The organism is Thiohalobacter sp. COW1 (genome assembly GCF_016629505.1).
Classification (GTDB): Bacteria; Pseudomonadota; Gammaproteobacteria; order Thiohalobacterales; family Thiohalobacteraceae; genus Thiohalobacter; species Thiohalobacter thiocyanaticus_A.
Genome location: NZ_AP024239.1, coordinates 1146646 through 2067249 on the forward strand (window position 1 = coordinate 1146646; position 920604 = coordinate 2067249).

At 63.4% G+C, this 920604-nt stretch carries 850 protein-coding genes, 14 tRNA genes, 1 other RNA gene, 5 pseudogenes and 2 riboswitches (2 of these 872 cut by a window edge); of the genes and pseudogenes, 289 read left to right on the forward strand and 581 right to left on the reverse strand.

Features of this window, described 5'->3' with window-relative positions; all coding sequences use genetic code 11:
• Window positions 1–993, reverse strand: the 5' portion of a protein-coding gene (locus COW1_RS05315) for an ABC transporter substrate-binding protein (RefSeq protein ID WP_201345637.1). The gene continues 1197 nt to the left of window position 1, outside the view; 993 of the gene's 2190 nt are visible here — the first part of the coding sequence; it begins with the start codon at window positions 991–993; its stop codon lies beyond the left edge, outside the window.
• Window positions 994–1125: 132 nt separating this feature from the next.
• On the opposite strand from COW1_RS05315, the gene COW1_RS05320 reads away from it, so the two are divergent.
• Window positions 1126–1911: an enoyl-ACP reductase gene (locus COW1_RS05320; RefSeq protein WP_096366118.1), complete on the forward strand. Its 786-nt coding sequence runs from the start codon at window positions 1126–1128 to the stop codon at window positions 1909–1911.
• Between the two features lie 233 nt (window positions 1912–2144).
• On the opposite strand, the gene COW1_RS05325 is transcribed toward COW1_RS05320, so the two are convergent.
• From COW1_RS05325 to COW1_RS05390, 14 genes are all read right to left on the reverse strand, one after another.
• Window positions 2145–3440, reverse strand: a complete 1296-nt coding sequence (locus COW1_RS05325; RefSeq protein WP_201345638.1) for a dicarboxylate/amino acid:cation symporter — start codon at window positions 3438–3440, stop codon at window positions 2145–2147.
• 8 nt (window positions 3441–3448) lie between these two features.
• On the reverse strand, window positions 3449–5368 hold the full coding sequence (locus COW1_RS05330; RefSeq protein ID WP_096366116.1) for a SurA N-terminal domain-containing protein: 1920 nt from the start codon (window positions 5366–5368) through the stop codon (window positions 3449–3451).
• A gap of 435 nt (window positions 5369–5803) precedes the next feature.
• Window positions 5804–5880: transfer RNA gene (locus COW1_RS05335), tRNA-Asp, on the reverse strand.
• A gap of 6 nt (window positions 5881–5886) precedes the next feature.
• Window positions 5887–5962: transfer RNA gene (locus COW1_RS05340), tRNA-Val, on the reverse strand.
• A 277-nt stretch (window positions 5963–6239) separates the two neighbouring features.
• Window positions 6240–6512, reverse strand: coding sequence for an HU family DNA-binding protein (locus COW1_RS05345; RefSeq protein WP_096366115.1), 273 nt, complete (start codon window positions 6510–6512; stop codon window positions 6240–6242).
• Between the two features lie 463 nt (window positions 6513–6975).
• The gene (lon, locus tag COW1_RS05350; RefSeq protein ID WP_096366114.1) at window positions 6976–9423 is read right to left on the reverse strand and encodes an endopeptidase La; all 2448 of its coding nucleotides are present in this window, start codon (window positions 9421–9423) and stop codon (window positions 6976–6978) included.
• Window positions 9424–9707: 284 nt separating this feature from the next.
• Window positions 9708–10979 (reverse strand): ATP-dependent Clp protease ATP-binding subunit ClpX, encoded by a 1272-nt coding sequence (gene clpX / locus COW1_RS05355; protein ID WP_096366113.1) that lies wholly within the window; start codon window positions 10977–10979, stop codon window positions 9708–9710.
• A gap of 116 nt (window positions 10980–11095) precedes the next feature.
• Window positions 11096–11734 carry an ATP-dependent Clp endopeptidase proteolytic subunit ClpP gene (gene clpP / locus COW1_RS05360; RefSeq protein ID WP_096366112.1) on the reverse strand — a complete coding sequence of 213 codons (639 nt, stop codon included), beginning with the start codon at window positions 11732–11734 and terminating at the stop codon, window positions 11096–11098.
• 14 nt (window positions 11735–11748) lie between these two features.
• The gene (gene tig / locus COW1_RS05365) at window positions 11749–13056 is read right to left on the reverse strand and encodes a trigger factor (protein WP_201345639.1); all 1308 of its coding nucleotides are present in this window, start codon (window positions 13054–13056) and stop codon (window positions 11749–11751) included.
• 114 nt (window positions 13057–13170) lie between these two features.
• Window positions 13171–13255, reverse strand: a tRNA-Leu gene (locus COW1_RS05370).
• 150 nt (window positions 13256–13405) lie between these two features.
• A tRNA-Lys gene (locus COW1_RS05375) sits at window positions 13406–13481 on the reverse strand.
• 94 nt (window positions 13482–13575) lie between these two features.
• A tRNA-His gene (locus COW1_RS05380) sits at window positions 13576–13651 on the reverse strand.
• A gap of 65 nt (window positions 13652–13716) precedes the next feature.
• A tRNA-Arg gene (locus COW1_RS05385) sits at window positions 13717–13793 on the reverse strand.
• A gap of 5 nt (window positions 13794–13798) precedes the next feature.
• Window positions 13799–13875 (reverse strand) — tRNA-Pro (locus COW1_RS05390).
• A 215-nt stretch (window positions 13876–14090) separates the two neighbouring features.
• On the opposite strand from COW1_RS05390, the gene folD reads away from it, so the two are divergent.
• Window positions 14091–14951 (forward strand): bifunctional methylenetetrahydrofolate dehydrogenase/methenyltetrahydrofolate cyclohydrolase FolD, encoded by an 861-nt coding sequence (gene folD / locus COW1_RS05395; protein ID WP_096367545.1) that lies wholly within the window; start codon window positions 14091–14093, stop codon window positions 14949–14951.
• A gap of 152 nt (window positions 14952–15103) precedes the next feature.
• On the opposite strand, the gene COW1_RS05400 is transcribed toward folD, so the two are convergent.
• The 4 genes from COW1_RS05400 to gltX form a co-directional block, all read right to left on the reverse strand.
• A complete protein-coding gene (locus COW1_RS05400) occupies window positions 15104–17527 on the reverse strand; it encodes an EAL domain-containing protein (RefSeq protein ID WP_242466500.1) in 2424 nt (807 codons plus the stop codon).
• Window positions 17528–17624: 97 nt separating this feature from the next.
• On the reverse strand, window positions 17625–18023 hold the full coding sequence (locus COW1_RS05405) for a DUF2892 domain-containing protein (RefSeq protein ID WP_096366110.1): 399 nt from the start codon (window positions 18021–18023) through the stop codon (window positions 17625–17627).
• A 190-nt stretch (window positions 18024–18213) separates the two neighbouring features.
• Window positions 18214–19599 (reverse strand): cysteine--tRNA ligase, encoded by a 1386-nt coding sequence (gene cysS, locus COW1_RS05410; RefSeq protein ID WP_201345640.1) that lies wholly within the window; start codon window positions 19597–19599, stop codon window positions 18214–18216.
• A 22-nt stretch (window positions 19600–19621) separates the two neighbouring features.
• The gene (gltX, locus tag COW1_RS05415) at window positions 19622–21097 is read right to left on the reverse strand and encodes a glutamate--tRNA ligase (protein WP_201345641.1); all 1476 of its coding nucleotides are present in this window, start codon (window positions 21095–21097) and stop codon (window positions 19622–19624) included.
• Window positions 21098–21380: 283 nt separating this feature from the next.
• Here gltX and COW1_RS05420 point away from each other — a divergent pair, with 283 nt between their 5' ends.
• The 3 genes from COW1_RS05420 to COW1_RS05430 all read left to right on the forward strand — a co-directional run bounded on the left by COW1_RS05420 (window position 21381) and on the right by COW1_RS05430 (window position 23420).
• Window positions 21381–21866, forward strand: a complete 486-nt coding sequence (locus COW1_RS05420) for a peptidylprolyl isomerase (RefSeq protein ID WP_096367542.1) — start codon at window positions 21381–21383, stop codon at window positions 21864–21866.
• Window positions 21867–21908: 42 nt separating this feature from the next.
• Window positions 21909–22634 carry a UDP-2,3-diacylglucosamine diphosphatase gene (locus COW1_RS05425; protein ID WP_096366108.1) on the forward strand — a complete coding sequence of 242 codons (726 nt, stop codon included), beginning with the start codon at window positions 21909–21911 and terminating at the stop codon, window positions 22632–22634.
• Between the two features lie 78 nt (window positions 22635–22712).
• Window positions 22713–23420, forward strand: coding sequence for a thioredoxin domain-containing protein (locus COW1_RS05430; RefSeq protein ID WP_157745510.1), 708 nt, complete (start codon window positions 22713–22715; stop codon window positions 23418–23420).
• 111 nt (window positions 23421–23531) lie between these two features.
• On the opposite strand, the gene COW1_RS05435 is transcribed toward COW1_RS05430, so the two are convergent.
• The 3 genes from COW1_RS05435 to COW1_RS05445 all read right to left on the reverse strand — a co-directional run bounded on the left by COW1_RS05435 (window position 23532) and on the right by COW1_RS05445 (window position 26358).
• Complete coding sequence (locus COW1_RS05435) at window positions 23532–24230, reverse strand: hypothetical protein (protein ID WP_157745507.1); 699 nt, start codon at window positions 24228–24230, stop codon at window positions 23532–23534.
• Entirely contained in the window at window positions 24227–25042 is an 816-nt protein-coding gene (locus COW1_RS05440) for a ferritin-like domain-containing protein (RefSeq protein ID WP_096366106.1), read from the reverse strand. Before COW1_RS05440 ends, COW1_RS05435 begins: the two co-directional genes overlap by 4 nt.
• Before the next feature lie 92 nt (window positions 25043–25134).
• The gene (locus tag COW1_RS05445) at window positions 25135–26358 is read right to left on the reverse strand and encodes a glycerate kinase (RefSeq protein ID WP_231971475.1); all 1224 of its coding nucleotides are present in this window, start codon (window positions 26356–26358) and stop codon (window positions 25135–25137) included.
• A gap of 167 nt (window positions 26359–26525) precedes the next feature.
• On the opposite strand from COW1_RS05445, the gene COW1_RS05450 reads away from it, so the two are divergent.
• Window positions 26526–26885, forward strand: coding sequence for a hypothetical protein (locus COW1_RS05450; protein ID WP_096366104.1), 360 nt, complete (start codon window positions 26526–26528; stop codon window positions 26883–26885).
• Window positions 26886–26996: 111 nt separating this feature from the next.
• Here the strand turns inward: COW1_RS05450 and COW1_RS05455 are convergent, their stop codons facing one another.
• From COW1_RS05455 to COW1_RS05505, 11 genes are all read right to left on the reverse strand, one after another.
• On the reverse strand, window positions 26997–28214 hold the full coding sequence (locus COW1_RS05455; protein ID WP_201345642.1) for an O-succinylhomoserine sulfhydrylase: 1218 nt from the start codon (window positions 28212–28214) through the stop codon (window positions 26997–26999).
• Between the two features lie 246 nt (window positions 28215–28460).
• The gene (purF, locus tag COW1_RS05460; RefSeq protein WP_096366102.1) at window positions 28461–29975 is read right to left on the reverse strand and encodes an amidophosphoribosyltransferase; all 1515 of its coding nucleotides are present in this window, start codon (window positions 29973–29975) and stop codon (window positions 28461–28463) included.
• A gap of 14 nt (window positions 29976–29989) precedes the next feature.
• Complete coding sequence (locus COW1_RS05465) at window positions 29990–30481, reverse strand: CvpA family protein (protein ID WP_369801184.1); 492 nt, start codon at window positions 30479–30481, stop codon at window positions 29990–29992.
• Window positions 30482–30578: 97 nt separating this feature from the next.
• Window positions 30579–31190 carry an SPOR domain-containing protein gene (locus tag COW1_RS05470; protein ID WP_201345643.1) on the reverse strand — a complete coding sequence of 204 codons (612 nt, stop codon included), beginning with the start codon at window positions 31188–31190 and terminating at the stop codon, window positions 30579–30581.
• A 3-nt stretch (window positions 31191–31193) separates the two neighbouring features.
• The gene (gene folC / locus COW1_RS05475) at window positions 31194–32471 is read right to left on the reverse strand and encodes a bifunctional tetrahydrofolate synthase/dihydrofolate synthase (protein ID WP_201345644.1); all 1278 of its coding nucleotides are present in this window, start codon (window positions 32469–32471) and stop codon (window positions 31194–31196) included.
• A 177-nt stretch (window positions 32472–32648) separates the two neighbouring features.
• Entirely contained in the window at window positions 32649–33509 is an 861-nt protein-coding gene (gene accD, locus COW1_RS05480; RefSeq protein WP_201345645.1) for an acetyl-CoA carboxylase, carboxyltransferase subunit beta, read from the reverse strand.
• A 74-nt stretch (window positions 33510–33583) separates the two neighbouring features.
• Window positions 33584–34411, reverse strand: a complete 828-nt coding sequence (gene trpA, locus COW1_RS05485) for a tryptophan synthase subunit alpha (protein ID WP_201345646.1) — start codon at window positions 34409–34411, stop codon at window positions 33584–33586.
• Window positions 34408–35616, reverse strand: a complete 1209-nt coding sequence (gene trpB / locus COW1_RS05490) for a tryptophan synthase subunit beta (protein WP_201346041.1) — start codon at window positions 35614–35616, stop codon at window positions 34408–34410. The genes trpA and trpB overlap by 4 nt, the downstream gene beginning before the upstream one ends.
• Window positions 35617–35620: 4 nt before the next feature.
• Window positions 35621–36247 (reverse strand): phosphoribosylanthranilate isomerase, encoded by a 627-nt coding sequence (locus tag COW1_RS05495; protein WP_096366096.1) that lies wholly within the window; start codon window positions 36245–36247, stop codon window positions 35621–35623.
• Window positions 36248–36436: 189 nt separating this feature from the next.
• The gene (gene truA / locus COW1_RS05500) at window positions 36437–37216 is read right to left on the reverse strand and encodes a tRNA pseudouridine(38-40) synthase TruA (RefSeq protein WP_201345647.1); all 780 of its coding nucleotides are present in this window, start codon (window positions 37214–37216) and stop codon (window positions 36437–36439) included.
• 133 nt (window positions 37217–37349) lie between these two features.
• Window positions 37350–38060, reverse strand: coding sequence for a hypothetical protein (locus COW1_RS05505; protein ID WP_157745504.1), 711 nt, complete (start codon window positions 38058–38060; stop codon window positions 37350–37352).
• Window positions 38061–38168: 108 nt separating this feature from the next.
• Between COW1_RS05505 and COW1_RS05510 the strand changes: the two genes are divergently transcribed.
• Window positions 38169–38930 (forward strand): class I SAM-dependent methyltransferase, encoded by a 762-nt coding sequence (locus COW1_RS05510; protein ID WP_096366094.1) that lies wholly within the window; start codon window positions 38169–38171, stop codon window positions 38928–38930.
• Between the two features lie 5 nt (window positions 38931–38935).
• Complete coding sequence (locus COW1_RS05515; protein ID WP_201345648.1) at window positions 38936–39328, forward strand: hypothetical protein; 393 nt, start codon at window positions 38936–38938, stop codon at window positions 39326–39328.
• Between the two features lie 113 nt (window positions 39329–39441).
• Here COW1_RS05515 and COW1_RS05520 read toward each other — a convergent pair whose 3' ends face one another.
• The 6 genes from COW1_RS05520 to leuC form a co-directional block, all read right to left on the reverse strand.
• Window positions 39442–39654, reverse strand: a complete 213-nt coding sequence (locus tag COW1_RS05520; RefSeq protein WP_201345649.1) for a hypothetical protein — start codon at window positions 39652–39654, stop codon at window positions 39442–39444.
• Between the two features lie 188 nt (window positions 39655–39842).
• Window positions 39843–42344 (reverse strand): FimV family protein, encoded by a 2502-nt coding sequence (locus tag COW1_RS05525; protein ID WP_201345650.1) that lies wholly within the window; start codon window positions 42342–42344, stop codon window positions 39843–39845.
• 124 nt (window positions 42345–42468) lie between these two features.
• Window positions 42469–43491, reverse strand: a complete 1023-nt coding sequence (locus COW1_RS05530; RefSeq protein ID WP_201345651.1) for an aspartate-semialdehyde dehydrogenase — start codon at window positions 43489–43491, stop codon at window positions 42469–42471.
• Window positions 43492–43635: 144 nt separating this feature from the next.
• Complete coding sequence (gene leuB, locus COW1_RS05535) at window positions 43636–44712, reverse strand: 3-isopropylmalate dehydrogenase (RefSeq protein ID WP_201346042.1); 1077 nt, start codon at window positions 44710–44712, stop codon at window positions 43636–43638.
• A 139-nt stretch (window positions 44713–44851) separates the two neighbouring features.
• Entirely contained in the window at window positions 44852–45493 is a 642-nt protein-coding gene (gene leuD, locus COW1_RS05540) for a 3-isopropylmalate dehydratase small subunit (RefSeq protein ID WP_201345652.1), read from the reverse strand.
• Between the two features lie 170 nt (window positions 45494–45663).
• On the reverse strand, window positions 45664–47064 hold the full coding sequence (gene leuC, locus COW1_RS05545) for a 3-isopropylmalate dehydratase large subunit (protein WP_201345653.1): 1401 nt from the start codon (window positions 47062–47064) through the stop codon (window positions 45664–45666).
• Between the two features lie 105 nt (window positions 47065–47169).
• Here leuC and COW1_RS05550 point away from each other — a divergent pair, with 105 nt between their 5' ends.
• The 4 genes from COW1_RS05550 (at window position 47170) to COW1_RS05565 (ending at window position 52570) form a co-directional block, all read left to right on the forward strand.
• Window positions 47170–48045 (forward strand): LysR family transcriptional regulator, encoded by an 876-nt coding sequence (locus COW1_RS05550; protein ID WP_096367537.1) that lies wholly within the window; start codon window positions 47170–47172, stop codon window positions 48043–48045.
• Between the two features lie 73 nt (window positions 48046–48118).
• The gene (locus COW1_RS05555) at window positions 48119–48964 is read left to right on the forward strand and encodes a phosphate/phosphite/phosphonate ABC transporter substrate-binding protein (RefSeq protein WP_201345654.1); all 846 of its coding nucleotides are present in this window, start codon (window positions 48119–48121) and stop codon (window positions 48962–48964) included.
• A complete protein-coding gene (locus COW1_RS05560; protein ID WP_201345655.1) occupies window positions 48961–51420 on the forward strand; it encodes an EAL domain-containing protein in 2460 nt (819 codons plus the stop codon). The genes COW1_RS05555 and COW1_RS05560 overlap by 4 nt, the downstream gene beginning before the upstream one ends.
• A gap of 97 nt (window positions 51421–51517) precedes the next feature.
• The gene (locus COW1_RS05565) at window positions 51518–52570 is read left to right on the forward strand and encodes a class I fructose-bisphosphate aldolase (protein ID WP_201345656.1); all 1053 of its coding nucleotides are present in this window, start codon (window positions 51518–51520) and stop codon (window positions 52568–52570) included.
• Between the two features lie 218 nt (window positions 52571–52788).
• Here the strand turns inward: COW1_RS05565 and COW1_RS05570 are convergent, their stop codons facing one another.
• The 3 genes from COW1_RS05570 to aroC all read right to left on the reverse strand — a co-directional run bounded on the left by COW1_RS05570 (window position 52789) and on the right by aroC (window position 55547).
• A complete protein-coding gene (locus COW1_RS05570) occupies window positions 52789–53955 on the reverse strand; it encodes an MFS transporter (RefSeq protein ID WP_242466501.1) in 1167 nt (388 codons plus the stop codon).
• A gap of 82 nt (window positions 53956–54037) precedes the next feature.
• Window positions 54038–54424 (reverse strand): response regulator, encoded by a 387-nt coding sequence (locus COW1_RS05575; protein WP_096366083.1) that lies wholly within the window; start codon window positions 54422–54424, stop codon window positions 54038–54040.
• A gap of 19 nt (window positions 54425–54443) precedes the next feature.
• On the reverse strand, window positions 54444–55547 hold the full coding sequence (aroC, locus tag COW1_RS05580) for a chorismate synthase (protein WP_096366082.1): 1104 nt from the start codon (window positions 55545–55547) through the stop codon (window positions 54444–54446).
• 274 nt (window positions 55548–55821) lie between these two features.
• Between aroC and COW1_RS05585 the strand changes: the two genes are divergently transcribed.
• Complete coding sequence (locus tag COW1_RS05585) at window positions 55822–56022, forward strand: hypothetical protein (protein ID WP_201345658.1); 201 nt, start codon at window positions 55822–55824, stop codon at window positions 56020–56022.
• Window positions 56023–56184: 162 nt separating this feature from the next.
• Here the strand turns inward: COW1_RS05585 and hemN are convergent, their stop codons facing one another.
• Both hemN and prmB read right to left on the reverse strand, forming a co-directional pair.
• Window positions 56185–57573, reverse strand: a complete 1389-nt coding sequence (gene hemN, locus COW1_RS05590; RefSeq protein ID WP_201345659.1) for an oxygen-independent coproporphyrinogen III oxidase — start codon at window positions 57571–57573, stop codon at window positions 56185–56187.
• A 219-nt stretch (window positions 57574–57792) separates the two neighbouring features.
• Window positions 57793–58728, reverse strand: a complete 936-nt coding sequence (gene prmB / locus COW1_RS05595) for a 50S ribosomal protein L3 N(5)-glutamine methyltransferase (protein WP_201345660.1) — start codon at window positions 58726–58728, stop codon at window positions 57793–57795.
• A 106-nt stretch (window positions 58729–58834) separates the two neighbouring features.
• Between prmB and COW1_RS05600 the strand changes: the two genes are divergently transcribed.
• The 7 genes from COW1_RS05600 (at window position 58835) to COW1_RS05630 (ending at window position 63441) form a co-directional block, all read left to right on the forward strand.
• Window positions 58835–59497, forward strand: a complete 663-nt coding sequence (locus tag COW1_RS05600; RefSeq protein ID WP_201345661.1) for an SCO family protein — start codon at window positions 58835–58837, stop codon at window positions 59495–59497.
• On the forward strand, window positions 59494–59961 hold the full coding sequence (locus tag COW1_RS05605; RefSeq protein WP_096366077.1) for a copper chaperone PCu(A)C: 468 nt from the start codon (window positions 59494–59496) through the stop codon (window positions 59959–59961). The genes COW1_RS05600 and COW1_RS05605 overlap by 4 nt, the downstream gene beginning before the upstream one ends.
• Window positions 59961–60845 (forward strand): archaetidylserine decarboxylase, encoded by an 885-nt coding sequence (asd, locus tag COW1_RS05610; RefSeq protein ID WP_096366076.1) that lies wholly within the window; start codon window positions 59961–59963, stop codon window positions 60843–60845. Before COW1_RS05605 ends, asd begins: the two co-directional genes overlap by 1 nt.
• 55 nt (window positions 60846–60900) lie before the next feature.
• Complete coding sequence (gene suhB, locus COW1_RS05615) at window positions 60901–61701, forward strand: inositol-1-monophosphatase (protein WP_096366075.1); 801 nt, start codon at window positions 60901–60903, stop codon at window positions 61699–61701.
• A 288-nt stretch (window positions 61702–61989) separates the two neighbouring features.
• Window positions 61990–62223: a hypothetical protein gene (locus tag COW1_RS05620; protein ID WP_096366074.1), complete on the forward strand. Its 234-nt coding sequence runs from the start codon at window positions 61990–61992 to the stop codon at window positions 62221–62223.
• A gap of 164 nt (window positions 62224–62387) precedes the next feature.
• Window positions 62388–62723 (forward strand): hypothetical protein, encoded by a 336-nt coding sequence (locus tag COW1_RS05625; RefSeq protein WP_096366073.1) that lies wholly within the window; start codon window positions 62388–62390, stop codon window positions 62721–62723.
• 103 nt (window positions 62724–62826) lie between these two features.
• Window positions 62827–63441, forward strand: coding sequence for a cation transporter (locus tag COW1_RS05630; protein WP_096366072.1), 615 nt, complete (start codon window positions 62827–62829; stop codon window positions 63439–63441).
• A gap of 146 nt (window positions 63442–63587) precedes the next feature.
• Here COW1_RS05630 and secF read toward each other — a convergent pair whose 3' ends face one another.
• From secF to queA, 5 genes are all read right to left on the reverse strand, one after another.
• Window positions 63588–64520: a protein translocase subunit SecF gene (secF, locus tag COW1_RS05635; protein WP_096366071.1), complete on the reverse strand. Its 933-nt coding sequence runs from the start codon at window positions 64518–64520 to the stop codon at window positions 63588–63590.
• Window positions 64521–64529: 9 nt separating this feature from the next.
• Window positions 64530–66395: a protein translocase subunit SecD gene (gene secD / locus COW1_RS05640; protein ID WP_201345662.1), complete on the reverse strand. Its 1866-nt coding sequence runs from the start codon at window positions 66393–66395 to the stop codon at window positions 64530–64532.
• A gap of 215 nt (window positions 66396–66610) precedes the next feature.
• Window positions 66611–66952: a preprotein translocase subunit YajC gene (gene yajC, locus COW1_RS05645; protein ID WP_096366069.1), complete on the reverse strand. Its 342-nt coding sequence runs from the start codon at window positions 66950–66952 to the stop codon at window positions 66611–66613.
• A gap of 64 nt (window positions 66953–67016) precedes the next feature.
• Window positions 67017–68132, reverse strand: a complete 1116-nt coding sequence (tgt, locus tag COW1_RS05650; RefSeq protein ID WP_201345663.1) for a tRNA guanosine(34) transglycosylase Tgt — start codon at window positions 68130–68132, stop codon at window positions 67017–67019.
• A gap of 196 nt (window positions 68133–68328) precedes the next feature.
• Window positions 68329–69381: a tRNA preQ1(34) S-adenosylmethionine ribosyltransferase-isomerase QueA gene (queA, locus tag COW1_RS05655; protein ID WP_201345664.1), complete on the reverse strand. Its 1053-nt coding sequence runs from the start codon at window positions 69379–69381 to the stop codon at window positions 68329–68331.
• Window positions 69382–69521: 140 nt separating this feature from the next.
• Between queA and COW1_RS05660 the strand changes: the two genes are divergently transcribed.
• Window positions 69522–69608 (forward strand) — tRNA-Leu (locus COW1_RS05660).
• A 142-nt stretch (window positions 69609–69750) separates the two neighbouring features.
• The gene (glgP, locus tag COW1_RS05665) at window positions 69751–72312 is read left to right on the forward strand and encodes an alpha-glucan family phosphorylase (RefSeq protein WP_096366066.1); all 2562 of its coding nucleotides are present in this window, start codon (window positions 69751–69753) and stop codon (window positions 72310–72312) included.
• A 195-nt stretch (window positions 72313–72507) separates the two neighbouring features.
• Here glgP and malQ read toward each other — a convergent pair whose 3' ends face one another.
• From malQ to glgC, 3 genes are read right to left on the reverse strand one after another with little or no spacing between them, the layout of a single operon-like run.
• Window positions 72508–73989, reverse strand: coding sequence for a 4-alpha-glucanotransferase (gene malQ / locus COW1_RS05670; RefSeq protein WP_201345665.1), 1482 nt, complete (start codon window positions 73987–73989; stop codon window positions 72508–72510).
• 15 nt (window positions 73990–74004) lie between these two features.
• Window positions 74005–75723: a glycoside hydrolase family 57 protein gene (locus COW1_RS05675; RefSeq protein WP_201345666.1), complete on the reverse strand. Its 1719-nt coding sequence runs from the start codon at window positions 75721–75723 to the stop codon at window positions 74005–74007.
• A complete protein-coding gene (gene glgC, locus COW1_RS05680; RefSeq protein ID WP_096366063.1) occupies window positions 75713–76981 on the reverse strand; it encodes a glucose-1-phosphate adenylyltransferase in 1269 nt (422 codons plus the stop codon). Before glgC ends, COW1_RS05675 begins: the two co-directional genes overlap by 11 nt.
• Before the next feature lie 189 nt (window positions 76982–77170).
• On the opposite strand from glgC, the gene glgB reads away from it, so the two are divergent.
• The 3 genes from glgB to COW1_RS05695 all read left to right on the forward strand — a co-directional run bounded on the left by glgB (window position 77171) and on the right by COW1_RS05695 (window position 80677).
• A complete protein-coding gene (glgB, locus tag COW1_RS05685; protein WP_370590900.1) occupies window positions 77171–79354 on the forward strand; it encodes a 1,4-alpha-glucan branching protein GlgB in 2184 nt (727 codons plus the stop codon).
• Between the two features lie 334 nt (window positions 79355–79688).
• Window positions 79689–80483: a DUF3108 domain-containing protein gene (locus COW1_RS05690; protein WP_096366062.1), complete on the forward strand. Its 795-nt coding sequence runs from the start codon at window positions 79689–79691 to the stop codon at window positions 80481–80483.
• 32 nt (window positions 80484–80515) lie between these two features.
• On the forward strand, window positions 80516–80677 hold the full coding sequence (locus COW1_RS05695; protein WP_157745495.1) for a hypothetical protein: 162 nt from the start codon (window positions 80516–80518) through the stop codon (window positions 80675–80677).
• 142 nt (window positions 80678–80819) lie between these two features.
• On the opposite strand, the gene amrS is transcribed toward COW1_RS05695, so the two are convergent.
• Complete coding sequence (gene amrS, locus COW1_RS05700) at window positions 80820–81914, reverse strand: AmmeMemoRadiSam system radical SAM enzyme (RefSeq protein WP_201345667.1); 1095 nt, start codon at window positions 81912–81914, stop codon at window positions 80820–80822.
• A gap of 138 nt (window positions 81915–82052) precedes the next feature.
• On the opposite strand from amrS, the gene amrB reads away from it, so the two are divergent.
• Together amrB and amrA are read left to right on the forward strand one after the other, a co-directional pair.
• Complete coding sequence (amrB, locus tag COW1_RS05705) at window positions 82053–82838, forward strand: AmmeMemoRadiSam system protein B (RefSeq protein ID WP_201345668.1); 786 nt, start codon at window positions 82053–82055, stop codon at window positions 82836–82838.
• On the forward strand, window positions 82825–83397 hold the full coding sequence (gene amrA, locus COW1_RS05710; RefSeq protein ID WP_201345669.1) for an AmmeMemoRadiSam system protein A: 573 nt from the start codon (window positions 82825–82827) through the stop codon (window positions 83395–83397). The genes amrB and amrA overlap by 14 nt, the downstream gene beginning before the upstream one ends.
• Window positions 83398–83416: 19 nt before the next feature.
• Here the strand turns inward: amrA and COW1_RS05715 are convergent, their stop codons facing one another.
• The 4 genes from COW1_RS05715 to COW1_RS05730 form a co-directional block, all read right to left on the reverse strand.
• The gene (locus tag COW1_RS05715; RefSeq protein WP_201345670.1) at window positions 83417–83977 is read right to left on the reverse strand and encodes a carboxymuconolactone decarboxylase family protein; all 561 of its coding nucleotides are present in this window, start codon (window positions 83975–83977) and stop codon (window positions 83417–83419) included.
• A gap of 224 nt (window positions 83978–84201) precedes the next feature.
• On the reverse strand, window positions 84202–84789 hold the full coding sequence (locus tag COW1_RS05720; protein ID WP_201345671.1) for a TetR/AcrR family transcriptional regulator: 588 nt from the start codon (window positions 84787–84789) through the stop codon (window positions 84202–84204).
• 32 nt (window positions 84790–84821) lie between these two features.
• The gene (locus COW1_RS05725) at window positions 84822–85397 is read right to left on the reverse strand and encodes a DUF2452 domain-containing protein (RefSeq protein ID WP_096366057.1); all 576 of its coding nucleotides are present in this window, start codon (window positions 85395–85397) and stop codon (window positions 84822–84824) included.
• 184 nt (window positions 85398–85581) lie between these two features.
• Window positions 85582–86007, reverse strand: a complete 426-nt coding sequence (locus COW1_RS05730; RefSeq protein ID WP_201345672.1) for a hypothetical protein — start codon at window positions 86005–86007, stop codon at window positions 85582–85584.
• Window positions 86008–86098: 91 nt separating this feature from the next.
• On the opposite strand from COW1_RS05730, the gene COW1_RS05735 reads away from it, so the two are divergent.
• The 3 genes from COW1_RS05735 (at window position 86099) to COW1_RS05745 (ending at window position 88359) form a co-directional block, all read left to right on the forward strand.
• Entirely contained in the window at window positions 86099–87442 is a 1344-nt protein-coding gene (locus COW1_RS05735; protein WP_201345673.1) for a flagellar hook-length control protein FliK, read from the forward strand.
• A complete protein-coding gene (locus COW1_RS05740) occupies window positions 87439–87717 on the forward strand; it encodes an EscU/YscU/HrcU family type III secretion system export apparatus switch protein (RefSeq protein ID WP_096366054.1) in 279 nt (92 codons plus the stop codon). Before COW1_RS05735 ends, COW1_RS05740 begins: the two co-directional genes overlap by 4 nt.
• Before the next feature lie 156 nt (window positions 87718–87873).
• Entirely contained in the window at window positions 87874–88359 is a 486-nt protein-coding gene (locus COW1_RS05745; protein WP_157745489.1) for a DNA polymerase ligase N-terminal domain-containing protein, read from the forward strand.
• Window positions 88360–88523: 164 nt separating this feature from the next.
• Here COW1_RS05745 and COW1_RS05750 read toward each other — a convergent pair whose 3' ends face one another.
• From COW1_RS05750 to ltrA, 25 genes are all read right to left on the reverse strand, one after another.
• Window positions 88524–88928: a DUF2802 domain-containing protein gene (locus COW1_RS05750; protein ID WP_096366052.1), complete on the reverse strand. Its 405-nt coding sequence runs from the start codon at window positions 88926–88928 to the stop codon at window positions 88524–88526.
• On the reverse strand, window positions 88925–89104 hold the full coding sequence (locus tag COW1_RS05755) for a hypothetical protein (protein WP_201345674.1): 180 nt from the start codon (window positions 89102–89104) through the stop codon (window positions 88925–88927). The genes COW1_RS05750 and COW1_RS05755 overlap by 4 nt, the downstream gene beginning before the upstream one ends.
• Window positions 89105–89380: 276 nt before the next feature.
• A complete protein-coding gene (locus tag COW1_RS05760) occupies window positions 89381–89857 on the reverse strand; it encodes a chemotaxis protein CheW (RefSeq protein WP_096366050.1) in 477 nt (158 codons plus the stop codon).
• 273 nt (window positions 89858–90130) lie between these two features.
• Window positions 90131–90877 carry a chemotaxis protein CheW gene (locus COW1_RS05765; protein WP_157745486.1) on the reverse strand — a complete coding sequence of 249 codons (747 nt, stop codon included), beginning with the start codon at window positions 90875–90877 and terminating at the stop codon, window positions 90131–90133.
• Window positions 90874–91698 (reverse strand): ParA family protein, encoded by an 825-nt coding sequence (locus COW1_RS05770; RefSeq protein WP_201345675.1) that lies wholly within the window; start codon window positions 91696–91698, stop codon window positions 90874–90876. The genes COW1_RS05765 and COW1_RS05770 overlap by 4 nt, the downstream gene beginning before the upstream one ends.
• 162 nt (window positions 91699–91860) lie before the next feature.
• Entirely contained in the window at window positions 91861–92946 is a 1086-nt protein-coding gene (locus COW1_RS05775) for a chemotaxis response regulator protein-glutamate methylesterase (RefSeq protein WP_231971578.1), read from the reverse strand.
• A 17-nt stretch (window positions 92947–92963) separates the two neighbouring features.
• On the reverse strand, window positions 92964–95069 hold the full coding sequence (locus COW1_RS05780; RefSeq protein WP_201345676.1) for a chemotaxis protein CheA: 2106 nt from the start codon (window positions 95067–95069) through the stop codon (window positions 92964–92966).
• A 40-nt stretch (window positions 95070–95109) separates the two neighbouring features.
• Window positions 95110–95865: a protein phosphatase CheZ gene (locus COW1_RS05785; protein ID WP_096366046.1), complete on the reverse strand. Its 756-nt coding sequence runs from the start codon at window positions 95863–95865 to the stop codon at window positions 95110–95112.
• Between the two features lie 21 nt (window positions 95866–95886).
• Window positions 95887–96279 (reverse strand): chemotaxis response regulator CheY, encoded by a 393-nt coding sequence (gene cheY / locus COW1_RS05790; protein WP_096366045.1) that lies wholly within the window; start codon window positions 96277–96279, stop codon window positions 95887–95889.
• A gap of 258 nt (window positions 96280–96537) precedes the next feature.
• Window positions 96538–97266, reverse strand: coding sequence for an RNA polymerase sigma factor FliA (locus COW1_RS05795; RefSeq protein WP_096366044.1), 729 nt, complete (start codon window positions 97264–97266; stop codon window positions 96538–96540).
• On the reverse strand, window positions 97263–98102 hold the full coding sequence (locus COW1_RS05800; RefSeq protein ID WP_197703026.1) for a MinD/ParA family protein: 840 nt from the start codon (window positions 98100–98102) through the stop codon (window positions 97263–97265). The genes COW1_RS05795 and COW1_RS05800 overlap by 4 nt, the downstream gene beginning before the upstream one ends.
• A gap of 28 nt (window positions 98103–98130) precedes the next feature.
• Window positions 98131–99429 (reverse strand): flagellar biosynthesis protein FlhF, encoded by a 1299-nt coding sequence (flhF, locus tag COW1_RS05805; protein WP_201345677.1) that lies wholly within the window; start codon window positions 99427–99429, stop codon window positions 98131–98133.
• A 45-nt stretch (window positions 99430–99474) separates the two neighbouring features.
• Complete coding sequence (flhA, locus tag COW1_RS05810; protein WP_201345678.1) at window positions 99475–101583, reverse strand: flagellar biosynthesis protein FlhA; 2109 nt, start codon at window positions 101581–101583, stop codon at window positions 99475–99477.
• 174 nt (window positions 101584–101757) lie between these two features.
• The gene (gene flhB, locus COW1_RS05815) at window positions 101758–102900 is read right to left on the reverse strand and encodes a flagellar biosynthesis protein FlhB (RefSeq protein ID WP_096366040.1); all 1143 of its coding nucleotides are present in this window, start codon (window positions 102898–102900) and stop codon (window positions 101758–101760) included.
• Window positions 102900–103685, reverse strand: a complete 786-nt coding sequence (gene fliR, locus COW1_RS05820; protein ID WP_201345679.1) for a flagellar biosynthetic protein FliR — start codon at window positions 103683–103685, stop codon at window positions 102900–102902. The genes flhB and fliR overlap by 1 nt, the downstream gene beginning before the upstream one ends.
• 9 nt (window positions 103686–103694) lie before the next feature.
• Window positions 103695–103964, reverse strand: coding sequence for a flagellar biosynthesis protein FliQ (fliQ, locus tag COW1_RS05825; RefSeq protein ID WP_096366038.1), 270 nt, complete (start codon window positions 103962–103964; stop codon window positions 103695–103697).
• Window positions 103965–103973: 9 nt separating this feature from the next.
• Window positions 103974–104720, reverse strand: coding sequence for a flagellar type III secretion system pore protein FliP (gene fliP, locus COW1_RS05830; protein WP_096366037.1), 747 nt, complete (start codon window positions 104718–104720; stop codon window positions 103974–103976).
• A complete protein-coding gene (gene fliO / locus COW1_RS05835) occupies window positions 104717–105157 on the reverse strand; it encodes a flagellar biosynthetic protein FliO (protein ID WP_096366036.1) in 441 nt (146 codons plus the stop codon). Before fliO ends, fliP begins: the two co-directional genes overlap by 4 nt.
• Window positions 105154–105588, reverse strand: coding sequence for a flagellar motor switch protein FliN (gene fliN / locus COW1_RS05840; RefSeq protein ID WP_096366035.1), 435 nt, complete (start codon window positions 105586–105588; stop codon window positions 105154–105156). The genes fliO and fliN overlap by 4 nt, the downstream gene beginning before the upstream one ends.
• Window positions 105589–105608: 20 nt before the next feature.
• Window positions 105609–106616: a flagellar motor switch protein FliM gene (gene fliM, locus COW1_RS05845; RefSeq protein ID WP_096366034.1), complete on the reverse strand. Its 1008-nt coding sequence runs from the start codon at window positions 106614–106616 to the stop codon at window positions 105609–105611.
• 9 nt (window positions 106617–106625) lie between these two features.
• On the reverse strand, window positions 106626–107174 hold the full coding sequence (gene fliL, locus COW1_RS05850) for a flagellar basal body-associated protein FliL (RefSeq protein WP_201345680.1): 549 nt from the start codon (window positions 107172–107174) through the stop codon (window positions 106626–106628).
• 292 nt (window positions 107175–107466) lie between these two features.
• The gene (locus tag COW1_RS05855) at window positions 107467–108015 is read right to left on the reverse strand and encodes a DUF2058 domain-containing protein (protein WP_201345681.1); all 549 of its coding nucleotides are present in this window, start codon (window positions 108013–108015) and stop codon (window positions 107467–107469) included.
• Window positions 108016–108076: 61 nt separating this feature from the next.
• Complete coding sequence (locus tag COW1_RS05860) at window positions 108077–108754, reverse strand: spermidine synthase (RefSeq protein WP_201345682.1); 678 nt, start codon at window positions 108752–108754, stop codon at window positions 108077–108079.
• 15 nt (window positions 108755–108769) lie between these two features.
• Window positions 108770–110083, reverse strand: coding sequence for a DEAD/DEAH box helicase (locus COW1_RS05865; RefSeq protein ID WP_201345683.1), 1314 nt, complete (start codon window positions 110081–110083; stop codon window positions 108770–108772).
• 384 nt (window positions 110084–110467) lie between these two features.
• Complete coding sequence (ltrA, locus tag COW1_RS05870; RefSeq protein WP_201345348.1) at window positions 110468–111751, reverse strand: group II intron reverse transcriptase/maturase; 1284 nt, start codon at window positions 111749–111751, stop codon at window positions 110468–110470.
• Window positions 111752–112468: 717 nt separating this feature from the next.
• On the opposite strand from ltrA, the gene COW1_RS05875 reads away from it, so the two are divergent.
• Window positions 112469–113503 carry an IS481 family transposase gene (locus COW1_RS05875; protein ID WP_201344243.1) on the forward strand — a complete coding sequence of 345 codons (1035 nt, stop codon included), beginning with the start codon at window positions 112469–112471 and terminating at the stop codon, window positions 113501–113503.
• Window positions 113504–113595: 92 nt separating this feature from the next.
• Here the strand turns inward: COW1_RS05875 and COW1_RS05880 are convergent, their stop codons facing one another.
• The 18 genes from COW1_RS05880 to COW1_RS05965 form a co-directional block, all read right to left on the reverse strand.
• Window positions 113596–114144 (reverse strand): hypothetical protein, encoded by a 549-nt coding sequence (locus tag COW1_RS05880; RefSeq protein ID WP_201345684.1) that lies wholly within the window; start codon window positions 114142–114144, stop codon window positions 113596–113598.
• Between the two features lie 197 nt (window positions 114145–114341).
• Window positions 114342–114656 (reverse strand): hypothetical protein, encoded by a 315-nt coding sequence (locus tag COW1_RS05885; protein WP_201345685.1) that lies wholly within the window; start codon window positions 114654–114656, stop codon window positions 114342–114344.
• 342 nt (window positions 114657–114998) lie between these two features.
• The gene (locus COW1_RS05890; protein WP_201345686.1) at window positions 114999–116045 is read right to left on the reverse strand and encodes a hypothetical protein; all 1047 of its coding nucleotides are present in this window, start codon (window positions 116043–116045) and stop codon (window positions 114999–115001) included.
• Between the two features lie 84 nt (window positions 116046–116129).
• Window positions 116130–117821: a P-loop NTPase fold protein gene (locus COW1_RS05895; RefSeq protein WP_201345687.1), complete on the reverse strand. Its 1692-nt coding sequence runs from the start codon at window positions 117819–117821 to the stop codon at window positions 116130–116132.
• A gap of 331 nt (window positions 117822–118152) precedes the next feature.
• A complete protein-coding gene (locus COW1_RS05900) occupies window positions 118153–118776 on the reverse strand; it encodes a tyrosine-type recombinase/integrase (protein WP_242466503.1) in 624 nt (207 codons plus the stop codon).
• Window positions 118777–118878: 102 nt separating this feature from the next.
• Complete coding sequence (locus COW1_RS05905) at window positions 118879–119370, reverse strand: hypothetical protein (protein ID WP_201345688.1); 492 nt, start codon at window positions 119368–119370, stop codon at window positions 118879–118881.
• An 87-nt stretch (window positions 119371–119457) separates the two neighbouring features.
• Entirely contained in the window at window positions 119458–119910 is a 453-nt protein-coding gene (locus tag COW1_RS05910) for a hypothetical protein (RefSeq protein WP_201345689.1), read from the reverse strand.
• A 174-nt stretch (window positions 119911–120084) separates the two neighbouring features.
• Window positions 120085–122346, reverse strand: a complete 2262-nt coding sequence (locus COW1_RS05915) for a bifunctional diguanylate cyclase/phosphodiesterase (RefSeq protein WP_201345690.1) — start codon at window positions 122344–122346, stop codon at window positions 120085–120087.
• A 111-nt stretch (window positions 122347–122457) separates the two neighbouring features.
• On the reverse strand, window positions 122458–123684 hold the full coding sequence (locus COW1_RS05920) for a flagellar hook-length control protein FliK (protein ID WP_201345691.1): 1227 nt from the start codon (window positions 123682–123684) through the stop codon (window positions 122458–122460).
• A 207-nt stretch (window positions 123685–123891) separates the two neighbouring features.
• Window positions 123892–124347, reverse strand: coding sequence for a flagellar export protein FliJ (gene fliJ / locus COW1_RS05925; protein WP_096366024.1), 456 nt, complete (start codon window positions 124345–124347; stop codon window positions 123892–123894).
• 176 nt (window positions 124348–124523) lie between these two features.
• Entirely contained in the window at window positions 124524–125897 is a 1374-nt protein-coding gene (gene fliI, locus COW1_RS05930; protein ID WP_201345692.1) for a flagellar protein export ATPase FliI, read from the reverse strand.
• Between the two features lies 1 nt (window position 125898).
• Window positions 125899–126531: a flagellar assembly protein FliH gene (locus COW1_RS05935; protein ID WP_201345693.1), complete on the reverse strand. Its 633-nt coding sequence runs from the start codon at window positions 126529–126531 to the stop codon at window positions 125899–125901.
• A gap of 114 nt (window positions 126532–126645) precedes the next feature.
• Window positions 126646–127662, reverse strand: a complete 1017-nt coding sequence (gene fliG, locus COW1_RS05940; protein ID WP_096366021.1) for a flagellar motor switch protein FliG — start codon at window positions 127660–127662, stop codon at window positions 126646–126648.
• Complete coding sequence (gene fliF, locus COW1_RS05945; protein WP_096366020.1) at window positions 127655–129247, reverse strand: flagellar basal-body MS-ring/collar protein FliF; 1593 nt, start codon at window positions 129245–129247, stop codon at window positions 127655–127657. The genes fliG and fliF overlap by 8 nt, the downstream gene beginning before the upstream one ends.
• A 133-nt stretch (window positions 129248–129380) precedes the next feature.
• Window positions 129381–129728, reverse strand: a complete 348-nt coding sequence (gene fliE / locus COW1_RS05950) for a flagellar hook-basal body complex protein FliE (protein ID WP_096366019.1) — start codon at window positions 129726–129728, stop codon at window positions 129381–129383.
• A 79-nt stretch (window positions 129729–129807) separates the two neighbouring features.
• A complete protein-coding gene (locus tag COW1_RS05955) occupies window positions 129808–131184 on the reverse strand; it encodes a sigma-54 dependent transcriptional regulator (protein WP_201345694.1) in 1377 nt (458 codons plus the stop codon).
• Window positions 131181–132377: a PAS domain-containing sensor histidine kinase gene (locus COW1_RS05960; RefSeq protein WP_201345695.1), complete on the reverse strand. Its 1197-nt coding sequence runs from the start codon at window positions 132375–132377 to the stop codon at window positions 131181–131183. Before COW1_RS05960 ends, COW1_RS05955 begins: the two co-directional genes overlap by 4 nt.
• Window positions 132378–132779: 402 nt before the next feature.
• Entirely contained in the window at window positions 132780–134237 is a 1458-nt protein-coding gene (locus COW1_RS05965; protein ID WP_096366016.1) for a sigma-54 dependent transcriptional regulator, read from the reverse strand.
• Here COW1_RS05965 and COW1_RS05970 point away from each other — a divergent pair.
• Window positions 134151–134513 (forward strand): hypothetical protein, encoded by a 363-nt coding sequence (locus tag COW1_RS05970; RefSeq protein WP_201346139.1) that lies wholly within the window; start codon window positions 134151–134153, stop codon window positions 134511–134513. The two genes, COW1_RS05965 and COW1_RS05970, sit on opposite strands and share 87 nt — an antisense overlap.
• 74 nt (window positions 134514–134587) lie before the next feature.
• Here the strand turns inward: COW1_RS05970 and COW1_RS05975 are convergent, their stop codons facing one another.
• The 19 genes from COW1_RS05975 to COW1_RS06065 all read right to left on the reverse strand — a co-directional run bounded on the left by COW1_RS05975 (window position 134588) and on the right by COW1_RS06065 (window position 156141).
• Complete coding sequence (locus COW1_RS05975) at window positions 134588–134890, reverse strand: flagellar protein FliT (RefSeq protein ID WP_096366015.1); 303 nt, start codon at window positions 134888–134890, stop codon at window positions 134588–134590.
• Window positions 134891–135068: 178 nt separating this feature from the next.
• Window positions 135069–135482, reverse strand: coding sequence for a flagellar export chaperone FliS (gene fliS / locus COW1_RS05980; protein ID WP_096366014.1), 414 nt, complete (start codon window positions 135480–135482; stop codon window positions 135069–135071).
• A 91-nt stretch (window positions 135483–135573) separates the two neighbouring features.
• On the reverse strand, window positions 135574–137601 hold the full coding sequence (gene fliD, locus COW1_RS05985) for a flagellar filament capping protein FliD (protein WP_201345696.1): 2028 nt from the start codon (window positions 137599–137601) through the stop codon (window positions 135574–135576).
• Between the two features lie 234 nt (window positions 137602–137835).
• The gene (locus tag COW1_RS05990; RefSeq protein ID WP_231971577.1) at window positions 137836–138258 is read right to left on the reverse strand and encodes a flagellar protein FlaG; all 423 of its coding nucleotides are present in this window, start codon (window positions 138256–138258) and stop codon (window positions 137836–137838) included.
• A 72-nt stretch (window positions 138259–138330) separates the two neighbouring features.
• A complete protein-coding gene (locus COW1_RS17170) occupies window positions 138331–140043 on the reverse strand; it encodes a flagellin (protein ID WP_304941085.1) in 1713 nt (570 codons plus the stop codon).
• Between the two features lie 397 nt (window positions 140044–140440).
• Window positions 140441–143005, reverse strand: a complete 2565-nt coding sequence (locus tag COW1_RS17175) for an EAL domain-containing protein (RefSeq protein WP_201345697.1) — start codon at window positions 143003–143005, stop codon at window positions 140441–140443.
• A 402-nt stretch (window positions 143006–143407) separates the two neighbouring features.
• A complete protein-coding gene (gene flgL / locus COW1_RS06005; RefSeq protein WP_201345698.1) occupies window positions 143408–144328 on the reverse strand; it encodes a flagellar hook-associated protein FlgL in 921 nt (306 codons plus the stop codon).
• Window positions 144329–144334: 6 nt separating this feature from the next.
• Window positions 144335–146290: a flagellar hook-associated protein FlgK gene (flgK, locus tag COW1_RS06010; protein ID WP_201345699.1), complete on the reverse strand. Its 1956-nt coding sequence runs from the start codon at window positions 146288–146290 to the stop codon at window positions 144335–144337.
• Between the two features lie 3 nt (window positions 146291–146293).
• Window positions 146294–147385, reverse strand: a complete 1092-nt coding sequence (gene flgJ, locus COW1_RS06015; RefSeq protein ID WP_201345700.1) for a flagellar assembly peptidoglycan hydrolase FlgJ — start codon at window positions 147383–147385, stop codon at window positions 146294–146296.
• Between the two features lie 117 nt (window positions 147386–147502).
• Window positions 147503–148633, reverse strand: a complete 1131-nt coding sequence (locus tag COW1_RS06020) for a flagellar basal body P-ring protein FlgI (protein WP_096366006.1) — start codon at window positions 148631–148633, stop codon at window positions 147503–147505.
• Between the two features lie 144 nt (window positions 148634–148777).
• Window positions 148778–149446, reverse strand: a complete 669-nt coding sequence (gene flgH, locus COW1_RS06025) for a flagellar basal body L-ring protein FlgH (RefSeq protein ID WP_096366005.1) — start codon at window positions 149444–149446, stop codon at window positions 148778–148780.
• Window positions 149447–149591: 145 nt separating this feature from the next.
• The gene (gene flgG / locus COW1_RS06030; RefSeq protein ID WP_096366004.1) at window positions 149592–150377 is read right to left on the reverse strand and encodes a flagellar basal-body rod protein FlgG; all 786 of its coding nucleotides are present in this window, start codon (window positions 150375–150377) and stop codon (window positions 149592–149594) included.
• A gap of 13 nt (window positions 150378–150390) precedes the next feature.
• A complete protein-coding gene (gene flgF, locus COW1_RS06035; RefSeq protein ID WP_201345701.1) occupies window positions 150391–151131 on the reverse strand; it encodes a flagellar basal-body rod protein FlgF in 741 nt (246 codons plus the stop codon).
• Window positions 151132–151145: 14 nt separating this feature from the next.
• Entirely contained in the window at window positions 151146–152399 is a 1254-nt protein-coding gene (gene flgE / locus COW1_RS06040) for a flagellar hook protein FlgE (protein WP_201345702.1), read from the reverse strand.
• Between the two features lie 13 nt (window positions 152400–152412).
• Complete coding sequence (locus tag COW1_RS06045; protein WP_096366001.1) at window positions 152413–153099, reverse strand: flagellar hook assembly protein FlgD; 687 nt, start codon at window positions 153097–153099, stop codon at window positions 152413–152415.
• Window positions 153100–153127: 28 nt separating this feature from the next.
• The gene (flgC, locus tag COW1_RS06050; RefSeq protein WP_096367533.1) at window positions 153128–153544 is read right to left on the reverse strand and encodes a flagellar basal body rod protein FlgC; all 417 of its coding nucleotides are present in this window, start codon (window positions 153542–153544) and stop codon (window positions 153128–153130) included.
• A gap of 2 nt (window positions 153545–153546) precedes the next feature.
• Window positions 153547–153942, reverse strand: a complete 396-nt coding sequence (gene flgB / locus COW1_RS06055) for a flagellar basal body rod protein FlgB (RefSeq protein ID WP_201345703.1) — start codon at window positions 153940–153942, stop codon at window positions 153547–153549.
• A 300-nt stretch (window positions 153943–154242) separates the two neighbouring features.
• Window positions 154243–155103: a protein-glutamate O-methyltransferase CheR gene (locus COW1_RS06060; RefSeq protein ID WP_242466504.1), complete on the reverse strand. Its 861-nt coding sequence runs from the start codon at window positions 155101–155103 to the stop codon at window positions 154243–154245.
• 81 nt (window positions 155104–155184) lie between these two features.
• Window positions 155185–156141: a chemotaxis protein CheV gene (locus COW1_RS06065; protein ID WP_201345705.1), complete on the reverse strand. Its 957-nt coding sequence runs from the start codon at window positions 156139–156141 to the stop codon at window positions 155185–155187.
• A gap of 142 nt (window positions 156142–156283) precedes the next feature.
• Between COW1_RS06065 and flgA the strand changes: the two genes are divergently transcribed.
• From flgA to COW1_RS06095, 6 genes are all read left to right on the forward strand, one after another.
• On the forward strand, window positions 156284–156988 hold the full coding sequence (gene flgA / locus COW1_RS06070; RefSeq protein WP_201345706.1) for a flagellar basal body P-ring formation chaperone FlgA: 705 nt from the start codon (window positions 156284–156286) through the stop codon (window positions 156986–156988).
• A gap of 102 nt (window positions 156989–157090) precedes the next feature.
• The gene (gene flgM, locus COW1_RS06075) at window positions 157091–157405 is read left to right on the forward strand and encodes a flagellar biosynthesis anti-sigma factor FlgM (RefSeq protein WP_096365996.1); all 315 of its coding nucleotides are present in this window, start codon (window positions 157091–157093) and stop codon (window positions 157403–157405) included.
• Window positions 157406–157421: 16 nt separating this feature from the next.
• On the forward strand, window positions 157422–157904 hold the full coding sequence (locus tag COW1_RS06080) for a flagella synthesis protein FlgN (RefSeq protein WP_201345707.1): 483 nt from the start codon (window positions 157422–157424) through the stop codon (window positions 157902–157904).
• 50 nt (window positions 157905–157954) lie between these two features.
• The gene (locus tag COW1_RS06085) at window positions 157955–158701 is read left to right on the forward strand and encodes a flagellar brake protein (protein WP_201345708.1); all 747 of its coding nucleotides are present in this window, start codon (window positions 157955–157957) and stop codon (window positions 158699–158701) included.
• Between the two features lie 72 nt (window positions 158702–158773).
• Window positions 158774–158850: transfer RNA gene (locus COW1_RS06090), tRNA-Arg, on the forward strand.
• A gap of 71 nt (window positions 158851–158921) precedes the next feature.
• Window positions 158922–160649, forward strand: coding sequence for a chloride channel protein (locus tag COW1_RS06095; RefSeq protein WP_201345709.1), 1728 nt, complete (start codon window positions 158922–158924; stop codon window positions 160647–160649).
• A 31-nt stretch (window positions 160650–160680) separates the two neighbouring features.
• Here the strand turns inward: COW1_RS06095 and COW1_RS06100 are convergent, their stop codons facing one another.
• From COW1_RS06100 to COW1_RS06155, 12 genes are all read right to left on the reverse strand, one after another.
• A complete protein-coding gene (locus tag COW1_RS06100) occupies window positions 160681–161049 on the reverse strand; it encodes a response regulator (RefSeq protein ID WP_201345710.1) in 369 nt (122 codons plus the stop codon).
• The gene (locus COW1_RS06105) at window positions 161027–162919 is read right to left on the reverse strand and encodes an ATP-binding protein (protein ID WP_201345711.1); all 1893 of its coding nucleotides are present in this window, start codon (window positions 162917–162919) and stop codon (window positions 161027–161029) included. Before COW1_RS06105 ends, COW1_RS06100 begins: the two co-directional genes overlap by 23 nt.
• Window positions 162920–162961: 42 nt before the next feature.
• On the reverse strand, window positions 162962–163342 hold the full coding sequence (locus tag COW1_RS06110) for a DUF2892 domain-containing protein (RefSeq protein ID WP_201345712.1): 381 nt from the start codon (window positions 163340–163342) through the stop codon (window positions 162962–162964).
• A 105-nt stretch (window positions 163343–163447) separates the two neighbouring features.
• Entirely contained in the window at window positions 163448–165646 is a 2199-nt protein-coding gene (gene relA, locus COW1_RS06115) for a GTP diphosphokinase (RefSeq protein ID WP_370590887.1), read from the reverse strand.
• A 195-nt stretch (window positions 165647–165841) separates the two neighbouring features.
• On the reverse strand, window positions 165842–166765 hold the full coding sequence (locus COW1_RS06120) for an AEC family transporter (protein WP_201345714.1): 924 nt from the start codon (window positions 166763–166765) through the stop codon (window positions 165842–165844).
• A 335-nt stretch (window positions 166766–167100) separates the two neighbouring features.
• Window positions 167101–167715 (reverse strand): ABC-type transport auxiliary lipoprotein family protein, encoded by a 615-nt coding sequence (locus tag COW1_RS06125; protein ID WP_201345715.1) that lies wholly within the window; start codon window positions 167713–167715, stop codon window positions 167101–167103.
• A 2-nt stretch (window positions 167716–167717) separates the two neighbouring features.
• Complete coding sequence (locus COW1_RS06130; RefSeq protein ID WP_201345716.1) at window positions 167718–168650, reverse strand: MlaD family protein; 933 nt, start codon at window positions 168648–168650, stop codon at window positions 167718–167720.
• A gap of 9 nt (window positions 168651–168659) precedes the next feature.
• On the reverse strand, window positions 168660–169490 hold the full coding sequence (locus tag COW1_RS06135) for an ABC transporter ATP-binding protein (protein WP_201345717.1): 831 nt from the start codon (window positions 169488–169490) through the stop codon (window positions 168660–168662).
• A gap of 1 nt (window position 169491) precedes the next feature.
• Window positions 169492–170280: an ABC transporter permease gene (locus tag COW1_RS06140; RefSeq protein WP_201345718.1), complete on the reverse strand. Its 789-nt coding sequence runs from the start codon at window positions 170278–170280 to the stop codon at window positions 169492–169494.
• Window positions 170281–170491: 211 nt separating this feature from the next.
• Window positions 170492–170821 (reverse strand): STAS domain-containing protein, encoded by a 330-nt coding sequence (locus COW1_RS06145; RefSeq protein WP_201345719.1) that lies wholly within the window; start codon window positions 170819–170821, stop codon window positions 170492–170494.
• Window positions 170818–171246, reverse strand: a complete 429-nt coding sequence (locus COW1_RS06150; RefSeq protein WP_201345720.1) for an ATP-binding protein — start codon at window positions 171244–171246, stop codon at window positions 170818–170820. The genes COW1_RS06145 and COW1_RS06150 overlap by 4 nt, the downstream gene beginning before the upstream one ends.
• On the reverse strand, window positions 171243–172952 hold the full coding sequence (locus tag COW1_RS06155; protein WP_201345721.1) for an HDOD domain-containing protein: 1710 nt from the start codon (window positions 172950–172952) through the stop codon (window positions 171243–171245). The genes COW1_RS06150 and COW1_RS06155 overlap by 4 nt, the downstream gene beginning before the upstream one ends.
• Window positions 172953–173180: 228 nt before the next feature.
• Here COW1_RS06155 and COW1_RS06160 point away from each other — a divergent pair, with 228 nt between their 5' ends.
• The gene (locus tag COW1_RS06160) at window positions 173181–173675 is read left to right on the forward strand and encodes a CDP-archaeol synthase (protein WP_197703025.1); all 495 of its coding nucleotides are present in this window, start codon (window positions 173181–173183) and stop codon (window positions 173673–173675) included.
• Window positions 173676–173760: 85 nt separating this feature from the next.
• Here the strand turns inward: COW1_RS06160 and COW1_RS06165 are convergent, their stop codons facing one another.
• The 5 genes from COW1_RS06165 to COW1_RS06185 all read right to left on the reverse strand — a co-directional run bounded on the left by COW1_RS06165 (window position 173761) and on the right by COW1_RS06185 (window position 178006).
• Window positions 173761–174747, reverse strand: coding sequence for a metallophosphoesterase (locus COW1_RS06165; protein ID WP_201345722.1), 987 nt, complete (start codon window positions 174745–174747; stop codon window positions 173761–173763).
• Window positions 174748–174750: 3 nt separating this feature from the next.
• Entirely contained in the window at window positions 174751–175443 is a 693-nt protein-coding gene (locus tag COW1_RS06170; RefSeq protein ID WP_201345723.1) for a rhomboid family intramembrane serine protease, read from the reverse strand.
• A gap of 13 nt (window positions 175444–175456) precedes the next feature.
• On the reverse strand, window positions 175457–175867 hold the full coding sequence (locus COW1_RS06175; protein ID WP_096365979.1) for a CDGSH iron-sulfur domain-containing protein: 411 nt from the start codon (window positions 175865–175867) through the stop codon (window positions 175457–175459).
• 149 nt (window positions 175868–176016) lie between these two features.
• On the reverse strand, window positions 176017–177093 hold the full coding sequence (locus COW1_RS06180) for a PA0069 family radical SAM protein (protein WP_201345724.1): 1077 nt from the start codon (window positions 177091–177093) through the stop codon (window positions 176017–176019).
• Between the two features lie 133 nt (window positions 177094–177226).
• Window positions 177227–178006 (reverse strand): response regulator, encoded by a 780-nt coding sequence (locus COW1_RS06185; RefSeq protein ID WP_201345725.1) that lies wholly within the window; start codon window positions 178004–178006, stop codon window positions 177227–177229.
• Between the two features lie 209 nt (window positions 178007–178215).
• On the opposite strand from COW1_RS06185, the gene COW1_RS06190 reads away from it, so the two are divergent.
• On the forward strand, window positions 178216–178599 hold the full coding sequence (locus tag COW1_RS06190) for a DUF6394 family protein (protein ID WP_096365976.1): 384 nt from the start codon (window positions 178216–178218) through the stop codon (window positions 178597–178599).
• A 10-nt stretch (window positions 178600–178609) separates the two neighbouring features.
• Window positions 178610–180328 (forward strand): TrkA family potassium uptake protein, encoded by a 1719-nt coding sequence (locus tag COW1_RS06195; RefSeq protein ID WP_201345726.1) that lies wholly within the window; start codon window positions 178610–178612, stop codon window positions 180326–180328.
• A 6-nt stretch (window positions 180329–180334) separates the two neighbouring features.
• Here COW1_RS06195 and COW1_RS06200 read toward each other — a convergent pair whose 3' ends face one another.
• From COW1_RS06200 to msrA, 3 genes are read right to left on the reverse strand one after another with little or no spacing between them, the layout of a single operon-like run.
• Entirely contained in the window at window positions 180335–180790 is a 456-nt protein-coding gene (locus COW1_RS06200) for a DUF2007 domain-containing protein (protein WP_201345727.1), read from the reverse strand.
• On the reverse strand, window positions 180790–181326 hold the full coding sequence (locus COW1_RS06205; protein ID WP_201345728.1) for a DUF488 family protein: 537 nt from the start codon (window positions 181324–181326) through the stop codon (window positions 180790–180792). Before COW1_RS06205 ends, COW1_RS06200 begins: the two co-directional genes overlap by 1 nt.
• The gene (gene msrA, locus COW1_RS06210; RefSeq protein WP_201345729.1) at window positions 181323–181976 is read right to left on the reverse strand and encodes a peptide-methionine (S)-S-oxide reductase MsrA; all 654 of its coding nucleotides are present in this window, start codon (window positions 181974–181976) and stop codon (window positions 181323–181325) included. Before msrA ends, COW1_RS06205 begins: the two co-directional genes overlap by 4 nt.
• Before the next feature lie 145 nt (window positions 181977–182121).
• On the opposite strand from msrA, the gene COW1_RS06215 reads away from it, so the two are divergent.
• The 3 genes from COW1_RS06215 to COW1_RS06225 all read left to right on the forward strand — a co-directional run bounded on the left by COW1_RS06215 (window position 182122) and on the right by COW1_RS06225 (window position 185208).
• A complete protein-coding gene (locus COW1_RS06215; RefSeq protein ID WP_201345730.1) occupies window positions 182122–182784 on the forward strand; it encodes a HEAT repeat domain-containing protein in 663 nt (220 codons plus the stop codon).
• Window positions 182762–184228, forward strand: a complete 1467-nt coding sequence (locus tag COW1_RS06220) for a deoxyribodipyrimidine photo-lyase (RefSeq protein ID WP_201345731.1) — start codon at window positions 182762–182764, stop codon at window positions 184226–184228. Before COW1_RS06215 ends, COW1_RS06220 begins: the two co-directional genes overlap by 23 nt.
• A gap of 236 nt (window positions 184229–184464) precedes the next feature.
• The gene (locus tag COW1_RS06225; protein ID WP_201345732.1) at window positions 184465–185208 is read left to right on the forward strand and encodes a ferredoxin--NADP reductase; all 744 of its coding nucleotides are present in this window, start codon (window positions 184465–184467) and stop codon (window positions 185206–185208) included.
• Window positions 185209–185307: 99 nt separating this feature from the next.
• Here the strand turns inward: COW1_RS06225 and COW1_RS06230 are convergent, their stop codons facing one another.
• The 5 genes from COW1_RS06230 to rtcA all read right to left on the reverse strand — a co-directional run bounded on the left by COW1_RS06230 (window position 185308) and on the right by rtcA (window position 188595).
• Window positions 185308–186051 (reverse strand): spermidine synthase, encoded by a 744-nt coding sequence (locus tag COW1_RS06230; RefSeq protein ID WP_201345733.1) that lies wholly within the window; start codon window positions 186049–186051, stop codon window positions 185308–185310.
• A 4-nt stretch (window positions 186052–186055) separates the two neighbouring features.
• Window positions 186056–186877 carry a tRNA cyclic N6-threonylcarbamoyladenosine(37) synthase TcdA gene (gene tcdA / locus COW1_RS06235; RefSeq protein WP_201345734.1) on the reverse strand — a complete coding sequence of 274 codons (822 nt, stop codon included), beginning with the start codon at window positions 186875–186877 and terminating at the stop codon, window positions 186056–186058.
• Between the two features lie 19 nt (window positions 186878–186896).
• Entirely contained in the window at window positions 186897–187091 is a 195-nt protein-coding gene (locus COW1_RS06240) for a hypothetical protein (RefSeq protein WP_201345735.1), read from the reverse strand.
• 125 nt (window positions 187092–187216) lie between these two features.
• Complete coding sequence (locus COW1_RS06245) at window positions 187217–187423, reverse strand: hypothetical protein (protein ID WP_096365965.1); 207 nt, start codon at window positions 187421–187423, stop codon at window positions 187217–187219.
• Window positions 187424–187554: 131 nt separating this feature from the next.
• Window positions 187555–188595: an RNA 3'-terminal phosphate cyclase gene (gene rtcA / locus COW1_RS06250; protein ID WP_201345736.1), complete on the reverse strand. Its 1041-nt coding sequence runs from the start codon at window positions 188593–188595 to the stop codon at window positions 187555–187557.
• A gap of 89 nt (window positions 188596–188684) precedes the next feature.
• Between rtcA and greB the strand changes: the two genes are divergently transcribed.
• Window positions 188685–189185, forward strand: coding sequence for a transcription elongation factor GreB (gene greB, locus COW1_RS06255; protein ID WP_201345737.1), 501 nt, complete (start codon window positions 188685–188687; stop codon window positions 189183–189185).
• Window positions 189186–189188: 3 nt separating this feature from the next.
• Here the strand turns inward: greB and COW1_RS06260 are convergent, their stop codons facing one another.
• Window positions 189189–190043, reverse strand: coding sequence for a hypothetical protein (locus COW1_RS06260; protein ID WP_201345738.1), 855 nt, complete (start codon window positions 190041–190043; stop codon window positions 189189–189191).
• Window positions 190044–190139: 96 nt separating this feature from the next.
• Between COW1_RS06260 and COW1_RS06265 the strand changes: the two genes are divergently transcribed.
• The 3 genes from COW1_RS06265 to COW1_RS06275 all read left to right on the forward strand — a co-directional run bounded on the left by COW1_RS06265 (window position 190140) and on the right by COW1_RS06275 (window position 192568).
• Window positions 190140–191117 (forward strand): ATP-binding cassette domain-containing protein, encoded by a 978-nt coding sequence (locus tag COW1_RS06265; RefSeq protein WP_242466505.1) that lies wholly within the window; start codon window positions 190140–190142, stop codon window positions 191115–191117.
• Window position 191118: 1 nt separating this feature from the next.
• Window positions 191119–191898 (forward strand): ABC transporter permease, encoded by a 780-nt coding sequence (locus tag COW1_RS06270; protein WP_096365961.1) that lies wholly within the window; start codon window positions 191119–191121, stop codon window positions 191896–191898.
• Window positions 191899–192148: 250 nt separating this feature from the next.
• Window positions 192149–192568 carry an NUDIX domain-containing protein gene (locus tag COW1_RS06275; protein ID WP_201345739.1) on the forward strand — a complete coding sequence of 140 codons (420 nt, stop codon included), beginning with the start codon at window positions 192149–192151 and terminating at the stop codon, window positions 192566–192568.
• 50 nt (window positions 192569–192618) lie between these two features.
• Here COW1_RS06275 and COW1_RS06280 read toward each other — a convergent pair whose 3' ends face one another.
• Both COW1_RS06280 and COW1_RS06285 read right to left on the reverse strand, forming a co-directional pair.
• A complete protein-coding gene (locus COW1_RS06280; RefSeq protein ID WP_096367529.1) occupies window positions 192619–193539 on the reverse strand; it encodes an alpha-E domain-containing protein in 921 nt (306 codons plus the stop codon).
• Window positions 193540–193541: 2 nt separating this feature from the next.
• A complete protein-coding gene (locus COW1_RS06285) occupies window positions 193542–194999 on the reverse strand; it encodes a circularly permuted type 2 ATP-grasp protein (protein WP_096365959.1) in 1458 nt (485 codons plus the stop codon).
• A 126-nt stretch (window positions 195000–195125) separates the two neighbouring features.
• Here COW1_RS06285 and COW1_RS06290 point away from each other — a divergent pair, with 126 nt between their 5' ends.
• Complete coding sequence (locus COW1_RS06290) at window positions 195126–195863, forward strand: peptidase (RefSeq protein WP_201345740.1); 738 nt, start codon at window positions 195126–195128, stop codon at window positions 195861–195863.
• A gap of 15 nt (window positions 195864–195878) precedes the next feature.
• On the opposite strand, the gene COW1_RS06295 is transcribed toward COW1_RS06290, so the two are convergent.
• On the reverse strand, window positions 195879–196928 hold the full coding sequence (locus tag COW1_RS06295; protein ID WP_201345741.1) for a putative zinc-binding metallopeptidase: 1050 nt from the start codon (window positions 196926–196928) through the stop codon (window positions 195879–195881).
• Between the two features lie 189 nt (window positions 196929–197117).
• Between COW1_RS06295 and COW1_RS06300 the strand changes: the two genes are divergently transcribed.
• Window positions 197118–197321, forward strand: coding sequence for a hypothetical protein (locus COW1_RS06300; RefSeq protein ID WP_096365956.1), 204 nt, complete (start codon window positions 197118–197120; stop codon window positions 197319–197321).
• 106 nt (window positions 197322–197427) lie between these two features.
• Window positions 197428–197504: transfer RNA gene (locus COW1_RS06305), tRNA-Arg, on the forward strand.
• A gap of 4 nt (window positions 197505–197508) precedes the next feature.
• Here COW1_RS06305 and COW1_RS06310 read toward each other — a convergent pair.
• On the reverse strand, window positions 197509–198729 hold the full coding sequence (locus COW1_RS06310; protein ID WP_201345742.1) for a tyrosine-type recombinase/integrase: 1221 nt from the start codon (window positions 198727–198729) through the stop codon (window positions 197509–197511).
• 401 nt (window positions 198730–199130) lie between these two features.
• On the opposite strand from COW1_RS06310, the gene COW1_RS06315 reads away from it, so the two are divergent.
• Together COW1_RS06315 and COW1_RS06320 are read left to right on the forward strand one after the other, a co-directional pair.
• Window positions 199131–200015 carry a hypothetical protein gene (locus COW1_RS06315; RefSeq protein ID WP_201345743.1) on the forward strand — a complete coding sequence of 295 codons (885 nt, stop codon included), beginning with the start codon at window positions 199131–199133 and terminating at the stop codon, window positions 200013–200015.
• A 23-nt stretch (window positions 200016–200038) separates the two neighbouring features.
• Window positions 200039–201073, forward strand: coding sequence for a DUF4236 domain-containing protein (locus COW1_RS06320; RefSeq protein WP_096365953.1), 1035 nt, complete (start codon window positions 200039–200041; stop codon window positions 201071–201073).
• Between the two features lie 22 nt (window positions 201074–201095).
• Here the strand turns inward: COW1_RS06320 and COW1_RS06325 are convergent, their stop codons facing one another.
• On the reverse strand, window positions 201096–201932 hold the full coding sequence (locus COW1_RS06325) for a hypothetical protein (RefSeq protein WP_157745465.1): 837 nt from the start codon (window positions 201930–201932) through the stop codon (window positions 201096–201098).
• A gap of 206 nt (window positions 201933–202138) precedes the next feature.
• Between COW1_RS06325 and COW1_RS06330 the strand changes: the two genes are divergently transcribed.
• The 10 genes from COW1_RS06330 to COW1_RS06375 are packed head-to-tail and all read left to right on the forward strand — an operon-like array spanning window position 202139 to window position 209670.
• On the forward strand, window positions 202139–203155 hold the full coding sequence (locus tag COW1_RS06330; protein WP_201345744.1) for a PP2C family serine/threonine-protein phosphatase: 1017 nt from the start codon (window positions 202139–202141) through the stop codon (window positions 203153–203155).
• A 3-nt stretch (window positions 203156–203158) separates the two neighbouring features.
• Window positions 203159–204484 carry a hypothetical protein gene (locus COW1_RS06335; protein WP_201345745.1) on the forward strand — a complete coding sequence of 442 codons (1326 nt, stop codon included), beginning with the start codon at window positions 203159–203161 and terminating at the stop codon, window positions 204482–204484.
• The gene (locus COW1_RS06340; protein WP_201345746.1) at window positions 204481–205566 is read left to right on the forward strand and encodes a hypothetical protein; all 1086 of its coding nucleotides are present in this window, start codon (window positions 204481–204483) and stop codon (window positions 205564–205566) included. Before COW1_RS06335 ends, COW1_RS06340 begins: the two co-directional genes overlap by 4 nt.
• Window positions 205563–206876, forward strand: coding sequence for a PP2C family serine/threonine-protein phosphatase (locus COW1_RS06345; RefSeq protein ID WP_201345747.1), 1314 nt, complete (start codon window positions 205563–205565; stop codon window positions 206874–206876). The genes COW1_RS06340 and COW1_RS06345 overlap by 4 nt, the downstream gene beginning before the upstream one ends.
• A gap of 5 nt (window positions 206877–206881) precedes the next feature.
• Window positions 206882–207463, forward strand: a complete 582-nt coding sequence (locus COW1_RS06350; RefSeq protein ID WP_201345748.1) for a 3'-5' exonuclease — start codon at window positions 206882–206884, stop codon at window positions 207461–207463.
• Complete coding sequence (locus COW1_RS06355) at window positions 207460–207978, forward strand: hypothetical protein (RefSeq protein ID WP_201345749.1); 519 nt, start codon at window positions 207460–207462, stop codon at window positions 207976–207978. Before COW1_RS06350 ends, COW1_RS06355 begins: the two co-directional genes overlap by 4 nt.
• Window positions 207979–208007: 29 nt before the next feature.
• Entirely contained in the window at window positions 208008–208340 is a 333-nt protein-coding gene (locus tag COW1_RS06360; protein WP_201345750.1) for an antitoxin Xre/MbcA/ParS toxin-binding domain-containing protein, read from the forward strand.
• 15 nt (window positions 208341–208355) lie between these two features.
• A complete protein-coding gene (locus tag COW1_RS06365) occupies window positions 208356–208874 on the forward strand; it encodes a hypothetical protein (RefSeq protein WP_201345751.1) in 519 nt (172 codons plus the stop codon).
• Window positions 208874–209143 (forward strand): hypothetical protein, encoded by a 270-nt coding sequence (locus tag COW1_RS06370; RefSeq protein ID WP_201345752.1) that lies wholly within the window; start codon window positions 208874–208876, stop codon window positions 209141–209143. Before COW1_RS06365 ends, COW1_RS06370 begins: the two co-directional genes overlap by 1 nt.
• Window positions 209140–209670, forward strand: a complete 531-nt coding sequence (locus COW1_RS06375; RefSeq protein ID WP_201345753.1) for a hypothetical protein — start codon at window positions 209140–209142, stop codon at window positions 209668–209670. Before COW1_RS06370 ends, COW1_RS06375 begins: the two co-directional genes overlap by 4 nt.
• On the opposite strand, the gene COW1_RS06380 is transcribed toward COW1_RS06375, so the two are convergent.
• Together COW1_RS06380 and COW1_RS06385 are read right to left on the reverse strand one after the other, a co-directional pair.
• Window positions 209667–210245 carry a zeta toxin family protein gene (locus COW1_RS06380; protein WP_201345754.1) on the reverse strand — a complete coding sequence of 193 codons (579 nt, stop codon included), beginning with the start codon at window positions 210243–210245 and terminating at the stop codon, window positions 209667–209669. The genes COW1_RS06375 and COW1_RS06380 overlap by 4 nt on opposite strands.
• Window positions 210242–210658 carry a hypothetical protein gene (locus COW1_RS06385; RefSeq protein WP_201345755.1) on the reverse strand — a complete coding sequence of 139 codons (417 nt, stop codon included), beginning with the start codon at window positions 210656–210658 and terminating at the stop codon, window positions 210242–210244. The genes COW1_RS06380 and COW1_RS06385 overlap by 4 nt, the downstream gene beginning before the upstream one ends.
• A 96-nt stretch (window positions 210659–210754) precedes the next feature.
• Here COW1_RS06385 and COW1_RS06390 point away from each other — a divergent pair, with 96 nt between their 5' ends.
• From COW1_RS06390 to COW1_RS06450, 13 genes are all read left to right on the forward strand, one after another.
• Window positions 210755–211558: a metallophosphoesterase gene (locus COW1_RS06390; protein WP_201345756.1), complete on the forward strand. Its 804-nt coding sequence runs from the start codon at window positions 210755–210757 to the stop codon at window positions 211556–211558.
• Window positions 211545–212606, forward strand: coding sequence for a uracil-DNA glycosylase (locus tag COW1_RS06395; protein WP_201345757.1), 1062 nt, complete (start codon window positions 211545–211547; stop codon window positions 212604–212606). The genes COW1_RS06390 and COW1_RS06395 overlap by 14 nt, the downstream gene beginning before the upstream one ends.
• 399 nt (window positions 212607–213005) lie before the next feature.
• Window positions 213006–213413, forward strand: a complete 408-nt coding sequence (locus tag COW1_RS06400; protein ID WP_201345758.1) for a hypothetical protein — start codon at window positions 213006–213008, stop codon at window positions 213411–213413.
• A 133-nt stretch (window positions 213414–213546) separates the two neighbouring features.
• Window positions 213547–214806 (forward strand): IS256 family transposase, encoded by a 1260-nt coding sequence (locus COW1_RS06405; RefSeq protein ID WP_201345550.1) that lies wholly within the window; start codon window positions 213547–213549, stop codon window positions 214804–214806.
• Window positions 214807–214846: 40 nt separating this feature from the next.
• The gene (locus tag COW1_RS06410; protein WP_201345759.1) at window positions 214847–215092 is read left to right on the forward strand and encodes a hypothetical protein; all 246 of its coding nucleotides are present in this window, start codon (window positions 214847–214849) and stop codon (window positions 215090–215092) included.
• An 87-nt stretch (window positions 215093–215179) separates the two neighbouring features.
• Window positions 215180–215599: a hypothetical protein gene (locus COW1_RS06415; RefSeq protein ID WP_201345760.1), complete on the forward strand. Its 420-nt coding sequence runs from the start codon at window positions 215180–215182 to the stop codon at window positions 215597–215599.
• Window positions 215600–215739: 140 nt separating this feature from the next.
• Complete coding sequence (locus COW1_RS06420; protein ID WP_370590889.1) at window positions 215740–216363, forward strand: tyrosine-type recombinase/integrase; 624 nt, start codon at window positions 215740–215742, stop codon at window positions 216361–216363.
• A gap of 390 nt (window positions 216364–216753) precedes the next feature.
• On the forward strand, window positions 216754–217221 hold the full coding sequence (locus COW1_RS06425; protein ID WP_201345761.1) for a hypothetical protein: 468 nt from the start codon (window positions 216754–216756) through the stop codon (window positions 217219–217221).
• Window positions 217222–217337: 116 nt separating this feature from the next.
• Window positions 217338–217667 (forward strand): hypothetical protein, encoded by a 330-nt coding sequence (locus COW1_RS06430; protein WP_201345762.1) that lies wholly within the window; start codon window positions 217338–217340, stop codon window positions 217665–217667.
• A gap of 72 nt (window positions 217668–217739) precedes the next feature.
• Window positions 217740–218351, forward strand: a complete 612-nt coding sequence (locus tag COW1_RS06435) for a hypothetical protein (protein WP_201345763.1) — start codon at window positions 217740–217742, stop codon at window positions 218349–218351.
• Between the two features lie 102 nt (window positions 218352–218453).
• Window positions 218454–218663: a hypothetical protein gene (locus COW1_RS06440; RefSeq protein WP_201345764.1), complete on the forward strand. Its 210-nt coding sequence runs from the start codon at window positions 218454–218456 to the stop codon at window positions 218661–218663.
• Between the two features lie 237 nt (window positions 218664–218900).
• Window positions 218901–219431 carry a hypothetical protein gene (locus tag COW1_RS06445; RefSeq protein WP_201345765.1) on the forward strand — a complete coding sequence of 177 codons (531 nt, stop codon included), beginning with the start codon at window positions 218901–218903 and terminating at the stop codon, window positions 219429–219431.
• Window positions 219432–219690: 259 nt separating this feature from the next.
• The gene (locus COW1_RS06450; protein ID WP_201345766.1) at window positions 219691–220290 is read left to right on the forward strand and encodes a DUF6088 family protein; all 600 of its coding nucleotides are present in this window, start codon (window positions 219691–219693) and stop codon (window positions 220288–220290) included.
• Window positions 220291–220292: 2 nt separating this feature from the next.
• Here COW1_RS06450 and COW1_RS06455 read toward each other — a convergent pair whose 3' ends face one another.
• The 9 genes from COW1_RS06455 to COW1_RS06495 form a co-directional block, all read right to left on the reverse strand.
• The gene (locus COW1_RS06455; RefSeq protein ID WP_201345767.1) at window positions 220293–220889 is read right to left on the reverse strand and encodes an MbcA/ParS/Xre antitoxin family protein; all 597 of its coding nucleotides are present in this window, start codon (window positions 220887–220889) and stop codon (window positions 220293–220295) included.
• Between the two features lie 63 nt (window positions 220890–220952).
• Entirely contained in the window at window positions 220953–221336 is a 384-nt protein-coding gene (locus tag COW1_RS06460) for a type II toxin-antitoxin system death-on-curing family toxin (RefSeq protein WP_201345768.1), read from the reverse strand.
• A gap of 6 nt (window positions 221337–221342) precedes the next feature.
• Window positions 221343–222356 carry an antitoxin Xre/MbcA/ParS toxin-binding domain-containing protein gene (locus COW1_RS06465; protein ID WP_242466507.1) on the reverse strand — a complete coding sequence of 338 codons (1014 nt, stop codon included), beginning with the start codon at window positions 222354–222356 and terminating at the stop codon, window positions 221343–221345.
• Between the two features lie 98 nt (window positions 222357–222454).
• A complete protein-coding gene (locus tag COW1_RS06470; protein WP_201345769.1) occupies window positions 222455–222679 on the reverse strand; it encodes a hypothetical protein in 225 nt (74 codons plus the stop codon).
• A 427-nt stretch (window positions 222680–223106) separates the two neighbouring features.
• Window positions 223107–223280 carry a hypothetical protein gene (locus COW1_RS06475; protein WP_201345770.1) on the reverse strand — a complete coding sequence of 58 codons (174 nt, stop codon included), beginning with the start codon at window positions 223278–223280 and terminating at the stop codon, window positions 223107–223109.
• Window positions 223281–224538: 1258 nt separating this feature from the next.
• Entirely contained in the window at window positions 224539–225840 is a 1302-nt protein-coding gene (locus COW1_RS06480; protein WP_201345771.1) for a site-specific integrase, read from the reverse strand.
• Window positions 225841–227098: 1258 nt separating this feature from the next.
• On the reverse strand, window positions 227099–227521 hold the full coding sequence (locus COW1_RS06485; protein WP_201345772.1) for a hypothetical protein: 423 nt from the start codon (window positions 227519–227521) through the stop codon (window positions 227099–227101).
• 400 nt (window positions 227522–227921) lie between these two features.
• Entirely contained in the window at window positions 227922–228596 is a 675-nt protein-coding gene (locus COW1_RS06490) for an SOS response-associated peptidase (RefSeq protein WP_201345773.1), read from the reverse strand.
• A 56-nt stretch (window positions 228597–228652) separates the two neighbouring features.
• On the reverse strand, window positions 228653–228823 hold the full coding sequence (locus COW1_RS06495) for a ribbon-helix-helix protein, CopG family (RefSeq protein WP_157745450.1): 171 nt from the start codon (window positions 228821–228823) through the stop codon (window positions 228653–228655).
• Between the two features lie 128 nt (window positions 228824–228951).
• On the opposite strand from COW1_RS06495, the gene COW1_RS06500 reads away from it, so the two are divergent.
• Window positions 228952–229866, forward strand: coding sequence for a hypothetical protein (locus tag COW1_RS06500; protein WP_201345774.1), 915 nt, complete (start codon window positions 228952–228954; stop codon window positions 229864–229866).
• 311 nt (window positions 229867–230177) lie between these two features.
• Here COW1_RS06500 and COW1_RS06505 read toward each other — a convergent pair whose 3' ends face one another.
• The 13 genes from COW1_RS06505 to COW1_RS06565 form a co-directional block, all read right to left on the reverse strand.
• Window positions 230178–230630: a hypothetical protein gene (locus COW1_RS06505; RefSeq protein ID WP_201345775.1), complete on the reverse strand. Its 453-nt coding sequence runs from the start codon at window positions 230628–230630 to the stop codon at window positions 230178–230180.
• A gap of 27 nt (window positions 230631–230657) precedes the next feature.
• A complete protein-coding gene (locus COW1_RS06510) occupies window positions 230658–231482 on the reverse strand; it encodes a GIY-YIG nuclease family protein (RefSeq protein ID WP_201345776.1) in 825 nt (274 codons plus the stop codon).
• Window positions 231483–231523: 41 nt separating this feature from the next.
• Window positions 231524–232111 (reverse strand): helicase-related protein, encoded by a 588-nt coding sequence (locus COW1_RS06515; protein WP_201345777.1) that lies wholly within the window; start codon window positions 232109–232111, stop codon window positions 231524–231526.
• A gap of 121 nt (window positions 232112–232232) precedes the next feature.
• Window positions 232233–234365 (reverse strand): UvrD-helicase domain-containing protein, encoded by a 2133-nt coding sequence (locus COW1_RS06520; RefSeq protein WP_201345778.1) that lies wholly within the window; start codon window positions 234363–234365, stop codon window positions 232233–232235.
• A 12-nt stretch (window positions 234366–234377) separates the two neighbouring features.
• Window positions 234378–240797, reverse strand: a complete 6420-nt coding sequence (locus tag COW1_RS06525; RefSeq protein ID WP_201345779.1) for a DEAD/DEAH box helicase — start codon at window positions 240795–240797, stop codon at window positions 234378–234380.
• 15 nt (window positions 240798–240812) lie between these two features.
• Window positions 240813–241979: an HNH endonuclease gene (locus COW1_RS06530; protein ID WP_201345780.1), complete on the reverse strand. Its 1167-nt coding sequence runs from the start codon at window positions 241977–241979 to the stop codon at window positions 240813–240815.
• Window positions 241980–241982: 3 nt separating this feature from the next.
• On the reverse strand, window positions 241983–242693 hold the full coding sequence (locus COW1_RS06535; RefSeq protein WP_201345781.1) for an OmpA family protein: 711 nt from the start codon (window positions 242691–242693) through the stop codon (window positions 241983–241985).
• 8 nt (window positions 242694–242701) lie between these two features.
• Window positions 242702–244417: a hypothetical protein gene (locus COW1_RS06540; RefSeq protein ID WP_201345782.1), complete on the reverse strand. Its 1716-nt coding sequence runs from the start codon at window positions 244415–244417 to the stop codon at window positions 242702–242704.
• Between the two features lie 104 nt (window positions 244418–244521).
• Window positions 244522–246756: a DUF262 domain-containing protein gene (locus COW1_RS06545; RefSeq protein ID WP_201345783.1), complete on the reverse strand. Its 2235-nt coding sequence runs from the start codon at window positions 246754–246756 to the stop codon at window positions 244522–244524.
• The gene (locus COW1_RS06550) at window positions 246753–251741 is read right to left on the reverse strand and encodes a hypothetical protein (RefSeq protein ID WP_201345784.1); all 4989 of its coding nucleotides are present in this window, start codon (window positions 251739–251741) and stop codon (window positions 246753–246755) included. The genes COW1_RS06545 and COW1_RS06550 overlap by 4 nt, the downstream gene beginning before the upstream one ends.
• A gap of 2 nt (window positions 251742–251743) precedes the next feature.
• Complete coding sequence (locus COW1_RS06555; RefSeq protein WP_242466508.1) at window positions 251744–254611, reverse strand: DEAD/DEAH box helicase; 2868 nt, start codon at window positions 254609–254611, stop codon at window positions 251744–251746.
• A gap of 346 nt (window positions 254612–254957) precedes the next feature.
• Window positions 254958–257147, reverse strand: coding sequence for a VIT domain-containing protein (locus COW1_RS06560; protein ID WP_201345785.1), 2190 nt, complete (start codon window positions 257145–257147; stop codon window positions 254958–254960).
• 2 nt (window positions 257148–257149) lie between these two features.
• Window positions 257150–257572, reverse strand: coding sequence for a MerR family transcriptional regulator (locus tag COW1_RS06565; protein WP_201345786.1), 423 nt, complete (start codon window positions 257570–257572; stop codon window positions 257150–257152).
• Window positions 257573–257760: 188 nt separating this feature from the next.
• Here COW1_RS06565 and COW1_RS06570 point away from each other — a divergent pair, with 188 nt between their 5' ends.
• Window positions 257761–258864: an HNH endonuclease domain-containing protein gene (locus COW1_RS06570; protein WP_201345787.1), complete on the forward strand. Its 1104-nt coding sequence runs from the start codon at window positions 257761–257763 to the stop codon at window positions 258862–258864.
• A gap of 43 nt (window positions 258865–258907) precedes the next feature.
• Here the strand turns inward: COW1_RS06570 and COW1_RS06575 are convergent, their stop codons facing one another.
• From COW1_RS06575 to COW1_RS06585, 3 genes are read right to left on the reverse strand one after another with little or no spacing between them, the layout of a single operon-like run.
• Entirely contained in the window at window positions 258908–259843 is a 936-nt protein-coding gene (locus COW1_RS06575; protein WP_201345788.1) for a metallophosphoesterase, read from the reverse strand.
• Complete coding sequence (locus tag COW1_RS06580; RefSeq protein ID WP_201345789.1) at window positions 259840–260517, reverse strand: hypothetical protein; 678 nt, start codon at window positions 260515–260517, stop codon at window positions 259840–259842. Before COW1_RS06580 ends, COW1_RS06575 begins: the two co-directional genes overlap by 4 nt.
• Before the next feature lies 1 nt (window position 260518).
• Window positions 260519–260815 carry a hypothetical protein gene (locus COW1_RS06585; protein WP_201345790.1) on the reverse strand — a complete coding sequence of 99 codons (297 nt, stop codon included), beginning with the start codon at window positions 260813–260815 and terminating at the stop codon, window positions 260519–260521.
• Window positions 260816–261108: 293 nt separating this feature from the next.
• Here COW1_RS06585 and COW1_RS06590 point away from each other — a divergent pair, with 293 nt between their 5' ends.
• The 5 genes from COW1_RS06590 to COW1_RS06610 all read left to right on the forward strand — a co-directional run bounded on the left by COW1_RS06590 (window position 261109) and on the right by COW1_RS06610 (window position 269252).
• Window positions 261109–262461, forward strand: coding sequence for an ADP-ribosylglycohydrolase family protein (locus tag COW1_RS06590; protein ID WP_201345791.1), 1353 nt, complete (start codon window positions 261109–261111; stop codon window positions 262459–262461).
• Window positions 262462–262578: 117 nt separating this feature from the next.
• Window positions 262579–264033, forward strand: coding sequence for a Wadjet anti-phage system protein JetA family protein (locus tag COW1_RS06595; protein WP_201345792.1), 1455 nt, complete (start codon window positions 262579–262581; stop codon window positions 264031–264033).
• Between the two features lie 2 nt (window positions 264034–264035).
• Window positions 264036–264659 carry a DUF4194 domain-containing protein gene (locus tag COW1_RS06600; RefSeq protein ID WP_201345793.1) on the forward strand — a complete coding sequence of 208 codons (624 nt, stop codon included), beginning with the start codon at window positions 264036–264038 and terminating at the stop codon, window positions 264657–264659.
• Window positions 264656–268081 carry an SbcC/MukB-like Walker B domain-containing protein gene (locus COW1_RS06605; protein WP_201345794.1) on the forward strand — a complete coding sequence of 1142 codons (3426 nt, stop codon included), beginning with the start codon at window positions 264656–264658 and terminating at the stop codon, window positions 268079–268081. The genes COW1_RS06600 and COW1_RS06605 overlap by 4 nt, the downstream gene beginning before the upstream one ends.
• Window positions 268074–269252 (forward strand): Wadjet anti-phage system protein JetD domain-containing protein, encoded by a 1179-nt coding sequence (locus tag COW1_RS06610; RefSeq protein WP_201345795.1) that lies wholly within the window; start codon window positions 268074–268076, stop codon window positions 269250–269252. The genes COW1_RS06605 and COW1_RS06610 overlap by 8 nt, the downstream gene beginning before the upstream one ends.
• 191 nt (window positions 269253–269443) lie before the next feature.
• On the opposite strand, the gene COW1_RS06615 is transcribed toward COW1_RS06610, so the two are convergent.
• From COW1_RS06615 to dsrA, 7 genes are all read right to left on the reverse strand, one after another.
• The gene (locus COW1_RS06615) at window positions 269444–269950 is read right to left on the reverse strand and encodes a hypothetical protein (RefSeq protein ID WP_201345796.1); all 507 of its coding nucleotides are present in this window, start codon (window positions 269948–269950) and stop codon (window positions 269444–269446) included.
• On the reverse strand, window positions 269947–270132 hold the full coding sequence (locus COW1_RS06620; protein ID WP_201345797.1) for a hypothetical protein: 186 nt from the start codon (window positions 270130–270132) through the stop codon (window positions 269947–269949). Before COW1_RS06620 ends, COW1_RS06615 begins: the two co-directional genes overlap by 4 nt.
• Before the next feature lie 558 nt (window positions 270133–270690).
• On the reverse strand, window positions 270691–271110 hold the full coding sequence (locus COW1_RS06625; protein WP_201345798.1) for a hypothetical protein: 420 nt from the start codon (window positions 271108–271110) through the stop codon (window positions 270691–270693).
• A gap of 18 nt (window positions 271111–271128) precedes the next feature.
• A complete protein-coding gene (locus COW1_RS06630; protein ID WP_201345799.1) occupies window positions 271129–272496 on the reverse strand; it encodes a hypothetical protein in 1368 nt (455 codons plus the stop codon).
• A gap of 1070 nt (window positions 272497–273566) precedes the next feature.
• A complete protein-coding gene (cfa, locus tag COW1_RS06635) occupies window positions 273567–274748 on the reverse strand; it encodes a cyclopropane fatty acyl phospholipid synthase (RefSeq protein ID WP_096365866.1) in 1182 nt (393 codons plus the stop codon).
• A 290-nt stretch (window positions 274749–275038) separates the two neighbouring features.
• The gene (gene dsrB, locus COW1_RS06640; RefSeq protein ID WP_096365864.1) at window positions 275039–276112 is read right to left on the reverse strand and encodes a dissimilatory-type sulfite reductase subunit beta; all 1074 of its coding nucleotides are present in this window, start codon (window positions 276110–276112) and stop codon (window positions 275039–275041) included.
• A gap of 53 nt (window positions 276113–276165) precedes the next feature.
• Window positions 276166–277404 (reverse strand): dissimilatory-type sulfite reductase subunit alpha, encoded by a 1239-nt coding sequence (dsrA, locus tag COW1_RS06645; RefSeq protein ID WP_096365862.1) that lies wholly within the window; start codon window positions 277402–277404, stop codon window positions 276166–276168.
• Window positions 277405–278085: 681 nt separating this feature from the next.
• On the opposite strand from dsrA, the gene COW1_RS06650 reads away from it, so the two are divergent.
• Complete coding sequence (locus tag COW1_RS06650) at window positions 278086–278709, forward strand: CBS domain-containing protein (protein ID WP_201345800.1); 624 nt, start codon at window positions 278086–278088, stop codon at window positions 278707–278709.
• A gap of 73 nt (window positions 278710–278782) precedes the next feature.
• Here COW1_RS06650 and COW1_RS06655 read toward each other — a convergent pair whose 3' ends face one another.
• Window positions 278783–279571 carry a DUF3050 domain-containing protein gene (locus COW1_RS06655; protein ID WP_201345801.1) on the reverse strand — a complete coding sequence of 263 codons (789 nt, stop codon included), beginning with the start codon at window positions 279569–279571 and terminating at the stop codon, window positions 278783–278785.
• 198 nt (window positions 279572–279769) lie between these two features.
• On the opposite strand from COW1_RS06655, the gene COW1_RS06660 reads away from it, so the two are divergent.
• Window positions 279770–280426 carry a cytochrome c gene (locus COW1_RS06660; RefSeq protein WP_201345802.1) on the forward strand — a complete coding sequence of 219 codons (657 nt, stop codon included), beginning with the start codon at window positions 279770–279772 and terminating at the stop codon, window positions 280424–280426.
• Window positions 280423–281340 carry a c-type cytochrome gene (locus COW1_RS06665; protein ID WP_201345803.1) on the forward strand — a complete coding sequence of 306 codons (918 nt, stop codon included), beginning with the start codon at window positions 280423–280425 and terminating at the stop codon, window positions 281338–281340. The genes COW1_RS06660 and COW1_RS06665 overlap by 4 nt, the downstream gene beginning before the upstream one ends.
• Before the next feature lie 18 nt (window positions 281341–281358).
• On the opposite strand, the gene COW1_RS06670 is transcribed toward COW1_RS06665, so the two are convergent.
• Both COW1_RS06670 and COW1_RS06675 read right to left on the reverse strand, forming a co-directional pair.
• On the reverse strand, window positions 281359–282210 hold the full coding sequence (locus COW1_RS06670) for a class I SAM-dependent methyltransferase (protein ID WP_201345804.1): 852 nt from the start codon (window positions 282208–282210) through the stop codon (window positions 281359–281361).
• A 192-nt stretch (window positions 282211–282402) separates the two neighbouring features.
• Window positions 282403–283149, reverse strand: a complete 747-nt coding sequence (locus COW1_RS06675) for a TylF/MycF/NovP-related O-methyltransferase (RefSeq protein ID WP_201345805.1) — start codon at window positions 283147–283149, stop codon at window positions 282403–282405.
• Between the two features lie 230 nt (window positions 283150–283379).
• Between COW1_RS06675 and COW1_RS06680 the strand changes: the two genes are divergently transcribed.
• Window positions 283380–284273: a sulfotransferase domain-containing protein gene (locus tag COW1_RS06680; protein WP_201345806.1), complete on the forward strand. Its 894-nt coding sequence runs from the start codon at window positions 283380–283382 to the stop codon at window positions 284271–284273.
• Here the strand turns inward: COW1_RS06680 and COW1_RS06685 are convergent.
• Complete coding sequence (locus COW1_RS06685; protein WP_201345807.1) at window positions 284267–285529, reverse strand: O-antigen ligase; 1263 nt, start codon at window positions 285527–285529, stop codon at window positions 284267–284269. The genes COW1_RS06680 and COW1_RS06685 overlap by 7 nt on opposite strands.
• Before the next feature lie 224 nt (window positions 285530–285753).
• On the opposite strand from COW1_RS06685, the gene COW1_RS06690 reads away from it, so the two are divergent.
• Window positions 285754–286728, forward strand: a complete 975-nt coding sequence (locus COW1_RS06690) for a sulfotransferase domain-containing protein (RefSeq protein WP_201345808.1) — start codon at window positions 285754–285756, stop codon at window positions 286726–286728.
• A gap of 268 nt (window positions 286729–286996) precedes the next feature.
• Here COW1_RS06690 and COW1_RS06695 read toward each other — a convergent pair whose 3' ends face one another.
• Window positions 286997–287368, reverse strand: coding sequence for a DUF6746 family protein (locus COW1_RS06695; protein ID WP_172844266.1), 372 nt, complete (start codon window positions 287366–287368; stop codon window positions 286997–286999).
• A gap of 130 nt (window positions 287369–287498) precedes the next feature.
• Window positions 287499–289631, reverse strand: coding sequence for a TonB-dependent receptor domain-containing protein (locus tag COW1_RS06700; RefSeq protein ID WP_201345809.1), 2133 nt, complete (start codon window positions 289629–289631; stop codon window positions 287499–287501).
• Between the two features lie 237 nt (window positions 289632–289868).
• Here COW1_RS06700 and COW1_RS06705 point away from each other — a divergent pair, with 237 nt between their 5' ends.
• Genes COW1_RS06705 through COW1_RS06720 form a run of 4 tightly spaced genes read left to right on the forward strand, consistent with a single transcriptional unit; the run spans window position 289869 to window position 292207 of the window.
• Window positions 289869–290585, forward strand: a complete 717-nt coding sequence (locus COW1_RS06705; RefSeq protein ID WP_201346050.1) for a MotA/TolQ/ExbB proton channel family protein — start codon at window positions 289869–289871, stop codon at window positions 290583–290585.
• Window positions 290539–290970: a biopolymer transporter ExbD gene (locus COW1_RS06710; protein WP_201345810.1), complete on the forward strand. Its 432-nt coding sequence runs from the start codon at window positions 290539–290541 to the stop codon at window positions 290968–290970. The genes COW1_RS06705 and COW1_RS06710 overlap by 47 nt, the downstream gene beginning before the upstream one ends.
• A 5-nt stretch (window positions 290971–290975) precedes the next feature.
• Window positions 290976–291377 (forward strand): biopolymer transporter ExbD, encoded by a 402-nt coding sequence (locus tag COW1_RS06715; RefSeq protein ID WP_201345811.1) that lies wholly within the window; start codon window positions 290976–290978, stop codon window positions 291375–291377.
• Window positions 291377–292207 carry an energy transducer TonB gene (locus COW1_RS06720; RefSeq protein ID WP_201345812.1) on the forward strand — a complete coding sequence of 277 codons (831 nt, stop codon included), beginning with the start codon at window positions 291377–291379 and terminating at the stop codon, window positions 292205–292207. The genes COW1_RS06715 and COW1_RS06720 overlap by 1 nt, the downstream gene beginning before the upstream one ends.
• A gap of 46 nt (window positions 292208–292253) precedes the next feature.
• On the opposite strand, the gene COW1_RS06725 is transcribed toward COW1_RS06720, so the two are convergent.
• Window positions 292254–293195, reverse strand: a complete 942-nt coding sequence (locus COW1_RS06725; protein WP_197703016.1) for a hypothetical protein — start codon at window positions 293193–293195, stop codon at window positions 292254–292256.
• Window positions 293196–293520: 325 nt separating this feature from the next.
• Between COW1_RS06725 and COW1_RS06730 the strand changes: the two genes are divergently transcribed.
• The 6 genes from COW1_RS06730 (at window position 293521) to COW1_RS06755 (ending at window position 300122) form a co-directional block, all read left to right on the forward strand.
• Window positions 293521–294522 (forward strand): sulfotransferase domain-containing protein, encoded by a 1002-nt coding sequence (locus tag COW1_RS06730; protein ID WP_201345813.1) that lies wholly within the window; start codon window positions 293521–293523, stop codon window positions 294520–294522.
• Window positions 294523–294526: 4 nt separating this feature from the next.
• Window positions 294527–295675 (forward strand): mitochondrial fission ELM1 family protein, encoded by a 1149-nt coding sequence (locus tag COW1_RS06735; protein WP_201345814.1) that lies wholly within the window; start codon window positions 294527–294529, stop codon window positions 295673–295675.
• Window positions 295676–295848: 173 nt separating this feature from the next.
• A complete protein-coding gene (locus COW1_RS06740) occupies window positions 295849–296820 on the forward strand; it encodes a hypothetical protein (protein WP_201345815.1) in 972 nt (323 codons plus the stop codon).
• Entirely contained in the window at window positions 296817–297794 is a 978-nt protein-coding gene (locus COW1_RS06745) for a diacylglycerol kinase family protein (RefSeq protein WP_201345816.1), read from the forward strand. Before COW1_RS06740 ends, COW1_RS06745 begins: the two co-directional genes overlap by 4 nt.
• Window positions 297795–298018: 224 nt before the next feature.
• Window positions 298019–298984 carry a hypothetical protein gene (locus tag COW1_RS06750; protein WP_201345817.1) on the forward strand — a complete coding sequence of 322 codons (966 nt, stop codon included), beginning with the start codon at window positions 298019–298021 and terminating at the stop codon, window positions 298982–298984.
• Between the two features lie 193 nt (window positions 298985–299177).
• A complete protein-coding gene (locus tag COW1_RS06755; RefSeq protein WP_201345818.1) occupies window positions 299178–300122 on the forward strand; it encodes a hypothetical protein in 945 nt (314 codons plus the stop codon).
• A gap of 114 nt (window positions 300123–300236) precedes the next feature.
• Here the strand turns inward: COW1_RS06755 and COW1_RS06760 are convergent, their stop codons facing one another.
• Window positions 300237–301322, reverse strand: coding sequence for a mitochondrial fission ELM1 family protein (locus COW1_RS06760; protein ID WP_201345819.1), 1086 nt, complete (start codon window positions 301320–301322; stop codon window positions 300237–300239).
• Between the two features lie 122 nt (window positions 301323–301444).
• Between COW1_RS06760 and COW1_RS06765 the strand changes: the two genes are divergently transcribed.
• Entirely contained in the window at window positions 301445–302374 is a 930-nt protein-coding gene (locus COW1_RS06765) for a sulfotransferase domain-containing protein (RefSeq protein ID WP_096365822.1), read from the forward strand.
• 92 nt (window positions 302375–302466) lie between these two features.
• Here the strand turns inward: COW1_RS06765 and COW1_RS06770 are convergent, their stop codons facing one another.
• Genes COW1_RS06770 through COW1_RS06780 form a run of 3 tightly spaced genes read right to left on the reverse strand, consistent with a single transcriptional unit; the run spans window position 302467 to window position 305210 of the window.
• Window positions 302467–303132 (reverse strand): 2OG-Fe(II) oxygenase, encoded by a 666-nt coding sequence (locus COW1_RS06770; RefSeq protein ID WP_096365820.1) that lies wholly within the window; start codon window positions 303130–303132, stop codon window positions 302467–302469.
• Window positions 303133–303163: 31 nt separating this feature from the next.
• The gene (locus COW1_RS06775; protein ID WP_197703012.1) at window positions 303164–304054 is read right to left on the reverse strand and encodes a nucleotidyltransferase family protein; all 891 of its coding nucleotides are present in this window, start codon (window positions 304052–304054) and stop codon (window positions 303164–303166) included.
• A 7-nt stretch (window positions 304055–304061) separates the two neighbouring features.
• Window positions 304062–305210, reverse strand: coding sequence for an N-acetyltransferase (locus COW1_RS06780; protein WP_201345820.1), 1149 nt, complete (start codon window positions 305208–305210; stop codon window positions 304062–304064).
• Between the two features lie 195 nt (window positions 305211–305405).
• Between COW1_RS06780 and COW1_RS06785 the strand changes: the two genes are divergently transcribed.
• From COW1_RS06785 to COW1_RS06800, 4 genes are read left to right on the forward strand one after another with little or no spacing between them, the layout of a single operon-like run.
• A complete protein-coding gene (locus COW1_RS06785; protein WP_201345821.1) occupies window positions 305406–306407 on the forward strand; it encodes a lysophospholipid acyltransferase family protein in 1002 nt (333 codons plus the stop codon).
• A gap of 7 nt (window positions 306408–306414) precedes the next feature.
• Complete coding sequence (locus tag COW1_RS06790; RefSeq protein ID WP_201345822.1) at window positions 306415–307050, forward strand: sterol desaturase family protein; 636 nt, start codon at window positions 306415–306417, stop codon at window positions 307048–307050.
• Between the two features lie 53 nt (window positions 307051–307103).
• Window positions 307104–308051: a lysophospholipid acyltransferase family protein gene (locus COW1_RS06795; RefSeq protein ID WP_201345823.1), complete on the forward strand. Its 948-nt coding sequence runs from the start codon at window positions 307104–307106 to the stop codon at window positions 308049–308051.
• Window positions 308048–309184: a mitochondrial fission ELM1 family protein gene (locus tag COW1_RS06800; protein WP_201345824.1), complete on the forward strand. Its 1137-nt coding sequence runs from the start codon at window positions 308048–308050 to the stop codon at window positions 309182–309184. Before COW1_RS06795 ends, COW1_RS06800 begins: the two co-directional genes overlap by 4 nt.
• 292 nt (window positions 309185–309476) lie before the next feature.
• Here the strand turns inward: COW1_RS06800 and COW1_RS06805 are convergent, their stop codons facing one another.
• From COW1_RS06805 to COW1_RS06840, 8 genes are all read right to left on the reverse strand, one after another.
• The gene (locus tag COW1_RS06805; protein ID WP_201345825.1) at window positions 309477–311186 is read right to left on the reverse strand and encodes an ABC transporter ATP-binding protein; all 1710 of its coding nucleotides are present in this window, start codon (window positions 311184–311186) and stop codon (window positions 309477–309479) included.
• Window positions 311187–311408: 222 nt separating this feature from the next.
• Window positions 311409–312476, reverse strand: a complete 1068-nt coding sequence (gene lptG, locus COW1_RS06810; RefSeq protein WP_201345826.1) for an LPS export ABC transporter permease LptG — start codon at window positions 312474–312476, stop codon at window positions 311409–311411.
• A gap of 3 nt (window positions 312477–312479) precedes the next feature.
• The gene (gene lptF, locus COW1_RS06815) at window positions 312480–313586 is read right to left on the reverse strand and encodes an LPS export ABC transporter permease LptF (protein ID WP_201345827.1); all 1107 of its coding nucleotides are present in this window, start codon (window positions 313584–313586) and stop codon (window positions 312480–312482) included.
• A gap of 64 nt (window positions 313587–313650) precedes the next feature.
• Entirely contained in the window at window positions 313651–314619 is a 969-nt protein-coding gene (locus tag COW1_RS06820) for a metallophosphoesterase (RefSeq protein WP_201345828.1), read from the reverse strand.
• A 60-nt stretch (window positions 314620–314679) separates the two neighbouring features.
• Window positions 314680–315894 carry an aminotransferase class I/II-fold pyridoxal phosphate-dependent enzyme gene (locus COW1_RS06825; RefSeq protein ID WP_096365799.1) on the reverse strand — a complete coding sequence of 405 codons (1215 nt, stop codon included), beginning with the start codon at window positions 315892–315894 and terminating at the stop codon, window positions 314680–314682.
• A complete protein-coding gene (locus tag COW1_RS06830; RefSeq protein ID WP_242466509.1) occupies window positions 315891–316157 on the reverse strand; it encodes an acyl carrier protein in 267 nt (88 codons plus the stop codon). Before COW1_RS06830 ends, COW1_RS06825 begins: the two co-directional genes overlap by 4 nt.
• Complete coding sequence (locus tag COW1_RS06835; protein WP_201345829.1) at window positions 316147–317112, reverse strand: NAD(P)-dependent oxidoreductase; 966 nt, start codon at window positions 317110–317112, stop codon at window positions 316147–316149. The genes COW1_RS06830 and COW1_RS06835 overlap by 11 nt, the downstream gene beginning before the upstream one ends.
• Window positions 317109–318932, reverse strand: a complete 1824-nt coding sequence (locus COW1_RS06840; RefSeq protein ID WP_201345830.1) for a fatty acyl-AMP ligase — start codon at window positions 318930–318932, stop codon at window positions 317109–317111. The genes COW1_RS06835 and COW1_RS06840 overlap by 4 nt, the downstream gene beginning before the upstream one ends.
• Window positions 318933–319321: 389 nt before the next feature.
• Here COW1_RS06840 and COW1_RS06845 point away from each other — a divergent pair, with 389 nt between their 5' ends.
• Window positions 319322–322927 (forward strand): S8 family serine peptidase, encoded by a 3606-nt coding sequence (locus tag COW1_RS06845; RefSeq protein WP_201345831.1) that lies wholly within the window; start codon window positions 319322–319324, stop codon window positions 322925–322927.
• Between the two features lie 52 nt (window positions 322928–322979).
• Here COW1_RS06845 and COW1_RS06850 read toward each other — a convergent pair whose 3' ends face one another.
• On the reverse strand, window positions 322980–323720 hold the full coding sequence (locus tag COW1_RS06850) for a hypothetical protein (protein ID WP_201345832.1): 741 nt from the start codon (window positions 323718–323720) through the stop codon (window positions 322980–322982).
• 128 nt (window positions 323721–323848) lie between these two features.
• Here COW1_RS06850 and COW1_RS06855 point away from each other — a divergent pair, with 128 nt between their 5' ends.
• Complete coding sequence (locus tag COW1_RS06855) at window positions 323849–324718, forward strand: LysR family transcriptional regulator (protein ID WP_201345833.1); 870 nt, start codon at window positions 323849–323851, stop codon at window positions 324716–324718.
• Window positions 324719–324831: 113 nt separating this feature from the next.
• Here the strand turns inward: COW1_RS06855 and COW1_RS06860 are convergent, their stop codons facing one another.
• On the reverse strand, window positions 324832–325149 hold the full coding sequence (locus COW1_RS06860; RefSeq protein WP_201345834.1) for a TusE/DsrC/DsvC family sulfur relay protein: 318 nt from the start codon (window positions 325147–325149) through the stop codon (window positions 324832–324834).
• A gap of 310 nt (window positions 325150–325459) precedes the next feature.
• On the opposite strand from COW1_RS06860, the gene COW1_RS06865 reads away from it, so the two are divergent.
• Window positions 325460–326068 carry a CBS domain-containing protein gene (locus tag COW1_RS06865; RefSeq protein ID WP_201345835.1) on the forward strand — a complete coding sequence of 203 codons (609 nt, stop codon included), beginning with the start codon at window positions 325460–325462 and terminating at the stop codon, window positions 326066–326068.
• Window positions 326069–326384: 316 nt separating this feature from the next.
• On the opposite strand, the gene COW1_RS06870 is transcribed toward COW1_RS06865, so the two are convergent.
• A tRNA-Ser gene (locus tag COW1_RS06870) sits at window positions 326385–326475 on the reverse strand.
• Between the two features lie 641 nt (window positions 326476–327116).
• On the opposite strand from COW1_RS06870, the gene mltF reads away from it, so the two are divergent.
• Window positions 327117–328514 carry a membrane-bound lytic murein transglycosylase MltF gene (gene mltF / locus COW1_RS06875; protein ID WP_242466510.1) on the forward strand — a complete coding sequence of 466 codons (1398 nt, stop codon included), beginning with the start codon at window positions 327117–327119 and terminating at the stop codon, window positions 328512–328514.
• Here the strand turns inward: mltF and tadA are convergent.
• The 3 genes from tadA to COW1_RS06890 form a co-directional block, all read right to left on the reverse strand.
• Window positions 328511–328984 carry a tRNA adenosine(34) deaminase TadA gene (tadA, locus tag COW1_RS06880; protein ID WP_096365779.1) on the reverse strand — a complete coding sequence of 158 codons (474 nt, stop codon included), beginning with the start codon at window positions 328982–328984 and terminating at the stop codon, window positions 328511–328513. The genes mltF and tadA overlap by 4 nt on opposite strands.
• A 278-nt stretch (window positions 328985–329262) precedes the next feature.
• Complete coding sequence (locus COW1_RS06885) at window positions 329263–329784, reverse strand: hypothetical protein (RefSeq protein ID WP_096365777.1); 522 nt, start codon at window positions 329782–329784, stop codon at window positions 329263–329265.
• A 7-nt stretch (window positions 329785–329791) separates the two neighbouring features.
• Window positions 329792–330220: a hypothetical protein gene (locus COW1_RS06890; protein WP_157745416.1), complete on the reverse strand. Its 429-nt coding sequence runs from the start codon at window positions 330218–330220 to the stop codon at window positions 329792–329794.
• A gap of 92 nt (window positions 330221–330312) precedes the next feature.
• On the opposite strand from COW1_RS06890, the gene COW1_RS06895 reads away from it, so the two are divergent.
• The 4 genes from COW1_RS06895 to COW1_RS06910 all read left to right on the forward strand — a co-directional run bounded on the left by COW1_RS06895 (window position 330313) and on the right by COW1_RS06910 (window position 333012).
• Complete coding sequence (locus COW1_RS06895) at window positions 330313–331128, forward strand: MBL fold metallo-hydrolase (protein WP_096365773.1); 816 nt, start codon at window positions 330313–330315, stop codon at window positions 331126–331128.
• 142 nt (window positions 331129–331270) lie between these two features.
• Window positions 331271–331750, forward strand: coding sequence for a DUF302 domain-containing protein (locus COW1_RS06900; RefSeq protein ID WP_201345836.1), 480 nt, complete (start codon window positions 331271–331273; stop codon window positions 331748–331750).
• A gap of 24 nt (window positions 331751–331774) precedes the next feature.
• Entirely contained in the window at window positions 331775–332377 is a 603-nt protein-coding gene (locus COW1_RS06905) for an aminotransferase class I/II-fold pyridoxal phosphate-dependent enzyme (protein WP_096365769.1), read from the forward strand.
• Between the two features lie 2 nt (window positions 332378–332379).
• Window positions 332380–333012 (forward strand): class I SAM-dependent methyltransferase, encoded by a 633-nt coding sequence (locus tag COW1_RS06910; protein WP_096365767.1) that lies wholly within the window; start codon window positions 332380–332382, stop codon window positions 333010–333012.
• Window positions 333013–333062: 50 nt separating this feature from the next.
• Here the strand turns inward: COW1_RS06910 and COW1_RS06915 are convergent, their stop codons facing one another.
• Together COW1_RS06915 and COW1_RS06920 are read right to left on the reverse strand one after the other, a co-directional pair.
• Window positions 333063–334004: a hypothetical protein gene (locus COW1_RS06915; protein WP_201345837.1), complete on the reverse strand. Its 942-nt coding sequence runs from the start codon at window positions 334002–334004 to the stop codon at window positions 333063–333065.
• Window positions 334005–334350: 346 nt separating this feature from the next.
• Entirely contained in the window at window positions 334351–334797 is a 447-nt protein-coding gene (locus tag COW1_RS06920; RefSeq protein ID WP_096365765.1) for a hypothetical protein, read from the reverse strand.
• An 83-nt stretch (window positions 334798–334880) separates the two neighbouring features.
• Here COW1_RS06920 and speD point away from each other — a divergent pair, with 83 nt between their 5' ends.
• Window positions 334881–335696, forward strand: coding sequence for an adenosylmethionine decarboxylase (gene speD / locus COW1_RS06925; RefSeq protein WP_096365763.1), 816 nt, complete (start codon window positions 334881–334883; stop codon window positions 335694–335696).
• Between the two features lie 783 nt (window positions 335697–336479).
• Window positions 336480–336617: riboswitch (yybP-ykoY riboswitch) on the reverse strand.
• Between the two features lie 90 nt (window positions 336618–336707).
• Here the strand turns inward: speD and COW1_RS06935 are convergent.
• The 45 genes and pseudogenes from COW1_RS06935 to guaB all read right to left on the reverse strand — a co-directional run bounded on the left by COW1_RS06935 (window position 336708) and on the right by guaB (window position 380858).
• Window positions 336708–339041 (reverse strand): cation-translocating P-type ATPase, encoded by a 2334-nt coding sequence (locus COW1_RS06935; protein WP_201345839.1) that lies wholly within the window; start codon window positions 339039–339041, stop codon window positions 336708–336710.
• A 220-nt stretch (window positions 339042–339261) separates the two neighbouring features.
• On the reverse strand, window positions 339262–339555 hold the full coding sequence (locus COW1_RS06940) for a PepSY domain-containing protein (RefSeq protein WP_201345840.1): 294 nt from the start codon (window positions 339553–339555) through the stop codon (window positions 339262–339264).
• A 167-nt stretch (window positions 339556–339722) separates the two neighbouring features.
• Complete coding sequence (locus tag COW1_RS17230; RefSeq protein ID WP_370590892.1) at window positions 339723–339941, reverse strand: DUF6316 family protein; 219 nt, start codon at window positions 339939–339941, stop codon at window positions 339723–339725.
• A gap of 118 nt (window positions 339942–340059) precedes the next feature.
• Entirely contained in the window at window positions 340060–340458 is a 399-nt protein-coding gene (locus COW1_RS06945) for a DUF302 domain-containing protein (RefSeq protein ID WP_201345841.1), read from the reverse strand.
• 45 nt (window positions 340459–340503) lie between these two features.
• Entirely contained in the window at window positions 340504–340917 is a 414-nt protein-coding gene (locus COW1_RS06950) for a hypothetical protein (protein WP_201345842.1), read from the reverse strand.
• Between the two features lie 61 nt (window positions 340918–340978).
• Window positions 340979–341299, reverse strand: coding sequence for a P-II family nitrogen regulator (locus tag COW1_RS06955; protein WP_201345843.1), 321 nt, complete (start codon window positions 341297–341299; stop codon window positions 340979–340981).
• Window positions 341296–344388, reverse strand: coding sequence for an efflux RND transporter permease subunit (locus COW1_RS06960; RefSeq protein WP_201345844.1), 3093 nt, complete (start codon window positions 344386–344388; stop codon window positions 341296–341298). Before COW1_RS06960 ends, COW1_RS06955 begins: the two co-directional genes overlap by 4 nt.
• 12 nt (window positions 344389–344400) lie before the next feature.
• Window positions 344401–345537 (reverse strand): efflux RND transporter periplasmic adaptor subunit, encoded by a 1137-nt coding sequence (locus COW1_RS06965; RefSeq protein WP_201345845.1) that lies wholly within the window; start codon window positions 345535–345537, stop codon window positions 344401–344403.
• 39 nt (window positions 345538–345576) lie between these two features.
• Window positions 345577–346863 carry a TolC family protein gene (locus tag COW1_RS06970; protein ID WP_201345846.1) on the reverse strand — a complete coding sequence of 429 codons (1287 nt, stop codon included), beginning with the start codon at window positions 346861–346863 and terminating at the stop codon, window positions 345577–345579.
• A gap of 81 nt (window positions 346864–346944) precedes the next feature.
• Window positions 346945–347283, reverse strand: a complete 339-nt coding sequence (locus tag COW1_RS06975; RefSeq protein ID WP_201345847.1) for a hypothetical protein — start codon at window positions 347281–347283, stop codon at window positions 346945–346947.
• A 127-nt stretch (window positions 347284–347410) separates the two neighbouring features.
• Window positions 347411–347551, reverse strand: coding sequence for an SHOCT domain-containing protein (locus tag COW1_RS17235; protein WP_201345848.1), 141 nt, complete (start codon window positions 347549–347551; stop codon window positions 347411–347413).
• A gap of 18 nt (window positions 347552–347569) precedes the next feature.
• Entirely contained in the window at window positions 347570–348808 is a 1239-nt protein-coding gene (locus COW1_RS06985) for an MFS transporter (RefSeq protein ID WP_201345849.1), read from the reverse strand.
• Window positions 348809–348882: 74 nt separating this feature from the next.
• Entirely contained in the window at window positions 348883–350040 is a 1158-nt protein-coding gene (locus COW1_RS06990) for an ABC transporter permease (RefSeq protein WP_201345850.1), read from the reverse strand.
• A gap of 2 nt (window positions 350041–350042) precedes the next feature.
• Window positions 350043–351197: an ABC transporter permease gene (locus COW1_RS06995; protein WP_201345851.1), complete on the reverse strand. Its 1155-nt coding sequence runs from the start codon at window positions 351195–351197 to the stop codon at window positions 350043–350045.
• A complete protein-coding gene (locus COW1_RS07000) occupies window positions 351194–353176 on the reverse strand; it encodes an ATP-binding cassette domain-containing protein (RefSeq protein ID WP_201345852.1) in 1983 nt (660 codons plus the stop codon). The genes COW1_RS06995 and COW1_RS07000 overlap by 4 nt, the downstream gene beginning before the upstream one ends.
• On the reverse strand, window positions 353155–354000 hold the full coding sequence (locus tag COW1_RS07005; RefSeq protein WP_201345853.1) for an HlyD family secretion protein: 846 nt from the start codon (window positions 353998–354000) through the stop codon (window positions 353155–353157). The genes COW1_RS07000 and COW1_RS07005 overlap by 22 nt, the downstream gene beginning before the upstream one ends.
• Window positions 354001–354024: 24 nt before the next feature.
• Window positions 354025–355362, reverse strand: a complete 1338-nt coding sequence (locus COW1_RS07010) for a TolC family protein (protein ID WP_201345854.1) — start codon at window positions 355360–355362, stop codon at window positions 354025–354027.
• 3 nt (window positions 355363–355365) lie between these two features.
• Entirely contained in the window at window positions 355366–355746 is a 381-nt protein-coding gene (locus COW1_RS07015; protein WP_201345855.1) for a hypothetical protein, read from the reverse strand.
• A gap of 44 nt (window positions 355747–355790) precedes the next feature.
• Complete coding sequence (locus COW1_RS07020) at window positions 355791–356120, reverse strand: P-II family nitrogen regulator (protein ID WP_201345856.1); 330 nt, start codon at window positions 356118–356120, stop codon at window positions 355791–355793.
• The gene (locus COW1_RS07025; protein WP_201345857.1) at window positions 356117–359215 is read right to left on the reverse strand and encodes an efflux RND transporter permease subunit; all 3099 of its coding nucleotides are present in this window, start codon (window positions 359213–359215) and stop codon (window positions 356117–356119) included. Before COW1_RS07025 ends, COW1_RS07020 begins: the two co-directional genes overlap by 4 nt.
• 12 nt (window positions 359216–359227) lie before the next feature.
• Entirely contained in the window at window positions 359228–360337 is a 1110-nt protein-coding gene (locus COW1_RS07030; protein WP_201345858.1) for an efflux RND transporter periplasmic adaptor subunit, read from the reverse strand.
• Between the two features lie 20 nt (window positions 360338–360357).
• Complete coding sequence (locus tag COW1_RS07035; RefSeq protein ID WP_201345859.1) at window positions 360358–361620, reverse strand: TolC family protein; 1263 nt, start codon at window positions 361618–361620, stop codon at window positions 360358–360360.
• Window positions 361621–361655: 35 nt separating this feature from the next.
• Window positions 361656–361916, reverse strand: a complete 261-nt coding sequence (locus COW1_RS07040) for an SHOCT domain-containing protein (protein ID WP_242466511.1) — start codon at window positions 361914–361916, stop codon at window positions 361656–361658.
• A 35-nt stretch (window positions 361917–361951) separates the two neighbouring features.
• Window positions 361952–362545 carry an SHOCT domain-containing protein gene (locus COW1_RS07045; protein WP_201345860.1) on the reverse strand — a complete coding sequence of 198 codons (594 nt, stop codon included), beginning with the start codon at window positions 362543–362545 and terminating at the stop codon, window positions 361952–361954.
• A gap of 26 nt (window positions 362546–362571) precedes the next feature.
• A complete protein-coding gene (locus COW1_RS07050) occupies window positions 362572–362964 on the reverse strand; it encodes a DUF302 domain-containing protein (protein ID WP_201345861.1) in 393 nt (130 codons plus the stop codon).
• Window positions 362965–363005: 41 nt separating this feature from the next.
• A complete protein-coding gene (locus tag COW1_RS07055; RefSeq protein WP_201345862.1) occupies window positions 363006–363233 on the reverse strand; it encodes a hypothetical protein in 228 nt (75 codons plus the stop codon).
• Window positions 363230–363535 (reverse strand): hypothetical protein, encoded by a 306-nt coding sequence (locus tag COW1_RS07060; RefSeq protein ID WP_201345863.1) that lies wholly within the window; start codon window positions 363533–363535, stop codon window positions 363230–363232. Before COW1_RS07060 ends, COW1_RS07055 begins: the two co-directional genes overlap by 4 nt.
• Before the next feature lie 17 nt (window positions 363536–363552).
• Window positions 363553–363996: a hypothetical protein gene (locus tag COW1_RS07065; protein ID WP_201345864.1), complete on the reverse strand. Its 444-nt coding sequence runs from the start codon at window positions 363994–363996 to the stop codon at window positions 363553–363555.
• Between the two features lie 136 nt (window positions 363997–364132).
• Window positions 364133–364447, reverse strand: coding sequence for a hypothetical protein (locus COW1_RS07070; protein WP_201345865.1), 315 nt, complete (start codon window positions 364445–364447; stop codon window positions 364133–364135).
• The gene (locus COW1_RS07075; RefSeq protein WP_201345866.1) at window positions 364447–366360 is read right to left on the reverse strand and encodes a cation-translocating P-type ATPase; all 1914 of its coding nucleotides are present in this window, start codon (window positions 366358–366360) and stop codon (window positions 364447–364449) included. The genes COW1_RS07070 and COW1_RS07075 overlap by 1 nt, the downstream gene beginning before the upstream one ends.
• Window positions 366360–366761, reverse strand: coding sequence for a metalloregulator ArsR/SmtB family transcription factor (locus tag COW1_RS07080; protein ID WP_201345867.1), 402 nt, complete (start codon window positions 366759–366761; stop codon window positions 366360–366362). Before COW1_RS07080 ends, COW1_RS07075 begins: the two co-directional genes overlap by 1 nt.
• 191 nt (window positions 366762–366952) lie before the next feature.
• Complete coding sequence (locus COW1_RS07085; protein ID WP_201345868.1) at window positions 366953–367930, reverse strand: nucleotidyl transferase AbiEii/AbiGii toxin family protein; 978 nt, start codon at window positions 367928–367930, stop codon at window positions 366953–366955.
• Window positions 367930–368541 carry a DUF6088 family protein gene (locus COW1_RS07090; RefSeq protein ID WP_201345869.1) on the reverse strand — a complete coding sequence of 204 codons (612 nt, stop codon included), beginning with the start codon at window positions 368539–368541 and terminating at the stop codon, window positions 367930–367932. Before COW1_RS07090 ends, COW1_RS07085 begins: the two co-directional genes overlap by 1 nt.
• A gap of 143 nt (window positions 368542–368684) precedes the next feature.
• Complete coding sequence (locus COW1_RS07095) at window positions 368685–370070, reverse strand: hypothetical protein (protein WP_242466512.1); 1386 nt, start codon at window positions 370068–370070, stop codon at window positions 368685–368687.
• A gap of 19 nt (window positions 370071–370089) precedes the next feature.
• The gene (qatD, locus tag COW1_RS07100; RefSeq protein ID WP_201345870.1) at window positions 370090–370821 is read right to left on the reverse strand and encodes a Qat anti-phage system TatD family nuclease QatD; all 732 of its coding nucleotides are present in this window, start codon (window positions 370819–370821) and stop codon (window positions 370090–370092) included.
• Window positions 370818–372095 (reverse strand): Qat anti-phage system QueC-like protein QatC, encoded by a 1278-nt coding sequence (qatC, locus tag COW1_RS07105; protein WP_201345871.1) that lies wholly within the window; start codon window positions 372093–372095, stop codon window positions 370818–370820. Before qatC ends, qatD begins: the two co-directional genes overlap by 4 nt.
• Window positions 372096–372950, reverse strand: coding sequence for a Qat anti-phage system associated protein QatB (gene qatB, locus COW1_RS17180; protein ID WP_370590893.1), 855 nt, complete (start codon window positions 372948–372950; stop codon window positions 372096–372098).
• A pseudogene (locus COW1_RS17240) lies at window positions 372947–374793 on the reverse strand (P-loop NTPase fold protein). The gene qatB and the pseudogene COW1_RS17240 overlap by 4 nt, the downstream one beginning before the upstream one ends.
• A gap of 21 nt (window positions 374794–374814) precedes the next feature.
• The gene (locus COW1_RS17245; RefSeq protein WP_201346054.1) at window positions 374815–375153 is read right to left on the reverse strand and encodes an HNH endonuclease; all 339 of its coding nucleotides are present in this window, start codon (window positions 375151–375153) and stop codon (window positions 374815–374817) included.
• A 104-nt stretch (window positions 375154–375257) separates the two neighbouring features.
• The gene (locus COW1_RS07130; RefSeq protein ID WP_201345875.1) at window positions 375258–376010 is read right to left on the reverse strand and encodes a hypothetical protein; all 753 of its coding nucleotides are present in this window, start codon (window positions 376008–376010) and stop codon (window positions 375258–375260) included.
• Window positions 376011–376100: 90 nt separating this feature from the next.
• Window positions 376101–376382 (reverse strand): hypothetical protein, encoded by a 282-nt coding sequence (locus tag COW1_RS07135; protein WP_201345876.1) that lies wholly within the window; start codon window positions 376380–376382, stop codon window positions 376101–376103.
• A gap of 179 nt (window positions 376383–376561) precedes the next feature.
• On the reverse strand, window positions 376562–376864 hold the full coding sequence (locus tag COW1_RS07140) for a HigA family addiction module antitoxin (protein ID WP_201345877.1): 303 nt from the start codon (window positions 376862–376864) through the stop codon (window positions 376562–376564).
• Between the two features lie 8 nt (window positions 376865–376872).
• Window positions 376873–377169, reverse strand: a complete 297-nt coding sequence (locus tag COW1_RS07145) for a type II toxin-antitoxin system RelE/ParE family toxin (RefSeq protein ID WP_242466513.1) — start codon at window positions 377167–377169, stop codon at window positions 376873–376875.
• A gap of 414 nt (window positions 377170–377583) precedes the next feature.
• Window positions 377584–379161 carry a glutamine-hydrolyzing GMP synthase gene (gene guaA / locus COW1_RS07150; protein WP_096365761.1) on the reverse strand — a complete coding sequence of 526 codons (1578 nt, stop codon included), beginning with the start codon at window positions 379159–379161 and terminating at the stop codon, window positions 377584–377586.
• A gap of 236 nt (window positions 379162–379397) precedes the next feature.
• The gene (gene guaB, locus COW1_RS07155; RefSeq protein WP_096367519.1) at window positions 379398–380858 is read right to left on the reverse strand and encodes an IMP dehydrogenase; all 1461 of its coding nucleotides are present in this window, start codon (window positions 380856–380858) and stop codon (window positions 379398–379400) included.
• 163 nt (window positions 380859–381021) lie between these two features.
• Here guaB and xseA point away from each other — a divergent pair, with 163 nt between their 5' ends.
• From xseA to COW1_RS07170, 3 genes are all read left to right on the forward strand, one after another.
• Complete coding sequence (gene xseA / locus COW1_RS07160; protein WP_096365759.1) at window positions 381022–382413, forward strand: exodeoxyribonuclease VII large subunit; 1392 nt, start codon at window positions 381022–381024, stop codon at window positions 382411–382413.
• Window positions 382414–382560: 147 nt separating this feature from the next.
• On the forward strand, window positions 382561–383391 hold the full coding sequence (locus tag COW1_RS07165) for a peptidoglycan DD-metalloendopeptidase family protein (protein ID WP_096365757.1): 831 nt from the start codon (window positions 382561–382563) through the stop codon (window positions 383389–383391).
• A gap of 130 nt (window positions 383392–383521) precedes the next feature.
• Entirely contained in the window at window positions 383522–386776 is a 3255-nt protein-coding gene (locus tag COW1_RS07170; protein WP_201345878.1) for a PAS domain S-box protein, read from the forward strand.
• Between the two features lie 115 nt (window positions 386777–386891).
• On the opposite strand, the gene COW1_RS07175 is transcribed toward COW1_RS07170, so the two are convergent.
• The 3 genes from COW1_RS07175 to COW1_RS07185 form a co-directional block, all read right to left on the reverse strand.
• Window positions 386892–387905 (reverse strand): dihydroorotate dehydrogenase-like protein, encoded by a 1014-nt coding sequence (locus tag COW1_RS07175; RefSeq protein WP_370590894.1) that lies wholly within the window; start codon window positions 387903–387905, stop codon window positions 386892–386894.
• A gap of 1 nt (window position 387906) precedes the next feature.
• Window positions 387907–391527 (reverse strand): pyruvate:ferredoxin (flavodoxin) oxidoreductase, encoded by a 3621-nt coding sequence (gene nifJ, locus COW1_RS07180; RefSeq protein WP_201345879.1) that lies wholly within the window; start codon window positions 391525–391527, stop codon window positions 387907–387909.
• Between the two features lie 90 nt (window positions 391528–391617).
• A complete protein-coding gene (locus COW1_RS07185) occupies window positions 391618–392265 on the reverse strand; it encodes an arylesterase (protein WP_201345880.1) in 648 nt (215 codons plus the stop codon).
• Here COW1_RS07185 and COW1_RS07190 point away from each other — a divergent pair.
• On the forward strand, window positions 392264–392953 hold the full coding sequence (locus tag COW1_RS07190) for an ABC transporter ATP-binding protein (protein ID WP_201345881.1): 690 nt from the start codon (window positions 392264–392266) through the stop codon (window positions 392951–392953). The genes COW1_RS07185 and COW1_RS07190 overlap by 2 nt on opposite strands.
• A complete protein-coding gene (locus COW1_RS07195) occupies window positions 392953–395451 on the forward strand; it encodes an ABC transporter permease (RefSeq protein WP_201345882.1) in 2499 nt (832 codons plus the stop codon). Before COW1_RS07190 ends, COW1_RS07195 begins: the two co-directional genes overlap by 1 nt.
• Before the next feature lie 90 nt (window positions 395452–395541).
• Here the strand turns inward: COW1_RS07195 and dauA are convergent, their stop codons facing one another.
• The 19 genes from dauA to efp all read right to left on the reverse strand — a co-directional run bounded on the left by dauA (window position 395542) and on the right by efp (window position 413486).
• Window positions 395542–397254, reverse strand: coding sequence for a C4-dicarboxylic acid transporter DauA (dauA, locus tag COW1_RS07200; protein ID WP_096365742.1), 1713 nt, complete (start codon window positions 397252–397254; stop codon window positions 395542–395544).
• Window positions 397255–397301: 47 nt separating this feature from the next.
• Complete coding sequence (gene der, locus COW1_RS07205) at window positions 397302–398720, reverse strand: ribosome biogenesis GTPase Der (RefSeq protein WP_201345883.1); 1419 nt, start codon at window positions 398718–398720, stop codon at window positions 397302–397304.
• A 131-nt stretch (window positions 398721–398851) separates the two neighbouring features.
• Entirely contained in the window at window positions 398852–400000 is a 1149-nt protein-coding gene (gene bamB, locus COW1_RS07210) for an outer membrane protein assembly factor BamB (protein ID WP_096365738.1), read from the reverse strand.
• Window positions 400000–400656 (reverse strand): tetratricopeptide repeat protein, encoded by a 657-nt coding sequence (locus tag COW1_RS07215; RefSeq protein WP_096365735.1) that lies wholly within the window; start codon window positions 400654–400656, stop codon window positions 400000–400002. The genes bamB and COW1_RS07215 overlap by 1 nt, the downstream gene beginning before the upstream one ends.
• A gap of 10 nt (window positions 400657–400666) precedes the next feature.
• The gene (hisS, locus tag COW1_RS07220; protein ID WP_096365733.1) at window positions 400667–401947 is read right to left on the reverse strand and encodes a histidine--tRNA ligase; all 1281 of its coding nucleotides are present in this window, start codon (window positions 401945–401947) and stop codon (window positions 400667–400669) included.
• A 39-nt stretch (window positions 401948–401986) separates the two neighbouring features.
• Window positions 401987–402985 (reverse strand): helix-turn-helix domain-containing protein, encoded by a 999-nt coding sequence (locus tag COW1_RS07225; RefSeq protein WP_201345884.1) that lies wholly within the window; start codon window positions 402983–402985, stop codon window positions 401987–401989.
• A gap of 7 nt (window positions 402986–402992) precedes the next feature.
• Window positions 402993–403736 (reverse strand): type IV pilus biogenesis/stability protein PilW, encoded by a 744-nt coding sequence (gene pilW / locus COW1_RS07230; protein WP_201345885.1) that lies wholly within the window; start codon window positions 403734–403736, stop codon window positions 402993–402995.
• Entirely contained in the window at window positions 403733–404842 is a 1110-nt protein-coding gene (gene rlmN, locus COW1_RS07235; RefSeq protein WP_201345886.1) for a 23S rRNA (adenine(2503)-C(2))-methyltransferase RlmN, read from the reverse strand. The genes pilW and rlmN overlap by 4 nt, the downstream gene beginning before the upstream one ends.
• A gap of 51 nt (window positions 404843–404893) precedes the next feature.
• The gene (gene ndk, locus COW1_RS07240; protein ID WP_201345887.1) at window positions 404894–405325 is read right to left on the reverse strand and encodes a nucleoside-diphosphate kinase; all 432 of its coding nucleotides are present in this window, start codon (window positions 405323–405325) and stop codon (window positions 404894–404896) included.
• Between the two features lie 120 nt (window positions 405326–405445).
• A complete protein-coding gene (gene iscX / locus COW1_RS07245; RefSeq protein ID WP_096367517.1) occupies window positions 405446–405646 on the reverse strand; it encodes a Fe-S cluster assembly protein IscX in 201 nt (66 codons plus the stop codon).
• 93 nt (window positions 405647–405739) lie between these two features.
• Window positions 405740–406231, reverse strand: a complete 492-nt coding sequence (locus tag COW1_RS07250) for a Fe-S cluster assembly transcription factor (RefSeq protein WP_096365725.1) — start codon at window positions 406229–406231, stop codon at window positions 405740–405742.
• Between the two features lie 66 nt (window positions 406232–406297).
• Window positions 406298–407125 (reverse strand): serine O-acetyltransferase, encoded by an 828-nt coding sequence (gene cysE / locus COW1_RS07255; protein WP_096365723.1) that lies wholly within the window; start codon window positions 407123–407125, stop codon window positions 406298–406300.
• Between the two features lie 72 nt (window positions 407126–407197).
• Window positions 407198–407938, reverse strand: coding sequence for a tRNA (cytosine(32)/uridine(32)-2'-O)-methyltransferase TrmJ (gene trmJ / locus COW1_RS07260; protein ID WP_096365721.1), 741 nt, complete (start codon window positions 407936–407938; stop codon window positions 407198–407200).
• Window positions 407931–408560: an ABC-type transport auxiliary lipoprotein family protein gene (locus COW1_RS07265; protein ID WP_201345888.1), complete on the reverse strand. Its 630-nt coding sequence runs from the start codon at window positions 408558–408560 to the stop codon at window positions 407931–407933. The genes trmJ and COW1_RS07265 overlap by 8 nt, the downstream gene beginning before the upstream one ends.
• Window positions 408557–409489, reverse strand: coding sequence for an MlaD family protein (locus tag COW1_RS07270; protein ID WP_096365717.1), 933 nt, complete (start codon window positions 409487–409489; stop codon window positions 408557–408559). The genes COW1_RS07265 and COW1_RS07270 overlap by 4 nt, the downstream gene beginning before the upstream one ends.
• A gap of 11 nt (window positions 409490–409500) precedes the next feature.
• Window positions 409501–410274, reverse strand: coding sequence for an ABC transporter ATP-binding protein (locus COW1_RS07275; protein WP_096365715.1), 774 nt, complete (start codon window positions 410272–410274; stop codon window positions 409501–409503).
• The gene (locus COW1_RS07280) at window positions 410274–411401 is read right to left on the reverse strand and encodes an MlaE family lipid ABC transporter permease subunit (protein WP_201345889.1); all 1128 of its coding nucleotides are present in this window, start codon (window positions 411399–411401) and stop codon (window positions 410274–410276) included. Before COW1_RS07280 ends, COW1_RS07275 begins: the two co-directional genes overlap by 1 nt.
• Before the next feature lie 329 nt (window positions 411402–411730).
• On the reverse strand, window positions 411731–412699 hold the full coding sequence (gene epmA, locus COW1_RS07285) for an EF-P lysine aminoacylase EpmA (RefSeq protein WP_201345890.1): 969 nt from the start codon (window positions 412697–412699) through the stop codon (window positions 411731–411733).
• Window positions 412700–412916: 217 nt separating this feature from the next.
• The gene (gene efp, locus COW1_RS07290) at window positions 412917–413486 is read right to left on the reverse strand and encodes an elongation factor P (RefSeq protein WP_201345891.1); all 570 of its coding nucleotides are present in this window, start codon (window positions 413484–413486) and stop codon (window positions 412917–412919) included.
• A 34-nt stretch (window positions 413487–413520) separates the two neighbouring features.
• On the opposite strand from efp, the gene epmB reads away from it, so the two are divergent.
• Together epmB and COW1_RS07300 are read left to right on the forward strand one after the other, a co-directional pair.
• Complete coding sequence (gene epmB / locus COW1_RS07295) at window positions 413521–414534, forward strand: EF-P beta-lysylation protein EpmB (RefSeq protein ID WP_201345892.1); 1014 nt, start codon at window positions 413521–413523, stop codon at window positions 414532–414534.
• Window positions 414535–414689: 155 nt separating this feature from the next.
• Window positions 414690–416489: a hypothetical protein gene (locus tag COW1_RS07300; RefSeq protein ID WP_201345893.1), complete on the forward strand. Its 1800-nt coding sequence runs from the start codon at window positions 414690–414692 to the stop codon at window positions 416487–416489.
• 142 nt (window positions 416490–416631) lie between these two features.
• Here the strand turns inward: COW1_RS07300 and COW1_RS07305 are convergent, their stop codons facing one another.
• Complete coding sequence (locus COW1_RS07305) at window positions 416632–417153, reverse strand: GNAT family N-acetyltransferase (protein ID WP_096365703.1); 522 nt, start codon at window positions 417151–417153, stop codon at window positions 416632–416634.
• 191 nt (window positions 417154–417344) lie between these two features.
• Between COW1_RS07305 and COW1_RS07310 the strand changes: the two genes are divergently transcribed.
• The gene (locus tag COW1_RS07310; protein ID WP_201345894.1) at window positions 417345–419435 is read left to right on the forward strand and encodes an EAL domain-containing protein; all 2091 of its coding nucleotides are present in this window, start codon (window positions 417345–417347) and stop codon (window positions 419433–419435) included.
• Between the two features lie 248 nt (window positions 419436–419683).
• Here the strand turns inward: COW1_RS07310 and COW1_RS07315 are convergent, their stop codons facing one another.
• The gene (locus COW1_RS07315; protein WP_201345895.1) at window positions 419684–420931 is read right to left on the reverse strand and encodes a DUF1015 domain-containing protein; all 1248 of its coding nucleotides are present in this window, start codon (window positions 420929–420931) and stop codon (window positions 419684–419686) included.
• 79 nt (window positions 420932–421010) lie between these two features.
• A complete protein-coding gene (gene htpX / locus COW1_RS07320) occupies window positions 421011–421898 on the reverse strand; it encodes a protease HtpX (protein WP_201345896.1) in 888 nt (295 codons plus the stop codon).
• 163 nt (window positions 421899–422061) lie between these two features.
• On the opposite strand from htpX, the gene COW1_RS07325 reads away from it, so the two are divergent.
• Genes COW1_RS07325 through COW1_RS07340 form a run of 4 tightly spaced genes read left to right on the forward strand, consistent with a single transcriptional unit; the run spans window position 422062 to window position 428353 of the window.
• Window positions 422062–423597 (forward strand): adenylate/guanylate cyclase domain-containing protein, encoded by a 1536-nt coding sequence (locus COW1_RS07325; RefSeq protein ID WP_201345897.1) that lies wholly within the window; start codon window positions 422062–422064, stop codon window positions 423595–423597.
• On the forward strand, window positions 423594–424649 hold the full coding sequence (locus COW1_RS07330; RefSeq protein ID WP_201345898.1) for a tetratricopeptide repeat protein: 1056 nt from the start codon (window positions 423594–423596) through the stop codon (window positions 424647–424649). Before COW1_RS07325 ends, COW1_RS07330 begins: the two co-directional genes overlap by 4 nt.
• Before the next feature lie 13 nt (window positions 424650–424662).
• Window positions 424663–428166, forward strand: a complete 3504-nt coding sequence (locus COW1_RS07335; RefSeq protein WP_201345899.1) for an EAL domain-containing protein — start codon at window positions 424663–424665, stop codon at window positions 428164–428166.
• A 31-nt stretch (window positions 428167–428197) separates the two neighbouring features.
• Window positions 428198–428353: an EAL domain-containing protein gene (locus COW1_RS07340; RefSeq protein WP_255534311.1), complete on the forward strand. Its 156-nt coding sequence runs from the start codon at window positions 428198–428200 to the stop codon at window positions 428351–428353.
• Between the two features lie 358 nt (window positions 428354–428711).
• Here the strand turns inward: COW1_RS07340 and COW1_RS17185 are convergent, their stop codons facing one another.
• From COW1_RS17185 to COW1_RS07410, 14 genes are all read right to left on the reverse strand, one after another.
• Entirely contained in the window at window positions 428712–429917 is a 1206-nt protein-coding gene (locus COW1_RS17185) for an RHS repeat-associated core domain-containing protein (protein WP_304941089.1), read from the reverse strand.
• A gap of 19 nt (window positions 429918–429936) precedes the next feature.
• Entirely contained in the window at window positions 429937–433305 is a 3369-nt protein-coding gene (locus COW1_RS07350) for a DUF6531 domain-containing protein (protein WP_201345900.1), read from the reverse strand.
• A gap of 236 nt (window positions 433306–433541) precedes the next feature.
• Window positions 433542–433778, reverse strand: a complete 237-nt coding sequence (locus COW1_RS07355) for a hypothetical protein (protein ID WP_201345901.1) — start codon at window positions 433776–433778, stop codon at window positions 433542–433544.
• A 72-nt stretch (window positions 433779–433850) separates the two neighbouring features.
• Window positions 433851–436103 carry a DNA topoisomerase IV subunit A gene (gene parC / locus COW1_RS07360; protein WP_201345902.1) on the reverse strand — a complete coding sequence of 751 codons (2253 nt, stop codon included), beginning with the start codon at window positions 436101–436103 and terminating at the stop codon, window positions 433851–433853.
• 247 nt (window positions 436104–436350) lie between these two features.
• On the reverse strand, window positions 436351–438243 hold the full coding sequence (parE, locus tag COW1_RS07365) for a DNA topoisomerase IV subunit B (protein ID WP_201345903.1): 1893 nt from the start codon (window positions 438241–438243) through the stop codon (window positions 436351–436353).
• 24 nt (window positions 438244–438267) lie between these two features.
• Entirely contained in the window at window positions 438268–438840 is a 573-nt protein-coding gene (locus COW1_RS07370; protein WP_157745410.1) for a CNP1-like family protein, read from the reverse strand.
• A 79-nt stretch (window positions 438841–438919) separates the two neighbouring features.
• Window positions 438920–439501: a DUF3501 family protein gene (locus COW1_RS07375; protein ID WP_096367516.1), complete on the reverse strand. Its 582-nt coding sequence runs from the start codon at window positions 439499–439501 to the stop codon at window positions 438920–438922.
• A 236-nt stretch (window positions 439502–439737) separates the two neighbouring features.
• Window positions 439738–441081: a heterodisulfide reductase-related iron-sulfur binding cluster gene (locus COW1_RS07380; protein WP_201345904.1), complete on the reverse strand. Its 1344-nt coding sequence runs from the start codon at window positions 441079–441081 to the stop codon at window positions 439738–439740.
• 272 nt (window positions 441082–441353) lie between these two features.
• A complete protein-coding gene (locus tag COW1_RS07385; protein ID WP_096365677.1) occupies window positions 441354–441773 on the reverse strand; it encodes a rubrerythrin family protein in 420 nt (139 codons plus the stop codon).
• Between the two features lie 166 nt (window positions 441774–441939).
• Entirely contained in the window at window positions 441940–444201 is a 2262-nt protein-coding gene (gene katG, locus COW1_RS07390) for a catalase/peroxidase HPI (protein ID WP_242466515.1), read from the reverse strand.
• Window positions 444202–444512: 311 nt separating this feature from the next.
• Window positions 444513–448844, reverse strand: coding sequence for a calcium-binding protein (locus COW1_RS07395; RefSeq protein WP_201345905.1), 4332 nt, complete (start codon window positions 448842–448844; stop codon window positions 444513–444515).
• 25 nt (window positions 448845–448869) lie between these two features.
• Complete coding sequence (locus COW1_RS07400) at window positions 448870–449301, reverse strand: hypothetical protein (RefSeq protein WP_201345906.1); 432 nt, start codon at window positions 449299–449301, stop codon at window positions 448870–448872.
• Between the two features lie 167 nt (window positions 449302–449468).
• Window positions 449469–450746: an HlyD family type I secretion periplasmic adaptor subunit gene (locus COW1_RS07405; protein WP_201345907.1), complete on the reverse strand. Its 1278-nt coding sequence runs from the start codon at window positions 450744–450746 to the stop codon at window positions 449469–449471.
• 31 nt (window positions 450747–450777) lie between these two features.
• Window positions 450778–452940, reverse strand: coding sequence for a type I secretion system permease/ATPase (locus COW1_RS07410; RefSeq protein ID WP_201345908.1), 2163 nt, complete (start codon window positions 452938–452940; stop codon window positions 450778–450780).
• 282 nt (window positions 452941–453222) lie between these two features.
• On the opposite strand from COW1_RS07410, the pseudogene COW1_RS07415 reads away from it, so the two are divergent.
• The 7 genes and pseudogenes from COW1_RS07415 to folE2 all read left to right on the forward strand — a co-directional run bounded on the left by COW1_RS07415 (window position 453223) and on the right by folE2 (window position 458178).
• Window positions 453223–453488, forward strand: a pseudogene (locus COW1_RS07415) (BrnT family toxin).
• On the forward strand, window positions 453478–453708 hold the full coding sequence (brnA, locus tag COW1_RS07420; protein WP_096365664.1) for a type II toxin-antitoxin system BrnA family antitoxin: 231 nt from the start codon (window positions 453478–453480) through the stop codon (window positions 453706–453708). The pseudogene COW1_RS07415 and the gene brnA overlap by 11 nt, the downstream one beginning before the upstream one ends.
• A 104-nt stretch (window positions 453709–453812) precedes the next feature.
• Window positions 453813–454046 carry an exodeoxyribonuclease VII small subunit gene (locus COW1_RS07425; RefSeq protein ID WP_096365662.1) on the forward strand — a complete coding sequence of 78 codons (234 nt, stop codon included), beginning with the start codon at window positions 453813–453815 and terminating at the stop codon, window positions 454044–454046.
• On the forward strand, window positions 454033–454938 hold the full coding sequence (gene ispA, locus COW1_RS07430; protein WP_242466516.1) for a (2E,6E)-farnesyl diphosphate synthase: 906 nt from the start codon (window positions 454033–454035) through the stop codon (window positions 454936–454938). The genes COW1_RS07425 and ispA overlap by 14 nt, the downstream gene beginning before the upstream one ends.
• 76 nt (window positions 454939–455014) lie before the next feature.
• Complete coding sequence (dxs, locus tag COW1_RS07435; protein ID WP_201345909.1) at window positions 455015–456916, forward strand: 1-deoxy-D-xylulose-5-phosphate synthase; 1902 nt, start codon at window positions 455015–455017, stop codon at window positions 456914–456916.
• A 46-nt stretch (window positions 456917–456962) separates the two neighbouring features.
• Entirely contained in the window at window positions 456963–457346 is a 384-nt protein-coding gene (gene queD, locus COW1_RS07440) for a 6-carboxytetrahydropterin synthase QueD (RefSeq protein ID WP_201345910.1), read from the forward strand.
• 13 nt (window positions 457347–457359) lie between these two features.
• Complete coding sequence (folE2, locus tag COW1_RS07445) at window positions 457360–458178, forward strand: GTP cyclohydrolase FolE2 (RefSeq protein WP_096367515.1); 819 nt, start codon at window positions 457360–457362, stop codon at window positions 458176–458178.
• Window positions 458179–458268: 90 nt separating this feature from the next.
• Here folE2 and COW1_RS07450 read toward each other — a convergent pair whose 3' ends face one another.
• From COW1_RS07450 to COW1_RS07500, 11 genes are all read right to left on the reverse strand, one after another.
• Window positions 458269–458955 carry a flagellar brake protein gene (locus tag COW1_RS07450; protein ID WP_201345911.1) on the reverse strand — a complete coding sequence of 229 codons (687 nt, stop codon included), beginning with the start codon at window positions 458953–458955 and terminating at the stop codon, window positions 458269–458271.
• A gap of 57 nt (window positions 458956–459012) precedes the next feature.
• Window positions 459013–459528: a phosphatidylglycerophosphatase A gene (locus COW1_RS07455; protein WP_201345912.1), complete on the reverse strand. Its 516-nt coding sequence runs from the start codon at window positions 459526–459528 to the stop codon at window positions 459013–459015.
• 128 nt (window positions 459529–459656) lie between these two features.
• Complete coding sequence (gene thiL, locus COW1_RS07460; RefSeq protein ID WP_201345913.1) at window positions 459657–460634, reverse strand: thiamine-phosphate kinase; 978 nt, start codon at window positions 460632–460634, stop codon at window positions 459657–459659.
• 7 nt (window positions 460635–460641) lie between these two features.
• Entirely contained in the window at window positions 460642–461142 is a 501-nt protein-coding gene (gene nusB, locus COW1_RS07465) for a transcription antitermination factor NusB (RefSeq protein WP_096365648.1), read from the reverse strand.
• A gap of 1 nt (window position 461143) precedes the next feature.
• Entirely contained in the window at window positions 461144–461620 is a 477-nt protein-coding gene (gene ribE / locus COW1_RS07470) for a 6,7-dimethyl-8-ribityllumazine synthase (protein ID WP_096365646.1), read from the reverse strand.
• A 64-nt stretch (window positions 461621–461684) separates the two neighbouring features.
• Window positions 461685–462788 carry a bifunctional 3,4-dihydroxy-2-butanone-4-phosphate synthase/GTP cyclohydrolase II gene (gene ribBA / locus COW1_RS07475; protein WP_096367514.1) on the reverse strand — a complete coding sequence of 368 codons (1104 nt, stop codon included), beginning with the start codon at window positions 462786–462788 and terminating at the stop codon, window positions 461685–461687.
• Window positions 462789–462862: 74 nt separating this feature from the next.
• Complete coding sequence (locus COW1_RS07480; protein ID WP_096365644.1) at window positions 462863–463519, reverse strand: riboflavin synthase; 657 nt, start codon at window positions 463517–463519, stop codon at window positions 462863–462865.
• A gap of 319 nt (window positions 463520–463838) precedes the next feature.
• On the reverse strand, window positions 463839–464912 hold the full coding sequence (gene ribD / locus COW1_RS07485) for a bifunctional diaminohydroxyphosphoribosylaminopyrimidine deaminase/5-amino-6-(5-phosphoribosylamino)uracil reductase RibD (protein WP_201346061.1): 1074 nt from the start codon (window positions 464910–464912) through the stop codon (window positions 463839–463841).
• A gap of 49 nt (window positions 464913–464961) precedes the next feature.
• Complete coding sequence (gene nrdR, locus COW1_RS07490) at window positions 464962–465465, reverse strand: transcriptional regulator NrdR (protein WP_096365642.1); 504 nt, start codon at window positions 465463–465465, stop codon at window positions 464962–464964.
• Window positions 465466–465543: 78 nt separating this feature from the next.
• Window positions 465544–466800, reverse strand: coding sequence for a serine hydroxymethyltransferase (gene glyA / locus COW1_RS07495; protein ID WP_096365640.1), 1257 nt, complete (start codon window positions 466798–466800; stop codon window positions 465544–465546).
• A 394-nt stretch (window positions 466801–467194) separates the two neighbouring features.
• On the reverse strand, window positions 467195–467656 hold the full coding sequence (locus COW1_RS07500; RefSeq protein ID WP_201345914.1) for a DUF5615 family PIN-like protein: 462 nt from the start codon (window positions 467654–467656) through the stop codon (window positions 467195–467197).
• A 76-nt stretch (window positions 467657–467732) separates the two neighbouring features.
• On the opposite strand from COW1_RS07500, the gene ettA reads away from it, so the two are divergent.
• Both ettA and COW1_RS07510 read left to right on the forward strand, forming a co-directional pair.
• On the forward strand, window positions 467733–469397 hold the full coding sequence (gene ettA, locus COW1_RS07505) for an energy-dependent translational throttle protein EttA (protein WP_096365636.1): 1665 nt from the start codon (window positions 467733–467735) through the stop codon (window positions 469395–469397).
• A gap of 404 nt (window positions 469398–469801) precedes the next feature.
• On the forward strand, window positions 469802–470650 hold the full coding sequence (locus COW1_RS07510) for a LysR family transcriptional regulator (RefSeq protein ID WP_096365634.1): 849 nt from the start codon (window positions 469802–469804) through the stop codon (window positions 470648–470650).
• 11 nt (window positions 470651–470661) lie between these two features.
• On the opposite strand, the gene COW1_RS07515 is transcribed toward COW1_RS07510, so the two are convergent.
• From COW1_RS07515 to dapA, 8 genes are all read right to left on the reverse strand, one after another.
• Window positions 470662–470838, reverse strand: a complete 177-nt coding sequence (locus tag COW1_RS07515) for a PA3496 family putative envelope integrity protein (RefSeq protein WP_157745404.1) — start codon at window positions 470836–470838, stop codon at window positions 470662–470664.
• A gap of 74 nt (window positions 470839–470912) precedes the next feature.
• A complete protein-coding gene (locus COW1_RS07520) occupies window positions 470913–471554 on the reverse strand; it encodes a protein-methionine-sulfoxide reductase heme-binding subunit MsrQ (protein WP_096365630.1) in 642 nt (213 codons plus the stop codon).
• Window positions 471532–471756 carry a GDCCVxC domain-containing (seleno)protein gene (locus tag COW1_RS17005; protein ID WP_242466517.1) on the reverse strand — a complete coding sequence of 75 codons (225 nt, stop codon included), beginning with the start codon at window positions 471754–471756 and terminating at the stop codon, window positions 471532–471534. Before COW1_RS17005 ends, COW1_RS07520 begins: the two co-directional genes overlap by 23 nt.
• The gene (gene msrP, locus COW1_RS07525) at window positions 471756–472688 is read right to left on the reverse strand and encodes a protein-methionine-sulfoxide reductase catalytic subunit MsrP (protein ID WP_201345915.1); all 933 of its coding nucleotides are present in this window, start codon (window positions 472686–472688) and stop codon (window positions 471756–471758) included. The genes COW1_RS17005 and msrP overlap by 1 nt, the downstream gene beginning before the upstream one ends.
• A 280-nt stretch (window positions 472689–472968) precedes the next feature.
• On the reverse strand, window positions 472969–476865 hold the full coding sequence (purL, locus tag COW1_RS07530) for a phosphoribosylformylglycinamidine synthase (RefSeq protein ID WP_201345916.1): 3897 nt from the start codon (window positions 476863–476865) through the stop codon (window positions 472969–472971).
• Window positions 476866–477055: 190 nt separating this feature from the next.
• Entirely contained in the window at window positions 477056–477811 is a 756-nt protein-coding gene (locus tag COW1_RS07535) for an MBL fold metallo-hydrolase (RefSeq protein WP_096365624.1), read from the reverse strand.
• Between the two features lie 22 nt (window positions 477812–477833).
• On the reverse strand, window positions 477834–478961 hold the full coding sequence (gene bamC, locus COW1_RS07540; protein ID WP_197703009.1) for an outer membrane protein assembly factor BamC: 1128 nt from the start codon (window positions 478959–478961) through the stop codon (window positions 477834–477836).
• 33 nt (window positions 478962–478994) lie between these two features.
• Window positions 478995–479873: a 4-hydroxy-tetrahydrodipicolinate synthase gene (gene dapA, locus COW1_RS07545; RefSeq protein ID WP_096365622.1), complete on the reverse strand. Its 879-nt coding sequence runs from the start codon at window positions 479871–479873 to the stop codon at window positions 478995–478997.
• Between the two features lie 155 nt (window positions 479874–480028).
• Between dapA and COW1_RS07550 the strand changes: the two genes are divergently transcribed.
• The 4 genes from COW1_RS07550 (at window position 480029) to COW1_RS07565 (ending at window position 483693) form a co-directional block, all read left to right on the forward strand.
• Window positions 480029–481114, forward strand: a complete 1086-nt coding sequence (locus COW1_RS07550) for a DUF4931 domain-containing protein (protein ID WP_096365620.1) — start codon at window positions 480029–480031, stop codon at window positions 481112–481114.
• Window positions 481111–481641 carry a glycine cleavage system protein R gene (locus tag COW1_RS07555; protein WP_096365618.1) on the forward strand — a complete coding sequence of 177 codons (531 nt, stop codon included), beginning with the start codon at window positions 481111–481113 and terminating at the stop codon, window positions 481639–481641. Before COW1_RS07550 ends, COW1_RS07555 begins: the two co-directional genes overlap by 4 nt.
• A gap of 10 nt (window positions 481642–481651) precedes the next feature.
• The gene (locus COW1_RS07560) at window positions 481652–482116 is read left to right on the forward strand and encodes a peroxiredoxin (protein ID WP_201345917.1); all 465 of its coding nucleotides are present in this window, start codon (window positions 481652–481654) and stop codon (window positions 482114–482116) included.
• 173 nt (window positions 482117–482289) lie between these two features.
• The gene (locus tag COW1_RS07565; protein WP_096365614.1) at window positions 482290–483693 is read left to right on the forward strand and encodes a PhoH family protein; all 1404 of its coding nucleotides are present in this window, start codon (window positions 482290–482292) and stop codon (window positions 483691–483693) included.
• 178 nt (window positions 483694–483871) lie between these two features.
• On the opposite strand, the gene COW1_RS07570 is transcribed toward COW1_RS07565, so the two are convergent.
• The 9 genes from COW1_RS07570 to COW1_RS07610 form a co-directional block, all read right to left on the reverse strand.
• The gene (locus tag COW1_RS07570) at window positions 483872–484948 is read right to left on the reverse strand and encodes an AI-2E family transporter (protein ID WP_096365612.1); all 1077 of its coding nucleotides are present in this window, start codon (window positions 484946–484948) and stop codon (window positions 483872–483874) included.
• A gap of 10 nt (window positions 484949–484958) precedes the next feature.
• Window positions 484959–485339 carry a Crp/Fnr family transcriptional regulator gene (locus COW1_RS07575; RefSeq protein ID WP_096365610.1) on the reverse strand — a complete coding sequence of 127 codons (381 nt, stop codon included), beginning with the start codon at window positions 485337–485339 and terminating at the stop codon, window positions 484959–484961.
• Between the two features lie 120 nt (window positions 485340–485459).
• Window positions 485460–486371 (reverse strand): selenium metabolism-associated LysR family transcriptional regulator, encoded by a 912-nt coding sequence (locus COW1_RS07580; RefSeq protein WP_096365608.1) that lies wholly within the window; start codon window positions 486369–486371, stop codon window positions 485460–485462.
• A gap of 197 nt (window positions 486372–486568) precedes the next feature.
• Window positions 486569–489784, reverse strand: a complete 3216-nt coding sequence (locus COW1_RS07585) for an efflux RND transporter permease subunit (RefSeq protein WP_201345918.1) — start codon at window positions 489782–489784, stop codon at window positions 486569–486571.
• On the reverse strand, window positions 489781–490809 hold the full coding sequence (locus tag COW1_RS07590; protein ID WP_242466518.1) for an efflux RND transporter periplasmic adaptor subunit: 1029 nt from the start codon (window positions 490807–490809) through the stop codon (window positions 489781–489783). The genes COW1_RS07585 and COW1_RS07590 overlap by 4 nt, the downstream gene beginning before the upstream one ends.
• A 205-nt stretch (window positions 490810–491014) precedes the next feature.
• Window positions 491015–492193 (reverse strand): methyl-accepting chemotaxis protein, encoded by a 1179-nt coding sequence (locus tag COW1_RS07595; protein ID WP_096365603.1) that lies wholly within the window; start codon window positions 492191–492193, stop codon window positions 491015–491017.
• A gap of 183 nt (window positions 492194–492376) precedes the next feature.
• Window positions 492377–493468 (reverse strand): methyl-accepting chemotaxis protein, encoded by a 1092-nt coding sequence (locus COW1_RS17010; protein WP_304941090.1) that lies wholly within the window; start codon window positions 493466–493468, stop codon window positions 492377–492379.
• A 224-nt stretch (window positions 493469–493692) separates the two neighbouring features.
• Window positions 493693–494604, reverse strand: a complete 912-nt coding sequence (locus COW1_RS07605) for a hypothetical protein (protein ID WP_201345921.1) — start codon at window positions 494602–494604, stop codon at window positions 493693–493695.
• 174 nt (window positions 494605–494778) lie between these two features.
• The gene (locus COW1_RS07610; RefSeq protein WP_096365597.1) at window positions 494779–496221 is read right to left on the reverse strand and encodes an OmpP1/FadL family transporter; all 1443 of its coding nucleotides are present in this window, start codon (window positions 496219–496221) and stop codon (window positions 494779–494781) included.
• Window positions 496222–496488: 267 nt separating this feature from the next.
• On the opposite strand from COW1_RS07610, the gene COW1_RS07615 reads away from it, so the two are divergent.
• Entirely contained in the window at window positions 496489–497880 is a 1392-nt protein-coding gene (locus tag COW1_RS07615) for an OmpP1/FadL family transporter (RefSeq protein WP_096365595.1), read from the forward strand.
• A gap of 174 nt (window positions 497881–498054) precedes the next feature.
• Here the strand turns inward: COW1_RS07615 and COW1_RS07620 are convergent, their stop codons facing one another.
• Window positions 498055–498285 (reverse strand): sulfurtransferase TusA family protein, encoded by a 231-nt coding sequence (locus tag COW1_RS07620; protein ID WP_096365593.1) that lies wholly within the window; start codon window positions 498283–498285, stop codon window positions 498055–498057.
• A 211-nt stretch (window positions 498286–498496) separates the two neighbouring features.
• Window positions 498497–498850, reverse strand: coding sequence for a rhodanese-like domain-containing protein (locus tag COW1_RS07625; RefSeq protein WP_096365591.1), 354 nt, complete (start codon window positions 498848–498850; stop codon window positions 498497–498499).
• Between the two features lie 158 nt (window positions 498851–499008).
• Between COW1_RS07625 and COW1_RS07630 the strand changes: the two genes are divergently transcribed.
• The 7 genes from COW1_RS07630 (at window position 499009) to COW1_RS07660 (ending at window position 506407) form a co-directional block, all read left to right on the forward strand.
• A complete protein-coding gene (locus COW1_RS07630) occupies window positions 499009–500451 on the forward strand; it encodes a M48 family metalloprotease (protein WP_096365589.1) in 1443 nt (480 codons plus the stop codon).
• Window positions 500452–500824: 373 nt separating this feature from the next.
• The gene (gene soxX, locus COW1_RS07635) at window positions 500825–501199 is read left to right on the forward strand and encodes a sulfur oxidation c-type cytochrome SoxX (RefSeq protein WP_172844258.1); all 375 of its coding nucleotides are present in this window, start codon (window positions 500825–500827) and stop codon (window positions 501197–501199) included.
• Window positions 501200–501237: 38 nt separating this feature from the next.
• Complete coding sequence (soxY, locus tag COW1_RS07640) at window positions 501238–501702, forward strand: thiosulfate oxidation carrier protein SoxY (protein ID WP_369801248.1); 465 nt, start codon at window positions 501238–501240, stop codon at window positions 501700–501702.
• A gap of 49 nt (window positions 501703–501751) precedes the next feature.
• A complete protein-coding gene (gene soxZ / locus COW1_RS07645) occupies window positions 501752–502066 on the forward strand; it encodes a thiosulfate oxidation carrier complex protein SoxZ (RefSeq protein WP_096365583.1) in 315 nt (104 codons plus the stop codon).
• 59 nt (window positions 502067–502125) lie between these two features.
• Window positions 502126–502962: a sulfur oxidation c-type cytochrome SoxA gene (gene soxA / locus COW1_RS07650; RefSeq protein ID WP_096365582.1), complete on the forward strand. Its 837-nt coding sequence runs from the start codon at window positions 502126–502128 to the stop codon at window positions 502960–502962.
• Between the two features lie 206 nt (window positions 502963–503168).
• The gene (soxB, locus tag COW1_RS07655; protein WP_096365581.1) at window positions 503169–504932 is read left to right on the forward strand and encodes a thiosulfohydrolase SoxB; all 1764 of its coding nucleotides are present in this window, start codon (window positions 503169–503171) and stop codon (window positions 504930–504932) included.
• Window positions 504933–505312: 380 nt separating this feature from the next.
• Window positions 505313–506407 (forward strand): MBL fold metallo-hydrolase, encoded by a 1095-nt coding sequence (locus COW1_RS07660; protein ID WP_201345922.1) that lies wholly within the window; start codon window positions 505313–505315, stop codon window positions 506405–506407.
• A gap of 252 nt (window positions 506408–506659) precedes the next feature.
• Here COW1_RS07660 and COW1_RS07665 read toward each other — a convergent pair whose 3' ends face one another.
• The 9 genes from COW1_RS07665 to metE all read right to left on the reverse strand — a co-directional run bounded on the left by COW1_RS07665 (window position 506660) and on the right by metE (window position 518515).
• Window positions 506660–507172, reverse strand: coding sequence for a hypothetical protein (locus tag COW1_RS07665; RefSeq protein WP_096365579.1), 513 nt, complete (start codon window positions 507170–507172; stop codon window positions 506660–506662).
• Entirely contained in the window at window positions 507172–509238 is a 2067-nt protein-coding gene (locus COW1_RS07670; RefSeq protein ID WP_201345923.1) for a TonB-dependent receptor, read from the reverse strand. The genes COW1_RS07665 and COW1_RS07670 overlap by 1 nt, the downstream gene beginning before the upstream one ends.
• 293 nt (window positions 509239–509531) lie before the next feature.
• A complete protein-coding gene (locus tag COW1_RS07675; protein ID WP_201345924.1) occupies window positions 509532–509843 on the reverse strand; it encodes a DUF3325 domain-containing protein in 312 nt (103 codons plus the stop codon).
• Window positions 509836–511383, reverse strand: coding sequence for a PepSY domain-containing protein (locus COW1_RS07680; RefSeq protein ID WP_201345925.1), 1548 nt, complete (start codon window positions 511381–511383; stop codon window positions 509836–509838). Before COW1_RS07680 ends, COW1_RS07675 begins: the two co-directional genes overlap by 8 nt.
• Before the next feature lie 7 nt (window positions 511384–511390).
• Window positions 511391–511663 (reverse strand): hypothetical protein, encoded by a 273-nt coding sequence (locus tag COW1_RS07685; protein WP_096365574.1) that lies wholly within the window; start codon window positions 511661–511663, stop codon window positions 511391–511393.
• A 169-nt stretch (window positions 511664–511832) separates the two neighbouring features.
• The gene (locus COW1_RS07690) at window positions 511833–514232 is read right to left on the reverse strand and encodes a TonB-dependent receptor (protein ID WP_201345926.1); all 2400 of its coding nucleotides are present in this window, start codon (window positions 514230–514232) and stop codon (window positions 511833–511835) included.
• A 257-nt stretch (window positions 514233–514489) separates the two neighbouring features.
• On the reverse strand, window positions 514490–515446 hold the full coding sequence (locus COW1_RS07695; protein ID WP_197703007.1) for a FecR domain-containing protein: 957 nt from the start codon (window positions 515444–515446) through the stop codon (window positions 514490–514492).
• Entirely contained in the window at window positions 515443–515955 is a 513-nt protein-coding gene (locus tag COW1_RS07700; protein ID WP_201345927.1) for a sigma-70 family RNA polymerase sigma factor, read from the reverse strand. The genes COW1_RS07695 and COW1_RS07700 overlap by 4 nt, the downstream gene beginning before the upstream one ends.
• Before the next feature lie 253 nt (window positions 515956–516208).
• Complete coding sequence (gene metE, locus COW1_RS07705; protein ID WP_201345928.1) at window positions 516209–518515, reverse strand: 5-methyltetrahydropteroyltriglutamate--homocysteine S-methyltransferase; 2307 nt, start codon at window positions 518513–518515, stop codon at window positions 516209–516211.
• A gap of 101 nt (window positions 518516–518616) precedes the next feature.
• On the opposite strand from metE, the gene COW1_RS07710 reads away from it, so the two are divergent.
• From COW1_RS07710 to COW1_RS07720, 3 genes are all read left to right on the forward strand, one after another.
• Complete coding sequence (locus COW1_RS07710; RefSeq protein WP_096365564.1) at window positions 518617–519507, forward strand: LysR family transcriptional regulator; 891 nt, start codon at window positions 518617–518619, stop codon at window positions 519505–519507.
• A 36-nt stretch (window positions 519508–519543) separates the two neighbouring features.
• Window positions 519544–519765: riboswitch (cobalamin riboswitch) on the forward strand.
• A gap of 138 nt (window positions 519766–519903) precedes the next feature.
• On the forward strand, window positions 519904–522756 hold the full coding sequence (locus COW1_RS07715; protein ID WP_370590902.1) for a ribonucleoside-diphosphate reductase subunit alpha: 2853 nt from the start codon (window positions 519904–519906) through the stop codon (window positions 522754–522756).
• Window positions 522757–522865: 109 nt separating this feature from the next.
• The gene (locus COW1_RS07720; protein WP_201345930.1) at window positions 522866–524062 is read left to right on the forward strand and encodes a ribonucleotide-diphosphate reductase subunit beta; all 1197 of its coding nucleotides are present in this window, start codon (window positions 522866–522868) and stop codon (window positions 524060–524062) included.
• Window positions 524063–524125: 63 nt separating this feature from the next.
• Here the strand turns inward: COW1_RS07720 and COW1_RS07725 are convergent, their stop codons facing one another.
• The 10 genes from COW1_RS07725 to COW1_RS07770 form a co-directional block, all read right to left on the reverse strand.
• A complete protein-coding gene (locus tag COW1_RS07725) occupies window positions 524126–525913 on the reverse strand; it encodes an ABC transporter ATP-binding protein (protein ID WP_201345931.1) in 1788 nt (595 codons plus the stop codon).
• A 62-nt stretch (window positions 525914–525975) separates the two neighbouring features.
• The gene (locus COW1_RS07730; protein ID WP_096365556.1) at window positions 525976–526299 is read right to left on the reverse strand and encodes a DUF2470 domain-containing protein; all 324 of its coding nucleotides are present in this window, start codon (window positions 526297–526299) and stop codon (window positions 525976–525978) included.
• A gap of 22 nt (window positions 526300–526321) precedes the next feature.
• Window positions 526322–527170 carry a heme ABC transporter ATP-binding protein gene (locus tag COW1_RS07735; RefSeq protein ID WP_096365554.1) on the reverse strand — a complete coding sequence of 283 codons (849 nt, stop codon included), beginning with the start codon at window positions 527168–527170 and terminating at the stop codon, window positions 526322–526324.
• Window positions 527167–528294: an iron ABC transporter permease gene (locus COW1_RS07740; protein WP_096365552.1), complete on the reverse strand. Its 1128-nt coding sequence runs from the start codon at window positions 528292–528294 to the stop codon at window positions 527167–527169. Before COW1_RS07740 ends, COW1_RS07735 begins: the two co-directional genes overlap by 4 nt.
• Window positions 528287–529171 (reverse strand): hemin ABC transporter substrate-binding protein, encoded by an 885-nt coding sequence (locus COW1_RS07745; RefSeq protein ID WP_201345932.1) that lies wholly within the window; start codon window positions 529169–529171, stop codon window positions 528287–528289. The genes COW1_RS07740 and COW1_RS07745 overlap by 8 nt, the downstream gene beginning before the upstream one ends.
• Before the next feature lie 41 nt (window positions 529172–529212).
• Complete coding sequence (locus COW1_RS07750; RefSeq protein WP_096365547.1) at window positions 529213–529791, reverse strand: HugZ family protein; 579 nt, start codon at window positions 529789–529791, stop codon at window positions 529213–529215.
• A gap of 18 nt (window positions 529792–529809) precedes the next feature.
• Window positions 529810–530736, reverse strand: coding sequence for a hypothetical protein (locus tag COW1_RS07755; protein ID WP_197703006.1), 927 nt, complete (start codon window positions 530734–530736; stop codon window positions 529810–529812).
• An 83-nt stretch (window positions 530737–530819) separates the two neighbouring features.
• Window positions 530820–532862 carry a TonB-dependent hemoglobin/transferrin/lactoferrin family receptor gene (locus tag COW1_RS07760; RefSeq protein WP_096365544.1) on the reverse strand — a complete coding sequence of 681 codons (2043 nt, stop codon included), beginning with the start codon at window positions 532860–532862 and terminating at the stop codon, window positions 530820–530822.
• 11 nt (window positions 532863–532873) lie between these two features.
• A complete protein-coding gene (locus COW1_RS07765) occupies window positions 532874–535117 on the reverse strand; it encodes a PKD domain-containing protein (RefSeq protein ID WP_172844257.1) in 2244 nt (747 codons plus the stop codon).
• 146 nt (window positions 535118–535263) lie between these two features.
• The gene (locus COW1_RS07770) at window positions 535264–535983 is read right to left on the reverse strand and encodes a DNRLRE domain-containing protein (RefSeq protein WP_096365540.1); all 720 of its coding nucleotides are present in this window, start codon (window positions 535981–535983) and stop codon (window positions 535264–535266) included.
• A gap of 623 nt (window positions 535984–536606) precedes the next feature.
• Between COW1_RS07770 and hemP the strand changes: the two genes are divergently transcribed.
• The 3 genes from hemP to COW1_RS07785 all read left to right on the forward strand — a co-directional run bounded on the left by hemP (window position 536607) and on the right by COW1_RS07785 (window position 538204).
• On the forward strand, window positions 536607–536792 hold the full coding sequence (hemP, locus tag COW1_RS07775) for a hemin uptake protein HemP (protein WP_157745395.1): 186 nt from the start codon (window positions 536607–536609) through the stop codon (window positions 536790–536792).
• A 131-nt stretch (window positions 536793–536923) separates the two neighbouring features.
• Window positions 536924–537901 (forward strand): ChuX/HutX family heme-like substrate-binding protein, encoded by a 978-nt coding sequence (locus tag COW1_RS07780; RefSeq protein WP_201345933.1) that lies wholly within the window; start codon window positions 536924–536926, stop codon window positions 537899–537901.
• 15 nt (window positions 537902–537916) lie between these two features.
• Complete coding sequence (locus COW1_RS07785; protein WP_096365534.1) at window positions 537917–538204, forward strand: hypothetical protein; 288 nt, start codon at window positions 537917–537919, stop codon at window positions 538202–538204.
• Between the two features lie 371 nt (window positions 538205–538575).
• On the opposite strand, the gene COW1_RS07790 is transcribed toward COW1_RS07785, so the two are convergent.
• Together COW1_RS07790 and COW1_RS07795 are read right to left on the reverse strand one after the other, a co-directional pair.
• The gene (locus COW1_RS07790; RefSeq protein WP_096365532.1) at window positions 538576–539046 is read right to left on the reverse strand and encodes a Dps family protein; all 471 of its coding nucleotides are present in this window, start codon (window positions 539044–539046) and stop codon (window positions 538576–538578) included.
• Between the two features lie 35 nt (window positions 539047–539081).
• Window positions 539082–539789 carry a 2,3-diphosphoglycerate-dependent phosphoglycerate mutase gene (locus COW1_RS07795; protein WP_242466519.1) on the reverse strand — a complete coding sequence of 236 codons (708 nt, stop codon included), beginning with the start codon at window positions 539787–539789 and terminating at the stop codon, window positions 539082–539084.
• Between the two features lie 130 nt (window positions 539790–539919).
• On the opposite strand from COW1_RS07795, the gene COW1_RS07800 reads away from it, so the two are divergent.
• From COW1_RS07800 to COW1_RS07810, 3 genes are all read left to right on the forward strand, one after another.
• A complete protein-coding gene (locus COW1_RS07800) occupies window positions 539920–540879 on the forward strand; it encodes a LysR substrate-binding domain-containing protein (protein WP_201345935.1) in 960 nt (319 codons plus the stop codon).
• Window positions 540880–541003: 124 nt separating this feature from the next.
• Window positions 541004–541219, forward strand: a complete 216-nt coding sequence (locus COW1_RS07805; RefSeq protein ID WP_096365526.1) for a DUF2061 domain-containing protein — start codon at window positions 541004–541006, stop codon at window positions 541217–541219.
• Window positions 541220–541341: 122 nt separating this feature from the next.
• Window positions 541342–541617, forward strand: a complete 276-nt coding sequence (locus COW1_RS07810) for a hypothetical protein (protein ID WP_201345936.1) — start codon at window positions 541342–541344, stop codon at window positions 541615–541617.
• 71 nt (window positions 541618–541688) lie between these two features.
• On the opposite strand, the gene COW1_RS07815 is transcribed toward COW1_RS07810, so the two are convergent.
• The 13 genes from COW1_RS07815 to COW1_RS07875 all read right to left on the reverse strand — a co-directional run bounded on the left by COW1_RS07815 (window position 541689) and on the right by COW1_RS07875 (window position 551103).
• Window positions 541689–542105 carry a hypothetical protein gene (locus COW1_RS07815; protein WP_201345937.1) on the reverse strand — a complete coding sequence of 139 codons (417 nt, stop codon included), beginning with the start codon at window positions 542103–542105 and terminating at the stop codon, window positions 541689–541691.
• Between the two features lie 72 nt (window positions 542106–542177).
• Entirely contained in the window at window positions 542178–542759 is a 582-nt protein-coding gene (locus tag COW1_RS07820; RefSeq protein ID WP_201345938.1) for a rhodanese-like domain-containing protein, read from the reverse strand.
• A gap of 64 nt (window positions 542760–542823) precedes the next feature.
• Window positions 542824–543441, reverse strand: coding sequence for a cytochrome b/b6 domain-containing protein (locus COW1_RS07825; RefSeq protein WP_201345939.1), 618 nt, complete (start codon window positions 543439–543441; stop codon window positions 542824–542826).
• Complete coding sequence (locus COW1_RS07830) at window positions 543438–545120, reverse strand: tetrathionate reductase family octaheme c-type cytochrome (protein WP_242466520.1); 1683 nt, start codon at window positions 545118–545120, stop codon at window positions 543438–543440. The genes COW1_RS07825 and COW1_RS07830 overlap by 4 nt, the downstream gene beginning before the upstream one ends.
• Window positions 545120–546076, reverse strand: a complete 957-nt coding sequence (locus COW1_RS07835; RefSeq protein WP_201345940.1) for an SLAC1 anion channel family protein — start codon at window positions 546074–546076, stop codon at window positions 545120–545122. Before COW1_RS07835 ends, COW1_RS07830 begins: the two co-directional genes overlap by 1 nt.
• A 31-nt stretch (window positions 546077–546107) precedes the next feature.
• Window positions 546108–546401 (reverse strand): cyd operon YbgE family protein, encoded by a 294-nt coding sequence (locus tag COW1_RS07840; RefSeq protein WP_197703005.1) that lies wholly within the window; start codon window positions 546399–546401, stop codon window positions 546108–546110.
• A 16-nt stretch (window positions 546402–546417) separates the two neighbouring features.
• Entirely contained in the window at window positions 546418–546534 is a 117-nt protein-coding gene (gene cydX / locus COW1_RS07845; protein WP_096365512.1) for a cytochrome bd-I oxidase subunit CydX, read from the reverse strand.
• Between the two features lie 16 nt (window positions 546535–546550).
• Window positions 546551–547693, reverse strand: coding sequence for a cytochrome d ubiquinol oxidase subunit II (gene cydB / locus COW1_RS07850; protein ID WP_304941091.1), 1143 nt, complete (start codon window positions 547691–547693; stop codon window positions 546551–546553).
• 12 nt (window positions 547694–547705) lie between these two features.
• Window positions 547706–549310 carry a cytochrome ubiquinol oxidase subunit I gene (locus COW1_RS07855; protein ID WP_201345941.1) on the reverse strand — a complete coding sequence of 535 codons (1605 nt, stop codon included), beginning with the start codon at window positions 549308–549310 and terminating at the stop codon, window positions 547706–547708.
• 10 nt (window positions 549311–549320) lie between these two features.
• Window positions 549321–549524 (reverse strand): cytochrome oxidase putative small subunit CydP, encoded by a 204-nt coding sequence (gene cydP / locus COW1_RS07860; RefSeq protein WP_201345942.1) that lies wholly within the window; start codon window positions 549522–549524, stop codon window positions 549321–549323.
• An 18-nt stretch (window positions 549525–549542) separates the two neighbouring features.
• Entirely contained in the window at window positions 549543–549749 is a 207-nt protein-coding gene (locus tag COW1_RS07865) for a hypothetical protein (protein ID WP_096365503.1), read from the reverse strand.
• A gap of 30 nt (window positions 549750–549779) precedes the next feature.
• Complete coding sequence (locus COW1_RS07870) at window positions 549780–550373, reverse strand: DUF3365 domain-containing protein (RefSeq protein ID WP_201345943.1); 594 nt, start codon at window positions 550371–550373, stop codon at window positions 549780–549782.
• Entirely contained in the window at window positions 550360–551103 is a 744-nt protein-coding gene (locus tag COW1_RS07875; RefSeq protein WP_157745380.1) for an MBL fold metallo-hydrolase, read from the reverse strand. Before COW1_RS07875 ends, COW1_RS07870 begins: the two co-directional genes overlap by 14 nt.
• Before the next feature lie 200 nt (window positions 551104–551303).
• Here COW1_RS07875 and COW1_RS07880 point away from each other — a divergent pair, with 200 nt between their 5' ends.
• Window positions 551304–552641: a sigma-54-dependent Fis family transcriptional regulator gene (locus COW1_RS07880; RefSeq protein WP_201345944.1), complete on the forward strand. Its 1338-nt coding sequence runs from the start codon at window positions 551304–551306 to the stop codon at window positions 552639–552641.
• Window positions 552642–552724: 83 nt separating this feature from the next.
• On the opposite strand, the gene COW1_RS07885 is transcribed toward COW1_RS07880, so the two are convergent.
• The 17 genes from COW1_RS07885 to nudB all read right to left on the reverse strand — a co-directional run bounded on the left by COW1_RS07885 (window position 552725) and on the right by nudB (window position 566200).
• Window positions 552725–552800, reverse strand: a tRNA-Lys gene (locus tag COW1_RS07885).
• A 56-nt stretch (window positions 552801–552856) separates the two neighbouring features.
• Window positions 552857–554083 carry a YeeE/YedE family protein gene (locus tag COW1_RS07890; RefSeq protein WP_201345945.1) on the reverse strand — a complete coding sequence of 409 codons (1227 nt, stop codon included), beginning with the start codon at window positions 554081–554083 and terminating at the stop codon, window positions 552857–552859.
• A 70-nt stretch (window positions 554084–554153) separates the two neighbouring features.
• The gene (gene queC, locus COW1_RS07895; protein ID WP_096365494.1) at window positions 554154–554843 is read right to left on the reverse strand and encodes a 7-cyano-7-deazaguanine synthase QueC; all 690 of its coding nucleotides are present in this window, start codon (window positions 554841–554843) and stop codon (window positions 554154–554156) included.
• Window positions 554844–554848: 5 nt separating this feature from the next.
• Entirely contained in the window at window positions 554849–555529 is a 681-nt protein-coding gene (queE, locus tag COW1_RS07900) for a 7-carboxy-7-deazaguanine synthase QueE (RefSeq protein ID WP_096365492.1), read from the reverse strand.
• A 60-nt stretch (window positions 555530–555589) separates the two neighbouring features.
• On the reverse strand, window positions 555590–556372 hold the full coding sequence (ybgF, locus tag COW1_RS07905) for a tol-pal system protein YbgF (RefSeq protein ID WP_242466521.1): 783 nt from the start codon (window positions 556370–556372) through the stop codon (window positions 555590–555592).
• Window positions 556372–556914, reverse strand: a complete 543-nt coding sequence (gene pal / locus COW1_RS07910; RefSeq protein WP_096365490.1) for a peptidoglycan-associated lipoprotein Pal — start codon at window positions 556912–556914, stop codon at window positions 556372–556374. Before pal ends, ybgF begins: the two co-directional genes overlap by 1 nt.
• Window positions 556915–556959: 45 nt before the next feature.
• Window positions 556960–558258 carry a Tol-Pal system beta propeller repeat protein TolB gene (gene tolB / locus COW1_RS07915; protein WP_201346065.1) on the reverse strand — a complete coding sequence of 433 codons (1299 nt, stop codon included), beginning with the start codon at window positions 558256–558258 and terminating at the stop codon, window positions 556960–556962.
• A 15-nt stretch (window positions 558259–558273) separates the two neighbouring features.
• The gene (gene tolA, locus COW1_RS07920) at window positions 558274–559287 is read right to left on the reverse strand and encodes a cell envelope integrity protein TolA (RefSeq protein ID WP_242466522.1); all 1014 of its coding nucleotides are present in this window, start codon (window positions 559285–559287) and stop codon (window positions 558274–558276) included.
• The gene (gene tolR / locus COW1_RS07925) at window positions 559284–559718 is read right to left on the reverse strand and encodes a protein TolR (RefSeq protein ID WP_242466523.1); all 435 of its coding nucleotides are present in this window, start codon (window positions 559716–559718) and stop codon (window positions 559284–559286) included. Before tolR ends, tolA begins: the two co-directional genes overlap by 4 nt.
• Window position 559719: 1 nt before the next feature.
• Window positions 559720–560406, reverse strand: coding sequence for a protein TolQ (gene tolQ / locus COW1_RS07930; RefSeq protein ID WP_201345946.1), 687 nt, complete (start codon window positions 560404–560406; stop codon window positions 559720–559722).
• Window positions 560407–560826, reverse strand: coding sequence for a tol-pal system-associated acyl-CoA thioesterase (gene ybgC, locus COW1_RS07935; protein WP_096365484.1), 420 nt, complete (start codon window positions 560824–560826; stop codon window positions 560407–560409).
• Window positions 560827–560948: 122 nt separating this feature from the next.
• Entirely contained in the window at window positions 560949–562007 is a 1059-nt protein-coding gene (ruvB, locus tag COW1_RS07940; RefSeq protein ID WP_096365482.1) for a Holliday junction branch migration DNA helicase RuvB, read from the reverse strand.
• 207 nt (window positions 562008–562214) lie between these two features.
• The gene (gene ruvA, locus COW1_RS07945; RefSeq protein ID WP_201345947.1) at window positions 562215–562826 is read right to left on the reverse strand and encodes a Holliday junction branch migration protein RuvA; all 612 of its coding nucleotides are present in this window, start codon (window positions 562824–562826) and stop codon (window positions 562215–562217) included.
• The gene (gene ruvC / locus COW1_RS07950; protein ID WP_201345948.1) at window positions 562823–563338 is read right to left on the reverse strand and encodes a crossover junction endodeoxyribonuclease RuvC; all 516 of its coding nucleotides are present in this window, start codon (window positions 563336–563338) and stop codon (window positions 562823–562825) included. Before ruvC ends, ruvA begins: the two co-directional genes overlap by 4 nt.
• A 10-nt stretch (window positions 563339–563348) precedes the next feature.
• Window positions 563349–564104: a YebC/PmpR family DNA-binding transcriptional regulator gene (locus COW1_RS07955; protein WP_201345949.1), complete on the reverse strand. Its 756-nt coding sequence runs from the start codon at window positions 564102–564104 to the stop codon at window positions 563349–563351.
• A gap of 107 nt (window positions 564105–564211) precedes the next feature.
• Entirely contained in the window at window positions 564212–565636 is a 1425-nt protein-coding gene (locus COW1_RS07960) for an OmpP1/FadL family transporter (RefSeq protein ID WP_096365474.1), read from the reverse strand.
• Window positions 565637–565753: 117 nt separating this feature from the next.
• Window positions 565754–566200: a dihydroneopterin triphosphate diphosphatase gene (gene nudB, locus COW1_RS07965; RefSeq protein WP_096365472.1), complete on the reverse strand. Its 447-nt coding sequence runs from the start codon at window positions 566198–566200 to the stop codon at window positions 565754–565756.
• A gap of 197 nt (window positions 566201–566397) precedes the next feature.
• On the opposite strand from nudB, the gene COW1_RS07970 reads away from it, so the two are divergent.
• The 5 genes from COW1_RS07970 to COW1_RS07990 all read left to right on the forward strand — a co-directional run bounded on the left by COW1_RS07970 (window position 566398) and on the right by COW1_RS07990 (window position 573180).
• Window positions 566398–566985, forward strand: a complete 588-nt coding sequence (locus COW1_RS07970; RefSeq protein ID WP_096365470.1) for a lytic transglycosylase domain-containing protein — start codon at window positions 566398–566400, stop codon at window positions 566983–566985.
• A 295-nt stretch (window positions 566986–567280) separates the two neighbouring features.
• Window positions 567281–568963 carry an NADH-quinone oxidoreductase subunit L gene (locus tag COW1_RS07975; RefSeq protein ID WP_096365468.1) on the forward strand — a complete coding sequence of 561 codons (1683 nt, stop codon included), beginning with the start codon at window positions 567281–567283 and terminating at the stop codon, window positions 568961–568963.
• 1 nt (window position 568964) lies between these two features.
• Window positions 568965–569717: a hypothetical protein gene (locus COW1_RS07980; RefSeq protein ID WP_096365466.1), complete on the forward strand. Its 753-nt coding sequence runs from the start codon at window positions 568965–568967 to the stop codon at window positions 569715–569717.
• Window positions 569714–572830 carry a DUF2309 domain-containing protein gene (locus COW1_RS07985; protein WP_096365464.1) on the forward strand — a complete coding sequence of 1039 codons (3117 nt, stop codon included), beginning with the start codon at window positions 569714–569716 and terminating at the stop codon, window positions 572828–572830. The genes COW1_RS07980 and COW1_RS07985 overlap by 4 nt, the downstream gene beginning before the upstream one ends.
• Entirely contained in the window at window positions 572827–573180 is a 354-nt protein-coding gene (locus COW1_RS07990; protein ID WP_096365462.1) for a transcriptional regulator, read from the forward strand. Before COW1_RS07985 ends, COW1_RS07990 begins: the two co-directional genes overlap by 4 nt.
• A gap of 211 nt (window positions 573181–573391) precedes the next feature.
• Here COW1_RS07990 and rlmD read toward each other — a convergent pair whose 3' ends face one another.
• The 5 genes from rlmD to cysM form a co-directional block, all read right to left on the reverse strand.
• Window positions 573392–574732, reverse strand: coding sequence for a 23S rRNA (uracil(1939)-C(5))-methyltransferase RlmD (gene rlmD / locus COW1_RS07995; RefSeq protein WP_096365460.1), 1341 nt, complete (start codon window positions 574730–574732; stop codon window positions 573392–573394).
• A 5-nt stretch (window positions 574733–574737) separates the two neighbouring features.
• A complete protein-coding gene (locus COW1_RS08000; RefSeq protein ID WP_096365458.1) occupies window positions 574738–575514 on the reverse strand; it encodes a 3'-5' exonuclease in 777 nt (258 codons plus the stop codon).
• A gap of 109 nt (window positions 575515–575623) precedes the next feature.
• Complete coding sequence (locus tag COW1_RS08005; RefSeq protein WP_201345950.1) at window positions 575624–576232, reverse strand: YdbL family protein; 609 nt, start codon at window positions 576230–576232, stop codon at window positions 575624–575626.
• A gap of 22 nt (window positions 576233–576254) precedes the next feature.
• Window positions 576255–578282, reverse strand: a complete 2028-nt coding sequence (locus COW1_RS08010) for a hypothetical protein (RefSeq protein WP_201345951.1) — start codon at window positions 578280–578282, stop codon at window positions 576255–576257.
• A gap of 44 nt (window positions 578283–578326) precedes the next feature.
• On the reverse strand, window positions 578327–579217 hold the full coding sequence (gene cysM, locus COW1_RS08015) for a cysteine synthase CysM (RefSeq protein ID WP_096365454.1): 891 nt from the start codon (window positions 579215–579217) through the stop codon (window positions 578327–578329).
• A 116-nt stretch (window positions 579218–579333) separates the two neighbouring features.
• Between cysM and COW1_RS08020 the strand changes: the two genes are divergently transcribed.
• From COW1_RS08020 to COW1_RS08030, 3 genes are read left to right on the forward strand one after another with little or no spacing between them, the layout of a single operon-like run.
• On the forward strand, window positions 579334–581382 hold the full coding sequence (locus COW1_RS08020; protein WP_201345952.1) for a TonB-dependent siderophore receptor: 2049 nt from the start codon (window positions 579334–579336) through the stop codon (window positions 581380–581382).
• A gap of 21 nt (window positions 581383–581403) precedes the next feature.
• Window positions 581404–582318 (forward strand): ABC transporter substrate-binding protein, encoded by a 915-nt coding sequence (locus COW1_RS08025; protein ID WP_201345953.1) that lies wholly within the window; start codon window positions 581404–581406, stop codon window positions 582316–582318.
• A complete protein-coding gene (locus COW1_RS08030) occupies window positions 582315–585002 on the forward strand; it encodes an ATP-binding protein (RefSeq protein WP_201345954.1) in 2688 nt (895 codons plus the stop codon). The genes COW1_RS08025 and COW1_RS08030 overlap by 4 nt, the downstream gene beginning before the upstream one ends.
• Window positions 585003–585087: 85 nt before the next feature.
• Here COW1_RS08030 and acpS read toward each other — a convergent pair whose 3' ends face one another.
• From acpS to rpoE, 14 genes are all read right to left on the reverse strand, one after another.
• The gene (gene acpS, locus COW1_RS08035; protein ID WP_197703003.1) at window positions 585088–585480 is read right to left on the reverse strand and encodes a holo-ACP synthase; all 393 of its coding nucleotides are present in this window, start codon (window positions 585478–585480) and stop codon (window positions 585088–585090) included.
• A 5-nt stretch (window positions 585481–585485) separates the two neighbouring features.
• A complete protein-coding gene (pdxJ, locus tag COW1_RS08040) occupies window positions 585486–586226 on the reverse strand; it encodes a pyridoxine 5'-phosphate synthase (protein WP_096365446.1) in 741 nt (246 codons plus the stop codon).
• A complete protein-coding gene (recO, locus tag COW1_RS08045) occupies window positions 586219–586938 on the reverse strand; it encodes a DNA repair protein RecO (protein ID WP_201345955.1) in 720 nt (239 codons plus the stop codon). Before recO ends, pdxJ begins: the two co-directional genes overlap by 8 nt.
• Before the next feature lie 264 nt (window positions 586939–587202).
• Window positions 587203–588105 carry a GTPase Era gene (era, locus tag COW1_RS08050; RefSeq protein WP_096367502.1) on the reverse strand — a complete coding sequence of 301 codons (903 nt, stop codon included), beginning with the start codon at window positions 588103–588105 and terminating at the stop codon, window positions 587203–587205.
• 16 nt (window positions 588106–588121) lie between these two features.
• On the reverse strand, window positions 588122–588823 hold the full coding sequence (rnc, locus tag COW1_RS08055; protein WP_096365442.1) for a ribonuclease III: 702 nt from the start codon (window positions 588821–588823) through the stop codon (window positions 588122–588124).
• Entirely contained in the window at window positions 588820–589194 is a 375-nt protein-coding gene (locus tag COW1_RS08060) for a DUF4845 domain-containing protein (RefSeq protein ID WP_096365440.1), read from the reverse strand. The genes rnc and COW1_RS08060 overlap by 4 nt, the downstream gene beginning before the upstream one ends.
• Before the next feature lie 21 nt (window positions 589195–589215).
• Window positions 589216–590025, reverse strand: coding sequence for a signal peptidase I (gene lepB, locus COW1_RS08065; protein ID WP_201345956.1), 810 nt, complete (start codon window positions 590023–590025; stop codon window positions 589216–589218).
• A gap of 232 nt (window positions 590026–590257) precedes the next feature.
• Window positions 590258–592063, reverse strand: coding sequence for a translation elongation factor 4 (lepA, locus tag COW1_RS08070; RefSeq protein ID WP_096365436.1), 1806 nt, complete (start codon window positions 592061–592063; stop codon window positions 590258–590260).
• 96 nt (window positions 592064–592159) lie between these two features.
• On the reverse strand, window positions 592160–592411 hold the full coding sequence (locus COW1_RS08075; RefSeq protein ID WP_096365434.1) for a glutaredoxin family protein: 252 nt from the start codon (window positions 592409–592411) through the stop codon (window positions 592160–592162).
• A gap of 52 nt (window positions 592412–592463) precedes the next feature.
• Window positions 592464–593897 (reverse strand): DegQ family serine endoprotease, encoded by a 1434-nt coding sequence (locus COW1_RS08080; protein WP_096365432.1) that lies wholly within the window; start codon window positions 593895–593897, stop codon window positions 592464–592466.
• An 82-nt stretch (window positions 593898–593979) separates the two neighbouring features.
• Window positions 593980–594483: a SoxR reducing system RseC family protein gene (locus COW1_RS08085; protein ID WP_201345958.1), complete on the reverse strand. Its 504-nt coding sequence runs from the start codon at window positions 594481–594483 to the stop codon at window positions 593980–593982.
• Between the two features lie 18 nt (window positions 594484–594501).
• Complete coding sequence (locus COW1_RS08090) at window positions 594502–595509, reverse strand: MucB/RseB C-terminal domain-containing protein (protein ID WP_201345962.1); 1008 nt, start codon at window positions 595507–595509, stop codon at window positions 594502–594504.
• A gap of 3 nt (window positions 595510–595512) precedes the next feature.
• The gene (locus COW1_RS08095; RefSeq protein WP_157745374.1) at window positions 595513–596070 is read right to left on the reverse strand and encodes a sigma-E factor negative regulatory protein; all 558 of its coding nucleotides are present in this window, start codon (window positions 596068–596070) and stop codon (window positions 595513–595515) included.
• Between the two features lie 19 nt (window positions 596071–596089).
• Window positions 596090–596665 carry an RNA polymerase sigma factor RpoE gene (rpoE, locus tag COW1_RS08100; RefSeq protein WP_096365424.1) on the reverse strand — a complete coding sequence of 192 codons (576 nt, stop codon included), beginning with the start codon at window positions 596663–596665 and terminating at the stop codon, window positions 596090–596092.
• A 184-nt stretch (window positions 596666–596849) separates the two neighbouring features.
• Between rpoE and nadB the strand changes: the two genes are divergently transcribed.
• Complete coding sequence (gene nadB / locus COW1_RS08105; RefSeq protein ID WP_096365422.1) at window positions 596850–598484, forward strand: L-aspartate oxidase; 1635 nt, start codon at window positions 596850–596852, stop codon at window positions 598482–598484.
• Between the two features lie 72 nt (window positions 598485–598556).
• Here nadB and COW1_RS08110 read toward each other — a convergent pair whose 3' ends face one another.
• From COW1_RS08110 to COW1_RS08130, 5 genes are all read right to left on the reverse strand, one after another.
• On the reverse strand, window positions 598557–598823 hold the full coding sequence (locus tag COW1_RS08110; RefSeq protein WP_369801260.1) for an acylphosphatase: 267 nt from the start codon (window positions 598821–598823) through the stop codon (window positions 598557–598559).
• Entirely contained in the window at window positions 598823–599548 is a 726-nt protein-coding gene (locus tag COW1_RS08115) for an efflux RND transporter periplasmic adaptor subunit (protein WP_096365418.1), read from the reverse strand. Before COW1_RS08115 ends, COW1_RS08110 begins: the two co-directional genes overlap by 1 nt.
• Window positions 599549–599550: 2 nt before the next feature.
• Complete coding sequence (locus COW1_RS08120; RefSeq protein WP_096365416.1) at window positions 599551–600882, reverse strand: TolC family protein; 1332 nt, start codon at window positions 600880–600882, stop codon at window positions 599551–599553.
• A 94-nt stretch (window positions 600883–600976) separates the two neighbouring features.
• Window positions 600977–601534 carry a thioredoxin fold domain-containing protein gene (locus COW1_RS08125; protein ID WP_096365414.1) on the reverse strand — a complete coding sequence of 186 codons (558 nt, stop codon included), beginning with the start codon at window positions 601532–601534 and terminating at the stop codon, window positions 600977–600979.
• An 11-nt stretch (window positions 601535–601545) separates the two neighbouring features.
• Entirely contained in the window at window positions 601546–602010 is a 465-nt protein-coding gene (locus tag COW1_RS08130; RefSeq protein ID WP_197703002.1) for a TlpA disulfide reductase family protein, read from the reverse strand.
• A gap of 224 nt (window positions 602011–602234) precedes the next feature.
• Between COW1_RS08130 and COW1_RS08135 the strand changes: the two genes are divergently transcribed.
• A complete protein-coding gene (locus COW1_RS08135) occupies window positions 602235–603833 on the forward strand; it encodes a PilZ domain-containing protein (protein WP_096365410.1) in 1599 nt (532 codons plus the stop codon).
• 49 nt (window positions 603834–603882) lie between these two features.
• Here COW1_RS08135 and COW1_RS17015 read toward each other — a convergent pair whose 3' ends face one another.
• The gene (locus tag COW1_RS17015; RefSeq protein ID WP_242466524.1) at window positions 603883–604626 is read right to left on the reverse strand and encodes a LysM peptidoglycan-binding domain-containing protein; all 744 of its coding nucleotides are present in this window, start codon (window positions 604624–604626) and stop codon (window positions 603883–603885) included.
• Between the two features lie 178 nt (window positions 604627–604804).
• Window positions 604805–605128, reverse strand: coding sequence for a DUF4398 domain-containing protein (locus COW1_RS08145; RefSeq protein WP_242466525.1), 324 nt, complete (start codon window positions 605126–605128; stop codon window positions 604805–604807).
• A gap of 194 nt (window positions 605129–605322) precedes the next feature.
• On the opposite strand from COW1_RS08145, the gene arsC reads away from it, so the two are divergent.
• The 3 genes from arsC to COW1_RS08160 are packed head-to-tail and all read left to right on the forward strand — an operon-like array spanning window position 605323 to window position 606625.
• Complete coding sequence (gene arsC / locus COW1_RS08150; RefSeq protein WP_096365406.1) at window positions 605323–605676, forward strand: arsenate reductase (glutaredoxin); 354 nt, start codon at window positions 605323–605325, stop codon at window positions 605674–605676.
• Complete coding sequence (gene wrbA, locus COW1_RS08155; protein ID WP_096365404.1) at window positions 605676–606275, forward strand: NAD(P)H:quinone oxidoreductase; 600 nt, start codon at window positions 605676–605678, stop codon at window positions 606273–606275. Before arsC ends, wrbA begins: the two co-directional genes overlap by 1 nt.
• A gap of 2 nt (window positions 606276–606277) precedes the next feature.
• Window positions 606278–606625 (forward strand): DUF2069 domain-containing protein, encoded by a 348-nt coding sequence (locus COW1_RS08160; RefSeq protein WP_201345965.1) that lies wholly within the window; start codon window positions 606278–606280, stop codon window positions 606623–606625.
• A gap of 100 nt (window positions 606626–606725) precedes the next feature.
• Here COW1_RS08160 and hda read toward each other — a convergent pair whose 3' ends face one another.
• Genes hda through COW1_RS08180 form a run of 4 tightly spaced genes read right to left on the reverse strand, consistent with a single transcriptional unit; the run spans window position 606726 to window position 610112 of the window.
• Window positions 606726–607436 carry a DnaA regulatory inactivator Hda gene (hda, locus tag COW1_RS08165; protein ID WP_201345966.1) on the reverse strand — a complete coding sequence of 237 codons (711 nt, stop codon included), beginning with the start codon at window positions 607434–607436 and terminating at the stop codon, window positions 606726–606728.
• Entirely contained in the window at window positions 607436–608491 is a 1056-nt protein-coding gene (locus COW1_RS08170) for an AI-2E family transporter (protein ID WP_201345967.1), read from the reverse strand. The genes hda and COW1_RS08170 overlap by 1 nt, the downstream gene beginning before the upstream one ends.
• A complete protein-coding gene (locus tag COW1_RS08175; RefSeq protein WP_096365398.1) occupies window positions 608488–609051 on the reverse strand; it encodes a CDP-alcohol phosphatidyltransferase family protein in 564 nt (187 codons plus the stop codon). The genes COW1_RS08170 and COW1_RS08175 overlap by 4 nt, the downstream gene beginning before the upstream one ends.
• A gap of 8 nt (window positions 609052–609059) precedes the next feature.
• Window positions 609060–610112 (reverse strand): DUF2066 domain-containing protein, encoded by a 1053-nt coding sequence (locus COW1_RS08180; RefSeq protein WP_096365396.1) that lies wholly within the window; start codon window positions 610110–610112, stop codon window positions 609060–609062.
• A 115-nt stretch (window positions 610113–610227) separates the two neighbouring features.
• Here COW1_RS08180 and purM point away from each other — a divergent pair, with 115 nt between their 5' ends.
• The 3 genes from purM to COW1_RS08195 all read left to right on the forward strand — a co-directional run bounded on the left by purM (window position 610228) and on the right by COW1_RS08195 (window position 613118).
• Window positions 610228–611277 carry a phosphoribosylformylglycinamidine cyclo-ligase gene (gene purM / locus COW1_RS08185; protein ID WP_197703000.1) on the forward strand — a complete coding sequence of 350 codons (1050 nt, stop codon included), beginning with the start codon at window positions 610228–610230 and terminating at the stop codon, window positions 611275–611277.
• A 15-nt stretch (window positions 611278–611292) separates the two neighbouring features.
• Window positions 611293–611949, forward strand: a complete 657-nt coding sequence (purN, locus tag COW1_RS08190; RefSeq protein WP_096365394.1) for a phosphoribosylglycinamide formyltransferase — start codon at window positions 611293–611295, stop codon at window positions 611947–611949.
• A 371-nt stretch (window positions 611950–612320) separates the two neighbouring features.
• Entirely contained in the window at window positions 612321–613118 is a 798-nt protein-coding gene (locus COW1_RS08195) for a DUF3108 domain-containing protein (RefSeq protein ID WP_201345969.1), read from the forward strand.
• A gap of 88 nt (window positions 613119–613206) precedes the next feature.
• Here COW1_RS08195 and hisC read toward each other — a convergent pair whose 3' ends face one another.
• From hisC to COW1_RS08240, 9 genes are all read right to left on the reverse strand, one after another.
• The gene (gene hisC / locus COW1_RS08200; RefSeq protein ID WP_201345970.1) at window positions 613207–614298 is read right to left on the reverse strand and encodes a histidinol-phosphate transaminase; all 1092 of its coding nucleotides are present in this window, start codon (window positions 614296–614298) and stop codon (window positions 613207–613209) included.
• Between the two features lie 11 nt (window positions 614299–614309).
• On the reverse strand, window positions 614310–615611 hold the full coding sequence (hisD, locus tag COW1_RS08205) for a histidinol dehydrogenase (protein ID WP_201346069.1): 1302 nt from the start codon (window positions 615609–615611) through the stop codon (window positions 614310–614312).
• Window positions 615612–615731: 120 nt separating this feature from the next.
• A complete protein-coding gene (gene hisG, locus COW1_RS08210) occupies window positions 615732–616373 on the reverse strand; it encodes an ATP phosphoribosyltransferase (RefSeq protein ID WP_201345971.1) in 642 nt (213 codons plus the stop codon).
• A gap of 88 nt (window positions 616374–616461) precedes the next feature.
• Window positions 616462–617721, reverse strand: coding sequence for a UDP-N-acetylglucosamine 1-carboxyvinyltransferase (gene murA, locus COW1_RS08215; RefSeq protein ID WP_096365384.1), 1260 nt, complete (start codon window positions 617719–617721; stop codon window positions 616462–616464).
• A gap of 6 nt (window positions 617722–617727) precedes the next feature.
• Window positions 617728–617973 carry a BolA family protein gene (locus tag COW1_RS08220; RefSeq protein WP_096365382.1) on the reverse strand — a complete coding sequence of 82 codons (246 nt, stop codon included), beginning with the start codon at window positions 617971–617973 and terminating at the stop codon, window positions 617728–617730.
• A gap of 88 nt (window positions 617974–618061) precedes the next feature.
• Window positions 618062–618367 carry a lipid asymmetry maintenance protein MlaB gene (locus tag COW1_RS08225; protein ID WP_197702999.1) on the reverse strand — a complete coding sequence of 102 codons (306 nt, stop codon included), beginning with the start codon at window positions 618365–618367 and terminating at the stop codon, window positions 618062–618064.
• Entirely contained in the window at window positions 618364–618840 is a 477-nt protein-coding gene (mlaD, locus tag COW1_RS08230) for an outer membrane lipid asymmetry maintenance protein MlaD (RefSeq protein ID WP_096365380.1), read from the reverse strand. Before mlaD ends, COW1_RS08225 begins: the two co-directional genes overlap by 4 nt.
• Window position 618841: 1 nt before the next feature.
• Window positions 618842–619624 carry a lipid asymmetry maintenance ABC transporter permease subunit MlaE gene (gene mlaE / locus COW1_RS08235; RefSeq protein WP_096367497.1) on the reverse strand — a complete coding sequence of 261 codons (783 nt, stop codon included), beginning with the start codon at window positions 619622–619624 and terminating at the stop codon, window positions 618842–618844.
• A gap of 13 nt (window positions 619625–619637) precedes the next feature.
• Window positions 619638–620471, reverse strand: coding sequence for an ABC transporter ATP-binding protein (locus COW1_RS08240; RefSeq protein ID WP_201345972.1), 834 nt, complete (start codon window positions 620469–620471; stop codon window positions 619638–619640).
• Window positions 620472–620634: 163 nt separating this feature from the next.
• Between COW1_RS08240 and COW1_RS08245 the strand changes: the two genes are divergently transcribed.
• The 17 genes from COW1_RS08245 to mgtE all read left to right on the forward strand — a co-directional run bounded on the left by COW1_RS08245 (window position 620635) and on the right by mgtE (window position 633768).
• Window positions 620635–620820 carry a hypothetical protein gene (locus tag COW1_RS08245; protein ID WP_096365378.1) on the forward strand — a complete coding sequence of 62 codons (186 nt, stop codon included), beginning with the start codon at window positions 620635–620637 and terminating at the stop codon, window positions 620818–620820.
• 42 nt (window positions 620821–620862) lie between these two features.
• The gene (locus tag COW1_RS08250) at window positions 620863–621849 is read left to right on the forward strand and encodes a calcium/sodium antiporter (RefSeq protein ID WP_096367495.1); all 987 of its coding nucleotides are present in this window, start codon (window positions 620863–620865) and stop codon (window positions 621847–621849) included.
• A 12-nt stretch (window positions 621850–621861) separates the two neighbouring features.
• On the forward strand, window positions 621862–622056 hold the full coding sequence (locus COW1_RS08255; RefSeq protein ID WP_096365376.1) for a heavy-metal-associated domain-containing protein: 195 nt from the start codon (window positions 621862–621864) through the stop codon (window positions 622054–622056).
• Entirely contained in the window at window positions 622056–623027 is a 972-nt protein-coding gene (locus tag COW1_RS08260) for a KpsF/GutQ family sugar-phosphate isomerase (protein ID WP_201345973.1), read from the forward strand. The genes COW1_RS08255 and COW1_RS08260 overlap by 1 nt, the downstream gene beginning before the upstream one ends.
• Window positions 623028–623207: 180 nt before the next feature.
• On the forward strand, window positions 623208–623768 hold the full coding sequence (gene kdsC, locus COW1_RS08265; protein WP_255534307.1) for a 3-deoxy-manno-octulosonate-8-phosphatase KdsC: 561 nt from the start codon (window positions 623208–623210) through the stop codon (window positions 623766–623768).
• Window positions 623765–624343 carry an LPS export ABC transporter periplasmic protein LptC gene (gene lptC / locus COW1_RS08270; RefSeq protein ID WP_201345974.1) on the forward strand — a complete coding sequence of 193 codons (579 nt, stop codon included), beginning with the start codon at window positions 623765–623767 and terminating at the stop codon, window positions 624341–624343. Before kdsC ends, lptC begins: the two co-directional genes overlap by 4 nt.
• Window positions 624344–624353: 10 nt before the next feature.
• Window positions 624354–624863: a lipopolysaccharide transport periplasmic protein LptA gene (gene lptA / locus COW1_RS08275; protein ID WP_201345975.1), complete on the forward strand. Its 510-nt coding sequence runs from the start codon at window positions 624354–624356 to the stop codon at window positions 624861–624863.
• Window positions 624864–624868: 5 nt separating this feature from the next.
• On the forward strand, window positions 624869–625594 hold the full coding sequence (gene lptB, locus COW1_RS08280) for an LPS export ABC transporter ATP-binding protein (RefSeq protein WP_201345976.1): 726 nt from the start codon (window positions 624869–624871) through the stop codon (window positions 625592–625594).
• Between the two features lie 94 nt (window positions 625595–625688).
• A complete protein-coding gene (locus COW1_RS08285) occupies window positions 625689–627209 on the forward strand; it encodes an RNA polymerase factor sigma-54 (RefSeq protein WP_096365364.1) in 1521 nt (506 codons plus the stop codon).
• A 38-nt stretch (window positions 627210–627247) separates the two neighbouring features.
• Window positions 627248–627577, forward strand: coding sequence for a ribosome hibernation promoting factor (gene hpf / locus COW1_RS08290; RefSeq protein WP_096365362.1), 330 nt, complete (start codon window positions 627248–627250; stop codon window positions 627575–627577).
• A gap of 47 nt (window positions 627578–627624) precedes the next feature.
• Window positions 627625–628098 carry a PTS IIA-like nitrogen regulatory protein PtsN gene (gene ptsN / locus COW1_RS08295; RefSeq protein WP_096367494.1) on the forward strand — a complete coding sequence of 158 codons (474 nt, stop codon included), beginning with the start codon at window positions 627625–627627 and terminating at the stop codon, window positions 628096–628098.
• A complete protein-coding gene (gene hprK / locus COW1_RS08300) occupies window positions 628095–629027 on the forward strand; it encodes an HPr(Ser) kinase/phosphatase (RefSeq protein WP_096365360.1) in 933 nt (310 codons plus the stop codon). The genes ptsN and hprK overlap by 4 nt, the downstream gene beginning before the upstream one ends.
• Window positions 629024–629872, forward strand: a complete 849-nt coding sequence (gene rapZ, locus COW1_RS08305) for an RNase adapter RapZ (protein WP_096365358.1) — start codon at window positions 629024–629026, stop codon at window positions 629870–629872. Before hprK ends, rapZ begins: the two co-directional genes overlap by 4 nt.
• Window positions 629869–630267, forward strand: a complete 399-nt coding sequence (locus COW1_RS08310) for a PTS sugar transporter subunit IIA (RefSeq protein ID WP_096365356.1) — start codon at window positions 629869–629871, stop codon at window positions 630265–630267. Before rapZ ends, COW1_RS08310 begins: the two co-directional genes overlap by 4 nt.
• A gap of 15 nt (window positions 630268–630282) precedes the next feature.
• Complete coding sequence (locus tag COW1_RS08315; RefSeq protein WP_096365354.1) at window positions 630283–630552, forward strand: HPr family phosphocarrier protein; 270 nt, start codon at window positions 630283–630285, stop codon at window positions 630550–630552.
• Window positions 630553–630565: 13 nt separating this feature from the next.
• The gene (gene ptsP, locus COW1_RS08320; RefSeq protein WP_096365352.1) at window positions 630566–632308 is read left to right on the forward strand and encodes a phosphoenolpyruvate--protein phosphotransferase; all 1743 of its coding nucleotides are present in this window, start codon (window positions 630566–630568) and stop codon (window positions 632306–632308) included.
• Between the two features lie 98 nt (window positions 632309–632406).
• The gene (gene mgtE / locus COW1_RS08325; protein WP_096365350.1) at window positions 632407–633768 is read left to right on the forward strand and encodes a magnesium transporter; all 1362 of its coding nucleotides are present in this window, start codon (window positions 632407–632409) and stop codon (window positions 633766–633768) included.
• A 153-nt stretch (window positions 633769–633921) separates the two neighbouring features.
• Here mgtE and COW1_RS08330 read toward each other — a convergent pair whose 3' ends face one another.
• Entirely contained in the window at window positions 633922–634428 is a 507-nt protein-coding gene (locus tag COW1_RS08330; protein ID WP_096365348.1) for a DUF302 domain-containing protein, read from the reverse strand.
• 82 nt (window positions 634429–634510) lie between these two features.
• Window positions 634511–635263, reverse strand: a complete 753-nt coding sequence (locus COW1_RS08335; protein ID WP_201345977.1) for an MBL fold metallo-hydrolase — start codon at window positions 635261–635263, stop codon at window positions 634511–634513.
• A gap of 191 nt (window positions 635264–635454) precedes the next feature.
• On the opposite strand from COW1_RS08335, the gene COW1_RS08340 reads away from it, so the two are divergent.
• The gene (locus tag COW1_RS08340) at window positions 635455–636804 is read left to right on the forward strand and encodes a TrpB-like pyridoxal phosphate-dependent enzyme (RefSeq protein WP_096365344.1); all 1350 of its coding nucleotides are present in this window, start codon (window positions 635455–635457) and stop codon (window positions 636802–636804) included.
• A gap of 134 nt (window positions 636805–636938) precedes the next feature.
• Here COW1_RS08340 and COW1_RS08345 read toward each other — a convergent pair whose 3' ends face one another.
• Both COW1_RS08345 and pmbA read right to left on the reverse strand, forming a co-directional pair.
• The gene (locus COW1_RS08345; protein ID WP_096365342.1) at window positions 636939–637265 is read right to left on the reverse strand and encodes a glucosamine--fructose-6-phosphate aminotransferase; all 327 of its coding nucleotides are present in this window, start codon (window positions 637263–637265) and stop codon (window positions 636939–636941) included.
• Window positions 637262–638626, reverse strand: a complete 1365-nt coding sequence (gene pmbA, locus COW1_RS08350) for a metalloprotease PmbA (protein ID WP_201343803.1) — start codon at window positions 638624–638626, stop codon at window positions 637262–637264. Before pmbA ends, COW1_RS08345 begins: the two co-directional genes overlap by 4 nt.
• A gap of 102 nt (window positions 638627–638728) precedes the next feature.
• On the opposite strand from pmbA, the gene yjgA reads away from it, so the two are divergent.
• The gene (gene yjgA, locus COW1_RS08355; RefSeq protein ID WP_201343804.1) at window positions 638729–639298 is read left to right on the forward strand and encodes a ribosome biogenesis factor YjgA; all 570 of its coding nucleotides are present in this window, start codon (window positions 638729–638731) and stop codon (window positions 639296–639298) included.
• Window positions 639299–639353: 55 nt separating this feature from the next.
• Here yjgA and COW1_RS08360 read toward each other — a convergent pair whose 3' ends face one another.
• The 19 genes from COW1_RS08360 to leuS form a co-directional block, all read right to left on the reverse strand.
• Window positions 639354–639686 (reverse strand): hypothetical protein, encoded by a 333-nt coding sequence (locus COW1_RS08360; RefSeq protein ID WP_201343805.1) that lies wholly within the window; start codon window positions 639684–639686, stop codon window positions 639354–639356.
• A gap of 148 nt (window positions 639687–639834) precedes the next feature.
• Entirely contained in the window at window positions 639835–642549 is a 2715-nt protein-coding gene (locus COW1_RS08365; protein WP_201343806.1) for a cation-transporting P-type ATPase, read from the reverse strand.
• A gap of 245 nt (window positions 642550–642794) precedes the next feature.
• A complete protein-coding gene (locus COW1_RS08370; RefSeq protein WP_201343807.1) occupies window positions 642795–643298 on the reverse strand; it encodes a cytochrome P460 family protein in 504 nt (167 codons plus the stop codon).
• 78 nt (window positions 643299–643376) lie between these two features.
• A complete protein-coding gene (locus tag COW1_RS08375) occupies window positions 643377–643895 on the reverse strand; it encodes an ion transporter (RefSeq protein ID WP_096365332.1) in 519 nt (172 codons plus the stop codon).
• A gap of 77 nt (window positions 643896–643972) precedes the next feature.
• Window positions 643973–644377 carry a hypothetical protein gene (locus COW1_RS08380; RefSeq protein WP_197702997.1) on the reverse strand — a complete coding sequence of 135 codons (405 nt, stop codon included), beginning with the start codon at window positions 644375–644377 and terminating at the stop codon, window positions 643973–643975.
• A 626-nt stretch (window positions 644378–645003) separates the two neighbouring features.
• Complete coding sequence (sugE, locus tag COW1_RS08385; protein ID WP_201346070.1) at window positions 645004–645324, reverse strand: quaternary ammonium compound efflux SMR transporter SugE; 321 nt, start codon at window positions 645322–645324, stop codon at window positions 645004–645006.
• Window positions 645325–645369: 45 nt separating this feature from the next.
• Window positions 645370–646818, reverse strand: a complete 1449-nt coding sequence (gene tldD / locus COW1_RS08390) for a metalloprotease TldD (protein WP_201343808.1) — start codon at window positions 646816–646818, stop codon at window positions 645370–645372.
• A gap of 110 nt (window positions 646819–646928) precedes the next feature.
• The gene (locus COW1_RS08395; protein ID WP_255534142.1) at window positions 646929–647750 is read right to left on the reverse strand and encodes a carbon-nitrogen hydrolase family protein; all 822 of its coding nucleotides are present in this window, start codon (window positions 647748–647750) and stop codon (window positions 646929–646931) included.
• Window positions 647747–648109, reverse strand: coding sequence for a hypothetical protein (locus COW1_RS08400; protein WP_201343809.1), 363 nt, complete (start codon window positions 648107–648109; stop codon window positions 647747–647749). Before COW1_RS08400 ends, COW1_RS08395 begins: the two co-directional genes overlap by 4 nt.
• 34 nt (window positions 648110–648143) lie before the next feature.
• Complete coding sequence (locus COW1_RS08405; protein WP_201343810.1) at window positions 648144–651947, reverse strand: YhdP family protein; 3804 nt, start codon at window positions 651945–651947, stop codon at window positions 648144–648146.
• 33 nt (window positions 651948–651980) lie between these two features.
• Entirely contained in the window at window positions 651981–653432 is a 1452-nt protein-coding gene (rng, locus tag COW1_RS08410; RefSeq protein WP_201343811.1) for a ribonuclease G, read from the reverse strand.
• A 222-nt stretch (window positions 653433–653654) separates the two neighbouring features.
• Window positions 653655–654236, reverse strand: a complete 582-nt coding sequence (locus COW1_RS08415; protein ID WP_201343812.1) for a nucleoside triphosphate pyrophosphatase — start codon at window positions 654234–654236, stop codon at window positions 653655–653657.
• 12 nt (window positions 654237–654248) lie between these two features.
• Window positions 654249–654719, reverse strand: a complete 471-nt coding sequence (rlmH, locus tag COW1_RS08420) for a 23S rRNA (pseudouridine(1915)-N(3))-methyltransferase RlmH (RefSeq protein ID WP_096365316.1) — start codon at window positions 654717–654719, stop codon at window positions 654249–654251.
• A gap of 14 nt (window positions 654720–654733) precedes the next feature.
• Complete coding sequence (gene rsfS, locus COW1_RS08425) at window positions 654734–655105, reverse strand: ribosome silencing factor (protein WP_255534149.1); 372 nt, start codon at window positions 655103–655105, stop codon at window positions 654734–654736.
• Window positions 655106–655130: 25 nt separating this feature from the next.
• Window positions 655131–655754 carry a nicotinate-nucleotide adenylyltransferase gene (nadD, locus tag COW1_RS08430; protein WP_201343813.1) on the reverse strand — a complete coding sequence of 208 codons (624 nt, stop codon included), beginning with the start codon at window positions 655752–655754 and terminating at the stop codon, window positions 655131–655133.
• Between the two features lie 34 nt (window positions 655755–655788).
• Window positions 655789–657072 (reverse strand): glutamate-5-semialdehyde dehydrogenase, encoded by a 1284-nt coding sequence (locus COW1_RS08435; protein WP_096365310.1) that lies wholly within the window; start codon window positions 657070–657072, stop codon window positions 655789–655791.
• 201 nt (window positions 657073–657273) lie between these two features.
• Complete coding sequence (gene holA / locus COW1_RS08440; RefSeq protein WP_201343814.1) at window positions 657274–658308, reverse strand: DNA polymerase III subunit delta; 1035 nt, start codon at window positions 658306–658308, stop codon at window positions 657274–657276.
• Window positions 658309–658310: 2 nt separating this feature from the next.
• Window positions 658311–658820 (reverse strand): LPS assembly lipoprotein LptE, encoded by a 510-nt coding sequence (lptE, locus tag COW1_RS08445; protein ID WP_096365306.1) that lies wholly within the window; start codon window positions 658818–658820, stop codon window positions 658311–658313.
• Window positions 658821–658895: 75 nt separating this feature from the next.
• Window positions 658896–661520, reverse strand: a complete 2625-nt coding sequence (leuS, locus tag COW1_RS08450) for a leucine--tRNA ligase (RefSeq protein WP_201343815.1) — start codon at window positions 661518–661520, stop codon at window positions 658896–658898.
• Window positions 661521–661788: 268 nt separating this feature from the next.
• On the opposite strand from leuS, the gene COW1_RS08455 reads away from it, so the two are divergent.
• Window positions 661789–662310 (forward strand): zinc ribbon-containing protein, encoded by a 522-nt coding sequence (locus tag COW1_RS08455; protein WP_201343816.1) that lies wholly within the window; start codon window positions 661789–661791, stop codon window positions 662308–662310.
• Between the two features lie 116 nt (window positions 662311–662426).
• Here COW1_RS08455 and COW1_RS08460 read toward each other — a convergent pair whose 3' ends face one another.
• The 11 genes from COW1_RS08460 to gnd all read right to left on the reverse strand — a co-directional run bounded on the left by COW1_RS08460 (window position 662427) and on the right by gnd (window position 674268).
• Window positions 662427–663464, reverse strand: coding sequence for a hypothetical protein (locus tag COW1_RS08460; protein WP_201343817.1), 1038 nt, complete (start codon window positions 663462–663464; stop codon window positions 662427–662429).
• Window positions 663461–664972, reverse strand: coding sequence for an apolipoprotein N-acyltransferase (gene lnt / locus COW1_RS08465; protein WP_201343818.1), 1512 nt, complete (start codon window positions 664970–664972; stop codon window positions 663461–663463). Before lnt ends, COW1_RS08460 begins: the two co-directional genes overlap by 4 nt.
• Window positions 664973–665025: 53 nt before the next feature.
• Window positions 665026–665904 carry an HlyC/CorC family transporter gene (locus tag COW1_RS08470; protein ID WP_201343819.1) on the reverse strand — a complete coding sequence of 293 codons (879 nt, stop codon included), beginning with the start codon at window positions 665902–665904 and terminating at the stop codon, window positions 665026–665028.
• A 263-nt stretch (window positions 665905–666167) separates the two neighbouring features.
• The gene (gene ybeY / locus COW1_RS08475) at window positions 666168–666650 is read right to left on the reverse strand and encodes an rRNA maturation RNase YbeY (protein ID WP_242466408.1); all 483 of its coding nucleotides are present in this window, start codon (window positions 666648–666650) and stop codon (window positions 666168–666170) included.
• Window positions 666647–667630: a PhoH family protein gene (locus COW1_RS08480; RefSeq protein ID WP_201343820.1), complete on the reverse strand. Its 984-nt coding sequence runs from the start codon at window positions 667628–667630 to the stop codon at window positions 666647–666649. Before COW1_RS08480 ends, ybeY begins: the two co-directional genes overlap by 4 nt.
• Window positions 667631–667665: 35 nt before the next feature.
• On the reverse strand, window positions 667666–669030 hold the full coding sequence (gene miaB / locus COW1_RS08485) for a tRNA (N6-isopentenyl adenosine(37)-C2)-methylthiotransferase MiaB (protein ID WP_096365290.1): 1365 nt from the start codon (window positions 669028–669030) through the stop codon (window positions 667666–667668).
• Between the two features lie 129 nt (window positions 669031–669159).
• Window positions 669160–669510, reverse strand: an RNA gene (rnpB, locus tag COW1_RS08490) — RNase P RNA component class A.
• 14 nt (window positions 669511–669524) lie between these two features.
• A complete protein-coding gene (locus tag COW1_RS08495; RefSeq protein ID WP_096365288.1) occupies window positions 669525–670031 on the reverse strand; it encodes a hypothetical protein in 507 nt (168 codons plus the stop codon).
• Window positions 670032–670074: 43 nt separating this feature from the next.
• Window positions 670075–671718, reverse strand: a complete 1644-nt coding sequence (gene pgi / locus COW1_RS08500; RefSeq protein WP_096365286.1) for a glucose-6-phosphate isomerase — start codon at window positions 671716–671718, stop codon at window positions 670075–670077.
• A 129-nt stretch (window positions 671719–671847) separates the two neighbouring features.
• Window positions 671848–673329 (reverse strand): glucose-6-phosphate dehydrogenase, encoded by a 1482-nt coding sequence (zwf, locus tag COW1_RS08505; RefSeq protein WP_096365284.1) that lies wholly within the window; start codon window positions 673327–673329, stop codon window positions 671848–671850.
• A 30-nt stretch (window positions 673330–673359) separates the two neighbouring features.
• Window positions 673360–674268, reverse strand: coding sequence for a phosphogluconate dehydrogenase (NAD(+)-dependent, decarboxylating) (gnd, locus tag COW1_RS08510; protein ID WP_096365282.1), 909 nt, complete (start codon window positions 674266–674268; stop codon window positions 673360–673362).
• Between the two features lie 71 nt (window positions 674269–674339).
• Between gnd and glgA the strand changes: the two genes are divergently transcribed.
• The 3 genes from glgA (at window position 674340) to COW1_RS08525 (ending at window position 680240) form a co-directional block, all read left to right on the forward strand.
• A complete protein-coding gene (gene glgA, locus COW1_RS08515; RefSeq protein WP_201343821.1) occupies window positions 674340–675791 on the forward strand; it encodes a glycogen synthase GlgA in 1452 nt (483 codons plus the stop codon).
• Window positions 675792–676095: 304 nt separating this feature from the next.
• Window positions 676096–678903 (forward strand): phosphoenolpyruvate carboxylase, encoded by a 2808-nt coding sequence (gene ppc, locus COW1_RS08520; protein WP_201343822.1) that lies wholly within the window; start codon window positions 676096–676098, stop codon window positions 678901–678903.
• 185 nt (window positions 678904–679088) lie between these two features.
• Window positions 679089–680240, forward strand: a complete 1152-nt coding sequence (locus tag COW1_RS08525) for a hypothetical protein (protein WP_201343824.1) — start codon at window positions 679089–679091, stop codon at window positions 680238–680240.
• A 193-nt stretch (window positions 680241–680433) separates the two neighbouring features.
• Here the strand turns inward: COW1_RS08525 and dcd are convergent, their stop codons facing one another.
• Together dcd and apbC are read right to left on the reverse strand one after the other, a co-directional pair.
• The gene (gene dcd / locus COW1_RS08530) at window positions 680434–681000 is read right to left on the reverse strand and encodes a dCTP deaminase (RefSeq protein ID WP_096365276.1); all 567 of its coding nucleotides are present in this window, start codon (window positions 680998–681000) and stop codon (window positions 680434–680436) included.
• Between the two features lie 97 nt (window positions 681001–681097).
• Window positions 681098–682189: an iron-sulfur cluster carrier protein ApbC gene (apbC, locus tag COW1_RS08535; protein WP_096365274.1), complete on the reverse strand. Its 1092-nt coding sequence runs from the start codon at window positions 682187–682189 to the stop codon at window positions 681098–681100.
• A gap of 249 nt (window positions 682190–682438) precedes the next feature.
• On the opposite strand from apbC, the gene metG reads away from it, so the two are divergent.
• The 7 genes from metG (at window position 682439) to COW1_RS08570 (ending at window position 689785) form a co-directional block, all read left to right on the forward strand.
• The gene (gene metG / locus COW1_RS08540; protein WP_201343832.1) at window positions 682439–684496 is read left to right on the forward strand and encodes a methionine--tRNA ligase; all 2058 of its coding nucleotides are present in this window, start codon (window positions 682439–682441) and stop codon (window positions 684494–684496) included.
• 149 nt (window positions 684497–684645) lie between these two features.
• On the forward strand, window positions 684646–685224 hold the full coding sequence (gene rsxA / locus COW1_RS08545) for an electron transport complex subunit RsxA (RefSeq protein ID WP_201343834.1): 579 nt from the start codon (window positions 684646–684648) through the stop codon (window positions 685222–685224).
• 5 nt (window positions 685225–685229) lie between these two features.
• On the forward strand, window positions 685230–685805 hold the full coding sequence (gene rsxB, locus COW1_RS08550; protein WP_201346073.1) for an electron transport complex subunit RsxB: 576 nt from the start codon (window positions 685230–685232) through the stop codon (window positions 685803–685805).
• Window positions 685798–687414, forward strand: a complete 1617-nt coding sequence (gene rsxC, locus COW1_RS08555; protein ID WP_242466409.1) for an electron transport complex subunit RsxC — start codon at window positions 685798–685800, stop codon at window positions 687412–687414. Before rsxB ends, rsxC begins: the two co-directional genes overlap by 8 nt.
• Window positions 687415–687418: 4 nt before the next feature.
• A complete protein-coding gene (gene rsxD, locus COW1_RS08560) occupies window positions 687419–688453 on the forward strand; it encodes an electron transport complex subunit RsxD (RefSeq protein ID WP_096365266.1) in 1035 nt (344 codons plus the stop codon).
• Window positions 688450–689109: an electron transport complex subunit RsxG gene (rsxG, locus tag COW1_RS08565; RefSeq protein WP_231971564.1), complete on the forward strand. Its 660-nt coding sequence runs from the start codon at window positions 688450–688452 to the stop codon at window positions 689107–689109. The genes rsxD and rsxG overlap by 4 nt, the downstream gene beginning before the upstream one ends.
• Entirely contained in the window at window positions 689102–689785 is a 684-nt protein-coding gene (locus COW1_RS08570) for an electron transport complex subunit E (RefSeq protein WP_201343836.1), read from the forward strand. The genes rsxG and COW1_RS08570 overlap by 8 nt, the downstream gene beginning before the upstream one ends.
• A 10-nt stretch (window positions 689786–689795) precedes the next feature.
• Here COW1_RS08570 and COW1_RS08575 read toward each other — a convergent pair whose 3' ends face one another.
• A complete protein-coding gene (locus COW1_RS08575) occupies window positions 689796–692648 on the reverse strand; it encodes an EAL domain-containing protein (RefSeq protein ID WP_201343838.1) in 2853 nt (950 codons plus the stop codon).
• A gap of 182 nt (window positions 692649–692830) precedes the next feature.
• Here COW1_RS08575 and nth point away from each other — a divergent pair, with 182 nt between their 5' ends.
• From nth to COW1_RS08600, 5 genes are all read left to right on the forward strand, one after another.
• Entirely contained in the window at window positions 692831–693478 is a 648-nt protein-coding gene (gene nth / locus COW1_RS08580; protein ID WP_096365260.1) for an endonuclease III, read from the forward strand.
• A gap of 197 nt (window positions 693479–693675) precedes the next feature.
• Window positions 693676–694044, forward strand: coding sequence for a hypothetical protein (locus COW1_RS08585; protein WP_201343840.1), 369 nt, complete (start codon window positions 693676–693678; stop codon window positions 694042–694044).
• A gap of 12 nt (window positions 694045–694056) precedes the next feature.
• Window positions 694057–694926: a DUF692 domain-containing protein gene (locus COW1_RS08590; RefSeq protein ID WP_201343842.1), complete on the forward strand. Its 870-nt coding sequence runs from the start codon at window positions 694057–694059 to the stop codon at window positions 694924–694926.
• Window positions 694919–695698, forward strand: coding sequence for a DUF2063 domain-containing protein (locus COW1_RS08595; protein ID WP_201343853.1), 780 nt, complete (start codon window positions 694919–694921; stop codon window positions 695696–695698). The genes COW1_RS08590 and COW1_RS08595 overlap by 8 nt, the downstream gene beginning before the upstream one ends.
• A 130-nt stretch (window positions 695699–695828) precedes the next feature.
• On the forward strand, window positions 695829–696422 hold the full coding sequence (locus tag COW1_RS08600; protein WP_201343855.1) for a DoxX family protein: 594 nt from the start codon (window positions 695829–695831) through the stop codon (window positions 696420–696422).
• 65 nt (window positions 696423–696487) lie between these two features.
• Here COW1_RS08600 and ppx read toward each other — a convergent pair whose 3' ends face one another.
• On the reverse strand, window positions 696488–697999 hold the full coding sequence (ppx, locus tag COW1_RS08605) for an exopolyphosphatase (RefSeq protein WP_201343857.1): 1512 nt from the start codon (window positions 697997–697999) through the stop codon (window positions 696488–696490).
• Between the two features lie 291 nt (window positions 698000–698290).
• Between ppx and COW1_RS08610 the strand changes: the two genes are divergently transcribed.
• Complete coding sequence (locus COW1_RS08610; protein ID WP_201343858.1) at window positions 698291–698608, forward strand: PilZ domain-containing protein; 318 nt, start codon at window positions 698291–698293, stop codon at window positions 698606–698608.
• 63 nt (window positions 698609–698671) lie between these two features.
• Here COW1_RS08610 and COW1_RS08615 read toward each other — a convergent pair whose 3' ends face one another.
• The 7 genes and pseudogenes from COW1_RS08615 to COW1_RS17025 all read right to left on the reverse strand — a co-directional run bounded on the left by COW1_RS08615 (window position 698672) and on the right by COW1_RS17025 (window position 704346).
• A complete protein-coding gene (locus COW1_RS08615; protein WP_201346075.1) occupies window positions 698672–699613 on the reverse strand; it encodes a PstS family phosphate ABC transporter substrate-binding protein in 942 nt (313 codons plus the stop codon).
• Window positions 699614–699760: 147 nt separating this feature from the next.
• A complete protein-coding gene (gene phoR, locus COW1_RS08620; protein ID WP_201343860.1) occupies window positions 699761–701095 on the reverse strand; it encodes a phosphate regulon sensor histidine kinase PhoR in 1335 nt (444 codons plus the stop codon).
• 3 nt (window positions 701096–701098) lie between these two features.
• Window positions 701099–701788: a phosphate regulon transcriptional regulator PhoB gene (gene phoB / locus COW1_RS08625; protein WP_201343872.1), complete on the reverse strand. Its 690-nt coding sequence runs from the start codon at window positions 701786–701788 to the stop codon at window positions 701099–701101.
• Window positions 701789–702058: 270 nt separating this feature from the next.
• Window positions 702059–702464 (reverse strand): annotated as a pseudogene (locus COW1_RS08630) (CBS domain-containing protein).
• Complete coding sequence (locus COW1_RS08635; RefSeq protein ID WP_096365239.1) at window positions 702461–702811, reverse strand: P-II family nitrogen regulator; 351 nt, start codon at window positions 702809–702811, stop codon at window positions 702461–702463. The pseudogene COW1_RS08630 and the gene COW1_RS08635 overlap by 4 nt, the downstream one beginning before the upstream one ends.
• 3 nt (window positions 702812–702814) lie before the next feature.
• Complete coding sequence (locus COW1_RS17020) at window positions 702815–703609, reverse strand: DUF1538 domain-containing protein (RefSeq protein WP_096365237.1); 795 nt, start codon at window positions 703607–703609, stop codon at window positions 702815–702817.
• Window positions 703606–704346, reverse strand: coding sequence for a DUF1538 domain-containing protein (locus COW1_RS17025; protein ID WP_096365235.1), 741 nt, complete (start codon window positions 704344–704346; stop codon window positions 703606–703608). The genes COW1_RS17020 and COW1_RS17025 overlap by 4 nt, the downstream gene beginning before the upstream one ends.
• Before the next feature lie 240 nt (window positions 704347–704586).
• Here COW1_RS17025 and COW1_RS08645 point away from each other — a divergent pair, with 240 nt between their 5' ends.
• From COW1_RS08645 to nadC, 3 genes are all read left to right on the forward strand, one after another.
• Window positions 704587–705114: a TIGR02281 family clan AA aspartic protease gene (locus COW1_RS08645; protein WP_096367488.1), complete on the forward strand. Its 528-nt coding sequence runs from the start codon at window positions 704587–704589 to the stop codon at window positions 705112–705114.
• A 323-nt stretch (window positions 705115–705437) separates the two neighbouring features.
• The gene (locus COW1_RS08650) at window positions 705438–706799 is read left to right on the forward strand and encodes a sodium:alanine symporter family protein (protein ID WP_201343882.1); all 1362 of its coding nucleotides are present in this window, start codon (window positions 705438–705440) and stop codon (window positions 706797–706799) included.
• Window positions 706800–707037: 238 nt separating this feature from the next.
• Window positions 707038–707874 carry a carboxylating nicotinate-nucleotide diphosphorylase gene (nadC, locus tag COW1_RS08655; RefSeq protein WP_201343884.1) on the forward strand — a complete coding sequence of 279 codons (837 nt, stop codon included), beginning with the start codon at window positions 707038–707040 and terminating at the stop codon, window positions 707872–707874.
• Window positions 707875–707961: 87 nt separating this feature from the next.
• On the opposite strand, the gene COW1_RS08660 is transcribed toward nadC, so the two are convergent.
• Entirely contained in the window at window positions 707962–709347 is a 1386-nt protein-coding gene (locus tag COW1_RS08660; protein ID WP_096365229.1) for an MBL fold metallo-hydrolase RNA specificity domain-containing protein, read from the reverse strand.
• A 143-nt stretch (window positions 709348–709490) separates the two neighbouring features.
• Between COW1_RS08660 and COW1_RS08665 the strand changes: the two genes are divergently transcribed.
• Entirely contained in the window at window positions 709491–710378 is an 888-nt protein-coding gene (locus COW1_RS08665; protein ID WP_201343886.1) for an HDOD domain-containing protein, read from the forward strand.
• Window positions 710379–710395: 17 nt separating this feature from the next.
• Window positions 710396–711571 carry a sensor domain-containing diguanylate cyclase gene (locus tag COW1_RS08670; RefSeq protein WP_201343888.1) on the forward strand — a complete coding sequence of 392 codons (1176 nt, stop codon included), beginning with the start codon at window positions 710396–710398 and terminating at the stop codon, window positions 711569–711571.
• Between the two features lie 156 nt (window positions 711572–711727).
• Here COW1_RS08670 and COW1_RS08675 read toward each other — a convergent pair whose 3' ends face one another.
• From COW1_RS08675 to COW1_RS08725, 11 genes are all read right to left on the reverse strand, one after another.
• Window positions 711728–712474 (reverse strand): VPLPA-CTERM sorting domain-containing protein, encoded by a 747-nt coding sequence (locus tag COW1_RS08675; RefSeq protein WP_201343890.1) that lies wholly within the window; start codon window positions 712472–712474, stop codon window positions 711728–711730.
• 258 nt (window positions 712475–712732) lie between these two features.
• Window positions 712733–715822: an efflux RND transporter permease subunit gene (locus COW1_RS08680; protein ID WP_201343892.1), complete on the reverse strand. Its 3090-nt coding sequence runs from the start codon at window positions 715820–715822 to the stop codon at window positions 712733–712735.
• A complete protein-coding gene (locus COW1_RS08685; protein ID WP_201343899.1) occupies window positions 715819–717003 on the reverse strand; it encodes an efflux RND transporter periplasmic adaptor subunit in 1185 nt (394 codons plus the stop codon). Before COW1_RS08685 ends, COW1_RS08680 begins: the two co-directional genes overlap by 4 nt.
• Window positions 717004–717233: 230 nt before the next feature.
• The gene (locus tag COW1_RS08690) at window positions 717234–718826 is read right to left on the reverse strand and encodes a sigma 54-interacting transcriptional regulator (protein WP_231971561.1); all 1593 of its coding nucleotides are present in this window, start codon (window positions 718824–718826) and stop codon (window positions 717234–717236) included.
• A gap of 98 nt (window positions 718827–718924) precedes the next feature.
• Window positions 718925–719146 carry an FmdB family zinc ribbon protein gene (locus COW1_RS17250; protein WP_096365217.1) on the reverse strand — a complete coding sequence of 74 codons (222 nt, stop codon included), beginning with the start codon at window positions 719144–719146 and terminating at the stop codon, window positions 718925–718927.
• Window positions 719147–719178: 32 nt separating this feature from the next.
• A complete protein-coding gene (locus tag COW1_RS08700; RefSeq protein WP_201343901.1) occupies window positions 719179–719832 on the reverse strand; it encodes a carbonic anhydrase in 654 nt (217 codons plus the stop codon).
• A 273-nt stretch (window positions 719833–720105) separates the two neighbouring features.
• Window positions 720106–721326 (reverse strand): alginate export family protein, encoded by a 1221-nt coding sequence (locus tag COW1_RS08705; protein WP_201343903.1) that lies wholly within the window; start codon window positions 721324–721326, stop codon window positions 720106–720108.
• Window positions 721327–721513: 187 nt separating this feature from the next.
• Window positions 721514–721954, reverse strand: a complete 441-nt coding sequence (gene cynS / locus COW1_RS08710) for a cyanase (RefSeq protein WP_096365211.1) — start codon at window positions 721952–721954, stop codon at window positions 721514–721516.
• A gap of 50 nt (window positions 721955–722004) precedes the next feature.
• Window positions 722005–722928 carry an ABC transporter ATP-binding protein gene (locus COW1_RS08715; protein ID WP_096365209.1) on the reverse strand — a complete coding sequence of 308 codons (924 nt, stop codon included), beginning with the start codon at window positions 722926–722928 and terminating at the stop codon, window positions 722005–722007.
• A gap of 10 nt (window positions 722929–722938) precedes the next feature.
• Window positions 722939–723769, reverse strand: a complete 831-nt coding sequence (ntrB, locus tag COW1_RS08720; protein ID WP_172844254.1) for a nitrate ABC transporter permease — start codon at window positions 723767–723769, stop codon at window positions 722939–722941.
• Window positions 723769–725220 (reverse strand): ABC transporter substrate-binding protein, encoded by a 1452-nt coding sequence (locus tag COW1_RS08725; RefSeq protein ID WP_201343912.1) that lies wholly within the window; start codon window positions 725218–725220, stop codon window positions 723769–723771. The genes ntrB and COW1_RS08725 overlap by 1 nt, the downstream gene beginning before the upstream one ends.
• A gap of 545 nt (window positions 725221–725765) precedes the next feature.
• On the opposite strand from COW1_RS08725, the gene COW1_RS08730 reads away from it, so the two are divergent.
• From COW1_RS08730 to COW1_RS08740, 3 genes are all read left to right on the forward strand, one after another.
• On the forward strand, window positions 725766–727652 hold the full coding sequence (locus COW1_RS08730) for a sigma 54-interacting transcriptional regulator (RefSeq protein WP_201343919.1): 1887 nt from the start codon (window positions 725766–725768) through the stop codon (window positions 727650–727652).
• A gap of 68 nt (window positions 727653–727720) precedes the next feature.
• Window positions 727721–728275, forward strand: a complete 555-nt coding sequence (locus COW1_RS08735) for a ferritin family protein (protein WP_201343921.1) — start codon at window positions 727721–727723, stop codon at window positions 728273–728275.
• A 159-nt stretch (window positions 728276–728434) separates the two neighbouring features.
• Window positions 728435–728767, forward strand: coding sequence for a YegP family protein (locus tag COW1_RS08740; protein WP_201343923.1), 333 nt, complete (start codon window positions 728435–728437; stop codon window positions 728765–728767).
• A gap of 177 nt (window positions 728768–728944) precedes the next feature.
• Here COW1_RS08740 and COW1_RS08745 read toward each other — a convergent pair whose 3' ends face one another.
• The 12 genes from COW1_RS08745 to COW1_RS08795 form a co-directional block, all read right to left on the reverse strand.
• Window positions 728945–732403, reverse strand: coding sequence for a class I SAM-dependent DNA methyltransferase (locus COW1_RS08745; protein ID WP_201343925.1), 3459 nt, complete (start codon window positions 732401–732403; stop codon window positions 728945–728947).
• A 181-nt stretch (window positions 732404–732584) separates the two neighbouring features.
• A tRNA-Thr gene (locus tag COW1_RS08750) sits at window positions 732585–732660 on the reverse strand.
• Window positions 732661–732814: 154 nt separating this feature from the next.
• Complete coding sequence (asnB, locus tag COW1_RS08755) at window positions 732815–734839, reverse strand: asparagine synthase (glutamine-hydrolyzing) (RefSeq protein ID WP_201343928.1); 2025 nt, start codon at window positions 734837–734839, stop codon at window positions 732815–732817.
• Between the two features lie 324 nt (window positions 734840–735163).
• Window positions 735164–736240, reverse strand: a complete 1077-nt coding sequence (locus COW1_RS08760) for an aspartate carbamoyltransferase (RefSeq protein WP_096365194.1) — start codon at window positions 736238–736240, stop codon at window positions 735164–735166.
• The gene (locus COW1_RS17125) at window positions 736234–736356 is read right to left on the reverse strand and encodes a hypothetical protein (RefSeq protein ID WP_255405053.1); all 123 of its coding nucleotides are present in this window, start codon (window positions 736354–736356) and stop codon (window positions 736234–736236) included. Before COW1_RS17125 ends, COW1_RS08760 begins: the two co-directional genes overlap by 7 nt.
• Complete coding sequence (locus COW1_RS08765; protein ID WP_201343930.1) at window positions 736353–737801, reverse strand: sodium:solute symporter family protein; 1449 nt, start codon at window positions 737799–737801, stop codon at window positions 736353–736355. Before COW1_RS08765 ends, COW1_RS17125 begins: the two co-directional genes overlap by 4 nt.
• Window positions 737794–738540 carry a cysteine hydrolase family protein gene (locus COW1_RS08770; RefSeq protein ID WP_096365190.1) on the reverse strand — a complete coding sequence of 249 codons (747 nt, stop codon included), beginning with the start codon at window positions 738538–738540 and terminating at the stop codon, window positions 737794–737796. Before COW1_RS08770 ends, COW1_RS08765 begins: the two co-directional genes overlap by 8 nt.
• Before the next feature lie 285 nt (window positions 738541–738825).
• Window positions 738826–740070, reverse strand: a complete 1245-nt coding sequence (locus COW1_RS08775; protein ID WP_201343932.1) for a Zn-dependent hydrolase — start codon at window positions 740068–740070, stop codon at window positions 738826–738828.
• Between the two features lie 19 nt (window positions 740071–740089).
• Window positions 740090–740554, reverse strand: a complete 465-nt coding sequence (locus tag COW1_RS08780; protein ID WP_201343934.1) for a fibronectin type III domain-containing protein — start codon at window positions 740552–740554, stop codon at window positions 740090–740092.
• A 216-nt stretch (window positions 740555–740770) separates the two neighbouring features.
• A complete protein-coding gene (locus COW1_RS08785; RefSeq protein ID WP_201343936.1) occupies window positions 740771–741199 on the reverse strand; it encodes a Fur family transcriptional regulator in 429 nt (142 codons plus the stop codon).
• A gap of 75 nt (window positions 741200–741274) precedes the next feature.
• Window positions 741275–742390 carry a glycine oxidase ThiO gene (gene thiO, locus COW1_RS08790; protein WP_201343937.1) on the reverse strand — a complete coding sequence of 372 codons (1116 nt, stop codon included), beginning with the start codon at window positions 742388–742390 and terminating at the stop codon, window positions 741275–741277.
• Window positions 742390–742854 (reverse strand): type IV pilin protein, encoded by a 465-nt coding sequence (locus COW1_RS08795; RefSeq protein ID WP_201343938.1) that lies wholly within the window; start codon window positions 742852–742854, stop codon window positions 742390–742392. The genes thiO and COW1_RS08795 overlap by 1 nt, the downstream gene beginning before the upstream one ends.
• Window positions 742855–743052: 198 nt before the next feature.
• Between COW1_RS08795 and COW1_RS08800 the strand changes: the two genes are divergently transcribed.
• The 11 genes from COW1_RS08800 (at window position 743053) to COW1_RS17035 (ending at window position 753102) form a co-directional block, all read left to right on the forward strand.
• A complete protein-coding gene (locus COW1_RS08800) occupies window positions 743053–743610 on the forward strand; it encodes a GspH/FimT family pseudopilin (RefSeq protein ID WP_201343939.1) in 558 nt (185 codons plus the stop codon).
• A gap of 80 nt (window positions 743611–743690) precedes the next feature.
• Complete coding sequence (locus tag COW1_RS08805; RefSeq protein WP_201343940.1) at window positions 743691–744491, forward strand: prepilin-type N-terminal cleavage/methylation domain-containing protein; 801 nt, start codon at window positions 743691–743693, stop codon at window positions 744489–744491.
• Between the two features lie 4 nt (window positions 744492–744495).
• Window positions 744496–745566, forward strand: a complete 1071-nt coding sequence (locus COW1_RS08810; protein WP_201343941.1) for a PilX N-terminal domain-containing pilus assembly protein — start codon at window positions 744496–744498, stop codon at window positions 745564–745566.
• A 2-nt stretch (window positions 745567–745568) separates the two neighbouring features.
• Complete coding sequence (locus COW1_RS08815; RefSeq protein WP_255534158.1) at window positions 745569–745985, forward strand: prepilin-type N-terminal cleavage/methylation domain-containing protein; 417 nt, start codon at window positions 745569–745571, stop codon at window positions 745983–745985.
• Between the two features lie 150 nt (window positions 745986–746135).
• Window positions 746136–746642: a GspH/FimT family pseudopilin gene (locus tag COW1_RS08820; protein ID WP_201343943.1), complete on the forward strand. Its 507-nt coding sequence runs from the start codon at window positions 746136–746138 to the stop codon at window positions 746640–746642.
• A gap of 4 nt (window positions 746643–746646) precedes the next feature.
• Window positions 746647–747096, forward strand: a complete 450-nt coding sequence (gene pilV, locus COW1_RS08825) for a type IV pilus modification protein PilV (protein WP_201343944.1) — start codon at window positions 746647–746649, stop codon at window positions 747094–747096.
• Window positions 747093–748202 carry a PilW family protein gene (locus tag COW1_RS08830; protein WP_096365166.1) on the forward strand — a complete coding sequence of 370 codons (1110 nt, stop codon included), beginning with the start codon at window positions 747093–747095 and terminating at the stop codon, window positions 748200–748202. The genes pilV and COW1_RS08830 overlap by 4 nt, the downstream gene beginning before the upstream one ends.
• 25 nt (window positions 748203–748227) lie before the next feature.
• On the forward strand, window positions 748228–748764 hold the full coding sequence (locus tag COW1_RS08835; protein ID WP_096365164.1) for a PilX N-terminal domain-containing pilus assembly protein: 537 nt from the start codon (window positions 748228–748230) through the stop codon (window positions 748762–748764).
• 72 nt (window positions 748765–748836) lie between these two features.
• Window positions 748837–752262, forward strand: coding sequence for a pilus assembly protein (locus COW1_RS08840; RefSeq protein WP_096365162.1), 3426 nt, complete (start codon window positions 748837–748839; stop codon window positions 752260–752262).
• Window positions 752263–752299: 37 nt separating this feature from the next.
• Window positions 752300–752638: a hypothetical protein gene (locus COW1_RS08845; RefSeq protein ID WP_096365160.1), complete on the forward strand. Its 339-nt coding sequence runs from the start codon at window positions 752300–752302 to the stop codon at window positions 752636–752638.
• A 47-nt stretch (window positions 752639–752685) separates the two neighbouring features.
• Entirely contained in the window at window positions 752686–753102 is a 417-nt protein-coding gene (locus COW1_RS17035) for a type IV pilin protein (protein WP_096365158.1), read from the forward strand.
• 25 nt (window positions 753103–753127) lie between these two features.
• Here the strand turns inward: COW1_RS17035 and ispH are convergent, their stop codons facing one another.
• The 7 genes from ispH to murJ form a co-directional block, all read right to left on the reverse strand.
• Window positions 753128–754063 carry a 4-hydroxy-3-methylbut-2-enyl diphosphate reductase gene (gene ispH / locus COW1_RS08855; RefSeq protein WP_096365156.1) on the reverse strand — a complete coding sequence of 312 codons (936 nt, stop codon included), beginning with the start codon at window positions 754061–754063 and terminating at the stop codon, window positions 753128–753130.
• A gap of 189 nt (window positions 754064–754252) precedes the next feature.
• Window positions 754253–754705: a peptidylprolyl isomerase gene (locus COW1_RS08860; protein ID WP_096365154.1), complete on the reverse strand. Its 453-nt coding sequence runs from the start codon at window positions 754703–754705 to the stop codon at window positions 754253–754255.
• A complete protein-coding gene (gene lspA, locus COW1_RS08865) occupies window positions 754702–755220 on the reverse strand; it encodes a signal peptidase II (protein ID WP_242466410.1) in 519 nt (172 codons plus the stop codon). The genes COW1_RS08860 and lspA overlap by 4 nt, the downstream gene beginning before the upstream one ends.
• Window positions 755183–758032, reverse strand: a complete 2850-nt coding sequence (gene ileS, locus COW1_RS08870) for an isoleucine--tRNA ligase (RefSeq protein ID WP_096365150.1) — start codon at window positions 758030–758032, stop codon at window positions 755183–755185. The genes lspA and ileS overlap by 38 nt, the downstream gene beginning before the upstream one ends.
• Before the next feature lie 280 nt (window positions 758033–758312).
• Window positions 758313–759242 carry a bifunctional riboflavin kinase/FAD synthetase gene (ribF, locus tag COW1_RS08875; RefSeq protein ID WP_096365148.1) on the reverse strand — a complete coding sequence of 310 codons (930 nt, stop codon included), beginning with the start codon at window positions 759240–759242 and terminating at the stop codon, window positions 758313–758315.
• Complete coding sequence (locus COW1_RS08880; RefSeq protein ID WP_201343945.1) at window positions 759233–759397, reverse strand: hypothetical protein; 165 nt, start codon at window positions 759395–759397, stop codon at window positions 759233–759235. The genes ribF and COW1_RS08880 overlap by 10 nt, the downstream gene beginning before the upstream one ends.
• Before the next feature lie 39 nt (window positions 759398–759436).
• Window positions 759437–761011 carry a murein biosynthesis integral membrane protein MurJ gene (gene murJ, locus COW1_RS08885; RefSeq protein WP_242466411.1) on the reverse strand — a complete coding sequence of 525 codons (1575 nt, stop codon included), beginning with the start codon at window positions 761009–761011 and terminating at the stop codon, window positions 759437–759439.
• A 268-nt stretch (window positions 761012–761279) separates the two neighbouring features.
• Between murJ and rpsT the strand changes: the two genes are divergently transcribed.
• Window positions 761280–761549 carry a 30S ribosomal protein S20 gene (gene rpsT, locus COW1_RS08890; protein ID WP_096365144.1) on the forward strand — a complete coding sequence of 90 codons (270 nt, stop codon included), beginning with the start codon at window positions 761280–761282 and terminating at the stop codon, window positions 761547–761549.
• Window positions 761550–761726: 177 nt separating this feature from the next.
• Here rpsT and proB read toward each other — a convergent pair whose 3' ends face one another.
• The 4 genes from proB to rplU form a co-directional block, all read right to left on the reverse strand.
• On the reverse strand, window positions 761727–762830 hold the full coding sequence (gene proB / locus COW1_RS08895) for a glutamate 5-kinase (protein ID WP_369801259.1): 1104 nt from the start codon (window positions 762828–762830) through the stop codon (window positions 761727–761729).
• Window positions 762831–763095: 265 nt separating this feature from the next.
• Window positions 763096–764151 (reverse strand): Obg family GTPase CgtA, encoded by a 1056-nt coding sequence (cgtA, locus tag COW1_RS08900; protein ID WP_201343946.1) that lies wholly within the window; start codon window positions 764149–764151, stop codon window positions 763096–763098.
• Between the two features lie 252 nt (window positions 764152–764403).
• Complete coding sequence (rpmA, locus tag COW1_RS08905) at window positions 764404–764664, reverse strand: 50S ribosomal protein L27 (RefSeq protein WP_096365138.1); 261 nt, start codon at window positions 764662–764664, stop codon at window positions 764404–764406.
• Between the two features lie 37 nt (window positions 764665–764701).
• Window positions 764702–765013: a 50S ribosomal protein L21 gene (gene rplU, locus COW1_RS08910; protein WP_096365136.1), complete on the reverse strand. Its 312-nt coding sequence runs from the start codon at window positions 765011–765013 to the stop codon at window positions 764702–764704.
• Between the two features lie 236 nt (window positions 765014–765249).
• On the opposite strand from rplU, the gene ispB reads away from it, so the two are divergent.
• Window positions 765250–766218 (forward strand): octaprenyl diphosphate synthase, encoded by a 969-nt coding sequence (gene ispB / locus COW1_RS08915; RefSeq protein ID WP_201346077.1) that lies wholly within the window; start codon window positions 765250–765252, stop codon window positions 766216–766218.
• A gap of 9 nt (window positions 766219–766227) precedes the next feature.
• Window positions 766228–766304 (forward strand) — tRNA-Pro (locus COW1_RS08920).
• Window positions 766305–766632: 328 nt separating this feature from the next.
• Here the strand turns inward: COW1_RS08920 and COW1_RS08925 are convergent.
• Window positions 766633–767958, reverse strand: coding sequence for a DNA polymerase IV (locus COW1_RS08925; RefSeq protein WP_201343947.1), 1326 nt, complete (start codon window positions 767956–767958; stop codon window positions 766633–766635).
• Between the two features lie 25 nt (window positions 767959–767983).
• The gene (gene lexA, locus COW1_RS08930; RefSeq protein ID WP_201343948.1) at window positions 767984–768583 is read right to left on the reverse strand and encodes a transcriptional repressor LexA; all 600 of its coding nucleotides are present in this window, start codon (window positions 768581–768583) and stop codon (window positions 767984–767986) included.
• Between the two features lie 287 nt (window positions 768584–768870).
• On the opposite strand from lexA, the gene COW1_RS08935 reads away from it, so the two are divergent.
• Window positions 768871–769341 carry a mobile mystery protein A gene (locus COW1_RS08935; protein ID WP_201343949.1) on the forward strand — a complete coding sequence of 157 codons (471 nt, stop codon included), beginning with the start codon at window positions 768871–768873 and terminating at the stop codon, window positions 769339–769341.
• Complete coding sequence (locus tag COW1_RS08940) at window positions 769338–769925, forward strand: mobile mystery protein B (RefSeq protein WP_201343950.1); 588 nt, start codon at window positions 769338–769340, stop codon at window positions 769923–769925. The genes COW1_RS08935 and COW1_RS08940 overlap by 4 nt, the downstream gene beginning before the upstream one ends.
• 118 nt (window positions 769926–770043) lie before the next feature.
• Here COW1_RS08940 and COW1_RS08945 read toward each other — a convergent pair whose 3' ends face one another.
• The 10 genes and pseudogenes from COW1_RS08945 to COW1_RS08985 form a co-directional block, all read right to left on the reverse strand.
• The gene (locus COW1_RS08945) at window positions 770044–771612 is read right to left on the reverse strand and encodes a hypothetical protein (protein ID WP_201343951.1); all 1569 of its coding nucleotides are present in this window, start codon (window positions 771610–771612) and stop codon (window positions 770044–770046) included.
• A 414-nt stretch (window positions 771613–772026) separates the two neighbouring features.
• Window positions 772027–772794, reverse strand: coding sequence for an RHS repeat-associated core domain-containing protein (locus COW1_RS08950; RefSeq protein ID WP_201343952.1), 768 nt, complete (start codon window positions 772792–772794; stop codon window positions 772027–772029).
• Window positions 772795–773074: 280 nt separating this feature from the next.
• On the reverse strand, window positions 773075–774463 hold the full coding sequence (locus tag COW1_RS08955; RefSeq protein WP_242466539.1) for an RHS repeat domain-containing protein: 1389 nt from the start codon (window positions 774461–774463) through the stop codon (window positions 773075–773077).
• Between the two features lie 521 nt (window positions 774464–774984).
• Complete coding sequence (locus COW1_RS08960) at window positions 774985–776064, reverse strand: RHS repeat-associated core domain-containing protein (protein ID WP_201343954.1); 1080 nt, start codon at window positions 776062–776064, stop codon at window positions 774985–774987.
• Entirely contained in the window at window positions 776065–776691 is a 627-nt protein-coding gene (locus tag COW1_RS08965; protein ID WP_201343955.1) for a hypothetical protein, read from the reverse strand.
• Window positions 776660–778681, reverse strand: coding sequence for an RHS repeat-associated core domain-containing protein (locus tag COW1_RS08970; RefSeq protein ID WP_255534313.1), 2022 nt, complete (start codon window positions 778679–778681; stop codon window positions 776660–776662). The genes COW1_RS08965 and COW1_RS08970 overlap by 32 nt, the downstream gene beginning before the upstream one ends.
• Window positions 778681–779220, reverse strand: coding sequence for a hypothetical protein (locus COW1_RS08975; RefSeq protein WP_201343957.1), 540 nt, complete (start codon window positions 779218–779220; stop codon window positions 778681–778683). Before COW1_RS08975 ends, COW1_RS08970 begins: the two co-directional genes overlap by 1 nt.
• The gene (locus COW1_RS08980; protein ID WP_255534314.1) at window positions 779217–780725 is read right to left on the reverse strand and encodes an RHS repeat-associated core domain-containing protein; all 1509 of its coding nucleotides are present in this window, start codon (window positions 780723–780725) and stop codon (window positions 779217–779219) included. Before COW1_RS08980 ends, COW1_RS08975 begins: the two co-directional genes overlap by 4 nt.
• Window positions 780711–781181 (reverse strand): annotated as a pseudogene (locus COW1_RS17130) (hypothetical protein); the annotation flags it as partial. The gene COW1_RS08980 and the pseudogene COW1_RS17130, both read right to left, overlap by 15 nt.
• A 443-nt stretch (window positions 781182–781624) precedes the next feature.
• Window positions 781625–787396, reverse strand: coding sequence for an RHS repeat-associated core domain-containing protein (locus COW1_RS08985; protein ID WP_201343959.1), 5772 nt, complete (start codon window positions 787394–787396; stop codon window positions 781625–781627).
• Between the two features lie 625 nt (window positions 787397–788021).
• Here COW1_RS08985 and COW1_RS08990 point away from each other — a divergent pair.
• Window positions 788022–788654, forward strand: coding sequence for a dockerin type I repeat-containing protein (locus COW1_RS08990; protein WP_201343960.1), 633 nt, complete (start codon window positions 788022–788024; stop codon window positions 788652–788654).
• A gap of 30 nt (window positions 788655–788684) precedes the next feature.
• A complete protein-coding gene (locus COW1_RS08995; RefSeq protein WP_201343961.1) occupies window positions 788685–789620 on the forward strand; it encodes a hypothetical protein in 936 nt (311 codons plus the stop codon).
• Window positions 789621–789632: 12 nt separating this feature from the next.
• Here the strand turns inward: COW1_RS08995 and COW1_RS09000 are convergent, their stop codons facing one another.
• The 3 genes from COW1_RS09000 to COW1_RS09010 form a co-directional block, all read right to left on the reverse strand.
• Complete coding sequence (locus COW1_RS09000) at window positions 789633–790580, reverse strand: GIDE domain-containing protein (RefSeq protein WP_201343962.1); 948 nt, start codon at window positions 790578–790580, stop codon at window positions 789633–789635.
• 200 nt (window positions 790581–790780) lie between these two features.
• Window positions 790781–791365 (reverse strand): LemA family protein, encoded by a 585-nt coding sequence (locus tag COW1_RS09005; RefSeq protein WP_096365127.1) that lies wholly within the window; start codon window positions 791363–791365, stop codon window positions 790781–790783.
• A 42-nt stretch (window positions 791366–791407) separates the two neighbouring features.
• Entirely contained in the window at window positions 791408–791713 is a 306-nt protein-coding gene (locus COW1_RS09010) for a hypothetical protein (RefSeq protein WP_172844250.1), read from the reverse strand.
• Window positions 791714–791878: 165 nt separating this feature from the next.
• On the opposite strand from COW1_RS09010, the gene COW1_RS09015 reads away from it, so the two are divergent.
• Both COW1_RS09015 and COW1_RS09020 read left to right on the forward strand, forming a co-directional pair.
• A complete protein-coding gene (locus tag COW1_RS09015; RefSeq protein WP_096365123.1) occupies window positions 791879–792733 on the forward strand; it encodes a sulfurtransferase in 855 nt (284 codons plus the stop codon).
• Window positions 792734–792862: 129 nt separating this feature from the next.
• A complete protein-coding gene (locus COW1_RS09020) occupies window positions 792863–793507 on the forward strand; it encodes a TusE/DsrC/DsvC family sulfur relay protein (protein ID WP_096365121.1) in 645 nt (214 codons plus the stop codon).
• A 99-nt stretch (window positions 793508–793606) separates the two neighbouring features.
• Here COW1_RS09020 and COW1_RS09025 read toward each other — a convergent pair whose 3' ends face one another.
• Entirely contained in the window at window positions 793607–794047 is a 441-nt protein-coding gene (locus tag COW1_RS09025; protein ID WP_096365119.1) for an Rrf2 family transcriptional regulator, read from the reverse strand.
• 218 nt (window positions 794048–794265) lie between these two features.
• Here COW1_RS09025 and ispG point away from each other — a divergent pair, with 218 nt between their 5' ends.
• A complete protein-coding gene (ispG, locus tag COW1_RS09030; RefSeq protein ID WP_096365117.1) occupies window positions 794266–795501 on the forward strand; it encodes a flavodoxin-dependent (E)-4-hydroxy-3-methylbut-2-enyl-diphosphate synthase in 1236 nt (411 codons plus the stop codon).
• Window positions 795502–795656: 155 nt separating this feature from the next.
• Here the strand turns inward: ispG and COW1_RS09035 are convergent, their stop codons facing one another.
• From COW1_RS09035 to COW1_RS09060, 6 genes are all read right to left on the reverse strand, one after another.
• Window positions 795657–796916, reverse strand: coding sequence for an adenosylhomocysteinase (locus COW1_RS09035; RefSeq protein WP_096365115.1), 1260 nt, complete (start codon window positions 796914–796916; stop codon window positions 795657–795659).
• 258 nt (window positions 796917–797174) lie between these two features.
• The gene (locus tag COW1_RS09040; protein WP_201343963.1) at window positions 797175–797744 is read right to left on the reverse strand and encodes a helix-hairpin-helix domain-containing protein; all 570 of its coding nucleotides are present in this window, start codon (window positions 797742–797744) and stop codon (window positions 797175–797177) included.
• 152 nt (window positions 797745–797896) lie between these two features.
• On the reverse strand, window positions 797897–798676 hold the full coding sequence (locus COW1_RS09045) for a metal ABC transporter permease (protein ID WP_201343964.1): 780 nt from the start codon (window positions 798674–798676) through the stop codon (window positions 797897–797899).
• The gene (locus tag COW1_RS09050; protein ID WP_201343965.1) at window positions 798663–799574 is read right to left on the reverse strand and encodes a metal ABC transporter solute-binding protein, Zn/Mn family; all 912 of its coding nucleotides are present in this window, start codon (window positions 799572–799574) and stop codon (window positions 798663–798665) included. The genes COW1_RS09045 and COW1_RS09050 overlap by 14 nt, the downstream gene beginning before the upstream one ends.
• A 308-nt stretch (window positions 799575–799882) precedes the next feature.
• A complete protein-coding gene (locus COW1_RS09055; RefSeq protein WP_201343966.1) occupies window positions 799883–801238 on the reverse strand; it encodes a hypothetical protein in 1356 nt (451 codons plus the stop codon).
• Between the two features lie 86 nt (window positions 801239–801324).
• On the reverse strand, window positions 801325–801648 hold the full coding sequence (locus COW1_RS09060; protein WP_096365104.1) for a hypothetical protein: 324 nt from the start codon (window positions 801646–801648) through the stop codon (window positions 801325–801327).
• Window positions 801649–801978: 330 nt separating this feature from the next.
• On the opposite strand from COW1_RS09060, the gene COW1_RS09065 reads away from it, so the two are divergent.
• The 6 genes from COW1_RS09065 to COW1_RS09090 all read left to right on the forward strand — a co-directional run bounded on the left by COW1_RS09065 (window position 801979) and on the right by COW1_RS09090 (window position 805756).
• Entirely contained in the window at window positions 801979–802569 is a 591-nt protein-coding gene (locus tag COW1_RS09065; protein ID WP_096365102.1) for a DNA-J related domain-containing protein, read from the forward strand.
• Between the two features lie 12 nt (window positions 802570–802581).
• A complete protein-coding gene (locus tag COW1_RS09070) occupies window positions 802582–803217 on the forward strand; it encodes a hypothetical protein (protein WP_096365099.1) in 636 nt (211 codons plus the stop codon).
• Between the two features lie 45 nt (window positions 803218–803262).
• Window positions 803263–803571: a segregation and condensation protein A gene (locus COW1_RS09075; protein WP_096365097.1), complete on the forward strand. Its 309-nt coding sequence runs from the start codon at window positions 803263–803265 to the stop codon at window positions 803569–803571.
• 50 nt (window positions 803572–803621) lie between these two features.
• Window positions 803622–804029 (forward strand): antitoxin Xre/MbcA/ParS toxin-binding domain-containing protein, encoded by a 408-nt coding sequence (locus tag COW1_RS09080; protein WP_096365095.1) that lies wholly within the window; start codon window positions 803622–803624, stop codon window positions 804027–804029.
• A gap of 157 nt (window positions 804030–804186) precedes the next feature.
• Entirely contained in the window at window positions 804187–805287 is a 1101-nt protein-coding gene (locus tag COW1_RS09085; protein ID WP_096365093.1) for a cyclic nucleotide-binding domain-containing protein, read from the forward strand.
• Between the two features lie 178 nt (window positions 805288–805465).
• Window positions 805466–805756 carry a DUF2934 domain-containing protein gene (locus COW1_RS09090; protein ID WP_096365091.1) on the forward strand — a complete coding sequence of 97 codons (291 nt, stop codon included), beginning with the start codon at window positions 805466–805468 and terminating at the stop codon, window positions 805754–805756.
• A 10-nt stretch (window positions 805757–805766) separates the two neighbouring features.
• On the opposite strand, the gene COW1_RS09095 is transcribed toward COW1_RS09090, so the two are convergent.
• A complete protein-coding gene (locus COW1_RS09095; RefSeq protein WP_201343967.1) occupies window positions 805767–807956 on the reverse strand; it encodes a YgiQ family radical SAM protein in 2190 nt (729 codons plus the stop codon).
• A 161-nt stretch (window positions 807957–808117) separates the two neighbouring features.
• On the opposite strand from COW1_RS09095, the gene COW1_RS09100 reads away from it, so the two are divergent.
• Window positions 808118–808324 carry a YdcH family protein gene (locus COW1_RS09100; RefSeq protein WP_096365087.1) on the forward strand — a complete coding sequence of 69 codons (207 nt, stop codon included), beginning with the start codon at window positions 808118–808120 and terminating at the stop codon, window positions 808322–808324.
• The gene (locus COW1_RS09105) at window positions 808321–808623 is read left to right on the forward strand and encodes a DUF3301 domain-containing protein (RefSeq protein WP_201343968.1); all 303 of its coding nucleotides are present in this window, start codon (window positions 808321–808323) and stop codon (window positions 808621–808623) included. Before COW1_RS09100 ends, COW1_RS09105 begins: the two co-directional genes overlap by 4 nt.
• Before the next feature lie 248 nt (window positions 808624–808871).
• On the opposite strand, the gene COW1_RS09110 is transcribed toward COW1_RS09105, so the two are convergent.
• Both COW1_RS09110 and COW1_RS09115 read right to left on the reverse strand, forming a co-directional pair.
• Entirely contained in the window at window positions 808872–809930 is a 1059-nt protein-coding gene (locus COW1_RS09110) for a 2Fe-2S iron-sulfur cluster-binding protein (protein ID WP_201343969.1), read from the reverse strand.
• 12 nt (window positions 809931–809942) lie between these two features.
• Entirely contained in the window at window positions 809943–810299 is a 357-nt protein-coding gene (locus tag COW1_RS09115) for a hypothetical protein (RefSeq protein WP_096365080.1), read from the reverse strand.
• A 163-nt stretch (window positions 810300–810462) separates the two neighbouring features.
• Between COW1_RS09115 and COW1_RS09120 the strand changes: the two genes are divergently transcribed.
• The gene (locus COW1_RS09120) at window positions 810463–810702 is read left to right on the forward strand and encodes a hypothetical protein (RefSeq protein WP_096365078.1); all 240 of its coding nucleotides are present in this window, start codon (window positions 810463–810465) and stop codon (window positions 810700–810702) included.
• A gap of 15 nt (window positions 810703–810717) precedes the next feature.
• Window positions 810718–811179: a hypothetical protein gene (locus tag COW1_RS09125; protein WP_201343970.1), complete on the forward strand. Its 462-nt coding sequence runs from the start codon at window positions 810718–810720 to the stop codon at window positions 811177–811179.
• 199 nt (window positions 811180–811378) lie between these two features.
• On the opposite strand, the gene COW1_RS09130 is transcribed toward COW1_RS09125, so the two are convergent.
• A complete protein-coding gene (locus tag COW1_RS09130) occupies window positions 811379–811762 on the reverse strand; it encodes a hypothetical protein (protein ID WP_096365074.1) in 384 nt (127 codons plus the stop codon).
• Between the two features lie 211 nt (window positions 811763–811973).
• Here COW1_RS09130 and msrB point away from each other — a divergent pair, with 211 nt between their 5' ends.
• Complete coding sequence (msrB, locus tag COW1_RS09135; RefSeq protein ID WP_201343971.1) at window positions 811974–812357, forward strand: peptide-methionine (R)-S-oxide reductase MsrB; 384 nt, start codon at window positions 811974–811976, stop codon at window positions 812355–812357.
• 202 nt (window positions 812358–812559) lie between these two features.
• Here msrB and COW1_RS09140 read toward each other — a convergent pair whose 3' ends face one another.
• The 4 genes from COW1_RS09140 to COW1_RS09155 form a co-directional block, all read right to left on the reverse strand.
• Window positions 812560–813084: a peptidylprolyl isomerase gene (locus COW1_RS09140; RefSeq protein ID WP_201343972.1), complete on the reverse strand. Its 525-nt coding sequence runs from the start codon at window positions 813082–813084 to the stop codon at window positions 812560–812562.
• Window positions 813081–814139, reverse strand: a complete 1059-nt coding sequence (locus COW1_RS09145) for an ABC transporter ATP-binding protein (protein ID WP_201343973.1) — start codon at window positions 814137–814139, stop codon at window positions 813081–813083. The genes COW1_RS09140 and COW1_RS09145 overlap by 4 nt, the downstream gene beginning before the upstream one ends.
• A complete protein-coding gene (locus COW1_RS09150; RefSeq protein WP_201346078.1) occupies window positions 814132–815760 on the reverse strand; it encodes an iron ABC transporter permease in 1629 nt (542 codons plus the stop codon). Before COW1_RS09150 ends, COW1_RS09145 begins: the two co-directional genes overlap by 8 nt.
• A 397-nt stretch (window positions 815761–816157) precedes the next feature.
• Window positions 816158–817195: a Fe(3+) ABC transporter substrate-binding protein gene (locus COW1_RS09155; protein WP_201343974.1), complete on the reverse strand. Its 1038-nt coding sequence runs from the start codon at window positions 817193–817195 to the stop codon at window positions 816158–816160.
• Between the two features lie 178 nt (window positions 817196–817373).
• On the opposite strand from COW1_RS09155, the gene COW1_RS09160 reads away from it, so the two are divergent.
• Window positions 817374–818888, forward strand: coding sequence for a YdiU family protein (locus tag COW1_RS09160; RefSeq protein WP_201343975.1), 1515 nt, complete (start codon window positions 817374–817376; stop codon window positions 818886–818888).
• Between the two features lie 138 nt (window positions 818889–819026).
• The gene (locus COW1_RS09165; RefSeq protein WP_201343976.1) at window positions 819027–819821 is read left to right on the forward strand and encodes an inositol monophosphatase family protein; all 795 of its coding nucleotides are present in this window, start codon (window positions 819027–819029) and stop codon (window positions 819819–819821) included.
• Window positions 819822–819824: 3 nt separating this feature from the next.
• Here the strand turns inward: COW1_RS09165 and COW1_RS09170 are convergent, their stop codons facing one another.
• Both COW1_RS09170 and COW1_RS09175 read right to left on the reverse strand, forming a co-directional pair.
• A complete protein-coding gene (locus COW1_RS09170) occupies window positions 819825–820250 on the reverse strand; it encodes a PilZ domain-containing protein (protein WP_096365060.1) in 426 nt (141 codons plus the stop codon).
• A gap of 86 nt (window positions 820251–820336) precedes the next feature.
• Window positions 820337–820621, reverse strand: coding sequence for a hypothetical protein (locus COW1_RS09175; protein ID WP_096365058.1), 285 nt, complete (start codon window positions 820619–820621; stop codon window positions 820337–820339).
• 280 nt (window positions 820622–820901) lie between these two features.
• Here COW1_RS09175 and COW1_RS09180 point away from each other — a divergent pair, with 280 nt between their 5' ends.
• Window positions 820902–821690, forward strand: a complete 789-nt coding sequence (locus COW1_RS09180) for a hypothetical protein (RefSeq protein ID WP_201346135.1) — start codon at window positions 820902–820904, stop codon at window positions 821688–821690.
• 155 nt (window positions 821691–821845) lie between these two features.
• Entirely contained in the window at window positions 821846–822136 is a 291-nt protein-coding gene (locus COW1_RS09185) for a TusE/DsrC/DsvC family sulfur relay protein (protein ID WP_096365054.1), read from the forward strand.
• A gap of 321 nt (window positions 822137–822457) precedes the next feature.
• On the opposite strand, the gene zapE is transcribed toward COW1_RS09185, so the two are convergent.
• The gene (gene zapE, locus COW1_RS09190; RefSeq protein WP_231971560.1) at window positions 822458–823558 is read right to left on the reverse strand and encodes a cell division protein ZapE; all 1101 of its coding nucleotides are present in this window, start codon (window positions 823556–823558) and stop codon (window positions 822458–822460) included.
• A gap of 76 nt (window positions 823559–823634) precedes the next feature.
• Between zapE and gloB the strand changes: the two genes are divergently transcribed.
• Together gloB and COW1_RS09200 are read left to right on the forward strand one after the other, a co-directional pair.
• Window positions 823635–824414 (forward strand): hydroxyacylglutathione hydrolase, encoded by a 780-nt coding sequence (gene gloB, locus COW1_RS09195; protein ID WP_201343977.1) that lies wholly within the window; start codon window positions 823635–823637, stop codon window positions 824412–824414.
• A 239-nt stretch (window positions 824415–824653) separates the two neighbouring features.
• On the forward strand, window positions 824654–824956 hold the full coding sequence (locus COW1_RS09200) for a hypothetical protein (RefSeq protein WP_201343978.1): 303 nt from the start codon (window positions 824654–824656) through the stop codon (window positions 824954–824956).
• 106 nt (window positions 824957–825062) lie between these two features.
• On the opposite strand, the gene COW1_RS09205 is transcribed toward COW1_RS09200, so the two are convergent.
• Entirely contained in the window at window positions 825063–826097 is a 1035-nt protein-coding gene (locus COW1_RS09205) for a class 1 fructose-bisphosphatase (RefSeq protein WP_201346079.1), read from the reverse strand.
• A gap of 130 nt (window positions 826098–826227) precedes the next feature.
• On the opposite strand from COW1_RS09205, the gene COW1_RS09210 reads away from it, so the two are divergent.
• Entirely contained in the window at window positions 826228–826881 is a 654-nt protein-coding gene (locus COW1_RS09210) for a hypothetical protein (protein ID WP_096365047.1), read from the forward strand.
• An 80-nt stretch (window positions 826882–826961) separates the two neighbouring features.
• Here the strand turns inward: COW1_RS09210 and COW1_RS09215 are convergent, their stop codons facing one another.
• A complete protein-coding gene (locus COW1_RS09215) occupies window positions 826962–827450 on the reverse strand; it encodes a sigma D regulator (protein ID WP_201343979.1) in 489 nt (162 codons plus the stop codon).
• Between the two features lie 320 nt (window positions 827451–827770).
• On the opposite strand from COW1_RS09215, the gene COW1_RS09220 reads away from it, so the two are divergent.
• The 4 genes from COW1_RS09220 to COW1_RS09235 all read left to right on the forward strand — a co-directional run bounded on the left by COW1_RS09220 (window position 827771) and on the right by COW1_RS09235 (window position 830529).
• On the forward strand, window positions 827771–828232 hold the full coding sequence (locus COW1_RS09220) for an Rrf2 family transcriptional regulator (RefSeq protein WP_096365043.1): 462 nt from the start codon (window positions 827771–827773) through the stop codon (window positions 828230–828232).
• Window positions 828233–828362: 130 nt separating this feature from the next.
• Window positions 828363–829154, forward strand: a complete 792-nt coding sequence (locus COW1_RS09225; protein WP_172844249.1) for a fused MFS/spermidine synthase — start codon at window positions 828363–828365, stop codon at window positions 829152–829154.
• Complete coding sequence (locus COW1_RS09230) at window positions 829154–829990, forward strand: dihydrofolate reductase family protein (protein WP_157745346.1); 837 nt, start codon at window positions 829154–829156, stop codon at window positions 829988–829990. The genes COW1_RS09225 and COW1_RS09230 overlap by 1 nt, the downstream gene beginning before the upstream one ends.
• Window positions 829987–830529: an NUDIX hydrolase gene (locus tag COW1_RS09235; protein WP_096365037.1), complete on the forward strand. Its 543-nt coding sequence runs from the start codon at window positions 829987–829989 to the stop codon at window positions 830527–830529. Before COW1_RS09230 ends, COW1_RS09235 begins: the two co-directional genes overlap by 4 nt.
• Window positions 830530–831002: 473 nt before the next feature.
• Here the strand turns inward: COW1_RS09235 and COW1_RS09240 are convergent, their stop codons facing one another.
• Genes COW1_RS09240 through COW1_RS09250 form a run of 3 tightly spaced genes read right to left on the reverse strand, consistent with a single transcriptional unit; the run spans window position 831003 to window position 834947 of the window.
• The gene (locus COW1_RS09240; protein WP_201343980.1) at window positions 831003–831488 is read right to left on the reverse strand and encodes a hypothetical protein; all 486 of its coding nucleotides are present in this window, start codon (window positions 831486–831488) and stop codon (window positions 831003–831005) included.
• A gap of 2 nt (window positions 831489–831490) precedes the next feature.
• Window positions 831491–832672, reverse strand: a complete 1182-nt coding sequence (locus COW1_RS09245; protein WP_201343981.1) for a sialidase family protein — start codon at window positions 832670–832672, stop codon at window positions 831491–831493.
• A gap of 25 nt (window positions 832673–832697) precedes the next feature.
• On the reverse strand, window positions 832698–834947 hold the full coding sequence (locus COW1_RS09250) for a TonB-dependent receptor (RefSeq protein ID WP_197702993.1): 2250 nt from the start codon (window positions 834945–834947) through the stop codon (window positions 832698–832700).
• A gap of 472 nt (window positions 834948–835419) precedes the next feature.
• Between COW1_RS09250 and COW1_RS09255 the strand changes: the two genes are divergently transcribed.
• Window positions 835420–836703, forward strand: a complete 1284-nt coding sequence (locus COW1_RS09255) for an ATP-binding protein (RefSeq protein ID WP_096365031.1) — start codon at window positions 835420–835422, stop codon at window positions 836701–836703.
• Between the two features lie 14 nt (window positions 836704–836717).
• Entirely contained in the window at window positions 836718–837251 is a 534-nt protein-coding gene (locus tag COW1_RS09260; protein ID WP_096365029.1) for a response regulator transcription factor, read from the forward strand.
• 51 nt (window positions 837252–837302) lie between these two features.
• Here the strand turns inward: COW1_RS09260 and COW1_RS09265 are convergent, their stop codons facing one another.
• Window positions 837303–838928: a methyl-accepting chemotaxis protein gene (locus tag COW1_RS09265; protein WP_201343982.1), complete on the reverse strand. Its 1626-nt coding sequence runs from the start codon at window positions 838926–838928 to the stop codon at window positions 837303–837305.
• Window positions 838929–839082: 154 nt separating this feature from the next.
• Here COW1_RS09265 and COW1_RS09270 point away from each other — a divergent pair, with 154 nt between their 5' ends.
• Window positions 839083–840051 (forward strand): D-2-hydroxyacid dehydrogenase, encoded by a 969-nt coding sequence (locus COW1_RS09270; RefSeq protein ID WP_096365025.1) that lies wholly within the window; start codon window positions 839083–839085, stop codon window positions 840049–840051.
• A gap of 35 nt (window positions 840052–840086) precedes the next feature.
• Here the strand turns inward: COW1_RS09270 and COW1_RS09275 are convergent, their stop codons facing one another.
• Window positions 840087–841031 (reverse strand): HPP family protein, encoded by a 945-nt coding sequence (locus COW1_RS09275; protein ID WP_201343983.1) that lies wholly within the window; start codon window positions 841029–841031, stop codon window positions 840087–840089.
• Between the two features lie 142 nt (window positions 841032–841173).
• On the opposite strand from COW1_RS09275, the gene trmH reads away from it, so the two are divergent.
• The 5 genes from trmH to COW1_RS09300 all read left to right on the forward strand — a co-directional run bounded on the left by trmH (window position 841174) and on the right by COW1_RS09300 (window position 843820).
• Entirely contained in the window at window positions 841174–841872 is a 699-nt protein-coding gene (gene trmH, locus COW1_RS09280) for a tRNA (guanosine(18)-2'-O)-methyltransferase TrmH (RefSeq protein ID WP_201343984.1), read from the forward strand.
• 8 nt (window positions 841873–841880) lie between these two features.
• On the forward strand, window positions 841881–842387 hold the full coding sequence (locus tag COW1_RS09285; RefSeq protein WP_201343985.1) for a YhcB family protein: 507 nt from the start codon (window positions 841881–841883) through the stop codon (window positions 842385–842387).
• 137 nt (window positions 842388–842524) lie between these two features.
• Complete coding sequence (locus COW1_RS09290) at window positions 842525–842698, forward strand: hypothetical protein (RefSeq protein WP_157745343.1); 174 nt, start codon at window positions 842525–842527, stop codon at window positions 842696–842698.
• 122 nt (window positions 842699–842820) lie between these two features.
• Window positions 842821–843288: an LEA type 2 family protein gene (locus tag COW1_RS09295; protein WP_201343986.1), complete on the forward strand. Its 468-nt coding sequence runs from the start codon at window positions 842821–842823 to the stop codon at window positions 843286–843288.
• A 7-nt stretch (window positions 843289–843295) separates the two neighbouring features.
• Window positions 843296–843820 carry a metallophosphoesterase gene (locus COW1_RS09300; protein WP_201343987.1) on the forward strand — a complete coding sequence of 175 codons (525 nt, stop codon included), beginning with the start codon at window positions 843296–843298 and terminating at the stop codon, window positions 843818–843820.
• 18 nt (window positions 843821–843838) lie between these two features.
• Here COW1_RS09300 and COW1_RS09305 read toward each other — a convergent pair whose 3' ends face one another.
• Together COW1_RS09305 and xthA are read right to left on the reverse strand one after the other, a co-directional pair.
• Window positions 843839–845254 (reverse strand): HDOD domain-containing protein, encoded by a 1416-nt coding sequence (locus tag COW1_RS09305; protein WP_201343988.1) that lies wholly within the window; start codon window positions 845252–845254, stop codon window positions 843839–843841.
• Between the two features lie 121 nt (window positions 845255–845375).
• Window positions 845376–846200, reverse strand: coding sequence for an exodeoxyribonuclease III (gene xthA / locus COW1_RS09310; RefSeq protein ID WP_096365010.1), 825 nt, complete (start codon window positions 846198–846200; stop codon window positions 845376–845378).
• Between the two features lie 127 nt (window positions 846201–846327).
• Between xthA and COW1_RS09315 the strand changes: the two genes are divergently transcribed.
• Entirely contained in the window at window positions 846328–846630 is a 303-nt protein-coding gene (locus COW1_RS09315; RefSeq protein WP_201343989.1) for a hypothetical protein, read from the forward strand.
• A 75-nt stretch (window positions 846631–846705) separates the two neighbouring features.
• On the opposite strand, the gene COW1_RS09320 is transcribed toward COW1_RS09315, so the two are convergent.
• From COW1_RS09320 to ampD, 3 genes are read right to left on the reverse strand one after another with little or no spacing between them, the layout of a single operon-like run.
• Complete coding sequence (locus tag COW1_RS09320) at window positions 846706–847323, reverse strand: histidine phosphatase family protein (protein WP_231971559.1); 618 nt, start codon at window positions 847321–847323, stop codon at window positions 846706–846708.
• Window positions 847320–848135, reverse strand: a complete 816-nt coding sequence (gene ampE / locus COW1_RS17040) for a regulatory signaling modulator protein AmpE (protein WP_242466412.1) — start codon at window positions 848133–848135, stop codon at window positions 847320–847322. The genes COW1_RS09320 and ampE overlap by 4 nt, the downstream gene beginning before the upstream one ends.
• Window positions 848132–848707, reverse strand: a complete 576-nt coding sequence (gene ampD, locus COW1_RS09325) for a 1,6-anhydro-N-acetylmuramyl-L-alanine amidase AmpD (protein WP_096367482.1) — start codon at window positions 848705–848707, stop codon at window positions 848132–848134. Before ampD ends, ampE begins: the two co-directional genes overlap by 4 nt.
• Before the next feature lie 147 nt (window positions 848708–848854).
• Here ampD and COW1_RS09330 point away from each other — a divergent pair, with 147 nt between their 5' ends.
• Window positions 848855–849520, forward strand: a complete 666-nt coding sequence (locus COW1_RS09330) for a TIGR04211 family SH3 domain-containing protein (RefSeq protein ID WP_157745340.1) — start codon at window positions 848855–848857, stop codon at window positions 849518–849520.
• 287 nt (window positions 849521–849807) lie between these two features.
• Here COW1_RS09330 and ilvD read toward each other — a convergent pair whose 3' ends face one another.
• Window positions 849808–851490: a dihydroxy-acid dehydratase gene (ilvD, locus tag COW1_RS09335; RefSeq protein ID WP_201343990.1), complete on the reverse strand. Its 1683-nt coding sequence runs from the start codon at window positions 851488–851490 to the stop codon at window positions 849808–849810.
• Between the two features lie 265 nt (window positions 851491–851755).
• On the opposite strand from ilvD, the gene COW1_RS09340 reads away from it, so the two are divergent.
• On the forward strand, window positions 851756–853327 hold the full coding sequence (locus tag COW1_RS09340) for a PAS domain-containing methyl-accepting chemotaxis protein (protein ID WP_096365000.1): 1572 nt from the start codon (window positions 851756–851758) through the stop codon (window positions 853325–853327).
• Window positions 853328–853419: 92 nt separating this feature from the next.
• Here the strand turns inward: COW1_RS09340 and COW1_RS09345 are convergent, their stop codons facing one another.
• Window positions 853420–854907 (reverse strand): RimK family protein, encoded by a 1488-nt coding sequence (locus COW1_RS09345; RefSeq protein ID WP_201343991.1) that lies wholly within the window; start codon window positions 854905–854907, stop codon window positions 853420–853422.
• A 198-nt stretch (window positions 854908–855105) separates the two neighbouring features.
• A complete protein-coding gene (locus tag COW1_RS09350; protein ID WP_201343992.1) occupies window positions 855106–856206 on the reverse strand; it encodes a GNAT family N-acetyltransferase/peptidase C39 family protein in 1101 nt (366 codons plus the stop codon).
• Here COW1_RS09350 and COW1_RS09355 point away from each other — a divergent pair.
• From COW1_RS09355 to COW1_RS09375, 5 genes are all read left to right on the forward strand, one after another.
• The gene (locus COW1_RS09355) at window positions 856205–856354 is read left to right on the forward strand and encodes a hypothetical protein (RefSeq protein WP_201343993.1); all 150 of its coding nucleotides are present in this window, start codon (window positions 856205–856207) and stop codon (window positions 856352–856354) included. The two genes, COW1_RS09350 and COW1_RS09355, sit on opposite strands and share 2 nt — an antisense overlap.
• Window positions 856355–856497: 143 nt before the next feature.
• On the forward strand, window positions 856498–857661 hold the full coding sequence (argE, locus tag COW1_RS09360) for an acetylornithine deacetylase (RefSeq protein ID WP_201343994.1): 1164 nt from the start codon (window positions 856498–856500) through the stop codon (window positions 857659–857661).
• A gap of 64 nt (window positions 857662–857725) precedes the next feature.
• Window positions 857726–859042, forward strand: coding sequence for an amino-acid N-acetyltransferase (gene argA / locus COW1_RS09365; protein WP_201343995.1), 1317 nt, complete (start codon window positions 857726–857728; stop codon window positions 859040–859042).
• 193 nt (window positions 859043–859235) lie between these two features.
• Window positions 859236–860036, forward strand: coding sequence for a 3',5'-cyclic-AMP phosphodiesterase (gene cpdA / locus COW1_RS09370; protein ID WP_201343996.1), 801 nt, complete (start codon window positions 859236–859238; stop codon window positions 860034–860036).
• Between the two features lie 138 nt (window positions 860037–860174).
• Window positions 860175–861560 (forward strand): aspartate ammonia-lyase, encoded by a 1386-nt coding sequence (locus COW1_RS09375; protein WP_201343997.1) that lies wholly within the window; start codon window positions 860175–860177, stop codon window positions 861558–861560.
• Between the two features lie 198 nt (window positions 861561–861758).
• Here COW1_RS09375 and COW1_RS09380 read toward each other — a convergent pair whose 3' ends face one another.
• The 7 genes from COW1_RS09380 to COW1_RS09410 all read right to left on the reverse strand — a co-directional run bounded on the left by COW1_RS09380 (window position 861759) and on the right by COW1_RS09410 (window position 873022).
• Window positions 861759–864068: a PKD domain-containing protein gene (locus COW1_RS09380; protein WP_201343998.1), complete on the reverse strand. Its 2310-nt coding sequence runs from the start codon at window positions 864066–864068 to the stop codon at window positions 861759–861761.
• Between the two features lie 288 nt (window positions 864069–864356).
• The gene (locus COW1_RS09385) at window positions 864357–865562 is read right to left on the reverse strand and encodes an MFS transporter (RefSeq protein ID WP_096364984.1); all 1206 of its coding nucleotides are present in this window, start codon (window positions 865560–865562) and stop codon (window positions 864357–864359) included.
• A gap of 222 nt (window positions 865563–865784) precedes the next feature.
• Window positions 865785–867005, reverse strand: coding sequence for a type II secretion system inner membrane protein GspF (gene gspF, locus COW1_RS09390; protein WP_096364982.1), 1221 nt, complete (start codon window positions 867003–867005; stop codon window positions 865785–865787).
• 190 nt (window positions 867006–867195) lie between these two features.
• Window positions 867196–868716 (reverse strand): type II secretion system ATPase GspE, encoded by a 1521-nt coding sequence (gene gspE, locus COW1_RS09395; protein WP_370590860.1) that lies wholly within the window; start codon window positions 868714–868716, stop codon window positions 867196–867198.
• Between the two features lies 1 nt (window position 868717).
• On the reverse strand, window positions 868718–870739 hold the full coding sequence (gene gspD, locus COW1_RS09400; RefSeq protein WP_201343999.1) for a type II secretion system secretin GspD: 2022 nt from the start codon (window positions 870737–870739) through the stop codon (window positions 868718–868720).
• Window positions 870740–870802: 63 nt separating this feature from the next.
• Window positions 870803–871690 (reverse strand): type II secretion system protein GspC, encoded by an 888-nt coding sequence (gene gspC, locus COW1_RS09405; RefSeq protein ID WP_096364976.1) that lies wholly within the window; start codon window positions 871688–871690, stop codon window positions 870803–870805.
• Window positions 871691–871708: 18 nt separating this feature from the next.
• Window positions 871709–873022 carry a DEAD/DEAH box helicase gene (locus COW1_RS09410; protein WP_201344000.1) on the reverse strand — a complete coding sequence of 438 codons (1314 nt, stop codon included), beginning with the start codon at window positions 873020–873022 and terminating at the stop codon, window positions 871709–871711.
• A gap of 255 nt (window positions 873023–873277) precedes the next feature.
• Here COW1_RS09410 and trxA point away from each other — a divergent pair, with 255 nt between their 5' ends.
• Both trxA and rho read left to right on the forward strand, forming a co-directional pair.
• Complete coding sequence (gene trxA / locus COW1_RS09415; protein WP_096364972.1) at window positions 873278–873604, forward strand: thioredoxin TrxA; 327 nt, start codon at window positions 873278–873280, stop codon at window positions 873602–873604.
• A 200-nt stretch (window positions 873605–873804) separates the two neighbouring features.
• Complete coding sequence (gene rho / locus COW1_RS09420; protein ID WP_096364970.1) at window positions 873805–875061, forward strand: transcription termination factor Rho; 1257 nt, start codon at window positions 873805–873807, stop codon at window positions 875059–875061.
• 381 nt (window positions 875062–875442) lie between these two features.
• On the opposite strand, the gene purD is transcribed toward rho, so the two are convergent.
• The 10 genes from purD to aroQ all read right to left on the reverse strand — a co-directional run bounded on the left by purD (window position 875443) and on the right by aroQ (window position 884932).
• Window positions 875443–876726 (reverse strand): phosphoribosylamine--glycine ligase, encoded by a 1284-nt coding sequence (purD, locus tag COW1_RS09425; protein ID WP_201344001.1) that lies wholly within the window; start codon window positions 876724–876726, stop codon window positions 875443–875445.
• A 236-nt stretch (window positions 876727–876962) separates the two neighbouring features.
• Window positions 876963–878525, reverse strand: coding sequence for a bifunctional phosphoribosylaminoimidazolecarboxamide formyltransferase/IMP cyclohydrolase (purH, locus tag COW1_RS09430; protein ID WP_201344002.1), 1563 nt, complete (start codon window positions 878523–878525; stop codon window positions 876963–876965).
• Between the two features lie 252 nt (window positions 878526–878777).
• Window positions 878778–879041 (reverse strand): DNA-binding transcriptional regulator Fis, encoded by a 264-nt coding sequence (fis, locus tag COW1_RS09435; protein WP_096364964.1) that lies wholly within the window; start codon window positions 879039–879041, stop codon window positions 878778–878780.
• On the reverse strand, window positions 879038–880024 hold the full coding sequence (dusB, locus tag COW1_RS09440; protein ID WP_096367481.1) for a tRNA dihydrouridine synthase DusB: 987 nt from the start codon (window positions 880022–880024) through the stop codon (window positions 879038–879040). The genes fis and dusB overlap by 4 nt, the downstream gene beginning before the upstream one ends.
• A gap of 105 nt (window positions 880025–880129) precedes the next feature.
• Window positions 880130–880942, reverse strand: coding sequence for a zinc-ribbon and DUF3426 domain-containing protein (locus tag COW1_RS09445; protein ID WP_172844245.1), 813 nt, complete (start codon window positions 880940–880942; stop codon window positions 880130–880132).
• Window positions 880943–881050: 108 nt separating this feature from the next.
• Window positions 881051–881938, reverse strand: coding sequence for a 50S ribosomal protein L11 methyltransferase (prmA, locus tag COW1_RS09450; protein WP_096364960.1), 888 nt, complete (start codon window positions 881936–881938; stop codon window positions 881051–881053).
• 215 nt (window positions 881939–882153) lie between these two features.
• Complete coding sequence (gene accC / locus COW1_RS09455; protein ID WP_201344003.1) at window positions 882154–883494, reverse strand: acetyl-CoA carboxylase biotin carboxylase subunit; 1341 nt, start codon at window positions 883492–883494, stop codon at window positions 882154–882156.
• Between the two features lie 66 nt (window positions 883495–883560).
• Window positions 883561–883926, reverse strand: coding sequence for a GxxExxY protein (locus tag COW1_RS09460; RefSeq protein WP_201344004.1), 366 nt, complete (start codon window positions 883924–883926; stop codon window positions 883561–883563).
• Between the two features lie 73 nt (window positions 883927–883999).
• Window positions 884000–884461 carry an acetyl-CoA carboxylase biotin carboxyl carrier protein gene (accB, locus tag COW1_RS09465; protein ID WP_201344005.1) on the reverse strand — a complete coding sequence of 154 codons (462 nt, stop codon included), beginning with the start codon at window positions 884459–884461 and terminating at the stop codon, window positions 884000–884002.
• Between the two features lie 18 nt (window positions 884462–884479).
• Window positions 884480–884932 (reverse strand): type II 3-dehydroquinate dehydratase, encoded by a 453-nt coding sequence (aroQ, locus tag COW1_RS09470; RefSeq protein WP_370590861.1) that lies wholly within the window; start codon window positions 884930–884932, stop codon window positions 884480–884482.
• A 143-nt stretch (window positions 884933–885075) separates the two neighbouring features.
• Between aroQ and COW1_RS09475 the strand changes: the two genes are divergently transcribed.
• The 3 genes and pseudogenes from COW1_RS09475 to COW1_RS17045 all read left to right on the forward strand — a co-directional run bounded on the left by COW1_RS09475 (window position 885076) and on the right by COW1_RS17045 (window position 887365).
• A complete protein-coding gene (locus COW1_RS09475; protein ID WP_201344007.1) occupies window positions 885076–885645 on the forward strand; it encodes a Uma2 family endonuclease in 570 nt (189 codons plus the stop codon).
• A gap of 421 nt (window positions 885646–886066) precedes the next feature.
• Window positions 886067–886366, forward strand: a pseudogene (locus COW1_RS17255) (YbaK/EbsC family protein); the annotation flags it as partial.
• A gap of 183 nt (window positions 886367–886549) precedes the next feature.
• The gene (locus tag COW1_RS17045; protein ID WP_242466413.1) at window positions 886550–887365 is read left to right on the forward strand and encodes an HDOD domain-containing protein; all 816 of its coding nucleotides are present in this window, start codon (window positions 886550–886552) and stop codon (window positions 887363–887365) included.
• A gap of 26 nt (window positions 887366–887391) precedes the next feature.
• Here COW1_RS17045 and COW1_RS09485 read toward each other — a convergent pair whose 3' ends face one another.
• From COW1_RS09485 to COW1_RS09545, 13 genes are all read right to left on the reverse strand, one after another.
• Complete coding sequence (locus COW1_RS09485) at window positions 887392–889122, reverse strand: TadG family pilus assembly protein (protein WP_201344009.1); 1731 nt, start codon at window positions 889120–889122, stop codon at window positions 887392–887394.
• On the reverse strand, window positions 889119–889403 hold the full coding sequence (locus COW1_RS09490; RefSeq protein ID WP_201344010.1) for a DUF3613 domain-containing protein: 285 nt from the start codon (window positions 889401–889403) through the stop codon (window positions 889119–889121). Before COW1_RS09490 ends, COW1_RS09485 begins: the two co-directional genes overlap by 4 nt.
• Window positions 889384–890088, reverse strand: a complete 705-nt coding sequence (locus COW1_RS09495) for a hypothetical protein (RefSeq protein WP_201344011.1) — start codon at window positions 890086–890088, stop codon at window positions 889384–889386. Before COW1_RS09495 ends, COW1_RS09490 begins: the two co-directional genes overlap by 20 nt.
• A gap of 8 nt (window positions 890089–890096) precedes the next feature.
• Window positions 890097–891017, reverse strand: coding sequence for a type II secretion system F family protein (locus tag COW1_RS09500; protein ID WP_201344012.1), 921 nt, complete (start codon window positions 891015–891017; stop codon window positions 890097–890099).
• A 7-nt stretch (window positions 891018–891024) separates the two neighbouring features.
• The gene (locus COW1_RS09505) at window positions 891025–891924 is read right to left on the reverse strand and encodes a type II secretion system F family protein (RefSeq protein WP_201344013.1); all 900 of its coding nucleotides are present in this window, start codon (window positions 891922–891924) and stop codon (window positions 891025–891027) included.
• Between the two features lie 8 nt (window positions 891925–891932).
• Window positions 891933–893210, reverse strand: a complete 1278-nt coding sequence (locus tag COW1_RS09510) for a CpaF family protein (RefSeq protein WP_370590862.1) — start codon at window positions 893208–893210, stop codon at window positions 891933–891935.
• Window positions 893207–894424, reverse strand: a complete 1218-nt coding sequence (locus tag COW1_RS09515) for a pilus assembly protein CpaE (RefSeq protein ID WP_201344015.1) — start codon at window positions 894422–894424, stop codon at window positions 893207–893209. Before COW1_RS09515 ends, COW1_RS09510 begins: the two co-directional genes overlap by 4 nt.
• A 3-nt stretch (window positions 894425–894427) precedes the next feature.
• Entirely contained in the window at window positions 894428–895783 is a 1356-nt protein-coding gene (locus tag COW1_RS09520; RefSeq protein WP_201344016.1) for a type II and III secretion system protein family protein, read from the reverse strand.
• A 147-nt stretch (window positions 895784–895930) separates the two neighbouring features.
• The gene (gene cpaB / locus COW1_RS09525) at window positions 895931–896776 is read right to left on the reverse strand and encodes a Flp pilus assembly protein CpaB (RefSeq protein WP_201344017.1); all 846 of its coding nucleotides are present in this window, start codon (window positions 896774–896776) and stop codon (window positions 895931–895933) included.
• 201 nt (window positions 896777–896977) lie between these two features.
• A complete protein-coding gene (locus COW1_RS09530) occupies window positions 896978–897478 on the reverse strand; it encodes a TadE/TadG family type IV pilus assembly protein (RefSeq protein ID WP_201344018.1) in 501 nt (166 codons plus the stop codon).
• A gap of 15 nt (window positions 897479–897493) precedes the next feature.
• A complete protein-coding gene (locus COW1_RS09535; RefSeq protein WP_201344019.1) occupies window positions 897494–897997 on the reverse strand; it encodes a prepilin peptidase in 504 nt (167 codons plus the stop codon).
• A gap of 15 nt (window positions 897998–898012) precedes the next feature.
• Window positions 898013–898216 (reverse strand): Flp family type IVb pilin, encoded by a 204-nt coding sequence (locus tag COW1_RS09540; protein ID WP_242466414.1) that lies wholly within the window; start codon window positions 898214–898216, stop codon window positions 898013–898015.
• 94 nt (window positions 898217–898310) lie between these two features.
• Window positions 898311–899423 carry a diguanylate cyclase gene (locus COW1_RS09545; protein WP_201344020.1) on the reverse strand — a complete coding sequence of 371 codons (1113 nt, stop codon included), beginning with the start codon at window positions 899421–899423 and terminating at the stop codon, window positions 898311–898313.
• Window positions 899424–899914: 491 nt separating this feature from the next.
• On the opposite strand from COW1_RS09545, the gene COW1_RS09550 reads away from it, so the two are divergent.
• Both COW1_RS09550 and COW1_RS09555 read left to right on the forward strand, forming a co-directional pair.
• A complete protein-coding gene (locus tag COW1_RS09550; RefSeq protein ID WP_201344021.1) occupies window positions 899915–902164 on the forward strand; it encodes a PAS domain S-box protein in 2250 nt (749 codons plus the stop codon).
• Window positions 902161–902793 (forward strand): response regulator transcription factor, encoded by a 633-nt coding sequence (locus COW1_RS09555; RefSeq protein ID WP_201344022.1) that lies wholly within the window; start codon window positions 902161–902163, stop codon window positions 902791–902793. The genes COW1_RS09550 and COW1_RS09555 overlap by 4 nt, the downstream gene beginning before the upstream one ends.
• A gap of 90 nt (window positions 902794–902883) precedes the next feature.
• On the opposite strand, the gene COW1_RS09560 is transcribed toward COW1_RS09555, so the two are convergent.
• From COW1_RS09560 to COW1_RS09590, 7 genes are all read right to left on the reverse strand, one after another.
• Window positions 902884–903816, reverse strand: coding sequence for a hypothetical protein (locus tag COW1_RS09560; RefSeq protein ID WP_201344023.1), 933 nt, complete (start codon window positions 903814–903816; stop codon window positions 902884–902886).
• Window positions 903817–903928: 112 nt separating this feature from the next.
• Window positions 903929–904705, reverse strand: coding sequence for a VPLPA-CTERM sorting domain-containing protein (locus tag COW1_RS09565; protein ID WP_201344024.1), 777 nt, complete (start codon window positions 904703–904705; stop codon window positions 903929–903931).
• Between the two features lie 187 nt (window positions 904706–904892).
• Entirely contained in the window at window positions 904893–905594 is a 702-nt protein-coding gene (locus tag COW1_RS09570; protein ID WP_201344025.1) for a VPLPA-CTERM sorting domain-containing protein, read from the reverse strand.
• Window positions 905595–906231: 637 nt separating this feature from the next.
• The gene (locus COW1_RS09575; RefSeq protein WP_201344026.1) at window positions 906232–907443 is read right to left on the reverse strand and encodes a VPLPA-CTERM sorting domain-containing protein; all 1212 of its coding nucleotides are present in this window, start codon (window positions 907441–907443) and stop codon (window positions 906232–906234) included.
• A 155-nt stretch (window positions 907444–907598) separates the two neighbouring features.
• On the reverse strand, window positions 907599–908225 hold the full coding sequence (locus COW1_RS09580) for a VPLPA-CTERM sorting domain-containing protein (RefSeq protein ID WP_201344027.1): 627 nt from the start codon (window positions 908223–908225) through the stop codon (window positions 907599–907601).
• 446 nt (window positions 908226–908671) lie between these two features.
• Window positions 908672–909004, reverse strand: coding sequence for a hypothetical protein (locus COW1_RS09585; RefSeq protein WP_201344028.1), 333 nt, complete (start codon window positions 909002–909004; stop codon window positions 908672–908674).
• A gap of 170 nt (window positions 909005–909174) precedes the next feature.
• Window positions 909175–911040 (reverse strand): tetratricopeptide repeat protein, encoded by a 1866-nt coding sequence (locus COW1_RS09590; protein WP_201344029.1) that lies wholly within the window; start codon window positions 911038–911040, stop codon window positions 909175–909177.
• A gap of 138 nt (window positions 911041–911178) precedes the next feature.
• On the opposite strand from COW1_RS09590, the gene COW1_RS09595 reads away from it, so the two are divergent.
• The 3 genes from COW1_RS09595 (at window position 911179) to COW1_RS09605 (ending at window position 914211) form a co-directional block, all read left to right on the forward strand.
• A complete protein-coding gene (locus COW1_RS09595) occupies window positions 911179–911337 on the forward strand; it encodes a hypothetical protein (protein WP_201344030.1) in 159 nt (52 codons plus the stop codon).
• Window positions 911338–911442: 105 nt separating this feature from the next.
• Window positions 911443–912837 (forward strand): OmpP1/FadL family transporter, encoded by a 1395-nt coding sequence (locus COW1_RS09600; protein ID WP_201344031.1) that lies wholly within the window; start codon window positions 911443–911445, stop codon window positions 912835–912837.
• A 45-nt stretch (window positions 912838–912882) separates the two neighbouring features.
• Entirely contained in the window at window positions 912883–914211 is a 1329-nt protein-coding gene (locus COW1_RS09605; RefSeq protein ID WP_201344032.1) for a hypothetical protein, read from the forward strand.
• 39 nt (window positions 914212–914250) lie between these two features.
• On the opposite strand, the gene rrtA is transcribed toward COW1_RS09605, so the two are convergent.
• Window positions 914251–914850 carry a rhombosortase gene (gene rrtA, locus COW1_RS09610; RefSeq protein WP_201344033.1) on the reverse strand — a complete coding sequence of 200 codons (600 nt, stop codon included), beginning with the start codon at window positions 914848–914850 and terminating at the stop codon, window positions 914251–914253.
• Window positions 914851–915044: 194 nt separating this feature from the next.
• Here rrtA and COW1_RS09615 point away from each other — a divergent pair, with 194 nt between their 5' ends.
• The 5 genes from COW1_RS09615 to COW1_RS09635 form a co-directional block, all read left to right on the forward strand.
• Window positions 915045–915605 (forward strand): polysaccharide biosynthesis/export family protein, encoded by a 561-nt coding sequence (locus COW1_RS09615; RefSeq protein WP_201344034.1) that lies wholly within the window; start codon window positions 915045–915047, stop codon window positions 915603–915605.
• A 377-nt stretch (window positions 915606–915982) separates the two neighbouring features.
• Window positions 915983–917260 carry a TonB-dependent receptor gene (locus tag COW1_RS09620; RefSeq protein ID WP_201344035.1) on the forward strand — a complete coding sequence of 426 codons (1278 nt, stop codon included), beginning with the start codon at window positions 915983–915985 and terminating at the stop codon, window positions 917258–917260.
• A 245-nt stretch (window positions 917261–917505) separates the two neighbouring features.
• Window positions 917506–919248: a Wzz/FepE/Etk N-terminal domain-containing protein gene (locus COW1_RS09625; RefSeq protein WP_201344036.1), complete on the forward strand. Its 1743-nt coding sequence runs from the start codon at window positions 917506–917508 to the stop codon at window positions 919246–919248.
• A gap of 307 nt (window positions 919249–919555) precedes the next feature.
• Entirely contained in the window at window positions 919556–920365 is an 810-nt protein-coding gene (locus tag COW1_RS09630; protein WP_201344037.1) for a CpsD/CapB family tyrosine-protein kinase, read from the forward strand.
• Between the two features lie 140 nt (window positions 920366–920505).
• Window positions 920506–920604, forward strand: partial view of an ExeA family protein gene (locus COW1_RS09635; protein WP_096364924.1) — the start only. 1293 nt of this gene lie beyond the right edge of the window; 99 of the gene's 1392 nt are visible here — the first part of the coding sequence; its start codon is at window positions 920506–920508; the stop codon falls past the right edge of the window.

The following is a 920604-nucleotide window of genomic DNA, read 5'->3' on the forward strand; positions in this document are numbered from 1 at the left end:
GCCGGGCTCGCCCTCGGCAGGATAGGTCTCGCCGCGGAAATTGGGATTGCGCTCCAGCACCATTTCCAGGTTCGGGTTGTTCACGGTCAGGCGGTAGGGGCCGGTGCCCACCGGATACCAGTCGAGTGTCAGGTTGCGTGACTTCATACCGGGCTGGGAGAAGAAATAGTCCACCTCCCACGGCACCGGCGCAAAGAAGGGCATGGCCAGCCAGTAGACCATCTGCGGATAGCGTCCCTTGATGCGGATGCGATAGGTATAGCGGTCGATGGCCTCGACTCCCGGCAGCGGATGTTCGCGCAGGTCGAGATAGAGACCGTCATTGTTCCCGTTGCTCTGCTTGAGTTCATTCCAGACCCGCCCCAAGGTGTCGGCATAGTCGGCCAGACCCACGATGTACTCGCTCATCAGGCCCAGGATCGGCGAATGCAGCGCCGGGTGGGCAAGGCGCTTGATCTGGTAGACGAAATCCGACGCCACCAGTTCCCGGCTCCCGGTATGCGGGAAATCCTGCAGGGCGTGACGGCCTTCCATCTCGCCCGGGCTCAGTTCATGGTAGAGGTACTCGCCTGCCTCATTTGCGGCAAAGGCCGGGTGCGGTTGATAGCGTATCCCCGGCCGGATTCTGATGCGGTATTCACTGTAGGCCACGTCCCCGGCCGGCGCATCCGCGGGCAACTCATTGCCTGCAGCATCCAGATACACGGGTTCGGGAACGGTCTCGGCCGAGCGCGGGATCAGCTCGTAGGGACGCTTGAGATAGTGGTACTGCAGCGGCGGCTCATAGATCTGGCCCAGGAACACCACCTCGTTGGAACTGTAGGAACGGGCCGGGTCCAGGTGCTTGGGACGTTCCTCGAAGGAAGAGTAGAGAATGTTCTCGGCCTGCTCGCCGGCGGGATAGGGACTGTTCCAGGGCTGCTCATCGCAGCCGGACAGTAGCAGCCAGCAGAGTGCGAGCAGGCCACCGAGCTGTTTTATCGGTATTGTCATGGACTTGCATTATAGCGATGTGCCAACCGGATGCAGCAAGCGATTTTGCCTCCGGCATGACCGCCCTTTCCGTGACCGGCGTTTTTCGGTACCTTACCGGGTTTCCCACATGGACATACGAAGGACAGGGTTATGGGATTTCTCGCCGGAAAACGCGCACTCATCGTCGGCCTGGCCAGCAACCGCTCCATCGCCTGGGGCATCGCCCAGGCCATGCAGCGTGAAGGCGCGGAACTGGCCTTTACCTACCAGAACGAAAAGCTCCAGGGCCGGGTCGAGAAAATGGCTGGCGAACTGGGCTCGGACATCACCCTGCCGCTGGACGTGAGTTCGGATGAGCAGATCGACAAGGTCTTCACCGAACTGGGCAAGCGCTGGGACGGCCTGGATATCCTGGTCCATTCCGTGGCCTTTGCCCCCAAGGAGGCGCTGGAAGGCAGCTTCGTCGACAGCGTGACCCGCGACAACTTTGCCACCGCCCATGACATCAGTTCCTACAGCTTCGCCGCCCTGGCCAAGGCGGCGCGTCCGCTGATGGCCGGCCGCAACGGCGCCCTGCTCACCCTGAGCTACCTGGGGGCGGTGCGCGCCATGCCCAGCTACAACGTCATGGGTCTGGCCAAGGCCAGCCTGGAGGCCAACGTGCGCTTTCTGGCCTACAGCCTGGGCCCGGAAGGCACCCGGGTGAATGCCGTCTCGGCCGGCCCGATCCGCACCCTGGCCGCCTCCGGCATCGGCAACTTCCGCAAGCTGCTGGAGTATGGCGAGCAGAACGCCCCGCTGCGGCGCAATGTCAGCATCGAGGAGGTCGGCAACGCCGCCGCCTTCCTGTGCTCGGACCTGGCCAGCGGCATCACCGGCGAGATCACCTATGTCGACGGCGGCTACAACATCGTCGGCGCGCCGGAGATGGAATAGAGGGGTTGTGAACAATTTCGGCTTCAACGCAGAGGACGCAGAGACGCGAAGGCGCAGAGTTTTTCAAAGATAAAGGTACTTGCTTCAGCTGCGTCATCCCCGCGAAGGCGGGGATCCAGCGTCTGACTATCCTGCGCAATACTGGATTCCCGCCTTCGCGGGAATGACGGAAAGAGTAATTTTCAGAGTTTCCTTAACGGCATTTTTATCTTTGCGCCTCCGCGTCCTCTGCGTTATGCCCGCCGTGCCTGACCGTCCTCATCCGCAAGAATCCCCTCCTCCCCTTCCAGCCGGCCGATCACCACCGCGGCGCAGGAATCGCTGAACACGTTCACGCTGGTGCGGCACATATCCAGGATGCGGTCCACGGCCAGGATCAGGCCGATGGCCTCGGCCGGCAGGCCGATGGCGGCGAGGATGATGGTGATGGCGACCAGGCTGGCGGCGGGGATGCCGGCCACACCGACCGAGGTCAGCAGCGCGATCACCACAATGGTGAACTGCTGGGCGAAACTCAGATCCAGTCCGTAGGCCTGGGCAATGAAGATGGCGGCGACGCATTCATAGAGGGCGGTGCCGTCCATGTTCACGGTCGCGCCCAGCGGCAGCACGAAGCTGCTGGTCCGCCGTGAGACCTTCGCATTGTCCTGCACGCACTCCATGGTAATGGGCAGGGTGGCCGAGGAGGAAGCGGTGGAGAAGGCGGTCAGCATGGCCGGCGCCACGGCCCGGTAGTGCCGGCCCGGGCGCACTCGGGCAATGAGCATCAGGATCAGCGGCAGGGCCACGAAGGCATGCAGCGCCAGCGCCGCCAGTACGGTCAGGGCGAAGCTGAGCAGCGGCACGAAGGCCCCCAGACCGGTATCGGCCATGACCCGGGCCACCAGGGCGAACACCCCGATCGGGGCAAAGCGCATCACCAGGTCGGTGATGCGCATCATCACCTCATAGACGCCCTGCCAGAAGGTATACAGGCTCTCGGCATAGGGCTCCTCGATGCGGGCCATGAAATACCCGAACAGCAGGCTGAAGAAGATCACACCCAGCATCTGGCCGTTGTTGGTGGCGGCATCGATGACGTTGGGTGGGACCATGCGCAGGAATACATCGGCAATATCCCCGGCACCCCTGCCGGTCACCTGCTCCAGTTCTGCATCCGCGGCCTGCAGGCCGATGATGTCGCGTGCCGGTTCGCCGTCAACGATCCCGGGAGTGATGAGATTGACCAGGGCCAGGCCGATGAGGATGGCGATCAGGCTGGAGGCGAGATAGTACAGGAGGGTGCGGCCGCCGAGCCGGCCGAGGCTGCCGCCCTGCCCCACTCCGGCGATGCCGGAGATGATCGAGGCCGTGATCAGCGGCACGATCAGCATCTTCAGGGCATTGAGAAACAGCGTGCCCAGAAAATCATAGACGGCGTAGAAGCTGACGCCGGCGATGCCGGCCTCCGTGCCGCTGAGCTGCCCGGCGATCACCGCCAGGATCAGGGCGATGAGGATCTGCCAGTGCAGGGCGAGGCGGGTCGGCATTCAGGCGATCAGTCTTCGATCAGCTGCTCGTTGAGTTCGATCTCGGCCCCGGCCTTGAGCTGCTCGACCAGCGCCTGGGCCTCGACCGAGCCGTACAGCTGCAGCAGATTACGCCGGAATCCCTGACGCTCGTTTGCGCCCACCGCCTGCAGGTCGGGCTCCTGCACGTCCCGCAACTCCAGCACGATATAGTTGCCGCTGCTGTCGGCGAATCCCTCGCGGGTCACGCTGCCGTCGGCATGGCGCGGCAGCTTGAAGGCCCGGGCGGCAATAGTCGGATCCACCCGGGGATCGCCACGCCGGATCGCGCCCGGCGTCTCCAGGTCGACATCCGGCTGCGAGGCCAGAGACTCCAGATCGGCCTCGCCGCCTTCCAGCTGCCCCAGCAGGGCCTCGCCCCGCTCCTGCAGCTGCTCGGCGGCCTGCTCGCGCGCCAGGCGCTGACGGATATCATCCCTGACCGCTTCCAGCGGCTGCGGCTGCGACGGCTGGTGTTCGGCCACCCGCACCACCAGCACATGATTGGGTTCGACCTCCAGCGGCTGGCTGTTGTTGCGCTGATCCAGCACGTCCTCGCTGAAGGCGGCAGCCAGCACCTGCTCGTACTGCCCGATACCGGCGCCACCGGTCTCGGTGATCCAGTCGCTGGTCCGGATCTCCAGGCCCAGTTCGTCGGCGGCAGGCTGCAGTGAATCCGGAATCTCGAAGGTCAGCTGCGACAGCCGGTCGGCGATGTCATAGAAGCGCTGCTCGGCCTCGTCCTGGGTGGCGCGACGGTACAGTTCATCGCGCATTTCCTCGAAGCCCGGCACCTCCTTGGCACGCACGTCGGTCACCTCGATGACGTGAAAACCGAAGGGCGTGCGTACCGGTTCGCTGATCTGACCCGGTTCCAGCGCAAAGGCCGCCGTCTCGAACTCGGGCACCATGAAGCCGCGGCTGAAGAAACCCAGATCCCCGCCCTGGGCGGCGGAACCGGGATCGTCGGATTCGGCCCTGGCCAGTTCGGCAAAATCGGCGCCTTCCTGCAGCTGCTGACGGATGGCACGGGCACGGTCGCGCGCCGCGGCCTCGGCTGCCGCGCCGGCATCCTCGGGCAGTTCGATCAGGATATGCCGCGCACGCAGCTGTTCGTCGCCGGCAAGACGTTCCTTTTCTGCCTCGTACAGTTCGCGCAGACGGGTCTCGTCGATACTGATCTCCTCACGCAGACCTTCCAGCGTGAGTTCGATATAGCTCAATCGAACCCGTTGCGGTTCCACGAACTGCCCGCTGTTGTTCTCGTAATAGGCGGCAATCGCCTCCTCGCTGACCTCGACCTGCTCGAGCCGCGGTGCCAGCGACAGGCGCAGGAAGGCAATCTCGCGCATCTGGTTCTGCAGGCGCAGCCCCTGGGTGACGGCCGCATCCGTGACGATGCTGGAGGTGGAGACACTGTTGACCAGTTGGTTGATCAGCAGCGAGCGGCGCAGCTGGTGCTCGTACAGCGATGGCGACATGCCCTGCTGGGACAACAGGTTCTTGTAGCGTTCGGGATCGAATTCGCCGTCGACCTGGAAGCTGCTGTCGGCATGGATGCGGGCGGCAAGATAGCTGTCACTGATGCTCAGGCCGTAATCATCGGCAGCCTGCAGCAGGAGTTCCTCCTCGACCAGGCGGTCGAGTACGGCACGCTTGAACTCCGGGGTACTCAGGATGGCACGATCGAAGCGTTCGCCCAGCATGGCCTGCATGCGATTGGCCTGCTGGCGCAGCCCCAGACGGTACTGGTCGGTGCTGATCTCGGTATCATTGACCTTGGCCGCGTAGGTCTGGGCACCGCCGCGCAGATAGGAGTCCACCCCCCACAGGGCAAAGGTGACGGAGATCAGGCCGACGATGACCCAGGCGATGATGCCGGTAACGCGGTCGCGAATGGCTTGCAGCATGATGTATTCCCGGATTGATTATCCAAAAAAACATAATAGCCACGGAATACACGGAAAACACTGAAAAAAATTAGCACTCCGTCATGCCCCTGGCGTCGAAGCCGGCATGGAGGTGGAACCATACTGGTTTGCGCAAAGGGCAGTATAAATCGCTGCGATCAGGCCTCTACGTCGTTCCCGTGAAAGAGGGAATCCAACCACGTCGGTTTCTGGATTACTCGCTGCGGGCGTTCAACACGCTACGCGTTTTTCCGGTCTGCGCCGGAACGACATGCAGCGGGCCAGACAGAGCCGCTATCTAAGTTTCTGCCCTTGTATTTCCGTGCTTTCCGTGTATTCCGTGGCCATCAATGATTTTCAGGCTTATAAAGCGGCACACGAAGTGGGCAACTGTACAAACAAAAAGGGCGCCTCGCAAGGCGCCCTTCGATGTAGTGGCGGACCGGACGGGACTCGAACCCGCGACCTCCGGCGTGACAGGCCGGCATTCTAACCAGCTGAACTACCGGTCCGCAGTTTGGTGGGTGCTGAGGGGATCGAACCCCCGACCCTCGCCTTGTAAGGGCGATGCTCTCCCGGCTGAGCTAAGCACCCTCAAAAGCAGATGGCACTCCGGTTCGCCCTATTTTGCTTTCTCAGAGCCCTCCCAATCAACCAAGGCAAGGCACAGTCCGCAGGGAATGGCTCATCCCTTTCCAAGGGCTGTAACACAGCCTTGGTTGATTGGGAGGGCTCCCTTCGGGCGACACGAGAAACGGCCATCTGCTGCGTTGCACACACTTGAAAGGGGATCCCCTTCCGGCGCGCGTGCGCCTTGCATCTCGCCGTTTCTCGTGTCGCTGAGAATGCAAAATAGGGCGAAACGAAGTGCTTAGTTTACGGCATCCTTCAGCGCTTTTCCAGCCTTGAATGCGGGCGCCTTGGAGGCGGCAATCTGGATGGTCGCGCCGGTCTGCGGATTGCGGCCCTGGCGGGCGGCGCGCTCGCGAACCTCGAAGGTACCGAAGCCGACCAGGCTGACCTGCTCCCCCTTCTTCAGGGCACCTGTCACGGAATCCAGCACGGCATCAACCGCGCGGGTGGCATCGGCCTTGGACAGGTTCGCGGCATCGGCAACGGCGTCAATCAGTTCAGCTTTATTCATAATCTACCATTCCCCCTTGGATTTGGGATGTGATGAGAAAGAAATCGAGAGCGGCCAGTTTTAGCCCGCATTTCTCACCGCTAATCTACTGCGACCGCCGATGCAGTTGTATCTGCAGCGCGTACTCGCTCCAGCCGGCTTGACGTAGTGTCAGCTACGCCGGCGCCGTCCTGCACTGCGTGCGCCCTGCATCTACAACTGCATCGACGCCCTCGCGACGATCCGCGGTAAGAAATCCGGACTTAGACTCGCAATCCGTAATCGGATATGCCGGAGTCGGATATAGTCGATATGAGATTACAAATATCGTGGCACGCGGCTTTTATACAAGGCCGCTTCGGAACTGTCAATAAAGGTATTCCCGTTTTCCGCTGCGGCGTTCGGTCTGTTGTGCAGGCGCAAAAGAGAAGCGCGTCGTCAAAAAGACAACGCGCTTCGTTTTACATTGACTTATCTACCGGAGTTAATGTGCCCTGACACGCGAGCCCTTGGGCTTGCTCTTGGACTTTTTCTTTTCCGGCAGCGTTTCCTGCTCGGCTTCCGTCTCGGAGGTGCGCGGAGTCGGCATGTGATGCAGCGCCACTTCCAACACCTCGTCGATCCACTTGACCGGAATGATCTCCAGTTTGTCCTTGACGTTTTTCGGAATCTCCGCCAGGTCCTTCTTGTTTTCCTCGGGAATCAGCACCGTGGTGATACCGCCGCGGTGTGCGGCCAGGAGCTTCTCCTTCAGACCGCCGATCGGCAGTACCTCGCCCCGCAGGGTGATCTCGCCGGTCATGGCGACATCGGCCCGCACCGGGATCTCGGTCAGCGCCGAGACCAGCGCGGTGCACATGCCGATACCGGCACTGGGACCGTCCTTGGGCGTGGCGCCCTCGGGCACGTGCACGTGGATATCGAATTTGTGGTAGAACTCGGGATCGATGTCCAGCATGTCGCAGCGGCTGCGCACCACCGTGGTGGCGGCCTGGATGGACTCCTTCATCACGTCGCCGAGCTGACCGGTATGGGTCCAGCGACCCTTGCCCGGCACGACCGCTGACTCGATGGTCAGCAGTTCGCCGCCGACCTCGGTCCAGGCCAGACCGGTGACCTGACCAACCTGATCGTTCTCCTCGGCCCGGCCGTAGCGGAACCGGCGCACGCCCAGGTACTTGTCCAGGTTCTTCGGCGTGACACTGACGGTCTTGTCGCCATCGCCCTTGAGCAGCAGTTCCTTGACCACCTTGCGGCAGATCTTGGCCACCTCACGCTCCAGGTTACGCACTCCGGCCTCGCGGGTGTAGTAGCGCACCGCGTCGCGCAGGGCCGCCTCGCTGACCTTGATCTCGTTCTCCTTGAGACCGTTGGCCTTGATCTGCTTGGGCAGCAGATAACGCCTGGCGATGTTGATCTTCTCGTCCTCGGTGTAGCCGGGGATGCGGATCACCTCCATGCGGTCGAGCAGCGGCCCCGGGATGTTCAGCGAATTGGCCGTGGCCACGAACATCACGTCCGACAGGTCGAAGTCGACCTCCAGGTAGTGATCGGCGAAGGTGTTGTTCTGCTCGGGATCCAGCACCTCCAGCAGTGCCGAACTGGGATCGCCGCGGAAGTCCATCGACATCTTGTCGATCTCATCCAGCAGGTACAGCGGGTTGCGCACGCCGACCTTGGACATGTTCTGCACCACCTTGCCCGGCAGCGAACCGATGTAGGTCCGCCGGTGGCCGCGGATCTCGGCCTCGTCGCGCACGCCGCCCAGCGAGGTGCGCACGAACTTGCGATTGGTGGCGCGGGCGATGGAGCGGCCGAGCGAGGTCTTGCCGACACCGGGCGGGCCCACCAGGCACAGGATCGGGCCTTTCAGCTTGCGCACGCGCTGCTGTACGGCGAGGTATTCAAGGATGCGTTCCTTGACCTTCTCCAGGCCGTAGTGATCCTCATCCAGGATCTTCTCGGCATTGGCCAGGTCATGACGGATCTTGGTCTTCTTCTTCCACGGCACCGAGACCAGCCAGTCGATGTAGTTGCGCACGACCGTGGCTTCGGCTGACATCGGCGACATCAGCTTGAGCTTGTTCAGTTCGGCCTCGGCCTTCTCGCGGGCTTCCTTGCTCATGCCCGCCTTTTCGATCTTGCGCTGCAGGTCCTCGATCTCGTTGGGCGCGTCCTCCAGTTCACCCAGCTCCTTCTGGATGGCCTTCATCTGCTCGTTGAGATAGTACTCGCGCTGGCTCTTCTCCATCTGCTGCTTGACGCGGCCGCGGATGCGCTTCTCGATCTGCATGATGTCGATTTCGCCCTCGATCAGCCCCATCAGATGCTCGAGGCGCTCGCGCACGGAATCGATCTCGAGGATCTTCTGCTTCTCCTCGAGCTTGAGCGACATGTGGGCGGCGATGGTATCGGCCAGGCGGCTGGCATCCTCGATCCCGGACAGGGAACTGAGGATCTCCGGCGGCACCTTCTTGTTCAATTTCACATACTGATCGAACAGGGTCATGAGCGAACGCATCAGGACCTCGACCTCGCGTTCGTCCTTGATGGTATCGCCGACCCGATCGATCGCGGCGGAGAAATATTCGTCGGTTTCGACAAAGGACTTCACCCGGGCGCGTTCGGCGCCCTCGACCAGCACCTTGACGGTGCCGTCGGGCAGCTTCAGCAGCTGCAGGATGCTCGACAGGGTCCCGATCTCGTGGATATCGTCGACCTGGGGATCATCGACCTCGGCGCTCTTCTGAGCGACCAGCAGGATCTTCTTGTCGCTCTGCATGGCCAGATCCAGCGCCTTGATCGATTTCTCGCGGCCCACGAACAGCGGAATCACCATGTGCGGATAGACCACGACGTCGCGCAGCGGCAGCACGGGAATCGCGGTAGTGGTGGATTCGCTCATCTCGGTTGTCTTGTCGTCTTGCTCCATGCTGGAGTTCCTCTCATCGGAGTGTGTCGTCACGTCCCTTTGCCCGGGTGGCCTTCCTGGCCGTCTGGATCAATATGCGGCCGGCGGGGGATGTATTCAATCCCGGCGCTCACAGGGAATTACGCAATATTCGCGCCAGACAGGGAAATGGGTGATTGGCCCCGGATGGGGCAGCGGCAGAGTCGAAAATGTGTGCCTTTTGAGCCACTTTCAGACGTGCCCTGGTGACTGCGGGTGAATGACGCGGCGCCGGAAGCCCGGCACCGCGCAAGGGTCAGGCGGTCTCAGTCGGAGACCGCGCGCTGCTCGGAGGAGTCGTAGACGATGTAGGGCTCGGAGTCACCGGTGATGACGCTCTCGTCGATGACGACCTTGCTGACGTTTTCCATCGACGGCAGGTCGTACATGATATCGAGCAGCACGCTCTCCAGGATGGTGCGCAGACCGCGGGCACCGGTCTTGCGCTCCATGGCCTTGCGCGCCACGGCCCGCAGGGCATCCTCACGGAACTCGATCTCCACGCCTTCCATGTCAAACAGCTTGTGGTACTGCTTGGTGATGGCGTTCTTGGGCTCGGTCAGGATGCGGATCAACGCGTCCTCGTCCAGTTCCTCCAGGGTGGCCACCACCGGCAGACGACCGACGAATTCCGGGATCAGGCCGTAGTGGATCAGATCCTCCGGTTCCACGTCGGAGAGGATCTCGCCGACGTTGCGACGGGTGTCCTTGCTCTTGACCGTGGCGGAAAAGCCGATGCCGCCCTTCTCGGAACGGTCCCGGATCACCTTGTCCAGGCCGGCGAAGGCGCCGCCGCAGATGAACAGGATGTTGCCGGTGTCGACCTGCAGGAACTCCTGCTGCGGATGCTTGCGTCCGCCCTGGGGCGGCACCGAGGCGATGGTGCCCTCGATCAGCTTCAGCAGGGCCTGCTGCACACCCTCGCCCGAGACGTCGCGAGTGATGGACGGATTGTCAGACTTGCGTGAGATCTTGTCGATCTCGTCGATGTAGACGATGCCGGTCTGGGCCTTGTCCACGTCGTAGTCGCACTTCTGCAGCAGCTTCTGAATGATGTTCTCGACATCCTCGCCGACATAGCCCGCCTCGGTGAGCGTGGTGGCATCGGCGATGGTGAAGGGGACGTTGAGCAGGCGCGCCAGGGTCTCGGCAAGCAGGGTCTTGCCCGAACCGGTGGGACCGATGAGCAGGATGTTGCTCTTGGACAGTTCCACCTCGTCCTTGCGCTGGCGGGCCTCCATGCGCTTGTAATGGTTGTAGACGGCGACCGAGAGCACCTTCTTGGCCCGTTCCTGACCGATGACGTACTCGTCGAGGACCTCATCGATCTCCTTGGGCTTGGGCAGCTTGCTGCCGCCCGTCGTGGATTTCTCCTGCATCTCCTCGCGAATGATGTCGTTGCACAGCTCGACACATTCGTCGCAGATGAAGACGGACGGCCCGGCAATCAGCTTGCGCACTTCATGCTGACTCTTCCCGCAGAAGGAACAGTACAGCAGCTTGCCATCATCCCCCTTGCCGGTTCGATCGTTGCTCATATTCGACCCTCTATACGCCCACGGCGTCGTTCAGTGCATCTCACAGGGACCATTCAACACCTTCTTGCCCGGTATGACAAGCAATCCCTGCGCCAGTTCAGGGTTTTTCCGCTGCCTCAGTCCTCGCTGGCACGGCGCTCCAGCACTTCGTCGATCAGGCCGTAGTCACGGGCCTGTTCGGCGCTCATGAAGCGGTCCCGGTCGGTATCCTGCTGGATCTGCTCGATCGGCTGGCCGGTATGGTCGGCCAGGATGCTGTTCAGACGCTCTCGCACCAGCAGGATCTCGCGGGCATGAATATCGATGTCGCTGGCCTGCCCCTGGAAGCCGCCCAGCGGCTGGTGGATCATGACCCGGGAATGCGGCAGGCAGTAGCGCTTGCCCTTGGCGCCTCCGGCCAGCAGCACCGCGCCCATGCTGGCCGCCTGGCCGATGCACATGGTGCTGACATCGTTCTTGATGAACTGCATGGTGTCGTAGATCGCCAAGCCCGCCGAGACCGAACCACCCGGAGAATTGATATAAATGTGGATATCCTTGTCGGGGTTTTCCGATTCCAGAAACAGCAGCTGTGCGACCACCACGTTGGCCATGTAGTCCTCGACCGGGCCGACGATGAAGACCACCCGCTCCTTGAGCAGACGCGAGTAGATGTCATAGGCGCGTTCCCCCCGCGCCGTCTGCTCGATCACCATCGGCACCAGATTCAGCGCCCGTGCATGCTGGGCGCCGCCGTTCATAGTCGTATCGGTCATGTGGAAGATTTCCTTTAGCTGTTCGCAGCCTGTCTGAGTTCGATCAGTTCCTCGAAAGAATAAGGCTTTTCAACGACTTTCGCCTGCTCCAGGATCCAGTCCATGACCTGCTCCTCAAGCACCAGGGTCTGGGCGCTGGACATGGCCTCCTGGTTGCCGTAGTACCACTGGATGACCTCCTGGGGGTCCTCGTAGCCGGCGGCGATGGTCTCGATCAGGCTGCGCATCCGGTCCTGATCGACCTGGATGTTGTTGGCCTTGACCACCTCGCCGATGAGCAGGCCCAGCAGCACCCGGCGTTTGGCCTTGTCCTGAAACAGTTCGCGCGGCAGGTTGAAATTCTGGCCCTGCTGGCCCAATTGCATCTGCATGTCCTGTGCCAGGCGGTCGGTCTCCTCCTCGATCAGCGCGGCGGGCACCTCGATCGGGTTCTTCTCGATCAGCGCCTCGAAGGCCCGATCCTTGAGCACCGCCTTGCGGGCATTCTCCAGTTCGCGCTCCATGTTCTTGCGCACTTCCTCACGCAGGCCCTCGACCCCGCCCTCGGTCACACCAAGCGCGGCGGCGAAGTCCTCATCGATCTCGGGCAGCTTCTGCGCCGAAACCTGCTTGACCTTGACGTCGAACCTGACTGCCTTGCCGGCGAGCGCCTCGCTGTGATAATCCTCGGGGAAGGTCAGATCGAGCTGCTTCTCCTCGCCCGGCTTGAGGCCGACGAGTCCGTCCTCGAATCCGGCGATCATGCGGCCGGAGCCGATCTCGATCGTCATGTCGCTGCCCTCGCCGCCCTCGAACGGCTCGCCGTCCAGGGTGCCCCTGAAATCGATCACCACCTGATCGCCCTGCCCGGCGGCGCGCTCGACCGGCTCCCAGGTCGCACGCTGACGGCGCAGCTTGTCCAGCATCGCGTCGATGTCGGCAGCGTCGATCTCGGTGGCGGGCTTCTCGATCTCCACCCCTTCGAGCGAGGCCAGTTCAACCTCGGGATACACCTCGAACACAGCGGTGAATTCCAGGTTCCGGCCCGGCTCGATCTCGCCGGGTTCGATGCGCGGCCCGCCGGCCGGACGCAGCCCCTCCTGGTTCAGGGCCTCCTGGTAGCTGGAGTTCATCAACTCGCTGGCCACCTCCATCTGCACCTGACGGCCGTAGCGCTGGCGCACCACCTTGAACGGCACCTTGCCGGGGCGGAAACCGGAGATGCGTGCCGTCCGTGCCAGCGACTTGAGGCGACTCTCGATCTCCTGATCCAGCCGCTCGGCCGGCACCTCAACCTTCATCCGCCGTTCGAGCGGCCCTGAATTCTCGACTGAAACCTGCATTTTTTACCTCTATTATCAACCTGCCTCCCGGGCCGTACCGGACCGGGGGCAGTGTCTCTCAGATCCCGGCTCTGCGAGCCTGCCTTCTTTGCGGGACGTCACGTTCCGCCCATCTGGTGCGAAAGGAGAGACTCGAACTCTCACGGGTTGCCCCACTGGAACCTAAATCCAGCGCGTCTACCAGTTCCGCCACTTTCGCGCAGACAGCCCCGGAACGGATCCCGGTGCTGTTACCCTCAGACCGCGGATTATAGCGTGCCGGGCAGGCCGCGCGAACCCTATAAATATTGATGAGAATACGGAAAATTTCCGTGCGGGACGACACGCTGCGTGTCGGGGGAAGGGAAAATGGTGGGCCGTCAGGGACTCGAACCCCGGACCAAGTGATTAAGAGTCACCTGCTCTACCAACTGAGCTAACGGCCCAAATTCCGCTGGAATTATACCGGCGCGCACGCGCCCCGACCAGTCTTTCAATGAACTTTTTAATCGTTCCGGCCGGTATCGGCCGGTCTGATATTGGGGTGGACGATGGGAGTTGAACCCACGACCGCAGGAGTCACAATCCTGTGCTCTACCAACTGAGCTACGCCCACCATTGATCTGGCCCCGGTCCGACAACGGAATCGGCGGCCCTGCACCACCACACGGGTGTGGCAGATGGTACCCCGGGAGGGAATCGAACCCCCGACCTAGGGCTTAGAAGGCCCTTGCTCTATCCGACTGAGCTACCGGGGCGCTGTTGGTCGGGGTAGAGGGATTTGAACCCCCGACATCCTGCTCCCAAAGCAGGCGCGCTACCAGACTGCGCTATACCCCGGTAAGCCGGCTCTCCCGGCCTGTATCGCGAGTCCGGCCCGGCGGGCCTGCCTCCACTGACTGAATCCCGGCCGGGGCAAGGGCGCAGATAATACGCCGCCCCCACCATTGGCGTCAATTCGCCGACCGCGCCAGGGCAGGACTCTGCCTTGATGGCACGCGCGAGCGCGTGCGAGAATGCCCGGCTTTCCCGGCTGGTTGAACAAGGACACACCGATGGCTGCGCAGTTGATCGACGGCAAGGCGATTGCGGCAAGCGTTCGCGGCGACATCAAGTCGCGGATCGATGCCCGACTGGCCGCCGGCAAGCGCCGCCCGGGCCTGGCCGTGGTGCTGGTCGGCACCGACCCGGCCTCCCAGGTCTACGTGCGCAACAAGCGCCGGGCCTGCGAGGAGGCCGGCGTGCTGTCCCAGGGCCACGACCTGCCGGAGTCGACCACCGAGGCCGAGTTGCTGGCCCTGATCGACCGCCTGAACGCCGATCCCGAGATCGACGGCATCCTGGTCCAGCTGCCCCTGCCCCCGCACATCGACACCGAGACCGTGGTCGAGCGCATCCGCCCGGACAAGGATGTCGACGGCTTCCACCCCTACAACCTCGGCCGCCTGGCCCTGCGCATCCCCATCATGCGGCCCTGCACACCCTATGGCGTGATGACCCTGCTGCGCGAGATCAATGAGGGTTTCTATGGCCGTCGGGCCGTGGTGGTGGGCGCATCCAACCACGTGGGTCGGCCGATGGGGCTGGAACTGCTGCTGGCGGGCTGCACCGTCACCACCTGTCACCGCTTCACGCAGCACCTGGACTGGCACGTCGGCCAGGCCGACATCCTGGTGGTGGCCGTGGGCAAGCCGGGGCTGGTACAGGGGGAATGGATCAAGCCGGGGGCGACCGTGATCGATGTGGGCATCAACCGCACCGAGGACGGCAAACTGATCGGCGATGTCACCTTCGATGCGGCCTGCGAACGCGCCGCCTGGATCACCCCGGTGCCGGGCGGCGTGGGGCCGATGACCGTCGCCACCCTGCTGCAGAACACCCTGCTCGCCGCCGAGCGGTTCCACGACAGCGACTGAGTTGTTTCTCCTTCACCGCCGTAGGATGGGTGGAGCGTAGTGCACCCCATCGTTAACCGGCATGAAGATGGGTTACGTCGCAGGTTTTGTAGGATGGGTGAAGCGCAGCGTAACCCATCGGTACCCGACGTGAAGATGAGCGCCGCGCAGATTCAGCCGCAGTCGCGTGCCGCCACCTGGCTGAGCCCGCGCGAGGCCAGCAATTCGTCCAGGGGCCGCGGCCGGCCGATACCATAGCCCTGCGCATAATTCACACCCAGCGCCTGCAGCGATGCACGGATGGCGTCGTTCTCGACGAACTCGGCAATGGTCTGGATGTTCATTACATGGCCGACATTGTTGATGGCCTCAACCATGGCATGATCGATGGGATCCTCCACCATATCGCGCACGAAGCTGCCGTCGATCTTCAGGTAATCCACTTCCAGGTTCTTGAGATAGGCGAACGAACTCAGTCCGCTGCCGAAATCATCCAGCGCGAAGCGGCAGCCCAGCGTCTTGAGTTGCTTGATGAAGCGCGCGGCCCGGCGCAGATTGGCGATGGCCGCGGTCTCGGTGATCTCGAAGCAGAAACGGCTGGCGGGCACGGGGGAGTCGGCGATGCGGCGCAGCAGATAGCGCAGGAATTCATCCTCACCCAGCGAACGACCCGAGATATTGATGGTCCAGACCGCCTCGCGCAGCGGTCCGCGCTCAATGGTCGCGGCGGTATCCAGCACCCGGTCGATCACCCAGCGGTCGACCTCGGGCATCATGTTGTAGCGCTCGGCGGCGGGAATGAAGGCCATGGGCGGAACCTCCTCGCCGCTTTCGTCGCAGATGCGCAGCAGGATCTCGTAATGCACCGGCAACGAGGGATCGCTGACCGGCTCGATGACCTGGGAATAGAGCACGAAACGGTCTTCCTCGATGGCCTTGCGAATGCGGGCCACCCAGCGCATCTCGCCCTGACGGCGCTTGAGTTCGTGGTCGTCGGGCTTGTAGACGTGGATGCGGTTGCGGCCGCTGTCCTTGGCGGCATAACAGGCAACATCGGCAGCACTGTAGATCTCGGTCATGTTGTGAATCGAGGCATTGACCGTGACCACGCCGATGCTCACCCCGATCTCGAAGCTGTGTTCCTCATGCACGAAACGGAAGTCGCGCACCGTCTTGCGCAGATCCTCGGCAACCCGCCGTGCCTGTTCCAGCGTACAGTGCATCAGCAGTACGCCGAATTCATCGCCGCCGAGACGGGCGAGAATGTCGGCATCGCGGATGCGTGATTGCAGCAGGACGGCGATCTGGCGCAGCAGCTCATCGCCGGCGATATGGCCGCAGGTGTCGTTGACCAGCTTGAACTGATCGAGATCGAGGTAGCACAAAGCGTGCTCGTCCCCGCGCAGACGCGACTCCTCGATGGCCTCCTTCAACCGCTGCTCGAACTCGCGGCGGTTGTACAGACCGGTCAGCGCATCGTGAGTGGCCTGATAGGACAGCTGGCGCGCCAGCTTGCGGGCATGGCCGACGTCGTGGAACACCATCACCGCGCCGATGATCCCGCCACTGCGGTCACGGATCGGGGCTGCAGAGTCGGCAATCGCCACCTCCTCGCCGTCGGCACGCACCAGCACGGTATGATCGGCCAACTCCAGGATCTCGCCGCACTTCAGGCACTGATCCACGGGGTTTTCCACCGGTTGGCGGGTGTTCTCATTGATCAGCTGCATGATTTCGCTGAGCACCTTGCCCTGCACCTCGTGCAACTGGTAGCCGGTCAGACGCTCGGCCACCGGATTCAGATACTCGATGCAGCCGGCCTCGTCGGTGGTGATCACGGCATCGCCGATGGAATGCAGCGTGACCTCGACCCGCTCCTTTTCGTGGTACAGGGCCGATTCCGACTCGCGCACCCGCGCCAGCGCATCCTTGAGTTCGTCCTGCTGCACCAGCAGGTAATCCAGCGCCTTGTTGAAGAACTTGCCGAGAAAACCGAACTCGTCCTGACGGGTCTCGTCGAAGCGTGCCTGCTCGTCGCCGACGGTGAAGCGCTGGGCCGTGGTCACCATGCCGAGGAAGGGCTGAGTCAGCAGACGCTGGAGTATCCACTGGAGGATGAAGCCGAAGGCGGAGAACAGAACGCCCATGGTGATGAGCAGTTCCTTGCGCAGGCGTGCGACCTCGGCCTCGACCGACGGCAGGTACATCACCACACGCTGCAATCCGCTGCTGACGGGGATGCCGTCCGGGGTCTGCAGGGTCTGTTCATGGTAGTGGGACTCGCCGCTGATGCGGCCGAACCGCAGCAGCCGGTTCTCCAGAACGATCTCGGCACCCAGCAGGCCGTGCGCATCGATCAGCGTATCGATGCGGGGTGACAAGACCTCCGGCGAAGCCGCCTCCTGCCGGACCAGCAGGTCGGCCACCGCCTCGGTGAAGCGGTTGCTCTGCAGGGCATGGCGACCGCGGATGTCCTCCTCCAGCGTGCGCATCTGGAACAGGGTCAGAATCAGGCCGACAAAGACCGTGCCCCAGAACACGATACCGGTAATCTTGGTGGGAAGGCGCGCGCGCAGTTGTTGAGTCGTATCCTGCATGGTCTCTATCGCGGCCTCTCAGATCGTGGGCACGACTGCGCTCCGGAAAGCCGGGTGGGCGCGGACCTGTACAGCGAAGCGGACAGCGGCAGACGGCTCAACGAAAACCCGCGTATTTGAGCGAAATCAGCACCGGACACACCCCGCTGATCCCCGCCCCCAGGATGGCGAATCCCATGAACCAGGGAAAGAACCACAGCATTTCGGCGAACACGAAAACCGACAGGATCAGGAACAGCGAGACCACGATGCGCCAGGCCCGCTCGGCATCGAAGGGCAGCCGGCAGCGATGCTGGCTGGCCGCGAAGTCATCGCACTCGGACGCGCCGCTGCCGTCATTGCCGGCCAGGCGCCCCAGCACCAGCGGCAGCCGCAGGTTGGTCACCCCTTCCAGCAGCATCACCACGATGAGCGCCAGGATCAGCCCCTGGAACTCGAAGTACAGCGCCACCAGCAGCAGCGTGCCCAGCAGTGCACGATAGCTTCGATCGGTCATGTGCCTCCGCCTGCTCAATGCCCGGCCGATTCCCGGCTGGGCCCTGTGAATGTAACTTTATGTTTTTTTGGTATAAAGCTTCTATCTTTGTATAGCGGCGGGGGCCGGGAAATCTTGATGGAACGGGTCTAAATCAGAACGGGGGCGGGGAGCGCGCAACCGGACACTGTCGTGGCAATCGCCGCCCGGATCAGGCGCGGCGCCAGCTGGTGCCTTCAGGGCCATCCTCGAGCAGCACACCCCGGGCCTTGAGTTCATCTCGGATGCGGTCGGATTCGGCCCAGTCCTTCTCCGCCCGGGCCCGGCGGCGCTGCTCGATCAGTGCCTCGATCTGCCCGGCATCCAGTTCGTCCTCCCCCGTCGCGCCGGCCCCGCGCAGGTAGTCCTCCGGATCGGCCTGCAGCAGACCGATCACCCCGCCCAGGTGACGCAGGGTGGCAGCCAGCACGGCGGCGCGTTCGGGGGCCTCGCGCTTGGCCCGATTGAGCTCACGCGCCAGTTCGAACAGCTGGGCGATGGCCTCGGGGGTGTTGAAATCGTCGTCCATACGGGCACGAAAATCCGCCACTGCCTGTGCGTCCGGCCCGCCGGCCGGGCTGACGCCGCGCAGGGCGGTATACAGCCGGTCCAGGGCGCCCCGGGCCTTGTGCAGATTGTCCTCGGTGTAGTTCAGCGGACTGCGGTAGTGGCTGCTGAGGATGAAGAATCGCACCACCTCGGCCTGGAACTGTGACAGCACCTCGCGCACGGTGAAGAAGTTGCCCAGCGACTTGGACATCTTCTCCTCGTCGACCTGGACGAAGCCGTTGTGGATCCAGTAGTTGACGAAGTGGCAGTCGGTGGCCGCCTCGGACTGGGCGATCTCGTTCTCGTGATGCGGGAACTTGAGGTCCATGCCGCCGCCGTGGATGTCGAAATGCGCGCCCAGGCATTCGGTGGACATGGCCGAGCACTCGATGTGCCAGCCCGGCCGGCCCGGCCCCCAGGGGGAATCCCAGCTCGGCTCGTTCGGCTTGGCCGCCTTCCATAGCACGAAGTCCAGCGGATCGGTCTTGGCCTCGTCCACGTCGATGCGGGCACCGGCGCGCAGCGAATCCGGCTTCTCGCCGGACAGGCGGCCGTAGGGCTCGAACCGGCTGACATCATAATAAACGTCGCCGTTGCCGGCCTGATAGGCGTAGCCCCGGTCCACCAGGGTGACGATCATGTCGATGATGCCCTGCATCGACGTGGTCGCGCGCGGCTCCTGATCCGGCGGCAGCACGCCCAGCGCGGCGCTGTCCTCGTGCATGGCCTCGATGAAACGCCCGGTGAGGGCCTGGATGGACTCGCCCTTCTCGTTGGCGCGCTGGATGATCTTGTCGTCGATGTCGGTGATGTTGCGCACGTAGGTCAGCTCGTAACCCAGCTCGCGCAGATAACGCGCGATCACATCGAACACCACCAGCACCCGGGCGTGGCCCAGGTGACAGTAGTCGTAGACGGTCATGCCGCAGACATACATCCGTACCCTGCCCGGCTCGATGGGCGTGAACACCTCTTTCTCACGGGTCAGGCTGTTATAGATCTGCAGCATGCTGGTTCCTGTTGGTCCGATGTCAGTCGTGATTGCACAGAGCCGCGGCCCGGCGCAGGCGGCGCTGGATGCGGGACTTGCCCAGCAGATCCCACAGCCGGGCCAGTTCGGGGCCGTTGCGCCAGACGCCGCCGTGTTCGGGGTCGTACAGCTCGCCGGTCATCGCCGCGCGCAGCGGCATGAACAGCTGTTTGCCCTTCACACCGGCCGTCTGGCCGAGGGCTTTGCTGTAGGCCCTGAAGTCCTCGTGGCCGGCGTTGATTCCGGCAGCGGCGGCCTCGAAGAAAGCCCGGCCGGCGGCCTCGATCACCTGCCGGGCGTCCGGGTCATACTTGTCCGTCTCGGCGAACAGGTTGGCAGCCCAGACGAAGGCATCGACCGGCAGCTCGATATTGTCGCGGATCGCCTGCACGAAGGCGATAGCCTGATCCCGGGGAACGAAATCGGCCAGCGTTCTGCCGTGCATGAATCTGTGACTGTGCAACCACTCCCACAGCTCGGCATCGGTGGCGTGCTGAATGGCCTCCTTCTGCCAGTGCAGCAGCTGCTGCGGGTCGTGCCGTGCCGGGGCCCGGCCCAGGCGTTCCACCGAGAAGTCCGCCGCCAGCTCTTCGAGGCTCAGATAGCCATCCCGTTCGCAGCTATGCCCGAGCCGGGCCAGGTGATTGCACAGGGCCTCGGGCAGATAGCCGGTCGCGTGCAATTCACGCAGGCTCTGGCTGCCGTGGCGCTTGGACAGGGGGGTGCCATCCTCGCCGACGATCATGGCAATGTGGCCATAGGCCGGTGCCGGCAGGTCCAGCGCGGCGAGGAGCATGAGCTGGCGCGGCGTATTGGTCAGGTGATCCTCGCCGCGCAGCACATGCGTCACACCCATCAGGGCATCGTCGATGGCATTGCTGAAGAAAAAGGCCGCGCTGCCGTCGGCGCGGCGGATGATGAAATCACCGATCTCCTCGCTGCGAAACCGCTGCGCCCCTCGCACGCTGTCATTGAATTCGATGGCCTCTCCCGGCGGCACCCGGAAGCGCAGGGTCGGCTGGCGACCCTCCCCCGCGCGGCGCGCGCGTTCGTCGGCACTGAGCCGGGCACAGGTGCCGGGGTAGCGCGGCGGCTGGCCGGCGGCCTGCTGCGCCTTGCGCGCGATGGCAAGCTCCTGTTCGCTGCAATAACAGGGGTAGGCCAGGTCGGCCGCAATCAGCTGTTCGTAATAATGTTCATAGATCCCGGCCCGCTCGGACTGGGCATACGGCCCCGCTTCGCCCCCTACCCCCGGCCCTTCCTGCCAGTCCAGGCCCAGCCAGCGCAGATCGCGCTGCAGCTGTTCACTGTGCTCGGGACGACTGCGCTCGCGATCCGTGTCCTCGATGCGCAGCAGGAAGACACCCCCGTGATGCCGCGCCAGCAGGGCATTGAACAGGGCGGTGCGGGCATTGCCCAGGTGCATCTCTCCCGTGGGGCTGGGCGCGAAACGGGTTTTGACGGCGGGCTGGCTCATGCGGGCGGAATCATAGCCTATATGAGGTTCCAGGTGCCAGATACCCGGTTCCCCGACCGGCACCAGTAATCTAGCCCCGCCACGGGTCCGTTTCCGCAGGCCTCCCTGGCTGTTCCGGGTTTTGCCCCGCCGGGAAAGCCGTTATCATCCCCCTTCCAACCGCCGCAACGAGCACGCCATCATGCTGAAACGACTGTTCCGATTCTGGCCGGCCCTGCTGCTGCTCGCCGGCTTCAACCTTCACGCCGCACCCGACCAAGGAGCCGAACCCGTGACCGTACGCATGCAGACCACCATGGGCGACATCGTCCTCGAACTCGACGCCGACAAGGCCCCCGTGACCGTGGAGAACTTCCTGGAATACGCCCGTGCCGGCTTCTACGACGGCACCATCTTCCACCGCGTCATCCCCGGTTTCATGATCCAGGGCGGCGGCTTCGAGCCCGGCATGACCCAGAAGCAGACCCGTCCCCCGATCAAGAACGAGGCCGACAACGGCCTGAAGAACGTCGAGGGCGCCATCGCCATGGCCCGCACCCCGGACCCGCATTCGGCCTCGGCACAGTTCTTCATCAATGTGAAGGACAACGACTTCCTCAACTTCACCTCGCCCACGCCGCAGGGCTGGGGCTACTGCGTGTTCGGCAGAGTGACCGAGGGCCTGGACGTGGTGCATGCCATCGAGCAGGTCGCCACCGGCAGCAAGGGCGGTCACCAGGACGTGCCGCAGGAAGACGTGGTGATCGAGAAGGTCACCGTCGAGGAATAGGCTCCACGCGGCCGCCGTGCGGCGGCCGCTCCCCTCTCCCACATGAACACCCTGTTCATCTCCGACCTGCATCTGGATCCGCAGCGCCCGGAGATCCTGGCGCTGTTCACCCGCTTTCTGGACGCACTGGACGCCAGCCAGACCGAGGCCCTGTATATCCTCGGCGATCTGTTCGAGGCCTGGATCGGCGACGACGAGGACGCAGCGGCCTGTCAGGCGATCAGCGACCGGCTGCGCTTGGTGAGCGAACGCGGCATCGTGCTGAACATCATGCACGGCAACCGTGACTTCCTGCTCGGCCCCGCCTTCGCCGAAGGCTGCGGCGCCCGGCTCATCGACGACCCCGCCCGCATCGACCTCTACGGCACCCCGACCCTGCTGATGCACGGGGACACCCTCTGCACCGATGACCTGGAATACCAGGCGTTCCGCCGCCAGGTGCGCGATCCCGACTGGCAGCGGCAATTCCTGGCCCTGCCCCTGGCCGAGCGCCGCCGCATGGCCGCCGGTCTGCGCGAGACCAGCCGCGAACAGACCGCCGCCAAGCGGCCCGAGATCATGGACGTCAATCCGGAGGCCGTCATCACGGCCATGCGCGAGGCCGGCGTGCAGACCCTGATCCACGGCCACACCCACCGTCCCGCCGTGCACGAATTCGAGCTCGACGGCCGCCCTGCCCGGCGCATCGTGCTGGGCGACTGGTATGACCAGGGCAGCGTATTGAAGGCTTCTCCGGCAGGCCGGGAACTGCTGACTTTGTTTGAATAACCGCTGTTTCAGGCACACAGAACCACGATGCGGACGCACGGCTGCGTTCAATTAACAATAAAGCACACACCCTTGCCCATGAAAATCACAAACAAATACATGGCCCTGGTCTTTCTGCTTCTGATCGCCAATTCAGCAATTGCCCAACCCCCCTCCTGGTCCGACTGGCGCCATGGCTACCTGGGGCATTCGCGGGCGCACGCTGCTGCCGAGCGCTCCAGCGCGCCGCTGGTGGTGTATTTCCATGCCGACTGGTGCGGCTGGTGCCGCAAGCTGAATACGCGCTATCTGCGCGAGGGCGAGGTGCGCAGCACCCTGTCGGGGATGCAGAAGGTGGAACTGGAGCCGGAAAAGGGGGCGAGCGAGAACAAGCTGTTCAGGCAGTATGGCGGGTCGGGATTCCCATCCTTCCATGTGCTGGTGCCGGCCAGCGGGGAAAGGCCGGTGAAGCTCTCCCCCTTCAAACGCTCCGGGGAGTGGTCGCCGGCCCGCTTCGCCCAGGCCATCCGCGAGGCCGCCAGCGGTCAGTACAATCGCTGGGCCCATCGATTGGAGCGCAACGGCGATCGGGACGGCGCCCTGAAGGTGCTGGAGGCCGCGCTCGAATACGATTCAGGCAATGCCTATGCCTTCTACCTGCAGGGACTGATTCATCACAAGACCGGCCATGAACAGCGCGATGTGGCGTCGCTGCGCCGGGCAAAGGCGGCCTACGAGCGGGCGCTGGCGCTGGATCCCGGCCATCGCGGCAGCCGGGAGGGGCTGGCGGCGCTGCGTGATCTGTAGTGACGCAGGCAGGCGTAAGCCTGAAATGCGTAACCCGGCACCATTGCGACCCGTCGGGTTACGCTGCGCCAACCCGACCAGCGTCGGACAGAGCCGCAGGAGCAGTCAGAGTCATTCCAACTCCACCCGCTGGTAATCTTCGGGCAGTGTAAACAATGAAGCCGGGACGGTCCGGTCCTGTTCGTAGTTGACCAGCACCTGGGTCCGCCCGCCCTCATGCGCCCACTGTACCGGCAGGCCCTCGTCCAGGTAGCGGGTCGCGCCGTGCACATAGTTGGCATAGAAACAGGGGCTGCGCATGGACTCGGGCGTCAGCTCCAGGTCGCGGAACTGACGCGCGGCCAGGATCTGCTGGTACTGGCGCAGCGCGGCGGTGACATCGGGCAGCAGGGCCGGCACCACATGGGCGGTCATGCACAGTTCATTGTCGGCGATGACATCGACCCGGCTGACCGACTCGCCGCCGATGCTCGGCGCCTCGGCATCCTTGCGGACCCGCACCTCGATCTGTGGCGAACCCTCGACCGCCGTGATCTCGCTGTCGGCGATGGTCAGGATATTCCGGCTCTGATGATTGACGTTGTGGAGCACGCCCGCCGCGCGGTCGACCAGCAGGAAATTACCCCCATCCTCACCGTCGTCCAGACGCAGAAAGGCCGGGGTGACCAGGATGCGCACCGGATAGGGCGCAATGCCCTGCTCGCTTTCCTGGTAGTGCAGAATGGTGGCGTTGTGAGTGGTCCCGGCGCCGGCCGGGAGCTGCCACAGAAGACCGGCGAGCATGCCACAGAGAAATACAGTTCGTTTCATGTGAAGATCCTGTCCAGCGCCTCCAGCCCGGCCAGTTCCGTGTCGCTGAAACCGGCCTGCCGGCGCGCCTCGAGATGAAAGGGGCCGCGCACCCCGCCGGGGATGTATTCACGGATCAGGGCCTGGAACCGGGCCTCGGGCTCGACCCCGCACCGGGCGCAGCAGTAACGGTACCAGCGGGTACCGATTTCAACATGCCCGATCTCGTCGTGCAAAATGATTTCCAGCAGCGCCACGGTGCGTTCGTCGCCGGCCTCGCGCAGGCGCTGCATCATGCCGGGCGTGACATCCAGCCCGCGCGCCTCCAGCACCCTCGGCACCAGCGCCATGCGCACCAGCACGTCGTGCGCGGTTGCCAGCGCCATGGACCAGAGGCCGTTGTGGGCCGGAAAATCGCCATAGTCATACCCCAGTTCCTGCAGCCGCTCGCGCAGCAGACCGAAATGGTATGCCTCCTCGGCGGCGACCCGGGCCCAGTCACGGTAATAATCCGGTGGCATGCCGGCAAAGCGGGCCACCGCGTCCCAGGCCAGGTTGATGGCATTGAACTCGATGTGGGCGATGGCATGCACGAGGGCGGCCTGGCCTTCGGGACTGCCCAGCCGACGCCGCGGCAGGTCGCGCGGCGGCACCAGTTCGGGTCGCGAGGGCCGACCGGGTGCATCCTGCGCCTGTCCCGCCGCCGCCGGCTCCACGGCCAGGCGGCCGGCCTGCAGGGCGTCGAAGGCGTCCCGGCTCAGACGGCACTTGGCGGCGGGATCGGACTCGGCCAGACAGGCGCGGGCGGCGGTGATCAGACAGGCATCGGGCATGCCGGCATTATATCAACAAGCAGGGTGCAATCCGTCACGACGCGGACCCCTCCGTGGCGGCGACGCGAATTGCTGCGGCACGCACTGATGAGTCAGCCGGCGGCGGCCCCCTTCCAACCGATCACCAGGTCCATGACGTTGGTCCCGGTGGGGCCGGTGACGATCAGATCGCCGCTGGCCTGCAGAAAGGTGCCGGCATCGGCGGCGGTCAGGGCCGCGTGCGCATCCAGGCCCTCGATTTCACCCCGCTCGACCGTCCAGCCATCGACCAGCGCGCCGGCGGCGTCAGTCGGCCCGTCGCTGCCGTCGGTGCCCGCGGCCAGCAGCAGGCAGTCGGGATGGCCGGCCAGTTCGAGCGCCGCCGCCAGGGCCAGGTGCTGGTTGCGTCCACCCGCCCCCGGTGAGGCCGGCAGTCGGACCCTGGTCTCGCCGCCCCAGACATGCAGCCCCGGCGGCCCTGAACACAGTTCCCGCGCCAGGCGGCGGCCGGTGTCGGCGGCCTCCCCCCTCAGACGTTCGGAATGCCGATGTACCGGCAGTCCCTGCCCCCGGGCAGTCTCGACCACCGCCGCCAGCGCAGCGTCCAACCGAGCCAGGATGCGGCAGTCAATGCCGGCGAAATCCCCCTCCCCGGCCATGGCCGGCGGCGTGGCCGGCAACCGGCCGCGCAGCGCCTCCGGCAGCGCGATGTCCTCCAGCCTCATACCCGCGGCCGGCGGCGGCACCAGCAGGCCCGAGCCGATGCTGGCCGGGTCGTCGTCCGGCACGTCACTGATCAGGCCGCAGGCCACGCGCCGCCCGCGCAGATGGGCGGCCAGTCGGCCGCCCTTGATCCGGGAAACGGATGCGCGCACCCGGTTCATGGCCGTGATGTCCAGGCCGCTGCCCAGCAGCCAGTCATTGAGCGCCACCAGATCCTCCAGGCTCACACCGGCGGCCGGCACTTCGACCAGGCTGGAGGTGCCGCCTGAAATCAGGAACACCCACGTCTGTTCGGCCGGCGCCTCGGCAATGAAGGTCAGCAGCCGCGCGCCCGCCGCCAGACTGGCGGCATCGGGCAGCGGATGGCCGGCCTCGCGGCATTCGATGCGCGGATCGGCGCAGTGCCCGCTGCCGCTGTAGCCATGTTTGGTAATGGACAGGGCCGCGGCCAGACGCCCACCCAGGGCCGCCACCGCGCCGTCCAGCATGGCCTCGGCGGCCTTGCCGATCGCCACCAGCCGCACCGGGGCCGTCGCCTCGAACCCGTCCAGCCAGCGCCGTGTTACGCCCTCGCCGCAGACCCGCTCCAGCCCGGCCCGGTAGCATTCGAGCAAATGTGTTCTGATATCTTTATCCCTTTTATTCAATATTTTAAAAAATATTATTAAAGTACTTTAAAGGAATTGAATCCGCGCTGCCACCGCCCCCTGTCGAAGCGCTTTGACAGCCGCACCGGCCTGGTGCAATCTGCAGAAAAATCGGATCACGGGGAGGCAGGGCCATGGCAGCGCAGGAACATCGGCTCGAAGTGTATGAACCCTACGATTACACCGGCACCAACCCCATGCCACTGTCCGGCGTCGGCACGCTGCGCGGCGGCAACGGCGCCTTCTATTATCTGCTGGAGCCGGCCGCCCCGCTGGAGTTGAACGGCGAGCGGATCGACCAGTTGCTGGTGCTCCCGCGCTATACCGGCGATCCCATGTGCAACATCGAGGAAGGCAGTTGCACGGTCAATATCGAATACGTCATCCCGGGCGCCCGGCTGCAACCCGACACCCCCTTCTCCTACAACGACATCAAGCACTGGGGTGTGGGCAAGATCACCCGGGCCAACGGAAACGGCAACGGCAAGGGCTGATCGACTTCACAGATCGGTCTGAAACGCTTAGCGTAGGATGGGTGAAGCGAAGCGCAACCCATCACAATCCGTCATGACGATGGGTTACGACGCTGCGCGCCTCCACCCATCCTACCCGGCCACTGCATCCAGCCCGCGGGCCAGATCGGCCTGGATGTCGGCGATCTCCTCCAGCCCCACTGCCACCCGGATCAGACCGTCGCCGATGCCGGCGTCATGCCGCGCCTCGGGGGTGAGACGGCCGTGGGTGGTGGTCGCCGGATGGGTGATGGTGGACTTGGTGTCGCCCAGGTTGGCGGTGATGGACAGCAACTCGGTGGCATCGATCACCTGCCAGGCCGCCTCGCGACCACCCTTCACATCGAAGCTCACGATGCCGCCGAAGTCCTGCTGCTGCGCGCGCGCCAGCGCGTGCTGGGGATGGGATTCCAGCCCCGGATAGTAGACCCGTTCGATGGCCGGATGTGTCTCCAGCCAGCGCGCCAACTCAGCGGCATTGGTGCAGTGGGCCTGCATCCTCACCTTGAGCGTCTCCAGCCCCTTCAGGAACACCCAGGCGTTGAACGGGCTCATGGTCGGCCCGGCGGTGCGCAGAAACCCGAACACCTCCTGCCCCACCCGCTCGGCATCGCCCACCACGGCACCGCCGATGCAGCGACCCTGACCATCCAGGTACTTGGTGGCCGAATGAATGACGATGTCCGCGCCCTGATCGAGCGGGCGCTGCAGAATGGGCGTGCAGAAGCAGTTGTCCACTACCAGCAGGCAATCATGGGCATGGGCGATGTCGGCCAGCGCACGCACGTCCCCCAGTTCAGTGAGCGGGTTGGAGGGCGTCTCCAGAAACAGCATCCGGGTCTCGGGCCGGATGGCGGCCTCCCAGGCGGCGTTGTCCGAGAGTTCGACATAGCTCGTCTCGATGCCGCAGCGGGCCAGATAATTGTTGAACAACACCGTGGTGGTGCCGAAGATGCTGCGCGAGGAGACGATGTGATCGCCGGCCCGCAGCAGACCGAGACAGGTGGCCAGGATGGCCGCCATGCCCGAGGCCGTCGCCACACAGGCCTCCCCGCCCTCCATGGCCGCCAGCCGATCCTGGAAGGTGCGCACCGTGGGATTGGTGAAACGCGAGTAGATGTTGCCCGGCTCCTCCCCGGCGAAGCGGGCCGCGGCCTCGCGGGCGCTGCCGAAGACGTAGCTGGAGGTCGGAAAGATGGCTTCGGCATGCTCGCCCTCCGGCGTGCGCACCTGGCCGGCACGCACCGCCAGTGTGGCCAGGCCGTAATCCCTGTCCTTATCCTTATCCTTGTCGTTGTCATTATTGTTCATGGGCGTGCCCTGCAAGATCACATCCGTAGGTCGGGTTAGCGCAGCGTAACCCGACATATGTCTGCGTCGGGTTACGCCCTATCGGGCTAACCCGACCTACGCGCTTACTCAAGCCAGATAACGCTCGTCATTGCGAGGAACGAAGTGACGTGGCAATCTCCAACCGGTTGATTCTGCTGTACGAGATTGCCACGCTTCGCTCGCAATGATGACCTAGCAAGCGTCATTCCGTACTGTCCCCGCATTTCAACTGGTATTGCGCATTTCGATCACCTCGGCGTCATCGGCGTCGCGGCGTTCCTGCTTGGCCATGTCATTGCGCCGGCACTGCAGGTTCTCCAGGTACTCCGGGGTGACATCGCCGGTGACATACTCACCATTGAACACCGAGCAGTCGAACCGCGTCAGCCGTGGGTTGGTCTTGTTCACGGCCCGGATCAGGTCGTCCAGGTCCTGGAACACCAGCCGGTCGGCGCCGATCTCGCGCGCGACTTCCTCGTCGCTGCGGCCGTGAGCAACCAGCTCGTCAACCGTCGGCATGTCGATGCCATAGACGTTGGGAAAGCGCACCGCCGGTGAGGCCGAGGCGAAATAGACCTTGTTGGCGCCGGCTTCGCGCGCCATCTGGATGATCTGCTTGGAGGTGGTGCCGCGCACGATGGAGTCGTCCACCAGCAGCACGTTCTTGCCCTTGAACTCCAGCTCGATGGCATTGAGCTTCTGACGCACGGATTTCCTGCGCTGTTGCTGCCCCGGCATGATGAAGGTGCGGCCGATGTAGCGGTTCTTGATGAAGCCCTCGCGGTATTTCACCCCCAGGGTGTTGGCCATGTTCAGCGCCGAGGTGCGACTGGTATCCGGAATCGGGATGACCACGTCGATGTCATGATCGGTCCATTCACGCTGGATCTTGGCCGCCAGCCTGTCGCCCATGCGCAGCCGCGCCTTGTAGACAGAGACGTCGTCGATGATGGAGTCGGGCCGGGCCAGATAGACATACTCGAAGATACAGGTGGCATAGTCGGTCTTCTCGGCGCACTGGCGGGTGAACAGCTGTCCATCCAGGGTGATGAACACGGCCTCGCCGGGCGCGACGTCGGCGATGACCTCGTAGCCGAGCACGTCCAGGGCCACGCTCTCCGAGGCGACCATGTACTCCACGCCCCGCTCGGTTTCGCGCTTGCCGTAGACCAGCGGGCGGATACCGTAGGGGTCGCGGAAGGCCACCACGCCGTAGCCGGTGATCATGGCCACGGCGGCATAGGCGCCCCTGCAGCGGCGGTGCACGCCGCGCACGGCCTCGAATACGTCGTTCTCGTCGATCTTCAGCCGCCCCTGGCTGTGCAGTTCGTGGGCGAAGACGTTGAGCAGGATCTCGGAGTCCGAGTCGGTGTTGATGTGGCGCAGGTCGTCCTCGAACAGATAGCGCTTGAGTTGTTCGGCATTGGTCAGATTGCCGTTGTGCGCCAGGCTGATGCCATAGGGCGAGTTGACATAGAAGGGCTGGGCCTCGGCACTGGACTCGCAGCCAGCCGTCGGATAGCGCACATGGCCGATGCCCATGTTGCCGAGCAGACGCAGCATGTGGCGGGTATGAAACACGTCGCGGACCAGACCGTTGTCCTTGCGCAGGTACAGCCGATGGTCATCACAGGTCATGATGCCGGCTGCGTCCTGGCCCCGGTGCTGCAGCACCGTGAGCCCGTCATAGAGGGCCTGGTTCACCCGTTCCCGGGCGACGATACCGATGATTCCACACATGTGACGCTCTCACCTCAGAACTGAATGTTGTCGGCGATGTCCGGCGGCAGGAACTGTCGCAGCCACAGGGCCAGGGTCTCGGCATGCGGCATCAGTACCGAGTCGTTCCACCAGGGATCCTGCGGCAGCATGGTCAGCCCACCCAGCAGCACCAGCACGGCGACGATCACCACGCCGCGCACCACGCCGAACACGACGCCGAGCATGCGGTCGGTGCCGGACAGGCCGGTCTTCTTCACCAGCTGGCTGACCAGGTAGCTGACCAGCGCGCCCAGCAGCAGCACGATCACCAGCAGGGCGACGAAGGCCAGGGCATGGCGGATGGAAGGCGTATCCACCCAGCGCGTCAGCCAGCCGGAGAACTCGGGGGCAAAGGCCAGCGCGATCCAGATGGCGGCCACCCACACGGCCAGCGACATGGCCTCTCTGACAAAGCCGCGCCACAGGCTGATGCCGGCCGACACGGCGACCACCACCAGCATGACCACATCCACCCAGGTCAGCACCGGCTGTCACCCCGCCTCAGGCAAATACCGGATTGTGCCGGGCGGCGGGGCCGCCGGCGCTCAGAAACCGCTGTTCGCATCCGCGCATTCTAGCAAATCAGGGGTATTCTGCGACCAGTCCTTTCAGATCAAAGACCTTGGCAATTTCGCCCTGGAGTTTCTCGGCGGCAGGGCGCTCCGGCACCGGGCCGACCCGCACCCGCCAGGTGGTACCCGCACCGGTGCTGGCCGACTCGACGAAGGCCTTGTATCCCCTGGCCTGCAGTTGATCCCGCAGCCGTTCGGCATTGGCCTGCTGACTGAAACTGGCCACCTGCACCACCCAGCCGCTGGCCGGCGTCGGTGCGGCGGCGGACGACGGGGCCGGCGCCGGCTCGGCCGCAGGCGCGGGTTCGGGCGCTGGCTCGGGTTCAGGCGTCGGCTCAGGTTCCGGCTCGACCGGTGCGGGCGCAGCGGTCTCGGGCAGGGCCGCCTCGGGCGCCTCCGGGACCTCGGCTGCTGCGGGCGCGGAATCGGATTCGGCCGGCGGCGGCGGCAGCACCAGCGGCTCCAGCCGGTCCTTGACCTTGTATTCCGGTGCCGGCGGCAGATTACTGCCGATCGGCCCCATGCCGTCATCCGGTCCTTCCAGGATCATCGGGATGAAGATGGCCGCCAGCGCCACGATGACCGCCGCGCCCACCAGACGCTGTTTGAGTTTTTCATCCATGCCTTACCCCTTCAATGATTCAAGCAGCTTCAGTACCTCCCCCACGGTCAGGAAGGAACCGAATACCAGGATCCGGTCGTCCGGCCGGCTGTCGGCCCGCGCCGCGTGCCAGGCTGCAGCCACGTCATCATAGCCGGCGGCCGCCGCGTCGGCCTCCACCAGCAGCGGCAGTACACTGTCGGCGTGACGGGCCCGTGACCCGGACAGACTGCCAACATACCAGCAATCCACCTTCGGCAACAAAGGCGCAAGCACGCTGCGTACATCCTTGTCCGCGAGTCCGGCATAGACCGCCCGGGTACGGCCTGCGGCCGGATGCACCGCCAGCCAGTCCGCCAGCGCCGCTGCGGCCTCGGCGTTATGCGCCACGTCCAGCACCAGCTCGATGCCGTCCTGCGTCAGGTGCTGGCAGCGGCCGGCCAGTACGGCCGTAGCCAGCCCCCCGGCAATGGCCGCACGCGCTACCGGCAGTCGCGACTGCAGGCATTCCACGGCCATGAGCGCGGCAGCGGCATTGTGCAGCTGCACGCCCCCGCCCAGCGCCGGCAGCGGCAGTTCCTGCCAGGTGCACTGCAGCGACCACCAATCCCAGTAACCGTCGCGGGAGCGGCGGCTGCCGAAGGCCCGGTCCAGGGCATACCAGTGAGCAGCGCACTCGGCCGCGGCCGCGGCCAGATCGGCTGGCGGGTCGGGGTCGCCGCAGATCGCAGGACGACCGGCGCGGAAAATGCCGGCCTTCTCGCGTGCGATCAGGTCGCGTGTCTCGCCCAGCCAGTCCATGTGATCCAGACCGATGGAGGTGACGACAGCGACATCGGCGTCCAGGATATTGACCGCATCCAGGCGCCCGCCGAGGCCGACTTCCAGCAGCGTGACATCGACCTGTGCCCGCGCGAACAGCCACAGCGCGGCCAGGGTGCCGAACTCGAAATAGGTCAGGCTGATGTCGCCGCGCGCCGCATCGACGGCCGCGAACGCGGCCATGATGTCGGCATCCGCGGCCTCGCATTGTTCAATGCGGATACGTTCGTTGTAGCGGATCAGGTGAGGCGAGGTATAGAGCCCGGTGCGATAACCGGCGTGACTGTAGATGGCCTCGAGATATGCCAGCGTCGAGCCCTTGCCGTTGGTCCCGCCCACGGTAACCACCGGACATGCCGGTTGCAGCAGGTCCAGGCGATCGGCCACGGCGCGCACCCGGTCGAGTCCGAGTTCGATCTCGCGGGGGTGCAGGGTCTCCTGCCAGCGCAGCCAGTCGGCGAGGGAGTCGAAGCGCGTCACTGCGGTGCCTGGCCCCGGAGGGTGGGGTACCCGTAATGGAGCTCTGGGGGCTGGCTTGAGCGCAGCGCGGCAATCTCGTAACACCGCCTCATCCGTTGCGGGATTGCCACGTCGCTACGCGCCTCGCAATGACGTAAGACTTTCATTCAGGGGTGGAAGCGGCTGATGCAGGAGATTCTAGGATGCACTGCGATGCATAAAGATGGCCAGTAACCGGGCGACCCTGTCGCGCATCTCGCGCCGGTCAACGATCATGTCGATCGCCCCATGCTCCAGCAGGAATTCGCTGCGCTGAAAGCCTTCCGGCAGGGTCTCGCGCACGGTCTGCTCGATCACGCGCGGGCCGGCGAAGCCGATCAGCGCATTGGGTTCGGCAATGTGCACGTCGCCCAGCATGGCCAGGCTGGCGGACACGCCGCCCATGGTCGGGTCGGTCAGCACCGAGATGAAGGGCAGTCCGGCCTGCCGCATGCGTCCCAGCGCGGCACTGGTCTTGGCCATCTGCATCAGTGAGAACAGTGCCTCCTGCATGCGGGCGCCGCCGCTGGCGGAGAAGCACACCAGCGGCAGTTCGTTGTCCAGGCAGTGGTTCACGGCGCGCACGAAGCGCTCGCCCACCACCGAACCCATGGAACCGCCCATGAAGGCGAAGTCGAAGGCGCTGGCGACCAACGGCAGCCCCTGCACCTGACCCTGCATGACGATCAGCGCATCGGACTCACCAGTGGATTTCTGCGCCTGGTTGAGCCGGTCGCGGTACTTCTTGCTGTCGCGGAATTTCAGGATATCGACGGGTTCGATACCGGCAAACAACTCCTCGCGCCCGGCCTCGTCCAGGAAGGCCTGCAGCCGCCGGCGGGCACGGATGCGCATGTGATGGCCGCACTTGGGGCAGACCTCCAGGTTGCGCTCCAGCTCGGCACGGTAGATCACCGAACTGCAGGCGTCACACTTGGTCCACAGCCCTTCCGGCACGGTACGCTTGTTACCGCCTTCTGTGCGGATGCGCGTGGGCATCAGTTTCTCGAACCAGCTCATGTATAACTCTCGATATCCAGTTGTCAGAGGTGCGGACGGCGCCCGGGACCGGCGGGGTCACGCAATCCCCGGCTTCACGAGACGGCAGCAGCCGGCTGCGTAGCGTCCATGGCAGCGCGCATGGCGCGCAGTTCTTCGGCCACCTTCTCCCTGATGACGTCGGGATGCCCGCTCGCCTCGGCGATGTGGCGCACCAGCGCACTGCCGACGATTACGGCATCCGCGGCCCGACTCACCCGTGCGGCCGATTCGGCATCGCGGATGCCGAAACCCACCCCGATGGGCAGCGCGGCGATGGATTTGAGATGGCCGACCTTCTCGGCCACCGCGTCCACGTCCAGCCGGGTGGCGCCGGTCACGCCCTTGAACGAGACATAGTACAGAAAACCGCTGGCCTGCTCGGCGATGCGCGCCACGCGCGCATCGGTGGTGGTGGGCGAGAGCAGGAAGATGGGATCGATGCCATGGCCCTTGAGTTCGCCGGCCAGTTCCCCCGCCTCCTCCGGCGGCAGATCCACGGTCAGCACCCCGTCCACCCCCGCCTGCTGCGCGGCGGCGGCGAAGCCGGCGTAGCCCATGGCCTCGATGGGATTGAGATAGCCCATCAGCAGCACCGGTGTCTCATCGTTGTCACGGCGGAACCCGGCCACCATTTCCAGTACCCGGCGCAGGCTCACATGATGCTTCAACGCCCGCTCGCAGGCGGCCTGGATGACCGGCCCGTCGGCCATGGGGTCGGAAAAGGGGACGCCCAGTTCGATGATGTCGGCGCCGGCCTCGACCATGGCATGCATCAACGGCACGGTGCTGTCGGGGTCGGGGTCACCGGCGGTGATATAGGGGATCAGCGCCTTCCTGCCGGTCTGGCGCAACGCCTCGAAGCGGCCCTCGATGCGGCTCATACCTCGATCCCCTCGTGCGCCGCGACGGTGTGTATGTCCTTGTCACCGCGCCCGGACAGATTGACGATGATGATCTGGTCCTGCGCCATGGTCGGCGCCAGCTTGGTGGCATAGGCCAGGGCATGACTGGATTCCAGCGCCGGGATGATGCCTTCCATGCGGGTCAGATCGTGGAAGCCCTGCAGCGCCTCGCTGTCGGTGACGGCCACATAACGGGCACGGCCGCTGTCCTTGAGCCAGGCATGCTCGGGGCCCACACCGGGGTAGTCCAGGCCGGCGGAGATGGAATGGGTTTCGGTGATCAGGCCGTCGTTGTCTTCCATCAGGTAGGTGCGGTTGCCGTGCAGCACGCCCGGACGGCCGGCGCACAGGGGCGCGGCATGGCGACCGGAGTCTAAGCCGTCGCCGCCGCCCTCGACCCCGTACAGGGCCACGTCCCTGTCATCGAGGAAGGGATGGAACAGCCCGATGGCGTTGGAGCCGCCGCCGACGCAGGCGATCAGGGCATCCGGCAGCCGGCCGGCCTGCGCCTGGATCTGTTGGCGCGCCTCACGGCCGATCACGGCCTGGAAGTCGCGCACCATGGCCGGATAGGGATGCGGCCCGGCGACGGTGCCGATGATATAGAAGGTGTTGTCGACATTGGTGACCCAGTCGCGCATGGCCTCGTTGAGTGCATCCTTGAGGGTCTTCGAGCCGGATTCCACGCCCACCACCTCGGCACCCAGCAGGCGCATGCGGTAGACGTTGCTGGACTGGCGCTTCATGTCCTCGGCGCCCATGTAGATGACGCATTCCATGCCCAGCCGCGCGGCGACGGTGGCGGTGGCCACGCCGTGCTGGCCGGCGCCGGTCTCGCCGATGATGCGGGTCTTGCCCATGTGGCGGGCCAGCAGGGCCTGGCCGACGGTGTTGTTGATCTTGTGCGCGCCGGTGTGGTTGAGATCCTCGCGCTTGAGGTAGATCTGCGCCCCGCCCAGGTGCCGGCTCCAGCGCTCGGCGTGATACAGCGGCGAGGGCCGGCCGACATAGTAATGCAGGTCGCGGTCCAGTTCGGCCTGGAAATCGGGATCGTTCTTCAGCGTCTCGTAGGCCTGGCGTAACTCCTCGATGGGCTCCATCAGGGTCTCGGCAACGAAGCGCCCGCCATAGGGCCCGAAGTGCCCGTTGGCATCGGGCAGGTCGGTGAAGTGCAGCGGCGCCATGGCCTCAGTCGGTGTTGACACGGTTGACTCCTTGGATGAAGGCGGCGATCTTCGCCGGATCTTTGATCCCCTTGTCCTGCTCCACGCCGCTGCTGACATCCACGGCATAGGGACGGGTGCTGCGCACGGCCTGCTCCACATTGCCGGCATCCAGCCCCCCGGCCAGGATCAGCGGTCGCGGCCGCTCGGGCGGAATGCGGGCCCAGTCGAAGCGCTCGCCGCTGCCGCCCGGCACGGCCGGGTGCCAGGCATCCAGCAGAATGCCGGCGGCCCCGCGCCAGGCCTGCATCGCCGCAGCCACATCCATCTCCGGGTGCATGCGCAGGGCCTTGATGTAGGGATGCCCCAGGCCATCACAGAACTCCGGCGTCTCGTCGCCGTGGAACTGCAACAGGTCCAGCGGCAGTGCCTCGAGGTGCGCACGCACCGTCTCGGCAGCGGCATCCACGAACAAGCCCACCTTGCACACGAATGGCGGCAGCGCCGCGATGACAGCCCGGGCCTGCTCGATGTCAACCGCGCGCGGGCTGCGCTCATAGAACACCAGCCCGATGGCATCGGCGCCGGCGGCCGCAGCGGCCACACCGTCGTCGGACCGGGTGATACCGCAGATTTTAACGCGCACGCGCATGCACAGGCTACCGGATTCTCGCTGGGGTGAAACCCGCAATCCTGTCACAACTGCAGGGGAATTGCAGCTTTTTGAGTGAGGAGTGAGGATGGCCAGGCAAACACACCGAAGACACGGGAAGGCTCAGTGGCCATGGTATTTTTCCGCGTTTTCCGTGTGGTTCCGTGGCTGTATCAGAATCCCGGTGGCTCAACCGATCCCGGGAAATACCGCCTCGGCGGGCAGGCCGAATTCCGGCGGATACGCCACCCGCACGAAATACAATCCACCGGCCGGCGCCGTGATGCCGCTGCGCGAGCGGTCGCGGCCGGCCAGCAGTCCGGCCAGCCAGTCCACCGGCTGCTCGCCCCGACCCACCGCAATCAGGCTGCCGGCGATGTTGCGCACCATATGGTGCAGGAAGGCATTGGCCTCGATGTCGAGCAGGATCAGGTCGCCCCGGCGCTGCAACTCCAGCCGGTGCAGGGTACGCACCGGGTGTCTGGCCTGGCAGGCCAGGGCCCGGAAGGCGGAGAAATCGTGCTCGCCCAGCAGCGGACGGGCGGCGGCCTGCATGGCCTCGACATCCAATGGACGATGCTCCCAGCACACCCGCTTGCGCAGCAGGGCCGGGCGATGACCGCGGTTGAGGATGAGGTAGCGGTACTGGCGTGCCGTGGCCTTGAACCGGGCGTGGAAATCCTCGCTGATCGGCCGCACCCAGGTGATCGCGACCTCCGGCGGCAGATTGGAATTACCGCCCAGCAGCCAGGAGCGCATACTGCGCCCGGCATGGGTATCGAAGTGCACGACCTGGGCAGTGGCATGCACACCGGTGTCGGTACGCCCGGCACAGACCACGCTCACCGGATGATCCGCCACCTTCGACAGGGCCTGTTCCAGCGCGGCCTGTACGCTGGGGGCGTGGCTCTGGCGCTGCCAGCCGTTGAAGGCGCTGCCGTCGTATTCGATGCCCAGGGCGATGCGCATCAGGGTTTCTCTCCACGGCAGCGACGGGAACGCGGAGAACGCAAAGGCGCAGAGACACAGAGAAGTCCCTGTGGCGCTGTCTGCGAACCGGGGCGGGAAAATGCAACCAGAGGCTTGAGGGCGCTCATGCCATTCATTCCACTCCGACCCACCAGGGCATGAGCATGACCAGCGCGATCCCGGCCGGCCAGGCCCATTCCCACCAGGCCGGGCGCGCCTGCACCGGGATCTCCAGCGCCACCGGCGGGTCATTTTCCGCCGCCTTCAGCACCCGCTGCCACAGACCCGGCAGCGCCGCGGCGAAGGCACGCCACTGGCGCAGCGGCGGCAGTTCCGCCTGCCATGTCCGGATCAGCTCCTGCGCCTGCGGCACCCGCTGCAGGGTGAGCACGATGCGCACATTCAGCCGGCGGGCATCCAGCCCGAGGCGCTGCAGCGGCCGGGTGAGCCAGGCCAGCCCGGTCAACAGCTGTTCCCGCGGCGTCGTGGTGAGCAGCAGATAGACCGCCAGCACCATCCCCAGCAGAATCACCGCCCGCACCCCACCTGCGGCCAGTCCCTGCCAACTCGGCGACAAGGTCCCCAGTACCGGGATCAGCGCCTCACCCGGTGTGAGCCAGCCGTAGACGAACACCAGTGCGAGCAGCAGCCAGCGCAGCCGTCGCAGCGCCTGTCCGGCCCCGGGGATGCGCAGCGAACCGCGCGCCGGCCAGGACAGCAGCACGAACGCCGCCAGGCCGGCCAGACCCAGCAGCAGCGCCGGCCCGCGGGCATGCGCCAGCCCGGCAGCGAATGCCAGCAACGACAGAATACGGATGGCAGGGGACGGGGAGGCGATGGACATGAAGGAATTCTACCCGCACCGACCCTCCCTGGGCCATTATTCCCCCAGGTTGATTTCCAGCCGCAGGATCGGGAAGATCACGCTATTCCGAAGCAACTGAGACGAAGCATGAGCCAGTCGAAGATCAAGACCGACGAGAAGAAACAGCATTTTGACGATATCTACGTTGCCGAGACCCCCGTTCCCTTCAAGGAGCGCATTCTGGATGCGCTGGACTATATCTCGGACGACTTCAACCGCCGGATGTTCGACCGTCTGATCCTGCCCTGGGTGCAGGAAAAGGCCGGCCGCGGCGAGACGGTGCGCTATGTCGACCTGTGCGCCTGCTTCGGCAACACCACCATGGCCACCGTCTACGGCATGGACTACGAGGCCATCCGCCACAACTGGCGTGACACCGACGCCTGCCGGAGGATCGAGGCCGAGCGCCGCTTCCCGGCCCATACCACCGGCATCGACATCTCCGGCAACGCCATGGCCTACGGCCAGAGTTGCGGCCTGTTCGACGACACCGTGGTCGCCGATCTCAACGCCCCTTCCGCCGAGGCGAAACAGGCGGTGGATGCGGCGATGGAAAACGCCGACGTGGTGATCTCCACCGCCTCGCTGGTCTATCTCGAAACCGATGTCATCAAGGCGCTGATCGACGCCTTCGCCCGCGCTCCGCGTGAGGGCTACATGCTGGTCAACTTCCTCAATCCCTTCAGCCTGGACAAGGCGGACGAGACCAAGCGCCTGTTGCTGGAGCGCCTGGAGTTCGTCGGCAGCATGGCCACCCGCCACCGCCGCATGTCGCCGCTGGAGCAGGAGAACTACCCCGGTGAGGAGTGGTCGCTGCTGGAGATCTGGGTCCTGCGTCGCAGGCCCTGAAACCGATGACCGCCGGCAGAAAAACCCTCTACTCCATCATCGAATCGCCGGCGCACCCGGACTTCTCGCAGTTGTATCGCCGCCTCGGGCTCGAGCAGATAAGACTCAACTCCCAGCGCAAGGCCATCAACGAACTGAAGCGCACTCCGCCCGACTGGGTCGTGGCGGAGTTCTTCTACGGCTACGGCAACAACTACGCAGGCGTCAATGTCTGCAACCTGGATGTCTTTCTGTACAGCCTGCAGAAATATGCTCCGGAGGCGAAAGTGATCGTACTGGTGGAAAAGCCGGAGGCGCAGTATGTACCGCGGCTGGCCGAACTGTTTACGCTGCATGCGGTGCTGACATTGCCGGTGGAGGAAAAAGACATGCAGGCCGCACTCGATACATTCTCATAGGTTGTCAGGTCATACGCGGCATCGGGATGCACGCCAGCCAAAGCCGACAGCCACTGATCCCGGCATGAAAAACCCGGCCGGGGCCGGGTTTGGAAATCGGCAAACAAAGCCCGTCAGTTTTCGGTGGCTTCTTCCACCTTGTCGCCGGCCTCTTCCATGGCATCGCCCATTTCCTCGCCGGCTTCCTTGAGCTTTTCAGTGGTGGCTTCCATGGACTCGTCGATCTTCTCACCGGCCTCTTCCGCCGGACCCTGGCTCTCGCCGCAGCCGGCCAGGCTCAGGCCGAGGGCGATCATCAGCACGCTGAGCATATTCTTACTGTTCATGGGTGACTCTCCTTGTTTATTCATTTATGGGGTGAAGCGCGCAGAGTTTCGTAGCTGTTGCCGGGGAATGCAAGGGGCGGCATCACAATTTCCGCTCCGCCGCCGGTGCAGTCCGGCTGCAGAGGCTGGAAAAGAACAAAGCCCGGCGGGTGCCGGGCTTTGCTATCTACAGTGACCCGCCGTCGGCGTCAGACGACTTCCTTCATCAGTGTCTCCGCCTCGGACTTCTGGGCCTGGTTGCCCTCTTCCATAACTTCTTCCAGGATGCTGCGTGCACCTTCCGGATCGCCCATCTCGATATAGGCACGGGCAAGGTCGAGCTTGGTGGAGACCTCATCGCCGGCCTGCAGTTCACCCTCGCCGACTTCGACTTCCTCCTCGGCTTCACCGACCGGCGCGGCCGCCTCGTCAGTCTCGCTGAGATCGAACTCAAGCATGTTTTCGTCATCGTCGGCCAGACCCGGCACCTTCTCCTCGGCAGGTTCGACTCCTTCCGTTTCAGCCCTGTCTCCGGGAGCGAAGCTCTCCAACTCGCCCAGATCGAAATCGAGCGAGTTGTCCTCCTCGGCTCCCGCCTCGGATTCGGCAGTGGCCGTCCCGGCTTCGTCCAGGCCGGTATCGCTCGTGTCCATACCACCGAGGTCGGTCAGTTCCGGCTCGGCTGGCGCGGGCGCCTCGACCGCGGCACCGCCTGCCAGATACAGGCTGTTGCCGGGGTTGAGTTCGCGTCCCATCTCCACCACCCGCTGCCAGGCGGGATCCTCCTGGTTCTCCAACCGGGCCAGCAAGGCCTCGGCCTCGGTATCGAAGGCACTCTGGTTCCGGGCGGCATGGAAGACTTCCAGCAGCTTGAGCCGGTAGTCGGCGTTGTCGGGATCGTTGTCCAGCGCACCCCGGATCAGTTCCTCGGCCTGCTGGTAGCGGCCGTAGGCAAGGTAGACGTCCGCCTCGGCGATGGGATCGGCCTCGGCCTCGTTCTGCAGGGTACCCATATCGCTGACGGAAAAATCCGTGAACAGCGAGGAGTCGGACTGCGGCCCCCCGGAGGCCGCCGGCGCCGGCGCCTCTTCCTGCGGCTCGGCCGCCGCCGCCTCGGCTCCGCCGGCAGCGGCACCGACGGCAGTCGCCGCGGATGCACTTCCCGCGCCGCCCTTATCCCCGGGCTCGGCCAGAATGCTTTCCTTGAACTCGGTTGTGGCCATGCGGCGCTTGCGTGCCCCGAGCCAGGCCAGGATCAACAGCAGCAGGGCAACGGCACCGGCGCCGGCCTGCCACAGAGGATTGGTCAGGAAACGGCTGAGCAGGCCTTCTTCGGCCGGGGCCGGGGCGGGCTGGCGGATATCCTCCTGCAGGGCGGGCGGCGCGGGTTCGGCCTGGGCCTCCGGTGCCGCGTCAGCCGGCGCGGGTTCCACCGGCTCGGTCCCGGCGACCAGTTCATCCGGCGCCGCGGCAGCCGCGGTTTCATCCGTCATCTGTTCCTGCGCAGGCACGGGGGATTCCTCTCCCGCGTCAGCGGCAACTGCCTCTTCGCCGGCCAGCGAGCCCTGCATCCGGGCCAGTTCGTCATCACTGAGCTGGACCAGACGATGCAATTGGGCGATCTGCTGCTCCAGGTCGGCCAGCCGCTCATTGAGGTCCTGGTTCTGCTGACGCTGAGCTTCGAGTTCCTCCACGGCCAGTGCCAGTTCCGTACGCACCTGCTCCACTTCGGTGCCCGCGCCTGCCTCGCCCCCGGCACCGTCGGCAGCGGCGGCGGCATCGGCTGCATCGGGAGTGACCAGCTTGAGTTGGGCATCAGCGCCTGCGGTCGCGGCCGGGCCGGCCTCGTCGGCGGACACCGCCGGCTCCGCTGTTTCCGCGGCCGGTGCCTCGCGCTCGACCTTGCCGACGGCCGGTGCGGCGGCTGTCTCGTCACTGCGACCCTCGCGCCACAGCCGGTGATGCCGGCTGACCTCGGTCCGGGCCTCGGCCTGGCTGATGGAGGTAAACTCCTCCCGCGACGGTACGCGCAGAACATGTCCGGCCTTGAGACTGTTGACGTTGCCGTGCTGGAAAGCCTCCGGGTTGGCACGCACCAGGCCGAGCATGGTCTGCTGCATGCTCACCCCGGCATCGGGACGTACCTTCTCGGCGATGTTCCACAAAGTGTCGTTGCGCTGCACCGGTCCGTACTCGGAACCGGTGAAGGTCGCTTCCCGGCGGCCTGAGTCGGCAGGCCGGGAAGGCGCCGGCGCCGGGACGGCCTGGCGGGCAGTGGTCGGCGCGGTGGCTGCCGGCGCCGGGGCCTCGGCGGGCATAAGTGCGGGCGGATCGATCAGCATGGTGTACTCGCGCACCAGCTGTCCGCTGGCCCAACTGGCCTGCACCATGAAATCGAGGTAGGGCTCGCGCACCGGCTCCTGACTGGTGACCTTGATCACGGCGGTGCCGTCGGGCCGGGTGGTGACAGCGAACTTCAGCCGGGTGTGCAGGTAGATGCGTTCGACCCCGGCCTGTGCATAGGCCTCGGGCGAAGCCAGCCGGACCTTGAGTTGATCGACCTCCTCCGGCGTGGCCGACAACAGGGTGATCTCGGCGTCCAGAGGCTGATGCAGGGCGGAGTTTAGCTTGATTTCACCCAGTCCCAGGGCGTAGGCATGACTGGCGAAGGCGCCCAGCATGGCCGTGACTAAGGCCGTTTTCCTAACCATTTTGCTTCCTCTCATGTGCCCGAGGACCCGTCCTGTGCTGGATCCCGTCGTTTTGGTGTTTTGGAGAAGTATCCTGCAACTAGTCGTTCTTTCTCGGAATTTCTTGAGTCCGCCCCACTATAGCCTAGAGGTGGTCTCTGACCAACAACTCCGCGATCTGGATGCTGTTCAGGGCGGCACCCTTGCGCACATTATCGGCGACCACCCACAAATCTAAACCGCGCGGATGCGAGATATCCTCACGGATACGCCCGACATAGACCGGGTCGTGATTGGCCCCTTCAGTGACCGCGGTGGGATAACCGCCGTCGGTGTGTTCGTCCAGCACCACGATGCCCGGCGCCTTGCCCAGCAGTTCGCGGGCCCGGGCGGCGGTGAGCTTGTCGCGGGTCTCGATGTGCACCGCCTCGGAGTGGCCATAGAAGACCGGCACCCGCACCGCGGTGGGATTCACCTGGATGTTCTCATCGCCCATGATTTTGCGGGTCTCCCACACCATCTTCATCTCTTCCTTGGTGTAGCCGTTGTCCATGAAGGCATCGATGTGCGGCAGGCAGTTGAAGGCGATCTGCTTGGGATAGACCTTCGCCTCGATGTCCTTGCCGTTGAGCAGCTGCGCGGTCTGGGTCGCCAGTTCCTCGATCGCCTCCTTGCCGGTGCCGGAGACGGCCTGGTAGGTGGCGACATTGATGCGCTCGATACGGGCGGCGTCATGCAGGGGCTTGAGCGCGACCAGCATCTGTATGGTGGAGCAATTGGGATTGGCGATGATGCCGCGATTGGTATAACCGGCCACGGCTTCGGGATTCACCTCGGGCACCACCAGCGGGATGTCGTCGTCATAGCGGAACTGGGAGGTGTTGTCGACCACCACACAGCCGGCGGCCGCCGCCTTGGGCGCATACTCCTTCGACACCGAGGCGCCGGGCGAGAACAGGCCGATCTGCACCTGCGAGAAATCGAACTCCGCCAGGTCCTGCACGGTGAGGTGCTTGTCGCCGAACCGCACCTTGCTGCCGGCCGAGCGGCTGCTGGCCAGGGCATACACCTCACCCACCGGGAACTTGCGCTCGGCCAGTATCTCCAGCATCACCTCGCCAACGGCACCGGTGGCACCGACGACAGCGACATCGAATGTCTTGCTCATGTTTTGACTCCTAAAAATACCTGATAGCCACGGAATACACGGAAAGCACGGAAAAATGTTTTTGTTCTCCGGCGCCGCGCGCAGCGCGTGCGCCGGCAAACAATCATCCGTGTTTTCCGTGTATTCCGTGGCTATTGTTTGTATTCAATTCAACTCCGCGACCACGGCATCGCCCATCTCGGCCGTGCCCACCTGCTGCTTGCCGTCCTGCATGATGTCGGCGGTGCGCAGGCCCTGGTCCAGCACCCGGCCCACGGCGGTCTCGATGGCATCAGCCAGATCGCCCCGGTCCAGGCTGAAGCGCAGCATCATGGCCACCGACAGGATGGTCGCCAGCGGATTGGCGATATTCTGACCGGCGATGTCCGGCGCCGAACCGTGGATCGGCTCGTACATGCCCTGGCCCTGCTCGTTGAGCGAGGCCGAGGGCAGCATGCCGATGGAACCGGTCAGCATGGCCGCCTCATCGGAGAGGATATCGCCGAACATGTTGGTGGTGACGATGACGTCGAACTGCTTGGGCGCCCGCACCAGCTGCATGGCGGCATTGTCGACATACATGTGGGAGAGTTCAATATCGGGCCGGCCGGCAGCCTCCGCCGTCACCACTTCACGCCACAATTCTGTGCACTCGAGCACATTGGCCTTGTCCACGGAACAGACCCGGCCGGTACGTTTGGCGGCGATATCGAAGGCCACCCGGGCGATGCGCCGGATCTCGGACTCGGAATAGACCAGGGTATTGAAGCCCTCGCGCTCGCCGTTCTCCAGCTCGCGCACACCGCGCGGCTGACCGAAATAGATGCCGCCGGTCAGTTCGCGCACGATCATGATGTCCAGCCCGGCGACCACTTCCGGCTTGAGGCTGGAGGCCTCGGCCAGCTGCGGATACAGGATGGCCGGGCGCAGATTGGCGAACAGCCCCAGCCCGGCGCGCAGGCCCAGCAGGCCCTTCTCCGGGCGCAGGGCGATCTCCAGCGGCTCCCACCTGGGCCCGCCGACCGCGCCCAGCAGGATGGCGTCGGCGGCTTTCGCCCTGTCCAGGGTCGCATCGGGCAGCGGCGTGCCGGCGGCCTCATAGGCCGCGCCGCCGACCAGCCCTTCCTCGATCTCAAGTTCCAGCCCGGCGGCGGTCCTGAGATGGTCGATGACCTTCATCGCCTCGGCGACGATCTCCGGGCCGATGCCGTCGCCCGGCAGTACCAGCAGTTTCTTCATGATCTATTTCCTGTGTTGGCCACGTTCGTAATGGCCACGGAAAACACGGAAAGCACGGACAGAGATTTTGTTCTCCGGCGCCGCGCATAGCGCGCGCGCCGGCAGGCAATTGTCCGTGTTTTCCGTGTATTCCGTGGCGCTCTTATGATTGAAACAACCAGGGCGCCTCCTGTCTGCGCCGCTCTTCATAGGCGCAGATCTCGTCGGCATGCTGCAGGGTCAGGCCGATGTCGTCCAGACCCTCCAGCAGGCAGTGCTTGCGGAAGGCATCGACCTCGAAGCCGAATTCATCCCCGTTCGGGGTGATCACCTTCTGCCCGGCCAGATCCACGGTCAACTCGTAGCCCGGCTGCGCCTCGGTCTCGCGGAACAGCCGGTCCACGGTCTCCCCCGGCAGGATGATGGGCAGGATGCCGTTCTTGAAGCAGTTGTTGAAGAAGATGTCGGCGTAGCTCGGCGCGACCACCACCCGGAAGCCGTAGTCCAGCAGCGCCCAGACCGCGTGCTCGCGCGAGGAGCCGCAGCCGAAGTTCTCCCGCGCCAGCAGGATGCGCGCACCCTTGTATCTGTCCTGATTGAGGACGAAGTCCGGATTCAGCGGCCGGTTGCTGTTGTCCTTTCCAGGCTCGCCGTGATCCAGATAGCGCCACTCGTCGAACAGGTTCGGCCCGAAGCCGGTGCGCTTGATCGATTTCAGAAACTGCTTGGGGATGATCGCGTCCGTGTCCACGTTGGAGCGGTCCAGCGGCGCGGCGATCGCGGTCAGGGTTTCAAATTTTTCCATGGTGCCAAACCTCTTTATAAGAGCGCCACGGAATACACGGAAAACACGGACAATTGCCTGCCGGCGCACGCGCTACGCGCGGCGCCGGAGAACAAAACATTTTCCGTGTTTTCCGTGTATTCCGTGGCCATTACGAAATTTGTCTGTTGTTTTCCGTGGCGCTCTTGATCTCATGTTCGGATATCCACGAAGTGCCCGTGCACCGCCGCGGCGGCGGCCATGGCCGGGCTGACCAGGTGGGTGCGTCCGCCCTGGCCCTGGCGGCCCTCGAAGTTGCGGTTGGAGGTCGAGGCGCAGCGCTCGCCCGGCTCCAGCCGGTCGGCGTTCATGGCCAGGCACATGGAGCAGCCCGGCTCGCGCCATTCGAAGCCGGCCTCGAGGAATACCTTGTCCAGACCCTCGGCCTCGGCCTGCTGCTTGACCAGCCCGGAGCCCGGCACCACCAGCGCCTGCTTGATGTTGGCGGCCACCTTGCCGCCGCGGATGGCGGCGGCGGCCTCGCGCAGGTCCTCGATGCGGGAGTTGGTGCAGGAACCGATGAAGACGCGGTCGAGTTGAATATCCTGGATCGGGGTGCCCGGCTTGAGATCCATGTAGACCAGGGCCTTTTCCATGCCGCTGCGCTTGACCGCACTGTCGGCCTGCGCCGGGTCCGGCACCACGGCGTCGATGCCGACCACCATCTCGGGCGAGGTGCCCCAGGTAACCTGCGGCACCAGCCCGGCGGCATCCAGCACCAGGGTCTGATCGAATACAGCGTCCTCGTCCGAGACCAACTCGCGCCAGGCCGCCACGGCCCGGTCCCACAACTCGCCCTTCGGCGCAAAGGTGCGCCCGCGCATGTAGTCGATGGTGGCATCGTCCACCGACACCAGCCCGGCGCGGGCACCGGCCTCGATGGCCATGTTGCATACCGTCATGCGGCCCTCGACCGACAGGCTGTGGATGGCCTCGCCGCCGAACTCAATGGTGTGGCCGGTGCCGCCGGCGGTGCCGATGCGGCCGATGATGGCCAGCACGACGTCCTTGGCGGTCACCCCGGCTGGCAGCCGGCCGTCGACGCGGATCAGCAGGTTCTTCGCCTTGGTCTGGATCAGGCACTGGGTGGCCAGCACATGCTCGACCTCCGAGGTGCCGATGCCGAAGGCCAGGGCACCGAAGGCACCGTGGGTGGAGGTGTGCGAATCGCCGCAGACCACGGTCATGCCCGGCAGGGTCGCGCCCTGCTCCGGCCCGATCACATGGACGATGCCCTGGCGCGGGTCGTTCATGCGGAATTCCTGGATGCCGTATTCGGCACAGTTGCTGTCCAGGGTCTCGACCTGGATGCGCGAGACCGGGTCACTGATGCCGCCGCTGCGGTTGGTGGTCGGGACGTTGTGATCCGGCACCGCCAGCACCGAGCCGGTACGCCAGGGTTTGCGCCCGGCCAGCCGCAGGCCTTCGAACGCCTGCGGTGAGGTGACTTCGTGAATGAGGTGGCGATCGATATAGAGGAGCGCCGTGCCGTCCGCGTCCTGCCGCACCACATGCGCATCCCAGAGCTTGTCGTAGACTGTCTTGCCTGTCATGGCCATCTTTCTCCTGTGATGAGGCCGAGTCTAGGCAGGAATATGAGATAACACAAATTCATATTATTCATGTAAACTATTCCTATTTGGAATGAATATATGTCACTGGATATCGCCGGTCTGCGCGCCTTTCTGGCCGTAGCAGAACATGAATCCTTCTCCGCGGCGGCGGCCGAGCTGCACCTGACTCAGCCGGCGGTGAGCAAGCGCGTCGCCGCCCTGGAAGCAGCGATGAAGGTGCGGCTGTTCGACCGCATCGGCCACCGGGTGCTGCTGTCCGAGGCCGGCGAGGCCCTGCTGCCGCGCGCCCGGCGCATTCTGCTCGATATCGAGGACAGCCAGCGCGCCATCGCCAACCTCTCCGGCCGGGTCGAGGGGCGGCTCTACCTCGGCACCAGCCATCACATCGGTCTGCACCGCCTGCCGCCGGTACTGCGCGAGTTCATCGAGCACTACCCGGAGGTGCGGCTGGAACTGCGTTTCCTCGACTCGGAGGCGGTGTGTGCGGCCGTGGTCAGCGGCGAACTGGAACTGGGCGTGGTCACGCTCCCGGTCGAACCGCCGCCTGCACTGGCCCTGGAGCCGGTCTGGGACGATCCCCTGTCGGTGGTGGTCGGTCGTGACCATCCTCTGACCGGCCGGGACCGGGTGGACATGGCCCGGCTGGCGGCAACCCCGGCGATCCTGCCGGGCCCGGAAACCTTCACTCGCCAGATCATCGAATCCGGATTCGCCCGCCGCGGTCTCAGGATTGAGGCCGAACTGTCGACTAACTACCTGGAGACCATCAAGATGCTGGTGGCGGTCGGGCTGGGCTGGAGCCTGCTGCCGGACAGCATGCTGGACGACCAGCTCAGTGCCCTGACGGTCCCAGGACTGGCTCCGCATCGGCGGCTGGGCATCATTCACCATCGTGAGCGTACCCTGTCCAATGCCGCGCGGGCCATGCGCGCGGCCGTCAGCCGTCACCGCGACCCCTGATCACGCCTCAGCGTGACGGGGGCTATACTGACTTGCATGGTTGTGTGTTCAGCTGCCCATGAGGTTCACAGGTATGCGTTTTCTGCTCATTGTGCTCGGCCTGGCCATGCTGGCCTGCCGACCCGCGGCGGCAGCCCCCGGCTACCAGTTGGCCATCGTCAACCCCGCCTCCCCTTCGCGCCTGCATGCGGTCTGGGAACCCCTGCGCCAACACCTGTCGCAGGAACTTGATGCGGAGATCGAACTCGTCTTCCCCAAGGGCATCGATCAGGTGGAAAAGCTGCTTGGGCACAACGAGATCGATTTCGTCTATCTCAATTCCTATCTGTTCTACCTGCTCAAGGGCAAAGGCAAGCTCGCTGCCGTGGCCCAGATGCGCAACCTCGACGGGATGACCACCAGCCAGGGCAGCTTCATCGTCCGCGCTGACAGCGGCATCCGCAGTGTGGACGATCTGCGCGGGCGCAAACTGGCGCTGATCAGCCCGCTCGGGGCCGGCGCCTACCTGGCGCCGCGCGCCTATCTGAGGGATTTCGGGATGGACATCCACACCGACCTGGATCTGGTATTCACCGGCGATCTCAAGAAATCCGTCTATGCGGTCCTGCTGGGTGATGCCGCCGCCACCACCATGTGCGCAGTCAGTTACAAGATTCTGGAGCACAAACTCAATTTCAAGGAACTGAGCATCATCGACAGCACCCGCCCCTTCCCGGAGCCGCTGGTCGCGGCTTCCACCCGGCTCGGGCCGGAACCCATCGAGGCCTGGCGCCGCGCGCTGCTGAAACTCTCCCAGACCGAGTCAGGGCGTGCCGCCCTGCAACCGCTGGCTGACATCAAGGTACGGGATTTCATCGAGTACGACCCGGCGCTCGAAACGCTGACCCGCAACCTGATGCAGTACACGCCGGCACCGTGACGCAGAAATACCGCTACAACCTGTTTCTCAGGCTCATTACCCCGATCGCCCTGCTCCTGCTGGTGATTGCGGCCGGGCTGACCGCAGCCGTGATCACGGAATCCAACCGCACCATCGAATCCTTCCGGGCACTGCAGGCCGCCTCGCACGCCCGCACCCTGGCCAGCGGCAGCATGGACGCCATCCTGACCCGCGACTACACCCTGCTGGAGAACTGGGTCCATGCCGCCATTCCGGGCGACGATTACGCCTACGCCTATATCGCCAATGACGGCGGCCTGATCCTGGCGCATACCAATTTCAGTTTCGTCGGCAAACGCATCACGCTGCAGCGGCCGGCCGCAATGCAGCAGATCGAGACCCGCTACGACGAACGTTCCGTCACCGAGATCGTCCAGCCGATCGAACTCGGTGCAGGCTTTCTCGGAACGGCCCATGTCGCCTATTACCAGAGTCACGGCCTGGCACTGCTGCCCAATCTCGCCAGCAACCTGCTGGCACCGCTGCTGGTCGCGCTGCTGCTGTTCGGTCTGGCACTGTATGCCATCGCCCGACGCACCACCGATCCGATCCACGTCCTGACCCGGACCATCGCTTCCAGTTCGCTGAACGACCTGAAGCCGATACCCGCCAGCATCACCACCCAGAAGAATGAGATCGGCGAACTGGCCTCGACCTTCCAGGACATGCAGTCCGACCTCAGGAACAGTTATGACCGGCTGCGGGATGCCCTCGAACAACTGGACCGGCAGAAAACCCATCTGGAGACCATGCTTCATTCCATCGGCGATGCCGTGATCACCACCGACAACGCCGGCCGGGTGGAGTATCTCAACCCGGCCGGCGAGACCCTGCTGGGCTGGCATCAGGACCAAGTCCAGGGTCAGCATATCGGCGAGATCTATCATGGCGAACAGGACCAGAGACAGCTATGGGAACTGCTCGAGGCCCAGTGTCTGAAGGGCGGTGCCGTCATGCCCCGCAGCGAGCAGCCGATCGTCAACCGCCAGGGCGAGCGCATCTTCATCGAACAGTCCGCCGCCCCGATCCGCGACGCTGCAGGGAACATCAACGGTCTGATCATCGTCGCCCACGACGTCACCCGTGAGCAGATCCTGCAGCAGGAACTGCTGTACAAGGCAAGCCATGACGACCTGACCGGACTGCGCAACCGGGTCGAGTTCAACCGCCAGCTGCAGGAGTTCATCAACAGCGCCAAACTGGACCACAAGGAACACGCCCTGCTGTTCCTGGATCTGGATCAGTTCAAGCTGGTCAACGACACCTGCGGCCATACCGCCGGCGATGAACTGCTGCGCCGCGTGGGCCACATCCTCTCCGGGGAAATCCGCCGCCACGATATCCTGGCCCGGCTCGGCGGGGACGAGTTCACCATCATCCTCGCCGACTGCAGCCTGGCGGAAGCCGAGCCCATCGCCGAAAAAATCCGCCGCGCCATCGAAAGCTTCATATTCATCTGGGACAACCAGCGTTTCAATATCACAACGAGTATCGGACTGGCGCCCATCACAGCCGACAACCTGAATCAGCAGAAGCTGCTGAGCCTGGCCGACGCAGCCTGCTATGCCGCCAAGCACAACGGCCGCAACCGTATCTACCGCTATGACGAAAACGATTCCCTGCTCAACCAACACTACGGCGAGGTGAACTGGATCAGCCGCATCAACCAGGCCATTGCCGAGGACCGCCTGGCACTGTATTTCCAGACCATCGAGCCGATCAACGCCCGGGACGCCGGGCAGCATCTGGAAATACTGGTACGACTGCAGGACGAAACCGGGCGGTTGATCCCGCCCTCGGCCTTCATCCCCGCCGCCGAACGTTACAACCTGATGCCCACGGTGGACCGCTGGGTGGTCTCCCGCACCTGTCACTGGTTCGCCCGCCATCCCGAAATCCTGGGGCAGGTCGGAGTGGTATCGGTCAACCTGTCGGGCGAAACCCTCAATGACAGCGGCTTCGCCGATTTCGTGCTCCAGCTGTTCGGCGAGTGCGGCATGGACGGCAGCAAGCTCTGCTTCGAGATCACCGAGACCACCGCCATCGGCAATCTCATCGTCGCCCAGGAATTCATGTCGCGCATGCAGGCGATCGGCTGCCGTTTCGCGCTGGATGACTTCGGCACCGGCATGTCCTCCTTCGGCTATCTCAAGACCCTGCCGGTGGATTTCCTGAAGATCGATGGCATCTTCATTCAGAACATCGCCTCGGACCCGATCGATTACGCCATGGTCCGGTCCATCAACGATATCGGTCACCTGCTGGGTCAACAGACCATCGCCGAGTTCGTGGAGAACGCCGATATTCTGGAACGGCTGCAGGAGATCGGGATCGATTACGCCCAGGGGTATCATTTCTCCCGGCCGGCACCCCTGGAGGACCTGCATCGGCTGGTCAGTCCACTGCGGGCAGACACCGGGCGGCCGTCGTCGTGAAATCCGTGCGGCCGTCGCGATTGATCCACGTCAGCGACAACCGGCGCCAGGGCATGCCACAATGCCGTGACTGCACGCGTCGACAAGGAGGATCGAAATGAGTACCAATATCCAGGACATCCTGGCCGAAGAGGCCGAATCCCTGCTCACCTACCGCTGCACCGGCATCCCGCGCGAGCGGCTGCATGTCCCGGGACCGGATTTTGTCGACCGCATCGTCAGCCTCAGCGACCGCAACCCGCGCGTGCTGCGCAACCTGCAGAGCCTGTTCAATCAGGGTCGCCTGGGCGGCACCGGCTACCTGTCGCTGCTGCCGGTGGACCAGGGCGTGGAGCACTCGGCCGGCGCCTCATTTGCCCCCAACCCGGACTTCTTCGACCCGGAGCACATCGTCGAACTGGCCATCGAGGGCGGCTGCAACGGTGTGGCCTCCACGCTCGGTGTGCTGGGCGCGGTGGCCAGGAAATACGCCCACAAAATCCCCTTCATCGTGAAGCTCAACCACAACGAACTGCTCAGCTATCCGAATCAGTACGATCAGACCCTGTTCGCCCAGGTCGACCAGGCCTTCGAACTGGGCGCGGTGGCGGTGGGCGCCACGGTGTACTTCGGTTCGGAGGAATCCCGGCGCCAGATCCTGGAGGTGAGCGAAGCCTTCGCCCATGCCCACGAACTGGGCCTGGTGTGCGTGCTCTGGGCCTACCTGCGCAACAGCGCCTTCAAGCACGAGGGTACCGACTACCACACCGCGGCCGACCTCACCGGCCAGGCCAATCACCTGGCGGCGACCATCGAGGCCGACATCATCAAGCAGAAGCAGGCCCTGGGCAACGGCGGCTACACGGCGCTGGACTTCGGCAAGACCCACCCGAAGGTCTATGACGAACTGACCAGCGAACACCCCATCGACCTGGTGCGCTACCAGGTAGCCAACTGCTACATGGGCCGGGTGGGCATGATCAACTCCGGCGGTCCCTCCGGCAAGGACGATCTGCACCAGGCCGTGCGCACCGCCGTGATCAACAAGCGGGCCGGCGGCATGGGCCTGATCTCCGGGCGCAAGGCCTTTCAGAAACCGGTGGCCGAGGGGGTGAAGCTGCTCAACGCCATCCAGGACGTGTATCTGTCGGATGAAGTCACGATCGCGTGACGAGTCTTAAACGAGAGTATATTTTTCGTCGTTGCGAGGCGCGCAGCGCCGCGGCACAAGCGAGCTTGCGAGCGAAGAACGCCCGTAGGGCGGCCCCGAAGGGGTGAGCGCAGCGAATAATCTCCGTCGGTTTACTGCTTCCGAACGAGATTGCTTCGCTACGCTCGCAATGACACGGTCATTTTTACCCATGAGTATCCGCTGCTGACTCCAGTCGCTCAGGTGATGTCCGCCTCGCGCCAGGTGGTGCGCAGTACGGCATAGCTGATCAGCACCGCCAGCAGGCTCATGCCGGCGGCGGCGATATAGGTGGACTGGGCGCTGACCCCGTCCCACAGATAGCCTGCGGCCAGGCTCCCCACCGCCCCGCCGGCACCGAAGCTGAGACTGCTGTACAGGGCCTGGCCGCGACCCTGACTGCGGCCGGTGAAGTACTGGTGAATCAGATGGATCGCCACGGCATGGTAGAGGCCGAAGCTGGCCGCATGCAGGGTCTGGGCGAACAGGATGATGCCGAGTCGCTCGGGGAAGAAGGCGATCAGGAGCCAGCGCAGTGTGGTCAACTGCAGGCCGACGAACAGCAGCCGCCAGGCACCGATGCGCGGCAGCCAGCGATGAATCATCAGGAACACCCCGATCTCGGCGATCACCCCCAGCGCCCACAGCTGGCCGATTACGCTGTGGCTGTAGCCGTAGTCCTCCAGGTAGAGGGTGAAGAAGGTGTAATAGGGCCCGTGGCTGGCCTGCATGAGAAAACAGATCACCAGCAGGGCGAGTACGTCACCGCGCTTGAGAATCCGCCGCAGGCTGGTGGATTCATCGGCATGGGTTCGACCGCTGGCGTCGCGCGTGACCAGGCTGGACAGCCAGATCGCCACGAACAGCCCCATCACCACCAGCGGCATGATCCCGATCCCCTGGCTGTCGAGCAGCCGGCCGAGCAGGACCACGCTCAGGATGAAGCCGACCGACCCCCACAACCGGATCATGCTGTAACGGTGGGAGGCCGCCCCCAGGTGTGACAGGGTCACCGCCTCGAACTGCGGCAGCGAGGCGTTCCAGAAGAAGCTGAAGGCGATCATCACCAGCGCCAGCCACTGGAAGGACGACCCCAGAAATATGCCGGCAAAGCAGACGATGGACACAAGCGAGGCCGTGCGGATGATGCCCATGCGCCGGCCGGTGTGGTCGGCGATCCAGCCCCAGATGTTGGGTGCGATCAGCTTGGTGGCCATGAGGATGGCCATCAGTTCACCGATCTCGGTGGCGCTGAAGCCGAGCGACTTCAGATACAGCCCCCAGTAGGGCACCAGCGCGCCCAGCGAGGCGAAGTAGAACAGGTAGAAGCTGGAGAGCTGCCAGTAGTGTCCGGTCCGTGGCGTCACTGGCGACTGCGGTCCTGTGGTGGGCTGACGGGCATGGACGGGCATTATACCCAAATCACCCCCCGTCGCAGGGGGCCGGAAATCAGGCCTCGATCCAGAGTGTGCGGAGCTGGTCGGCCAGGGTCATGGGGTCGAAAGGCTTGGGCAGCAGACCGATCGCGCCCAGGCTGCGGTAGTGCTCCAGTTCCCGCGCCTGTACCCGCGCGGTCATGAACGCCACCGGGATATCGCGGGTGTCGGGCTGCTCGCGCAGCCGGCGCAGGGTTTCCGGACCGTCCATGCCGGGCAGCATCACGTCGAGCAGGATCAGGTCCGGCCCCCAGGCCGCAGCACGCGCCAGCGCCTCGTCTCCACTGCTGCACACTTCGACCTGGAAACCGCCGACCTGCTCCAGCGCCAGCCGGGCCACGGCCTGGATGTCGGGCTCGTCCTCCACGTAGAGGATGCGCTGCAGGGACTGGGGATCCATCAACACGCCCGCGGCGGTCTCACTCGCTCCGACCGGCCGGAATGCGCGGCGTCTCCGAGGTCACGTCGGCATTCTGGGCCCGGTGGCGCAGGGCGTGATCCATGAGCACGATCGCCAGCATGGCCTCGGCAATCGGGGTGGCGCGGATACCCACGCAGGGATCGTGACGGCCGGTGGTCACCACCTCGATCGGCTCGCCGTGCACATTCACTGACCGGCCCGGCAGACGCAGACTGGAAGTGGGCTTCAATGCAATGCTGGCGACGATGTCCTGGCCGGAGGAAATCCCGCCCAGCACGCCGCCGGCGTGGTTGCTGAGAAACCCCTCGGGGGTGATCTCGTCGCGATGTTCGGTGCCCTTCTGCGCCACGCTGGCGAAGCCCGCGCCGATCTCCACGCCCTTGACGGCATTGATGCTCATCAGGGCATGGGCGATATCGGCGTCCAGCCGGTCGAACACCGGTTCGCCCAGGCCGGGCGGGACGTTGGCGGCCACCACCGTGACCTTGGCCCCCACTGAATCCCCTGACTTGCGCAGGGCATCCATGTAGGCCTCCAACTCCGGCACCATGTCCGCATCGGGCCAGAAGAAGGGATTGGTCTCGACAGCGTTCCAGTCGAAGGCGCGCGGAACATTCTCGCCCAGCTGACTGAGATGGCCGCGGATCTCGATGCCGTAGCGGCTGCGCAGGTAGCGCTTGGCGATGCCGCCGGCCGCCACCCGCATGGCGGTCTCGCGGGCAGAGGAACGGCCGCCGCCGCGGTAGTCGCGGATGCCGTACTTCTGCTGGTAGGTGTAGTCGGCATGCCCCGGACGGAACCGGTCCATGATGCCGGAGTAGTCCTTGGACCGCTGATCGGTGTTCTCGATCAGCAGGCCGATGGGCGTGCCCGTGGTCCTGCCCTCGAACACCCCGGAGAGGATGCGCACCGCATCGGCCTCGCGACGCTGGGTGGTGTGGCGCGAGGTACCGGGCTTGCGCCGGTCCAGATCATGCTGCAGGTCGGCCTCGGACAGTTCCAGCCCGGGCGGACAGCCGTCCACGATGGCGCCCAGCGCGGGCCCATGGCTCTCGCCGAAGCTGGTGACGGTGAAGAGTTTGCCAATGCTGTTTCCGGACATGGCGGTTATTGTAACGGCAAGTGCGGGCGGCGTCTCGGGTTTTGAATGAGCAGGCAATCCATTCCGGCCACGAAACCCACGAAATCCACGAAAAATGTGACGGGGAAATGCCCGGGCAACTCCCCTGCGACTCAAGCACTGGGCATTTACAGTCAGTTCCTGTTCGTGGGATTCGTGGCCATCAAGGGGGTTTACTCTAAAGCCACCCGCAACCGGGTCGATAGCCCATATGCAACAAAAACAAGATGACCCACCGATTCGAGGGAGGCACACAGTGACCTACAAGCATGCGCACTACGGCGAGCGTATCGGCAGCTACATGGGGGAGCCCATCTTTGCATCGATCGATGCGCCGGAAGGGCATTTCGTATTCGACCGCCTGGCCCGCTATGTCGATGACGGCTATCCGCTGGACCAGCTGAGGCGGGGCGAGGTGATGTCGCCGGCGGGGGTGGTGTACCGTCTGGCGGACTGAAACCGCGTATAGTGCTCCACGCCGTAGGATGGGCGGAACGCAGCGTAGCCCATCAGACCCTGTCCATGTGATGGGTTACAGCGCAGGCGCCTCCACCCATCCTACGCAGACGCCACCCGTAGGATGGGTGAAGCGCAGCGCAACCCATCGAGGCGGGACTGTTCAGATCACCTTGGAATAGCGCCCACCGCGGCTTTCGCGCAGGTAGCGGTCAAACTGCATGCAGATGTTGCGGATGAGCAGCCGGCCGCGCGGCAGGACCCGGATAGCGGCCGCATCCAGTTCGATCAGGCCGTCGCGGACAAAATCCCCCATCCCCTCCAGTTCCGCCGCGAAGTAATCACGGAAATCGATGCCGTGGTCGCGTTCCACCGCGGCGAAATCCAGCTCGAAGTGGCAGATCAGCTGGGTGATGACGGCCCGGCGCAGCTTGTCGTCGGCGTCCAGCTCCACCCCGCGGAACACCGGCAGGTGGCCGGCATCGATGCGCGCGGCGTACTCCTCCAGATCCTTGAGATTCTGGCTGTAGCTGTCGCCGACCATGCTGATGGAGGTCGCGCCCATGGCCACCAGGTCGCACTCGGCGTGGGTGGAGTAGCCCTGGAAGTTGCGGTACAGGGTGCCGTTGCGCTGGGCCACGGCCAGCTCGTCGTCGGGCTTGGCGAAATGGTCCATGCCGATGAAGACATAACCCGCCTGCCCCAGCCGCTCGATGGTGTGGCCGAGGATGGCGAGCTTCTCCTCGGACGAGGGCAGCTCCCCGGCATTGATCTGGCGCTGGGTCTTGAACATCTCCGGCAGGTGGGCGTAGTTGAACACCGACAGCCGCGCCGGGTCCATGTCGATCACCTTGTCCAGCGTGGCAGCGAAACTGGCCACGCTCTGATGCGGCAGACCATAGATCAGGTCCACGCTGGTGGAACGGAAGCCCTCGGCGCGGGCGGCCTCCAGTACGGCGCGGGTCTCTTCCTCGCTCTGGATGCGGTTGACCGCCTTCTGCACCGTCGGGTCGAAGTCCTGCACCCCCAGGCTGATGCGGTTGAAGCCCAGCTCGCGCAGCACGGCGATGGTCTCGGCGTCGGCCTCGCGCGGGTCGATCTCGATGGAGTACTCGCCGCTGTCGTCATCCAGCAGCCGGAAGTGCTCGCCGGTGGCGCGCATCAGGTCCCGCATCTGCTCGTGACTGATGAAAGTGGGCGTGCCCCCGCCCCAGTGCAGCTGCTGCACCGGGCGGTCGGCGTCGAACAATTCCCCCTGCAGGGCGATCTCCCGGAACAGGTGTTCCAGATAGGGCACGGCATGCTTGCGGTTCTTGGTGATGATCTTGTTGCAGGCGCAGTAGAAGCAGACCGTGTCGCAGAAGGGGATGTGGAAGTACAGCGACAGCGGCGGCTTCGGCCGCTCGGCATTGGTGGCCGCGGCCCAGCGTTTGAAATCGGCCTCGGTGAAGGCCTCGGTGAATTGCACCGCCGTCGGGTAGGAGGTATAGCGCGGCCCGCTGGTGTCGTAGCGGCGGATCAGTTCGGAGTCGAATTCGAGTGTCTGTTCCATGGCGGCAAGTGTAGACGATCCCGGTTGCGGTGTGGGATGACCTTGATCAAATCTCCTGCGACGGAAAAACCCGGATCAACGCAGAGGCGCAAAGATGCAGAGGACGCAGAGTTCTCGAATATTTCATGCCAACCACAAGCCGCCTGTTGGAATGGTTTTACTTTCGAAAGGGTTTCTTTGCGGTCTCTGCGCCTTCGCGCCTCTGCGTTGAGGTTTTTTTCAGTCCGAGCCCACCAGCGCGTCGAAGTCGGCCTGGTGCGCCTGCAACTGGGCGGCGTCGAGCAGGAACACGCCCTGGCCGCCGCGTTCGAATTCCAGCCAGGTGAAGGGGACCTGCGGCAGGATCTCGATCAGCGCCGGTTCGCTGTTGCCGACCTCGACGATCAGGATGCCCTGGTCGGTCAGGTGCCGGCGCGCCTCGCGCAGGATCCGCAGCACCAGGTCCAGACCGGTCTCGCCGCCGCTCAGGCCCAGGGCCGGCTCGTGGCGGTATTCCAGCGGCAGGCCGGCCATCTCCTCGGCATCCACATAGGGGGGGTTGCTGACGATGACATCGTAGACCTCGCCCTCCAGGGCGGCGAAGAGGTCGGACTGGATCACCCGCACGCGGTCCTGCAGGTGATGGCGTTCGACGTTGATGCGCGCGACCTCGAGTGCCTCGGCCGACAGGTCGGCGGCATCGACCCGGGCATCCTCGAGGTAATGGGCGCTGGCGATGGCAATGCAGCCGCTGCCGGTGCACAGGTCCAGGACCCGTTCGACCGACTCGGCCGGAATCCAGGGCTCGAAACCGGTCTCGATCAACTCGGCGATGGGTGAGCGCGGAATCAGTACCCGTTCGTCGACGTGGAAGGACAGGCCGGCGAACCAGGCCTGCTCCACCAGGTAGGGCACCGGGATGCGTTCGAGGTAACGCTTGCGCAGCAGCTCCAGGACCCGGTGGCGCTCATCCTCCGCCAGCACCGCATCCAGGTAGGCCGGCGGCAGGTCAGGCGGCAGCCGCAGGGCGTTGAGCACCAGGTAGGCGGCCTCGTCCAGGGCGTTGTCGGTCCCGTGGCCGAAGCACAACTCGTGCTCCTCGAAGCGGCTGGCAGCCCAGCGGATGTAGTCACGCACCCGGGTGAGGGTGGTGATAATGGATTCGGCGTTGTCCATGCCGGACCTCCCGGTGTCTCGATCAGGCCGCGATGATACCCCATGGCGAACGGCATTTCTCACTGCGCCTGTTCCCTTTTGGGGCCGCTGTGGGATAATTCCTGCCATGTCCGACTCCAATCCTGCACTGCACCACCGCCCGCTGTTCCTGTTGCTGCTCCTGGCCGTGCTGGCCGGCGGCCTGTACCTGGGCTGGCAGCAGTTCGCGCCGCCCGCCCCGCCCCGGCTCAGCGACCAGGTCACCCGCCTGCCGCAGCCGCGGCCGATCGCGGACTTTGCGCTGGTCGATCATCATGAACGGCCCTTTACCCTGGCACGCTTCCAGGGCCAGTGGAGTTTCGTCTTCTTCGGCTATACCCACTGCCCGGATGTCTGCCCCACCGCCATGCTGGACCTGAAACGCACACTGGAAGCGGTGGCGGCCGCCGAACCGGCCGTGGAACCGCCGCAGGTGGTGTTCGTGACCGCCGACCCCGAGCGCGACACGCCGGCACAGCTGGCCCGCTTCGTGCCCTACTTCAATCCCGACTTCATCGGGGTGACCGGCCCGCAGGACCAGCTTGACCAGCTCAGCAGCCAACTCAGCAGCCTGGCGGTAAAGGTGCCCAACCCCGACAATCCGGACAATTATCTGGTCGATCACACGGCCTCGATCCTGCTGCTCAATCCCGACGGTCGGCTGGAGGCGATTTTCACATCGCCGCACAACCCCGACACCATGGCTGCGGACTACCGCGAGTTGGCCCGTTATTTCAAGGAAAGTTCATGAAGTCGCTGCTGCACTCCCTGGTTCTGCTGTGCCTGCTGGCCCCTGTCGCCGCCGTCCAGGCCGATCAACTGCGGGTGGAGGATCCGTGGGTTCGCGCCGGGCCGCCCACGGCACGGGTCATGGCCGGCTACATGACCCTTTACAACAGCGGCGCCCGCGAGCGCGAGATCGTGCGCGTCACCAGCCCGGCCTTCGCGCGGGTGGAACTGCACCTGAGCCGGATCGAGGATGGCATGGCACGCATGATCCCGCAGGAGGCGCTGCGGGTACCGGCCGGCGGCCGGCTGGAACTGACCCCGGGGGGCTACCACCTGATGCTGTTCGATCCGCTCGCCCCGCTGCAGCCCGGTGACCCGGTGGAGTTGAGTCTGCACGATGCGGCGGGCCAGGTCCTGAATGTCCGTGCCACGGTCCGCCTGCCGGGCGGCCGGGACGCCGACCACACGCACCATCATCACGACTGATGGCCAGGGACATCGACCGTCAGGCCGGCGCCTGGGACCATCTGCGCGCCCTGCCCCAGTACCTGCTGCCGCACCACGCGCTGTCACGGCTGATGCTGCGCCTGACCCGGGTGCGCACGCCCTGGGTGAAGAACCTGATCATCAACCGCATGCGGCATCACTTCCGCATCGACATCCGGGACGCGGTCCAGCCCGACCCGTACGCCTATCCCAGCTTCAACGCCTTCTTCACCCGCGCCCTGCGTCCCGACGCCCGGCCGCTGGCGGGCGACGACGCCACCCTGATCTCCCCGGTCGACGGCACCGTCAGCCAGGCCGGGCGCATCGAGGTCAACCGGCTGCTCCAGGCCAAGGGCCGTCGCTTCACCCTGGAGACCCTGCTGGGCGGCGACATCGAACTGGCCCGGACCTTCGCCGATGGCGACTTCGCCACCCTGTATCTGTCACCGCGCGACTATCACCGCATCCACATGCCACTCGAGGGGCGTCTGCTGAGGACGATCTACGTCCCGGGTCGCCTGTTCAGTGTCGCCCCCTACACGGTGCGCAGCGTCCCGCGCCTGTTCGCCCGCAACGAGCGTCTGGTGTGCCTGTTCGACACCCCGGCCGGTCCGCTGGCCATGATCCTGGTCGGCGCCCTGTTCGTGGCCTGCATCGAGACCGTCTGGGCCGGCGTGGTCACACCGCCGCACGGCCACCGCATCCGTACCAAGCCGGCCCCGGACAACCCGCCGGTGGAACTGGCGCGCGGGGCCGAGATGGGCCGCTTCAACATGGGCTCGACCGTCATCCTCCTGTCTCCCCCGGGACGGATCGACTGGACCGCCGACCTCCGCCCCGGCCGGCACCTGCGCATGGGCGAGGCGCTCGGGCAGTTGCGGTAAAAATCTGGTATCCTGTGCCGCCACATCGAAACCGCACGCAACAGGCCCGGCAGTTATGCATCCCATGCTCAACATCGCGACGCGCGCAGCGCGCGCCGCCGGCGATATTATTGTTCGCTACGTCGACCGCCTGGATGAGCTCAACGTCGCCAGCAAGGAGCGCAACGACTACGTCTCCGAGGTCGACCGCCGGGCCGAGGACGCCATCATCCGCATCCTGCGCAAGGCCTATCCCGACCACGGCATCCTGGCCGAGGAGTCCGGAACCCAGGCCGGCAGCAATGACGAATACCAGTGGATCATCGACCCGCTGGACGGCACCACCAACTTCCTGCACGGCTTTCCCCAGTTTGCGGTCTCCATTGCCCTGAGCCACAAGGGCCGGCTGGAACAGGGCGTGGTCTACGACCCCCTGCGTCAGGAGCTGTTCACCGCCAGCCGCGGCAGCGGTGCCCAGCTCAACAACCGCCGCCTGCGCGTGGCCCAGCGCAAGGGCCTGGAAGGCGCCCTGCTCGGCACCGGCTTTCCGTTCAAGACCCACGAACATCTGGAGGCCTATCTGGGGATGTTCCGCGACCTGCTGCTGGAGACCTCCGGCATCCGCCGACCGGGCTCGGCCGCGCTGGACCTGGCCTATGTCGCCGCCGGCCGCCTGGACGGTTTCTGGGAACTCAAGCTCAATCCCTGGGACATGGCCGCCGGCGTGCTGCTGATCCAGGAGGCCGGCGGCATCGTCGGCGACTTCACCGGCGGGCACCGGTTCATGCAGAGCGGCAATGTGGTCGCGGGCAACCCCAAGGTCTTCGCCGCCATCGTCAAGAAGCTCCGGCCGCATCTGACCCCTGAAATGGGCTGAGGCCGGGGGCATAAGAGCTTAAGAGCGCCACGGAATACACGGAAAGCACGGAACAATGATATTTCGATGATGGCAACCCGTAGGTCGGGTTAGCCCGCAGGGCGTAACCCGACACTGGCGCCGTACCTGTCGGGTTACGCTGCGCTAACCCGACCTACGGATTGCTCAGCCTTGATTCAATCATGTCCGTGCTTTCCGTGTATTCCGTGGCGCTCTTGAAACATTCAAGTTCCGCCCGCTCGGGCCGATCTGAGGGACAAGTCCCGCAGACAATGGAAACCGGCCGCGATGAAAGTCTCCGTCTCCCCCCGCTACCATACCGATCCCCGGAACCTGGAACTGGAACTGACCCTGCGCGACATGTTGGCCGGCATGGAGGAGATCTACACCAGCGAGGCACTGGCTTTCAGCGACTGCGGCATGGAGATCCTGTCCATCGAGCCGCCCGCCGTGGAGGCCCAGGCTGCGACGGCCGAACCGGTAAACGCCCCCTGCATACTGCCCTTCCGCCGCAGCGCCTGAGTCGTCCCCTCAGCAGGGCCATCGCCCTGTCATCGCAATAACCCCATGTTTTATATGCCCGTTTCGCCTGCGGGTTTTTTGTGTTATACAGGTTGCAAGTGGATATCAATTCCCGTGCATGACACGGGATCAGCATATAAATCCACGCAACGCGAGGGGACACGATGAAAAAAACACTGCTGGTGCTGTTCACCCCACCCTTTGCCGCCTGCCGTTACGGCTGTGCCGGCTGCTGCGCCGCACCCATCGGCGTATTCTGGATCGCCGGCATCGTCGGCATTCTCTATGGCCTGATCTGGGGCGGGCCGACCGAGGGCAGCGGCGGCCAGACCGCCCTGCTCGGACTGGGCCTGTGGATACTGGCCTCGGTCTGGGCCGCGTTGACCATCCGCGGTGCCGACGAGGACAAGTGCCAGAATCGCAGCAGCACCCTGTGCAGCAAGATCCTGCCCGGCCTGGACGAACACGACCCCATGGACGAGGTGCGCAAGGCGCGCTGAGCCGGGCATCGTCCCCGGGACGGATTGCAACCGCCCCACCCTTCTGCCAACCTGCGGCCACACCCGGCAGGGATGCCTGCCGCTTGCCTGACCGTCCTGCACGATGAGTGGCTGCTGCGACAACGATTGTTCCCTGGATGCCCGACAGACACGGCAGCGCCGCACGCTGCGGATCGTGCTCGGCATCAATGCGCTGATGTTCCTGGTGATCGCGGGCGCCGCCCTGTATGGCGGCTCATCGGCACTGCTGGCTGACAGCCTGGACAACCTGGGTGACGCGCTGACCTACGGCCTGAGCCTGTATGCCGTCAGCCGCGGGGCGGCAACCAAGGCACGGGTGGCGCTGTTCAAGGGCTGGCTGATCGTGCTGGCGGGCGGCGTGGTGCTGGTCCAGGTTGTCTATCGCATCTTCGTTCCCGGTCTGCCCCTGTTCGAGGTCATGGGCGCCTTCAGCCTGCTGGGGCTGGCAGCCAACTCCCTGTGCCTGTACCTGCTCTGGCGTCACCGTCACGAGGACGTGAACATGAGTTCGGTGTGGGAATGCTCGCGCAACGACATCGTGTCCAACCTGTCGGTGTTCGCCGCCGCCGGCGGGGTCTGGCTCACCGGCACCGGTTGGCCGGACACACTGGTGGCACTCGCGCTGGTGATCTTTCTGCTGCGTTCGGGCTCAGGCGTGATCGCCTCGGCCCGGCGGGAACTGCACGCCGCGGCCTGAAAAAATAGCCACGGAATACACGGAAAACACGGACGATTGCTTGCCGGCGCACGCGCTACGCGCGGCGCCGGAGAACTAAAATTTTTTGTCCGTGCTTTCCGTGTTTTCCGTGGCTATCTTGTGTGTTTTTCTTATGGCAAAAGGCCCTACGGCTGGTCGTCGACCTGCGCGCCTTCCTTCTTGACCGGCATCAGGTCCTGCTTGCTCACCCCGAGCAGCAGGGCCACGGTACTGGCGACATAGATGGAGGAATAGGTACCGACGAGGATGCCCACCAGCAGCGCGAAGGCGAAGGCATGGATGACCTCGCCGCCCAGCACGAACAGGGCGACCACCACCAGCAGGGTGGTCAGCGAGGTCATCAGGGTGCGCGACAGGGTCTGGTTGATGGAGGTGTTCACCACCCCGGTCGGGCTCTGCTTGCGGATCTTGCGGAAGTTCTCGCGGATGCGGTCGAACACCACGATGGTGTCGTTGAGCGAGTAGCCGATGATGGCCAGCAGTGCGGCCAGCACGGTGAGATCGAACTCCATCTGCGTGACCGAGAACATGCCCAGGGTGATGGTCACGTCATGGATCAGCGCGACCACCGCGCCGACCGAGAAGCGGTACTCGAAGCGCAGGGTGACGTAGACCAGGATGCCGATCAGGGCATAGAGCATGGCCAGCCCCCCCTTCTCGATCAGTTCCTCGCCGACCTGGGCGCCGACGAACTCCACCCGGCGCATCTCCACCCCCGCATTGTGCTGCTGCAGCAGACCCAGCAGCCGGCTGCTCAGCTCGGCCTGGCTCTCCGCGCGCGGGGCCAGCCGGATCAGCACCTCGCGCGAGGAGCCGAAGTACTGCACCTGCGCGGCCTCGAAACCGCCCTCCTGCAGCACGCTGCGGATCGGCTCCAGTTCCTGGGGCTGGGGATAACCGACCTCGACCAGGGTGCCGCCGGTGAAGTCGATCCCGAGACTCAGCCCGCGGGTGGCGAGCGAGCCGATGGCCACCAGGATCAGCAGCAGCGAGAAGGCAAAGGCCAGCTTGCGCTTGCCCATGAAATCGATCTTTGTCTGTCCGCTCAACAGTCGCATGGCAATGCCTTATATGGAGAGTTTCTGCAGCCGGCGGCCGCCGTAGACCAGGTTGACCAGCGCCCGGGTGCCCATGATGGCCGTGAACATTGAGGTCACGATGCCGATGGACAGGGTCACGGCGAAGCCCTTCACCGGTCCGGTGCCGAAGCTGAACAGCACGATGGCCGCGATCAGGGTGGTGATGTTGGCATCGGCGATGGTCGAGAAGGCCTTCTCGTAGCCAGAGTGGATGCTTGACTGCGGGCTGTTGCCGTTGCGGATCTCCTCGCGGATGCGCTCGTAGATGAGCACGTTGGCGTCCACCGCCATGCCCACGGTGAGCACGATGCCGGCGATACCCGGCAGGGTCAGGGTGGCCTGCAGCATGGACAACACGGCCACGATCAGCACCAGGTTGAGCGTCAGGGCCACGTTGGCGACCAGGCCGAATGCCTTGTAGTAGATGGCCATGAAGATCAGCACACAGACAAAGCCGATCAGCACCGACAGCTGCCCCTGCTCGACGTTCTCGCGGCCCATGCTGGGGCCGACGGTGCGTTCCTCGATGATCTCGATGGGGGCGGCCAGCGCGCCGGCGCGCAGCAGCAGGGCCAGGTCGCGTGCCTCGTTGGTACTGTCCAGGCCGGTGATCTGGAAGCGGCGGCTGAGCTGGTCGCGAATGGTGGCGATATTGATCACTTCCTTGATGGTGCGCTTTTCCTTGACCAGTTCGCCGTCGACCTCGCGGGTATCGACCTTGTTCTCGATGAACAGCACCGCCATCGGCCGGCCGATGTTGTCGCGGGTGGCGGCCTGCATCTGGTTGGCGCCGGCGCCGTCCAGATTGATGAACACGGCCGAGCCGCCGGTATCCTGATCGAAGCCCGAGGAGGCGTTGGTGATGCGGTCGCCGGTGACGATCACGCGGCGTTCCAGCAGCACCGGCTGGCCGTCGCGGGTGCGGTAGAGTTCGGTGCCGATCGGCGCACGGCCGGTCTCGGCGGCATCGTAGGGATCGTGCTTCTCGTCCACCAGCCGGAATTCCAGGGTGGCGGTCGCGCCCAGGATCTCCTTGGCCCGGGCGGTGTCCTGCACGCCCGGCAGCTGCACCACGATGCGCCGGTCGCCCTGCTGCTGGATCACCGGCTCGGCCACGCCCAGTTCGTTGACGCGGTTGCGCAGGGTGGTGATGTTCTGCTGCAGGGCGAAATTGCGGATTTCGCGCAGCTGGGCCTCGGGAATGCGAGCCACCACCTGGTGGTCCTCGCCGCTGGTTTCGGCGGTGAAGTCCAGATCGCCGAACTCGTCCTCGAGTTCGCTCAGCGCGGCCTGCTGCTCCCCGGCCGTGCGGAAGCGCGCGACGATCGTATCGTCCTTGCGCCCGATGGTGATGTAGCGGATGGGGTCGTCGAGCCGGCGCAGGAAGCCGCGGAAATCGTCGACATAACGCTGCTCGGCCTGGGCCACGGCCGCCTCCATGTCCACTTCCAACAGGAAGTGGACACCGCCGCGCAGATCCAGCCCCAGGTACATGGGCTTGGCATTGAGCGCGGTCAGCCATTCCGGTTCCGCGCTGGCCAGATTCAACGCTACGACGAAATCACCGCCCAGCGCCACCTGCACCAGATCGGCCGCCTCCAGCTGCTCCTCGGTGCGGCGGAAGCGCACCAGCAGCCGCTCATCGAGCACCTCAACCGATTTGGGCTCGATGCCCTCCTCCCTGAGCGTGGTGCGCACCAGATCGGCAATGCCCGCATCCACCTGCTCGCTGCGGCTTGCGGAAACCTGGATCGCCGGATCCTCGCCATAGAGATTCGGCAGGGCGTAGATCACGCCCACCAGGGCGATGACCAGTATCAGCAGATACTTCCAGAGCGGATAGCGGTTAATCATGGAACAGGGTCATCCTCGGGAACTGCTTGCAGCGCAGTTGTATTATTGAGACTTGTATAAGTGCCTGGAGCCCCTCGTCATCCCGGTGAGTGCCGGGATCCGGAAACCACTGCGGTCCATGGATTCCGGCCAGCGCCGGAATGACAACCTGGGGAAATGATTATCAGGCACTGATCCGGATTTTTCTAAGTTGACAGTTCCGACACGGCACCGGATCAGGCGTCCTTGACAGTGCCCTTGGGCATCAGCGAGGCCACGGCATGACGCTGCACCTTGATCTCGACATTGTCGGCGATCTTCAGGGTGACGAAGTTGTCGCCCACCTCGGTGATCCTGCCAAGTACGCCGCCGTTGGTGACCACCTCGTCGCCCTTGCCCAGGGCCTCGACCATGGCCTTGTGTTCCTTGACCTTCTTCTGCTGCGGACGGATGAGCAGGAACCAGAACACCACGAAGATCAGGATCAGCGGCAGAAAGCTCATCAGGGGATCGGGCTGACCCGCCGGGGCCTCCTGGGCCCAGGCCGGGCTGATGAAGAAATCGAGCAGAGTATCCATCTGTAAATCCCTGTTGCGGTTATGAATCGGCTGCGCCCCCCCAAAGGGGACAAAACCGCGCGCATTATGCCATAGATGGCGCCGCCGGGTCGCGTCTGGCGTAGAAATCGGCCACGTAGGCCGCCAGTTCACCGGCCGCGACGGCCTCCCGCAGGCCACGCATGAGTGTCTGATAATAATACAGATTGTGGATGGTGTTCAGACGACTGCCGAGGATCTCGTTGCACTTGTCCAGGTGATGCAGGTAGGCGCGGCTGTAGTTGCGGCAGGTGTAGCAGCCGCAGTCCGGGTCCAGCGGGCCGGTGTCGCGGCGGCTGGCGCTGTTGCGGATCTTGACCGTGCCGCGGTGGGTGAACAGGTAGCCGTTGCGGGCATTGCGGGTGGGCAGTACGCAGTCGAACATGTCCACCCCGCGCCGCACCGCCTCGACGATATCCTCCGGCCGACCCACCCCCATCAGATACCGCGGCCGGTCGGTCGGCAGGATCGGGGCCAGCGCGTCGAGGATACGGATGCGTTCGGCCTCGGTCTCCCCCACCGACAGGCCGCCGATGGCATAACCGTCGAAGCCGATGCCCTGCAGCCCGGCCAGGGACTGCGCGCGCAGTTCCGGGTACATGCCGCCCTGAACGATGCCGAACAGCGCAGCCGGGTTGTCGCCGTGCGCCGCGCGCGAGCGCTCGGCCCAGCGCAGCGACAGTTCCATGGATTCACGCGCCTGCTTCTCGTCCGCCGGGTAGGGGGTGCATTCGTCGAAGATCATGACGATATCGGCCCCCAGCTCGCGCTGCACCCGCATGGACTCCTCCGGCCCCAGGAACACCTTGCTGCCGTCGACCGGCGACTGGAACTGAACACCCTGCTCGGTGATCTTTCTCATCTCGCCCAGGCTGAACACCTGGAAGCCGCCGGAGTCGGTCAGAATCGGCCCGTCCCAGTGCATGAAGTCGTGCAGGTCGCCGTGCCGGCGGATGATCTCGGTGCCGGGGCGCAGCATCAGGTGGAAGGTATTGCCGAGAATGATCTCGGCGCCTGTATCGCTGACCTCCTCCGGGGTCATCGCCTTGACCGTGCCGTAGGTGCCCACGGGCATGAAGGCCGGTGTCTCCACCGTGCCGCGGTCGAAGGTCAGCCGGCCGCGGCGGGCCTGGCCGTCGGTTGCGATCAGTTCAAACTGCATCGGATTACCTGATTCGGCTCATGAAAATCTTCGCCACAAAGGACACAGGGGCACGAAGAGAAAATTCCTGATTCATCCGTCATTGCGAGGCACGAAGTGCCGCGGCAATCTCGTTCGGCGTTCCGCGCTACGGAAAGAGATTGCTTCGCTTGCGCTCGCAATGACGGGCGTTGTTCTTCTCTGTGTCCTTCGCAGCTCATCTTTTTGAATGCTCCAGCGCCAGCCCCTCCCGGCTGAGCAGCATCGCATCGCCGTAGCTGAAGAAACGGTACTCCGCCTCGACCGCATGGCGGTAGGCCTGCATCACGGGCTCATAGCCGGCGAAGGCGCATACCAGCATCAGCAGGGTCGACTCCGGCAGGTGAAAATTGGTCAGCAGCAGATCCACGACCTTGAATTCATAGCCCGGCGTGATGAACAGCCGGGTATCGCCGGCGAAGGGCTGCAGCTGCCCGCTCGCGGCCGCGGCCTCCAGGCTGCGCACCACAGTGGTGCCCACGGCCAGCACCCGGGCGCCGCGCGCATGCGCTGCCCGCACCTGGTCGACCGCCTCCTGCCCGACCTCGACATACTCGGCATGCATGTGGTGGCGACTGAGATCGTCGACCCGCACCGGCTGGAAGGTCCCGGCCCCCACATGCAGCGTGACCCGCGCGGTCTCCACCCCGGCCCTGGCCAGGCGCTCCAGCATCGCCGCATCGAAGTGCAGCCCGGCCGTGGGCGCGGCCACCGCGCCGGGCACCCGCGCGAACAGGGTCTGGTAACGCTCGCGGTCCTCGGCGGCATCGGGCCGCTGGATATAGGGCGGCAGCGGCACATGGCCATGGACCTCCAGCCACTCCATCACCGTGCGCCCGGTCGGGAAGCGCAACCGGAACAGTTCGCCCTCCCGGTCCAGCACCTCGACCTCCAGCCCCGCTTCCAGCTGCAGCCGTCCGCCCGGTTTCGGCGACTTGCTGGCCCGCACATGGGCCAGGGCGGTGCGGGCGTCAACCACGCGCTCGATCAGCACCTCCACCCGGCCGCCGCTGGCCTTGGTGCCGTGCAGCCGGGCCGGGATGACCCGGGTGTCATTGATCACCAGCAGGTCGCCCGGGCGCAGATAGTCCGGCAACCCGGCAAAACCGGCATCCCGGCAGCGGCCGCTGGCGCCATCGAGGACGAGCAGGCGACTGCCGCCGCGCTCGGCCAATGGCGACTGCGCGATCAGCTGGCTGGGGAGAAGGTAGTGGAAATCACTGCGTTGCATGGCGCGGCATGGTACCACAGCCCGTCGTTCTCCAGACCGACAGCAGCACGGTCTGTATGCCCGCAGCCCGGCTTCAGGCCGTGTTGCCCCGACTGGCCGATGCCGTATACTACGCCCTTCCGGCTAGCGCCGGACGCCCTGCCGGGATGGCGGAATTGGTAGACGCAGGGGACTCAAAATCCCCCGGTGGCAACACTGTGAGAGTTCGAGTCTCTCTCCCGGCACCACACCCCCCTTGCCAACCCTGACCCGATGCGGATCTGGCATAGTTGCTGCACTTACCCAATAATCGTCACCGGAGCGACGCCTTTTTGCGCCACTTCGGTGCAGCCCATCGTCCCCGACCGATACAGGAACTGATACCAAGCCATGGCTGGAACGCGCTACTCGATCGAAGTCCAACCCACCCTGCCCAAACGCCTGGCGCGGTTGCAGGAGCTCGCCGACGATCTGTTCTACAGCTGGGACCGGCCGGTGCGCGGCCTGTACTACCGGCTGGATCCGCAGCTGTGGGATGACTGCGGCCACAACCCCAAGCTGTTCCTGCGCCGGGTGGCCCAGGAGCGCCTGGACGCCGCCGCCGAGGACCGGGTGTACATGGAGGACTATGCCCGCACCCTGTCGGCCTACGACAGCTACAACAGCGAGGCACCGCGCAAGGAGATCAAAAAGTACCTGGATCCGGAACAGAACGAACTGGTGGCCTATTTCTGCGCCGAGTTCGGGCTGCATGAGTCGCTGCCCATCTACTCCGGCGGCCTGGGCATCCTGGCCGGCGATCACTGCAAGGCCGCCAGCGACCTGGGCATCCCCTTCGTGGCGGTGGGCATGCTCTACCGCCAGGGCTACTTCAACCAGACCATCGACGCCCACGGCAACCAGATCGCCCACTACACCCCGACCCGGTTCGAGAACCTGCCGCTGCGCCCGGCCCTGGTCAACGCCCAGGAGCTGCATGTGTTCGTCGATCTGCCGGGGCGGCGGGTGATGCTCAAGGTGTGGGAGGCCAAGGCCGGTCACATCACCCTGTATCTGCTCGACTCCGACCTGCCGGAGAACCAGGAGGCCGACCGCGCCATCACCTACCAGCTCTACGGCGGCGACATCACCACCCGCATCCAGCAGGAGATCGTGCTGGGCATCGGCGGGGTGCGCGCGCTGCGCGCCCTGGATCTGCACCCGACGGTCTGGCACATCAACGAGGGCCATGCCGCCTTCCAGGTACTGGAACGCTGCCGGGAGATGACCCGTCAGAACGACATGGATTTCCACAGCGCACTGGAACAGGTCGCTGCCGGCACCGTGTTCACCACCCATACGCCGGTGCCGGCCGGGCACGACATCTTCGATCATCAGTTGATGAAGACCTACTTCAGCGACTATGTGAAGGACCTGGGCCTGAATCTGGACGAGTTTCTCGCCCTCGGCGACAGCCCCAACAACCACCACGGCTTCAACCAGACCGCGCTGGCGCTGCGCGCCTCGCGGTTCCACAACGGGGTCAGCCGCATTCACGGCGGCGTGGCCTCACACATGGAAAGCTACATCTGGCCCCAGGTGCCGCCGGCGGAAAGCCCGGTGCGCTACGTCACCAACGGCGTCCATGTCCCGACCTTCCTGGCCAGCGACTGGGCCAATCTCTACGATATGCGCTTCGGCCGCGGCTGGCGCAACGAACTGCTCAACGTGGACTACTGGGAACGCATCGACGCCATTCCCGACCACAGCTTCTGGAGCCTGCGCCAGAGCATGAAGTCGGAACTGATGAGCGACGTGCGCCGGCGCATGACCATCCAGCACAAGCGCAACGGCCTGTCCGACGCCCAGATCGATCGGCTGACCCAGTACCTGCTGCCGCAGGAAACGGATATCCTCACCATCGGCTTTGCCCGGCGCTTCGCCACCTACAAGCGCGCCGCCCTGCTGTTCTCCGATCCCGAGCGGCTGGCGCGCCTGCTCAACGATCCGCAGCGCCCGATGGTGCTGCTGTTCGCCGGCAAGGCACACCCCAACGATCAGCCGGGCCAGCACCTGATCCAGGTGATCAACGAGTTCTCGCGCCGGCCGGAGTTCGCCGGGCGCATCGTCATGGTCGAAGGCTACGATATGGCGCTGGCACGCAAACTGGTCACCGGGGTGGATGTCTGGTTGAACACCCCCGAGTATCCGATGGAGGCCAGCGGCACCTCGGGCCAGAAGGCCGGCATCAACGGCGTGATCAACCTGAGCGTGCTCGACGGCTGGTGGGGCGAGGGCTACAACGGTGAGAACGGCTGGGCCATCACACCGCACGGACCCCAGTACGACGCCGCCTATCGCGACCAGGAGGAAAGCAACGAGTTGCTGGACCTGCTGGAACACCAGGTCATTCCGCTCTACTACGCCCGCAACGGCCACGGCTATTCCGAAGGCTGGGTGCGGATGTCCAAGGCCTCGATCAAGTCCATCATGCCGCAGTTCAATTCCCAGCGCATGGTGATGGACTATGTGCGCGACTTCTACGCCCCGGCCGCGCGCCAGTGCCGCAAGCTCGCGGAAGAGGAGTTCAAGGGCGCGCGCGATCTCGCGGCCTGGAAGCAGAAGATCCTGTCACGCTGGGACAAGGTGGCCGCACGCCGCGTCGACGCGGCGGCCGAAGCCATCGCCTCCGGCGAGACCTGCGACATCAAGGTGGCGGTCAATCTCAACGGCCTGGCCCCCATCGACATCAAGGTCGAATGCGTGGTGGGCACCGAGGACGAGCACGGCGAGTTCAGCTCCTATGCCTGCTACGAGTTCGAGCCGGCAGGTGCCAACCAGCAGGGCGAGTCCGTGTTCAGCCTGAACTTCAAGCCGCCGCTGGCCGGGCTGCAGTTCTACAAGATCCGGCTCTATCCCTCGCACTGGCTGCTCAGTCATCCGTTGGAGGTGGGCCGGATGATCTGGTTGTAATCGTGCAGGATGGGTGCAGCGAAGCGCAACCCATCGCATCAGGATCCGCTGATGGGTTGCGGCGCAGGGCGCCTTCACCCATCCTACCTTCAGGTCTGGCCGTAATCGGGTAGGATGGGTGGAGCGCAGCGCAACCCATCGCACCGAGCCAGGCTGACGGGGTTCGGCGCAGTGCGCCCTCACCCATCCTTGCCCTCAGGCCCGGCCGTAGAGTTCCAGCAGCGCGCGGATGCGCCCCGGCAGTTCCGCGTCGATCCAGTCCCACTCGAAGCGCCACTGCCAGTTGCCTTCGCGCACACCGGGCTGATTCATGCGGTGCGCGCCGTCCAGACCCAGCCAGTCCTGCAGCGGAATCACACTCAAATGGGCCACCGAGGCTATCGCCGCCCGATTCAGCGCCCAGGGCATGTCCGTTGCCTCCGGCCCGAGATAAGCGGCCAGATGTTCATGCGCGTTCTCATCCAGACTGGCGTACCAGCCCAGGGTGGTGTCGTTGTCGTGAGTACCGGTGTAGACCAGACTGAGCGGAACATGGTTGTGCGGCAGGTAGGGATTATCCGCGCCGCCGCCGAAGGCGAACTGCAGGATCTTCATTCCCGGCAGATGGAAATCGTCACGCAGCCGCTCCACCGCCGCGTCGATGGTGCCCAGGTCCTCGGCCACCAGCGGCAGGTCGCCGAAGCGCGCCAGCATGTGCTCGAAGAACTCCGCCCCCGGCCCTTCCACCCAGCGGCCATCGATGGCGGTCTCGGCCGCGGCCGGGATCTCCCAGTAGGCTTCGAAGCCGCGGAAATGATCGATACGGATCAGGTCGAACAGATCCCGCTGGGTATGGATGCGTTCCCACCACCAACTGTAGCCGGTCGCAGCCATCTGTTCCCAGTCATACAGCGGATTGCCCCAGCGCTGTCCGGTCGCGGAGAAATAATCCGGCGGCACGCCGGCCACCACTCTCGGGTAACCGTCTTCCTGCAGCAGGAACCCCTCGCGGTTGGCCCAGACATCGGCGCTGTCGTGAGCAACGAAAATGGGAATATCGCCGAACAGCAGGATATCCCGCTCGTTGGCATAGCGGCGCAGATCGTGCCACTGGCGAAAGAAGACAAACTGCTCGAACACGATCTGGTCGATGGCCTCCCGGTGCTCGGCGCGAAACTGTTCCAATGCCCGCGGTTCACGATCACGCAGCGGCCCCGGCCAGTCCAACCAGGCCGCCCCGCCCCGGGTGTCTTTAATGGCCTGATAGCAGGAAAAGTCGGGCAGCCAGGAGGCGTGGCCATCAACGAACTCGCGCAGCGCCTCCCGGTCGGCATCGCGGGCATGGCGCATAAAACCCGCGCGGGCCTGACGCAGGCATGCGAACCGATAGGCTTCGGGATCGACGGGATCGGCCTCGGGCGCCGCGTCCAGCCAGCCCCAGCGATACAGCAGTTCCAGGCTGATCAACTCCGGCGCCCCGGCATGCACCGAAGTGGTCTGGTAGGGTGAACGGTCCTCATGGGTCGGCCCCAGCGGCAGCACCTGCCACACCGACAGGCCGCAGTCGACCATGAAGTCGATGAAGTGAAAGGCCGCCGGGCCCAGGTCGCCGGAACCGCTGCCGCCGGGCAGCGAGGTCGGATGCAGCAGCACGCCGGCGCGGCGGCGCGTTTCGATGGGATGCTGTATCTGTCTCATGCCCGGACGTCGGCGTTACTGCTGGCCCTGGCGCATCACCCCGCCGCGGGCCGGGCCCTCGCCGTCGCGTGCACCGAAGGAAAAGGCATGGGCCAGGTACTCCGGCGGCGTCTCGCCCAGCAGCTGGTAGAGGTTGGCCAGCTGCAGCCGGAACAGGGAGTCGAAGTCCTGCACCGAGTCCGAGGGATTGTAGTCGCCGAACCACCAGAACCAGTCGGAACCCTCGCAGATCGCCAGTTGCAGCTCGATCTTCTCCCGCTGCTCCGGACTCGGCCCGCCCCCGGCCAGCACCCGGTCCACCGCCTCCTTGGCCTCGATCAGCATGTCCCAGCCGCGGTTCTTGTCCGGATCGCCGATCCAGGTGGAGAAACTGCCGTAGACCCAGCTGCCCGCCACCAGGGATTGCAGTTCGCTGACCTCGACATCGCGCTCCAGACAGTCGCTGAAGGTGGTCAGGTTGATGTCGGGATGCGCCGCCAGCTGCGAGTAGAGCGCATGGAGAAAGTAGAAACCGTTCTCCGGATAATATTCCCAGGCGTTCTCTCCATCGAGAATGATGCTGACCACATGCCGCTGCGGATCCGGGGAGGCGGCTGCGATGTTCTCCAGGTGATGGACCAGGTTGGCCACGGCATCATCGGCATGCCAGTCGGAATAATTGAAACCGACGGCATCCGACAGGCCGTCGTCACGGAAGAAACAGGCCAACTCGCCGTCGGGCAGACGCCAGGGCTGGAACAGGGCCGTCTCCCGGGTGTCCTCCCTGTGCTGGTCATCGTGCTGCAGGCTGTTGCGCAGAACCGACTCGCCGGTGGCGGCCCAGCGGATGCCCTCCTGCTCCAGCAGCCGCAGGGTGGCGTCACTGACACCGCCCTCTGACGGCCAGCAGCCGGCGGGAACGAAGCCGAAGAAGCGTTCGAACACCTCCTTCCCCTTGCGGATATGCCAGACGGCACGCGCCTCGCCGCCGGGGTAGCCCTGGCCGTCGGGCAGCGGCGCCTCGGGCATCGCCTGGCGCGCCGACTCCATCTCCAGCAGCAGCGGCACGATGGGATGGGCATAGGGGCTGAAGGCAAGCTCCAACCGGCCGGCCTCGGCCAGTGCCCGGTAGCGCGGCAGCAGGCCGTCGAGGATCTCGCCGATGACCTGCATCAGTTCGCGCCGATCCTGCAGACTGAAATGATGGCCCTTGTCCTGCAGCCGCTGGATGCGCAGATCCTGGCGCCGCACCGTCTCGCCGGTCCAGGCCAGGTGGTACCAGACCAGCAGGTCGATCAGGAACTGGTCATCCAGATAACCCAGCGCGGCCGGATGCTTGAGCATCCAGCGGGCGACCCTGGCCAGCAGCTTGTAGGCCGGGAAGCGGTCGATCAGGCGCTCCTGGTTGGCCCGCAGACAGGCATGGATCAGCTGCATGCGGGCCTCGTCGTCGGCCGGAAGGACGGTCGAACCCAGGGCCTCGAGCAGCGGATCGCTGATGCTCATGGCCGTACCGTCATTGAAGGCGGCGACCTGGCGCCGGTAGTCGTCGAGCTGCTCCAGCAGGATGGGGGCGAAATTGACCACGGCGCGCGCCGCGGGCACCTGCTCCAGGTGCGCGGCCATGTCGACATAGTCCTTGATGGCGTGCAGGTAGGTCCAGGGCTGGAAATAGCGGCCGCTGCCCAGATCGTGATACTGCGGCTGGTGCATGTGCCAGCAGATGACCACATTGATCGGTGCCTTATCTGACATGATGCAGCTCCTGCCCGAGCATGTCGGGCGTCACCAGAACCACGCCTTTCGGCGAGACATAAAAGCGTTCGGCATCGGCCTGGGGATCCTCCCCGATCACCATTCCGGGCGGAATGTTGCAGCCCTTGTCCACGACAGCCCGGGTGATGCGTGCCCCCTTGCCCACATCCACATCGGGCAGCACCACGGCGTCCTGCAGCATCGCGCCGGTGTGGACCTTGACATTGGAGAACAGCAGCGAGTGACGCACCTTCGCCCCGGAGATGATGCAGCCCCCCGAGACCATGGAATCGACCGCCATGCCGCGCCGGTCCTCGTCGTCGAACACGAACTTGGCCGGCGGCAGCTGTTCCTGGTAGGTCCAGATGGGCCAGTCCTCGTCGTAGAGATTGAGTTCGGGGGTGATACCGCACAGTTCCAGGTTGGCTTCCCAGAAGGCGTCCACCGTGCCCACGTCGCGCCAGTAGCCCTGCTTGCCGCTGGTCGGATCCCGGAACGGATACGCCAGCACCCGGTACTTGTCGATGACATAGGGAATGATGTTCTTGCCGAAATCGTGTTCGGAATCATCGGCATCAGCATCACGGATCAGCTGCTCAAAGAGAAACCGGGTATTGAAGACATAAATGCCCATCGAGGCCATCGCCCGCTCGGGCTGATCCGGCATGGGATCAGGGTGCTCTGGCTTTTCCGTAAAGTCCTTGATCCAGCCGGCCTCGTCGATGGACATCACGCCGAAGGATCTGGCCTCCTCCAGGCTCACCTCCAGACAGCCCACCGTCATGTCGGCCTTGCGCTCGACGTGCTCGGCGATCATGGGGCCGTAATCCATCTTGTAGACATGGTCGCCGGCCAGGATCAGCACATAATCCGGGGAATGGGCGCGCAGGATGTCCAGGTTCTGATAGACGGCGTCGGCCGTGCCCTGGTACCAGGAGGTCTCGATGCGCTGCTGCGCGGGCAGCAGTTCGACGAACTCGCCGAACTCGCCGCGCAGGAAGTTCCAGCCGCGGTAGATATGCTGGATCAGGGAATGGGCCTTGTACTGGGTCAGGACGCCGACGCTGCGGATGCCGGAATTCATGCAGTTGGACAAGGGAAAATCGATGATGCGGAACTTGCCACCGAAGGGTACGGCCGGCTTGGCCCGCCAGAGGGTGAGGAACTTCAGGCGCGAGCCGCGGCCGCCGGCCAGGATCAGGGCCAGCGTATTGCGCGTCAGACGGCTGACAAAACGACGCGTGGGCGCGGTGTACATAATCTCTCCTTGTTATTCGTCCTGTGCGGCCGTATCCGGCGAGGCGGCCACATGGGCAACTCCGCCCGCCCGGATACGACATACCCCGATCCAGCTGGTTCCATGTTAACATCGAATCTAAGTGGGAATAATGACATCCGTCACCCCGCGCCCCTGTCACTGAATCAAGTGTAGCTGCAGGTGAACACCATCGATATCACACGGTCTGCGGGACTCCCGTCCGCCGCCGAACTTGCCCGCATCGCCGAAGCCCGGCATCACGACCCCTTTGCCGTGCTCGGGCGGCATGGCGAGGGTGAACAGGCACGGGTTCTGGCCTACCTCCCCGGCGCCGCCGCCGCCCGGCTGGTCGAGGCGGATGCCCCGCTGCAGCCGCTGGACCGGGAAGGTTTTTTCCTCTGGCGCGGTGCGCCCGGCAGCCTGCCGGCCCATTACCGCATCGCCTGGCGGGACGCCGGCGGGCAGGAACACCTGGCGTACGATCCCTACTGCTTCGCCCCCCAGCTGGGCGATTTCGACCTGCACCTGTTCGGCGAGGGCCGCCACTGGCATGCCTATCGTTTCCTCGGCGCCCATCCGCACGAGGTCGACGGCATCCACGGACTGCGCTTCGCGGTCTGGGCGCCCAATGCCGAGCGCGTCAGCGTCATCGGCGATTTCAACCGCTGGGACGGCCGCCGTCATCCCATGCGGGCGCGCGGGGGCAGCGGGGTCTGGGAACTGTTCATCCCCGACCTGGCGCCCGGCGCCCTGTACAAGTACGAAATCCGCAACCGCGAACGCGGCAGCATCCACGTCAGGACCGACCCCTACGGCCAGGCCTTCGAACTGCGTCCCGGCACCGCCGCCCGGGCTTTGGAGACCAGCGGCTATGCCTGGGGCGACGGGGACTGGATGCAGCAGCGTCGCCAAGCCGACTGGCAGGCCGCGCCCATGGCCATCTACGAGGCCCACCTGGCCTCCTGGCAGCGCAGCGAGGACGGCGGCTTTCTCAGCTACGAGACGCTGGCCGAGCGGCTGATCCCCTACGTGGTCGAGCAGGGCTTTACCCATATCGAACTGCTGCCCGTCACCGAGCATCCGCTGGATGCCTCCTGGGGCTACCAGACCACCGGTTACTTCGCACCCACCAGCCGTTTCGGCGAGCCGGACGGCTTCCGCGCCTTCGTCGACCGCTGCCACCAGCACGGCATCGGGGTGATCCTCGACTGGGCCCCGGGGCACTTCCCCAAGGACGAGACCGCCCTGGCCCGCTTCGACGGCAGCCCCCTGTACGAACACGCGGACCCGCGCCGCGGCGAGCACCGCGACTGGGGCACCTACATCTTCAACTACGGCCGCAACGAGGTGAAGAACTTCCTGCTGGCCAGCGCCGTCTACTGGCTGGAGGAATTCCACATCGACGGCCTGCGGGTCGACGCCGTCGCCTCCATGCTGTACCTGAACTACTCGCGCGAGGAAGGCGACTGGATCCCCAACATCTACGGCGGCAACGAGAACCTGGAGGCGATCGACTTCCTGCGCGAGCTCAACCAGATCACCCATGGCCAGCACCCGGGCACCCTGATGATCGCCGAGGAATCCACCGCCTGGCCGCAGGTCACACGCCCGGTGTGGGTGGGCGGCCTGGGCTTTTCCATGAAGTGGAACATGGGCTGGATGCACGACACCCTGCTCTACATGAGTAAGGATCCGGTGCACCGCCACTTCCATCACGACCAGCTCACCTTCGGCCTGCTCTATGCCTTCACCGAGAACTTCGTCCTGCCCTTCTCCCATGACGAGGTGGTGCACGGCAAGGGCTCCATGCTGCACAAGCTGCCCGGCGACGAGTGGCAGCAGTTCGCCAACCTGCGCCTGCTCTACACCTACATGTGGAGCTATCCGGGCAAGAAGCTGCTGTTCATGGGTCAGGAGTTCGGTCAGCGCTCGGAATGGAAATTCGACGCCCCGCTGGAATGGAACGCGCTCGACTACCCACCGCATGCCGGCGTGCAGGCGCTGGTACGCGACCTCAATCATCTGTACCGCGAACTGCCCGCCCTGCATACCCACGAGTTCAGCGCCGACGGCTTCGACTGGATCGACTGTCACGACGCCGACCAGTCGGTGATCAGCTACCAGCGCCGCGCCGGCGAGGCCTTCGCCGTGGTGGTACTCAATTTCACCCCGCTGGTGCGCGAACGCTACCGGCTGGGCGTGCCCGAGCCCGGCTGGTACCGGGTGCGGCTGAATTCCGATTCGACCTTCTACGGCGGCAGCAACCTGGGCGAGGACGGCATGAGCGCCGAGGCCACCCCCTGGATGGGACATCCGTATTCCATCGAACTGACCCTGCCGCCGCTGGCCGGGCTGATCCTGGTGCGGGAGTAGAGTTCAAGAGCGCCACGGAATACACGGAAAAAAACTAAAAGTATGAAACAGGTTGTTGTTTCCCCGTATTTTCCCGTCATTCCCGCGCAGGCAGGACAAAAGCGCGGAGCGCGTTGAACGTCCGCAGGACGGCCCTTTATGCCCTATGGGTAGAAGGGCGAGCGAAGCGCGAGTGATCCAGAAGCCGCAGCGGTCACCTGGATCCCCGCCTGCGCGGGGATGACGAGAGGGCCGAACGGCAACAACCAGGTTTCTCGTTTTTATTTCCGTGCTTTCCGTGTATTCCGTGGCGCTCTTGATCTTTGACCCAATCGATTCAAACCGGAACGTTCGCATGAAACCGGCATTCCTCTGCCTGCTGCTATGCTGCCTGTGTATTACAGCCGCTCGCGCGGAATCCCGCGGCTGGGACGGGAGCTACGAACGCCTGCACTTCAGCATCCACTGGCTGTTCGTTCCGGCCGGCATGGCCATCCTCGAGGCCCGCAGCCCTGCGCCCGGGCGCGCGCGCTTCCGGCTCGAGGCCTGCTCCAACGCCGCCGTCGACCTGGTCTACCGGGTGCGCGACCTGATCCGGGTCGAAAGCCTGCGCACCGACCGCGGTCTGCAATCACTGGGCTACCGGTTCCGACAACACGAGGGCCGGCACCGCAACGCCCTGACATTGGATTTCCTGGAACCCGGCCGGGTACGGCTGACCGATCATCTGGCCACGACCACGCAGGCCTTCGAAGTCGCTCCCGGCACCCTGGACATGGTGTCTGCCTTCTTTACCACCCGCGCCCTGCCGCTGCACCCCGGCGAGACCTACCATCTGCCGGTGGTGGACAAGGACCGGCACTATACCCTCAGCATCGACGTGCTCGGGCGCGAGCGCCTGGACACCCTGCTCGGCGACGACACCCCGACGGTCAAGATCCACCCGCGCCTGCAAAGCGAGGGGGTATTCAAGCGCAGCGGCGAAATGTATCTCTGGCTCACTGACGATGCCCGTCATCTGCCGGTGCGCATGGAAAGCCGGGTCAGGTACGGCAAGGTCATCAGCGAACTCACCGGGATATACAACCAGGCCATCACCACGCCCAGCCGGGGACTGATGTGCGAACGACTGCAGGAAGGTTCACAATAGCGTCATATCCAAGCCGACCGAAGGGGGGGCGCGTGTTCACGGGTGAGGTTCGCTACTGGCCGCTGCTGATGGGCTGGACCATCGTGGTGCTGCTGTATCTGTACGGCTGGCGCCGCCAGGCATTGATCGCCACGGCGGGGATGGCGATCGTCACCTATGCGGTGGTCTCGGTGGGGTTGCGCGGGCATCTGTAGCTGATCAATCCACTCTCCAGTCGGCTGGACTGCAGGCCTTCCGTAGGATGGGTGAAGCGAAGCGCAACCCATCATGCCCGGGTTGACGATGGGTTACGGCGCGATCCGCCTCCACCCATCCTACACTCTGTCTCAGTCTGACTCAGGCATAATCGGCCAGCCGTACCGGCTGGCGACGCGAGCCCCAGTGACCCGGCCCGGCCTCGAACACGCCCGCCACCTTCGTGCCGCACTGATTGCAGTTCCCTTCGGGGGTGATGTTCCAGTCACTCAGCACATACCAGTCGCGTCCGATCAGCCGGTTGCCGCAACTGTGGCAGTAGGTGCTCTCGCCCTCCCTGTCATGCACATTGCCGGTGTAGGCATAGCGCACGCCGTTGTTCATGGCGATACGCCGCGCCCGTGTCAGGGTCTCCAGCGGCGTGGGCGGTACGTCCTGCATCTTCCAGTCCGGATGAAAGGCAGTGAAGTGCATGGGTACATCCGGGCCCAGGTTTTCCACCACCCAGCGGGTCATCTCGTCGAGTTCCCGATCGGAGTCATTGTGATCGGGTATCAGCAGCGTGGTGAGCTCGAACCAGACATCCGTCTCCTGCTTGAGATACAGCAGGGTATCGAGCACCGGCTGCAGGTGGCCGCCGGTGATCTTCCAGTAGAAATCCTCGGTGAAGGCCTTGAGGTCAACGTTGGCCGCGTCCATGTACTGGTAGAACTCCCGTCGCGGCTCGGCGGTGACATAGCCGGCAGTCACGGCCACCGATTTGATCCCGCGCTCGTGGCAGGCCCGGGCCACGTCGATGGCGTATTCGTGGAATATCACCGGATCGTTGTAGGTATAGGCCACGCTGCGGCAGCCCAGTTCCTCCGCCGCCCGGGCAATGGTCTCGGGGCTGGCCTGGTCGGCCAGGGTGTCGATCTCGCGCGACTTGCTGATATCCCAGTTCTGGCAGAACTTGCAGGCCAGGTTGCAGCCGGCGGTGCCGAAGGACAGCACCGGGGTCCCCGGCAGGAAGTGGTTCAACGGCTTCTTCTCGATCGGATCGATGCAGTAGCCGCTGGAGCGGCCATAGGTGGTCAGCACCACCTCGCCGCCCTGATTGGCGCGCACGAAGCACAAACCGCGCTGGCCCTCCTTGAGTTTGCAGTAGCGCGGGCACAGATCGCATTGTACCCGGCCGTCTTCCAGGCGGTGCCAGTAGCGGGTCTTTACCACGCCGTCCTGTAATTGTTCCGACATTTTGATCCTTGCATCCGGATGCGTATCGTTTCTACTATTATTGTAGATGGTGTCCGCGCGAACGGAATGCAACCATGCGCTTTCGCCGGGGCGAATGCGATGATCTGCATCAAACCGGTTGCCGGGGAGGAAATTCCGATGCCCAAGCTCCGAGAACCCGCCGTCGCCGGCATGTTCTATCCCGATGACCCGGCCACGCTGCGCCGGCAGATCCAGACACTGCTGGACGAAGCCGCCGCCACCGGCCCCGCCCCCAAGGCAATCATCGCGCCTCATGCCGGCTATGTGTACTCCGGCCCGGTGGCCGCCAGCGTCTACGGCCGGCTGGCGCCCGTCCGTGACCGCATCCGGCGGGTGGTGCTGCTCGGGCCCTCGCACCGGGTGCCCTTCCAGGGGCTGGCTGCGCCGAGCAGCGAGGCCTTCCGCACGCCGCTGGGTGACATCCCGCTGGATACCGAGGCCATCGCCGGGCTGAGCGGATTTCCCCAGGTACAGATCCGTGACGACGCCCACGCCTGGGAACACAGCCTGGAGGTGCAGCTGCCCTTTCTGCAGACCGTGCTGGGTGAGTTCAAGCTGATCCCGCTGGTGGTGGGGGATGCCGGCTATGCCGAGGTGAGAGAGGTGCTGGACCACCTCTGGGGCGGGGACGAAACCCTGATCGTGATCAGTTCGGACCTCAGCCATTATCACGACTACGACACCGCCCGCGCCCTGGACCGGGCCACCTCGGTCGCCATCGAGGCGCTGGCGCCGGAACGCATCGACTACGACCACGCCTGCGGCCGCACCCCGGTCGGCGGGCTGCTGCTCGCCGCCCGCGCCCGCGGCCTGCACGCCCACACCCTGGACCTGCGCAACTCGGGGGATACCGCCGGACCGCGCAACCAGGTGGTCGGATACGGCGCCTATGCCATCGACTGAATCCCGCTTCAGCGCGGAGCAGCGCCGCGCCCTGATCGACCTGGCCCGGGCCTCCATCCGTCACGGGCTGGATCATGGCCGGCCGCTGCCGGTGGACCCGCAGAGCTTCGATCCTGACCTGCGCGAACCCGGGGCGGCCTTCGTCACCCTGCATCGTGACGCCGCCCTGCGCGGCTGCATCGGCAGCCTGGAGCCGCGCCAGCCGCTGGTCGAGGAAATCAGCCACAACGCCTACGCGGCGGCGTTCCGGGATCCGCGCTTCCCGCCGCTGACCCGGGGTGAATATCCGGACCTGGAAGTGTCCATTTCCGTGCTCGGCCCGAGCGAGCCGCTGGAGTTCAGCCACGAGGCCGACCTGCTGCGCCAGCTGCGGCCGGGCATCGACGGCCTGATTCTGGAGGAGGATGGCCGCCGCGGCACCTTCCTGCCCACGGTCTGGGCCTCCCTGCCGGAACCGGCCGACTTTCTGGCCGAACTCAAGCGCAAGGCCGGACTGCCGGCCGATTACTGGTCGGACCGGCTGCGGATCAGCCGCTACACCACCGAAAGCTTCGGCTGAACCGACGTTGCGCCGCGCCTCAGCCCGTCGCCCGCGCCGGCTCCCACGCCTGGCCCGCGAAGGCCTCATCCAGCGGGGTTGCGGCGATGTGGTTGGTGTAGTTGCTCAACGTCTTGAGTGCAACGATGGTAATTACATCCAGCACCTCCCGCTGCCCATAACCGGCGTCGCGGAAGGCCTCCAACTCCGCCTCCGGTACCCAGCCGCGGTGCGACATGACCGCCAGGGTGAAGCGGCGCAGTGCCTCCAGCTTCGCATCGGGCAGTTCGCCTTGCGCACGCAGGGCTTCCAGCACTGCCGGGTCCATCTTCACCCTCTGCGCCAGCGCCGAGTGCGCCCCGACACAATAGGTACAGCCGTTGTCGGCACTGACCGTGAGCATCACCACCTGCTGCTCCACCGGGTCCAGCCCGGCGTGCTGGAGGATATCGGTAACGGCCGCATAGGCCCGCAGCGCGGCCGGCGACTCGGCCAGCACTCCGAACAGGTTGGGCACGAAACCGTAGGCCTGTTCGGCCTGCTCCAGGATCCCGCGCGAGGCTTCCGGCGCAGTTTGCCTGTCGTGGAGGGTATAGCTCATGACGGATCTCCATGTTGGGTTGCTTCAAGAAAACTCTGATTGATTCCCTTTTGTCATACCGGCGAAGCCGGCATGACGGATTAACCAGGCATGGTCATTCCCGCGCAAGCGGGAATCCATGAACCGTCGAGGCTGCTGGATCACCGCCTGCGCGGTAACTGCAGCCATCGATTCCGGCCCCTGAGTAATATGGACCGTTCAGTCCATATTTGGCGAAAATTTTTTCAGCGCAGTGCCGACAGGGTCACGCCGGCAATGCGCCGGATCGCGGCAGCGCTGGCGCCGGCCTTGGTCAGACTGCGCAGCCCGCTCATGTTGGTGACCAGATAGTCGGCCAGCAGGCCGGCATCCCGCTCGGCGGGGATGTCGCCCTCGGCCTGCGCCCGCTTGACGGCCTGCAGGAAAACCTTGCGAAAGCGTGCGGTTCCGGCCTTGACCCGCGCGGCCACTTCGGCATCGCTCTGCCCGAACTCGCTGGCGGTATTCATAACCAGGCAGCCACGGCGGGCATCCTCGCCCTGCACCTCCCCGGCCACCGAGTCGAGCATGCCGGCAATGAAGTCCCATGCCCGCGGCGCGGCCTCCAGCTGCTGCTGCATACCGCGCGCCAGACTGTCGCGGTAGTGATCGATGCAGCGGCCGAACAACGCATGTTTGCTGCCGAAGGCCTGATAGAAACTGCTTTTGGACAGCCGCATCTCGCGCAGCAGATCCTGCAGCGAGGTGGCTTCATAGCCCTGGCGCCAGAACAGCTGCATCGCCGCCTCCAGGGCGGCGTCGGGATCGAATTCAAGGGGTCTTCCGGCGGGCATGCGAAGAATACTGGACCGATCAGTCCCGTATGTCAATCGCGGGTATCGGCCTCGGGGGCGGCCAGCAGACCGCGGGCCTCGTCGTAGCTCAGACCCTCGATGCCGCTTTTCTGCATGGATACCCGCAGCGAGGCCGCCAGCGCGGAGGCGCACACCCGCTGATAGAAAGGCAGGGATGCATCGAACACCGGCAGGGCCTCATCGACCGTCCCGGCATTCTCCAGCCGCTGTTCGAAGGCCAGCTTCTTCGCCTCGATCAGGCGCAGCAGGGCCGTGTCCTGAGCCGCGGCCGCGTCCAGGGTCAGGGTCCAGGTGATGTCATCCTGCAGGGTGCATTCGCCGATTACCTGCCCGTGGGCGGCGGCCGACCACTCATGCGGGGCCAGCATGGACAACCAGAAACGCTCGCCCTTGCGGTAGAGCCAGTAGCTGTGACCGACCACCGGCCGGAACTTGAAATCGCTTTCCAGCACGAACAGGGAAGTGAACAGTTCACTGGAGATCTGGTCGATGCGTTTGGGCGGCACCGCGATGGCGGCCCGGCTCGCCGCCAGGCTCTCGAGCACCGGCACCAGGCCCTTGCCCTGGGGATTGGGGGTCTTGTCCATGGTTACAGGATTGGGTAGTGGGAAAAATCAAATGCGCCACGGAATACACGGAAAGCACGGAAATCTTATTGTCATTGGGCATGGCGCTTCGCGCCAGCCGATGACAATGCCTGCAGTCAGGGGTTGTCCGTGTATTCCGTGGCGCTCTTTGGCTCTTTATCTTAGCAAGCCGCCCAGCGGCGGCTCAAACCAGCAGCAGTGCCAGTCCGGTCAGCCCGAACATCAGGGCCGCGGTCGCCAGCGGCCGGCGTACGGCCCCGGCCTGTGGATGCACCAGCGGCATGAGGGCCCGACGCTGGCCATTGCGGCGCTCGATGCAGGGCGGATCCAGCCGCCTGGGGTGACGTCCGGCAGTGATGCGCTCATCGGCCGCAGCCCGGGCCGCGGCCAGCCGCCGGCGTCCGGCCTCGCTGTCCGCGTCCCGCATCAGCTCGGGAATCAGTTCAGGATGATCCCCCAGCTGCCGCCAGTGATGGCGGTCGGGGCTGATTTCGTCGGCCTCCCGCAGCCGGCCGAGCAGGATATAACGGCTGATTTCGCCCCCCTGATAGGGGCCCCGCACCTGGCCGGCACGGCGGGTGAACCAGAACTGTTCGGTGGACGCTGTCATCGGGGTAGGCTTACTCTCTGTTCCAGGGCCTGCTCCCCAATTTAGCGGGCCGCCGGCCGATATATTGAGACAGGCTTCAAGGAATCGACTTATGCAACCCACCGGCCCCGGACTCCCGCCCCTGCCCCCGGCCCCGTCGGGAACGAAGGCCGCCGCCACGGCCGCGACCTGGCGGGTCGGCCAGGTGCTGCAGGGCCTGGTGGTGCGCGAATCCAGCCAGGGCCAGACCCCGCTGCAGATCGGACGCCAGCTGGTCCAGGCGCGCACTGGCAACCTGCAACTCAGTCCGGGCCAGCCGCTGCGCCTGGAAGTGGTCAGCCTTAGCCGCGACCTGCCGGTACTGCGCCTGCTCGACACCCTGCGTCAGGACACGGTCAGCCAGGCCCTGCGCCAGGCGCTGCCGGCCCAGCGGCCGCTGCCCCAGGCCCTGACACTGCTGAACCAGCTGGCGGCGCTGCCCGATGCTGCCCGCAGCGCACCGCAACTCTCCCGGCTGGTGCGCAGCGTCCTCCAGCAGCTGCCCGACCCGGGTCGGGTCGGCACCCCCGAGGGCCTGCGCCAGGCCCTGACCAACAACGGCCTGTTCCTGGAAGGCAAACTGGCCCGCGCCGCCGCTCAGGCCGGCAATGCCCGCGCGCCCGCCGGGCAATCGCCACAGCCGGCGCAGACCGCCGTCCAGGGGGATTTCAAGGCCGGTCTGCTGCAGCTGGCCGCCGGGCTGCGCCAGGCCGCCGCCACGACCGGTTCCGCCCGCTCCGCTGCCGCCAGTCCGGCGCCCCCGGCAGCGCCGCTGGCGCCGGGTGCGCCGGCCCTGGCCGCGGCCCTGGCCGCGGCGGCCGGCAAGGCTGCGCCGCTGCCGGCTCTGGACAGCCTGGCATCCCTGCGTCCCGGCATGCCGCCGCGGCCGCAGGCCGGGGTCGACGGCCGCACGCTGCGGCTGGACCTGGCCCAGCTGCTGCAGCGCGGGGGCTTGCTGCAGCAGGTGGAATCGGCCCTGTCACGGGTCAAGCTCAACCAGCTGGCCTCGCTGCCGCAGGAACGCCAGCAGCCACCGGAATGGCTGGTGGAACTGCCGGTGCGCCGTGGCGAGGATGCGATTGATGTCTGGGGCCTGCGCCTGCGCCGCGAGGGCGGCCGCAGCGACAGCGAGACTGCCCGGAACGGCGCCGGCTGGACCGTAATGCTGGCCTTCGACCTGCCCGGACTGGGGCCGGTGCAGGCCCGCGTCAGTCTGAGCGGGGAACGCCAAATCAGCACCCGCTTCCTGAGTGAACAGGGCGAGCCCCTGCGCCGGCTGAGCGAACACCTGCCCCGGCTGCGCGCCCGGCTGGAGCAATCCGGACTGGTGGTACAGGACCTGGACGTCAAGCGCGGCCGTCTGCGCGAACCACCGGCACCGCCACCTCGCGGCCCCATCCTGGACGACCAGGCATGAGCCGGGACGACACCACACCGAAACCGGAACTGGCTGTGGCCCTGCAGTACGACGGGGAGCGGGCGCCGCGGGTCACTGCCAAGGGCACTGGCGAACTGGCCGAGCAGATCATCGCCCTGGCGCGCGAGCATGAGGTGCCGCTGCAGGAGAACGCCCCCATGGTGGAGTTGCTGTCGAAACTGGAACTGGGTGAAGAGATCCCGCCGGCGCTGTATCTGGCCGTGGCCGAGATCATCGCCTTCGCCTATTACATCAGCGGCAAGGCACCCCAATAGTTGTCAGGCAGCGTGCGGGGAAGGCCGCGCTTATCGCGGTCTGCAGGCCGGCGCCTGCATTCACACTGGACAAGGCGGGCAGTGGATGAAAGAATCCGCCCTCTCGCGCATGCCCCGGGCATGCAGCCGCTTGACTCACTGACGGGGGGCCGCCGCATGAGGAACAAGCCGCTCAGGACCGAGCTTTCCCCACAGGCTCCCGCCACCTCCCCCGGCGAGCCGGGCGCCTCCGGTCTGCACCGCTTCATCGTCCAGCGCCATCCCGGCAGTCCCTGGCACTATGACCTGCGGCTGGAGATCGGCGACGTCATGGTCTCCTGGGCCGTGCCCAAAGGGGTGTCCACCGAACCCGACGACCGCCGCCTCGCCATCCAGACCGGAGATCAGCCGCTCGACCAGAGTGTGTTCCGCGGCCCCCTGCCCGCACCGGACACGCCGGACCCCGCAGTACTGGTGTGGGATACCGGCCATTACCGCAACCTGCGCAGCGACGGACGCTCCATGCGCCAGTCGGTGCAGGACGGGCTGGTGCAGATCTGGCTGGAAGGCGGCAAGCTGCAGGGCGGCTATGCGCTCAAGCGCACCTACCGCGGCCGCCATCCGGGCTGGCAGCTGTTCAAGCTGGACGACACGGCGGCCTGAGAGGCAGTCACGTAGGTCGGGTTAGCGAAGCGTAACCCGACAGTGCTGCAGATGATGTCGGGTTACGCCCTATCAGGCTAACCCGACCTACGGAACTGGATTCCGACCTGCGCCGGAATGACGTACAGGCGTTGCTGAACCCGGCAGGAGAGGTATGAGCGAGTTCAGCCGGCGCGGGCCACGCCGTGCAGCATCACGAGCAGATCGGCCTCGCCGCGGGTCAGACCGCACTGGCGGATCAGCGCCTCGGCATCGGCCCCGCCCTGCACCAGCTGGATGGCCTGCTGGTAGGGCCGGTCGCCGCCCGCGCGCATTTCGGTCTGGCTCTGACGCTCGCTCAACCGGCGGACCCGGTTCTCGACCTGCACCAGATGCTCGCCGGCACCGACCGAGGCGCGGGTCAGGGCGGCCAGATCACCCTGCAGCGCGCTCAGGTCGGATTCCCGCCCGGCCAGCCGTTCCTGCAGGGTCTGCAGTTCACGTCGCTGGCGCCGCTGGGCACGGATCAGCCCGATCAGGGAGACCGCCCAGAGCAGCGCGAGAATGCCGATGCCGATTTCGATGTTCATGCGTATTCGTCTATCCGGTGTCCGTCGTCGCCGTCGCGACGCCTGTTCTGTTTGTCCCGCGAACGGTTTGCGTTCTTGTCGCGGCGCTTGCCCGAGCCGTCACGTTCCTTGATCCGCTCGCCGGGCTGCACCCGTTCGAACGGCGACGGAGATGGAAGCCTTCCAATGTCCGCCATCTTCTTTCACCTTAACCTGCATATCTTGCCGGGATCGCGGGAGCAGGCGCAGGATCCGTGTTCGGAGACGCAGCTCTGGAAGGAAAGAGGTAGTCAACACTACCTCTTGACTGAAGAGCAAGTCTACGGGCGCGAAGACAAGCCTGAACCGCGATAGGCCAACGGCGTCCTTCCCCTGTTATCGCTTGTCCTTGGCTCATCACGTCTGACTCCATCCCAGGTTGCACCACTCAGCGCATCAGCCGTTGGCCGCCCGGTGAGATATGCAGGTTTCAATTACAAGGCCATCAGCTCCATCCATTCCTCATCGGTCAGCAGCTTGTTCAGATCGATCAGGATGAGCAGGTTGCCATCGCGGCTGGCAACGCCCTGGATGTACTTGGAGCTCTCGTCATTGCCCACGTTGGGGGCCGAGTCGATTTCGGCGCTGTTCAGATCCATCACCTCGGCCACGGAATCGACCAGGATGCCGACCACCTGGCGCTCGGCCTCGATGATCACGATGCGCGAGGAGTCGTCGGGTTCGCGCGGCGGCAGTCCCAGCCGCAGGCGGGTGTCGATGACGGTGACCACATTGCCGCGCAGGTTGATAATCCCCAGCACATAGTCCGGCGCGCCGGGCACGGGGGCGATCTCAGTCCAGCGCAGGACCTCCTGGACCAGCATCACATTGATGCCATAGACCTCATCCGCCAGGCGGAAGGTCACACACTGGAAATGCTTGTCGTCAACGCTCTGAGCTGCCTGGTTCATGGTTCGCCTCTGATTCGGATTCCCCCGGGCGGGACCGGGGCTGTCAATCTTCAGTCGTCACAATTGACCCATAACTTGAATTTGCAGAAATCGTGCCAGCCACAGCCAACCTTACCTTCAATCACGTCATCCCCGCGCAGGCGGGGATCCAGCAGCCGCGGCGGTTTAAGGGTTCCCGCCTGCGCGGGAATGACGGCAAGGGTGCCCCGGAGCACCCCTGGCGTTCATTTTTTTCCGAGTAATTCCGTGCGTCTTCGTGGCCACACCCCGCAATCAGGCCGTCTCCGGCCCTTCCTCGGTCAGCATGCCCGCCAGGGCATCGGTATCCAGCAGGGCGCACATGTGCTCGATGACGGTTCCGGCCAGCCAGGGCCGCCTGCCGTTCCCGGTCCGCCACTTCACGTCGTCGCGGCTGAGTGTGATCACGTCGCCGACCGCGTCACAGGCCAGGCCCCAGCGGTTGTCGTCGATCATCACCACCTTGCCCAGGCGGCCGCTGTCCGCCGGCGCCAGCTGCGCATACTGCGCCGGCGGCAGGACGATGGCGGCCACGTCGACCAGCCGGGCCCGCAGGCCATGATACTCACGCAGGCCCAGGAACAAGGGACTGTGATTGGGCATTTCGGTCAGGGCCGCATCGTCCCAGGTCGCCACTCCGCTGAGACGGGCCAGCGGCACCGCCAGGGTCAGGCCGGCGACCTGGAACAGCAGACACTGGAACTCGCCCCCGGCCCAGTCGGGGTGCGCCGCTGCAGCGGGTTGCGCTGCGACTTCCGGAACGGGCGCCGGCTCGACCTCCGGCGCGGCCGGTGCGGGTGAAGGTGCGGCCGGCGCAGCGGGAGCCGGCGCCGGCACGGCGCGGGCCTCGGGCTGCGGTTGCGGCTCGGGTGCGGTTTCGACTTCGGGCGCCGGGGTCAGCAGCGCGTTCAGATAGGCCCCGAGCGCGAGTTGCTGGTCGAGCATGACCAGGTTCTCTTCCGCCGTACGGGTCCGGACCCGGCTCTGGGTGGATGGTTTCATGCCCATGCCTGGTCCTGTACCGGGGGATGGGGAACGGCCGCCTCGCCGTCGCGCTGCAGCAGATGATCCAGCAGCCGGACATAGGCGCGGGCGCCGCGGGCGCTGCGCTGGGACAATGACAACGGTTTGCCGGCCTTGCTGGCCTCGCGGAACTGGGTGTCGACCGGTATCACCTCCGACCACAACCGCTCGGGATAACGCTGGCGCAGTACCTCCAGCGCCTCGCCCGAGGCACGGGTGCGGCGGTCGTACATGGTCGGCACGATCAGGTGCGCCGGGCTCTCGCCGCGGGCGCGGGCGATCATCTTGAGGGTATGCAGCATGCGCTCCAGCCCCTTCAGGGCCAGGAACTCGCACTGCACCGGGATGAGCAGCTGATCGCAGGCGGCCAGCGCATTGACCATCAGCACCCCCAGCATGGGCGGACAGTCCATGAACACGTAATCGAAACGCGCGTCCAGGTCCTGCAGGGCGCGGGCGATGACCAGGCCCATGCCCTCCTCCGCGCCGAGCTGCCGGTCCAGGGTGGCCAGGGCGGTCGATGCCGGCAGCAGGGAAAGATTCTCGAACCCGGTCTCGAGCAGCACCTGGTCGTAGCGCGGCTCGGGGCGCTTGTCGGCGCGATCCTTGAACAGGGTGTAGACCGACAACTCGATGCCGTCCGGGTCCTGCCCGAAATAGGTGGTCAGCGAGCCATGCGGGTCCAGATCGATGAGCAATACCCGCTCGCCCTCGCCGGACAGCTGTCCGGCCAGGGTGACGGCGGTGGTGGTCTTGCCCACCCCGCCCTTCTGATTGGCGACGGCCCAGATCTTTTTCATTGCCCTGGTTTCCAGTTGCCGGAATTTCGGAAAACCCGGTTGACGGTCATCCGACCTTTGAATTCTTCCGTCATTCCGGCGCAGGCCGGAATCCATCAACCACTGCGGTATCTGGATCCCGGCCTGCGCCGGGATGACGATGGCGCAAGGTCGACCCTTGCCTTATACAGAACTTGCAAGATGCGGACCGATCTGTCCCAGCGACAGTACCTCGTCGGCCAGGCCGGCATCGGCCACTGCGCCCGGCATGCCGTAGATAACGCAACTCGCCTCGTCCTGGGTCCAGACGCTGGCCCCGCCCTGCTTCAGCGCGCGCGCGCCCTCGCGACCGTCGGCACCCATGCCGGTCAGCACGATCGCCAGCGCCCTGGCGTGAAAGACCCGGGCCACGGATTCGAAGGCCAGGTCCACGCAGGGCCGGTAATGCTGAGCCGGGTCGTCATAGACCCGCAGGCAGACCCGCGGTCCCTGGCTCTCCACTGCCAGCTGCCGGCCGCCCGGGGCGAGATAGGCCACGCCCGGCTGCAGCGCCTCGCCGTCCTCGGCCTCCTTGACCTGGATACTGCACTGCTGGTTCAACCGCTCGGCGAAGGCCGGGGTGAAGCTGGCGGGCATGTGCTGGATCAGCAGCAGCGGCAGCGGAAAACTCGCGGGCAGACGACCCAGCACCTGCTGCAATGCCACCGGCCCGCCGGTCGAACTGCCGATGGCGATCAGCCGGAAGTCGCCCTTGCGCGCCGCAGGCTGCAGCCGCGGCGCGGCCGGCGCCGCCGGGCGGGCGACGGCCGGGCGTGCCGCCGGGGCCTGCTGCATGCGCAGCCCCTCCAGGCCGATGGCCCGCACCCGGTTGCGCAGGGTGCGCTTGGCCTCTTCCTTGTCCCGGGAGAATTCGTCGAAGCGCTTGGGCAGAAAATCCAGCGCACCGGCCTCGAGCGCATTCAGGGTGGCCTGGGCGCCCTCGTAAGTGAGCGAGGAGAACATCAGCACGGCGGTGGGCCGCAGCGCCATGATGCGCCGCACCGCCGTGATGCCGTCCATCACCGGCATCTCGATGTCCATGGTGACCACGTCGGGCTTGAGCGCCAGCACCTGGCGCACGGCCTCCTGGCCGTTGGCGGCAGTGCCGACGACCTCGAGCTTGGCATCCCCCTCCAGGATCTCCACGATGCGGCGGCGGAAGAAACCCGAGTCGTCCACCACCAGGACGCGCAGGCGGGAAGCGGTATTTTCCTTGTTGGCGAGCGACACCCTGTGCCTCCCCGGACTCAGAACCGGCTGGCGTATTTGCGCATCAGACTGGGCACATCCAGGATCAGGGCGATGCGGCCGTCGCCGGTGATGGTCGCACCGGCAAAGCCGGGCATACCGTTGAGCATGGCGGTCAGCGGCTTGATCACCACTTCCTCCTGACCGATGAGTTCATCGACGACAAAACCGACCCGCTGGCTGCCGACGTTGACCAGCACCACATGCCCCTGGCCCTTCTCCTCTTCACTCAGGCTGTAACAGTCCTTGACCAGCCAGGTACGCAGGTAGAACAGCGGGATGGCCTTCTCGCGCATGCGCACCACCAGCTGGCCGTCGACCACGTTGGTCTGCTTGATGTCCAGATCGAAGATCTCGATCACGCTGGCCAACGGCAGGGCGAAGGGCTGGTCGCCCAGCACCACCATCAGGGTCGGCATGATGGCCAGGGTAAGCGGAACCCGGATGCTCAGGCGCGAGCCGCGGCCCAGGCGCGAGTCGATCTCCACGCTGCCGTTGAGCTGGCCGATGCGGGTCTTGACGACGTCCATGCCCACGCCGCGGCCGGAGATATCGGAGATCTCGGTCTTGGTGGAGAAACCGGGGGCGAAGATCAGATTGTAGGCCTCGTGGTCGTCCAGCCGGGCGGCCGCCTCCTCGTCCATCAGGCCCTTCTCCACCGCCTTGCGCCGCAGCGCGTCGGGGTCCATACCCTTGCCGTCGTCCTCGATGGACAGCAGGATGTGGTCACCCTCCTGCTCGGCGGCCAGGATCACGGTGCCGGCGCGAGGCTTGCCGGCGGCCTCGCGCTCCTCTGGCGATTCGATGCCGTGGTCCACGGCGTTGCGCACCAGGTGCACCAGCGGATCGGCCAGGGCCTCGACCAGGTTCTTGTCGAGATCCGTCTCCTCGCCCTGCATCTCCAGATTGATTTCCTTCTCCATGGCCCGGGCCAGGTCGCGCACCACGCGCGGGAAGCGGCCGAACACCTTCTTGATCGGCTGCATGCGGGTCTTCATCACCGAGGTCTGCAGATCGGCGGTGACCACGTCCAGATTGGCCACGGCCTTGCTGATCTCCTCGTTGCTGGCGGCCTTTTCCTGGCCCAGGTTCTGTTTGAGCGTGGCCAGGCGGTTGCGCACCAGCACCAGTTCGCCGACCAGATTCATGATCTCGTCCAGGCGGCGGGTGTCCACGCGCACCGAGGTCTCGGCCTGGGGCGCCGGGGCCTTGGCCGGCGCGGAACGCTCCTCGGCCTTCGCGGCAGGTGCCGGGCGCTCCTGTTTCGCTGCCGGGGCGGCAGCCGCCGGGGCGCTGGCCACGGCGGCATCGCCACCGCCGGCAGGGGCGGCGCCCTGGCCATGCAGCTGATCCAGCAGGGCCTCGAATTCATCGTCGGTAATCAGTTCCCCGCCGCCGGCAGGCGCAGCTTCACCGTCAGCACTGGCGGCAGCCGCAGGGGGCGCAGCCGGTGCCTGGCTTTCGCCCTTGCCCGGCGCGCCTTTGGCGCCGTGCAGCTGGTCCAGCAGGGCCTCGAATTCCTCTTCACTGATCTCGTCGCCGCCGGCGCTCTGCTCACCGGCCGCCTGTTCGGCAGCAGCGGTCGTGTCAGACCCGGCCTCGGAACCGGCACGGGCGGCATCGAGCATGGCCTCGAACTCATCGTCCGCGGCATCGCCCCCGGCATCACTGACGCCGGCCGGGGCTGCGGGCGTCGACGGCGCGGCATCCTCGGACTGGGGCTTGGCATAGGAGTTGAGCAGCGTGACCAGCGCCGGGTCGGCGGCGCCCGGCTCCTCACCGCCCTGGATCTCGGCGAACATGCCGTTGACCACGTCCACGGCCTTGAGCACGGCATCCATCAGGGTGGCGTCGGCGACGCGCTCGCCGTTGCGCAGGATGTTGAACACATCCTCCGAGGTGTGGCAGATGGTGACCAGGTTATCCAGACCGAGGAAACTCGCCCCGCCCTTGATGGTGTGGAAGCTGCGGAACACCGCATTGAGCAGGTCCTTGTCCTGGGGACTGCGCTCGAGCTGGATCAGCTGCTCATTGAGCTGTTCCAGCAGTTCGCCCGCCTCGACCAGGAAGTCCTGGAGTATGTCGTCGTTGGGATCGAGACTCATAGCAATATTCCTTCAGCCTTCCTGTCCTTGCACTGGCGGCTCAAAAGCCCAGGCTGGAGAGCAGTTCATCCACGTCATCCTGGCTGTTGACCACCTCCGTGCCGGCATCCACTCCGGGCACCTGCGGGCCATAGCCCCTGGACATGTCCTTGTCCCTGTCGGCCTCCTCGGGAACGGTGTCCTTGAAATGCTGGCCGGAGATACGGATCAGGTGGACCAGGTTGTCCTCCACCTCGGTGACCAGGTTGATCACCCGGCGGATGATCTGGCCGGTAAGATCCTGGAACCCCTGCGCCATCATTACTTCCGAGAGACTGGCGTTGAGCGTGCCGGCATGGCGATGGGTCAGTTCGAGGAAGCTGTCGATCTCCGGGACCAGGGCGCGAAACTCCTCCAACTCCATATTCTTCTGCCGGAACCGGCTCCACTTGTCATGCAGATCGGTGGCGCGCTGCTGCAGTTCCTCGGCGATCGGCAGGCTCTGATCGACGGCGTTGAGCGTCTTGTGCGCCGATTCCTCGGTCATGCTGATGACGTGATTGAGCCGTTCCTTGGCATCCGGGATGTCGGACTCGGTCAGACTCGCGATGCGCGAGTCGATCTGAAAGTTGTTAAGCGCCTCGTGCAGTTCGCGGGTCAGTTTGCCCAACTCCACGAACAACCCCTCTTCCCGCTTGCGCGACAGGGTATCCAGCAGGTCGTTGACCGCCAGTTCGTTGCCGGCCTCCAGCTCGCTGACCAGTTCGCGGGCCATGGCGATGGTTTCCGGATCGGCCATCATGTTCTGTTCTGTCATTTATATTCCCCGCCGATCTGCTCAGGCCGAAGTACCGAGACGCTCGAAGATCTTCTCGATCTTCTCCTTGAGCGTCACGGCGGTGAAGGGCTTGACGATATAGCCGTTCACGCCGGCCTGGGCGGCCTCGACGATCTGCTCCTTCTTGGCCTCGGCCGTCACCATCAGCACCGGGAGGCTGGCGAGCTTGGGATCGGCGCGCACGGCCTTGAGCAGATCGATGCCGGTCATGCCCGGCATGTTCCAGTCGGTGATCAGGAATTCATAATCGCCCGACTGCAGCATGGGCAGCCCGGTGGTGCCATCGTCCGCCTCGTGGGTATTGTTGTACCCAAGATCCCGAAGCAGGTTCTTGATGATCCGTCGCATCGTGGAAAAATCGTCCACGATCAAGATCTTCATGTTCTTGTCCAACACGACCTCCCGATAGTCGTCCAGTTGCTGCCGGCGGCTGCCGCCGCCGCGGCATTCAGCCCGTTTTCATCCTGTTGGCCATAGCGGCCGGTATGGCGATTTGCTTAGTGACATCGTCATTGCGAGCGCAGCGCGGCAATCTCTTAACGCAGCCTGAGCCGTTTGGAGATTGCCACGCCCCATAGAATCCCTTCGGGCTTCATCATGGGTACCCCACCCTTCGGGTCTGGGCATCGCAATGACGGGCGCGCTGCGCCGTCAACTCTGAACCCACTCACCCATGCGGGCGCGCAGCCGGATCAGGGCCTGGCCGTGGATCTGGCACACGCGCGACTCGGACACCCCCAGCACCTCGCCGATCTCGCGCAGGTTCAGTTCCTCGTCGTAGTACAGCGACATCACCAGGCGCTCGCGCTCCGGCAGGCCGGCGATGGCGTCGGCCAGCGCGCCCTGGAAATCCTCGTGCTGCAGGTTGTCCAGCGGCTCGTTGGGCTGCTCCAGCCCGCGCACTTCCTGCTCGTCGCCGAGCGCGCCCGGGTCCTCGAAACTGAACATGCGCGCGCCGGTCGCGTCCTGCAGGATGCGGTGATACTCGTCCAGACCGATGCCCAGCGCCTGGGCCACCTCGTGATCGCGGGCATCGCGGCCCATGGCGTTCTCGATCTCGCGCACCGCCTCGGCCACCTGGCGCGCCTTGCGATGGACCGAGCGCGGGGTCCAGTCGGTGCGGCGGATCTCGTCGAGCATGGCGCCGCGGATACGGATACCGGCATAGGTCTCGAAGCTCGCGCCCTGCGAGGGGTCATAGTTCTTGGCCGCCTCCAGCAGGCCGATCATGCCGGCCTGGATCAGGTCGTCGGCCTGCACGCTGGGCGGCAGCCGGCTCATCAGGTGATAGGCGATCCGTTTGACCAGGGGCGCATGCTGGGTGACCAGCTCGTCCTGTCCACGTTCCTGTGTTGTTGCGTACATGGCGGCTCCGTTCATGGCAGGACCTCCATCTGTCCACTGCTGGAGGTAATCAATCGTTCCACAAAGAACTCCAGATGGCCGGCCGCCCCGGTCGGGATCGGCCAGTTGTCAGCCTTCTGGGCGAGATTCTTGAAGGCCATCGCGGCGCGCGAACGCGGGTAGGCGTCCACCACCGGCTTCTGGCGCTTGATGGCCTTGCGCAGATAATCGTCGTAGGGCACCGCCCCCATGAACTCGAGGGTGACGTCGAGGTAGCGCTCGGTCACCCGCGAGATCTTGTTGAACAGGTCGCGACCCTCCTGGGCGCTGTGCGCCATGTTGGCCAGCACCCGGAAGCGCTGGGCGCCGTGGTCGCGGTTGAGCACCTTGATCAGGGCATAGGCGTCGGTGATCGAGGCCGGTTCGTCGCACACCACCACGATCACCTCCTGCGAGGCGCGCACGAAGCTGACCACGCTGTCGGCGATGCCGGCGGCGGTATCCACGATCAGGGTATCCAGCGGCTGGCTCAGTTCGCTGAAGGCGCGGATCACGCCGGCATGCTCGGCCGGGCTGAGCTGGGCCATCTGCTGGGTACCGCTGGCCGCCGGCACGATCTGCAGCCCGGCCGGGCCGGGCACGATGACCTCTTCCAGGGTACGGCTGCCGTCGATGACATGGGAAAGATCGTATTCGGGATGCAGCCCGAGCATGACATCGACGTTGGCCAGACCCAGGTCGGCATCCATCAGCATCACGTTCCGGCCGCTGTCCGCCAGGGCCACGGCGAGGTTGACCGAGACATTGGTCTTGCCCACGCCGCCTTTGCCGCTGGTCACCGCAATCACCCGAACCGGTTTGGGCTGAGTCATACTGCGCAGTCCGGCCGCCTGATCCATTCTAGACACGGCCGCTGGCTGCGATAGCGCCGAAACGTTCTGCAAGGGTATCGTCATGGGTTTCCTGTCCGGCTTGTTGTTGGAGGGAAAGCGCACGGTTGACCAGGTTCTGGGCCCGTGCGGGGTGTAGATCCTCGGGCACGCGCTGACCGTCGCCGACATAGGCGAGCGGCAACTGGTGCCCGGCGATAATGGAAATTGCGCCGCCGAGGGCGGCGGCCTCGTCGACCTTGGTCAGGATGCAGCCATCCAGCCGGCCCTGATTGAAGGCGCGCACCGCCTCCTCCAGCACCCCGGCCTGGGTGGTGGCCGACATGACCAGGTAACTGCGGATCGGCAGACCGGCCTCGCGCAGGGTGGTGAACTGCTCGCTCAGGCGCAGATCGCGCTGGCTCATGCCGGCGGTATCGATCAGTACCAGACGCTTGTCGCGCAGGCTCTGCAGGGCGTTGTGCAGTTCGTTGTGATCGCCCGCCACCTGCACCGGTACGCCCAGGATGCGGCCGTAGGTGAACAGCTGCTCATGGGCCCCGATGCGATAGCTGTCGGTGGTCACCAGGGCCACGCTGCGCGGGCCGTGGCGCAGGGCATAGCGGGCGGCCAGCTTGGCCACGGTGGTGGTCTTGCCCACGCCGGTGGAGCCGACCAGGGCGACGATGCCGCCCTGGCTTAGAATGTCGTCGTCGGTCACCGGCAGGCGCTGGGCCAGCAGTGCGAGCGCCCGGCGCCAGCCCTGCTCCGGGTCGGCGGTCTCGCCGGCGGCCTGAGCCAGTTCGGTGCACAGTGCGGACGGCAGGCCCAGCGCACTCAGCCGGCGCAGGATACCGGCCTCGGCCGGGCGCCGGCGGTTAAGTTCGCCCCAGGCCAGGTGCGCCAGCTGATTCTCCAGCAGGCCGCGCATCTCCTGAATCTCGCGCCGCATCTCGATGATGGCCGGATCGTGATCCCATTCGATGTCGGCCAGCGGGTTGCGGGCCTGAGAGCGGGAACCGGCGGTCGCCGGGGCCGGCGGCGCCGGTGCGTCAGCCGGCGCTTGAGCGGGTGCCTCGCTGTAGCGGGCGCGGGCGTCATAGGTTCCGGCCGTCTCGGGTGCCGGGGCGCCAGGTTGTGCCGCAGCGGCCTCGGGCACCGCGTCGGCACCGCCGCCGACCAGCGATTCGTCGTAGTCGATGGCGGCGATGATCTCAATCCCCTGATCCAGCTTGCGGTTGGACAGGATGACGGCATCCGCGCCCAACTCCTCGCGCACCTTGCGGATGGCATGCCGCATGTCCTGAGCGAAGAATCGTTTTATCTTCATGTTGGTGTCCTCACGCCCGCTTTAAGTCTCTGTGCCGAACCGGTATCAGGCCGGTGCCGCCTGCTGCTGCAGTCCCGCCGGGGCCTGGCCCACGGTGGCAACCACCTTGATCTGCTTGTTGTCCGGCACCTCGTCATAGGCCAGCACATGCAGGCCCGGGATGCTGTGCCGGAACAGTCGCGCCAGCCAGTTGCGCACCGGCGGTGCCACCAGCAGCACGGCCGGCTGACCGTTCATCTCCTGCTGCTGGGTCCGGTTGGCCAGGGCCTGGTGCAGGTGTTCTGCCAGTCCCGGCTCGAAGCCGGCGCCCCCTTCCTGGGTGCCCTGAAGGGACTGTAGCAATATCTGTTCCAGCGAAGGATCCAGCGCAATGACTGGAAGTTCATGCTGCAATCCATTGATATGCTGGACGATGGAACGACCCAGGGCGACCCGCACCGACGCTGTCAAATTACCGGCATCCTGGGTCCGGCCGGCATGCTCCGCCAGCGTCTCGGCGATGCTGCGCATGTCACGGATGGGGATGCGCTCCTCGAGCAGGTTCTGCAGCACCTTGACCACCGTGCCCAGCGGCAGGGTATTGGGCACCAGGTCCTCGACCAGCTTGGGCGAGGTCCGGGCCAGGGTGTCGAGCAGCTGCTGCACCTCCTCATGACCGAGCAGTTCGCTGGCATGCTGCTGCAGCAGGCTGCTGAGGTGGGTGGCCACCACGGTGCTGGCGTCGACCACGGTGTAGCCCAGGGTCTGGGCGTTGTCGTGCTGATCCGGGTCGATCCACACCGCCTCCAGACCGAAGGCCGGCTCGGTGGTGGCGGTGCCGGGCACACTGCCGTAGACCTGGCCCGGGTTGATGGCCAGTTCGCGTTCGGGCTGGATATCGCCCTCGCCCACCGGTACGCCGTTGAGCGTAATGCGATAGGCGCTGGGGCCCAGATCCAGGTTGTCGCGGATATGCACGGGCTGGATCAGGAAGCCCAGTTCCTGCGACAGCTTCTTGCGCACGCCCTTGATGCGGTCCATGAGCTGCCCGCCCTGATTGCGATCCACCAGCGGGATCAGGCGATAGCCCACTTCCAGACCGATGATGTCCACCGGGGCGACATCGTCCCAACTCAGGTCGCGCGCCTCTGGCGGCGACTCGGGCTGCTCAGGCGGGGCCTCCTCGACCACCGGCTGGCGCCGGCGCTGGCTCAGCCACCAGGTGGCGGCGCCGCCGATGGCCGCCAGGGTGAGGAAGGCGAAGTTGGGCATGCCCGGGATCAGGCCCAGCAGACCGATCACGGCGGAGGTCACACCCAGCGAGGCCGGATTCTCGAACAGCTGCGAAAGCACCTGGCTGCTCATGTTCTGCGAGCTGTTGACCCGGGTGACGATGATGGCGGTGGCGGTGGACAGCACCAGCGAGGGGATCTGCGCGACCAGGCCGTCGCCGATGGTCAGCAGGGTGTAGTTGCGCATGGCGTCAGCGAAAGCCATGTCGTGCTGGAGCATGCCGATACCCAGGCCGCCGAGGATGTTGATGAACAGGATCAGGATGCCGGCGATGGCATCCCCGCGGACGAACTTGCTGGCACCGTCCATGGAGCCGTAGAAATCGGCCTCGGCGGTGATCTCCTCGCGCTTGTTGCGGGCCTCGTCCTGACTGATCAGGCCGGCATTGAGATCGGCGTCGATGGCCATCTGCTTGCCGGGCATGGCGTCCAGGGTGAAGCGGGCGCTGACTTCGGAGACGCGCCCCGCGCCCTTGGTCACCACCACGAAGTTGATGATCACCAGGATGGCGAACACCACCAGACCGACGGCGTAGTTGCCGCCGATGACGAACTCGCCGAAGGCCTCGATGACCTTGCCGGCGGCATCGGTGCCGGTGTGACCTTCCAGCAGCACCACGCGGGTGGAGGCGATGTTGAGCGCCAGACGCATCAGGGTGGCGATCAGCAGCACTGTGGGAAAGATACCGAAATCCAGCGGCCGCATGGCATAGATGGTGACCATCAGCACGATCAGCGACAGCGAGATGTTGAAGGTGAACAGCATGTCCAGCCCCAGCGGCGGCAGCGGCACCACCACCATGGCCAGCATCAGCACCAGCAGCACCGGCGCGCCCAGGCCGTTGCGGCCCAGTTCCTTCATCGTGTTCAGTACCTGTTCCATTGCGTCTCGCTGCGTCCGGTTTCAGTCGTTGACAGAAGGCTATGCAACCTTCTTACCAATTTGTCCAATCATTCGTCATTGCGAGCGCAGCGTGGCAATCTCGTAATGCACCGTTTGAGGTACGGGATTGCCACGGCGCTGCGCGCCTCGCAATGACGGAATCCACGGCCCCCATCACTCCGCCGGCGGATGGTAATACTCGTCCGGCACCTCGATATCGCCCGGCTTCGGCGGCCGCGCGCCGCCGTAGGCGGTCGCGGTGCGCAGCTGGAACACATAGGCGAGCACCTGGGCGACGGCGTAATACAGCCCGGCCGGGATCTCCCGGTCGAGATCGGTGCTGAAATAGAGCGCACGCGCCAGCGGCGGCGCCTGGAACAGGGCCACGTTGTGCTCCAGCGCGCGCTTGCGGATCTCGGCGGCCACCACTCCGCGGCCCTTGGCCACCACGCGCGGCGCCCGCATGGCCGAATCGTCGTACTTCAGGGCCACGGCGAAATGGGTCGGGTTGGTGATGACCACGTCGGCCTCCGGCACGGCCTCCATCATGCGGCGCGAGGCGATCTCGTACTGGGCCTGCTTGATGCGTCGCTTCACCTCGGGCTTGCCCTCGGTGTCCTTCATCTCGTCCTTGACCTCCTGCCTGGTCATCTTGAGCTGGCGCTTGTGATCCCAGAGCTGGAACGGCACATCGATGGCGGCGACGAAGATCAGCCCCAGGCTGAGAAACAGAAAACACCAGAGCAGGATCTCGCCGCCGTTGGCCATGGCCTGTTTCGGGGTCTGCCGGCCCAGGTAGAGCATCTCGTCGAAAAAGGCGTTGAACAGAATCAGCGCAACCAGGGTGACCAGCAGCAGCTTGCCCACGGCCTTGCCCAGTTCCACCAGGCCCTTGACCCCGAGCAGGCGCTTCATCCCCTTGATGGGATCGAGCTTCTCCAGCTTGGGGGTCATTGCCTCCAGGCTGAAGGACAGGCCGCCCAGGGCGATGGAGGAGGCGATCGCCGCCAGCAGGCTCACCAGCAGAAACGGCAGTACCAGGGTCAGTCCCGTGCCGAGCGCGACCTTCATGGCCTGGAACATGGCCTCGACGTTGAATACGTCGCGCCGTTCGAACGACAGCCCCATGTGCATGAGCTGGGAGAACTGATCGATCATGGTCTCGCCGATGATCAGGAAGGTCAGTGCGCCCAGCATCAGCATGGTCAGGGTATTGAGTTCGCGTGAACGCGGAATCTGGCCCTTGCGGCGGGCATCATCAAGCCGTTTGGTGGTCGGCTCTTCAGTGCGTTCCTGTCCGTTCTCGTTCTCCGCCATCAGTCCGCCCCCAGACTGCCCAGCAGGGTGAAGGCGTCATGCAGCAGCACCTGGAACTGCGGCACCAGGTTGGACAGGGTCAGGTAGATGACCACGAAGCCGAAGGTCAGCGTTACCGGGAAGCCCACGCCGAAGATATTGAGCTGCGGCGCGGCGCGCGAGACCACACCGAAGGCGATGTTGGTCAGCATCAGCGCAATCAACGCCGGCACTGCAATCAACACCCCGCCGGCGAACATCTGTGTGCCCCAGTGGGCCAGGGTCAGGAAGGTGTCGCGCGTCAGACCGTGGGCGGCGATGGGCAACTGGTGGAAACTCTCGGCCAGTACGCTGATCAGGATCAGGTGCCCGTCCAGCACCAGGAACAGCAGCGTGGCCAGGGTGACGTAGTACTGGCCGATCACCGGTACATTCACGCCATTCTGGGGGTCGACCATGGAGGCGAAGCCCAGGCCCATGCTCATGGCGATGGCGTGGCCGCCGATGACCAGGGCCCCGAAGACCAGCTGCAGCATGAATCCCATCACCATGCCGATGGCCAGCTGCTGGGCCGAGATCGCCACCGACTCGGCGCTGAGCGGGTCCACCGCCGGCACCGGCGGGATCACCGGCACCAGGATAGCGGCGATCACCACGGCAGTCAGGATCCGCACCCGCGCCGGCACCAGCCGACCGCCGAACACCGGCATCACCATCAGCATCATGCCGATGCGCATGAAGGGCCACATGAACTCGCCGACCCATCCGGCAATCTGACTGGTGGTGAGGAGCAGCGGCGTAGCCATGGTTGCGCCTCAGCCGATCAGGCCGGGGATGCTGGTATACAGGTTGATGGTGAAATCGAGCAGGCTGCGCAGCAGCCAGGGCCCGGCCAGCAGCAGCACCAGCACGATCGCGGCCAGCTTGGGGATGAAGGTGAGCGTCATCTCGTTGATCTGGGTCGCGGCCTGGAACATGGCGATGACCAGGCCCACCGCCAGCGAGGCGATCAGCAGCGGCCCGGCCAGCAGCACGGTGATGTACATGGCCTGCTCGCCGATGGTGATGACGGTATCGGGTGTCATGCGTGGCTCCTAACTCGCAATGTAGAAACTGGAGGCGAGCGTGCCCATGATCAGCGACCAGCCATCGACCAGCACGAACAGCATGATCTTGAACGGCAGCGATATGATCATGGGCGAGAGCATCATCATGCCCATGGACATCAGCAGGCTGGCGATGACCAGATCGATGACCAGGAACGGGATCATGATCAGAAACCCGATCTGGAAGGCCGTCTTCAGTTCGCTGGTGACGAACGAGGGCAGCAGCAGCGAGAAGGGAATGTCCTCGGCGCGTTCGACCGGCTCGGCCCGGGCAATGTCGGAGAAGGTCTCCAGATCGGATTCGCGCGTCTGCGCCAGCATGAAGGCATGGAACGGCTCGGCGGCGCGTGCCAGCGCCTCGTCCGGCGCCAGTTCCTCGTTGAGATAGGGCTTGACCGCCTCGGTGTAGACCTCGTCGAACACCGGCACCATGATGAAGAAGGTCAGGAACAGCGACAGACCGATCAGGATCTGGGTCGAAGGCGTCTGCATGGTGCCCAGCGCCTGGCGCAGGATGGACAGCACGATCAGGATGCGGGTGAAGGAGGTCATCATCATCAGCGCCGCCGGCAGGAAGGTGATCGCCGTCATGATGGCGAGCACCTGGATACTGATGGAATAGGTCTCGCTGCCGTCCGGATTGTTCTCCATGCGGAAGGCCGCAATGCCCGGTTCGGCCAGCGAGGCCACCGGCAGCAACAGCAGCAGCAGGCTGATCAGGCCGCGCAGTCTCATGACCTGTCTCCCCGGCTCAGTGCCTGCTGCAGATTGCGGGCGAAGCTGTTCATGCCGGCGCCCTCGCGCACCGGGGTCTCGATCTTCTCCTCCAGCACATGCAGGGTCTGGACCCGACCCGGCGCCACGCCCAGCACCAGCTGGGTCTCGCCGACCTGGATCAGCACCACCTTCTCGCGCGCGCCCATGGACAGGCCGCCGAGCACGCGCATGGCCCCGGGCACGCCGCCCTGGAAACCGGACATGCGCCGCATCAGCCAGGCAAAGATCAACATGAGGACGATCACCGCCACCAGGCCCAGCAGGACCTGCAGCAGGTTGGACCAGGCCATGGGATCGTTCAGGGACTCGGCGGCCTGCCGGCCCTCGGATGCCTGCAGCGTCAGCGGCCACAGCAGCGCCAGCGTCACCGTGATGCGTGCGGGAAACGACATCATTTCAGCTTCTTCACCCGTTCCGCCGGACTGACCACGTCGGTCAGGCGGATACCGAACTTCTCGTTGACCACCACCACCTCGCCGTGCGCCACCAGGGTGCCGTTGACCAGCACGTCCATCGGCTCCCCCGCCAGCCGGTCCAGTTCCACCACCGACCCCTGGTTGAGCTGCAGCAGGTTGCGGATACTGATCCGGGTGCGGCCGATTTCCATCGCGATGGTGACCGGGATGTCCAGGATCAGATCGAGATTGGCTTCATCGCTGCCGGCCGGCACCGTGGCGCTCTCGAACTGATCGAGTTCCGGCTTGGACACCTGAGCCGCAACTTCGGCCTGGCCGTCACCGCCGCCGGTGTCGTCCTGTTCGGCCAGGGCGGCGGCCCACTCGTCGGCCATCGCATCCTGGTCCAGGTTTTCCTGATCGTCACTCATTACTGTCTCCCGTCACGCACTCAGTTCTTTTCAATTACATTGGATAGGGGAACCATCGCGTTCTGGTTCACCTTGTCGATGATCTTGACTGCCTTGTTGCCATTGGCGCTGCCCAGCCGGCCGCGGAACAGCGGGATGTCCTGCGAACGCAGCAGAATGGTCTCCGGCATGTCGATGGGAATCACGTCCCCAATCTGCATTTCCATCAGCTCGCGGAAGGTGATGGTGGTCTCGGCCAGCTGCGAGGACAGCTCGACCTCGGCATCCTTCATCTCTTCCTTGATGGCGATGCGCCAGCGCTCGTCCACGTCGCTGCGGTCGCTCTGCACGCCGGCATCCAGCAGATCGCGAATGGGCTCGACCATGGAATACGGCAGGGTGATATGCAGCGCGCCGCCGCCGCCTTCCAGTTCGATGTGGAAGGTGGAGACCACCACCACCTCGGTGGGGCTGACGATGTTGGCGAACTGCGGATTGACCTCGTGGGTCTGATACTCGAACTCGACCGGCAGCACCGGGCGCCAGGCCTGAAACAGATCGTCGAAGGCGCGGTCCAGCATGCGCTGGATGACGCGCTGTTCGGTGGGCGTGAACTCGCGGCCCTCGATCTTGGTGTGGAAACGCCCGTCGCCGCCGAAGTAGTTGTCCACGGCGCTGAACACCAGCTTGGGATCGAACACAAACAGGGCGGTGCCGCGCAGCGGATTGATCTTGACCAGATTCAGGCTGGTCGGCACGAACAGGCTGTGGATGTACTCGCCGAACTTGAGCATCTGCACGCCGCCGACCGAGATCTCGCCCTGGCGGCGCAGCATGTTGAACAGCGAAATGCGGAAATAACGGGCGAAGCGCTCGTTGATCATCTCCAGCGTGGGCATGCGCCCGCGGACAATGCGGTCCTGGCTGGTGAAGTCGTAGTTCTGTGCCTCGCCGTCACCGCCGCCGTCGTCGGATTCGGTCTCGATATCACCGCTGCCGACCCCGTGCAGGAGCGCGTCGATTTCTTCCTGTGAGAGCAGATCGTTCACGCAGTACCCCTATTGCATGACAAAGCTGGTGAAGTACAGATTTTCCAGCCGACCCCGGCCGGTCATCTGCTCGAGCACGCTGCGCACTTCCTCCAGCGCGTCCTGGCGCAGCTGCTCCTTGCCCTCACGGGTATTGAGCACCTCGGGATCCTGGCTGCTGAACAGCATCACCAGGCCATTGCGGATGGCCGGGTTGTGTTCCTTGACCTGTTCGATGACAGCCGGATTACGGTCGGCCACCTGGATGGTGATCTGCATGAAACGCACGTCGGCTTCGCGGCCGAAATTCACGACGAAAGGAGGTTCCAGCGGCTGGTAGATGAGCGGGCCGCCGCTGGTTGCAGGCGGGGCGGCTTCAGCCGCGGCCCCATCTGCGGCAGCCGCCTGCGGCTCGGCGGCCGGCTCGTTCCCACCCAGCATGCCCATGAAATAGAGTCCGGCCAGCACGGCACTGGAGAGCAGCAGCACCACGACAGCGGCGATGATGACGATTTTCAGCCCGCCGCCGGATTCCGCCTCCGCGGTATCCACGTCCAGATCGAGATCTTCTTCTGCCATGCCGGTACCTTGTGCCTGTGAATGTCTGCACAGGCAAAAGCAAGTCCTGTGCCACGGCCAGGAAGAAAAATTAGTTATTTATATTCAATTGGTTGGAAATGGAAAATCCGGGGTCGACAGAGACTTGACGTTATTCTGTCGCGCCTTCAGCCGGTTTCCCGGCACCGGGTCAGGGGAAGTGGAATGAGCGGGGAAGCAAATGGGACGGTTGCACCCGATGCCCGCGTTGCGGGCAGGCGGCAGCCGGAACTTCAGGTGATCAGGGCCCGGGACGGTGCTCCCGAAGTGACAGCTACCACATCAGGTCATCGGGCACCTGGTACTCCGCATAGGGGTCGTCGGCGTCCTCCTGCGGCCGATCCCCGGCCCGGCTGACGATGCAGGCGGCATCGCGCTGCCCGACCTTCTCCGCCACCCCCGCCGGGACCAGCGCGTAGCCCGCATCGAAGCGGACGATGACCAGCTGGCCGCGCGCCAGCCGGTCGCGGACGGACTCGGTGACATGCAGCGTCTTGATCAGGGTACCGTCCTGGAAGTTGTAGGCAACCTCCCCCTCGGCATCCGCCAGCCGGTTCTGTTCCACCAGCTGCCGGACCTGGGCCTGGGTTGCCCGGCGCTCGGCGGCCGCCTTGCGCTGGCGGTTGAGCTCACGATCGCGTTCCGCCGCTTCCGCCGCAGCCTTGCGTGCCGCCTCGGCGGCCACGGCGGCCTCGTCGACCACCTCGACCTTCTGCTTCTGTTTCAGCTTCTGCTGCTTGCGTTTGGACTTGTTCGCCTTCTCGAGCCGGGACTTGTCCACCAGCCCGGCCTTGAGCAACTGGTCGCCGAATGAATTGCCCATCGGTCCTGCCTCTGCATTGCCTGATTCATGTATGTGCAAGTATATCCAACCGGTGGGCGGATCAATCCACCCGCCGGCCGAACCAGAGGACGTGCCGCGCCCCCTTTCCGCCATGGGCGCGCACCCGTACCTCCTCCGCCTCGAAGCCCACCTTGCGCAGCCGCGGCAGAAACTCCGGCGCCTGGCCGGCCGACCACACGGCCAGCACACCGCCGGGGCGCAAGGCAGCACAGGCCGCCGTCAGCCCCTCCGTATCATAGAGCCAGTCGTTCTCCCGACGGGTCAGGCCCTCGGGGCCATTGTCCACATCCAGCACAATGGCATCCCAGGCCCGCGGCCCGGCCTGCAGCAGTCGGGCGATATCGCCCTCGTGCACACGCACCCGCGCATCGTCCAGCGGATGCCCGGCCAGATGCCCCAGCGGACCGCGGTTCCAGGCCACCACCGCCGGGACGAGTTCCGCGACCACGACCCGGGACTGCGTGCCCAACGCCTGCAGCGCCGCAGCCAGGGTAAACCCCATACCCAGCCCGCCGATCAGTACCTGTGCCCGCTGGCTGTCCGCCAGTCGCGCGCAGGTCTGCGCCGCCAGCGCCTCCTCCGAGCCATGGACGCGGCTGCTCATCAACTCGCCCCGCGCCACCAGCTTGATGGAGAATTCATCGCCGCGCTGATACAGCTGCAACTCGCCGCCGTTGCCGGGGACTTGCGCAGTGTCGAGCAGGGTCCAGGGGCGCACGGGGCGGAAAGACTGTTACCGGGCAGCGCCGGGGGACTGGGACGGGCGATTGCGCCGGCGCCGCTTGCGCTGGCCGTCCGCCGGCTTGTCACCGGATCGGGACGCGGCGTTACGGCTGATGGCCGGCTTCTTCTTCACCTTCGACTTATTGCCGGGCGTGGCCCTGGACCTCTGCTCCGGTCGGGGGGCCGTTTTCAGCACCTTCGGCTCGAACGTCGGCATGGGCAGCACCGGGATGGTCTTGTTCAGCACCCGCTCGATATCCTTGAGCAGCTTGGCTTCATCGGCGCCGACCAGTGAAATCGCCGCGCCCTCCTCACCGGCCCGACCGGTACGGCCGATACGGTGCACATAGTCTTCCGGCACATTGGGCAGTTCGTAATTCACCACATGCGGCAGGCGGTCGATGTCCAGGCCGCGGGCGGCGATGTCGGTCGCCACCAGCACCCGCACGCTGCCATCCTTGAACCCGGCCAGGGCCCGGGTGCGGGCACTCTGGCTCTTGTTGCCATGGATGGCGGCCGCTTCGATGTCGGCCCGATTGAGTTGCTCGGCCAGACGGTTGGCGCCGTGCTTGGTACGGGTGAACACCAGCACCTGGGACCACTGCCCGGCATCGATGAGGTGGATCAGCAGATCGCGCTTGCCGTCCTTGTCGACCCGGTACACATGCTGGGTGACGGTCTCGGCGGCCGTATTGCGGCGCGCCACCTCGATCAGGGCCGGCCGGTGCAGCAGGCCGTCGGCCAGACGCTTGATCTCGTTGGAGTAGGTGGCAGAGAACAGCAGGTTCTGACGCCTCTGGGGCAGCAGCTTCATCACCCGGCGGATGTCGTGGATGAAGCCCATGTCCAGCATGCGGTCGGCTTCGTCCAGCACCAGGATCTCAATCGCGGACAGATCCACCGTGCCCTGGCCGGCATGATCCAGCAGCCGGCCCGGCGTGGCGACCAGGATGTCGACGCCGCGCTTCAGGGCCTCGATCTGCGGATTGATCCCCACCCCGCCGAAGATGATGGCGGAGCGCAGCTTCAGGTGTGCGCCGTAGGTCTCCACGCTCTCGCCGACCTGCGCCGCCAGCTCCCGGGTGGGTGTGAGCACCAGGGCGCGCGGCGCCCTGCCCTTGCGGGGGCGCTGGCTGAGCAGCTGCAGCATGGGCAGGGTAAAGGCGGCGGTCTTGCCGGTGCCGGTCTGGGCGCCGGCCAGCACGTCGCGGCCTTCCAATATCACCGGCACCGCCTGGCGCTGGATGGGGGTCGGGGTGGTGTAGCCCTGCGAATCGATGGCACGCAGGAGTTCGGCCATGAGGCCGAGTGTCTCAAATGACATATTTATCTGCTCCGGGTCCAGCCTACCCGCAGGTTCCGCGGGGCCGGTCAGGGTGGAGTCTTGATTGGGTTGAATGTTCGAGGATAAGTCTTTCGGGGAGGGAGACGGCCGCGAAGCTATGCGCCGACCGGATGGCGCTACGTACGGGCCATTATAATAGAGTATGATGAAGAAAGATAGCTAGTCGCCCAACTCTTCTATAGCAAGGTTCAATGTCAGTTTTCGGTAGAGTAAGGATGTGACGCGGTGGCCTAAGGTCCAGCCTATCTGTTGCCGCCCCTTTCGTCTGGCGGTGCCTCAATAGCCGAACCATCACTCCGTTTCCACACCCTCCTCATCGAACCGGACATGCAGATTTCCCGCATCCGGCTCTCGGACAAGACCTCATGCCTTCACCCACGACTCGCCGCGCCCAAGTTGGGTCAGGCGCACGAGACCGAAGTACCCGTAGAGGTGCGAGGGGGGAAAGGCCCCGCCCCTGCGTCGCCTGACCCTGTACTTGTTGCGCAGCCACCGGCGTAACCGCATAGCGGTGTAGCTGTCGAGCGCCCGATATGCCTGGCTGTGCGCGCCTACACTGAAGTAGTTCGCCCAGCCCCGCAGCGTACGATTTAACCGCTTCACCATCTCTGTGGTATCGAGCCACGCCAGAGAGAGCGTCGTCATTGCATGTAACCGTTGGACCATGCGCGTGATGCTCTTCTTCGAGGGCCGCATCCCGAGGTAGGCTTTACCCGTCCTCGGTGAATACAGCCGCCCAAACGTGTACCCCAGAAAGTCAAACACCCCGTCCGGGACCGTGCAGATTCGTGTCTTTTCCTCATTCACCGTGAGCTTGAGCCGTTCCATGATCGTGCGCATCCACCGCAGGGCCTCCTCGGCCTTGCCGCGTTGGCACAAGATCACGAGGTCATCGGCGTAAATCACGATGCGACTCCCGAGGCGGTGATCCAGCTTGAGCCTCTTCCAGGCCAGCACGAACCGGCGCATATACAGATTGGCCAGCAGTGGTGAGATGGGAGCGCCCTGTGGAATCCCGCGCCGGGTGTCCTTGGCCTCCGTCGTTCTGTGGTTCTGCCCGCGCTTGTCGACCTCTTCGACTGGACACTCCAGCCATTGCTTGAGCAGATGCAGGACGCGCCGATCAACGATACGACGCGCCAGCGATTGCAGTAGCTCTGCATGGGGAATGCTGCCGAAGTAGTCCGACAGGTCGGCGTCCACCACATCCGGATGCCCTCGGAACATCGTCTCTTGCACCTCGACCACCGCCTGCTGCGCATTGCGCTTCGGGCGGTAGGCGTACATCTCCGGTGGAAGATCCGCTTCGAAGATCGGTTCGAGCACCAGCATCGCTGCTGTCATGCAGACCCGGTCCCGTAGCGTCGAGATGCCCAATGGCCGGAGTTTGCCGTTGGCTTTCGGAATATACACTCGTTTGATGGCCTCCGGACGGTAGCGCTCCTCCCGGAGTTCTTCCGCCAGTTCCGCCAGCCACCGCTCTACCCCGTACGCCTCGACGTCCGCGAAGTCCTGACCGTCTACCCCCGGCGCGCCCCGATTGGAGCGGCACAGCGCATAGGCATGCGCCAGGATGTCTTCGCGGAACACCTTGTCGTACAGGGCATAGAAGCGATAGCCGACTTCAGCCTTCGCTTTCGCATGCAATGCCCTCTGTAGTTTCTGAACACTCGCCGGAGTTGATAGGTTGCCCAATCTCCACGTCCCTCACTACGTCATGCATTCGTCTTGAACCAGGGCCCCTTCCCTCCCTCGGCATTACCCGACTTCCTCGGTACTACGGGCCCTTCCGCCACCCCAAGGCGCCCGGCCTGTCCCTCACGGGCGTCCGGTTGGTCTTCCCGTACCACGCCAAGGGGCTTCCCGTGTTGCGCGCGCTTCCCTTGTGTACATGCTGTCGCCACTACCCCGGCGCAGCGACTGGGGTCCTGCTTCGCTCAATATTCCCAGTCGTATCAGCCTTCCCCGATATGGTCGCCGGGTCGGCCTGCGCAACGTCCTTTTCGAGGCTTGCTCGACGTTCACTCACGTTACGGCCTGCACACTCGCGCTGCCACCGTATGTCGTGGCACGCTTCACCGGAGGCTTCAACCATTTCGTTGCCTCCACAATTGCTCCGGTTGCTTCCGGCTGGAGCGGTCGCCGGGTGGGACTTTCACCCACGGGGATAACGCCGCCTTTGCACGGCGCACACCAGAAGCGGACTTTGAATAACTGTACACAGTCTAATCAAAATTGGATGCGCGGCACCATATATTAGTTGAAGTAGTTTCGACTTGATCTGACACCTGACTTGAAAAAGTGAGGGTTACCGGTTCTGATGGAAGTGCGAACTCACCATCGGAACCAAAAGAGGTAACCCTCATGCTCAATACTAACGAGAGAATCATCAAACACAAGCTGGGCCTGCTGAATCTGGCCGAGGAGCTGGGCAACGTCTCCCGCGCCTGCAAGGTCATGGGCCTGTCCCGCGACACCTTCTACCGCTACAAGGCCGCCGTCGAGGACGGCGGGGTCGAGGGCCTGTTCGACCAGTCCCGCCGTAAGCCCAACATCAAGAACCGCACCGACGAGGCCACAGAGGCCGCCGTGGTGGAGTATGCCCTGGAGGCCCCGGCCCATGGCCAGGTCCGTGCCAGTAACGAGTTGAGAAAGCGTGGGATTTTTGTCTCCCCCAGCGGCGTGCGCTGTGTGTGGCTGCGCCACGAGCTGGCCTGCTTCCGCGACCGGCTCAAGGCGTTGGAGGCCAAGGTGGCGCAGGAGGGCATCGTGCTGACCGAGGCTCAGGTCGCCGCCCTGGAGAAGAAGAAAGAGGACGACGTGGCCTGCGGCGAGATCGAGACCGCCCATCCGGGCTACCTCGGCTCCCAGGACACCTTCTACGTCGGCACGCTCAAGGGCGTGGGCCGGGTCTACCAACAGACCTTTGTCGACACCTACGCCAAGGTGGCCTTCGCCAAGCTCTACACGACCAAGACGCCGATCACCTCGGCGGATCTGCTCAACGACCGGGTGCTGCCGTTCTATGAAGAGCATGGCTTGCCGCTGCTGCGCATCCTGACCGACCGAGGGACGGAATACTGCGGCAAGGCCGATCGCCATGACTACCAGCTCTACCTGGCGGTCAACGACATCGAGCACACCCGCACCCGGGCCCGTTCCCCGCAGACCAACGGGATCTGCGAGCGCTTCCACAAGACCATTCTCCAGGAGTTCTACCAGGTCACGTTCCGCAAGCACATCTACACGAACCTGGAATCCCTACAGGCGGATCTGGACACCTGGCTGGCGTACTACAATAATGAGCGCACCCATCAGGGCAAGATGTGCTGCGGACGCACGCCCATGGCGACATGGGAGGATGGCAAACAAATCTGGAAGGAAAAGTTCATCGCCTGAACTTGACCTGACAGCCACGGCTTCCTCGGAGCCGGTAACTGTCAGATCAGATCGCGACTACTACATATTAGTACATACATATGCCTAAGTAGCTATTCACTGCAACGAGCAGATAGCGAGTTGTATAATTGGCGATAATTTTTAATCGATAGATTCAATTTGCGTACCTGCCCGTTATCAGGAACTTTTACCTTTATTGTGATATCACCATTTGCTTTAGATAATGCGCTAAAGAATTTATGTATTTTATCGTCATCCGATATCATATATGGGTGGTAACCAACATTATATGTGGTACGACTAAAATCAAAATCCATTGACCCCACTTCAACAACAATTGACTCACTAACTTCTTGCCACCAATCCAGATGATTCAATCCTTTATTAGCTGCAAATGAGTAACGTATATTTGGGATCATTTCTCCACTATGGCAATCAATACTCATTGTAGCCACTTCAATTGCGGCATGACCGATCCCCACACTCGTTGCCTGGATAGCTGGCTCTCCATAACGACCACTATCTATCAACACCCAAGGATCTTTGTTAATCTCGGTTGTATTCCAGGTTGATGGTTCTGATGCATCAGCGGAAATCCCGGTTAAAACTAGGAAGAATACTAGGCATATTCTTGAAAGCATTTGCCCCCCCCCTGGGTCATTGCCTAATGCTTGAATGGTTTTCGCGAGCCCCTGCCAGGAGCGCTTTATATACGTAAATCACAGATCGGTATGAGTCGATTAAAGGATACATGCAACTACGTGCTTTCCAGGAAGCCCCGCTACGCGTTCCTAGTCTCAGGGACGCAAAAGCATATATTCATATCATCCTGTATTTTTTACTCTGAAATGATAGTTGATATTGCAGGCTCCATCTCAAACGCCCCATAATCATTCTCTTGATGACAGGAGAAAGAAACAGAAACAAATCGTCCTTCATCTAATGCTTTCTTATATATTGGATAAGCCGCTATTCGCATAGAGCTTTCACATTCATCTATATTTCTATAGACACTAACAGACGCAACAGGCACAGGCTTTCCTTTTGAGCCAACGCTCACTGTAGCCACAGTTCCAACTACGATTCCTTCTTCTGCGCATACTAACGTACTATGTATGAATAGCAGTAATATACATATTAATTTTACTTTCATTATTTGGCACCAACAAACTTTAACCTATATTAGGTGTGAAACTGTTTGCAATATGTATCAGCCACAAGAAACCGGATCATACCAGGCTCGAATTATTAATACCCACTCTGTGTTTTTTTCGTACGATCGTGATTGCATTAAATAATGCCGACAATAAATTTAACTGACAGGTATGTCACGCAAACCTTACCAATCACACCATAGCCACATTTAGCACTACTCGTTTCGGTTACCCCTCTTACCATACCCGCCAACCTGTCAGTTCACGACCAAGAGCAGACATTGTCGGTAAAGCCCAGCCGGCTAAACCGACGAGTTGTTTATGTCAGGTCGAGCGAATAGTTATATATTTTCATAATCTTTGTCTGAGTACCGCATGCTGATAAAGGATACCGTTTTGGGTCTCACGTTAGGTTTTGCGCCAAGGACATGCTCCGCTTCTACCTTTCGTGAAAACTCGATCAGCTTTTCTTTCGTTTCAAACATACTTATATGCTTGAGAATATTGTAAAATATATTCACAAGCAGAACATCGGTGAACAGGACATCCTCGATTCGCAGTCCGTCGGATTTGCCTGCGTGAACAAAAGCGCAACGTTTTTTATATACTTCTTCGATCTTTGATTCAAAGTTTCTTACAGACCAGTCGGTTGTCCAACCAATAAATGCCTCGACTCGCTTTGGCAACGCGACTGAATATGAATCGCCTTGATGCGTTAGCAGTGTTTCAATAGCGATCATGTTCCAGAGGAACGCATGGGGAAGATCGCTAGACGATTGGCTCTGTCCCGCCAAAACCGCCGCATTCCTAATATCTCGTTTCCATCCAGAAGTTACATTGTACCGCCCATTCAAAAGTCGCAGTAGCTCGTAAAAAAAGCTAAATTTCTGATATTTCTTCCACTTCTTATCAAGTACTAGAGTATTAAACCGACCCGACAGTCTGTGCTGCAACGCCCATGATCTCTTCACTGTATTCATCATGAAATATTCGAGGAAGCCGGGGCGATTCTCACTGGATATAGATAAGCATGCATTATGGCGCCTGCGGGCATATCCTAGTTGAGAGAGGGACAAAATCGCTAGCTCATCCTTGGCGGCGTCTAGAAACGCCTTTTCTTGTACGGCACCTATGCCACCCAGTTTGGCTACGGCACATACATCGGATACCTCAAAGAAACCGCTTGACATTTTTGTGGTTTTCAACTCACCAACAGTCACAGGAAATCCGAGCCGCTTTCGCACTCGCGGCAATCGGCTTCTGCTAACGAATGTTATTTTGTCTATTGATATTTCTTCAGAAACAGATTTTGTAAGTGTTAGCCCACTAACAGGGACCACAAAAAGCCATGCCCCTTTTTCATTCTTCATATCTTCAATCTGAGTCATGTATCACCAAAAGATATATAACATCCCCCATAAGCTACGCAGACTTTTTGCGACGGCTTGGTAAGTTTTCTATACATTTTAGTCTTATTTATTATCGTCGGTATTAATGCCAAATTTCGCCACTCTCCTGGCGTTTATTTTGCTCTCTTTTGCAATTCTTAATAGTGCCTCTGTTGCATTTTCAGCAATCTTTTTATCCCTATCAGATGCGTTTGTAAAACGACCAAACTTCAGACATGTGTTTATCCATGAGCCTAAGTGACGACCTTTTTCGTTTTTAAATAGATCATAGAACTCATCTACAGTTGCATTTGCTAAGACATCTGCATCATTGCCACCCCAGCTATCCTTTCCAGATATGGAGCTTAGTACTTCTTTTACTGTTTTATGTTCTTTATATTGGTCTTTTAACTTAGAAAACTCATCTATTATTTTTTTATCGTCTATCTCGCTTTCGAATGCGTATCCATCGAGGTCAAATAGCTTTTTTTCATCTTTTCGAACCTCAATGTAATGATTAATCAACTCATCAGCCTGTTTGCTTCTTCCAAGATCTCTAAAAAGCCTCACCGTACCGTTCAAGTTTATCGGTGTAATATATTTTGTATTTTTCTTGAAACTTTTATAGATTGCGTCAATCACTTCCTCTTCGTTATCATCAAAGCAGTCATGGTAAAGACGCCATGCTTCCTCAAATGACGAATCTGATTTAGCAGCAATATGTTGCTTATTTAATTTTTCAGCCTCAATATGGAGATTTTCTTCGTCAATAACTCCAGACTCTACTGCCGCCAAAATAACCAAATCAAGCTCGTCGGTTGTTTGATATCCATAATCAGTGAGAATTGATTTCCATAATTTTTCTTGTTCCGTTTGATTCTCGTCTTCCACCCCGAACATCTTGTAGCCAATATTTCGCAAATATTCAATAGTCGGGACATCTTCTCCTTTGTGATAAATACACCAAGAATAAAGCACAAGGGTGTGAATGGTTTGTTTTAAGACTTCAGGCTCGTACTTATTGAGCAAACCAGATAGTAAAGTAGATAGCCGTTCAATCTTTTTGATCGTTCTTATGTTGTTTATTTTCAGTTTCTCGATATATTCCTTTAGTATCAGCTTTTCTTTCGCTTCAGAGTTTAACGCAATATCTACACTTTCACTTGCCAAAGGGTCAAAGCGCATCTCTATATCAATTACTTTTTCTTTATACTTTTTATACTCTTCTTCTAATTTTTCATCGTCAAATGATTCGTCATTAAGTATCAAAACAATCTTGCAGTTTTTTCTTTCCTTTAATTCTGATAGAACACCTAATATATCTTTAGGTTTAAGAGAGTCTCCTTTCCTTTCAAAATCATCAATACAAATGAGTGTGTCTTTCACAGCCAAAAAAGTAATAGATTCTACAGTAGGGAAGAATTTATTTAGATAAGGTAAATCACCAGCCAATTTGGCTAGCTTTTTCCCAAACGAAGTAGAAACGCCTGCCCAGTTTTCTTTGAAGGTTTCTAGACTTGGCTCAGTTCCTATGAGATTTATATTGATTTGTTGCTCAAATATTGAATACCTAAATGATTCAAGGGAATTCACACCAAAAAGTGAAACATATGAATATTTTTCATGGCCAATTTTATTATTGTTTTTTGCTTCAGCAAGAAGCTTATTCCACGTAAATGTCTTACCAACGCCCCATGCGCCTTTTATTGCCAGTACTTCTGGTGTCTTAGATTCCAGAAATCGAAATATTTCACGTTTAACTATATCGAAGGACATTCCTATACTCTTTTTGCATAACAGTACATTGTAGGAAATACAATATTGTTAATAATAGTTAGGATTCTTCCAATCATGTAATACTACCGATTCAACGTATTCTGGAGTTTACTTTTTTACTGTGTTCTGGTATGAACATGTATGGAGCTATAGAACTCCCTTGGTTGGCTTGCTTCGCCCGAACTATTACAGGCTGCCAAGTCCACCTTCCAAGCGTATATTTCAGCGAAATATAATAGCCGGTGAAAATCTCTACCTCGCACGACCAAGAAAGTCCGCTTAGTGCCGGAAAACGACCGCCTCGACGGCGGCCGTCTCCGGCTAGGGTCCATTAGACCTCGGTCTGCTCCGCCATCTCAAGGGCGTCGTCAACCTCGATACCCAGATATCTGACCGTACTCTCCAGTTTGGTGTGCCCCAGCAGGAGCTGTATCGCCCTGAGGTTCCTCGTCCGACGGTAGATCAGAGTGACCTTGGTCCGCCTCAGCGAGTGGGTCCCGTAGTCGGTCGGGTCCAGCCCGATCTCATCGATCCAGGAATGGACTATCCTCGCATACTGGCGAGTCGTGATATGAGGGGAGCCTCGACGACGGCTTGGGAACAGGAAATCGTCCGACCTCAATTCTCGCTTGTCAATCCACCTGGTCAGGGCATCCCGCGTCACTTCGGTGATCTCGAATCGGACCGGCTGCTGGGTCTTCTGCTGCATGATAATCGCACGGGCTGCTATACGGCCACCGTGCGAGACATCCCGGACGCACAGCCTAACCAGGTCGCAGCCCCGCAATTTACTGTCGATCGCCAAGTTGAATAGTGCCAGGTCGCGGTGCCGCTGCGATATTTGCAGCCGGATGCGAATTGCCCAGATGTCCCTGATTTTCAGAGGAGCCTTCTGGCCTACGAGCTTACCCTTGTTCCAGGGAGCTGGCTGAGGATTGTAAGTGAGCATTTCCATGGCCGTTCCTCCTATCACAAATGGATGGAACGGGAGTATGGCTCAACTCATGAGTGGTCGCTTCGCGACCAAGAGCGGGCCATGCGGTACTTGCATCTCCAGCTAGCAATATAGTCTGACTACACGAAAGTCTAGTGCCGCATCATCGTTACTATTCCTGCGATTCAAATCAACAATATCACAGCGAAACTTATGCTCAGTTTCCTCTTCGTTAAATATAGTCAATTTATCTAGTATATCTCTGGCAAGCTTCGGCTTTATATGAAGATTTATGTTTACACCTTCCTCTTCGAAAGAGCCGTATCCTATATAGCCGTGTTTTTCATATTCGGCCCTGTGATCGCTACCTAGCCTATTTACTCCCAAACTCACTTTGCAGCCTTTCCACTTCTTGGGGACATCAACTCTTGAATCCATGGAAAATGAGAAAGTACCTTCGACACCTCCAGTGATGTACCACTCATCCTGGTACTTATCTTTATCGGAACCAGCTAGGCCTCTTATCCCAAATTCGACGCGAGGGAGTGACGTTATCGTGAAATAGATGCTAATAAAGTCTTTATCTTCATATAAGGCTGCCAAATCATCATCCATAGCACTTCCCCCGTTAACACTGCTTATGTAAGCAATTATATGAATTACGGCGCCAATAATAAGATCGATTGGCGCAATGACCCATACTTAAACCTCAATGATTTCCAACACTATGCTGGGCGGCAGAGCGCCAAAGTCTTTTGCCACGAGGATTATTTCCTCATCATCTGGTATAGCTGGGCTCGCGGCATGCTCTGCCACGACGTAGTAACTAACGCAATGGGATTGTAGTAAGTCTGTATCTATCTTATAGACATAGCCAGAATCATATTTTCCAGCATGTGTTGCATATCGCTTCGCATTTTCGAAAACCGGGGTTGTTGAAACTCCTGATGTTGGGTAATTTCGACTATCTCGCTGATGTTGTATTACAGCATTTCGCGGCGAATCGCCGTATACACTGCCATCCCCAAAATACGTATCACCTCCAAAATATGTCGATTTCTGAAAAGGTTTACCAATCTCTTTCGGTATTAATTGGCCATTCGTGCATGCGTGCAACTCTGGATTGACACCACGATAAAGATATTGATGCTCCATCTTTTTATCCGTAAAGGGTTGTATTGATAAAATCCCTGCGAGCACTAATCCTCAGCCACCACCTGATCCTACCACTAGACGTCTGCTTTGTGCCGATAACGCACTTTCAAATTTCTTAACAAACACTTCGCAGTATTGGTGGGCAGATGCACGCCCTGAAACTCATTGGAGGTATTACTGAATTCGGTTGGACCAGCCACCACCCTGAATCCAGCTGGAGAAGCCCTGGTCGGACAGCGGCTGACTGACGTGATAGCCCTGTACGGCATCGCAGCCGAGGGATTCGAGCAGGTTCCAGGCGGTGTCGTTCTCCACGCCTTCGCCCAGTACCTGCAGGCCCAGGTTGTGGCCGAGGTCGATGATGGAGCGCACGATGACGGGATCGTCCTCGCGGGCGGCCTGTTCGGAGAGGAAGGAACGGTCGATCTTGAGGGTGTCGAGCGGCAGGTGACGCAGCCGCGAGACGGAGGAATAACCGGTGCCGAAGTCGTCGATGGCCACGCGCACGCCGAGATCGTGCAGCCTGCGCAGCAGTTCGGCGCCGTGGTCCAGATCCTTCATCAGGGTCTGTTCGGTGACCTCCACTTCCAGGCAGTCGCCGGACACACCGGCCTCCTGCAGCGCCCACTCGATGCGCTCCAGCAGTCGCGGGGTCTGGAAGGTGCGGGTGGAGAGATTGACCGAGACCGGGATGGTGACGCCGGCCTGCTGCCAGGCCTTGCACTGGCGCAGGGCGGTGACCAGCACCCAGTTGGTGATGGGTACCATCAGGCCGATCTGCTCGGCCATGTCCAGGAAGCCGCCCGGCGGCACCAGCCCCTGCTCCGGGTGCTTCCAGCGCAGCAGCGCCTCGGCGCCGCACAGTTCATGTGAGGCGATGTCCACCTTGGGCTGATAATGCAGTTCGAACTCGTTGCGCTCCAGGGCGTGACGCAGCTGGGTGGAGAACTGCAGGTGCGCGCTGGAGGCAGCGGCCGCGCCAGGCTCGAAGAAGGCAAACCCCAGTTCATTGCGCTTGGCCTCGTACATGGCGATGTCGGCCCGGCTGAGCAGGGTGTCGAAGTCACCGCCGTGGCGGGGCGCATGGGCTATGCCGATTGAGGTGGTGAAATACAGCGGCTGATCATTGTAGTGATAGGGGCGTTTGAAGCACTCCAGGATCTTGCCGGCGACCTGTTCGCCGGCGCGGACCGGATCCTCCACTGCCGGCATCAGCACGCCGAACTCGTCCCCGCCCAGCCGGGCCAGGGTATCGGAATCACGCAGTACGCCGCATACACGCTCGGCCACCTGGCGCAGCAGTTCGTCCCCGGCCTGGTGGCCCAAGGTGTCGTTCAGGGTCTTGAAATGATCCAGGTCCAGCAGCATCAGCACCACGGCCTGATGCTCCTCGCGCCGGGCCTGGGCCAGGGCCTGGTTGACCCGGTCCTGCCACAGGGTGCGGTTGGCGAGTTCGGTCAGTTCGTCGGTGGTGGCCAGGTGCTCCAACCGTTCCAGCGTCTCATGCTGGCGGTTGATATCCTCCAGCATGGCGTCGATGCGCACCACCCGCCGCCGCTGCTTGAAGGGATACAGGGACAGCCGGTGCCAGCTCTCAGCCTGCCCCCGCCCCTGCAGCCGCACCTCGACCTCGGCCGGGCGGCCGTCCAGGGCCTGCTGCCAGGCGGCCTCAGCCTTGCTGCGATCATCCTCGTGCACGGCCATCAGGCAGGGGATCGGCCCCTCGCCCTTACCGTTGCCGTTGCACAGGGCCCTGGCGGCCGGGTTGAGGTAGTGCAGCTGGGCCGCGGTGACATCATAGGACCAGACCTGTTGCGGAATGTTGGCCAGCAGCTGCTGCATGCGTTCGAGCTCGCCGTCCTGCTGCGTGCGCTCGGCCTCCCGGGTCTGCTGCAGGCGATCCAGATGACCTTCGATCATCAGGCCCATGAACAGAAAAACGCGCTTGACCAGCGCGCTCTCCAGGACATTGCGCTCATCGGGCTCCAGCCCGGGCATGTGCGCGATCAGTTGGAGCAGATGATTGAGATACAGCCGGTAGGCGCCGATCAGCCAGACCGGCTTGACGCCGCGCTGCTGATGCAGGTGGCCGATGCGGATCAGGTCGCCGTCTTCCAGCGGCCCGATGATGCGCAGCAGCTGGTTGAGTTGGCTGCGCACCAGGTCGCCGACATCGCCGCCGTCGTTCTCGAAGGCATAGAGGATCTCAGCGATGCTGGGGTTGTCGAACAGATAGTTGTAGTAGGACTCGGCGAACTGCGCCGCGCCCTGGCTGAGCAGGGTCTGATAACGGAGGAGCACTTCCGACTCTGCACTGTCCATCTGCAGCACATAGTGGAAGTCCTTGCGAAGTTCGCGTTCCCGTGAACCGGCTTGCGCGTTCGGGGTGGAATGCGTATTCGCAGTCTTGTTCCGCTGCTTTTTGCTTCCGGCCATCTTCTGGTCTTCGGGTTGTTGTTATTATGGATATACGTTTAAGTTATCACATTTATTCCATCCTGCACACTCTGCATTGACCGTCGCCCGATTGCATTCTGCAACCGGAAGTCAGGCGAACAGATCCAGCATTCCAGTGGGTAATTGTGTAATTTTTGCCGACATTCCTGACGGATTCTGACCGCCCTCATCCGCCTCGCCCATGCCGGCCATGAACTGCTGCTGCTGGGCCTGGGCCGATGCCTGGTCCTGTTCGGCGAAGGAGCGGTCGGAGACATTCACGTCGACCAGATCCATGCCGTTGGCAGTGAACATCTCACGCAGCCGCGGCATGGCGGCTTCCAGTGCCTCGCGCGTCATTGCATGCTGGGCGGTGAAGTGCACCTGGGCCTGCGACTGGCCCGAATCACTGTTCAACGAGACTCGCACCTCGATCGGGCCCAGGTGCTGCGGGTTGAGCTTGATCTCCGCCCCCTGCAGCTTCTGGTTGGCCACCCACATCACCTTCTCGCTCAGGGCATCGCCCCACTGCGAATGCTGCATGGGCAGCGGGATCTGGGTGCCGGGCAGGGCCGGCTGGCTGGCGGTCGGGTTCAGCTGGGCGGTCTGCACCATGCCCTGGGCGGAGGGGGTGAGATTGGGCATGATCTCGGCCGACGCCAGCCGCTGCAGGCCGGACGCGTCCGGGTTGCGTGCGGCGAGTTGAGCCAGCTGGGCCGCGGCCGTCTCCGACCGCTGCTCACCGCCGCGGGCCAGGAACTGGCGGAACAGATCAGTCGACAATTCGGCCTCCTGCAGGGCGTCCTGCGCACCCTGGGCAAGCTGCGGTTGAGCGCCCGGCTGAGTGAGCAGGCGAGCGCCGGCCTCGCCCCTGCCCGGTCGGGTGGCGGCCGCTTCAGCCCCCCTGGCGGGCGCCGCATCAAGCAGCATCTGGGCCAGGGCCAGCGGCGAAACCTCGGTTTCTTCACCGGCCTCGGTTGCAGCCGTCCGGCCTTCGCCATCGGCCAGCAGGCCGCCGGCCAGTCCGGCCTGCCTCTGCGCATCGCCGGACTCGGCATCGTCGGTGCCGGCATGGCCGGCCCGGTCCCCGACCGGCAAGTTCTTGCCCTCGGCGGGGTCGGAGGTTTCCCCCCGCCCTGCCGCAGCGGCCTTGCCGCTGTCGTTTGCCCCGGTGTCGCGCTCGGCCTTGCCGGCATCCATGCGCTTGTTCAGTTCGCTGGAAAAACTGGTGGATTTATTATCGGAATCAGCGGCTTCCGACTGCCTCGCCGGGCCCTGGCCGGAGGCCTTGGCGGGGGCGGACTGAACCTTGACGGGTGTTACCGGCAGTTCGGCCATGTGAGTTCTCCTTGGCTAATCAAACCTTGTCCCCTCCATGGAGCAAGCAACGTGCCAACCGGTCAGATCAAGAGCGCCACGGAATACACGGAAAGCACGGAAGTTTGGTTTGTCATCGCCATGACGCTACGCGCCCGGCGATGAAATCGAAGCTTTTGGGTTAAAACCTTTCTGTGTATTCCGTGTTTTCCGTGACGCTCTTGCACTTCAGGACCGATCCCGGTCCTTGTTGCGCTGATGGCGCTGCAGGGCAAACTCGTCGCTTTCGGACTGGGCCCGGCGTTCGCGGGCCTGGTGTTCTTCTTCGCGGTAGCGGTCGGCCACCTTGTCCAGGGCCTGGGCCCGGGTGCGCGAGGCCAGCCAGTGCCGGCGCTGTTCCTCGCAGGCCTGTTGGCTCCGGGCGATGCGCTCACGCTGTTGATCGATGGCCAGATTGAGGCGGGAGAGAAAGACGCGATAGTCCTGCAGCCGGGCAACGGACAGACCGGTGTTGCCGCTGTGCTCGAACTGGCGGGCATATTCATCGCGATACAGGATCAGCTGATCGAGTTGCTGACGCTGCTGTTCCAGTTCGCGCTGGGCCGCCCCGAGGCGCCGGGCCTGTTCCTGTTCCCGGCGTTCGGCGACATCGACGACCGGTTGGATGCGTTTGGAGCGGGTCATTGAATCTTATTCGTTTTTTGTTGAGCGCGTAGGATGGGTGAAGCGCAGCGCAACCCATCGTGGCGGGACCAGGCGATGGGATACGGCGCTCGCGCCTCCACCCATCCTACAACCAGTGTGCCAGGCATAACACGCAGGGTGGGTGAAGCGGTAGCGTAACACATCGTCCCCAACGACTACTGGGTCGTGGCCAGGGCATTGCCGAGCAACTGATCCAGGTCGTCCAGGCTTTCCACCAGCGAGACCCGCTCGTGCATGCCCTGACGCAGGAACTGCATCAGCCGTGGATGGTAGTGGATGGCCTCGTCCACCCGCGGATCCGACCCCTTCTGGTAAGCCCCGACATTGATCAGATCCCGGTTGCGCTGATAGGTCGAGTATATCTGCTTGAAGCGGCGCGCGGTCTGCATGTGGGTGTCGTCGGTGATCTCGGTCATGGCGCGGCTGATGGAGGCCTCGATGTCGATGGCCGGATAATGCCCGGATTCGCCCAGCTCGCGTGACAGCACGATATGGCCGTCGAGGATGGCACGGGCGGCATCGGCGATGGGGTCGTTCTGGTCATCGCCCTCGGCCAGCACGGTGTAGAAGGCGGTAATGGAACCGCCGCCGGGCTTGCCGTTGCCGGCGCGCTCGACCAGCTGCGGCAGCTTGGCGAACACCGAGGGCGGATACCCCTTGGTCGCCGGCGGCTCGCCGATGGCCAGGGCAATCTCGCGCTGGGCCTGGGCGAAACGGGTGAGCGAATCCATCAGCAGCAGCACCTGCATGCCCTGGTCGCGGTAATATTCGGCGATGCTGGTGGCGAGCATGGCGCCGTGCATGCGCATCAGCGGCGAGGTGTCGGCCGGGGTGGCGACCACCACCGAGCGGGCCAGGCCCTCCTCGCCCAGGTTGTTCTGCACGAATTCCACCACTTCGCGGCCACGCTCGCCGATCAGACCCACCACAATGACATCGGCGTTGGTATAGCGCGTCATCATGCTCAGCAGCACACTCTTGCCCACGCCGGAGCCGGCGAACAGGCCCATGCGCTGGCCGCGGCCGACGGTAAGCAGCGAGTTGATGGAGCGCACGCCCACATCCAGCGGCTCGCGGATGGGCGCACGCGCCAGCGGGTTGATCAAGCGGCCGGTGATGGGCATGCGCTCCTCGACCTGCAAGGGACCGCGCCCGTCCAGCGGCCGGCCGGCGCCGTCTAGCACCCGCCCGAGCAGATGCGGCCCCACCGGCGCCTCACAGGCCCGGTTGGTCGGAATCACCCGGGCGTTGGGCGCCAGCCCCTGCAGATCGCCGATGGGCATGAGATAGAGCTTCTCGCCGCCGAAGCCCACCACCTCGGCCTCGATCTCGCTGCCGTCCGGATTGACGATGAGGCAGCGCCCGCCGATGGCGGTCTGGCAGCCGACCGCCTCCAGGGTCAGGCCGACCATGCGCGTCAGCCGGCCCTCGACCACCAGCGGCACGCCCTCGCCCAGGCGTTCGCTGTAGCGACCCAGGCGCTGCTGCCACAGAGGATTGCGATCGACGGCAGGATTCGCGGCCGACATCTCACTGCACCTCGTCGTCGGCGCGTTCGCCACCGAGCAGGCGGGCGATCACGGCATTGATCCGATTCTCGAGCGTGGCATCGATCTGCGAGGTATCCGACATCACCTTGCAGCCTCCGCGGGCAATGACCGGATCCTCGACCACCCGCCAGGTCTGCTCCTCGCTGCTCAGGGACAGGTTGGAGCGCACCAGCTCGGCGTCCTCCGGATGCAGGTGCAGGCGCACATTGGTCGCGGCCAGCGGCAGCAGCGCCATGGCCTCGCGGATCACGGCGAGGATCTCGCCCGGCTCGGTCCTGAGTTCGCGCCGGATCAGCTGGCGGGCGATCAGTACCACCAGATCGACCAGCTGATGCTCCACCGTCTCATCCAGCTGTTCCAGCGGCCGGGCCAGGGTCTGCATCAGGTGACCGAGTTCGTGCACCCGCGCCCGGATCTCCTTCTGGCCGGCCGCCAGGCCTTCCCGGCGACCCTGCTCGAAACCCTCGGCCTGCGCCTCGCGCTGCAGTTCCTCGAGTTGGCGCGCCGTCATGGGCGTACCGGCATCCTCGCGGGCCTGCGGGTCGGAGACGTCCGGCAGGGACCAGCCCTCGATGCCCTGAAGTTGTTCACTGGGAATGACCTTGGTGCTCATAAAAGTACCCGAAACGTTCTGTAGGATGGGTGAAGGCGCAACGCGCCGTAACCCATCATCATGCCGCCCGGCGATGGGTTGCGCTTCGCTTCACCCATCCTGCTGCATCTGCGTTTATACATATTCCTCCGCCCCCTTGCCGCCGAGACTGATATCGCCGGCCTCGGCCATGCGCCGGGCGATGGCCAGGATCTCCTTCTGCGCGGTCTCGACCTCGCTGATGCGTACCGGGCCCTTGGCCTCCAGGTCGTCACGCAGCATCTCGGAGGCGCGTTTGGACATGTTCTTGAAGATCTTCTCCTTGACCCCTTCGTCGGCGCCCTTCAGCGCGATGATCAGCGTCTCGGAGGAGACCTCGCGCAGCAGCGCCTGCACGCCCATGTCGTCGACGTCGACCAGGTTGTCGAACACGAACATCAGGTCCTGGATCTGCTGGCCCAGTTCGGCATCGGCGTCCTTGATCATGTCCATGATCTCGGCCTCCATCGAGCTGTCGATGAAGTTCAGAATGTCGGCGGTGGACTTCACGCCGCCCACCCCCGAGGACTGGATGGTGTTCTGATTGCCGCTGAACTGGCGTTCCATGATCTCGTCCAGTTCCTGCAGCGCGGCCGGCTGGATGCCGTCCAGGGTGGCGATGCGCAGCAGTACGTCGACCCGCACCCGTTCGGGCAGGAAGGCAATCACCTCGGCGGCATGATCCGAGTCCAGGTAGGACAGCACGATGGCCATGATCTGGGGGTGCTCCAACCGGATCAGTTCGGCCACCGCGCGCGCGTCCATCCACTTCAGTGATTCCAGGCCCTTGGTGTTGTGGCCGAGCAGGATGCGGTCGACCATGGTGCCGGCCTTCTCCTCGCCCAGGGCGTCCACCAGCACCTTGCGGATGTATTCCTCCGAGCCCACGCCCAGGTTGGTCTGGTTGTCGTAGGTCTCCATGAAGTCGCCGAGCACGTTCTCCACCTGCTCGCGCGAGACATTGGTCATGGTCGCCATGGCCGCACCGACGCGCTGGACCTCCTTCGGGCCCATGTGCTTGAGCACCTGCGAGGCGTTCTCCTCGCCCAGCGACATCAGGAAGATCGCCGCGCGTTCGGCGCCGTTGAGCTTGGTGGGGGTATTCTCAGCCATCGTCCTTCACCCAGTTCTTGACCACCTGTGCAACCCGCTTGGGATCCTGCGCGACCAGGTTGCGGGCGTTGCCCATCTGCTCCTCGTAGGCCTGGGCCGGCCGCGGCAGCGCGCCCTGCCCGGCCGCGGCGGCCAGCGCCTCGGGGCTGCTCATGTCCGCGCCCTCCATGGCCGGCATCATACCCGACTGCTCAGAGCGGCCGCGCTCGGCCAGGTTGCGCATGATCGGGCGCAGCACGCCGAAGAAGAAGATCAGCACCACCAGCACGCCGGCGGTCTGCTTGAGCGCATCCCAGACCCAGGCCTGTTCCCACAGCGACGGCTCGGGCAGCGGCTCGGGCACCGGCGCTTCCTGGAAGGCGGCGTTGATCACCTGCACGCTGTCGCCGCGGCGGGCATCGAAGCCCACGGCCTCGCGCACCAGGGTGGTGAACTTGTCCAGTTCTTCCTGGGTCCAAGGCTCGCGGGTGGCCGTGCCGTCCGGTCCCGGCACCCGCTTGTCGTCGATCACCACGGCGATGGACAGCTGGCGGATGGTGCCGGTGGCCAGCCTGGTGTGACTGATGGTCTTGTCCAGCTCGTAGTTGCGGGTACTGCGCCGGCTGCTGTTGGACTGGCTCATGCCCGCAGCCTCGGCCTGCGGCCCCGGCGGGGTGTTGGCCAGGGTGCCCGGCACCCCGACCGCGCCGCCGCCCGCCCCCATCTGTTCCTCGCTGACCTGTTCACTGCGCAGCGCCGGCAGATCCGGGTTGTAGGTTTCCTCGGTACGCTCGGTGCGGGTGAAGTCCAGCTCGGCCGTGACCTGGGCACGCACGCCGTTGTTGCCCACCATGGGTTCGAGCAGGCTGAGAATGCGCTGGGTATAGGTCTCCTCCAGTTTCCTGTTATAGGTGAACTGGGTACCGGTCATGGCGAATTCGGAATCCTGCTTCGAGTTGAGCAGGTTGCCGTTCTGGTCCACGACGGTGACATTGCCGGGATTCAGGTGCGGGACGCTGGAGGCGACCAGGTGCACCACCGAGGCGACCTGACCCTCGTCCAGGCTGCGCCCGGCATACATATGCACCACCACCGAGGCGGTGGGCTCCTCCTGACGGCGCACGAATACGCTGCGCTTGGGCAGGGCCAGATGCACCCGTGCCTCCTTGACGTTGCGCAGTGCGGCCACGGTGCGGGACAACTCCCCTTCCAGGGCATGCTGGTAGCGGGCGTTCTCGATGAACTGGCTGGTCCCGAACCCCTGTTCCTCCTTGAGCAACTCGAACCCGGCCACGCCGCTCTCGGGCAGCCCCTCGCCGGCCAGTTTGAGGCGGGCATTGTGCACCTCGCCCGCCGGCACCATCAGCGCGCCGGTGCCCTGATCGATCCTGTGCGGAATGCCGTGCTGCTGCAGCGCGTTCATCACCTGGGTGACGTCAGCCTCGGCCAGGTTGCTGTAGAGCACGCTGTAGGTGGGGGCGCGCAGCCAGAAGAAGGCCGCCACCCCGATCGCCACGCCGGCGGCCAGCACGACCATGAAGGCCATCTGGCGCCAGGCCGGCAGGGCGGCGAAGCCGGTGTTCGATTCAGCGGGTACCAATGCCATTGTTGTCGTCGCTCTGTTATCGGGTCCGGGTTCCCGTCATTGCGAGCGCAGCGTGGCAATCTCGCAAATCAGGCTGTGCCGGTTGGAGATTGCCGCGGCGCTACGCGCCTCGCAATGACGAATCAAATATTAATCAACCACTCAGATTCATCACCTGCTGGTAGGCCTCGACCAGCTTGTTGCGCACCTGCTTCATCGCCTCGAAGGACACGCTGGCCTTCTGCATGGCGATCATCACATCACTCAGGTTGGTGTTCGGATCGCCGGTGACGAAGGCCTTGGACATGTCACCGGAGGCCTGCTGATACTGGTTCACGGTATCGATGGACTGCTTGAGCATGGCGGAAAAGTCCACACCCTCCGCGCCCCCGGCGGCCTCGGGCCCGGCAGCGGACCCGGTGCCGCCGGCGGCGCCGGCCTGGCTGGCCTGGGCCATGACCCGCATCTGATTGAGCAGTTGATTGACGTCGATTTCACTCATGTCCTGTGACTCCGCTACGGATGACTACATTCAGGTTTCCCGGCCCTGGTCCCGGAATAATGCAGAAACCGGGCCAGCTTCAGCCCGGGATGGCGATGCCGGCATCCCGCATCCGCGCCAGCTTGTAGCGCAGGGTGCGCGGGCTGATGCCCAGCTGTTCGGCGGCCGCCTTGCGGCTGCCGGCGCTCTCCAGCGCCTCGATGATCAGCCGATGCTCGCGATTGCGCAGCCCTTCCTTCAGATCCTCCTCGACCGTCTGCGGCGCCGCCGGGGCAGCCGACCCCGTGCGCGCCGCCGCCGGCGGGGCCTGGATGCCGGCCGGAACGCTCATCTGCTCGGCCTCGAAGTGCAGTTCATCGACCTCGATGCAGTCGCCGCGCATCAGGATCACGGCGCGCTGCAGCACGTTCTCCAGTTCGCGCACATTGCCCGGCCAGTGATAGGCCAGCAGGCGCTGCTCGGCGTCCGGACACAGGGTCGGCACGGCCCGGCCGGCCGGGGTGTGGCGCTCCAGCAGCCGCTGGGCGATGGGCAGGATGTCGCGCGGACGCTCGCGCAGCGGCAGCAGGTGCAGGGGAAACACGTTGAGCCGGTAGAACAGATCCTCGCGGAAACGCCCGGCAGCAACCTCCTCGCGCATCACCCGGTTGGAGGTGGCCAGCACCCGCACGTCCAGCGGGATCGGCTGCTTGCCGCCCAGGCGCTCGACCTCGCGCTCCTGCAGCACCCGCAGCAGCTTGGCCTGCAGGCCCAGATCCATTTCCGAGATCTCGTCCAGCAGCAGGGTGCCGCCGCTGGCCTGTTCGAACTTGCCGGCGCGGGCCTGGTAGGCACCGGTGAAGGCGCCCTTCTCGTAGCCGAACAGCACCGCCTCCAGCATGTTCTCGGGGATGGCCGCGCAGTTGATGGCCACGAAGGGGCCGTCGCGGCGCGGCGAGCGCTCGTGCACATAGCGGGCGAACACCTCCTTGCCGGTGCCGGACTCGCCGGTGATCATCACGGTGGCGTCGGTGTTGGCCACCCGCTCGGCCAGCCCGAGCAGTTCACGGGTGCGGGCCTCCTGCGCCACCACACCCTCATCGGCCGCCGCGGCCTCGGGCAGATAGCGCCGGACCAGCTCGACCAGGGCGTTGGCATCGAATGGCTTGAGCAGGTAGTCGGCGGCCCCGGCACGCATGGCCTCGACTGCCTTCTGTACCGTGCCGTAGGCCGTCATCAGCACCACCGGCAGGCCGGGCTGGCTGTCGCGGATGCGCGCCAGCAGCTGGTGGCCGTCCAGTTCCGGCATGTTCACGTCGCTGACGACCATGGCCACGGACTCGCGCGCCAGCAACTCCAGCGCCGCGCGGCCGTCGCCGGCCGCAGACGCCCGGTAGCCGGCCACCGACAGGGTGTCGCACAGGGCGTCGCGCAGGGCGGTGTCGTCCTCGACGATCAGTACCGTGGCTTCATTCATGCTTGGACTCCTTGCTTGGATATGTCTGCACCGGCCGCACCGCTGGCCAGCGCCCCGGCCAGCGGTGCCGGCGGCAGGCGCAGGCTGAAGGTGGTGCCGGCACCGGCCTCGGACAGGACCGAGATCTCACCGCGGTGAGCCTCGACCGTGGCGCGGACCACGGCCAGACCCAGCCCGGTGCCTTTGGCGCGGGTGGTGAAGAAGGGTTCGAAGATGTGCTCGCACACGTCGGCGGGGATACCCGGCCCGTTGTCGCTGACGCGGATCAGCACGGCACCATCGGCCTGCTGCTCTGCCGTAACCCGGATAACAGGTGTCTGCACCGCGGCTTGCCGGGCATTGATGACCAGGTTGGACAATGCGCCCACCAGGGCCGTCTCGTCGCCCTGCACCGGCACCTGCGGATCGCTGCAGTCGCAGTGCCAGTCGACTCCGGCCAGCTGCGGCTCCAGCTGCTGTTCCAGGGTCTGCAGCAGGCGGCCCAGCGGCAGCGCCTCCGCCTCCCCGCCCTGCCCGCCGCGGGCAAATGCCAGCATGTCGTTGACCATGCGCTCCAGGTGCCGCAGCCGTTCGACGATGCGCCCGCCCAGCTGCTGCGGCCGGTGGTCGGCACTGTCCATGCCACTCAGCTGCGAGGCATACAGCAGCGCGGCAGACAGCGGCGTGCGCAACTGGTGCGCCAGCCCGGCCAGCATCTCGCCCATGGCCGACAGCCGCTGCTGGCGGTTGAGCGCCTCGGTCAGGCGGCGGGTCTCAGTGATTTCGTTGATCAGGAGGATACGTCCGGTGCCGGCATCCAGCGGCCGCTCGGAGATGCGGATCCAGCGGCCGTCATACAGGCGGATGTCGTGGCCGTCGCTGCCGGGTGCATCGAAGCAGTGCCGGCGGATACTGTCCCAGGTCGCGCCGACCAGCGGCGTGCCGAGCAGGTCCCGGGCCATGGGGTTGCATTCGCTGACACGGTCGTCGGCATCCAGTACCAGCACCCCGCCCGGCAGGGCCGCGATCAGGGTCTCCAGCCGGTCGGCCAGTTGCAGCCGCTCGGAGCGGCTGGCCGCCAGTTCGCGGTTGAGCCCCGCCACCTGCTGCTCCAACTCACGGTAGCTGTGCTCCAGGGCGGACGACATGCGGTTGAAGGCCTGGAAGGCCTCCTGGAGTTGCTGCGGGTCGGGTTGTGCGGATGCTGCGGCCATGCGGGTGTCCGTTCGACGTTGTGCCGACACGGTTGCAACATGCATGCCTGAAATGACTAGTTGTTTTTATTCAGTAGGTTATAAAGGCTGGATGAAAGAGGCGTCAAAACAGCGACGGGGAAATCATTCAAAAGAGCGCCACGGAATACACGGAAAGCACGGAAAATGAATGCTGTTGTAATAGCCGCGATCGTCATCCCCGCGCAGACGGGGATCCAGATACCGCGCGGTTGCTGGATTCCCGCCTGCGCGGGAATGACGAAAGACTGTGCGGGAATGACGAAAGAAGGTAAGTCTGGCTTACGCCCTGCGGGGTTATAACCCGACCTGTGTCACCATTTATCGATCTTGTCCGTGCTTTCCGTGTATTCCGTGGCGCTCCTGATCTTGATCTTTATAAATTCAGGACGCCATCTCGCCGCGCTGCAGACCGTACTTGCGCAGCTTCTCCACCAGGGTGGTGCGGCGCATGCCCAGGCGCTTGGCGGCATGGGCGACCACGCCGCCGGCATCGTCCAGGGCCTGTTTGATGAAGGACTGCTCCAGATTGCTCAGGTGTTCCTTCAGATCGATGCCGCTGCGCGGCAGGCGTGGTTCCTGGTACTCGATCGGGGGCGGCGTCAGCACCAGTTCATCGCTGAACGCCGGCGCCTGTCCGGATTCCTGCTGCTCGCGCACGCTGGTCAGCGCGGCCTCGGTCTGGAACTTCTCGGGCAGATCACCCACGTCCACCACGCCGAAGGGGTGCAGGATGGCCATGCGTTCGATCAGGTTGGCCAGTTCGCGCACGTTGCCCAGCCAGTTGTACTGGCACAGGGCCATGACGGCGCCGGAGGTCAGGCGCACCGAGCCGCGCTTCTCGTGCTCGATGCGGCGGATCAGTTCGTTGACCAGCAGCGGGATGTCCTCGACCCGTTCGCGCAGGGGCGGCATCTCGATGGGGAAGACGTTGAGGCGATAGAACAGATCCTCGCGGAAGCTGCCGTCCTTGATGTTCTCCTCCAGGTTGCGGTGGGTGGCCGCGACCACGCGCACATTGGCCTCGATGGGCTTGTTGCTGCCGACGCGCTCGAAGGTGCGCTCCTGCAGCACCCGCAGCAGCTTGACCTGCATGGGCAGGCTCATATCGCCGATCTCGTCCAGAAACAGGGTGCCGCCCTCGGCCATTTCGAACCGGCCCTGACGGGCGCTGATCGCACCGGTGAAGGCGCCCTTCTCGTGACCGAACAACTCGGATTCCAGCAGATCGGGCGGGATGGCGCCGCAGTTGATGGGGACGAAGGGTTGATCACGGCGGGAAGAGTAATAATGAATGTTGCGCGCCACGACCTCCTTGCCGGTGCCGGACTCGCCCAGGATCAGTACGTTGGCGTCGGAATCGGCCACCTGCTGGATGTGCTTGCGCACCTGCTGGATGGCGCGGCTGCTGCCGACCAGGCTGCGGAACAGATCCACCGGGCGCTGGCGACCGGCCTCGGTGCGCGACTCGCGGTAGATCTCGGCCTGATGCATGGCATTGGTCAGCTGGGTATAGCGGACCGGCACCTCGATGCGGCCGAGGATGCAGGAACCGGCGTCGATGGCCACGGTCGGCTCCCTGCCCTTCTCGGCCAGCAGGAAGATCGGCAGGTGGCCGTCGAAGTCATGTATGCTCTTAAGGAGTTTCTCCAAGGCATTGTCTGATTTGCATTTGCCCACCAGAACCGCCAGCAGGTCACTGGCATTGTCCACGGCCTCCGCCCAGCGGTCGCAGTCTTCGACCATGACGGGTTCGTGTTCAATGAACTGGATCACCGCGCGCAGATCCTGGCGGCGCCCGGCATCGGCTTCTATTACGAGGACCTTGCCATCAGCAGACATGAAATGATTCCTCCCGAACCGTTTATTGCGCCCGGTTGCGCAGTTCGAGGCGTAGCGACGCACCAGGCTTTGTCAGTGATTGCCGGACCCCTTTCCGGACAATCCGGGCCTAGTAAACCACCGTTCAGGAGAAATGTCAAAATTCCGACGGGAAAGATCAAGAGCGTCACGGACTACACGGAAAGCACGGAAAATGCGACGACAAAAGCTGTCCGGTCTCCGCTCGACTTGAATCGTCGTCATTCCGGCGCAGGCGGAATGACGGAAAATCCCTGAAAACACTTCCGCCTCAGACTCACTACTGTCCGTGCTTTCCGTGTTTTCCGTGGCGCATTTGGGTTTTGTGGCTTTCAGGAATTGGCCGCGTAGGCGGCCGCGCCGCTGCGCCCGCGTCTCAGGCTGTGGAGTTCGCCGCCGAGGCGGTCCCGGTTGCGCTGCAGCAACTCCCCCACCCGGCGGTTGCACTCCAGGATCTGCTCCAGCAGTTGCCGTTGCGGCTGCGTCAGCCCGCTGGCGGCATGGGCCGCGAACCAGCCCTCCAGCCGTTGCCGCTGCCGGCTGCCGGTCTGCTCGACAGCGTCCCAGTCCCCGGCCTCGGCCCGGGCCTGCAGCGTCCGGGTCAGTGCCAGCAGTTGTTCCAAATCATGTTCCATTGCTTAAGCCTCTTTAAGAGCGCCACGGAATACACGGAAGTAAGTCAGGTGAAACCCATGGTCATATCGACCAGCGTCAGGATGACCGGATGCAGATTCATTGCCGGGCGCATAGCGCCTCGGCGATGCCAAGATCAGGTCCGTGTTTTCCGTGTATTCCGTGGCGCTCTTGCTCTTCTCAGCCGCCTACCGCCTGCGGCGGCTGGTCGCCGACCTGGTCCCAGGCCGACTTGATCTCCCGGATCAGCCCGCTGACCTCGTCGAGCAGTGCCACTTCGTTGCGGATGTTGGCCTGCAGCAGCTGGCGTTCCATGTAGTCGTACAGGTCACGCAGATTGCCGGCCAGTTCGCCGCCGGTCTCCAGGTCCAGGCTGCTGCGCAGGCCGCCGACGATGGAGATGGCCCAGCTGATCTGCTCGCCCTTGGCGGCGATCTCGCCGCGCTCCATCGCCCCGCGGGCGGTGGCGATGCGGTCCAGGGCGCCCTGCATCAGCATCTGGATCAACCGATGCGGGCTGGCCGACTCCACCCGGGCCTGGGTGTTGACCTGGCGGTACTGCTGAAGTCCTGCATGGGTGCCGGGGTAGCTCATGGATGTCACTCCGTTTTACTGTCTGCCTGCCGGGCTCTGTGCCCGGCGCCTTGTTGGCATGAGTCTCTCGGGCGTACCGCCCTGTCGCTCACTATCTTCTGTTACGGTTGTTCTGTCCGATGACCGGAATGGTTTCCAGCTGGCGGGTCAGAAAATCACTGGTACCCTGCAACTGGCCGAGGATGCGGTCCATGGCGTTGAACTCGGCCCGGTAGCGTTCTTCGAGGTTTGCCAGCCGCTGGTTCAACTCCAGACGTTCGTCCTCGATCCGGGAAACCCGATCCTGCAGGCTCTCGGTCAGCGGATCGAACAGTCCGGTGTCATCATCCAGCAGTCCGCTGACCAATGTACTGAGTTGATCGGCAAATCCACGGGTAAAGTTGAGCGTGCCGCGATCGCCGGTCGCGCCGCCGGTGATCTCCAGCTTCAGTCCGGCGGCATCGCCGGCGCCGGTCAGGATGCGGCCGGAACCGGTGGCCGCCACACCGCCGATGCTGCCGGCGACATCGACACCGTCGGTGCTGGTCGGCGCGGCGCCGAACAGATCGGTGGCGGCGTTGCCGCCGGCGATTTCGATCTTCGAGGCCGAGCCGTAGCGATCCGAGACCATGCTAAGCACCCCGCCGTTCTCGCTGACCCGGACCGCCACACCGTTGTCCTGAAAGGCCTCGGTGCCGTTGAGTCCGGACTGAATCCGGGCGGCCAGTTCCGCCGCGGTATAGGTGCCGGCGGCCAGGGTGAGGCTGGCACTGATGCCGTCGACCTTCACCGCCAGGGTGTCGTTGCTGCCGGCCGTGATGGTCAGGCCGGCGGCCTGGGAACCGCTCAGCTGCCCCTGCGTGGCCAACTGGGTAATGTTCACGGCGTAGTCGCCCGGTCGGGTATCCTCGCTCGCGCTCAGGTATCCGACTTCGTTGTCAGCGGACTGGCCGAAAGCGGCAAACAGGCCGGTCACGGCCTCCGGGTTGTCCCGGATCGCGGCCTCGAGCTTGCTCTTGTCCAGTTCCAGACCGCCGTTGCTGCCGGTGCGGGTAATGCCGATCTGGGCCAGGATCTGGTAGTTGCTGTCGGCACCCTCCAGCGGTGTGCCGAGCACGCGATTGAGTCGGGATTCCAGTCCGCGCAGCGTGGCATCGCCGTTGAGGATACCGGCGCGGCCGGTCTCCGGGTTATAGGAACTCAGCTGCTTGATGGTACTGGAGAGCTGGTTGTAACCATTGACGAAGGCCTCGACGTTCTTGGTGATGGCGCCGGGATCGCTCTTGACCGTCACAGCAGTGGTGCCCGCGGCCAGCAGATTGAAGGTTACGCCCTCGACCGCCGTATCCAGGGTGTTGCTCGCACTGGTGATGGCAATGCCGTTGAGACTGGCGCTGGCATCCTGCGCGGCCTGGTTCTGCAGCATGAAATTCGTCGTTTCATTGAAGTTCAGCCGCGACAGGCCGGCGGCGTCGGTATCGTTGCCGTCAGCGTCGCTGACGCTGATCTGCATGGCATTGGCCGCGCCGGTATCCTCGGCGGCAAAGCCAAGACGGTAGTTCGTCCCGTCGAAGACGATGAAGGCCTTCACCCCGATGTCGGCGGCATTGACCGCATCCCGGATGCCGGTCAGGCTGCCATCGGTGATCTCCACCGTACGCACGGCCCGGTCGGAATCCCGGGTGAAACCGGTGACACTGTCGGTGCCTTCGTCGTAACCGACCGTGCCGAAGGAAAAGCTCAGGGTGCCGGTCCCGACCACGTCATCGAGGGCGGTGAAATCCGCCCCGGCGGCGGGATCGCTGACCAGGCGCTGGGTCCGGGCCAGGTCGAAGACCTCGAGGTCATAGCTGCCGGCGGCTGCGGCATTGGTGGTGGTGACGGTGGCCACTGCCTTGTCACTGGAACTGGCGGACTTGCTCTGGAAACCGGACAGGCTGGTCAGGCTGTTGAGGCTGGATTGAAAGGCGCTGAAGCTACCCTTGAGGGTGCCGTAGGCACTGATCCGGGCCTGCAGTTCGGCCTCGTTGCGGTCGAGCCGTTGCCGGGCGGGCCGCCCCTCGGCGGCCACCAGCTGGCTGACCAGGCTTTCGATATCCAGGCCGGAACCCAGCCCGGTTGATGTGATACTGCCTGCCATCTGCTGTCTCGTTGTTGCTTAGATCATGGCCACGGAAAACACGGAAAGCACGGACATTTGAAGTAGCCCCGTAGGATGGGTGGAGGCGCCGTGCGCCGTAACCCATCGCCTGGCACGATGGGTTGCGCTGCGCTCCACCCATCCTACCCGTCTATGGCCTGCTTCCCTGTTGTTCCCTTTCGTGCTTTCCGTGTTTTCCGTGGCTATTACGCAGTTAGCAATAAACAGGCCAGCTCAGGCCTGCTCCCGGAACAGCAGACCCTCGGCTGCGTCCTCCTGCGCCTGCAGGCGTCGGGCGCGCTCGATCACGGTCTCCGGCGGGATCTGACGAATCACTTCCTTTGTTTCTGAATCCACGACGGAAATCACTGTCCGTCCCAGTTCGTCGTCGACCTCGAAGCGCAGATCGCGCTGCAGGTTCTGGACAAAATCATTCATCCGGGTCACTGCCTGCTGCAGTGCACCGGCCTCATCGGGTGCCCGTTCGGGCTCACGCCCCTGCTCCTCGACGGCGGCCCCTTGCCTCATGTTGTCTGCCGGCGGCAAGGCCTGGCCGGGGACCACGCTGAGTTCCTGGGCGGCAGCGGGCTTGCGCACCGTGGCAATCTCGGTACGGGCGGGAATCAGGGATGTCGCGATGCTCAATTCGCTGTTCATAATCGGCATGCCTCTGAAACCGGAGTTGAAACCACACCCGGGGCAACGCCCCGGGCGGGTTCACTCACCTCCTTACTGCAGCAGCGACAGGGCCAGCTGCGGCAGGCTGTTGGCCTGGGCCAGCGCGGAGACACCGGCCTGCTGCAGGATCTGGCTGCGGGTCAGGGCGGCGGTTTCGGCCGCGAAGTCGGCATCCAGGATGCGCGAACGGGCGGCGGTCAGGTTCTCGTTGGTCACCCCGATGTTGTCGATGACCGCCTCGAACCGGTTCTGCACGGCACCGAGTTCGGCGCGGGCGCTGTTGATGTCGTTCAGGGCCCGGGTAGCGATGTCGATCGCGGTCTGGGCACCGGCGGCGGTGGAGATGTCGATGCTGTCAACCGCGGTACCGGCCTGCACGGCAGCCGAGGTGGTGCCGGCGGACAAACCAGCCGGGCTCGGATCGTTGCCGCCGATCTCGATGTCGGCATTGCTGGTCAGTTCGAGCGTGCCATAGAAGGTGGTGTTCAGGTCACCCGCGGCATCGGTGCCGCCCTCGACCGCGGCGATGTTGCTGCCGTCAGCCTTGGTGATGTCCAGGGTGGTACCGGAACCCGAAGCGGTATAGCCGTCCAGGGCATTGATCAGGCCGGCCACTTCACTGGCGGTGATGGTGCCGTCGCCATTGACGCTGGAGAAGTCCAGGGCGGTGCCATCGATGCTGAGCGTGAAGTCAGGCGCGACAGCGTCGGCGCCATCCGAGGTGGTGCCGGTCACGAAATCCGTCACCGTGCCGGCGCCGCCATCGAGGTCGCCGTTGTAGTTGTTGACCACAGGCGCGGTGGCAGCGGAGCCGGTCGCGGTGGTGGCGATGATGAGGTTGTCGGAGACGTCACGGCTGACGGCATAGGTACCGGAAGATGCCGTATCCAGCTGCGACTGGATCTCGGCCTCGACGCCATCCAGGTCAGTGTAGTCAGCATTCAGGGTGACGGTAATGCCGTCCACATCGAAGCTCACCGTGTCGGTACTGAAATCCGACACCGTCATGGCGGTGGAGGCGGTATTGGTGCCGGCGGTGGCAGCGGTGCCGACCACATCGTTGAAGGTGACGCCGGTCTGCTCATTGGTCGCGGTCGCGGTGACACTGGAGTCGGCGGCCTCGATGGCGGCGGCCATGGCGGCGGCATCCTGGCTGGTCGCGGCCACAGCATTGCCATTGATGGTCAGATCACCCGAGGTGAGTGCACCGGAGACAGCGCCGCTGCCGGACACGGTGGCAGTGTTCTGCTGACCCAGCACATCGGTGTTGGCGTCGGTGATGGTATCGATGGACACGGTCTGGTTGGCGTTGGCGCCGACCTGGAAGGCCTGCGCGGAGAAGCTGCCGTCAAGCAGGTTCACGCCGTTGAAGGTGGTGGTGTTGGCCACGCGGTTGATTTCCTCGACCAGTTCGGCGACCTCGGTCTGCAGCGCGGCGCGGTCGGAGTCGCTGTTGGTGGCGTTGGCGGACTGGATGGCCAGTTCGCGGATACGCTGCAGGCTCTCGGTCAGGCCGCCCAGCGCACCCTCGGCGGTCTGGGCCAGGGAGATGCCGTCATTGGCGTTGCGCGCCGCCTGGGTCAGGCCGCGCACCTGGGTGGTGAAACGCTCGGAAATGGCCAGGCCGGCGGCGTCGTCCTTGGCGCTGTTGATGCGCAGGCCGGAGGACAGGCGCTCCAGGGCCGATGCCTGGGTGTTCTGGGAATTGGTCAGGTTGCGCTGGGCGTTCAGCGAGGCGATGTTGGTGTTGACGATAAGTGCCATGATTCGATCTCCTTGTCCCGGGTGGCGCTGTGTTTGCCACGGGGATTCGGTTGTTGACTAGCGGATATACTTCGAGGCTCGAAATATTCACCGCTCCCAACAGGCATAGCGGGCGGCGGGGACGAATCTTTAGGGTTTTTTGACGCTGCGGGGGGATGGCCACGAAATCCACGAAACCTGTTAATTTTTATTGTAAAAGCGCCACGGAATACACGGAAGGCATAAAAAGGGATAATCTGGGCGTGGACCGTAGGTCGGGTTAGCCGGGTAGGATGGGTGGAGCGCAGCGCAACCCATCGGGCCGAGCGATGGGTTGCGGCGCGCAGCGCCTCCACCCATCCTACGGGACCACTTCAAATATCTGTGCTTTCCGTGTATTCCGTGGCGCTCCTGATCCTCACTCACCCACCATCGCCGGGTCCTCGAGCGGGCGGGCGATGTAGTGGCCCTGGGCGTGGTCGACGCCGCAGGCGATGAGCAGCTGCAGGATGTCGCGGCTGTTGACGTACTCGGCCACGGTCTGACGACCCAGACAGTGGGCGATGTCGTTCATGGACTGGACCATGGCCTGGTCGATGGGATCCGAGGCCATGGCCTGGACGAACATGCCGTCGATCTTGATGTAGTCCACCGGCAGCTGCTTCATCTGCGAGAAGGAACTGAAACCGGTGCCGAAATCATCCAGCGAGAAACGGCAGCCGAGATCGCGGATGCTGTTGATGGCGCGCCGGGCCGCGCCCATGTCGCAGATGGCGGCGGTCTCGGTCACCTCGAAGGTAACGCAACCCGGATCCACGCCGTGCTCGCCGATCAGCCGCTGCACCCGGGCCGGCCAGTCGCGGTTGCACAGGGTATGCCCCGAGACATTGATGGAGAAGCAGGCCTTGCGGAACACCCGGTTCATTTCGCCCAGCTTGAGCAGGGCATTGCGCAGCACCCATTCGTCGATTTCCGGCATCAGGTAGAAGCGTTCCGCCGTGGGGATGAAATTGTCCGGGGCGATGGCCTCCCCATCCGGTCCGCGCAGCCGCAGCAGCACCTCGAAGCAGGCGTGGCAGGAGGCCGGATGGCCGGCGAACCAGTTCCACAGGTTGCCATCCGGAAGCGAATCAAGCTGTGCGCCATCCAGTCCTCCGAGCGGTATGATGGGCTGGTAGTGCAGCAGGAAGTTGTCCACGCGCAGGGCCTCGCGCAGGCGGTTGGACCAGCCCAGTTCCCGATCCATCAGATCCTTGTGCCGGTCATGCGGATCGTAGACATGGCTGCGGTTGCCGCCCTGCTGCTTGGCCACGTGACAGGCGATGTCGGCCTCGGCCAGGGCCTCGCCGGGCGACGGCGTGCCGGCATCGATCAGGGCGGCACCGATGCTGGCCCGGACCTTGAATGTCTTACCGTGATAGTTGAAGTCCTGCTCCGACACCGCGGCCCGGAAGGCTTCGCTGGCCTCCTGCAGTTCTTCCGGCTCAATGTTACGCAGCAGGATGGCGAACTCATCGCCGCCCAACCGGGCCAGGGTATCGGTGCGGCGCAGGCGTTCCAGCAGCCGGCGCCCCACCTGGATCAGCAGCGCATCGCCGGCGGCATGGCCCTCGGTATCGTTGATGTACTTGAAGTGATCCAGATCCAGGTACAGCAGCGCGCTGGTGGCCCGCTGGCGCTGCTGCCACTGACATTCGGCTTCCAGCTGTTCCTCGAAGTAACGCCGGTTGAACAGTTCGGTGAGCGCATCATGCGTTGCCTGCCACAGCAGCCGCTCCTCCAGGTTCTTGCGCTCGGAGATATCCCGGAAGGCGACCACCGAGCCCTGCTGCTCCCGGGCCATGTAGAGGGGATAGACGGTGCATTCGATGGGCACCGAGCTGCCCTCGCGGGTCCAGAAGCAGGTCTCCCAGCTGCGCAGGATCTGGCGGCTGCCGTAGCTCGACTGCAGCAGGCCGCTCAGCGGTGCGATGGGGGTGCCGTTCTGATCGGCGTAATGGAACAGTTCATGGGCGGACTGACCGAGCAGCTCGCGGTTCTCGTCATACCCCAGGATCAGGCGCGCGGCCGGATTGACGAAGGTGATCCGCCCTTCGGCGTCCACGCCGTAGACCCCCTCGCCCACCGAGTTGAGGATGCTCTGCAGGCGCTGGCGCTCGGCCTCGATCGACCTGCGGCCGGCCACACTGCGGCTCATCGCCGCCACCCGGGCCAGGAACAGGGCGTCGTGCTCGTCCTTGAACATGCACTCGGCCGCACCGGCATTGAGCGAGTCCTGTATCACCTGGTCCAGATAGGTGCTGGTGAAGATGGCGCTGGTGATGTGGCGGGTGGCCGGGTCATCGCGCAGCCAGCGGCACAGCACGTCGCCATTGGCCCCCGGCATGAAGTAGTCGATGATGGCGATATCGAAGGGCTGGCTGCGGGCCTTGTCGAAGCCCTCGTCGACATTGGCAGCCATCTCCAGGCGATACCCCTGCCCGCTCAGCAGCCTCCGGTAGTAGGCGCGCACGCTGGGTGAGTCATCCACGAACAGGACCCGGGTCCCGCCCTGGTCGGCCAGCGGCGGTTCCAGTACGCCCTCGCCCGCTTCCCGCGCGGCCCTGAGCGTATTGATGGTCGCCGCCGCCTCGGTATGCAGGCGCCAGTCGAGCATGGCGGTGTGGGAGCGGCGCACCACCCAGGCCCGGGTGGCGGGTTCCGGGTCGGTGACCATGACCAGCACCGGGACGGCGGCGAGATCCGGCTCCTCCAGCAGGGTGAACAGATCGTCGGCCTCCGGGCGGGTATGCACCGGCCAGCCGATGATCACCACCCCGATGCCGGCGGCGCCGGGCGCGGCGCTCAACCGCTCCAGGCCCGCGCTGAAGGTTTCCGCGGCGGCGACGGCAAAACCACTGTCGCGCAGCAGCCGCTCCAGCGCATAGCGCAGCGTGGGCGATTCCTCGATCAGCAGGACAGTCGTGTTGGGATCCGGTGCCATATCCGACCTTTTGCGGGCCTGCATGGCTATCGGTCGGCGGCTGGGCGGGCTTTAACAGATCAAGAGCGCCACGGAATACACGGAAAGCACGGACAGACTTAAACAGGCCGTAGGTCGGGTTGGCCTGCAGGGCGTAACCCGACGCTCCGCGGTACCTGTCGGGTTACGCTTCGCTAACCCGACCTACGGGCCTCTTATTTTTATCCCGGCGAAAAACGTAACCCAACCTGCCGGCTACGTCATTGCGAGTACCCAGAGGGCATAAACGAAGCGTGGCAATCTCGTACAGTAGTATCAATCGGTTGGAGATTGCCACGTCACTCCGCTCCTCGCAATGACGAATCAATCGGAGGTTTCTTTATTTTCGTCCGTGTTTTCCGTGTATTCCGTGGCGCTCTTCAATTATCTCAGGAAATTGAACAGCGACAGTCCCTGGATACGGGTGAAGCTCAGCTGTGCGGCCTCCAGCGCGGCGGTGTGGCGCTGGAGATTGGTCGCGGCCTCGGCGAAATCCAGATCCTGCAGCCCCGAGCGGGTCTGTTCCATGCGCAGGATGGCGTCGGCATTCTGCTCGCGCTGCAGGTCGATGGCGCGCTGACGCGCACCGATGGTGCTGCGAGCCCCGCTCATGTTGTCGAGTACCGCGTCCATGTCGTCCAGGATATGCGCCGAGCGCGGCGGGGAATCGAGATCCTGGGGCGTGTTGTTCTCCATGGCGGCGGCAAACTCGGCAATCACCGTGAAGGCACTCTGGGCGTTGTCGGCCGGGGCGGCCATGAAGATATCCGAACCGTTGTCGGTCACCGCGACCTGACGATTCTCTCCCACAGCCAGGAAACGCTGGCCCTGATCGCCGTTGTAACTGACCACGCCGGCGGTCTGGGTGAAGGGTTGGGTCTGGCTCTGGAAACCGCCGAAGATGTATTCGCCGTTGGCGTCACGCGTATTGCCCAGCGCGATCATCTGATCCAGCAGCTGGCGCGCCTCGGCGGCGATGTCGGCACGGCTTTCGGCACTCTGGCTGCCGTTGAGGCCGGTAATGGCCAGTTCACGCAGCCGCTGCATGGCGCTGATGCCGGAATCGAGCGTGGTCTCGGTGAGACCCAGACGCGACTCGGCGCGATCGGCATTGGTCTGGAAGCGTTCCAGCCGCTGCAGGTCCTCGTTGAGACCGACGATGGAGGCGCTGGCCGCGGGGTCGTCGGCCGGCGAGATGATCCGCCGGCCGGTACCGAGTTGGTTGCTGACCCGCGCCAGCTGGGTCTGCTGATCCTGGATGGCCTGCAATCCCTGCAGATAGAGTTGTGAGGTCGAGATGCGCATGTCGTCTTACCTGCCTGTCGCCTGCAGCAGCGTCTGGAAGATGGTGTCGGAGATGGTGACCACCTGGGCGGCGGCCTGATAGGCCTGCTGCCAGCGCAGCAGTTCAGCGGCCTCCTCGTCCAGGTTGACCGCCGAGACCGCGTCATGCCTCGCCTGGGCCTGGTTGGCCAGATTGCTCTGGGTGGTGGCCAGGGTCTGGGCGCGCCGGGTCTTGACGCCGACATCGGCGATCATCTGGCCATAGCTGTCCTGGAAGCTGGCGGAGGCGTTGTTCATGGTCCTGTCGGTCTGCAGGCCGGCCAGGGCCAGGGCATTGCGGTTGTCGCCGCCGCCGCCGCTGTTGGCGCTGATCACGAACTGGTCGGTGTTGGCCGGGGTACCCGAGATGGTGAACTCCAGCCCGCTGATGCCGGTATCGGCCGCGGTGAAGGTATCGCCCGACTGAGAAGTCGGATCATAGTCGAATGAATAACCACCACCACTGAAGAAGGGGGGGATAGTGGTGTCATCGTAGGTCAGGGTGATGGGTAGCGCCGGCAGGCTGCCGGTGACTGTGCCTGAGGAGAACTCGCCGCTGCCCGTATTGGTCGGGATGCCGGTGCCGCTGGTCTGGCCGTCAATGCGCACGGGCGCGGCCGCGGCGATTTCGCGTGGATTGGTGATATTGGCGGCGATGCCATTGCCGCCCTGGCGGGTCGGCCGCAGCAGATAGCTGTCACCGTCGACCGCAGTGCCGGTAACGCTGAGATCGATATTCAGGCCGTGCCCGGTGAAGGTCGTCCCCGGCGTGATCGTGTCGGTGGCCCCGCTGGTGAGATTCTCCAGGGTCCAGGTACCACCATTGTAGCTGAGGCGGAATTCATCCGCGGTCAGCTGATCGATGGTTGCCGTATCGAAAGCGACATCCAGGCTGGAGGAACCCGCATTGGTCAGATTGGAGAATACCTGGTCGTTCGGATCGGTAACGGCGAAGAAATCCGGCAGGCTGCTGCCGGGATTGCCGTCCAGGTCCTGACCGATACGGTGCTGGGCATTGAAGGTCTCGGCGAGAGAAACCGCGATCTGGCCCAACCGGTTCTGAGACGGATCCAGTACCTGTTTGCGGAACTCGATGATACCGCCCAGACTGCCGCCGCTGATCTTGTCCGTGATCAGACTCGAGCCGCCCCCGCCGAAGGAGAAAGCGATATCCAGCTGCTGACTGTCAAGGCTGTTGCGCTGCACGCTCAGACTGCCCGCCTTCTGCCCCACCACCAGCGGCTGGCCATTGCCGATATAGACATTGAGCGTGTGATCGGACTGCTCCAGCGTGGTCACGCCGATCTTCTCCGACAGCTTGAGTACCAGCTGGTCGCGCTGGTCCAGCAGGTCATTGGGCGGCTGCCCGGTACCTGAACCGAAGGCCAGGGCGATGTCCTCGTTGAGACTGGCGATGGAATCCGCGAGATCGTTGATCTCGGCCACCTGGTTGCGGAACTCGATGCCGATACGCTCACGCAGACCGTCGAGTTCGCCGTCGATGTGGCGGAAACTGGCCACCAGCGACTCGGCTTCGCTCAGCATCAGTTCGCGCGCCGGGATGGCGGTGGGATCGTCCGCCACCTGCTGGATGGAGTCGAAGAAGTTCTGCAGCGCCGGCGACAGCCCCGAATTCGGATCCGCCAGCAGGTTGTCCACCACCGAGGCGAACTCGGCGTAGGTACGGGAACTGTCACGCGCACCGATGCTGCTGCGCAGTTCGCGTTCCAGGAAATCGTCATAGCTGCGCTGGACACCGTCGATCTGCACCCCGTTGCCGATGAAGCCGGCACCGGAACTGTTCGGCGTCTGGGTGCTCAGGTCCACCCGCTGGCGGCTGAAGCCGTCGGTATTGACGTTGGCGATGTTGTGGCCGGTGGTCGCCAGCGCCCGCTGAAACGACAGCAGCGCCGACGAGGCCGTACCGAGAATCCCGCTGGCCATGGGTTAGCTCTCCTGTGCGCGCGAGGGCGCGGCTGATGATGCATCCGGCAGCTGGCCGGCTGCGCCACCCGATTCCCCTGCAGAGGCTAACGGCCCGCCCTCCGCTTGCTTGAGCGCGGCCACCTGCTGGCGGAAATCGGAATGGTTCATGATTGCGTTGATCTTGCGCGCGTACTGCGGATCGGTGGCATAGCCGGCCTGTTGCAGGGCCGCGGCGAAGGCCTCAGCCGAATCGGCCCGCAGGGCCTCGCGGTAGCGTGGCTGTTCCTGCAGGAAACGGGCATAGTCCTCGAAACCCGCGCCCAGGGAATCATAGGCGCGGAAGGCCGCCCGCTCCTGCTGCATGACCCCTTCGCGGAATTCCAGGGTCGGTTTGCTCACCTGTTCACCCGACCAGCGGGCATCGGCCTTGATGCCGAACAGGTTGTGGCTGCTGCGTCCGTCGGGCTGCTGCATGACATGGCGGCCCCAGCCGGTCTCCAGTGCAGCCTGGGCCAGGACGCCTTCCGGCGGGACACCGAGGGCGGCGGCGGCACGCCGGGCATGCGGCCACAGGGCGCGGATGAACTCGCGCGGATTGCCGGGCTCACCGAGAGACTCAGCGCGCAGCGACACCTTGGCCCCCTCTCCCGCTGCCGGGAGAGGGTCGGGGTGAGGGTGTTGAGCGTCCTGCCCGCGGTTGTTCTCAGCCGGTGCGACCGCCGCCTGCGGACCAAACAGGGTCTCACGCGTGACCGCCGGCACCTGCGGCGGTGCCTGCATACCCGTTTCGCCGGCCGAGCGGGGCTCACCGCCGAGCTGGCGCACCAGCATGTCGGCAATGCCCAGGCCCTTGCCTTTGGTGGCCTCGACCGCGATCTGCTGATCGAACATCTGCTGATAGAACTTGATCTGATCGTTGTTGAGCAGGCCGCCCTCATCGAAGCTGGTGGCGCGCATGTTCTTGAGCAGCATCTGTACGAACAGGGACTCGAACTGCCCCGCCACCCGGCGCAGGGTGTCGATATCACGGCCGCCGGACTCCACCGCCCGGCTCTTCAGCGCGGCCAGGCCCTGCAGATCCATGAAGGCATTGGCGTCGGCGACCTTGTTCATCACGTCACCCCGTGCACCCGTAGGATGGGTGCAGGCGCGCAGCGCCGTAACCCATCGGCTTGGAGCGGTTCCGATGGGTTGCGCTTCGCTTCACCCATCCTACGGTGTGTTTATGATTCATAGCACCACCAACTCGGCGCGCAGAGCGCCGGCCTGCTTGAGGGCCTCCAGGATGGCGACCAGGTCGCTGGGCGCTGCGCCCACGCGGTTGACCGCCACCACGATGTCGTTCAGCGTCACGCCGGGCTCGAACAGGAACATGCGATTGTCCTCTTCCTCCACGGCGACGGTCGTGGACGGTGTCACCACCGTCTCGCCCTCGGACAGCGGCGCCGGCTGGCTGACCTGGGGATCCTCGGTGATGGTGACAGTGAGATTGCCGTGCGCCACGGCGGCCGGCATCACCCGCACGTGCTGGCCGATGACCACCGTGCCGGTGCGTGAGTTGACGATCACCCGTGCCGGCGCCTCGCCCGGATTGACCTCCAGGTTCTCCAGCAGCGAGACGAAGGCCACCCGCTGGGAGCGGTCACGCGGGGCATTGACGCTGACCGCACCGGCATCCATCGGGCGGGCCGAATCCGGTCCGATCAGGTCATTGATGGATCTGGCCAGACGATTGGCGGTAGTGAAGTCCGGGGTATGCAGGTTCAGGGTCAGACTGTCACCCTCCATGAACGGGCTGAGCACCTCGCGCTCGACCGTCGCACCGTTGGGAATGCGGCCGACACTGGGTACGTTGACCGTGATGCGCGAGCCGTCGTTGCCGCCGGCGCTCAATCCGCCCACCACCAGGTTGCCCTGGGCGATGGCGTAGACCTGACCGTCGGCGCCGCGCAGGGGCGACATCAACAGGGTGCCGCCGCGCAGGCTGGTCGCATCGCCGATGGAGGATACGGTGATGTCGATCTTCTGTCCTTTCTTGGCAAAGGGCGGCAGATCCGCGCTCAGGGTCACGGCCGCGGCGTTCTTGAGCGAGATGCGCTGATCATCCGGCACCTTGACGCCGAACTGGGCCAGCATGCTTTTCACGCTCTGCACGGTGAAGGGGGTCTTGTCACCGGTGCCGTCCAGCCCCACCACGATGCCGTAGCCGACCAGCTGGTTGTCGCGCACCCCGGCCACCGTGGCGATGTCCTTGACGCGCTCGGCGGCGGCGGGGACGGACACAAAGAGACTCAGAAACAGGACTGTGAGGAATCCCGTGCCGCTGAAGCGGATGCTGGATTTTCTACTGTTGCGGACCATGATGTTTGTTTCCCTTTCACAATCGAATGGCACTGAGTCAGCCGTCATTGCGAGCGTAGCGTGGCAATCTCATAACGTATAACCAGCCATTTGGAGATTGCCGCGTCACTTCGTTCCTCGCAATGACAGGGCCTTACTGTTTTTTCAGAACGGCCAGAAGACACTGTTGAAGAACTGGGCGAACCAGCCCATGGTGTTCGAATCGTGCACAAAGCCCTGGCCGCTGTAGGTAATGCGCGCATCCGCCACCCGGGTTGAGGGCACGGTGTTGTCCGGGCGCACGTCGACCGGACGCACGATGCCCGAAATCTGGATATATTCATCGCCCTGGTTCAGGGTCAGCCATTTCTCCCCGCGCACCACCAGGTTGCCGTTGGGGTGTACGTCCACCACGGTGACGGTGATGTTGCCGGTCAGGCTGTTGCTCTGGCTGCTCTTGCCCTCACCGTCGAACTCGGTGCTGTTGTCCACCGAGGCGCCGAGCCTGCCGAAGGTATCGCCCAGCGCCGTGGGCGTCTCGGATTCCAGCGAGGTTTCCTTATCGGTCTCGGTCTTGGCGTTCTTGCTGGCCTGGGTGCGCTCCTCCAGCACGATGGTGATGATGTCACCGACGCGCCGCGCCTTGATGTCCTCGAACAGATACATGGCAGTGCCCGAGTGGTAGATGGTGCCCTGCGTCTGAGGCGGCGGCGTCTGCGGCTGCGGCATGGGCGGACGGTAATCCGCGCGCGGCCCAGGATGGGTGGCGCAGCCGCCGGCGAGCACTGTGCCCAGCAGCCACAAAACGGGCAAAAGCTTGTGCAATGACTTCATTTCAAGCCTCCACATCCGGATATCCGGAACGACGTCATTGCGAGGCGCGCAGCGCCGCGGCAATCTCCGACTGACTGCATCGACGTTATGGGATTGCCGCGCTGCGCTCGCAATGACGACTCAATATTCACGATTCAAAATCACCTTAGAGATTCTGATTCACGTACTGCAGCATGCGGTCCACCGAGGAGATGGTCTTGGAGTTCATCTCGTAGGCGCGCTGGGTCTCGATCATGTTCACCAGTTCCTCGACGATGTTCACATTCGAGGTCTCAAGCGAGCCCTGGATCAGGGTGCCGGTGCCGTTGGTGCCCGGGTCATTCACCGTGGGGGCGCCGCTGGAAGCGGTCTCGATGAACAGGTTCTGACCGATCGGCTGCAGGCCGGTGGCATTGACGAAATCCGCCAGCTGGATGGTGCCGGCCTGGGTCGGCGCGGCCTGGCCGGAGAGTTGCACACTGACCACGCCGTCGGAGCTGATGGTGACGCTCTGCGCGTTCTCGTCGATGGTGATGGCCGGCTGGATCGGATAGCCGCTGGAGGTCACCAGCTGGCCGTCGCTGTTCTTCATCAGGCTGCCGTCACGGGTGTAGGCCAGGCTGCCATCCGGCATCAGCACCTGCAGATAACCCCGGCCCTGCACGGCCACGTCGAAGGAATTGTTGGTCTGCACCACGTTGCCCTGGGTATGGAGCTTCTGGGTGGCGACGGTGCGCACGCCGGTACCGAGCATCAACCCCGAGGGCAGCTGGGTATCCTGCGATGACTGCGCGCCTGCCTGGCGAATGTTCTGGTAGAGCAGATCCTCGAACACCGCCCGATCGCGCTTGAAGCCGGTCGTATTCACGTTGGCCAGATTATTCGAGATGTTGTTCATCCGGGTCTGCTGTGCCTCGAGCCCGGTCATCGCAACCCACATTGCCTTGTTCATAATTCAGTCCTCATTAACCCATTCGCATCAGCTGCGCCGAAGCCGAATCGTTCTCGCGGGCCGTCTCCATCAGCTTGATGTTGGCCTCGAACTGCCGCGACAGGCCGATCATGGTGGTCATGGCATCGACCATGTTCACGTTGCTGTTCTCCAGCGCACCGCTGACCAGCTTGACCTCATTCGAGGCCGGCGCCTGACCGCCGTCACTCATCCGCAGCAGTCCATTGGTGTCCTTCTGCAGCTGGGTGGGGTCGGGATTGACCACCTTGATGCGGCCGACCACGGCCAGCACCGTGGCATCCTGCCCCACTGGCAGCATGGACACGGTGCCGTCGGGTGCAATCTCCACCTTCTGCGCATCGGGCAGGAGCATGGGACCGCCCTCGCCCATGACCGGATAACCGGCGCCGGTCTCCAGCATCCCGGTCGGTGAGATGCGCAGATTGCCGGCGCGGGTATAGGCCTCGCCGCCGTCCGGCGCCTGCACCGCGATCCAGCCCTGGCCGTCGACGGCGACATCCAGGTCGCGGCCGGTGGGCTGAACCGCACCCTTGCTGAAATCGGTTCCACCCGGTTGGGACTCGGCATAGACCCGGCTGGGAAAGACCTGCCCCTGCAGCTGATAGGCGCGCGCCGCCGCCAGATCGGCCTGAAAACCGGTGGTGGTGGCATTGGCCAGGTTGTTGGCGTTCACCGCCTGGGCCTCCATCACCTGGCGGGCGCCGCTGGCGGCCACATAGAGCAGTTTATCCATCCCGGCTTACCTCATTAACGGATATTGATGATGGTCTGGGTGATGGTGTCGGCAGTGCTGATCACCTGGGAATTGGCCTGGAAGTTGCGCTGCGCGGTGATCAGCTTGATCAATTCCGCGGCGATGTCCACGTTCGAGGACTCCAGCGCTCCGGACTGGATCGCCCCCAGGCTGCCGGTGCCCGGCTCGCCGACCAGCGGCTGGCCGGAGGAGAAGGTCTCGGCCCAGTTGGTGTTGCCGACCTGGCGCAGCTCGCCCGGGTTGGGGAAGCTCGCCAGCGCCACCTTGCCCAGGGCGTTGGACTGGCCGTTGGTGAAGCGGGCCGAAATGACGCCCTCGTCACTGATGCTGAGCCCGCTCAGCTTGCCCTTGGCGAAACCGTCCTGGCTGAGGGAATTGACGGTAAAGCCGCCGCCATACTGGACCACCTCGGCCAGATCCATGGTGAAGTTCAGATCGGCGGCGCCGTTGCCGGGATTCTTGGCGTCGAAGACGACCTCGGTGCCGGTGAGGTCGCCGCTGCCGGAGACCAGCTGGCCGGCATCGTCGAAGGTGAAATTGAAGGTATCACTGCCGCCGACCTGAACCACGTCGCCCGGCCCCGTACCGTCGAGATACAGACGCGCATCCCAGTCGTTGCTGGCCTGCTTCTGGAAATAGACCGTGGCCGAGTGCTCCACACCCTGGGAGTCGAACACCGAGAAGGAGGTCGAGAAATTGAAGGTGGTCGCGTCATTCGGGTCAAACGGGGCGGTAATCACCGGATCGCTGGAATCCAGGTTCATGTTGACGCCGATGTCCGAGGTGGCCTGCGGCGCGCCTTCGGTCTGCGAGACCTGCAGATCGCTCAGCGAGCCGGTATTGAAGGTATCACCCGAGGTCCCGATGGGGTCGAAGACCTGCAGCCGCTGACCGGCGGAGTTCACCACATAGCCATTGCGGTCGATGTTGTAGGCACCGGCGCGGGAATAGATCTGGCTGCCACCGTCGGAGAGCACGAAGAAGCCCTCGCCGTTGATGGCCAGGTCCAGGGTGCTGCTGGTGAAGTCGATATTGCCCTGGCCGAATTCCTGCGCCACATTGGCCAGGCGCACGCCGCTGCCGATGGCAGTGGCGCTCACGCCGCCGGTGCTGACGGCGAAGACATCGGAGAACTCGGTGCGGGAGGATTTGAAGCCATTGGTGCTGGAGTTGGCGATATTGTTGCCGGTGACCTCGAGGTCGGACGAGGCAGCATTCAAACCACTGAGTGCGATACTGAAAGGCATGGCCGATTCTCCTTTACTGAATCTGGCGGACTTCGGACAACTCCAGGGTCCTGCCGCCGTTGAGGCCGAGCAGCAGACCGCCGGAGCGGTTGATCGTGACGTTTTCCACTTCCGTGGCGATCAGGGTTTCGACAGCTTCGGCGCCCTCGCCGGTATCCGCCGAGGCCTCGATCAGGTAATCCCCCGCGGGCAGGGCCTGGCCCTGGTCATCCAGACCGTCCCACTTGAAGGGCACCGATCCGGCGGCCTGCTGGCCCAGCCCCATGCTGCGCACCAGTTCGCCGGATTGATTGAAGATGCGGACTTCGATGTTGCCGCTGCTTTCGGGCAGTTCAACGCTGCCGCTCAGGCTGCCGCCCGCCTCCAGGCGCCCGACCCCGGTCGGTGCCAGTACCGAGCGGCCGACCAGGCCGGCGGCCTGCAGCGTCTGGCCGGAATGCATGGACTCGCTGAAGCTCTTGAACGAGTCCTTGAGCTCCTGGATCCCGGTGGAGGTGCTGAACTGGGCCATCTGGGTGAGGAATTCACCGTCCTCCATGGGCTTCATCGGATCCTGGTTGCGCAGCTGGGCGACCATCAGATCCAGGAAATCCTCCTGGCCGAGATCGTTCTTCACCTTGGACTCGGCCCGGCGGGCCTCCTCACTGGTACGCAGACCGGCGCCGGTGTAGATGTCCTGCAGACTGGATATGTCATTCATTGACTGACTCCCTGGGTGGCTGCCCTGCTCACTCGCCCATTCTCAGCGTGGCGAGCAGCAGCTGTTTGGAGGTATTGATCACTTCCACGTTGTTCTGATAACTGCGCGAGGCGGAGATCATGTTCACCATCTCGTCGACCATGTTCACATTGGACTGGTACACATAACCGTCCTCGTTGGCCATGGGGTTGTCGGGCGCGTAGCGCATCTGCACCGGTGCATCGCTCTCCACCACGCCGCGGACCTGGACACCCACCGACTCGGGTCCGGTGCCATAGAGTCCTTTCATCATCGCGGCGAAGACCGGCTGACGGGCACGATAGGCACCCTCCTCGGTCGAACTGACGGTCTCGGCATTGGCCAGATTGCTGGCGGTGGTGTTGAGTCGGGTGTTCTGGGCACTCATGGCCGAGCCGGCAATATCGAAGACCTTGAACAGAGACATGATCATTCACCTCTCAGCGTGGACTTGATGCCGCTGAACTTGCGGCCGAGGAATTCCAGCGTGGTCTGGTACATGACGCTGTTGCTGGAGAACTCCGCCTGTTCCTGCTGCATATCGACGGTATTGCCGTCCATGGAAGGCTGCGCGGGAACGCGGTATTTCAGCGGGATGCCGGCATAGGTATCCGCGCTGGTGGAGATATGACCGGACTGAGTGGAGGCGAGCTTGAGCTGCTCGTCGCCGGCGTTGCGCATGACGGCGCGGAAATCGATGTCGCGCGCCTTGTAGTTGGGCGTGTCGGCGTTGGCGATGTTGGAGGCCAGCAGCTCGTTGCGCCGGGCGCGCAGATTGAGCGCTTCCGGCATGGGCCCCAGCAGGGAATCGAGCGATATCGGCATGGCAACCTCAAACTTTAGTTCGTTTGGGCCATGTCTTAGCAATGCCTGTGCCAGCACAGGCGGAAGGCTTGTTTTTACAGGGATTTCGTTTTCGGGAGGGCGGCCGCGGCAAGGGTAAGCGGCAATATTCCGCCGCCGGGCGGCAAAGGGCGGCGCGGATATTCAACGCAGAGGCGCGGGGGCGCGGGACGCGCAGTGGTGTCTAATTGGTCGAAGGTAGGATGGGTGGAGCACAGCGCAACCCATCTGTCCGCCGAACGCGATGGGTTACGGCGCTACGCGCCTTCACCCATCCTACGGTCAACGTCCGGCCAGGCGTCCCCGCTCCAGGTCTTCCTTCAGTTTATATACGGAGCCGCGCGGGGCGCGCACCAGTTCGAAGGCATCGGAGTGCTGGGTGATGGACTCGGACGAGCCGAGAAAAAGATAGCCGCCGGGATTCAGGCAGCGGGCCATGCGGGCGATGATGTCACGCTTGGACTCGGTGGAGAAATAGATCAATACGTTGCGGCAGAAGATCACGTCGAAGCGGCCCAGGGGGTTGTAGCTCTGCAGCAGGTTGGCCAGGGTGAAGCGCACCCGGCGCTTGATCTCATCCTTCACCACCCAGTGCAGCCCCTGCTGGGTGAAGTACTTCTGCTTGCGCTCCTCGGACAGGCCGCGTGCCACGGCCAGACCGTCGTAACGCCCGGCCTGCGCCTCCTGAATCACGGTGGGGGCGATGTCCGTGCCCAGGATCTCGGCCTCGCCGAGCTTGCCGGGGTTCCCGGCCATGAACTCCTGCATGGTCATGCTGATGGAGTAGGCCTCCTGACCGCTGGAGCAGGCCGCCGACCAGATCCGCGGCACCCGCACCCGGCGTGAGGCCAGGTCGGGCAGGATGGTCTGGCTGAGGATGTCGAAGGGGAAGCTGTCGCGGAACCAGAAGGTCTCGTTGGTCGTCATCGCCTCGATGACCTGCTCCTTCAGCCCGCGGCTGAAGGGCTTGCGCATCTGCTCGACCAGTTCACCCAGGCTGTCGATATTGGCCTCGCGCATGAGCCGGCCCAGGCGGCTGAGCACCAGGTAATGCTTGTTCTCGCCGAGTACGATGCCGGAGCTTTCCTCGAGAAAGGCGCGGAAGGCATCGAAATCCTGGGAGGGGATTTTTGCTGTGTTCAAGCGAAGTTCCTTGTCAGGCGGCTGCCGCATCCGGCGGCATGCAGCACCCGCAGCAGATTGTCAGTTCGGCAGGCCGGCGGTTCAGCCGGCGGTGCTCCCGCCCACTTCCTGTCGGGTCTGGTTGACCTGCTTGAGCACCGAGGTGGCCAGCAGGTCGGGCTTGAACTTGGCAATGAATTCATCGGCGCCGACCTTCTCCACCATGGCGTGGTTGAATACCCCGCTGAGGGATGTGTGCAGCAGCACGTACAGGCCCGCCAGTTCCGGCGAGGTGCGGATCCGTGTCGTCAGGGTATAGCCGTCCATCTCGGGCATTTCCACATCGGAGATGACCATGGCCAGGTCGCGCAGCCGGTCGGGATCGTGCTCGGCCCATTGCTGCAGCTGCTCCAGCGCCTTTCTGCCGTCGCTGACCAGGGTGGCATCGATATTGAGCTGGTCCAGGGTGCGCTTGATCTGGTTGCGCGCGACCATGGAGTCATCCGCCACCAGGATATGCGGCCGGCACTCGTGCTCGACCGCCCCGACCCCGGCCAGCACCTCCTCGGAAATGTTCTCGTCCATGCCGATGACCTCGGCGAGCACCTTCTCCACATCGATGATCTCGACCAGCTCGTCATCGACCCGGGTCACGGCCGTCAGATAGCTGTCCTTGCCGGCCCCGTTGGGCGGCGGCAGGATCTGTTCCCAGTTCATATTGACGATGCGGTCGACCATCCGCACCAGAAAGCCCTGAGTGGAGCGGTTGAACTCGGTCACGATGACAAAGGCCTCGCGCGGCTCCTGCAGCGGCCGCCGCCCGATGGCCATCCCCAGGTCCAGCACCGGAATGGTCTTGCCGCGCAGGTGGGCCACGCCCCGCACCACCCGGTGGGACTGCGGCACCTCGGTCAGCGCCGGGCACTGGATCACCTCCTGGATCTTGAACACGTTGATGCCGAAGCGCTGCCGTCCATCCAGGGTAAACATCAGGACTTCCAGACGGTTGTGTCCGGCAAGCTGGGTGCGCTGATCGACGCTGGCCAGTACGGTGCTCATGCAATGGTCTCCTTCGAAGGGGGCGGCTTTCTGTTCTCGCCCTGTAGCGGCCCGGCGGCGGGCTTTCTTGAGCCAGGCCGGGTTCCGGCACAGCAATTGCATCGTGCAGGGGCAGTTGAGATTCGACACACAGGAGCGTCAGGTGAAAGCGGGTGCCTGGATACTGATGATTGCACTTGGACCGGCCCAGACGATCGGGGCCGCCCCGGCCGGATTTCAGCCCCACCAGGGCATAGTGGAGACGGCACAACGGTTCCTGGCGGAACAGGCCGCCGCCGCTCACAGCGGCAAGGTCGAGGCCAGCATCGGCCGCCTGGACAGCCGGCTCCGGCTCAAACGCTGCGGGGCGCCGCTGGAGGCCTTTCTGCCTGCCGGCGCCCGCCTCAACGGCAACACCAGCGTCGGGGTACGCTGCCCGGGCCCGACCGAATGGAAGATCTATGTTTCCGGAAAGATTAGTGTTTTTGGTCAGGTGGTGGTGGCCTCGGAACCGCTGCTGCGGGGCGAGGCCGTCGCTGAGGCCCAGCTCAGGGTGGTCGAACGGGAACTGTCCGGCCTGAGCTATGGCTACTTCGAGCGCACCGACAAGCTCACCGGCATGCTGGCCGGGCGCGCCATCCCCGCGGGCACGGTGATCACCCCGAACATGCTCAGCGCGCCGCGGCTGATCAACCGGGGTGACCGCGTCACCCTGCTCACCGGCAGCGAGCGTTTCCAGGTGCGGATGCGCGGCGAGGCCATGAGCGACGGCACCCGGGGCGAGCGCATCCGCGTCAAGGCGCTGAACAGTCAGCGGGTGATCGAGGGCTGGGTCGTGTCGCGCGGCGTCGTAAAAGTGACGCTTTAGCGACGGCGGGGAAAAATCGCGCTAAAGTTCTTGAATGTTTTGACGATACGGTTTTCAGTCAGACCCGAATCAACCCAGGAAAACAGCACGCAGGAGGCCACAATGGCAACTGAAATCAACAATATATCCGGCTCGATGGTCGGCAATGTCGGCACCGGCGCCGGCACCCAGGCGGGTCAGGGGACGGCGGAGAACAAGGCCGCCGAGAGCCAGGGCAATCCGGCATCCAGCCGCGACACTGTCAGCCTCACACCCCAGGCGCAGCAGCTGCGGGATCTGGAGAACCGCATCGCCGAACTGCCCGAGGTCGACAGCAACCGCGTCAACGCCATCCGGGACGCCATCGCCAACGGCAGCTACGAAATCGACGCCAACCGCATCGCCGAGAAGCTGATGCAGTTCGAAGGCGCACTCTGAAGCCCCGGGAAGCGTCATGCAGCAGGCACTGAAATCGGCCCTGACGCAGCTGTTCGATCGCGAGCAGCACACCCTGACCGCGCTCAACCGGATCCTGGCGACGGAGCTTGAGGCCCTGCAGGCCCAGGATACCGCCGCATTGGAACAGGCTGCCCGCGACAAGGCCGAGCGCATGCAGGAACTCGAAGGGATGGAGCGCGACCTGGCCGCCCTGCTTGCCCGCGCCGGCTATGGCAGCGACCGCGACGGTATCGAGACCTGTATCGCCCGCTGCGATCACAGCGGCGACCTGGCCGGCCGCTGGACGCAGCTGCTGCAGTCGCTGCAGCAGTGCCAGGAACGCAACCGTCACAATGGCGCGGCCATCGAGATCCATCGCCGGCATACCCGCTCGGCGCTTGCCGTACTGCGCGGCGAGTCACCCGATCCGGCCACCTACGCCGCCAGCGGCCACACCGACAACGCACACACCGGTACCCGGCCACTGGCCAAGGCCTGAATCGCTGCCGTATCATGACCTGAATTCCCACACGCGGGCCGGACATCCCCATGGCGGACGCAATCAGGCAACAAGACCCCTATCGTTCCCAGAGCGAAAGGATCACCCACCCGCCGCAAATCATCGCACTGCTGCGCCGGCTGCATGAAAACAGGATCCTGCTGCGGGTGAAGATCCCCGGCGTGGAGCACCCGTTCAACAGCCTGCTGCTCAATCTCAATCCCCAGCGCAACTACCTGCTGCTCGATGAAATCAATGACGAGGCTGCCCATCGCAAGGCCCTGGAAGCCGGCAGGCTGCGGGTATTCGGCCAGCACGAGGGGGTGGAGATGAATTTCAATCTCGATATCCGCCCGGCGCACAACCGGCAGGGCGTGGGCTTCTACCAGGCGTCGCTGCCGGAGTGCGTGTACTACATGCAGCGACGTGCCGACTACCGTGTGCACGTCGCCATGGACATGGAGATCGGTGTGCTGCTGCCGCTCGGCGAGGAACTCCTGCTCGACGGCCAGCTGTGCGATGTCTCCATGGGCGGACTGGGCGCCCGCCTCGATGCGGACCAGGAGATCCGGAAGGGACTGATCATCCCGGGCTGCCGCATCCAGCTGCCGCAGGACCCGCAGCCCCTGCAGGCCGATCTGGAAGTTCGCTTCGTGCTGCCGGATGAATCGCACCAGGGCCTGCGCCTGGGCGGCCGCTTCAGCCGGCTTGCCCCGGAGGACAAGGGCCGGCTGCGTAAATTCGTCACCCAGCTCGAGCGCGAGATGATCCGCCGCCGCACCCGCGGCGATGGCTGACTTGGGTCCGGGTAGGATCCCCGCTACAATACCCGCCCTGTAGCCGGCAATAGCATGTTGAAAGAGTACTCAGTCTCCGTAGCTCAGCTGGATAGAGCGACGCCCTCCTAAGGCGTAGGTCGCAGGTTCGACTCCTGCCGGGGACGCCATCCACGCCCGCCTCACCCTCCCCCTCATCCAGCCCCGGGACATCGCAGCCGCAACGGGCCATAATGCCTCCATGCGGGCGGCCATCAGCAAACAGCTTGAACGTTATCGATTGAGCGTGGCGCGTCCCGATGCCGTCCCGCAACTGGCCCTGCTCGGGATTGTTGCAGGCGTACTCGCGGGACTGACCATCATCGCCTTCCGCCTGCTTGCCGAACGGCTGCAATCCGGACTGCTCACAGGTCAGGCCGGGCACTTCGCCGCGCTGGCGCCAGAGCATCGGCTCTACCTTGCCCTGGTCGGCGGCCTGGTCCTCGGTCTGATGTTCCAGTGGCTGTCGCGGGATGCCCGCCGGGTCGGAATCCTGCATGTCCTGGAACGGCTCGAATATCACCAGGGGCGCATCCCCTGGCGCAATGCCGTATCCCAGTTTCTGGGCGGGACGCTTGCCATCATCAGCGGCCAGTCTATCGGCCGCGAGGGCCCCAGCGCCCACCTCGGTGCGGCCAGCAGCAATCTGCCGGCGCAATGGCTGCAACTGCCCAACAACAGCCTGCGCGTAACCGCCGCCTGCGGCGTGGCGGCCGGCATTGCCGCTTCCTTCAACACCCCGCTGGCCGGCGTGGCCTTCGCCATGGAGGTGCTGATGCTGGAATACACCGTGGCCGGTTTTACTCCGGTGATCCTGGCCACCGTCAGCGCCACCATGCTCAGCCGCCTGGTGTTCGGCGATCAGATTGCCTTCATCGTCCCCACCATCAGTCTGGGCTCCCTGTCCGAACTGCCTTATATCATGTTAGCCGGGATCCTGATCGGTTTGATCGGCGCCGCCTTTCTGCGCCTGCTGCAACTGTTCACCCGTCTGCACAGCCCCCTGCCCGTCTGGCTGCGCTTCAGTCTCGCCGGCGGCGCCGTCGGTCTGGCCGGCATGCTGGTGCCGCAGGTCATGGGCATCGGGGATCAGACCATCACCGACACCTTCAACGCCCACTACGGACTCATGCTGCTGTTGTCGATCCTGCTTCTGAAACTGCTGATCACGACCTTCACCATCGGCGCCGGCATCCCCGGCGGCATGATCGGGCCCTCCCTCGTGATCGGTGCCGCCGGCGGCGGCCTGCTGGGCCTGCTCGGCATCGAGACGGGGATCAGTACCTCGGATTCCCTCAGCCTGTATGTCCTGGTCGGCATGGGCGCGATGATGGCGGCGATTCTGCAGGCACCGCTGGCCGGGCTGATCGCCATCCTGGAGCTGACGCGTTCTCCCGATGTCATCCTGCCCGGCATGCTTGCCGTCGTTTCCGCCACCGTCACGGCGGGCCTGTTCACGCACCGGGAATCGGTCTTTCACACCATGCTGCGCAACCTGGGCATGGATTATCGCAACGACCCGGTCAATCAGTCGCTGCGCCGCGTCGGGGTCACGGCCGCGATGCAGACCGCCTTCACCCTGCTGCCGCGCCGGGTCGAGCGCGACCGCATCGGAGAGGAACTGAAGGAGGGTCTGCACTGGATCGTCATCCGGGAGCCGGAACAGGCCGACGTGCTGCTGGCTGCCGTGGACCTCGTGCAGGCCCTTACCCGGGATCCGGAGGCAACCGAATTCGATCTCATGGATATCCCGGGCACGCGACTGCAGACGACCGAGATCGACCGCCTCGCCAGTCTGCAGGAAGCCCATGCCAGGATGCAGGACACGGGGGCCGAGGCCCTGCTGATCACGCGCCAGGTCGCGCCGGGATTGAAGCGGGTGGAAGGGATACTGACCGCCGACGCCATCGCGCAGACCTACAGGATCTGAGGCCCCGCGCATTCACATCGACGGCGGGGAATCAGCCCGGCTGGAGCAGCCGCTCGATCTTCTGCGTCAGGCGGGCGAAATCCACCGGCTTGGTATCGTAGTCGTCGCAGCCGGCAGCAAAGGCCCGCTCCCGGTCTTCGGCCATCGCATGCGCGGTGAGTACCACGATCGGGATGTGGGCGGTGTGCACCCCGCACTTGAGCAGTCGGGTCGCCTCCCAGCCGTCGAGATCCGGCAGGCTCAGATCCATCAGGATCAGTTCCGGTTGCTCGACCCCGGCCATCTCCACACCGGCGCGGCCACTGACCGCCGTCAGCACCTCGTGGCCGCGGCGGGCGAGGCGCCGGCTGAGCATGTCACGGTTCAGTTCATTGTCTTCAACCAGCAGCAGTCTCGCCATCCGCATCGCCTTTGCCGGCCAGATCCAGTCCATGCAGCACCGCGACCAGATGCTGTCTGAGATTCACCCCCTTGGGCACCACCGCCGCGCGGTGCTGATCCAGTTCACGGCGGTCGTTCTCATTGATATCCATGGCAGAGACCACCACCAGGGGCAACGCCGCCGTGGCGGGGTTGCCGCGCAGCCACTTGATGAAATCGAAGCCGTTCATGTTGGGCAGAATGAGATCGGTACAGATCAGCTGCGGGCGCAGCGATTCCAGCAGCCCGATGGCCTCGCGCCCGTCGCGGGCCTCGATCACCTCCACGCCTTCCGCCTGCAGGGTGCGCCTGACCAGGTCCCGGCTGGCGGCATTGTCATCCACCACCAGGGCCTGGCAGTCGACCGGCACAGCGGTGATGGGCTCGGGCACCGGGAGCGGGCTTTCGGACAGTTCCGGACGCACTGGGGATTCCGGTTGCAGCCGGCTCAGATCCGCCGGCAGGCGGAGGGTGAAGCGACTGCCCCGGCCCGGTTCACTGTCGACCTCGACACTGCCGCCGAGCTTCTCGCAGATGCGGCGGCTGATCGCCAGGCCCAGGCCGGTGCCGCCATACTTGCGGGTACTGGAGGAATCGATCTGGGAGAACTCCTGGAACAGCCGGTCGAGCTTCTCCGGCGGGATGCCGATGCCGGTATCCTCGACCGTGAAATCGATCCATTCCTGCTCGCCTTCCCGACGCCGCGCCAGGCCCAGGCGAACCTCACCGTTCTCGGTGAACTTGGCCGCATTGCTCAGCAGGTTCATCAGCACCTGGCGCAGCTTGGTCTCGTCCGAAAACATCCGGCCGGGGGACTCCGGCACCTGCACCTCGAAACGGTTGCTGTTGTGCGAAATCATGGGCTGGATATTGTCGACCACGTCGTTGACCAGGTCGCGCAGCCGGAACATGACCGGATTGACTTCCATCTTGCCTGCTTCGATCTTGGACAGATCAAGCACGTCGTTGATCAATGACAGCAAGTGCCGACCGGCGGATTTGATCTTGTGCAGATCCGGGGTGAGTTCCTTCACGCCCAGATCGCCGGCCTCCTCCTCCAGCATTTCGCTGTAGCCGATGATGGCATTGAGCGGGGTGCGCAGTTCGTGGCTCATGTTGGCCAGGAAGGCGCTTTTGGCCCGACTGACCGAGCGCGCCTCCTCGGCGGCCTGTTCGAGTTCACGCTGCTGCGCCATCAGTCGGTCCAGCATCTGGTTGAAGAACCGCGACAGGTAACCGAACTCGTCCTCGCGCGAGATATCCAGACGCACCTCCCGTCGGCCCTCGGAGACGGCGCGGGTGGCACTGACCAGCTGCTGCAGGGGCCGGTGCACGATGGTGCGGATGGACCAGGTCAGGAACAGACCGAACACCAGCAGGGTGGCGAAGATGCCGATCACCAGCTGATTGCGCCGCTGCGCGACCAGCCCGTCCAGGTCGGGGTGGAACACCTCCAGATCGATGTCCTGCCCGGGCGCCAGCGCCGTCGGGAGATGCCGCTCGATCACACCGCCCTGTCCGGCATCGCCGACGAAGTAATCGCGTCTGCCGATCTGCAGCCCGATGGCGGAAAAGCCGCTGTCCTGCTGCAGTTCGGCCAGGCGGCCGGCCAGATCGGCGTAGCCGCTGTCTGAACCGGTCTTGACCAGGGTGGCCACCTGATAGGCCATGCTGTCGGCCTCGGCCTCGAAATCGGCCTGCAGCCGCGATTCCATGTCGCGCAGCAGCCAGGTCGCGACGATGAACACCGCCACGATGATCACCCACATCACCAGGGCGGTGATCTTGACCGCGATGCTGGCCTGCCAGTTGCGGGTCCAGTCGTCGGAGACAATGACTTCGTCAGACATGGGTGGATCGATTCCTTGCGGGTGCAGCGTGAGGGGCAGCGGTCAGCGGAATCCCAGCCAGCGCAGTCCCATCACCATCGGACAGATGTTGGTCATGCCGGCCATGAACAGCATGAAACCGATGAACCAGGGAAAGAACCAGGCGACTTCCGGCAGCCCGACATAGCTGGCCAGCAGCAGGACGAAAACTATCAGCCGCAGCATGCGCTCGGCATCGAAGCCGAAGCGTGGACAGTTGCCCATGAAGGGATCGCGGTAGTCGGAACCGTAGCGCAGCCTGGAGACGATGATGGGGATGCGCCAGTTGGTGAGCCCCTCGAACAGCAGCACGCCCATGTAGATATAGATGGGCAGCGGCTGCTGCAGATACAGGAGCACGATCAGGGTGGTACCGAGAATGAACCGGTAGGCGCGTTCGCTCATGAAGTCGCTCGTATTTCCGCTGCAGTTAGGCCCCGAACCTGACAGGGGCTGCCATTTTTCTTCTTAGCGGCGTGAGCGGGCTGGGCTTGACCCTGACCCCTCGGGTCAGTGCTGGAGCTCGCGGCGGGCCTCGATCACGTTGGGCAGCTGGCCGATGCGGGTAAGCACCCGGCTGAGCTCCTCCAGGTCACTGATCTCGATGCTCAGTTTCATCCTGGCGGCATGATCGTGCTTGTCGGTGACGGTATTCACTCCGAGCACATTGATCTTTTCGGTGGCCAGCACCGAGGTGATGTCGCGCAGCAGCCCCGAGCGGTCGTAGGCCAGGATCTGGATATCGACCGGATAGACCCGCTGCTGGCTGCCGCCCCAGCTGACCTCGATGAGGCGTTCGTGCTCATGCTGGTACAGGCGCAGTACGTTGGGGCAGTCACGGCGGTGGATGGTCACGCCGCGGCCACGGGTGATGTAGCCCACGATCGGGTCCTGCGGCACCGGATGACAGCAGCGGGCCATATGGGTGAGCAGGTTGCCCACCCCGAGGATGCGCACATCACCGCCCTCCTCGCCGCGGCTGCTGGGACGGCTGAGCGGGATGGCCTCTTCTTCCCGGGTAAACAGATCATTGGCCGCGCTGACGATCTGGGTGCTGCCGATGTCGCCCTTGCCGATGGCGACCAGCAGATCCTGCACATTGTCGAAGCGCAGGCGCCGGGCCAACTCCTCCCAGTTCATGTTGTCCAGTCCCAACCGGTCGAGCTCGCGTTCCAGCACCGCGCGCCCGGCGGCCAGGTTCTTGTCCCGGTCCTGCTGGTGGAACCAGTGGCGGACCTTGGCGCGGGCCCGGGAGGACTTGAGATAGCCCAGGTGCGGACTGAGCCAGTCGCGGCTGGGGGTACCATTGCGGGTGGTGAGGATCTCCACCTGTTCGCCGTTGTGCAGTTCGTAGGTCAGCGGCACGATCTGGCCGTCGATCTTGGCCCCGCGGCAGCGATGCCCGATCTCGGTGTGGATGTGATAGGCGAAGTCCAGCGGGGTGGCGCCCTGGGGCAGATCGACCACCTGGCCCTGCGGCGTGAGCACGTAGACCCGGTCGCCGGTCTCGGATTTGAACCGATCGACGAAATCGCTGGCGGTGGATTCCTCATCCCGCCACTCGATGAGCTGGCGCAGCCAGGCGATCTTCTGCTCGAAACTCTGGTCGAAGCGCCCGCCTTCCTTGTAGCGCCAGTGGGCGGCCACGCCGAGTTCGGCGTGCTCGTGCATCTCGCGGGTGCGGATCTGGATCTCCAGGGTGCGTCCGCCGGGCCCGACCACTGCCGTATGCAGGGAGCGGTAGTTGTTCTCCTTGGGGTTGGCGATGTAGTCGTCGAATTCGCGTGGGATGTGATGCCACATGCTGTGCACCACACCCAGCGCGGCATAGCAATCCGCCACCCGCTCGACCAGAATGCGCACGGCGCGCACGTCGAAGATCTCGTTGAAGCCGACGTTCTTGCGCTGCATCTTGCGCCAGATGCTGTAGATATGCTTGACCCGCCCGCTGACCTCGCCCTGGATGCCGGCGGCCTGCAGTTCATTGCGGATGCTCACCACCACATGGTCGATGTAGCGCTCGCGGTCCAGGCGGCGTTCGTCCAGATGCGTGGCGATCTCCTTGTAGACGCCGGGTTCCAGGTAGCGCAGCGACAGGTCTTCCAACTCCCACTTGATCTGACCGATGCCCAGGCGGTTGGCCAGCGGCGCGTACAGTTCCAGCGTCTCGCGGGCGATGCGCCGCTGACTCGCGGTCTCGAGGTGACGCAGGGTGCGCATGTTGTGGAGCCGGTCGGCCAGTTTGACCAGGATGACGCGAATGTCCTCGGCCATGGCCAGCAGCAGCTTGCGCAGACTCTCGGCATGTTCCTGCGCCTTCTGCGCGGCATCACGGTAGCGGCTGATCTGGCCCATCTTGGTCACCCCGTCGACCAGGCGGGCGATGGCGGGACCAAAGTCGCTACGGACCTCATCCAGTGTGACCGGGGTATCCTCGACCACGTCGTGCAGGATGGCGGCGCAGACGGATTCGTGATCCAGACCCAGCTGATGGACGATCTCGGCCACCGCCAGCACGTGGCTGAGATAGGGCTCGCCCGAGGCCCGGCGCTGTCCGGCATGGGCACGGACGGCATAGTCCACGGCCCGTTCGATCAGGCCGCGGCCTTCCTCGCTGAAGCCGAGGGTCAGGGCGGCACGGTACTGCGCCGGATCGGGATCCTCCCGCCCGGTCGTCGCCTGAACGCTCGTCTGACTCACACTGACCATAGCTGCAGCCACCTTCCTGATTTGCGTAGGTCGGGTTAGCCTGGAAGGCGTAACCCGACATCCTCCGCGGCCATGTCGGGTTACGCTGCGCTAACCCGACCTACACCTTGATAAGAGTAAGATGCAGGTGCTCTAACAGTTATTCAAGGCAAGAATCGTTCCCCGGTCAAGCAGGAGAAGGGTACGGAGGCGCCATCAGAACCCTCCCGACGCCCATTGATACCACAGGGGCAGGGTCAGCAGACTCAAAAGTGTCGAAACAGTCACGGTCATGGCATAGAGAGCGCTGTCCAGGCCGTAGCGGTCGCACAGGACGATGCCGATGACCATGCTCGGCATGGCCGCCTCCAGCACCACGGCGGTGCGCACCCAGCCCTCCAGCCCGAGCAGGGCCGTTCCACCAAAGACCAGCAGCGGCATCAGCAGCAGCTGGATGATGACCGGATTGGCCAGGGCCACCACCTCCAGCTGGCCGCGTGCCGGCCAGAACAGGCCCATGCCCAGGGCCAGCAGCATCAGCGGCACCACCGCGCTGGCCAGGCTGTCCAGCACCGAGGCCAGCATCGCCGGCACCGGCACCGCAGCCAGGTTCAGCGCCACCGCGATCAGCGCCGCCCACAGCGGCGGCACCTTCAGCAATCGGGTGAACATGCCGCCGCCGGGACCGCGGTCGCCATAACGCTGCGCGACCAGGATGCCCAGGGTCAGCAGCAGCGGTGTGCAGGCGAACAGGTCGTACTGGATGGCGATGCTGCGGGCCTGGGGGCCGAAGGTGTTCTCCAGTACCGGCAGCCCGAGGTAGGTGACATTGGGAAAGGCGGCGGCCAGCATCAGGGCCGCGCTCTTGCGTCGTGACAGACCGCACAGCCGGCACAGCAGGCGGCTCAGCGCCAGCGCCGAGATCACGCCGGTGATCGCCAGGGCCGAGATCTTGAAGGTGGACCAGCCCAACTCGGCCTGCCACAGGGTCAGCAGCACCAGCGCCGGCAGCAGAACATAGAACACCACATCGGTGATGCCGCGGCGCAGCTGCTCCGGCGGCAGGCCGCCCAGGCCGATGCGGCGCACCCCCACGCCCAGGGCGACGATCACGAACATCTCCAGGATGGTCTGCAGCATGATAGAGCGAGGCGCCTCTGATTAACCCGTCATCGAGGGAATCGCAGGATTCGTTGTATTAACCCAGTCAGTGCATCAATTGCGGTTGTCATACCCGCCATCGTCATCCCGGCGCAGGCCGGGATCCAGGGACGACAGCGCTATCCGGATGAATCGCTGCGCTCGGCCTGCGCCGGAATGATGCAAGACAAGCCCCGGCTGGACTGCCCGTCCGGTGAACTCCAGCCACTGGGCTGTCACACAGGCTGCACCCCGAAACTGCAGAACTTCGCGTGCCCGGCAGTGATTTTCCTGTCAACTGCCAGGTTGATCAGTGGTTCCCTGACACGGCGTGCTCAGGGGCGCGCGTCCGTCAGCCGCTGCAGCCACTCCGCGCTCAACTGTTCCAGAGCGCTGTGAAAGAGTCCCACCGTGGTGTGCATGGAGGCGTCGCCGGCGTCGGCGAACAGGGTCCGGCTCAACTCGCTCGCCGCCAGGCGCTCGCCCGTTTCGTGGTCGAGCAGTTCGAGCTCCAGCGCCACCTCCACGCCTGTACCCCGCGCTGCCCGTATCTGGTCGAAGCGCTCGAGCCGGGCACGCAGCCGGTAGCGTGCCTCGCCGGCATAGTCCTCCTCCAGCACCCGGTCTGCCAGGCCGGCGGCAGTGAGGTAGTCGGTCAGATACGCCTGCAACAGTCGCGGCGGGCGCTCGCTCCAGTAATGATAGTGATGGCGCCGCAGCTGCAGCGGCTGCCCGGTGGTGCGATAGACAATGGCGCGGTCCTGGTACAGGGCCGGCGTCTGCACCGCGGCGACGACCAGGCCGCCGGTCAGCAATGGCCGGCTCAGGCGGTTGTCGGGATCGGGCCGCGCGAGACGGTAGTAGCTGTCCTCGGGCACGGCGGCGGGACCGGCGCAGCCGCCAACCAGCAGCACCATAAGCAGACTGAAGACTGTGACTGTGCAGCGCATCCCTACTCCTCCGCCTGCGGCCGGCTGCGGATCAGCAGGCCGGGATTGCCGCGGATCTGGCGGCTGAACTCGTTCATGTTGCGGCTGGCCTGGCGCAGGTCGTGCATGATGGCGTCGATGGCGCGGGCCGAGGCCTCTACCGAGCGGCGCAGACCGACCACGCTGCGGCGCACATCGGCGTCGTTGTCGCGCACCAGGGCATGGGCATCCGCAAGCAGCGCATCCAGCGCCTGCTGCGAACTCTGCAGGCCGCGGCTCAGACCGGCCAGGTCGCGGCTCATATCATCGACGTTGACCAGGATGCTGTCCACCCGCGTCTCGGTGTCGGCATCCAGAATGGACTCCAGCCGCGCGGCGCTGTTGTCCAGCCGCCCGACCATGGACTCCAGCCCGCCGAGGATACCCGGCAGCCGGGCCTGCACCTCGCCCCCGATGCCGCTGACCTGGGTATTGAGGTTGTCCAGCAACGGCCGCAGGCTGTCGCGGGTCAGCCCGCCGACCTCGGCCGCCACTTCGTTGAGCACGGCGAACACGTCCTGTGCCGGGGCACTGGGTATGGCTGCACCCGGTTCCAGGTGACGCTCGCTCCCGCCCTCCGCGATCTCGATCACGGTATCCCCCAGCAGGCCGGTGGCATGGATCCTCGCCAGACTGTCTGCGGGAATGCGCCAATCGCGCCGGACCAGCACCTCCACCCGGTAGCGGGTACCCTGCCCGGTCTGTTCCGGCACCAGCCGGTCCACATACCCGACCTGGTAGCCCTCGTAGGTGACGTGGGTGCCCTTGCCCAGACCGGCGATGTTGTGAAAATAGACGTGATAGGGCTCGGCCTGGCCCACCCGGCCGGTGATCTTGTACAGCGCGACGAGCAGCACCGTCAGGCTGATCAGGGTGAACAGCCCCACCAGGAAATAATTGATATTGTCTCTACGCATTTTTATTGATCACTGCCTGGTCAGTCGTTGCAGGTAATCCTCGGCGTCGAGCTGCAGCGCCTCCGGCCGGCGCTGCAGCAGGGCCTGGACACGACACTGGTCCGTCGCCCGCACCGCCTCGGTGGTGTCGGTCATCAGGATGCGGCCGCGGTCCAGCACGGTGATGCGGTCGGCGATCTTGAACGCGCTCTCCAGTTCGTGCGTTACCACCACGATGGTGATCTTCATGATATCGCGCAGGCGGATGATCAACTCGTCGAGTTCGGCCGAGACCACCGGGTCCAGTCCCGCCGAGGGCTCGTCGAAGAACAACAGCTGCGGGTCCATCACAATGGCCCGGGCCAGCGCCGCGCGCTTGACCATGCCGCCGGAGAGCTGGTTGGGCAGCAGGTCCTCGAAGCCGGCCAGGTTCACCACCTCCAGCTTCATGCGGGTCATGATGCGGACGGTGTTCTCATCCAGCCGGGTGTGTTCGCGCAGCGGGAAGGCAACGTTGTCCTCCACCGTCATGGAACTGAACAGGGCCCCGCCCTGGAAGGACACGCCGATGCGCTTGCGCAGCGCCAGCAGTTCGCGCTCGCCGAGACGTCCGATGTCCTGGCCGAACAGCCGCACCGTGCCTGCGGCCGGGCGGTTCAGCCCCAGCAGGTGACGCAGCAGGGTGGACTTGCCCGAGCCGCTGCCGCCCATGATCACGTGGATCTCGCCGGCGCTGATGTCCAGGTCGACATCCTCCAGCACGCTCACCTCGCCATAGCGTGCGCCCAGGCCCTGCACCTCGACCACCGGCTGGCCCGGCTGAATGCGTTCACGTGCGCCCGGTTTCGCTGCCGCGTCCATGTCAGCGACTCAGGAACAGGGTGAAGAGCATATCGGCAATGACGATTGCGGCGATGCACAAGACCACTGAACGGGTGGTCGAATGACCGATGCCGTCCGCTCCGCCGCGGGCCATGAAACCGTTGGTGCAGCCCACCAGCGCGATCAGCACCGCAAACACCAGGCTCTTGACCAGGCCCTGCATGACATCAGACACCTCCAGGTAGGCAATCACCGACTCCCAGTAGGTGGCCAGGCTGAAGTGCAGCTTGAGCACACACAGCAGCCCGCCGCCGGTCAGGGCCATGAGATTGGCCAGGATGGTCAGCGCCGGCACCATCAGCAGCATCGCCAGCAGGATGGGGGCGACCAGGTAGCGCACCGGGTTCACGCCCAGTACCCGCAGGGCGTCGATCTCCTGCGACATCTGCATCGAACCGATGCGCGCGGCGATGGCCGAACCGGAACGCCCCGCCACCACAATGCCGACAATCAGCGCGCCGAACTCGCGCGTGATCGACAGCGCCAGTCCGGGGATGACCTGGGACTCGGCGCCGAAATCCTTGAGCGTATAGACCCCCTGCAGGGCCATCATCACGCCGTTGGCAAAGGCCAGAATGGCGACGATGGGAATCGCCGCCACACCGATGCGCATCATCTCGGTGACCACGGCGCGCAGCCGCACCGGCTGGCCGCGCAGCGCCCCGGCGACCAGCCAGTACAGGCTTTCGACCAGCAGCAGCGCGGCATAGCCGAACTCGTCGATGCCGCGCGCCACGCGCCGGCCCAGGTTTTCGGTCAGGGCATACACAGGCTATCTCTGGTTAATGGCCACGGAACCACACGGAATGACACGGAAAATTCCAAAAAAAAAGCGTAGGTCGGGTTAGCGCAGCGTAACCCGACATGGCCCGGCGCCGGATTACGCCCTTCGGGCTGATCCGATCTATGGGACTGGATTCCGGCCTGCGCCGGAATGACGGGTATTAGTTCGCTGATCAGATCTGTCTCCATAATGCTTTCTAAACCGCCGGACAGGCATCGATGCCGGAATAGACGTCGAACACCGTATCCAGCCGCGCCAGCTGCAGCACCTTCATGGCCGCCTCGCTGACGCCGACCAGGGCAAAGGCCAGCCCGCCCTCACGCGCCTTCTGCAGCCCTTCGACCAGGCTGGCCACGCCGGAACTGTCGATGTAACTCACTGCGGACAGATCCACCAGGGTGGGTCGGCCCTCCTCCAGGCAGCCGAGGATCAGCTCGCGCGCCTGCGGCGAACTGTACAGATCGATCTCGCCCTGCAGCGCGACCACGGCGTAGCCCCGGTCCAGATTCACCTCGGCGTGTGTCATCGTCCCTGTCCTGACTCCCTGTAGACCCGCATGCGCATGCGGTTGCCCTCGGGCGAGGGCGAGTACTCCATGCCGTCCAGGATGCTCTGCATGAAGTGCATCCCCAGCCCTCCCGGGCGCAGCTGTTCCAGCGGCCGCGGCCGCAACTGCCCGCGCGCCACGCCCTGGCCCCAGTCGATCAGTTCGAACGCCAGCCCGGCCTCCAGTGCATAGGCCTCCAGCACCACCGGCCCGGGGTCGCGCCCGGCATAGGCGTGCTGGATGACATTGGCGCAGGCCTCGTTGACCGCCAGCACCACGGCATCCCGCTGCTCCGGGGTGAAACCGGCGCCCGCCGCCAGTTCGCGCAGCAGGCTGCGCAGCAGCTGCAGCCGCTCCGGCAGGGCATCGAACTCGATCCGCAGCAATCGCGTTGCCTGTTTCATTCTGATGTCGTCAAATCCACGGCCAGCAGGGTCAGGTCGTCACGTGGACTGCCGCTGGCGGGGATAACCGCGTCCATGATCCGATGCAAACGCTGTTCCAGTTCCAGATGACGCTCGCGCCGGATCAGCCCGGCCAGCCCCTCCAGTTCCAGCGGCGCCCCCTGGACCTCGGCCTCGATCAGGCCGTCGGTGAACAGGTACAACTCACCGGCAGTGAGGTCGAACTCCACGGCGGGGAACCTTCCCTCGGGCAGTATGCCCAGCGGCGGCGCCAGGGCCGGGAATTCCCGTATCGCCCCGTCCGGCCCGGCCTGCAACGCCGGCAGATGCCCGGCATTGGCCAGTTTTCCCCGGCCGCTGTGAACATCGTAGATACCGATGACCATGGTCACGAACATGCCGCGGATGGCACTTTCGGCAATCTCGCGGTTGAGGGTAGCCAGCAGCATGGAGGGATCCACCAGCACCTTGCCCAGGCAGTGGAACAGGCTGCTGGCCTTGGCCATGAGCAGGGCGGCGTTCATGCCCTTGCCGGAAACATCGGCGATGGCGAACCAGATCTGGTCATTACGCGTCGGGAAATAGTCATAGAAATCGCCGGATAACCGGCGGGCGGAATGATTGACGCCGATAACCCGACCCCGCGGCACCTCGCGCCGGGGCATCAGGCTGCACTGCACTTCGCGGGCCAGGGTCAGTTCCCGCTCCAGTTCATGGGCCATGTGGTTGCGCTCATCCAGAGCGCGTTCCAGTTCCAGGGTCATTTCCTGGAAGCTGAGATTGTCCTCGGCCAGGCGCAGGTTGGCCGCGCGCATGACCTCGTCCAGGCCGGTCTGGTGCGCAATCGGCAGGTTCAGGGCCTGGGCGGCCTCGGCCATGGCCTGGTTGATGTGATCGAGCAATGCATCGGTGACGGCGGACTCCAGGCCCCAGTCGCCGTGCAGCAACTCGCGGCAGCGGTGGATGACGCCGCGGCTGTCGTCTGCGGTATAGACAGCCGCCAGCCAGTCGGCGCTGCGCGCCAGCCGGCACAGCGACTGCACATGCGGTTCCAGTTCCGTCAGCACCGGCGCGTGATGCAGGCCGATGACTTCGTTCAACTCTTCAGGCAATCCCCACTGCCGCGCCAGGGTCTGCCCGAGTTGGGTGTGGGTCATACCGAACAGGGTACGCTCTGCCTGCAGGCGCGCCTCGGGATCAAGCGGGCGCAGGCAGGTCCATTCGTGGCTGCGATCGGGACGCAGGTAGAATCCGATCAGCAGCCCGAAATCCTGCAGCAGTCCGACGGTGAAGGCCTCGTCGCCGTCCAGTCCGACCTCGCCTGCCAGCAATCGGGCCGCCACGCCACGGCGCAGTGCGTCCTCCCAGAAGGCCTCCAGATCGAAGCCGGGCATCGCGTCCGCGGCCACCGCATCGCGCATGGCCAGACACAGGGACAGATTGCGCAGGTTGCGATGCCCCAGCAGGGATACGGCATGGGCAATGCTCCTGACCTGGCTGCGCAGGGCGAAGAAGGAGGAGTTGGACAGGCGCAGCAGTTCGGCACTGAGCTTGGGCAGACGCTCGATCAACTCGGCCAACTGCGGGTTGTCGATGGCCGGATCGGTGCAGGCCTGTACCACCCGCAGCGCCTCGCGCGGCGGCGCCGGCAGGTCGGAAGGCCGGATCCGTTCCAGTTGCTGCGGTGAAATGGGCTGGCTGTTCATCCCTGAATCTGTTGTATTCTCGTCCCCTACGCCTTTATAGCGTCCACGGCAACACAAACTTGACTTGATATACAATCATTTAGGAAAGTCCTGATTAATCCGTCATGCCGGCGGAGACCGGCATCCATGTGTCTGATTCCGCTGGAACCCGGCCTGCGCCGGGATGCGCAAAAAGAAATCAATCAGAGTGTCCTCAGACTTTAACCACGAAGGCTGCAATCGTCCCGCATGGATTCCGTCCTGCCCCCCTCCCTCGCTCTGCTGCTGTTGCTGATGGTGGCCAATGGCGCGCCGATCCTGGCCCAGCGACTGCTGGGCCGGCGCTTCGACTGGCCGCTCGACGGCGGCCTGGTGTTGTCCGACCAGCAGCGGCTGCTGGGCGGATCCAAGACCGTGCGCGGCGTTGTCAGCGCCCTGCTCCTCACCCCGGTCGCGGCGCTGATGCTGGGCGAACCGGCCTGGCTGGGCGGCCTGCTCGCCCTCGGGGCGATGGCCGGCGACGCCCTGTCCAGCTTTGTGAAGCGCCGACTTGGACGACCGGCAAGCAGCCAGGCCCTGGGGCTGGACCAGATTCCCGAGGCCCTGCTGCCGCTGCTGCTGGTAGGTGAGCACCTGCAACTGGATGCGCTGACCATCACCCTGCTGGTCGTGGCCTTCCTGATCCTGGAGTTGCTGCTGTCGAAACTGCTCTACCGGCTGCGCATCCGCAAACGGCCGTATTAGTGAGGCGTCAGACACGCAGGATGGGTGGAGCGCAGCACAACCCATCACTGATCAGGCCCCTGATGGATTGCGCCGCTACACGCCTTCACCCCTCCAACGCACTGCTTCCGACCTGCGCCGGCATCAGGGTGTGGAGCGTGACCTCAGGCGGGCAATTGAGCCGCACATCGACGATGCAGGCGCCGGAGCCGGCCGAGGTATAGCCCTGCATGCCGTTGTAGCGCCAGGCGCCGCGGCACAGGGCACGCGGGGCACGGGCGTTGCACAGTATCGGCCGCCCCCCGGGCAGGCAGATCTGGCCGCCGTGGGTGTGGCCGCACAGCATCAGATCGAAGCCGAGACAGCTGGCCTGGCGGTAGAGCTCCGGCGAATGCGCGAGCAGAATGGAGACCGCCTCCTCGGGCACCCCGCCCACGGCCTTCTCCAGATTGTCGGCCCGGTAGTAGTGCGGATCGTCGACCCCGACCAGATAAATACCGTCATCGCCCCGCGCGAAGCGTACCGATTCGTTCAGCAGCAGGTGAATATCCAGCGCCTCGATCCCCGGCACCATGCGGATGCTGTCATGGTTGCCGAGGATGGCATAGACCGGCGAGGCCAGGTGTGTGCGCAGGCGTTCCAGCCCATGCAGGGCCGCCTCGCAGGGGCCGTGGGTGCGGGCGCGGAAATCCCCCGTCAGCACGCACAGGTCGTAGTCCAGTTCCCGCACCGTCTCGCTCAGCACCGCCGGCATGTCCTCGGCCATATCCAGATGCAGATCGGAGATGTGCAGCAGCCGCAGCCCCGCGCAGGCCGGCGGCAGATGAGGGATGGCTACGCGGTTGTGCCGGACCCGGATGCGGCGGGCGTTGCGCCGGCCGCGGCCGTGCAGCAGGCTGGCCCGCAGCAGCAGGCGGATCAGGCCGTGCACCGAGTACCAGTTCTCCAGGTGGAAGAAGTTGCGGCCCTGACCGAACACCCGCGCCTCGTAGTCCTGTTCCAGACCCAGCCGCTGGCGGGCATGGACACGACCCAGCCGCTCGATCAGCTGCCGGGTCAGCGCCGGGTCGCTTCGGAATGGCGAGCCGCGCACGCTTCAGCGCCCCGGCCGCTGCCACAGGGGCACGTCGCGGCGTTTGAACAGAGGCACCAGCAGCATGCCGGCGACGAAGCCGCCGATGTGCGCGCCCCAGGCCACACCGCCGCCTTCGACAGCCGTGGTGGCCGAGTTCAACAGCTGAATCACGAACCACAGCCCCAGCACCGCGACCGCCGGCAGGTAGAAGGTCTGGATGATGAAACCGAAGGGAATGGCCACCAGTACCCGCGCATGCGGATACAACAGCAGGTAGGCGCCGAGCACGCCGGAAATGGCCCCGCTGGCCCCGATCATGGGCACGGTGGATTCAGGACCGGGCAAGGCATGGGCCAGCACCGCTGCCAGTCCGCAGACCAGGTAGAAGACGATGAACCGCACGTGTCCCATCGCATCCTCGACATTGTTGCCGAAAATCCACAGGTAGAGCATGTTGCCGATGATGTGCATCCAGCCGCCATGCATGAACATGCTGGTCACCAGGGTCAGTTCGGCCGGAATCAGCTGCAGTTCCGGCGGCAGTTCGGCCAGGCCGAACAGTACTGCCGGCACCGTGCCGAACGCGAATACCGCGGCCTGCTGGGCCTGGCCCAGCGACAGCTGCCAGAAGAACACCAGCACGCAGGCCGCGATCAGGGCCACGGTGATCATCGGCGGCAACGCGGCCGGATTGTCGTCCTTGAGTGGAAACATGCGGGGACGCGGCTCAGTCGGCCTCGAAGCCGCAGGCCTTGTGGCTGGCGTCGCAGAAGGGCTTGCGCTGGGACTGCCCGCAGCGGCACAAGGCGGCCCGGGTCCGGGTGGTGGTGCTGCCCTGCGCGCCCTCGAGGGTCATGGGGCCGCTGGCGATGTACATGGCATTGGCGCGGGCCTGCACGGTCAGCGGCGCGGGTTCCTGATCCGGTGTCTGCGCGCGATCATCCTCGAAGCAGGCATCATCGCTAAATCCGGACTGCTTGTGGCTGCCGTCGCACCAGGGCTTGCGTTGCGACAGTCCGCAGCGGCACAGGCCGATCTCGGCACTGCGTTCCAGCACCCTGCCCTGGCCGTCCTGCAGTTCGATATCGCCGTACAGGATCAGCGGGCCGTTGGGGATGACCCTGATGCGGTTGGACATGTATGACTCCTGTCTGTGTATTCATCACATTAGGTTGAACGGAGGCCGCAGGCCGTAGGATGGGTGGAGCGCAGCGCAACCCATCGCGCGCGGTGTTCGATGGGTTACGGCACAAGCGCCTCCACCCATCCTACGGCCTGACCCGCGAATCAGTCGAACAGCCCCAGCTGCGGGGTCTCCTCCCGCGGCGGCCGGAAGCGGCTGCAGTCCAGCGACGGCGCGCCGGGAAAGTCCAATCGCCGATACGCCTTTCCGAACCGCTGCGCGAGCAGGTCGGCAAAGATCCCGGTGCCGCGCATGCGGCTGCCGAATGCCGCATCGTAATCCCGCCCGCCGCGGCAGTCGCGGATGCGGTTGAGCACATGCTCCGCCTTCAGGGGTTCATGCATCTGCAGCCAGTCGCTGAACAGATCCCTCACCTCGTGCGGCAGCCGCAGCAGCACATAGCCGGCGTCACAGGCCCCGGCCTCATGCGCCGCCTCCAGCAGGGCCTCCAGTTCGGCATCGGTCAGAACCGGGATCAGGGGCGCGACCAGCACACTGACCGGCACCCCCGCCGCGCTCAGGCGGGCGATGGTCTGCAACCGCCGGTGCGGCGCGGCGGCGCGCGGCTCCAGCCGCCGACTGAGCCGGCTGTCGAGCGTGGTCAGGGACACCGCCACCCGGCACAGATTGTCGGCGGCCAGCGGTGCGAGCAGGTCCAGGTCCCGTTCGATCAAAGCGGACTTGGTGACGATGGTCAGCGGATGCCGGCACTCGGCCAGCACCTCCAGGATGCGCCGGGTCAGGCCGAGCCGGCGCTCGACCGGCTGGTAGGCATCGGTATTGATGCCGAGGGCGATGGGTGCGGGCGTATAGCCGCGTCGGCCCAGTTCCCGGCGCAGCTGCTCGGGCGCATCGGGCTTGTGGTAGAGCCGGGTCTCGAAGTCCAGCCCCGGTGACAGGCCCAGCCAGGCGTGGGTGGGGCGGGCGAAACAGTACACACAGCCATGCTCGCAGCCCCGATAGGGATTGATGGAACGATCGAAGGGCACGTCCGGAGACTGGTTGTAACTGATCACGCGACGACTGCTATCGACCTCGAGCGTGGTGCCTGGGGCTTGCTCCGTCTGTGCCAGGCTGTCCCAGCCGTCATCGACGCGCTCGCGGCTGTACTGCTCGAAGCGGTTGTCGGGGTTGCTGCCCGCACCGCGGCCCTTGAACGGGCTGTCGTAGCGGATGGCCATGGTTCAGCCTCCCGGGTGGCCGTGGGTCGGCAGGGTCACGGCAAGGTGACGGGTAGGGGACATCGGGGTTGCACGCTGGGGTTGCCGCATCGGGGCCATTGTAACCCGGATCGGCGTCGGCGCGGACGGGGGATCAGACCGGGCCGGACGGTCCCTTGCCGGTGCCGGCCAGGCGCGTCGCCGGGGACGGGGGCGGTCTGTCGTCCCCGCCCCGGCGCAGCCGGGCGAAGGCACCGTCCATGCTGCGGGTCAGTTCGCGGGTGTAATCCTCCATGACGCCGCGCAGGTGCAGTTCCAGGCGTTCCTGCACCAGTTCGTCGATCATCGCCCCCAGGGCCTGCTCCACCGCCGGACGCAGCCGCTGGACCAGGCGCGGGATATCCTCGATCACGCCCTGCTCGGCATCGATCCAGGCGGAGGTCACGGCCAGCTGCAGATGCTCACGGATGTCGCGCCTGAGCTCTTCCCCGATGCGGGTGACCGTGGCGGAATCCGGACGTCCGCTGACACCACCCCCGGTCTCGTACAGCGTGGACACATGGTCAGCCTGCTGCAGCCCGTCGAGCAGCTGCGCCAGGCCGCTGGCATCCGGCCCCTTGGCCATGACCGCCACCGCGCCGTGGGCGCGGGCGCGGGCGCTGAAATCCTCGCACAGGTTGGTGGTCATCATCACGACCGGAATGTCGGCCGTGGCGGCCCGGCTGGCGATCTCCAACGCGGTCTCGAAGCCGCTGATCCCGCGCAGGTCATGATCGATGAACACGGCATCGGGGTGCTGCCGGGCGATGGCGGTCAGCGCCTGCTCGCCGGAGCCGGCCTGTTCCACCTCATAGCCGAGGCTGCGCAGCTGCTTGGTCAGCACCAGGCGGGCCGAGGGCGAGTCATCGACGACAAGGACGGTGTGGATGGTCATAGGGCGTTCCCGGGCATTGCCCGCCGGCGGTCTGGCTTTGCCCCCGCCGGCTTGGTTATTTTTCTCCCGGTAACGATAACCAAGCCCGGCCGCATGCGCAACGCGATAACTAACGAATTGATAATCCGCCACAAAACAAATACATTTGACGACACCCCTGGCAGCTCAGGCGCATCACACAAATTTAACCGCCCTTTCCGGAGACCGTGATGAACCTCGAAAAAGTCGTGTTCGCCTTCTTCATCCTGCTCGCCCTGACCCTGAATTTCGGCTTCGTCATGGGTGAGATATCCAATCCCCTGCACCACAACAAGTATGAGTTGTTCGGTGCCCTGGTGGTCAGCCTGGTCGCCACGGTGCTCAAATTCGGTGATCGGACCCACATCGGCGCGGTGCTGCTCGCCACCAGTCTGGTGGCCGACCTGCAGCTCATCGCGGCGACGCTGGTCTGGTGGTATGCCGAGCAGGTGAGCATGGTCGGGCTGACGCCGCAGGTCATGGCCGACATCGTGGGGCTGTCCGGCGGTGCGCTGGTGGCCAACTTCGCCTCCGTGGTGATACTGATCGTCGAGACCGTGATGCTGCGCCGCTGAGGCCGGAGCCATGGAACAGATCGTCTTTCTGGTCTTCCGACGCATGCGCCGGCCGCTGATCGCCATCATGGCGGCCTATTCCATCTCGGTGCTCGGCTTCATGCTGATCCCGGGGCAGGACGATGTCGGCAACGTCTGGCACATGGATTTCTTCCATGCCTTCTATTTCGTCAGCTTCATGGGCTCGACCATCGGTTTCGGCGAGATCCCTTACGCCTTCACGCCGGCGCAGCGCGGCTGGGCCACGCTCAGCATCTATCTGACGGTGATCAGCTGGCTCTATGGGATCGGCTCGCTGCTCACCATCATCCAGGACCGCACCTTTCGCCGGGTGCTGGAATTCAGCGGCTTCCGCCGCCGGGTCAAGCGGCTGTACACACCCTTTTATATCGTCTGCGGCTATGACGACACCGGCACCCTGCTGGTCGAGGAACTGACCGCACGCGGCATCGGCTGCAGCGTACTCGACATCGACAGCGGACGGATCGACGCCCTGCAGCTGCAGGACCTGCCGATGTTCGTGCCGGGGCTGCGTGCCGACGCCAGCGACTCCGAGGCCCTGGCCGCGGCCGGACTGCGCCACCCCGACTGCCGCGGCGTGATCGCGGTGACCGACGACGACCGCGTCAACCTGCGCATCGCCATCACCTGCAAGCTGCTCAGCCCGGACAAGCAGATGATCAGCCGGGTCCAGACCCGCGACATGGCCGCCAACCTGGCCTCCTTCGGCACCGACTTCATCATCAATCCCTTCGAGACCTTCAGCGACCGCTTCGCCATGCTGTTCCACTCACCCAGCATGTACCTGATCTACGAGTGGATCACCAGCATCCACAATGCGCCGCTGAAGGACTTCGTCACCCCGCCGCCCGGTAAGTGGATCCTGTGCGGCTATGGCCGTTTCGGCAAGGCACTGCGCAGCGAACTCGATGTCGAGAACGTGGAGACCCGCATCATCGAGGCCGACCCCGGACGTACCGAGCCGCCCGAGGGTACCGTCATCGGCCGCGGCACCGAGGCGGAAACCCTGATCGCCGCCGGCATCGAGTCGGCCGCGGGGCTCATTGCCGCCACCGACGACGACAGCAACAACCTGTCCATCCTGATTACCGCCAAGGATATCAACGAGGACCTGTTCACCGTGGCCCGGCAGAACGAACGCCGCAGCGACGACATATTCGGCGCCTTCGCGCCGGATTTCATCATGCAGCCCAGCACCATCACCGTACGCGGCATCCTCTCAAGGATCATCACCCCGCTGCTGCAGGACTTTCTCGACATCGCACGGAAAAAGGACGAGGACTGGGCCAACCTGCTGGTCTCGCGCGTCTCCGGCGTGGTCACCGACCGGGCCCCGGAACTCTGGGCCCTGAATCTGGACGCGGAACACGCCGGCGCGCTGCACGACCTGCTCGGGCAGGGCCGGCAGGTACCGCTGTGCCGCATTACCCGCGACCCGCAGGACTGCGAACAGGGACTGGCCCTGGTGGTCCTGCTGGTCAAGCGCGGCGGCGACACCTTCCTGCTGCCGGAGGATGAATTCGAGCTCGAACGCGGGGACAGGCTGCTGCTGTGCGGCGTGAGCGAAGCCAGGCGGCAGCTGGAACTGAGCGTGCAGAACTACAATGTGCTGAACTACCTGCTCACCGGCGAGGATCGCCCCGACGGCCTGATCTGGCGGCTGCTGCGCCGTGGCCGCGACGCCGAACGTCCCGACACGGTGCAGTGAGCCGGATCAATCCGGCTCCGGCCGCCAGCGGGTGCCGCACACCCGGCACTGGCGCAGGTCGCGCCGCGGCGGAAAGATCACGCCCACGATGCCCAGACTGAAGATCACCAGCAGCAGGGTCTGCCAGGAAAACCGGGCGAACGAATCCGCAGCACCGCAGTGCGGACAGGCCGGCGGCGCAACCTCGTCTTCCGGCAGGTCGAGCGTCTCGGCATACTCGCCTTCGCGATCGGCGGCCAGGATCTCTCGCGCCCGGTGGGCATCGGCCTCCACGACCTGCAGCTTCACCCCGCCCAGGGCATTGGACAGGAACCAGGCGGCCCAGACATGGTTTTCATGGATCACATAGGCCGGCACGCCCTCGGCCTCCAGCCGGCCGCGGGCGATGTGCGCCTGCAGCGGATCGGTGAAGCTGGCCACGGTCTCCAGGCGGTCGTGATCGATGTCGATGAAATCGACCATTACAGCAGTTCGCCCTGGGCATGGCGGTCATAGACCAGCCCGGCGGAAGTCGGCCGCGCCTCCGGACGCAGCTGGTGTCCGCGCTGTGTGCCCGGCGCGATCAGGTGACAGATCTCCACGCCCTGATGCATTAAATAATCACTGATCAGGGAACGATGGCACTGCAGCGGATCGCGTTCGGCGCACATGATGGCCGTGGGCGCCTGCGCGGCCAGTTCCACCAGTTCCGCCGCCGCCCGGCGGAAGGCCGGCGTATTCATATGATCGGCATAACCGCGCATGCCCTCGCCCAGTGCGGCATGCGGCGAATCGCTGCGTGCCCGGCGCATCCCGCCCAACTCGCCGCCGGCCCAGCGATACACCCTGCCCTGCGCCGCCAGCCCCTGCTCCAGACTGTCGGCATTGAAATGCGGAAAGCGCCCGGAGCGCGGGCGGGCGCGCACATCCACCAGGGTCCGGACGCCGGCTGCCTGCAGCAGTTCCAGCAACTCCGCCAGGGTGCGGTTGCTGTGACCCAGGGTGTACAGCCGGGTCACGGTCCGACCTGAGCGGGACTGGGACAGGCCACGCCGGTGCCGCCGTGGCCGCAGTAACCACCTGGATTCTTGGCCAGGTACTGCTGGTGATAGTCCTCGGCGTAATAAAAGGTCGGCGCCGGCAGGATCTCGGTGGTGATCTCGCCATGACCGCGCGCATGCAGCGCGGCCTGATAGGTTTCGCGGGAGGCCTCGGCCAGACGCCGCTGCTCCTCGCCATGGGTATAGATGCCGGAACGGTACTGGGTGCCGACATCGTTGCCCTGACGCATGCCCTGGGTGGGATCGTGGCCTTCCCAGAACACCCGCAGCAGATCCGCATAGTCGATGCGGCGCGGATCGAACACCACCCGCACCACCTCGTTATGCCCGGTCATGCCGGAACATACCTCCCTGTAGGTGGGATTGGGCGTATAGCCGCCGGCGTAGCCCACGGCGGTGCTGTACACCCCGTCCAGTTCCCAGAAGCCCTTTTCCGCTCCCCAGAAGCAGCCCATGCCGAACATGGCCTGTTCCATCCCTGCCGGGAAAGGCGGGACCAGCGGGTGGCCGGTGACGTAATGCCTCTCGGGCACCGGCATGGCCGCCTCGCGTCCGGGCAGCGCCTCCTCCGGCGCGGGCATCCCGGTCTTGCGCTTCAGCCCAAACATGTCTGCCCTCCTGTTGCACTTTGTTCCAAGTCTGACGCAAAGCCCCGGCACTGGCCACCATTCCCCCATGGATGTCGTGGTGTCGTGGCTGTCCTCATCTTTCCGGCTGGTGTAGGGTTATGCCGACATCAACCAGGATAGCCGCATGAACAACACCGTCTCCCCACCCGACGCCCTGATGGTGCTGGGCAGCCGCTGCCCGCACTGCCCCACCGTACTGCAGGGCCTGAGCGAACTGATCAAGCAGGGCCGCATCGGCCGGCTGGAAGTGATCAACCTGGAACAGCGCCCCGACCTGGCCGAGGAACTGGGCATCCGCGCCGTACCCTGGGTACGGCTGGGTCCGTTCGAACTCGAAGGCCTGCGCTCGCCGGCCGAACTCAGGCAATGGGCCGAGCGCGCCGGCAGCACCGAGGGGCTGGCCGAGTATTTCCAGGAACTGCTCAAGGAGGGCAAGCTCCAGCAGGTGGTCGACCACATCCGCCGCGACCCGCCGGCACTGAAGGGCCTGCTGGTGCCGCTGGCCGATACCGAGGCCGAACTGCAGGTCCGGTTGGGCATCGGCGCAGTGATGGAGGATCTGGCCGGCAGCGAGGCCCTGCAGGCCGGGGTGGCGGACCTGGGCGAACTCACGCGCCATGAGCAGGCGCTGGTGCGCAACGATGCCTGTCATTACCTGGGCATGAGCGCCAGTCCCGAGGCGGTGCCCTACCTCAGGGCCCGGCTGGAGGACAGCGACCCCGGCGTGGCCGAAGTGGCACAGGAGGCACTGGAAGTGCTGCGGGATGCCGGCATCACCCTCCACTGACACGGCCATCCTCTGGTTCCGCCAGGACCTGCGGCTGGCCGACAATCCGGCGCTGCGCGCCGCCTGCCGCGATGCCGACCGGCTGATCCCGGTCTATATCCTGGAAACCGATGCCGATCCCTGGGCCCTCGGCGCGGCCAGTCGCTGGTGGCTGCATCACAGCCTGTCCGCCCTGGATGCGGCACTGCGTGAACGCGGCAGCCGGCTGCACCTGATGCAGGGCGAAGCCGCCGCCTGCCTGCAGCAGCTGGTCGAGGCCAGCGGTGCGACCGCCGTCTACTGGAACCGACGCTTTGAGCCCGCGGCCATCAGGCGCGACCGCGACATCAAGACCGATCTGAAGCAGCGCGGCATCAGCTGCCACAGCTTCAATGCCGCCCTGCTGATCGAGCCCTGGGACCACCTGAATCAGCAGGGCCGTCCCTATCGCGTGTTCACCCCTTTCTGGCGCAGCCTGCAGCCGCGGCTCGAGTCGCTCGCCCCGCAACGCACCCCATCACAGCTGCCCGGTCTGCCCCGGCGACGCGGGCGTTCGCTGCAGTTCGAGGCACTCGGGCTGCTGCCGCAACACGACTGGGACACCGGCCTGCATGATACATGGCAGCCGGACGAGGCCGGGGCGCAGAACCGGCTGCGGACCCTGCTGGAACGACGCCTGGCGGACTACCCGGACGCGCGCGACCGGCCCGATGATGAGGGCACCTCACGCCTGTCGCCGCATCTGCATTTTGGCGAGTTGGGACCGCGCCAGGTGCTGGCCCGTGTACTCCAGCACACGCACACGCAGCGCAGCGCCGGCCTGGTCGGCGCCGGGGAGCAGTACCTGCGCCAGCTGGCCTGGCGCGAGTTCGCACACCACCTGCTCTATCACTTCCCGGAGACCCCCGAACGGCCGCTGGACAGTCGCTTCGAGGCCTTTCCCTGGCGCGATGACCCCGATTCGCTGCGCGCCTGGCAACGCGGCCGCACCGGCATCCCGCTGGTCGACGCCGGCATGCGCGAACTGTGGCACACGGGGTGGATGCACAACCGGGTGCGCATGGTGGTCGCCTCCTTCCTGACCAAGAATCTGGGCATTCACTGGCGGGAAGGCGCGCGCTGGTTCTGGGATACCCTGGTCGACGCCGATCTGGCTAACAACACATTGGGCTGGCAGTGGACCGCCGGCTGCGGCGCCGACGCCGCCCCCTTCTTCCGCATCTTCAATCCTGTCACCCAGGCGCAGAAATTCGACCCCGACGGCAGCTATCTGCGCCGTTGGCTGCCGGAACTTGCCGCACTGCCGGACAAATGGCTGGCCCGGCCCTGGGAGGCGCCTGCAGCAGTGCTCGCCGAAGCCGGCGTGGAACCCGGCGCGACCTATCCCCGGCCGCTGGTCGACCTGAAGGCCTCGCGCGAACGCGCCCTCGGGGGCTGGGATGCAATCAAGGGAAAGTCCCGCTGAACCTCGCCCTGAGGAATGCAGGCCGGGGTAGCCTGCAAGGCGTAACCCGACACCGGCCGTGGCATGTCGGGTTACGCTGCGCTAACCCGACCTACGTCATGGTCCGACCTGCACCTGCAGAGCAACCGCCGGTCCCGTATAATGGGCGATTGGCCGGAAACACCCGGTCTTTCCAGGGTTGAGTCCGCGCCGGACAGCCCCTATAAAGATGCATTGAAACAAACGCGAGGTGTGCAATGGCCGACTGGCTGAAGGCGACATTGAGAGAGAAGGTCCAGTGGAGCGATGAGCTTTACTCGCTGCGCTTCGACGCGCCGCTGCCGGCGTTCAAGGCCGGGCAGTTCGTGCGCGTCGGACTGGATATCGACGGCGAACGGGTCGGCCGCCCCTATTCACTGGTCAATGCCCCGCATGAATCGACCCACGAGATCTATTTCAACATCGTTCCCGAGGGTCCGCTGTCGCCGCGCCTGGCCGAACTGGAAAAGGGCGACGAGTTTCTGGTGAACTCCGCCGTCAACGGCATGATGACCCTGGATCAGCTGCCCGAACACCGCCACCTGTGGCTGCTGGCCACCGGCACCGCGCTTGGCCCCTTCCTGTCCATCCTCAAGACCGAGGAGCCCTGGACACGCTTCGAGCGCCTGGTGCTGTGCCATTCGGTGCGCACGCCCGATGACCTGGCCTATCAGGACACCATCACCGAACTGCTGGAACAGCATGGCGATCAGCTGGATTTCGTCCCCATCGTCACCCGCGCCAGACACCCCGGCGCGCTCCATGTCCGCATCCCGGCCGCGCTGGAATCGGGCGAACTGGAGAAGCACATCGGCCTGGAACTCAAACCCGATGATGCCCATGTGATGCTGTGCGGCAACTCGGACATGATCCAGGATACCCAGCAGCTGCTGGAAGGCCGCGGCATGAAGCGTCATCGCAAGCGCGAGCCGGGGCACATCACCACCGAGAAGTACCACTGAGTCATTTCCCGATACAGACAGTAGGATGGGTGAAGCGAAGCGCAACCCATCGCGGCGCGGCAAAATGATGGGTTACGGCGCGATGCGCCTCCACCCATCCTACGCCAGCCGCCGGATCCGGTACTCCAACCGGCTGCGGGCCGGGTCCAGTTCCGGCAGGGTCTTCAGGGTGCGTCTGAGATCGCAGCTGCTGGCGGAGAACTTGAGCCAGGCGCCGACGGCGTTTTCCAGCCGCGGATGGGTGAATTCGAACGCCGAACGGTAGCGGGCGCGCAGCCGCGGCGCGGCGGTGAATCCGCACTGGCGCAGGTCGCGCCGGCCGGGGAAGTTCATCACCAGCAACCCGCGACGGGTCAGGTGGGAGTCGAGCAGCCGCAACCAGGTCGGAGTGGCACTGACCGCGCGGGCCGGTTCCCGGTCGACTTCCATGAACAGGTCGTCGATGATCAGGTCGAAGGCCTCACCCTCGTATCGCAGCAGCCAGTCACGGGCATCGGCCTGCACCAGCTCGACGCCTTCAGTGTCCAGATCGAAAAAGCGCCGCGCCAGCTGCAGGTGCAGGCCATCGAGCTCCACTCCGGTCACGGCGGCGAACCGGGCATGACGGCGCAGCAGGTTGATCACGGCACCGCCGCCCACGCCCAGCACCAGCACCCGTTCGAAGCGGCGCTGCGGCTGCAGCAGGGCCGGCAGCAGCAGCAGGTCCCACACGCTGCCGGTCAGGGCCTGGCGCGGATTGTACTGGGTGTGCAGCACACCGTTGGTGTAGAGCCTGCGGGTGCGCCCGGCACTGCGCACCTCATAGTCGACGCCGGCGCGTCGTGTCCGCCAGATGACCGCCACCGGCTCAGTCGTCGCCGGCGGCCGACACGCTGCCGGCGCGACTGGCGACGCCGGCATGCCTGAGCGCGCGTTCCAGCGCCCGGGCCGCAGCGGCAAACCCGAAGCCGGCGGTCACTGCCACCGACGAGCCATAGCCCATTTCGCAGTCCAGATGCACACCGTGGATGCCGGGCTTGGCCGTGCACACGGTTCCATCGGCCCGGGGATAGACCGCCTGTTCGGTGGAGAAGACGCATTCGACACCGAAGCGGCGCGACGGGTTGCGGGTCCAGCCATACTCGGCGCGCAGCCGCGAACGCACCTTGGCCGCGAGGGCGTCGTTCCAGGTGCGGGTGAGGTCGGCGATGCGGATGGCGGTCGGATCGGTCAATCCACCAGCCCCGCCGGTGGTGATCAGGGGGATCCTGTTGCGCTTGCAGAAGTAGATCATGTCCGCCTTGAAGCGGATGCTGTCGATGGCATCGATGACATAATCGTAACCGAGCGGCAGCAGTTCCCACAGGTTGCGGCTGGTGAGAAAATCATCGACCACTTCCACCCTGCACCAGGGATTGATCTGCCGCACCCGCTCGGCCATCACCTCCACCTTGGACCGCTCCAGCGTGTCGCTCAGGCTGTGCAGCTGGCGGTTGACATTGGAGGGACTGATGTCGTCATGGTCGATCAGGGTCAGCCGGCCCACGCCGGTGCGCGCCAGCGCCTCCACGGCCCAGGAACCCACACCGCCCAGCCCGACCACGCACAGGTGCAGCCCCGGCATGCGGGCGAAGGCGGCCTCGCCATAGAGGCGGCGCACGCCGCCGAAGCGTACCTCATAGCTGTCCATCCGGGTGCGGCGTTCCGGTTCAGGCCGCCGGCGGCGGAGGCGGCACCTCGGTCGGGCTGTCGGGCGGGAGCTCCGGCGGCCCTCCGGGCGGCTCCTCCGGCGGCTGGTCCGGCGGAATGCCGGGCGGCACCTCGGTGGGCGGCTCCTCCGGCGGGAAGCCGGGAGGAATTTCGGGATCGCCGGCACGGCTCGGATATACGCTGGAATCCTGCATACTGCACCTCCTGTGTACAGGATAACCCGGAACCGGCCCTGCCGGCATCCCGGACCCCCTCGTGTCACGATTCAAACCAAAAACGCCGCCCCGAGGGGCGGCGCCGGTTGCGGCCGATGCGGGCTTCACTCCCGGATGATTTCCGGGTAGAACACCTTTTCCGGCTCCTTGGCCTGCAGCTCCGCGGCCTTCTTTCTGGCCTCGCCGTAGGTCATCTCGCCGTCAAGCGCACCGCGTTCGAACTTGTATTTATATTTCCAGCCGATGCGATAGCCGGTGTCTTCGTCACGATGTTTCAGGGGATCTGCCTTGAGTGTATAGGTACCAGACATATGACCTCCTCGTTCATACAGTCATTGACCGGACATCAGGGAGAAAACCATATACGCCCTGCCCGGAAAGGCGGGGGACGACACGGTTGAAGTCAAGTGCGGTCCAACTATATATCACGGCCTGCCGGACGTCACTCCAGACTGATCAACACGTGCCCCTTGTCCACCGACCGGACCTGGAAACGCCGTCCGGTGAAAGCGGCAATAACCTCGATCTGAGTGATGGTATGAGTGCTGGGCTCGAGGCTGCGGAAGCTGCCCTGGCCGGCCAGGGCCATTGGCAGCAGCAGCTGGTCCGCCAGCCAGGGACCGACCGGAACGTCTTCGTCCAGATAGGTCCGCACCTGATCCACCAGTCGCTGGGCAACCGTCTCGGCGGGCACGCCCTTCTCGCCCAGCGCGCTGAACACCTCGGTGATGTGTTCGCTGTAGACACTCACCCAGACTGCGTTGCCGGTACTGATGCAGTCCTCGACGCGATGGGCCTGCAGACCGCCGGCATGCACCGCCAGGCCGGACTGGAGCACGGCCAGTTCCCGCTCGGCGATTTCCAGCGGCAGGTTGGCGACCAGGGCCTGACCGTCCAGGGTCAGCACCTTGCCGCGCCGCGGGATCTGCAGCGGCCACAGATGCACGGCCGGTCGGATATGGACCCGGATGCGGCCGCCGCCCTCGGGGTAGAAGCCGGGGCGCACCAGTTCGGCCTGGATCTGCGGCCCCATGCGGTTGATCATGGGCAGATAGGCTTGGTTGAGGTATTCGAAGGTCGGGGCCAGGGGATTGTGGGTACCGCCGTCGAGCGTGAGGGTGGAGTCATCCTCGCCCAGCATCAGCGCCGGCAGCAGGGTCTGCAGCAGCAGCCCGGTGCTGCCGGCGGTACCGATATCGAAGTGATAGACCCCGGCCCGTACCGGGCCCGGCGCGAAGCTCAGCGCGGTCGAACCGAGTGCATCGCCGTCGACAACGGCGTCGCTGATCGCCGCGGCGGCACGCACTGCGGCCAGATGCTGCGGCTGCAGTCCGGGGCGTTTGCGGCCGATGCGGATATTGTCGATGTGAAACGGTCGCTGCAGACAGAGCGAGAGGGACAGTGCGGTGCGCAGCACCTGCCCTCCGCCCTCGCCGATGGAACCGTCGAGGGAAAGGGGTTGTGCGACTTCAGGCTGGTTCATGTCGGAACATTGTACCGGAGAGCGGACCGGGTTACAGCCCCGGCCGCAGCCGCTACAATCTCTTCACTCCTCACTCTTCGCTGCCCGCCATGTCACGTTACCGTCCACCGCAGCCCAAAGGCACGCCCTATATCACGCCTGACGGTTTCGCCCGCCTGCAGGACGAACTCAAGGGCCTGTGGCAGCGCCGCGCGGAGGTGACAAAGGCGCTTGCTGCGGCCGCGGCCGAGGGCGACCGTTCGGAGAACGCCGAGTACATCTACCGCAAGAAGGAACTGGCCGGCATCGACCGACGCATCCGTTATCTGCAGAAGCGCCTGCCCGAACTGCGGGTGGCGGGACAGCCCCCGAGCGATCCGCAGCGCATCTTCTTCGGGGCCTGGGTGACGCTCGAGGACGAGACCGGCGGGGAACACACCTATCGCATCGTCGGCGGCGACGAGTTCGATCCGGCCCGCGGCTGGATCAGCATCGACTCGCCCATGGCGCGTGCGCTGCTCAAGAAGACCCTGGAAGACGAAGTGGAGGTGCAGACCCCGCAGGGGCTGCGGCGCTATTACGTCAACGGCATCCGCTATGCCGAATCCTGAGCCTCACCCGGAACCGGTCCACAGCCAGCGGCCGAGCCCCTTCACCAGCCGTACCAGCAGCCACAGGAACAGCAGCGGCAGAATCACGGTCTGCAACACGAACACCACGATCAGGTCGATGGTGTGCTCACTGACCCGGGCCACCGTTGCGCGCAGTTCCGCCGTGCGCGCCTCGATGTCCAGCGAGCCGACCATCGAATCGTAGGCGCGCTGGGCGCGTTCCAGCAGGCCCGGCGCGCCCTCCTCCTCCAGCCGCTGACGGGTGGATTCGTTGATGCGACCGATCCGTTCCGTGCTCTGTTCGAGCTCGATGGTGGAGGCGGCATAGCGCGGCTGCAGAAACAGGCCGTACACGCCCTCGCCGGCCAGTGCGATCAGCGGGATGGCGAAGCGTATCACCAGCAGCAGCAGCGTCAGCTGCAGCAGACGCTGCGGCCAGTCGCCGGCCCGGCGCGGACACCACCAGAGCAGGATCAACCCCAGTGCGGCCACCAGGGTGACCAGCCAGGTGGTGCCGGTCCAGGCGGTCATGTCCAGCAGCACCCGCTGCAGGCCCAGCGAGGTCGAACTGACCAGCATCACCCAGGAGAAACGCTCGATCAGATCATTGGCCGGGTCCAGGATCTGTCCCGGGGCGAAGTTGACCCCCACCCCGGCCGGCTGGAAGGCCACCTCGGTGCCCTGGGCAACCGAAATGACGCCATTGAGCCCGCGGGCAATGCCGAAGGTCACCAGTGCCCGCTTGAAGCCGGCCTCGGTATAGTCACGCCCGGCCGCATCCAGCCAGCCGCCGTGCGCCAGCCCCAGCAGGAGCAGGATGCACAGGCTGAGCAGCGATTTGCGGAGCTTGGTCGGCATCGGCACTTCAACCCGGAGCAGTTCAACAACCCTGAGGTTAACATGCCGCTTCCGCCCCTGTATTGCGACAGCTTTCACCGTTTCGGTGGATTCGGTATGCTCACGAGGCTTCATGCACAGGCAGAGACCATCCAGACCATGTCCCTTCCCCAACCCGACATGCCGGCCGCGCCCCTGGTCCGGGCCCGCGGCCTGACCAAGCTCTACGATCACCACCGTGCCGTCGACGCGATCGATTTCCGCATCCCACGCGGCAGGTGCTTCGGCTTTCTCGGACCCAACGGCGCCGGCAAGACCACCACGCTGCGCATGCTGATGGGCCTCACACCCATGAGCGCGGGCGAACTGACGGTATTCGATCTGCCCCTGCCGGCGGCGGCGCGCGAGGTGCGGCGTCGGGTCGGCATCGTGCCCCAGGCTGACAACCTGGACCCGGATTTCAGCGTGGAGGAAAACCTGCAGGTCTACGCCAGCTATTTCGGTCTGGGCGGGGCCGACACCGAGGCCCGCATTCAGCGCCTGCTGGAATTCGCCGCCCTGACCGAGCGCCGCCGTGCCAAGACCGAGACCCTCTCCGGCGGCATGAAACGTCGTCTCACCATTGCCCGGGCCCTGATCAATGATCCCGAACTGGTGATCCTGGACGAACCCACCACCGGCCTCGATCCCCAGGCCCGGCACATCATCTGGGGCCGATTGATGGAACTGCGCCGCCGCGGCACCACCCTGGTGCTGACCACCCATTACATGGAAGAGGCCGAGCGCCTGTGCGACGAACTGGTGATCATGGACCAGGGTCGCATCCTCGACCAGGGCACAGCGAACGAACTGATACAGCGCCACGTGGAACCGGAGGTGATCGAGATCCGCGGCCGGGGCGAACTGCTGGAGCGGCTGCAGCCGGAGCCGGACTGCCGCATCGAACAGATGGGTACCAGCCTGTACTGCTATACCCACAGTTCACGCGATCTGATGCAGCGGTTGCAGTCGGACCCCGAGCTGACCTTCATGCACCGGCCCGCCGGTCTGGAGGATGTCTTTCTCAAACTCACCGGCCGGGAGCTGCGCGACTGATATGTTCGACTGGCGACTGCCCAGCCTGCGCCGCGACGCCCTGACCGTGCTCAGGCGCAACCTGCGCGTGTGGCGCAAACTGCTCGGCCCGGCCGTGGCGATGAACTTCGGCGAGCCGCTGCTGTACCTGCTCGGCTTCGGCTACGGGCTGGGCATCTTCATCGGCCAGATGGCGGACATGCCCTATCTGACTTTCCTCGCCTCGGGCATCATCGCCTCCTCGGCCATGACCACGGCCAGCTTCGAGGGCATGTATTCGGTGTTCACCCGCATGGTGCCGCAGCGCACCTACGAGGCACTGCTGGCGACGCCGCTGGAGATCGACGACATCCTGGCCGGCGAAATGCTGTGGTGCGGCACCAAGGCGCTGTTCAGCGGCATCGCCATCCTGGCCGTGGCCAGCCTGCTGGGAGTGGTCAACGGCTGGCAGGCCCTGCTGGCCCTGCCGGTGGTGTTTCTCACCGGCCTGTGCTTCGCCGGACCGGCCATCATCATGAGCGCGCTGGCCTCCAACTATGATTTCTTCAACTACTATTTCGTACTGGTGGTCACGCCCATGATGCTGCTGTGCGGGGTCTTCTATCCCATCGACAGTCTGCCCGCGCTGATGCAGGGCATTGTCCAGGTGCTGCCCCTGACCCATGCCGTGGCCCTGACCCGGCCGCTGGTTGCCGGCCAGGCGGTGACCGACGTCGGCCTGCACCTCTCCGTGCTGGCTGCGTATACCCTGGTCAGCTACTACCTGGCCGTGGTGCTGGTACGCCGGCGGCTGCTGGTGTAAAAAGAAAGAGCGCCACGGAATACACGGAAAGCACGGACACTATCGATGCCAAGTCGGAGGGCTGTTTGAGATTCCCCGTCATTCCGGCGCAGGCCGGAATCCAGAAGCCGCCGTGGTCAATGGATTCCGGCCTGCCTTGGAATGACGAGCCCCAAGTCAGGCGGAGCCCCTTCAGTTTTTTTACAATCATATTTTCCGTGCATTCCGTGTATTCCGTGGCGCTCTTGAATCAACACCGCAAGGACGCCCGATGAAGCCCTATCTATCCGCCGGCGTGGTTGTAATCCGGAACGACGCGGATCAACGGCTGTACCTGCTGCTGCGGGCCTACAACTACTGGGATTTCCCCAAGGGCAAGGTGGAGCCGGACGAGACCCCGCTGGCCGCTGCCATGCGCGAGGTGAAAGAGGAAAGCGGCATCACCGATCTGCAGTTCGACTGGGGCGAGCCCTGGATCGAGACCCGGCCCTACGGCCGGCCACTGAAGATCGCCCGCTACTACCTGGCCCGCACCGGGACCGAGCACATCACCCTGGGGTTCAACCCCGAACTCGGGCGGCCCGAACACCATGAGTACCGCTGGGTCACGGCCGGGCAGGCGCGGCGCCTGCTCACCCCGCGGGTGTTACGGGTATTGGATTGGGCGGAGGGGATTCTCAACACCCGATGATGACAGTTCACCTGCAGGGGGCAAGGCCGCTGCTGCAGACAAGCCCGGAATCAGAAATAGGTCTCAGTGATGCGCTGATGCACCTTCGCCAGCCCCAGCTGCAGGTCATCGATCAGACCATGCAGTTCATCCTGCGCCAGCTTCTCCGGCTTCACCCGCAGCACCTTGCGCTGCAGCGTGCCCAGCGCCTTGAGCGGCTTGTCGTTATGCGGCAGGTTCTGCAGACAGTTCTCCACCTCGCAGCTGGTGTGCACAAAGGCACGGGGAAAACGCCGTTCCTGCAACAAGAAGCGCAGCACGTCCGGCCGGCGGACCCGGATACGCATGGTGCGCCGGTACATCTGGTAGGCGGTAAGCGATTTCAGCACCGACATCCACTGGATGTTCTCGAACGGGGTCAGATCCTCATGCGTCTCGGGCAGCAGGGTGGCGGAACGCACGTCGATGATGCGGGTGGTCATGTCGGCACGTTCCAGGTTGCGCCCCATGCGCAGGAAGTCGTAGCCCTCGTCGTGGGTCATGGTGCCGGCCAGCAGACCGGTGATGGTCTGCGCGCCGAGGATGATCCGGCGCAGGTAGTCATAGCGATTGCGCTGGGCCAGCGACTGGCCGGCATCCTCGCGGGCACTGAGATAGAGTTGATTGACCTGCTCCCAGGCCTCGCGCGGAATGATGTCACGGATGGTCCGGGCATTTTCCCGCGCCAGACTGAGCGAGGTCAGTATGGAACTGGGGTTGTTGAGGTTGGTGATCAGGAAGCGGATCACGCTGCGCTCGTCGGCCTCATGATAGTGCGCGTTGAACACCTCGCGCGTACCCATGATGTCGATGATCGGCTCCCAGCCCAGCCGCACCCGCCTGGGCAGATCGAGCAGCAGATTGGTATTGACGTTGATCAGGCGCGCGGTATTCTCGGCCCGCTCGATATAGCGCGCCATCCAGTAGATGTTCTCGGCGACGCGGGAGAGCATGGTCATGAGGACGCCTCCGTGTCGACGATCCAGGTATCCTTGCTGCCGCCGCCCTGGGAGGAATTGACCACGGTGGATCCCTTGCGCAGCGCGACCCGGGTCAATCCGCCTGTCGTCACATGGGTCTGCTGCCCGCTGAGGATGAAGGGCCGCAGATCCAGGTGGCGCGGCTCGACCCGGTTGCCGACCAGGGTCGGTGCCGTGGACAGGGTCAGCATGGGCTGGGCGATATAGTTGCGCGGGTCACGCCGGATCAGGCGGGCGAACTTGTCGCGCTCCTCGTTATCGGCCTGGGGCCCGATCAGCATGCCGTAGCCACCGGACTCGTTGGCCGGCTTGACCACCAGCTTGTCCAGGTTGTTGACCACGTAGTCGCGCTCATCCTTGTTGACGCACTTGTAGGTCGGCACGTTGGGCAGCAGCGGATCTTCATCGAGATAATACTTGATGATTTCGGGGACGAAGGCGTAGACCACCTTGTCGTCGGCCACGCCGGCGCCGGGGGCGTTGGCCAGGGCCACCTTGCCCGCCTTCCAGGCCCGCATCAGGCCCGGCACGCCCAGCATGGAATCCGGATCGAAGGCCTCGGGATCGAGGAACAGATCATCGATGCGGCGGTAGATCACGTCCACCCGGGACAGTCCCTCGATGGTGCGCATGTAGACGCAATCATCCTTCTCCACCACCAGGTCGCGGCCCTCCACCAGCTCGGCACCCATCTGCTGGGCCAGGTAGGCATGCTCGAAATAGGCCGAGTTGTACACCCCCGGCGTGAGCACCACGATCTCGGGTGCGTCGCCCGGGCGCGGCGACAGCGAGGCCAGGGTGTCGTAGAGTTGGGAGGGATAGTCATCCACCGGCAGGATGCTGTACTGCTCGAACAACTCGGGGAAGATGCGCTTCATTACCAGGCGGTTTTCGAGCATATAGGATACGCCCGAAGGCACGCGCAGGTTGTCTTCCAGTACATAGAAGGCGCCGTCCCGGTCGCGCACCAGGTCCGAGCCGCAGATGTGCGCCCAGATGCCGCGCGGCGGCCTGATGCCGATGCACTGTTCGCGGAAGTTCTTGGAATCGGCCAGCAGTTCGGCGGGAAAGACCTTGTCCTTGACGATGCGCTGCTTGTGGTAGAGGTCGTCGATGAACAGGTTCAGCGCATGCACGCGCTGCTTGAGGCCGGCCTCCACCCGGAGCCATTCGTGCCTGTCGATCACCCGCGGGATGATATCGAAGGGCCAGGCCCGGTCGATGGAACCCTCCTCCTCGGTGTAGACCGTGAAGGTGATGCCCATTACGTGGATGGCCAGTTCGGCAGCGGCCTTGTACTCCTCGATCTCCTGGTCCTTGAGACCGCGCAGATACTGGCACAGGGCCTGGGCCGCGGGCCGGGGCCGGCCACTGGCCCGGATCAGCTCGTCATAGAGCCCCTTGACCTTGTAACTTCCCCAACGTATCGCCATGGCATCCTGCTGTTCCGATTGGGATCGGCATCACATTAACCCGCTGCAAACAGCGATTGCAAGCCCGTTGGATTGTATCGATAATTCGAACGAAACCCGCCCCAACCCTGCACCAGGAAAGCACACGTGACCTACTGTCTTGCGATAAAAGTGAACAAGGGCCTGGTCTTTGCCTCCGACTCGCGCACCAACGCGGGAGTGGACTATGTCACCACCTACGGCAAGATGCACCGCTTCGTCTGGCCCGGCGAGCGCGTCTGCATCCTGCTCAGCGCCGGCAGCCTCGCCACGACCCAGGCGGTGATCAACCTGATCAACAAACACCTGGAGGACGAGGCCGAGTTCAATCTGCGCACGGCTGAGCACCTGTACGAGATCGCGCACTATGTGGGCAAGCTCAACCAGCGCGAGCAGCATCTGCACGAAAAGGCGGTGGAAAAATCCAAGATCAATGTGGAGGCAAGCTTCATCGTGGGCGGCCAGATCGCCGGCCGGGCGCCGGAGATCTACCTGGTCTATCCCCAGGGCAACTACATCAGCGCCTCCCCGGAGACCCCGTACCTGCAGATCGGCGAGAACAAGTACGGCAAGCCCATCCTGGACCGCATCATCGGCCAGGAGACCAGCCCGGAGGACGCTGCCCGCTGCGCGCTGGTATCGCTGGACTCGACCATGCGCAGCAACATCTCCGTCGGTCCACCCATGGAACTCGCCATCTATACGGCTGACAGCCTGGAAGAGCCGCGGCATATGAGCCTCAAGCTGGCCTCGCCCTTCTACAAGACGCTGCAGAAACGCTGGAACGAGGGCCTCAAACGCGCCTTCAACCGGCTGCCGCGTTTCGACTGGGAGGACGGCAAATGATCTGCGGTCCCCGCCTCAGGCAAAGGCGGCGCCACACTGCCCCTGCACCACCTGGTGCACGAAGCGCAGCTTCTCCAACGCCCGGCCCGAGAGCACGAAGGGATAGGCATCCTCCAGCCCCATGCTGCGGTTCAGGGCGTTGAGCGCAACGCCAAGATAGGCCCAGTCCGAGACCAGATCCTCGAACCGCTCTCCCGTGTCCGCGCCCATGCGGAAACCGTAGTCCTGGGCCGTTTCCAGGGTATCGGTCATATGCAGATAGTGGGCCCAACTCTCGGCCCAGTCCTCCCAGGGATGGGCACTGGCATAGGCGCTGACATAGTCCTGCTGCCAGTCCGGCGGCGGCCCCTGCTCGTAGTAGCGTTCCAACGCGCTGTGGTAATCCGCCTGCTCATCACCGAACAGGGCATGAAACTCATCCAGCCAGGTGCCGCGCCGGACCAGCAACTCCCAGTAATAATGGCCGATCTCGTGCCGGAAATGGCCCAGCAGGGTGCGGTAGCGTTCGTTCATGCGCTCGCGCATCCGTTCCCGTTCGCTGGGCTCTGCCTCCATGATATTGATGGTGATGATGCCGGTACTGTGCCCCGTGATGACCTGCCGCTGGGGCGTAACGGCATTGCTGAACTCATTGTCCTGCTCGGGATCCTCCATGAACTTGAAGGCCAGCCCCCGCTGTGGATCGCTGCTGCGATCCACCACCGGCAGGCCCAGCTGCAGCAGGGTATAGAGCAGACGCCGCTTGGCGGTCTCGATCCTGGCCCAGAGGGTGAGGTTGTTGCCCTCGCTGAGATTCGGGATGACCCGGTTGAGTCGACAGGACACGCAGAAGGCATTGTTCTCCTGCGCCGGCACCATCCAGTTGCAGACATTGTAGCGGCTGTAGTTCGCGCACTGGCGGTAGAGGCCGCCATCGGCCAGCGCCGTCCAGTTGCCGCTGGCCGCGGGCTCCAGCGCGGTCAGAACCCCGAGTCCGGGCAGAAAGCCCAGTGACCGCTCGCACACCAGGCAGCGGTTGTTCTCGAAGTGCAGCCGGTTACCGCACACACAGCCGAAGGTCTTCAAAACGCCAGCCTCTCCCTCTTATTAATCAATGAGTTGAATGAGACGCACAGGACTGCCGACCTCGACCCGGGAACCAAAACCCTGTTCTGCCCAAGGGAACTGGGCAGGATCCTCGATGACATTTTAGAGTAATGGACCCCGTAAAGACATGCCTGCTTCGAGGCACCAACGAGCAAGGAGGTAAGTCAAATGTCCGAACAGCAAACCCTGACCCTGAAACCCGCTCAGCACGACAAACTGGGAGTCGTTCACTGCGGCGTGACCCGCCCGGGCGTGGTCGCCTGTGCCGGCGAGCTCAAGGATATCGGCGACGGCGAGCAACTCCACATCGACCGTGCCGACATCGACATCAAGCGCGACGGCGACGAATACACCTTCACCCGCAGCCACTGAGCGCCCGGCAGGCGGGGCGGACAGTCCCTGCCCGCCCCGCCCGCTTTCCCCCGCCCCGACCGGCTTGCACTCGGCCGTCTTTTTCCGGATAATTCCCGCCTTCAACGCGCCCGTAGCTCAGCTGGATAGAGTACCTGGCTACGAACCAGGCGGTCGGAGGTTCGAATCCTTCCGGGCGCGCCATCTTTCAAGCACTTGCAGCACCCGTGACATCGCGATTTTCCGACTGTGTGCTGTGTGTGTTGTGAACCAGATAAAGCGCCGGTTTCTCGGCCGATCCCACCAGTCTCTCCACCATGCCGATCATGGTCATCGTCTCCGCCGCCGAGTAGTGCGTGGTGATGTCATGATTGACATGACCGAGCAAGTCCTTGCGATCCTCGCGGGACACGCCCGCCTCACGCAAACGGGTGGCAAAGGTATGACGTAGATCGTGCACCCTCAGGTGCATATTCTCCCCGCGACAGTGCTCCAAACCCACTTCCTGCCGTGCCCGTTTCCAGGCCGTGTTGTTGAGCTTGGTGAACGGCTTGGCAATGCCCCCCTTGTCGGTCCTGCCCCGGAAGACAAAGACAAACTCGGGATGATCGCCGCGGACCGTCTCCACGATTTCACGTGCCACACTGTTGAGGAAGATCCGCCGCGGCCGGCCATTCTTGCTCATCGGCAAATCGAACACCGACCAGCCATTGGGCAGCTTGACCTCGTACTGCCAGCGTAACCCGCCAATCAGTTCTCCCTTGGCATCCCGCTCAGGCAGAACCTCATGCTCGCGGCACCCTGTCATGGTGATGAACCAGGCCACCAGGTAGGCGTGCATGGGCAGGCGCCGAAACATCTCCCGCTGCTGCTGGTGCGTCAGCGGGTAGCCTCCGGACTCGCCCTTGGTAACATCGCCGAAGCGACCCGGCCGTCGCGGCAGCAGCTTGATCCTCGGCGGATGCTGGATCCAGCTCATGCCGTTGTCCTTCCACTCGTAAGCGGCCAGGTTCAGCATGTGTCGAAGCACCTCCAGGGATCGATTGACGGTGTTGTTCTTGCAGGTCTTCAACCGCGCCTGCCTGAACGCCGCCAACTCCGGGTGGTCATTGTGCAACTCGGCCAGCGGAACGTGGCCGAGGACCGCGACCAGCATGTCACAGTGATAGACATCCGACTGGTAATTCCGACCATCGATGCTCAGCAGCTTGGCTGCGGCATCTTCAACCGTGAATGGGTAGCGCAACCCGTGTATGAGACGCTCGAGTTCCTCCTGTTCACGTTTCTGACAGTATTGCAGGGCTAGTTCGTAATTCTCGCAGCCCGTGCTTTCGCGTATGACAACTTTCTTCCTCCGGTACTTGACTGTTTTGTTGATCTGCCAGTACGGGGAGTTACTGCGTTTTGACAATCCGGGATACTTTCGCATGTTTCCTCCATGGGAATATTGCGGTCGTGACCGGACTGTCCGCTGCGCCTCAAATACTCCTCGAGTGCCCAGTCCAAATCAACCTTTCTGTAGAACACCCCCCGCTCGCCGAACCGGATGTCCGTCGGGATAAGGGGCTTGATGTATCGATTGAACAGGGTCTCACCCATGTCGAAGTACGCCGGCGCCCGACAGGCGCGGATGAGGCAGGGCTTGATATGACCCGTATCACCACCGTCAGATTTCATGCTAACCACCTGTAATTCACAAGATTTCCAAACATTTCACTCACACACGGCACATCATTTGTCCGTGCTTGTCTTGATTTATCGTTTGGGTTTTAATTATGTTAATATCAAATATATATATTTTTTCGGATACTTGACTTCAGGTGGTCATAAATGGGATTCAACATTGATCTGCAACTGCTGGAACATGCGAACTGGCCGGATGACCTGGTCGGGGCGATCGGCTTGATAAAAATGGAAGCCGCGGATGCTGCATTCGTTCCAACCAAGGCGCGAAAGTTACTGACGCGCCATGTCCATCCCCTGCGCCCGGGGCTTGGAATACCGCAGCGCCTGAGACCATTTGCGCTGTCATGGAGTGACTTGAGAAAGCTGGGAGTGGAGATACAGAGAAAATCGGAAGACTGGATGTCGACATGCATCGGGGAGCTACTCATCGAGATGCCCGGCTACGCAAGAACACAGCGCACTCGAGCCTCACGTGCCAACCCCTATTGCGACTTGTGCTGGAGGCCCGCCCTGCGTAATCGAAAATACTGCCCGGAACATGACCCCCAGCATAACGATAGCGCCTATCGGGCAGCGCGTAGAGTGGTCTACTGCGCACTGCCCGAGCACCATGACAACATCGATGCTGGAGGGAGACGTATCAACAACCTCGATGCTCGCATGAAGTTACAGAGGCAGAAAAGACACGCAAAAGAAAACGATCACTGGGAATCAGCGATCGCAGGCAACCAGCCACTCGGCCAATGGCTCGAACAATATCGCCCGTGGCTGTACAGCCATTTGCCTGATCAGGCCAAACGGGATATGGACGCCAAACGCCTGCTGGAATGGCTGGACGCTAAAGATACCCTACCCAGAAGTCTGGCCCAGGCGCGAGAAGATCTTCACAGCGAAATCCTCAGCGATCCTGACCAGCTTACCGGAATAATAAGGCGCGCAGATGCCTGGTTCTGGCTAAGCGAACAGTACAAACGGTACCATCCCCATGGTGGCCGGAGGCACACTCAATCCAACACGTTGAAGAACTAGCGGCACAGCAGACAAGGAATCCCATGGGTTTTCGATTCTGGCGACGCATACAGTTGCTACCCGGCATAACGCTCAACCTGAGCAAGTCAGGCGGCTCGCTTTCCTTCGGTCCGCGGGGCGCAAAATTCACCGTCGGGCCCCGCGGTAAACGCACGACAGCGGGTCTGCCGGGCACCGGGCTGTTTTACACCAGCCAGATGCACCAGGGTAGCGGACGGCAGCGCAACCGCCCTGCCCCACCGCCGAGCGTCCCGGCCCGGGACCGGCTGGACCTGAACTTCTTCCAGCGCCTGTTCACCCCAGCCGGCGAGGAGGCGCTGGTCGACGGCTGCCGCGCCCTGGCTCTGGGTGACGAGGCGGCCGCCCTGAAGCATCTCCGCCAGGCCACCTCGCTGGCCGACGGGGCTTTCCTGGCCGGTTTTCTCGCGCTGAAGCACAAGAACTTTGATAACGCCATCGCCTGGCTCAACCAGGCCGTTGAGAACAGCTCACGACTCGGACGCTATTTCGCCAAGTACGGCATGGCCGCCACATTGAGCCTGCCCATCACCGAGGAGGTCACCGCGCACCTTGGCCCAAACCGGCGCGGCGTCTGGCTGGGGCTGGCCGAGGCCCATCAGGGCAGGGGCGAGATCGAAGCCGCCATCGCCTGGCTGGAGCAACTACGCCGCAAGGACCCCGAGGATATCGTTGCCCGCCTGTCGCTGGCCGAACTGCTGCTGGAGCGCGACGCGGATGATCGCAAAACCGGTCACCGGGTCGTCAAGCTGGCGCAGGGCATCGACAATGAATCCGAACTGCATGCCACCCTGCTGCTGTACAAGGCCCGCGCCCTGCGTGGCCTGGGCATGCTAACACCCGCCCGGGATGCCCTCACTCTGGCCCTGCGGCGCAAGAAGGACCGGCCGGAGGACCTTCTGCAAGCGCTGCGCTTTGAGCGGGCTGAGGTCTATGCCGAACTGGGCCACAAGTCACGCGCTCGCCGCGAATGGGAAAAGCTCTATGCGGGAAACCCGGATTATGCCGGTGTGGCCGAGCGGCTGGGGATCTGCCCATGACAGAAAATGCTCGTTTTCCTCCTCAGAATGATTCGAATCTCAATCCCGACGCCCTGGCCATGATCTCATTCTCCACTTCCTCCCAAGCCACTTTCATATCAGCATAATCATCATGCCCAGGCCGGGCAGGAATGTCCGGTGCAGACAGGAGTCCCGCGTTGATTGCGGCCCTCTCCAGGTCATCCAATGCTATTCCGGCGCTCATTAACGCGCCATCGGCAACAGGTCGGATGATGCCGTACCGGCTGAGCCAGTGGCGCTCCGGAGTCTGTTCTTCCAATTTCTCCACAGGTTCTGCACGCAAGGCAGCAAGAGACAGCGCTGCCGCAACACGGACCAACGTCTGAAAACCGGAACCGCCGGCGATCCGTATCAGGGCATCCACTGTACTCCAGTGTCGTCCATATTCAGATCGCAGCATGTGCAGCAAGTCATGCCCGGGGTGGGCAGGTTCCTGGGAATTGAGCCACCTCCTCCAGCCTGCTTCGATCGCCTTCGTATTCCGTCTCAATGCTGGCCACAAGGGGATGGCAACACCTACCTCCGACTGCGGTCCGACCTTAAGGAGATCCGCAATCATGGAATACTTGCGCCGGCGCAGTCCCTTGTCGATTGCTGCCACTGTGTCAGGTCCAGGAGAACGCTTGCCATGCTGGTACATGGAAATAGCGATGGGTTGAACGAGGACATCCAGCGCTTCGGAACAGAAATTGGTAATGCCATTAATGCCACGCGAATTGACTCCAGGACGCCGGTGGTATTCACAACCAATGGCATCGCTCGCCGAGGCAAGCGCGTGGAGCCAGCTCTTGGCAGCAAGCACATCAATATCGCTTCGTTTTTTTCTGCCTGGTTTCATGCGAGGAGATCTTCACTCAGGTTACTTACTTGCCCATTTCTGGAGATATCCGCATTACCACGAAACATTATATCAAGATATATCGTAAAAATATAATTTTATTTTTATTTCAGTGATTTTAATATATTTTTCTCTGGATTATCCTGTGTTCTCGATTCGATCTTGCGGCGTCGGTCACCTATCCCAATCCGAAGGCGATAATCCATATGGAATTTCATGTCTACCAAAACCGGGGCCAGCGCCCGCTCCAGGAAGACCGCTACGTGGTCACGCCACTATTCGACGGCACCCTGATTGCCGTCCTCGACGGCCACGGCGGCCCTGGCATTGCCGAGGATTGTGCCCTTGCGCTGCCGGGACTGCTCCAGCGCGCACTCGAGGAGCTGGATCGGGATGAGACCCCGCCGACCGCAGCCTTCCGCCGGGTGATCGCCGAGCTGGTGGCCCGCTATCCCAGTGCGCGGGATGTCTGGATGAATGACACCGGCGGCACCACCCTCTCGGCGGCCTTCATCGAGGATGACCGGATCACCACCGCCGTCCTGGGCGACAGCCCGATTCTGCTGCGGATCGACGGCGAGGACTGGATCGCGCCCTCGCACAATGTCGAGCTCAATCCCAAGGATGTCGCCCGGATTGAAGCCGCCCATCAGGACCAGATCATGCGGGGTGAGCTGCATATCGACTCATCGCATCTCCGTCTCGCCTCCTGGACCGCGTTGGCGCTGACACGAGCAATCGGTGACCGGGATTTCGCCCGCTACCTGATCCGGGAGCCGGAGGTGGAAACGCATCCGCTCACCCCAGAGAGCGAGTTCAGCCTGATCCTGGCGACGGACGGGATTCAGGTCAGCACGGATTCCGAGACACTGGAGGCCCACTACACCGATCTGCTCGATCGGGTCGCCGCCGGAGGCAGCGCCGCTGACCTGGGACGGCAGCATGCCAATGACCCGCGGACCTCGGACAATCTGACCATCATTACCGCTTGCCGTCATGGGGACGGCGGATCACTCAGGCTGCCGCTGCACGAATACCAGGGGATGAAATACGCGTGGGTGAGCGACCTGCCCCGGTCCGTACGCGAATCGCTGAATCAGTTTCTACTCGCGTCGGCAGTCCCATCGGTACCGGGAGTGCCGGATGCGGCCTATCCCCAGGATGTGCTCAGCTGGGGGCGCCAAAACGGCATCAAGGTGCAATTCGATGAAGGTGAGGCATGAGCAATGCTCCATAACGAATACAAACTGGACGTCTACTCCACCATTGGCCGACGGCCGATGCAGGAGGATTATTATGTCGCGCAGCCTGTCAACCTGGGGTTTCTGCTCGGGGTATGCGATGGCCACGGAATCGGGCTCGTCTCTGGTCACGTCGCCGCCCGACTCCCGCTGTATGTCGATCAGGGTCTCAGTCGTGAACTGCCGATCCAGAAAAAAGCGGATGAAGCGCAGTTTCAGGCGTTTCGTGAGGAGATGAGTGATGCCGATATGAAGGCTGCGCTGGAGGCGCATCCCGGGTATGCGGTTGCGCGGGAGCGTCAAGAGGATGATGAAATATTTCCCGTGTATGACAGCGTGCCGGCCACTGAAGATGATATCCGCGGCAACTATGCGTATAGCCGCCTTGGCGAACTGAGACGCGAGCGCCAGGATACGGACCCGCTCTATGAGATCCATGATGCGCTGCGGGATACCGTCGCGCAGTTGATCGAGGATATGCGTGGCAAGAAAGAAATAGGTACGACCCTGTCGATGGCCTATATCCGCGTCGTAGACGACAAGCTCCACATCCACACGGCCCAGCTCGGGGATTCGATGATTCTCATACAGCCGCCGGACGGTGAGCTGATCACGACGGCGGCGCATAACGCTGCGACGCATGAGGCGGATCGGGCTGAGATCCAACGCCGGCTCGAGGCCATCGGGGAGTCGGGGGATATCCCGCCGGATTTGAACTGGGGCGCCCTCAGCGACAGTCGTGTCTGGGCCGGCGTGACCATGGGGTCCTCGAGGGGATTGAGCGTCACCCGCGCGATCGGGGATGCGATGTGGGACGGATTATTGATCCGCGAGCCGGAACTGGCGGACCACATCGTGCCCCTCGATTCCCTGGTGGTTGGCGTGACCGATGGCGTGCTCGTTGGGGATGCGGCCAAGGGTGGGAAGCCGGAATGGATTTACCGGGAGATCACGCAGCGCCTGCTTGCCGGCGAGACCGCGCAGGCGATTGGCCAGTCCCTGCTCGAGCGCGAAGGAAGCGGGGATAACCTCACGATCGTGGCGTATCGCCAAGCCGAAGACGACCGCCCTGTTGATCTGGAGGTGGATGTCTGGGCAGCGCCGAATGGTGATCACTATGTCCTCCTGGCCGACCTCCCGGACGAGATGCGCAAGGGCATCGAGGCGATCACGTTCTTCGTCCCGATCATCGGGATACACGGCGGCGATCATGTCACGCACATCGCGCACGTCGATGGACAAGCGCGAGCATGTCGCCTCAAGCTGGCGCTGCGCTATCACGACCATCCGCACAAGGAAGATGATCCATGAGTATATTCGATCGGTTCTACATGGAGGGGTATCAATCGACCAACCTGAAACCGCCCCAGGAAGACCGCTGGGTCGCCCAGCCGTTTCACCGCGGGTATTTATTGGCAGTGCTGGATGGCCACATCAATGACGAGGTTTCAGACCAGGCCGCGAACCGGCTAGCGCATTATTTTCAACTGGGATTTGAACGTGAGCTGCCCCACCAGCAGCGGGCTGATGCCGTATGGCGTGAGGAATTCCTGGCCGGGCTGACGCCGGAGGCGATTCAGGCGTGGATTGCGGAAAGGGGCTCCCCGTCCTTCGAGTTTGATCTTTGGGAAATGGGGCTCGATACGGCGACAGCGGATGACAACGAAAAACGGGATCAAATCAATCAACTTGCGCAGGACTACATGGCGGATTACGCGCTGGCGGAGCACAGGGGAAAATCGACGATCGACGATTCACTGCGGGCAACGGTCACCCAGCTGGTTGAGGATTTCGGTGATTCCACCGCGGGATCGACGCTCTCGATGGCCTACGTTTATCCGACTGAGGATGCCCTGCACATCCATACGGCGCAGCTCGGAGATTCCGCCATCGCCATCCTGACGCCCGAGGGCGAATTGCATGTGACGGCGGATCATTCGGTGCAGACATGCGAGTCGGACCGTGCGTTGATCCAGAATGAAATCGACAGGGCGCATTTTGTGGAAGACCACAGGAGTGTCTTTTATCGCGCCCATTTCACGCCGGCGATGGCGCCAGCATACCTGATGAATGACACCGGCGATCTGGGTGTCGGGCTGGCCATGACCCGCGCCCTGGGAGACAAGGAGCTCGAGGGTTTGCTGATCCGCGAGCCGGACGTGCAGGGATTCAGCGCCCCACGAGGCAGCCTGATCCTGGGCGTGACGGATGGCGTGCATGTCGCCGACACGGTGGAGGCGCGCCATGGCGTGTATCGGGAGATCGCGCAGCGCCTGGTAGCAGGTGAGCGCGCCCAGGCCATCGGAGATGAGCTGGCGCAGCGGCCGGATCATGATGACAACATCACGATCGTAGCACTGCACGATGCCTGCCACACCCGAGGAAACACATGAACTCACTCGACTGGCTCACTCTAGCCGTATATCAGGCCATCAACCAGCGTCACAGCCAGGAGGACCGCTGGGTGGCGCAGCCGGTGGAGGATGGCTACCTGTTGGCAGTGCTTGATGGGCATGGCGGAAGCTATGTTGCCGATTTTGCTGCAAGCCGGCTCGCCCATTATTTCCGGATGGCGCTTATCCGGAAGTTGCCTTTGCAGATTTCCGCGCATCAGGCGCGGCGAGAAAAGATCGAGGCAGCGTTGGGGCCTGATGAAATTGAAGCATGGATTAAAGGTAGGGATCCCGATTATCTCGATATGGATTTGGGATTCACGGGATATGAAGAGGCGGACGAGGCGGGTAAGCGAGCCATCCTGGATCAGGTTGCCCGGGACAATCTGGTCGATAAACGCATCAAACAGCAGCGTGAAAAAGCCATCAGATTGGATCCGCATCGGGACATTCATGACGCGCTTCGAGATACCGTGACTCAGTTGCAATCGGATTTCAAGAATAGCCATCGAACAGGTTCGACCCTTTCCCTGGCCTATGTCGTATCGGAAGCGAACGGATTGCAGATATTTACCGCTCAGCTTGGGGATTCGTCCATCGCGATCCTGTCTCCCGAGGGGGAGTTGCGGGTCACGCCCGATCACTCGGTGCAGACATGTATAGCGGATCGGGAGCGTATTCAGGCTCAAATCGATGAAGCGCATGAAAGAAAAGATTACGACAGTATCCTGTGCCGCGCCTATATCGGTGATCAATATCTGATGAACGGGGGCGGGGATTACGGGTATGGCCTTGCCATGACCCGCGCCCTGGGTGATACGGAATTCGATGGCTTGTTATTTCGCGAGCCGGAGTTGCAGGATTTCACCGTCCCACAGGACAGCCTGATCCTGGGCGTCACCGACGGGGTCTACAACGCGGGGAGCCTGGAGGAGCGCCACGCCGCTTATCGGGAAATCGCAGAGGGCCTCCGTGCCGGAGAATCGATGGAGGCTATCGGTACCGAACTGCTCAGCCGGGAGACACTGACCGACAACATCACGATGGTCGCCCTGCGCCCTGCGCCTGACCCCAGGCCGATCGTTGGGACACTGGATGTCTGGCAGGACGGCGACACGGCCTATGTGCTCACGCAGAGCCTGCCCGAGGAATACCGGAATGATATCCGCGTTGCCGGCCTGTTTGATTGGCGCGCGCTCACCCACGTGGACGGTGATGAAGGGGTGAAGCTGTGGGTGATAAAACGGTTCGAGCGCCGCAAGGGGATCCGGTTCGAGTACCGGAGCCATGACCGAAAACACAGCGAGTAAACACCATGTCCAGCAACAAGGACAAGACCTACATCATCGTCGACCTGGAAGCCACCTGCACCGATGCCAGGGAATTCCCGCGACATGAGATGGAGATCATCGAGATCGGCGCCGTGGCGGTCGAGGGCAAGGCCCTGGTTCCGGCCGGTGAGTTCGAGGCGTTCGTGCGCCCGGTGCGCAATCCGTTCCTGACTGATTTCTGCACCCGGCTGACCAGCATCACCCAGGCTGACGTCGAGGGGGCGGACACGTTCCCCGTGGTCAATGACCGCTTCCGGGCCTGGGTGGACGGATTCACCAGTCCGGTGTTCTGTAGCTGGGGCAATTACGATCGCAACCAATTCCTCCAGGACTGCGCGCACCATCGGGTGCCCTACCCGTTTCCGACGGATTATCACATCAATATCAAGGCCCGGTTCGCCAAGCGCCAGGGCATCGGTAGATCGGTCGGGATGAAGAAGGCACTCCAGCTCGCGGGCCTGCCGCTGGAAGGCACTCATCACCGGGGCATTGACGATGCGCGGAACATGGTCAGGCTGATACCGTACATCTTCGGACAGGCCAGGTTGGGGAGGCAGACATCATGACGCTGCACCTCCTGCCTCAATTCCTGGATATCGAGGCCAGCTCGCTCGGGCGGGATTCCTACCCGATCGAGATCGCCTGGTCGTACCCGAATGGCGAGGTCGAGGCGCACCTGATCGATCCGTATCACATACTCGACTGGACCGACTGGGATCCGGCCGCGCAGGCCGTCCACGGCCTGTCCCGGCGCTACCTGAGTGAGCACGGCGCGGACCCGAAACTCGTGGCCGGACGCATCCAGGCGGTGCTGGCCGGGCAGCCGGTGTACTCCGATGCCCCTGATTATGATCAGGGCTGGCTGGAGACGCTGTTCGGCGATGCCCTGGGTGTACGCAGTCCGGTTCGCCTGCACCCGATCTGGGCGCTGTGGCCTGATGCGCGCGGCGAGCGGCTGCATGAACTCTATGACGCCGCCTGGGCCGATGTGGAGGGTCAGCCTCACCGGGCCGGGATCGATGTGCGGCATCGGCTGGCCTGGTACTTGCGGGCAAAAGCCGAGTTCGGAGGTGTCCGGTGAGTCTGCCTCATCCGGGACGAGCCGAGGTGATGACACAAGCCGTGACCCGAGCATCGGAGATGATGGGCTTAGCGCCGGCCGAACTCGCCAAGACGCTGGGGCTTAGCCGTGCCTCCATCTCGCGAATGCAGCATGGACGCTATCTCCTGAGCGAGGAAAGCAAGAGTTGGGAGCTCGGCGCACTGCATGTGCGCCTGTTCCGCAGTCTTGACGCGATCACTGCTGGCGACGAGCAGTCCCTGCGTGCCTGGATGCGCAACAACAACACGGATCTGCACGCGGTTCCTGCAGAGTACATCCAGAGTGTTTCAGGTTTGGCAGAGACGGTGAGCTATGTGGATAGCTATCGTGCTCGGGTCTGACCCCGGAGATTCCCGGTGAGCCTGCCCTGCTTCTTGGATTTCGAGGCCAGCTCCCTAGGGGTGAATTCCTACCCGATCCAGGTGGCCTGGTCACTGCCGGACGGGCAGATCGAGTGCTGGTTGATTTCGCCAGCCGGCATCCCGGAGTGGGATGATTGGGACCCGAATGCCGAGGCCATCCACCAGATCCGCCGCGAGCAGTTGCTTGAACACGGTCAGCCACCTGCCCGGGTCGCTGCGCGGATGAATGATCAGCTCACGGGCCAGACGCTGTACGTTGGGGCCGCCTGTGACAATGACTGGTGCCAGGCACTGTTCGAGGCCGCCGAACTGATACCCCGCTTCACGCTGGACAGCTACTGGCTGCTAATCCACGAAATCGTACCGGATTCCGTGACCTGCAATCTACGCTGGCGACAGGAATACACCGAGGCCGCCTGGAGGCGCGTCCCGGGAAGAGCGCATGACGCCGGTAATGATGTCCGGCAGATGATCGAGTTGTACCGGATGGTGCTCGCGTGTGGTGAAGATTAATGGGTACCAAAATCCCTACAACAGGGGTCGCAAAGTACATCGCCGACCTGGCGATCCAACACAACATCCATTACGTTCGCACGGAAGGTGACGCGATGGCGGATGTTATTGCGCGGGTGGTTGATGACGAGGTGATAATGGACGATGTGGAATTGCTGTTGCTGGCGTTGGAGCGAGCCGGCGTTATCGCCAGCAAGGATGTTGTGCCACTGCATGTCAATTATCTACGGGAGAAGTTCGGCCGGGAAGAGTCCGGAGGTTCCCGGTGAGCCTGCCCTGCTTTCTCGATTTCGAAGCCAGCTCCCTCGGGGTGAATTCCTACCCCATCCAGGTGGCCTGGTCGCGGCCGGAGGGCGATATCGAGTGCTGGTTGATCTCACCGGCCGGCATCCCGGAGTGGGATGACTGGGACCCGAATGCCCAGGCTGTCCACCAGATCCGGCGCGAGCAGCTGCTCGATCACGGCCAGCCACCAGCCCGGGTGGCCGCGCAGATGAATGACCAGCTCGCCGGCCAGGTGGTGTACGCCGGCGCCGCCTATGACAGCCTCTGGCTCCAGACGCTGTTTGAGTTCGCCGAACAGGCACAGCGTTTCACGCTGGGCGATTACTGGGGCCTGATCCATGACCTCATGCCGGCCTCGGTCACCCGGAAACTGGGGTGGCCGGCTGAGTGGGGTGAAGCGGCCTGGCGCCGGACCCCGGGCCGCCGGCACGACGCGGGGAATGATGTCCGGCACATGATCGAGTTGTATCGCATGGCGCTGGCGCGCAGTGGAAAGATGCCTCGGAGTTAATCGGACAGAAGTCCTTCGGCCCAATCAGGTAGTGGATGCATGTGGCATTCAAGGGCGCCCTCGATGACAGAAAACACCGGCATGAAGGGGGCAGCTTCAAATGAGTTGTCATAGACCTGAAGCCGGTCACACAGCGGGATGGAAGTCTTGATATGTTTGAGTGTCCTGGGGATTCGGCTGGCCACCTTTTCATCCGGCACGGAGTGCCCGCCTTCCGAGACGCGCTCGGCGATCCGGGCCTGATTCAGCTCAACGCTATTCAGATGAATCATCACCATGATGACCTCGTAGCCCAACGCCTTGGCCTGAGCTACAAAGTCGATCTTGGAGGGGTGGGAATAGACTGTCTCGAAGCAGAAACTGGTTCCGCCCAGCAGGAGTTCGCCGCGCAGTTGTTCGGCGAGCCTCGCCGCATCATAGCTATGGGCTTCGGGCGCGTCGGGATACGCCATTCTGGCGATAATATCAGCATTGAGAAAGGGCAGGCCGAGCGGTTTCAGAAACAGTTCGTAGAACGTGCTCTTCCCGGCCCCGTTACCGCCGACCAGTATCCAGAGTTGCGGCTTGCGGCTCAATCGGCATCCTCGTGCATAGGCGTGAAGACCCCGTTGCGAAATGTTCCCACAGTACGGACACCGCGCTCATCGACCTGCTCCAAGTAACCCGGATGGGAGACAGACGCATAGTAACGAATCGCCGCCCCCGTCACTTTCCCGGGCAGCTCACCAGAGCGGCGATCCGCTTCGACAGCCGCGAATACGGCATCGGGATCAATCGGCTGAGCGATGGTCGGCTCTACCTTGAGACGCGCCAGACCTGCCGCGATCTTGAGCAAGGTGTCGGGGTCGACAACACCGGCCACCTGGCGCCCCAGCGAGGCCCAGTATTCGACCTGCTCGGCGGCGCTGCGGTGTAACCGTGCCCCGGCCACACCGGCGGCCTGCATCAGCTCATTCTGTAGGCGTACGGGAGAGGCAGCTTTAGCCATGACGAGATTCCTCGCGCTCGCATTGATCAATTTCGGGTAATGTAGCATACTGCTACAATATCTTCCACTTCCGTGAATGCAGATAACAGATTGAAAATGCATCTGAAAATCCAATACGCCTCTGACCTGCACCTGGAATTTGGCGGCCGCAAGGGTGAGCTGCTGCTCGCCAGGACCGACGCCGATGTCATCATCCTGGCTGGCGATATCAGCACAGGCGTCCAGGGCATCATCTGGGCCGGCGAACTCGCCCGGGAGCGTGGCGTGTCGGTGATCTACGTCCCTGGCAACCATGAATTCTATGGCCAGGTGCATGAGTACGCCCTCAAGGAGATGCGTGACGCCGCCGAGGAACATGGCGTCCATCTGCTCGATTGCGATGAGCTGATCCTCGAGGGGGTACGCTTTCTCGGGGCAACCCTGTGGACCGATTATCGGGCCGACCCCGAGATCCGCCAGGGCCTCGCCATGCAGGAATGCGAAGACATGATGAACGACCACCGGCGGATCCGGACCCGAATCGGGAATCGGTACAGGAAATTCCTGTCCAAAGACGCCGCGGACCTGCATATCAGGGCCCGCGAGTGGCTGGCAGAGAAGCTCGCCGAACCCCATCCGGGTAACACCGTGGTGATCACCCATCATGGCCCGGCCCCGGCCTGCCAGTGCCCGGAATACCCGGTGGATGCACTGTCCGGCGCCTATTGGTGGGATCTCACAGACCTGTTCAACCCGCAGGCCGCGCAGCTCTGGATCTATGGCCACACCCATGGGAATGTCGATACCGGGGTTAATGGGGTGCGGCTGGTGTCGAATCAGCCGGGGTATCCGGGGGAGACACCGTCGGGTGAATATGATCCGGGTAAGGTCGTAACCCCGGATATGTATGAGTCCAGCTGACAGCGCAAGCGGCATGAGATTGAGAATGACCTGCATTTCGCTTGCACCGAAAAGACGATGCCACAGAGAACTTCTTCCACAGCAAACTCGACATACATGGATAGTCAAACGCTGTAGCGAACCACTGACAATCAGTGGTAGGATCAAACACATATTAATTAAGCATCAACAGCTGCTGAATTCACATAATATAATCATGAATTTATCAGGGCTTGTGCAGAAAATCCGTAAGGAAAAGAAGCTCACCAGAGAGGTGCCAGGCTTTGACCCTAAAAACGGAAATGAAAAAGCGAAATTTCTTTTTCTTCTCGAAGCTCCAGGGCCCAAGGCTGTTGAATCCGGAATAATATCTTTTGACAACCCCGATCCATCGGCGCGACATTTTGGTAATCAGTTAGCACAGGCAGGTATTGATCGGAGTGAAATAGCTGTATGGAATATCGTGCCCTGGTACATTAGAAGTAGAGATGGACAAGCAATTCGGTCAGCAACCAGTGTAGATATACAGGAAGGCATGAAGTTTATTCCCCAGCTGCTAGACTCGATGCCGAATCTAAGGTGCATCGTATTGGTCGGGGGAACCGCGAGAAAAACGCATATTTTCCTGTCCAGAACAACCAACGCACGCATCCTGAGTTGTCACCATCCATCTGCACGTGTCATGAATAGCAACCCTAAGGCGAACGAAGAGAATATTGAAATTTTCCGTCACATGAAGACCACTAGTGAAATAGCATGTGCCGAGCAACCAGCCAATGAATCCTATACTGAAGATTCTGGTAAAGAATCCATTCCAGCCAGGTCATATAAGCCAAAAAAGCTGAAGGATATACGGAGAATCGGGAATACTGAAACGCTGAAAATTGGCCAAGTTAATCGGAATAATCAAATAATGCGTGGACTCTTTGGACTCACGGGCGGCAAAGGTCAAGTACAACTTTCATATTACATGGAATGCATGGAAGCCGGCTGTAGGTATATATACAGGGTTAATGCATGCGATGCCAGGACATGTAAATGTCCCATATGCCAAACCAGTGATGGTTAAATTGCGCTCTAGGACGACTGAAAATTGCATACCTCAATGAAAACATTTTTAATAGAATTCAGATTAGGCCGAATATAGTTTCAATAAAGGATAAGCCCGAATGCCCTGCATTCGACCGCAAACGGCACATAGCGGACTTCCGCAACCAGGCGAGGCGGAATTCCGCCTATCATCAATAAGTCGGTAACTTCACCGCATAGAAGATAAAATTTGGCGGCCTATCAGGTTCATCCGGCGTTACCCGGTCAAAGAAATGCTGTTGATTCAAATACGAATTTAGGCGAACATCCTCGCTAGAATACTTCATAATATGCGGAATCGGGGGTATCACAAGATAGGCGGAATACGCAGTATTACTAATAATACGGATTCCGTCTAACAATACTGTTGGGCGCACAAATGAAGAAGAAAATCTGGTTGGCCTATCTAATCCTATATCTTTGCTATGACACATGGGTAAGGGCTACTCTGTCAAGCGGACTGGAATTTACCATTACAGATTTATTCTACTTACTCATGCTTCTCAGCATTGTCGGCCTAGCCCTTCAAAGAAAGATATTTACATTAAAAATATGGCGCGCGATATCTGCATTAGGCCTTTTACTATTTATACATGCTTGGGTAATTTTACCGTTCCTTATTTATCGTGGTGAGGGTTTAGAATGGGAAAAGATCGGGGTGATTCAACTTTATGCCGTTCCTTCGCTACCAATATTTATTGGATTGTTTATTTATGCGTGGCGCAGCCCAGCTATTTGGGCCGACCACGCCCAACAAGGCGCTCAAGCGGGACCGTCAAAAGCCTAGCGGCTTTTGCGGCCCCTTAGCTCTTCGTTGAGCTATAACCGAATCTGGTGTATGAGCGGAGATTGAAGAAGGCGGCGTACCCTGCTGAAATCGGTTTTGCCCAACTGATGAACAGCAGAGGAGGTACGCCACCATGGGGAAAGATAGCGTAGTCGGGTTTCGTGCGCCAGAGGCGATCGAGGATCCGCTGACGGAGCTGTTGAGGACCGGTGCACGGCAGTTGATCCAGCAGGCCATCGAGGCGGAGCTGGCCGAGCTGCTGGCGCAGTACGAGGGAGCAGTGGATGACCAGGGCCGGCGGGCGGTGGTCCGCAACGGGTATCTGCCGGAGCGTGAGATTCTGACCGGCGTGGGACCGGTGTCGGTGAAGGTGCCGAAGGTCCGCAGCCGGGGTGAAGAGGCCGTTGTGTTCCGCTCCGCGCTGGTGCCGCCGTACGTGAGGAAGGCCCGGCGTGTGGAGGCGGCGCTGCCGTGGCTGTACCTGAAGGGGGTGGCCACGGGGCAGATGCAGGCGGCGCTGGAGGTTTTGGTCGGCGCAGAGGCGCGCGGGCTGTCGGCGCCGGTGATCAGCCGGCTGAAGCGCGAGTGGGAGGCGGAATACGCCGCCTGGCGCAGGCAGGATCTGGGCCGGGACCGCTGGGTGTATCTGTGGGCCGACGGCATCTACTGCGGGCTAAGGGCCGAGCGCCAGAAGCTCTGTGTGCTGGTGGTCATCGGCGTCAACGAGCGGGGCGAGAAGCACTTTCTGGCCATCGAGGATGGCGTCCGGGAGTCGGCCCAGAGCTGGCGGGAGGTGCTGCTGGAGATGAAGAAGCGCGGTCTCGAAGTGCCACCGAAGCTGGCCGTGGGAGACGGCGCCCTGGGCTTCTGGGCGGCGCTCGATGAGGTGTATCCCGAGACCCGCCCTCAGCGCTGCTGGGTGCACAAGACGGCGAACGTGCTGAACTACCTGCCCAAGGGTGTACAGCCCAAGGTGAAGCAGGCGCTGCAGGAGATCTGGATGGCCGAGGACCGGGAGTCGGCGCACAAGGCCTTCGACCACTTTGTGCAGACGTACCAAGCCAAGTACCCGAAGGCGGTCGCTTGCCTTGAGAAGGATCGGGAGACCTTGCTGGCCTTCTACGATTTTCCGGCCGAGCACTGGGTGCACATCCGGACGACGAACCCGATTGAATCGACCTTTGCCACCATTCGCCACCGGACGGACCGGACCAAGGGCTGCGTGAGCCGAAATACGATGCTGGCGATGATCTACAAGCTGGGGATGAGCGCAGAGAGGCGTTGGCGCAGAATCCGTGGGTTCAACTACCTGGCGAAGGTCATCGAGGGTGTGAAGTTCAGAGATGGAGTCGAAGTGGACAGCGACATCGACGACAGCAGGAGCGCCGCCTGATCACGCCGTACACCAGAATTGACTATAGCTCCTCTTCGTTATGACAAAAAGAAAACTAGATAATTATGAGGAATCTTTTAAAGATTTCTCGGTGCTGTTTAGAAGACGCATTAACGAAGATATTGAGCTCTGGAGGTCTTGCAATCCTGAGCATGCTAAAGGCCGTGAAATGGCTTATTCAGCATGCCTATTCGAATTAAAAGAGGCTTTAGAGAAGAACGGCTTAACACTAGCCGATGTTGGCCTGGCGGGATACGAAGTTCCAAAAAGTGATCAACTCGAATGATATAAAAATAACTCTAACAAGCGGGTCGAGTTCGGCGCGCAAAAAGCGTGCGCGTCTCACCCTGATCGTTATGCAGTGGAATGAGTGATGTACCCGTTATTCGTATATAAAATAAATGAACGATTTGAACTGATGCCATTGATTTTAAAGATCGTTTGTGGCGCTGCATTCGTGCTAAGTATATTTCAGATTGCAGCCTTATTTTTCCCAATTTTAAGCCCGCAAATTGAAGGTGTAGCTATTAACGCACCATTTTTTATTGTTTTAATGGGCGCCTTTTATATTGCTATTGGGTGGGGAGTCTATGCAAAGCAAAAATGGTCTATACCGTTAATAGTATTATCCCCATTATTTCAATACGGCATTCTGTTTCTAGATAGAGGCTTGCCGTCAGAACAAGCCATCAAGGTCAACTTGCTATTTGTCGCTGTTTGGGCAGTATTATTTGTAGTCTATTTTTCAAGAAAACGAGTTAAATCTTATTTTTGTGGTGTCAGTAATGCATAACCGGTCGTTACAGCCGACCTCGGCGCTGTCGCGCCGCCTCGCCTGAGCTTCAGCGTCAAAGTCAGCTTCTGGTCGCGAAGCGACCACTGAGGAGTTGAGCCATACTCCCGTTCCATCCATTTGCGATAGGAGGAACGGCCATGGAAATGCTCAGCTACAATCCGCAACCAGCTCCCTGGAATAAGGGCAAACTCGTAGGTCAGAAGGCTCCTCTGAAAATCAGGGACATCTGGGCAATTCGTATCCGGCTGCAAATATCGCAGCGATACCGCGATTTGGCACTATTCAACTTGGCAATCGACAGTAAATTGCGAGGCTGTGACCTGGTTCGGCTGCGCGTCCGTGATGTTTCGCACGGTGGCCACATAGCCGCCCGAGCGATTATCATGCAGCAGAAGACCCAGCAGCCGGTCCGATTCGAGATCACCGAAGTGACTCGGGATGCCCTGACCAGGTGGATTGCCGAGCGAGGGCTGAGGACGGACGATTTCCTGTTCCCCAGCCGTCGTCGAGGCTCCCCTCATATCACGACTCGCCAGTATGCGAGGATAGTCCGTTCCTGGATCGCTGAGATCGGGCTGGACCCGACCGACTACGGGACCCACTCGCTGAGGCGGACTAAGGTCACTCTGATCTACCGTCGGACGAGGAACCTCAGGGCGATACAGCTCCTGCTGGGGCACACCAAACTGGAGAGTACGGTCAGATATCTGGGTATCGAGGTTGACGACGCCCTTGAGATGGCGGAGCAGACCGAGGTCTAATGGGCCTCTAGCCGGAGACGGCCGCCGTCGAGGCGGTCGTTTTCCGGCACAAAGCCGACTTTCAGGCCAAGGCAGATTTCCACCTATCATCAATAAGTAGCGGATTTAACCGCTTAGAGAGTGAAGCTTGGCGGCCTATCACGCCTTGAACGATTCGAGCAAATTAAAGTAATGCCGTTGATTCTTAAGTAGATTTAAGCGAATATTGTCGCTAGGATTTTTCGAAATACACGGAATCGTCACTATTGCTAATAATACGGATTCCGCCTAATAAAACTGTTAGAGGATCGAGAACCAGAGGATGAAGGCTAATAGATGAATATAACGCAAACCATAAACGTGGGGTTCCTAATCGTTGCTGCGTCGGCGGTATTGTTTGGGTTCGTCCGAATGGAGAAGCCACCACAGGCAGTTCCAGTAACCGTGTGGCTATTTGTGGCATTTTATATTCTACTTCGTCTTAAAACATTCTTAGATGACCATCATTATTTCGGTACGGCGGAGAAACGAAGTTGGCATTTCAAGCTCGGATTCATTTTCGCTGTTGTTTCATGGCTCGCTTGGGCGCTAGGTGGTTATATGCTGGGGCAACTGAATAACGCTTACTTCGCTTTGGGGGTGGCGTTAACAGTCTCAACAATCTGGATTGTCGCGGATGCATTGCGAGCTGGCCCATATCGGGAGCAATACTATTGGATTGCTACCAACGCCATTTACATTATTCTGTTGTGGGCTTTATATAAGAGAGATCAACCGGTTGGTGATTGGGTTTCTTGGTCAATATTGAGTGTATTGATTGTGTTGGTTTTGGTGGATCTCATTCTAAGTAGAAGTTTTAAACACTTGGAGGAGGAGTAATCCTCTAACCAGGCAATGGAGTCCGACGCTTGACCGCTCGCTCCCTTCGCTGTCGCTTCGGTCGGTCGCTGTCAAGCGCGGCTCATCGCCAACGTTATGTGTAATGGAGAATAATAATGGAAACCTTTGCATACTTAGCCAGCTCAACATTACCGATGGCGGTCCTTGCCTTTGTTGGCTCGTATTTCGGTATATGGAAGCGCAACGAACATAAACTACCTGCTAGCGAAGCAATTATTCTGTTTTTCGTGCTTTGGGTAATTTCAGCAATTTTAATTATCTTGTTCAAAATTATGCTGGCCGGTCAGGGTGAACTAACACAATCTACCGTCGGTAATCTTTGGGGGCCGCTAATTGTCGGAATCATTATCGGGAGAATCATTGCTGATTGGCGTCGGAAAGTAAACGCAAAAAAGAAGCTAGAAAAGCAAATAGAAAACATATAAAAAGTCATTTTTGCTGGGCTGAGAGTTCCTACGGTTTGGTGGACACCTTCTGATAACTCAGGAGGTGTAAAAATGGCAAGATACACGCAACCCAGAAAGACCTGGCAATATACAAACGATTTTTCGGAGCTATTTTTTGTTACTACTTACTTCGATAACAAACAAATGCGTGTGCAGCCAAATCTTTTGAAGATCAACGCAAAGCAGTTGGATACGATGACTGAGTTGGCATATCCGTTACGCACTAACAAACACGAAATCATGAAAAAATTACTTCTCACATTCGTCTGCGCATTCATCTCTACTAGTCTATATGCGCAAACAATCAAAGCCGAAGATTTGGAGACGTTCTGTACAGCGGGCGCGGACTCAGAGGCTTACGCGTCGTGCATCCTAATCGTAAAGGTTTATATGGATGGGTTTATAGAAGGTGTTGGAAAGGGAGCGATTGATACATATAAATATGATCCACAAGTGTTGGCTTCGGTGAGAGATGTCAAGATGAAAGACATGGCTCCTCGCATAAACAAGGTCGTAGAACACGCTACCTGCATTCAGCGTGTATCGGTAGCCGACATGGTCACTGCATATGTCGCATTTGTGCGTAAAAACCCCTCGATAAGACCGAAGCACTATCGTGAGGCAATGACACGTGCGATCGTGGCAACGTACTGCCAGAGGTAACCAAACCGAAATGGCAGCGCCCAAGAACACCATCAACTCGGAAGTGCAAAAGCGTCGCTTTGCTTTTGCACGCCGGTTATGGAAAACGTTAGGGAGCAAGACATGGCGCGAGCAAACCTTATTGCATTCTGCCTAGTATTCATTGGTGCTTATGGCGTTCTGTATGCCATACATGCAGGCAGGGCTGTCACCGATCCAATTTACGATTTTGAATCACGGATTGATGACAATGAATCCCAAGTCAGCGACCTTGAAAATGAGATCGAAGAGGTCAAGTCCATCATCAAAGATCTCGAATACAGGAAATATTAACCAATGAAGGAACTATTGAATTTCTATGTAAAGGCGCTTCCTATAACTTTGGGTCTCATCTTCTCATTAACGGCGCTCTCGTTCTTGATCGACTTCACAGATAGTGCTCGTCTATCTGATATTGGGGAAGAAGACTTTTTGACATTCCTAATTCTGGCTATCGTAGGCATTCCTACGCTTCTATTTGGTATCAAAAAACTATCGAGCGAAGGTACTACAATACATTAGGAAGCTGCGATGAAAGATTGGAACTGGAAGCACGTCGTCCTTTTTATATTGGCTATCCCAGTAGTTAATTATATGGCTGGTTACCTTGGCAAAAGCGCATCTCAACACGTCAACGAAAGAGAGCGCGCAACTTTGTCATCACCGAGTCCTTATCAAGAAATTCGGGTCGTAGTCACAAGCCAAAACTCTCAAGGGGTGACGCAACATGATTTTGACTTAAATTTCTTGCATAATCTAGAGGCTTACGCTGTTGAACGTGCCAAGCAGAAAACGAAAGAATATCTTGCATCTGAAGGTTACCCTAACACAAATATTGATTTCTCCTCGGAGGCAATCTATGTCGAAAGCGGTTCAGTAAAGCTGGCGGTTGTTCGTCTTCGTGCATCGGAAGGGGTAAACCAAGTACTTATTGTCGGAATAATTGACAACGAACTCAAACGGATCAGTTGCTTAAGATCTTCAATAGAGGCAATCCCGATTTCTTACGGGGTGTGCGCAGATAAAATAAAAGAAGTATTCGGCGTTAAAATAGGTGCTTGATCATGAGAACGATCTCTAACCAGCAGCTCAACCGGACACGCCTGTAGGCGCACCGATTAGGGTATCCGGGGACAGTATACCTAATAACTGCCGCACCAATCTCGACAAGCAGACTTCCGCTTCTGGTCGCTAAGCGACCTTGCGGCAGAGTAGGTAGTGTCGGCCTGGATAATTAGACAGAAAATGGGGCGTCTGATAGTTGTTTACCGGTTGGCAGCTGATATACATAAAAACTATAGTGCTGGCCTGAGGTAGCGCCATGAATGCATGTGCCGCAAAGGCTGTCCGTAAGTACATTGATGCATTACCTGCGGGGGAGCTATTCACACTGGCCGATATTTCCAAATACGGTACCCAGGGAGCAGTTGGGAAGGAGCTCTCTCGATTGGCCGCTGCGGGCGCGATCGAACGGGTCGCGCGGGGCATCTACATGCGGCCAAAACACAGTCGGTATATAGGCAAGGTCGCACCATCGGCTATCGATGTCGCAAAAGCCATAGCACGGCGAAGTGGCGCAATCGTACAGGTCCATGGCGCCGAGGCGGCACGACAGATGGGGCTGACCAGCCAGATGCAGATGAAGCAGGTGTTCTGGACTTCTGGGCCATCAACACGTTTTCGCTTGGGTGCGTTGGAAATTCGCATGCAACACGTCAGTCCGCACAAGCTGGCTATGGCTGATCGCCCCGCTGGGCTTGCGCTAACCGCCCTGTGGTATCTCGGCAGGCGGGAGGCCACCCCAGAAATGATTGCACAGATCCGCCGCAGGTTACCGGAAACCGAATTTGAGGCGCTGAGATCTCTGGAAGGGACCATGCCATCCTGGATGCGCGAGGCAATTCGTCAAGCGGAAAGATAGGTTTACGTGGGGATCCCCTCGCTGATAATCTCCAGCAATGCCTCGACCTGCTGAATGCCCTCACGGGTCGCCAGCCGGGAAAGCGGCGCTTCCCCGTTCAGCGCCCGATTCGGCTTGCGCAGCCACCGGGCAGCCTTCTCTGCCTCACCCAGCACCTCGTCGGCTCGGTAGGCGAGATTCCGGATATCGAACAATTGCCACTCCGGCTCCGAATTGAGTCCGAACGCGTCATCATCCCGGATGCGCGCCTCAATGTTGGTCACTGGCATACTGAGTAGGCTCGCCAGCTCATCCACCGTGAACCGGTAATCCCGCATCAGCACCCCGAGGGGATCGTCATCCACGCCTTCAAGTCGATGTTTGATCCGGGTCCGTACCGCCGTCTCGGGGCTGAACAGGCTCATATCCGCGGCCGTCTTCCGGCCCGAGCGAACGGCTTCATAATCCAGTTCCTGGCGCATCCGTTTCATCAGCATGAGCAAGTCCCCGCCCTGGTCGCGGAATTCGCGCAGGGCCTGGAGATCCTCGAGATCGAGGCCGGCGGCTTCCGCGGCCCGGCCGAGGGCAATCAATTCATCCTGGGAGTGTGAGTCTGTCATTTCGCCTTGCCATGTTTAGTATTTCAAACATTTCACCGCCTCACTCCCGGTATGTTTAGAATACTAAACATTTTGCATGTGAGCGCGGATCCAGTCCGCCAGCTCAGGTTCCTCGAGATTGCCGGCAGCCAGGGCCTGGATGACCCGCACCACCTCAGCCTCATCAGCGATCAGCTCCTGGCCGTTCAGCTGGAGGAAAATGTCGATGGCGACCAGGGCGGCCCGCTTGTTGCCATCTGGGAGGGGGTGGTTCCGGGTCACGCCGTAGCCGTAGGCCGCGGCTAGTTCGGCCAGGTCCGGCTCACCATAGGCGGCCAGATTGGAGGCACGCGTCATGGCAGAGTCCAGCTTGGCGTGATCGATCAAGCCACTCGTCCCACCGTATTTCAATAGATCGGTGTGACAGACAGTCAGGGTATTGTCCGGGATCCAGCGCCAGCCGCTCATGACGGCCTACTTCGCCAGCTCACGCAGCGCATTGTCAAATTTCTCGCAGGTCCGGTCGAATGCCCGCATCGCTTCATCGAACGCATCCTCTTTTGCCTTCAGCTCGGCGGACGGCTCAATCCGGCAGTTCTCGAATCGTTTCGAGCGCGGCACCTCCCTGTCCGGGTTTTCGTCGAACCAGCGCGCGAACGCCGCCTGCCGATCGCGCTTGGCCTGATGATCTGCCTCGGTGATCATCCCCGCGAACATAGGATTGGCCTCATAATAGTCATCGACCACCTGCTCGAATGCCTGGCGGAGTTCGTTAATAGTGGCGCCATGGAACGGCCAGATACCGGGAAAGTTTGCGACATGGCCGTGGTAGCATTGATCTTGTTCATCGAAGTCGATGACGACGACGGCCCTGAAATTCCTGTGTTCCATTTCCATGGTATCGCCGCACTCACCATCCAGATATGCCCGCACCTGGTGCAGATCCTCCATGCGGCCCGTCAGTAAGCGTGAGAGTGCGGTTTGCCCCTGAAAGAGGGGAGCATCGTTGGGCTTCTTGACCCACTCGAAGGCCGCACGTCTCGATGGCAGCAGTATGCACAGCGCCTTGTGGATGCCCAGGATGTAACTGATTCGCTTCAGCGTGTCCGGGTCGAGCTGACTGGCAGTATGCTCCGTTTTCCACTGGAAAAAGATGTCCTCGGGAGGGTCTCCGAGCAGTGTCCGCTGCTCAGCATCGCCCAGGCCCCACTGCCCAGTGATGGTGAAGAAGCTCTGTAGCGCCGCGGTTGCGACGCGTTGCGGATCCAACGTGCCACAGAGCGCATGTGCGCTCGTGACTTCAGCAGGATCTTGTCCGATTGCGAGTAGTTCCGGATCCTGATCTTCGTATTCTGTGATAGCGTCGCTGAGCATTTCAATGATTGGATTGAGAGGGTCATCGGGAGAGTCTTCTGCTCTATCCAGCAGCGCCTCCACAAGCTCCAACGCCTGAATATGGTCAGCTTCGTTTCTGATCGTGATTCTCATACCAATATTGGATAATCAGACCTCGGCGATTTCAAGTCGCCGATATCGGCTATTTATTTCTGATAATGCGCCTTATCAGAAATATTAAACTCTGTTAATTAAAACTCCCGGATTGTATGCAGCGTCGTCTTCAAGTCGTCGACTGGGACGCCTACTTTATCTGCGACCTTCCGAGTCGTATCTGCATCAAAACAATTCAATGACAGAAGTGAGCAGAATTTCCCGGTATGTCCCGACAACTCAATGCGCTTTTCTTCAATATATGCATCGTCATGCCCCTGCTCGATCAGGGCCTCCAGAATGAGTGTCGCGATGTAGTTCATGCCTTTTCTCCTATCGACCTACCCTTCATGCATATTATCTCAATTTCTGAGCCCAAATTCCACTATTTATCTTGTTTTTCAGTATCTTATTGCGTATTATATATAACATACACCATCGACATATGCGTGATTGATTGATCTATATACTCGCCACTTCTGTCATGAATCTCGGATTTTCCCCTCCAGTAGCGAGACTGGAGGGGGATTAACGTGATTAACGCAGCACATTCACTGCAGGCTAAGGTGTCAGCTGTACAGGGTCATGCTGGTTCATATTATCAACAGACCACTCACGTATAACTGCCGCGTTTGGCACCCATCGGTCGATCGACATCTCAGCGAGGGAGTCCAATGCCATTACCGCAAGCGCAGCTTCTGTCAGCTCTGAATCAAACGCCCGCAATCCATCAAGTGAATATGAATGTGCCTAAGGCGCATAAAGTGCAGTCAACAGTGCTCGTGCCTCCCTTCCACCACCGGTATCGGTATGCCCGACCAGAATGAGTTGTTGCAAAGCCGGTATACCCGCCGTACGTATCCTGGTAGCACGCTCAGACAGAAAGCGGCGTTTTTCTTCAAGTGCTGATTTTATCTCTTTCATGATGATCTCCTATGCAGTATGAGACACACAGAACATGATGAAGGGTTTTCATATGATATAAGACAAGATCAGAGCGTATGTTTTCCGATACTCAAATTAGCGGCTGTAAACCGTTAGTATGGCATGGTGGCTCATACCCTCATCACACTTCACCATCCTAAAATACGAGTACCTCAGCATCTGACCTACCCTATATAATTAAGGCTACCTCTTCATCACATTCCTCATATCCTATTATCTACATCATTCACCACATTGTTACCCTTGACATTGCCCCCTATTGGAAAGGTAAACATCATTCATATACACCAGCGTAAAAATAACCGAAGTAGGGTTTAATACTAATTAATGCAGTTACTTATAAATATGAGGACGGAATCCAGTTCAGATACAGACTATTAAGTGCGAAACCGAAATCCCAAAAATTGGCATGATTCGGAATTATTGCAGAGCGGCTACATGAATCGCCCGGGGTCTGGTAGGCAGGTGGCAACGATATCCTCGCGCTGCGGTTTTCCCTGTGCGTCGGTCTTGACCACTACAGGTCGCTTGTCCGGTTCAGGGCCGAACAGTTCCGTCGCCAACTCCACAATGGCTTACGCCTGATCAGTGGCGTTACCTGAGTAACCGGCCTCGATCTAGTCTCGCGTATAAGAAATATCCCCTGTCGAGTTCATAAGGTCGATCCTGTGATCCATGTCCGCGTACATCCGAAGTATTAACACCTGCAGCGAACCGACACGATGGCCTGCAACCGATTTTGGCGCGATTTGACCAGACCCAGTGTCTCACGGGTCCGCGGGTCGAGTTTGATCTGGAAGTGCGGTCCGCTTTCTTACGGGCCGACTCAACGATATCCTGCAGGCGTTTTCCCTATGCAGCGATACTGATCTCGGTCTCTTATTGCACATCACGACGACAAACCCTCTCAAGTTCAATATGCCATCCCCCGTTGCCGGCCTCGGAGTTTAATGAAGGCATGGAATGAGGAAAGGTCCAGGTGGAGCGCAGCGCAGGCGGTGTGCGAACAATACTTTGACCGACCGAAAGGAATGGCTATGCTGTTCACCCGGCCGGCACCGGGGATCCGGGAGCGGCGACAGCCGCAATGCCATTCACTGATTTTCATTGCGTCGTACCTTTTCGTTTCGTTGTCAACCTGGGGCTCGGTCAACCCTTCCCCGCAGCGCGCTCCCTGGGAAGTGTCGGCGGCAGCCGGCACAGATCAGGCAGCGCTGCGGAGTCCTCGCTCTGAGATTTAAATCAAATTTTGCGCTGTTAGCGGAAAACTTCCGCGTTTAGATTCCGGGATATGGGTTACGGTCATCACATTCTGGAATTGCGCCTGGCGGACCGGGTCACGATTCCGGGTAGATTCATCCAGCTTAACCTTCCGGCTGGACCATGACCGGACCACTTTCAGGCCGGATGAGCCTTTCTGTTTTCGGGTCCCATAATGGCGTTGCGTCCGATCGGTAATATGACCCAGTACCTGGGCAATGGTTTCCTGATCCGTATCCGGATCCGTTTTCATCATCTGCGCCACGGCATGACGATAGACGTAAGGGGTGACGGTATTACGCATCCGGGGGAATGCATTTTTGCTGAATCGGCTCACCGCCATGCCGAACGCATTGGCGTCAGAGATGTTGACCCGCTTTTCTCCTCCGGCGTCACGCACCTGGTCCCGCAGCCAGATGAACTCTGGATGCGCCTCCGGGTCTGCCAGGGCGAAAGTGACGGAGCGCACTTTGTGGCCCTTGTCTTCGTCGACCTTCACCCCCTCGATGCGGAAGTAAAGCTGGTCTCCATCGACCAATTTTACCGTGACGCCATTTTTCAATTCCGCCGGCCGGCAACCGCAGCAGGCGATCACAGCCAGTGGCAGTCGGTATTTTTTCGAGCCGGCCGCCGCCGACCACATCCGGTGACGCCAATCTTTCGGAAGCCTCGGCAGCAATTTCTTTTTCGATCCCCGCTCACCTCCGGTTCGCGGCGGTTCCCGCTTTCCGATTTGTTCACGCACGGCGTTGGCGGTCTTGAGCGCGGAGCTTTTTTCACCTTTCGGGAATGCGATCAGGGTGCGCAGGTAGTGGGCGAGTATTTTGGCGGCATACAGCAGGCCGATCTTGTCCTGCACCTGCCATGCATGCCCCATTTTCGCGAACCACACATTGACGCCCCGCTGCGCATCCCACACCAAGGCGGCGCGCGCAACGCAATATTGCTTGTGGCCGGGATGGTATTTTCCGAGTCGCGGCATATTGGGCACGTCGGACGATCCCATGCGGTAATGCTCGATGTGCCGGACCATACTCTCGTAGCAGCGTACCGTGCTCGGTGACAGCTCACGTGGCTCCTTCTCGGCGTATTGCTGCGCGCGCTTGGCGACCATACTCGCATCTTCGATCGTGTTGATGTTGTCCGGATTCAGCAATCGGAATTCTGCATTTTCGGATTTGATGCCAAGGTCGAACTTCGATGCCAATCGGTAAATGTTGCGCGATTGAGTGTCGGATGCCGAACTGTTGTTGATACCGTTTTCTGTGTTGATGCCCATCTCAGTCGTCCTCGATCCTGTCATGCCATTTGCTCGGCAAATGGCCCGCCAGCGCCTCCCGGGGTCGGGCCAATTTTACTCGCGTTCCCGCTCGCAAATTCTGTCCCTCCCGCCATTAATACATGGATGTATTAATGGTATCGACGTGCTAACTCGCGAGTAAATATTGACAATGGTTCCACCGGTTATCTCACGCCAGATTCGTCATCTTTTTTAAATTGGGTATCGTTAATGGATGTTGGCATCGAGCGCAGAATGGTGTTTTCGAGTCTGCAGATCGACACCGGATCAAGTTCAGTACTTGGCAAAGTGGCCCGTATTGGCCCACTTTGGGCCCGAACTGGCCCGTATTGGCCCAGTAAGGTGTTTGATGACGGTACGCTCTACTAAAGTGGCCCGTATTGGCCCACTTTGGGCCCGAACTGGCCCGTATTGGCCCAGTAAGGTGTTTGATGACGGTGCGCTCTACTAAAGTGGCCCGTATTGGCCCACTTTGGGCCCGAACTGGCCCGTATTGGCCCAGTAAGGTGTTTGATGACGGTGCGCTCTACTAATGTGACCCGTATTGGCCCACTTCGGGCCCGAAGTGGGCCAATACGGGCCAGCCAACCGACAGTGCAAACAAAAGCCACGAAGGGCGGCAAGAAGGGGGTGTCTAGTTGACGATCAGAATAGCCAGGTTCCGGGATTCGGTATCGGCTCGCCGCAGCTGGCCAGTTTGAGGCCCTTAAAAGGCAGCGAACGATCAGCCAGACGAGATAAAACAGCAGGATCAAGTGGCCAAAGGGGTAAACAGTAGGTACAGGAAAATACCAATCCACGCTTGCTTACCCGAAAACCCCATTTCTTATACCAATGGCTTGTTAATTATTTTGCTTGGTGGCGGATCAGATCTTGATCCCGATAGGCCGGTCTCCGACCTCTCTCCGACTGCGAAAAAAGTGTACCACGTGGTACACCCAGATCTTTTGTACACGAATTACACCACGTATATCAGTATTTTACGATGAATCTTTGCGGGTTGTCGAGGCGGTGTCAGTAACCTCGGATTCATGTGGTGGATCTGACTCGAAGCCCCAGGATCGTCCCTAGGGCCTGGGATCAGATGGCGAGAAGACGCCGGGCCTCCGACTGCGAAAAAAGTGTGTCACGTGGTACATTTTTATTCGATGAGGCATATATTTTTATTTTTTATTAAATGGTTACTGCGCAAGCCTGAGGCTCGCAGAAGCGAATCCGGCACCCTCGGATTTTGGGGTCACAGCACGCGCTTGTCCTCAGTCTCCGGCATGTGCTCGCCGCAGTACGACCACATGCCACCAGGACCGACACGGCCTGGGGCGCCACATTGCACGCATGTGCGCTCGATGCGCTCTTCAGCAGCTTCGATAATCTGATCGAAAACCGCTTCATCTGACAGGCTGCACCCTTGGTAGTAGATTCTCAATCCGCCGTATTTTTCTTTCACATCAGTGATCTGAGGCCACGCATCAGTAGGAAGATCCATCCGCTCAGCGGCCTCTTCCATCTGCCGAAATGTGTCCTCGAGAACCTCCGCCCAAGCCGGCGGGCACGCAAAGCCTAACGGCTTGGGGAAAAGGCGTGGGTGCCGGGTCCGGATTTCCTTCTTCCTCTTTTCCCATGTTTCCTGTTCATCTTTCGATAGCATCTCTCGCTCCATATATATATCCACGCCCACGTATATTATCCCACGAGATCGGCGACCACCCGATCCGTCAGCCGGGCCGGGCAGCGATTCCTGCGCGGAGGATCTGGGAGAGACTGGGTATCGGGTTGCCCACATCTGCGAACCGGCGCGAAACTCCTGGATCACTGCATCGTTCGCTGGATACGGCATGATTGGCGCTGGGCCGGCGCCGGCTTGCTCTTGTCCTCACCCCCCACTTATCTTCTGTGGATGCGGAGATTGTAGATGTAATCCCAGGCTGTCAGGAATTTCAGCCACAGCGGACAGACCCCAGACAAGGATTACTGGATACTACATTTGCGCCGAGCGACACTAGGGTCTGCGATCCGGCTCAATGCCAGGGAAGGCGCAACCCCCGCTCCCGCGGGGGTTTTCAGTTTTGGCATTCGATCACCTGCGGGCTGTCCTCGCGGGTGTAATAGCCCACCGGATACCCTTCCCATCCCTCATCCGGCGCCGAGCCCAGCAGGGCCTGAAGCTGCTCCGAATCCGTGACCGCCGGATCCAGCCACTGCGCCCAGGCATCGGGCGGCAGAATCACCGGCATCCGCGGATGAACCTCGCCAATGGCTGCATTGGCCTCGGTCGTGATGATCGCGCAGGAATCAAACGCCTCACCGCCCTCCTCTTCCGGCGGCTCCCAGCGACCCCAGAGTCCGGCCATGAAGAAGGGTTCACCGTCCCTGCGTCGGAAGTAATACTGCGGCTTGCGCTTCTCACCGGTGTCCTTCGGCTCATAGAAGCCATCAGCGGCGATGAGACAGCGGAAATACTGGAAGGGGAACCGCCAGAGGCGGCTGGTCGTCAGGGTTTCGGCCTTGGCATTGATGGTGGAGTACCGGGTCTTGGGCTGCTTCTCGAAGGGCGGGGTGTAGGGCCAGCGCAGCAGGGCCATCTCCCGCTCTCCCGCTGGATCAATCCGACAGACGAGTGCTTTTTGGCCGGGGAGGATGTTATATCTTGGCGGAAACACGAGAAATTCGCAACGGGCATTGGCGAGCTCAGCGAAACGCACAGGTGTGGTAATTTGGGTAAAGCGACCGCACATACATTCCCTTTTGAAAACCTCAGGTTCAGGTCAGTTCATAGACCATGAAATTGAAGTCAAGAAGACGGCTCATCGTTTACTTTGAGATATGCCTCCAGCGCTAGCCGCACGACCTCAGAACGAGTCGGAATCTTACCCAGCTCCCCTTTGAGCTGCATGCGCTTCTCATCAATCTTATCCGCCAGGTCCGCACTGATACGGACGTTTATCTGCACTCTGTCTTCCATCGGTGCTGCTCACTGCATGACAATTTGAGAAATCGTACCTGTATACATGAACATTGTCTACAGTATTGACAATGACAAAATTTTATGTATAATGTGTAGACGTATTTATTTATTTATCAGGTGACAAAATGATTGCAGAGATATTTGCCATGAATCAACAAGGACTTAGCCAGCAGCTAGAATGCCGGATCATAGGCATGCACTTGGAAATGGATCTGGATAGTGGACAGCATATACACCGTCTACGTCTGGAACACATGTCTGGAATGATCAATGCCTATATCAAAGCTGGAGATAAAGTGGCGCCCTTAAAGAAGATTAAGCGAAAGCAGTGGGCATCAGTAGTACTACGGAAACAACCAGCACCAATTGGTAATGTTGATTATCGAATTGTCCAACTTCAACTGACCCATGTCAGGACAAATAATACTACTCCGTCACTGCATACCTCATGTGTAGCAAAAGCGGGAGCAATTACTGCATTAACGACTGGCAGCGCTGAAAATAAGCAAGCCAAGATAAAGCGCCGAAAACTTGCTCCTCCGCCAAGTATAAATGGTAACACCAGTAAATGCAGTGTCTGCGGATCTCCTGATGTTTGGCCAAAGAAACACGGCATGTGTCCGAAGCATTATCGCCGCTGGTACAACAAGAACCATCGTGACGCAAATAAACGCCGTGAACAGGTCAGAGAGTGCTATCGCAGAAATCCTGCTAACGCCCTGCTGAGCTTGTACAAAAGCAAGGCCAAACGCGAAAACCGCGAATTTGACCTTGACCGTGATTGGATCCAATCACGCCTGGATAAGGGAAGGTGTGAAGTGACTGGGCTACCTTTCGCCAAAGGGAGGTTTGGGGAAAAGCCAGGTAAATATCGACAAGACCCATGGGCGATATCGATAGACAGGATCGATAACAGGAAGGGCTACACGAAGGATAATTGCCGGATGGTAGTATGGTCGCTCAACCGCGCAAAAGGCAATTATCCTGACGAGGTGTTATTGAAACTGGCAGCAGCATTGGTTAATCCGCCGTTGCTGTAAGTTTGATAGCGAACTGATACTACCTTTGATATATAGCGCGAGCTCACAGTTGTACGGAGGGCTGTGAGGATATAGACCAACTGCAACAGCAGTTCTCGGAGTTGATGCATCGGCGATATTCCGCTGCATAACCGCACAGCCGGGTCAGGCTGAAAATGGGCGCTCTCCGTTATTTCCCATATTGAAGTATCCCTCCATTTATACCTACCTATTTTCAGCAAATGTCTCGTCGAAGCCGGAGCTCATCGTTGACCACACTGGTACCGTAAGCGGTATTTGGCGATCGTCTACAGATTCTATGTTGCAGTTATTTAAATGACTCTTGGCACCCGGTCTGACTGAGCCACAGATTGATTAAGTACGCGAAGCTTGGTAAGCGAAATCTGATATTGACCATTGCTGGGTAGTGGCTTTCCTTCGAATTGATCCCAAACATATTTTCCCGGCCCGTTATAAATTTCTTCAAATGTTCCGTCTGGTAGTATCTTTATGACTATCGTATGCAGCGGCTTACCACGAAAAGCAACGGTATTCGATTGTGTTGCCTTGATCTCAATTTCCAACCCGGCCTTTGTGACCGCGTCATAGCCTTTGTTTGATGCCGTCTTAAGCTCAAGATCATAGGCGTCTGCAACCAGACACTCACCAATGCTGCCCACCATGTGGCCATCGGGTGTAAAATGCCTACCAGGAAACATCTCCTCAAGCTCTTTTACCGTAGCATACAACCGCTTGATCAGGGTCCGGAATCTATCGTGATCCATCACAGATATTGAACGGCTTTATAAAGACTATGGCGAATGAGTGTTAGCGACATGAATAGTTCCCCTTCTCAGCCATATTGACGTTGGTGAAAGCACCTCAACCTGAACCGGATTATCAATCTCGAAATTTTGACCAAACCATTGGCGCAATTGCGTTCCCCCCATAATCCGCGGCGCATTAGATTTATTTACGGACCTGTTGATATAACCCTGAATCAACTGCTTGCTTTCACCGCAATATATTTCTATTTTGTCCCGATCAGCGCCAAATAACTTCATATACTTCGTAGGCACATTGAAGAACCCTTGATTATAATAGGTTACGCGTAGCTGGAAGTGAAATATTGTATCGTCAATCCTTGACTCCGTACCTGCATTCAATTCCGCATTTTGCTTATATACAGTTAATTCGACAGGGGAGGCTTCACTATCGTTAACTGTGTTTTCAGGCTCTTGAATTGCATTAGGACGACCATTCCATGGCGGTGATATATCGGATATAAGACTATCCTCCAAGCCTGCCGCCAAATTAATATTGAATCCACCATAGTGGAGAAGACCGGAATCAGGGAGAACAAAAATATCAACTGCTTCTCCAGCCTTCAGAAGTGTTTTTATATTTTCGTTATTTTTGATATTGGTCGATTGACTTGGTCCCGGATTCTGATAACTGGCCATTCTACCTTTGAGTGTCTGCGTTGTTTTTCCAATATATTTTATATCGCCATTACTCACGAACGCATATAGGACATTTTTTGCATTTACTTGGTTTGTCAGCTCAAAGACAGGACGGTCGTCAGCTAATTTCCAGTGCCCCACACATTCAAATCCTAATTCAATAAGTCTGTTCATATTCTCAATTTTACGGACAGCAATCTGTTACCTATAAATTTTCAACTCAACGAAAGATCAATACTCAATGCCTTCTTAACCGCCTCTGGCAGCGGAATCCGCTCTGCGAGCTTCTCCGTCGTCTGCGCATCCGTTGCGATTGCAGCGCCCATGACGACATTAAACCAATTCTCACGGTCCGTCACCACCCGATACATCTTCTCATCCTGGGTTTCGGCCACATAGGGCAGATAGACGTGGATAGGCTTGCCGGCGTACTCTGCCTTGGCGCCAATGCGGTCCACGCGACCGATGCGCTGCTCCAGATTACTCGGGTTCCAGGCCAGGTCATGGTGGATGATATGACGGCAGTTAAGGTGCAGATCCACACCCTCCGACATCACGCTGCTGGCGACCAAAATTACCGCGTAGAATGGGGTATTGAAGGCCAGCATTAAACGCTGGCAAATTTCGTGCTTGGTCGCGCCGTTTACCAGGCGCACGTTGCCGACAAAGGCGCGGAGCTCCTCCTCATCTTCCTCGGCCTCGACGGATTCAGAGCTATAGAGAGGGTCAAGGCCACCCTCGCTGGAATACCCAGCATTATGCAATGTCAGCAATGGGGTTAATTTAGGCAGTGCTGTGGACATAAAAGCAAAACTCACTACAATTCTGATGACCACAAAGTCAGCATAGATTGATCATGGGATAATGGCAGCCAACCCCTATTTTTACTGATTCATATTGACTGATTTCCCTGATCAGGGAAGATCATATTTCACTGATGAATTTACTCGGATTACCATAGTAAGAGACAAATAACTGACGTACTGCGCGTGTGGCAGAGACATGGAATAACGCACGCTCAGAAAACTCACTCGATCTGTTCTCTGTAGGATCTTCCGATTTTTCAATTGCATTTTTCAAGGGCAGAATACCCTCATTTGCAGCAACAATCATCATATGACGGAATTCGAGCCCTTTAACCCTATGCATTGTCGCTAATCTAACACCATCCTGGCTACGATTATCGGCAACCTTTCTACTCATTCGGATGCAGGAGATATCATTTTTACGTAGCGCGGATTCATACGTTCCAAGCAGCTCGTTGGTTCGTGCCACAATACATATATCCTTAAGGCTTTCGCCCTGTTCCAACAAGGAGCTGATATTGACATTGATCCAGTCTTGCTCCTCTTTCTGTGACCCAAACCCCTCGACTAGCGGCTTATCACCATGCACCAGCGACCTGTAACCGCCTTTTTCGTCCTCACCCCCATCCAAGTCGTCAACCTTCATACCCTCAAGCATTGCGGTAGCGAAACGACGAATCTCTTCTGTGGTACGATAATTTATTTTCAGCCTCCTGCTCCTGCCACGCACTTCAATTCCACAAGCGCTGAGGGTATACCTCCTTCGATAGATGCGTTGGTGTGCGTCGCCGACAATAAACAAGTCGTTTTTGGATTTTTGGACCATGAGCCTGATAAGGCGCATTACCTGCGGACCCATATCCTGCGCCTCATCCACCACAACAGCATCATAGGGTAAGCTTGCATTACCTGACTCCAGCAGGTCTGCAGCATCCTGCGTGGCGTCTTCGCTCGTCCGCAATCCCCGCTGATGCAACTGTATCTGAAGTTCCTCGAAAACCGGCCATATTGCTGACCGTTGCGCCCTTGTCAAAGGAACGCCTCGACCGGTTCTTCTCGCCCTGAGATACTGCTTCTCATCAGTAATCCTTTGCGGCAGGATCACCCTATCCCATTCTTCGTTATAGAAACTCTTCGGCAACATTGGATCTGATGGCTTCGTATCTAGGGCGATATCCCAGCATTTCTTATATTGATCATTGCCTTCATATACTATTTGATGAGGATATCGATGCCTTTTCAAGAACCGACTCACCCAGGCATCTATGTGCACAACCTCGATTCTATCCATATCTTCGGCAGAACAGATTCTTCTAAGGTTTTCCTGGATATCAACCGCAAGATTGGCGGTAAATGTTGTAAATAAAATCTTACGATCAGGCGCTGACAGGCTGTTACGAACTAGCCAGCGCGCCCGATGCATTGCCACAACAGTTTTGCCTGTGCCTGCACCCCCAAGAACTCGGATTGGTCCATTGACACTCCAGTTCACCAATCTTCGCTGAGATGGATGAAGGAAGATTCTCCATTTCTCCAGCGGGGCCGAAAGCATGGCCTCTAATTCGTGGTCGTCCTCAACCACATAGAAGCTGCGCAGGCTCTGTTCTCTCTGTAGGGCGCTGGCAAAGTCCGTAGTATCCACCTTCTGTTCAAGGGTGGGCGAGTATTCTTGAAGAATTTCCTGAACATCGCTACCCGCAGCAATCAAATACAGAGCTTCAAACGCCTCTTTCGGCAACTTGCCCTCCAGACGCTCCAGCGCGTCCTCAGTCCGTATCTCTTTGACTACAGATATTTTATCTTCCGGAACACCAAGTCGCAGAAGTTCTCGATCCCTCAAGCTGAATAGTGGCGCAACATCTACTTTTTCCTTTTGCTCAATGTGCGTTTGATTTTCATCAGCATCAGTAGCCTGTATTAGCTGGAGACTGCCAGTTTCAGGGTGAATTTCACAAGTATGTCGTCGTGCCCAGTCATATGCATCGTCATGCTTGGCGACCCAAAGCAGGACATAAACATTACCCTGTTCTGGACTCATCACAATCCCTCGATAATCCTGATCTATCCGAACAGAGCGAAATTGCGGATCGGCAGCATCATTGAGCTTTTCGTAATTAATTCCCGAGCTATATGGATCATTACGAAACTTTGTTACAAAGCTCATGACTTTTTTCTGCTGCGACTTTGGAATTTTCGCATAGGATTCCAGGAAATCAGTAGAAATCGCAACGGTTGGCCTAAGCTGATTCACAGATAACTCCTGTTAATGCGCAACGCCTAATTTGGACGTCAATTGGTCGATTACGGTATCATCAAGCCCGACAAACACCGACCACCCCTGTTTTTCGAAGGCTTTTATTTCCGCCTCTTCCGCATCGACAACAACTCCGATATTTTTATCACTCCATACCAGGTCCATTTCAGGCAATACTTCACCCGCCTGGTCTAGTATCTCGACTCCAACATCAGGAATGGGGAGCCCTGCATGTTTAAGCCTAATTACCGAGCTACCGAATAAGGAATTCTTGCCGACATGAGACCACATATCCTCTTCTTGCGAAGCTTTTTCAGGTTCCGTCGCTGCTGTTACTTTCCCTCGTACAGGAGCTGAATAGATACCGTTCATCACTCCTTTTACTGATGACATAGTGAGGTTCGGCACGAATTGAAGAAGATTCGCAGTTTCCCAGTAGGAAAGCCATCGCAGTTCGAAGTCCTTGTCCTGGCGTGCATCGCTGTCATCAATGGCATGATGTACAGTTAAATCATGCTTAAAGGGCTCAATGTTTTGTTTCTGCGCCTCTGCGAAGGCAGACTTCGGAATACGGGAAGCAATACATATCCCTTCTGAACCTCCTCCAGCTTCACCAAGCAGGGCTCCCAAGGTGGCTGGATCATCATCCTTACCAGGCCATATCTCACGAATATACGATGGCATATACGGCTCTAGTTTGGACAATAGCTCTTGCCGATACCCAGAGTCTTGCAGACTTCTGTGGTCAAGCCACCCCAGACTGCGAGACAATGCCGTATAACGTAGACGATCCCTACCTTCCTTGCCACCAGAAAGATATAACAACAACCAACGAAATGACCCTTCGACGAGGGTGCTCTCATACTCTGGATACGGCTGCCAACCAGCGATTGAGCTGAGCCCCGTAAACATCTTTTTCATATTCGGCTGTTGGTCGATTGATAGAAGCTCGGACGCCGGTTTTAGCATCTTGGATCCTGTACTCGGCAATGTATGCCAGCCGAATGTCCAAACCATGAACTTTCCGCTATCTAAAATAGCCTGGCGCTTTGCAGTATCATCAGCCAGTTTGGAATAGTGGTATTGAAATCCGTCCATAAAGATGGCGACGGGCAGGCACTCACTCGATTCCCTGACTGGCCAGAAAACAAAATCCGGAACTACCTGCAGGTCAACTCCTTGCGCAGGGCCAAGCTTGCACTGGGGTTCAAGTTTCCATGCGCTTGCCATACCCGAACCGCCATTGTGAGAAATCGTGACAAAAAATCCAGGTTTTCCGTCAACCAGCTGAGGCGAGAGGCTTACGCCATCCGTATTTGTCAGTGCATCAATAAACCTCTGCTCAAGCTCACTTTCTAGAAGCGCATTGATTTCAACGGAACCCAGGCTTTCGATTTCTTGCAGACCTTCTGACTCCGAGAGTATTTTCTCAAGAATCTCATCCGCTGCCTGACGAGATATCTCATCCATCTTGCGGCTTTCTCGATAGGCAAGGATACAGGAATAGCACCCATCCTTGCTATCATCAGTCTTGCACTCACAATTGTGTATAACCTCATAAGCCCCGCGCAGTAGGTTGATAAGATTTTCCGGGCTCCTTAACAATTCTTTCAGATAACCTGTACCGCCTGGAACGCTATCAAACAAAATCAAGTAGTGCTTCCGAGTCTCTCCTGCTGTCGGTTCTGACTGATGTGCGACCTGAATATGATCCACATTTCCACGAAAATATTGTCGCAGACCTAGATTCAGGGCCGCAATCAGCGAGTGCAAACGTTTCCCTGAGCTACCGACCTCTGCCAAAGGCAGCAGGATTCTTACTGCTTCTGACTCCAGTTCCCTGAACAGATACAGACTCTCGAAATAGTCGTCTTCAGTCTCCACTGCGCCTGCACGCCGCAACTTACAGTCGTAAGCGTGCTGAAAACCTGGTCGCTTGCCTCGATGATTACGACGAACTTTCCCACAATGGCGGCAAAGCTGGAATCCGGGTCGAGACGAGAAGTCGCCCGCCACTGAAAATTCATGTGACTGATCACCCGGCTGGCCAAAGTTGATTTCTTTAAGACTTACCTTAGGCAAATATTCGAAGCCAAAGGGTATTTTTTCATTGATGATCCTATATGCCTTAGTCGCGGATGCCGGCGGGACATCTATCAGCATCTGCCGGTTGAAGAAAATAGGCGTACGCTGATCACTGTCATCACCAATTCTGCTGCTACGGTCATCGGCGGTTGCGAACACCTGTCGCAGCCTAAGCAAGTTGCGTTTACGGCCAGCATCAGACCACTGCGGACTGCCACAGCGCGGGCAGACAGAATGAGGGTCACCTGTAATAGCGACGTTTTCCATATAATGGCATCGGTCACACAATCGCCAAGGCTGTGCCTCGCTTACACTCAGATCAACCTGATCTATCTCAACTTCTCGACCTACGGCATAAAAGCGGCTTAACGGCGCCAGCTCACTGAGAGCTGCCTGCCCGGGACGTTGCATCTGAAAGTTGATTCGCTCATAACGCCGGCCGCCTTCGTCCCCTTCTCGTTCTGCCTGTTTCAGGCGACGAAGAATTACGGTCTGTAATGTGACGCCCTCCTCTGGGAAGGCGTAATTGGGTAACAATCCCTCATCGGTGAAGAAATTCAACGTCGCGGTGTCATTTATTCGGCGTCGCAAGGCCATCAGTGCACCACGCTCTGCCAAAACTCCATCGAGTTCTTCATCGACTGCCTCATCCCGAGGCAGATCTTCAAGTCTCTGCTTCTGTGACTTCAGGCGATCGATCCTCTTATTCAGGCCTTTACGCTGCTGAACCAACTGGTGCAGGCGATTCATCACGCGGTTCGCCATTCCTGACTGTTCGTTCGCACCCAAAAGAAAGCTCTTGAGATGCTCCTGTGACTCTTCTGACAGTTCAGAAAACAATCCGACAAATTCCCGGAATATGGCTGTCCTGTTCTTTTCTACAAAGGCCAGGAAGGAATTGGGAAAGCGCTCTTTCGCATCCGCTTCCACTCCATCGAGAACTTCTTGAAGTTTGCGCGGAATCGAATCTCCTGCCACACCTGACGCAGCCCAACGGTCAAAACAGTAAGCGATCATCTGCCGTTCGAGCACCGCCGTTGCCTGAAGAAAGACACCCGGAGGGTGAATATCACCATCAATCATAGCTCTAGGGTTAGCGTAAAAGTACAGGTCATGCTTATGAGCATTGGCAACTGTCACCGTTAGTGCATTACCATCCCTTCTGCCTGCACGCCCAATCCGCTGTAGATAATTGGACTGCCTGGGCGGAACGGAGCACAGCAGCACAGTCGAAAGATCACCAATGTCGATTCCCATCTCAAGCGTGGGAGTCGAGGAAAGCAGATTAATATCCCATGGCTTCTTGCCATAGATAAACGAGCGCTCAACGCTGAGTCGAGTCTCAGCGTCCAACAAGGCTGTGTGTTCAGATGGCACCAGCCTATGTGGCCACTCAACCTGCCTGGGTTGATCAGTATGAGAGGTCGGCATATGAACAAATTGGCCTGAGCAATAACTCTGCAGGCACGGGGTATGCTGCCATCCCTCGACATCTTCAGAGGGCACCTGAATCCTGCTCCTACACACATCGCAACCAAGCTCGGCAACCGATGTTGTACATATCCATTGCCCGAGGTCGAGGCCCCATACAGGGTCCGCACCCACTTCCTTCTGTAGCAGAAAGCCGTCTTTCTCCAGCCGTTCAATGGTGAGTTTGATTGCCTGTTGATACTCAGATGTCGCAAGTACGTCGTCTTCTGAGGCTAAAGTCTTTTTGAACCAGGCGTAATACCATGATTGTCCCTCTCGCTGGAGTGCCTCAAAGGACTTGCTGACATTTGTCAGACTCAGCATAGCCGGTGGCCGCGCTGCACCGCCATAGTTCGGCATATAAGGCGTGCGATACAGCTCGTACGTTTTTCCGCGCGACTGGACATATCCATCCAGCATCGGATGATAAAAAGCTCCACGGACCCTGAATCGCCACAGCAATCCCAGCAGATAGCGGAGCACTTTGGTCGAGTCTAGATCACGTAGCGGCCCGATTTCCTCTGAAAGTCGCATCGTCAACTGCTGCGCCGTCTCTCGCAAGGACTGGCCATCCACTCCCACGGCCGCTGTCTTGGCGCGTTCCAATGTACGCCCAATCCGCGAGCGTAGTCCGAACCCCTGGATCACCTCCCAAGTCAGCCGTTGCTCTACAAGCCCAGCAAGCGTAGACCGATCAGGAAGAGCGCCATGGCCTGTTAAATGCTCGTAGTCCCTCAACCATTCCATATTTGGTGCGATAAAGGTCCCCACGAACCGCGCATCGTCACCTGCTCGATTCCTCCAGTAACGAGGCATCTCTGAGGCGACCACCGAAAGAGGCATTCCCTCCCCCTGGGCATGAATGAATCGGCTGATGGCACTACGCACCAGGGTGCTGTAGGTGCGCGCCCCAAAAAAGCCAGCTCGGTGGGCCGCGTCCTGAACAGAATCGGAGAAGGCAATCAGCTTCTTGTGGTCGTTGTAATGGCTTTCGAACAAGCGTCCAATCAAGACACTGGAGAGTGACGCGGCACGCGACCCAATCAGACTCAGACCTTGCCCAGCACCACAAAACGGGCAATCGTGGTGAGTCTTGACGACGTTAGTATCCCCCCTGCTCTGCGTTCGCCGCATATCCGGCTCCCAAACCGGTATGGCCGTATCGGTATTACATGCAGGGCATGTGGTACCGACGTGCTGGGGGTGCAGCTGGGAACAGTTCGGGCAAACGGCGCCATCCGTGCCCTTGGCTTCCCTCAAGGGTGCGTTATCGACGGGGAAAAACAAGGAAACGTCTGGATGATTGCCGAAGTAGCCCCGGTAAATGGTCTGTAGATCTGACTCCAGGTGACCTTCACCCGGATGCCGGATCGATACCCAACCGGTTGAATGGCATTCCCGGCAATGCACCACGGGTAAGTGCAGAGGATCAGTCAAGTCCGTGAGATCATCGGCGAAATACAGATGTGGGTTCCCCTCCACAGTGGCGACCAGGCGGCTCAGTTCGCGCATCCAAAGTTGGAATCGAACGTTTACGAATGCTTGACCTTCACCCGGCTTGCTGGTTGCCGTGCCATTCGGGACCTTGGGATTCCGGGCCCATGAAATCAGCGCAAGCAGGCTGTCCAGCATCTGGCGCGCTCGGACACGATCGATCCGAAACCGGGTTGACCATTCTTCGATCAATGCATTGATGTCGATGATGCCATGTGCTGCCTCAAGCAGCTCCCGGAAGGCACCACACCTACACAGGCATTTCGCCAGCGCGAATCTGGCCTCCATGGCAGCATCAGGATCCGTGGCATCCAGTGCCGGCGCGTCCTCGCCAAACCACAATAGGGACTGTGCACGCAGATAATCTACATCGCTGTCGTGCAGAGCCGGACGAATAGCACGGTTGACACCACTCGTGGGCCAAGCCGTGTAAAATACGTCGTAATCAGCGAGGAACTCCTCTGGAGAAAAACGGTCTTCCTGGATCACCGCCTCCTCGTCGAACTCGGCTGCGAACACCTTTTCGGCGTAGCTGATCAACTCCTGTCGGGAGGCCGGTCCACCGATCGTGGCCGAGGTTCCAACGCAGGCAAGGCCATCGCCAACCGACAGGCGATCCCGCAGCCGCCGGATGAGACATGCCAAGTCCGTACCCTGGGCACCATCAAAGGTATGCAGCTCATCCACGACCAGATAACGCAATCCGCCTGGTTCGTTGTAGCGCCACAAGCGTTGGTCGCTTGGCCGCATGAGCAGGAAATCCAGCATCTTATAGTTTGTTAACAAGATATCTGGGGGGTAGTCACGCAATGTATCTTTGCAGGTGATGACCCCGTCCCGGGTCATGGTTTTCTGTGGGGTCTCCTCCGCATCACCCACATACAGGCCCACGCTGATACGCCCCTTGAGTCCGGCCTGATCATGAATTTCCCGGGCGAAACGCCTGGCCTGATCGGTGGCAAGGGCATTCATGGGATAGACGATAATGGCCTTGATACCCTTTTCCTTGCGACCAGCGCAATAGTCGAAAATCGGTAATGAAAAGCATTCCGTCTTACCCGAGCCGGTACCGGTGGCCACCAGTGTTGATCTAGGATTCGGCCCTGCAAGCCGCTGGAATGCGCTCAGCTGATGGCGGTAGGGTGAAAACGGCAGGTGGACATGCTCAAAGGGCAGTACTTCCTGCTCATCCGCCTTACGGAAAGGCAGTCCAAGGCTCAGATATGGTCCCTTGAAAATCGCCTCAGACTCAGCGAGAAGCTCCTCCAGCATGGTGCTGCCATCTTCACGACGAAACCCGGGAGTCGTCATTGGGAAGGTAGCCTGGAGGAAGCGACGGACGGCCTCTTGCAGCTCGCTTTCGACTATGGATGGCAGCATATCAGTATATCGTTCTTAAAGTTCCATGACTCTGGCAGGTTTGATTTCGCCACATGCATGGGAAGCTAACCCTTGTATATTTTGCAAGGCCTCGATCATAGTCCAGACGCTCCAGCCAGCCTTGCGCGCAGCTTCCCGATCCTCTTCCGATATGGCGATCCCAATCCTGGTTTCCGGCCAAGCAAGCTCAAGGTTGGCGACCACGGCATAACTTGAATCCTGCACATCCAACCCCACTTCAGGCGCAATCGAACAATGCGGCTCTAACGCATCCACCAAGCCATGCAATCCGGGATCGCAGTACCTAAGCGCATTGGTCCATCCTGTCGGTTTCAGCAAGCCCTGCTCTCGACGCAGCCGCGTGATCAACTGCGTATCCGCGTGCGGGATGAACATCTGGCCATGTAGCGGTTGCTCACGGTGACAACATGAACATAGTGCCTGCAGATTCGGCCGGCTGTTATCGCCTTTCAAACCGTTTTTATGGTGCACGTGAAGCAACTTCTTGTGGCCACCCAGGTCTACGCCACAGGACTCACATATAAAATTCTTTTCTGACTTGTAGTGCGCAGCGACTTGAGCCCAATCTTTGGTATAGCTGTCATACTCGTGCTCCCCTGCCCTACGGCGAGGGAGATGCGGGAAAAATGAGCTATAGACAGAGAAAAACTCTTCTATATCGAAAGTTTCAGCAATGTTACGTGCACCACTATTTCCAGCACCTTTGTAATTCAGCTCCTTGAGGCAATTCTGACAGACCTGAAGCTTCGCAATCCCTTCAATATATTCTTTGGTATGCCAGTCTTCACCTGATACCTTGAAATCACCATCAAGGTTTTGTGTTACGACATAGCGCTCAAAACGACCGCCTTCTCGCATCATCTTCAGGGTCTTGCAGTCCGATATATGGAATCTATTACCCTTTTTCCCATCTTTCAGCGTTTGATGAACACCCTTTCGTGTATGGTCTTGGATATACAACAGAATTTGCCGGCCTTTATAGCTTAGCAATCCATTTGAACTGTCAACGTCATTCCAGTCATTTAGGACAATGCCCCTTTCTAGCTCGATATCAATCTGAGTAATCGGCTCTGCCTGGCTATGGACAGAAAAGTCCACGGGCTCCGCGCCCATTTTCCGTACAGCCCTTAGCAGATCACTGAAATCAACGTCCAGGGGCACTGATCATGACTCCTCAATGATCTTGCGAATCTGGGTTTCTGCGTTAGTAATCACCCTGAAGGTAACTCGGCGCGATGCCTCTCGATCCTCCAGGCCGTTCTCGCCGAGAACCGGGCGAGAGGAGGAAAAACCGACTGCCGCAAAGTGGCGTTTAACCCATGGCTTGTCCTCGACAATTTCCGGCAGATCATATACATACTTCAGCACAGATTGCGTTCGCCCCTGAGAGAGGGACATATTCAGAAAATAAGCTTCCGTGGCGGTGGTGTTATTGTTCCAGATACTGCTGGTGTGTCCTTCTATTCTGATCTCATCAATGGAATCCTTGTATTCCTTCAGAATGCTCAAATAACGCGGAAAAAAGTCAGACAAGATCTGTTTGAACCGTTGACGAATCCTGGTTTCACCCATTCCGAACAATACGTCGGGTGATTTGAATTCAAACGCCAAGGTTTCCCTGTTGACTTCAGCATTCCAGCGTTTGAGGTCGTTTTCAAACTCGTCCACCAGGGCTTCGTAAATTGCGACCTGATTCTCCTGATAAGCAACAGCGATTTCCTTGATCTTGTCACGCTCGATGAAGGCGTTGCGCATAAGGGCTATGGCTATAAACAGAAACACCATCATCAGGCCAGCCATCAGATCCGACACGGTCAGCCAGTGCGCGCCTTCGCCTTCACCGCCCGCGCGTGATTTTCCCAGTATCCTGTCCATGGCGGGCATCAGTTGTTAAATCCAGCACGACCCTCGGCGCGCCGGGCCTGATCCACTATCTGCGTCATTCTTTCAGTCAATGCCGAATAATCCTCGGTAAAGCGATTAGATATTGCAGCAAGCGACTGGCCCATCGCATTCATGACCCGCTCCATTTCCTGCTGCATGGCCTGATCCATTGCCTCCAGTTGCTTATTAACAGCCTCTCCAGTCGTTGCAATCGACTTTCCTAGCTCACCTTCGAATGCCTCGTGCGCACGGGCAAGCGAATTGGACTGTTCCTGAACGATCTGATTGAACACGCTTTCCAGGCGTTGCTGCATTGATTCGATGGAATCCGTCACCTGGTACTGAACTTCCTTAATGCTGGCTTCAAGATTCTTGTTGGCATCGATCAGCTGTTCACCAATGGCATTGGCATTATTTTTCATATCATCGAGCAGGTTACGAACATGCTCATTGATATCCTTCATGGTGTCTTCCAGCTGTTCACGGATATGCTGGCTGTTATTGGCCAGTTGATCCGAGGCATTGGTCAGCCCCTCATTGGTACGATGCACACGATCCTCGAATTCCTTTGCCCCATCCACTATCGCAGCATTGACTGTCTGACTTGCGGTCATGATCTGCTCGCCCGCATCCTTCACCGCGGTTGACACATCCTTGACCATGGCATCCATCTGTTCCTGAATCTGCGGGACGGCTTCGACAGCTTTATCACGCATATCCCGGAATGCCTCCAGGTGACGCTCCAGCTCGTTGAGCTGATGCTGCGTCGTCTCCAGTACCGTTTTCAGGCCGTCCATGGCCACGGGGATCTGCTTGGACTCCTCGCTGATGTGAGCGACCGACGCCTCCGTCTGCGTGATTGCCTGCACCCCTTGCGAATACTGCTCGATCATCTGCGCCAGCTGCTCGCGGTAGTTGTCCTGCCAGTGAACCAACTTCTCCACGGCGGCGTTCAGCTCCTTGAAATTCTCCCCGAATTGTTCAGTGAGATTCTGGTTGAAATCGGCAATCACTTCCTTCAAGGCATTGATTACCTGCTCCGTGGCGGACTTGGACAGCATCTCGGCGAACTCATCCAGCTTCTTCCACAGATCCGTAGAGAAGGCCTCGAAACGTTCCTGCTGTGTGTTCAGCATCACCGATATCGCTTCCTGGAGCGAGACCTGGGCGGACAGCTTCTCAACCGTTGATTTCGATTGTTCCTGAACATCGCTTCGCAGCAGCCGTATCTGGCTGATGAGGGCTGAGTCTTCATCGCCAGCGATGGACCGGGTGAGTTGCTCGGTCGCGTTTCGCTGCGCCCGGATCTCGGTGTATATTTCCTCGGGTCCCACATGTTGGACCTGATCCTCTTCCACCCGCTTATGGAGCTTGCCGCTGCTGTCCAGTGTTTTAAATATGATAGCCAGCGCCATACCTACAAGACTGGTGATAAAAGCGGTCTTAAGCCCTTCGAGCAAGGGTCCAATGCTGCCGTCGATATTGTTTACGTCAAATCCGAGCAAACCGATAACGATACCGATAAAGGTACCCAGAATGCCGAGTGAAGTCAGAAGATTCGGCGCGTAATGCACGTATCCCGGAAGGACACCTTTGCGTGCCGAGACGAGCGCGAATACGAATGCGCCAATCAGAATGAAAATGACGATATTCGTTACCGACCCTGCTGTTGATTCGCGCAATATTGATTCGATATAGCCTGCTACATTATACATAAGCACTCCGTATTTCTTTTACGGTTGTTGTTCGAATACTTTCCGTTGCACCTAGCAAAGCTGTCCCACTGCGGACGCCAAAAATCCAGTTTTATAATTAACATTCAGTCTCCAATGGCATGCTTCAACTCACCGATCAGTAGGGACGGCGCCTCAATCAGTTCTGACAGGGTATACAGATGCCAGCCAACCAGAGTCTCAGGTAAAGGGTTTGCCCTGCCCTCAGGCGCCCAGACACCGATTTTGTATTTGGGCCAAGCCATCTCGAATTCTCCCACCACCTCACTTGTGGAGTTCTGCACTTCATAGCCGATCACTGGTTCCGGTAACCCATGGTCGATGATCCAATCGGCCATGGGTACGGCAGCCTTGCTCAGGGTCTGGGCCCATTCAGGCAGAACCGCGTAGGGATCGTCCAAAATCGTCTCGGCGATGTGGCGCTTGAGCTTATCGGCGTCTTCGAATACCCGGTAGCCTGCATGGGTGGCAGTCAGAACCAAGTCCTGTTCTTCGTTCAGCAACATTGCGGCAGGCGCATCCAGGCCAGGCTGGAGACCCTCGGGCCAGGCGAGGTCCAGAATGGCGATCGGCTCCCCTGATTCGGAATTCACCAGCTCATATTCGATTTCCCCCAAAGGCAGCTTTTGCGCCTCCATCCAGGCGCGCAGGTCGCGGATGATCTGCTCGTCCTCCTCCGAACCGATACCACCAGGGATCTCCCGTGCGGGGGCCTGAACGGTTCCTGTATCGCCTTCATCGAAGACATAGAGCTCATTCAGCAGCTCATTGGTGGCGGCGGCCAACAGCTCACGTCGTGCCTGGAGAAAATCGGGGTATCGCTCCAGCGTCCAAAGGGATTCGTCCATGGGTACCCACTGGCTCTGCAGGGCATCAGGGTAGTTGCTACGCACTTCCTGGAAATACTCCTCCGGGTACCGGTTGGTGATGGTGAGGTTGGAGCCCTTGGTCAGAAAGCAGAAATTGGCCAGGGCATTGACCGGCTTCTGGTCGTACCCGAAATCGCGCAGCTTCTGCTTGGGGAATATATGGTGCAGTTCCAGGCTGGAATTGCTACTTAGCAGCCCTTTTTTAAGCGGGATCCCAAGACCCCAGTCCTGAGCCTCGCCGACCCGGGTGAGCATGTACAGCAACGAGTAGAAACGGTTGCCCCTGGTATGGCCGGCGAAGTGATCGGGGCGTACCTTGAGGCTGCCGCGCCACAGGAACAGCTCATGGATCAGGGCTTCGATTCCGTCGCCCTTGCTCTCCAGAAGAATATCCAGGTCCCGGGACAGTACGCTTTCTGTGGAGCCCGAGTATCTCCCCCAGATGGCCGAGTGGATATACCAGAACAGGAGTTTGTTCACCGTTTGCTGATCGGCGATCTTGCCGCCCTGCTCCTCGATGTAGCGCACCATCACGGGGAAGGCATAGTAGCCGGTCAGCACCTGATGGTGATCCAAGCCCAACCGGGCCCCGATCATATCCAACAGGTAGTTGATGTGTTTGATGGCTTTGTCCAGACCGACCAGGAATTGTTCACCGGTCAGGTCATGGATGAACGAGAATTTCGCCTCATTAGTAGTCAGTGTAGTGATGCTGCGCAGCAGCCAGTCCAAACTGAAGTAAAAACCCCGGGCATTCCAGTCATCCAGCGCCTCGCGCATACTCGTGCGGGCGTCGGGCTGGGTGGAGCAGATTTTGGCCAGCGCCAAATCACCCTTGGAGAGCTTGGTACCGCCGCTGTTCACCCGGTTGAAGATGTCCACAACCACGTCCAACGTCTTGTCCTCGCCGGAGATCTGCTCTACATGGATGTCGATATCCCGCACGTCGCGCAGGCGGTTCAGGCGGCTGTTGTAGCGGTTGCCCTCCTTGAACGACAGCTCCAGAGACTCGGCCAGGCGTTCGGTCACAGACTCCGCCCCGTTGATCATCAGATCGGTAACGCTGATCCACAGAGGATCATTAGCCATGCGGCTCGGCATGTAGAAGGAGAACTCCTCGGTCTCCACATTGAAGTACAGTCCCAGGAAAGCCCGTTCGTCGCCATCGAAAAAGGCCGGTGGCTTGCCACGAATGATTCCGTACAACGAGGTGATGCGCTGCTGGCCATCCAGCAGCAGGTTCACGGCCCCAGCGGTAAGTTGATGCTCACCCCGATGTCCGACGCTTCCCGCATCGGTAGTCCAGGACAGCAGACTGCCCACTGGGTAACGGCGGTAGAGGGAGGCCATCAGGCCGCGCACCTGATCACGGTTCCAGACATAACCGCGCTGGAATTCCGGCAGCGCAGCCTGTCCGTTGTCGATCTGGTCCAGGAGTGTGGAGATCTTCATGGGGTTCCTCGTCGTTCGGTTGTACGCGAGTCCACATCCTCGCTCGAACGTTCGAAGAACGCCCAGGCGATGCGGTAGTCTTCTTCCCGGTCTGGCTTGTAGAAAGGCGCCTGATAGGTCACAGTGCGTTCTACCGGACCGTCAGGCAGGGTGTCATCCATGTAGGTCTTGGTGACCGTGCCTTGCTTGAGATCGCGAATGTCTTCCCAGCCCAAGGCGATGCCTTGTTCCGAACGTTCGAGAGTGTCGATGCCGTAGCGGATGCCCTGTTCCAGATCGCTCCTGCGGGCCTTGCGGGGCAGGCCGACGTTCACCAGGCCCTTGCTGGGAGTGAAGACGATGCGGCCGTTGGCGTCGTACCAGGTGTCGGCTTCGTACTGACGCATGACGGGGAACTGCACCCGATATATCGTAAGCAGTTCGTCCAAGGTCAGGCCCAGGGCCTGGGCTACCAGCACGTCGATCTCCAGCAGGGCCTGACGGCGGACATAGTCTGTACGCAAAGCACAGTGGCGTTGCCACTGTGATCCAAGTGCGGAAAAGAAATCGGTTGGTAGAATACTGGCAGGTCGACTGGCCTTATCCACTGCCCAGCGTTGCCCTTTGTAAGATTCTTGCCAAGAGCTCTGCCACAAATCTGCGTAGTGATTGCTAAGTGATATCAATATCAAAACACGGGAATGCAGTGCGGATGATAGAATCGACGATTCATACTCAGGTATCACAATCAGATCTAGAAGCTCTCTTAGAATGTGTCCTTTCCCTGTAGACTTAACAAAAAAATCGATCGGGAGTGAAAGACATATAGCAGTAAAATCAACCAAATCATTTCGGTCACAAAACGCTGTGGAAAAGACCGTAAGGATGTGACCTGGTCCTGGAGGAATAACTGCAGGGATCATCGTGCGCTCAGCAGAAGAAGAAACATCACGCCGATTCACAAAGCGGTAATACTCAGTCACCCTCCGCGGCTCACTCTCACCGGGTTCGGTCCAGGACACCTTTGGTGTGCGGGCGGCGTATTCGTCTGGCGTGCAGGCGGGCACATAGTTGGTGCGCGGCAGGTAGTCGTCCGACAGCACCTCTAGGTCTAAGACATCGTAGTGGCTGTTCTGGGTACATTCGCGGCGTGGTGTCTTGTACAGCGGTGTGCCAACGAAGAAGTTGGGTCCGGAGAGGATCCATTCGTCAGAATCCTTGGGGAAACGTGTCTCGCGACGGGTAGTGCCATCCCTCTGCGCATAAGTTTCATCGAACATCACAGTGGAGAAATAGTCGCCCTTGAGATCACCCAGTCGACGTGGCTGAGCGGCGAACTTCTCCAGCACCGAGACCAGCGGAGAGGCATGCAGGGCTGGCAAGCGCGCCTCCAAGGCCGGCGTACCTTCTTCATCGTAGAGGCGTGCAAACAGTTCTAGTTCCCGCCTGGTAACGGGAATAATCCGTTCGGCATGGCCGTCAGTATTCCATCGCATCCGCACCTGACCATCTGCCCATTCTAGCTCCTCTTTGATGCCGGGCACCTGACCAACGCCACGATGGGAAAAGCAGACATCGATGGTCTTAGGGACGAACAGATTAGCTATGTGGTTGAACTCTGGATCACTCCGACCCGGACCATAGATATTAATGCTGAACTTTGCATGATGATCAACATCGGCGAATAGATTCAGTTCATTCACAAACTGAAAGTGAGACCGGAGTCTTGGATAAATCTCCTGCCGGAGCCCCCCTCCCTTCGGGTCGTCATATGTTCCCTCCGGATGCAGGAAGCCTGAAACACCCTGATAATTGACCACGAGCCACGCCCGCGGTAGGAAACATTTGTAGAGATTGGTCTGCACCCCGCGCAGTTCGGGATAATTTACCGCCGCATTGAGGAAGTTCTGCGTGCCCTCCGCTTCCTCGTACTCATCCAGCCAGGCGGGCGGCAGTGCCGGGATACGATGAAAGGTCTCTTCACGCAGCTCATTCAGCCGGCTGGCGGAGTACTTTCGCAGGACAAACATCGGCTCGTGGTCAGCCAATACACCGCCTTCTTCCCACTCCACCTTGACCCAGGGCGGATTCCCAAGCACCAGATCGAAACCACCGACCCGCTGCACCTCCCCTTCGCCGTCAGGCAGGAAGATATCGGCAAACTCCAGCTCCCAGTGCAGGAAACGCCGTCGCTGCGCGATCTCATTGGCAAGCTTGAGCCGCGGAAAGCCCTTGAACAGGATGTCCAGGTTCACCACCCCGAAGCGGTCAACGAACCGTTGACCTTCCTCCCGACTTTGGGTCGGGGCGAACATGTCGTTCACTTCATATCTCGGACCGGCGGCCACAGTGTCGCCCAGCAGTAGATTCTCCAGATCGAACAGGAAATCCTCGCGATCGGGGAGGTCCTCGGCACGCTCGATGGGCCAGAACCACAGGGCACACCAGTAGTCCATGGCGAGCTTCAGCCGCCGGTAAGCATTGGCATTCTTCTGGTATTCGGCATGCAGCTCGCCGGCGAGGGCCTGGTCCTTGAAGGCCAGGGTTGTCGTCTCACCCTTGGCCTCGCGGCCGTAGATGGCGTAGGGGTCGGTGGTGCGCGCACGCAGCTTGCGCAGACTTTCGGCATGTTCGTGCCAGAGTTCATCGATGCGACCGGAGAGTCGTTGCAGGCGTTCGCGCGTCTCCTGATCGAAGGGCTTGGTGAACTGTTTGCGCCAGTCATCGATAGCCTTGATCTCATCCCGGTAGATCTTCTTTGCCACCTTATCGGTGTACTTCGCCATGCCGTTGTCCGGCAGCAGGAAGTGCCAGATGCGGTTTTCGGGGCATGAAGTACCGAGCGGGGTGCGATCCGGGGCGCGCTTGAGCCAGGAGCTGTCTCCCCTTGCCTCTGGGGCGAGGCTGCTGGCGGGGTAAGTGGCGCGGCGCGCGCCCACCAGAGAATCGCCATTGACCAGCTGCAGGCCGAACCAGGGCACGAAGCGGTCACCGGACAGGGCATTCAGCCACAGAGAGACCTCGGCCAGCTCCACGGCCACGGGGTTGCGGTCCACACCGAAGACGTTGTGATCGGCGAGGTACATCTTCAACCGCTGCTTTTCGCCGGCGTAGTCGGCCTGAGGAATGCGCTCGCCCCGGGCGCTCTGGGCCAGTTCCAAGTATTTATCCGCCAACTGCTCGATGGCCTCGTTGAGGAAGGCCGCCGAGCCCATGGCCGGCTCACAGACGCGCAGCTGCAGCACGCGCTCGGCGCGGGCGGCGTCGTCGGGCAACGGGTCGAGCTGCTCCTTATACAACTCGGCCAGGGCGTATTTGACCAGGCTGCGGGTCAGGACCTCGGGGGTGTAGTAGGAAGCGGACTTCTGCCGATCCCGGCCCGCCAGGCGGTAGAGGAAACGTCCCCTGGGGTGGCGGCGCAAGACACGGTGGCCCTGCTCGTCGCGGTCATAGACCCGCTCCTCGTCCTTGTATTGGTCCAGGGCCTCGGCATCGACGAAATAGCCGGTGTCCAGCAGGTCGGGGTTGTTCTCACCGGCCCGCTTGACCTCATACAGGTCTTCCTGTGCAAAAAATCCACGATAGCTGAGCAGGGCCTCGTAGACAGCGCCCAGCTGATTGATGCCCAGGCGCGCATAGGAGATGCGTCCGCGCCGCCGGCGGCCCCGGGCGGGGCGGGAGAGAGACATGAGCCGGATGACGGTCTGCAGGGTAGCATTGGTGAACACCACGCGGTTGAGCATGGGTGTGCGCGCCGGGTCGAACAGGTGCGACTGCAGAGGCGGCATGGTAAAGGCATCATGGCCGGTGTTCTCGGCCAGGAGGTCGCGCTCTGGCCGATAGCCCTCCCGCACCAAGCGGAACAGGGTGGTGAGGGTGTCATGGAAATAGCGCCCCTGCTGCTCGTCGGGTCGGGTGAGCGGCACCAGCTCCAGCTCGCGCAGATGCTCCAGGCTGTAGCCCTGGAGATAGGTCTCGGAGTTCATGGGGGCGTAGCCCAGCTCGGGACGCGCCTCGATGTAGAACAGGAACAGCAGACGATACATGTAGCGCAGGCATTCGAGGCTGAGCTGATGGGCATCGAGCTGGCCAGAGAAAATCCCCTTCTTGTGTTCCCTGGCCTGCTCCACCAGCTGCTCGGCCGCTTCGTTGCCCAGCAGCTCGATACACTCACGCAGGGCGTACTTGAGATCCTCGGAGACGCCGAAGGCATGGCGGTGGGCGTTCTCCTCCAGGGTATCCAGCAGGCTCTGCCCCTGATCATCCACCAGCGAGGCGCGGTGCATCAGGGCGGTGGCCACCTTGAGGCTTTCCGTCTCGCGCCGGGAAAACAGCTCCACCCAGTCCAGGCGCAGTACGCGACCCTGGGCGAACTTGGCGCGGTCGATAAGCAGCCACTGACGGGGACTGGCCAGCAGCACCCAGCGGGGCGGCCGGGGCTGCGAGAAGATGAAACGACCAAGCGCGGTCTGCCAGTCGACAAGATTGCCATTGGCGGCGTTCAGCGTCTTCGGCACAGGTGTGGAACCGAGCGTGGTGTACTGGGACTCCTGCAGAGGCACGGCCAGCGGGTCCCTGTCCGGCTCATCCAGGGGCACGGCCTGCACGACCCAGAGTAGCGGAGAGCCGTCACTCCCCTTGTATTCGGCCAGCACCGGAAACTCCGCGTCTTCGCCTGCTGGCAGGCGCTGGGGGGCATAGTCGTAACCCAGCACAGACAGCAGATCTCGCACCAATTCACGCTGGAGTTCCACTCGGCGCTTTGGATCGCGCTCGCGCTCCAGGCTGGACAGTCCCTGGAGATAGCCATGCCCGAGGCGAAGCAGCCGGTTCCAGGGGGTCAGATCCTGTTCCGGAACGGATTCACCCTTGGAAGTATCTTCCCGGGCGGCATTTTCGGCCTGTTGCCAGTGCTCGAGGCTGTCCTTGATGTCATTGAGGAACAGCTCGCTGAGGTAGTGCTCAGAGTAGAACTCGTTGTCATTGATGATGCCGGCCCAGGCCATGATTACGCCTCCTGGCCGGTGAACGCAGCAACCACCTGAACATAGGGCTGCTGTTCGATCATCTGGGTGGCCTCCAGCCAGTCTTCGTAGTCCTTGAAAATGCGATCGATGTGGGACATCCGCTCGTCACGGCGGCGAGCCTTGAGGGCATCGGCCTGGCCGCTTGCCTCCAGTTCCAGCTCGAGCTGTTGAACGTGGCGCTGCTTCAGGGCATCCATGGCGGCCATCTGGGCATTGAGTCGTTCGTTCAGGGAGGTCTCTTCCTTCTGCTTGTGTTCTTGCAGCCGCTGCAGGGCAAGGTCCACCACCTGGGGTAGCTGGGCTTGCAGCTGATCCGTGTCGCCGGCAACACCCCGGTTGGGCACCTGTCCCGGAGAGGCGCCGAGGCGATCGATGAAGGGGGCCAGCTCCATTTCTTCAACCACCTTTCCATCTCGAAGCAGGACACCGATCCATGACTGGATAAGCAGGTAGCCACGCTGATTGGGATAACCCCCATGAAGCAGGAAAGCCGATTCGTCTGGCGCGAGCTTGCCGGGCAGCCGCACTACCGGAGCGGTATGGCGACCAAAGGCATTAAGGGCGCGGTCGGCAAGCCATTCCATTACCGGATGCAGGGGCCAGAGATACTGGTGCTGGGCCCAGGGACTGTCCTCGTCGCGGCGACGGCGCAGTTCCTCCTGGATCCTGGCCACATCAGGGCTGAGGATGAAGCGGTCGTCCTCAGGACGCGACTCCGGAGGCAGATGCTGCAAGCGTTGCACCAGATCTGGCGGAGCGGTGAGGGTCAGTCGATTGCTGTTCTTGTCAACTTCGCTCTGGATCGACACACCGCTGTCTCGCAGCCACGCAACGGCCGCGGTGGCATATGCAAAATCGTTTTCGTACAGGCTGAAGGCCGGCTCCGCGACCTCGGCTAGTGAGCTGCTTGGCACTCTGTCCGGAACAAAATTCTCGAGCGGTGTGGCGCTGGATTCATGCTGGGTATCGAGAAACTGGGCGAACAGTGCGGCCAGATCGTCGTCCTCGCGTTCTATGAATTCAGCAACCTTTTCCTCCTCCTGCTCCACGCTGTATTCGCCCAGGAACTCGGATGGGTCGCCGATATTGCGCTGCGCCTGCTGGTCTTTGTCGATCAGCACTTCCAGTACGCGCTGCTCATCGCGCACACGGGGGTTGCCGGATTCGGTGACCAGGTAACGAATTTGTGGCTGATGGGTCTGCCCATAGCGGTCGATTCGCCCATTACGCTGCTGGAAAACCATCAGTGACCAGGGAACGTCGAAGTGGATAAGGCGATGGGATAGGTGATGCAGATTTATACCTTCTGCCGCCACATCGGAACAGAGCAGGAGGCGCACAGGGCTGTCTTTGCGACCAAAGGCATCAACGACTTCCATGAGTTCACGGTCGCTGCGATCGCCACGCAGAATCTCGGTCTGCCCTTTTTTCAGTTTAAGGGCCTTGGGCAGATGTTCTTTCAGGAACTCGAGTGTTTTAATGCTTTCAGTAAAGATAACCAGGCGGTCTCTCGGATCGTTTGGCTTCCAGCCTAGCCCCTCCGGGCCGTTACCCAACAGGGCCAGAAGACGCTGATACTTGCTGAAAGCCGCTGGCTTGATGGCCTGCAGCGCAAGGCGCAGTGCCTCAAGCTTGTCAAGATCCTCGGTGATCTCGGGCGAGGGTTCCATTTTACCCAAGCGGGTCGCGCGGTTCTCAACTGTGGAGAGACAGGCAGCCGGACTTGAGTACAAGGTTTTCTTCAAGGTGGTACGGAACAACTGGCTTCCACTGGATTTCCGGCCATCCAGGGTGTTGAAGCTCATGTCCTCCAGGAGGGCATAAGCCTCTTCCTCAGCCGGTGAGGCAGATGCGCGCACAATATCGATATCGCGTTCATGCAGATACTGCCCGAGCTGATCCTGCACATCTTTTTTGAAACGCCGTATCACCAGACCCTTATCGCTGAAATCTTCATGGGCGTAATCGTCCGGATTGGCGATAGCCGTGGGGTCAAGCATATTCATCAGACTCGCAAAACTGCGGGCCTTGCCATCATGCGGGGTAGCGGAAAGCATGATGAGGGTATCCGAACGGGTGGCCAGAAGCTTGGCCAAACGGGCGCGCTGGGAATGGGTGCCCCGGTCAGCGACATTATGGGCTTCATCGATGATGATGATGTCCCAGTAGGCTTTCTCAAGATAATGGCGGTATTCGATATCCTGCTTGAGTGTATCGATGGAGATGATCGCGCGATCAAAGTAGTGGAAAGGGTTGTGATTTCCGGGGATGCGATTGCGCACCCGCTGAAGTCCTACAGAATCCAGTCGCACCAACGGGATGGTGAACCGGTTCCAGAATTCCTGCTGGAACTGCGCCAGCATTGATTTCACCGCCAGCACCAGAATCCGCCGCCCCCTGCCCCGTGCGATGAGTTCAGAGACCAGAATTCCTGCTTCCAGGGTCTTACCAAGACCTACGGCATCAGCTATCAGAATCCGGCTACGCGGCTGTTCAAGCGCCTGCAGTGCGGGATCGAGCTGGAAAGGCAGGGGATCAAGGGCTGCACGGTGGCCCAGGCAGATCCGGCTGCCGGAGGCCGGGGTCTTGCGAATGACGGTATCGAGATAGAGAAAACTGGCCTGATAGCCGCTGGTGGTATCGTCCACCAGCTGGGTTTGCTTCGGGTCTAGGATGCGAATGTCGCCTTCCAGCTTGGTCAGGAAGCGGCCTTCGCGTCCCCGAACCAGTTCGGAGAGCCCCTCACAGGCTAGCAAATATCCACTATCGGAGCTGCGCGTCACATAGCGGAGACGCCATTCTGCATCACGGATCTCGAGTCGCATTCCTGGCGCATAGTTATTCTGCATGACTACACCACCTCACAACTGAGTCGAGATGACTGCGAGGTATTCTGGTAATCCACTTGGAGTGATCTAAAGTCATGGCAACCAACGTCATCTTTATTAGAGGCGACTAGGAAGCCACCCAATCTTATTCTTCGGCTATTGCTGCTTATATTTTCAGATGCTGCGAGCTCCATCATTATAAAAAATATGAAAAATCAGGTAATTATATGTTCATCGGTTACTCTGCATCGTCGCCGGAAATTATTCAGTTTTATTGATTGGAACAACGTTAACACATTGATACATTTACTGAAAGTAGATATTAAACGGTGCCCACAATCGCTTCGCACAAATTCTCGCGACACACTCATGACGGTGTATATGGCAGCACTGATCTGACCTCCTCAATCAAACCAAGTACCATCTCATGCCTTTTGCAGGCAACAACAATCGCCCGCCTGGCCTCACGCTTCAAACCATTCCCTGACGGCCCTGTCGCCACCAGGTAAAGGTACGCCACCACCACATCCGCCTCCGGATAGCCCGCATCGACCAGGTCGGCCAGGGCATCGATCACTACTGGCGGCAGGGACAGATCCACCAGATCCTCCAGGCTCTCGAGCTTGAGTCGGGGCACATAATAGGACTCAGGCAGGGCGTTGAGTGCATCGACGAGGGTCCTGGCGGCGATTGACTCCAGTCCAGCCGGTTCCAGGTCGGCTTCCAGGCTGTCCTCGTACAGGCACATATCGGCACTTGCGATGATGGGAGCGCTTGATAGATGCACCAGCCCCTGCACCGATCCCAGACCGCCCCAGCCGGCCGCCAGCATCTGCGGGACCTTGCGCAGTTCCGGCAGTTCCCCGGCCTTGTCGGCTTCCGCCCTGATCTCGACGACCAGATAATGGGTCCAGGGGCTGATGAGCTGGTACTGCGTGGCCCGTGCCTGCCCGACGTCGGGGTCATCGCATGCCTTGAGAACGGCGGCAACGCCCAGGCGCGCCAGGGTGGATGCCATCTCCGGGGAGGTCTCCTGCGCATCCGCTGGATCCGTGGCAGGCGGTACGATGCCGGCCGGCTGGGTGATCGTCCGGCCGCCCGGCAAGGTATAGGTCAGCCTCACCTCTCCTTCCGGCGGTTCATCGAACCAGGCAAACACATGCAGGGTATCGCCGCTGTAGAGGCGATCAATACTGGCGGGGAACTGCTCCCGTGCCGTGGCGGGCCACTCGAGGCGCACCGCTTCGGCCCGGGGCGAGTCCATACGCAGGAAGTGGCGATAGATTTTCCCGGCCATGTCCTCATTGGGCGAGACCAATTCACAGGCCCCGCCCGTGGTTTCGGCCAGTTGGCGCACCGTGTCCTCTGCCACGGCGGCGCCGACCCCGACTGTGAACAGCCGGGTACCGGAGGTACGGGCACGCTGGAGGATACCCTTGCGATCCCAGACCTCCCCGTCCGTGATGAGCAGGATGTCGGCCGGGGCCGTGCCCTGGCCGGAGAGTCGGTAGGCCGCCTCCAGCGCCTGGCCGAGTTCGGTGCCGCCCATGTCCGCCTGCAGCGCCTGAACCTGGGCCAGCGCCCGTGCCAGGGTGTCCTCGGTGACCGGGACCAACTCGCCGAACCACTGCCGATACTGGCTGCCGAAGCTCAGCAGTTCGAACCGGTCCTGGGGACGCAGGGCACCCAGGATGCGTTTCAACGCGGCGCGGGTCTGGGCAATGGAGTCCCCTGTCATGGATCCCGAGCAGTCGATTACAATAATCCGGCTGCGCGGCGTCTCATCGCGCACGCCACCGAAATCCGGCTTGAAGCTGGCCAGCGCGACATAACCGCTGCCATCCCGGTCGTACCGGGCGCTGGCCGGTTGTGCCTCGTTATAACTGAAGCTGAGCACGAAATCCCGGTCCAGCTCCGCCCGGCCCGCTGCAAGTTCCACCCGCCTGCCCTCGCCGTCGGGGCGGATACTAACCGTATGCGAGGGCGAGTCGATCGCCGCCTCGGCCAGCAGCCCGGAAACACGCAGCGAAAGGCTGAACCGCAGGCTCTCCAGCAGGCTGTATTCAGGTTGCTGATGCGGGGCCAGGCCGGCCGCAGCCGGATCGCCGTAGCGCGGGGCCAGGGTCGTGGGCAACGCCAGTCGCAGCTCATTGCCCTGCCAGCGCGGCAGCAGGCCGTAACTGAACTGCACCCGGGCCACCTCGCCCGGTTGCAGGTTGCCGACGTTCATCGAATACAGGCCAGGGCCGATCTGCTGCAGCAGGATCGCCGCATCGCCATCGGTAATGGCCTCCTCGTAGCGTTCCTCCGCCTCGGCCGCGGCCACCACGGCACCGCTCAGGGTGCGCTCGTCCAGGGTCACGCTGAGCGAGAGCAGCACCGCATCCAGCGGCAGCGGGAAGGTGTAGACCGCCTCGATCACGGCGGACTCGGTGTTGCGGTAGGTCTGGGTCGTGGTGATCTCGACCATCAGGTCGCGGATCTCGCCTTCGACACGAACGTCCTGCAACGGGACCCCACCGCCCTCGACGGATATCATTTCAGCGACAACCTGCATGTTCATTCCTCCTCATCTGGCGTGGTCAACTCATCAATCAGCTGCATCACCCCTTGCGTCAGGGCACGGATCTGCTCCGGGCCGAGATTCGCCTGCCTGGGTTCGATGTGCAGCTCCACGCCATCCCGCAGCAGCACATGGCTCCAGACCTCAACCTCCCCCGGCTGGCGTCGCCGGAGCGGCGGCAGCGGCCCCTGCGGGCCAGCCAGCAACTCGCGGATCCGCTCCAGGCTCAGACCCGCCTCCTGCCACTTGCGGATCTCGAGCAGCTGGTCCAGATGACGCTGGACATAGAAGGCCCCCCGCTTGGCACCTTCCGGCCGGTCTACCAGCCCCTGCTGGATGTAGTAACGGATGGTGCGTTTTGGCAAATCCAGCAGCCGGCTCAGGTCATCCAGGGTGAATTTTTGCGTGTTGCTGTTCATGGCACTTATTTTTTATCACTATTTGTGTCTAATATCAAGTGTCATATAAATACATTGGGTACCACCCGAGCCCGGCACATTAAAGCCTCATAACATTTTGTTTTTACTTGTATATGTTTGTATTATGCAAGTTGCCGGACGCGAACTTCCGGTAGGCTTGTTACATGTAGGGTGAAGGGAGGGGAACATTGATATCCATCAATCTGCCCGAGAGCGATCGCGTCAACATCGGTGCACTTTCAGCTCTGTTCAGACAGCGCACAAACTCTTACAAGTACCTTTTCTTTATTGCCCTGTTACGACACACACAGCGGAGTTCTGTGGACCTGAAGACTCTCGGCGTTGAGATGCTGTCGATTGCATGGTATCCGCATGTATATTTCCACCTGTCGTTTGGAATACAGGACAAAATTGGTAAAGCACTGGATCGCCTGAACTTCAGTTCAGGCAGTCGGTGGCGTGCGGGCAGGGCGAGCAGCATTGCAGATCTGCGCCAGGCCATTCATGACCAGTGGGAGGAGATTGACGGCGACAGATTGCTGCGTTTCGTTCCGCAACGCCTGTTGACGCCTTTTTTTGCCACGGAACTGCATGGCAAACGCGATTCCGTGAAGGACAAGTTGATTCAGGACCTGGCTGAGGCGAATTTCAATAGTCACCGTCCCCTATACCGCTTCTGCAAGGATGGAAATTCGATAATCCTGCACAGGGATTGGCACCGCTATCTCGCCAGACACGCCAGTATTATCGAAGGCTGGGCCCACTGGCACTGGGTAAAATATCTCCAGGCATGCAATCCGAATGCTCCAGCCATCCCGGAAAAACTCTCACCACCATCACAAAGGTCACAACTGAAGTCAGAACGCAAATTCTGGCATGAAATTCTCAAGCTGCGAGAGTTGCGCTGCATCTATTCAGGCAAAGTCATCACGCCGGGGGATTTTCATTTAGACCATTTCATCCCTTGGTCCTACGTTTGTCATGACCGCCCCTGGAATCTGATTCCGACAATTCCAGAAGTAAATACTCGCAAGGGTGACAGCTTGCCGGATAGACGATATATATCGCAATTCGTTGAACACCAGGCATTGGCCCTGGATCTTGGTATGTCAATCCTCAAGCCTGACCAGTGGCAGAAATTCATCGAGCCATACATCCTCGACCTCGGTCTTGCGCATGACAGCATACAGGACGAGCATGCGATTCAAGACGCATACAGTGCCACGATAGAACCACTCATATCCCTTGCAGGGCAAATCGGATTCCAGAGCAATTGGGTATATCCGGCATGAAACGGTTCGGAAACCGGACAACCTACCTACTAACAACCGCGGATTACCGACCCGACCGTGATACCCAGACGAAATTCTCCTGGCACAACTGCTGCTCACCCTGCCAACGATAGGCAACCATCTTACCCCCCGGCTTTGCGACGCTGTAATCTAGGCAAGCAATATTACTGGCAAGCGGCCCTGGTGTGCCCTCAAGCCAGTAATGCCCAAGAAACACAGGCGGGGCATCGTGCGCATACTCGATCAGGTGCTCCCCGTGAATTGGGTCATCCGGGATATGCGTGCGGGCACTTTCCGGGCCCATGAAGGCTTCGCGATAACTTGTAGCACCCCGATCCCACCAACGTACACGCATCTGGTGACGCAGGGTTCCCTCCTTGTCGTGGTATCCGCTCTCCGCTGGCAAGGCGATTTCCTTGCCCTTGAGCAGTGTCTCGATGGCCGTGTGTTGCCAGCCGCCGGGAGACACCGCTGCTGCCAGAAATGATTCCGTCAACGAACCCTGCCCTTCCCCGACTGCCTCCAGGGAGGCAATCGCATCCGGATCCCAGCAGGCATGCACGATGCGCAGCCCGCCCAGGTCCAGCCATATTGGCAGTTCTCGGAACCAGTCGAGCACCCGTGCATGGGCTTGTGGATCGTCTGCATAGGCATCGAGGAATGCCTGGTGCTGGCGGCGGTTTTTCTCGGTATGTGGACGCAGGTAGCCACCCGCTCTGTCTGGTGTCGACCAGGCGAGGGCATTGAACTCATGATTCCCCATGACGGCAAGCGCCGTACCGGCATCCAGCATCCGGCGTGCCAGTTCGACGACTTCCCGTTGCTGTGGACCGCGGTCAATGAAGTCGCCCAGGAAAATCACGCGATGTTGCGGATGCCGGTAGACGCCGTCCACGCGGCGGTAGCCCAGGGTATCGAGCAACGCTTCCAGGGGATCACAGTAACCATGGATATCGCCGATGATGTCATAGCCGGTCATCCGTCAATCATCTCCTCTTCGTCTTCATCCTCATCAGCGGGCGTATGCGTCTCCACCCAGTCCGCCAGCACCAGGGCGTAGTAAGCCTCAAGCTCGTGATAGAAGCCGGACTCCACCGAGACGAACTGGCTCAATTCCTCGGCGCATGCGCCGTTTTCATAGTTGGCATTGAGGTGACTGATGGCTAGCCCACCTGTGTAGTAATCCCCCGCATACGCACTCTTGTCTATGAATTCAATCATTTCACCGAGCGACAGAGGCGCAGGGAATGTCTCCCATGATAGCTCGAAGGTGGAATCTTCATACTCATCCACCACGGTGTAGCGGATATGATCCGCTTCCGGACGCGCCCTAATGCTGATCTGATCATAAATGGTCGACTCGAGACTGATGCGCGCAATCTCCACTTCGCCGATTCGAAGAGGCGGAAGGTATTCGCCGCCCATCATGGCGGGATGGACCCTTCCCCATGACGATCGTTCCAGCTCGGGCAGTTGCGAGCGCACCAGGAAAGCATCCAGGGCAGCAAACCCACCCTGATCATAATAGAAACGCGCCAGCTCGCGACGAGCCTGCCCGGAAATCTGTGTCAGCAGCTGATCGATAGTCTGTGATTCCGGCCAGTAAGTTGCTGGACGATATGCATAATCGAATCCACTTCGCATCAACGACATTTCACACCTCCCGCGGCTGATCTGTTTTATCCAGCGCGTCCAACCAGAGCCACCATTCGAGATCGAGCCGATTGCGTCGTTCGAGGAAAAACCGCAGGTGATTGACCAGACCGTTACGTCTGGCATACTCGATCAGATCCTCGCGTGTTTCACACAGGCACTGTTCGGCAAATCCCAACGCGATATCGGCCTGCATCTGCGAGGTGGGGTCAATCAATTGGGAAGCAGGATCATTTCCGGTCTTCGGAGCTGGCTCCGGATTGCAGTGAATCAAGGTCAGTCTGGTGTGACGTTTCATCGCAGTCTCCTGATGTAAACCCTTTTGGAATGATTCGGCGGGTGCCGGCCACAGGGCATGGAGACCGTGCACCGCTTTAGCAGTCGATTTTTATTCCGCCCCTGCAATCTGGCATCAAATCAGGCGGTTAAAGCACACAGCAAAAAGCCCGCTATGGTCGGACCAAAGCGGGCTCAGAAACTTTCCAGCGCTCGCTTTAGCCGCATTTGTAGAGCGCCCGCAAGCTGAAAATCAAATCGGCGCAGTTCCCACTATAATGACAGGCGGACACATGTCAAGGATCTCAAGTGAACATGACTGATGCACCTCACGCAACAACTCGAATACATTTTGACCCCGCAGCGCTGACCTGCCATGCGCAATCGGATATTCTGCCCACTGCGCCCCAGACAGACAACGCTACCAGCCCAGCAGCCTTTGAGACCCCAATATTGAATATCCATGCCAGCCAGACCCAGGACGGAATATCGCCATCCGATATTCGTCTTCGACACACAACCAAGGCGGAACACGCCTCCTTCCCTGGCTGGCAGTCTATCTACCAGACAGCAGATAACGTCCGGGGGCGATTTCAGGGCTGCCTGCTGGGCGGGGCGGTCGGCGACGCCCTGGGCGCGCCGGTCGAATTCATGTCCCGCACGGAGATCCTGAACCGTTTCGGCCCGGCTGGCATCACTGACTACGCACCGGCCTACGGCGGCCTCGGCCGGATTACCGATGACACCCAGATGACCCTGTTCACCGCCGAGGGACTGTTGCGCGGCTGGATACGAGGCGCTTTCAAGGGGATTACGAACTATCCAGCCGTCACGGCCAATGCCTACCTGCGCTGGCTGCAGACCCAGGGCGAGCAGCCCCACTCCATCGACCCCGTGGGTAACGAGCCTGGGTGGCTGTTCCAGCAGCGCGCCCTGCACAACCGGCGCGCCCCGGGCAACACCTGCCTATCCGCGCTGCAAGCCATGACCGATCTGGGCGAGCCCGCCCGCAATGACAGCAAGGGCTGTGGCGGCGTCATGCGCATCACGCCCGTTGGGCTGTTTACCTGGCGCCTCGGACAACAGGCGGCGCTGGAGAATGCCTTCACGCTCGGGACGGAATTGGCAGGGCTCACCCACGGCCACCCGACCGGAAGTCTGACCGGCGGGGTACTGGCCGTGCTGATCCTGGCACTGATTGACGGGGCCACGCTGCCCGAGGCTATCAGCGCTAGCAAGACCCCGCTCCGATCACACCCGGACCATGAGGAGACGCAACGCGCCATCGAGCAGGCCGAGGCGCTTGCCAAGGACGGAATAGCACCTGAACAGGCCATCCAGCAGCTCGGCCAGGGCTGGGTGGCCGAGGAGGCGCTGGCGATCTCGATCTATTGCGCACTTGTCGCCGATGATTTCAGGCAGGGTGTGATCCTGGCAGTGAACCATGACGGAGATGCCGATTCGACCGGGGCCATTACCGGGAACCTGCTGGGCGCTATGTACGGTGTCGAGGCGATACCGGGAAACTGGATGGGACCGTTGGAACTGCGGGAGGTGATCACCGAAATCGCCGATGATTTGTATGACTTCAAGGACTGGTCGATCGGGGAATACAGTGCAGAAACCGGACTGAACAGGCGAATCTGGGAGAAATATCCAGGCTATTAATTCATGGAAAAACGAGCTGACACTGGGGCGATCATAACCATCACACAACATATTTTGTACACAGACGTTGCGCTGCTTCTGATTGCTTAATAATAATTTTTCAAACATTAACCGATTATGGAAAAAACCGTCAGCATATTTGAGCAAGTACCAGATACTCTGTTTGGCCCCCTCGCGTCACCGAATCGTCGTCTGCATTGGCAGATATTATTGCGATTATATCGTCATCATTTCGATGACGAGATCGACTATTCCGATTACGGTCATGCCCGAGCGGTGGTCATCGGCACAATCGAGAATGCGCTGGTCGAGCTCTCCGATTTATGGGTTGATGAAGATGGCATAGAGGCAGTCGCTTCATCCGAGCCATCGGAGACGCCGCGTCGTATGCGGGCCAACCTCACCTACTACGCATTGCGTAACTCTGGATGGCTCGAAGAAGAGCGCCGCGGGTATGTGGATTACGTGAACATGCCACCCCGGGTTAACCAGTGCCTGGCCATGTTGGTCGAGTTGGCCGAAGGCCGCCCGCTGGTAATGACCGGAAAGCTCAAGACGCTGGAAGCCGGGATGCGACAGGTCCTGGACAAGCCGGATGAACAGGCGGACTCCCTGACCGAGTTGGCCAAGGAGGCGGGGCGTTTCGCCCGGCACATGAACAGCATTCGCGGTGCCATCAAGGGACTGTATGATCAGATCAAGGGAAATCTCGCAACCCGCGACATCCTGTCGACATTCTTCGATGACTTCCTTGCCGAGATCTTCATTCGGGATTACGCCACGATCAAGACCTCGGAAAACCCGCTGCGAATCCGGAATGAGTTGCTTCGGATCGTATCGACGCTGCGCTACACGGCGGGTATCCGCAGCCAGCTGCTGGAAGGGTATCAACGCATATACGGGCACAAGGGTGAGGATGTCGCGGAGTTGCGACTGGATCAGGACCTTTCCCGCCTGGAGCAAGTCTTCAGCAACATCGAGCGCCAACTGGAGGCGCTGGATGAAATGAAGGTGCGCTATGAGCGCCGCATTGATACTGTAATCGATTACGCCACGCGCGCTCCGCGCACCCTCAGCCGCGATCTCAAGCGCCTGGCGAGCGCCATAGCGCGGCACGCCGACTCCGTTGGTGATGATGCAGCGATCCCGATCGCCCTGCCGTTGACCCATCTCGAATTGGTCGGCTATGACCGAATGGCGCAGCCCAAGCGCCGGCGCACGGCGCCCCAGCCGCGCACGGTCAAGAAAAACGAAGTCAGCGAACAGGCGCGGGCCCGATCAAACCGCGAACGCGCCGCCCGCCGGGCATTCCAGGTTGACGATGAAGCGCTTACCGGTTTTCTGGATGCTCGCATGCGGGTGGCTGAGCCGGAGAAAGCTTCGAAGCTGCAGATCCGTACTGTCAGGGATTATTTCTGTGTAATTGCATTGCGGCGCGCCGCAATCGCGCCGTCTGCGTACAAGAACAAGTACCCGGATGTGCTTGACAGGTACAAGATTGCGCCCAGTGACGAATGGGTTGAGACCGAATTCTTCAATATGCGTGACATTGTGATCACACGAAGGGATTGAGTATGCTTACCGAACTCAAAAATACCGCCCAGCGCTTCGATGGCATCGAAGAAGAACAGTTGCGCAGCGCCGGCTACAACCTGCTGAGTCGCCAGTTTCTGCATCGGGCCAAACAGCTGCATCGCAAACATTATGAGGTGGTAGTGCGGTGCTCTAAATATTTCATCCATCTCATGGATGCGCTGAATTACAACCTTGTAATTGAGGAATCGCTGGGGTATGTCGGCGCGATCCCCCGGGATTTCACGCGCCGCATGCGCATTGATGAAACGTTGCTTTTGCTTGCGCTTCGCAAGATGTACGACGATTCCGTGAATAACTTCAATGCCAATGACGACAGTACGGTTGATATCGCGCTGGAGGATTTTGAGCACAATTACCAGCAGTTTACAGGACGGGAACTGCCGAGGACCAAGAATGATTTCGATGCCTTGCGCGAGCCTTTTGAGCGATGCGGCATCGTGGATCTCGGCGAAGACGAGGATCGACCTGAAATCAAGCGACTGCGTATCTATCCGACCATCACATCCCTGATCAACGGGGATGCGCTCAAAATCATGGAGGGATACCTGAAGGGCCATGATGTGGATACGGGCGCGCAGGAAGAAGAGAAGACTGAAGCATGAAGCGCCTCCATCGTATTATTCTGGTGAACTGGTACCTCTTCGAATCCGTTGAGTGGGAAATCCGCGGTGCGACCGCGCTGATCGGCAATAATGGATCGGGCAAGTCGAGCCTGATCGACGCCATCCAGTACGTCATGATCGGCGGAAACAAGAACGACTGGCGCCCGAACGCCAAGGCGACCAACCGTCAGCGCAGCCGCGATGTGCGCAGCTATGTGCTGGGTATCATTAAAGACGAAGGCGCGACCGCCGGCAAGACGGAATTTCAGCCCCGCCCGGATGCGTTGTGTCGGATCTGCCTGGTTTTCAGGGATGAGGAGACAGGGCAATTCACCAGTGTTGGTGCGGCCGTCTCCGCTCGCCAGGCGGATCACCAGGAGCAGGTCGAAGGCTTTTTCATTGCCGAAAATCTCGAAATGCGTCTGGGAGATTTCCTGGAATCCAGTCCGGAAGGTGAATATCCTCGGCCCTACGCCGCCATCCGGGAATCCATCAGTCAGCGCGTCGAGCGTGTGGGCCATGCGTATAACTTCGGTCACGATCCGAAGAATTTTGTGAAGCAGCTGCTGTCCAGCTTGGGTCCGGACAAGCGCCCGCCAGCGCTGGATAAATACCGGCGTTCATTCAGGCAATCCGTCTACATGAGCGCATTGGAAGGGTCGGTGTCTGATTTTGTCCAGAATTCAATTCTGGACGAGAAACCTATCAATATCGAGCAGATGCGTCAGAGCATAGAAAGCTACAATAATAAGCTGGAGGCGGTCAGACGTACGGAGGATCAGGTTAATCGGTTGAGTGTGGTTCAGGGCTATCTGAATCAGGCTAAGCGCAAAGCCCAACTCAGTGCCGGCTACCGCTGGTGTGAAGCGGAAATGCGATTCCAGGCAGCGGACGAGGATAGAGAGTCACTGCTTGAAAGCGCTCTAAATGCCCGCACAAAGCATTCTCACATTCACCGTCGTGTGATTGAACTTAAAATACGCATCAGCGTAGTTGAGGAACGTATTCGGAGGCTTGAGACAACCCTGAATGCAGATGAATCCCAGAGCGCTAAAGCGCAGCTCGAGACCCAGCGCAACCACGAAACATCCGAGCTCAGGCGTATACGAGAGGAGATGGAAAAATTGCAGGGCAAGTTGGCTTACGCCTCTGAATTGTTGCCGCATGCAGAATCGTTACCGACAGAATTCGTTCACAATCTGAAAGAGATGGCACGTCTCTGCCAGCCGGGGTTGATGGCTTGGCCGGAATCACCCGAGGAGATCGACCGCCTGGTTTCCGATCTGAGGGGTGAAATCGATCAGATTATCGACAATGTATTTGATCAGGGTCGTGGGATTGCGGTAGAAGCCGAGGCGCTGACCAAAGAAGCGAAAGAATGCGAGGTCGCACTTGAGCGTCTCAGGGCGGGCAAATCGGATCTGGGTCGCAACACGCTGGCGCTTATTGAGGCACTGGCCGAGCATGGGATCGAGGCAACGCCGGTATGCGAACTGGTCGAGGTCACGGACCCTAAATGGCAGCCGGCGATTGAAGCCTTCCTCGGTGCGCGCACGCAGGCCCTGATTGTTTCGCCGGAGCAGGCCCGTGCTGCCGTCGAGATATACCGGACATTAAAAAAGACTGTGGCCTACGGCGCCAATGTCGTCAATACGGAAAAAGTACAGGATTGGAATGATGCGTTCGATCCGGATACGGCGCCGACACTGATCTCCGGGGATAATTCACTCGCCATCGCCTATGTCCAGCGCCTTCTCCGGGGGATGAAATTGTGCGACGTCGACACCAAGCGCCTTATTCGGGAGAAACGCGCAATGAGCCCGGATGGGATGATTGTGCAGGAAGCGTCGGTTCGTCGCCTCAAGCTGCCTGAATTCCCTGTGCTCGGGCGCGCGGCGCGTGAGTCGCAGATTCAACATATGGAGTCCAAGTTGGATCGATGCGTGGCGCGCCTGAGCGTTCTGAATGCCAAAAACACTGATGTCAAGAAGCTCACCTCGGCTTCGCATACGTTCCGTGAAAAGATTTCCGAACAGCCTAATCTTGCCCGTCGGGTCCAGCGCGAACTCGAGCTGGGGAAGCATATAGATGATCTGGATCGGCAGATTCAGGCGATCGATACCAGTCACCTCCAGGAGATCGAGGATCAGCTGGCCGTGTTGCGCAATCAGAAGAGCCAGCTTTCCGATGAAAATGTCAAATCAATCGGAGACAGGCGCGGGGCGCGGGATGAATTTCACGTCAAGAAGGAGAGAATCCAGGAATTATCGAACCACAAGATTCCGCGCCTGGTAGAGGAGCGTCGTGAACGGGAACATGACGATGATTATGATGCGCAATTGGCGGCTGAACTCCTGGAGAAGCTTGAATCCAGCGAGGAATCGTCCGAAGAGGTGAATTGCTACTCCCTGGCAGATAAGGCTAGGAAAGAGGCCGATAACGCCAGGAAGATCATGGAAGAAAGGGATAAAAAAGCAATGTCGGGACTGGTCGAATACAAAACCATTTATCCCACCGAAGACCTGTTCATGGAGAACATGTCGCCCGCGGGCTACCGGGTCAAGGTCGATGAGATGCTGACCTCTCTGAAAGAGGTGGGTCTGCATGAACGCCAAGAGGAGCTGAATGACGCTCTGCGCCGAGTGCAGAATGTATTCCGCACTGATCTTGCGATCAAGCTTAGAAGCGGTATCGATGATATGCGTCGTCGGTTCAGGGAATTGAATTCAGAGCTTGAAGAGCGCCCATTTTCATCCAATCAGCTTTACCAGTTCCGCTTTCAGCGCAAGGAGGAACACAGGGATTTCATCGACTATGTCGAGTCGGTCGATGAGCATGCCGCGGCGAACGTCGACAGTCTGTTCGATGAGCATGCGCACATCAACAGCAAGGTCCAGGAGATGCTCGACGGTGACGAGACCTTATCCGATTACCGGGAATACTTCACCTACGACATTGAAATCCAGGACCCGGAGACTGGGATCAAGGAGAATCTGTCACGCCGGATTGGGCGCGCCTCCGGCGGCGAGCACAAGACCCCTTTCTATGTGGCGATGGGGGCCTCATTGGCCAGCGCCTACCGGATCAATCGCCGGGAGGACGGGTCACTCGATGGTGGGCTCAGTCTGTATCTGGCGGATGAAGCCTTTGAGAAGATGGATTCCACCAACACTCGCCAGGCGACGGAGTACCTCAAATCCGTCGGGCTGCAGTTATTCGTCGCCACCCCCGATGATGCCGAGCCGCGCTTGCGTCAGGTGGTCGATACGGTGCTGTTCTTCACCCGTGAAGGCAGTCGGGTGTCAGTCGACGTCGACCATGTCACGCCAGCGGCCAGGGCACTGCTCCGGAAAGTCTATGATGATCCGGATTCCGTTGATCTGAGTCCTGAGCCCACCGCGCCGGAGCCGGTAGATGGCTGATCACCCCGGGAAGGCAATCCTGGAGGGGCTGTTGTCGCGCGGTGAAGTCCAGCGCGAACGGGTCCGGGATATCACCTTGCCTGCCTCGAAAATCCAGGGATACCCTTTCAGCAATGCGGCCAAGCTGGATGATTTTCATGAGTATCTGGGCCTGGCTGAGGGCAAGGGGGCGGTCCGGCGGGAGTGGCGACGCTACTACGAAGGAACGGAGCTCAAGCTGATCCGCCTTGCCGACGTTGCGGCGCTGGCGGACTTCCTGGGGCGGCCGCTATTGGGAGCTTCGGTAGACGCTGCCTTCAGCAAACTGGACCAGTCTGACGCTCCGGCCTGGCTGCTCGCCTGCCTCGAGGTAATCCGGGAACGCTGGCTCGAGGGTAAGAATGCCTACGGATTATCGGTTGACCACGCGGATCGACTGCCGGCATTGGTTCAGGCGATTTGTGGCATCGAATCCCTGTCCCCGGAATCTCAGCTTGATTACCGCCAGTTCGGGGCACGTTTTCTGGGGGATTCCAAGCTTACGCGTCAACTGGAGGCGCCCCTGGCAGCGATATATCGGGAGCGACTGGGGCTGAAGGATCATCGAGCCGGCGAAGTCATGGCTCAGATCAACCTGGTGCCCTTGGAGCACCCTACCCTCCTGCGCGGACCGCTGACGCTCCATCAGGGTGAAGATCGCATCAACGCGGATGTTGCCCCCTACATCGGGGTGCCGGCCGGTTACCTGTCGCAATTTCAGATGACCTCCATGCCGGCCTACATTCTCACGATCGAGAATCAGTCGAGCTTCAATGAGTATACCCGGCACTTCCCGCGAAGCGGGATGGTGATTTACACGGCCGGCTACCCGACCCGCGCCCTTCAGCGCTTCTATGGCGCGCTCGCTGAGAAAACGGCAGACGCGGGAACCCCGCTCTACCACTGGGGCGACACGGATGTTGACGGTTTCCGGATCCTGAAATGCCTGCAGGCGGCAGCAGGCACGCGTTCAGTCGTCCCCCATCAGATGGATATCGAGTCCGGCGAGCGTTACACGGACCGGCAAATCAGCCAGCTTCGGCAGATGATGCCGATCAACCCGGTCGCGGATCGCCTGGTGGAAAGCCTTGCGCACCGGGGGTATGGGGCGTGCGAGCAGGAATCAACTGAAGCGAATGAAGTTTCGATGTAATCAACACTCACGAGCAGAATATACAGCCCCTAAGCCGCAGCTCCAATACCCTCAGAAAAGGCGCTTCCGTCATACTGGCTATGAAAAAGGTATAGGACGAATAGCGCTAGGACCTGTTTCAGAATGAAAGCGATAATCTTTTGTAATGCGACCACGAGGGGTCTCCACTTGATGGATTAACCTGTATAACTTTAGATACCGGATGTACGGTCTTCGAATATACGAGGGTTGGCATCGTGATAAATGTCAGTCCACTCGCCTACAGTCTCCACTGGAATTAGTAGTCCCGTCGTATCGTTATCGTTCGTCTCGACTGGAGATTCGGTAGCCGTCGCAGTCCCGGCTTCACCTATTCCCCGGATATCTTCCGCTGATCTTTCAATACCGGTCGAGGCATCTTTCCCGTTTCCCGTTCTTGCAGTAACAGCCGAAATTTTGCGGTTAAACCCGATAGTGATTGCCCATAGCAGCAGAATCAATCCAGGGCCTGGAAGAGTGTTCCGAAGCAACGGGAGAATGTCCCACTCAGACAGAATATAGATATTAGTGAGAAGCAAACTACTGGCTTCACCCCATACGCCCTTCCACGTGGCATCTGTAAAGATAAACAGCGACGTGACATGACCAAGCCATAGTCCGAGAATCATAAAAAACAGGATTCTCAGAAGAGTGATTAAAATGCGATTAATTCGCTTCATAATAGATATTCCATATACTCGAATTCGCCATCATCGCCGCCAGAAGGCGCATTGGCAAGACCTACAATCATCAGCACGACGAACAGAACAATACCAATCAGAGTCACACCATCGCCGGCCTGCGTGAACAGTTTCGCCGGGTTCCGCGGAACCTCGATCGATGCCGACAGGCATGTCAGCATGCAATCGAGACCACGACCGAAGGTATCAATGAAGGCAAGATCGATTCAGCCATGACTCAAGAACCGGCCACAGATGCCGACACGCCTTCAAACAGCCGGCAATCCGGCAGCGTAGTGTATTCCCTCAACCCGGCAGTAGATGCATGTCCAATCATTCCCGAAAAGTGATCCTCCAGACGCGCGAACGCTGCAGGCGAGAACGGCTTGTACACGCCAGGCGTTTCCGAGAACTCGCTTACCGCCAGACTTCGCCCCTGCTCGCGAGCATAGTTACCGCTATCGCCGAGGATTTTGATCAAAAGGCGGAGGAACAGAATGATGCTGATTGATCTGATACGCTACTTCGCGCCTCTGTTCGTGGTCAGCTGTATATTCGGACTGTTCAGCGGCATATACATGGACCCCTGGTTCTGCAGAAGATGGAGAGAGTGGAGGAATCGCTCGGACGATGTATAGCGCCTGTCACCAGACACGCCCAAACATGAAAACCATCCCTTCAAAAAATCATCGCGGCATGAGTTCACCATGTCATGACGATGTCTGTTCCCAGAAACTTCTTTAATCGTCAGGATCCGAATCCGTCATGTAATTTCCGCTCATATCGACTAATTCATCCGCCATCGGCACTCCCGTCCATGGATTAACGCCGAGTGATTTTTCCTGTTTACATTCCATATAATCGAATTCGTCATCATCGCTACCAGCAGGCGCATTGGTATGACCTGCGACCATCAGTACGACGAACAGAACAATGCCAATCAGAATCATTCCATCGCCGGCCTGCGTGAACAGATTCTCCAAGTTCCGCGGATCCTCGATCAACGCCGACAGGTATGCCAGCATGCGATCGAGGCCGCTACCGAAGGTATCGGAGAATGGAAGGTCGCCTTTCATCCACTGAGATAGTGCATCGGCGAAATAGCAGGCATAAATGGTGCCTACATACCCAACCACAAAGCCGATGATAGAACGCAACATTTCTGTCGTTGCTCGTGATCAGCGAAACATCTGGTACTGCGTCAGAAACGCTTCCATCGCCTGGCCGTCCACGGCTTTGTCCGACATGATCTCATAGGCTTTAACCGTGTCTTCACCGATGCGCTCGGGGGTATAGGCCAGCACCATAACCGCACCTTTGGGTGTGACGAAGACATAGGCATCGTTCTTGCTCGCCGCGCTTGCCTTGCCCGTATTGTTTCCGACCACGGAGCGGAAGAGCTCGAAACCGGCGCCGGCGATCTTGAACACCGGAGTGCTGTGCTGCGGCTCGCCTTCCTGAGCATACAGGTCAGCGAAGCCGACATAGCCTCCCTTGTGGTCTGATGAATCCAGCTGTGTCACGGCCAGCGGCCGGTCCTTGTCACCCACCAATGCCGAGCGCTTCACTAGGTCCCGCGCCACCACCGCTCGTACAGAACGGTTGGTGCCGTAGTCGACATCATAGTAGCCGGTCTTCGTGTAACTACGACCGAAACCCAGCAACCCGCCAATCTTGGCTTCGATCCGATCAAGCTCGAAGCTTATGAACGATCCCATCCAGTTGCGGCTACCTCGATCGGTGACTTGCATGCTCTGCCACAAGTACATGTGGAAGCCGGTCCGAACCGAATCGGCATACGGGACCGAATTCACGAAAGCTGCCGAGGTATTCATCATCTCGCGATGTGAGGTGCCTCGTACGATGCCATCCCGAATCCGGGTCTTTCTGCCGTCGGCGTCCACACGATAGTAGGCGGTATCGATATAGTCGTAGTGCTCTTCGTCGAGCATCTCGATCAACCAGCCGCCATCGCTTGACGGTGTCGCAAAGTACACACCCTGAGGTCCTGAAACGGGATTGCCGTTGGCATCATAGCCGGCGTAGCTGCGAAGCCCGTTGGTCTCGTTGCGGGAAACAAAGATCCCCTGCTTGCCGACAACGACAGGACCTACCGGCTTGATGACGCCGAGCTGCGCTTTGGTTTCGCCGGTTTCAGATACAGCATAGAAAACCACCGAGCTGCCAGCTCTTTCAGGCAGATCCGCCTGCTCCAGTGGTACACCCTCCTGGCGGACAGCAACCAAGTAATCGCTGTTTGTCATCTGAAGGAAACCAGTTACATCATTGTGCCCTTTGGGCGTGACGTAGCGCTTACCCTTCAGGTAGAGCGCGGCCTTGTTGTCATCGCGGTAACGCTCCGGGATCCAGAGGGTATCGATATCACTCAGGCCGGCTTCGGCGAGCGAAGCAATCCGTTGCCCCGCTATGGCTTGATCATAAGCTGGAACGGAGTCCTCCTTTGCCCATACCCCGAGTGGTGATATAAGATATATCGAAATAAGTAATGCAAAGCGCATTTTAATGCGCATAAATAGATCTGCCATAATTTATAAATTCAACTCGATACACTCGACCAGTGATGCCAATCCTTTAATGCGGCGACCGTTCTCGAGATAAATCAACCATGCAATTGCTCAGCTGCTTTTCGTATCCAAGCCGATGTCTGATGTTTAGGAGCTCACAGACAGCACATCAATTCACAGGCGCACGAACAGCTCGAGGTGCAGTTCCGCCAACTGGTGGATCATGCGCTGTGAGATTTCAAGGAAGCTATGGATCGGTTCCAGTGATCGGAAATTGCCCCGGAGTCGGGCTTCCCGCCAACGGGGCAACAATATCGTGCAGTAGAACACCGTGGCAGCCAGTGTGTACCAAGTGCGCTATAAGGATCTGGTCTTATACGGACTTTCAATGACTTAGCTGAAGTGTGCAGCGGACAGCCTGTCATGCAACCAATTGATATTAATAGCTAATTGGTTCGTGCAAGCCGGCTACGAACCAGGCGGTCGGAGGTTCGAATCCTTCCGGGCGCGCCAGACACAAAAATAGCTCACCCTTGGGTGGGCTTTTTTTGTGTCCGGGGTGCCCGGAGGCCGATGAGAACCTCCTCAGGTTCGAGCCGAGGCCGGCGCAGCCGGCCGAGACAACGCGCAGCGAACGCAGTGAGCGAGCGGCCCCCTTGAGGGGTGAGCCGCGAAGCGGCGAATAATCCTTCCGGGCGCGCCAGATAAAGCGGAAAAGGCCACCTTCGAGTGGCCTTTTTTGCTTTATGAGGGATGTTTCAGCAGGATTCGAACCTCCGACTCATATACTGTTCGACAAGCACCGGAGGTGCGCAGAACGGCCGAAGGCCGGTAATCCTTCCGGGCGCGCCGGATATGAAAAAGGCTCACCCCTGCGGTGGGCCTTTTCATGTCGGGATATCCGGAGACCGATGAGAACCTCCTCAGGTTCGAGCCGAGGCCTGCGAAGCAGGCCGAGACAACGGGCAGCGAACGCAATGAGCAGCCCCCCTTGAGGGGTGAGCCGCGCAGCGGCGAAAATCCTTCCGGGTACTCGAGAATCGCCTCGAGTCAGGAGGCGGTTTCACACAAGCCGGTGCGGACGGGCGCCTCTACCAACGGATCGAACGGTAGACCTGCTCGCGTTCACGTTTACTGAGAACAAGCTGCCACAGCTGCCCCTGACCGGAGCGGAAAAATCCGGCACAACTCATCAAATAATATTTCCACATCCGGTAGAAGCGCCTGCCGTATCTCGCCTCCAGGGCAGGCCATGCGGATTCGAAGTTCTGCCACCAGGCCATCAGGGTGAGATCGTAGTCCTGACCGAAATTATGCCAGTCCTGGATGATGAACCGTTTATCCAGAGCCGCCGCGATTTCATGCGCGGACGGCAACTTGCCATTGGGAAAGATATACCGGTCGATCCAGGGATCGACGGTCTTGCTGGTGGCGTGGATACCGATGCTGTGCAGAAGAAACAGTCCGTCGTCCTGCAGCAGGCGCCAGGCGATATCGAAATATTCCTGGTAATTTTTCGGACCCACGTGTTCGAACATGCCCACAGAGACCAGTTTGTCATAGCGGCCCTGAAGATTGCGGTAATCCATCAACTCGATTGTCACCGGCAGGCCGGCACAACGCTCCTGCGCAAGCTGCTGCTGCTCACGCGAGACCGTTACCCCCGTGACTTCCACGTCGAAGTATCTGGCGGCATGACGTGCCAGACCGCCCCAGCCGCAACCGATGTCAAGCAGCCGTTCCCCCGGTTGCAGCTTGAGCTTGCGACAGATCAGATCGTTCTTGTCATGTTGGGCCTGATCCAGCGATTGGGCATTGAGCCAGTAGCCGCATGAATAGCTCATGCTCGGATCCAGCATGGCAGTGAAGACATCATTGCCGATGTCATAATGCTTCTCGGCCACCTGGAAGGCCCGTTGACGTCGCTGCAGGTTGAGCAGACTCTGGCGAGCCGCTTCGGCGATGAGCTTGATCCTGGCCCATCCCGATAGACGTTCGTCGGCATCGGAACGCAGCAGCCGCGTGAACAGTTCATCGAGCGCCTCGGCCTCCCATAACCCGTCCATATAAGCTTCTCCGAAGCCCAGCGATCCCTGCGTCAGGACCCGTCGATAGACGTCGGTATCAAGTACCTGGATGTCCCAGGGGGCACTACCGTTAATCGTCACCTCCGCTTCTGCAAGGAGATTAGTCAGTACCTCAGGCGCACCGACCTCGGTGCGGGAAACGAAACCTGTCCAACGGTTGAGGGATGGTTTTTCCTTGCTGAGCATATCTCAAATACCTCGTGACCGGTGATTCGGATATCGTGTGCAGTGGTCGCAAGCAGAACGGCAGAACTCATCAGTGGCACGAGAAGCATCCGCACCCTGTGTGAAAATTACCGACATCGGAGAACCTGCAAACGCTTACACAATAATAATCATTTAAATTATTTGTTTTACTGCAGCCATACAATCAATATTTATTGGTAACGGATATCGAAAACTGCAATACAAAGGCGCTTTGCAGGTCAGGGAATACTGTCAGGTCGGCGCCAAGTCTCGCCGACCTGACATGTGCCTTAGAACCGGATATGCGTGGAATGATTGAGCGTGTATTTTGCTCCGGTCCAGTTATCGACATGAAAACGTGTGAACGGAAGCTCTGTCAGTTGAAAGAATCGCTCCCAGCCTATGCGTTCTACCCATTCTCCAACACGCTCCCAGTCTTTTGCATTTTCCTGGTAACAGCGCAGGATCTTTTTCAGGACGGCGGCCACTTCTGGCCATCTCGGGGGTTTGTTTGGCAACCCGGCCGCAACCAGCTTCATCATGCTGGGTTTGGACCTGGCATTTGAGTTCTTTCCACCTATCCAGATCGCAAGCTTTGAGTTCTCGGGATCGTTGATCTGCATTGGTGGGCATGGCGGATAACAGGCTCCGCAGCAGACGCACTTGCGCTCGTCCACTTCCAGCGAAGGTTTTCCATTCACCATAGCCGGTCGTATTGCCGCTACCGGGCATCTGGCTACAACAGCGGGTCTTTCACAGACATTCGAAACCAGATCATGATTGATCATGGGTGGTTTGGTGTGCTGGATATTGACCGCAATATCCGCCTGGCCGCCGCAATTGATCTGGCAGCAGGATGTGGATATATGAACGCGGTTAGGCATGCGCTCATTGACGAATTCATCATACAACTCGTCCATGAGGGCCTTGACCACGCCTGATGCATCGGTGGCTGGGATATCACAATGAAGAAATCCCTGGGTATGAGAGATCATCGACACCGAGTTACCCGTGCCCCCCACCGGAAACCCTTCTGCCGTCAATTTATCAATGAGAGGGACGACCTTGCTCTCTTCACTCACCATGAACTCGATATTGCTGCGGATTGTGAACCGGACATGCCCCTCAGCGTACTCGTCTGCAATTTGACACAGTTTACGGATGGTGCCCGTATCCATCTGTCGCTGCGTGCCTGCGCGTACTGTCCAGATGTGTTCATTGTTGTGCGAAGCATGATGCAGCACACCGGGACGACAGCGCTCATGCCAGTCCCATTGCCCGTAGTTCCTGCGCATCACGGGATGCATGTATTTGAAGGCATCCGGAACCCCACTTTCTATGGCTTCACGAAACTGCTCACTCATAGCTTACTCCTTTCAGTACTGGACGGAGGTGTTTACTCTGTTTCCGAAAGACATCAGGCACTGCTGCCTTCCGCCTGTCTCTGACGCCATTTCTCCGCTTCCTCCTCCCACGTATCCATCCTCACAAAGGAGTTGCTGCGAGGCTGGGCGACCATGGCGGGGTCCACATCCACACCGATACCCTCCAGAAAATTCGCCAGTCCAATTCGCTCTATGGTCTCGCCGAGTCGTTCATGCTCGAGCCCGTTTTCGGCCCAGAAGTCAATGATGGTCTCCGCCAGCTCGACAAGCTCGTCGTAATCCTTCTGTGATTCCAGTTTCCTGAAAGGAATAAGCACCGTACCGAAAAGATCACCGATCTTGAGTGTGCGCTTTCCGCCGACCAGAATTGACACACCACGATCAAGCCCGGGTGAAAGCGCCTTCGTCATCACATTGATGCAATGCATGCAACGGACACAGTTGCTGTTGTCCACCTCGATGGTGTCATCCTTATTGAGTTGAATGCATTTTGTTGGACAGCGTGATATAACGTTGTTCAAGATGTAATCACGGCCCTTTTCCTGAACGAACTTCTTTACTTCGTCCTGTTTGATTCTTATGTCGTCACGCCAGGTACCGATTACGGCCATATCCGCCCTCTGGATCGAATTCATACAGTCATTCGGGCAACCCGAGAACTTGAACTTGAATTTATAAGGGAGCGCAGGCCGATGCAGGTCATCGGTGAACGAATTCATTACCTGGCGATGCGCAATCGCCTCATTGAAGCAGGAATGCTCGCAGCGCGCAGCCCCGACACACGACATTGATGTGCGCACAGAAGGGCCTGCACCCCCCAGATCGAACCCCAATTCGTTTATCGCATCAAATGCTGCCTGGATGTTGTCGCTCGTACAGCCCTGAAACATCATATCGCCGCTCTGACCATGCAACGCCAGCAGTCCAGAGCCATGCTCGTCCCAAACGTCACAGAATTTACGCAGAATATCAGTGTCATAATGCATCCCCGGTGGAGGCATGACACGCAGCGTATGGAACTCAGATGATGCCGGAAACTTATCCGCCACCTCGGAGAAGCGCGGTATAATGCCGCCACCATACCCCCTGACAGTGACGGTCCCACCCTTCCAGTACCCCTTTACGTTCTGATACGAATGCTCAAGCTGACCCAGCAGATCGGCCATCATGGGCTTATCGTTAGCCAGCCGCTTGAACCCGGTTACAAAACTTGGCCAGGGGCCGCTTTCCAACTGATCCAGATTTGGTGTTTCATGAAGCTTTTTCGTCATGACACATACCCTCACGTTGACGTCGCATTATGTCCAGCCGACTCAGGTAAAGCATTTATCTGTGTTATTAACAATAACCAATCAACCTATTAAGTTAATATCTATTATTGGTTAGGCGTAATGGTTTATATGGGATATGAGGTCGTCGCCATCATCATTCCCCATACCTTGTATCGTCGTTTTCGCCAATAACCCCTGCCCTTCAACGTCGCGATGCCGGCCGACTATTACAGCGACACTGAAAGTCCGTCCGCTTCATTCTTATCGGCCTGATAAATTGAACACAAACGATAATTTTTGCCCACTCGTATCGAGCACATCGATACATCGTCGGATTTGACAATGGTCATGTACAGGGGAGGATCTGCGTATTGACTGACGGCCACAAACTACAGAGGGCAGTATCAGCTTCACATGATTGACTGGGATTTCATTCAGCAGCAATCCCGGAATTTAAGGCGAACGATTCTCTGCATGATTCAGACCTCAGGATTGAGATCATCATCGACAAGGCAGTATCGCCGTCACCTATAGCGACATTCGAAATATTCTTCTTGTAACGTCTCAGGATGTATCGCTAGTATTTATTAGATGCGACATGAATCGACTGCTTTCTTGTCCTTGAAATCATGCTGCCTATACCACGCAAAGTTCGTCACCGCTGAGGATATTGCGCGAATCATGTACAGCACACGACTGACAAGAGAAGATTTTGATCATGCCCTGGCGGGCATGGGAACCTACATTGACGTAACGGTGGACGATCTCATGGAAATCTCTAATCGAGCACACATACATGCAAGCATCAGGGAAAAGGAATCCTTGCTGGTTGAACGTCTGATGACTTCATCCTTGCATACAGTGCGACCTGAAACCACGCTTTCCACGGCCGCCCATGCAATGGTTACCATGAGGATTTCCGGCCTTCCCGTGGTCGATCAGACCAATAAGCTGATCGGAATTATCACTGAAGCAGATCTGTTGCGTGCAATCGGCGTGCCCAGCCATCACCCCACGCACAATCTCTGGCAAACGCTCGAGGCCATGTTCACGCACCACGCCGAGATTCAATCGCCCGAAGGAAATGTGGCTTCATTGATGACTACGGACATCCTCACCATACGTCCCGAGCACACATTGCATGATGCCCTGGATATCATGAAGAAGAACCGGATCAAGCGCATTATTGTTGTCAACGACAACAGTGAACCTGTCGGTATGATCACTCGCTCCGATCTCGTAAGGGTATTCTTTGACAGTATCAGGACCAACGATGAGGATTATACGGCTGTTAACGGCAGCTGAGTTCCCGGATGCCACTCAGGTTCAATTCCTTCCGGCCACGCCGATTGATCTCTAATCGAATAACTTTCAACCCTCACGCCTGCCTCGCTCGGACGTCGCCGCTCTCCAGGGCGGCCAGTACGCCATCCCAGAATGCCAGCCGGGCCTGCACAGCCTCCCGTGCGGCGACAACGGCCTCCTCGCGTTCATCGTCACTGTGGCACAGACCGTTCAGCAGCCGCAGGGAAAGGGGACCGTGGGATCCCTCGTCCAGATGAATATGACGCTCCAGATAATAGTGGAAAATCGGTGCGTCCCGTCGACCGATACCTGAGCGCTCGAGTATAGCGCGGAACATGTCGGGGATAATGTGTTCGCGCCCCAACGCAAGGGCAGCGGCGGCCTCATGCGGCTTGCCGGACCTCAGAAACCTGAATGTGGTCGTTGTGAAGACACGTGATGGAGAAGGCACCGAGGGCAACGCCAGGGCCGCGTCCACACCCTGCTGACGCACCGCATCCACGAAGACGAGTATCGGTCCGGTATCCGCGCCGATCTCCTCCATGGCCTGGCAATAGAGCTCGAAGTGGCTGGTATGGCCGACGCCGCTGCCGGGCATGGCCTCGTCGCACTCCTCGCCCAGCACCATCTCGTTGATGAAGCGCCGGACATCCCCGTCGCCCACCGGCACCCAGGGAAAACCGGCGGGGGCGACCACGGCCTGCAGATGCTTGGCCACCGACATGAAATCCCACACCGAGTAGACATGGTGCTCCATGAACACACGCAACTCGTCCAGTCCCTGGATGGCGGCATAGACGGGGTGCTGATCCAGGTCGTTGCGCAGCGACTGGATGATGTCCTCGGCGATGGGCGTGGTCATGGAATGATCCCTGTTCAGTACAGACAGACGGTCGGAAAATCTACCAGCCGCCCAATGCCCCTTCAACCTTCGGATAAGGGCGGTTTTAAACCCGGAAATACCAGTCATCGCCAGACTGATAATCAGCATCTATACTATATGTTCAACTCGAACCGGATCGGGCATCATCGATGCTCACAGAAGACGGAACGATCACCCATGCTGAAAATCTTCCCTGCCCTTTTTCTGCTCAGTCTGATCCCAACACCCGCACAGGCATTGGGCAATGCTGAGGCAGGCAAGCGCATTGCCATGCAGGGCAACGACCAGGGCGCCACGGCCTGCGTGAGTTGCCATGGGGCAGCTGGCGAAGGCAACCCCGCCGCGGGTTTTCCGCGTCTGGCGGGCCTGAGTGACAAGTACCTCAGCAAACAGCTGCAGGACTACAGCCAGGGCACGCGAAGCAACCCGGTCATGCAGCCGATTGCCGCCGCACTTGAGCAGCAGCAACGACTCGATGTCGCTGCCTACTATGCCGGTCAGGCGCCTATGGACAATGCCGATACTGCTGCTCCGCCGGACGGCGGCCGGACGCTGGCCCTGCGCGGCGACTGGGACAATACCATCCCCGCCTGCGTAAGCTGCCACGGACCGGGGGGCCGCGGCGTGGACCCCCATTTCCCCGCCCTGGCCGGCCAGCACGCCAGCTACATTCAGTCCCAACTCGAGGCCTGGCGCAAAGGTACCCGCCACAACGATGCCAACGACCTGATGCGCGTTGTGGCCGAACGCCTGACCCAGACTCAGATCCAGGCGGTATCGGAGTACTTCGCCTCGCAGCCTGCTGTCAAACCCGAGCCTGGAGCCGAACGATGAATCGTCCTCTTCACCTGATCGCTGCCCTTGTGCTGTGCAGCACCGTGCTCCATGCCGGACAGACGGACGATCACCAGGCGGAACTGCCGGACACCCCGAAGGGCGCACCCAGCTTCACGCCCCCGGCTGAATCCGAACTGCCGGAGGGCCCCTTCGGCGAGATGGTGCGTTATGGCCGCGACCTGTTCGTGGACACCCAGCAGCTGCGCGGCAGATTCGTCGGCAATGGCCTGAACTGCGTCAACTGCCATATCGACGCCGGCCGCCGTGCCGACTCCGCTCCCTTATGGGCCGCCTATACCATGTATCCGGCGTATCGCAGCAAGAACGATCGCGTCAACACCATGGAACAACGCATCCAGGGCTGCTTCCGCTACAGCATGAACGGGGCGCCTCCGCCCTCCGGCAGCCGTGAACTGTCGGCCCTCCTGAGCTATCACTACTGGCTGGCCCGGGGAGCGCCGGTGGGCGTGGCGCTCGCAGGCCGGGGTTACCCGAAACTCGATGAGCCGCCCAGCGCCCCCGACATCAGCCGCGGCCGGCAGGTATTCGAGGCCCAGTGCGCTTTGTGCCACGGCGAGGACGGCCAGGGCCGCAAGGCCGAAGGTGTCTATGCATTTCCGCCGCTGTGGGGCACGGACTCATACAACTGGGGGGCGGGCATGCACCGCGTCAACACCGCAGCTGCCTTCATCCATGCCAATATGCCGCTGGGCAGGCCGGAATCACTCAGCGTCCAGCAGGCCTGGGACGTCGCCGCCTTCATCAACAGCCACGAGCGGCCGCAGGACCCCCGGCATGAAGGTGATCTGAAGGAAACCGACGCGACCTTCCATGTGCACCAGTGCCACTATGGCGACGAGGTGGACGGGCAGCTGCTCGGCAGCCACGCCTATCCCAATCCGCTCCAATAGCTGGCGGCGATACGCGGATCAGACAGGCTTTTGCAACACCAGCAGGCGGTAATTCTTGTAGCGCTCGAACACTGCCTGGGTACGATAACCGGACAGGTATTTGAACCGCAGCTTCTCCCAGCGCTTGCGCAGCAGCCAGCCCAGCAGCCGCGTGCCCCATGGATGGCGGCCGCGCAGATAAACCCCGGTGGTTTCCACCGCCGGGATAATGCGCTCCCTGAGCACTTCGTCGAGCAGGCCGATGGTGGGGCTGACGCGCGTTGTGATGTCCTCGTCATGCAGGGTTTCGAAAGGGGACGCCGCCAGGGCGGCACGGAAATCGGAAAGGGGGTGTCCACCGCCGAAGCTGCGACTCTCGGGCGTGCCGTCTCCGGCTGCCTCGGTCTTGAAGAAGTCGCTGATAATTACCCGCCCGCCCGGGGACAGCAGCTGATCGAGCCGTTCGAATACGTCATCCAGACGGATGTACTGGAAGCTTTCACTGAACAAGGCAACATCGTACTCGCCGGCCAGGGAGGCCATGTCAAGCGCCTCGAAGCTTGATTCAAACAGCCGTGCCTGCGCATTGCCCGTTTCCGCCAACCGCTGGCGCACCATGCCGGCGAGCGCCGGCGACGGCACCACGCCATCGGCGGCATAGCCCTGCTCCCGCAGCTGCACCAGCATGTTGCCGGTACCGCAGCCGATATCCAGCAGCCGCGGAAATTCATCGCTCGGGGGCAATGCCTCCAGGATCATGTCGGTGTAGTTCTGCAGGGCGTGCGGGAGGTTGGCAACAGTAACCTCCAGATCGTCCCACAGACCATAGTGAAGATCCTCGACAGCAAGCAGCTGGCGGGCCAGGATCAGACCGTATTCACGTGAATGCATGGACACTTACTTCCCCGGCACGGGACATCCGTCCACCAGCTGGCATGAATAGAGGCCATCCATGAATTGGCGTTCACTCATTGATTACTCAGCCTGGTTGCGGTCCGCGCTGCGGAAAATCGGCGCGATCACTTTATGCTAATGGAGGTCATCCAGCGGCTGGACCGGCAAGATTCATGAACTGATCAGCTGTCAGTCGCGTTTTATTATCAGTCCTTGCCCGGTGGGAAGGTCCAGCACGCACTCACCTTTATCCTGCATGTAATCAAGAACAGCCTTGCGCGCACCCGGACAGGTAGTCAACCCATGGTCGTCCAGCAGGACGACACCCCCTGCAACCAGTCGGGGATAGAAAAATTCGATCGAGTCGTATGTGGGCTGATAAAGGTCAACATCTATATGCACGAAACGGAACACCTGATCCTCAAGGCCTGCAAAGGTATCGGGTATCCAGCCGATCCTGAGTTCGGCCTGTTCGAATTTATCGAAGGCCGCTTTGGCCAGAGTACCGTCGTGCGCAAGATCGCCTGCCGACCAGGCGGAACCGCCGGTCGCCATCCGGTCGACCTCAGCAGGCGCGGGGAGACCGGAGAAGGCATCAAAACCATAGTGCCGGTCGGTTGACGCAAAGGTCCCCTCAAGGGCTTTGCAGATAAGCGCAGAACCGACCCCACGGGCGACACCGCATTCGGCGGTACTCCCTCTCAGGCCCCGGACATAGCGAGCAAATTCTATAAGTACAAAACGCCGGTCAAGTTTCCTGACCTGCGGCCGACGCAGGGTGGGATCATCCACCATGTAGGGGCGGTACGGATCGAGCCAGGACTGGTCCGCAATCCAGAGTATCTGGGGTTTATACAGATAACGGTTGCCCCAGACTGCTATCCGCTCCACAAGTTTGTGCCGAAGTCTTTTGAGGGGGTTTTTTTCAAATCGCATAGCCGATCATCGCCGTGTCTATATCTGGAATTCCGGTAACCAGGCGAGTAGAATACAGTTTTTTTCCGGCGGTGGTAACAGTGGGGGAATCCCGCCCCCTGGCACCTGCTCCTGCGCAAAAATGCCGGGGTTGATTTGATATATTTGTCTGGTATCGAATTCGCAGAACAGGCACCCGGCCCGCGAGGCCTCATGACTCTTCCGATTGATTAAGCTGGTCGCCGAAAACAATGAAGCCTGCATCTCTTGTCCTAGCGAAATTCACACGCAAGCGACTTCTTCCCCGCCTCCCCGTATCCCAGAAACAGAAACTCCTGGCCGAGCGCCGCCTGCGGGGCAAGGAAGACTACAGCAAATTATCCCTGTCGGATGTGATAATCGTTTCGCACGAGAAGAGCGGGCGCACCTGGTTGCGCGTCATGCTCAGCCGGTTTTATCAGCAGCGTTATCATCTACCTGAAAACAAGCTGCTGAATTTCGACCGCCTGCACCGGCTGGAACCCAGGGTCCCTGTGGTTTTCTTCACGCACGACCGGCATCTGGGCTATTACACCGGGAACTGGGACAATGAAGAGTTGTATCGCCTTACCCCGACCATTTTACTGGTCCGCGATCCCCGCGATGTTGCGGTGTCGTTCTACTTCGACTGGAAGTACCGCATGAGCGGACACAGCCGACGGCTCTATTCGCTGCCGCTCGATGACATGCCGATCCATGAATTCATGATGCAGCCGGAATCAGGCCTGCCTGCTGTTATCGACTTCATGAACCGTTGGCATGATCGGCTCGAGCGCATGCACAACCTGAACATGTTCCGCTATGAAGACCTGCGTACCGATACCGTGACCGGCCTGAAACAGATACTCCATATCCTTGGCGCCGAGCCCGAACAGCAGGAGATCGAGGATGTTGTCGCCTATGCGGAATTCGAAAAAATGAAAAAACGCGAACAGTCGGGGCAGACCCGCGACAGCCGCATCTGCGCCACCGACCCCAGCAACCCCGACTCCTTCAAGGCCCGCCGGGCCAAGGTCGGCGGCTACCGCGACTACTTCAACGATGAACAGATCCGTGAAATCGATGCGCTCGTCGCCGAGACCCTGAGCCCGGGCTACGGCTACTGAGCCGGCCTGCGCCCCGTTGCCGGGGCAACTCCGGCGTACAGGGCACGGCTGACGGCCAGGGCCCCGAACGAGATCAGGAAAAAGTGCCCGCGCTCGTCATCGTGGCGGATCTGGAACAGACCGGCGAGCAGAAACAGGGCCATGGCGGCCAACAGAAACAACAACAGCGGGAAATCCCGCTCGTCACGCCTGCCGGCGGGCCAGAAAGTCTTCAATGCCGTGACCACCCACAGCAGGAACAGCACCAGGCCCACCGCGCCCAGTTCCACCAGCAATTGCAGATACAGGTTGTGGTAATGCGTCAATGACTGCTTGATATCCAATTCGCTTATCAGCATCCTGCTGGTACCCGCACCCCAGCCGAACCAGGGACGTTCGCCGATCAGCTTCCTGGCCTGTTCCCACAACGGGACACGGTACTGCAGTCCGGAGCCTTCCAGGCCGCCGCCGTCATCCGTCAGTATGGCCAGAAATCCGCCTTCCACCCTGGCCAGCCGCTTGTCGACGATATCGGCGTTGAACACTATGGTCGCCCCCAGCATTCCGGCGCCTGCAAGCAGCAGCAGCAATGTCCGGCCGCCCCGGCCATGGCGCCAGCCATGCCAGGCCATGGCCAGCAGCAGGGTCGGCAGGATCACCGCCAGGGCAACCCAGACCGCCCGGGTCTGACTCCAGAGGACAACAATGGCCAGGGCCACCACCAGCAGCAGAGCCGGCGGGACCAGCCACAGCGGGCGGACCCGTCCTGTGAGCAGGAGGATCAACACGCCGATCAGGCCGGTGCCGGCATACAGGGCGGCGCCGTTGCCCATGCCGAACAATTCGCGCCTGCCGCCCATGACCACTTCCAGGCGTGACCAGTCGAATCCGACGGCCAGTGACAGCACCAGACCGGCCAGCCCGAGGCCCAGCACCCAGCGGATACGCCGGGGACCGGCACCGAGCCAGTAGGCCACAACGAGAGAAAATGCACCGCCGGCCAACAACAGGTCGAAACCGGACTCCAGGATCTCCGGCCGCCATTCGGCACTCCCCTGCAGCCAGGCCAACAGCCAGTTCACCGTGATATAACCACTCAACGCCAGTGACACCCAGACGAATGGGCGGCTGCGTGCGCGGCGCCAGAAGTCCCGCCCCCGCAGGGACAGAGCCAGCAGCATCAGCAGCAGCCCGGCATAGAAAACACCCTGATTGGCAAAGCCGCCAGCCGCAAACAGACCCAGGCCGGCCACTCCGATCCGGCTACTCCAGTCCATTGGGACAGGAATGCTTGTAGGTGCAGTTGCGTTCAAGCCACCACCCGCAGGGGTTGTCCCGCCCCGAGCAGCCGGCTTGCGGCCGTTCGCAGAGGCAGAGTGAGGGAATCGGGCGGATTCTACCCGAGCCGGACCCGCCGGACCACTTGAACAGCGGTCATGCAATCCGTTCCCGGCTCGGTTAGAATGCTGTATTGCTTGAGACCCACGATTTGCGGACATCCATGACCAGCACCTTCGCAGCCCTGCGCGCCTCGCTCCCCCAGGCGAGCAAAACCCTCTGGAAGAAAACCAGCCGGCGTCTGCTCAAGCTCCGGCTCGACCTGACCGGGGCCGATGAGGACGAGCGCATCCGGGCCGAGCGCCGGCTGCGCGGCCGGGAACAGTATCGCAAACTGCGACAGGCCGATGCCGTGGTCGTTTCCTTCGGCAAGAGCGGTCGCACCTGGCTGCGGGTGATGGTCTCGCGCCTGTACCAGCAACTCTACGGGCTGCCCGAGAACGCCCTGATCGGGTTCGATAACTTCCACAACATGGACCGCCGGATCCCGCGCATCTTCTTTACCCACGACAACTACATCGGCGACTACACCGGGCATGTGGACTCCAAGGCGGATTTCTACGACAAGAAGGTGCTGCTGCTGGTGCGCGACCCGCGCGACGTGGCCGTCTCCCAGTTCTTCCAGTGGCAGCACCGCATGCGCCCGGAGAAAAAGGCGCTGAACCAGTACCCGCCGCACGGCGAGCAGTGCAGCGTCTACGAGTTCGTCAGGCACGAAGGCGCCGGCCTGCCCAAGGTGATGGAGTTCATGAACCTGTGGGCACGGGAGATGGACAAGGTCAGGCAATTCGCCCTGGTCCGCTACGAGGACATGCGCGCCGACCCGCACGCGACACTCAGCCGGGTAGCAGAATTTCTGGAGATCCCGGCCACTGCGGAACAGATTCAGGAAGCGGTGGACTACGCCTCCTACGAGAACATGAAGAAGATGGAATCGGCCCAGAGCTTCCGCCTCAGCGGCGGCCGCATGGTGCCGCGCGACCGCAACAATCCGGACAGCTACAAGGTCCGCCGGGCCAAGGTCGGCGGCTACCGCGATTACTTCGAGGACGAACAGGTTCGCGAGATCGATGCCCTGATGGAAGCCACGCTCGACCCGGTGTTCGACTACCGGGCCGGCGAAGACCCGGCGGTCTGAACAACCTTGCTCAGACGAATGGCGCTGATTTCAGTTTATCCGTCATTCCGTCATTCCCGCGCAGGCGGGACAAAAGCGCGGAGCGCGTTGAACGCCTTTATGCCCTATGGGTACGCAGGGCGGCCCGAAGGGCGAGCGCGCCCGAACGAAGTGACAAAGTGCCCTTGGGGTGAAGCGAGTAATCCAGCATTTGCAGGCTCTGCCAGACACTGGATCCCCGCCTGCGCGGGGATGACGCAGCGAAAGTCAGTGCCATCCCCGTCTCAGACTATTTGATGATCTGACGCGAAGTTTCCAGGTAATCCCGGCCTTTCGACTGCACCGTTTCCGCATCGGCGTTCTCTGACGCCAGATGCACCTCTTCCAGCACCTCGGCCAGCTCCTCCACTTCTTCCTCGAGCCTTTCCAGCGCGTTTTCGAGGGTATAGGTGATCTGGTGGATCTCGTGCAGGTCGCGCGAACTCAACTCCCCCTGGCCCAGAATCGTTTCCAGACGCCGGTTGTACTCGGAGAAATTGGCCACGGCCTGTTCCAGCGTCTCTGCCGGCTCGCCCTCATAGTGACCGGGACGATCATCCGCGAATGCCGGCACAGACACGGCCAGGGCGGAGAACAGTACTGCCATTTTCAGGGTTTTCATCACATCTCCTTGTCTGCAATCAGAAATATCGGTCACACGATACCTGGGCCCGGCAGGTTGCACATGCCAGGCAAAAAGAGCGGGGCAGACACCTGGGCTGCCCCGCGTTCACGCTCACAACACGGCTGCCTCAGAACCGGTGACGCAGTCCGACCGAGAAGGTCTGCGGCTGATTCGGCCGTGCCCCGTCCGGCAGGCGGGAGACGATCTTCTGTTCGTCGAACAGGTTCTCCACCCGCAGGAAGACATCGGTGTCCCGTCCCAGCGGATACTGGCTGATGAAGTCCACCACGGTCAGCGATTCGGTTTCGTCGAAGCGGCTGCCGCTGTTGTTGCAGCCGGCCACCACGCACATCTCATCGATGTATTTCACCACAGCGTAGTTGTTCCAGCCACTGGGATGCTCCAGACCCACGCGCAGGCTGAGCATATTCTCCGGCACATCCTTGAGCTGATCACCCTCGCTCAGGCCCGAGGTCGCGTTGTCCTTGCTGATCTCGGCGCTGGTGTAAGTGTAGGCCAGATCGACCGGGATCAGGAAACGTCCCTGATCGAAATCGGTGGACAGCTGGAATTCCAGGCCCGCGATCTCGGCCTCGCCCGTGGTGAAGGTGCCGGAGGTCGCGCCGTTGCTGCAGGGCGAGCCCACCGAGCAGTTCTCCACCTTGTTGGTGAAGTCGCTGTAGAAGCCGATAGCCTCGGCGAACACCCGGTCGCCGAAGTAACGCACCCCGGCCTCCCAGTTGTCGCTGGTCTCAGGATCCTCGTTGGCCTGGGCGCCGCCGCCGAGCGGGGAGAAGCCGCGGTGCACGCCGGCCAGCACCTGCCAGCGATCGGCCACATCGTAGGTGAAGGAGGCGCCGGGCAGCCACTCATCGCTCTCGTTGCCGCGGGTCGAATCCACGGTGGTCCGGCCGACATCCGCATACTGCACCCGCGAGGTCTCCACGTCCTCGTAGCGCAGGGCCAGGTTGAGTTTGAAGCGATCGGTCACCTGCCACTGATCCAGCGCCCAGAAGCTCATCGCCTCGCCGGTCTCGAAGCGGTTGTCACCGCCCGTCGGCAGGACGGTGTTCTGGAATACCAGCGAGCCGTTGACCTGATCATAGATCTCCACGGGCTGGAAGCGGTCCATCTCATCTTCGTGATAACGTCCGCCCAGCGCAACCTGGTGTGCGCCGAGGTCGATGTCGAAGTTGAGCTGAATGCCTTCGGAGACGTATTCACGGTTGTTGTTCTTGTAGGACAGTCCGGCAACATCGACCGTGCCGTCCAGGATACCCTGGGCGTTGGCATCGCCGGCATTGGCCGCGTCGATATAGGCACCACCGCCGGAGAGCTTGAACCAGTTGCGTTTGAACTTGTTGCGGTAGATCGTCGCGGTACTCTTGACGTTGTCGGTCCAGTCGAACTCGTGGGTGAGATTGATGCCGGAGTGGGTATTGTCCATCTGGTCGATGCTGGACAGGCCGTAACGCCGGTTGGGATCGCGGTCGAAGTCGGCATCGGTCAGCCCGAGGTAGGTCTCGTTGGAAATCTCTTCCGAGTACTGCAATTTGAGCTGCAATGCCTGGCGCTCGCCCTGCCAGCGCAGCTTGCCGACATAGTCCTCGATGTCGAAGCCGCTGTCGCCATTGCTGCGGTCGATGTCCTTGAAACCGTCGCCGTTGCGCTGCACCGTCTCGACCATCCAGCTCCAGGGGCCAGCGACATCGCCGTAGTGGGCGTGCACGTCGGTGGAGCCACGCTCGTCGAGCACGGTTTCGACCATGCCCGAACGCTCGGTCGGAATCGGAGTCGACAGCAGGTTGATCACGCCGCCGGTGGTCTGCGGACCATAACGCAGCAACGGCGCCCCCTTGAGGATCTCGACACCGGTGATACGCATCATGGTCGGGAAATAATAGGCGGCGGGATTCGAATAGGGGGCGGGGGCGATCGGTACGCCGTCCTCCATCAGGGTGATATTGCTGCTGCGCTCGGCCGTGGCGCCGCGGATACCGATGTTCGGGCGCAGGCCCTCGCCATCCTCTTCACGGGCATAGATACCCGGCACTGTCTTCAGTACCTGGTGGATGTCGGTGGTGCCCTCGATCTCGAGTTGCTCCTCGGCCACGACTGCGCTGGAACCGGGCAGAATACGCGCCTGCGAGGTGTCACCGATGATCTCCACGGGCGACATGGTGACCGCCTCGTCGGCAGCGCTCATGCCCGGCAGCAGACAGCTACCGATCGCCAGTGACAGAAAAGAACGCTTGAACATGAAGTTATCTCCCTATCAATTGTATTAAAGTTTACGATAATGAGAAGCTTTATCAATTGCGGATGATATTTCGTCGTACTCGTGAGGTCAACACCCTGTCACGTCGGATTGGCAAGGGGGATTGTACGAGCCGGGATATACTGTATAATCGAAATCATTCTCATTAGTCTTAAATAAACCCGGCAGGCGCATCGGCGCCGAGGACTTGCTGCTGCGATGAACGACGAAACCCTGATAATGACGCCCCCGGTTCAGTCCGGGCTCTACGAACAACTGGCTCAGCTGCTCCAGGCGGGTGGGCCGGTGGTGGCCATCCTGCTCGCCATGTCCGTGATCGCATTGACAATCATCCTGCTGAAACTCTGGCAATTCCAGGCAGTGCGCACCGGCGAGCGCCGCACCGCTGTGGAGGCGCTGCGGCTGTGGAAATCCGGCCGGGTCGGCGAGGCGCTGGCGCGCACCGAGGGCAACCGCAATCCGGTGGCCCAGGCCCTTGGCCGGGCCATGCGCGGACAGCACCGTGGGCTGCCTGAGGCAAAGGTACGCGAGGAGGTCCTGCGCTATGGCGGTGATGTCCTGGAAACCCTGCGCGGCGGTTTCCGACCGCTGGAGGTGATCGCTTCGCTGGCCCCCCTGCTCGGACTGTTCGGCACCGTACTGGGCATGATCAAGGCCTTCCAGCAGCTGGAGGCCGCCGGCAATCAGGTCAACCCGGCCATCCTCTCCGGCGGCATCTGGGAGGCCCTGCTCACCACCGCCGTCGGCCTGGCAGTAGCCATCCCGGCAGTGGCCCTGCTGAACTGGCTGGAACGCCGGGTCGACCGCCTGGCTCACGACATGGACAACCTGGTCACTCAGGTCTTCACCGAGGACCTGTCCGCCGAGTTGACCTCCGAGGAAGAGACGCATGCTCCGGCCCGCCTCCGCCCTGCCGCCGTTTCAGCTGGCGAGTAACGCGCGCCGGCGCCGCGCCCTGATCAGCCTCACGCCGCTGATCGATGTGGTGTTCATCCTGCTGGTGTTCTTCATGCTGACCTCAACCTTCCTGGACTGGCGCCCGATCGAACTGAATGCACCCGGTCTGACCGCCGCCAGTGCCGAGGCCGGTGACAGCCTGCTGATCGAGATCCGTACGGATGGCCTGCGTCTGGACGACGAACCCGTCACTCCGGCAGAACTGCGGCGCCGGATCGAGTCGCAGCTGGCGCACCACCCGGATCAGCGCGTGCGGCTCAAGCCCACTGCTGGGGTCGCCCTGCAGCGCACGGTGGATGTAGTGGGTCTGCTCACCCGGGCCGGTGCCGTCAATCTCTCCCTGATCCGCGACCGCCAGAGGTAGGCAGCATGCGTTTCGAACCCCCACGGCCGCGCAGCGACGAGGAGCGGATCCTGCCGCTGATCAATATCGTGTTCCTGCTGCTGATCTTCTTCATGGTGGCCGGAAAACTCGCCGCCACCGACCCCCTCGAAATCGACCCGCCGCAATCGGCCCTCGAGAGCGAGGCCGGGCCACGGGAGTTGCTGGTGCTGCTCGACGCCGAGGGCCGCCTGGCTCTGGACGGCAAGGTCATGGAGGAATCCGCACTCAAAGCCGCTCTGCAGAAACGCCTGTCCGAGGACGAGATACGGATCCGACTCAAGGCCGACGGCCGGGCCGAAGCGACCCGCGTGGTCGCCCTGATGGAACTGCTGCAGGATGCCGGCGCGCAGAAGGTCAAGCTGCTGACGGTCGCGGCAGGCGGTTGATGCGGATCACCCGTCGACACTGGACGGTGGCATTGATCACCGCGGTCCTGCTGCATGCGGGGATTGCTGCTGTGTTGCTGTGGCAGGAACCGGAGTCCGGCGCGCTGGATGTCGGGATCGGAGGCATCGAGGTGTCCCTGGGGCCGGCAGGCGGGGTACCGGAACAGCCGCAGCAGACGTCAGAGGAAGCGCCGGTGCCCGAACCCGAGCCGCAGCCCGAACCGCAGCCCGAACCGGAGCCCGAACCGGAACCCGAACCGGAACCCGAACCGGAACCCGAACCGGAACCCGAACCGGAACCCGAACCGGAACCCGAACCGGAACCCGAACCCGAACCCGAACCGGAACCCGAACCGGAACCCGAACCGGAACCGGAACCCGAGCCGGTCCGTCAGGCCGTGCAGCCGCAGCCTGAACCGGTGCAGCAGACAACACAGCAGCCGAGCGTGAGCGCGGACACTGCCGCCCCCGCCAGCACCACTGCCACACCGGAGGGGGAAGAGAGTCCCCGGGACAGCGCCACCCGTGGTGGCTCACCCGGCCCGAGCGCCGACTACATGGCCCGCCTGAAGGGCTGGCTCGAGCGCCACAAGCGCTATCCCCGCCGCGCCCAGATGCGGCGCCAGGAAGGCACCGCCCTGCTCTACTTCGTCATGGATCGGGAAGGCCGGATCATCGAGTACCGGCTGCAGGAAAGTTCAGGCCACACCCTGCTGGATCGCGAGGTGGAGGCGATGATCAGACGGGCCGAGCCACTGCCGGGAATCCCGGACGACATGCCGCAGTCACGACTCGAACTGGTGGTACCGGTGGCCTTCTATCTGCGCTGAATGCAAGCGCGCGGGGATGACGTGACTGCGGCAGTATCAACAGGTCTTAGTGGCCACTGGCCCGGGCCAGCGGCGGGGTGCGATCCAGCAGTTCCAGCGCATCGTGGCGCAGATGGTTCTTTGCCATCTCCTGGCGCAGCAGGTCTTCGCTGATCACACCCTGATCCAGGCACTCGCGCACCAGCCCGAAGAAGAAGGCCTCCTGGTTCGGATCCGGATGGGCCCGGTAGCGCCCGGCCAGGCCGTAGTCGCCGAACAGCGCCCGACGCGCGCGTCGGAACCAGTGTTTGGGCGGAAACAGGCGGAAGGAATCGGCGGCGCGAAAATCCACCGGCAGCCCGGTCTTCCAGGGCTGAGTCTTGCGCTTGGTGTTGTGCAGCATCTTGGTGTTGGCATCGAGATGATCGAAGTCGTTCCACTCGGGCTCGAACAGGCCGATGGTCTCCGGATCCTCGTATTTCAGGCACACCCAGGGCATGTAGTCGCGCGTGCCCTCGAACATGGCGTGGAACTGTTCCTCGAACTTCCAGTGAGTCAGCTTTGCGTTGTCCATCAGCATCACGCTGGTGGCCAGGCAGCCGCGCTTGCCCTTGTTGCCGGACTTGGGCCGGCACATGACGGCCTTGCCTTCCATATCGCGGGAGAACAACTCCCAGATGTCGGCCAGGGCGAAGATGTCCGGGTCGATGACAATGGAACGACCCTGATAGTCCATCAGCTGCGGCGGCAGGAAGCGGGTCGGGGTGAAGGACTGCAGGTCGTCGCGGACCCACTGGCGCCACTCGCCGTCGCGCAGGTACATCTGCCCTTCGTGCTCGCGCAGGATGGGAAAATCGTCGTAGTGCATGATGCGGATATCGAAGCGGTCATTGTGCTTCGAATTGCGCCGCAGGGCATACTGCGCCACCAGGGCGCCGAGATGCTGCTTGTCATTGGCCTGGATGAATACGCAATGCTCCATGCCGGATTCCTCGCTCGGGACTGCCACAATCCACTCATTTTATAGGTCAGCCCCCTCGAAACCAAGCCGCATCTGCCCCGCGGCCGAAGGATTGGCGACAACACCGAAGACACCGTCATCCCCGCGCAGGCGGGGATCCAGCGGCCACGGCGGTTCCTGGATTACTCGCTACGCTCGCCCTTCGGGCCGCCCTGTGGGCGTTCAACGCGCTCCGCGCTTTTGTCCCGCCTGCGCGGGAATGACGGGTGAGGGGGGCCCGACGCCTTTGGCCGGGGACGGCAAAAACGCGTATAATCATCGGCCACCTTCATCCCCAGCCGGGGCCAGTATTTTTTTCATCCGGAACAACAGCATGAGCTTCATCAACCCGCTGCGCCGCATCGGCAGCGACAACGCCCGCAAGGCCGCCATCATCACCACCACGGCCGTGCTGCCCCGCTCCCTGCGCGTGGCCCGGCGCAAGGCCCGGCTGGGCGCGCTGGAGGTGGACATCGCCCGGCGTTCCTCGCTGATCATCATCGCCCATCCCAAGAGCGGCAACACCTGGCTGAAGGTCATGCTGACCCGGCTCTACAGCAAGCGCCACGGCATCCCGGAGGCGGACTTCGCCCGCTACCCGGCGCTGGCCGACGCCAATCCCGAGATCCCCCGCTTCGCCGCCACCAACGGCTGGTACAGCTATGAACGCGCAGTGGGCGACAAGCTGCAGCCGGGAGCCCCGGATTCCGAGCTCAGACACAAGCCGGTGGTACTGCTGGCGCGCAATCCGTTGGACATCGCCGTGTCCTGGTATTTCCAGTTCACCAAGCGCCAGTCGAGCCATAAGCAGGAACTGATCAATGCCGAACTGAGCCACCCCGTGGATCGCACCAACATCGGGATGTGGGAGTTTGTGCGCGAGAGCGAAATCGGCCTGCCCTCGCTGATCCGCTTCCTGAACCACTGGGATGCGGCGCTGGATTCACTGGACCACACTCTGCTGACCTCCTACGAGGCGCTGCGACGCGAACCGGCGCAGGTGCTGCGCCAGATCACCGAACTGATGGGCGACCGCTTCAGCGACAAGGAAATCAACGAGGCAGTGGAGTTCGCCTCCTTCGACAACCTGCGCAAGCTGGAAAGCGAAGGCTTCTTCCGCTCGGGCGGCCTGACTCTGCGCAACGCCGGCGACCCGGAAAGCTTCAAGGTGCGCCGGGCCAAGGTCGGCGGCTATCGCGACTACTTCAGCGAGGCACAGGCACAGGAACTGGAGCAGCTGGTGCGCCGGGAACTCTCGCCGCGCCTGCAGGCACTGTTCGGCCTGGACCAGCCGCAGGAGGACACCCCGGCGGCGCCGGCCGCGGCCGGGCAGTAAGGTCTTGTCCTCTCAGGGTCGGGCGCCGCGCATCTGGCGGGTCCTCGGCGACAAACGCGGGGACAACGGCCAGGTCGAGGTCATCGCCGAGGCCCTTGCCCGGCAGCGCGGCTGGACCTCCGAGCTCCGCCACCTGGAGATGCAGCCCAGATACGTGTTCGGCAAACCGCGCGTCGGCCCCACCCTGTATCACCTGGATCCGGAACGCTCCGATGCCCTGACACCGCCCTGGCCCGACCTGATCCTGACCAGCGGCCGGCGACCGGCCAATGCGGCGCTCTGGATCAAGCAGCAATCCGGCGGTCGTTCGCGCATCGTGCTGGTCGGCAAGCCCTCGGGCTGGATGGCGCACTTCGATCTGATCATCACCAGCGCAGAGACCCTGCCCGCACCCTTCCCCAATGTCATGCACATCGGCCTGCCGTTGATGCAACTCGATCCGGCCCGGCTCGAGGCCGGACGCGCCGAATGGGAGCAGGCCTTCGCCGCCCTGCCCCGGCCCCTGGTGGCCTTTCTCATCGGCGGCCCGACCAACCCCTTCGTGTATAACAACACCGTAGTACGCCGACTCCGCGACCGTATCGATCAGGTACTGGCCAGCGGCGGCACGCCCTACCTGGTCGGCTCGCGCCGCACCCCGCCGCGCTTCATGCAGCGGCTGCGCCGGGATCTGCCCGCGGCGGTGCAGGTCTATGACTGGAACGACCCGCAGGATGGCAATCCCTATGCCGGCCTGCTGGCCCTGGGCGATCGCTTCGTGGTCACCGGCGACAGCATTTCCATGCAGGTGGAGGTGGCCCGGCTGGGCCGGCCGCTGGAGATCCTGCCTCTGCCCACCGGCTGGTTCGGCGGCATCGACAACGCCCGCCGCCGTCTGGCCGCCTGGCTGTTTCAGCCAGTGCGCGCTGACAATTCAGGAGAGCGGGCCCGGATCGCGACGGCACGCGCCCTGTACCACCTGCGGCTGCTGCAGCAGACCCGTCACTTTCCGCGCTTTCACCAGATGCTGGTCGATCAGGGGCTGGCCCGCTGGGCAGGAGATGACGCCGATGCGGCCGGCGCCCACGGCGGACCGGACCGCGCTGGCGAGCAGACCGAACAGGACCTGCAGCGTATCCTGGAGCGCATCGACCGGCTGTTGCCGGACAGATGAACCGTCAGCTGCTTACTCAAGCGTCAGGAGATATGGCTACAGTTTCATAGCGTCATTCCCGCGAAGGCGGGAATCCAGAAAGTTCGCACTGCTGGATCCCCGCCTTCGGGGGATGACGGCATCTAAGGGGTAACATGTTGTTGAAGCGCACACAGACACGTCGGATCCCGGACATGCGCCGCACCCTGGCGGCCCTGCTGCTGACCGCGCTCGTCCCGACACCTGCCCTGGCCGGCGGCGAGCCCCGCCTGCCGCGACCCGAAGCGGTCACACCCACCGCCCCTGCGCCACTCCCGGCGGTGGGCTGGCAGGCCATCACCCTGAGCGCCTCCAACCTGCTGGGGTCGGCCGTCTCCCGGCTGCGCCTGTACACGGTCGCGCCTGACGAACTCCCCGTCCAGGTTGCGCGCGGCACCCTCCCTGCCCCGGGCAATCCGCTGCTGGTGCTGCTGGCCGACAACCGGGTGGGACGGCAGAACCTGGAACGGCTGTCCGTCTGGTACGATCCCGCCGGCGGCCTGGTGCAGCGCTGTCGCGTCGGCTTCGGTCGCCGCGACAGCCGGGCCAAGTGCTACCGTTACGAAGCTCGCAGTCTGCTGCGTGAGCGCCGGGAGAGCGCCGTCACTGCCGCCGAGGTCGAGGCCCAGCCGGACTGGCTTCACGACGGCGCCAGCAGCGCCCTGACACTGGCCCGTGACTGGCCCGTGTCCAGTGCGGGGCGGCTGGCGCTGCCGCAGGCCATTCCCCGGACAGCCGGTCTGGTCTCGCCCACCCTGCTGCTGCCGCTCGCCAGTGCCGCCTCCCTGCACGCCGCGGGTGACAGGGAAACCTATTATGTGCACACCGACCACGATTTCTTCCGGGTTGTGCTGGAGGTCAGCGGTCACGAACGCATCGAGGTCGACTACCGGCGCGAGACCGCCGCTGGCGAGCAACCGGTGCGGGGTCAGGTCGAGGCGCTGGTAATCCGGCTGCAGGTCAATCCCCTGGGCGAGCCGGAGAACGGCTTCGAACTGCTGGGCCTGCGTCCGCCCCTGACCCTGCTGCTGGATCCCGCCACCCGCCTGCCGCTGGCCCTGCGCGGTGACGCCCCGCGCCTCGGCCCGGGCGAAGTGCGACTGGAAGCCGCACGGCTCAGCCGATGAAGCCGACACGCGCCGTCCTGATCAGCAATCCGGCCAGCGGCAACAACCGCAGGGCCTGGGCGCGGCTGCAGCCCCGGCTGGCGCACTATCCGCAGCTCGAGCAGCACATCACCCGCACGGTCGAGGAGGCCGAGACACTCATCCGTCGACTGGCCGACAGCGACATACAGGTGCTGGCGATCAACGGCGGCGACGGCACCCTGGCCTGCCTGCTGGGACTGCTGCTGCAGCACTGGCCGCAGCAACGCCGGCCCGCACTGATCGTCCTTCCCGGAGGCACCGCCAATATGAGCGCCGGCGATGTGGGCGCGGCCGGCTCGCCGCGCAAGGCATGGAAACGGTTTTTCCGCTGGCTGGACCGCGGCTGTCCGCTGAATGGCCCCGCGCACGAACGGCATATCATGCAAGTGGAGGGTCTGGCCGATGGCCGCATCCACTACGGCATGTTCCTGGGCACCGGCGCCATCATGCAGGCCACGCAGTACGCCCACAGCAAGGTGCACGCGCGCGGCCTGGGCGGCGAGATCAGCCTGGGGCTGACGCTGGTGCGTACCCTGTGGGGCCTGGCCCGGCGTGACCCGCGTTTCTATCAGCCGACCCCGGTGGCGCTGCGACTTCCCGACAGCAGCATCGACCGCCCGGAAACCCCCATGCTGATCCTGGCCGCCAGTACCCTGGAGCGGCTGTTCCTCGGCATCCGGCCCTTCTGGGGCAGCGGCGACGGCGCGGTGGGCCTGACCACCGTCCGCGCCGGGGCGAGGCATTTCCCGCGCGCCTTCGCCTCCATCCTGCGCGGCCGGCCCAACCGGCATGTGCAGCCGGAACTGGGCTATGAGAGCTTCCACACCCGGCGTCTGGAACTCGTCTTCGATGGCATGCTGAACCTGGACGGAGAACTGCTGCAGACCGCCCCTTCCACAGGACCGCTGACAGTCACCGCCCGCGGGCCGTTCCGGTTTCTGCGGCTGACATGACCCAGCTGTTGATCTTTGCGTATTCCGTGGACATCGTAGGTCGGGTTAGCCCGACAGGGCGTAACCCCACGCGGCTTGCCGCTATGGGTCGGGTTACGCTGCGCTAACCCGACCTACGCGACTCAGCGGGCTGGAATATTGGCTACAACACCGAAATACACCGTCATTCCCGCGCAGGCGGGAATGGGGATATCAGAGTTTTCTAGGGCATAATGAATCCCCGCATGGCTGCCTCTACATTCCAATCCGCCTACCCCGAACCCGCCGGTCCCACTGTGGCCGACTCGCCGCCGTTGCAGGCCCTGCTCGACGCCCTGCACACGCGCTTCGGCGACGCGCTGCAGGCGGTGGTGCTGTACGGTTCCTGCCTGCGCAGCGCCGATCTGTTCGACGGTCTGGTCGACCTGTATGTCCTGGTGGACGACTATCGCAGCGCCGAGCCCCACCTCCTGCGCCGTCTCGGCATCCGGCTGCTGCCGCCCAATGTCTATTATGTCGAGGCCCCCGTGGACAGCCGCACAGTGCGCTGCAAGTACGCTGTGCTCAGCCTGGAGGCACTCGACCGCGGCACCGGACCGCGCCGGTTCGAATCCTATCTGTGGGGCCGCTTTGCCCAGCCGGTCAAGGTGATCTACAGCCGCACGCCGCAGGTGCGCGCACGTCTGCACACGGATTTCCTACAGGCCGCCGAGACCCTGCTGCGCCGCGCCCTCCCCGCCCTGCCGGCCGAAGGCACGCTGGATGACCTCTGGGCAGGCGCCCTGGCGCTGAGCTATGCCACCGAACTGCGCACCGAGCGTCAGGGGCGTGCCGGCGAACTGGCCGGACACGGACAGGCCTTCTACACCGTGATAACGCAGGCACTGTCCGGGCGGCTGGCCGACTGCCTGACCCTGTTGCCGCCAGAGACCGAGGCCGGGGTATACAGGTACCGCTCACACGTCTCCGCCCCAGCCCGGCGCCTGGCCCCCTGGCAGTGGCGGCTGCGACGGGTGCTGGGCAAGCTGCTGTCCGTGGCGAGACTGGTCAAGGGCCTGTTCACCTTCGAGGGCGGGCTGGACTATCTGGCCTGGAAGCTGACGCGTCATTCGGGCCAGACGATCGAAGTGCCGGAGCGGGTTCGCCGTCGCCCTCTGATCCACGTCTGGGCCTGGGGCTGGCAGCTGTACCGCCGCGGTGTCTTCCGCTGACGGAGACTTCTGTTCACAGCGGCTGCATAACCAGAATTTTTATTTATACACAATAACTTTGCGCCTCTGAGTCTCTGCGTCCTCTGCGTTGCGGTCGCCATGCTGAATCGAATCATTATTTGATCTGCGCCATGACTCGCCCCCGGCCGATGCGGTATAGTGGCGCCACGTAACACGCAGGGTATTGAACATCATGAAGAATTACGGGGTATTCATCCAGACCAATCACAAGCAGATCGTCGGCGCCATCGTCGCCGAGTATGCACTTCGCCGGTACTCCTCTCGCAACGATGAGTTCGACGTCCACATCATGGACACTCGCGACTACCCCTTCTTCAAGGCGCGCGAGGGCCAGAGCTATCTGCGCGACGGGGTGCAGCGGGTGTGGCTGAACGACGACCTGCAGTCCTTCACCCCGACCCGTTTCATGCCACCGCAGCTGATGAACTATCAGGGCCGGGCCGTGGTCATCGACCCCGACATCTTCGCCTGCACCGACATCTGGGAGTTGCTCAGCCGCGACATGCAGGGCAAGGCCATCATGTGCCGCATGCGCTCCGGACCCAAGGGCTTCATCGACCGCTGCTATGCCAGCAGCGTGATGCTGCTCGAGAACAGCCGCCTCACGCACTGGAAGCCGGAGGCGCAGTTCAATGCCATGTTCGACGCCGGCTACGATTACCAGCCCTGGATCTGCCTGAAGAACGAGGACCCGGAGAGCATCGGCTTCTTCGAGAAGGAATGGAACGACTTCGATACCTTCTCACCGGCGACAAAGATGCTGCATACCACCCGACGCAAGACCCAGCCCTGGAAGACCGGCCTGCCGGTGGACTGGCGCCCGTCCGAGCGCTTCCGCCTGTTCCCGCCGGCCGCCTGGCTGCTGCGGGCCCGGCGTCACCTGTTCGGCGAGTACGGCCTGATGGGCAAGTACAAGGCCCATCCCGATCAGAACCAGGAACGCTTCTTCTTCGGCCTGCTCAAGGAGTGCATCAACCAGGGCAAGATCAGCGAGGAATTCCTGCGCGAGGAGATGGCGCGCAGCCATGTCCGCCACGACGCCTTCGAGGTGCTGGCGCGCACCCCGGACCTGCCGCCGGCGCCGGCGCATCCGCTGAGCACGCAGCAGGCGGCGTGAACTGTCTTAACCACCATTCGTAGGTCGGGTTAACGCAGCGTAACCCGACATCTCGCGGTCCGTGTCGGATTACGCCCTCGCGGGCTAATCCGACCTACGCAGTTCCACCCACTCCTACGTGATGCCCATCATCAGCCGCACCCGCTGGGCCGTGCGTTCAAGCTCGGCGCCCGAGTCGGCTTCCACCGCCCGGTACCAGTCCTCCCCCTGAGCGATCAATTCAGGCGCCTGCTCCAGCCAGCGCGCCCGGCCGGCATCCACCAGCGCCTGCTGGATGCGCCCCACGTCGCGGCGCATGCGCAGCGGCGCCAGCCGCATGGCCAGGCGATGGCTGAGCGGCTGGTGCCGGAAGTTGCGCGCACGCAGCCACCAGACGCCGGGCGGGTCTCCCGGATCGAACAGGTACAGCGGCCGGCCCATCGCCGCGGCCTCGGCCAGCATGGACATGCTCTCGCCGGTGACCACGAAGCGCTCGCCAAGCCCGAGATAGGCCAGGTAGGGATTTTCCCTGTCGCTGTTGTCCAGGTCCCACCAGTAGGCGGCCGCCGGCACCTTGAGCGCGTTGCGGAAGGCCGCAGCGGCGGCCGCCGACGTGCGCCGGCTGTCGGTCACCAGCACCGAGCCGCCGGTCTGCGCCACCAGCCGGTTCACGCCCTCGGCCAGCCGCCGTCCCTTGTCCGGCGTGAACACGAACGGACCACTGTCGCCGCCGATCAGGACCGTGGTGAGGGGGTGCGGCAGTGCCGCAAGCTCGGGTTGCAGCCGGCGCGCGGCTGCCGCGACCCGATCGGAACGCACCCGATGCAGCGGCAGGGTGTTGTGCAGGACGTTGTCGCGCTCGGGGAGAAAGTACTGCGGCGTGGTCACGATGAGGTCGTAGCAGTCCAGCGGTGCCCAGGGCCGACCGATATGGACCAGCCGCGTGCGGCCGCCGGTGCGGCGGCGGATCCAGCGCGCAACCGGCTCGTTGCGCCGGCCGGCGCTGATGACCATATCCGGCCAGGGAGGTGAAAGCGGGCTGGAGGCGCGGCGGTCGATGCCGGCCAGGGTCACGCGCAGCAGCAGGTGCGGCAGCAGTTCCCAGCCGCGCGCCTGAATGCGCTTTTCCTCATACGGCCAGCCCAGTGCCTCGGCCAGTGCCAGCACCTGGTTGTTGTCGCCCGCCTTTCGCCCCAGCAGCACCCAGACAGTCTTTTCCATTATCGCGCCGGATCGTTCGCGTGAGCGCAGCGCACCCGGGCGCCCGCATGAGAATCTGTGCTATCATACGCGGCCTGTCGCCGGGGCGAAACAGCCCCATTCAGCACGGATACCACGCTCCAATGCCCGACATGTCCTACAGAGAAATGGGGGCCGTGGCCTCGCGTCACCTGGCCCTGGCCACACTGTTTTTCCTGCCGCAGGAAAAACGCATCGCGCTCGAGCGGCGCCTGCGCGGCAGGGAGGAATACCGCAAGCTGCAGGCGGCCGACTGGGTGCTGATGTCCTGGGGCAAGAGCGGCCGCACCTGGTTCCGCGTGATGCTGTCGCGCTTCTATCAGCTGCGCTTCAACCTGCCGACGGATCACATGCTGGAGTTCGACAACTACAACCGCCTCAACCCGGCCGCGCCCAAGGTGCTGTTCAGTCACAACAACTACATGCGCGATTACCTGCGCAACTGGGACAACCTGGAGCATTTCCGCGGCAAGCAGGTGGTACTGCTGGTGCGCGATCCGCGCGATGTGGCCGTCTCCCAGTACTTCCAGTGGCGCTACCGGATGCTGCCGCGCAAGAAGCTGCTCAACGATTACCCGCCCCACGGCACTGAGGTCGATGTGTTCGACTTCGTCAGCAACGAACAATGCGGCATTCCGCGCATCGTCGACTATTTCAACGGCTGGGCCGCGGCCATGCCGATGCTGGGCGATGACCTGCTGCTGATCCGCTACGAGGACATGCGCAGCGATCCGGCCGCGATCATGCGCAAGGTGTTCGATTTCACCGGCACGCCCGGCAGTGCCGGGGAGATCGCCGCCGCGGTGGAATACGCCGCCTACGACAACATGAAGAAACGCGAGGCCGGGAAAGACGGCATGCGGGCCAGCGGCCAGCGGGTAAAACCGGGGGACGAGAACAATCCGGATTCCTTCAAGGTGCGGCGCGGCAAGGTGGGCGGGTACCGCGACTACTTCACGGATGAGCAACTCCAGGCGGTCGACGCCATGGTGGAGCAGCATCTGGACCCGGTGTTCGGCTACTGCCGGACGTAGGATGGGTGAAGCGCAGCGCAGCCCATCACCACAGAGGCCGGCCGGACAATTGATGGGTTACGGCGCAATGCGCCTCCACCCATCCTACCCGGCTACTTGGCGGCGCCGCGCAGCCCCTGGGCCAGGCGCAGGATGCGCTTGCCGGTATGCGTACCCATGCGGGCCAGACGCTGAGCCTGGCGCGCCACCGGGCCGGAACGCACCCAGTTGACCTGCACCATGCGGCGCTCGCCGTCGAAGCGTTTGTAGCCGTGATAGCTGTTGCCGCTGCGCTTGAAGGCCAGCAGGGTGCCGCCCAGCGGGGTGACCTCGGCGGCAAAGTCCTCGATATCGTGCTTGCTGCGCAGCAGCCGCAGCTTGCCGCCCTCCTGATGCCATTCCGGGTTGAAGTACAGCAGCACCGTGATCACCTTGCTCCAATGGTCGGTGTGGATGTTGCCATCGCTCATCTCGGAGTACTTGCGCACGGTGATGGTCTTGACCGTGCGGCTCAGATCCACGCCGAACTTGCGCGCGATCAGGCGTTCGAACTCGGGGCTGTCCAGGTCCTGCAGCACCCGGGCGAAGGCCGGACCATACTCGAGGTCCTCCGGGTTGAAGTTGGCCGGGATATCGATGTAGGGGTAATCGGCATTGACCCGTTCCAGTTCCCCGGACGGGATCACGCCCTCGGCGACCATGAAGCTGAACGGCTCGGTCTGCAGCGGGGTGTCCTCCACCGCCTGGAAATTGAGAAGTCGGGTATCTGTCTCGGTCATGATCGAGGTCTCGTTACTGAACGGATAGCTGTCAGGGCTGCTGCATCAGGCGATGTTCGCGGTCTGGTTCCTGCGCCGCGGTTTCATCGGCATAGCGCTGCACCAGATCGTAGTCGGCCACCGAGTCCACATCCACGGCGGCGTTGGCATAGGGCAGGATCACCGCCCCGAGTCGCAGTCCCAGGTGACGCGACAGGCGTTCCAGGGCGGCATCCAGCGTCAGCAGGCCGAGCCGGTAGCGGATCACCGCCCACCAGCCGAGCAGGCCGATCACCAGCAGCGGCTTCTTGCGCTGGTTCTCGATCCGACGCCAGAAGTCGGCGGCGCGCCGTCCTTCCGGCGTCATGAAGGCAAACAGGTTGCAGCCGCAGTAGTTGCCGTCGCGGAAGCGCAGCACGGTCTTGCTGATGTCCGGATAGACCGATTTGACCAGTTCATACGGCGCCAGTCCGACGAGTACGTCACACTGCCTGGCGGCGCTTTCCTGGCAGAAGCGGTCGACGATCTCGCTGGTCAGCAGGGGATGGTCGGCCGTGGTGATCAGTACCGGGTGCTCTGCCGGCAGCGCGGACAGTTCCCGATAGGCGCTGGTGCTGGGCGAGGCCTCCGGCGGCGACCAGTTCAGGCGCTGCTCGGCGATCTCGCGCGCCAGTTCGGCGTCGCTCTGCACACAGGCCTGCTCCGGCCCGCTGAGCCGGATGGGCCCGACCGTATCCGCCCCGCGCAGGGCGCTGATGACCCGGTGAATCATGGGAACGTCGCTGATGCGCAGCAGGGGCTTGCAGGCGACCCCGGAGTGCTCGCGCAGGGCATCGCGCCGGGTCCGTTCCCCGGCCAGGATCACGCAGGCGAAACGCGCGGAGACGGCCGCTCCGGTCGGGTTGGGTTGCGCCTGCTGGCGGTCTGAGGGGTGATTGTCCACGCCCGGCTCACAATGACTTCTGGTAGACCCGGTAACGCTTGTAGATCCGGCTGCCGATCGCTTCGATGATGTGCCGCATACCGGCATTATCCTCCAGTATCCAGCCCATCTCAACTGTCTCCACCCCGCGCCGGATCATGGCCTTGCGCACCGCATCGATGACCAGAAAGGCCAGGGTCGGCCCCAGGCGCGAATACTGGTGCTCGCGCCGCACGCCCATCAGCGCCACCCGGCAGGTGCGGGGCCGCCGGACCTTGAGCCGCCACAGCAGCCGCGCCCAGCCCAGCGGCAGCAGCCGTCCGTTCAGGTCGCGGATGGCCTCGTTCAGATTGGGCAGAGCGGCGATGAAGGCCACCGGGCGCTCATCGATCTCGGCGATCTGGATATAGTCGTGGTCCAGCAGCAGGCTGAGCATCTTCGCCACTTCCGCGAACTCGGCGCGGGTGAAGGGCACGAAGCCCCAGTTGCCGGACCAGGCGTCGTTGAAGATGTCGCGCATGGCCTCGAAGTCGGCGGCCTTGCGTTTGCGGTCCAGCGGCCGTATCCGCACCCGGCGCAGGGCCTTCTGCGCCAGCTTCTCCATCACCGCCGGGGCGGTGAAGTCCGGCTGCACCGTGTAGGTCAGCAAATCCTTCACGCCGGTGAAGCCCTGCTCTTCCAGCCGTGTCGGATAGTACGGCCGGGCGTGTCCCATCATGATGTAGGGCGGCTCGGCAAAATTCTCCACCAGCAGGCCGATTTCCTCGTTGATGGAGAGGTTGTAGGGGCCGCGGATCCGGGCCGCACCCTGCTCGCGCAGCCAGTCGCCGGCCGTCTCCAGCAGGGCAGCGAACAGGGGCGCGTCGTCCTCGGCCTCGAGCATGCCGAAATAGCCGAGCCTGTCGCCCTCGACCGGCGGCTGCAGGCGGTCCAGCTGGGCGGTGATCCGGCCCACCGGCCGGCCATCGCGGTAGGCCACCCATGCCCGCACCTGGCTGTGCTCGAACAGTGGATGGTTGCGAAACACCCGCTCGCGCTGCTCGAAATGCAACGGCGCCACCCAGGCCGGGTCGTCGGCATAGAGACGGTGCGGCAGCTGCAGGAAATCCCCTATTGTCGTCCGGTCACGCGCCTCGCGGATGTCCAGATTCCCGCTGCTGGTCTGGGTGTGCGCCATACCGCTCCTTTGCAATGTCCCCACCCGACAAGGCGGGGTTTGGCGAATCAATCCCGTCATCATACCGTAACCCCTGGACCGGAACCCAGCACCGGCGCGGTGTTTGATCTTTCCCGGCCCCTCCGGCACACTGCTTTTCCCTGGTTTTTCCCTACCCTATGTCAGGCCCGCGGGACGGGCAGGAAACACTCACACTTGGCCAAGTTCATCCTCGGCAATGCGCTGCGCAAGAAGGCACTGCACAACGGCCCACTGCGCCACGCGCTCTGGCTGCTCGACCTGCTGGTGATCGGACTGCTCTACGGACTGTTCCGGCTGCTGCCGGTCACCTGGGCCTCCCGCACCGGCGACTGGCTGGGGCGGCGGATTGGCCCCTGGTTCAAGAGCCGCTGCCAGCATATGCGCGCCAACCTGGGGCTCGCCTTCCCCGACAAATCCCGCGCGGAAATCGAACGCCTGCTGCCGGAGATCTGGGGCAATGGCGGTGCCGTACTGGGCGAATTCCCGCACCTGGCGCGGATCGTGGACCCGCGTCACGATTATCTGGACATCCGCTTCGAGCAGGACATCCCCACCTACAGCGACCCGACCCGGCCGGCCGTGTTCGTCACCGCCCATATCGCCAACTGGGAGGCCGCCGGGGCCTCGCTGCACCGCTACGGCGTGCCGCTGGTGGCCCTGTATTCCCCCCTGGCCAATCCCTGGCTGGAGAAGCTGCTGCGGCGTTCGCGCCAGGCGCTGGGCTGTGAACTGATCTCGCGCGACGCCAGCATGCGCCCCTTCGTCCAGGCCCTGAAACAGGGCCGTTCGGTGGCCATGATCATGGACCGGCGCATCGATCAGGGTACGCCCATCCCCTTCTTCGGCGCAGACAAGCCCTCCTCCACCCTGGCCGCGCGGCTGGCGCTGAAATTCGGCTGCCCGCTGGTGCCGGTGAAGATCGAGCGTCGTGACGGCCCCCGTTTCCGGGTGACCTTCCTGCCGCCCCTGCAGCCGGCCGCACCCGACGCCGATCAGGAGGCGCAGGCCCGGGATCTGACCCGGCAGATCCACGGGCATTTTGAGCAGTGGATCACGGAACGGCCAGGGGCCTGGTTTTGTTCGAAAAAAATCTGGTCCAGTGCTATACTTCGCAGCCGTCAGGGTGGCAATGTTACCCTGTCGCCAGACACCGATCCGCACGCAACCCACAGGTAACACCGCCATGCCGGCCAACCGCCCAGCCAGTGCCCAGTCGCGCGAGCAATCCATCCGGCTGTTCGACAACCCAGTGCTGGAATCGCTCAGCCACGTGCATCCCATCATGCCGCTGCTGGTGTGGCTGCCCGTGGCGGCCTGGCTGCTGGTGCGCGCTGTGACCGTGCACGGGATCGGCCCTGTCGGCCTGGCCGGCATCGGCATCGCCGGGCTGGTGACCTGGACCTTTGCCGAGTACAGCCTGCACCGCTTCCTGTTCCACTATCCGGCGAAGAGCCGCCTGGGCCAGCGCTTCGTGTTCCTGTTCCACGGCGTGCATCACGACACCCCCCAGGACAAGACCCGGCTGGTGATGCCGCCGGTGGGCGCGGCCCTGATCCTGGGTGTACTGTGGCTGCTGTTCAGCAGCGTGCTGCCCTATCCCTGGGCCGAGCCCTTCACCGCCTTCTTCCTGCTGGGCTATCTGGTCTACGACTATATCCACTACGCCACGCACCACTTCCCGATGCGTCACCCGCTGCTGCGCTTCCTCAAGCGCTACCACATGCAGCATCACTTCGCGGCTGAGGGCGGGCGCTTCGGCGTCAGTTCGCCGCTGTGGGACTGGGTGTTCGGCACCTACCATCCGCCGCGTGGGCGCTAGAGTTCCCACCGCGGGACCCTCGTTCCACCCGCACCGCTAGCTGAAAACCGGCGATGCCCAAGTATTATCTGCTGCCCAAGCGCCTGGCCAAGAAGGCACCCTGGACCCAACAGCCGGTGTGGCTGCTCGAGGCCCTGGTGTTCTACGGCCTCTACGGCCTGATCCGACTGCTGCCCTTCCCCCTGGCGGCCGCCTTCCTGTCACGGCTGTTCGGCGTCATCGGCTACCACAACACGAAGAAGCGCCGTGTGGTGCAGCGCAACCTGGCAGTGGTACTGCCGCAACTCACCGAGGCCGAACGCGACCCCTTCACGCGCCAGGTCTTCCGCACCACCGGCCTGGCCGCCGCCGAACTGTTCCTGCTGGACCGGCTGTGGCGGCGCCGGGAGCGCTATCTGGAATTCGATGTCCATCCCGAGGCCATGCAGGCGTTCGAGCGGCGCGAGGCCATGGTCTTCGCCACGGCCCATGCCGGCGCCTGGCAGCTGACCAACCTGATCAGCCGCGAATACGGCCTGAGCATCTCCATCCTCTACGCCCGCGAAGCCAATCCCTGGCTGCGTCGGTTCTTCCAGGCGCGGCGCCGCGCCTTCGGCTCGCGCCTGGTGCCGACCGCCGGCGGCGTGCGTGAACTGATGCGTGAACTGGCCGACGGCCACAGCGTGGGCGCAGCCTTCGACACCCGCATCGATTCCGGCGAGATGATCCCCTTCTTCGACGTACCGGCGCCGACCAATACCACACCGGCGCGGTTGTCGCTGCGCGGCTATCCGCTCATTCCCATCCGCTGCGTGCGGCTGCCGCGGCACCGCTACCGCATCGAGGTGCTGGCGCCGCTCAGGCCCGATGCGGCCCTGGCCGATCGCCATGCCCAGGTCAGCGATCTCACATTGCGATTGAACCGCCTGTTCGAGGACTGGATCCGGGAGTCGCCCGGCGACTGGCTGTGCATGAAGCGGCGCTGGCCCAAGCAGTCGCCGGCAGGCGAATCCGCCGCATGAACCGGGACAACCCAGTGGCCGCGCGGGTCTGGATCGTGGACGCCTATCGCGCCGGCGAACAGACCCAGCTGCGCGCCCTGGCCGAGGCATTGGCGCTGCCCTGGGAACGCAAGTCGCTGCACTACCGCAAGCGGGAGATACGCACCAATCTGTTCCGCGGCCGCGATCTGCATGGGGTGGATCGGTCCCGCTCCGATCCGCTCAGCCCGCCCTGGCCGGACCTGGTGCTGTCGGCCGGCATGCGCAACGAACCCGTGTGCCGCTGGATCCGCGACCAGTCCGGCGGCCGCACCCGCATCGTGTTCGTGGGCCGACTGTGGGCGGACCCGCAGCATTTCGATCTGGTCATCACCACGCCCCAGTACCGGGTGCCGGAGCGGCCCAACGTCCTGCGCAACGACCTGCCGCTGCATCGGGTGCATCCCGACACCCTGGCCGCGGCGGCCGAACACTGGGCACCGCGACTGGCGCACCTGCCGCGGCCCTACATCACGGTCAACATGGGCGGCAACAGCGGTCCCTACGCCTTCGGCCGGCATGCCGCGCAGTGCCTGGTACGCGATGCAGTGGCACTGGCGCGCGCGCGCGGCGGTTCACTTCTGGTCAGCTCCAGCGCCCGTACCCGTCCCGCGGCGATCGCTGCCTTTGCCGCCCAGTCCGAGGTGCCCATGCAACTCTATCGCTGGCAGCGCAACGACCCCGACAACCCTTATCTCGGTTTTCTGGCCCTGGCCGACGAACTGATCATCACCGCCGACAGCATCTCCATGCTGTCCGAGGCCTATGCCACCGGCAAGCCGGTGCACATGTTCGACCTGGGCGCGGGACGCTTCAGTATGCGCCGGGACATGCACCTGGCGGCCGGTGACACGGCCGCGGCGCGGGCGGTGATCAGACAGGACGCCGGAAACCGATGCGATATCGCGCCCGGCGCGCTGGCCTACCGGGCGCTGATGCGCTGGGGCTGGAAGCATCTGTCGCGGGACATCAGCCGGGTGCACCTGGAGTTGATCCGCGCCGGCAAGATGGCCTGGCTGGGTGATCCGCACCCGGGTTCCCAGGCGCACCAGTCGAGTGATATGCAGCGGGCGCTGGCGCGGGTACGGGCCCTGCTCGAAACCGCCCCGGCCTGAGGCGTAGGCCGGAATAAGGCCCGAGGGCCGTTTCCGGCAGCATGCTGAACCGCCGGGAACGCTGCGCTTATCCCGGCCTACGTCTGTAACCGTTGACAAATTCATCCGTCATCCCCGCGCAGGCGGGGATCCAGAAACCGCTACGGCCAATGGATTCCCGCCTGCGCGGGAATGACGGAAAAGGGAATCACAGTCCGTAGGTCGGGTTAGCGCAGCGTAACCCGGCATTCCGGGAGATGTTGGGTTACGGCGCTATCGCGCCTGACCCAACCTACGCATGTAGAAGCATCTTTCAGGCCTGCAGTTCCACCCGCCCCCGCGGCGCCAGCCGGTAGACCCGGTCGGCCGCCTCGGCCAGCGCCGGGTTGTGGGAAATGGCCAGGATGGTCAGGCGCTGGCGCAGCTCGCGCAGGGTGGCCACGATCGCCTGTTCGCTGGCCGGATCCAGGGCACTGGTGGCCTCGTCCAGGATCAGCAGCTGCGGCCGGTTGATCAGGGCGCGGGCGATGGCGATGCGCTGGCGCTGACCGCCGGACAACCGACCGCCGCGCTCACCCACCTGGGTGTGCATGCCCGCCGGCAGGGCCTGGACGAAGTCCCAGGCGCCGGCATCCTGCAGCGCCTGCACCACCTGTGCTTCCTCGATCTGCGGATCGCCCAGGGTCACGTTGTGCAGAATGCTGTCGTGCAGCAGCACCGTCTCCTGCGGCACATAACCGATCTGACGTCGCCATTCCCTGAGGTCGAACTGTTCCAGCAGCGTGCCGTCGACCCGCACCCGGCCCGAGTCCGGGCGCAGCAGGCCGATGACCAGGTCGATGATGGTGGTCTTGCCCGAGCCCGAGGGTCCGATCAGGGTGGTGATGCTGTGCACCGGGATCTCCAGGTCCAGGCGGGAAAAGACCTCGTGTCCGTCGTAGGCGAAACCCACCTGTTCGAAGCGGATGCCCTGGTGCAGCACGGGCTCCGTACCGCCGCCCAGCGACTCCTCCGCCCGGCGGGCCTGGTCGATGGTATCCAGCAGTGACCAATAGGCGCTCTCGCCCTGCATCAGCTTCTGGTACTGCTTCTGCACCTTGCCCAGAAAGCTGAAGGCGCGTCCCAGCGCCACCACCAGCACCATCACCGTGGCCAGGCCCATGGAGAACTGTTCCAACGCCAGATACACGCCCAGCGCAATGAAGGCGGTGAACATCAGGTCCTGGGCGGAATTGAGCGCGGCGGCGCTGAACACCTGCCGGCGCAGCGCCTTGTTGAGCTTGTTGGTCTCCAGGTTCAATACCCGGTCGGCCAGATCCTCGCGCGCCATGGCCTTGAGCGGCTTGACCGACTGCAGGGTGTCGGTCAGACGCGACATCAGCGATATCATCAGCTGGGTCTGTCTGCGCCCAGCCCGGCGGGTCATGCGCACCAGAAAGTGCGAGCCGCCGATGATCAGCACGCCGGCCAGCAGGCTGGCCAGGGCGGCCTGCCAGGACACGGCCACCGCCACGCCGGCATAGACCAGCGACTGGATCAGGAAAGTGATGGCGGTCGCGCCGTTGACGTAGGCATCGGAAGCGCGCTGGGCCTCGGAGGCCATGGTGTTGGTGAGCTTGCCCACCGGCTGGTGCAGGAAGAAGGCCCAGCGGCTGCGCATCATGTGACGCAGTACGTCCAGGCGCAGATCCGTGGCCAGCTGCGCTGCGGTATACCCCACCTGGCGCTGGGCCAGCAGCAGCAGCAGGGCCTTGAAGGTCGAAGCCACCACGATCAGCAGCAGCAGCGGCCCCAGGGTCGGCGGAATGCCCAGCCAGTCGAGCAGTTCCAGCACCATCAGTTCCAGCTCGCCCGGCGGCTCCTGCGGGCCACTGCCGGGCTGGTTGTGATACAGCGCCACCTTGAGCACCGGCAACAACGCCGACAACCCGAGTCCCTCGGCCAGCCCCGACAGCAGCAGCGCCACCAGCATCAGGAAACTGGCCAGCGGATAGGCACGGAACAGATTGAGCATCAGGCGCATAAATGGATCCCGGGGGCGACACGAAAGGCGGCATTATCCCCGTTCCCCCGCGGGCACTCAAATGGTGCGGGTGCGAATGGTATCTACATAGACTGGATCTCTGTCTATTCGTCATTCCCGCGAAGGCGGGAATCCAGGGCCTCGCGGGGCTAACAGACGCTGGTCCCCGCCTTCGCGGTGATGACGAAGCTGAAGCAAGCCTCCTTCAGTCCCGGTGCCCACTCACCAGCGCAGCCGGCGCAACAGCACCAGGGCCGCGAGAAAGATGCACAGCACGGGGAATGACGCCGTGGCCAGCGGCGGGAGATGATAGATCTGGCCCAACGCAACCAGGATCTGCGAGCCCAGGTAGAACAGCACCCCGACCAGCACCCCGGCCGCCAGCTGACGTCCCATGCCGCCACGCTGACTGCCGGGTTTCACCCCCAGGCCCAGTGCCAGCAGCGCCATGCCCACCGCGGCCGGCGGCAGCAGCAGTCGATTCCACAGGGCCAGGGCATGGGCATGCCCGCTCTGGCCGCTGCGCTGCAGGTAGTCCTGATAGGCATAGAGCACGCTGGGCGGCATGCTGTCCATGCCGAGCAGCAGGCGCTGCAGTTCATCGCGCGACCACAGCTGGTCGTGACTCAGTTCGGGCACGCGTTGCACCTGCAGGGTGCCGCTGTCCCAACTGCGCACCAGTGCATCCTCCAGACGCCAGCGCCGCCCCTCGATCACCTCGGCGCGTTCGGCATGAATGGCGCGCAGCAGCCGGTGGTCGGGACCGAACTCGAAGATGTCGATATCGCCCGGGGACCGGTTGAGTCCGAGACGGCCGAGGCGATAGTAGGTCAGCCCGCTGCGCGACCACAGGCTCTGCCCCGGCTCCAGGGTGTTGTTGCCGCGCGCCTCGCTGCGGATCTCCTCGCCCCACTGATGCAGCGGCGCGGTGACCCATTCCATCGCCCCCCACAGCAGCAGGCAGAGCACGAGCAGCGGCATCACCAGCAGGCGCAGCAGCCGGGCCTTGCTCACCCCGGCGCTGCGCAGAACGGTCAGTTCATTGAGCTGTTCCAGCCGGGCAAAGGCGGTCAGGGTGCCGACCAGCATGATCACCGGCGCGAGTGTGAGCAGTTGCTGCGGCAGAGTCAGCAGGACGTGCAGCACCACCTTGCCGCTGGTGTAGCGGTCGGTGACCCGCTCCAGTTCCTCGATCATCCGCACCAGCAGCAGCAGCACGCCCATCACGGTGGCGAACAGCGCCCAGCCCGCCACCATGTGTCCGGTGAGATAGCGTCTCAGCGTGCGCATGGTTCAGCGCGCCTCCTGCAGCGGGCGTCGCCGCAGCTGCCGCAACCGTTCCGGCGCCATCAGCGCCAGCAGCAGCAACAGCGGCGGCAGATAGGCGATCCACAGCCCCGGCATCGGCGGCAGCGTCCCCTGTTCGACCAGGGTGCGCACCAGGCTGACCGCGGCGAACAGCAGCAGGTAGACCAGCAGTGCGACCAGATTGTGGCGCAGGCGCGATTCGCGCGGCCGGGAGCGCGCCAGCGGAAACGCCAGCATCGTCAGCAGGAATGTGGCCAGCGGCGTGGACAGGCGCCACTGGTATTCGGCGATGTCCTTGGGCTGATCGGAATTGCGCAGCACGGCCGTGGGCTGCGCCTTGCTCTTGTATTTCTGCCGGGCCTGTTCGGCCGCACCCCACACGATGCTCATCTCGCGAAACCGCAGCGACAGGTCGGATCCGCCCTCCGGCCCCAGCAGATAGCTGTAGCCATCCTGGAACACCAGCACTGCCTCGCGGCCCGGATCGAAGCGCGGCAGCCGGGCACTGTCGGCCCGGATCAGTTCCTTGTGCACCACGCCCCGGTCATTCTCATGGGTCCGGAACAGGAACACGCCGCGGTGCAGCTTTTCCTGCTCGGCGCGCGCGTCGGCGATGAACATGTAGCCGTCCACATCCAGGGTGACGAACTGGCCGGCGGCCAGTTGACCGGCATCCAGGCGGCTGATGGCGCCGGCCTCCAGGCGGTAGATGCTGTCATAGGCCCAGGGCCGGCCGAAGATCGACAGCAGGCCCGCCAGCAGGGCGGCCAGCACGACGGCCGTGGCCACGCTGCGCATCAGGCGCAGCGGCGAGACGCCGGCCGAGACCAGGGCGGCGATCTCGCCGTTCTGGTACAGCCGCCCCAGGACCAGCAGCACGGAAAAGAACAACGCGGTGGGAAGAATGACCTCCAGGGTGGTCAGGCTGGACAGGCCGACCAGCTGCAGGGCGGTGGCGGTATCGATCAGGCCGTCGGCGGCCATGGACAGGTTCTTCGACAGGCTGAAGCCGACATAGATCAGCAGGAACAGCCCGACGCCCAGCGCCAGGGGACGCAGGATCTCACCTACCAGATAGCGGTCGATCAGCACGGCAGCGGTTCGGGGACGGTCTCGGCCACAAAGGCCCTACTCTAACACGTCGACAGGGTGCGGCTCAGGCCGGGGCTGCCGGGACAGCGGCCGCCGCATGGGCGCGCGGCAGAGGCGTGGTGATGCGCTCGGCACACACTACCCGGCCGTCCTGCGGCTGCCAGCGCCGCACCTCCAGTTCCAGGCTCCAGCCGTGCGCCGCGGGCCGGATACGGTACAGGTGATAGGCGGCGTATTCTGCCTGCGCCGAGGAGGCCGAGGGCACGCCGATCACGGGCGCGGCACCGTCGCGGGTCTCCAGTTGCAGATGATGGCTCCGGTGGCCGTGGCCGTGGATGACCAGTTCCACGCCTTCGCCGGCCAGCAGCCTACACAGGGCCGCGCCGTCGAGCAGGCGCTTGCGTGACTTCACTGTGCCGGCCAGCAACGGGTGGTGCAGGATCAGGACCCGGCACAACCCCTCGGACCGGGTCTGCCGCAGCAGCCGCGTCAGCCGCTCGCGCTGGGCGCTGCCGACCTCGCCCACGGCACGACCGGCGGGCGAGGCGATGGCGGTGGACAGTCCGATCAGGGCCAGCGGACCGCGCCGGCGCAGCGTGGGGAAGGCCGTATCGAGGTCCGCGTCCGGGGCCGCGTCCCCGCGCCAGTAGGGTTCCCACCAGGGGGCGCCGCGCTGCCAGGCGCCGGCCACGGTGGCGTCGTGATTGCCGGGGACCACCAGCAGCCGCTCGGGCGCGGCCAGCCGGTCCAGCCAGTCCCGGGCCTGGCGGAATTCATCTTCCAGACCCAGGTTGGTGAGATCGCCACTGACCGTGATCCAGTCCGGCGCCTGGGCCCTGAGATCCACGACCAGCGCGGCCAGCGTCTCGGGCCGATAGCGCTGCCGCCGTTTTGTATACCAGGACAGCAGGCCCAGCAGACGCTTGTTGAACACTTCGGTCAGGGGGATTCGTGCAGGCAGCGGCAGGTGCGGGTCCGACAGCTGGGCCAGCACCGTGCCATGGGAACTTTGTGTAGACGCGGAATCGGGCATCGCCACGGGAGCCTCGGCGCGGCGCCCGCGGGACGGACAGGCGCGCCGCCGGTCGGGGGTTCAGGCCTGCCCGCTGCAGCAGGCGCCGGCGAAGGCCGTGCGCGAAATGGCCTCGCCGAAGGCGGTCACGATGGTGTCGATCTGCTCCGGGCTGTGGCCCGCGCTGACACTGCAGCGCAGCAGCGAGGCACCGTCCGGCGAAGCCGGCGGCACCACCAGGTTGACGTACACGCCGGCCGCCAGCAGCTCGTTCCAGATGCGCGCGGCCTCGTCGTGCGAAGCGACCCGCACCGCGACCACCGGGCTGGGCTCCGCCCCCAGGGTGCAGCCCAGGTCCTTCAGGCCGCCATAGAGCCGGGCGACATTGGACCAGAGCGTCTCGCGCAGTTCGGGATGGCTGCGGATGTGATCCAGCGCCCAGTGGGCGGCGGCGATGTTGACCGGGCTGGACGAGGCGGTGAAGATGTAGGGACGGCTGCCGTAGCGCAGCAGATTGAGTTGCTCGTGGCGGCTGACACAGTAGCCGCCCATCGAGCCCAGGCTCTTGCTGAAGGTGCCGGTAATGAAGTCCACCCGGTCCAGGATGCCGGCGGCTTCACTCACACCGCGGCCCTGCTCGCCGTACACACCCAGCGAGTGGGCCTCGTCAACCATCAGGTAGGCGCCGAATTCCTCGGTCACCGCCAGCAGTTCGGCCAGCGGGGCGATGTCGCCCAGCATGCTGTACAGGCCTTCGGTCACCACCAGCGCACCGCGGGCATCATCGCCGAGGCGACGCAGGCGCTTGCGCAGATCCTCCGGATCATTGTGGCGGAAGGGGAAGAAATCGGCCCCGCTCAGGCGGCAGCCGTCATAGATGCTGGCGTGGCTGTGGGCGTCGATCACCACCTTGTCGCCGGGGCGCAGCAGTCCGGTGAGGATGCCGAGATTGGCCTGGTAGCCGGTGGAGAAGATCATGGCCGCCGGCATGCCGTAGAACTCGGCAAAGCTGCGTTCCAGCGCCACGTGACTGGCAAAGCTGCCGTTGGCCATGCGCGAGCCGGTGGTGCCGCTGCCCTGTTCGCACAGGGCCTGATGGGCGGCCTCCAGGATGCCCGGCTCGAAGGTCAGGCCGAGGTAATTGTTGGTACCCGCCAGGATGGTGCGCCGGCCCGCGATCTCGGCCTCGGTCGCCGACAGCATGCGTTCCATCACGATCCGGCCGGGATCGGCGTCGGCCTCGTTCAGGGCGCTGCGGATGTGTTCAAGTTCGGCGAATCGCTTTGAGATACTCATGAGTTCTCCCTGATCAGACGCTGGACCTGGGTGGCGAGATCCTGCACCGTGCGGACGTCCGACATCACGTTCAAGGGCACGATTATATCGAATCGGTCCTCGATTTCCTGTAACAACTCCATCACATTGATGGAATCCAGTCCCATGTCCGCCACCAGATCGGTCTGCTCCTGCAGGTCGATATTGCGGGTGGGAAACCGCTCCAGCATTCCATACAGCCCCTGCAGGATTTCCTGGTACTGATCCCCGGTGTCAGTGGACATTGGATATACCCTCGTTGGTCCGCGGGCCGGAAGACCCCAACAGCGGCTGCAGCCCGTCGCGCAGCCGGATCGCGGGGCGCCAGCCGGTATCCCGGGTCAGCGCCGTGTTGTCGCACACCCAGTCGGGGTGGCGCAACTCCCTGACCTTGCCCGGGGTCAGCATCGGCTGGTAGCGCAGCAGCGTGGCGGCAGCCAGGTTCAGTCCGGCCAGTCCGCGCAGCAGCATACCCGGCACCATCAGCCGCCGGCCGGGGCGGCGACCGGCCACCGCCGCCACAATGGCGGCGATATCCTCCCAGCTGTAGCCGCCGGGGGTACCGTCGTGCAGTTCGTAGGTGCCCGCCGCGTCACTGGCGAGCAGCTTGGCGACCGCAGCCGCCAGATCATTGACGTGCAACAGCGAGGCACGGGCCCCGGCCCTGCCGAGCACCGGCGCCAGGCCCCGGGCCATGGTCTGGAACAGCGGGAGCAGTTCGCGATCACCCGGGCCATAGACCGCAGGCGGGCGCAGCACGGCACAATGCATGGCCGTGCCTGCCGCCAGCCCGGCCAGCCGGGACTCGCCTTCGCGTTTGCTCGCGGCGTAATGCGACAGCCCGGGTTCCCGGGCGGCAAGGGAAGAGATCAGGATGAAGCGCGGCGGCTCGGGCCGGGCCAGTGCCAGACGGGCCAGGCGCTCCACGCCGTCGGCATTGACCGGGCGGAAATCGCGGGGTCCGCGGCCGCGTACCTTGCCGGCCACATGCACGACCGCATCGACATCCTCCAGCAGCCGCGCCAGCGCAGCCTCGTCGCCGAGGCCGCCGCTGACGGTCTCCAGCGCCCCCGTCAGGGTGTCATCCAGACCGCGTCTGTGGACCAGGGCCCGTACCCGCCATCCCGAGCGGAGCAGAGTTTCGACAATGGCCTGTCCGACGAAGCCTGTGGCACCCGTGACGGCGACCGTTCCCGTCATGCCAGACGCCGGGCCCGGTCCCTGTTCGCTTCCACGGGAGGCGCCGCGGCTTTGCCGGGGCCGTTGACCACGTTCGCCTGCGGCGGCGTGGCGGCCTCTGCGGCACGCCGCGCCAGGAATTCCTGGCGGGCACGCGAACGCGCCAGCTTGCCGGAGGAGGTACGCGGCAGGGTACGCGGCGGCACCAGTTCGACCACGCACTCGATGCCGAACTCGGCCCGGACCTGCCCCTTGATATTCTTGACCAGCGAATCCCGCCTGGCCGGGTCACGCTCGCGGCACTGCACCACGATGGCGGCGGTCTCGTGCTGATGCTCATCGGTCACGGCGAAGGCCGCTGCATCGGTGAAGCGCACGCCCGGCTGCTGCTTGGCCAGGTATTCCAGATCCTGCGGCCAGATGTTGCGGCCGTGGACAATGATCATGTCCTTCTTGCGTCCGGTCACCACCAGGTTGCCGTCGACCAGGTAGCCGACGTCTCCGGTATTGAGCCAGCCGTCGGCGCTCATCACCTCGCGGGTGGAGGCCTCGTCCTCGAAATAGCCGCTCATCACGCTGGGGCCGCGCAGGTGGATGCTGCCGACATGGCGTTCCGGCAGCGGGTTGCCGTCGTCATCGCGGATCGAGACCTCGAAGGTGGGCAGCAAGGGACCGCAGTCGACATACTTCGCCACCCGGACACCCTCGCGCTCGGCCGCCGCCGGATCCACCGGCCGGGCCTCATGCGCCTGCTGCAGCTGTTCGGCGTCGATGCAGTCCACCGCCATCTCCTCGCCCAGCGGCGCGAAGCTGATGGCCAGCGAGCACTCGGCCATGCCGTAGCAGGCCACATAGGAACGCGGATCGAAGCCGGCCGGGGCCAGCGCTTCGGCAAAGCGCTGCAACGGCTCGGGGCTGATCAGCTCAGCACCGACGCAGGCCACGCGCCAGTTGCTCAGATCCCACTTCTCGGCATCGCTGGCGCGCACGCGCATGGCGGCCAGGTCGTAGCCGAACGGCGGTGCCGAGGTGATGGTGGCGCGGTTGCGCGACATCAGTTCCAGCCACTGGCGCGGACGCATGGCGAAATCCCGGGTACCGAGAAAATCCACCGAACGCTGGGTGGCCATGGGCATGATGATGAAGGCGACCAGCCCCATGTCGTGATAGAAGGGCAGCCAGCTGCCGAAGCGGTCCTGGTCGTTGAGCTTGAGTCCGTTCAGCGCCATGTCGTTGATGTTGGCCAGCACGGTGGTGTGATCGATCACCACGCCGCGCGGGAAACGGGTGCTGCCGGAGGTGTACTGGATGTAGGCGGTATCCTGCGGCTCGGCGCCGGGGAGCTCGCCGGCGGCGGGTTCGAGCGCATCGAATACATCGGGCGTACCCACGCAGCGCAGTTCGAGGCCTTCGGTGGCCTCCTGCAGAAAGCTCAGCCATTCCTCGGGCGCCATGGCCGCTTCGGCGCGGCAGTTCTCGAGCAGCTTGCGCAATTGATTGACGAAGGCCTGATGGCCCCCGATGTGCACGGTGGCCGGCAGCGGCACCGGCACCAGACCGGCGTACTGGCAGGCCCAGAAGAAGCGCACGAAGTCCGGCGTGGTTTCGGCCACCAGCGCGACCCGGTCGCCCTTCTTCATCCCAAGGCCGAGCAGTCGACGGGCCAGCGCCAGGGACTGTTCACGCAGTTCCCCGTAACTCAGGGCACAGTAAAGCTCGCCCCGGCCATTGTAGAAGTTCACGCCGGTTTCGCCGCCGGCGGCATAATCCAGGGCTTCGCACAGGGTCGAGAAGGTGGAGGGTCGCAAAGCTAGATCATGCGAACTGCCTGTCGGCTGCATTACGTTATCCTTTTCCGGTTTCGGAAGCGTCTTGAAATAAGGTTACTTACTGGTCCAATTGGCAAATACTAATACAAGACTGCCAGTTACCCCAAAAGTTTCAACGAATTTATGAAACAGTTTGCCCATCATCGTCACATATAAGCGCCAATGATACGACGCCGGGCAGGGTAATTTCAAATCTCTCCTTTCCGGGCCCTCCCGCCCTCCGGCCGCGGTGGGCCTAAAGTAACACCTCCCGGGCCCGGGATTCGCGGCCCGGGGCGGAAAATCCCCGCTCTGTGACCGGGTTCACATGCCTCTGGGGCATAAATCCAACCGGTTTCACACAGGTGTTGCCCTTCCCGCCCGATAAGCCTGCCAGTAACCACATCTGCAGGTGATTCTCCGTGTCCTTGATCCCCAGCAATATCGCCCTCCCAGTTCGCTTCGCCGCCCTTGCCGCCCTGCTGTTCACCGCTGCACTGCCGCCGAATCTGGCTCGGGCCGCTGAACTCGGCGCGTCCAGTCCGCCACAGACGGTCGCCGGGCAGATCATCGTGCGCGCCGCCGACGGCGTCAGCGCCGAGGCATTCGCCGATATTCTGGACTTCTACGACGCGCGGCTGCGCCAGCACATCGACCCCATCAACACCCGGGTGCTGCGGGTTCCACCGGGCTTCGAACAGGCTATCGTGCAGGAATTGGGCCAGGATCCCGGAATCCAGTTCGCCGAACGCGACATGAAGCTCAGTATTCAGTCGCTGACCCCGAACGATCCGAGGTATGACGAGCAGTGGCACCTGGAGACCTTCGAGGCCGAACGCGCCTGGCGCCACTCGCAGGGCAGCGGCATCACCGTCGCCGTGCTGGATACCGGCGTGCATGCCGGCCATGCCGATTTCGGCAATCGTGTGCTGGCCGGCTGGAATGCCGTGGACCAGAGCAGCGACAGCAGCGACATCAACGGCCACGGCACCAAGGTGGCCGGCGTGATCGCCGCCGTGGCCGACAATGGCATCGGCATCGCCTCGGTGGCACCGCAGGCCCGCATCCTGCCGATCCGCGTCAGCAACGACGCCGACGGCGGCGCCTATCTGAGCGACATCGCCCGCGGCCTGACCTATGCCGCCGATGCCGGCGCCCGGGTTGCCAATATCAGCTACAACGTCAGTGACAGTCCGACCGTGGCCAACGCGGCCGAATACATGCTCGAGCGCGGCGGCGTGGTGGTGGTCGCCGCCGGCAACGACGGCATCGATCCCGGCTACAGTGACAGCCCCTTCATGATCACGGTCTCGGCCACCACCAGCAGCGACAGCCTGGCCAGCTGGTCCAATTACGGTGCATATATCGACGTGGCCGCACCGGGACAGGGCATTCTGACCCTGACCCGCAGCGACGGCTATGCCAAGGCCAGCGGCACCTCCTTCGCTTCACCGGCCACCGCCGGGGTGGTGGCATTGATCCTGGCCGCCGATCCCGATCTGACGCCAGCCGAGGTGGAAACCCTGCTGGAGGAGAATGCCGATGATCTGGGCAGTGCGGGCTGGGATGCCCAGTTCGGCCACGGCCGGGTCAATGCCGGCCGGGTGGCGGAGCAGGCCGCCGGCGACAGCAGCACGCCTGACACCCAGGCGCCGGTGGTCACCGCCCCGGCGGCAGTGACGGTCGAGGCCACGGGCGCGCTGACCGGCGTGGTGCTGGGCAGTGCCAGCGCCCTGGACAACATCGACGGCAGCCTGACTGCCGTGCCGGACACCACCGGCCCCTTCCCGGTCGGCAGCCACACCGTCACCTGGCGCGCCACCGACAGCGCCGGCAACACCGGCAGCGACAGCCAGAGCGTGACTGTGCAGGACACCACCGCACCGCAGGTGCAGGCACCGGCGGATCTCACCGTCCAGTCCACGGGCAGCGCCGTCAGCGTGGGTCTGGGCACTGCATCGGCAACCGACCTGGTCGACGGCAGCCTGAGCGCCAGTCCGGACCAGACCGGTCCCTTCGCCCTCGGCACCCACACCGTCACCTGGCGCGCCACCGACAGCGCCGGCAATACCGGCAGCGATACCCAGACCATCGTGGTCACCCTGAGCGACGTCACCGCACCGGTGGTGAGCGCCCCGGCGGATATCACGCTCGAGGCCACCGGCAGCCTGACCGCCGTGGCGCTCGGCAGTGCAACGGCCCTGGACAACATCGACGGCAGCCTGAGCGCCAGCGCGGACCGCAGCGGCCCCTTCCCGGTCGGCAGCCACAGCGTCACCTGGAGCGCCACCGACAGCGCCGGCAATACCGGCAGTGCGACCCAGATTGTCACCGTGCGCGACACCACACCGCCCGCGCTGAACCCGCCCGCCACCCGCACGCTCAACGCCACCGGCTACCTCACCGACGTGAAGCTGAATGCGCCGATCGCGAGCGATTTGGTCGACGGTGACATCACCGCCGTGGCCGACCGCATCGGCCCCTTCACCAGCGGCCGGCATAACATCGTCTGGACGGCGACGGATGCAGCCGGCAATCACCGTCAGGTGGTGCAGACGCTCAAGATCCGTCCGCTGGCCGAGTTCGCGGTCGATCAGGTGGTCGGCGAAGGCGATACGGTCGAGGTCCGGGTGCTGCTCAGCGGCGATGCGGCCGACTACCCGGTGCGCCTGCCCTACCGGGTCGGCGGCAGCGCCACCCCGGGCCAGGACCATGATGCCAGCGACGGCACACTGGAAATCGCCGCCGGCCGCAGCGCCGCGCTGAGCTTCAATGTCAGTGCCGACGGTGCCGTGGGCGAAGGCGACGAGACCGTCCTCTTCACCCTGGATGCGCCGGACAATGCCGTGCGCGGCGGGCGTGCCAGTCACACGGTCACGATCCGCGAGGAAAACCTGCCGCCGCGGGTCGATCTGGAGATCCGTCAGGGCGGCCGGACCACCACCACCGTCTATGCCGATGCCGGCACGGTCCGCGTCAGCGCCGGGGTCGTGGATCCCAATCCCGACGACGACCATCGTTTCGACTGGAGCCTGACCGACAACACCCTGGTCTCCACCAGCGGCGTGGACACAGACGAGTACAGCTTCGATCCTCAGCAACTGGCACCGGGCATCTATACCCTGCGCCTGACCGTGGAGGATGACGGCACACCGAGCGAATCGGTCACGGTGCAGGCCAGCCTGCGCGTGGCGCAGCAGACCCCCGACCTGCGCGCGGACGAGGACAGCGACAACGATGGCATCGACGACGCCAGCGAAGGCCCGGGTGACAGCAAGGGCAACGGCATTCCCGATTTCCTCGATGCCCTGCCCGACCGGCACGTGCTGCAGTCCCGGGCGCGGGTCGCCGATCGGGACCTGCTGGTCACGGAAGCGGGCCTGCGCCTGCGCCTGGGCACCACGGCACTGGCCGCGGGCCGGCACGCTGCCGGCGTATCAGTGGCCGACATCACCAACCACGGCGGTGCCAGCGGCACGGCTGCCCTGGCCGTGGAGGACGACAACCACAGCTATCCGGGCGGCCTGTTCGACTTCGAACTGACCGGGCTGACGCAGGCCGGCCAGTCGGTCCGGGTGGTCATTCCCCAGCTGGCGCCGATCCCGGCCGGCGGCGTCTATCGCAAATACATCGCCGACCAGGGCTGGCAGGACTTCGTCATCGATGCGCGCAACAGTCTGGCCTCCGCACCCGGCGGCAACGGCAGCTGCCCGGCACCGGCCAGCACCGCCTGGCGGGACGGGCTGAACGCGGGGGATCTGTGCGTACGGCTGAGGATCGAGGACGGCGGTCCGAACGATGCCGACGGCCGCGCCAACGGTCAGGTCCTGGATCCCGGCGGAGTGGCGGCACCGGCAGCAGGCGGCAGCGGTGGCACCAGCGGCGGCGGCAACAGCCTGAGTGACAGCGGCGGCGGTGGCGGCGGCTGCAGCCTCGGCCGGCGCGGCACCCAGGATCCTCTGTTTCCGCTGCTGGCGCTGCTGGCTGCGGCCGGCCTGAGGCGGTCACGCCGCCGGCAGCCCCGCTGACACCCGCCGGAGTACCGGCGAGCGGGCGCTCCGCCGTGCGCTTTCACCTGCTTCAGCGCGGTGCGTCTTCGCGACGCTGGCAGCCGCGCTCCAGTTCCATCAGATGCGGCAGCAACTCCGAGTGCTTCTGGACATGGAAGATGTAGCGCGGCACGTCCCGCTGCGTGCTCTGGGCCATGAAGGGCTCGCCCCAGAAACTGAGCAGCGCCTCCGTACCCCCGCTCTGACGATTGTCCGCCAGGATGAAGGACACGTTCCTGTCCAGGTCGCACCAGCGCGGATCGCGCACCTTCGACTGCCCCGCGCAGGCGGCGATCCGGGGCTGGATCTTCGCCTCCCACAAGGGTTGCTGTGACGCGTCCAGCACGAACTGAATGGAACTGACATGCGGGTTCTCGATCGCCGGGCGCAGCAGCGCGTCGAACAGTTCATCCGGCACATACATCGACAGGCAGACATTGAACCAGATGCTGTCGCCGCTCATGTCGCGCGCGAACCGCTCGCTCACGCTGCGCAGCTGACGCGGACCGACCAGCACGATCTCGGGCCGACTGAGCCCCGCCTGGATGCGCCGCACAGCATGGGCGGTATGGCTGACCTCCTCGGCAGTAAGCTCGTTATTGCGGGTATGGCGCATGAAGTTGACGAACAACAGACCCAGCAGCGCCAGCACGATGGGCAGGATGACCGCTTCGTCCACCACATGCAGCAGGTGCAGTACAATCGCCGCCACCGCTGCCAGAATGCCGGCAATGGCATCCCATTCGTAACCGAGAAATCGTTTCAGGTTCATCGCAGACGCCAGCCTCTGGTCGTGGTCGATCAGTCGCTCGAGAAGAGCGATTTATAAATAGATATTAAATACATATTCTGTAAAATATACTATTTGCCAGTCACCCCCGAATTCAACCAGGCATCGGCATGGACTTCGAACAGGTACGCACCTTCCTTTCCGTCGCGGCCAACGGCAGCTTTCTCGAAGCGGCCAAACGGCTGCACGTCACCCAATCCACGGTCAGCGCCCGGATCCAGAACCTGGAGGATTATCTGGGCACCCGGCTGTTCGTGCGCAACCGCGCCGGCGCCAGCCTGACCCCGACCGGGAAGCGTTTCCTGCGTCACGCCAAGTCCCTGCTGCTGACCCTCGAGCAGGCGCGTCATGATGTCGGCCTGCCCGGCCGCTTCCGCGCCAGCATCACGGTCGGCGCACGCATCGCATTGTGGGAGGGCTTTCTGCCGCAGTGGGTCGGCCACATGCGCGAGACTGCGCCGGACATCTCCATCCGCAGCGAGATCAGCTTCGAGGAGGATCTGATGCGCCGGCTGGTCGAAGGCACGCTGGATATCGGCCTGATGTACACCCCACAGCACAGCCCGGGTCTGGAGGTCGAGCACCTGTTCGACGAGCGCCTGGTGCTGCTGACCACCAATCCGGAACAGGCCTGGCCGGGGCCGGACTACATCTACGTCAACTGGGGGCCGGCCTTCTATGCCCAGCACCGCGACAACTTCCCCGACCTGGAACGGCCGGCGCAGACGGTCAATATCGGCTGGCTGGGGATCCAGCTGATCCTGTGCAACGGCGGCTCCTGCTTCGTGCCCATCCGCATGGCCGAGGCCTTCATCGACTCGCAGCGGCTGTTCGTGGTGCCGGACAGTCCGGAGTTCAAGCTGCCGGCCTACATGGTCTACCCGCGAGAAAGCGAGGCCGAGGTCGTCAGTCAGGCCCTGGCCGGGCTGCGGCTGTTTGCCGAAAACGAACGTCAGAAATACACAGAGGATGCCGGCTGAACCGCGAGTGGATCAGCGGGGATAAAAGGGGGCCGCCGCGCCCTGGCTAAGTCGGCTAGAACTTGAGGAAGACGGCGAAGCGACCCAAGGGGATGACACCGACACCTGCCGCTTCAGCCGGTGCTCCAGGCGCGCGGCCGCTTCATGCCGGCCAGGCGGCAGGCCTGCTTGACATAGCCGTAGGGGAACAACTCGAACAGCCGGGCCTTGGCGCTGCGGCCATAGCCGAGTTCGCTGGCCAGAAACCTGATGACAAAGCGGGCATCGGCGGCGATTCCGTTATCGGCATAATACTGGCGCATGAACTCGAACACCTTCCAGTGATCCGGCTCGAGCTCGATACCCTCCTCCTCGGCCATGGCGCGGGCGATGTCCTCGTTCCAGGCGGCCGGCTCGATCAGATAGCCTTCCTTGTCCAGTTCGGCTGCCATCGGAATTTTCAATGCAGTGGCTGTCATGTCTGCCTCTCATGTCCGGTTGATATGCTTATTTGATATCAAGCCGTTCAAAAGATAACAAACGATATTATTTGCTATTTATTATGCAAATATCCGATATTAAACACCTGATTCGCCCTGACACGGCCGGACAGGACATGGACAACCTGACCGGATCGCCATCCATCCCCGGTATTCCGGGATAACGCTATTTTCGATACCTGAATGCGGTTTATTTCGTTTGTCCGCACCCTGCACAGGGGGCAACATAAGGTTGTTTCCACCGGCATGTGAGGAGTTGAGCATGTCCAGAAATCCGCCTTCCCGGCCCACCCGTGACGATTTCCGGCAGGCCCTGAACGACATGGGCACCTACATCGATGTAAGCATCGACGACCTGATGGAGATCACGACCATGGCGGAACGCCATGCCCGCCAGCGCGAAACCGAGGCCTATCGGATCGACACCCTGATGTCGCAGCCCGTCATCACCGTGCATCCGGAGACTTCCCTGGCCGAGGCCGCGCACGAGATGGTCACCCGCCGCATCAGCGGCCTGCCCGTGGTGGATGCAGACGGGCGGCTGGTCGGCGTTCTTACAGAGGCCGATCTGCTGCGCGCGCTCGGCGTACCTTCGCATCATCCCACGCATAACCTGTGGCAGACGCTCGAGGCCATGTTCGCGCACACCCTCAGACCCCAGCCACCCGAGGGCAGCGTCGCCGCCCTTATGGTGACCGACATCGTGACAGTCAGCCCCGATCAGACCCTGCACGAAGCGCTGGACCTGATGAAGAAGCACAGGATAAAACGGCTGATCGCGGTGAATGAACAGCGCCAGCCCGTGGGCATGATCACGCGATCCGACCTGGTGCGGGTGTTCTTTGACAGGATCCGGGGGCACTCGGAGTAAGAGGAATCCTCCCGACGCTGGCGCGCCTGCGCGGTCGAACACAGGGTTCTCATCAGGGCCTCTCTCTCCGCCATATAAAAAGGGCCCTGTCAGCCCAGACAGGGTGGATGGAGATTATACGCAGGGTCGAGGGATTATTCGGCGCTGCGCGCCTCACCCCTCAAGGGGACCGCTCGCTCACTATGTTCGCTGCGCGTTGTCTCGCTGCGCTCGGCGCTGCTCCGGCGCTGCGCGCCTCCGCGGTCGAACACAAGGTTCTCATCAGGGCCTCTCTCTCCGCCATATAAAAAGGGCCCCGGTTGGGGCCCTTTTTATATGGCGGAGAGAGAGGGATTCGAACCCTCGGATGGACAGAATCCATCAACGGATTTCGAGTCCGCCCCGTTCAACCGCTCCGGCATCTCTCCGAATGAACTGCACTGTTTCCATCCCGTTATTGTTGATTTACAACCCTGATTTCGGGGCGTCCTTCCAGCCCGGCTTACAGCCGGGCGTTCACCCCGCTGCGAAGCGCCACCGGCGCTTCGGTCGGGGCTCACCCACCCCGTTCAACCGCTCCGGCATCTCTCCGAATGAACTGCACTGTTTCCATCCCGTTATTGTTGATTTACAACCCTGATTTCGGGGCGTCCTTCCAGCCCGGCTTACAGCCGGGCGTTCACCCCGCTGCGAAGCGCCACCGGCGCTTCGGTCGGGGCTCACCCACCCCGTTCAACCGCTCCGGCATCTCTCCGAATGAACTGCACTGTTTCTATCCCGTTATTGTTGATTTACAACCCTGATTTCGGGGCGTCCTTCCAGCCCGGCTTACAGCCGGGCGTTCACCCCGCTGCGAAGCGCCACCGGCGCTTCGGTCCGGGTTCACCCACCCCGTTCAACCGCTCCGGCATCTCTCCGAACGAACTGCACTGCTTCAATCCCGGATTCGGATTCTGCTGTATAGCAAGTGGAGTGGTATTCTATCGCAAAAGCGCCAGGAGCTCTAAACGTTGACATCCGCAGACCGCTATAGCTGATAGGCCGGTTGCCGGCACCTAGCCTGATGCCCATGACCCGACGCATATATATCCTTCTGTTTTTGATCGCGATTGCCGGCTGTTCCGACGAGCGCAGCCTGCTCGAGGAAATCCAGGCCTCGGGCGAGGTGGTCATGGTGACGCGCAACAGTCCCACAAGCTATTACCTGGGCGCGGATGGACCCACCGGCTTCGAGTACGACCTGGCCCAGGCGTTCGCGGATCATCTCGGTGTCAGGCTGAAGGTGGTGGTGCCGGACGGTTTCAACGACATCCTGCCCATGGTGGCCAGCGGCGAGGTCCATTTCGCCGCTGCCGGGCTGACCATCACCGATGTACGCAAGCTGATCGTGCGCTTCGCACCGAGCTATCAAGCCATCATCCCGCAACTGGTCTACCGCGCCAACACCACACCGGAACCGGCCGACCTGGACGACCTGAACGGGATCCTGGAAGTCCTTGCCGGCAGCAGCCACGAGGAACGGCTCAAGGAACTCAAGGCCACGGAATATCCCGAACTGAACTGGCGCGCCAATGCCGAACTCGACAGTGAGGAACTGCTGCGCCTGGTCTGGGAGCAGGTGATCGATTACACCATCGCCGATTCCAATGAGATCGCCATCCAGCAGCGCTTCTATCCCGAACTGCGCACGGCCTTCGCCATCAGCGATCCCCAGCCGCTGGCCTGGGCCTTTGCCCGTGGCCCCGACACCAGCCTGTACAATGCTGCCAAGCAGTTTTTCTTCGAACTACGCAACAGTGGTCGGCTGGCCCAACTCATCGAGCGCTATTACGGTCATGTGCAGGACTTCGACTATGTCGGCACCCGACGTTATCTGCGCCATATCCAGACCCGCCTGCCTGATTACACCGAGATCTTCCAGCAGGCGGCCAGAGATCACGACATCGACTGGCGCCTGCTCGCCGCGGTTGGCTATCAGGAATCGCACTGGAGACCGGACGCCCGTTCTCCGACCGGGGTGCGCGGCATCATGATGCTGACCCTCAACACGGTGAAATATCTGGGGCTGGACGATCGGCTCGACCCGGTGCAGAGCATCCACGGCGGGGCGGAATATCTGCGGATGATGAAGGAGAAGATCCCCGAGCGCATCCCGGAGCCCGACCGTACCTGGCTGGCCCTAGCCGCCTACAATGTCGGCTTCGGCCACCTGGAGGACGCGCGCCGTCTGACCGAGGCCAACGGCGCCGACCCCGACCGCTGGGTGGACGTGAAGGAACACCTGCCGCTTCTCAGCCAGAAGAAATGGTACAAGCAGACCCGGTTCGGCTATGCCCGCGGCCACGAGCCGGTACAGTACGTGGAAAACATCCGCAGCTACTACGACATCCTGGTCTGGTACACCGAACGCGACCAGGAACCGGTGCCCTCACCGCCGCAGTGGATAAGCGACTTCCCGGCGCTCTAGTCGCGCCGGTCGCGAAAAAACCCCTTCAACAGTGCCGCGCACTCGCCTTCCAGCACCCCGCCGGTGACCTCGACCCGGTGGTTGAGCCAGGGCGCGCTGAACACCTCCCAGCGGCTGTCCACCACGCCGCGCTTGCTGTCATGGGCACCGAACACCAGCCGCGCGACCCGCGCATGGATCATGGCCCCGGCGCACATCAGGCAGGGCTCGAGGGTGACATACAGGGTGGTGTCGGGCAGACGGTAATTCTGCAAGGCCCGCCCGGCGGCGCGCAGGGCCTGGATCTCGGCATGGGCGGTGGGGTCGTGCCCGGCGATGGGCCGATTCCAGCCCGCGGCGATGAACTGCTCCTGTTTCACCAGCACCGCGCCGATGGGCACCTCGCCGGCCGCGGCGGCGAGTTCGGCCTGCGCCAGGGCCTGGCGCATCCAGTATTCGTCGCGGTTATGCGATTCGGCTTGTCCGTTCATGCCTGCAGTCTCTCCCGCGGCCTCTGCCTCACGACGGTTAACGGGGCTGATGAATTATTCATACACAATAATTTATATCCTCCCGAAGACCTGGAAGCATGAAAAGCACCTCCCCAGAAACTTCGTGTCCGGAATAGCCAAACAGCGGGAATCGATCCCGTAGAGGCTCATGACCAGAGATCGAAATCATATTCTATTGTGTAGTGAATACTTTAACCAGACTTGACGCAGTTCCGGACTGGCCTGTTCTGGCGTGACGTGCAAGACGACAGAGTAAATCAATCTGAGGGCTCGCCCGGGTTTTCGAGTTTCTCCATCAGCACACCATTCGCGATGGAAAACCCTAGCAGATACAGACACAGCACCAGAGTATAAGCGAGCCCGAAGTAGTGGATCATGAGGGGCAACAGCGGAAGCTTGACCGCTCGGCTGTAGAGAAACACCGCAGCCAGCGGTGCGCGCATACCTTTATCGCGCAACTCCCGCAATAGTGGATACCAGGCATAAACAGGTCCACTGGCGAGCACGCCGCCAACAACAGCCAACAACCAGGCGTTCACACCCGCCGTCCTGCCAAGATGACGCTTGATCCATGCTGGTTTGAACAGGAGGTCCGCCGCCAGCAGCAGAAAGAACACCATCACTACTGCCGGCAACGCGCTCAGCATTACTGTCGCAGAGAAGCGGAGCGCCTGACCGGTCGTTTCGGTGTCAATGACTCCGGTGATACCGTAGGCTGTGAGCACCAATAGCAGGAACAACCAACCGCCGAACCCCGTTTTTTTTCTTCGGCTCGGCATTACCGCTCTATCCGATGTATCTCAATGACCAGACGGAGAGAAGGGCGACAGCGATTGCGCTGAAGAAGCTGATCACATTGCGGCAAAACGCAAAGCGTGCGCCCAGAAGCAGGGCCTCGACGGGCAGCTGAACCAGACCAACGGTAACCCAGCTTACGATGAGGGCGGTTACGGCGACAAGGCTTACGCCATTATCGAGCAATTCCCCGCCAAGCAGGTAACTCGCCAGTGGATGCCCGGCTGCCATACTTCCAACCGACGCCCCGATAAGAGCATCCAGCGTGTTGCTGCTACCGAAGAAGCCGGCATAAAGCCGCTCCGGAAACAGCGTGAGTACAAGACTTGTCAATAACAACATCCCCGTGAAAATGGGTAGCAGATTGACGAATGTCCGCACTGTCCTCCTGAAACTCCTTGTCATATCAAGTTCCGGCATATATCTACCCTGTCATCTCACTTGTTTCCTACTAGAATAGGAATTATTCGGATTCGAAGCAGAATAATGGACCAAAGCAGGGTTTTCCATGTATGTACATTTCGAGGAAAATCGCCCTGACGCTACTCTTCGGGTGGGCTCTTATCGTGACAGAATCCAGCTTTGCAGCAGGCGAGACTGTCCAGACCCAATGGAACCAGGTCAGAATCCATGTCGTTTTCAATAATTTGCCCTACAGGGCAGGACTTCAGACCGGGTGGGGCTTCGCCTGCCTGATTGAAGGTCCGGACAAGACGGTCCTGTTTGACACGGGCGGGAATGGCGACATCCTGATCTCGAACATGCAGCAACTCGGTCTCGACGCCAACGCGGTCGAGGCCGTCGTGCTATCCCATATTCACGGCGACCATACAGGCGGTCTGGACGGATTCATGGCACACAACCCTGATGTCACCGTGTATGTGCCTGAATCGTTCCCGGCCTCGTTCCAGCGAGAGGTCAGACGCCTCGGCGCTGCGGTTGAAACCGTGGACGAACCACGACAGCTCCTGGCCGGAATACATACGACCGGAGAGATGAACCATGGCATCGCGGAACAGGCCCTTATTGTAGATACCCAAAACGGTCTTGTCGTTATCACCGGCTGCGCACATCCCAACGTGGCGGATATGACGGAGCGGGCGCAGTCCTATCTGGGCAGGAATGTTTACCTGCTGATGGGCGGATTTCATCTGGACAGCAGTACTGACACCGAGGTGAAGGCTATCATCGATCAGCTGAAAGCCCTGGGTGTGAGAAAAGTCTCACCAAGCCATTGCACGGGGGAGAGAGCCATCAATCTGTTTCGTGAAGCCTGGAAGAGTGATTTCGTCGATGGCGGACTGGGTGCGGTTATCAGCGTGCCATAGTCATCTGTGCTGCTTGCAGCTGTTTTTCCGATCAATGTTTTTTCCACGACCAACAGATAAGACATTACCATGCGCATGCATTGAAAATGCTGCATTTATCAGCAATATCCACATCAGCCGCGATAGCCATAAGGAGTTGAATATGCGCCAAATGAACTTGCTATACGGATTCATCGGCCTGGTAATAGGCATCATTATGACCGGCGTTTCTGCTTATGCCGTTATGCCCGACCTCATGATTCTTGAGGATGAGAGCAGATATGGATTTGATGAAACAGTACGAATGATGCACGAGGAGACGGAGAAACAGGGGTGGAGTATTCCCGTTGTTCATGACTTACAAGAAACAATGAAAAACTTTGGAAAGGATGTACGCAAGGTTAAGGTGTTCGAGCTTTGCCATCCGGCACATGCTTACAAAATCCTCTCCCAGGATAGCGAGCGCATAGTTGTCTCAATGATTCCTTGCCGGGTCGCAATCTATGAACGCGCTGACAACAAGGCGTATATCTCGCGGATGAACTCCGCTCTCATGGGCAAACTCATGGGCGGTATAGTCAGTGAGGTGATGGATGATGCTGCCAGGGAAAGTGAGATGATCATTGCACCATTATTAAAATAGCGCTTCGAAAACGGAAAACCGGAAATGACGTCGATACAGGAAAAAGGTGGCGGCAGTTTCGATATGGTACCGTTACCCGATTTTCTGCGCCGTCATCACGACACATGCTTCCTGGTGAATGAAGCCCTCACCGGGCTCGCTGGCGAGTCGGTCGCGGGCCTGTTACCCGATCATTCCGATCTGCTCGTCACCCGCACTCCCTCCAAGGCCCACAGTCTGGCTGGGTTTCACGTCGGCGATGCCATTTCACCGGTAGGCCTGACCGGCGACCTCAATTCACACAACAACGCCTATTCCCTGACGCGGCCCGGACAAGCGGCGGCAATGGCAACCCCTCAGCAAGAAAACAGGATCCGTGATCGCGTCAAACAACTGGGCGCCTGGACTGAAGACCTGGCTGCGGAACTGCGCACCCTCGATGTGAGCACCCATCCAACACCGGCGTATTTCTTTCTCGCAGACTTCGCGCCACATGATTCGGCCAACCTGGCAGATAAGCTCCGTGAATCGGGGGTTTTCGTCAAACCCTTGAAAGATCGGGATCTGGGTCCGGATTTCATGCGCGCTACCACAGCGCTGCCGCAGGAAAACGCGCGAGTCATCGCCGCAGTGCGGGGGCGGGTCTGATTATGCCAAGAACCGCACCGTTCGAGTCTCATCACTACCGTTATGACGAATGGTTCGAACGCCACGCTGCGGCCTACCACTCGGAGTTGCTGGCGGTGCGCGCCCAGCTGCCCTGGCGCGGATTGGGTTTGTCCATCGGAGTCGGCACCGGTCGGTTTGCCGGACCGCTGGGCGTTCAGATCGGCATCGACCCCGCCTACGCCGTGCTGGACTACGCCGCGAAACGGGGCATCTCCACTGTGCAGGCGGTCGCCGAAGCGCTCCCCTTCGCTGACGGTCTGTTCGACCACGCCCTGTGCGTGACCACCATCTGCTTCGTGGATGATGTCAGTGGCATGCTGAGCGAGGCCCGCCGCGTACTCAAACCCGGCGGTGTGTTGGTAATCGGGTTCATCGATCTCACCAGCAGCCTCGGTCAGACTTATATGACCCAGCAGGCCGAGAATGTATTCTACCGCGACGCGACTTTTTTCTCGGCAGCTGAAGTAGAGCAACTGCTGACGGACACCGGTTTTACCGGGCCCGACTGGGTGCAAACCCTGTCAAAGCCGCTGGGGAAGATACGCGATATCGAATCCTTGAGCAGCGGCTACGGTCAGGGTGCGTTTGTCGTGGTGCAGGCCAAACGGCCGTAACTGCTGCCCACAGGATCAGCGCACAAAACATAGCAGCCAGCCACACCCCTTCACCTTGCCTTCCAGAGAGAGAGGTACTGGTCAAAGTAGCTATCAAGATCCACTTTACCCTGAGCATAATCCTCGTTCCAACCGTCCGGCACAGGCATTTTCTTGTACCACTGCTTTCGTTCCGCTTCCAGTAATCGCCGCGGGTGACGCATGTAATCGGCGGCACAATAAACCTGCCTTCCGACGGTTTCTGATAGCGCATCCAGCCAGCTTTCACCTTTCTGACTGCGCATCAGATGATGGTCAAGAATGACGACATCAACATGTTGTGCCAGTCGCACTGCGTTCCGCCAAGCCGTGTCTCGCAGGGCATTGCTTAAACGATCGAGGTAGAGTGGAGGCCCGGCCGCCAGGACAATATCCGGCCGCCAGTCGATCAGCAGATCGATCGTTGAAGCATCCAGCAGCTGGATGTCCGAGGCATGCACGAATACTTCGCCCCCCATTTCCACCCGCGTCATCATCACTGTGCCCATGTTGCCGTCAGGCGCACCATGCGGGACAGATTGCGAAAAAGACAGCCCATCCACCGTTCTCCCTTCCGCGACCTTCATATTGCTCCCCAGCAGATCGAGCACATCATGAAATCGTCTGCGCATCACCCCCGTGAGGTCGTAGCCGGATTTGCTCCAGGCGCGCAAACCCCTGAAACTGTGAGGCAGGCTGCACACCGATAGTTGATACGGATTTGCATCCATCAGCGGCACATGATCGCCATGAAAATGGCTGAACACCACGTCGGTGGCATCTTCCAGTGCAGCAAGAATTCTATCCCGTACCTGCCGCCCCACGGCGATCTGCACGGGATGGGGTCGCAGACCGTAGCGGACGTAACCCAGCGCAACGCCAGGGTCGATGACAATACGCCGGTTGGGCAATGTTACCCGACAACAAAGACTGCGAACTCCCAGGGATTCCGCGCCAATGATTTCAAGGCCCATACCTCCCTTCCCCATCTACGCCTCCCTTGGACAAAGGCGCACATGCACCGCCAACCAACCGATATTTCCTATAGCGCCGACAATCGGATCCATGTGTGAGACCAGGATATCGTCGCCGACGCGGGTCAGGGCCACATCCTCTCCGAAGGAGGCGCCCAGGATCACATCAGGATCTTCGCTTATAGTGCAGGGGAATACGCAACGCCGAAGAACCTCCAACGATAATTTGGACATGAGCCGAACCTCGTGCTCCGTTGCGGCAACGCCGCGCGGTTCTATACTTTCAATCAACTATAGACATTCTGAAGCAGCATCGCGAATCCTGTATGCATCGCTTCTCGACCCGTTATGCCGAGGCGAAGCCCTCCGGCACATCGCGCAGAATAAGGCCGAAGGCCACCAGCCAGGCCGTCCTCACCAGACTCGGTGCGAATGCACCATGTTGTTCCACCAGATGGGTATGCGGGATCACCCAATGCAAAACCGCCATGATCAGCAAACCGAGGAAGAAGGCTGCGATCGTGCTACCCGGGCCAGCCTCGCCCATTGCCTCCGGCATCATCTCAATAAAGGAGACCAGCAGCATGATACCGGCGCAGAACCCGACACCAAGAACAACGGCTCGCTCATTCCTGCCGATGTAGATCGCCAGGGTCACACTCACCAACGCGATGATCAGGGAGCCCGCGTACAGCAGCAGGAGGCGATGCAGGGAATGTGGATGGATTTCCACATACAGCCCCATGCCCAGCGCGGGCGGAAGCTTACCTGCCTGCCCCAATACGATATGCAATGTCTATCCTTATTATGGCGGTCCGTTAATAGCACTGACATAACAGGATCCAGCCTTCTTATACACACAGACGGAAGGAAGAAATGGTTGCGCGTCATGCCAAAAAGATCAAGCTGTATGGATTCAATAACCTGGCCAAGACCCTGAGCTATAACGTCTACGATATCTGCTACGCGAAGGCCGAACGACACCGTGCCGAGTATATCGAATATATCGACGAGGCCTACAATGCCAAACGTCTGGCCGAGATACTCACCACGGTCGCCGAACTTATCGGCGCCAATATCCTGGATATCTCGCATCAGGATTATGAACCGCAGGGTGCCAGCGTGGTCATGCTGATCTCCGAGGAGCCTGTTGTTTCCGAGCGGCTCTCGCATGACAAGGCCGAACATCCCGGACCCTTGCCCGAGACCCTGCTTGCTCACCTTGACAAGAGCCACATTACTGTTCACACCTACCCGGAAAGTCACCCTGAAGGCGGAATCAGCACCTTTCGCGCCGACATCGATGTCGCAACATGTGGGCGAATCTCGCCGCTTCGCGCCCTGAATTATCTGATCCATGCCCTCGAGTCAGACATCGTGACCCTGGATTATCGGGTGCGCGGGTTCACGCGCGATATACGCGGGAGGAAGCACTTCATCGATCACGACATCACTTCCATCCAGAACTTCATTGCCCGGGACGTCATTGATCGCTACGGCATGATTGACGTGAATGTATACCAGGAGAACATCTTCCATACAAAGATGCTGATCAAGGAGTTCGATCTGGACAACTACCTGTTCGGGCACGGCCGCGACGACTACTCAGCCCGGGAACTACGCGAGATCGAACGGCGCCTGAGGCGGGAGATGGCCGAGATCTACTACGCACGCAACCTGCCCAGGATGTAATTTCAGCCCGAGTGGAATCACGCGCATAGCTGCACCACCCCGGAAGACACCTGCAGTTCGATTGGTCATTGAGAATCAGGCTGCACCCGGAGCATCTAACATCATCGATTCAGACGGCAACCCCAGATGGAGATTGTTGGCGCGCATGCGCTCAATATCGTGCGCACCGGTTTCATGGACTTAATCAGGATATCGCGCGTTTTCTATGGCGCTCACCCTCAGGGCGCGCTACACGCCTGGTTGGTCATTGATCTACAGGCTCAACGCACAAGTTTTATTGTTAGTAAACAGCGCCTGTAACCAGCCTATTCCCACTCTATTGTAAATAAGCCTTTTTTATCTTTTATATTCAATGGCTTATTTTCCTGCTAAACGGTAATACCATGAAAAATACCATGCTCAAAAAATCCTTCAAAATGCTCGAAAAAAATTGCCGATTGAACACTGATGCCCAGCACCTTAGGCCACCTTCCGGGCTTTGACTTCCAGGTGAATACCCTCTTGCACCTGCAGGTATTGGATCACCGCAAACAGATTGCTCGCCTGGGGCTTCCCTTTTGGCCGGATTGAGTGACCGCATTACCTCCGTCTATTTAAAGCCAAGCCGATCTTAAGACTTTTTCAACAACAAACCTATCACATCGCGCGACTTCAAACTCCAGCGTAGAATGACCCCTGTTGAACTGCCGCTCCAACTCGACCTTAAGCGCTGTTTCAATCGCTTCCGTGTCGCCGAAATCGTCGATCACCACATGGGCCTCCAAGGCGTTTTCATGTTCGTCGAGTTGCCAGATGTGAACATGATGCTGTGGTCAAAGGTCTTGCCAAGCTCGGCAACCGCATACGCCATGACCTGCGGGGCAAGTGTGTTGGCGTAAGCTTCTTCAGTGTGAAGAGCGGCTACCCCCCAATGACGCGCAAACTGTTTCAGAACAATTCAATCCAGTCACAGCCAATCCACTCATGCATCTCAGACGGATTTACTCTTTACTCTGGTGATGGGTAATCACGTCAACCGCCCAAGTCGCGGTAACGCAGCAAACGCAAGGCGTTGAACACCACCACCAGGGTCGAGCCCTCGTGAACGATGACCGCCGGGCCGATACCCGCCAGGCCGGTCAATGTTGCCGGAATCAAGAGTGCCACGATGCCGAGGGACAGCCATAAGTTCTGGCGGATGATGCGCCGGGCGACGTTTGACAGGCCCACCGCGAACGGCAGTTTTGACAGGTCGTCAGCCATCAGAGCGACATCCGCTGTTTCCAGCGCCACGTCGGTGCCGGCACCGCCCATGGCGATGCCCACCGTGGCGCGCGCCAGCGCCGGCGCGTCGTTGACACCATCACCGATCATGGCCACCTGACCTTCGCGCCGCAGCAATTCATCGATTGCGGCGACCTTATCCTCGGGCAACAGGCTGGCGCGCACCTCATCCAAGCCGACGGCCCGGCCGATGGCCTGCCCCACCCGCTCGTTGTCGCCGGTGAGCATGATGGTCTTGCGGATGCCCAGGCGGTGCAGTCGCCCCAACATGTCGGCCACGCCCTCGCGCGGGGTGTCAGCCAGGGCCAACACGCCCAGGAAACGATCGCCGGCCTGTACCACCATGGTGGTCTTGCCTTCGGCCTCCAGCCGGGTGACGGTTGTGCGTACCTCGCCAGGAATCGCCACGCCGTCAAACAACTTCAGGTTGCCGATACTGACGGTCTCGCCGTTGAGTTGTGCACGCACGCCCTTACCGGTCACCGACTCCAGATCGCCGGCCTCGGCCCAGCGCAGATCCCGCGCCTGCGCGGCGGCGACGATGGCTTGGGCCAAAGGATGGCCGCTGCGGCTCTCCACCGCCGCTGCGGTGGCGAGCAGCGTGGCCTCATCGCCGTCCAAGGTCGTCACGTCGGTCACCGCTGGTTCGCCGCGGGTGATGGTGCCGGTCTTGTCGAAGGCGATGGCGCGCAGGGTGCCGAGGTTCTCCAGGTGCGCGCCGCCCTTGATCAGCACCCCACCGCGCGCTGCGCGCGCCACCCCCGACAGCACCGCCGCCGGCGTGGCGATAGCCAGCGCGCAGGGCGAGGCCGCCACCAGCACCGCCATGGCACGGTAGAAGGATTCGGCGAACGGAAAACCGAGCAGCGGCGGTATGGCAATGAGCAAGGCCGCACCGACCAGCACCACGGGTACGAAGATGCCTTCGAAGCGCTCGGTGAAACGCTGGGTCGGCGAGCGTTGGGCACCCGCTTCGGCGACCAGCTTCACCATTCGGCTCAGGGTACTTTCGCGGGCCAGGCGGGTGACCCGGATCTCCAGTGTCGCCTCACCGTTGACGGTGCCGGCGAACACCGCATCGCCCACCTGCTTGTCCACGGGCATGGACTCGCCGGTAATGGGCGCCTGGTCGACGGCGGATGCGCCGGCCAGCACTTCGCCGTCGGCGGGGATGCGCTGGCCGGGCTTGACGATGACCCGCTCATCACGCGCCAGCGCCTCCACCGGCACTTCCACTTCCCCGCCGTCGCGGCGCACCAGCGCCATTTTCGGTGCCAGCTCCGCCAGCGCCTCGATGGCGCGGCGCGCACGGTCCATGGCGGAATGTTCCAGTGCATGGCCCAGGCTGAACAGGAACAACAGCAATGCGCCCTCGGCCCAGGCACCGAGCGCAGCGGCACCGGCGGCGGCAACGATCATCAGCGTGTCGATATCGAAGCGGCCCTGGCGCAGGCTCTGCCAGGCGTCGCGCAGCGCGAAGAAGCCGCCTGTGATATAGGCGCCGACGAACAGAACCAGGGACAGTGCGGCGGGTGCAGCCGTAAATTCCAGCAACCAGCCGACCAGCAGCAACAACCCGGCTGCCAGACTCAGAAGCAGCTCGCGGTGCTCGGCCCACCAACCCGGTGCCTGACCTTCTTCAATCACACCATAACCCAACGTTCGGATGCGTTCTCGCACGGCATCGAGCGAGGTCTTTTCGGTATCGAATTCCAGACGCAGCCGCTCCGCGCCGTAACTGACCGCTGCCTCCAGCACGCCGTCCATGCGCCCCAGGGCATGTTCAATCACGGTCGCGCAGGTGGGACAATCCATGCCGTCGATGCGCAGGCTTTCGTGGTGATAACGCTTGCCGATCCGGACGCCGGCCGCCTGCACCAGACTGCGGACCTGGCTGACACTGAACCGCTCGGGATCGTAGTGCAAGCACAGGCGCGCGGTGTCATCCTCGCACACCAGGTGCGCCTTCCCCAGTCCTTCAGCCGCCAGTAATTCAGTCAGGCGCCCGACGCAAGCGTCGCGTTCGTCCGGCACCCTGGGCAGGGCCAGCGATAGATCCAGACGTAGTTTTTCCGCACTCATGTCGAAGCTGCCCCTACCACTTGTCCGCAGCCCGGACAGAATCGGGCGCCTCGCGGCACCGCTTGCCATGATGGTCGGCATAGCCTCCGCCCATCCAGCCACGCAGCAGATGCTTGAAAAAACGACATTCCGTTACCTCCTTATCATCGCGATAGAACAAATCGGTCGGCGACGGGTCCGTTTTCGTCCCGAGCTACCAATGGGTGATGGCGCCTGTCCGTCAGTCTGCTCCCCGATCCGCCGCGAGCGGCCTGCCGCTCTGCGCATCGAAGTGCAGTGTGCGCACCGTGCCGTCGTTACCGAGCCATTCGATCCCGTACACATAACCGTCGGCCCGCTCTTCCAGCTCGGTTTCGAGCGGGTGCCCCGGGTACCGTGCGCGCACCGCTTCCAGTATCTGTTCCAATGGGACGGTCACGCCCGCCTGGCGCAACACCCGGGCACGGTCGTGATCGGCATGCGCGAGCGCCGTACAGTACAACGCGAGCACCAGAGCCGCAGCGATCATCCTCATCCAGTGCCTCATGGCATCACCCTTTCAGTGACCGAGCAGGTAACGGCTTACCACCCAGTACTTGACCGCCACCAGCAGGCCCGTAAACACCATGATCAGTATCACCACCAACAGGGTGCGCCGCATATGCCGCTTCACGGTCGTCGACCGGATTGGCTCAACGCTCGTCATCCGTCATCCGCCTCATCCTGCCATTCTTCCTCCCTTGGCCGAGATGATGTGTCCCGTCCGTCGAGAAAGCACGCCAGGGCCTGCTCGGCCAGGCGCCGAGTGAGATACGGTCCGTGAGCCGCTCCTTCGCGGACCTCGAAGTACCAGCCGCCGGCTTCGCCAGCGGGATCGTCAACATGAAACACACGCTGGTCGCGAAACCGTGCTCGATTCATGGCCTTGCCTCCCAACTATGCGGGCTCACGCCCAGCGCTGTGCCCTTGCCCCGATCTCGCGGCCCCGGCCCTCGACGTGGGCACGCCTTGCATGATGGAATCGGCATGCCATATCCCGTCAGATCGCCGTAGCCGCAAGCACCCGATCCAATCGCTGCCGGACTTCCCGCACCAGATCGTGCACCGTCGAGCTATCCACCAGGTCCAGCACCGCCGCCGGGTCCATGCACTCCACATGCACTGTACCGTCGTGTTCTTGCCTGACGACCACATTGCACGGTAACAGCAGGCCAATCGACGGTTCAGCGGTGAGCGCCTGGTGCGCCAGCGGCGGATTGCAGGCACCAAGAATCCGATAGGGCGGCATGTCCTCACCGAGTTTCTGTTTCAGGGTTGCCTGCACGTCGATGTCGGTGAGCACACCGAAGCCTTCTTTCTTGAGCGCCGCGGTGACGACATCGATGGCGTGTTCGAAATCCATGGGAACCGTTTTGCCAAAACCGTATATCGTAGTCATGCGTCATTCCTCGTCAGTTGTGTCCATCGGAAATTTGTGCACCACTCAGTGCAAGACATCGCGATCTTCGCCGGTCGCCAGGTAGCGGTAGAACGCCGCCTGCGCGGCCTCGGGATCCGGTGTGCAGTACACCGAGGGCTGGCAGCTCGCCTGCATCCGGATCACCGCGCCGCCGTCGCCCGGCGTATGCGTGACGCGATAGTGCGTGCGGGAGTACCAGCGTGAGCGCGGCCGCTCCGTTTCGATCACGACTTCGCTACGCGTCCGGATCGGCCAATATGAGTGCTCCCGCAGCCACGCCTCGGCCCGCTGCCATTTCTCGGCGCAGTCGGTCGCCGAGGCGCAGGCCACGGCGTCAGGCTGCGCGCCCACGACGCCAGACTCGCCTCCGGGACCCGTCGTCGCGCAGCCCGCCAGGAACAATGGAACCACCACAGACAGTTGCTTCATGCGTTTCATGGTGCACCTCCGTCGTTAACAATGATGTCCGACCTCAGTCCTCGCGGACCGCGATCCCCGCTCAATGATCCGCGATGGGCAATGCCGCCTGGATCTCGCTGATGTAGATCCAGCCCGCCTCGGGTTGACCCGTCCTGGCGTTGTCCTGAATGAGGCGCACAGCCTCTGCGGCACGGCTCTCGTCCTCGCAGACCAGCTCCAACTTCACCTCGATGATGGACTCCTGGCCAAGCTCGATGGAATAGCCACGCTCCCGTTCGTCGAGCGCCGCCAGCATGCCCTTGACGTCCACCACCGAAAGGTTGCTGAAACCCGCGCTCTTCAGGGCACGGATCACGTCGGCGGCGCGATTGCGGTGGATGAAGGCCTTGATCTCTTTCATTGCGTTTTCTCCTTTCGGGTTTCCATCCAGTCATAGATGACCGGCAGTAGTACCAGTGTGAGCAGGGTCGAGGTGATGAGACCGCCGACCACCACCGAGGCGAGCGGCCGCTGGGTCTCGGCGCCGACGCCGGTAGAGAGCAGCATCGGGATGAGACCGAGGATGGCCACCGACGCAGTCATCAGCACCGGCCGCAGCCGGAGTTCACAGCCACGACGCACCGCCTCGGCGACGCTCAGACCTTTCTCGCGCAGTTCGTTGATGAAGCTCACCAGCACGATGCCGTTCAGCATCGCCACGCCGAACACGGCGATGAAGCCAATGGCCGAGGGCACCGACAGGTACTGGTTGCTGATCCACAGCGCCACCAGTCCACCGATGGTCGCGAACGGTACGTTGGCAATGATCAGGGTGGCAAACTTCACTGAGTTGAAGGCCGTGTACAGCAACACGAAGATGAAGAAGATGGTCAATGGCACGATAATCGACAGCCGTGTCAATGCGCGCTGCTGATTTTCGAAGGCGCCACCCCACTCGATCCAGTAGCCCGGCGGTAGTTTCACCTGCTGTTCGATGGCCGCGTTGGCGTCTTTCACGAAGCCGTCCACGTCGCGGCCACGCACATCCATCTGGATCACCGCGTAGCGTTGCAACTGCTCGCGGCGCACGAAGGAGTAGCCCTCCGCTGTAGTCACCTCGGCCACCTTACCGAGCGGCACAATGGCGCCGTTGGCAGTGCGCAGCGGGATGTCGCGGATGGCCTCGACGGATGCCTTAGAGGCATCCTGGATGCGCGCGGTGATGTCGAAGCGCTTCACGCCGTCGATCAGGGTCGACACGGGCTGGTTACCGATGCCTGTTCTTACGACGGTCAGGACGTCGTCGGCATTGAGTCCGTAACGGGCCAATGCTTCGCGGTCCACCTGGATGCGGATCTGCGGCTTGCCGAGGTTGGCCTCCAGCGACAGGTCGGCCACGCCCGGCACATTGGCCAGCGCGTTCTTGATCTGCCCGCTCAGCCGATCGAGTTCGCCCAGGTCCTCGCCATAGAGCTTGGCGGCCAGCGTGGCGCGCACGCCGGAGATCAGTTCTTCCACGCGCATCTGGATCGGTTGGGTGAAGGCAACCACGGCCGTCGGCACTGTCACCTCCAGCTTTTCACGCATGGCTTCGGCCAGTTCCTCGACAGAGCGTTCGCGCTCTTCCTTGGGCTTGAGGCCGGTGTAGATCTCCATGTAGTTCACGTCCGCGGTCTCGCCCTTCTCGGCGCGGCCGATCATGGCGATGGTGGTTTCGACTTCCGGAAACTCACTCAGCGCTCGTTCGATCTTCTTCGATATCTCGATGGACTCTTCCAGCGAAGTGGACGGGATGGAGGTCACCCGCCACATGATGGAACCCTCCTGGAGCTGCGGCATGAACTCCTTGCCCAACAGTGGAAACAGCGCCAGGCTGGCGACCAGCAGCACGATAGCGCTGACGACGACCGTTTTCTTGTTGGTCAGTGACCAGGCGAGCAGCGGCAGGTAACCACGCTTGATCCAGCGTACCAGCAGCGTGTCGCGCTCTTCCTTGGGCTTGAGGATAATCGCTGCCAGCACCGGGATCAGCGTCAGCGTCAGCAGCAGCGAGCCGGCCATGGCAAAGCTGATGTTGAAGGCCATGGGCTTGAACAGCTTGCCTTCGAGCCCCTGCAGACTGAACAGCGGCAGGAACACCACGATGATGATGAGGATGGCAAAGGCGATGGGGTTGGCCACCTCTCGAGCTGCGGCCAGCACTGCCGCGGTGCGGTTGACCTTTTCGCCCTTCTCGCGCCACTCTGCCATGATGCGGAAGGCGTTCTCGGTCATCACCACCGCGCCGTCCACCATCATGCCGATACCGATGGCCAGGCCTGCCAGCGACATCAGGTTGGCCGACAGGCCGGCCTCGCCCATGAAGATAAAGGCGATGAGCATAGCCATGGGCAGGGCGGCGATCACCACCAGCGCCGAGCGAAGCTCGCCAAGAAACAGGAACAGCACGATGGCCACCAGGATCGAACCCTCGATCAGCGCACGTTCAGCCGTCGCGACCGCCTTTTCCACCAGCTCGGTGCGTTCGTAGACAGGCTTGATCGCGACACCGTCGGGCAGGGCTGAGGCGGCAATGTTGACCTTCTCTTTCACGGCGTCGACCACGTCCGCGGCATTGGTGCCGATGCGCGATAGCGCCATGCCCAACACCACTTCCTTGCCGTCGCGGGTCACGGCACCGAAGCGCAATGACGGCGCCTGTTCGATTGTCGCCACGTCACGCAGGTACACCGGCGTGCCGTCCACGGCCTTGAGCATGATGTTGCCGATGTCGCGCTCGTTGGCCACCAGCCCCAGGCCGCGCACCAGATATTGCTCGGGGCCAAGGTTGACGTACTGGCCGCCGACCTGGCGATTGTTGGCCTCGATGACGGTCATCACGTCGGTGTAGCTGAGGCCGTACTTGATCAGCCGCAGCGGGTCGATCACCACCTGGAACTGGCGTTCCTGGCCGCCCCAGGACATGACATCATCGACCCCGGGGGCGGTGCGCAGGATCAACCGTACCGTCCAGTCCTGGATCGTACGCAGGTCCATGTCGGTCAAACCGCTGTTGAGCTTTTCGTCGGCACGCTCCACGGTGTACCAAAACACCTGGCCGAGGCCCGAGGAGTTCGGGCCCATCTCCGGCGTGCCATAGCCCGCGGGGATACGGTCACCAACTTCCTGCAGCCGTTCCATCACCAGCCGGCGCGCGAAGTAAATATCCATGTCGTCCTCGAAATAGATCGAGACATAGGACAGGCCGAACAGGCTCACCGAACGAATCTCGGTCACGCCGGGCAGGCCCGCCATACCGGATTCCACCGGGAAGGTGAGCAGTTGCTCCACGTCCTCCGCGGCGAGGCCCGGCGATTCCGTATAGATATTGACCTGCACCGGTGTAACATCCGGAAAGGCATCAATGGGTATCGTCGACACCGCCCGCCAACCGAGAAAACCGATCACCAGGAAAATGATGATCACCAGAAACTTGTAGCGTAAGGACGCCTCCACGAGTTTGTTCAACATGACGGCTTCCCTTTAATGTCCGTGGCCTTCGCCCATCTGTGACTTGAGCGTGAGCGATTTGAGCAGGAAGGCGCCCTGGGTGACGATCTCGTCGCCGCTGGCAAGCCCGGCCTTGATCTCGGTGAATCCGCCGCGGGTCATGCCGGTCTCCACCGGCTGCGGATGCAACTCGTCTCCCTCCAGCTTGAACACCGTGGGTGCGCCCTGCATCAGCAGCACGGATTCCTGTGGAACGGCCACACGCGCCTCGCTCTCGGCGGTCTCAATCATCACGTCCACGTAGTCGCCCGGCGACAGCTGACCGGCCTCGTTGTTTACCTCGATACGTACCGCCTTTGTGCGGGTACCCTCGTCCACGCGTTGATGCAGTTGCACCACCTTACCGTCCAGCCAGCGTTCACCATGCATACTCACCCGCGCACGCGTGCCAACAATCATCTTCTCGGCTTGCTCCGGGCGCAGTTGCGCATCCACCCAGAGCTGCGAGAGATCACTCACCTCGAACAACACTCGACCCGGTTCGGCCACCTCGCCGGCGACGAAGTCGTCACGGATCACAGTCCCTGCCTGCGGACTCAGCAGATCGAAAGCACCGGTGGCGCGCGAGGCATCGCCATCGGCCAGCAGGCGCTCGACGAGCGCATCGGACATGCCATAGGCGCGTACCGTCGCATAGGCACGCTGACGCGCCACTTGCGCCGCCACATAACGCTGCTCGGACACCACCTCGCGACCCAACTTGCGGACACGCTGCCATTCCCGGTCGGCTTCGATCAATGCGCCCTGTGCCTCGGCCATCGCGACACTGGAGAGGGTCACCAGCGGTTGATCCTTCGCGACCTGTTCACCCAGGCGCGCATGACGCATCACCACTTGGGCGCTGATACGCGGTGTCACCTGGGCCGAGGCATAGGCGTTCATGCGCACCTCGCCGGGGGCGGTGATGGTCCCGGTAAGAGCGCGTGGTTCGACCCGTGTGGTACGGATACCCTGCGCCTCCCGCTCGGCCGCCGTCATCTTCAAGGCACCCTCTTCCTCGTGGCCGCCTGCCTCCTCGTGGCCCTGCTCGGCCAGTGCGACAGAAACCGGCAAACCCGGACCCGCAAGCATCAGGCACAACAACAGTGCCTGTGTGAACGTTGTCTTCATGTTTTGTATCTCCAGAATTCGTGTGTAAAAGCTCGAAGTTCAATGCGCATCGGCGCCGCCAAACCAGGCATCCATTTGTCCACTGGCCACCAGCCAGTCGGCCCAGGCCGTCCACAGGCGGCCCTGGACCTCCCGGGCATTGAGCCGGGTATCGAGGGTCTGATTGAGCTGCACCAGGTAATCGGCCGTGCTCATCTCGCCAGCCCGCCAGATACGCTCTAGCAGCGTCACCTGGCTACCGAGGCTGGCCTGACCACTGGCTTGCCAGGCCAGCCAGGCGCCGCGGCTCAACCGATAGCGCTCGGCGGCGGACAACAGCTGCGCCCGCGCCCGGCGATAAGCGTCCTGTAGGGACTGCTCGGCCTGCGTCTGCTCAGCACCGGCGGCTGCCACCTCGGCGCTGAAGTTATTGCGGACATACAGGGGAATGCTCAAGGTGAGACCGGTGACGCCATAGGCGTCGTCGTTGCCGTTGCGGAAGGCACGCTCCTGGCCGGCACGCACGCCAATCGTCGGATCGGGCCGGCGCTCGCGGCTGCGTAAGGTAACGGTGGACCGGGCGGCGCCGACCCGCGCCTGTTGGGCGCGCAATGCAGGCAGATCCTTAAGCAGTGTGTCCGCATCGACCGTTTGCAACAGGGGCAGATCATCCGGTAACAACGGCCAGTCCCGGCGCGGGTTGCCGGTGATGGCGACGAGGGCCTGCTCCGCCTCGGCCAGATCCGAGGCTGCCTGGGACAGTTGGAGCGTAGCCTGGGTGTGCGCGAGTCGGGCCAGGTCCAGCTCGACCTGACTGATGTCGCCGGCCTGACGACGCTGTTCCGCCAGATTCAGAAAACGTTGCATCAGTTCCTGGCGTTGCTGTGCGAGGCGCTGAATATCTGCGGCGGTATGATAGCGCCCCAGCGCAGCGAGCAACTCGCCGGCCAGCTGTTGGCGCAAGGCCGCATACTCCGCCCGCGCTTTATCGAGCTCGGCATCCGCCACTGCGGTGCGCGCACCGCGTTTGTCGGCCCAGTCGATGGCTTGGCTCAGGCCCAGGGTACCGGTACGGGTCTCTGCCTGCTCGGCATCAAGCGCCAGTTCCGGATTGTAGAGCGGCCGGTCCGCTCCACGGGCGCGGGCCCCAGCGGCATCCACCGCGGCGCGCGCAGCCTGCACGCCGGGGTTCTGCTCCAGCGTCTCGCTGAGCAACTGCCGCAGCGCCGGCGAGGTCCGCAGGGTTGTAGGTTCGTCTTGCGCTGCAGCCGTGCCAATAGCAGCAAATGACAAGAGTATGCTCAGCAGCCGGACCAGCACCGGCCACTGCATTCGCAGTGTATACATGAATTCCAAGTCTCCATTCGACAGATCAAAGTCACGCGCTCGCATGCGCGCGAGGCGTCAAAGCAACGGATCGAAAGAGGCTTAGATATTGGGGGGTGGGAGAGGAGGCTCTATGTCGCGGGAATACCAAGTGGTCACCCGGAGCGCGGACGCACAGGATACATCAGCCGCGAAGTCGAGGGAGGTCTGATGGGGAACGCCAACGTAGTGCGCGCTGCCATGACAACAGTGATCGCAAACACCGTTCTTCACGCCGTCGTGGCCGGTACCACCGTCATCGGACGGGCCGCCCAATGCACTGACGGAAGCCTGCACTTTGGATGAATCATTCGAAATGCCAAGCTCATCCATGTCCGCGGCCCAGGCGAGGTTCGCGAACAGGATGAAAAAGATAAGTGCTTTGGCAATTTTTCGATGCATGTTTAAGAGTTTACTCAATTTCTTTGTTGTCAGGCAAGCGATTATGGTGGCCCAGGCCAAATAGCACCCGATTTAGAGACCAACTGTGGCGGAAGAAGTTCCAAAGCCATCAACCGCCTAGTCTACTTTAACGCCCGTTCAGATCCTCGAGCCGTTGCAGGAACTCCTCACGATCGATCTCGCCGTGCGCAAAACGTTCGCGCAGAATAACGGCAAGCGTTCTGTACGATGGTGAGGACAAGTTCGGCTGAACGCCCGAACGGCGCATGGCCGCCGATAACCTCGCCTATAGCGCTACCGACTCGCAACACTGGCGGCGTTTCAGCCACAACACCGCGATCAATATCACCCCGATGAGGGGTAGTACACCGAGATTGACCAGGCGCCAGCCGAATTCGTGCTGCAATATGCCGGCTGTGAGGGTGGCGCCCACGACCGTGGTGTAGATAAGGAAATCGTTCAACGCCTGGACCTTGGCCTTTTCCTGTTCGTCGTGAGCCTCGGTCAGCAATGTAGTGCCACCGATATAGAGAAAATTCCAGCCGATGCCGAGCAGCAACAGCGCCACCCAGAAGTGTGTTTCGCTGGCGCCGGTGAGATTGATGGCGATGGCCATCGCATACAACAGCGCACCGGAGAGCAGGACATTGATCACGCCCAGGCGGCGGATCAGGTGGCCGGTAAAGAACGAGGGCGCGAACATGCCGAGCGCATGCCACTCGATGACGAAGGCGATGCTGGAAAAACTGTGTCCATGGGCGCGCATCGCCAGCGGCGTTGCGGTCATGATCAGCGACATGATGCCATAGCCGACCATGGCCGCAGCGACCGCCACAATGAAGGACTCTTGCGCAATGATCACCCGCAGTGGGCGTCCGGAATGCGCCTGCGCTCCGGCGTCCATACGGGGGATGCGGATAAAGGCCAGCGCCAGCAGCGACAGGGTGTACAGGCCAATGAGTATGAAATAACTCCCGGCGAACGGCGCACTACCCAGCAGATCACGCGTCCAGCTGGCCAGATCGGTGCCGATCAGGGCGGCGACCACACCACCCGCCATGACATAGGAAATCGCAGTGGCGCGGTAATCCGGCGTGGCACTGTCTGCCGCGGCAAAACGATAATAAGTGCCGAAGCCGTTGTTGGCGCCGAACAGGGCGGTCGCCAGAGCGAACAGAACAAAGTTACCCTGCAGGATGGCGTAGGTGGCCAACGCCCCACCCACCAGCCCGGCGCCACTGCCCAGGAGAAAACCGGCTCGGCGCCCGATGGTTTTCATCAGCAGGGATGCCGGGATGGTGGTGAACATGGTGGCCAGGAACTGGATCATCAGCGGCAGGGTGGCGAGGGACTCGGACAGTCCCTGGGCTGCAGCCAGGCGCTGACCCACCAGCGCGGAGGTGGTGATCAGCAGTACATTCGCCGTCATCATCAGCGCCTGGCACGCCGCCAGCAGTCCGACATTGCGCTTCATGTCGAGCATCGCGCAAGCCCCCGCGAAAGTGACAGCAGGGGAAGCGGCCATCTGCCTTCGAAATGCTGACTATCGTGCTTTTCCAATGAACCAAAACCCTTCTGTGATCATTCGTAGAGCCCTCGTCACCCGAACTGGCGGCGCAGTCGCGTTACACTAAGCGCAAAAATGGCGCCTCCAAGCAATGCGAGGGACAGGATTGAATCCCAGAGCAGGTCCACACCCGCACCCTTGAGCAGAACCCCGTAGGCGGTGTCGATGTAGTGACGCAGTGGTGAAAGCTGTGTCCCCAGGGCCAGCCAGTCCGGCATTGCCTCGGGCGGTGTCCACAGGCCGGACAGCAGAATTATAGGCGCCACGATGAGCAGGCTGAGCAGACCGATCTGCGCCATATTGCGCGCCAGCGTGGCGGCCAGGAGGCCAAGCCCGGCGTTGGCAATCACATAGAGTGCGGTGACGCCATAGAACAGCGGCAGACTGCCTTTTACCGGCACCTCGAACACGGGCAGAATAATGGTAAACAAACTCAGGCTTACACCCACCAGAATGACCATCGTCATAGCCAGCAGCTTGGGCAGCATGATCTGCAAGGGTGACAGGGGCGCCACCAGGAGTTGCTCTATGGTGCCGCGTTCCTTCTCACGCACCAGGGCCGCCGCCGGTAACAGGATGGACAGGATGGTGATGCCCTCCAGCAGTTCCGAGATCGGCATAAACCAGGTGTCTTTCTGGTTCGGGTTGAACCAGACGCGCTGCTCTTCGATAATCAATGGCAAGGTATCGGTGTTTGTAGCGGCCAGGCCTTCCCGTGCCAGCGCCTGCTCAAGGCCGAAAGCGCTAATGATGCGCGTAGCGTAATTAGCCGCCAGCAGGCCCGGCACAGAATGGGTGCCGTCCACCTGCAACTGCACGGAGGTGGGCTCACCGCGGATCAGCGATTCTTCGAAATTCAGTGGGATATCCAGCAACAGCATGGTTTTCCCCCGGTCGAGCGCCTGCAGTCCCTGCTGGAGATGGGCAATCTCGCCCTCGTGCCGGAAGTACGGTGGACGAAAGCGGGACACTAATTCGCGCGAAGCGGCGCTACGGTCGTTATCCTGCGTCCACAGGTTCGCGCTGGTCAGCTGCATGCTCACACTTGATCCCTGCATATAGATGTTCGCCGTGAACAGCCACAGCATAAACAGCAACAGCACCGGGTCGCGGATGAATTGCAACAACTCCTTCGCGGTTAACACCCGAAGTCTTCGCAGCCACAGAACTATCGGTTGCTGGCCGCTCATTTTCAACTCCTGGGCCGCTTGCGAAAGAGCACATAGCCGATAGTGAACAGCACCAGCGTGTAACCGGCCAGTACCAGCAATTCCAGCCAGAGTGACTCCAGGCCGACCCCTTTAAGGAAACTGCCAACGACGATATTGGTGTAGTACATGGCCGGCAACAGGTGGGCCATGACCTGCCCATCGGCAGACAGCGACGCAATGGGCATGAAGAAACCGGAGTAGTCGAGCGCCGGCACCAGTGTAAGAATCACCGTGACCAGTGTTGCGGCAATCTGCGTGCGCACCAGCAATGAAACCAGCAAGCCGATAGCCGTGGTGCAGGCGACGAATAGCACCGATGCCGCGTAGAAAAACACCGGACTGCCCTTGAAGGGTGCACCGAACACTAGAGTGGCGATCATTGAAAGAACGATGACATTAACCGCAGAGATGGCGACATAGGGCGCCAGCTTGCCGACGAGAAACTCACCGCGACTGACGGTCGAGGCATAAATGTTATAGATAGAGCCGCTTTCCTTCTCACGCACCACACCGACCGCGGTGAGTAACGGCGGCACAAACATCAGGATCAGCATGACGAGCTTGGCGGCGAGTGAATGCAGACTGCTCAGGCTCTGGTTGTAGAGGTAGCGTACTTCGAGCTGCACCGGTTCGAGCCGGGCGCGGGCCACCTCGGGCGGCAGGCCACGTCGTTGCGCCAGGTAGTCGGCCAGGCGCTCACGGCTGGCGGCGGCATTGATGGCGCTCACATAACCCTTGGTGGTGGCGGCGCGTGAGGGCAGCGTGCCGTCGATCAGCGTCTGTACCCGTGCGGCGCGCCCGGCGAGGAGATTTTCTTCGAAACGCGGCGGAATCACGATGGCCACCCGAATGCGATTATCGCGCAACAGCGGATCAAGCGCGCGTTCATCCGCTGCGTAGCCCTGGAAATCGAAGTAACGGGAACCGATGAAGCGATACGCGTAGTCGCGGGACGCCGCCGTGCGATCATGATCGACCACGGCGAAGGGAACGTTTTCCACATCCAGCGACAGCCCGTAGCCGAACAGCAGCATGAACATGGCCGGCAATACGAAGGCGAGTGTAAAAAACAGGCGATCGCGCAGCACTTCCCGCCATTCCTTGTGGGCCACCGCCCGCACACGTCGCAGGTTCACGCTGGCGCACCCTGCGCGGCGCGTTCAAGCGCGGTCACCTGGTACACGAAGACGTCTTCCATCGAAAGGGAGCGGGTGCGTATCGATGCGGCAGGCAGGACGAGTCCCGCCGCTTCGAGCAGTGTACGGATGCGCTCACTGTCGCCCTCGGGGTCACGCGACAACAGACGCACGCGATCGCCGTGCAGATAGGCACCGCTGTACCCCGCTCCACGCAGCAACGCGAGGGCGCGCGCCGCATCGGCGACCGTGAGCTCCAGCAACCGGCCGGCCTCTTTCTCGACCTCGTGCTTGAGTGTTGCGGGCGGTGCATCGGCCACGATACGGCCGGCGTACATCAGTGCCAGGCGGTCGCAATGCTCGGCCTCGCTCATGTAATGGGTGGTGACCAGAATGGCGACATTTTCCTCACGCGCCAGCCGGAACAGGATGTCCCAGAAGCGGCGCCGCCCGACCGGGTCCACGCCCGAGGTCGGCTCGTCAAGAAACAGTACCTGCGGCCGATGTACCAGCGCACAGCCCAGGGCCAGCCGCTGACGCATCCCCATCGACAGGTCGGCGGGCCGCTCGGTTTCGTGCCCGCCGAGCCCTGCCATTTCGATAACCCAGCGCGCGCGGTGCCGGGTTTCGGTGGCGCCAAGCCCGTAAATGCCGCCATAGAGCCGGATGTTCTCCATGACACTCAGATCGAGATACAGCGAGAACGCCTGCGACATGTAGCCGATGCACGCCTTGATGGCTGCACCGCCGGTGCGCACATCGCCACCCGCCACCTGTCCTGAACCTGCGCTCGGCACAAGAATACCCGTGAGCATCTTGATCACAGTGGTCTTACCCGCGCCATTGGCGCCCAGTAAGCCGAAAATTTCGCCCGGCGACACGCGAAAGCTCACATTATCCACAGCACGGAAGGCACCAAAGTCCCTGGTCAGCGCACGTGCCTCGATGGCTGTCTCGCTGCCCTGCTGTGGTGTCGGTGCAGCCTGCTGCGAACTCGCCGGTGTCGGCGCTTCGGAAACGGCCGATACCAGACCCCGGCGACGCAGCAGCGCGATAAAGCCGTCTTCCAGTTCCGGGGCATCCACTTCAAGCACGCTGTATTTGAGATCGGAAAGTGCTGCCTGTACCAGGCTTTTCGCTCGCCCTGCCTCTGCCTCATCGACAAAAATACTGAAATAGGCTCCCTTCATTTCGACCTGCGGAAACGTCGAGCGCAGACGCGCCAGCGCAGCCAGCGGCTGTTCGGCTTCTACCAGCACCTGGGACCCCGGGGCGAGTGCGCGAATGCTCTCGGGCGTACCGGTCGCCAGCACATTACCGCCATGCAGCATGGCCATGCGATGAAAACGACTGGCCTCATCCATATAGACCGTGGACACCAGTGCCGTGATGCCTTTTTCTGCGACCAGTTCACTCAGAATCATCCAGAAGTCGCGCCGCGATACCGGGTCCACGCCGGTGGTGGGTTCATCCAGAACAATGAGTGCGGGCTCGTGAATCAGGGTGCATACCAGTCCCAGCTTTTGCTTCATGCCGCCCGAGAGCTGTTTCATTGGTCGGTCCCGGAATTTGTCGAGTCGCGTCATCGCAAGCAGCTTCGCCTTGCGTTCAGCCAGCTCCTGGTCAGCCACCAGGCGCAGACGGGCGAAGAAATCCACGTTTTCTTCAACCGACAATTCGGGATAGAGGTTGAGTCCGAGACCCTGGGGCATGAAACCGAGGCGATGCTTGATGCGTTCGGCCGCCGCCTCGGAATCGAGGCGCACACCAAATACCTCCAGGTCGCCGGCGTCGAAGGCAAGCACGCCGGCAATCGTTTTCATGAGGCTGCTCTTGCCGGCGCCGTCCGGGCCGATCAGGCCGAAGATCTCGCCTCTTTGCACCATGAGATCCACGCCGCCAACCGCAAGGCGCTTGCGGTAAGACTTGCGCAGGCCGCGCACGCGCACGACCTCGCTTACCAGCGCGGTTTCGCCCACGGCGCGTCCTCCTGCCAGCGGATCACGGCATCGGCCGGTAGCCCCGGCGTCAGCCGCTGCTCGGGATTGTCGTCGAGGTAGAGCTTCACGGCATACACCAGCTTCACACGCTCGTCCGGGGTCTGCACCTCTTTCGGCGTGAACTCGGCGCGTGAAGCGATATATCGCACTGTGGCGGGGAACGGCCGCTCGGGGAAGGCGTCAGTGTACACCTGTGCGGGCAATCCCAGGCGCAGCTTGCCGATCTCGGCCTCGGGCACATAAACCTTGAGGTACGGGCGATCGAGATTCACGATGACAAGCAGGGGGGCGCCGCCCGCCACCACTTCGCCGGCATCGATCAGCCGCCGTGTGATGGTCCCCGAGGCGGGTGCGGTGAGCGTCAGGTCGTTCAGGCGGCTGGTTGCCTCGGCAAGTTGTGCTTCGGCGACCTGGGCGGCGAGCTCAGCTTCTTCGGATTCGTGCACGGACGCGGTTCCCTCCTTGCGCAGGCGATGCAACCGCTCGGCGTCGCGCCGCGCCTGTGCCGCCCGTGCCTGTGCCGCCGCCACCCGGGCGCGCACCTGAGCATCGTCGAGCACCACCAGGGTCGCATCGGCCGTCACCGCATCGCCCTCGCGCGCCAGCAGCCGGGCGATCCGGCCGGGCTGCTTGGCGGCGACGATCACCTGGTCCCCTTCCAGTCGGCCGTTCGCCTGGATCAATCCCGGTGGAAAGGGCGGTTGCTCGATCCAGCGTTCATAAACGTAATAAGCCGCTGCCGCCGCCAGAATAAGTACGACCGCGATAACGGCGCGGCGCGTACCTCGCTCAATGGCTGCCATTGTTATCTCCCGTATGTTGCAGTATCACAGTTCCCCCAGCGCATGGCGCAGGCGCAGACCGGCAAATATCGCATCGTAGTTTGCATTGTCATGATTGTTGTAACTGAGCGTGCGCTGTGTCTCCGCATCCAGCACCTCGGTGTTGGTGCCGAGACCTTCGCGGTAGCGCGAACGCGCCACCCGCAGGCCTTCTTCCGCCTGGGCCAGGGCCTCGCGCGCCACCGCAATACGCTGCCGGGTCTCGCGCTCGTCGAGCCAGGCCCGGCGTACCTGTAACTGGATGCGCGAGCGCAGTTCGTCACGCTCCGCAGCCACTGCGGCGGCTTGCTGCGCGGTGGCCGCAGCCTGGTGACGGGCTATGCCGCCGTCAAAAAGATCCCAGTTCAAACCGACCATGGCAAAGTTCTGACGCTGATGTACCTGGTAACGGTTCTCCTGGTAACGCTGACCGACGCTGAGTTGCACCTGGGGCGCTGCGCCGGCGCGCTGCGCCGACGCGCGATGCTTGATGGCATTGATTTGTGCATCCAGCGCCCGTAGCTCCAGCCGCTGGGCCAGTGCGCGTGCGGTAAGCGCCTCGATACTGTCGGTATAACGGTGCGGCTCGAACTCCTCGAGCGTCACGGCTGCGGTGAGATCACGCCCGAGCAGCCGGTTGTAGGCTGCCCGGGCGAGATCCAGGGCATTGCGCGCCTGGCTTTCCCGCTGGCGTGCGTCGGCGTGCGCCACCTGTGCGGCCAGCAACTGGTTGCGCGCGACAAACCCCTTGTCGAAACGGCGTTGCACGTCCGCGGCATGAGCGGCAAGGCTGGTGACGTTGCGTTCGGCCACTTCCAGGCTGCGGCGGGCGCGCAGGACGCCGATGTAGGCCCCGGCGACATCCAGTTTCAGATCAGAGGCCGTACGGCCTTCCTCGGCCTGGCGGGCTTCAATCCCCGCCTGCGCGGCCTCGATGCCGCCGTCGATACGGCCGCCCGTGTAGAGTGGGAGATGAACCGCCGCCTGGTAGGATAAGCTGTTGCGTTCAGCCAGTGGAAACTGGCTGGCCGGCACAAGCGGCAGATTCAGTTTTGCGGCCGGTTCGTTATCCAGCACGGTATAGCCGCTTTCCAGGCTAAGCCTGGGCAGGCGCGCGCCCCTGGCAGCGTCCAGCGAGGCCGCCGCCGATTGGCTCAGCCGTTGTGCCGCATCGAGCCTCGGGCTCGCGGCGAGCGCCGCGTCCCAGGCCTGCTCCAGGGTCTCGGCCGAGGCCGTGAAGCTGAAACAGGCGATGGCGAGCACGAGGGTGCATACCCGCCATATGTCGGCCGACGGTCCGGTGCGGCCGCGCTCGAGGAAATGACGGATGCGGCCAGGAACCACTGTCTACCCACCACCCCTGACAAAGCGATTGAATTCCGCGCGCGCAGCTTCCGGATCCGGATTGCAGTGGACCGACGGCAGGCATCCCGCGTCGAATCGAATCTCCGTATTTCCCTCCTGCTTCTCTCTGGTGATCCGGTAGTAGAGGCGCGAGTAGTTGCGAAAACGTTGTCTTTGCGTTTCGATCAGAGTCTCAGTGGCCGTCTTGATGGGCCACTCACTGTGCGAGCGCACCCACTGCTCGGCACGCTGCCATTTAACACGACAGTCTGCTTCGCCGGCGCAATTCACCCCTGCGCTTACCGGGGCGTCTGCTGCGAACACCATCGGGGCGGGAGCAAGCATGGTCAGACCGATGATTCCCGACATCGCGAAGGCTTTCATAGTCATTTCCTCCATATTAAGTGTTAACCGTCGTTTATTACGATTCATTCCGAGTCAATGGGATAGGTCTCGCCGATATCGATGACATAGACCCACCCCGCCGCCTTCTGCCCGGTGCGGCCGTTTTCGCGAATGATCTGTACTGCTTCACCGACGCGTTCGTCTGCGCACATCAGTTCCAGTTTGACCTCGGTAATCACCTCCTGGCCCAATTCCAGCGAGAAGCTCTGTTCCTGGCTGTCGAGCGCTTGCAGCGTGCCGGTTACGTCCACCACGGACAGATTACAGACACCGCTGCAGAAGCCGGCGTTACGCAAGGCATGGACGATGTCCGCAACACGGTTGCGATGTACGAAGGCTTTTATTTCTTTCATTGCGTTTTCTCCTTTCTAGTTTCCATCCACTCATAGATCACCGGCAGCAGCACCAGCGTGAGCAGTGTCGAAGTAATGAGACCACCGACTACCACCGTCGCCAGCGGCCGCTGGGTCTCGGCACCCACGCCCGATGACAGCAACATGGGAATGAGACCGAGGATCGCCACGCTGGCGGTCATCATCACGGGCCGCAGTCGCAGCTCCGCACCGCGTCGTACCGCTTCAGCGACCGACAGCCCTTTCTCACGCAGCTCGTTGATGAAGCTCACCAGCACAATGCCGTTCAACATCGCCACGCCGAACACAGCGATAAAACCAATGGCCGACGGCACCGACAGGTACTGGCCACTGATAAACAGGGACACAATGCCGCCGATGGCGGCGAACGGCACGTTGGCAATGATCAGCGTCGCGTACTTCGTCGAGTTAAAGGCGGTGTACAGCAGCACGAAGATAAAGAAGATGGTCAACGGCACGATAATAGATAACCGTTGCAACGCACGCTGCTGGTTTTCGAAAGCGCCACCCCATTCGATCCAGTAGCCGGGTGGCAGTTTCACCTGCTGCGCGATCGCGGCCTCGGCGTCCTTGACGAAGCCGTCCACATCGCGGCCGCGCACGTCCATCTGGATCACCGCGTAGCGCTGTAACTGCTCGCGGCGCACGAACGAGTAGCCCTCGGCCACCGAGACATCGGCGACCCGTGACAGGGGCACAATGGCGCCGCTGGCGGTTTGCAATGGAATGGCCTTGATCGCCTCCACGTCGGCCTTGGCCGGATCGTGCAGTCGCGCCGTGATATCAAAGCGTTTGACACCCTCGATCAGCGTCGAGATCGGTTCGTTGCCGATGCCTGTACGCACCACGGTGAGCACGTCATCGGCATTCAGGCCGTAGCGAGCCAACTGGCTTCGGTTGACCTGGATGCGTATCTGCGGCTTGCCGATGTTGGCCTCCAGTGACAGGTCCGCCACACCGGGCACGGCTCCAATGGCGTTTTTGATTTCCTGGCTGAGACGGTCCAGTTCACCGAGGTCCTCACCATAGAGCTTGACCGCCAGGGTGGCGCGCACGCCGGAGATCAACTCCTCCACGCGCATCTGGATCGGTTGGGTAAAGGCGATCACCGAGGTGGGCACCGCCTCTTCCAGCTCTTCGCGCATAGCGTCAGCCAGTGCTTCGATGCTGCGGCCCGAGGTCCATTCATCAAGGGGCTTCAGTTCGGTATAAATCTCCATGTAGTTGACATCCGCCGTCTCGCCCTTCTCCGCGCGGCCAATCATGGCCAGCGTGGTGTTGACCTCCGGGAATTCGGTCAGCACCTTCGATACCTTTTTGGAGATATCGATGGACTGTTCCAGCGAGGTCGATGGGATGGACGTGATACGCCACATGATGGAGCCTTCTTGCAACTGTGGCATGAACTCCTTGCCGAGCAGGGGAAACAGCGCCAGGCTGGCGACCAGCAGGCCAGTGGCGGCGGCAACCACTTTCTTTTTGTTGGCCAGCGACCAGGCAAGCAGCGGCAGATAACCGCGCTTGATCCAACGCACCAGCAGGGTATCACGTTCCTCCTTGGGTTTGAGAATGAGCGCCGCCAGCACCGGGATCAGGGTCAGGGTCAGCAGCAACGATCCCGCCATGGCAAAACTGATATTGAAAGCCATCGGCTTGAACAGCTTGCCCTCCAGGCCTTGCAGACTGAACAAGGGCAGGAAAACGACAATGATAATCAGAATGGCGAAGGCGATCGGATTGGCTACCTCCCGGGCGGCGGTCAATACCGCCGCTGTGCGGTTGACCTTTTCGCCCTTCTCGCGCCACTCGGCCATGATGCGGAAGGCGTTCTCGGTCATCACCACCGCACCATCCACCATCATGCCGATGCCGATGGCCAGACCCGCCAACGACATGAGGTTGGCCGACAAACCCATCTCACCCATAAAGATGAAGGCGATCAACATGGACAGCGGCAGCGCAGCGATCACCACCAGCGCCGAGCGTAGTTCGCCGAGGAACAGAAACAATACGATGGCAACCAGGATGGACCCTTCGATCAACGCCCGTTCGGCGGTACTGACCGCCTTTTCCACCAATTCGGTGCGGTCATAGATCGGACGCAGCTTGACACCCTCGGGCAGGGCCGACTCGGCCGTCGCCAGCTTGGTCTTGACGGCGTCGACCACGTTCTTGGCGTTCTCGCCGATGCGCGCCAGTGCCATGCCCAGCACGACTTCTTCGCCATCGCGGGTCACCGCACCCGTGCGCAGCGCCGGCGCCTGACGGATATCGGCGATGTCACGCAGATAGACCGGCGTGCCTTGGGTGACCTTTACTACGATTTGGCCGATGTCCTGTTCGTTGCTCACCAGCCCAAGGCCGCGCACCAGGTACTGCTCAGGCCCGAGATTGATATACTGGCCGCCGACCTGGCGGTTATTGGCTTCGATGGACGTCATGACCTCCCGATACGAAAGACCGTATTTGAGCAGCCGGCGCGGGTCGATCTGCACCTGGTACTGGCGTTCCTGCCCACCCCAGGACATGACGTCATCTACACCCGGCGCGGTGCGCAGGATCAGACGCACGCTCCAGTCCTGCAAGGTGCGCAGGTCCATGTCGGTGACTTCACGTTTGAGTTTCTTGTCGGTCCGCTCCAGGGTGTACCAGAACACCTGGCCCAGCCCCGAGGTGTTGGGCCCCATCTCCGGTGTCCCGTAGCCCTCGGGAATGCGGTCGGCAACTTCCTGCAACCGCTCCATCACCAGGCGGCGGGCGAAGTAGATGTCCATGGCATCTTCGAAGTACACCGAGACGTAGGACAAGCCGAACAATGACACCGAGCGGATATCCCGCACGCCGGGCAGGCCCGCCATGCCCGACTCGACCGGGAAGGTCAGTAACTGCTCCACATCCTCGGCAGCCAAACCCGGCGACTCGGTATAGATGTTCACTTGCACCGGCGTCACGTCCGGGAAGGCGTCGACAGGCAACGTGCTGAAGGTACGTACACCGGCGAAGGCCACCACCGCGAACGCGACCAGGACCAGGAATTTATAGCGCAGCGAGAGTTCAACGAGTTTATCTAACATCTTGCCCGCCCCTTAGTCCGCGTCGCCGATTTGCGACTTTAACGCCAGCGACTTGAGCGTAAAGGCGCCCTTGACGGCGACCCGATCCCCCTCGGCCAGCCCGGCGGTGACCTCGGTCCAGCCGCTTCGAGTAACACCGGCCTGCACCGCTTGGGGTTTGAAATCATCGCCCTCCAGCTTGAATACTGCCGGCCCGCCCTGCAGCAGCAGCATCGCCTCGCGCGGCACCGCCAGCACGGGTCGGCTTTCGCCGGTGCCGATGGCGACATCGACGAACTGCCCCGGATGCAGAGCGTCATCGACATTTTGCACCTCGATCCGAACCACCAGCGTACGCGACGCCTCATCAAGATGATGATGGAACTGAATGACCTTGCCGCGGAATTCGTCTGCGCCATTGACACTGATCCGCGCCGGGTTGCCGAGCTGCACCGCTTCGGCCGCCGCCGGATCGAGCTTCGCCTCGACCCAGAGCGTCGATTCGTCGGTGAGACGCACCAGCACACGACCCGGCTCGATCAGTTCGCCGATGGCGAAGTCGTCGTCATGAACCAGCCCGTCCTGCGGGGCAAGCAAGGCGAACTCACCGGTGGCCTTGGAGGCATCCCCTTGTGCTAGCAGGCGGTCCACCTGCCCCGGCGTCATGCCATAGGCGAGCACCTTGGCATAGGCCTGCTGGCGTTTGACCTGAGCCTCGACAAAGCGCGTCTCGGAGACCACCTGCCGCCCGAGTTTTTTCACCCGTGCCCACTCGCGGTCGGCCACCAACAATTCGCCCTGCGCATCGGCCATCGCCACGCTCGACAGGGTCACCAGCTGTTCGCCCTTTTTCACCGTCTGTCCCATCTGCACGTGCCGCGCAACCACCTGGGCGGCGATGCGCGGTGTGACCTGTGCCGTACGGTACAGATTCACCTCAACCTCACCGGGCGCCGTGACCTCCACGGGCAGGCTGCGCCGCACCGTGGGCGCAACCTCAATGCCCAACGCCACCCGCCGTTGCGCATCCAGGGCCAGTGGATCGGCCTCATGCGCCTCACCGCTTTCGTCCTCTTCACCGCCATACGCGGGAACAGCCAGGGCAAGACAGGCCCAAAGTAATAACCCGTTCGATATTTTCATGTGTTGTTTCTCCAAAAGCTTCAAAGTGATCCGTTCAGCCAACGTTCGAACTGCCCGCTTGCGGTAAGCCAGTCGAACCAGCTACGCCATAGCTGCCCGCGCAACTCGAAGGCGCTGCCCCGCGTCTCCAGTGTCTGGTTGAGTTGCAGCAGGTAGTCTGCGGTGCTGAGTTCGCCGGCCTGCCACAGTCGCTCAAGCAGCGCCAACTGACTGCTCAGGCTTGGCTGGCCGCCTTGTTCCCATACCGCCCAGGCTGAGTGCGTCACCCGGTAGCGCTCGGCGGCTGACGTCAGGCGCGCCTGCGCACGGCGGTAGACGTCTTGTCCCGCTTGTTGCGCTTCGATCAGCTGCGCATTCGCGGCCTGGGTCTCGGCACGAAAATCGTTGCGGACAAACAAGGGGATGGACAGCGTCAGCCCGACAAGGTCTTCCGAACCCTCACGTCCGCCGCGCAGGCCAAGGCGCGGGTCGGGACGCTGCTCGCGCTGGCGCAGGGTGACCGTGGATTGGGCCGCCGCGATGCGGGCGTGTAGGACTTGCAATGCCGGCAAGGCATCCAGCAGTTTTTGTGCATCGAAGCTCGCCGGTTCCGGCAAGCGCTCGGGAAGCGCCGGCCAGTCTTGGCGCGGCGATGAACCAGTGACAGCGACCAGCGCCTGCTCGGCATCCGTGCGCTCGGCACTGGCCTGCGCCTGTTGCAACAGTGATTGAGTGTGCGCAAGCCGGGCGAGATCCAGCTCGACCTGGTTGAGGTCGCCGGCCTGGTGGCGTCTTTCCGCCAGTGCGAGGAACCGTTGCATCAGGTCCGCCCGCTGCCGAGCCAGGCGATCGAGCGCTTCAGCACTATGGTAACCAGCCAGCGCCGTGAGCAACTCGGCGGTCAATTGCTGTCGCGCTGCCTCGAACTCGGCCTGAGCGGCCTCCGCCTCAAACGCTGCGACGCCACGGCGTGCGCCACGCTTGTCCGCCCAATCAATGGCCTGTGTAATACCCAGGCTCGCCGTATCGCTCTCGGCGGTTTCGGCGTCGATTTCCAGTTCCGGATTGTATAAGGGTTGACCGGCGCCGCGTGTACGGGCCTGCGCCGCCTCCACGCCGGAGCGAGCCGCCAGCAGCCTGGGATTGTCTTCCAATACCGTGCGCACGAACGCCGACAGCTCCGGTGACAGAGGTGTTTCGGTGGATGAAGACACCGCTCCCGCATCTGCACTGTTTTCTGCCTGCACAACCGTGGCCAGCAGGCAGCCGACCAGCGCCGAACCGCAAAAATGTAGTAACCGCATCGAGTAAATTCCTATGTGTTTTTGTTTATCAAGTGTTAATGCCCGTTCAGATCCTCGAGCCGTTGCAGGAACTCCTCACGATCGATCTCGCCGCGAGCGTACCGCTCGCGGAGAATATCGGCGGGCTTTTTGTGCGACGGTAAGGACAAGTCCGACTTCGCCCTCGACGCTCCCGAACCCAGCCAGCGCACGATAGCGATGACACCGGCTATCACAAGCACCCAGAACAGGATCATGAAAACCCATCCCAGCCCATAGGGCATGCCGAAAAAGGGAAAAAAATCGTGATCATACATACCTGTCTCCTGTCACTGTTTTTTGCGGGATGATCTCACTGCTTCATATCCTCAAGCATTTGCAGATACGCCTTGCGGTCGATTTCACCGCGGGCATACCGTTCCTGGAGAATGTCGAGGGCGGATTTCCCGGCTGGGGTCTGCGGCCCCGCCGGGGCTGTTGTGGCCTGTGGGTCTACCGCGTGCTTTTGCAGATAAGCAGTCAGTGTGCGCAGCTCGTCCTCGCTCGGCGCCTTGATGTCCATCGGGCTGTTGTTGCGGCTCATCCATTGCATACGCATGTTCATTCGCTCCACTGTGGGCGGCCAGCCCGAGGCGCTGTGCTGTGTCGGGCTGGGCAGGCCGTGGCACTGAATACAGTATTGCGTAACCAGCTTCGCGCCGGCCGAGTTCGGCTCCGGCAACTCCGCCGGCCCGATCGCAGGCGGCATGTTACCCATCATGCCGCCACAACGGCCTTCCCAGTTTCCGCCACACATACCCTGCGCGATCTTCTGCCCGGCGCCGGCCGGGCGCTGGACTTCGCGCGCCTGAAAGGGATTTTCATCAGCAGCCACGACCGGCAACGCCGTCAGTGAAGTGACCAGTGCGGTTGCGGTACTGCCTAAAATCAGATTGCGTTTTTTCATCAGTGTGTACCTCTAATCAGTCGTTATCAGAGTGCCGCCAGAACCCGGTCCAGGCGTTCGCGCACCTCCAGGGCCAGGGCGTGCACCGCCGGGTTATCCACCAGTTCGAGTACGGCCTGCGGATCCATGAATTCCACGTGCACCGTTCCGTTATCTTCCTGTCTGACCACCACGTTGCAGGGCAGTAGCAAACCGATCGATGGCTCGGCCGTCAGCGCCTGATGCGCCAGCGGCGGGTTGCAGGCACCGAGGATGCGGTACGGCGGCATGTCTTCGCCGAGTTTCTTTTTCAAGGTCGCCTGCACATCAATGTCGGTTAGCACACCGAAGCCTTCTGTTTTTAACGCTTCGGTAACAGTGTCAATCGCGCGTTCAAAATCCATGGGGACCGTCTTGCCAAATCCGTATTTCGTTGTCATGGGTATAACCTCATTGTTTAAATTTAAGTTTGTCGTCCTGGTCAATCCGCCGCCAGCAGCTGGCGGAGGCGGGTAACGTTGTCTTCATCAATAGGAATCGCCCGGCGCTCATCCACGATCAGCGTGGGGCAGTGCCGGATACCAAATCGTTCTGCCAGTGCCGGATCGTCTTCGATATCACAAAGCTCGTAATCGAAGCCGAGTTCCTCCAACTCTTTCTCTATGTCAACGCAGTGACACATTTTGTTGGTCAATACTGTGATCTTCATCGGGGATCCTCTTGCTCAATGGGTCGTTCACTGGAAACTTCCGCGTCATACGAAGTCTCCCCCGGCAGGTTTTCCGCGCAGGACTGCAGCAATAGTTTGAAGACTTCAGGTGTGATCTCGGGAGAAACAAAGGTGCAACGCCCATCTACGATCAGAACAGGGGATTCTGTGATGCCTATGTGCTGATCAATCTCTGGGTGCTCTCCCTTGAAGCGCAACGCATAAGGCAGCCGTAGATCCTTCAGCACCTGTTCCATTTGTGCGTAGGGATCTGACTTCCGAACATACAAGGTGATATTCATGACAGACTCCTTTTCTGTTATGGACCTGATCTGGGCGTCGGTCTGGGGTGTTGCAGTTCCATGGCCGTCACACCAATACCCGTTCCGTCGTCTTTGTAGATCACGTCGATCACCACGCCATCGTCAAATACCAGGGTGAAACTGCGAACGCCGAGCGCCCAATCGGTTTCTTCCATATACTTGATTTCGCCCGACGGCAGACGATAGGTCTTTCGGTCACGGGCATAGCCAACGGTATAGACCCAACCTTGTTTGCCGTTGGCCAGCGACATCTTCTTATCCGGCCCACCGTGATGTGCGAACGCGGCTTGTGTGGTGATGATGCCCAAGGGGTAGTCCTGCAAGACCTGTTCAGGATCGGTATCCGTATCAAAAAGTGGCGGCTCCGGCAGATAGCCAGGCTCCGCTGTGCTTATCGCAGTCCACAACAGGGCGCAAAATACAATCCAGATACGATTCATCGTTATTTCCTCCATTCATGATCGGGAGATTGGCATGCATGCACGATCCGACCCGTTCAAGGGCATCAGCAGATCGATATCGATCAGCCGAGGGTTTCGAATACGTTACGCTTCGGCACACGTGTGCCGTGTGGAATCAGATGATGGGAGGATGGAACGGTGGGGGGATCGACAGAGAGGAATAAGAAAACAGGTAGGCACTACTGGTAATAACCGTGGGTATATAGGTTTCCGGAAGCGAGTTCCTTGTCAGCGCAATATGGCTGACCCAGGCATGACACCAGTCGTCGCAGTCGAATCCGGTATTCGGGAAGTCCGGTGATTGGTCGTCGATCTGAACAAATGCGCCATCTCCTTGCCCGGGATCGGTGAATGCGCACTCATCGAATGCCCACGCGATATTCAGCGTGAGTAGCGAGACGATAAGCAGTTGTGCGATAAACCGGATCATCAGGCCCTCAACATCCTTAGGCCGCTGGCGATGACCACGAACTCGCTGATCTCATGGGCAAGCACGGCAATGGGCAGCGAAAAAACGCCGCTGACAGCGCCGATGATCAGGGCGCTGATCACAGCCACCGACAGGGCCAGGTTCTGGCGGATCACATTCCAGTTTCGGCGACTGAAACGGATCAGGTAGGGTAGCCGGGAGAGATCGTCGGCCATCAACGCCACGTCCGCGGTTTCCAGCGCCACGTCGGTGCCGGCCGCACCCATGGCGATGCCGACGTGGGCGGCGGCCAGGGCCGGGGCGTCGTTGACGCCGTCGCCCACCATGGCCACGCGGCCGTATTCTTGGTCCAGTTCTTTCACTTTGCGTGTCTTGTCTTCGGGCTTGAGTTCGGCGAACACCTCGTCGATACCGGCCTGGGCGGCGATGGCCTGCGCGGTGCGCGGATTATCACCCGTCAACATGATGACCTTGTGAATCCCGGCGCGTTTCAGGCCGGCAATGGCCTCCGCCGCTTCCGGCCGCAAGGGATCGGCGATGGCGATGAGGCCGAGCGCCGCCTGCCCGGTGCCGATGACAACGACCGTGTTGCCGGCAGCCTGCAAGGCTTCGATACGCGCCTCGGCCTCGGTCAGGTCAACCTGTTTTTCGGCAAACAGCGCCGGGCTGCCGATGAAATACTGCGCGCCCTTTACCCAGCCCGTGGCACCGGCGCCGGTCAGCGACTGAAAGTCTTCGGCAGGCAGGACCTCGATGCCCTGCTCCGTGGCACGATCCAGCACAGCGCGCGCCAGTGGGTGCTGGGAGCGGGCCTCGAGTGGCGCGGCAATGCCGAGCACGTCCGCTTCACTGCCGCCATTCAAAGGAACGATTTCGGTGACCCGCGGCTGGCCCAGGGTCAGGGTACCTGTCTTGTCCAGGGCCACCACGCGAATCCGGGCCAGGTTTTCCAGGTGCACGCCGCCCTTGACCAGGATACCCTTGCGGCCCGCGGTGCCGATAGCCGCCACCAGGGTAATGGGGATGGAGATCACCAGGGCGCAGGGCGCGGCGGCGACAATAAACACCGTGGCACGGGTCAGCCATTCTTCCCAGCCAAAACCGAGCAGCCCCGGCACCAGCGCCAACAGAACGCCGACGCCGAGCACCGCCGGGCTGTAGCGACGGCCGAAACGCTCGATAAAACGCTGGCTGCGCCCCTTGCTGGCCTGAGCCTCTTCCACCAATTGAATGATGCGCGCGAGTGTATTGTCGGCCGTAGTCTTGGTGACCCGCACGCTGAGCGCGCCCTCGCCGTTGAGCGTGGCGGCGAAAACCGTATCGCCCACCGCTTTTTCCACCGGTACCGATTCGCCGGTGACCGGTGCCTGGTTGAGACTGGATCGGCCGTCGATGATTTCACCGTCGGTGGCCACCGCCTCTCCGGGATGGACAATAAACACATCCCCGACGACCAGCTCTTCCACGGGAACGCGCATCTCCTTGCCATCGCGCACCACCAGCGCGGTCTTGGGCGCCAGGTCCATCAGGGCACGAATGGCGTGGCGGGTACGCTCCTCCGTGTACCCCTCGGCCGCCTCGGAGATGGAATAGAGAAACACCAGCATGGCGGCCTCGGCCCACTGGCCCATGAGACCGGCGACGATGGCGGCCAGGCTCATCAGCAGCTCGATACCGATCTCCCGTTCCTTGACCAGTGTCTCGAAGGCCTCGCGGCCGAAATACCAGCCGCCGATGATGACAGCCAGGAGATACAGGCCGGTTTCCGGCAGCGGCGCCAGTCCCAGCTTGCCGCCGATAAAGCCGATCACCAGCATCAGTCCGGAGCTTGCCGAGGTCACCACCTGCGGATTACGCCAGGGCGGCGGCATCGTCTGCCCGGCCTCAACAGCGGCGCAACTCGGGCAGGCCATTATCGGGCCTCCGCCTTCAGCTCATCGGACAGGATGCCCACCCGGCAACGCCCGCCTTCGCGCAGGCACATGCGTTCCTCGAAGCGCGCAAGATCGGACTGAAAGACCTGCTCGGGGTCCGGCAGCGCACAAACGGTCGCATACAACTTTTTCAGATAGGGGGGCTTTGATACCAGCCGATGATAGACCCAACGTCCGTCCTTCTGGGCAGACAACAAGCCAGACTGGCGCAGGATCTTCAGATGGCGCGAGAGCTTGTAGGCCGGTTCCTGGAGACTGTCGACCAGTTCGCACAGGCAAGCCTCTTCGTCCGTCGTCGCCAGCAGGCGGATGACGCGCAGCCGGGTCTCGTCGGCCAGGGACTGGAACAGGGTTTCGGGTTGGATAGTAATTATTTGCATAGTTGCACTATAATGCAATTATTTATGCCATTCAACAGGAACGCTCATCGGCACATCATAGATTCAGTTCAGATACTCTTAACTCGCGGACCACCTCTGTGGCGAGGGGCCCCCAAACCGGAGCGAATAATTCTTTACGTGACGGACCCGTATTCCTCAATGGCACCGGACCTTCATGATCGAATCACGCGTCATGCATTGATTTCTTCCTGAAGCGTCTGGAGCACCGCCAGAATCTGCTCGAAATCCGGCATCTCGCCGAAGATCATGTTTTCCATTGCTCGATAATCGGACCTGACCGAGGCCAGCACATGGCCCTCCGGCACCAGCATCAAGGTACCTGGCTTCGCCAAGTCGTATTTGGCCCAACCCCGGGGATAGAATCGCTGCTTAAACGCCACTACGCTGGCCAGCAATCCTGGATCGGCCAAAGCTTTTTCCTTGACCGGTGACTGGGCCATCCTGGCCAGGTCGTAATAGTGGCGCGAATAGCGAGGCGGCTGTGCATTGCCCTCGGGGCGATGGGCCTCATGGTGCAAAATCGTGGCCTTCTCCCAAAACGTGCGTTCCGCCTTGATGACTCTGACGGCACATTCTCGCTGCTCAAACACATCGGGAAAGGCCTCTGCGGCATAACAGCTGATATTGCGATCCTCATAAGGCAGCCATGATGCCAATGGGCCGATTTCCAGGCGCACTTCGGAACGGAGGTAATCATCAGGAAAGGCCGCGGGGTAGCTGATATCAATCACGAATGGATCATCGACATCTACACGACAGTCACACACGCCGTCGAGTGCAGATTCGACCATACTCAACAGCCCCCCGCCAATGTACTTTTGTGCCTGCTCGTTGATGGCCGCATTTAACTGAGCCTGTTTGGTTTTGGAGCGTTCAGCCAAGGGGTCATCGCCACCCAGAACACGCCAGTCGAGGACCAGGTCGATATCCTCCGAGAAACGTTCAATCAGGTTATAAACCTTCGATAGGCTGGTGCCACCTTTGAACATCAGCAACCGCGCGAGATCCGGTTCCTGGAACAGCCGGTTGAGTACCCAGGTAACCCAAAAGTCCTTTTCGACAACAGCTGGCGTGGTGCCCTTCTGCGTCGCCGTCTCTGAAAACAACTCGCTACGTTGCTGCGCAGGAAGCCGGGCAACCTTATCCATCAGTTAGCCTCCTTGCAGATCCGTTTGATGGCTTCATAGATCCAGCCAGTGACCGAACGGGTGTCCTTGAGGATACGGTCACACGCATTGGACTCCAGCTGCTGGCGGATACGCTCGACCACCTTCTGGTCCACATGCTCCCGACCCAGCGCTTTCAGGGCCTGCACCACCAGGCCACTCTCCCGGTATTTGAAACCCACATCCTTCAAGGCGGATTTCTTGAACACCAGGGAATGCTTCCCGATTTCGTACTCACGGCCTGGACCGTCGGAGAGGTAAATCCAACGCCCCGGAACCTGGGTGGAGAGGCCCAGCAGATTGAGAGCCGCATCGCCGGAAGGTTGAATGCGCCAGTTGAATTTGCGAGCCAAAGCATGGGCCACCTGGTCGAGATCCGGGCTCAACTGACGGTCCAGTAACTCGCTATAGCGAGGATAGTCGTAGACCCCTCGACAGACACGGCGAATCTTGCCAGCCTTGGTCAGGCTGGAAAGCGCCCGGTGGATATTAGCCTCGCCAAATTCGGCCACAAAGTCGGTCTTGGTAAATGCCCAACCCCTACCACGGCCATAAATCCGTGAAATAACTTTATTTTCAATACTTTGTGACATTTTCGAATGCTTCGTTTTTTCAGATAAACAGTATTGTTTTTCTAAAACCGGAGCTTAGCAGATCCACTGCACTATGTGCAGTCTTATGACGCAGCATCCTGAGCAAAAGCATCCCTGGGCACCCATACCGCATAAAGAGTCATTCATTCGGATTGCCAGGCACAATCTACCCATTGCTGTTCGTAGCGCTTCACAAAGTCTTTCGTCTCGCGAATGTTGGCCGTAGGTTCGCGGCTTGCCCGGGCACAGGTAGCAACAACATCCCGGTAGAATTCAGGGGCGACCTGCTTGATCCCGTCGAAATTCATAAGCAAATCCGGAATATGCTCCGTGATTTTTGCTCCGCGTGGCGCCATCACAATACTCGGGGGTTCACCGTACATGTTGATCAACACGTATCGCCAGCTTGGGTCTGCGGCTCCCTGGCGAGGAACAATCTCACAGGGGCTTGCATCTCCGCCTTTGGAGAGGTCTTCATAGACCTCCTTGAGAGCCATCGGTTTTTTGGCCATCAGGACACAAGGCCCGGCAATCACATAACTACCCATGCTTTCGTCGTATTCGATGCCGAGCAAGTCTTCCAAATCGAAGCGCACATGCCGATCTAGTGGAGCATTCCCCGAAGTGAACCATTGAAGCTCCCGCAGAGTAATACCTGCACACTTGGCAACCTCTGCAGGAGTATTGGGCCAGCACGCCACAAGGTTCTTGGTTATTTCGGCCGCGTTGTCATAGTCGCTGTAGATCCAATAATGACCATTATTAACGATATCCTCGGGTGCCTTCTCTCCTATCAGCAACCAGGTCCTACCATCAAACCCATCAGGACTGAAATGACGTGGCTGATCAGGCGGTAAGGAGGATTCCCAGGAGGACAGCCATGGACCAAGCTCCCAGTCGAGTCCACCACTCACCATTGGTACCGGCATTTGCGAGGGTAAAGATAACCACTGCTGAATTCTGTCTTTGACGTCACGGCTGTTCACGTCTTTGTAATCACTTTTGACATGAACATCATGGTCGTATAGAGCATCCTGACAAAGAGCTTGAATCGCCCCGGCAAGAGACCGTTCTTCTTTGTCGTGTTTCCCAAGCAACCATCTGCAGGAATCTTGTGCTGAGCGCAGAGCCGCGGGAAGGGATTTCTCCTTGGCATCAGCAACCTCGACCTGAACTTGGATTTTTGCCATTTCCTGCACAAGTTCAGGGCTAGCCATTGCAAGGTGTCGGTTGATCCGTAGGATGTCCGGCCGGCCACGCAAGCCTTCGGCTTTACTCCATGCCTCCAGAAGAACATCTCGGAAGGCCCTGGGCTGATCAACCGAGGTAAATGTCATCCACCGAATGGGTAATCCAACTACGGTCAATCCGTAGAGTATGAGGGGGCTAAGCCTGTATCGTTTAGCATCTTTGAGCTTGATCGGGTCCCGCACTGACACAATGCCATGATCAGGATGATGGAAAAGGAACTTGGCGATCGAAACGTAGAAATAATGTTCTCTTGTTGACTGCATTGCCTTTTGAACCATTTGCAAGTCGATCTGAAAACTACTGTTGACCTTCTGATAAGAGCATATTCAGATTGTTGCTCAGGATCTGATCCATAACCCCCAAATCACAACCCCAGCACTCTGCAATAGCATCCACAGCCACATCCACTTCCCAAGGTAAAATTGTTCTTCCTCCTTGTTGTACAAACGGACCATCGGACTCTGTAAGCACACGTTCTTGTGGCATTCGCATCACTAAGTCCTTTCCGCGTTTGCTCCTGAGCATTGCAGGCCCAACACTAAACCAGCACCCTAAAGAAATAGCCCGATCCAGCTCACGCACTGTTCCTGTGAACCAGTGAAGTATCGGCGTACCCGACCCCGGGTACAGTTCCAATAGATCTAGTACCGGTGTACTTGCTCGTCGACTGTGAATCGACATAACCCTTCCACCGGCTTCATTGCACGCGTTAAGCACGTGTCGAAAGACATCGACCTGGTCTTGCCAATGAGCCTTGAACTCCGGCCCCCCATCCAATCCAACCTCGCCTACATAGGCGCTGCCAGGAAGTATGCGATCGAATAACGGCAACTCACCCTTTCTCTCGTGGGCAAGCTGAGGGTGGAGACCAAGCGCAGTTATCATCGTACCTCCGCCCAAAGCGGAGGTTCCATCCCACGCGCTAGGCGTCGTGGTCACTGACAGCACTCTGAGTTTTCGCTCACGACATTCCCGAGCAATCTCACGCGGATTGGGATACAGGTCGACGTGACAGTGAAAGTCGATCATCGAACGCCTGCCGCCGTTAGAAACTGACCGACTTCTTTGATGCCGCGAGTGAGTAAGTCTCTATATGGGCTGAGGTCACCCATGGCTAAGGCATTCAAATTGGTCGTCGCAAGCGCATCCAACCCTTCTGCATCGACAAGCGCTGCCGCCATCGCCGCACATCTCACATCATCATATCGGGCGTGTTGCGGATCATTTTTCGACAGATCGGCGTAGACATATTGTGTTTTGTCGGCTTCACCCCACGCATGAAATGCAGCACGTCTGATCAGACACGGAAGACATCGCCCGCAGTGTTGCCAGCCATTCCGGGCATAGCGCCCACAACTTGTCGTCTCTGCAGCGTGTTTCCTGAGAAATGCCTGATCCTTGCATTCACTGAGCATCTCGCCTTTCGTCTTGAATTGATATGGGTTGCGAACGGTGATGCGCAACTCAGCAACATCAAGCAATTCCTGAAATAGTCCTAGAAAAACCGGATGGGTCGTCCTTGTGCTAAGACTACCAAGCCGAGCAGGCGTAAGAGGCGGATTAATCGATATCAACCCATTCTCGCACATATACAGATCAACACGCTCACCATCCTTGTAGCGCTTTAGCGCGCTGGCTGCCAAAACGCCGTAGGCGAGGAATATGAATGAACGTGCACGTTGTGAACGATCGTTCTCACCCGGACATTTGACGTTATGGTTCAGTTGAAGATGATCAAGCCCAGCACCGATCTTGGCAGCAAACTCTGCTTGCGATTGCTTATCACCGGCCGCAACCTGGCTGACAGCAAAAGGGTTTTTGCCATCGGCAACGAGGTCGATAGCACCCACAAAGCTGTCTAGACCTCCCGAGAGCAAGGCAACACAATCACTATCCGGGAATTTCGGAACTTTCGGTGGTTTCGGGTAAAGCCCATAACCCGTGAATTCCAGTTCCCATACATCAGTTGTAAGGAACTTGAGCTGATCCTCGATGAGCAAGCGATGTGCAGTCCAGAAGTTCGGATCGCTCACTGCTACCTTAAGAGCGATCTGGCGGGTCCACCCGTCCGGACTATCACCACGCCGCTCAGCAGTATCAGCACAAATGACAGATAGCGCGAGCGACAGCAGATCCCATGCGCGAGGCACTGGGGATAGCTTCAAACGCTGAACGTGTTTGAGAAGTGACCCGCCGGCCGAGCCTTGAGAAGCATTCTCTGCAGAACCATACAGGATGCACCGCAAGTCATCTTTGCGCAGGCGCCCGAGCTTGGAATTGGAAGGACCACATAGAATCTTCATCTACAGATACCCCTCGAAAACCCCAATTGCCAGCCCGAGGGCATCACGGACCATAGCCGCGACCTTGCTGCCGCCCAGTGCTGCCGCACCGCCCGCCAACTTTCTGAATTCAGCCGCGACCGTTTGCGTGATGAAATCTCGCACCTCTTTAAGGCGGGAAAGAGCGCTCGTGGCACTCGGTGCTTTTTCCTGGATTGTCTTGCCAAGATCCAGATCAAACCGATTGAATACATCCCATGCGATAAAGCGCTCAACAGCGAGTATCCGCTGCTCCTCTGAAAGGTTGAGCAGGTCGGCGTCCGGGTACTGTGTGAGAAGCTCGGAAAGTGCTTTGCCGATCGCAGCACGACTGGCCTCACCATCCTGGGTACCGTCCACGGGTCGCACTGCTTCGACGACAGCACTCATGACTTCGTCGGCGCTACGACCTGCGAGAACAGCAGGATCCAGCTCGTTTCTCGCACCTGACGCTTGGCCGGCGGCAGCTGCTGATAACGCGCCAAACAGTGTTCCGGCGGTACGAGCTGTACCACCAAGTCGGCGCACAGCCGTGCCCCCACCACCCAGATCCTTATGGGCGTAGTGTCCCACGCCTTTTCGCATATCATCGGCCGAACCTGTACGGGCAAAGCTACCAAGCCGTGTACGCGCCCCACCAAAGCGTGCGGGCGGTGCTATGGGCACAGGCTGTGCGGAGGCTGGCGCTGTTTGATCAGGCGCATCGCCGCCATCCGGTGGAGTAGCACTATCATCTCCAGGCCCATCACCGGACGGTGGCACAGGATCCGGCACCCAAGGTGGCACCATAGGCGTGCCGGAAGGTGAGCCGGAGCTTGATGACGACGTGCCCATCATCCCTTCTCCACGGTTCCGATCGCCTTTTTAACTGGATCACTCACGTCAGCGTCCTTCCAGCGATCGAAAACACCAGCAGCCCATGGCTGGTCGCTGATCTTGGGCACGATACCGGGCTTTATCTGGCCAGTTGGGCGTTCGCTCAAGAAGCCTGCGACGCGGGTTCCCAGCGACGGATCGGCCTTGGCAACGGCGATACATGCGTCAAGAATTGCGGGTGTACCCCATTCCTGCTCTCGCCGCGCCTGTTCGAGTACACGGTCCATGATGACAGTGGTTTCTGGCCGTGGAAGTGCCGCAAGCCGATCATGGAGACTCGCAGCCATATCAGGACTCTTGAGAATGGCGGTGAGCAGTTCCGCACCTTCTGATGACAACCGATCCTCAGGTGTAATCAGGGGCGCATGCTCGCGGCTGACATAAAGGACTCCTCGCAAGTCAATATCAGCAAGCTGAGGCGTGATCGCAAGCCATTCGCGGATAAATGGATCATCCCAGAGCTGATCCAGCGCAAGCTCCTCGTTAGCCGTAGCCTTCTGCTCCCACCCAGCCAGAAAAACTGGCTTGCCGTCAGGGTCATTGTTCACAGCCGCAGTTAAGGCGTCATACGCCTTCGGGTTTCCACAGCGTTCAAAGAGCAGCATCTTGGCCAGGACTGCCTCATCGACACCAACATCATGCGCGCGCGAGATGGCCATCCTGATTGATAGCGCATTAAGGAACCGTTTGACGAGGCGAGGATTACCTGCGATCTGGCTGGCGCTCACCATGAGCGGCGCAAGGCGGTCGGCCGTGTCAAAGCACGCAATGATCTCGGCTGGCGCATCTTTGTAAACATCTGCATAAAGGCCCGGTCAACGCGTTCGCCACGCCAACTCTTCGCAAGCTGAGCGCAGACAGCCTCACGGATGCTTTCCTTAATCGCATCTTCAATATCAGCAGTCTCGACGAACAGAAGCATCATGTAGGCCCGTACTTCTTGTGTGCCGAGCGGCGGAACGCGGATGGGGATCTGTATGAGTTTGTCGAAATAATTAATGACCAAGTCATCATCAACATTTCCGAAATGCTGACGAACAGCATGCTTGATCATTGCATCGTCGGCAGCGATGACGAAAGCCGTATTATTCAGGAACAGAAACAGACGTATCGCTTCCAGCGTCGAAATGGTGGTAGGAGGCAGACAGCGGTCCAGGTCGTCGATGAGTACAACGAGTGTTACACCCATCTCTTTAAGCGTTTGCTCGAAACACTCCCGGATGGCGTGAATCTCACGCGGCGGTGAAAGTTCCGGTTTCGCCTTGATCAGCCCTCCAGCCGTTGTGAAGGCATTGGCTGCCAGTTCTTCAGCACCTTCTACATCGCCTTCCGTCAGATCCCCAGATAGCACCTTCTTTCCAAAGGTGACGGCCTCGCCGATCAGTCCAGTAGGTGGTAGTCCGAGAGCAAGCGCAAGTCCGGACCCAACCCCCAGCTTGGCGGCGCGAAGCCAGTTGACACGCTGCAGGAGTTCTTTTGCCTTGTCGACCCCATTTTTCCGTCTATCCGCCTCTTCATTCAGCGTAGTCGCTATGACTTCAAGCAACGCCGCGCGAGCATCATCGTAGCCTTGATAAAGCCAAGCATTGAACTCTACGTAGATGAACTGCTCAGGATCGTTCTGGTCCTTCTCGCCAAGTGCTGTACGTACAAGCTTGATCATCGAGGACTTCCCGGCGCCCCAGGAACCCGAAATACCGATCGAGGTCGGCCGCCCGGCCGCCTGCGTGATGATCTCAGCAACAGTATCGGCAACACCCGAGAAGTTCAGGAAGTCCTTTTCAGTTTCGTTATCAGCCCACATTTCCTAGCAATTCCTAATTGATCAGTCCGGTTCGTACGATTTCCCCACAACCGCACCCACGACACCGCCCACCACAGCCGCTGCCAATCGCAGTGGTGGCGGAACAAACAGAAATGCAAGCGCGCCTACGGCCCCACCAGCCCAAGCATTTCCATTCTTCCTTTTCTCGGACAACGGCGCTGTCCGGTACCCATTCGCACCACGAGCAGATGCTGTCGTGCTGTTGCCTTTGCTACGATTGCAGCTTATACACGCCGCATACAGATTATTTAGGTGGTCGGTCCCGCCCTTGGATCGCGGACGGGAATGCTCGATTCCATCTCTATTATCAATAAGCCTTTTTTGACTTTTATATTCAATGGCTTATTTTTCTGCTAATTGGCAATACCATGAAAAGCACCATGCTCAGAAAATCCTTCAAAATGCTAGAAGAAGTTGCCGATTGAACACTGCCACATAGCACCCTAGGTAACCTTCCGGGCTTTAACTTCCAGATGGATGTCCTGCTGCTCCTGAAGGTAATGGAGCACTTTATAAGCTGCCCGCATGCGTTCCTGCACGGCCTTCCGAACAAACTGTACCGCTATATTGTCACTCGCCTCGCCGAGTTGCCTGATCCGCTCGTTCACATCGCCAACCATATTCAACTTGGCCGCAACGTCCATCGCCCGATCATAGGCCTCCTCCACATCGATGCTGGTCACCTCGTAACCCCACCCCTCACTCAACCAGCGAAGAGCGGCTATTGCCGATCCGAGCGCAAATGCCGGTTCCGAGTCAAGGTAATCCCTGGCCGCCCGGGTCAGGGTTTTTGGGTCACAGGGACTCCGGTTGGCCAGTTCCAATGCCAGATCATAAAATCCGAGTTCCTTGGCCGTCGCAAACCACTTCCCTTCTTCGCCTGGAGTTGTGGCTATGAGGTCTGACAGGATCTGCAACTTATCTTTCATTGGATAGCGTTTTGCAACTGAACGAAACCGGGCGATGTAGGAATTCCCCACCGCAGCGCTCAACCCGTAGCGTCGGTAGGCCTCCTCACACAATCCCGATGAGATCAGGATCTCCTCGCAAGCCTGGTCGATCACGGAATCCGGCTGGTTCAGTCCCCGCGAGGCATCGGCATACTGGACCGACTCCGCCTTCCTGCCCATGGCCAGGAGTGCTTCGACGCCATAGCGACGATAATGCCAGGACGAATATCGCGGTAGCTCCAGCAAACCGAGCAGTTCCTTGTGGCGACCGGTCGTTAATAGACAGGACAGACACGCTGTCGCGCCGTGGAAATAGCCACCCGGATTCGGATCTGATCAACAGGAGCGTAACATGGGTGCCAACTCTTCCGCCCAGCGGCCGGCGACTTCCGGAGAGCCACATAGCTCTCCCCACCGGTCACCGACAGAGCTGAGGTAATCGACACCGTCATCCTCCATTGCCTGCCAGAGCCGGTCGAGCCAATTATTACGGGTCTTCTCATCTGCTGGGGCATTAACAACAATCGGTATCAGATCATCCAGGGTCTTGTTGACCGCTGACCCCAGCGCTCCACTGGAGCTATCCACGTGTTCCAGCGCTGGCCAGATCTTTTCCATCAGACGGACAGCACCCTCTGCGCCAATTAGGAGATCTTTCTTTGTGACCTTCTTGATTTCTGTGACAGCTTCGCGAAAACGCTGGCATGCCAGCCTTGATACCTTCCAGCTATAAGCGCCAGCCCGGAATCGTGAGAGGAATGTCCATTTGTGTTTACTAACGGCCATTACCCTCAAACTCAGGCAGCAATCGGCTTAGCCTTCTCGATCCGGGCCCGTCGTTTTGGTGTGTTGAGTGCTTTCCACACGTCGTTGCGTTGCTGCAGATTCAACCAAAAACCAGCTGAATTCCCAAATACAGTAGCCAGCATCAGTGCCGTGTCAGCCGTGATTGCACGGCGGTTGGTACATAACTCATTGACGGTTTTGCGGCTGACACCCATCGCTTCTGCAAGTTGCCCCTGAGTCAACGCCATGGGCACGAGAAACTCCTCAGTAATCATCTCACCGACACTGACGGGTTGCCGTTTTGTGATATTCATAGCCTGCCTCACCGATAATCGTGGTTATCCAGATAGATGTCCTGGGCCTCACCACGTTCGCCGGACCAGGTAAACACCAGCCGCCATTGCTTGTTAACGCGAATCGAATGTTTCCCGGCCAAATTTCCTCTCAACTTTTCAAAATGATTGCTCGGAGGCGACCGCAAGTCGAGATCACAGGTCGCATCATCGATTAACTGCAGCTTTCGGAACAGCCGGTCTTCGACCTCAGCGGGTATCTTCTTGCTGGTTTTATCTTCCAGATAATAATCCCTTAGCCAGCGGTCCCGAAAACTCTGAATCAATAGCAATCTCCTTCTTTATGGGAAACTGTAACGTACCCAGTTACTTTCTGCAAGTAATAGACGTTGAGAGTGTAGACACAGGCCTAGCGGGGTAGTTCGACCTTCTCCACGAGCATAATTACGAAAATAATTGCTTTTTCAGTAAGCTAGTAGTCCTTACGCTGCCAATAGTTTCAGAAAAACAGTACTGTTTTACTGAAGCACTGTGCTTGAATTGCCGGTTTCGGATTGCTCAAGAGCACCTATAAATCAAGCGCCCCAATACCATGCCAAGCTCAATTTTTCTCTCATGGTATCGATGTCTGCTGCCTTGCTACACGCAACAAACACCATGAAAAATGCCATTGATGATGCAGACTATATCGTTGATTAGATTTATTTAATTGTTATATTTCAATGTGTTAAAAATTCCAGTCACTCCCACTCTATGGTGGCCGGCGGCTTGCCGGAGATGTCGTAGGTCACGCGCGAGATGCGTGGTATCTCGTTGATGATGCGCCGCGAGACATGATCCAGGAATTCGTAGGGCAGATGCGCCCAGCGCGCGGTCATGAAGTCGATGGTCTCGACCGCGCGCAGCGCCACCACATAATCGTAGCGCCGGCCGTCGCCGGTCACGCCCACCGAACGCACCGGCAGGAACACGGCGAAGGCCTGGCTGACCTTGTCGTAGAGGTCGTGCTTGCGCAGCTCGTCGATGAAGATGAAATCGGCCAGGCGCAGAGTGTCGGCGTATTCCTTCTTCACCTCGCCGAGAATGCGTACCCCCAGACCCGGTCCGGGGAAGGGATGGCGGTAGACCATATCGAAGGGCAGGCCCAGTTCGGTGCCCAGCTTGCGCACCTCGTCCTTGAACAGATCGCGCAGGGGCTCGACCAGCTTGAGCTTCATCTTCTCCGGCAGGCCGCCCACGTTGTGGTGCGACTTGATCAGGTGGGCCTTGCCGGTCTTGGAACCGGCGGACTCGATCACATCAGGATAGATGGTACCCTGGGCCAGCCAGTTGGCATTGCTCAGCCTGCCGGCCTCCTCGTCGAAGACCTCGATAAACAGGTTGCCGATGATCTTGCGCTTCTGTTCCGGATCGTCAACGCCCTTGAGCGCCTTCAGGAAGCGCTCCTCGGCATCCACCCGGATCACCCGCACGCCCATATGTTCGGCGAAGGTGGCCATCACCTGGTCGCCCTCATGATGGCGCAGCAGGCCGTTGTCCACGAACACGCAGGTCAGCTGGTCGCCGATGGCCCGATGCAGCAGCGCGGCCACCACCGAGGAGTCGACCCCGCCGGACAGGCCCAGCAGCACCTCGTCCTCACCCACCTGGGCACGGATACTCTCGATGTGATCCTCGATGATGTTGCCCGGCGTCCACAGGGCGTCGCAGCCGCAGATCTCCAGCACGAACCGGCTGAGGATGCGTCCGCCCTGGCGGGTGTGCGTCACCTCGGGATGGAACTGCACCCCGTAGAAGCCGCGTTCGTCGTCGGCCATGCCGGCCATCGGCGCGCCGGCGGTGCTGGCCATGAGCTTGAAACCCGGCGGCATGTCGATGACACGGTCGCCGTGGCTCATCCACACATCCAGCAGACCATGGCCCTCGGGGCTGGTATGGTCCTCGATGTCCTTCAGCAGACGGGTGTGGCCGTGGGCCCGCACCTGGGCATAACCGTATTCGTGATGCTCGGCATTCTCCACCCTGCCGCCCATCTGGAAGGCCATGGCCTGCATGCCGTAGCAGATGCCCAGCACCGGCACGCCCAGTTCGAACACCTGCTGCGGCGCCCGCGGCGAGGTCTCGGCCGTGACCGTTTCCGGCCCGCCGGACAGGATCACGCCCCTGGGGCTGAAGATGCGGATGTCCTCGGCCGCCATGTCGTAGGGATGGATTTCGCAGTAGACGCCGATTTCGCGCACCCGGCGGGCTATCAGCTGAGTGTACTGCGAGCCGAAATCAAGAATGAGAATGCGGTGGGCGTGGATGTCTGTGGTCAAGGTTCTGGGCTCTGAATACTAGGGTTCTGGGAAGGGATCAGGTACGAAGGACGCTCCCCCTGGTCTCGTCATCCCCGCGAAAGCGGGGATCCAGGCCTTGTTTATCCTGCCAGGCACTGGATTCCCGCCTGCGCGGGAATGACGGGTAAAGTGAAATACTGTCTGTAAATGCCATGTGTGTCAGGCAGCCAGGGACAAGGGGCGGACAGGTTTTTTATTCAGCCCGGTCCGGCGACTTAAACACGATAATTCGGCGCTTCCTTGGTGATCTGCACGTCATGGACATGCGACTCCTTCATGCCGGCGCCGGTCACGCGCACGAACTGCGGCTTGGTGCGCATCTCGTCGACGGTGCGGCAGCCGGTGTAGCCCATGCTGGAGCGCAGCCCGCCCAGCAGCTGGTGAATCACCGGGTTGAGCGGACCCTTGTAGGGCACCCGGCCCTCGATGCCCTCCGGCACCAGCTTCTCGGCCTCGTTGCCCTCCTGGAAGTAGCGGTCGCTGGAGCCCTGCTGGCCGGACATGGCGCCGAGCGAGCCCATGCCGCGGTAGGACTTGTAGGAGCGGCCCTGGAACAGTTCGACCTCGCCCGGGGCCTCCTCGGTGCCGGCGAACATGCTGCCCACCATGATGGAATAGGCACCGGCGGCGATGGCCTTGGCCATGTCACCGGAATAACGGATGCCGCCGTCGGCGATCAATGGCACCCCGGAATCCTTCAGCGCGGCGGCGACATTGGCCACGGCGCTGATCTGGGGCACGCCCACGCCGGCCACGATGCGGGTGGTGCAGATCGAGCCCGGGCCGATGCCGACCTTGACCGCGTCGGCGCCGGCCGACTTCAGGGCCAGCGCGGCCTCGGCGGTGGCGATGTTGCCGCCGATGACCTGGACGTCGGGGAAGTTCTGCTTGACCCACTTCACCCGGTCCAGCACCCCCTGGGAATGGCCGTGGGCGGTGTCGACCACGATCACGTCCACCCCGGCGGCCACCAGGGCCTCGACCCGCTCATCGGTGCCGGCGCCGACACCGACCGCGGCCCCGACACGCAACCGACCCTGGTCATCCTTGCAGGCATTGGGCTTGTCGGAGGCCTTCTGGATGTCCTTGACCGTAACCAGGCCGCGCAGGCGGAAATTGTCGTCCACCACCAGCACCTTCTCGATGCGGTACTGGTGCAGGAGTTTCAGGATCTCGTCCTTCTCCGCGCCCTCCTTCACCGTGACCAGCTTGTCCTTGGGCGTCATGATGCTGGAGACGGGGGCATCGAAGCGGGTCTCGAAACGCACGTCGCGGTTGGTGACGATGCCGACCAGATCCTCGCCGTCGACCACCGGCACACCCGAGATGCGGTGCGCCCGGGTCAGTTCCAGCACATCGCGAATCGTGGCATTGGGGCTGATGGTGATCGGGTCCTTGATCACGCCACTCTCGAATTTCTTGACCAGCCTGACCTCGGCGGCCTGCTGCTCGGCGTTCATGCTCTTGTGCACGATGCCGATGCCGCCCTCCTGGGCCAGCGCGATGGCCAGCCGGCCCTCGGTGACCGTGTCCATGGCTGCAGAGAGCAGCGGGATGTTCATGCGGATGTCGCGCGTCAGCTGGGTGGAGAGATCCACGTCGCGCGGCAGCACATCGGAATGGTCGGGCAGCAGGAGGACGTCGTCGAAGGTCAGGGCTTCTTCAAGGATGCGTATCATGGAGGGGGTCCGTGCCATAGTCAGCTCATCAAGGGCGCAATTATAGGTTTTGCGCCACGGCCGGTAAACCGCAATCACGCTTTTGCCGGCCCGACCGGGCAGGAACAGTCCCTTGTTTCGCGGTGTGTTTTCCCCTGCCCGGCTGCGGTATGATCGATCCATGCAGCGCCCTGACCTTCCACCCCCGTCCCCTGCCCTGCCCGGGGACGAACGCGACGTCTTCACCGTCTCCCGGCTCAACGCCGAGGCCCGCGACCTGCTGGAGAGCCGTTTCCCGCTGATCTGGGTCGAGGGGGAGCTGTCCAACCTGGCCCGGCCCGGCTCCGGGCACTGGTACTTCAGCCTCAAGGATGCCCGCGCCCAGGTCGGCTGTGCCATGTTCCGCGGCCGCAACCGCAATGTGCGGTTCCAGCCGCAGGAAGGCATGCAGGTGCTGGTCCGCGCCAGCGTCTCCCTGTACGAGGCCCGCGGCAACTACCAGCTGATCGTCGAGCACATGGAGGAGGCCGGGGCCGGCGCCCTGCGCCGGGCCTTCGAGCAGCTGCGCGACAAGCTGGACGCCGAGGGCCTGTTCGCCGAGGCGCACAAGCAGCCGCTGCCCGCCCTGCCCCGGCGCATCGGCGTGATCACCTCCCCCACCGGGGCGGCCATCCGCGATATCCTCAGCGTGCTGGGCCGGCGCTTTCCCGCCATCCCGGTGCTGGTCTATCCGGTCCCGGTCCAGGGCGAGGGGGCGGGCGCGAAGATCGCCGAGACGATCGCCCTGGCGGATGCCCGCCGGGACTGCGACGTCCTGATCCTGGCCCGCGGCGGCGGCTCGCTGGAGGACCTGTGGGCCTTCAACGAGGAGGGCGTCGCCCGCGCCATCCATGCCTGCCGGCTGCCGGTGGTGACGGGTATTGGCCACGAGATCGATTTCACCATCGCCGATTTCGTCGCCGACCGGCGCGCCCCCACCCCCTCGGTGGCGGCCGAAATGGTCAGTCCCAGCCAGGACGACTGGCGGCTGCGCCTGCGCGACCGGGAACAGAAACTGACCCGGCGGATCACGCAACAACTCGAACGCCGCCGCGAACGCCTGGCCTGGCTGGAGCAGCGGCTGCAGCGCCAGCACCCGGGCCAGCGGCTGACCCAGTGGAGCCAGCGCCTGGACGAACTGGAAGGCCGCCTGCAGCGCAGCCAGCAGGTCCGGCTGCGCCACGCCCGCAGCCGGCTGAGTGAACTGGCCGCCCGCCTGCATCGCCACAACCCGGTGCCGAGGCTGGAGGCGGCCCGCCAGCGTCAGACCGGACTGGCCCATCGTCTGCACCTGGCCATGCGCCATCAACTGCAGCGCGAGCGCGAGCGCCTGACCGGCCTGATGCGCCAGCTCGACACCGTCAGTCCGCTGGCCACGCTGGAGCGCGGCTATGCCATCGTGCGCCTGGGGGCGGATGGCCGTATCCTGAGATCGGTGGAAGGCCTGCAGACCGGTGATATCATCGACGTGCGACTGGCGCGCGGGCGGCTGACCACAGAGGTCAAAACCGTCCACGGAGATGAAGATGCATGAATTCCATGTGCGGATCAGGTCGGCACCGTATGATCCGACAGGATCGCGGATGTTGGGCTAGCCTGAAAGGCGTAACCCGACACCCTCGCTGTGCGCAGCGCTGATCTGCGCTACCGTGCATGACAAACCCTTGGATACATTGTTCAGATGATGCGCATATTTCTCTTGTTGTTCAGCCTGCTGTTCAGCCAGGCCCTGGTCGCTGCCCAGCTGCCGAAGGCCGATCCGGTCCCCGGCGGGATGGCGGTCATTCCCCTGCCCGAGTTGACGCAGCCGCCGCGGGTGACCTTCAACGGCAACCGCACCCTGACCGTCCGGCACGACAATCGCTGGCACGCCCTGGTCGGGCTGCCGCTCGGCCTGGAACCGGGTGAGCACCGGATACAGGTGGCAGACGCCAGCGGCGAGCTGCCCATCGCCTTCACGGTCCAGCCCAAGGAATACGAGGCCCAGTACATCACGCTCAAGAACAAGCGCCAGGTCAACCCCAACCCGGATGATCTCAAACGCATCCGCAGCGAAACCCCGCGCATCCGCTCGGCACTGCGGACATTCAATTTCGCCGAGGATGTCCAACTCGATTTCATCTGGCCGGTCGACGGCGAATTGAGCAGCCCCTTCGGCCTGCGCCGCTTCTTCAACCAGCAACCGCGCAAGCCCCACAGCGGCCTGGACATCGCCGCGCCCGAGGGCACGCCCATCCGCGCACCCGCCTCCGGCGAGGTCATCGAAGTCGGTGATTTCTTCTTCAACGGCAACAGCGTGTTCATCGATCACGGCCAGGGGCTGGTGACCATGTACTGCCACCTGCACCGCATCGACGTGAAGGCCGGCGACCGTATTGCCCAGGGCGATATCATCGGCACGGTCGGCAGGACCGGCCGGGTCACCGGTCCGCATCTGCACTGGGGCGTCAGCCTGAACGACGCCCGTATCGATCCGCTGCTGTTCCTCCCCACCCCCACCCCCACCCCCTGAGCAGCGCGTCACGGTTCCCGCAGCTGATTGCCGCTGTAACTTTCCGCCAGGGGAATTCTTGACTAGACTGCTGAAGTAAGTATCCGCAAGGCGCAGCATTCATTCAGCGTCCCGCAGAGGGAGCGGTATCATGTCCAGCAGTCTGTTCCGCACACCGCCGGGTTCCGCAGCCAGTCCTGAAGCGGCGGAACTGCGCTCCATCATCGACAATCTCACCGATGCCTATTACCGGACCGACATCGACGGCCGCATCCTGCTCGCCTCGCGCTCGGTGGAGGCCCTGAGCGGCTACCGGCTCGAAGAAATCATCGGCCGCAACATAACCGAGTTCTATCTGGATCCGGCTGCACGAACGGCATTTCTCCAGGCATTGGCCGACAACGGCGGCCAGGTCCAGGGCTACGAGGCCGGCCTGCGCAGGAAGGACAGCACCGAACTGTGGGTAGCGACCAGTGCCCATTTTATCTATGACGACACGGGCAAGGTCGCCGGAATCGAAGGGACGGTACGCGACATTACCGAACGCCACCAGGTCGAGGCAGCGCTGCGCGAGAGCCAGCAGCGCTACAAGGCCCTGTTCGACAACGCCACAGACAGCATCCTGTTGACCCGGGACGACCATTTCATCGACTGCAACCCGAAAACGCTGGAGGTCTTCGGCTGCACCCGGGAACAGGTCATCGGGTGCGACCCGGCCCGCTTCTCACCCGAATTCCAGCCCGACGGCGGCCGCTCCGAAGAGATCTCCCGGGAACGAATGGCTGCGGCCCTGGCCGGGACGACCCAGCGCTTTGAATGGCAGCACCAGCGCCTCGACGGCAGCCTGTTCGACGCCGAGGTCACGCTGAACCGTGTCGATATCGAGGGACAACCGCACCTGATCGGCATGGTGCATGACATCACCCGGCGCAAGCAGATCGAACGCGACCTCCAGCTCAGCCGCCGCAACCTGGCCGAGGCCCAGCGCATCGCCCATGTCGGCAGCTGGGAGTGCGATATCGCCACCGAGCAGATGAACTGGTCCGACGAGATGTTCCGCATCCACGGCCTGAAACCCGGCAGCCGCGCACCCGGGTATGCTTTGCTGGCCGAACTCATCCATCCCGAGGACTGGCCGGGCGTGGAGGAGGCGATCAATGCCGCCGTCCGTGGTGAATCGCACCTCGACAGCGAATATCGCATCCAGCGTCCCAGCGGTGAAGTCCGCTACGTGTATGCGCGCGGCGAACTTGTCCGCGACCTGCAGGGGCAGCCGGCACAGATGGTGGGCACCATGCAGGACGTCACCGAACACATCCACTCCCTGGCCGCACTGAGATCCAGTGAAGAGCGCTTCCGCGATCTGGCCGAGAACATCAACGAGGTATTCTGGCTGGTGTCACCGGACTGGCTGCAGGTCCACTACATCAGTCCGGCCTACGCAGCGGTCTGGGGCGCGAGCACGGATTCACTCTATGCCAGTCCCATGTCCTGGGCGGACAGGATTCACGGCGACGACCGGGACAGCATCAGGGCCTTCATGGACAGTATCGATCTGGATCAGGAGGAAATCGGCTTCCCCGAGTTCCGCATCATACGTCCAGACGGCGGGATACGCTGGATCTCGACCCGGGCCTATCCGGTGCGGGATCAGGAGGGACGGCCGGTGCGTGTGGCCGGCATCGCCGAGGACATCACCGAACGCCGGCAGGCCGAGGAGCAGCTGCGTCAGTCTGCGGTGGCCTTCGACAATACCGCCGAAGGCATCCTGATCCTGGATACCGAACGCCGCATCCTGGCTGCCAACCGCGCCTTCACCGAACTGACCGGCTACAGCGAGGACGGCATCCGCCTGCAGACCCCGGAACAGCTGGGGCCGGCACTGGATACGGCGCCCGGCAACGGCGTCGACTGGCAGGCAGTCAAACAGGCGCGGCGCTGGCAGGGCGAGGCATTGCTGCGCCGCGCCAACGGCGAACTCTTTCCCGCCTGGCTGACGGTCAGCATGGTGCTCGACAGCAACAACCAGCCAGCCAACTACGTCTACATCTTCTCCGATATCACGACCATCAAGCGCTCGCAGGAAAAGCTGGATCACCTGGCCCATCACGACCCGCTCACGGATCTGCCGAACCGGCTGCTGCTCAGCGCACGCCTGGAACATGCCATCCAGCATGCCCGGCGCGAGCACCATCAGATCGGGGTGCTGTTCATCGACCTGGACCGGTTCAAGAACATCAACGACAGCCTGGGCCACAGCATGGGCGACGAAATCCTGATGGAATCGGCCCGCCGGCTCAGGGGCCTGCTGCGTGACGAGGACACCGTGGCCCGACTGGGCGGCGACGAGTTCATCGTCATCCTCGACCAGGTCCGTCACAGCCAGGACGTGATCGCACTGGCCGGCCGGATCATGGAACTGTTTCGCCAGCCCTTCGTCTCCGGCATGCATACCCTGCACGTGACCGCCAGCATCGGCATCAGCATCTATCCCGAGGACGGCCGCGACACCGATACCCTGATCAAGAATGCAGACGCCGCCATGTACCGCGCCAAGGGGCAGGGCCGGGACAACTTCCAGTTCTACACCCAGGAACTGACCAATACCGCATTCGAGCGCATCCTGCTCGAAACCAGCCTGCGGCGGGCCCTGGACGAGGAGGACCTGGTGCTGCACTACCAGCCACAGATCTCGCTGATCGACGGCCGCATCATCGGTGCCGAGGCCCTGATCCGCTGGAACCATCCGGACATGGGCCTGATTCCGCCCAATCGCTTCATCCCGCTGGCGGAGGAATCCGGGTTGATCGTACCCATCGGCAACTGGGTGCTGGAAGCCGCCTGCGAGCAGGCGCGTTACTGGCAGGACATCGGTCTGCCGCTGGAGAAGATCGCGGTGAACATTTCCGGGGTCCAGATACTGCGCAGCAATATCCTCGAAGCGGTCAAGCGGGCACTGAACTACTCACGGCTGGACGCACAGAGCCTGGAACTGGAAATCACCGAAAGCACCCTGATGCACGAGGGTGGTCAGGCGATTGCTTCGCTGGAATCACTGCGCACCATCGGCGTGGAACTCGCCATCGACGATTTCGGCACCGGCTATTCCTCGCTGAGCTACCTCAAGCGCCTGCCCATCGACCGGCTCAAGATCGACCGCGCCTTCATTCACGAGGCCGCCGTGGACAACAATGATGCAGCCATCATCCGCGCCATCATCGCCATGGGCCACAGCCTGCAGCTGAAGATCGTGGCCGAAGGCGTGGAAACCGAGCAGCAGAGCCGGTTCCTGCAGGAGTTGGGTTGCGACGTGGCCCAGGGTTATTACTACGGACGGCCGGTGCCGGCGGACGAGTTCGCCCGGCTGTTCAGTCCGTCGACTGACGACAGGCGAGAAGAATCGTAGGTCGGGTTAGCCCGTAGGGCGTAACCCGACGCGGGCCGTTCCCTGTCGGGTTACGCTGCGCTAACCCGACCTACGGACTTTGCGTCCTCTGCGTTCCCGGCGCCACACATTCCCATCACCGCCACACGCCGCGCGGCGCGGCATGGGTCTCCAGCACCTTCACGTAATTGGCGCGCTCGTAGGCGGCCGGATCGATGGCATTGCGGTAGCTGACGCAGCCGCGCATCTGGCGGATGGAGTCGTATTCATTTTCCTCCATCCAGTCGAGCATACCCTGACGGATCCGCTCCAGTTCCTCCGGGCCCTGTTGCAGCAGCACACTGCACAGCTGCACCACGTCGGCACCGGCCATGATGGCCTTGAGGCTGTCGGCGGCGGTATGAAAACCGCCGCTCACCGCCAGGGAGAGGCGCGTGCGGCCATGCAGGATCGCTGCCCAGTGCATGCGCAACAGCGCTTCGTGCGGCGAGGACAGTGTCAGGCTGGGCACCACTTCGCGGGTCTCCAGATCGATGTCCGGCTGGTAGAAGCGGTTGAACAGGACCACGCCGGCCGCGCCCGCCGCCTCCAGACTGCCGACCAGATGGCCGACCGAACTGAACTGGGAAGAGAGCTTCATCGCCACCGGCAGGGATACCTGTTCGCGCACCGCGTGCAGCATCCCCACGTAGCGGCTTTCCACCTCGGCGGCCGACTGGCTGATATCGGCGGCGACGTAATAGACATTCAACTCCAGGGCATCGGCGCCAGCCTCCTGCATCAAGCGGGCATAGCGCACCCAGCCATCATCGCTCACGCCGTTGAGGCTGGCGATCACGGGGATATCGAGCATCTGCTTGAGCCGGGTCAGCTGCTCCAGGTAGGCATCAACCTCGTTGATATAGCTGTCCGGCTGGGGCAGGAAGCTCTCGGCCTCGCCGAAACCGATCGCCTGTTCGTGCAGAAAGCGTGCGGTGGCCTCCTCGGCGTGCTGCACCTCCTCCTCGAACAGCGAATACATGACCAGCGCACCGGCGCCGGCATCCTCCAGCCGGCGGGCGCTGTCCAGGTCCCGCGACAGGGGCGAGGCCGAGGGCACCAGCGGGCTTGCGAGTTCCAGACCCAGGTAATCCGTGCTCAGGTCCACCATCTCAACCCTCCTCCCCGGTATCATCGTCCTGCTGGAAATCCGGCGACTCGGGCTCCTCCCAGGAGATTCCGGCCAGCTGCTTGTAGTGATGATAGCGCGCCAGCGCCTCTTCCTGTGACTGTTTGAGGAAGGCCTCGGCCGCCTCCGGATGGGTGCGCCAGAGCATGTTGAAGCGGGTCTCGGATTCAACGTACTTGCGGTATGGAATGCTCGGCTCGCCGGAATCCAGATGCAGCGGATTCCTGCCTTCGGCGACCTTCCTGGGGTCGTAGCGGAACAGGATCCAGTGGCCGCTGTCCACCGCCAGCTGCTGCTGGCGGTGATTGTGCGACAGGTCCACACCGTGGGCGATGCAGGGCGAATAGGCGATGATCAGTGAGGGCCCCGGGTGGGCCTCGGCCTCGAGGAAGGCGCGCAGGGTGTGCACGTCCTTGGCGCCGTAGGCCACATGGGCCACATAGACATTGTCGTAGGCCATGGCCAGCATGCCCAGATCCTTCTTCACCGCCGGCTTGCCGCCGGCGGAGAACTTGGCCACCGCGCCGCGCGGCGTGGCCTTGGAGGTCTGGCCGCCGGTGTTGGAGTAGACCTCGGTATCCAGCACCAGGATATTCACGTCGCGCCCGGCCGCCAGCACATGGTCCAGGCCGCCGTAGCCGATGTCGTAGGCCCAGCCGTCGCCGCCGATGATCCAGACACTCTTCTTCACCAGGTTCTCGACCACCCGTTCCAACTCGCGGGCGCGCGGATCATCGATCAGGTCCAGCTGGCGACGCAGCCGCGCCACCCGCTCGCGCTGCTCATGGATGCCCGCCTCGTCCGACTGGTCGGCAGCGACAATGGCCGCGACCAACTCCGTATCCAGCGCCTCGCCCAGGGCGTGCAGCAGATCCAGGGCATGCTCGCGCTGCTGGTCGATGGCCACCCGCATGCCGTAGCCGAACTCGGCATTGTCCTCGAACAGGGAATTGGACCAGGCCGGTCCGCGGCCCTCGCCGTTGGCCGCCCAAGGGGTGGTCGGCAGATTGCCGCCGTAGATGGAGGAGCAACCGGTGGCGTTGGCCACCAGCATGCGGTCGCCGAACAGCTGGCTGGCCAGCTTGATGTAGGGCGTCTCGCCGCAGCCCACGCAGGCGCCGGAAAACTCGAACAGGGGCTGGAACAGCATCGAGCCCTTCAGGGTGCCGACCTTGACCTCACGCCGGTCATATTCGGGCAGGCCGAGGAAGAATTCCCAGTTGGCCTTCTCCGGCGCGCGCAGATCGTCGATGGGCGCCATGTTCAGCGCCTTGCGGCTGGCATTGGACTTGTCACGGATGGGGCAGATATCCACGCACAGACCGCAGCCGGTGCAGTCCTCGGGCGCGACCTGGTAGGCGATATGATACCCCTGCGGATAGTCCTTGCCCTTGACCGGCATGGACTTGAAGCCGGACGGCGCATCCTTGAGGTATTCCTCCGGAAACAGCTTGCTGCGGATCACGCCGTGCGGACACACCAGGGGGCACTTGCCGCACTGGGTACACAGGTCCGTCTCCCATACCGGTATCTCCAGGGCCAGATTGCGTTTCTCATAGGCCGCCGTGCCCAGGGGGAAGGTGCCGTCACTGGGCATGAAGCTGACCGGTACCTCGTCGCCCTTGCCGGCGATCAGCCTGGCGGTGAACCGCTGCACAAAATCAGGCGCCGACTCCGCCACCGTGGCCGGACGCTCGAAGTCGCTGCTGACCGTCTCCGGCACCGTCACCTCGTGCAGATTCTCCAACGCCATGTCGATGGCGCGGAAGTTGAATTCGACAATGCGCGAGCCTTTTTTGCCATAGGTCTTCTCCACCGCCTCTTTGATGGCGGCAATGGCCGCGTCGCGTTCCAGCACGCCGGAGATGGCGAAGAAGCAGGTCTGCATGACGGTGTTGATGCGCGTACCCATGCCGGCCTCCTGCGCCACCCGGTAGGCATCGATGCAGTGGAAGCGGACCCGCTTGTCGATCATCTGCTGCTGCAGCCGGCGCGGCAGGCTGTCCCAGACCCGCTCCGGCAGCTCCGGACTGTTGAGCAGAAACACCGCACCCTCGGCGGCCTTATCCAGCAGGTCGTAGCGTTCCACAAACACCGGCTGATGACAGGCCACGAACTGCGCGGCACCGTCGTCGATCAGGTAGCTGGAACGGATCGGCTGCGGACCGAAGCGCAGGTGCGAAACCGTGACCGCGCCGGATTTCTTGGAGTCGTAGACGAAATAGCCCTGGGCATGGAGATCCGTCGACTCGCCGATGATCTTGATGGAGTTCTTGTTGGCACTGACGGTGCCGTCCGAGCCCAGGCCATAGAAGACCGCCTGCACCGCATCCCGGTGGGCATCGGTGCGATAGCCCGGATCCCAGTCCAGCGAGGTATGGCTGACATCATCATGGATGCCGATGGTGAACAGGTGCTTCGGTTCGGGTTTATCGAGTTCGTCGAACACCGCCCGGACCATACCAGGCGTGAACTCCTTGGATGACAGGCCGAAGCGGCCGCCGATCACCCGCGGCAGGGCAGTGAATCTTCCGCCACCGCTGCACTGATGCCGGGCCAGCGCGGTGATCACGTCCTTGTACAGCGGTTCGCCGTCGGCGCCGGGTTCCTTGGTGCGGTCGAGCACGGCGATGGCCTTCACCGTCGGCGGCAGGGCGGCAATGAGCGCCGCGGGATCGAATGGCCGGTACAGCCGCACCCGCAGCACGCCGACCTTTTCGCCCTGAGGTTCGAGATACTCCACCGTCTCCGCTACCGTCTCGGCACCCGACCCCATCAGCACGATCACCCGTTCGGCATCCGCCGCGCCTGCGTAGTCATAGAGGCGATACTGCCGGCCGGTCAGTTCGGCAAAGCGGTCCATGCACGCCTGCACGATACCGGGAAAGGCATCATAGTAGGGGTTGACCGTCTCCCGGCCCTGAAAATACACATCCGGGTTCTGCGAACTCCCGCGCAGCACCGGGTGCTCCGGCGACAGGGCGCGGGCGCGCTGGGCAGCCACGGCCTCGCTGTCGATCAGATCGCGGATAACAGCCTCGTCGACGACCGCGATCTTGGCCACTTCGTGCGAAGTGCGGAAACCGTCGAAGAAATGCAGTACCGGGATGCGGCCCTTGAGCGTGGCGGCATGGGCGATCAGCGCCAGATCATGCGCCTCCTGTACCGAGGCCGAGGCCAGCAGGGCAAAGCCGGTGCTGCGCGCGGCCATCACGTCGCTGTGATCGCCGAAGATGGACAGGGCCTGCACGGCCAGCGAACGCGCGGCAATGTGGAACACCGCCGGGCTCAGTTCGCCGGCGATCTTGTACATGTTGGGCAGCATCAGCAGCAGCCCCTGGGAGGCGGTGAAGGTGCTGGCCAGGGAGCCGGCCTGCAGCGCACCGTGAATGGCGCCGGCCGCCCCACCCTCGCTCTGCATCTCGACGATGCTGGGAATACTGCCCCAGATGTTGGTTTTACCCGCGGCCGACCAGGCGTCGGCCAGTTCGCCCATGGGTGAAGCCGGGGTGATGGGGTAGATGGCGCAGACATCGCTGACGGCATGGGCGATGCGGGTGGCCGCCTCGTTGCCGTCGACGGTCAGCATGGTGGGAGCCGGCATGTGTATTCCCCCTGGATATGACACCTTGTGCACAGCATAGTGTCAGCGGTCGGCAGCCGCCACAGCCGATGCGGCGCCGCTTGACCGATATCAATCGCCGGACGAATGCATCACCGGATCGTGCGTGCGCTCGAGTTGGTGAAGCAATGCCGGCCAGGCATTATCCAGCAGCTGCGGCTGGGCGCGGGACGTGGGATGGATGCCATCGGCCTGCATCAGCCCGGGCTCCAGCGCCACACCGTCCAGCAGAAAGGGCACGCCGGTCACGCCGGGACGCGCACCCAGTTCGACAAAGATGCGTTCGAAGGCCACGGTATATACCGGCCCGTAATTGGGTGGCAGCTTCATGCCCAGCAGCACCACCCGGGCGTTCTCCTGCCGGGACAGCGCGATCATCCGGGCGAGGTTGTCACGCGTCTCCCGCATGGCCAGGCCGCGCAGACCGTCGTTGCCGCCCAGTTCGAGAATCACCACATCCGGCGCATGGGTTTGCAGCAGTTCGGGCAACCGGGCCAGACCGCCGGCCGTGGTCTCGCCGCTGATGCTGGCATTGACGACGCGGTGCGGATACCCTTCCAGTTGCAAGCGCTGTTGCAGCAGATGTACCCACCCCTGCTCCAGTTCCATGCCATAGGCGGCACTGATGCTGTCGCCCAGCACCAGTATGCGCGGCGCTTCCGCCCGCGCCGCAGCGGCTGCGATCAGCAGCATGCACAGCAGCAATTTCAGGAGACGCATGAAGGCACAGGCAAGCGAAGAATTCACGGCGACCATCCGGGCTGAAGGACTGGACAAGGAAGTGACGACCCCCAAGGGGACGCTGTCCATCCTGTCGGATATCACACTGCAGATCAACCGCGGCGAGACAGCGGCCGTGGTCGGCGCCTCCGGCTCCGGCAAGTCCACCCTGCTCGGCCTGCTGGCCGGGCTGGATCTGCCCAGCCGCGGCCACGTCTGGCTCGATGGTGCGGAACTCACGGCCCTGGACGAGGATGGACGCGCACGCCACCGTGCCGGCCGGGTGGGCTTCGTGTTCCAGTCCTTTCACCTGCTCGATGCCATGAGCGCGCTGGAGAATGTCATGGTGCCGCTGGAACTGCTGCAGGTTCCGGATGCCGGGGCCCGCGCCGCCGACTGGCTCACCCGGGTCGGCCTGCAGGATCGGCTGGATCATACCCCGGCCCAGCTCTCGGGCGGTGAACAGCAGCGCGTGGCCATAGCCCGCGCCTTTGCGATCCAGCCCGGCATCCTGTTCGCCGACGAGCCGACCGGCAATCTGGACAGCCGCACCGGCGCCCAGGTCGCGGAACTGCTGTTCGAACTGAATGCCTCCCACGGCACCACCCTGGTGCTGGTCACCCATGATCCGGCCCTGGCCGGGCGCTGTCAGCGGCGGCTCACGCTGGACGCGGGACGGCTGGTCTGATGCGCCCCGGCCTGGTGTCCCTGGCCTGGCGCTGGCTGCGACGGGAGCGCCGTCACGGCGAGTTGCGCCTGATCCTGGTCGCCACCCTGCTGGCCGCCGCCGTGGCGGCCCTGACCGGGCGCTTCACCGGCCACATCAACGACCGGCTGCTGGCCCAGGGGGTGGAACTGCTCGGCGCCGATCTGATCCTGGACACGCCCGCGCCGCCACCCGCCCCCTGGCTGGAACAGGCCCGCACCCTGGGGCTGCAGGTCAGCCCCGGGGTCGAATTCGCCAGTGTCGTGGTACATGGCGAGCAGGTTCAGCTGGCCAGCATCAAGGCCGCCGCCGCCAACTATCCCCTGCGCGGGCGGATCGAGATCGCCGACACGGTGCGCGGCGAGCCCCGTCCCGCACCCGGCATGCCCGCCACCGATGAGGTCTGGGTCGAGGCGCGCCTGTTCGATCTGCTGGACCTGGCCATCGGCGATCGCATCCAGCTGGGACAGCAACAGTTCACCATCGGCGCCGCGCTGGCCTTCGAGCCCAGCCGCGGCGGCAGCTTCTTCAACCTGTCGCCGCACATCCTGATGCACCGCGACGCCCTGCCGGCGACCGGCCTGATCCAGCCCGGCAGCCGGGCTACCTATCGCACCGGGTTTGCCGGCGGGTTGAATGCACTCGACGCCTTCAGGGCCTGGCTGGAGCCGCAGCTGCGTGACAGCCACAAGCTGGTCGATCTGCACAGCGGCCGGCCGGCCATGGGCCGGGCGCTGGGGCGGATCGAGCAATACCTGCATCTGGGCAGTGCCAGCGCCCTGCTGCTGGCCGGCATCGCCATCGCGGTAGCCGCCCGGCGGCATGCCGACCGTCATATCACCAGCAGCGCCCTGCTACGCACCTACGGCGTGGACGGGCGGCGCATTGTTCTGTTATTCCTGTTGCAGCTGCTCATGCTCGGCCTGATCGCCAGTCCCGCCGGCGCCCTGCTCGGCTGGTTCGGCGGTCAGGGCCTGGTCACCCTGCTCGATCCCGACACGCCCGCGCCGCCGCTGTCGCTGCTGGACCCGGCCCTGCCGATCGCCGCGCTGACCGGCCTGGTCACTCTGCTGGGCTTCGGTCTGGCGCCGATCCTGGCCATTCGCACCGTTCCGGCCCTGCTGGTACTGCGGCGGCTGCCCACGCCGATGTCCGCCTCCCGCTGGCTGGCCTATGTCAGTGCCGGCACCGCCCTGCTGCTGCTGATGTGGTATCAGACCGGTTCACTGGTCCTGGTGCTGCGTTTCGCCCTGGGCGCACTGGCACTGGTGGTGGTCGCCGCGGTCCTGTTCCAGCTGCTGCTGGGGCTGGTCCGACGCCTTGACACGCGCCGACTGTGGTGGCGTTTCGGCGTCGCCAATCTGTGGCGCCGGCGTCGCTTCGCCACCGCCCAGGGCATCGCCTTCGGTCTCATCTTCATGTGCTTCGCCCTGCTCATTGCCGTGCGCCAGGAACTGTTCGCCACGTGGGAGGCGCAATTGCCGCCAGGCACTCCCAATCACTTCGCCATCAACATCCAGCCGCCGCAGGCCGAACCCTTCGCCGCCGCACTCCGGCGCCTGGACATCGACTATGACGCCATCTATCCATTGGTACGCGGCCGCCTGATCGAGCTCAATGGCGCACCCATCCGTCAGGCGGTGAGCAAGGAGACCGACGACCACAATGCGCTGCGCCGCGAGCTGAACCTGACCTGGAGCGAGACCGTCCCCTACGGCAACGAGGTGCTGAGCGGGCACTGGTGGGAAGGCACGCCGCAGCGCAGGGATGTGATTTCGGTGGAATCGCAGCTGGCCGAACAGCTCGGCATCGAAATCGGCGACCGGCTCGGCTTTCTCATCGGCGGCGACACCTTCGAGGCCGAGGTGATCAACCTGCGCAGCGTGGAGTGGGAATCCTTCCGGCCGAATTTCTACATCATCTTCCCGCCCGGCATGCTGGAAGACTATCCCGCCACCTGGATGACCAGCTTCCATCTGCCCGACGAACGGCGCCGGCTGCTGCCGGAACTGCTGCGCGAATTCCCCTCCGTCACCCTGCTCGACGTGGATTATGTGCTGAACGAAGTGCGGCGCCTGTTCGACCAGGGCAGCCGCGCCATCACCGCCATCCTGGTGCTGATCCTGGCCAGCGGCGCAGCACTGCTGGTGGCCACCGTCATCGCCAGCGCCGGCCAGCGGCTGCAGCAGAACGCCCTGCTCCGCGCGCTGGGCACCGACAGCCGCACCCTGCGTCAGGCACAGTTCGCGGAATTCCTGGCACTGGGGTTTCTCGCCGGCCTGCTGGCCTGGCTGGGCACCGAACTGGCCCGCTATGGCCTGTTCAGCCGGGTGTTCGAACTGCCCTACCAGCCCAGCCTGACCCTGCTCGCCGGTGTTCTGGCCGTGACCATGCTCACCCTGGGGCTCACCGGGGTCTGGGCCACCCGCAGGATTCTCACCCGCTCGCCCATGCTGCTGCTGCGCGAAAACCCCGACTAAAAAGAAAAAAAGGGAAAAAAGGTGGGAAAAAAAGGGGTCGGTGACAAAACGCAATCATTATCATTTGTCACCGACCCCTTTTAAAGAACATCAAGCCGGTAGCGATATTGCCCGTTCACGCGCCTCGGTCAGGCCGCCGGCGAATTCGAGTCGCCCGGCCTGTTCCCGGATGCCGGCGCGCATGAGCTTGTCCTGCATGCGCGGCTTGAGATTGGCGATGATGACGCCGATGCCGCGCTGGTGCAGGTTGCCCAGCAGGGATTCCAGCGCCACGATGCCGGTCATGTCGATCATGGGCACGTCGCTCATATCCAGGATCACGATGCGCACGTCGCTGCTGATGTGGCGCAGGGCGCTGGTCGCCTTCTCGGCGGCACCGAAGAAGAGCGCGCCGTTGATGTCGTAGACGGCGACATGCGGCGGCAATCCGGCCAGGTGCTGGTGCGCCTTCATATCCATCAATTCGGTGCCGGTCAGCGCCGAGATGCGGCGGATGAACAGGATCGCGGCCAGCACCAGACCGGCGGCCACGGCTATGACCATGTCGAAGGCTACGGTGAGGCCGAAGCAGGCCAGCAGTACCACCACGTCGCAGCGCGGCGCCACCTTGAGGATGTGCGCGAAGTGCCGCACCTCGCTCATGTTCCAGGCCACCACCAGCAACAACGCGGCCAGCGCGGCCATGGGCAGCTGACCCAGTACGCCGGCCAGGCTGACCACCACGGTCAGGATCACCAGGGCATGCACGATGGCGGCCACCGGGCTGCGCGCACCGGCGCGGATGTTGGTGGCGGTGCGGGCGATGGCGGCGGTGGCCGGGATGGCGCCGAAGAAGGGTCCGACCAGGTTGCCCAGGCCCTGGCCGATGAGTTCGGTGTCCGGCTGGTGGCGGGCGCCGGTCAGGCCGTCGGCCACCACGGCGCAGAGCAGGGATTCGATGGCGCCGAGCATGGCCACGGTGAAGGCCGCGGGCAGCAGGTCGCGGATCAGCTGCCAGGAGATCCCGATCGGGTTGCCGTCGGCATCCGGCAGCGTCCAGGGCAGCAGCGGCAACGGTGGCGCCTGCGGGATGCCCTGGCGGGTCACGCCGTCGAGCAGGTAGCCGAACTGGGAGTTGATGGTCGCGACCGAAAAGTCGGGCAACAGCCGCCCCAGCGCCCAGGCGGCGAGCGCCCCGAGCAGCAGCGCGACCAGATGACCGGGGATGCGGGTCCGGAGCCGGGTCCACAGCAGCAGCACCGACAGGGTGATCAGCCCGATGACCAGGTCCGGCCAGCGGGCGGTAGGCAGGGCCTGCACCAGCACCACCAGCTTCTCCAGGAAATGCTGCGGCAGTTCGCCGGTGGTCAGGCCGAGAAAGTCCTTGATCTGTAGACCGGCAATGACCACAGCGATGCCGGCGGTGAAACCGATGGTGACCGGATAGGGGATGTACTGGATCAGCCGCCCCATCCTCGCCACACCCATAATGATCAGGATCATGCCGGCCATGACGGTGGTCAGCAGCAGTCCACCCAGTCCGTATTCGTGGGTGATGGGCAGCAGGATGACGACGAAGGCGGCGGTGGGGCCGGAAATGCTGTAGCGCGAGCCGCCGCTGAGTGCGATGATCAGTCCAGCGACGATGGCGGTGTAGAGCCCGTACTGGGGCGGCACGCCGCTGGCGATGGCCAGCGCCATGGCCAGCGGCACGGCGACAATGCCGACGGTCACGCCGGCCATGAGATCGGCGCGCAGGTCGGCGAGGCGGTAGCCCCGGAGCGATGCGATGAGGGCGTTGCGGTTCCAGTACTCGAACATCATGCTGCCTGGATATGAAATGAAGCGATGGAGGGGGTCGTCACGTCCAACTACGGCTTGCGCTTCTTCCGCGCCGCGCTCGACTTGACCTTCTTCATCAGCCGCTTGCGCTTGTGCTGCTGGCGCGGCGTGAGCTTGTTGCGCTTGTCCTTGTAAGGGTTCTCGCCGGTGCGGAACTCGAGCCGGATGGGCGTGCCCACCAGTTGCAGCTGGGTGCGAAAGTAGTTTACCAGATAACGCTTGTAGGCATCCGGGATGGCCTGGGTCTGATTGCCGTGGATCACGATCAACGGCGGATTGTGGCCGCCCTGGTGGGCATAGCGCAACTTGATGCGTCGGCCGCGCACCAGCGGCGGCTGGTGCGCATATACGGCCGCTTCCAGCATCCGGGTCAGTTCCGGGGTAGAGAACTTCGCGGTGGCCGATGCGTAGCAACGCTGCACGGCCTCGAACAGATGGCCCACATTGGTGCCGTGCAGCGCGGAAATATAGAAGAACTCGGCGAAGCTGACAAAGGGCAGACGACGGTCCACCTCGGCCTTGATGCGATCGCGTGCATCCGTCTCCAGACCGTCCCATTTGTTGACCGCGATGACCAGCGCCCGGCCGGAATCGGCGGCCAGCCCGGCCAGGGTGGCGTCCTGATCGGTGATGCCGTCATGGGCATCCAGCACCAGGATCACCACATGCGCGGCCTCCATGGCCTGGAGCGCCTTGATGACGCTGAACTTCTCGACCGCGGCATCGATGCGGCTGCGCCGGCGCACGCCGGCGGTGTCGATCAGGGTATAGGCCTGGCCGTCGCGCTCGAACGGCACCAGGATGCTGTCTCGGGTGGTGCCGGGCTGGTCGAAGGCGACCACCCGCTCCTCGCCCAGGATGCGGTTGAGCAGGGTGGATTTACCGACATTGGGGCGCCCCACCAGGGCGATGCGGATGCTGTCGTCGGCGGCCTTGTCCGCTGTGGCCTCCGCCGCTTCGGGCAGGGCCTCGAGTACCGGTTCGATCAGGTCGTGCACGCCGTGGCCGTGCACGGCCGACAGCGGAAAGGCCTGTCCCAGACCCAGGGCATAGAATTCGGCCACGGCGGTATCCGGGTCGGCGCCGTCGACCTTGTTCACGGCGAGATAGACCGGCTTGTGCGTGCGGCGCAGGCGTTCGGCGATCTGCTGATCGGTGGGGGTCACACCGCTGCGGGCCTCGACCAGAAAGATGACGGCGTCGGCCTCCTCCACCGCCTGCCAGGACTGCTGCGCCATCAGGGCATCGATGCCGGCCTCCGCGCCGCTCAGGCCGCCGGTGTCGATCACCCGATAGGGCCGATCACCGATCCTGCCCTCGCCGTACTTGCGGTCGCGCGTCAGCCCCGGCAGGTCGGCCACCAGGGCATCCCGGCTGCGGGTGAGCCGGTTGAACAGGGTCGATTTGCCGACATTCGGGCGTCCGACCAGGGCGATGATGGGTAACATTGACAGATTCCAGGTTCCAGGTGCCAGGGCCGAGGAACACACAGTGAGTAGGATTGGTGAAGGCGGGAACGCCGTAACCCATCATTTGCCGCGCCGCGATGGGTTGCGCTGCGCTCCACCCATCCTACGGGCTAGCGCGTGCTTATCCTATACGCCGCCAGGGTGCCGTCACTGGCATACACATAGGCCGTATCCCCGTCCACCACCGGGATGGACAGGATCGGATCGCCGGTCACGCGGGTGCGGCCGACGATGGCGCCATCAAAGCGCGACAGGGCGTGCAGATAGCCTTCCAGGTCGGCCACCAGGACATGATCGTCCAGCGCCGCGGGTGCGGTCAGCTGGCGATGCAGCAGACGCTCGTTCTGCCAGATGGCCGAGCCGTTGCGCCGGTCCAGGGCCCAGACCCGGCTGTCCTGATCGGTGACATAGACGTGGCGGAAATCCACATCCAGACCAACGGCAGAGGACATCTCCCGGTCCCACAGCTTGTTGCCGCTGCTGCCCTCGACAGCGGCCACATGCCCCTGATAGGTCACGGTGTAGACCGCGTTGCCCTGAATGCGCGGCGGCGAGTCGATGTCGACCATACGCTCCAGTTCGGAACGGCCCGCGGGCCGACTGATGGCGGCTTCCCATATCGGCAGACCGCGTTCGAGTTCCACCGCGGCCAGCTTGCCGCTGTCCTGGCCGATGAGGGCGAAGCCTTCGACCAGGGTGGGGGTGGCGGTGCCGCGCAGACTCAGCGCGGGCACGGTGCGGTCGAATACCCAGCGCCGTTCGCCGGTGGCTGAGTCCAGCCCGGTGACATCGCCGTCGACCGACTGCACCACGGCCACGCCGCGATCGGCCTGCGGTGGCGCCAGCACCTCACCGGAGACGCGGGCGCGCCACACCTCGGCGCCGTCACGCCAGTCCAGGGCCAGGACTTCGCCTTCGATGCTGCCGACCAGGATCAGGCCGTCACCGGTACCGACCCCGCCGCTGACCGCCAGCCCGGTATCACGCTCCCATACCGGCTTGCCGCTGGCGGCCTCGAGGGCCATCACCCGCCCCTGGTGATCCACAGCGAAGATGCGCCCACCGTCAACCGCCGGCTGCAGGCGCAGAAATCTGTCATCGGTGCCGGCGCCGATATCACGCGACCACAGGCGCTCGAGCTCGACCTCGGCCTCGAAATCATGCAACTCGGTGGGCGGCTCGGTATTGTCATCGCCGCGCAGCCAGGCGCAGCCGGGCAGCGCCAGCGTCAACAGCAGCAGGGGCAGCAGAACACGCATCAGGCCGCCCCTTCCCCGCCGACGCGGGCGGCATCGTCACGCTTGGCCTCGAGCAGAGAACGCCCAGGCAGATCGTCCGGATAGGCCGCCAGCGCCGCCTGATAGGCCGTGCGGGCCGCGGCATAGTCTTCATGCGCCATGGCCAGATCGCCCTCCAATTCATGATAGATCACGGCATAGCTGCCGCGGTCGGCCACCTCATCGAGCAGGGCCCGGACACGACCCAACTCGCCCTGGGCGATGTACAGCCGCGCCAGGCGGACACGCGCTGTATGTTTCAGCGGCCCGTCGTCGGCACGCTCGTAGGCCCATTGCAGCTGCGCCCGGGCCGCCTCGGGCTTGTCTTCATCCAGCTGCAGGCGTGCGATCTGCAGCGCGGCCAGCACGGCATAGCTGCTGCCCGCGTATTCGTTGAGCAGGGTCTCATGGGTCGAGGCCGCCGCGGCCGCCTCCCCCCGGGAGACGGCGTTGCTCAACTGGGCGTAGAGGTTGGAAGCCGCCATCGACTGCTGCTCCTGGTACTGCATCCACGCCTTGCCGCCGAACAGCGCAGCCAGACCGAGCATGATTCCGGTCAGCAGGGCACTGCCATTCTCGCGCAGCCATTTCTTGATCGCTTCCGCCTGTTCGTCATCGGTCTTGTAGCCTTCGGCCATGCTGCAGCCCTCACTGGTTTACGATTTCGGTTAGATGGTCGATGAGTTCCGCCTCCGGCAGCACCCGCTGTTCGCCGGTTTCGCGCAGGGGTTTGAGCCCGATCTCGCCGCGTGCGGCCTCCTCCTCGCCCAGGATCAGGGCGTAGCCGGCCTGGCACTTGTCCGCCTTCTTGAACTGGCTCTTGAAACTGCCGCCGCCGCAGTTCATCTGCAGCCGCAGTCCCGGCACCGCATCACGCAGACGCTCGGCCAGCACCGCGCCCTGTGCCAGCGCCGCCTCGCCGGCCACCACCAGGTAGGCATGGGGTGCAGGCGGCGGCGGCACCGCCTCCAGCGTCTCGAGCAGGGCGATCAGGCGTTCCAGTCCCAGGGCAAAGCCCACCGCCGGCGTCGGCTTGCCGCCGAGCCAGCCGACCAGGCCGTCGTAGCGCCCGCCGGCGCACACCGTTCCCTGAGCGCCGAGGCGATCGGTCACCCACTCGAACACGGTACGGCTGTAGTAATCCAGACCGCGCACCAGGCGCGGATTGACGCGGTACGCCAGGCCGGCGGCATCGAGATAGCCGCACAGGGCCTGGAAATGATCGCGCGATTCGGTATCCAGATGATCCGCCAGTTTCGGGGCGGCCTCGATGAGGGCCTGCATGTCCGGGTTCTTACTGTCGAGAATGCGCAGCGGATTGCTGTGCAGGCGCCGGCGGCTGTCCTCGTCGAGTTGATCCTGATGGGCCTCGAGGTACTCGACCAGTATGGCCTTGTAGGCGGCGCGCGCCTCCTGGCTGCCGAGTGAATTGACCTCCAGCCGCACCTCACTCAGCCCCAACGCCCGCCACAGGCGCGCGCTCATGAAGATCTGTTCGGCGTCGACATCCGGACCTTCCATGCCGAAGGCCTCCACCCCGATCTGGTGGAACTGACGGTAGCGCCCCTTCTGCGGCCGCTCATGGCGGAACATGGGTCCGGTGTACCACAGCCGCTGCACCTGGTTGTACAGCAGCCCCTGTTCCATGCAGGCACGCACGCAGCCGGCCGTCCCTTCGGGGCGCAGGGTGAGGCTGTCGCCGTTGCGGTCCTCGAAGGTATACATCTCCTTCTCGACGATATCGGTCACCTCGCCGATGGAGCGTTTGAACAGCTCGGTCTTCTCCAGGATGGGCATGCGGATTTCCTGATAGCCGTAGTCCTGGAGGGTGGCGCGCGCCACCGCCTCCACGTGCTGCCAGGTGGAGGTCTGCTCAGGGAGGATGTCATTCATCCCCCGCACGGCCTGAATGTTCGAGCTCTTTGCCATTGTCTATCGGGTCAAATGGGGTGCGCAGGGCGCCACTGTTCAGTCGAGGGTAAACCGGGCCACACTGCCCGGGTCGTAGCCGGTCAGGTCGTAGGGCCGGCCGTCGACACTGAGCTCCACCCCGGCGGCATTGCCCAGTACCACCTGCAGCGGCGGCCGGCCGCTGACCCGATGTTCACTGCCGGCCGGGTACAGCCCCACCAGCAGCGCCTCCCCGGCGCCATCCCGGATCGAGATCCAGCTCTCCTGGTTCAGCTGCAGCCGCACCCGGCGCAGCATCGACGCGGGTTCGGCCGGGGGCGCCGGAGGCGTCGGCTCTGCGGGCGCGACCGCCTCTGCTTCGGGCGGTGATACCTCGGGCAGCGGCAATTCCGGCATGGACGGCGCCGCCGCCGGCTCGGGGGAGGATTCCGGGGCGGATTCCGGGGCGGATTCCGGTACGGGTTGCGGGGCGGGTTCCGGCAGCGGGGTGGTCAGCGTCGGCAGACGAATCGCCGCATCGCCGTCAACGCCCGCCTCCGCCTGCGTTTCGGAGGCGTCCGGCAGCGCGCCGGGCAGTGACGGGGCATCGGTCCCCAGGACTGTATCCGTGTCGTCGCCGCTGAAGCGTTCCCACAGGCCGGGCAGTGTGACCAGGGCCAGGCCGCCGAGCACGGCCAGCACCAGCAGCAGGCCGAGGGTGCGCCAGGGCAGACGGGGCTTCACCAGCGCCCGCTGCGCCGGCGGCGGCATGCCGACCGTACGCAACTCGGGGGATTCGGCCGGCTGGTACAGGGCCAGCAGTTCCTCCTCGTCCAGCCCCAGCAGGCGGGCGTAGGCGCGGACGTAGCCGCGAACATAGATGGGCGCGGGGAGACGCTCGTGATCGTCCTGTTCCAGCGCCACAATGATGTGTTCGTGCAGGTGCAGCTGGGCGGCCACCTCGGCCGGGCTGATGCCCTTGCGTTCGCGCGCCTCACGCAGGCGCGAACCCGCCCCTGTGACAGCGGCGGTCGGAGCGCCCGGCTCCGGGTCTGTGTGTTCCGGCGTATCGGTCATATCGTTGTCAGGGCTCGCCGAACAGTTCCCTGGCCTGGGGGGAGTCCGGGAAATTGTTCCTGAGCAGCAGACGGTAGCTGGCTTCGGTGTTTCTGTCGCCGAGCTGTTCCTCGGCCCGGATCCCCAGCAACAGGGTCTGTGGCGTGTGGCGGGCCACGGCCTGATAGCGCTGCAGATAGGCCCGCACCTTCAGGTACTGCCCCTGTTCCAGACTGAGCTGGGCCATGCGGCGCAGCGCAATGGGATATTCGGGTTCGGCTTCCAGCGCCTTGCGCAGGTAGAGTTCAGCCTTCTCCAGATCACCCGCCTGGTGGGCGCAGATACCGGCGTTGGCATAGACCAGCTCCGGTGCCTCGTAGAGCGGATCGGAAGCCGCCGCCACGAAATGCGGCTCGGCATCCTCCCAGCGATCCTGGCGGCACAGGAAGGCGCCGTAATTGTTGTGGGCGCGCGAGTCATTCCGGTCAAGCCGCACAGCACGCTGGAAGTGATGATCGGCCTGGTCGATCTGGCCCAGCGACTCGTAGAGCACGGCAATGGCATTGTGCGCCGTTGCAAGCTCCGGGTCCTGGCGCAGCGCCTTCTGGAATTTCTCCATCGCGACCTGGTTCATGCCCTCCTGCATGTACTGCAGCCCGAGCTCCACGTTGTACTGGGCAGCACTCCGGTCCTCGCTGTCCCTGACGCCGGAACCGGCACAGCCGCCTGCCAGCAGGGTGACCAACAGCAGCGTGAACAGCCCGTGCCTCATCCACGGACCTCCTGCACCGCCACCTCGAGTTGCCGCTCGCGACGGCGGGTGCGGTCGCGGAACTCCCCGGCCAGCTGGCCGCAGGCGGCGGCGATGTCATCGCCGCGGGTCTTGCGGGTGACGGTGACGATGCCGCCGTTGATGAGGATGTTCTGGAATTCCAGGATGCGCTGCGGATCGCTGCTCACATACGCGGTATTCGGGAACGGATTGAACGGGATCAGGTTGACCTTGGACGGCACCCGACGCAGCAGCCGCAGCAGCTCACGGGCATGCGCATCGGAGTCGTTCACGCCGGCCAGCATGACGTACTCGAAGGTCACCCGCCGGCGGGGCTCGTCGGCCACGTAGCGCCGACAGGCCTCCATCAGTTCGGCGATGGGGTATTTCCGGTTGATCGGCACCAGTTCGTTGCGCAGTTCGTCATTGGTCGCATGCAGCGACACGGCCAGACTGACGTCGCACTCGGCCCTGAGCCGATCCAGTTCGGGCACGATACCGGAGGTACTGAGGGTGATACGGCGTTTGGACAGACCGAAGGCCAGGTCGTCACGCATGATGTTCATGGCCCGCACCACGGCGTCGTAATTGAGCAGCGGCTCGCCCATGCCCATCATCACGACGTTGGTGATGGCGCGCTTGTGCTGCACGTCGCCGCCCAGGGCGCGGCTGGCCAGCAGCACCTGGCCGATGATCTCGGCAGTGGTGAGGTTACGGTTGAACCCCTGCTGGGCGGTGGAGCAGAAACTGCAGTTGAGCATGCAGCCCACCTGCGAGGAGACGCACAGGGTGCCGCGCTCCTTTTCGGGGATGAATACGGTCTCGATGCAGTTGCCGTCAGCCAGCTGCAGCAGCAGCTTGCGCGAGCCGTCGGCGGACAGCCGGTCCATGACCACCCGCGGCAGTTCCATGCGGGCCGCATTGTGCAGGCGCTCGCGCAGGGCCTTGCTCAGGTTGGACATGCCGGCGAAGTCGTCGACATCGAGCTGGTAGATCCACTTCATCACCTGCTGGGCGCGGAAGGACTTCTCGCCCATGGCGGCGAAGAAGCCCTCCAGGCCCCTGCGGTCCAGGTCCAGCAGATTGGTTGTGCGCGGGTCGGACATGCCGTTGCCCGGCCGCGGCATCAGCAGACGCCGGGGCCGGATTTCACTCCTTCAGCGTGTGCGCGGGCACAGCTCGTCGGATTTGAAGAAAAACTCGATTTCGGTCTTCGCCGTCTCCGGACCGTCGGAGCCGTGCACGGCATTCTCGTCCACGGTCTCGGCGAAATCGGCACGGATGGTGCCGGGCGCGGCCTCCCCGGGGTTGGTCGCGCCCATGATCCCGCGGTTGCGGTTGATGGCATCCTCGCCTTCCAGCACCTGCACCATGACCGGGCCGGACGTCATGAAGTCGACCAATTCATTATAAAAGGGCCGCTCCCTGTGAACCGCGTAGAAGGCCCCGGCCTGCTCGCGGGACAGGTGCATCATCTTTGCCGCCACAATCCGCAGGCCCTGGTCCTCGAACCGGCTGTAGATCTTGCCGATCAGATTCCCGGCCACGGCATCGGGCTTGATGATCGAGAGGGTGCGCTCCACCGCCATTAACCGAATTCTCCAAGTAACGGATTGATTTTCGCTGGATAATATAACATAAACCCGCGTGGTGACGCGGGTTTGACCGGAAAGGGATACAGTTTACCCAAATCCCCGTGTCACGGGCAATCAGACCGACTCCTCGATCCAGGCCAGCTGGATCGCCTCCAGCGCCTTCTCCCCACCCTGCCCCGGGTCGTCATCGAACTCGGACAGCTCCAGTATCCACTGGCGCAGTTCAACGAAGTTCACATACTTGGGATCCGCCTCCGGATGCGCCTGGTTCAGCGCGGCCGCAATCGCCAGCGAATCCGTCCACTTCAGCCCCATGTCCATGGTACCTTTTCCCGGCTAGGTGGTTGGGGTATACAGGGATTCCGTGGCGCAGACAAGCCCGCACCGCGCCACGCGGCAAGCGTCGGCTCAGGCGCGGATCGGGTCGAAATGGACAGGAATGTCGCCGTTATGGCGCTGCTGAGCCTCGAGTTCCTGGCGTTCGGCAACCTCGAGCACACCACCATTGCGCATCAACTCGCCCAGGGTAATCCGGTCAAGGAAGGTGCGAATCTGGCTGCTCAACTCCATCCACAATTCATGGGTCAGACAGCGCTGATCATTGTGGCAGTTGGCCAGGCCGCCGCAGCGGGTGGTATCGACATTCTCGTCCACCGCCAGGATGACGGCCGAGACGGGGATGTCGTCGGAATCGCGGCTGAGCGAATAGCCGCCGCCGGGTCCGCGGGTGCTGACCACCAGATTCTGCTTGCGCAGGCGGGTGAACAGCTGCTCCAGGTAGGACAGCGAAATACCCTGGCGCTCGGAGATCTCGGCCAGCTTGACCGGGCCCTGGCCGGCATGCAGCGCCAGGTCCAGCATGGCGGTGACGGCATAGCGGCCCTTGGTCGTCAGTTTCATGGCATCGGTCCCTCTGGTCTCTGGGTAAGGGTAATCTTATAATTATCCCATATCCTACTGTTTTTATCAAGTATTCTTCCCCGATCCGGGGCCTTCCTCCGGGGAATCGTCCTGGGGTTCGCTCGGCTCGAGTTCCCGTACCGGGGAAGCGGTCTTGATCTCGCAGGACCCCAGTTCCGGCAACTGCAGATCCGCCACCTCCATACCCAGGCTTTTCAGGCCCTTGCAGACCTCCTCCAGACGCTGATCCATGACGTGGACGTGATCGAGCATGGCGTTGATGGCCGAGGCGACGGGGTCCGGCATGTCCTTGGTCAGGCCGTAGGCATCGAAGCCCATCTTCCTGGCAATGGCGGCCTGGCTCTCGCTGGGCGCGACCCGCTGCTCCACCACCCGTCCCGGCACGCCGACCACCGTGGCCAGGTCGTGGATGTCCTTGAGTACCACCGAGTTGGAACCGATGCGTACGCCGTTGCCGATGCGGATCGGGCCCAGCACCTTGGCCCCGGCGCCGATGACGACATTGTTGCCCAGGCTGGGATGACGCTTGCCCTTGTCCCAGCTGGTGCCGCCCAGGGTCACGCCGTGATAGAGGGTGCAGTCGTCGCCGATCTCGGCGGTTTCGCCGATCACCACGCCCATGCCGTGGTCGATGAAGAAGCGGCGACCGATGACCGCGGCCGGGTGGATCTCGATCCCGGTGAACCAGCGGGTCAGACCCGAGAGCCAGCGCGCGAACCACTTCAGGCCCCGTTTCCACAGGGCATGATTCAGGCGGTGCATGAGCACGGCATGCACGCCCGGATAGGTGGTCAGGATCTCGAAGACATTGCGCGCGGCCGGGTCGCGGTCGAATACGCAGCGGATGTCCTCGCGCAGCTGTTCAAGGGACATGATTCAGATCCGGTCCGTGTCGATATAACCGGCATTGTACCTGCCGGAACGGCGGGGTGACAGCGCAGGGCCTCAGGAACCGGTACCGGTCTTGTCGAGCGCTTTGGCCTGAGCCGCGCTGAGGATACCGCGGAGGATGTTGACCTCGTTTCTGTCCGGCCGGGCACGTGTGAACAGCCGCCGCAGCCGGCGCATCATCTGTCCCGGCTGCTCGGGACTGATGAACTCGAGTTCATACAGAGTCTGCTCCAGGTGCGCGAACAGGCCTTCCATCTCCCGCGCCGTGGCCGGCGGATGCTCCGGGGTCTGCTGCGCCTGCACCGCACTGCCCAACCACTGCGTACGCAGTTCATAGCTCAGGACCTGTACCGCCTGGGCCAGGTTGAGCGAGGCGTAGTCGGGATTGGCGGGGATGTTCACCAGGGCATGACACAGATCCAGTTCCTCGTTGGTCAAGCCACTGCGCTCGCGGCCGAACACCAGCGCCACCGTTCCCTGCCCGGCCTCGGCCAGGGCCCGGGCGGCGCAGGCGCGCGGCTCCAGCAGCGGCCAGCGGATGGCACGCAGACGCGCGCTGGTGCCGACCACCCAGACGGCATCGGCCACCGCCTGGTCGAGCGTCGCCACCACCTGCGCCCCGGACAATACATCCTCGGCGCCCGAGGCGAGCGCGCTGGCCTCGGGATCGGGGAAGGCCGCAGGCGCGACCAGCCACAGATCGCTCAGCCCCATGGTCTTCATGGCCCGCGCCGCCGCGCCGATATTGCCCGGGTGCGAGGTATTGACCAGAACGATACGGATGCGCTCAAGCATCGTCCGGCACTACCTCGTTCAAACGCGCGCGGATACGTTCGAACAGCGCATTGACCGCTGTGCCGGCCGCCGCCGCACCGCCCTGCGGCGAGTCATCCGGCGCCGTGACCTCGGCCTCCATCAGTTCCTGCAGCCGCACCCGGCGTTCGCCCAGATCCACCAGGGTCAGGCGCAGCCGCACCCGGTAGCGGCTGGGCGTGACGGTGAAGTCCTGGACGAATTCCAGCACCTCGATGTCCAGTCGCTGATCGGCGGCGGCCGGCGTGGTACCGTCCACCACGTGCGCATAGGGGCCTTCCCGGGTGAAACGCTCCAGCAGCAGGGCATGCAGCAGCTGCGACGGCGGATCGGCCCAGCGGCTGCGGGCATAGAAATCCAGCTGTCCGGGCTGCCGGCGATAGGTCATGCGGGCGCTGTCCAGCCCGGCGCGCATGCGCGGCGGCGGCAGCAGCAGGGTCAGCGGCGCACGCGCCTGTGCCGGGAGGGCGTCGGCCGGGGCCGCCTCCAGGGTGTAATGATCGTAGGCAACCGGTGTGCGGGGTTCGGGCAGTACGGAGCAGCCGGCCAGCCACAGGGCCGTGAGCAGTGCAGTCCATACGCCTGTCCTGGCCAGCGCGTTCATTGTCCCTCCTCCCCCGGTCCGAGTGGCCGTGCGGGTTCGCCGTAGAGCAGCCGGCTCGGGTCCTGCTCCAGGTCCCCGACCAGCCGCCGCATGTCGCCCGACAGGCCGTGCAGTTCCTGCATCAGCTGCTGAAACTGCGGCAGCAGCTGATCGGTGACCTGGCCCAGGCCCTGGCCGCCGGCCTCGACCTGACGGCGCAGTGCCTGGCTGGTGGCGGTGAAATCCTCCGCCATGCCTTCCAGCGAACGGCTGCCGGCCTGCAGCCGCTCGAGCAGCGGCGGCAGCGCCTCGCCGGCCTCGGCCGCGGCCTCGAAGAAGCGCGCCGCGTCCCGGCTGCCCCGGGCCAGGGTCTCGCGCTGCGCGGCCAGGGACTCGCTCAGCAGCGCCATATTCTCCAGGGTCACGGCGAAGGCCTCGCGGTTGTCGGCATCGAGCAGTGCATGCAGATCTCTCGCCACCCGGTTCAGGTTGTCGGCCAGTTCCGAGAGCGTGTTGTCCAGGCGCGAGAACAGCGAGGGGCCGGTATCGATCACCGGATACTCCTGACCCGGTGCGGCGGTGAGCAGCGGCGAGGAGACCTTGCCCCCGGCCAGTTCCACCGAGGCGATGCCGGTCAGGCCCTGCACCTTGAGCGTGGCGAGGGTATCGATACGGATCGGGATCTCGCTTTCGATGTCGACGGTCACGATCACCCGTTCGGGGTCGGTGGGATCCAGTTTCAACGCCCGCACCTTACCGACCTCCACTCCGTGATAACGCACCGGCGCATCCCGGTACAGCCCGGAGACGGATTCGGTCATGTGGATCTGATAGGTGCGATAGTCGGTGGTGATGTCGCCGAAGGCCAGCCACAGGCTCAGCCCGACGCCCGCCGCGCTGAGCACGATGACGAACAGCCCTACCAGAACATACTGTACCCGCGTCTCCATCCGGGAATGCCCTAACCCCTGTCTGCGCGGGCGCGGCCGGCGCGCGCGCCCTCGAAATACTGGCGCACCGCAGGATGCTCCACCGCGGCCAGTTCCGCCATCGGCCCCACCGCCACGATGCGCCTGTCCCCCAGTACCGCCACCCGGTCGGCCACCTGCCACAGGCTGTCGGGATCGTGGGTGATCATCACCACCGTCAGTCCCAGCCATTGTTTCAACTGCAGCAGCAGGACGTCAAAGCCGTCGGCACTGCTCGGATCCAGACCCGAGGTGGGCTCGTCCAGAAACAGCAGTTCCGGATCCAGCGCCATCGCCCGGGCCAATCCGGCACGCTTGATCATGCCGCCGCTGAGTTCGGCAGGATAGCGGTGCGCCGCCTCGGCAGGCAGCCCGACCTGGCGCAGCTTGAGGTAGGCCAGCTGGTCGATGAAGGCCGGATCGAAATCCGTGTGCTCGCGCAGCGGCACCCCGATATTCTGCAGCAGGGTCAGGCTGCTGAACAGGGCGCCGTGCTGGAACAGCACCCCGAAGCGCCGCCGCAGGGCCTGGCGCTCGCGCTCCCTGGCGCGCAGCACGTCCACGCCCAGCATGCGGATGCGCCCGGCACTGGGCCGGTGCAGCATGATCATTTCCTGCAGCAGGGTGGTCTTGCCGCTGCCGCTGCCGCCGACCAGCGCCAGCACCTCGCCCCGGCGCACGTCCAGATCCAGCCCTGCATGCACGACGAAGTCGTTGAAGCGCGTCTCCACCTGCCGCAGTTCAATGACGGTGTCAGACCCGGACATCAGATATTGAGCCAGCTGAACAGGATGGAGAACCAGGCATCGGCCACGATCACCAGGAAGATCGACTGCACCACCGACAGGGTGGTGTGATGGCCCACGCTGGCCGCGCTGCCGGCCACCTTGAAGCCCTGGAAGCAGCCGACCAGCACCACGATCAGGGCGAACACCGGCGCCTTGCCCAGACCCAGCAGGAAGGAACGCAGGGTCACGGCCTCATTGAGGCGGTCGAGGAAGGGCACGAAGCCCAGCCCCAGCTGCAGCTTGGCCATCACCATGCCGCCCAGCACCCCCATCACGTCGGCGAACACCGACAGCAGCGGCAACGCCAGGCACAGGGAAATCACCTTGGGCAGAACCAGGATCTCGAACGGCGAGATGCCGATGGTGCGCAATGCGGCCACTTCCTCGGTGACCTGCATGGTGCCGATCTGGGCGGTATAGGCGGAACCGGTGCGTCCGGCGACGATGATGGCCGCCAGCAGCGGCGCCAGTTCACGCAGCATGGACAGGCCCACCAGGTCGGCAACATAGATGTTGGCACCGTAGAGGCGCAGCTGTACCGCGCCCTGGTAGGCGATGACCACACCCATGAGAAAGGACAGCAGGCCGACGATCCCGAGCGCGCGCATGCCCGCGTTTTCCATATCTGCCAGCACCGCCTTCCAGCGGATGCGCCAGGGCCGGGCCAGCGCCCGCAGCAGGACCAGGAAGGTCTCGCCGGCGAAGGACAGCAGTTCGAACAATTCCTGCAGGGCATCGAGACTGGATTTGCCGATGCGGTGCAGGCCGCGCAGGGGTTTTGGCGGGGCGGGCACCGGCGGCTCGGCCAGTTCCTCCAGACGGGTCAGCAGGTCGAGGTGATGGTCTGCAAAGCCGGCGGTCACGACCCGGCAGCCCTGGTTGCGCCAGCGTTCGAGCAGCGAATGCAGCAGCCAGGCGCCGGCGGTGTCCATGGCCAGGATGGCCTCGCCCTGCAACATCAGCCTGCCCGAGCCGGGAGCGGCCCGCCGCTCCAGTTCCCGGCTCAGGCGATCGACGCCGTCCACGGTCCAGCGGCCGTGACAGCGCCAGGTCCCGGCATCGACCTGTTCCAGGCCGGCGGCGTCGGAGTCGGGGGCGGCGTGCATGCGGGCAAGTCTACTCAATTTGCGGGTGAGGCGTCAGGAGTGAGGAGAATACCGGACCCTGGCTGTCACTCCCCTCCACCCGTCATTCCCGCGCAGGCGGGACAAAAGCGCAGAGCGCGTTGAACGCCGGTATGCCGGCCCTTTATGCCCTTCAGGGTAGTAGGGCGAGCGCAGCGGGTAATCCAGAATCCGCCGCGGCCACTGGATCCCCGCCTGCGCGGGGATGACGGAGAAGCAGAACCGGCTGCAGCGGGGTCCGGGAGCCACAGCCCCACGCCGGGTCAGGCAGTACCGTCCCCTTCCATAACACTCCTCGACCCCCTCACACCTCACGCCCGCCCCCACGGAAACGCCAGCACCGCGTCGATCTCATCCACGCCCGCGGCCCGCATCAGCAGCCGGTCCAGCCCGACCGCCACGCCGGCACAGTCGGGCAGGCCCTGATCCAGTGCAGCCAGCAGATGCTCATCCAGCGGCACCGGCGCCAGGCCCTGGCTGATGCGCGCGGCATTCCCGGCCTCGAAACGGCGGCGTTGCTCAACGGCGTCGCTCAGTTCGTGAAAGCCGTTGGCGATCTCCACCCCGTCCAGATACAGCTCGAAACGCTCCGCCACCGGCGGCGGGCCGGGTCGGACGCGCGCCAGTGCGGCCTGGCTGGCCGGATAATCGTACAGGAACACCGCCGACGGCAGCCGCGGCTCGATCACCTGGGTGAGCAGCAGATCACGCCAGGGGTCGGGGTCGTCGGCCGGCATGGCCTCGGGCACCGGCACGGCGTGCTCAGCGAGCACCCGCTGCAGCGGCGCGATGGCATCATCCAGTCCGTCGATGCCGGCATACTGCAGAAAGGCCTCGCGGTAACTCAGCCGCTGCACCGGCGGCAACTGCCCGAACAGCCGCTGCAGCAGCAGCTCCAACTCGTCCATCAGCGCCGCGGCATCGAAACCCACCCGGTACCATTCCAGCAGGGTGAATTCCGGGTTATGGCGCCGGCCGCGCTCATCGGCCCGGAACACCCTGCAGATCTGGTAGATCGAGCCCGAGCCGGCGGCCAGCAGCCGCTTCATGGGGAATTCCGGCGAGGTGTGCAGGTAAGCCGGCACCGCCTCCGGCCGCGAGACCGGATGCACGGCAAAGCTCTCTAACTGGGGAGTGGGCAGACCGGCATGCGACAGCAGCGGCGTCTCGACCTCCAGCACGTCGCGTTCGGCGAAGAAGTCGCGGATGCGGGTGAGCAGCTTCGCCCGCAGACGCAGCACGTCCAGGTCGGCGGCGGGCTGCCAGGGGGTCTCGTTCATTGATGCTGCCGGGTCAAACCCCGGAAAACCCTGTCAGCGCAAAGCTACCTGTCATTGCGAGGCGCGCAGCGCCGCGGCACAAGCGAGCCTGCGAGCGCAGAACGCCCGCAGGGCGGCCCCGAAGGGGTGAGCGTAGCGAATAATCCCCAACCGGCTGATGCCAAATCACGAGATTGCCGCGCTGCGCTCGCAATGACAGGATCTCATCAGAGTTTCCCTATTCCTTCGCGCGGGAGATGTATTCACCGCTGCGGGTATCGACCTTGAGCAGATCGCCCACGTCCACGAACAGCGGCACCTGCACCACCGCACCGGTCTCCAGGGTGGCCGGCTTGGTCGCGCCGGTGGCGGTATCGCCGCGCACGCCGGGATCGGTCTCGGTGACCTGGAGGGTGACGTGGTTGGGCGGGGTCACCGAGATCGGCTCGCCGTTCCACAGGGTGACCACGCACACGTCCTGTTCCTTGAGCCAGTTCTTCGCATCACTGACGGCGGATTCGCCGGCACCGACCTGCTCGAAGGTGTTGGGGTCCATGAAATACCAGAATTCGCCGTCGCTGTAGAGGTACTGCATGTCCACGTCCAGCACGTCCGCCGCCTCCAGGCTCTCGCCGGACTTGAAGGTCTTCTCCCACACCCGGCCGGTCTTGAGGTTGCGCAGTCTGGTACGATTGAACGCCTGCCCCTTGCCGGGCTTGACGAACTCGTTTTCAATGATGGTGCAGGGATCGCCGTCCAGCATGACCTTCAGGCCGCGCTTGAACTCGTTGGTGCTGTAACTCGCCATAGGAACCTTCCACTTCCAATCCGGACCGGAAATCATGAATAAACCGGCGCGTATCATACCGCGAACCCCCCAGCCAAAGCACGCCCGCGACTGGCAGCAGGCGCTGGCGGCGGCGGTGGACAGTCCCGCGGAACTCGACCGGCGGCTCGACCTCGCGCCGCGCCCCGCCGCCGGGGCCGCCCGGGACTTCCGGGTCCGGGTGCCCGAAGCCTTCCTGGCCCGCATCCGTCCCGGCGACCCGGACGACCCGCTGCTGCGTCAGGTCTTCCCCGACCCGCATGAGGATGAACCACGGCCCGGCTATTCCACCGACCCGCTGGCCGAACAGCAGGCCATGGCCGTACCGGGACTGCTGCAGAAATACCCGGGGCGGGCCCTGCTCACCCTGACCGGCGCCTGCGCCATCCACTGCCGCTACTGCTTCCGCCGCCATTTCCCCTATGCCGAGGCCAGCCCGCGCGGCGCGCACTGGCAGGCCGCACTGGAGTATCTCCATGCCCAGTCCGACATCGAGGAGATCATCCTCAGCGGCGGCGACCCGCTCACCCTCAGCGACGCGCGGCTGGCCGCCTGCGTCGCCGAGCTGGAGGGCGTGCCGCAGCTGCAGCGCCTGCGCCTGCATACCCGCACCCCGGTCGTGCTGCCCGAACGGGTGACGCCGGCATTGCTGGACTGGCTCAGCGGCACCCGCCTGCAGACCCTGGTGGTGGTGCACGTCAACCATGCCAACGAACTGGACGCGGCCGCCCGCACCGCCCTGGCGGCGCTGCGCGGAACCGGCGTGCAGCTGCTCAACCAGGCGGTATTGCTGGCCGGGGTGAACGATTCGGTGCAGGCACTGGAACAACTCGGAAAGGCCCTGCTGGCCGCCGGGGTGCTGCCCTACTATCTGCACCAGCTCGACCCGGTCCAGGGCGCGGCACACTTCGCCGTCAGCGATGCCCGGGCGCGCGAACTGCACGCCGCGCTGCAGGCACGGACCTCCGGCTACCTGGTGCCGCGACTGGTGCGGGAGGTCCCCGGGGCGGCCGGCAAGACCCCGCTGTGACGGCCACGCCGGCCGCCGGTGCAGACGGCATTTCCCCTTCGTTGGGAAATGACATATTATTTTTCTAAACAGATGCTTGGCATAGGCGCGCCGCTTCAGGAACCGGGGGTGCCGCCGACAACAATAACCAGGCCAGCCGAGAAGAGAAGGGAGCCATGCAACCGCACCTGCCCACGCGTACGCCGCCGGGAGCCACCAGTTTCGATACCCGCCCTGCCCAACTCGAGCACTGGATCAACCAGCTGCCGATCCTCAATACCGGGGAGACGACCCGCCAGCTGTTCTCCGCGCTGATCGAAATGAACCAACTCGACATCGGCGCCCAGCAGCGGTTCCGGGCACTGGAGTTGCTGCGCCCGAGCATCATCAACGTGCTGCTGGCCATGCAGAAACACTATGTGGGGCAGCCGCTGCCGCTGGCGGACAAGGGGCGCAAGATCCTCGAGCTGAGCGAGGCCCTGCTCAACCAGCTGGCCACCGGATACCGCATCTGTGTCGCCGACGAGGATGCCAGGAGCGTCCTGCGCAAGGACAAGAAGCTGCTCACCACCGCCATCCACCGGGCCCTGAGTGCGTTGAGCGAGTCTCTGCTGCGCGCCTACCTGGTCTATGCCCCCTGTCCGTCCGGGCTCTGGCGTACCGTCCATCAGCTCTACACCCTGGCCGAGGAACGCTCGCTGGTTCACGCCCCGGTGCGGCTGGATGATGACGAGGCGGTCGCCGATACCATCAGCGGCGCTTACAAGCAGCTGCTGCTGCTTGCCCTCACCTCGCCCTACCGGCTGCGCCAGGGCGAGGTCGGCGCCATCTACGCGGTCCTGCGCCAGTGGGCCGAACATGTCAGCCTGGAGGACTACGTCCAGCCCAGGAGTCCGGATCAGATCTTCATCACCAGCCTGGACAGCGACGACCCGCCCACCTATCTGGTGCTCCGGCACCAGAACTACCATCGCCGCAACTGCCGGCTGCTGGATACCGCGGAACTGGCCGAGGTCACCCGGGCGGAACTGGACGCGCTGCAACAGAACGGCGCACGCAGCACCAGTCTGCAGGCCGGGACGCTCCGACGGCTGATGCTCGCCTGGGGCGTGATGCCCAAGCGCCGTTACAGTCGCAGCGAGCAGGGGTCGAAGGCCAGGGTCGCCATCGGGCTGAGCGCGGTACACCACTTCATCAGCGGCGGCGAGAATTTCGATGCCGGCACCGGCGGGCTGGAGGAACGGGCCCGGTTTACCGCCAGCGAGCCCGTCAGACAGCGCGATGAAGCACCCGACGTGTGGGATCTGCGTGCCACCCAGCGCTGGCAGACCGATGAATTCACGGTCCGCATGTTCGAACTGGCCGAGGATGCAGATGAGCCGGCGGCAGACGCACCCGAACCCACCGCGGCCGACACCGAAGCCGCATACAGCACCCATGTCTGGCGCCTGGTCAATGCCAGCGCCGGCGGCTATTGCCTGCTGTGGGACAGCCGCGACAGTACCGATGCCCAAGTCGGTGAGTTGATCGGAATCCACGAGACCGTTGACGATGACACCGATCCCGCTCAGCTGGCCCTGGGCATCATCCGCTGGATGAAATGCCCCCCGGGCAAGGGGGCCGAACTGGGCGTGCAGATGCTCTCGCCCGGGGCCGTGAGCGTGGCCACCCGGGTCATCCGCGCGGGCCGGGAGATGCACTTCATGCGCAGCCTGCTGCTGCCCGAGATCCGGCAGATCAACCAGCCCGCCAGCCTGATCACCCCCACCCTGCCCTACCAGGCCGGGGATCAGGTCGAACTCAATTCCCACGGCAGACTGGTGCGGGTGAAGCTGAACAAGCTGCTGGAGAACACCGGCTCCTTCTGCCAGTTCCAGTTCACCGCCCTGGAAGACAGCGAACGCGCGACCGAACCCGACCCGGAGCATACGACCATGTCGCCGGCCGATTTCGAGTCATTGTGGAAGGAAATCTAAGGACCTCTGATTTATTCGTCATTGCGAGCGAAGCGTGGCAATCTCGCACTTCAGAATCAATCGGTTGGAGATTGCCACGTCACTTCGTTCCTCGCAATGACGAGCATTATTTGGCTTAACTTAAGTGCCATTCATTCCTGAATTAATAAATCGCTTCGAATACCGCCGGATAGACCACCCGGCCGCCGCCGGCGAGCGCTCCCGACACCAGTTCCATGGCGGTAACGGCATCCTCCGGGACCGGCAGGTTGGTGCTGATGCTGAATTCGCTGCCGGGCTTGAAACCGAAGCGTTCGTAATAGTCGGGCCGGCCGGCGATGACAATGGCGGTATAGCGCATGTCGCGGGCGCGGTTGACGGCGGCCTGCATCAGGGCCACGCCGATGCCGCGATGAGACTGCGACGGGACCACCGACATCGGGCCCAGCACCAGCACCGACTTGCGCCCACCCTCGCCTTCCAGCGCGGCCTTGGACAGCAGCAGGTGACCGACAATGCGGCCGTTGATCTCGGCCACCAGCGACAGATCGCGGATGAAATCCGGTGACCTGCGCACGGCGTCGACCAGCTGTGCCTCGGCATCGCCCTCGAAGGCGCTGAGGTTGACGACATCGATGGCCTTGACGTCTTCAGGGCTTTCCGCGCGGACGATGACTTCTTCCATCCGAATCACTCCCCTTGTTCTCGCTTGTCCTGCCTCTACCTTAGCACGCCGCCGCCGGCAGGGGCATCCATTGGCCGCAGAAATGCCGCACCGGCGGCGGTCAAGAGAATTCACATTCCTGCCGATAAGGGGTAGCTTAGTAGGTGGCCGCCCGGGCCATATTGCCAACGGACTGACCTGCCGGAGGGAGCGTGACTGGCAACGAAGATGTACTGCGCCTGATCATTATCGAGGAATCCCAGAACGACGCCGAGGCCATTGCCAATATCCTGCGCAATGCCGGCCACGTTGTGCGCTACCACTATGCGGACAGCCTCGAGGCCACAGCCGAGGGGCTGGAACAGCAGCTGCCGGACCTGATCATCCTGGCCCAGACCCAGGAGGCGGTCACGATGAACGGCCTGCGGGAACTGCTGGACCAGCACTGCCCGGAGACCCCTGTCATCTTCATCGGCGACACCGCCGAGGAGACCCAGATCATCGCCGCGCTGGAGACCGGCGCGGCCGACCTGGTCACCTATGATCAGCCGGATCATCTGCGTCTGGTGGTTGCGCGTGAGCAGGCCAACCTGCTGATGCGGCGCGAGCTGCAGCACTTTCGCATCTGCCACGAGGAAAGCGAGAAGCGCTGCCGGTCACTGCTCGACAGCTCCCGCGACGCCATCGCCTATGTGCATGACGGCATGCACATCTACGCCAATCAGTCCTACCTGGAGATGTTCGGTTTCGATGACCTCGAGGAGATCGAGGGCCATCCCATCATGGACATGGTCGCCCCCGACGACACCACCCGCTTCAAGGAATTTCTGCGTAACTACAACAAACAGGAGCAGAAGGTCGACAACCTGGAAGTGCAGTGCATCAGCGTCCCGCGCGGCAATTTCAAGGCAGTGATGGAATTCTGCCAGGCCTCCATCGAAGGCGAGGTCTGCACCCAGATCGTGATCCGCGATCAGGCCAGCGGCGATCCGGAACTGGCGCAGAAACTGCAGTTTCTCAGCAAGCAGGACATCCTCACCGGCCTGTACAACCGCCAGTATTTTCTCGAGGAAGTCGAATTGGCCGCCTCCGACGCTCAGGCCGGCAGTGCGGAGACCTACCTGTTGTATGTCCTGCTGGATAATTTCAAGGGCGTAAAGGACACGGTCGGCCTGGTCGGCAGCGACATCGTGATCAAGGACATCGCCGATCTGATCCGGGACAAGCTGGGCGAACAGGGCCTGGCCGCACGCTTCGGCGACAACTCCTTCACCCTGCTGCTGCGCCAGGGCGATCTCAACGCCGCCCAGGCGCTGGCCGAGGCCCTGCGTCACGCCATCGAGGAGCATATCTTCGACATCGAGGGACGTACCCTGACCATCACCTCGAGCATCGGCATCAGCCCGGTCACGGAAAATGTACCCGATGCCCACGAGGCGATCTCGCGTGCCGACCTGGCCTGCGAGGTGGCCCGTTCGGCCGGCGGCAACCGGGTGCACCTGCACAATCCGGTCACTGACGAGCAACTCGGGCGGGAACGCGAACAGCAGTGGAAACAGGCCATCAATGACGCGCTGGAGCAGAACCGTTTCAGCCTGATGTATCAGCCCATTGTCAGCCTGCAGGGCGATCCCGCCGAGCGCTACGAAATCCTGCTGCGCATGCGCGACGGCGACGGCGAAGAGGTCCCGCCGGGGCAGTTCCTGCCGGTGGCCCGGCAGACCGGCCAGATCGTCGACATCGACCGTTGGGTCATCGGGGAAGCGGTAACGCGGCTGGCCGAACGGCGGCGCGAGGGCCACGACACCATCTTCTTCGTCAAGCTCTCGGGGCCGACCCTGGAAGATCCGGAACTGCCCCTGTGGATCAATGAACAGCTCAAGAACGCCCACCTGCCGGGCTCGGCCATGGTGTTCGAGATCGCCGAGAAGGAGGCCGCCGACCATCTCAAGCATACCAAGGCCTTCACCAAGTCAATGGAAAGCATCCATTGCAAGACCTCGCTGGAGCATTTCGGCGGCGGCCCCAACTCCTTCCAGCTGCTCAAGCACCTGGCGGTGAATTTCCTCAAGATCGATGGCGCCTATATCCACAACCTGGCCTCGGACGAGAACAACCAGGCCATGGTCCGTTCCATCCTCGACATGGCCGCCTCGATGCAGAAGGAATGCATTGCCGAGTTCGTCGAGGACGCCAGCAGCCTGACCGTGCTGTTCCAGCTCGGCATCCCCTTCATCCAGGGCTACTTCCTGCAGGAGCCGCACCCGGGGATGGACTACGACTTCACCGAGGAGTCGATCTAGGTCCCCCTCGAGCCGGGTGAAGCTAACGCAGAGTGCGTAGGATGGGTGAAGCGCAGCGTAACCCATCGCTGTGGCGGCGGGTGATGGGTTACGGCGCTACGCGCCTTCACCCATCCTACTCGCTGCGTTAATGCCGCCTGCGTGACTAACGGCTCTCCAGTGACGTAGGTCGGGTTACCGCAGCGTAACCCGACGGACCGCGGCGGGTGTCGGGTTACGCCTTACAGGCTAACCCGACCTACAGCTGTCTAGCGGCTTTCCAGCAGATGCGACACCAGGCCGTCGGCCAGCTTGGGCTCGAACCAGGTGGACTTGGGCGGCATCACCTCACCGGCGTCGGCCACCGCCATCAGTTCGGACATCGGCGTGGGATACATGGAAAACGCCACCACCATCTCGCCGCTGTCGACCCGCTTCTGCAGCCCGTCCAGGCCGCGGATGCCGCCAACGAAGTCGATGCGGGAATCGCGGCGCGGATCGGTAATGCCGAGCACGGGATCGAGCAGGTTGTCGGCCAGCAGGCTGACATCCAGGCGCTTGACCGGATCGTCCTTCGGGATCAGGTCCTCGCGGATATTCAGGCGGTACCACTTCCCACCCAGATACATGCCGAATTCGGCCGGACCCGCGGGCTTGACCGGCGCATCACTGGGCTCGACCTCGAATGGCTTGCTCACCGCATCCATGAATTCATCCATGGACAGGCCGTTGAGGTCCTTCACCACCCGGTTGTAGTCGAAGATGGCCATCTGTTCGTGCGGGAAGATCACCGACAGGAAGTAGTTGTAGGGCTCCTCGCCGCTGTGGTTCGGATTGGCCTCCTTGCGTGCGGCGGCGACGCGCGAGGCCGAGGCCGAGCGATGATGGCCGTCGGCGATGTAGAGATTGGGCATGGCGTCGAAGCGGGCGGTGATGTCGTCGATGAGCTTCTGATCCCGCACCACCCACAGCTTGTGACCGATCCCGTCGTCGGCGACGATGTCGACGTCCGGCGCGCCGCTGGCACCGGCTTCCAGCAGGGCGTCCACTTCGGGGTCGGAACGGTAGGCCAGCAGCACCGGACCGGTCTGCGCGTCCAGGGCGTCGATCTGGCGCACCCGGTCATCCTCCTTGTCGGGGCGGGTGAACTCGTGCTTGCGGATGCGGTTGCTGTCGTAGTCCTCGACCGAGGCCACGGCCACCAGACCGGTCTGCGTATGATCGCCCATGTGCAGGCGATAGATGTAGTAGCAGGGCTGTTCGTCCTGCACCAGCACGCCCTCCTCGCGCATGCGCTGGAAATTCTCCGCGGCCTTGGCATAGACCTCGGGGGCGTAGGGATTGGTGTCCTCGGGCAGGTCGATCTCGGGCTTGGAGATGTGCAGAAAGCTGTAGGGCCGGCCCTCGGCACGGCTGCGCGCCTCGGCGCTGTTGAGGACGTCATAGGGCGGGGCGCAGACATCGCCGGCGCGGCCATCGACGGGGCGCAGGCCGGCAAAGGCTCGGATCAGACTCATTACGGCTTCCTTATGCTTGCTCGTGGAAGCCGCGTATTGTACTGGATCGGGCCGGGAGTTTCAGGGCCGGCCCCGAAGCCTACTGCTGCGCGGCCTTGAGCGCGGCGATGCGCTCCTCCAGCGGCGGGTGCGACATGAACAGGCGCTTGAGCCCCTGGCCGATCTGCCCGGAGATGCCGAAGGCGGCCATCTGGTCCGGCAGATGCGGCCGGTCCACGCTCTGGCGCAGCCGCTCCAGGGCGGCGATCATGGCGCCGCGCCCGGCCAGCTGTGCGCCGCCGGCATCGGCCCGGAACTCGCGTCGGCGCGAGAACCACATGACGATGGCGCTGGCGAGTATCCCCAGCACGATCTCGGCAATGATGGCCGTGATCCAGAAGGCCGGTCCATGGCCGCGCTCGACCTTGAACACCACCCGGTCGACCAGGTGGCCGATCACCCGGGACAGGAAGATCACGAAGGTATTGACCACGCCCTGGATCAGGGCCAGGGTGACCATGTCGCCGTTGGCCACATGGCTGACCTCATGTGCCAGCACCGCCTCCGCCTCCTCCCGGCGCATGCCGCGCAGCAGCCCGGTACTGACCGCCACCAGCGAACTGCGTTTGCTGGGACCGGTGGCGAAGGCGTTGATATCCGGCGAATCGTAGACGGCCACCTCGGGCATCGGGATACCGGCCTGGCGGGCCTGGCGCTGGACGGTTTCCAGCAGCCACTGCTCGGTGGCATCCCGCGGCCGTTCGATGACCTGCGCACCGGTCATGCGGCGCGCCGTCCATTTGGAAATCATCAGCGAAATCAGCGACCCGCCAAACCCGATCACGGCGGAGAAGATCAGCAGGGCATTCAGGTCCAGCCCCACGCCCTGCTCGTCCAGGATGCGCTCCACGCCCAGCAGACGCAGGGTGATGCTGAGCACGACAATGATCGCCAGGTTGGTGGCAAGAAACAGAAAGACACGTTTCATCTGTGGGTTTCCTCAGCCGGTGACCGGCAACAAAAACAAACCTGCACAAAAATCCCAAGTATAATGGCGTTATAATTGCAACGATGCATACCGCGATGGCGTCTTTTCAATCGGGGCGCCAGCCGATATTTTCAAGTCAGACACGGGATTGCACCAGTCGTTCATGTCCAGGACCCCGACAGAGAAACAACCGCCTCAGCGCCCCCGGCGTCAGGGAGCCGTCGCCCGCGGCTGGCGCCGGCTGCGGCGTGCCCTGCCCAGCCACATCCCGATCGCCTACAAGCTCTCGTTCGTGATCTCCATCCTGATGGTGACCTGCATCGGCCTGCTGGCCAGTCTCGTGGTCCAGCACCAGAACCAGATCCTGCGCCAGCAGGTCGACGAACTGGGCCGGACCCTGGCCCACCAGTTCGCGCGCTCCGCTGCCGAGCCGCTGCTGGCCGACGACGCCCTGGCGCTGGATGTGCTGACCACCAACCTCATCCAGGATGACAATGTACTGGGCACTGCCATCCTCAGTTCCAAGGGCGAGATCCTGACCCAGGCCGGCATCACCCCCTTCGACCGGCCGGAGGACCAGGCGGCCCCGGACCCCAACCGGCTGCGCGGCTATGAGTGGCAGAGCCGGGATGCCGGCCAGCCCCATCCCTACGACCTGGTCGCCTTCACCAGCGCGGTACAGGTGCAGGATGTGGTCGCCGGACATGTGGTCATCACGCTCAACCGCACCCCCTGGGAACAGTCCCTGTTCACGGCCAACCAGCACATCATCCTGGCCAGCCTGATCGTGGTGCTGATCGGCTCGGTACTCACGGTCGCATTGAGTCGGCGCCTGTCCCAGCCCATCTATGACCTGATCCACGCCAGTCAGGCCCTGGACGAGGGGCTCTATCACCTGCGCTTCCCGGAACGACGCAAGGACGAGTTGGGCAACCTGATGTCCTCCTTCAACCGCCTGGCCGAGGGACTGCACCAGAAGAACCAGGTCGAGCGCACCCTGTCGCGTTACCTCTCGCCGCGTGTGGCGCAGGAGATCCTGGCACGCGGCACCCGCCTCGGTGGCCAGCGCGTCGATGCCACCGTGCTGTTCGCGGACATCGTCGGTTTCACCGAGATGTCCGAGCGCATGGCGCCCGAGGCCGTCGCCCAACTGCTCAACCAGTACTTTGCGCATATCTTCCGTGCCACCGACGCCAACCACGGCATGATCGACAAGTACATCGGCGACTGCGCCATGCTGGTGTTCGGCGTGCCCCAGTCCGATCCCGATCATGCCTTCAACGCCGTGGCCTGCGCCCTGATGATCCAGCGACTGGTCGAACTGGAAAACCAGGCACGCGCGCGCCGCAGTCAGCCGCCGGTACGCTTCCGGCTGGGCCTGAACAGCGGCGAGATGCTCGCCGGCAACATGGGGGCGGACGAACGCATGGAATACACCGTGGTCGGCGACAATGTCAATCTGGCCTCGCGACTGTCGACCTGCGCCGAAGCCGGCCAGGTACTGGTCTCCGAATCGGTGTACGCCCGTGACGAGGTGAAGAATCGCGTGACCGCCGAGCCGCACGAGGCGGTCAAGCTGCGCGGTATCTCGCGGCCCGTGATGACCTATCGGATTACCGGCCTGAAGCCGGAATACCGTGAAGGCTTCGAGCGTCGGATCGAGTTGCTCTGGCACCAGGGGCGGCTGCAGAGCGCATGAAGCGGACGTTGTCTCTGGTGGTACTGCTCCTGCTGCTGGCAGGCTGCAGCCTGACCCCGCCGCGGCAGACCGGCATACTGGCCCCGGTGACCCGCGCGGCCGACGATTACGAACAGGCACGCGAGCGATATGCCGATGACCCGGCCATTGTCGATCTCTACCGCGAGCGGCTGGTCGAACTGGCCCTGACCCTGGCCCAGCACCGGCGCCAGGAGGGCGAATGGTATGTCGCCGAGCGCACCCTGCACCATGCCCTGGCCACCCTGCCCGGTCATACCCGGCTCGAACAGGCACTGGAACAGACCAACCTGGCCCGCCAGGCCCAGCTGCAGCAGGTACGGGACCAGGCCCTGGCCGCCGAAGCCGAATATCGACTGGCCCGGCGCTCGACCCTGCAGGAACAGACGCGGCTGCAGGAGCAGGATTACCTGCACGACTGGCGCGTCAACCGCAACGCCAGCCGGCTCGACGCGCTGGCCGAACCGCTGCGCAACTGCGCTCGACGCAACCTGGAACGCAACGCCCTGGTGCTGGCCGAACGCTGCCTGGTGCTGGCCGAGCGCATCCGCGGCGAGGCCTTCGTACAGGATACCCGCCAGGCCCTGCAGGCCCGCCTGACCCCGCCGGAGCAGTCAACCACGGTGGCCGGGGCCGACCCCAGGCCCACGCCCCCGGCCAGGAACAACAATCGCAAGGCGAAGGAAGCCGAGTTGCGCGCCGGCCTGACACGGGCGATGAACGCAGGCGACCTCAGCCACGCCCGTGCCATCACTCACGAACTGATCGAACTCAAGGGCCAGACCCCGCAGCTGCGCGACCTGCAGCGCTCATTGGACACCGCCATCCAGGTTCAGATCGACAGTCTGCACAAGCTGGCCAACGAACATTACCGCCTGCAACGCTACCAGGAGGCCAAATCCGCCTGGGAGGAAGTATTGAAACTCGACCCCGACGATCCCCAGGCCCGTACCCTGATCGAGCGCGCCGACCGGGTTATCCAGAAGCTGGAATCCCTGCACCAGGAAGACGGCAACGGCCCCAATCCGCGCTAGCCGCACGTACCCGATGGAACCAGACGCGATCCAGCGCAGCTATGCCCGCCGGCACCCCATGAACGACTGCATCATGGCATTGCTGGCGACATTGCACGGCTGTCTGTCCCGCCGATTCGCCGGCGGGCAACTACGCCGTCTGGCAGCCCCGATCATGCTGGTGCCGCTGTTCTGGCTCCTCGCCGGGCCCGAGGCGCACGCCCATCAGGTCAAAGCCCAGCCGGCGGACAAATCCACACAGAGCTCGCTCGTCCTCAGTCCGGACGAGGTCCGCTATCTGGAACAACTCGGGGAAGTGCGCGTCCCCCTCATCCACGACCAGCCGCCGCTCAGCTTCGTCGAGAACGGCGCCGCGCGCGGCTATCTGAACGAACTGCTGGACGTCATCGCCGACAAGCTCGGGCTGGAGGTTCAGCGTCAGGATGCCAGCTACGCCGAATCGATCCGGGCGCTGCGTGACAACAGGGCGGACCTGCTCAATGACTATTCCAGTTCCGACGACCGCTCGGGATATCTGCTCGAGACCACGCCGGTCCTGACCTCGCCCTTCGTCGCCGTCGGCCGCGTCGGCGCTGAAACCATCCGCAGCATGGAGGATCTGCGCCAGGCCCGGCTGGTGCTGGTCTCGGACTTTCAGCAGACCCGCGCCATTCAGGAACATTATCCCGGGCTGGATACAGTGCTGGTCGACCGGATCGACCAGGCCTACCGCGCCCTGCGGACCGATGATGCCGACTACTACATCGACAATGCCACCCATGCCGGCTATTACCTGCGTCACCATATGATCACCGACCTGAAGATTGCCGGCGAAATACCGGCGCAGGAAATCGGCAGGCTCAGGCTTCATTTTGCGGTATCCGAAAACCACCCCCTGCTGCATTCAGCCATCCAGAAAACCCTTGGACGCATGCTGGAAGACAAGGAACTGCAGCATCTCAAGGACCGATGGCTCTACAGAACCGGATCAAACCGGGAACTCTCACTCAGCAGCGAGGAGCGCAGCTGGCTTGCCGCGCACCCCGAGATCCGGGTTGCACTCGACCCCGACTGGGCACCGGTGGAGTATCGCAGCGAAGCCGGCGTCTATGACGGAATATCGCTGGACTACCTGACCCGCCTCGAGCAACGTCTGGGCATAGACTTCGTGATCATGGACGGGCTCACCTGGCAGGAGGGCGTGGATGCGCTCAAATCACATCAGGCCGACATGTTCGCCTCTGTGGCGAAAACGCCGCAGCGCGAGGAATATCTGCGGTTCACTCGCCCCTACCTGGAAATGCCCATCCGCATATTCGCCAGGGACGACACGTCCTATATCGGTGACCTGAACAACATCTCGGACAGGCGCATCGCCGTGGTGGCGGGTTACGCAATCCAGGACTGGCTGAGCAACGACCATCCCCACCTGAACCTGGTACCCGTACCAACTCCGGCCGAGGGTCTGAAGCGGGTGGCCAGCGGCGATATCGATGCCTTCATCGGCAACGTGGTCACAGCGACCTACTATATCGGCAAGCTGCAGATCGACAATGTGCGCGTGGCCGGCGACACTCCCTATGCCAACGCCCAGGCGATGGCCGTACGCGACGACTGGCCGATCCTGGCCGGCATCCTGCAGAAGGCGCTCGACACGATTCCGGCAGAGGAACACAGAACCATCTACAACCGCTGGATGTCCATCCGCTTCGAGCACACGCCTGACTATCGTCTGCTATGGTGGCTGGCGATTGCGGCCACACTGGTGCTCTCGGCCAGTTTCTACTGGAATCGGATACTGGATCGTCAGGTCAAGGCGCGCACCGCCAGACTGCAGGAAAACGAAACCCAGATCCGCAATCTTCTGAACGCAAAGAACTACATCCTCGAAGGCACCAATGCCGGCACCTGGGACTGGACCCTGGCGACGGGCCAACTCATGATCAATGAGCGCTGGGCCGAAATGACCGGGTATCAGCCCGCCGACCTGGAACCCATGAGCATCGACAAATGGCTCGCAAGCGTGCACGAGGTGGACAGGGAGGAAGTCCAGTCCGCGCTGGACGATCACTTCAACGGCAGGAACCGCTACGTCGATGTCGAATTCCGTCAGCGACACCGGGACGACCACTGGGTCTGGCTCAACGCCCGGGGCAAGGTGGTTGAATGGGACGACCAGGGCAGACCCGTACGCATGAGCGGGACGCTCCTGGACATCACCCAGCGCAAGCAGGCCGAGGAAACGATCCTCCACCAGGCGCATTTCGATGCCCTGACCGGACTGCCCAACCGCTTCCTCACCCTGGATCGGCTGTCCCAGCTGCTGCTGGATGCCAGTCGTCGGGATGAGAAGGTCGGCATCCTGTTCATCGACCTGGACGACTTCAAGAAGATCAACGACACCCTGGGGCATGACACCGGCGACCGTATCCTGGTCGATGCCGCACAGCGTCTACGCGGCGCGATCCGCGGCGTCGACACCATCGGCCGTCTGGGCGGCGACGAATTCATCGTACTCGCGGGCAGTCTGCATAGCGACGACGATGTCATTCAGGTCGCCGAACAGATCCTGGAAGGCTTCCGTTCACCCTTCCGCCTGGACGGCCGCGATCTGATGCTCACTGCCAGCATCGGCATCTCGCTGTATCCCGATGATGCCGACAGCGCGCTCAAGCTGCTGCAGAATGCCGACTCGGCCATGTATCACTCCAAGGCCCACGGCCGCAACACCTATGCCTTCTTCACCGAGGCCATGAACGAAAGCCTGTCACGCCGGGTAAGTCTGGAGGACAAAATGAACGGCGCGCTGGAACGCGGCGAGTTCCATCTCCATTACCAGCCAAAGGTCGATCTGGTCACCGGGCGTACGATCGGCGCCGAGGCCCTGCTGCGCTGGAACAACCCGGAACTCGGCAGTATCTCTCCGGCGGAGTTCATCCCCATCGCGGAACAGACCGGGCTGATCGTACCCATCGGCGAATTCGTACTGACCAAGGCATTGGAAACCGCCGCCCGTTGCCGCGACCGCATCGATCCGGATTTCTCCATCGCCATCAATCTGTCGCCAAGACAGTTCCGCGACCCCGGTCTGGTGGATTTCTTCACCCGCGCCATCGAACAGACCGGCATGGACTGGCACAACATCGAAATCGAAATTACCGAAGGCGTGCTCATGACCGGCCTGTCCTACATCGACGAGGCCCTCACGACATTGAGCGAGAAAGGCCTGTCACTGGCCATGGACGATTTCGGCACCGGCTACTCATCGCTCAGCTATCTGCGCCAGTTCCCCTTCACCGTGCTGAAGATCGACCGCAGCTTCGTCCAGGAAATCACCCGCAACAGCAACGACCTGGAACTGGTCCGCGCCACCATCGCCATGGCTCACAGCCTGGGCCTGAAGGTCGTCGCGGAAGGCGTGGAAACGGAAGACCAGCTGAACCGTCTGAAGGAACAGGGCTGCGACTACGCCCAGGGCTACCTGTTCGGTCGGCCGGCCAGTGCTGATGCGTTGCTGGAGAAGCTTCAATCATCCTAAAAGGGGTCGGTGACAAAACGCAATCGTTCTCATTTGTCACCGACCCCTTTTAATTGTCGCGGAAGGCGTGGAAACGGAAGACCAGCTGAACCGTCTGAAGGAACAGGGCTGCGACTACGCCCAGGGCTACCTGTTCGGTCGGCCGGTCAGTGCTGATACGTTGCTGGAGAAGCTTCAATCATCCTAAAAGGGGTCGGTGAAAAAACGCAATCGTTCTCATTTGTCACCGACCCCTTTAATTAAGATCTTAGGAACGAGTACAAACCAGAATAGATAAGCGCAGACAACGACCATTGTCAGTCCAAGCGTAACTATGAGTGATTCCGGTGCCAAGGGTTTTACAACGTCATATACATAAAACCACCAAATAGCGGAAAAAGGAAACGTGCATACCACAAATAGCCAAAACGCTAATATGGCCTCGTCACCACCAATAGTAGAAAAGTAAGCTAATGCTATGCTTAGCATTAGCCACGTTATTCGAATTCTTATATATGTCACTTTGCTTGCCAATTTATCTGCCCCCGAATCCGTTATGCTAGGAGTTAGTTCGCTCGACATTGTGCAAGGCACGTAGATAGGTTGGTGGAGTTGTAGGTCTGACAATTCTGACCGGCACTGAGGTCAACACTGTAGTTGGGAATATCTTTGTTTAGCCATTGATCTACAATGCATCGATCAACGCAATCATTCTCCTTGTTTACAGCATCACAACTTTTAGGATCAAAATTCTCTTCCTCTTTCAGGAGTCCTGGGCTGTCTATCGGATTTCCACTGGGTACAAGTCCTCGACAATGGAATCCAGAAGACGTATCGCCAACACATTGGAATTCGTGAAATAACGGCCCAGGCTGGATGGTAATCGGTAAGTGATCAAGCGGGCTTAAATTCCTCCTGCACTGCAGAGTATCAAGCCCAAAAGCGTCGGTGAAGATTAGAGGATTTCCTTCCGCATAAAGATATGTATTCAACCCGCCCGCAAACCCAATCGGATCACTGGTCAAATACCGCCCCGAACTTGGGTCGTAATACCGAAAGTAATTGTAGTGCAGCCCCGTCTCCCCATCGTAGTACTGCCCCGGAAACCGCAGATTGAACACCACCGCCCGCCCGTCTCCATCCGGGTCCTCGTTGACCGTGGCCCACCCGAACGGCGTATGGGTCACCGACCAGACTTTGGTGCCGGTCTCATCGGTCAGGGCCTTGGGAGTGCCCAGGTCATCGTTGTGGATGTAGTACAGGTTGGTGTCGTAGACGCTCGCCTGGCAGGTGCCGGTATTGATGCATCCGATCATGGCATTCATATCCTGACTGTCGTTAACTCCGTCGCCGGTCAGATCATAGACAGAATCCGGGCCGCTCGATGAACTGTAGTGCAGGAAGTACCACTCGTAGAAATCCTCCAGGGTGATCACGCCGTCGCCGTCGAAGTCCCCGTTCAGGATAGCCTCATCGCTGGCCGGTACGTGTTCGAGCATGGCCAGGGGTTTGCCGTTGAGGTAGATGTACTCACGGGTGACCTGTCCAGTGGGGCCGGTCTCGGCCAGCAGTTCCCCGTTGAGGCCGCAGATGTAGCTGCGCTTGGGACCCTGGCCGATCGCGCCCGGAACCTTCACCAGCCGATAGACCCGCTGCCCGAGGCCGTTGTACCTGTAGTCGGCCGTGTTCGTAACTGACGCGAGACGGTTGTCCGGGGTGTAGGTCAGCGTCATCCCGCGCAATGCGGTGGTATTGCCGTTCGCGTCCAGCACAATGGCCTGGCTGTCCCCGTCAAGTTGCGCCAGTCGGTTGGTCTGGGGGGGTATAGCCGTAGGTCGTTATCTGGCTATCAACTTCCATTCGGGTCCGGTTGCCATTGCGGTCATAGGCATAATCGCGGTTGCCGAAATATCCACTGCTGGCGGTGTCGATCCGATCCAGAGCATCATAGGTGAAGGTTGGACTTTCCGAACCCCCGTAGGCAACCAGGTTGCCGTTGGCATCATAGCTGCTGTAGGGATTGATCCACTGGTAGTAGGGGCCGGAGTATCGCCAGGCCGGACGGTAAGCCTGATCATAGCCTTCATGGTACTGCTGGCCATTGCCGAACACACCGTTCATCAACTCACCGAAGGCGTGGTAAATGCCGTTCTGTAACAACGGAGTGGCGATGCCGTTGTACTGAAGCTGGACGGCGGTGATATTACCGCTGGCGTCGAACACATAGTCCACCTGCGCGCCGCTGGGATAACGGATCCCGGAGACGCGGCCGGTCGCATCATAGATGTAGGACACTGAACCTGCCGCGGTCTGAATCCCGGGCCAGGTCACCACCGCCTGGTCGGCCTGAGCGACTTCACCTAAGGCGGTATAACTGTAGTCGAGGCTGGTGTCGGTGCGTGTCATCCGGCACAGCCGCCCCTGCCCGTTGGGGCAGGTGTCGTAGACGTAGCTGACGTCGCTCTCCGTCCCGGGGCCATCGATGGCGGTGAGGCGGTTCAGGGCGTCGTAACTGTAGGTGAATTCCTGGCCCTTGGCGTCGGTTTTCCCGATCAGGTTGCCGGCGGCATCGTAGCGGAATGTTGTCGTGCCGGTGTCGGGGCTGGTCTGGCTGACCAGATTCCCAAGGTCGTCGTAGGCGTAGGTCGTGGTACCGTCATTGGGGTCGGTAACGGTGGTCAGGTTGTCCTGAACGTCATATGCATAGGCCGTGGCCACACTGGCTGTGGCAGGATCGCTGCCGACGACATTCTGAACGGTACGAGTCAGGCGATGCATGGCGTCATAGCTGTACTCGGTTACCGCACCGCGACCGTCGGTCTGGCGGTTCAGGGTACCGTCGGGGGCATAGTCGTAGTCGACCGATTCGTTGGCCTGAGCGCTGGAATCGAACTGATTGTAGATGTCGAAAGCTTGGGTAAGCTGTTTGCGCAAGTAACCGCCCATATCATGGATGCTTTCGGCCTCGCGGTTGCCTTCGGTATCCAGGGTGTATTCGATGTAACTTCCCAGGCCGTCGGTGATGCGCACCAGACGGCGGGCATCATCGTAGCCCAAGGTGAGCGTGGTGGCCTCGCGGGTTCCGTAACCCTGGGTGATGCTTTCGACCTCGCCTGTCGCCAGATAGGTCCAACGGGTCTTGCGCTGTTCGCCACTGGTTGTATCGGTCTCCACCAGCTGCTTCAGCCTGTCATTGCCCGGATAATAGTAATAGTTGAGCCGCAGGGCACCCCGGTGCTCCTTGCGCAGCTTACCGGTCGCGGTATATCGCAGATTGCGGCGTACCAGAACACCATTGGCGTCCTCGACCTCCTTGAGCCGGCCGCGGTCCTCGCCATAGGCCGGGTCGTTGGGGTAGTAGCGGTAATGCATCAGATCACTGACGTCAGTGCGCGGGCCGTCGATGAGGCTGAGCTGGTGCAGGGGGCCGTTGTACTCGTAACGGATGGTACGGATAACCGGGTTGCCGTCAGGATCATAGCCGTTGACCATTTCGGTGAGGCGGTTGCCCCAGTCGTCGTAGGTGTAGCGGGTAACCTTCTGCGCACCGGGGTAGACCGAGGGTTCGCGGATTTCGGTGATCCTGTTGTAGAAGCGTGGGTCATAGTCGTACTCGATCAGGCGCTCTTCCGGCGTGCCGACGGCTTCGATCTTGTAGCCGTACTGACCCTTGGCGTCGTAGTCGCCGTACTGGGTGGTAAGGCCGTTTTCGGTTTTGGATAGTAGGTTGTTGTTGGCGGGGTCGTAGGTATAACTGGTGTCGCCGCCGTTGGCGCAGGTGCTGCAGCCGGGACCGCTGATGCCGGTTACCAGGGCCGTGCCCAGATTGACGTCGGTGGTGTAGGTGGTGGACTGACCGCGGGAGTTGGTGACAGTGCGGGTGCCGGTGATGTCGTCGTAGGTGATATCGACGCGTTGGGCGTTTCCTGCGTGGTAGCTAGCCTTGGCGCGGCCGTCGGCGTAGTACTCGTAGGTGGCGTAGCGTATGCCGCGTTCGTCAGTGATGCCGGTCAGGGCGTGCGGCCATCGTGAATTCTCATAGTGATACTGCAATATAGTACCATCTGAATTATAGACATACTCCAGATTACCGTTGACATCATAAGCATATTGCCACGCAATGCCGGAATCACCCGCCACAGATGCCAGTCTTTGCTTGTCGTCATAACTGAGCGCGAGACTCCTCCCCAGCGCCTCATCTACAACTTGAGAAACCCGGCCATATTCCCGGTGCACCGTAACAATGCTTCCGTCAATATATTCAATATGCGTCAGAAGCTTGTCTTTATTGTAATATTCAATAAAACCTTCAGCGGAATGGAATTCCCAGCCAGTCCCGGTTTTATTCAACTCCATGCTGACATCCGCATCCGGCAGCCATACATTACCTGACTCATGAAACTGCAAAACCTTTCCATCCGGACGAAACAAAAACGCCGTCGCCGAACTTCCGCCATGAACAACCATGGACCTGTCGTAACTATGCCGCCATTTTGTTCCCAGCCCGCCGCTGAACACATAAGGACTACTATTGTAATATCGAACGAATTCAAGTTTTGAACCAGGCTGAATCGAATAATCCTTTCTCTTGTAGAATTTGCTTCCAGTCGACGGGTTTATTGGGTTACCCACCCGTCCACCCCCGCAATCATCAGGCTTACCCTGATTTTTTGCCATATCGAATCCGCACTGATATTCAACCAGGCACAGAAGTTCGTCATGGCGCAATTCGCCTTCATCGCAATACGCATCCACCGGCACATTGGCTTCATCGCTGCGTCTGCTATACCCCTCCCTGACCGGGTCCGCCTTTGCGCCCACCAACCTTTTAGACAATGATCCCGGAGCGACATAAAACCATAAAGTTCTATCATAACGCGTCATAGGACCTGTCTTTCGCCATCTGAATCTGTAATCAAACGCTTGCTCTACATCAGATATCACATTACTCATGTACTCATAGCCGTCCGCATAAAACCATGGCCCGCCACCGGGATAACCCCAGTAACTGCTCGGCTCGATTTCCCCCACGTAGATCGGAACCAGTTCTTTTTCAGGATAAAGGTAGGACTCGCACGTTTTCGCAAACGAATACTTTCCCGGAAACGCCGCAAGGAAAACACATGACATGAGTATATTGACGCGCTCCATCGCATTCATGATTTTATTCCCTTTATTGCGCCGGTCGTTCCGTGACCGGGCAGAAGATTTCAATGCATCAGACGGGGACCTCAGGGACAGGCATGGTGCAATATCATCTCGCCTGAAAATAATATTATGCTGTCGGTAACGCGATCCTACATCTTCAGTTTGAATTTTACTGTAGTATTATTACGCTCGTTTATGTAATTCCTGTATTACAAATTCATGCCTGACAGTCTGCGGAACATCGAGCATCAAGCCTGGCTGTCAACCTTCTCCAGCACCTGACTCGGCCAGTCGCCGGAGCGGTAGTAGTCGAAATGCGCCTGCATCTGCTTGAAGGCGGCGTCGCGTTCGGCCCTGGTGGGGTACCAGCTCTCCCAGTGCCAGTCATCGCCGAGCAGGTGCGGGAGGGCCATGGGGTCGCCTTCGGGGAGGCGGCCGCGGATGCCGTATTTGCGGGTTGGGTGGTTGGTGGTGTTGGTGGTCATGATGGTTTTCCCCTCTCCCTGGCCCTCTCCCACGATGGGGAGAGGGGACTTACTGGTTGGCCAGGTGGTTGCTTATTTTGATTCGGTGGTGATGCCTGTGACCTTCTGGAAGCCGCGGGGCAGTTTTCTGCCGCGCTGGCCGCGTTCACCGATGTATTCATCAAGTTCGGATGGCTTCAGGCGCAGGTGGCGCTTGCCGGCCTCCACGATAAGCTCGGTCTTTGCCGGCACGCTCGCGATGCCGAGCAGGTACTCCTCGCGGGCGGCGGCCTTCTTGGCCGGGATGCCGAGGATCTTGTTGCCCTTGCCCCGCGCCATGCGCGGCAGGTCCTGCAGCGGGAACACCAGCATCTGACCGGTGCTGTTGATGGCGGCCAGCTGGTCGCTGTCGTAATCGGTCACTGGGACCGGCGGCAGCACCTTCGCGCCTTTCGGCACATTCAGCACAGATTTGCCGTTCTTGTTCTTCGCATACAGGTCCTCCAGCTTCGCCACGAAGCCGTAGCCGGCGTCGCTGGCGATGAGGTATTCGTCCTGCGCATCGCCCAGCATCAGGCCGGCGAAGGTGGCGCCGTCGGGCGGATTGACGCGACCGCTCAGCGGCTCGCCGTGACCACGGGCCGAGGGCAGGTTATGCACCGGCAACGCATAGGTGCGGCCGGTGGAGTCGAGGAACACAGCCAATTGATTGCTGCGGCCGCGGGCGCTGGCGAGATAGCCGTCGCCGGATTTATAGGTCAGGCTGGTCGGGTCCATTTCGTGGCCCTTGGCGGCGCGCACCCAGCCCTTCTCGGACAGGATCACGGTCATCGGCTCGGTGGGGATCAACGCGGTCTGGTCCAGGGCCTGGGCGGCCTCGCGCTCGACCAGGACGGAGCGGCGCTCATCGCCGTATTTCTCGGCGTCCTCCTCGATCTCCTTGCGGATGAGGGTTTTCAGTCGGCGGTCCGAACCGAGGGTCTTCTCCAGCCAGTCCTTCTCCTCCTGCAGCGACTTCTGCTCATCGCGGATCTTCATCTCCTCCAGCCGGGCCAGCTGACGCAGCTTGGTATCGAGGATATAGTCCGTCTGCACCTCGGTGAGCTTGAACCGCTTCATCAGCACCGGCTTGGGCTCGTCCTCGCTGCGGATGATGGCGATCACTTCATCGATGTTGAGGAAGGCGATCAACAGGCCTTCCAGCAGGTGCAGGCGCTTGTCGACCTTGTCCAGCCGGTATTTCAGGCGCCGGCGTACGGTGGCGGTGCGGAACTCCAGCCATTCGCCCAGGATCTGCTTGAGGTGCTTGACCTGGGGCCGGCCGTCGTTGCCGATCATGTTCAGGTTGATGCGGTAGCTGCGCTCCAGGTCGGTGGTGGCGAACAGGTGCGACATCAGGGCCTCGACATCGACCCGGTTGGAGCGCGGCACTATGACCAGGCGGGTGGGGTTCTCGTGATCGGACTCGTCGCGCAGGTCCTCCACCATAGGCAGCTTCTTGGCCTGCATCTGCTGGGCGATCTGCTCCAGGATGCGCGAGCCTGCCACCTGGTGCGGCAGCTCGGTGATGACGATATCGCCCTGATCCAGTTCATAGCGGGCCCGCACCCGCAGCGAACCGCTGCCGGTCTCGTAGGCCTTGCGCAGTTCATCACGCGGGGTGATGATCTCGCCGCCGGTGGGGAAGTCCGGCGCCAGGACGTCCTCGCACAGTTCGGCGAGCGTGGTCTTGGGCTTCTCCAGCAGCTTCACCGCGGCGGCGGCCACCTCGCGCAGATTGTGCGGCGGGATGTCGGTGGCCATGCCCACGGCGATGCCGGAGGCGCCGTTCAATAATATGTTCGGCAGCCGGGCCGGCAGCAGTGAGGGTTCGTCCATGGTGCCGTCGAAGTTGGGCACCCAGTCCACCGTGCCCTGCCCCAGCTCGCGCAGCAGCACCTCGGCATATGGCGCCAGCCGTGCCTCGGTGTAGCGCATGGCGGCGAAGGACTTGGGGTCGTCCGGCGAGCCCCAGTTGCCCTGCCCGTCCACCAGCGGATAGCGGTAGGAGAAGGACTGCGCCATCAGCACCATCGCCTCGTAGCAGGCGCTGTCGCCGTGGGGGTGGAACTTGCCCAGCACGTCGCCCACGGTGCGGGCGGACTTCTTGAACTTGGCCGTGGCCGACAGCCCCAGTTCGGACATGGCGTAGACGATGCGCCGCTGCACCGGTTTCAGCCCGTCGCCGATGTTGGGCAGGGCGCGGTCGAGAATGACGTACATGGAGTAATCCAGGTAGGCCTTCTCGGTGAACTCCTTCAGCGGCAGGCGTTCCACGCCCTCGAAATTCAGTTCGTCGTTTTTCATGATAATAGTCGTTTAATAAAAATCATTAGCCACGGAATACACGGAAACCACGGACAAAAATAATGGCAGGAACTGCTGAGGGTCTGCCCAACTTCATACCCGTCATTCCGGCGCAGGCCGGAATCCATTGACCGCAGCGGTTTCTGGATTCCGGCCTTCGCCGGAATGACGGGGAACGTCTAAGAAGACTCAGACTCAATCTTAATCATGTCCGTGTTTTCCGTGTATTCCGTGGCGCTCTTGATCTTCACGGCACATCGGCCAGGTTGCCCTTGCGCTCCAGCCAGGCGCGGCGGTCGGGGACGCGCTTGCGCGCCAGCAGCATGTCCATCAGGGCATTGGTGTCGTCCCCCGCCTCCAGCACCAGCTGCACCAGGCGGCGGGTGTCGGGGTTGATGGTGGTCTCGCGCAGCTGCATGGGGTTCATCTCGCCAAGGCCCTTGAAGCGCTGCACATTGACCTTGCCCTTGAGCTTTTCGGCGGCGATGCGGTCCAGCACGCCCTGGCGCTCGGCGTCGTCCAGGGCATAGAACACCTGCTTGCCGACGTCGATGCGATACAGCGGCGGCATGGCCACATACACATGCCCGGCCTCGACCAGCGGGCGGAAGTGGCGCACGAACAGGGCACACAAAAGCGTGGCGATGTGCAGGCCGTCGGAGTCGGCATCGGCCAGGATGCAGATCCTGTTGTAGCGCAGGCCCTTGAGCTCCTCGGAGCCGGGATCGACGCCGATGGCGAGCGCGATGTCGTGCACCTCCTGCGAGGCCAGCACCTCGGCCGGGTCCACCTCCCAGGTGTTCAGGATCTTGCCGCGCAGCGGCATCACCGCCTGGAACTCGCGGTCGCGCGCCTGCTTGGCCGAGCCGCCGGCCGAGTCGCCCTCGACCAGAAACAGTTCGGTGCGTTTGGGGTCGCTCGCCGTGCAGTCGGCCAGCTTGCCGGGCAGCGCCGGGCCGGAGGTGACCTTCTTGCGCACCACCTTCTTCCCTGCGCGCAACCGGTTCTGGGCCGCCTGGATGGCGAGCATGGCGATGCGCTCGCCGGCCTCGGTGTGCTGGTTCAGCCACAGGCTGAAGGCGTCCTTGACCACGCCGGAGACGAAGGGCGCGCATTCGCGCGAGGACAGCCGCTCCTTGGTCTGGCCGGAGAACTGCGGGTCCTGCAGCTTGACTGAGAGGATATAGCTGCATTTGTCCCAGACATCCTCGGGCGCCAGCCGCACGCCGCGCGGGGCCAGGTTGCGGAAATCGCAGAACTCGCGCAGCGCCTCGGTCAGCCCGGTGCGCAGACCGTTGACGTGGGTGCCGCCCTGGGCGGTGGGGATGAGATTGACATAGCTCTCGGCTACCGGCTCGCCGCCTTCGGGCAGCCAGCACAGGGCCCACTCGGCGGCCTCGTGGCTGCTGGCCAGATCGCCGGTGAAGGGCTGCTCGGGCAGGCGTTCGGTCACGCCCAGGGCCTCGGTCAGGTAATCCTGCAGCCCGCCTTCATATTGCCATTCCAGTTTCTCGCCGCCGGCCTCGTCGTGCAGGCGCACGCGCAGGCCGGGGCAGAGCACGGCCTTGGCCCGCAGGATGTGCTTCAGGCGCGGCAGGGAGAATTTCGGAGAATCGAAATACTTCGGATCGGGCCAGAAGCGCAGGGTGGTACCGGTGTTCTGCTTGCCGACCGTGCCGATCGCTTCCAGCTCGGAGACCTTGTCGCCGCCGGCGAAGGCCATGTTGTATTCCTTACCTGCGCGCCGGACCCAGACCTCAAGGTGCTTCGACAGGGCGTTGACCACCGACACGCCCACGCCGTGCAGGCCACCGGAGAACTGGTAGTTCTTGTTGGAGAACTTGCCGCCGGCATGCAGCCGGGTGAGGATCAACTCCACCCCCGGCACGCCCTGTTCGGGATGCACGTCCACCGGCATGCCGCGGCCGTCGTCGCTGACCTCCAGCGAGCCGTCCTTGTACAGGGTGACATCGATGCGTTTGGCATGACCGGCCACGGCCTCGTCGACGCTGTTGTCGATCACCTCCTGGGCCAGGTGATTGGGACGGGAGGTATCGGTGTACATGCCCGGGCGCTTGCGCACCGGGTCGAGGCCGCTCAGGACCTCGATGGAGGCGGAATCGTAGGCTTGCTGGCTCATGGGAAACGGATCAGGCGGTCCTTGTCAGGGGTCATCGTAAAACAGCGGTGCACCGTAGCGGACCCGCTTGCGGATCTCGTCCTCGGACAGATACCCGACGCCCGGCTCGCAGAAATAATGCCGGTACAGAAAACGCCGGAAACGGGTGGTCCCGCCGGCGTCCAGGGCCTGCCAGTCGTCACCGCGCATGCGCTGCCAGCGTTCTGCGCTGGTGGCATAGGCATAGGTACGGTACTGGGCGGTGTTGCAGCGCAGCCCCTCATAGAACAGGTTGCCGGCGCCGCTGGGGGACTGGATGCGCAGCAGGTAACGTATCACGCCGTCTTCGTCGACGCGGATGGAGTCGGGGTCGAGCTGGAGCTCCAGGGATGTATTCGGCAGCTGAGACGGCAGGGCACGGAACTGATCGGCCTCGGGAAAGGGCGGCAGCCGGACCTCAAGTTCCTTCCATTCCTGGTCTTCATCCGGTTCGACGTACTGATGCTGGGGATAGACGTCCTCGTCCACAGCCTGGGCGGTCACGAAGATCCCGGGCAGGAACAGCGCCAGCACGGCGGCGGCCCGGCGGGCGATACGCGGAATTCGATGACTGTTCACGGCGTCTCCGGTCGGCATGGTGGCGACATTGTACAGCCCACGAAGCTGACAAGGCCACAACGCCGTGGGAGAGCCAGTGTCAGTCCAGATCTGCGGCCAGCGACCGGGCCACGGCCGACGGCAGTTCGACCTGGTGCGGAAATTCGGGATGATCGATACCGGCACTCACCCCGGCGCCGTTCCTGATGGCGTCGACCATTTCGGGAGTGAGCTCGAAACGCAGGAAATGCACCGATGAGGTCTTTTCCTCGGTCTCGCGCTCGAGGTCCTCGTCGGCGATGGCATAGACCGCCGGGTGCTCGCCCACGCGCACCCAGACCTTGTCCTCGACCCCGACCAGCCTGGCCAGGAGCTGCTTGCGCTCCTCGGGATCCGACACCTCGATCATGAAGGTGGCCTTCCAGTTGCTGCCGTCGGGGATGAGCGGGTTGTAGGCGGCCAGTTCATCCTCGATGCCTTCGGCCTCGAAGATGCGCTCGGCCCGCAGCATCTCCTGGATCTGGTACTGCATGGTCAGGCGGTCCTCGAAATACAGGGTGGCGTTCGGCCCCAGGGCGACCTTGCGGTGTTTCTTGTGCGCGAGCACCTTGCTGCGGAACTCAGGACGCACTTCCGAATATTTCTCCAGTGAATAGAGATCGTCGCGGGTCAGTTTTTCCATCATGGTTACCTTCCGGTTACGCTTCATTCAGGCTTTTGTGGATTTTTCAGCCACGGATGAACACGAATTAATTCAGGAAACCTCTAATAATCCGTCATTCCCGCGAAGGCGGGAATCCAGTGCCTGGCAGAGCTGCAAACGCTGGATCCCCGCCTTCGCGGGGATGACGCGGCAGAAGTAGTGCCATTCGGTTCTGATCCGTGTTTATCCGTGGCTCATACACCTCCACGGTCAATTCATGCGCCCGGCAATCCGTAGGCCTTGCGCAGCAGGGTCAGCGGATGCTCCGGCCCCTGCCCCGACTGCAGGCCGTTCTCGATCTGATGCCCGGCCATCGGGCAGTCGCTGCTGTAGTGGTCGGCCTCGGCCTGTTTCACCCGGTTGACCACGGGCTTGACGATCTTCATCGAGATCTCGTGGAACTCGGACTTGACCGCATAGGTGCCGTCGTGGCCGGAGCAGCGCTCGATGGCCTGCACCTCGGTATCGGGCACCAGCTGCAGCACGTCGCGGGTCTTCAGGCCGATGTTCTGCACCCGCAGGTGGCAGGGCACCTGGTAGGCAATTTTGCCCAGCGGCTGCTTGAAATCGGTATCCAGCTTGTCGTGCTTGTGTCGCAGGTACAGATATTCGAACGGGTCGTAGATATTGTCGCGAACCTTGGCGACATCCGCGTCATCCGGGAACATCAGGGGCAGTTCCTGCTTGAACATGAGCACGCAGGACGGCACCGGGGCGACGATGTCCCAGCCCTCATCGATCAGTCCGGCCAGCTGCGGTATATTGACGTCCTTCGCCTTCTCCACCGCCTCCAGGTCACCCAGTTCCAGCTTGGGCATGCCGCAGCACTGCTCCTTCTCCACCAGCCGCACCGGGATGCGGTTGTGCTCGAACACGGCGATCAGATCCTCGCCCACATGCGGCTCGTTGTAGTTGCCGTAGCAGGTGGCGAACAGGGCCACTTTGCCGCGGGTCGGACCGGCCGCCTCCGCCGCATTGTGTTGCGACTGATGCCCCTTCGCCCGCTTGCGCAGGGTTTTGCTGTGATACTGGGGCAGCAGGGCGTCGGGATGCACGCCCAGGGTCTTGTCCAGCAGCTTGCGCGCCGCCGGCATTCGGTTGGCCTTGTTGACCATGCCGGAGACCACCGGGATGCCGGCCAGACGACCGACCAGGTCGGTGGAGGTGAGCAGCTTGTCGCGTGGCCGGGTCTTGCCCTGTTTGTGCTTGACCGCCTTGGCCCGCAGCATCAGGTGCGGAAAATCCACGTTCCACTCGTGCGGCGGCACATAGGGACACTTGGTCATGAAGCACATGTCGCACAGGTAGCAGTGATCGACCACGTCCCAGTAGACCTTCTTCGGCACCCCGTCGAGCTCCAGGGTATCGGACTCGTCGATGGCGTCGAACAGGGTCGGAAAGGCATTGCACAGGCTGAAGCAGCGCCGGCAGCCGTGGCAGATGTCGAACACCCGCTCCAGTTCGCTGAACAGGGCGGACTCGTCGTGGAACTCCTCACTCTTCCAGTCCAGCGGATGTCGCTGCGGCGCTTCCAGGCTGCCTTCACGTGGTGTGCTCATGCGTGTCTCCTACAACCCATGTCGTGTTGGACTACGGTGCTTCGCATCCGACCCAACCTTTACACAGCAGTCAGGAATATTGGCTGCAGCACTCAAGACGCCGTCGTCCCCGCGCAGGCGGGGACCCAGTAACCGTGGCGGTATATGGATTCCCGTCTGCGCGGGAATGACGCCGTGTCAGTGTAGCCATATATCCTGATCCCTGAGCAATAATAAACGGGGCCGGTTGATACCGGCCCCGGATGGTGCTTCTTCAGCCGAGGCCGGCCGATTCAGTCGTCGAGGTTGTCCAGCGCCTTCTGGAAACGGTTGGCGTGGGAACGCTCGGCCTTGGCCAGGGTCTCGAACCAGTCGGCGATCTCGTCGAAGCCCTCGTCGCGCGCGTCCTTGGCCATACCCGGATACATGTCGGTGTACTCGTGGGTCTCGCCGGCGATGGCGGCCTTGAGGTTCTCAGAGGTACCGCCGATGGGCAGGCCGGTGGCCGGGTCGCCGACGGCTTCCAGGTACTCCAGGTGGCCGTGCGCATGGCCGGTCTCGCCTTCAGCGGTGGAGCGGAATACGGCGGCGACATCGTTGTAGCCCTCGACGTCGGCCTTGGCCGCGAAGTACAGGTAACGACGGTTGGCCTGGGACTCGCCGGAGAAGGCGTCCTTCAATGCCTGTTCAGTCTTGCTGCCTTTCAGTTCCATAGTGACTTCCTCCTGTTCAGGGGTATGAGCGGTTGCCCTAAATTTAGACTCTGTCTAAGTAACGGGTGACTCTAGTCCAACTCCCGTTGCGAAGTCAAGCGGACGGCCCGCCCGGCTCGCAGGGACGCTGGAGGCCGGGCGGCCTCCAGCGCAGGAGCGGCATCGATCACATATCGAAGCGGTCCAGGGTCATGACCTTGGTCCAGGCGGCAACGAAGTCCTCGACGAACTTCTCCCTGCCGTCGTTGGCGGCATAAACCTCGGCCACCGCGCGCAGTTCGGAGTTCGAACCGAAGATCAGGTCGACCGGCGTGGCCGTCCACTTCAACTCGCCGCTGGCGCGGTCGCGGCCCTCATAGGTGCCTCCGTCACCCGACTGCGTCCACTTCGTATCCATGCTGAGCAGGTTGACGAAAAAGTCATTGCTCAGCGTACCGGGCCGGTCGGTGAACACGCCGTGGTCGGCACCGCCGGTGTTGGCGTCCAGGGCGCGCATGCCGCCGACCAGCACGGTCATCTCCGGTACCGTCAGCGTCAGCAGATCGGCGCGCTCAACCAGCATTTCGGCGGGCGAACCGTAAGCACCTTGAGTGTAGTAGTTACGGAAGCCATCGGCCTTCGGCTCGAGTACCGCGAAGGACTCGACATCGGTCATCGCCTGGGTGGCATCGGCACGCCCGGGGGTGAACGGCACCTCGATCTCATGGCCGGCATCCGCCGCCGCCTTCTCGATCGCGGCCGCGCCGCCGAGCACGATCACGTCGGCCAGGGAGATGCGCTTGCCGCCGGACTGGGCGTCGTTGAACTCGCTCTGGATGCCTTCCAGCGTCTCCAGCACCCGGGCCAGTTCGTCCGGGTTGTTCACCTCCCAACCCTTCTGCGGCTCGAGGCGGATGCGCGCGCCGTTGGCGCCGCCGCGCATGTCGCTGCCGCGATAGCTGGCTGCGGAGGCCCAGGCCGTGCGCACCAGTTCGGGAACGGTCAGGCCGGAGTCGAGAATGGTGGCCTTCAGCCGTTCGATGTCGCCGGCCTCGACCAGTGCATGATCGACCTCCGGCAGCGGATCCTGCCACAGCAGCTTTTCTTCAGGAACGTCGGAGCCGATGTAGCGCGCCCGCGGCCCCATGTCGCGGTGGGTGAGCTTGAACCAGGCGCGGGCAAAGGCGTCCTCGAACTCCTTCGGGTTTTCGAGGAAGCGCTTGGCGATCGTGCGATAGGCCGGATCCTCCTTCAGCGACAGGTCGGTCGTGAGCATGATGACCGACTGCGTCCTGCCCTCGACGTGGGGATCGGGCGCCATGGCGGAGGCCGGATTGCCCTTCGGCACCCACTGGATCGCACCCGCAGGGCTGCGGGTCTGTTCCCATTCGAAGTTGAACAGGTTCTGCAGGTACATCATCGTCCAGCGCGTGGGGGCCGCGGTCCAGGGGCCTTCCAGGCCGCTGGTGATGGTGTCCTCGGCATTGCCCTTGCCGCACTTGTTGATCCAGCCCAGGCCCTGATGCTCGAGCGCCGCTGCGGCAGGTTCCGGACCGACGCAGTCCTGCGGGCTGCGCGCGCCGTGGACCTTGCCGAAGGTATGGCCGCCGGCGATCAGGGCCACGGTCTCTTCATCATTCATGGCCATGCGGCCGAAACTGGCACGGATCTGCTTGGCGGCCGCGATCGGGTCCGGGTTGCCGCCGGGGCCTTCCGGGTTCACGTAGATCAGACCCATCTGCGTGGCTGCCAGCGGGTTCTGCAGCTCACCCTTGTCGTCGAAGCGCTCGCGTCCCAGCATTTCGGTTTCCGGTCCCCAGTAGACCAGATCCGGCTCCCAGTCATCGCTGCGCCCGCCGGCGAAACCGAAGGTCTTGAACCCCATGTCCTCCATCGCCACGGTGCCGGCCAGCACCATCAGGTCGGCCCAGGAGATGCTGCGGCCGTACTTCTGCTTGATCGGCCACAACAGACGCCGGGCCTTGTCCAGGTTGGCGTTGTCCGGCCAGCTGTTGAGCGGGTCGAAGCGCTGCTGACCGCCGTCGGCGCCGCCGCGGCCGTCCGCCACGCGGTAGGTGCCGGCACTGTGCCAGGCCATGCGGATGAACAGCGGGCCGTAATGGCCCCAGTCGGCCGGCCACCAGTCCTGCGACGTCTTCATCAACGTCTTGAGATCGGCCTTGACGGCATCCAGATCCAGGCTGGCGAAGGCCTCGGCGTAATCGAAATCCTCGCCGTAGGGATTGGACTGCGGCAAATGGGCGCGCAGCTGGGAGAGATCGAGTTGCTCCGGCCACCAGAACTGGTTGGACCTGGGTTCGGCCTGGGCACCGACCGGGCCAGACAGCACCGCCGCCGAGGTCGCGATTGCGACTGCAATCGCCAGAGCGGTCGCCCTGGGCGTCCGGCTGTAAGAAAAGGGGATACTCTTCATTCTCTGGGTGGACATGGGTGTTTTCCTTCTGTTTGTGTGTGCGCTGAAGTTATGACAAGATTTAGAATCTTTCTAATTTTGGAGTTAATCTAATTAATGCCTTCAACCAAGTCAAGCAGGCATTGGAACCACCCGCTCAGCGACGTCGACACACGAGATCAGAACACAGGCTTATCCAGCATGGTCGGCCTTAGGGGGATATGCAGGCCATTCGGAAAATCATGATTATTCATATGCTTGGATTATTGCAGGAGTATCGGCCCGGGAAATCCAAGATCAGCCCGTCATGCCGGCCTGATCGACATGACGGGTTGATCAGCACAGGGTCAATTCCAGGCCGCCGCCAGGGCAGGCTCAAGCTGGGTCTGTAATTGCGCAGACAGATCAAGCTCACCGGCGGCAGGGGGTGCAAAAGCGGCCATGGCCTGTACCAGTTGATCGACCTGGTCATTGAACAGCAACTGACCATCCCCGGCCAGGAGTTGATCCAGCTGGTAGGCCTCGCCCTGGTACCAGTTCTGTACCCTGACCTGGTCCGCAGTGCCGATCACCGAGACCAGAAGGTCCTGATCCTCACGCGCAAACCAGAGTTGGTCATGGGCAATGTCATGCCCGAATTCCAGGCTGTCAATTGTCACCCCATGGGCAACCGGGTCGGGATCCTGGGGATTGTAGTCGACGATCCGATCGCCTCCCCCGCCACGGTTGAAGGCATAGCGGTCGTTGCCGGCACCGCCGACCAGGCTGTCGCTGCCAGCGCCACCCTCAAGGAGGTCATCCCCCACACCGGCATTGAGCGTGTCATTGCCAGCGGCCCCGAACAGCCGATCGTTGCCGCTGTCTCCGTTGAGCGTGTTCCAGTGGTCACTGGTCGCAGTCAGCACATCATCACCCTCGCCGCCCAGCAGGTAGTTGAACCGCCCCGAGCCACCTGTCAGAGTATCGTTGCCGTCGCCGCCGGAAAGCAAGGTAGCCTTGGATCCGGCGGTCAACGTATCGTCACCGCCCTCCCCATAGAGATAATCGACACCGCCGGCGAAATCGCCCTCATTGGTTGAGGCACCACCGGTGAGGGTGTCATTACCGTCACCGCCGTGGAGAAAGTCGGTTCCCTGTCCAGCAATGAGAATATCGTTACCGGAATTACCATTCAGGTTGTCATTGCCCTTACCACCGAACAGGACATCATTCCCACCAGCACCTTCAAGACTATCATTACCGTCCGAACCCGCTAATAAATCGTGGTTCGCAGTACCCGTCATGACATCGTCCAACTCACCGCCCACCTGAAGCCTTGAGGCATCGAACAAGACGTTGTTAGTGAATTCGAAATTTTCGATAACATAATCACCGCTGGAGTGAAACCAACTCTCGATTGTAACCCGCTCAAAAGTGCTATTACCGAGCTGATCCAGGACTGAAATCACCAGATCGTCACCGGCACGGTGAATATCGATATCCGACGGCAATATATCCGTGCCGAACAAAAGGGTGTCATCGCGGAAGTAGGACGCGCTGTATCGATAATGATCCGAAAAATCGTTGATCACATCCTGGCCATCACCACGGCTGAAGATATAGGTATCACCCGCTGCACTACCCTCCAGGCGATCGTTGCCTGCTCCGCCGGAGAAGATCGAGGCATAATTGTTCCGAGCGCTCGTAAAGGGATCCGATCTATCAGCACGTATCAGATCATCCCCGGCACCACCATCAAGACGGTTATCGCGGGAATAGACGTTAACCTCGATCGTATCATTCCCTGCCTCACCGTAGACGGAACTGACCCGATTCGATCTGTACGAAGTGCCGTTGAGGGTTATCCGATCATCACCAGCACCTCCATGAACAATATCGGATCCACCCGCATCGGTAATCACGTCGTGGCCATCGCCACCGTAAATCACATCATCAAAAATACCGGCAATGATGACATCGTCTCCATCCCTGCCATCGAACTCAAGCGGCGTATTCCAGCCCTCAATCACATCATCAGCATCGCTACCCCGCATCGCCAGTGCGTGGATATCGTCAATCCCCAACACAACCCCATCAGAGAACTCAAAGCGCTCGATGGCATAATCCAGGCTCGATTTGATCCAATTCTCGATCGTGATCTGATCGGTTGCAGCCGAATCATCGGGATCGATGATATCGATCACCATATCATCACCCAAGCGCGAGACAGAGAAGTCCAGGGGCTGAATACCCGCACCAAACACGAGCGTGTCGTCACGAAAATTTGACGTTGCATATTGATAATGATCCGCAAAATCGCTGATCACATCCTGACCGTTGCCGCGGTTGAAAATATAGGTATCACCCGCCGCACCACCCTCCATACGGTCGTTGCCAGTACCGCCAATAAAGGTCGAAGACAAATCGTAGTAAGCACTCTTGAAAGGGTCAGATCTGGCGACGCGAATCAAATCGTTCCCCGCGCCGCCATCGAGCAGATTACGACGGGAGAAGGCCGTCATAACAATAGTATCGTCCCCCTCCTCGCCATAGACGGTATTGGTTCGATTGCGCGTCGATGAAGTCCCGTTCAGGGTTATCCAATCGTTTCCGGCACCACCGTATACTGTATCCGAGCCTGTCGTATCAACAATCACGTCATTCCCGGCTCCACCATAGACCAAGTCGTCATGAGCGCCGGTTGTGATAGTATCGTTACCATCATCAGCCAGTATGATATTATTGCCATCCATACCATCGATGACATCATCGCCTGCCCCGGCACGTATTGCATCTGAACCTGATGTTCCGAACATGACGTCATTCATGACTGTGCCTTCCGCCTTCAACACATCATGCGCTTCGACATGCCACGCAAAGAATTCATGATGGCGGAGGGGTTCGAATGACAGATCCCGCGCTGCCTGAAAACCCTCAACCGATCGCACGAATTCCCGCAGCACCACATCCGTCCCGATCACATTCTGTTCAAAACGCGCCTCAAGCTCTCCTGCCAGAGCCCCAAGATTCCCTTTTATGGATTCCGTCTCAGAATCCCATTCATAGGAGATCAGATCGTATAGTCCCTCAAGGTGCGTCTGCCTCATCAAATTGGAATACATCAGCTCGAACATTCCATCGTATGATTCCAAGAGCCGCTCAGCCGCCCTTTCGGGAGGATTTTCCCCTCCGGCAAATTCCTGCCCAAAGAATCGCTCGAGAACTACAAGCTTACGCGCGTCGATTTCACTGCCACGGCTGTCAGGCAGGCTCTCCTCCGCCCCCGTCCATCGGAACAGTATCTGCTCGAAGAGTATATTGCGGGCCTGAGGATCTGTTTCCACAACAAAGCTTTCAACCAACCCCTTCAATTCGCCGTCAGTATCCCGCACGATCGCCTGATGGAGATCGTGAACATTTCCGAAGCCTTTCAAGTCAGGCAATGCAGAGACATCATCAGGAACATCCAATTCTTCGGTCGCAGCTGTGAAGGTCTCATCCGTCTGGAACCAGACATCCGATGCCGCGCCAATGGTGCCATCACTACGGCCAAAGCTGCCGAGCTGCTTGTGATGATTACCTTCAGCGTCCATCAGACTTGATTCGGAATAGTCGGTATGGATTGCAGTGATGTGCAGAGTATCCAGGCCAATCAGTTCATCAGATGCTGACTTTCCGTCCCCGTCAGCGTCTTGCCATACACGGAGTTCGTGCCATACGGAATCATTGAGATCGATCTTCCCGTCTGCATTTTCATCCAGAACCGCCAACGCCTCGAAACCATTGGATGCAAGGCCACCGTCTACAAGGCGGCTTTGATTTCCAAACAATTCGCTTCCGCCATTGATGCGACCATCGCCATTTCGGTCCAGAACCAGGAGAGCATCGTCCTGGCCCACCCACCCCGTCTGCTCGGCAAACCCATTGCCGTCGTGATCGAAATTCACACCACTTTCGACACTCATGGTTTCCACTCCGTCACCATCCAGATCCAGGATGATGGGGGAGCCCAGTGACTGCGCCGAGGCAAACAGGTTGCGCAGTCGCTCAATCACAGGATTGAAGAAGTCATCGACCCCACGGGCAACATCATTCACAGTATCCGATACATCCTCACCCACATCAGTGATTGCATTGCCGAATTGTTCAACCCCATCCTCAAAGTTGCCGCCAACACCCTCGAAGAAGTCGGTCAATTCATCACCCGCCTGCCTGACGATATCCTGGACCTGCTCGATCAACTGAGCTGCGGCCTTGGCAATATCATCATCACCGCCTGACTCCGCCAGGGCAGCAATGCCGAGCGCTGCCGAGGCTATGACTCCTGTCGCTGCCACAGCAATCCCGCCAGCTGTAGCACCCACGGAAACAACACCGACAGCACCCACCAGAGCCAAGGTATCACTTGCCAGCGATATCCAAGTTCGGTCTGATACATACCCAGCTCTATTTCTTTCATCAAATGCTTGCCGTATATTATTTGCAGCAGATGCCACGACCAAACCTGGAGCCGCACCTTTAAAGGACTTTCCCGCAACCGCCGCGAACGATTCCATAGCGCTCAACCCGCCAATAGCTGCTCCGGAATACTCCCCCTCTTGCGCATTTCTTACGGTATTCGCAATCGTCACAGGACTTGTTTTCAGAGAAACAACGTCCTTAATCATCTCAACTGTTTTCATATCGAGTTTGCCAGCCATGGCCTATCTCCCTTATTTTTCAGAATTAATCATTGAGCTCAGATTTACGGTTCACCCACCACACCCTTAACAATGGAAAAACAGCGATACTTCCCAATATCCCTACAACCCATGGATCATATTGATCCTTACCTTTCTTACGATTTGGCTTGATATTTTTGTAATCTACAACATACTGATTGCCAGACTGGACCTGATAAATTACATCCCTCATACCGAAAATTGATATTTGCCTCTGACTCCATACCTTTACATTACTACCAGCTAAGTTTTCCTGTTCCTCGGTATAAATCGTCCAGTCGTATTTTTTCAGCTCACCATCATTAGTACGCAGATACAATTTGTCGCAACAGCCACGCTTTACATCCCCTACCTTCTCGACCACGCCGGACGCCATATCCATCTGATCAAGGTCCAGCACTGGATTCATGGCCTCTATCCCCCAGGTCAGCGCCATGATCGCGAACCAGGCGGATATCAAATACCAGGCAACCGAAGTCCTGCGCCTCATAGCCCTTACCACAAAAACCTGATACAGGTGCGTATCACGCACCGCTGCAGAGACTCTCTTCCCGTATCCCCTTGACCTATCATTCATACGCATATCTCTTTACTCATAATGGTTCAGCGCTCCCTCAGTCCCTCATCGGCATATCTCAGCAGTGGGGAAAGCAGGTATTCGATCAGTCTCCGGGTACCGGTCTTGACTTCCACTGTGACTGCCATACCGGGACTGAGACTTACCTGCCGACCGTTGACAGGGAGTGTAGTTTGCTTCATCAGTACCCGCGTGGCGTAGACAAGGCCGCGCTGCTCGTCCTCGACGGCATCGCTGGAGACATCAAGGATTTCAGCGCTGATGACGCCGTACCTGGTGAAAGGGAAGGTCTCGATCTTGATCTCGGCTGGCTGGCCCTCATGGACGAAGCCAACATCCCGGTTCATGATCCATGCCTCAACCTCCATGGAGACATCCCGCGGAACGATTCTCATGAGTTCCTGAGCTGGTGTAACGACCCCGCCCAGGGTATGCACGGCAAGTTGCTGCACCACACCGTCAACCGGAGAGCGAAGTTGCTGGCGGCGATTGCGGCTGGCGGCTTTATTCAGTTCCTGGCGCAACCGGGCAACCTGGATTGCGATCTCTTCACGGCGGGCCATGATCCCGGTTTCGAACTCTGCCCGCCCGCTCTGTGCCTGCTGTTCAAGTTCCTCGATCGCCGCAAGCCGGCTGCGGCGCTGTTCACGCAGGGCCGCCAGATCCTGGCGTTGCTCGATGCGTTGCTGTTCCAGTTCCAGCCAGGTCGTCTTGGCGGCCAGGCTGCGGTCGACCAGGCTTTTTATCGCTTCGGCACGCTTTGCGATCAGCGGCAGAGTGGATTCCAGCTTGGCGATGTTCTGGTCGATGGCCGCGACTTCCGCGCTGCGGCTGTGCCGGGCACTGGCCAGGGCGGACTGTCGGGCCTGATGGGCATTCCATTCACTGTGCAGGCGCGCTTTGTCCTGCCGGGCGGTGAGGCTCGCCTGGGCCTGCGTCAGGCCCATCCGACTCTCGAGCACCGCCAGCAGCGCGGCCAGTCGCGCCTGTTCCCGCTCCGCCGCGGCCAACTCCGTTTCCAGCCGGCTCTGGTCGGCACGGGTACTGGTGGGATCCAGTTCGATCAGCAGGTCACCGGTCATGACCGACATGCCTTCATGTACATGAATGGCCTGGATTCGGGCCAGTTCCTGCGGCTGGATGACCTTGACCCGGTCGCTGGGTACGATCTTGCCCTGGGCGGTAGCGACGATGTCCACCCGACCAATGACGGCCCAGGCAATGGCGAGGGTGAAGAAGATTATCAGGATCCAGACGATGGCGCGGCCCAAGGGCGAGGGCGGACGCTCCTGTATTTCCAGCACGGCGGGAAGAAAATCAATTTCATGCCGTTTCCTATTCATGAGAATTCACTGTCTTCCTGGATATACCACGCTGAAGAGCATGGAGTCGGGCATACATCCCGTCGCGTTGGATCAGTTGATCGTGGGTGCCCTGCTCGGCGATCCGGCCCTGTTCCATGACGATGATGCGGTCCGCCTGGCGCACGGCGGACAGGCGGTGGGCGATGATGATGACGGTGCGACCCCGACAGATGCGGCGCATGTTGAGTTGGATGATGCGTTCGGATTCGTAGTCCAGCGCGCTGGTGGCCTCGTCGAAGACCAGGATGCGGGGATTGGTGACCAGGGCACGTGCAATCGCGATGCGCTGGCGCTGACCACCGGAGAGGTTCGCACCCTGTTCCTCGATACGCGTGTCGTAACCCTCCGCTAGTCCCAGGATGAAGTCGTGGGCGCCGGCGAGCTTTGCAGCCTCGACCACCCGCTGCATCGGCATGCCGGGGTCGCTGAGGGCGATGTTGTCGCGCACGCTGCGGTTGAACAGCACGTTCTCCTGCAGCACCACGCCCACATGCCGGCGCAGCCAGGCGGTATCCACCATAGCCAGGTCCACGCCGTCAACCAGTACCCGGCCCTGCTCGGGAATGTACATGCGCTGCACCAGGCGGGCGAGCGTACTCTTGCCCGAGCCGGAACGGCCCACCACGCCGATCACTTCGCCGGCGGGGATGTCCAGACAGACATCGTGCAGCACCTCGGCGCCGTCGGGGCGATAGCGGAAGAAGACATGATCGAAGCGGATATGGCCTTCCAGCCGCTGCAGCGAGGAGCGTTGCTGGTCATAGCCAGGCTCGGTCGGGGTGTTGAGGATGTCTCCCAGGCGCTGGATGGAAACGCCGGCCTGCTGGAAATCCTGCCATACCTGGACCAACCGCAGGATGGGACCACTCACCCGTGCGGCCAGCATGTTGAAGGCGATCAGCTGCCCCACGCTCAACTCGCCTTTGATGACGGCTCGGGCGCCGATCCACAGGATCAGCACGATCACAACCTTGTTGATGAAACCAGCCACCTGGCTGGCGATGTTGCCCAGGTTGGTAGCCCGGAAGCTCGCGCTCACATAGCCGGCCAGCTGCTCCTCCCAGCGCCGCTGCATCTGCGGCTCCACCGCCATGGCCTTGAGCGTTTCCACCCCGGTGACGGACTCCACCAGAAAGGCCTGGTTCTCTGCGCCGCGATTGAACTTCTCGTTCACCCGCGCCCGCAGCAGCGGGGTGACGACCAGCGACAGCAGTACATAGAAGGGGATGGAGCCCAGCACGATCCAGGTCAGCAGAGGACTGTAGTAATACATCACCGCCAGGAACACCACGGTGAAGAACAGATCGATCACCAGGGTCAGCGCCGAGCCGGTGATGAAGTTGCGGATGTTCTCCAACTCCCGCACCCGCGCCACCGAGTCGCCGACCCGGCGGGCACCGAAATAACTCATGGGCAGCGCCAGCAGATGCCGGTAGAGCTTGGCGCCCAGCGCCACGTCGATGCGGTTGGTGGTGTGCGAGAACACATAGGTGCGCAGACCGGTAAGCACCACCTCGAACAGCGACACCGTCAGCAGCCCCACCGCCAGTACATCCAGGGTGGTCAGGCCCTTGTGCACCAGCACCTTGTCGATCACCACCTGGAAGAACAGCGGCGTGACCAGGGCGAACAGCTGGATGAAGAAGGAGGCCGCCAGCACCTCGGTGAACAGGCGCCGGTGCTTGCGGATGGCGGGCAGGAACCACTTGAATCCAAAACGCGTGCGTTCATCCAGGAGCTTCGCACGCCGGGCAAGCAGGATCAGCCGTCCGGACCAGGCCTGGTCGAACAGTTCGTGCGGCAGGCTCTGGGGACGCTGTTCCAGGGGATCCTGGATCAGGGCCCGGTCCCGCTCCAGGCGGGCGATCACGAGCCAGTGGCCGTCCCGGTGTTGGGCAATGGCAGGAAAGGCGGTCCGGCCCAGACGCTGCCAGTCGCTGTCTACCGCCCGCGCCTTCAGACCCAGGAAACGCGCCGCCCGCAGCAGATCGCCTTCCACCAGCGGCTGATCCGAGCGGCCATAGCGATGGCGCAATTGTGCCGGCTCCGCAGCCACGCCCAGTACGCGGGCGGCCAGGGCCAGGCACACTGCCCCGGTATCCAGCTGTTCGGTTTCGTCGACCTTGTGCGGCATTGTTATTCTTGCTGCTGATGGACTATCCCTGTCCCGGCCGTATTGCGGCCTCCGCCCGACTATACCCTGCTTACCAGGCCGGGGATCAAGCGGCCAAGCCCTTAATAAGGCTGAAAATCCTGTAAGCCAATGCTGACAGAGGCGGTTGCCTGATGCAGGCGACCTTCAGTGTTATTGCGTTACCATCATGTCACGGTCCCTGTCTCAGTTTGATGCGGGAATGCCAAGCCTGCCCCCGTGATGCGCTTGAAATACACACCATAAAGGTATATTTTATATACCATGTTGGCATTTGAGTTCGATGAGCGGAAAAGTCGGGCCAACCAGGAGAAACACGGGATCGATTTTATCCAGGCCCAGGAACTCTGGCGTGATCCCGACCTGCTCGAAATTCCGGCGCGCACGGAGGACGAACCGAGATCCCTGGTCATATAGCCCGACTGCAGGGTAAACACTGGTCTGCGGTCATCACCTACCGCAGCAAGCACATCCGGATAATTTCCGTACGTCGTTCGCGGCCTGAAGAGGTGGCCTTGTATGAAAGCTAAGAAGTTTGATGCGGATTTTGATAACGGCAAGGACGTGACGGCGGCGCTGGACCAGAGCAAGGCGCGCCGCCCGCAGCAGAAGCAGCGTCGGGTGAATGTGGATTTCCCGGACTGGATGATCGAATCCCTGGACAGGGAGGCCAGTCGGCTGGGCGTGACACGCCAATCCATCATCAAGGTCTGGCTGGCCGAGCGTCTCGAGCAACAGACGTCCAAGTAAAAAAGGCTGACAATTGAGTTCGGCGCACACGGCAGGCCCGCATTGACCGCCCCGCCCCGTCACGCTACCGTAGCCGGCTCCCAGACTAGGACACCCGCACCGCCGTGGCACGCAAAAAGGCACAACCCGATTTCGAGAAGACCCTGGCCGAGTTGGAAGGCCTGGTCGAGAAGATGGAACAGGGCGACCTGTCCCTGGAGGCCTCGCTGGCCTCGTTCGAGCGCGGCATCGAGCTGATCCGCACCTGCCAACAGGCGCTTTCCGAGGCCGAACAGAAGGTCGAACAGCTCCTGGACAAGGACGGCGAGCCCGTCCCGCTGGAACGTGAAGACGACTGACGGCGGCTTTCCGGGGTTCCTGGCGGACTGCCAGCGGCGCATCGAGGCCGCACTGGCCGCGCGCCTGCCCGGCGAAGACATCCACCCGCAATCCCTGCATCGGGCGATGCGCTACGCCACTCTCAATGGCGGCAAGCGCATCCGCCCGGTGCTGGTCTATGCCGCCGGTCAGGCGGTGGGCGCCGCCCCCGAGGCGCTCGACGCCCCGGCCTGTGCGGTGGAATTCATTCATGCCTATTCCCTGGTCCACGACGACCTGCCGGCCATGGACGATGACGACCTGCGCCGCGGCAATCCCACCTGCCACAAGGTCTATGGCGAGGCCGAGGCCATCCTGGCCGGGGACGCCCTGCAGGCGCTGGCCTTCCACACCCTGGCCCACGACCCTGATATGGCGGCCGATGCCGCCGCCCGCCTGCGCATGATCGAGCAGCTGGCGCTGGCCGCCGGTTCGCGCGGCATGGTGGGCGGCCAGTCCATCGATCTGGCCGCGGTGGGCCGGGAGCTTTCCCTGCTGGAACTGGAGGACATGCACATCCACAAGACCGGGGCCCTGATCCGGGTCAGCGTGCTGCTGGGCGCGCTCAGCCGCCCGGACTGCCCGGAGCCGCAGCTGCAGGCGCTGGACCGCTATGCCAAGTGCCTGGGGCTGGCCTTCCAGATCCAGGACGACGTGCTCGACGTCGAGGGCGATACCGCCGTGCTGGGCAAGACCGCCGGCAGCGACCAGGACCGCAACAAACCCACCTACCCCGCCCTGCTGGGACTGGCCGAGGCGAAGCAGCGGGCCCGGGACCTGATCGACGAGGCGCGCGAGGCGCTGAGCGAATTCGGCGCCGAGGCCGCGCCGCTGCAGGGCCTGGCCGACCACCTGCTGCGCCGCAGCCACTGATCCCCCCACCCGCGGTATTCTTGAATCACCCCGCCGGACGCCGGATAATGCTACGTTTATATACGGTACCAGCCTGATGCCCTACTCCCAGCCCTTCCCTCTGCTCGAGCGCATCGATTCCCCGGCCGACCTGCGTCAGCTGCCGGAGTCCGAGCTCGCGCCCCTGGCCGACGAGTTGCGCCGCTTCCTGATCGCCTCGGTGAGCAGAACCGGCGGGCATCTGGCCGCGGGGCTGGGGACGGTGGAACTGACGCTGGCCCTGCACTATGTCTACAACACCCCGGATGACCGGCTGGTATGGGACGTCGGTCACCAGAGCTACCCGCACAAGATCCTCACCGGCCGCCGCGAGCGCATGGCCAGCCTGCGCCAGCGCCACGGCCTGGCCGGCTTCCCCAAGCGCGACGAAAGCCCCTACGACAGCTTCGGTGTCGGCCATTCCAGTACCTCCATCAGCGCGGCCACCGGCATGGCCATCGCCGCCGCCCACAGCGGTGCGAACCGCCGGGTGGTCGCCATTATCGGCGATGGCGCCATGACCGCCGGCCAGGCCTTCGAGGCGCTCAACCACGCCGGCGACCTGGGCGCCAACCTGCTGGTCATCCTCAACGACAACGACATGTCGATCTCGCCCAACGTGGGCGCGCTGTCCAACTACTTCGCCCGGCTGCTGTCCGGGCGCATGTACTCCAGCATGCGCGAGGGCGGCAAGAAGGTACTGCGCAACCTGCCGCCGGTGGCCGAACTGGCCCGACGCGCCGAGGAGCACATGAAGGGCATGGTGGTGCCCGGCACCCTGTTCGAGGAGATGGGCTTCAACTACATCGGCCCGGTCGACGGGCACGACGTGACCGGCCTGGTCAAGACGCTGCACAATGTCCGTGCGCTGAAAGGGCCGCAGTTGCTGCACATCGTCACCCGCAAGGGCAAGGGCTACAGCCCGGCCGAGGACAACCCCTGCGCCTATCACGGCGTGGGCAAGTTCGATCCGCACACCGGCACCGACGCCGGCGGCGGCAAGCCCGGCGCCCCCACCTACACCCAGGTGTTCGGCGACTGGCTGTGCGACATGGCCGCGGCCGATCCCGAACTGGTCGCCATTACCCCGGCCATGCGCGAGGGCTCCGGGCTGGTGGAATTCTCCGAGCGCTTCCCGCAGCGCTATTTCGACGTCGGCATTGCCGAGCAGCATGCCGTCACGCTCGCCGGCGGCATGGCCTGCGACGGCCTGCACCCGGTGGTGGCCATCTATTCCACCTTCCTGCAGCGGGCCTATGACCAGACCATCCACGACATCGCCCTGCAGAACCTGCCGGTAACCTTCGCCATCGATCGCGCCGGGCTGGTCGGCCCCGACGGCCCCACCCATGCCGGCGCCTTCGATCTGAGCTACCTGCGCTGCATCCCCAATCTGGTGGTGATGACCCCGGCCGACGAGGCCGAATGCCGGCGCATGCTCAGCACCGCCCACCGTCACGCCGGACCGGCCGCGGTGCGCTACCCGCGCGGGCGCGGCCCCGGCCTGACCGTGGAGCCGGATCTGGACACCCTGCCCATCGGCCGCGCCGAGACCCGTCGCGAGGGCGGCCGCATCGCCCTGCTCGCCTTCGGCAGCCTGCTGGCGCCGGCACTGGAGGTCGCTGAACAGCTTGACGCCACCGTGATCAACATGCGCTTCGTCAAACCGCTGGATGAAGCCCTGCTGCGCGAAGTCGCTTCCAGGCACGAGCGGCTGGTGACCCTGGAGGAGAACGCCGTCGCCGGCGGGGCCGGTGCGGCGGTGCTGGAATGCCTGCAGGCCAACGGCGTGCAGCGGCCGCTACTCCAACTGGGCCTGCCCGACCGCTTCGTCGAGCACGGCACCCGCGAGGAGTTGCTGGCCGAGTGCGGGCTCGACACCGCCGGCATCCTGGAGGCAATAAACCGTTGGCAGGCTGATGAAAATTGCGCAGGCCGTGCGGATCGCTTAGTCTGCTAAGGGCTCGAGCCCGGCAATTTCCACACTGATTCAGGTATCTCATCCCGTGCCAGCCCGTTATACACTCAAGGTTCTGACCGAATTCGCCTCGGCGCATACGCTGCGGGAATATCCCGGCGCCTGCGCACGCATGCATGGTCATAACTGGAAGGTCGAAACCGAGGTCGACGCCAGTGCCCTGGACGAGGTCGGCATGGGCATTGACTTCAAGGTGATCAAGAACGCTGCCCGCCGTATCGGCGAGCGCCTGGATCACCGCTACCTGAACGAGATAGAGCCCTTTACCGAGGTCAACCCGACAGCGGAGAACATCGCTGCCTACTTCTACCGGGAGCTGGCCGCGGAACTGAACAACGACAGGATACGCATCCGTTCGGTCACGCTGTGGGAGACCGACCGTGCCTGTGTGCGATATACAGAGGACCAGTGAAACGATGAGCCAGATGAAACCCGCCTCCGCCAAGGTCAGCAAAGAGATCGAGGATGTCCAGAGTTCCCCGGACACCCGGCATATCGCCATCGACAAGGTCGGCATCAAGGATATCCGGCATCCGGTGCGGGTGCGTGACCGCTCCGACGGCGAGCAGCACACCATCGCCAACTTCAACATGTACGTCAGCCTGCCTCACAACTTCAAGGGCACGCACATGTCGCGTTTCGTGGACATCCTCAACCGCCACGAGAAGGAGATCACGGTCAAATCCTTCAAGGACATGCTGGGCGAGATGACCGAGCTGCTTGACGCCGAGTCGGGCCACATCGAGATGAATTTCCCCTACTTCGTCATGAAGGCCGCGCCGGTGTCCGGCGTGCAGAGCCTGATGGACTATGACGTCAGCTTCATCGGCGAGATCCATGACGGCCAGCCACAGATGAACATCAAGGTGGTGGTGCCGGTGACCAGCCTGTGCCCCTGCTCCAAGAAGATCTCCGACTACGGCGCGCACAACCAGCGCTCGCACGTCACCGTCAGCGTCCGCACCACGGGCTTCATCTGGATCGAGGAACTGATCGAACTGGTCGAGCAGGAAGCCTCGTGCGAACTCTACGGCCTGCTCAAGCGCCCGGACGAGAAGGCCGTCACCGAACGCGCCTACGACAACCCGAAGTTCGTCGAGGACATGGTGCGCGACGTCGCCGCCCGTCTCAACGCCGACGAGCGCGTCAGCTCCTACGTGGTGGAATCGGAGAACTTCGAGTCCATCCACAACCACTCGGCCTACGCCATGATCATCAAGGACGAGGAAAGCGAACAGGCCTGAACCACCCGGTGACCGGCAGCGAAGCATCAGCTGCCCTGAATCCCAGCCTCTTAACCTCAGCATGCCCGTTGCGGGCATGGATCTTCGCAATCACTGCATGTCCTGATTCTGCATCTGCTCGAACACGTAGCCATGCAGCAGGATGGTATCCATATGCTCGATGAGCTGGAATTCGACTCCGTACTGATAACGCCCTGAGCCTTCTGCCGTCTCCGCGGCTTTCGCGGAGCGGATAATCGCAGGCATCTTCAGATATTTCTCGGCACCGGCGATGGGTACGCGGGCGGTCATGCTGATCAGGTCGCCGGCTCCGCCCAGCGGACTATCGCTGGCCACAAAGGCGCCGGCCGTGCTGATGTCCAGAATCGTACCCCGGCTGTCCAGGCTCTGGGTGGGGTCCTCGGGTGCAGGATGGGAGACTATAACCGGCAGCTGCGTCTGTACCCGCACGGCCTTGCGCACCACAATGCGCTCCAGTTCATCCGGGTAGGCCAGGTGCAGATGCGGATAGGGGCGCATGCTGTTGTGGATGATGCGGCTGTTGAAACCGTAGCAGGTGTTGCCGGAGAGCATGCGCACCACCAGCGGCTGGCCCTCGCGCACCAGCATCACCTTGCCGTCGATGCGCGGGGTGGTGATCACCAGGCTGGCATTGGGCAGGTAGCCGATTACCTTGGCAGCGTACTTGCGCTGCTCCTGGCTGACGAACTGCACCTGCAGCACATCGCCGACGCCGAGCTTGAGATCCACGACCTGATCTGCTTCCGCCTTTGCCATGAACGACTGTCCTTTGCCCTGCCCGCCGCCCATGGGGCCTCCCGTCGGGCAATATCACTACAGTATCGGCAGGCCGACGGCATTTCCTGAGGCCGGCAGCCAGCCGACGGCGGCCGCAAGCCACAGGCAGAGGCCGGCGAACACACCCGCCAGCACATCGTCGATCATGATGCCCAGCCCGCCCTGCACATGCCGGTCGAGCCAGCGGATCGGCCAGGGTTTGAGGATGTCGAACAGGCGGAACAGAACGAAGCCGATAAGCAGAGCCGGCCAGCTCGGCGCCACGGCGGCCAGGGTGATCCACAACCCCACCACCTCGTCCCAGACGACGGCGGAATGATCATGCACTCCGAGCGCCCGGGCGGTATATCCGCAGACCCAGACCCCGAGCAGAAAGGCCAGTATCACAACCAGCAGATAGACCGGCAGCCCCAGCCCGGCGATGAGCGGGTAGAGAATGGCACCGGCCAGGGTCCCGAAGGTGCCGGGGGCAACCGGCGCCAGGCCGCTGCCGAAGCCCAGCGCCAGCAGATGGCGGGGGTCCTTCAACCAGTGGAGGGTGGGTTGTTTCATTTCTTTCTCATCAGCGACATGCCGGGCGCGCCCCTGTGGCAGACACGCAGTAGGATGGGTGGAGGCACCGTGTGCCGCAACCCATCAACAGGTCGTACCACGATGGGTTGCGCTGCGCTTCACCCATCCTACGATTGCGGCGCAAAATGCTGATAGCCTTTTCCATGCGCCTGATAGCCGCCGCCATCGGCATGCTGCAGCACCAGACCTTCTCCCGCGGTGATCCGGCCAATCCGGGTCAGGGCGATGCCCAGAGTCTCCGTCAACGTGGTGATTTTCGGCTCCTTTTCCCCGGACACAGTGAAACAGAGTTCGTAGTCATCGCCGCCGGCCAGGGGCCAGTCGTACCAGGCCACGTCATCGCCCGTCACCAGTTGCGTCAGCGCCGGATGTCGGGGCACGGCATCCACGTCGATTTCGGCACCCGCACTGCTGGACCGGCACAGGTGGCCGAGATCGGCCAACAGGCCATCGGAGATGTCGATGGCCGCGCTGGCCAGTCCGCACAGTGCCTGCCCCAGAGCGAGTCGCGGTTCCGGATAATCCAGCCGGGCCCGGCATGCCTGCCTTGCCTCAGAGTCTGCCGGGCTGTCGGACGATGCGAGCGCGGCCGCGGCCGCGCCGAGGCCGCCACTGATATAGATCGCATCGCCGGGCCTGGCACCGCTGCGCGTCAGCGCCTGGCCTTCCGGCACCCGACCATGCACCGTCACCGTCACGCTCAGCGGGCCGCGGGTGGTGTCACCGCCGATCAATGCGATTCCCGAGTCACGCGCCAGTCGGCCGAAGCCCGCGGCGAAGGCCGCGAGCCAGGCCTCATCGGCCTCGGGCAGGGTCAGGGCCAGCAGCGCCCAGGCCGGCTCGGCACCCATGGCGGCCAGATCGCTGAGGTTGACCGCCAGTGCCTTGTGGCCGATGGCGCGGGGATCGGTGCCGGCAGGGAAGTGCACGCCGGCGACCAGGGTATCGACCGCGATGACCAGTTCCTGCCCGGGCGGGACACTGACCACCGCGGCATCGTCGCCGATACCCAGTCGGATGTCGTCGCGGTCCGGGGTCAGCCCGGCGAAATACTGTGCGATGAGATCGAATTCGCCGATCGGCATGGCGGTCTCAGGCGCCGCCGCCCGTCCCCGGCAGGCCGCCCCCGGATTCACCCCGGGGATGCTCGACCCCGCGCAGCTGCCGCGCGACCTGATCGAGCACACCGTTGACGAAGGAATGGCCCTGCTCGGCGCCGAACTTGCGCGTCAGGGCGACGGCCTCGTTGATCACCACCTTGTAGGGGATGTCGATGCGATGCATGAGTTCATAGGTGGCGATACGCAGGATGGCGCGCTCGACCGGATTGACCTCCTCAAGCGGGCGATTCAGGGCCGGCGCATAGCAGGCGTCCAGTTCCGTGGCCCGGGCGATGACGCGTTCGACCAGCTCGCGGAAGTAGCCACGGTCGGCATTGCGCAACTCGGCCTCGTCCTGTTCGAACTGGGCCAGGATGTCATGGGCATCCATGGCCGTGAACTGCCATTGATACAGGGCCTGCATGGCCAGCCGCCGGGCCCGGCTGCGGGCGGCGTTGGGATGAGACCTGCCGGTCGCCGGGCGTGCGGCCATCTCAGGTCTCCAGGTTGCGCAGCAGGTTGATCATCTCGATGGCCGACATGGCCGCCTCCACGCCCTTGTTGCCGGCCTTGGTGCCGGCGCGCTCGATGGCCTGCTCGATGGTGTCCACCGTCAGCACGCCGAAGGCCAGCGGAATATCGTGTTCCAGACCCACCTGGGCCAGCCCCTTGGTGCACTCGCCGGCGACGTATTCGAAATGCGGGGTGCCGCCGCGGATGACCGCCCCCAGAGCGATGATGGCGTCATACTGTTTGCTCGCCGCCAGGCGCTTTGCCACCAGCGGCATCTCGAAGGCGCCGGGCACCCGCACGATCTTCAGATCGCGCCGCTCGGCGCCGTGGCGCACCAGGCAGTCGACGGCACCCGCGAGCAGGCTGTCGACGATGAAGCTGTTGAAGCGCGCCACCAGCAGGGCGATGCGCGCGTCCTTGACGGTCAGGCCGCCTTCGATTTCGGTGATGTCGGTCATGTTCCACTTATCCTTCGGTTATACATTCGTCATTGCGAGCGAAGCGTGGCAATGACGGAACAATTCAATCCGGCTCCACGTATTCGACCACGTCCAGGCCGAAGCCGGCAATGCCATGCATCTTCTTGGGCGCGCTGAGCACCCGCATGCGGGTCACGCCCAGGTCAGCCAGGATCTGGGCGCCGATGCCGTAGGTGCGCAACTCCTCGCGCTGGCGGCGCGGCTCGCCCAGGCCGCCCTCGGCATAGGCGCGGATGCGGTGGATCAGCGCCTGCGGGTCGTCCGGTTTGCCCAACACGACCACCACGCCGCTGCCCTCGTCGGCCACCCGCTGCAGTGCCCGGCGCAGCGGCCAGCCGCAGTCGGAAGTGGTCGCACTCAGCAGGTCGCACAGGGCACCCTGGACGTGTACCCGCACCAGTACCGGCTGATTGTAGTCCGGTTCGCCGCAGACCAGTGCCAGGTGCGTATCGCCGTCGATGCAGTCTTCGTAGGCGATCAGCCGGAACTCGCCGAATTCGGTCGGCAGCATGCATTCGGCCGCGCGCTCCACCGTCGTCTCGTTCTCGATCCGGTAGTGAATGAGATCGGCGATAGTGCCCATCTTCAGGTCATGCTCGGCGGCGAACTTCTCCAGATCCGGCCGCCGCGCCATACTGCCGTCCTCGTTGAGGATCTCGACAATCACGGCGGCCGGTTCGGCCCCGGCCAGCCGGGCCAGGTCGCAGCCGGCCTCGGTATGGCCGGCGCGGGTCAGCACACCGCCCGGCTGGGCCATGAGGGGGAAGACATGCCCCGGCTGGACGATGTCGGCGGGTTTCGCCTCCGGCGCCACCGCCGCCTGCACGGTACGGGCGCGGTCGTGGGCGGAGATGCCGGTGGTCACGCCCTCGGCGGCCTCGATGGACAGGGTGAAGGCGGTGCCGTGCTGGGCAGTGTTGTCGCGCACCATCAGAGGCAGCGCCAGCTGCTCGCAGCGTTCGCGGGTCAGGGTCAGGCAGATCAGGCCGCGGCCGTATCTGGCCATGAAATTGATATCCTCCGGACGCACCCGGTCGGCCAGCATCAGCAGGTCGCCCTCGTTCTCGCGGTCCTCGTCATCCATCAGGATGATCATCCGGCCCTGCCTGAGATCGTCGATGAGTTCCTGTGTGGTGTTCAGGGACATATTGGTTGTGGTGTCCACCTGCATTCAGTCCTTACCTGACATTGCGATGCTCAGCGCGGCAATGACGGAAAAAGTCATTTGATAAATCCATGCTCGGCCAGAAAGGCAGCGCTGATCCCGCTGCCCGGCTCGGCCGCCCGCTCGCCCAGCAACAGCCGCTCCAGATAGCGGGCGATGATGTCCACCTCCAGGTTCACCCGGGTACCGCTGCGGTACCCGCCGATGGTGGTCTCCTGCAGGGTGTGCGGCACGATGTTGAGATCGAAGGCCGCGCCCTCGACCGCATTGACCGTGAGACTCACTCCGTCGACGCAGATCGAGCCCTTTTCGGCGATATATTTTGCCAGACCCGCGGGCGCCTGTATGCGAAAACGCTCCGAACGGCCCTCGGAGCGGCGCTCGAGCACCGTGCCGACACCGTCCACGTGGCCGCTGACCAGGTGACCGCCCAGCCGAGTGGTCGGGGTCAGGGCCTGTTCCAGGTTCACCCGGCTCCCGACCGTAAGGTCGCGAAAGCCGGTACGCGCCAGGGTCTCGCCGGAGACATCGGCCCAGAAACCGTCGCCGGGCAGTTCCACCACCGTCAGGCACACGCCGTTGACGGCAATACTGTCGCCGGGTGAGACGTCATCGAGCGCCAGCTTACCGGTGCGGACGCGAACACGGGTATCCTCGCCGCCCGGCTGCAGCGCGGCAATCTCGCCGATGGCCTGGATGATGCCTGTGAACATGGGTCGGTTCTCTCTTCAAATTCTCAAATGGCCACGGACTACACGGAAAGCACGGACAAACCAAAATTTCATGGCATCGTAGGTCGGGTTAGCCCGAATGGGCGTAACCCGACGTTGCCGCCGTATATGTCGGGTTACGCTGCGCAAACCCGACCTACATGGCTAAACCGTCATTCCCGCGAAGGCGGGAATCCATTATCCGCTGTGGTTCCTGGATCCCGGCATTCGCCGGGATGACGGGCAACCTTCCAGGCATTTGCAAGGTCTCAAGAATTTTGATTCGTCCGTGCTTTCCGTGTAGTCCGTGGCCATTCCCAAATCACTTCAACCGGGCGCGAATGCGCCAGTCCGGTCCCACCGCGCGGATATCCTCGATCGTCAGTGCCACGCGGTCCGCCATGGTGGCCAGACCCGGCAGATGAAACAGTCCCCGGGCCGCATCGCCCAGCAGCTGCGGGGCCAGGTAGATCACCAGTTCATCCACCAGCCCGGCCTGCAGCATCGCCCCGGCCAGGGTCGGACCGGCCTCGACCATGACCTCGTTGAGCTCACGCTCACCGAGCAGCCTCAACGCGGCGGGCAGATCCAGTCGATCATCGCGCACCGGCAGCACCGCCACCTCGGCGCCGGCGGCCTCCAGCGCCTGGCGCCGTGCGGCATCGTCGCTGGCGGTCAGCACCAGAGTCTGACCAGGCTGACTGAGCAGCTTCGCCGTGGGCGCCAGGGTGAGCCGCGTGTCCAGTACCACCCGCAGCGGCTGCAGCAGTTCGGAGTCATCCATCCCATCCGGTCGTGCCGTGAGCGAGGGGTCGTCCGCCAGCACGGTACCGCTGCCCGTGAGGATGGCCGAACTGCGCGCGCGCAGCCGGTGCACATCGGCCCGGGCCGCCGGCCCGGTGATCCACTGACTCTCGCCCGAGGCCAGCGCTGTGCGCCCGTCCAGGCTCATGGCCAGCTTGCAGCGTACCCAGGGCCGGCCGTTGCGCATGCGCTGAATGAACCCCGGATTGAGCGCGGCGCTTTCACTCGCCAGCACCCCGGATTCGGTGACAATGCCGGCGGCCTCGAGCCGGGCCAGGCCCTCGCCCGCCACCTGCGGGTTCGGGTCCTGCATCGCCGCCACCACCCGGTCGACACCGGCCCCGATCAGCGCCTCGCTGCAGGGCGGCGTGCGGCCGTGATGACTGCAGGGCTCCAGCGTGACATAGGCCGTCGCCCCCCGGGCGCGCGCGCCGGCCGCCCGCAGGGCATGCACCTCGGCATGGGGCTGGCCGGCACGTTCATGCCAGCCTTCGCCGACGATTTCGCCGTCCTTCACCAACACACAGCCGACGCGGGGATTGGGATCGGTGGTATACAGCCCCCGGCGCGCCAGCTGCAGGGCGCGGCTCATGTAACGGATGTCGTCGGCGTCCGCCACCTGCGCTGAGTACGTCACAACCCTACTTCTCATCCGGCAGCAAGGGGATCTGGTCGCGCTTCTCCTCCGGCGAGGGTTCGTTCTCCAGTCGGTCGATCTCCTCGCGGAAGGCCTTGACGTCCTGGAAGCTGCGATACACCGAGGCAAAGCGCACATAGGCGACCTGGTCCAGGGCGCGCAGCTCCAGCATGATCCACTCGCCGACCTGGCGCGCGTCCAGCTCACGCTCACCGGAGGCACTGATGTGCTTCTGGATGCGCTCGATGGCCGCCTCCACCTGCTCGGTGGCCACCGGCCGTTTTTCCAGTGCCCGCAGGATGCCGGCGCGCAGCTTGTCCTCATTGAACGGCTCACGGGTGCCATCGCGCTTGACGATGCGCGGCATCACCAGCACCGCCTGCTCGAAGGTGGTGAAGCGTTCGCCGCAGCTCAGGCACTCGCGCCGACGCCGCACCTGCGCGCCCTCGTTGGCCAGGCGCGAGTCGATGACCTTGGTTTCAATGGCTCCGCAGAAAGGGCAGTGCATGTTCGTCAGGCACAAGTCGCAAGATGCAGGATGCAAGCATGAGCAAGCGACTTGCCTCTTGCATCCTGCATCTTGAATCTATTGTTTATACACCGGAAACCGCTTGCACAGTTCCAGCACCTTGGCGCGCACCTCAGACTGCGCCGCCTCGTTCTCGACATCATCGAGGATGTCGCAGATCCAGCCGGCCAGTTCCTTGGCTTCCTTTTCCTTGAAGCCGCGGGTGGTCATGGCCGGGGTGCCGATGCGGATGCCGCTGGTGACGAACGGCGACTGCGGGTCGTTAGGCACGGCGTTCTTGTTGACCGTGATGTTGGCATTGCCCAAGGCGGCGTCGGCGGCCTTGCCGGTGATGCCTTTGTCGATCAGGTCGACCAGGAACAGGTGGTCATCGGTGCCGCCGGAGACGATTTTGTAACCGCGCTCGATCAGGGTCTCGGCCATGGCGCGGGCATTGTTCACCACCTGCTGCTGGTAGTCCTTGAAGGCCGGCTCCAGGGCCTCCTTGAAGGCCACTGCCTTGCCGGCGATGACGTGCATCAGTGGACCGCCCTGGGTGCCGGGAAAGACCATGGAGTTGAACTTCTTCTCCAGGTCCGGATTGGATTTCGCCAGAATCAGGCCGCCGCGCGGGCCGCGCAGGGTCTTGTGGGTGGTGGTGGTGACGACATCGGCCACCGGCACCGGGTTGGGATAGATGCCCGCGGCGACCAGACCGGCCACGTGCGCCATGTCCACAAACAGATAAGCGCCCACGGAATCGGCGATCTCGCGGAAGATGTTCCAGTCCATGACCCGTGAATAGGCGGAAAAGCCGCCGACGATCATCTTCGGCTTGTGCTCCTGGGCCAGCCGGCGGATCTCGTCATAGTCGATCTCGCCGGTCTCGGGGTTCAGGCCGTACTGGACAGCGTTGAAGATCTTGCCCGAGAAGTTGACCTTGGCACCGTGGGTCAGGTGGCCGCCGTCGGCCAGGCTCATACCGAGGATGGTATCGCCCGGCTGCAGCAGGGCCAGATACACTGCGGCATTGGCCTGGGAGCCGGAGTGCGGCTGCACGTTGGCGTAATCGGCACCGAACAGCGCCTTGGCGCGATCGATGGCCAGCTGCTCGGCGATGTCAACATGTTCGCAACCGCCGTAGTAGCGCTTGCCGGGATAGCCTTCGGCGTACTTGTTGGTCAGTACCGAGCCCTGGGCCTGCATCACGCGGGGGCTGGTGTAGTTCTCCGAAGCGATCAGTTCGATGTGCTCTTCCTGGCGCGTCTCCTCGGCCTGGATGGCATTCCAGAGCTCGTCGTCGTAACCGGCTATCTTCATGTCTTTGTCAAACATCGCTTACCTCTGAGTTGCTGAAAATCGGGGCCCGCGCGTGCGGTTGTTCGGCCCGGTCGAGATGCCGGGCGGGCGGGTACTCAGTCCCTAATCCCCGGCAAAGCCGCTTTCAGAGCCTCGCATGGCCTGGGATGCAAGGCGTATTCGCGCCGGCATAGCCATCTATGCCAAGCGGATGCAACGCTGCAGGGCAGGCCATGCGAGGCTCCCGACGGGCGCGGCTGTGTATCTGTCCAGGCTGCGTTGCCGTCCCTTGCTGTAGAAATGCTACAGCGGCAGTCCGGCGCCTTGCTGGACAGATACACAGCCACGCTGAATGTGGCTTTGCCGGGGATTAGGGACTGCCGCCCATGATAACAGGATTCGGCGTCGGTTTCCGCTCCGGGCGACCGTCTCACCCCCTGATTTTGCGGGTAAAATCCTCCAGCCGGTGACGCATCCTGCGGACATGGCTGCCTTCCCAGTAGAGCCGGCCGCAGGCCGGGCACTGCCACAGGGCCTGGTCGCGAACATCGACCGGCACCGCCTCGCGCCGGGCCTCCGGGACCGGCTCCAGCGGCCGGTTGCAGAGCAGACAGCGGCTGAAGGGGCGGTACTGCCAATCGATAGACAGCCGGGCTGACAATTCTACCACACAGTCATCAAGGGAATTGGCCTGCAGATGGATCACTGTCTCGTCGGCATGACGGAATTCGAGCAGTTTGCGATCCCGCGTAACCAGCCAACGGCCCTCATGCCGGGCTCGCTCGATGATGTCGCGGTCGCTTTCGTCCGGGCGCGGCAGTTCGGTGTCGTAGCCGGCCGCACGCAGCCAGCGCGCCAGACCCTTGAGCATTGCATCGCACAGCAGCTTCATTTCCACCCTCTTTCAGAGCCCCACACCAAGCCCCTATAATAAGCGGCTTTCCAGCCACCAGATCGAAGCACTCATCATGGCCCAATACGTCTACACCATGAACCGCGTGGGCAAGGTCGTCCCGCCCAAGCGCTGGATCCTCAAGGATATCAGCCTGTCCTTCTTCCCCGGCGCCAAGATCGGCGTGCTGGGCCTGAACGGCTCCGGCAAATCCACCCTGCTGCGCATCATGGCCGGCGTGGACACCGAGATCGAGGGCGAGGCCCGCGCCCAGCCCGGGATCAACATCGGCTACCTGCCGCAGGAACCCCAACTGGACCCGGCCAAGGACGTGCGCGGCAATGTCGAGGACGGCCTGGGCGAGGTCGCCGAGGCCCAGACCAAGCTGGAAGCGGTGTATGCCGCCTATGCCGAGCCGGACGCCGACTTCGATGCCCTGGCCGCCGAACAGGCGCGGCTGGAGAACATCCTGCAGGCTGCCGGCGGTCACAACCTGGAGCACAAGCTGGAGGTCGCCGCCGAGGCCCTGCGCCTGCCGCCCTGGGAGGCCGATGTCACCAGACTCTCCGGCGGCGAGCGCCGCCGGGTGGCCCTGTGCAAGCTGCTGCTGTCCAACCCGGACATGCTGCTGCTGGACGAGCCCACCAACCACCTGGACGCCGAGTCGGTGGCCTGGCTGGAGCGTTTCCTGGCCGAGTTTTCCGGCACCGTGGTGGCCGTGACCCACGACCGCTACTTCCTCGACAACGTCGCCGGCTGGATCCTGGAACTGGACCGAGGCCACGGCATTCCCTTCGAGGGCAACTACTCGGCCTGGCTGGAGAACAAGGAAAAGCGCCTGGAGCAGGAGAAGAAGGAACAGGCCTCGCGCCAGCGCGCCATCAAATCCGAGCTGGAGTGGGTGCGTTCCAACCCCAAGGGCCGGCACGCCAAGAGCAAGGCCCGCCTGCAGCGCTTCGACGAACTGCAGTCGCAGGAATTCCAGAGCCGCAACGAGACCCAGGAGATCTACATCCCGCCGGGCGAGCGTCTGGGCGACCTGGTCATCGAGGCCAACGGGGTGAAGAAGTCCTTCGGCGACCGGCTGCTGATCGATGACCTGAACTTCAAGGTCCCGCCGGGGGCGATCGTCGGCATCATCGGCCCCAACGGCGCCGGCAAGACCACCCTGTTCCGCATGCTCACCGGCGCCGAACAGCCCGACGGCGGCGAGATCCGCGTCGGCGACACCGTGCACCTGGCCTATGTTGACCAGTCACGCGACGCGCTGGACGGCAACAAATCGGTGTGGGAGGAAATCTCGGACGGTCAGGACATCATCAAGGTCGGCCGGTACGAGACCCCTTCGCGCGCCTATGTCGGCCGCTTCAACTTCGCCGGCTCCGAACAGCAGAAACGCGTCGGCGATCTGTCCGGCGGCGAACGCAACCGCGTGCACCTGGCCAAGCTGCTCAAGAGCGGCGGCAACGTGCTGATGCTCGACGAGCCCACCAACGACCTGGACGTGGAGACCCTGCGCGCGCTGGAAGAGGCGCTGCTGGCCTTCCCCGGCTGCGTACTGGTCACCTCGCACGATCGCTGGTTCCTCGACCGCATCGCCACCCACATCCTCGCATTCGAGGGCGACAGCCACGTGGAATGGTTCGAGGGCAACTACGCCGACTACGAAGAGGACCGCAAGCGCCGCCTCGGCGACGAGGCCGATCAGCCGCACCGCATCAAGTACAAGCGGCTGGCGTGAGGGGCTTCATGCCCGGGTGGCCTTTGAGCCACGGATGAACGCGGATAAACACGGATCAAATAGTGGCTGCCGTAGGATGGGTGGAGGCGCCACAGCGCCGTAACCCATCGGGTATCGGCCAATGATGGGTTACGCTTCGCTTCACCCATCCTACCTTGCTGTTGCGCTGGTAACGCACAGGCGCGAACAAGCCAGAACCATCGTTTCGCGGCTGCCGTAGGATGGGTGAAGGCGCTGCGGCGCCGTAACCCATCAGGGGCGTCTCGTACAATGATGGGTTACGCTTCGCTCCACCCATCCTACCTTGCTGGCGTGATGTTCGATGCCTTTGCGCTGTTAATGCAGAGGGCGTTTGTATCGCCGAACCTTGCCGCCCCTCCACCGATCTGTGATGATCCCTGTCGATGGACATCGACCTGCTCAAGACCTTTCTGGAAGTCGAACGGGTGCGCCACTTCGGCCGCGCATCGGAGCGGCTGTACATCACCCAGTCGGCGGTCAGCGCCCGCATCCGCCAGCTGGAGGAACTACTGGGCGTGGAGCTGTTCACCCGCAAGCGCAATGACATTCAGCTCACCCCGGCGGGACGCCGGCTGAAGCAGCACGCCGCCGCCATCATCAACCAGTGGGAGCGTGCCCGGCAGGAAACCGGGCTGGGTGAAGCCTTCCGTGACGCACTGGCCATCGGCGGGCTGGCCGACCTGTGGCCGACGGCGCTGGAGAACTGGCTGGTGCGTCTGCAGCAGGCGCTGCCCGACATCGCCCTGCGGGGCGAGGCCGGCGCCGGGGATGAACTCGTCCACCGGCTGCTGAACGGCGCACTGGATATCGCCTGCGTCTATGATCCGCCGCAGGTATCGGAGTTCACGGTACGGTCGTTGGGCGTGATGGAACTGGTACTGGTCGCGACCGGAACCGACTTGAGCGCTGCCGAAGCGATGGCAGAGAACTACATCCTGGTTGACTGGGGCACGGCCTTTGCGCTGAGCCATGCCCACCACTTCCCCGATCTGCCGGCGCCGGCGGTACACCTGGGCCAGGGGCTGCTGGCGCGCGACCTGCTGCTGCGCCGGCCCGGCGCGGCCTACCTGCCGCGCCAGTGGCTGGAGACGGATCCGCGTTGCGCCGGGCGGCTGCATGTGGTCGCCGACGCCCCGGTACTGGAACGGTCCTGGTACGCCCTCTGGCGCGAGGGCACCGCACGTCAGCCCCTGCTGGACACGGCCATCGAAAATTTCCCGACACCGGGCTGAGGAGGACAGCCTCAGCCCCAGGGATCTTCCAGCATCTGCCGCAGGCGGCGCTCCTCCTGCATGTCCTCGATGCGGCGGCGCCGCTTCAGGTCCACGCCGCGGCCGCCGCCGGCCCCGGCCTGGCTGTCCAGCCCGCCTTCCTCGCTGTCGAGCTGATTGAAGATGTCCTCGAGATCCAGATTCTGCATCGCATTGCCCTCGGTTTCGGCGCCCCGCAACGGCGGGGAATTTGCGATGCTATCTAAGGCCGGACGGAAGAAAATTAAAGCGATTTATTTTCGCCCTGACGATTCATTCTGTTTGTCGATGCGGGCAGCCGCAGCATCATCAGTCCCAACCAGACGGCGCCGTAGAGCAGCGGCTCGCGCACATCGGCCTTGACCAGCCAGTAGTAATGCACCACGCCGAGCAGCGCGATGGGATAGACCAGCCGGTGCAGCCGCTTCCAGTTGCGGCGCAGCAGACGCTGGCTGACCTGATTGGAGGTCAGGGCCAGCGGCAGCAGCAGGGCGTATGCCGTCATGCCAAGCGTGATGAAAGGCCGCTCCAGGATGTCGGCCAGGATCTCGGACCAGAGAAAGAACTGGTCGAACCAGAGATAGGTCATGAGATGCAGGCTGGCGTAGAAGAAGGCGAACAGCCCCAGCATGCGCCGCAGCCGCAGCGGCCACTTCCAGCCGGTGAGCCGCCGCAGCGGGGTCATGGCGAGGGTGATGAGCAGCAGGCGCAGGGTCCAGCTGCCGGTGGCAGCGGTGATGTCCTCGATGGGGTTGGCGCTGAGACGGTCGGTGACGGCCTGCAGGATCAGCCAGGCCAGCGGCAGCAGGCAGAGCAGAAACGTGATGACGCGCTGCCAGAACACGGGAATACCGCCCCGGGGACTAGCCCCCGCTACAGCAACCATTGCCGGCCTGGATGGGCGGACAGGGGACCGTGCCATAGGAGCAGAACAGGCAGCAGTCGCCCGGGCGCGGCCGCAGCAGCGCGGCGCAGCCGGAACACTCGTGATACCACAGGCAGTAATTGTCGGGCATGGTGAGCGTTTCCCGATGCCCGCATTCGGGACAGGTCAGGGTGGAACGGTATTCAATGCCTGCCTGCCGCATCAGAAATGCTTCCTCAGATCCATGCCGCGGTAGAGGTCCGCGACCTCCTCCTCGTAGCCGTTGAACATCAGCGTGGGCCGCTTGAGGAACTCGCCGATGCGTCGCTCCCGGGCCTGACTCCAGCGTGGATGGTCCACGTTCGGATTGACGTTGGAATAGAAGCCGTACTCATCCGGCGCGGCCCGCATCCAGCTGCTCACCGGCTGCTGCTCGACGAAGCGAATCTTCACAATGGACTTGATGCTCTTGAAGCCGTATTTCCAGGGCACCACCAGACGGATGGGCGCACCGTTCTGATTCGGCATCACCTTGCCATACAGCCCCACGGCCAGGATCGTCAGCGGATGCATGGCTTCGTCCATGCGCAGCCCTTCCACGTAGGGCCAGTCGAGGATGCGCCGGCGCTGGCCCGGCATCTGTTCGGGGTCGTACAGGGTCTGGAACTCGATGTATTTCGCATTACTGACCGGCTCGAGGCGCTTGATCAGATCGCGCAGCGGGAAACCCACCCAGGGGATGACCATGGACCAGCCCTCCACGCAGCGCAGCCGGTAAATGCGCTCCTGCAGGTCATGGGGCTTGAGGATGTCCTCCAGGGCGTAGGTGCCGGGTCGGGCGCACTCGCCCTCCACCGTCACCGACCAGGGATCGATCTGCAGCCGGTGGGCATTCTCGGCCGGGTCGCCCTTGCCGGTACCGAATTCGTAGAAATTGTTGTAGGTGGTCACGTCCTCGAAGGGCGTGAGTGCCTCGTCGGTGCTGAACCGGCTCCCGGTGATCGCGTCGGGGAGGCTCACCTTCGCCTCGCTCAGCCGCGCCCAGGTGCCGGTCAGGCCGGTGCCGAACACGGCCAGCCCGGCCTGCATCAGGCGGCGGCGTTCACGGTAGACAGATTCGGGGGTGATGTCGCTGGGCAGGATCCGGTTGGGCATGGCGGTATTCCCTCGGGTGTCGCAGGCGCCAGGCCCTGGTGATGGTCAACGCAGAGGGCGCGGAGACGCAGAGAATTGATATTTCAGACCATTGTCCGCAGATGCCATGGCATAGCGGACAGCCTGCTTTGTTATTTGTCACCGAACCGCGGATAAAGTTCACTTACGCAGGATGGGTGAAGCGAAGCGGAACCCATCATTGACCGGAACCTGATGGGTTACGGCGCTACAGCGCCTTCACCCATCCTACGGCAGTCAATAACATACGAGGACAGTGTTTTCAGTCCACCCACACCCGGGCGTTGCGGAACAGACGCATCCAGGGCGCGTCCTCGCCCCAGTCATCGGGGTGCCAGGAATGCTGCACGGTGCGGAACACCCGCTCGGGGTGCGGCATCATGAGGGTCACGCGGCCGTCGCGGCTGGTCACGCCGGTGATGCCATGGGGCGAACCGTTGGGATTGAAGGGATAGGTCTCGGTGGCGCGGCCGTAATGATCCACATAGCGCAGCGCCATGCCACCCTGCTCCAGCAGCCGCTCACGGTCGCCGGCACGATCGAACTCGGCCCGGCCCTCGCCGTGGGCCACGGCCACCGGCATGCGCGAACCGGCCATGCCGCGCAGCAGGATGGAGGGCGAGTCGCTCACCTCGACCAGCGACAGCCGGGCCTCGAACTGCTCACTGGTGTTGCGCACGAAGCGCGGCCAGTGCTCGCTGCCGGGGATGAGTTCCTTCAGCCCGGCCAGCATCTGGCAGCCGTTGCATACCCCCAGGGCGAAGCTGTCGCTGCGCGCGAAGAAGGCGCTGAACGCGTCGCGCGCACGCGGATTGAACAGGATCGACTTGGCCCAGCCCAGGCCGGCGCCGAGCACGTCGCCGTAGGAGAAGCCGCCGCAGGCCACCAGCCCGCGGAAGCCGGCCAGCGACACCCGCCCGGCGATGACATCGCTCATATGTACATCGACGCAGTCGAAGCCGGCGCGATGGAAGGCCGCCGCCATTTCGATCTGGCCGTTCACGCCCTGCTCGCGCAGGATGGCCATGGCCGGACGCACGCCCCGGTTGATCCAGGGCGCGGCCACATCCTCGGCCGGATCGAAGCTGAGCTCGGCGTGCAGGCCCGGGTTGCCGAGATCCAGCAGGGCATCGAATTCCTGCCGGGCCGTTTCCGGATTGTCGCGCAGCGCCTGCATCCGGTAGCTGGTCTCGGCCCAGGCCCGCTGCAGTTCCACCCGGGAGGCGTTCAGCAGTTCACGGCCGCCGTGATGCACCACCAGGCGATCATTCGCCTCCAGGGTACCGATGCGATGGCTGTAGCGCCCCAAGCCCTGCTGATGCAGCAGTTCACGCACCGCGGCTGCATCCGCCTGCCGCACCTGGATCACGGCGCCCAGTTCCTCATTGAACAATGCTGCCAGCGGCTCGGTGCCCACGGCATCCAACTCGATGGCCAGACCGGTGCGGCCGGCGAAGGCCATCTCGCACAGGGTGGTCAGCAGGCCGCCGTCGGAACGATCGTGGTAGGCCAGCAGCCGGCCCTCCCGGTTCAGTGTCTGGATCGCGCCGAAGAAGGCCTTGAGCGCGTCCGGATCGTCCAGGTCCGGGGCATGGTGGCCGACCTGTTTGTAGACCTGGGCCAGCGCCGAACCGGCCAGGCGATTGCGGCCCTTGCCCAGGTCGATGAGGATGAGTTCGGTCGCGCCCTGATCGGTGCGCAGCTGCGGGGTCAGGGTGCGGCGCGCATCCTCGACCGGCGCGAAGGCGGAGACGATCAGTGACAGCGGCGCGGTCACGCTGTGTGGTTGCCCGTCCTGCTCCCAGACCGTCTTCATGGACAGCGAATCCTTGCCCACCGGAATGGCGATGCCCAGCCGCGGGCACAGTTCCCGGCCCACCGCCTCGACGGTGTTGAACAGATTGGCATCCTCACCCGGGTGCCCGGCCGGGGCCATCCAGTTGGCCGACAGGCGCAGCTGCGACAGTTCGCCGATGGCCGCGCCGGCGAGGTTGGTGATGGCCTCGCCCACCGCCATGCGCCCGGAGGCCGGGCCATCGACCAGGGCCACCGGGGTACGCTCGCCCATGGCCACGGCCTCGCCGGTGAAGGCGTAGTGATCGGTGGTGGTGACAGCGGCGTCGGCCACCGGCACCTGCCAGGGCCCGACCATCTGGTCGCGCGCGACCAGGCCGGTGACGGTGCGATCGCCGATGGTGATGAGAAAGGCCTTGCTCGCCACGGTGGGCAGGCGCAGCACCCGCAGGGCGGCTTCCAGCGGATCGATCCCGACGGGGTCGAAGTCGGGCTTGCGGAAGGTGCGATGATGCACGTCCCGCAGCATCCGCGGCGGCTTGCCCAGGATCAGCCCCAGCGGCACCTCCACGGGAGCATTGTCGAACTCGCCGTCGCCGACGATCAGGTCCTGGTCCTCGGTGGCCTCGCCCACCACGGCATAGGGGCAGCGTTCGCGCTCGCACAGGGCCTGGAAGGCCTCCAGGTGCTCCGGCGCGACGGCCAGTACATAACGCTCCTGCGACTCGTTGCACCAGATCTGCATGGGCGTCATGCCGGGTTCGTCGACCGGGAAGTTGCGCAGCTCGAATCGCCCGCCGCGGCCGCTGTCGTTGACCAGTTCCGGCAGGGCATTGGACACGCCGCCGGCGCCGACGTCGTGGATGGACAGGATGGGATTGTCCGCGCCCATGGCCCAGCAGCGGTCGATCACCTCCTGGGCCCGACGCTGCATCTCGGGGTTGCCGCGCTGCACCGAGGCGAAGTCCAGATCCTCGGCGCTCACACCACTGTCCATGCTGGAGGCCGCGCCGCCGCCCAGGCCGATGAGCATGGCCGGTCCGCCCAGCACAATGATCTGGGCGCCGGGCGGGATATCCTGCTTGTCGATATGCTCGGGGCGGATGTTGCCGTAGCCGCCGGCCAGCATGATGGGCTTGTGGTAACCGCGGATTTCCTCGCCGTCCGGACCCGGCACCTTCTCCTCGAAGCTGCGGAAGTAGCCGCACAGGTTGGGCCGGCCGAACTCGTTGTTGAAGGCCGCCGCGCCCAGCGGCCCCTCGATCATGATGTCCAGCGCCGAGACGATGCGCCCGGGACGGCCGTGATCGGTCTCCCAGGGCTGTTCGAAGCCGGGAATGCGCAGGTTGGACACGGAGAAACCGCACAGCCCGGCCTTGGGCTTGCCGCCGCGGCCGGTCGCGCCCTCGTCGCGGATCTCGCCCCCGGCGCCGGTCGCCGCCCCCGGAAAGGGCGAGATGGCGGTGGGATGATTGTGGGTCTCGACCTTCATCAGGATGTGCGCCGGCCCGGTGTGCTCGCTGTAGCGGCCGTCGGCATCCGGATACAGCCGCCGCCCTTCCCAGCCCTCGATCACGGCCGAGTTGTCGTGATAGGCCGACAGCACCCCGTCGGGGCTGGCCCGGTGGGTCTCGCGGATCATGTCGAACAGGGATTCCTCGCGCGCCTTGCCGTCGATCACCCAGTTGGCGTTGAAGATCTTGTGCCGGCAATGCTCGGAATTGGCCTGGGCGAACATCATCAGCTCGACGTCGCTGGGATTGCGGTTGAGCGCATTGAAGCTCTCGACCAGGTAGTCGATCTCGTCTTCCGACAGGGCCAGGCCGAGTTCACGATTGGCGGTCTCCAGCGCGGGCCGGCCGCCGCCGAGGATGTCGACACGCTCGAAGGAACGCGGGTCGGCGCTGCGGAACAGGCCCTCGGCCTCTTCGAAGCTCTCCAGCACCGACTCGGTCATGCGGTCGTGAATCAGTTCCAGGAAGCGCCGGCGCGGCTCACCCTCCAGCGGCCGGTCACCGGGGGTGAGCACCTGGTAAGAGATGCCGCGCTCGATGCGGTGAACCCGGTCCAGGCCGCAGTTGTGGGCGATGTCGGTGGCCTTGGAGGCCCAGGGCGAGATGGTGCCCAGACGCGGGACCACCAGAAACAACTGGGCGCCGGCGGGCACGGCCGGCGCGCGCGGGCCGTACTCCAGCAGCCGTTCCAGCCGACGCTGCTCGGACGCGTCCAGGTGCTGTTCCAGATCGACGAAATGCTGGTAGCGGGTGTGCAGGGCCTCCAGTGCGATGCCCGCCTCCCGGGCGCGCTCCAGCAGCTTGTCGGTACGGAAGGCGGAAAGTGCCGGGGCGCCGGGCAGGTGCAGCATGGAGGCCTCTGGATCTGCGGGTTCGGGAAGCGGCAAATGATACTGAAACAGCTGCTCCGGGGCCAGTGAGGCTGGTGCGGAGAAGGGTAGGATGGGTGGAGCAAAGCGCAACCCATCATTGGTAGGTGGTCCGTGATGGGTTACGGCGCCACGAGGCGCCTCCACCCATCCTACGCCGCCCGGTGGGGGATCACTCCAGCGTGCGCCAGTCGAACCCGCCGTCCTGGCAGGCCAGGCTGTAGTCGAGCCTGCCGTCGAAGGCGTCCAGCTGTTCGCGCACCCGCTCGGGGGCGTTGTTCTTCTCGCTCAGGTGCGCGGCCACCAGGTGTTGCAGCGGGCCCAGTTCGATCTGTTCCAGCAGTCGCCGGGCCTGGTGATTGTTGAGGTGGCCATAGTCGCCACCGACCCGGCGCTTGAGGGCGGGCGGGTAGCTGCCCCGGGCGAGCATCTCCGGATCGTGGTTGAACTCGAGCACCAGGGCGTCACAGCCCTGGAGGGTGGAAACGATGTGCGGCGTCAGGCTGCCGCAGTCGGTGAGCAGACCGAGTCGGTGACGGCCGCTGTGGAACAGGAACTGGCAGGGTTCGCGGGCATCATGCGGGACCGGATAGGGCTGGACCTGGATATCGCCCACATGAAAATCGGTGTAACCGGCGATCGCATGCAGCGGCGGCAGATCACCCTCAGGCAGGGCGGCGGCGGTGCCGTGCGTCATCCAGACCGGGATGGCGTGGCGGCGGGCGAAGGGCAGCACGCCGCGGATGTGGTCACTGTGTTCATGCGTGACCAGGATGGCCGAGAGTTCTTCCGGGCTGCGACCCAGCCGCGTCAGACGCTTCTCTGTCTCGGTGATGGAGAACCCGCAGTCGACCATGAGGCAGGTCGAGCCGGCCTCGACCAGCATGGCGTTGCCGCGGCTGCCGCTGCCCAGGGACGCGAAACGCATGACCGGAACCGGCTCCCCTCCCCTACTTGAGCTGTTCTTCCAGCAGCGTCAGGATGCGGGCCGCGGTCTGCGAATTGTCGCGCCTGCCTTCCAGGTCGCGCACGATCACGTTGGTCTGCGCCCCGCTTGCGAGCAGCTGGATCTGGTACTGGGCCTCGCGGTCGATCGGCTCGTCATCGCTCCAGAAGGCCAGCCGCGAGAGCAGACCCTCGCCCTCCTGCTGCTTGAGCGGATCATTGTAGCGCACGTAATAGATGCCCTCGGAACGGTTGCGGTCCTCGACAGTGAACCCGACCCGGTCCAGCGCCAGGCCGGTACGGCGCCAGGCGCGGGAGAAGTCGTCGGCCAGCCGCAGTTCGACCTCACCGGTGTTGGTACGGATCAACTGGGCGCGCACCGCCGGGGTTTCCTGCGACTGCTGCGCCATGCGGGTCCTGGCGCGTTCTTCTTCCACGCCCATGTAGACCATCAGCCGCTGCAGCATTTCGGCCTCCAGCGCCGGATCGCTCGGACGCGGCTTCCAGACAGTGTTGCCGTCCTGGTCCGGTGTGCCCTCGATCACCTCTTCCACCCCTTGGTGGGTCAGATAGACCTCGGTGACGCCGGGTTCGCTGCCGCGCTCGAGACGCACCCGGAACTTGTCGCGGGTCGACGCCGAATAGGCGAAATCCATGACCTTGCCCAGGGTACGGCGAATCGGTCCCTGCGGAATGTCGGCGCGATTCTCGGCCCATTCGGTCTCCAGGATGCCCACACGCGGATCCTCCACCGTCAGCAGGAAACCATTCTGAACCCAGAAATCGCGTACCCGCGGCCAGACCTGTTCGGCCGGGGCCTGCACCACCAGCCAGCGCTGCTCGCCATCCTGGCGCACCTCGATATTCTCCGACCGGGGCAGCACCCCGGCCTCGGACGGCCGGGTGGTGCGGGCCTCGGTCTCGTACTCGGACAGGGTCGCCGAGGGGATCACCAGGCTGTCCTCGATCTCGCTGGAGCGCAGGTCCGGGGGCAGTTCCAGGGTGGGCTCCTGGCGGCTCTGTTTGTAATCGGCTTTTTCCCCCGGCATGTATTCCCGGACCGTGCTGCAGGCGGTCAGCATCAGGGCGGCCGTTACAGCGGCCAGGCTACGCGAGGCAAGAGACAGTTTCATGTAAGCAACCCGAGTTGAATGATAAGTCATGCTTCAGTCCACAACGCCGGCCCGGCGCAGGGCTTCGGTCACCTGCTCGCGGTAGGGTTCGGACAGCGGCGTGAGCGGCAGCCGGATGCCGGCCGGGATCAGGCCCATCCTGTACAGTGCCCATTTGACCGGGATGGGATTGGCCTCCAGGAACAGGGCATGATGCAGCCCGTCCAGCCGGTCGTTGATGCGCGTGGCCGCGTCCCGGTCACCGCCACGGGCGGCCACGCACATGGCATGCATGTCCGCCGGCGCCACATTGGCGGTGACCGAGATCACGCCCTGCCCGCCCTGCAGCATGAATTCCATGCCGGTGGGGTCGTCGCCGCTATACAGGTCGATGCGGTCACCGCAGCGTTCACGCAGGTCCCGCAGCCGGTCCAGATCGCCGGTGGCATCCTTCAGACCGACGATGTTGGAGATGTGCGACAGCCGCTCGACCGTGTCGGGCAGCATGTCGCAGGCGGTACGTCCGGGGACATTATAAAGGATCTGCGGGATCGGCACGGCCTCGGCGATGGCCTTGTGGTGCAGGTACAGCCCCTCCTGGGTGGGCTTGTTGTAATAGGGGGTGACCAGGAGGCAGGCATCGGCCCCGGCCTGCAGGGCGCATCGGGTCAGGCTGATGGCCTCGGTGGTGGAGTTGGCGCCGGTACCGGCAATGATCGGGATGCGCCCGGCCGCCAGTTCCACGGTGCGGCGGATCACCTCGCAGTGCTCGTCCTCGTCGAGGGTGGCGGACTCCCCGGTCGTACCCACGGCCACGATGCCGTCGGTGCCATGTTCGATATGAAATTCAACCAGTTTCGCCAGGCTGGTGTAGTCGACCGCCCCGTCCTCGTGCATCGGGGTCACCAGCGCGACCATGCTGCCATGGAACATGCAACTCACTCCGCAAGCCTGTGTCGGGACCCGGGTCGGGATACCCCTGAAACCGCCACATACTACTGGTCCGCCCCGGTGCTGACAAGGCGACGACGCCGTAGTGGCAATGCACGCCGGCTCTAAAGTATTCTTGGCCGAAAAGGTGAGAGAAGATGAGCGAAGAAGAGCAAGCCCCCCTGCGCGAAATCCGCATCAACCCCATCGTTCCGAGTGAGTCCGTTCTGGTGGCCACCGCCCGCGCCATGCGCCCGCGCAAGGACGAGGAACCGGCCCCGCGCGACACCCGCCGTCACGTCGAGCGCTGTCCCTTCTGTCAGGGCAACGAGGCCATGACCCCGCCGACCATCATGGCGGTGCCCAGCGAGGAGAACTGGCAGATCCGCATGGTGGAAAACCTGTACCCGGTGCTGGGCGAGACCGCCGGCGGCGGACTCACCTTCGGCCTGCAGCAGGCCATCGACGGCTATGGCCGCCACGAGGTGATCATCGACAACGCCGTCCACGGCATCGCCATCCACGAAATGACCGAAGAACACCTGGCCCTGCTGTTCGGTGTCTACCGCGACCGCATGGCCCAGCTCTACGCCTCCGATGCGCGCATCCGCTACGTGCTCGCCTTCAAGAACTTCGGCCCGGCGGCCGGCGCGAGCATCGCCCACACCCACAGCCAGATCATCGCCATGCCGGTTGTGCCCGAGAACCTGCACAACGAGCTGCTCAACAGCCGCGCGCATCACCGGAAATACCACCAGTGCATCTTCTGTTCGCTGATCGATGAGGCGCTGACCTTCGAGGCCACCATCTACGACCGCGTCTCGGGCGAGATCCGGCGCAAGATCAACGTCGGCCAGTACGTGGTCGAACGCGGCGAGCATTTCATCGCCATCAAGCCCTTCGCCAGCCGCTACGAATGGGAGGTGCATATCCTGCCGCTGCAGCACGACAGCGACTTCCTCAATATCACGGACGCTCAACGGGCCGATCTGGCACGGGTGATGCGCCGCACCATGGCGCGGCTCGATGCGGTGGTCGGCGGCGTGCAGTACAATTACTTCCTGCACTCGCTGCCGCGCAGCGAGGCCTATGCCGACTGCCAGTCCGGTTTCCACTGGCACCTGGAGATCTGCCCGCGGACCAGCATCCCGACCGGCTTCGAACTCGGCTCGGGGCTGTTCGTCAATACCATCAGCCCGGAAGACGCCGCCCAACAGCTACGTGAGGTCACCCTGGAATCATGAGCACCCATCTCGTCATCTCCGCCCTGGGCGCCGACCAGCCCGGCATCGTCGACGAACTGACCCGTTGCATCTACGATTACGGCGGCAGTGTCGCCGACAGCCGCATGACCGTGCTGGGCGGGGATTTTGCCGTGATGCTGCTGGTGACCGGAAACTGGAATTCCATTGCCAAGCTCGAGGACCAGCTGCCGCAGCTGGGCGAGAAGCTCGGCCTGACCGTGAGCCTGCGCCGCACGGAGGAGCGCCAGTACAGTCGCGACACCCTGCCCTATGTGGTCGAGGTGGTCGCCATGGACAATCCCGGCATCGTGCACAACCTGGCCCACTTCTTCTCTGCCCGCAACATCAATATCCAGGACCTGAACACCAGTAGCTATGCCGCTCCCCACACCGGCACGCCCATGTTTGCCGTGCATATGACGGTGCAGATCCCGGCCAAGCAGCACATCTCCAGCCTGCGGGAGGAATTCATGGATTTCTGCGACCAGCTGAACCTGGACGCCATCATCGAACCGGCCAAGGGCTGAAGGAGGCAGCATGAGCGTCACCGTCGGCAAGAAGGTCCGTGACTTCACCCTGCCCATGACGGGCGACCAGACCTTCAAACTCTCCGATTGCAGGGGAAAGAACGTGGTGTTGTATTTCTACCCCAAGGACAGCACACCGGGCTGCACCACCGAGGGTCAGGACTTTCGCGACAGTTACAGCAAATTCAAACGCCAGAAAACCCTGATCTTCGGCATCTCGCGCGACAGCCTGAAAAGCCACGATAACTTCAAGGACAAGCACGAGTTCCCCTTCGAACTGCTGTCCGACACCGAGGAAAAGGCCTGCAACCAGTTCGACGTGACCAGGGAAAAGAACATGTACGGCAAAAAGGTGATGGGCATCGAACGCAGCACCTTTCTCATCGACGAGCAGGGGGTACTCCGGCAGGAGTGGCGCAAGGTCAGGGTCAAGGGCCATGTCGATGAAGTCCTGGAAGCGGTGAAAGACCTTTGACAGGAGTTGATTGTCCACATTGAACACCACAACGCTCAGGCCTGAATACGTCATTCCGGCGCAGGCCGGAATCCAGAAGGATGATCCGCGTGTGCGGTTGCTGGATCCCGGCCTGCGCCGGGATGACGGACAATCACACCTGTCACCACTGATAAAACCGAAGCCTCTTTCCTATGCCAGATAAACGCCTGTTCGTGCTCGACACCAACGTCCTCATGCACGACCCGACCGCACTGTTCCGGTTTCAGGAACACGACATCTTCCTGCCCATGGTGGTACTGGAAGAGCTCGATGCCGGCAAGAAAGGGGTCACCGAAGTGGCCCGCAACGTGCGCCAGGTCAACCGCTTCCTCGATGAACTGACCTGCGATGCGGCACATGAAGACATCGAGCGCGGACTGCAACTGTCACAGCGCCCGTTCGACACCAATGGCCACGGCCTGGACGCCTCCGGCGTTCTGTACCTGCAGACCCGCAGCCTTCCCTTCGAACTGCCTGCCGCTCTGCCCGGCAATGTCCCGGACAACAACATTCTCGGCACCGCCCTGGCCCTGCAGCAGGAGCAGTCCGATGCACGGGTTACGTTGGTATCCAAGGACATCAACCTGCGCATCAAGGCGGCCATCCTCGGCATTCATGCCGAGGACTACTACAACGACCAGGTGCTGGATGACGTCAATCTGCTCTACAAGGGGATGGCCGAGCTGCCGGGCGATTTCTGGGACAGAATCGGCGATCGGATGGATTCCTGGCAGGACAACGGCCGCAGTCTGTATCGCATCAATGACGCAATGACACAGGACTGGCACCTGAACCAGGGCGTCTACCTGCCGGGCGATAACGAGTTCGAGGCCATGGTGCGCGAACGCGACACGGACAGCGCCGTCGTCGAGGTACTGCGCGACTACCGCAAACCCAATCACTCGGTCTGGGGCATCACCGCCCGCAACCGGGAACAGAACTTCGCGCTCAACCTGCTGATGGACCCGGATATCGATTTCGTCACCCTGGTGGGACAGGCCGGCAGCGGCAAGACCCTGCTGACCCTGGCCGCTGCGCTCACCCTGACGCTGGACGAAAAGCATTTCAGCGAGATCATCATGACCCGGGTGACGGTCCCGGTGGGCGAGGACATCGGCTTTCTGCCCGGCACCGAGGAGGAGAAGATGACGCCCTGGATGGGCGCGCTGATGGACAACCTGGAAGTGCTGACTCAGTCGGATGCCGCCGGCGAATGGGGGCGGGCCGCGACCAACGATCTGCTGCACCGGCGCATCAGGATCCATTCCCTGAACTTCATGCGCGGACGCACCTTTCTGAACAAGTTCCTCATCATCGACGAGGCTCAGAACCTGACCTCCAAGCAGATGAAGACACTGATCACCCGCGCCGGCCCCGGCACCAAGGTGGTGTGCCTGGGCAACGTGGCCCAGATCGATACCCCCTACCTGACCGAGACCACCTCCGGCCTGACCTACGTGGTCGACCGGTTCAAGGGCTGGGGTTACGGCGGGCACGTCACCCTGCGCCAGGGCGAGCGTTCACGGCTGGCGGATTACGCCTCGGAGAATCTCTGATCTTCTGCGGCATGAACGCAGAGGGCACAGAGACACGGAGGCGCAGAGATATAAATAACGTAGATTGTAGGTTGGGTTAGCCCGTTAGGGCGTAACCCAACAATGCGCGGCCTGTGTTGGGTTACGTCGCGATTGCGACTAACCCAACCTACCTGATGATTTTTTCGTTTCCTCTGCGTTACTCACCGCCACTGCCAACCGCCTCGGGCTCGGATTCCCTGCGCGGCCAGGCCTTAAGCACGGCCTGCACCAGGGTGGCCAGCGGAATGGCGAAGAATATGCCCCAGAAGCCCCAGATGCCGCCGAATACCAGCACCGCGACGATGATCGCCACCGGATGCAGGTCCACCACCTCGGAAAACAGCAGCGGCACCAGCACATTGCCGTCCAGGGCCTGGATCACGGCATAGGCCGCCAGCACGTAGAAGAACTCACTCCCCCACCCCCACTGGAAGTAGGCGATCAGCGCAATCGGCACCGTCACCACGGCCGCGCCGATGTAGGGGATGATCACCGACAGACCGACCAGGGTACTGAGCAGCACGGCATACTGCAGACCCATCAGGGTGAAGGTGGCATAGGTGACGCCGCCGACGATGAAGATCTCCCAGATCTTGCCGCGAATGTAGTTGCCGATCTGGGCATTGACATCGTGCCAGACGGCGGTGGACAGATGCCGCTCGCGCGGCAGGTAGGAGGCCAGCCAGCCGATGATGCGGGCCTTGTCCTTGAGAAAGAAGAACACCAGCACCGGCACCAGGATCAGATACACCAGCAGATAGATCAGGCTGACCAGCGAGGCCACCGACAGCGACAGCACCTGCTGACCCATGCTGCCCAGTTCGGTTCGGATCGCCGCCATGAATTCGCGGATCTGCTCGTCGGTGACGAAGTTGGGATAACGCTCGGGAAGCTTGAGCAGCATCGCCTGGCCGCGACTGACCATGTCTGGCAGCTGTTGCACCAGCTGGGTGAGCTGGAAGGAGAGTCGTGGGATGATGCCGAAAAAGGCGAACAGCAGGAACAGCATGAAGGCGATGAACACCGCCAGCACGGCCCAGGTTCGACCGATATGCCGTTCCAGCGGCATGACCAGGCCGTCCAGCAGATAAGCGATCACCACGCCGGCCAGTACTGGAGCCAGCATCCGCCCCATGGTCAGCACCACGGCGAAGCCGACAATCAGAAACAGCGCGAGGATGACGACCTGCGGGTCGGAGAAATAGCGCCGGAACCAGTTGCGGATGATGTCCATGGGCGGGGATTCAGGACCAGCGCTCGAGATAGGCCTGGTAGTGCTCCTCGAACACGGTCTCCAGCCGGTCGATCACCTCCTCGGCCGCCTTGCCGTACATAACATGCTCGGTCACCAGCGGCGAGGTCTCGTTGAGCAGCTTGTTCTTGTCCAGCATGTAATAGCTTTCGGACAGACGCTTGACCGCCTTGATGACGGATTCGGACTCCGGCCGCGGGATCGGTTTCGGGGTCTCGGGCGACAGCGGTTCGGCCGGCTCGGTCGCCACGGGCAGCGCGGGTCGGGTCGCCGGCTGGCCCGCGAGGAACTCGGCGTAACGGATCAGGGCGTGGCGGTCGGCCTCGCCCAGTTCCCGGAACAGTTCCGTCAACCTGGCTTCATCTGCAGACATGTTCTCTCTTAAGCAGCTTCCAGAACCTGTAGGATGGGTGAAGGCGCGCCGCGCCGCAACCCATCAGCACATGCCGCGCCATGATGGGTTGCGCTTCGCGCCACCCATTCTACAGCCCGATCACTCCCAGTCGTCCTGATGCGTCTTGCAGTAATGGCGGGCGAATTCCAGCAGCTCGTCCATGGCCAGGTGCCGGAACTTCTGCTTCTGGTGCACGAAGGAGAAAGGCCGCTCCAGTCTGGGCTCGAGCTGCAGGGCAACCAGGGTCTGGAGCTTCAGTTCCTTCTGAATGGTCGCGCGGGAGACGATGGACACGCCCATCGCCGCCTCCACTGCGCCCTTGACCGCCTCGGGGCTGCCCAGCTCCATGCAGACGCTGATATCGGTCATATTCACCCCGGCCTGGCCCAGGTACTCGCTGATCACCTCGCGCGTGCCGGAGCCTTCCTCGCGGCAGATGTAGGGGTACTTCAGCATGTCCTCGATCTTGACCACCTTGTTCTTTGCCAGCGGGTGACTGGGCGGCACGATCGCCACCAGTTCGTCCATGCGGCAGATTTCCACCACCAGGTTCTTGTTGGTCACCGGGGCCTCGACCACACCCAGATCGATGATGTTGTTCTCCACCATGGAGACGATGCCATCGGTGTTGGATACGCGTAGCTGCACATTCACGTCCGGGTACTTGTTGCGGAAATCCCCCAGCAGCGCGGGCAGCATGTACTCGGCAATGGTGGTACTGGCGCCGATCATGACCACGCCGCTGATATCGCCGGTCATCTCGCGAACGGCGTTTTCCATGTCGTTGTACAGATCGAAGATACGATCGGAGTATTCGAACACCCGGCGGCCGGCTTCGGTCAGACTGATACGGTTGTGGGTGCGGTCGAACAGGCGGGTGTTGAAATGTTCTTCCAGCTGGCGGACCTGGAAGGTCACGGCCGGCTGGGTCATGTGCAGCGTCTCCGCCGCCTTGGTGAAACTCAGCAGACGCGCCACTGTGTGAAAGACCTGCAATCTGCGATCAGCCATGACTCTCTCTGTACTGCCTTATCCGGGGTTGAAGCTGCAGGACGTGACGGGGCCCCTCGGTGCGAATGGCAGGCTGCGCCGCACACCCCATCCTTCCCGCGCTATGCAATTGTTTTTGAAGCATCTGCCATTTTCAGGCGGGTGCCAATCCTAGCAGCAAACGAGAGAATATAAAATATATTAATGTGGCTATCCGCTCAGGGCGCGGCATGGCGACGCCAGCGGGCGGCATAGTAGAGCACCGGGATCACCACCAGGGTCAACAGAGTGGAGACAAACACGCCGAATATCAGCGAGATAGCCAGACCGCTGAAGATGGGGTCGTCGAGGATGAAAAAGGCCCCCAGCATCGCCGCCAGACCGGTCAGGACGATGGGCTTGGCCCGCACTGCTCCCGAGCGCAGTACCGCCTCTTCGAAGGCCACCCCGCGCCCGACCTCGTGGTTGATGAAATCCACCAGCAGGATGGAATTGCGCACGATGATGCCCGCCAGCGCGATCATACCGATCATGGAGGTGGCGGTGAAGGGCGCGCCCAGCAGGGCGTGGCCCGGCATCACCCCGATCACGGTCAGCGGGATCGGCGCCATGATGATCAGCGGCACCAGGTAGGAGCGGAACTGGGCCACGATCAGCAGGTAGATCAGCAGCAGCCCGACCGAATAGGCGATGCCCATATCGCGGAAGGTCTCGTAGGTGATCTGCCACTCGCCATCCCACTTCAGGCTGTATCTATAAGGATTCTCCGGCTGGTCGATGAAATGCTGCTCGATCGGCTCGGGCCGGCCCAGGGTGTTGTCCTGCAACTGGCCGACGATGTCGAACATGCCGTACAGCGGACTGTCCACGCCGCCGGCCACATCAGCGGTGACATAGACCACCGGCAGCAGATCCTTGTGCTGGATGGCGCGCTCGCGCAGCCCCTCGCGCACCTCGACGATGTCGGCCAGACGCACGCTGCGCCCCCCCTCGCCGATCAGCTCCATGGCCAGCAACCGTTCCAGCCGGTCCTTGTCCTGCACCGGCAGTTCCAGCCGCACCGGAACCGGATACTTGTCGTGTCCGGTGTGCAGGTAGGTGACGTCCTCGCCCGACAGCGCGGCGGTCATGGCCTGTACCACGCCGGACTGCGCCAGGCCGAAGCGCGCCGCCCGGCTGCGGTCGACGGCCACATAGAACTGGGGGGCGGCGGCCTCGACGCTGTCGTCGATATCGACCACATGCGGCGTGTCGGCGAAGACCTGCTTCAGTTCGCCGGCCAGTTCGATCTGGCCTGCATAGCTCAGGCCATAGATCTCGGCTACCAGCGGCGACAGCACCGGCGGTCCGGCCGGCATCTCCACCACCTTGACACTGCCCTGGTAGCGCTCGGCGATGGCCGCGAGCATGGGGCGCACCGCCAGGGCAATGTCGTGGCTCTTGCGGCTGCGCTCGGCCTTGTCCCGGAGATTGACCTGAATATCGCCCTGGTGCGCTTCGCTGCGCAGATAATACTGACGCACCAGACCATTGAAATTGATGGGCGAAGCGGTGCCGGCATAGATCTGGTAGTCGGTGACCTCGGGCACCTGTGAGAGCGCCGCACCCATCTCGTCCAGCACCCGGGTGGTCTGCTCCAGTGTGGTACCCTCCGGCATGTCCAGCACGACCTGGAACTCGGACTTGTTGTCGAAGGGCAGCATCTTCAGCACCACCCACTGGTTCACCGCCATGGCCAGCGACAGCACGATCAGCACCAGGGTGATGATGCCCAGCAGCAGGCGCTTCATGCGGCCCTGACGACCGCGCAGGAAGGGGCCGACGAATCGACTGAAGAAGGCGTACAACCCGGCCGGCACGCCTTCGCCGCCCTCGCCCGCGCCATGGCTGCCGACCAGCTTGTAGCCCAGCCAGGGCGTGACCACGAAGGCCACGGCCAGCGAGATCAGCATGCCGATGCTGGCATTGATCGGGATCGGGCTCATGTAGGGCCCCATCAGGCCGGTGACAAAGGCCATGGGCAGCAGTGCGGCGATGACGGTCAGGGTGGCGAGGATGGTCGGACCGCCCACCTCGTCCACCGCCAGCGGGATGGCCTCCTTGAGCGAGCGTCCGCCCATGCTCATGTGGCGGTGGATGTTCTCCACCACCACGATGGCGTCGTCGACCAGGATGCCGATGGAGAAGATCAGCGCAAACAACGAGACCCGGTTCAGGGTGAAGCCCCAGGCCCAGGAGGCGAACAGGGTGATGGCCAGGGTGATGATCACGGCCAGGCCGACAATCACCGCTTCGCGCCAGCCGAGCGCGATCAGCACCAGGCCGACCACCAGCGCAGTGGCGAAGGCCAGCTTCTTGATCAGGGTCTGCGCCTTGTCGTTGGCGGTCTTGCCGTAGTCGCGGGTGAAGGTCACCTCGATATCATCCGGGATGAAGGTGCCGCGCAGTTGCTCGAAGCGCTGGATCACGGCGTTGGCGATATCCACCGCATTGGTGCCCGGCTTCTTGCCGATGGCCAGGGTCACGGCGGGGAATTCGCCTGCGGCCTCGATGCCCTTGTCCGCGGCCGCGACGCCGGTGCCGAAACGCACGTACTGCTCCGGCTGATCCGGCCCGTAGCGCACCTCGGCCACGTCGCGCAGGTATACCGGCTGGCCTTGGTGCATGCCGACCACCAATTCGGCGACCTGCTCGGGGTGGCTGAGAAAATCGCCGGCCCGGACCGGGATCTCGCGGTTGCCACCGACCAGCATGCCGCTGTCGCTGGAATGATTGGCCGCGGTCAGGGCACGGCGCAGCTGAGCGACATCGATGTCATAACCGGCCAGCTTCGGCAGGTCCAGCAGCACATGCACCACCCGGTCGGCGCCGCCGATGGTGGCGATCTCGCGGGTGCCGGGCACCCGCTTGAGTTCGGCCTCCAGGGCATGCGCCACCCGCTGCAGCTCGTAGGCGCCGCGGTTGCGATTCTTCGTCCACAGGGTCGCGGTGACGATGGGGACATCGTCGATGCCCTTGGGCTTGATGATGGGCTGCAGGGTGCCGAGATTCGGCGGCAGCCAGTCCTGATTGGAGAAGATGGCGTTGTACAGGCGCACGATAGCCTGGGTGCGTTCCTCGCCGACCTCGTACTCGACCGTCAGCACCGCCTGGTTGGGGCGGGAGACGGAATAGATGTGCTTGACCCCCTCGATCTCGGACAGCACCTGCTCGGCCGGGGTAGTGACCAGCTGCTCGACCTCGCGTGCGGTCGCACCGGGAAAGGGAATGAAGACATTGGCGAAGGTGACATTGATCTGGGGTTCTTCCTCGCGCGGCGTGATCAGCACCGCCAGCACCCCGAGCAGGAAGCCCAGCAGCGCCAGCAGGGGGGTGATCTGGGTATCGAGAAAGGTCCGGGCGACCCGCCCGGAAAAGCCGAGCCGGTCGCTCACTGGCCTGCCTCCGTCTGGCGACGCTTGAGTTCAACCACGGCCTGGACCGGATCGGTGATCACCCGCTCCCCCTCGCTCAGCCCGGCGCTGATGCCGATGCGATCGCCCTCGTAGGGGTGTCCGGTGCGGATCTGGCGCAGACTGATGCGGTCCTGCCTGTCCAGCACATAGACGCCGGTCAGTTCACTGCGGTGGACCACCGCCGCAGCGGGGATGGTCAGCAGTTCCTGCTCCCCGACCACGAAGCCGACCTTGACCAGCATGCCGGGATAGAGTCCGTAGCCGTTGGCCGAGGGCAGGTCGACGCGCACCCGGAAACCATGGCTGGCACCGTCGGCGTAGGGATAGACCGTGATACTGTCGCTGGCGACCTGCTCGCTTTCCTCCAGCCCCCATCGGATCTGCGCCTGCGCGAGCGCCCGCACCTCATGCACATAACGCTGCGGCACGCTGACCAGCGCGCGCAGCTGCTCCAGCGAGATGCCGGTCATCAGGGGCATGCCCGGGCTGGCCATCTCGCCGACCTCGGCATGGCGTTCGACCACGATGCCGTCATAGGGCGCGCGGATGCGGGTATAGCCGACTTGTTCCTGCGCCGCCTCCAGCGCGGCGCGCGCACTTTCCAGCCGGGCCCGGGCCGAATTGAACTCGGAGGTCGCGCGGTCCATCGCGGCCTTGGCGACCAGCTTGCGGGCGTAGATCTCCTTGATGCGATTGTATTCGTCACGGGCCTCGGAAAATCGGGCCCGGGCCTCCTCCACGGCTGCCTCGGCCTGGCGCAGGCGGGCCTGCTGCTCGGTATCGCGCAGTTCCACGATGACGGCGCCGCGCTCGACATAGTCGTCGACATCGAAATGGATCGCCGTGATGCGCCCGCTGGTCTCGGCCGACACCGTCGCCTGGTGCACCGCCTCGATCGCACCGTCGAACCACTGCCGGTAGGGGACTGTGCTGCGCTCCACCGGCGCGGTGGGCAATTGCGCCAGCGCCGCCTGTGCGAATACGCCCAGAGCCAGTATGAACATTACTCTCATTCGCTGCTTCTCCATCACCCACCAGGTAGGTTGGGTTAGGTGCGTAGTACCGTAACCCAACATGCCGCTACTTGTCGGGTTACGCTGCGCTAACCCGACCTACATGTATCACTAATTTACCTGTGTGTCCTGAAAACGACAAACCCGCCTTAAGGCGGGTCGTCGGAGAATCGTACCGGGTTTGACGTGGATCAGTTCACATCCGGAAGCGCCCCATCAGGCCCTGCAGGGTGGCGGACAACCGCGCCAGTTCCTCGGAGGCCGAGGCCGTCTGCTGGGCCCCGGCGGCCGTCTTGTCGGCCACATCCCGGATATTACCCACATTGGCGTTGATCTCGCCGGCCACCGCGCTCTGTTCCTCGGCGGCACTGGCGATCTGGGTATTCATGTCATTGATCTGGGAAACGGCCGCGGCAATGCCACCCAGCGACTCGGCCGCCTTCTCCACCTGCTCGGCACTCTCACGGGCCATGTTCTGAGCTTCCTGCATGACCTTCACCGCATCGGTCGCCCCCACCTGCAGACGCTCGATCATCTCCTGGATTTCCTGGGTGGACTGCTGGGTACGGCTGGCCAGGTGGCGCACCTCGTCGGCCACCACGGCGAAACCCCGTCCCTGCTCGCCGGCGCGTGCGGCCTCGATGGCGGCATTGAGCGCCAGCAGATTGGTCTGCTCGGCAATGCCGCGGATCACGTCCAGCACCATGCCGATGTTCTCGGATTCGGTCTCCAGCTTGTGGATCACGCCGCCGGCGCGCTCCATTTCGTTGACCAGGTTGTCGATCCCGCCCAGGGCCTCGGTGGCCACGAGCGCGCCGCCCTTGGCATCGGCATCGGCCTGCTGGGCGTGCTGGGCCGCATTGGCCGCGTTCTGGGCCACATCACCCACGGTGGTGGTCATCTCGTTCATGGCCGAGGCCACATGTTCGATTTCGGACTGCTGCTGCTGCACACCACGGCTGGCCTCATCGGTCACGGCCGACATTTCCTCGGCCGCCGAGGCGAGTTGGGCGGTCGCGCCGCTGATCTCACCGATCACGCTGCGCAGGTTGTCCGCCATCTGATTGAAGCTGGTAATGATCTCGCCGATCAGATCATGACTTTCCATGGTGCAGGTGTGCGAGACATCGTTCTGGGCAATGGCATTGGCCACTTCGGAGATGCGCCGCAGCTTGCTGAGCAGGATGGTATTGACCAGCCAGTAGTTCACCACCCCCAGTACCACACCGGCCGTCAGGCAGCCGGCCACGAACCAGGTGAACATGCCGTCCTTCCAGTCCACGAAGAACTGGGCGAAGACCGGGAAGGCAGCCCCCATGAGGATGCCGAAGCCTACGCAGGCGATGAGCAGATTACGCAAAATGCTCGGTTTCATAACGTACCATCCATCAATCGTCTCTGAATCCAGGTCATTATCCCCGGCGGCATTGCAGAAGTTCCGCCGCAGGGACCCCCCTCTTCCACCCTGAACGTCCTACCCACGGAATAATTAGCAACATCCAGGCCATTTTCAGGCGCCCGCTTCACTTGCGGGTCGATTCCCAGCCCGGCGGCCGACTCAAAGCGCGGTCTGGATCTGCTCAATCTGTCCGATCACCGCCTGCAGTTCGCTTTCGACCAGCTGGGCATTGTCGGCCTGGTTCTGGTTATTGCGCACCACCTCGCGAATGGACTGCACTGCGACGCTCTGCTGCTCCGCGGCACTGGCGATGGTGGTATTCATGCCATCGATGGTCTGGACATAACCGCCGATCTCGGCCAGCGACATGGTGGCGTTTTCCAGCATCTCCTCCACCACGCCGGCCTGACTGGTGCCCTCGCCCATGACCTTGACGGCTTCATTGGCGCGGCCCTGCAGGGCCTCGATCATGTCCTGGATTTCCTGGGTGGAGGACTGGGTGCGGCTGGCCAGGTGACGCACCTCGTCGGCCACCACGGCAAAACCCCGCCCCTGCTCGCCGGCCCTTGCCGCCTCGATTGCCGCATTGAGGGCCAGCAGGTTGGTCTGTTCGGCGATGCCGCGGATCACGTCGAGCACCGCACCGATGTTCACGCTCTCCTGGCTCAGGCGTTCCACCGCCTCGCCGGCCTTGCCGATCTGATCGGTCAGGCTGGACATGGAACCCAGCGCATTGGTCATGGTGACCTTGCCGGTCTCGGATTCGTTCAGGGCCTGGTGAGTGGACTCGGCAGCCGAGGCGGCATTGCGGGCGATCTCATCGACGGCCTGCACCAGTTCGTCGACCGCCACGCTGGCCTCGTGCTGGCCGCTGTCATTGCCGCAACTGCTGACCGTCGTGATCAAGCCCTGCAGCTGCCCCATGGCGCCCTGCAGGCTCGCCGCCACATGTTCCAGCGCAGCTTCACGTTCGGCGATCCGGGCATCGACCCGGTTGAAGGCCTCGACCATAGCGGCATCACGCTGCATGGCCGGGCTCAGCCGGGCCGCCTCGCCGCCGGCCAGGGCCGCCAGCGCCTGTCCCCAGGCCTGATCACGCCGCCTGCCGGCGCGCAGCACCAGCAGCGACGGCAGAGCGGCCAGCGCCCCGATCGCCAGATACCAACCGCCGGAACCGCCGAATGCAAGGGCATCCAGCACCCCTGCCATCACCAGCGCTCCGGCGGGAAACCAGACTGCGACACCTTTCAACTTCTCTATCCAGGTCTTGACCATGACCGTTGCGTCCCTCTTGATTGATTCCCCCTCATTCACGTCGGGCCTGTCCCGCTCGACGCGTTACCCCTGTAGCGTCCCGGCGCCTTAAAACTTTACCCGGGAAAAGTCAATGGCAAGTCCCCCAATACGGGACACGGACACAAAAAAAGCCCCGCTGTCGCGGGGCTTTCGAGCTGGATCCGGCTCCGGATACCGGCCTACTCGTTCACGGCATCCTTCAGGGCCTTCTCGATGGCCGCCGGGCTGGGCATCAGTTTCATGAAGCTGTTGGAGCCCATCATCTTCAGATCCGGGAAATGCACCGCCATGCGGAAGCGCATGTGCAGCGCGACGACCTTGTTGCCCGTAATCATGATCTCGTAGGGCAGATAGGCGGAGTTCTTCAGTTCGCCGAAGTCGACCACCGACATCTGGAAGGCGTCATCCATGTACTTGTCGCCGTCCTCTCCGGCCGCCATGGAGACGCCGATAATGGTGACATCCTTGCCGGGCATGTCGATGCGATACAGCGGCTCGACGCCGTCATCCTTCTGCAGATTCTTCTCCACGGCAGCCACGGCGGCCCGGTGGGAACTGTGCTCGGCGAGTTCATACACATCCGGGAAATATTCCATGCCGAAGGTGTAGTGGTACTTGCGCAGCTTGCGCTCGCTCAGGCCGTCTTCCGAGCCGAACTCCTGAATCCGACCCAGCGCCTGCGCCAGCGCCTCGGAGGTATTGGAGAAATCGCTGCGCAGGCGGTAGGCGTGGGCCATGTACACGGGGTTGACGTAGGACACCTGCAGTTCGTTGCCGACCTTGACCACAGCAGCGCGCTGCGCCATGGCGAAACCACCGTACTCGGTCAACGCAGCCACGCTCTTGATGGCATCGCTGGTAAATATGATGACATGCGAATCCTCGAATGGCACATAGTCACCGACGACCTCGAAGCCGGCGTCACGCAGCGATTCCTTGACCTCGGCGACCTTCTCCTCCATGTCGCCCGGTCCACGTTCGGCCAGCACGAAGGGCTTGAACTTGTCCGCCGCCTGCACACTGGCGGCAAACGGCAGCAGGGCGCAGACCGCAATCAGCAGCCCCTGCTTCAGATAGTTGAACATTCTCATTATTGCCTCCTGTCCCTCATTCCCAAGGTGGTTGTCTGCCTTGTCGGCAGACTGTTGTAAAACGTTAGTTATTTAGCCCTTAACAGGACCTGAACGCAACAGGGGCCATGTCACCATGGCCCCTGTGCCGGCGTGTTCCCTACGCCATCCCTCTCCTGTTTCGATCCGGCTGGCTCAGAACTTCATGCCGTAGCTGATCTCGAGGGCGTTCTGGTACATGCCGATCTCGGTGTCATAGCTGAAGCCGGCAAAGCCGCCGGTGCCGGCGAACCTGTAGTCCTGATCGGTATTGAGGGCGTGCATGTAGCTGACCGACAATTCCTGATAGCGGCTCGGATGGTAGGTAAAGCCGGCCGTGACATGGGTCTGGACCACGCCGGGCGCCAGAATATTGAACAGGTTCTGGTCGTCGTCGATCGGGTTCTCGCCGTAGTTGATGCCGCCGCGGAAGGTCCACTTCTCGTTGTAGCGGTGGTTCACGCCGACCTTGATCACGGTGATGTCATCCCAGCCGAAGCCCCAGCCGTCGTCATCGCCCAGGCGACCGGCACCGGCGTAAGCGCCCGTCTGAAGCACCTGGCTCAGCGCCCCGAAGAACTCGTCAGCGGTCGGGCCGTCATTGGCAATGGAATCCACATCGCCGTACATGATGTGCTGCACGTCCACGGCAATGGTGGTCTTGTCGGTGGGCGAGAAGGCCAGGCCGACGCCGAACTGGGCCGGGACGTCGAAATCGCCCTGCTCGGCGAACAGGCCTTCATAGTCGCTGAACTTCTGCATGTAGATCTTGGACGAGGCCTGGGCACCCAGGGTCAGGCTGTCGCTGATCTTGCCGGTCCAGCCCACGCGCAGACCCGCGCCCCAGGCATCGTCGTCGCCGTTGTTGGTGACGCTGGTGGGATCGCTCGACAGGGGCTGGAACAGGCCCAGACCGTAGGCGCGGAAACGCTGGTAGCCGATCAGCAGCGAGCCGCCCACCGAGTGGTTTTCATTCAGCTTGGTCGAGACGGTGGGGGCGATGATGACCTGGGACAGGTTCACACCCAGCGAGGGATTGAGGTTGGGGTTCATGCCGATCCCCTGCAGCACGGCATCCGGCACCGTGCCGCCCATGCCCACGATCATGCCGGCGAAGCCCGAAGGCACACCGCCGCAGAAGGCCGAGCCGTTGCAGCCGATCGCCGGCGCAAATGCATCCGTGAACAGGTTGGAATTGTAACGGGTGTTCATGCCGCCGTTGGCAGTGATGCTCAGGCCCGCGGTGATGTTGCCCATATCCATGGCGAAGCCGGCATGCGGGATGGCGAACAGGGTCGCGCCGCTGTCGACCTTGCCGGTATCGGTACCGCCGATTGCGGTCGCGTCCAGCTGGGCCTCACGCTTGGGACTGAACAGTTCCACACCGAAATCCACCCGGTTGCCGACAAAGGACAGGCCGGAAGGGTTGGTGGCCGGGGCCAGGGAGTCTTGGGCGTAGGCGATGCCGGCACCGGCCATGCCGCGATTCTTGGTGCCGTAGCCGATCTTGAAGTAGCCGTTGGTGGCGTAGGCGGCCGGGGCGGCCAGCGCCGCGGCCACGGCGAAGCTGACGAGTGAAGCCTTGAACGTGCGTACCATTTTGATTCTCCCTCCTGGCGGAATCCAGATATGTTGTTTTCTCGCGACAAGCTATTGCGGCGATTGCAACAGAATGTCAAGCTAGGCCAAAATTGTCAAACAGGAATGAACTAAGCAAGGAACATGCCTGTTTAATCTGAAGATTCGTTTGTTGCAGAATCGCAACAAGTATTCGGACGAGGCAGGCGGCGCACTCAAGCAACCTATGCCGCTGTGCGAGTTCTGCACGGCTCAATGCCAGACCATGACACGGGAGAGAGAATCAAGATGAACCGGATCGCCAGAAAACCGTCTGCCACCCCGCTGATCGGCGCCATCCTGATGACAGGCGCCTGGAGTTCGGCCCAGGCCGCGGGCTTCGCCCTGATCGAGCAGAGTGCCAGCGGCCTGGGCAATGCCTATGCCGGCGCCGGCGCCAGTGCCGAGGATGCCTCGACGGTATTCTTCAACCCCGCCGGCCTGACCCGGCTGGAAGGGCGGCAGCTGGTGGTGGCCGGTCACATCGTGCGCCCCAGCACCGAGTTCTCCGGCACCGCCACGGACCCCCTGGGAAATCCGGTGGCCACAGGCGGCGATGGCGGCGATGCCGGTGGCGCGGCCCTGGTCCCGAACCTCTACTACGCCATGCCGCTGCGCGAGGACCTGGTGTTCGGTGTGGGCATCAACGCGCCCTTCGGCCTGGCCACCGAGTACGACGATGACTGGGTGGGCCGCTACCATGGCATCAAGTCCGAGGTCACTACGATCAACATCAATCCCAGCCTGGCCTGGCAGGCCACGCCGAAACTGTCTCTCGGTGCCGGCGTGAGCGCCCAGTACATCGAGGCCGAACTGACCCAGGCCATCGACCAGGGCAGCAGCTGCTATGGCGGCGTGATCCAGGCCAGCCTGGCCGGCGGCGCCAGCCAGGCGGCTGCCCTGGCCGCGGCCCAGGCCACCTGCGATCCGCTCGGCCTGACTCCGCAGGGGGCCGACGCCCTGGCCGAGGTCAAGGGCGATGACTGGAGCTTCGGCTTCAACCTCGGGCTTCTCTACGAGGTGCAGCCGGGCACCCGCATCGGCCTGGCCTACCGCTCCAAGGTCGAGCAGGACCTGCAGGGCGATGCCAGTTTCAACAATGCCCACCCCTTCTTCACCGGCCAGGACCTGTTCGTCCCGACCGATGTCAATGCCGGGGTGGATCTGCCGGAAAGCGTCTCGCTGAGCCTGTCGCACGAGCTCAACGACCGTTGGACCCTGCTGGCCGACTACACCTGGACCCGCTGGGAGCGTTTCGAGGAACTGCGCATCGAGTTCGATTCCAGCCAACCCGACTCGGTCACCCCGGAGAACTGGTCGAACAGCGATCGCTATTCGCTGGGCGTGAACTACCGGCACAGTTCCAGCCTGACCCTGCGCGCCGGCGTGGCCTTCGATGAGGAGCCCATCCCGGACGCCCAGACCCGCACCCCGCGCATCCCCGGCAATGACCGCCGCTGGCTGGCCGTGGGCGCCTCCTACAGCCCCAGCCGGACCATGCGGGTGGATGTCGGTTACGCCCATCTGTTCGTCAAGGATACGGACATCGACCATACCAGCAGCACGGCCGGCACCATCACCGGCGAGTATGACAGTTCGGTGGATATCCTCAGCGCCCAGCTGGTGTGGAACTTCCAATGAGCCGATCAGCGTAGGATGGGTGGAGGCGCGTAAGCGCCGCAACCCATCGTTCCGGACACCCGATGGGTTGCGCTACGCTCCACCCATCCTACGCCACCAACAAAAAAGCCCCGCTGATGCGGGGCTTTTTTTGCTGCCGTTGCCGGCAGAGAACGTGAACCGCTGTGAGCCGGCTCAGGCCTTCTTGATCAGGAAGTGGTACTTGCCGCCATCTTCCTTGGATTCCATCAGCTCGTTGCCGGTCTGCTTGGCAAAGGCCTCGAAATCCTTAACCGAACCCGGATCGGTGGCGATGATATGCAGAACCTTGCCGCTTCCCAGGCCAGCCAGCGCCTTCTTGGCACGCAGGATGGGCAGCGGGCAGTTCAGGCCGGATGCATCCAGTTCCTCGTCGAAATTTGCCATGTATGAGTACTCCTCTGAATTACACTCAAGTATAAACGAAGGTGAATCGGTAACGATCACGGTCAGCGCGAACTTCAGACTGACGGGTATCCAGCAATTTTGAAGTACGCACTTATACGGGATGATCCGTATAAACGCAAGTCCGGCCCGACGCCGCCGGCGCAGCGGACCAGGGAACTTAGCGGCACCCTAGCAGCCCGTCTGAAGCGGCTCAAGCATAGGCGGCCTGGCGCGTCGGCGGCGCCAGCGGCTGCCCTGTACGCACCCAGTCGATGATCCCGCCACGCAGATTGATCAGTTCTGCGCGGATGCCCTGGCGGGCGAGAAACTGGCAGGCCTGCGCCGAACGCGCCCCGCTGCGGCAGTAGAACACCAGGGTGCGGCGCTCATTGCGGAACTGGTCCAGTTGCAGCGGCAGCAGGTGCAGCGGCAGTGCCTCGCCGCCGGCGATCATGCCCTGGGCCATTTCCTCGGGCGAACGCACATCCAGCAGGCGCACGGATTCCCCCCGGGCCTCCAGCAGTTCGGCCAGGGACGCGGCATCGATCTCCTTGATTCCCAGCATGCGGATCAGACCTCCTCTATATATTAGTTAATAATGATATTCTGAATATATTGCCAACTCTGCCGGCAGGCCGCAAGCTGGTCGCCGTCCACTGCCGTGAACGCCTGTCCGTTTCCGGTGTCAGAGTAAGGGATACGATTCCCGGATCCATGACGTTGATGTTGCGAAATCTGCTCGGCCTGCCCCTGCTGGCCCTCACCACCGCGCTCACCCCTGCCCTGGCGGACGACCCCCTGCAGCTGCCCGAGATCGGCGATCCGGCCAGCCAGGTGGTCAGCCCGCAGAAGGAACAGGAACTGGGCGAGGCCTTCTATCGACGGCTGCGTCAGACGGTCCAGTTCGTCGACGATCCCGAGATCGTCAATTACCTGCGCAGCCTGGGCAACCGCCTGGCCGCGCACAGCAGTGAGCCGGGCCGGGCTTTCACCTTTTTCATTGTCAGGGAAAGCTCCATCAACGCCTTCGCTGCACCCGGCGGCTATATCGGAGCCCACAGCGGTCTGATCCTGGCTGCCCAGCGCGAAAGCGAACTGGCCGCGGTCATGGCCCATGAAATCGCTCACGTGACCCAGCGTCATCTCGCCCGTGCCTACGACAGCGCCAGCCGCATGAACCTGCCCACGGCGGCCGCCATCCTGGCCTCCATCCTGATCGCCACCCAGAACAGCGAGGCCGGCCAGGCCGCGCTGATGAGCGTGCAGGCCGGCAGTATCCAGCAACAGATCAACTTCACCCGCGGCAACGAGAAGGAGGCCGACCGCATCGGCATGCAGACCCTGCGCGACGCCGACTTCGACCCCGCCGGCATGCCCGGTTTCTTCGACCGGCTGCAGCAGCAGAGCCGCTACTACGGCACTCCGCCGCCGTTTCTCAGCACCCATCCCGTCACCAGCGACCGCATTGCCGACGCCATGGCCCGCATTGACCAGATGGGGCGCAGCGCGGTGGAGGAGTCACTCAACTTCTACCTCATCCGCGCCAAGCTGCGGGCGGCAACGCTGGAGCCGGGCGCGGCGGTCGATTACTTCAGCGACATCGGCAGCGACCGCCTCCCGCCGGCCGCCCGTGATTACGGCCTGGCCCAGGCCTATATCCTGGCCGGCCAGGCGGACAAGGCGATACCGCTGCTGCGCGCCCTGCACGAGGCCGATCCCGACCGTATCGCCTACCGGATTGCGCTGGCGCAGGCCCACAGCCGCGAAGGCCAGACCCGTCGCGCGCTCGACACCTACCAGGCTGCCATTACGCTGTACCCGGGCAATCCTGTCATCAGTCATTACTATGCCGAGGCGCTGGTGCATGCCGGGGAGCACCAGCCGGCCTACGACCTGCTCAACCGGCAGGTGCGTCAGCACCCGGACGCAACCGACCCCGAACTGTACCGGCTGCTGGCCAAGGCCGCCAGCGGCCTGGACCGCCCGGCCGAGGCCTACGAGGCCATGGGCGAGTACTATTACCGCAACGGTCAGACCCACGCCGCCATCGAGCAGTACGAACTGGCCCTGCAGCAGAAACCGCAGGACTTCTACTCCAGTTCGCGGCTCGAGGCCCGGCTGGCCCGGCTCAAGCGCGAAGCCCTCGCCGAGCGGGAACAGGAATGACCCTGTCACGTTCAGGCCGCATTCAGGCGGCAGCAGCCAGAATCGTATTCACGGGACGAAAGGTGTGGAATATTTCTCTGTGCCGTCTCGTCCTAAGGGGTACGCAGGCGCACGCATACGCAAGTGATGACCCGGACCGCCGGTGATGAAACAGGTTGTTTCATACCGCGACACGAGACTGCAGGAGGATGGTCCGTGCCAGGCGACATCCGATTGACGCGATTGACGACAGCGGCTTTGACTCTGTATTTTCATGAGTCTATATTCGATTGTCGGAGCATCGAATCATCCCCAACCCAGGGGCTTGGTTATGCTGGCACCCTGACGTTACATGACATCAACACACAACACCCACACCACTGAGGAGGCACAGATGCGGCAAGGCAAAAGCATCATAACGTCCGCCGCTTCCGTTGCGATCTTGCTCGGAAGTATGTCACTGGCACCGATCGGAAGCGCATCCGCCGAGGAGGCTTCTGTCATCGAACAAGGCAAGCAGATTGCCTTTGACCGCAAGAAGGGCAATTGTCTTGCCTGCCACCAGATCGAAGGCGGCGATCTCGCCGGCAACATCGGCCCGCCCCTGATTGCCATGAAGGCGCGGTTCCCCGACAAGTCCAAGCTGCGCGCCCAGATCTGGGATTCCACCAAGATGAACCCCAACTCGATGATGCCTCCCTTCGGACGCCATGACATCCTGTCCGAGGACGAGATCGACAAGGTGGTTGAATTCATCTACACGCTTTAACAGGATACAGTCCAGTTAGGAGAAACGTCGTGACGAACATGAAACGCAGAACCCTACTCAAAGGCTCACTGGCAGCAGGCGCCGTGGGCATTGCCGTCGGCAGCGGACTGCTCGCACCGCGCACAGTCCTGGCCGCCTGGCCCAAGGATGCCTTCAAGGCCACCTCAGTGGACGATGCCCTTAACGCGCTGGTAGGCCAGAGCCAGCTCGAAGGCAGCGACAAGATCGAGATCAAGGCTCCCGACATCGCCGAGAACGGCGCCGTGGTGCCGATCTCCGTCGAAACATCGATTGACGGAGTCGAGAGCATCAGCATCATTGCGGAAAAGAACAATACTCCGCTGACTTCCGCTTATGTGATGAGTCCCCGCGCGGAAGGCTTCGTGGCCACCCGCATCAAGATGAGCGAGACCTCCAGCGTCATCGCCGTGGTCAAGGCCGGCGGCACCCTCCACAGCACCGGCAAGGAAGTCAAGGTCACCATCGGCGGCTGCGGCGGCTGATCAGCGACCCTACTCAGCGGATATTTCTTACGAAACGAGGTTTAGTACAATGGCAAACACGATCAAGATTCGCGCCAGGCTTTCCGGCGACACCACGACGGTGAAGGCCCTGATCAGCCACATTATGGAAACCGGTCTGCGCAAGGACAGCAAGACAGGCAAGACGATCCCTGCGCACTACATCCAGGAAGTCGTCTGCGAGCACAAGGGCGAAACCGTCATGACTGCGCAGTGGGGCCCCGCCATTTCCAAGAACCCTTACCTCTCCTTCCGGTTCAAGGGCGCCGAGAAAGGCGACACCCTGACCCTGCGCTGGGTTGACAACAAGGGTGAGAGCGACTCCATCGAAACCAAAATCGCATAATGATGACGGGACCGCGCCGCTGGTGCGGTCCCGGCTGATAACCGAAGGAGGCAGCATCAATGAGAAAAATCCTAGCAGCGGTTGCCGCAGCAGGCATGGTGGCGATGGTCCCCCAACCGGCCAGCGCCACTCCGCAGGAAGATCTGAAGGAATTCCGGACCTATTTTGAAAAGCGGTTCCCCGACGTCCCCATGAATGATTACGTCAACGGCGTTTATGCACTCGATGAGGCATCGCGGGAACAGTGGGAGGCCATCGAGGACTTCCCGCCCTACGAGATCGATATCTCCGCGGGCAAGGAGATGTTCAACACCCCGTTCAAGAACGGCAAGACCTACGCCAGCTGTTTCGAGAACGACGGCAAGGGCATCCGTCAGAACTATCCCTACTTCGACACCAAGAGCGGTGAGGTCGTCACCCTGGAAGGCGCCATCAACGCCTGCCGCGTGAAGAACGGCGAGGAACCGCTGGGCTGGAAAAAGGGCAAGATCGCCCAGATCTCCGCCTACATGGCCTATACCTCGCGTGGCAATGAGATCGACATCGAGATCCCCGATGACGAACGCGCCATGGAGGCCTACGAGCGCGGCAAGGCGCATTTCTATGCCAAGCGTGGCCAGCTCAACATGGCCTGCGCCGACTGCCACGTCTACAACGCCGGCAGGAACGTCCGTGCCGATCTGCTGAGCCCGGCCCTGGGCCATGTGACGCACTTCCCGGTGTACCGCTCCAAGTGGGGCGAGCTCGGCACCCTGCACCGTCGCTACGGCGGCTGCAACAAGCAGGTCCGCGCCAAGCCGTTCCCGGCACAGAGCGACGAGTACAAGGCCCTGGAGTACTTCCACACCTACATGAGCAATGGTCTGGAAGTCAATGGTCCCGGTGCCCGCAAGTAAGCTGATAACCTGATCAGCCAATCAGCCCGGTTTGGTTCGCCAAACCGGGTTTTTTGTTTAAAATTGAATCATCCTGATGGAATAACCCGTCGGCCGGGCACGTCCACTCTGGAACGCCCCCTGTAGCTGTAGAAACGGCGGGCTGCGACACCGTACCTGCCTCGCGCCGGTCTACCCTTTTCCACCTTGTACACTGGAGGTTATCGATGAGTCTGTCACGCCGCGAATTCCTGCAGATGCTGGCCATCGCCGGCATGTCGGGGATCCATCTGTCCGGCTGCGAATCCGGATCGTCCACCCAGAAGCAGCCCGGGGGCGTGAAACCGAACGCGGCATCCAGCGACCTGTACGACATCCCCGCCTTCGGCAATGTATCGGTGATGCACTACACGGACTGCCACGCCCAGCTGCTGCCGATCTATTTCCGCGAACCCAGCATCAACCTCGGCATCGGTGACATGCGGGGGCGTCCGCCGCACCTGGTGGGCGAGAAATTCCTGGAGTACTACGGCATCAAGCCCGGGACCCCCGAGGCCCATGCCTTCACCTATCTGAACTTCGAGGAAGCCGCCCGCACCTTCGGCAAGGTCGGCGGCTTCGCTCACCTGTCCACCCTGGTCAAGCGCATCCGCGCCCAGCGCCCCGGCTCCCTGCTGCTCGACGGCGGCGACACCTGGCAGGGCTCGGCTACCTCGCTGTGGACCAACGCCCAGGACATGGTCGACGCCCAGCTGCTGCTCGGCGTGGACATCATGACCCCGCACTGGGAAATGACCTACGGCGCCGAGCGCGTCATGGAGATCATCGAGAACGATTTCCAGGGCAGAATCGAATTCCTCGCCCAGAACGTGGTGGACAACGACTGGGGCGACCCCATCTTCAAGCCCTACTCGATCCGCGAGATCAACGGCGTGCCGACCGCCATCATCGGCCAGGCCTTCCCCTACACCCCGATCGCCAACCCCGGCTACATGATCCCCGACTGGAGCTTCGGCATCCGCGACGAGCGCATGCAGCAGATGGTGGATCAGGCCCGCGGCGAGGGCGCCCAGGTGGTGATCGTGCTCTCCCACAACGGCGCCGACGTGGACATCAAGATGGCCTCGCAGGTGCGCGGTATCGACGCCATCATGGGCGGCCACACCCACGACGCCATGCCGCAGCCGCTGGTGGTCAGCAACAGCGGCGGCCAGACCCTGGTCACCAACGCCGGCTCCAACAGCAAGTTCCTCGGCGTGCTGGACCTGGATGTGAAGAACGGCAAGGTGCGCGACTTCAAGTATCACCTGCTGCCGGTCTTCTCCAACCTGCTGGAGGCCGACGCCGAGATGAGCGCCCATATCGAAGCGGTACGCGCGCCCTACAAGGACAAGCTGGCAGAGGAACTGGCCGTCACCGATACCACCCTGTACCGGCGCGGTAACTTCAACGGCACCTTCGACCAGCTGATCTGCGACGCCATGATCGAGGAGATGGGCGCGGAGATCGCCTTCTCGCCCGGCTTCCGCTGGGGCACCAGCCTGCTGCCCGGCCAGCCCATCACCTTTGAGGACCTGATGACGCAGACCGCGCTGACCTATCCCTCGACCACGCTCAACAACATGACCGGCGAGCGGATCAAGGTCATCCTGGAAGACGTGGCCGACAACATCTTCAACAAGGATCCCTACTATCAGCAGGGCGGCGACATGGTCCGCGTCGGCGGTCTGAAGTACAGCATCGACCCCACCGCCACCATCGGCAACCGCATCTCCGACATGGAGCTCAACGGCAAGCCGATCGATCCGGACAAGGAGTACGCGGTGGCCGGCTGGGCCAATGTCAGCGAGCCGCTGGACACTCGACCGATCTGGGACGTGGTGGCGACCTACCTGCGCAATCAGAAGACGGTCAGTGTCACCGAGCTGAACACGCCGAAACTGAAGAACGTGGCCGGCAACCCCGGACTGGCGAAGACCTTCCAGCAGTAAGCCGCAGGGCTTCTTCACGCACCGCAAACGGCCGCATCCGCGGCCGTTTTTTGTTTACAAGAGCGCCACGGAATACACGGAAAGCACGGACAACATGATACTCAAGAGTGGGCGGACCGGCATATGGCCGAATGGAGCCTTGCCAGCGCGATGTTGAAGACAGAACAGCAGCCCGTAGGTCGGGTTAGCAAAGCGTAACCCGAAAGATACCACGGAGCGTCGGATTACGCCCTGTGGGCTGACCCGTTCTACAGGCTGTCATATCATTTTTCCGTGCATTTCGTGTTTTCCGTGGCACTCCTGCTTCTGTATATCCCTGCATGCAAAGCGGATTTTCAGCTGCTATTCTCAAAATCAGACACCGACACAGGAGATACGGGATGCCACGAATCCGCGCATGGTTGCCGCTGTTGCTGACACTGTCGCTCGGGAGTGCAGCCGCCAGCGCAGCGGAAGAACTCGATGGCAGCCTGCAGAACCCCGGTTCTGCCGAGCGCCATCCCGACAACCGGCTGCCGCCCAATGCCATCGATACCGACACTCTGCCCCGCATCGTCATCGATGCTGACGCCCCGGACGACAGGCCCCTGCCCTATTACCAGCTGGCGCCCGACACCTATTTCCTCTATGGCAATATCGCTCAGGTCAACGAGCGCAACCGTGGCTTCAACGGCAACGCCGGCTTCGTGGTCACCACCGAAGGGGTAGTGGTCATCGACAGCCTGGGCACGCCGGAACTCGGCCATCGCCTGATCGCCACCATCCGCAGTGTCACCGACCGGCCGATCCGCTACCTCATCCTCACCCACAGCCATCCGGACCATGCCTACGGCGCCGCCGCCTTTCGCGAACTCGACGCTGAAGTCACTGTCATCGGCCATCCCGGCATCCTCGACTACCTCGGCACACCGGTGCTACAGGAATCGGCCGATTACCGCCGTGACATCCTGGGCGCGGACATGCGCGGCTTCGAGGGCGTTGCGCCCGATGTACTCATCGACCGACCCCGACTGGGCATTCCGTATTCACTCGAACTGGGAGATGAACGCTTCGATATCTACAATGCCGGCAAACACCACTCCTATGGTGATCTGGTGGTGCACCAGAGCGGAGAGGACATTCTGTGGATCTCGGATCTGGCCTTCAACCAGCGCACCACCTTCATGGGCGACGGCAACAGCATCCAGGCCCTCGAGGCGCAGGACTGGCTGCTGCAAACCTTCCCGCACGCCCGCCTGATGGTGCCTGGCCACGGCAGCGCCCAGACCCCGCCCTTCCCCATGGTCGAAAAGACCCGCGCCTACATTCAGCGCCTGCGTGACGAAATGGCCGCCGCCATCGACGACGGCCTCACCCTCAGCGAGGCGGTGGAGCAGTCGCATTTCACGGACTGGGCTGACGTACCCCTGTACGAGGAGAACCACAGGCGCAATGCCAATTTCGTCTATTTGGAAATGGAGATGGCGCTGTTCTGAGTCGCGTCTCAGGCGGTTTTCGCACAAATCGCCGCCAGCGTCGGCGTTCACAAGTCCACGGTCAGCCGGGAGATACGACGTAAGTCTGGCCTGAAGGCTTACCGGCCCAGGCAAACTCATGAACTGGCATTGAATCGCCGCCACACCAGGGCCGCATTGCGCACTACCAGCGAGGACCGGCGCTTGCTGGAGTGCCCGCTGCGCAAGGACTGAAGCCCCGAACAAATCAGCCTCCGGCTGGCCCATATGTGTTCAAGGCGAGGTCGGAGGAGGCATAACGGTATAGCCGGAATGGCAGGCGATGCACGTGTTCATCAGGTTGCTGAGTTGACGCAGGCTGTGCTCAGGGTCGCCCAGGGACTCGGCATCCAGGGCGATGGCATCCATTCCCTGGTGTACGGAAAAGCCCAGCTGCCTGAACTCCGCAGGCAGCTTGCGCAGTAGTCCCGCACGGATCTCCGGCGGGATGTTGCGAACCCCACCCATGCCCATGCGGCGTGCATGCTCGGCAACACGCTCCATGTCGCCATCGAGACCGGCCTCGGTGATGACCTGGACCGCGGCAAGAAGGTCGCGCATTTCGGCCAACACATAATCGCGCTCGGCGGGTTCGAGCAGCAGTCGCATCCGTCCGTCGCTCGAGGGGGTCTCTGCGACACGGCCTGGCAGCAACAGCAACGCCAGGACGCCCGCGAGCATGAGTGCCAGAATACCGGAGAGCAGTGGCCAGCCGAAACGTTGCACAAAGCTGCGATTGCCGTTCATCAGAAACTCCCTTTCCAGATGAGATGAAAGTTACGGCCCGGCTGCTTGATCTCATCTCCGGAAATGCCCTCGGTGAGATGCTCGTGATACCGCTTGTCATTGAGATTGGTCACCGCCAGACGCAGCGACTGCTCCCGCGCATATTCCCAGGTGACACCAACGTCCAGGGTGGTGAACCCGGGTGTGGGATCCTCGGTGGCGTTGCTGAAAGTGGTGGCGACCCGGTCCTGACGGCGCACCAGGCGCAAAACGGCATCGGCCGTCCAGCCGGCGTACAAGCGGCCATTCCAACCGAGCGAGACTTCGTCGGCCGGCATCTGGTACAGGGGCTCGTCGAGATCATCGTTTTCACCGCGCAGACGCGAGTAGCCCAGGGACAGCCAGTGGCCCGGCAGTGCCTGCCAGTGCAGTTCGGCCTCCAGCCCGGTGATAGTGACGCTGCCCAGATTGACCGTACGTTTTACGGGCCGGCCGCTCATGATCTGGTTGGTGGGCTGTCCGGTGATGTAATCATTGATGCGGTTATAGTAGGCGGAGAGATTATAGCTGAGAGCCCCATCAGCACCCTTGACGCCGATCTCGACCTGGTGGGCGATTTCCGGTTCGATACGCGGGTTGCCGACATGGAAAAATCCATCGCCCCGGGGAGAGGACTCGAAGCGTTCACGCATATCCCCGGCACGGAAGCCGCGCGACAGACTGGCATAGGGGCGCAGCAGTGGTGAAACGCGGTAGCTCGCGCCCAGGTTGCCGGAGATGGCACTGTCGCGACTGTCCAGGCCTGTGGTCACCCGCGGGTTACCCACCGCCGAGGCATCGCCTTCCACCTGATCGTAACGCAGGCCAGCGAGGACATTCAGATCACCGAACAGCATGTCATCCTGCACATAAAAGCCCAGCGCTTCAATGCGCCCATCCTGAAAGGGATCATTGCGTGCAAAGGGGAAGTCGGGTGGATTGGTCATGTCGCGCAGATCACGCTCCGGCGAGGCCTCCATGCGCCAGGCGTTTGCTCCGACGGAGATCAGGTGCGCCGGGTGAGCCAGCCAGTCTGCCCGCACATCCAGCCCATCGCTATCAAAGCTGACTTCGGTCTCGGCGAGGTTGAAGTCCTGCGGCTCGACAAAGGAGAAGATCCGGCGCTGCAACTCCTGCCGGTAGAGCCGTAAATCCAAATTTAGCGGTCGCTCACCCTCCCCCTCGAAACCATAGCCCACCTCGACCAGCCGCCGGCGGGTCTGAGGAGAATGGATGACCGACTGGTCGATCAGCGGATGCGGGTGTGGCTTGCTAGAACCGGGGAACCAGATATCCCGGTCTTCCTGCTGCTGCAGCGAGAAACGCAATTGCTGGGCTTCGTCCAGGCGGTAACGATACTGGCCGATATAGGCATCGGAGTCATAGCCGGTACGCGGGACCCTGCCCCCGGGGGAGTCGTAATCATCGATGCGTGCCAGCGAGACGCCCAGCATTACGGCATGATGGTCCTGAGAAGCATTCATCACGCCGGTACCTCGCAGTCCCTGATTAGCGCTTTCATAGGCGGCGCTGGCAGCGAAGTCATGGCCGGGCAGGAAGCGGGCCTGAGGCAGCAGCACATTGATGGCCCCGCCCAGCGCCCCCGTACCATAGAGCACCGAGGCCGGGCCCTTGACCACTTCTACACGCTCGGCCAGATCAAGTGACATGAACGAGGCGATCGCCCCGGCCGGTTGCGCTGAATTCAGCCGCATGCCGTCGACCAGCAGAACCACACTTTCCTTTTTCAGACCGCGGATGACCGGATTCTGACCGTGAGCGCTGTCGGAGGTGGCCGCCAGGCCTGGCCGGCCACGCACGGCTTCACCCAGGTTATCGGGATTGCGGCGCCGAATTTCCTCCCGATCGATGATCATGATAGACGCAGGGGTGTCGAGCACGCCGGATTCATAACCCTTGGCGGTAACAGACACCGCATCCAACGCGATGGGTCCCTCCTCAGCCAGCACCGGGGCTATCATCAAGGCAACAAAGGGAAACATCGACAGAATACTGCCCAGGGTTTCGATGCCAGAACGCTTGCACACAGGACAATCTCTCTTTGCTGAAGAATGATGATATTGTTATACGAATTATTATTATTCGCATGATTATTTGTATTTGATATAGATCAAAGTCATCGAACCGGGGAATGGCGCAGCGCGTAGGCTGGGTTGAGTGGAACGAAACCCAGCATCCCGCCGACCTGTGACAGACCGAGATTGCCGGAATTACGCCTCGGCTCCATCCCAACCGACGTGTGCGTACCCGGCCTCGAGCGTAGGCTGGTTTGAACGTCGCGATACCCGGCATCCGGTCCGGGCAACAAACCGCAGCGCCATTAGCGAAAGGGGGCGAGCCACCGCAGCCAGCCGGGCTGCCAGGCAAGGATGAACACCACGGCCATGGCGGTGAAACTGATCGCGATGGCCCACAGCAGGGCACCGAAGGACGGGCCGTCGCGCAGCAGCGCAAGCACCAGGGCGGTGCCAAGCAGCGCCGCGCCTGCAGCGCGCAGCCACAGCATCTGCCGGCATCCGGGCAGTCTCAGGCCGACCGCCTGCCGCCAATGCCGGGCCTGGCTCAGCGCCAGCCAGGCCCAGCCAAGCCAACTGGCGCCGAGTAGCGTCGCCAGCAACACCGGTTCAGCCACGCCGCTGCTCCCGACCCGCCGTCGTGACCCGCCTGCCCGGTCGCAACCGCCGGGTCATCCAGGCCGCCAGCGCCGCGGCTGTCAGCAGCATCAGGTCGATACCCGCGACGGCCCCGTCACCCGCGGCCAGGGTGCGAAGCAGATGATCCCCGGTAGTGACGGCATTCAGGGCCACGGCCAGCAGGGCCAGGCCGGCAATGGCCAGGCTCTGCTCACGCCAGGCGCGGCCGCCGCGCCATGCGGCCTGTATCAGGGCGGCCAGCCAGGCCAGCAGGAATACCCATACCTCCAGGGCGGCGCGCTCGACGCCGGCCACGGTCGCTTCGCTCGGCAGCAGCCGGTTGGCAACAAAGAAGGCCAGGGTGGCGATCATAATGCCGGTCACCGACCCGATGGTCAGCCCCTCGACCAGACGCACCCCGCTGCGTCCCTGCCGGGCATGGCGACGGCGCCGGGCCTCCAGCCAGAAGATGAAGCCGGTGGCGATCATTACGCAGCCGGACAGGCCACCGAGAAAATACAGCCAGCGCAGCGGCCAGTGATCGAACTGAATGAAATGCATTCCGGCGATGAAGCGCTGGGCCCGCATCAGGGGCGCAGCCTCGAACCGGTGCAACAGCTCGCCGCTGACACCGTCGAAGTACAACTGATCGCGATTCATGCGCACCATCCGCGACGTGCTGCGGCGCAGCTCGACATAGGCATTGGCATCCCCCGGGTGCCAGATGCGCAGCTGGCCCGGACCGTCGCCCCCCCAGGCCGCCCGTGCGCGCGCCAGCATGGGTCCCAGTGGCGCCAGCTCGGCCGATTCGCCACTGGCCGGCCGTCGGTAGCGGCCGAAGCCCTCTTCGACGAAGGTGGCGTTGGGCGCGCTTGCCTCGCTGTAGGCCAGGGTCGCGGCCTGTGGGAAATAGATATTGAAGAAGATGATCAGGCCCGACAGGGTCACCACGAAGTGAAACGGCAGCGCCAGCACGCCTGTGAGATTGTGCAGATCGAGGTTGGCGCGCTGCAGCCGCTTGCGCGGGCGGAATACGAAGAACTCGCCGATCAGCTTACGGTGGATCACCACACCGCTGACCAGCAGCGCCAGCATCGCCATGCCGGCCAGACCCACCAGCCAGTAGCCGAGATCGTTCCATTTCAGGTGCAGCGAGTAATGAAAGGGAAAGAAGAAGCCGGAACCGGCCAGCGTGTCCAGTGTGGCCAGGGGCCGGCCGGTGCGGGGATCCAGATCGCGGAATACCAGCTCACCGGCGGCATCGGTATAGAACAGGCGCAGCTGTGCCGCCCGTTCGGACGGCAGCATGAAGCGCCAGTTGGGCGCGTCAGGCGCGATGCGCCGGGCCGTGGCCAGGGCCGGCTCCAGCGCGACAGTATCGGCGGGCGCCAGCCGGGTGGCCGGCATCATCCAGCGGTCGATCTCCTTGTCGAACACACTCAACGTGCCGGTCCAGAAGATAGCCAGCAGCAGGGCACCCAGCACCAGGCCGGCCCAGGTGTGCAGCCAGCGCATGGATTCGCGGAAGGAACGGTGCATCATTCAATCAGGCGGAATGCAGCAGCACCATGACCAGGGCCGCGATGCCGCCGCCCCCCAGCACCAGCCACAACCTGGGCAGCCGGCGCTCGGCGAAGGCCCAGAGCAGGACCAGCAGGTAGACGACAAACCCCAGCATGGCCGACAGCACCACAGCCTCGCTGCGCGCCAGCAGGCCGCTGAGCGCCCGGGCCAGCAGCATGGTGAGCAGCACGCTCAGGCCGTAGCCGCCGGCAAGTGCAAGGCCGATCTGCTGGGCGAAGACGAGACCCTGTTTCATTCTGCGGTTCATGCGCACTGTGTAGCATCCGATGGTTTTCCATGCCGTCATCCCGGCGCAGGCCGGGATCCAGGAGGGTTGACCGCCCGGATTCCGTCCGACAGCGAGGTCGCATCAAGACTCCCTGGGCCAATTCCCTGCCTCGCTGTCCTGATGCTGCCAGCCGCGTTCAGAAATCGAGCTCGTAGCTCAGGGTGAAGGTGCGCCCGCGGCCGGCGAAGTACTGGTTGTCGCCGTCGCGTGCGGTCTGCGAGTAATAGGAGATGTACTCCTCGTTCAGCAGATTCTCGATGCCCAGGCTGGCCCGGCCTACCGGCAGGCGGTAGCTGAGCGAGGCGTCGACCAGGTCATAGCCGTTGAACTCGCGCAGGTTGGCGTTGGTCTGGTCGCTGAAGGTATTGTCGAAGTAATGGCTGAGCTGCACGTGGCTGGACATGCGGTCGTTCCAGTCCGCGCGCCACTTGAGCGTAAGACGCTCGGGCGCGACATTGAACCCGGTCAGGTCGGTGTCGACCTCGCCATCGCCGTCGGTGTCGGATTTGCCTTCGTTATAGCTGTAGATCAAATCCAGGCTGTGGGCCTCGTTGACCCGCAGGCTGCCGCTGACGTCGACGCCCTGGATCTCCACCTTCTCGCGCTTGCCAACGAAGGTCGTGCCCACCTGGGTCAGGCGCTCGCCGAAATCGGAGTCCGATTCGTAGTAGCTGATCTCCAGATCGAAGCGCTCGCCGCTCAGACGGGTGCCGATCTCGCGGTTGTCGGTCACGATCGGCTGCAGCTTCACCAGGGTATCCACGTCCTGACCCGGCGTGCTGATGCCGCGCAGCGCCCGGCCGACATCCGGGATGCCGAAGCCTTCGGAATAATTGGCGAACAGCTGGATCCTGTCCGTCGCCTGATACACCACGCCGAGGTTGTACAGCGGCTCCTTGAAGTCGGGACTGCCGCCATCGACCTGGACCAGGTCCTGGGTGACGTTGCTGCGGTCGATGGTGCTGTAATCGTCGACATCGAGTTTCGCGTATTCGTAGCGGGCTCCCGTGTGCAGTGACAACCCGTCCATGACCCGGATATTGCCCTGCACGAAGGCGGCGGCGTTGTGCAGGACCGATTCGGGCACATAGGTGCGCCCGGTCTGCGCCAGCACCTGTTTGGTGGTGTCCTGGAGCAGGTCGATGCCGGTGGTGAGCTTGAGACGGTCATCGAACAGGCCGGCGCGGGTCAGGGTGAACTTGCCGCCCAGCTTGTCCGACTCGGTGCGGGTCTGGTCGAGTTGGCTGTTGCCCATGGCATCCGTGTAGGGGAAGGCCGTCGGGTGGGTGCCGAACTGGGCGCGAAAGCGCTGATAGTAGAGCTGCGCCTTGAGCTGGTTGTCGCGCCAGTCTAGGTGCTTGTAGGAAAGGTTTGCCGTGGTTGCCTCGTTGAAGGGGGCGTCGTTCGGCGGGGTGGCCTCGCGCGAGGTGGTGGGGATGCCCCGGGTGCGGTCGCCGGCCACGGCGATATAGTCGTGATTGCTCTCCAGTTCGAAGCGGTTGAGGGAGAATTCCAGATTCTGGTTGTCGTCCAGCCAGTAGCCGACCTTGCCGAACAGATCAAAGCTGGTGGAGTCCTGGATCTCGCCCGAGATCTCGTCGATGCCGACGGTGCGGTCCTCGCCGTCGTAGAAGATGCCGCGCTCCTGCACCGAGGCCGCGGCCAGATAGTCCCAGTCGCCGCGCAGGCCGCTGACCTGGTAGTCCAGCTTGTAGCCCAGGCCCTCGGAGTGGAACTCGTTGTCGGCGGTCATGCGTACGGCGGCGTGCTGGTTGAGCTCACCGGCCTCGGCCCGCTTGGTCACATAGTTGATGATGCCGCCGGTCGCGCCCAGGCCATGCTCGGCGCTGGCACCGTGGATCACCTCGATGCGCTCGACCATGCTGAGATCGATGGTGTAGCCGTCGCGGGCGCTGTCGCGCAGCGGATTGGACTGGGGCACGCCGTCGATCAGGATCAGGGCATCGCGGCCGCGGAAGGTCTCGCCGGAATTGGTCAGCTTCTGCCGCCCCGGGGTATAGCCGGGGATCAGGTTGCTGAGGATCTGGCCGCGATTGGTGCTGTGCTGCAACTGCTCCTCGATCCGCTCGCGGCCGATGACGGTGATCTTCTGCGGCGTCTCCCCCTTGACACTGTTGCCGCGGGTGGCGGTCACCGCAATGGTGGACAGTTGCATCGCGCCCGCGCCGGATGCCGGCTGCAGCATCACCGTATCGGCATCGGTAAAGCGGAACTCCAGGCCGCTGCCGGCCAGCAGCTGGCGCAGGGCCTGCTCACGGCTGTATTCACCGTGCAGCCCGGGGCTGCGCTTGCCGGCGGTCAGGCTGGCATCGCTGGACAGCAGCAGCCCGGCCTCGGCGGCGAAGCGGCTCAGTGCCGTGCCCAGCGGGCCGGCCGGGATAGCGTAGCGCTGGGTGGCCTGATACTGGGCACCGGCTGCGTCGGGCGACGCGGCCAGGACGGCCGGGGACAGCGGGATCAGGGCAAGGCTGACAGCCAGGGCCAGCGGGCGGCTGCGGCGGTTGAGCGTTTGCATGCGGGACTCCTTGATTCGAATTGCGTTCTGAGAGGGTGGTTTTCCTCTCTGCCCCGCGAGCCGGAAAAAGGGGAACCGCATCGCAATGACACATGCTTAAGGTCATTGCGAGGAACGAAGTGACGCGGCAATCTCTGACCGGCTGATTTTGCGGTATGAGATTGCCACGCTTCGCTCGCAATGACAGCTGAGCAAGCGCCATCCGAACCGGATCGTGATTTTTTCTTGAGTAGGCATTGCACGCGCATTGAACTGTCTCAGCGCGCCTGTACGCTGACCCACCAGGGGGTGATGCGCGTCACCCGGACCGGCAGGCTGGCCTCCAGGGCCGCGAGAACGCGGTCGGTATCCTCCAGTGGATAGGCGCCGACCAGTTTCAGGTCGGCAACCCCGGCATCGCAGCGGATCACGCCCACCCGATAGCGCTCCAGTTCGGCGAGAAACGCGCCCAGCGCCAGGTTATCCGCCACCAGCATGCCGCGGGGCCAGGCCGCGTCCTGCGATGTCAGCGGCGTGCTCGCCGACACCTGCCGGCGGGTGAAGGTCCGCACCCGGCCGGCCGCGATCTCACTGGTCCCGGCGCCCTGCCGGGGTGTGACCGCGACCCGTCCGGCGCTCACCGCGACCCGGGCCCGGTGTTCCTCCAGCCGCACGCTGAAGCGGGTGCCCAGGGGCGACGCTGGGCCGTACGGTGTGTCGATGCGCAGCGGCCGCGGATCGGCGGCGGTCGCGAGATGGACCTCGCCGGCCAGCAGTTCCAGCCGGCGTAGCGCCGGGGTGTAATCCAGATGCACGGCCGTGTCGGTGTTGAGCCAGAGCCGGCTGCCATCGGGGAGTTCGATTTCGCGGATCTCGCCGGTGGCGGTGTGCAGCCGGGTCAGTCCCGCCGTCGGCGCCATCTGCCGCCAGGCCAGCCAGCCCACCGGTGCCACCAGGCCCAGCCCGACCACCCCCTTGAGGAAGCGGCGCCGACTGCGACCGGCCGCTTGCAGCGCCTGACGCGCCGGCTGCGCGGGCAGGCTGCGGAACTGGTGGTCGATTCGCTCCACCCGCGCCCAGGCCTGGCGATGCGCCGCACTCGCCTGCAGCCACTGCCGCCAGCGCTCGCGTTCAGTGGCGCTGACTTCCTCGCCCTGCAGACAGGCAAACCATTCGGCGGCCTGCTCCAGGGCGTCCATCGGGTCCACGCTGCTGCCTGCATGGCGTTGTGTCATGCCGCCAGATCCAGATCCGCCTGCAGGCATTGCAGCATGGCCCGGGCTATGTACTTCTTGACCATACGCACACTGACCCCGAACTCGGCGGCGATGTCGGCATAGCGCACGCCCTCCAGCCGGGACAACAGAAAGGCCTGGCGGACCTGCTCCGGCAGGTCCCGCAGGGCGGCATCCAGGCGATACAGGGTCTCCACAATGAGGTGATGCACCTCCGGCGAGGGCGCGAGCGCTTCCGGCTGCCGGCTCAGGGCGTCGAGATAGGCCTGTTCGATGTCACGCCGGCGCCAGTGGTTGGCCAGCAGCCCCTGGGCGATGCGGGTCAGATAGGCCCGCGGCGAATCGATCCGGCTCAGGTCCTCGTCGCGGCTGAGCAGCCGCAGGAAGGTATCCTGCGCCAGGTCAGCCGCGGTCTCGGAGCAGCCTGCTCGCCGACGCAACAGCTGCTGCAGCCAACTGTGATGCTGACGGTAGAAGTCCGCCAGATGCTGTTCGTAAGTCCATGACATGGCGCTGGTATCAGGTGTTGCCTATGACATTCCCAGCAGACTATACAATAAAAATAATCTAAATGATAATCGTTATTGTTAGTAGAAAGAGCGGGCAGCAGGACGGCAGCCGCCCCACCCGTCACATGGCCGTGCTGAAGGCCTGGCTGGAGCGCCACAAGGTACAGCTCTGCCGAGATGCAGCAGGAGCCACCTGAACTGATGGCAACTGCCGCTCCCGGCACTGACCGCAGCAACGCCGGCATGCACCCGATCAGGACCCGGTCGTCCGGATATCCTGTCCCTGCATCCGCCTGAGTTGCCTGGCGGCCGTGACCATGTTGCGCAGCGAATCCTCCACCTCGGGCCAGCCGCGCGTCTTGAGCCCACAGTCGGGGTTCACCCACAGACGTGCGGCGGGGATGCGCTGCGCCGCCTTGCGCATCAACTCGACCATCTGCGTCACCTCCGGACGGTTCGGAGAATGGATATCGTAGACCCCGGGGCCGATCTCGTTCGGGTAATCGAAGTCGTGGAAGGCATCCAGCAGTTCCATATCGGAGCGCGCCGTCTCGATGGTGATCACGTCAGCATCCAGATCCGCGATGGCCTCGATGATGTCGTTGAACTCCGAATAGCACATATGGGTATGGATCTGGGTTTCGTCCCGCACGCCGCTGGCGGCGATGCGGAAGCAGCGGGCCGCCCAGGCCAGGCAGCCCGTCCAGTCATCGCGGCGCAGCGGCAGACCTTCGCGCAGAGCCGGCTCGTCGATCTGGATGACGCCGATGCCCGCGGCTTCGAGATCGGTGACCTCGTCACGCAGCGCCAGTGCGACCTGCAGGCAGGTCTCCTCGCGCGGCTGATCATCACGCACGAAGGCCCATTGCAACATGGTCACCGGCCCGGTCAGCATCCCCTTCATGGGCTTGTCGGTCAGCGCCTGGGCGTAGCGCGCCCACTCCACGGTCATGGGGTGAGGGCGCACCACGTCGCCGAACAGGATCGGCGGCTTCACGCAGCGTGAGCCATAGGACTGCACCCAGCCATAGCGGGTGAAGGCATAGCCTTCGAGTTGCTCACCGAAGTACTCGACCATGTCGTTGCGCTCGGCCTCGCCATGCACCAGGACATCCAGGCCATAGTCCTCCTGCTGTCTGACCGCATAGGCGATCTGCTCGCGCATCTTGTCGTCGTAGGCCTGCGCGGTGATACGCCCGGCCTTGAAATCGCGCCGTACGGCGCGGATCTCGTCCGTTTGCGGGAAGGAACCAATGGTCGTGGTCGGAAAGGCCGGCAGGTTAAGTCGCTGATGCTGCACCCTGGCGCGTTCGCTGTAGGGGTGCTGGCGCTGAGACATGCGAGCGTCGACGCGCGCCATCCGCTCGCGCACCTCGGGCCGGTGCAGTCGCTGCGACCGCGCCCGGGAGTGGACCGCCGCATCGCTGGCCTGCAGGGCGGCCACGGCGGCCTCGCGACCACGGTCCAGGGCCTGTTTGAGCGCGCTGACCTCCTCGACCTTCTGCGTGGCGAAGGCCAGCCAGGACCGCAGTTCGGCATCCAGCCTGTCTTCCTGCCCCAGGTCCACCGGCACGTGCAGCAGCGAGCATGAAGGCGCGATCCACAGACGCTCGCCCAATGCCTCCCGCAGCGGCTCGAGGCGATCGAGCGCGGCGCTGAGATCGGTGCGCCAGATGTTGCGGCCGTCGACGCTGCCCACGGAGAGCACCTTGTGCGGCGCCAGCCAGTCGGCCACGGCAGCGACCTGTTCCGGGGCGCGCACGGCGTCGATGTGCAGGCCGGCGACGGGCAGGTTGGCAGCCAGACACAGGTTGTCCTGCAATGCACCGAAATAGGTGGTGAGCAGCAGCTTCACCGGAGCGCTCTGCAATCGATGATAGGTCGATTCGAAGGCCTTGTGCCAGGCGGCGGGCAGGTCCAGGGTCAGGATCGGCTCGTCGATCTGCACCCAGTCGGCGCCGAGCCCGGCCAGCCGCTCCAGCACCTCACCGTAGACGGGCAGCAACTGCTCGAGCAGCGCCAGGGGCGCCGCGCGGGTGTCCCGCGACTTCCCCAGCCACAGAAAACTCAGGGGCCCCAGCAGCACCGGCTTGACGGGGATGCCCAATGCCCCGGCCTCCTCGACCTGTTCGAACAGGTGCTCCGAGGACAGGGCGAAACGCGTATCGGTCTCGAATTCCGGGACCAGGTAGTGATAGTTGGTGTCGAACCACTTGGTCATTTCGCAGGCCGCGGCCGGTGTGCCGGTCGGGGCGCGGCCCCGGGCCATGCGAAACATCGTATCCAGATCGACCGGACCGCCCGCATGCCCGAAGCGGCGCGGCACGACGCCGAACATCACGGCATGGTCCAGGACCTGGTCATAGAGCGAGAAGTCGCCCACGGGAATGAGGTCCAGACCGGCCGCCTGCTGGAGCTTCCAGTGCCGCTCGCGCAGTTCGCGCCCGGTCCTGAGCAGAGTGTCGCGATCGATCTCGCCGCGCCAGTACTGTTCGGTGGCGAATTTCAGTTCGCGCCGATGGCCGATACGGGGAAAACCGAGATTATGCGTCGTGGTCATGGTGTCGTCTGCCTCTTGTTCTGAATGAGGCCGCGGAGTATGGTGCCCGACACTTAAATGAATCAATCTCAATATTTTCATTATTTAATTGAATTTTATTCATGACGATCGAGATCCGGCACCTCCGCACCCTCGCCGCCCTCGCGGCCAGCGGCAGCCTGGCGCAGGCGGCGGAGCGAGTGCATCTGACCCAGTCGGCACTGTCTCACCAGCTTCGCACCCTGGAGGATCACTACGGGGTGACGCTGCTCCATCGCGGCAGTCGGCCGATCCGCCTCACTCCGGCCGGCGAACGTGTGCTCGCGCTCGCGCAGGAAGTCCTGCCGGCGCTGGAGCAGGTCGAACACAGTCTGCTGGGAATCGCTGCCGGCCGAGTCGGCCGCCTCTATGTCACCATCGAATGCCATGCCTGCTTCGACTGGCTGCTGCCACTGCTGGAGGACTTCCGCCAGCGCTGGCCGGAAGTCGAGATCGACATCCGCACGCCGGACCACTTCGATGCCCTGCCCGCACTGATCGATGGCGACATCGACCTGGTCATCACCTCCGACCCCATCGAGCGGCCGAGGCTGGAGTTCCAGCCGTTGTTCGACTATCGCGCCCTCCTGGCCATGCCGACCGACCATCCGCTGGTTGAACGCGACTGGATCCGCCCGCAGGACCTGGCCGACCAGGCACTCATCACCTACCCCGTCCCGCAGCAGCGGCTGGATATCTTCACCCACTTCCTCGATCCGGCCGGTGTGACGCCGGCGCAGGTCCGCCAATGCGAACTGACCGCCGTCCTGTTGCAGCTGGTGGCCAGCCGCCGCGGCCTGGCTGCGCTGCCCGACTGGGTCCTGCGCCCGGCTCTGGAAGCCGATCGCCTGGCGGCCCGGCCGCTGGGCCCGCAAGGCATGGGCGGGCGCATGTACGCGGCCGTGCGGACCACCGAGGCCGAACTACCCTGGCTGGCAGACTTCATCGCCCTGGCGACGGCGGCCGAAAGATAGATCGCCACCCGCTTGAACCCCGCCCGATTATCTCCTATATTGGGCTTCACCTCCGGTGCGACCACTAGATATTGTGGTTGCGGCAACAGGGAACCCGGTGAGAATCCGGGGCTGTCGCGCAGCGGTATGGGGGAACGACGCCACAGGTGCAGCACGCACAGGCACTGTCCTTCGGGATGGGAAGCCGTGGCACAGGTGAACGGCAACCGCCGTTCGAGCCCCCGAGCCCGAATACCTGCCGGAGTGGATTCCGCACGAATCCATGCACCCGGGTCTCGCGCCAAGGCCTCAGGGTGGCAGAGCCGCCAGATTTCCCGATCCCGGCCCGCCAGCCTCGCCCGCGCGTCTCCCGCTGTCATCGACACACTGCCACCACGCAGAGAGGGGGAGAGCATGCTGACAACCACCACCGCAACCGAATCGCCGACGCCGGCGGCCGCCCGGCGGCCGGAACCGGAACCGCCGACGCCAACCGGCTACCGCGTCATCCGCCGCAATGGCAAGGTCACCGCCTTCGACCGCAGCAAGATCGCCATTGCCATGACCAAGGCCTTCCTGGCCGTGGAAGGCGGCACCGCCGCGGCCTCCAGCCGGGTCCACGAGACCGTCGAGCAACTGACCGACCAGGTCATCGACGCGCTGTTCGGACGCGTGCCGGGCAGCGGCACCGTCCACATCGAGGACATCCAGGATCAGGTCGAACTGGCGCTGATGCGCGCCAGCGAGCACAAGACCGCCCGTGCCTATGTCCTGTACCGCCATCAGCAGGCCGAAAGACGCGCCGCCGGGCGCGCAGCGAGCGCGGGCCGGCCGGCCGAGGACGAGGCCGTACTCACGGTTACGCTCGATGACGGCAGCACCCGGCCGCTCGACCTGGCCCACATCGAAACCCTGATCGAGGAGGCGACCGCCGGGCTCACGGACGTGGACACGGCCGCGGTGTTGCAGGAAGCCCGGCGCAACCTCTTCGACGGCATGCATGAGCGGGATGTCGGCCAGGCACTGGTCATGGCCGGGCGCATGATGATCGATCGCGAAGCCGACTACAGCCACGTCGCCGCCCGCCTGCTGCTCGACAACCTGCGGCGTGAGGCACTGGGCTTTGTCGGCGGCGGCAGCGCCCGGGTCACCCAGGCGGAAATGGCCACGCGCTATCCCGACTACTTCAAGGCCTGCATCCACCGCGGGGCGGAACTGGAACTGCTCGACAGCGAACTGACCCGCTTCGACCTGGATCGGCTCGGCGCCGCGCTCAAGCCCGAGCGCGATCTGCAGTTCACATATCTGGGTCTGCAGACCCTCTATGACCGCTACTTCATACACCATGACAAGACCCGCTTCGAACTGCCGCAGGCGTTTTTCATGCGTGTGGCCATGGGCCTGGCCAGCAACGAGATCGAGCGCGAGGCGCGGGCGATCGAGTTCTATGATCTGCTTTCCAGCTTCGACTTCATGAGCAGCACCCCGACCCTGTTCAACTCCGGCACCCTGCGCCCGCAGCTCTCCTCCTGCTATCTCACCACCCTTCCCGACAACCTCGACGGTATCTATTCCGGCATCCGCGACAATGCACTGCTGTCCAAGTTCGCCGGCGGTCTGGGCAACGACTGGACGCGGGTGCGCGGCATGGATGCCCACATCAAGGGCACCAACGGCAAGAGCCAGGGCGTGGTGCCATTCCTGAAAGTCGCCAACGACACCGCGGTGGCGGTCAACCAGGGCGGCAAGCGCAAGGGGGCCGTATGCGCCTATCTGGAGACCTGGCACATCGACATCGAGGATTTCCTGGAACTGCGCAAGAACACCGGCGACGAGCGCCGCCGCACCCATGACATGAATACCGCCAACTGGATCCCCGACCTGTTCATGAAACGGGTGGCCGAGGCGGCCGAGTGGACGCTTTTCTCACCCGACGAGGTGACCGATCTGCACGATCTCACCGGCCGGGAATTCGAACAGCGCTACACGGAATACGAAGCGAAGGCCGCGCGCGGCGAGATCCGTGTCTCGCGCCGGGTCCAAGCTGTGGAATTGTGGCGCAAGATGCTGTCCATGCTGTTCGAGACCGGTCATCCGTGGATGACCTTCAAGGACCCCTGCAACCTGCGCTCGCCGCAGCAGCATGTCGGCGTCGTGCATTCCTCCAACCTGTGCACCGAGATCACACTGAACACCTCGGATGACGAGATCGCGGTATGCAATCTCGGCTCCATCAACCTCGCGCGCCACGTCGGCGCCGACGGCCTGGATCCGGACAAGCTCGAACGCACCATCGGCACCGCCATGCGCATGCTCGACAACGTCATCGACTACAACTACTACTCGGTCCCGCAGGCGCGACGCGCCAATCTGCGCCACCGCCCGGTCGGGCTCGGCCTGATGGGGTTTCAGGATGCCCTGTATCAGCTCGACATCCCCTATGCCTCGATGGAGGCGGTGGAGTTTGCCGACCGCTCCATGGAAGCGGTGTCCTTTCATGCCATCAAGGCCTCGACCGACCTGGCCGAAGAGCGCGGCCGCTACCCGAGCTTCGACGGCTCGCTGTGGAGCCGGGGCATACTGCCCATCGACTCCCTCGCCCTGCTGGAGGAGGGACGCGACGGCTATCTGGATGTGGACCGCGAGTACACGCTGGACTGGGACAGCCTGCGCGAACGCGTCCGTCGCGTGGGCATGCGCAACTCCAATACCATGGCCATCGCCCCGACGGCGACCATCTCCAACATCTGCGGCGTGGGGCAGTCGATCGAGCCGACCTATCAGAACCTGTTCGTGAAATCCAACCTCTCGGGCGAGTTCACCGTCATCAACACCTACCTGGTGCGCGATCTCAAGGCGCACGGCCTGTGGGACGAGGTGATGGTCAACGACCTCAAGTACTACGACGGTTCGGTGCAGAAGATCGGCCGCATCCCGGAGGCGCTCAAGGCGAAGTACCTGAGCGCCTTCGAGATCGATCCGCGCTGGCTGGTCGAGGCTGCCGCCCGTCGGCAGAAATGGATCGACCAGGCCCAGAGCCTGAATCTGTACCTGGCCGAGCCCTCGGGACGCAAGCTCGACAACCTCTACAAGCTGGCCTGGGTGCGCGGGCTGAAGACCACCTACTACCTGCGTTCCATGGGGGCGACCGGGGTGGAGAAGCACGGCGCGGCGCCGGTCAGCGGCAGCATCACGGCAGCAGGCAGCACCGGCGCCGAAACCGCCAGCGCCTGTTCGATCCTCGACCCCGACTGCGAGGCCTGTCAGTAGGCGGGGAAACCCGCGCTCATCTCTGCCCGGCGCCATTGCGAGCGGCACGCTGCGCGCCTCGCAATGACGCAACATCACATTACGCAATTGCCCGAAAGAGGAGAACACGATGCTCAACTGGGACGACCCGCTCACTCAGGCTGGCCCGCAACACACGCCGCCGACCCAACCCGGCAAATTCAATCCTCAACCGGGATCGGCACACCCCGCCGGCACGGCGTCGGATGCGCATCCCGCCCCCGTCGAAGGTGCGCATGCGCGCACTACCGACACGGCCCTGCCCGGCATCACCCCCAGCGACCTCAAGCCGATCAATCCGGAAGACAAGCGCGTCATCAACGGCCACACCGACATCAATCAGCTGGCGCCGTTCAAGTACCCCTGGGCCTGGGACTATTTCATCAATGCCAACAAGAATCACTGGACACCGCTGGATATCGGCATGGCGCAGGACGTGCACGATTACCACTATTCCCTGACCTCGGAAGAGCGCCACGTCTACGAGAATGTTCTGGCCTACCTGACCACTTCCGATATCCTGGCCATGCGCAACATCGGCCTGGCGGTGATGGAGAAGATGTCGGCGCCGGAGTTGCAGATCTACCAGGCCCGCCAGGTGTACGAGGAATCCCTGCACACCTGGACCTATCAGCACTGCATCGAGTCGATCGGCCTGAACCAGGGCGAGATCTACAATCGCTATCGCGTCATCCCCGAGCTCAACCACAAGATCCGTATCGCCAATCAGCGCCTGGACACCGTGATGCGGCCCGATATCGATCTGCGCGAGCCGCAGGCCCTGAACGACTTCGTCATGGCCTATGTGTTCTTCGCCGCGGTGTTCGAGGGCACCTGGTTCTACAACGGTTTCTCGCCGGTGTTTGCCCTGCAGCGACGCGGCCTGATGAAAGGCACGGCGGAGCAGCTGCAATACATCATGCGCGACGAGGTCCTGCACGCCTCCTTCGGCCTGCGCGTGGTCAAGCAGATCCTGCATGAAGAAAACATCCGACTCGATCCGCAGGCGGTGCGCGAGATGTGGGACGAGGCCGAGGCCGCCGAAACCGCCTATGCCCGGTTCCTGCTGCCCGAGCCCATCCTCGGTTATTCCGCCGACGCGCACATCGAGCAGTTCCGCTTCATCGCCAATCGCCGCGCCCGCAAGCTGGATCTGGACGACCCCTTCCCGGGCGCGGAAAACGCCCTGCCCTGGCTCGACGAGCAGGCCAATCTGCGCAAGGAGAAAAACTTCTTCGAGACCCGGGTCACGGAATACCAGACCGGCGGCGCCCTGAACTGGGACTGACGGTCTACGCCTGTCCCATGGCGGTGGCAGACGGATGTCTGCGACACCGGGCCGAATGAACCGCTAGGCGTACAACCGGCTGTACAGTCCACCCGCTTCGATCAACTCCCCGTGCCGGCCCTGCTCCACGATGCGGCCGGCCTCGAACACCAGCACGCGGTCGGCGCGGCGCACCGCGCTCAAGCGGTGGGCGATGATGAGCACGGTGCGTCCGGCCAGGAATTCCTCCAGGTCGTCGAGCAGCCGGGCTTCGGTCTCGGTATCGAGCGCGGAGGTGGCCTCGTCCAGGATCACCAGCTGCGGATCGCCCAACAGCATGCGGGCAATGGCCAGGCGCTGACGCTGGCCGCCCGACAGGCGCACGCCCTGGCGGCCCAGTTCGGCATCGAGCCCGCCCGGCAGCTCCCGTACCACCTCCGCCAGCTGCGCCCGCTCCAGTGCCTGCCACAGCTGCGCATCGTCATACTCGCGCCCGAAGGTGAGATTACCGCGCACGCTGTCGTTGAAGATGGCCGGGTGCTGCAGCACGGTGGCGACATGCTCGCGTACGACATCCAGGCCGATATCGGCGACCGGCACATTGTCGAAGCGGATGGTGCCGGCCGTGGGCTGATACAGGCCGAGCAATGCCTGTACCAGGGTGGACTTGCCGCCGCCGCTGGCGCCGACCAGCGCCACCCGCTGGCCGGCCGGGATGTCGAGACTGATGCCGTCCAGAATCGGCTCTTCATCACGATAGGCGAAATGCAGATCCTCGATGCGTACGGCCACGCCGCGCTTGTCCGTGAAGGGATTCTTCCGCCCGGCATAGCCAGGCTCCGCGCGCAGGCCGAGGAAGCCGTTGATGCGCTCCAGCGCGGCACGGGCGCCGTAATAGGCATACTGGATGCCGAGGATGTCCTGCACCGGCGTCATCATGTACCAGAGGTAGGCGAACACCGCCATCATCTGGCCGATGCTCAGGTCGGAATACACCACCATCAGCATGCTCGCGGCGCGGAACAGATCGAACCCGAGCAGGAAGATGAAGAACGACAGCCGGCCGGCAGCATCGCTCTTCCAGGAAAAGGCGGCCGAGTCGCTGCGCACGCGCGCGGCCCGATCGATCACCCGCTGCAGGTAATGCTGTTCGCGGTTGGCCGCGCGGATCTGCTGGATCGCATCCAGGGTCTCGGTCAGGGCACCCTGGAACTGCTCGAAGGCCTGGTTCTCGCGCCGCTTGAGGTGCTTGACCCGGGTGCCGAGCTTGACGCTGAACCAGATCACCATCGGGTTCAGGAACAGGATCAGCAACGCCAGCTGCCAGTGCAGCCACAGCAGCACCGCGGTCACGCCCACCAGCGACAGCACTGCGATAAGGAACCTGGCCACCGCCATGCCGATGAAGTTGTCGATCGAATTCAGGTCGGTGACGAAGTAGGAACTCACCGCACCGCTGCCGCGGGTCTCGTATTCGCTCATGGAGATGCGCCGCAGCCGCTGCAGCAGATCGCGGCGGATGACGAACACCACGTCCTTGGCGATCAGACTGAACTGGCGCGTCTGCCATACGTTCAGCAACACCGAGACGAAGCGCAGGGCGACGGTGAGCAGCAGGATGGCGCCGATGTGAAGCACCGGCCCGTGCCAGGCGGACGGGAACAGCTGGTCCATCCAGCCCACCAGCGTACCCGGCTGTTCCAGCAGCACCTCGTCGACCAGCAACGGAAGCATCAGCGGCAGCGGCACGCTGGCCAGCACCGCCAGCACGGCGATGGCATGGGCGGCGACGAGCTCGCGGCGATGGCGCAGGACCAGCGCCAGGACCCGGGACCAGTCGTAGCCGGCGGTGGCAGAGTTATGGGTAGTCATGCAGCGTCCACAGGGCAGGCGACATCATCGATTCTACCCCATGTCCCTGGCCTGGACCGCCGTCAATGCGGCGCCGGCACGGCCAGCCCCAGCCGCTGCCGCGCCACCTTCGCCATCTCCACCAGCACGGGGCGGATCTGTGCCTTGCCGGTGAGCGGTTCGGTGAAGGGAATCCGGCCCAGGACCCGGCCCTGGTCGGTGTGATATTCCACCGACATCGCATCGCGGTCAATGTCCAGCAACCGCGCCGCGGTGGCTGCCTGAACCCCGAGGAAGGCATGCACATAATTGAGCACGGCATCGGCATGATCCTCATTCATGTGTTCGATCATGCGCGCCTTCTCCTCGGCGGCGAGAAAGTCGGTGTCCGTCTGCGTCTGGCTCATGCTGTCGCTCCTTTACCTGTCACTATGAATTGATCGCCGAAGGCCACGCCGCCGGCGTGGTCGGCGCATCGGCCCTGTCCGTCTGCGGCCGGGCGATCAGCACCGGCTGTTCCGGCACGGTGGGATGCGGCAGACGCAGCAGCGGGATGCCGAACACCTCGCTAAGGAACGCCGGCTGCATGACCTCGCCCACTGGCCCCTGGCGCCGGAGCCGGCCCTGCTGCAGTACCGCCACCCGGTCGGCATAACCGGCCACCAGATTGAGATCGTGCAGAATGGCCAGCACCCCGATGCCCTGCTCACGGGCAAAGCGGCGCGCCACCCCGAGCACATGATGCTGATGCACCAGATCCAGCGCCGAGGTCGGCTCGTCCATCAGCAGATAGCGCGGGCCCTCCGTTGCCGGCTCCCAGATCTGGGTCAGCACCCGCGCCAGCTGCACCCGCTGGCGCTCACCGCCGGACAGGGTGGTATAGTCGCGCCCGGCCAGATGCTGCACATCGGCGGCGGTCAGCGCCGCGTTCACGATGTCGGAATTGTGCCCGGCCGGGGCGCCGGCATGCGGGCTGCGGCCCATCGCCACCACCTCGCGCACCCGGAAGGGAAAGTTGAGGCTGGAGTGCTGCGGCAGTACCGCCCGCATCCGCGCCAGACTCCGGTGCGGCCAGTCGGCCAGCGCCCGGCCATTGATGCCGATCCGCCCCGCGGCCGGCGTGGTCTCTCCCGCCAGACATTTCAACAGGGTACTCTTGCCGGCGCCGTTGGGTCCGATCACCGCCAGCACCTCGCCGGGGGCGAGCCGGACACTGACGCCGTGCAGCAGGGCGCGCGCGCCGGCGTATACCGAAATGTCGCTGGCCTCAAGATTCATAATCCGCTCCGGTTGCGATAACGCAGCAACAGCCACAGGAAGAAGGGGCCGCCCAGCAGCGCGGTGATGATGCCGATGGGCAACTCGGCCGGCGCGACCAGGGTGCGCGCCAGCAGGTCGGCCAGCAGCAGCAGGGCCGCACCGAGCAGGGCGCAGGCCGGCAGCAGCAGGCGATGATCCGGACCGAACCACAGCCGCAGCAGATGCGGCACCACCAGGCCGACGAAACCGATCAGCCCGGCGAAGGCCACCGCGCCGCCCACCGCCAGCGCCACCAGCAGGATCAGCACTGTCTTGATCCGCTCCAATGGAAAGCCGATATGGCCCGCCTCGGCCTCGCCCAGCAGCACCGCATTGAGTGCCGGGGCGAAGGCCGGAATGGCCAGGATCGCGATCAGGCAGGCCACGGCCACCAGCGCCACCTGGTCCCAGGTCGCCCCGCCGAGGCTGCCCATGGACCAGAAGGTCAGGGTGCGCAGCTGGGCATCGTCGGCCAGGTAGGTCAACAGGCCGGTCGCCGCGCCGGCCACGGCATTGATGGCGATGCCGGCCAGCAGCAGGGTGGCGACGTCGGTGCCCGAATTGCCGCTGGCCAGGCGATAGACCAGCAGGGTCGCGCCCAGGCCGCCGGCGAAGGCCGCCAGCGGCAGCGCCACCATGACCGAATCCTCCAGCACGCCCTGCAGCAGGACATCACCCAGAACGATGACCAGGACCGCGCCCAGCACCGCCCCGCTGGAGACGCCGATCAGGGCCGGGTCGGCCAGCGGGTTGCGGAACAGACCCTGCATCGCCGCGCCCGAGACCGCCAGCGCGGCGCCCACCAGCATGCCCAGCACCATCCGCGGCGCCCGGATGCCCATCAACACCGCCTGCTGGTTGGCCTCGTAACTCCAGGGCAGGCTCAGCCCCAGGCCGTCGCCCAGAATGGCCAGCACCTGCAGCGGGGCGATCGCCACCGCCCCCTGGCCCAGCGCCAGCAGCGTCACCAGGCCAAGCAGCAGCGTCAGCCCCAGCAGCGGCCAGAGCAGGTGCCGGCCGGGACGCCGGTCCGCTGCCTCCCGGGGCTGCGGCGGGCGGGTCGCCGCCGGTACACCGCGCCGCAGCACCCGCGCCTCACTCATGCGCGGTCCCCGCCAGGTCCAGTTCCGGATGCAGCAGGGTCGCCAGGTCTTGCAGGGCCTGCGGCTGGCGCGGCCCGAACCCGAGCAGATAAAGCCCGTTCATGGTGACAATGCGCCGCTGCCGGCCCGCCGGGGTCAGCGCCACGCCGGGCATCTCCAGCACCCCCTCGACACCGCCCAATTGCTGCAGGGTGGCATCGGACATCAACAGGATCTCGGGCGCGGCGGCGACTATGGCCTCGGCGCTGATGGGTTTGTAGCTGGCGAAGCCATCCAGCGCGTTGTCCGCCCCGGCCAGGCGGATCATGGTAGCGGCCGCGGTGTCACGGCCTGCGGCCAGCGGCGAGCCCCGGCCGATGTCGAGCAGGAACAGCACCCGCGGCCGGGCCTCGATCCCGGCCAGCCGCTGTGTCACCCGCTGCTGGTGCGCGACGATGCGTCGGGCCAGCCGTTCGCCTGCGGCCTCGAGTCCCAGGGCCGAGGCAACGCCGCGCACCTTGTTCGCGATCACCCCGGGCTCGGGCCTGTCGGGCAGGCGCACGACCGTCACCCCGGCCTGACGCAGCTGCTCGATCACATCGGCCGGACCCGCCTCATGCGTGGCCAGTACCAGGGTCGGTGCCAGCGACAACACGCCCTCGGCGGAAAGATTGCGCTGGTAGCCCACCTGCGGCAGCGCCTGCGCGGCCTCCGGCCACAGGCTGGTGGTGTCCACCCCGACCAGCCGCTCGCCGGCGCCCAGGGCATAGACGATCTCGGTGATCGAGCCGCCGACGCTGACGATGCGCTGCGCTGACGGTTCAGCCGCCGTGAGCGCACCCGCCCGCATGCACAGCGCCAGCAGCGTCAGCGCCAGTGCCTGTTTGAGTGTCATCATCTGCATATCGCCTTCCTCTGCCGCCATCCGCACCGCTGCCTTCAGGCACGGGGCGCGGTGGAGTCCTCGTCCTGCCATTCGTCCATACGTTCGTCCACTTCCCGACGTTCGCTGCGATGACCGACGTCGTTGAGATGGCGCACCTTGTCCAGGTTCTCGCCCTCGATGACAAAGGCCTTGGCAAAACCCGCAACATAGGTGGCCCGCAGCGGATGCAGCCGATACAGATGGAAATCCTTCAACTCCCGCAGGGTGTCGATCAGGGTGCCGAACTTGCCGGCGAAATGTTCCAGCACGGGGCGGAAGGTTTCATCATGACGATCCACCTCCCGGGCCTCGCACTGGTAGGTGACGCGACGGCGCGCGAACAGATGCTTGCTGTCGGATTCGTTCTCGATGAACAGCACGCTGACTTTGCCGTCCTCCCTCAGATTGCGGGTATGCGAGGCCAGCTCACTGACGAAGATGAAGAAGTCGTTGCCCTGGCGGACATAGGCCGCATAGCTGGCGTTGGGCTCGCCCTCCGGGCTGACGGTGGCCATCAGCAGGGATTCGAAATGCTGCGAGAATTGTTCGTACTCGCTGCGCACGACTTCAAGGTCTGGTTTGGATGCAGCCATGGTGTCTTCCTCCGGATCTCAATGTTTGTCAACAGTGGTTTTTCGCCGTGCCGCGGTCAGCGCCATGAGCATGATGCCCGAGCCCATCAGCCACAGCGCCGGCGGCAGCGGCACGGCCCTGACCTCCCAGCCGATGTCCTGCAGACCGGCATAGTCCAGATCGGTCGGATACTGGCGCATCCCGGCTGGAGTGGATGGATCCAGCAGGGTCTCCTGCGGCTGACCGGCGTAATGTCCGGTCACGCCCTCGGCCCAGTGGGCGCCGCCGACGGGCACCGGCCCGCCATAAGCGGCCATGGCGGCGGCGCCCAGGAACAGCCCGCCCTGCTGCTGCGCGGCCCAGGAATCGGCCGGGCCGTAGCCGAGGATGTGACCCAGTTCGTGCACCGCCGTGGTCAGAAAGTCACTGCGGCTGGCATCCAGGCCCGCCTCGGTCGCGCCCCAGTGCCAGCTGGCATCGCTGTTGAAGGCTATGGCGCCGCCCCAGACGCCATAGTCGGTGGCGCCGGGACCGTACGTGTTGCTCTGGCCGCGGCTGGTGACGGCGTCGACGAACCCGGCCGAGCCGGACACGCCCTCCAGGGTCCCGGTGGTGGCATAGCCCAGTACGCCCGCCCCCATGGCCGCGCCGCCGACAAACACCCGCAGTGTATCGGCCGCGACGAACAGATTGTCTTCCCGCACCTGGCCGCCGCCCAGGTTGGATGGGTTGTGAAACCACACACTCCAGTGGTCGTCCACGCTCGGCGCGATGGGCGCCAGGCTGTCCCGGACCCCGGCGAAGAAGCCGGCCGCCTGCTCGAGTCGGTCGCGACGTTCCTGCGCAGAGAAAAAACCCTGGTCGTAGCGATAATCGAACTGAATGGTCAGGGCCTGGGTGGAACTGCTGGCCACAACGCCGAGCAGCAGTGCCGTGCGAATCAGTGTTCGTCTGTATGTGTTCATCGTCTTCCTTTCATGAGGTTCCTGCATCCCGGCCTGCGGGCTGTTTCGGTCAACGCGGGCCCCCGCCGTCACCCGCAACGGCTTCAGAACTGCAGACTCAGGCTCACTTTCACATTGCGCCCCACTGCCGGCAGCGTACTCAGGTGCGGCCGGTATTCCTTGTCGAACACATTGTCGACACCGAGATTGAGTTGCATGTCGTCCACGGCCTGCGGGACCAATGGCAGCCAGGTCAGGTACAGGTCATGCACACTGTAGCCCGGCGTCTCCGGCGCGCCCGTGGGCACGCGGTCCTGGCGCTGATGGAAGGCTCCGCGCCACCCCACTGACACGCCCCAGGATGCGATATACTTGCGCAGATTGAGCGTAAGCGAATGGCCGGGGATCCCGGACAGCGGCTCGCCGTCGGTCCGGTTGTCGCCATGGGTGACGGTCAGCGCCAGGCTGGCATCCAGGTCCAGCGTGGGCGAGTAATAGTCCGCCTCCAGTTCGGTGCCGCGGATACGCGCCTCGCTGATATTGTCGAAGGTGCTGACCGTGGTGGTGACGATGCTGTCGATGAAATCCTCGTACTCGTTGCGATACAGACTGGCGCGCAGCCGCAGCCGATCGCGCGGCTCGAGCAGGTCATTGCGGCGGATGCGCACCCCCGCCTCCAGGCCATGGGCGAGGCGCTCCGGGTCCAACTCCGGATTGGGCTGGAAGTTGTTGGCGCCGAAGTGATTGCCGGAAATGTAGAACTCCTGGAAATTGGGCGCGCGGAAGGCCTGGGAATAGTTCAGGGTCAGATTCATCCAGTCAGTGGCCTGGTAGACCAGCCCGAGCCTGGGCGAGACATGATTCGCCGTGGTCTCATCAGCCACCCCGATCGCCCGGGCCCGATCGGAACGGCTCTCGTAACGGTCATAGCGCAGACCGGGAATCAGCACCCAGTCACCGAGGCGGGTACCATCCAGGTCGATCTCGTCCTGGAGATAGATGCCGACGAAATCGGCCATGGCATCGGGGAAGGCATCATTGCTGCTAGTTCCCTCACGGCTGCTCATCCGGTCGCGATAGTATTCAAGGCCGTAACTGAAGCGGTGTCGGATGTCGCCGCCGTGTTCCAGGCGCGAGCTGTTGCGCAGTTCCAGGCCGCGGGTATCGAAATCGATGGCATCCAGCCGGCCATTGGTTCCGATGCGTTTTTCCCGCAGCGTCTGCTCGGTGTTGTAGGCGGACAGGTCGAAATTCAGCCAGGGGTCGTCCGGGCGCTCGTAACGCCAGGTCAGGCGATCGATGCTGACCTCGGTCTCGCGATCGGTCAGCACAGCGGTGGCCGAGGTGCGGGTATCGGCCTGGGCCGGAACCTCGCCGGTATCGAAGCTGTACTGACGGGACAAACTGATGTGCTGAAACGGGGTCGGCGTCCACTTGAGCTTGGCCAGGCCGGCCCAGCTGGCCTCGGCGGAATCGTCCAGCACCTCGCCGCCACCGAGGCGGATGTCATCCGCGCTGCGGCGTGTCACGCTGGCCAGGTATTCCAGCCCGCCGCCGACATCCAGCCGGCCGAAGGCAATGCCCGTGCCCAGCTTGTCGCTGTTGGCGTCCTGGAAGCCGGTCTTCAAGCGCACACCGAAGCGATCGCCCGGCATGAGGAAGTCCGAGGCATCCTTGGTGGTCATGGCGATCACACCGCCCAGCGCACCGCTGCCGTACAGGGCCGAGCCGGGACCTCGCATCACCTCCACGGACTTGAGCAGTTCGGGTTCGATGAACACCCGACCCTTGTGGCCGGAGGTGAAGTTCTGCCTGGCGCCGTCCACCGTGATCAGGATGCGGCTGCCGCTGAGACCACGAATGTTGGGCTCTTCGGCCACGGCGCGCGGTCCACCGCCGAAGCTCACCCCGGGCACGTCCTTGAGGGCATCGCTGAGTTTCTGCACCTGCTTGCGCTCCAACTCCTCCAGGCCGACGCGGCTGACCGCCTCCGGAGTCTCGAACAACGAGCGCTCGGTCTTGGTGGCGGTCACGCTGATCTCGTCCAGCGCATAGGCATCGCCCTCGGCGCGCACGCCCACGCCCGGCAGACACAAGCAGACCCCGCTCAGCCAGACCAACAGCCGGAACCGCGTTGCGCCAGTCATTGCCCTGCCCGTCACGGAGCGGCCTGCAGGATGATGTAGGGCCGGAAGTTGTCCGCGCTGCAGGCGCCGCTGCTGGACTCCGCGTCGCAGAACACCGCGACCGGGATGGAACCGTTGTCGGCGCGCAGCACCGGATAGGCCTCCTGACTCAGGGCCAGGCCTGCCCCGGTAGTGCCGGCGTTGACCCAGTGCTCGACATGCGCCGTGATATCCACGCTGTGCCACTGCCCGGTCGTCGCCTGAGTCAGGGTGGCGACCGGGGCGCCGGTCTCGTCGATGTCGGCCCAGTCGATGGCACCGGCCTCATCCCAGTTGCGGGTCTGCAGCAGCACATCGGTCTTGACCGTGGCCGTGCCCGGGGTGAAGGGATTGTCTGCATCCGCATCGCCTGGGCAGGCAGCGACCAGACCGCCGAGTTCGCACACGGAATACAGCCACAGGGTCGCGGTGTAGGTGCCGGGACCGCCGGCCAGCGCCGCGGCGTTGAGCAGACTGTCGTCGAAGTCCAGCAGCGCCTTGCCGCCGTGTTCCGAGGAATGGTTCCAGATGTTGAAGCCACCACTGTCGCCGGTGGCATCGGCCTGATTGCCTAGGAACTCGTAGACATAGGTGTCGCGGGTCGTCGGCCAGCCCACCAGCACCGCCAGACCGTCGCTGCCGCTTGCCCCGCCATCGTCCATCACCGTAAGCGAGGCATTGTAAGTGCCCGGCAGGGTGTAGGTATGGGCCGGTGGAACGGCGACGAAGGCATGGGCGCTGCCGTCGCCGAAGTCCCAGTCGTAGCCGGTGATGGCACCGTCGGGATCGCTGCTGGCCGCGCCGGTGAAGGTCACGGCCAGCGGCGCGGCGCCCTGCAGGCGGTCAGCCTGCGCCGCGGCGGTCGGCGAGGCATTGTCGGAGGCATTCACCGTCACGGCGGCAGTGTCGGTAGCGCTGTTGCCGCTGTCGTCGGTCACGGTGAGGGTGAAACTGTAACTGCCGGCCGACAGCACCAGCTGCGGCTGGGCCACATCGTCCGGATCCGCGCCGGTGCCGATCCAGACATAGCTGACGATCTGGCCGTCCGGATCGGCCGAGGCCGAGCCGTCCAGGGTGACGGTGGTGGAATTCTCCCCGCTGGCCAGCTGCAGCGTCTGATCGGCGCCGGCATCGGCCTGCGGCGCCTGCGCGCCGGGCTGAGCCACGGTGATGGTCCTGCTGACCGTGGCCGCGGCCGCAACACCGCGGGTATCGGTGACAGTGAGGCTGGCGGTGTAGGTGCCCGCCTGGGTATAGGTATGGGCGGGGTTGCGCACCTGCGCCGTGCCACCGTCGCCGAAATCCCAGTGCCAGTCGGCCGTGCCCTCCACCCCTTCGGCACTGCCGGTGAAATTCACCGTCAGCGGCGCCGTGCCGGTCAGGCTGTCGACCTGGATCCGGGCCTGCAATTGCTGCGCGCCGGGCTGGGGGATTTCAAAGCCCGGGGTCAGGGAAACATACCGGAAGGCGATCGTCCCGGGCTCGGCATCGCCCTCGTTGCGGCCGTAATAGCCCAGCATCTGCAGCGCGAACTCGATGCCGTCGCTGCTGCGCACCACCCAGGTATCGTCGGCGGGGCGCAGTACATGCCCCTCCGACCCATAGTAATCATACCAGCCCAGGATGGGATCGCCGTCGCTGCCGTCGGCCGCAACCACCACACCGCTGCCCTGGGTGAGCAGGGCATAGGCGGCCTCGTCGGGATTGAGGTGACTGCGATCCACTTGGTCATTGGCCAGACAGTAATCGGCCTTGTCCGCATCGTCGTGTCCGGACGCGCAGACCGAGAAAAACAGATTGTCGCCGAGTTTCAGCAACTCGATATCGGATAGCTCGTTCAGGGAGCGGTCGCTGACAAAACCCGTGGCGGGCGCGGCCATGACATCGAACAGTGCGGTATTCTGCAAGCCCGCCGCTGCGACGCCGGCAGTGCCGCTGACACCGCCGTTGAGCTTGACCCTGAACCGGTTGAACGCCAGGTCCCATTCGGTATTGGCCTGAGGGTCCTGGAGGGTGACGACGCTGTAGGTATCCAGGTCATAGTAGACCCAGACGTCATTTTTCGTGGCGTCCAGCACCTGCACCGCTGCGCCATCGGCATCGAAGTAGGCATTGTCAGGCAAGGCCGCAGCTTCGGCCGGGGACAGTGCCTCTGACTCGGTATCCTCAAGGCCGCTGTCAATGCAACCGACAAGCAGCAGTGCCAGTTGCGGGGCAACAAGCCATCGCATCTTCATCGTCATCATCAGTCGTACGCGTGTTTGTCTTTGATTAATTGAGGCGGGCGCCTGCGACGACCGCGCCATTGCCTACGGCTGCCGTCATGCCCCGCCAGCGGCCCTCCCTAGCCACTGCTCGCATCCATGCGACTGACTGGGGAGGCTTATGCCGCCACGGCCTGCCTGCGGCGGCGGGCGACGCCGACCAGACCGACCAGACCGGAGCCGAACAGCCATACAGCGGCCGGCACCGGCACGGCCGAGACCTGCACATCGACATAGGGATGGAAATTCGCATCGGCGTAGTCACTGGACAGGAACTGCGCCACGGCCATCGAACCGGCATCGTTGCGCACCACCGGATAGGCCTCCTGGGACAGAATGATGCCGTCGCCGGTGCTGCCATTGCTGCGCCATTCCTCTACCAGGGAGGTGATATCGATGCTCAGCCACTGATCAACCGCATTGCTGATGGTGAAGTCGGCGTATTTGCCACCTTCGTTGATGTCACTCCAGGCCAGACCGGCATCGTCCTCGCCCCAGGCACCGTTCTGCGCCAGGACATCCGTGGTAACGGCGGCATTGGGTTCACCGGCGCAGGCACTGACGAAACCGCTCGTATCACAGACGGAAAACAGGTTCAGCGTGGCGGTGAAACCACCGGCGGTAAGACTGGGCAGATAGGCATCGAGGCCATCGAAGTCCATCAGGCCGCGCATGCCATGATTGGATTCGTGATTCGCCACCAGGACATTGCCGCCGGGCTGATTGCCGAGGAACTCATAGATGTAGGTATCCGCGGTCGCGGCGAAGCTCACCGCAGCGGCATTCGTGGACAGACCGACCGTGACGGACGCCAGCAGCAGGGATTGCAGTTTGTTCATAATCGAGACTCCTTCGCTATGTTTGTTGTTACGGTTATTGCTTGCGTGTCGGTGAAGGCTGGCTGGCCACGCCGCAACGGCGTGGTAGCTGGCAACCCGGGATTGACGCCAGGACGCGATGCATCGCGGCAGAGCGCGAAGCACAAACACGTGCCTGCGCGCTTCCGAAGCCGGAAACACGTCAGTCCTGTCTATCGCTGGCTGCCTTGGCCCGGACGGGCGAGGTGGCTGGCTCGATTGCCCATACCGGCAATCATTCCCGCCGGGGCGGCGGGTGGCACCGGGCGGCGTTTGCGAGGCGGTTAGTAACAAAACCGGAGCCTGAAACACCGTACCGGGCCGGACAATAAAGTTAATGATAATTGTTATTGTTCGTATGTCAACCCCCCCGGGGAGCGTAGCTTATTGATCGATGGTCCGGATTGCTGAAAAAGTCGCACCGTAGCTAAGTACAGCCCGGGGCCACACGGGGATTGACATCTTAATGATAATCGTTATCATTACGATCCATGCGAGGTCGACCGTTGCAGCGTCAGGCGTTCGCAGCGCCACTCCCGGCTGCACCGAGCCACCGCAACCCTGGATTAGACATCTGTTCCGGCATCCTTTCACGAGGCTCAATAATGAATGACAAGAAGCAACCCGACTCCGAACACTCGCCTGCTCCGGCCACTTCAGGCAAAGCAGCGTCGGCACGCATCAACAGCGTTGACCTGTTCAAGGGCAATCGGCATCTGGTAATCGAACATGGAGATGAGGAATACCGCCTGCAACAGACCAGCAACGGCAAACTGATTCTGACCAAGTAACACTGCACTGCAACCACAACCCCGCCAGCCAGCCTCCCAGCCCGTCCGGGGCAGGCGAGCAAGCCCCGTAAGCAAGCTTCAATGCAAACCAAGGTACAGGGTATGTACCGCAACTGTTTCAAGGAGACATCATGAATCAACAGGTCATGCTCGATGGCATTCGTCCGATGATTTCACTGCGGGAGGCGCTGGCACATCAATTCACAACCCATCCGGACCGCAGCCTGGCGGCAATCGCAGCCCGGCTCGGCGTGAGCGAAGTACAGTTGCTGACAGCGGCCTGCGGCCGCCATGTAACCCGGCTTGCCTGCAACCGTCATGAACTGCTGTCCGACCTCGCCTGCCTCGGGCCGGTGTGCGTCATTACCGGCAACCGTCAGGCCGAGCAGGAGCAGGTACTGGAGTATCGCCTGCTGCGGCTGAGCGGTGACCGCGGCCTGCTGCTGGCCGGCGACTACGAACTGGATCTCGATTTCGCCAACTGGCACTACGGCTTTGCAATCACGCGACCTGTGCGGCGGGGCGTGGAGCACAGCCTGCATTTCTTCGATGCACATGGCCGCTGCAACCACCGCATCCGACTGACCAGCACCAGCGACGCCTATGCCTACCGGATGTTCGTCGCCGCTTACCGCAGCACCGACCAGAGTCCGGAACTGCTGCTGCCGCGCGGACCCTCAACGGCTGGTGATCAGCCGGCATTGTCGGCGGGCCGCGCCGGTGGCTGCCACAGGTGCATACCGGTCGCGCAGTTGTCGGAACTGCTGCACTCGCTGGTCGATGTCGATCTGTGTATCAGCTTCACGGTCGCCAATGCGGGCACCGTACACACCTGGCGCGGCATGGTCGATGCCGTTCGCTGCGAAGATGGCCGCTTGATGCTGCAGGCGGCTGACTACTGCCTGGTCCTGGAGCAGGCGCAGATCGCAGGGGCCCGTCTGCCGTGCCAGGGCAGCACCCTGGAGTTGTATGGCGCCGACGGCGAAACCCTCGCCACCCTGGGCGGCCCGCTGGGCCGCTACCCGTCCCAACTCGATGTCTGGCAGCGTCTCCTCGCCGCTCTGCCTGTCGATCCGCCCGCCCCGTCGGGCTGCCAGTCACATTACTGAGAGGAGGTGCATTGCATGAACAGGCCTTCGACCAACACAGCCGTCACCGCCGAGCACCCACATCGCGACGTCCTCGAAGCGGCCCTGATGTATCTGATGACACGCTACACCCAGAAACCCTGCCCCGGCCTGGCCCGGGGCATCATGCATCATCTGCAGATGCTGCTGGCGCATCCCGACCTGGCGGATTCGCCGGTGGATCGATCCGCCTATGAATCCCTGCTCAACGACTGGGGGTTGATTGCCTTCGAGCACAACTGTCCCGTACATGCGGCAGGCGCCGCGGGACAATCCATGCACTAGGAGTCGGCCAATGAATCTGCGAACTCAGGGGAACTTCCCCCTGCACAGAATCTTCGATCCCGTACTGCTGCTGATCGCGTTCGTTCTTGGCGCGTTACTCGCGGGATTCCTGTTTGGGCACCGGATCTGGGAAGGTGGGATTCAGTCCCTGGCGTTATAGCCAGCCCCGCCACACGGAAAAACAAACCGGGACCGAGTGGCACCGGCATATGCTCAAATGCAGGGTGGGTTAGCGTAGTTTTCGCAACCCACCGTACGTTGCAACGCAACACAAAATTCTTTCAAAATATGCCTGTCGGCCCAGGTGGCGGGTTACGGCGCAAACAACGCGCCTAACCCACTCTACATCAACATTCCTCAGCTGCGTCGGATTACTGCAGCGCCCGCAGCATCCAGGCCGTCTTCTCGTGCACCCGCATGCGATCGGAGACCAGCGCGGCCGTGGACTCGTCATCGGCCTCCTGGGCAAGCTTCAGCGCCTCGCGGCAGGTCCTGACCACCTGCTCGTGGCCCTGGGTCAGGATCTCGACCATCTGCTTCGCCTCGGGCACGCCCTCGACCTCCTTGATGGAACTCAGTTTGGCGAAGGCCTTGTAGGTCCCGGGCGCGGCCACATCCAGCGTGCGGATGCGCTCGGCGATCTCGTCCACTGCAGTGGCCAGCTCGGTGTAATGCTCCTCGAACATCAGGTGCAGTTCGCGGAACTGCGGCCCGGTGACATTCCAGTGGAAGTTGTGGGTCTGCAGATAAAGGGTGTAGGAATCGGCCAGCAGGCGCTTCAACCCTTCCGCGATTCGGCTACGGTCCTTTTCCTTGATGCCGATATCGATCTTCTTACTCATGGTTCTGCCTCCTGTTGTCAGTAAGTCGACTTGCTCTATGCGGACCTGCGCGCATCCGGTTCGGTATTCAGATAGCGCCAGTCCAGCGGCCGCGCCGCGGGATCGAACCGGTACAGTATAGGCGTAGCGGTCGGAATCTCGAACTGCTCGACCTGTTCCACGCTCATCCCCGCCAGTTCCATGATCAGCGCGCGCAGGGTATTGCCATGGGCGCTGATCAGGATACGCTCGCCACGACGGATGCGCGGGATGATCTGCTCCTGCCAGAAACCGACCACCCGCTCACGGGTCCGGGCCAGGTTCTCCACGCCGGGCAACCGCTGCGGGTCCACATCCGCATACCGCAGGTCATGCGCCGGGTGCGCCGGGTCGCTGCGCAGCAGGGGCGCAGCGCTGTCCGTGTAGCCGCGGCGCCAGCGCCAGACCTGGTGCGCGCCGACCCGGGCGGTGGCCTCGGCCTTGTCGAGCCCCTGCAGAGCGCCGTAATGGCGTTCATTGAGGCGCCAGTCCTGCACCCGCGGCAGGCTGTCCTGCCCCAGACGCGCCAGCAGGATATCCAGGGTGGCGATGGCCCGCTGCAGCCGGGAACTGTAGGCGGCATCGAAGCGATAGCCGTGGATCCGCAGCCAGTCGCCGGCCCGCTCCGCCTCGGCCACGCCGGCCGCGGTCAGCGGCGGATCCGCCCAGCCGGTGAAACGGTTTTCCCGGTTCCACTGGCTCTGGGCATGGCGGATCAGGATCACGCTCCTGTCCTGATTGTGTATCGTCTGTGTCGTCATGGTGGTAAGGATAGCCCCACACCATTGATCTGTATAATCGTTTGTTTATAATATGTTGATCGTTACAGACGATCATAAAATCCGGGTACCCGTTATGAACCTGCGTGACCTGAAATACATCATCGCCGTCGCCGAGACCCACCATTTCGGCCAGGCCGCCGAACGCTGCTTCGTCAGCCAGCCCACCCTCAGCGGCCAGATCAAGAAGCTGGAACAGGAACTCGGGGTGGCCATCTTCGAGCGCACCAACCGCTCGGTGGAGATCACGCCCATCGGCAGCGAACTCCTGACCTATGCCCGCCGTATCCTGGAACAGGCCGAGGCCATGCAGCAACTGGCCCACGCCCATCAGGACCCGCTCGCCGGCCCGCTGCGCATCGGCGCCATCCCCACCATCAGCCCCTACCTGATGCCGCTGATCCTCAAGCCCCTGCGCCAGCAGCATCCGGCCCTGAAGCCGGTATTGTCCGAGGAACTGACCGATGTGCTGCTGCAACGGCTGCATGATCACGAAATCGACACCGCGCTGCTGGCCACACCGGTCGAGGACCGCGATTTCGAGGTGATCCCGCTGTACGACGAACCGTTCTGGGTCGCCTATCCGCGCGAACACGCCTTTTACACCCGCGAGCGCATCCGGCTGCGCGATCTGGACCAGGAGAACCTGCTGCTGCTGGCCGAGGGCCATTGCCTGGCCCAGCAGGCCATGGAGGTGTGCCGGATCAAGGAACGGAATGACCAGGGCGATCTGGCCGATCTGCGCGCGGCCAGCCTGGAGACCCTGATCCAGCTGGTCGGGGCAGGCTACGGCGTGACCCTGGTCCCGGCGCTGGCCATGGGTGGTGCCTGGACCAGCGGCAGCGGCGTGGTGGCCCAGCCGCTGGATATTGCCGATGCCTCGCGCCGCGTCTCGTTGGTGCTGCGGCGCAGCTTCCCGCGTCGACCGGCCGTGGAGGCCCTGGCCGCAGTCATTCTTAGCCACCTGCCCAACACGGTACGGCCGGTGCGTGGCAAGGCGACGGGAAAAGGCCGCAGCCGGCAGCGCAGGGCCTGAGTGCCCACCTTATCAATATGTATTATCTATCGTAGTAATAATAATAAACGTTTTTACCAATAAGTTTGACTGCCCCATACTGTCCCCAGGATCAGAGCAACTACTGGTGGGGAGAGAAGCCATCATGACCAAGACCCTGAGTTTCGCGGCCGTCCATTTCAGTGTGGCCTTCAGCGTGGGGTATCTGATGACCGGCAGTCTGGCTGTGGGCGGCGCCATCGCGCTGGTCGAACCGCTGGTCAATACCCTCGCCTACCATATCCACGAGCAGATCTGGAGGCGCCGGGAGAATGGGCGTGGGGCGGTTCAATCCCGCAACGGGCTGCAACTCCGCGCCTGACCCTGGTGCCGGGCATCGCGGGCATTGACATTTAGATAATAACGATTATCATTTGCATCATGGTGGGAGGCCGCCCGTGAACTGCGCCTTCCCCCGCAACGCCCGATACGGAGGATATGCCCATGCAAGCCATGCTCACCCTGCCCGAGGCTGCGGCAGCCGGGTTGGATCGCCCGCCCCGGCGCGACCTGCTGGAAGCCGTCCTGCTCTACCTGATGACCCGCCACACCCTGCAGCCCAGCCCCGGCCTGGCCCGGGGCGTGGTCCACCATCTGCGCCTGCTGCTGGCGCATCCCGATCTGCAGCACACGCCGGTGGATCGTTCCGCCTACGAGACGCTGCTGAGGGACTGGATACTGCTGGCCTGCGATCACCGGGGCAACCAGCTGTCACATTGATACCCCGAAACACCGAGGCAGCTGAGCAGCGGCAGGAATCGAACTGAGCCGAGCGGACACTCCGGACCGCCTTACGGCGGCGGCACAATCCCCTGCCGACGCAGCCAATCCACATCCAGTTCCCAACGGATACGCTGAATCGAGGCATGCGCCCTGACCAGTTCACTGGCACGGGCCTGATGTTCGGCCAGCGTCTGCTGGGCCTGCTGAAAGGCGGGATCATCCGTTGCGACGCCCGCGAGGCCGGGGTCGATGGCATGGATCATGTCGCGGACCGGCAGCTGCGCCGAACGCGGCGTACCCATGACCGCGGTATGGTCCTCGATGCGCAGGACGCGAAAGGGATAGGGGTAGGCGGCCAGGATCGGATCAGCGGCCAGGCGGTCATTCAGCTCCCGCACCGCAGCCGGTTGATACAGGAACAGGACCAGCAGGGCCGCAACCGCCAGGCCGAGCACCAGCGCATAGATCTTCGTGCCGCGGTCCACGTTCCTAGCGGCCGCCCGGTGGCGGAGGCGGGACCCGCATGATGCGGGTCCCGCCATGCAGGATGACCGCGATCACTTGTCCAGGCCGTACATGATGTCCCGCTCCAGCTCCCAGCCCCAGGGCAGGCCTGAATTCTTCCAGCCATTCACCACCCGGGCCCCCTGATGCTCGCCTGACTTCGCCTTGCCGCCCTCGAAGCCGTCAACCATGCTGTAGACATTGGCATAGCCGAGTTCGTACAGGGCATCGGCGGCCGGTGCGCTGCGCGTGGAGCCGGACCGGCACATGAAGATCAGGTGCGCCTCCTTGCCGATGCCGAGCGCGTCCAGTCGGGACGTGACCTCGGCGGCAAAATCCGGGTTCACGTAGCCGCCATAGCTCTGCTTGTTCTCGTTCCAGCGCGAACTGTCCATGATCTTCCACGGCACGTGCACATCGACCATCCGGGTATAGCCGGTGAAGTTGAGCTCGATGGGATCGCGCACATCGATGAGTACCACCTGACGGTCACCCGGGTTGCGGAGCATTTCATAGGCTTCAATGGCATCCACATACAGCCCGGCGCGGGTACGCATGCTCTCCTTCTCCGGCGCCTCGGCGGCGAAGACACTACCGGTCACGGCAATCAGCAATGCTGCCAGCAGGCGTTTCATATGTCATCTCCTCTACTGTGATCATGAATTTCGTTCGGGCCGCCCGCTCATCCGGGACGGCCATTCAGGAATTCTTCCCGGGCGTCTTCGTCTCCTCGATCTCTTCGTAGCCGGTGATCATAGCCTTGACGTAGGCATAGAAAGGCTTGCCGGTGAGCGCGAGATAGACATGGGCGATGAAAAAGACCAGCATGGCGATTGCGGCCGCGGTATGCACCATGGCAACCGGGCCCAGGCGCAAACCCTCCAGGCCCAACGCCGGCCAGTCGGTGTAGAACAGACACAGCAGCCCGGATACCCAGATCAGCGGCGATATCACCAGCTTGAAGCCCAGATAGGCCAGCCGCTGCAGCGGATTGTGCTTGGCACTGAGCGACTTCTTGTAGGGTTTTTCCTCGTCACGGAACATGCCGATGGAGTAGTAGCGGACCATGGCCATCAGTTTCTCTGTCGTCGGGATATAGTGGCGCCACTCACCGGTGGTCAGATGCCAGAAGATAGCGAAGGCCCACAGTACGATCAACGACCAGGCCAGGATGATATGCAGGTTCACCGCCTGTTCGAAGCCGAACAGATGGTAGACGGCGTGGATTTCGAACCCGGTGACCATCAGGGCGATGATCAGCGCCGCCTGGGTCCAGTGCCAGAAGCGTTCGAACCGTTTGTAGATCATCACCTTCATGACGGCTTCCTCAGGCTGATCAGAATCCGTCCCAGCAGATGGAGCAGTACGCCGCCCAGGGTGCCGAGCACGGCGATCAGACCGATCCGGTCCAGCCAGGGAAAGGAATCCCGCCCCGGCATGTAGAACCCGCCCAGGCCAGCCAGTCGCCCGTCCGGCGCGTGGCAGGCGGCGCAGTTCAACGCATCCTTGCCGGGCGCGACCATGTGCGTGATCGGCCAGTACATCTCGTTTTTCACAAAGCCGAATTCACCGCTGAACTCCTGTCCGGCCTCGCCGGTCAGCACGGCCTCGTGCTGACCGACCTCCAGCGCCTTGATCCAGTCATAGTTGCTCCACAGCGAGGTCTTGTCCTCGGGTCCGTAGACATGGGTGGCCAGCAGGCGGTTGGTCTGTTTGTCATAGGGCTGCTTGCCGACCATGCGCTTGAACGGCCAGATGCGGGCATCGGGATCCTCGTAGCTGCCCTGGATACTGTTCACCGAGACGGTCTCGGTGGGGTTGATCTCGTCATCCAGCAGCGTGTAGCGGATCTGGCCGTCGAACCAGTGGTATTCCGGCACCACGTTCTCGCCATGCTCGAAGTAGCCCTTGTGGCTCATGTAGCTGGGATGGCCGTGCTCGTCGTACTCGACTACCCGGATGGGCCTGCCCTGCTCGTTCAGCACCAGTTCCCCGGCCTCGTCGCGCTTGAGCTTGAGGGTGGCCTGGGACCAGTCCCATAACGTCTTGGTGGCCACGCCGCCGCGGGCGAAACTCGGGATATGGCAGGCCTGACAGGAGACCTTGTTGACGTGGTCATTGAGCTTGTTGTTGACATTGGCCGGATGCGGCCGGGTGCCGTGGCAGGACTCGCAGGAGGCGCGCCCGCCGTAGGCCCTGCCGGGGATGTCGATGCCGTGCTCGTCGCGCGCCTGCATTGAATAGTGACTGCCGGCGACGTCATGGGCCTCGGCGGTGTGGCAGGTGGCACAGCTGAAATCCAGCCCCGCGGCGTCCATGTGCACGTCCAGCGATTTGTCAGGCGCGATCAGGGAACTGTCCAGATCGCCGTGTTTGACGCCGTCGGCACCGCCGCCATAGAAGTGACAGTTGCCGCAGGTGAAGCGGCTGGTCCTGCCGACATTCTGCGCAACCAGGGCCAGGTCCACGGCCCTCAGCGGCTTGTCGTTCTCGACCACGATCTCGCCATCGCGGGTGACGTCGTGATAGGCGGGATGCCCGGCCGCGGCCGAGGGTTTGACGTAGGTGCGGGTGGTATCGTGGCAGACCAGGCAGTCGACATTGCGCTCGGAGGTGAAATCGAAGTCCCTGTCCTCCCAGCCGTAGCCGATGTGGCAGGAGGTGCAGCGCCGGTAATTGGAGCGCAGACTGCCGCAGAAGACATTGACCTCGTGTTTCTTGCCCAGCAGCTGACCGGTGACGGGATGCTTGTATTCCCAGGTCCAGTGCGTGGTCTGGTGCAGTTGCTTGGCGGCCTCGGTATGGCAGCTCAGGCAGGCCTCGGTAACCTCGGGCGCAGACTTGAACTCCCGTTTGAGGATCTTGAAGGTACCGTGATCGGCCGTGCTGCTCGCGTCACCGCCTGCTGTCTGCAGATCGGCATGACACGGGCCCGCCAGCACGAGTCCGATCAGGACCGGGAACACGATTATCCGCATGTGGCGTCGCAGCCGCATCAGTGCCCTTCCACGCAGATCTGTTTTCGGGTCACGGCCACCAGCGTCCGCGCCAGCAGATAAACTATCACCAGATCCAGCACCACCACCATGATCCAGGACAGGAAAGTGAAGAATGCCGAGGGCACGTGTGCCTGCATGATCAGGGTGGCCACGGTCATCGCCGCCAGCGGGAACGAATAGGCCCACCAGGACAGGTAGAAAGGCAGCCGCACGAAGCGCGGCAGCTCCTTGAACAGCAGCAGGGTCAGGAACAGGGCCCCGTAGTAGAGCACGCGGGCAAAGCTGTCGATATCCCCGGTCAGCTTGATATAGGAAATGAAACCCACGGCCGGCGGCGCGATCAGGATGAACAGGGTCGGCAGCAGCTTGTCGGGCAGCGGATTATGGAAAATCATCCGGTAGACGATGATGGTGAACAGGACGATCCAGAACAGCAGCCCGATACTGAAGAAGAACCAGCTCAGCTCCGCGCTGGCATGCGCCACGCCGGCCACCGGCACCAGGATGTTGCCCACCACCGGGATGAACCAGGCGGGGCTGATGTGGTTGATATCGAAATTCTCCTTGTGGATCCAGGCGCTGAGCACATACAGGGTGAAGACGAGGTGCAGACCGGCGCCCACCGCCCACAACCAGAACGACAGCGCCGGCTGACTGGACAGAAAGGCCACGCTGAGCAACACCAGGCTGACGCTGAAGGTCGCACCGAAGCTCATCTTGACCGGGTGCGTCAACTCGGCGACGGCCTCGGCCCGGTATCGGAACAGCTTGGCGGCATACAGGCCCGTCAATGCAATGAACACCAGCGCGCTCAGAACAGCCACCAGCAGGCCGAACGGGTGCAGCGGTGCCCACAATTCGCCGGCACGCTGCAGGGCGATGGCCAGACCGGCCAGACCCATGACGCTGGAAAAGAAGGAGACCGGCAGATTCTGCAGGCGTGTACTGGTCATGGTGTTGTGTTCTCCGGCTGCGCTCATGTCGTCACCCCAGCCACAGCCACAGGCAACCGCCTGCCATCAGAAGCCAGGCCGCGTAGGGGCCCAGGACAAGGCGCCATAACGGCATCCGCGGCACGAATCCGACGCCATGGACGAAACCGGCCGCCACTCCCCACATGATGAGCAGGAGCAGGGTGTGATTCAACTCCCCCTGCGCGCCGAACACCACGGTGGGCAGGAACAGGATCAGGCCGCTCAGGCCGCAGGCCAGCGCCAGGGACAGTCCCCGCGCTGCGCCGCCGTAGATCCAGGATGCTCTACTGTCACCATTCATCATCCGATTCCCGGACTGCTCAGCTGTCGTTACCATTGTCTTCATCCAGGCACTGCTCGGCCTCCAGCCACATCACATTGATCACGCCGAAGGCGCAGGCCAGCAGCACGCCCAGGATCCAGGTGAAATACCACATCGTTGTATCCTCTCTCTCAATAGGCCGAGTGGGTGTTGTCCTGAATGTGTCTGATCGTGACCCGCCCCCACATGGCGCGGTAGGTCCAGGCGGTGTAGGCCAGGATGAGGGGCACGAAGATGGCCGCGGCCCAGAACATCACCGTCAGGGTCAGATGACTGGAGGGCGCATCCCACACTGTCAGGCTGCTGTTCATGGCGGTGCTGGACGGCATGATGAAGGGAAACATCGAGAACCCGGCAGTCAATATGACTCCCGTCATGCTCATCGCACTGGTCACGAAGCCCCAGCCCGGCCGGTTCCTGGCGGCGAGCAGAATGGTCAGCGCCGCCCCGGCAAAGCCGGCGACGGGGGCGAGCAGCATCCAGGGATACTGGCGGTAGTTGGTCAGCCAGCTGCCCACACCGACGGCGACCTCCTTGGCCAGCGGGTTGGGCAGCGCATCGCGGGCCGGCATGGAGACGATCTGATAGCCGTCCAGACCGATGGCGACCCACAGGCCGGCCAGGGCAAAGCCGGCGATCAGCACAGTCCCGGCCAGACGCGTGGCCCGCGCCGCGCGTGCGGCGACGATGTCATCGGCCCGCAGGTGCAGCCAGACCGCGCCATGCATCATCAGCATGGACAGACTGACCACGCCGGACAGCAGCGCGAAGGGATGCAGCAGTCCGAAGAAGGAGCCGGTATAACGCGGCTGCAGGAACTCGTTGTGCTCGAAGGGCACCCCCAGCAGCAGATTGCCGAAGGCCACACCGAACAGCAGGGCCGGCACCGCACCGCCCACGAACAGGCCCCAGTCCCAGGTCCGGCGCCAGCGCGGATCCTCGATCTTGCTGCGGTAGTCAAACCCGACCGGGCGGAAGAACAGCGCGAACAGCACCAGCAGCATGGCGATGTAGAAGCCGGAGAAGGCGGCCGCGTACACCGCCGGCCAGGCGGCGAAGATCGCCCCGCCCGCGGTGATGAACCAGACCTGGTTGCCGTCCCAGTGCGGCCCCACCGTGTTGATGATGACGCGACGCTCGTCGTCGCTCCGGCCGAGGAAGGGCAGCAACGCACCCGCGCCCATGTCGAAGCCGTCGGTGATGACAAAGCCGATGAGCAGCACCCCGACCAGCATCCACCAGATGAGCTTGAGCGTTTCGTAATCGATGATCATGTCCTGTTCTCCTCAGTCCGAATCCCGGGCCGCCATCGGCTGGGTAACCAACGCCGGCGCACTGCCTCCGGAGTGCTCGAAATGGTAGCGTCCGGTATGCAGCGAGCTCGGCCCCAGCCGGGCAAAGCGGAACATCAGGTAGAGCTCCACCACCAGCAACAGGGTGTAGAAGCCGATGAAGCCGGCCAGTGAGAACCACAGGTCGCCCACCTGCAACACCGAGGTGCTCAGATAGGTGGGCAGCACCTCGCCGATCGACCAGGGCTGACGGCCGTATTCAGCCACGATCCAGCCGGTCTCGGCCGCGATCCAGGGCAAGGGTATCGACCACAACGCCAGGCGCAGCAGCCAGCGCTTCTGGCCGGCGGTGCGCCGGGCGCAGTAGTAGAAACTGGCCGCGAAGATGAACAGCATGAGAAAGCCGGAGGCCACCATGACGCGGAAACTCCAGAACAGGGGCGCGACCCTGGGGATGGTGTCTTTGACCGCCTGCTGGATCTGTGCCTCGGTGGCATCCACCACCTCCGGGGTGTAGCGCTTGAGCAGCAGGCCGTAGCCGAGATCGTCCTTGACCGCCTCGAAGGCGGCCTTGTCCGCCTCGGTATAGTCGCCCGAGCGCAGCTTCTGCAGCAGGGCATAGGCCTGCATGCCGGTGCGGATGCGCTGCTCGTGCTGCACCATCAGATCCTTGATGCCGGTGACCTCTTCATTGACCGAACGGGTGGCGATCAGGCCCATCACCCAGGGGATCTTGATGGCGCCATGGGTAACCATCTCCTCCTGATCCGGGAAGCCGATCAGGGTGAAGGAGGCCGGCGGTTCATGCGTCTCCCACTCCGCCTCGATGGCGGCCAGCTTGACCTTCTGCACGTCGCCGAGCTCGTAACCGCTCTCGTCGCCCAGGACGATGACCGACAGGATGGAGGCCAGGCCGAAGCCGGAAGCCACGACGAAGGAGCGCCGGGCGAAGGCCAGGTCCCGGCCCTTGAGCATGTAGTAGGCCGAGATGCCCAGCACGAACATGGACCCGGTGACATAACCGGCCGCCACGGTGTGGACGAATTTGACCTGCGCCACCGGATTGAACAGCAACTCGGCGAAGTTGGTCATTTCCATGCGCATGGTCTCGAAGCTGAACTCGGCACCGACCGGATTCTGCATCCAGCCGTTGGCCACCAGGATCCACAGGGCCGACAGGTTGGAACCCAGCGCGGTCAGGAACGTGACCAGCAGATGCTGGCGTTTGGTCAGGCGGTCCCAACCGAAGAAGAACAGGCCAATGAAGGTGGATTCGAGGAAGAAGGCCATCAGGCCCTCGATCGCCAGCGGCGCGCCGAAGACATCACCGACATAATGCGAGTAATAGGCCCAGTTGGTGCCGAACTGGAATTCCAGGGTGATGCCGGTGGTCACCCCCAGGGCGAAGTTGATCCCGAACAGCTTGCCCCAGAAACGGGTCATGTCCTTGTAGATCTCCTTGCCGGTCATGACATAGACCGACTCCATGATCACCAGGATGAAGGACAGCCCCAGGGTCAGCGGCACGAACAGGAAGTGATACATCGCGGTCAGGGCGAATTGCAGCCGGGAAAGTTCGACGACGGATTCAGCAACCATCAGCAGTTCCTCAGTCGGACAGCGTCGGCCCGGCCTGTGCGGCCGGACCGGCGATGTGTGCAGCGATATCCGATTGTTGCGGCAGGGCGTGCTCAGGCACGCGGAAAAAGGCCCACCAGAGCGCGGTGAGCAGTACCAGCTTGACCGCCAGGACCACCGCCAGGTGTCGCACCAGGGGGTTGGACCAGATCGGGCTGTCAGCCGGTGCCTGCATCACGCGCGCCTGTGAGTATCAACCGTCCAGCGTGTCGCGGTCAGCGGCGCCGCTGTTATTGGTCTCATTGTCGTCGGTGGTTGCCTGACTCACCGGGCCGGCGACCACTTCGCAGTTGCTGTCGAAGTCATCGAAGGTCCAGGGAATATAGTCAACGGAATTGCCTTCCGCCAGCGCAACGGACGAACCGCTCAGTGCCAGTAACAGTGCCAGTGTCTTCTTCATGCTGTCTCTCCTGATTAATGAAGTATTGAATCAATCCAGCGGCTGCTTGATGCTCACCGCACCGCGCAGTTCGCCGACTTCGTAGCCCACGGCCTTGTCGTGGGGATAGGCCGTCGTGATCCGCTCCATGACCGGAGCCTGGATCTGCGACTTCTCGCCATGGCAGACCAGGCACTGGGGCGCGGTGCCAATGGCCTTGGCAAAGCGCAGGTAGCGTCCGCTGGGCTCCTCGACGACCTCGAAGTGCGCCATGGTGTCGTACTTCTCGCCGGCGGCCGCGCGCTCGGCGAAGTCCTCCAGCACCTGCGCCTCCCACACATCGGGCGTACCCAGCATGGGATTGCGCACCCGGGTGCCGACACGGGTGATCTTCCAGCCCTTCTCCAGCGAGTGGCGATTGGCAATGGCCGGCGCCAGGTCGCGGCACACGGCGATGGCGGCGGTCGGACCGCCGGCCTTCATCTCCTTCATCATGGCACCGCCGAGTTCCTTGACGAACGCCGCAGTGGTCGCCTTCGCATCGGCAACGCGGGCCTCGATGCCGGCCTCATCGGCGGCCTGCACGCCCAGAGGCAACAGGGCAGCCAGTGCCAGTGGCAGGATGAGTCGTTCAGATATCTGCATGGTGGTTTCCTTGTTCAGTGGGTTTGTGGGTTGAGAATTCAGGTGTTGCGTCATACCGGCATTCGCGGTTGATCCGCAGCCGCTGCGCGGCAGTGGCGGCGAGGCTCCGTCGATCGGCGCGCCTGGCGGCAATGAAGTCAGCGCGCTGGCTGCGACGGTTGAGTCCGGCATTGATCTGGCGTTCCTGGGCGATGCTGCTCACGCGCCTGCCCTCGACCACCCTGCCGGGGTAGACCAGCAGATCACCGGGCAGGCGGTAGAGTTGGTCCATGACGCTGCTGTAGAGGCGCTCCGGGTCGGCATCACTGCGACAGGTGTCGCCGGCCGCGCCGACCAGGAGTGTGTGTCCCGTGAACAGACGGTCGCGCCAGCGATAGACCATGCTGCAGGCGCTGTGGCCGGGCGTGGCGATGGCGATGAGGGTCTCCTCGCCCAGATACAACTCGTCGCCATCCTGCAGGCGCTGGTCGATGCAGCCGGCATCGGCGCAGTCGCTCATGGCCACGCGGGCGGCCGCGCTGTCCCGCAGCCAGGGCGCGGCACTGACGTGCGACTCGTGCAGATGGGTCTCCAGCACATAGCGCAGCGTCAGCCCGGACTCGTCGAGCGCGGTCCGATAGCGTTCCAGCGCCGCCAGGTCAGGGTCGATCAGCGCGGCCGCGCCGGTCACCGGATCCGCCAGCAGATAACTGAGTTCGCCCTCAGTGGCTTCGAATTGCCGGAAAATCATGAGAAAGCACTCATCGCCTGCCTGTGTGTCACTCTGACCAGACATTTGCAAGCGATGTGCCACTACACAGTTATCAATCTATCTTTATGATTATTAAACATTATAATTTATGACCCTCAGACAGAGGACATACCAGAATGCCATTTATGGCAGTTGTGTTATATAATGACTGCCGTTATTGTCATTATCGCCCTGTTCCCATGAGCTCCAGGAAAACACGCGCGCTCAGCGATCGCCTGGCCCCCGAGATCACCGGTGTTTTGAACTGCATCGAGGAACCGGCCATCGCTTTGGATACGGACTACCGCATCCTCGCCGCCAATGAGGCCTATCGGCGGACCTACGGCGACGGCAGGCCCCTGCACGGGCGCTTCTGTTACGAGGTATCGCATCATTACAACGTCCCCTGCGACCAGGCCGGCGAGAGCTGCCCCATGGCCAACTGTCTCGGAAATGGTCAGGCCCAGCGGGTACTGCACCTGCATCACACGCCCCGGGGCGAGGAACACGTCGACGTCATGACCCGGCCGGTGCGCGATGAGCAGGGCCGGATCAGCTATGTCATCGAGGTCATACGGGAGATCAGGGCGGCGAGCAGTCATGCCCGCCCGGAAGGGATGGTCGGCCGCACGCCGGCCTTCAATCGCATGCTCGAACTGGTGCAGCGCGTCGCGCCCGCCGACACGGCAGTCCTGCTGCAGGGGGAATCCGGTACCGGCAAGGAACTGGTGGCCAAGGCAATACATGAGGCCAGCCCGCGCGCGGACCAACCCTTCGTGGTAGTGGAGTGCTCGGGGCTGACCGAGTCGCTGTTCGAGAGCGAGCTGTTCGGTCATGAGCGCGGCGCCTTCACCGGCGCCCATGCCCGCCGGACCGGCCTGGTCGAGTCGGCTGCGGGCGGGACCCTGTTTCTGGACGAGGTGGGCGACATCCCGCTCAGCCTGCAGGTCAAGCTGCTGCGGCTGCTGGAAACGGGCACCTATCGCCGCGTGGGCAGCACCGAACCGAAGCAGGCCGACTTCCGCCTGATCACTGCCACTCACCGCGATCTCGAGGCAATGATCGAGACCGGCGACTTCCGCCGCGACCTGTATTACCGCATCGGCGTATTCCCCATTCCCCTGCCCGCGCTGCGCGACCGGCGTGATGACCTGCCCCTGTTGATCGAATCGCTGCTCACCCGCATCGCCCCGGACCGACAGCTGCAGTTATCGGACGCCGCGATGGAATGCCTGGCGGCCTATCCCTTTCCGGGCAATATCCGGGAACTGCGCAATCTCCTGGAGCGGGCCACACTGCTGACGGATGACAGTCTGATCACGCCCGAGCACCTGCCGGAGTATTGCTGCGAAGGCTCCCCAACCGGGACGCCGGCCACACCCGATGATGAAACCATCCTGCCGCTGGAGCTCGTCGAGCAACGCTACCTGGCGCAGGTCGCCGCACGCTTCCAGGGGGATCGGGATACACTGGCGCGGAAACTCGGCATCAGCAAGCGCACCCTGTTCCGCAAGCTGCAGCAGTTGCAGGCTTCATGAGCGCAGGGGTTTCTTTCATGCAGAAAGGGAGAAGTGTTGAGACAAAAAAATACGGCGTCCACGTGGATCGTGGACGCCGGAGATGGTGGGCCGTGAAGGACTCGAACCTTCGACCAGCCGGTTAAAAGCCGGATGCTCTACCAACTGAGCTAACGGCCCCGTGGGGCGAGCGCCGAATCATACAGCAGCCCGCCACCGCAGGCAAAGACGGCGTGCTACATCGCCTCCAGGCGCCGCATGCCCTTGGGCAGCAGATGAAAGTCCACCAGCGAGGTGATCAGCGCCTTGCCGAAGCTGGCCTCGGCTTCGTAGAGCATCCTGTAGTACTGGATCTTCATGGTCAGGGCGCTGCCCAGCACGATGGCGCCGAAGGCCAGGAAGGAGCCCAGCGCCAGGGTCGAGGCCCCGGTCACGCCCTGACCGATGGTGCAGCCCATGGCCAGCACGCCGCCCACACCCATCAGCAGACCGCCGAGGATGTGGCGCACGGCATCGCCGATGCCGTTGAACCATTCGAAACGGAAGCCGCGGCTGAGGATGGCCCACAGGAAGGAGCCGACCACCACGCCGGCCGCGCCGACCAGGGCGAAGGTCACCAGCCGCTGGGCGAAGCCGCCGTCGATGTAGTGCAACAGCTGGCCGCTGGGGGCGACGAAGGTGTAGGACTGCACCCCGGTGGCATGCGGCTTGACGTCCAGCCATTCGATCTCGGACAGCCACTCCTGCCCCATCGGGCCGGCGGTCACGGCCCAGGCCCCGACCACGGCCAGGCCGACCACTGCGCCGCCCAGGAGGTTGTCGAAGCTGCCGCGGAATTCGGCGGCGCGGAAGCACCAGGCTGCGAACAGCAGACCGAGCACAGCCGCCAGGGTGATATATGCCGCGCGGGTGTCCTCCATACCGGCCAAGCCGCCGACGATGCTGCCCAGGTCCTGGCTGTTCATGCCATGCTCGGCCAGGTTGACGGACAGCGGGTTCATCCACTGCAGGAAGACATAGTGATCGAAGCTGGTGTAGATCATGATGTAGGCGGCAATGCCCATCATCAGCAGCACCACGATGGACTTGATGTTGCCGCCGCCGATGCGGATGAAGGTCTTGTTGCCGCAGCCGCTGCCGAGCGTCATACCGATGCCGAACAACAGGCCACCCAGGATATAACGCGGCCAGGCAAACATCGGGGTGCGGTAGGGGGGCTGCGCCGTGTCGTTGCTGGCCGTCATGCTGATGTCGGTGTAGCCGAACAACTCCAGCGCCAGCACGCCCAGGATGGCCACCGCGATGGCGAACACCCAGGCCCGCAGCCGGCCGGTGTCGTTCATGTTGACCCAGTCGGAGACCGCACCCATGGTGCAGAAATTGGTCTTGTTGACAACGGCGCCCATCAACACGGCGATGCCGAAGCCCCACAGCAGGATTTGATTACCCAGAGTCAGTTCCATCTCTTGCTTGCCTCTCGATCTTGAAGGGTTTTCCACCGCCGGCCGCAGCCGCCGGTACAGTCATGGAGAATCAGGTCCGGTATCGGGTCGGGTCCGGCACGCCGGCAGCGGCGAATCCCGCGGCCCGCAGGCGGCAGGAGTCGCAGCGACCGCAGGCCCGTCCCTGCGCGTCGGCGGCGTAGCAGGATACGGTCAGGCTGTAGTCCACGCCCAGGTGCAGGCCTTCCTGAATGATGCGCGCCTTGCTCCATTCCAGCAACGGGGCCCGGACATGGAAGCGATCGCCTTCCACCCCGGCCCGGGTGGCTAGATTAGCTAGACGCTCGAAGGCCGCGATATATTCCGGCCGACAGTCAGGATAACCAGAATAATCAACGGCATTGACGCCGATAAACAGGTCCCGCGCCCCCAGCACCTCGGCCCAGCCCAGCGCCAGCGACAGGAATACCGTATTCCGGGCCGGGACATAGGTCGACGGGATCCCCGCCGCGGCCGTCTCCGGCACCGGGATGTCAGGGTCCGTCAGGGCCGAGCCGCCGAACTGGGACAGGTCGAGCCTGACCACCCGATGCTCGGCCACGCCCTGCGCTTGCACAATTCGTACCGCCGCTGCCAGTTCGGCGGCATGGCGCTGGCCGTAATCCAGGCTCAGGGCGTGACATGCATAGCCCTGCGCCCGCGCAATGGCCAGCACGGTGGCCGAATCCAGCCCCCCCGAGAGCAGTACCACGGCCTTGCTGTCTGTTCCGGATTGCACCATCTGTTTCAGCGCCCCGGCACATCGCCCCAGAGCAGCTTGTGCAGCTGCACCTGAAAACGCACCGGCAGTCGGTCGGCCAGGATCCAGTCCGCCAGTTCACGCGGCTCCAGCTGCCCCCAGGCCGGCGAGAACAGCACCTGGCAGATGGCCGGAATGTCATACTCGGTGAGCTTGTCCCGGGCCCATTCATAATCGGCGCGGTCACACAGCACGAACTTGAGTTGATCGGCCGGGCTCATGTGTTCCAGTACGCAGTAGCGGTTGCGCCCGACCTCGCCCGAGCCCGGGGTCTTGAGATCCACCACCTTGACCACGCGCGGATCGATGCGGTCGATGTCCAGCGCGCCGCTGGTCTCGAGCGAGACCCGGTAGCCGGCATCGCACAGTTGCGTGAGCAGCGGTCGGCAGGCCTTCTGCGCCAGCGGCTCGCCGCCGGTGACGGTCACGTACTGCGCACCGTACTGTTCGACCCCGGCCAGGATGGCGTCCAGGTCCATCCATTCACCGCCGTGGAAGGCATATTCGGTATCACAATAATGGCAGCGCAGCGGACAGCCGGTCAGGCGCACGAATACGGTGGGCCAGCCCACCGTATCCGCCTCGCCCTGCAGGGAATGGAAGATCTCGGTGATACGCAGACGCGACGCGGCGGCCTGAGCGAGCGTGGGGGTGGAAGGTTCGGGCATGCGGCCATTTTACCGCATCCGGCCGGGCGGCGGCAGATCCAACCGGCCGGACGGCCCGGCCTAACGGCCTTCCCGGTTCAGCCGGGCCAGCCGCTCCTCGGCCAGGCGCGCCGCGGTGGTGCCGGGATAGTCCGCTATCACGGCATCCAGCGCCTGGCGCGCGGCCTGCCAGTCCTCCATCTCGTAATGGATGAAGGCAACCTTCAAGCGGGCATCGGCCACCTTGTTGCTGTCGGAGTAGGTCTCGACCACCTGCCGGAACTCCTCCAGCGCCCGGGGGAACTGCCGGGTCACGTAATAGGACTCCGCCAGCCAGTACTGGGCATTGGCGGCATAGGCACTGTCGGGATGGGCCTGGAGGAACCCGCTGAAGGCCTCGGCGGCCTGCATGTAGCGGCCCTCGCGCAGTATATCCAGCGCCTGCTGGTACTGCTGGCGCTGGTCGACGCCGGCAGCGGCATCCGTGACCGCATCCGTATCGCCGGCTTCACCGGGCTGAGACGCCGCAGACGGCGGCGGGGGCTGGTCCGGCGCACCAACGCCGGCTGCCGGCGCACCGCTCTCCAGTTGCTGCAGTCGCCGGTCCACATCCATGTACAGATCGCGCTGACGCTTCTTGAGCTGCTCCAGGGTATGCCCCTGGACCTCCACCTGCCCGCGCAGTTCCTGCACCTCGCGCTGCAGCTGTTCCAGCCGGGTCAGCATCTCCATCAGACCGCGGCTCTGCATCAGCTGCTCCAGCCGCTGCACCCGCTGGTCCAGATCGCCGTCGCGGGCCTGGACCGCGGGTGCGGTGGCCAGTACGGCCGTCAGTATCAGGGTGATCGGCGCACGTCGCATCATCACTGATCCATGTAGACGATTTCGACCCGGCGGTTACGACTCCAGGCCTGTTCGTCATGCCCTTCCACGGCCGGCTTCTCCTCGCCGTAGCTCACGGTCCTGATCTGGTCCGGCGTCACCCCCTGGAACTCGAGCATGCGGCGCACCGACTGGGCTCTGCGATCACCCAGACCGATGTTGTACTCGCGCGAGCCGCGTTCGTCGGCGTGGCCTTCCAGCACCACCTGCTGCTGCGGATTGGCGGCCAGGTAACGGGCATGGGCGGAGACGAGCTCGCGATCCGCGGCAGCCACCTCGCTGGAGTCGAACTCGAAGTAGATGGTGCGGGTGGCCAGGGGGCTGCTGGGGTCATCCAGCGCCAGGCCGCGCAGGTCCCCGTCGGCACCCAGGCCCCTGGCCTGTGCCCCCTCCATGCCTTCGGCACCCGCCGCGGCACTGCGATCCTCCACGGCCACATCGCCGTCGGCACGCTTGTCCATGGTCCCGCAGCCGCCCAGCAGCGCCAGGGCCAGAATCCCGATCAGTCCATTCCTGATGTGCATTGCATCGACTCCTCTTATTCAATCACGTTGATGTTGTTTGTCAGATCATTCGAGAAAGGGCGACCAGGCCGGTTCGCGCACCTCGCCCTCCTGCAGCCGCAGCCGCTGGCCCACCCGGCCGTCGACCGAGGCCGCCGCCAGCACCCCGCGTCCGCCTGCCTCGGTGGCATAGAGAATCATGCGGCCATTGGGCGCGAACGAGGGGGACTCGTCCAGCCGGCCCTCGCTGACCAGGGTCAGCATGCCCCGCTCCAGGTCCTGCACCGCCACCCGGTAATTACCGCGGCCGTCGCGGTGCAGCAGCGCCAGGCGCTTGCCGTCAGGGGCGAAATCCGCACTGGCATTATAGCCGCCCTCGAAGGTCAGGCGTTCGGGCCGGCCGCCGTCGACCGCCAGCCGGTAGAGCTGCGGACTGCCCCCGCGGTCCGAGGTGAAGACCAGGCTACGGCCATCAGGGGCCCAGGCCGGTTCGGTGTCGATGGCCGGATGCCGGGTCAGGCGTCGCAGGCGGTCCGACTCCAGCGACAGGATATAGATTTCGGCGTTGCCGTCCTGTGACAGGGTTAACGCCAGCTGCCTGCCGTCCGGCGACCAGGCCGGGGCACCGTTGATGCCCTGATAGGAGGCGACCTTGCGCCGCTGCCCGGTGGCCAGTTCCTGGACATACACCTCGGCGGTTTCCTGCTCGAAGGTGACATAGGCCAGGCGGCGGGCGTCCGGCGACCAGGACGGCGACATCAGCGGCTGACGCGAGCGCAGCACGGTGCGCGGGTTATAGCCGTCGGAGTCGGCCACCTGCAGGCTGTAGCGGCGTTCATCGCCGCTGCCGGTGACGGTGACATAGGCGATCCAGGTACGGAAGGCGCCGCGCTCGCCGGTCAGGGTCTCGTAGACGATGTCGGCGACCCGGTGCGCGGTCTCGCGCAGGCGCTCGCTGCTGGTGGGGAAGCTGTAGCCGGTCAGCTGCCGACCGCGAAAGACATCGAACAGGCGGAACTCAACGGTATAGCCACCGCCGTCACGCGGCACGATGCGTCCGATGACCAGATTGTCCACGCCCACGGCGCGCCAGTCGCGGTAACGGATCTCCTCGGGACGGGCCGGCCGGGACAGCATATCGGCCCGGGGCAGGGGCGCGAACTGACCGCTGCGGGCCAGATCCGCGGCGACGATCTCCGCCACGTCCTCGGGCGGCGCCCCCGGTCCGTTCCAGGCGAAGGGCACCACTGCGATCGGCAGCGCGCCTTCGATGCCGGAGGTGATCTCGATGGTCAACTCGGCCCGGGCCGGCTGCAGCCCCGACCAGAACAGCAGCAACAGGAAGACAGCGATAATCCTCTTCATCATGACCTCAGTGCATCATCCGGGTGAAAAGCGGAATTTCAGATTACGGAAACGATCGAAATACTGGTTGTCGGGCGGCAGCGGCAGCGGGCTGGAGCGCCACACGGCAGCCTCCACCGAGCGGTCGAAGGCCGCGTCGCCGCTGCCGGTGACGATACTCACGCGGGTAACCTCACCGCCCGGGATCAGACCGACCTGAACGACACAGGTCAGGCCCTGGCGGCTGCCCGGCGGCTGGATCCAGTTGCGCTCCACCTTCTGCTGGATGGCCGCCACATAGCGGCTGACCACGCGCTCGGCCTCGGCCGCGGCCAGCGCCTGGCGCTCCGCCTCCAGCTGCTGCTGCAGGGCCTGTTCGGCCTGGCGCCGGGCCTCTTCCTCGGCCTTGCGCCGGGCTTCCTCCTCGGCCTTGCGGCGGGCTTCCTCCTCGGCCTTGCGCCGGGCCTCCTCTTCAGCCTTGCGCCGGGCCTCCTCTTCGGCCTTGCGTCGGGCCTCCTCTTCAGCCTTGCGCCGGGCCTCCTCTTCGGCCTTGCGTCTGGCCTCGGCTTCCGCCTTGCGCCGGGCCTCCAGTTCTGCCAGACGCTTGCGCTCCTGTTCCTGCTTGCGGACCAGCGCCTGCTGCTGCTGTCGGAGTTCCTCCAACCGCCTGGCCTCGGCCTCCTGCTGGCGCTTGAGTTCGGCCTGACGCGCGGCCTCGGCGGCCTGCTCCTGTTTGAGCTTCTCCAGCCGCTGTTGTTCCGCCTGGCGGGCGGCTTCGGCCTGACGCCGCTTCTCCTCGGCCTCGCGCAGCCGGGCCTCGGCCTCGGCCTGTTCGCGTTCCTCGGCCGCCTTGAGCTTGTCCAGTTCGGCCTGGACCTGCGCCTCGTCCATCGCCACGGCTTCGATCACCGGTTCACTGGAGGCCTGCAGCTGCGGTTTGGGGGTCCAGTCCAGGCTGACAGCCAGGAAGGCGACCAGCACCAGGTGCACCAGCAGGGCATAGATGAAGGCCTGCGGCGTCTCCCGGAACAGTTTCCACAGGGCTCTCAAGGCGAGGCCGCCTCCGGCGGTTCCGTAACCAGCCCGACATTGGGGGCGCCGGCCTGCTGCAGCAGTACCATGGCACGGACCACCGTGCCATAGGCCACGCCGGCGTCACCGCGTACCAGCACCGGCGTATTCGGCTTGTTGCGCAACACCGCCGCGCTACGCTGGACCAGGGTCTCGGCATCGATCGGCTGATCGGGATCATCGCCCACGTTCAGATAGAAGTTGCCGCCGGCATCGACCGTCACCTGCAGCGGCTCCTCGCTGTCCTGCGGCAGCGGCTGGGCATCGGCGCTGGGCAGGGAGACATGCACCCCCTGAGTGAGCAGCGGCGCGGTGATCATGAAGATCACCAGCATGACCAGCATAACATCAATGTAGGGCACCACATTGATTTCGGCCATCGGCCGCTTCTTGTGCCGCTGACGCGCCATGTCAGTCCTTCCTTGCCGTTAACGACTGGCGGTGCAGCAGGGCGGCGAATTCCTCCAGGAAATTGTCGTAGCGATTGGCCAGCCGCTCGACATCGTTGGAGAAACGGTTGTAGGCGATGACCGCGGGTATCGCCGCGAACAGGCCCATGGCGGTGGCAATCAGCGCCTCGGCAATGCCCGGGGCGACCATGGCCAGCGTAGCCTGGTGGACGTTACCGAGCGAGCGGAAGGCGTTCATGATGCCCCAGACGGTGCCGAACAGGCCGATGTAGGGGCTGGTGGAGCCGACCGTGGCCAGGAAGGAAAGTCCGGCCTCCAGCCGGTCCTCCTCCCGTGAGAGCGCCACGCGCATGGCCCGCTGGGCGCCCTCGAGCATGGCACCGCCCTCGACCTGGGGCTGCTTGCGCAGGCGGCTGTATTCCTTGAAGCCGGCCTCGAAGATGTCGGCCATGCCCTCGTTGTCCTGCTCGCGGGCGGCGACCTGCTGATACAGCGCGGCCAATTCCCCCCCGGACCAGAACTGCTGCTCGAAGTCCTTCGCATCGCGCTGTGCCGTGCCGAGCTTCTTCCATTTATGGAAGATCAGGGTCCAGGACAACAGCGACAGGGCAACCAGCAGCAGCATCACCAGCTGCACCACCGGGCTGGCGCCGAGTATCAGATGCAGCATCGACAAGTCCGTCGACATTCAGATCTCCTTCGCAATGTAATCAGGTATGGCGCGGGGCCGGAAACTCCCGGCATCCAGGCAGGCAATGCGGACCTGTCCCGTGCACAGGGGCGTTTCACGCCTGCCCGCCTCCAGCACCAGCTGCTCGAATTCCAGGCTGGCCCGGCCTGCGGCCACGACCCGCGCACTGACCTCGAGTTCCATGTTGAAACGCGCCGGGCGCAGATACTCGATGTTCACAGAACGTACTGCAAAGATGATGCCTGCCTCGCGCTGGAGCCGGTCCTGCTCGAAGCCCAGACTGCGCAGGTATTCGGTGCGCGCGCGTTCCATGAACCGGAGGTAGTTGGCGTAGTAGACGACGCCGCCGCTGTCGGTGTCCTCGTAATAGACGCGCACCGGCCAGTAGAACACGGCTTGTGTTGTTCGCTGCTCCATCAGACAGGCGTTATCAGAATAGATTCCTTATCATACTTTCCGTCATTTCCGCGCATGGGGAATCCAGATATCGCTCAGACATGGATGCCCGCCTTCGCAGGCAACCGGCGCCTGCCCGCTGTTCACGCCGGATCGTCGAACAGCGACAGCGAGGCCTCGGCCCGGGCGGTCAGGGATTCCGGCGGGGTGATGCCGAAATGCAGATAGGCATGGCGCGTGGCGATCCGGCCCCGCGCGGTGCGCATCATGAAGCCCTGCTGGATCAGGTAGGGCTCGATCACATCCTCCAGCGTGCCGCGTTCCTCGCCGATGGCCGCCGCCAGGCTGTCGATGCCGACGGGGCCGCCGTCGAACTTCTCGATCAACGCGCCGAGCAGCTTGCGGTCCATGATATCGAAACCATGGCTGTCGACGTTGAGCAGTTCCATCGCCTGCTGCGCCACCGCGGCATCGACCCGTCCCTGCGCCTTGACCTGGGCGTAATCGCGTACCCGCCGCAGCAGCCGGTTGGCAATGCGCGGGGTGCCGCGCGAGCGCCGGGCCACCTCCTCGGCCCCGGCCGGGTCCATGTCCACGCCCAGGATGCCGGCCGAACGCTGCACGATGCGGGTCAGGTCCGCAATGCTATAGAACTCAAGCCGCTGCACAATGCCGAACCGGTCACGCAATGGCGAAGTCAAAAGCCCGGCGCGGGTGGTCGCACCGACCAGGGTAAAGGGCGGCAGATCCAGCTTGATGGAACGCGCCGCCGGCCCCTCGCCGATCATGATGTCGAGCTGGTAGTCCTCCATGGCCGGGTACAGCACCTCCTCGACCACGGGGCTGAGGCGGTGGATCTCGTCCACGAACAGGACGTCATGCGGTTCCAGGTTGGTCAGCAGGGCAGCCAGATCGCCTGGCTTTTCCAGCACCGGGCCGGAGGTGTGGCGCAGGTTCACATCCAGTTCGGCGGCGATGATGTGGGCCAGGGTAGTCTTGCCCAGGCCGGGCGGGCCGAAGATCAGCACATGGTCCAGCGCCTCGCCCCGGCCCCGCGCCGCGCCGATGAAGATCTCCATCTGCTCGCGCACCTGGGGCTGGCCGACATAGTCGGCCAGGCGGTGGGGTCGGATGGCGCGGTCGATACGCGCCTCCTCGGGCGAATCCACGGCGGGCGAGATGATGCGGTCAGTATCTGTCATGATGGCGGGATTCAGGTTTCCGGCACGATAGCGCGCAGGGATACCGCTGACAAGCGGTAGCAACAAAGACTCAAAATATCGTCATTCCGGCGCAGAATACGTAGGTCGGGTTAGCGCAGCGTAACCCGACATGGTCCGCGAAACCTGTCGGGTTACGCCCTCAGGGCTGACCCGACCTACGGTTATGCCCCGTCGATTCCTGTGCATTCACCCCTTCTGCGTCGTCGCCCGCAGCGCCTGGCGGATGATCTCCTCGGCCGGCAGATCGCCGGCCTCGATGGCGCGCACCATGCGGCTGGCCTCGGGCGGCTTGTAGCCCAGGGCGATCAGGGCGCTCACGGCCTCCTCCACCGGCCCGGCCGGGGCCGGGGCCAGCCCCGCCTCGCCGCCAGCGGCCGCCTCCGGCGCAGCGCCGAAATCCTTCAGCCGGTCGCCCAACTCGACCAGCAGCCGCTCGGCGGTCTTCCTGCCGATACCGGGCACCCGGGTCAGGGCGGCGGCATCCCGGTCATTGATGCAGCTGATCAACTCGCTGAGCGTCATGCCGGACATGATCGCCAGCGCCAGCCGCGGGCCGACGCCATTGATGCGGATCAGGTGGCGGAACAGGTCGCGCTCGGCCCGGCGGCCGAAGCCGAACAGGATCTGGGCGTCCTCGCGCACCACCAGATGGGTGTGCAGGGTGACCTCACTGCCGGTTTCGGGCAGGGCGTAGAAGGTGGTCATGGGCGCCTCGACCTCGTAGCCCACGCCCTGGACATCGACCAGCAGCCGGGGCGGCTGCTTGGCGAGCAGCTGGCCGCGCAGGCATCCGATCATCGCAATCTCCCGCCGCGCGCGCCCGCGGCACCCGGGATCCGCCCCAGGGTGGCGCTGACATGGTGATGGCAGATGGCAATGGCGAGCGCGTCGGCCTGGTCGGCCTGCAGCGGGGCGCTCAGGCCGAGCAGCAGCCCGACCATGTGCTGGACCTGCTCCTTGGCCGCGCCGCCGCGCCCGACCAGGGCCTGCTTGACTTCGCGCGGGCTGTACTCGGCCACCGGCACCTCGGCCTGCAGGGCGCCGCAGATGGCAGCACCGCGGGCCTGGCCCAGCTTCAGCGCCGAGTCGGCATTGCGGGAGACGAACACCTGTTCGATGGCCACGGCCTCGGGTGCATAGTCCTGCATCAGTTCACGGATGCCGAGAAAGATGGCGCGCAGCCGGGCGGGAAAGTCCTCGCCCTGAATGCGCAGGAAGCCGCTGTGCACATGGCGCATGCGGTTGCCCTCGGCGTCGATGAGGCCGAAGCCGGTCTGGCGGGAGCCGGGATCGATACCGAGGATGCGCACGGGGCGATGCTCAGGAGGCCAGCCGGTCCAGCACCTCGTCCGGGAAATCGGCGTTGGTGTAGACCTCCTGCACGTCGTCCAGGTCATCCAGCATGTCGATCATGCGCAGCACCGTTTCGGCGGTGTCGGCATCCACGGCGCTGAGGGTCTCGGGACGCATGGTGACCTCGGCGTTGTCGGGCGTCAGCCCGGCCGCCTCGATGGCATCCCTGACCCGCTGATACTCCTCCGGCGAGGTCAGCACCTCGATGGAACCGTCCTCGTTGGTCACCACATCGTCGGCCTCGGCCTCCAGGGCGGCCTCCATCACCGCGTCCTCATCGACGTTTTCGTAGAAGCTGATCACGCCGGTCTTGTTGAACAGGTAGGCCACCGAACCGTCGGTGCCGAGGTTGCCGCCCAGCTTGGTGAAGGCATGGCGCACCTCGGAGACGGTGCGGTTGCGGTTGTCGGTCAGACAGTCGACCATGATGGCCACGCCGCCGGGGCCGTAGCCCTCGTAGCGCACCTCCTCGTAGCTGGCGCCGTCGTCCAGTTCGCCGGCGCCGCGCTTGCAGGCCTTCTCGATGGTGTCCTTGGGGATATTGGCGCCGAGCGCCTTGTCCACGGCCAGGCGCAGCCGGGGATGGGTGCCGGGGTCGGAGGTCCTGCCCTCACGCGCCGCGACCGTGATCTCGCGGATGAGCTTGGTCCAGACCTTGCCGCGCTTCTTGTCGTTCGCGGCCTTCTTGTGCTTGATGTTGGCCCACTTGCTGTGCCCTGCCATGACTGCCTCGTGCTGATTTCCCGGACATTTCAGATGCCGGGCATTCTAGCACGGACCGGGACGGCAGCGGGACCGGGCCGGCGGCGCTCGCCGCCGGCCGGAAGGGCTCAGAAACGGTGGCTGTAGAGGAACTGAAAGCTGGTCTGGCTGTGGCGCGAAATCACCCCACCGCCGCTGGTCTCCTCCACCTCGGGGGCGTACTGCAGCGAGAAATCGATGCTCTGGACCCGATTGAAGGCATAGCCGAAACCGGCGGTGTAGTGCTCCTCCACGATCGCCGGGAACAGGGCATTGAGGTAGGTGTTCGGCACCGGGTTGTCGGACAGGTTGGCCCCCGCGCGCAGGGTCAGCTTCGGGCTCCAGCGCCAGGCGCCGCCGAACTGGTAGACCACCTGGTCGTCCCAGCGCTGGAACAGGGAAACGTCCATGCCCCGGCCGGCGAAGGCGGCGGCGCGCGGATCGCCCTGAACGGCGTCGGCGGTGAAGCTCATGTCGAAGCTGTCCATGGTGCCGGCCCACTCGATGCGCTTGATGTCGCCGGTGAAGAACCAGTCGTCGCTGGCCTGCCAGGCCACGCCGATGCCGTAGATCTCCGGCCATTGGAAGTCGCGCACCTTGACCTCGCCGCTGACCGGGATGGACTGGGCGGCACCCATCATCTCCACGCCGAAGCTCACGTCGGCACCGGAGGTCTTCATGTCGCTGAGTCGGGTCTCGCTGTGGTAGGTCGCGCCCAGGCTCAGCCGGTCGCTGACCCGGAACACCGCACCGAGCTTGCCGGCGTAGCCGTAGCCGCGGGCCTGACCGGTGAAATCACTGCCATTGCTGAAATCGAAGTAGGCATAATCGACCCGGGTGATCGCCCCGCTGCCGACGAAGCCATTGAAGGTGGAGACCAGGCCGCTGCCGTCATCGCCGGCGGTGCCGAAGTTCCGGGTGGTCACCAGGTCGGTGAACTGGGCGCCGCTCATGGCCATTCTCAGGTCCAGCCCGGCCCAGACGAAATCCAGGCTGCCGCCGATGACCAGGCGTTCATTGACATCGAAAGCCAGCGGCAGGATGACCCGGCCCACGCTCAACTCGGTGCGGTTCTCCAGGTCGGACTGGATGCCGACACCGGCCGCCGGGTTGCCCAGGAAGGAACCGGCGTCGTACTCGGTGCCCATGCCGCCCTGGCCATAGACGCCGATACCGTAGGTGAGCCCATTGTGCTTGCGCACCCAGCCGGCGGCGGGCATGGCATAGGCAGTGCCGTCGGATTCGGCCACCCGGCCGCCGGCCTCGGCCTCGACGTCGGGGCCGAGAAAGCCGAAGAACAGATCCAGGCGGTCGCCGGAGCGCATCAGCCCGAGGGTGGCCGGGTTGTTCATCATGGCGGCGGTGCCGTTGTCATAGGCAAAGGCCGCCCCGCCCATGCCCGTGGCGATGGGGCCGTAACCTTCCATGTTCATGCCGTTGGTGGACCAGGCCGCAGGGGAGAAGACGGCCGCCAGCGCGGTCAGCAGCAGGGCGCGCGCGAATCGCTTACTCATTGTTTACTCCAACTATTATTTCGCTTCGAGGGGGGAGAACAGGCTCCATAAAGGACCCGGCCGCGGGACCGGGTCAGCCCTTCATCGGCGCCGGCCGGGCAAGCTTGAGGGGGATTTTCAGGCCGGTGCGGCCGGACGAAGCAGCCGCCGGATGGCTTCACGATTGGTCACGGAACCCGCCCGCAGGGCGGCCTCCGCTGCCGGCAGCCAGCACCAGGCACGGTGCTCGGCGGGATTGAGCCGGATCGGCGGCGGCGCCGCATAGCACACAGCGAAGACGTACTCGCGGTTCTCGCTCACGTCCGGGGCATAGCGTTCGCGCCAGGGCGGCAGAATGGGGAACCGGCTCTGCAGGCGGCAGTCGTGCAGGGCCGCCCCCGGCACCAGGCCGGTCTCCTCGTGCAGTTCGCGCAGGGCCGCGGCGGCGGCCGACTCCCCCCATTCCAGGCTGCCGGTAACCGACTGCCAGAAGCCGGGCGGCTCCAGACGTTCCAGCAACAGCACCTCGCCGGCGGCGGTATGCACCAGCACCAGGACGGATTCGGGGCGTTTCCAGTCGGACATCAATAACGCCTGCTCAAACCGGTTGACGTATCAATGGCAGCGCGAACCATTCCCGTCATTCCGGCCTGCGCCGGGATGACGGGAGTTGCAGATTTCTGCTGAAGCCGATCCAGTCGGATATATCAAAACCCGGGGATCGCTGCCGATACTGAGAATAGCTTGCCAAATGTGCGCCTTTGCAAACAGAATTTCCCGATATGAAACTGCGGCTGCAAATCCCGAGGCTCGTCCTCCTCCTGATACTGGCATTCAGCCAGACGGCCCAGGCGGCGACCCAGGCCCGGCCCGATGCCGAGATGCGCAGCCACCTGGCCCGGGCCATCGCCAGTGCCGAGAGCTTCGAGGACCGGTTCGAGGCCGAGGTCTGGTTGTCGGACATGTCCGGCCGCCTGCAGCGACGCTGGCGAGACGTCCCGCCGGAGGAACGGCTGGACATCCTCAGGATCGCGCATCAGGAGGCCACCCGGGCCGAACTGCCGCCGGAGCTGGTGCTGGCCGTGATCCAGGTCGAGAGCAACTTCGACCGTTTCGCCATCTCCCACGCCGGCGCTCGCGGCCTGATGCAGGTCATGCCCTTCTGGCTGGAGGAACTCGGCCGCCCGGAAGACAATCTGTTCCAGATCCGCACCAACATCCGCTACGGCTGTGCCATCCTGAAACATTACCTGGAGCGCGAACGCGGCAACCTGCAGCGGGCGCTGGCCCGCTACAATGGCAGCCTGGGTCAGACCTGGTACCCCGACCGCGTGTTCCGGGCGCTGAACCGGCACTGGTTCCGCAACTGATCCCAGGCAGATCCGGCAGCGCCGGCTTCCGTCAGGGGCCGCCGATCCATTTATCCTTCCGGCCGTTTCCGGCCAACTCATTGCCTTAAAGCAATCTGTTCTATTCGATTTATCGATTATTTGCCAACCCCGCCACCCCGTAGACTCCATGGGGAGCCTTGGTGTGGGTCACGGATATGAACCACCTTTCATAAATCGGAGGCAAGGCAGACCCAGCGTTTATAACGTATATAACAAGGGATGCCGCCGCCGGATGGCACCGCTTGCCGCCCCTGACGGAAGTTGACGCAGGCTTATGGAACGACTCATCGTGCTGGTCGCAGCCCTGCCGCTGTGTTCCGCCCTGTTGATTCAGCTGCTCCCCCACCGCCCCGGGTGGCGGGCCGCCCGGCTGAGCGTGACCTGCACCGCCCTGAGTTTCCTGGCCGCCGCCGCCACGCTGTGGCTGGCACTGGCCGGAGGGGACGCCGTCGCCCTCACCCTCCCGGGCGCCGCCTGGGGCAGCCTGCTGTTCGATCCACTCAGCACCCTGATGATGCTGGTCATCGCCGGCATCAGCCTGATCGTGCATGTCTATTCGGTCCGCTACATGGCCGAGGAACCGGGCTATGCCCGGTTCTTCCTGCTGCTCGACCTGATGACCGCCGCGCTGCTGGTCATGGTCGCCGCGGGTGATCTGATCACCCTGCTCATCGCCTGGCACCTGGTCGGGATACTGCTCTACTTCCTGCTCGGCCACGACACTCGCAGCCCTTCCGCCTGGCGCTACAGCTTCTGGACCCTGCTGACCTACCGCATCGGCGACCTGCCGCTGGTGCTGGCGGCCGGCCTGCTTCATCACGCCTACGGCACCTGGTCGCTGCCGGAGTTGTTCACGCGCATCACGGCCGATCCCGGCAGCCATTATTTTCTCGGCCTGGAACTGCTGGACGTGGTCGGGGCGCTGATCGCCCTGGCGGCCTTCGCGCGCTCGGCCCAGTTCCTGCTCCATACCTGGCTGCCCTATACCATGGACGGCCCGACGCCGGTGTCGGCCCTGATGCATGCGGGCATCGTCAATGCCGGCGGTTTTCTCATCAACCGCTTCGCCCCGGTGTTCATCCATACCGGCGGCGTGCTGCACTGGATCTTCCTGGTCGGGCTGGTGACCGCCGTGATCGGCTCGGTGCTGATGCTGACCCAGAACGACATCAAGAAGTCGCTGGGCTATTCGACCATGGGCCAGATGGGCTTCATGATCATGGAATGCGGTGTCGGCGCCTTCTCGCTGGCCATCTATCACCTGATCGCTCATGGCCTGTTCAAGGGCACCCTCTTTCTCGGCGCCGGCGGCGTGATCCACGCCGCCCGCCACGACGACGGCGTACCCAAGGACGACCTCTACACCTTCGTGGTGGAACGCCGCCCGGCGCGGCAGCGCAAGCCCTGGCTGCTGATGGCCGCCATCACTCTGGCTGTCCCGGTCAGCATCCTGGTGGTCGCTCACCTGCTGGTCGTGCAGGACTACTTTCAGAAACAGGGCGCGATCGTGCTGCTGTTCTTCGGCTGGATCACCGGCGCGCAGCTGATCTTCGCCACCTATCGCATGCGCAGCCAGAACCTGTGGCGGCTGGTGGGCCTGAGCGTGTTCTCCTTCACGGTGGTGGTCGTCGGCTACATCCTCATCAGCCACGCCTTCGACCTGTTCCTCTACCCCGATCCGGCCTTCCGCCAGCAGCTCTATGCCGCCGCCGATATCGACCTGCTGCGCTTCGACATCCTGGTGGGCATCGTCACCGCAGTGATCGTGCTCGGCTGGCTGCTCACCTACTATGCCGAACGCAACGGCGGCCGCCGGCAGCGCCGCAGCGGCCGCGGCTGGCTGGTCTTCTATGCCCTGGTCTCGCGCGAGTTCTACCTCAGCGACCTCTACGCCTCGCTGACCCGGGGCCTGTTGCAGGGCGCGGCACGGCTGAACGTCTGGCTGAGGTGGGCCTGACATGGATGCCGCGATCTATCTGCTCGCCGGACTGTTCCTGCCGCTGTTTCCGCTCAGCATGGCATTCAACCTCCTGCTGCGGCGTCTGCGCCGGCCGGCGGCGCGCACCCTGATCCTGCTGGTCTGGCCGCAGATCGGCCTGGCGCTGGTGGCCACAGCGCCGTCGCCGCCCGACTGGCTGCTCTACTGGGCGCTGCTGACCTCGGCCCTGTATGCCTTCCGGGCCCTGACTCTGCGCGAACTCGGACTCTGGACCGGCTTTCTCGCCAGTTCGCTGTGGGCGCTGCTGTGGCTGGTCCTGGCGCGGCCCGGCGAGGTGCCTCCGGCACTGCACGGACTCGGGCTGAGCGTCCCCCTGGTACTGCTCGGCCTGCTCGGCGCCGGGCTGGAGCAGCGCTTCGGCGCCGCCTATGCGGGCCTGCACGGCGGCCTGGCGCAGCGTCTGCCGCGCCTGAGCGGGGTGGTGGTGGTGGTGGTGCTGGCCGTCATCGCCATGCCCCTGTTCCCGCCCTTCTTCACCCTGCTGACACTGACCCTCGCCACGGCCGCGGCCGCCCCGGGCATCGCCCTGGCCCTGGTCACTGTCTGGCTGCTGTGGAGTTGGGCGGCCGCACGCCTGCTGCAGGGACTGGTGGTCGGCCCCGGGGACGGGAACGGGGCGGAGGACCTCAGCCGAACCGCCACCTGGGCCTACGCCGCCGTCCTCGGCCTGCTGGCCGGTGCCGGCCTGTACCTGCTGGGAGGTCTGGCATGAGTCTGTCGCTGGGACAGCGCCTGCGCATCCGCGCCATGACCTATGTGGCCGGCGAGCCCATTCCCTTTTTCTGGCCGATGCGCGCCTTCATCCATCACAACCCGCTGCACGGCCTGGAACATCTGCCCTTCGAAGAGGCCGTGGCGCAGGGCGCCCGCCTGTTCCACTGCCGCTGCCAGCTGCCGCGGCGCCAGTACCAGGCCTATCTGGCCGCGGACCGGATCGATCGGGAGCGGCTGCAGGCGGCGGTGACGGCCTTCGCCGCCGGGCGGGAGCCGGTCCCGGGAATCGATCTGCAGGCCTGGTGCATGGCCCTGCTGACCCGGATCGAGCAGCCGGTGACGGCGGCCGGCCCGCTGGCCGACCCGACCGGGACCGCGGCCGCGCTCGCCGGTACCCGCCCCGCCCCGGAGGCAGACATCGATCCGGCCATGCTGGCCGACCGGCTGTGCAGTACGCTGCTGGGCGAGACCCCCGTCTACGAGGCCGTGGATGCCCTCTTCGGCACCGGCATCGGCGCGGAACTGGACGAACTGGTGATCAAGAGCTGCCTGGACTTCTTCGACGAGGGCCAGTCGGTGTGGGGCATGCCGCTGCGCAGCCGCGGCTTCTTCACCGCCTGGCGCGAGGTGGCCAGCCGCAACGTCCGGCTGTTCCTGCGCGGCATGCACATCAAACGCATCCTCGCCGTCGACGAGACCCCCGAGGGCGTGATCGATTACGTGATGCGGACCCTGGGGGTCGCGGAACAGCACTGGAGCGCCTATTTCACCCGCGAACTGGCGCGCCTGCACGGCTGGGCCGGCTTCATCCGCTGGCGCTCCAGCGCCCGCCATTATCACTGGGGCCAGCGTTACCCCGGCGATCTGGTCGATCTGCTGGCGGTGCGCCTGACCCTGGCGCTGGCCCTGCTGCAGGAGCGCGGGCGCCGGTTCGGCGTCACCTCCGCCCCCGCCATCCGGGAACTGATCGAGACCCGTACGCCGGAGGCCTGGCTGCGACATGAACTGCACACCGGCCGGATACTGCCCGACCGGGCCCAGCAGGTGGAGGAGAGCCTGGCGCTGGGCGGCGCACGGCGGATCGAGGCCGTGTTCGGCGAGTATGTGCGCTGCCAGCGCACCCGCGAGGCCGAACGGCAGGCGCAATCCCTGCGCTCGCTGGCCGAGCAGACAGACGACACGCAGGCATTGGAACGGCTGGACACCGGCCAGCTCGACGCCCTGGTGCAGCACCTGCGCGAGTTCGAACGCCGGGAGGGTATGCTGTGGCTGCGGGCCATGGAGGCGCACGCCATGCACAGACTGCTCTCAGGGATACAGCTGGCACCGCCGCCGCCGCGCGACAAACGGCCCTTCGTGCAGGCGCTGTTCTGCATCGACACCCGCTCCGAGCGCATCCGGCGCCAGTTGGAATCGATCGGCGACTACCAGACCTTCGGTATCGCGGGCTTCTTCGGGGTGCCGGTCAGCTTCATGGAACTGGGCAAGGGCAGCGAGACCCATCTGTGTCCGGTGCTGCTCACGCCAAAGAACCTGGCGCTGGAGATGAGCGTCGAGGGCCCGCGCGATCTGAATGCGGTCACGGCCATGGAGAAGGCGCTGCACGAGCTCAAGGAATCCGTGCTCAGCCCCTTCGTCACGGTCGAGGCCATCGGCCTGCTGTTCGGCTTCGACATGATCGGCAAGACCCTGCTGCCCCGGCACTACAACCGCTGGCGCAGCCAGCTGCACGAACACAAGCCGCCGACCCACCTGCTGCTCGACAAGCTCGACCGCGACCAGGCCGATTCCATCGTGCGCGCCGTCCAGCGTGCCGTGATCGTCAAGGCGCTGGAACAGGAGTTCCAACTCACCGCCGAACGTATCCCCGACACCCTGGTGCGCGAATTGCGCGAGGCGGCCCTGGGCCGACAGCCGGACGCCCCCGAACTGGCCAACGCCCTGGGGTTGGACAGCGCCGCCGCGCAGGCCTTCATCCGGCGCCTGCGCGAGGTCTACCGCATCGATCCCGCCTTCGCCCGGCTGCAGCTGGAACGGCTGGCGCGCATCGGCTTCTCCCTCGATGAGCAGGTCGGCTTCGTCAGCCAGGCGCTGCGCTCGATCGGCCTGACCCGTGACTTCTCCCGCTTCATCCTGCTGGCCGGCCATGGCAGCACGTCGGAAAACAATCCCTACGAATCCGCGCTCGACTGCGGGGCCTGCGGCGGCAACCACGGCCTGGTCAACGCCCGCGTGCTGGCCCAGATGGCCAACAAGCCGGAGGTACGTCAGCGCCTGCGCGCCCACGGCATCGAGATCCCGGACGATGCCTGGTTCATTCCGGCCCTGCACAACACCACCACCGATACGCTGGCACTGTACGACCTGGACCGTCTGCCTTCATCCCATGTGGTCTATCTCGACCGGCTGCGCAAGGGCCTGACCGCGGCTTCGCGCCTGTGCGCCCGGGAGCGGCTGCCGGCACTGCAGGGGGCAACCCGACGGCGCGCAGTGCCGGAGCCGGCCGCCGCCCAGAGGGCCGTCCAGCGCAACGCCATGGACTGGTCGCAGGTGCGGCCGGAGTGGGGTCTGTCGGGCAATGCCTATTTCGTCATCGGCCGCCGCGACCTGACCCGCGAACTGGCACTGGAAGGCCGCGCCTTCCTGCACTCCTACGATTACCGCCTGGATCCGAAGCGCCGGCTGCTGGAGAACATCCTCACCGGACCGCTGGTGGTGGGTCAGTGGATCAACATGGAGCATTACTTCTCCACGGTAGACAATGAATGCTTCGGCAGCGGCAGCAAGGTCTACCACAACGTGGCTGGCCGCTTCGGCGTGATGACCGGCAACCTCAGCGATCTGCGCACCGGCCTGCCGGCCCAGACCGTGCTCGAACAGGGCCGGCCCTATCATCAACCGGTACGGCTGATCACCCTGATCGAGGCGCCGTTCGAACACGCCCGGCGTGCCGTCGACGACGTGACCGCGGTCAAGCATCTGGTGCGCAACGGCTGGATCCGGCTGCTGGTGATCGATCCCGAAACCGCGGCCGTTACCCTGTACGACGACGGCGAGTGGCGTGAGCAGACCCGCCTGACCCACCCCCCCATCCCGGAGGAGTCGACATGAGAAACCTCAACTTCAGCCCGCTCAAGAAGCTCGAGATCATCCTGGGCGGCGAGCATCAGGGCTTTGCCACCGACCTGCTCGACCGTGCCGGGGTGAAGGGCTACACCATCATCAACAACCTCTCGGGCAAGGGCAATCACGGCTTCCACGAAGGCCACTTGATGTTCAACGAGGACGACGTGCTGATCATGATCATCGCCGCCGTGCCCGAGTCCCTGGTCAAGCCCATCCTGGAGGGCTTCGCGCCCTTCTACAGCGAGCATTCGGGGGTGGTGTTCATCTCCGACATCCAGGTCACGCGGCTGGTCAAGTTCGGCGGCGGGGAGGATTCGAGCCCGCCGGGATCCTGAACGACGGGGGTTCAGGCCGGCTCACATCGCATCAGCCTGCAGGCCGGGCTCCAAAACCGCGGCGGCGACTGGATCCCCGCCTGCGCGGGGATGACGGTGGGGATGGGATGCAGAACCCGGTGGGTCGGGTTAGCGCAGCGTAACCCGACACTCACGGCGGGAAGGTCGGGTTACGCCCTCTTCGGGCTGACCCGACCTACGATTTTTTATGTCACTCCGGCGCAATAAACAGCGCAATGGACTCGACGTGCGCCGTATGCGGGAACATGTCCATCACCCCCGCGGCCGCCAGCCGGTAGCCGTACTCGTTGACCAGCAGACCGGCATCGCGCGCCAGCGAGCCGGGATGGCATGAGACATAGACGATGCGCTGCGCCCCGCGGGCGGCGATCAGCGGGATCATCTCCTTTGCGCCGCTGCGCGGTGGATCCAGCAGTACCCGATCGTAGCCGCGCGCGAGCCAGGGCTCGCCGGTCACCTCGCCCGCCAGGTCGGCGGTGAAGAATTCCGCATTGTCGATGCCGTTGGCACGCGCATTCTCCCGCGCCCGCGCCACCAGCCCGGCCTCGCCCTCCACGCCCGTCACCCCGGCGACACGGCGCGCCAGCGGCAGGGTGAAGTTGCCCAGGCCGCAGAACAGATCCAACACCCGGCTGTCCGTCTGCGGCTGCAGCAATTCCAGGGCGTGCGCGATCATCCGCTGATTGATCGCGGGATTGATCTGGGTGAAGTCGGTGGGGCGGAACTGCAGGGTCACCTGGTGATCATCCAGGTCATAGCTCAGCGCACCGGCCGCCGCTGCGGACTCGGGCCAGAGCAGCGTCACCGAATCCGGCCCCTTCGGCTGCAGATGGATCTGCATGTCGTATTCCTGCCCGAAGGCCTTGAGACTGGCCAGGTCGGACTCGCTCGGCGCCTCCAGTACCCGGAACACCAGGGCGGTGACGCGGTCGCCGACCGCCACCTCGATCTGCGGCACCGCGGCCCTGATCGACAGGGAATCGATCAGCAGCGCCAGGTCCCTGAGACGGTAACCGACATCGGGATGCAGCACCTCGCAATTGTCGATGCGGGCGACGAAGGGCTTGCGCTTTTCCCGGAACCCGACCAGCACCTCGCCCTTCCTGCGCACGTACTTCACCCCCAGGCGCGCCTTGTGCCGATAGCCCCAGACCGGGCCGGTCAGGGGCGGGAGCACCGTCTCCGGCTCCACGCCGCCGATACGCTTGAGATTATCCAGCAGCACCCCCTGTTTGGCCCGGATCTGGGCCGCGGGATCCATATGCTGCAGACTGCAACCACCGCACACAGCGGCCGCGCTGCAGCGCGGCACCACCCGCTCGGACGCCGGTTCGAGCACGGCCTCGACCCGGCCTTCGTCATAACTGCGGTGCTTGCCGGTATAGATGAAGGTGACCCGCTCGCCCGGCAGGGCACCGTCGATGAACACGGCCTTGCCGTCCAGGTGTGCGACCCCGCGGCCGTCGTGGGAAAGCGAATCGATATGCGCCGGAACCGGATCCGGCGGCAGTGACTTTCTGCGCCGTGCCATGGGCGTCAGTCCGCCGGCCAGGCCGACAGGAAGGCACTGAAATGCGCACGGTCGCCGGCCTTCAGGTACTCGCGCAGCCGGGTGAGTTCTGCATCGTACCCGGGCCGCAGGAGGTGTCCGCGCATGAGTTCGAACCGCAGCCACACCAGATAGGTGTTGAGCACGTCCGTCTCGCAGTAGTCGCGAATGGCGCCGGTGTCACCGGCCAGGAAACGCGCCCAGACCTGCGCGCCGTCCATGCCCAGTTTGCCGGGAAAACCGAGCAGGCTGGCAATCTCCCCCAACGGCGCATTGGCGCGTGGCTGATAGCCGGCCAGCACGTCCATCAGATCGGTGTGGCGGCTGTGGTAGCGGCTGAGGTAATTGTTCCACTTGAACTCGCGGTCCTCCTCGCCGGCATCCCAGTAACGCGGTGCGCTGACACCGTGCAGCAGGGCCCGGTAATGGAGTACCGGGAGATCGAAACCGCTGCCGTTCCAGGACACCAGCGTCGGGGTATCGCGCTCGATGCGATCGAAAAAGGCCCGGATCAGATCGGACTCCGGGCTGTCAGGACTGCCCAGCGATGAGACCTCCAGCGTCTCGCCACTGCGCCGCACTGCCGAGATGGCAACGATGCGATGCAGATGCAGGCGCAGGAATTCGCTGCCGCCGGTTTCCTGCGCCCGCAGATGGAACAGGGCCTTGGCGACGTCCTCGTCGCTCAGACCGTCCAGGCCATGCAGCCGACGGCCACCGTCCAGGTCGGGGACGGTTTCTATATCGAACACCAGTACGTTCATTTGGATAAAACCTTAACGCGGAGGCGCAGGGGCGCAGAGAACGCAAAGATCATCAATATAAATGCATAAATGGTTTCTTTGCGTCTCTGCGCCCTTGCGTTGAAGGGGTTTATTTCTGTTTCCAGCTGCCGCCTGCGTCCTGATACCACCAGCCCGAAGGCGCGTTGTCGACCCAGCGCCGGGCGAAGGTGGCGCGGATCTCGTCCTGCCACTCGGGATGGCCGTTGACCCGCGCGATCTCGGCATACAGGGCCTGACGGTCGCGGTTCTCCTCCGCCACCAGCTGCTGCACCCGGGCGCGGTCGCGCAGGGCGACGGCATTCATATCGCGGATACGCAGTTCGCCATTGGCGGCGATGCCTACCGCACCCTGCTGATAGAAGGGTTCGAGCTGCTGGTGGCGGGCCTTCATCTGCGCCCGCAGCCGGTTGATGGCGGGCGACTGCACATTGATGTCGGCCGCGGCCGCGGCCGGCGTCACGGCCGCCTCGAGCAGGGCGACCCAGAGCGGGCGGTCGGATTCAAGGCGGCTGTCGGGCGCCGGCGCCGGCTGCTCCTGCGCAGGCGCCTCCTCGCGCTGCGGCACGCCGTAGACATCACGGATGATGCGGTCGGCAGCCTGCTCGGCGGCGGCAGCCGGGAAATAGACATTGATGGTCACACAGCCGGCCAGCAGGGTCAGCAGCAGCCACCACGGAGCTAACACGATTCTGTACATACCTGAACTCCCCGAGTCATTGTTACTGAATCTGCGGCGCCCCGCCCGCGGTCGCCGCCTTGAGGCGTTCCACCAGGGCCGGCCAGTCCACCGCGTCGGCGTAGCCGATCACGTTGATGCGCGGCGGCAGCCGGGTGCCCCTGACCAGATAATAACCCTGTTCGGCCGGCGCCACACCGCCCATCTCGCATATCCCGTTGCGCAGCCGGCAGCGGATGCCGAGACGATCATACGGAAATTCCTCGAACAGGCCCAGAAAGGTCTGCGACAGCGCCTGACCGACACCGCCGCCGATCCGCGACAGGTTGTCCACTGCCCGCTGGCTGATGCGATGCCGGCTGGTATCGTCCGCGGGCGTGACCAGGGCGGCGTCAAAGGCCAGTGGTTCCCAGTTCTGCAGCCACAGTTTGCGGATATGCCCATCCAGCCTGCCTTCGATTCTACCGAAGGCGAAGGTGCCGGTCAGTTGTTCCAGGTCGATATTGTCGATCTCAATGTCGGCCTGCAGCTGCGGCACCAGCCCCAGGGGCTGATCCAGGCGCAGGTCCCGTAGCCGGACCGCACCGTCGAACACCCGCACCAGCAGCATGCCGCCGACCTCCACGCGGCCCTCGGCATAGCGAAGCTCCGGGATCACGCCGGACAGCTGCCCCTGCATCGGCGGCCACTCCAGGGCGGTGGTGAGCCGCTGCATCGACACCGGCGTGAGAATGGCATCGATCTGCCAGCGCATGGCTCCGCTTCCCGGATCGGAGAGTTCCCATTCCTCGATCAGCAGCCGGCCGTCCAGCACCTCCACCTCGGCCGGTTCCAGCAGCCGGTACTGGCTGCCCTGGCTCTGCAGCCGGAACCCGGCCGCCCCCAGTTCGAGTCGATACAGGCTGCCGCCCTCCCAGCCGATGCGCAGGGTGCGCGGCCTGTCGTCCCGGCCCCAGGCCAGGTTGCCGGCCAGGCCTTCCAGGCTCAGGCGCTGGGCGGGATCCTCCAGCGCCACTGCATTGAGCACGACGTCGACGCTCTCCAGCCGGTCATCGCGCAGACTCAGGCTGCCGCTGATCCGACCGCGGGCAGCGAGATCCGAGAAGGCGGTGCCGGCCAGCCAGGGAGCGGCATAGGTCGGGAAGAACCCGGCCAGTTCGAGCCGCTGGATATCGACCCGCGCCTGCTGCAGCAGGGCGTCGGCAGCCGGGCTCAACTCGGCTTCCAGCGTCGCGACCAGCAGGTCGGGCTGCAGCAGTTCGACCCCGGACACCCGCACCCGGCCCGCGTCAGGGATCAGGTGATACTGTCCCGATGCCTGCAGCGGCTGCACGGCGAAGTCGGTGTAGACGGGATCCAGATACAGGCCGCCCTGATCCAGGGCGAGATCGAAGCTGCCTTCATAGTCGTTGCCCGTGCGCTGTGCGCTCAGGGACAACTCGCCGGCAAGGGCCTCACCCGCCGCCAGCCCGCTGGCATTGGAGAAGGCAACCTGGCCGACCTGCAGATCCAGAACGAGACGCTGCAGCAACGCGGCCGCGCCTGCGGCCTCGGCCTGCAGATCCAGCCGGCCTGCGCCGAAGCGGTAGCCTTCCGGCAGCCAGGGGGCAGCGAGTGCGGCCAGCGTCTGCGCCGCCAGGTGCTGGCCCTCCACCCGGGCCCGCCAGCGCCCGGCCGTGTACTCCAATTCGAGCCGCACCCGCCCGCCGGCATAGGCGACCGGTCCCAGCTTCAGGGTGAGGCTGTCCCGGTCCGGCGCATGATCGAGCGTGAAGGGTCCCTGCAGAGGCTGGCCACGCCAGTCGGCAAGGGCAAAGCGGCCTTTGCCGCAACGCAGCCGCACCGCCTCCTCCAGCGCCAGCTCGTCACACTGCAGCCGCAGCCCCTGCAGGCGCTCCCCGCTGGGAATGTGTTCCAGCCGTTCGATCTCGATCCGGCCGGCCAGGCGGCCGGAAGGCAGGAATTCGATTTCCGTGCTCAGACCGGTGATTACCAGGCCCCGGCCTTCCAACCCGGGCAGATGCAGTTGCAGCTGCTCGATGGCAACGACGCACAGGGGCATCAGCAGCAATACAAGGAAATACCAACGGCGCTGGCGCAGGAGCGGGCGCACCGTCAGGCGGGGAAGACTCCGGTGGAGAGATAGCGGTCGCCGCGGTCGCAGATGATGCTCACGATCACGGCGTTTTCGACCTGGCGCGACAGTTCCAGCGCCGCCGCCACCGCACCGCCCGAGGAGATGCCGCAGAAGATGCCCTCGCGCGCGGCCAGGGCCCGGGTGGTCTCCTCCGCGCTCGCCTGCTCGATATCGATGATGCGATCGACCCGTGCCGGATCATAGATGCGCGGCAGATACTCCGGTGGCCAGCGGCGGATTCCCGGGATGGAGGAACCCTCGGTCGGCTGCACCCCGACGATCTCCACCCCCGGACTCTGCTCCTTGAGATAGCGCCCGGTACCCATGATGGTGCCGGTCGTGCCCATGGCACTGACGAAGTGCGTGATCTCCCCGCCGGTGTCGCGCCAGATCTCGGGACCGGTGCTTTCGTAATGGGCGTCAGGGTTGTCCGGGTTGGCGAACTGGTCCAGCACCCGACCGCGGCCCTCGGCCTGCATCTGCTGCGCCAGATCGCGCGCGCCTTCCATGCCCTCGTCGCGGCTGACCAGCACGATCTCGGCGCCGTAGGCCTTCATTACGGCGCGGCGTTCCAGGCTCATGTTCTCGGGCATGATCAGAACCAGGCGATAGCCCTTGATGGCGGCGGTCATGGCCAGCGCAATGCCGGTGTTGCCGCTGGTGGCCTCGATCAGGGTATCGCCCGGACGGATGTCGCCGCGCTGTTCGGCGTGGCGGATCATGGCCAGCGCGGGACGGTCCTTGACCGAACCGGCGGGGTTGTTGCCTTCGAGTTTGACCAGGACGGTATTGGTGGATTCACCGACCAGGCGCTGCAACCGCACCAGTGGCGTGTTGCCGACAAAGGCCTCGAGCGTGGGGTAGTCCATGTGCAATCCGGTTTCGATGTGGACAGTCGCATGACGGATTTTGACCCCTGACACAAATAACTGCAACATAACGTGGACAGGCCGGATCCAGATAAGAACAACACGGGAGTCAGAAGATGTACAAGGCCTTTTTGCGCGGCGTTTTGCTGCACGCCTCAGCCTGCGCCATCCCCTCCGTTGCCACGGCCGAGACCGCCGACGAATACTACCAGTCCGGTTTTCCTGTGGTGCTGTCGGCCACCCGTCTGGCCCAGCCCCAGTACGAAGCGCCGGTGGCCATGACCGTCATCGATCGGGCCATGATCGAAGCCAGCGGCGCAGTGGACATTCCCGATCTGCTGCGTCTGGTCCCCGGCTTCCAGGTCGCGCGCGCCTCCGGCCACACCATCACCGCCACCTATCACGGCCTGTCCGACCAGCACGCCCGACGCATGCAGGTACGCATCGACGGCCGTCCGGTCTACAGTCCGTCGATCGGCGGCGTGCGCTGGACCGATCTGCCGGTGGCCATCGAGGACATCGAACGCATCGAGGTGGTGCGCGGTCCCAATGCCGCCGCCCTCGGTTCCAACTCCTACCTCGGCGCCATCAACATCACCACCCTGCATGCCAGCCAGACACCGCGGTTCAGTGCGAAGGCCCAGACCGGAAACAAGGGCTTTCGCCGCGGCTTTGCCCGCTACAGCCACAGCCGGGACGCACTGGACTATCGCCTGAGCCTGGCCCGCCGGCTCGACGACGGCTTTCAGGAATTCGTCGATCAGGACTCGGGCGCGCGCCTGCAGCGTCACGACAGCATGCGCACCAGCATGGTGAATTTTCGCGCCGACCACGTCGCCGCCAACAACGATGCCTGGGAACTCCAGTTCGGCTATGCCCGGGGGCCGCGCGGGGAAGGCATGAGCGTTCACCACGACCCCGACCGCACCCGCGAACTCACCAGTCACTACCAGCAGCTGCGCTGGCACCGCAGCGAATCGCCCGACGACAGCTGGACCCTGCTGGCCTATCACAATTACATGGATCACAACGAGATCACAGTCACGCCGCTGTCCAGCCTGTTCGGTGTGCCGCCGGTCCAGGTCATTGCCCTGTTCGGCCGCGACGATCCCATTGCGGTGGATTTCTCGGTCCTGGAGCAGCGTTTCGGGATCGAGCTGCAGCGCAGCCTGCGGCTGCACGCACGGCTGCGCAGCACCTGGGGAGTGGGGTTGCGCGAGGACCGGGTCAAGGGACGGGTGCTGTTCAACCGCGATCACCGGATCGAATCCTCGCTGCAGCGCCTGTTCGGAAACCTGGAATGGCGGTTGCGCGACGACCTGGTCGCCAACCTCGGCTTCACCCTGGAACATACCGAGTTCGCCGGCACCCTGTTCTCGCCGCGACTGGCGGTCAACTACCAGTTCCGCCCCCGCCACGGGATGCACCTGAGCCTGTCGCGCGCCCTGCGCCACCCCAGCATCCTGGAGACGCATGCCGATCTGGCCGTGCGCCTGAGCGACGGCACCCTGATCGATCAGATCATGCTGGGCAACACCCGCGTCGATCCGGAGCGTCTGCACGCCTATGAGATCGGCTACCTGGGACAGTTTCCCGAACTGCACACCACGGTCGACCTCAAGCTGTTCCACAAGGATATCGACGACCGCATCACCGCGGTCAAGGACAAGGCCTTCCCTGAACCCCTGCCCAGCCCCTCGGCCAACCTGTTCACCAACAGCGGCCGCATGAGCATCAACGGCGCGGAAGTCTCCATCACCTGGCGGCCGGCCTACCGCACCCTGGTGGGCATCAATCACAACTACACCCGGGGCAAGGGCCAGGCGCTGAACCTGATCAACGGCCCCGGAGTGGAGTACGAGGATCTCGGCGAGGACATCCCGACCCACACCAGCAGCATCTTTGCCATGCACCGGCTGTCCGGGGACTGGGACCTGAGCCTGCTATACTACCGGGTCAGGGCGATGAAGTGGCTGGGCGACGGCGACCGCGTCCCCGGCTACGACCGGCTCGATACCCGATTCAAAAAGGGCTTCCGTATCAACGGTCAGCGCGCTCATGTGGCGCTTACCTGGCAGAACCTGCTGGACGAATATATCGATTTTCGTCAGGAAAACACCTTCGATACCCGCGTCTATTTCGAGGTCGGTCTGTCTCTGAACTAGGGCGACCATAACAGCCACAACATGCGCCTGATCCTGCCCATCCTGCTGCTGGCCGTATCGCTGTGCCAGGACGCATCCGCAACCGCGGACAGAGTCATGCTGTTGAGCAGCCTGTTGGAATCACATCATACCCGCTTCCGCGACGTCCTGGCCCGGGCGCTGGTGCCCGTTGAACTGGATGAATACCGGCTGCCAGCGTCCGGCACCCGCTCCCCGCCGGCGCCAGACAAGGCGACGCTGATCATCGCCGCCGGTGCCCGGGCCTGTGAACTGGGACTCGCCCAGGCACAGCGCCCGGTCCTGTGCAGCTTCATCACCGAGGCCGCCTATCGACGCCTCAGCGACCAGGCGCGCGCACCGCGTCACAGTGCCCTGTTCCTGGACCAGCCTCTGGCGCGGCAGTTGAATCTGGCCCGACTGCTGCTGCCACCCGACGGCGAACTGGTTGTACTCGTATCGCACCCCCACAGCGCTGGCGAAGCCCTGCGGGCGACCGCCGCCAGGCGCGGGATCGACCTGACCCTGCTGCAACTGGCGCCGAACCAGAACCCGGCCAGCCGCATCCAGCAGGGCATGGACCGCCACCAGATGCTGCTGGCCCTGCCCGACCCGACAGTCTACAACCGCCATACCATTCACGGCATACTTCTTACCACCTATCGCAAGGGCATCGCCGTGATCGGATTTTCAGACTCCTTCGTCAAGGCCGGCGCCATCGCTGCCGTGCACAGTACGCCCGAGGACATGGCGCGTGCGAGTGCCGACATTGCCAGCGCGTTTCTGGCCGGCGCGGAAACCGGCCTGCCCGCACCCGCACACCCTTCCCGGTTCACCGTCACGCTCAATTACAGGGTGGCCCAGACACTGAGCCTGGTTCTGCCGCCGGAGGCGCGGCTGCACGATCAGCTTCGCGACATGGAGGCGGGAACCCGATGACACTGCACAGCATCCAGTCCCGCATCCTGATCAATGCGATCATTCCAGCCGCGCTGCTGGCCCTGATACTGGGGTACTACTTCATCGACAGCCGGATCACCCAGGCCCGGCACACCCTCATCGAGAGCGGCAACGCCATCGCCCGTTATCTCTCCTCCGGGGCCGAATACAGTATCTATACCGGCAATCACGAGGTCCTCGAGCAGCTGGCCCGGCGGGCGCTGTCCGACCCCAAGGTGGTACACGTCGCGGTCAGGGACCGCCATGGCGAAATCCTGTTCGAACAACGGGAACCCGGCAGTGAACAACTGCCCCGGGACAAACTGATCAGTCTCGAGCATGCCATTGAACCGCCGAATATCCCGATACATGACTACCCCGAGGCCGGCACCCGGACCGAGGCCGTGGCGCCCATGGGTCGGATATTCATCGATCTGTCCATGCAGTCCGTACTCAGCGCGGAAAGCGAAATCCTGATCAACGGCCTGATCTTCACCCTGCTGATCCTGGGCGCGGCCAGCCTGCTGGCCGCGCATCTGAGTCGCGCCATTTCCCACCCCATCACCCATCTTACCGCCACCGTCCAGGAACTCGGCCGCGGCAACCTCTCCGTGCGTGCACGCACCGTCGGTACCGGGGAACTGAGATCGCTGCAGGAAGGCATCAACGCCATGGCCGGGACGCTGGAAGACACCCAGAAGGACCTGGAACGTCAGATTCAGTCCGCCACCCACGAACTGCGCACTACGCTGCAGCGGCTGGAGCGGCAGAATGTGGAACTGGAACAGGCACGGCAGGCAGCGCTGCAGGCCGTGCGCGACAAGTCCGAGTTTCTCGCCAACATGAGCCACGAGATCCGCACCCCGCTCAACGGCATGCTGGGCTTCATCGACCTGCTGCTGCACACGCCGCTGTCGGCCGAGCAGCGCGAGTACGTCACCACGGTACGCAAGTCGGCCACCAACCTGCTGGTGATCGTCAACGACATTCTGGATTTCTCCAAGATCGAATCCGGCAATCTGCAGATCGAGCACAGTCCCTTCGATCTGCGCGAGGCGCTGGAGGATTCCATGGACCTGATGGCCCCGCTGGCCCACGCCAAGGGACTGGAATGCGTATTGCTGGTCTATGCCGACGTGCCGCTGCATCTGTACGGGGATTCCACCCGCATCCGCCAGGTGCTGCTCAACCTCATCGGCAACGCCATCAAGTTCACCCGTCAGGGCAGCGTGGTGGTGCGGGTCATGCTGGATGAACCGCTGACCGCCGACAGCGAACAGGCCGGCATCCGGGTCCAGGTCAGCGACACCGGCGAGGGCCTGTCACCCGAACAGCAGGGGCGGTTGTTCACCGCCTTCTTCCAGTCCGACAGTTCGCCCACCCGACGTCACGGCGGCACCGGCCTGGGCCTGTTCATCTCCAAGCGGCTGGTGGAACTGATGGGCGGCAGTATCGGCGTCAACAGCCTGCCGGGACACGGCTCCACCTTCTGGTTCCGGCTCACCCTCAGTACCCAGGGCGAGGTCCCGAGCACCGAGCCGGCGCTGCCACCGGCCAGCGGTACCGTGCTGGTCTGCGACCCGTTCCCCCTGGCCCGGCTGGCCCTGTGCCATCCGCTGGAATCCTGGGGCCTGCAGGTCATCGAGGCCGATGACCCCGACGGTCTGCTCCGATTGCTGGACAGCACGGATACGCCGCGTCCCGACTTCATCGCCCTGGGCCTGCCACCGACCCGGGAAAGCCAGGCGGAAATCGAGCGCCTGCTTGCACTGCTCAGGCCCTACGCCATCCCGGTGCTGCTGCTGCTCAATACCATCGAGAAGGAACGACTGCAGCGTGCCCTGACACTGGGTGCAGCCCAATGCCTGGCCAAACCTGCCCGGCGCGATTCACTGCGTCTGGCAGTTTGGAAACTCATGGGCTGGCCCGAAACCCGCCACAGTGCACTCACGGACAGGCGCAAGCAGCCACGGCCCCAGCCGCCCCGGTTGGAGGGCGGCCGGGTCCTGATCGCCGATGACAACGAAATCAATCGCCGACTGACCGAACTGCAGTTGCAGGCGCTCGGCATCCGGGTCGACCAGGCGGCCGATGGCATCCAGGCGTTGGAACTGGCCCGGCAGCACAGCTACGATCTGATCATTCTCGATGTGCATATGCCCAGGCTGACCGGTGGCGATACCGCCCGCAAGATCCGCGCGACCCCCGACAACCCCAACCGTTCCACACCGATCATTGCCCTGACCGCCGACGCCCTGATCCATCTGGAAGCCGATGCGGATATCAGCGCGCTGGTCCAGGAAGTCCTGATCAAGCCGGTCACCGAGTACCGTATCTGGGAAAGTGTGCGGCGCTGGACCCGCGCCACACCTGCCGCGCCCGAGCCCGGCGCAGAGGAACGTGTCGCCGCGGTCAAACGGGAACTGGTGGAGCGTTTTCGCGGTGAAGCCGGACAGTGGCAAACGGCCCTGCAGCACGCCTTCGATGCGCATGACTGGCAGAACCTGCGGGAACAGGCGCACAAGCTCAAGGGCTCGGCGGTATATTGCGGCCTGCAGGCGCTGGCTGCGGCAGGGGAAGGCCTGCAGTCAGCCTGTGAGGCCGACGATGCACCGGCGATCGAAGCGGCACTGGCGCAGTGCCAGCAGGAACTGGAGCGGTTCGGGAACCGGGAGCCCACGTAGGATGGGTGGAGCACAGCGCAACCCATCGCCGTCCGGCGGCCGGGTGATGGAGTACGGCGCTGTGCGCCTTCACCCATCCTGTCTGCTATTTCCCGTCCGCCAGCAAAATCACATAGGCGATGGCATAATCGCGCTCGTCGGCGATGGAGACATGGCTGGCCGTCACGGCATTGGTACGAGCCAGCGCCTGGGCCGCGCCCCGGTAATGCAGTTCCGGCCGTCCCCTGGAGTCATGACCGACCTGGATATCCTGCAGCCTGAGCCCGTCCCGGAAGCCGGTACCAAAGGCCTTGGCCACCGCCTCCTTGACGGCAAAGCGCTTGGCCAGCAGGGCCGCCGGCCGCGCGCAGGCGTCGAACTCCTGCAGTTCCGCCGCGCTGAGTATGCGCTCGGCGAAGCGCCGGCCGAAACGCGTCAGCGCCTGCTCCATGCGGGCGATACTGACGATATCGGTGCCGATGCCATAGATCAGAGCCATCGGGTTCAGCGCCGCGCCGCGACCATCAGCCGCTTCATCTCGCGCACCGCCTCCTGCAGGCCGGTGAAGACGGCCCGGGCCACGATGGCATGACCGATGTTGAGTTCGCGAACGGCCGGCAACGCCGCGATCGGCTGTACATTGTGATAGTGCAGTCCGTGGCCGGCGTTGACCTGCAACCCGGCCCGCACGCCGGCATCGACCGCCGTGCGGATGCGTTCGTATTCGCTCTGCTGCGCCGCCCCGGCGGCATCGGCGTAATGACCGGTATGGATCTCGATGCAGGGTGCGCCGGCCGCCGCCGCGGCCTCGATCTGGGCCGGTTCGGCATCGATGAACAGCGACACCCGTACCCCGGCGGCGGCCAGCCGGGCACAGGCCTCCCGGATTCGCTGCGGCTGGCCGGCGACGTCCAGCCCGCCCTCGGTGGTCAGTTCCTCGCGCCGTTCCGGCACCAGGCAGCAGTCCTGCGGCCGGATGCGCTCGGCGATGGCGAGCATCTCCTCGGTCACTGCCATCTCCAGGTTCATGCGCGTCTGCAGGATGCCGGCCAGCATCTCCACATCGCGTTCCTGGATGTGGCGGCGATCCTCGCGCAAGTGCAGGGTGATGCCATCGGCGCCGGCCTGCTCGGCCTCGATCGCCGCCTGCACCGGGTCGGGAAACCGGGTACCGCGGGCCTGGCGCAGGGTGGCCACGTGATCGATATTCACGCCCAGCAGAATATCCTTGGGATGTTCAATCATGTCCGCTCCGCCCCTGTCCTTCCAGATCGATGAGAAATTCGCGTGTCTTCAGCGGCCGCTCGCCCAGATACTGTCCCAGCACCTGGCGCAGCAGCGGCTTGATTTCACGCAGATCCTGCGCATTGTCACAGGCCTCGGCCGCCAGTGCCAGCAGGGCCCGGCCGCTGATCCCGCCCTGCCCCTGCATCCGTTCCAGCCCCTGCTCGGGAAGGTAGCGGTAGCGGCAGCGGGCCTCGATCGGCTCACCGGACACGTCCGACTCCAGTACCAGCGCATACCCCAGGGCCTCCAGCAGTCGCTTCTCGAACACCCGCAGTACCGCCTCCAGGGGCTGGAGCGCGAAGCTGCCGAGCGCCTGAACGTAGGCATCGAAGACCTCGGGATGCGGATCCTGACGCTGCAGCAGTCGCAGCAGGAGCTCATTGAGATAATAGGCCGCGAACAGGGCCTGGCCACGAAGCTCGGGCGAGCGCCCGGCCACCTCCATCCGGCGCAGGCTGAACAACTCTCCGCGCCCCCCCCAGGAACACAGCAGCGGCAGGAAGGGACGCAGCAGGCCGCGCAGCGGCGAGCGCGCGCTGCGCGCACCACGCGCGACCACGCCGATGCGTCCATACCCGGGCGTAATGAGCTCCAACAGCGCACTGGTATCACGCCAGGCCCGGTGATGCAGGATATAGGCGGGCTGCAGCTCGACGCTGTCGACACTCATGGCGGGATTGTCCCGGAAATATAAATACCCACGGAAAGCACGGACAATAAGATACTAATGAGAAGTAAGTTAGACGACACTCAGGGCTTCAAGTGTGCAGGTCGGGTCAGCCCGCAGGGGCGTAATCCGACGCTTCGCCCGGATTACATGTCGGGTTACGCTGCGCCAACCCGACCTACGGGGCTGCGGGACAGCCGAATACACAGGACTCCGCCCCACACTCATCCTGTCCGTGCTTTCCGTGTTTTCCGTGGCTATCCTGTTTCATTCATCGATGCCAAGGCTGCGCAGGGCACGCTCATCATCCGCCCAGCCGCCCTTGACCTTGACCCACAGTTGCAGGAATACCTTGCTGCCGAACAGCCGCTCCATGTCCAGTCGCGCCTCGCGGCCGATCTGCTTGAGCATGGCGCCGCCCTTGCCGATCACGATGGCCTTCTGCGAATCGCGCTCCACCCATACCAGTCCATGGATGCGCAGCAGACCGTCGTCGTCCTTGAACTGTTCGATCTGCACAGTCAGACCGTAGGGCAGCTCCTGACCCAGGCGACGGAACAGCTTCTCGCGAATCAACTCGGCCGCGAGAAAACGCTCGCTGCGATCGGTGATCTGCTCCTCGGGGAAATAGGGCGGCCCTGCGGGCAGGCGCGCGATCACGCACTGTTCCAGTCGCTCCAGATTCTCCCCGCGCGCGGCTGACAGGGGCAGGATTTCGGCGAAATCATGCCTGCCCGCCAGCGTCTGCAACTCCGGCAGCAGTTGAGCGCGATCCGCCACCCGGTCGATCTTGTTGACCGCCAGCAGTATCGGAACGCCGGCCTGACGCAGACGCCGCAGCACCAGTTCGTCCTCGTCGGTCCAGCGTCCGGCCTCGATCAGGAATACGGCCAGGTCCACGTCAGCGATGGCATCGCTGGCGGCGCGGTTGAGCGCCCGGTTGAGCGCGCGCTTGCCGCCGCGATGCAGGCCCGGGGTATCGATATAGACCACCTGGGCCTGCGACGTGGTCTTGATGCCGAGAATACGGTGCCGGGTCGTCTGCGGCTTATCCGAGGTTATGCTTATTTTCTGTCCGAGTATGCGGTTGAGCAGGGTCGACTTGCCCACGTTCGGCCGCCCGACCAGCGCCACCAGGCCGCAGCGGAAATCGCCGGAATCCGTATTCATGCCTGCCGCGCCCTCATCATGCATCCGACTCCTGCACCTCGGTCTCCACGCCCAGCGCCTGCAGCATGCCGGCGGCGGCGGCCTGTTCGGCCTTGCGCCGGCTGGAGCCGCGTCCGCGGCTGCTGCGGTCCAGCCCGGCGATCCGACATTCGACCTCGAAGGTCTGGGCGTGCGCCTTGCCGGAGACCTGGATCACCTGATATTCGGGCAGTTCGATGTGGCGGGACTGGAGGTATTCCTGCAGGCGGGTCTTCGGATCCTTGAGCGCGGCGGCCTCCGGCAGCGACTGCAGTCGCGGCTGATAGAGTTGCAGCACCAGTGCGGCAGCGGTATCGAAACCGGCGTCCAGATAGACGGCACCGAGAATCGCTTCCAGGGCGTCGGCCAGGATGGAATCACGCCGGAAGCCGCCGCTCTTCAGTTCGCCCGAGCCCAGTTGCAGATACTCCCCCAGTTCCAGTTCACGGGCGATGCCCGCCAGGGTGGGTTTCTTCACCAGGGTCGCGCGCAGCCGGCTCAGGTCACCTTCACTGGCTTTGGGATAGCGCGCGTAGAGGGCATCGGCGATGACCATACCGAGCACCGCATCCCCGAGGAATTCCAGTCGTTCATTGTTGAGATTGCCGGCGCTGCGATGGGTGAGCGCCTGTTGCAACAGGGCCGGGGTGGTGAATTCATGACACAGCCGCCGGGCCAGTGCTTCCAGTGGCGGCGTCAATTGCGAATCAGCTCCACGCTTTCGTCGAATTTGGTCACGGCATCCACGTTACCCAGCACCGGCACCCTGATTTCATACTGGGCGCGTACCGTCACCCGGCCCTTGTCGTTGGTAACCGTTACATCCCGGGCCTCGATGCGGGTGACATCGTTGATGATGAAACGCCGGTCAATCAGCTTGCGGATTTCAGCCGGGGACTTGCGGGTAATATCGGGCTCGTTCTTGAGCGAAGCGAGGGTCTCGGCGACCTTGAAGTTCTCCAGATAGTTGGGCAGCAACCGCAGTGTCAGTAACACGAAGAACGCGATCAGTCCCAGTACGATGATCCAGCCCAGCAGCGTCATGCCCTGCTGTCGTTGCGGATAATGCATATTACTCCCCCTCGCCCCTTGTCAATGAATGGAATCGCCGATGCGGCTCCAGGTGACGCGGTTGTTCACGCCATCCCAACTCATCCAGATAATGAAGGCCTTGCCGACCAGATTCTCCTCCGGCACCAGACCGAAGTAGCGGCTGTCCTTGCTGTTGTCGCGGTTGTCTCCCATCATAAAGTAATGCCCTTCGGGGATCATCCATTCGCCCTCGATGTTGGGATAGCCCGGCCGCACCAGGATGCGGTGCTCCACCTCGTTGAGCCGCTCCAGCCGCTCGCTGGCACCGGTGCTGGCCAGTCCTGCACCTTCCGCAATATAGGTGCCCAGGACCTGCTGCGGCATCCTTTCGCCATTGATATATAGGATTTTATCCCGATAGGCAACCCGGTCCCCGGGCAGCCCGACCACGCGCTTGATGTAGTCCACGGAAGGGTTGTCGGGGTAGCGGAACACCACTACGTCGCCCCGCTCCGGTTCTCCCAGGTCCAGGAATCGGGTATTGACCACCGGCAGGCGCAGACCGTAGGCGAACTTGTTGACCAGGATGAAGTCACCCACCAGCAGGGTAGGCATCATGGAGCCGCTGGGGATGCGGAAGGGTTCGGCCAGGAAGGAGCGCAGCAGCAGCACGACCAGGATCACGGGAAAGAAGGCGCGGGAGTATTCCACCAGCACCGGCTCCTTGAGCACCGCCTCGCGGCGCTCCGGCTCCGCGACGGCCTCGGCGGCCTGTCTGCGCTTCGGCTTCCACAGCCAGGCATCGAGCAGCCAGATCAAACCGGTAATGAAGGTGGCCAGCACCAGGATCAGCGGAAAATTAAAACTCATGACAATGACTCATGTTTGTATTTCTGGTTGTTACGTCCAAAAGCTTTACAACGCAAAGGCGCAGGGACCGCAGAGTTTTTTGATTTTACACAGTGGTCGGAAATATTGGCTATAAGACCAGAAACGCCGTCATCCCCGCGCAGGCGGGGATCCAGCACCCGCGGCGGTTTATGGATTCCCGCCTGCGCGGGAATGACGCTGTGCACTCTGCGCCTCCGCGTTGAGGTTTTCTTCAACCCTTCTTGCCCACATGCAGCACTGCCAGGAAGGCCTCCTGCGGGACCTCGACCTTGCCGAACTGCTTCATGCGGCGTTTGCCGGCCTTCTGCTTTTCCAGCAGCTTGCGCTTGCGGCTGACGTCGCCGCCGTAGCACTTGGCGGTCACGTTCTTGCGCAGTGCCTTGACCGTGGTACGGGCGATGATCTGGTTGCCGATGGCGGCCTGGATGGCCACATCGAACATCTGCCGCGGAATCAGTTCCTTCATCGCATCGGCCAGTTCGCGGCCCTTGTAGGGGGCATTGTCATGATGGACGATCAGCGACAGGGCATCCACCCGCTCGCCGTTGATGAGGATGTCCAGCTTGACCAGCTTGGCAGCCTGGAAGCGCAGGTGGTGGTAATCGAAGGATGCATAGCCGCGGCTGACTGATTTCAGCCGGTCGAAGAAGTCCAGCACCACCTCGCTCAGCGGCATCTCGAAATTCAGCGACACCTGCTTGCCCAGATACTGCATGTTCTTCTGCACCCCGCGCTTCTCCACGCACAGGGTGATCACCGCGCCCAGGTAATCCTGGGGTACCAGGATATTGGCGAGGATGATGGGTTCGCGGATCTCCTCGATCTCGTTGGGCGGCGGCAGCTCCGCCGGATTGTCCACCTGCAGGGTCTCGCCGCGGGTGGTCAGGACCTCGTAGATCACGGTCGGGGCAGTGGTGATCAGGTCCAGATCGTACTCACGCTCCAGCCGCTCCTGCACGATCTCCATGTGCAGCATGCCGAGAAAACCGCAGCGGAAACCGAACCCCAGGGCCTGGGAGTTCTCCGGATCGTACTGCAGGGCGGCATCGTTCAGGCGCAGCTTCTCCAGGGCATCGCGCAGGTCCTCATAATCATCGGAGCTGACCGGGTACAGTCCGGCGAAGACCCGCGGCTGCATGTACTGGAAGCCCGGCACCGGTTCGGCGGCGGGGTTGTCGGTCAGGGTCAGGGTATCGCCCACCGGCGCACCGTCGATGTCCTTAATGCCGGCGATGACATAGCCCACATCCCCGGCGCTGAGGTGGTCGGTATCCTTGCGCTTGGGAGTGAAGATGCCGACATTGTCGACCTGGTGGCTGCGTCCCGTGGACATCACCGTGATCTTCTGCCGCGGGCGCAGGGTGCCCTGCTTGACCCGCACCAGCGAGATCACGCCGACATAGTTGTCGAACCAGGAGTCTATGATCAGGGCCTTGAGCGGCGCCTCGACATCGCCCTGGGGCGGCGGAATGCGGGCGACGATGGTCTCCAGCACGTCCTCGACGCCGACACCGGTCTTGGCGCTGACATGCACGGCGTCGTGGGCCTCGATGCCGATGATGTCCTCGATCTCCTGAGCCACGAGCTCGGGCTCGGCTGAGGGCAGGTCGATCTTGTTCAGCACCGGCACCACCTCCAGGCCCTGATCGATGGCGGTGTAGCAGTTGGCCACGCTCTGCGCCTCCACGCCCTGGGCGGCATCGACCACCAGCAGGGCGCCCTCGCAGGCGGCCAGCGAGCGCGAGACCTCGTAGGAGAAATCCACATGCCCCGGGGTATCGATGAAATTGAGCCGGTAGATCCGGCCGTCGCGGGCGGTGTAGTCCAGGCTTACGCTCTGGGCCTTGATGGTGATGCCGCGCTCGCGCTCCAGGTCCATGGAATCGAGCACCTGCTCGGCCATTTCACGTTCGGTCAGGCCACCGCAGACCTGAATGAAACGGTCGGCCAGGGTCGACTTGCCATGGTCGATATGGGCGATGATGGAAAAATTGCGGATATGACTCAGATCTGCCACGGGGTTCTCGATGCATATGCCCGCCGGACGGGCACAGGGACATTGCCGGCAGCCGGACGGACCGGCCAGTTCATATAAGCATTTGAAGTCGCGGGATTATACACATTCATCCGGACGGCAGATAGCACGCAGCGCCGCCGGATCGAGAAAATACTCGCAGATGAGCCGGTCGTCAGCCGTGGTCAGAACCGGGACGCGCGTGCCCCAGCGCTCGACCAGGGCGGGATCCCGGTCGATATCGATCACTCTGAGCTCGAATCCCAAGTCCGGCTGCAGGACGCGCAGTTCCTGCTCCAGGTCCTGGCACAGGCCGCACTCGGGGCGGGCATAGAGGATCAGACGGGTCATGGCCGAAACCCGGTGCGGCCCCGGGGCGAACCGGGACCGCACCGGCGGCGGCTTACTCCGGAATGCGGATGGCCAGGAACAGGGGACCGCTGCGGCGCTGAATCAGCACCGGCACCGAACTGCCCTTATCCATGTCCTTGACCAGCTGATTGAAGTGATCGACACCCTTGACCGTCTCATTATTGAAACGCACGACGATGTCGCCTTCGCGCACGCCGGCGCGTGAGGCCACCCCGGACTTGAGCTCCTTGATCATCACGCCGCCCTCGCCCAGCTCCAGCTGCTCACGCAACTCGGCCGGGACCGCGGCCACCACCAGGCCCAGACGGTCGCTCTTGCCGGTCTGGCTCGCGGCCGGTTCGGCCGCGGCCTGCTGATCGTCCTCGAGCTCGCCCAGGGTCACCTGCAGGGTGCGGCGCTTGCCCTCACGCATGATCTTCATCTCGGCCTGCTCGCCCACCGGCGTACTGCCGACGATGTGCGGCAGACTGCTGGAACGGATCACGGGTCTGCCGTTGAACTCCAGAATGATGTCGCCGACCTGCAGCCCGGCCTTGGCCGCCGGACTGTCCGGGACCACCTTGGACACCAGCGCGCCCTGCGGCTTGTCCAGCCCGAAGGACTGGGCCAGTTCGCGGGTCACCTCCTGGATCAGCACGCCCAGCCAGCCCCGGCTGACCCGGCCCCGGGTCTTGAGCTGTTCGGCGACATCCATGGCGACCTCGATCGGAATGGCGAAGGACAGGCCCATGTAGCCGCCGGTGCGGCTGAAGATCTGGGAGTTCACGCCCACGACCTCACCGTCCATGTTGAACAGCGGCCCACCGGAGTTGCCGGGGTTGATGGCCACGTCGGTCTGGATGAAGGGCACATAGTTCTCACTCGGCAGGGCCCGGCCCTTGGCGCTGACGATGCCGGCGGTGGCCGAACGCTCGAAGCCGAAGGGCGAGCCGATGGCCAGCACCCACTCGCCGACCTTGAGTTCCTCGGACTTGCCCAGTTCAGCCACGGGCAGCCCCTGCGCCTCGACCTTGAGCAGGGCCACATCGCTGCGGGGATCGGTCCCCACCACCTCGGCAACCATCTCGTCGCGGTTGTTGAAACGGACGATGATCTCCTTGGCGTCCTGGACCACATGGTTGTTGGTGAGGATGTAGCCGTCTTCAGAGATGATGAAGCCGGAGCCGAGCGACTTGGCCTCGTGCTCACGCGGCTCGCCGCCTTCGCCCTCGAAGAAGTGGCGGAACAGGTCACCGAAGGGGCTGTCTTCCGGCAGGTCGGGCATCTCCATACCCGGCGGCAGCTGCATGCGCGGTTCCTTCACCACCTGGGTGGTGCTGATGTTGACCACCACCGGGCTGTTCTGTTCGACCAGTCCGGAAAAATCCGGCAGTGATGACGACCAGGGCGCCGCGGCGGCCTGGGTCAGTCCCATCAATCCGAGCAGCGCCAGGCCATTCAGCCAGGATGCAATCTTGTATTTCATACCCACTCCCGTAATGGAATCGTCACTATCGTTATATGACATCAATATACAACACCCGGCCTGAAGCCGGGCTGAACAGCCTTCAGCCCGGCGTTGGCTGCGAACCGGGCCGGGGCGCGGCCGGTACCGTATCGACCCGCGCGCCAACCACGCCGAGCACGACCGGCTGATAGCGTTGGTCGTCGCGTATCCGGCAGGAAAACCCGCGCAACCAGTAAAAGCCCAGTCCACCGCCGGCCAGTGCGCCGAGCAGCGTCGGCCATTCCTCCAGGATGCCCAGGCGCGCGGCCAGCACCTCGCCCAGCAGCCCGCCCAGGAACAGGCACAGCAGCGGCAGCAGGTAGAGCGCGAGGGACCCGCGCAGGAACGCCCCCTCATCTATGCCGATGCGCACCGTCTGTCCGGGCCGTACCCCGACGGGATCGATGACCCGTACCCGGCTGCGTCGATTTCCCAATACCTGCGCCAGCACCGAGGTGCCGCAGCCCTTGTTGACTGCGCACTGCCCGCATACCGACTGGCGCCGGGTCTCGACCCAGGCCACACCGTCGGCGGCCTCGAGCACCTGGCCCTGTTCCTCGATCATGGCCGCCGCCCTGCTGCTTCATTCACTGCGTCGCACCCCCCGCGCCAGACGCTCGGCCGTCACCGCCGGCACCTCGCCCACCACGATGACGTGATAGCCGTCCAGGGCGCGACCCATGGCATTGACCGCACCCATGTTCGACAGGCCCTCCAGGCCGGGCGGGGTATTCTCGTCACGCGCCTCGATGTAGACCGAGACCGTGGCCAGGCCATCGCCGAAGACCCAGTGCTCGACCCTTTGCCCGCTGACCGGCATGCCGTGCCAGTTGTGGCCGCGCAGTTCGAAGCCGGGTGGGAGCCAGGCGAATTCCCAGCCGCTGTCGGCGTCCGCCGGAATCTCCTGCGCCGCGGCCGACGGCGGCCCCTCATAGCGGGTGAAATGCTCGCCGCCCAATTCCGGACGCAGGTCGGCATCGTCGATGTGTTTCACCACCTCCAGCCGGGTGAACATCATCTGCTCCAGGGCGGCACCGGAAGCCGTGACCAGTTCCGATCGCAGCGGCAGGGCATGCTCACTGTCGAGCCAGAAGCGGTAACCATAACGATAATCGTCGCGCGGCTCGATCACCACCACCTGGCTGCGGCGCTGCAGCATACGGTCGCTGTCCCCAAGGCTGAAGCGGTAATGTCGGCTGAGTTGTTCCAGATCGCGCGGCAGGGCCGCGAAGGGGCCGCGCGGCAGACTGCGGTCCACCATGACGGCCTTGCTGTCGGAGAGGATGCAGGTCACACCCTCCTGGTCGCGGATGACCTCGCGCGCCGCCCCGCTCAGGGCGAACAGCCGCTGGCGGCTGTCCTCGCCGCCGCGATGCATGATGCGCATGGCATCCAGCTTGCCGTTGTGCTGGTAGACGAAGGTACCGCGATAGTTCAGATCCTGGATGGCATTCGACATCCGGTCCAGCCAGGCGAATGCCTCACCGGCCGCCGCTGGCGGACTGAACAGCGCCGTTGCCAGCAGGGCCAGGGGCAGCAGCCGCGCGGCGCGCGCCCTGGCGATGGACGGGACGCGGGAGAAGCGGAGCATGCGTCAGTGCTGCTCCCGGTCATAGCCCACAATGCGCACATGCGGGGCGACCACCGGCATGCCGTTGCGGGCGGCGAATTCATTGTGATTGACCAGGTACTGATTGAGACGCTCGCTCACCATGGCCTGCTGTCCCTGCCACTGGCTGGTGTCGACCCGGCGATAGTCTTCCGCGACCGGCGCCGAGCCGGCATCGGCCACCTGGACGCCGCCGCCGGGCGTGGGCGCGTCAGGCTGGAACATGACCACGGCCAGCACCGCCACCGAGGCGGCCACGGCCAGGCCGGCGAGCGGCCGGGTCCAGCCCGCCAGCCGCGGCCGGGCGGCGCCACGATCATGCGCGGACTCGGGTTCCAGCGCCGCCATCACCCGATCACTCAGGTCGGGCTCCACCTGCTCGGGCAGGTGATTGCGCAGGGCGTCCTGGATCAGCGTGTAGCGGCTCCACGTCTCGCGCAGGGCGGGATCGCTGACCATGCGCGCCAGCAGCAGCGAGCGTTCCTGCGGCGGCAGGGCGTCGTCCACCAGCGCAGAGATCTGTTCCTTAACCTGGTCTGTCATGGTGTTACCTCTCCTGCCTTCAGCCCAGCAGGGGCTGCAGGCGTTTCTCAATCGCCTCCCGGGCCCGGAAGATCCGGGAGCGGACGGTACCGATCGGGCAGTCCATCGCCCGGGCGATGTCCTCATAGCTCAATCCCTCGAGCTCGCGCAGAATAATCGCCGTCTTCAGATCCTCGGGCAGCGCCTCGATGGCGTCATTGATGGTGGCCTGGATCTCGTCCCTGAGCAGCATCCGCTCCGGGGTGGCGTATTCCTTCAGACCCGAGTCACCGGCAAATTGTTCCGCATCTCCGGCATCGATATCACCGCTGGGCGGACGCCGGCTCTGGGCCAGCAGGTGGTTCTTGGCCGTATTGATGGCGATCCGGTAGAGCCAGGTATAGAAGGCGCTGTCACCCCGGAATGACGGCAGCGCCCGGTAGGCCTTGATGAAGGCCTCCTGGGCGATATCGGTGGCATCCGCCGGATTGGAGACGTAGCGGCCGATCAGCTGCACCAGTTTATGCTGGTATTTGCGGACCAGGAGATCGAAGGCCTGCTTGTCGCCGCGCTGGACGCGCTCGACCAGTAACTGATCCCCGTTCTGTGCCGTCATCCGGGCTCCTTTACCGCCGGGCCTTGCCCCACCGGGGCTTGTGGACAGGAAGAATCAAGAAAAGTTCGCTTGCGGCAGTAGTTTAGGTTATGTTTAGCGGATTGGATGATGCAACAGCCGGGGTCTGTGAAGGGGCGTCAAACCCGAGCCACCTTACCCGATTTCAGGCGATAATCAAAGACGCATGCAGCAACAATACGACTATGACGTGCTGATCGTCGGCAGCGGGGCGGCCGGGCTGCGCCTGGCCCTGGAACTGGCCGACGAGGCCCGGGTCGCGGTACTGGCCAAGGGCAGCATCACCGAGGGCAGTACCTATTACGCCCAGGGCGGGGTCTCGGCCGTGCTTGACCCCAGCGACAGCTTCGACAGCCACATCCAGGACACCCTGAACGCCGGAGCCGGGCTGTGCCACCCCGAGGTGGTGCGTTTCACGGTGGAGCGGGCGCCGGCCGCCATCCAGTGGCTGATCGACCATGGCGTGGACTTCACCCGTTACCCGGGCGGCGACAACGCGTATCACCTCACCCGCGAGGGCGGCCACAGCCACCGTCGGGTCATCCATGCCGCCGACGCCACCGGCCGGGCCATCGAAACCTCGCTGGTGGCGCGGGCGCGGGAACATGCCGGGATCGCGCTGCTGGAACGCCACATCGCCGTGGATCTGATCACCACCCGCAAGCTGGGCCGGGGCGGGGCCAATCGCTGCCTGGGCGCCTATGTGCTCAACCGCGACGCCCAGCGGGTGGAACTGTTCGCCGCCCGCTGCGTGGTGCTGGCCACCGGCGGGGCGAGCAAGGTCTACCGCTACACCAGCAACCCCGACACCGCCACCGGCGACGGCATCGCCATGGCCTGGCGCGCCGGCTGCCGGGTGGCGAACCTGGAGTTCAACCAGTTCCACCCCACCTGCCTGTATCACCCGCACGCCAAGTCGTTCCTGATCACGGAAGCGGTGCGCGGCGAGGGCGGACGGCTGCTGCTTCCCGACGGCGAATCCTTCATGCAGCGTTTCGACCCGCGCGGCGAACTGGCCCCGCGCGACATCGTCGCCCGCGCCATCGACCACGAGATGAAGCGTCTGGGCGTCGATCACGTGCTGCTCGACATCAGCCACAAGCCGGCGGCCTTCATCCGCGAGCACTTCCCGACCGTGCATGCCCGCTGCCTGGAATTCGGTTTCGACATGACCCGCGAGCCGCTGCCGGTGGTGCCGGCCGCGCATTACACCTGCGGCGGGGTGATGACCGATCGCGACGGTCATACCGATGTGGAATGCCTCTACGCCATCGGCGAAACCACCCACACCGGCCTGCACGGGGCCAATCGCATGGCCAGCAACTCGCTGCTGGAATGCCTGGTATTCGCGCAGGCGGCCGGCGCGGACATCCGCCGCCGGCTGGCACAGAACCCGCCGCCGGAGCGGCTGCCGCCCTGGGACGAGTCCCGGGTGACGGATTCGGACGAGGAGGTGGTGGTCAGCCACAACTGGGACGAACTGCGCCACTTCATGTGGGACTATGTCGGCATCGTGCGCACCAACAAGCGCCTGCAGCGGGCGCGCCGGCGGGTGGAACTGCTGCAGCATGAAATCCATGAGTACTACAGCAACTTCCGGGTCTCCAATGACCTGATCGAACTGCGCAACCTGGTGCAGGTCGCCGAACTGATCATCCGCTCGGCCCAGGCGCGCAAGGAATCCCGCGGCCTGCACTACACCCTGGACTATCCGGAGACCGACACCCGCCGTCCGCCGCACGATACGGTACTCACGCCGGAGCCGCAGCCGGATTCCCGCCTGGCGGGGGTGCGACTGTAGGATGGGTGAAGGCGCCTGCGCCGCAACCCATCGAAGACCATGCGCGATGGGTTACGCTGCGCTTCACCCACCCTACCCTGTTCTGAACCCCTCCTGCTCCAAGGGCTCGACCTCATCGCATTCCACCGCCGTGACCCGGGCGCCGGCCGGCCCCTCCCACAGCCACTCCACCAGGACTCGCACCGCATCGACCGGGCCGCTGACCAGCACCTCCACCCGGCCATCGGGCAGGTTGCAGGCATGACCGCTGAGTCCGAGTTCGCGCGCCCGGCGTTGCGTGGTAGCGCGAAAGAACACGCCTTGCACACGGCCACTGACATAGCAGCGCCGTGCAATCATCATGGCCGGTTCACCCGTGCCGACTGGCCCGGCTGCAGGCCGGCATCCTGCGCCGCGCTGATCCCGACCAGCACCGTGTCCGTATCGGCCCGGATGACCCGGCCATCGTAGCCGGCGTCACCGACCTGCACGCGCACAGGCTCGCCCGGCCGGTAGCGGCTGTCGGCCGGGGCACGCACCTGCCAGCGGCCCGCCGGCTGCAACTCCAGCAGCGACGGCGCCCGATCGCGGCTCACGACCACCTGGCCGGGATAGGCATGCAGGCTCAGCACGCGCCCGGCCGACGGGGCCTTGAGTACGCTGCGCTCCAGTTCCCAGGCCGCCCGGGTACGCACTGCCTGGGCCTCGGCATGGGCCGCCTCGGCGGCCAGCATGGCGTTTTTCGCCAATTGCAGATCGCGTTCCGACATCACGGTACGGTCATACAGTTCCTGGGCCCGCTCCCATTCGCGCAGCGCCTCGGCGCGCACCTCCTGCTGCTCGGCCAGGACCGCCTCGGCGCGGCGCAGTTCGGCGCGGAAGACGCGATCATCCAGCGCCAGCAGCCGGGCGCCGGCCTCGACCTGATCGCCCACGCTCACATGCACACTCTCGACCACACCGGAGACAGGCAGACTGAGCACCTGCGCCGGCCCCGGCTCGAGCCGGCCTTCGAGTTCCTGTGCCCCTGCGCCGGGCGCCGTCAGCAGCGCGACCGGAATAATCATCCAACGGTAAAGCTTCATACTCACTCTCCGCTCTCCTCCCCGGGCGCGCGGCCCTGCGCAGACATGGGTTCCTGCCCCCGCAGGGCATCCAATTCGGCCCAGGCCAACAACAATTGATAATCCACCTGCGCCGCCAGCAGCCGGGCCCGGGTCGACTCGACCATGGCATCCCCCAGATCGGTCTCGACCTCCAGTTCGTAAAGCGAGCGGCTGCGATCCAGATACAGGTCGCGGTAATCCTGGCGGGTCCAGGCCTCGTCACGTTGGGCCTGCAGCACCCGGATGTGTTCATACAGTTCGACCAGACGCTGGCGCAATTCGAGTTGACGCCGGGCCAGTACCGCCCGGGCCTGTGCCAACTCACCCCGGGCGCGTGAGACCTCGGCCTTGACCGTTCCTCCCGTGAGCAGCGGGACCTCGAGGATCACCGAGGCGCGCCACTCGTCACGGGAACCGAAATCCTTGGCATACTCAGCGGCCTCGACCTCACCGGTGAGGATTGGCCGGCGCCCGGCACGCGCGGCCTCGAGTTGCTCCAGGCCGGCCTCGACCTCGGCACGCGCGGCCCGGATGGCGGGGTTGCTGTCCAGCACCCGGGTCTGCAGCGCCTGCAGTTCGGGCAGCTCGCGCTCGATTGCATCCAGCGGCGGCGGCGTCAGGTCACCTGCCAGCTGCCCGGGCCGCCCCATGGCCTCCGCCAGCCGTACCCGGGCGGTGCGCTGTTCGGCCTGGGCGCGGTAACGCCGGATGCGCACCTCCTGGTAGCGGGTCTCCTGCTCCAGCAGCTCGACATCGGAGACCTGACCCAGCTCGTGACGGTCGCGTACCTCGTCCAGATTCACATAGACGATGGCCATGGCCTCGTTCTCCACCAGGAAGGCAAGATCGGCCAGCAGCACATCGAAATAGCGGGCAATGATCTCCAATCGCTGCTGGTAGGTGGCATCCAGGTAGGCCAGTTCGCGGCCGGCGTGACCGGCCGCGGCGGCCGCCACGGCGGAGCCGGTGCGACCGAAGTCATAGAGCCGCTTGCTCAACAGCACGCTGGCGCGGGAATCGTTGCTGCCGGGCTCGGGCGCCAGCGGCGAAGGCTCGACATAGCGGCCTTCGGCAAAGGCCGAAGCCCGCAGGCCGGTCACCGCCTGTGCCGCCTCCCGCTCGGCCAGGGCGAGTTCGCGTTCGGCCTCGGCCAGTTGCAGATCGGGATGTCCGGGGTGGGCCGCCGCCAGGGCGGCCTGCAGGGTAAGCGGTGCAGGCAGGGGCGGCAGGGCATCGACCTCGCTCTCGCCGGTCCACGCCGGCTCGACGAGCGCCATCAGCAGCAGCCCCAGCAGGGGACGGGACAGGTACACGCGAAAAGGATCCAACAGGCAGTTCACTGGTGGTTTCAATGCGGCTTATGCTGGCATGTATGCCCGGGCAGCGCAAACACCGCGGGCATGCGTATCAGCCGCCACGCGCCTCGCTGCGGCGTTCGCGTTTGTAGCGGGTGAAGGGCATTTCCTCATAGACGCCTTCGATCACGTACTCGCCCAGCCACATGAACTCCCGGGCATCGCGGGTCGCGCCGGTATAGCGGGCCACCGGTTTGCCTTCGAGGTCGAAGAAGACAAACACCGGCGTGGCCCGGACCCGATACTCTTCAAAGGCGAAGTCCTTCATCGCCATCTCGCGGCCGTCGAAGCTGCGGATCTTTATATCGCCCTCGATGTCGACCGGGAAGATCAGAAAGTGTTCCTTGTAGTAATCCTGCACCGACGTCCGGTTGAGCACCATCTCCTTCATGCGATGACAGAAGGGGCATTCATCCATTTCGAAGAACAGCAGGATGCCGGACTTGCCCTGATCCCGGGCCAGTTGCAGTTCCTCTTGAAAGTCACCGAATGTCTGATCAAAAAAATACTCACCGGGATCGCGCAGCTGTTCATTCGCACTCGACAGAGCCGGCGCCAGCAACAGCGCGATGGCGAAAGACAGCGATCTCAACCAGTACAGCTTCAGCATTGCCTCATCCCTTATTGTGTTTCCAGCCGCGCGGAAGCCCGCTCGGCCTGCTTGCGTTTGATGTAGTCTTCAAGCACCTCGTCGGTGATCCCGCCGACCTGACGCGCGACCGGCTCGCCTTCCGGCGAGATGATGTAGGTGGTGGGCAGTCCGCCCACATCCAGGCGCTCGTGTGCCGGCCGCATGTCCTCGGCCTGAAGGATCGGGTAATTGATGAAGTACTCCTCGGCGAAGGCACGCAGCTGCGGCGCCGGAATATCCTCGTAATTGATGCCGATGACCACTGCGTCAGTGGCATGATGGCGGGCATGGAAGTCCACCAGATCCGGGATCTCCTCCAGGCAGGGCGGACACCAGGTCGCCCAGTAATTGACCACCACCCACTTGCCGCGGAACTCCGACAGGGTGCGGGCATTGCCGTCCAGATCCTGCAGCGAAAAATCGACCGGGCCGTCTGCGACGGCCGGCGCCGTCATCAGCAATCCCAGTATCGCCAACAATCCTGATACAAATCGCATATCCAAATCATCCTGACAGTTGCTCGGGATCGACGCGCCTGCCGCGCCATCTCCCTGAAAAGACGCACCAGAGCGGCAAAAGTTTCCATTTTTCTGCCGGCCGGGCTGACTTATACCCCGCACACGCTTGAAAGGCTACCGACAAATACTGAATAATTCATCAAATTACCCTCGGAGATCCCATGTTCCTGACTGTGCCGCCGCAATCCCCGCTGCCGGGTGTCGACACCCGTGCCGGCGCGGTCCGCAAATGGATCGATCAACTCCCCTACACCAACTCCCTCGATACCGCCCACCAACTCATCACCCGGCTGCGCGATCTGCACCATCAGCCACTCGAGGCCGCCCACCGCCACGAACTCCTGCAGTGTTTCCTGGAGGCATTTCAGCGTCTGCATGAACCTTTGCGCCGGCCGCTGCCGGCCACCACGGAGGACCCGCTGGCTGCCTCGCGGCTGCACAGCCTCGACCGCCTCACCGAGGAGTTGTTGATCGGGTACAAATACGTCATCAACGATGCCCAGCAGGAACGGCGCCTGCTGCGCAGGCCCAGACACCTCCACCAGTCCGTGCCCCTGGCCATGCACCTGATCGCCCTGCTGCTGGCCACCCGCTACCAGAGCTACCTGCCCACCGACACCCAACTCTGGCGCGAGGCAGGCACCCTGCTGCATTACTCCCGGGAACACGCACTCGGTGCGCAGCCGCTGGCCAGCCCTCTGCCATTTGCCGAACACCGGCTGGACGCCGCCGCCAGCTACGCCCTGATGGCCTTCATGCGCCTGAGCGACCCCTTCCGTCTGCCGCACGGTACGCTCTGGGACTGCTTCGGCTTCCTGGCCGCCCAGATCCGGCGCTGCGGCCTGCAGGCCCACCCTGAACCCCCTGACAGCCCGCAGGCACGGGCCGTGTGCATCGACTGTGAACCGGCCGAGTGGCGCCAGACGCCCCCCCCGGATGCCGACCCCGCCCGCTGGTATTGGCTGGACCCGTCGCCGCTGCTGGCAGCCATCCAGTCAGGCAGCCTGGCCCTGGAGCAGGGCACAACGCCGGCCCAACTCGGCCTGTCCGAGGCCATCGGCCGTCAGGACGCCAGGCATCTGCTGCAACGGCTGCAGATCCAGTTCCGGGACCCGCCGCAGCGTCGGCTGGAGCGTTTCGAGTCCGGGCAGACCGTCCAGCTGGCAGTGGGGCTGGAGGCCTGCTTTTATCTGCATAACCGCGGGGTATCCTTCGACCCGCGCGATTATCTCGAACCCGAGGACGAGGACGCGATCGACATCGGGCAGGCGCCCGGCACCTACCCGATGGCGGGGTCCGACAGCCTCCAGGCCTATCGCTGCAATGTACTGAATCGCAGCGCAGGCGGCCTGGCCGTGGAACTACCCGGTGACGGCCCGCCCCGGATCCGGGTCGGGGAACTGCTGGCGGTCAGTCTCGCCGACAGCGACGCCGGCGATCCGCAGTGGCTGATCGCCACGGTCAGATGGCTGGTCCGTCAGCCCCGGCAGCGCGAACTCGGATTGCAATATATCGCGCGGGAGATCACTCCTTGCGCCCTGCGCCTGGAACGGGAAGGCCGGTTGCCGCCGCAACCGGCACTGGAGACCAGCATCGTCCACCAGGATACCCGTTACCAGCTGTTGATCGCCGCCCGGGGCCTGTACCGTCCGCAGCGCAGACTGGAACTGCTGCGTGGCTCGCAGCGACAGCAGATCGAGTGCACCCAACTGGTGGAATCGACCGGACTGTACGAGCGTTTCCGTTACACCATCGCATAAAAAAACGGGGCCTTGCGGCCCCGTCTGCGAGTTGATCGCAACGCCGGCATTACCGGACGCGCAACCCCCCGAGGTAGTCACGATCGGAGGCTTCCACCTCGCCGATCGACCAGGCACCACGGGTCTTGGCATGGTTGACCGCGGCATCCACTTCGGCGGCGGAGGGATTGCGATCGATCGAGAAGGCCTGGCCGGGATAGATCAGATCGGCATCGTGGATCTTGTCGCTGTTGGCCTTGTAGATCAGCGGCCACTGGTACGGGTTGTTGTAGATCTCCGGCCTGGAGGAAATGCCCCACAGGCTGTCCCCGCGGACCACCGTGTACTGGATATTGGCCGAACGCACCTCGGCCAGCAGGGCGCTGAGGATGTCATAGGCACGCTTGCCCTCACCCTGGGTGATGGCGGTCGCGCCAGTGTCCATGCGCTGCTTCTGATCACCGCTCAGGCTGTAGCGCCGCAGCTCGGTCAGCATCGGCTTGGCCTTTTCCAGGTAATACTGGTTGACGGCGTCCTCGGCCTGCTCACGCGCCTTGTTGGCCAGCTTGATGGCGGTGGCGTCATCGCCTTCCTTCGCGGCCTTCTCGGCAGCGGCATAGAAGTCTTCCGTATCGCGCCAGATCCAGTCGAGCGCCTTGGCGTTGTCCATGGCGGCGCTGGCGGCATCCAGCGCCTGGGTGACAGCCGCACTCGGGCCGGTCGGCTCCTGCTTGGGCTGGGTGGCGCAACCGGCAATCAGGCCGACAGCGAGCAGGGATATGGACAGGTACTTGGCGGGGAGCATGAGTCTCATAACTGACATCTCCAGAAACTGGGTTTGGATTTATTGGTGATTGATTCCATTGACGAAATCACTGCCGAATGAAGTTACGCGTGCTCGACATGAATGTCAATCTAGCCCAAACGGCCGGCGGATTCCATGCACTGACGCAGAAGTCCGTTCCCTGTCGAGACGGATGAGACAACCGGTTTTATTCCCGCGATTGCCGCTCGATCCGTTCCAGCGCCAGTTCCCGCGCTTCCCGGGCAGCGGCCCTGGCCAGTTCGGCCTGCACCCGCGCCCGCTCATAGTCGTGCGCCGACAATGCCTGTTCGGCCCGGCCCAGATAGGCCCGGGCATTGGCCAGGGTATCGCCGGCATAATCCACCGCCCCGGCTTCCTCGGCCGCCAGCAGCGCCTGGCGGGCATCGCTCATCTCCTGGACCGGCGCCGTGGCGCAACCGGTCAGCAGCAACAGCAGCAGTGCCGGCAAGGCATGGACGCAGCGCCCGGACAGATACCGGAGTTTCAGCACGAATTCATCCATCGACCTGGGTCGCCCGGGCGTCGGTGTTGCGGGGACGACATCATTGAACTGCCTGTTTTCAGGGCCTGTTTGCGCTGCAAGCTACACCGGGCACCGGGAAGCGTCAAGCCGACCGGCAGTGGCTTTGTCAGGTTCATGGGCTGTAGAATCGGCAGCCGGCACGCAATCCTGGACACAGCATCATGGCCAAGCAGACAGTGATTTATCACAATCCCCGCTGCAGCAAATCACGCCAGACCCTGCAGTTGCTGGAGGAACGCGGCATGCAGCCGGAAGTGGTGGAATATCTCAAGACACCGCCCGATCGCGCCGAATTGAAACGCATCCTGAAGCTGCTCGGCAGATCACCGCGCGAACTCATGCGCACACAGGAGGCCGAGTACAAGACCAGCGGTGCGGACAATCCCGATCTGGACGACAATGCGCTGATCGACATCATGCTCGAGCATCCGAAGCTGATCGAGCGCCCGATCGTGGTCACCGGCACCGGCGCCGCCATCGGTCGGCCGCCCGAGAGCGTGCTGGAGATCCTCTGATGATCGAAATACTCGTGCTGTACTACAGCCGCCATGGCGCCACTGCCGCCATGGCCCGGCAGATCGTGCGCGGCATCGAACAGGTACCGGGTGTACAGGCGCGCCTGCGCACGGTACCGGCCGTATCCACAGTGTGCGAGGCCCGCGAGGACAGTATTCCGGCCGAGGGCCCGCCCTATGCCAGCCATGACGACCTGCGTGAATGCGCGGCGCTGGCGCTGGGCAGCCCGACCCGCTTCGGCAACATGGCCGCGCCGCTGAAATACTTTCTCGACAGCACCAGCAGCCTGTGGCTGGAAGGCCGGCTGATCGGCAAGCCGGCCGCGGTATTCACCTCCACCTCCAGTCTGCATGGTGGCCAGGAGACCACCCTGCTGTCCATGATGCTGCCGCTGCTGCATCACGGCATGCTGGTGCTCGGCCTGCCCTACAGCGAGAGCGAACTGCTGAATACCCGCACCGGCGGCACGCCCTACGGGCCCAGCCACCTGGCCGGCGCGGACAGCGATCTGCCGCTGAGTGAATCCGAAACCGCCCTGTGCCGGGCCCTGGGCAGGCGGCTGGCGGAAACCACCCGGCGGCTGCAGACCGGCGCCTGAGCATGACGCCCGCCCTGTGGCACCGGCTGCTGCTGGCCGGGCACCTCGGCACCCTGGCCATACTGGTAGCCTGGTACGGCTGGCTGTCGCCCTCGCCACAGCTGCCGACCGCGCTGGTGCTGCTGGTGCTGGGGGTGCCGCTGCTGCTGCCCCTGCGCGGCCTGCTGCACGGCCGCCGTTATACCGCGGCCTGGAGCCTGTTCCTGGCCATCGCCTATTGCGCCCACGCCCTGGTCGAACTCTACAGCAGCCCCGATGACCGGCTGTATGCCGGGATCGAACTGGTGACCACCCTGACCTGGTTCGTGGCCGGGATCGGATATATAAGAGCCACCAGGGACGAGCTATAACGCAGGTCGGGTCAGCCTGAAAGGCGTAACCCGACCTACGTACTGCACCGCTGCGAATCGGGCAATGACGGGTTACGCTGCGCTGCACCCATCCTACACCTCACGTCTCACGCCCCAGCACCTGCTTGATGAACGGAATGGTCAGGCGCCGCTGGGCCTGCAATGAAACCGCATCCAGCCGCTCCAGCAGTGTGCACAGGCTGGCGAGATCGCGTGGATAACGTTTGATCAGGTAGCCGGCGACCTCCTCCGGCAGCTCCAGGCCGCGCTGGCGGGCGCGCAGCTGCAGGACCTGCACGCGGTCGGCATCGGCCAGTGGCCGCAGGCCGAACACCAACCCCCACTGCAGGCGCGAGACCAGGTCGGGCAGGACGAAGCCGCACTGGTCCGGACGGGCGCGCGCGGCCAGCAGCAGGCGGCCGCCCTGCTGCTGCACCCGGTTGTAGAGGGTGAACAGGGCCTCCTCCCAGTCCTGCTGCGCGGCCACGCGGTCAATGTCGTCCAGCGCCAGCAGATCCACGCCTTCCAGCCCTTCGGCCAGCAGCTGCGGCGACGGCAGTCCCGACCCGGCCAGCGACAGGTAGAAGGCCTGTCCGCCCGCCTCGTTGACCCGCTGGGCGGCGGCCATCAGCAGATGCGACCTGCCCTCGCCCGCCCGGCCCCAGAGAAAGAAGCTGCCGGCAGCTGCCTGCTCGACGAAGGCCTGCAGCTGCTGCACCGGCTCGGTGTTGGGTCCGGGATGAAAATTCGCAAAGCGGGCGCGGTCCGGCAGCCGCAGCTGCAGGGCGAGTTGCTTCAGGGTGGCGGCCATCAGGCTTCCCGGTACAGGTCGCTGTCCAGGTAGTGCGCGCGCAGTTCGCGCACCCCCACCATGACGACCGCGGCGACCGGCAGGGCCAGCAGCACCCCGACGAAACCGAACAGGGCCCCGCCGGCCATCACGGCGAAGATCACCGCCACCGGGTGCAGACCGATGCGATCCCCCACCAGATAGGGCGTGAGCAGGAAGGATTCCAGCAGCTGGCCGACGCCGAACACGGCCAGCACCCCGATCAGCGGCAGCAGTTCCTGAAACTGCACCAGGGCCGCCCCGCCGGCCAGCAGCACGCCCACGATCACACCCAGGTAGGGGACGAAGCTGACCAGCCCGGCGATCATGCCGAACAGCAGCGCCAGATCCAGCCCGACCCAGTACAGACCGATGGCATAGACCGTACCCAGCGCCAGCATCACCAGCAGCTGGCCGCGCAGGAAGGCCGAGAGGGTGCTGTCCGCCTCCCGCGCCAGATGAGCGATGCGCGGCTCCAGGGGACGGGGCAGCAGTTCATGAATGCCGGCGACCAGTCGGTTCCAGTCCCGCAGCAGGTAGAAGGTCACGACCGGGATCAGCACCAGGTTGGCCAGCACCCCGAAGATCACCAGGCCGGAACTGGACAACGCCTTGAACAGCCCGGCGGCGAGTCCGCCCGCCTGCTGCCAGTGCGCGGCCAGCGCCTCGCGCAGGCGCTGGATATCCAGCCCGCCGCCGGGCTCGCTGTCGATCAGCCCGGCCACCAGCGGCAGCAGGTGCCGCTGGCCCCAGTCCAGATAGCCCGGCAGGCGTTGGACAAAGGACCGGATCTGGGATTCCAGTACCGGGATCAGGATCAGGATGGCCAGGATCAGGGCCCCGAACAGCAGTACGAACACCAGGCTGACAGCCAGGGGGCGCGCGAGCCGCCCCGCCAGGCGGTTGACCAGCGGATTGCCCAGATAGGCCAGCAGCGCCGCGCTCAGGAAGGGCGTGAGCACCGGGCCGAGCAGGTAGATCAGCCCCGCCCCGAGCAGTGCCAGTGCCAGCAGCAGCCAGACGCGTTCGTGCCTCATGGGAAGCGCCCCGTGCCGTGTTTGCTGTTCCAGGCGCGCCAGCCCCAGATCCAGATATAGTCCGCCCCGCTGAGCACGGTGGTCGCCAGCACCGTGTAGACCAGATAGCCCAGCCAGGCCGCCGGCACCAGGCCGATCTGACCGCCCAGCGCGATCAGCACCAGCAGGATCTGGGCCAGGGTGTTGATCTTGCTGATCACCGAGGGCTCGGCCTCGAGCGCGGCAATGCGCACGTGGTAGACCGCCGCCCCGGCGAGAATGATCAGGTCCCGCGCCACCACCACGGCGACCAGCCATACCGGGATCACGCCCAGCCCGCCCAGGGTGATATAGCAGGACACCAGCAGCAGCTTGTCGGCCAGTGGATCGAGCAGCCCGCCGAGACGCGTGGTCCAGCCATAGCGCTTGGCCAGGAAGCCGTCCAGCCCGTCGGAGAACCCGGCCAGCAGAAACAGCAGCAGCGCCGGCCCGAACTGCCCGCGCAGCAGCAGCAGCACGATGGGCGGCACCAGCAGGAACCGGAACACCGTGATCAGATTGGGAATCAGGCTGAGCCGCATCGCTTGCCTCAGGGCGCAGTCAGCCGGTAGGCGGGTTCCGGGGCAGCGGGGTCGCGCGTCAGTACCCGGCCGATATCCAGCAGCCGTTCCAGCGTCTGGCGGTCACCGTCCAGGGCCAGCAGCAGATCGATCGCATCGCCATCCACCGCCAGCACCTCCACATCGCGCACCGGCGTGAGTTGGGCCAGGTAGTCCAGGGTGCGGGCATAATCCTCGAGCGTGGCCACGCCGCGGATGCGGATGCGTTCGACCTGCTCGGCCGTGCCCAGTGCCCGCACGGCCAGGCGCAGGGCCAGGCGGTCGGCGGCCAGATGCAGTCCCTGGGCCAGGGCCGCTGCGGCCGTGTCACCGACACTGTCCCAGTCCAGCCGGTCCCGGCCCATGTGCAGGGTCCAGCGCCCGCGCCAGCCGCCGGCGCCGGCCTGCAGCCGGCCCTGCAATACCAGTTGGGAGCGGTAGCGCTGCGAGGCGGCGAGCACGGTCTCCTCGAAACCGCCCCAGACGTCGGCGTAACCGACCCGGGCCTGATCCTCCAGATCCAGCAGCGGGAACAGCAGCGTCAGGCCGCGCTCGCGCGCCACGCCCATGGCCGCCGCATACAGCGGATGGTCGCTGTCGGCGCCGATCAGACGGCGCTGATCACCGCCCACGGCCAGCCACAGCAACAGCGGCGGCCGCTCCCGCCCCCAGACCGGCAGGCCGTTGGCCCGCAGTACCCGTTCCACGGCGGTACCGTCGAAATGCACATTCAGTTCCAGTGCGGCGTCCGCTGCCGGTGCCGCGTCCAGATAACGGAACTGCTGAACATACTGTTCCGGCTGCGCCAGCAGCGGCTCGATCCCGACCAGGCGGGCGGCATCGCGCTCACCGGTCACCCGGACCAGCAGCTGCTGCATGGCCTGGCGCAGCGCCTCGGCCCGGGCCGGCGAGGAACGATCCGCCACCGGGACCTGGACCGCGTACATGCGCTCGGCGGCGCCGGCCGCGCCGGCCAGCAGGAAGGCGATCAGGCCCAGCGCCAGCAGCCGGCGGCAGCCACACATCAGACGGTATCCGCTCATGGTGTTGTATCTATCGTCTCGTATTGCGGTGCGATTGCGCGGTACAATAGCACAAATGCATTCGCCGCCCGCCCCCCCGGCAGGCCGCGCATACCCGTACTTGGAGATCGCCGCAGTGAGTTCCCGTTCCCCCGAAGGCCCGCTCAGCTACAAGGACGCGGGCGTGGACATCGACGCCGGCAACGCCCTGGTCGAACGCATCAAGCCCGCCGTCAGGGCCACCCACCGCGAGGGCGTGCTCGGCGGGCTCGGCGGTTTCGGCGGCCTGTTCGAACTGCCCTGGGACAGGTACCGCAACCCGGTGCTGGTCTCCGGCACCGACGGCGTAGGCACCAAGCTCAAGCTGGCCATCCAGACCAACCGGCATGACGGCATCGGCATCGACCTGGTGGCCATGTGCGTCAATGATATCGTGGTCACCGGGGCCGAGCCGCTGTTCTTTCTCGACTATTACGCCACCGGCCATCTGGATGTCGATACCGGCGCAACCGTGGTGGCGGGCATCGCCGAGGGCTGCCGCCAGGCCGGGGCGGCCCTGATCGGCGGCGAAACCGCCGAGATGCCCGGCATGTACACTGAGGGCGACTATGATCTGGCCGGCTTTGCGGTCGGTATCGTGGAGAAGGATCGCATCATCACCGGCGAGACCGTCCAGCCGGGCGACGCGCTGCTGGCACTGGGGGCCAGCGGCCCGCACTCCAACGGCTATTCGCTCATCCGCCGCATCCTCGAACGCACCGGCGCCGACCTGACGCAGCCGCTGGGTGCCGGCACCCTGGGCGAGGCCCTGCTTGCTCCGACCCGCATCTATGTCAAATCCCTTCTGGCCCTGCTGGAACAGGTGCAGGTGAAGGCCCTGGCGCACATCACCGGCGGCGGCCTGCCGGAGAATCTGCCGCGGGTGCTGCCGGCCGGCTGCCGGGCCGTGCTGGATGCCGGCAGCTGGGACTGGCCAGAGGTATTCCACTGGCTGCAGGACGGCGGCAACGTGGCCGAGGCCGAGATGTACCGCACCTTCAATTGCGGTGTAGGCATGGTGCTCGTCGTCCCCGCTGACCAGGTCGACACCGCATTGACGCTGCTGGCCGGGACGGGCGAACAGGCCTGGCGCCTGGGCGGGATCGTCGCCGGCGAGGGCGCGGCCGCGGTCGAATTCAGCCGCTGAGCCGGTCGTATCCCCATGCCTGTCCGGACCGACAAGCTGCCTGTGGTCATTCTGATTTCCGGCCGTGGCAGCAACCTGCAGGCCATCCTCGACCAGGCCGCCGGCGGCACCCTGCCGATCGAAATCCGCGCTGTGATCAGCAATGTCCCCGGCGCCTATGGTCTGGAGCGCGCCCGCCAGGCCGGGATCGAAACGCAGGTGCTGTCCCACAAGGGCTTCGCCGACCGCGAAGCCTATGACCGCGCCCTGATCGAGTTGATCGACGGCTATGCCCCCGGACTGGTGGTGCTGGCCGGCTTCATGCGCATCCTGACCCCGGCCTTCGTCCGCCATTACGCCCGGCGGCTGCTCAACATCCACCCCTCCCTGCTGCCGCGCCACCGCGGGCTGAACACCCATGCCCGGGCGCTGGAGGAAGGCGATGCGGAACACGGCGCCAGCGTGCACCTGGTCACCGAGGAACTCGACGGCGGACCGGTGCTGATCCAGGCGCGGGTGCCGGTGCATCCCGGCGACGATCCCGACACCCTCGCTGCCCGGGTACTGGAACAGGAGCATCGCCTCTACCCCGAGGCCATCCGCTGGTTCGCCGCAGGCAGGATCGACTTCGACGACGAACAGGTGCACCTGGACGGCCGGCCGCTGACCGAACCGGTGCAGCTGCAGCCATAGGCATATCGGCCAGAACCAAAGAGCGCCACGGAATACACGGAAAGCACGGACTAAAAAAATGCCGGGAACGCAGGTCGGGTTACGCTGCGTCAACCCGACCTGCAAATCTGAATCGGGTTTCAGCCATCCCGTCATTCCCACGGAGGCGGGAATCCGGAACGGGGCGGGCAGAAAGGCGCTGGATCCCCGCCTTCGCGGGGATGACGTCCCAACAGGTGGTCCGGCATCAATGTCGGATTACACCCTGCGGGCTGATCCGACCTGCGGTTTATCCACATCGAATCATCATTTTTCCGTGCTTTCCGTGGCGCTCTTGAGCTTGCCCCGAGCGCAACCTGACAAAACCCGACGGGCCGCATACACTCAGGCGAATGAAGCCGCGTCCACGTCACAGCCTTTCCCGTGCCTGCCTGCCGCTGTGGTTGTGGCTTGCGCTGCTGCTCCCGCCGACCGCGACCGCGGATGAACTGCCCTACCCCGCCTTCACCGCCCTGTATCGGCTCTATGTCAACGGCATCGCCATCGGCCACCAGGAAATCACGCTGGTGGCAGACCCCGACAGCGGCTATCGCTACAGCGCCAAGACCGATTCCATCGGGATCGCGGCCTTTCTGCGCGACGATTCGCTGCGCGAACTGAGTCGCTTCAGCTATGATCGGGGAGGCATCCGGCCGCGGGAATACGAATACCATCATCATCGCCGCGACCACGAACGGCATGTCCGCATCAGCTTCGACTGGGAAGCGAATCAGGTGGTCAATGAGGTGCAGGGGGAAGGCTGGCGGATGGAGGTGCCCGACGGCGCCCTGGACAAGTTGGTGGTACAGCTTGCGCTGCTGCTGGATCTGCAGCGGGGCAAGCGGGAACTGGAGTATGCCATCGCCGACGGCGGCCATCTGAAGACCTTCCGCTACCAGCTGCGCAGGCAGGAAGGGCTGCACACGCCGGCGGGCAGATTCCATACGCTGAAACTGGAACGATTGCGCGCAGACCAGGACCGTACCACCTACCTGTGGGTCGCGCCCGAACTGAATTACCTGCCGGTGCAGATCAAACAGATCGACCAGGAGGATGGGACGGAATATCTGAGTCGGCTGCTGACGCGGGATCTGTTGCCGGATGAACAGGAATCAGGGGTCAGGGGGCAGGATAAGGCTAAAGAGCCCTAGTCAGGTCTGTGTACACTGGATCCCCGCCTTCGCGGGGATGACGGAGCCGAAGCAAGTACCATACATTCCGGATTCCTGATCCCTGACCCTACAGATCCAGAATCTCCTGCATCGCCGCGATGAAGGCGGCGTTCTCCTCCGGCGTGCCCACCGTCACCCGCAGGCAGTCGCTGAGCATGCCGCCGGCGTGACTGAGGTTCTTGATCAGGATGTTGCGCTCGCGCAGACCGGCGAAGATGGCGTCGGCCTCGCCGGCGGCGGTGCGGAACAGGATGAAGTTGGCCTCCGAGGGATAGACCGTCAGGCTGGGCATGGCGGCCAGGGCGTCATGCAGCTGTGCGCGGTCGGCGCGGATCTGCCCGGTCTGCTCGTCCAGTACCTGGCGGTGATCGAGGGCGAACTCGGCACTGACCTGGGTCAGGACATTGATGTTGTAGGGCAGTCGGGTCTTGTCGATCTCGCCCAGCCATTCGGCGCGTCCGGCCAGCAGCCCCAGACGCAGACCGGCCAGCCCCATCTTGGAGACGGTACGCATCACCAGCAGGTTGTCATAATCGGCCAGCGCGGCCATGAAGCTGTCGCTGGCGAAGGCGGCGTAGGCCTCGTCCAGCACCACCAGCCCCGGGGCGGCCTGGATGATACGGTGGATATCCCCGGCGGCGAACAGGTTGCCGGTGGGATTGTTGGGATAGGCCAGGAACACCAGCGCCGGCTGCTGCGCCTCGATTGCGTTCAACATGGCCGGGGTATCGAGTGAGAAATCCGCCTGCAGCGGCACGCCGGCGAAACGCAGGCCCGCCACCTCGGCGATCATGCGGTACATCACGAAGGTCGGCTCCGGCGCCATGACGACCCGGTCGGGGCCGGCAACGGCCAGCGCCAGCATCTGGATCAGTTCATCGGAGCCGTTGCCCAGCAGCAGGTCCATGCCCGCAGGCACCTCCATCTCGGCCAGCAGGCGCTGTCTGAGGCTGGCGGCGGCCGGATCGGGGTAGCGGTTGAGGCTGACGTGGCGCAGCCGTTCCAGCCAGGCACCGATCATCTCCGGCGGCCAGGGATAGGGGTTTTCCATCGCGTCCAGTTTGATGCAGTTGCCCGGATCCGGCACGTGATAGGCGGACAGCGCCCGGATCCCGGGGCGGATGAGCCGCTCAACCTGTTGTGAAAGCTCCTCGCTCATACGCCGGTCCGCTACTTCTTCACCCGGTACGCGGCCGAGCGGGCATGGGCGCTCAGTCCCTCGCCGGCGGCCAGTTCGGCCGCGGTCTGCCCCAGCGCCGAGGCCCCCTCGGCCGAACAGTAGATGATGCTGGAGCGCTTCTGGAAGTCGTACACCCCCAGCGGCGAGGAAAAGCGCGCCGTGCGCGAGGTCGGCAGCACATGGTTGGGCCCGGCGCAGTAGTCGCCCAGGGCCTCGGCTGTGTAACGGCCCATGAAGATGGCCCCGGCATGATGGATCCTTTCGGCCAGCGCGTCGGGCTCGGCCACCGACAGTTCCAGATGCTCGGGGGCGATGTAATCGGCCACTCGTGCGGCTTCGTCCAGGTCCCGGACCTGGATCAATGCCCCGCGGCTGCCCAGCGAGGTGCGGATGATGTCGGCGCGGCCCATCTCCGGCAGCAGTTTCGCGATGCTCTCGCGCACCCGTTCCAGAAAGTCCGCGTCCGGGCTGATGAGGATGGCCTGCGCGTCCTCGTCATGCTCGGCCTGGGAGAACAGATCCATGGCGATCCAGTCGGGATCGGTCTGGCCGTCGCAGATAACCAGGATCTCGGAGGGGCCGGCGATCATGTCGATGCCGACCGCGCCGAACACCATGCCCTTGGCGGTGGCGACATAGATATTGCCCGGGCCGACGATCTTGTCCACCTGCGGCACCGTCTCGGTCCCGAAGGCCAGCGCAGCCACGGCCTGGGCGCCGCCCAGGGTGAACACCCGGTCCACCCCGGCGATGGCGGCGGCGGCCAGCACCAGGTCGTTGCGCTCGCCGGCCGGTGTCGGCACCACCATGATCAGTTCGCGCACGCCGGCGACCTTGGCCGGAATCGCATTCATCAGCACCGAGGAGGGATAGGCCGCCTTGCCGCCGGGCACATACAACCCGACCCGGTCCATGGGCGTGACCTTCTGGCCCAGCACGGTGCCGTCGGCCTCGGTATAGGACCAGGATTCCAGCTTCTGATGTTCGGCATAGGCGCGGATGCGCCCGGCCGCCGTCTCCAGCGCGGCGCGGCGCTCGGCGGGGATGCGCTCGAGCGCGGCCTGCAGCGCGTCGGAGGGCAGTTCCAGTTCGGCCATGCCCGCGGCCTGCATGCGGTCGAAGCGGTTGGTGTACTCGACCAGGGCGGCATCACCGCGCTGACGCACATCCCGCAGGATCCCGCGCACGGTGGTGTTGACCGCGTCGTCGGACACGCCTTCCCAGGCCAGCAGGGCATCGAGCTGCGGCCAGAAGTCGGCGTCCTGCGTGGAAAGCTGCTTGATCTCGACCATAGCGGCCAACTCCAATGTTATTCAATCCTGCTTGAATATCCGCTACATTTCGCCGTCATACCGGCGCAGGCCGGAATGACGCATATAAAACGCTAACGTGAGTCACTCCGACAATATTCATCAGGCATTGCGTTGTTCCACGGCCTCGCGCATCAGTCCGATGAAGTCGTTGACGGCGGCGTGCTTCATCTTCATCGCCGCCTTGTTCACCACCAGGCGGGAACTGATGTCAGCGATATGCTCCAGCGGGACCAGTCCGTTGGCCTTGAGGGTATTGCCGGTATCGACCAGGTCCACGATCAGGTCCGACAGCCCCACCAGCGGCGCCAGCTCCATGGAGCCATAGAGCTTGATCACCTCCACCTGACGGCCCTTGCTCGCATAGTGGTTGCGCGCGCTCTGCACGTACTTGGTGGCGATGCGCAGGCGGCCGGTGGTCTGGTCGCCGCCCGGCCGGCCCGCCACCATGAGCCGGCAGCGGGCGATCCTCAGATCCAGCGGCTCGTACAGCCCCTGGCCGCCGTGTTCGAGCAGGATGTCCTTGCCGGCAATACCCAGGTCCGCGGCACCGTACTGGACGTAGGTCGGCACGTCGATGGTGCGGATGATGACGATCTTGACCTCGGGCCGGGTGGTGTCGAGGATCAGCTTGCGGCTGGTCTCCGGATCGTCGATCAGTTCGATGCCGGCATGCGCCAGCAGCGGCAGCGAATCCTTGAAGATGCGGCCCTTGGAGACGGCGATGGTCAGTGGTTCGGTCATTGCGTCAGACTCTGTTTCACTATATGGATCGGGCTGATTCCGGGTGAGGAGTGAGGAGGAAACCCATTCTTACACACTCCTCACTCCCTCACCCCGGCACCCGCCGGATGCGCCCACCCAGCTGGGTCAGCTTCTCCTCGATGCATTCGTAGCCGCGGTCGATATGATAGATCCGATCCACCAGGGTATCGCCCTCGGCCACCAGACCGGCCAGCACCAGACTGGCCGAGGCGCGCAGATCGGTCGCCATCACCGGCGCCCCGGTCAGCCGCTCCACGCCGCGGGTGATGGCGGTGTTGCCCTCCACGCGCACGTCCGCGCCCATGCGCTGCAGTTCCTGGATGTGCATAAAGCGGTTCTCGAATACCGTCTCGGTCACGGTCCCGGTACCCTCGGCGATGGCATTGAGCGCAGTGAACTGGGCCTGCATATCGGTCGGGAAGGCCGGATAGGGCGCGGTGCGCACATTCACCGCCTGCGGCCGCCGGCCTTCCATGTCCAGTTCGATCCAGTCCTCGCCCAGGGTGAGCCTGGCCCCGGCCTCGCGCAGCACCTGCAGCACCGCGTCCAGCACCTCCGGGCGGGTGTCCTTGAGCTTGACGCGGCCCCGGGTGATGGCGCCGGCAACCAGGTAGGTGCCGGTCTCGATGCGGTCCGGCAGCACCCGGTAGTCACTGCCGTGGAGGCTATCCACGCCCTGAATGTGGAGGGTATCGGTCCCGGCGCCCTCGATCTGCGCGCCCATGCTGATCAGGCACTCGGCCAGGTCGATGACCTCCGGCTCCCGCGCGGCGTTCTCGATCAGGGTCTCGCCGCGGGCCAGCGCCGCGGCCATCATCAGGTTCTCGGTCCCGGTCACCGTGACCATATCCATTACCAGCCGGTTGCCGTGCAGCCGCTCGGCCCGGGCGCGGATATAGCCGGCCTCGACATCGATCTCCGCCCCCATCGCCCGCAGCCCCTTGATATGCAGGTCCACCGGCCGCGAGCCGATGGCACAGCCGCCGGGCAGCGAGACATCGGCGCGGCCGTAGCGGGCCAGCAACGGACCCAGTACCAGGATGGAGGCGCGCATGGTCTTGACCAGGTCGTAGGGCGCCTCGAACGAATGAATGGTGCCGGGATCGGTCTCGATGACCATGCGCTCGTCCACCACCAGACGCATCCCCAGCCGGCCGAGCAGTTCCATGGTGGTGGTGACATCCTGCAGATGCGGGACGTTGCTCAGCCGCATCGGACCGTCGGCCAGCAGGGTGGCCGCCAGGATCGGCAGCACCGCGTTCTTGGCGCCGGAGATGCGGATCTCGCCGTCCAGGCGGCCGTCACCGGTGATGATCAGTTTATCCACGGAGTTTTACTGCGCTGACTGCTTCTCGGCCCACTGCTCGGGGGTGTAGGTCTTCAGCGCCAGGGCATGGATCGCGCCCTGGAAGCCGTCGCCCAGGGTTTTGTAGACGGCCTGGTGCTGCTTGACCATGTTCAGGTCGGCGAAACCGGGGCTGATCACGGTCGCCTCGAAGTGGTCACCGTCACCGGTGACAATAACCTCGGCATCCGGCAGGCCCTTTTCGATCAATTGTTTGACTTCCTCGGCTTGCATGACGTTGGCTCCGCTTTGCTGGTACAAGGCGGGCCATGATAACGGCTTTTGAAGGTGAAGGTAATGGCACCGGGGATCCCCGGCCGGTTCAGTCCCGCGCCAGCGGCAGGATCTCGTCCAGGCTGCTGACCCGGGCGATGTCCAGCATCTGGGCCGGCATGTTGAGCAGGCGCAGTGCCTTGTCCAGCCGCCTGGCCTCGCGCATCCACTCGATGAGCAGGGCCAGGCCGGCGCTGTCGGCCCGCTCCACCCCGCTCAGATCCACATCCAGTGTGCCGGCCGAGGCGAACAGCGGCGCGGCCTGTTGCTGCAGCGCCGGCACGGAGTAAAAGCTCAGATCGCCCTCCACCCGCAGCCGGGCGTCGCCCTCGGGACGGATGCGCGCCTGACTCACTTCTCAGCGCCTCCGCTGGCCTGGCTGTAGAGGAACTGGCCGATGATCTGCTCCAGCACCAGCGCCGACTGGGTCAGGCGGATCTCGTCACCGTCCTCCAGCACCTCCATCGCCCCGCCGGGCTCGAGCGCCACGTACTGCTCGCCCAGCAGGCCGGCGGTGAAGATCTGGGCCGAGGTATCGTCGGGGAACTCGGCGTAGTTCTCATCGATGGCCAGCTGGACCACCGCCTCGAAGCTGGTGGTGTCGTACTCGATGCCGGTGACCCGGCCCACCCGCACCCCGGCCACCGAGACCGGCGCGCGCACCTTCAGTCCGCCGACATTGTCGAACCGGGCCTCCAGGGTATAGGTGCCGTTGCCCTGGCCCAGGGTACTGAGGTTGCTGACCTGCATGGCCAGCATGAACAGGGCCGCCAGGCCCAGGGCCACGAACAGGCCGACCCAGATTTCCAGCACACGTGTACGATCCATATCAGACTTCCCCGAACATCAATGCCGTGAGAACAAAATCCAGCCCCAGCACCGCCAGCGCCGAGTGCACCACCGTGCGGGTGGTGGCCCGGCTCACCCCCTCCGAGGTGGGTACCGTATCATAGCCTTCGAACACCGCGATCCAGGTCACCACGAAGCCGAACACGATGCTCTTGATGACGCCGTTGTAGATATCCTTCTCCAACTCCACGGCCGACTGCATCTGCGACCAGAAGGCGCCTTCATCCACCCCCAGCAGGTTCACCCCGACCAGATAGCCGCCGTAGACGCCCACCGCGCTGAAGATGGCGGCCAGCAGCGGCATGGAGATGAAGCCGGCCAGGAAGCGCGGCGCGATCACGCGCTTGACCGGATCCACCGCCATCATCTCCATGCCGGAGAGCTGCTCGGTGGCCTTCATCAGGCCGATCTCGGCGGTGAGCGCCGAACCGGCGCGGCCGGCGAACAGCAGCGCCGTGACCACCGGCCCCAGTTCGCGCACCAGCGACAGGGCCACCATCACCCCGAGCGATTCCTCGGCGCCGTAATCCACCAGGGTACGGTAGCCCTGCAGTCCCAGCACCATGCCCACGAACAGCCCCGAGACCAGGATGATCAGCAGCGACAGCACGCCGACGGAGTAGATCTGCTGGACCAGCAGCCGCAGCCGCGGCAGCAGGCTGGGCAATCCGGCCAGTACATGCAGCAGGAACAGGTTGCCGCGGCCGAGCCGGCCGAAGAAGTCCAGCCAGACGCGGCCCAGCCGCTGCAGGGCATCGAGCAGTCGCGTGAACACCTCAGCCGGCCTCGTCCAGCAGATCGTCGAGGTAGTCGCGCCCCGGATAATGAAAGGGCACCGGCCCGTCGGGCAGGCCGCGCATGAACTGGTTCACCCAGGGCGAGTCGGAGCGGTTGAGCGCCTCCGGCGGGCCGTGCTCGACCACCTTGCCGTCGGAGACGACATAGATGTAATCGGCGATCGAGGCGGTCTCCTGCACGTCATGGGAGACGATGATCGAGGTCAGGCCGAGGGCATCATTGAGCAGCCGGATCAGCTGCACCAGTGCGCCCATGGAAATGGGATCCTGGCCGGTGAAGGGTTCGTCGTACATGATCATCATCGGATCCAGCGCAATGGCGCGGGCCAGGGCCACGCGCCGGGCCATGCCGCCGGAGAGTTCGTTGGGCATCAGCTCGCGGGCACCGCGCAGGCCCACGGCCTGCAGCTTCATCAGCACCAGGTCGCGGATCAGCCGCTCATCCAGCGCGGTATGCTCGCGCAGCGGGAAGGCGACATTGTCGTAGACCGACATGTCGGTGAGCAGGGCCCCGCTCTGGAACAGCATGCCCATGCGCTTGCGCAACTCATACAGCGCGGTGTGCCCGAGCTTCGGGACCTCCCGGCCGTCGACCCGGATGCTGCCGGCATGGGGCTTGAGCTGCCCGCCGATCAGCCGCAGCAGGGTGGTCTTGCCGGTACCGCTGGGTCCCATGATGGCGGTGACCTTGCCGCGCGGAATGTCGAGATCGATACCGTCGAAGATCCAGCGTCGGCCGCGCGCAAACCGCAGGCCGCGGACCTCGACCAGGCTGGCGGCGGTTGTCTGCTGTTGTTCTTGTGTTTCGCTCACGGGTTGTGGCAGCCCTGTTGATGTCGTCAAGTCAGACGCAATTGCGGATTGTACCAGCAGAAATTCGCTGGCGAATCTACCACGCCGGCCGCTCGCTGTCGCCTCCGCTGCCCCGAGCACTGCGCTTCAGGTATGATTGACCGCCATTACGCGGGATGGTTGCATGTCCAACATCGTACAGTTCAAGCGCCCGAAGGCCGCCGAGAAACACAAGGGCAATACCCTGTGCCGACGCGGCTTTCACAAGTGGGAGCCGGTCAAGGGGACGCCCTTCGACGTCGACAGCGGGCGGCTGGTCACGCGTTATCGCTGCGTGCGCTGCGGCGCCACCCGGACCGAAGCCCGCTGAACCGGGACAATCCGCAGACTCAATGAGGTTGCGTAGACAATGATGTGGCAGTTCCTCCTGGCCGTGATCGGCGGCTTCGCGCTGCTGGTCTGGGGCGCCGATCGCTTCGTGGTCGGCGCCGCCGCCACCGCTCGCAACCTGGGCGTGGCGCCGCTGATCATCGGCCTGACCATCGTCGGCATGGGCACCTCGGCCCCGGAGATGCTGGTCTCGGCCATGGCCGCCTGGGACGGCAATCCCGGCCTGGGCATGGGCAACGCCATCGGCTCCAACATCGCCAACGTCGGCCTGATCCTCGGGCTGACCGCCCTGATCGTGCCGCTGCAGGTCTCCTCCATCACCCTGCGGCGCGAGTTTCCGGTGCTGCTGGGCATCATGCTGGTGGCCTTTATCCTGGTCGCCGACGGCGACCTCAACCGTCTCGACGGCGGCCTGTTACTGCTGGGCATGGGCCTGATGCTGGTGTGGCTGGTCTGGCTCGGCCTCAACAGCCGCGGCGACGGCGTCGATCCACTGCTGGCCGAATACACCGAGGAGATTCCGGTCGGCATGGCCATGCCGGCGGCGCTGGGCTGGCTGGCCCTGGGTCTGGTGGTGCTGCTGGTCAGTTCCCGGGTGCTGATCTGGGGGGCGGTCGGCATCGCCGAGGCGATGGGGGTGTCGGACCTGATCATCGGCCTGACCCTGGTCGCGCTTGGCACCAGCCTGCCGGAGTTGGCGGCCTCCATCATGAGCGCGCTCAAGGGCGAGCACGACATCGCCCTGGGCAATGTCATCGGCTCCAACATGTTCAACCTGCTCGGCGTACTGGGCCTGCCGGGCCTGATCCACCCCAGCGCGGTGGAGCCCGAGATGCTCAGCCGAGACTTTTCCGTCATGGCCGGCCTGACCGTCCTGCTGCTGTTTTTCGCCTACAGCTACCGGCGCCGGGCGCGGCATGTGAACCGTATCGAGGGCGGCGTGCTGCTGCTGGTCTATCTCGGCTACATCGGCCTGTTATACTGGAGCCTCGCGCCTCAGCAGATATAAGGCATCGAAATCATGGAAATCGAATTCAGCGTCAGCAACGTCAAGTGCAACGGCTGCGTGAAGACCATCGAGGATGGCCTGCGCAATGAGCCCGGGGTCGAGTCGGTCCAGGCCGGCCTGGACGGCAGCGTGAAGGTCAGCGGCAGCGATCTCGACCGCGCCGCCCTGGCCGCCCGGCTGGCCGAGCTCGGCTATCCGGAAGCCTGATGGACGCGGCGAAACTGAAGGCCCTGGGGCTGGCCGTCATCGAGACCGAGACGGCCGCGCTCGACGCCCTGCGCGCACGCATCGACGAGCACTTCGTCGCCGCCTGCCGGTTGATGCTGGAGTGCCACGGCCGCGTGGTGGTGCTGGGCATGGGCAAGTCCGGGCACATCGGCGGCAAGATCGCCGCCACGCTCGCCAGCACCGGCACCCCGGCCTTCTTCGTCCACCCCGGCGAGGCCAGCCACGGCGACCTGGGCATGATCACGCCCCGGGACGTGGTGCTGGCCATCTCCAACTCGGGCGAGACCCAGGAACTGCTCACCCTCCTGCCCATCATCAAGCGCCTGGAGGTGCCGCTGATCGCCCTGACCGGCAATCCCGCCTCCACCCTGGCGCGCGCGGCCAACACCCACCTCGACGTGGGCGTGGATCGCGAGGCCTGTCCGCTGGGGCTGGCGCCGACCTCCAGCACCACCGCAACGCTCGCCATGGGCGACGCGCTGGCCATCGCCATGCTGGAGGTGCGCGGCTTCACCGCCGAGGACTTCGCCCTGTCGCACCCCGGCGGCAGCCTGGGCCGGCGCCTGCTGCTGCGCATCGACGACATCATGCATACCGGCGAGACCATCCCGCAGGTGCGCAGTCACGCCCCCATCACCGAGACCCTGCACGAAATGACCCGCAAGGGGCTGGGCATGACCGCGGTGCTGGACGACCAGGACCGGGTCATCGGCATCTTCACCGACGGCGACCTGCGCCGGGCGGTGGACCACAACGTGGACCTGCACAACACCGACGTGGCCTCGCTGATGACGCCCGACTGCATCACCGTCCGCCCCGGCCTGCTCGCGGCCGAGGCGCTGGCCATCATGGACAGCCGCAAGATCAACGCCCTGCTGGTGGTCGACGAGGAACAGCGCCTGGTCGGCGCCCTGGGCATGCACGACCTGCTGCGGGCGGGGGTGGTATAGCCGGACGCAGCGCCCCTGGCGTTGGGCCCTTTTATCAATTCCGCGTCATTTCGATGTCCATACCCGCAGGATGGGGTACCCATGGTGAAGCCCGAATGGATCCTGCGGGAGCAGTAACGAAGCAATCTCACAAGGCTTCCTGAGCATTACGAGATTGCCGCGCCGCTTACGCGGCTCGCAATGACGACGATTTCATTAACGGATCAGAAGACCGACATCATGCAGGACATCATCGCCAAAGCCGCCAACATCAAACTGGTCATCTTCGACGTCGACGGCGTACTCACCGACGGCTCGCTGTTCTACGGCGACGACGGCCAGGAGTACAAGGCCTTCAACTCCCGCGACGGCCACGGCATCAAGATGCTGAAGAAACACGACGTCGAGATCGGCATCATCACCGGGCGCACCTCGCAGGTGGTCGAGCACCGGGTGCGCAACCTGGGCATCACCCATGTCTACCAGGGCCAGCTGGACAAGCTGCCGGCCTTCGAGGAGTTGAGCCAGCACCTCGGGATAACGCCGGAACAATGCGCCTATGTCGGCGACGACGTGGTGGACCTGCCCATCATGACCCGGGTGGGCCTGGCCATCGCGGTGCAGGACGCCCATCCCTTCGTCAAGAAGCACGCCCACTGGATCACGCCCAGCGGCGGCGGACGCGGCGCGGCGCGCGATGTGTGCGAACTGCTGATGGAGGCGCGCGGCGTGCTCGACCGGGAACTGGAAAGCTATCTTTGATCCGTCAGCGACACTGGCCGGTCATGCTCCTGCTGGCGCTGCTCGCCGCCTTGAGCGGGTGGGTCTATCGCCAGGCCACCCAGCCTGTCTCCCCGGAGACGGCGCCGACAGTCCGCCACCCGGATGCCTACGCCACACGCGCGCGCCTGTCGGGTTATACCCCCGACGGGCGGCTGGAGTATCGGTTGTGGGCCGAGCGCATGGAGCACTTTCCCGGTGACGACAGCACCGAACTGCAGCGGCCCTATGCCGAGTTGTACCGCATCGACGCTCCACCCTGGCGCATCAGCGCCCATCACGGCTGGGTCGCCAGCCAGGGCGATGAGATCCGCCTGCGCGGCGAGGTCGAGATACAGCGCGACGGCTCGCCGGCCAACCGGCCGGTGACGGCCTGGTCCGACAGCCTCGACCTGTGGCCGGGGCGCGACTACGCCGCCACCGATGATAAGATCACCTATATCAGCGACGACCTGCGGGTCGAGGCCGTGGGCATGCGTGCCCGGCTCGACACCGGGGAACTGGAACTGCTCTCCGGCGTCCGGGGCGTACACACCCCGGCCCGGACCACCCGATAGGATGACGACCATGTTCAGCCGGCTGTACCGCCTTACCCTGTCCCTGCTCGTGCTTGGATGCGCGATGAACACGCCCGTCCAGGCACTGTCCAGCGACCGCGATCAACCCATGCACATCGAAGCCGACCATGCCGACATCAACGACCAGACCGGCGTGCATGTCTACACCGGCAACGTGGTGGTCACCCAGGGCAGCATGCGGTTGACCGCCGACCACCTGACCCTGCAGATCGAGGCTGGCGAGATCGTCGAGGGCGTCGCCCTGGGCGAGCCCGCCACCTACAAGCAACGCCCGGACAACAAGGATGAGGACGTCTTCGCGGAGTCCCTGCGCATGGAATACTACGCCGGGGACGAGCGCATCGTGCTGATCGAACAGGCCGAAATCACCCAGGCCGGCGACGTCTTCCGCAGCCAACGCATCGTCTACGACGTGGCCCGCGACGTCGTCAATGCCGGCGAAGGCAAGGGCGACCGGGTACGCATCATCCTGCAGCCGCGCAACTCAGGGGAAGAGTAGACCGCATGCCGCGCCTGATCGCCACCGACCTGGTCAAACGCTTCAAGTCCCGTACCGTCGTCGACCGGGTCTCGGTCGAGGTCGCCAGCGGCGAGGCGGTCGGCCTGCTCGGGCCCAACGGCGCCGGCAAGACCACCTGCTTCTACATGATCGTCGGCCTGATTCCCTGTGACGGCGGGCGGATCGAACTCGACGGCCAGGACCTGACCGCGGCCCCCATGCATGTGCGCGCCCGCCACGGCGTGGGCTATCTGCCGCAGGAAGCCTCCGTGTTCCGCAAGCTCAGCGTGCGCGAGAACCTGCTCGCGATCCTGGAGACGCGCAAGGGGCTGGACCGTGCCGGCCGCGAGGAGCGCCTGCAGGCCCTGCTCGCCGAACTGCATATCAGCCACCTGGCCGAACAACCCGGCATCAGCCTGTCCGGCGGCGAACGGCGGCGGGTGGAGATTGCCCGGGCGCTGGCCGCCGAGCCACGCTTCATCCTGCTGGACGAACCCTTCGCCGGGGTCGACCCCATCTCGGTCGGCGATATCCAGCAGATCGTCAAACACCTGTGCGACCGCGACATCGGGGTGCTGATCACCGACCACAACGTGCGCGAGACTTTAGGAATCTGCGATCGGGCCTATATTCTCAATGAAGGCGCCGAGATTGCGGCCGGCAGCCCGACCGAGGTGCTGGCCAACGCACAGGTAAGAACTTGTTATCTTGGCGAAAATTTCAGGCTCTAGCCAATCCCGGCCGATCAGTGGCACAATTAATGCTTGTTAGGGTAGACTCCGCCATTCCGCCAATGCCGCCACGCGAGTCCCGACACACAACTATATGAAACAGTCGATACAGCTTCGTCTTGGCCAGCATCTCACCATGACACCCCAGCTGCAGCAGGCCATACGCCTGCTGCAGCTGTCGACCCTGGAACTGCAGATGGAAATCCAGCAGGCGCTGGACTCCAATCTGATGCTCGAGGCCGTCGACGGCACCGAGCCGGAGACCCAGACCGACACCGAGGACAGCCGCAGCGAGGCCGAAGCCGAAACCGCCGCCGAAACCGCCACGGAGGCAGCCGAAACCAGCGCCGAAACCGAGTACAGCCAGGCCGATTCCGACCTGGGCACCACCGCCACCGACATCCCCGAAGACCTGCCGGTGGACACCGGCTGGGACGACATCTACGACTCCGGCGCGACCAGCTACAGCGCCCCGGCCGGCGACGATGACCGCGACTACCTGGAAACCCACAACAGCGGCAGCGAGAGCCTGCAGGAGCACCTCACCTGGCAGATGGAGATGTCGCCTTTCACCGACACCGACCAGGCCATCGCCACCGCCATCATCGACTCCATCAATGACGACGGCTACCTCGGCATGCCGCTGGAAGACATCCACCAGGGCCTGCTGGAAAGCCATCCGGAACTCGAGCTCGACGAGGTCGAGGCGGTACTGCACCGCATCCAGCACTTCGACCCCATCGGGGTCGGCGCCCGCTCGCCCGGCGAATGCCTGGAGATCCAACTCAAGCAACTCGATCCCGACACGCCCTGGCGCGATACCGCATTGAAACTGATCCAGCAGCACCTGGATCTGCTGGGCGGGCGCGACTACCAGCAACTGATGCGCCGCCTCAAGCTCAGCCAGGAGCAGCTGCAGCAGGTCATCGGCCTGATCCAGACACTCAACCCGCGGCCGGGCTCGGCCATCTCCACCGCCACCGCCGAGTACGTCATCCCCGATGTCTTCGTCCACAAGGACAAGAAGGGGCAGTGGCGGGTGGAACTCAACCCGGACGCCGTACCCAAGCTGCGCATCAATTCCCAGTACGCCGGGATGGTGAAACGGGCCGACAACAGCGCCGACAACAATTACCTGCGCAACCACCTGCAGGAGGCCCGCTGGTTCATCAAGAGCCTGCAGAGCCGCAACGAGACCCTGCTGAAGGTGGGCCGTTGCATTGTCGAGCGGCAGCGCGCATTCTTCGATTATGGAGAAGAGGCGATGAAGCCGCTGGTGCTGCGCGACGTGGCCGAGGCGGTGGAGATGCACGAGTCGACCATCTCGCGGGTGACCACCCAGAAGTACATGCATACCCCGCGCGGTATCTACGAGTTCAAGTATTTCTTCTCCAGCCATGTCGGCACCGCCGACGGCGGCGAATGTTCCGCCACCGCCATACGGGCCATGATCAAGAAGCTGGTCGCGGGGGAAAACCCCGCCAAACCCCTGAGCGACAGCAAGATCGCCGATCTGCTGTCCGAGGAAGGTATCAACGTCGCGCGGCGCACGATCGCCAAATACCGCGAGGCGATGGCCATTCCGCCATCCAACGAGCGCAAGCGCCTCGCCTGAACCCATATACACATCATCCGCACTTAAGGAGTGGCACCATGCAAATCATCCTCACCGGTCACCACGTTGACATCACCGACGCCCTGCGCGACTACGTCAACAGCAAAATGGAGCGCCTGGAACGGCACTTCGACAGCGTGACCGATGTCCATGTCGTACTGAGCGTGGAGAAGCTGCGCCAGAACGCCGAAGCCACCATCAACGTCAACGGCGGCAAGATCTTCGCCGACAGTACCGACGAGGATATGTATGCGGCCATCGATGCCCTGGTCGACAAGCTCGACCGGCAGGTGGTCAAGCACAAGGAAAAGCTCAAGGATCATCACCGCGCCGAAGGCAACAACGTCAAGACATCCACCGCGGAATGAACCCGGCGCCGGGCGTCAGCGCCCGGCAGGAGGACACAGCGGAGACCATGAACATCACCGAACTCATCAGCCCGCAGCGGGTCGTCGCCGGGCTCGGCACCACCAGCAAGAAACGCGCGCTGGAACAACTGGCCGAACTGCTCGCCGGCCACGCGCCCAGCCTGACTCCGGAGGAGATCTTCGACAGCCTGATCGGGCGCGAACGCCTGGGCAGCACCGGGCTGGGCCAGGGCGTGGCCCTGCCCCACGGCCGTCTGGCCGGCCTCAGCGAGCCGGTCGGCGCCTTTGCCAGCCTGGACCCGGCCATCGATTTCGATGCCATCGATCACCAGCCGGTGGATCTGATGTTCGCGCTGCTGGTGCCGGCAGAATCCACCGACGAACACCTGCAGATCCTGGCTGACCTGGCCCGGCGTTTCAGCGACAAGACCTTCACCGACGATCTGCGCCGCGCCGCCACCGGCGAGGAGTTGTACCAGCGCTTTCTGACCCAGGACGCCCGGCAGCGCGAATCGGCATGAGCAGGCATCTGACCGTGGGCGAGCTGTTCGATGCCCTGCAGCGGCGCCTCGGTCTGGCCTGGGTCAGCGGTGACCGCGAACGCCCCCTGCACTTCGACAGCACCGACGACGCCCAGACCGGCTCCCTGGTCGGACATCTTAATTTCATCCACAACCATTGCATCCAGATCATCGACCGGATCGAGCTGGCCTATCTGGACGATCTGGAGCCCGACCGCCGGCGCGAGGCACTGGCTCACCTGTTCAGCCCGGTGACCGACGCCGTCATCCTCGCCCACGAGGCACCGCCGGCCGACCTGCGCAAGGCTGCAGCGGCCAGCGGCACTCCCCTGCTCACCTCCACCCAGCACGGGCCGGAACTGATCAATCACATCGAGTACTACTACACCCATTACCACTCCACCAAGCTGGTGATCCACGGGGTGTTCATGGAAGTGATGGGCATCGGCCTGCTGATCACCGGCGACGCCGCCATCGGCAAGAGCGAGCTGGCGCTGGAGCTGATCAGCCGCGGCCACCGCCTGATCGCCGACGACAGCCCCGAGTTCGCCCAGGTCGCCCCGGATATCCTCAGCGGCAACTGTCCGCCGGTGCTGCGTGACTTCCTGGAGGTGCGCGGCCTTGGTATCCTCAACATCCGCGCCATGTACGGCGAGAGCGCGATCAAATACAGCAAGTACCTGCGCCTCATCATCCACCTGCAGCAGATGAGCGACGACGAACTGCGCCAGATCGACCGCCTGCGCGGCAGCTATCACACCCGGCGCATCCTCGAGGTGGAGGTACCCGAGATCACCCTGCCGGTGGCGCCGGGCCGCAACCTGGCAGTGCTGGTCGAGGCCGCCACCCGCAAGCATATCCTGACCATGCGCGGCCACGACGCCGGCGAGGAACTGATACAACGACAGCGGGAACAGATGCAGCCTTGAAACTGATCATCGTCAGCGGGCTGTCGGGCTCGGGCAAGAGCGTGGCCCTGAACACCCTGGAAGACCTGGGCTACTACTGCGTGGACAACCTGCCGGTGGCGCTGCTGGAACCGCTGGCCCGGGAGTTGACCGCCGCTCGCCAGACGCGGGCCGCCGTGGGCATCGACGCCCGCAACCACCGCCAGGACCTGTCCCGCTTCCGCGACATCCTCGCCGGGCTCGAGACCCAGGATATCCAGGTCGAGATCGTCTTCCTGCAGGCCACGGACGAGACCCTGCTCAAGCGTTTCAGCGAAACCCGCCGCAAGCACCCGCTGACCAGCACTGACACCACCCTAGCCGACGCCATCCGCGGCGAGCGCAACCTGCTCGAACCGATCGCGAGCAGCGCCACGCTGCACATCGACACCACCCATACCAATCTGCACCAGCTGCGCGATCTGGTGCAGGAGCGGCTCTCCGACACCCGGCCCGACGCGCTGTCGCTGCTGTTCAAATCCTTCGGCTACAAGCACGGACTGCCCGACGATGCCGACTTCGTCTTCGACGTACGCTGCCTGCCCAACCCGCACTGGGTCCAGGGCCTGCGGCCGCTCACCGGCCGCGACCAGGCGGTAATCGCCTACCTTGAGGATCAGCCGCCGGTGGATGCCATGTTCCAGGAACTTTGCCGCTTCCTCGACGACTGGCTGCCGGCCTTCGAGAAGGAGAACCGGCGCTACCTGACCGTCGCCCTCGGCTGCACCGGCGGCCAGCACCGCTCGGTATACATGGCGGAAAGGCTGGGCAAACACTTCGCCGGCCGATATCCTTCCGTGCTGGTCCGTCACCGGGAGCTGTCATGAGCGTCGGTCTGCTGATCATCACCCACGGCGAAATCGGCAAAATGCTGCTGCATACCGCCACCCACATGCTCGGCGTGTGCCCGCTGGAGACACGCGCACTGAAGGCGAGCTTCGACTGCGACCCCGACGCGATACTTGCCAGCGCCATCGAATCCGGCCGCGAACTCGACACCGGCATGGGCGTACTGATCCTCACCGACATGTACGGCTCCACCCCCAGCAACATCGCCACCCGGGTGCAGGAACACGTCAGCGCCAGTGTGGTGTCCGGCATCAACCTGCCCATGCTGGTGCGGGTGCTGAACTACCCGCGCCTGAGCCTTCCGGAGTTGGAAGAGAAGGCCTTGTCAGGCGGGCGCGACGGCGTGCTGCTGTGCCACCCGCAGGAACACTGACCCCAGGATGATGCAATGCAGAAAAAAGAACTCACCATCATCAACAAGCTGGGGCTGCACGCACGTGCCGCGGCCAAGCTGGTTACCCTGGCCTCGGAGTTCGACAGCAACATCCAGATCGCCCGCAACGGCCAGCAGGTCAACGGCAAGAGCATCATGGGCATCATGATGCTGGCCGCTTCCAAGGGCACCACCCTGGAGGTGAGCGCCGAGGGCAGCGATGAGACCGAGGCCATGGCGGCCATCGAGAAGTTGATCGGGGAGCGTTTCCATGAATCGGAATAAAGGTGGCTGACAGGTGACGGTGCAGCTTTCCGGCATCGGCGTCTCCCGCGGCATTGCCATCGGCAAGGCCCATCTGCTCGAACGCGATCACCTCGACGTCACCGAATACCGTATCAACGCTGACCTGATCGACGCCGAGGTCGAGCGCTTCCGCCGCGCGCTGGGCGGCGCCCGCGAACAGCTGCGCGGCATCCGCGGCCGTATCCCGCCCGACACCAGCGCCGATATCGTCGAGTTCATCGATACACACCTGCTGATGCTGGAGGACTCCACCCTCACGGTTGCCCCGGAGCTGCTCATCCGCAAGCAGGGCATCAACGCCGAGTGGGCGCTCAAGCAGCAGCGCGACGCCCTGGTGCAGGTGTTCGAAGCCATGGACGACGCCTACCTGCGTACCCGCAAGGACGACATCGACCATGTAGTCAGCCGTATCCAGCGCCTGCTCGTGCACGACGAGAACGTCCAGGACCTCAGCGCCATCGATCACCTCAGGGGCACCATCGTGCTGGCCGACGAACTGACGCCGGCCGACGTCGTACTGCTCTATCACCAGGGTGTAGCCGGCTTTGTCACCGAGTACGGCGGGCCGCTCTCCCACACCGCCATCGTCGCCCGCAGCCTGCGCATCCCCACCATCGTCGGCGTGCACAATATTCACCGCTACATCCAGGACGGCGAGACCCTGGTCCTGGACGGACAGGAGGGCATGGTGCTGGCCGGCGCCGATGCCCTCATGCTCGAACACTACCGGCAGCGCCAGCACCAGGACCAGGAGCGTGCCCATACCCTGGTCAAGACCCGCCTGGAGCCGGCCTGCACGCTGGACGGGGTCTGCGTGCGGCTGTTCGGCAACATCGAATTGACAGAGGACGTCGAAGAGATTCTGGATGCCGGTGCCGAAGGGGTGGGCCTTTACCGTACCGAGTTCCTGTACATGAACCGCGAGGACACACCGGACGAGGACGAGCAACTCGAACACTACCGGGAAGTCATCGAGCAGATGCAGGGTCGGCCGCTGACCATCCGCACCCTGGACCTGGGCGCCGACAAGGCACTCGACACCGAGGCTGCCCATCACTGCACCAATCCCGCCCTCGGCCTGCGCGCCATCCGCCTGTGTCTGCACGACCCGGGGCTGTTCCGTCCCCAGCTGAAGGCGGTGCTGCGGGCTGCGGCCCTGGGCCCGGTTCAGATGATGCTGCCCATGCTCTCCAGCCTGGGCGAACTGCGCCAGACCCTGGCCCTGATCGATGAGGTCAAACATGAACTGACCGTCGAGGGTAAAGCATTCGATCCGGCCATGCCGGTCGGCGGCATGATCGAGGTGCCCGCGGCCGCACTGGCAGCGGACATGTTCGCCGCCGAACTGGATTTTTTGTCCATTGGGACCAACGATCTGATTCAGTATACCCTGGCCATCGACCGGGTCGACGACGAGGTGAATTATCTCTACGACCCCAGTCATCCGGCGGTGCTGTACCTGATCCGGCACATCATCCAGGCCGGTGTCCGCCATCAGGTGCCCGTGTCCATGTGCGGCGAAATGGCCGGCGACCCCCTGTACAGCCGGCTGCTGCTGGGCCTGGGACTGAACAGCTTCAGCATGCAGGCCTCCTCTCTGCTCGAGGTCAAGGACCTGATTCGCCATACCCGGCTGGACCGGATCACGGAACCGGTGGAGACCCTGATGCACACCTGGGACCCGGACCGGCGGGCCGAACTGCTCGAGCAGATCAGGAACCTCCTATGCACGTGATACCGGCCGCGAAAAAACCTGCGACAGGATGACGCCCGCCGACCGACCCTGCTAAACTGCGGCGGAATCAAAGTCTTGCCCCCCAAGGATCCCGCCGCATGGCTGACAGCCACAAGGAAACCGCCCAGGCCCAGGACCATCTGCACAAGGTCTCGGACGCGCTGGCCTCGGGCGCGGCCAGCCGGGTGCGGCGGCTGATCCACAACCTCCGCCCGGCGGAAATCGCCCACGTCCTCGAGTCCATCCCCAAGGACCCCCGCATCATCCTGTGGGAACTGGTCGATCCCGATGACCGCGGCGAGGTGCTGCTGCATGTGGGCGACGAGGTCCGTTCCGGCCTGATCAAGGAGATGGAGGCCGGCGAACTGGTCGCGCTGACCGAGAACCTCGACACCGACGACCTGGCCGACCTGCTGCAGGACCTGCCGGGCACCGTCATCCACGAAGTGCTGCGGTCCATGGACCTGCAGAACCGCCATCGGCTGGAATCGGTCCTGTCCTATTCCGAGGACACCGCCGGCGGCCTGATGAACGTGGATACCATCACGGTCCGGGCCGATGTCAGCCTGGACGTGGTGCTGCGCTATCTGCGCCTGCGCGGCAACCTGCCGGACCTGACCGACAGCCTGATGGTGGTCGACCGCAACGATCGCTATCTCGGCCTGCTGCCGCTGTCCACCCTGCTGACCATGGACCCGGAACTGAGCGTGGCCGAGGTGATGGTGCGCGACGTCGAGGGCATCCAGGCCGAGACCACGGCGGTGCAGGTGGCCAAGCTGTTCGAGGACCGCGACCTGATTTCCGCCCCTGTCATCGACCAGAACGGCCGGCTGGTGGGCCGCATCACCATCGACGACGTGGTCGACGTCATCCGCGACGAGGCCGACCACTCACTGATGAGCATGGCCGGCCTGAACGAGGAAGGCGACATCTTCGCCCCGGTCTTCTCCAGCACCCGGCGCCGCTCCATCTGGCTCGGCATCAACCTGATGACCGCCTTTCTCGCCTCCTGGGTGATCGGCCTGTTCGAGGCCACCCTGCAGCAGATCGTCGCACTTGCCGTGCTGATGCCCATCGTTGCCAGCATGGGCGGCATCGCCGGCAGCCAGACCCTGACCATCGTCATTCGCGGCCTGGCGCTGAACCAGATCGGCAAATCCAACTCACGGCTGTTGATGACCAAGGAGCTGGCCGTGGGCGCGCTCAACGGGATATTGTGGTCGGTCGTGGTCGCGGTGATCGCCGCGCTCTGGTTTCAGAGCGCACAGGTGGGCATCATCATCGGTGCGGCCATCATCATCAACCTGGCCGTCGCGGCGCTGGCCGGCTTTAGCATTCCGCTGGTGCTGCAGCGCATGGGCATCGACCCGGCGCTGGCCGGCAGCGTGCTGCTGACCACCGTCACCGACGTGATCGGCTTCATGGCCTTTCTGGGACTGGGGACGGTGTTCCTGCTGTGATTTCCACACAGGTTGGGCTGAGCCACGCGAAGCCCAACCTACAATGGTTTGTCATTGCGAGCGCAAGCGTGGCAATCTCGTAATGCAGAGGCGATCGGTTGGAGGTTGCCACGGCGTTTCACGCCTCGCAATGACAGAGAAATCAAGGGTTCGCTAGAACGCCCCCTTCGCCCCCGCCTCCATGATCCGCAACAGCTTGTCGTTGATGCCCCGGGCCATTTCCTCCATGTCAGGCGGCAGCGGGGTGTTGTCGATGAGCAGGTTCAGGTCCAGCATCATCAGCCAGGTCTTGCCTTCCGAGTCCTCCACCAGGGCGATGCGGCAGGGCATGTAGGCGGCGAAGATGGCGTTGTGCATGACCATGCGATGGGCATCGCCGGGATTGCAGAACTGCATGATGTGCAGCGGCCCCGAATCCACGCCCCGGGCCTTCAGTTCCTCGGACACCGGCTGATGCGCAACAATCTTCATGTTCAGTTCGGCCGCCTTGGAACGCATGAAGTCCATGGCGTCATCGACGCTGACCCCTTCCTCCAGCGGCATCTTCACCACGGTCTGGGAAATATCGAAACGCTGGATGCCGTTGTCGGCGGCCTCCTCGGCGTGAGCGGAAAACGCCAGGCCCAGCGTCAGCAACAGGCCAGTCAACAGATGTCTCATCTCGGCTCCTTGTCGGAATGGTTATGGATCGATCTTAGTTGATCCCGGCGGATGCGCAACAGCGCGCAGCGCGGACACTGCATCAGCCCTGGTCGTGGCGTACACAGGGCGCCCGGTACTCCTCCGGCACGTTCGGCGGACAGGCGCCGCATTGCTGGTTGCCGGGCACGGCGAAGTCGATCTTGCGGGGATAGGGCAGGTCCATGTTGTCCATGATCTCGACGAACTCCTCCAGCGTCTTGCCATTGCCCAGACGAGGATTGCGGTTCTTCTCCTGACCGATGGTGGTGATCTGGCGACCCTCGTAGTCGTGGCAGGGATAGACCAGGGTCTCGTCGGGCAGGGTGAAGAACTTGTCATGGATGCTGCGGTAGAGGGTGGCGGCATCGCCGGACTGGAAATCGGTGCGCCCGCAGGCCTCGATCAGCAGGGCGTCGCCACTGAACAGCATTTTGTGGGTGCCGCTGTCGATCAGGTAGGCATGATGATGGTCGGTGTGCCCCGGCGTGAACAGGGGGTGGATTTCGATATTGCCCACCCGGAAGGGCTCGCCCTCGCGCACCCCGATATCGGTGCAGGGCAGCTGATCCACCGCCGGGCCGACGATGTGGCTGCCGGTCAGCTCCTTCAACCTTCTGGCCCCGGTCAGGTGATCGGCGTGGATATGGGTATCCAGGGTGAAATCCAGTTTCAGTCCCAATTCCTGCAGCACGGACAGGTCCCGCTCCACCGTGTCCAGTACCGGATCGATCAGGGCGGTCCTGCCCGTATCCGGGCAGTGCACGAGATAGGTATAGGTGGATGAATCCGGTTCGATCATCTGGCGAAACAGCATGCAGCCTCCTTTCGGGGTGATTACGTGGACTCTACTGGCGTCTATAAGGGGAATGGCCGTAAAATACAAGCTTCACCACAATAAACAAGCGGTTAATAACAAGTGCAGCAAGGTCCCGGCTTGACCCGGGTCATTCCGTGCCCGGCGCCCGGGCGCTTTAATTGCCACCGGATATTCAGGGAGAAGCCGCCATGCAGACCAAGATCCTGCTCGACGAGAAAGACATCCCCACCCACTGGTACAACGTCATCGCCGACATGCCCAACCCCCCGGCCCCGGTACTGGCGCCGGACGGGAGTCCGGTGCCGCCGGAGGCGTTGCTGGCCATCTTCCCCGAGGCCCTGGTCGAGCAGGAGGTCAGCGACAAACGCTGGATCGAGATCCCCGAGCCGGTGCGCGAGATCTATCAGCTGTGGCGGCCGTCACCCCTGTGCCGCGCCCACCGGCTGGAGGCGGCGCTGGGCACACCGGCGCGCATCTATTACAAGTACGAGGGTGTGAGTCCTGCCGGCTCGCACAAGCCCAACACCGCCGTGGCCCAGGCCTGGTACAACAAACAGGCTGGCATCAAGCGCCTGGCCACCGAGACCGGTGCCGGTCAGTGGGGCTCCTCGCTGGCCCTGGCCGGGCAGATGTTCGGTCTCGACATCCGGGTCTACATGGTCAAGGTGAGTTACGAGCAGAAACCCTTCCGCCGCTCCATGATGCAGACCTGGGGCGCCGAGGTGCTGGCCAGCCCCACCGACCGGACCGAGTCCGGCCGCCAGATCCTGGCGGCGGACCCCGACTCGCCCGGCTCGCTCGGCATCGCCATCTCCGAGGCGGTGGAAGAAGCCGCCTCGCGCGAGGACACCAACTATGCCCTGGGCTCGGTGCTCAACCATGTGCTGCTGCACCAGACCGTGATCGGCCTGGAAGCCAAGAAGCAGTTCGAGCAGGTCAACGACTATCCCGACGTGGTGCTGGCCCCCTGCGGCGGCGGCTCCAACTTCGGCGGCGCGGCATTCCCCTTCCTGGCCGACAAGGCCGCCGGCAAGCAGGTGCGGCTGGTGGCGGTGGAACCGGCCTCCTGCCCCACGCTCACCCGCGGCCACTATGCCTACGACTTCGGCGACACCGTGGGCCACACCCCGCTGATGAAGATGTACACCCTGGGCCACGACTTCGTCCCGCCCGGCATCCACGCCGGCGGTCTGCGCTACCACGGCGACTCGGCCCTGGTCTCGCAGCTCTACCACGAGGGTCTGATCGAGGCGGTGGCGGTGAAACAGCTGGCCACCTTCGAGGCCGGGGTGCAGTTCGCCCGCGCCGAGGGCATCATCCCCGCGCCGGAGTCCAACCACGCCATCCGCGCCGCCATCGACGAGGCGTTGAAGTGCAGGGAGAGCGGCGAGGCGAAGGCGATCTTCTTCAATCTGTCCGGTCACGGCCACTTCGACATGGCCTCCTACGACCGCTACTTCAGCGGCGAACTGGAGGACTACGAATATCCGGAAGAGCAGATCAACGCCGCACTGGAGCGGCTGCCGAAGGTGGGTTAAAACGCCCCGAAGCCTGACATGGACACATGATCCATGCAGGTCGGGTCAGCCGCAGCGTAACCCGACACAAACGCGGGCCATTGTCGGGTTACGCCCTTTCGGGCTAACCCGACCTACGAGATCGATCGAAGAATTCAGGAGACAGAAAGGATCTCGGCTTTCCCGTCGGACCTGTCGATTACGAGTTCAAGCTCGCAATAGGCGGGCTCACTCGCCGGGTCATCGCCGCAGCTGCAGCCGGCCAGGATCTGCTGGAAGAACACACCCACCCGCAGACGCAGGGCAGCGTCCGCTTCCGCCTGCCGGATCAGGGTCAGCGTCAGCCCCCGGGTATCGGCGTGCCCTGTATCCGTAACGAGGGGGAGGGAATCCGGCCCCAGGGCACTCAGTTCATCCTTCAATACCTCGGCAAAGTCCGTCCGACCCCAGGCCGCCAGGCTGGCGGTCAGCCGCGGCTTCACTCGCCCGCCACGGTCATGGACTCGATCAGGATCGAGCCGGTGCGGATGTTGCCGCGGGTTTCCAGGTCGTTGCCGATGGCGACGATATTCATCAACATCTGCTTGAGATTGCCGGCCACGGTGATCTCCTCCACCGGGTACTGGATCCGGCCGTTCTCCACCCAGAAGCCGGCCGCGCCGCGCGAGTAGTCGCCGGTGACCAGGTTCACGCCCTGCCCCATCAGTTCGGTCACCAGCAGGCCGGTGCCCATCTCACGGATCAGGTCGTGGATGTCCTTATCGCTGGTATCCACGCTCAGGTTATGCACGCCGCCGGCATTGCCGGTGGTCTCCATGCCGAGCTTGCGCGCCGAATAGCTGTCCAGGATATAGCCCTGCAGCACGCCGTCGGCGACCAGGTCGCGCGCCAGCGTCGCCACGCCCTCGTTGTCGAAGGGCGCGCTGCCCAGCGCCCGCGGCAGGTGAGGCTGCTCGTAGACATGCATGAAGTCGGGGAACACCTGTTTGCCCAGGTGATCGAGCAGAAAGCTGGACTTGCGATACAGGTTACCGCCGCGGATCGCACCGGTGAAGTTGCGCAGCAGGCCGGTGGCCACCTCAGCGGCAAAGATCACCGGCACCTGGCGGGTGCCCAGACGACGGCCGTCCAGCCGCCGCACGGTGCGCTCGGCGGCCATGCGGCCCACGGCGTCGGCGTCCTCCAGCTCCCCGCTCAGGCGCGAGACCGTATACCAGTAGTCGCGCTGCATGTGCCCGCCCTGTTCGCCGATCAGCGCGCAACTCAGGCTGTGACGGCTGCTGGGGTAGCCGCCGAGAAAACCGTGGCTGTTGCCGTAGACCCGCAGACCCTGATGGCTGTTGACCGTCGCCCCCTCGGAATTGGTGATGCGCGGGTCGGTGTCCAGACCGGCGCGCTCGCACTCGCGGGCGATGTCGATGGCCTCATCCGCGGACAGATCCCAGGGATGGTAGAGGTCCAGGTCCGGCACTTCGCGCGCCATGCGCTCGGCCGGGGCCAGGCCGGCGGCGGTGTCCTCGCTGGTATAGCGGGCGATGTCGCAGGCCGCCTGCACCGTCTCGCGGATGGTCTCGGGGCGGAAGTCCGAGGTGCTGGCCGAGCCCTTGCGCTGACCGAAGTAGACGGTCAGGCCCAGGCCGCGGTCGCGGTGGAACTCCAGCGTCTCGACCTCGCCCTTGCGCACCGTCACGCCCAGGCCGACATCCATGGACACGGCCGCCTCGGCCGCGCTGGCGCCGGCGGCACCGGCCTGTTCCAGGATCTCCCCCACCATCCGTTCCAGACGGCCGATATCGGGCAGGGTGGTATCGTGGGTCGCGGGCTCGGGATTCTGCTTGCTCATGAAGGATTCTCTACGGATTCACCAGACGGCCATGGTAAAGGAATGTCCGTCCCCGCCCAAGACCGGCCGTGGCATACCCTGCAGCGTGCCGGGTATGCTATCTTGAATCCATCCCTGTACCGCAACCCGCCCGCCCCCATGCACAAGCAACCGGACCCGGCCCCAGAGCAGGAAGACGACGAGGGCCCCAGCAAATCCCAGCTCAAGCGTGAGGCCCATGCCCTGCTGGAACTGGGCCGTACCCTGGTGGAACTGCCGGAAGGGCGGCTGGCCGCCCTGCCGCTGGACGACAAACTGCGCGACGCGGTCCAGCTCGCCCGCCGCATCCACGCCCGCAGCGGGCGCAAGCGCCAGATCCAGTACATCGGCAAGCTGCTGCGCAACGGCGACCCCCAGCCCGTCATCGACGCCCTGGCGGCCATCCAGCAGGAAGACCGCCGCGCCGCACGCGCCTTCCACCAGCTCGAGGACTGGCGCGAGCGTTTCATTCACGAGGGCGACGAGGCGGTGGGCGACTGGCTGGTGCAGTATCCCGGCACCGACCGCCAGCACCTGCGCCAACTCATCCGGCAGGCACAGAAGGACTACAGGGAAAACAGGACGAAGGGGCCGCGGGCGCTGTTCCGGTTTCTGCGTGAGGTGGCGGCATCACACACCGCGGACGAACCCTGAATTACCCTCTCCCAGGGCGGGAGAGGGCGAAGGGACGACAGCTGGAGAATCAGATTCAGTCGCGACTGTAGGGTGCGGCACCGGGCTCGGAGATTTCGCTCTCCTCCGGCGGCGACAGCCGGCCCTCGCCTTCGAAGGCGCTGAACTCGCTGCTGTCGAGGTGACCGTCCTGGTTGGCGTCCGCCTTGTCCCAGTTGGCCTCCAGGCCCTTGTGCGCGCCGGCCTCCTCGGCACTGATGTAGCCGTCACCGTCGCGATCCAGGGTCTCGAAGGTCATCGCACCCATTTCGTTCTCATCCGACATCATCGCCTTCTCGCCGGCGGAAGCGGTTCCACCCAGCACCAGCAGCGCGGCTGCCAGCCCGGTGATCATCGTGTTTCTGGACATTGCCTTTCTCCCTGTTATTGGGTTGCCAAGGTCTTGCACGAAGAAAGTATAGCCGGCCGCTGCAAGCCTGCCGGGCGGGAACGGGGCCGGCGGGCGGAGAATCGCCGGAAGCTGATATAAATCAACCGGCGCGGCCTGCCGGCAGCCGTCACCGCACCCGCCGCCGCAGCCGCCGGAAAACGGCCTTCTCCAGTTCCACCAGCGCGAACAGCACCGCCCCGAAGGCCAGGATGATGCCCCATTCCCCCCAGCCCAGGGCGGCGGTCCCGAACAGGAACTGCAGCGGCGGGGCATAGGTGAACAGGCCCTGCAGGATGACCAGAACGCCCACGGCGATGAGCACGGCGCGGCTGCCCAGCAGGCCGGTGCGGTTGAACACCGGCTCCAGGATGTAGCGGCTGTTGAACAGGTAGACCAGCTCGCCCATGACCAGGGTGTTGATGGCCACGGTCCGCGCCACCTCCACCGCCGCGCCCTGCCACTCCAGCCACAGGAAGTGGCCGAAGGTCCCCGCCAGCAGCAGCGCCGAGACGAAGACCACGCGCCAGACCAGGAAACCCGACAGCACCGGCGTACCGGGCGGCCGCGGCGGGCGGCGCATGACCCCGGGCTCGGTGGGCTCGAAGGCCAGCGCGAGTCCCAGGGTGACGGCGGTGACCATGTTCACCCACAGCACCTGCGCCGGCATGAGCGGCAGGGTCATCCCCAGCAGCACGGCGGCCATGATGGTGAGGGCCTCACCACCGCTGGTGGGCAGAATGTAGAGGATGGCCTTGCGCAGGTTGTCATAGACGGTGCGGCCCTCCTCCACGGCATGAGCGATGGAGGCGAAGTTATCGTCGGCGAGCACCATCTCGGCGGCCTCGCGGGCGGCTTCGGAGCCCTTGATGCCCATGGCCACCCCCACATCGGCACGCTTGAGCGCCGGGGCGTCGTTGACCCCGTCGCCGGTCATGGCCACCACCTGGTCGTTGGCCTGGATGGCGCGCACCAGCCGCAGCTTGTGTTCCGGAGTGGCGCGGGCGAACACGTCCACCTCCCGCACCGTCTGCGTCAGCCGGGCATCGGACAGCGGTTCCAGTTCATGCCCCGGCATGACCCCGCCGCCGGTGCGGATGCCGAGCTCGTCGGCGATGGCCCGGGCGGTGACCGCATGATCGCCGGTGATCATCTTCACCCGGATGCCGGCCTCCTGACACTGCCTGACCGCCTCGATGGCCTCGGCCCGGGGCGGGTCGATGATGCCGCACACGGCCACCAGGGTCAGGCCGCCGTTCTCAATATCCGAAAACTCCAGCGTGCGCTTGTCCGCGTCCACCTCCCGTACCGCCAGCGCCAGCAGACGCTGGCCGCGGGCGGCGATGGCGTTCATGCGCTGCTCCCAGCGGTCACGCTCAACGGTCCGGTCGCCGGCACGGGTGCGTTCCCGCTCGCACACGGCCAGCACGCGTTCGGGCGCGCCCTTGAGCAGAATAAAGCCGCGCTGGTCCCCGTAATGGCGGTGATGCAGGGTGACCATGAACTTGTAGGCGGATTCGAAGGGGATCACGTCGTCGCGGGGGTAGCGTTCGCCGGTCTCGACGGGATCCAGACCGCCCTTGCGCGCCGCGGTGACCAGCGCGCCTTCCGTCGGGTCGCCCTCCAGCTCCCACACGCCGTCGCGCTGATGCAGTTCGGCATCGTTGCACAGCAGAATGCCGCGCAGCGTCTCGGCCAGCACCGGGTGATCCTCGGGGTCCACGTCATGGCCGTCCCGGTTGAAGCCGCCGTGGGGCTCGTAGCCCACACCGCTGACCTCGAAGGTATCCTCGGCGGTGACAATGGTCTTGACGGTCATCTCGTTGCGGGTGAGCGTGCCGGTCTTGTCGGTGCAGATGGTGGCGACCGAGCCCAGCGTCTCCACCGCCGGCAGGCGCCGGATGATGGCATTGCGCGCGGCCATGCGCTGCACGCCGATGGCCAGGGTAATGGTCATGATGGCGGGCAGCCCCTCGGGGATGGCGGCCACCGCCAGGCTCACCGCCGCGAGAAAGGTGTCCAGGAACGCGTAGTCCCGCACCCAGTAGCCGAAGGCGAAGGTGAAGCCGGCCAGCACCAGGATGGCCAGGGACAGCCAGCGTCCGAATACGCCGATGTCGCGCAGCAGCGGCGTGGTGAGGGTCTCCACCTCCTCGAGCAGGGTGGAGATGCGCCCGATCTGGGTGTCCGCACCGGTGCCGACCACCAGCCCCCGCCCCTGGCCGAAGGCGACCAGGGTGCCGGAGAACGCCATGCAGCTGCGATCGCCCAGATCCGCCTCCGCCCCGACCGCTGCGGTCTGCTTGTCCACGGCCACCGATTCGCCGGTGAGCAGCGCTTCGTCGATGCGCAGGTTGTGCGTCCGCAGCAGGCGCAGATCGGCGGGCACCTTGTCGCCCGCCTGCAGGAACACCAGGTCGCCGGGCACCAGTTCCTCGGCAGGCACGGTGCGCCGCTGACCGTCGCGCAGCACCAGGGCCCGGGGCGAGAGCATGCCGCGGATCGCGTCCAGCGCCTGCTCCGCCCTGCCCTCCTGGATGAAGCCGATGATGGCGTTGATGAACACCACGCCCAGGATCACCCCGGTGTCCACCCAGTGGCGCAGGAAGGCGGTGCCGACCGCGGCGGCGATCAGCACGTAGATGAGTACATTGTGGAACTGCAGCAGGAAGCGTCTGAGCGGGCCGGTGCGCTCCGGGGCCGGGAGACGGTTGTAACCGTAGCGCTCCAGGCGCTCGCGCACCTGTGTGTCCAACAGGCCCTGCTCCGTGGCGTCGAGCCGGGCCAGGGCTTCATCGCGTTGCAGGCTGTGCCAGGCAGGTGTGTCCGGCGGGGCATCGTTCATGATGGGGGCATTCCAGGCTCACATCAGGTGTAGCTGAAGCATACACCCGTCGCGATCAGGAGGCAGTCCGGGGGGCGAAAAAAAACGTGGCACCGACACCGGCTCCGGCTGAAATCCTGAAGCCGCCGTGGCATATGGATCCCGGCTGGTGCCTGTGCCGGCGTAGGCCGGTACCGGAATGACAGTAACTGGCGGTTTGTATCTGGCGCATCCGGCCCCTGTTACTCAAGGCCTGGAATGTTCGCTTACCTGAGCGGTGGAAACGGCGCCGGGTCCGTGAATACCCAGTTACGGTCCTTCACCGGGGTATGGCATGAGATGCAGACCTGCATGCCGCCGTCGAAGGGCTTCTGCTCCAGCCCCACCCAGCGCGCCCAGCCCCAGCCATGGGTGTCGGCGTATTGCCCGCTGTCCCGGAACATGAACTCGGCATGGACGAACTCACCGGGTGCGGTCGCCGCCTCCCAGTTCTCGAGTTGGACATCCTTCCACACCACCTTGCCCAGAACGGCGCCGTCAGGCCAGGGATCGGTCTGCCCCGCACGCGCCGCCTGCACCGCCGCCGCGTTGCCCAGGATCACCCGCAGGGTGTTGTTGTCGGTGCGATGCGAAACCGCGATGGTCGACCATTCCTGCCAGCCTTCCGGGTAGGCGATGCCGTGCGAAGGCCCGGGAATATCGCCGGCCGGGGACAGCCCCGGCAGCGTCATGACCAGCGCGGGGACCAACAACCGTGCCGTGTATTTCATAAGCGCACCTCGCATATGGGTCAGTTTCGTTGCGGGACCGGACATCGAGTATAGTACGGGCAGCGTGGGCAGGAACCCCTATTTCTGCTCGTCTGCGTTGGCGGGTTCCGCCGACCCGATGTATTTTTCCTTCAGCCGTTCGACATGACCGATCAGGCTGTCGACGGTTTCCTTGAGCAGATCGAGCTCGTCCAGCGACAGATCGTTCAGCTGCTCCAGGTTGTACTCGATGGCGTCGATGATCTTCCGGTGCGGCCGCTGCATGGGACGCATGAAGTAGCTGGTCACCGTCGCCACGATGGCGCCGAAGAACAGCACCGACCCGATGACGATCCAGATCCCGCCGATGAGCTGCGCCGCGCCGGAGGCAGGCGTATCGGCAATCCCGGCGGTGGAAAAGGCCGCCACGCCCCAGTACAGCGCCTCGCCGAACGAACCGATGGGCGAGCCGCGCACCCCCTGCTCCGCCAGGTACACCCCGGCGGAGAACAGCAGCCACAGCAGCACCAGAAGAAGCACCATCCTGATCAATGGCGTATGAACGACGACATCCCTGACGAACCGGCGCAGCCGGGTCTGCCTCTGCTTCAGGCTCATGCAACACTCCCGTCAGCCAGAATGAGTACAGAGTTCTATAGCAGAGACCGCAGGGAAGAAAAGCATCCGGGAATAACTCACACCCAGCGCCGGAGCCTGGCCCCCGCATACGGCGCCGCTGCCGTGACCAGCAGCACAAGAGGCCAGAGATTGCCGTCCCTGAAGGTGTAGGCGTCGAGCAGTTCCGGCCAGGGCCGGCTCTGGATGAGACGCCCGAACGCGAACTCGAAGACCAGGGTCAGGCAGAGCCAGCCCAGGCCGATGGCGATATAAGCTGTCGCCGGCAACCGCCCCAGCCAGGGCAGCGAAAGGTATGCAACCGCAAGGATCAGAACGGAGAGCAGAATACCGCTGAGGATGAGCGCCAGGGGCTGGTCCAGCATCGGGAGAAGGACGGCTTCGCGCAGCAGGCCATTAAAAACCGCCAGGACGAGGATTCCCATCCAGATCACCAACGCCCTGCCGGGGATACCAAGCATCATGACCTGCACACATCAGGGTTATGAAATCAACAGGCTCAATATCAGCGGCAACTGCACCCTGAGCCGGTTTTTCGCCGCAACACTATGTCGTCGTAGAATTCCGAACCGCATTGAGTGCATCGATAGTAGTTGCGCGGCCGTTTCCAAAGGTAGGCACCGAGACCACCGCAGACAGCGACGATCAGACCCGCCCAGATCAGATGAGATTCCCAGAGCGGTTGCGCAATCAGCAAACCGCCCAGAAGAAAAACGGCAAAATACCCGATCCCGGCAAAAGGGCTCAGAGAAGGCCGCTTTGTCGACAGCCATAACGTGTCCGGCTCAATTTTACCGATGCAACTCAATTCGGCATTACATGTCCTGCATTTTTTCATGGCGGTATGACGACTCCGGCGATGGGTCGGGATGGAATCACCCCGGAGACCCGGGAAACCTTCACACGTCTGGCGCGAGAAAAGCCATCAGTCAGAATATTAGCAACAAATATTCTCCGACTCCGGTTTTGTTGAAATGCCACTGAGGATGAGCGCGGGGGGTGGCAACGACCAGGACGAGGCCCCCGGCCACACCGCCAATGCCTCGGCAATGGCACCGATAGCCAGGATATTCCTGCCTGCAACCCCTTGTCATGCCGGCGTCGCCAGCTTGAGCCCGACAATACCGGAAACAATCAATCCAACACTGACAAGACGGGCGGCAGTCGCGGGTTCGCCGAGGAGCAGGATGCCCAACAGCACCGTACCGACGGCACCAACCCCCACCCAGACCGCGTAGGCGGTACCCACCGGAAGCGTTTTCATGGCGACCCCCAGCAACCAGAGACTGATGGCCATCGCCATGACAGTGCCGACGGTGGGCCACAACCGGGTGAAGCCTTCGGTGTATTTCAACCCGATCGCCCAGCCAACCTCGAATATCCCCGCCACGACAAGAATAACCCAGGCCATCATTCCTCCTTCAGAATAAAGGTGGGGGGGTCCTGCTTTGCTGTATTACGCGGCGCTGGTGCCGCCGACGGTCAGGCCGGATACCCGCAGGGTGGGCTGGCCCACGCCGACCGGCACGCTCTGGCCTTCCTTGCCGCAGGTGCCCACGCCCATATCCAGCGCCAGGTCGTTGCCGACCATGTCCACGCGGGTGAGCACGTCAGGGCCGTTGCCGATCAGGGTCGCGCCCTTGACCGGGGCGGTGATCTTCCCGTTCTCGATCAGGTAGGCCTCGCTGGCGGAGAAGACGAACTTGCCGGAGGTGATGTCCACTTGGCCGCCGCCGAAGTTGACGGCGTACAGGCCCTTGTCCACCGAGGCGATGATCTCGGCGGGATCGTACTTGCCGGGCAGCATGTAGGTGTTGGTCATGCGCGGCATGGTCTGGTGGGCGTAGGACTCGCGCCGGCCGTTGCCGGTGGGCGCCACGCCCATCAGGCGGGCGTTCATCTTGTCCTGCATGTAGCCCTTGAGCACGCCGTTCTCGATCAGGGTGGTGCACTGGGCCGGCACCCCCTCGTCGTCGATCTGCAGCGAGCCGCGGCGTCCGGCGAGGGTGGCGTCGTCGACCACGGTGCACTGCTCGGAGGCGACCTTCTCGCCGATGCGCCCGGAGAAGGCCGAGGTGCCCTTGCGGTTGAAGTCGCCCTCCAGGCCGTGGCCGATGGCCTCGTGCAGCAGCACGCCGGGCCAGCCGGGGCCGAGCACCACGGTCATGTGGCCGGCCGGGGCCTCGACCGCCTCCAGGTTGGTCAGCGCCTGGCGCACCGCCTCGCGGGCGTGCCACAGGGCACGGCCGTCGGTGGTGAGGATATCGAAGCCGCCGCGGCCGCCGCCGCCGGAGCTGCCCTGCTCGTAGCGGCCGTTCTGCTGGGCGATGACGCTGACGTTCATGCGCACCAGCGGGCGCACGTCGGCGGCGAGGGTGCCGTCGCTGGCGGCGACCAGCACCACCTCGTGCACACCGGCCAGGCTGACCACCACCTGATCCACGCGCGGGTCCTGGCGCCGGGCCTCGGCATCGATCTCCTTGAGCAGGGCCACCTTGTCGTCAGCGCTCAGCGTTTCCAGCGGGTCCAGCGGGCGGTACAACTCCGACACCCCGGTGGGTTCCCAGGCGCGCACGACACCGCTGCCGCCGGGGCCGGCGATGGCGCGGGCCGCGCCCGAGGCCTGCATCAATGCCGGCAGCATGATTTCGTCGGAATAGGCGAAGCCGCTCTTCTCGCCGCTGATGGCGCGCACGCCGGCGCCCTGCTCCACGCTGTGGTTGCCTTCCTTGACGATGCCGTCCTCCAGCACCCAGGACTCGAAGCGGGTGGACTGAAAGTACAGGTCGGCGAAGTCGATGCTGTGGCCCAGCATGCTGTCGAGCACGGTGCCGAGATCGTTGTCGCCGATGCCGGCCGGCTCCAGCAGGAAGCGGCGGGCGGTGTCGAGTGGGGTTTGACTCATGGAGGTGTCAATCCGGTTGTTGCAGATGGATCAGCCGGTTGTCGGGTTACGCCCTGTCGGGCTAACCCGACCTACGTCTACGTCCCGGCGATGAATTGAGTGTAGCAGTGTTACTGACTGCACTTGATCCGGCGATGCTCGATGCTTGGAAACAGCCGCCGGGTGGACTCCAGATAGCCGCGGTCAAGCTTCGCCATGATCACGCCGGGGCCGCGCGGCAGGCGCTTGAGCACCGTGCCCCAGGGATCGACGATCATGGAATCGCCCCAGGTCTCGCGCCCGTTCAGATGATAGCCGCCCTGGGCCGAGGCGATCACATAGCACAGGTTCTCGATGGCGCGGGTGCGCACCAGCACATCCCAGTGCGCCTTGCCGGTCAGCGCGGTGAAGGCCGAGGGCACGGCCAGGATCTCCACGCCCCGGTCCAGCATCACCCGGTAGAGTTCGGGGAAGCGCAGGTCGTAGCACACCGACAGGCCCAGCCGGCCGAAGGGGGTGTCGACCACCGTGATGTCATTGCCCGGTTCGATGGTTTCGGACTCGGTGTACTTCTCGCCGCTGCCGACCACCTCCACGTCGAACAGGTGCATCTTGTCGTAGCGCGCGACCTGCTCGCCCTCCGGGTTGATCAGCAGGCAGGCGGCGCGGATCCTGTCCGGGACCGAGGCCTCGAGCGGAATGGTGCCGCCGACCAGCCACAGCTTGTGGCGCTTCGCCTGACGGAACAGGAACTCCTGGATCGGCCCCTCGCCCGGCGCCTCGCGCTGCTCGACCTTGTCGGTCTCGTGCACGCCCATGATGGCGAAGTTCTCCGGCAGTACGACCAGTTCGGCACCCTGCTTCGCCGCCTCCTCGATCATGCGCTCGGCCTCGAGCAGATTGGCGTTGACGTTGGGCCCGGAGGCCATCTGGATACTTGCCACTTGCGTCACTGCGACGGCTCCATCGAATCGGCCGCTTGGCCGGTTAGCAATTCGACACCCAGGGCGGCAGCCTGTACCCCGCCCGGTGCCAGTTCAATCCGCGCGCCCGGCACCCCGAGCGCGATCAACCAGCTGCGCAGTTCATGCGCCCACAGCCCCCCGGCCTCGCCGCCGGGGTAATGGATCTGCAGGCGGCTGCCGGGCTGCTCGTCCAGCCCCAGCACCAGTTCGCGCAGGCGCTCATCGGCGAGCAGATCCGCCCCCTGGCGCGGCCGCATCCATTGCTCCGCCGACATGACATACATGGGGGCGGCGGGGACGGCGGCAAAGGGAAGTATCAGAAACAAAAGGGTTATTGCCGTTCTCATGGGTGCAGCATATCACAGGCCGGGGCAGGGCCGGTCATGGCACGGTCCCGGCCGGGGCCGCCCCGGGCTCTTCCCGGTTCAGACGCCGGAACACTGGATCCTCCCAACTGCCGGTCACCGCATACTGGTAGCTGGCCATTTCCTCGAACTGCCGGCCCAGCAGCCGGTCGGCCAGGTACAGGGCCGCGCCCACGGCCGGGCCGCCGGCGATGGCGCCGGCGATGGACAGGCCGCCGGTGACCTCCGGCGTGACCGTGACCAGCTGGTCGTAGTCCTGCTCGGCCAGGCCGATGCGGCCGGAGATATCGATGCGTGCCGACGGCCCCTGGATGACCAGGTCCTGGGTATAGGCGTTGGAATCGATCAGGGTGAAGCTGCCCTCGATGCGGTCGAAGGCGAAGCCGCGCTTGAACAGGTCGGAGAAATCCAGGGTGAGCCGGCGCGGCAGCGCATGCAGGTTGAGCAGGCCGAACACCCGCCCGGCGCCGGGCTCCAGCTTGACCAGCTGCCCGGGACCGATGCGCAGATCGAGCGTACCCTCGACCGCCTTGAGGGCGAAATCCATGGGGGCGCCGGGCCAGTTGGCGTTGATCTGGCCATGGGTCGCGCCACCCTCGACATTGCCGCTGTAGCCGAAGGCGGTCAGCATCCGACCCAGGTCGCTGCCTTGCAGTTCGATATCGAAGCGCGAGGCCTCGCGCCCCTGGCGCAGGGTCCAGTTGCCCTGCGCCGAGAGCCTGAGCCAGCCGCCCTCGATGCGGATGGATTCCACCTCCATGCCGTAGGCCAGCGGCTGACTGCGCAGCTGCACCCGACCCAGGTCGAGGCTCCCATAGGTCAGGTCCCGGATATCGACATCCAGCGGCGGCAACCGGGCCGGATCGAGGTCCGCACCGGCCCCGTCGATGCCGCCGCGCGCCAATACCAGGCGATCCAGGTCCAGATCCAGCGGCAGCGGGGAATCGCCGCGGGGCACGGCGATCCGCCCGGCGATGTCCGGACCGTCGACATCGATGCGCCAGGCGCCGAGCACCGGCCGGGCCTGCAGGCTGACGTCGGCCAGGCTCTGATTGAACAGCCTCAACCGGCCCACTTCGAGCACGGCCTCGCGCAGGTCCAGCGCGGGCAGCGCCGCGTCCTTGCCGGCGGCTGCGAACACCGCGCGCCAGGCCGGCACCGACAGGGTATCGAAGCGGCCATGCAACTCCAGCCCGGGGCCGTCGGGCAGTTCGGCCGCGCCGGCATCGAAGCGCAGCATGGCGCGGCGCAGCTGCAGCGGCCCCTCGGCCGCATCGCTCAATTCCAGCGCAGCATGCAGGTCACCCAGGCGCAGGTACAGCGGCCCGCTGCCCTGTGCCTGGATCCGCGTCTGCAGCCGCAGCGGCAGGGTTGCATCGGCGGGCTTGGACAGGGGCGACGGCAGATCGATGCCGATGCCTTCCAGCTCGGACTCGATCCACAGCGGGTAGCCTTCGGCCTGGCGGCCGACATCCAGCTGGATACGCCAGTCGGACTGTCCCGTCAGGTACCGCGCCAGCGGCGGATGCACCCGCCCCAGCCGCTCCAGCAATGGCAGGCGGCCGGCCAGCCGGACCCGGGTCAGGCCGGGCGTGTCCGGATGCGGTGCCAGATCCAGACGCACCGGTGTCTGCCACAGCCTGGCCTGGAGCCCGCTGCCGCTGACCCGGGTGTCGGTGAAGTCGATGCGCCCGTCGAGCGCCTCCAGGGCCAGGTCCCGCGCGGGCAGGACCAGGCGGTTGTCCTGCAGCTCAAGCCGGCCGGCCACTCGCGCCGGACCGCCATGCGTACGCCGCAGGGGCAGGTCCAGGTCCAGCGCCAGCCCGGCCTGGCCGTCGGCCTGCAGCTGGCCGAGGTCATAACCGCGCCGGGCCAGGGGGCTGTCCTGCACGAAGCGCAGCATGTCGGCCAGCGGACCGCGCACCTGCCCCTGGACGCGCAGGCGGCTGCGCTTGAGGTCGGGGATATCGGCGCTCACTTCCGCCAGGCGGGTCCCGAGGATGGCACCGTCGACCGCCTCGATGTGCATGCCCTGGTTGATGAAGACCAGTTCGGCGTCGAGTTCCTCGATGCGGTGCCAGTCGGGGTGATAGTCGAGGATGGCGTCATCCACACGGGCGCGGATCTCCATCCGGCCCGCGCCCTGTGCGAAGGGGAAGTCGGCCAGCCGGCCGTGGAAATCGACCCGGCCCGTGGTGATGCGGCCGCTGACGATGGCCCGGTCCAGCCAGCGCACCGTCTTCTCCGGCATGATGCCGGCAGGCAGGTAGCGTCCGGTCGCGGCCGCATCGCCGCGTTCGATCTCCGCCTGCAGGCTCAGGTGCGGTGAAGCGCCATCGCGCGACAGCTGCAGGCGCAGCTGTCCGCGGGCGCCGAGATCGGCATTGGCCAGGGCGAAGCGTTCGCTGTAGAGCTGCAGACCGTCCGGCTCCTGCTGCCAACGCAGCCGCCCGGCCAGGCGCCCGATCGGGAGGGCATCGCGGAACAATGCCGGCGCGGCCAGACGGCCATCCGTCAGTTCCAGTTCGATTTCCCCCCGCTCCGGGCTGCCGATCAGACTGGCGTTCAGCCCGCTCAGGCCCGGAAGGCGCACCTGCGGCTGCCAGGCCAGCGCTTCCAGTCGGGCCTTGAAGCGCAGGTCATGCCAGCGCCCGCTGCGGCGTTCGCCCCCCAGCTGCAGATCGCGTACCCAGCCCTGCGGACTCAACGCCGTAAGATCCAGCGACGTGCCGGCGGCCTCCCCCAGCAGCGGCAGTACCGGCTGCAGCAGTTCCAGCGGCAACGCATCCAGCGCCAGCTGCAGCCGACGGCCATCAGCGTCCGGCGGCGCCATGGCCAGCGTCAGCCCGGTGCGCGGCCAGCTCCGGTCGGCCTGGATGAGTTCCAACGCATCCAGGCTGAGCCGCCAGGCCGCACCGGTGCGATTCCATAGCAGCCGGGTCGCCAGCCGGTTGCCGGCAAGCAGCGGGGCGGCCCGCTCGCGGCTGGAGAGCACGGGCAGGTGGACGGCCAGTTCACCCTGCGCGGCCTCGATCCGCCCCCCCGTCAGCGTGAGCCAGAGGCGCGCATCCAGCACCCCGCCGGCATACCAGCGATCGGACAGGTACCAGCCGAGCCACTCACGCAGCATGAAACCCTGCGCATTCAGATACAGGCGGCCATGCCAGCGTTCGCGCTGCCCGGGCGGCAGCACCAGGTCCGCCTGCAATTCCAGCGTCTGCCCGAGGGCGGCGGCCGGCCTGGCCTGAAGGTGTAACTGATGCCGCTCACCGCGGTTGCGCATGCGCAGGGCGATGTCGCGGAACACCACCCGCGGATGCCCCAGGTAGCGGTCTTCCCAGCCCAGGGTGACATCCGTCAGTGCGATCCGCGGCTGTTCGGCGGCCAGCGTAAGCGGATTGAGGATGGGGGTGGCATGTTCACGCCCGCGCAGCACGATGCGTCCGTCCTCGCGTCGGATCAGGTTCAGTTCACTGCCCTGCAGGGCGATGCGATTGCTGACCAGCCGGCCCTGGCGCCAGGAACGCCACAGGTCGATGCCGATGCGCAGTTCCTCCAGCCGCAGCAGCACCTCCTCGCCGCTGCGATCGTAGAGGCGGGTGTTGAGCAGCCGCAGGTCCGGCCCGAGACCGTGCCAGCCGAGGTCCAGCCGCTCGATGCGCACCGGATGATCGACCCGCTGGGTGAGCCACTGCTGGAGTTCGTCGTGATAGTCATCCAGCAGCGGCAGCACCAGTCGGGCGATACTGAGCAGCAGCGCCGCAAGGATGAGCAGCGCGGCGACGCCATACCATACCAGCCGCGTGGCCCGTTTCAGCATGCAGGGAGATCCCGGTTCCGCAGCGTCCCGCCACTACATGAGCACGACGTCATATTGTTCCTGGGTATAGAGGGATTCGACCTGGAACTTGATCGGTTTGCCGATGAAGGATTCCAGTTCCGCCAGGCTGGTGGACTCCTCGTCCAGCAGCAGATCCACCACCTCGTGCGCGGCCAGCACCAGCAGCTGTTCGGCATCGTACTGGCGCGCCTCGCGCAGGATCTCGCGGAAGATCTCGTAGACCACGGTCTCGGGCGTCTTCAGCGAACCCCGACCGTTGCAGGTGGGGCAGACGCCGCACAGCACATGCTCCAGGCTCTCACGGGTGCGCTTGCGCGTCATCTGCACCAGGCCGAGGCTGGAGACCTCGCTGATGTGGCTGCGGGCGTGGTCGCGTTCCAGGTGGCGCTCCAGCGCGCGCAGCACCTGGCGTTTGTGGTCCTCGTCGGACATGTCGATGAAGTCGATGATGATGATCCCGCCCAGGTTGCGCAGGCGCAGCTGGCGGGCGATGGCCTGGGCCGCCTCCAGGTTGGTCTTGAAGATGGTCTCTTCCAGGTTGCGATGGCCCACATAGGCGCCGGTGTTGACGTCGATGGTGGTCATGGCCTCAGTCTGGTCGATGATGAGATAGCCGCCCGACTTCAGCTGCACCTTGCGATCCAGCGCGCGCTGGATCTCGTCCTCAACGCTGTAGAGATCGAAGATGGGCCGCTCGCCCGGATAGTATTCCAGCCGTTCGACCACCTCGGGGACGAACTGCTCCCCGAAACGCACCAGGCTGGCATGGGTCTCGCGCGAGTCCACCCGCACCTTCTCCACCTCCACCCCGACCAGGTCGCGCAGGGCGCGCTTGCTCAGGGGCAGGTCCTCGTGGACCATCTCGCCGGCACCGGCCTGGCGGCCGCGTTCCTGGATCGCACCCCACAGCCGGCGCAGGAAGGCCATGTCCGAACGCAGCGCCGCATCGGGCACACCCTCGGCGGCCGTGCGCACGATATAGCCCAGCCCCTCATCACCGGCATCATCGAGCACCACCTGCTTCAGGCGCTGGCGCTCGGTCTCATCCTCGATCTTCTGCGACACCCCGACGTTGGTGGCATAGGGCATGAACACCAGATAGCGCGAGGGGATGGTGATGTGGGTGGTCAGGCGCGCGCCCTTGGTGCCGAGCGGGTCCTTGATCACCTGCACCAGCAACTCCTGGCCGTCGCGCAGCAGCTGGCTGATGGTGCTCGCCCCTTCGGACTCGGCATCGCGGGTGGCGATATCCGAGGCATGCAGGAAGGCGGCCCGTTCCAGGCCGATATCGAGAAACGCGGCCTGCATCCCGGGCAGCACCCGGCACACCACGCCCTTGTAGATGTTGCCCACCAGGCCCAGGCTGCGTTCGCGCTCGATGAAGACTTCCTGCAGCACGCCGTTCTCGACCATGGCCACGCGGGTCTCCTGCGGCGTGACGTTGATCAGTATCTCTTCACTCATGCAGTTTCCATTGAATCAAAACCCCTTTGCCACGGAATCACACGGAAAACACGGACAGTATCCGTTTTCCCGGCTGCTTCCATACCCGCACCGAACCTCGTAGGTTGGGTTAGCCCGGAGGGCGTAACCCAACATTCAGGCCGCGTTTGTTGGGTTACGGCGCTAATGCACCCAACCCAACCTACAAGGTTGTGTTTTTCACGGCGATTCCGCGGCGGTTCTTTACGAATCTCCCAACTCGAGCAGCGCCACGCCGGCCTCGCGCAGCAGCTCCGACGTCTCGAACAGGGGCAGTCCCATCACGCCAGTGTAACTGCCCTCGAGGCGGCTGACGAACATGGCCGCCCGACCCTGGATGGCATAGGCCCCGGCCTTGTCGGCCGGCTCCCCGGTGGTCCAGTAGGCCGCGCACTCGGCGGGTTCCAGTTCACGAAAGCGCACCCGGTTACGGTTCAGGCGCAGCGCCTCGCGCCCGCCCACGACCAGGGCCACGGCGCTGAGCACCTCGTGTTCGCGCCCGGACAGCTGCGCCAGCATGGCCATACCGTCGGCGCGGTCGGCCGGCTTGCCCAGGGGCCGGCCGTCGAGGCTGATCAGGGTATCGGCACCCAGCACCGGCAGTTCAGCAACGGTTTTTGCTGCCAGGGCACGTGCCTTGTCCAGCGCCAGTCGACAGACCAGCGCCTCGACCGGCTCGCCCGGCAGCGGCGTCTCGTCGATGTCCACCGGCACGGCACGGTGGGGCACCCCGAGCTGGTTCAGCAGTTCCCGGCGGCGGGGCGAGGCGGACGCCAGCAGGATCATGAGTATCCCCCCTCAGGCCCGGTGATAGGGATGGCCACTGACCAGGCTCCAGGCGCGATAGAGTTGCTCGGCCAGCACCACCCGCACCAGCGGGTGCGGCAGGGTCAGGGGCGAGAGAGACCATTGCAACTCGGCACGTTCACGGCAGGCGGCGGACAGGCCGTCCGGACCGCCGACCAGCAGCGCCAGGTCGCGTCCATCCTGCAGCCAGCCGCGCAGCCGGTCGGCCAGCTGCTCGGTGTTCCAGGCCCTGCCGCCGACCTCAAGGGCGATCACCGTCGCATCCCGGGGCACCGCCGCCAGCAGGCGTTCGCCCTCCTCGCGGCGGATGCGTTCCAGATCAGGGTTGCGGCCGCGTTTCGCAGGCGCGATCTCGACCAGTTTCAGGCGGCATTCATGCGGCAGACGCCTGGCATATTCGCTGAAGCCCGCCTCCACCCAGGCCGGCATCCGGGTGCCGACGGCCAGCAGATGAATCTGCATCAGGGCCTACCGCGTCATACGCTCTGCAGATGGGTGGCGGCCTCGCCCTCGCCGCCGGCGCTCCAGAGCTTCTCCAGGTTGTAGAAGGCACGCGCCCGCGGCAGCATCACATGAGCCACCACGTCGCCCAGGTCGACCAGGATCCATTCGCCGCTGTCCTGGCCCTCCACGCCGATCGGGCGCAGGCCCTGCTGCTTGGATTCATCGATGACGTTCTGGGAGATGGACCGGACGTGGCGGTCGGAGGTTCCGCTGGCAATGACCATGTAGTCGGTCACCGAGGTCAGTCCGCGCACATCGATGATGCTGATGTCCTGGGCCTTCATGTCCTCCATGGCCTGAACGACGAGGGTCTTGAGGGATTCGGTGGAGAGGGTTTCAGTCACGCGGTTTACCTGTGGGCTTGGGGATTCAACAATACAGACGGTTGGCCTGCAGATATTCGAGCACGGCATCGGGCAGCAGATAACGGCTGCTGCGCCCGGCGGCCTGCTGGGCGCGAATGGCGGTGGCGGAAATCGCCAGCGAGGTGACCTCGATCTGATATATAAGACCGGCCGGGCGGCTTTTCAAACGCGCGGCATCATCCACGCCCCGCTCGGTCAACAGCCGGGCCGGCGCGCCCGCCGGACGCCCCCCGCCCGGACGGGCCATCACCAGCAGGTGCGCCAGTTCGGTCAGGCGCTCCCAGCGGTCCCAGCCGTCCAGGCCGGCGAAGGCGTCCTCGCCCAGTACCAGACCCAGCGGGCGGTCACCGTGCTCGGCGCGCAGGGATTCCAGGGTGTCGACCATATAGGAGGGACCGGGGCGCTCCAGTTCACGCCCGTCCAGCACCAGCCGGTCCTGCCCCTGCAGGGCCAGCGCGAGCATGTCGCGGCGCGCCTCGGGGGAGGCCTGCGGTGGATCACGATGGGGGGGTTCCCGGGCCGGCAGCATCAGCATGGCCTCCAGGTCGAGCTGCTCCTGCACCTCCAGGGCGGTGCGCAGGTGACCATAGTGAACCGGATCGAAGGTGCCGCCGTAGACGCCGATCATGCCTGGCCGTCGGAACTGGGCATCGTGGACTGACTCAACTGCGCACCTGGCCGTCGCCCAGGACGACGAACTTGAGCGTGGTCAGGCCCTCCAGCCCCACCGGGCCGCGGGCATGCAGCTTGTCGGTACTGATGCCGATCTCCGCGCCCAGCCCGTATTCGAAGCCGTCGGCGAAGCGGGTGGAGGCGTTGACCATCACCGAACTGGAATCGACCTCGCGCAGGAAGCGCCGGGCGCGGGCATAGTCCTCGGTGACGATGGCGTCGGTGTGCTGCGAGCCGTGGGCGGCGATGTGGTCCATGGCCGCGTCCAGATCATCCACCACCCGCACGGCCAGGATCGGCGCCAGGTACTCGGTGTCCCAGTCGGCGTCGCTGGCGGCGCTGATGCCGTCGAGGACGGCGCGGGTGCGCTCGCAGCCGCGCAACTCCACGCCCTTTTCCCGATAGGCTCGCGCCAGCCGCGGCAGGATGGATTCGGCGATGTCCGCATGCACCAGCAGGGTCTCCATGGTGTTGCAGGTGCCGTAGCGCTGGGTCTTGGCGTTGAGCGCAATGGCATAGGCCTTGTCCGGATCCGCGCGGTCGTCGATGTAGACGTGGCAGATCCCGTCCAGGTGCTTGATCACCGGGATGCGGGATTCCTCGCTCACCCGTTCGATCAGGCCCTTGCCGCCGCGCGGCACGATGACATCGACACAGTCCTTCATCCGCAGCAGTTCGCCCACGGCGGCACGGTCGGCGGTCTCGATCACCTGCACTGCCGTACCCGGCAGGCCGGCCTGGCCCAGGCCGATGCGGATGCAGGCGGCGATGGCCTGGTTGGAATGCAGCGCCTCGGAGCCGCCGCGCAGGATGGCGGCGTTGCCCGACTTCAGGCACAGGGCGGCGGCGTCGGCGGTCACATTGGGCCGGGATTCGTAGATGATGCCGATCACCCCGAGCGGCACCCGCATGCGTCCGACCTGGATACCGCTGGGCCGGTAATTGAGATCGCTGACGGCCCCGACCGGATCGGGCAGCGCAGCGATCTGGCGCAGGCCCTCGGCCATGGCGGCAATCCGGTCATCGGTCAATTCCAGCCGGTCCAGCAGGGCCGCGTCCAGGCCGCGTTCGCGCCCGGCCTCGAGATCACGGGCGTTCTCAGCCTTGAGGGTATCGGTCGCGGCCTCGATGGCCTCGGCGATGGCATGCAGGGCATTGTTGCGGGCCGCGGTGTCGGAGCGGCTGAGCAGCCGGGCGGCGGCACGGGCCTGCTCGCCGACCCGCTGCATGTAGGTCGCAACGTCGGGGGCAAGGGATTCGGGGGTGGCGTTCATCCTGCGGTACGGGGTCCTGTCTGCTCCTGGAAAAACCAATCCGCCACGGAATCGCACGCGTTTCCAGCTGTAGGTTGGGTTAGGCGCGCCAGCGCCGTAACCCAACGAATGCGGTCTGAATGTTGGGTTACACCCTACGGGCTAACCCAACCTACGGCATTCGACCTGTCCGTGCTTTCCGTGTATTCCGTGGCCATGATCTCAGGCGGTCTTGCCCTCGGTCAGCCCGAGCGGCCGGCCCGCCAGATCCAAGGCCAATTGTACCAGTTCATCCCAGGGGTTGCCCGCGGCCTGACCCTTTATGATGCGGTCGATGCGGGCGCTGCGACGCAGGAAGCCGTACCAGGCCGGCAGCCGGTGCCGCTGCAGGGCCTGGCCGATCACCGCCTGGCGGTTCTTCCACACCCGGAACCGGCCCTGCACCGCAGCCAGCGACTCACCATGGGCCAGGGCCCAGCCCATGGCCTCCAGGCTGCGCAGTTCGCGGGTCAGGGCCCAGTTCACCAGCACCGGCTCCACCCCCTCCTGCTGCAGGCCGGCGAGCATGCGCACGGCGCGTTCGCCCTGGCCGGCCAGAACCGTGTCGACCAGGCCGAAGACATCGAATCGGGCGCTGTCGGAGACCGCCTCGGCGACCCGGGCCGCATCCAGCTGCCCGCCGGGGTAGAGCAGCGCCAGCTTGTCCACCTCCTGGGCCGCGGCCAGCAGATTGCCTTCGACCCGCTCGGCCAGCATCTGCACCGCCTCCGGCTCGGCGGTCAGGCCCGCCCGCTGCAGGCGCTGGCCGATCCAGCGCGGCAGCTGGCGGCCATCGATCGGCCAGGCGGCCAGCGACACGCCGGCGTCCTCCAGCGCCTTGAACCACTTCGCCCGGCGCTGGGCGGCCTCGAGCTTGCCGCAGATGACCAGCAACAGGGTATCCGGGGGCAGGGACCGGGTGTAGGCCGTCAGGGCCTTGCTGCCGGCGTCTCCGGGCTTGCCGGAGGGGATGCGCAGTTCCAGGATGCGTCGGTCGGCGAACAGCGACAGGGCGCTGGCGGCCTCGCCGAGCCGGCCCCAGTCGAAACCGGACTCGGCATGAAACACCTCCCGATCCACATAGCCCCCGGCCCGGGCTGCCGCGCGGATGGCATCGGCCGCCTCCTGCGCGACCAGGGTCTCCTCGCCCCAGAGCAGATAGACCGGCGCCAGTCCCTGCTTGAGATGGGTGGCGAGTTGTTCGGGCCTGAGTTGCATGGTCAGCCGTCGCTGCCGAGGGCCTGCAGCCGCAGCATCAGCAGCTGAGTGATGTCGCGGCGCATCTCGGCCCGGATCTCGCCTTCCTGGCTGCCGCTGGCCAGGGGATCGAAGCGGTCGTAGAGGTACTCCCGGGCCAGTTCCAGTTCCTGGGGTTCGAGCAGCAGCCGCCCGTCCGTGGTACGCACGCTGAACACCAGCCGCTGGATCAGTTCGTATTCCTGCACCTTGCCGCCGGCCTGCACCGACAGCACCCGGCGGCCGGCCTGGTTGGTGATGATATCCAGGATGGCCGTGGCCTGTTCCGCGGATGGCACCACCTGCACGCCGGATCCTTCCAGCAACCGGCGCAGGTCGCGGCCCAGATCGCTGTACTCGCTCAGCCCCTGTATCTGGGTGCGCGCCATTTCGGGTGGCAGGTTCGCCTGGCCGCGCAGCTGGAAGCCGCAGGCGGACAGGGTCAGGGCCAGCAGCAGGACTAGAACGGTCGGCAGGTGATGGGATCGGGTCATGGAAGATCCTGTTTATCAGCGTGAAGGCCGTAGCTCGGGTTACGCTGCGCTAACCCGAGCTACATCATTCCTCGTTCAGACAACAATGTTGACCAGCTTGCCCGGCACCACGATGGTCTTGCGGATCGGCTTGCCCGCGGTGAAACGCTGGACATTGGCATCAGTGTGCGCCGCGGCCTCGACACCGGCCTTGTCGGCATCGGCCGGCACCTGGATGCGGGCGCGGACCTTGCCGTTGACCTGCACCACCAGCTCGATGCTGTCCTGTACCAGGGCCGCGGCGTCGTGCCGCGGCCAGGGGGCGGCGAGAATCTCGGCTGCGTCGGTGCAGCGAACGCGCGGCCACAGTACATGGCAGATGTGCGGCACCACCGGTGCGAGCAGCCGCAGCAGCATGTCCACGGCCTCGTACTGCAGGGCGAGATCGCCGGGCGCCTCGCTCTGCTCGTCGATCTCGCCCAGGCTGTTGACCAGCTTCATGCAGGCCGCCACCACGGTGTTGAACTGGTACCGCCCATAGTCGCGCGCGGCCTGCTCCACCGCCTGATGGATGGCGGTACGCCGCTGCTGGCGTTCCGTGTCCAGGCCGCTCCAGTCGAAGCCAGCGAGGAAGGCGCGGCGCTCCTCGGGCGTATCGTACTTCGCCAGGCGGAAGGCCGGGCGCATACCCAGCGCCCACAGCCGCTTGAGGAAGCGATGGGCGCCGGCCACGCCCTCGTCGGACCACTCCAGCGACTGCTCGGGCGGGGCGGCGAACAGGGTGAACAGACGCACCGTGTCGGCACCGAAGCGCTCGATCAGCGCCTGTGGATCCACGCCGTTGTTCTTGGACTTGGACATCTTCTCGATGCCGCCGATCTGCACCGGCCCGCCGTCGCGGCCCAGGCGGGCGCCGGTGAGCTTGCCCTTGCTGTCGCGCTCGACCTCGACCTCGGCGGGATTGAAGAAACGTTTCCGGCCGTCTTCTTCACGATAATAGGTCTCGGCCACCACCATGCCCTGGGTCAGCAGCTGTTTGAAGGGTTCGTCCGAGCGGATCAGGCCGGCGTCGCGCATCAGCTTGTGATAGAAGCGCGAGTACAGCAGATGCAGGATGGCATGTTCGATACCACCGATGTACTGATCCACCGGCAGCCAGTAGTCGGCGCGCGCGTCCAGCATAGCCTGGTCGTTGTCGGCGCAGGCATAGCGGGCGTAGTACCAGGACGACTCCATGAAGGTGTCGAAGGTATCGGTCTCGCGCTCGGCCGCGCCGCCGCACTGCGGGCAGCTGGTGCGCGACCATTCCGGCATCTTCTTCAGCGGCGAGCCGCTGCCGTCGAACTCGACCTTCTCGGGGAGCACCACCGGCAGCTGGTCCTCCGGCACCGGCACCGCGCCGCAGTCGGGACAGTTGATGATGGGGATGGGACAGCCCCAGTAACGCTGGCGGGACACACCCCAGTCGCGCAGCCGGTAGTTCACCGTGCGCCGGCCGCGGCCCTGCGCTTCGATGTAGTCGGCGATGGCGCTGAAGGCCTGATCGAAGTCCAGGCCGTCGAACTGTCCCGAGTCGCGCAGCACGCCTTTCCCGGTCCAGGCCGCCTCACTGACATCGGCCACGCCGCCGTCGGCGGGATGAATCACCTGTCTGATCGGCAGGCCGTACTTGTGGGCGAATTCGTAATCGCGCTGGTCATGTGCCGGCACCGCCATCACCGCGCCGGAGCCATAGCCCATGAGTACGAAGTTGGCGACCCAGATCGGCACCGGCTCGCCGCTGACCGGGTGCAGGGCGGTGAGGCCGGTGGCCATGCCCCTCTTCTCCATGGTCTCCAGCGCGGCCTCGGAGGTCTCGATGTGGCGGCATTCCTCGAGAAAGGCGGCCAGATCGGGGTTGTCCTGCGCGGCGCGCACGGCCAGGGGGTGCTCGGCGGCCACGGCGACGTAGGTCACGCCCATCAGGGTGTCGGGGCGGGTGGTGTAGACGCTCAGGCGCTCATCCGCACCGGCGATATCGAACCCCAGTTCCAGACCCTCGGAGCGACCGATCCAGTTGCGCTGCATGGTGCGCACCGCCTCCGGCCAGCCCTCTAGGTTGTCGATCTCATTGAGCAGTTCCTCGGCGTAGTCGGTGATGCGCATGAACCACTGCGGGATGTCGCGACGCTCGACCAGGGCGCCGGAACGCCAGCCGCGGCCGTCGATGACCTGCTCGTTGGCCAGCACCGTCTGGTCGACCGGGTCCCAGTTGACCGTGGCCATCTTCTTGTAGACCAGGCCCTTTTCATAGAGTCTGGTGAACAGCCACTGCTCCCAGCGATAGTACTCGGGTCGGCAGGTAGCCAGTTCGCGCGACCAGTCGTAGCCGAAGCCCAGCCGTTTGAGCTGTTCGCGCATGTAGTCGATGTTCTCGTAGGTCCAGGCCGCCGGCGGCACCCGGTTCTGCATGGCGGCATTCTCGGCCGGCAGGCCGAAGGCGTCCCAGCCCATGGGCTGAAGCACGTTTCTGCCCTGCATGCGCTGGTAGCGGGCGATCACATCCCCGAGGGTGTAGTTGCGCACGTGGCCCATGTGCAGGCGGCCGCTGGGATAGGGAAACATGGACAGGCAGTAGAATTTTTCCCGCCTGGGGTCCTCGACAACCCGGAAGCTGTCGTGGGTTTCCCAGTACTGCTGCGCCTCGGCCTCGACCTGCCCGGGTTGGTAGTGTTCGTCCATTGCTTTCCTGAAAATACGGTCACTCGAATGGCCGCAAAGGATACCTGATCCGTGGCGGCTCTTCACCTGACCGGAAATCTGTTCCAAACTAGCATCAGCACTGAATAGCGCTTCCCCTGACCGCGTCATCCCCGCGCAGGCGGGGATCCAGCCTCCACCGGCTCCGCCGGGGCATGGATGCCCCCGGGCGGGAATGACGGAGAGGATGGAATCCGGCTCAGGCGAGTGCCATTCGGACCCGTCCCTGTTACTACGGAGAAAACCCGACATGTCAGATTCCCAGCCCTCCGGTCCCGGCGAGAAGCTCGTTCAGGCCTACCACCGCATGATGGACCGGGTCCAGGCCGCCATCGACGAGGCCGAGGAACACGCCATCCCCACCCTGGAGCAGAACCTGGAGCGGGCCAAGGAACGCGCGATCGAACTGGGCGAACTGACCCGCGAGGAGGCCGAACGGGTGGCCGCCTACCTGAAACGTGACATGGAGGATGCTGCCAGCTACCTGGAGCAGACCGGCAACGAGTTCGGCGCCTGGTTGAAATTCGACATCGGCCAGATCGAGCGCCGGCTGTTCGAGAAGATGCTCACCGTGGCCGACCGCACCCGCATCGAGCTGGCCGAGTTCGAGGCCCGTATGCACGAGGCCCAGACCTACCACACGGGCGAGGTCACCGGCCCCGGGGTGCTGCGCTGCGAATCCTGCGGCGAGGAACTGCACTTCAGCGAGCCGGGGCACATCCCGCCCTGCCCGAAATGCCATGCCACCCGCTTCGTCCGTGCCAAGCAATAAAAGGCGGTTCCGTAGGTCGGATTAGCCCGCAGGGCGTAATCCGACGCCCGCTGCAACGCTCCGCCGCCTGTCGGATTACGCTGCGCTAATCCGACCTACGGGACTGCATAAAGGATTCAGTCCGGCACTACCCGCTCCAACTCCTGCTGCAGAGCGGTCGCGTCCAGCCGCTCGAAGTCCTCGTGATTGGAGACGATGAACCCGCCGGCGAGCTCGAACCAGGTCAGGCCGCTGCTCCAGGCCGGCACCTCCACCGTGCCCTGCTTGCGACGCGGAAACAGGTAACTGCCGCCTGGGGTGAACAGGGCATTGTAGGGCTGCTCATCGGCGTGCAGCTCCGACATGCAGGCCCAGCTTTGCTCCCGGTCCGTGAAATACAGCACCCGCGCCGGGTAATCCGTATCCCCCCCATGGTGTGACCACTGTTCCCGCATGACCGGCATACCGTCCGGTTCGACGAAGCCCTGCAGGTGCAGGTGATTCACTGAGGCGTAGGCGCCGTAACTGTTGTACCCGAACAGCATCCCCGGAACCGCCTCACCCAGTTCCGCCGCCAGCGACCAGACATAGTCGTGATCCTCGCGGGTGAGGAACTGCGGCTTGCCGGCATTGCGGTCCAGCACCCACAGGCCGTGCAGCGGCGCAAAGGGATACTTGTTGTAATACAGGTCCACGCGCCGCCCCAGCAGATCCCCCGCCCAGAAGCATTCCTTCTGCAGGAACGGCCGATTGAAATTGAAGGCGTTGGAATTGAACGGGGAGATGATTTCCTTGGGCACCTCGGTGGTGATGCGCCGGGGCCGGAAGGAACGCAGGTGATTGAACTGCAGACGCCAGGGACCCTCGTCGCGAAAACGGGTCGGCTGCAGGCCTTTGAAGCCGATCAGGGCCATCTTGAGAAAGACCAGCAGATCCTCCTCGATCTGCTCGCCGTCGCGCCCGCTGGCGAAACGCTCACGCAGATCCTCCCGCAGGCGGTCAAACCGGCTTTTCAGCGGCGCCTTCAGTTCGGCGTAGATATCGGGGTCGAACGTGGCGTTGGCCAGCACCAGGATGAAGGGGCCGAGCCCTTCATGCTGCAGCATCTGTTTGAGCCCGTCAGTGAAGGCACCGGCAAAGGCGTCGTGATGTTTGAGAAAATCGGCTGCGGTCATGGTTCCGGCTTGTACCCGTTGCGGACAGCATACCCGAGCGCCAGCATGCCGGCGACCAGCAGCAGCACGGGCAGGTCACCGCGCTGCACATAAGGCGTCGCCCCCTCCCGGGGCTGGGCCGAGGCCCGCACCACGGCGACCTCGAACTGAGGGCCGCGCTCCCGCAGCCGGCCGCGGTGATCGATCACGGCCGAGATCCCGGTATTGGTGGCGCGCAGCAGTTCGCGGCCGGCCTCCAGCGCCCGCATCCGCGCCATCTGCAGATGCTGGTGCGGGGCCAGCGAGTCGCCGAACCAGGCATCGTTGCTGACATTGACCAGCAGCCGTGCCTCGGGCAGGGTCGCGAGCAATTCGGTTCCGAAAATGATCTCGTAGCAAATCGACACGCCCACCGGATGCCCGGCGACCCGCAGCAGCGGCTGCTGCGCCCCGCCGGAACTGAAATCGGCCACTGGCAGCGGCATCACCTGCAGCAGGGTGCCCAGCCACTGGCGCAGCGGCAGGTATTCACCGAAGGGCACCAGGTGACGCTTGAAATAGAAGCTGTCCTCACCACCCACCCGCATGACGGCGTTGTAATAGGCCCACTGCTCGCGATCCAGCACCGGGATGCCGGTCAGCAATTCGCTGTCGGCCTGCCGGCTTTCGCGGCGCAGCTGGCGCAGAAATCCGTCCTCGATCTGGTGATAAAAAGCCGGGATGGCGGTCTCCGGCCAGACCACCAGATCCACTTCCCGTGCAGGATCACTCCACTCCCGGCGACTCAATTCAAGATAGCGCGCCAGCGTGGCCCGCTGCCAGGTCTCCTGCCACTTGCGGTCCTGGGCGATATTCCCCTGGACAAGGCTGACTTCCAGCGGCTCACCGACGGCACGGGTCCAGTCGTGATGTCGCAGCAGACTCCCGCCGAGCCACACCCCCATCACCAGCGCCAGCAGCAGCACACGCTGGCCGGTCCGCCGGCTGCGGATACCGGCCGCCAGGGCACCCGCAGTCACCAGCAGCAGCAGCCCGACGCCATGGACACCCAGTACCGGCGCATAGCCGGCCAGGGGCGTATCGAGTTGAGTGTAGCCGGCCAGCAGCCAGGGGAAGCCGGTGAACAGCCATCCGCGCAGCCATTCCGACAGCACCCAGGCCGCCGGTGCCGCGAGCAGGTAGCGCGGCCAACCGACGAGTGGCGCCAGCCACACTGTCAGCCAGGCGGCCAGCGCGGGAAACAGGGCGAGAAAGGCCACCAGCAGCGCGGCAACCAGGATCGCGGCAACCAGGGGTGTGCCGCCGAACACGTGAATGCTGATATGGACCCAGCTGACCCCGACGCCGAAACAGCCGAGTCCGAACAGGTAGCCCAGGCCCAGGGCGCGGCGGGGACGCCGCTCCGGCAGCAGGGCCAGCAACAGGGCCGGCAGGAGGATGGCCAGGGGAGCGATGGAAAAGGGGGCAAAGGCCAGCGGCAGTGCCGCGCCGGCGGCCAGCGCCAGCAGGGACATCCACCAGGGCCGCATGTCCTGCCCCCCTGCGGATGGTCGCGCGTCTGCGCCGCCCGGCTCAGCCGGGCTCATGCCCCGCCCGGCCCCGTCATGACCGGGGTATCGGCTTCCTCCCGGATATCCAGGGCCAGCAGATGGATGCGGCGGTTATCGGCGCGGGTGACCTTGAACACGAAACGCCCCATCACCACCGACTCGCCGCGCTTGGGCAGGTGACCGAACTCGTGCGCGACCAGGCCGCCGACGGTGTCGAATTCCTCGTCGCTGAAGTCGGTGCCGAAATATTCGTTGAAATCCTCGATCGGGGTCAGCGCCTTGATCATGTAACTGGTCTCGGAACGCTGCAGGATGAACACGCCTTCCTCGATGTCGGTCTCGTCGGCGATCTCGCCGACGATCTGCTCCAACACATCCTCGATGGTGACCATGCCGGCGACACCGCCGTACTCATCCACCACCACGGCGATGTGGTTGCGGCTGAGACGGAATTCCTTAAGCAGTACGTTCAGCCGTTTGCTTTCGGGGATGAAGACCACCGGACGCATGCTGTCGCGGATGCTGAACGCCTCCTCCGGCTGGATGCGATAGCGCAGCAGATCCTTGGCCAGCAGGATGCCGACCACTTCATCGCGGTTCTCGCCGATCACGGGAAAGCGGGAGTGGCCGGAGTCGATGATGGTCGGCAGGATCTCCTCCAGGGAGGCATCGCGGCGCACCACCACCATCTGTGCCCGCGGGATCATGATGTCGCGCACCTGCATCTCGGAGACCTGCAGGATACTCTCGATCATGGCCAGGGCATCGGCATCCAGCAGGTTGCGCGCCTGGGCATCGCGCAGCAACTCCACCAGTTGTTCACGGTCTTTCGGCTCCCCCAGCAGTACCTGGCTGATGCGCTCGAACCAGTTGCGCTGAGTGGAACCGTTGCTCGATCGGTCTTCGCTCATTGTCGTTTCAGGTCAGGGAACACATGACAGTTCATCCACGGGAATAAACTGTGATCTGATCCCTTAAAGTCAAATGCGCCACGGAATACACGGAAAGCACGGACAAATAAAAATTGTCCCACCATATGTAGGTCGGGTTAGCCCGCAGGGCGTAACCCGACATTGGCGCCGAACCTGTCGGGTTACGCTGCGCTAACCCGACCTACCAAGCAACAATGAAATTGTCCGTGCTTTCCGTGTATTCCGTGGCGCTCTTGAACTCTTCACTCCTCCCGGTAAGGGTCGGGATAGCCTAAGCGGCGCAGGATATCGGTTTCAAGCCTTTCCATCACCTCGGCCTCGGCCGCTTCGAGGTGATTGTAGCCCTGCAGGTGCAGCATGCCGTGCACCACCATATGGGCCCAGTGGGCCTCGGCGGTCTTGCCCTGGCCGGCGGCCTCGCGCGCAACCACCGGGGCGCAGATCACCAAATCGCCCAGCAGCGGCAGCTCCAGGCCGGGCAGTTCGGCGGCGTCGACCGGGAAGGACAGCACATTGGTGGGCCCTTCCTTGCCCCGATAGGCCTGATTCAGTTCGCCGCTCTCGGCCTCGTCAACCAGGCGCAGGGTCAGTTCCGCGCTCCCGTCGCCGCGCCAGGCGGCCTCGGCCCAGCGCTGGAAATCAACCGCGGACGGCACATCGCCGGCGCCGGTCTCGATCTGCAGGTCCAGCACCAGGGCCGGTTGCGATACCGCGGCCGCGCTCACGCGCCCTCTCCGCCCGCCGGGTCCTGGCGGGCATAGGCGGCGACAATGCGCTGCACCAGTGGATGGCGCACCACGTCGCGGGCGCTGAAGAAGGTGAAGCTCACGCCCTCGACCTCCTTGAGCACGTCGACCACGTGGCGCAGACCGGAGACGGTGCCTCGCGGCAGGTCCACCTGGGTGACGTCGCCGGTGACCACGGCGGTGGAGCCGAAGCCGATGCGGGTGAGGAACATCTTCATCTGCTCCACCGTGGTGTTCTGGGCCTCGTCCAGGATGATGAAGGACTCGTTCAGGGTGCGCCCGCGCATGAAGGCCAGCGGGGCAACCTCGATCACGTGGCGCTCGATCAGTTTGCTCACCTTGTCGAAGCCCAGCATCTCGTACAGGGCGTCGTAGAGCGGGCGCAGGTAGGGGTCGACCTTCTGCGCCATGTCGCCGGGCAGGAAACCCAGCCGCTCGCCGGCCTCCACTGCCGGGCGCACCAGGATCAGGCGCCGCACCTGCTCCTGTTCCAGTGCGGCAACGGCGCTGGCCACGGCGAGGTAGGTCTTGCCGGTGCCGGCCGGGCCGATACCGAAGCTCAGATCGTGGTCACGGATGCAGGCCAGGTACTGGCGCTGGTTCGTCCCGCGGCCATGAATGGTGCCGCTGCGGGTGCGGATGCGCACCTCGGCGACCTGCTCCGCCTCGGGCTCGGCCTCGAGTTCGGCATTGGCCTGCTGCAGGGCAAGATGCACCTCGGCCGGGGTCAGGATCCGGCCCTCGGCCTCGGCATAGAGATGGCGCAGTACATCGCCGGCAACCTCCGGGGCCCGGCCCTCGCCGATGACATGAAACTGGTTGCCGCGGTTGTTGATCTCCACCCCCAGCCGGCGCTCGATCTGGCGCAGGTGCTGGTCGAACTGACCGCACAGACTGGCCAGCCGCTCGTTGTCGGGCGGTTCCAGCAGGAAATCACAGGCTTTGGGTTTCTGGGTCAAGACGGTCGGTATGCAATGACAGGCAGGGGCGGGCGTTACATCCAGTTGGCGACATCAGCGGCCGTGTCTTCGGCCAGCGCGACGAACTCGCCCCGCAGCGAATTGGGCAGCGCCTCGGTGATGCGGACGTTGACGAACCGACCGGGGAGATCGGCCGCGCCGTCGAAGTTCACCACCCGGTTGTTCTCGGTGCGCCCGGCCAGCTGCGCCGGATCCCTGCGCGAGGGTCCCTCGACCAGGATACGCTGCACCGTCCCGACCATATCGCGGCTGATCTGCGCAGCCATCTCGCTGATGCGCTGCTGCAGCCGGGCCAGGCGGGCCTTCTTCGTGGCCATATCGACATCGTCGGGCAGCGAAGCGGCCGGCGTGCCGGGACGCGCGCTGTAGATGAAGCTGAAGGAATGATCGAAGCCGATGTCCTCGATCAGCTGCATGGTGGCCTCGAAGTCGGCATCGGTCTCGCCGGGAAAGCCGATGATGAAATCCGAGGACATGCTGATGTCCGGCCGCGCCTCGCGCAGCCGGCGGATGATGGCCTTGTATTCGAGTGCCGTGTGCTTGCGTTTCATCTGCGCCAGGATACGGTCCGAACCGCTCTGCACCGGCAGGTGCAGGTGGCTGACCAGTTCGGGCACCTCGGCATAGGCCTGGATCAGGCTGTCGCTCATCTCCAGCGGATGCGAGGTGGTGTAGCGGATGCGCTCGATGCCGTCGACGGCGGCCACATAGCTGATCAACAGGGCCAGGTCGGCGGTCTCGCCGTCATGCATGGGCCCGCGGTAGGCATTGACGTTCTGGCCCAGCAGGTTGACCTCGCGCACGCCCTGGGCGGCCAGGACGGCGACCTCGGCGATGACGTCGTCGAAGGGCCGGCTGACCTCCTCGCCGCGGGTGTAGGGCACCACGCAGAAGCTGCAGTACTTGCTGCAGCCCTCCATGATGGAGACGAAGGCGGTCGGGCCCTCGGCGCGCGGCTCGGGCAGGCGGTCGAACTTCTCGATCTCGGGGAAGGAGATGTCCACCACCGGCGCCCGTTCGCGGCGCACGGCGGTGAGCATCTCCGGCAGGCGGTGCAGGGTCTGCGGCCCGAATACCAGATCCACATAGGGCGCGCGCTCACGCAGGGCCTCGCCCTCCTGGCTCGCCACGCAGCCGCCGACGCCGATGACCAGTTCCGGGCGTTCGGCCTTCCAGGTCTTCCACTGCCCCAGCTGGGAGAAGACCTTCTCCTGCGCCTTCTCGCGGATGGAGCAGGTGTTGAGCAGCAGGACATCGGCCTCCTCGGGCCGGTCGGTCTTGTCCAGGCCATGGGAGGCCGCCAGCACGTCGGCGATGCGCGCCGAATCGTACTCGTTCATCTGGCACCCCATGGTGCGGATGTAGACTTTGCCTGGCATTGATACTCAACGTATCCGGGTAAAAATTGACCGTCATTGCGAGCCGCTTCAGCGGCGTGGCAATCTCGTTATGCGGCAACGTGGACGAGATTGCCGCGTCACTTCGTTCCTCGCAATGACGGGCGAGTCAAATCGAGCCGGCCTGTAAGCCGGGTTCTGTCGGGGACAGTCATTCCTCTGGAACAGCCGTCACCGGCTGTCTCAAGCGACCTACCCGGAGGCGATGCGGGCCGCATCCTGGCCTCCCTATTTGGTCTTGCTCCGGGTGGGGTTTACCCTGCCGCGGCGTGTTGCCACCCGCGCGGTGCGCTCTTACCGCACCTTTTCACCCTTACCTGTGCCCGTGGGCCATCGGCGGTGTGTTTTCTGTGGCACTTTCCGTAGGCTCGCGCCCCCCAGGCGTTACCTGGCACCCTGCCCTGTGGAGCCCGGACTTTCCTCGAGGATCCCGTGGATCCCCGCGACTGCCCGGCCGACTCGAACCGCGAAGTATATCATTTTTTGCGGGGGCCGGACCGGCCGGCCCCGCGGCGGTAGGTCAGCCGGCCGATCAGGCGGTTGAGCGGATTGTCACGGCTGAGAAAACCCAGTACCGGCGGCCGGCGAATGCCCATCTGCCGGCGCAGCTGGCGCAAGCCGGCGTGGGTACGATCGGCCCGCAGGCCGCGGACAATGGCCTCGCAGGCCTGCTTGCGGTGCTGCAGGTGCAGTTCGGCCTTGGCCAGGTACTCGTGGACATCGCCGTCGTAGCGCTCGGCACGGGCGGCGCTCCGGCACAGGTTCAGGGCAGCGGGGTCATTGAGCAGCGCCCGGGCATAGCCGCGGGCGGCAGTATAGAGGTTGCTGTAGACGTCATCCGGTGCGGACTGCTGCTCGGCTGTCTCGAAGCAGGCGGCCGCGGCGGCGGCGTCGCCGGCCGCCAGGTGCCGGCAGCCCTGCTCGTATTCCGGATGCCGTCGAACTGCCCCGTGTACCGCGGACCAGGGATCCTCCGTATTCATACCCCTCCCCTTCTGCTGTTCCCATTATTATCCTGATCGGTTGCTACGAACATAACTGTTTATAGTAATTAATCAATCCGTTGGTGGATGCGTCGTGAGCGGTAACCGCTCCGTCCGCCTCCAGTTCCGGCAGGATGGCGCTCGCCAGCTGCTTGCCCAGCTCCACGCCCCACTGATCGAAGGAATTGATATTCCAGACGACGCCCTGGACGAAGATCTTGTGCTCATAGAGCGCGATCAGGCTGCCCAGGGTGCGGGGGTCGAGCCGGCGATAGAGCAGTGAATTGGTGGGCCGGTTGCCGGGGAAGACCTTGTGCGGCAACAGCCGCTCCAGCGCCTCGCCGCTCAGCCCCTGCGCCTCCAACTCCGCCCGCGCCTCAGCCTCGCTGCGCCCGCACATCAGGGCCTCGGTCTGGGCGAAGAAATTCGACAGCAGGATGCGGTGATGCGCGCCCAGCGGATTCGCCGGCTCGGCCGCAGCCAGGAAATCGGCCGGGATCAGCCGGGTGCCCTGGTGGATGAGTTGATAGAAGGCATGCTGGCCGTTGGTCCCCGGCTCGCCCCAGATCACCGGGCCGGTGGCATGGTCCACGGGCTCGCCGTCACGGTTGACCCGTTTGCCGTTGCTCTCCATGTCGCCCTGCTGGAAATAGGCCGGAAAGCGGTGCAGGTACTGATCGTAGGGCAGGATGGCATGGGTTTCGGCGCCGAAGAAATTGATGTACCAGATGCCCAGCAGCCCCAGGATCACCGGCAGGTTGGTCTCGAGCGGCGCCGTCCGGAAGTGCTCGTCCATGGCGTGGGCACCGTCGAGCAGTTCCTCGAACCGCTCCATGCCGATGGCCAGCGCGATAGGCAGACCGATGGCCGACCACAGCGAGTAGCGCCCGCCGACCCAGTCCCAGAATCCGAACATGTGCGCTGTATCGATGCCGAACTCGGCCACCTTGTCGGCGTTGGTGGAAACGGCCACGAAATGCCTGGCCACGGCTGATTCATCGCTGAGCTGCTCCAGCAGCCAGGCGCGGGCGGTACGGGCATTGGTCAGCGTCTCCTGGGTGGTGAAGGTCTTGGAGGCGATGACGAACAGGGTGGTCTCGGGGCGCAGCGGGCGCAGCGTCTCGGCGATATGGCTGCCGTCGACATTGGAGACGAAGTGCACCTGCGGCCCCTCGCGGGTCCAGGGCTTCAACGCCTCGGTGACCATCAGCGGGCCCAGGTCGGAGCCGCCGATGCCGATGTTGACCACGTCGCGGATGGGCTCGCCGGTGTGTCCGCGCCAGTCGCCGCCGCGCACCGAATCGGTAAAGCGGCGCATGCGCTCGAGCACGGCCTTGACCGCCGGCATGACATCCTCGCCATCGACCTCCACGGGACGGTTGCCGCGATTGCGCAGCGCGATGTGCAGCACCGCCCGATCCTCGGTCACGTTGATGTGCTCGCCGGCGAACATGCGCTCGACCCAGGCCGGCAGCCCGCGCTCGCGGGCCAGGTCCATCAGCAGCTTCAGGGTCTGCTCGGTGATGCGGTTCTTGGAATAGTCCAGCAGGATGTCGCCCAGGCGCAGTGAGAACTTCTCGAACCGCTGCGGATCGGCTTCGAAGGCCTCGCGCATCTGGAAGTCGCGCATGGCCTCGTAATGCGCATTCAATGCCTGCCAGGCGGGGGAACGGGTAAGCTCGGTCATGACATTCAGTCCTTGACGACAACCAACAGCGTGGGATCACGTAGGATGGGTGAAGGCGCATAGCGCCGCAACCCATCGACTCAACGCGTCATGATGGGTTGCGCTGCGCTCCACCCATCCTACCCGGCTTCAGCCATCCGTCTCCAGCCTATTGCGCCAGTCCTGGTCCTCGCGCAGGAACAGGCGGTTGGCCTCGGGCGGACCCCAGCTGCCGGCCGGGTAGGTGTGGATGTAATCGCGTTCCATGGCCCAGACCTTGAGCAGCGGGTCGACCACCCGCCAGGCCCACTGAACCTCGTCGTAGCGCAGAAACAGGGAGCTGTCTCCCTCCATCACGTCCAGCAGCAACGCCTCGTAGGCATCGATACCGGCCTCGGCGAGGCCACAGCTGGCGGCATCCAGGCGCTGGGTTTCGGTCAGCAGCTCCAGCCCCGGCTGTTTGACCTGCAGTTCCAGGCGCAGACAGTCGTTGGGCTGGATATTCATCAGCAGCCAGTTGGGTTCCAGCCGATCGATGTGGGTCTCGCGGAACAACTGCTGCGGCGGATGCTTGAAACGGATGCTGATCATGGAATTGTTTGCGGCCAGGCGTTTGCCGGTACGCAGGTAGAAGGGCACATTACGCCAGCGCCAGTTGTCGATGAACAGCCGCAGGGCACAGTAGGTCTCGGTGCTGCTGTCGGCGGGTACGCCCGCCTCTTCCAGATAACCGGGCACCTTTTCACCGCCCACCGAGCCACGGGTGTACTGGGCCCGAAAGGCGTGAGCGTGCACCGCACTCTGCGCAATGGGACGGATGGAACGCAGCACCTTGACCTTCTCGTCGTGCAGGGAGTCCGCATCCAGACTCGCCGGCGGCTCCATCGCCACCAGCGTGAGCATCTGCAGCAGGTGACTCTGCACCATGTCGCGCAGCGCGCCGGCGGCGTCATAGTAGCCGGCACGCTGCTCGATGCCGCGCGACTCGGCGTGGGTGATCTGCACATGGTCGATGTAGTTGCGGTTCCACAGCGGTTCCAGCATCAGGTTGGCGAAGCGGAACACCAGAATGTTCTGGATGGTGCCCTTGCCGAGATAATGATCGATGCGGTAGAGCTGGTGCTCGCCCCAGTCCCGGTGCAGGCGCCGATCCAGGATCTCGGCGCTTTCCAGATCCGAGCCGAAGGGCTTCTCGATCACCACCCGGCGCCAGCCGTCGGCCCCGTTGTTGAGGCCCACGGCGGCCAGTTCATGGCTGACCACACCGAAATCGGCCGGGCTGATGGCCATGTAGAAGGCGATATTGCCCGGATAACGGCCGCCGCTTTCCAGCCGCTCCTTCAGCCTGGCGTAGATGGCGGTGTCATTGAGGTCGCCCTGAAAGAAATCCAGCCGCTCACTGAAACGGGCGAACAACTCCGCATCCAGCCCGCCGCGGGCGCGTGACTCCAGGTCCTGCTGCACCACCTTACGCCAGCCCGCATCGTCCCAATCGCGTCGCCCCACCCCGAGCACCCGCATGTCCGCGGGCAGACGGCCCGCCTGCTCCAGGTGATACAGCGCCGGCAGCAGCTTGTTCTGCGCCAGGTTGCCGGTGGCGCCGAAGATGACAAAGGTGCAGCTCTCGGTCATGTGTCGTCCTGTCTGTCCGCCAAAGCTGATTCAGCGCTTCTCCACCGCATGGCCGCCGAAGGCATTGCGCATCATGGCCAGCAGGCGGTTGGCATAGCCGGTCTCGTCCTGGCTGGCAAAGCGCATGGCCAGGGCCAGGCTGATCACCGGCAGGGCCACGCCCTGGTCGATGGCCTCGACGGCGGTCCAGCGGCCCTCGCCGGAATCGGCCACCACCGGCGCGATGTCGGCCAGGTCCTGGTCCTGCTGCAAGGCCTCGGCGCTCAGATCCAGCAGCCAGCTGCGCACCACCGAGCCGTGGCGCCACAACTCGCTGATCTGCGCCAGGTCCAGCCCGAATTCCTCCTTGCCCCTGAGCAGGGCCAGGCCCTCGGCCAGGGCCTGCATCATGCCGTACTCGATGCCGTTGTGGACCATCTTGGTGAAGTGCCCGGCCCCCACCGGGCCGACATGGGCCCAGCCACGGTCCGGCGCCGGAGCCAGCGCTTTCAGGGCGGGGGCAAGCGCCTCGATGGCGGCCGCCTCGCCGCCGACCATGAGACAATAGCCGTTGTCCAGACCCCAGATGCCGCCCGAAGTACCGGCATCAACGAAGTGGATGCCCCGTTCGGCCAGCCGGTCGCCGCGACGCTGGCTGTCATGGTAGTTGGCATTGCCGCCGTCGATGACGATATCGCCGGCCTCCAGCAGATCGGACAACTGCTCCAGATGGGATTCGGTCACCGCGCCGGCGGGCAGCATCAGCCAGACCAGCCGCGGCGCGGCAAGCCGGCTGACGGCATCGGCCAGGGAATCGGCCGGGATCAGGCCTTCCTCGGCGGCCAGGGTATCGACGACCTCCCGGCTGCGGTTGTAACCGACCACCTCGATGCCGCCGCGACGCAGGCGGCGGGCCATGTTGCCGCCCATGCGGCCCAGGCCGATCATTGCCAATCGCATAACTGGCGCTCCTCTTGCATTATTTACCCCTGCGGATGAAACCGAACCGCCAACCGAGAAGGCAGACCGTGATGAAGATCCTCTTCGCCAGCAGCGAAGTTCACCCCCTGATCAAGACCGGCGGCCTGGCCGACGTCTCCGGAGCACTGCCCCGGGCGCTGAAGAACCAGCGCCACGACGTGCGCCTGGTACTGCCCGCCTACCAGAGCGTGACGCAACAATTGCCCGGGGTCAAAACCCTGGCCCTGATCCAGCCCCCGGGCTGCACGGTTCCGGTGCAGCTGCACGAAACCCGGCTGCCCGACAGCCGCCTGCGGGTCTGGCTGGTGGATATCCCGGAATACTTCGACCGCCCCGGCAATCCCTACCTGGGCCCGGACGGGCAGGACTGGCCGGACAATGCCCAGCGCTTCCACGCCTTCGCCCGCAGCGTGGTCGAACTGGCCCTGGACCGGGCCGGCCTGGACTGGCAGCCCGACCTGGTGCACTGCAACGATTGGCAAACCGGCCTGGTGCCGGCGCTGCTGAGCCTCGAGCCGAAGCGGCCGGCCACCGTGTTCACCATCCACAACCTGGCCTACCAGGGACTGTTCGCATGGGAGACGTTCCGCGATCTTGGCCTGCCCGGACACTGGTGGTCCCTGCATGCGCTGGAATTCCACAACCAGTTCTCCTTCATCAAGGGCGGGCTGGTGTTCGCCGACTGGATCACCACCGTCAGCCCGACCTACGCCGAGGAGATCCGGACCCCGGCCTTCGGCTGCGGCCTGGAAGGCCTGCTGCAGATCCGCGCGGACCGGCTGCGCGGCATCCTCAACGGCGCCGACTACCGCATCTGGAATCCGAACCAGGACCCCCACCTGCCGCACCACTACAACGGCCGCTCGCTGGCCGGCAAGGCCGCGAACAAGGCCGCGCTGCAGCGCGAGTTCGACCTGCCGGAGCAGGCGCAGATTCCGCTGCTCGCCCACATCGGCCGGCTGGTGGCCCAGAAAGGCATCGACCTGTTGCTGGACTGCCTGCCGCAGGTGCTGGCCGGGGAGGCGCAGCTGGTGCTGCTGGGCAGCGGCGAGCCGGAACTGGAGGCCCGGCTGCAGGCGCTGCAGGCCGAACACCCGGACAAGATCGGTCTGCGTCTGGGCTATGACGAGGCCCTGGCGCACCGCATCGAAGCCGGCGCGGACATGTTCGTCATGCCCTCGCGCTTCGAACCCTGCGGACTGAACCAGCTCTACAGCCTGCGCTACGGCACCCTCCCGGTGGTCCGGCGCACCGGCGGCCTGGCCGACACCGTGATCGACGCCGACGCGACGGCCCGCGCTGCAGGCACGGCGACCGGTTTCGTGTTCAACGAGGCCACACCGGCGGCCCTGGCCGAGGCACTGCGTCGCGCCCTCCACCTGTATCCGCAGACACAGGCATGGAAGCAACTGGTCCAGACCGCCATGCGCCAGGACTTCAGCTGGAAGCGCAGCGCGGCCGAGTATCTGCAACTCTACGAAACCGCCCTGGGCGGGCGGTGATCCTATCCGGCCGTGGTAATGGAAACGCAGAGAACGCAAAGACGCAGAGGCGCAAAGTCATTGAAATCAAAGAATCTACATAAGCGTGCAGGCACGTAGGTCGGGTTAGCGGCAGCGTAACCCGACAGGCACGAGGACAGGCGTCGGGTTACGCCCTGCGGGCTAACCCGACCTGCATACCACACCCGGCAATTCTCTGTTTTCTCCGCGCCTCCGCGTCCTCTGCGTTGATGCCGCCCCTGTCAGCCGGAGACCACTCAGGTATAATGCGCGTTCTTTTGGGCAGCAGACGGCGATGTGGGCCATGATCGATCAACCCCGCGACAAGGAACTCCGCGCCCGCGTGCGCCTGCTGGGCAGCCTGCTCGGCAACGTGCTGCGCGATCAGGAAGGCGGTCAGGTGCTGGACGCGGTGGAGACCCTGCGCAAGGGCTTCATCCGCCTGCGCAAGGTCGACGACCCGAAGCTGCGCAGCCGCCTGATGCGGATGATCGACCAGCTCAACCCGGCCATCCTCACCCACGTGGTGCGCGCCTTCAATGTCTACTTCAGCCTGGTCAATATCGCCGAGCAGGCCTTCCAGCACCGCCAGCGCCGGCGCGAGGTCAGCACCGGCAAGCGCCTGTGGCTGGGTTCCTTCGACGACACCCTGCGCCAGTTCCGCGAGCAGGGCATCGGCCCGGACCAGCTCCAGACCCTGCTCGACCGGACCCTGTACCTGCCGGTGTTCACGGCCCACCCGACCGAATCCAAGCGCCGCACCATCATGGAGGCGCTGCGCCGCATCTTCGTGGTCAGCGAGCAGCTCGACCAGCGCCTGAACCGGGAACAGCGCCAGGAGGTTATCCGGGAACTGGAGAGCCAGATCCAGATCCTGTGGAAGACCGACGAGGTGCGCACCCACCGTCCGCGGGTGGTCGACGAGATCCGCCACGGCCTGTTCTACTTCCGCGAAAGCCTGTTCGAGGCCATCCCTACGCTCTATCGCAACCTGGAGAAGTCCATCCGCCGCACCTACGGCGAGGAACTGGAAGGACAACCGGTCAACACGCCGACCCTGCTGCGTTTCGGTTCCTGGATCGGCGGCGACCGGGACGGCAATCCCTTCGTCAAGCCCGAAACCACCGAGATGGCGCTGCACCTGCACATGCGCGAGGCGGTGATCTGCTACATGCGCCGGCTGGACGCGCTGCGCCACCTGCTGACCCATTCCAGCAACCTGATCACACCGACGCCCGAGTTCAGCGCCGCGCTGGCCGAGGACGTCAAGCGCTACGGCGACAGCGCATTCCGGGACCATCCGCACCGCTTCGAGCACGAACCCTATCGGCGCAAGCTCTATGTCATGCGCTACCGGCTGCGTCAGAACCTCACCCTGCTCAATGCCAAGCTGGAGGCGGACGAGACGGACTGCCCCGGCTGCGAGGACCGCTACCTTCACGAACAGGAACTGCTGAGCGATCTGTGCCTGATCCGGGATTCGCTCGTCAGCCACGGGGATGCCCGCATCGCCGATGGCAAGCTGCAGGACCTGATCCGGCTGGTGGAGACCTTCGGCTTCTTCCTGCTGCAGCTCGACATCCGCCAGGAATCGACCCGCCACACCGAGGCCGTGGCCGAACTGCTCCAGGCCACCGAGGGCACCGATTACAACGCCCTGGACGAGGCTGGCCGGCTGCAGTGTCTGGCCGAGCGGATCGCCGCCGGCGCGCCGCCGCGGCTGGCGCCGGACAGTTACAGCGAATCCACCCGCGAGACCCTGGCGGTGTTCGACGTCATGCAGCGCATGCAGGACGAGATCAGCCCCAACGCCTTCGGCAATTACGTCATCTCCATGACCCACACCGCCAGCCACGTGATGGAGGTGATGTACCTGGCCTGGCTCAACCGCCTGGCCGGAAGGAACAACGGCGACTGGCACTGTCGCATCCGCATCAGCCCCCTGTTCGAGACGATCGAGGACCTCTCTCACGTCGAGGAGGTGCTGCAGGCGCTGCTCAACAACGCCACTTACCGCGCCCTGCTCGCCGCCTCCGGCAACCAGCAGGAGATCATGCTGGGCTATTCCGACTCCTGCAAGGACGGCGGCATCGTCGCCTCCAGCTGGAATCTGTACGAGGCGCAGAAGAAGATCATCCGCATGACCACTGAACTGGGCGTGGACTGCCGGCTGTTCCATGGCCGCGGCGGCACCATCGGCCGCGGCGGCGGCCCCACCCACGAATCCATCCTGGCGCAGCCGCCGGGCACGGTGCATGGCCAGATCAAGTTCACCGAGCAGGGCGAGGTGCTGTCCTATAAGTACAGCCAGCTCGAGACCACCATCTATGAACTGACCATGGGACTGACCGGACTGATGAAGGCCAGCCGCTGCGTGGTCCAGGACGTCCCCCACGACCGCGAGGACTACCTGGGCATCATGGACGCCCTGGCCGAGACCGGCGAACAGGTCTACCGCGAACTCACCGACCGCACCGCAGGCTTCCTGGACTATTTCTACGAGGTCTGTCCGGTCGACGAGATCGGTCTGCTCAATATCGGCTCCCGGCCCAGTCACCGCAGCAAGGCCAACCGCTCCAAGTCCTCGATCCGTGCCATCCCCTGGGTATTCGGCTGGGCCCAGTCGCGCCATACCCTGCCGGCCTGGTACGGCCTGGGCTCGGCGCTGGAGCAGTGGCGCAGCAACGACCCGAACCGGCTGGCCAAGCTGCAGACCATGTACCGCGAGTGGCCCTACTTCCGCGCCCTGCTGAGCAACATCCAGATGTCGCTGTTCAAGGCGCAATTCGACATCGCCCGGGAATACACCCGCCTGGCCCATGACCCGGATCAGGCCGCGCACATCTATGACACCATCCGCGAGGAGTTCCGACGCACCCTGACCCAGGTCCTGAACATCGCCGATATCCAGCTGCTGCTGGAGGAAACGCCCTCGCTGCACCTGTCGCTGAGCCGGCGCGACCCGTACCTGGACCCGCTGAACCACATCCAGGTCACCCTGCTCAAGCGCTACCGCAATGAGTCGCTGGGCGAGGCCGACCGTGAGGCCTGGCGCGACCCGCTGCTGCGGTCCATCAACGCCATCGCCGCCGGGATGCGCAATACCGGCTGACTCTTTGCCACACTGCATAAGGGGTTTCTAAACCCGGGCGCCCACCTTCCGATAAGTGGAATGTGAACTACATTTGACATTCCGACACCCCGCACCCGTGTCCGGAGGCACCCTGGCGCATGGCCCGGCGCATCATCCACAAGCAGGGAGTAGTACAGCCCACCGCATCCGACTGAGCGCAGATCATGACAAATCTGCTGCTCTGGCTACTCGGTCTGCTCGAAATCATCATCGTCCTGATGGTGATCGTGGGGGTGTTGTATCGCCAGAATCAGCGCCTGCAGCGCGCGCTGGGCAGCGGTCTCGGTGGTGAGGCCGGCGCTACCGCCACCGACTGGAGTGAATTTCTCCAGGCCCAGATCAACCGCACCCGCACCCGCCTCGGGCAGATGAGCAGCGACGGCGTCAGCTCGCCGGCCGGTATCCGGCTGCTGCAATTGCGCCTGCGGCTGCTGGAGGCCGAACGCGCCGCCTGGGACCGCAGCACCCCCGACCATGAGTTGTTCTGGGACACCCTGCTCCAGGCCCTGCCCAGCCCACCCGGGGACGATACCGCCAGTGCCATCGCTGTCAGGGAGGAACTGATCCAGTCCCTGCAGGAGCGGGTCGAGCAGTACGGCAACCGGGTCGAGAACCTGGAGACCTTCAAGACCATGTTCTTCGACCTCAAGCAGAAGTTGAGCGATTCCCAGGAACTCAATCTTCAGGTCCACGAGGAGATCACCCGCACCATTCCGGTCGAGATGCAGTCGCCCGAAATGCAGCAGATGCTCGAGCGGCTGCGGGCGGAAAACATCTCCATGGGCGAGATGCTGGAACACGTGGACAAGCAGCTGCGCAGCATCATGCTGCAGGCCGGCGTCAGCAACCGCAGCGGACTGCCGCCCCGGCCCGAGGACAAGGGCGCCGTGGAGAGCATGTCCGATATGGTCATGCACATCGAAAGCGAGATGGCGCAGGTCCGCGACATCATCGTCGGTCAGAAATCGCGCATCAACGAACTGATGCTGGAGATCGACTCGCTGCAGCTCGAACTCAACGACAAGAACCGGCTCCGGCAGGCCTTGCAGCAGCTGGCCCGGAAGAATGCCGACATGGCCCAGACCATGGACCGGCTGGAGCAGGAAAACCGCTTCCTGCAGGAACACATCTCGATCCTGCACAGCCAGGAGCTTTTCGCCGCGGAGCAGTCCAGCGAGAAGATCCGGGAATTCGAGAATCAGCTGCTGGCCAAGGAGAAGGCACTCAACGCGCTGGAGCGCAAATACGCCGCCATGGAAGAGCAGTACCTGTCGGTATTCAACGAGAACGAGCGCCTGAAGCAGAAATCGGCCTGAAACTACTAGACCGCAAAGGCGCAGAAGGCGCGCGAAGGGATAAACCCGATCATGGCCAGATAGCGGACGTCACTGCCGTTACCGTCATTGCGTTAAGGTATTGAAGCGGGCGTGGAGTGGTTTTATGAAACCATTTGTTCGCGCCTTCCGCGCCTTTGCGATTCAGGTGTTCTGACGCTTCACATAACCAGGCTCAGGCCTTGGGCAGGGTCACCCCGCGCTGGCCCTGATACTTGCCGCCGCGATCCCGGTAGGAGGTCTCGCAGACCTCGTCGGATTCCAGGAACAGCACCTGGGCCACCCCCTCGTTGGCGTAGATCTTGGCCGGCAGCGGGGTGGTGTTGGAGAACTCCAGTGTCACATGACCCTCCCACTCCGGCTCCAGCGGGGTGACGTTGACGATGATGCCGCAGCGGGCGTAGGTGGACTTGCCCAGGCAGATGGTCAGCACGTTGCGCGGGATGCGGAAGTACTCCACCGTGCGCGCCAGGGCGAAGGAATTGGGCGGGATGATGCAGACGTCGGATGTGACATCGACGAAGCTGTCGGCGGAGAAGTCCTTGGGATCGACGATGGCCGAGTTGATATTGGTGAAGATCTTGAACTCTTCCGAGCAGCGGATATCGTAGCCGTAGCTGGAGGTTCCGTAGGAGATGATCCGCTCGCCCTCGTGCTCACGCACCTGGCCGGGCACGAAGGGCTCGATCATGCCTTCCTGTTCCGCCATGCGGCGGATCCACTTGTCGGATTTGATACTCATGTTGTTTGACTTCTCTTGCGATACGAAAAGACCGCCCACAAAAAACCGGCCCAGAGTATAACCTCCGGGCCGGTCCTGTGGCGACTTCCCCTGCCGATCAGTTGTTCTGGATGACGATCTTGGGGAACTTGGCCGCGTAGTTCTTGGCCTGGGTCGACAGCCGGGCCGCGGTGCGCCGGGCGATGTCACGGTAGATCTGGGAGATGCGCGCCTCCGGCTCGGCCACCACGGTGGGCTTGCCGTTGTCGGTCTCTTCGCGGATGCGGATATCCAGCGGCAGGGCGCCGAGCAGGTCGACATCGTACTGCTCCGACATGCGCTGGCCGCCGCCCTCGCCGAAGATGTGCTCCTCGTGACCGCAATTGCTGCAGATGTGGATGCTCATGTTCTCCACGATGCCCAGCACCGGCACCTCGACCTTCTGGAACATCTTCAGGCCCTTGCGCGCGTCCAGCAGGGCGATGTCCTGGGGGGTGGTGACGATGACCGCGCCGCTGACCGGCACCTGCTGGGCCAGGGTCAGCTGGGTGTCGCCGGTGCCCGGCGGCAGGTCGATGACCAGGTAGTCCAGTTCCGCCCAGTTGGTGTCGTTCAGGAGCTGCTGCAGCGCCTGGGTGACCATGGGGCCGCGCCAGATCATCGGCGTCTCCTCGTCGACCAGGAAACCGATGGACATGGCCTGGACGCCATGGGCGACCATGGGCTCCAGGGTCTTGCCGTCCTTGGACTCGGGCTGGCCGTGCACGCCCAGCATGCGCGGCATGCTGGGGCCGTAGATGTCGGCGTCCAGTACGCCCACGCTGGCGCCCTCGGCGGCCAGGGCCAGGGCCAGGTTGACGGCGGTGGTGGACTTGCCCACGCCGCCCTTGCCGGAGGCCACGGCGATGATGTTCTTGATGCCCTTGATCGGCTCCACGCCCTTCTGCACGGCATGGGAGACGATGCTGGTGGAGATGTTCACGGTCACGTCGCTGACGCCCTCGACCTTGCCGGCCAGTTCGGCCAGGCCGGTCTTGAGCTCGTCCTCGTAACCCTTGGCCGGGAAGCCCAGCACCACGTCGATGGTGACCCTGCCGCCGTCAACAGCGATGTCCTTGATGCACTTCGCGCTGACCAGATCCTTTTCCATGTAGGGATCGACGTAGTCTTTCAGCGCGGTCTCGATTTGCGCCTGGGTTGCCTCAGCCATATCCGTTCAACCTCCGAATGCTTCTGGATTCAGGCGCCCGGCTGTCCGGACACCCCGATGATCTGGCCGCGTATTCTACCCAAAATGCCGGGGACCTGTCTCTGGCTCCCGCCCGCCGGCACCGGTTGCGGCCACGCTGGCGGGCTAATATGTCATAATTCGCCCTCGCTCGCGCTATAACCCAGAATGCACAAGGTTTTGAGGGCGTTCCGCACCGGGCGGAGCGCCCCGCCGCACCCAGAGGTACCCATGTCAGACAGCCCGCGCCGAATCCTGGCCACCAGTGCCCTGCCCTACGCCAACGGACCGATTCACCTGGGGCACCTGGTCGAGTACATCCAGACCGATATCTGGGTGCGGTTCCAGAAGCTGCGCGGCCACCAGTGCTGGTACGTCTGCGCCGACGATGCCCACGGCACCCCGATCATGCTGCGCGCCCGGGCCGAGGGCGTCAGCCCCGAGGCGCTGATCGCCCGGGTCGCGGAAGAACATCAGGCCGATTTCGCCGGCTTCTCGATCGGTTTCGACAACTACGGCAGCACCCATTCGGAGGAGAACCGCGCGCTCGCCAGCCGGATCTACCTGGCCAACCTTGAGGCCGGCCACATCCACACCCGCACCATCCAGCGTCCCTTCGACCCGCAGGAGCAGATGTTCCTGCCGGACCGCTTCATCAAGGGCACCTGCCCGCGCTGCGGCGCCGAGGATCAGTACGGGGATTCATGCGAGGTGTGCGGCGCCACCTATGAACCCTCCGAGGTGAAGAACCCGGTCTCCGCCCTGTCCGGCGCCACCCCGGTGATGAAGAACACCGAGCAGTATTTCTTCGACCTGGGCCACTTCGAGCAGTCGCTGCGCGCCTGGACCCATGGCGGCCAGCTGCAGCCGGCCATCGCCGCCAAGCTCAACGAGTGGTTCGAGGGCGGGCTCAAGGACTGGGAGATCTCCCGCGACGCCCCCTACTTCGGTTTCGAGATACCGGATGCCCCCGGCAAGTTCTTCTATGTGTGGATGGACGCCCCCATCGGCTACATGGCCAGCTTCAGGCAGCTGTGCGAAAAGGCCGGCCTGGACTTCGAGGACTGGTGGCAGAAGGACTCGGAGACCGAGCTGTATCATTTCATCGGCAAGGACATCGCCTATTTCCACACCCTGTTCTGGCCCGCCATGCTCGAAGGCGCCGGACTGCGCCGGCCGACCAAGGTGTTCTGCCACGGCTTTCTCACCGTGAACGGGGCCAAGATGTCCAAGTCACGCGGCACCTTCATCAAGGCGCGCACCTATCTCGATCACCTCAACCCGGAGGCGCTGCGCTACTATTTCGCCGCCAAGCTCTCCGACGGCATCGACGACATCGACCTCAACCTGGAGGACTTCATCCAGCGGGTGAACTCCGACCTGGTGGGCAAGTACGTCAACATCGCCAGCCGCGCGGCGGGCTTTCTGAGCAAACACTTCGACGGCGAACTCGCCCCGGCGGCCGAGTTCGGCGACGAGGACTACTGGCAAGGGGTCAAGGGCGGCGAACACCTGATCGCCGAGGCCTACGAGAACCGCCGCTACGGCGAGGCCATGCGCCGGATCATGCAGATCGCCGACGAGGTCAACGAGTATTTCGACGCCGAGAAGCCCTGGATCCTGGCCAGGGACGAGAGCCAGCGCGAGGCACTGCACCGGGTCTGCTCGCGCACCCTGCATGCCTTCTACATGCTCTCCATCTACCTGGCCCCGGTGCTGCCGGCCACCGCCGGGCGCGTGGCGCGCGAGTTGTTCGGAATGGACCGCGACCTGTGCTGGGACGATCTGAAGGAAGTCCCCACCAGGGTCAGTTCATTCAAGCACCTGATGACCCGCATCGAACCGAAGGAGGTGGAAGCCATGCTCGAACACTCCAGGGCGGATATGGCCGCCGAACCCGGCAAACCGTCCGGACAGAGCGTCCCGGCGGCTGACAGTCCGCTGGCGCAGGACCCCATCGCGCCGGAAATCGGCTTCGAGGACTTCGCCAGGGTGGACCTGCGCGTGGCCCGCATTGCCCGGGCCGAGCAGGTCGAGGGGGCCGACAAGCTGCTCAGGCTGACCCTGGACCTGGGCGGCGAGACCCGCACCGTGTTCGCCGGCATCAAGTCGGCCTACGCGCCTGAGGACCTGGAGGGCCGGCTGACAGTGATGGTGGCCAACCTGGCCCCGCGCAAGATGCGCTTCGGCGTCTCCGAAGGCATGGTACTGGCAGCCGGCCCCGGCGGCCGCGACCTGTTCATCCTCAATCCGGACAGCGGCGCGCAGCCGGGCATGAAGGTGAAGTGATTGATCTGAATCAGTGCGCCCCGCCCCACCCGGCGGGCAGGCTCGTTATAATAGCTGGCGACCATACCCCTGAATCGCTGCGGTATTGGGCCTGAAACCCCAGCCGCAGTCACTGTTATCCACCCGCGGCAGCCTTTACCCTGTACGCTATGACCGAATACCTCCTGATCCTGATCAGTACCGTCCTGGTGAACAACTTCGTCCTGGTGAAGTTCCTCGGGCTGTGTCCCTTCATGGGGGTGTCGCGCAAGCTGGAGACGGCCACCGGCATGGGCCTGGCCACCACCTTCGTGCTGACCCTGTCCTCGATCTGCAGCTATCTGGCCAACGAATACCTGCTCGCCCCGCTGGGGCTGGAGTACCTGCGCACCATCACCTTCATCCTGGTCATCGCCGTGGTGGTGCAGTTCACCGAGATGGTGGTGCACAAGACCAGTCCGCTGCTGTACCAGGTACTGGGCATCTTTCTGCCGCTGATCACCACCAACTGCGCGGTACTGGGCGTGGCCCTGCTCAATGTGCAGCAGCAGCACGGCTTCATGGAGTCGGCCGTCTACGGCTTCGGCGCGGCGGTGGGCTTCTCCCTGGTGCTGATACTGTTCGCCGCCATCCGCGAGCGGGTGGCGGCGGCGGATGTGCCGACGCCCTTCCAGGGGGCATCCATCGCCCTGATCACGGCCGGGCTGATGTCGCTGGCCTTCATGGGCTTCACGGGGCTGGTCAAGTGACGGGCATCCTCAGTGCCGTGCTCGCCCTGGGCGTGCTGGCCGCCTTGTTCGGCCTGCTGCTGGGTTATGCCGCCATCCGCTTCAAGGTGGAGTCCGATCCGGTGGTCGACCAGATCAATGCCATCCTGCCCCAGACCCAGTGCGGCCAGTGCGGCTATGCCGGCTGCCGCCCCTATGCCGAGGCCATCGCCGCCGGCGAGGCCGAGATCAACCAGTGCCCGCCCGGCGGCGAGGCCGGCATCCGCGCCCTGGCCGACCTGCTGGGGCGCGACTTCATCCCCCTGAACGAGGCCGAGCATGGCGAGCACAAGGGCAGGCGCGTCGCGGTGATCGACGAGCAGGTCTGCATCGGCTGCACCCTGTGCATCCAGGCCTGCCCGGTGGACGCCATCCTGGGCGCGGCCAAGCACATGCACACGGTGATCGCCGAAGAGTGCACCGGCTGCGAACTGTGCATCGAGCCCTGCCCGGTGGACTGCATCGACATGGTGCCGGTGCCGGAGGGCATCAATCAGTGGAAGTGGCCCGCACCGGACGAGCGCCGTATCGACATCGCCGATCGGAGTGCCGCCAGTGGCTGACGCCGAACGCGAACACGAACGCCTGGACCTGTCCCGCCTGCATCATTTCCACGGCGGGCTCACGCTGCCCGACTGCAAGGCCGCGGCGACGGCGACGCCGGTGCGCACCCTGCCGGTGCCGCCGCGGCTGATCCTGCCGCTGCAGCAGCACATCGGCGAACCGGCCCGAGCGGAGGTCGGGATCGGCGACCGGGTCAGGAAGGGCCAGCTGATCGCCCGCGCCGAGGGCTATGTCAGCGTGCCGGTGCACGCCCCGACCTCGGGCCGGGTCATCGACATCGGCGATTATCCCGTGCCGCACCCGTCCGGACTGAGCGCGCCGGCCATCGTCATCGACAGCGACGGCGACGACACCCCGGTCGCCGGCGAGCCCCACGCCGACTACCGCAGCCTGGATCCGAGCGAGTTGCGCAACCGCATCCGCCGCGCCGGCATCGTCGGCATGGGCGGTGCCGGCTTCCCCACCTTCATCAAGATGAACCCGGGCCCGCACAAGCCGATCGACCTGCTCGTCATCAACGGCGCCGAGTGCGAGCCCTACATCAGCTGTGACGACATGCTGATGCGCGAGCGCCCGCGGGAGATCATCGAGGGCGCCCATATCCTGATGCATGCCCTGCGGGTTTCCACCTGCGTGATCGGGATCGAGGACAACAAGCCCGAGGCGATCGCCGCCCTGGACCAGGCCCTGGCCGCCGACCACCGGCTGGGAAACATCCGGGTGGTGGCCATCCCCACCCTGTACCCGTCCGGCGGCGAGAAGCAGCTGATCCAGATCCTGACCGGGCGCGAGGTACCCAGCCAGAGTCTGCCGGCCGACATCGGCGTGGTCTGCCAGAACCCGGCCACGGTGGCGGCGGTCTATCATGCCATCCACCACAACGAGCCGCTGATCTCACGCATCGTCACCGTCACCGGCGCCGGTGTGCGCGAGCCGGCCAACCTGGAGGTGCGCATCGGCACCCCCATGCATCACCTGATCGAGGCCTGCGGCGGCTACAGCCCGGGGGTGGACCGCATGCTCATGGGCGGGCCCATGATGGGCTTCGCCCTGACCAGCGACGCCCTGCCGGTGATCAAGACCACCAACTGCCTGCTGGCCACCACCCGCGCTGAGCTGCCGCCGCCGCAGCCGCCGCTGCCCTGCATCCGCTGCGGCGAGTGCGTACGCGTCTGCCCGGCGCAGCTGCTGCCGCAGCAGCTGTACTGGTACGCCCATGCCCGGGATTTCGACAAGGCCCAGGACTACAACCTGTTCGATTGCATCGAATGCGGCTGCTGCGCCTATGTCTGCCCCAGCCAGATCCCGCTGGTGCAGTACTACCGCTTCGCCAAGACCGAGATCTGGGCCCAGGAGCACGATCGCATCAAGGCCGACATCGCCCGCCAGCGTCACGAATCCCGGCAGGAGCGGCTGGAGCGGGAAAAACGCGAGCGCGCCGAACGCCTCAAGCAGAAGAAGAAGGCCGTGCGCGAGGGCGATGACAAGAGCAAGCAGGCCGCCATCCAGGCCGCGCTGGAGCGGGCACAGGCGAAGAAGCAGGTGACCGGCACAGAGCGTCAGGCCGCGGACGCCAGCACCGCCCCGCCCCCGGACAGGAACGACTGAGACGATGGAATTCCGCACCTACAGCTCGCCCCACCTGTCCGGCCCCGCGCACGTCGGCAGGCTGATGCGCGGCGTCATGCTGGCCGCCGTCCCGGGACTGCTCATGGCCTGGTGGTTCTTCGGCTGGGGCGTGCTGATCAACCTGGTGCTGGCCCTGGCCACCTGCATCGGCGCCGAGGCCGCCGTGCTGCGTCTGCGCCGGCGTCCGGTGCGCGCCACCCTGGCCGACGGCAGCGCGGCCCTGACCGCCCTGCTGCTGGCACTGACCCTGCCGCCCTTCGCCCCCTGGTGGATACCCGTCATCGGCGGCCTGTTCGCCATCGTCATCGCCAAGCAGCTCTATGGCGGACTCGGCTACAACCCCTTCAATCCCGCCATGGTCGGCTATGTCGTGCTGCTGATCTCCTTCCCGCGCGAAATGACCCTGTGGGCCCCGCCGCAGGCCCTGGCCGAGGTGCAGCTGTCGCTGGTGGACACCCTGGCCTGGTCGCTGCTGGGCAGCCTGCCCGCCAACGTCAGCGTGGACGCCATCAGCATGGCCACGCCCCTGGACACCATCAAGACCCAGCTGGGCCTGGGTCTGACCCTGACCGAGATCCAGGCCGGTCCCCGCTTCGGCGACATCGGCGGCTATGGCTGGGAGTGGGTCAATCTGGGCTTTCTGCTGGGCGGGGGCTGGCTGCTGTATCGCGGCACCATCCAGTGGCAGATCCCGGCCGGCGTGCTGGGCGGACTGTTCGTCATGGCACTGCTGTTCTATGCCGTCGACAGCGATACCTACGCCTCACCGCTGTTTCACCTGTTCAGCGGTGCGGCCATGCTGGGGGCCTTCTTCATCGCCACCGATCCGGTTTCGGCCAGCACCACGCCGCGCGGACGGCTGCTCTACGGCGCCGGCATTGGCATCCTGATCTACATCATCCGGGCCTGGGGCGGTTACCCCGACGGCGTGGCCTTCGCCGTGCTGCTGATGAACATGGCCGTACCGACCATCGACTACTACACCCAGCCCCGGGTCTACGGCCAGGAGCGCAAGTGAGCAGCTACCGCCACATCCTGCTCACCGGGGTGCTGCTGTTCGCCTTTGCCGCCATCGGCACCAGTCTGGTGGCTGTCACCTACCAGCAGAGCCGGGAGCAGATCGAGCGCAACGAGCGTCAGGTGCTGCGTCGGCATCTCAACCAGGTGATCAACCCCGAACGCTACGACAATGCGTTGCTGGAGGACCGCATCGAGGTCCGTGACCCGGCCTTCGGGATCGACGAACCGGTGACCGTCTACCGGGCGCGCATGCAGGGGATGCCGGTGGCGGCGGTGTTCTCCACTGTCGCGCCGGACGGCTACAATGGCCGCATCCGGCTGCTGGTGAGCATCGACGTCACCGGCGTGATCACCGGCGTACGCGTGCTCTCGCACCGGGAAACGCCGGGGCTGGGCGACGCCATCGAGGCCGGGCGTTCCGACTGGATCCAGGGCTTTGTCGGGCGCAGCCTCGGCGATCCGCCGGCGCAGCGCTGGACCGTCCGGCGCGACGGCGGCGCCTTTGACCAGTTCACCGGGGCGACCATCACGCCGCGGGCGGTGGTCAACGCCATCCGCCGCACACTGCTATACTTCGACGCCCACCCGACGGAGGTCTTCGCCCGACCCGAGGCCGCCGGCCGGACACCCAGCGACGAGCCCGACGATGACTGACACCAGCTATCCCGAAATCGCCCGCAACGGCCTGTGGAACAACAACCCGGCCCTGGTACAGCTGCTGGGACTGTGCCCGCTGCTGGCCGTGACCACCACCTTCATCAACGGCCTGGGGCTGGGCATTGCCACCACCCTGACCCTGATCATCTCCAACTCGGTGGTCTCCGCCATCCGCAAGCTGGTCCGGCCCGAGGTGCGCATCCCGGTGTTCGTGCTGGTCATCGCCTCGACGGTGACCGTGATCGAGATCAGCATGAATGCCTGGTTCCATGACCTGTACCTGATCCTCGGCATCTTCATCCCGTTGATCGTCACCAACTGCTCCATCATCGGCCGGGCCGAGGCCTTCGCCTCCAAGAACCGGCTGCGCGCGGCCTTCACCGACGGGCTGGCGATGGGGCTGGGCTTCACCGCCGTGCTGGTCACGCTCGGGGCGCTGCGCGAGATCGTCGGCAAGGGCACCCTGTTCGCCCAGGCCCATCTGATGTTCGGCGAGTTCGCGGCCAACTGGTCGCTGACCCTGGTCGAGGATTATCGCGGCTTCCTGCTGGCGGTACTGCCGCCCGGGGCCTTCATCGGCCTGGGGCTGATCATCGCGGTGAAGAACATCATCGACCGGCGCCGCGCCCGCCGACCGGTGCCGGCGGCGGCCGGCGAGGCCGCCACGGCCTGATGCCGCGATACTACAGCGGCTCGCCCGCCGGCGGCAGCAACTGCGGCCAGGCCACACCGTAGCCCTGCACGTAGTCCACCCCGATCTCCTGCAGCACCGCGCGGATAGCCTCGCTTTCGACGAACTCGGCGATGGTGCGGATGCCCATGACATGGCCGATGTCACGGATGGCCGTGACCATTGCCCGGTCGACCGGGTCATTGAGGATGTCCTTGACGAAGGCGCCGTCGATTTTCAGGTAATCCACCGGCAACTCCTTCAAATAGCCGAACGACGACATGCCGCTGCCGAAATCGTCCAGGGCGAAGCGGCAGCCCAGCTGTTTCAGTTCCCGGATCAGGCGGATGGCCGCACTCAGGTTGGTGACGGCAGCGGTTTCGGTGATCTCGAAGCACAGCATCTGCGCGGGCACGCCGCTGGCCCGGATACGACGGACCAGGAAGCCGTGGAACTCCTCGTCGCTGAGCGAGGTGCCGGACAGGTTGATGGAACACAGCGCCAGTTGCTCCCGCACCCCGGGGCTGGCCTGCAGCCAGTCCAGCACGGCATTGACCACCCAGCGGTCGATGGCCGGCATCAGGTTGTAGCGCTCCGCCGCCGGCAGGAAGGCGCCCGGCGGTATCATTTCGGCGCCGCGATTGCACAGCGCGACCAGCATCTCGCAATGCAGCCCTTCGGCAGCGCCACTTGTCGGCTCAATAATCTGATAGCGCAGGCAGAAATGGTCCTGCGCCAGCGCTTCCTGCAGACGGGAGACCCACTGCATCTCGCCGTGACGCTGCGCCGTCTCCACATCGTCGCGCTGGTAGAGGTGGATGCGATTGCGTCCGGCCTCCTTGGCCATGTAACAGGCGGCATCGGCCTGGGCCAGCGCCGTACCGACATTGCGGGTGGAACGGTCAATGGCGGCCAGGCCGATACTCACGCCCAGCGAGAAGGTCTTGTTCTCCCACATGAAGCGGAATTCCTGCACAGTGCGCGCCAGTTCCTGGGCGATACGCAGCGCCTCCCCGGTCTGGCAATCCTCCAGCAGCACGCCGAATTCGTCGCCGCCCAGCCGGCCCAGCATATCGGTGTGGCGGATGCGCTCGTGCAGCAGGGTGCTGAGCTGGCGCAGCAGTTCATCGCCGGCGACATGGCCGCAGGTATCGTTGACCACCTTGAACTGGTCCAGATCCAGGTAGCACAGCACATGCTCGCTGCCGTGGCGGTTCGACGCCTCGAGCGCCCGGCGCAGGCGCTGCTCGAAGGCATGGCGGTTGACCAGGCCCGTCAGGGCATCGTGGGTGGCCAGGTAGTCCATCCTGCGGTTCAGTTCGCGCGCCTCGGTCACGTCCCGGAACACCACCACGGCACCGGTGACCTGATCGTTCTCGGCGGTCGGATAGGCCGAGTACTCCACCGGGAAACACTCGCCGTCGCTGCGCCGCAGCAGTTCGGCCTCGGAACGCCCTCCACGGCCGCTGGCCATGACGCTGAACACCAGCGCGTCGTCGTCGGCCGCCGCCGCCTCGCCGTCCGTTTCGCATCGGATCAGCGTCTGGATGGGCTGGCCCAGCACCTGGTCCCGCTCCAGTCCCAGCATGCGCAGCGCTGCGCTGTTGATGAAGGTACAGCGCCCCTGACGGTCGATGCCGTAGATGCCCTCGCCGGCCGACTCCATCAGCAGCCGGATGTGGGCGTTGAGGCGCCGCAACTCGTCCTCGGTCGCGCGGGTGCGGGTCAGATCGCGCAGGGCCATCAGGACGGCACTGATCTCGCCGTCCGAACCCCGGATCATGCGCACCATGATCTCGATGGGACGGCCGAACCGGTTGTCGGGATGATCGGCCTCCAGGGTCACCAGCGTGTCCCGCCGCCGCTGCCGGGCCTGGCACACCGGGCAGGGCACCGGCTCACCGTGGGGATGCATGATATCCATGATGCTGCGGCCGAGGGCGGTCTCGGCGGTCAGGCCGGTAAGTTCGTAGAAGGCGCGATTTGCACGCACGACGCGGTCATCGAGGTCCACCACATACACAGCGTCCTCGAAGAAATCCATGATGTGGTCCCACTGGGCACGCGAATCCTGCAGCGCCTTTTCCGCCTGCACCCGGTGGGTGATATCCAGCGTGGTGCCGATCAGGCGGGCCGGTCGGCCCTCGGCATCGAAACTGACCCGGCCCTGCTGCAGCACGTGGCGCTCGCCGCCATCGGCCAGCGCGACCCGGTGCTCGACCCGATACAGATCCGCATCCCCCTGCAGGGCACGTTCGATCTCCAGCACCATGGTCGCGCGGTCCTCGGGGTGCACCGCGTCCAGGAATTTCTGGTAGCTGGGTCGGACCGCGCCGGGCTGATATCCGAGCAGCCGGTATTCCTCATCCGACCAGGCCGCCATGCCGGTGCGGACATCGAGCTCCCAGCTGCCCAGGTGCACCAGGGCCTCGGCCTCGCTGTGGCGCAGTTCGCGACGGCGCAGCCGGGCAATGGCATCGTGATAGTCGGTGATGTCCTGGCAGATGCCGACCATCCGTTGCACCCGCCCCTGGCGGTCCCGGATCGGACTGCCCGCCAGCAGAAACCAGCGCGGTGTCCCCGCCTCCGGCAGGCTGCGGTACTCCACATACAGGGTCTGACCGCCGCCCAGGGCCGCCTCGATTGCGTCCACGACCCGCTGACGGTCGGCCGGATGGAGTTGGCCGAGGAAGGATTGGTACGTGGCGGGGCCGGGGCGGCCCCCGTCCCGGGCCGACCAGCGCATGCGGCTGCTGGCCGGATCCCAGTCCCAGGTCTGGATGTCCGCCGCCGCCAGTGCCGGGGCCAGTGCACTTTCCTCCGGGAAGGCATGCAGGTTGGAAAAATAATCCGATTCCGTACTCATAAGTCTGCCAGCCGGACCGCCGCCGGGGCGATGTGTATGCGGCCCTGCCCGAGTCGTCTGAATCAGCCGGGGCTCTATCAAAAATAGACGAATTCTTGACGGCATTCATTCCCGATCATCGCAATCCATCCCGGCTCCAGTACAATACCGTGCAACAGCATCTTGAAATCAATGAGTTAAAAATGAACAAGTCCAAGCGCGAGGCCATTTTCAAGCGCTTCCAGGAAGCCAACCCCGACCCGACCACCGAGTTGCATTACGGCAACCGTTTCCAGCTGCTGATCGCGGTGATCCTCTCCGCCCAGGCCACCGACCGCAGTGTGAACCAGGCCACGGCCGCCCTGTTTCGCCAGGTCCGCACCCCTCAGGCCATGCTCGAACTTGGCGAGGCAGGTCTGAAGCGGCACATCAGGACCATCGGCCTGTACAACAGCAAGGCCAGCAACATCATTGCCACCTGCCGCATCCTGGCCGAGCGGCACGGCGGCCGGGTACCGGGCGAGCGCGAGGCACTCGAGGCCCTGCCCGGCGTGGGGCGCAAGACCGCCAACGTGATCCTCAATACTGCCTTCGGTGAACCGACCATCGCCGTCGACACTCATATATTCCGCGTGGCCAACCGCACCGGCATCGCCCCCGGGAAGACCGTGCTGCAGGTCGAAAAAAAACTGCTCAAGGTCGTGCCCGAACCCTATCTCAGGAACGCGCACCACTGGCTGATCCTGCACGGTCGCTATACCTGCACCGCACGCCGGCCGCGCTGTCCGGGCTGTCTGATCCATGATCTGTGCGAGTACCGGCACAAGTCAGAGCCGGTCGAAAGGCCCTAGTGGACTGATCGGTCCATATTTACGATAATCCGGGAACCGTGACTCCCGGCGGCTGTCTTCACTGAAAGTGGCCCGAAATCCGATGGAACCTTTATCCGCCATCGCGGGTCACATGCAATGCAGTTCCGGCCCGGCCGGCGCTGAAGACCCGACCGGCTCCCATGAGCCGGCACAACAAGACAACTGGAGGTACGACCATGTCACAGCATTCCAACCGCAAGCCCCTGTCACTCGCCATCGGCACCGCCTTTGCCGCCAGCCTCGCCGCCGGCAGCGTCGGCGCAGCGGAAAACCCCTTCCAGCAGGCAGAACTCGCCTCCGGCTATATGGTGGCCGATGCCCACGAGGGCAAATGCGGCGAAGGCAAGTGCGGCGGCAAGAAGGACAAGGACCGCGAGAACTGCGACAAGGACAAGAAGGGCAAGGCCGAGGGCAAATGCGGTGAAGGCAAGTGCGGCGGCAAGAAGGACAAGGCCGAAGGCAAGTGCGGTGAAGGCAAGTGCGGCGGCAAGAAGGACAAGGCCGAAGGCAAGTGCGGTGAAGGCAAGTGCGGCGGCAATCAGTAACGGACTGACCCCGTGAGTTCGGCAACCTATCCTGTCACCGGCGCCGGACTGGGACTGCGGCGGACCCTGATGGGTCCGCTCGCGGACCATTCCCCCGAACAGGTGCACTTCATGGAGGTGGCCCCGGAGAACTGGATCGGCGTGGGCGGCCGCTTCGGTCGACAGCTGCGCGAATTCACCGAGCGCTATCCCTTCGTCACCCACGGCCTGTCGCTGTCACTCGGCGGACCCGCACCGCTGGATGAGGCCCTCATTCACAAGACCAGGCGTTTCCTGGATGAACACAGGATACGCTGCTGCACCGAGCATCTGAGCTATTGCAGCGACGACGGGCATCTCTATGACCTCATGCCCATCCCCTTCACCGAAGCCGCCATCCACCATGTGGCGCAGCGCATCCGCCGTACCCAGGACATCCTGGAACGCCGCATCGCGGTGGAAAATGTCTCCTACTATGCCGCACCGCAGCAGGAGATGAGCGAGATCGAATTCATCAACGCCGTCCTGGAGGAGGCCGACTGCGACCTGCTGCTGGACGTGAACAACATCTACGTCAACAGCGTCAATCACGGCTATGACCCCGAGGCCTTTCTCGCCCGGGTCGACCCCGGGCGCATCGCCTACATCCATGTCGCCGGCCACTACAACGAGGCCGAGGACCTGATCGTCGATACCCATGGTGCCGATGTCATCGATCCGGTGTGGGCGTTGCTGGACAAGACCTACGCCCGCTTCGGCGTCATCCCGACCCTGCTGGAGCGCGACTTCAACATCCCGCCGCTGCCGCAGCTGCTGGGTGAGCTGGACCATATCCTGGACCTGCAGCGCAGGCACGCCGGGGCTCAGCCGGCCTCAGCCCCGGCCGGAGCCGAGCATGGCTGAGACCGGCGATTTCCAGGCCACCCAGTTCGCCTTCGCCGCGCATATCCGCGATCCGGTGCATCAGCCCGCACCCGCCGATGTGGAAGATCGGCGCATGGCGATCTATCGCGAACTGTTCTTCAACAACATCAGCAGCTTTCTGGCCGGAACCCTGCCCGTGCTCCACCAACTGCTGCCGGAGGCGCAGTGGCAGGAGATGATGCGCGACTTCCTGGTCCGGCATCGCTGTCATTCGCCCTATTTTCTCGATATCCCGCGCGAGTTCCTGACCTACCTGGAACACAGCCGCGGGACGCAACCCGGGGATCCGCCCTTTCTATACGAACTGGCGCATTACGAGTGGGCCGAACTGGCGCTGTCGGTCGCTGATGAGCAAGCCCCCCCGGCGGCCGGTATCGCCGACGCCGAACTGCTCGATGCGCCACTGCAGGTCTCGCCGCTGGCCTGGCCCTTCAGCTACCGCTTCCCGGTCCACCGGATCGGCCCCGATTACCGGCCCGACGCACCACCACCGGCACCGACCTACCTGCTGCTGTATCGCGATCCGGACGATGAGGTACGTTTCATCGAACTCAATGCGGTGAGTGCGCGGCTGCTGGCGCTGCTGCTGGAACGTTCCGGCGACCCGGGCTACACCGCCCGCCGGGCGCTGGAACAGATCACCGTCGAACTCGGGCACTCCGACCCCGACGTGGTCATTACCGGCGGCCGCGGCATCCTGGCCGACTGGCAGCACCGGCGGATCCTCCACAGCCCCCACACTACAGACTGATATCGGAATACCCATGCCTGGCTCCGATCCCGATTCGTCTTCCATAAATATGGACCGGACAGTACAGTATTTGCAGGGGTGCGCATTCCCTGCCTGTCGTCACGCAACCCGTAAAACAAGGAGAACAGCCATGCTGCAACTGATGCTGCGTCTGCAGAACCTGCTCGACCGTACCCGCGCCCTGGATTTCATTGCCCCGCTGGCCCTGCGGCTGTTTCTCGCGCCCATTTTCATCCTGGCAGGCAGCAACAAGCTGGCAAATGTGGACAATGTCGCCCAATGGTTCGCCTGGCTCGGCATGCCGGCGCCGGAACTGATGGTCTACCTGGCCGTCCTGAGCGAACTGATCGGCGGCATCCTGCTCCTGATCGGCCTGGCCACCCGCTGGGCCGCCATTCCGCTCATGTTCACCATGATCGTGGCCGCCACCACCGCCCACTGGGACAATGGCTGGCACGTGCTGCCGGAAACGCAACTGACCGTACCCTGGGAGTGGCGCACGGACCTGATCGAGGACGCCGTGGAGCGGCGCGACATAGCCAGGGATATCCTGCGCGAACATGGCAACTACAGCTGGCTGACGGCGGCCGGCAGCATCACCATTCTGAAAAACGGCATCGAATTCGCCGCCACCTATTTCATCATGCTGCTGGTGCTGTTCTTCACCGGCGCCGGCCGCTACGCCAGCCTGGATTATTGGATCGCACGCAGGATCGGGCGCTGAAGGCGGCAGACAGACCGGCCGGTGCCGGCGCCGCCCCCATCAGCGGCAACAGGGGGCAAGGGGATTCAGGCGAAATCTAGCCGCAGCCCCACCGCGGCCAGGTAGTCCTGTTCCTCTTCCAGTCCGGCCCGGGTCAGGGGGTGGGCTTCCAGCCAGCCGGCGGGAAACCGCATCGAAATGCCTTCGGGGGCACAATCCAGTGCCAGATCAGCGGGCAACCGGTCCGACCGCCCCCGCTGCAACAGCACCGCCAGTCGCAGCAGCAGGGTGATATAGAGCATCTGCGGCGGCTGTGATTTCCACAACTCCTTGTTGAGCTTGCGCCGGTGCCCGCGCACCAGACTGGCCAACCGGGCCTGCTCGCCGAGCGAGAACCCGGCCATATCCGAATGCTGGATCAGGTAGGCGCCGTGCTTGTGGTACTGACTGTGCGCGATGATCAGTCCCACCTCGTGCAGGCAGGCCGCCCAGTGCAGCCATTGCTGCCATTGTTCATTCAGGCCCCAACAGCTGCGGACCTGTTCGAAGAAGGCCAATGCCAACTGCTCCACCCGCTGAGCATGTTCGGTATCCACCTGATAGCGCTGCGCCATCGCCGCGATCGCGGCTTCGCGGATATCCTCGTGGCGCATACGCCCCAGCAGATCCAGCATCAGGCCTTCGCGCAGCGCACCGGTAGAGACGTTCATGCGTTTCATTTTCAGCACCTCGAACGCAGCAAACAGAATGGCAAAGCCGCCCACCAGCACCGGTCTGCGCTCGTCGGACAACCCCTTCAGGTTCAGTCGGTCGACATGGCCGGCGGCCAGCAGCGCCTTGCGCAGTCGCTTCAGCGCCTGATAGGTGATGCCCTGCTCCGACCAGCCCTCATTGATGACGATCTCCCGGATCGCCTTGATTGTGCCGGAGGCGCCCGTCTCGCTCTGCCAGGACAGACTGCGAATCCGCGCCCGCACCGGCCGGAATTCCAGTTGCGCGGCCAGGACGGCGCGGCGCATGCCTTCCTTGGTGATCTCCCCATCCGGGAAGAAGCGCTGGCTCATGGAGACACAGCCCATATAGAGGCTTTCCATGTACAGGGGCAGAAAACCCTCGCCGACGATCAGTTCGGTACTGCCGCCACCGATATCCATCACCAGCCGCCGACCCGGCTCCGCGGCCACGCTGTGGCTCACACCCTGGTAGATAAGGCGCGCCTCCTCCACACCGGAGATGATCTCGATGGGATGCCCCAGGGCCTGACTGGCCTGTTCCAGAAAGGCACCGTCACGGTTGGCGCGGCGCAGGGTGTTGGTGCCGACCGCCCGCACCGCGCCGGAGGGAAATTCGCGCAGCCGCTGGCCGAAGCGCTCCAGGCAGGCCAGAGCACGGGCCCGCGCCTCTTCGCTCAGACGATGTTCGGGGGTCAGACCTGCGGCCAGGCGCACCGGCTCGCGCAGCCGGTCCAGCACCTTGAGCTGGCCGTTGTCCTGGCTGGCGACGATCATGTGGAAGCTGTTCGAACCGAGGTCGACGGCAGCGATGGTATCGGCCTCGGCCGCGGGGGCGGAGGGATTCTGTTCGGCCTCAAGCGGCATGCCTGGTCCCTTTGCGATTCCGATGCCGCATCATACCGTCATCCCGGTGGCCGAGGCCAGAATCGGGCAAGCCCCCGTCGGCTGATGGACATGCCCCGCAAGCCGGCTAGAGTTAAGGACAGCTGGCGTGTAATCCTCACCTCATGCCCGCGGCCGCCCGCCGGAGCAGGCCGGCACGGGGATGACTGAAAAACAACAGGATATCCGCCCCATTACTCCAACTATTGGCATCAAACTTGCTTTTTGATCGATCATTGACAGGTTTCCAGCAGACAACAGCCGGGAGGGACCATGCCCATCGAACAACGCTGGAGTGAACGCAAACCGATCGAAATGGATGTCGCCCTGTACTACCCGCCGGTCGGCACCATCATGGGGCGCACCCGGGACATCAGTCTGGAAGGGATGTTCGTGCGCACCCACGGCGCCGAACTGCCGGTGGAGGCGGAACTGGAAATCAGCTTTGTCACGCAAGGCGCATCCCGCAGCCACGAGCATCGGATGCCGGCCTACGTGGTACATGGCAGCGATGCCGGGGTGGGACTGATGCTGCGTCACGTCGATTACAGCGATTTCTACGCCCTGCGCTACATGATCAGCGCTGCATGAAAAAAGCGGCCTCCGTCACCGGAGGCCGCCTGTCTGTCGTCCCTGAGCGTAACGCTTGCGGGATTACTTGAGTTTATCCAGCTCCTGCTCGGCCACCTTGGCGGGCAGCGGATAATAGCCGTCCTTGACCACCACCTGCTGGCCAACCCTGCTCATCACCAGTTTCAGGAACTCACGCTCCAGCGGCGGCAGCGGCTTGTTCGGGTGCTTGTTCACATAGACGTAGAGGAAACGCGCCAGCGGATACTTGCCGGCGATGGCATTGTCCGCCGTGGCTTCCACGAACTCGCCTCCATCCTTCTCTGCGATGGGCAGGGCCCGCACGCCGGAGGTCTTGTAGCCGATACCGGAATAGCCGATGCCGTTGATCGAGGTGGTCACCGACTGTACCACCGAGGCTGAGCCCGGCTGTTCATTCACGGTGTTCCTGAAATCCCCCTTGCACAGCGCGACCTTCTTGAAATAGCCGTAGGTGCCGGAAACGGAATTGCGGCCGTAGAGTTGCACCGGCCGGTTGGCCCAGTCGCCGGTCAGGCCGACATCCCCCCAGGTGTTGACGTCGCCGGATGCGCCGCACATGCGGGTGGAGGAGAACACGGCGTCGACCTGCGGGATGCTCATACCCTCGATCGGGTTGTCCTTGTGCACGAACACCGCCAGGGCGTCGATGGCGACCCGGATCGGCGTGGGCTTGTAGCCATGGCGGCGCTCGAAGGCCTCGATTTCCTTGTCCTTCATCCTGCGACTCATCGGACCAAGGTTGGAGGTCCCCTCGGTCAGGGCCGGGGGCGCGGTGGAGGAGCCGGCGGCCTGGATCTGGATGTTGACATTGGGATAGACGCGCTTGAACTCCTCGGCCCACAGGGTCATCAGGTTGGCCAGGGTGTCGGAGCCCACGCTGGACAGGTTGCCTGACACGCCGCTGGATTTTTCGTATTCCGACAGATTGGGGTCGAGATCGGCGGCGCCGGCCGAGCCCATGACGAAGGCGCCGGCCAGGCCCATGGCCGTAATCAGCTTGCTGAAGGGATGCATTGAATCACTCCTCGGATGGTTGCAGATGTAAATGTGGAAAACCCGATGTCAGACATCATGAGGAGAGATTCTGCGGTCCGCGGATGACACGAGGGTGACGATTTTGTTACCGCTTTGTTACAGCGATCCGCCGGTGGGTTCCCGACCTGTGCGCACCACACGCGCGACCGGGAAGCGGGCCCGGAAAGTGCTGCCCTCGTCCAGTCGGCTGTCTATTTCCAGTCGACCACCGTGACGCAGAAGCACGTGTTTGACGATGGCCAGCCCCAGGCCGGTACCGCCGCGGGCACGGGAACGGCCGGTATCGACACGGTAGAAGCGCTCGGTAAGACGGGAGAGATGGTGCTCGGCGATCCCGATGCCGCTATCGGCAACCTCGAATACGGCATCGCTGTCATCGCAGAACCATTTTACCGTAATCTCACCGCCCCCCGGCGTATAGCGCACCGCATTGAAGACGAGATTGGAAAACAGGCTGTGCAGCTCTTGGTCGTTCCCGCGCAGCCACAGGCCGGCATCGGCCTCGAGCCGGATCTGATGATGCTCGGGGCCGCTCAGGCGCCTGGCGTCCTCACAGACCTGGGCCAGCATCGCCGCCACATTGACCGGCTCCGGCTGCTCGCTGACGCGCTCGGTCTCCAGACGTGAGAGCATCAGCAGATCATCCACGATACGCTGCATGCGCTCGCTCTGTTCCCGCATGGTGGCGATGATCTTCTGCAGTTCCGGCTCCCCGCGGCCGCATTCCTCCTCAAGCGTTTCCAGATAGCCGCCGACCACGGTAAGCGGGGTACGCAGTTCGTGCGAGACATTGGCCACGAAATCCCGCCGCATCTGCTCCAGTTGCTGGAGCCGGGTGATATCGCGCGCAATCAGCAAGCGATAATTCTTGCCATAGGGCACGATGCGCAGCGACAGGCGGATATGCTCATCGACCGGCGACGACAATTCGACCGCATCGCCTTCGTATTCCCCACCGCGCAGATACCCGGATAAGTCCGGGTGACGGATCAGGTTGCCGATGCGCTGCCCGATATCCCGGGGATAGCTCAACCCGAGCAGACCGGCTGCCGGCGGATTCCACCATTCGATCTCATCGTCCGGCGTGAGCACTGCCGTGGCATCCGGGAGCGCCTCGGTCGCCTCCTGGAACCGCTTGAGCATCTTGCGCAACTTGCGCTTGCGCTTGCGATTGCGCTGCTGCAGGCGATAAATCCCCTGGAAAACATCGCCCCAGACGCCGACCGATTCCGGCGGCTGGAAGCGTCGGCCCTCCTCCAGCCAGCGCTGCAGCAGACGCAGATTGCGCAGCTGCCAGGCAAGATAGGCCAGCACGACCAGCAGCAGCAACAGCACCAGCACGACCGGCTGCCCCAGCAGCAGGCCAGTACCCAGCGCCGCCACCAGCAGTGCAGCCACCACCCACGCTTCGTCAGCCCAGGGATTGAACAATGCCTATACCTGTGTCGAGAACCGATAACCGGCACCGCGGACCGTCTGGATCAACCGGTCATGACCATGGGCGGACAGGGCCTTGCGCAGGCGCCGGATATGCACGTCCACGGTGCGTTCCTCGACGTAGACGTTACGCCCCCAGACACTGTCGAGCAAGCGGCTGCGGCTGAACACGCGCTCGGGGTGGGTCATGAAGAAATGCAGCAGCCGGAACTCGGTCGGCCCCATTTCCAGGGCCTCACCACCGACGCTGACACGATGCCCGACGGGATCCAGCATCAGTCCCTCGACCTCCAGGACCTGGTCGGCTTCCTCACCGCGGCTGCGGCGCAGCACGGCCTTGATGCGCGCGACCAGTTCCCGCGGCGAGAAGGGTTTGGTGACATAGTCGTCGGCGCCGGCGTCCAGGCCACGGATCTTGTCCTCCTCCTCGCCGCGGGCGGTGAGCATGATGACGGGAATGGCCGCCGAGAGTTCATCCTTCTTGATCCGCCGCGCCAGGTCGATGCCGGTCATATCCGGCAGCATCCAGTCGAGCAGGATCAGATCCGGCTGCTCGTCGGCGATGGCGACCTGGGCCGCGCCGGCGGTTTCGGCTTCCCGGTACTGGAACCCGGCACGCTCCAGCGCGAAGGCCACCATCTCGCGGATGGCAGGCTCATCTTCGACAATCAGGACCCTGAAATTCATTTACTTGACCATTTCATGCATTCTCAGGCATTAGAACGCAGGAATATTACAGATAAATGACAGCCTGCGCGGTCAGAAGTCATTGGGATTTCACCCCTGTGTCAAGCTGTGGTCACAGAGCCGCGCCACAGTGCAGCGTATCGCGGCATCCGGATGCCCTGTGCATGGCACAACAACTCACGATCGGCCGGGTGACCGAAACCTGCCCGCCCGAGGTCAATGGTGTGGCCATGGGCCTGTACAGGAGGCCGCCTCCCGCCGGGCGGCACTTTATTCCGCCTGGCGGAGCAATCCCCGCAGCACCATATCGGTGAAACTCACGATACCGATGACCCGACCGGCCTCGATCACCGGCGCGCGACAGATCGAAGCGCTCGAACAGTCTGGCGCAGTAGCGGATGTCCATGGCCGGGTCGACGCTGACCACGGGCTTGGCCATGATTTCGTAGACGTTGACCCGGTCCGGCGAGCGGTCCTTGGCCAGCACATGCCGGGCAATGTCGGAAATGAGCAGCATGCCGTACTCGTCGTTTTCATGGCGCTTGTCCACGAGCAGGGCCTTGGTCTCGACATGCTTCATCTTCTCCAGGGCTTCGGAGATGGTCATCATGCCGTCGACCATGTCGAACTGCTGCTTCATGACATCCCGTACCTGTATCAGCGGCTGCCGGTTCATAGCTTGTCCTCCACGACTGGACTGAGACTGCGGATCTGCTGGGTGACGCCCACGGCGTCCTCCACATCGACCTGAAAGGCAATGCCCTGGCCGGGCTTGCTCTCGAACTCCCCGACCTCGGCGATCTTCTCCAGGATGGGCCGGCTCAGATGCTCCTCGACCAGGAACAGCAGCACATCGCGCTGGGTTTCGAGGCTCAGGCCGAAGAAGGTCCTGGCCTCCTTCAGCCCCTCGCCGCGGGCATTGCTGATGATGGTCGCGCCGGTCGCCCCGGCCTCGCGGGCGGCATCCATGACGGCGTCGGTCCTGTCATCCTCAATCAGTGCAATCAGCAATTTGAAATGCATCGGTCAATTTCCTCTGGATTCGGAGCCGTGGCCCGCGCGCCGGGCAGAATAAACACTGAGTTGTGCATAGCCCATCACGGTCATGATCGGGAACAGACAGGCGAAGGCCACCAGACCGAAGCCGTCCAGCAAGGGGCTGCGGCCAGGTATCGCCTCCGCCAGTCCCAGGCCCAGCGCTGTCACCAACGGCACCGTGACGATCGATGTCGTAACCCCACCGGAGTCGTACGCTATCGGGATGATACTGCGCGGAGCCAGCCAGGTCTGCACAATCAGCAGCAGGTAGGCCGGGATCATGAAATAATGCAGCGGAAGGCCGGTCACCAGCTTCACCGTGCCCACGATCAGGCCGAGCGCCACGCCCAGGGCCACCACCAGGCGTAGCCCCCACAGGCTGATGGTGCCGCCGGAAACATCACGCACCTTCATGGCCACGGCAATCACCGCAGGTTCGGCGATGCTGCTGGTGAATCCCAACGCCACTGCGAAGATGTAAACCCAATAATAATCCTTCCAGTCTACATCTGCAGGCGGGGTCTGCGCACCGAAGATAAAACTCGCATCGGTCAACTGATCCGCCATCAGGGTACCGAGCGGGAACAGTGCCAGTTCCAGGCCTTCGAGGAAGATCACCAGCCCCAGCGCCACATAGACAAATCCCAGCGCCGTGCGCCTGAGATTCGGGAACGGCCGACGTATGGCCAGCCACTGGAATACCACCAGCACCAGGATGATGGGCAGGATATCCAGTAGCGCCACCAGCAACACCCGCAGGCCTGTATTCAGGATCTCGATCATCCCAGTATCCCGTAGACCATGACAAAGATCATCGGCATCACCGATGCAAAGGCCACCAGACCGAAGCCGTCGACCAGGGGATTGCGGCCGGTGATCGACGATGCCAGCCCGACGCCAAGCGCAGCAACCAGCGGCACGGTGATTTCGGAAGTCGTCACGGCGCCGAAATCATAGGCGATGCCCATGATCTCACGCGGCGCGAAGGGCGTGATGGCGACCATCAGCAGATAGGCGGCGGTAATCATGACATGCATCGGCCAGCCGCGGAGTATGCGCAGCACGCCGACAACCAGCGCCACGCCCACGGCCAGGCCCACAGTGATGCGCAACCCCCAGGCATAAGCATAGCGCGCGGCCTCGCTGTCGGTCACCAGCCCCGCCTCGGCGGCAGCTGCACTGGCCTTGCTGGCCACCGCAATCAGCGCCGGTTCCGCCACCGTGGTACCGAATCCCAGGGCAAAGGCGAACAGCAGCAGCCAGGTGACACTGCCCTTGCGTGCGAAGGCATAGGCCATGTTCTCGCCCACCGGGAACAGCCCCAACCGCAGGCCCTGAACGAACAGGGTCAGGCCCACCACCACCAGCAGGCTCCCGAACAGGATCTGTTCCAGTTCCGGAATGGGCTGACGCAGCACCACCAGCTGAAAGAAGGCGATCACGATGAAGATCGGCGCCAGATCGCGCAGGCTGTCGCGCAGGGTTCGGGCGAAGGCCAGCAGGTGTGGTTTCAAGCTCATCCTCGTCGGTTGCGGCGTTCGCGCCGGGCGATGCGGACAGGCCCTATGACGGCCCTACCGGCACGATTGTACCAGACCGGCCCCGGCCCATCCCGGCGCGCCTGCCGCGGCACGCGTCAGCGCCAGTCGGGACCAGGCAGGATTGTCAGTGAAACGGGATGAGTACGTGTTGACTCAGATCAGCAGACGCGGCGGCCACAGCCGATCGGCATGCCAGCGGTCGCAATGTATAATGGCGGCATGAATCCGCCCTCTCCCTCACCCCCGCGCCTCGGCAAGGGGATGATCATCCTGGCCTGGATCCTGGCCCTGGGTCTGCTCACCTGGCTGTTCAACGGCTACCTCGAGCGTCGCCACAACCCCAACCAGCAGGTGATCAGCCGCAGCGGCCCGGACGGCGCCACCGAAATCGTGCTCAGACGCAACGACTACGGCCACTATGTCACCAGCGGCGAGATCAACGGCCAGCCGGTGCGTTTCATGATCGACACCGGCGCCTCGGACGTCGCCATTCCCGCCGACATCGCCGCCCGACTGGGGCTGGAGCGCGGCCGCGCCGTTCGCTACCAGACCGCCAACGGCTTCACCACCGGCTACCTGACCCGCCTCGACGAACTGGCCATCGGCGATCTGGTGGTACGGGACGTGCGCGCCAGCATCAACCCCAGCTACCGCTCCGAGGACATCCTGCTCGGCATGAGCGTGCTCAGGCGCCTGGAGTTTACCCAGCGCGGCGACCGGCTCATACTCAGGCCGTTGCCCCGATAAGCCGGCATCAGCCCGGCATACAGGCAATAGACTGACATTTGCATAATAAAATCAGCACATACACGTGAAGGCCTGTATTTTCAGATCAATTCCGGTATATCAGCCCCATGGCTGGAATTCACCCAAAGCGCAGTCCAGCCGGAACCTGCTTCTCGTCATCCCGGCACCGGCCTACGCCGGCACAGGCTCCGGCCGGGATCCAGATACCGCTGCGGTTACTGGATCCCCGCCTGCGCGGGGATGACGGTAGCAGGGGATGACGGTAGCAGGTGTAACAGCCGCAATTTATGCAATGATTGGGTATACAAGCGCGGGATACAGCCATGGAATCCTACACCCATCTGCTGAATGATCTCAGCGGCATCATCTGGGGCCCGGTGATGCTGGTGCTGCTGGTCGGCACCGGTGTGTATCTCACCCTGGGCCTGAAGTTCATGCCCCTGCGCCGGCTCGGCTACGGCCTGCGCATGCTGTGGCAGGGCCGCAGACCGAGTGATGAGCCCGGCGACATCAGCCCCTTCAATGCCCTGATGACGGCGCTGTCGGCCACGGTCGGCACCGGCAACATCGCCGGGGTGGCAACGGCAATCGCCATCGGCGGACCCGGCGCGGTGTTCTGGATGTGGGTCACGGCCGTGGTCGGCATGGCCACCAAGTATGGCGAGGCCGTGCTGGCCGTACGCTATCGCGAAGTGGACCGCCTGGGCCGCCAGCAGGGCGGCCCCATGTACTACATCAAGAACGGCCTGGGCCGGAACTGGCGCTGGCTGGCCTTCCTGTTCGCCCTGTTCGGCACCATCGCGGCCTTCGGCATCGGCAACACCATCCAGGCCAACTCGGTCGCGCACGCCGTGGAGACCAATTTCGCCGTTCCGCTCTGGGCCACCGGCCTGCTGCTGGCCGGTTTCACCTTCGCCGTGCTGATCGGCGGCATTCGCCGCATCGGCGAGGTGGCCGGCAAACTGGTGCCCTTCATGGCCGCCGCCTACCTGCTGGGCGGGCTGCTCATCATCGGGCTGCAGATCGACCAGGTCCCTGCCGCACTGACAACCATCGTGACCGACGCCTTCACCGGCTCGGCCGCCGCCGGCGGCTTCGCCGGCTCGACCCTGCTGATGGCCATCCGCTTCGGCGTGGCCCGCGGCGTGTTCTCCAACGAGGCCGGGCTCGGCACGGCCCCTATCGCCCATGCCGCGGCCAGGACCAATGACCCGGTGCGCCAGGGTGTGATCGGGATGCTGGGCACCTTCATCGACACCCTGATCATCTGCACCATCACCGCCCTGGTGATCGTGCTCAGCGGCGGCTGGACCGAGGTCGATGCCGCCGGCGTGCAACTCAACGGCGCGGCACTCACTTCCTATGCCTTCGCCGCCGGCCTGCCGCAGATCGGCGAATACATCGTCACCTTCGGCCTGATCCTGTTTGCCTATACCACCCTGCTGGGGTGGAGCTTCTATGGTGAACGCTGCGCCGAGTATCTGTTCGGGCCGGACATCATCGCCGGCTACCGGGCGCTGTGGATCGTCTGCATCCCGCTGGGTGCAGTGGCCGAACTCCGGCCCCTGTGGCTGGCCGCGGATGTGATGAACGGCCTGATGGCGATTCCCAATCTGATCGCCCTGCTGCTGCTCAGTCCGGTGGTCTTCAGGGTGACGCGGGAGTATTTCGAGCGTGAGGCGTGAGGAGTAAGGAGGAACAAAAGCACAGGCGGTACAAGGGCCGCCAGCCCGGGGCCGGAAATACTGCGTTTACCCCGGCCTGCATCCTCCGTCATCCCGGCGCAGGCCGGGATCCAGGGACCGCAGCGGGTGATGGATCCCCGCCTGCGCGGGGATGACGGCGAAGGTGGGAATGTCCGCCGCCATCCGGCTATTCTCCTCACTCCTCACTTCCACAAACTACCGGAGGCAACGAAACCACATGCGCCTGGAAGCCCTCGACCAACAGGTCCACGCCCTGGTGCGGCGGGTATTGGAGGAAGACGTCGGCGGCGGCGATCTCACCGCTGCGCTGATTCCGGAAACCGCTGAGGCCAGGGCCCGCATCATCAGCCGCGAGCCGGCGGTGCTGTGCGGCCGGGACTGGGTCAATGCCGTGTTCGCCGCCGTCGATGACCGTATCCGCATCGACTGGCTGGCCGCCGACGGCGACCGGGTCGAGCCGGACCAGCCCCTGTGCCGGCTGCAGGGCCCGGCACGCGGCCTGCTCACCGGCGAGCGCGCCGCGCTCAACCTGCTGCAGACCCTGAGCGGTACGGCCACCCTGGCCCGGCGCTATGCCGATGCCGTGGCCGGCCTGCCGGTGCGCCTGCTGGACACCCGCAAGACCCTGCCGGGCCTGCGCCACGCCCAGAAATACGCCGTGCGCTGCGGCGGCTGCCACAACCACCGGCTGGGGCTGTACGACGGCATCCTGATCAAGGAGAACCACATCGCCGCCGCCGGCTCGATCGCCGCGGCGATCGGCCAGGCGCGGCGCCTGCACGCGAGCCTGCCCGTCGAGATCGAAGTGGAGGATCTGGATCAGCTCGAGGCGGCCATCACCGCCGGCGCCGATATCGTGCTGCTGGACAATTTCGACCTGGCGCGGCTGCGTGCGGCGGTGGAACTGAACCTGGACCGGGTGCAGCTCGAGGCCTCGGGCGGGGTCAACCTGGAGACGGTACGCGCCATTGCCGAGACCGGCGTGGATCGCATCTCGGTCGGCAATCTCACCAAGGACGTACAGGCGGTGGATCTGTCCATGCGGTTCGATTGATTCAAAGCCCGTAGGATGGGTGGAGGCGCCTGCGACGCAACCCATCACTGGCCGCGTCGCGATGGGTTGCGCTGCGCTCCACCCATCCTACAGTCCCAGTGTCTCGCCCCGCTGCGGCAGCCGCACCTTCGCCCCGCGCTCGCGCAGCGCCCCGGCCAGGCATTCCCGCGGGTCATCCTCGCCATGCACCAGAATCACCGGCGGCCGGCCGGCAATCCCCTCATACCATTCCAGCAGTCCGGCCTGATCGGCGTGGGCCGACAGGCCGCCGATGGTGTGGATCTGCGCCCCGACCCGAATGGTCTCGCCCCACAGCCGCACATGGGTCGCGCCGTCGACCAGTCGCCGTCCGAGGGTGCCGCTGGCCTGGAAGCCCACGATGAGCACATGGCTGTCGCTGCGCCAGAGGTTGTGCTTGAAGTGGTGCTTGATGCGCCCGCCCGTGCACATGCCGCTGCCGGCGATGATGATCGCGCCGGAGCGTATCCTGTTGATGGCCATGGACTGGTTGGCCGTGCGCGTCATGCGCAGGTTGGGCAGATCGAACAGCCCGTCGTGGCGGGCGTGGCCGGTGCGGGCCTCGGCGTCGTACAGGTCCACGTGCCGGGAATAGACCCGGGTGGCCTCGATGGCCATGGGGCTGTCGAGAAAGATCTGCCAGCGGTCCATGCCCCAGTCGTGGTAATTCATCTGCATGGCATAGAGCAGTTCCTGGGTACGGCCCACGGCGAAGGCCGGCACCATGACGTTGCCGCCGCTGTTCGCGGCGCTGTCGAGCACTTCGGCCATCTCCGTCCAGGTGGCCTCCCAGGAGCGGTGACTGCGATCTCCGTAGGTGGATTCCATGATGATCTGATCGGCCGTCTCCACCCGGGCCGGGTCACGCAGGATGGGGGCGCCGCGATGCCCCAGGTCGCCCGTATAGACCAGCCGCCTGCGCGTCCCGTTCGCCTCCAGTTCCAGTTCCACGATGGCCGATCCCAGGATGTGGCCGGCATCGCGCAGCCGCAGATGCACGCCCGGCAGAATGCGCCGGCGCTGGTCGTAGCGCAGTGTACGAAACGCCCGCATCGACGCCTTGGCCTCTTCCAGGGTGTAGATGGGTTCGACCGGCTTCAGCCCCTTGCGCTGGCGCTTGCGATTCTCCCACTGGGCATCCTTCTCGTTGAGGTAGCCCGAATCCTTGAGCATGATCCGGCACAGATCGCGGGTGGCGGCGTGGGCGTAGACCGGCCCGGTATAGCCGGCCTTGATCAACAGCGGAATGCGGCCGGAGTGGTCCAGATGGGCATGACTGAGGATGACGGCATCGATGGAATCGAGCGGGAACGGGAACTCCTCGCGGTTGCGTTCCTCCTCCTCGCGGCTGCCCTGGAACAGACCGCAGTCCAGCAGCAGCCGGTGGCGGCCCGTCTCCAGCAGCAGGCAGGATCCCGTGACCTCCCCGGCCGCACCGAAGCACTGCACCTGCATGCCTTCTCTCCTATATCAGCGTATTATGGTTAACTAATTTTACTGCCGGCCGCTGATTCCACAGGCGATTCAAGTTTCTCGCCCAGCGACCGATGCTTATCCAAACACAATCATAGAGTTACCAATACTGCTCAGAGCCTGTCATGGAAAGACCACCCAGTGACCCCCACCATAGCCGACTGCAGGAAATCCTGCATCTCCCGCCGCTCCCCGCAGTGGCCTACCAGCTGCTCAGGGAAGTCACCAGCGAGGATGTCGATATCCGGCGCCTGACCGGGCTGATCGAGCAGGATCCCGGCCTGGCCGCCCGCATCGTCGGCATTGCCAACTCGGCCTATTTCGCCCGCCAGCGCGAGATACACCAGGTCGAGGACGCCATCACCCGGGTGCTGGGACTGAACATCGTGCGCGGCCTGGCCATCGGCATCGCACTCAGCAAGCCCTTCGATGTCAGCGCCTGCCCGGAATTCGAACTCAGCCGCTACTGGTACCGGGCCTTCGTCAGCGCCAACCTGGCCAATGCCCTCGGCCCGCACCTGGAACTGGAGACCGATCTGCGCGAATGCCTGTTCCTGGCCGGGCTGGTGCACAACCTGGGGCAGCTGGTCCTGGTGCATGCCTTTCCCAGCCGCATGGCGGACGTGTTCCGCCAGAAGCAGGCCAACCCCGGGGAAAGTCTGCTGACACTGGAGTCCCAGGTGCTGGCCATGACCGAGATGCAGGCCGGCACCCTCATCGGCAAACGCTGGAAACTGCCGCGCTGCGTGACCCATACCATTCAGTACCGCCACGAACCCAACCTGGCCGGCCGCTACGAGTTGGCGGTGCAGACCGTGGCCATCTGCTCCCGCGCGGCCGAGGCGTTGTATGACGACCCCGACCAGGCGCAACTGCAACTCGATGATTTCGGCGATCATCCTTCCGCCCTCACCCAGGAGATGCTGGATGATATAATGCACAAGGCCAGACACAACGATGCCCAGTACCGGGCCCTGGCCGAATCGATCGGCACCCAGGAGCCGCCTGCCTAAGGACCCGCACGATACTTATGGATCCCACTCCCCTCAGCGACGCCTTCACCGAACTCAACCAGCGCTGCATCAAGCTGGTGGGGGATCTGTCGGCCCTGCGCGCCCTGTCCGACCTGGGCCGGCAGGACAGCGGGGACGAGGCCAGCCTGCTGCGCACCGCCATGCGCATCCTGCTGGAGAACAACGACTTCGAACGCTGCTCCCTGTTCCTGCTGGATGGCGACAGCCTCAGCTGCCGGACCGGTCTGGACTGGCGGGAGACGGTGCTGCCCACCGGCACGGCACACCCGACCCCGCATCGATTCCGTCTCGGCGAAGGCATCATCGGCATGGCGGCGGAAACCGGCAACCTGCAGCACTGCCGCAACTGCCGGGAGGAAAGCCGATTCGTCCATCCCGACCCCGAGCAGCGCACCGGCTCCCTGATCTGCATACCGGTCACGGTCGAGGGACGGGTGATCGGTGTGCTCAATGTCTCTCACGGCCAGCAGGACTTCTTCAGCGAGCACCACGAGCGGCTGCTGGAGGTGTTCTCCAACTTCCTCGGCCAACTGATCGCCAACTGGCGCTACACCCACCAGATGGAGACCGAGGTCACCCGCCGCACCCAGGAGTTGCGCACCGCACTGACCGAGGCCGAGGAACTCAAGCGGCGCTACCAGCAGTTGTCCGTGGTCGATGAACTGACCGGCATCCACAACCGGCGTTTCTTCTTTCCCGAGGCCCAGGCCGCGCTGGCCAATGCCGTGCGCCACCGGCGCGAGTTCAGCCTGATGATGGTGGACCTGGACCGCTTCAAGCAGATCAACGACAGCTTCGGCCACGCCATGGGCGACAAGGTGCTGCAGGTCACCGCCGCCCTGCTCAAGGGCCAGACCCGCGAGGGCGATGTCATCGCCCGCTTCGGCGGCGAGGAATTCGTGCTGGCACTGCCCGACACCGACCTGGACGGCGCCGTCCGCCTGGCCGAACGCATCCTCCATTCATTGCGCAATCTGGAATTCAGCACCGACCGGTCCCCCCTGCGGGTGACCACATCCATCGGCCTGAGCTGTCTCGGCGGGCAGGAATCCCCGGACCAGAGCGATCTGCTGGAAACCCTGCTGCGCCAGGCCGACCAGGCGCTGTACTGCAGCAAGAGCCAGGGGCGCGACCGGGCCTGCAGCTGGAAGGATGTGCGTTACCGGATGTGAGAAAAAAGAAAAGAGCGCCACGGAATACACGGAAAACACGGACAAGAGTAAATGCTGTTCACGTTGCCGGGCGCATAGCGCCCTGGCAACGCAGTAGGATTTTCCGTGCTTTCCGTGTATTCCGTGGCGCTCTTGATCTTGTACGCTTGATTTGATTCAGCCGGCGCGGCGCCGGGCGATGCCGACCAGTCCCAGCAGACCGGAGCCGAACAGCCAGACGGCGGCGGGCAGCGGAACGACCGCGCTGGTATCGACCGAGATATCGACGCCTGCACCCGTCGCCAGTTTGTTGATAAAGGCCTTTTCACCGGCAGTCAATGTGTCGGCGGTAAGGATGTTCGTCAGACTGAGCCCCACGTGATCGAAGCCATCCCAGCGGGTGCCGGTGAGATCAACGCTGGTGGAGGCCGCCCAGGTATCGTCGTTGCCGGTACGGTCATCAAGGGGACCGGACAGTGTCAGACTGGAGAGCTCCTCGGTCCCCCATACGGGCACTGGATCATCCCAGGCGAATACCCTCAGGGTGGCGTCCACGTCGACGCTGCTGCCGCTGCCTTCCATCCAATAGACGCCTGTCTCGCCCAGATTGATGCCGTCGAGTACATACCCGCTCTTGGCGACGACCTGGACGGTACCCGTGCCAGTGACCTGGGTGTTGCTGCCGTCGCTGGCATAGGCATCGAAGTTGACCGGCGTGGCGAAGATGCTGTCACCGGACGCGGAAAGGGTCCCGTACAGCGGATCGACCTGATTCGCATCGTAGAGGAAACACACCGTAGCGCCTTCCAGCACCGTCAGTCCGGTACTGCTGTAGGTGCTGTCGCAATAGGCGGCGTGGGCGAGGGGGGCATTGAAAGCGGTCAAAATGGCAGCCAGGGCTGCAATTCGGGGGGTACTGCGCATGATCGGGACTCCTCCGGTCTGGGAATGCATTCCCTTGGTCTGATTATTGACCGAAATGGGAGCAAGACTTGGACCAATTCTTTGGCCTAACAAAAACAACCAGTTAGATATCAACCTACAAAACCATGTCAGACAAACCGACATGACAGTCACTGCCGCATGCCGGCAACAACTCAATTTATGCTTTGAATTCATAAAGATAAAAAACACGAACGGAGAAACATCAATCGTAAAGCCAGCCAACAGCTTCAGGGCGACTCACGCCCTTCCCGCTCCCCGATCCTCCCGCCCATGCACCAGCGAATACACCGCCGGCACCAGCGCCAGGGTGAGCAGGGTCGAGGCGGCCAGGCCGCCGAGCACGGCGCGGGCCAGCGGGGCCTGGGCGTCGGCGCCCTCGCCGATGCCGAGCGCCAGTGGCAGCAGGGCCAGGAGGGTGGTCAGGGTGGTCATCAGTACCGGGCGCAGGCGGCGGCGCCCGGCCTCGAGCAGGGCCGCCCGCGTCGCCTGGCCTTCCCGGCGCAGGCGCCCGGCCTGGTCCACCAGCAGGATGGCGTTGTTGACCACGATGCCGGCCAGCATCAGGCAGCCGATGCCTGACTGCAGATTGAGGGTGGTATCGGTCAGGAACAGTGTGACCAGCACCCCGACGGCGGCCACCGGCACCGACAGCATCACCACCAGCGGATCGCGCAGGGACTCGTACTGGGACGCCAGCACCATGTACACCAGCAGCAGGGCCAGCAGCAGCGAGGTCATCAGTTCCGAGTAGGCCTGCTGCTGCTCCTCGAAGGTGCCGGCAACGATCAGGTCATAGCCCACCGGCCGCGGGATCTGTGCCAGCCGGTCCTGCACCTCGGCGGCGACCGAGCCCAGGTCGCGGCCGGCCACGTTGGCGCTGACCGTGACCAGGCGCTGCTGGTCCTTGCGTTCGATGGCCACCGGCCCGGTGCCGCTGCGGGTATCGACCAGGTTGCGCAGTACCACCTGTTCGCCATCGGGGGTGAGCAGGGTCAGGTCGAGGATCTCGTCCAGCGAACGCTGCTCGGCATCCTGCAACTGCACCAGGATCCGGTAGCTGTTGCCTTCCACCCGGTATTCGCCGGCGCGCGAGCCGGCCACCGCGGTCTCGATCAGTTCGCTGACATCGCGCGGGCTCAGACCCATGTCGGCGAGCTTGGCCCGGTCGACCTGCACCTCGCGCTGGGGGATGCCGGCCTCGCGGCTGATCTGCACATCGGTGATCCCGGTCACATCTTCGATGCGCCCGACTGTCTGGCGCGCCAGCAGAGCGAGGGTGTCGAGGTCATGGCCGCGCACCTCCACGGTGATGCCCTGTTCGGTGCGCAGGATGCGCTCGAGCAGAAACTGGCCCTGGGGGGCGCGCACCCGGATGTCCATGCCCGGCACCGCCCCCTCGAGTTCTCGGCGCAGGGCCTCGGCGATCTCGACATTGGAGCGGTCGCGGGCGGCGGCCGGGGTGAGCGACAGCCGGATCTCGCCGCTGGGCGTGGCGCGGCCGCGGGTGCCGGTGCCCATCACGCTGACCACCGAGGACACCGTCTCGGGCACGGCCGCGTAGACCCTGGCCTCCATCAGCCGGGTCTGGCGGTCGATCAGATCGAGCCGGGTGCCGACCTCCATCTCCCCGGTTACCCGCACCTCGCCCTCGTCGCTGGGCGGCAGGAACTCGCTGCCGATGAAGGGCAGCAGCAGCAGGCTGGCGGCGAACAGTACCAGGGCGGCGAATACCGTCAGCAGACGCCGATCCAGCACCACGGACAGAAGATCGACATAGGCCTGTTCCAGCGCGGCGAAGGCCGCACCGGCGCGCGCCGCCAGCCGCGCCGTCCAGCCCTCGCCCGGCTGTTGCGACGGGCGGCGCAGCAGCCGGGAGGCCAGCATCGGCACCAGGCTCAGCGCCACCAGCAGGGCGCAGAACAGCGCGAACATGATCACGTAGGCCAGTTCCTTGAACAGCGCCCCCGATACCCCCTGCACGAACACCAGCGGCAGGAAGATCACCAGGGTGGTCACCGTGCCGGCAATCACCGCCGAGGCCACCTCGCCGGTCCCGTTCACGGCCGCGGTCTCGTTGTCGTCACCCTGTTCCTGGCGCCGGCGGAAGATGTTCTCCAGCACCACCACGGCGCTGTCGACCATCATGCCCACACCCAGCGCCAGGCCGCCCAGGCTCATCAGGTTGAGGGTGAAGCCGCCGAAGTAGAGCAACGCGAAGGTGGCGATGACCGAGATGGGGATGGCCACCGAGATCACCAGGGTGCTGCGCAGATCACGCAGGAAGAACAGCAGCACCAGCACCGCCAGCGCGCCGCCGTAGAGTACCGATCTGGCCACATTGGCGATGGCGCGTTCGATGAAGTTGCCCTGATCGATGACCGGAATGACCTGGATCTGCGGGAAGGCGGCATTGACCGCCTCGGCCTCGGCCAGCACCCGGCGGGCGACCTCGACCGTGTTGGCCTCGGCCTGCTTGCGGATGGCCAGGCGCAGGCCGCGCTCGCCGTTGACCCGCACAATGCGGGTGAGCTTTTCGTAGGTATCGGTGACGGTGGCGACCTCGCCGAGCGTGATCAGGGCACCGTCACGGCGGGCAATCACGGTAGCGCGGATCTCGTCCAGGCTGGTGAACTCGGCCGGGGCGCGCAGGGTGAGCTCGAAGCGCCCCGATTCGATCTGGCCGGCGGGCCGGTCCAGGTTGGCGTCCTCGATGGCATCGATGATGGTGTTCAGGGCCAGCCCCAGGGCATTGATGCGTTCCGGGTCCAACTCCACCCGCACCTCGCGGTTGAAGCCCCCCCAGGGATCGACCTGGGCCACGCCCGGGATGCGGGCGAAGCGGTAGCGGATCTGGTTCTCGACGATCTCGGTCAACTCCACCGGATCCAGCGGGCTGGAGATGCCCAGGATCACCACGGGGAAGCTGTCGATATCGAACTTGCTCACCCGCGGGCCGATGATTTCGTCAGGCAGTTCGCTGATCTCATCCTCGAGCGTGGCCTGCACATCCAGCGCCACGGCGTCGATGTCGGTGCCCCAGCCGAAGCTGACCCGCACGCTGCTCTGGCCCTCGTAGGACAGCGAGGTCATCTCCTCCACGCCCGGCACGGTGGCGACGATCTCTTCCACGATCTGGGTCACGCGCCGTTCCATGACAATGGGATCGGCGCCCTCGTACTCGGTGCGGATGGTGACGGTGGGCAGTTCCAGATTGGGCAGCATGTCGATCAGCAGCCGGCTGAGCGACACCGCGCCCAGCACCACCACGATCAGGGTGACCATGGTGGTAAAGACCGGGCGGTTTACACTGGCCCGTGCCAGGTTCAATGAGAAACCACTCCGCTGTCGTCAGCGATGCGGATGGCGCTGCCGTCATCGAGCAGCTGCTGGCCCAGCACCACGACTTTTCCGTTCGGATCCAGACCCTCGACCTGCACCCGGCCGGCCTCGCGGATGCCCGGCTGCACCGGGACCCAGGTCACCGCCTGCCTGTCGGCCGTGACCCGGAACACCCCATCCCCGCCGTCACGCCGGACCAGCGCGGCCTCCGGCACGATGACAGTCTCCCCGACCCGTTCCAGCACCAGGTCGATACGCGCGAACATGCCCGGCTTGAGGCGCTGCCCGTGATTGTCGATACGCAGTTCCACCCGCGCCTGACGGGCATTGGCCCGGAACACCGGGGCGATGCGCGCGATCTCGCCGCCGAAGGCCTCGCCGGGCCAGGCATCGGTGTACAACTCGGCCCGCTGGCCGGGCTGCAGCCGGGCATAGTCGCGCTCGGGCACATGGAACACCGCAATCAGCGGATCCAGTTCCACGATGCGCAGCAGCGGGGCATTGGCGGCCACCGTCTCACCCTCGTCCAGGAAACGTTCCGCGACCTGACGCGTGTCGCTGCCGCCGCTCCAGTCGGCCGTGACCCGGGTGTAGCCCAGGCGGATACGCGCCATCTCCAGCGCCGCCTCGGCCCGGGTGACCTGTGCCCGGCTGACCTCCACCTGCGCCTGGCGGGCCTGCTGCCCGGCGCGGGCCACGTCCAGTTCCGATTCCGAACCGATGCCGCGCTGACGCAGCTGCTCCAGCCGCTTCAACTCACGCTCGGCCAGCGCGAGCTGGCTGCGTGCCTCGGTCAGGTTGGCCTGCGCCACCGCCAGATCGGCCTCGGCCTGGGCCACCTCCTGCAGGTACTCGGCCGCCTCCAGCCGCGCCACCACCTGGCCGCGGGTGACGCTGTCGGCGAGCCTCACCCCGATTTCCTCGATCCGGCCCTCGATCTTGGATGCCACGACGAACTCGGCATTGGCATCCAGGCTCCCGGTGAAGGTCCGGCGCAGGGCGATCGGGCCCTGCTCGATCGGGGCCACCTCGACCGGCACCGGTCCCCGCCCGTCGCGCCGGGCCTCGGCAGGCTCATCACCCGGCAGCAAGCGTTGGGTGATCATCACGGCCAGCCAGGCCGCCGCCAGCAGCAGCAGAAGCGGGAATATACGGCGTTTCAGGGACATGGATTCAGGTTTCGGGCGACGGGAAAAAGGCAACCAAACAGGGCGCGCTGCAGCGCCGAACGTATGAAAATCATGATGATCAGGATTCCAGGGCTCGCAATGACCGGATCACGACGCAATGACGTTACCATCCTTGCGCATCATGCACCATAGACCGGCGACTTCCCGACAGGTTCAACCGCAGGGAACGTTGATTTCAGGATGAAACCAGAGGCGGGAGGAGACCGGAATCAGCCGGGCATACGGAATTTTGCGGCGCTGATGCCCAGTTCCCTGAGTCTCATGTGAACAGCGCGCGGCGTCACATCCATCGCCCGTGCCACAGCCGTCACATTGCCGTTGTAGCGTTTCAGCGCATCGACGATGAACTCGGACTCGGCCTGCTGCACCGCCCGCTGACGCACCTTCTTCAGACTGTCCATGGCACCCCGAAACGTATAATCCGCTCCGGAACCCGCCACTTCCACCCGCTCGATGACCGGGCCGCGCGAGAACAGGAAGGCACGTTCCAGTCCGTTCTCCAATTCACGCAGGTTGCCCGGCCAGTCGTACTGCATGATGGCGGCCCAGGCGTTGTCATTGAGCGTCTTCGTCGGCATGGCGTGCTTTTCCGACAAGCGGCCCAGGAAATGCTGCACCAGCGGCGGGATGTCATCGATGCGTTCACGCAGCGGCGGCAGACGGATCGGCACCACGTTCAGGCGATGATACAGGTCGCGCCGGAAGTTCCCCAGCTGCACGGCACGATCCAGATCCTGGTTGGACGCCGCAATGATGCGCACATCGGCATGCAGCGTATGCCGGCCGCCGACGCGTTCGAAGCGTCCGTCCTGAAGCACGCGCAGCAATCGCGCCTGCGCGGGAATGGGCAGGCAGTCGATCTCGTCCAGAAACAGGGTTCCGCCATCGGCACGCTCGAAACAGCCATGGTGCACATTGTAGGCATCGGTGAACGCGCCCTTCTCGTGCCCGAACAGGGTGCTTTCGACCAGGTTCTCAGGAATGGCGCCGCAGTTCACCGCCAACAGTTCACGGACGGAGCGCGGACTCATGGCATGGATGGCGCGCGCTATCACCTCTTTGCCCACCCCCGTCTCCCCCGTCACCAGCACTGTCGCACAGGTGGGGGCAACGATCTCGACGGCCTCAAGCGCAGCCCGCATGGCCGCTGATTCAGCCACGATCGACGGCGGCAGGCGCGGTTGCTCGTCCCGACTCGCACTCGGTTCGGGACACCAGGTCTCGCGCAGCCTGGCCTCGATCCGGGATCGCACCTGCGCCGTGTTCGAGCGCGAGACAATGGTCCGGCCCTCGCAGCGGTACTCCTCACCCGGCTTGTCTTGCGCGACCTCCGGATCGATGTAGACACAGACATCGCAGCAGTCATGATTGGTGGCGATGCGTTTGCGCAGCTCCACCTTGGCATAACCAAAATTGCGTGCGGCGATCCCGCCAAAGACACTGGCCGTCATACGGCACAACTCCGGCGCGGAACGCACGCTCTCGCCGAAGGGACAGCGCGTGTTCACGACGCGCACCACGCCCGGTTCGGATGAGGCGCGCGAGAAATTCCCGCCGATCTGATTCTTGAGGTTGATGATCACATCGGCATATTGCTCCGGCCCAATTGCCTGCTGGTAGCCGAGCGTGGTGCGCGCGCTCTCCTCCAGGCAATGACTCGCGGCCAGCCCGACCTGTTCGATGTAGTGATTCATGCCGGCATCCGGATCGGCACAGCCCCGCGCCCCGACCTTCAGGCTCTGGGTGATGAATGCCTGTAGAAACGACACCGGATTCAGTGGCTTGGTGGAATTGCCTGACATACCCGCCTCCCGCGGTCGATCCGTGTCCCTGCAACTATAGTTCACCGGATCGTCCGGCGCCGGGGACGCAGCCGCATCCCCGGACTGCAGCGGTTGATTCAATGACAGCAGGGACAGCCGGGGCCATGGCGCGGGGACTCGAGCGAACGGGCGGCCTGCTCCCGCCCCTGCGCCATGCGCCCATGCACCGCAGGGGCGGACACCAGGATCCGATGCACGGTTCCGGCGCAGTGCGGACACGGCGGCGGCGGCGCAGCCAGGGAATGGCGGCATTCGAACTGCAACCCGCAGCGGTCACAACAATAGTCGTAAAGGGGCATGATCCATCTTCCTCATCGGTGGTGATACCGGATCAACTCCAGCGTCCCGGCTGCTTGTCCTTGACACCGAACTGACTGGAGGTGACATCGGTGCGGGCGCGGGCCTCGGCCTCCTGGGTGGGTGCGCGCAGACGCCGGGTCTCCACCTCCCAGACCCAACCGCTGACCGTGACATCCTTCGGGATCAGGGGGTGATTCCTGAACGTCTCCACCGTCTTCATACAGGTCACATCGACATCGTCCATCATGCCGATCCATTTGGCGAATCCGCCCTTGTCGAGCTTGAGTTCGGGCAGAGTGGGATCAAGCGTCAGGTTGTCCGGGTCCACACCCTTGTCACGCAGGGCCGCCTCCAGGTCCTTGGCGTTGGCGGACAGCATTCCACACTGGGTATGCTGGACAATGACGATCTCCCGGGTTCCGAAGAAATTGCAGGTCAGCATCGCCGAGCGGATCGCATCCTCGGTCACGATGCCTCCGGCATTGCGAAAGCAGTGCGCATCACCGCCGCCGACCGGGGTGTCGACCCGTATCCCCAGCGCCTCGTCCACGGGCAGGCGCTCATCCATGCAGGCAAGCACCCACAGACGCCGGTTGTTCGGGCCATCGGGCCCATAGCGCCGGCGCGTGGCCCAGTGATCAAACTGTTCGGTACGCTGGGTCAGTTCGTCCTTCAATGTAGCCATCTCGCACTCCTTCATGTTGTTGGGCTGAACCGCGGCGGATGATCCGGCCGCGCCCGGCACGGAGTACGCATCATGCGTGCCACCGACAGTCTAGTTAAAAATCAATTCGTTACATCAACACAGAAGGGGCACAGCGAAGCCAGCGGACAGCTGCAGAGGCAGGATAATGAGGAGGGTCAGGCAGTTGAGGTGACAGAAGGAAAACTTCCCGGCGCGAAGCAATACTTCGCACTGAGGCAGGGGGTGGGGCAGCCCCCTGCTCAGCTGCGTGGTCTAGAAACTGACCTGCCCCCAGACCCAGAACTTCTCGGTGTCCACTCCGAAGCCGTCGGCATCATAGTCGGCGTACTTGATGCCGGCGCTGTAATACTTGCCGAAGGACTTCGCGGCCAGCAGGTTGAGCTCGGTACCGTAGTCGCCGCCACCGCCCTGCTCGGCCTGGTAGTCGTGGTAGACCGCCAGCAGTTTCGCCCCCATGAGCATGCCGCCGACCTGGATATAGGTGTCCTCCAGTCCCGCCGCCGGCGTGTTGAGGAATACATCGGCCCAGCCGTTGAAGGCATGCTTGGTCGCCAGCGGGGTCTCAAAGCCGCTGAAGCTGTCGCCGCCCAGCACCTCATAGCCGATCTTGCCGGTGATGCCGCCGACCGTCGCGCCGAGGATGAAATGCATGTACTCGGCATCGATGTTGCTGCTGCCGTCTTCGTAGTCGGACTGTTCGGCATACTCGGCACGGTAGAGCAGCCTGAAGCCGTCCAGATCATAACCGCCATCGACATAGGCACCCAGCGTCTGGCTCGAAGCCGCCCGCGCCGCGGCACTGCCGTTATAGGCGAGGAAATAGCCGTAGGCACCCAGCGTCAGCGACTCGAAGCCGGTATAGCCGAGATTGACGATGTGGTTGTTCATGTCCACATCGGCGCCGAAGATATTCTGCACGTTATCGATATAGGCGTAATTGAAGGTCAGTCCCGGCAGGGTCTGACTGGTCAGGCGCAGTGCGTCGTAGGTCTGTTCCCGCTGACGCCAACCGACATTGCCGACGAAGCGCGCATTGTCCAGGATGATACGCTGGCGACCGAACTTCGCGGTTGTCTCCGGCAGCAGGCCGCTGTAGCCGAGATATGCCTGGTTGACCTCGGTGCCGTCCGGGTCGCCGATCACCGAATACCCCGCCTTGCCGTTGCCGCCGGGCCCGCTGTTGAAGTCCTCGATCAGCGCCGAGCTGTTCTCCATCTCGACGTAGGCGTCGAAACCCTTGTAGCCGCCGGTGTTGTAGCCCAGGCGCGTGCGCAGGGTCAGGCCGTCGGCCGAGTCCAGGGCATTGTCCTGATCGACCGACTCATAGCGCAGGCGCAGATCGGCCTTGACCTTGCCGCCCGCGAGCGCTTCGGTGAAGGTTTCAGCCGCCGCCGGACCCGCTGCACAGGCGGCCGTGACCAGTGAGGCGACAATGAACCCGGACCCGGAATTGCCGGAAATGGATGTCTGCATGCTTGTTGTGCTCCGTTTGTCCTTATGAATATCTGATTAATCCGTCATTGCGAGGAGCGAAGCGACGTGGCAATCTCTAACCGATTAATTCTGCTGTATGAGATTGCCACGCTACGCTCGCAATGACGGGGTAATCGAATTGATCGGGTTTCCTGTTTAGAAATCGTCAGCCCACTACAGAACCGGCTCACCAGCTCTTGTAGGGCAGGAACTTACCGCTCATGGTGACCCGCACCCGGTCACCGGCCGGGTTTTCCTCCTTGTCGATATCCATGGAGAAATCGATCGCGCTCATGATGCCGTCGCCGAATTTCTCATGGATCAGTTCCTTGATGGTCTCGCCGTAGACACCGACGATCTCGTACCAGCGATAGATCACCGGATCGGTGGGAACGGCCTGATCCCAGCGCTTGTGCGGATACTGCTGGAGGGCGGTGGACACCACCCCCGGCAGTCCCAGGACATCGATCAGCTTGTCGGCCGCCTCCGCCTTGAGGCTGTTCATGCCCAGGCAGGCGGAGGTCAGAAACACCGGCGCCAGCCCGACCTTCCCGGCCAGATCCTCCCAGCCCATGCCTGATTTGCTTTTGGCCGTCATGATGGCCTCGGTCATTTCCAGCTTGTTCATTGCGTACTCCTGTTGCTCAGTTATCAGTGTTTGTCGCTACAACCGGTTCATCATGCATGGCACCGCTGCATGGCGGCCTGTCGATAGATATCCTGATCAGCCGCCGCAGACACCGGCTCGCGCGTCGGATCGACAATGCGCGGGTACCTGCCAACCTGCGCCTCGGCGCCGGCCGCCGAACCCGAGAGCTCCTTCGAGCGGTTCACCAGGAAATCCACCAGGTGGTTGCGGATCTTGTAGTAATCAGGGTGGTGGATGATGTCGGTGCGGTTGCGCGGCCGATCGATGGAGACCTGCACCGACTCGGCCACCCGGGCCTGCGGGCCGTTGGTCATGAGCAGGATGCGGTCGGCGAGCAGGATGGCCTCGTCGACATCATGGGTGATCATGAACACGGTCTGCTGGGTCTCGTTCCAGATCCGGACCAGTTCCTCCTGGATCATGCCGCGGGTCAGCGCGTCCAGGGCGCCGAAGGGCTCGTCCATCAGCAGCAGCTGCGGCTGGGTGGCGAAGGCGCGGGCAATACTCACCCGCTGGCGCATGCCGCCGGAGAGCTGCGAGGGCTTGCGGTGTTCCACCCCCTTGAGCCCGACCAGCTCCAGGAACCGCAGGCTGTGGGCGTTCACCTTCTCCCGGCTCCAGCGCGGCCAGCGTGCACGCACGGCGAAGGTGATGTTGCTCAGAGCGCTGCGCCAGGGCAGCAGGCTGTAGTTCTGGAACACCACCCCGCGCTCCAGGCTGGGGCCGGCCACCTCCCTGCCGTTCATCACCACCACGCCGTCGCTGGCCTCGTCCAGTCCGGCGAGAATATTGAGGATGGTGGACTTGCCGCAGCCGGAATGACCGATGATGCAGACGAATTCACCCTTGTCGATGCCGAAGTTGGCATCCTCGAACACGGTCAGGGATTCACCCCTGCCCGGCGCGGGATAGCGCTTGGCAAGGCCCTGGACTTCCACGAAGTGACTGCTCATGTCTGTGCTCCTATTCCTGGTATTCGACCAGACGATTGACGCTGGCCAGCGCCGCATCCAGCAACATGCCGACGATGCCGATCATCAGGATGGAGAAGATCACGCTGGTCAGGTCGAGGTTGTTCCATTCGTTCCACACGTAGTAGCCGATGCCGGTGCCGCCGACGAGCATCTCGGCGGCCACGATCACCAGCCAGGCGATGCCGATGGAGATGCGCATGCCGGTCAGGATGGTCGGCGCTGCGGCCGGCAGGATGACCTGGAAGGCGGTTTTCAAGTGCCCCAGTTCGTGGGTGCGGGCCACGTTGACCCAGTCCTGGCGCACATTGGCCACCCCGAAGGCGGTGTTGATCAGCATCGGCCAGATGGAACAGATGAAGATGACGAAGATCGCCGAGGCCTCGGAGTCCTTGATGATGAACAGGGCCAGCGGCATCCACGCCAGCGGCGAGATGGGCTTGAGCACCTGGATGAAGGGATTCAGCGCCTTCTGCATCAGCGGGGACATCCCCACCAGAAAGCCGATGGGCAGCGCCACCAGCGCGGCCATGAAGAATCCCGTGAGCACCCGGTACAGCGAATACCCGAGCTGGATGCCGATGCCCTTGTCATTGGGCCCGGCGTCGTAGAAGGGATTGCCCAGTTCCTCCATGGCCAGACTGAATACGGCCGAGGGCTGGGGGACGCGCGCCTCCTGCGAGGCGCCGCCCATCAGCTTCTCATATTCGGTCAGCGGCTGGGTGTCGCCGGGCGGGGCATTGAGGCCCTCCCAGATACCCAGGAACAGGGCCAGCAGCACCACGGAGACGATGGCGGCACGGAACTTCAGCGAATGGATCATCAGCTCCTCCGGATGGCAAAGCTGTTGATGTACTCTTCGGGCTTCGTGTAATCGAACTCCTTGCCCATGATGGTGTAGTTCTCATAGGTCTTCGCCGGCGGCTCGTAGCCGAGCTCCTTCATCACCTTGGCCGTCTCGCCGGCGACATACACCTCCTCGGCGATCTGCTGGTAGTTCACATCACCCTTGATGTAGCCCCAGCGCTTCATCTGGGTCAGGATCCACACGCCCATGGAATGCCAGGGGAAGGGATCGAAATCGATACGGTCCGGCACGTTCTGCACATTGCCCAGGCCATCGGCGAAACGTCCCGTCAGCACCTGCTCGATCACCGGCACCGGCTGGTTGAGGTAGTTCTTGGGCGCGATGGCCTCGGCGATCTCCTTGCGGTTCTCCGGCTTGGCCGAGTAGTGGGTGGCGTCGATGATCGAGCGCAGCAGCGCGCCGTAGGTATTGGGGTTCGTCTCGGCGAACTCCTGCGAGCAGGCGAAGGCGCAGCAGGGATGGCCCTCCCAGATGTCCTTGGTCAGAGTGTGAATGAAACCGACCTTCTCCCACACTGCGCGCTGATTGAAGGGATCGGGCGAGAGATAGCCGTCGAGGTTGCCGGCGCGCAGGTTGGCCACCATCTCCGGGGGCGGCACCACCCGGATCTGGATGTCGGTGTCCGGATCCAGTCCGTGCTCGGCGACGTAGTAGCGCAGCAGGAAGTTGTGCATGGAGTACTCGAAGGGCACGCCGAACTTGAAGCCCTTCCACTGCCTGGGATCACGCTTGTCCTTGTGGTCGTTGTGCAGCACGATCGCCTGGCCGTTGATGTTCTCCACCGCCGGCATGATGAAGGGCTTGGCGGTGGAGCCGGCGCCCATGCTCATGGCCAGCGGCATGGGAGTGAGCATGTGGGCGGCGTCGTATTCCATGGACAGGGACTTGTCGCGCGCCACCGCCCAGCCGGCGGTCTTGATCACGCTGACATCCAGGCCGTAGCGCTCATAGAAACCCATCGGATGCGCCATGATGATGGGCGTGGCGCAGGTGATGGGCACGAAGCCGACATCGAGTTTGGTCTTCTCCAGCTTGCCCGTGCCCATGGTCTCCTTGATCGCCGCCTTGGCCGCCTCCATGGGGAACACCGAGCCCAGCAGGGCGGCGGCCGTGCCCGAACCCAGCAATCCCAGGAAGGAGCGCCGGCTGATCTCGCTGTGGCCGAACACCGAGCGCACTACCGCGCTTTCGATGGCGCGGTCCATCACCGCCTCTTCCGAGGTCAGCGTCTCGGCCTGGACCAGCGATTCCGGCGCCGTACCTGCAGCGGCCGCGCCCGCTGCCAGCGGCAGCTGTCCCTCTTCCCGCGGATCGCGATCGGCTGTGCAGCGGCTGCAGGTGCAGCCGGCTTCGTGCCTGAGGCTGAGGTCGGGATTGAAGGGATCGTTCAGGCTCTTGTAAGTCATGGGTCCAGTCTCCTGTCTGTCACTTGTTGGTGCCGCTATCGAAACCGTTGCACGCCGATGGTGCGTTCATGTCACCGCGTGATGGGAAATTCCCCGAATCTGCGGCGCACACGAACCTGCTTGACACAACACAGAGCAGGGGGCGTGCCAACTCATTCAGAAATCAATAAGACGCTGAAATAGAAATAACTTCCGGATTGACATCAATAATGTGACTGCCGCGATATTTCGTAGCGATACGAAGTTTCGCAGCAGATGCCACGAGGCTTCGTAGTTCTGGCACCGATCTTGGAATGGAAACAGAAAGGCCGTAGGTCGGGTTAGCGCAGCGTAACCCGACAAACACCAAACCCATATCGGATTACGCCCTGCGGGCTGATCCGACCTGCGCAGCTGCCACTGGATTCCCGCCTGCGCGGGAATGACGGTGGCAAGAGAAAGCCCCGTAGGTCGGGTTAGCGGAGCGTAACCCGACAGACATTGAACCAATGTCGGATCAGGCCCCTCCGGGCTGATCCGATCCACGCAACTGGAAACAGAAGATCGTGCATACGCCTACCGAATCGGTACTCGACCACCTGAGCGAAGCGCTCCTGGTGATCGACCCCGGTCATGACCGGATTGTGCGCGCCAACGCCCAGACCCATGACCTGCTGGGTTACAGCCGGGAGGAACTCAGCGACCTGCGTCCCAGCCGCCTGTTCATGCCGGATCTGGCCGAGATGATCGCCTTCACCCAGGCAGTGCTGCACAGGGGACACAGCTGGACCAATGAACTGCATGTCCGTACCCGCAACGACGAGCTGGTGCGGCTGGAGATATCCGCCAGTCTGATGCAGGCAACAGATACCGAACTGTTGATCTGTATCCTGCGTGACCATGACCGCCAGGAGCGCCTGCGCCGGGTAAACGAGGCCAATTCTCTGCACCGGGAGGGACTGGAGCGCTGGAAGAGCATCGAACTGGTATTCAGCGAGTTCGAGCGCCAGAACCAGCTCATTCTCAATGCGGCCGGCGAGGGCATCTACGGTGTCGACACCGAGGGACGGACCACCTTTGCCAACCCGGCAGCCGAACGGATGCTCGGCTGGAAGGCCGAGGACATGATCGGCCGGAACATCCATACCCTGATCCACCACAGCCATGCCGACGGGTGCTGCTATCCTGCACACGAATGCCACATCTTCGCTGCCTTCCGCGACGGCAAGGTCCGGCATGTGGACAACGAGGTGTTCTGGCGCAAGGACGGCAAGGCCATCCCGGTGGAATACACCAGCACCCCCATCATGGAGGAAGGCCGCATTGTCGGCGCGGTGGTGATCTTCCGTGACATCAGCGAGCGCCGCCAGGCCGAGGAACGGCTGCGCGCCGCGCTGGACCAGGTACAGCAACTCAAGCGCAAACTGGAACTGGAAAACGCCTACCTGCAGGAAGAGTACCTGGCTGAGCACAACTACAAGGAGATCGTCGGCCGCAGCCCGGCCATCCACAAGGTAATCCGTCAGATCGAGCTGGTCGCGCCGACGGATGCGGCCGTGCTGATCACGGGAGAATCAGGCACCGGCAAGGAACTGGTCGCCCGGGCGATCCATGACAGCAGCGACCGGCATGACCGACCGATGATCCGGGTGAACTGCGCCTCCATTCCCCGGGAACTGTTCGAGAGCGAATTCTTCGGTCACATCAAGGGGGCCTTCACCGGCGCGATGAACGATCGCGCCGGCCGCTTCGAACTGGCCGACGGCGGCACCCTGTTCCTCGACGAGGTCGGCGAGATCCCGCTGGAGCTGCAGGGCAAGCTGCTGCGGGTACTGCAGGAGCAGCAGTTCGAACGCGTGGGCGAATCCGTCACCCGGCGGGTGGACGTGCGCATCATCGCCGCCACCAACCGCGATCTGCAACGGGAAGTCGCCGAGAAGCGCTTTCGCGAGGATCTCTATTTTCGCCTCAATGTCTTTCCCATCGAGTCCATCGCCCTGCGCCAACGCGCCGAAGACATCCCGTTGCTGGCCGCGCACTTCCTCCGGCTTGCCGCCCAGAAATTCGGCAAGCCCGAGGTCCAGCTGACCCACGGCGACATCGAACGCCTGCAGGCCTATCACTGGCCCGGCAATATCCGTGAACTGGTCAACGTGATCGAGCGCGCGGTGATCCTTGCCCGCGAAGGCCGCCTGCACCTGGACATCAACACCGGTGAGACTGCCACACAAGCCGCGCCGGCCCGGCCCAACGGCGTCGGCCGCGTCCGCACCCGCGATGAACTCCGGCAGCAGGAACTGGAGAACATCATCGCCGCCCTGCGCCACTGCAACGGCAAGGTCTTCGGCCGGGGCGGCGCGGCTGAACTGCTGGAGATAAAACCGACCACACTCGCCTCGCGCATCAAGTCCCTGGGCATCAACCGCCACCGCTTCGTGGTCCGGCAGGGGTGAGAACGGGCTTGCGGCGGGATTGATCAGGATCAATGCATGCCGCGACCGGCGGTTTACATTGCAGACCCATGTCTCGCGAAAATCAGGAATCCGCCCTGTCGCCGGCCCAGGAAGCGCTCGCCCTGGGCATCGCCATCGAGCGGCACAATGCCGCCCACTTTCAGGAGTGGGCCTACCGCTTCCGCGCCTATGACCCCGCCGTAGCGGAATTCCTGTCCGCCCTGGTCGAAGAGGAACAGGAACATGAACGTCAACTGGCTGCGCTGTATCGCGACAGCTTCGGCGAGGACGCACCGATCCCGGAACGGGAACCCCCGACCGAACTGCGGAAATACATCCCCGGCTTCGCTGCGTTCGGTGAACACTTCCTGATCGCAGAGACCTGGGCCGCCTATAACCTGCTCTCCGCCGCGCTGGATATCGAACGCTACACCCGCAACTTCTACACCGAACTCCTGGAACAGACCAAGGACGCCGCCCAGGCCGAAATCTACCGGCAACTGGCCGCCTTCGAAGAGGAACACGAGCGCGCCTTCGAGGAACGCCTGGCCAGGCTGGAACGGGCCCCGACTGTGCCCGCTGACCGCCAGTGCGACGCCAGCAGTAGCAACGAACAACCCTGAATTGCCGTTGCAGGACCTGCCTGAAAACCCTTCTTTCCCTGATCTCCATCAAACAGCCGGACACCAGACCACTGGCAATAGGCAATGGCTGGTCTAGCCTCATAATGGGGTGCCTGTTCATGCGCCCCCTCGTTGACTCATCGCAAAGGAGGCGCAACCATGTCGGTCAGGTTCGAAATCTCGAAAAATGACAAGGGCGAATATCACTTCAAACTACTGAACAATGACGGCAAGACCCTGCTGCGCAGCGAGGGATACAATGCCAGATCCGGCTGTACCAACGGTGTTGAATCCGTACGCAAGAACGCCGGCAATGACGGCCACTACGAAGCCAGGACCGCTTCCGACGGGCGGGCCTACTTCAACCTGAAGGCGGCCAACGGCCAGATCATCGGCACCAGCCCCATGTTCGCCGACACTGCCGCACGCGACGCCGCTGTCGCCGCCACAAAAAAGGAAGCCGCCGGAGCAGCCGTGGATGATAAAAGTTGAAAGGCCGCCCGCCGGTCAACCGCCGTTCGACAACAGATGGGCATGCCGGGCGGCGATGACAGACACAAAAAGGCCACCGTAAAGGTGGCCTTTTCCAATAAGGGGTCGGTGACAATTGATAGTACGAATAATTCTCAGTTGTCACCGACCCCTTTAAAAAAGGCATTTTCTCGGCCTTTAACCGCCAAAGCTATATAAACCTTCCTTGGTACGCTGCACCTGGCCGAGGGCGACCAGGGTTTCGAGCAACTCCTCCACCTTGCGGGTCTGGGCGCGGTTGAAGTGACGGGCGACCTGGGTGCTGGTGAGCGGCGCCGGGGCGGCGAGCAGGGAGGAACGCAGGGCCTGGACCTGCTCGGGCAATTTCTTCGGCCAGGCCGGTTTCTTCTGCGCGGCGGCGGCCACCGGCATCTCTTCTGCCGCCATCTCGCCCTGCTCGGCGCGGGTGCCCTCGGGGTTCTGGAACTCCGGCCGCAGCCAGCGGATATGGCCGCGCGCCTCCTCGGCAGCGCGCTCGGCGTTGAGCGCCACCAGCCGCGCGAGCAGTTCCTCCTCGGCCTCGGCCTGCTCGGCGGGCTTGTCCGGGTAAGGCGTAGTGCCGCCGGGTTTGCCGACCAGGGCGGAGGCAAGATCGCCCCAGCCGTAGGCGTCGAGAACGGCCCGGTCGAGTTCGTCGTGCAGTTCCGCCAGCACCGAGACCAGGCCCTGTTCGTGGATGGTCTTTTCCTTCGGCGTCAGGCTTTCTCCCCGGCGCAGCTTTTCCAGCACGTTGTACATGCCGGTCAGGGTGAGGTCGGGATGTTGGTCCTGCTGGTGCTTGCGATGGGTGTCGAGTTGTTCGGCCAGGCTGCGGATGCGTGTTGTTTGAGCCTCCGTTGTTTCGGGAAAGGGAAATGTCTCAAAGCAACGGGTTTTCACATAGACAGGGTCATTCCCTGCTCCGAGGTTGCTCCCAGTTGCGAATGACCAGGCAACGTGTAGACGCGAGCTTAACGCGCCAAGAATAACGGCATCCTCTACAGTTATATTTATTAGCTTGTTGTCCGGAAGGATATCTATGTCAAGAAAGACAAAAAACCTGTGCTTGCTGGTCTCAACCGTTGCAATATACCGCCTCAATCCAGTTAAGGCTCGCCGCAACTCTTGCCGTGGCTTTCCGAAAAGCCACCAGTATTTTGCATAACCGGCACCATCTTTTGTATGAGCTTTAGCATCGCGATCCGGTTTGATGCGTTCGCTTACCCATTGGTAGGCTTCCGGATAATGGCGACGTATATCTTCGGCTTCAAGCCCGAACAAGTCGATCACCAGCACACCGCGCGGCGTCTTCGTCAGATCCCGGCCGTTGCGATACTGGCGAATGTGCCGCTCCAACCCCGGAATCCGGCCCAGGCCCAACTCGGCGGCCTCATCCGGGGTAACGATGAACCCCGCGCCATGCAGTTTCACGCCAGGTGAACTGATACCTTCACAGGCACGCAGGTTCACGGCTGAGGTCACATCGGCGCCGATGCTGAGGTCGGCGTGCAGCTTTCCCGGCTGCGTGCTGAGCTGTACATCCTTACCCTCACCGTCCCCTTCTCTCTCGGCCTGGACCTGCAACAGCTTGCCCGGATGCTCACCACCGGTACCTACTGTCATGGCGATCCTGACTGCCGCGCCATCAGCGGCATCCACCCAGGGATGATCGGGAATAGCGAACACCAGCGACAGTGGCTGCTTGTGGTCGAGGTGTAGCTTGACTACTCGGCGGTTAAAGGTCTGGCGCAGACTGTTGGTGGTGATGAGACCAAAGCGGCGGATTGATCCGGCGCGGGCCAGGTTGGCGGCCTTGTGCCACCAGTACATGACATAGTCGGCGGATTCGGGGACGTCCGGATAGGTCTGGCGCAGGGCCTCGACATAGCCGTCGCCGAAGGCCGTACGCATGCGGGAGGCGCCGATGAAAGGCGGATTGCCGATGACGAAATCCGTCTCCGGCCATTCCGCCTTGCGCGGGTTGAGGTACTGCTCCACCGTGCGCGTCGCGCTTTCATCCGGCACCTGTTCGCCCGTGACCGGGTGGGGTTTCATGGTGTGACCGTCCCAGCGGGTGACGGGTTTGCCGTGCTCGTCCGTCACCAGTTCGATCTTGTCCCAGTCCAGTACGGCGTCGCGGCATTCGATGTTGTGGAAATCCTTGAGCACCGGCTCGGGCGGGTTGACGCTGCCGCGGGTGCGGAAGTGCCATTGCAGGTAGCCGATCCAGAGCACCGCCTCGGCGATGCGGGCGGCGCGCGGGTTGGTCTCCAGGCCCAGCATCTGGTGCGGGTCGACGGTGATACCTGCCATTTCCAGCACGCCCTGGGTGTCGCCCAGGGCGTCGAGGGCGTTGAGCACCTCGCCTTCCAGGCGCTTGAGGTGTTCCAGGGTGACATAGAGGAAGTTGCCTGAGCCGCATGCCGGGTCCAACACGCGCACGCTGCACAACCGGCGGTGAAAGGCGTGCAGTTCGGCCAGGGCCTTGTCGCGCTTGCCGTCGCGGTCGTGCTTGAGCGCGGTGGCCTGGGCGATGGCCCACTCCTCGCGCAGGGGTTCGATCACCGTGGGCAGCACCAGGCGCTCGACATAGGCGCGCGGGGTGTAGTGGGCCCCGAGCTGATGGCGTTCGCGCGGGTCGAGGGCGCGTTCCAGCAGGGTGCCGAAAATCGACGGCTCGACATGTCGCCAGTCCGCCCGGGCAGCCGCCAACAGCAGGTCAAGCTGATGCTTGTCCAGCGGCAACGCGGTGGGATCGGCGAACAGGCCGCCGTTGAAACGCAGCACATCGCTGCGCAATTCGGCCGAGAAGCCGCCATGGTTCATGGCCTGCCACAGGCCGGGGGTCAGGCGGGTGAACAGTTCCGGCTGCTTGCGCACCTCCTCCAGCAGGCCGGTGAAGCTGCGCTCGGGCAGCAGACCCACATCCTCGGCGAACATGGTGAACAGGCAGCGCATGAGAAAGGCGGCGACGGCATCGGCGCCATGGCCGGCAGCCTCCAGCGACTTGGCCAGGCTGGCCAGCTGCCCGGCAATCTCGCGCGTGACCCGGGCGGAGCGCCGCGCCGGGTCCAGCGACAGCGGATCATTCCAGATGGCTCGCAGGGTATCCTGGACCTCGGGCCGGTGCAGGTCCTCCAGGCGGATGCGGTGCGAGCGCGGATCGGGGTAAGGCACATAGGTCGCGCCCGAGCGGGTGAACTCGGCATAGATTTCGATGTTGCGGCCGACGTCGACCAGGATGACGAACGGCGGCCGGCCTTCTCCGGCCGGCAGGGCGCGGGCATATTGCTGGGCCTGGGCATGGGCGCGCAGCATGGCGTTGTCCCAGCCCTTGGAGTCGAGTTCCAGGTTGGTCTGCTTGGCCTCGCACACGAAACTGCCGCGGCGGTAGAGATCGATGAAGCCGTTGGAGGTGCTGCCATCGGGGTGACGGAAGCTGACTTTGCGTTCGAAGACGTAGGCGTTTTCCTCGGTGTCCAGGCTGGCGGGATCGGGACGGTCCACCTCGAGCAGCGCGCACAACTCGGTGAGAAAGAGCTGGTAGTTGGCACGCTCGCTGCCGCTGGCATTGTGCCAACGCTGAATGAAGTCCTGGGTGCTGCTCTCGCCTGACACGCCTATCGATTGCCTGTTGGTCGTTATTATCTGGACTGCAAAGCCCGAGTACTCAATAAAACGAAAATCCGCTCCCGGCGCAACCAGGCAGCCGCAAGCCCCTCCGCTGCCGCCGCATGTCTACATAGCGTCTACATGAAAAAGCCCACTCGCGGCGGGCTTCATCAACTCATTGATTTTATGGTGCCGGAGAGAGGAATCGAACCCCCGACCTACTGATTACGAATCAGTTGCTCTACCGACTGAGCTACTCCGGCGGCGGCGGCAAGTATAAAAGATGCCGCGCGCGGGGTCCATTTTGGTTTTCAGGGGGTTAGGGGCTACCTAACGCCCGGCGGCGGTCTTTAGATACCCCCTCACCCTGACCCTCTCCCCCTGATAGGGGGAGAGGGGATTGTTTTGGGGTCTCTCTCAGGCGGCCCAGCCGAGTTCCTTCGCTTTGGCACGGGCCTGGGCGGGGACATCGGTCTGCACGAAGTGCTTGTGCAGGACCTGGACACCGATCATGTGGTTGATGACGGCGTCGAGCTGGACCTGGGTGGAGGCGCTGGTCTCGGGGTCCTCGTGCTTCTCGAACAGGGCGCGCACGCCGGCCGGATCCAGGATGCCGGCCTGCTCGATGGCCTCGTCGGAGAGGTAGCGGTCGGCCAGGGCCTTCATGGCCGCCCATTTCTTCGGGTCGGTATGCGCGGGCGGCGCCATGAAGGCGAACTTCTCGCGCTCGTACAGGACCTTGGGCAGCAGGCCGCGCATGGCCTCGCGCAGGACATACTTCTCGGTGCGGCCGCGGATACGCATGGTGACCGGCAGTCTGGCGGCGTACTCGGCCAGGTGGTGATCCAGGAAGGGCGGGCGCGCCTCCATGGAGTTGGCCATGTCCACGCGGTCGCCGCCCCAGGTCAGGATCTGTCCCTCGAGCATGGTCTTGATCCAGACGTACTGGGCCTTGTCCAGCGGGTGGCGGCCTTCCAGCATGTCACCGTCCAGCGCCTCGGCGATGGCCGTGCCGGGGGAGTAACCCTCCACTTCCTTGCGCAGGCTCGGGTGCAGCAGCGGTGCGACATGCTCCGACGCCGACAGCCAGGGCTGCAGGCAGCTGGGGGTGAAGCCGACCAGCTTGTCCAGGGCGGGATCGTCGTACTCATCCTCGGCCAGCATGGCGCCGGAGAACAGCTTGTTGGATTCGGCCAGCATCTGCTGCATGACGGCGCGCTCGGCCTCGGGCAGGGTGTCCAGGCCGTGGCGGAACAGGTCCATGCGGAAGGCCGGATAGCCGCTGAACAACTCGTCCGAGCCCTCGCCGGTGACCACCACCTTGTAGCCGGCCTGGTTGACGTGGCGGCTCATCAGCAGCTTGGCCACGCCCAGGGTGTTGTAGATGGTGCGCTCGGCGTGCCACAGGGTCTCTTCGAAGTTGTCGTAGAGGTGGCCGGCGTTGAGCATCATGATGTCCTGGTCGGCGCCGACCGACTCGGCCATCTCGCGGGCGATGGCGGACTCGTCGTAGTCGGCGTCGTCGAAGCCGATGGTGAAGGCCTTGACCGGCGACTGCTGGGTGGCCGCGGACATGCCGAGGATGGCGCAGGAGTCGATGCCGCCGGACAGATAACAGGCCACGGGCACGTCGGCCTCCAGTCGCAGCTGCACGGCCTCCAGCAGCTCCCGGCGCACGCCTTCGATGTATTCCTGTTCGTCGTAGTCGTCCTCGAGCTGCGGGCCGCGCTCCTCCATGGTGGGGAAGTCCATGTCCCAGTACTTGAAGTCGCGGATCTTGAACTTGCCGTGGGCGCGCTCGACGATCACCGCGTGCCCGGGCTTGACCTGGTGGATGTTGTCGAAGGCAGTGCTGCCGGGCACCACCGTCTGCATCAGCTGATGGTATACACCTTTGGCATTGAAGCGGCGCTGCACATCGGGATGGGCGAACAGCACCTTGAGTTCGGAGCCGAACACGAACTGGCCGTTCTGCTCGGTCCAGTACAGCGGCTTCACCCCGAAGCGGTCGCGGATCAGGATCAGGCGGTCGCGCTCCCGGTCATACAGCGAGATACCGAACTCGCCGCGCAGGTAAGGCAGCATGTCCTCCAGGCCCTTCTGCGGATACAGGTGCAGCACCATCTCGGAGTCGCTCTTGGTGCGGAAACGCGCACCGCGCGAGGTGAGATCGGCGCGGATGCGCTTGTAGTCGTAGAGCTCGCCATTCATGGCCAGCATCAGGTTGCCGTCCTCGGAGACGAAGGGCTGTTTGCCGCGGTTCTCGTCCAGGTCGATGATGGTCAGACGCGCATGGCTGAAGCCCACGCCGCGGTCCTGCATGACGTGATAGCCGAAGCCGTCGGGGCCGCGGTGATACTGGATGGCGGCCATGGCCACCAACTGGTCGGGGTCGATCTGCTTATCCGGATCGGCGTGCATGTAGCCGGCGATTCCACACATAGTCTTGAAACCTTCTTAAAGAGTTAACCTAATAATTGCATAAAAAACGGACGTAGGTTGGGTCAGGTGCACAGCACCGTAACCCAACATGCCGCGGGTTGTCGGGTTACGCTGCGCCAACCCGACCTACGGACTCGTAACGCAGAACCAGTCGGCCGGAGATTATTCGCTACGCTCACCCCTTCGGGGCCGCCCTGCGGGCGTTCTGCGCTCGCAAGCTCGCTTGTGCCACGGCGCTCCCCATAGAACCCCTTCGGGTTTCATTATGGGTACCCTACCCTCCGGGTCAGGGCATCGCAATGACGTGAGTCAGTCAGGAGCGTATCAGGTCGACAGATCCATCACCTGGTAGATGCGCTGGGTGATGGTGGTCAACAGTGCCATGCGGATATAGACCGCGCCGCGGGCCTGGGCGAAGTACCAGTTGTGCGGTGTAGCGTCCAGGTCGGTGGACAGTTCCTCGCCGCGCGCCAGCGGATGCAGGATGATCGACCCGGGCTTGAGCGGTGAGTTGGCGGTAAGCGCAAGTTCCTCGCCCAGGCGCTCGAAGGTATCGCCGACCCAGGCGATGGAGTTGATGTACACCACGTCCAGTCCGGGCAGCTCGTCGTTGAGCCGCCGCGCCACCCGCAGGCTCAGACCGGCCTGCTCCAACTCCGCCTTCTGACCATCGTCGAAGGCATCCTCGGTATCGCAGATGATCACGATCTCGCTGATGGCCTGCGGAAACAGCGACAGGAACAGCAGCAGGCTGCGCACGGTGCGCATGCGGGCGGGCACGCCGATGATGCCGATGCGGATCCTGTCGGCCTCGGCGACCTGCGCATCCAGCAACTCCGGGCGCCATTTGAAAATCGCATAAACATCGGCCAGGGCCTGGGTGGGATGCTCGTCGATGCCGTTACCGGCATTGATGATGGGGATGCGCAGGGATTCCAGCATCTCGTAGACAGCGGTATCGCTGCTGTCGCGCAGTACAACCAGGTCGCCGTAGTTGTTGAACATCTCGGCCACGTCGGCCAACGACTCGCCCTTGGCGATGCCGGTACTGGCCGGATCGGTGATGGACATGATATCGCCGCCCAGGCGGTGCCAGGCCGATTCGAACGACAGCCGGGTGCGGGTGCTGGGCTCGTAGAAGGCGCTGATCAGGATCTTGCCGGCCAGCGGCGGCTGCATCAGATGCGGCGTGGTCTCGTACATGGCGGCCATGCGACACAGCTGGGCCACGGTGCGGCGGTCGAACTGACGGGCGGAGACCACATGCCGGTTGGCCAGATCCACCAGCGGCTCGGGGTCTTCCTGCACATGTTCGACCAGGGCCAGGGGACGCTCGTTGCCGCGGGTGCCGTCCTTGGGCTGAACCGGCTCGCGCAGCAGCGCTTCGTACTCGTTCACCAGAGATTACCTCGCTTCCAGTCGCGAATCAGCATAACCAGCAGCGCCACCGGCGCGATGGCGGTGATCACCAGGGCGATGCTGACCAGTATGGATAAAAAATCCTGGCTTGCCATCATGCAGTCTGCTCCTCGCCGGGGTGGGCCTCGCACAGCCTATCCCAGTCGTAGTCCTGCGGCCAGAGCCAGGTACTGACCAGCACCAGCGCCATGGACACGGCCGCACCGGTCAGGGCGGCGACGTAGAAACCGATCATGTGATAGGCAATGATACCGGCAAGACTGCCCAAGGCCATGCCCAGCACTGCACCGACGGTGTTGGTGCGTTTCCAGAACAGGCCGGCGGCGATGGGCCAGATGGTGCTGGCCACGAAGGCGCCGGTGAAGTGCAGCACCTGCGCCAGGGTACCGAGCTGCAGGGCACTGACGATCCAGGTGAGGATCCCCAGGCCCAGGATGGTCCAGCGGGTAGCGCTGCGCAGTTCACCCGGCGCGGCCTTCGGCCGCAGGTGACGGCGGTAGATGTCCTCCACCAGCAGGATGCTGGTCGCGGCCAGCAACGAGTCCAGGCTGGAGGACAGGGCCGAGAACACCATGATCAGCACCAGCACGGCGCCGGTCACGCCCAGGATCTCGCTGGAGACCAGCGGGCCGACCATGTCGGCGGCCGGCACGTTCACGTCCATGGCCGGCGCGGCCAGGGCGATGAAGCCGGCAACGATCGGGATGGGCGCCCAGAAGATGCCGGCGGTGAAATAGGCCTTGAAGCCGACGTCCTCGCGAAAGGCGAAGGCCCGGCTCCACCAGACATTGGAGTGGAAGATCTCGCCGACGCCGAACAACAGGTTGTTGAACAGGAACATGATCGCCGCCGGCATCAGCAGATTGAGCAGTTCCGGCCGCTCGCGGGTCACGCTTTCATGGATCTCATCGAAGCCGATCTTGTCGATGGCGAGATAGGCGATGACGACCAGCCCGGTCAGGATCAGGATGGCCTGGATGAAATCGGTGCCGATGACGGCGCGGAAGCCGCCCAGCAGGGTGTAGCCGACGCAGATCACCAGAATCACCGACATGCCGTAGATATACTCGATGCCGGTCAGGGCGTTGATCAGCTTGCCGCCGGCCATGCCCATGCTGACCAGCCAGCCCAGGCCGTAGACCAGCGAAATCACCAGGAACACATACCAGGCGGTGCGCCCGTAGCGCAGCCGCACGAAATCGCCGCTGGTGTAGCCGAACGGCATCAGCCGGCGGATGCGCCGCGCCAATGGCGCGAACAGCAGCAGTCCGACCGAGCCGAGCGAGTAGCCGAGCATGCCCCATACGCCCATGCGGTAGGCCAGTTCGGGCGCGGTCATGGTGGTATTGCTGGTCACCCAGGTGGCCATGGCGGTGGCGGTGCCGAGCGCAATGCCGACCTTGCGCCCGGCCAGCACGTATTCGTCCAGTTCCTGTGCCTTGCGGCCCCAGAACCAGCCGAGAAACACCCAGATCACGCTGAAGATGGCCAGGATGGTCCAGCCGATGGTCGGATCCAGAATGGCGCTGTTGACGCTATTCATCGGTCACCACTTCCCTGATTTCGTCGATGATCTCGTGGGTGGTCATGACCCGGGCATAGCGGTCCTTCATGGTGGTGATGGTGGCCTGCTGCAGTTCCGGCGTGACGGTGGCGCAGGCATCCTCCACCAGGGTGACGTAGAAGCCGAGATCGCAGGCGTCGCGGATAGCGGTGGAGACGCACTCGTTGCTGTACACACCCACCACCACCAGGCCGGTGATGCCCAGGTTGCGCAGGATATATTCGATGTTGGTGGAGTTGAACACGCCGCTGGCGGTCTTGTTGATCACGATCTCGTCGCCGCAGGGGGCCACCAGTTCGATGAACTCGGCCTCCTTGGAACCCGGCGCGGCATGCAGCCCCAGACGCTTGTGGCCCGGACCGCGATCACGGCCGTTCTGGGTCAGGGACTGGATGCGGGTATGGATCACCTCGAGACGGTTGTCGCGGAAGGCGTCCTGCAGCCGGCGCACGTTGGGCAGCACCACGTGTTCCAGGCGGTCGAAATAGTACTCCTGCGCGGCAATCGGCACGCCGGAGCGTTCGGCGTCGGCGAACACGCCATGGCCGCGGGCGGCATCCAGGTACTGCAGATCGATGCACAGCAGCGCGGTGTTGTGCCGCTCGAGGGATTTCTGCAGCGCCGGAACATCGGTGATGGATTCGCGGTAGGTCTCCCGCAGCGGATCAACATCGGTGAACTGTTCGATCTGTTGTGCTTCCCGTTTGTTGTCTTCCATAGCTATCGGCTTCTGGTTCCGGATTCGTTTGCCTCATTGCGATGCCCTGACCCGAAAGCAGGGTACTCATAATGAAGCCCGAAGAGGTTCTATGAGCGTAGCGCGGCAATCCCGTAATGCATGATCAGACTCAGAACCGAATGGCACTTACTTTAGCTGTCATTGCGAGCGCAGCGTGGCAATCTCATACCGCGGAATCAGTCGGTTGGAGATTGCCACGTCACTTCGTTCCTCGCAATGACGGGTGTTAATCGGGTTAAGTAAATACCATTCGACTCAGAACCCTCATTGCTCGGCCGCCAGCCGGTGCAGCACCTGCAGCGCCAGGTTGGCGCCGCGCTGGATATCCTCCCAGTCGGTCCATTCGGCCGGGGAGTGGCTGCGCCCTTCCTTGCTGGGGACGAAGATCATACCGGCGCGGGTCAGTCTGGCCAGCATCTGGGTATCGTGGGCCGCGCCGCTGGGCATGCGCAATGTCTCCATGCCCAGTTGATCGGCGGTCTCGGCGATGGTCTCGATCAGGCCCTTGTCGCAGTGCACCGGCTCCAGTTCGCTCAGCACCTCGAACTCGAACATCAGATCGCGGCGGCGGGCGATGGTGGACAGGGTGCGACGGCAGGCATCATTGAGCTGCGACAGCACCTGGGGATCGGTATCGCGCACCTCGAGCGAAAACTCCACCGTGCCCGGCACCACATTGGCCGCGCCGGGGAACAACTGGGCCCGGCCGATGGTGGCGACACTGGCCGGACTGCCGTGCTCCTCCAGGATGCGGTTGATCTCCATGGCGAACTCGGCCAGGCCCTGGAAGGCATCGCGGCGCATGGTCATGGGCGTGGTGCCGGCATGGTTGGCGGCGCCGATCAGGCGCACGTCCCACTTGAACAGCCCGGCGATGCCGTCGACCACGCCGATGCCGACGCCGTGGCGGTCCAGCACCGGGCCCTGCTCGATGTGCAGTTCCAGAAAGGCGTGGATGGTCTCGGGCCGGCGCGCCGCGCGCAGGGCATCCATGGCGTTCATGCCGCGGGCCTGCATGGCCTCGACAATACTGATGTTGTCGAGGTCGCGGGCCTGATGGATCTTCTCCGGGGTGAGGAAACCGCACAGGGCCTGGGAGCCGAACATGCCGCCGAAGCGGCCCTCCTCGTCGGTGAAGGAGACCGCTTCCAGGGGAAAGCGCAGGGGAATGTCGTGATCCTTGAAGCAGCGCACGCATTCCAGTGCGACCAGCACGCCCAGGGCGCCATCCAGGTGCCCGGCACCGGGCACGGTGTCGGCATGCGAGCCCATCATCACACTCGGGCGTTTGCCGTCCCAGCCCAGACGGGCGTGAACATTGGCCGCGCCGTCGACGAACAGTTCCAGCCCGGCCGCCTCGATGCGCCCGGCCAGCCACTCGCGGCCGGCCATGTCGCCGTCGCTGAAGGCCATGCGGTACAGGCCCATGTCCTCGCGCCGGCCGATCTGGGACAGGGCCTCGATGTCGGCCTGCAGGCGGGGGAAATCGATTTCAAAGGGTGCTGACATAAACGGATCCTTGTCCGGCTCAGTCGTCGCGCGCGCCGCGCGTGATAAGGATGACAGTGGCCACGAACACCACCAGCCCGACGGCGAAGAAACCCAGGGCGCGGGACAACGGATGGTGGCGCACCTCGACCGTCACCGCCTCGCTCCAGGCCGAGGGGCCGGGGTCGACCACCCGGACCCGGTAACTATAGTCACCGTCGGGCAGACCGCTCAGCTGGGTGGCCGTGTCGGGTCCCCGGTAGCGGGTGCGGGTCTGGGTGAACCCCTGCGCCGCGGACTGCTGGAGTTCGTAGACCGCCCCTTCTTCGCCGCCCTGCCAGCTGAGCCGGAAGTCGCCGGCCGTGGCCAGGGACTGGCTGGTTTCGAGCACGGGCGGAGCCGCCCGGACCGGCAGGGCAGCAGCGAACAACAGCAGCAGGCCCGTCAGTCCCAGCGACCGCAGGGCGCGGGGGTCGCGGATTTTGTTCAGTCTGGATAAAGGCATCTGATTCTGGCTCCGCAGCTTGTCTGTGTGCGGCTCCGAACAGTCGATATTATTGCACAAAACTATTTATTCGCAAAACAACATCAATGAGTTACCGGATAGAACGTAGGATGGGTGAAGCGAACGCAACCCATCGCAGCGGTTGGCGCAATGATGGGTTAGGGCATGCGCCTTCCCCCATCCTACCCGGATGAAACAAGGTAATCGAAGAGCGGCTCAGTCGCCGTTGCGGATCCGGATGATGATATCGACGCCGTCGGTGACCGTCCCCGGGGGCGGGGCCGGCAGGCGCGTCAGGCTGCACTCGCTGGGATCGATGTCGGTCAGGCTGCCGGTATCGACATTATAGAAGTGGTAGTGGGGTTCGGTGTTGGGATCGTAGAAAACCCGGCTGGGATCGACGATGACCTCCCGCACCAGCCCCTTGCTCGCGAACAGGCCGAGGGTGTTGTAGACGGTGGCCTTGGAGACGCGGGCGGTATCCTGGTTGACCATCCGCAGCACATCATCGGCCGACAGGTGCTGGTCCCGTGCGAACAGGACGCGCGCGATCTGCACCCGCTGCTGGGTGGGCTGGATATCATGCTGCGTCAGCAGGCCCATGGCCTGCCTGGCATCCAGCGGCTTGTGGACGGTTGTTTCCATGACGACGGATTATAACGCCAACTTTTAGAACAAGTCTATATCCAGCCCCTGAAACATGGCCTGGCCGGACCCGATTTACCCAATTTTTTCAGGGTCATAGTCGGCCGGCGGCAGAATCGGCTCGCGCCCGAGCAGCAGATCCCCGAGCAGTCGGGCCGAGGCCGGCCCCATGACCACGCCGTTGCGGAAATGCCCGGTATTGATATAGAGGTTGCGCAGTACCGGGTGGCGGCCGATGGCCGGGATACCGTGCGGCGAGCCCGGCCGCAGCCCGGCCCAGTGGTGTTCCACCGGCGCCCGGGCCAGGTCCGGCACCAGCGTGGTGGCAAACCGCAGCAACTCATCTTCGGCCTCGGGGGTGGTGGTCTTGTCGAACCCCGTATACTCCAGGGTGCTGCCGGCCAGGATGCGGCCGTCGCGACGGGGGATCAGGTAGTGGCCGGAGGCAAGCACCATGTGCCGCAACTGCCCCGGCTCGGCCCGCAGCAGCAGCATCTGGCCGCGCACCGGCTCGATCGGCAGGCTCCAGCCGGTCGCGGCCAGCAGCCGGCCGGTCCAGGCCCCGCCGGCGACCACCAGGATCTGCACCGGGATCTCGCCCCCGGTCGTGGCCACCGCCGTGACCCGCCCGCCGGTCTCGTCGCACACACAGGCAGTGACCTCGCAGTGTTCGCGCACCGGCACCTCCAGGGCGGAGAGCGCGCCGCGCAGCGCCTTGACCAGCCGCGGGTTACGCACCTGGGAGACGAACGGCAGCCACAGGCCCGCGCCGGTATCGGCGGCCAGGGCCGGTTCCAGGGCATGGACCCCGGCCGGGTCCAGCGCGCGCACCTCGCGCCGGAAGCGCACCGCCCAGTCCTGCGCCTCCGGCTGCTGGTCCGGGTCCAGGACCAGCATGCCGCTGGGTTCCAGTTCCGGGTCGATCCCGCTGAGTTCCCGGATATCGCCGATCCAGTCCGGGTAATGATCCTGACTCCAGCAGGCCAGGGCATTCACCGGATCGGGGTAGCGCCAGGGATAGAGCGGCGAAAGGATACCGCCGCCGGCCCAGGAGGACTCCTGGCCCACATCGCCGCGTTCCAGCAGGCTGACCTCGCAGCCGGCGCGGCGCAGCACATAGGCGGTGAACATGCCGATGATGCCGCCGCCGATGATGGTGACAGGCTCTGATGTGTATGTCTGTGTATTCATCAACCTCGCCAACAGCGGGCACCGGCAAACCCCGAGCCCAGCACCGGCCCGTCCTGATCCAGCGCGAAGGCCCCGCAGGGATCTCCGGCCTGGGCCCCGTTGCGCCGCGGCCGGGCGATCACCCGGTAGCCGGCCGGACCGCGGGCGCGCAACTCCAGCCGGTAATGCCCCGCCAGTGACTGCGCCGTCCCCCAGCCCAACTCGGCCAGGGTCGCGTAGTCGGTATCCTGGGCCCGCCACTGTTCCTGCTGCAGCTGGATGCGCAGCAGGGTGGTCATCGCATCCTGCCGCCGCACCCGCTGGAAGTGCTCGACGAAGCCCGGCCAGGCCAGGGTTGTCAGCAGCGCCACGATCACCAGCACGACCATGAGTTCCAGCAGGGTCAGGCCCGAATGCCGCCTGCCCGGGCCGGGTTTCACCAACCCGTCATCCCCGCGCAGGCGGGGATCCAGTACCTTTGGCATCGGTGGCCTGCTGGATTCCCGCCTGCGCGGGAATGACGTCCTCGGGACCAGCCTCATCCGGGGCAGGCCCCGTCTGCGTATCACGTTCATATCGCCTCCTTGCGTAATCCCTCGCTGACAGAATCCGTTGTCAGCGGCTGGCAGGCACGCGCCCGCCATCCCCCTATACTAACACCCGCACACCTTGGAGACAGGATCATGGACGATCACGACCAACGGGGTGTCACCCTGATCGAGGTATTGCTCGCGCTCGCCCTGCTGGTGCTGCTGATCACCCAGGCCGCGCCCGCCCTGGGCCAGTGGCTGGAACGTCAGCGCCTGCACAGCGTCGCGCGGGCACTGGCCGCCGACCTGCAGCAGGCCCGCCAGGAGGCGATCACCCGGGGCGGCAACCAGCCGGTATACCTGCACTTCCGCGCCGGCGGCAGCTGGTGCTATGGCCTGTCGCGCCAACCCGACTGCGACTGCAGACAGACGGACGCCAGCCACCCCGAGGCCTGCCTGTTCACCCGCCGCAACGTGCAGCGACTCGAGCGCCGCGACGCCGGCCCCTGGCCCGGTATAACATTGAAGCGTGCCGCCTTCACCCTGGGGCCATCCTTGCGCTTCGACCCGCTGCGCGGGCTGGCCAGCGCCGGCCGGCTGGAATTGGAAAACCGTTACGGGCAGCAGCTGCAGGTGCGTGTCAGCCCGCTCGGACGCATCCGCCTCTGCCGTCCCGGGGCGCAGGGGGCATGGGGGGTCGCGCCATGCTAGCCCGCATTTTTCACCGCCCTTCTACTGCGACGGCCCCAAGGCGCGCCCTGACCGGCTTTCGCTCGGTCGGAGTGCTCAACATGGTATCGACTATGCCTGCGCGCTCCTCGGTCGCGAAAGCCAGCCATACCGCACCCTGGAACCGCCTCGCGACGAACGGCGGTAAGAAATGCGGGCTACACCAGCGCGGCTTCACCCTGACCGAACTGCTGATCGGCAGCACCCTGGGCCTGATCGTACTGGCCGGCGCCCTGCGGCTGTATCAGGGCAACGCCCTGGCCACCGCCGCCAGCCTGCGGCTCACCCGGCTCAACTACGAGGCGCGGGAACTGCTCGGCCACATGGCCGTGGACGCCCGACGCAGCGGCTACTGGGCCGGCACCCCGGGGCTGGATGCGCCCGCCGACAATCCCTTCATGCAAGCCCCGCACACCCTCCGCACCGGCCGGCATCCCGGCGAACCGTCCGCCTCCTGCCTGCTCTACAGCTATGACCTGAATGCCGACCGCGAGGTCGGGATCGGATCGCTCACTGCCGTCGGACCGCATACCAACCGGGCGAACATGGAACTGTTCGGCTTCCGCCTCAGCCGCGGCCGGCTGCAGCAGCGCCAGGGCGGGCGCCACCACGGCTGTGATGCCGGACGCTGGCAGAACCTGACCGGCAGCGACACCCGGGTCACCCGGCTGGAATTCCGGCTGCACCGCGATTGCCTGAACCTGCAGCGGCTGGGGCAGGCCTGCCGGCGCGGCGAACCGGCGCAACTGCTGCGCCGCCTCGACATCCGGCTGAGGGCAGAGAGCCGCAGCGACCCGGACGTCAGCGTCACCCTGCAAACCCGCGTGCGGCTGGCCAACGACCGGCTGCTGCGGCAGTGGTGAAACCATGCGGATACGACGCACCCAGACCGGCCTCGCCACCCTGACCACCGTGCTGATGCTGATTGCCGGGGTGTCCGCCCTGAGCCTGACCATTGCCCGCACCACCCATACGGAACAGCGTCTGGCCCACAAGCAGGCCGATTTCACCCGGGTCCGGTTCGCCGCCGAGGCCGGGCTGGAATTCGCCATTACCGAACTGCGGCGCAATCCCCTCAGCTGGCTGACAGTCTCCCCCGATCGGGAAGTCGCCGTGCCGCTCGCCACGCCGCCGCCCGTGCGCACCGCCAGCGGCGACCGCTTCGGACTCAATATCCGCTACGAACGCCACCCGCTGCGGCCGAAATACCTGCGCATCCACGTCGACACCCAGGCCACCCTGGCCCCGGACATCACCGGCATCGTGCAGCAGGCCGTGCGGCCCTACACGGTCCTCACCGAAACCGCCGAACAGGCCCCGCCGCTGATCCTGGCCGGCTGCCTGTCCCAGCCTCACGGGCCGGCCGATCTCTATCCCCGCAATGCCGACCGGCACAATGCCGGCACCGCCGCCTGGACCGCATCCTCCCTCGCCTGCCTCCACACGACCGGCCTGGATCTGCACCGCGGCACCCTCGCCGCCCTGGCCACAGGCCAGCCCGACCTGTGGCCGGCCCTGCTGGCGGTCAGCCGCGCCCGGTTCCGGCAACTGGCCGACGATCACCGCAACCGGCTGGCGGAGGCCCGGCGCCGCTACTGGTGGGCCCGGCCCGGCGACCTGCGCCACGGTCGCTGGCACCGCAGTCTCGGCACACCGGACCAACCCGTGGTCCTGGTCTTTCCCGCCGGTCTCGGCTGTCCCGCATTCCAGACCGGCGTGCGCATCCACGGCTTCGTGTTCATCGACGCCGACTGCGGCGCCGCGCCAGCCTGGGACAGCCTGCGCATCTACGGCAGCCTGGCCGTCAACGGTGATCTCAAGCGCCTGTCCGGCTTCACCCGACTGGCGCACATCGAGCAGGCCAGCGGCCACCTCTCCGAACTGCGGCTGCCGATCTACGAGGTTGCCCGCATCCCGGGCAGCTGGCGCGACTTCTGACCATGCGGACTCGGAAAAAACAGTCCGGAATCAGCCTGATGGAGGCCCTGATCACCCTGGTCATCCTCGGCATCGGCCTGGCCGGGGCGGCGAAGTTCCAGGCCTTCGCCCTCACCGGCAACCGCGAGGTCAAGAACCGGGCCGAGGCGGTCAACCTGCTGCGCGAACAGGCCGCCCGCCTGCGCCATTTCGCCACCCTGCAGCAATATCAGGCACTTCCGGCCCACGGCAGCCGCCAGCATGCCGGCACCCTCACCACCTATCACCTCGACTGGCAACTCACCCCCGCCCCCGGCGGCGACTGGAAACGGCTGACACTCAGGGTCCACTGGCCGACCGCCACCGGCCCCCGCCGGGAGGCCATCCAGACCCTGATCGCCGGCCACGAGCCCGCCCGCAGCGGCTGGCGTCTGAAGTAAATCCTTAAACTTCCTGCTTTTCCCTGCCGCTACCCTTCACTGCCCGCAGCAGCCCGGATTCGACCCTGAATCCGACCGCTCATCGGCCATTGGCGGCCACTCGTCGCCAGAATACTGACACTTGCACGCCGGACAGGTATGACTGGACCCATGAAAAGCGCACACGGATTCACCCTGATCGAACTGATGATCACCCTGGCATTGGCGGCCATCATCCTGACGCTGGGCGTACCCAGCTTCACCGAGACCATTCGCACCAACCGCGTCGCCACCCAGGTCAACGAACTGGTCACGGCCCTGAACCTGGCCCGCAGCGAGGCGATCAAGCGCGCCACGGCGGTGACCGTCTGCGCCAGCGCCGACCAGGCCACCTGTTCGGGCAGCAACGACTGGCGCACCGGCTGGATCGTGGTCACCGACGACAACACCAACACCACCGGCTCGCCCAGCGAGAATACCGTGGTGCGGGTCTGGGGCGCCCTCAAGGGGGTGGCCAACGACGACTGGGGCGCCGATTACGTACGCTACCAGAGCACGGGCATCACCAATGTCAGCACCACCCTGACCCACGAGATCAGCGGCTGCTCGGGCAACCAGGCCCGCGAGATCGAGATCAACGCCGCCGGCCGCATCGATGTCACAGAGATGAGTTGTTGAACCCATGAACAAGGCACGCATCCACAACACGACACATCGCAGCGCCCGCGGCTTCACGCTGCTCGAGGTGCTGATCGCGGTGCTGGTCCTGTCCATCGGCCTGCTGGGCCTGGCCGCGCTGCAGGCGACAGGCATGAAGAACAACCACAGCGCCCACATCCAGTCGCAGGCCACGATCCTGGCCTACGACATCCTGGACCGCATGCGCGCCAACCGGGACGCGGCCCAGAACAACGATTACGACCTGGCCCTCAATGCCAGCGCGCCGAGCGGAAGCACCATCGCCGAGACCGACCTGGCCCAGTGGCGGGCCCAGCTGGCCGCCTACCTGCCCTCCGGCACCGGTTCGGTCAACGTCAACGGCGACATGGCCACTGTCATCGTCCAGTGGGACGACACCCGCACCGAGGATGGCTCGGCAACCCAGCAACTTCAGTTTCAGAGCGAAATATGATGCACGCCAGACACACCTCCATACCGGGCCGTGAAGCCGGCATCACCATGATCGAGATCATGGTCGCGCTGACCGTGAGCCTGATCCTGGCCGCCGGGGTCATGCAGATCTTCATCAGCAGCAAGTCGACCTATCACATGCAGACCGAATCGGCGCGGCTGCAGGAAAACGGCCGCTTCGCCGCGGAGTTCATGGCCCGCGACATCCGCATGGCCGGCTATACCGGCTGCGCCTCCCGCCCAAACGACGAAACGACGCCCAGCGATCGTGTCACCAACACCCTGAACAGTTCGAACCAGCTCGCCTACAACTTCACTGTCGGCATCGAGGGCTTCAACGACGTCAGTAGCGCCCCGACCTACCTTTCCGCCGCCGGCATCACCCCGGTCTCCGGCAGCGACGTGGTCATTGTGCGACGCAGCAGCGACGCCGGTGTCCGCGTATCGCAGAACAACAACGGTGGGCAAGTGTTCGTCGAACACAAATCCACCCAGAGCGGCGCATGCAGCGGCGGATCGGATATGCTCAGCGGCCTGTGTGTCAATGATATTGTCATGGTGTCCGATTGCCAGAAGTCGCGTATTTTTCAAATCACTCCCACGATCACTGCCACCGGCAACGAACTTAATCTCACGCATGTCTCTTCCGGCTCACCCGGCAATGCCATCGCTTCCTGGGGAGGCGCCAGCGCACCGGAGGAGGAGCAGTTCGGCCCCGGCTCGGAGATCATCAAGATCGTGACCTACGCCTACTACATCGCCAACAACGCCGACGGCATCCCCTCCCTGTACCGCACCGAGGGCACCGCCGCCACGACTCTGGAACTGATCGAGGGCGTGGAGGACATGCAGGTGGAATACGGCGAGGACACCATCGGCGAAATCGACGGGGTGGCCGACGTCTACCGCACGGCCAACGCCGTGGTCGACTGGGAGCGGGTGGTCAGTGTCCGGCTCTATCTCATGCTGCGCAGCGACAGCCCCAACGTGACCGACGGCGCCCAGCCGGTGCTGTTCAACAACACGACCGTCACGCCTGCGGCCAGCGACCGCTATCTGCGGCGGGTACTGACCAAGACCATTGCGCTGAGAAACAGGACCAGCTGAACGCGGAGTTGGCGAGGACAACACCATGGATACACGCAAGACCGGACATCACCGCATGACACCCGCCATCGGCCGCCGCCAGCAGGGGGCGATCCTCGCGGTCAGCCTCATCATGCTGCTGGTGATGACGCTGATCGGCGTCACCGCCATGCAGAACACCATCATGGAACAGCGCATGGCGGGCAACACCCGGGACATCAACCTCGCCTTCCAGGCCGCGGAGGCCGCCCTGCGCGAGGGCGAGGTGGCGCTCGAGGCGGCTTCCCTGCCGGACTTCGACGGCACCACCGACGGCTATTACAAGGCCGAGGACATCGCCATCGGCAACCCGCAGGTATGGGAGGCCCCCGGTACCGTCTGGATCACCTACCCGGACAGCCTGGACGGCGTTCCCACCCCGCCCGAGTATGTCCTCGAGGAACTGATGCCGGTCAAGCAGGCCGGCGGCAGCCTGGCCGCCGACGAACCGCTGCCCGAGGTGAGCATGTACCGGGTCACCTCCCGGGCCAGCGGCTCCAGCAGCGACACCCAGATCATGCTGCAGACAACCTACAAGCGCTGAGTCGCCAGTCAGCAGAAGACCGAGGACAGACCTATGAAAACTCATCGTCGTCACCATCAACCGGTTGCCGCAATGGCAATTGCCTGGCTTGGCCTGTCCGCTCCGGCCTGGGGTGCACTCGATCTCTCCGACGCGCCGTTGTTCCTGACCACCAATGCCGACCCGAACATCATGTTCACGCTGGATGATTCGGGATCGATGCAATGGGAGTTGATGCCCGACGATTTGATTTATTCTTATTATCTCTATCCGCGCGCCAGCGGTATATACGGAAGCTCCGACTATTCCAATTGGGTTGTCAGCTTCGATGACAGCTACGGCTACACCGCCGTGGCACGCTCCCATGATGTCAACGCTATTTATTACAACCCGGAGATCACGTACAAGCCCTGGGCGGAAGCCGACGGCAGCCTGTATCCTGATGCGACACCAAGCTGCGCACCTCACAATCCCGAGAACACCGGTGCGGGATGCCGTGATCTGACCAGTACGAATTCAGCATATGCCGGCTGGGACAGCTGCACCTCGCGCTGGAGTTGTTCCTACAGCACGTCGACTCGGTCATTCTGGCCAGCCGTGTACTACAAGTATGACGGAACAGGCAATATCTGGAACACCAGCAATTACACCAAGGTCGAAATCCGCTCCGGTTCCACCTACACCGGCAGTAGCGAGCGGACTGATTGTGCCGCCGCGCCCACCTGTACCTATGCCGAGGAGATCCAGAACTTCGCCAACTGGTACACCTACTACCGTTCACGCATTCTCGCCGCGCGCGCCGGCGTCGGGCGGGCCTTCTCTCAGCAGTCGGAAGCCATGCGGGTCGGCTTCGCCACCATCAACCAGGGCTCGAAGACCGTCGACGGCGTCTCCAGCCCCGGCACCATCATCAAGGGCGTACGCCCGTTCAACGGCAGCGACCGGGCCGATTTCTTCGACAACCTCTACGGCCATGACATCCCGACCGCCGGCACCCCGCTGCGGCGGGCCCTGGATGACGTGGGGCAGTACTTCATGCGCAGCGACAATTCCGGCCCCTGGGGCGAAGCGCCAGGCACCAATGACTCCACGCCCCAGCTGACCTGCCGCCAGAGCTACAATATCCTGATGACGGACGGCTACTGGGCGGCAGGCTCGGCCAGGACATCTGCTGCGCGCGCCAACGTGGACAACAGCACCGGCCCGTCCATCACCGGCCCCGGTGGCGCAAGCTACCAGTACACTCCCGAGCATCCCTACAGCGACAGTCACTCCAATACGCTCGCTGACGTCGCCATGTACTACTGGAACCGCGACCTGCGGCCCGGCCTGGCCAACAAGGTGCCGACCAATACCGCCGACCCCGCCTTCTGGCAGCATCTGGTGAACTTCACCGTTGGCCTGGGCGTCAACGGCACCCTGGATCCGAGTACGGATCTGGCGGGCCTGGAGGCCGGCACCACCAGCTGGCCGCAGCCCTCGACCTCCGGTAGCGGGGCCAACATCGACGACCTGTGGCACGCCGCCCTGAACAGTCGTGGCGATTTCTTCAGTGCCGCCGACCCCGACACCTTCGCCGATGCCCTCACCGCGTCGCTCAATTCCATTGTGGGCCGCTCCAGTTCCGCCTCGGCGATCACCAGCAACTCCACCCGCCTCGATACCGACACCAATATCTACCAGGCCCGGTTCGACAGCAGCGACTGGACCGGCGAGCTGTATGCATACGAAATCGAGTCTGACGGAAGTGTCGGCAATCAGGCCTGGAAGGCCACCGACAATATCCCGGCCGCAGCCAGCCGCAGCATCTTCACCCTGAACAGCACCTCCTCGAACGGGGTAACGTTCGAGTGGGGCAATCTCAGCAGCAGCCAGCAGACGGACCTGGACACCAACATCCTGGGCGTGGACGACGGCCTGGGGCAGGACCGCCTGGCCTACCTGCGCGGTGACCAGTCGCAGGAACTGAAAAACGGCGGCAACTTCCGCAACCGCAGCAGCGTGCTGGGTGACATCATCAACTCCGACCCCCTGTTCGTGGGCACGCCCGATTACGGCTACGCCCTGCTGTCCGACCCCGAGGGCACCGACTACACGACGTTCCGCGACAACACCGCCTACAAGAACCGGCAGGGGATGCTGTACTTCGGGGCTAATGACGGCATGCTGCATGCCCTGAATGCCGACAGCGGCGCGGAAGTATTCACCTACGTACCGAGCTTCCTGTTCCCCGAACTCAGCGACCTGACCTCGCCGGATTATGCCCACAAATATTACGTCGACGGCTCGGCGCGGGCCGGCGACGCCTACATCAACGGCGTATGGCGTACCGTGCTGCTCGGCTCGGCCGGCGCCGGGGGCCGCGGCATTTTCGCACTTGATGTCACCTATCCCGGCACCTTCGACGCCGGCGACGTGCTGTGGGAGTACACCCATGCCGACCTGGGCTACACCATCGGCCAGCCCACCATCGTACGGCTGAATGACGACAGCTGGGCCGCGTTGTTCGGCAACGGCTACAACAGCGACAACCACAAGGCGATGCTGTTCCTCGTCGACCTCGAGACCGGCAACCTGATCAAGGCAATCGACACGGAGGTCGGGTCCTCGGCTTCGCCCAATGGGCTGGCCACCCCGGTGCCGGTCGACGTCGACGGCAACCGCACCACCGATTACGTGTATGCCGGGGACCTGCACGGCAACCTGTGGAAATTCGATCTCACCGGGTCGAACTCCAACCAGTGGGAGATCGCATTCAAGCAGGGCAATACACCCAAGCCCCTGTTCGTCGCAGTCGATGGCAGCGGAAACACCCAACCGATCACCATCCGCCCCGCCGTCGGCAACCACCCTGACAGCGGCCGCATGGTGTATTTCGGAACCGGCAAATACATCGAGATCGGTGACAATGTCGTCGGCCTCAACCCGCAGGTCCAGACCTTCTACGGTATCTGGGACAACGACAACGACCAGGTCGACCGCGGGGATCTGCTGGAACAGACCATCCTGGCGGAAATCGACGCCACAACTGCGGGACTCGTCAGTGACGTCCGCGCCATCTCCAACAACACGGCGGACTGGAACAGCCATGACGGCTGGTATCTTGACCTGGAGTCACCCGTAAGCGGCGCCGAAGGGGAACGCGTCATCAGCGCCCCGCTGCTGCGGCACGGCCGGATCATCTTCCCGACCGTCATCCCCTCCGCCGATGTGTGCGATTACGGCGGCTCGAGCTGGCTGATGGAGATGAACGCCCTGTCCGGGGCCCGTCTGGCCTACTCGGTATTCGACATGAATGGCGACGGCAAGGTCGATGACAAGGACTATGTCACTCTGGCCGACGGCAGCAAGGTGCCCGTGAGCGGCACACGCTTCGACGACATGATCGACACGCCGGCCATCATTTCCGCGGGCGAGAAGGAATACAAATACACCAGTGGATCAAGCGGCAGTTTCGACGTCATCACTGAGAAGGGCTCTGTCGTCCGGGGCCGACAGTCCTGGCGCCAACTCAAGTGAGCCGTACTCTACCGTACCCGATACTCAGGAGAACAGCATGCGACCCGCAAACAGAATCGCGCTCGGCCTTGTCCTCATGTGCAGTTCAATTGCACCGACACTGGCCCAGCCCTTAGACAACCCCAGGCGCCTGGAGGCGGCCGGTGTCGTGGAATTCGTCGGCCCCCTGGCGACCACGATACGGATCGACGGCCGCGACTACCGGATGGGCGATCAGGTCAGGCCCTGCAGGATCGGGGCGAGGACTGCAGGCAGCGATGAAGCCCCACAGTTGCAGCGGGGCCAACGCGTCAGTTTCAGCGTCAGCGACACACCGGCTGCCAACCCGGACCAACAGGTCATCGATCAGATATGCATCATTGAGGGTGAACGGTGAAAACACTGCCCTCTGTATTTTCGTCAGGCCGGCTCAGGACAGGCACAATGCAGACAAATACACGCGCAAGCGGATTCACGCTGATCGAACTGATGATCGTCGTGGCCATCGTCGGGATTCTGGCCGCCATCGCCTACCCCGCCTATCAGGAACAGGTACGCAAGACCAAGCGGGCGGAGGGTCAGGCAGAGTTGATGGACATCGCACAGCGGCTGGAACGCTGTTACACCCTGTACGGCAGCTACAATGATGCCACCTGCCCGATTGCAAACGGCGACACGATCATGTCGGCTGAAGACCACTACGAAGTCACCGTTGTCTCCGCCGCCGCAACCTTCGATCTCACCGCCGTCGGCCAGGGCGACCAGGCGAATGACAAGTGCGGCGATCTGACCTACGACAATACCGGCGCCAAGGGCATTGACAATGCCGACGCCGGCGTCACCTGGCAGGACTGCTGGTAAGGCAGGCTCCGGCGGCCCGGTCAGTCTAGGACTGCAGGGCCCGCGGCAGCGAAAACACCACCTCTTCCTCGATGCCCTCGGCCTCCCGGGGGCTGGCATAACCCAGTTCGGCCAGGTAATCGGTCACCCGCCGGACCAGGATCTCGGGGGCCGAGGCCCCGGCGGTGACGCCGATGGTTGCCTTTCCCTCGAGCCAGGCCGGCTCGATCTGGGCGGGCTCGTCGATCAGCCAGGCCGGCACGCCGCAGTGCTCGGCCAATTCCCGCAGACGGTTGGAGTTGGAACTGTTCTTCGACCCCACCACCAGGATGAGATCGCTCTGCCGGGCCAGTTCGCGCACCGCGTCCTGACGGTTCTGGGTGGCGTAGCAGATATCGTCCTTGCGCGGCCCCTGGATGGCAGGGAAACGCCGCTGGAGTACCTCGACGATACGGCGGGTATCGTCCACCGACAGGGTGGTCTGGGTGACGTAGGCCAGTTTGTCCGGATGCCTCGGCGCCAGTGCCTCGGCCTGCCGTACATCCTCGACCAGATACATCTCGCCGCCCTGGCTGCGGTCGTACTGGCCCAGGGTGCCTTCCACTTCCGGGTGGCCGGCATGGCCGATCAGCACGCAGTCATCGCCGGCCTTGGCGTGGCGCGCGACCTCCAGGTGCACCTTGGTCACCAGCGGACAGGTGGCATCGAACACCCGCAGACCGCGGCGTCCGGCCTCCTGGCGCACGGCCTGGGACACGCCATGGGCGCTGAAGATGACCGTGGCACCGTCAGGCACCTCGTCCAGTTCCTCCACGAACACGGCGCCACGCGCACGCAGGTCCTCGACCACGTAACGGTTGTGCACCACTTCGTGACGCACATAGATGGGCGCGCCGAACAGTTCCAGCGCGCGGTCAACGATCTCGATGGCGCGGTCGACGCCGGCGCAGAAGCCTCTGGGGTTGGCGAGCAGGACTTGCATGTCAGATTACCTCTGTTGGAACCGTCATTGCGAGGAGCGAAGCGACGTGGCAATCCCGTAAAGCAGAATCAATTGGTTGGAGATTGCCACGTCGCTTCGCTCCTCGCAATGACGGATCAATCAGCGGATTGTCGGGTTACACTACGCTGACCCGACCAACATGCTACATGCTTCCGTGGCCATTTCCATTCATGCATCCGCCGGCAATTCCACCTTCAGAATCTTCGCATCGAAATGGATCGGCTTGCCGGCCAATGGGTGATTGAAATCCACCTTGACCCGCCCGGCCTCGACCTCCAGCACCGCCCCGGGGATCTCCTCGCCGTCCGGCGTGGCGAAACCGATGATCAGCCCCGGCTCCGGCTCGATGTCGGCCGGGAAATCGGCCCGGTCCAGCCAGTGCACATTGGCCGGATCGCGCTCCCCGAAGGCCTGCTGACTGGTCAGGGTCAGGGTCTGTTCCTGGCCGGCCTTCATCCCGTACAGGCCCAGTTCCAGGTTGGGGTGCAGGGTGCCGTCGCCCATCACCAGTTCCAGCGGATCGTCGTCGAAGGTGTCCTCCACCACCCGCTCGTCGGCGGTGCGGATGCGCACATGCAGGGTGACGCGATAACCGTACTGGATTTCCGGCTCAAAGCTCATGCCTTCTCCCCACTCATACTGCCGCGGATCAGGGTCAGCAACAACAGCACAACGCCCGCGGTTATGGCCGAATCGGCCAGATTGAAGGTCGGCCAGTGCCAGCCGGCGTAGTGCCAGTCGATGAAGTCCACCACATAGCCGTGACGGGCCCGGTCGATCAGGTTGCCCACCGCGCCTCCCAGGATCAGCGCCAGGCCCAGTCCCTGCCAGCGCTCCTGCGGCTGGAGCTTGCGCAGCCAGCTGATCAGGATCGCCACCGCGATCAGTCCCACCAGGATGAAGAAGCCGCGCTGCCAGCCGCCGGCCTGGCTGAGAAAGCTGAAGGCCGCGCCGCGGTTGTAGACCAGGGTCAGATTGAACCAGCCGAACACCTCCACCGGCCGGCCGTAGGCCAGTGCCTGCTCCGCCCAGACCTTGCTGGCCTGGTCCAGCGCCACCACGACCAGCGCGATCAGTCCGCCCCAGCGCAGCATGGCGTCAGGCGAAGCGCCGGGACTCGCCGGCGCCGTCCACATTGTCCACGCAGCGCCCGCACAACTCGGGGTGTTCGGCATTCGTGCCCACATCCTCGCGGTGATGCCAGCAGCGGGCACACTTGGGATGATCGGACGGCGAGACCACCACCCACAACTCGTCGCCGCCGGCCAGCGTGACATGCGCGCCGGTCTCCGGCGGCTGGCTCACGGGATGCACCCGGGCATAGGAAGTCAGCAGCACGAAGCGCAGTTCGTCCTCCAGCCGCGCCAGCCGGTCCAGGATCTCGCGGCCGCAGTAGAGATCGACCTCGGCATCCAGCGAGGCACCGATGCCGCCGGCCACGCGCAACCGCTCCAGTTCGCGCGAGACGGCCATGCGCACCTCCATCACCTGGGTCCAGAAGTCCATGCCGAAGTCCTTCGACTCGGTCTCGCTGGTCAGGAACATCTGCGGCAACTCGAACCAGGTCTCCAGGAACACGGACGGCTCACGCTCGCCCGGGATGAGGCGCCAGATCTCCTCGGCGGTGTAGCTGAGGATCGGCGCCAGCCAGCGGGTGAGCGCCTCGATGATCAGATACATGGCGGTCTGGGCCGAGCGCCGCGCCACACTGTCGGCCTGGGTGGTGTACTGACGGTCCTTGATGACATCCAGGTAGAAGCCGCCCATATCCACCGAGCAGAAGTTGTGCACCTTCTGGTAGATCTGGTGGAACTCGTACTTTTCATAGGCCCGGATCAGTTCCTGCTGCAGCAGGCGCGCGCGCTCCACCGCCCAGCGATCCAGCATCAGCATCTGTTCCGGCGCCAGGGCGTTTTCCATCGGATCGAAGCCGGTGAGATTGGCGAGCAGGAAGCGCGCCGTATTGCGCAGCCGGCGATAGGCATCGGCGGTGCGCTTGAGGATCTCGTCGGAGACGCTCATTTCACCACGGTAGTCGGTCGCCGCCACCCACAGGCGCAGGATGTCGGCACCGAGTGAATTGACCACCTTCTGCGGTGCGACCACGTTGCCCTTCGACTTGGACATCTTCTGGCCCTTGGCATCCACCGTGAAGCCGTGGGTGAGCACGGCCTTGTAGGGCGCGGCGCCGGTCATGGCCACCGAGGTCAGCAGCGAGGACTGGAACCAGCCGCGGTGCTGATCCGAGCCTTCCAGGTACAGGTCGGCGGGACGGTTGAGCTGTTCGCGCCGGTCCAGCACGCAGGCATGGGTCACGCCGGAGTCGAACCAGACATCCAGGGTATCGGTGACCTTGACGTAGTCATCGGCGTCACTGCCCAGAAGATCGGCCGCTTCCAGGTCGAACCAGGCATCGATGCCCTCGCGCTCGACCCGCAGGGCCACCTCCTCGATCAGCCGCGCGGTATCGGGATGCAGTTCGCCGGTCTGTTTGTGCACGAACAGCGCAATCGGCACGCCCCAGGTACGCTGGCGCGAGACGCACCAGTCGGGCCGGTTGCCCACCATGCCCTCGATCCGCGCCCGGCCCCAGTCCGGCATCCACCGCACCCGGCCGATCCCGGTCAGCGCCTGGGAGCGCAGGCCCTGCTCCTCCATGCTGATGAACCACTGCGGCGTGGCACGGAAGATGATGGGCGTCTTGTGGCGCCAGCAGTGCGGATAGCTGTGACGCAGCTTCTCGTCATGCACCAGCGTGCCGCGTGCCTTCAGCACTTCGATGACCTCGCCGTTGGCGGCGAACACATGCTGGCCCGCGAACAGTTCGGTATCGGGCAGGAAGCGACCGTCGGGGCCGACCGGATTGTCCACCGGGATATTGAAGCGGCGGCCGACCACATAGTCGTCCTGACCGTGACCGGGGGCGGTGTGCACCGCACCGGTACCGGCCTCGGTGGTCACGTGCTCACCGGTGATCACCGGCACCTCGCGCGCATAGAAGGGATGCGCCAGCTTCACTCCCTCCAGGTCGCTGCCGCGGCAGTAGGCCACGACCTTGTAGTCGGCCACACCGTAACGCCCCAGCGCGTCCTGGATCAGTTCCTCGGCCAGCACCAGCCGCTCCTGGCCCAGGTCGGTCTGGCACTGGACCACGGCATACTCCAGCTCCGGGTGCACCGCCACCGCCCGGTTGGCCGGCAGGGTCCAGGGCGTGGTGGTCCAGATGACAATCGACAGCGGCCCCTTGCCTGCATGGCCCTCGACGTGGCGGCAGCGCGCCATGAGGGTCTCCTCGTCGAGCACGCCGAAGCGCACATCGATGGCGGGCGAGTCCTTGTCCTCGTACTCGACTTCGGCCTCGGCCAGCGCCGAACCACAGTCGGTGCACCAGTGCACCGGCTTGAACCCCTTGGTCAGGTGGCCATTGGCCGCAATCTTCCCCAGCGAGCGGATGATGTCGGCCTCGAAACGGTAATCCAGGGTGAGATAGGGATGCTCCCAGTCGCCGAATACGCCCAGGCGGATGAAATCAGTCTTCTGTTTCTCCACCTGCTTGAGCGCATAGTCGCGACAGGCCTGACGGAAGGTGCGGGCGTCGACCTTGACCCCGGCCTTGCCTACCTTCTTCTCCACATTCAACTCGATCGGCAGGCCGTGGCAGTCCCAGCCCGGGACATAGGGCGCATCATAGCCGCTCAGAGTCCTGCTCTTGACGATGATGTCCTTGAGCACCTTGTTCACGGCATGGCCGATATGGATCTCGCCATTGGCGTAGGGCGGACCGTCATGCAGGATGAACTTCGGCCGACCCTCCGAGGCCTCGCGGATCAGGCGGTACAGACCGATCTCCTCCCAGTGCCTGAGCATCTCCGGCTCGCGATTGGCCAGATTGCCGCGCATGGGAAAGGCGGTTTCGGGCAGGTTGAGGGTGTGCTTGTAATCGGCCACGTTGGTCCCTTTATCTCATTGCTGTGGTGAAAATAGCCACGGAAAACACGGAAAACTGCAAAACAATAATGTAGGTCGGGTTAGCCCGAAGGGCGTAACCCGACGTGGAGCCGCTCCTGTGTCACTTCCGTCATTCCGGCGAAGGCCGGAATCTATTGACCACGGTGGTTTCTGGATTCCGGCCTTCGCCGGAATGACGGAAATTATTTCTTTCCGTGCTTTCCGTGTTTTCCGTGGCTATTACTTTTTTCCCGTGCTTTCCCTGACCATCGCTTTTCAATCACCGCCGCGCGAAGAAATCCTTCGCCTCGACCACATCCCGGGCGATCTGTTCCTTCAACGCGTCGAAGGATTCGAATCTGTATTCCGGGCGCAGCTTGTGCAGGAAATCCACGCCCACGTATCTGCCGTAGATCTGCTGATCGAAATCGAACAGATTGATCTCCAGCAGGCTGCGGGTCCCGTCCACGGTCGGGCGCGTGCCGACATTGGCCACGCCCTGCACCGGCTCGGGATCGAGGCCGAACACCTCTACGGCAAACACGCCCTGCACCGGTGTGCGATGCCGGTGCAGGAACACATTGGCGGTCGGAAAGCCGATGGTGCGGCCGCGCTTGTCGCCATGCGCCACCCGGCCCAGCATGCGGTAGGGCCGCCCGAGCAGGCGCTCGGCCTGCTGCATCTCGCCCACCTCCAGCGCCTGGCGGATACGGGTGCTGCTCACCCGGGCGCCATCGATCTCGAAGGTGTGCATGTGCGCAACCTGGAAGCCGTGCCGCTCACCCGCCTGCTGCAGATAGGTGAAATCGCCTTCCCGACCCCGGCCGAAGCGGAAGTCGTCACCGACCACCAGGTATTTCACATTCAGGCCGTCGATCAGGATCTGCTGCACGAACTGTTCGGCCGTGAGCGCAGCCAGCGCCGGATTGAAGCGCAGGCACATGACCTGATCCACCGAATAGCGCTGCAGTGCAGCCAGCTTCTCGCGCAACCGGGTCAGGCGCGGCGGTGCAGCCTCCGGGGCAAAATATTCCTGCGGCTGCGGCTCGAAGGTCACCACCACGGTCGGCAGTCCCAACCCGGCCGCGCGCTCGGCCAGCTGCCCCAGCACGGCCTGATGGCCCAGGTGCACGCCGTCGAAGTTGCCGATGGTGGCCGCACAGCCGGATTCCATCCGCGTCAGATTGTGCAAGCCCCGGATCAACCGCATGGTTCATTACCCTGGATCAAGAGCACCACGGAATACACGGAAAGCACGGACATCGATATTTTGCCGGCCATGGCGCTACGCGCCCGGCCGGGATCTTTGACCATTGTTTTAATTTCCGTGTGTTCCGTGTATTCCGTGGCGCTCTTGCTCTTCATAACCATAAGCCATCCATTATAAAGAACCTGCCCCCGGGATCATACGTCCCCGGCATCCGGCCGCCGCCACAGCAGCTGCAGGCGCTGGCCCATGAGCTGGAGCAGCAGGAAGTACAGCCCCATGGCCAGGACGATCCAGAGCGCGAGTTGGCCGATCCGCTCCCAGCCGCCCCACTCCACCCAGGTTGCCGCTGCGGGCACGGCCCAGATCAGCAGCAGCGCCATGGCGGTACCGGCAACGACAATCCGCAGCAGCACCCGGCCCCAACCCGCAAGCGGGGCATAGACCCCCTCGCGGCGCAGGCGGCGGTAGAGCATGGCGGCGTTCTGCCAGCCGGTCAGGGCCGTGGCCAGGGCCAGGCCGGCATGCGGGCCGGTGATGTCCAGCAGGACCATAGGCACCACCAGCAGTACGTTTAGCACCATATTGCTGAGCATGGCGATGATGCCGATGCGCACCGGGGTACGTGAATCCTCGCGGGAATAGAAGGCCGGCGCCAGCACCTTGACCAGGATGAAGGCCGGCAACCCGACGGCGTAGGCCATCAGGCTCAAGCTGGCCATGAAGGCATCGTGCGGGGTGAAGGCATTGTACTGGAACAGGGTGATCAGGATCGGCTGAGCCAGCAGAATCAGGCCGATGGCCGCGGGCATTCCCAGCAGCAGCACCCAGCGCAGGGCCCGGTCCAGGGTGGCGGCGAACTCCTGCGGTGAACGGGCTGCATGGCTCTTCGACAGACTGGGCAGGATCACCGTGCCCAGCGCCACGCCGAACACGCCCAGGGGAAACTCCACCATGCGGTCGGCGTAGTACAGCCAGCTCACGCTGCCGGTGATCAGGAAGGAGGCGATCAGGGTGTCGAACAACAGGTTGATCTGGGCCACCGAGGAACCCAGCACCGCCGGCGCCATCAGTTTGAGGATGCGGCGCACGCCACTGTCGCGCCAGCCCCAGCGCGGTCGCGGCAGCAGCCGCAGCCGGGCCAGCCCCGGCAGGATCAGCAGCAGCTGGATCACCCCACCGGCGAACACGGCCCAGGCCAGTGCCATGACATGCACCTCGAACCAGGCGTCCCCGAACAGCGCCGCCAGGATGAACACCAGGTTCAGCAGCACCGGCGCAAAGGCCGGCAGGGCGAAGCGGCTGTAGGTATTGAGAATGCCGCCGCCGAAGGCCACCAGCGAGATGAACAGGATGTAGGGGAAGGTCACCCGCAGCATGTCGCCGGTCAGCGCGAATTTCTCCGGCTCGTCGATGAAGCCCGGTGCGAAGACCATGACCAGCAGCGGGCTGGCCAGCGAACCGACGATGCTCAGCAGCAGCAGGATGCCGGCCAGGGTGCCGAACACCCGGTCCACCAGCCCCTGCACCTCGGCGTGCTCGCGGTTGGCCTTGTAGTCGGACAGCACCGGCACGAAGGCGAGCGAGAAGGCACCCTCGCCGAACAGGCGGCGCAGGAAATTGGGGATCTTGAAGGCCACCAGGAAGGCATCCATGCCCAGGCCGACGCCGATGGCACGGGCAAAGACCATGTCGCGCACCAGCCCCAGCACCCTTGAAAGGAAGGTCATCAGACCCACCACGGCGGTGTTGCGCATCAGTCCGCGACTCACGAAGCCCCCATTAGCATGACGTTGAGGAAACCCTGGTTATCACACCTTCCGTCATACCCGCGACGGCGGGAATCCAGGTGTTTCAGAGGCTTGGATGCCCGCCCTCGCGGGCATGACGAATACATCGCAGATTTCTTAAGCATCTGTTTTTATTTACCCCGAGGCGATTTCCGGACGATACCGCCCCGGCCCGCCATTGACAAATGGCCGGAGTTTGCGCATATTACGCCGTCTTTCTGCAACTCGCACGAATCCAAGGAGTTTTACGTTGGCCAATACCGCACAAGCGAAGAAGCGTGCACGCCAGTCTGAAAAGCGCCGCCGGCACAACGCCAGCATGCGCTCGCGGCTGCGCACCAACATCAAGGGCGTCATCAAGGCCATCGGCAGCGGTGACCCCGAGGCCGCCCGTGCCGCTTACCAGAGTGCGGTACCGGTGATCGACAACATGGCACGCAAGGGCCTGATCCACAAGAACAAGGCCGCCCGCCATAAAAGCCGTCTGAACGCCCAGATCCGCAGCCTCAGCGCCGGCTGAAACCTTCAGCTGCAGCGGATTGCGCAAAAGAAAAGGCCGGTCACTGACCGGCCTTTTGCGTTGGGGTTCCCTGCGCCTGCCCGTAGGATGGGTGAAGGCGCTTCGCGCCGTAACCCATCACTGGGTCCATCTGCGATGGGTTACGCTGCGCTCCACCCATCCTACAGTCCCGTTTCCTCAGACCAGCACCAGATTGTCGCGGTGGATCAGTTCCGGCTCGTCCACGTAACCCAGCAGGGACTCGATCCGGTCGCTGGGCTGGCCGATGATCCGGGCAGCCTCGCCGGCATTGTAATTGACCAGGCCGCGGGCCACCTCGCTGCCGTCCTGATCCAGACAGCTGACCAGTTCGCCACGCTCGAATTCCCCTTCCACACCGGTCACCCCCACCGGCAGCAGACTGCGGCCTGAGTTGCGCAGCACGCTTACCGCGCCGGCATCCAGCACCAGCCGCCCCCGGACCGTGAGTTGCCCGGCCAGCCACTGCTTGCGCGCGGCCAGCGGCGCCTTCACTGCCCGCAGCAGCGTACCCAGTGACTCACCGGCCGCCACCTTACCCAGCACATCCGGTTCGCGGCCGGAGACGATCAGAGTGCTGGCACCGGAACGGGCCGCGCGCGCCGCGGCCCGTACCTTGGTCAGCATCCCGCCGCGGCCCAGGCTGCCGCTGCCGCCGGCCATCAGTTCCAGCGCCGGATCGGCCGCCTCGGCCTCCGGCACCAGTCGGGCATCGGGATTGCGGCGCGGATCGCTCTCGTACAGCCCCTGCTGGTCGGTGAGGATGACCAGCAGTTCGGCCTCGACCAGATTGGCCACCAGCGCGGCCAGGGTGTCGTTGTCGCCGAAACGGATCTCGTCGGTGGCAACGGTATCGTTCTCATTGACCACCGGGATCACGCCCATGCGCAGCAGGGTACGCAGGGTGCTGCGCGCGTTCAGGTAGCGCACCCGATCGGAGAGATCGTCGTGAGTGAGCAGGATCTGGGCGGTGTGGTAGCCGTGCTCGGAGAAGCGGGATTCATAGGCCTGGACCAGCCCCATCTGGCCGACGGCCGCGGCGGCCTGCAACTCATGCAGGGCGTGCGGGCGGGTGACCCAGTGCAGCCGGTGCATACCCTCGGCCACCGCGCCGGAAGACACCAGCAGGATTTCATGCCCGGCGGCGCGCAGCCGCGCCATCTGCTCCACCCAGGCGCCGATGGCGCCGTGGGCGAGCCCCCGCCCCTCGTCGGTCAGCAGGGCGCTGCCGATCTTGATCACCCAGCGCCGGCTTTTGCCCAGTTCGCTACGACTCGTCACCAGTGCAGATCCTATCTATCAAAAACAATCGCCACGGAATACACGGAAAGCACGGACATTATCCAATCATTGATATATGCGGTTGCCCCCATTAATCGTCATTCCGGCGAAGGCCGGAATCCAGATACCGCTGTGGTCACTGGATCCCGGCCTTCGCCGGGATGACGAGCATGAAGTCGGCAAGAGCCTCGATGGTTCCTACCATTATATTTTCCGTGCTTTCCGTGTATTCCGTGGCCATTAAAAATCAGTCAACGGAACCATTGTCCCCGATGTCCGCCGCCGCGGCCAGATCCTGCTGCTCCAGATGCGTCATCACCGCCTTGACCAGATCATCCGTCCCTTCGCCGGTGGCGGCGGAGATACGGAACACCGGTCCGGTCCATTTCAGTGCGTTGATGATTTCATCACAGCGGGCCGTGCGTTCGTCGGCCGGCAGCAGGTCCAGTTTATTCAGCACCAGCCAGCGCGGCCGGTCGGCCAGTTCCGGGCTGTACTTTTCCAGTTCGGCAATGATCTTGCGGGCATCGTCCACCGGATCGCCGCTGCCGCCGAACGGCGAGACATCCAGCAGATGCAGCAGCAGCCGGGTGCGGGCCAGATGCTTGAGAAAACGCACGCCCAGCCCGGCGCCCTCGGCCGCGCCCTCGATCAGGCCCGGGATGTCGGCGATCACGAAGCTCTGATGCTGCGCCAGGCGCACCACGCCGAGATTGGGATAGAGGGTGGTGAAGGGATAGTCCGCCACCTTGGGCCGGGCTGCGGAGACGGCCCGGATCAGGGTGGACTTGCCGGCATTTGGCATGCCCAGCAGACCGACATCGGCCAGCAGCTTCAACTCCAGGCGCAGTTCGCGCTGCTCGCCGGGGGTGCCAGGCGTGGATTGCCGCGGCGCGCGGTTGGTGGAGCTCTTGAAGCGGGCATTGCCGATGCCGTGCCAACCGCCCTGCGCAACCCGCAGGCGCTGACCGGATTCGGTCAGGTCGCCGATCAGCTCACCGGTGTCGTGGTCATAGACCATGGTGCCCACCGGTACCCGGATCACACGGTCCTCGCCACCGGCGCCGGTGCAGTTGCGGCCGCGGCCGTTCTCGCCCCGCTGGGCCTGGTAGCGGCGTTCATAGCGGAAATCGACCAGGGTGTTGATGCTCTCGTCGGCGACCAGGAAGACACTGCCGCCGTCGCCGCCGTCACCGCCGTCGGGCCCCCCGAAGGGGATGTACTTCTCGCGCCGGAAACTGACGCAGCCGTTGCCACCGTCTCCGGCGGCGACCCTGATGGTGGCTTCATCGACGAATTTCATGGGTCTGGGTTAAGGGCTCGGGGTTCAGGGATCAATGGCACGTACTTAAAGTCTCGATTCCCGTCATCCCGGCGCAGGCCGGGATCCAGGGACCGCGGTGGCGACTGGATTCCGGCCTGCGCCGGAATGACGGGGGGAGGTTATTGATTTCGTCGTAAACGAGATAATCGGGTTCGGCCCCTGTATCCTGAAAATAAAAAGCCCCGAACGCACTGCCGGGGCTTTCTCTGCAGCAGGCTGGTGCCGGGGCGCTTATTCGGCCGGCACGACCTCCACGAACTTGCGGCCCTGGGCGCCGCGAACCACGAACTGCACCGTGCCGTCGGCCTTGGCATACAGGGTATGGTCCTTGCCGCAGCCGACATTGGTGCCGGCATGGAAATGGGTGCCGCGCTGCCGCACCAGGATACTGCCGGCCGAGACGGCCTGGCCGCCGAAGCGTTTCACGCCCAGGCGCTTGGACTGGGAATCGCGACCGTTGCGTGTACTACCACCCGCTTTCTTGTGTGCCATTGTACTGAACCTCTATATAGCGTGTTGGCGTCCCGGCTCAGGCCGACACGTCGGTGATCTCGACCTCGGTGTAGGCCTGACGATGGCCCTGACGCTTCATGTGATGCTTGCGGCGGCGGAATTTGATGATCTCCACCTTCTTGCCGCGGCCCTGGCTCTTCACGGTCGCGGTAACCTTGCCACCGGCCACGTAGGGAGCGCCGATCTTGACGTCGTCGCCATTGCCGACCATCAGGACCTTGTCAAATTCGACCGACTCGCCTTCGGCGGCCTTGAGCTTCTCGATGCGGAGCTTGTCGCCGGGAGCGACCCGGTACTGCTTGCCGCCGGTCTGGATTACTGCGTACATAGCCATGATTCTCCGAAAATTCGTCCACCCGCAGCGCCGCACCGACGGACCCCGCAGGAAAGACGCGCAATTCTATCGGCTGCGTCAGGCCGGGTCAATCACTCCGCCCGCTTTGCGGCGGTGGACTTGAGCAGGCAAATCAACGGATAATGACGTAATTTCCACCCTGCGCCACCACTGCGGCCGCCGGAATCGAGCAGAGCATGCGTGATCCTCTCGTAAAAACCAATCAATTCATGGACCTGGAGCAGATCCGCCAACTCTCGGCGCGGGACATGGCCGAGGTCGACCGGGTCGTCCAGGAGCGGCTGCGCTCCGATGTGCTGCTGATCAACCAGCTGGGACTCTACATCATCAACAGCGGCGGCAAGCGCCTGCGCCCGCTGCTGGTACTGCTGGCCGCGCGCGCCTGCGGCTATGCCGGCCCCCACCATGTACCGCTGGCCGCGATCATCGAGTTCATCCACACCGCCACCCTGCTGCACGACGACGTGGTCGATGCCTCCGACCTGCGCCGCGGCCGCGATACCGCCAATGCCATCTGGGGCAACGAGGCAGCGGTGCTGGTCGGCGATTTTCTCTACTCGCGCTCGTTTCAGATGATGGTCGAGATCGGCAGCATGCGCATCATGGAGATCATGGCGCAAACCACCAACACCATTGCCGAGGGCGAGGTGATGCAACTGCTCAACTGCCACGACCCGGACACCACCGAGGCCCGCTACCTGGAGGTGATCCGCTCCAAGACCGCCAAGCTGTTCGAGGCCGCTGCCCGGGTCGGCGCCGTACTGGGTGAGCAGCCGTCGCAGATCGAGACCGCCATGGCCGACTACGGCATGCACCTGGGCACGGCCTTCCAGCTCATCGACGACGTGCTCGACTACAGCGCCGACAGCACCGAGACCGGCAAGAACATCGGTGACGATCTCGCCGAGGGCAAGCCCACCCTGCCGCTGATCCATGCCATGCGCGAAGGCACACCGGCACAGGTCGAACTGATCCGACAGGCCATCGAACAGGGCGGGCGCGACCACATCGACGCGGTGCAGGCGGCCATTGAATCCACCGGGGCCATCGCGTACACTGCGCAATCCGCGCGCGAGGCCGCCGACAAGGCCACCCAGGCGCTGGAGGGACTCCCGACGTCGCAGTACAAAGACGCCCTCTATGCGCTGGCCGAGTTTGCCGTCAGCCGCACGCATTGATCCTTTCTTCGGGGTGTAGCTCAGCCTGGTAGAGCACCGTCTTCGGGAGGCGGGGGTCGTAGGTTCGAATCCTGTCACCCCGACCATTTCTCTCTTCTCCGCTTTACAGTGCCGAATTCAACGCAGAGGCGTTTATGCCCTCTTGGGTACGAAGGCGCAGAGCTTTTCTGGATATCGTCTGAATCCGTTCAGCATGCAGGTCGGGTTAGCGCAGCGTAACCCGACGGCCCGCGGCATGTTGGGTTACGGTGCTACGCACTTGACCCAATCCACATCCGATCAACAATAAGCAGAATTCCAGTCTATCCGTCATCCCCGCGAAGGCGGGGATCCACGGCTTGGTTGCTCTGTCAGGCACTGGATTCCCGCCTTCGCGGGAATGACGAGGCTGAAGTAAGTACCCTCCCCCCCTCTTTAACCATTCTCGATTTCTTTGCGCCTCTGTGCCTCCGCGCCCTCTGCGTTATCGCCACCCAACCCCGATCCCGATCCGATCGTCTCCCGATGCCCGTAGGGCCGCCAGGCCGGGGAGATCACGTTGGGCATCTGCGAACGCCGCAACAGCCGCGCCGGGGCCAGGGCGAACTCGCCGTAGCGGCTGTTGACCGCGTCCATCACCCGGCTCACTTCTCCGCGCGCCGGCGTCGGTTCGAACAGCGACAGCTGGTAATCGGCCGGGGCCGGGTCCAGCGCCGTCACCTGCACCTGATGCACGCCCTCGCCCCGCCAGCAGTCCAGAAATATCGCCCGGGCCAGGGCGGCGATCACGCGGCTGTCGTCGGTGGGCCGCACCAGCCGGCGCTTGTCGCCGAGCCAGCCGGGATCGGCGCGCAGGCCGACGAAGAAGCTCTGCGCCTGCATGCCGTGACGGCGCAGGCGCGCGCCCACCTTCTGGCTCATGTGCAGCAGAAAGGTGAGGATGACCTCGCGCGAACGGGTGGCCGGCGGCATCACCTTGCCGTGGCCGATGGTCTTCGGCGGCGCCTCGCGGGTCAGCACCGGCTCCGGGTCCGCGCCCTGGCACATGTACCAGATACGCCGACCCGGATTGCCGAAGCGCCGCGCCAGCACACTGATGGGCAGGCGCGCCATGTCGCCGCAGCGGTGCACCCCATGCTCGGCCAGGAACCGGCCGATACCCTTGTTGATGCCGCACAGTTCGGTCACCGGCACCGCGCGCAGCCGCTCGCGCGCCTCCCAGGGCGGGATCACGGTCAGACCGTCAGGTTTGTTCAGCTTGGCGGCATACTTGGCCGTGGTCTTGTCGCCGGACAGGCCTACCGAGCAGGTCACGCCGGCGGTCTCATACACCAGTTCCCGCACCCGCCGGGCGACGCCCTCGGGATGGCCCAGCAGGCGCTGGCAGCGGGTGATATCCAGGAAGGCCTCGTCGACCGAAAAGATTTCGATATCCGGCGTGATGGTGCGCAGGGCCGCCATAATGGCGGTGGAGACGGCGGCGTAGCGCTCCGGTCGCGCCGGGACCTGGATCAGGCCCGGACAGCGCAGGCGTGCCTCGGGCAGGCGCATCCCCGTGTGCACGCCGAAGGCGCGCGCCTCGTAGGAGCAGGTGATGAGACAGGTGCCCTGGGCACCGTTGGTGATGCCCAGCGGCCGTTTCCGCCAGGCCGGGTTGTCACGCTGCTCGATGGCCGCGAAGAAGGCATCCATGTCGACCAGGATGATGGCCCGCGGCCAGGCCCAGGCGGGCGGCGGACGCAGCGGGCGCTCCTCCAACATGATACTGACGGGGTCGGGAGATCGGTCAGCGGTAACTGCGCAGCTGGCCGACCACCACGCCCTGAATGGTCACGCGCTCGGCCGAGTAGACCATGGCCGCCAGTGCGGGGTTGGCCGGGATCAGTTCGATCATGCCGTCGCCGCAGCGTTTGAGCCGCTTGAGGGTGGCCTCCTGGCCGTCGATCAGCGCCACCACGATGTCGCCGTCCTCGGCCCGGTCCTGCTGGCGCACCACCACGGTGTCGCCGTCCAGGATGCCGGCCTCGATCATGGAGTCGCCCACCACCTGCAACGCATAGCGGTCCGGCCCCAGCAGGAAGTCGGCCAGGTTGAGGGTGTCCTGCCCCGGGATGGCCTCGATCGGCCGACCGGCGGCGATCCGCCCCAGCAGCGGCAGGCTGCCGGCCGGATCGCCGGGCCCATCCAGCACCTCCAGCGCCCGCGCCCCGTGCGGTGCCCGGCGCAGATAGCCCTTGTCCTGCAGCCGGCTGACGTAGCGGTGCACGCTGCCGCGCGAGCGCACCCCGATGGCCGCGCCGATCTCCTCCAGGCTGGGGGCGTAGCCGTGCTCGGCCAGGTGGCGGCGGATGAACTGCAGGGTCCTGTGTTCCTGGGGGGTCAGCATGGGCGTTCTCGCTCTGTTCTCATCTGCAGGCAGCATAGAGAACAAAATGAAAACACGCAAGCGATGGGAGTGGAGGACTGGTAACGCTGTATCCGGTACAGGGAAGAACACGGATGGTGCCAGTCAGGATCAGCCAGGATAGTCCACCCCTGCCCCAGCACTATAATATTCACATATAAATGATTATATAAGTCTTGTAATATTATATTTATATGATTAATATATTTCAGTCAAAATACGTATATATGATTTTATTGAAATAAATATATTATATATAGGTGATTATAATGCGCCCTGAAGACCGAGCCACCGCTCGCCGCAACCTGGACAGGCGGCTGAATGAATTGAAATATTCCGAGGCTCTCACGCGCCCCCCGCGCGGCTGGATCAGAGCAATCCGGGAAGCGCTGGGCATGACGACCGCCCAACTCGGAAAACGGCTGGGCGTTGTTCAATCACGCGTGACGGCCATCGAGCAAGCAGAGGCCAGGCACACATTAACGCTGGCGAGCCTGGAAAAAGCAGCCCACGCACTGGATTGCCGCCTCGTTTATGCCCTGGTCCCACGCAAGCCTCTTGAAGAGCTGGTCGAGGACCGCGCCCGGCTGAAGGCCGGGAAACGGCTCGAGTCCACCCGCCACAGTATGGCGCTCGAAGCTCAGGGCGTGGCGGAGGCTGACGAGCAGGAACAGCTCAAACGCATGGTGCAGCGGATTCTCGACAAGGCGGGTTCCGAACTGTGGGAGGACGGGGAATGAAAGGTCCTCTGGAGGATCAGGACGATGCCTCCACCCCGCTTACCGAGGAAGAGCGGGAAGACCTGATCCCTTCCTATATCACCCTTCGGTCCGAACTGAATGAAGCCGAGCAGGCCAACATACTGGAAGCAGAGGAATGGGCGTTTTCACGCAAACGCGACGTCCTCGACGCACGGTTCCTGATCCGCCTGCATCAACGCATGCTCGGGCGGGTCTGGCGTTGGGCCGGGAGCTTCCGCAGGACGTCCCGGAATATCGGCGTTGACGCCTACCGCATCCCTGTGGAACTACGCCTGCTCACCGATGATTGCCGGTATTGGATCGAGAACGGAACCTATGAGCCGGATGAGATTGCGGCGCGATTTCATCACCGGCTGGTGCTGATCCATCCCTTTCCGAACGGCAACGGCCGCCATGCGCGCATGGCAACCGATTTGTTACTGGTCGCCATGGGCCGTCCCCGGTTTTCCTGGGGACGGGTCAATCTCGTTGATCCGGGCGAGACACGACAACGCTATGTGGACGCGCTTCGTGCCGCCGACAACCACGACATCGAGCCATTGCTGGAATTTGTTCGATCATAAACCACAAATGACATGAGCAATGTTTGTCCGTCCCTTCATTGCTTGACACAGGAAGATGAGGGAAATTTACTGATAGCCCGCACCGCAAATCAGCCTGGGTTCCTTATGCCCCACGGAGTTATTCACTCCTGAGCTGGTCCAGGGCCTGCTTCACTGAGGGACAAAGCGTCATCGCCTTTTGATCCAGTCGTTCGACACCGCTGGAATACGAATAAGGGCAACGGGGATCAGCAGGACGTTCGATCTCCAGCTGCTTTAAGCTCGCCGGCACCAACTCCTTGGCAATCCGCTCGACGAGCCGGGCTCGCGACGAATTCGTCCCGTGTATCTCCGCACGCATACGATGGTAGGACAAGATGCTCGCACCGGAATCGCCGCCCGGGCCGCCGAGACTGAACACAAAATTGGCGTCGCCGTGATAGATGTCCACTCCAGTAATGCCGACATACATTGTCCGTCTGTCTCCGAAATGCACCATCCGGGCACGCGCATGCAAACGCTGCATGGGCGGCTCCGCTTCGAATTGCCCCTGCGCCGTCTCCACCGCCCCCACCGTTTCCTCTACGTAGTAGCGCGACAGCGCATCCTCTGATTCCGCCGCATCGTAGAGCGCCTCAACATATCGGGACTTCGTCCACTCGCCGAAATCGATCGACTCGTCCCCGGACTGTACCAAGTAGGCTTCAATCGCCCGCTGACGCGGAATGCGATCGGCCTTTCCCCACTGCCATGATTCCTTCAGTCTCATAATCCGGACCGGGATATCCGTCATCTCGTTGAATACCTCGGCCACCTCCGTAACCAACCATGGATTGCAGGGCGGCAAAGGCACCAATACAACCTGCAGCCCAGGGCCCACCCCGTGAATCTCCGGAAAATCCTCCACCGACGCCGGTGCCCGTCCGAGAAACTCAGCCGCAGCATCGATGAGTTGCCGAATCTCTGCGTTTTCAAGAACGACTCGGGCACTGTCAGCAGCCGCCCCATTATCAGGCGAATGGCGGAAAAACAGCGCATGCGCCCTGTAATCAGCGGGGGATGACTTGAGATGTCGCTCAAGAACATGCAGGCCAGCCTCAAGATCCCCTGCACCGATTAAATGCTCAGCATATTGACGGATGTGCGGACTCCATACGCCCATCTGGACGTTACCCCCGGCGAGAGCCTCTTCATAGCGCTGCCGATTGACCAGGTGCTCGAGACCCTCCAAACTCTCGTCCGGTACCGAAGCCTGATCCGTCTTCGAGCTGAACGTCCAGATTTGAATCGAGGCAGGCAGAACGAACACCTGCACATCAAGTTCAGCCTCATCCACCTGCAGCATCGCACGGATTGTTGTATCCGTAATACTGACAAACCGCCCTTTCTTCGCCGTCTCCATCCTGTCGTTGATATTGGACGCGATGGCATTCAACAGATCATGGCAGCGAGATCGAACGCAGTCGATATGCTCCACCATCAACATACCCGCGTCATCGAACGTCCCATAGACGGCCTGCTGAACACCTTCTTTCTCGGTCTCATTCAAATACTGCGGCTCCCATCCACCGTATTTCAGTGCGGGCGCGTAGTAGTCGGGAAGGAAAGAAGACACTTGTACTGCCAATGCAGAATGGCTAAATAGAGCCAGCACCAGACCTGTTAGCGAGATTTTCTTATCCAGTTTTTCTACAAAACCCAGCAACATTCCCTCCCCTTTTATTCTCATTTATATTGACAGAGACCATTTCTTGTGCGACTGCTTCACGGGAACCATTCTATCAGAGCGGCCAGCCCAGCCATGGATGTAGTGGTGGATCAGACTTCCCTCGGCGTCGGCCTAGACGATCAGGTTGCCGGCAGCGTCATAGGTAATTGAATCTCCACAATAAGCCAGCTGAATATATTCAGGATAGACTACTTACTTTTTAACGCAGGTCTTTCCACCCAGACCACACAAAAAATGCCCCAACCAAGCAAAATATCAGCCCATATCCATAACGCTCCGCATCCAGAAAAACATTAACCCCCCGTGCGATTTGACCTGTAATCATTACAGATACGCCGTATATCAAGCAGCCAATACCTACAAAAAATTTCACACTGCAACCCAGCCATTCAGTCATTTTTTTGAAGAAAACATGGATTTCATATTTGAAGCAATACGGTCGATAGCCACCGGAATTGCTTCGATCGAGGTAAGCGCATACGACACGGGTGAGGGCGAGGGTGAACTCGCAGTATTAGTCCTCCTACCCACCGCAAATTCCACAACATCTATTCCTGACTGAATAGCTTGTGGATTTGAGCCTGAGGTCAACGCGGCCGTCGCTGCAGAACTCCCCATAATCCGAGAACGGGCCGCCTGCCAGGCAGAGGCCAACGCACGCCCGACATGCGGTGCGGCCGCCCGCCCGGCCGTCATCACCGCGCGGCCTGCCCACACGGCACAGGGCACACAGTAGGTCCCCTCGGGATCAACCCCGATGATCGGATTCCCACCCACATAGGCATACAGGTTCAGCCCGCCCTCGAACCCGATCGGGTCCTCGGAGATGAACCGACCCACTTCGGCATCGTAATAGCGCGCCCGCATGTAGTACAGCCCCGCGGCCTCCTCCATCACCCCGTACTGGCCCACGTAGGTGAACGGCTGCGGGACGGCCTCGCTGCGCTCGGCCACCCGCCCGTAGGGGCGGTAGCTGTAGGCGTTGACAATGGCCTCGTCGGCATCCGTGATCGCCACCGTGCTGCCCAGGGCATCGAAGTGATAGGTGTAGGCGGTGTCGCCCTCGATCAGCGCGATCAGGCCCTGGCCGTGGATGTAGTGGCGGATCAGCCGCCCTGCGGCGGTATAACTGCAACCAACCGTTGCCCCATCCAGGCACAACCGCCGGAGCAGCTAGTCGTAGGCATCATAATAGTGAAGGGTCTCCGCCCCGCGGTCGATCATCCTAGAACATGCCTGCATCCAGGATTATTCACAATACTAATTCCCGCATTCCTTCATGTTCGTTTTTTAATCCATACTGCGACATACCTCAATAGCAACAAGTAAAGGACTGCGATTAATACAAATGCCACATTATTCCCAATATATTGTTTAATCGGATAATAAAAAAAACCAAATAGCAATATTCCCAAGATGAGAATCGTATTAGACTTGTTCATTATTTGTTGCTCGTACTACTGATTGCATCGCTGTTATTCTCACCGAACATTGCTTTACCTGCAGCCTTAGATATTTGCCATCCAGCTTGCGTCATAACTTCATCGCCGAATTTCCTAGATGCCCTCCGTCCAATATTATTGCCGGGATTCCGATTTATGACCTTACTCAGCTTATTGAGTTTTTTGGCAGAACTGAAAATACTCGGTGATACAGCACCTACTGCTGCAGATACAGCAACATCCTCCCATCCAATCTCAGTCCAGTCACCTCCATTTAATGCCAGCTGCAATCCAACCTCCATGCCGCCGCCAACTATGGCACCAAAAATCCCAACCTCCCCACTGGGATCAACAGCATTGATCGGATTCCCACCCACATAGGCATACAGGTTCAGCCCGCCCTCGAACCCGATCGGGTCCTCGGAGATGAACCGGCCCACTTCGGCATCGTAATAGCGCGCCCGCATGTAGTACAGCCCCGCGGCCTCTTCCATCACCCCGTACTGGCCGACGTAGGTGAAGGGCTGGTCCATGGTCTCGCTGCGCTCGGCCACCCGCCCGTAGGGGCGGTAGCTGTAGGCGTTGACAATGGCCTCGTCGGCATCCGTGATCGCCACCGTGCTGCCCAGGGCATCGAAGTGATAGGTGTAGGCGGTGTCGCCTTCGATCAGCGCAATCAGCCCCTGGCCGTGGACATAGTGGCGGGTGATCGTGCCGCCGGCGTCGGCCTCGGCGATCAGGTTGCCGGCGGCATCATGGATGTACTGCGTCGTGACGCCATCCCGGGTGGCCGCGAGGCGGTTGCCCGCGCCGTCGTACGCGTACTGGGTGTCGGCCCCGAGGCCGACCAGCCGGTGGGCGGGGTCGAAGGCGAGGGTCGTGCCGCTCCGGTCGGTCAGCTGGCCCTCGGCGTCATAGGCGAAGCTCTCACCCCCGGCCGTCTGCAGCCGGGTGCGCTCGGCGTTGTAGCTCAGCGGCGTCTCGCCCGCTTCCAGGCTGACCGGGTGCAGGGGCGCTTCGCGCACCTCCTGGGTCCGGTTGCCGTTGCCGTCCAGGCTGAACTGCTGCTCCCATACCACGCTGGCGTCGCTGCGGCGGTGGGTCAGGCGGGTCAGACGGTCGGCGGTGTCGTAGTGGTAGTTCACCACGCTGCCATTGGCATTGAGTTGCAGCACCAGCCGCCCAGCCGGGTCGTAGACATACTCGGTGGTGCGGCTCGCCCAGTCGGTGACGGTGCGCAGCCGGCTCAGGGCGTCGTAGCCGTAGCTCACTGTCCTGCCGTCCGGGTAGGTCAGACCGGTCAGGTTGCCGGCGGCGTCGTAGGCATAGCCCACGCTGTGGCCGTTGGCGTCGGTGCGGCTGGGGCATGCAACCAACGATACTACCATCACGGTCGCACTCGCTGTGCCTGCGACCTGCGCCCACATGCGGGCAGCCATGGCGATTCTATGCCGGATTGCAAGACCTGGTTCCGTCCTTGACCCCGTCGTCCAACGCGGTCGCCGTTGCCGAACTCCCCATAATTCGAGAATGGGCCCCCTGCCCCTGCCCCTGCCCCTGCCCCTGCCCCTGCCCCTGCCCCTGCCCCTGCCCCTGCCCCTGCCCCTGCCCCTGCCCCTGCCACTGCCACTGCCACTGCCACGCCGAGTCCAGTGCACGCCTAAACACCGTTCCAGCCAAAGCACCTATTTCTTGTTTTTTTTAGTAATTCCTTGCAACACTCCGTACAGCACCCCTCCTCCTGCAACTATAAATATGATGCCAACAAGGCTCTTAAATTCTCCAAAATCAACAAAATACCCATAGAACAATCTACTCGCTTTCCCTGTTATAAACACAGATATCCCTATAACCACAAGAAACACTCCCGTAATCAATAGGAATATGCTGCCACTATCTAGCTTAAACTTCATTTGTAACTATTCAAATTTGCTGGTTTATTCATCACAGGCGCGGGTCGATCTGAAGTGGCTTCTGAGGCTGACTCTCCACTTACTGCGTCTAATAAAGACTTCGTTCCAATCGAGACAAATGCGCCAGCATAGCCTCCAGGGGTTGGAGGAGGTGGCCCCTCAGTGGAAACCCCGACAACAAAGTCTATAGCGTTTTCATGAGTCACAGGATTTGACAGCATTGTAGTCGTGACCGGATTCGTATAGGCGAATGTTTTCGCGGCCTGCCACGCCGAGCCCAGTGCACGACCGATATGCGGCGCCGCCGCCCGCCCGGCTGTCATCACCGCGCGGCCTGCCCACACAGCGCAGGGCACACAGTAGGTTCCCTCCGGATCAACCCCGATGATCGGATTCCCACCCACATAGGCATACAGGTTCAGCCCGCCCTCGAACCCGATCGGGTCCTCGGAGATGAACCGGCCCACCTCGGCATCGTAGTAGCGCGCCCGCATGTAGTACAGCCCCGCGGCCTCTTCCATCACCCCGTACTGGCCGACGTAGGTGAAGGGCTGGTCTATGGCCTCGCTGCGCTCGACCACCCGCCCGTAGGGGCGGTAGCTGTAGGCGTTGACGATCTGCTCATCCGCATCGGTCAGCGCCACCGTGCTGCCCAGGGCGTCGAAGTGATAGGTGTAGGCGGTGTTGCCCTCGATCAGCGCGATCAGACCCTGGCCGTGGACGTAGTGGCGGGTGATCGTGCCGCCGGCGTCGGCCTCGGCGATCAGGTTGCCGGCGGCATCGTGGATGTACTGCGTCGTAGCGCCCTCCCGGGTGGCCGCGAGGCGGTTGCCGGCGCCGTCGTAGTGGAACGCGGTCTCTGTCCCGAGGCCGACCAGCCGGTGGGCGGGGTCGAAGGCGAGGGTCGTGCCGCTCCGGTCGGTCAGCTGCCCTTCGGCGTCATAACTGAAGCTGTCGCTGCCGGCACTCTGCAGCCGGGTGCGCTGGGCGTTGTAGCCGAGCAGGGTCTCGCCGGCGGCCAGGCTGACGGGATCGTAGACATACTCGGTGGCCCGACCCGCCCAGTCGGTGATCATTCAATGCATTGAGGTAATATCCCAGTTTTCTGGCAACTGCTCCGTGATTTCTTTGCCGGATAAGCGCACCAAGACCGATTCAATATCCTTATCCTTTCCATTAAAACAAAACTGCCTGCCGTCTTTCAGATCGAGTCGAAAATGATCGGTCTCGCGTGCAAACAAGGTATTGATGCGTTTCAGCCAATGCCCTTCTATCCGAAATCGTTTTACACTGGCGATTTCATGAGGAGTAAAAGAATCCTGCTTCAAGTAATATCCTTTGACGCGGACCTTACCTGCATCATGGAATAAATGATAGACAATGAATAGTTTTCTAATATCATGGAGCAATACTTGGTATGCTCCAATCAAGAACCAGATACCAACATATATGGGAATAATACCGCTCAAAACCAGCTGAACCATTCGAGAGAGATTATTTTTTAGATCTTCGAGTTCCGGCCCCAAGACTTGGTACAACATATATATACCCGTAGCAATGAACACATAAAACACAACATGCCCGGGCAGATAAAACCATGCCAATATTCGGTAACCCAGACCCTCCGTCCATCTGGCCTCGGCCGACTTCATAAAAGCTGGCATCGTCGGATTATTTCCCTGCATTGAAGCTGGAAGATACATTGCGCCCAATCAGTGTACCGGCATTGCTCGGCCCAAACCCGATCACGCCTGCCGATATCTGTTCCGCCAGGGTTTTGCCGAAGGGCCGTGTGATTGCTGACGCAGCTCCGCCTCCAATCCCCGCGCCAACAACCTCTAGCGCATTAAAATTTTGCACAAAAGATTGATCTGCATCAGTTCCTATACTGATTCCCTGTGCAACAACATTTGAGGCTGAGCTCAACCCGGCGCCTCGAGCAAAAGTCGCACCTACTGTCCTGCCAACCGAAAGGGGCGAAAGCGCACCAGCTGCCGCACCCGTACCTGCCCCGATCAAGGCATCTTTCACATTACAGCCATCCAGGCAAGCGCCGATTCCGCCTGCAACACCGCCGATGATTCCGCCAACGGCATTGACCACCCAAGTCCCTTCCGGATCGACCCCGACGATCGGATTCCCACCCACATAGGCATACAGGTTCAGCCCGCCCTCGAACCCGATCGGGTCCTCGGAGATGAACCGGCCCACCTCGGCATCGTAGTAGCGCGCCCGCATGTAGTACAGCCCCGCGGCCTCCTCCATCACCCCGTACTGGCCCACGTAGGTGAACGGCTGCGGGACGGCCTCGCTGCGCTCGACCACGCGCCCGTAGGGGCGGTAGCTGTAGGCGTTGACAATGGCCTCGTCGGCATCCGTGATCGCCACCGTGCTGCCCAGGGCATCGAAGTGATAGGTGTAGGCGGTGTCGCCTTCGATCAGCGCAATCAGCCCCTGGCCGTGGACATAGTGGCGGGTGATCGTGCCGCCGGCGTCGGCCTCGGCGATCAGGTTGCCGGCGGCATCATGGATGTACTGCGTCGTGACGCCATCCCGGGTGGCCGCGAGGCGGTTGCCCGCGCCGTCGTACGCGTACTGGGTGTCGGCCCCGAGGCCGACCAGCCGGTGGGCGGGGTCGAAGGCGAGGGTCGTGCCGCTCCGGTCGGTCAGCTGGCCCTCGGCGTCATAGGCGAAGCTCTCACCCCCGGCCGTCTGCAGCCGGGTGCGCTCGGCGTTGTAGCTCAGCGGCGTCTCGCCCGCTTCCAGGCTGACCGGGTGCAGGGGCGCTTCGCGCACCTCCTGGGTCCGGTTGCCGTTGCCGTCCAGGCTGAACTGCTGCTCCCATACCACGCTGGCGTCGCTGCGGCGGTGGGTCAGGCGGGTCAGACGGTCGGCGGTGTCGTAGTGGTAGTTCACCACGCTGCCATTGGCATTGAGTTGCAGCACCAGCCGCCCAGCCGGGTCGTAGACGTACTCGGTGGTGCGACCCGCCCAGTCGGTGACGGTGCGCAGCCGGTTCAGGGCGTCGTAGCCGTAGCTCACCGTCCTGCCGTCCGGGTAGGTCAGCTCGGTCAGGTTGCCGGCGGCATCATAAGCATAGCCCACGCTGTGGCCGTTGGCGTCGGTGCTGGCGATCAACCGCCCGGCGCCGTCATAGCTGTTGGCCATGCTGCCGTGGGGGTCGGTCATCTCGACCAGGCGGTCGTGGGCATCGTAGCGGTAGCTGACCGTCGTCCCGTCCGCGTATTCCTGTCGGGCCACCTTGCCGGTGGCGGTGTACTCTGTGGTCACGGTATCGCCGTTGCGGTCGGTGGTGCTGATCCGCCGGCCGGCGCCGTCGTAGCCGTGGGTCACGGTCGCGCCCTGCGGATCAGTGCGCTCGGTGACCAGGCCCCGATCGTCATAGGCAAAGGTCGTTGTGGCCCCTTCGCGGTCGGTCAGTGACAGCAGCCGGCCGAGCGGGTCGTGGTCCCGCATCACTGCCGGATAGCTGCCCGTGGTGGTCGCGGCCACCTGACCGTAGACATCGTGATCGTAGTTCGTCTCCACTGCGCGGGCGTCGGTGCGGCTGGCCAACAATCCGCCGGCGGTATAGCTCAGGCTCACCTCGTTGCCCTCGCCGTCGCGCCGGGCGATGACGTGGTGGGCGGCGTCATGGTCGCACTCCGATACCTGCCGTTTTTGGTTGGAAATTAAATCTGTCCCTGTTTTTCGCTGCCCCCGTTTTTCGCTCGTTTTTCATTTTTGAAAAGAAATACTAAATCACCTACATCGCTCATCGCTCCAGAAACATAGAAATAATCACCTCCAACGAATCTCACGCAATAATTCTCATTCTTACTGACTAAAGGGGTTATAACCCCTTTAAACCCAAAAACATGAATCTTTTCCACACGATCCACCTCATTATCGTAAAAAACGGATCTAAATAAGTTTTTCCCAACAAGAAATCTCCATACGATAATTTTGCCGCCACCATGCCACTCAATCTTTCTTGCCACATGGATGCAATTATAAAAAAATACACAGCCCACAAGTGACAACACAGCAAGAAACGTTATTGAAATCAACCAAAGCAAGAATAAATCCAATGATTCAAGCATGCGATGAGTGCTTATATGAAGCATTTGGTAAAAAACTGCAAAAAGGCCAAACAACATTAACCACAAGCCCTGACTAAATTGGCCATATTGGTTATCAACAAACTGAAACGGCTTTTTTTGTGGACTCATTTTCTGGGATTACCCCACATAGCCCCACCAACTGCGGGTAACGACCAACCCCACTTCGAACCCACAACACCGCTTAGGGCACCCCCAAGTTTAGTATCAGGCATACCGAAGGTATTTAGTCTTGCCAAGCCACCTGCGGCAGTAGCACCCACAAATGACCCCACATTAAAGTCTGAAATTGTTTTGGATGAATCATTCAATATCACTGACGCTTGACTAGTGGCATTAGCTCCCCCAGAAATTACGCTCGTTCCTACAGTCTGCTTTGCCAAAGAAAGGTTCTTAAGAAGTCCAACCCCCAGAGCACCTGCACCTGCGCCAATCGCCGCTTCTCTCAACACACCGCCTATACTTTCTCCTTGTACAGCAGCACCTATCCCGCTAGAAATTCCACCGATTATCGCGCCTAAACACCATGGGCATTCTCCACTGGGATCCACAGCATTGATCGGATTCCCACCCACATAGGCATACAGATTCAGCCCGCCCTCGAACCCGATCGGGTCCTCGGAGATGAACCGGCCCACCTCGGCATCGTAGTAGCGCGCCCGCATGTAGTACAGCCCCGCGGCCTCTTCCATCACCCCGTACTGGCCCACGTAGGTGAAGGGCTGGTCCATGGTCTCGCTGCGCTCGACCACCCGTCCGTAGGGGCGGTAGCTGTAGGCGTTGACGAGCTGTTCATCCGCATCGGTCAGCGCCACCGTGCTGCCAAGGGCATCGAAATGGTAGGTGTAGGCGGTGTTGCCCTCGATCAGCGCGATCAGGCCCTGGCCGTGGATGTAGTGGCGGGTGATCGTGCCGCTGGCGTCGGCCTCGGCGATCAGGTTACCGGCAGCATCGTGAATGTACTGCGTTGTGGTGCCACTGCGGGTGGCCGCGAGGCGGTTGCCGGCGCCGTCGTAGTGGAACGCGGTGTCGGCCCCGAGGCCGACCAGCCGGTGGGCGGGGTCGAAGGCAAAGGCTGTCCCGTCCCTGTCGGTCAGCTGGCCTTCGGCGTCATAGGCGAAAGTGTCGCTGCCGGCGCTCTGCAGCCGGGTGCGCTCGGTGTTGTAGCCGAGCGGCGTCTCGCCCGCTTCCAGGCTGACCGGGTGCAGGGGTGCTTCGCGCACCTCCTGGGTCCGGTTGCCGTTGCCGTCCAGGCTGAACTGCTGCTCCCACACCACGCTGGCGTCGCTGCGGCGGTGGGTCAGGCGGGTCAGGCGGTCGGCGGTGTCGTAGTGGTAGTTCACCACGCTGCCATTGGCATTGAGTTGCAGCACCAGCCGCCCAGCCGGGTCGTAGACATACTCGGTGGTGCGGCTCGCCCAGTCGGTGACGGTGCGCAGCCGGCTCAGGGCGTCGTAGCCGTAGCTCACTGTCCTGCCGTCCGGGTAGGTCAGACCGGTCAGGTTGCCGGCGGCGTCGTAGGCATAGCCCACGCTGTGGCCGTTGGCGTCGGTGCTGGCGATCAGCCGGCCGGCCCCGTCGTAGCGGTTGGTGGTGCTGCCCTGCGGGTCGGTCATCTCCACCAGGCGGTCGTGGGCATCGTAGCGGTAGCTGACCGTCGTCCCGTCCGCGTATTCCTGTCGGGCCACCTTGCCGGTGGCGGTGTACTCTGTGGTCACGGTATCGCCGTTGCGGTCGGTGGTGCTGATCCGCCGGCCGGCACCGTCGTAGCCGTGGGTCACGGTCTCGCCCTGCGGATCGGTGCGCTCGGTGACCAGCCCCCGGTCGTCATAGGCAAAGGCCGTGGTCGCCCCTTCGCGGTCGGTCAGTGACAGCAGCCGGCCGAGCGGGTCGTGGTCCCGGGCCACTTCCGGATAGCTGCCCGTGACGGTCGAGCTCACCTGGCCGTAGGCGTCGTGGTCGTGGGTGGTGGCCACCCCGCGGGCGTCGGTGCGGCTGGCCAGCAGCCCGGTGGCGGTGTAGCTCAGGCTCACCTCGTTGCCCTCGCCGTCGCGCCGGGCGATGACGTGGTGGGCGGCGTCATAATGGTGATCGACGACTAGAGAACTATTTTACTTGCGAATTCTGAGCACGCAAGCATTGCAAATACGCTGAAGCCAGTATTGCCCCCCCCACCAATAGTACCAGCGAAATCACTACAACTATTCCCAAATACCTATCCAAGTAACCATAATATTCTTGCCGCCCAAACATAATTATCGCTAATGACAAAAACATCATTGCGATACCTATCCAGCTCTTAACTAACTCACACTTACAGGACTTATTCAAAATACGTTTTCTCTATTTATTAATCGACTTACCCACAACCCATCCACCTATAACCATTAAAGGCAACCAAACAACGTTAGACAATACTCCTGAAGGTAAGATATACATCAGAATACCCCCTATGCCTGCTATCAAAACACCCACGATAAGAAGACCATAATTTTTTACCATAAAAACAACTCATTTAATGGCATTTCGGATTACACCCAAACGAAATATTTGGATTGACGCCAGATTCGCTTGTAGTGATAAATGAGGGCCGCTCTGTTGCACCTTGCATTCTGCGCGATTCATTAATAATCACTCCCGCCGGACCACCTACCCGTTGGGGTAGCATATCGGTCACAACATCGACAGTTGCAGCCGTTACTGTCTCTCCCAAATTCGGCCTGATCAATTGCTCAACCCCAGAAGAACCAGCAGAAATAGCACCAAAGACAAGAACCCCTTGTGGCTGAGCAGCTACACCACTTAACATAGCCGCAAAACCAGACTGTCTGGACAATTCGCCCAAAAAGTCCGCCGCATCATTTCTTGACACAGACATATTATGTTGTCTATATGATGTACTGAATGCATTGAGTCCCACTGGATCATTCAGCAAAACCGGATTCCCACCCACATAGGCATACAGGTTCAGCCCGCCCTCGAACCCGATCGGATCCTCGGAGATGAACCGGCCCACCTCGGCATCGTAGTAGCGCGCCCGCATGTAGTACAGCCCCGCGGCCTCTTCCATCACCCCGTACTGGCCGACGTAGGTGAAGGGCTGCGGGATGGCCTCCGTTTTGTCGACCACCCGGCCGTAGGGGCGGTAGCTGTAGGCGTTGACGATCTGTTCATCCGCATCGGTCAGCGCCACCGTGCTGCCCAGGGCGTCGAAGTGGTAGGTGTAGGCTGTCCCGTCCTCGATCAGCGCGATCAGGCCCTGGCCGTGGACATAGTGGCGGGTGATCGTGCCGCCGACGTCGGCCTCGGCGATCAGGTTGCCGGCGGCGTCGTGGATGTACTGGGTCGTCTCGCCGTCGCGGGTGGCCGTGAGGCGGTTGCCCGCGCCGTCGTACGCGTACTGGGTGTCGGCCCCGAGGCCGACCAGCCGGTGGGCGGGGTCGAAGGCGAGGGTCGTGCCGCTCCGGTCGGTCAGCTGGCCCTCGGCGTCATAGGCGAAGCTCTCACCCCCGGCCGTCTGCAGCCGGGTGCGCTCGGCGTTGTAGCTCAGCGGCGTCTCGCCCGCTTCCAGGCTGACCGGGTGCAGGGGCGCTTCGCGCACCTCCTGGGTCCGGTTGCCGTTGCCGTCCAGGCTGAACTGCTGCTCCCATACCACGCTGGCGTCGCTGCGGCGGTGGGTCAGGCGGGTCAGACGGTCGGCGGTGTCGTAGTGGTAGTTCACCACGCTGCCATTGGCATTGAGTTGCAGCACCAGCCGCCCAGCCGGGTCGTAGACATACTCGGTGGTGCGGCTCGCCCAGTCGGTGACGGTGCGCAGCCGGCTCAGGGCGTCGTAGCCGTAGCTCACTGTCCTGCCGTCCGGGTAGGTCAGACCGGTCAGGTTGCCGGCGGCGTCGTAGGCATAGCCCACGCTGTGGCCGTTGGCGTCGGTGCTGGCGATCAGCCGGCCGGCCCCGTCGTAGCGGTTGGTGGTGCTGCCCTGCGGGTCGGTCATCTCCACCAGGCGGTCGTGGGCATCGTAGCGGTAGCTGACCGTCGTCCCGTCCGCGTATTCCTGTCGGGCCACCTTGCCGGTGGCGGTGTACTCTGTGGTCACGGTATCGCCGTTGCGGTCGGTGGTGCTGATCCGCCGGCCGGCGCCGTCGTAGCCGTGGGTCACGGTCTCGCCCTGCGGATCGGTGCGCTCGGTGACCAGCCCCCGGTCGTCATAGGCAAAGGCCGTGGTCGCCCCTTCGCGGTCGGTCAGTGACAGCAGCCGGCCGAGCGGGTCGTGGTCCCGGGCCACTTCCGGATAGCTGCCCGTGACGGTCGAGCTCACCTGGCCGTAGGCGTCGTGGTCGTGGGTGGTCGTCACGCCGCGGGCGTCGGTGCGGCCGGCCAGCAGGCCGGCGGCGGTGTAATCCAGAGCCACCTCGTTGCCCTCGCCGTCGCGCCGGGCGATGACGTGGTGGGCGGCGTCGTAGTCCTGCTCCGATGCATGCCCCAGCGGGTCCTCGGTCCGGATCAGGCGGTGCTGGGTGTCGTAGATGTATAACGTCTGCTGTGACAGGGCGTTGGTCTGGCTGAGTCGGTTGTGATTGCCGTCATAGGTATGGACGGTCTCGTTGCCGCGTGGGCCGATCTCCCTGACCGGGTGGTCCTGGCCGTCATAGTCGGTGCGTGTGCGGTTGCCCAGGGCATCCTGCTGGGCCACGAGGCGGCCACGGCGGTCGAAGAAATGGGTCGTGCGGTTGCCGAACGGGTCCTCTTCGCTGCTGGAGAAGCCGGTATAGTGCAGATGGTAGCTTTCGGTGCCCGTATCGCGCGGCGCCCGCTGCTCGATCACCCGGTCCCGGCCGTCGTAGGTGTTGTCCACAATCACTGCCCCGGTGGGGTCGGTGGCGGTCAGGATACGGTGGGCATCGTCATAGCCGTACAACCAGCTGTAACCGGCCAGATCGCGCACCTCGGTGAGGTCCTCGCCGGTGTGGATGTAGCTCAGGCTCCGGCCCTCGGAGTCACCCACGGACGTGAGCCGGTCGCCACTGTAGCCGAAGTCCAGGTACCGGCCATAGGTGTCCGTCACCCGGATGAGGCGCTCGCCGGAGTAATCGAAGCTCAGGCTGTTACCGTCGATGTCGCTCAGGGTGGCGATGTGGTCATTGCCGTTGAAGGCCATCACCGTGCCGAAGCGCTCGCGCAGCTCAAAGCTCGCGCCTGTTGCGACCAGGTCGGTGGTCACCCCTGGCGGGGCGACATAACTGCCGTCGGGTAGTTCCAGGTAGGTGGCGGATTTGCCGCCGGTATGGACCGAGACGGCATTGTCCTGGAGCTGGCCGAGCGCCCAGTCGGCCGTCAGGGCGCCCGTCACCCAGGCCTTGAGCTGGGGCGGCACGCCGGAGGCCATCAGCTCCAGCGTAGCCGTGGCCGCCACGATCAAGGGTGCGGCATCCAGCGGTGTCCGCGTGCCCAGGCCGGCCTGTATGTCACTATGGCGACGCAGGTAGATGTCATAGCTATGGGTCCAGCCCGGGCCCAGACCGGCCGTGTCCTCTGCAGTCGACTGGCTGTTGTAGAAGCGGGTCAGCGCCAGGCCGCGGGCACCCGAATCCCCCAGGGCGATATCCGTGTTCTTGACCAGATAGGCGCCGGTGGCCAGATCGACGGGGTCGACAGCGGGGATCTCGACCTTCTCGAACTGCCGGGTCAGCTGGGATATCTGCTTGGTGCTCAGGGTGTTGGGATTGACCAAGGCATCCGTGACGCCGAAGCCGCCGTTGAGCTGGACATCACCGCCGATGATCATACCCAGTTCACTGCCGCTGCCGTCGACGAGGAAATCCACATAGCCCTTACCGGACCAGTCCATCAGGCTGATGCTGCCGTTGGCGGGCAGTATCAGCAGCGCGCCCTCATTCACCCGGTCCTGGAAGGCATCCAGATCCTGGTTACTGTAGCCGCTCAGCTGTGGCCGAATTGTGGCGTAGTTGTCGGCATCGGCGGCGTAGATCCAGGTGCCGTTGGCATTGGCCAGCGCCATCAGCTTGATGGTGGAGACGGCAGGATTCTCCGCGCCCTGCAACTGCTCCAGCACGCCATGCTCCATGGCGGAGGCCAGAAATGACATGGAGCGGAAGGCGGCGGCGTCATTCTCCGTGCCGCTGCGCCCGACGGTGGAGATGAACTGGTTTTTCACGTCGATGTAGTAGCTCGCCTCCTGGCCGACGACGCCGAAACGATGATGATCCACGCGGTGGATATTGGCCAGGTTGCCGAGCAGATCCCGGTTGAGCGCGGTCTGCTGCATCCAGGTCTGGCCGATGACATTCAGGGACTCCGTCAGTACCTCGCGGGATTCCGGTGCCAGCCCATCCGACAGGTAGCCGTTCAGCTGGCGTTGACGCGTCTCCAGCAGCAGACTGCCGCGGTCCGCGCCGAAGCCCGATGTGATCACATAGGTGCCGCCGCGCTTGAGCTGATACACCGCGTCCTGATCGCCATATTCCCCGTCATTGGCGGCATAGGGATGGTCGATGCTGATGATCATCTCGTTCGGATCGCTGCCGGCACCCGGAGCACTGCCTTCCGAGGCGATCACCTCATCCTCAAGCCACAGCCGGGCCAGGGGCAGGTTCCGGGTCTCGCCCAGCAACTGCAACAGATCCACGTCCGGATACGTCAGGCCGTCGTAGGTGAGATCGAATCGAATGTCGGCGATGTGGGAGCCCGTCTGATCGGCGAGATAGCGAACGTCGATGACGCGCTGACCATTGACACTCACATTGCCGGCAGCGGCGCCGCTGACGAGCGCAAAGCGCGCCGGATCGTCTCCGTTCAGGGACACCGAGTCAATGGTCAGGGTATAGTTACCGTTGTTGTCGAGCCTGGCCGTGCCGTCGACGGCGTGATCGAGATAGGTCGAGCCGAAGTTGAAGCCGCTGCCGTCCAGGTCAGGGCTCTCGGCCACGAATCCGGTAAGAGTGCGGGTGCAATCCTGGGTATCGTATACCGTGCCGTTATAGACCACATCCACGGAGCAGTTCATGGTGCGGCTCTTCTGGCCGCGGGACTGTCCGATGCCCGAGAATTCGAACACCACATCCCGCGTCTGCCCCGGCGACAGGGTGAAAGTGCCGCCGCCGCTGAGCAGGGAGAAGGCGCTGCTGCCGCTGCCAAGCGAAACCGTATAACGGAGGCTGGCGACATTGGTCGGATCATTGGAAAAGGTCAGCGGCCCCGAGATGGTGCTCGACTGGTTGGTTCGGCCGAAATCAATAGCCGATCCCGTCGACTGGATCTGCACCAAAGGGGAATCCTCGTTGCCATCGTCGATGTCCGGCTCCGGCATATTGAAGGAGAAACTCTCGTCCAGCACCAGCGGATCGGACGTCACGGTCCGGGTTTCATCTGCGTCAGCCTGCAGCGTCTGCACTTCCACGGACTGCGTCTCCACACCCTCTTCATAGGTGAGCGCCAGCTTCCTGCCCGCAATGTCCGCGATATTACGGGTGACATCGATCCCGCCGTGTCGAATCCGCAGCGTATGGGTATATTGCGAGGGGATCTCCGACCATGTCACGATACCACTGACGGGAAACGGCAGGGACGCGGGCAGCGCATCAAGTTCCACCTGCCGGATTCTCCGGCCACCCGTGATCGCATCCACTTCCGCGTTCGGCAGATTCTGGGAAATATACGCCACCAGATTACCGGTATACTGAGCCAACTGGCCACCCAGCGCCTGGCTATCCAGGTTGCGGATGGCATCCGTAGCGGTTTCGCCGGATGCAGCCGCAAGCAGATCATACCCGGAATACCCCATTGCGCCGGCCAGATCTATCCCTGGAATGGTTTCGTACACCTTGAACGCCGGATCAAGATCAAAAGTGCCTGAAGATACGCTGGCAACGACCCAAACGCGGTTCATCACTGCCTGCCCGCCACTCACGGATGCGGGAATTCCACCATTGCCCAATACGGACGCAATCACGCCATCATTACCGGCCACGCCCAGCCAGCCCGACATATCCTGTCCATCGGCCCCGCCCGATACCGGGATCGACATCTGACCGAAGCGGTAATCGGCATTGTGTCCAGCCGCCCGAAGCAGCTCAACGAGCAATGCGGCCTGATCGAAGTCGTTGCCGGCACGCTCAAGCAGCGTCAGATGCGCGCCTTTGAGACGCCCGTAATAGGGCGCGTACTCAATGTGATTCCTGACGAATGCATAGATCTGCACTGGATCATCCTCCAGCGCCGCCGCCAGCCGGGCGAAATTCTCTGCCGGAGTTTCCTGCTCCGCGTGCAACTGTATTTCCTGGGTGTCAAACCGGTTTACGGCCGCCCCTCCATAAAATTCATTCGCCTCATCGGGGCTGACGAGCTCAGCCGAACGATTATGCCACCCCTCCGGTACAGCGCCGACAGGCCAGGGAGAAGACAGGACCAGAACACAAACGATTGCCACAACGAAACGGAAGGGGGTTCTTAATATCATCAGGACCATCCTTATCTTTATATTTTGGTTTCGTATTAATCTTATGGCAACCAATTCTAGCATTCGATTAGCGCGTTTCAAGTAAAATTCAATGTCTGGTCAAGATATTCCATACATTATTCTATAGAATCCCTATATGGATGTTATGCATCACCTTACCCAGACATCCAGCAATTTAATGCTTATCGCTATCACGGATATATCATTTTTCCTGCTCATACTTGACTACGACAAAAACTGCTTCTAATGTCTCTAACATCTCTTAGAGAAGAATCACGCGAACAATAATCCGTAAATATTCTGTCTATCCAGATCAAAATATCTGACTGGAACCACGCAGGTCATACCGGGCTGCCCAGATAGCCGCCTGATGCTTATAAAATTCAACAATGCATTTATAATCATAAGAATACGAACAAATAACAAAGGAAATGCTATGAATAAACACAGGCTCACAACCGCCTTTGCCCTGGCTTACCTGGGCGCAACACCAACCATGGCAACGGTTACCCTCAATTACGCCTATGACGACCTGAACCGCGTCACTGCCGCGGTTCGCTCGGACGGGCCGGAGTTCAGCTTCGATTACGACGACATGACGAACATCGTCAGAATGGATTTCCTGAATCCGGACAGTGACGGGGATGGGTTGAAGGACATCGAGGAAATCCAGATACACGGCACCGAAGCCCTGATATCGGATTCTGACGGCGACGGGCTGTCCGATGCCGATGAAGTCCATGCCCACAACACCAATCCGCTGAATTCCGATTCAGACAATGACGGCTTCAGTGACGGGCAGGAAATTCAGTATGGATCGGACCCGCTTGATTCCGGCTCGGTTCCCGCTGTGGCCGACGGCGATCTCAACGGCGACGGTCTGGTAGATGCCGCGGATGTCATGCTTGCCGAGCGGATTGTCCTGGGCCAACTCGACCCCGACCAGAACCAGTCAATTCATGGCGATGTAGCGCCCCTGGCCGATGGCACCCCCTCACCGGACGGCAAAATCGATATCAATGACCTGCAGGTAATCAAACGCAAGGCGCTCGGGCACGTGAATTTTTAACGAATAACTAGAAATCAGGAGCCAGACAACATGCATGCATTCACTAATTTCATAAAGCTGACCCTTGGGCTTGCCGCCATTATGGCTTTTCTATCCGGCTGCGGCGGAATACACAGCTTTCCACACCAGGCCCGTGCCGGCGATACCGTCGCCCTGGCTGTTGGCTGGATGGAAACCTTTGAACGGAATGAGGTCACGGTCCATATCACGGCATCTGACGGTACGGTCACCACCCTGGCGCCGGGTGACCCTGCGGTAAGAGCGGTCGTGAATCTCTATCCCGATCCCCTGTCATACAACATGGTGGGGGTAAGAACGGGGCTTCGGGATTATCGTGGGGGCAGTGACTATGGTTCTGTCATAGAGGGAATGCATACGGGTAACGACCCCGACTGGTATGAAACCGTTATCTTCCTTGACCTTCCCACGAATCTGCCGACCGGGATATCTGAGATCGATATGCAGTCCGCCGAAGGCGAGAATTACAGCATCAGCGTGGACATCATCCCCGGGCAGGGCGAACCGGATACTTTTGAAGCAGAATCATTGGGCGGACTTTCTCAGATGCAGCTGCGCTCGCTTGAACGCGCCCCTCACTATATCGTCAAATTCGATGGAGCTGATCAATACCCGGCGGCAATACATATTCAATTAACCCATGATCCTGACGAGACCGCTGGCGGCGAAGGAATTGCCTATGTCGTCAACCCAAGAACCGAACGCAAGAACCTTTCCTGGACTGACGACGGCACCAACATGCAGGTCATGATCACCCCAAGCGGTGATGGGACTTGGGAAGATTCCAGGCTTTCCGCCTATGGCTGGAAACGATATAAATTCTATGTCACAGGCAACATCACAAACCTGCAGGCACAAAACGTCAACGCCTATGATAGCGTCGGCAATCCTATCAGCGGTATCACTGCGAATATCATCGAGAGAAGCTATACGACCTCGCCTGATTAGACAGCAATCTCATTAGAGCTGACCACTGAATCGAGACGCGAGCAGGAAGGCGAGCACGATCACCCCGACAAAGGTCGCCGCGAGCCCGCCCAGCGCCCGGCGCCGGTAGCGGCGGCTAAGCCGGTCCTGGGGATGGGCGGAAAGAATGAAGGCCTGCGCCGAAGAGGCCGGCCGGCGCAGCAGATTGACCGCGGGCTCGGCGGCCTTGTGGGCACGTTCCTGAATGGCCCGCCGCTGCGCGGCGTCCCGGGCCCGCTCCCATTCGCCGGCATCGATATGACCATCGCCATTGGCGTCGAAGCGTGCCAGCAGGCCGGCCTGATCCTGTTTCCAGTGTCGCAGCAGCGCGGCGGTGGCATCCTTCAACTCGCCGTCGGCGGTGCGGATGGATTCGAACCAGCCGACGGCGTACAGCGGCCCCGGCAGCAGGCGCTCCTCGGTATAGCGGTAGTCGCCGGCCGTGAAGCGCAGGCCGCCCCGACGCCGCGGCGGCCCGGCCGACGGCCAGCGGCTGTGGCCGCGCCAGACGTCCTTGTCGTCGGGATGCACCTCGGCGCCGTCGGGATCGATCACGCAGCGCCCGGTCGTATCATCGAGTTCAAACAGGCCTTCGCTGGTGCCGGAATCGACCGTCCGCCAGTGGCTGCGCGAATGGCCCTTGCTGTCGTAGGTATGTTCCTCGTGCTCGATGCGGTAGCGGTACCAGACACACCGGCGGCCGGTGAGCGGCGCGACGATGGGCGGGCCGGGCAGCAGCCGGGCCTCGCCCTCCAGTTCCACATAGCCCTGCGGGGCGGAGCGGATGCGTGCCGTGGGGGTGTCCTCGATCAGCCGCGCCCGCGACCAGTTGCGCCAGATGGCCTGGAAGGCGACCAGCACAACAATGCCGACGATGACGCTCACCACCACGAAGCCACCGGTGGACATGCGCTGGATGTCGGCGGCGAAGTCGGTGAGCATGGGGGTCTCCGGCGGGGATCAGGCTGGGCGGTCTACAGCCGCGGATGAGCACGGATAAGGGCTACCTCGTCATTGCGAGGCGCGTAGCGCCGTGGCAATCCCCTGACGCCTGCTTCTGCTTCATGAGATTGCCACGCTACGCTCGCAATGACGTTGTATTATCCGTGCTCATCCGCGGCTGGAATGCCACGATCACGGAATCACCCCGCGAACAGGCCCTTCAGATCCACGTCCGCCTTTTCCTCCTCGGCGAACTCCAGCAGGTCGAAGGGACCGAAGCCGAATTTGCGGGCGACGATCACGTCGGGGAACTGCTCGATGCGCACGTTGTTGAGGTTGACGCTTTCGTTGTAGTACTCGCGCCGGTCGGCGATGCTGTTCTCCAGCGCCGTGACCCGGTCGGCCAGGTGCTGAAAGTTGGTGTTGGCCTTGAGATCGGGATAGGCCTCGGCCAGGGCGAACAGGTTGCCCAGCCCCAGGCGCAGCTGGGTCTCGGCCTGGCCCAGCGCGGGCACGTCCCCGCCCTCGCGGGCGGCGGCCACCCGGGCGCGCGCCTGCATCACCTTCTCCAGGGTCTCCTGCTCATAACCCATGTACTGCTTGCACACCTCAACCAGCTTGGGCAGCTCGTCGTGGCGCTGCTTGAGCAGCACGTCGATGTTGGACCAGGCCTTGGCGACATTGTGCTTGAGCGCGACCAGATGGTTATAGATGACGATGCCGTAGACGATCAGCAGGATCGCCGCCACCAGCAGCACGATCAGGAGCACATCACCGAGACCCATACGCGTTTCCTTCTTGTTCTTTATTTCCGGCAGCCGGAGACTTCAGCTTTCGTTCTCCAGCGAAGGATCCCAGCCGAGTTCACGTGCCTTGCGAATGGCCTCGCCGTGGATGCGCGCGTGGCGCTCGCGCAGATCGGGCGGCAGCTGGCTGGCCAGGTGGCCATGGGACTCCCAGGCCTTGTAGACCTGATCGTAGAGCATCTCGATCCGGCCGTAATCCCAGCCGTCGCAGGTCTCGTCCTCGGACAGCAGACCGAACACCCAGGCATCGCGGATGATCTTGCCGATATCCGTCATGCCGCCCCAGTGATCGTTGTTGATGCCGGGATAGATCTTGTGTTTCGCCATAGTTGCTGCCATCCGCTTCGTGTAATCCTGCCCTGTCAGTCCGGGATTGTATGTGCCCACCGTACCAGCGACAACCGCGCCCGCTCTCCTGCCAGCCCCCATTTTCCCTTGATACCCGCGCACTTCGATGTTAATTATGAATTTTGCAACCCAGTCGGGAGCAGAATGACCAGCCCGATCGTATCCACTGCGGAACTCGCCGAGCATCTCGACGCCCCCGACTGGCGGGTCATCGACTGCCGCTTCGACCTCGCCCAACCCGATGCCGGCCTGGAAGCCTACCGCGAAGGCCATATCCCCGGCGCCGTCTATGCCCATCTGGAACAGGATATGTCCGGCCCGGTCTCTGAGAGCGGCGGCCGCCATCCCCTGCCTGACCCGGCCGTGCTGCGCGCCACCTTCTCTGACTGGGGCATCGGACCGCAGACCCGGGTGGTGTGCTACGACTATCGCACCAACGCCTATGCCGGCCGCCTGTGGTGGTTGCTGCGCTGGCTCGGTCATGAGCGGGCGGCCGTACTCGACGGCGGCCTGGAGAAATGGCTGGCCGAGGAGCGTCCGCTCAGTCAGGACCTGCCGCAGCCCTCGCCTCCGGTGCCGTTTGAGGGCCAACCGGATGCGACCATGACGGCGGATGCCGCCGAAATCTTCGAGGACCTGGATGACGGTGAACTCTGCCTGATCGACGTGCGCGGCGAGGCCCGCTTCAGCGGCGACGAGGAACCCATCGACCCGGTCGCGGGCCATATCCCGGGCGCGGCCAACCTGCCCTTCGGCAAGAACCTGGACGTCTCCGGCTGCTATCTGCCCCCGGAAGCGCTGCGCAAGATGTATACCCGCCTCCTGGGCGATCACCCCCCGCAGGACTGCGTGGTGATGTGCGGCTCCGGCGTGACCGCCTGCCAGACCCTGGTCGCACTGGAACACGCCGGCCTGGGCGGCGCCCGCCTGTACCCCGGTTCCTGGAGTGAATGGATCCGCGACCCCAACCGCCCGGTGGAAATCGGCAGCGGCGACTGAATCCATCAGAATTGCCGTTATTTAATATCGAAAATTTCCCATAAAAAATCCCATAGACAGGGTCGCTATGATAATCAGCGAGATGTATATTAAATACATCTAATATTATCGAATCAGGAGTGATGACCCATGCTCGAAGTCCATGCCTCCATGCGGATTCGCAACCAGCCGCTGAAACGCACCCCGGTGATCCTCTATCTGGATACGGATCCCGAGCATCCGCTGACCACCAGCACCGACCGCGAGGGCGTGGCGGTGTTCGACATCCCCCCGGCCAGCGGCAAGATCAGTGTCATGGGGGCGGTGCGCTATCACGGTCACCTCGAGGGCCGGGTGGACATCAGCATCTGGTCACCCACCGACGGCGACAGCGTCCACACCCGCGGCGCGCCGGGCGGCACCAAGGGCGGCAGCACCGCCTACCCCAACATGAAGACCCGCACCCTCGAGGTGGACGGTCAGGAGATCGTCACCGACAGCGAAGGCTACCTGGTCAACCTGGACGACTGGTCGGAAGGCTTCGTGCGCGCCGAGGCCGCTCATGAAGGGCTGGAACTGACCCCGGAGCACTGGGAGATCGTCCGCTATCTGCGCGACTTCTACGAGCAGCACCACCTGCAGGCCAACGTGCGTGAGATCATCAAGGAGTTCCGCCGGCGCTGGGGGAAGGACAGGGGCAGCAACCGCTACCTGCACGACCTGTTTCCGCGCGGCGGTCCGCAGAAACAGGGCAACCGGCTGGCCGGGCTGCTACGCGTGAAGGGCGAACACTAGCAGACCGTTGAAAAACCCTTTATTCCCCTCTCCCCCGCGCGGTGGGAGAGGGGAATGACATGATGCTGCCGGGAAGTTTTTCAACAACCTGCCAGGGCATCAATCCGCCGTACCGGGCAGCAGCGCCTGCAGCCGGGCCCGGTTCTCCACCACCTGCGCCAGGGTGATGTCGTCCAGCACGCCGTAGAAGGCCTCTTCGGCCTGGTGAAATATCCCGCGCAGCATGCAGGCCGTCTCGATGCGGCACTCAGAGCCCTGCGGACGAAAGCACTCCACCAGGACCGAATCGGCCTCGGTGCGGCGCAGCACGGCACCGATGGAGATCGCCTCGGGGGCCTGCTTGAGCCGGACCCCGCCGCCCTTGCCGCGGGTGGTCTCCACATAACCGTCGCCGGCCAGCTGATGGACCACCTTCATCAGGTGGTTCTTGGAAATGCCGTAAGCCTCGGCAATCCCGGCGATGGTGGTTACGGAGTGCTCCTGCACGGCGAGGTAGATCAATACCCGCAGGGTGTAGTCGCTGAAAGTGGTCAAACGCATCGCAATTCCTGCTCCGGGAGATTCTGTCTCCGAATGAAAAGCCTATACCCACCGGTCCTGCCCGCAATTGATCCCGGTCAGGATCTGGCGCTGCCGGGCGGGTGGGCGGTGTAAGAACCGGGAAGTTTACCCGGCCAGGGGGGGATGGGTCTCTCTTCCGACCGCAAATCCTGTCATAATGTTCCGCTCGTGAACCTCCAGCCCGCCCGGTATCTGCCGTGAATGCATCTCCGATCCAGCGTCGTCCCAGTGTCCCTGTCCGCATCGGTCCCGTGACCGTGGGCGGTCCGGCCCCGGTGGCGGTCCAGTCCATGACCAACACCGACACGGCCGACATCGCAGCCACGGCGGCCCAGGTGGCCGAACTGGCGCGCGCCGGCTCGGAACTGGTGCGCATCACGGTCAATTCCGAAGCCGCCGCCGCAGCCGTCCCGGCGATCCGCGAACGCCTGGATGCCCAGGGCCTGGCCACGCCCCTGATCGGCGATTTCCACTTCAACGGCCACAAGCTGCTGACGAAGTACCCCGGCTGTGCCGAGGCGCTGGCCAAGTACCGCATCAATCCCGGCAATGTCGGCCGCGGCAGCCGGAAGGATGAACAGTTCGCCACCATCATCGAACTGGCCTGCAGATACGACAAGCCGGTGCGCATCGGCGTGAACTGGGGCAGCCTGGACCAGGCCCTGGTGGTGCGGATGATGGACGAGAATGCCCGCCTGCCGCAGCCGCGCGAGGTCGAAGAGGTGACCCGCGAGGCCCTGATCGCCTCTGCCCTGGACAGCGCCCGCCAGGCCGAGGCCCTGGGACTACCCCACGACCGCATCATCCTGTCGGTGAAGATGAGCGGAGTGCAGGATCTGATCGCCGTCTATCGCGATCTGGCCGGACGCTGCGACTATCCGCTGCACCTGGGCCTGACCGAGGCCGGCATGGGGGTGAAGGGCATCGTCTCCTCCACTGCCGCCCTGGCCGTACTGTTGCAGGAAGGCATCGGCGACACCATCCGCATCTCGCTCACCCCCGAGCCGGGCGCGTCCCGGACTCAGGAAGTGCAGGTGGCCCAGTCCATCCTGCAGTCCATGGGCCTGCGCAGCTTCCTGCCGCAGGTGGTCTCCTGCCCCGGCTGCGGCCGCACCACCAGCACCTATTTCCAGGAGTTGTCACAGGACATCCAGTCATACCTGCGCGAACAGATGCCGGTCTGGCGCGAGCAGTACCCGGGCGTGGAGGCCATGACCGTGGCGGTGATGGGCTGCGTGGTCAACGGCCCCGGCGAGTCGAAACAGGCCAACATCGGCATCAGCCTGCCCGGCACCGGCGAGCGCCCGGTCGCGCCGGTCTATGTCGACGGCGAGAAGACCGTCACCCTCAAGGGCGAGACGCTGGCGCAGGACTTCCAGGCGCTGATCGAGGACTACGTGGAGCGGAATTACGGAGTGAGGCGTGATGCGTGATCAGGGAATTCGCATGGCGGTTGTCATTTCCACCTCGCCGTCATCCCCGCGCAGGCGGGGATCCAGTGACCGCGGAGGTATGTGGATTCCCGCCTGCGCGGGAATGACGTGATGGGAGGTAACAGGCTTGCGCTGCAGCTCGCAATCCTCACGCCTCACCCCTTGATCTCCTCCACCCGCCAGGTATCCAGAAAGCGCTGCTGGGACTCGGTCAACGCGTCGATGCCGATCCCCAGCGTCTGCAGCTTGATCTCGGCCACCTGCCGGTCCACCAGATCCGGCACCGCGTGCACGCCGGGTGTTAGTTCATCGGCGTGCTGGTACAGGTGCAGCGCGGCCATGAACTGCATAGCGAAGGTCTGATCCATCACCTCCACCGGATGTCCCATGGCGGTCGGCGTGGCCAGGTTGACCAGCCGGCCCTCGGCGACCAGGTGAAGTTCACGGCCATCATTCAGACGGAAGGCCTCGATACCGGGCCGGACCTCCTCCCGCGCCACCGCCATTTCCGCCAGCGCACGGGCATCGATCTCGACATTGAAATGCCCGGCATTGGCCAGCAGGGCGCCGTCGCGCATGCGCTCGAAATGCTCGGCGCGGATCACCTCGCGGTTGCCGGTGGTGGTGATGAAGATCTCGCCCCAGGCCGCGGCCTCGGCCATGGCGGTCACGCGGAAACCGGCCATGTGCGCGCGCAGGGCCTGGCGCGGCTCGATCTCGGTCACCGTGACCTGGGCACCCAGGGCCCGGGCCTTGTGGGCGATACCCTGACCACAGTCGCCGTAGCCGGCGACGACCACCTGCTTGCCGGCCAGCAACAGGTTGGTGGTCAGCAGCAGGTTGGTCAGGGAGGATTCACCGGTACCGTGGATATTGTCGAACTCGTGTTTCATGGGCGTATCGTTGACCGCGTAGGCGGGAAACTTCACCGCGCCCTCGCGCGCCATGGCCTGCATGCGCTGCACCCCGGTGGTGGTCTGCTCGCACATGCCGCGCAGCCCCTGCAGCAGTTCCGGACGCCGGTGCACCAGGCAGGCGGTCAGTTCGGCGGCATCGTCCAGGATCAGGTCGGGTCCGTGTTCCAGCGCAGCCAGATGCAGTTCCAGCAGCCGTTCCTCGCTCACGCCGCGTTCGGCATAGCCGCTGATGCCGTCCTGTGCGTTCAGCGCGGCGACCACGTCGTCCTGACTCGAACCGGGTTCGCTGCCGGTGAAGACCACCTCCGCCCCGGCTGCCGCCAGAGTCTCCACGAATACTCCCGTCTTGGCCTCGATATGGGAACAGACCGCAATGGTCAGTCCGGCGAAGGGCCGCGTCTCACCATAGCGGCGGCGCAACTCGGCGTGCACCGGCATGTGCGCACGCGCCCAGGCCAGCTTGCGGCGGCCGGTTTCGATATCGGGAGAAGATGACATTTCCAGCTCCGGTGATTTCCGAGGCCGGACAGTGTGCAACAGGCGAAGGAAGGGGACAAATACGGCGGCCCTTTATGCCCTTCAGGGTAGTCGGGCGAGCGCGGCGAGTAATCCAGTGACCTCGGCGGCTTCTGGATCCCGGCCTGCGTGGGGATGATAAACGGTGGAGATGGGCGCCTTTGTCAGGAGAAAGGCTGTCGTGGCTTGTTCAGTGTGTCCGCGTTATTCCGTAGCGATCCTGGCTTTTGTGCCCAGTCCTCACTCCCCGAACGTCTCGCGCAACCGTCGCAGGGTGGCGGGGCCGACGCCGTGAATGGCCAGCAGGGCCGTATCGGAACTGCGGCGCACCGCCTCGGGACTGCGCACGCCGGCGGTGAAGAGGGCCTTGGCGATACGCACATTCACACCGGCCTGGCGGAGTTCATTGAGAAAGTCCCGGGGCGAAACCCGCGGCTGCGGCTGCGGCTGCGGTCGATTCCGGTGCATGTCCCGGACCGGGGCGGGAGCGGATTCGCGCCGTGCGCGTGCAGGCGCCGCCGGGCGCGCCGCCTGGCGGGGGATGTTGAACAGGAAATGCGCTGTCGCCATCAGGCCCGCCGAGGCCATGACAGCCACCAGCGAAGAGGCATCGGCGGCACCGGCCTGCAGACCGTGCAGCAGCACCCCCAGGCCCAGCAGGGCGAACAGGGCGGCCTGGCCGTGGAAGGCCAACGCCCAGCGCTGTTCCGCCCGGGCCGGCAGCCAGGCCCGCAACCGCTGCCCCAGCGCAGCAAAGGCCTGGTCGAACAGGGTGGCTTCCTGATACAGGTTGTCGTGTGCGGGATACATATCGAATCACCTCCCTGAAATGTTGCGACCATCCTTGCCCGAAGCGCAGTCCCGCTCCGTGATCCGGCTCGCAATTCAGCCCCGTCATGACGGGTTTCTGACGCCGCAGCCGGAAAACTGTGATTGATTTCACACGCCTGTCCGTCCCCCTGTCAATCATTCTCGGCAGGGCGGGAATGGCCTGTGCGGCGCCAGCGTGGCAGCGCCACGGCCAGCGCAACCAGCGCATAACTGACCACCAGCACCGGTCCGGCCGGCCAATCGAGCAGCAGCGCCGCCGTCAGCCCGGCCAGTACCGCCATGGCGGCACTGGCCCAGGCAACAGCCAGAGTCCGTCCGGGCCAGGCCGCCGCGGCTAGAGCCGGCAGGATCAGACTGGCAAACACCACATAGACCCCGGCCAGCTGTACCGAGGCGGTCACAGCCAGCGCAAACAGGACATAGAATCCGATCCCGGCACGCACACGCGGCCAGACGAACCAGGCCAGCAGTACCAGGGCGTAGAGCGGGGCGGCCAGGATCAACTCGCTCCAGCCCACGAACAGCAGCTGTCCGGAGAGCAGATGCTGAATGGCCTCGCCGCCATGCGGCTGGTCGGCCAGCAGCAGCAGGGCGAGCGAGGCCGCCAGCACGAAGCTGCTGCCGATCAGCGCTTCCTGCTGCGCCGGCAACCGGCGTTCGCTCCAGTGGAACAGCAGCGCAGCGGCCAGGGCGCAGGCCACCGCCACTGCCTGCAGCAGCCAGCCCGCCGCGTCCGGCCAGTAGAGCTCCATCACCACCAGACCCAGACCGGCGATCTGGGCGATGGCCAGGTCGATGAAGATGATGCCGCGGCGCAGCACCTCGATCCCCAGCGGGGCATGGGTCAAGCCAATCGCCAGCCCCGCGACCAGGGCCGGCAGCAGGATCCCGAGCAGTTCAGGGCTGAACATGAACCGACTCCAGCTGCACCAGGGTCTGCTCGAACAGGGCGAACAGATCATTCACCCCGTCCGCGCCCCCGACCGTGTAGGGCAGCACCAGCACCGGCAGACCGGTCCTGGCGGACAGCCAGTCGGCCGCCTCCGGCGCGGCGTAGGGCGTGCGCAGGATCGCGGCCGCGCCCTGCCCGCGCACCTGCTGCAGCAGCCGCTCCAGATGGGACGCTGTCGGCGGGATACCCGGTCTCGGCTCCAGGGCGGCGACCTCGCGCAGCCCCAGCCAGTCGATGAGATACACCCAGGCCTGGTGGTGCACGATCACCGGCAGCCCCTGCAGCCGGATGCCGCGTCTCTCCCAGTCGCCGATCGCGGCACCCCAGCGTTGGCGGAAATCCTCCAGCCGTGCCTGATAGTGCTGCGCCCGGCCGGGATCGATGCCCTGCAGTCGCTCAGTCAGGACCCCGGCGACCCGATCGATGTTATGCGGATTCAGGTGCAGGTGGGGATTGCCCTCGGGATGCACATCGCCCTGGCTGCGATCGACGTGCTCGGGCACATCACGCAGTTCGACCACCGAAGCCGCCAGCAGGTGGCCCGGGGCACCGACAGCGACCGACGGATTGCCCGCCTTCTGCAACAGCACCGGCAGCCAGCCCACCTCCAGTCCGCCTCCGCTGCATACCAGCAGGTCGGCGCGGCGCATGGCGGCGATCAGGCTGGGCCGGGCGCGGATATAATGCGGATCCTGGCGGGCATGGGTGGCGGAAAACACCGCCACCGCATCGCCGCCGATTTCCTGCGCCAGTGCGGCCCATTCGGGTTCGCAGGCGAAGACCTGCACCGGATCCGCAGCCCGGGCCAGGCCCGATGTCAGCAGCAGGATTATTGCTAATGTCCGTATATATTGCATACAGAATCTCCTTGCAGCGCGGATGCAACGCAAAGGACGCGGAGACGTTTATGCCCTCCTGGGTGCGAAGGCACAGAGCAGTTCATTACATGAATTGCCGTTGTCATGCCTGGCATCGTCATCCCGAAGCACCGCGTGAACCTGTGAACACAGTGGCATCTGGATCCCGGCCTGCGCCGGGATGACAGAAAACACGTAGTCCCGTAGGTCGGATTAGCCCGCAGGGCGTAATCCGACACTGACCGCAGGCCCGTCGGGTTACGCTGCGCTAACCCGACCTACCCTGCTGCGTTGCTATCGCCCACACATCAGTATTTATGCGCCCCGTGCGCGCCCAGGCTCATGATGTACTGCACAATGAACTGATCATCCCGCAATCCCTCGCTTAACTCTTCGCGGTTGTACTGCAGCCGCACCCGGCTGAACTCGCTGTTGGTCCAGTCCAGCATCAGGGCATAGGCCTCGGGGTCATGGCCGCCGCCGTCCAGGGCACTGCCTGCCAGGCCGGCGGGAACGTCCGGCGCCTGCAACAGACTGTAGCGCGCGCCCACCCGCCACTGCGGCCGGAATTTGTACACCGCCTGGACATAGCCGCCGTTGACCGCATCATCGAAGCGCACCGGCCCGGCCCCGATGTCATAGCTGCCGTCCTCGTCCCGGTGGAAGAACTCGGCCTGCAGGGTGACTTCCCGGTTGCGCGGATTGCCCGTGGGCGCCCAGGTGTAGCGCAGATCGGCCACGTACAGATCGGTATCACCGGCAAAGCTGACATCGCCCTCATTGGTCACCCGCTCGGCCGCCTCGCCCGACAGGACATAGGCCCCGACGCGCCAACTCTGGTTGTAGCCTATATCCCCGCCCAGCCGGCCGTACAGGGACCAGGCCTCAGGGCCGCTGCCGGTGGAATCGCCGAACGGCAGGTCATCGCCGCGGAACACCCCGCCGCCGATCTCGGAATAGAGCGCGGTCGGCAGCACATAGCTGAACTCCACGCCGTCGTCGTTGAAGGCATTGTTGAGGAAGACCCGGCTGGGCAGCGGCCGATCGGCGAAATCGTCCTCGTGGGTGTGATGCTCGTTGAGATAGCCCAGGGTCCAGAAGGCCCGGCCGGCCTTGAGACTGAGGCCGGTCGGCAGGCCGGCCCCGCCCAGGGTCTGGACATAGGCCTCCTCCAACTCGACCTTATCCTCGCCCTCCTCGCGCACGATCGCCGCGGTCATGGCGCCGTAGAATTTGTCATCCACATTGGCGGCGACATTGAGTTCGGATTCGTCCACGGCCAGGCCCTCGCGGCCACGCTCACCTTCCTCACCCACGCCGAAGCCGGCGATTTCACTCCCGGACTCGGAAAAGCCGGACCAGCGGCCGTTGAGAATCACGCCGATGGAGGGATTGAACTCGTTGCTGTAGACCCGGCGGTGCTGGCCGGCCGGGGCCCGGGCCGGGGCAGCGGGCGCAGCATCAGCACCGGCATTCCGCGGCTGCGATTCCAGCTGTTCCAGCTTGCCTTCGAGTTCGCTGATACGGCTCTCGTAGGCCTGGCGCAGGGCGCGGATCTCCTCACGCACGGCTTCCAGTTCAGCCGTTGCATTCTGATCGGCCGCAGCCGGGCTAATGACGGACATGACGGCGACGGCCAGCGTCGCCCGGGTGAAATTGCGCATTCTGATGCTCCTGTTCCTGTAATCGTGATTCAGCAGGCACCACCGCATTCACGCGCGCGGTGCCGGAAACAAACACAGTCGTTGACTCAGACGAACAGGGACAGGGGCGGCGCGCGGGGTTGCGCCGGGTGATGATGGAACTGGCGTTCGCCAGTGGCGGGGATCGCGACGTACAGCGGACGCCGGTTGCGTTCGGGACCGGCGACTGAAACATCCACCGCCAGGCCGTCGGCGCCGTGCTTGGCATAATGCAGCACATCGCAGGCCTGGCCGAAATGCTCATGCGGGGCGAAGTCGTGCTCGGCCAGATGTGTCAGGCTGGCCACCTGCATGCCGGCGAACAGCAGCAGCAGCGCCAGCAGGGCATGGCGCGGGGAGCGGTTTCGGCAGTGGCGGCGCAGTCGGTGCATGGCGGCACAGCATAGCCTAACGCCGACCGGGGTCAACACCGGGATTCGCCACCAGGGCGTGGAATCTATCTATGTCGGGGTCGCCGGGTTACAATTTGCGTATTGACAGCCACGGAATACACGCAAAGCACGGACAATTGTATGTTGCTTGCTGCGGCATCTGTAGGTCGGGTTAGCGAAGCGTAACCCGACGCAGTCCGCGGTTCGCGTGTCGGGTTACGCCCTGCGGGCTAACCCGACCTACACATGATTGAATTCAAATTTTCCGTGCTTTGCGTGTATTCCGTGGCGCTTTTGACCCCCTGCTGGGCTGCACAGACCTGACCGGACATGGACACCCAGGCAATCGAGCAATTCGGCCAGCGGCTCCTCGCCATCCTGCAGCGCCACCCGCAGGGACTGAGCGAACACGGGTTGCTGCAGGCACTGCGCGAGACGGACGAGGACGCGCTCGGCTCAGCCCGTCTCGATGACAGCCTGAACCTGTTCCAGACCCACTTCATTCTGTTCCATGCCCTGTACCGGCTGCGCGAGCGCCTGCTGACCGGTGGCGATGAAACCCTGTGGATCCACGTACTGCGCATTCAACTGTTGCCGCTGGAGGAGAACGCCGCCCAGGCCCTGGGCGGACATGATCCATTGCGCGACTATTACCTGGACTGGTCCAACCTGGAGCAGACCTCGGCAGCCGATGTCGAGGCCATGCTGGGGCGTTTCTGGCAACGCTATCTGCGCCAGGACCAGCGGGTCGAGGCGCTGCGCGTACTGGAACTCGATGCCGATGCCGACGTGACGGCCATTCGCGATCAGTATCGCCGGCTGGCCATGCGCCACCATCCCGACCGCGGGGGCGACACCGCCACCCTGCAGGCCATCAACGAGGCTGCCGCCCTGCTGCTCGGCAAGGGCGGCAGCCGCTGACACCACAACGCCATGTCCCTGTCCGCCTATCAACTCATCCTGTTCCCGCAGCGCGACGATATCAGCGCGGCGCAGCGTGCAGCGTTGCTTTCCCATCTGCACGGGTGCGGCTTCCTGGGTCAGGCATTCGAACTCGACGGGCGCGAGCATTTCACTACCGGCGCGCAGTTTCTTGACCAACTGGTGTTTCTCGGCTGCTCCCCCTATATCGAGACCGAGCCCCCCGCCGATACCGCGGCACGCAACACCGCGGCACGACAGGGCCGGTTCTGTCATCTCCATCTCACCCGCCTCCTGCCCCGGGCGCGCTTTCGCGCCAATCCGCGCGCCAGGGTGCGCTGCCCGGCCTGCCGCAAGTCCGTGGCGGCAGCCGAGCTCCTGACCGGGCCCGGGACGGACCGGACCTGTGCGCACTGCGGGCACGAGGCCGCGATCACGGACTGGAACTGGCAGGGACACGCCGGATATGCCAACCTGTTTCTGGAGGTCTGGGGCATCCATCCGGGAGAGGCCGCACCTACCGAAGGGTTTATTCAGGCGATTGAAAAAATTACGGATTCCCCCTGGTCCAGCTTCTATACCCAGGCCGACCAGCAGCCGGCGGATGAAACCGGCCCGGTCATGTGGCACAATGACCGACCAAATTGATCAGGTACGTCAATCGGCGTGCCGCCGGACACTGCAGGTAGTGATATGGCTTCCGAAGAACCCGAACTGAGCAAGGAAGAGCGCATCCTGCGCATGATGAAGCGTGTGCTCACCGATGTCGCCAAGGACACCCATGCCAAACCCGGCTTCCGGCATCCGCTGTCCGAAAACACCATCGAAGGCATTCGCGACTGTCTGGCCCTCATCGCCGCCCGCGAGCAGGAACTGGCCGAGGAATTCGGCCGTCCCATGAACATGCGCCCGCGCTTCATCGACGAGCCCAAGCGCGAGGTTGTGGTGCCGCTGAATGTCACCAGCCTGCGCGGCGACAAGCCCGGCAGCGGCGACCACTGAATTCAATACAGCCATCGTCTCCCCGCGATCCGGGAGACCAGGAGTTGACCATGGACCTCACCAATGAAGAACGCGTAGCCCTGACCCGCGCCGTGATCCGGATGCTGGACAGCTGGGGCGCCCAGAACTCCGACCAGGTCAGGATACTGTGCCTGCCGGACGGCACGCCCGCACGCAGGATCAACCGTTTCCGCGACATGAACGAGGCCCTCCCGGACGAGCCCCGGGTCAACGAATCGGTCGAGCACATCCTGGGCATCGCCGACGCCCTGCGCACCACCTTTCCGGCCAATCCCCAGATGGCCCCGATCTGGATGCACCGCCGCAACAAGCACCTGCGCCGGCGCACCCCCCTCAGCTGCATGATCGAGGACGGCCTCAGCGGCATGGTGCGGGTACGCACCCACCTGGACTGCGCCTTCGCCTGGGACAGTTCGGGCTCCTCCACTCACGCCTGAACCGGCTGATCCCGCCCCCGGCAAAACCCCGCAACTGCTGGGTTTTTTGTGCCTCCTCCCGCCGCGCCCGGACTCAAGTCAGCCCGCCCGGCGCCGTTATCCTGTTCACACCCCTTGCCAACAGGGGAAGAACAACACCAAGGGAGGCCCCCCACCCATGTTCAGTATCAAGATGGAGCATGTGCTCGACCGTCTGTCGCGGCACTATCAGCCCTTTAACCTGCTGTCCGAGGAACGCCTGCGCGAGGTCGTCAACATTGTGCGTTTCATCGAACTGCGCGAGGGTGAGATCTTCCAGATCGCCGGCGGCCAGGATCATGACTACCTGTTCGTGGTCGAGGGCCGGCTGGAGGTCATCTGCAGCGGCACCATCACCTCGCTGGCCGGCCCCGACGACACCCGCAAGCGCCCCGTGGTGCTGCCGGCCGCCCCGGCGACCTGCACCCTGGTGGCACGCCAGGACAGCATCATCTGTCATGCCGACCGCGAGATGCTGGACAACCTCATCTCCTGGGATGAGGTCGTGCACATGATGGAGGACTCCGGCGCCGAGACCGCCAGGCTGCTGGAGAAGGTGCGCAACTCCCTGGTATTCCGGCGCCTGCCGCTGGAAACCGTGGAACTGGCGTTCCAGAAGATGCAGACCCAGGTCGTCAAGGCCGGCGAATACGTCATCCAGCAGGGCGAGGCGGGTGATGCCTACTACATCATCCTCAACGGCCGGGCCGAGGTCTATCAGCGCGGCATCTATGACGATGCGCCGCACAAGATCGCCGATATCGGCGAGGGCGACGCCTTCGGCTGCGAGGCTTTGATCTCCGGCAGCACCCGCAATGAATCGGTGCTGATGACCGAGGACGGCGAGGTCCTGGTGCTGGACAAGGCCGCCTTCGAGGAACTGATCAGCAACCCGCTGATCAAGACGGTCAACCCCAGCGTGGCGCGTACCATGGCCGAGACCGGCCACGAACTGATCGATGTGCGTTATCCGGAGGAGTTCGACGACCACCACATTCCGGGCGCGCGCCTGGTCCCGCTGTTCGAACTGCGCAACCGGATGGAGGAACTGGACCGGAACAAGCAGTACATCGTCTATTGCCATGGCGGCAGCCGCAGCGCCGTCGCCGCGCTGATCCTGGCCCAGAACCAGTTCGATGTGCTGTCACTGGACGGCGGCATCCGCAGCTGGCCATTCGAGACCCAGAGCATCTACGACCGCCAGGCCGAGATGGAAGGCAGAGAAACCGAGGCGGCCTGAGTCCCCCGGCACCACTGCAGAACCGGCCGGCAGCGGCCGGTGCGAGCAAACCGCAACGCCTCCCTTCGGGGAGGCGTTTGTTGTTGCAGCGGATCGGGGCTGGACTAAACTCGAATTCAATGGGGTCCGCCCCAGAAACAATCATGCATGCCTCACAGTTCATGGAGCGAAGACACAGATGACGAGCGCCAGCAAGAGCACCAGCCGCCGCAAGACCCCTGCCAGCCCGGCAAAAACCGCCGGTTCACCTGCCAAACGGGCGAGCGCTTCCGGATCCGGGAAAAAAGCTGCACGCGCCCAGATCACACCGGAACGCCGTCATGAGATGATCGCCGAGGCGGCCTATCTGCGGGCCGAATCCCGCGGCTTTGCCCCGGCGGACCCGCTGCACGACTGGCTTACGGCGGAGCAGGAGGTGGATGCGCGTCTGGCCGGGCAGACGCAGGGCGCGGACGCTCCCGTACACTGAAGCCGGGAGTTTATGCCCCCTTGCCGGGGCGCCGCCGGCGCCCCGCCGGTTTCCTGTCTCCCTGACCACGCACTTCCGCCTGCGGCGGCAACCCGGTGTGCTGGGTCAGGAACGGCCTGCCCTTGCCCTTGCCCGCGGCCCGGCCTCCCTTCGCCGGCTGCCCGGTCCCCGCCGGCTGCCAGCGCGGTACCAGGTGACGTTTGCCGTTGCCGATCAGATCCTCCCGGCCCATGCGCTTGAGCGCATCGCGCAGCAGCGGCCAGTTGTCAGGGTCATGGTAGCGCAGGAAGGCCTTGTGCAGCCGCCGCACCTTCAGCCCCTTCGGAATGCTCACGGTTTCACTGTCATGCCGCACCCGGTGCAGCGGGTTCTTCCCGCTGTAGTACATGGCCGTGGCGGTGGCCATGGGCGAAGGCAGGAAGGTCTGCACCTGGTCGGCACGGAAGCCGTTCTGTTTCAGCCACAGCGCCAGATTGAGCATGTCCTCATCGGTGGTGCCGGGATGCGCGGCAATGAAGTAGGGGATCAGGTACTGCTCCTTGCCGGCGGCCTTCGAGTAGCGCTCGAACAGCTTCTTGAACCGGTAATAGCTGCCCATGCCCGGCTTCATCATCTTCGTCAGCGGCCCGTCCTCGGTGTGCTCAGGGGCGATCTTGAGATAGCCGCCGACATGGTGGGTCACCAGTTCCTTTATGTATTCAGGCGATTCCACCGCCAGGTCGTAGCGCAGGCCCGAGGCGATGGAGATGCGCTTGATGCCCGGCAGCGCCCGCGCCCGCCGGTACAGGCGGATCAGGGGATCGTGATTGGTGTTGAGGTTCCTGCAGATCTTCGGATACACGCAGGACAGCCGCCGGCAGGCCGCCTCGGTCGCCTCGTCCTTGCAGGCCAGGCGGTACATATTGGCGGTCGGTCCGCCCAGATCGGAGATCGCGCCGGTGAACCCGGGCACGGAATCGCGGATGGTCTCCAATTCGCGGATGATGGAGTCTTCCGAGCGGTTCTGGATGATGCGGCCTTCGTGCTCGGTGATGGAGCAGAAGGTGCAGCCACCGAAACAGCCGCGCATGATATTGACCGAGAAGCGGATCATCTCGTAGGCCGGGATGTTCGCCCCGCCGTAGGCCGGATGCGGCAGCCGGGTATAGGGCAGTTCGAATACCGCATCCAGTTCCGGCGTGGTCAGCGGAATCGGCGGTGGATTCAGCCACAACTCACGCTCACCGTGGCGCTGCACCAGCGGCCGGGCATTGCCGGGATTGGTCTCCTGGTGCAGCACGCGCGAGGCGTGGGCATAGAGCACCCTGTCGTCCTTGACCTCCTCGTAGGACGGCAGACGGATACAGGTCCGGCCACCGGTCGGGCGTTTATGCCGCGGGTGGAACTGCACCACCTTCGCAGTGGGATCGGCGGCGGCTGCGGGCGCCTGCTTGTCGCAGGCCGGCGCCTCGGCGTAGGGGTCCTCATGCGTATCCACCCGCCCAGGGGTGTCGACATGTGAGGAATCCAGTACGTCCCAGCCCTCCGGCAGGCGCTTGCACACATAGCCGGTGCCGCGGATATCACGCAGTTCGCGCACCGATTCACCGCCCGCCAGCCGATGGGCGATCTCCACGATCTGGCGCTCGCCGTTGCCGTAGACCAGCAGATCGGCCTTGGCGTCGAACAGGATGGAGCGGCGGATCTTCTCCGACCAGTAGTCGAAATGGGCGATGCGGCGCAGGCTGGCCTCGATGCCGCCGATGACCAGCGGCACGTCCTTCCAGGCCTCGCGGCAGCGCTGGGAGTAGACCAGCACGGCGCGATCCGGGCGCAGGCCGCCGGCGCCATCGGGCGTATAGGCGTCGTTGCTGCGCACCTTGCGATCGGCGGTATAGCGGTTGACCATGGAATCCATGTTGCCGCCGGTCACGCCGAAGAACAGCGTCGGCCGTCCCAGACGGGTGAAGTCCGCCGTGCCGGTCCAGTCCGGCTGGGCGATGATCCCCACCCGGAAGCCCTGCGCCTCCAGCACCCGGCCGATCACCGCCATACCGAAACTGGGGTGATCGACATAGGCGTCGCCCGTGATCAGGATGATGTCGCAGGCATCCCAGCCCAGGGCATCCATTTCGGCGCGCGACATGGGCAGCACCGGCGCCGGGCCGAGGCATTTGGCCCAGTAGGGCCGGTAGGCAAAGATGTCGGGGGCGCTGTGCATGGAAAGAGTACTGGTACTTGAGATTGACGGGGCTTGGATCGACAATAGCCGGGCCGCGTGCGGCGCAATCGCATCAGTGTAGCATTTTCACCGCTGCTGCGTGCGGCAAAAACCTCTTTTTTTGTAACCTTTCAGGCGGTTGCCGAGGAACCGGACCGGTCATGGATCAAACCGAACAGCACAATCTGCGTCAGCGCCTGGAGGCCCTGCGGCTGGAGCACCGGGACCTGGACGAGGCGCTGCTGCGTCTGAACCAGGACCCGGCCATGAACCAGCTCACCCTGCAGCGGATGAAGAAACGCAAGCTGCTGCTCAAGGACATGATCCACCGCCTGGAAAGCGCCCTGATTCCCGACCTGGACGCGTGACCCCGCTGCTGCTCATCCTGCTGGCTGCGTTGGTTCTGTTCTGGCTCGACAGTATGAAGGCCCGCGACCTGGCCGCCGCCGGCGCCCGCGACACCTGCCACCAGCAGGGCCTGCAGCTGCTGGATGCCACCGTCACCCTGAGCCGCCTGGGCCTGACCCGGACCCCGCGCGGGCATGCCACCCTGGCCCGCACCTACCGCTTCGAATACAGCCGCGACGGCGCCACCCGCCAGACCGGTTTCATCCGCCTGCGCGGCCACCGCATCGAGACCATCGGCCTGGCTGACGATGCCGGCTGACAGAAAAATTCAAGAGCGCCACGGAATACACGGAAAACACGGACGAGATAAATCCAATCCAAAAGTAGGTCGGGTTAGCGTAGCGTAACCCGACACTAATCGTTGGCCTGGCCATGTCGGGTTACGCCCTTCGGGCTAACCCGACCTACATGCTATCGATAATATTTCATGCCGGGCGCAAAGCGCCTCGGCATGCATTATGAAATTTCCGTGTTTTCCGTGTATTCCGTGGCGCTCTTGATTTTTGCCTAATCAATATGCGCGATGCGATCGACGAACAGCCGCTCCGGCGGCAGGCCGTGGCGGACCAGCAGCTCGATCAGCGCCACCAGGTCCGCGTCGGGGCCGTTGACATAGACATCGAAGCCGGACAGATCCGGATAGTCGGTCGTGATGCGCAGGCCCGCGTGCAGCAGGCGGCGGGCCCGCGGAGACAGCCCCGGGACATCGGCCAGATCCGGCACCTGCGGCGGCGTCCAGTCCGGGTTGTCGCCCTGCCCCACCACCGGAATGAAGCGGAAGTCATCCAGGCCGTCCTGCCAGGAACGGCAGTAGTTGGCCAGATACAGATCCTCCGGCCGCGGCACCGCCCAGTACAGGCGCAACGGCTGATCGAACTCCAGCGAGATGGCATGCTCGATCAGGCTCTTGACCGGCGCAAAGCCGGTCTCGCAGGCCAGGAACAGGCACGGCCGGCCCGAGTCCTCGTCCAGGGTGAAGCGTCCAAAGGGGCCCTCCACCTCGACCTTGTCGCGCGGCTTCATCCGGTTGAAGACGTACTCGGCAAAGGGATCCCCCTCCACCTGCTGGACATGGAATTGCAGCAGCATGCCATTGCAGGGGCAGCTGGCAATGGACTTGTTGCGGGTCGGCAGGCCCTCGCCGCTGAGCGTCACGTACTGACCGGCCAGGAACCACAGTGTCTGGGTGCGCGGCGTGCGCAGCTGCAGTTCCATCACGGTATCCGACAAGGGATTGAGCCGGGCCACCGTGGTCGTGATGCGATGATGCGGTATGTCCTCGGCGCTGCGCGCCTCCACGGCCTCGAGCACCAGATCACTGGCGGCATGGGCCCGACACATGAGGAAGTGGTTGTTGGCCTTCTCCTCACGGCTGTAGACGTAGTCGTGATGCCCCATCCGGCCCAGTTCGCCGGAGACCAGCCGCGCCTGGCAGTCGCCGCAGCTGCCGCTGTTGCAGTTGTACTTGAGGTTGAGCCCGGAGCGCAGCGCGGCCTCCAGCAGGGTCTCCCCGGCCTCGGCCTGGAACACATTTCCGGAAGGCAGCAGTTCGACCCGGTGGCTCATGGAAGCGGACGGCTACAGCAGCCGGAAGGGTTCTTCGTCAGTCAGCTGCAGCAGCTGCTGCACTGCGGCCAGTCCGTCACGGGCAAAGGCATCGATATCGTCCCAGGCATCGTTGGCCGCGAAAACCTGTGCACCGTCGGGCAGGATCAGACGCATCGCCCAGCGGCCCTTGTCCTGCGCCTCCCGGGGCGCCGGTTCGCAGGTCAGGTACAGGCCGGGCTCCGGGTTGCCCTCGTGCACCACGGCCAGGATATAGCGGTAGTCATTGGCGTCCCCGGTCTCGATCTCCCCCAGGACAGTCACGGAAAACTGCCCCAGCTGATAGCGTTGCTGAGGGATGGCGGTCTTGATATCGGGCTTGTTCTGCATGTTCAGGCACCCCCTGTATGGCTTTACCAGCAATTGTAACGGATGGCTGGCAGCGACAAACCCCAAATACCTGCTTGATTACCGGGGTTAATGCGCACATCCGGTGCCTGGGTTAGAATTTCCCGCAACCTCAGAATCGATCAACCCCCCGGAGGGCGACACGATGCCGTATTACATCTATGACATCACCCAGGATCCAACCGGTATCGCCAGGAACCTGGAATACCAGGCCGAGTTCGACTCCTTCCAGGAGGCCAAGAAGTTCGCCCGCAACCGCCGCGCCGAACTGGGCCGGGACACGGACATCCTGGTCAAGGTCATGTTCGCGCCCAACCAGCTCGAGGCCGAAGAACGGCTGATGGAGAAGCGCGAGAAGCCGATCGTGATGGAGTGGGAAAAGTAGGCCTCGCATTCCACCATGGAAGAGGACGAATACCGCTCCACCTACGACGCCGTGAATCAACGGCGCTGCATCTTCGAGAAGGCCATCAATGCCCGCCATGTCGGCTGCACCCAGATGCACCGCTTCTACCTTGCCGACCGCGAAGGCGTGGGCTGCCAGTCCGAGGACGCCAACCGACGCTGCATCGCCCTGCTGGAGCGGATGCGCCGGGACGCCCGTTTTGCCCTGCAGCTGACCCACATCGGCGGCCCGCTGCCGCACAACAAGGAGATCCGGGTCCAGGTCGGCGGGTTGCTCGGCATCCAGACCCTGGTGCAGCCGGAACGCGCCGGCGCCAGGAAGGTGGAGAACGCCTTCGATACCCTCAACCGCGCCGAACAGCGCTTCGGCAGCATCGACGCCATCCCCTTCAACGAGGTCATGAAGGACATCAAGCAGTTCCAGGGCCGCAGCCGGCGGCGGGGATTTAAGAAATAAAGAGCGCCACGGAATACACGGAAAGCACGGAAAATTACATATTGCTTGTTCAGAATCCCGTAGGCAGGGTTGGCGCAGCGTAACCCGACAGGTTCGATGCCAATGTCGGGTTACGCCCTATGGGCTAACCCGACCTGCATATGCTGGGATAATTTTTCTTTGTCCGTGCTTTCCGTGTATTCCGTGGCGCTCTTGAATATCAATCAGAAGCCAGTGCCGCGCTGACCGCTGCCTCCAACTCCGCCTCGTCGATGGGAAAGGCCAGGGTGCGGAAGATGGGAAAGCGGGCCTGCAGCCGCGCCAGCTGGTGGGCGTATTCCTGCTCATAGAACACGATCACCCGCGTATCCGGCAGTCGCTGCACCACCGCCAGCAGGCTCTCCAGACTGCTGGTGCGGTCACGGAAATCGGACTGGAAATTGAACTCGGCCACGATCACCCGCGGCTGGCGTTTGCGCGCCGCAGCCAGCGCCTTGCGCATGGTCCCCTCCACGATCACCTCACAGCCCAGGCGCTGGTAGAGGGGCGCGAAATTGGGATAGCCACCCAGTTCGATGATGGACAGAAGTACGGGCCTGGACATGGTGGAGGGACCTCTGATCATGTCGTCACGATTCAAAACCGCCATTCTACCGCATCCGGTATGGATATCGCCCGGCGGGGCTGGCAATCAGCCGGACTTGGCTGCAGACTCGGCAGCTTCAACGGCCCGGCGCCGAGGCAGGGTGTGCGCGGATTACCCGTTGCACCCGGCCTGACCCGCGTCACTTAACACCGAACACAAGAGCACGATCATGAGCGACCGCGAACAATGGCAGCAGCTGGATGAGGAACAGTACCGCGTGACCCGCTGCAGCGGGACAGAGCGGCCTTTTACCGGCAAATACTGGGACCACAAGGGCGACGGCGTCTATCTGTGCGTATGCTGCCAGGCGCCCTTGTTCGACTCCCGGCACAAGTATGATTCGGGCAGCGGCTGGCCCAGCTTCTGGCAGCCCGCCGCGGGCGCCGACATCGCCGAACTGAGCGACACCAGCCACGGCATGGTGCGCACCGAGGTGCGCTGCGGCCACTGCCAGGCCCACCTGGGGCACGTCTTCCCCGACGGCCCGCCGCCGACAGGACTGCGCTACTGCATCAATTCCGCCTCGCTGGATTTCACTCCGCGGAGGAGTTGAATTCAACTCCGCGACGAATAACGCAAAGGACGCAGAGGCGCGGAGACGCTAAGGTCTCAAAAAAGCACGTAGGTCGGGTTAGCGTAGCGTAACCCGACAGCCCGCGGCATGTTGGGTTACGGTGCCATGCACCTAACCCAACCTACAGAATCTTTGCGCCTCTGTGTCTTTGCGTCCTCTGCGTTCCCGTCACCGTTGCTGACTAGTCCTCGTCAGCGGACGGGAAGGCGTAGCCGGCTTCCAGTTCCTCCGGCGTGGCGTCGCGGATATCCAGCACTTCCAGCACGAAGCGCAGATCGCGGCCGGCCAGCGGGTGGTTGCCGTCGACGGTGATGGCATCCTCCTCCACCGCGGTGACGGTGAAGTCCAGGCTACCGCCTTCGGGGGATTCGCCCTCCAGCCGCGCACCCACGTAATGCGCCTCCTCGGGGATCTCTGACGCCGGCACCGCCAGGCACAGGTCCGGATCGTACCGGCCATAGGCCTCGTCTGCGGTCAGTTCCAACTCCATCTTGGCATCCACGCCCAGGCCTTCCAACGCCTGTTCCACCCTGGGAAAGGCGCCGCCGTAGCCGCCGTGCAGATAGTAGAGGTCGTCGTCATAGGCCAGTGCCTGGTCCGAGCCCTGCTCGAACACGGCGTAGCGCAGCCGTACCACCTTGTCCCTGACCACGCTCTGGTAGTTGCGTTTCCTGACGAAATGGAGAGTCTTGGAATCTTCGCTCATGCTGTCTGCCGCTCCTGTCGGAACATGACCAGGTGATCGATCTCCATCCGGATACCGATGGATTCACCGATGGCATGATCGTGATGGCTGGGCGCGAAGCACAGCACCCGGGTGCCACTGTGCAACTCCAGCGTGTAGAGAAATTCAGCGCCGCGGAAGGCCTTTTCCACCACCCGCGCCTGCAGCTCGCTTTCGTCGTCGTGCTGGATGTCATCGGGGCGTACCAGCAGATCGACCTTGCAACCCGGGACGCAGCCCTCGGGGATGCGTCCGGGAATGATGCCCAGTTCGGAATTGACATGCTGGTCGTTCAGCACCTCGCCGGTGATGATCGCCCCCTGGCCGATGAAGTCGGCCACGAAGCGGTTGGCCGGGCGATGGTAGAGATTGTAGCCGCTGTCCCACTGCATCAGCCGGCCCTGGTTGATCACCCCGATCTCGTCGGCCATGGCGAAGGCCTCGTATTGATCGTGGGTGACCAGGATGGCAGTGATTTCCTCCTGCTTGAGGATGGCACGCACCTCGCGCGCCAGCTGCTCGCGCAACTCGGCGTCCATGCTGGAGAAGGGCTCGTCCAGCAGCAACAGTTCGGGGCGCGGGGCAATGGCGCGAGCCACGGCGATACGCTGCTGCTGGCCGCCGGAGAGCTGATGCGGGTAGGCCGAGGCATAGCCGGGCATGCCCACCAGTTCCAGCAGCTCCCGCACCCGTGTCCGGCGCTCGCGCTCGGACAGTTGGCGCAGCCCGAAAGCGATGTTGCCGGCCACGGTGAGGTGCGGGAACAGGGCGAAATCCTGGAATACCATGCCCACCCGGCGCTGCTCCGGCGGCAGGGCCCAGCCGCCGTGGCTGACGACCTGGCCACGCAGCCGGATCTCGCCGGACTGCAGCAGTTCGAAGCCCGCGATGGCGCGCAGCAGGGTGGTCTTGCCGCAGCCGCTGGGACCCAGCAGGCAGCCGATATTGCCCGTCTCCAGGCCGAACGAGACCTGCTTGACGACCGGAATACCGTCGTAAGCGAGGCTGCAATTGTCGACTTCGAGCAGTTCAGGCATGACCGGGCCGGGAGTGGGCGATGCTGCGGCTGAGCAGAATGACCGGAATGATACCGGCCAGCACGATGGCCAGGGAAGCGCTGGCGGCATCGGCCAGGCGTTCATCCGAGGCCAGTTCATAGGCCCGCACCGCGAGCGTGTTGAAATTGAAGGGGCGCAGGATCAGGGTCGCCGGCAGTTCCTTGAGCACGTCGACGAACACCAGCAGCACCGCGGTGAGCAGGCTGCCGCGCATGATGGGCATGTGTACCCGGCGCAGCACCTCGCCCGGGGGGTAGCCCATGGAGCGGGCGGCATCGTCCATGCTGAGTTTGATCTTCCCCAGTCCGGCCTCGACCGTCTGCAGCGACACCGCCAGGAAGCGCACCGTGTAGGCGAACAGCAGCGCGGCCAGGGTGCCGGACAGCAGCAGGCCGGTGGAGATCCCGAACTGCGCCCGCATCCAGCCGTCCAGGGTATTGTCGAAGGCGGCGAAGGGAATCATCACGCCCACCGCGATCACGGTACCGGGCACGGCATAGCCCATGCCGGCGATGCGCACTGCGCCCTGCACCAGCCAGTTGCCGTGCAGGCGCTTGCCGTAGGCCATGAACAGGCCCAGCAACAGGGCGATCAGGGCCGCGCTGCCGGCCAGTATCAGGCTGTGCCAGGTCAGCTGGATGAACCCCGTCCCCACCGTCTCGGGCGCGGTACGCAGCGCCCAGACCAGCAGCTGCCCGGCCGGCACCAGGAAACCGAACAGCAGCGGCACCAGGCACACCAGCACCCCGACCGGAAGCTGCCAGCCCCGCAGCCGGTGCCGCGGCAGGCTGCGGTAACGGCTGGTGGTGTGGTGGTAGCGGGCCTGGCGGCGCGACCAGCGCTCGAGCAGGATCAGCACGAACACGAAGCTCATCAGCAGGGCCGAGAGCTGGGCCGCGGCAGCGGGATCACCCAGGCCGAACCAGGTGCGGAAGATGCCGGTGGTAAAGGTGTTCACGCCGAAGTACTGCACCGTGCCGTAGTCGGCCAGGGTCTCCATCAGCGCCAGTGACAGCCCCGTGATCACTGCAGGACGCGCCAATGGCAGGGCCACCCGGCTGAAGGTGCGCCAGGGGCTGGCTCCGAGCGTGCGGCTGACCTCGAGCACGCACACCGACTGTTCCAGGAAGGCGGCCCGGGTCAGCAGGTAGACATAGGGATAGAGCACCAGCGACAGCATCACCACGGCACCGCCCAGTGAACGCACCTGGGGGAACCAGTAATCGCCGTAGCCCCAGCCGGTCAGTTCGCGCAGCCCGGTCTGCACCGGCCCGGCGAAATCCAGCAGGCCGGTATAGGTGTAGGCGATGATGTAGGCCGGGATGGCCATGGGCAGCAGCAATGCCCATTCGAAGATTCTGCGGCCGGGAAACTCGCAGGTGGTGGTCACCCAGGCCGTGGACACGCCCAGCAGCAGGGTGCCGGCGCCGACGCCGAGCATCAGCAGCAGGGAATTGACCACATAGTCCTGCAGTACGGTGGCGGCCAGGTGGCGCCAGACCTCGCCGGCGGGCTCGAACACGAAGCTGAATACCGTCAGCACCGGCAGGGCCACAATCAGGGCCACCAGCAGCACGCCCGCACGCCAGCCGCTGCTCAGCCAGTGCTGACGTGAGGATACCTCCGGGACAGTCTGGGTCGTCGTGCCAGGGCCTGTTAACACTAATCTAATCGTCTCTGTTGTGCCTGAAAAAGCGCCAATCGAGGCGCGAGGAGCGCAGTTTGGTCACTCCAAATAAGCGACGAGCAACGCCGAGTGGCGCTTTTTCAGGCGCAACCCATCGGGCTGGGGCTGATTTTCCGCCCAGCGGCGTTATCATTCGCTCATGTAGAATGACTACACCTCGCTCATTCTGCCTTGCTGGACGAAAAATCAGCCCCAGCAGAGGCGATTAGATTAGTGTTAACAGGCCCTAGTCAAATACGTGGCCCGCAAACAACGGCGGGGTGCCGTGCACCCCGCCTGGACAGATCCTCGGCAATAATCCGGGGCAGCGCTACTTCCAGCCCGCCCGATCCATCAGCCGTACCGCCTCGGCATTATATTTCCCCAGAAGATGCAGGTCCAAATCATCGGCCTTGAAGTCACCCCAGGCCGCCAGGGTGTCGCTGACCGGCACCGAGTCGCGTACCGGGTATTCGTGGTTGACCTGGGCGTACCAGGCCTGGGAGGCATCGCTGGAGAGAAATTCCATCAGCCGCACGGCGTTGTCGCGGTTTCCGGCAGCGGCGGTCAGGCCGATGCCGCTGACATTGACGTGAGTACCGCGGCCGTCCCCATGCCCCTCCTGATTGGGCCAGAACACGGCCACCCGCCCGGCGGCCTCGCGCTGTTCCGGATCGTCCTCATTGAGCATCACGCCCAGGTAGTAGGTATTGATCACCGCCACATCGCACTGGCCGGCCGCGGCGGCCAGCACCTGATCGCGATCACCGCCGATGGGCGGACGGGCGAAGTTGGCCACGAAGTCACGGGCCCAGGCCTCGGTCGCCTCGACCCCATGATGGGCAATCATGGACGCCACCAGCGACTGGTTGTAGATGTTGTCGGAAGAGCGGATACAGACGCGGCCCTTCCACTTGGCAGCGGCCAGCGCCTCGTAGGTCGACAACTCCCCGGGCTCGACCCGGTCGGTGACATAGACAATGGGACGCGCCCGTACCGACAGCCCGAACCAGTAGCCCTCGGGATCACGGTAATGGGCGGGGATACGCTCATGCAGGGTGTCTGACTCGACCGGCGCCAGCACGCCGGCTTCCCGGGCACGGTGCAGCCGGCCGGCATCGGTGGTCAGCAGCAGGTCGGCCGGGCTGTTGCGGCCTTCGCTCTTCAGCCGCTGCAGCAGGGCATCCGCCTTGCCGGTGACCAGGTTGACTTCGATGCCGGTCTGCTCGGTAAAACGGTCCAGCAGCGGCTTGATCAGGTTTTCCTGACGCGCGGAGTAAAGATTGACCTCGGCTGCGACCGCCGGACCGGCGAGCAGCAAGGCACACAGAAACGGCAGTATCCAGCGTGAAAGTGACATGACAGACATCTTCGGACTACCCCTGTAAAACTCATGACCGAAAGGAAACGGTAACAATTATCATTTTCATGGCGTTTCGATGCAAGCCCGGCAGGGGACAGAGATTGATTTCCTCTGATGCAGGAACATGAAATCCTTGTAATTCTGCGGGTTGCGATGCCTGCTCCGGTGGGACACAATCCCGCTCATGATCACTTCCTCCGCACCCGTGGCGAGGCTGCACCCGCTGGAAACGCTGGAATTCACCAACAGCTATGCCCGCCTGGGACCGGCCTTTCACTCGCCGGTCGCCCCCACCCCGCTGAGCGACCCCCACCTGATCAGCTTCAATGCCGACCTGGCCGGGCAACTCGGCCTGGATCCCGCCGAAGCCGGACGGCCCGGATTCCTGGCCTGGCTGAACGGCGAACACCGACTGCCCGGCAGCGAACCGGTAGCCATGCTCTATGCCGGCCACCAGTTCGGTCACTACGTGCCGCAACTGGGCGACGGACGCGCGATCATCCTCGGCGAGATATGCACCGACCACGGCGAACGCTGGGAACTGCAGTCCAAGGGCGCGGGCCCCACCCCCTACTCGCGCAACGGTGACGGCCGGGCGGTGCTGCGTTCCACCCTGCGTGAATACCTGTGCTCTGAAGCCATGCACGCACTGGGCGTACCCACCACTCGCGCCCTGTGCATGGCCGGCTCCAATGAGGAGGTCTACCGCGAACGCATCGAGCGCGGTGCCCTGCTGCTGCGCGCCGCCCCGAGCCATGTGCGTTTCGGCTCCTTCGAGGTCTTCTATTACCGCAACCAGTTCCCGCAACTGCAGCTGCTGGCCGACTACGTCATCACCCATCACTACCCGCAGCTGCAGCAGGCCGACAATCCCTGCCTGGCACTGTATCAGGAGGTGGTCGAACGCACCGCACGGCTGCTGGCACAATGGCAGCTGATCGGCTTCGCCCACGGGGTGATGAACACCGACAACATGTCCATCCTCGGCCTGACCCTGGACTATGGGCCCTTCGGCTTCATGGACACCTATGATCCGGGCTTCGTCTGCAACCACTCGGACCACGCCGGCCGTTACGCCTTCGACCGTCAGCCCGACATCGGACTGTGGAATCTGAGCTGCCTGGGCCAGGCCCTGCTGCCTCTGCTGGATGAAAACGCCGAGGCCGCCGCGGAACTGGCCACGGCCCAGTTCGAACGCTATCGGGATATCTTCACCGCGCATTATGAGGCCGGCCTGCGCGCCAAACTGGGACTGCAGACGGCCGGCACCCATGACCTGGAGCTGGCACAGGAATTCCTTGCCCTGCTGGCGGACGATGGCCGCGACCATACCCTGAGTTTCCGCCGGCTGGCGATGTTCGACAGTGGCGACAACGCCGACAATCGCGACCTGCGCGACCAGTTCATCAACCGCGAGGCCTTCGACGCCTGGAGCGCACGCTATCGCGACCGGCTGCGCCGGGAAAACAGCGATGACGCCGTGCGCCGGGCGGCAATGAACCGGGTCAATCCCAGGTACATCCTGCGCAACTACCTGGCGCAGCAGGCCATCGAACAGGCCGAGGCGGGCGACTACAGTGAGCTCGAACGCCTGCTCCAGATCCTGCGGCGTCCCTTCGACGAGCAGCCGGAACACGCGGCCTATGCCGCCGAGCCACCGGACTGGAGCCGGTCGATTACGCTGAGTTGTTCATCCTGATGCAGGCACCTGTCGCCAGGACCGCAGGGCGGGGGAAGCGCAACGCAACCCAGCGCAGCCCGATTTCATGATGGGTTGCGGCGCGCCGCGCCTTCACCCATCCTACCCGATCACACCCGGCACCAGGACCCTGTCTGCATGACCCTCGATCTCAATCAACTGAACGGCCTGGTCCGCCAGGTCGGCCAGGAAGAACTCATCCCCCGCTTCCAGCGCATCGGCCATGAGTACAAGGCCGACGGCAGCGTGCTGACCGAGGCCGATCTGGCGGTCGACGCCCGGCTGCGCGAACAGTTGCATGAACTGCATCCCGAGGCCGCCTTTCTCAGCGAAGAGATGTCGGCCGCCGAGCAGGAGATGCTGCTGGCCGATACCGACACCCCCCTGTGGTGCCTGGACCCGCTGGACGGCACCAGCAACTTCGCTGCGGGCATACCCTGCTTCGGCATCTCGCTGGCACTGATCCGCGGTGGCGAGGTGGAACTCGGGATCATCTATGATCCGCTGCGTGACGAATGCTTCAGTGCGCAGAAAGGCAGGGGCGCTTACCTCAATGACCGGGCGCTGCAGGCGGCTGCCAGCGGCATCGAACTGCAACGGGCCGTGGCCATGGTGGATTTCAAGCGTCTGACCCCCACGCTGCGCCGGCGGCTGGTGGAACAGCCGCCCTACAGTTCGCAGCGCAACTTCGGTTCCTGCGCCCTGGAGTGGGGCTGGATGGCGGCCGGACGCGGCCATGTATACCTGCACGGCGGCCAGAAGCTGTGGGATCTGGCCGCCGGCAGCCTGATCCTGACCGAGGCCGGCGGCACCTGCCGCACCCTCGACGGGGAAGATGTATTCGCTCCCCGTCTGGCCCCGCGCTCGGTGGTCTCGGCCTCCGATCCGGCACTGTTCACCGCATGGCGCGACTGGCTGGCGGAAAACGACTAGTGTTCAGGGTTCGTCACCCTCCAGGTCGGGAAACCGCGCAGCGTACTTCGCGATCCATTCCCGCGCCGCCTCCTCACCGGTCAGTTCCCGGCCCTCGAGTGCCTGCACCCGGCGTTTGTAGTGTTCGATATAGCACACCTGCTCCACCATCCGGGCACGGAACTCGTCGCCCGGCATGATGAACTCCACGCCCACCTCATAGCCCTCGCCGACAGGATTGCACCAGCTGACCCGCGCCGGGGCCTCGAACGGGGGCTGCACATCGGGGATGCGCAGCCGGAGTATCTGGCCGCGACGCTGCGGCCGGGCGGCACTGAAGGCGAGGCCGCCCTGACTGATGTTGCTCAGCCGTTCACGGCGGGGATAGCGGGCCGTGTCCTCGCTGAACTCGATCGGTATATCACACGGGTGGCGGATATAGCTGCGCATGTCTGCCCCCTCTGCTTCGGCAGGACGTCAGGATAACGTCCTGCCCGGAAGGGAGGCATATATCCTGCCAGAAGGCTGGGCGTGGCTCAGTCCTCCAGCCATCCCTGCAGGGCGGTGATCAGGCTGCGGGCCTGGTCGGGGCTGGAGATGTTGAACTTGGATTTCTGAAAGTACTCGCCGTTGCGTTTCTGGTAACGGCGGATGGTGTACTTGTCCTTGCTGTACTGCTCCTTCTGGCGATCCCAGTCCTGGTAGCGGAAGATCACCGTGGACCAGGCGCCCTTGGACAGGACCACCTTGTCCAGCTGCTTGACCAGGGTGATGCCGTCTTCCTCGTACTCGATGCTCAGATCGTCAACCGTCGATGCCATATCGCGACTCCGGATGGGTGGCGGGGAAATCCCCGAATCAGGCCGGATACTCTGGCGATTCCGGGGCATTTCGTCAAATGGATCACACTTCCACCCCAAAACAGCAACTTGGTCTCAAGATTAATGCCCTGCCGGCGCTAATCCTGACGAGCGCCTCAGTGTTCCCGGACGGCCAGCGGATTCCAGCGGGACTGCCGGGCTGTGACGGGGTTCAGCGCCGCAGCGCGTGGGAATCACGATACTGACAGCAATGGCAACACCGCCAGACATGACACGACACATGAGCGAAGCAAAGGCAGACATGGCAAGGACACCGGCCTCGACCCAGGCGGATGCCAACCGACCGCTGGCGGATACCGGCAGCGAGGGGCTGGCACGTCTGCGCGAACTGGAACAGCTGCTCGCCACCGCCTGTCAGGTACGCCGCCTGGCCGAAACCGAGATTCGCGAGGGCCGCAACCTGGAACGCGCCGAACAGCGCCGCGACGCGGCCGCGCGCATGCAGCGCAAGGTCGAGCGTGAACTGCTCAGACTGCGTTCGGAACTGGCCGGAAAACATCCGGAGGTCAATCAGGTCTGGACCCCGGGCGACCCGGTCGGGCGCAAGCCGCGGCCCCAACCCATCCCGGCACCGGCACCGGCATCGGAAGCCGAAACCGACACCGACACCGACACCGACACCGACACCGACACCGACACCGAGACTCAGACTCCGGCCGCACCCGGGGATTTCGAACTGGCCGTCATGCTGGGCACCCGCCGCTCCCGCTGGCAGGCCAGTACCAGCGATTTCAGCATCGCCGGCGATTCATCCCCGGCCGCCCGTCCGGCCGGATCCGACACCGCCGCACGCCGCCCGACTCCCGCCAGGGCCGCTGCCCCCACCTCCAGGACCGGCAGCAGGCCCGACGCCCGCCCCCGGCACGGCGGCCGCGGCCGGCTCCTGACCCTGGTGCTGGTGAGCGCCCTGGCGGGCGCCGGGCTGAGTTATCTGCTGAGCCAGTCCGATGTCGATCTGAGCGCCATCATCGCTGCCTGGACACAGGCGGCTGCCGATCTCCTGCCCTGACCCCTCGCCGCCGGCCGCCCTCCGGGCGGCCGCAACAGGATCCCGTTTTCCCTGCAGGGTTTTCTGCCGCCCGAAGGTTGTACAGTCCGCCGCTATTCCTGATAAAATTACTCAACTTTTAACACTCACCGCAAAAACAAGCGAGGCAAGGCAGTATGAATGTGCAGTTGGACAACGAAGGCTTTCTGATCAATCGCGACGACTGGAGCGAGGAAGTCGCCCGGGAACTGGCCGCGACGGAAGGCTACGAAATGACGGACGAGATCATGGGCTACATCCAGGAAGCCCGCAGCATGTACGACGCCGACGGCGTGGTGCCGCCGATCCGCAAGTTCGCCAAGGCCACCGACGTCAGCACCAAGCACCTGTATGACGTGTTCAAGAAGGGGCCGATGAAGCTGATCTGCAAGTGGGGCGGCCTGCCCAAGCCCACCGGCTGCGTCTGACGCAGCAGCAACAACCAGAGCCGGTGCCGGACGGGCCGGGTTTGCCGGTGCATGTGCGCAGTTCGCACGCCAAGCCCGGAAACCCGGCCCGTCCGGCACTGGCACCTCCCCGGCCTGGATGCGAATTGAGATGCGGACTGAACGGGGTCGGGGTCGTGCCCGCGGCCGGAATACCCTTGAGGGCGCATGTGCGCAGTCTGCACGCTAAGCTCTCAAGGGTATTCCGGCCGCGGGCACTGTGCAGCGGTAAATTGATCCAGACCGGAGCAGGCGTTATCCACCGGGCAGTCGCAAACCGGCCTTGAGGCCCTCAGAGCGGTTTCAGGGCCGGTGGGCACGGGCCAGATAGCGATGGCCGGTCATTTCGGTAAGGCGGCTGGCGGTGCGCTGGAAGGCGAACTGCAGATAGCGCCCGGTATAGAGTTGCGTCGGGGTTGCAGCGGCACCGAGCACCAGCTTGACGTTGCGATCATACAGGGCGTCGATCAGGTGCATGAAACGCTTGGCGGCATCGTCCCGGCCCTCGTCCATGACCGGCACACCGGACAGCAGCAGGGTGTGGAATCGCCGTGCCAGTTCCAGGTAATCCGCCGCCCACAGGGGACGTTCACACAATTCGCCGAAATCGAACCAGGCCAGCCCCCCGGCCAGCGCCCGCACCCTCACCCGACGCCGATTCAGTTCCAGTTCCGCCGCCTCGGCGCTCATCTCCGGCGCCAGCTGCCGCAGGTGCTCACGCATGCGGGCCTCGACTGCCGACCCGCTCCCCAGGTGGTAGTTCCCGGCACGGTCCAGGTGGGCACAGCGGTAATCCGCCCCGTCCTTGAGATGCAGCGCTTCGGTATGGCGCTTGAGCAGATCCACGGCGAACAGGAAGCGGTCCCGCTGCAGGCCGTCGAGATAGAGTTCGTCCGGGGCCAGATTGGAGGTCGCGACCAGGGTGATGCCGCGTGCGAACAGGGCCTGGAGCAGCCCGCCCAGCAGCATGGCGTCACCGATATCGCTGACATGAAACTCGTCCAGGCACAGCACCCGCAGCCGCCGCGACCATTCACGGGCAATCACCGGCAGGGGATCGGGGGTCTTGGGCAGCTGGCGCAGGCGGCTGTGCACTTCCTGCATGAAGGCATGAAAATGCAGTCGGGACTTGTCCGCAAACGGCAGGCAGTCATGGAAGACATCCATCAACCAGGTCTTACCGCGGCCGGTGCCGCCCCACAGATACAGCCCCCGTACCGGCTGGACGGGGCGGCGCAGCAGCCGCTGATGCCAGGCCTGACGCGGACGGCCGCGCTGCAGCGCCTCGTACAGCCGCTGCAGCTGCTGCATGGCCGCCGCCTGGGCCGGGTCCTCGCGCCAGCCCAGCCGCGCCAGATCGGCGTAATAGCGCTGCAACGGCATGTCAGCCGGCCCGGCGTTCAATCACGTTCTCCCTGTGGCCCTGCCCGGTTCAAAGACGTTATCATCCGCCCAGATGCCCTCAAACCTCATTCTGAACATGCTCACGATCACACCCGTTCCCGCCTTCAGCGACAACTATATCTGGTTCATCCGCCAGGCGGGACAGCGGCAGGTGGCCATTGTCGACCCCGGCGATGCCGCACCGGTGCTGGCCGCGCTGCAGCGTGAGAAACTGGAGCCGGCGGCCCTGCTGATCACGCATCATCACGGCGATCACGTCGGCGGCATCCGCCACCTGCTCGAGCACTACCCGGGCCTGCCCGTCTACGGGCCCGCCGGGGAACGCATCCCCCAGATCACGCAGCGGCTGAGCGACGGCGACCGGGTGCGGGTGGAAGCACTGGACACCGAATTCGAGGTCTTCGACGTACCGGGGCACACCGCCGGGCATATCGCCTATTACACCGATCACGCCCTGTTCTGCGGCGACACCCTGTTCACCTGCGGCTGCGGCCGGGTATTCGACGGCAGCGTGGAGCAGCTGCATGCCTCACTGCAGCGGCTCAGGCGGCTGCCGCCCGAGACCCGCATCTACTGCGCCCACGAGTACACCCTGGAGAACATCGGTTTCGCCAAATGGGTCGAACCCGACAACGCCGCGCTGCTGCAGCGCGAGCGGGAAGCGATCCGCACCCGGGAACAGGACCGCCCCACTGTGCCGGCGGAACTGGCGCTGGAACTGGCCACCAATCCCTTTCTGCGCACCGACGACGCCGGCGTGATTGCCATGGCCGAGCGCCACGCCGGGCGGCCCATGCGCGATGCGCAGGACACCTTCATCACCCTGCGCCGCTGGAAGGATGTTGAATATGATTGATGGCCACGGAAAACACGGAACAGAACAATACGATAATATTGCAGACATCGTAGGTCGGGTTAGCGCAGCGTAACCCGACACTCACGACGGCAACGTCGGGTTATGCCCGTATCGGGCTAACCCGACCTACAGGGCTGCCCGACCCAACCTGCAGGACCGCACCACAGAGTGTTTTCGCTATAATCGTGGTCCGTGCTTTCCGTGTTTTCCGTGGCTGTATTTCCGGCAAGGAGTGAACCATGCCCCATTTCGACATCAACGAAGCCATGCGCTACGCCGGCGACAAGCACAGCGCCGATGCCGTGCTCGATCTCAGCGACATGGATGCCGAGGAGGCCATCCGCACCCTGGATGAGGCCTTCGCGGAGCCGTCGGAGTACTTCCGCTCCCTGATCGTGCGTTTCACCCCGGCCGGCCCGCAGACGGGCGAGACCCTGTTCCAACCGGTGGGCCGTTACCTGCTGGAAAAAAAGAAAGCCGGCGAGATCTCCAGGCTGGAAAACCTGCTGGAGCTCGGCGCCGGCTTCTATATCGAGTTCTGAAAAAACATGCAGCGGGTAGGATGGGTGGAGGCGCTTGCGCCGCAACCCATCACGGCACTGGAGATCGCGATGGGTTGAGCTGCGCTTCACCCATCCTACTCTTTTGTTACGCCACTGCCTGCTTGCCGTCGGCCTCGCGGTGATACTCCACCACCCGCTCGACCTCGTTCTTCGAGCCCAGCACCACCGGCACGCGCTGATGCAGCCCGTTCGGCTGGATCTCCATGATGCGCTCGCGGCCGGTGCTGGCAGCGCCGCCGGCCTGCTCGACGATGAAACCCATGGGATTGGCCTCGTACATCAGACGCAGCTTGCCGTCCTGGCCCTTGGCCTTGATCTTCTCGTCGATGGGATACATGAACACACCGCCGCGGGTCAGGATGCGATGCACCTCTGCCACCATGGAGGCGATCCAGCGCATGTTGAAATCGCGTCCGCGCGGACCTTCGCTGCCGGCGATGCACTCGTCCACATAGCGCTTGACCGGAGCCTCCCAGAACCGCTGGTTGGACATATTGATGGCGAACTCGCCGGTCTCTTCCGGAATGGTCATGTTCGGATGCGACAGGATGAACTCGCCGATGGAGCGGTCCAGGGTGAAGCCGTTGACACCGTGGCCGGTGGTCAGCACCAGCATGGTGGCCGGACCGTAGATGGCGTAGCCGGCGCAGACCTGCTGCGTGCCGGGCTGCAGGAAATCCTCCACCGTGGGATTGTCGCAGCCTTCGGGGGCGCGCAGGATGGAGAAGATGGTCCCGACCGAGACGTTGACGTCGATGTTGCTGGAGCCGTCCAGCGGATCGAACAGCATCAGGTACTTGCCCTTCGGGTACTCGGCCGGGATGGGCAGCGGATCATCCATCTCCTCGGAGGCCATGCCGGCCAGGTGCCCGGTCCATTCCAGGGCGTCGACCATGACGTCGTTGGAGATGACATCCAGCTTCTTCTGCGTCTCGCCCTGGACGTTCTCGGTGTCGGCCGAACCGAGGATGCCGATCAGGCCGCCGCGGTTGACCGCGCAGGCGATCTTCTTGCAGGCGGTCAGGGTGTCGTTGAGCAGAGAGGTGAAATCACCGGTCGCGCCCGGGACCTGGCGCTGTTCCTCGATGATGAACTGGGTTAGGGTGGTGCCGTGTTCCATGGTCGAAACCTCGTACTGTCTGATGTAGGTGTTCACGTCCCTTCAGGGACGCATGGAGAGACAAAATATTCCAAGTTTATCAGAATATTCTGATTTAATAAATATCTGACCCGGGCGAGATCACCCTGCGATGGCTCCCTCCCCCTTCTCCGTCAGCCAGGCCGCTCTGCTCACCTTCGTCTGGCTTCTGTACCTGGCGCTGCATTCACTGCTGGCCGACGCCCGGGTCCGGCGTCGGTTCGAGACCCGCTGGCCGTTGCTGGAGCGGCGCTACCGATTGTTCTATACCCTGCAGTCCAGCCTGCTGATCCTGCCGCCGCTGGCCCTGCTGGTGCTGTGGTATGACCGGGGCGAACCGCTCTGGGCATGGCAGGGCATGGCCGGCTGGTTCGCCGACGGCCTGGCCCTGCTGGCGCTGGCGGGCTTTGCCTGGGCGACCCGGGCCTATGATCTGGCTGCCTTTCTCGGCCTGAAGGCGGCCACCGGCCATGCCAACATCACCGGTTTTCACCTGTCGCCGCTGCACCGCCACGTGCGCCACCCCTGGTACAGCCTGGGGCTGGTTGTCCTGTGGACGCGCGACATGCCGCCGGCACTGCTGGTCACCGCGCTCTGCATCACGGCCTATCTGCTGGTGGGGATCCGGCTGGAGGAACGCAAGCTGATTGACGAGTTCGGCGAGCGTTACCGGGAATACCGGCGCAGGGTCCCGGCGCTGATTCCCCGACCCTGGCGGCGATTGACGGTGGAGGAGGCCCGGCGGCTGAGCGACCCGACAACATGAGGCGAACAGGCAGGTGATCACACCTGCCTGTTACACGGCTGCCTCCTCCCCCACGACGGGGGAGGATTGAGGAGGGGGTGCTACTGCTGGCTATGCTCCCCGGCACGGCTGCCGTCCAGGGCCTCGATGATCTGATCCTCGAGCTGGATGCGGTCGGCCAGGATCTCGCCCAGCTGCGACAGGTCTTCGGCCAGGTGCTCGACACGGCCGTCATCCAGCGAGGCGACATCATAGCGGTCGTTGAAGTCCAGGATGGCATCGGTACTGGAGACGATCTGGGGATAGATCTGCTCGGCGATGGCGCGCACGGCCTGGCGGCGCTCCTTGCCGTCGGCGATGTAGCGGTAGAGCTGGAAATGCGCCGTGGCGGCATAATCCACCAGGATCTGGCAGAAGCGCTTCAGCGCATCCTCGGTGCGGTGCTCGGGGGTGTAGGGGCGGATGCCCGCCAGGCTGGAGTACTCGACCAGCGTCTGATTGCGTGCATTGACCAGGGCGTGCAACCGTTCCCGCTGGCGCTGACGCCGGTCCTCGCCCGGCATGAGGTCGTTGGCTTTATTGTTCGACATGTCTCTCACTCTCGCTCCATCCTGGATATGAATCTATAACCGATTGATTTTCTGTGTCAATGACTCAGTATCCCCCGACGGCTCGCCACTGTCCAGCCGCCCTGCCGCCGCTTCCTGAGCGCTGAAATTTCCTATTGGTTTTCAGCTGGATATATTCCGATACAGAAAGGTTACAAAGATTTATCACTCACAACAGGGAATTTTTCTGCTACAATTCTTGACTATCCAAGTGGGTTATTAGTAGGATTCCTGACCAAGACAGTCAGTTTTCAACTCGCCCCGCGAATGCAACCGCATTGGATAAGCTGAGAGGTAAAACCATGAAGATTTCAACCAAAGGACGTTACGCCATCACTGCCATGATCGAACTGGCCCTGCGCCACAAGCAGGGACCGGTGACTCTGGCCGACATCTCCGTGGAACAGTCGATCTCGGTGTCGTATCTGGAGCAGCTGTTCGCTCAGCTGCGCAAGCACGGCCTGGTCACCGGCCTGCGCGGCCCCGGCGGCGGCTACTGCCTGCGGCGTCCGGCCAGCGAGGTCAGCATTGCCGACATCCTGCGCGCCGTCGACGACTCGGTGGCTGCCACCGCCTCCAAGCCGCTGATGCCCGAGGACGAGGCCCGTCCGGTCAGTCTGCGCCTGTGGGACCGCCTGAGCCACCAGATCTACGACTATCTGGACAATGTCAGCCTGGCCGAGGTCGCCACCACCAAGGACGCGCCGCGCATCACCACTGTGCCCAAGAGCCCGTTCAGCAACCTGCACCGCTCCGCGGCCTGACGCCGCCGGACCCGGTGCCCTCCTCCGGCGGCCGGCCCCGCGCCCTGCGCGGGGCCGGTCATTTTTTGCTTGGCAGCCAGGCCCTTGTCATTACAATGGGCGGAATCGCCGGGGGAGGGGAAGAACAACGATGCTGGCCGGCCGGGGGCAACTGGTGCATATCGAACGCGACGCGCACGGCGTGCTGGAAGTCATTGACGACCAGTACACGCGCTCGCTCTATTTCGGCACCGCCGCCCGCCAGAGCAGCATGAGCCATGCCGACCCCGTCACCCTGGTGCTGAGCTACACCCGGGCCATGCTGGCCGGGCTGCTGTTCCAGCCCCGCCCCGCGGAGATCCTCATCATCGGCCTCGGCGGCGGCTCGCTGCTGCGCTTTCTGGCCCACCATTATCCCGAGGCCGATATCACCGTCGTCGAGTACCGCGAGGCAGTGATCGAGATCGCCCGGCGCTTTTTTCAGCTGCCGGAGCATCCGCGCATCCGCATCGAGCACGGAGACGGCACCGAATTGATCCACAACCCGGCCCAGCCGCTGTACGACCTGATCCTGGTGGATGCCTTCGATGCCGTCGGCCTGCATCCCGGCGTGGCCTGCGAGCCCTTCCTGCAGGCCTGTCAGCGGCGGCTGCGGGAAGGCGGCCTGATCGCCCTCAATCTCTGGAATACCGACAAGGCCCGTTGCCGCGCCCACATCCGCTGCTTCGAGGCTGCGCTCGGGCAGCGCTCGCTGCGCCTGCCGGTGGAGGCGCGCAACAACCTGATCGTGTTCGGCGCCCCGCACCTCCAGCGGCTGCCGTCGCGCCGGTCCCTGCAGGCCACCGCGCCGGCGCTGAAACAGCGGCTGGGACTCGACTTCCCCGACCTGTATCGCCAGCTGCGCCGCCACAACACCCTGCCACTGCAATGGTTGTTCACCTGATGTCCGACACCAGCATCCAGCAACTCTATCCGCGCAGCAGCCGGGACCATGCCCTCGAAGGGCTGTATCTGCAGCAGCGGCTGCATCACCGCGGCGAGCCCGGCCGGCCCTTTGTCTACAGCAATTTCATCAGCAGTCTGGATGGCCGCATCGGCGTGGCCGCACCCGGCCGCGACACCCACCAGGTCCCGCCAGCCATTGCCAATCCGCGCGACTGGCGGCTGTTCCAGGAACTGGGCACCCAGGCCGACCTGCTGATCACCAGCGCGCGCTATTTCCGCGAATACGCCATCGGCCAGGCCCAGGATACCCTGCCCGTCGGCGCCGGCCGGAAGTTCGACGACCTGCGCCGCTGGCGTCTGGATCAGGGGCTGTCGCCCCAGCCCGACATTGCCATCATCAGCGCCAGCCTGGACATCCCGGTCCAGGCCCTCGCGGCCTACCCGCACCGGCGGCTGCATCTGCTCACCGGCGCCGATGCCGACCCGCAGCGGATCCAGGCGCTGGAACAGGCCGGGGTACAGGCGCACTACGTGGGTGAGGGACACCAGGCCGAGGGCGGCCGCACCCTGGACGCCCTGGCCGCGGCCGGCTATCGCAGCATCTACGTCATCGGCGGCCCGCATGTGCTCAACACCCTGCTTCAGGCCGGCCGTCTGGACCGGCTGTACCTGACCTTCGCCGGCCGCATCCTGGGCGGCGAGGACTTCAGCACCTTCGTCTACGGCAGCCACCTGGAACCCGCGCCGCGGCTGCAGCTGGCCCAACTCTACTACGACCCGCTCGCCCCCGAGGGCTGCGGGCAGCTGCTCGGCTGCTACGACCTGCTGGAATGATCCGTACTCCGCTCTACAAAGGGGAACTGGTGGACCTCGGTCGGGAACACTTCACCCGGCCCGACGGCCGTGACCAGACGCTGGAAGTGGTCCGCCACCCCGGCGGGGCCGCAGTCGTGGCGGTGAATGAAGACCACCAGGTCTGCCTGCTGCGCCAGTACCGCCATGCGGCCGGCGGCTGGCTGTGGGAACTGCCGGCGGGCAAGCTGGAAGCCGGGGAGGCACCACAGGTCACAGCACAGCGGGAACTGAAAGAGGAAGCCGGGCTGCAGGCCGCCGAATGGCGCGAACTCGGTGAGATCCTGACCACGCCGGGCTTCTGCGATGAGGTTATCCACCTGTTTCTCGCTACGGAACTTGTGGCTGTCGCGACCGATCACCAGGCCGACGAACTGATCGAATGTCACTGGGTATCACTGCAACAGGCGCTGGAATGGGCCGGTGACGGGACCATCCGCGACGCCAAGACTCTGCTGGGGTTGTACCGCATGACGCAAGCGGAAACGCCCGGGATTGCATTTCGTCTTCACCCGGCCTGACCCCATCAGACCCGCTGCCGACGGCCTCCGGGGAGTTGCGTCGCAGGATACGGTCTCGCCCGCCGGCGTGCCCGGGGCCGGCTGGCACTGGTGGTGGTTTCACCCAGGCCATGAAACCGCCATTGGCCGGCAACCTGGCCGGGCGAAGTGGCACGGCGGGTGAGCGCAATCAGTACCGGGTCGGCATTACCGCGGAAGGCGTCAGGCCTCATTGCGGCGGCCGCGGCTCTGATCGGGAGCGCGAGGTGAACCCGGCCGTTGCCTCAGTCCCGGCATCCGCGGCAAAGGACGTGGTGAAATCAGCGGGCAGATCTGTCACACACTCCCGAGACCCCTGAGTCAGTTTCTGCGCATCCCGCTGCGCGGGGTCCGGCAGAACCATTGAGGCCAGCAACAGCGCGTGCAACACGGCTGCAACCAGGGCCAGGCCACGGCCGAATCCACCCGTTGCCGGCCGTGCGCACGGCATTGCATCAGTCTCCAGTCACCGACTGCAGCCAGGCATCGAAACGCTCGCGATCGAGTCGACCGCTGACGCCGATCGGTTCCTCCCCCGCGGCCACCAGATATGTGCGGGGCAGTTCGCCGCCCCAGCCCGGATCCACGTCATAGCGCAAGCGCTCGACAAAGGCTTCGGCAAAAATCCAGTGACGCGCCGGCTCGAAGCCGTATTTGCGCAGACGCGTGGAAACCGCTTCAGCCGAGGTAACCGGGTCGGTGGCCACCAGCACCACCTCAGCCTCGCTACCATCGCGGCCGGCCAGCCACTGCAACTCCTCCTGGCAGTAACTGCATTCCAGCGACCAGAAAACGATGACCCGCGCGCGATCGGGCTCAGCCGTGAGCAATTGCCCCATCGTCCCTGCCACGAATGGCCTGGGCGCGGGCGCGGCAAGGGCAAGCCCGACCCAACCCAGCAGGCAGGCCATCAGCGAATAATGCCGAACACGGTATCGCATGGTCACACCCCCTCAAAGTCGATTTCGAACAGGCGATAGCCCTCCTCCAGCGACGCCCAGGACAGGAATACCCGCTCCCGGTAGGCCAGCAGCACGGGATGGTCGGAAGGCCCCTGGCTGTACGCCACCGGCCGGGACGGGCCCCAGCTGCGCCCGGCGTCGGTTGAGACCCGCGTCATGACGGCGCTGCGCATGCCGTCGAACTCCTTCCACACCAGAACCACCCGGTCACCGAGACTGATCACGTCCGGGTGCCCCGGCTGCGCCCGGGCATCGCCGAACTGCATAGCTGCGGAAAAATTTTCGCCACGGTCCCGGCTGCGCAGGTAATGCAGCGTGGCCTGGCCCTGCGCCTGCGTATACCAGGCGAAGTGGTACAGCCCGTCCGGCCCGATCGCCAGCGCCGGGCCGTGATGCGGGCAGGCGTCGATCTCCCAACCCTCGGACCCAATCCGAACCGGCTCCGATTTCCCATCCAACCTGAGCATGGCGTGATCGCGCGTATTACGGCCGAAGATATGACGCCAGAACACCACCGGGGTGTCATCGGTATCCAGCGCCATGGCCACACGGCAGCATTCACAGGTGTGATCGGCCAGCTTGACATTGGGCTGGATGCTCGCCCCACCGTTACTGGAGGCCGCCGCATACAGCGCCGCCCCGGCGTAATGCTCACCCCGTTGCTGTGCTGCCGCCCGATCGCGCTTGTCCAGCCAGGCCAGCCAGAGTCGTCCGTCGCCTGCCGCCTGCAGCGCATCGAAACGATGGCTGATCTGATCGCGGTTATCATTGACAGTGACCGGAGGCTCAAAATCAAGGCCGCCGTCATGGGAGCGGATCAGACGAATGTCACCGGTATAGGGTTTATCCCGCGCCCGCGTGTAGGACACATACACCCCGCCATCCTCGGTAACACGAAGCTTCGGCTTGTTCTCGCCGTCTGCGACGATGGCCTCCGGTTCGGGGGTGAGACGAACCGCCGGGGTGAAGCTGCTGCCGAAATCGCGTGAGCGGCGCAGCCAGATGTGGCCATCGCGCGGTGAGATCACCCAGAGAACGCCCTCGGAATCGAAGGCGGCAGAGGCCACACTGATCTGCGGCGAGGCGGCATAGGAGGGTATGACCACGGCCAGCATTGCCATACAGAGCCAGAGACCGCGTTTGATGTATAGATGCAATGTCATAGGCACAATTCCTGTAGCGAAGTGGTCAGTTCAACGACAATTTGAGCTCGGCGAAAAGCGTCCGTCCCGGGTAAGGGTGATAGACGAAGTAGCGTTCATCGGTCAAATTCTCGATGCCGATCCCCAGCTGCAGTTGCCGATTGACAGCGTAGCGCAGCTTGGCATCGAAAACGGTGAAGTTGCTGGTGGCGCCGAACGTGCTGGTATTGGTATCGGAGTTGTCGAGAGTGTTGTACTGCCGTCCTGAGTGACGCACCGCGGCAGTATAGGACAGCTTCGGCGTCTGGTGATACGTCGCCAGAAGATCAGCACGCACGCGCGGGATGCGGTAGAAGTTCTTACCCTCGGTATCAGGGTTATTGTCATTTTCCAGGGTTTCGGAATGGTTATAGGCGACACTGGCGTTGAGGTCGAGACCGTGAATGAAGGTATTCTCGCCCTGCCAGGCAAGCTCGATTCCACGAGTACGCACCCGGTCGATGTTCTGGATGTTGGTCACATTGGGGAATACCGTGGTATTGGTCTGACTCATGATGACATCACGCACATCCTCTTCGTACAGGGACAGTCGCAACACCCCGGTGGTGAAGAAGCGCTCGAAGGTAAGATCCTTGGAAAAGGCCTCCTCGGGCTTGAGATCCGGATCATTGTTGACCAGCGTCGTACCGACGACACGCCCCTGGAACAACTCACTTACGGTCGGGAAACGATACGCCCTGGCCAACGACAGCCGGACCAGCCAAGGCGAATCGGGAGCGTATTCCACTGAGGCTTTGGGGGACCACTCGCTTTGTTCGCGTTCAGGGTAACTTATGTTTGCATTGGTCGTGCCACGCCTGCCGTCGAAGGCCTGCCAGCGCTCGTAGCGCGCACCCAGCACCAGTTTCCAGTAGTCGTTCATCTGCCAGGCGTCCTGCGCATAGACCGCCTGAGTCTCGGTACGTCCGGCGAAACGGCTGTTGATGCCGGCCAGTGACTCAGCCCGCCAGTCCACGGCATCGTAGACAACGTTTTCGAGTGCGTATCTGTCATAGTGATAACCAAAGCTCACCCAATGCCCACCCACGAGTTCGGCCGGCCGATAATCCGTCCGCAGATCCAGGGTACGCCAACCGGTATCGTCGCCGTATTCCACCGTGCCGGCACCCGCGCCGGCGCTGGACGAGCGGCGGGTGATGTCCTCGGTCACCTCGTACAGAGACGCCGTCGCCTCAAAGTTCCAGCCCTCGACATTTCTGGTCTTGAGCGAGGCGCCATACAACCAGCGCGCGTCCTCGCCGTTACTCGGAGCGAAGGTGCCGGCAGGGACATCGTAACGCAGACCCGAGATGCTGATCGGCCCGCTGAAGACAGGATTACCGCCGGCATCCCGCAGATAGGTGGCAGTGGAACTGTCACGGTCCTGCTGCCAGTAACCGATAGTGAGCATACCCTGCAGGCTGGAGGTGAAGTCATAGGCAAACTTCGCCTTGAGTTGATCCTGGACCGTATGGTCCACTCCCTCGCTGTTGTAGCCGATGATCAGGCGATCCGCGTTCCTCTGGTCTCGGTCCGGCACTGCCCCGGTGACAACCGTCTCGCTGCCGGTTGCGGGCGTGGTGGAAGGGTACAGGCTGGCAAAACTCATGGGGTGGCTTTCATTGTCCAGCCGGTCGAGCGTAAACAGATAGGAAAACCGGCCTGCCCGGTCGCCGACCAAGCCGTTGAACCGGTGACCACCGTAGGAGGCATCGGTCGAATAGAGATCGAATTCCTGGCGGAAGGCCTGAAACCTGGCATCGGCGGTGAAGGAGGTGGGCATCCGGGTCGTGATCAATACTGTAGAACCGAGCGAATTACCGGAATATAACGCCGAATAGGGTCCGTAAATCACATCCACCCGCTCTATCTCCTGCGGGTTGACCATTGACCAGCGGGGCGGGAATCCGAAATCGGAACCCAGGAAATTACTTAACAGTAAACCGTCCGCCATCACCAGACTGCGCGCCGATTGTCGAGTGTTGGTGCCGCGCACGGAAATGATCGAATTGCGATCGCCGATGTAGCGCTTACGCACAACCATATTGGGCGCGTACTTCAAGGCGTCTTCGGTATCGACGACATTGAATTCTTCCATTTCTCTGGCGGTGACACCGATCGTCGGGCTCGGCATATTGGCCGGCATCGTCTGCCAGTCTCCGCTAATCGTCATCTCCGGTAGATATTCGACTTCCTGCGCCGCGCACAAGCCGGTCATGACAACCGTCAAGACGAGGATTGCGGTCGGCGTTGTCATGAATGACTTCCCAGTAAACATGCTTTTCACCTTGGTCGTAGTGATAGAGTTACCAACCTCAGATCCATCCCTTATGCCGACAGGCACTCCTGCAAACGCGGCCCCTGTCAACTCAGTTTCAGTAAGGAACGCACAAACACAAACCCGCTCCGGAATGGAACAAAGCTGTTGTTCCGATTGGATTTATGCCTGCGGTGAAAAATCTAACTCAAAACCGACCGCCTGCCTATGCGACATAGTGTCGCAGTCCATGCACGATTACGTCAGTCAGGAAGCGACAAACACGCAGGCCAGCGACGGCTGATCGATCCGCCTGGGAACGGACCGTGGTTCAACCAGCATGGTCTTAAGGGAAGTTGTATTGTTTGGCGGTTACATGGATCATATCGCAGGTAGCAGTAACGGACACCCATAATCGGTGCCAACGCATGCGCCGCGGCTTCCGGGTCAACGGGTAACACGCAGGCACACAATGAGGCCAGACAACACACAACCAACCGGCATGGTCTCGCAGACAGCGAACCTCAAACGCTTATTCACTCTGCGCACCATCGCCATCACCGGACAGGTCACCGCTGTGATCATCGCGGTCGAACTCCTCGACATCCGGCTGCCGATTCTCCCCATCAGTACAATCATCGCCGCACTTACCCTGTTCAATTTCCTGGCCTGGTATGCACTGCAGCGACAGTGGCATCGGATACAACCGGATTTCTTCAGTCACCTGCTGGTGGATGTGATCGCGCTGAGCGCCCTGCTCTACTTTTCCGGCGGCGCCAGTAATCCGTTTGTCCTGTTGTTCCTGCTGCCGCTGACCATCTCGGCGACCCTGCTCCCCGGCCGCTATACCTGGGCCCTGGCCGGCGCAACCGTGATTTGCTACACATTTCTCATGCGTTACCATGTTGACCTGACACATGCACACGGGGGCTCGAGCTCATTCGACATGCATGTCCTCGGGATGTGGCTGGGGTTTGTGCTGAGTTCCGGACTAATCGCCTACTTCGTTGTCGGCATGGGCAAGACAATGCGCCAGCAGGCTGACGACCTTGCATGTGCACGAGAACAGGCGCTACGCGACGAGCAGATGGTCGCCAGAGGCATGCTGGCGGCCACGACTGCACACGAACTGAGCACACCCCTCGCCACCGTGTCGCTCATTACGGCTGACCTACAGGAGGATTGCACCGACGCCTGCCCCCAGATACGCCAGAGACTCGCGACACTGGGCACTCAGGTTGAGCGTTGCAAGGCCGCACTATCGACCCTTTCCGCATCGGCCGGAGAGATACGTCTTGCAGGCGGCGGTCCGATGCGGGCCGACCTGTTCCTGCAGCAACTGCTCCGGGAATGGAAGCGATCACAACCGGACACCTTCGTCCACACCCACTGGGAGGACCAGTGCCGCACTGCCCCGATTATGGTCGACCGTATGCTGAACCAGGCACTGATCAACATCCTCGACAACGCTGCACAGGCATCACCCGATCAGGTGGAATGGCGGGCGCACATAGATCAGGATGAACTCATCATGGAGATTCTCGACCGGGGAGCCGGCCTCACTTCCGAGGCGAAGCAACGTGTCGGCAAGGAGCCGTTCACCACCAAACCCGAAGGCATGGGACTCGGTTTGTTCCTGGCCCATGCCGTCATCAGCAGACTCGGAGGCTATGTCACCCTGTTCAACCGTGATGGCGGCGGATTATGCACTCGCATTCAACTCCCCTGTCTGCAGCTGAACGACAGCAGCGTCTAGCCGAGGAACCGAACATGGGGCGGGAGCGACTTGCGCTGATCGATGACGACGAGGCCTTCTGCGTGGCCCTGGGACGGGCCCTGGAACGGAACGGCTTCGAAGTGGGTTGTGCGCACACACCGCAAGACGCACTGCGGCTTGTAAAGAAACTCGCGCCGACATACGCAGTCGTTGACCTGCGACTCGGCGAATTTTCGGGGCTGCCTGTGGTCGAGAAACTGTGTCGCCACGACCCGCAGATGCGGATCGTGGTACTTACCGGCTATGCAAGTATCGCGACGGCTGTCGAAGCCATCAAATTGGGAGCCATACAATATCTGACCAAACCCACCGACCCTGACGATCTGATCGCAGCGTTCGCTCAGCGCGAAGGCGACTCCGCTGTGATGCCTGCAATCACGCCGCTGCCACCACGCCGCCTTGAATGGGAATACATACAACGTGTGCTGCACGAGCACGATTACAACATCTCCGCTACCGCCCGCGCCCTGGGCATGCACCGTCGCACCCTGCAGCGCAAGCTGCAGAAATTCCCGGTTCGCGAGTAGTTCCTGCGGCGGCTGGGCCTGCCGGATCCGGGCATGCGGGCTCTCGCAACGTCAGATCCGGAATCTGCCCACCACGGCCTGCAGGTCACCCGACAGCGTATTCAGATCCTGACTCGAAGCGGCAATCTGCTCGGCCTCATCGGCGGTACGACCGACCACCTCGGTGATGTTGCTGATGTTGCAGTTGATCTCCTCGGCCACCGCGCCCTGTTCCTCGGCAGCGCTGGCGATCTGGGTGCTCATGTTGTGGATGGTGGCCACCGCGGCCTGGATCGACTGCAGTGACTGATCGGCCCGAGAGGCCTGCTCGACGCTGGATTCGGCCTGGCTGCGGCTGCGCTCCATGACCTCCACCGCTTCACGCGCGCCGCCCTGCAGACGCTCGATCATGGCCTGGATCTCCTCGGTGGATTCCTGGGTACGCTGGGCCAGGGTCCGCACCTCGTCGGCCACCACGGCAAAGCCGCGCCCCTGCTCGCCGGCCCGCGCGGCCTCGATGGCGGCATTGAGCGCCAGGAGATTGGTCTGTTCGGCAATGCCGCGGATCACGTCCAGCACGGTGCCGATGGTTTCGCTGTCGGAGTCCAGCTTGGCGATGACCGTCGCGCCCTGGCGGACATCGGCAGCCAGCGCATTGATGGCCTGGACCGTCTCGCGCACCACCTGCTGGCCGTTGCCGACCTCGCTGTCGGCATTGCTGGCCGCCTCGGCGGCGGAAACGGTGCTCTGTGCCACTTCCTGTACACTGGCCGTCATCTGGTTGATGGCCGTGGCCACCTGATCGGTTTCGCTCTGCTGCTCCTTGACGCCCTGACGGGTGTGGGATGTGATCACTGCCAGCTGCTCGGCGGCCCCGGTCAGGGTGGCGGACACGCGTGAGAACTCACCCACCATCTCGCCCAGGTGACCGCAGATCTCACGCACCGCATCGGCGATCTGACCCAGTTCGTCACGTTGAGTGACATCCACCGAGACGGTGAAATCCCCGGTCGCGATGGCCTTGAGCCGGGTGGCCAGATGCTGGGCCGGGCGGATAATCTGCGTCTGCACCCCGACAAAGAACAGGACCGCAGCAACCGCGACCACCACTGCCATCAGTCCGAGGCTGAGATGGTAGCCTTCGCGGGCAGACTCCCGGGCCGCCGTACTGGTCTGCAGGGTACGGTCCTGCAGGGTGGTGATCAGGCCAACGAGCTGAGTGGTCAACTGCTGGTCTGCCGCAGCAGTGGTCAATCCCGCCCGATCAGCATCAAATCCGTTCTGACGCAGCAGCTGCAGCGCTGCATGCTGATCGGCAACCCACTGCTCATAATCGGTCTGAAAGGCCTCGATGCGGCTCAGGATCTCGGAGTCGTCCATCTCCGTGGCCAGGATGTCGGCCTGCTCGCGCACCCGTTGCGCCAGTGCCTGATAGTCGAGCCAGTGACGTTCCAGCTCCGTGACACTGCCGGCCTGCAGCAGCAGCCGACTCCAGGCCAGCTGTTGTTCCCGATAGCTCAATTCCAGCTGCTGAGCCAGACGTTCGTGAATGAGTTCAACATCGTTGAGCTGGTGGTAACGCTCGATGGCCCCGTTGAGTTGCCCGAACCCGAAGAAACTCGCCAGCAGCAGCAGCAGGGTGCCGCCGCCGGAAATCAGTAGCAACTTGTTACGAATGCTCCCCATGAGCCAGTGCATTGTCGTTCTCCTGTCAGGCTGCGCGTGTCTGCCGCGCTCGTTCCACGAAGGGTGTCCGGTTGACCCCGATATCGGCCGACGGGCGTGAAGCTTGATGTCCGGGGCACCGGCGCGAGTGTTACAATCAGACCATGAGCCAAGCCCGAACAGGACCATGGATACCCCAGCCTGCCGCAAAGGCGTGATCCTCGATCTTGACAGCCTGCATCCCGGCGATCTGCGCCTGGATGGCCTGCTGGCCAGCCTGCCCGCGTGGGAGTTGCACGACCATACCCGACCGGATCAACTGGCGGCGCGTCTGTCCGGGCGCGATCTTGCCATTACCAACAAGTGCCCGCTGGATGCCGATGCACTCGCGGCCAGCCGGCTGCAGCTGATCTGCGTGGCCGCCACCGGGACCAACAATGTGGATCTCGAGGCCGCGCGCCGGCTCGGGATCGGGGTATGCAATGTCACCGCCTACGCCACGCCGTCCGTGGCCGAACACACCTTCGCTCTGATCCTGAGCCTGACGCGGCGGCTGAGCGAGCACCGCCGGGCGGCACGCGACACATGGTCGCAGTCGCTGCACTTCTGCGTGCTGGACTATCCGGTCGGGGAACTGGCCGGGCGAACGCTGGGCATCGTGGGCTACGGGGAACTGGGGCATGCCGTGGCGCGGCTGGGCGAGGCCTTCGGCATGCATGTACTGATCAGTGAACGTCCGGGGGCAGCGCAGCCGCGCCCCGGGCGCACGCCTTTCCCCACGGTACTGCAAACGGCGGATGTGCTTTCCCTGCACTGCCCGTTGACGCCGCATACGCAGGGACTGATCGATGCGGCAGCACTGCGGCGCATGCCGCGGCACGCCCTGCTGATCAATACCGCCCGCGGCGGCATCGTGGATGAAGACGCCCTGCTCGCAGCCCTGCAGTCAGGGCAGCTGGGCGGCGCGGCGCTGGACGTGCTGGCCAGTGAACCGCCGCCGGCACGGCATCCGCTGCTCACCGCCGACCTGCCCAACCTGATCGTCACCCCGCACGTGGCCTGGGCCGCGCGCGAGGCACGCCAGCGTCTGATCGACGAACTGCAGGCCAACATCGAGGCGTTTCAGGCGGGCGACAGCCGCAATCGGGTCATCTGACGGCTGCGAGGCGGAGGACACACGATCAGAGAAGGCTACGTAACCCGCTGCCAGGAGTTCTCGTTGAGAAATACCTCGTATTTCGCCCAACGGGCAAACTCGTCCCGGGTGCAGGTCCCGCTCTGACGCCGGTCCCTGCCCGCCACGGTCTTGTAGATCACCAGGCCCTCGCCGCCGGGGCGCTCGTCGGTATCCACCACCTGGCGTACCGACCAGTGATGGCCGTAGTCACCGTTGGAGTAGTAACTCCCGACCCGGATGGAATCGAGCGGGACGTGCCGGGTATCGGCATGCTCCCGCGCCAGGCGATAGATGGTGGCGAGGTCGTCCTCGCTGACATCGATGTAGGAACCGATACGGCCCAGGGCATAGTCCAGATCCGCAAGATCGAATTCCTCCAGGTCCGAGGCCGGCGGCACATCGCGTCCGGCCTCGGATTTGCGCTCGAACAGCTGGTACAGGCCGGGTGGATAGCGCCGCCAGTGAAATGCGGCATTCACCAGCACGGCGACGGCAAGGATGATCACGGCATTGATCAGGATGGGGGTGAGGACGTAGAGGTAGCCCAGCTCACGGATGGACTCGCCGCCGATCACGGCCACCAGCGCCGTGGCGCCGCCCGGCGGGTGGGTGGCGCGCAGGTAGTACATCACCGTGATTGCACCGCCAACCGCCAGGGATCCGGCCAGCAGCAGCGGCTCGACCTGCTGGGCGACGAATACGCCGATCACGGCCGATACGCCATGCCCGGCAAGCAGATTCCAGGGCTGGGACAGCTTGCCGTGCGGCGCGGCGAACAGCAGTACGGCCGAAGCACCCATGGAAGCAATTATCAGCGGGAAACCCTGGGCATCGGCCAGTGGCGCGGTCAGCCACATAATGCAGATGATGCCGAGAAAACCGCCCACACCGGAGATCAGTTTCTCCATGTGGCCGGTGGTATCGGCATCGATGCCCAGCACACGCGCAATTGCTTTCATCTTCAGGCCTCAGAACTTGTCGCCCGCACAAACGCCTCCCTCCGGGACCGGGAGGCGTCCGGGCAGTATAATGAATCCATCACAATATTTTATTCATCTAATATACATCAACTCTGCTGCACGAAACCAATCCGACCCGACCATGACCCCAGCCCGTTATCACCGCATCCTCGAGGTGCTCAAGCGCCGCCAGCCCGACCTGACCCTGATCCTGGAAGGCGTGCATAAACCCCACAATCTGTCTGCAATCCAGCGTACGGCCGATGCTGTGGGGGTGCTGGACATGCATGCCGTCAGTCCCGACCGACCTTATCGCAGCCGTAAGGGCACGGCCATGGGCAGTCAGAAATGGGTCCGGATCCACAACCATGCCGCCACCGCCGATGCGGTCGATGCCCTGCAGGCGCGCGGCTTCCAGGTGGTCGCCGCTCACCTGTCGGAGCGCGCCCGCGACTTCCGCCGGATCGACTACAGCAGACCGACCGCGATCCTCATGGGAACGGAAAAATACGGCGTCAGCGACCAGGCCCTGGCGCTGGCGGATGCCGAGATCACCATCCCCATGGCGGGTATGGTCGCGTCGCTGAATGTCTCCGTGGCCGCGGCAGTGATACTCTATGAGGCACAGCGCCAGCGCGAACAGGCGGGCTGCTATGACACACCCCGCCTTGATCCGGAACTGCGGGCACGGCTGCTGTTCCGCTGGGGGTATCCACGCCTGGCGCAGCGCTATGACGGCCTGGGACTGCCCTACCCGCGCATCGGCGACGATGGCGTCCTGCTGGATCCTGTTCCGGAACAGGTCAGGCGCACCCTTACCCCACAGGCAGACAAAAATTAAGGAGCAACATGGAAGCCATCAACGAGTTCACCTTCTGGTCACTGCTGCTGATCGCACTGCTGCTCGGTCTGGTAAGCGGCTTCCTGGTGAGTTATCTGTGGCTGAATCAGGACTCCCGGGCCCGCAACCTCCAGGCCGAACTTGAGCGCAGCCGCGAGGAACTCGACCAGTACAAGCAGAAGGTCAACCAGCATTTCCAGAAGACCGCGGAACTGTTCGAGGACATGACCGAACGCTACCGCGAGGTCTATCGGCATCTGGCCGCCAGTTCACAGGATCTGTGCGGAGAGCAGCCGCCCGCGCTGCAGAACCCCGACACCCGGCCCCGCCTGGCCGAACGTGGCGACAGCGGCGCGGCCACCGCCGGGAACGGCGACAACGACACTGCGGCGCAGCCCGCGCAGACACCTCGCAGCGCGGACAGTGACGACGACAATGCCATGCTGGGCGACTCGCCCTATCTCTCCGAGGCCGACCGCGCGGAACTGGACAAACAGCCGCGCGAGCGCGGCTGACCGGTACAGGGCCTCGGAATCCCGGTGTTTTCCGGCCGGCCTAAAGGCGGAAACGCGCTTGACCGATATACCTCATGACGCCACCATGAAAGTGTGCGTGTATTTGCCGTTTCGACCCAGCAACCGGGGAGGACGCCATGAGCCCGAAACGTCATACCACCTCCGTTTCATCCACCGCGCCGGCCAGGAAGCACAAGGGCAAGGTGAGTTCCAACGCACTGCGTCAGGCCGTTGCCCGGCGCCGCCTGGAAGAACGCCGCGAGGCCGAACTGCTGCGCCAGCATCTGTTCGACGTCTTCGCTGACGAATAGGGCCGCCGCGCCCCGTTCCTGTTCCCGCCCGCGGGGCTGCAACCGGCCCCGGCCTCGTTTATTATCCCGATGAAAGGGTCCGCGAAGAATTGCGGACACTCCGCACTGACGAGGACGTCGCCATGCCCCGCTGCCGCCCCCATCGCTGTTCGCTGCCGGCTCTCGCCCTGCTGTTGCTTCTTGCCGGCTGCAGTCATTTTCTCACCCGGCCCGAGGCACCCAGCGTCAGCCTGAACAACCTGCAGCTGGTCGAAGCCACCCTGTTCGAGCAACGCTATCTCCTGCACCTGCGCATCCAGAACCCGAACAACTTCGATCTGCCCATCAGCGGGATGAGCTACCGGCTGCTTCTCAACGGTCGCGAGTTCGCCACCGGCGTGAGCCGCGATCTGGAAACGCTGCCCGCCTACGGCGAGCAGGTAATCACGGTGAGCGTGGTCAGCAACCTGCTGCGCATCTACGAACAGCTGCGCAGCCCCGGCGACGGCGAGGCCTTCAGCTATGCCCTGGAAGGCAGCATCAGCCTGCAGGGCCTGCGCGCCCCGCTGCCGTTCAGCCAGCGCGGTGAACTTGCTCTCAATCCCCGCTAGCGCCGGCATGCGCATTGCCCTGCTCGCCGACACCCATGGTTACCTGGACCCGCGCATCGCCGAACGGGTTGCGCGCTGCGACCTGGCGGTGCATGCCGGTGACATCGGCAGCGCGCAGGTGCTCGATCAGCTGCGGCCGCGCTCGGGTGAAGTGGTCGCCATTCGCGGCAACAATGATATACCCGCGAAATGGCCGGCGGCTGAACGGATGCAGCTGGACAACCTGGAGTGGGAGATCACGCTGGCGCTGCCCGGCGGCGAGTTGGTGGCGGTTCACGGGCACCGGTGCCGCAGCGCGGCGCAACGCCACCAGCGACTGCGAGGCAGTTATCCGCGCGCCCGGGCCATCGTCTATGGCCACAGCCATCGCCTGGCCTGCGACGACGCGGTCGAACCCTGGGTGATCAATCCCGGGGCGGCGGGTCGCAGCCGCACTTACGGCGGACCGTCATTCATCGTGCTGATCGCCGGGCCACGGCGTTGGCGGCTGGAGCCGCAGCGCTTTCCGCCGCTGACGCGGCAGGGAGAATAATCCGGCGCAGAACGCCGGTCAGGCCGCCAGCTGTCGCGCCATTGCATCCAGTCCCTGACGCTCATGGAGGCAGGTCTCGACCAGTTCATCGAGTTGCTCCAACTCCAGCCCGAGGCGTGTCAGTACCGCTGTGGGCGGTTCGCCCTCGGCACCATCCCCCAGCCCCTCGCGCCGCAGCAGCCAGTCCACCAGATAGACCAGACCGGCATAGGCATCATGGACGCCGCTGTACATCTCGTTGTGATGTTCACGCAAGGCGGTCACCACCGGCTCCGGCATCGCCCACTCCTGCATCAGGCGAGCGCCCAACTCGGTATGGCTTGCACCGATGAGGCGGCGCTCTATCAGCACCACCGGGATGTGGGGATTGGCCGCCACCACCTTGTTGAGCAGGAAGAACTCGGACCGGTACAGGTGCCCGAGCAGCAGGAAACCGAAGTTGTGCAGCAATCCGGCCAGATAGGCCACCCCCGGTTTGAGATCGAGCCTGCGTCCGTAGCGGCTGGCGATACCCTGGGCCAGGGCCGCACCGTAGGCGGCATGGCGCCAGAAGGCCTGCAGCCCCAGCGGGCCGTCGGCGGGATTGCGGAAGGTCTTGCTGGCGGCCAGACCCAGCGCCATGTTGAGCACCGTCTCGAACCCCAGCACCCGGGTGATGGCCTGATCCAGTGTATCCACCCGCCCGGTGTAGTTGAAAAAGCCCGACCGGGCATAGCGCAGGATCTGAGCGGTGAGACTGGGATCCCCCGAAACAACCTCGACCAGATCCTGTACATCGGCTGCCGGATCATTGCGCAGCCGCAGCAGTCGGCGCGCCATGGCCGGCATGGCCGGCAGGCGATCGATGGCGGTGATGCGCTCGCGAATATCGTCGACCGGATGCAGCCCCTGCAGGGCAGGCATGCGCTCCCACTGGCCCGGCAGGGTGAATTCACGCACGTCCCGACTCTCCAGCACCGACAGGGGACGGGCGATTTCGGCACGCTGGCTGTCGCGGTGCAGTTCGGTGAAAGCCTCGCCCGTCATGCATACCAGACGGTCGTGCAGACCCGGCTCGAAACAGACCGTGGGCTGCGTGAACACCGCGGTATGCACCAGGGTTGTCAGGCCATAGGGAGCGCCGATCGGCGGCACGGAACCGCTTTCGCAGTCGGCGAAGGTGCTGGCGGCGACCGGCCGGTCCACCGGCTGCAGGTCACGCCCCAGGCATTCACGGATGGCGTGAAAGTCCAGCAGGTGATTGGCCGGGAGCACGGCCAGCACCAGACCCCGGGCATCGCTCAGCAGCACCGCGCGCACCAGGCATTGCAGTCCCAGCTGACTGCGTTCGGCCGCCTCGGCCAGGGTTTCGGTCGGGGAATGGGCATGCAGGCGGTAGGCAATGCCCCGGGTTTCCAGATAGGTCTGGATGCGGTTGGCCAGTTCCGGATTCATACCGTCCTCGCCGGCAATGGGATATACCGGGCTTAAGATAGCAGGAAACGCGGCGGGAAACCGCGTCGGGATCACAGAATTCCGGCACGGGGTGAAGAGGAGGCAACCACCCCCTCACTGCTCACCCTTCAATCTCCACCCACACCGGACAGTGATCCGAGGGCTTGTCCATGGCGCGGATATCATAGTCGATACCGGCGTCCACACAGCGCTCCATCAATGGCGGGGTGGCGAGCACGAGATCGATGCGCAGGCCACGCCGGGGATCACGCTCGAAGCCGCGGCTGCGGTAGTCGAACCAGCTGAACAGATCGTCGGTGTCCGGATGGCAGCCGCGGAAGCTGTCCACCAGTCCCCAGTCGATGAGTTTCTGGTACCACTCGCGCTCCTCGGGCAGGAAGCTGGTCTTGCCCTCGCGCAGCCAGCGTTTGGCATTGTCCGGCCCGATGCCGATATCCTGATCCAGCGGCGCGACATTCATGTCCCCCATCAGCACCAGGTTCTGTCCGGGGGAATATTCCTGCTCCAGGTACTTGAGCATGTCGGCATAGAACCGGCGTTTGGCCGGGAACTTCACGGCGTGGTCGCGATTCTCGCCCTGCGGGAAATAGGCATTGACGACCGTGATCTCGTCGCCGCCGGGCAGTGCGTAGGTGCCGCTCACCACCCGGCGCTGGGCATCCTCGCCATCGAAGGGATAACCGCAGCGGGCGGCCTTGACCGGCAGGCGCGACAGCAGGGCCACGCCATAATGACTCTTCTGGCCGTGATAATGGACCTCGTAGCCCAGTTCGCTCACGGCATCGACGGGGAAGTCCGGATCCTGGACCTTGGTCTCCTGCAGCCCGATGACAGCCGGCGCATGGATCTCGCGCAATGCCTGCAACTGGTGCATCCGCGCCCGGATGCCGTTGACATTGAAGGAAACCAGCTTGAGTTTGGCCATAAGCTTTGCCTGTTGCCTGCCGTCGGGAGCGGTCATTCTACCTGTGCCGGAGCGGGGGATACCAATCCCCGGGGCCCCCGGCGTAGAATGCCGGGCCGCGTCAGAAGTGAGGAGTGAGGAGTGAGGAGTGAGGAGTGAGGAGATACTGGAGCGGCTGCTGCAGCTGGTTGCCAGGCTGTATGCGGAAACCGAAGGATTCGAACACCACAGCGAGGATGCCCAGCTGTGGTACAACCGCGGCTATGCCAACGGCATGCTGGCCGGACTGATCGAACACGGCCACAGTGATGCCATCCGCGCTGCCGGCATCAGCCCCGACCCCGCAGACCTGGTCACCGACCAGGCCCTGCTGCCCTGGGGCAAGGCCCATACGCACGGTTACGAGGTGGGCTACCGGGAAACGCAGGAGGTAATGGGGACGGGGGCGTAGGATGGGTGGAGGCGCCGGGCGCCGCAACCCATCGCAGAGAGGCTCAATGATGGGCTGCGCTGCGCTTCCCCCATCCTACCCGCTCCTGCCCTGCCCCACAGGCAGCGCCAGCGAGGCCCCGCGCGCGCTATCGAGCTCGATCCGGGCCATCCCGGCATAGGGCACCTTGATGCGCTGCAGGGCCGCGGGCGGCAGCGCCAGCACCCGACCGATCAGGGCGCGGATGGTGCCGGCATGGGCGACGATCAGCACCGACTCACCGCGACAGCGCTCGACGCAATCGCCCCAGCCCGCATCGACGCGGGCAATGAACTCCGCCAGCGGCTCCGCACCCGGCGGCCGGCCGCCCACCGGGTCGGCGCGAAAGCGCGCCAGTTCGGCCGGGACCTCCTGCTCGAGTTCGGCGGTTGTGCGACCTTCCCAGCTGCCGAAGCCGATCTCCTTGAAACGATCCTCATAGTCGAGCGGCAGCGCGAACCGTTCGGCCAGGGCCTCGGCAAAGGCCGCACAGCGTGCCAGCGGCGAACTGATGATGCGGATCCAGGGCGGCGCCGCGCCGACCGCGGCCCACATCTGCAGCCAGCCGGTCTCGCTCAGGGGGTCGTCGCGCTGACCGCGGTAACGCCTGCCGCCCACCGGCTCGCCGTGGCGCAGCAGATCAAAGCGTGCGCCGGGTTCAGCGCCTGCACTCACGCCAACCAGTCCGCCAGGGTCAACAGCGCCAGCAGCGCCAGCCAGGCCACGCCGGCGCGGACCAGATAGCCGCGGGCGCTTTCCAGCGCCGTAGCCGGCCCGGTACCGGACTCCAGTTCCATGCTCTCCAGCGCCACCTCGGCGGCGAATTCCCGCGAATCGTCGAAGGGATCGGCCGGATCGCATTCACGCCAGGCGGCCAGGGTGGCATCGAAGTTGCCGATCAGCGCCCCGGTGGCGGCGAGCAGCCGCGCCGGCAGCCAGTCGAGCAGGGCCTGCAGCTGCCACACCGCCAGACCGAAGTCGTCCTCCTCGCCATCCTCGCGTGCCGCCAGCAGCTGAGTGAGACGATAGAGCAGCGCCCCGACCGGGCCCAGCAGGGCAAACCAGAACACCACCCCGAACAGCCGCACCAGGGCTTCCCGGATCAGGGCGCCGGCCAGGGTCTCGCCCGTCGGCGTACCGGTCAGGCCGAACGCTGCCAGCGACTCCGGTCCGGCGCCGCCGATGCCCAGGTCCGCGCCCAGCCGCCGCAGGTCGCCCAGCAGATCCCGCGGCCCCAGACACAGCAGCAGCACCGCCAGGCCGATCAGCCAGTCCAGGGGTTCCAGCAGTTCCAGCAGCAGCCAGGTGCCCAGCAACCAGGGCGCAAGCAGCGCCACCAGTCCGCCCCGGCCCAGCAGCCAGGGTTGGGTGAAGCGACTGCGGAAGGCGTCCGTGTAGGCATGGAAACGCTCCACGGGCCGCCACTGCGGCAGCTGTGGCCACAGACGCTCAAGCCCCAGTGCCAGCAGGATAATGAGAAATTTCATGACGTATCTCCCTGGGCCAGGCCGCCGGCGGGGGCGAGCAGGCCGGCCAGGTGCGACCAGTCGAAGGCCGGGCCGGGGTCGGTCTTGCGCCCCGGCGCCACATTGCAGTGACCGACGATACGCCCCGGGGTGATGGCCGGCCAGGCCGCCTGCAGGACGGCGATCACCTCGGCCAGACGCGTATATTGCGTCGTGGTGTAGGGCTGTTCGTCAGTGCCTTCCAGCTCGATGCCGATGGAATAGTCGTTGCAGGCCTCGCGCCCGCTGAAACAGCTGCTGCCGGCATGCCAGGCCCGACGGGTGAAGGGCACGAACTGGATCAACTCGCCGTCACGGCGCAGCAGCAGATGGGCCGAGACCCGCAGGTGGGCGATCTCGCGGAAATAGGGATGGACATCGGGGTCCAGTCGGTTGCAGAACAGCCGCTCGATCCAGGGCCCGCCGAAATCGCCCGGCGGCAGGCTGATACCGTGGATGACCAGCAGCGAAATGTCCTCCGGGTCGGGACGTGCGTCCTGGTTGGGGGATTCCACCCGGCGGACGTCGTCCAGCCATTCTCTGTTTGGTTGCAGTCGCAATTGCCCCTCCACCGGCGGAGAATTTTCAATGCAGTCCTGATATCCTACCGCAAACGCCGGGCCGTGAAAGGGTTCAGGTTCCCGCATCCCCTGCATCGCCTACAATCTGCCCGGACCAACACCGGATTCAAGGGAGCCAACGTGAAAGCCTTCGTATGGACATTGCTGATCGGCCTGCTCGCCACCCCCGCCCTGGCCGAGACCCGCTACGTCAGCGACCAGCTGGAGATACCCCTGCGCAGCGGCACCAGCACCCAGCACCGCATTATCCGCATGCTGGACAGCGGTACACCGCTGGAGGTGCTGGAGGTGAACGCCGACGCCGGCTACAGCCGGGTACGCGCCCCCAGCGGTGTCGAAGGCTGGGTACTGAGCCGGCTGCTGATGGACATCCCTTCGGCCCGCGACCGCCTGGCCCGGGCCGAGAAGAAACTGGCCGAACTGCAGGCCGCCGAGCGCGAGCGGCTGGAGAACCTGAGCAACCTCAAGAGCGAGAAGGGCAGCCTGGAAGGCAAACTCAGCGCCCTGCTGGAGGAGAACAGCCGACTCAAGCAGGAACTGATGGAGATCCGCCGCACCGCCTCCAGCAGCCTGGCCATCGCCGAGGAGAACAAGGAACTCAAGAACCGGATGCTGCAGATGGAACGCGAGCAGCAGCGGCTGGCGCAGGAGAACGAGGCCCTGAGCGACCGCACCAAGCGCGACTGGTTCATGGTCGGCGCCGGCGTGATCATCGTCGGCATCATACTCGGCCTGATCCTGCCGCGGATCCGGGTGAAGAAGCGCTCCAGCTGGGATACGTTGTGATTCAAGTGCTCAACGCAGAGAACGCAAAGCCCACCCTACGTCCTGTAATTCAAGTCGCGTAGGTCGGGTTAGCACCGCGTAACCCGACAAAGCCATCCCTGCCCCTTGTCGGGTTACGCCCTGCCGGGCTAACCCGACCTACTCCCTGTAATTCAAGTTCTCAACGCAAAGCTATAAACGGAATTTCAGCCGTCGCCGGTCGCGAAGCGACACGGCAATGGCGGGGTTAGCAGCAACAACTCTGCGGCCTCTGCGCGCCTTCGCGTCTCTGCGTTGAATATTTTTATCTACTCGTCCGTCACACAGCCGTGTGAAGCATCCTTGACCACCTTGATGTACTTGTACAGGGTGCCGCGGGTGGCCTTGTAAGGCGGCATGGCCCACTCGGCGCGACGCTGGTCCATCTCCGCGTCGCTGACATCCACGCTCAGGGTATTGGTCTCGGCGTCGATGGTGACCACGTCGCCATCACGGATCAGACCCAGCGGGCCGCCCTCCTGCGCCTCGGGCACGATGTGGCCGATGATGAAGCCGTGCGAGCCGCCGGAGAAGCGGCCGTCGGTGAGCAGGGCCACGTCCTTGCCCAGGCCCGCGCCCATGATGGCCGAGGTCGGGGTCAGCATTTCCGGCATGCCGGGGCCGCCCTTGGGGCCCTCGTAGCGGATCACCACCACGTCACCCTTGTCGATCTCGTTGTTCTCCAGCCCCTTGAGCATGTCCTCCTCGCAGTCATAGACCCGGGCCGGTCCGGAGAAGTGCAGCCCCTCCTTGCCGGTGATCTTGGCCACCGAGCCGCCCGGGGCCAGGTTGCCCTTGAGGATGCGGATGTGGCCGGATTCCTTGATCGGGTTGTCCAGACTGTGCACCACCTGCTGCCCCGGTTCCAGGTCGGGCAGCCCGGCCAGGTTCTCGGCAATGGTCTTGCCGGTCACAGTCAGGCAACTGCCGTCGATCAGGTCGTTGGCCAGCAGGTATTTCATCACCGCCGGGATGCCGCCGGCGTTGTGCAGGTCCTCCATCACATACTGGCCCGAGGGCTTGAGGTCGGCGATGAAGGGGATGCGGTCGGAGACCTTCTGGAAGTCGTCGATGGTCAGGTCCACGTCCACCGCGCGGGCCATGGCCAGCAGGTGCAGCACGGCATTGGTGGAGCCGCCCAGGGCCATCAGCATGACCATGGCGTTCTCGAAGGCGGCCCGGGTCATGATGTCGCGCGGCTTGATGTCACGCTCCAGCAGCACCCGCATGGCCGCGCCGGCGCGCCGGCATTCCTCGATCTTGCCGGGGTCCACCGCCGGGGTACTGGAGCTGTAGGGCAGCGACATGCCCATGGCCTCGATGGCCGAGGCCATGGTGTTGGCGGTGTACATGCCGCCGCAGGCGCCGGGGCCGGGGCAGGCGTGCTGGACGATGTCCCGGCGTTCTTCCTCCTCGATCTTGTGCGCCAGGAAGGCGCCATAGCTCTGGAAGGCGGAGACGATGTCCAGGGTCTCGCCGTGGCTGTGGCCGGGCTTGATGGTGCCGCCGTATACCATGATGGAGGGCCGGTTGAGTCGGCCCATGGCGATCAGGGCGCCGGGCATGTTCTTGTCGCAGCCGGGCAGCACGATCAGGCCGTCGTACCACTGGGCGCTGACCACGGTCTCGATGGAGTCGGCGATGATGTCGCGCGACTGCAGCGAATAGCTCATGCCCTCGGTGCCCATGGAGATGCCGTCGGACACCCCGATGGTGTTGAAGCGCATGCCGACCATCTCCGCGCCGATCACGCCCTCCTTGACCTGCGCCGCCAGGTCATTGAGGTGCATGTTGCAGGTGTTGCCCTCCCACCAGACACTGCCGATCCCGATCTGGGCCTTGTCCATATCGGCCTCGCTCAGGCCGGTGCCGTAGAGCATGGCCTGGGAGGCGCCCTGGGACTTGGGCTGGGTGATGCGGGAACTGTAGCGGTTGAGCCTGGTGCTGGTCATCGGGGTCTCCGGGTCCGTGTGGGCTGAAAGCGACTATTGTACGAAACCGGCAGGTCGCGCACACCTGCCGCGCTTTCAGATGCATATAATCTATATGTTACAGGAAATTCAATTTTTATCCGCACTGAACGCTACCTCCATCGAATACAGGCACGAAGCTTGCCTGATACGAAACACGACCCCAGACACATGCCGCCGGCCGTCCTCCTCCCGATCCATTGCGGGCGCCGGCGGCACCTTGGCAACACTTGACTGGAAGGCACCCATGCGCAAAAACCTGCCCGTAACCGGCACGGAAATCAGCTTTGCTCCCGACGCCCGGATCGTCTCCACCACCGACCTGGACAGCCGCATCACCCATGTGAACGCCACCTTCGTCGAGGTCTCCGGATTCTCCGAACAGGAGGCCCTGGGCGAGCCCCACAATCTCGTCCGTCATCCGGACATGCCGTCGGCGGCCTTCGAGAACCTGTGGTCGCACCTGAAATCCAACACCCCCTGGCTGGGCCTGGTCAAGAACCGCCGCAAGAACGGGGACTTCTACTGGGTCAGCGCCTACGTCACCCCGGTCTACGACCAGGGCCGGGTGGTGGGCTACCAGTCGGTGCGGACCCTGCCGGAGGCCGATGACCGGGACCGGGCCGAGAAGTTCTACGCCCGACTCAACCGGGGCGGCAATCCCTTTCCGGCCTGGCGGCGCATCGGCGCCCGGGGGCGCAACTTTGCCGGCATCGCCGCGCTGCAGGGGCTGACCACCCTGGGTCTGGCCGGACTGACCGGCGCCGGCGGCGCTGCCACCGGCATCATGCTGGCCGCCGGGCTGGGCGCGGGCTTTGCCCTGGCCCACGGCCTGACCCGGCGTCTGCGCCGGGTTGCCGCCGAGTCGCGGAGTTTCAGCGACAATCCGCTGGCCAACCACGTCTACGGCGGCGATCTGGACGAGGTCGCCCAACTCGCCACCGCACTCAAGACCCAACAGGCGAAGATCAACACCATCCTCGGTCGGGTCGGCGACACCGCCGGCGGCCTCTCCCACACCGCCAGTTCCACCGCCGCGGCCTCCGACCAGACCCTGAACGGCGCCCAGGCCCAGCAGGCCGAGGTCGACCAGGTGGCCTCGGCGGTCAACGAAATGGCCGCCACGGTGCAGGAGGTGGCCCGGAACACCTCGGTGACAGCGGAGGCCGCGAAAACCGCCCAGCAGGAGGTCGCCACCGGCAAACAGGTGGTCAACGCCACCGCTGCCACCATCGAGCGTCTGACCGGCGAGGTCGGCCAGGCCGCGCAGACCATGGAATCCCTGCGCAGCCAGACCGATGACATCGGCACCGTGATCGACGTCATCAGCGGCATTGCCGAGCAGACCAACCTGCTGGCGCTCAACGCCGCCATCGAGGCCGCGCGGGCCGGAGAACACGGCCGCGGCTTCGCCGTGGTGGCCGAGGAGGTGCGGGGGCTGGCCACCCGCACCCAGCAGTCCACCGGCGAGATCCAGTCCATCATCGAGCGGCTGCAGGGCGAGGCCAAGTCGGCCGCAGCGGTGATGGAGCAGGGTCAGAACACGGCGCATGAAAGTGTCGAACAGGCCCAGCAGGCCGTGGCATCGCTCAACACCATCAGCGACAACGTCGCCACCATCTCCGACATGGCCACCCAGATCGCCACCGCCGCCGAGGAACAGAGCGCAGTGGCCGATGAGATCAATCGCAACGTCACCAACATCAGCGACGGCGCCGGCCAGACGCTGGACGCCGCGCGCCAGAGCGCCTGTGACGCCACCCAGTTGGCGGAGATGGTGCACACCATGGAGAGCATGCTGAAGCAGTTCGGGGATTGAGGCAGTAGGATGGGTGAAGCGAAGCGCAACCCATCACCGGGATAACCGATGGATTGCGGCGCAAGCGCCTCCACCCATCCTACTCGACCACCCTACACTCCCCCCTGCTTCCGGCTGTCCAGCCGCCGCACGAACTCGCGCAGGATCAGGCTGTAGAGTTCGTCCTTGAGAAAGGCATCCTCCACTCCGGCCTCAAGATTGGGATTGTCGTTGACCTCGATGACATAGACGCCGCCCTCGTTCTGCTTCACGTCCACCCCGTACAGGCCGTCGCCGATCAGGTTGGCCGCCTGCAGCGCCACCGAGACCACCTCCGCGGGCGCCTCCCCCACCGGCCAGGCCTTATAGCCGCCCTCGGAGAAACGCCCGCCGGGACCGTGGTTGACGATCTGCCAGTGCTGGCGCGACATGAAATACTGGCACACGAACACCGGCGTGCGATTGAGGATGCCCACCCGCCAATCGAACTCGGTATAAAGGTATTCCTGGGCCAGGATCAACTCCGAGTCGCGGAACATGCGGGCGCATATCTGCTGCAGTTCGGCGCGATCCCCGGCCTTGAACACACCCAGCGAAAAGGAACCGTCGGGCACCTTCAACACCACCGGGTAATCGAACTGGTGCTCGACGATCTGGGCCACCCGCTTCTCGTCGCGCTTATGCAGGATGCGGGTCAGCGGCGTCGGCAGGCGGTTGGCCTGCAGCAGTTCGGCCAGGTAGACCTTGTTGGTGCAGCGCATGATGGAGACCGGATCGTCAATCACCACCATGCCCTCGCTGTCGGCCTTCTTGGCAAAGCGGAAGGTATAGTGATTGATCCGGGTGGTGTCGCGGATGAACAGGGCGTCGTACTCGGCCAGCCGGGCATAGTCCCTGCGGGTGATCAGATCCACTTCCACCCCCAGCTTCTTGCCGGCCTTGACGAACTGCTTCAGCGCCCGCGCATCCGAGGGCGGCAGCGGGTCATCCGGATTGTGCAGGATGGCCAGGTCGTAGCGGCTGGCGGCGCGCACCCGCGGCGAGCGCCAACGCCGGCTCTGGTAGCGGGTGAAGGCCGTGGCCAGCATCTCGACCTGCTCCGGGTCGAGCCGGTTCAGGGCCAGCGGCCGGATGGCCGCGATCTGCCAGCCGCCCTGGTACTGAAAGGCCACCTGCAGCAGCGGACAGGGGAAGGTCTCGAACAGCTGACGCGCCAGGTTGCGCAGCTGGCGGTGGATGCATTCGCCGAAGAAGATATCCAGGGTAAAGCTTTCGGACTCGGAGCGCTCCAGGCGTCGCAGCGTCTTCTCCACTGCATCTTCCAGATCCTCCATCTGCAGGCTGTAGATGGCACGGGCGCTCAGATCCAGCAGGGTATTCACCGCGGGCAGCACCCGGTGCCCACGCGCCTCGGCCAGCAGCGAACAGTAATAGCCCGCGCTCTGATAGCGGTAGCTGCGGCACAGGTTGATCACCTGCACCTGACGCATCTGCAGATAGCGCGGATCGGACAGGTAATCGTCCACACCGATGACCGCGGCCTCCGGCAATTCCGGATGCCAGTCCTTCAGCTGGTCAACGACGATGAGATGTTTGGCCATGATGATTCTTTATATCAAATGAGGAGTGAGGAGTAAGGAGAAAACCGGGACGGCAACAGCCATCACCCCCACTTACCCGTCATCCCGGCCTGCGCCGGGATGAGGCGTCGAAGGGGTGGTAACCACTGCTCGGGTTTTCTCCTCACGCCTCACGCCTCACGCCTCACGCCTCACTCCTCACTCCTCACTCCTCACTCCTCACCCCTCACGCCTCTTAACCATGATCGCCGCCCGCTGCACCGACTTGCCGTAACGTGCCATCCGCTCGAAATCGGATTTCAGGATCGGCATGTTGATGCAGTCCATGCGGGTCTTGCCCTTTTCGTAATCCACGTAGGGGTCGTGTACGTAAATGAAGCTTTCGTCGAACCCGGTCACCACCACCCAGTGCGGGAACTTCTCCCGGTAGATGCGGTAGGAACTGATCAGCACCAGCGGGATGCCGCCGGCCTCGAAGCCGGCCTGCAGTTCAGCCACCGACAGCGGCGCCTCGTACAGCCGGATCGGCAGGGTTTCGATCTCATCCAGGAAGTCTTCGTTGACCAGCCGGATCACCTCGCGCTTCTCCTCGCTGCGCACCGAATCCAGGAACATGGCCGCGGCCGAGGACAGATACAGGTCCACATCGAAGCCACGGTGATAGGCCGACAGCGCCAGGCCCTGCGGGCCACAGCCCCCGTGCCCCGAGGTCATGAATACGGTGGTGGACTCGCGCCAGATACGGATTTCGGTACGACGACTGAGTTCGATGGTGTCATCCAGCGACTTCATCGCCATCATCAGGGCCGCCGGGCCGCAGGTGAAATCCAGCGTCTGCTCGTAGTAGGGCACCCGCACCATGTCCGGCCGCAGGCTGGGGATCAAACGCTTTTCATAGCGCAGCGCTTCCATATGATCCTCGTAGTAGTCATCGAAGGTGCCGAAGCGGCGGTAGCCGAGACGCTCGTACAGGGCGATGGCGGCGGCATTGTCAGGCCGCACCTCCAGGCGCATGTCCACGCAGCCGCGACCGGTCGCCTCGACCTCCGCCGCCGTGAGCAGGGTCTCCGCCAGGCCGCGGCCGCGTGCCGCCGGATCCACCGCAATGGAATACAGCCGCGCCAGCGAGGTACCGGCATGGAACAGCACCAGCGCATAACCCAGCAGCTGGTCCGCATCCCCGGTCGTCACCAGGGTGGCGGCATTGGCCCGGGTGAGCATATAACGGAACTGGCGCCGCGACAGGCGGTCGCTGTCGAAACAGCGATTCTCGAGGGCGACCAGGGCGTCGATGTCCTGCAGTGTAGCGGGGCGTATCATGTCACTCGATCCGGAAGACCCTGCCGATTATCGCCTGTTCCCCGGCAACCGCCAGCAATTCTTTTCGGGCGGTAGAGCGATGGCGGTGAAAACCTCAACGCAGGGGCGCAGAGACGCAGGGATCGCGAAGGAATTCATAAAATTATAAGCACCTCTGATCTGGGAGGGGTTACCGCCGACGACAAGCCGTTCGGAGCATAATTGACTCTGCGGCCTCCGCGTCTCTGCGCCCCTGCGTTGAATGTTTCTCGACGCTTGAATCAACCCCGGCAGCGGCGGAGAATCGGAGCCATGCACACCTCCCCGCCCGACCTCATGGACATGCTCACCGCCCTGATCGGCACGCCCTCGATCAGCAGCGTGAACCCGGACTTCGACCAGGGCAACCGGCGGGTGGTGGAACTGCTGGCCAGCTGGCTGGATGACCTGGGCTTTGCGGTCGAGGTGCAGTCCCTGCCCGGGCATGCCGACAAAGCCAACCTGATCGCCCGGCTGGGCGCGGGCGAGGGCGGCCTGGTGCTGGCCGGCCATACCGACACCGTGCCCTGCGACCCGGAACTGTGGACCCACGATCCCTTCCGGCTCACCGAGGCCGACAATCGCCTGTACGGCCTCGGCACCTCGGACATGAAGTCCTTCCTCGGCCTGGCCGTGGAGGCCGCGCGTGAACTGCACACCCGAACGCTCAAGGAACCCCTGTACATCATCGCCACCGCCGACGAGGAAAGCTCCATGCTCGGCGCCCGCACCCTGGTGGAAAGCGGCCGGCCGCGGGCACGGCATGCCATCATCGGCGAACCGACCGGGCTGCGCCCGATCCGCACCCACAAGGGCATCCTGATGGAGGCCATTCGCCTGCGCGGCCGGTCCGGCCACTCCAGCGATCCGGCGCTGGGCGTGAACGCCCTGGAGGGCATGCACCGGGTACTGGGCGAGATCCTGGGGTGGCGCGAGGATCTGCAGGCGAAATACCGCAACCCGCTGTTCAAGGTCCCCGTACCCACCCTGAACCTGGGCCACATCCACGGCGGCGACAATCCCAACCGCATCTGCGGCGAATGCGAACTGCACATCGACCTGCGCCCGTTGCCCGGGATGAATCTGGATGACCTGCGCACCGAGCTGCGCAGCCGTCTGGAACGGCTGCTCGCCGACAGCCCGCTGAAGCTTGATGTCATCCCCCTGTTCGAGGGCACCCCGGCAATGGAAACCCCGGCCGATGCGCCCATCGTGCAGCTGGCCGAGCGTCTGACCGGCGCACCGGCCGAAGCGGTCGCCTTCGGCACGGAAGGCCCCTATTTCAACCAGCTCGGCACCCAGACCGTCATCCTCGGCCCCGGCGACATCGACCAGGCCCATCAGCCGGACGAGTACCTGGGTCTGGAGCGGATTGCCCCGACCCTGGACCTGCTGGAGCAGTTCATCATCAGCTGCTGCCTCGCCCCGGCGCGCTGAAAGCTTTACACTTCACGGATCAATCAGATATTTATACCGCCACACCGTGCAGCAAGGGCAAGCCGTGTCGAATAACAATCCAGACGAATGCACCTTCACCCAGGCCTTCCGCCACGCCGCCCCCTATATCCACAGTCACCGCGGCCGCACCTTCGTCATCGGCTTCGGCGGCGAGGCGGTGGCCGACGCCGGCCTCATCCACGACCTGGCCCTGCTCTACAGCCTGGGCATCCGGCTGGTGCTGGTCCACGGCGCACGCCCCCAGATCGAGGCCCATCTCAAGGCGAGCCGGACCGAGTTCCGCTACGCCCACGGCCTGCGCATCACCGACGACCAGGCCCTGGTCGCGGTCAAGCAGGCCGTGGGCAGCGTGCGGGTCGAGATCGAGGCCCGCCTGTCCATGGGGGTGGCCAACACGCCCATGTCCGGTGCCCGCATCCGGGTCACCTCCGGCAACCATGTCACCGCCCGGCCGCTGGGCGTGCGCGATGGGGTCGACTACCAGCACACCGGCGAGATCCGGCGCATCGACGGCGCCGCCATCCGCCAGGCCCTGGACGACCAGCACCTGGTGCTGCTCTCCCCGCTGGGCTACTCGCCCACCGGCGAGGTGTTCAACCTGCACGCCGAGGAGGTCGCCACCGCCGCGGCCATCGAACTGCAGGCCGACAAGCTGATCCTGATCACCGAGGACAAGGGCCTGCGCGACAGCCGCCGGCAGCCGGTGCGTCAACTCACCCCCGCCGGCGCCGGCCGCCTGCTGGAGACCCGGCGCCGGCTCGACGAGGACATGCGCCGGCATCTGGACAGCGCCGTGCAGGCCTGCAGACGCGGCGTGCGGCGCGCCCATCTGGTCCCGCGGCGGATCGAGGGCGGCCTGCTGCAGGAGCTGTTCACCCGCGACGGCGTCGGCACTTTGATCACGGCCGAGACCTATGAAGGTCTGCGGCCTGCGAGCATCAACGACGTCGGCGGCATCCTGGAACTGATCGCGCCGCTGGAAGCCGAGGGCGTCATGGTGCGGCGCTCGCGTGAGCGGCTGGAGATGGAGATCGAACGCTTCATCGTGGTCGAGCGCGACGGCATGATCATCGCATGCGCCGCCCTCTACCCCTACCCGGACGAGGCCATGGGCGAACTGGCCTGCCTGGCAGTGCATCCGGACTACCGCAGGGAGGGCCGCGGTGACCAGCTGCTGGAATCCATCGAGCACCAGGCCAAAGGGCTGGGGCTGATCACGCTGTTCGTGCTCACCACCCGCACCGCACACTGGTTCCAGGAGCGCGGTTTTCTGCAGGGCGAGGTGGCCAAGCTGCCGATGAAGCGGCGCGATCTCTACAACTTCCAGCGCAACTCCAAGGTGTTCTTCAAGGCCCTGTGAGGGCGCCGGATCTTGTAGGAAGAAAAGATTCACCACCAATGACACAAAGAACACGAAGGTAGAAGGGCAACCCCCCCTTCCCGTCATCCCCGCTCAGGCGGGGATGACGAAATGATCATGCCACTGGAAATTATGCAATGATTGTGTAACTTCGTGTCCTTTGTGGTGATTCTTTAATCTTTAACTTCGAAAAATGACGGAAACGGACAGCATTCATCTCCTGCAGATCACCGACACCCACCTCTATGCCGATCCCGGGGGCCGACTGAAGGGGGTGCGCACCGACCGCAGCCTGAGCGCGGTCATCGACCAGGTACTGGCCACCGCCCCGCCCTTCGAATTCGTGCTCAGCACCGGCGACCTGGTGCATGACGACTCCGATGCGGCCTATGACCGTTTTCGCGGCCACCTGCAACGGCTGGGCCGGCCGGTGTTCTGCCTGCCGGGCAACCACGACGAGGTGGAGAAGCTGCGCCGGCACCTCAACGACGAGACCTTTCACTGCAACCGTTCACTGCGCGTCGGCCCCTGGCTGCTGGTGTTCCTGGACTCCAGCCTGCCGGGCAGCGCCGGGGGGCACCTGGCCGAATCCGAGCTCGACGCCCTGGACCGCAGCATCCGCGGCCACGACGCCCGCCACGTGCTGATCTGCGTCCACCATCACCCGCGCCCGCTCGGCAGTGCCTGGCTGGACACCATGGTCATCGACAACGGCGACGAACTGCTGCGCCGCGCCGTGCGCCACGGCCGGGTCCGCGGTATCCTCTGCGGCCATATCCACCAGGAATACGACGCCGAGTTGCAGGGCATGCGGCTGCTGGGTTCGCCCTCCACCTGCATCCAGTTCCTGCCCGGCAGCGATGACTTCGCCCTGGATCCGGCCCCCCCGGGCTGGCGCTGGCTGCGGCTGCAGCCGGACGGCAGCATCGACACCGGCGTGGTGCGGCTGCCGGCGCCGACCGATGTACTGGACCCGGATGCGGAATATGGTTAACGCAGAGACGCGAAGGCGCAGAGGACGCAAAGAAGATCTTATAATGTTCATTATCTCATTAACTCTGCGATCTCTGCGCCTCCGCGTCTCTGCGTTGAACAAGGCGATCCGGATTCCACCAACGCACGGACCGACACCATGACAGATCAATCAGGCTTCCGCACCGAACGCGACAGCATGGGCGAGGTGGCCGTCCCGGCCGACGCCCTGTACGGCGCCCAGACCCAGCGCGCGGTGGACAACTTCCCCATCAGCGGGCTGCGGATGCCGCCGGACTTCATCCATGCCCTCGGCCGCATCAAGGCCTGTGCGGCCCGCGCCAATGCCGAACTGGGTCAGCTGGAACCGGCCGTCGCCGACGCCATCGCCGCCGCTGCGGACACGGTCGCCGCCGGCGCGCATGACGACCAGTTCCCCATCGACGTGTTTCAGACCGGCTCCGGCACCAGCACCAATATGAACGCCAACGAGGTCATCGCCCGTCTTGCGAGCGAGCGCGCCGGCAACCGCATCCATCCCAACGATCACGTCAACCGCGGTCAGAGCAGCAACGACGTCATTCCCACCGCCATCCATGTCAGCGCCCGACTGGCGGTTGAGCAGCGGCTGCTGCCGGCGCTGGAGCATCTGGCCACCACCATCGAGGACAAGGCGCGCTCGCTGGAGGGCATCGTCAAGACCGGTCGCACCCACCTGATGGATGCCATGCCGGTCAGCTTCGCACAGGAACTGGGCGGTTGGGCGCAACAGATCCGGAGCAGCGGGCGGCGCATCGGTGACACCCTGCCGCGGCTGGAGCGGCTGGCCCAGGGCGGAACCGCCGTGGGCACCGGCATCAACGCCCATCCCGATTTCGCCGCCCGTTTCTGTGAACAACTCGCTGCTGCGACCGGCATCCCCTTCCGTCCGGCGGAGGATTTCTTCGAGGCCCTGTCCTGCCAGGATACGGCGGTCGAACTGAGCGGCCAGCTGCGGGGCGCGGCCGGCGCCCTGCTCAAGATCGCCAACGACCTGCGCTGGATGAACAGCGGCCCGCTCACCGGTCTGGGCGAGATCAGCCTGCCCGCGCTGCAGCCCGGCAGCAGCATCATGCCCGGCAAGGTCAATCCGGTGATCAGCGAGGCGGTGATCATGGCTGCGGCCCAGATCACGGGCAACGATGCCACCATCGCCTGCGGCGGTCAGTGGGGCAGCTTCCAGCTCAACACCATGCTGCCGGTGATCGCCCTGAACCTGCTGCAGAGCATCGAACTGCTGGCCAACAGCGCCCGCGTACTGGCGGACAAGGCCGTTGCGGATTTCAGGGTGAACGCCGACCACATCCGCGCCGCCCTGGACCGCAACCCGGTGCTGGTCACCGCGCTGAACGAACGCATCGGCTACGAGAAGGGCGCCGAGATCGCCAAGCGGGCCTACGCCGAGGGCCGGGCAGTGAAGGACGTGGCAAGGGAGATGACCGACCTGTCGGAGGCGGAACTGGACGCCTTGCTGGATCCGGCGCAACTGGTCCGGCCGCAGCAGTGATGTAGGTCGGGTTACGCTGCGCTGACCTGACCTGCAGGCTGATGGGAAAAGCCATCACCAGTGAGTCCGGATGTCATCCGGTTTTTGCATGCCACCCGTCATCCCGGCATGCGCCGGGATGACGGGCACTGGTGAATTCCGTTCGACGACCGAGGCGGTATCTACAGATATTTCATCTTACCGTTGTTATATCACGGCTCAGCGGCTCGGCGCCCAGTTCAGCGGCTTGTAGACCCAGATCCGGCCCTCGTCGATGTTGTGGTTCACCCCCAGGTACACGTCGTACTCGGGGATGTACTCCCACTTGCCCAGGATGCCGCGGAAGGGACCGGCGGTGGGCACTTCGGGACTGGCGGCGGTGTTGGGCGCCTTCATCATGCTCCAGCCGGCGCTGCTGGCCTGGTTGGGCGGAATCAGGATCCAGACATCGGCGTAGCCGTTCCAGAGCAGGTAACGGTCGCGGACCGGGTCATAGTCCAGGCCGAAGTCGTCACGCTCCAGGCGTCCGGTCGGATAGCCCGCATCGAGGAACACCGGCTCGAACTGCACCGGCGGGTTGTCCGGCCCGGCCTGGTTCAGATCCCAGAACCAGAAGCCCTCGCCCGCCGTGCGCACATAGATGTTGCGCAGCGGATCGTAGGCACCGGCACCCTGACGGCTCCAGATATCCCCCACACCGCGGGTACCCACCAGCTCCAGCACGTCCTGACCGGCATCGTCCGGATCATGGACACTGTACTTCCACACCCCCGCGCCGGTATTGAAATAGATCACGTCGATGCCGTTCTGCACCACCACATCGGAGGTGCCGTTGATGAAGGTCTTCTGCAGCAGGTCGATGCTGAGCTGACTGGTCGAACCGGTGATGAGGCTGTCACGGTTCTCCCACATCCGGCCGCCCTCGACCTGGGTATACACCTCCGGCTTGACCTGCGAGCCGGTGGTGCCGCCCACCTTATCCGCATCGGCCAGGCTGGGATCCCAGAAATAGGGGCCGGTCTTGACCAGTTCGTCATCCACCAGCTTGACGAAGTTGCCGCTGCCATAGGCCGCACCGCCGAAGGTCACGAACCGGTCGGCCACCGGCAGGTAATCCGAGTTGTCGTAGGTATGCGAGGAAATGGGGGCATTGAACACCCCGTCGATGGCCTCGTAGTGACTGCCACCCACACCCAGCGGCTGGCAGACGATGTCGCTGGGCAGCGAGGCGCGCTCCCAGCGCATGGTGGAAGTGCGGAAGCGATACACCTCGTTGCCGGCATAGTTGGCATGGCCGCCGCCCCAGAAGATCAGATCCCCCCGGTTCGGATCCCAGGCCATGGAGCTCCAGGCGCGCAGGATGGCACGCGGGCTGCCGGGGATGGTGGAACCGTTGCAGTACTCCGGCTGTACCCGCTGATCCTCCGGGGTCCAGACGTCGTCGAAGCGGTTCAGGTTCAGGCGCTGCCAGGTCCCTGCCTCCATCGGCTGCAGCATGTCCATGAACAGATCGCCGCTCGGCTGCAGGGCGCTGACCGTGATGCTGTCCGGATCGCTGTCCAGCTGGCCGTCGTTGACCACCAGGCTGAACCGGTAATCCCCCGCCACGTCGGCGACGAACTGCGGCATCACCGCGGCCGGATCGCTGAGCATGGCCAGGCTGCCGTCGGGCCGGCTGATCAGGCTCCACTGGTAGCTCAGGGCATCGCTGTCGGGGTCGTAGGAGGCCGAGGCGTCCAGCGTCACCGTGTCGCCCGGCGTGACGCTGAAATCGCTGCCGGCATGGGCCACCGGCCGGGCATTGAGCGTGGTGATCTCGATACTGTCGGAGGCACTCGCACCGGCACCGTCATAGACGGTGAGTTCAATCCGGTAGGTGCCGTGCAGGTCCGGCACCAGACTGGCCTGATCGCTCCAGGCATCCAGCAACTGGGCCGCGCTGCCCGAGGGTGCTGCCGCCAGCGTCCAGTGGTAATGCAGCACGTCGCCATCGTCGTCATAGGATCCGCGTCCGTCCAGCACGACATATTCGCCGGGGTATGCCGTGGTGTCGGGCCCCGCCGCGGCCAGGGGCGCAGTGTTGGTCAGCGCCGGCGTCCAGCCGGTCGGACCTGGCATCTGGAAGAACATTGATTTCAGCAAAGCCAGATCGGCAAAGTTGACTGCCCCATCCCCATTCAGATCACTCTCTGGATCGGCAGTAAAAAATCTGGACTTCATGTAAGCCAGATCGGCAAAATTGATTGCCCCATCATTATTGAAATCGGGATCGCACATATTGCCGTAGCCATCGGCATCGGTATCGATCTGATCGGGATTGGCCACCAGCAGGCAGTTGTCGCAGGCATCCCCCACGCCGTCCTGGTCGCTGTCGAGCTGATCGGACGCCGGCAGCATGGGACAGTTGTCCGCAGCCTGGCCGGTCAGGGGGAGCAACAGCAGGGCGGATAGCAGCGCGGTGGACAGGAGACCGGCGCGGCGACCAGCGCCCTGGATGAATGACGGAAAGAACAGGCCTGAACCGGACATGATTCGACTCCCACTTTTTGAATTATTCGAAGGGACAGACGGCGGTTGCCGCCCTGCACCCGGGATTTTCCCGGGAGTATATACCAGTGACGTCAAATTGACACGCACTGGGGCACGCACCAAAAACAGGTTCAACCCATTGAAATAAAAGTGAATCGATCCACGGGCCCGGACAGGCCCGCCAAAAGCCCCTGATTTTCAAGTCGATATTTTTCACGGATGGTCAGGAACGCCGCTCCACGGCGCGCGTCCGCCAGCGGCCCCTCTGAGTCCGGTCTTCCCCCGTCATCACGCCTCGCGCCGGCGGCCCAGATAGCCGCGGTAATACAGGGCGAACCCCAGGCATACCGCCCCCAGCAGCAACACAGTGAGTTGCACGCCCAGGCCCTCGGCCAGAGCGCCGGCGAGCAGGTTGCCGACCGGTGACATGCCGATGAAGACCACCGAGAACAGCGACATCACCCGGCCGCGCAGATTGTCCGGCGCCGACAGCTGCAGGAAGGTATTGGTGGACGCCACCAGTGTGGTAATGGCATAACCGGTCACCACCACCAGCGCCAGCGCGCCGCCGACCCAGGGCATGTAGGCGAACAGCATCAGGGCAGCGGCCAGCAGCAGGCCGGCACCGGCAATCAGTCGCTCCAGCCCCTCGCCCTTTTCCCGCTGGGCCAGCCGCAGGGCGCCGGCCAGTGCGCCCAGTCCGGCCACGCCGACCAGCAGTCCGAGCAGGTCGGAGCCGCCGCCATAGACCTCGCGGGCGAACACCGGCATCAGCACCAGGTAGGGATTGGCGAACAGGCTGACCGCGCCGACGATCATCAGGGCGTAGCGCAGGTCGGGCCGCTGCCAGGCGAACCTCAACCCGTCCCAGATGCCTTCCTGACGCCGCTCCAGCTTCTCGGGCGTGACCGGCACGCGGATGCGCAGGATGGCCAGGATCACGGCCAGGAAGGACAGGGCATTGAGCAGGATCACCGGGCCCTCGCCCCACAGGGCGATCAGCCAGCCCGCCAGCATCGGTCCGAGGAAGCGGGCGAAGTTGAAGGTGCTGGAATTGAGCGCGACCGCATTGTGCAGATCCTCCTTCGCCACCAGCATGGCGACCAGGGTGTGCCGGGCCGGGATCTCGACTGCATGCACCAGGCCCAGCAGCAGCGCCAGCAGCATGATCCACTCCACCGTCACCAGGCCGGTCACGGTCAGCAGCCCCAGGGTCAGCGCCTGCAGGCAGGCCAGTACCTGCGCGCCCAGAAACAGCCGGAACCGCGGCAGTCGGTCGGCGATCACGCCGCCGAACAGGCCGAACACCAGCACCGGCGCCAGGCTGAGAAAGCTCACCAGCCCGAGCATGAAGCTGGACTCGGTCAGCCGGTACACCAGCCAGGCCTGGGCCACGTTCTGCATCCAGGTCCCGTTGAGCGAGACCAGCTGGCCGAAGAAGTAGATCCGGTAATTGGAATGCCGCAGCGAGCGGGTCAGGCGTTGCCAGCGCATGGGACGGATGTCTTCACTCGGAAAGGATTCACCACCAAGGACACGAAGAGCACAAAGGGATATGAATGGTGCTCACTGAGCTACCCGGCCCTTTGAATCGTCATTCCGGCGCAGGCCGGAATCCAGTAACCGCGGTGGTATCTGGATCCCGGCCTGCGCCGGGATGACGTATATCGTATTTTTGTGTTCTTCGTGTCCTTGGTGGTGAAGGATTTGCGCATTTCAACGCACCATCTGGTTGAGGTCGAAGATGGGCAGCAGGATGGCGAGCACGATCAGCAGCACCAGCACGCCCATGAGCACGATCAGCAGCGGCTCGAACAGGGCCATGATGGTCCCGATCAGGGTTTCCACCTCGCGTTCCTGACTGATGGCGGCGCGTTCCAGCATGGCTTCGAGCTGGCCGCTGGTCTCGCCGCTGGCGATCAGGTGCAGGGTCATGGGCGGGAAGTAACCGCTGCGCTGCATGGCGGCCTGGATGCTGGAGCCCTCGCGCACCCGCCGTGCGGCCTCTTCCACCGCCTCGCGCATGGGCTCGTTGACGATGACCTGGCCGGCGATGCGCAGCCCTTCCAGCACCGGCACGCCGCTGCTGACCAGGATGCTGAGCGTGCGCGCGAAGCGTGCCGTGTTCACGCCCTTGACCAGGCGCGAGATCAGCGGCAGCGACAGGTACAGCCGGTGCAGCCGGCGCCGCGGCCCGGGTTGGCGGAACAGCCAGCCGCCGCCGATCACGCCCAGCACCAGCAGGATCAGCACCAGCCAGCCCCAGTGCTGGAAGAAGTCGCTGATGGCGATCAGGATCCGCGTCAGCAGCGGCAGCGTCTGGCCGATGTTGTCGAACACCTGCACCACCTGCGGCACCACGTAGACCAGCAGCAGCCCGACCACGGTCAGGGCCATGACGGTCAGCATCACCGGATAGAACAGTGCCATCTGGATCTTCGAGCGCATCTGCTGACGCGCCTCGGTGTAGTCGGCCAGGCGTTCCAGCACCAGGTCCAGATGACCCGACTGTTCGCCGGCCGCCACGGTGGCACGGTAGAGTTCGGGGAAGACGTGCGGAAAATCACTCAGGCCGCCAGCCAGGCTGTGGCCCTCCATGACCCGTGCGCGCACGGCCAGCAGCAGGTTGCCCAGCCGCGGCTTCTCCGTCTGCTGGGCCACCGCCCGCAGGGATTCCTCCAGCGGGGTACCGGAGCGCACCAGGGTGGCGAGTTGGCGGGTGAGCAGGGCCAGATCGGTCGCGCTGGCCCCGCGGCGCAGCCCCAGGCCACGCGGCCGGCCGCGACTGGATTCCTCCTGCGCCACCGGCTCCACCGCCATGGGCGTGAGCTGGCGCTCGCGCAGCTGCTGGCGCACCTGGCGGGCGGTATCGCCCTCCAGCACGCCGCGGCGTTCGCGGCCTTTGATATCCAGTGCGGTGTATTCGAATGCGGGCATTATTACTCAGGAGTCAGGATACAGATCTACATGAACCTCCCCCGTGTTACGTCATCCCGGTACCGGCCTGCGCCGGCACAGGCTCCGGCCGGGATCCAGGCACCACTGCGGTCACTGGATTCCCGCCTGCGCGGGAATGACGGTATCCTCAGGGGGTTATCGCCAACATTTCCGATGCCGGGTCCAGGCACTAATCCTCACGCGTCACCCGCAGCACCTCTTCCAGCGTGGTCCGACCTTCCAGCACCAGGCGGGCGCCATCCTGGCGCAGGCTGGGCGCGCGGGCCCGCACATAGCGCTCGATCTCGTGCTCGCCGGCGCCGTCATGGACCATCTGCGCCATGTGCTCGTCGACCTCGAGCAACTCGTAGATGCCGGTGCGGCCCTGGTAACCGAGCTGGTTGCAGGCGGCACAGCCGGTGGCCCGGTACAGGGTCGGCGGCTGCGCGGCATCGACCTCCAGCGCCCGGCAATCGGCCTCGTTGGCGGTATAGGGCACCCTGCATTCGTGACACAGCACCCGCACCAGCCGCTGTGCCAGTACGCCGACCAGGCTGGAGGCGACCAGGAACGGCTCCACGCCCATGTCGCGCAGGCGGGTGACGGCGCCGACGGCGCTGTTGGTGTGCAGGGTGGAGAGCACCAGGTGGCCGGTCAGGCTGGCCTGCACGGCGATCTCGGCGGTTTCCAGGTCGCGGATCTCGCCCACCATCACCACGTCCGGATCCTGGCGCAGGATGGCGCGCAGGCCGCGGGCGAAGCTCATGTCCACCTTGGTGCTGACCTGGGTCTGGCCGATGCCGTCCAGGTAGTATTCGATCGGATCCTCCACCGTGAGGATGTTGCGGCTGCGATCGTTCAGGGCCGACAGCACGGCATACAGGGTGGTGGTCTTGCCCGAGCCGGTGGGGCCGGTGACCAGGATGATGCCGTGCGGGCGCTTGATGATGCGGTCCATGACCTCGCGGGTGGCCGGATCCATGCCCAGGTGCTTCAGGTCCAGGCGCCCGGCCTGCTTGTCCAGCAGGCGCATCACCACCCGCTCGCCGTGCCCCGACGGCAGGGTGGAGACGCGCACGTCCACCGGCCGGCCGGCGATGCGCAGCGAGATGCGCCCGTCCTGCGGCAGGCGCTTCTCGGCGATGTCGAGCTTGGCCATGACCTTGATGCGGGAGACGATCAGCGGTGCCAGCACCCGCTGCGGCTGCAGCACCTCGCGCAGCACGCCGTCGACACGGAAGCGCACCACCAGCCGGTTCTCGTAGGTCTCGATGTGGATGTCGGAGGCGTTTTCCTTCACCGCCTCGGTGAGGATGGCGTTGATCAGCCGGATGATGGGCGCGTCGTCCTCGCTCTCCAGCAGATCCTCGGGCTCGGGCAGCTGCTCGGCGATGCTGTTGAGGTCGGACTCGTCGCCGAGATCCTCCATCGCCAGCATGGTGCGGCTGGAGCCCTGCTCGTAGGCGGCGGCCAGCAGGCCGTCGAACTGCTCGGCGGGAACCTCCTCCAGGGTGAGGGGCAGCTGCAGGTGGCGACGCAGCTCGGCCAGCGCCGCCGGCCGGGCATCGGGCCGGCACTTGACCCGCGCCCGGCCGGCCTCGACCCGCTCGACCAGTATCCCGTGCCGCTTGGCGAAGGCAAAGCCGGGCAGTGCCGGCTCGGCCGATTCGGCCGCCTCCTGCATCACCTGCGCCGGGTCCTCCATCGTCATGCTATTCGAGCTCGAATTCCGTACCGGTGTCGGCCCCGGAATCACCGGACTCGCCCGCCTCGGGCGCCGGCGGCGGCAGGACAGGCGCCGTGGCGCCGGGAGCGAAGGACCCGCCCATCTCCGGCAGCAGCGGCGTATCGTCGCCGCGCATCAGATTCACCCCGCGCTCGCGCTTCTCCAGCTGTTTGGCGCGCATGAAATTGTACTTGCCGGCGCTGACCGCATTCTCGGTGGCGGCATCGCGCAGGATCACCGGCCGCAGGAACACCATCAGGTTCTGCTTGGTCTTCTTGGTCGACTGGGCCTTGAACAGATTGCCGAGCAGCGGGATGTCGCCCAGCAGCGGGATCTTCTGCACCGACTCGCTCAACTCGTCGCTGATCAGACCGCCCAACACCACCACCTGGCGGTCGGCCACCATGACACTGGTCTTGATGGAACGCTTGTTGGTGACGATGTCCGAGGCGCCGGAGACGGCCGTCTCGGCCACGCTGGAGCTTTCCTGCTCGATCTCCAGCTTGATGGCGTCGCCCTCGTTGATCTGCGGCGTGACCCGCAGGGTCAGGCCCACATCCTGACGCTCGATGGTCTGGAAGGGATTCGTGGCGCCCGAGGTCGCGCCGGTATTGGTGAACTGACCGGTGATGAAGGGCACGTTCTGCGCCACCACGATCTCGGCCTCCTCGTTGTCCAGCGTGACCAGGGTCGGGGTGGACAGGATATTGGACTCGCTGTCGCTGCCCAGGGCCTTGATCAGGGCGCCCAGATTGAGGATCTCGGTGCCGAGGAAATCGGTGGTACCTTCGAAGTAGCCGATGCTCAATCCGTTGCCGGCGGCGAGCGGATTCTGCGCCACCGTGTTGATGGGGGTGGTGATATCGAAGTTGGTACCGCCGATGGCCCCGGCCTCGCTGGAGTTCGGCGCGGCCCGCCACTGCACGCCAAGTTCGGCGGCCTTGTCGGCGTTGATCTCGGCGATCACCGCCTCGACCAGCACCTGGGCGCGGCGGATATCGAGTTGCCGGATCACTGCCTGCAGCGATCGGAACACGTCCGGCGGCGCGGTGATCACCAGGGCGTTGGAGGCCTGATCGGCCTGGATGTTGGTGCCGGCCCGTTGCGCCGCCTGCTGGCCGCCGCCCTTCTGCTCCTCCTCGATCTGAGTGCTCACACCGGTCAGCACCTCGACCAGGTCCTCGGCCTTGGCGTACTTCAGATACACCACGTGGGTGTTGCCGCCGCGCTCCAGCGGGGTATCCAGGTGCGCGATGATGGCGCGCAGACGCAGGCGCTCGGCACGTTCGCCGCCGAGCAGGATGCTGTTGGTGCGCTCATCGGCGGCCAGCGTGCTGCCGCCCCGGCCCTGGTCCGGGGCCTGCCCGGGCTGGCCCTGGCGCATTGAATTGAGAATACGTACCACCTCGGCGGCCGAGGCGTGTTCCAGCCGCACCACCTCGACCTCGCCTTCGCTTTCGCGGTCGATGCGGCGGATGATATCGACCATGCGCTCGACGTTGTCGGCCCGGTCGGAAATGATCAGGACATTGGTGGAGGGATAGGCCGCCAGGTGACCCTGCTGCGGCACCAGCGGACGCAGGATCGGCACCAGCTGGGCGGCGGTGACGTTCTGCACCTGCACCACCCGGGTGACCATCTCATCACCCTGTCCGGGGCGTTCGTCGCTGACGGTGGGAATACCCTCCTGCTTGGCATTCACGTCAGGGACGATCTTGATCACCTCGCCGCTGGGCACGGCGGCGAAGCCGTGCACCTTGAGGATGGAGAGAAACACCTGATAGACCTCGCGGGTGTCCATCGGCCGCGAGGAAATCACCGTGACCTGACCCTTGACCCGGGGATCCACAATGAAGTTCTTCCCCGTGACCTCGGCCACGGTACCGATCAGGGCGCTGATGTCGGCGTCCTTGAGATTGAGCGTGACGGTCTGGGACCAGGCGGTCTGGGCCGCGCCGAGCATCAGTATCAACAGCAGCCGCTGCAGCATCCCCCTCAGGCCTCGCATAGTGCTTGCGCTGTGCTTGTTATCGATCAAGACTCATTCCCCAAAACTTGCCCCAGCCTACACTCAGGGCAGTGAAAACGCCAAGTCCAGTAGCTGGTTGCCGCGCCGCAGCTGCACGCTGACCTGCTGGCTGTCGCGCAGCTGCTGCAGCACCTCTGCGGCCCTGGTCGCGCTGTCCAGTTCCACACCGTTGACCCGGGTGACCAGATCCCCCGGGCGCAGACCCAGCTGCTGGAACAACTCCGGCCGGTTGCCCGGATACAACCGGAATCCGACGAACCGGTTGTTCTCGCTGACCGGCACCGGCCGCATCAGGTCAGCCAACGCACGCGGATTGGTCTCCAGCATCCCGCGGTACTCGGCCAGGATCTCACCGGCACGCGGGTTCAGATTGCCGCTGCGCCCCCCGCCGGTTGCCGCGCCGCCCTCCAGCGACTCGCGCGGCAGGCGCAGCGTCTCGTAGCGCCCGTTGCGCTGCAGAATGATGCGATCGGCGTAAATGGCGCTCAGTTCGGCGCCGCCCGGCAGTTCGTCCTCGACCCGGTAGCTGCGTTCCTCGCCATTGGGTGCGGCGATGATGGCCCGGGCCCGTTCGGGATCCTCGGTGGCGAACAGGCCGCGCAGGGTCAGGTTCAGGCGGGTCTCGGGGGCATCGATGGGCGCGGCCCGGCCGCCGCCGACTCCCGGTCCTGTGCCCGGATCGGCCTGGCCGAACAGGTGCCAGCCGGCAATGTTCGCCGCCGACGGCCGGTCCCGCTCCGGGGCCGCCGGCGCGGACGGAACCACGTTTGCCGGTGTCGCCGGCGCAGGCGGTACGTCCGGCGCCGGCACCAGCTGCCAGGTCAGGCGCGCCAGCTGATAGATCACCAGTACGACCAACGCGAGGGTCAGCAGGCGCGCGCCGGTGCGGGCCTGCTGCGTTGCCAGCCAGTCTTGCCAGGTGGTATGCATCGCTGTCTCTGTCCGGATTCAGTCCTGCCGGCGTCCGCTGCCGCGTCTGCCCTGCCGTTGCCGACCGCCTTCGCCGTGCGGCCGTCCGCCGCCGCCACGGCCGCGCCCGCCACCGCCGGGCGGGCGCTTGCGGCGCTCCCGCCGCACCGGCGGCTGCACCTCGCCGAGCAGGGACTCGTCGACCGCCTCCACCGGCAGTTTGTAGCCGATGTAGTCCTCGATCTCCGGCAGCGAATAGACGTAGTTCTCGCAGGCGAAGCTGATGGCATCACCCTCGGCCCCGGCCCGCGCCGTGCGGCCGATGCGATGCACATAATCCTCGGCCTCCTGCGGCAGGTCGAAGTTGATCACATGGCTCACATCCGGAATGTGCAGCCCGCGCGCAGCCACGTCGGTGCCGACCATCACCGGCAGTTCGCCGGACTGGAACTGCTGCAGCAGCCGCAGGCGCTTGTTCTGCGGCACGTCGCCGGAGAGGATGGCGGCCTTGATGCCGTTGCCCTCCAGATAGCCCCAGACCCGCTCGGCCTGGTGCTTGGTGTTGACGAACACGATGGTGCGGTGCGCGTCCATCCGCTTGAGCAGTCCGATCAGCAGCGGGATCTTCTCCGCGTTGGCGGTGTGATACAGCACCTGGCGCACCTTCTCAGCGGTGACCTGCTCGGGCTCGACCCGGATGATCCCGGGATCGTTCATGTGCTCATAGGCCAGTTCCGTCACCCGCCAGGACAGGGTGGCGGAGAACAGCAGTCCCAGGCGCTGCTCCGGGGGCGGGCAACGGCGCAGCAGATAGCGCACATCCTTGATGAAGCCGAGGTCGAACATGCGGTCGGCCTCGTCCAGCACCACGGCCCGGGCATGGCGCAGGTCGAACAGGTGCTGCTTGAAGTAATCGATGGTGCGTCCCGGCGTGCCGATCAGCACATCCACCCCCTCGCGCAGGCGCTGTGCCTGTTCCTCGTAGCCGGTGCCGCCATAGACGGCGGCGAAGGTAAGCCCGGTGTGTTTCCCGAGTGTGACGGCGTCATTGTAGATCTGCACCGCCAACTCGCGTGTCGGCGCCAGGATCAGTGCCCTGACCTGGTTCGGCCTACGTTCATCCGCCGGCGGATGCCGCAGCAGATGTTCGAACACCGCCACCAGAAAAGCGGCGGTCTTGCCGGTCCCGGTCTGGGCCTGCCCGGCCACGTCGCGCCCGGCCAGCAGGGGCGGCAGAGCCCGGGCCTGGATCGGGGTGCAACTCGTAAAACCTGCCTCTTCAATACCTTGCAGGACTGCCGGCGACAGGTTCAGGGAGGAAAAAAGGGTTGTGTTCTCAGTTTCTTGTGTCATGACGGCCTAGCATAACCTATTTTAACGGCGGCGAGCAGCCCGCACGGCAGGCGCCGGGGCTTGCAATGCGCGGGGCTTTTCGCTGAAATGGCGGGCACGATCCAGACCGGTCGCCGCACGCGCGGCCCGAGATCCCGCAAATCCGACAACACACCGCGCCTTCCACATCCAGAACCGGGGGTTCCCGGTCCGCTTCCACTGATCCGAAATGGTTTTCTGGCATGCAGGCAAGGCACAGCAGGAGGTTCGACAACCGTGAGTGATCGCATCATGTATGTGACAGATTCATCCTTCGACCAGGAAGTGCTGCAGTCTTCCGAGCCGGTCCTGGTCGACTACTGGGCCGACTGGTGCGGCCCGTGCAAGATGATCGCACCGATCCTGGACGAACTGGCCGATGAGTACGCCGGCAAGATCAAGGTCGCCAAGCTCAATATCGACGAGAACCCGCAGACGCCGCCCAAGTACGGCATCCGGGGCATCCCCACGCTGATGCTGTTCAAGGACGGCAATGTCGAGGCCACCAAGGTGGGCGCGGTTTCCAAGTCGCAGCTGACGGCCTTCATCGACAGCAACATCTGAACGTGCCGGCGGTCGTCCGCAAAGGCTGGACGGCCGCCGAACGGCATGCTAGATTAACCGGATAAAGCAAACTCCATAGCTCCTCGGCCCTCACCGGCCCCCCCTGTAAGCTTTAATTTGACGACGCACCTCAGCTCCGCACCCCTGCCGGATCCTGGTCGTGCTATCCATCCCGTAAACCCACTGCGTCCGTAACAAACATGAACCTGACCGATCTCAAGAAGAAACCCGCCGCTGAAATCGTTGATATTGCCCAGGAAATCGGCATCGAGAACATGGCCCGCTCACGCAAGCAGGACATCATCTTTGCCATCCTCAAGGCCCACGCCAAGAACGGCGAGGCCATCTACGGCGACGGGGTGCTGGAGATACTGCAGGACGGCTTCGGCTTCCTGCGCTCCGCCGACAGTTCCTATCTGGCCGGGCCCGACGACATCTATGTCTCGCCCAGCCAGATCCGGCGCTTCAACCTGCGCACCGGCGACACCATCTCCGGCAAGATCCGCCCGCCCAAGGAGGGCGAGCGCTACTTCGCCCTGCTCAAGGTCAGCGAGATCAACTTCGAGCCGCCGGAGAACGCCCGCAACAAGGTGCTGTTCGAGAACCTCACCCCGCTGCATCCGACCGAACGGCTGGGCCTGGAGATCGGCAACGGCAGCACCGAGGACATCACCCCGCGGGTGATCGACCTGGCCGCCCCCATCGGCAAGGGCCAGCGCGGGCTGATCGTCTCCCCGCCCAAGGCGGGCAAGACCATGCTGCTGCAGAACATCGCCCAGAGCATCACCACCAACTACCCGGACGTCTACCTGATCGTACTGCTGATCGACGAACGGCCCGAGGAGGTCACCGAGATGGACCGCTCGGTGCGCGGCGAGGTGGTATCCAGCACCTTCGACGAGCCGGCCAGCCGCCATGTGCAGGTCGCCGAGATGGTGATCGAGAAGGCCAAGCGTCTGGTCGAGCACAAGAAGGACGTGGTCATTCTGCTGGACTCCATCACCCGCCTGGCGCGCGCCTACAACACCGTGGTGCCCTCCTCCGGCAAGGTGCTGACCGGCGGCGTGGACGCCAACGCCCTGCACCGGCCCAAGCGCTTCTTCGGCGCCGCGCGCAATGTCGAGGAAGGCGGCTCCCTGACCATCATTGCCACCGCCCTGATCGACACCGGCTCGCGCATGGACGACGTGATCTACGAGGAGTTCAAGGGCACCGGCAACATGGAGATCCACCTGGACCGCAAGATCGCCGAGCGCCGCATCTACCCCGCCATCAATATCAACCGCTCCGGCACCCGTCGCGAGGAACTGCTCACCAAGCCCGACGAGCTGCAGAAGATGTGGATCCTGCGCAAGCTGCTGCACCCGATGGACGAGCTCGCCGCCATGGAGTTCCTGCTCGACAAGCTCAAGGACACCAAGACCAACAACGAGTTCTTCGATTCGATGAAGCGGTGAGGACGTTAAGCGTGAGACGTGAAGCGAAAAGGAAAAGAACCTCTGATTAATTACAAAATACCCGTCATTGCGAGCGAAGCGTGGCAATCTCGTAATGCAGAATCAATCGGTTGGAGATTGCCACGTCGCTGCGCTCCTCGCAATGACGTAATTAATCAGAGGTTCCGCAATATTCTGTGCGTAGACCGGGATAAGTGACGTAGGTCGGGTTAGCGCAGCGTAACCCGACAGGGTTCTGGTCCGGCGTCGGGTTACGCCCTGACGGGCTAACCCGACCTACGCAGCTGGATCCCGGCCTGCGCCGGGATGACGATGTCTGTAGAGTTTTCTGAAATCAAGAGGCCTTCGCGCGCCTTGTTCGCCAGGGCGGTGTGAAGCGCGTCAAACCCCGCGCCCGACGGCCCGAAACCCGATATCCCGCCGGAAATACACATCCTTCCAGGTAATGGAATCCACCCGTTCGTAGGCCCGACGCTGGGCCTCGGCCACGCTCTCCCCCAGGGCGCAGACGCACAGCACCCGGCCACCGCTGGTCACAACCGCACCGTCCTGCTCGGCGGTACCGGCGTGAAAGACCTTCACCCCGGCCTCCTCCTCACCTTCCAGCCCGGCGATGGGCGCTCCCTTTGAGTAGCTGCCGGGGTAGCCGCCGGCGGCCATCACCACGCCCAGCGCGGCGCGGGAATCCCATTGGGCCCGGACCTGATCCAGCCGCCCCCCGACCCCGGCCAGGCACAGTTCGACCAGGTCGGACTGCAGCCGCATCAGCACCGGCTGGGTCTCGGGATCGCCGAAGCGCACATTGAACTCCAGCACCTTCGGGGTGCCGTCCGGGGCGACCATCACACCGGCGTAGAGGAAGCCGGTGTAGGGCGCGCCCTCCAGGGCCAGTCCGCGTACCGTGGGCTCGATCACCTCCTGCATGATGCGTGCGTGGATCTCGGGCGTGACCACCGGCGCCGGCGAGTAGGCGCCCATGCCGCCGGTATTGGGACCGGTATCGCCCTCGCCGGCGGCCTTGTGGTCCTGGGAACTGGCCAGGGGCAGCACATGCTCGCCGTCGACCATGCAGATGAAGCTGGCCTCCTCACCCTGCAGGAACTCCTCGATCACCACCCGATGGCCGGCATCACCGAAGGCGTTGCCGGCCAGCATGTCCTTCACCGCCTGGGTCGCCTCGTCAGCGGTCTGGGCCAGGATCACGCCCTTGCCCGCGGCCAGACCGTCGGCCTTGACCACGATGGGCGCGCCGCGGTCATGGATGTAGCGGATGGCCGCGTTGATCTCGGTGAACACGCCGTAGTGCGCGGTGGGGATGTTGTGGCGCTGCAGAAAGTCCTTGGCGAAGGCCTTGGAGCCCTCCAGCCGGGCGGCGTCGCGGCTGGGACCGAAGACCTTCAGGCCGCCGTCGCGGAAGGTATCGACGATGCCGGCAACCAGCGGCGCCTCCGGACCGACGATGGTGAGATCGATGGCATTGTCGGCGGCAAAACGAAACAGCGCCAGGATGTCCTCGGCGCCGATGGCGACGTTCTCCAGCCCCGGCTCGCGCGCCGTGCCGGCATTGCCCGGCGCGACATACACCGTCTCTACCTGCGGCGACTGCGCCGCCTTCCAGGCCAGGGCGTGCTCGCGGCCGCCGCTGCCGATGACGAGTACTTTCATGTATGACTCCTCAAGATCAAGAGCGCCACGGAATACACGGAAAGCACGGACAAGTACAATTTGCCAAGCCCGGTGCGACCACAATCCCTTTCAGCGTCATTCCGGCGCAGGCCGGAATCCATTGGCCGCAGAGACATCTGGATCCCGGCATACGCCGGGATGACGAGAAACAGACTGGTCAGCACATTCAAGCATTTTCCGTGTTTTCCGTGTTTTCCGTGGCGCTCTTGAATACATCAATGCCGGAAATGCCGCATGCCGGTGAACACCATCGCCATGCCGTGCTCGTTGGCGGCGGCGATGACCTCCTCGTCGCGCATGGAGCCGCCGGGCTGGATCACCGCGGCTATCCCGGCCGCCGCGGCCTGGTCGATGCCATCGCGGAAGGGGAAGAAGGCATCCGAGGCCATCACCGAGCCCGGCACCTGCAACCCGGCCTGTTCGGCCTTGATGCCGGCGATGCGGGCGCTGTTGACCCGGCTCATCTGGCCGGCGCCGACCCCGATGGTCATCTGTTCGCGGGCATAGACGATGGCATTGGACTTGACGAACTTGGCCACCTGCCAGGCGAACAGCAGGTCGCGCATCTGCGCCTCGCTCGGGGCCGTGTCGGTGACCACCCGGGTCTCGTTGACCAGCGCCAGGTCGGCCTGCTGCACCAGCAGGCCGCCGGTCACGCGCTTGAAGTCCAGCCGTACGGCAGGCTGTTCCGGCCACTGGCCACAGGCCAGCACCCGGACGTTCTTCTTGGCGGCCAGGGCCGGCAGGGCGTCCTCGGCGATCTCCGGCGCGATGATCACCTCGACGAACTGGCGCTCGACGATGGCCGCGGCGGTGGCGGCATCCAGCGTCTGATTGAAGGCGATGATGCCGCCGAAGGCGGATTCGGGATCGGTCTGAAAGGCCCGGTCGTAGGCCTCCTGCAGGTTGGCACCATAGGCCACCCCGCAGGGATTGGCATGCTTGACGATGACACAGGCCGGCGCGGCGGTGAGGCCCTTGACGCATTCCAGTGCGGCATCGGTATCTGCGATGTTGTTGTAGGACAGTTCCTTGCCCTGCAGCTGGCGGGCGGTGGCCACCGAGGCCTCGTTCACGTCGGGCTCGACATAGAAGGCCGCGCCCTGATGCGGGTTCTCGCCGTAGCGCATCGACTGGACCTTGCGGTACTGGGCACTGAAGGTGCGCGGGAAATCAGGCTCGGCACCGGGCAGGTTGCGCCCGCCCAGGTAGTTGGCGATGGCGCCATCATAGCGGGCCGTATGCTCGAAGGTCCTGACCGCCAGGTCATAGCGGGTGGCGTCGGTGACCGCGCCCTGGTTGGCCGCCATCTCCTCGAGGATACGTGGGAAGTCGGCGTTGTCGACCACCACGGTCACGCTGGCGTGGTTCTTGGCCGCGGCCCGCAGCAGGGTCGGGCCGCCGATGTCGATGTTCTCGATCGCCGTGGGCAGGTCGCAGTCCGGATCGGCCACGGTGCGCTCGAAGGGATAGAGATTGACCGCCACCAGGTCGATGGGCGGGATGGCGTGCTCCTGCATCACGGCGTCATCGGTGCCGCGGCGGCCGAGGATGCCGCCGTGGATCTTCGGATGCAGGGTCTTCACGCGCCCGTCCATCATTTCGGGGAAGCCGGTGTAGTCGGACACCTCCACCACCGGCAGACCGGCCTCGGCCAGCATGCGGGCGGTGCCGCCGGTGGAAAGGATCTCCACGCCCTGCTCATGCAGGGCGCGGGCGAAGTCGACGATGCCGGTCTTGTCGGAGACGCTGATGAGCGCGCGCTGGATCTTGTTCATGGATGTCCTTTGTTTAACAACTCAAAGAGCGCCACGGAATACACGGAAAGCACGGAAAATTTCACAACAACTGTCAATCCACTCCGTCATTGCGAGGCGCATAGCGCCGTGGCAATCTCTTACTGGCTGGTGCTACATTACGAGATTGCCGCGCTGCGTTTATGCCCTCTGGGTGCTCGCAATGACGGGGGCATTTTTTTATTTGTCCGTGTTTTCCGTGTATTCCGTGGCGCTCTTGATCTTGATCTTGATCTAAATCTCGATCTCATACTGCCGCAGCTTCTTGCGCAGGGTGCTGCGATTGATGCCGAGGATCTCGGCAGCGTGGGTCTGGTTGCCGCCGGCGTACTGCATCACGGTCTCCAGCATGACGGGCTCGACCTCGTTGATCACCATCTGATAGACATCGCTGGGATCGTGGCCGTCCAGATCCTTGAAATACAACTCCAGGCATTCCTTGACCGAACCACGCAGGGGGCCGCGTTGCTTGCTGTTCTTCTTTTTATCTGCGTTCATGCCGCCTTGACCTCGCGCTGCGTCAGTTGCTCGAAGAAGCGTTCCGTCATTGCCAGCTGCTCGGCGACGGTCTCCACGCGATTGACCTGATCGCGGAAGGCCGCGCCGCCGGGCTGTCCCTTGCTGTACCAGGAGATGTGCTTGCGGGCGATCCGTACCCCGGTGTGCTCGCCATAGAAATCGTACAGGTTGTGCAGATGTCCGATCATGATGTCGCGGATCTCGTCCACGTCCGGCTCCGGCAGCAGCTCGCCGGTGGCCAGATAATGCTCGATCTCGCGGAAGATCCAGGGCCGGCCCTGGGCCGCGCGGCCGATCATGACGGCATCGACGCCGGTATACTCCAGCACCTGCCGGGCCTTGAGCGGATCGCGGATGTCGCCGTTGGCGATCACGGGGATACTCACAGCCTGCTTGATGTCGCGGATGGTGTCGTATTCGGCCTCGCCCTTGTAGGCGCAGGCGCGGGTGCGGCCGTGCACGGCCAGGGCGCGGATGCCGGCCTGCTCGGCAATCTGCGCGATGCGCACGCCGTTGCGGTGGGCCGTGTCCCAGCCGGTGCGGATCTTGAGCGTGACCGGCACCTCCACGGCCCCGACCACGGCCTCGAGGATGCGCTGGACCAGGTCCTCGTACTGCAGCAGGGCCGAGCCGGCCATGACATTGCAGACCTTCTTGGCCGGACAGCCCATGTTGATGTCGATGATCTGGGCGCCGTGGTCGACATTGTGCCGCGCGGCCTCGGCCATCATCTCTGGGTCGGCCCCGGCGATCTGCACCGTCCTGGGCTCGACCTCGCCGTCGTGATTGGCGCGGCGGCGGGTCTTCTCACTGCCCCACAGCAGCGAATTGGACGACACCATCTCGGACACGGCCAGCCCCGCGCCCAGCTGCTTGCACAACTGCCGGAAGGGACGATCCGTCACGCCCGCCATGGGCGCGAGTACCAGACGGTTTCTGAGTTGGTAGGGTCCGATGTGCATCATTGTTCTGGGAGGTCATGGGCTCGACCGGACGGCACATGATACCCGCTCGCCCGGAGAGGGGGAAGCACGCCGGTCGGATTCATTCAGGCCAGCGGGGCGGCCTCAACGAAAATCAAACTGATAGGAAACCAGTTCGGTGCCGGGGTCGGCCAGGGTGAGCCGCAGCTGCAACCGCTCGCCGGCCGGCACCCCCGGAATGACGGTGGACGAAGCCGGTGACAGATAGTCTTCAGGACCGAACCAGCGCCCGGCCTGGCGCCGGCCGGTCAGGTCGGTGAAGAAGATACCGACCCGCGGCCAGGCCTGGGTGAAGTCGGCCTGGTTGACCAGGTCCAGTTCCACCTCGAGGGCGCCTTCGCGGTGCGGATGCGCCTGTATCTGACGCTGCTGGATCGCCCACTGGTCCGGCGCCCGCCGCAGCGGCAGTTCACAGCCGGTATAGGCACAGAAACGCTCCAGCCAGGGCTGCCATTCGGACAGGGTGTAGAGCCGCTCACGCTGCAGGTAGACACCCTGACCGAGCAGGGTGAGCAGCAACAGCAGCAGGAACAGCCCCTGCAGCAGGCGCAGCCCGGTGCGCGGGCGCGGCGCCTGGAAGTCCTCCAGCAGCACGGCCGGGATCTCGACCGTGTCGGGGCGCTGCCGCGGTTCCTCCGTCGCGCCGGCCGCCGTGGACGCCTCCACCCGGGGGGCGAACACCCCCCAGCCCGCCGTCAGGGGGCGGATGTTGCATAGTACCAACACCTCATGGCGGCGCTCGGCTGGCGCCAGCGCATCCTCCCAGCTGTCGAACAGGGACTCCAGGGCATTGAAGCCCCTGCCGCACTCCGGGCAGCGAACCCATCCGCTTGCGACCGCGAGATGGCCGGCGCGCAGGGCAAAGACGGTCTGGCAATGGGGACAGCGAGTGAGCATTGTGTTCCCTGGCCTGGAGAGAAAGTAGGATGGGTGAAGGCGCGCAGCGCCGCAACCCATCGCCGGTAACGACGCGGTCATGATGGGTTGCGCTGCGCTCCACCCATCCTACGCGTACTGGTCACGGCGTCTGCCGCTGATTCTAACCCAGCCGTCCTGCTGATCCACCACCAGGTGCTCAAAGGCAGCGGCATAGGCCGCGCGGACCATGTCTGACTGTTCGGCCAGGATGCCGGACAGGACAATCATCCCGCCGGGGCGCACCTGCCCGGCCAGGGTCGGCGCCAGTTCCACCAGCGGGTTGGCGAGGATATTGGCCAGCATCAGGTCGGCCTGCAGCGCCGGCACATCCTCCGGCAAACAGGTGTCGACGCCCTCGCCCACGCCGTTGCGCCCGGCATTGTCGCGGGTGGCAATCAGGGCCTGGGGATCGTTGTCCACAGCCCAGACATGACGCGCGCCCAGCTTGAGCGCGGCAATGGCGAGCACGCCCGAGCCGCAGCCGTAGTCGATCACCTCCAGGTCCGCCGGCGGGTGCCGGTCCAGCCATTCCAGACACAGGGCCGTGGTCGGATGGGTGCCGGTGCCGAAGGCCAGTCCGGGGTCGAGCAGAATATTGACCGCGTCCGGATCGGGCGGCGGCTGATGCGAGGGGCAGATCCAGACCCGCTCGCCGAAGCGCATGGGCCGGAATTCATCCATCCAGGCCCGGACCCAGTCGCGATCCTCCAGGGTCGCTGACTCGATCCGTTCTGCCGCCTCGCCCAGCGGCGCCCGCAGACCGGCAATCAACTGCGCCGGCTCGGCCCCGGCCTCGAACAGCGCCACCACCCGGGTTCGCGACCACAGGGGCGTGGCCCCCGGTGCCGGCTCCAGCACCGGCTCGTCGGCGGCATCCTGGAAGGTCACCGAGACCGCGCCGGCCTCCAGCAGCAGGTCGGAGAGTTGCTCCAGGTCGAGATCACCGGCTTCGAGAGAGAGTTGAATCCAGGGCATGTTTAATTGATCAAGAGCGCCACGGAATACACGGAAGGCACGGAAATGAGATTGGCGACAGGACTAAAGACATCGTCATCCCCGCGCAGGCGGGGATCCAGCAGCCGCGGCGGTTTATGGATTCCCGCCTGCGCGGGAATGACGTGGGTAATGTTTGGGCTTTCAAGAATCAATAAGTTCCGTGCCTTCCGTGTATTCCGTGGCGCTCCTGATCTTCACAACCCCAGTTTCTTCTCCAGGTAGTGGATATCGGTACCGCCGCGGATGAAGGCACTGTCGCTGCAGATGTCGCGATGCAGTTCGATGTTGGTCCTGATGCCGTCGACCACCAGTTCCGACAGCGCCCCGCGCATGCGCGCCAGCGCGGCCTCGCGGGTCTCGCCGTGGGCGATCAGCTTGCCGATCATGGAATCGTAGTTGGGCGGCACCCGGTAACCGTTGTAGATATGCGAATCCCAGCGGATACCGGGGCCGCCGGGCGGATGAAACTGCTGGATGGTGCCCGGCGAGGGCAGGAAGCTGCGCGGGTCCTCGGCATTGATGCGGCACTCCACCGCATGGCCGCTGATGTGGATGTCGTCCTGGCGGTAGGACAGGCCCTGGCCGGCGGCGATGCGCAGCTGCTCCTTGACGATGTCCACGCCGGTGATCATCTCGGTGACCGGGTGCTCGACCTGCACCCGGGTGTTCATCTCGATGAAGAAGAACTCGCCGTTCTCGAACAGGAACTCGAAGGTCCCCGCGCCGCGGTAGTTGATTTTGCGGCAGGCCTCGGCGCAGCGCTCGCCCATCTGGGCACGCTGCTCGGGGCTGATGCCCGGCGCCGGCGCCTCCTCGACCACCTTCTGATGGCGGCGCTGCATGGAGCAGTCGCGCTCGCCCAGGTGGATGGCGTTGCCCTCGCCGTCGGCCAGCACCTGGAACTCCACATGACGCGGATGCTCCAGGAACTTCTCCATGTACACCACGGCGTTGCCGAAGGCCGCCTCGGCCTCGGTCTGGGTCAGGGTGATGGCGTTGAGCAGCGCCGCCTCGGAGTGCACCACCCGCATGCCGCGCCCGCCGCCGCCGCCGGCGGCCTTGATGATGACCGGGTAGCCGATCTCGCGCGCCAGCCGCAGGTTGGTGTCGGGGTCCTCGCCCAGCGGTCCATCCGAGCCCGGCACGCAGGGCACGCCGGCGGCCTTCATCGCCTTGATGGCGGCGACCTTGTCGCCCATGGTGCGGATGGTCTCGGCGCGCGGGCCGATGAAGATGAAGCCGCTGCGTTCGACCTGCTCGGCAAAATCGGCATTCTCGGACAGGAAGCCGTAGCCGGGATGGATGGCCACGGCATCGGTGACCTCGGCCGCACTGATCAGGGCCGGGATGTTGAGATAACTCTCCGTCGAGGGCGCCCCGCCGATGCACACCGTCTCGTCGGCCAGGCGCACATGCTTGAGGTCCCGGTCGACAGTGGAATGCACCGCCACGGTACGGATATCCAGTTCCCGGCAGGCGCGGAGGATACGCAGCGCGATCTCGCCGCGGTTTGCGATGACAACTTTATCCAGCATGGTTTATCGATTTCATAAAAATTAAGAGCGCCACGGAATACACGGAAGGCACGGAATGATTCAATTTCAGATGATAATGCGCTTGATCTCGGCCCTGGGATGGGTGAAATTCACCAGCAATCCCACCTTTTTGCTGCTGGCACGCAGGTAATTGACCAATTGCGCCTCATGCACTTTAGACAGCTCTGTTTGGGCCTTGAGTTCAACAAGCACCTTGGACTCAACCAGAATATCGGCCAGATATTCACCCACAACCTCGCCCTTGTATTCGACCCTCAAGGGCACCTGCGACTCAGCATTGAGCCCCTGCAGGCAAAGTTCCCTGAGCAGCGCCTTTTCGTATACCTTTTCCAGAAATCCAGCACCCAGCTGCCGGTATACCTCATAAACACACCCACGGATACCGTAAGTCAGCCCTTTTTCCACCAACATATGCGTTCCTCCCTGAACACATTAATATTTTTCCGTGCTTTCCGTGTATTCCGTGGCGCTCTTGATCCTGAATTCACTCAATCACGAACAACGGCTCGCCGAACTCCACCGGCTGGCCGTTCTCGACCAGGATGGCCACCACGGTGCCGGCCTTGTCGGCCTCGATCTGATTGAGCATCTTCATCGCCTCGATGATGCACAGGGTATCACCGGCATTGACCCGCTGACCGACCTCGACGAAGGGCGTGGCGCCCGGCGAGGGCGCGCGGTAGAAGGTGCCCACCATGGGCGATGTGACCTGGTGCCCGGCCGGGATGGCCGGCGCGGCCTCCGCGGCCGGCTCCACCGCACCCGTCGCGGGCATTGGCGCAGCGGGGGCTGCGGCCGGGATGGGCGCGGCGGCCTGCACCAGGGTCTGGACGCTGGAACTGTTGCGGCTGATGCGCACCGACTCCTCGCCCTCGTGGATCTCGATCTCCGCGATGCCGGATTCCTCCAGCAGCTCGATCAGTTTCTTAACCTTGCGGATATCCATATTCTTTACCGTAATCAGTTAGTTACGCGACAAATAGTCATGCGCGGCGCGCAGCGCCAGTTCGTAGCCGATCGGCCCCAGGCCGCTGATCACCCCGACCGCGATGTCGGAGAAATAGGAATGCGCCCGGAATTCCTCCCGGGCATGCACATTGGAGAGGTGCAGTTCTATAAAAGGTATATCCACCGCCAGCAGGGCGTCGCGCAGCGCCACGCTGGTGTGAGTGAAGGCGGCGGGATTGATGATGATGAAATCGGTCCGCCCCCGCGCGGCCTGCACCCGCCCGACCAGCTCATGCTCGGCATTGCTCTGGAAAATGTCGACATCGGTGCCCAACTCGCCGGCCAGGGCCGTTATCCCCGCCGAAATATCATCCAGGCTGCGAACCCCGTAGTGGCCGGGTTCGCGGGTGCCCAGCAGGTTGAGGTTGGGACCATTTATGACGAGAACTTGCGGCAATTTTGCGCCCATCTGCGGAGAACCGACCGGTTCGACGGAAAGTGACGCCTATTATGCCGGGGCTGACGGAAATGTCCAGCCTACGGCCCGCCGTTATTGACCCGCCCACGCCACCAACCTATTCTGACCCGGCCACCCCGGAAAGGACACAATCCATGCCGACCTCCGCCCCCGACAGCCCACAGCGCCATCGCCTCAACGTGGAGGATTACCACCGCATGGCCGAGGCCGGCATCCTGGGCGAAGACGCCCGGGTGGAGTTGATCGAGGGAGAGATCATCGATATGACGCCGATAGGAAGTCGGCATGCCGCTGCCGTGAAGCGACTTATCCACATACTGAGCCTCGGCGTCGGCGACGCAGCCATCGTCTCGGCCCAGGATCCGATTACTCTTGATTCTCATTCCGAACCCCAGCCCGACCTCGCCCTGCTCAGACCCCGTGTGGATTTCTACGCCTCCGCCCACCCCCGACCCGCCGATGTCCTGCTGGTAATCGAGGTTGCAGACAGTTCACTCGCCTACGACCGCGACATCAAGCTCCCCCTCTACGCCCGTGCCGGCGTCCCCGAGGCCTGGCTGGTAGATACCGAGGCCGGCAGCCTGACCTGCTTCATCGACCCTGCCGCCGATGGCTACCGCCATGCCGGGGTGATCAAGGAACTGGGCACTGTCCGCATCACGGCTCTGCCTGGGCTGGAACTCGATCTGCAGGGCCTGTTCTGACAAGAACACAGTCGCCGGCATTTCTATACTGCTAAACCGAAACCTGCTTCAGGCAAGGTAACAGACGTCAGCTTCCAGTCACCGAACATCTATCACGACAGTTTGACGACGGATTCTCCCCAACCATCAAAACAGTCCTGCACACGAGTCTCTGATTTCCTACATAGTTGTCAGACGCAGAAGAAATAATCTGCCTGCTCCAGCCCTAACATCAAACAAAACCCGATATTTCTCGCGCCTTTGGCACGATCCATGCTTTTCCTGGATTCCACTTAAACATACTGAAACAAGGACCAGGAAAGTCATGGAAACAGACACGCGCCCGGAACCGCTTCCGCCACCCGGCCTGAAGCGATTCCTGGAACAGCAGAAAATACACTACCGGGTGACAACAAACCCGTCTTCCCGTGACCCGGGCCGGATGGGGAGCCTAAGATGCCGCAGTGTTGCACTGGAGGACGTCCGGGGAACCGTGCTGGCCCTGGTCCCGGAAGACCACATGGTCGACATACACCTTCTGAATGGAATGCTCGGCCGCGAGCTCCATCCCCTGAATGAAGCCCGGCTCCGTTCCGTGTTCCCCGACTGCAGCCCCGGCTGCACGCCGCCACTGGGACAGCCTTATGCAGTAGAGACCGTCGTCGACGTTGGGCTGTGTACCGGGCTCGAACTCTCGCTTCAGAGCGGGCGGGACCAGATACGACTGCTGGTACCGACACGCGACCTGCAGCGGGCTCTCAACGACTGTGCGCTGGGACGGTTTTCATATCCTCCGTCTCCGCACCGACCCAAGCCACCCGGACTCCCGCGCATGCCGCCCGATTCCCGATTCAAACCGGCGTTGGCCGAGCTCTTTCCGGAACGGGCCGCGCGTTCGGCCGAACAGTGCCAATCACTTCCAGTCATGCCCGTCACCGCCCGCAAGCTGCTGGAGGTGGCCGCCGATGCCAACGCCGGTGCCCGCGATCTCAGGCTGGCGGTCGGGCAGGATCCCGCCATATCAGCCAGGCTCCTGCAGTGCGCCAATGCGCCGGCCTACGGCTTTTCCGGGCGAGTAAGCGATCTGGATACCGCAATCGCGCGCATTCTCGGCTTCGACCGGGCGCTGGCCATCGCCTTCGGCATGAGTCTGCGCGAGATCCTGGGACAGAATGAGCCGGACGCCGAAGAACTGGAGTCCTATCATCGTAACGCGGTCTACCGCGCCACCCTGGCAAAACATCTGGCCGGCAGCATGCCAGCGAAATCCGGGGTATGTCCCGGCACTGCCTACATGGCAGGCCTGCTGCACAACATCGGGCTGCTGTTCCTGGCCTGCAAGTTTCCAGAGCAGCACCGGATTCTGATCGACAGCGCACAACTCAATCCCGGTGTTCCGCTTGTTCACCTGGAATCCTGCCTGTTGGAAATCAGCCATCAGGAACTCGGGGGGCAGTTACTGGAAGGCTGGGGACTACCGCACGAACTGGTCGTGGCCACTCGCTATCATCATGATACAGACTACGACCGTGAGCACTCGGCCTACAGTCAGCTGATGAGACTATGCTCGGCCCTGATCCCCAAACAGGGAGTGTTTGCCGGCCATGACGATGCGGCCCCCGACAGGGACAGGCTCGTCAGGTACCTGGGTTTGAATGAGACGACGGTCGAAACGGCGCTTCAGCGTCTGGCCGATACGCATCCTCTGCTCGACGAACTGGCGCACCGGCTGGCCGCATGAATCGGGTCAGACCCGGGTCCGCGGATTCATCCGGCCAGCCGCGGATCCCGGCGTTGGATGTCGATCAACTCCACATCAACCCCTCCAACATGCACGCCCAGAGCGCGCAGAAGCGGATCCAGCAGTAGATCATCGATCACATTGAGCAGCGGCGACAGCAGTGCATTGGCCAGTGCGCCGTCGATATCGGTCAGGGTCAAACCCAGCATACCCAGCAGGCCGCCGCCATTGAGCGTAATATCAAGAGATGAACCCAACGAGCCGGTCATGCTATCCAACGCACCCGCCAGTGGGGTGCCCGCCGTCTGTTGCTGTGGCAGCGGACTGGCCTGGCTGACCGTGTAATCCAATTGAGCATCCCGGGGAGATGCAGCCCGGCTGTCGATCGCGACGTCCGCAGTCAGCGATGCGGCACCGCTGAGGACATCAAGCGACAGCGTCGGCGTCGGGCTGATGCCGCTGGCCGGGTCGCCGATGTCGTCAAACTGGCCGATACCGAGATCAACAGCACCGGTACGCGCCCCGATCCTGACTGCATGCGCCAGACTGTCAGCATCGGCACAGCGGATCTGCTCCAACCAGGCCGAGGCCCGGGCGATATCGGCATACAGCTTCAGGCTGCCGTCGACCTCAAGCAAGCCACCAGGGGTCGGCAGACCATTGGAGTCAGACAGATCGACACTGATCTCCAGGCGCCCCTGCCCAGTCCTGACCAGCGTCCTCCAATCGCCGCCGGCATTCCGCCCCGGCAGCCCGATGACGTACTGCGGCCCTTCGATCAGGTGCAGGTCTACATCCACGTCACCCAGCCCCAGCGGCAGATTCAGGGTCAGGGGGATATTGACCATATTGCCTTTGTTGGCGATCTGAGCCGAGCCGCTGACCAGGTCGAATACATTCAGATCCACCTCCGCGGCATCCTCCTTCCGGTCGGAACTGACACGGATCAGATCGCCCACATCGATGTCATCAGGCATGGCCGCGGCCATCGCCAAGTCGTTGATGTCGGCATAAGCTGCATTGCCGCTGCCCAGGGCGCTCGCCATGACCTCCAGGAATTCACCCACCGTCATGCTGGCGTTGAGGAAACCCTCGACGCTGTCGGCACTGTGACCGAGCGCAGCGGAGGCCGTGGCCAGTTCGCCCAGACTGACCTTGGCCGCCGCCAGCCCCTCGTAGGAAACTGCGCTCAGGCTGACTGACCCGCCCAGCAGACCGCTCATGACCGGATTCAGTACCAGGGAGTCGTCACTGCTGACCGAGCCCAGGAAGCTGCCGACAGAAAAGGCACCCAGTACCACGTCATGCGCCACGGCCTGACGCTGCAGCCGGGTATCACCACCCAGCCAGCCGCCCGCCACCAGGCTGCTGGGCACGGTCCCCGTGGTCGTCACCCGGACGGCATTGACTTCGGCCATCGGCCCGCCGGGGACGAAGGTATATCTGCCGTTGACGGTGGAGAGCGTGCCCGTCTCCACCGCGTTTTCTCCCACGAGATCCCCTGTGTAGCCGTTGCGCTGGGCACTGGCCTGAGCGGCAGCCGCCAGTTCGGCCTGACTGAGCGAGGTCTTCCCGGCACACCAGCCGGCGTCGGTCATTGCATCCATCGCCGCCAGATCGGCGGTGTCCTGCAGCTTCTTGGCTACCCAGCCCAGGCGACCGACATCGATGGCCAGGGCGGCGAAGATCACCGCCATCGCCAGAGCGCCGATGGCACTGAAGCTGGCCGCCCCCGAGTGTCGCTGCCGTTGGGTCATTCGCTCACGAAGCCGTCCTGCTGCTCGAAATAGGTCTCGGGAATCGGGTACTCGAACGATTCCAGATAACGGGTCCAGACCCGTGCCGCCGCCTCTCCCGGCTGTCCCGGGGTGGTTGCAGCCTGGCGGCCGCTGGCCTGCAGCTCAAGCCAGGCCCGGACACCGGCTTCCCCAGTGGGTTCTCCATCACGCAGCGGCGCCGCCACCGCGGTCTGAGCAACCAGCAGGACTGCCAGCAGGCCGAGCGTGCTGATCGGGCACTCAATCCACCGCTTCATCATGACCAGACTCCTTCAGTACTTGCTCACGCAGCGCCATGGCATGACGCTGCAACCGCCGGGTTTCGGCGTCACTCAGTTTCAGTGAACGGCCGTAACGCTGAGCGGCCTGCTCTTCGCCGGCGACCAGCATCGTCAGCAACAGATTGCGGGCGGCCCTGCCCTCGCCTGCCGACAGTTCCAGCGCGGTTTCGAACTCCACCCGCGCCTCTGCCGGCCGCCCGCTGAGCAGCAACGCATAACCATAGTCATTGCGCACCCTGGGATCGGCGGTCAGCATTTCGCGCGCACGCAGAAGATGCTTCACCGCACCATCCAGGTCCCGGCGGGCAGCGGCAACCAGGCCCAGCCCGTGATGGCCGGCGCCGGGCAGACAGCCCTCACTGAGACGGCGATACAGCGCGACCGCAGAGTCGTATTCCTTCACCTGCCGATGGGACTCGGCGCGCAGATACTGCGCCAGCGGTCGCGCGGCAACATCGTCGGGCAGCGCATCCAGATGCGCCATGGCCGCACGCGGGCGGCCGGCCCTGAGTTCATCCTCGATCAACCCCAGCTTCAGCCGCTCTCCGTCCTTGAGTTCGGCGCAATCGGTATCCGCCGCAAGGGCGGTCGTCCGCTCACCGCCCGGTCTGACGGCCGCATTCATGCAACCGCCGAGCAGCAGCGCCACGACCAGCAGCGTCATACCCGCCCTCATCGTACGCCTCCCAGCGCAGCAGCCAGGGCCATGACACCCGGCCCGGCGACGAAGATCATCAGAGCGGGGAACAGAAACAGCACCATGACCACCGTCATCTTGCCCGACAGCTTGCCTACCTTCTCCCTGAGCCGGGTCCGGTTGCGATCCTCCATCAGCAGGGCCATATCGGCCAGGCTCTTCTGCACGTTTCCGCCCTGGCGGCTCAACTGGGCCAGCATTTCCGCCAGATCGGACAATTCATTGACACCGACCTGCACCGCCCACTCGCCTAGTACCTCGGACCGTTCCATGCCTGCTTCGATGCGCTTGAGCACCCATTCCAGTTCTTGCCGGACCCGCGGCAACAGCACACCGCCCTGGGCATGCAGGGTGCGCAGCGCCTGCTCGATTGACAGGCCGGCATCGAATAGCATTTTCATCAGATGCACCATGATCAGCGCCTCATCGGCCAGCGCCCGCCGGCGTGAATCGGCCAGATATCGTAGAACATAGCGTGGTGTCAGGTAGCCGAACAGCACACCGAATATGAACGCTGCCGGGGCCAGTCGCATCTCGTCTTCGGTCAGCAGGATATACATAACGCTCAGCAGGGCGAACAAAAAGGGGGCAATGACCACGCCCGCCTGCACCAGGACACGCACGTCCGGGCGCAGAATACCGGCATTATCCAGCAAGCTGCGCAGGTCGGAACCGGGTTGACGCAGCCCGATCCGTTTCAGCCAGGATTCAAGCAGACGCACGATTCCCGCTTCATTCGAGGCCGATCCCGAATCCGAATCCAGTTTGAGCAGATGGCCGAAACGCTGATCGGACAGGACACGCAACCGCACCGTACCGCACAAGCTGTAGCACAGAAGACCGAGGCTCACGAGCCCCAGCAAAGACGCCAGCAGTACAAGCACTTCTGTATTCATCCGACGCTCATATACTCTTGATCATCCGCCACAGAATCAGACCGCCAGCGGCCTGCAGCCCAAGGGCCAGATACAGCACACTGCGTCCCGCTTCAGTATTCCACATCGAGTCGAGATAACCCGGATTCATCGCCAGCATGTAACCGGCGACCAGCAGCGGCAACAGGCCCAGCACCCAGGCACTGAAGCGGGTTTCGCCGGTCAGGGCGGCGAATTCGCGTCGGGCCTGCTCCTGCTGCTTGACCATGGCGGAAACACTGTGCAGCAGGGCCTTGATGCTGCCGCCGTAGCGTTGATGCACATCCATGGCCAGTGCCAGCAACTGAAATTCCTTGACTGCCATGGCATTGGCGGCAAGCTGCAGCTGTTCGCCCAGATCGCTGCCCAGGTCGACGTTGGCCTTCACCCGCAGCAGGATGCCCTGCAGCGGCTCCCGGGCCAGCGCCGCCGCCTGCGCCAACGCATTCTGCAGCGAGTGGCCCGCCGCCAGCGAGCGCTCCAGGTTGTCGACGAACCTCGGCAACTGCGCCAGCAGCAGTTCCGCCCGTTTCCTGTAGCGGTACTGAAGCAGGGCGTAGAAGACGAGCAGGCCGACCATGAGGACCATCACGGCGGCGGCCGGACCGTGACGCAGGGCGACATAGAGCGCCAGCAGGCCGGCTACGCCCACCCCGGCCCGCAGGCGGCGCTGATCCGGCGCCAGGCCGGCCCGCGTCAGCACATTCTCATAGCGCCGACACAGCCTGCCCCACCAGCCTGCCCGGATCTGGCTGGAGCGCGGCTGTGTGTAAAGGACAGCGAAGCGTTCACTGATGCGTTTCTCCAGTCCCGCATCCCGGCCGCCCCGCATCAGGATCGCCGCCAGCCCCAGCAGCATCCCGGCCTCGGCAATCACAATCCAGGTCATCGGCGACATCAACGTTCCCCGCCCCCGTGCGCGGGACGGCTCACAAGCTTGGCGGTCTGCGGTTTGCCGCCAACGCGCCTGAAGCTGTCGCTGTGTGCATCGTGGACAAAGAGTTCATGAATCGCGTAATGGCCATCCTGTACGCCCACCAATTCCATAATCTGGGTGATCCGGCGACGTCCGTCCGGCATGCGTCCGACATGCACCACCAGATCGACGGCCGATGCGATCATCTCCCGCAGCGTCTCCTCCGTACCCTTGAAGGCCGCCAGTCCGGCGAGCATACCGAGCCGGCTCAGCGCATCCCGGCCGCTGTTGGCGTGCAGCGTGCTCATCGAGCCTTCATGGCCGGTGTTCATGGCCTGAAGCATGTCCAGCACCTCCATGCCGCGGATCTCACCGAGCACAATGCGATCGGGGCGCATCCGCAGCACGTTGCGCACCAGGTCGCGGGCGGTGACCTCGCCCTCGCCCTCGATATTCGGAGGCCGCGTCTCCAGGCGCACGACATGGGCATGATCGAGTTGCAGCTCGGCAGCGTCCTCGATGGTGACGATGCGCTGGCTCTCGTCGATGTAACGGGTCAGGATATTCAGCAGCGTGGTCTTGCCCGAACCGGTGGAGCCGCTGATCAGAATGTTGCAGCGGGTCTCGACCGCCCGGCACAGAAACTCCAGGATGTCCTCGTCGAGCGTACGGTAGGCCAGCAGGTCACTGGAGCGCAGCGGCTCCTTGCGGAACTTGCGGATGGACAGACAGGGCCCGTCCAGCGACAGCGGTGGGATGATCGCGTTCACCCGGCTGCCGTCGGGCAGGCGGGCATCGACCATGGGGTTGGTCTCGTCCAGCCGGCGTCCCAGCGGAGCGAGGATCTTCTGAATCACCCTCAGCACATGATTGTCGTCGATGAAGCGCAACTCCGTCTGCTGCAGCCGGCCGCCGCGCTCGATGTAGATGTTGCCCGCGCCGTTGACCAGGATATCGTCGACCTTGTCATCGGCCAGCAGTCCCTGCAGGGGCCCATAGCCGGTCAGTTCATCGATCAACTCCCTGACCAGTGCCTCGATATCGTCCCGATTGACCGCCAGGTGATGCTCGCTGATGTAGCGGCTGATCCTGCCGTGCGCATAGCTGGAGAGGACCTCCGGCTCCCATTGTTTGAGCGAGACCTGGTCGTCCTCTATGCACTGGATCAGGTACCGATGCAGCCGTGACTTGAGATCCTGATATTCGTCAGTGTGCTTGAGGCTGTAGTTCCGCGAAAGACCGATGATATCCATTCTCATTCCTCACTGACGAACAGGCCCTTGACCCGCTCCAGCAGACGCCCTGCCGCCGAGGTCCCGGCAGCCACGCCACCGTGCTCCGCGTCCCGGAACAGCTGACGCGACAAGGCGCGCACCCGGGCGCAGTAGGGTTCCTTAGGCGAGCCTTCGAACATGCTCACACCGGAGTTGATCACGTTCAGACGCGCCAGGCCGCAAGGCGGCAGTGTGGCCAGCATCGGCAGACCGAAACCCCGCGCGATCACATCAGCCCCGGGCGCAAGCTTGGAATAGTAGCGGTCCACTACCAGCCCCATGTGATCGCTGGCAATCTTCTGCGAGGCTATATGCTGAATCATGGTCATGTTCTGCTGCACGCTGGGTACGCTCTGCTCGACCACCACCAGGGTCTGATCCGCGTGGCGGATCAGGACATCGAAGAATTCGGAGGTCGGCAGCCCGCCGAGGTTGACCACGATCCGGGGAAAGAAGGCCCGCAGGGTACCCAGCAGCACAAAGATGTCGGCCGAGGTGATGTCATGCATCCCGGTGGCATCATTGCCCATGTCCAGGATCCTCAGCCCACTGGAATGCGCGGCGAAGGCGCTTTCGATCAGAGTCTCGTCCAACCGCCTCAGGCTGCGCACGGCATCCACGAAGGTATAGGAGGATTTGATGTTGAGATAGAGGAGCGCGTCGCCCTGCGGCACTCCCAGATCCAGCAGCAGGGTCCGCTCCTGCGGGGCCTGTTCCTGCGCCGCCAGCGCCAGATGCAGCGCGAGCATGACCGTATCGCTGTCCGGCCGGGCGTTGGCCAGCGCGATCATCCGACTGCCGCGCTCGCCCTGCTGGACCTGCGGCAGGCGCTGCCCCAGCCGGTTCACCAGCGCCGCCACCTGCGTCCGGTCCTCGCCTGGCATCAGGTAGTCCCGCGCCCCGGCACGCATCATAGCCAGTACCAGGTCGGCATCATCGCTCCTGGAGAGCGCCACCACCGAGATCAGCGGCTTGACGCTGAGCAGACCTTCGATCATCGAGGTCTGCTCCAGCAACTGCTCGCGGTTGACGTCGATGAACACGATCAGGGCGCCGGTGACATCGATGATCTGCAGGATGCGCTCGAGGCTGTTGCCGTCGGCAACCACGATGTCGCCGGTCTCGCCCAGCGCGCTCTGCAGCCACCTGATGTGATCATCCCGGCTGCTGACTACGACATAGCTTCGTTTCGCACGCATACTCTAATCCGAAAATCCGTACGTGGCATCCTGCGCCCCGCCTCCGGTCACTCCCGGCAGCGCGAACTCACTGAATGAAGGGTCGTACTCACGATATTTCTTGCCCGGCAGGGGCGGCAGTTCCGCATCGGCGGCCAGCGGGCTGACCAGGCGCGGGGTAACCACCATGATCAGTTCACGGTCGCTCATGTCCAGTCGGGACGAACGAAAGAAGGCGCCCAGTACCGGCACGTCACCCAGGCCGGGCACCTTGTCGACGTTGGAGATTGTCTCCCGGCTCATCAGGCCGCTGACAACAAAGCTCTCGCCGTCACCCAGTTCGATGCTGGTCTCGGTGCGGCGCACCCGCAGGGACGGCACCGACACCCCGCCGCTCTCGATCCCGGTGCTGAAGTCCAGTTCGCTGACCTCGGGTGCGACCCGCAGCATGATCTGGTCCTCGGCCAGCACCGTGGGCGTGAGGAACAGCCGAATGCCGAATTCCTTGTACTCGATGCTGACCGAGGCATCGCTGCCGGAACCCTGCCGCACCGGAATGGGGAACTCGCCCCCCACCAGGAAGCTGGCCTGCTGGCCGCTCAGGGTCACCAGCGAGGGCTCGGCCAGGGTGTAGGCGAAGCCGTTGCCCTCCAGCACGCTCAGTACCCCGAGCACGTTGTCCCTGGCGCGGCCGAAGACCAGATTGAAACTGTTTATGGAGGGCAGGAAACCGCTGCCGCTGGACAGGGAAAAGCCGCTGCCGCCACCGCCGCTGACCCCGGACAGCACGCCCGGCGGCGCGATGGCGCCGGTGGTATTGCGGTTGACCTTGCTGAGGAAGAAGCCCACCTCCTTGAGTTTGTTGTGACTGATCTCGACGATCCGGATGTCGGTCTGCACCTGGTGCCGGAAGCCGGTACGGGTGCGATCGTCCAGCCGTGCTTCCTGCCCGGCCGCGGCCCGTGCCGCCGCATGCTCCTGCAGCGATTTCGCCTCACCGGTCAGTGCCACGCCCTCACCGGCAGGCACCAGTTGCATGCCGGTACCGCCGAGCGCCGCCGTGGTCGCTTCAGCCGGCACCACCCGGATCCGGTAGCTGCGCACTTCCCCTCCCTGCAGCCACACCTTGAGACTGGTGCTGCCCAGCTTCCGACTTGTGATCAGGACATCCCGGCTGCCCACGGCCTGTACCTCCGCAATCCCGGGCTCACCCAGCGCCAGCCGCGTCACCGGCTGGCTGTAGCTCAGGTTCTGCTGCTGGGCCAGCGGTATCTCGAGCGTCCGATCGGCCGCCATTGCCAGCCCCTGGCATAGCGCCAGGCACCACAGCAGGCAGAGCTTGGGCAGCCGATGTACGCGAATCCTTTCCCTGTTAGTCATAGAGTCTTCCATCTTGGGAACCTCTGATTTACTACGTCATTGCGAGGAGCGCAGCGACGTGGCAATCTCCCACCGATTGATTTTGCATTACGAGATTGCCACGCTTCGCTCGCAATGACGGGGCTTTTGTAATTCACCAGAGGTTCCCTAGCGTGAAACCGTCTGGGCACTGCGCTCGGTGCCGCGATACACAGGAATGCTGTAACTCCGGCTCGGCCGGGAGCCGCCCGCCAGTTCTTCGAGCATGACCCGGGTGCTGCCGGACTGCCCCCTGCCGCCGATCTCCTCCGCCTCCCGGCTGGAGACCACAGCGAGGCGGATCGCCCCGGCGTGCTCGGCCAGCATCAACCGACCGGCCTGCTCACGCGGCACCGCCAGCACGGCCGAGCGGCTGCCGGGGTCCGCGCGTGGATCGTCCTCGAGACTCACCACCCGGCCATCCTGTCTGACGGCCACGGTCTTGCCATAGGCAAGCACCTCCGCCCGTTCGAGCAGTATCCGCGCGGTGCTGCGGCTGACCTCAGCCATGCCGCCGCGCAGGTACACCAGAACATCGACATGGTCCCCGGGCTGAACGTAGGCGCCGCCGCCGATGACTTCATCCACCTTGACGGCGATGGCGCGCATGCCCGGTTCCAGCAGGCGTGCGATCCGGCTGCCGGTATGGAAATGACTCTCCAGCACGATCTCGCCGGCCGCGATGGCAACCGCGGGCGTGCGCTCCAGCAGCGACTCGGTGGTGTGAAAGGCCCCTTCGCGCACCACGGGCACCTGGATCGTATTCAGATCATCCGGCGTGATCGCGGCTCCGGCCTCGATCCGGCGGCTGGCGATGATCACCCACCGCAGATCCGCGGACGACTCGGGCTCGGCCACAGGCTGCACCTCGGCCTGCGGCGTCTCCACTGGCGCAGTGCTCAACTTGTAGCCGATGTACCCCAGCACAACCGCCCCGAGTGCGAGCAGCAGCGCCAGGATTCGCATGACCTGCATATTCATCCGCCGGTCCCTTCGCTGTTTTATTGTCTGTGCTTGTTCCCACCGCCACGTCGTTGCGTGCGCAGTGAAGCAATTCCGAATTGCAGTGACGTAGGTCGGGTTAGCCTGAAAGGCGTAACCCGACATCAGTCGCGGCATGTCGGGTTACGCTGCGCTAACCCGACCTACATCTGCTTGCGGCGGCCGAGTGCAATTCTAGAGCCGGACAGTGGCCCGGCTGCCGAGTTCGGCGGGCACCTTCGGCAGCGCGCCGATCATGGGCAGCGTCAGCATGGGAATGACGGGGCTGCTGTGATAATCCTCATAGCCGACCTCGACCGTCAGCACCTGATTGCTGCTGTCCAGGCTGACCCGGACATTCTGATTATCCGCACCAAGCACCACATCCTTGATACTGTCCGGCAGCCAGCCCAACTGCGCCGCCACCTGATCGCGCACGACCGGTATCACGCCATTGTTCAGATAATCGTTCGTATCGGTATATGCCGTGGGGTCCACCGCCACCGCTGCACGTGCCCCGCCCTCGGCGGCGGAACTGAAACTCTCCATCAGCAGAAACACCAGGCCGTAGCTGACGATGGCATAGAACAGGGCAAACATAGGCAGGAACAGCAGCGCAAACTCGAGCGCGGTACTGCCGCGCTGGCGCCGCCGCGACGCAGCTATCGCCTTCAATGTGCATGCATGTCCGGTCATATTCGTACTCCGGTCTCAGCCCGCCCTGGCGCCGGCCAGCAGGAGCAGCGACACCGGCAGGGCGATCCCCAGCGCGGCCCCGAAGGGCACCGTCCGCCGCGCCCGGCCCGCCGCCTCCCCGTCCGGGAGCCAGCCCTCGGGACAGAGCGCGTGCAGATAGGGCAGGTCGCGGGCGAAACGGCACGCCAGCAACACGGCCAGGGCCAGGATCGCCGCCAGGGCAAAGGCGACAATGAAATGGACCAGGCCGGTCAGCATGGCGATGGCCGCGGCCAGCTTGACATCGCCGGCACCGAGTTGGCCCAGGGCATAACCCGGCAGGGTCAGCAGCAGCGACAGTCCCAGCCCCTGCCAGGCCGAGGCCGGTGCCATGCCCAGCAGACTGGCGCCGCTCGCCAGCACTACCACCACGCCCACGGCCAGGCCGCCCAGCGTCAACAGGTTGGGCAGGCGACGCCGGCGCAGGTCAAACCCGGCCGCCACCAGTGCCCACAAGCCCAGACCCAGGACTTCAGGCATGTCGACAGCCCGGGATCAGGACGTGCCGGAACTCGTCGCGCCTTCCAGCGCATTCTTGATATCGGTGAAGATATTGGTCACCGCCGTTCTGATCGGGGTGACGAAGGTCACCAGCGCGACCGCGACCATGGCCGCGATCAGCACATACTCGATGGCGCTTGCGCCTTCCTCGTCACGGATGAAGTTCACGACTGCCCGTTTTACTCCCTGCATGTCCATCGTTGGTCTCCTCATTTAGTGGTTTGTCGGGGGTGAAGCGTAATTGTTATCGGTCTGTCACAAATTCCACTTAAGCAAAAAAAAACTACTTTTTTTATATGGTTAAAATCGATTTCCAGCAGACCTGGTCGCGGCCGGCCTCCTTGGCCCGGTAGAGGGCGTCATCCGCCGCCCGCACCAGGTCCTCGGGATTGTCCCTCGAGTGCGGGATGCAGGTGGCACCGCCGAGGCTGATGGTGACGTGTCCGGTTTCATTCCTCTCGTGCACCAGGCCGAGCCCGGCCACCGCCGCGCGCATCTGCTCGGCATAGCGGGCCGCCTCGTCGCCCGTCATCTGATACAGCACCACCACGAACTCCTCGCCGCCGTAGCGGGCCACCAGGTCGCCCGAGCGGCGCATGCAGCGCGCCAGCGCATGGGCCACCTGACGCAGGCAGGCATCGCCCTCCTGATGCCCGTAGTGGTCGTTGTATTTCTTGAAGTTGTCGATGTCGATCAGGATGACCGACAGGGGCAGGCTGGCGCGTGCCGCCCGGTTCCACTCGTCGCGGAAGGTCTCGTCGAAGGTGCGGCGGTTGGCCAGCTGGGTCAGGCCGTCGACGCTGGCCAGGCTCTGGTAACCGAAATACTTGTGCAGCGACTCCATCAGGCCGTGATGCATGGTCCAGGCTGTGATGGCCAGGGTGCCGGAGAAGATCACCAGCATGAGCGCCATCAGATAATCCACGGAATCACTGCCGAGCAGCAGCATCAGGATCATCGGCACCAGCACGCAGGACAGATACAGCAGATAGGTTGCCGGGGCCGCGATGTACAGCGGCAGGGCGCCTGCGCTGGTGATGCTCAGCATGAAGATCAGAAACAGCTGATAGGGTTCTGCCAGGGCGGGATAGAGGAACAGCGCCGTGCAACCCCAGACCAGGCCGTTGATGGCCGTCAGGGACAGCATCATCAATGACTGGTTGCCGCCGGCAGCAACACCGCGCACATTGCGCCGATGGGCATGAGCGTGCGCCAGCCTGGCGCCGGAAGCGACCAGCACCGCCGCCAGCCACAGCAGCAGATGCATATGATCGATGATCGACCACAGAAACAGCGTCAGGATCAGCGCATTGGTCAGGTTGGCCAGGAAGCCGATACCGGCATAGCGATGCAGCTGCGCCAGTTGCTGGGCCGAAACATTGTGGGGATTGATCACCGCAAGCATGGCCATTGCGCCATTGGCAGTCCCATTGCTGCGGGATCATCCGGATACCGACAAACAGACATGGCATCTACCTCCTGTACCGCAGGGTTGCGGCCCGCTCCGTCAGGTGCTTTAACCAATACCTGCGCGACGGGCATCCTGGTGTGAGCTGGTTCACACTATGTGGTCAGGGCATCAGTCTCTTGCTCACATCATCAGCCAGAAGATTGCAAGTGTAAAGTCTGCTTGTCAGACATACACTTACAGAACAGCATATTAAGCATAATATTTACAGATTAATCCCGACCTTGCCGATAAGCGAAAACAGGAATTATGACCTGCGGGTCTGCCGGCAGCCGCTATCCAATGGAATGCTTGTCAGATGTTGACCGACTGCGGTGTCGACGGAAACTTTATAGAATCAGGTAAAGTCCGTCGGATACACAAGACTCACGGACCATGACCGTTCACAGCACAGAATCCGATGGCCGCAATTCTGGAGACGCCGTCCCATGGAGACCCTGATCGCTGACCGCCGATTCCAGACCGGGAGCACGACTCCGGAGCTCGACGAGGGTGTCGCCTCTCCCCCCCCGGCGACCGGCCCGGAACTGTTCCGACACAGCGAGCGGCTCAAGCAGGCCCAGGCCCGGCTGTTGATGGACGGCACCCAGCTGGCGGCCCTGTTGTCGCTGCTGGCCGCCCCGCTGGTCGCCTATCTGCTCAGTGCCAGCATCGACCGGCAGCCCGCGCTGGTCTGGTGTGGCGCGGTAGCCGGAATCGCGGTACTCCGCCTGGCCTCGCTCGTGCGCCACCGGCGCCGCAGCAACGCCGGCCGCACCGATCTGCACCGCATCCGCATCTCGCTGCTGGTATGGAACGGCCTGAGCGGGCTTGCCTGGGGCAGCGCGGCGTTTCTGGTCTATCCGCCCGATTCGCTGCCGCAGCAGATCCTGCTCCTGCTGGTACTGGCCGGCGCTGTCGCCGTCGCCGTCACCGTCCATTCCGGCATGCTGAATGTCGTACTGATCTTCTCCGTACCGGCCATTGTGCCCATGATTGTCAGGCTGCTCAGCGAGAACAGCACCACCCACCACCAGCTGGCGCTATTGGCTGGCCTGTTTCTGTTCGCCATTCTGCTGATCGCCCACAAGATGCAGCGGCTGACCTTCCAGGGCATCCGGGTGGGCGTCTACAACACCGACCTGGTCGATCACCTGCGTGAGGCCAAGCAGGAGAGCGATCACCTCAATCAGAAACTGCGCCGCGAGGTCGCCATCCGCCGCAATACCGAGGCGCGCCTGCGCCAGGAGCGTGACTTCATCTCCGGCGTCCTGGACACCGAAAACGCCATCATGATGGTCATGGATCTGGACGGCGTCATTCTGCGCTTCAACCGCGCCGGCGAGGCCGCCACCGGCCTGCAGGCCCACGAGCTGATCGGCAAGCCCCTGTGGCAGACCCTGCTGCCGGAAGACCAGGTCGAGCGATTCCGGCGGGATTTCACTGCGGTGGTCCAGGGCGATTTCCCCCGCGAGACCGAGGTGCAGTGGAACGCCAGGGACGGTGAACGCCGCCTGCTGCAGCTTTCCACCACCGCCATACTCGGTGACAGCGGCAGGTGCAGCCATGTCGTCAGCACCGGCATCGATATCACCGCACAGCGCCAGGTACAGCAGGCACTGGCCTTCACCCAGGAGAATTTCCGTTTCCTGGTCGAGGGCGTGATCGATTACGCCATCTTCATGCTGGACCGGGACGGCAGTATCGTCAGCTGGAACCCGGGCGCCGAACACATCAGCGGCCACAGCGAGACGGATGTCATCGGCCGCCATTTCGGCCAGATCCTCCAGCCCGAGGAACAGGCCGGGCTGCAACCCGGCACCATGCTGCGCATTGCCGGCACGGATGGCTATTATCAGCGCGAAGGCTGGTTCCTGCGCAGCGACGGCAGCCGTTTCTGGGCCATCCTGGCCATCAACCCGATCCGGGACGGCGACCGTAAGCTGCGCGGCTATTCCATCATCATCAATGACATCAGCGAGCGTAAGCAGGCCGAAACCGAGTTGGCGCGCTCGCGCGAATCGCTGCAGGCCCTGTCCCGCCACCTGCAGACGGTGCGCGAGGAGGAAAAGGCCTGTCTCGCGCGTGAACTGCACGATGAACTCGGGAGTCTGCTCACCTCGCTCAAGATCGAGTTGTCTGCGCTGCAGCAACAAGTCTCCGATGCGGAACAGGTCCGTACCAGCATCGACCGGATCAACGATCGGGTGCAGGACGCCATCGCCACCACGCGGCGCATCTCCACCAGCCTGCGCCCGCCCATACTGGACAACCTCGGTCTGCTGCCCGCGGTCGAGTGGCAGCTGGAGCAGTTCGGACAGCGCACCGGGATCGAGTATGACCTGCATTGCGACGGTGACGCCTCCGGCCTGAGCCAGGACCAGACCATCGCCCTGTTCCGCATCCTCCAGGAGGGGCTGACCAACATCACCCGCCATGCCGGGGCCAGCCGGGTCAGCGTGGTCCTGATCATCAATGCGCAGCAGGCCGCGCTCGATGTGATCGACGATGGCACCGGTTTCGATGTTGAGGAAAAGTCCTCAGGAGGGTCCTATGGTCTTTACAGCATGCAGGAACGCGCCCGGGCGCTCGGCGGCAGCCTGAATATCATGAGCCGGGCCGGTGAGGGTACGCGGCTGCGGGTACGCATCCCCGTTTCCCGGTCCAGCGTACAACAACAAGAGGAGCCAACCGCATGATCAGTGTTCTCATTGCCGATGACCATCCCGTCGTCCGCGCCGGCATGCGCCAGATCATCGATGCCGATGACCAGACCAGCGTGATTGCCGAAGCCGGTTCGGGGGAAGAAGTCCTGGAAGCCACCGCCAGATCGCCCTTCGATGTCCTGCTGCTGGACATCTCCATGCCCGGGCCGAGCGGCGTCGACCTGCTGCAACGGCTGCGCGCGGCCCGCTGCCAGGCGGCGATACTGTTCATGAGCATGTACCCGGAGGATCAGTTCGCCGTCCGCCTGCTCAAATCCGGCGCCTCAGGTTACCTGACCAAGGAGAGCGCACCCGACCAGCTGGTTGCCGCCATTCACAAGGTCGCGCGCGGCGGACGCTTCATCAGCAACTCCCTGGCCGAGATCCTGGCCGACACCCTCACCTCGGACCAGGACAGGCCGGCACACGAAACCCTCTCCAACCGCGAGTTCCAGGTCTTCCAGATGCTGGCCTCCGGCAAGAGCGTGTCCGAGACGGCCCGGGAACTGAACCTGAGCGTCAAGACCGTGAGCACCTACCGCACCCGCATCCTGGAGAAGATGAACATGAGCAAGAACGCCGAGTTCACCTATTACGCCATCAAGAACGGGCTGATCGACTAGACAAAAAAAAGGGGCGGCATAAGCCGCCCGGCAAGGCCTCGGAAGTCAGGCAACTCCTCCGACGTTATAATAATCAAGTTGTAATAATACTCACCGACTTCCCCCTGAGAGAGTCTTCCAGGTGGGCCGGCCCCGCCCGGCAACCCCGAGCATCGCCACCAGGCCGCTGCCGAACAACCAGACTGCCGCGGGCAAAGGCACTGCAGAGAGACCGGCCTCGGAATGCCCCACTACCAGTTCGCCGTTAAGCAGGCTACCGCCAAGCAGATAGTCACTGAACTCCAGGGCAATCGCATCCACACTGATATGACAGTCACTGGCAGAACAGCTGCCGCCGGCAACACCATTGATCCGCTGCCGGTTCAACGTCACGGTAATCCCGAGCGCATCCAGGATGACCAGGTTCGGATCGGGGTTGGCCACCAGATTGCCGCCCAGTCCCAGGCCGATGCCGAGAATGCTCGCATCGGCCACCGACAGGCTGGCGTCCTCCAGCACGGCCCCGCCACTGGCGACGAAACTGCCCGGTGTACCCGTGACACTGGCATTCGAGGTGATCGTGCCGGCGGACAGATCCACCATCGCGGACGAAATCAGGCCGAGCAGATTCAACGTCCCAATGGCAAAATCCAGATCGTTCACCGACGCCGACGCACTGCTGCTGTGCGGGCCCGGCGTGCCGTCCACCGTCGATTCCGCTGCCGCGTTGAGCACGCCGGTGGCAAGATCGATGGCGAAGGTGGAGGACAGCAGACCCGGCATGAAGCTGGCCTGTTCGCTGACGCTCACTACGGAATCCGTCTTACTGCCCGCCGGCGGCGCAGTTACTGTCACGCCCGCGGGCAAGGGACCCACGCTCAGAGAAAGATTGCCGCTGAAGGCGCTCAGGCCAACCTCCAGGGCGTGCGCCGAAGCCGACCCGGCCCCGACAACTGCCGCAGCCGCACCCTGAATGCCCGTGAGCGCGACCAGCAATGCCCCCGCACTCAGTGCCAGCAATTTCGAAGATCTGTTCTTTTTCATTATCATTGCTCCTCTGGTTTCGCGAGGCGAGGAATAAAAAGCCCGGGAACGGAGAGATAGATTCCCACCCGTCCCGGGCCCACTTAAACGGCAGCCATGTCATTAGTCTTCATCAGGCGGCTGCCTTTCTCCTCCGAGCGACTCCCACCAGGCCCAGCAGACCCGAGCCGAACAGCCACACGGCGGCCGGCACCGGTACGGCACTGGGCGGATGCTTCGGAATTTCCAGATGCGGGGGGATGGACGTGCACAGCAGCGACCCCAGCAGCCCGCCTTCATCGACACACACCTCCACTACGGTGGCGATGCCCGCAAAGTAGGGGGTAAAGCCAATGAAGGGCCCCTGAGTCATGGCCGTGCCCAGAATGCCGTCGTAATCCGCATCCAGCGATTCGACATCGAAATAGGCCAGCTGATTATTGGCCCAACCGTCGAGGATGCTGTTCACCGGATTGCTGAAATCGAGCGACAGGCTCGGATCCAGCGCAAAGGAAGCGTCGACCGGAATCACGTTACCGGACCAGAAGAAATCCATCATTGCATCCGCGCACATGAGATGCGCACCACAGTAGGCCGGCGCCCCGCCCATGAGGATATTCTGATAGCCCGTAATGCCGCCGTCGGCTGTCCAACTGGACCCGAAGAACGGCTCGTCGCCCTGCATGCTGGCACTCCCGGGATAGGGGCCATTAGGCGCAAGCAGCGGGATTTCCATCTCCATGTTTCCGGTCACGCCGGCCGGTGTCTGAATCCTGGTGCCGGTGGGATCATACATGATGAACTCGCCGTCAAAGTCGAACTTGAGCACCGTCAGCGCGTTCGCACTGCAGGCAACAAACGGCAGTACATAGAGAATATTCTTCAGTTTGTTCGGTTTTATCATCTTCATTCTTCATGCCCTCCGCCGAGGTTTTACACCTGCCTCATCCAGGACAAGGCATGTTCGATGCTTCATCGCTGGTCAGGACAGCAAAATCGTCGAGCCTTCCTGGCCGGGAAGCGTTCCTGAATCAAGTGGACTCCGTGGCATTGCGCACACAACACGCAATGCCACGGAACACTGGCTCAACCCGAGATCAGGCTGCTGCCTTACGCCGGCGGGCAACACCCACCAGGCCGAGCAGACCGGAGCCGAACAGCCAGACGGCGGCCGGGACCGGTACCGGAGACGTCGATACGCCATTCAGGTTGAAGTTGGCGTTGAAGCCAGCGAAGGGACCACCGGCAGCCATACCAACGCCGTTCACCCCATCACCATCGTCATCCATGGAAGCCGCGTCCCAGACCTGCCCCCCTGTCAGGGTTTGATCGCCGGTGAACGGACTGTTGAAATCCCAGACAACGACCACATCGATGTTGGCGTTTGTACCCCAGTCAAACAGCATGTGCGCGCCGAGTTGGTCAGAATCCACTGTCATGGTAAGGTTGCCGCTCTCCCCCACTCCTCCACCCAGCGATGTGTCGAAGCTATAGGTGCCGGGAGCGAATACCTGGATGCTGTGCGCTGTCCACTGCAGACCGAAGAAGGCATCCGGCGAAGACAGTGTCATATTCGAGGTGCCGCCGGGACCGGTGTAATCGGAATTGCTGTCGAAGGCAGTGCCATCCCAGGTCATGTCGACATTATTGGACCCCCCCACGAAGCCACCACCACCGTCAAGCATGGTGAAGTTGTTTCCGGAAGTTGAGCTTGCAGAGCCCACTGTAATCTGGGCAGCCTGGACAGCGCCTGCCCCCATAAAGATACCCAGTGCTGCTGCGATAGCCGTCTTTTTCATGATGACATCCTCCAGGATTCGTCGGTTTCGATTTTTTTCGCGGCCTTCGTGAGGACCGCCGATTACAAGCATGTCGTGGAGTCTTGCTCGGAGTTGATTGGTCACGACCGCTCTATCGCTGTTATCGCAATCCCTGTGCCAAGAAGACGCAACCTATGAATTTCATGCACTTACGTATCTGAAACTGGAATCTGCACTCGCCACCTGTAAGTAAATTCGTCGCAACATCATGTTTTTCCTACATGAAATGTAATCGTCAGGCCTACATGAAAATCTCCCGTCGAATATCGACGGCAACACAATCAGGGGAAGTACAAGGAAGCGACCTGTCCGGCCTCCCGCAGACAAACCCTGCTGCTACAGGACTGCTTGCACTGGAAGCCTTGTCGGCAACGAGTCCTGACGTAAGACAGTCACCTATATTCAACCTTCTGAATATCCTATCTCAGCGTATGTCAGGGATTTCGACACGCGCCTGGGCGCATCACAACTTATTGTTCATTCATAAAAAAACGCCCGGCAGGTGTTAGCCTGCCGGGCGTTCATCTGTGGCACGGGGTCGAACCGCTGCCGAGCCTGTTATTGCCTGTTACTGTTCCTGCTGTGGCCCCTCAACCGATTCCGTCCCGCGCCGACCTCAGGCAGACTTACGGCGACGTGCCGCGCCCACCAGTCCGAGCAGACCGGAACCGAACAGCCATACCGCACCCGGCAACGGCACCTCAGGCACAGTGGCGGTATCGACATAGATCGAATGCCCATCGGGATTGACATAATCCAGTATACGCATGCCGTCGGCACGCAGCAGATAAGCAAAACCGGCATAGGCATTGGAGTGCCAGAGTGCGCCCTCTGTCCCTTCTTCGACGATAGCGACATCCCATACCGAGTTGCTGCTGCCGGTAGTGGGATTGTAGTCCTCCCGCATCCTGCGACTGCCGTCCTCATTGAAGGAATCGGCCGAGACCCACACTCCGGCGGGAATCACCCCTCCGCCGAGGAAGGACACCTGGTTCTGATAGTCGGGATCCAGTTCCCCGCCGACGCCCGCCACGACCGAGGCGGGATCGGTGTTGTTGCCCACGGCGCTGCCAGTGAAAAACATATTATCGCCGCCAGATGTATTGACATCGATCGTGTAATCGCCATAGCTGCGCATGGCGAAATCGGGGATCAACTGGGTAGAGGAATAGCTCGGCGCCGTGCCCAGATCAAAATAGACATCCATGGCGAAATCGAAGGTGACCTGTCCGGCCATCTGCTCCACCCCGTTGGGATTCGTGACCAGGGTTGAGCCGCACCAGCCCCTCGCGTCCGAAATGGTATAGGGCTGGAAGTTGATCCGGGTGTCGATGCTCTGACCGGGGTTGGTGCCAGTGGTATCCCGGTACTCGAACATATCGTAGTAACCGAAGGACATATCGTCCCGGGCGATATAGTAATTGCCGGCCGTGTCGATTTTCATGCTGCTGAAGGTACTGTTGGCCGGCGTCGTGTACGCCCATTTATAGAAATTCACGCCTCCATCCATGCTGGCATTGCTGTAGGTCGGGCTGCTGTAAAGATCACCATAAACTGTATGCGGCGCATCCGGCGTGAGCCAGTCCGGCTCCCTGGTTATGACATGCTGTATCTGACCGATACTGGAACTGTCGAAGCCGCTGCCGATCTGAAAATCGCCGGCGTCTGCCCCTGCCGGCCCAGTGTAGCCCCAGTCATTGAACCGGATCGTTCCGGTCGATCCATTGTAGGTCGCCGCATCGATGGTCGTGACCCAGTCACCGGCAACGGAAGAACCCGAGGCGACTGCAGCCACCAGCGCAGTAACCGTTGCAATACGCTGTTTCATCCTTCCCTCCTCCAACCTGTCAGCAGGCTTTTGATATATCGATCCTGTCGCCGGAATGTCGGGATCAAAAAAAACGGGCAGCCCTGGGCTGCCCGTTTTCGATGCCTGCAGACACCACCACGGTGCCGCAGGCATCACTCCTTGTCATAGCCGGATCAGGCAGACTTGCGGCGACGTGCCACGCCCACCAGACCAAGCAGGCCGGAGCCGAACAGCCAAACAGCAGCCGGAACCGGTACTGCGGACGTGGTCATGTCAAAGTTGGCAGAAAAACCAGGGAAGGGTCCGTCGACCATACCATAACCACGAATACCATCGCCATCCACGTCGGTAGAGTAGTATGTGGTAGTGCCGTCGCCGTTATCAATAACGTCCCAGACCATGATCACATCAATGTGCGTAGTTGCGCCCCAGGCAAACTTCACGTTCGCGCCCACCTGATCTGCACCAACAGTGAAAGTTGCATCAGGACCAGAGGCGGCCAGTGCACCACTGGCAGAGTCATCAGTACTGATCGTATGGGTACCGGGTGCAAAGAGAGTCCCACCACTTGCAGTCCAAGTCAGGCCGCTGAACGGTGCGGTAGACCCCAACGTGAAAGTACCGGCACCCATATCGATTTCACCGGTGGTGTAAGCGGCCAAACCGGCTTCACCACCATTAGCATCCATCTGTGCACCAGTCGGATCATACATGATGAAGTCACCTTCCCAAGCAATGGGAGCGGCCTGAGCGGTACCGGCAACAAGGGCCAGTGCAGCAGCAATTGCAGTCTTTTTCATTCTGAAACTCCTCCAGATTTGGTAATCACTCAATATCGAGCCTGAGTCTTTCGGGCCGGCCAGATTGTTGTCTGTATACGGCCCTATCCGAACTCATATGTCGGATGCCCACTGACAAATGCAACCCCTGTGCCACAGATTTTTTATTATTTAAATTCAATTCATTATCGGATACTCCCTCCAGCCTATCCAATGACTTACCCCCATTTTTGTAAGCCATCCCGACATTCAACATAGGACAAATACCGATATACTCTTCCCAGTGAAATCTTGATATTCAGTGGGTTACAAAGATAATCCACCGATTTTCGCCATGAGGACCAGATCGTAAAACTTATCGACGCATATATCCCAGTCCGGATAATCCGGGACCACGCCTGAGGAACCTCTGATTTATTCGTCATGCCTGCGCGGGAATATCGGACGGGGGAATAATCAGGGTTCCATCAATGCCCCTGCGACAGCCACCGCGCCCGCTCAACTGTTCCCCCGCGATTCCGGGTGTGCTTCATATCCGGCATCGCGCCTTTGGGGCGACATCGTTCTCGGTTGCCTCGGCAATCCGACAATTGCGCAGCAACATTACACAACCGCCCGTCGGCACCGAACAGGGCCGCGCCGATGGCCAGCAGGATGATCTCATGGTCAAAGACGCTGGCCAGGAATCTCGCCTGAACGGCAACCGCCAGCAGCAGGCCGCAGCCCGCCAGCGCCTGGCCGACATACATCTGCATGCGCACCCCGGTCGCACCTGCTGGTACGTTATTATTCTTCGCCATGGTTACCCCCCTCTCTGGAACCCTGGATTCAACCAGAGAACGATAGAATGATCCGTCATTGCGAGTGCAGCGAAGCAACCTCGCACGGTAGAATCAGTCAGTTAGAGATTGCCGCGTCGCTTCGCTCCTCGCAATGACGGATGAATCAGAGGCCCCCTGACCAACTTATCTCAGCCGCTGCCGTGCCTCCGGATATCAAGGTAGACTTTTTCCACCTTGCCGGCAAAACCCCCGGCATCGCACAATGGGGACGCGGCCATTTCATCGCGCAGCGACTCTCGTATCGACCCCAGCCTGGTCAGATCGGAGACGAGATCCGCCGCCGCCTCGATGTACAGATCATGCGTATCCGTCACCCACTCGGGATGCCCCAGCGCCTGCAGCAGACTCGCGCCCACCCGCGCCGCATGCCGGTCTCCGGCCAGGGTGATGACAGGCACCCCCATCCACAGGGCCTCACAGGTGGTGGTGGTACCGTTGTAAGGGAAGGTATCCAGCGCAATATCGACCTGTCCGTAGAGTTCCAGATGCTGTTGCCGCGTCGGCGTGTGGCCCATGAGGGTAATGCGCGCCTCGTCTGCGCCGGCGTCTTTGAACCGGTTCATGTAGCGTATGCGGGTATTCTCATCCGTCAGCGAAGGGTTCTTGATCAGCAGGCGGCTGTCCGGCACTCGCTCCAGCAGCTGCGCCCACAGGGCAATCACCCCGTCGTTGATCTTCGCCAGATTGTTGAATGAACCGAAGGTAACGCCCTGATTTCCCGTCGCGGGCAGCGGCGATGGTGCTGGCGCATCCTCCGGTGGCCGATAGCACAGAAAGCATCCCGGCATTCGGATGAGCTGCTCGGTGTAATAGTCCTCCTGACCCGGCGGATCCGTCAGCGCATCCACCAGCCGGTAGTCGATTTCCTCCAACCCCGTGGTGTTCGGATAACCCAGCCAGGTCAGCTGGACCGGCGCCGGTTTGCAGGCCAGCACCGGCAGACTGTTACATGCGGTGTGTCCGGCAAGATCGACCAGGATGTCGGTCTTATTCTGATGGATAATCTCTGCCGTCTGTTCGAATGTCAGTGCGGAGACATCCACCCAGTGCTCTGCCAGCGACCTGAGCCGTTGCGTTGTTGCATCCGTCCTCGCTGTGACCGAGTAGACCCACACCTCGAAACGATCACGATCATGGCGTTCCAGCAGCGGCTCGATGAAATAGGCTACCGAGTGTTCGCGCAGATCGGGGGATATATAACCAACCCGGATGCGATCGGATGCATCACTGACATCCAACTCATTGCTATATCTATGCATCCGGGAAAACAGAGGGTTCAGCTGCTTGTGCTCTTCCAACACCTCTGCCTGATCCAGGCCAGGGAGATAATTCAGCGTCAGCAGCAGATTCGACAGCACCTTCCGTTTCCCGGTCTGACGCTGAAACCCATTTCGATAAACATCCAGCGCCTCCTCGAACCGCCCCTGCGAGACCAGGACCGAACCCAGGTTGTCTGCGATCTCAAGGTCGGGCTTGCAGGACAAGGCCTGACGATAACATTCCTCTGCCTCCGACAGCCTGCCCTGGGCCTGATAAACACTCCCGAGGTTGGACTGCGCTTCGGCCTTGTACGGGGCCCGCTGGATGATTATCTTGAAAGTGTCGATGGCGCGATCCAGATCCCCGGAAGCAATATATGCATGCGCCAGGCAGTCCCAGGCCTCATCATGGCCGGGGTTGAGTTCAACGGCCCTGTTGAAGGTGGTTATGGCATGCTCGTAATTGCCGGAGTCTCTCAACGCGATGCCATAGTTGTACTGAATCGCGCTGTTCTCGGGCTGCAGTTCCGCCGCCTTGCTCAGGTGATCAGCCGCCGCGACCGGATTGCGCCGCTTCCCTTCCAGTACGCCGCGCAGCAGCCACAACTCGGCGTTCCTGGGATAGGCATGCACGAGTCGGGACAGCGCGGATTCCGCCGCTTCCAACTGGCCGGACTCCAGCAGGCTCCGCGCCTTCTTGAGCCTGGAACGGAACAGAATATCTTTCTTTGCCACCGGATCTGGACCTGCGATTGGTTACGAGTGCTGTCAGGCGGGATTATCGGATCTTGTTATCTGCAAACCGGGCCGGGCGGGCTGCACGCAGAAAACGCCCACCCTTCTATAAATATTATTTTTGCGGAATAGAAAATCTTGATCAAACAACTCGAATCCACGCCCGGCACTCATGGCTATGCAGCCTGGAATAAGCATGTATTTATTATCGCTGTCCGCCAAGGATTACACTTCGGGATGTGGTTGACAACCCATCCCGCAGACAGGATGATTTCCGGTCTTGGGCTGATCACCTGACAAAAACCGCAGAAGACTAACATACCAGCCGGTTTGTTTAACAGCCCACGACGAATAACCACCAAACAACAGATTATCAAAACAACAATTTCGGAGGAGCTCACCATGAAATTGTTCTGCAAAAGGACTCTGGCCGTCGCCCTGGCAGCAGGGATCGTTGCGCCACCGGCCGCGTTCGCAACCAACGGCATGTTTCTGATCGGCTACGGCAGCAAATCACGTGCCATGGGTGGTGTAGGTGTTGCCCTGCCTCAGGATGGTCTGGCTGCCGCCTCCAATCCTGCCGCCATGGCCGAGATCCCCATGAACGTCATGCGCGTGGATGCCGCCGGCGAATTCTTCAATCCGCCGCGGGCCGTGCGCGTCGAGGCCACGCCGATCAGTACCCGCGATCCGGACACCAACAATTTCGAAAGTCTCAAGAGCGGAGCCAACCTCTATCTGATCCCCGCCATGGGCGGCGCCTTCAAATTCAACCGCGACATCACCGTAGGCATGGCCGCCGTAGGTGCCGGGCTGGGCACGCGCTACGACCAGAGTTGTAACGCCGCTTCTCCGGTGGGCAACTACTTCAACATCGCCTGCGACGCGAGCCCGGACCGGTTCAGCACCGTCGGCGTCTCTCTGATGCAGATGCAGATGCTGCCGAGCGTCGCCTACAAGGTGAGCAGGAACCACTACCTCGGTGCCTCCGTTGCACTTGCAGTACAGACCTTCCGCGCCTACGGCATCGGTGCGGGCGCGTTGCGCAATTTCAGCAGCGAGCCGGACAAACTCTCCAATAACGGCAACGACTGGTCCTATGGCGCCGGCTTCCGTCTGGGCTGGCTGGGCAAGTTCTTCGATGAGCGGGTGAATGTCGGACTCAATTATTCCTCCCGGGTCTACATGACCAAGTTCAAGGACTATGAGGGCCTGTTCGCGGAGGGAGGGGATTTCGATATTCCCGAAAACTACGCCCTGGGCATTGCGGTAATGCCGACCGACAAACTGACCGTCGCCTTCGACGTGCAGCGCATCGAGTGGAACTCCATCCGTTCCATCGGCAACCCCGGCCCCAACGTCAACGACACTGTCAACAGCTTCAACCCCCTCTGTCCGAACACCCAGATCAACACCGCCCCCGAGTGCCAACTCGGCGGCAAATACGGCTGGGGCTTCGGCTGGGAGAACCAGACGGTCTACAAGCTGGGCATTTCCTATGATTATAACAGCCAGTGGACCTTCCGCGTCGGCTACAATTATGCCGAGAGTCCGATCCAGGAAAACGAGATCCTCTTCAACACCCTGGCACCGGCAACCGTGGAACATCACGTAACCTTCGGGCTGTCATACCGGCCGGTTTCCAACCCCAATCTGGAGATCTCCGCCAATTACATGCATGCCTATAAAAATACCATTAAAGGCAAGGCCGCATTCCCGGCCGGGGCCGTCGCGGGTGACGCGGCCGCCAGCATGTACCAGAACAGCCTGGGCGTGACCATTGGCTACAAACTCTAATTATTCTCATATATCGCCATAAGAATTCATTCGGAGGAGTCCCCCATGATCGGCATCAACTCACTCGCATCGAAGTTGCGGCCAGTGCTGGCAGCCGCCCTGTGCGGCCTGGCATTCACCGCAACGCAGGCATCGGCCAGCACGGGCAACAACTTCACCATGCTGGACGGCACGGGCGCCGTTGTCGGCGGCACCAATGACGTGGAATTCACCTGGGACGGCACGCTGAACACCAGTGTCGCCACCGCGGCGCCGAACGCCACTCTCAGTTCGGATCAACCGTTTTTCGGCATCACCTGGGACGCGCACGACGTCATGGTCTACGGGCCCGGCACCTACACCATCTTCACCGACTGCCCGGCCGGCAGCCCGGACTGCGGCATTGGCGCCTCCTATACCGTCACGGTCAATCCGGGACAGGTCATGGCCCACATGCTGTTCGACTGGGGCGCCAGCACCAATATCGACGTGATCAACGTCTGGGAAGTCGGTCAGTTCGGCCCTTCGCCGATGTTCACCGGCGCACAGACAACCACCGACGCCTGGTCCGGTGATGACGCCAATATCTGGACCTTCACCTCCATTGACTGGGATGGCGACGGCTTCAACGGCTCGGGTATGATCGACGGCCCCTTCCCCAACTTCAATGCCAACTTCAATGTCATGGTTGTCGCTGCCACTGGCGGCAACAACTTCACCATGCTGGACGGCACCGGCGCGGTGGTCGGCGGCACCAACGACGTGGCATTCACCTGGGACGGCACGCTGAACACCAGCGTCGCCACCGCCGCGCCGAACGCCACCCTCAGTTCCGATCAACCGTTCTTTGGCATCACCTGGGACGCGCACGACGTCATGCTCTATGGCCCTGGCACCTACACCATCTTCACCGACTGCCCGGCCGGCAGCCCGGACTGCGGCGTCGGCGCCTCCTATACCGTCACGGTCAATCCGGGACAGGTCATGGCCCACATGCTGTTCGACTGGGGCGCCAGCACCAACATTGACGTCATCGATGTCTGGGAAGCAGGCCAGTTCGGGCCTTCACCGATGTTCACCGGCGCACAGACAACCACCGACGCCTGGTCCGGCGATGACACCAATGTCTGGACCTTCACCTCCATCGACTGGGACGGTGACGGTTTCAACGGCGCCGGCATGATCGACGGACCCTTCCCCAACTTCAACGCCAACTTCAATGTGATGGCGACAACCGGCACGGAGGGAGGCGGCACCTCGACCCCCAGCACGGACGAGCGTACGCTGACCCCGCCTGACATCGAGGATCCGTCTTTCGGTGGTGGCGCCGCAACCGGACTGTGGTCGCTGCTCGGCCTGCTGGGCCTGGCGCTGGCCGCCCGCAGGCGCACCTGAGAGGCCACAAGGACCCTCGTATACAGCAACGGCCCCGCTTCAGGGGCCGTTGTTTTTTTGCCCCCGAAAAAACCGGCTGACCAACCAGTAAATCATCCCCCCTACGGCACCAACCAGATGCGCCTCGGATATCACCCGCATACCCACCAGGGATTGCGAGGCCGGGAGGCCGGCACCGAACTGTTCATAGGTCAACTTGAATATCAACAACCCGAGCAGCACCCAGCCTCTTTTGCTCTCAACCGACATCACCTGAAGTGCACCAACGGCAAATAATCCATGCAGCACTCCGGAGAGTCCGACAAACCACTCCAGCTGCGGAAACAACACCATGAGTCCCAGGGCAGTCATCAGGCAGAGCGAGAACAGAAGCATTGCCGCCCGCCCCCCATGCAAAACCGTCGGGAAGAGCAGGCCCATCACTGCCAATGCCGCCATATTCATCAACCAGTGCGCCAGATTGGCATGCACAAGATGTCCGCTGATCAGGCGCCATATCTCACCCTGCAGGACCGCCTTCCGCTCATACCGGAACAGTTCACCCAGATTCTCTTCCATCAGGGTAAGGACAAGCGATACGGCGCTTATGCCTGCGACGAGCACCCAGGGCGAGATGATTTTGTTCTGGTGTTGCCGCATGGCGACGCCTGACCTCCTGAACGAGCCTTCCATGATATACAAGGACTACAGCAATACCCATTCACGGCGCCTGCCCGCGCCGGGCAGGATTACATTTTGATCCGCCACCCGGCTTCCATCAGGAATCAGCCTTGAAAAATAGTTCGTGAAGGGCAAGAATCCATACCATCATTTATAAACCGGGGCCTGTAACAATGCGAAGCGTCAAATCCCTTCTCAGCGTCTTCCTGCTGCTGACCAGTTTCCACCTGCACGCCGACGAGCCGCCCGCCGAGGCCTATCTGATCCAGCCCGGCGACATCCTGCGCATCACAGTCTGGAAGGAGGAGGATCTGCAGCGCGAGGTCATTGTCCGGCCGGACGGGATGATCAGCTTTCCTCTGGTCGGCGAGCTTGCCGGAGCGGGCCAACCGGTCTCCGGTCTGCGCGCGCAGATCGAGGCCCGGCTGGAGAAGTACATCCCTGATCCGGTGGTCAGCGTGGACGTGGGCGAACTGCGGGGCAACACGGTCTACGTCATCGGCAAGGTCAACCGCCCGGGCGCCTTTCCGGTCACCCGCAACGTGGACGTGATGCAGGCCCTGTCCATGGCCGGCGGCATGGGCACCTACGCCGCGGCCAACAAGATCAGGATCCTGCGCCGTCAGGGCGGCGAGTTGCGTGCCATCCCGTTCGAGTACGGTGAGATCGAGAAAGGTGAGAACCTGGAACAGAACATCGTACTGCAGCCGGGGGATGTGGTGGTGGTGCCGTAGAGGTTCTGCTTCTCCCCGCCCCCTCTGACCCTTTATGCCCCTTGGGTGCTCCCACCAGGGGAGCGGGAATAAATATCGGATGACACGGTCCTGGCATTCCCTTCCGGGGCGGTTTTTCTGTAGAATTCCCAACTGCATAACAATAATGGCATCGGCCAAAGACTTACTATAAATATTATATAGTTACGGGATTTCTGATCGACCCGTCATGCCGGCGAAGGCCGGCATCCATGGGTCTGATTCGACTGGATCCCGGCCTTCGCCGGGATGACGGAAGGAAATTGTTCAGAGATTCCCTGGAGTTCTACTGGCGCCCAGCTGCAGTTCCCGCGCCGGCCGGCCGATGGTTTTTTGAACCCTGACTAGGGCCTGGATGGATGAAACAACGCCTCACCCTGCTGCTTCTGCTGGGCGCTGCCGCCCTGCCACTGTCCGCCGCTGAATGGGCCTTCGAGCCCGGCGTGGAAGGCCGTTACCGGTACGACGACAACCTGCGCCTGCAGCGGCAGGATGAGGTCGACGTCCACGAGGGCGCCCTGCGCGCCTGGGCGGATTTCTCGCGCCGCACCGCCCGCAGCGAACTGACCGGTGCGCTCGAGGTCACCGAGCGGCGCTTTGACGAGGACGGTCTGGACACCACCGACGGCCGCTTTGACCTCCTCTCCTTCTACAACCTGAGTCCGCGCCAGCGGGTCAGCCTGGACTTCAACCTGATCAAGGACACCACCCTGGACAGCCTGCTGGAGGAGACCGGCATCGTCTTCGACCGCATCGACCGCACCCGCGCGACCCTGACGCCGGGCTGGCTGTATTCCTTGGACGAGAAGACCCAACTCAGCGCTAATATCGGCCTAACGGATGTCAACTATGATGACGAGAACGTCCGTACTGGGCTCGGCGACTACCGCAACTACAGCCTCAACCTGAGCGCGGCCCGTAATTTCACGCCCCAGACCCGGATCATCCTCGCCGCCGGCGCCAGCCGCTTCGAGCGCGACGACAACACCATCGAGAGCGACAACCAGCAGCTCACCCTGGGCTTCGAGCACCAGTACTCCGAACGCATCAGCCTGGGCGGCTCGGTGGGCGCGCGGCGCACCGAGACCACCCTGCGCCAGGGAGCCTTCGTGTGCCCGGCCGGCTTCGACCGCACCGATTTCTTCGAATTCCTGTTCACCGGCGCACCCTGTATTGATCGCAGCACCGGCGCGACCAGCGACCTGGTGCAGACCACCTTCACCCGGGACTCCGGTTCCACCGGCTTCGTCGGTAACTTCAACGCCGGCTACGACCTGGAGCGCGGCCGCCTGACCCTGAGTGCCAATCGCAGCGTCCAGCCCAACGCCTTCTCCGGGACCACCGTCACCGACAGCCTCGTGGCCGTCTTCGAGCATCGCTTCAGCGAGCGGCTCCAGGCCGATATCAGGGTACAATGGACCCGCTCGGAGGACTCCAGCGACAACGATCTGCGGCTGGACCAGTCCTTCATCCGGGTTACCCCCGGCCTGCGCTGGCGGCTCACCCGTGACTGGAGTTTCCGTGCCAGCTACCGCTATACCGAGCAGAGTCGCGAGAATACCGGCCAGGATGCCACCAGCAATGCCGCAACCCTGAGCCTGAGCTACCAATGGCCGAAGATGGCGGTGTCGCGATAAGGCCTCCAATCAAACCGTCATTGCGAGGCGCATAGCGCCGTGGCAATCTCCGGCGGCGCAGCCGTAGGTCGGGTTAGCGCAGCGTAACCCGACGGATTCAGCGACCAGTGTCGGATTACGCCCTCCGGGCTAATCCGACCTACGAGACTGCATGCATCAAGATCTCCGAACCATGGATTCCCGCCTTCGCGGGAATGACGGGAAAGGAGGCAACGCGATGACGAGTACAACCTAGAGATGTGAAGATGGAAGAGAACACCAAAGACCTCAGCGATTATCTCAGCGCCTTCAAGCGCCGCCGCAGTGCCATTGCGGCGACCTTCCTGGTGATCTTCACCCTGGGCGTGATCATCGCCCTGGTCTGGCCACCGACCTATGAGTCCTCCGCCACCATCCTGATCGAGGAGCAGGAGGTGCCGCGCGAACTGGTCCAGTCCACAGTGACCAGTTACGCCGCCCAGCGCATTCAGATGATCAGCCAGCGGGTCATGACCCGCGCCAACCTGATGGAACTGATCGAGAAGTACGGTCTCTACCGGGATGAACTCGAACGCCAGACCACCGAGGAAGTCCTGGCATCCATGCGCGAGGACATCGGCGTGGAGACGATCAGCGCCGAGGTCATCGACCCCCGCACCGGCCGCCCCATGCCGGCCACCATCGCCTTCGAACTGTCGTTCAAGGGCGAGAATCCGGACCAGGTACAGAAGGTCGCCAGCGAGTTGACCAACCTGTACCTGAACGAGAACCTCAAGGAGCGCACCAGCCAGGCTGCCCAGTCGCTGGCCTTCCTCAGCGGCGAGGCCAACCGGCTCAAGCGCCGGATCGGCAGCCTGGAATCCGAACTCTCGGCCTTCAAGGAACAGCACCTGCATTCACTGCCCGAGCAGGCACAGCTGACCACCCAGCTGATGGACCGCACCGAGCGCCAGCTCGACGATGTCGACAACCAGATCAGTGCCCTGGAGGACCGCAAGTTCTATCTGGAGGGCCAGCTGGGCCAGATCGAACCGCACGGCCAGAACGTGGAGATGAATCCCGCTGCCCGGCTCAAGGCCCTGCGCACCCAGTACTTCGCCCTGAGCGCGCGCTACTCGCCCGACCACCCGGACGTGCGCCGCCTGCAGCGCGAGATCGAGAGTCTGGAACAGGAAACCGGCCTGGGCCCGGACCGCGCCTCCCTGCTGGAGGAGCGCGACCGGCTGCAGACCGAGCTCGCGTCTCTGCGGGAGAAGTACGCCCCCGAGCACCCGGACGTGGTCAAGCTGCAGAAAACAGTGGACGAACTCAACGCGCAGATTGCGCAGACCCCGGAAACCCCGCCCGCTCAGCGGGCCCCGGATAACCCGGCCTATGTCACCCTGCAGTCGCAGCTGGAATCCACCCTGAACGACATCCGCGCCCAGGAAGCGAAGAAACTGCAGCTGGAGGCCGACCTGAAGAAATACGAGCAGCGCCTGGCCGCCGCGCCCGAGGTGGAGCGCGAATACCGCGCCATGCAGCGTGAACTGCAGAACGCGGTGGCCAAGTACCAGGAGATCACCGCCAAGGAGATGCAGGCCCAGGTCGCCCAGCAGCTGGAATCCGAGTCCAAGGGCGAGCGTTTCACCCTGATCGACCCCGCCGCCCTGCCCGAGGAGCCGGTCTCCCCCAACCGTCCGGCCATCGTCTTCCTCAGCTTCGTGCTGGCGCTGGGCTCGGGCTTCGGCCTGGCCGCCGTCGCCGAGAGCCTGGATCACACCATCCGCGGCGCCAGGGGCGTGGCCAACACCCTGCAGGTGATGCCGCTGGCCGCCATCCCCTACCAGCGCACCGAGGGCGAGACACGCAAACGCCGCAACCGCAAGTGGAAGGTGCTGGGCGGGACGGCAGTCGCAGTGCTGATCGCCGTCCTCGCAGTGCACTTCTTCATGTCGCCGCTGGATGTACTCTGGTTCCGCATCCTGCGCAAGGCCGGCGACATGACCGGGATGGATTTCATTGGGTAATGGATGGGATAGCCAAGGAAAACACGGAAACGTCAACGAGTAATCAAACTCCGATTATTACCTTACCGTCATTCCCGCGAAGGCGGGAATGACGGAATAGAGACAAACCCAGCTTTCCATTTTTTTGTATGTCCGTGCTTTCCGTGTTTTCCGTGGCTATCAATTAATCACTTATTATTACTAAAGTTTTTCTTCCCGCTGCCCGATAGCCTGAACATCCGCCCCTGGCTGTTATCGGGCCGATACAATCACGGTTATAATGCGGGGCCGGCCACCGGGCCGGCGATCTGCCAAAGAGGTTTGAGATATGGAGCGCATCAAGGTCGCGCTGGAAAAGGCACGCAAGGACCGCGAGAGCGGAACCCAACCCCAGGCCCACCGCCCTGCGGCACCGGGCCGGGCCGTGGCCAAGGCCGCCTCGACCAAGGACATCAGCTACACCCAGACCCGGACGACCAGGGCCTCGAATATCGCCATGAAAAAGCACCGTATCCTGCCCGCCTACCCGAGCGGCGAGTATGCCGACGCCTTCAAGATCCTGCGCACCCAGGTGCTGCAGCGGCTGCGCGAGAACAACTGGAACGTACTGGCCGTGACCAGCCCGTCGGACGGCGAGGGCAAGACGGTCACCGCCATCAACCTGGCCGCCAGCATCGCCCTGGAGATCCACCACACGGTCCTGCTGGTCGACGCCAACCTGCGCCAGCCGTCGATCCATGACTACCTGGGTATCGGCGCGGCCCAGGGCCTGAGCGAATACCTGCTGGATGAGGTCGATCTGGCCGACCTGCTGGTCCATCCCGAGGGCCTGGAGCATGTGGTGCTGCTGCCCGGCGGCCGGCCGGTGCAGAACTCGGCCGAACTGTTGAACTCGCCGCGCATGATCCAGCTGGTGGAGGAACTCAAGACCCGCTATCCGGAACGCATTGTGGTGTTCGATCTGCCGCCGGTGCTGACCGCGGCCGACGCCCTGGCCTTCGCGCCCTATGTGGACGCCGCCCTGCTGGTGCTGGAGGACGGCAAGACCCAGCAGCAGGAAGCGCAGCGCGCGGTCGAACTGCTGGAGAACACCAACATCCTCGGTACTGTGCTGAACAAGAGCGAAGCCGCGGGCTGACACGCGATGGGTTGCGCTTTGCTCCACCCATCCTACGCACGATCCGGGTGTTGTAGGATGGGTGCAGGCGCGCAGCGCCGTAACCCATCACATGGCGGATAACCCATGATGGGTTGCGCCTCGCAATGACGGACTGATCTATGTACGAAGCCCACTACGGATTCCGCGAGAAACCCTTCTCGCTGCTGCCGGACCCGAGCTTTCTCTACCTGAGCAAGAAGCACCGCATGGCCCTGGCC

Bases quoted from the DNA above. Each gene is read 5' to 3' on its own strand.
- COW1_RS08365 (WP_201343806.1), bottom strand. From the start codon at position 642,549: ATGAACGATGCCCCGCCGGACACACCTGCCTGGCACAGCCTGCAACGC.
- soxA (WP_096365582.1), top strand. From the start codon at position 502,126: ATGAGAAAAATCCTAGCAGCGGTTGCCGCAGCAGGCATGGTGGCGATG.
- COW1_RS09080 (WP_096365095.1), top strand. From the start codon at position 803,622: ATGGACCTCACCAATGAAGAACGCGTAGCCCTGACCCGCGCCGTGATC.
- pdxJ (WP_096365446.1), bottom strand. From the start codon at position 586,226: ATGATTGAACATCCCAAGGATATTCTGCTGGGCGTGAATATCGATCAC.
- COW1_RS06705 (WP_201346050.1), top strand. From the start codon at position 289,869: ATGACGCCCCCGGTTCAGTCCGGGCTCTACGAACAACTGGCTCAGCTG.
- COW1_RS09615 (WP_201344034.1), top strand. From the start codon at position 915,045: ATGCGAAGCGTCAAATCCCTTCTCAGCGTCTTCCTGCTGCTGACCAGT.
- COW1_RS09265 (WP_201343982.1), bottom strand. From the start codon at position 838,928: ATGCACTGGCTCATGGGGAGCATTCGTAACAAGTTGCTACTGATTTCC.
- COW1_RS09580 (WP_201344027.1), bottom strand. From the start codon at position 908,225: ATGAAAAAGACTGCAATTGCTGCTGCACTGGCCCTTGTTGCCGGTACC.
- COW1_RS09505 (WP_201344013.1), bottom strand. From the start codon at position 891,924: ATGACCTGGATTGTGATTGCCGAGGCCGGGATGCTGCTGGGGCTGGCG.
- pilW (WP_201345885.1), bottom strand. From the start codon at position 403,736: ATGAGGCACGGGCTGTTCACGCTGCTGTTGGTCACCCTGCTGGCAGGC.
- COW1_RS08780 (WP_201343934.1), bottom strand. From the start codon at position 740,554: ATGCCTTTATCCAGACTGAACAAAATCCGCGACCCCCGCGCCCTGCGG.
- COW1_RS09510 (WP_370590862.1), bottom strand. From the start codon at position 893,210: ATGAGAATGGATATCATCGGTCTTTCGCGGAACTACAGCCTCAAGCAC.
- COW1_RS05905 (WP_201345688.1), bottom strand. From the start codon at position 119,370: ATGGATGATGATTTGGCAGCCTTATATGAAGATAAAGACTTTATTAGC.
- COW1_RS06860 (WP_201345834.1), bottom strand. From the start codon at position 325,149: ATGGCAGCCGAACTGGACAAGGAAGGCTATCTGATCGAGCCGGCCGCC.
- COW1_RS08715 (WP_096365209.1), bottom strand. From the start codon at position 722,928: ATGAGCAGTCACTTCGTGGAAGTCCAGGGCCTTGCCAAGCGCTATCCC.
- COW1_RS06685 (WP_201345807.1), bottom strand. From the start codon at position 285,529: ATGGACTGGAGTAGCCGGATCGGAGTGGCCGGCCTGGGTCTGTTTGCG.
- COW1_RS17045 (WP_242466413.1), top strand. From the start codon at position 886,550: ATGCCCGTCACCGCCCGCAAGCTGCTGGAGGTGGCCGCCGATGCCAAC.
- COW1_RS06160 (WP_197703025.1), top strand. From the start codon at position 173,181: ATGGATTCCGTCCTGCCCCCCTCCCTCGCTCTGCTGCTGTTGCTGATG.
- COW1_RS06585 (WP_201345790.1), bottom strand. From the start codon at position 260,815: ATGAAACGTCACACCAGACTGACCTTGATTCACTGCAATCCGGAGCCA.
- COW1_RS06435 (WP_201345763.1), top strand. From the start codon at position 217,740: ATGGCAAGATACACGCAACCCAGAAAGACCTGGCAATATACAAACGAT.
- COW1_RS08670 (WP_201343888.1), top strand. From the start codon at position 710,396: ATGGATCCCACTCCCCTCAGCGACGCCTTCACCGAACTCAACCAGCGC.
- COW1_RS08075 (WP_096365434.1), bottom strand. From the start codon at position 592,411: ATGACCCGTCTGATCCTCTATGCCCGCCCCGAGTGCGGCCTGTGCCAG.
- COW1_RS07770 (WP_096365540.1), bottom strand. From the start codon at position 535,983: ATGAACAAACTGCAATCCCTGCTGCTGGCGTCCGTCACGGTCGGTCTG.
- xseA (WP_096365759.1), top strand. From the start codon at position 381,022: ATGCAGCGCCCTGACCTTCCACCCCCGTCCCCTGCCCTGCCCGGGGAC.
- COW1_RS08005 (WP_201345950.1), bottom strand. From the start codon at position 576,232: ATGTACAGAATCGTGTTAGCTCCGTGGTGGCTGCTGCTGACCCTGCTG.
- COW1_RS07500 (WP_201345914.1), bottom strand. From the start codon at position 467,656: ATGAAGCTGCTGTGCGATGCAATGCTCAAGGGTCTGGCGCGCTGGCTG.
- COW1_RS06780 (WP_201345820.1), bottom strand. From the start codon at position 305,210: ATGGCGCACACCCAGACCAGCAGCGGGAATCTGGACATCCGCGAGGCG.
- COW1_RS09500 (WP_201344012.1), bottom strand. From the start codon at position 891,017: ATGAATACAGAAGTGCTTGTACTGCTGGCGTCTTTGCTGGGGCTCGTG.
- apbC (WP_096365274.1), bottom strand. From the start codon at position 682,189: ATGGCTGAGGCAACCCAGGCGCAAATCGAGACCGCGCTGAAAGACTAC.
- amrS (WP_201345667.1), bottom strand. From the start codon at position 81,914: ATGTCGGAACAATTACAGGACGGCGTGGTAAAGACCCGCTACTGGCAC.
- COW1_RS09600 (WP_201344031.1), top strand. From the start codon at position 911,443: ATGAAATTGTTCTGCAAAAGGACTCTGGCCGTCGCCCTGGCAGCAGGG.
- tldD (WP_201343808.1), bottom strand. From the start codon at position 646,818: ATGAGTCAAACCCCACTCGACACCGCCCGCCGCTTCCTGCTGGAGCCG.
- COW1_RS05320 (WP_096366118.1), top strand. From the start codon at position 1,126: ATGGGATTTCTCGCCGGAAAACGCGCACTCATCGTCGGCCTGGCCAGC.
- COW1_RS08435 (WP_096365310.1), bottom strand. From the start codon at position 657,072: ATGAACGCCACCCCCGAATCCCTTGCCCCCGACGTTGCGACCTACATG.
- COW1_RS07615 (WP_096365595.1), top strand. From the start codon at position 496,489: ATGAACCGGATCGCCAGAAAACCGTCTGCCACCCCGCTGATCGGCGCC.
- COW1_RS09240 (WP_201343980.1), bottom strand. From the start codon at position 831,488: ATGCGATACCGTGTTCGGCATTATTCGCTGATGGCCTGCCTGCTGGGT.
- COW1_RS06690 (WP_201345808.1), top strand. From the start codon at position 285,754: ATGACCAGCACCTTCGCAGCCCTGCGCGCCTCGCTCCCCCAGGCGAGC.
- miaB (WP_096365290.1), bottom strand. From the start codon at position 669,030: ATGCCAGGCAAAGTCTACATCCGCACCATGGGGTGCCAGATGAACGAG.
- COW1_RS07275 (WP_096365715.1), bottom strand. From the start codon at position 410,274: ATGTCCGGGTCTGACACCGTCATTGAACTGCGGCAGGTGGAGACGCGC.
- COW1_RS07250 (WP_096365725.1), bottom strand. From the start codon at position 406,231: ATGAAACTGACGACCAAGGGCCGCTATGCCGTCACCGCCATGCTGGAC.
- tolR (WP_242466523.1), bottom strand. From the start codon at position 559,718: ATGGCGCGTCAGCGGCACAAGAAGCGGCCGATGGCCGAAATCAATGTG.
- COW1_RS08470 (WP_201343819.1), bottom strand. From the start codon at position 665,904: ATGAGCGAAGACCGATCGAGCAACGGTTCCACTCAGCGCAACTGGTTC.
- glgP (WP_096366066.1), top strand. From the start codon at position 69,751: ATGGCTGGAACGCGCTACTCGATCGAAGTCCAACCCACCCTGCCCAAA.
- COW1_RS09515 (WP_201344015.1), bottom strand. From the start codon at position 894,424: ATGCGTGCGAAACGAAGCTATGTCGTAGTCAGCAGCCGGGATGATCAC.
- suhB (WP_096366075.1), top strand. From the start codon at position 60,901: ATGCATCCCATGCTCAACATCGCGACGCGCGCAGCGCGCGCCGCCGGC.
- COW1_RS07085 (WP_201345868.1), bottom strand. From the start codon at position 367,930: ATGGATAAGGTTGCCCGGCTTCCTGCGCAGCAACGTAGCGAGTTGTTT.
- COW1_RS07090 (WP_201345869.1), bottom strand. From the start codon at position 368,541: ATGTCACAAAGTATTGAAAATAAAGTTATTTCACGGATTTATGGCCGT.
- COW1_RS17170 (WP_304941085.1), bottom strand. From the start codon at position 140,043: ATGGCACTTATCGTCAACACCAACATCGCCTCGCTGAACGCCCAGCGC.
- COW1_RS08340 (WP_096365344.1), top strand. From the start codon at position 635,455: ATGCAGACCAAGATCCTGCTCGACGAGAAAGACATCCCCACCCACTGG.
- fliE (WP_096366019.1), bottom strand. From the start codon at position 129,728: ATGAGTGAAATCGACGTCAATCAACTGCTCAATCAGATGCGGGTCATG.
- COW1_RS06910 (WP_096365767.1), top strand. From the start codon at position 332,380: ATGCCAAGAACCGCACCGTTCGAGTCTCATCACTACCGTTATGACGAA.
- COW1_RS05345 (WP_096366115.1), bottom strand. From the start codon at position 6,512: ATGAATAAAGCTGAACTGATTGACGCCGTTGCCGATGCCGCGAACCTG.
- metG (WP_201343832.1), top strand. From the start codon at position 682,439: ATGTCAGACAGCCCGCGCCGAATCCTGGCCACCAGTGCCCTGCCCTAC.
- COW1_RS08770 (WP_096365190.1), bottom strand. From the start codon at position 738,540: ATGGAAGACAACAAACGGGAAGCACAACAGATCGAACAGTTCACCGAT.
- wrbA (WP_096365404.1), top strand. From the start codon at position 605,676: ATGATCGAAATACTCGTGCTGTACTACAGCCGCCATGGCGCCACTGCC.
- COW1_RS08990 (WP_201343960.1), top strand. From the start codon at position 788,022: ATGAATAAACACAGGCTCACAACCGCCTTTGCCCTGGCTTACCTGGGC.
- COW1_RS06095 (WP_201345709.1), top strand. From the start codon at position 158,922: ATGCGGGCGGCCATCAGCAAACAGCTTGAACGTTATCGATTGAGCGTG.
- folD (WP_096367545.1), top strand. From the start codon at position 14,091: ATGGCTGCGCAGTTGATCGACGGCAAGGCGATTGCGGCAAGCGTTCGC.
- COW1_RS07610 (WP_096365597.1), bottom strand. From the start codon at position 496,221: ATGGTACGCACGTTCAAGGCTTCACTCGTCAGCTTCGCCGTGGCCGCG.
- COW1_RS09345 (WP_201343991.1), bottom strand. From the start codon at position 854,907: ATGGCCAAACATCTCATCGTCGTTGACCAGCTGAAGGACTGGCATCCG.
- acpS (WP_197703003.1), bottom strand. From the start codon at position 585,480: ATGGCTCTGATCTATGGCATCGGCACCGATATCGTCAGTATCGCCCGC.
- COW1_RS07780 (WP_201345933.1), top strand. From the start codon at position 536,924: ATGAATCAACAGGTCATGCTCGATGGCATTCGTCCGATGATTTCACTG.
- COW1_RS09160 (WP_201343975.1), top strand. From the start codon at position 817,374: ATGATCACTTCCTCCGCACCCGTGGCGAGGCTGCACCCGCTGGAAACG.
- COW1_RS05520 (WP_201345649.1), bottom strand. From the start codon at position 39,654: ATGAACAGTAAGAATATGCTCAGCGTGCTGATGATCGCCCTCGGCCTG.
- COW1_RS06750 (WP_201345817.1), top strand. From the start codon at position 298,019: ATGGCTGCCTCTACATTCCAATCCGCCTACCCCGAACCCGCCGGTCCC.
- soxZ (WP_096365583.1), top strand. From the start codon at position 501,752: ATGGCAAACACGATCAAGATTCGCGCCAGGCTTTCCGGCGACACCACG.
- COW1_RS09055 (WP_201343966.1), bottom strand. From the start codon at position 801,238: ATGCGCAATTTCACCCGGGCGACGCTGGCCGTCGCCGTCATGTCCGTC.
- COW1_RS05855 (WP_201345681.1), bottom strand. From the start codon at position 108,015: ATGGGCAATTCATTCGGCGACCAGTTGCTCAAGGCCGGGCTGGTGGAC.
- COW1_RS09535 (WP_201344019.1), bottom strand. From the start codon at position 897,997: ATGCCTGAAGTCCTGGGTCTGGGCTTGTGGGCACTGGTGGCGGCCGGG.
- COW1_RS06480 (WP_201345771.1), bottom strand. From the start codon at position 225,840: ATGGGCATCAACACAGAAAACGGTATCAACAACAGTTCGGCATCCGAC.
- COW1_RS05525 (WP_201345650.1), bottom strand. From the start codon at position 42,344: ATGGTTAGGAAAACGGCCTTAGTCACGGCCATGCTGGGCGCCTTCGCC.
- COW1_RS06555 (WP_242466508.1), bottom strand. From the start codon at position 254,611: ATGCAGAATAACTATGCGCCAGGAATGCGACTCGAGATCCGTGATGCA.
- COW1_RS07575 (WP_096365610.1), bottom strand. From the start codon at position 485,339: ATGTCTGCAGATGAAGCCAGGTTGACGGAACTGTTCCGGGAACTGGGC.
- COW1_RS07690 (WP_201345926.1), bottom strand. From the start codon at position 514,232: ATGCAAACGCTCAACCGCCGCAGCCGCCCGCTGGCCCTGGCTGTCAGC.
- COW1_RS09285 (WP_201343985.1), top strand. From the start codon at position 841,881: ATGGAAGCCATCAACGAGTTCACCTTCTGGTCACTGCTGCTGATCGCA.
- COW1_RS05605 (WP_096366077.1), top strand. From the start codon at position 59,494: ATGAAGTCGCTGCTGCACTCCCTGGTTCTGCTGTGCCTGCTGGCCCCT.
- COW1_RS08775 (WP_201343932.1), bottom strand. From the start codon at position 740,070: ATGTCAGCACCCTTTGAAATCGATTTCCCCCGCCTGCAGGCCGACATC.
- COW1_RS06625 (WP_201345798.1), bottom strand. From the start codon at position 271,110: ATGTTGCGTTCTATCATCGGCTTTGTGGTTGGGTATGTAGGCACCATT.
- COW1_RS07375 (WP_096367516.1), bottom strand. From the start codon at position 439,501: ATGGAAAAACTGACCCGCGACGATCTCTATTCACTGGAGAAATATTCG.
- COW1_RS06975 (WP_201345847.1), bottom strand. From the start codon at position 347,283: ATGCATCGAAAAATTGCCAAAGCACTTATCTTTTTCATCCTGTTCGCG.
- ybgF (WP_242466521.1), bottom strand. From the start codon at position 556,372: ATGATGCGACGTGCGCCGATCACCCTGATACTGACGGCCGTACTGGCC.
- COW1_RS08955 (WP_242466539.1), bottom strand. From the start codon at position 774,463: ATGGTAGTATCGTTGGTTGCATGCCCCAGCCGCACCGACGCCAACGGC.
- COW1_RS06550 (WP_201345784.1), bottom strand. From the start codon at position 251,741: ATGGCCTGGGCCGGCATCATCAATGACAACGAGTTCTACTCTGAGCAC.
- COW1_RS09075 (WP_096365097.1), top strand. From the start codon at position 803,263: ATGGCTTCCGAAGAACCCGAACTGAGCAAGGAAGAGCGCATCCTGCGC.
- COW1_RS09060 (WP_096365104.1), bottom strand. From the start codon at position 801,648: ATGCACCGACTGCGCCGCCACTGCCGAAACCGCTCCCCGCGCCATGCC.
- COW1_RS06395 (WP_201345757.1), top strand. From the start codon at position 211,545: ATGAGTCCAGCTGACAGCGCAAGCGGCATGAGATTGAGAATGACCTGC.
- COW1_RS06430 (WP_201345762.1), top strand. From the start codon at position 217,338: ATGGAAACCTTTGCATACTTAGCCAGCTCAACATTACCGATGGCGGTC.
- COW1_RS08220 (WP_096365382.1), bottom strand. From the start codon at position 617,973: ATGCAAGCCGAGGAAGTCAAACAATTGATCGAAAAGGGCCTGCCGGAT.
- qatB (WP_370590893.1), bottom strand. From the start codon at position 372,950: ATGATGGGCACGTCGTCATCAAGCTCCGGCTCACCTTCCGGCACGCCT.
- COW1_RS07385 (WP_096365677.1), bottom strand. From the start codon at position 441,773: ATGGAACTGAAAGGCAGCAAGACTGAACAGGCATTGAAGGACGCCTTC.
- COW1_RS08160 (WP_201345965.1), top strand. From the start codon at position 606,278: ATGACGCCCGCCCTGTGGCACCGGCTGCTGCTGGCCGGGCACCTCGGC.
- ppx (WP_201343857.1), bottom strand. From the start codon at position 697,999: ATGCCGCTTGAGGCCGAACAGAATCCCTCCGCCCCCGCGGCCGAGGCC.
- COW1_RS09145 (WP_201343973.1), bottom strand. From the start codon at position 814,139: ATGCCTGAACTGCTCGAAGTCGACAATTGCAGCCTCGCTTACGACGGT.
- COW1_RS08795 (WP_201343938.1), bottom strand. From the start codon at position 742,854: ATGCCAAAGGTACTGGATCCCCGCCTGCGCGGGGATGACGGGTTGGTG.
- COW1_RS07535 (WP_096365624.1), bottom strand. From the start codon at position 477,811: ATGCGTTTCGCGTCCCTGGGCAGCGGCAGCCGCGGCAACGCCATGCTG.
- accD (WP_201345645.1), bottom strand. From the start codon at position 33,509: ATGAGCTGGTTCGAGAAACTGATGCCCACGCGCATCCGCACAGAAGGC.
- COW1_RS09585 (WP_201344028.1), bottom strand. From the start codon at position 909,004: ATGGCGAAGAATAATAACGTACCAGCAGGTGCGACCGGGGTGCGCATG.
- COW1_RS05630 (WP_096366072.1), top strand. From the start codon at position 62,827: ATGAGTGGCTGCTGCGACAACGATTGTTCCCTGGATGCCCGACAGACA.
- COW1_RS08665 (WP_201343886.1), top strand. From the start codon at position 709,491: ATGGAAAGACCACCCAGTGACCCCCACCATAGCCGACTGCAGGAAATC.
- COW1_RS09250 (WP_197702993.1), bottom strand. From the start codon at position 834,947: ATGACAACGCCGACCGCAATCCTCGTCTTGACGGTTGTCATGACCGGC.
- COW1_RS08125 (WP_096365414.1), bottom strand. From the start codon at position 601,534: ATGCTGAAGCTGTACTGGTTGAGATCGCTGTCTTTCGCCATCGCGCTG.
- hemN (WP_201345659.1), bottom strand. From the start codon at position 57,573: ATGGAACAGACACTCGAATTCGACTCCGAACTGATCCGCCGCTACGAC.
- COW1_RS08245 (WP_096365378.1), top strand. From the start codon at position 620,635: ATGTCCAACATCGTACAGTTCAAGCGCCCGAAGGCCGCCGAGAAACAC.
- COW1_RS07005 (WP_201345853.1), bottom strand. From the start codon at position 354,000: ATGGCAGCCATTGAGCGAGGTACGCGCCGCGCCGTTATCGCGGTCGTA.
- COW1_RS05735 (WP_201345673.1), top strand. From the start codon at position 86,099: ATGCAACCCACCGGCCCCGGACTCCCGCCCCTGCCCCCGGCCCCGTCG.
- nudB (WP_096365472.1), bottom strand. From the start codon at position 566,200: ATGTCCGACTGGAAACGCCCCGAATCCGTCCTGGTGCTGGTGCATACC.
- COW1_RS06950 (WP_201345842.1), bottom strand. From the start codon at position 340,917: ATGAAACGCATGAAGCAACTGTCTGTGGTGGTTCCATTGTTCCTGGCG.
- COW1_RS06835 (WP_201345829.1), bottom strand. From the start codon at position 317,112: ATGACGGGAACGGTCGCCGTCACGGGTGCCACAGGCTTCGTCGGACAG.
- flhF (WP_201345677.1), bottom strand. From the start codon at position 99,429: ATGAAGATAAAACGATTCTTCGCTCAGGACATGCGGCATGCCATCCGC.
- purF (WP_096366102.1), bottom strand. From the start codon at position 29,975: ATGTGTGGAATCATCGGTATCGTCGCCCGGGAACGGGTGAACCAGGCC.
- COW1_RS09225 (WP_172844249.1), top strand. From the start codon at position 828,363: ATGCTGGCCGGCCGGGGGCAACTGGTGCATATCGAACGCGACGCGCAC.
- nadC (WP_201343884.1), top strand. From the start codon at position 707,038: ATGCGCCTGGAAGCCCTCGACCAACAGGTCCACGCCCTGGTGCGGCGG.
- pilV (WP_201343944.1), top strand. From the start codon at position 746,647: ATGAACAAGGCACGCATCCACAACACGACACATCGCAGCGCCCGCGGC.
- COW1_RS17235 (WP_201345848.1), bottom strand. From the start codon at position 347,551: ATGCGCCGTTCGGGCGTTCAGCCGAACTTGTCCTCACCATCGTACAGA.
- COW1_RS09220 (WP_096365043.1), top strand. From the start codon at position 827,771: ATGAAGATTTCAACCAAAGGACGTTACGCCATCACTGCCATGATCGAA.
- COW1_RS09170 (WP_096365060.1), bottom strand. From the start codon at position 820,250: ATGCGCAGCTATATCCGCCACCCGTGTGATATACCGATCGAGTTCAGC.
- COW1_RS09445 (WP_172844245.1), bottom strand. From the start codon at position 880,942: ATGCTCACTCGCTGTCCCCATTGCCAGACCGTCTTTGCCCTGCGCGCC.
- COW1_RS06660 (WP_201345802.1), top strand. From the start codon at position 279,770: ATGCTGAAAATCTTCCCTGCCCTTTTTCTGCTCAGTCTGATCCCAACA.
- COW1_RS06665 (WP_201345803.1), top strand. From the start codon at position 280,423: ATGAATCGTCCTCTTCACCTGATCGCTGCCCTTGTGCTGTGCAGCACC.
- COW1_RS07595 (WP_096365603.1), bottom strand. From the start codon at position 492,193: ATGAAACCGAGCATTTTGCGTAATCTGCTCATCGCCTGCGTAGGCTTC.
- COW1_RS09175 (WP_096365058.1), bottom strand. From the start codon at position 820,621: ATGGCATCGACGGTTGACGATCTGAGCATCGAGTACGAGGAAGACGGC.
- COW1_RS06820 (WP_201345828.1), bottom strand. From the start codon at position 314,619: ATGCCCGATTCCGCGTCTACACAAAGTTCCCATGGCACGGTGCTGGCC.
- COW1_RS07605 (WP_201345921.1), bottom strand. From the start codon at position 494,604: ATGAGAATGTTCAACTATCTGAAGCAGGGGCTGCTGATTGCGGTCTGC.
- ndk (WP_201345887.1), bottom strand. From the start codon at position 405,325: ATGGCGGTGGAGCGCACCCTCTCGATCATCAAGCCCGATGCCGTGGCC.
- purL (WP_201345916.1), bottom strand. From the start codon at position 476,865: ATGCTGCACCTGCCCGGCGCCCCGGCACTTTCCGCCTTCCGTACCGAC.
- COW1_RS07700 (WP_201345927.1), bottom strand. From the start codon at position 515,955: ATGTCATGGACTTACGAACAGCATCTGGCGGACTTCTACCGTCAGCAT.
- COW1_RS07880 (WP_201345944.1), top strand. From the start codon at position 551,304: ATGAGCTCCAGGAAAACACGCGCGCTCAGCGATCGCCTGGCCCCCGAG.
- COW1_RS06335 (WP_201345745.1), top strand. From the start codon at position 203,159: ATGCTCCATAACGAATACAAACTGGACGTCTACTCCACCATTGGCCGA.
- COW1_RS09355 (WP_201343993.1), top strand. From the start codon at position 856,205: ATGTCACTCGATCCGGAAGACCCTGCCGATTATCGCCTGTTCCCCGGC.
- COW1_RS06695 (WP_172844266.1), bottom strand. From the start codon at position 287,368: ATGAAAACCCTGAAAATGGCAGTACTGTTCTCCGCCCTGGCCGTGTCT.
- COW1_RS06180 (WP_201345724.1), bottom strand. From the start codon at position 177,093: ATGGCCATCCGCTACGACAGCCCGTTCAAGGGCCGCGGTGCGGGCAGC.
- parE (WP_201345903.1), bottom strand. From the start codon at position 438,243: ATGAGCCAGCAAGCCTACGATTCCGCCTCCATCGAGGTCCTGAGCGGC.
- COW1_RS09130 (WP_096365074.1), bottom strand. From the start codon at position 811,762: ATGTCCAGGCCCGTACTTCTGTCCATCATCGAACTGGGTGGCTATCCC.
- COW1_RS08380 (WP_197702997.1), bottom strand. From the start codon at position 644,377: ATGATGCTTGGTATCCCCGGCAGGGCGTTGGTGATCTGGATGGGAATC.
- COW1_RS06105 (WP_201345711.1), bottom strand. From the start codon at position 162,919: ATGTCTGACGAAGTCATTGTCTCCGACGACTGGACCCGCAACTGGCAG.
- COW1_RS08335 (WP_201345977.1), bottom strand. From the start codon at position 635,263: ATGCTGTTTCGCCAGATGATCGAACCGGATTCATCCACCTATACCTAT.
- COW1_RS07135 (WP_201345876.1), bottom strand. From the start codon at position 376,382: ATGGAAAAGATCTGGCCAGCGCTGGAACACGTGGATAGCTCCAGTGGA.
- epmA (WP_201345890.1), bottom strand. From the start codon at position 412,699: ATGAACGAGACCCCCTGGCAGCCCGCCGCCGACCTGGACGTGCTGCGT.
- COW1_RS07515 (WP_157745404.1), bottom strand. From the start codon at position 470,838: ATGCAGAATCTGGATCTCGAGGACATCTTCAATCAGCTCGACAGCGAG.
- fliR (WP_201345679.1), bottom strand. From the start codon at position 103,685: ATGGCTACGCCGCTGCTCCTCACCACCAGTCAGATTGCCGGATGGGTC.
- COW1_RS09485 (WP_201344009.1), bottom strand. From the start codon at position 889,122: ATGACCCAACGGCAGCGACACTCGGGGGCGGCCAGCTTCAGTGCCATC.
- COW1_RS06245 (WP_096365965.1), bottom strand. From the start codon at position 187,423: ATGTCTGGTACCTATACACTCAAGGCAGATCCCCTGAAACATCGTGAC.
- COW1_RS07790 (WP_096365532.1), bottom strand. From the start codon at position 539,046: ATGAGTAAGAAGATCGATATCGGCATCAAGGAAAAGGACCGTAGCCGA.
- COW1_RS08860 (WP_096365154.1), bottom strand. From the start codon at position 754,705: ATGAGCTTTGAGCCGGAAATCCAGTACGGTTATCGCGTCACCCTGCAT.
- COW1_RS07745 (WP_201345932.1), bottom strand. From the start codon at position 529,171: ATGATGACACTCAAACAGGCACTGGCGCTGACGCTGCTGGCGCTGTGC.
- COW1_RS06405 (WP_201345550.1), top strand. From the start codon at position 213,547: ATGGGGAAAGATAGCGTAGTCGGGTTTCGTGCGCCAGAGGCGATCGAG.
- COW1_RS09215 (WP_201343979.1), bottom strand. From the start codon at position 827,450: ATGTCGAACAATAAAGCCAACGACCTCATGCCGGGCGAGGACCGGCGT.
- soxY (WP_369801248.1), top strand. From the start codon at position 501,238: ATGAAACGCAGAACCCTACTCAAAGGCTCACTGGCAGCAGGCGCCGTG.
- COW1_RS09570 (WP_201344025.1), bottom strand. From the start codon at position 905,594: ATGAAAAAGACGGCTATCGCAGCAGCACTGGGTATCTTTATGGGGGCA.
- COW1_RS05865 (WP_201345683.1), bottom strand. From the start codon at position 110,083: ATGTCATTTGAGACACTCGGCCTCATGGCCGAACTCCTGCGTGCCATC.
- accC (WP_201344003.1), bottom strand. From the start codon at position 883,494: ATGCTGGATAAAGTTGTCATCGCAAACCGCGGCGAGATCGCGCTGCGT.
- COW1_RS07725 (WP_201345931.1), bottom strand. From the start codon at position 525,913: ATGACTACCCATAACTCTGCCACCGCCGGCTACGACTGGTCCCGGGTC.
- COW1_RS06350 (WP_201345748.1), top strand. From the start codon at position 206,882: ATGTCCAGCAACAAGGACAAGACCTACATCATCGTCGACCTGGAAGCC.
- cysM (WP_096365454.1), bottom strand. From the start codon at position 579,217: ATGGACTACCCCACGCTCGAGGCCTTTGTCGGCAACACGCCACTGGTG.
- COW1_RS05720 (WP_201345671.1), bottom strand. From the start codon at position 84,789: ATGCCCGCCGGAAGACCCCTTGAATTCGATCCCGACGCCGCCCTGGAG.
- COW1_RS17015 (WP_242466524.1), bottom strand. From the start codon at position 604,626: ATGAGACTCATGCTCCCCGCCAAGTACCTGTCCATATCCCTGCTCGCT.
- COW1_RS07625 (WP_096365591.1), bottom strand. From the start codon at position 498,850: ATGCTGGGAATCAAGGAGATCGATGCCGCGTCCCTGGCCGAACTGCTG.
- COW1_RS06650 (WP_201345800.1), top strand. From the start codon at position 278,086: ATGTACAGCACACGACTGACAAGAGAAGATTTTGATCATGCCCTGGCG.
- rplU (WP_096365136.1), bottom strand. From the start codon at position 765,013: ATGTACGCAGTAATCCAGACCGGCGGCAAGCAGTACCGGGTCGCTCCC.
- malQ (WP_201345665.1), bottom strand. From the start codon at position 73,989: ATGAGACAGATACAGCATCCCATCGAAACGCGCCGCCGCGCCGGCGTG.
- COW1_RS08090 (WP_201345962.1), bottom strand. From the start codon at position 595,509: ATGCTCCGCTTCTCCCGCGTCCCGTCCATCGCCAGGGCGCGCGCCGCG.
- ribE (WP_096365646.1), bottom strand. From the start codon at position 461,620: ATGACCGACATCACCGAAATCGAAGGCGGCCTGACCGTCAAGGACGCG.
- COW1_RS07035 (WP_201345859.1), bottom strand. From the start codon at position 361,620: ATGCGGTTACTACATTTTTGCGGTTCGGCGCTGGTCGGCTGCCTGCTG.
- COW1_RS06330 (WP_201345744.1), top strand. From the start codon at position 202,139: ATGGAATTTCATGTCTACCAAAACCGGGGCCAGCGCCCGCTCCAGGAA.
- COW1_RS17020 (WP_096365237.1), bottom strand. From the start codon at position 703,609: ATGATCGAGATCCTGAATACAGGCCTGCGGGTGTTGCTGGTGGCGCTA.
- hisC (WP_201345970.1), bottom strand. From the start codon at position 614,298: ATGAGCGAGGAGCTTTCACAACAGGTTGAGCGGCTCATCCGCCCCGGG.
- fliD (WP_201345696.1), bottom strand. From the start codon at position 137,601: ATGGCAGGCAGTATCACATCAACCGGGCTGGGTTCCGGCCTGGATATC.
- cydP (WP_201345942.1), bottom strand. From the start codon at position 549,524: ATGCAGGCACCGGCTGACAGCCCGATCTGGTCCAACCCCCTGGTGCGA.
- dcd (WP_096365276.1), bottom strand. From the start codon at position 681,000: ATGAGTATCAAATCCGACAAGTGGATCCGCCGCATGGCGGAACAGGAA.
- COW1_RS07270 (WP_096365717.1), bottom strand. From the start codon at position 409,489: ATGGAGACGCGGGTACAGTATGTTCTGGTAGGGCTGTTCGTCATCGTG.
- COW1_RS05575 (WP_096366083.1), bottom strand. From the start codon at position 54,424: ATGGATCCCCAGTCCCTGCAGCGCATCCTCTACGTGGAGGACGAGCCC.
- rpoE (WP_096365424.1), bottom strand. From the start codon at position 596,665: ATGACGGCACAGAACGGGGATCAGTTACTGGTCGAGCGCGTCCAGCGC.
- trmH (WP_201343984.1), top strand. From the start codon at position 841,174: ATGACCCCAGCCCGTTATCACCGCATCCTCGAGGTGCTCAAGCGCCGC.
- COW1_RS08685 (WP_201343899.1), bottom strand. From the start codon at position 717,003: ATGTCCCTGAAACGCCGTATATTCCCGCTTCTGCTGCTGCTGGCGGCG.
- mlaD (WP_096365380.1), bottom strand. From the start codon at position 618,840: ATGGATCGTACACGTGTGCTGGAAATCTGGGTCGGCCTGTTCGTGGCC.
- COW1_RS06855 (WP_201345833.1), top strand. From the start codon at position 323,849: ATGGACTTCGAACAGGTACGCACCTTCCTTTCCGTCGCGGCCAACGGC.
- COW1_RS08250 (WP_096367495.1), top strand. From the start codon at position 620,863: ATGTGGCAGTTCCTCCTGGCCGTGATCGGCGGCTTCGCGCTGCTGGTC.
- COW1_RS06955 (WP_201345843.1), bottom strand. From the start codon at position 341,299: ATGAAAGAGATCAAGGCCTTCATCCACCGCAATCGCGCCGCCGACGTG.
- COW1_RS05675 (WP_201345666.1), bottom strand. From the start codon at position 75,723: ATGTCAGATAAGGCACCGATCAATGTGGTCATCTGCTGGCACATGCAC.
- COW1_RS07350 (WP_201345900.1), bottom strand. From the start codon at position 433,305: ATGAATGCGATGGAGCGCGTCAATATACTCATGTCATGTGTTTTCCTT.
- COW1_RS08810 (WP_201343941.1), top strand. From the start codon at position 744,496: ATGCGGATACGACGCACCCAGACCGGCCTCGCCACCCTGACCACCGTG.
- COW1_RS06195 (WP_201345726.1), top strand. From the start codon at position 178,610: ATGGAACAGATCGTCTTTCTGGTCTTCCGACGCATGCGCCGGCCGCTG.
- COW1_RS07330 (WP_201345898.1), top strand. From the start codon at position 423,594: ATGAAGCGGACGTTGTCTCTGGTGGTACTGCTCCTGCTGCTGGCAGGC.
- prmB (WP_201345660.1), bottom strand. From the start codon at position 58,728: ATGGACAACGCCGAATCCATTATCACCACCCTCACCCGGGTGCGTGAC.
- COW1_RS08840 (WP_096365162.1), top strand. From the start codon at position 748,837: ATGGCAATTGCCTGGCTTGGCCTGTCCGCTCCGGCCTGGGGTGCACTC.
- lepB (WP_201345956.1), bottom strand. From the start codon at position 590,025: ATGAGTTTTAATTTTCCGCTGATCCTGGTGCTGGCCACCTTCATTACC.
- COW1_RS06145 (WP_201345719.1), bottom strand. From the start codon at position 170,821: ATGACACACGCCGAGGTGAATCTGGACCGGGGCTACGCCGTGGTCGCG.
- COW1_RS07480 (WP_096365644.1), bottom strand. From the start codon at position 463,519: ATGTTCACAGGCATCATCCAGGCCATCGGCGAGATTGCCGCGCTGCAG.
- COW1_RS07555 (WP_096365618.1), top strand. From the start codon at position 481,111: ATGAGCACCCATCTCGTCATCTCCGCCCTGGGCGCCGACCAGCCCGGC.
- COW1_RS09275 (WP_201343983.1), bottom strand. From the start codon at position 841,031: ATGAAAGCAATTGCGCGTGTGCTGGGCATCGATGCCGATACCACCGGC.
- thiL (WP_201345913.1), bottom strand. From the start codon at position 460,634: ATGCCGATCGGCGAATTCGATCTCATCGCACAGTATTTCGCCGGGCTG.
- COW1_RS07140 (WP_201345877.1), bottom strand. From the start codon at position 376,864: ATGAATATCACAAAACGGCAACCCGTCAGTGTCGGTGAGATGATTACT.
- COW1_RS08595 (WP_201343853.1), top strand. From the start codon at position 694,919: ATGGCTGAGACCGGCGATTTCCAGGCCACCCAGTTCGCCTTCGCCGCG.
- COW1_RS06945 (WP_201345841.1), bottom strand. From the start codon at position 340,458: ATGACTACGATATACGGTTTTGGCAAAACGGTTCCCATGGATTTCGAA.
- COW1_RS06470 (WP_201345769.1), bottom strand. From the start codon at position 222,679: ATGAACTACATCGCGACACTCATTCTGGAGGCCCTGATCGAGCAGGGG.
- rrtA (WP_201344033.1), bottom strand. From the start codon at position 914,850: ATGCGGCAACACCAGAACAAAATCATCTCGCCCTGGGTGCTCGTCGCA.
- COW1_RS07075 (WP_201345866.1), bottom strand. From the start codon at position 366,360: ATGGCCTGCCCGAGTTGCGCCGCTGTTGAGGCCGGGCAGACGATGCCG.
- aroC (WP_096366082.1), bottom strand. From the start codon at position 55,547: ATGTCCGGAAACAGCATTGGCAAACTCTTCACCGTCACCAGCTTCGGC.
- bamC (WP_197703009.1), bottom strand. From the start codon at position 478,961: ATGAAACTGTCTCTTGCCTCGCGTAGCCTGGCCGCTGTAACGGCCGCC.
- COW1_RS09040 (WP_201343963.1), bottom strand. From the start codon at position 797,744: ATGTATCCCGCACACGACAACCTGTATCAGGAAGCCACCCTGTTCGAC.
- clpP (WP_096366112.1), bottom strand. From the start codon at position 11,734: ATGACCGATACGACTATGAACGGCGGCGCCCAGCATGCACGGGCGCTG.
- COW1_RS08880 (WP_201343945.1), bottom strand. From the start codon at position 759,397: ATGAAGAGCAAGAGCGCCACGGAATACACGGAACACACGGAAATTAAA.
- COW1_RS05755 (WP_201345674.1), bottom strand. From the start codon at position 89,104: ATGGCGGACATTGGAAGGCTTCCATCTCCGTCGCCGTTCGAACGGGTG.
- brnA (WP_096365664.1), top strand. From the start codon at position 453,478: ATGAAAGCTAAGAAGTTTGATGCGGATTTTGATAACGGCAAGGACGTG.
- COW1_RS08940 (WP_201343950.1), top strand. From the start codon at position 769,338: ATGAAAGGTCCTCTGGAGGATCAGGACGATGCCTCCACCCCGCTTACC.
- COW1_RS06505 (WP_201345775.1), bottom strand. From the start codon at position 230,630: ATGGATCACGATAGATTCCGGACCCTGATCAAGCGGTTGTATGCTACG.
- trmJ (WP_096365721.1), bottom strand. From the start codon at position 407,938: ATGCTTGAGCGCATCCGTATCGTTCTGGTCAATACCTCGCACCCGGGC.
- fliI (WP_201345692.1), bottom strand. From the start codon at position 125,897: ATGTCGGCCGCGAATCCTGCCGTCGATCGCAATCCTCTGTGGCAGCAG.
- COW1_RS09120 (WP_096365078.1), top strand. From the start codon at position 810,463: ATGCCGTATTACATCTATGACATCACCCAGGATCCAACCGGTATCGCC.
- COW1_RS09025 (WP_096365119.1), bottom strand. From the start codon at position 794,047: ATGCGTTTGACCACTTTCAGCGACTACACCCTGCGGGTATTGATCTAC.
- COW1_RS06830 (WP_242466509.1), bottom strand. From the start codon at position 316,157: ATGTCCACTGACACCGGGGATCAGTACCAGGAAATCCTGCAGGGGCTG.
- gltX (WP_201345641.1), bottom strand. From the start codon at position 21,097: ATGAGCCAGCCCGCCGTCAAAACCCGTTTCGCGCCCAGCCCCACGGGA.
- COW1_RS06300 (WP_096365956.1), top strand. From the start codon at position 197,118: ATGTCCGAACAGCAAACCCTGACCCTGAAACCCGCTCAGCACGACAAA.
- ampE (WP_242466412.1), bottom strand. From the start codon at position 848,135: ATGAAATTTCTCATTATCCTGCTGGCACTGGGGCTTGAGCGTCTGTGG.
- dsrB (WP_096365864.1), bottom strand. From the start codon at position 276,112: ATGAGTGAGCAGTTTCGTGAAGCCATAGAAAGTGGGGTTCCGGATGCC.
- COW1_RS08575 (WP_201343838.1), bottom strand. From the start codon at position 692,648: ATGAGTACGGAATCGGATTATTTTTCCAACCTGCATGCCTTCCCGGAG.
- zwf (WP_096365284.1), bottom strand. From the start codon at position 673,329: ATGACCGAGAGCTGCACCTTTGTCATCTTCGGCGCCACCGGCAACCTG.
- COW1_RS07190 (WP_201345881.1), top strand. From the start codon at position 392,264: ATGAAGGCACAGGCAAGCGAAGAATTCACGGCGACCATCCGGGCTGAA.
- COW1_RS08635 (WP_096365239.1), bottom strand. From the start codon at position 702,811: ATGCATTTCAAATTGCTGATTGCACTGATTGAGGATGACAGGACCGAC.
- cysE (WP_096365723.1), bottom strand. From the start codon at position 407,125: ATGTCCCTTGAACAGCTGCGCGAGGACATCCGCTGCGTATTCGACCGC.
- COW1_RS06385 (WP_201345755.1), bottom strand. From the start codon at position 210,658: ATGGCTAAAGCTGCCTCTCCCGTACGCCTACAGAATGAGCTGATGCAG.
- COW1_RS07680 (WP_201345925.1), bottom strand. From the start codon at position 511,383: ATGCACCGTTCCTTCCGCGAATCCATGCGCTGGCTGCACACCTGGGCC.
- COW1_RS06415 (WP_201345760.1), top strand. From the start codon at position 215,180: ATGTACCCGTTATTCGTATATAAAATAAATGAACGATTTGAACTGATG.
- COW1_RS08740 (WP_201343923.1), top strand. From the start codon at position 728,435: ATGTCGGTCAGGTTCGAAATCTCGAAAAATGACAAGGGCGAATATCAC.
- COW1_RS06575 (WP_201345788.1), bottom strand. From the start codon at position 259,843: ATGACCGGCTATGACATCATCGGCGATATCCATGGTTACTGTGATCCC.
- COW1_RS07685 (WP_096365574.1), bottom strand. From the start codon at position 511,663: ATGAAACAGGGTCTCGTCTTCGCCCAGCAGATCGGCCTTGCACTTGCC.
- COW1_RS06220 (WP_201345731.1), top strand. From the start codon at position 182,762: ATGCCGGCATCACCCTCCACTGACACGGCCATCCTCTGGTTCCGCCAG.
- COW1_RS07280 (WP_201345889.1), bottom strand. From the start codon at position 411,401: ATGCACGCCGCCCCCGACTCCGACGCCGCCGGCCTGGAACAGGTCGAT.
- COW1_RS05495 (WP_096366096.1), bottom strand. From the start codon at position 36,247: ATGCGCGTGCGCGTTAAAATCTGCGGTATCACCCGGTCCGACGACGGT.
- COW1_RS08525 (WP_201343824.1), top strand. From the start codon at position 679,089: ATGACAAATCTGCTGCTCTGGCTACTCGGTCTGCTCGAAATCATCATC.
- flgJ (WP_201345700.1), bottom strand. From the start codon at position 147,385: ATGAACAAGGTCGCCGACGCCAATGCCTTCATGGATCTGCAGGGCCTG.
- COW1_RS06280 (WP_096367529.1), bottom strand. From the start codon at position 193,539: ATGCTCTCCCGCGTCGCCGAGAACATCTACTGGATGGCGCGCTATATC.
- COW1_RS06655 (WP_201345801.1), bottom strand. From the start codon at position 279,571: ATGACCACGCCCATCGCCGAGGACATCATCCAGTCGCTGCGCAACGAC.
- fis (WP_096364964.1), bottom strand. From the start codon at position 879,041: ATGAACGCAGATAAAAAGAAGAACAGCAAGCAACGCGGCCCCCTGCGT.
- COW1_RS07015 (WP_201345855.1), bottom strand. From the start codon at position 355,746: ATGAAAGCCTTCGCGATGTCGGGAATCATCGGTCTGACCATGCTTGCT.
- cysS (WP_201345640.1), bottom strand. From the start codon at position 19,599: ATGCTGCAGATCTATAACAGCCTGACCCGTGAGAAAGAGGTGTTCACG.
- COW1_RS07395 (WP_201345905.1), bottom strand. From the start codon at position 448,844: ATGGCTGGCAAACTCGATATGAAAACAGTTGAGATGATTAAGGACGTT.
- cgtA (WP_201343946.1), bottom strand. From the start codon at position 764,151: ATGAAATTCGTCGATGAAGCCACCATCAGGGTCGCCGCCGGAGACGGT.
- COW1_RS07730 (WP_096365556.1), bottom strand. From the start codon at position 526,299: ATGAGCCAGACGCAGACGGACACCGACTTTCTCGCCGCCGAGGAGAAG.
- rlmH (WP_096365316.1), bottom strand. From the start codon at position 654,719: ATGCAGATTCATCTGCTGGCCGTCGGCACCCGGATGCCGGCCTGGGTG.
- COW1_RS08645 (WP_096367488.1), top strand. From the start codon at position 704,587: ATGAATCCGCCCTCTCCCTCACCCCCGCGCCTCGGCAAGGGGATGATC.
- COW1_RS06320 (WP_096365953.1), top strand. From the start codon at position 200,039: ATGGGTTTTCGATTCTGGCGACGCATACAGTTGCTACCCGGCATAACG.
- COW1_RS09630 (WP_201344037.1), top strand. From the start codon at position 919,556: ATGGAGCGCATCAAGGTCGCGCTGGAAAAGGCACGCAAGGACCGCGAG.
- COW1_RS07975 (WP_096365468.1), top strand. From the start codon at position 567,281: ATGGAACGACTCATCGTGCTGGTCGCAGCCCTGCCGCTGTGTTCCGCC.
- COW1_RS09070 (WP_096365099.1), top strand. From the start codon at position 802,582: ATGTCCCTGTCCGCCTATCAACTCATCCTGTTCCCGCAGCGCGACGAT.
- COW1_RS06755 (WP_201345818.1), top strand. From the start codon at position 299,178: ATGAAGAATTACGGGGTATTCATCCAGACCAATCACAAGCAGATCGTC.
- COW1_RS08610 (WP_201343858.1), top strand. From the start codon at position 698,291: ATGCCCATCGAACAACGCTGGAGTGAACGCAAACCGATCGAAATGGAT.
- COW1_RS08690 (WP_231971561.1), bottom strand. From the start codon at position 718,826: ATGTCAGGCAATTCCACCAAGCCACTGAATCCGGTGTCGTTTCTACAG.
- ptsN (WP_096367494.1), top strand. From the start codon at position 627,625: ATGAACATCACCGAACTCATCAGCCCGCAGCGGGTCGTCGCCGGGCTC.
- COW1_RS07660 (WP_201345922.1), top strand. From the start codon at position 505,313: ATGCCACGAATCCGCGCATGGTTGCCGCTGTTGCTGACACTGTCGCTC.
- COW1_RS06340 (WP_201345746.1), top strand. From the start codon at position 204,481: ATGAGTATATTCGATCGGTTCTACATGGAGGGGTATCAATCGACCAAC.
- COW1_RS07520 (WP_096365630.1), bottom strand. From the start codon at position 471,554: ATGGTTGCTGTAGCGGGGGCTAGTCCCCGGGGCGGTATTCCCGTGTTC.
- COW1_RS06200 (WP_201345727.1), bottom strand. From the start codon at position 180,790: ATGGTCGATTTCATCGACATCGATCACGACCGCCTGGAGACCGTGGCC.
- fliN (WP_096366035.1), bottom strand. From the start codon at position 105,588: ATGAGTGACGATCAGGAAAACCTGGACCAGGATGCGATGGCCGACGAG.
- ruvB (WP_096365482.1), bottom strand. From the start codon at position 562,007: ATGACAGATACTGACCGCATCATCTCGCCCGCCGTGGATTCGCCCGAG.
- COW1_RS07985 (WP_096365464.1), top strand. From the start codon at position 569,714: ATGAGTCTGTCGCTGGGACAGCGCCTGCGCATCCGCGCCATGACCTAT.
- flhA (WP_201345678.1), bottom strand. From the start codon at position 101,583: ATGGAACAGGTACTGAACACGATGAAGGAACTGGGCCGCAACGGCCTG.
- queC (WP_096365494.1), bottom strand. From the start codon at position 554,843: ATGGTGCAATCCGGAACAGACAGCAAGGCCGTGGTACTGCTCTCGGGG.
- COW1_RS07070 (WP_201345865.1), bottom strand. From the start codon at position 364,447: ATGATCCGGTTTATCGCACAACTGCTTATCGTCTCGCTACTCACGCTG.
- COW1_RS06795 (WP_201345823.1), top strand. From the start codon at position 307,104: ATGCCCAAGTATTATCTGCTGCCCAAGCGCCTGGCCAAGAAGGCACCC.
- tolB (WP_201346065.1), bottom strand. From the start codon at position 558,258: ATGAAGAGGATTATCGCTGTCTTCCTGTTGCTGCTGTTCTGGTCGGGG.
- COW1_RS08650 (WP_201343882.1), top strand. From the start codon at position 705,438: ATGGAATCCTACACCCATCTGCTGAATGATCTCAGCGGCATCATCTGG.
- COW1_RS07890 (WP_201345945.1), bottom strand. From the start codon at position 554,083: ATGGAACTGACTCTGGGTAATCAAATCCTGCTGTGGGGCTTCGGCATC.
- COW1_RS06460 (WP_201345768.1), bottom strand. From the start codon at position 221,336: ATGAGCGGCTGGCGCTGGATCCCGGACAATACCCTGACTGTCTGTCAC.
- COW1_RS08400 (WP_201343809.1), bottom strand. From the start codon at position 648,109: ATGAGAACGGCAATAACCCTTTTGTTTCTGATACTTCCCTTTGCCGCC.
- COW1_RS06900 (WP_201345836.1), top strand. From the start codon at position 331,271: ATGCGCCAAATGAACTTGCTATACGGATTCATCGGCCTGGTAATAGGC.
- msrB (WP_201343971.1), top strand. From the start codon at position 811,974: ATGAGCGACCGCGAACAATGGCAGCAGCTGGATGAGGAACAGTACCGC.
- COW1_RS08195 (WP_201345969.1), top strand. From the start codon at position 612,321: ATGAAGCCGCGTCCACGTCACAGCCTTTCCCGTGCCTGCCTGCCGCTG.
- COW1_RS09555 (WP_201344022.1), top strand. From the start codon at position 902,161: ATGATCAGTGTTCTCATTGCCGATGACCATCCCGTCGTCCGCGCCGGC.
- COW1_RS09045 (WP_201343964.1), bottom strand. From the start codon at position 798,676: ATGTTCAGCCCTGAACTGCTCGGGATCCTGCTGCCGGCCCTGGTCGCG.
- COW1_RS09410 (WP_201344000.1), bottom strand. From the start codon at position 873,022: ATGACACAAGAAACTGAGAACACAACCCTTTTTTCCTCCCTGAACCTG.
- COW1_RS06565 (WP_201345786.1), bottom strand. From the start codon at position 257,572: ATGAACAGCAACACGCAAAAATTCACCCTGGATGACCTGAGCCGGCTG.
- COW1_RS08360 (WP_201343805.1), bottom strand. From the start codon at position 639,686: ATGTCCAGAAACACGATGATCACCGGGCTGGCAGCCGCGCTGCTGGTG.
- COW1_RS09560 (WP_201344023.1), bottom strand. From the start codon at position 903,816: ATGAAAAAGAACAGATCTTCGAAATTGCTGGCACTGAGTGCGGGGGCA.
- leuD (WP_201345652.1), bottom strand. From the start codon at position 45,493: ATGGAAAAATTTGAAACCCTGACCGCGATCGCCGCGCCGCTGGACCGC.
- COW1_RS06410 (WP_201345759.1), top strand. From the start codon at position 214,847: ATGACAAAAAGAAAACTAGATAATTATGAGGAATCTTTTAAAGATTTC.
- flhB (WP_096366040.1), bottom strand. From the start codon at position 102,900: ATGGCGGAGAACGAGAACGGACAGGAACGCACTGAAGAGCCGACCACC.
- COW1_RS09015 (WP_096365123.1), top strand. From the start codon at position 791,879: ATGACCAGCCCGATCGTATCCACTGCGGAACTCGCCGAGCATCTCGAC.
- htpX (WP_201345896.1), bottom strand. From the start codon at position 421,898: ATGAAACGTGTCTTTCTGTTTCTTGCCACCAACCTGGCGATCATTGTC.
- hisS (WP_096365733.1), bottom strand. From the start codon at position 401,947: ATGGCAAAGAGCTCGAACATTCAGGCCGTGCGGGGGATGAATGACATC.
- ettA (WP_096365636.1), top strand. From the start codon at position 467,733: ATGGCCCAATACGTCTACACCATGAACCGCGTGGGCAAGGTCGTCCCG.
- glgC (WP_096366063.1), bottom strand. From the start codon at position 76,981: ATGTACACCGCGCCCACGCGTCGTTTTGTCAGCCGTCTGACGCGCAAT.
- COW1_RS08375 (WP_096365332.1), bottom strand. From the start codon at position 643,895: ATGAGCCTGAAGCAGAGGCAGACCCGGCTGCGCCGGTTCGTCAGGGAT.
- COW1_RS05875 (WP_201344243.1), top strand. From the start codon at position 112,469: ATGCTCAATACTAACGAGAGAATCATCAAACACAAGCTGGGCCTGCTG.
- COW1_RS07065 (WP_201345864.1), bottom strand. From the start codon at position 363,996: ATGAATCGTATCTGGATTGTATTTTGCGCCCTGTTGTGGACTGCGATA.
- COW1_RS06020 (WP_096366006.1), bottom strand. From the start codon at position 148,633: ATGGTCCGCAACAGTAGAAAATCCAGCATCCGCTTCAGCGGCACGGGA.
- gloB (WP_201343977.1), top strand. From the start codon at position 823,635: ATGCTCACGATCACACCCGTTCCCGCCTTCAGCGACAACTATATCTGG.
- COW1_RS08170 (WP_201345967.1), bottom strand. From the start codon at position 608,491: ATGAGGCACGAACGCGTCTGGCTGCTGCTGGCACTGGCACTGCTCGGG.
- COW1_RS07165 (WP_096365757.1), top strand. From the start codon at position 382,561: ATGATGCGCATATTTCTCTTGTTGTTCAGCCTGCTGTTCAGCCAGGCC.
- COW1_RS05565 (WP_201345656.1), top strand. From the start codon at position 51,518: ATGAGTACCAATATCCAGGACATCCTGGCCGAAGAGGCCGAATCCCTG.
- flgE (WP_201345702.1), bottom strand. From the start codon at position 152,399: ATGCCTTTCAGTATCGCACTCAGTGGTTTGAATGCTGCCTCGTCCGAC.
- COW1_RS06450 (WP_201345766.1), top strand. From the start codon at position 219,691: ATGAATGCATGTGCCGCAAAGGCTGTCCGTAAGTACATTGATGCATTA.
- parC (WP_201345902.1), bottom strand. From the start codon at position 436,103: ATGAAAAACGACGAACTGAATTTCGAGGGCGTGGAACGCCTGCCGCTG.
- COW1_RS06935 (WP_201345839.1), bottom strand. From the start codon at position 339,041: ATGAGTGCGGAAAAACTACGTCTGGATCTATCGCTGGCCCTGCCCAGG.
- soxB (WP_096365581.1), top strand. From the start codon at position 503,169: ATGAGTCTGTCACGCCGCGAATTCCTGCAGATGCTGGCCATCGCCGGC.
- COW1_RS09350 (WP_201343992.1), bottom strand. From the start codon at position 856,206: ATGATACGCCCCGCTACACTGCAGGACATCGACGCCCTGGTCGCCCTC.
- COW1_RS07750 (WP_096365547.1), bottom strand. From the start codon at position 529,791: ATGGCTGCATCCAAACCAGACCTTGAAGTCGTGCGCAGCGAGTACGAA.
- COW1_RS09125 (WP_201343970.1), top strand. From the start codon at position 810,718: ATGGAAGAGGACGAATACCGCTCCACCTACGACGCCGTGAATCAACGG.
- flgH (WP_096366005.1), bottom strand. From the start codon at position 149,446: ATGAAGTCATTGCACAAGCTTTTGCCCGTTTTGTGGCTGCTGGGCACA.
- COW1_RS09530 (WP_201344018.1), bottom strand. From the start codon at position 897,478: ATGACCGGACATGCATGCACATTGAAGGCGATAGCTGCGTCGCGGCGG.
- purD (WP_201344001.1), bottom strand. From the start codon at position 876,726: ATGAAAGTACTCGTCATCGGCAGCGGCGGCCGCGAGCACGCCCTGGCC.
- COW1_RS05890 (WP_201345686.1), bottom strand. From the start codon at position 116,045: ATGACTCAGATTGAAGATATGAAGAATGAAAAAGGGGCATGGCTTTTT.
- COW1_RS07410 (WP_201345908.1), bottom strand. From the start codon at position 452,940: ATGCCGCACAAGGTCGACGAAACCGAACAGCTGGATACCGGGGCAGTG.
- COW1_RS08660 (WP_096365229.1), bottom strand. From the start codon at position 709,347: ATGCAGGTGCAGTGCTTCGGTGCGGCCGGGGAGGTCACGGGATCCTGC.
- COW1_RS06490 (WP_201345773.1), bottom strand. From the start codon at position 228,596: ATGTGCGGTCGCTTTACCCAAATTACCACACCTGTGCGTTTCGCTGAG.
- COW1_RS07300 (WP_201345893.1), top strand. From the start codon at position 414,690: ATGCAACCGCACCTGCCCACGCGTACGCCGCCGGGAGCCACCAGTTTC.
- COW1_RS06495 (WP_157745450.1), bottom strand. From the start codon at position 228,823: ATGGAAGACAGAGTGCAGATAAACGTCCGTATCAGTGCGGACCTGGCG.
- COW1_RS09550 (WP_201344021.1), top strand. From the start codon at position 899,915: ATGGAGACCCTGATCGCTGACCGCCGATTCCAGACCGGGAGCACGACT.
- COW1_RS06100 (WP_201345710.1), bottom strand. From the start codon at position 161,049: ATGGCGAGACTGCTGCTGGTTGAAGACAATGAACTGAACCGTGACATG.
- COW1_RS07170 (WP_201345878.1), top strand. From the start codon at position 383,522: ATGTCCAGCAGTCTGTTCCGCACACCGCCGGGTTCCGCAGCCAGTCCT.
- trpA (WP_201345646.1), bottom strand. From the start codon at position 34,411: ATGAGCCGCATCGAGGGCCGCTTCGAGGCGTTGCGCCAGACCGGCAGG.
- prmA (WP_096364960.1), bottom strand. From the start codon at position 881,938: ATGCCCTGGATTCAACTCTCTCTCGAAGCCGGTGATCTCGACCTGGAG.
- COW1_RS09200 (WP_201343978.1), top strand. From the start codon at position 824,654: ATGCCCCATTTCGACATCAACGAAGCCATGCGCTACGCCGGCGACAAG.
- COW1_RS06315 (WP_201345743.1), top strand. From the start codon at position 199,131: ATGGGATTCAACATTGATCTGCAACTGCTGGAACATGCGAACTGGCCG.
- COW1_RS08800 (WP_201343939.1), top strand. From the start codon at position 743,053: ATGGACGATCACGACCAACGGGGTGTCACCCTGATCGAGGTATTGCTC.
- COW1_RS05935 (WP_201345693.1), bottom strand. From the start codon at position 126,531: ATGAGCACCAAGGTCATTCCCAGTGAACAACTTCAGGGCATCGAGGGC.
- fliQ (WP_096366038.1), bottom strand. From the start codon at position 103,964: ATGACACCCGATACCGTCATCACCATCGGCGAGCAGGCCATGTACATC.
- COW1_RS07740 (WP_096365552.1), bottom strand. From the start codon at position 528,294: ATGAGTGAGGCGCGGGTGCTGCGGCGCGGTGTACCGGCGGCGACCCGC.
- COW1_RS06445 (WP_201345765.1), top strand. From the start codon at position 218,901: ATGAAAGATTGGAACTGGAAGCACGTCGTCCTTTTTATATTGGCTATC.
- yajC (WP_096366069.1), bottom strand. From the start codon at position 66,952: ATGGATACTCTGCTCGATTTCTTCATCAGCCCGGCCTGGGCCCAGGAG.
- COW1_RS09035 (WP_096365115.1), bottom strand. From the start codon at position 796,916: ATGTCATCTTCTCCCGATATCGAAACCGGCCGCCGCAAGCTGGCCTGG.
- COW1_RS05910 (WP_201345689.1), bottom strand. From the start codon at position 119,910: ATGGAGCATCAATATCTTTATCGTGGTGTCAATCCAGAGTTGCACGCA.
- rlmN (WP_201345886.1), bottom strand. From the start codon at position 404,842: ATGTCCGACCCGCGCACAACCAATCTGCTGGACCTGGACCGCAGGGGC.
- COW1_RS05515 (WP_201345648.1), top strand. From the start codon at position 38,936: ATGACCGCCGGCAGAAAAACCCTCTACTCCATCATCGAATCGCCGGCG.
- COW1_RS05915 (WP_201345690.1), bottom strand. From the start codon at position 122,346: ATGGCCGGAAGCAAAAAGCAGCGGAACAAGACTGCGAATACGCATTCC.
- COW1_RS07565 (WP_096365614.1), top strand. From the start codon at position 482,290: ATGCCAGATAAACGCCTGTTCGTGCTCGACACCAACGTCCTCATGCAC.
- COW1_RS09155 (WP_201343974.1), bottom strand. From the start codon at position 817,195: ATGTCTGTCATGTCACTTTCACGCTGGATACTGCCGTTTCTGTGTGCC.
- COW1_RS06970 (WP_201345846.1), bottom strand. From the start codon at position 346,863: ATGTATACACTGCGAATGCAGTGGCCGGTGCTGGTCCGGCTGCTGAGC.
- efp (WP_201345891.1), bottom strand. From the start codon at position 413,486: ATGGCGAGTTACAGCACCAACGAGTTCAAGCGCGGCCTGAAGGTCATG.
- COW1_RS06120 (WP_201345714.1), bottom strand. From the start codon at position 166,765: ATGCTGCAGACCATCCTGGAGATGTTCGTGATCGTCGCCCTGGGCGTG.
- COW1_RS05780 (WP_201345676.1), bottom strand. From the start codon at position 95,069: ATGAGTCTCGATCCCAACGACGACATACTCCAGGACTTCCTGGTCGAG.
- qatC (WP_201345871.1), bottom strand. From the start codon at position 372,095: ATGAAGATTCTATGTGGTCCTTCCAATTCCAAGCTCGGGCGCCTGCGC.
- COW1_RS07450 (WP_201345911.1), bottom strand. From the start codon at position 458,955: ATGGCAAAGGCGGAAGCAGATCAGGTCGTGGATCTCAAGCTCGGCGTC.
- COW1_RS08495 (WP_096365288.1), bottom strand. From the start codon at position 670,031: ATGAATACGGAGGATCCCTGGTCCGCGGTACACGGGGCAGTTCGACGG.
- COW1_RS08415 (WP_201343812.1), bottom strand. From the start codon at position 654,236: ATGATCCTGCTGGCGTCCGCCTCGCCCCGCCGCCGGGAACTGCTGAAC.
- amrB (WP_201345668.1), top strand. From the start codon at position 82,053: ATGCCCAAGCTCCGAGAACCCGCCGTCGCCGGCATGTTCTATCCCGAT.
- COW1_RS09620 (WP_201344035.1), top strand. From the start codon at position 915,983: ATGAAACAACGCCTCACCCTGCTGCTTCTGCTGGGCGCTGCCGCCCTG.
- sugE (WP_201346070.1), bottom strand. From the start codon at position 645,324: ATGGCCTGGGTTATTCTTGTCGTGGCGGGGATATTCGAGGTTGGCTGG.
- pmbA (WP_201343803.1), bottom strand. From the start codon at position 638,626: ATGAGCAAGCAGAATCCCGAGCCCGCGACCCACGATACCACCCTGCCC.
- COW1_RS06890 (WP_157745416.1), bottom strand. From the start codon at position 330,220: ATGCCGGAACTTGATATGACAAGGAGTTTCAGGAGGACAGTGCGGACA.
- COW1_RS05470 (WP_201345643.1), bottom strand. From the start codon at position 31,190: ATGGATGAAAAACTCAAACAGCGTCTGGTGGGCGCGGCGGTCATCGTG.
- COW1_RS06370 (WP_201345752.1), top strand. From the start codon at position 208,874: ATGGGTACCAAAATCCCTACAACAGGGGTCGCAAAGTACATCGCCGAC.
- COW1_RS06560 (WP_201345785.1), bottom strand. From the start codon at position 257,147: ATGCAGGTTGTCGCTGAAATGATATCCGTCGAGGGCGGTGGGGTCCCG.
- COW1_RS07875 (WP_157745380.1), bottom strand. From the start codon at position 551,103: ATGATTTTCCGGCAATTCGAAGCCACTGAGGGCGAACTCAGTTATCTG.
- COW1_RS06615 (WP_201345796.1), bottom strand. From the start codon at position 269,950: ATGAAGCGAATTAATCGCATTTTAATCACTCTTCTGAGAATCCTGTTT.
- COW1_RS06590 (WP_201345791.1), top strand. From the start codon at position 261,109: ATGACTGATGCACCTCACGCAACAACTCGAATACATTTTGACCCCGCA.
- lptG (WP_201345826.1), bottom strand. From the start codon at position 312,476: ATGCGCACGCTGAGACGCTATCTCACCGGACACATGGTGGCGGGCTGG.
- COW1_RS07315 (WP_201345895.1), bottom strand. From the start codon at position 420,931: ATGAGTCTGATCCGAGCCTTTGCCGGCCTGCGCCCCGTCGATGGCCGC.
- COW1_RS07335 (WP_201345899.1), top strand. From the start codon at position 424,663: ATGGAACCAGACGCGATCCAGCGCAGCTATGCCCGCCGGCACCCCATG.
- COW1_RS09255 (WP_096365031.1), top strand. From the start codon at position 835,420: ATGAGGCCAGACAACACACAACCAACCGGCATGGTCTCGCAGACAGCG.
- COW1_RS06265 (WP_242466505.1), top strand. From the start codon at position 190,140: ATGCTCACGAGGCTTCATGCACAGGCAGAGACCATCCAGACCATGTCC.
- COW1_RS05530 (WP_201345651.1), bottom strand. From the start codon at position 43,491: ATGAGCAAGACATTCGATGTCGCTGTCGTCGGTGCCACCGGTGCCGTT.
- rlmD (WP_096365460.1), bottom strand. From the start codon at position 574,732: ATGGCACGGCGCAGAAAGTCACTGCCGCCGGATCCGGTTCCGGCGCAT.
- msrA (WP_201345729.1), bottom strand. From the start codon at position 181,976: ATGTTTGGGCTGAAGCGCAAGACCGGGATGCCCGCGCCGGAGGAGGCG.
- COW1_RS07720 (WP_201345930.1), top strand. From the start codon at position 522,866: ATGCTCAACTGGGACGACCCGCTCACTCAGGCTGGCCCGCAACACACG.
- COW1_RS06680 (WP_201345806.1), top strand. From the start codon at position 283,380: ATGAAGCCTGCATCTCTTGTCCTAGCGAAATTCACACGCAAGCGACTT.
- COW1_RS17125 (WP_255405053.1), bottom strand. From the start codon at position 736,356: ATGATGGCAAGCCAGGATTTTTTATCCATACTGGTCAGCATCGCCCTG.
- COW1_RS08600 (WP_201343855.1), top strand. From the start codon at position 695,829: ATGCTGCAACTGATGCTGCGTCTGCAGAACCTGCTCGACCGTACCCGC.
- COW1_RS06270 (WP_096365961.1), top strand. From the start codon at position 191,119: ATGTTCGACTGGCGACTGCCCAGCCTGCGCCGCGACGCCCTGACCGTG.
- COW1_RS08025 (WP_201345953.1), top strand. From the start codon at position 581,404: ATGCGCCTGATCCTGCCCATCCTGCTGCTGGCCGTATCGCTGTGCCAG.
- COW1_RS09300 (WP_201343987.1), top strand. From the start codon at position 843,296: ATGCGCATTGCCCTGCTCGCCGACACCCATGGTTACCTGGACCCGCGC.
- COW1_RS06215 (WP_201345730.1), top strand. From the start codon at position 182,122: ATGAACAACACCGTCTCCCCACCCGACGCCCTGATGGTGCTGGGCAGC.
- cpdA (WP_201343996.1), top strand. From the start codon at position 859,236: ATGACGGAAACGGACAGCATTCATCTCCTGCAGATCACCGACACCCAC.
- hisD (WP_201346069.1), bottom strand. From the start codon at position 615,611: ATGGTCGAGATCAAGCAGCTTTCCACGCAGGACGCCGACTTCTGGCCG.
- COW1_RS06170 (WP_201345723.1), bottom strand. From the start codon at position 175,443: ATGTTTCCACTCAAGGACGACAATCCGGCCGCGTTGCCGCCGATGATC.
- COW1_RS05955 (WP_201345694.1), bottom strand. From the start codon at position 131,184: ATGAATGAAGCCACGGTACTGATCGTCGAGGACGACACCGCCCTGCGC.
- COW1_RS08805 (WP_201343940.1), top strand. From the start codon at position 743,691: ATGGTATCGACTATGCCTGCGCGCTCCTCGGTCGCGAAAGCCAGCCAT.
- cynS (WP_096365211.1), bottom strand. From the start codon at position 721,954: ATGAACAAGCTGGAAATGACCGAGGCCATCATGACGGCCAAAAGCAAA.
- COW1_RS06535 (WP_201345781.1), bottom strand. From the start codon at position 242,693: ATGGACAGGATACTGGGAAAATCACGCGCGGGCGGTGAAGGCGAAGGC.
- COW1_RS06670 (WP_201345804.1), bottom strand. From the start codon at position 282,210: ATGCATTCACGTGAATACGGTCTGATCCTGGCCCGCCAGCTGCTTGCT.
- COW1_RS07820 (WP_201345938.1), bottom strand. From the start codon at position 542,759: ATGAAACGCCTGCTGGCAGCATTGCTGATTGCCGTGACCGGTAGTGTC.
- COW1_RS06740 (WP_201345815.1), top strand. From the start codon at position 295,849: ATGCGCCGCACCCTGGCGGCCCTGCTGCTGACCGCGCTCGTCCCGACA.
- COW1_RS06465 (WP_242466507.1), bottom strand. From the start codon at position 222,356: ATGAGAATCACGATCAGAAACGAAGCTGACCATATTCAGGCGTTGGAG.
- COW1_RS05975 (WP_096366015.1), bottom strand. From the start codon at position 134,890: ATGGAACATGATTTGGAACAACTGCTGGCACTGACCCGGACGCTGCAG.
- COW1_RS09230 (WP_157745346.1), top strand. From the start codon at position 829,154: ATGTCCGACACCAGCATCCAGCAACTCTATCCGCGCAGCAGCCGGGAC.
- COW1_RS09205 (WP_201346079.1), bottom strand. From the start codon at position 826,097: ATGGAACACGGCACCACCCTAACCCAGTTCATCATCGAGGAACAGCGC.
- COW1_RS06175 (WP_096365979.1), bottom strand. From the start codon at position 175,867: ATGTCCAACCGCATCAGGGTCATCCCCAACGGCCCGCTGATCCTGTAC.
- hisG (WP_201345971.1), bottom strand. From the start codon at position 616,373: ATGACCGAACCACTGACCATCGCCGTCTCCAAGGGCCGCATCTTCAAG.
- COW1_RS09305 (WP_201343988.1), bottom strand. From the start codon at position 845,254: ATGAATCCGGAACTGGCCAACCGCATCCAGACCTATCTGGAAACCCGG.
- COW1_RS07865 (WP_096365503.1), bottom strand. From the start codon at position 549,749: ATGAAGAAGACACTGGCACTGTTACTGGCACTGAGCGGTTCGTCCGTT.
- COW1_RS07055 (WP_201345862.1), bottom strand. From the start codon at position 363,233: ATGAAGATCACAGTATTGACCAACAAAATGTGTCACTGCGTTGACATA.
- fliO (WP_096366036.1), bottom strand. From the start codon at position 105,157: ATGATGTCGTTTCCCGCACGCATCACGGTGACGCTGGCGCTGCTGTGG.
- ispB (WP_201346077.1), top strand. From the start codon at position 765,250: ATGGACCTGGAGCAGATCCGCCAACTCTCGGCGCGGGACATGGCCGAG.
- COW1_RS06765 (WP_096365822.1), top strand. From the start codon at position 301,445: ATGCCCGACATGTCCTACAGAGAAATGGGGGCCGTGGCCTCGCGTCAC.
- COW1_RS09210 (WP_096365047.1), top strand. From the start codon at position 826,228: ATGGCTCCCTCCCCCTTCTCCGTCAGCCAGGCCGCTCTGCTCACCTTC.
- COW1_RS05450 (WP_096366104.1), top strand. From the start codon at position 26,526: ATGGCAGCGCAGGAACATCGGCTCGAAGTGTATGAACCCTACGATTAC.
- ppc (WP_201343822.1), top strand. From the start codon at position 676,096: ATGATCGATCAACCCCGCGACAAGGAACTCCGCGCCCGCGTGCGCCTG.
- COW1_RS06965 (WP_201345845.1), bottom strand. From the start codon at position 345,537: ATGAAGACAACGTTCACACAGGCACTGTTGTTGTGCCTGATGCTTGCG.
- flgB (WP_201345703.1), bottom strand. From the start codon at position 153,942: ATGCCGATATCGCTCGATTCCCTGCTGGGGCCCATGCCGGAAGCGCTC.
- COW1_RS06990 (WP_201345850.1), bottom strand. From the start codon at position 350,040: ATGAGCGGCCAGCAACCGATAGTTCTGTGGCTGCGAAGACTTCGGGTG.
- phoB (WP_201343872.1), bottom strand. From the start codon at position 701,788: ATGAATTTCAGGGTCCTGATTGTCGAAGATGAGCCTGCCATCCGCGAG.
- argE (WP_201343994.1), top strand. From the start codon at position 856,498: ATGCACACCTCCCCGCCCGACCTCATGGACATGCTCACCGCCCTGATC.
- COW1_RS09490 (WP_201344010.1), bottom strand. From the start codon at position 889,403: ATGATGAAGCGGTGGATTGAGTGCCCGATCAGCACGCTCGGCCTGCTG.
- COW1_RS06125 (WP_201345715.1), bottom strand. From the start codon at position 167,715: ATGCGCTGCACAGTCACAGTCTTCAGTCTGCTTATGGTGCTGCTGGTT.
- COW1_RS06485 (WP_201345772.1), bottom strand. From the start codon at position 227,521: ATGGAGCGAGAGATGCTATCGAAAGATGAACAGGAAACATGGGAAAAG.
- COW1_RS07040 (WP_242466511.1), bottom strand. From the start codon at position 361,916: ATGTATGATCACGATTTTTTTCCCTTTTTCGGCATGCCCTATGGGCTG.
- lptB (WP_201345976.1), top strand. From the start codon at position 624,869: ATGCCGCGCCTGATCGCCACCGACCTGGTCAAACGCTTCAAGTCCCGT.
- COW1_RS07855 (WP_201345941.1), bottom strand. From the start codon at position 549,310: ATGGTTGCTGAATCCGTCGTCGAACTTTCCCGGCTGCAATTCGCCCTG.
- COW1_RS05455 (WP_201345642.1), bottom strand. From the start codon at position 28,214: ATGAACAATAATGACAACGACAAGGATAAGGATAAGGACAGGGATTAC.
- speD (WP_096365763.1), top strand. From the start codon at position 334,881: ATGGTTGCGCGTCATGCCAAAAAGATCAAGCTGTATGGATTCAATAAC.
- COW1_RS06515 (WP_201345777.1), bottom strand. From the start codon at position 232,111: ATGTCCACAGCACTGCCTAAATTAACCCCATTGCTGACATTGCATAAT.
- COW1_RS08135 (WP_096365410.1), top strand. From the start codon at position 602,235: ATGTTCCTGACTGTGCCGCCGCAATCCCCGCTGCCGGGTGTCGACACC.
- amrA (WP_201345669.1), top strand. From the start codon at position 82,825: ATGCCATCGACTGAATCCCGCTTCAGCGCGGAGCAGCGCCGCGCCCTG.
- COW1_RS07710 (WP_096365564.1), top strand. From the start codon at position 518,617: ATGACGATCGAGATCCGGCACCTCCGCACCCTCGCCGCCCTCGCGGCC.
- COW1_RS06960 (WP_201345844.1), bottom strand. From the start codon at position 344,388: ATGTTGAACAAACTCGTGGAGGCGTCCTTACGCTACAAGTTTCTGGTG.
- COW1_RS07095 (WP_242466512.1), bottom strand. From the start codon at position 370,070: ATGGTTCAAAAGGCAATGCAGTCAACAAGAGAACATTATTTCTACGTT.
- COW1_RS06730 (WP_201345813.1), top strand. From the start codon at position 293,521: ATGAGCTTCATCAACCCGCTGCGCCGCATCGGCAGCGACAACGCCCGC.
- ybgC (WP_096365484.1), bottom strand. From the start codon at position 560,826: ATGGAGCAGCGAACAACACAAGCCGTGTTCTACTGGCCGGTGCGCGTC.
- rsxD (WP_096365266.1), top strand. From the start codon at position 687,419: ATGGAATTCCGCACCTACAGCTCGCCCCACCTGTCCGGCCCCGCGCAC.
- COW1_RS08830 (WP_096365166.1), top strand. From the start codon at position 747,093: ATGATGCACGCCAGACACACCTCCATACCGGGCCGTGAAGCCGGCATC.
- COW1_RS07080 (WP_201345867.1), bottom strand. From the start codon at position 366,761: ATGCAAATAATTACTATCCAACCCGAAACCCTGTTCCAGTCCCTGGCC.
- COW1_RS07510 (WP_096365634.1), top strand. From the start codon at position 469,802: ATGGACATCGACCTGCTCAAGACCTTTCTGGAAGTCGAACGGGTGCGC.
- COW1_RS06915 (WP_201345837.1), bottom strand. From the start codon at position 334,004: ATGGGCCTTGAAATCATTGGCGCGGAATCCCTGGGAGTTCGCAGTCTT.
- COW1_RS09460 (WP_201344004.1), bottom strand. From the start codon at position 883,926: ATGTTGGTGGAAAAAGGGCTGACTTACGGTATCCGTGGGTGTGTTTAT.
- COW1_RS06400 (WP_201345758.1), top strand. From the start codon at position 213,006: ATGAAGAAGAAAATCTGGTTGGCCTATCTAATCCTATATCTTTGCTAT.
- COW1_RS05510 (WP_096366094.1), top strand. From the start codon at position 38,169: ATGAGCCAGTCGAAGATCAAGACCGACGAGAAGAAACAGCATTTTGAC.
- COW1_RS08925 (WP_201343947.1), bottom strand. From the start codon at position 767,958: ATGTTGGAGGAGCGCCCGCTGCGTCCGCCGCCCGCCTGGGCCTGGCCG.
- COW1_RS07215 (WP_096365735.1), bottom strand. From the start codon at position 400,656: ATGGCCGAAGGCTACAAGACCGATGACGAACAGGCGGAAGCGATCAAG.
- hprK (WP_096365360.1), top strand. From the start codon at position 628,095: ATGAGCAGGCATCTGACCGTGGGCGAGCTGTTCGATGCCCTGCAGCGG.
- COW1_RS05625 (WP_096366073.1), top strand. From the start codon at position 62,388: ATGAAAAAAACACTGCTGGTGCTGTTCACCCCACCCTTTGCCGCCTGC.
- dsrA (WP_096365862.1), bottom strand. From the start codon at position 277,404: ATGACGAAAAAGCTTCATGAAACACCAAATCTGGATCAGTTGGAAAGC.
- COW1_RS05785 (WP_096366046.1), bottom strand. From the start codon at position 95,865: ATGACAGAACAGAACATGATGGCCGATCCGGAAACCATCGCCATGGCC.
- cfa (WP_096365866.1), bottom strand. From the start codon at position 274,748: ATGCTCAGCAAGGAAAAACCATCCCTCAACCGTTGGACAGGTTTCGTT.
- rtcA (WP_201345736.1), bottom strand. From the start codon at position 188,595: ATGAACCAGCCTGAAGTCGCACAACCCCTTTCCCTCGACGGTTCCATC.
- COW1_RS07630 (WP_096365589.1), top strand. From the start codon at position 499,009: ATGTTGCGAAATCTGCTCGGCCTGCCCCTGCTGGCCCTCACCACCGCG.
- COW1_RS08315 (WP_096365354.1), top strand. From the start codon at position 630,283: ATGCAGAAAAAAGAACTCACCATCATCAACAAGCTGGGGCTGCACGCA.
- COW1_RS06540 (WP_201345782.1), bottom strand. From the start codon at position 244,417: ATGTATAATGTAGCAGGCTATATCGAATCAATATTGCGCGAATCAACA.
- COW1_RS08030 (WP_201345954.1), top strand. From the start codon at position 582,315: ATGACACTGCACAGCATCCAGTCCCGCATCCTGATCAATGCGATCATT.
- der (WP_201345883.1), bottom strand. From the start codon at position 398,720: ATGTTACCCATCATCGCCCTGGTCGGACGCCCGAATGTCGGCAAATCG.
- lnt (WP_201343818.1), bottom strand. From the start codon at position 664,972: ATGCGGCCCTGGTGGATGTCCCTGCTGGCGCTGGCCGCCGGCGCGGCA.
- COW1_RS09605 (WP_201344032.1), top strand. From the start codon at position 912,883: ATGATCGGCATCAACTCACTCGCATCGAAGTTGCGGCCAGTGCTGGCA.
- COW1_RS08255 (WP_096365376.1), top strand. From the start codon at position 621,862: ATGGAAATCGAATTCAGCGTCAGCAACGTCAAGTGCAACGGCTGCGTG.
- COW1_RS07805 (WP_096365526.1), top strand. From the start codon at position 541,004: ATGACCAAGACCCTGAGTTTCGCGGCCGTCCATTTCAGTGTGGCCTTC.
- COW1_RS06345 (WP_201345747.1), top strand. From the start codon at position 205,563: ATGAACTCACTCGACTGGCTCACTCTAGCCGTATATCAGGCCATCAAC.
- COW1_RS05400 (WP_242466500.1), bottom strand. From the start codon at position 17,527: ATGCAGGATACGACTCAACAACTGCGCGCGCGCCTTCCCACCAAGATT.
- COW1_RS07560 (WP_201345917.1), top strand. From the start codon at position 481,652: ATGAGCGTCACCGTCGGCAAGAAGGTCCGTGACTTCACCCTGCCCATG.
- relA (WP_370590887.1), bottom strand. From the start codon at position 165,646: ATGGTCAGTGTGAGTCAGACGAGCGTTCAGGCGACGACCGGGCGGGAG.
- truA (WP_201345647.1), bottom strand. From the start codon at position 37,216: ATGCGCATCGCCCTGGGCATCGAATACGACGGCAGCGCCTTCAACGGC.
- COW1_RS05750 (WP_096366052.1), bottom strand. From the start codon at position 88,928: ATGAACATCGAAATCGGCATCGGCATTCTCGCGCTGCTCTGGGCGGTC.
- COW1_RS06260 (WP_201345738.1), bottom strand. From the start codon at position 190,043: ATGCCGACCAAGCTCCGCAAATCGCTGCTCAGCCTGTGCATCCTGCTC.
- gnd (WP_096365282.1), bottom strand. From the start codon at position 674,268: ATGCGATTGGCAATGATCGGCCTGGGCCGCATGGGCGGCAACATGGCC.
- leuS (WP_201343815.1), bottom strand. From the start codon at position 661,520: ATGGACGAACACTACCAACCCGGGCAGGTCGAGGCCGAGGCGCAGCAG.
- COW1_RS08455 (WP_201343816.1), top strand. From the start codon at position 661,789: ATGTCAGATTCCCAGCCCTCCGGTCCCGGCGAGAAGCTCGTTCAGGCC.
- COW1_RS08060 (WP_096365440.1), bottom strand. From the start codon at position 589,194: ATGCATTATCCGCAACGACAGCAGGGCATGACGCTGCTGGGCTGGATC.
- COW1_RS08995 (WP_201343961.1), top strand. From the start codon at position 788,685: ATGCATGCATTCACTAATTTCATAAAGCTGACCCTTGGGCTTGCCGCC.
- COW1_RS07455 (WP_201345912.1), bottom strand. From the start codon at position 459,528: ATGAAACAACCCACCCTCCACTGGTTGAAGGACCCCCGCCATCTGCTG.
- COW1_RS07185 (WP_201345880.1), bottom strand. From the start codon at position 392,265: ATGCGTCTCCTGAAATTGCTGCTGTGCATGCTGCTGATCGCAGCCGCT.
- COW1_RS06240 (WP_201345735.1), bottom strand. From the start codon at position 187,091: ATGCAGGATTCCAGCGTATATCCGAGCCGTGCCGGCGATCCCGAAATT.
- glyA (WP_096365640.1), bottom strand. From the start codon at position 466,800: ATGTTTGACAAAGACATGAAGATAGCCGGTTACGACGACGAGCTCTGG.
- COW1_RS17175 (WP_201345697.1), bottom strand. From the start codon at position 143,005: ATGGCACCGGATCCCAACACGACTGTCCTGCTGATCGAGGAATCGCCC.
- COW1_RS08675 (WP_201343890.1), bottom strand. From the start codon at position 712,474: ATGCGCAGTACCCCCCGAATTGCAGCCCTGGCTGCCATTTTGACCGCT.
- cydB (WP_304941091.1), bottom strand. From the start codon at position 547,693: ATGATCATCGATTACGAAACGCTCAAGCTCATCTGGTGGATGCTGGTC.
- COW1_RS05420 (WP_096367542.1), top strand. From the start codon at position 21,381: ATGCAGACCACCATGGGCGACATCGTCCTCGAACTCGACGCCGACAAG.
- COW1_RS07570 (WP_096365612.1), bottom strand. From the start codon at position 484,948: ATGGACATCATCCGCAACTGGTTCCGGCGCTATTTCTCCGACCCGCAG.
- COW1_RS06745 (WP_201345816.1), top strand. From the start codon at position 296,817: ATGAAGCCGACACGCGCCGTCCTGATCAGCAATCCGGCCAGCGGCAAC.
- aroQ (WP_370590861.1), bottom strand. From the start codon at position 884,932: ATGGGCGCAAAATTGCCGCAAGTTCTCGTCATAAATGGTCCCAACCTC.
- COW1_RS08370 (WP_201343807.1), bottom strand. From the start codon at position 643,298: ATGAAATACACGGCACGGTTGTTGGTCCCCGCGCTGGTCATGACGCTG.
- holA (WP_201343814.1), bottom strand. From the start codon at position 658,308: ATGCAACTCAGGCCCGAACAACTCGCCACCCATCTCAAGCAGGGACTG.
- COW1_RS09235 (WP_096365037.1), top strand. From the start codon at position 829,987: ATGATCCGTACTCCGCTCTACAAAGGGGAACTGGTGGACCTCGGTCGG.
- COW1_RS06065 (WP_201345705.1), bottom strand. From the start codon at position 156,141: ATGAGCACCGTACTGGCCAGCGTCGATCAGCGCACCCAGCTTGCCGGA.
- COW1_RS08180 (WP_096365396.1), bottom strand. From the start codon at position 610,112: ATGAGCGGATACCGTCTGATGTGTGGCTGCCGCCGGCTGCTGGCGCTG.
- thiO (WP_201343937.1), bottom strand. From the start codon at position 742,390: ATGAATACACAGACATACACATCAGAGCCTGTCACCATCATCGGCGGC.
- COW1_RS08975 (WP_201343957.1), bottom strand. From the start codon at position 779,220: ATGAGTCCACAAAAAAAGCCGTTTCAGTTTGTTGATAACCAATATGGC.
- COW1_RS09115 (WP_096365080.1), bottom strand. From the start codon at position 810,299: ATGCAGAACAAGCCCGATATCAAGACCGCCATCCCTCAGCAACGCTAT.
- COW1_RS06475 (WP_201345770.1), bottom strand. From the start codon at position 223,280: ATGAAAGAGATAAAATCAGCACTTGAAGAAAAACGCCGCTTTCTGTCT.
- COW1_RS09540 (WP_242466414.1), bottom strand. From the start codon at position 898,216: ATGGACATGCAGGGAGTAAAACGGGCAGTCGTGAACTTCATCCGTGAC.
- COW1_RS06885 (WP_096365777.1), bottom strand. From the start codon at position 329,784: ATGCCGAGCCGAAGAAAAAAAACGGGGTTCGGCGGTTGGTTGTTCCTG.
- COW1_RS05745 (WP_157745489.1), top strand. From the start codon at position 87,874: ATGAGGAACAAGCCGCTCAGGACCGAGCTTTCCCCACAGGCTCCCGCC.
- COW1_RS08725 (WP_201343912.1), bottom strand. From the start codon at position 725,220: ATGACTTACAAGAGCCTGAACGATCCCTTCAATCCCGACCTCAGCCTC.
- COW1_RS06840 (WP_201345830.1), bottom strand. From the start codon at position 318,932: ATGCAGCCGACAGGCAGTTCGCATGATCTAGCTTTGCGACCCTCCACC.
- COW1_RS08570 (WP_201343836.1), top strand. From the start codon at position 689,102: ATGACTGACACCAGCTATCCCGAAATCGCCCGCAACGGCCTGTGGAAC.
- dauA (WP_096365742.1), bottom strand. From the start codon at position 397,254: ATGATGTTCGAGTACTGGAACCGCAACGCCCTCATCGCATCGCTCCGG.
- COW1_RS17035 (WP_096365158.1), top strand. From the start codon at position 752,686: ATGCAGACAAATACACGCGCAAGCGGATTCACGCTGATCGAACTGATG.
- COW1_RS08330 (WP_096365348.1), bottom strand. From the start codon at position 634,428: ATGAGACATCTGTTGACTGGCCTGTTGCTGACGCTGGGCCTGGCGTTT.
- COW1_RS06580 (WP_201345789.1), bottom strand. From the start codon at position 260,517: ATGTCGTTGATGCGAAGTGGATTCGATTATGCATATCGTCCAGCAACT.
- COW1_RS05690 (WP_096366062.1), top strand. From the start codon at position 79,689: ATGAAACCGGCATTCCTCTGCCTGCTGCTATGCTGCCTGTGTATTACA.
- COW1_RS09095 (WP_201343967.1), bottom strand. From the start codon at position 807,956: ATGCACAGCGCCCCCGACATCTTTGCCTACCGGCCCTACTGGGCCAAA.
- mltF (WP_242466510.1), top strand. From the start codon at position 327,117: ATGACCCGACGCATATATATCCTTCTGTTTTTGATCGCGATTGCCGGC.
- metE (WP_201345928.1), bottom strand. From the start codon at position 518,515: ATGACCACGACGCATAATCTCGGTTTTCCCCGTATCGGCCATCGGCGC.
- COW1_RS09565 (WP_201344024.1), bottom strand. From the start codon at position 904,705: ATGAAGATGATAAAACCGAACAAACTGAAGAATATTCTCTATGTACTG.
- COW1_RS09050 (WP_201343965.1), bottom strand. From the start codon at position 799,574: ATGCAATATATACGGACATTAGCAATAATCCTGCTGCTGACATCGGGC.
- folE2 (WP_096367515.1), top strand. From the start codon at position 457,360: ATGAAACCCGCCTCCGCCAAGGTCAGCAAAGAGATCGAGGATGTCCAG.
- COW1_RS08080 (WP_096365432.1), bottom strand. From the start codon at position 593,897: ATGAAATACAAGATTGCATCCTGGCTGAATGGCCTGGCGCTGCTCGGA.
- COW1_RS05960 (WP_201345695.1), bottom strand. From the start codon at position 132,377: ATGGCCGCAGCATCCGCACAACCCGACCCGCAGCAACTCCAGGAGGCC.
- COW1_RS08935 (WP_201343949.1), top strand. From the start codon at position 768,871: ATGCGCCCTGAAGACCGAGCCACCGCTCGCCGCAACCTGGACAGGCGG.
- COW1_RS06155 (WP_201345721.1), bottom strand. From the start codon at position 172,952: ATGAACAGCCAGCCCATTTCACCGCAGCAACTGGAACGGATCCGGCCT.
- COW1_RS06185 (WP_201345725.1), bottom strand. From the start codon at position 178,006: ATGACCATCCACACCGTCCTTGTCGTCGATGACTCGCCCTCGGCCCGC.
- tgt (WP_201345663.1), bottom strand. From the start codon at position 68,132: ATGCAGTTTGAACTGATCGCAACCGACGGCCAGGCCCGCCGCGGCCGG.
- fliP (WP_096366037.1), bottom strand. From the start codon at position 104,720: ATGAGACTGCGCGGCCTGATCAGCCTGCTGCTGCTGTTGCTGCCGGTG.
- lptA (WP_201345975.1), top strand. From the start codon at position 624,354: ATGTTCAGCCGGCTGTACCGCCTTACCCTGTCCCTGCTCGTGCTTGGA.
- COW1_RS06390 (WP_201345756.1), top strand. From the start codon at position 210,755: ATGCATCTGAAAATCCAATACGCCTCTGACCTGCACCTGGAATTTGGC.
- COW1_RS08020 (WP_201345952.1), top strand. From the start codon at position 579,334: ATGTACAAGGCCTTTTTGCGCGGCGTTTTGCTGCACGCCTCAGCCTGC.
- COW1_RS06825 (WP_096365799.1), bottom strand. From the start codon at position 315,894: ATGAGTATCTCAAAGCGATTCGCCGAACTTGAACACATCCGCAGCGCC.
- COW1_RS05965 (WP_096366016.1), bottom strand. From the start codon at position 134,237: ATGTCTGCTGATGGCAAGGTCCTCGTAATAGAAGCCGATGCCGGGCGC.
- COW1_RS06440 (WP_201345764.1), top strand. From the start codon at position 218,454: ATGGCGCGAGCAAACCTTATTGCATTCTGCCTAGTATTCATTGGTGCT.
- lexA (WP_201343948.1), bottom strand. From the start codon at position 768,583: ATGCTGACCCCCCAGGAACACAGGACCCTGCAGTTCATCCGCCGCCAC.
- COW1_RS07800 (WP_201345935.1), top strand. From the start codon at position 539,920: ATGAACCTGCGTGACCTGAAATACATCATCGCCGTCGCCGAGACCCAC.
- gspD (WP_201343999.1), bottom strand. From the start codon at position 870,739: ATGCGAGGCCTGAGGGGGATGCTGCAGCGGCTGCTGTTGATACTGATG.
- flgL (WP_201345698.1), bottom strand. From the start codon at position 144,328: ATGCGCATCTCGACCTCACAACTCTATCTGCAGGGATTGCAGGCCATC.
- mgtE (WP_096365350.1), top strand. From the start codon at position 632,407: ATGGCTGACAGCCACAAGGAAACCGCCCAGGCCCAGGACCATCTGCAC.
- COW1_RS08000 (WP_096365458.1), bottom strand. From the start codon at position 575,514: ATGAACGTACTGGTGTTCGATATAGAAACCGTCCCCGACCTGGACGGT.
- COW1_RS06770 (WP_096365820.1), bottom strand. From the start codon at position 303,132: ATGACCGAGACAGATACCCGACTTCTCAATTTCCAGGCGGTGGAGGAC.
- ilvD (WP_201343990.1), bottom strand. From the start codon at position 851,490: ATGACCAGCACCAGGCTCAACCGCTACAGTTCCCGCATCACCCAGCCC.
- COW1_RS06595 (WP_201345792.1), top strand. From the start codon at position 262,579: ATGGAAAAAACCGTCAGCATATTTGAGCAAGTACCAGATACTCTGTTT.
- lspA (WP_242466410.1), bottom strand. From the start codon at position 755,220: ATGTGGACGGCGCCGGCGAGTCCCGGCGCTTCGCCTGACGCCATGCTG.
- cydX (WP_096365512.1), bottom strand. From the start codon at position 546,534: ATGTGGTATTTCACCTGGATCCTGGGCGTGCTGCTGGCCTGCGCCTTC.
- COW1_RS07380 (WP_201345904.1), bottom strand. From the start codon at position 441,081: ATGAGCACACCACGTGAAGGCAGCCTGGAAGCGCCGCAGCGACATCCG.
- COW1_RS06110 (WP_201345712.1), bottom strand. From the start codon at position 163,342: ATGAGCGAACGCGCCTACCGGTTCATTCTCGGTACCACCCTGATCGTG.
- COW1_RS09185 (WP_096365054.1), top strand. From the start codon at position 821,846: ATGAATGTGCAGTTGGACAACGAAGGCTTTCTGATCAATCGCGACGAC.
- COW1_RS08765 (WP_201343930.1), bottom strand. From the start codon at position 737,801: ATGAATAGCGTCAACAGCGCCATTCTGGATCCGACCATCGGCTGGACC.
- COW1_RS06045 (WP_096366001.1), bottom strand. From the start codon at position 153,099: ATGAATGACATATCCAGTCTGCAGGACATCTACACCGGCGCCGGTCTG.
- COW1_RS09245 (WP_201343981.1), bottom strand. From the start codon at position 832,672: ATGACATTGCATCTATACATCAAACGCGGTCTCTGGCTCTGTATGGCA.
- greB (WP_201345737.1), top strand. From the start codon at position 188,685: ATGTCACGTTACCGTCCACCGCAGCCCAAAGGCACGCCCTATATCACG.
- COW1_RS09065 (WP_096365102.1), top strand. From the start codon at position 801,979: ATGGACACCCAGGCAATCGAGCAATTCGGCCAGCGGCTCCTCGCCATC.
- COW1_RS07325 (WP_201345897.1), top strand. From the start codon at position 422,062: ATGTCCAGGACCCCGACAGAGAAACAACCGCCTCAGCGCCCCCGGCGT.
- COW1_RS09340 (WP_096365000.1), top strand. From the start codon at position 851,756: ATGCGCAAAAACCTGCCCGTAACCGGCACGGAAATCAGCTTTGCTCCC.
- COW1_RS05800 (WP_197703026.1), bottom strand. From the start codon at position 98,102: ATGACTCAGCCCAAACCGGTTCGGGTGATTGCGGTGACCAGCGGCAAA.
- COW1_RS05880 (WP_201345684.1), bottom strand. From the start codon at position 114,144: ATGCTTTCAAGAATATGCCTAGTATTCTTCCTAGTTTTAACCGGGATT.
- COW1_RS07835 (WP_201345940.1), bottom strand. From the start codon at position 546,076: ATGACCAGTACACGCCTGCAGAATCTGCCGGTCTCCTTCTTTTCCAGC.
- COW1_RS05765 (WP_157745486.1), bottom strand. From the start codon at position 90,877: ATGAAACCATCCACCCAGAGCCGGGTCCGGACCCGTACGGCGGAAGAG.
- flgF (WP_201345701.1), bottom strand. From the start codon at position 151,131: ATGGATAAACTGCTCTATGTGGCCGCCAGCGGCGCCCGCCAGGTGATG.
- COW1_RS05760 (WP_096366050.1), bottom strand. From the start codon at position 89,857: ATGAACCAGGCAGCTCAGAGCGTTGACGACAAGCATTTCCAGTGTGTG.
- epmB (WP_201345892.1), top strand. From the start codon at position 413,521: ATGAATAAACCGGCGCGTATCATACCGCGAACCCCCCAGCCAAAGCAC.
- katG (WP_242466515.1), bottom strand. From the start codon at position 444,201: ATGTCCACCCAGAGAATGAAGAGTATCCCCTTTTCTTACAGCCGGACG.
- COW1_RS06455 (WP_201345767.1), bottom strand. From the start codon at position 220,889: ATGACAGACTCACACTCCCAGGATGAATTGATTGCCCTCGGCCGGGCC.
- COW1_RS05600 (WP_201345661.1), top strand. From the start codon at position 58,835: ATGTCCGACTCCAATCCTGCACTGCACCACCGCCCGCTGTTCCTGTTG.
- COW1_RS08115 (WP_096365418.1), bottom strand. From the start codon at position 599,548: ATGAAGCTTTACCGTTGGATGATTATTCCGGTCGCGCTGCTGACGGCG.
- COW1_RS09110 (WP_201343969.1), bottom strand. From the start codon at position 809,930: ATGAGCCACCGGGTCGAACTGCTGCCTTCCGGAAATGTGTTCCAGGCC.
- COW1_RS07305 (WP_096365703.1), bottom strand. From the start codon at position 417,153: ATGGAAGAAGTCATCGTCCGCGCGGAAAGCCCTGAAGACGTCAAGGCC.
- COW1_RS06510 (WP_201345776.1), bottom strand. From the start codon at position 231,482: ATGAACAGACTTATTGAATTAGGATTTGAATGTGTGGGGCACTGGAAA.
- COW1_RS06800 (WP_201345824.1), top strand. From the start codon at position 308,048: ATGAACCGGGACAACCCAGTGGCCGCGCGGGTCTGGATCGTGGACGCC.
- COW1_RS05330 (WP_096366116.1), bottom strand. From the start codon at position 5,368: ATGCTGCAAGCCATTCGCGACCGCGTTACCGGCATCATCGCCTGGGTC.
- COW1_RS07020 (WP_201345856.1), bottom strand. From the start codon at position 356,120: ATGAAAGAAATAAAAGCCTTCGTACATCGCAACCGTGTTGCGGACATC.
- COW1_RS05405 (WP_096366110.1), bottom strand. From the start codon at position 18,023: ATGACCGATCGAAGCTATCGTGCACTGCTGGGCACGCTGCTGCTGGTG.
- ispH (WP_096365156.1), bottom strand. From the start codon at position 754,063: ATGCAAGTCCTGCTCGCCAACCCCAGAGGCTTCTGCGCCGGCGTCGAC.
- COW1_RS06085 (WP_201345708.1), top strand. From the start codon at position 157,955: ATGGCGGACGCAATCAGGCAACAAGACCCCTATCGTTCCCAGAGCGAA.
- COW1_RS08095 (WP_157745374.1), bottom strand. From the start codon at position 596,070: ATGACAGACCAGGTTAAGGAACAGATCTCTGCGCTGGTGGACGACGCC.
- clpX (WP_096366113.1), bottom strand. From the start codon at position 10,979: ATGAGCAACGATCGAACCGGCAAGGGGGATGATGGCAAGCTGCTGTAC.
- COW1_RS09380 (WP_201343998.1), bottom strand. From the start codon at position 864,068: ATGTCCGGTTCAGGCCTGTTCTTTCCGTCATTCATCCAGGGCGCTGGT.
- kdsC (WP_255534307.1), top strand. From the start codon at position 623,208: ATGACGACGATTTCATTAACGGATCAGAAGACCGACATCATGCAGGAC.
- COW1_RS08980 (WP_255534314.1), bottom strand. From the start codon at position 780,725: ATGACCGACCCGCAGGGCAGCACCACCAACCGCTACGACGGGGCCGGC.
- soxX (WP_172844258.1), top strand. From the start codon at position 500,825: ATGCGGCAAGGCAAAAGCATCATAACGTCCGCCGCTTCCGTTGCGATC.
- COW1_RS07980 (WP_096365466.1), top strand. From the start codon at position 568,965: ATGGATGCCGCGATCTATCTGCTCGCCGGACTGTTCCTGCCGCTGTTT.
- COW1_RS05795 (WP_096366044.1), bottom strand. From the start codon at position 97,266: ATGAACGGAGCCGCCATGTACGCAACAACACAGGAACGTGGACAGGAC.
- flgM (WP_096365996.1), top strand. From the start codon at position 157,091: ATGGCAACTGAAATCAACAATATATCCGGCTCGATGGTCGGCAATGTC.
- COW1_RS07960 (WP_096365474.1), bottom strand. From the start codon at position 565,636: ATGAGTAAGCGATTCGCGCGCGCCCTGCTGCTGACCGCGCTGGCGGCC.
- COW1_RS09020 (WP_096365121.1), top strand. From the start codon at position 792,863: ATGCTCGAAGTCCATGCCTCCATGCGGATTCGCAACCAGCCGCTGAAA.
- COW1_RS08175 (WP_096365398.1), bottom strand. From the start codon at position 609,051: ATGCGGCTCAGCCTGATTCCCAATCTGATCACGGTGTTCCGGTTCCTG.
- nadB (WP_096365422.1), top strand. From the start codon at position 596,850: ATGCAGCAACAATACGACTATGACGTGCTGATCGTCGGCAGCGGGGCG.
- COW1_RS08705 (WP_201343903.1), bottom strand. From the start codon at position 721,326: ATGCAGACATCCATTTCCGGCAATTCCGGGTCCGGGTTCATTGTCGCC.
- COW1_RS06325 (WP_157745465.1), bottom strand. From the start codon at position 201,932: ATGAAACCAGGCAGAAAAAAACGAAGCGATATTGATGTGCTTGCTGCC.
- COW1_RS06135 (WP_201345717.1), bottom strand. From the start codon at position 169,490: ATGGACGCGGCAGCGAAACCGGGCGCACGTGAACGCATTCAGCCGGGC.
- COW1_RS06895 (WP_096365773.1), top strand. From the start codon at position 330,313: ATGTACATTTCGAGGAAAATCGCCCTGACGCTACTCTTCGGGTGGGCT.
- dxs (WP_201345909.1), top strand. From the start codon at position 455,015: ATGCCCTACTCCCAGCCCTTCCCTCTGCTCGAGCGCATCGATTCCCCG.
- COW1_RS05920 (WP_201345691.1), bottom strand. From the start codon at position 123,684: ATGGCCGAACTGCCGGTAACACCCGTCAAGGTTCAGTCCGCCCCCGCC.
- ribBA (WP_096367514.1), bottom strand. From the start codon at position 462,788: ATGTCCCTGAACACCACACAGGAACTCATCGACGATCTCAGGCAGGGC.
- COW1_RS17230 (WP_370590892.1), bottom strand. From the start codon at position 339,941: ATGAATCGAGCACGGTTTCGCGACCAGCGTGTGTTTCATGTTGACGAT.
- COW1_RS06700 (WP_201345809.1), bottom strand. From the start codon at position 289,631: ATGTTCAAGCGTTCTTTTCTGTCACTGGCGATCGGTAGCTGTCTGCTG.
- COW1_RS17025 (WP_096365235.1), bottom strand. From the start codon at position 704,346: ATGAGCTTGAAACCACACCTGCTGGCCTTCGCCCGAACCCTGCGCGAC.
- era (WP_096367502.1), bottom strand. From the start codon at position 588,105: ATGAATACGGATTCCGGCGATTTCCGCTGCGGCCTGGTGGCGCTGGTC.
- COW1_RS08960 (WP_201343954.1), bottom strand. From the start codon at position 776,064: ATGATCACCGACTGGGCGGGTCGGGCCACCGAGTATGTCTACGATCCC.
- flgC (WP_096367533.1), bottom strand. From the start codon at position 153,544: ATGTCTCTGTTCAAGGTCTTCGATATTGCCGGCTCGGCCATGAGTGCC.
- COW1_RS06225 (WP_201345732.1), top strand. From the start codon at position 184,465: ATGGCCGACTGGCTGAAGGCGACATTGAGAGAGAAGGTCCAGTGGAGC.
- COW1_RS08130 (WP_197703002.1), bottom strand. From the start codon at position 602,010: ATGACGGCGCCGGCCGTCGCAGACGGCCCGGTCGATTTTTCGCTGCAG.
- COW1_RS05440 (WP_096366106.1), bottom strand. From the start codon at position 25,042: ATGCCCGATGCCTGTCTGATCACCGCCGCCCGCGCCTGTCTGGCCGAG.
- rho (WP_096364970.1), top strand. From the start codon at position 873,805: ATGAACCTGACCGATCTCAAGAAGAAACCCGCCGCTGAAATCGTTGAT.
- COW1_RS09165 (WP_201343976.1), top strand. From the start codon at position 819,027: ATGACCCTCGATCTCAATCAACTGAACGGCCTGGTCCGCCAGGTCGGC.
- COW1_RS06675 (WP_201345805.1), bottom strand. From the start codon at position 283,149: ATGCGATTTGAAAAAAACCCCCTCAAAAGACTTCGGCACAAACTTGTG.
- COW1_RS05435 (WP_157745507.1), bottom strand. From the start codon at position 24,230: ATGAAACGAACTGTATTTCTCTGTGGCATGCTCGCCGGTCTTCTGTGG.
- COW1_RS07355 (WP_201345901.1), bottom strand. From the start codon at position 433,778: ATGACCACCAACACCACCAACCACCCAACCCGCAAATACGGCATCCGC.
- iscX (WP_096367517.1), bottom strand. From the start codon at position 405,646: ATGGGGCTGAAGTGGACGGATTCGCTGGCGATTGCGGCCGCGCTGAAC.
- hda (WP_201345966.1), bottom strand. From the start codon at position 607,436: ATGGCCGCCACCCTGAAGCAACTCGCCCTGCAGCTGCGGCTGCCGGAC.
- COW1_RS07620 (WP_096365593.1), bottom strand. From the start codon at position 498,285: ATGGCAAATTTCGACGAGGAACTGGATGCATCCGGCCTGAACTGCCCG.
- COW1_RS07265 (WP_201345888.1), bottom strand. From the start codon at position 408,560: ATGAACGCGCTGGCCAGGACAGGCGTATGGACTGCACTGCTCACGGCC.
- COW1_RS06720 (WP_201345812.1), top strand. From the start codon at position 291,377: ATGCGGATCACCCGTCGACACTGGACGGTGGCATTGATCACCGCGGTC.
- fliG (WP_096366021.1), bottom strand. From the start codon at position 127,662: ATGGCTGAGAATACCCCCACCAAGCTCAACGGCGCCGAACGCGCGGCG.
- COW1_RS08405 (WP_201343810.1), bottom strand. From the start codon at position 651,947: ATGCTGAAACGGGCCACGCGGCTGGTATGGTATGGCGTCGCCGCGCTG.
- COW1_RS08310 (WP_096365356.1), top strand. From the start codon at position 629,869: ATGAGCGTCGGTCTGCTGATCATCACCCACGGCGAAATCGGCAAAATG.
- COW1_RS05885 (WP_201345685.1), bottom strand. From the start codon at position 114,656: ATGAAAGTAAAATTAATATGTATATTACTGCTATTCATACATAGTACG.
- bamB (WP_096365738.1), bottom strand. From the start codon at position 400,000: ATGCGTGTTCTGCTGCCCCTGCTGCTGTTGACGCTGGCGCTGCCCGGC.
- COW1_RS09295 (WP_201343986.1), top strand. From the start codon at position 842,821: ATGCCCCGCTGCCGCCCCCATCGCTGTTCGCTGCCGGCTCTCGCCCTG.
- COW1_RS08260 (WP_201345973.1), top strand. From the start codon at position 622,056: ATGGACGCGGCGAAACTGAAGGCCCTGGGGCTGGCCGTCATCGAGACC.
- lon (WP_096366114.1), bottom strand. From the start codon at position 9,423: ATGGAGCAAGACGACAAGACAACCGAGATGAGCGAATCCACCACTACC.
- rng (WP_201343811.1), bottom strand. From the start codon at position 653,432: ATGAGTGAAGAGATACTGATCAACGTCACGCCGCAGGAGACCCGCGTG.
- pgi (WP_096365286.1), bottom strand. From the start codon at position 671,718: ATGACCGAGCTTACCCGTTCCCCCGCCTGGCAGGCATTGAATGCGCAT.
- COW1_RS06150 (WP_201345720.1), bottom strand. From the start codon at position 171,246: ATGAAACAGGCAACGCGATTGCTGCGGATCGAGTTCGATGCCCTGCCG.
- COW1_RS05620 (WP_096366074.1), top strand. From the start codon at position 61,990: ATGAAAGTCTCCGTCTCCCCCCGCTACCATACCGATCCCCGGAACCTG.
- purN (WP_096365394.1), top strand. From the start codon at position 611,293: ATGCCTGTCCGGACCGACAAGCTGCCTGTGGTCATTCTGATTTCCGGC.
- COW1_RS06545 (WP_201345783.1), bottom strand. From the start codon at position 246,756: ATGAAGATCTCCACACTCCTGGACCAGATCGACAACGGACAGGCTGCG.
- COW1_RS07550 (WP_096365620.1), top strand. From the start codon at position 480,029: ATGAGCGAAGAAGAGCAAGCCCCCCTGCGCGAAATCCGCATCAACCCC.
- COW1_RS05715 (WP_201345670.1), bottom strand. From the start codon at position 83,977: ATGAGCTATACCCTCCACGACAGGCAAACTGCGCCGGAAGCCTCGCGC.
- COW1_RS09000 (WP_201343962.1), bottom strand. From the start codon at position 790,580: ATGCTCACCGACTTCGCCGCCGACATCCAGCGCATGTCCACCGGTGGC.
- COW1_RS06130 (WP_201345716.1), bottom strand. From the start codon at position 168,650: ATGCGTAGAGACAATATCAATTATTTCCTGGTGGGGCTGTTCACCCTG.
- tcdA (WP_201345734.1), bottom strand. From the start codon at position 186,877: ATGGACAGCTATGAGGTACGCTTCGGCGGCGTGCGCCGCCTCTATGGC.
- tig (WP_201345639.1), bottom strand. From the start codon at position 13,056: ATGCAGGTTTCAGTCGAGAATTCAGGGCCGCTCGAACGGCGGATGAAG.
- ribF (WP_096365148.1), bottom strand. From the start codon at position 759,242: ATGCGGTTGATCCGGGGCTTGCACAATCTGACGCGGATGGAATCCGGC.
- COW1_RS07050 (WP_201345861.1), bottom strand. From the start codon at position 362,964: ATGACAACGAAATACGGATTTGGCAAGACGGTCCCCATGGATTTTGAA.
- COW1_RS09545 (WP_201344020.1), bottom strand. From the start codon at position 899,423: ATGCTTGCGGTGATCAATCCCCACAATGTTTCGGCCCAGCAACTGGCG.
- COW1_RS09010 (WP_172844250.1), bottom strand. From the start codon at position 791,713: ATGGCGAAACACAAGATCTATCCCGGCATCAACAACGATCACTGGGGC.
- COW1_RS05325 (WP_201345638.1), bottom strand. From the start codon at position 3,440: ATGCCGACCCGCCTCGCCCTGCACTGGCAGATCCTCATCGCCCTGATC.
- glgA (WP_201343821.1), top strand. From the start codon at position 674,340: ATGAAGATCCTCTTCGCCAGCAGCGAAGTTCACCCCCTGATCAAGACC.
- leuC (WP_201345653.1), bottom strand. From the start codon at position 47,064: ATGACAGGCAAGACAGTCTACGACAAGCTCTGGGATGCGCATGTGGTG.
- COW1_RS06500 (WP_201345774.1), top strand. From the start codon at position 228,952: ATGATTGCAGAGATATTTGCCATGAATCAACAAGGACTTAGCCAGCAG.
- COW1_RS08700 (WP_201343901.1), bottom strand. From the start codon at position 719,832: ATGGCTACATTGAAGGACGAACTGACCCAGCGTACCGAACAGTTTGAT.
- dapA (WP_096365622.1), bottom strand. From the start codon at position 479,873: ATGTTCCATGGCAGCATGGTCGCGCTGGTGACCCCGATGCACGAGGAC.
- COW1_RS07970 (WP_096365470.1), top strand. From the start codon at position 566,398: ATGAAACTGCGGCTGCAAATCCCGAGGCTCGTCCTCCTCCTGATACTG.
- COW1_RS07765 (WP_172844257.1), bottom strand. From the start codon at position 535,117: ATGAAGATGCGATGGCTTGTTGCCCCGCAACTGGCACTGCTGCTTGTC.
- COW1_RS06850 (WP_201345832.1), bottom strand. From the start codon at position 323,720: ATGAACCTGAAACGATTTCTCGGTTACGAATGGGATGCCATTGCCGGC.
- fliS (WP_096366014.1), bottom strand. From the start codon at position 135,482: ATGAGCTACCCCGGCACCCATGCAGGACTTCAGCAGTACCGCCAGGTC.
- secD (WP_201345662.1), bottom strand. From the start codon at position 66,395: ATGATTAACCGCTATCCGCTCTGGAAGTATCTGCTGATACTGGTCATC.
- lptE (WP_096365306.1), bottom strand. From the start codon at position 658,820: ATGACCCGATCCCATCACCTGCCGACCGTTCTAGTCCTGCTGCTGGCC.
- flgK (WP_201345699.1), bottom strand. From the start codon at position 146,290: ATGGCCAGCGGGATTCTCGGTACGGCCTCGTCGGCGCTGCTGTCGTTT.
- ribD (WP_201346061.1), bottom strand. From the start codon at position 464,912: ATGAGCCGCGCCCTGCAGCTGGCGCGCCGGGGGCTGTATACCACCGAT.
- COW1_RS05990 (WP_231971577.1), bottom strand. From the start codon at position 138,258: ATGAACAGCGAATTGAGCATCGCGACATCCCTGATTCCCGCCCGTACC.
- COW1_RS07830 (WP_242466520.1), bottom strand. From the start codon at position 545,120: ATGCGGCTGCGACGCCACATGCGGATAATCGTGTTCCCGGTCCTGATC.
- msrP (WP_201345915.1), bottom strand. From the start codon at position 472,688: ATGCCCAACCGGATCCTGCCCAGCGACATCACCCCCGAATCTGTCTAC.
- trpB (WP_201346041.1), bottom strand. From the start codon at position 35,616: ATGGCGCCGCTGCACTTCACCGACCTGCCCGATGCCAACGGGCACTTC.
- COW1_RS07785 (WP_096365534.1), top strand. From the start codon at position 537,917: ATGAACAGGCCTTCGACCAACACAGCCGTCACCGCCGAGCACCCACAT.
- COW1_RS09625 (WP_201344036.1), top strand. From the start codon at position 917,506: ATGGAAGAGAACACCAAAGACCTCAGCGATTATCTCAGCGCCTTCAAG.
- COW1_RS09385 (WP_096364984.1), bottom strand. From the start codon at position 865,562: ATGCGCTGGCAACGCCTGACCCGCTCGCTGCGGCATTCCAATTACCGG.
- COW1_RS08460 (WP_201343817.1), bottom strand. From the start codon at position 663,464: ATGACCGCAGCCGATTTTCTCAAACATCACGACGCCTTTGCCGGTGCC.
- COW1_RS17005 (WP_242466517.1), bottom strand. From the start codon at position 471,756: ATGCGGCAGGCAGGCATTGAATACCGTTCCACCCTGACCTGTCCCGAA.
- nifJ (WP_201345879.1), bottom strand. From the start codon at position 391,527: ATGCCGGCTCCCACCATGCTGACCGTCGACGGCAACGAGGCGGCCACC.
- COW1_RS07175 (WP_370590894.1), bottom strand. From the start codon at position 387,905: ATGGTGGACCTGAGCACGGATTACCTGGGTCTGGAACTCGCAAGCCCG.
- COW1_RS08945 (WP_201343951.1), bottom strand. From the start codon at position 771,612: ATGTTGCTGGGTTTTGTAGAAAAACTGGATAAGAAAATCTCGCTAACA.
- rsxA (WP_201343834.1), top strand. From the start codon at position 684,646: ATGACCGAATACCTCCTGATCCTGATCAGTACCGTCCTGGTGAACAAC.
- COW1_RS06190 (WP_096365976.1), top strand. From the start codon at position 178,216: ATGAACCTCGAAAAAGTCGTGTTCGCCTTCTTCATCCTGCTCGCCCTG.
- COW1_RS09260 (WP_096365029.1), top strand. From the start codon at position 836,718: ATGGGGCGGGAGCGACTTGCGCTGATCGATGACGACGAGGCCTTCTGC.
- COW1_RS06805 (WP_201345825.1), bottom strand. From the start codon at position 311,186: ATGCGCCTGATGCTCAATCTGTTCCGTGCCTATCCGCTGGCCAGTTTC.
- COW1_RS05555 (WP_201345654.1), top strand. From the start codon at position 48,119: ATGCGTTTTCTGCTCATTGTGCTCGGCCTGGCCATGCTGGCCTGCCGA.
- COW1_RS07060 (WP_201345863.1), bottom strand. From the start codon at position 363,535: ATGAATATCACCTTGTATGTTCGGAAGTCAGATCCCTACGCACAAATG.
- COW1_RS07755 (WP_197703006.1), bottom strand. From the start codon at position 530,736: ATGAACACATACAGACGAACACTGATTCGCACGGCACTGCTGCTCGGC.
- COW1_RS07695 (WP_197703007.1), bottom strand. From the start codon at position 515,446: ATGACACAACGCCATGCAGGCAGCAGCGTGGACCCGATGGACGCCCTG.
- nrdR (WP_096365642.1), bottom strand. From the start codon at position 465,465: ATGCACTGCCCTTTCTGCGGAGCCATTGAAACCAAGGTCATCGACTCG.
- COW1_RS06620 (WP_201345797.1), bottom strand. From the start codon at position 270,132: ATGCTGACATGCCTGTCGGCATCGATCGAGGTTCCGCGGAACCCGGCG.
- COW1_RS05505 (WP_157745504.1), bottom strand. From the start codon at position 38,060: ATGTCCATCGCCTCCCCGTCCCCTGCCATCCGTATTCTGTCGTTGCTG.
- COW1_RS06275 (WP_201345739.1), top strand. From the start codon at position 192,149: ATGAAGCCCTATCTATCCGCCGGCGTGGTTGTAATCCGGAACGACGCG.
- COW1_RS05900 (WP_242466503.1), bottom strand. From the start codon at position 118,776: ATGGAAATGCTCACTTACAATCCTCAGCCAGCTCCCTGGAACAAGGGT.
- COW1_RS06425 (WP_201345761.1), top strand. From the start codon at position 216,754: ATGGAGAAGCCACCACAGGCAGTTCCAGTAACCGTGTGGCTATTTGTG.
- COW1_RS07025 (WP_201345857.1), bottom strand. From the start codon at position 359,215: ATGTTAGATAAACTCGTTGAACTCTCGCTGCGCTATAAATTCCTGGTC.
- COW1_RS07955 (WP_201345949.1), bottom strand. From the start codon at position 564,104: ATGGCAGGGCACAGCAAGTGGGCCAACATCAAGCACAAGAAGGCCGCG.
- COW1_RS05425 (WP_096366108.1), top strand. From the start codon at position 21,909: ATGAACACCCTGTTCATCTCCGACCTGCATCTGGATCCGCAGCGCCCG.
- COW1_RS06610 (WP_201345795.1), top strand. From the start codon at position 268,074: ATGGCTGATCACCCCGGGAAGGCAATCCTGGAGGGGCTGTTGTCGCGC.
- asd (WP_096366076.1), top strand. From the start codon at position 59,961: ATGGCCAGGGACATCGACCGTCAGGCCGGCGCCTGGGACCATCTGCGC.
- COW1_RS06630 (WP_201345799.1), bottom strand. From the start codon at position 272,496: ATGGCAGATCTATTTATGCGCATTAAAATGCGCTTTGCATTACTTATT.
- COW1_RS07400 (WP_201345906.1), bottom strand. From the start codon at position 449,301: ATGGCGCTGACCTGGGGGATAGAGGCCATGAATCCAGTGCTGGACCTT.
- COW1_RS07195 (WP_201345882.1), top strand. From the start codon at position 392,953: ATGCGCCCCGGCCTGGTGTCCCTGGCCTGGCGCTGGCTGCGACGGGAG.
- COW1_RS05770 (WP_201345675.1), bottom strand. From the start codon at position 91,698: ATGAAAAAGATCTGGGCCGTCGCCAATCAGAAGGGCGGGGTGGGCAAG.
- COW1_RS06760 (WP_201345819.1), bottom strand. From the start codon at position 301,322: ATGGAAAAGACTGTCTGGGTGCTGCTGGGGCGAAAGGCGGGCGACAAC.
- asnB (WP_201343928.1), bottom strand. From the start codon at position 734,839: ATGTGTGGAATCGCCGGCTACATGCACGCCGATCCGGATAAGCAGATC.
- COW1_RS06360 (WP_201345750.1), top strand. From the start codon at position 208,008: ATGACACAAGCCGTGACCCGAGCATCGGAGATGATGGGCTTAGCGCCG.
- gspF (WP_096364982.1), bottom strand. From the start codon at position 867,005: ATGCCCGCATTCGAATACACCGCACTGGATATCAAAGGCCGCGAACGC.
- COW1_RS09290 (WP_157745343.1), top strand. From the start codon at position 842,525: ATGAGCCCGAAACGTCATACCACCTCCGTTTCATCCACCGCGCCGGCC.
- COW1_RS07735 (WP_096365554.1), bottom strand. From the start codon at position 527,170: ATGAATCTTGAGGCCAGCGACATTTCGGTATACGCCGGCGCGCGCGCC.
- fliJ (WP_096366024.1), bottom strand. From the start codon at position 124,347: ATGACCCGCTCCAAACGCATCCAACCGGTCGTCGATGTCGCCGAACGC.
- COW1_RS09495 (WP_201344011.1), bottom strand. From the start codon at position 890,088: ATGACGCTGCTGGTCGTGGCGCTGCTGCTCGGCGGTTGCATGAATGCG.
- COW1_RS09475 (WP_201344007.1), top strand. From the start codon at position 885,076: ATGCCGACCTCCGCCCCCGACAGCCCACAGCGCCATCGCCTCAACGTG.
- secF (WP_096366071.1), bottom strand. From the start codon at position 64,520: ATGCGACTGTTGAGCGGACAGACAAAGATCGATTTCATGGGCAAGCGC.
- COW1_RS05740 (WP_096366054.1), top strand. From the start codon at position 87,439: ATGAGCCGGGACGACACCACACCGAAACCGGAACTGGCTGTGGCCCTG.
- COW1_RS08815 (WP_255534158.1), top strand. From the start codon at position 745,569: ATGCGGACTCGGAAAAAACAGTCCGGAATCAGCCTGATGGAGGCCCTG.
- COW1_RS07580 (WP_096365608.1), bottom strand. From the start codon at position 486,371: ATGGCTGATCGCAGATTGCAGGTCTTTCACACAGTGGCGCGTCTGCTG.
- COW1_RS09180 (WP_201346135.1), top strand. From the start codon at position 820,902: ATGAGCGAAGCAAAGGCAGACATGGCAAGGACACCGGCCTCGACCCAG.
- xthA (WP_096365010.1), bottom strand. From the start codon at position 846,200: ATGGCCAAACTCAAGCTGGTTTCCTTCAATGTCAACGGCATCCGGGCG.
- COW1_RS05430 (WP_157745510.1), top strand. From the start codon at position 22,713: ATGAAAATCACAAACAAATACATGGCCCTGGTCTTTCTGCTTCTGATC.
- ruvA (WP_201345947.1), bottom strand. From the start codon at position 562,826: ATGATCGGATGCCTGCGCGGCCAGCTGCTCGCCAAGCAGCCGCCCCGG.
- tadA (WP_096365779.1), bottom strand. From the start codon at position 328,984: ATGAACGGACAAGCCGAATCGCATAACCGCGACGAATACTGGATGCGC.
- gspC (WP_096364976.1), bottom strand. From the start codon at position 871,690: ATGCATACCACCTGGCAAGACTGGCTGGCAACGCAGCAGGCCCGCACC.
- COW1_RS09140 (WP_201343972.1), bottom strand. From the start codon at position 813,084: ATGAGCGAAGATTCCAAGACTCTCCATTTCGTCAGGAAACGCAACTAC.
- gspE (WP_370590860.1), bottom strand. From the start codon at position 868,716: ATGACGATGGAGGACCCGGCGCAGGTGATGCAGGAGGCGGCCGAATCG.
- COW1_RS08110 (WP_369801260.1), bottom strand. From the start codon at position 598,823: ATGATTGCACGGCGCTGCTATGTCAGTGGCCGTGTGCAAGGCGTGTTC.
- COW1_RS09520 (WP_201344016.1), bottom strand. From the start codon at position 895,783: ATGACTAACAGGGAAAGGATTCGCGTACATCGGCTGCCCAAGCTCTGC.
- COW1_RS08845 (WP_096365160.1), top strand. From the start codon at position 752,300: ATGCGACCCGCAAACAGAATCGCGCTCGGCCTTGTCCTCATGTGCAGT.
- purH (WP_201344002.1), bottom strand. From the start codon at position 878,525: ATGAACAAGATCCAGCGCGCGCTCATCAGCGTCTCCGACAAGACCGGC.
- COW1_RS06355 (WP_201345749.1), top strand. From the start codon at position 207,460: ATGACGCTGCACCTCCTGCCTCAATTCCTGGATATCGAGGCCAGCTCG.
- qatD (WP_201345870.1), bottom strand. From the start codon at position 370,821: ATGATCGACTTTCACTGTCACGTCGACCTGTATCCCAATCCGCGTGAG.
- COW1_RS06285 (WP_096365959.1), bottom strand. From the start codon at position 194,999: ATGGCGATACGTTGGGGAAGTTACAAGGTCAAGGGGCTCTATGACGAG.
- COW1_RS06710 (WP_201345810.1), top strand. From the start codon at position 290,539: ATGCTCCGGCCCGCCTCCGCCCTGCCGCCGTTTCAGCTGGCGAGTAAC.
- COW1_RS07030 (WP_201345858.1), bottom strand. From the start codon at position 360,337: ATGAAAATATCGAACGGGTTATTACTTTGGGCCTGTCTTGCCCTGGCT.
- COW1_RS09085 (WP_096365093.1), top strand. From the start codon at position 804,187: ATGTTCAGTATCAAGATGGAGCATGTGCTCGACCGTCTGTCGCGGCAC.
- COW1_RS08085 (WP_201345958.1), bottom strand. From the start codon at position 594,483: ATGATCGAGGAACAGGGCCAGGTGCTCGAGGCCGCCGACGGTGTGGCC.
- COW1_RS06940 (WP_201345840.1), bottom strand. From the start codon at position 339,555: ATGAGGATGATCGCTGCGGCTCTGGTGCTCGCGTTGTACTGTACGGCG.
- hemP (WP_157745395.1), top strand. From the start codon at position 536,607: ATGAATGACAAGAAGCAACCCGACTCCGAACACTCGCCTGCTCCGGCC.
- ntrB (WP_172844254.1), bottom strand. From the start codon at position 723,769: ATGATCCATTCGCTGAAGTTCCGTGCCGCCATCGTCTCCGTGGTGCTG.
- nth (WP_096365260.1), top strand. From the start codon at position 692,831: ATGAACAAGTCCAAGCGCGAGGCCATTTTCAAGCGCTTCCAGGAAGCC.
- COW1_RS07665 (WP_096365579.1), bottom strand. From the start codon at position 507,172: ATGAACGGCAATCGCAGCTTTGTGCAACGTTTCGGCTGGCCACTGCTC.
- COW1_RS08820 (WP_201343943.1), top strand. From the start codon at position 746,136: ATGAAAAGCGCACACGGATTCACCCTGATCGAACTGATGATCACCCTG.
- COW1_RS06310 (WP_201345742.1), bottom strand. From the start codon at position 198,729: ATGCGAAAGTATCCCGGATTGTCAAAACGCAGTAACTCCCCGTACTGG.
- queA (WP_201345664.1), bottom strand. From the start codon at position 69,381: ATGCAACGCAGTGATTTCCACTACCTTCTCCCCAGCCAGCTGATCGCG.
- COW1_RS08615 (WP_201346075.1), bottom strand. From the start codon at position 699,613: ATGGGCCTGGCCGGCGCCTTCGTCATGGGCTCGGCCGGCGCCGCCGAT.
- accB (WP_201344005.1), bottom strand. From the start codon at position 884,461: ATGGATATCCGCAAGGTTAAGAAACTGATCGAGCTGCTGGAGGAATCC.
- dusB (WP_096367481.1), bottom strand. From the start codon at position 880,024: ATGCACATCGGACCCTACCAACTCAGAAACCGTCTGGTACTCGCGCCC.
- COW1_RS17250 (WP_096365217.1), bottom strand. From the start codon at position 719,146: ATGCCCCTTTACGACTATTGTTGTGACCGCTGCGGGTTGCAGTTCGAA.
- COW1_RS09090 (WP_096365091.1), top strand. From the start codon at position 805,466: ATGACGAGCGCCAGCAAGAGCACCAGCCGCCGCAAGACCCCTGCCAGC.
- COW1_RS09100 (WP_096365087.1), top strand. From the start codon at position 808,118: ATGGATCAAACCGAACAGCACAATCTGCGTCAGCGCCTGGAGGCCCTG.
- COW1_RS07225 (WP_201345884.1), bottom strand. From the start codon at position 402,985: ATGACCGATACGCCGGAACACACAGACCCGGAGCCGGGCGCTCCGACC.
- COW1_RS07840 (WP_197703005.1), bottom strand. From the start codon at position 546,401: ATGATGAATGGTGACAGTAGAGCATCCTGGATCTACGGCGGCGCAGCG.
- fliL (WP_201345680.1), bottom strand. From the start codon at position 107,174: ATGGCAGAAGAAGATCTCGATCTGGACGTGGATACCGCGGAGGCGGAA.
- COW1_RS08965 (WP_201343955.1), bottom strand. From the start codon at position 776,691: ATGTATCTTCCAGCTTCAATGCAGGGAAATAATCCGACGATGCCAGCT.
- tolQ (WP_201345946.1), bottom strand. From the start codon at position 560,406: ATGTCGACGGACTTGTCGATGCTGCATCTGATACTCGGCGCCAGCCCG.
- COW1_RS06080 (WP_201345707.1), top strand. From the start codon at position 157,422: ATGCAGCAGGCACTGAAATCGGCCCTGACGCAGCTGTTCGATCGCGAG.
- flgG (WP_096366004.1), bottom strand. From the start codon at position 150,377: ATGAACAAGGCAATGTGGGTTGCGATGACCGGGCTCGAGGCACAGCAG.
- arsC (WP_096365406.1), top strand. From the start codon at position 605,323: ATGGCCAAGCAGACAGTGATTTATCACAATCCCCGCTGCAGCAAATCA.
- COW1_RS08585 (WP_201343840.1), top strand. From the start codon at position 693,676: ATGTCACAGCATTCCAACCGCAAGCCCCTGTCACTCGCCATCGGCACC.
- COW1_RS09375 (WP_201343997.1), top strand. From the start codon at position 860,175: ATGACAGATCAATCAGGCTTCCGCACCGAACGCGACAGCATGGGCGAG.
- fliF (WP_096366020.1), bottom strand. From the start codon at position 129,247: ATGGCATTGGTACCCGCTGAATCGAACACCGGCTTCGCCGCCCTGCCG.
- COW1_RS09270 (WP_096365025.1), top strand. From the start codon at position 839,083: ATGGATACCCCAGCCTGCCGCAAAGGCGTGATCCTCGATCTTGACAGC.
- COW1_RS08285 (WP_096365364.1), top strand. From the start codon at position 625,689: ATGAAACAGTCGATACAGCTTCGTCTTGGCCAGCATCTCACCATGACA.
- COW1_RS08735 (WP_201343921.1), top strand. From the start codon at position 727,721: ATGTCTCGCGAAAATCAGGAATCCGCCCTGTCGCCGGCCCAGGAAGCG.
- COW1_RS05730 (WP_201345672.1), bottom strand. From the start codon at position 86,007: ATGACAGCGTCCACCGAACAGTTCTGGTTCACCCGCCGTGCCGGCCAG.
- hpf (WP_096365362.1), top strand. From the start codon at position 627,248: ATGCAAATCATCCTCACCGGTCACCACGTTGACATCACCGACGCCCTG.
- COW1_RS07045 (WP_201345860.1), bottom strand. From the start codon at position 362,545: ATGAAAAAACGCAATCTGATTTTAGGCAGTACCGCAACCGCACTGGTC.
- nadD (WP_201343813.1), bottom strand. From the start codon at position 655,754: ATGATCGGCGTCTACGGCGGCACCTTCGATCCGGTTCACTATGGTCAC.
- COW1_RS08835 (WP_096365164.1), top strand. From the start codon at position 748,228: ATGGATACACGCAAGACCGGACATCACCGCATGACACCCGCCATCGGC.
- recO (WP_201345955.1), bottom strand. From the start codon at position 586,938: ATGAGTGTCGACAGCGTCGAGCTGCAGCCCGCCTATATCCTGCATCAC.
- COW1_RS06985 (WP_201345849.1), bottom strand. From the start codon at position 348,808: ATGGCCGCTTCCCCTGCTGTCACTTTCGCGGGGGCTTGCGCGATGCTC.
- COW1_RS09575 (WP_201344026.1), bottom strand. From the start codon at position 907,443: ATGAAACAGCGTATTGCAACGGTTACTGCGCTGGTGGCTGCAGTCGCC.
- COW1_RS06865 (WP_201345835.1), top strand. From the start codon at position 325,460: ATGTCCAGAAATCCGCCTTCCCGGCCCACCCGTGACGATTTCCGGCAG.
- COW1_RS06525 (WP_201345779.1), bottom strand. From the start codon at position 240,797: ATGCTGCCATCCATAGTCGAAAGCGAGCTGCAAGAGGCCGTCCGTCGC.
- COW1_RS06420 (WP_370590889.1), top strand. From the start codon at position 215,740: ATGGAAATGCTCAGCTACAATCCGCAACCAGCTCCCTGGAATAAGGGC.
- COW1_RS06605 (WP_201345794.1), top strand. From the start codon at position 264,656: ATGAAGCGCCTCCATCGTATTATTCTGGTGAACTGGTACCTCTTCGAA.
- COW1_RS06715 (WP_201345811.1), top strand. From the start codon at position 290,976: ATGCGTTTCGAACCCCCACGGCCGCGCAGCGACGAGGAGCGGATCCTG.
- COW1_RS05895 (WP_201345687.1), bottom strand. From the start codon at position 117,821: ATGTCCTTCGATATAGTTAAACGTGAAATATTTCGATTTCTGGAATCT.
- cpaB (WP_201344017.1), bottom strand. From the start codon at position 896,776: ATGCAGGTCATGCGAATCCTGGCGCTGCTGCTCGCACTCGGGGCGGTT.
- COW1_RS07990 (WP_096365462.1), top strand. From the start codon at position 572,827: ATGAGAAACCTCAACTTCAGCCCGCTCAAGAAGCTCGAGATCATCCTG.
- nusB (WP_096365648.1), bottom strand. From the start codon at position 461,142: ATGGCCGCACGCCCGGCGACCGGCAGGTCTCATCCCAACGCCGCCCGC.
- COW1_RS06905 (WP_096365769.1), top strand. From the start codon at position 331,775: ATGACGTCGATACAGGAAAAAGGTGGCGGCAGTTTCGATATGGTACCG.
- COW1_RS06790 (WP_201345822.1), top strand. From the start codon at position 306,415: ATGCCGGCCAACCGCCCAGCCAGTGCCCAGTCGCGCGAGCAATCCATC.
- COW1_RS07825 (WP_201345939.1), bottom strand. From the start codon at position 543,441: ATGAAGGTGATGATCTACAAACGGTTCGAACGCTTCTGGCACTGGACC.
- pal (WP_096365490.1), bottom strand. From the start codon at position 556,914: ATGCACATCAGGAATGGACTGATCGGGATTCTGGCCCTGGCGCTGCTG.
- COW1_RS07590 (WP_242466518.1), bottom strand. From the start codon at position 490,809: ATGTTCATACTGGCTCTGGGCGTATTCGCACAGGCGGCGCTGGCGCAA.
- COW1_RS07810 (WP_201345936.1), top strand. From the start codon at position 541,342: ATGCAAGCCATGCTCACCCTGCCCGAGGCTGCGGCAGCCGGGTTGGAT.
- COW1_RS09005 (WP_096365127.1), bottom strand. From the start codon at position 791,365: ATGGGTCTCGGTGATGTGCTCCTGATCGTGCTGCTGGTGGCGGCGATC.
- COW1_RS08785 (WP_201343936.1), bottom strand. From the start codon at position 741,199: ATGGAAACAACCGTCCACAAGCCGCTGGATGCCAGGCAGGCCATGGGC.
- queE (WP_096365492.1), bottom strand. From the start codon at position 555,529: ATGCCCGAACCTTCCACCCCCACGCTCGCTCAGGCCGCCGCGTCGCGT.
- COW1_RS05725 (WP_096366057.1), bottom strand. From the start codon at position 85,397: ATGGACAAGACCCCCAATCCCCAGGGCAAGGGCCTGGTGCCGGTGCTC.
- COW1_RS07870 (WP_201345943.1), bottom strand. From the start codon at position 550,373: ATGCAGATATCTGAACGACTCATCCTGCCACTGGCACTGGCTGCCCTG.
- COW1_RS06600 (WP_201345793.1), top strand. From the start codon at position 264,036: ATGCTTACCGAACTCAAAAATACCGCCCAGCGCTTCGATGGCATCGAA.
- COW1_RS07760 (WP_096365544.1), bottom strand. From the start codon at position 532,862: ATGACTGGCGCAACGCGGTTCCGGCTGTTGGTCTGGCTGAGCGGGGTC.
- rpmA (WP_096365138.1), bottom strand. From the start codon at position 764,664: ATGGCACACAAGAAAGCGGGTGGTAGTACACGCAACGGTCGCGATTCC.